Below are 922,746 nucleotides of genomic sequence, written 5' to 3' on the forward strand. Positions count from 1 at the left end.
CACCGCCGGCGAACTGCGCGCCGAGGCCGAACGGCTGCCGAGGCAGCGCGAGGAGGTCACCAACCGGCTCTCCTCGCTGCGCACCCGCACCCAGGCCCTCGAATCCCGGCTCGCCACGGTCGACCCGGCGCTGAGCCGGCTGCGCCGCGACTACGCACAGTCGTGCTGGACCGACCTGGAACACGTGCCCGCCAAGGTCCGCCAGTCGCTGGGCATCGCGCATGCCCGCCTGGAGGAGGCCGGTGCGGCCGCCGGTCGCGGGGAGTACACCGACGCGGCCAGCCGGCTGGCGACCGCGCGGGCCACGCTCAAGAACGCCGACGAGGCGATGGCCTCCGTGCACGATCGACTGCACGCGCTCGAAGACGTCGCGCACGACCCCGAGGCCGAACTCGAGCGCACCCGCTTCGCTCTGCGCGACGCCCAACGGCTCGCGCTCGGCGGCCGGGCCAACGCCGAGGAGCGCTACGCCCGACGGCTCGACGCGCTGGTGTTCCGCCTGGAGGCGATCACCGCGGAGATCGGGCAGCCGCGGCCCGACTGGTGGCGCTTCCTGAGCGAGACGCGCGCGATCCGGGCGGAGGTCGCGGACACCGTGCACGTCATCCGCGAGGATCGGGCCGGACCGGGGACACACTGACGCTACGCAAGGTCATCGATGGCGACGTAAGGTCATCGATTGGGTGGGATGGATCCGACATCCTCTGCATCCAACCCATTTTCGGCCACCCAAAGTAGTCGATTCGTCGTCATGTTCGACCAGTCGGGTAAAGAATCGGCACCATCGGCCGCCTTCTGGATTTTTAAGGTTTAAAGTCGACGGAATGGCCGACTTCGGGACCTTGGTCTCGATGCACGGGACCCACCATCCGTGTGTCGCGCCGTCGACCACGATGCTGACAACCGGGAAGTCGCACATGCCCGTGCTCTTGATGCTCCTGTTCGCTTTCCTACTCGTGCTCGCCCTGCCGGGCCTGCGCGCCCTGCGCCGGGCCCCGAAGGCGGCTCCCGCGATGCCGCTGCACACGAGCGACGTGAGCGACATGCACCTCATGATGGTCGCCGCGTACGAGGAGGAGCGGGCGGATCTGCACCGCCAGGCGGTGACGTGGCTGCACTCGCTCGGGCGCGGTCCGCTGCGGGTGACCGACGCGCAGGCGGCGACCGGCAACCGAGGCTGCGACATTGTGACCCTCGGTGACGGCACGGTGCTCGGCCTGTCCTCGACCGGCCTGGTCATGCACGAACTCCGCGGGGCCCTCGACCGGTTCACCGAGGTCGCGCTGACCCGGGTGCGCGCGGCACGCGACGGGTTCGAGCTGACCTTCGACATGGAGTGCGGCCGGCAGCTCCACGCCCGCGCCGAACTACTGACCGTCCGCGGCGCCTGGGTCTGAGCCCCACCATCGTTCCACCACGTCGTACGACCCCGGCGCGAGCAGCGCCACGGTCGCGGCGTAGCCGGCCCCCGGCACCAGGTCGTACATCCGTACCGCATCCTGCTCGCGGTGCGGATGTTCGCCGTCCGGGGCCGCCGACCACGCGACCAGGCCCGGCGGCTCGCCCGCGCCGGTCACCGTGAGCCGGCGCGGATCGACCGTCAGGCCCAGGCCGTACGCCTTCAGCAGCGCCTCCTTGCGGGTCCACCGGGTGATCGCGTCCACCGCGCGCTCCGCCGCCGAGAGCCGAGCCTGCGCGGCGAGCTCGGCCGCCGACATGGTGCCCTCGACCGCGACGATCCGCTCGACGTCCACGCCGACCTCGGCGCCCTCGACCACCGCGAGCACGACCCGCTCGCCCGCGTGCGAGATCGAGAAGTCGAGGCCCGCCGGCCCGGCCGCGAGCCGCGGCTTGCCCTGCGAACATCCGCACAACCGGCAGGTGGTGTCGAAGGTCACGTCGGCCGGCCGCACTCCGAGCCGATCCGCGAGCACCCGCCGCGCGAGCGCGCGAGCGGTGCCGAACCTGGCCTGATCGGCCGGACGCCGGTACCGGTCGTACCGCGCCCGCTCGGCGGCGTCCAACCACGCGCGCGCCGGCGCGTCCGGTTCCGGCCGCGCCCACCACACCGCACACTCGGCAAGTCCCACGACGCTTCCTCTCCCTCGTCGCAGGCAATTCAACCGTGTGGGCGGCCTCGTCACACGACCGACGGCCGACTCCGTTCCACCAGCCAGGCCGCGATCTCCTCGCCCGCGTCCACACCCTGCGTCGCGATCGCCTCGACGTGCGGTGCGGACCAGCCGGACTCGGCCAGTTCGCCGTGCCCGGGGCGGATCCCCGCGTCCGCGGCCAACAGCAGCTCGATGTCCAGGAGCGAGTCGCCGGCCGCGAACACGGCGTCGGCATCGGCCCGCCGAGCGACCTCACGCACCGCCTCGCCCTTGGTCAGCGCCTCCGGGACGAAGTAGAGCTTGCGGCCCTGGAGCGACGCGCCGTAGCCGCGCTCGGCGGCCCAGGCGGTCAGCTCGGGCACGAACTCCGCTGGCAGCGCCGCGCGTTCGACCACGAGATAGGCGAACAGGTCCTCGGCGACCCGGAGTTTGTGGGTCCACTCGGGCCGGGCGACCACCTCCAGGTGGGCCACCACCTCGGGCAGCGGCGCGGCGTGCGCCGCGAGCACCTTGAGCACACGCGCGTGCCAGTCCAGGTCGCTCTCACCGTGCACGAGCAGGTGCCCGCCGTTCGCACAGATCGCGAACTCCGGGGGCGGACCCGGCAGTTCGATCCGACCGTACTGCTCGCGCGTACGCGTGGTGGTCGGCACGAACGTGGTGTGCGCGGCCAGCTCGGCCAACAGCGCGGCGGCGCGCGGCGTGACGAACGAGAGCGGCGCACCCTCGTACTGCTCCACGCACACCAGGTCGGGGGTGGGGTCCTGGGCCGCGAGCCCGAGCCGGGCGGCGGCCTTCGAGTAGACGAGGGTTCGGTCGAGGTCGCTCGCCACCACGATCGTCACGCGTCGCTCCCCTCGCGGCGGAAGCCGGGTTTGACCAGGCCCACGCAGGAGTACGGGAGACCGTCCACCTCGTGCACCGGGACTCCGCGCTGTTCGGCGAGCATGCGCACGTGGTCCAGCTCGGCGCCGACTCCCTTGCGCGCGAGGATCTGCCACGGCACCCGGCGCAGCAGCACGCGCGTGGTCTCGCCGACCCCCGGCTTGATCAGGTTGATGTTCTCGATCTCGTACTCGACGCCGATCCGCTCGACCGCGCGCCACCCCTCCCAGGTCGGGGAGCGGTCGCTCGCGGCGAGCACCGGCTGATCGCGCGCGACGTCCTCGGCCACCGCGTCGAACCGCGCGGCGACGGCGTCCAGGAACGCGCCCGAGACGTCCGCGCCGGCCAACTCGGCGTAGAACTTCGCGCCGTGGAACTCGTCGGGACCGATCAGGTCGTCCCGCAGGACCGTGCGCGAGACCAGGCCCGACACGGTCGAGTTCAGGCACGCGGACGGCACCAGGAAGTCGTCCCGGGTGCCGAACGTCCGGACACACGAACCCGGGTCGGCCAGCACGGCCAGTTCGGGGTCGAAGCGCATGCCCGTGGTCTCGGCGGTCAGGTCCAGCGCCTCGCTCAGCTCGCGGGTGATCGCGCCCTTGCCGGTCCAGCCGTCCACGAAGACGATCCGCGAAGGGTCGTACTCGCGGCCCAGCCAGCGCAGCGCGGTCGTGTCGATCCCGCGACCGCGCACGATCGACACCGCGAAGTGCGGCAGGGTCAGTCCGTGCGCGCGGCGCGCCCAGCGGCGCATCAGCACCCCGACGGGCGTGCCGGCACGGGCGAGCGAGACGAGCACGACGTCGTGGCCGCGCTCGGCCAGGACGGTCTCGGTGACCACGCCGACCGCGTGCGCGATCCGATCCGCCGAAGCCTCCAGCGCGGCGTGGTACAGCGCCTGGTACTCCGGCGAGGGCTGGTACTCGATCGGCAGCGACTCGGCGTAGTGCGCGCCGGCGTGCTGGATCGCCTCCTCGCGCTCCTCCAGGGGCGCTTCCAGCTCCACGGCGGACAGGTCCTTGAGCAACCACGCGACCTCGTCGGCCGCATAGGACGAGAACGCGGGTCCGTACAGCGGGTCCGGCAGCTTGCCGGTGTCGTGCCCGGCGGGGATCGGCTGGTGGTTCATGGCCTGCTTACCTCGGGGGTGAAGGAGGGGACAACGATCAGACCGACGTGGTCGGTGACCCGGGACAACGCGTCGAGCAGCCCACCGGGGGCGCGCAGTTCGGGGGTGTCGGCGACCGAGTCGACGACCAGGAGCACCTCGTCGAACCGCCGATCGGGATCCAGCCCCGCCGCGACGTTGTACGCGAAGCGGGCGCCGGGACCGTCCGACGGACCGTCATGCGCCGGGAACTCCAACCGCGTTCGGATCGCGTAGCCGGGCTCGTCGACCGCGAGCACGGGCGAGCGGGTCGTGGTCGAGTAGCGCACCTCGACGCCCTCCGCGGCGTGCTCGGCGAGCGCGCGGGCCAACCGCAGTGGCGTGTACATGAGTTCCTCGAAGCCGAGGACCAGGATCCGTCGCCCGATCAGCCGGTCCGCGAGCGCCGCCCCCAGCGCGGGCAGCGCCCGCTCCAGGGCGTCCTGATCGGCCTGGGTGAAGCCGTGCCGCCCACCGTCGGGCAGCCCCGCGGGCCACGCGACCGTGAGCCTGCGTACATCGCCGGGCACACCGGCCGCCACGACGGCCGCGTCGTGCTCCGCGACCAGCTCCACGCCGCGCGCGAGCACGTCCGCCGGCAACCCGACCGTCCCGGCCGCGAGCGCGACCACGTCCACGCGAGCGCCCAGCTCGGCCGCGAACACCTCGAGCTCGGCCCGGTCGGCGGGGCCGCGCACGTCGATCAGCGCCGCGATCACGTAGTGCGCCCGCGGCGCGACCGCGTGCAGTGCCCTGATCGTGTTCGAGACGGTGCGCCCGGTGGACAGCTCGTCGTCCACGAGCACGAGCGGCCCGTCCCCGGCGAGCAGCTCCGGGTCGCTCGGCAGGATCAGGTGCGACGTGGCGTGCGAGTGCTCCTCCTCGAACGCGCCGAACCGCGCGACCCCGACCACCGACCTGCGGGTCGAGTGCAGGTACGCCGCGCCCGGCAGCGCCTCGGCCACGCAGTGCCCCAGGCCCGTGGCGGTCTCCGCGTACCCGAACACGACCGGCGTCGACTGGCCGGCGAGCACGCTCGCCACGCGCGCGCCGAGTTCGCGGCCCGCGTCGTGCACCACGTGCGGCCGCTGGGGTACGTGCTTGCCGAGCACGGTGGACACCAACAGGTGGGCCCGGCGCGGGTTCCGGCGCAGCGCGAGCCCGACCAGTTCGTCGAGCCCGTCCCCCGCGAGCGCCACGTCGAGTCGCTCGGCGACCCAACTCCCCGACCAGGTTTCCGTCTGATGTTCCGTCACGCACGAACTCGCTTTCCTGGAAACTTCCTTGAACCCCGCCGGACTCCGCCGGACCTCGCCGAGCCCGCCGCGCCCCGATCGGCGACTCACTCCATGACACTCGCGGCGAGCAGGTCCACGAACGTGACCTCCTCGCGCGCGACGCCGAACGCCTGCGCCCGGCGCAGCACCGCCTGGGCCCACGCCCGGTGCGGCTTCACCTCGTTCATCTTGTTCGTGTACGCCGAGCGCAGCACGCCGCCGCCGGCCGCGCTCTCGGCGAGGATGTCGGTGGCGTCGCAGTACTCCTCGTGCGTGACCACCGACATCGCGTGGATCACCGCGACGTGGCTCGGGTGGATCGCGGTCTTGCCGAGCAGGCCGTTGGCCTTGTCGAGTTCGAGTTCGCGGATCAGCCCGTCCAGGTCGGCCGAGATCAGCCGGGTGCGCAGCTCGACCGCCTCGTCGGGGTCCTCGGCCTCGGCGAACGGCGTGCGTCGCAGCTGCGGCTTGAACAGTCGCTCGCCCTGTGGGAAGTACTCCCACACGGGGCCACTGATCACGTGTCCGGTGCCGTCCGCGCGGCCGAAGACGTTGACGATGTCGCCGATCAGACCGGCCACGAGATGCACGTCGTACGCGGTCAGGTCGCGCGAGCGGCGCAGCGCGTACGCGGACTGGAAGTCGGTGGCGCCGATGCGCACCGCGAGGATCCGGTCACGGTGCGCGGCGACCAGGTCGGAGAGTTCGGCGAGCACCGCGCGCCGGTGTTCGATGTAGGCGATCGAGGGTGATTCGAGCACCGGCATCGCGTACAGCCGGCGCCCGCTCATCGCTATCGCCTCGTCGAGGGCCTTGAGGTAGCGCGCGCCGCTGTCGGGTTCGAACTTGGGCAGCACGAACCCGGACAGCACGCCGATCGTGTCGCCGAGCCGCTCGGTGAGGTCCGTGATCTGCTCGGGATGCCGCACCCGGATGAACAGCAGCGGTCCGTCCGCACCGGAACGCGCGTAACTCGAAAGTTGTTCGACCAGGTTCTGTTCGGCGCCGACCACGTCGCGGTCGTCGATCGCGTCCTCCAGGCACAGCACCATCGACGTCACGCCGCGCGCACCCTGTTTGACGATGTCCGCCGCGAGCGTGCCACGCGTCGCGGGGCAGTACAGGGTGGCGCCGAGCGCGGCGGCGAGCACCGAGGGCTCGCTGTCGCGATCGAAGGTCTCCGGCGGGCGATGGAAGAGATGATCGCGAACCGCGTCCTCCAGGTAGCCGAAATGCCGCATCGTGACCTGTTCCCCCTCGACCGTCGGTGGTGGCACCACGGGCACGTCGGGGTGGGTCCCGTACGCGCCGATGATGTTGCTAAAGGCGCATTCGCGCCGCGCCGGTCAATCGCCGGCAGGCGCTGACAACGGTAACCGAAAAGCAAAATGGAAGACGTACGATCCGGTTATACGACCATGTGTTCACACAATCGTCACGAGGGCGCCCCACGTTGAGCCCGACTCCGTCGGGACGGCAGGATGGGGCCATGACCCAGGTGATGTCCAAGGGAGCGAATACGGCCCTCCCCGCCCGGTCCGTGCGCGTGGTCCTGGAATGGCGGCCCGGAGCCGGCGTTCCGGACATGGACGCCTCGGCTCTGCTGCTCGGCGGCGACAACAAGGTGCGCAACGACGACGACTTCGTGTTCTACAACCAGCCCCGGCACCCGTCCGGGACGGTCGTGCACGAGGGCAAGAACACGGCGCCGGACCGCTGCACCGACGGCGTCCGGGTGGACGTCGGCGCGCTCGGCCCGGACGTGCAGCACGTGATCGTGGCGGCGTCCGCGGACGGCGGCACGATCGGCGCGGTACCGGGCCTCGTGCTCCGGCTCTACGACGCGGACGGCGGCGCGGAGGTACTGAACTTCCCGATCGCCGGCGCGACCACCGAGACCGCGTTCGTGTTCGGTGAGATCTACCGCCGTGCCGATCAGTGGAAGTTCCGCGCCGTCGGGCAGGGCTACGCGAGCGGTCTCGCGGGCCTGGCGACCGACTACGGCATCAGCGTCGACGACGAACCGAGCGGCCCGAGCCAGGCCCAGCCGCCGACTCCCGCCCCGGCGCCGCTTCCGCTGCCGCCCGTCCACCAGTCGCCGCCTCACGCGCAGGCCCCGCCGCCGGCGCCGGTGAGGTACGACAGCCCGCCCCCGCCGCCGGCCCCCACACACAACGAACCGGCGCCCACCGCGGTCTTGCCGCAGTACGGCCAGGGCACGCTGCCGGCCCCGCCCCCGCGGCAGCAGCCCCAGCAGCCCCAGGGCGTCCTGCCGGTCTCCGGCACCCCATACGGCGGCGCTCCGATGCCGCCGCCGGCCCCGCAGCACCAGGGCGGCCCGGCCATCCCGCCCCCGCCGTCGATGGGCGGCACGCCCCCACAGGGCTTCCCGCCCCCCGCCTCACCCTTCCAAACCCCACCGGGCGTCATGCACATGCCGCCGGGCGGCCCCCAGCTCCCGCCCCCCGGCCAGTACACGCCCTCCCACGGCATGACCCCACCCCAGGGCATGGGCACCCCACCCCCACCCCAATTCCAGGGCACCCCACCCCAAGGCCAAGGCGGCCCCCCACAACTCCACCGCCTGACCACCCCACCCCAGGGCCCCCAATTCCAATCCTGACCCTCACCCCAACCAGCATTCGAGCCCCCCAAGCCCGGCCGACACTCGAAACCAAGCCTTTCCAGCCCGACCGACGCTTGAGACCAAGCCCTTCAAGCCCGGCCGGCGTTTGAGGCCAAGCCTTTCCAGCCCGGCCGGCGTTTGAGGCCAAGCTTTTCAAGCCCACCCAACGCTCAACGTCACATCAAGCCCGGCCGGCGTTTGAGGCCAAGCCTTCCAAGCCCGGCCGGCGCTTGAGGCCAAGCTTTTCCAGCCCGGCCGGCGCTTGAGGCCAAGCTTTTCAAGCCCACCCAACGCTCAACGCCACATCAAGCCCGGCCGGCGTTTGAGGCCAAGCCCTTCAAGCCCGGCCGGCGCTTGAGGCCAACCAGCCCGTCCGGCGATTGAGGACCCCCAGCCCCCAGCCGGCTCCGCGTCACTTGTACCCGCGGGCCCAAAGCAGCCCCCACCCATACTCCCGATCCAACTCGGCCTGATAGCCATGCACGTACCGCACCTCACGCCGCACCACGATCTCGTCCCCATGGTTCTCCACCACGGCCACCGCACACGTATGTGCCTCACGCGCGTGCTCGTCCAACCGCACCTCGATCGGCAACCCCGAGTTCGGGAACAGCGTGACCACCCCGTTGACCTGGTCGAACGCCGGAATCCCCTCGTAGATGTAGACGAAGATCAACAGCCGCCGCACATTCCGCGCCTGGTCGATGTTGATGAACAACGTCTCCCCGGACGCCGACCCCGACCGGTCGTCGGTGTCCAGCCGCACATACGGCGGCTGACTGAACGCCCCATACAGGTTGCCCAGCGCCTGCACCGCGCCCTTGGACCCGTCCGACATCTCCCACAGGCAGCCCAGGTCGAGGTCGATCTTCTGCGGCAGCGGCGGCGACTGCACCGCGAGCGGCCGGAACAGCCCCCCGCTGCGCTGCCGCGGCGGCGCCTCCTCGACCTGTGGGTTCCAGTGCAGGTTGACCCGCAGCGTCCCGGTCGCGGACCCCGCCTCGGTGAGCGACACCTCGGGCGTCGAGCGGGTCAACGCGACCTTGTGCCCGCCGTGTTCGGGCGCGCGCTCCATCAACCCACGACGCCAGTCGAAAAGCGGCATCAAGCCCTCCCTGGTCCCCCGGTCGGCCGGCACGCGTAGTGGCGGCTCCAGTACACAACATAACCGGGCACGAAAAAACCGGTACCGTGCCTGACTGATCGTCAGGCACGGTACCGGTCGGCAGCTGTGCACGAGCCGGAAACACCGGCGACGGGTGTGACGCCGGAGCGTCAGACCTTCGCCTCGGCTCGCGACTCGTTGTTGTTCTGCCCCGGCGTGTGGCCCACCCGCCGGTTGCGCATGATCGACGAGACCAGCGCGAGGCCGATGAAGCCGACACCGACGACGCCGGTGATGACCTCGTGGATCTCCCACTTGATCGACAGCAGCAGGATGCCCGCCAGCGCGCCGATCGCGTAGTGCGCGCCGTGCTCCAGGTAGACGTAGTCGTCCAGGGTGCCCTGGCGGACCAGGTAGACCGTGAGCGACCGGATGTACATCGCGCCGATGCCCAGGCCGAGCGTGATCATCAGCAGGTCCTGGGTGATCGCGAACGCGCCGACCACGCCGTCGAAGGAGAACGACGCGTCGAGGACCTCGAGGTAGAGGAACATGAAGAACGCGGCCTTGCCGGCGGCGAGCTGCACGGGCTTCGGGCCGCTGCGCCCCTCGGCCTTCTCGGTCGCGGCGCCTTCCTCGGCCTCGCCCTCCTCGTCCTCGAGATGCGCGAGTGTGCCGTGTGTCTCGAAGTAGTCCGAGAGCCCGCCGACACCCAGGTACGCGATCAGGCCGAGCACGCCGGCCACCATGACCGTGCCCTCCTTGTGCGCGGGCGCGAGGGTCTGCGCGGAGACCACGAGCACGATCAGCCCGATCAGCGTGGACAGCACGTCGAAGCTGCCGAGCTTCGCGGTGAACCGCTCCAGCGGCCCGACCCACTTGTGCTCACGATCGTCGAACATGAAGTCCAGGAAGATCATCAGCAGGAACAGGCCACCGAAGGCGGCGATCGCGGGGTGCGCCTCGTGCAGGTGATCCGCGTAGGTCATCCCGTCGATCATCTTGTCGTCGTGGAACGCGAGGTCCACGACGTCCGTCGGCGACATGCCGGCGGTGAGACTGACGATCAACAGCGGGAACACGAGCCGCATGCCGAAGACGGCGATCAAAATACCGATCGTCAAGAACATCTTCTGCCAGAAGGCATTCATCTTCTTGAGGATCGTGGCGTTTACTACAGCGTTGTCGAACGACAACGAGATTTCGAGGATCGACAGGATCAGCACGATGCTGAATCCGGTCCACCCCCAGAAATAGGCGGCGACGGCGAGACCCGCCGCCGTCACGCCGAACGACCAGCCGAACGTACGCATTACCACGGATGAGGTCCTTATCTACCTGGGATTTGCAACTCTGGGTGGGTCATCAGGAAGACCGGTCCTCGTCCGCCCGCTCGAAAAGCCTCGGGATGGACGTCAGGGCCGGCCCCACCGGGTGACCGACCCTGACATGCCGTCAGCGAACCTCACTGCACGCTGACGCCGAAGTCGAGAGCGATCCCCCGCAGGCCCGAAGCGTACCCCTGCCCTACTGCGCGGAACTTCCACTCCCCCTGGTATCGGTAAAGTTCTCCAAAGATCATGGCTGTCTCGCTTGACGCATCCTCGGTGAGGTCATAACGCGCGAGCTCGTTGTTGTCGGCCTGGTTCACGATCCGGATGTACGCGTTGCGAACCTGACCGAAGGTCTGCCCGCGCATCTCGGCGTCGTAGATCGAGACCGGGAACACCACCTTCTCGACCTGCTCGGGAACGGCCATCAAGTCGACGAGGATGACCTCGTCGTCCCCGTCGCCGTCGCCCGTGAGGTTGTCGCCGGTGTGCTCGACCGAGTTGTCGGGGCTCTTGAGGTTGTTGTAGAAGACGAAGTAATCGTCGCCCAGCACCTTGCCCGCACCGCCGCACAGCAGCGCACTCGCGTCCAGGTCGAACGAGGCGCCCGTCGTGGCACGCGCGTCCCACCCCAGGCCCACCAGGACATTGGTGAGGTTGGGTGCGGCCTTGCTCAGCGAGACGTTTCCGCCCTTTGCGAGGGTGACCCCCATCGAATCCTCCTGATCGTCGTACATTCGGTTCAACCTTGCCACGCCCTCGACTCGGCCGGACCCCCTTTTTGCACAGCTCAAGGCGTGTACAGGAGCACATTTGACGGCCGTACGAGGGCGCCCACCCGGGCTCGGGACGACGAACGCCCGCCGACCGCGTGAGCGGTCGGCGGGCGTTCGTGTCATCCGGCTATCAGACGTTGACCCCGAAGTCCTTGGCAATGCCCCGCAGGCCGGAGGCGTAGCCCTGGCCCACCGCGCGGAACTTCCACTCCGCGCCGTTGCGGTACAGCTCGCCGAAGACCATCGCGGTCTCGGTCGACGCGTCCTCGGTGAGGTCGTAACGAGCGAGCTCGTTGTTGTCGGCCTGGTTCACGATGCGAATGAACGCGTTGCGAACCTGGCCGAAGCTCTGCTGGCGCGTCTCCGCGTCGTAGATCGAGACCGGGAACACGATCCGCTCGATGTCCGTCGGGACGCCCGCCAGGTTGACCTTGAGTGCCTCGTCGTCGCCCTCGCCCTCACCGGTGGTGTTGTCACCGGTGTGCTCGACCGACTGGTCGGGGCTCTTGAGGTTGTTGAAGAAGACGAAGTGCCCATCCGACGGGGCCTGACCACTCGCGTTGAGCATGATCGCGCTCGCGTCGAGGTCGAAGTCCGTGCCGGTGGTCGTCCGCACATCCCAGCCCAGGCCGACGAGAACAGCGGTCAGGCCCGGAGCCTCCTTCGAGAGCGAGACGTTTCCGCCCTTGCTCAGGCTGACTCCCACGAGTCCTCCAAAAGATCGTGGAGCACGAGGTGCCCCGGAATTTTCGCGTACTGACGTGACAACGCGCCGATCCTAGTCAGGAGTTCCTGGCCGGCGGGAGGTCTCGCCGCGGCAGGGGTACCCCGACCCGGCCCGGCCTACGCCCGAACCGGCCGGAGAACCCCCGCACGCGCGTCGAATCAGACCGCGGCCAGGGCCTTGAGGTACTCCGCCTGGTCGCGCGCGTCGGGTATCGCGTTGACGACGCTCCACTTCACGACGCCCTCCTTGTCGATGACGAAGGTCGCGCGCACGGCGCAGCCCTTGTCCTCGGCGAAGACGCCGTACGCCTGCGCGGTCCCGCCGTGCGGCCAGAAGTCCGACAGGAGCGGGTACTCGTAGCCCTCCTGCTCGGCGAACACGCGCAGCGAGAACGGCGCGTCGCAGGACACGGCCAGAACCTGCACGTCGTCGTTCTGGAAGTTGGGCAGGTCGTCGCGCAGCGCGCACAGCTCGCCGGTGCACACGCCGGTGAACGCGAACGGGTAGAAGACGAGGACGACGTTCTTCTGCCCGCGGAAGTCCGCGAGCCGAACGATCTCGCCGTGCTGGTTCTTGAGCTCGAACTCGGGGGCCTTGCTGCCGATCTCGACGGCCATGGTGCGGTTCTCCTTGGTTCTGGGCGCTGGGCTCAGCGAGCCTAGCCCGGGGGCGCGGGAGGGTTCTGGGCGGCCGTGCTCGTGGGCCTTCGGCGCGGTGGGTGGGCGGGTGTCCTCAAGCGCCGGACGGGCTGGGTCGGGCCGGCCTGCGGCCGATGCGTCCTCAAACGCCGGACGGGCTGGATTGGCCGGACCGCGCCGGATGCGTCCTCAAGCGCCGGACCGGCTGGATCGGGCCGGCCTGCGGCCGATATGTCCTCAAACGCCGGACGGGCTGATTTGGCCGGACCGCGCCGGATGCGTCCTCAAGCGCCGGACCGGCTGGATCGGGCCGGCCTGCGGCCGATATGTCCTCAAACGCCGGACGGGCCGATTTGGCCGGACCGCGCCGGATGCGTCCGCAAGCGCCGGACCGGCTGGATCGGGCGGGACGGCTGCGGGTGTGGGTGGGGTCCGGCTTTCGGGTTCGGGGGGAGCGGGCAGGATGCGGGCATGTCCTCGATCGAGATCGTGAGCGGCCCTTGGGGCACAGCTTCGATGCCCCCGGCGGAGCAACGCGCGCGAGCCCTCGTCGCGTGGGACGCCTTCCGTGACCTGGCCGCCCGGACCGACCTCGACGCGCCGTCGCGGCTGCCGGGCTGGGACGGTCGCGCGGTGCTCACCCACCTCGCGTCCTGGCCCGAGGCTCCGCTGCTGGTGCGCCTGCTCGCCGAGGCCCGCGGCGAACGCGCCCCCGACGCGGCCCCGATGGATCAGGACGACGTCAACGCGCGCCTGGTCGACAACCACCGCGACGCGACCCGCGAGGAGCTGCTCGCCGCGCTCGACGACGGCCGCGCCCGACTCGCCGCGGCCTTCGACGCCACCACGCACGAACCGGCCCTGGCCCTGGCCCGCACCGGTTCGCAGGTCGGCCCGGTACCGCTGCTCACCCAGCTCGGCGCGATCGCCTACGAACTCGCCGTACACGCGCTCGACCTGGACCCGGCCGCACCCGCCGAGCCCGCCCCCGAGCTGCTCGACGCGGGCCTGCTCGCCCTCGCCGACATCACCGGCGCGCTCGCGGCCCGACACGGCGTCCGCGCCCGCACCGGACTCGCGGTGCCCGGCGGCGGCTGGGGCTTCGCCGCGCCCGGCACCGCCGCGACCGGCTGGGAGGTCTTCCGCCTGCCCCCGGGTCGGCCGAACCTGCCCGCCGTCGAGGCGCGCAGCGCCGCCCTGCTCCTGGACGCGTCCGCGGGCCGACGTGCCGTACCCGCCCTGCTCGCCCGGCGCGACCTCAAGCCGTACCGCCTCCCGGGCCTGCTCGCGCTCGCCCCGCTGCTCGACCACGTCCCGGGCCTGCCCGGCGGCCCGGCGCTGCGGCTGACCGCGAGCGCGCTCGGCGGCGTCGGCCGGGTCGCCGCGCTGCTGCCGGCCCTGGGCCGGGCCAAGAGCTGACCGCGCCGCCCCGAACACACGCACGCGGCACGCACGCAGCGAGGCCCCACCCGGTGATGATTCTCACCGGGCGGGGCCTCGCACTCGTCTGCTTCGACCGCAGTGGCGTGGGTTACTTCTTGCCGCTGCGCACCGCCTTCGGCGACACCAGACGGGTCGCCGACCAGTCCTTTACAGCGGCGAAACTCGTCGTACGGGCCAAGCCCGCCGTCGGCGCGGCCTCACCGATATCAGCGGGTTCTACATATCCGTCCCGGCCGGTCTTCGGGGTCAGCAGCCAGATATGGCCGCCATCCGTGAGCGTGGCGAGGGCATCCACGAGGGTGTCGACAAGATCGCCGTCGTCCTCCCGGAACCACAACAGAACGACGTCGGCAACGTCTTCCTCGTAGTCCTCATCAACGAGTTCGGTTCCGGTGAGCTCCGCGATCTCCTCGCGCAGCTCCTCGTCCACGTCGTCGTCGTAACCGAGCTCCTGGACCACCTGTCCGGGCTGGAACCCAAGTCGAACGGCCGAGTTGGCCCGTTCTTCCGCGTGGTCCGCGGTCGCGCTCACGAATTAACCTCCCTTGTCCGGCCCCACAACGCTTCGGGGCTCACGCGCGTAAGTCCACACGCGCCAGGCTGTTCGCGCAAGTACCCAGGTCACGTACTCGCGCAAACGCCACACGGCGTGCTGTGCGGAAGCTACCCCCAGCAGGCATGGATCACGCAACGTATTCGAGGGTCCAGCCTGACAGACGAAAACTCACCAGGTCCGCCGGGGCCGCCCCGCGGCCGGGTCGGCACCTCCGAACCGCTCGATCACCGCGTCCGCGCCGGGGATCACCAGCCCGGTGTGCCCGTCCTCGAACCGGACCACGTACGGCGGTGCCCCGTCCGGGCCCCTGACCTCGACGATCTCCCCGAATCGATCCGCGCGGCCGACCGTGTTCCCGTGCACGTGGAGCCGGTCGCCGATCTGTGCCCGCATGGCTCTGACCTCCTGGTCGAAGGGGTGCGAAAGCACCCACACCCCCCAGGGAACTACGCCAGTGCGCTGTGCGTAAGAGAGTCGGCGTAAGGTCTTGGAGGTTCACGATTGCATCACCCCGCAATCGAGAACCGCCGCGTGGAGCGTCCGGCGACAGTCGGACGATCAGGGCAGCTCCGCTCCTTTCGCGGTAACCGAACACGGATCGGGCTCGGTACATGTGGCGCAGGCGGGCACCCCGCCGGTCCATTACCGGTCGGTAGAGATGACGGATCCACGTCCGGGTACCACGATGGGGACGGCGCGACACCGCTCAGGGTGGTCGACCCCGCTCTCGCGGGGAGGGTCCCCATCTACCGATAAGGCGAAGGAACAGCGTGGCTTCCGGACGAGAGCGCTTCTCGATCATCAGCGACGGCCTCCCGAGCCAGCTCCCCGACATCGATCCGAACGAGACCGGGGAATGGCTGGAGTCGCTGGACGCAGTCATCAACGAGCAGGGCCGCCAGCGAGCCCGCTACATCATGCTCAAGCTGCTCGAACGGGCCCGTGAACGACAGGTCGGCGTGCCGGCCCTGCGCAGCACGGACTACATCAACACGATTGCCCCGGAGAGCGAGCCCTGGTTCCCCGGCGATGAGAACATCGAACGGCGCATCCGTGCGTTCGTCCGATGGAACGCCGCGATCATGGTGTCGCGGGCGAACCGCCCCGGACTCGGGGTCGGCGGTCACATCGCCACCTACGCGTCCTCGGCGAGCCTGTACGAGGTCGGCTTCAACCACTTCTTCCGCGGCAAGGACCACGGGGAGTCGGGCGACCAGATCTACTTCCAGGGACACGCGTCTCCCGGCATCTACGCACGTGCCTTCCTGGAAGGACGCCTCAGCGAAGCTCAGCTGGACGGCTTCCGCCAGGAGAAGTCGGCCGCCCCCAACGGGCTGCCGAGCTACCCGCACCCGCGGATGATGCCCGAGTTCTGGGAGTTCCCGACCGTCTCGATGGGCCTCGGCCCGCTCGGGGCGATCTACCAGGCCCGGTTCAACCGGTACCTGCACAACCGGAACATCAAGGACACCTCGCGCAGCCACGTCTGGGCCTTCCTCGGCGACGGCGAGATGGACGAGCCGGAGTCGTTGGGCAACATCGGGCTGGCGGCGCGTGAGGAACTCGACAACCTCACGTTCGTCATCAACTGCAACCTGCAGCGGCTCGACGGCCCGGTGCGCGGCAACGGCAAGATCATGCAGGAGCTGGAGTCGTACTTCCGCGGCGCCGGCTGGAACGTGATCAAGGTCGTCTGGGGTCGCGACTGGGACCCGCTGCTCGCGCAGGACACCGACGGCGCGCTCGTGAACAAGATGAACACGACGCCCGACGGCCAGTTCCAGACGTACGCGGTGGAGTCCGGTTCGTACGTGCGCGAGCACTTCTTCGGCGACGACGCGCGCCTGCGCCGCATGGTGCAGGACCTGTCCGACGAGGACATCCAGAAGCTGGGCCGCGGCGGGCACGACTACCGCAAGGTCTACGCGGCCTTCAAGTCGGCTCGCGAGCACGTCGGCCAGCCGACGGTGATCCTGGCGCAGACGGTGAAGGGGTGGACGCTCGGCCCGAACTTCGAGTCGCGCAACGCCACGCACCAGATGAAGAAGCTCACCAAGTCGGACCTGAAGGCGTTCCGCGACCGGCTCTACCTGCCGATCACGGACGAGCAGCTCGAAGGCGACGTCCCCCCGTACTTCCACCCCGGTGAGAAGTCCGAGGAGATGGAGTACATGCGCGAGCGGCGCGCCGCGCTCGGTGGTTCGCTGCCGCAGCGGCTCGACCGGTCCAAGCCGCTCAAGCTCCCCGGCGACCCGGTCTACAAGGTGCTGAAGAAGGGCTCGAAGCAGCCGGTCGCCACGACGCAGGCGTTCGTTCGGCTGCTCAAGGACCTGATGCGCGACCCCGAGATCGGCAAGCGTTTCGTGCCGATCGCGCCGGACGAGTACCGCACCTTCGGCATGGACGCCATGTTCCCGACGGCCAAGGTCTACAACCCGCACGGGCAGACCTACGACTCGGTGGACCGTGAGCTGCTCCTGTCGTACAAGGAGTCGGCGCAGGGTCAGATGCTGCACGACGGCATCTCCGAGGCCGGTTGTGTGGCCTCGCTGATCGCCGCGGGATCGACGTACTCGACGCACGGCGAGCAGATGATCCCCGTGTACGTCTTCTACTCGATGTTCGGGTTCCAGCGCACGGGCGACCAGTTCTGGCAGATGGCCGACCAGCTCAGCCGCGGCTTCGTGCTCGGCGCCACGGCGGGTCGCACCACGCTGACCGGTGAGGGTACGCAGCACGCGGACGGCCACTCGCAGCTGCTGGCCTCCACGAACCCGGCCTGTGTGGCCTACGACCCGGCGTTCTCGTACGAGGTCGCGCACATCGTCCAGGACGGTCTGCGCCGGATGTACGGCCCGGACGCCGAGGACGTCTTCTACTACATGACGGTCTACAACGAGCCCATCGCGCAGCCGGCGGAGCCCGAGAACGTCGACGTGGACGGCATCCTCAAGGGTCTGTACCTGTACCAGGAAGGTCCCGCCAAGCAGGGCGCGCTGCGCGCCCAGATCCTCGCCTCCGGTGTCGGTATGCCGTGGGCGCTGGAAGCGCAGAAGCTGCTCGCCGAGGACTGGAACGTGGTCGCCGACGTCTGGTCGGCCACGTCCTGGAACGAGCTGCGGCGCGACGCGGTCGCGGCGGAGGAGCACAACCTGCTCCACCCCGAGGCCGAGCCGCACATCCCGTACGTGACCCGAGTACTCGACGGCCGTCCCGGCCCGGTGGTGGCGGTCAGCGACTGGATGCGGGCCGTGCCGGACCAGATCTCGCGGTGGGTCCCGGCCGACTTCGCGTCGCTGGGCACCGACGGCTTCGGCTTCGCGGACACGCGCGGCGCGGCCCGGCGCTTCTTCCACGTGGACACCGAGTCCGTCGTGGTGGGCGTGCTGTCCGAGCTGGCCCGACGCGGCGAGATCGAGCCCGGAATCGTGTCGAAGGCGATCCAGCAGTACGAACTCCTGGACGTCAAGGCGGCCGGCGTGGGAACGGTCGGCGGCGACGCCTGATCCGAAGCGGTAGTTGCGGCCCCGGTCCGAAGACGGACCGGGGCCGCAGTCGATATTCCCGAGCCTTCGCGGTCGGGTGTGCCTAGACTCGGGATCGCCGGCCGCGGGACTTCGGCTGCGACTTTCGGAATCGCCTCTTAAGCGCCCCTTCGCTGTTCGCGCCTCCATTCCCCGGCCGGCTTTTGCCTGTTCGGCCGAGAGGACACGTCGTGGATCGCCGGGAGCTGGCCGCGTGCGAGGACGTGGTGATGTTCGTCAACGCGGCCGTGACGTCCACCGGACAGCGCGAGTTCCGCGACGACGCCGACGCGCAGCGGCTGTCGGTCGGCTTCCTGCACGAGTACGTGCTCGGCAACTACCGCGAGCTGTACGCGGCGACCCTCGCGCTGGACGTCAACGACTTCAACGCGGCGCTGATCGTGCGACACCTGCTGGAGTCCAGCCGTGACCTGACCCCCCGGGTGCGTCGCCGCGAAGGCGAACTGATCGCCCGCCGGCTCGAACTGATGGCCCCTCAGCGGGTCTACAAGCTCTTTCGCGAACTGGCTCGGCGCGGCGTCAACAACCGCCGCACGCGCGCGATCATGCGGGACTGGACGGCGCAGCGCCGCGACCCGGTCTTCGACGCGGTGAAGTATCGGACCGGGGTCAAGGCGACCGTGCGGCACGCGCACCTGGACGTGCCCGACGAGACCGGGGCGTTCCTGTTCACGGCCACCCGCAAGGTCCCGGTGTTCACGACGGGGCTGTTCGAGACCTGGCGTCAGGCGCACTATTCGGCGACCGCGCTGTACGACCTGCCGTACACGGTCGCCGAGGGGCTCGCCTCCAAGCACGGGATCAAGCGCGCGCAGTTCCTGGAGAAGATCGCGCCGCGGTTGACCCGCCTGGAGCGGTTGCGCCTGCAGGGAGCCGGCGAGCGGGCCGGGGCCGGGGCGGTCAAGGCGGAGCCGGCCGTGATGCCGCTGACCCGGCTCGCGTCGTACGTCCTGTCGCTGCCGCACGCGACGCGCGTGGCCCGGCACGACGAGCTGCATGGGGCGTTGAGCACCGCCGCGCACCGGGTGGCCGGTGAATCGGCCGGTTCGTGGGGGCGGGTGGTCGCGGTGCTCGACGACAGCTTCTCGTCGTTCGGGTCGACGGCGAAGCGGCAGCGGCCGCTGGCCGTCGCGCTCGCGTGCCACTACCTGTTGCGGGCGCTCGCCGCGGACTTCACGGGGCTGTGGACCTCGGGTGCGCACGATCCCCTGTTCGTGCGGCCGAGCGGGCCCACGCCGCTCGGCGAGCGGCTCCTGGACGCGCTCGAGCTCGCGCCCGAGCGCCTGGTCGTGGTCTCGGACGGGTGGGACAACAGCCCGCCGGGGCTGGCCGCCGAGGTGCTGCGGGTGTGGCGCGAGCGGTTGGATCCCGAGGCGGCGACCACGGTGGTGCACCTGAACCCGGTGTACGACGCGGAGGGGTTCGACGTGAAGCGGCTGTCGGCGAGCGTGCCGACGGTGGGCGTTCGCGACGCCGAGGACGTCCCGGCGCTGGTCGAGCTGGCGCGCTTCGCCGAGGGGCGGGCCGGGTTCGACGAGCTGCACCGCTATCTGGCGGACCGTCAGGACCGTTTTCGGAGCCGAAAGGAGGCGGTGTGATGAGCGAATTCGCGTTGACTGGGCTGACCGCGCGTCCCGCTCAGGTGTGGGGCGCGGTCCGGCTCGTGCCGCTGGTCCGGGACGAGCCGATCACCGACCTGCGCCTGGACCAACGCGTGTACGGGGCCGGGGACCCCTCGATCGTCGACGTCGGCGACGGCACGTTCTACCGCTCCTTCGTCCCGCACGCGTTCGTGGCGTCGTGGGACTCGGGCGAGGCCCCCTCGGCGGCCTTCGGGACGCAGCTCCAGGAGCGGCCGGCGACGCCGCGCCGGGCGAAGGTGCGGGCGCCCAAGCGCGTGTTGCGGCGGATGGCCCGCGGGGTGGACGGCAACCGGCTGCGCTTCCTGCCGATGCATCTCGCGATGGAGGGCTATCTCGCGCTGCACTTCGGCGGCCCCGCGATGGTGTGGGAGGAGTGGACCGACCGGGCCGTGCGCCAGGGCCTGTCGCCGCGGATGGAGGAGGCGTTCTGCGGGGCCTGGGTGCGCGGATTGGCGGACGCGCTCAGGGTGTTCGAGATCCATCCGGGCCAGTGCGGCGTCGCGCTGTTCGTGGCGGACGCGCCGGCGAGCGTATTCGTGGTGCCGAACCCGATGGACTATCGGGCGCTGCACGCGACCGTGCTGGAGGACATGTTCGGGGAGGCGTTGTTCCACTACGCGAACTACGTCGACGCGGTACCGGACTTCGTCGCGGCGATCGATGCCGATCGGGTGTCCTCGCTCGCGGACCTGCGCCGCGAGGCGGCCGCCCAGCACGAGGGGTGGGGGCGGTTCCACGACCTGATGGTTTCGGGGCTGACCGGCGAGGACGCCTACACCCACCGATTCGTGTACCGGCTGGGACCGTACGAACTCTCGCGCTTTCTCCCGTCGTTCCGCCTGGACGCGGAGAACCACATCGGTGAGCGGATCGTCCACGAGGACGGCCGGCTCGCCTACTGCAAGACGTTCCTGTTGTCCGCGGCCCAGGTCCGCCGGGGGCACCTGCTGTCGGTGCTGCACGCGAGCGGCTGGGACCTGATCGCGGCGGCGACGGCCTTGAACACGACGCCTTCGGCGCTGGCCCGCCGGATCACGGACTCGGGCTTCGAGAACATGCTGCGCCCGGAAGTGGTCGCCCGCCTGGAGCGCGAGGGTCGCCACCCCGCCTGAGACCGCCCCGCCTGAGACCACCCGCCCGCGGCCGCCCCGGGTGGGGCGGCCTCGGGGCCGGCGAATCAGTCGCGGTCGTTGAACGTCGCCGCCATGTTCGGGTAGCGGTCGCCGGAGACCTGTGCGGCGATCGGCTCCAGTGCGGCGAGTTCGGCCTCGGTCAGGACCAGGTCGACGGCCGCCACGTTCTCTTCGAGGCGGTGCCGCTTGGTCGTCCCCGGGATCGGCACGACCGACAGGCCCCACGCCCGGGTGCGCGACTGCACCCAGGCGAGCGCGACCTGCGCCGGCGTCGCGCCGTGCGCGGCGGCGATCACCCGGACCGGCTCCAGTATCGCGGCGTTCGCGGCGGCGTTGGCGCCGGTGAAGCGCGGCTGGAAGCGGCGGAAGTCGCCCTCGGGCAGCGTCTCGGCGGCGGCCCAGGCGCCGGTCAGGAAGCCCCGGCCGAGCGGCGAGTAGGCCACCAGCGCGGCGCCGACCTCGCGCACGGCGGGCACCACGCTCGCCTCGATGTCGCGGGTGAACAGGCTCCATTCCGACTGCACCGCGGCGATCGGGTGCACCGCGGCGGCGGCGTGCAGTTCCTTGGCGGTGACCTCGGACAGGCCCAGGTGTCGCACCTTGCCCGCTTGGACCAACTCCGCCATCGCGCCGACGGTCTCCTCGATCGGGACCCGGACGTCGCGGCGGTGCATGTAGTAGAGGTCGATCACGTCGGTGCGCAGCCGGCGCAGGCTCGCCTCTGCGGCCTGCCTGACGTAGGCCGCGTCGCCGCGGATCTCGCGCTCGCCCTCGGGCGAGACGGTGATCGCGAACTTGCTCGCGAGCGTGATCCGTTCGCGCCGGCCGCCCTCGGCGAGGAAGCCGCCGAGCAGTTCCTCGTTGGTGTGCGGGCCGTAGACGTCCGACGTGTCGAACAGGGTCACGCCCAGGTCGAGCGCGCGCTCCAGGGTGGCCACCGACTCGTTGTGCTCGGCGCCGGTGTAGAAAGCGCTCATGCCCATGCAGCCCAGCCCCTGGGCGAAGACCTCGGGGCCGTCGTTACCCAGCTTCAGAGTGTTCATCGTCATCGCTCTCCGCGTACGTCTCGATCTTGTAGTCGATGACGAGCAGGCAGCTCTGGAGATCGCTGATCCGATTGCGGACCTCCTCGCGGTGGTCCACCAGCAGCTGTCGGCGCGCGGCCCGGGTGTGATCGCCCGCGCGGACCAGCTCCGCGTAGCGGATCATGTCCGCGACCGGCATCCCGGTCAGCCGCATCTTGCCGACGAACTCCAGCCAGGTGAGGTCGTGATCGCTGTAGCGCCGCCGACTTCCCCGCCCGTTCCCGTCTCGTCCCGTCCGGGGGCCTTCGCGGCTCACGTGCTGCATCAGGCCGATCCGCTCGTACCAGCGCAGCGTGTGTGCCGTCAGGCCGGTGCGCTCGACCACCTCGCCGATCGAGTACTTCCCGACCTCGTAGTCGTCGGGGGTGCTCAGCCGCACGGCCGTCATGATGATGCCTCCGGTGGGAAGCCCGCCCCGGTGGGGCGGGCGTGTCGGGAACGCTACGGAGTTGGAGCGCACTCCAAGCAAGCACGAATGCTCACGCGTCGACCAGCTCCGCGTGCATCTCCCACACCAGGACCTCGGCGGGGGTGTCCGGCAGCGCCGTGATCCGCTGCCCCTGGGCGTCCGTGATCCGGACCGCGTCGCCCGCGGCCAGCGGTCCCGCGCCTTCGAGGTCGACGATCCCACGCGCGACGAACACGTGCGCGAACGGGGCGTACGGGAGAGTGGCGGTGCCGCCCGCGGGAAGCCGTGCGACGTGCAGCGCGGCGTCCTTCTGGTGGATCCGGATCGCCGCGTCGTGGCCCGGGCGCCCGGAGGCGATCGGGACCAGGCCACCGCGGTCGAGCTCCGCCCGGACGTCGAGCTGCTCGTAGCCGGGGGTGATCCCACCCTCGTCCGGAACCACCCACATCTGAACGAAGTGCACCGGCTCGGGCGCGCCGACGGCGTCGTTCCGCTCCGAGTGCAGGATGCCCCTGCCCGCGCTCATCCGTTGGGCGAGGCCGGGGTGGATGATCCCGCTGTGCCCCTCGGAGTCCTGGTGCACGAGGGCGCCCGACAGGACCCACGTGACGATCTCCATGTCCCGGTGCGGGTGGGTGTCGAAGCCGGTGCCCGGGGCCACGACGTCGTCGTTGCTGACCAGGAGCAGTCCGAAGTGGGTGTTGTCCGGCGCGTAGTGCCGGCTGAAGGAGAAACTGTGGTGTGAGTCGAGCCACCCGGCACGCGTGTGGAAGCGGTCGCCGGCCCTGCGCACGTCGAAGCGGGTCATGGCCCCTTCAACCACGGACCCGGCGTCGCCTGTTCCCCACCGGTTGGGGAGGGATCGACCCGAAACCGGCCCCCGTCACCGAGGGTGAACAGCCCCGTTGATATCGTTCGCCCGTCGGCGGCCGGTTGTCGCCGACGGTGTCGAACGCAGCGAAGTCCGGTGTGATCCCGGTGCTGTCCCGCAACTGTGATGCCCCGCCCGGCCCAGGGCCGCGGGGACGAGCCAGGTCGCCTCGTCCGCACACCGACGACATCGGCCTCGCAGGAGGGGCGATCCGTCTCCACGGGTCCCGAAGCCTGTCGCGCCCGAGGACCTGGAGACTTCGTTGAGATCCGTTCCCCTGCTTCGTTCCGCCGCCGTGCTGCTGCTCGGCGCGCTCGTCCTCACCGGTTGCGGTGACTCGGACGACTCGAAGGACAAGAAGGACGTGGGCACGCCGTCGACGCCGGGTGCCGCCGCGGACGCCAAGGCGTTCCCCGCGACCGTCGACTCGAACGGCGCGAAGGTCACCATCCCGGCCGCGCCGAAGAAGATCGTCTCGCTGGCGCCGAGCGCGACCGAGATGCTGTTCGCGATCGGTGCCGGCGGCCAGGTCACCGCCGTCGACGACCAGTCGAACTTCCCGGCGACCGCGCCCAAGACCAAGCTGTCGGGCTTCAAGCCCAACATCGAGGCGATCACGAACTACACGCCCGACCTGGTGGTGGCCTCCGACGACACCGACGGCCTGGTCTCGGCGCTGAACAAGCTGAAGATCCCGGTCGTGCTGACGCCGGCCGCGAAGTCGTTCGACGACACGTACACGCAGCTGAACACCCTGGGTACGGCCACCGGCCACACCAAGGAGGCCGGCGAGGTCGCGGCGCGGATGAAGACCGACATCGCGGCCGTTGTCGCCAAGACCCCCAAGCCCGCGAAGCAGCTCACCTACTTCCACGAGCTGGACAACACCCTGTACACCTCGACGTCCAAGACCTTCATCGGGCAGGTGTACGCGCAGTTCGGCCTGAAGAACATCGCGGACGAGGCGGACAAGGCAGGCACCGGCTATCCGCAGCTGTCCGCCGAATACCTCGTGCAGGCCAACCCCGACCTGGTCTTCCTCGCCGACACCAAGTGCTGCGGCCAGAACGCCGAGGTCGTGGGCAAGCGACCCGGCTGGGACAAGGTGACCGCAGTGCAGAAGGGCGGCGTGGTCGCGCTCGACGACGACATCGCCTCCCGGTGGGGCCCGCGCGTGGTGGAGCTGGTCCGGGCCGTGGGGGACGCGGTCACCAAGGCCGGTGCGACGCAGGGCTGACGTCCACTTCGTGAAGGATCCCGTTCGCACCCGGCACCGGCCGGCGGTGCTGCCCCTGGTGTTCACGGGCGTGCTGCTGGTCGGTGTCGTCGTGCTCGGATTGACCGTGGGCGCGGCCGACCTGCCCGCGAGGGGCGTCGTCCTGGCCCTGCTCGACCGGTTGCCCTTCGTCGACCTGGACGACGGCCTGTCGCCCGTGCAGTACTCGGTCCTGATGGATCTGCGGCTGCCCCGCGTGTTGGCCGCGGTGACCGTCGGCGGCCTGCTCGCCATGGCCGGCGCCGGCTACCAGGGCGTCTTCCGCAATCCGCTCGCCGACCCGTACCTGCTCGGCGCCGCGTCCGGCGCCGGCCTGGGCGCGACGCTGGTGATCGTGTACGCGGACGGCGAGAGCGCGGCCGGCGTCCCGGTCGTGCCGCTCGCGGCGTTCGTGGGCGCGATGGGCGGGGTGCTGCTCGCCTATGTGCTCGGCGCGACCGCGAGCCGGTCCTCGGGCACCGCCAACCTCGTGCTCGCGGGCGTCGCGGTGGCCCAGTTCCTGTCCGCCGCGCAGACCTATGTGCAGTCCGCCAACACCGACGAGCTGCGCCGGATCTACTCGTGGATCTTCGGCCGACTCTCCGGCATCGGCTGGAGCGAACTGCGGATGATCCTGCCGTACGCGCTGGTCAGCGTCTTCGTGATGCTGGCGCACGGGCGGCTGCTCGACGTCATGTCGGTGGGCGACGAGGAGGCCGCCGGGCTCGGCGTGCGTGCCGGGCGGGTGCGTCTGGTGGTGCTGATCGCGGCGTCCCTCGCGACCGCGTCGGCGGTCGCGATCAGCGGCCTGATCGGCTTCGTCGGGATCGTCGTGCCGCACATCGTCCGGCGCTTCGTGGGCGGCAGCTATCGGCGCGTGCTGCCGATGTCGCTGCTGTGCGGCGCGGCGTTCCTGGTGCTCACCGACATCGTCGCGCGCACGCTCACCGCCCCCGGCGAGCTGCCGATCGGCGTGGTGACCGCGTTCGTGGGCGCGCCGTTCTTCGTGTTCGTGTTGCGCGGCACGCGGGGGGTGGACGTGTGAGCGCGCGGTTGACGCTGCGGGGCACCGGCGTGGACCGCGACCGGGTCCCGGTCCTGCGCGGGGTGGACGCCGACATCGCGCCCGGCGAGTGGCTCGCGGTGATCGGCCCCAACGGCGCGGGCAAGTCGACGCTGCTCAAGGCGATCGCGGGCCTGCTGCCCTACCTGGGCGAGATCGGCGTGGACGGCCGGGCGGTGCGCGGGCTGTCGCAGCGCGAGCTGGGGCGCGGGATCGCGTACACCGCGCAGAGCCCGGTGGTGCCGCCGCAGATGCCGGTGCACGAGTACATCCTCCTGGGCCGTACCCCGCACCTGGGCTACCTGGCCCGGCCCGGACGACGCGACCGGGCGATCACCGACGAGGTGATCGAGCGCCTGGACCTGGGCCCGTTCGCCGACCGCGAGGTGGGCCGGCTGTCCGGCGGCGAGCGGCAGCGGGTGGTGCTCGCGCGGGCCCTGGCCCAGCAGGCGCCGGTGCTGCTGCTGGACGAGCCGACGACCGCGCTCGACCTGGGCCATCAGCAGCAGGTGCTGGAGATCGTGGACGGGTTGCGCCGCGACGACGGGCTCACGGTGGTCACCACGCTGCACGACCTCGGGGTCGCCGCGCAGTACGCGGACCGGCTGCTGATGCTGGTCGACGGGCGCGCGGTGGCGTCGGGTTCGGCCGCCGAGGTGCTCACCCCGGAGTCGATCGCCGAGCACTACCAGGCACACGTGTCGGTCGAGCCGGGCCCGGACGGGCGCCCCCAGGTGCACCTGATCCGGCCGCCAAGGATCGGTCGGGACGTCGACGTCGAGGACGTCGAGGAGGGGCCCGCGTGAGCACGATCCCCCAGCCGCGCGAGGGCGCGGCCCTGCTCCGTCCCGAGCTGGTCTACCGGGACGAGGACGGCACACGCCGGCCGGCGTTGGTGTGGCGGGCCGGTCCCGGCCGGCGGATGGCGTCCTCGGCGCTGCTCGGCGGCGGCATCGGCGAGCGGGCGTGGGTGCTGAACATGCAGGTGCGGCCCGGCTACGACCGGATGGATCCGGTGACCCATCTGGGTGAGGTCGCCGCGCCGCTCGGTCTGACCGGCACCGGGGTGGGTCTGCTGACCGCCGCCGAGGTCGCGGCCTGGACGTACGGCGCGGACGAGGGCGCCGAGGCGGCCGTCACGACCGGCGTCGGCCTCCCGACCTGGGCCGCCTCCCCGGCCGAGGGCGCCGCCGGTTCCCCGCCGCCCGGCACGATCAACATCGTGGCCGCCGTCCCGGTCGCGTTGTCCGACGCGGCCCTGGTCAACGCGGTGGCCACGGTCACCGAGGCGAAGGTGCAGGCCCTGCTCGACGCGGGCTACGCGTGCACCGGAACGCCCTCTGACGCGGTGTGCGTCGCAGCCCACACCCCGGCTCCCGGCATCCCGCCGGAACCCTTCGGCGGCCCCCGCTCGCCATGGGGCGCCCGCCTGGCCCGAGCGGTGTACGCGGCAGTCCTACACGGCGCCCTGGCCGACCGCGAACGCAGACGCGTCGCCGCCCACGACACGACCAGGACCTCGTGATCGACCTTGCGGGGAAAGAAAAAGCGGTGCCTCGCGTGCCGGCGACGAAGTCGCCCAATAGGCAGAGGATGATGGCCCGGTGAGTTCCAAGCCCGATTTGCGCGCCGCGACCGTCCGCAGGCTCGAGAAATCCGCCGGCGCACTGGCCGGGGCGGCACTGGCCAAGATGGACGAGGCGCTCCCCTGGTACCGGAACATGCCCGCCGACAACCGGTCGTGGATCGGCCTGGTGGCGCAGGCCGGCATCTCCGCGTTCACCGAGTGGTTCCGGCATCCGGAGACCCCGCAGAAGGTCAGCGCCGACGTGTTCGGCACCGCCCCACGCGAGTTGACCCGCACGATCACCCTGCCGCACACGGTCGAGCTGATCCGGACCACGATCGAGGTGGTCGAGGCCGAGATCGCGACGCTGGCCGCGCCGGGCTACGAGCAGGTGCTGCGCGAGGCGCTGCTGCTGTACTCCCGCGAGATCGCGTTCGCGACCGCCCAGGTCTACGCGCACGCCGCCGAGACGCGCGGCGCGTGGGACGCCCGCCTGGAGGCCCTGGTCGTGCACTCGCTGCTGCGCGGCGAGGCCGACGAGGGGATCCTGTCCCGGGCCTCGGCCCTGGGCTGGGGCTCGCCCGACTCGGTCATGGTGGTGGTGGGCAACGCCCCGGACGCGGACGCCCAGGCGGTCGTCGACGGGATCCACCGCGCGGGCCGACACGCCCGCCTGAACGTGCTCACCGGTGTACAGGGCGAGCGGCTCGTGGTGATCCTGGGCGGCACCGACGACCCGATCCGCGCGACCCGCTCGCTGATCGGCCAGTTCGGCCCCGGCCCGGTCGTGGTCGGCCCCGAGGTGCCGGATCTGCTGGCCGCCGTCCGCTCCGCGCAGGCGGCGATGTCGGGCCATCGCGCGTGCGTCGCGTGGCCGGACGCGCCGCGCCCGGTCTCGGCCGACGATCTCCTGCCCGAACGCGCGCTCGCGGGCGACGAGGGGGCCCGCGAGCAGTTGGTGGAGGAGATCTACATACCACTGCACGCGGCCGGCTCCGCGCTCCTGGAGACACTCTCCGTTTACCTGGAGCAGGCCGCGAGTTTGGAAGGGGCCGCGCGGATGCTGTTCGTGCACCCCAATACCGTGCGCTACCGGCTCCGACGTGTCGTGGACGTTACCGGACTCGTACCGACGGAGACTCGTTCCGCGTTCACGCTCCAGGTCTCGCTGATCCTGGGTCGATTGGCCGCAATAGAAACCTAGCCGAGACTCTTTTGTAGGAAACTGACAAAAGCGCCATCGGATCTTCGTCCCTGCCGATAAGGGGCTCACACCCCCGGCAGGAGAGAGGGTTGACCTCGTGCTCGTACTCGTCGCTCCCGGACAGGGTGCCCAGACACCCGGATTCCTCGCCCCCTGGCTCGACCTCGACGGCGTGGCCGAACGGCTGCGCTGGTGGTCCGCCGTAACGGGCCTCGACCTGATCCACTACGGCACCAAAGCCGACGCGGACGAGATCCGCGACACGGCGGTGGCCCAGCCGCTGCTCGTCGCCTCGGGTCTGGTCGCCGCGCTCGCGCTGTTCCCGCACCCCTCCGACGCCTACCGCGTGGTCGGCGCCGCCGCCGGTCACAGCGTCGGCGAGCTGACCGCCGCGGCCGGTACCGGCGTGGTCACCGCCGAGGCGGCGATGACCATCGTGCGCGAGCGCGGCAAGGCCATGGCCGCCGCGGCCGCCGTCACGCAGACGGGCATGAGCGCGGTCCTGGGGGGCGACCCCGAGACGGTGCTCGCCAAGATCGCCGAGCACGGCCTGACCCCGGCGAACATGAACGGCGCCGGTCAGATCGTCGCCGCCGGCACCCTCGAGCAGCTCGCCGCGTTCGCCGCGGACCCGCCCGAGAAGGCCCGCGTACGCCCGTTGTCGGTCGCGGGCGCCTTCCACACCGAGCACATGGCCCCGGCCGTGAACCGGTTGGCGGAGCTCGTCCCGGGGGTCACCGTGCGCGACCCGCGCACGCCGTTCATCTCCAACGCCGACGGCGCCGTGCTGCACGACGGCCGCGACATCGTGAAGCGACTGGTCACCCAGGTCTCCAACCCCGTGCGCTGGGACCTGTGCATGGAGACCATGAAGGACCTCGGCGTCACCGGACTCATCGAGGTGGCCCCGGCCGGCACCCTGACCGGTCTCGCCAAGCGCGCCCTGCCCGGCGTGGAGACCGTCGCGCTCAAGACCCCGGACGACCTCGAGGCCGCCCGCGCGCTGGTCGAGAAGCACGGCAGCCCGAGCACCATCGACGCCTCGCCCACGTGGCGCCTGGTCGTCGCCCCGTTCAAGGGCATCATCGAACTCACCGACATCCGGTCCGGCGACGCGCTGCTCCCCGGTTCCCGGGTCGCGACCGTGCGCTCGCACCGCGACGAGCAGACGATCACGGTCCCGCACGGCGGCACCGTGGTCGAGTGGCTCGTCGAGGACGGCGACCCGGTCGCCCCCGGCATGCCGCTGCTGCGCATCCACCCGCAGAGCTCGCTGTGATACTCGCTCTGCCCCCGGCGGCAAACCTGCCCGGGCTGCAACCCGTACGGGAGGACCACGCGTGACCGCTACCATCACCCCCCGCGCCGGAGCCGCGCACGCGCGCATCCTCGGCGTCGGTGGTTACCGTCCGGCTCGGATCGTGCCGAACTCCGAGCTGGTGGATCGGATCGACTCGTCCGACGAGTGGATCCAGTCGCGTTCCGGCATCAAGACCAGGCGCTGGGCCTCCCCCGAGGAGACCGTCGCCGAGATGTCGATCGCGGCGGCCGGCAAGGCCCTCGCGCACGCGGGTCTGGACGCCGAACAGATCGGCTGTGTGATCGTCTCGACGGTCACTCACCTCAAGCAGACGCCGGCCATCGCGACCGAGATCGCCCACCGCCTCGGGGCGGGTGGCGGCCGGGCCGCGGCGTTCGACGTCTCCGCGGCCTGCGCGGGCTTCTGCTACGGCGTGTCGCTCGCGAGCGACATGGTCCGCGGCGGCAGCGCGCAGTACGTTCTGGTGATCGGGGTCGAGCGCCTGAGCGACCTGACCAACCTGGAGGACCGCGGCACCGCGTTCATCTTCGGCGACGGCGCGGGCGCCGTCGTGGTCGGCCCGTCCGACACCCCGGGCATCGGCCCGGTCGTGTGGGGCTCCGACGGCGCGCAGTCCGAGGCGATCACCCAGACCATCGACTGGGACGTTCTGCGCGACGCGCCCGGCAGCGACTTCCCGACGCTCAAGATGGAGGGCCAGAAGGTCTTCCGGTGGGCGGTCTGGGAGATGGCCAAGGTCTGCGAACAGGCCCTGGACGCCGCCGGCGTCAAGGCCGAGGAACTGGACGCGTTCATCCCGCACCAGGCCAACATGCGGATCACCGACGCGATGATCAAGGCGCTCAAGCTGCCGGCCGAGGTTCCGGTCGCACGCGACATCGCCGAGAACGGCAACACGTCGGCGGCGTCGATCCCGCTCGCGATGGAGCGCATGCTCGAAAGCGGCGAAGCGGTCAGCGGCGGTACCGCGCTGATCATGGGATTCGGGGCCGGCCTCGTGTACGCCGGGCAGGTCATTACGCTTCCGTAGTCCCCCGTCGATCGCCGAGAGGCGTCGATCGGACGAGCGGTACAGCAGTACGGCACCACAGCAACACCCGTCACCAAACCAGATTCGAATCAAGGAGCAACATGGCTGCCAGCCAGGAGGAGATTCTCGCCGGTCTCGCGGAGATCGTGAACGAGATCGCCGGCGTCCCCGAGGATGAGGTCGAGCTGGACAAGTCCTTCATCGACGACCTGGACGTGGACTCGCTGTCGATGGTCGAGGTCGTCGTGGCGGCCGAGGAGAAGTTCGAGGTCAAGATCCCGGACGACGACGTCAAGGGTCTCAAGACCGTCCGCGACGCGGTGGACTACATCGCGAAGGCCGCGAAGGCGGCCTGACGCAGCGACACCCGTTTCCGGGCCGGACCCGCACCCGCGCGTCCGGCCCGGTACGTCGGAGCCACACCGGGCCGAGTACCCGCCGGATCGTCGGATCGGCCCGAAACAACAGCGTGGGAGTGAGAAGACAGTGAAGTCGACCGAGCGCAACGACGCCGCGCGAACCGTGGTCGTCACCGGTCTGGGAGCGACCACGCCGGTCGGCGGCGATGTCGCGACGACCTGGTCCGCGCTGCTCGCGGGCAAGTCCGGCGCACGGGCGCTGACCGAGGAATGGGCCGCGGAGCTCTCGGTCACCTTCGCCGCGCGGATCGCGGTCGAGCCGCTGGAGGTCATGCCGAAGGTCGAGGCGCGTCGCCTGGACCGCTCCGGCCAGTTCGCCATGATCGCCGCGCGCGAGGCCTGGCTGGACGCCGGCTACGTCGCGAAGAACATCGCGACCGAGGACGCCCCCGACGCCCCCATCGTGGACTCCACCCGCCTCGGCGTGGTCATCGCCTCCGGCATCGGCGGCGTCACCACCCTGCTCGACGCGTGGGACATCTTCAGGGAGAAGGGCCCGCGCCGCGTCGGCCCGCTCACCGTCCCGATGCTCATGCCCAACAGCCCCGCCGCGAACGTCGGCATCGAGCTCGGCGCGCGGGCCGGTGTCCACACCCCGGTCAGCGCGTGCGCGTCCGGCGCCGAAGCCGTCGCCTACGGCCTGGAGATGATCCGCGCCGGCCGCGCCGACGTCGTGGTCTGCGGCGGCACCGAGGCCGCGATCCACCCCCTGCCGATGGCCGCCTTCGCGAACATGATGGCGATGTCCAAGCGCAACGACGAGCCGGAGCGCGCGTCTCGCCCGTACGACAAGGGCCGCGACGGCTTCGTGATGGGCGAGGGCGCGGGCGTCCTGGTCCTGGAGAGCGCCGAGCACGCGGCGGCCCGCGGGGCCCGCGTGTACGCCGTGGTCGCGGGCGCCGGACTCACCTCCGACGGCCACCACATCGCCCAGCCCGAGCCGACCGGCCGCGACATCGCCCGTGCGATGGCGCTGGCCCTGGAGGACGGCGGGATCGAGCCGCACGAGGTCGTCCACGTCAACGCGCACGGCACCTCGACCCCCGCGGGCGACGTCACCGAGCTCAAGGCGATCCGCGCGACCCTCGGCGACGCGGCGGCCGACAAGGTCACCGTGACCAGCACCAAGTCGATGACCGGGCACCTGCTCGGCGGCACCGGCGCCGTCGAGTCGGTCGCCACCGTGCTCGCCCTCTACCACCGCACCGCGCCCCCCACGATCAACGTGGACGACCTCGACGACGAGGTCGACCTGGACATCATCCGCGGCGAACCCCGCACGCTCCCCGACGGCGACATCGTCGCCCTCAACGACTCGTTCGGCTTCGGCGGGCACAACGTCGTCGTCGCCTTCCGCCGGTTCGGGTGACCCCCGAACTCCTCGCGCTCGGTTTCGTCGCGAGCCGCCGGGCGACATCCGCCGCGGCTCGCCCGTGACGACATCGGCAGGACGGACCAGATAGACGTGACAGTGATGGACAACCGACCCGGTACCGAGACCGCGCCCGCGCGGCCGACGCGTCCGCACCGCGACGACGACCCGCGCAACCCGCGCCTGCGGTTGCAAAAGCTCGTGGACCCGGGCTCGTACGAGGAGATCTCCCCGTACGAGACCAAGTCCGGCACGCTCGCGTGCGTCGGTACGGTCAACGGCGCTCGCGTCGTCGCCTACGCCTCCGACCCCACGGTCCAGGGCGGCGCGATGGGCGAGGAGGGTTGCGCGATCGTCGTCGAGGCGTACGAGCGCGCGATGGCCGAGCGGGCGCCGATCATCGCGCTGTTCCACTCGGGCGGCGCGCGCCTGCAGGAAGGCGTCGCCAGCCTGCACGCGGTCGGTCGGATCTTCCACGCGATGACCATGGCCTCGGGAAAGATCCCGCAGATCTCCGTCGTGCTCGGCGCGGCCGCCGGCGGCGCGGCCTACGGGCCGGCGCTGACCGACATCGTGATCCTCGCGCCCGAGGGCCGGATCTTCGTGACCGGTCCGGACGTGGTCCGCTCGGTCACCGGCGAGGACGTCGACGCGCTGCGCCTGGGCGGCCCCGAGCCGCACGGCCGGCGCAGCGGTGTCGTGCACGTGGTCGCCGATTCCGAGCAGGACGCGATCGACCGCGCCCGCGGCCTCGCCGACCTGCTCGCCAACCAGGGCGAGATCGACCCGGCCAAGCTGGACCGTCGCGAACTGGGCGCGCTGCTGCCCGAGTCGGCCAAGCGCGCGTACGACGTGCATCCGGTCGTCGACGGCGTGCTCGACGAGCCCGGCCAGGAACTGCACCCCAAGTGGGCGCCGAACATCGTCACCACGCTCGGCCGGCTCGGCGGTCGCACCGTCGGCCTGGTCGCGAACAACCCGCTGCGCCTGGGTGGTTGCCTCGACTCGGCGTCGGCCGAGAAGGCGTCCCGCTTCGTGCGCATGTGCGACGCGTTCGGCGTGCCGCTCGTGGTCGTCGTGGACGTCCCCGGCTACCTGCCCGGCGTGGGCCAGGAATGGGACGGCGTCGTGCGCCGCGGCGCGAAGCTGCTGCACGCGTTCGGCGAGTGCGTCGTGCCGCGCGTGACGATGGTCACCCGCAAGGCGTACGGCGGCGCGTACATCGCGATGAACTCGCGGTCCCTGGGCGCGACTCGGGTGCTCGCGTGGCCGACCGCCGAGGTCGCGGTGATGGGCGCGGTCGCGGCCGTGCGCATCCTGCACCGCCGCCGGCTCGCCGAGGTTCCGGACGAGCTGAAGCCGCAGGTCGAGCTGGAGCTCGCGGCCGAGCACGAGAAGGTCGCGGGCGGTCTCGATCGCGCGATCGAGATCGGCGTCGTGGACGAGGTCATCGACCCGGCCGAGAGCCGCATCGCCATCGCGAAGGCGATCGCCGCGGCCCCGCAGACGCGCGGCGCACACGGCAACATCCCGCTGTAGGTCCGTCTCGGGCGGCTGTGGGTCCCGGCCGGCTGTCCGGCCGGCCGTAAGTCTTCAGGCGGATGCGTGAGGGGCCCCTCCGGATGATCCGGAGGGGCCCCTCACGTCGGTATGTCTATACGCATGCCTTGCCGCCGGCGGCCCCGCCCGCCCTCACACCACCTGGTGCAGCCACCGCACCGGCGTGCCCTCGCCCGCGTAGCGGAAGGGCTCCAACTCGTCGTCCCACGGCTTGCCGAGCAGCTTCTCGACCTCGGAGCGCAGGTCGACCTCGCCCCGCGCCGCGCGCCCCAGGACCGCGCGCAGCCGGTCCTCGGGGATCAGGATGTCGCCGTGCGCCCCCGTGACGGCGTGGAAGATGCCGAGCTCGGGGGTATTGCTGTAGCGCTCGCCCTCGGCGTTCGCCGACGGCTCCTCCGTGGCCTCGAATCGCAAGAGGTGCCAGCCGCGCAGCGCCGAAGCCAGGCGCGACGCAGTGCCGGGCGCGCCCTGCCAGGACAGCTCCGCCCGCAACATGCCGGGCGCCACCGGCTGGCGGACCCAGTCCAGACTCACGCGCACGCCGAGAACGCCCGCTGCGGCCCACTCGACGTGCGGGCACAGCGCACGCGGCGCGGAGTGCACGTACAGAACTCCACGTGTCGTCACCGGGACCTCCAGGCTTCAAGGACGAGGTTCGCCTTCCCCAGCGGCCTCAACCCTTGTCTCGGACTGCCTGTTCGAATCCCGGTCTTCCATTGTGCCCCACGGACCACGGATGTACCACAAGCACCAGTTGCTGTCCGTAATCACATGTGGGCAATTGTCCGATGTGAAGGAACAATTCGTGACTCACCGTCTCGGAATGGTGAGCCACTGCACTCAACGTGCCCGGACGTCGCCGACGCCACTCCCGGCAATCCCAGCCTTCACACGAAGGAGTGACGTACCGTCGATGGACATCGTCGTGTCGATGCTAGGGGGCGGAGGGGGCGGCGTGGGCGGGAAACGACGAGTAGGGGCGGCAACCGCGACGATGGTCGCCGCGGTCCTGGCCCTGGCCTCCTGTACGGGCTCCGGTGAGGACGGGGACGCGGTCCCGGCCGCGGCCGGCGCGAAGCCGGCGGCCGAATCGAGCCGTGGGCAAACCACGAAACCCGGCAACCCGACCACGGCCGAACGGCCCAGCGAGAAGGCGCCCGTCCCGCCGGCGGACGTCCCCGTGACCCCGACCACACCCCCGCGACCGCGCTCGATGGCGGCCCTGGGCGACTCGATCACGCGCGGCTTCGACGCGTGCTCCCCACTCCAGGACTGCCCGGACAAGTCCTGGGCCACCGGCACCTCCGCCGACGTGAACAGCCACGCCAAGCGCCTGGGCCTGCCCGCGGGCGCGGCGTTCAACAACGCGAAGACCGGCGCCCGGATGGTCGACCTCGCCGGCCAGGCCCGCACCGCGGTCGGGCAGCGGGTGGACTACGTCACGATCCTGATCGGCGCGAACGACGCGTGCCGGCGCTCCGAGGCCGAGATGACCTCGCCCGCGACCTTCGAGAGCCAGTTCCGCGAGGCGCTGGGCATCCTGCGCACCGGCCTGCCGAGCGCGCGCGTGCTGGTGGTCAGCGTCCCGGACCTGGGCCGGATGTGGGAGACCGGGCACGACGAGATGGTGGCCCGCGCGGTGTGGTCGATGGCGGACGTGTGCCAGTCGATGCTGGCCTCCCCGCAGTCGCTCAAGCCCGCCGACCTCGACCGCAGGCAGCGCGTCCGCGACCGGGTGACCACCTACAACGCGAAGCTGCGCGAGGTGTGCGCGACGTGGACGCACTGCCGCTACGACGGCGGCGTGGTCAACATCCAGCGCTTCGGGAAGAACGACGTGAGCCACTGGGACTGGTTCCACCCCAGCGCGTCCGGCCAACGCACCCTCGCCGAGGTCACGTCGCGCCAGGGATACACCTGGGGATAGCCCGAAGGAGTGATTTCGCTCCCGGAATCCCCGAGCGGCCCGCTAAGCTCTCACTCGACTACGGAAAAGAGTCGCCTGACAACACACAGCGACGACATACAGCGACCACAGTGCGAATCCGAACCGTGCCGACCTCGATGGGTGGGGCGGGTGGGACTCGAACCCACGGCCAAGGGATTATGAGTCCCCTGCTCTAACCAGCTGAGCTACCGCCCCGTGCCGCCCTCTGCCGAACGGCCTGACGCAGCATAACCGGTCGGGCGCGACCAGCGCCCGGGGGGATCCCTGCCGGGGCTGACTACTCATGCCCGAAACCTGCTCGAAAGTGTCGCTTTCCCCCGCCTGATCGAGTGAAGGCCGGCCCGCGCCACACAGTCGGGCGGGCAGCGTGCCGATGGCGTCCCTGTGAAAACCGAATCTCTGCGCCGCGCCACAACCGTCGCGGCCTGCTTCGCATTGACCTGCGCGCTGACCGCGCCGCCCGCCTCCTCCGGCCCGGGCCCCGGTGGGCTCGGCGACCCGGTGTTCCCGACGCTCGGCAACACCGGGTACGACGTGCGCCGCTACGACCTGGAGTTCGCCTATCGGCCCGACACCCGCCTGGTCGACGGGGTCACCACGATCGAGGCGACGGCCGACCGGCGGCTCGACGCGATCTCCCTGGACGCCCTCGGCCCGGACGTGCGCGGCGTGACCGTGGACGGGCGTCCCGCCACGTTCGAGCAGGCGGGCGAGAAGCTCGTGATCACGCCCGCGCGGAGGATCCCGGCGCGGGCCCGGATCCGCATGCGGATCGAGTACACGGTCGACCCGCGCGCGCGGATCGCGCACACGGGATGGGTGCCGACACCGGACGGCTTCGCGGTGGCCGGGCAACCCGACGGCGCGCACACCGTCTTCCCGTGCAACGACCATCCCGGCGACAAGGCCGACTTCGGCTTCCGGGTCACCGTTCCGGACGGCTCGCTCGGTGTCGCGAGCGGCACCCGTACCGGCGTCGAATCCGCGGCGGGGACGACGACGTACAGCTACCACTCGCGCGATCCGATCGCGACCGAGCTCGTGCAGATCGCGGTCGGCGACTACCGGGTGCTGAGCCGGTCCGGCCCGCACGACCTGCCGCTGCGCGACGTGGTCCCGAGCGCGCGGGCGGAGGGGCTCGCCCCCGCGCTCGCGCTGACGCCCGGTCAGCTGAGCTGGGCCGAAGCACGGCTGGGCCGCTTCCCGTTCGAGACCTACGGATTGCTGCCGGCGAACACCGACGATCCGAACGCGTTCGGGTTCACCGGTCTGGAGACCCAGACGCTGACCCTGTACAAGCCGGGCTTCCTGCTCCAGCCCGAGGACCGGATCGGGTCGCACATGATGCACGAGCTGGTGCACTCGTGGTTCGGCAACAGCGTGAGTCCGCGCGTGTGGTCCGACCTGTGGCTGAACGAGGGCCACGCGGACCTCTACGCGCTGCTGTACCGCTACGAGCGCGGCTGGCCGGACTCGCTCGGCCTGACCACGCTCGAGGCCCGCATGCGCGCCACCTACGCGCTCGGCGACCTGTGGCGGCGCACGTCCGGCCCGGTGGCCGCGCCGAACGCGGCGAACCTGTTCGACTCCCAGCGCTACACCGGCGCCGCGCTGGTGCTGTACGCGCTGCGCCAGGAGGTCGGCGAGGCCGCGTTCGCCCGGATCGAGCGGGACTTCCTGGCCCGACACCGCCATGGCGCGGCGACCACCCGGGACTACGTCGACACCGCGTCACGGGTTGCCGGGCGCGACCTGTCCGGCTTCCTCGGCGCGTGGTTGTACGACACCCGCACGCCGCCGATGCCGGGGCATCCGGACTGGGTCGTGGATCCGCTGCCGGCCGAGGCGGCGGAGGCGACGACGCGCCACCGCGGCGCCGAACGGGCCGAACACGAGGCGGGCTCGTAGCCGCCGACCGATCCGGCCGCCGATCGTTTAACGCGCCCCGAGGGAGGTCATTTGTGTGACTTGACACCATCTGTTGCTTTTGCAAGGAGACAATCATGCGCGCTGTGGCCGTGAACGAGTTCGGCGGCGACCCCAAGATCGTCGACGTGGCGAAGCCGACGCCCGGCAAGGGCGAGCTGCTGGTCGAGGTCGCGGCGGCCGCGGTCAATCCGTCCGACTGGAAGATCGCGGACGGCATGCTCGCCACGTCGATGGAGCACACGTTCCCGCTCGTGCTCGGCACGGACTTCGCCGGGACCGTCATCGACGGCGACGACGACGCCCGCTTCTCGATCGGCGACAAGGTGTTCGGCTCGGTACTGCGCGCGCCCGTCGGCGCGGTCGGCTCGTACGCGGAGTTCCTGACCGTGCCCGCGAACGGCCCGCTGGCCTCGGCCGCCGACCTCGACCCGGCCCAGGCCGCGTCGCTGCCGACCGCCGCCGGGACCGCCCTCGGGCTGCTGGAGGCGGGCGGGATCCGGGCCGGTCAGACCATCCTCGTGGTCGGCGCGGCGGGCGGCGTCGGCTCCTTCCTGACCCAGCTCGCGGCGGCACGCGACGTCCGGGTACTGGTGGTCACCCGCGGCGTCGGCGAGTCCAGGATGGGCACCCTGGGCGCGGCCGAGACCTACGACGCGACCAGCGGGATCGTCGTGGACAAGGTGCGGGCGGACTATCCCGACGGTGTGGACGCGCTGGTCGACCTCGTCTCCGACGCGAGCGACTTCGCGGCCTACGCGCGGCTGATCCGCGACGGCGGCATCGCGCTCTCGACCCAGTTCGTGGCCGACCCACAGGAGTTGTCCCATCGCGGCATCGAGGCGATCAACCACAAGCAGAACCCCACCCCGACCCTGTTCGAGCGCCTGGGCGACGACCTGCGCGCACGCCGAATCACCGTCCCGATCGAGGCCCGCCTCCCCCTGAACGACGCCCCAAGCGCCATCGCCCGCAACCGCCTGGGCGGCGCCCGCGGCAAAACGGTAATCCTCCCGTAATCCCTGAACCGCCGGACGGGCCCACCGCCCGATCAGCCCGTCCGGCGCTCGAGGACACCGGCCACGGGCCGCCCACCCAGCCCGCCCGACGCTTGAGGACACCAGCCGCAGGCCGCAAATCAGCCCGTCCAGCGCTTGAGGACACCTGCCACAGGCCGCAAATCAGCCCGTCCGGCGCTTGAGGACACCGGCCGCAGGCCGCAAATCAGCCCGTCCGGCGTTTGAGGACACCGGCCACGGGCCGCCCCGACCAGCCCGGCCGGCGTTTGAGGCCAAACAAGCCCGGCCGGCGTTTGAGGCCACCCCGGCCACGTCCTACGCCACCAACCGCGCCAACCTCATCAGCGTCGTGACGTGTTCGCGCACCGCCCGCTCCGACATCCCGCTCAACGACGCGAAGAACCACACCGTCTCGATCGGCGTCCCGGCCACATACGCCGAGATGTCCCGCGCAGCCTCCTCCGGCGTCGCAAGCAAAAAGTGCCCGGGCGCCGCCGACAGCCCCCGCGCCCGCCAGCGCTCCGGATCGATCGGCCGCGCCGATGCCGCCCCCGTGCCCTCGACCGCGTAGCGGTGATAGCTGTCCCACTGGTGCGCGAGATGCCGCGACACGACCGGCCAATCCCGCTCCGGGTCCTCGGTGATCCACCCGTTGACCAGTCCGGCCATCCGCGCGCTCGCCGGATCGTGGCCCGCCTCGCGCAACGCGTCCACGTACGGCGCGGCCATCGCCGGATTCGCGGTCAGCAGCGACTCGCCCAGCAGCCCGGCCCGCCGCGCGCCCTGCGGGCCCTGGTAGCCGAGCCAGATCCGCGGCCGCTCCTGGACCGGCGGCGGCGTGATCGTCCCGGTGTCCCACAGTCGGCGGATCTCGCGCGCACTCGCGTCGGTCGCCGAGAACCGGGTCCGGAGCGCGTCCGCGCGATCGAACAACTCGTACTCGGGCAGCCGGTAGCCCGTGCCGATCCCGAGTTCGAGCCGGCCGCCACTCACCAGGTCCACGATCGCGGCCTCCTCGGCGAGGTGCGCGGGGTGCCGCAGCGGCGCGATCGTGACCCCGGTACCGATCCGGGCCCGCTTGGTGCGCGCGGCGATCGCGGCGGCCATCGTGAGCGGCTGGCTCAGGTAGCCGTCGTCGAACCCGTGATGCTCGGTGGTCCAGATCGAGTGCACGCCGAGCCGGTCCGCCTCCTCGCACAGTTCGAGCGTGAAGCCGTACAGCCGGGCCCAGTCCTGCCGCCACTCGGCCGGGTTGCGCAGGTCCAGGTAGATGCCGACGTTGACCATGCGGCCGCTCCCAACGGGTTCGTGTCCGCCGGCCCGCCCCGGCGACCTCTCCCGGCGGACCATCTGACACGGTGATATCTGACTGACCGTCAGCTTAGGGAGGCCCCATGTCGGACCCGATCACCGCCCGCCTCGATCGACTGGAGGCGCACGAGCAGATCCGACAGTTGGCGGCGCGATACGCGCTCGCGCTGGACAGTCGGGACGTCCCGGCGCTGGCCTCGTTGTTCGTGGACGACGTCCGAACAGGTGACGGTGGGGTCGGTCGGGCCGCGCTGGCCGAGTGGTTCGACCCGGTCCTTCGACCGTACGGAATCACATTTCACCTGATCGGGAACCACGTGATCGACCTCGTGGACGAGGATCACGCGACCGGTGTCGTGTACTGCCGCCCCGAGCACGAGGTCGGCGATCTGTGGGTGGTCATGCCGATGCAGTATTGGGACCGCTACGAACGCCGGGAAGGGCGCTGGTACTTCCGCAGCCGCAAGCCCAAGGCGTTCTACGCGGCCGATGTCCTGGAGCACCCGCTGGCGGTGCGCGATCGCTTCCATTTCCCGGACAACCCGATGATCACGGACGCCCAGCTGCCCGAGAAGTGGGCGTCGTGGCAGGAGTTCTGGGCCCGCACCGGGAGCGAGTGAACGGCCCCGGTCCGGCGACTCGCTCCGGCACGCGAAAGCGCCCTCCAGATCGACCTGGAGGGCGCTTTCGATGGCTCCCGCAATTGGACTCGAACCAATAACCTGCCGGTTAACAGCCGGCTGCTCTGCCAATTGAGCTATGCGGGATTGCGATGGACCGCCTGGCGGTCGCTGCGTGGAATACATTAGCGCATCGCGAGGGGTGGCCCGCACCAGGGTTTTTCCGGTAGTACCTCGCAGGTTGCCCACGCACTGCGCCCGGGTAGGCGCTGACGTGCACGGGCGGGACACACGACTGCGGAGGACACCATGATCAACAAGCTCACCTTCGTCACCGGCCTCGCCGTCGGCTACGTCCTGGGGGCGAAGGCCGGGCGCGAGCGGTACGAGCAGATTCGCAAGCTGGCGGGCAGCCCGCCCGCCCAGAAGGCCGGGCACGCGGCGGCGGAGCTCGGCCGCGGGGCCGGCGCCAAGGCCGGCCGCGCGATCGGCGACCACCTGCCGGAGCGGGTGGGCCGGCACCTGCCGGACCGTTTCGGCGGCCGACCCGCCACCAACGGCACCTCGGTGACCGCCCCGCGATACGGCCAGGGCCTGTAGCACCGAAAGCACCGCCGGACGGGCTGAAACCAGCCCGCCCGGCGCTTGCGGACAAGCAGGCCCCAGGCCGGCCCACCGGGCCGGGCCCCGAAAAAGGCGAAACACGGCCCCCAAAGCCGGCCCAAATGCAGCCCGTCCGGCGCTTGAGGACAAGCGGGCCGCAGGCCGGCCAACCGACCCGGGCCCCGAGCCCGGCCCCACGGGTTCACCCCCGACGGTGCCGCCCACCCGCTTCCACCCCTTCGCGCGGAGGCGCCACCGCACCCGGGTGCAACCGATCGCGCACCTCGCGGTACTGCGCCCGAACCGCGTCGCCGAGCGCGAGCGCGTCCTCGTCGGGTTCGATGAACTCGCCGACCCCCGAGGGCCACGCCGGCAGCACCCCGAACAGCGCCCACGCCGCCTGCCGGGCCGCGCCCTGCGCCACGTGGCGCCCGGCGAGCGCCGCCGAGGGCACCGCGGTCGGCAGACCGAGCAGCGCCGGCGCGATCGCCTCCACCGCGGCGGAGCGCGCGCCCGGGCCGACCAGGATCAGCCGCTCCACCGCGATGTCCCGGTCGCGCAGCACGTCGAGCGCGTCCGAGAGCCCGCACAGCGTGCCCTCCACCGTCGCGCGCGCGAGCGCCGAGGGGGTCATGCTCTCCTGGCGCAGGCCGGTGAGCGTGCCCGCGGCGTGCGGCAGGTCGGGGATGTGCTCGCCGTCGAGATAGGGCAGCAGGACCAGCCCGGACGCGCCCGGCGTGGACTCCAGCGCGGCCCGGTCGAACTCGTCGGCGTCCAGCCCCAGCATCGCGGCGGTGCCGCGCAGCACCCGCGCCGCGTTCAGGGTGCGCACAAGCGGCAGGTACCGACCCGTGGCGTCCGCGTACGAGCCCACCACGCCGGTCGGGTCGACCACCGACACCGGGTGCGGCGTGAAGGCCGTGGCGGTCGTCCCCAGGGCCACCACCACGTCGCCGTCGGCCAGACCCGCGCCCAGCGCGAGGGCGGCCTCGGAACCGGTGCCCGCCGAGACGAGCACGCCCTCGGGGGTCCGCCCGGCGGCGCTGCCCGGCGGCAGCACGATCGGCGTGCGCGGCACCCGGCCGATCGCGAGGTGCAGGAGGTCCTCGCGCCACTCCCCCGTGGTCGCGTAGTAACCCGTGGTGGACGCGTCCGCGCGGTCGGTGACCGCGTCCGGCGGGCAGCCGAGCAGCTGCCACGTCACCCAGTCGTGCGGCAGCAGCACCGACGCGATCCGGGCCACCGCGTCCGGTTCGAAGCGCGCGAACCGGCGCAGCTGCGCGATCGCCGACGACGATCCCGGCACCGAGCCGGTCGCGGCCGTCCAGGCGGCGGGGCCGCCGAGCGAGTCCACGAGGTCCGCGGCGGCGCCGGAGGCCCCGTGGTCGTCGTCGGGCAGCGGATGCGTGAGCACCACCCCCTGCCCGTCCAGGGGCACCGCGCCGTGGTTCTGCGCGGCCACCCCGATCGCGGCCACGCCGTCGAGGAGTCCGCCGGCCGCGGCCTCGCCGAAGGCTCGCAGCCACGCGCCGGGCGTGGTCGCGGCGCCCTCGGCGTACGCGGCGCGCCCCTGGCGCAGGGGCGTACCGGTCGCGGCGTCGCAAACGAGGATGCGCAACTGGCGCGCTGAGCAATGCACCCCGGCGACGAGGGTGGGAGTCGAGCTTGTCGGCATGGGCGAATTCTGACAGCAGACGGGCGCTCGGACTGTCGGGATCAGATGCTTGGTCTGTCGGGATCAGTCGAGATAGCCCCGGAGTTGCTCGGAGTAGGAGCGTTCACGGAGGCGGGACAGCGTGCGTGACTCGATCTGACGTATTCGTTCACGCGTCACCCCGAAGACCCGGCCGATCTCCTCCAGGGTGTGCGGTTCGCCGTCGGCGAGCCCGTATCGGAGCTGGACGACCTGGCGTTCGCGGTCGCCGAGCGTGGACAGCAGGGCCGCCAAATGCTCGCGCAGCATGAGCGAGGCGGCGGCCTCGGCCGGGGACGTCGCGTCGGTGTCCTCGACGATGTCGCCGAGCAGGACCTCGTCCTCGCCCACCGGGGTGTGCAGGGACACCGGCTCCTGGGCGAGCCGCAGAATCTCGGTGACCCGTGCGGCGGTGAGGTCGAGCACCGCGCCGACGTCCTCGGCGGTGGGCTCCTCGCCGCGCTCCTGGAGCAGTCGGCGCTGGACCCGGATGACCCGGTTGATCAACTCGACCACGTGCACCGGGACCCGGATCGTGCGGGCCTGGTCGGCCAGCGCCCGGCTCATCGCCTGGCGGATCCACCACGTGGCGTAGGTGGAGAACTTGTAGCCACGTGTGTAGTCGAACTTCTCGACCGCCCGGATCAGCCCGAGGTTGCCCTCCTGGACCAGGTCGAGCAGGCCCAGACCACGCCCGACGTAGCGCTTGGCGATGGACACGACCAGGCGCAGGTTGGCCTCGATCAGTCGGCGCTTGGCGACCGCGCCGTCCCCGACGAGCGTGGCCAGCGCGTCGCGGACCACGGGGTCGGCGGGCGGGCTGTCGAGCAGGCGTTCCTCGGCGAACAGCCCCGCCTCGACGCGGCGGGCCAGATCCACCTCGTCCGCGGCGCTGAGCAGCGGCACCCGGCCGATCTCGCGCAGGTATTGGCGCAGCAGGTCGGCGGACGAGCCGCCGGGTTCGTCCAGTCGCGGGGCGTCGTCCGGTTCGCCGTCGGCCGGCTCGGGGGTGTCCCGGCCGGATGTCGCGGGTGGCGCGGTTCCTGGGGTGGCGTTCTCGGTGGGGACGGTGGCCGCGCCCGGTACAGGCTCATCCGTCCGATCCGTATGGGCGGGGTGGCCGCCGGGCGTTTTCCCCCCTCTGGTGTGCCGATGCACCTTCCCCAGTCTGCTCTACGAGGGGGTCCGTAGCCGAGAGTCCGGAGCGGAAAAGTCGCGGGGGTACGGGCGGGTGCGGCGTCCGGGTCAGGTGCCGGGGGCGTACAGCGCTTCCGCGCCTCGGTCGACGAGGGCGCGCTTGTACGTCTCCAGGGTGTTCAGTTCCTGCCAGACCTGCGCGTACTGCTCCGCCTCGCGGACCGGGTCGATGCGCAGCAGGCGCGACTTGGCGTCGGCGATCCGGCGCTCGGCGGAGAACACCCGAAGCCGGACCAGGTTGCCGTCGGCGTAGGCCCGGTCGGCGTCGGCGGTGCGGTGCATGCTCTCCACGGCCAGTTCGGTGACCATGTGCCGGACGATGTCGTCGGGGGCCGCGGCACGGACCTCGCCGACCCAGTTCGAGGTCTGCGCCGCCTCGCACGAGACGCCGCCGGCGACCGCGATCGCGGCGCGCACGGCCGCGTACGGCGGGGCGGTGAACTCGTCGGCCTCGTAGTGGTCGAACGCGGGCGCGACCAGCGCGGGGGCCTGGAGCGCGAGCTTGAGCACCTCGCGCTGGACGGCCTGGCGCGAGTCGCGCGGGTCGGGCCGGAAGCCGGCCGGGCGCTGCGCCGGCGGTGCCTGCTGCCCGTGCTGCGGGGCGCCCTGGCTCTGGTGCGGAACCTGGCCCGGGCCGCCGCGCGCGGCGCGCTCGCGCTGCCACCGGTTGACCTGGGCGACCCGGCCGACCACGAACTTCTCGTCCAGGAAACCGAGCATCGAGTCGAGTCGGACCGCGTACGTGTGCCGCAGCGCCTGGTCCTTGATGCCGGCGATGACCGGCGCGGCCGCGTCGAGGGCGGCCACGCGGCCCTCGACGGTGGACAGGTCGTGGCCCTCGATGCGGCTCTTGATCGCGAACTCGAAGAGCGGCACGCGGGCGTCGATCAGCCCGAGCACGGCCTCGTCGCCGTGCTCCAGGCGCAGGTCGCACGGGTCCAGGCCACGCGGCTCGACCGCGACGAACGTGCGGGTGACGAACTTCTGGTCCTCCTCGAACGCGCGCAGCGCGGCCTTCTGGCCGGCCGCGTCGCCGTCGAAGGTGAAGATCACCTCGCCGCGGAACTCGCCGGAGTCCATCAGCAGGCGCCGCAGCACCTTGATGTGCTCGTCGCCGAAGGACGTCCCGCAGGTGGCGATCGCGGTGCCGGCACCGGCGAGGTGGCAGGCCATCACGTCGGTGTAGCCCTCGACGATGACGGCGCGGCCGGACTTGGCGATCTCCTTCTTGGCGAGGTCGAGGCCGTACAGGACCTGCGACTTCTTGTAGATCGGCGTCTCGGGGGTGTTGAGGTACTTGGGGCCGTTGTCGTCGTCGTAGAGCTTGCGCGCGCCGAAGCCGATGACGTCGCCGGTGATGTCGCGGATCGGCCAGATCAGCCGGCCGCGGAAGCGGTCCATCGGGCCGTTGCGGCCCTCGCTGGCGAGGCCGCCTTCGAGCATCTCCTGCGGGGTGAAGCCCTTGCCGCGCAGGAATCGGACCAGGTTCTCCCAGCCTTTGGGCGCGTAGCCGAGCGAGAACCGCTCGGCTGCCTCCTGTTCGAAGCCGCGGTCGGCGAGGAAGCGCCGCGCGGTCTCGGCCTCGGGGGTGCCGAGCTGGTCGGTGAACCACTGTGCGGCGATCTTGTGCGCCTCGACGAGCCGGGTCCGCCGGCCCTGCTGGCGGCCCGGGGTGTAGCCGCCCTCCTCGTAGCGCAGCTCGATGCCGTACTGCTGCGCGAGCCGCTCGACGGTCTCCGAGAAGGTCGTGTGGTCCAGGCGCATGACGAAGTCGAGAACGTCGCCGCCTTCGCCGCAGCCGAAGCAGTACCAGAGGTTCTTGGCCGGGCTGACCTGGAAAGACGGGGACTTCTCGTCGTGGAAGGGGCACAGCCCCTTGAAGTTTCCTCCGCCCGCGTTGCGGAGTTGCAGGTGTTGTTCGGCGATTTCCGCGATGCGTGCCGTCTCGCGGACCCGCCTGACGTCTTCTTCACGGATACGGCCGGCCACGATCGTCGAGTCTACGGGTGCGGTCGACGCGATGTGGCGGCGACCGGCGGGTCGTCGCCCCGGTCGTCGCCCCGGTCGTCGGGGCGGGTCATCGGGCGCTCAGCGCGGCGTGCAGGGTGAGCGCGGCGCGGTCGGTCAGCGAGGCGACCTGGTCGACGACCACGCGCAGCCGGGCGGCGTCGTCGGCGGCGTCGGTCCAGTCGGCGCGCAGGGAGGCGTCGAGGCAGTCGGGGGCGCCGGTCGCGAGCAGGTCGACCAGCTCGGTGATCACCATGCGCTGGCGCTCGCGCAGCCGTTCGGCGCCCTCGCGGGCCATCACGTAGCGCGCGGTGACGGCCTTGAGGACGGCGCATTCGAGTCGGATGTCGCGCGGGACGATCAGGTCGGCGGCGTAGCGGGTCGCCGGTTCGGCGCCGTGCACCTCGCGGGTGGCGTGTTCGGCGGCCATGCAGAAGCGGCCGATCAGCCCGCTCGTGGCGTTCTTGAGCCGGGCCTGGGCGTGTCGCGAGCCGTCGTAGCCGACCGGCCAGAAGTCGAGCGCGAGCAGGCGGTCCAGGGCCTCGCCGAGCTCGTCGGCCTCGCAGTCGGGGCGGTAGCGGAGCACGGTGAGGTCGAGCAGTTCGCGCCGCTCGCCCGGGTCGCGCAGGCGGACCAGGTCGAGGCGGTGCGACTGGACCGCGTCCTCCAGGTCGTGCACCGAGTAGGCCACGTCGTCGGACCAGTCCATGACCTGGGCCTCCAGGCAGCGGCGCTGCGGGTCGGCGCCCTCGCGGACCCAGTCGAACACCGCGCGGTCGTCGTCGTAGGCCCCGTAGGAGTGGGTGTCCGCGCGGCGCGGCCACGGGTATTTGAGCACCGCGTCCAGGCCGGCGCGGGTCAGGTTGAGGCCGACGCTGCCGCCGTCGGGGCCGAACGTCTTGGGTTCGAGCCGGGTGAGCAGGCGCAGGCTCTGCGCGTTGCCCTCGAAGCCGCCGCAGGGCTTGGCCGCCTCGTCGAGCGCGCGTTCGCCGTTGTGGCCGAAGGGCGGGTGGCCGAGGTCGTGGGCCAGGCACGCGGTCTCGACGAGGTCGGGGTCGCAGCCCAGGGCCTGGCCGAGCTCACGGCCGATCTGGGCGCATTCGAGCGAGTGGGTGAGTCGCGTGCGCGGGCTGTCCTGGCCCGCGGCGACGGTCTCGCCGGGCACCACGACCTGGGTCTTGCCGGCGAGCCGGCGCAGCGCGGCGGAGTGCAGCACGCGGGCCCGGTCGCGTTCGAAGGCGGTGCGCCCGGGCCGCTTGTTGGGCTCCGGGACCCATCGGGCGAGGTCCTCGGATCCGTATCGTCCGTGCCCCGACCGCTGCTCTGCCGAACCTGCCGATGTGCTGTCCACTTGTCCACATTAAGGAATCGCGCCGACATTCGACGACGACGGGACGGGAACGGCGGAGGGACGGGGTTCACCGGGCATCGGAAAGCTTGCCGCGCAGTTGCAGCACGGCCTTGGTGTGGATCTGGCAGGTGCGGCTCTCGGTGACCCCGAGCACCTGGCCGATCTGGGACAGCGTGAGGCCCTCGAAGTAGTAGAGCGTGACGACGGTCTTCTCGCGTTCGGGCAGCGCGTTGACGGCCCGGGCGAGCAGGTGCCGCATCTCGCGGCTCTCGGCCACCTCGACCGGGTCGTCGGCGGTGGTGTCCTCCAGGGTGTCCACGAGGCTGAGCCGGTCGCCGCCGTCCTGCCCGGTGTGCAGGAGTTCGTCGAGCGCCATCACGTTGATCAGCGAGAGCTGGCTGAAGATCGCGTGCAGGTCCTCCAGGGCGATGCCCATCTCGTGGGCGACCTCGACCTCCGAGGGCGTGCGATTGAGCTTGGCCTCCAGGCCCGCGTACGCCAGTTCGACCGCGCGGGCCTTCTGTCGGACCGATCGGGGGATCCAGTCGAGCGCGCGCAACTCGTCGATGATCGCGCCGCGGATGCGGCTGATCGCGTACGTCTCGAACTTGATCGCGCGGTCGAGGTCGAACTTCTCGATCGCGTCGATCAGGCCGAACATTCCGTACGAGACGAAGTCGGCCTGGTCCACGTTGGCCGGAAGACCGACGCCGACGCGCCCGGCGACGTACTTCACGAGCGGCGAGTAATTCAGGATGAGGCGTTCCCGCAGGGTGGGATCCCCCGAGCGCTTGAAATCGCTCCAGAGGTTCTCCAGCGCGCGGTTGGAAGCGCCACCGTCCTCGACGGTGACGGCCGGTCCGTTCTCGGACGCGGCCGCTGTGGCGCTCTTACGCCCTGGGGTGTGCTTGGGCATACGTGGCCTTGAGTCGTTCCACGGAGACGTTCGGGTGAATCTGGGTCTTCGCGAGCGTAGCGTGACCGGACGACTCCTGAACGCTACGAAGATCCGCGTCACCCTCGATCGGATGGGTCGCGTCGTCGCGTCGCGGTCCGCGCGGGCCGGGATCGGGCGCTTCGGGCGCGCCGGCGCGCTCACACCGGGCGAGTGCGCCCACCGCGCGCCGGCCGAGCCGGGGGCGTGCGGGGCCGACCGCGGCGGATCGGCCGCGGTCGGGGCCGTCGGGCGCGGCCGATCGGCGGTGATCCACCGATGGCGGGCGCGCGGGGCGAGCGAGGCGATCGTCGCCGTGCGCGCCCTCGCGCCCCGACCGAGCATCCGCACCACGGCGCGCGCCCGGTCGCCGTCGGCTCGATCCGGCCCGACAAGTTCACCCGCCCGGGCGTCCGTCGCGCACGGCGCCGCCGAAAGCACGAGGTCGCGGAGCCGTACGGGCGTGTCGGCGGGGGCCGGGAGGGCTCCGGCGGCCGGATCGGGGGCCTCGGGGCGGTCCGGGCGGGCCAGGCCCGGTCCGGGGCATCCGGGTGGATCGGGCCACGCCGTCTGGTGCCGGGCTTCCTGGGACGCGCTCTCGTCGGTCACGGGGTACCGCACCTCCTCGAATGGGCCTCCTCTCACGGTGATGATCATTGCCGCCCCAGGTCAAGCACCGCCACGGCGACGCCACCCCTTCGTGGTGCGATCGAGGAGCCCGCGGCCCGCCAGGACCGCGAGGTGCCGCCGGGTCGCGGTGGGCGCCACGCCCGCCTCGCGGGCGATCACGGCCGCCGGCAGCCCGCCCCGGAACGGCACCGCGTCCAGGACCCGCCGGGTCTCGAGGGCGAGGTCGTCCCCGGGCCGCACCGGGCCCAGCAGCGGCGGCGCCAGGTCGTCCCCGATCGCTCCCACCTGCTCGATCACCTCGGCCGCCCGGGTGACCAGCACCGATCCCGGCTCGCGCAGCAGCGCGTGCACGCCGGCCGACTGCGGCGAGCCGATCGGCCCCGGCACCCCCATCACGTGCCGCCCGAGCAGCGCGGCCCGCCGGGCGCTGATCAGCGCACCGCTGCGCACCGCCGCCTCGACCACGACGGTGCCCCGGGTCAGTGCGGCGATGACGCGGTTGCGCTCGATGAACCGGTATCGGGTGGGGTGGCTGCCCGGTGGCAGCTCGGTGACCAGCACGCCCTCGTCGGCGATCCGGGCGAGCAGCCGCTCGTGCCCGCGCGGGTAGTTCACGTCGATCCCGCACGCGAGCACCCCGACCGTGGCGCCGGCCGCCACCAGCGCGCCCCGGTGCGCGGCGCCGTCGACCCCGTAGGCGCCCCCGGAGACGACCGTCCAGCCCGCCTCGGCCAGGTCGGCGGCCAGCGTCGCCGCGACGTGCGCGCCGTAGTCGCTGCAGGCCCGCGCGCCCACGATTGCCACCGAGCGCACGGCCGCGAGCCGCAGCGGCACCGCGCCGCGGACCCACAGCCCCAGTGGCCGCGCGTCCCCGAGGTCGTCGAGCTGGGTGGGCCACCCCGGGTCGCCGGGAACCACGAAGGCGCCGCCGAGCGCGGCGATCCGCGCCAGGTCCTCCTGCGGGTCGCGCGCATCGAGCCGGACCCGGTAGCCCGGCGGGTCCCGGCGGGCCAGCTCGACCGGCAGCGCGCCCTGCCCGCGCAGGTCGCGCAGCAGCCGACCGGCGCCGTGCAGGCGCACCGCGAGCCCGAACACCGCGTCCCCCGGCTCCACCAGCCGAGTCAGCGCCGCGCGGGCCACCCGCTCCTCGGCGGCGTCCCGCTCCGCCGGGTCCGGAGCGGGCCACGGCAGCACGTCGGGCCCGGTCACGGCCCACCCTCCCCGCTGCCGGCGTCGGCCGGCGGGTCGCCCCGCACGATCCCGGTCCGCAGTTCCAGGGCGGCGTCCACGTCGGCCCGGCTCGGCCGATCGTGGCCACGCAGATCCGCGATCGTCCAGGCGACCCGCAGCACCCGGTCCAGGCCGCGCGCGGTCAGCAGGCCGCGCTCCATGTCCCGCGCGGCCCGGTCGAGCGCGTCCGGCGCGACCGCCCAGCGCGTGCGCAGCTCGCGCCCGGGCACCTCGGCGTTGACCGACCACCCCGTCTCCGCCAGCCGCCGCCCGGCCCGCTCCCGGGCCGCGCGCACCCGCCCGGCCACCACCGCCGACCGCTCCCCGGCACCCTCCGGCGCGAGCAGCTCGGCGCGCGAGACCGCGTCCACGGTGACCCGGACGTCGATCCGGTCCATCAGCGGCCCGGACAGCCGGGACAGGTACTTGTGCCGCATCAGCGACGAACACGTGCAGTCGAGCCCACGCCCCGAGAACCGCCCGCACGGGCACGGATTGGCGGCCATCACCAGCAGGAACCGGGCCGGGAAGCACACCATCCCGCCGCTGCGCGCCACCGTGACCGTGCCGGACTCCAACGGCTGCCGCAGCGCGTCCAGCACCCGCCCGCTGAACTCCGGGCTCTCGTCCATGAACAACACGCCCCGATGCGCGAGCGAGACCGCGCCGGGGCGGGGCATGCCGTTCCCGCCGCCCACGATCGCGGGCATCGTCGCGCTGTGGTGCGGCGCGCAGAACGGCGGCGTCGTCACCAGCGGCAGGTCGGGGCGCAGCGTCCCGGCGATCGAGTGCACCGCACTCACCTCCAGGGAGGCCGGGCCGTCCAGCGGCGGCAGGATGCCGGGCAGCCGCTCCGCCAGCATCGTCTTCCCCGCGCCGGGACTGCCCAGGAGGAACAAATGGTGCCCACCGGCCGCGCACACCTCAAGGGCCCGGCGGGCCCGATCCTGGCCCGCGACGTCGGCCAGATCGGCCGGCTCCGCCCCGGCCGGCGCGGGCCCCGCGAACAGCGCGCCGGCCACCGCCAACGGATCGGGGCCGAGGCCGATGTCGGCCACCGCCCGCTCCTCGGCCGGCACCGGCTCGCCCCGCAGCAGCGCCAGCAGGTGCCGCAGCGACAGCACGCCGTGCACCGTGACCCCGGGCACCAATTCGGCCTCGCAGGCCGCGACCGCCGGCACCACGACCCGCGTGCACCCCGCCGCCGCGGCCGCCATCACCGCCGGCAGCACGCCGCGCACCGGCCGCAGCCGGCCGTCCAGACCCAGCTCGCCGACCATGACCAGGTCCTCGATCGCGCGCGGGTCGAGCACCCCCGCCGCGGCGAGCACGGCGGCCGCGATCGGCAGGTCGAAGCCCGAGCCGGTCTTGGGCACGGTCGCGGGCGACAGGCCCACCGTGAGCCGCCGCTGCGGCCACTCCTCGCCGCTGTTGACCACCGCCGCGCGGACCCGCTCGCGCGACTCCACGAGCGTCTTGTCGGGCAGTCCCACCAGCGTGAACGTGGTGACGCCCGGTTCCAGATCGGCCTGTACCTCCACGACCACACCGTCCACCCCGACCAGGGTGACCGAGCGCGTGCGCGCGAAGCCCATGGTCAACACACCCCTCGGACGTGTTCGACGTGCGCGGCCCCGCTCGCCGCGGGCACCACCGCGACCAGGTCGATCCGCACCTCGCGCCCCGGCGGCCCGCCGAGCGGGTGCGCGAGCAGCCAGCGCTCGGCGAGCACCCGGAGCCGCTCGGTCTTGACCGCCCCGATCGCCTCCAGCGGATGCTCGAACCCGCCCGCCCGCCGGGTCTTGACCTCGCACACCACGAGCGTGGGCCCGTCCCGCGCGACGATGTCGATCTCGCCGTCCCGGCAACGCCAATTGCGGTCGAGCACGGCCATGCCCTGCTCGACCAGGTACCGCGCGGCGACCCGCTCTCCGTACCGCCCGACCGCCCCGTTCCGCGACCGCCCCGGACGCCCGCCCGCACCACCCGTACCGATCCCCACAACGACCACCTCCGGCTCCGACGATGTCGGAGCCGGAGGTGTCGAGCGCGAATCCTAGGCAGTCTGTGGACAACCCGGCGGTTGTGGAAAAGCGGGATCGCTCAGCTGCCGAACCCTTCGTTCCCGGCGGGCATCTCGAACTCGCTCTTGGTCAGTTCCTCGACGTTGACGTCCTTGAAGGTGAGAACCCGGACATTCTTCACGAAACGTGCGGGTCGATACATGTCCCACACCCACGCGTCCGCCATGGACAACTCGAAGAAGACCTCCCCGTCGGCCGACCTCACGTGCAGCTCGTACTGGTTGGTGAGGTAGAAGCGCCTTTCCGTCTCGATGACGTACTTGAAGAGACCCACGACGTCGCGGTACTCGCGGTAGAGCTGCAGCTCCATCTCGGTCTCGTACTTTTCGAGATCTTCCGCACTCATGCGCGCCCCTCGCTCCTGCGCTTCGCTGTCGTCTCCCATTGTGTACCGGCGGCCCGCAGGACCACCGGCGCACCATGGCACAACCGTCCCGACCACTCCGGCGCCACGCCGAACTCAGTCGTTCCACCACTCGAACGGCTCGTCGATCAGCTCGCCGGCCAGGAAGGCCGGAAGCAGTTCGGGCAGCCGCCCGGGGTAGAAGCGCACCGGCGCGGCGGCGATATCCGCCACCGGCCACCAGAGCGCCTCCTGGTATTCCGCGAGCTCGTCGGCCGTCCACTGCGACCGGTCCTCGCAGACCGCGGGGGCCGACTCGGCGACCCGAACCAGGACCACGAACTCGTGCTGTACCCGCCTGTGCCCCGGTCGTACCCACGTCACGCTGCGTCGCCAGGTCGGCGGTCCCACGTCGCCGGGCGCGATCCGCAGCCCGGTCTCCTCCAGGATCTCGCGCACCGCCGCCTCGACGTAGGTCTCGCCGGGGTCGAGCCCACCGCCCGGCAGGTCCCACCAGTCCGACGGATCGGATTCCGGCACCCGGGTGCGAAACAGCAGCACGCGGTCGTCGGGGTCCAGCAGCACGACGCGCACGGCGCGCCGTTCGAGGTCGGGGGCCAGGTCGGCGGGATAGTCCGGAACCGGCTCCGGCACGTCCCCGGGCCATGACACGGATTGAGTCGTCATCCACGGATTGTGCCCCGAACCGCGAACGGCCGGATCGCCCGGGATCGGGATCCCGGGCGATCCGGCCGTTCGCCGGGGCCGATCCTCAGGCCGGCGGCGCGCCCGAGGCGTCGCGCGTGGACACCCGCGCCGCCGGTGCGCCGGCGCGTCGACGGCGCCACAGCACGAGCGGTACCGCCCCGACGAGCCCGGCCGCAAGCGGCGTGTTGCCGATCACGTCGAGCCCGAGCCCGGGCTGGTCGAACGTGCCCGGCACGCCGAGCCCGTGGATCCGGTTGAGCGGCCACACCACCGTGAACGCGCGCCCGATCACCTGGTCCTTGTCGACGGTCCCGCCGCCGTCCTGGTCCATGTGGTAGCGCGAGTCGGAGGAGTTGTCGCGGTTGTCGCCCATCAGCCAGATCCGGCCCTTGGGAACGGTCACGTCGAACGTCTTCGTCGACGGGGCCACCCCCTTCTTGAGGTACGAACTCTCGTCCAGGGGCTTGCCGTTGACCATCAACCGGCCCTGCGCGTCACAGCACTGGACCCGGTCGCCGCCGACCCCGATGACCCGCTTGATCAGGTCCTTCTCGTCCGCGGACGGCATCAGGCCGACCCACGACATGCCCTTCTGCAGCCCGCGCACGAGGGCGTTGTCCGACTGCTTCGGGGCCTCCTGGAGCCAGTTACCCGGGTCGTGGAAGACCACGACCTGACCGCGCTCGGGCTCGGCGCCGAACCACGGCGAGAACTTGTTCACCAGAACCCGGTCGCCGACCTTGATCGTGTTCTCCATCGACTCCGACGGAATCGAGAACGCCTGGACCAGGAAGGTCTTGATCAGCAGCGCCAGGACGATCGCGATCACCAGGAGCAGTGGCAGTTCCTTCCAGAACGACCCCTTCTTCTTGGGGCGTTCGCCCGACGCCGAGGCGCCCTCGTCGTCGCCGGAGTCCTCGGGTTCGCCCGAGCCGCCGGCTCCGCCGGGGCCGCCGGGCCCGTCCGCGCCGGGGGGTGCGCCGTCGCCGGGACCGCCCGGTACGGGGGTCGGGCCCGCCGGCGGGAAGATCGGCGCGCTCTCGGGCGCGGCGCTGCTCCCTGGTCGTTTCACCAGATCGGGCGACTGCGAAGGGCCGCCCCCGCTCGTTGGTTCCGTCGGTGGCGCTCCGGGATCATGCGGCGCGTCGGTGGGATGCCGCTCGTGCGGCTCCCGCCCACGATCGTCGTCTCCACCAGCGGATCGCGCTCCGATCACGACTTCCCCCACGGCGCCTCCTCGTACCCGTGCAGGCCACACGGCAACCGGTCAGGGCTGTCCACCGGCCGCCCACAGCTCTGTCTTGATGATTTCCGACCCGTGCCGCGCACGTCGCCGGGTCGATGTCGACCACAAGGGTCCGGCATGCGCCGGCGCGAGCGTACACGTCGGCGTAGCAGGACCATCGGAACCGCACCCACCATCCCCATAACGACCGGGGTGGACGGGAGAATCGCAACCGACAGAGCTTTGTTCTCGAACGTATCGGGAACGGGCAGGCGATGCGCCCGCCCGAACGGCCAGGCCACCATGAACGCCCGACCGACGACGTCGTCCTGGGAGATCGTGCCCCCGAAGGGCCGATCCATATGTGCCCGCGAGTCGGCCGAGTCACCGCGGTGGTCGCCCATGACCCACAGCCGCCCCTTGGGCACGGTCACGCTGAACCGCCGCTCGGACGGCGCGTTGCCCTTGTACAGGTACGGCTCGTCGAGCGGGACACCGTTGACGGTGACCCGTCCGGACGGGTCGCAGCACGCCACGGTGTCGCCGCCGACCCCGATGACGCGCTTGATCAGGTCCTGTTCGTCGTCGGAGGGAAGCATTCCGACGAACACCAGGCCCTGCTTGAACTGCTTGAGCACCGGCGGCGGGTCGTCCGCCGGCTTCTTGTCGAGCCAGCCGCCCGGGTCCTTGAAGACCACGACCTCGCCGCGCTCCGGGGTCCACCCGAACCACGGCGAGAACTTGTCGACCAGCACCCGGTCGCCCACATCGATGGTGTGCTCCATCGAGCCCGACGGGATGAAGAACGCCTGCACGAGGAAGGTCTTGATCAGCAGCGCCAGCGCCAGCGCGATCACCGCGAGCATCGGCAACTCGCGCCACAGCGGCACCGGCTTCTTGTCCTTGCGCCGCGAGCGCCGTCCGCGCCGACGCCGCGCGTGGGTGCCGACCTCGACGGAGGGCGCCGCGATCGGCGGCTCGACCTCGCCGACCGCCACCGCGCCCAGAGGCGCCGGGGACGCGGCCGGGACGCTCGTCCCCGCGGGGTTCGCGGCCGCGCGCGCCGCACGGGGCGACCCCTTGGGCTTGCCGCGTTTACCCACGGCGGTCGAAGTCCGACCGCTCGAAGGTCTTCGGTCGATCCGTGCCCTGGATCCGGCCGAACGGCCAGATGATCCACTCCGCGCGCCCGATCACCCGGTCCTCGGGCACCATCCCGCCGCCCGGGTCGCCGAGATGGTCGCGCGAGTCGGCAGAGTTGCTGCGGTGGTCGCCCATGACCCACAACTTGCCCTTGGGCACCTCGGCCTCGAACGGGAACTTCGAGGGTTGGTCGCCCGGATACAGGTAATCGCCCTCGTCGAGCGGGACGCCGTTGACGGTGACCCGCCCCTGCGCGTCACAACACTTGACGACGTCACCGCCGACCCCGATCACGCGCTTGACGAAGTCGCTGTCGTCGGGGTTCGTGAAGCCGAAGATCCCGCCCAGCTTGCGGAAGGCGCTCGACACCGGATTCGGTTTGTCGGCGTCGTCGGGGGTGAACGAGCCCCGCCCGTCGAACACGATCATGTCGCCGCGCCGGATGTCCCCGAAGCGATAGGCGAGCTTGTTGACCAGCACCCGGTCGCCGACCTGGAGCGTGTTCTCCATCGATCCGCTCGGGATCACGAACGGCTGGGCCACCCACGAGTTGACCGAGAGCACGATGACCATCGCGACCGCGACCAGCAGCGGCAGTTCGACCCAAGCGGGCATCCGCCGGCGCCGCCGCGGCACGGCCGCCGGCTCGTCGGTGTCCTCGGCGTCATCCGAGCTCTCGGCGTCCTCGGAGCTCTCGGCGTCGTCCGCGACGAGCACGTCGTCCGCGTTCGCCGCCGCGGATTCGGCCGCGCCCGCCGACTCCTTCGCCGACCCCTTCACCGGGTCGAAGGTGGCCACCCCGACCGGAGTGTCGGATCTCCCGGGCTCGTCGTCGCCGCCGGCTTCGTCCGAAACATCCGAAGCGCCCGACCCGTGCGCCTGCCCCGAAACACGCGAAGGCCGTGCCTCCACGACCTCGGTGGACGAGGTACCGGCGGATTCCTCCGCCGTGGAGGCACGGCCTTTGCTCTGCTCTGCGTCGTCCATCACGAACGAGCCTAGCGTCCGGGCCGCCTCGACATGGCCGAGGCACCCCGGGTGGAACGTCCGGGTCAGCGGCTCGGACGGTCCGTGCGCTTCTCCTTGATCTTCGCGGCCTTGCCGCGCAGGTCACGCATGTAGTAGAGCTTCGCGCGACGGACGGCGCCGCGGCTGACGAGCTCGATCCGCTCGATCACCGGGGTGTGCACCGGGAACGTACGCTCCACGCCGACGCCGTAGCTGACCTTGCGGACGGTGAAGGTCTCGCGGACGCCGTCACCCTGGCGACGCAGGACGAAGCCCTGGAAGACCTGGACACGGGACTTGTTGCCTTCGATGACTCGCACGTGCACCTTGAGGGTGTCACCGGGGCGGAAGTCCGGGACGTCGTCCCGCAGGGATGCGGCATCGATGGAATCGAGCTTGTTCATCTCGCGTCGCTTTCTCGCGGGTGCCACAGGTCACCCACGGGATTCGTGGTTACAAGTAGGGGGCTGCCGTCCCGTGTGGCGCTCCCCCTGTGGCAGGGGTGCCGTCCGGCTCCCGGGGAACCCGGTCCGGAACAGGACATGGCAACAGCGTCTCAGTCTGCCACAGGTGCGGTGACCTGATGAAACCGGCCGTCCCGCTCCGCCCAGCCGAGCTCGGCGAGGGTGGCCCGGTCCTTCTTGTCCACGGCCGCCGGGTCGATCCGCGCGATCAAATCGGGCCGGTGCGCGGCCGTCCGCCGCAGCGCCTCGTCGCGCCGCCATCGGGCGATCGCGCCGTGATTGCCGGACACCGTGATCGGCGGCACCGCGCGCCCGCGCCACTCGGCGGGCTTGGTGTACACCGGCCCTTCGAGCAGGTTGGCCATCGCGCCGGGGGCGAACGAGTCGTCGCGGTGCGATTCGGCGTTGCCCAGCACGCCGGGCAGCAGTCGCGCGACGGCCTCGACCATCACCAGGACCGCCACCTCGCCGCCCGCGAGCACGTAGTCGCCGATGGAGACCTCGTCCACGCGCATCCGGGTCGCGGCCTCGTCGAGCACCCGCCGGTCGATGCCCTCGTACCGGGCCGGCGCGAACAGCAGCCAGGGCTCGTCCGCGAGTTCGACCGCGAGGTCCTGGGTGAACGGCCGCCCGGACGGGGTGGGCACGATCATCCGCGGCACCGACGCGGCCGGGCTCTCGCCCTGCGCGAGCACGGCGTCGAGCGCCAGGCCCCACGGCTCGGGCTTCATGACCATGCCGGGGCCGCCGCCGTACGGGGTGTCGTCGACGGTCTTGTGCACGTCGTACGTCCAGTCCCGCAACTGATGCAGGTGCACGTCGAGCAGGCCCTTGGCGCACGCCTTGCCGACCAGCGAGACGTCGAGCGGCGCGAGGTATTCGGGGAAGATCGTGACGACGTCGATCCTCACGAGGGGTCCTTCTCCGGCTCCGACTTCGGCTCGGACTCGGACGCGGACTTCGCCTCGGACTTCGACGCGGGCGCGGATCCGGTCTTCGCCCCGGCGGCCCGCGCCGCGGCCTTCGCCTCGGCCCGCTCCGCGGCCGTCAGCTTCTTGGGCTTCGTCTTCTTCGGCTTCCGCGGCTCGGCCGCCGCCTCCCCCGGCTCGGGATCGGGTACCGCGAGCACCGCGTTCTCGGCGTCGAGCAGGCCGGGCGGCGGAGTGATCACCGCGCGCTGGTTCTCCAGGTCGATCTCCGGAACGATCTGGTGCACGAAGGGGATCATCACCTCGCGCCCGTCCGGCCGGCGGACCAGGAGCAGGTCCTGGGACGGCAGGTGGACGACCTCGGCGAGTTCGCCGACCGCCTCGCCGTCGGCGGTGACCACGTCGAGGCCGACCAGCTGGTGGTCGTAGTACTCCTCGGGGTCCTCGGGGAGTTCCGTGGGGTCGATCTCGGCGATCAGGAGCGTGTTGCGCAGCGCCTCGGCGCCGGTGCGGGTGGTCACGCCCTCGATCGTGAGCAGCAGACGCCCGCTGTGCACGCGGCCGTCGGCGATGGTCAGCGGACCGACCGACGGCGGGTCCGTCATCAGCACCGCGCCAGGCGCGAGCCGCAGCTCGGGCTCGTCGGTACGGACCTCGACGGTCACCTGGCCCTTGATGCCGTGTGCCCGGCCGATACGGCCGACGACAAGCTGCACCTACGACTCCTCAATCTCTGACGGGAAAACCGCGGGAAGAAAACCACCGGGTACCGGTGGGGCGAACCGGTCCCGGAAATGCCAAGAAGCTGCCCGGCGGATGACTCCGCCGGGCAGCTCCCGGTTGGACGTGATGTCCGGGTACGTCGTCAGCGAACCTGGTCGACGTCGACCAGGTCGACGCGGACTCCCCGGCCGCCGAGCGCGGTCACGACGGTGCGCAGCGCACGCGCGGTGCGACCACCGCGGCCGATGACCTTCCCGAGGTCTTCGGGGTGTACCCGAACCTCGAGAATGCGGCCGCGACGCAGATTGCGCGCCCGTACCTTGACCTCGTCCGGATGCTCGACGATGCCCTTGACCAAGTGTTCGAGGGCTTCCTCGAGCACCGGTCAGCCCTCGTCAGCTGCGGTCTCGGCGGCGGCTTCGCCCTCGACGGCCGGAGTCTCGGTCTCGGCGGCGGCCTCGACCTTCTTCTCCTTCTTGGCCTTCGGCGTGGTGGCGCCGTCCTTGGGCTCGTCCATCGCCTCACGGGCGGCGGCCTCGAAGAGCGACTTCTTGTCGGCCTTCTCGGCGGCGACCAGCAGCGGCGCCGGGGCCGGCAGACCCTTGTGCTTCTGCCAGTCACCGGTGAGCTTGAGGATGTGCGCGACCGGCTCGGTCGGCTGCGCGCCGACACCCAGCCAGTAGAGCGCGCGCTCGGAGTCGACCTCGATGCGCGAGGGGTTCTCCATCGGGTGGTAGATACCGATCTCCTCGATCGCCCGACCGTCACGCTTGGTGCGGGCGTCGGCGATGATGATGCGGTAGTGGGGCGCGCGGATCTTGCCCAGGCGCTTCAGCTTGATCTTGACTGCCACGAGAGTGGTGTCTCCTGCATCTTGACGTGGGTGAACAGCCGACATTCACGTGGGGACATGAGGCTCGGCTGATCGTGGACACGGTAAGCATGCGGAGAGAGGGTCCGGCAATGCCCCGGGTACTCAGCTGGCCATTCTGCCAGACTTTCCGGCCGGGTCAAAAGTCGGGCGGTCGAACGTCCCGCGGCTTTTAGAATGCAGGTCGCCCCGCCCATCACCTCTAGTCGTTAGGTCGCCACGGTCTCATGCGTTGGTCCGAGCTGTACGTACCCACCCTCCGTCAGGACCCCGCCGACGCCGACGCGGTCAGTCACCGGCTGCTCGTGCGCGCGGGATTCATCCGGCAGCTCATGGCCGGCCACTACTCGCTGCTGCCGCTCGCCGTGCGGGTGCGCGCGAAGGTCGTGGCGATCATCCGCGAGGAGATGAACCGGATCGGCTCGCAGGAGATGATCCTGCCGACGATGCACCCGGCCGAGATCTGGCAGAAGAGCGGCCGCTGGGAGGTCATGGGCGACGAGATGTTCCGGCTCAAGGACCGCAAGGGTTCGGATCTCGCGCTGGGCATGACGCACGAGGAGATCTTCACGACCCTCGCCCAGGAGCTCAGCTCCTACCGCGACCTGCCGCAGACCTGGTACCAGTTCCAGACCAAGTTCCGGGACGAGCCGCGGCCCAAGAGCGGGCTGATCCGGGTGCGCGAGTTCACCATGAAGGACTCGTACAGTTTCGACCTGGACGCCGAGGGCCTGGACCGGTCGTTCGAGGCGCACCGCCAGGCGTACGTGCGGATCTTCCAGCGGCTGGGCATCCCGGCGATCGCCGTGCAGGCGTCCAGCGGCACGATGGGCGGCAGCGGCTCGACCGAGTTCATGTGTCCCTCGGCGGCCGGCGAGGACCTCGTCGTGCACTGCCCGAACTGCGACTACGCGGCGAACGTGGAGAAGGCCACGTCCACCCTCGCGGCGATCGAGGACGGCGCCGGTCTCGATGCCCCCGAGCGGTTCGACACCCCCGGCATCAAGACCATCGAGAACCTGACCAAGGCGCACGGCGTCGCCGCCGACCGGCAGATCAAGACCCTGGTCTACGTCGTCGGCGGGCAGCTCACGCTGGTCCTGATGCGCGGCGACCACGCGCTCGTCGAGCAGAAGCTGATCGACACGACCGGCTCGACCGATGTCCGTCCGGCCACGCCGGACGAGATCAAGGCCGCGCTCGGCGCCTATCCGGGCAGCCTCGGCGGCGTCGGCGTGCAGGACCTGCCGATCCTGGCCGACGAGGCGCTGCGCGGCCGGCGCGACATGACGACCGGCGCCAACATCGACAAGGTGCACGTGCGCGGCGTCGACATCGCGCGCGACATCGCCGTCGGCACCTGGGCCGACCTGCGCGAGGTCGTGGCGGGCGAGCCGTGCCCCAAGTGCGGCACCGGTCTGGAGGTCGAGCAGACCATCGAGATCGGGCACATCTTCAAGCTGGGCTACAAGTACACCGAGGCGCTCGGCGTCAACGTGCTCGGCGCGGACGGCGAGCGGGTCACGCCGATCATGGGCAGCTACGGCATCGGCGTCGAGCGCGCGATGGCCGCCGTGGTCGAGACCCACAACGACAAGAACGGGATCGTCTGGCCGGTGGCCGTGGCGCCGTTCGAGGTCGCGGTCGCGCTCCTGGACGTCGACGACGAGAAGTCGCGCACGACGGCCGAGGAGATCTACGCCGACCTGCGCCGGCAGCGCGTGGACACGATCCTGGACGACCGCGCCGAGCGCCCCGGCGTGAAGTTCAAGGACATCGAGCTCGTCGGCATCCCGTTCCGGATCACCGTCGGCTCCCGCGGCCTGGCCGAGGGCAACGTCGAGGTCGTCTCGCGCGCCACCGGCGACAAGGCCCTGGTCCCGGTCGCCGAGGCGGTCGAGTACGTGCGCAAGCTGGTCCTCGACGCGAGCTGACCGCACACCGCCACCGACATACGCGTGCGCCCCCGCCGATTCGTCGGCGGGGGCGCACGCGTATGTCGGTTGAGCGAATCGGCCGCGGCGGGTGGAATGAGGGCATGGACAGACTCGAGGGTGCCCGGGTGGTGTTGCGGCCGGCCGTCGTGGCGGACGCCGGGGTCTTCGCGAAGATCCTCGCGACGGACGCGGTCGCGCGGTGGTGGACGTGGGACGACATCGAGGGCGACCTCACGAACGACGAGGAGTTCCACTTCGCGATCGTGCTGGGTGATCGGGTGGTCGGGATGATCCAGGCCACCGAGGAAAACGAGCCGGACTACCGGCACGCGGGCATCGACGTCTTCCTGGCACCGGACGTGCACGGCCACGGCCACGGCACGGACGCGGTGCGGACGCTCGCGCGGTGGCTGATCGCGGAGCGCGGCCACCACCGGCTGACCATCGACCCGGACGCGCGCAACGCGCCGGCGATCGCGGCCTACGCGAAGGTCGGGTTCAAGCCGGTCGGTCTGCTGCGGCGGTACTGGCACGACCGCCACGACGGCATCTGGTCGGACGCGCTGCTGATGGACCTGCTCGCGGACGAGCTGACCCGGGACTGAGACGGGCCGAGACAGTCGTTCGCAAAAGGTTATGGGCCGCGGCAAAACGGCCATTGGCGACCCATGACTTCTCTCCCCTTCGAGAACACCACGGACTTCGCGGACGCGGACCGGGGTTTCGTCGCCGGACACGTCCGACCCCGACTTCGCGATCGTCACCCCCTGACCTCCGCCCCTCGCACGGCCGCCCCGCCACGGGGGTCGGGCCGTCCGTGTTCCCGGTCGAAGATCGAGCCTTGACCTCAAGTCGACTTTAACTTCTAGGGTTTTCCCATCAGCCGATCCACTTCCCGGGAGAGCCGCCGTGACCATCCGCGAACACACTGTCGAAGAACTCGCCGCCCAGCCCGTCGGCTACTGGAGCACCGCCGCGAGCCGCGCCGTGCTGGGACGCATCCGCGCCGATCTGGGTGTCGAGCGGCTCGGGCAGCCGCACTGGTGGACGCTCAATCACGTCGCGGGCGCCCCGGGCACGTGGACCCGGACCACCCTGGCCGCGCGGCTCGACCGATTCGCCGACCCCGGCGTGGAGTTCGACGCCGTCTTCGCCGACCTGATCGAGCGCGGTTGGCTCGTCGAGCACGCCGACACCCTGACCCTGACCGACGCCGGCGAGGCCGGCCGACAACGCGCCCGCGCCCGGATGGCGGCCGGCCACGAGCAGATGCACGTCGGCGTCAGCCCCGCCGAGTACGCGGCCGCCCTGAACGTCCTGCGCCGGATCATCGACAACCTCGGCGCCGACAGCGACCTGCCGTGACCCCCGACGGGCTCGCCGACGCGCCGGCCGGCGAGGTCATCGCGAGAAACTCGTCACCAAGGCGCGAGGAAACGTCGAGAAGTAGTCATGCCTGATCAACGATCGACCACCGCGCCCGTTATCGGCTCCCGCTCACCGCAGCGTCAGTTCCGTCGGCTTCTTCGGCTGCAGCGGCTCGAACAGGTCGAGCAGGCGCGCCGCCTCCTCCGCCGTGCCGCGGACCGCCTTGGCGTCCTCGCCCGCGAACGCCCCGCGCAGGTCGGTGCGGCCCAGGTGCAACGATTCGACCGTCTCGCGCGGGAGTTCGACGACCACCGTCGCGTCCGACGGGATCTCGCGCAGGAAGCGCGCGACCCCCCGGTGGATGTGCAGCGCGATCTCCTCCTCGCCGTGCACGCCGCCGAGCACCCGCCAACCGAGCACGGCGTCGACCTCCAGCGCCTCCTCCGCGCGCAGCCGCGTCGTGTACAACTCGATCAGCCAGGCCGCCGGGATCCGGGCGACCAGGCCCCTGGGCGCGAAGACCGCCGCGAAGTTGATCAGCGGCAGGATCCGCTGGATCCGGTCCTCCAACTCGTCCGCGCTGGTCAGGTACCAGTTGCGCCAGTTGATGTTGAGCTGCGCGTAACCGAGTTGCCGAAACGACGCGGCCTTGACGGACCGCGCGTCCACGTCGTCACGGTCGATCCGGGTGAGGTGCGTGGCCAACTCCGCGGCCCACTGGTACTCGCCGGCCGCGTACGCCTCCGTCGCGGCGCCGAGCACCCGCTCGCGGCCGCCCATCAAAGCGACCGTCCGGCGCGCGTATTCGGGCCGCGGCAGCGGGTCCAGGTCGACCGGGTCGCCGCCGAACCAGCCCAGGTAGCCGAAGAAGATCTGCCGCACGGTGTGCTTGACCGTGCCGTAGTACTCCCGCGCGTAGGGCGCGTACGAGGCCAAGTGCTCGGGCAGTTCGATCGACTCGGCCAACTCGTCCGGCGTCTGGCCCTCGTTCATCCGGCGCACGGTCTGGTCGTGGATGTACTGGATGCAGTCCCGCTCGACCTCCAGCACCTCGGCGACCTTCGCCGCCCCCGACACCGGCTGACCGTGACTGGGGATCAGATGCCCGGCCCGATGCGCCCGCAGCGCGTCGATGCTGCGCACCCACTGCATCGGGTCACGGTAGCGACAGCCGCGCAGGGTATGGATGTTCGGCAGCGTCGGGCCCTGGATCGTGTCCCCGCACAGCAGTACGTCACTGTCCGGGAGGTACACGCTGATCGCGTCGTCGGTCTCGCCCGGGTTGTGGAACAGCCGCAACCGGACGCCCGCGACCTCGGTCTCCAGGGACTCCCCCACCAGCACGGTCGGCATCACGAACGAGGGCGTTCCGACCCCCGCGTGCGGACCGACCGCGTCGTTGACGCCCTCGGTGTCGGACGGCCCGAGCAGGTTGCCCAGCGAGTACACCGAGCGCAGGCCCATGATGTGCAGCGCGGGCCCGGACTGGTCGGTCAGACTGGCCAGGAAGGTTTGGTGCGCGTACACGTCCACGTCCGGGGTCGCGACCCAGTGGCTCAGCCCGTTCACGTGGTCGGGGTGATGGTGCGTCACCACCACGGCCCGGACCGGGGCTTCGGGATTGCTCAGGTGCGGGCGCAGTTCCGCCTCGATCACCGCGGCCAGGTCGGCGCCGCTGCCGGTGTCGACCACCACCAGGCCGCCGGGTCCCTCGATCACCGTCGCGTTGGCCGAGGACCAGCCCACGGCCACATGGACATGATCGGCCACCGTGTACACGCGCTTGTCGAAGTGCGCTGTGTGGGCGGCGAGTTCGGGGTGAACGGCAGGCACGACCTCGTACGTCATGGCCGGGCAGCCTGCCACGTCCGGGGCTACGAGGGAAGAATCCTCCCAGCTCCCGGCCACTCCTCGGCGGTGAGCGCGAAGCGCTCGTGGTCGCGCCAGGCACCGTTGATGAACAACATCCGCGGCGTGAACCCCTCGTGCCGGAAGCCCATCCGCCGCGCGAGCGCGATCGACGCGACATTGGCGGGCTGGACGTTGATCTCCAGGCGGTGCAGCCCGAGGCCGTCGGCCGCGAACACCCGGTCGATCACGAGGGCGAGCCCCTCGGTCGTCCGGCCGGTGCCCGCGTACGGCGTGTAGGCGTCGTAGCCCAGCGTCGCGTTGCAGAACCGGGCGCGGGTGATGTTGGCGACGTTGATCCGGCCGGCGAGCGCGTCGTCGGCCGAGTCGACCACCAGGAACGTGCGGAACACGTCGCTCTGCAACCGGATCAGGTTCGGCAGGTCGTCCGGGTCGGACGGGTTCCACGCCGCGATGTGCTCGGAGCGGCGGATCGCCGCGGCGGACGCCGGGGCGTCCGCCGCGATCGGCGGGCGGATGCCCACCCGGAATCCGGGCAACGTGTAGCGGTCCACTACGCCCGTCATCCCCGATTCCCCACGGTCACTTCTGGCCCGGAGGCAGGAAGTTCTTGAACTCGTCCGGCAGTTCGAAGTCGGCCGCGCCGCCCGCGCCGCCGCCGGCCGGCAGACCGAACGGGTTCGCGGCGCGCTCCTCGCGCCTGGCCGCCTCCGCCGCCGCCTCCTGCTTGCGCTTCATCGGGTTGCCCGACTGACGCTTGCCCTTGGCCTGCTTGGGGGCCTTGCCCTTCTTCTTGCCGGCGCCGCCCATGCCCGGCATCCCGGGCATCCCCGGCATGCCGCCGCCCTTGGCCATCTGGCCCATCATCTTGCGGGCCTCGACGAACCGCTCGATCAGGTTGTTGACCGCGTTGACCTCGGTGCCGGCGCCCTTGGCGATCCGCGCCCGGCGCGAGCCGTTGAGGATCTTGACGTCGGCCCGCTCGGCGGGCGTCATCGACTTGATGATCGCCGCGACCCGGTCGAGGTCGCGGTCGTCGATGTTGTCGATCTGCTCCTTCATGGCGCCCATGCCGGGCAGCATGCCGAGCAGCTTCGAGATCGAGCCGAGCTTCTTGACCTGCTCCATCTGCTGGAGGAAGTCCTCCAGCGTGAAGTTGTTGCCGCCGCCGTGCAGCTTCTCGGCGGCCTTGAGCGCGAGGTCCTGGTCGTACTTGGACTCGGCCATCTCGATCAGGCTGAGCATGTCGCCCATGCCCAGGATCCGCGAGGCCATCCGGTCCGGGTGGAACGCGTCGAACTCGTCGAGCTTCTCGCCGCTGGAGGCGAACATGATCTGCTTGCCGGTCACCGAGGCGACCGACAGGGCCGCGCCACCACGCGCGTCGCCGTCGAGCTTGGAGAGCACCACGCCGTCGAAGCCGACGCCGTCGAGGAAGGCCTGCGCGGTGACGACCGCGTCCTGGCCGATCATCGCGTCGACGACGAACAGGATCTCGTCCGGTCGCACCGCGTCCCGGATGTCCGCGGCCTGCTGCATCATCTCGGCGTCGATACCGAGTCGACCGGCGGTGTCGACGACGACCACGTCGTACTGCTTGGTCTTGGCGTACGCGATCGAGTCGCGCGCGACCGCGACGGGGTCCCCGACGCCGTTGCCGGGCTCCGGCGCGAACACCGCGACGCCGGCGCGCTCACCGACCACGGAGAGCTGGTTGACCGCGTTCGGGCGCTGGAGGTCGCACGCGACCAGGAGCGGCGAGTGCTTCTGCTCCTTGAGCCACTTGCCGAGCTTGCCCGCGAGGGTGGTCTTGCCCGCGCCCTGGAGGCCGGCGAGCATGATCACGGTGGGGCCGGTCTTGGCGAAGCGCAGTCGACGGGTCTCGCCGCCGAGGATCCCGACGAGCTCCTCGTTGACGATCTTGACGATCTGCTGGGCCGGGTTGAGCGCACCCGACACCTCGGAGCCGCGGGCGCGCTCCTTGACGCGTCCGATGAACTCGCGGACCACCGGCAACGCCACGTCGGCCTCGAGGAGGGCGACGCGAATCTCGCGCGCGGTGGCGTCGATGTCGGCTTCGGAGAGCCGCCCCTTGCCGCGAAGGTTCTTGAAGGTCGCTGCGAGGCGGTCGGAGAGAGTGTCGAACACGTCGGCAGAGGTCCTTCGTCAGATACGAGTGGTGTCGGGCCCAGCCTAACCGCCCGTCGAGGGGACGTGGCGGGGGCACGCGTCCGGAGATCTCACGCGAGCGCCTTCTCCAGCGTCCTGGCCAGGCTCCGGGCCTCGGCCGGGGCCAGCGGTTTCCCGTTCGGGGCGACCACGTAGAACGCGTCCACGGCGTCGGCGCCGTGCGTGCTGACCCGGGCCTGGCGGACACTCACCCGGGCGTCGGCCAGTGCCTTTCCGATCCGGTGCAGCAGGCCGGGGCTGTCGTGCGCGCGCACTTCCAGGACGGTCGCGGTCTCGGACGCGTCCGGGACCACGTCCACCCGTGCGGGGGCCCTGGGCGTGCCCCGCCGCGGCGTGTACGCGGCCTCGCGCCGGGCCAGCCGGGCGGCGACGTCCAGGCCGCCGGCCAGCGCCTTGCGCACGTCCTCGCGCAGCGCGGCGGGGTCGGGGAGCCGGCCGAACTCGGTCTCGACCGTCCACACCGTGACGCCGAGGTCGTCCACGACGTCGATCGCGGCCGAGCGCACGGTGAGCCGGTGCAGCGCCAGGACGCCCGCGGACAGGGCCATCAGGCCCACCCGGTCGGGGGCCGCGATGGTCACCTCGGCGCCGAAGGGCAGCGGTTCCAGGCGGACCACCGGGAGGTCGCCGGTGACGTCGGCGGTGACGATCCGCTCCGCCTGCGCCGGTGCCGGCCGGCCCGCGAACACCGCCCTGGTCCGGGCGACGAGGTCCCGGACCAGGGCGTCCCGCCAGTCGCTCCACGCGGCGGGTCCGGTCGCGGCGGCGTCGGCCTCGGTGAGCGCGTGGAGGAGTTCGAGGGTTTCCACGCTGCCCACCGCCTCGGCGAACGCCGCCACGGTGGTCGGGTCGTCCAGGTCGCGCCGGGTCGCGGTGTCCACCAGGAGCAGGTGATGGCGCACGAGCGTGCCGAGCACGTCCACGTCGTCCTTGGCGAAGCCCATCCGCAGGGCCGCCTCGCGCGCGATCACCTCACCGCTCACGCTGTGGTCGCCCGGCCAGCCCTTGCCGATGTCGTGCAGCAGGGCCGCGACCAGGAGCAGGTCGGGGCGGGCGACCCGGCGGGTGTGCGCGGCGGCCTCCACCGCCGCCTCGATCAGGTGCCGGTCGACCGTGAAGCGGTGCACGGCGTTGCGCTGCGGACGACAGCGCACCCGCTCCCAGTCCGGCAGCAGCCGGGTGATCAGCCGCTTGGACTCCAGCGCCTCCCACACCGGCAGCACGTCGCGGCCCGCGCCGATCAGCGATACGAACGCCTCGCGCGCGGCCGCCGGCCAGGGGTCGGCCAGCGGCGGGCACTCGATCGCGAGCCGGTCCACGGTGTGTCGGGACAGCGGCAGCCCGGCCTGCGCGGCGGCAGCGGCGGCGCGCAGCAGCAGGACGGGGTCCCGGGCCGGCTGCGCGACCTGGGCGAGCACCGCCTCGCCGGCGTACTCGACCACACCCTCGGCGAGCGGCGTGCGCTGGGACACCCCGGCCCGGACCCGGCGCAGCCGGCGTACCCCGACCCCGCCTCGCGGGCCGCGAGCACGCGCGAGACCTCGCGCCAGGTCACGTCCGACGCGTAGGCCAGCGCCCGCGCGGCCTCCGAGACCCGGCGCAGCAGCGTGTCCGCGTCCAGCAGCCCGAGCCGCTGCGCGACCGCGTCCTGCTCCTGGAGCAGCAGCCGGTCGGCGCCGCGCCCGGTCACCAGGTGCAGCGCGTCGCGGACGTCGAGCAGCGCGGCGCGCGCGGTGTCGACCTCCTCGTGCGGCGCGTCGGCGATCCAGGACGCCGAGACGGCGCGCAGCGCGGTGGCGTCGCGCAGGCCGCCGCGGGCCTCCTTGAGGTCGGGTTCGAGCAGGAAGGCGACCTCGCCGTGCCGCTCGGCGCGCTCGTGGCAGGCCGCGAGCAGCTCGGGCAGCCGCTTGACGGCCGAGGCGCGCCACGCGGTGAACATCGACGTACGCAGCGCGGCGGTCAGGTCGGCGTCGCCCGCGACGTGTCGGATGTCGAGCAGCCCGGTCTGCACCCGCAGGTCGTCGGCGGCGGCCCGGCGGGCCTCGTCGGGGGTGCGCACGGAGTGGTCGAGCGCCACGCCCGCGTCCCACACGGGGTACCAGATCGCGTCGGCGAGTTCGGCGACGCCGCCGTGGTTCTCGTGCAGCAGGACCACGTCCAGGTCGCTGCCGGGGGACAGCTCGCGGCGGCCGTACCCACCGACGGCGACGAGCGAGACCCCCTCCGGGGGCGCGCCCGCGTCGGTGAACAGCTCGGTGAGCCAGCGGTCCGACAGCGCGCCCAGCGCCTGCCGGCGGGCCACGCCGGTGGGTCCGGCGGGATCGGCCAGGAGATCGTCCCTGGCTCGGGTGTACCGCGAGGTGGCGGTCGGTTCCATGATGGGGCTGCTCCCTCGTTCACACGCGCGGGACGAGCTGTCGAATCGAATGCGGACCGACCCCGAACCGGCCGGCGGGGCGCCGGGGCCGCGGACCCCGGGTCTGCGGGCCTCGGCTCCGCGGGTCGCAAAGCCACAGGCCGCAAAGCCGCGGGAAAAGGCCGATGGCCGGACCCGTCCCCGAAGACTCGCTTCGGGGCGGGACCGGCCATCGGGGGTCCTACAGGGCTTCCGGGCCGCGCTCGCCCGTGCGCACCCTGACCACGCTGTCCACCGGGACGATCCAGGCCTTGCCGTCCCCGATCTTGCCGGTGCGGGCGGCCTTGACCAGGACGTCGAGCAGTTCCTCCGCGTCCTCGTCCTCGGCCACGACCTCGATGCGGACCTTCGGCACGAGGTCGACCTGGTATTCGGCGCCCCGGTAGACCTCGGTGTGGCCGCGCTGCCGGCCGTAGCCGCTCGCCTCGGTCACGGTGAGGCCGTGGACACCGAACGCCTGGAGGGCGTTCTTGACGTCGTCGAGCCGGTGCGGCTTGATCACCGCCGTGATGAGCTTCACGCATCCACCTTCGTGTCGGCGGGTGCCGTGGCACCCGCGCCCGTAGAGGTGCCGATGCCCGCCGACGCTCGGGTGGAACCGCCGAGTGTGGCGAAGTCGTACCCGGTCTCGGCGTGCTCGACCTGGTCGATGCCGGCCACCTCGTCGTCCTCGGAGACCCGGAAGCCGATGGTCTTGTGAATGACCGTGCCCAGGATGAACGTGACGACGAAGGAGTACGCGAGGACGGCACCGACGCCGATCAGCTGCTTGCCCAGCTGGTCGAAGCCCCCACCGTAGAACAAGCCCTCGGCGTCGCTCTGGATGTGCCCGGTGGCCAGGAGGCCCGGGGCGAGCGAACCGATGATGCCGCCGACCAGGTGGACGCCGACGACGTCGAGCGAGTCGTCGTAGCCGAACTTGTACTTCAGGCCGACCGCCCAGGCGCAGACCACACCGGCGACCAGACCCAGCGCGATCGAACCGAGCGGGCTGAGCGCGCCGCACGCCGGGGTGATCGCGACCAGACCGGCGACCGCGCCGGAGGCCGCGCCGAGCGTGGTCAGGTGCCCGTCGCGGATCTTCTCCAGGATCAGCCAGCCGAGCATGGCCGCGGCGGTGGCGATCTGCGTGTTGATCAGCGCGCGACCGGTGACACCGTCCGCGGCGAGCCAGGAGCCGGCGTTGAAGCCGAACCAGCCGAACCACAGGAGACCGGCGCCGATCATCACGAGCGGCAGGTTGTGCGGGCGCATCGGGTCACGCTTGAAGCCGACCCGCTTGCCGATCACCAGGACCAGGGCCAGCGCCGCGATACCGGCGTTGATGTGCACCGCCGTGCCGCCGGCGAAGTCGATCACGCCCTTCTTGAACAGCCAGCCGTCCGCAGCCCACACCCAGTGCGCGATGGGGAAGTAGACGAGGGTGACCCAGAAGGCGACGAACACGGCCCACGCGGTGAACTTGGTGCGGTCCGCGACGGCACCGCTGATCAGCGCCGGGGTGATGATCGCGAACATCAGCTGGAAGGCCGCGAACACCGTCACCGGGATCGTGTAGCCGTCCCACAACTCCGCGACCCCGATGTCGCGCATGCCGTACCAATCGAAGTTCCCCACCAGACCGCCGAAGGCGTCGGTGCTGAACGCCATCGAAAACCCGTAGAGCACCCACAGCACCGTCACGACAGCCAGGCAGATGAAGCTCATCATCAGCATGTTGAGGACGCTCTTCACGCGGACCATGCCGCCGTAGAAGAACGCCAGCCCGGGCGTCATGAGCATGACCAGTGCGGCGCTCAGGAGTACGAATGCGGTATTACCCGTGTCCATACTCTGCCTCTCTTCTCCGTGGCCCCGGCCGACCTCCGGGAGCTCATGGAAAGGAGCTTCGAGCCGTGAGGTTTCACGCCGTGGCGCAGCGTGTTTCGCCGACGTGACGCTTGCCGCACATGTGTTTCCGCCACGTGAACGTCCGCTCACGCCCGAAGCCGGCTTGATCCCGTCGCCGGCCGCCCGTCACCGAACCGTCACGGACCGCCGCCGCCTCGCCCGGCCTCCCTCCGCCCCGCCTCCGACACCCTCACGCACGCCCCGTCCCCGACATCTGACGCACCGTCAGTTAGTTGGCCTCCGCACCTTATTCACGCAGGTCGGCACGTGCCGCCGGAGCACAACGTTCCGGTTGATCCGGAAGGTTTCGCGGCCCGCTAACGGTTGAGGTCTATCCATTGACATTGATCGCCCCCACTGCCGTAATTAATCACCGCGCTTAACTGACGACCCGTCAAGGCACGTGTCACCACAGGTGATCCGGCCTCCGCACGGCGTCCGAAGCCCAAGCACGCACACCACGTCAACCGACCAGACCAGCGAGAGGGGGTGACACCGTCGTGTTGCGCCTGCTCGGTCGCAAGTTGCTGGCCCTGATCCCGGTGCTGTTCCTGGTCACGTTCGCGACCACGGCCCTGCCCGACATGGTGGACGGCTCACCGGTCGCGCAGATGCTCGGCCCCGGTTCCACGCCGCAGGACCTCAAGGACCTGGAGCACGAGTTCGGGTACGACAAGTCGCTGCCCGTCCGATACGTGACATGGGTGGGCGACGCGCTCACCGGCGACCTCGGGGAATCCCTGAAGACCCGGACACCCGTCATGGACGGCATCACCGAGCGCTTCCCGGTGACTCTGGAGCTCGCCGTCTTCGCCCTGCTCATGGCCCTGATCGTGGCCGTGCCGCTGGGTGTGTGGACGGCCGCCAAGGCGGGAAGCCGCGTCGACCGGGCGGTGGGAGGCGTGTCGTCGGCCCTGCTGTCGATCCCCACCTTCGTGAGCGTGTTCCTCCTCGTGTACTTCTTCGCGAACCGGGAGATGATCGCCGCGTTCAAGCCGACGGGGTGGGAGTACATCTCCGTCGACTTCGCCAAGAACATCGAGTTCGCGTTCCTGCCCGCGCTCGCGTTGGCGCTCGCGGAGATACCCCAGTTCCAACGCCTCCTACGCAGCGACATGCTCGCCACGCTGCAGGAGGACTTCATCCTGACCGCCCGGTCCAAGGGCCTGTCGACACAGTACGTACTGTTCCGACACGCGCTCAGACCGTCGTCGTTCTCGCTGCTGACCGTCTCCGGCCTGACCCTCGGCCGGTTGATCGGAGGCACGGTCATCGTCGAGTCCTACTTCTCCATCCCGGGGCTGGGACAGGGCATGTACCAGGCGATCAACGGCAAGGACATCCCCGTCGTACAGGGCACGGTCGTGGTGATCGCGATCATCTACGTGCTGCTCAACACGCTCGTGGACATCGGCTACTCACTCATCGACCCGAGAGTGAGGGCCCGATGAGCACACTCGAATCCGCGGCGGAGCCGGCGCTCGGCGCCGCCGAACCGACCGGCCTGCGGCCCTCCGAGGCCAAGCGGGTCAAGAGCGGCAAGGCCCGCAAGCGGCCGAGCATCCTGCTGTGGTTCGCGATCGGGTGGATGGGCATCGTGCTGCTCGGCGCGCTGCTGAGCCTGATCGCACCGGGCGTCTTCCCGCACGAGTACGGGCAGGCGTTCGGCGAGGCCAAGCAGAAGCCGTTCGCCGCCTGGCCCGAGTTCCTGGGCACCGACGGCCTCGGCCGCAGCCACCTGACCCGACTCGCCTTCGGCGCGCGCGTGTCGATGATCGTCGCGCTGGTGTCGGTCGTGGTCGGCGTGGTGATCGGCGGCCTGCTCGGGCTCGTCGCGGCGTACTTCCGCGGCGCGGTCGAGATGGTCATCGACCTGTTCTCCGACGCGCTGCTCGCGTTCCCGCCGCTGATCCTGCTGCTCGCGCTGTCCTCGGTGTACGAGCCGTCGCAGACGAGCATCACCGCCGGCCTCGCCGTGCTGACCATCCCCGGCTTCACCCGGCTGACCAAGGCGAGCGCGATCGCGCAGTCCAACCGGGAGTACGTCACGGTGGCCAAGGCGATGGGTGCCGGACCGGGCCGGATCATCTTCAAGGAACTGCTGCCCAACACGTTCCCCGCGGTGATGTCGTACTCGGTGATCGTAATGGCCGTGCTGATCGTGGCGGAGGGCTCGCTGTCCTTCCTCGGCCTGAGCATTCCGCCGCCGATGCCGAGCTGGGGCGGCATGATCAACGCCGCCCGGGACGACCTCGCGCTGTATCCGGCACAGGTGTTCGTGCCATGTGGCGTGCTGTTCCTGACGGTCTTCTCGCTCAACGTCATCGGCGACCGGCTGCGGGCCAAGTTCGACGTCCGCGACACCAAGCTGTAGCGCCGGGTCCGGCGACGGCTCTCCACCCCGGAAGCCGCCGCCGGACCCGTTCTCGACCCCCTCACACAGACGGGACCCTCATGGACGGGATCCAACAGCCGCGCGGCGCAAAGGTGGCGTGGTGACCATGGCGGAGCCGAAGACGACCGGCTCGCCCACGCCGGAGGAACCGCTGCTGCGGGCCACCGACTTGCGGGTCCACCTCGACACCCCGCGCGGCCTGCTCAAAGCGGTGGACGGGGTGTCCTTCAGCATCGAACGCGGCGAAACGCTCGGCCTGGTCGGCGAGTCCGGCTCGGGCAAGTCGATGCTGGTGCGCTCGCTCATGGGCATCTGCCCCTCGATCGCGAACATCCACGGCAGCGTGCGGCTCGACGGAGTCGAACTGGTCGGCGTACCGCGCAAGGAGGCCCGCAAGATCTGGGGCAACCGGATCGCGATGGTCTTCCAGGACCCGATGACCTCGCTCAACCCGGTGCTGCGGATCGACCGCCAGCTCACCGAGTCGATGAAGCTGCACCTGGGCCTGGGCAAGAAGGAGGCCGGCGAGCGCGCGATCGAACTGCTCAAGCTGGTCGGCATCCCCGAACCGGTCAAGCGCGCCCGGCAGTACCCGCACCAGCTCTCCGGCGGCATGCGCCAGCGCGTGACGATCGCGATGGCGCTCGCGTGCGACCCCGACGTACTGATCGCGGACGAGGCGACCACCGCCCTGGACGTGACCGTGCAGCGGCAGATCCTCGACCTGCTCCAGGAGATCCAGGCCGAGCGCGGCATGGGCATGATCCTGGTCAGCCACGACCTCGGCGTGGTCGCCGGTCGGACCGACCAGATCGCCGTCATGTACGCCGGCCGGATGGTCGAACACTCGCCCACCGCCGACCTGTTCGCGCAGCGCAAGCACCGCTACACCGAGGCCCTGCTCGGCGCCGTGCCGCGCCTGGACGTGCCGCGCGACCAGCGCCCGCGGGCGATCCCGGGCGTGCCGCCCGACCTGGTCACGCTCAAGTCCGGCTGCGCGTTCGCCGCCCGCTGCACCGCGGCGGACGACCTGTGCCGCGAGGAACGGCCGGAACTGGGCGACGAACTCGGCACGCACCGGTTCGCGTGCCACCACCCGGTGGGCCGGGATCGACCGGTCGGCGAGGACCCCGTCGTCGCCGACGAGGACGCGCCCGAGAAGCCGTCCTTGATGAAGGAGACCTCCGCATGACGGCCGACGGCACCACGCCGGGCGCGCTCGCCCTCGACAAGAAGCCGGTCCCCGAGGCCGAGACCACCGCGGAACCGCTGCTGACGGTCACCGACCTGGTCCAGCGGTTCCGGGTGCCCGGCGGCATGATGAACGCCGTCGCGGGCGTGAGTTTCGAGCTCGGCCGCGGCCGCACGCTCGGTCTGGTCGGCGAGTCCGGGTGCGGCAAGTCCACGCTGGCGCGGGCGATCCTGCAGCTGACCAAGCCGTCCGAGGGCTCGGTCCGGTTCGACGGGCAGGAGCTGACCAGTCTGCCCAAGTCCGGTCTGCGCACGATGCGTCGACGGATCCAGATGGTGTTCCAGGACCCCATCTCGGCGCTCAACCCGCGCCGGAAGATCTTCGACATCGTCGCCGAGGGTCTCGTGATCGCGGGAGTGTCGGCCGAGGAGATCCGCCCGCGCGTCGAGGCGGTGCTGCGCCAGGTGGGCCTGGATCCGGAGTTGGTCTCCGACCGACGGCCGCACCAGTTCTCCGGCGGACAGTGCCAGCGGATCGCGATCGCCCGCGCGATGGTGGTCGACCCCGACCTGCTGATCTGTGACGAGCCGGTCGCGTCACTGGACGTGTCGGTGCAGGCGCAGGTGCTCGACCTGCTCGACGAGATGAAGACCCGTACCGGCGTCTCGATGATCTTCGTCGCGCACGACCTCGCGGTGGTGCGCAACATCAGCGACGACGTCGCGGTGATGTACCTGGGCACGATCGCCGAGACCGGTGACGTCGCGGCGATCTACGACTCGCCCGCGCACCCGTACACGCGAGCCCTGCTCGACGCGGTACCGGCACCCGACCCGACCGCGGCGCCGGCCGGTCCCTCGCTCAAGGGCGAGATCCCCTCGCCGATGAACCCGCCGAGCGGCTGTCGGTTCCGGACCCGCTGCCCGATCGCGCGGGACGAGTGCGCGCGGCACGTACCGCAACTGCGCGAGGTGCAGCCGGGCCACCGTGTCGCGTGCCACTTCCCCTTGGTGGGCGAAGCGGCCGTATTCGAACAAATCACCCTCGCGGTCGAGGCGACCCCCGAACCCGACGCCGAACCCGCCACGGAACCCGCCATCGAGCCGGACGGCGAGTCGAACACCAAGCCCGGCCCCGAGTCCGACACCGACTCCGACACCGAACCGGCCGCCTCGCAGGCGGACTGACCGGGCCTCGGTGGACGCGGTACCGCCGGTGGCACGTGCCACCGGCGGTACCGCGTCGCTGTGTGTACACGAGCGTGTCCGACTTGCCGGGCAGGGGCACGTTTCGGGCATCCCGTCGAGGATGCGACACGTGTCGCCATATAGCCTCACCGCGCTGACGCGCTTACCGCGCGGCATCCGGCTACGGCCGGCCTGCTCCATGCTTGAGGACGTTTCCTGTGGCACACGCACGACCTTTCGCCCTTCGGGCTCGCCGCCGCACCGCCGCCGTCGTCGCGACGCTCGGTCTGCTGGCCGCGGCCGGCTGTGGCTCCGAGTCCAGTGAGACCCCCAGCGCGGCGGGAACCCCGATCGCCGGCGGCTCCCTGGAGATCCTGACCACCGCCGACGCCCGCAGCCTCGACCCCTTCCTGCCCGCGTACGCCGCGCAGGCGGACGGAAACCGGATGTCGGCGCTGTACGACAGCCTGGTGTGGACGAACCCCACCACGGGCTCCGTACAGCCGCAGCTGGCCGAGAGCCTGGCCCCCGTGGAGGGCAGCAACAACAGGGTCTGGGTCCTGCGGGTGCGCCCCGGCGTGCGGTTCACCGACGGCACGGTCATGGACGCCGCGGCGGTCAAGATCAACTGGGACACGCACGCGGTCCCCACGACCAAGTCCCGCCAGCGCGACGCGACCGTGGGCATCAGGACCCAGATCGGCGCCGACGCGCTGGAGCTGCGGATCACCCTCGACAAGCCGAACGGCAACTTCGACCGCCTGGTCGCGCGCAGCCTGTCCTTCATCGCGTCGCCCACGGCGATCGCGAAGGGCATCGACCAGCTGGCCGACCACCCGGTCGGCGCGGGACCGTTCATGCTGCCCGAGGGCGGGTGGGTCAAGGGCGACCACATGACCCTCGTGAAGAACCCGAACTACTGGCAGGGCCGGGACAAGCCGTTCCTGAACAGCCTCACGTTCCGCTTCGAGACCAGCGGCAGCGCGGCGGTCAAGAAGGTCGAGAAGGGCAAGGTCGACCTCGCCAACGTGAGCGACGCGTTCACCCTCAAGGCCGCGCGCGCGGCGGGCATCGGCATCGAGGCGCTCTCGCTGTCGGGCGGTCAGCTGCTGAGCTTCGACACCTCCGCCGGTCCCACGGCCAACCCGGACGTGCGCCGCGCGATCGTGTACGCGCTCAGTGGCGAGGAGATCAACAAGCGCGTGTTCGGCGGCGCGGGCACGCCCGCCCGCGGCCTGTTCAACCAGAACAACGCGCTGGCCAACCCGCAGCTCTCGGCCCCCGAGAACAAGCCGCAGCAGGCGGCGGAGCTGTTCGACAAGGTGACCGCGAGCGGCTCGAAGCCGATGCGGATCAAGTTCATCGCGCCCAAGAGCGGCGCGATCGACGAACTCGGCCGCTACATGAAGGAAACGCTGGAGAAGTACCCCGGAATCGGGGTCGACGTCGAGACGGCCGACCTGGCCGAATTCGTCAAGCGCTCCAACCTCGCCGAGGCGTTCGACGTCAAGGTCAGCCAGCTGCTCGCGGACGACCCCGAGCCGGCGGTCTACCAGTACCTGCACAAGGGCAGCCCGAGCAACTGCTGCTTCTACAGCGACGACGACGTGGACAAGGCGCTCGACGACGGCCGCAACACCACCGACCCGTCCAAGCGCCGCGCGGCCTACACCCAGCTCCAGCTCCAGCTGAACCGGGACATGCCGCTGTGGGTCTACCAGGAGGCCGTGGTCGCGGGCGTGTTCGCGTCCGGTGTGACCGGAGTGCAGCTGTCCAACGACGGAATCTTCCTGTTCGACCGGATCGGCAAGAAGGGCTGACAAGTCATCAGAAGCACAACGGTGACCCGATCTTGATGGACCAGATCGCCGGAAGGCAGTAGAAAGGGACGGCACCCTTACCAGTCGGTTCGTGGAGGCCGGGAGTCACATTCGTGATTCCCGGCCTTCACGTGTCTCGTCTCCCGGGTCGCAGACAGTCGAGTACCACGCACCACCGCACGACAGCACAGCCCGTACGGACGCACCACCATGCTCCACCCGGGGCGCCGTCGCCCTCTCCCCCCGAGTCGGCCGACGCACCCGGCACCAAGCACGTCCGCCGCCCGGCCACAGACGCCGGGCGGTCCGTCAGGTGAAGGTTGGCCCTGCAGTGACTCGTACCTCCCTGTTGTCCCTTCGAACCGCGCACCACCGCCGATCCCGGCGCCGAATAGCCGTGCTGGTCGCGACGACCGCGCTGGCCTCCGTCCTCGCCGGCTGCGGGGACGACGACGAGAGCAAACCCTCGGCCCAGGGCACGCCCAAGCAGGGCGGCTCGCTCACGATGAGCCTCCCGGGCGACTCCACCAGCCTGGACCCCTTCTCCACGTCGTATGTGAACGTCGCCGACGGCAGTCGGATGTCGGCGCTCTACGACTCGCTGGTGTGGTCCGACCCCACGACCGGCAGCGTGCGCCCCCAGATCGCCGAATCGCTGGCCATCAACGGCACCAAAGCCGACACGTGGCAACTCAAGGTCCGGCCCAACGTCAAGTTCAGCGACGGCACCCCGTTCGACGCCGAGGCGGTCAAGTTCAACTGGGACCGCCACAAGAACCCGGAGGTCCGCTCGTTCCAGATGGGCGCGGCGAGCAAGATCGCCTCGGTCACCGTCACCGACCCGCTCACCCTCGACATCAAACTGTTCAGCGAGAACGCGAACTTCGACCACTTGGTGGCCCGCACGCTGACCTTCATCGCGTCGCCCAGCGCGCTCAAGGCGAACCCGGGCGGGATCGCCGACAAGCCGGTCGGCGCGGGCCCGTACAAGCTGGTCCGGTGGGAGCGCGGGGTCAAGCAGACCTTCGCCCGCAACCCCGACTACTGGCAGGCGAGCAAGAACCTGCCGCACCTGGACAACCTGACCATCACGGTCGACACCGACGTCAACCACTCGGTCGCCGCGGTCGACGAGGGCAAGAGCGACCTCACCGTCGCGGTGGACCCGCTCGCCGTCTCCCGTGCCGAGGACGACAAGCTGGGCGTGCAACGGCTCAGCCTGAACGGCGGCCAGATGGTCGTGTTCAACACGGCCGCCGCCCCGTTCAAGGACATTCGGGCCCGCCGGGCCTTCGTGTTCGCGTTCAGCGGCGCGGAGATCAACCAGAAGTTCTTCGAGGGCAAGGGCACCCCCGCGAAGGGCATCTTCGCGGCCTCCTCCCCCATCGCGAACATCCAGCTCGCGGCCTCGGAGAACGACAAGGCCCGCGCCAAGCAGCTGTTCGACGACGTCACCGCGAACGGCACCAAGCCGATCAAGTTCAACTACTACGTCCCGCAGGCCCCGGCCTCGATCCGGGTCGTGCAGTACATGAAGCAGGTCCTCTCGGAGTATCCCGGCGTCGAGATGGAGGTCAAGGTCGTCGACATCGCGACCTACGTCAAGACCGTCCGCGGCGGCGGCGGCACCGAGTGGTCGGCGGCACTGGGCCAGCAGTGGATCGACGACCCGGAGCCCGGTATCTACGATCTGCTCTACAGCAAGAGCCCGTCGAACAACAGCAACTACAAGAACCCCGACGTGGACGAGGCGCTGGACGAGGCGCGGCGCACCACCGACCCCGCCAAGCGACGTGACGCGTACACACGTGTCCAGCTCCAGGTGAACCGGGACATGCCCTACTGGGTCTACCAGGAGGCGGTCACCGCCGCGGTCTACAGCCCGCGGATCACCGGAATCCAGCTCATCAACGACGGCATCGTCCTGTGGGACCGGATCGGCACCACCTGACAGCGGATCCACCGCCCCGCCCGGGATCCCCCGACCCCGGGCGGGGTTCCACCCCGACGTACCCGATCCGCGCCGAACGCGCGGTCGCTTCCCGTACCCGCGCGTGAACTCCGCGCACCACCGCACCAAAGCGCTACCGCACTTCCCGGAACGACTGCACGACTGCACCGACGCACGACGCACGTTCGAACCTCAAGTGATAGGTAGGTAAGCCGGCAGTGGTACCCCACACGAAGACACGTTTACGACCACGATCACGCCTGCGTCGACGCCTCTCCGTCGCCCTGGCCCTCGCGGCGTCCACGGTTTTGGCGACGGCCGGCTGTGGCCTGGGCTCGTCCGACTCGGAGGGTTCCTCGACCGAGCCCTCGCACGGCGGCTCGGTGACCGTCCTGATGCCCGGCGAGGAACGCGGGCTCGACCCGTTCACGGCGTCCTACTCCAGCGTCGCCGACTCGAACCGGTTGTCCGCCCTGTACGACGTCCTCGTGTGGACCGACCCGACCACGGGCGGGGTCCGCCCGAAACTGGCCGAGTCGCTCGTGTCCGATCAGAGCGCCCGGGTCTGGACCCTGACCCTGCGCCCCGACCTGCGCTTCACGGACGACAGTCCGCTCGACGCCGCGACCGTCAAGGCGAACTGGGAGGCGCATCGCAACCCCGAGGTGCGCTCGCTCGTCGGCGGCCCGCTGCGCGGCGTCGTCCTGACCGAGATCGCCCCGCTCAAGCTGCGGATCGAACTCGCCTCCTCCAACGCCAACTTCGACCACACCGTGGCCCGCAACCTGTCGTTCATCGCGCCCAAGCGGCTGGTCTCGACCGCCGAGGGCCGCTTCGAGCTCAAGCACGCGCCGGTCGGCGCGGGGCCGTTCAAGCTCAAGAGCTGGGAGCCGGGCAAGGAGATCCGCCTGGAGCGCAACCCCCGGTACTGGCAGCCGAAACGGCCCTACCTCGACGAGGTGGTCTTCCGGGTGAACAAGGAGGTCCGGGACGCCAACAAGTCGATCTCGGCCAAGCGGGCCGACCTGACGCTGACCACCGATCCGCAGAACCTGGCGCAGGCCCGCGCGGACGGCCTGGTCGCCGAGGACAGCCGGCTCAACGGCGGTCTGATGGTCGCCTTCAATCTGCGCAAGCCGCCGTTCCAGGACCCGTCGGCGCGCCGCGCGGTCGTGCTCGCGCTCAGCAGCACGGAGATCAACAACCGCTTCTACGGCGGCCGCGGCAACCCGGCCCGCGGCATCTTCGAACCCACCTCACCCCTGGCGAACGTCAACCTCTCGGCGCCCGAGAACCGTCCCGAGGAAGCGAGGCAGTTGTTCGCGAAGCTGACGAACAACGGGAAGAAGACGTTCGTCTTCCGCTATCTGGTGCCGGACAACGCGAAGATGCGGGACACCGCCGAATACATCCGGCAGACGCTCGAAACCTACCCCGCGGTGTCCGTGATCATCGAGGTCACCGACATGGCCTCGCTCGTGACCCGGCTCGCGGGCAGCGACTTCGACGCGACCGTGTGCCAACTGTGGGCCGACGACGTGGAACCGACGATCTATCAGTTCCTGAACGGCAAGGCCGGCCTGAGCAACATCACCGGCTACGCGAACGACGTGGTGGACGCCGCGCTCGAGGACGGGCGCCGGTTCACCGACGCCAACCAGCGGCGCGACGCGTACACCCGGCTGCAGAACCAGGTCAATCGCGATCTGCCGTACTGGGTCTACGCGGAGGCGATCATCGCCGCCGTCCACGGCCCCGACCTGATCGGGATCCAGTTGTTCAACGACGGGCTCATCCACTTCGACGCGATCGGGCGGCGCTGATGAGCGGCTGATCCCCCACAGACCCGGCCGGGTGGCCGCGGCGCGTCGCCGTACGGGCGCGCGGAACGCCACTCGGCCGTGCACCACCGCACCACCACACCTGGTCCGAACGGGGACCGGTGTGCCTTGTGACAACGGAGGAGTCACATGAGCAAGCACCACGGCAACAACGCACGGAAGCGGACGGCCGCGATCGCCGCCGCCGCCGCCGCGCTGGCCCTGACCCTCGCCGCGTGTGGCGGCGGGGACGACGACGCCGGCGGCAAGGCCGACCCGAACGCGACCGCGGGCGCCAAGAAGGGCGGCAACCTGACGCTCCTGACGGTGTCCGACGCCCGCAGCATGACGCCGTTCAACGCCTCGTACGCGGCGGTCACCGACCTCAACCGCATGCTCGCGGTCTACGACGCGCTGTTCTACGTGGACAACACGCAGAACAAGGTCGTTCCGCAGATAGGCGAGAGCCTCAAGAGCGACGACGGCGGCAAGGTCTGGACGCTCAAGGTCAAGCCGAACGTCAAGTTCAGCGACGGCACTCCACTGGACGCCGCCGCGATCAAGTTCAACTGGGAGATGCACGCCAAGCCGGAGGTGCTCAGCCAGCACCGACCGGCCGCGACCGGCCTGGGCCTGGAGGTCGTCGACCCGACCACGCTCAAGGTCACCCTGCCGATGCAGAACGCGAACTTCGACCGTACGGTGGCCTCCGAGCTGTCGTACATCGAGTCGCCCAAGCAGTACGGGATCGACCCGAAGGGCCAGAACCCGGTCGGCGCGGGCCCGTTCGTCCTGAAGAACTGGACCCGCGACAGCCAGATGGTGTTCGAGAAGAACCCGAACTACTGGCAGGGCCCGGACAAGCCGTTCCTGGACACGCTCACGATCAAGGTCGTGAACGACGTCAAGCAGCAGGTCGACACGATCAAGGCCGGCGGCGCCGACATCACCTTCACGATCGACGCGCAGAAGACCAAGGCCGCGCAGGACGCGGGCCTGGGTGTCACGCCGTTCACCCTCGACGGCGGCCAGATGATCGTGTTCAACACGGCCGTCGCGCCGTTCGACGACCCGCGCGCGCGGCGCGCGGTCGCGCTCGCGCTGGACCCGGCCGACCTGAACCAGAAGATGTTCGCGGGCACGGCGATCCCGGCCAAGAGCATCTTCCACGGCGGCAAGAACTTCACCGACCCGTCCGCCGTGCAGCCGAGCCCGAACAAGGCCGAGGCGCAGAAGCTCTTCGACGAACTCGCGGCCGAGGGCAAGCCGGTCAAGTTCAGCTACCTGGTTCCGGAGAACCCGACCTCGAACCAGACGTCCGAATACACCATGACCGCGCTCAACGCGTTCAAGAACGTCGAGGTCAAGCTCGACAAGGCCGAGGTCGCGAGCTACTACCTGCGGCTGACCGTGCAGAAGAACTTCACCGCGGCGCTGTACCAGATCTGGTCCAGCGACCCGGAACCGATCCTGTTCAACAGCCTGTTCTCCAAGACCCCGCTGAACTTCACCGGGTACAAGAGCGAGGCGGCCGACGCGGCGCTGATCAAGGGCCGCTCGACCACCGACGAGGCCGCGCGCAAGGCCGCCTACGGCGACCTGCAGAAGGAACTCGTCAAGGACCTGCCGATGCTCGCCTACCAGGAGGCGGTCACCAACATCATCTCCGGCCCGCGGGCCGTCGGTGTCGTGGGTGTCCAGGACGGCGGCATGCTGATGGACCGGGTCGGCCTGAAGTAGCGCGAGTGTCGGGGCGGGTCATCCCCGGCTGATCCGACACTCCGTCACATTCGGTGCCGGGAGGGCCCGTTCGCGATCCGCGAACGGACCTTCCCGGCCCGATCCGCGGCCCCGGGATACGCGGGCCTCCGGACACGATTCAACGACTGTCTGTAACGATGTAACAGATCGGCTTCCAGGTCGTGCAAGTTGCGGCGACCGGCCTTACGGTGTGCCGCACGCAGTACCCCCGCAGTACCGATTCAGCGCTTTCCCGCTCCACTGCTCGAAGCTCCCGGCACCCCTTGTGTTGTTCCCGGCGGAGGTGGCAAGAACGTTGTCTGCACGACTCACGACCGCACGTCGCACGGCTCTCGTCTCGATGATGGTGGTACTCGGCATCACGGCCACCGCGTGCGGCGGCTCGGATGATGACGACTCCGGATCCTCCGGAGGCAATCAGTCCACCGTCCAGGGCGAGGCCAAGGCCGGCGGCAGCATGACCATGCTGGCCGTCCAGGACTCGGCCGCACTCGACCCGTTCAAGGCCGCGTCCGTCGCGGTCGCGGACGAGCCGCGCCTGGCGGCGCTGTACGACCCGCTGTTCTACATCGACGCGGCCGACAACTCGGTCAAGCCGCACATGGGCGAGAGCCTCAAGACCGCGGACAACGGCAAGACCTGGCAGCTCAAGCTCCGCCCCGGGGTGAAGTTCTCCGACGGCACGCCGCTGAACGCCGAGGCCGTCAAGGTCAACTGGGACATGCACGCCAAGGCGGAGACCCAGTCCCAGCACCGCGCGATCGCGGCCGGACTGACCTCCAAGGTCGTGGACGAGACGACGCTCGACATCACCCCGCTGGGCATGCCGAACGCCAACCTGGACCGTGCGGTCGCGATCGACCTCACCTACATCGCCTCACCCGCCACGCTGGCCAAGGGTCCGGACGAGTACCGCAACAAGCCGGTCGGCGCCGGTCCGTTCAAGCTGGAGAGCTGGACGCGCGGCAGCCAGCAGGTCTACGTCAAGAACGAGAACTACTGGCAGAAGGACAAGGGCCTGCCCAAGCTGGACAAGCTGACCATCAAGAACGTGCCGGACGTCAAGCAGCAGTACAACACCGTCAACAGCGGTGGCGCCGACGTGTTCCTGAGCTCCGACAACGCCACCATCGCCCAGGCGCAGAAGGAGATCGGCGTCGTCCAGCGCTCGGTCGAGGGCGGCCAGATGATCCAGTTCAACATGACCCGGCCGCCGTTCAACGACCCGCGCGCCCGGCAGGCGATCACCCTCGCCCTCGACCCGGCCGGCATCCCCGCGACGCTGTCCAACGGCTACGTGCCCGCGAAGAACTTCTTCTCCCAGAAGTCGCCGTTCTTCGACCCGGCGAACGTGCAGGCCGCGCCGGACAAGGCCAAGGCCAAGCAGCTCTTCGACGACCTGGAGCGCGAGGGCAAGAAGGTCGAGTTCACCTACCTGCTCCCGCAGAACCCGTCCTCGGTCAAGGTCGCGGAGTACATGCAGAGCCGGCTGGCCGAGTACAAGAACGTCTCGATGAAGCTCGAACCGCTGGAGATCGGCGCATACATCGAGAAGTACGCGATCCGCAAGGACTTCCAGGCGATGCTGTTCCAGCAGTGGCTGGCCGACCCCGAGCCGCTGATGTTCAACAACTGGTTCTCCAAGAGCCCGCTGAACTTCATCGGCTGGAACAACCCCGAGGCGGACGCCGCCCTCCTGGCCGGCCGCAACTCCACCGACCCCACGGCCCGCAAGGCGGCCTACTCCCAACTCCAGAAGGCCCTGGTCGCGGACCTGCCGGTGTGGACGTACGCGGAGTCCTCGATCGGCGTCCTGTTCAACAAGAAGATCACCGGCGTCGTGCAATACAACACCGGCGTCTTCTTCATGGACCGCATAGGCCTGAAGTAGCCCACCCTCAAACGCCGGCCGGGCCCCCAGCCCGGCCGGCGCTTGAGGCCACCTTTCAGCCCGGCCGGCGCTTGAGGCCAAATAGCCCGGCCGGCGCTTGAGGCCACCCGTCACGCCGTCGGAAACGGCGCCTCCGGAAGCTCAAGAGCAACCCTCGCCGCCAGCGCCCGCACCGCCGAATCCGCCGGAAACCCGGCAGACAGCGCCGCGACCGTACGGCGCAACCGCACGATCAACCGCTCCGACCGAACCCGAGACGCGATGTCGAGCGCCGCACCCGCCTGCACGACCGCCCCCACCGCGTCCCGCTCGATCAGATGCACGGTGGCCAACCCCACCCGAGCCAGCGCCAGGCTCCGCACGAACTCCCCGGTCCCGCACAGCAACCGCACCGCCTCGCCCAACCGCTCCTTGGCCGGCCCCACGAACGCCGCGCCGGTATAGGCGAGGTCGCGATACGCGTGCCCGCTCTCGCAGAGCAGCTCGGCTCGGGTGAAGTAGCGGATCCAGTCCGGCTCGAACTCCGGCCGCGAGTCGGCCAGCGCCTGTTCGGCCAGCCCGAGCGCACGCCGACATCGATCCGGATTGCCCAGCGCGGCGTACGCGCGCCCCTCCAGCGTGTACAGCATCGCCTGGAGCGCGGCGCCCCCCGCGTCCCGGCTGCCGTACTGGGCGAGATGGATCAGCTCCAGAGCGTCCTCGGGCAGCTCGTAGTGGATCATCTGACGAGCCATCACGCCGAGCACATTGGCTCCGAACGGCGCGTCGTCGCACTCCTTCGCCGCGTGCAGCGCGAGCACCATGTACTTCTGCGCCCCCGGTTGCAGCCCCGTGTCGTAGGACATCCACCCGGCGAGCAGCGCGAGCTCGGCGGTCAGCCCGAGCAGCCGAACCCGCACGCCGGCGGGGTGCTCGTCGCGCAACAGGTCGGTGAGGCCGTTGAGTTGTCCGATCACCGCCTTGCGCCGCAGCCCTCCGCCGCCCTGCATGTCCCAGCGCCGGAACAGCCGTACGGAGTCCCGCAGCCGCTCCGGCGCGGAGGCCGGCAGCCGGGCCGCCCGCACGGCCCGCACGGCCGCCCGCGGCGCGATCGGCGGCGGCGCGGGCGACGCGGGCAGCGGCGCGGACCAGCGCTGGAGCGGCTGGACCAGGTCGCGCCCGGCGGCCAGCCGCAGCGCGGGGCCGACGAACTGCTGACAGCCGAGCAGCAGATCGCCCCGCGTGTACTCGCCGAGGATCTCGACCACCGTCTCGAACGTCCACGGCAGGTCCACGCCGAAGTCGCCGTGCGGCTCGTCCGGCTCGCGCAGGCCCAGTTCGTCGATGCTGACGACGCGGCCGAAGCGCCGGGTGAACAGCTCGGCCAGGATCTGCGGTATCGGCTCGCGCGGCTGCTCGCCGTCGAGCCAGCGGCGCACCCGGGAGGTATCGGTGCTGACGTGCGGGGCCGACATCGCCCGCGCGTGGTGGTTCACCTGCCGGGCCAGCTCGCCCTTCGACCAACCGCTGCGGGCGAACCACACGGCGAGCCGGTCGTTGGCCTGCCTGCCACCGTCCGGCTCCTGCCCGTCCGCGGAATCGCCGTCCCGCGCTCGCGTCGTCGCCACCGCATCGCCCCCATGCCCTCAGCGGTCCGGCCGGTCAGGCGTCGGGCCCCGATGGGAACCGTACGCGCAGGCCCGTTCGCCGAACGTATTCCGACTCGCGCGCAGGCGTCGGTCGATGCAGAAAACGCCAGGCTTCGCCACCCCACGCGCCCGGGACGCGCTACGGGGGAGTCCGCGTTTGACTGATGGTCGAACAACGCCGCAGGCAGGCGTCCGTGCCGCTCGACAGTACGGAGGCGAAGCCGACCTGCCGCGGTCGCGGAAATGACCTGCTGCGGTTACAGCGTAACCAAAAGTAATGAGTGCCGTTGGGGAGGACATGGACATCATGCTCGGATCGCGCCGCCGCACTCGGGCCGCATTGTGGCTGGCGGTGGCCGAGTTCGCGGAGGAGCGCGGCTGGCCGGTGGCCCAGGGCGCGCACCTGGTGCGCGACGGCCGCGGCACCCACTGTTCATGCGGACGGACGACCTGTGCCGCGCCGGGCATGCACCCGGCCGACCCGCGCTGGTCGGAGCGGGCCACCGCCTCGCCGGCCGCCGTGCGCTACCTGTGGTCGCAGTGGCCGGACAGCACCGTCGTGGTCCCCACCGGCCGGGTCTTCGACGCGATCAGCGTGCCCCGCCACGCCGGCACCCGGGCACTGGTGCGACTGGAGCGGATGGGCACCCCGCTGGGTCCCGTACTCGCCACTCCGACCGGGCGTGTCGCGTTCCTGGTGGCCCCCGGTGCCGCCGCCGAGTTGCCGCACCTGCTCTACCAGATGGGTTGGGACGACGCCGAGCTGGACCTGCGCTGCCACGGCGAGGGCGACTACGTGTTCGCGCCGCCGTCGCCGATGGGCATGCTCGGCCCGGTCGAGTGGATCCGCCCGCCCGAGGAGGGCGCGACCACGCTGCCCGAGGCCCGGCTGCTGCTCGGCACGCTCGCGTACGCGTGCCACCGCAAGGACGCGTCGTCGACCGGCCGGGGGCTGTGGCTGGCCTCCTGAGCGTCGGCTCGGGGCGGCCTCGGGGATTCGACCGGGACGCCGATCGCCGACACGGACGAGCCGTGCCGGCGATCGAGGGCGTGTCTTCAATCCCCCGTCGGGCTCCGCGGCGTCCGGTGCCGTGCATCGGCGCGCCGGGGAAACACTCGCATAGTGGTTCTATTCGGGTGTTTCGCCGGTGCGGCGAGGCGAGCGCAGCGAGGAGCCCGAAGGGCGGATGCCGGGCGTCGTGGTGCTCGGCGGGGGATTGAAGACACACCCTGGGGGTACCGCGGGTATCGAGTTGCCGTTGCTAATCGCCGATCAGCGCGTCCACGAACGCGGACGGCTCGAACGGCGCGAGGTCGTCGGGACCCTCGCCGAGCCCGATCAGCTTGACCGGAACCCCGAGTTCGCGCTGCACGGAGACGACGATGCCGCCCTTGGCGGTGCCGTCGAGCTTGGTGAGCACGATGCCGGTGATGTCCACGACCTCGGCGAACACCCGGGCCTGGACCAGGCCGTTCTGGCCGGTGGTGGCGTCGAGCACGAGCAGCACCTCGTCCACCGGGCCGTGCTTCTCGACCACGCGCTTGACCTTGCCCAGCTCGTCCATCAGGCCGGTCTTGGTGTGCAGTCGACCGGCGGTGTCCACGAGCACCGTGTCCACGCCTTCGGCGATGCCCTGCTTGACCGCCTCGAACGCGACGCTGGCCGGGTCGCCGGCCTCGGGGCCACGCACGGTGTGCGCGCCGACCCGCTCGCCCCACGTCTGCAACTGATCCGCGGCGGCGGCCCGGAAGGTGTCCGCGGCGCCGAGCACGACGCTGCGGCCGTCGGCGACCAGCACACGCGCGAGCTTGCCGGTCGTGGTGGTCTTGCCGGTGCCGTTGACGCCGACCACGAGCACGACGGCCGGGCGGTCGCCGCCCTCGCCGGTGTGCTTGGCGGTCTTGAGCGTGCGGTCGAGGTCGGGGCCGATCAGCGTGAGCAGTTCCTCGTGCAGCAGGGCGCGCAGGTCGGCGGGGGTACGGGTGCCGAGCACCTTGACGCGGGTACGGAGGCGGTCGACGAGCTCCTGCGTGGACGCGACGCCGACGTCGGCGGTCAGCAGGGTGTCCTCGATCTCCTCCCACGTGTCCTCGTCGAGGTGCTCACGGGCGAGCAGGGCCAGCAGGCCCTTGCCGAAGGTCGTCTGCGACCGGGCCAGCCGGGCCCGGAGCCGAATCAGGCGACCCGCGGTCGGTTCGGGCGTCTCGAGGACGAGGACTTCCGGCTCGTCCGGTACGACAACCGACGTTTCCGGCAGATCGACCGTGTCGATGGTGCGCCGGGGCGCTTCGACGGTCGGGGCGGCCTCGTCGCCGACCCCCGGCTCGACCGGGGTGCGCGGCGGCGCCGGCGGCGCGGCCTTGCGGCGCGAGCCCACCACGAAGTAGCCGGCGGCGCCGAGGGCGACGAGGGCGATGACGACGATCAGGATCACAGTCTCCATAGGACCCCCAGTCTCCCAGACGACGCCGCGACGAGCCGCGACCGGCCGGGCTCGGCGGGTCCGCGCGGCGTGACGGGCCCGCTCACGCAGACCGTTGAATCCTGACACGGCGTCAGATAGCTTGCCTTTGCCAAGCTCCGTCCGGCAGATGACACGTGTCCGAGACGGCTTCGGCTCGACCCGGAAGGTGTTCACGCTCCATGGCTGTCACGAATCTGCGGTTCAACCAGGTCCTCCCCGGTCTCGACCGGCAGGAGATGTCCGCCCGCTACAAGGCCACCGTCGAGATGGCGGCCTTCGCGGACAAGAACGGGTTCGACATGATCAGCCTGGAGGAGCACCACGGCGCGGACAACGCGTGGAGCCCCTCGCCGCTGAGCACCGCAGGCGCGATATTCGGCGCCACGGAGCGGATCGGCGTGATCGTCTGCGCGCTGCTCGCACCGCTGTACGACCCGATCCGGCTCGCCGAGGACATCGCGGTGCTGGACAACATCAGCGGCGGCCGGCTCTCCATCGTCGCGGGTCTGGGCTACCGCCCGGAGGAGTACGCGGCCCTCGGCAAGGAGTGGAAGCGGCGCGGCAAGATCCAGGACGAGGTGCTGGAGACGCTGCTCAAGGCGTGGACCGGCGAGCCGTTCGAGTACCGCGGCACGACCGTCCGGGTCACCCCGAAGCCGTTCACCGACCCGCACCCGACGATCATGGTCGGCGGCACCGCCAAGGCGTCGGTCCGGCGCGCGGTGCGCCTGCGCCTGCCGTTCTACGCCGCGGCGCCGATCCCGGAGCTCGAGCAGTACTACTACGAGCTCGCGGCCGAGGAGGGTTTCGAGGGCGGCTTCGCGCTGCTGCCCCCGGTCAAGACCCGGATGATCTTCTGCACCGAGGACCCGGACAAGGCGTGGGCCGAGTACGGCGACTACTTCCTGCACGAGGCCACCACGTACGCCGGCTGGCAGACCCCGGACATCGCGTCCGTCGTCGAGTCCTCGGCCACGACGACCGCGGCGCTCCGCGAGGAGGGCATCTACTGCTGCCTCACCCCGGACGAGTGCGTCGAGATCGGCCAGTCCGGTGGTCTCACCGACGCCCTGATCCTGCACCCGCTGGTGGGCGGCCTGCCGATCGACGCGGGCTGGGCGAGTCTGCAGCTGTTCAACGACAAGGTGATGCCGCGAAACGTGCCGGCCTGAGGCCCGGGTCAGGCCCCCGGCTCGATCCGGGGGCGTGACCGAGCCGGCGGCGTCAGGAGTGGGTCGCCCGGTGTCTCGGTGGGACGCCGGGTTGTCGGCCGGGGTCCAGGGCCACGAACGTGTCGGCGGCTCGTAGTCACGATCGTTCGGTCCGTGCGGGGATGGGCGGCAGGGGTTCCGCGTGGGCGCATCCGGTCAGTTCCGGACCGCGGGCTTGGCGGCGGGGGCGAACCTGAAGGTGAGGGCCTCCAAGAGGGTCTTGCGCGCGGTGTTCTGGAAGGCCGCGACGCGCCGGCGGCCGTCCCGGTCGCGGACCACCGTGTACGTCTGGACCTTGCCCGGCCGGCCGGGCTCGCGCTTGTACGTGTCCCCGCGGGTGACGACGACGGCGACGTCGGCGTTCGGGCCGTGGAAGCGGATGTCGACGATTTCGTAGCCGAGCCGCGTGCCCTTGAGGAAGTTGGCGAACAGCTCCTGGTGCGCGGCGCCGATCTCCTCGGCGCCGCGGTAGAGCGTGCCGAAGTAGGCGACGTAACTGGCGTCCGGGGTGAAGCCGGCGCCGTATGCCGCGCCGTCGCCGCGCGCCCACGCGTCGGCGAGGGAGTCCAGGAGCGCGGTGATCTCGGCGGTGGCGGTGTCGATCGCGCCGTCGACGGTGGTGGTGGCGAAGGTGGTCATGGCTCTCTCCCCGCGTGGTAACTTCCCGAATGAAGCTACTTCTCTTGAGATTTCTCTTCTCTGAAGAAGTCTCTTCGTTGAGGAAGAGACTAGGAAAGAGGTCGGCCGATGTCAACGCCCTCGATGCCCTCCGACGCCGGTGCCGTGTACCGGCACTACCTGAGCGCGGTCATGCTGCACGGGCACGCGAGTGCCAAGGCGTGCGGACTGGGCGCCACCGATCTGTACGCGCTCAACACGTTGGACCTGGTGGGCGCGATGACCCCCGGCGAGTTGGGCGCGCGGACGGGGCTGACCACCGGGCCCACGACCCGGCTGATCGACCGGCTGGAGGAGGCCGGTTATGTACGCCGGACCCCGGCCCCCGACGACCGGCGCAAGGTGATCGTCGAGCCGATCGCCAAACCCTCGGAGCTCGACGCGATCATGACACCGGCCCGGACCCGGATCGGCGAGATCCTGCGTGGCTACTCACCCGAGCAACTGGCCACGCTCTTCGACTACTTCACTCGCGCGAGCGCCGCGTACCAGGAGACGACGGACGAGATCCGCACGAAGGGCTGACGCGGCCCCGGCCCGGGCCGTCACGACTCGACGGTGATCCCGCTCATCGGCTCCGCGTGCTCGGACGCGCTGCGCCGGTCCTCCTGGCGCAGCCGCTGACTGATCACCGTCGTGACGCCGTCACCGCGCATGGACACGCCGTACAGCGCGTCGGCGACCTCCATGGTGCGCTTCTGGTGGGTGATGACGATCAGCTGCGAGCTCTCCCGCAGTTCGGAGAACAGCCCGATCAGGCGTTGCAGGTTCATGTCGTCCAGCGCGGCCTCGACCTCGTCCATGACATAGAACGGGCTGGGGCGTGCCTTGAAGATCGCGACCAGGAGCGCCACGGCGGTGAGCGAGCGCTCGCCGCCGGAGAGCAGCGACAGCCGCTTCACCTTCTTGCCGGGCGGGCGCGCCTCGACCTCGACGCCGGTGGTGAGCATGTCGTCGGGGTCGGTCAGGATCAGCCGGCCCTCGCCACCGGGAAACAGCCGGGAGAACACGCCCACGAACTCACGCGCGGTGTCGTGAAAAGCGGCCGTGAAGACCTGCTCGACGCGTTCGTCGACCTCCTTGACCACGGTCATCAGGTCACGACGGGTGTTCTTGAGGTCTTCCAGTTGTTCGGTGAGGAAGTTGTGGCGCTCCTCGAGGGCCGCGAACTCCTCCAGCGCGAGCGGGTTCACCTTGCCCAGCTGTACGTGCGCCTTCTCGGCCGCGCGCAGCCGCTTCTCCTGTTCGGCGCGGACGAAGGGCCTGGGCCGCGCCTCGGGCGAGTCCGGGGCGCGTTCCTCCCCCTCGGCCGGCGGCGACGGCGGCACAAGCTGGTCGGGGCCGTATTCGGCGAGCAATCCGGCGGCCTCGATCCCGTGCTCCTCCAGGGACTTGGCCTCCAACTGCTCGACCCGCAGCCGCTTCTCCGCGCGCACCATCTCGTCCCGGTGCACCGAGTCGGTCAACTTTTCGAGTTCGGCCGCGAGTTCGCGGGACCGGCCGCGTTCCCGGGCGAGGTCGGCCTCCCGGGCGGCTCGGGCCAGCTCCGCCGCCTCGCGCTCGGTGCCGGCGCGGGCCAGGGACGCCTCGATGTAGCGCAGCAGCACCTCGGTGCCGGCCAGGATCGCGCCCGCGACCCGGGCCTCGACGGCCATCCGCTCGCGCCGAGCCGCCGCCTTGGCACGCGCGTCGCGCTCGGCCGCGGCGCCGCGATCGAGCGCGTCCGCACGGCCGGCGAGCGACCTGACCCGCTCCTCGTGCGTACGGACCGCGAGCCGGGCCTCCATCTCGGCCTGCCGGGCCGCGCTCGCGTCGCCCGCGAGCCGGTCCCGCCCGGTGGCGTCCGGCTCCTCGTCGCCCTCGGCCGCGTTGTGCTCCTCGGCGGCCTCCAGCCGGGCCGAGAGCTCCTCGACCTTGAGCTCCTCCTGCTCGCGCGCCGCCTCGGCCCCGGCCACGGCGGACGCGAGCCGCTCGGCCTCGCCGACCGTCGCCCGCGCCTGCCCGCCGAGCCGGCCGAGCTGTTGGGCCGCCGCCGCGCCCTTGTGCTCCGCCTCGCGCCGCTGCGCCACGGCCCGCTCGACCGCGCTCGCGGCCTCCCGACGCGCGGCCACCGCGGCGGCCAGCGCGTCCTTCAGCTCCGCGCACCGCCCGGTCAACCCGGCCAGTCGCCCGGCCGCCTCGTCGACCGCCGCCTGCACCTCCAGCAGACTGGGCGCGCTCGCCGAACCGCCATGCGCGAACCCCTCGCCCACCAGGTCGCCCGCCCGCGTGACCGCCCGCACCCCGGGCAGCTCCCGGACCACGTCGGCGGCGGCCGCGAGGTCGTCCACGACCGCGATCCGATCGAGCAACCCGTACAGCGCGCCGCGCAACTCCTCCGGCGCGGAGACCAGGCGAGCCGCGTACACCACGCCCGCCGGCAACTCGGGCCACGCCTCGAACCCGCCCGCCGCGGCACCGCCGAGCAGCAACCCGGCCCGCCCCGCGTCGTCCTTGCGCAGCAGCCGCAACGCGTCCACGGCGGGCCGCAGACCCGTCACCGCGACCGCGTCCGAGCCCGCCCCCAGCGCCGCCGCGACCGCCTGCTCGGCGCCCTGCTCGACGGTGATCAGCGCGGCCACCGTGCCCAGCACCCCGGACAGCCGATCGCCGGCCGCGAGCAACGCCCCGGTGCCGTCCTTGCGCATCAGGCCCAGCTCCAGGGCCTCCTTGCGCGCGGTGACCGCGGCCCGCTCGCGCTCGGCCTCCTTCTCCGCGTCGCGCGTCGCGACCAACGCGTCCTCGGCCGCGGCCAATACCTCCCGGGCCGCGTCCAACCGCGCCTCGATCGCGGCGAGTCCGCCCCCGCCGTCGTCCTCGGGCGAGCCCTCCACCGTCAGCCTGAGCCGTTCGTACTCCTCCCGCGCCGCGACCGCGCGCTCGTGCGCCTCGTCCCGCGACGCCACGAGCCGGCCGATCTCGGCCTCCGCGGCGGCCACCCGGCTGCGCGCGGCGCCGACCTGGCCGACCAGCCGCGCCAACCCCTCGCGCCGGTCCGCGATCGCGCGCGCGACGGCCTTGAGCCGGCGCTCCTCGTCGACCAGCGCGCGTTCGAGGTCGGCCCGCTTCTCGACCGTCTCGGCCAGCTCGACCTGTGCGTACTCGAGCACCGCCGCGAGCTCCGCCTCCTGTTCGCGGATCCGCTCGGCCTCGCGCTCCATGTCCTCGGGGTCGCGCCCGCGCCGCTCCTGGTCCGGCTCCGCGGTCGCGTGCCGAACCCGCTGCCGCGCGAGCCCCGCCGTCCCGCGCACACGTTCGGCCAGCGCGGACAGCGCGTACCAGGTCTCCTGCGCCCGGGCCAGGCGCGGCGCCATCGCCCGCACCTCGGCTTCGAGCTCCGCCTCGCGCGCCTGCACGAGCCCGACCTCGCGCTCCACGATCGTGCGCCGCTCGCGCAGCGCGGCCTCGTCCGCGACCTCCTCGTCCAGCGCGCGCCGCAGCGTGACGAGGTCGTCGGCGAGCAGCCGCAGCCGCGCGTCCCGCAGGTCGGCCTGGATCGCCGCGGCGCGCCGGGCGACCTGCGCCTGCCGCCCGAGCGGCTTGAGCTGCCTGCGCAGTTCGTTGGTGAGGTCCTGGACGCGGGTCAGGTTCGCCTGCATCGCGTCGAGCTTGCGCAGCGCCTTCTCTTTGCGCTTGCGGTGCTTGAGGACGCCCGCGGCCTCCTCGATGAACGCGCGCCGCCCGGTGGGGTCGGCCTGAAGCACCGAGTCGAGCCGGCCCTGCCCGACGATCACGTGCATCTCGCGACCGATGCCGGAGTCGGACAGCAGCTCCTGGATGTCGAGCAGCCGACACGTGTTGCCGTTGATCTCGTACTCGGAGCCGCCGTTGCGGAACATCCGCCGGGTGATCGTGACTTCGGAGTAGTCGATCGGCAGCGCGCCGTCGGTGTTGTCGATGGTCAGGCTCACCTCGGCCCGCCCCAGCGGCGGTCGGCCGGAGGTGCCGGCGAAGATGACGTCCTCCATCTTGCCGCCGCGCAGCGTCTTGGCACCCTGCTCGCCCATGACCCACGACAGCGCGTCGACCACGTTGGACTTGCCGGAGCCGTTGGGCCCGACCACGCAGGTGATCCCGGGCTCGAAGCGCAGCGTCGTCGCGGACGCGAAGGACTTGAAGCCGCGCAGGGTCAGACTCTTGAGGTGCACGCGACGAAAGGGTAGTCGGCGCGGCGCGGCGAATTCGCCCGCTCGCCCCATTTGAGGGCGTGTCGAGCGTAGTAAATGCGGGTATCACCGGCGTGAGACGAACGAGCCGGCGGGGGCGTTGGGGAGAGGCGGGCGCAGCGGGCGCGCGAGGCACGGGGTACAGCGGGGAAAACGAGGAGCTGGGAGCGGGCCGGCGCGGGGCCCGAGACGACGACACCAAGAGCCAGACACCAAGAGCCACGAGACACGAAGAGCCACAAGAGCCACACGCAGGGTCGGAAACAAGAGCCACACGCAGGGTCGGAAACGACCCGGCGAGCGGCGACGCAACCGGGGACCGCAAACGACGACCGGGTGACGGCCCGGTAACGAGAAGTCCCGGGAACGACAAAGGGACGCCTAGAGGGCGTCCCTGGTTATCGTTCGCGGACCTACGCTCGCGAAAGCGCGGGTTCCGCCGCGGAAACGTCGAAGCCGGCAAGCAGCTCGTCCGAAGCGGCGGCGTTGAGCGCGTCGTTACGCTCCTGGGCACGGACCAGTTCCGTTTCCAGGTCACGAACACGCTGCTGGAGCCGTCGATTCTCGGCGAGCAGTCGGGGATCGGGGCCACCGACGTAACCGAGAAGCGCCTTCGCCATGAGAGGGTCCTCCACGCTGAAAATGAATGACCACGCAGATTCGCGGGTCTAAATGTGGCACCCGGCCGCAAGGCTCCTGATAGGGTGCGCGGGCTTCCAGCGTTGCATCAAAAACGCGTGAGGTCAATGTCATAACGGCGCGATAACGAGACCTTCACCCGATCAAACGCGGTTTCGACCGCGGACTGGGGTGTTGGCTGTCGTGCTGGGTGTACGAGATCATCTTTCGACCTCCGGCGTCAAGAACATTCCTGTTGTCTGCCAACTCCGCACAGCCGTGCTCTAGAGTCGCTCCGGCAACACACCCGTTCGGGTGAACGTCTTTCCCCTGCCGGAAGGTGACTCGACCCTCCATGGCCCGGCACAGTCGTACCTCGACGTCGGCAGCACATCCGCATCGACGCCGCGCGAAGCCCAGACGCAGGCTTCCCCTGCTCGTGTTGCTCGCGGTCCTCGCGGGCGGCGGCACCGTGGCCGGCCTGGTCGTCTCCGACCGCGCCGGCGAATCCGGGAGTCGGAGCGCGAGCGCGGACGGCCCGCTCACGGGCGGCGCCTCCGACGCGACCGGCGCGCAGGGCGACCCCACCGTCAAGCGCGGCGGCGGCGACGAGGCCTCCCGCAGCGTCCTGCCGGGCGCGTCGACGACCGGCCGCGACGCGCTGCCCACGCCGAGCGCGACCGCGCCGACGACGGCGAGCGCGTCCCCGAGCGCGTCGGCCACGAGCGCCTCGGCCATCCCGAGCCCGACGCGTCCCCCGACCACCAAGCCCGCCACGACCCCCTCGGCGACCGCGTCGAGCACGTCGAGCGACCCCGAGGACAGGGTCCTCGCCGCGGTCAACGCGGAGCGCACGACCGCCGGTTGCGGCCCGGTCAAGGCGGACGCGAAGCTGCGCGACCTGGCCCGTGCGCACAGCGCGGACATGGCCGCCCGCGACTACTTCGACCACAACACCCCCGAGGGCCTGACCCCGTGGGACCGCGCCGACAAGGCCGGCGTGACCAACCTGGGCGCGGAGAACATAGCGCGCGGCCAGAAGACCCCGGACGCCGTGATGCGCGCGTGGATGAACAGCCCCGGCCACCGCCGCAACATCCTCGACTGCGGCCTGAAGACGCTCGGCGTGGGCGTCAAGGAGGGCGCGAACGGGCCCTGGTGGACCCAGGACTTCGGTCGCTGAGCCGGCCCGGCGGCGGTCCCCGGGCCTACTCCGGGCCCACCCCGAGCCGGTCCGCGAGCAGGCCGAACACACGCAGCGCGGACTCTCCTTGATTGCGCGCGAGCACCCGTTCGACCGCGTCCGCGCGCACGATCCGGCCGGCCGCCTCGGCCCACCGCACGGCCGCCGCGGCGACCCGCGGCCGGGCCCGGTCCAGGACCCCGACGACCTCGTCGCGCAATTCGGCGTACCGGCCGGGGTCCAGGAAGTCGCCGTCCGGGCCGAACACGTCCGTGCCGGTCCGGGCCGCCTCCAGTTCGAGCCGGCTCACCGCCAGGTGCGCGGCCGCGTCGCCCGGGTTGAGCCACCCCTCCCACGCGCCGGCCGCGCTCACGCCCTGGACGTGCGCCACGTGGGCCTCGAAGACCCAGCACATCAGGACCGGCGAGTCGGCCTTCGCCGCCAGCGCCTCCATCCACGAGCGCTCGAACGCGTACGGGTCGTCGTCATGGCGCACGTGCGTCGCGCGCCAGCCGCCGGACGACTCCCACAACACCCGGGCCGGGTGTCGCTCGGTGTCCACGTGCGGCGCGAGGTCGGCCAGCGGCCGCGTGGCGCGCACGAGCACGATGTCCCCGTTGAATCCCATGACGGGCTCCCTGCGCCGGTCGCCTAGACGCCGGCCGTCGACGTGCGCGGGACGCGCGGACCGCGCGGGGCGCGTTGACAGACGGGGCAGAAGTAACTGCTGCGGTTCATGAACGAGATCCGGCGGATCGGGCTCGCGCAGCGGTTGCACGGTTCGCCCTCGCGGCCGTAGGCGTCCAGCGTGCGGGAGAAGTAGCCGCTCTCGCCGTTCACGTTGACGTACAGGCTGTCGAACGAGGTCCCGCCCGCCGCGAGCGCGTCGGTCATCACGTCCCGTGCCGACGCGAGCAGCAGCGTGGTCTGCGCGAGTGTGAGCTTCCCGGTCGGCCGCGCGCCGTGCAGCCGGGCCCGCCACAGCGCCTCGTCGGCGTAGATGTTGCCGATGCCGCTGACCAGGCTCTGGTCGAGCAGGGCCCGCTTGACCTCGGTGTTGCGCCGACGCAGCGCCGCGTGGAAGAGCACGTCGTCGAACAACGGGTCGAGCGGATCGCGCGCGATGTGCGCCATCGAGGGCGGCAGTTCGGCGGCGCCGTGCTCGACCGCGAGGCCGCCGAACGTGCGCTGGTCGACGAAGCGCAGCTCGCGCCCGCCGTCGGTGAAGGTGAAGCGCACGTGCAGGTGCTTCTCGCGGGGAGCCTCGGGTGGCTGGACGAGGAGTTGACCGCTCATCCCCAGGTGCGCGAGCAGCGCGTCGTCGGGAGCGTCCGCGCCGGGTGCCACCAGCGGCAGCCACAGGTACTTCCCGCGCCGCCGGGCGGCGTGGACGCGGGTTCCCGCGAGCGAGTCGGCGAAGTCCACCGGGCCGGCGACGTGCCGCCGGACGGCGCGCTCATGGGTGACCTCGACGTGCGCGATGGTGCGGCCCACCACCCACTTCTCCAGTCCGCGGCGGACCACCTCGACCTCGGGCAGCTCGGGCACGTTGGCACTCCCCCTGAAGACGGCACGAATACGGGAGACACGAAAATGCCTGCCGGTAGGTGAGGTCGTGCCGGGCGACCGCGAGGTCGGGGACCGGTTCGAACTTACCTATCGGCAGGCATTGGCTCGGAGACTACGCGGTTGCCGGCGGTGTGCCGGACCCGTCTCCGTACTTGGCGCGGATCGAGTGCCAAGCGCTTTCGGCGGCTTGCTGCTCCGCCTCCTTCTTGCTCCGCCCGACGCCGGTGCCGTAGTCGACACCCGCGACGCGAGCGAGCGCGGTGAAGGTCTTCTCGTGGTCGGGACCGGTCTCGGAGACCACGTATTCGGGGACTCCGATACCCGCCGCGGCGGTCTGCTCCTGGAGGCTGGTCTTCCAGTCCAGGCCCGCGCCGAGATTCGCCGACTGCTCGATCAGTGGATCGAACAACCGGTGGATCAGCTCGGTCGCCGCGTCGAGGCCCTGGTCCAAATACACCGCACCGAGGATGGCTTCGAGCGTGTCCGCGAGAATCGAGGACTTGTCTCGCCCACCCGTGCCCACCTCACCGCGGCCGAGCCGGATGAAGGCGCCCAGGTCCAGCCGTCGACTGACGCCCGCGAGGGCGCGCGAGTTGACGACGGCGGCTCGCAGTTTCGCGAGCTGACCTTCGGGCAGGTCGGGGTGCCTGCGGTACAGCGTGTCGGTGACGACGAGTCCCAGCACCGAGTCGCCCAGGAATTCCAGGCGCTCATTCGTCGGGAGCCCGCCGTGCTCGTACGCGTACGAGCGATGGGTGAGGGCGCGCTCCAGAAGGGCGGCGTCGACCGACCAGCCGAGCCGCCCTTCGAGATCCGCGTACTGCGCGAGTGATTCCGTCACCGGAACGACCACCGGCCGGATCAGACGTCGAGAACCTGGCGGCGGTTGTAGGTACCGCAGCTCGGGCACGCGATGTGGGAAAGCTTCGGCTCACGGCAGCGGTCGCAGGTCACCAGGTTGGGGGCAGTGGCCTTCCACTGGCTCCGGCGGTGCCGGGTGTTGCTGCGCGACATCTTCCGCTTCGGAACAGCCACGGCTACTTCTCCTGGTTCTCGTCGGCGCTGGAGGCGCCGTCAACGTCGGCTTCGGCGGATGGTCCGTCGAAGATGCTGGTCAGCTTCGCCCACCGGGGATCGGCGAGCTCATGGCTGTGGTCGGGGTCCTCCGCGAGCAGTGCTCCACATTCGGAGCACAGACCCGGGCAGTCCTCCCGGCACAGCGGCGAAAGCGGCAGTGCGAGCACCGTCGCGTCCCGCAGTACCGGCTCCAGGTCGAACAGGTCGTCCTTGAGCCGGTAGGCGTCCTCTTCGGCGTCGGCGTCCGGGTAGACGTACAGCTCCTGGAAGCGCACCGTGAGCTCACGCTCGAGCGGTTCCAGGCACCGGACGCACTCACCGGCCAGCGACATCTGTGCGACGCCGGTGACCAGCACACCCTCCATGACCGCTTCCAGCCGGACTCCCAGCTGGATGGGGGCACCTTCGGGAGCACCGATCACATCCGCCACGCCCATGTCCGCCGGGGCCGGCACGGAGCGGGACACCTTCAGCATGGATCCAGGCCGACGCCCCAGCTCGCGTGTATCGATGACGAGCGGTTTGCGGTAATCCAAGCGGTCCAGGATGTCCTACCTCATGCAGTGCCACCCCCCGTGCTTCCGGGGGGCTTGGGCGGTCAGGGCTCCAACCCTCGGGGCACGCGAAAAACACGCCTCGGGCAGGGTCGGTCCGTAAGAGTATCGCAGCCCGCGCGCCAGGCCCCAAACGGGGCCATTCGAGCGGGTGGTTCCGGTGGCGGCCGGGCCGCCACCGGTCACGGCGCCGGTGTCAGCGACCGCCGTCCTGCTGGAACTGGCGGACGTCGATCAGGCTCGTGTCGAAGAAGCTGGTCTCGTCGAGGGACTGCGCGTACTGCGCCTGCGGGTCGTAGGCGGGCTGCTGTCCCGTGCCGGCCGGGTCGTGCTGCGCCGGGACGTGCCGCGCGGGGTCGTACGCCTGCTGCCCCTGCTGACCGTAGCCGGGCATGTCGTACTGCGCCTCGTAGCCGCCGCCGTAGCCGTTGTCCGCGCCGTTGCCCTGCTGCGCGTACGCCGGCTGCCCGTAGGGATCCTGGGCGTAGCCCTGGTCGTACGGGCCTGCCTGGGCGGGCACGATCGGCGGGGCGGCAGGGGCGGGCGGGTACTCGGGCTGTGGGGCCGCGAAGTCGTCCTCGTGGCCGTCCAGCTGGGCCTGGAGGCTGCCGGGGCGGCCCTTGGCCTGCGCGTCGGCCAGCTCCTGCGCCTGCATGTACTCGCCGAGTTCGTCGGACGGTCGGCGGCCGCGCATCTTGTCGCGGCCGCGGCCGATCGCGCCGAGCGTCTTGGTGAGCACGACCTCGAAGTTGGCGAGCTTCTGGTCGACGTAGTCGTCGGCCTCCTCGCGGATGCGCTGGGCCTCGCGACGGGCCTCGTTCAGGATCCGGTCGGCCTCGCCGTACGCCTCGCGGGCGACCTCGGTGTCGGCGATCAGCGAGCCGCGCTCCTCGCGGGCATTGGCCAGCACGCGCTCGGCCTCGCGGCGCCCCTCCTCGATGACCGACTCCCGGTCGCCGAGCACGCGGCGCGCGTGGTTGAACTCCTCGGGCAGGAGGTTCTTGAGTTCCTCGAGCCGGGCCACCACGTCGGCACGGTTGACCACGCACGATGCGGACATCGGCATCGACCGGGCGTTCTCGACCAGTGCGATCAGTTCATCGAGCTTGGGCTGCACGTCCACGGGCTTGCTCTCTCTCCTCAAACCGACGTTCGCCGTCCTGTTCGACAGCGTCGCGCGACGGACCGACTCGCCGAGGGCGGTCGGCCCGGCGACGAGGCGTTTGCCGCGTCAACCCTGCGCGAGCCGCTCGGTGAGCCGACGAAGCACCGTCTCCGGCACCAGGCCGGAAACGTCACCCCCGTACGTCGCGACCTCCTTGATGAGGCTCGACGACAGAAAGCTGTAGAGGGGGTTCGTCGCGACGAACAAGGTCTCCACTTCGGTAAGACCGTAGTTCATCTGCGCCATCTGCAACTCGTAGTCGAAGTCGGTGACCGCGCGAAGGCCCTTGATGATGGCCGGAATCCCGCGCTCCTTGCAGAAGTTGACGAGCAACCCCTCGAACGCCTCGACCTTGACGTTCTTGTACTGGTCGACCACCTCGTGGAGCATCTCGATGCGCTCCTCGATGGTGAACAGACCGGAGCGCTTGGCGCGATTGAAGCCGATCGCCACGTAGACCTCGTCGTAGAGGCTCGCAGCCCGTCCGATGATGTCCAGATGACCGTTGGTGACCGGGTCGAACGAACCGGGGCAGACGACTCGACGCAACGGAGGTTCCCCTCGAAATCGGGTGCCGACGGGTCCGGACCCGATGGCCCGCCCGCCTGATCAGGCTTGCGCGGCGCGACCGTACCAGAGCGTTCCCTCGCCGTAGCGACGGGATCTGATCTCGTCGAATTCCGCGGGCCACCCGAACGGCCCGCCCCGAGTCCCCCGTTCGACCGCGATCAGCGCCTCGGCCGCCAGCCAGCCGTTCTCGGCCAATGCGCCGAGCAGGTCGCCGACGTCACCGTCGGTGACCGCGTAGGGAGGATCGAGGAAGACCACGTCGTACGGCTCGTCCGGGCACGGCTCGGCGGCGGTCTTCTCCGCGCGGGCGACGCGCAGGTTCGCGCCCGGCAGCCCGACGATCTCGATGTTCTCCCGGATGGCACGCGCGGCACGCGCGTCGGACTCCACCAGCAGGACGTGCGTGGCGCCGCGGGACAGGGCCTCCAGGCCGACCGCGCCCGAACCGCCGAACAGGTCGAGCACGCGGGCGCCGTCCAGCGTGCCGCGCAGCGATCGAAGGGTCGAGAACAGCCCCTCGCGGGCCCGATCCGAGGTCGGCCGGGTGCTTTCACCCGGCGGCGTGGTCAGGCGGCGACCACCCGCGACTCCGCCGATCACGCGCGTCATGCGCGCGCTCGCGGGCGGTGGGCGGTCGGGTGCCGGTCGGTGCCGGTGGGCGCGGCGTGCGTGTCCTGCATGGCGCCAACGCTATCGACTGGTCGGGATCGGTGACATTCGGGCCGAAATACTTTTCGCGACGTGTCATACACACGGGGCGACCGCATCGTATGGAGGGTGTGCACGGCAGGGGCGCCACCGCCGTGCGGCAGGGCCGCGAGACCCGCGGTCCCAGAGCACACCCACGGTAATTCCACAGCATCTCGAGACCGGGAGATCCCGATGAAGCTCCGCACCCTGATCGCCACCGCGGTCGCCGGCGCCGCGCTGGCCGCGACCGGCATGGCCCCGGCGGTCGCCGGCACCGCCACGCCGCGGACCCCCGAGGCGAACTGCTACGTCGACAGCAACGGCACGCTGCACTGCGCCAACGGCACGAGCGACCTGCGCTCCGGGCCCTACTTCTCGTCCCCGGTGGTCAGCCGGTTGACCAGCACGTACAGCTACTTCAGCTGCTGGACGGCGGGCGACCCGCACTCCGGCGGCAACGACATCTGGTACTACACGGACGGCGACGACGGCGGGCACGGCTTCCTGCCCGCGCAGCGTGTGCACACCCCGCAGGACCCCATGCCGGGAATGTGGCACTGCTGATCGACCGGCCTCGCTGATCGACCAAATCCTGCCGATCGACCGCTCCCGTCGATCGGCGGCTCGGGGGAGCCGCGCGGCCGGGGGACGGTGCTCCGTCCTCCGGCCGCGTCCTCGGTCTCGGTGGGCGCGCGGTCTCGGTGGGCGCGCGGTCCCGGTGGCACGCGGTCCCAGTAGGCGCGGTCTCAGTAGGCGCAGTCCGGGACCTCGGCCTCGTTGCGGGTGCGGACGGCCGGCAGCCAGCCCTCGGCGCCGGTGCCGCGCACCACGACGTGGTACCAGTGCTTGGAGGCGATGCCGGTCTCGTCGGTGACGAGCGGGCCGTTCGCGAGCATGCACACCAGGAGCACGCGGTCGCCGTGCCAGACCCGGGTGACCAGGTCGGCCATCCGCGACGACAGTCTCGGCTCGGCGAACACCCCGAGCGAGCACACGATCGTGCGCAGCCCCCGGCACGGGACCTCGGAGTTGTAGACGTCGGTGTCCACGGTCGCGGCCCGGGCGGCGGGCGGTTCCGGGGCCACGGGGGTGTCCCGGGTCGCCTCGCCCGCCAGGAACGTGCCCAGGCCGACCACGGCCACCACCAGGACCGCGGCGAGTGCCATCGCGAACCCGCCGCGCCACCGCGGGCGGGGCGCGGGGCGGCGCAGTACGCGCAGCGCGAGCCCCGGTGGCTCGTCGAAGGCGGCGTCCGCGTCGCGCAGGCGGGTGCGCAGCTCGTTGACCGCGTCGTCCGGGTCGTCGACGTCGGGGGGCGGCGGGTTCACCGGGTGGCTCCTTCGTGTCGGCCCCGGCGACGGAACCGGCCGGTGGGGCCGCCCATGCCCGTGCGCAGCCGGGCCAGGGCGCGCTCGCGCGAGCGGGACACCGTGCCCCGGTGCACGCCGAGGATCTCGGCGGCCTGATCGATCGTGTAGCCGTCCAGGTCGACGAGGAGCACCGCGGCGGCCTGCTTGGCGGGCAGCGAACCGAGCATGCGGACGGCCTCCCACTCGGCCTCGCGGCGCGCGATCGGATCGTCGGCGGAGGACGCGGCCCGTGCGCCCGGCTCGGGCGGCTCGGGCAGCAGCACCTGTCGGCTGCGGGCCCGCCACATGTCGCGGGTGACGCTCACCAGGGCCCGGAACGCGTACGCGTAGGGCTCGGGGTGGCCGAGCAGCCGGTCGGGTCTTCGGGCCAGCTTGAGGTATGCCTCGTGCACCGCGTCCTCGGCGCAGCCCTCGCCGGCGAGCAGCACCGCCCGCCGGTACAACCGAGGGAGCAACCCGCAGAAGAGCGCGTCGAACCCCTCGTCCCCCGCCCGTGCGTCCATGGCCCCAATTCGTAGCCAACCGACGGGCTGCTCCGCGTGCTCCGAACGGGTGGCGGCGGGGGGCGCGTGGCAGCACCGCGGGGGCGTTCAGCCCTTGTCGAGGTACTCCGCGCGCTCTGCGTCCAGGATGCTGGCGAGCGCGCTGCGCAGGTCGGGGTGTTCGGTCAGTTCCGGGTCGGTGGCCACGATCGCGCTCGCCTCCTCGCGGGCGGCGACGATCAGGTCCTCGTCGCGGACCACCTCCAGCATCCGCAGCGACGAGCGGGAGCCGGACTGCGCGTCGCCCAGGACGTCGCCCTCGCGGCGTTGTTCGAGGTCGATCCGGGAGAGTTCGAAGCCGTCCAGGGTCGCGGCCACCGCGTCCAGGCGTTCGCGCGCCGAGGTGCCCCCGGGCATCTCGCTGACCAGCAGGGTCAGGCCCGGCGCGGTGCCGCGACCGACCCGGCCGCGCAGCTGGTGCAGCTGCGAGACCCCGAACCGGTCGGCGTCCATGATCACCATCGCGGTCGCGTTGGGGACGTTGACGCCGACCTCGATCACGGTGGTCGCGACGAGCACGTCGAGCTCGCCGGCGGTGAACCGGCGCATCACGTCGTCCTTGTCGTCGGGCGCCATCCGTCCGTGCAGGACGGCGATCCGCAGCCCGGCGAGCGGGCCGGCCGCCAGCGACGCGGCGATGTCGAGCACGGCGAGCGGTGGGCGGCGCTCCTCGGCCCCGCCGGCGGCGTCCGCGCCGATGTCGTCGGGGTCGTCCAGGTACGCCTCGGCCGGGAGGTCCTCGTCCGTGCCGGCCCGCGCCTTCGACTTGGCCTTGGTCTTCTTCTTGGCCTTGGGGTCGTCCTCCTCGTCGCCGATCCGCGGACAGACCACGTACGCCTGGTGGCCGTTCTCGACCTCCTCGCGCACCCGCTGCCACGCGCGGTCGAGGAAGTGCGGCTTCTCCTTGGCGGGGACGACATGCGTCGCGATCGGCGATCGGCCGGACGGGAGCTGGGCCAGGATCGAGGTCTCCAGGTCGCCGAACACGGTCATCGCGACCGTGCGCGGGATCGGTGTCGCGGTCATCACCAGCAGGTGCGGCGGTCGCTTGCCCTTGCCGCGCAGCGCGTCGCGCTGTTCGACGCCGAAGCGGTGCTGCTCGTCGACCACGACCAGGCCCAGGTCGTGGAACTCGACCTTGTCCTCGATCAGCGCGTGCGTACCGATCGCGATGCCGGCCTCCCCGGTGACCAGGTCGAGCAGCGCGGCGCGGCGCGCGGGCACCCCCATCGAGCCGGTGAGCAGGGTGACCTTGGTGCCCAGTTCCGAGCCGCCGAGCATGCCGGCACCCTCGGCGAGCGGGCCGAGCATCTCCACGATCGACCGATAGTGCTGCTGCGCGAGCACCTCGGTCGGCGCAAGCAACGCGGTCTGCCCCCCGGCGTCGACCACGGCCAGCATGCCGCGCAGCGCAACCAGAGTGTTGTGGGTGGGTGTGAAGTGATCTGTGACATACAGGTGGTCGGCATGGCGAACGCGGATGCACTGGACCGGCTTGCGCCCGACGTATTCGACGGCTCGGATGCCGCGCCGGAAGGTCGTGTACTTCGTCCGGGTGCGCAGCAACGCAGCTTTGCGTCGAAGGCGGAACGGCGGGAATTGTTCCGGCAGCGCGACGCTCACGTTCCAGGCGTCGTGCGGTGGCTTGGCACGCACGCGCGCGACGCCGCCCAGAGAGCGAACGAGCCAAGCCACATCGTCCGCGAGACGCCGCGAGGTCGAACAGAACGAGACGTCACGGCCCTCTGCCCGTAGCGTCCCATCCGTGTCGAGCAGCCCTTGAAGCATCGCGTGTCGAGACTTCACATCGGCATTGCGGAACACCTCGGGGACGAATTTGTCCCGCGACTTGAGTCCCCACAGACCCAAGGCCCGCAGCGTGACCAGGACCGGATGAGGCCGATATTGATTCGGTCGCGGAAAACACCGGAGCATGTGGTCGTAGCGGGAACCGGTCCTGAGTACCGGGCGACATCCCTCCGGCAGCAACCGCTCCACGGACTCGACCAGTTCGGGATCGGCGGTGGTGAACATCAGTTGATGGCGAAACGAGCCGTCCCCCAGCAACAGCCCGAGCAGATAGGGATCCAAGGGCAAGGATTCGTCGGTACCCAGATCAACCGGTACCGCGGTCGGCAAGTACCATTTCGAACCGCCGTTCGCCTTGAATAGATCTTCCCGGATCTGCCGCGTGGAGAGCACCTTGGGCGCTTCCCCACGATGCCAGGCACAGCTGGTGGCGACCGCCCACAAGTGCTCGTCGTCGCCCTCGACGCGCGAACCGTCCGACAGGACGAGAGACCAGACGTCCCGTTCCCCCTGCGGAAAGACACCGTCCACGAGGGTGAGCTCACCGCCGGGTGTGACAACCGTGTCGCCGATCCGGATGTCACCCATGCGGCGGAATCCGCCCGGCGTCAGCACCAGCGCGTCCAGTGGTTGGGCCTTGCCGGCCCCGACTTCGCCCTGGAGGAGGCGGTGCATCGGGTGTTCGGTGGCGAGGTCGGACTCGATTTCGGCGCAGACCTCCTTCTGGCCGTCGGTGAGTTCGAACGGCAGGCTCGCGTCGAACGCGTCGAGGATGCCGTCCGGGCGGCGCGGGCGGGCCACCGCCGACTGGGCCCGGGCGTCCCGCCGGCGCCGTGCGAGGGCGATCTGGAGGACGAACGCCTCGTCCCACTTGAGCCGGTCCCTGGCCGCGGTGACATCGCCCCAACCGGTCGGGCGGTGCACCTTGACCAGGGCCTGTGCCAGGCCCGGCATGCCGCGGCGCTCGCGCAGTTCGGCGGGCAGCGGGTCGCCGATCTCGCCGAGCGTGTCGAGCGCCATGCCCACGCACTGGGCGATCTTCCAGGACGGCATGTTGGCCGCGGCCGGGTAGACCGGCAGCAGCGCGCCCGCGAACAGGTCCGCGACGCCGTCCTCGGCGTCCTCGCCGACGAGCTGGTAGTCCGGCTGGCTGAGCTGGATCACGTTGTTGAACCGGCCGACCTTGCCCGCGAACAGGCCGCGCCGGCCGGGCCGCAGCTCCTCTTCGCGCCACGCCTGGTTGAAGAAGATCAGGGTGAGCTTGCCGCGCCCGTCGGTGACCTCCACCTCCAGGAGGTTGCCGCGCCGGTTGCGGAACTGACGCTTGGTCACCTTGGCGATCTCGGCCATCACGGTGACGTGTTCCTCGGGCTCCAGGCCGGTGAGGTCGGTCAGGCGTCCGCGCTCCGCGTAGCGCCGGGGATAGTGGCGCAGCAGATCACCGACGGTGTCCAGCTTGAGGGATTTGGCCAGCACCGTCGCCGTACGGTCGCCGACGAGTTTCTTGAGCGGTTCGTCAAGGCGCGACATGCCGCCCAACGGTACTGGGCGGCGGTGTCATCGCGTCCGATCCGACGCGGCCCGCCCCGCCTACTCGACGCCGATCAGCAGCGGGTACACCTCCTGGCCGCCCTCGAAGATCATCACGTCGACCCCGAGCCGGGTGGCCCGCAGGTGTCGCTCGATCGAGGCGGCGAGGCCCACCGGGCACGCGCTGCCGGTGACGAGGGTGACCAGCTCGCCGCCGCCGGCGAGCATCCGGTCGACCACCACGGTCCCGGTCTCGCGCTGGTCGTGGCCGATCACCGCGATGTCGCCCTCGATCACGCCGAGGACGTCGCCCGCCTGGCAGACGCCGGCCATCGTCCACGCCTCGCGCACGGCGATCGTGAGCGCGCCGTAGCGGGTCGCGCCGGCGGCCGAGGTCATCCCGACCACGTCCTGGTCGAAGCGCCGGCCCGGTTCGTGCACGGCGAGCGCCGCGAGGCCCTGTACGGCGGCCTTGGTCGGGATCACCTGGACCCGGATGCCCTCGGCCTGGGCCTGCTGGGCCGCGACGCCGGCGACCGCGTGGCAGTCGGCGTCGTTGGGCAGCAGCACGACCTCGCGGGCGTCGGTGTGCCGGATCGCGTCGACGAGCACGCTCGTGGACGGCCGCCGGCCCGGCCCGGCCTGCACGATGTGCGCGCCGTTCTCGGCGAACAGCGTGGCGAGCCCGTCCCCGTGCGCGACCGCGACGATGCCGCGCGTGGGGGCGGGCTCGGGGGCGGCGGTGCCCGCGAGCACGCGCTCCAGGTGGGTGATCCGGATCCGATGCGGGCGGCCCGCCGCGATGCCGGCCTCGACGGCCGCACCCGCGTCGTCCACGTGCACGTGGACGTTCCACAGCCCCTCGCCGCCCACCACCACGAGCGAGTCGCCGAGCCCGCCGAGCCGCTCGCGCAGCGCGGGCAGCGCGTCGTCGGGCGCGTCGAGCAGGTAGATCACCTCGAACCCGGGCCCGGCGGACACCTCCTCGTGCCCGGCCCCGACCGGCCCGGCGAACGGGACGGGCACCGGCATCGGCGCCTGGTGCGGGTGGATCCGATACGCCGAGCGCTCGCCGGTGACCACCGCGAGCAGCGCGTCGAGCAGCACGGTCAGGCCGCGCCCGCCCGCGTCCACGACACCCGCCCGGCGCAGCACGTCCAGTTGTTCGGGGGTACGGGCGAGGGCGACCCGCGCGGCCATCGCGGCGGCGCGGACGACCGGCCGGATCTCCTCGCCGGCTCCGGCCGCGGCCTCGGCGGCGGCGCGGGCCACGGTGAGCATGGTCCCCTCGACCGGCCGCGCGACGGCGGCGTACGCGGCGTCGGACGCGGTCCGCAGCGCGTGCGCGAGGGCGAGCCCGGCCGGGACCGGCCGCCCTGCCTCGCTCGCGGCGGCCTCCTCGGCCGCCAACCGCTCGGCCATGCCACGCAGCAATTGGCTCAGAATGACCCCTGAATTACCCCGCGCGCCCATCAGCGCGCCGTGCGCGAGGGCTCGGAAGGCGGTCGACAGATCGGGCTCCGGCAGGTCGCGGCCGAACAGCGCGTCGACCGCGTCGGTACCCGATTCCAGGGTCAGGAACAGGTTCGTGCCGGTGTCGCCATCAGGCACGGGATACACATTGAGGGCGTCGATTTCCTCGCGCGCCCGCCCCATCTGGTCCAGGGCGACGCGAGCCCAGCGGCGTACCGCCGAACCGTCCAGCTCTCCCAGCAGGCCCTGCACGCCCACCTCCTGTACGAATCCGTTGTGCGCGTCCCGTCCGCCGGCAGGTTATCGAGACGGGGACCGGTAAAGCGGCCCACCCGGATGGGTTAGGCTTGGCGGGAAGCATGACGAGATCAGCTGATTGCGTATGCCCGGATCATCCCGGGTTCGCGCATCGCCCGGTTCGTCGGTTACTCTTCTGCGGTTGTCGGCATTCGCCGACACGCGTTCGTACGCAATTCCCATTCGTCTTTGGAGTGTTCCCGTGGCTGCCAACTGCGACGTCTGCGGCAAGGGGCCGGGCTTCGGCAACAGCATTTCGCACTCTCACCGCCGGACGCCCCGTCGCTGGAACCCCAACATCCAGACGGTGCGCGCGATGGTTGGTGCCACGCCGAAGCGCCTCAATGTCTGCACCTCTTGCATCAAGGCGGGCAAGGTTTCCCGCTAGTTGCTCGAAAGCTGTTCGCCCGAAGGGCCGGTCCACCTCACGGTGGGTCGGCCCTTCGGCATTTCCGAGCCGGCGTTTCCGGGCCGGGACTTGCAGGCCCCGAGCCCACCGGTCCCGAACCGCCCGACCCCCGTGGGCCGGCCTGCCCTCCGCGGACCGGCCCGGGACCGCGATCGGCTCCCGGGCCGCCGGGGTCAGAACGTGTCCCGCCACCGCCACGCGTGGTCGACCGGCCCGATGCCCTCGCCGAGCGCGAAGCCGGCCTTGATCGCTCCGGTCACGTACTCCTTGGCGGCGGCGACCGCCGTCGGCACGTCCTCGCCGGTCGCCAGGACCGAGGCGATCGCGCTCGCGAGCGTGCAACCCGTGCCGTGGGTGTGCCGGTTGTCGTAGCGCGGGCTGGTGAACCAGTACTCGTCGGTGCCGTCGTACAGCAGGTCGGCGGCCTCGCCCTCCAGGTGACCGCCCTTGACCAGGGCCCAACGCGGGCCGAACGCCAGCACCGCCTCGGCCGCGCCGCGCATGTCGGCCCGCTCGCGCACCTTGTGGCCGGTCAGCAGCTCGACCTCGTGCAGGTTGGGCGTGACGATCGTGGACACCGGCAGCAGCCGCCCGCGCAGGGTATCCAGGGCCTCGCCGGCGAGCAGCGTGTCGCCGTGCTTGGAGGCCGCCACCGGGTCGACCACGACCGGCACGGACACCTCGGACAGCAGGTCGGCGACGGTCTCGACGAGGGCAGGGGAGGCCAGCATGCCGGTCTTGATCGCCTGGACGCCGATGTCGTCCACGACGCTGCGGAACTGCGCGCGCACGGCTTCCGCCGGCAGCTCCCAATAGCCCTGGACGCCCAGCGAGTTCTGCGCGGTCACCGCGGCGATCACGCTCATGCCGTGTACGCCGAGGGCGAGCATGGTCTTGAGGTCGGCCTGGATCCCGGCCCCGCCACCGGAGTCGGACCCGGCGACGGTCAGCACGCGCGGAGGAGTCTGCACCATGGCGCGCAGCCTATCTTTCGAGGTGGTCCGGGTCCGGGGTCGGGCGCTCAGGCCCGCCCGAAGTGGTCCCAGCCGCCTTGCAGGCCGGGGTCGCGGCCGTCGACCGTGACGCCCTTGCCCGCGTGGACGCGGCCGATCACCCGCCAGCGCGCGGGCAGCGCGGTGCCCGCGGGGAAGGTCGCGACCAAGGCGTGGTCCTCGCCGCCGGTCAGCACCCAGTTGAGCGGGTCGGCGCCGAGCGCGCGGGCCACGTCGCGCATCTGGGCCGGGACGTCGAGGCGGCCGGACAGGATGTCGATCCGGACGCCGGAGGCCCGGGAGACGTGGCCCATGTCGGCGAGCAGGCCGTCGCTGATGTCGATCATCGAGGTCGCGCCGAGCACCGCCGCGGCCGGACCGGCGTCGTAGGGCGGCTCGGGTCGGCGGTGCGCCTCGACGAACGCGCGCGGCGCGCGGTGCCCGCGGCCCAGGATCGCGAGCCCGGCGGCCGACCAGCCGAGCCAGCCGGCGACCGCGAGCAGATCGCCGGGCCGCGCGCCCGAGCGGACCACCGGGGAGCGTCCCTGGAGGTCGCCGAGCGCGGTCACCGCAACGCTGACGGTGTCGCTGCCGACCACGTCGCCGCCCGCGACGCCGGCGCCGACCACCGCGCACTCGTCACGCAGGCCGTCGTACAGCTCCAGCGCCCATCCCGTGGGCAGGTCCTGCGGGCCCGCGAGGCCGATCAGCAGCGCGGTCGGCGCGGCGCCCATCGCGGCGACGTCAGCGAGATTCTGCGCGGCGGCCTTGCGGCCCACGTCGTACGCGGTGGACCAGTCCCGCCGAAAGTGCCGACCCTCCACGAGCACGTCCATGGTGGCCACCACGCGTCCGTCGGGGGCGGCGACCACCGCGGCGTCGTCGCCGGGCCCCAGGAACACGTGCGGTCCCGTCGGCACGCGCGCGACCAGCGCCCCGATCAGGCCGAACTCGCCGAGATCGCCCAGCGTCCCGCTCATCGCCGCTCTCCTGCCATGCCCATCAGCCTTGATCCGCCTCGTTCACCGTGGTCGCCTGTGATCCGTCGGCTTCCGATGTGGTCGCCGAGCCCCGCCGGGCCGACAATGGTCGCAGCAGCGGGGATCACGTCAAGATCCCATCATCCTGCGCGCCGGGAGGCCGTGGTGGTACAGGCATACATCCTGATCCAGACCGAGGTCGGCCGTTCGGCCTCGGTGGCCCGACGCATCGCCGAGCTGCCGGGGGTGACCCGAGCCGACGACGTCACGGGCCCCTACGACGTGATCGTGCGGGCCGAGGCCGTCGATGTCGATCAGCTGGGCCGCATGGTCGTCGCCGAGGTGCAGCGCATCGACGGCATCACGCGCACGCTGACGTGTCCGGTCGTCAACCTGGGCTGAACCCGCGCCAGGTCCTCGCCGCCCGGATCGCTCCGACCGGCGGGGATCGCTCGCGTCCGAGCGGTCGGCGGGAATGTCGGGGCCGCGTTTCGACTCGTCCGGGCTGCGCCTAGGATCGGGCCGTGCCTCTGACTCGACTTCTCGCCCTCGGACTCCCGGTGGCCGTCCTGCTGGCCGCGGGGTGCTCCGGCGACTCCGGCGAGCTGAACGTCGCGATGCCCACGCCTCCGCCCGGGGCGGCCGGCGAGGCGTGCCGGGCGCTGCACGACGCGCTGCCCGCGAAGGTGATGGACGGCGGGCGTCGCGAGCTGACGCACGACTCGGTGCTGGCCGCCGCGTGGGGGGATCCGGCGATCGTGCTGCGCTGCGGCGTGGAGCTGCCGGCGTCGATGCGGGTCACCGACCCGAGCAAGGTGGGTTCCGAGCCCAACGACTCGGTCGTGGTCAACGGCGTGCTGTGGGCGTTCTCGAAGTTCGACGGCGGAGTGCGCTTCACCACGGTCTACCGCGAGGCCAACGTCGAGCTGACGGTGCCGAAGAAGTTCGCAGAGCCCGCCGCGCCGCTCGTCGACGTCGCCGACGCGGTCACCCGTACCGTGCCGGTCACCCTGGACGTGTCGAACGCGTGAGGGGCGGCCGACGCGTCGGCCGCCCCTCACGAACGCGACAGTGCCGCTGCCGGTGCCGGTGCTAGCGAAGCAGCGTGTTGGGCCGGCGCAGCGCCGCCTGGATCAGCCGGTCGATCAGCTCCGCGTACTCGACGCCCGTCGCCTGCCACATGGTCGGGTACATCGACACCGGTGTGAACCCGGGCATCGTGTTGACCTCGTTGATCACGAAGGTCCCGTTGTCCAGCAGGAAGAAGTCCACCCGGGCCAGGCCCTCGCAGGACAGCGCCTCGAAGGCGGCGACCGCCAGGCGCCGGACCTCGGCGGTCTGTTCCTTCGTCAGGTTCGCGGGCACGTCCAGCTCGGTGCCGTTGTCCGGAAGGTACTTGGCGGCGAAGTCGTAGAACTCGTGCTCGCCGCCGACGCGGATCTCGGCGGGCACGCTCGCGCGCGGGCCGTCCTCGAACTCCAGTACGCCGCACTCGATCTCACGGCCCGTCAGCATCGCCTCGACGATCACCTTGGGGTCGTGCCGGCGGGCTTCCTCGATCGCCGCGTCGAGGTCCTCGACGCGGTGCACCTTGGTGATGCCCATGCTGGATCCGGCCCGGGCCGGCTTGACGAACACCGGGAAGCCGAGCGAGGAGACCGCCTCGCGCACGGCGGCCGGGTCGCGCTCCCACTCGCGGGGGCGGACCGTGGCGTACGGGCCGGACGGCAGGCCGAAGCCGGTGAACAGCGCCTTCATGTACTCCTTGTCCATGCTCGCCGCGCTGGCGAGCACACCCGACCCGACGTAGGGGACCTGGGCCATTTCCAGGAAGCCCTGGAACGTGCCGTCCTCGCCGTAGGGGCCGTGCAGGAGCGGGAAGACCACGTCGACCTCGCCGAGCAGCTTGGGCAGCGCGCCGGGTTCGAGGACGGTGATCTCGCGGGAGGTGGGATCGGCCGCGAGCACGACGGGCGCGGACGATTCCGCGACGTCGGCCACCGCGGGCAGCTTGTCGCCCTGGATCGCGAGCCGCTCCGGGTCGTCACCGACGAGCAACCATCGGCCGTCGGTGCCGATGCCGATCGGCAGTACGTCGTACTTGGAGCGGTCGATCGCGGCCAGCACGCTGCCCGCGGTGACGCAGGAGATCGCGTGCTCGGAGCTGCGGCCGCCGAAGACGACCGCGACCCGGGGGCGCGAGGTGGCGTGGCCGCTCGAGGCGGAGTGGGGGGTGCCGAAAACGTCGTTCATGGTCGGACGACCATATCCCCCTTGCCCTTCGAACGCTCGGACCCGGGCCGCCGGTTCGTCCGCAGGCCGGACGGGCTGTTCATGGCCCGTGCGGCGGCTGCGGACGAGCGGGCCGCAGGCCGGCCGACATCGGCCCGGCCGGCGCCCCGGGCCACCGCACCGAGCTACGCCTCGTAGCGCTCCGGCTTCGCGGAGCGGGACAGCAGGGCCATCCCCACCGACGGCGGCTTGCCGTCGTGCACGATCGACACGACCACGTCGGTGATCGGCATCTCGACGCCGTAGCGCCGCGCGAGCGTCTGGACGGACCGGCAGGACTTGACGCCCTCGGCGACCTGTCGGCTGTCGCGGACGGCCTCCTCGACGGTCATGCCGCGGCCGAGCTTCTCGCCGAACGTACGGTTGCGCGACAGCGGCGAACTGCACGTGGCCACCAGGTCGCCGAGCCCGGCCAACCCCGCGAACGTGTGCGCGTCGGCGCCCATCACCGCGCCCAGGCGGGCCGTCTCGGCGAGGCCGCGGGTGATCAGCGTCGCCTTCGTGTTGTCGCCCATGCCCATGCCGTCGGCCATTCCGACGGCGAGTCCGATCACGTTCTTGACCGCGCCGCCGAGTTCGCAGCCGACCACGTCGGTGTTCGTGTACGGGCGGAAGTACGAGGTGTGGCACGCGGCCTGGAGCCGGCTCGCGACCTCCTCGTCCGTGCAGGCCACGACGCTCGCGGCGGGCTGGCGGCGGGCGATCTCGAGCGCCAGGTTCGGGCCGCTGACCACCGCGATCCGGCCGTCGGGCACCCCCGCCGCCTCACGGATGACCTCGCTCATCCGGCTCGCGGTGCCCAGTTCGACGCCCTTCATCAGGCTGACCAGGATGGCGTCGTCGGACAGCAGCGGAGCCCACTCGGCGAGATTGCCGCGAAGTGTCTGCGAAGGCACCGCGAGCACCACGAACTCCGCGCCCTCCAGCGCCTTCGCGGGATCGGTGGTGGCCTCGATGCCGGGTGGCAGCGCGATGCCCGGCAGGTACTCGTCGTTCTCGTGCCGGGTGTTGATCGCGTCGGCCCGCTCGGGTCGGCGGCCCCACATCACCACGTCGCAGCCCGCGTCGGCGAGCACGATCGAGAACGCGGTCCCCCAGGAACCCATGCCGAATACCGCGCAGCGCGTCATGCGCGACCGTCCTTGGTGTGCTCTGTCCCGGTGCGGTCGGTGCGGTCGGCGTCGTCGGTCGCGGGGCGCACCGGCTCGGGCTGCTCCGACGCCGTCGGGTCGAGGGCGTCGAACTCCGAGGTCGCGGCCTCGATCCCGCCCTTGCGGCCCGGCGGGCGGCGCACCCCGGCGCTCGGCGGGGCGGGCTCGTCGCGCAGCTTGGAGAGGAGTTCGGTCACCGACTCCATGATCCGGTCGGTCGCGCCGCGCAGGACGTCGGCGGTAAGTTCGCGACCGCGGAACTCGTCGAGGTCGACCGGCGGGCCGGCCAGCACGCGCATCGTCTTGCGCGGGAACAGCCGCGGACGCTTGGTGTACGGCGGCAGTATCTCGTGCGCGCCCCACTGCGCGACCGGGATCACCGGAGCACCGGTGCTGAGCGCGATCCGGGCCGCGCCGGTCTTGCCGAGCATCGGCCACAGCGCCTTGTCGCGGGTGATCGTGCCCTCGGGATAGACCGCGACGCACTCGCCCTTCTCGATCGCCTCGACGGCCGCGCGGAACGCGAGCGCGGCGTCGGCGGAGTCCCGGTAGACCGGGATCTGCCCCGCGCCGGCGAGCACGCGTCCGACGACCGGGATCTTGAACAGCCCGGACTTGGCCAGGAAGCGCGGTACCCGGCCGGTGTCGTATTGGAAGTGCGCGTAGGTCAGCGGGTCGACGTAGGAGATGTGGTTCACCGCCGTGACGAACCCGCCCGACGTCGGGATGTTCTCAGTGCCCCGCCAGTCGCGTTTCGTGAACAGCAACAGCAGGGGCTTGATCACCACGACCGCCAGGCGGTACCAGAAACCGATCCTTCGGCGGGCCACCGGCGTTCCTCCCGTTCTCATGTGCATGGGGTGTGTTGCGTGTTCGGGCACGGCTCGGCCGCCGTGTTGCTCCTCACACAATCGACGTTCCCCGCGGGAAGCGCGCAACATCGATTCTGTACAGGCGGACCCCACAGTTTCCCTTGGGCCTTCCGCATTGTCGAGAAACGTCCTCGTCGACCGATGAGGATATGGGCTCACGGTACGGATGCGAGGATCTTGCCGATGTCCCCCGCCACGGATTCCCCGACCCCGCGCCGGGCCGCGCGCGAGCGCCGATCGAACGCGTCCGGCTCGTTCGCGTGGCGGCTCGTGGTGCCGGTGAAGCGGTTGTCGATCGCCAAGAGCCGCCTCGCGGGTGCCATCGGCCCGGGCCATCGTCCGGACCTCGCCCTCGCGTTCGCGATCGACACCGTCCGGGCGGCGCTGGCGTGCGATCGCGTGCGCGGGGTGCTCGTGGTCACCGACGACGCCCGGGTCGCGACGGCGGTGCGCGCGGCCGGCGCGGAGGTGCTGGCCGACGTCGGCGGCGGCCTGAACGCCGCGCTCGCGCATGGCGCCGAGGTTGCCGGCGCGCGCCGGCCGCGGACCGGGGTGGCCGCGTTGTCGGCCGACCTGCCGGCGCTGCGTCCCGCCGAGTTGGACCGCGTGCTGGCCGCGGCCTCCCACGCGCGACGGGCATTCCTGGCGGACGCGGCGGGGGTGGGCACGACGTTGCTCGCGGCCGCGCCGGGAGTGCCGTTGGCGCCCGGGTTCGGTGGTCCCTCGCGGGCTCGGCACCTGGCCTCGGGGGCGGTCGAACTCGCGCCCTACGACGTGGATTCGGTCCGCCGGGACGTGGACACCGGCGAGGACCTGCGCGCCGCGATCGCACTGGGTGTGGGCACGTGCACGGCGGCGGTGCTCCCGTTGGTGCCGTTTCTACCGCGCGCGGCGGCCTCCTGACGCCTCGTCGGACGCGGGCCGGTCACAATGGGCACATGCAGGGCACCGTGTACAGCTTCGAGACCGAATCGCGGGAGGGCGTCGTGCTGCTCGACGACGGCTCCCCCGTGTCCTTCGACGCCGCGGCGTTCGACGCCGGCGGGATGAGATTTCTGCGTCCCGGTCAGCGGGTTCGGATGAATGTGGAGGGCGATCGGGTAACCCTGGTGACGCTGTACACGCTGGCCGATCCGATGCGCTGACACACGGCGACGGGCCGGGTCTCCCGACTGGGGAGTCCCGGCCCGTCGCCGTCGGCGCACACCGCGTGAGCGGAGACCGCCGCGTCAGGCCTTCTTGGCCGCACGCTTTCCGGCGGCCTTCTTGGCCGCCGGCGCCTTGGCGGCAGGAGCCTTGGCGGCGGCGGGCTTGGCCGCGGCCGGCTTGGCGGTGGTGGCCTTGACGGTCGCCTTGGCGGCCTTGGTCGCGGGCGCCTTCGCCGCGGCCGTGGTCTTGACGGCCTTGGTGGTGGTCGTCTTGGTCGCCGAGGTCGCGGCCTTCGCCGTGACCTTCTTCGCCGTCACGGGCTTGGCGGCCGCCTTGCCGGCGGGGGCCTTGGTCGCCTTCTTGGCGGCCGGCTTGCTCGTGGCGGTCGACTTGGCAGCCGTCGGCTTGGCGGCCGCCGCGGTCTTGCGGGTGGTCGCAGCCGGGGTCTTGGTCGCGGCGGCGCGAGTGGTCGCCGGCTTCGCCGTCGCCTTCTTCGCCGTCGTGGCCTTGCGGGTGGTCGCCTTCGCGGCGGGCGCCGTGGCGTCCGTCGCGATCACGCGCGGAGTGGGGCTGCTCTTGGCGGCCGCGCTCTTCACGTTGGGCTTCGGGAGCTTCTTCGTCCCGCTCGTGTAGTCCTTGAAGCCCTGGCCCGCGCGGAAGCGCGGCACCGAGGTCTTCTTCACGCGCACCCGCTCACCGGTCTGCGGGTTACGAGCGTATCGAGCCGGACGGTCCACCTTCTCGAACGAGCCGAAGCCCGTGATGGACACCCGGTCTCCTCCCGTGACCGCACGAACGATGGTGTCGAGGACGGCATCGACTGCCTCTGCGGCGGCCTTGCGGCCACCCAGTCGGTCAGCGACCGCCTCGACGAGCTGCGCCTTGTTCACGTCTTCCCCTTCGGAAACCGATGCCGGGACAGTTCAGCCGGCATTGGGCACGCTAAGCATCCAAAAGTACCGAAGCAATTACCGAACGGGCGAATCACCCTTGTGTCGCAACGGATTCAGGCTTCGGCAGCTTCCCGCGAACTCGCGGGCTCCGCGTCCAACTCGTTCATGAGCTTGGTCAGACGCCGGGAGGCGTCCGCCAAATCATGCTTTGCCGCGTCGGTGATGACCAACAAGCGGCGGATTAGCGCCACTTTAGCCTCGTTCGGTAGTTGGAGCCTACGCACCCGGGCGTGGGCAACCTTCAACCGGGTGGCCAGTTCGGCGAAGAGTTCTACTTCTTCGAACTCGTTCACGTGTCGGCCTTGGTGCTCCACACCGCAATTGTGACAGCTCATCCGCCTATGGGCACAACGGGGCGGCCATTGGAGCGAACAACGAACACGAAAACGGCGGGACGCTGACGCGTCCCGCCGTTCGATCCTCGCGAATTTGCCTACTCCGCAAGGGAGTTCGTGATCAGCCCACCGGCTGGGTGCGCGGCAGCCAACTCGGCCGCCCCGCCTCGAACGTGGTGATGTCCTCCTCGTGACGCAAGGTCAGACCGATGTCGTCCAGCCCTTCGAGCAGCCGCCACCGCGTGTAGTCGTCGATCTCGAAGTCGGCGACGAGGTCGCCCGCGCGGACCTGACGATCCACCAGATCCACGGTGATCGCGGCCTTCGGGTCGGCTTCGGTCAGCGCCCACAGGTGTTCGACCTGTTCCTGCGGCAGCACGACGGTCAACAGACCGCCCTTTTGCGAGTTGCCGCGGAAGATGTCCGCGAAGCGCGCGGAAATGACGGCCTTGAACCCGTAGTTCTGCAGGGCCCACACCGCGTGCTCACGCGAGGACCCGGTGCCGAAGTCGGGGCCGGCCACCAGGACCGTGGCGCCGGCCCGCTCGGGCCGGTTCAGCACGAACTCCGGGTTCTTGCGCCAGGCTTCGAACAGCCCGTCCTCGAAACCGTCGCGCGTGACCTTCTTGAGCCAGTGCGCGGGGATGATCTGGTCGGTGTCCACGTTGCTCTCGCGCAGCGGGACGGCCGTTCCGGTGTGGGTGGTGAAGGCTTCCATCGCTCAGACTCCTGCGGTGCTCAGGTCGGCGGGTGCGGCCAGGTGGCCAAGCACGGCGGTCGCGGCCGCGACCTGCGGCGAGACCAGGTGGGTACGGCCGCCCTTGCCCTGCCGTCCCTCGAAGTTGCGGTTGGACGTCGACGCGCTGCGCTCGCCGGGCGCGAGCTGGTCGGGGTTCATGCCCAGACACATCGAGCAACCCGCGTAGCGCCATTCGGCACCGAACTCGGTGAACACCTTGTCCAGGCCCTCGGAAACGGCCTGCAGCGAGACCCGCACGGAGCCCGGCACGACGAGCATCCGCACGCCGTCGGCGACCTTGCGGCCCTTGATGATCCCGGCGACCTCGCGCAGGTCCTCGATCCGGCCGTTGGTGCACGAACCGACGAAGACCGTGTCCACCGCGATGTCGCGCAGCTTCTGGCCGGCCGTCAGCCCCATGTACTTGATGGCCTTCTCGGCCGCCGCGCGCTCGACCGGGTCCGCGATCGCGACCGGGTCCGGCACGGAGTCGCCCAGCGGCGCGCCCTGACCGGGGTTGGTGCCCCAGGTCACGAACGGCGAGAGTTCGGAGGCGTCGATGACGACCTCCTTGTCGAACACCGCGTCCGCCTCGGTCGCCAGGCTCTTCCAGTAGGCGACGGCCGTGTCCCAGTCCTCGCCCTGCGGCGCGTGCGGACGGCCGTGGAGGTACTCGAACGTGGTCTCGTCGGGCGCGATCATGCCCGCGCGGGCGCCGGCCTCGATCGACATGTTACAGACCGTCATCCGGCCCTCCATCGAGAGGGTCCGGATCGCCTGTCCGCGATACTCGATGACGTAGCCCTGGCCACCGCCGGTGCCGATCCGCGCGATCACGGCGAGGATCAGGTCCTTGGCGCCGACGCCCTCGGGCAGTTCGCCCTCGACGGTCACGGCCATCGTCTTGAACGGCGCCATCGGCAGGGTCTGGGTCGCCAGCACGTGCTCGACCTGGCTCGTGCCGATACCGAACGCCAGCGCGCCGAAGGCGCCGTGGGTGGCGGTGTGGCTGTCGCCGCACACCACGGTCATGCCCGGCTGGGTCAGACCCAGCTGCGGGCCGACCACGTGCACGATGCCCTGCTCGACGTCACCCAGCGAGTGGATGCGGACACCGAACTCGGCGGCGTTCTTGCGGAGCGTCTCGATCTGGGCGCGCGAGACCGGGTCCGCGATGGGCTTGTCGACGTCGAGCGTCGGCGTGTTGTGGTCCTCCGTCGCGATCGTCAGATCCGTACGACGGACGGGACGACCGGCCTGGCGCAGACCGTCGAACGCCTGCGGACTGGTCACCTCGTGCAGCAGGTGCAGGTCGATGTAGAGCAGGTCCGGCTCGCCCTCCGCGCGACGCACCACATGTGCGTCCCAGACCTTCTCCGCGAGTGTCCGTCCCATCGCTGTCCCTCCGGCCGGCGTCATTGCCGGCTATGTGTCCTCGGTCGCGGTCGGATGCGGCTGATTCCGCATCCGCAGTCGACGCCCTGACGCGTTCTCCCTGCATCCCGACGGGTAGCGGCTGTTCTCCGGTCATCGGGTTCGGCGCGTTGCGCCACTGTGCCGGCACCAGCCTCGGCCGCGGACTTGCGTCTCGTAATCCGAGACGGCAATATCAAGGCATGGACAACTCTAGCGGAGTCGGCGTACTCGACAAGGCCGCTGTCGTGCTGGCCGCGCTCGAAGCCGGTCCCGCCACGCTCGCGGGACTCGTCGCCATAACCGGTCTTGCCCGGCCCACGGCGCATCGACTCGCGGTCGCCTTGGAACACCACCGCCTCGTCGCGCGCGACATGCAGGGCCGCTTCGTGCTCGGCCCGCGCCTGGCCGAGCTGGCCGCGGCCGCGGGCGAGGACCGCCTGCTCGCCGCCGCCCATCCCGTGCTCGCGCTCATGCGCGACATCACGGGCGAGAGCGCGCAGCTGTATCGGCGCCAGGGCGACATGCGCGTATGCGTGGCGGCGGCCGAGCGGCTCTCCGGGCTGCGCGACACCGTCCCCGTGGGCAGCACGCTGCCGATGAAGGCCGGCTCGGCCGCACAGTGCCTGCTCGCGTGGGAGGAGCCCGAGCGCCTGCACCGCGGCCTCCAGGGCGCGCGGTTCACCGCGACCACCCTGTCCGGCGTGCGGCGCCGCGGCTGGGCGCAGAGCATCGGCGAGCGCGAGCCGGGCGTCGCGTCCGTCTCCGCGGCCGTCCGCGGCCCCAGCAACCGCGTGGTGGCCGCCGTGTCCGTCTCCGGCCCGATCGAGCGGCTGACCCGGCATCCCGGCCGACTGCACGCGCAGGCCGTCATGGAGGCCGCCGCCAAGCTGTCCGACGCGCTGCGCCGGGCGCAGGTGGAGGTCTGAAACGCGAACTCCCCGGGCGCCGACCGGCGTCCGGGGAACGGCACACCCCCGGTGCCACGCCCGGCGCCGCCGAGGCGCCGCGACAAAAACAAGAAGACCCCTCGCTGTTGCGAGAGGTCTTCTTCGAGGTAGCCCCGACGGGATTCGAACCCGCGCTACCGCCTTGAGAGGGCGGCGTGCTAGGCCACTACACAACGGGGCCTCGTACTGCTTGGTGCTGCACTCTGCTGTGAGAGGACGATCTGGTAGCCCCGACGGGATTCGAACCCGCGCTACCGCCTTGAGAGGGCGACGTGCTAGGCCACTACACAACGGGGCCAGATCTTCCATCATCATCTTCTTCCAGCGGCATCGTCCGAAAACGATGCAGCTGGGGTACCAGGACTCGAACCTAGACTAACGGAACCAGAAACCGTCGGGCTGCCAATTACCCCATACCCCAATGCTCGGTCCTTCGCCGTCACCCGGGGGCTTTTGCGAGGACTTCGCTCCGCGCTGCTCCCTTGCGGGGCGGCACGAGAAGAACTTTACCCGATGAGGCGCGCGTGACCAAAACGGGTTACCGGACCCCCGTTCGAACCACCACAAGTCCGGGTGACCCGCCCGTCATCGGCGAACCGGCGCGGCCTCCACGGCAGTCGCGCGGCGCGGCCGCGGCACGTCACCCGCGCTTGACCACCGTGTTGGAGAGGGTGCCGATGCCACCCACCGTGACCGAGACCCGGTCGCCCACGTGGATCGGGCCGACGCCCGCCGGCGTCCCGGTCAGGATCACGTCGCCGGGCAGCAGCGTCATCGCCTGCGTGACGTGCACGACCAGCTCGGCGACGGTGCGGATCATCTGTCCGGTGCTGCCGGCCTGGCGCACCTCGCCGTTGACGGTGCACGCGACGGTGAGGCCCTCCCCGTCGGACACCTGGGACAGCGAGATGTCGGTCTCGACCCAGGGGCCGAGCGGACAGAAGGTGTCCATGCCCTTGGCCCGGCCCCACTGGCCCTCGGCGCGCTGCAGGTCGCGCGCGGTCACGTCGTTGGCGCAGGTGAAGCCGAAGACCACCTCGGCGACCCGCTCGGCCGGCACGTCACGGCACATCCGACCGATCACCACGGCGAGTTCCGCCTCGTGGTGCACGTCGTCGGAGATCTGCGGATAGGCGATCTTGTCTCCGTGGCCGATCACGGACGTGGACGGCTTGAGGAACGTGATCGGCACGTCGGGCACGCCGGAGCCCATCTCGGCGGCGTGCGCGGCGTAGTTCTTGCCGATCGCGACGATCTTGCTCGGCAGCACCGGTGCCAGCAGCCGGACCGCGGACAGCGGGTACTGCTCGCCGGTGGGACGCAACTCGCCGAAGGGATGCCCCGCGATGGCGTGCACCACGAGCGACTCGGGTTGGTCGGCGTCGCCGGTCACCACCCCGAAGGACACGGAGTCGTCAGTGGAAAACCTGGCGATGCGCAAGATGGGTCACCCTTGCCGGAGAGTCGCGAACGAGACGTCCCCAGGCTACGCGGGCGACCCACGCCTCGGCGTGCGGTCACGTGCGATGCGGTGGGTTCAGGAGGGGACGTCCATCAGGTTCGTGCGCCGCGGGTTCGCGGTCCGGACCTCCGCGATCGGCTGTTCGCCGTCGGCCTCCGCGCCGCGCTGACGGGGCAGGACCACGTCGACCTGCGTGCGCCTGGGGTTGGCCGTGCTCGGGCGGTGCGTGCTGATGTTGTCCACTGTTCTCGGTTCTCGCTCGTCTCGTATGCCAACTGCGTGCAGGGTGCAGGCTTGTACAGCAAGGTTACCCGTGGTTACGTCGGGGGTGGTCACGGGTCACATCGCCGTCACGTCACGGACTGCACATCACGGTTTACACCAGGTGTTCGAACCGGGATGCCAATATGTGATTTTCACCTCCCCGGAACCTCGACAAACGTGTGGCATTTTGCCCATGATCGCCCGTTTATACCGGGTCCTTCCCCTGCAAAACGCCTTATCGGCCAAGACTTGGGCGTATCGCTATTTGTCCGGACCCCGCTATCTTGTTGCGGCCCCGTGGCTGTGCTGAAATGCCTGCGACCACGGGGGTGGTTCCCAACAAGCGGAGTTCCTTCGCCTCGCCGCCCGAACGCGGCCGAGGCGCCCTGGGAAGAACGCGAATCCAGGGATTTACGCACACGAGCCTCGCCTTACCGGCGGGTCTAACGACTGGTCACAAGAGGTTGCGACGCTAGTGCAGGGACGTCGGAAGAAGCAGCACGACTCCGCGGGGGCCCCGGCCACGGCCGGCCCCTCCTCGCCGGAGGTGCGAACCCCGCAGCAAGCCAGTGGACCCCAGGACGCCAACGGGGCTCCCGACTCCGTCGGGGACCCCATACCCAGCGCCGGGACCGCCCGGCCCACCGGGGCGGCACCGTCCCGGCTCAAGCTGCTGTTCTCGATCAGGAACTGGCGCATCCGTACCCGGATCACCGCGCTGCTCCTGCTCCCCGTCGTGGTCGCCGCGTTGCTCGGCGGCCTGCGAATCCAGTCGTCGATCGACAAGACGCGCGAGATGGACACGGTGCAGAAGGCCGCCGCCATCATCGACCAGGCGTCGACGCTGGCCACGTGGCTGGAGCAGGAACGTGACTTGCTCGCCCAGGCGAGTGTCGGTCCTTCGCCCGAGCTGACCGCCGAGGTCGCCAAGGCCAAGAAGCAGACCGACGATCAGGTAGCCACGTACAACGCGTCCGTCGCGAAGCTGAACACCGACTCGATGCCGGTGCTCGGTGCCACGCTCGTGGAGGTCGGCCACTCGCTGACGAGCCTCAACCAGGCCCGCCAGGACGCCTTCAAGACCAGCGCGCGCAGCACGGTCGACGCGTACAACAAGATGATCCTGCAGCTCCTGCAGATCAACCAGGAGGCACCCGAGGTCACCCGGGACGCCGAACTGATCCAGGGCGCCCGCGCACTCGGTACGTTCGGCGAGGCGAAGGCGTACGCGTCCGCGCAGCGAGCCGTGGTCATGGCGTACGGCCTCAAGCCGAACGACATCCCGGCCGAGGCGGCCGAGACGCTGAGCCGACTCAACGAGGCCGAGCAGAACGCCACCGTCGAGTTCGTCAACGTCGCGCCCGCCGAGTGGAACAGCCTGTACAAGACGAACGTCAGCCGCGACAAGATCACCGCGGTCGAGGAGCGCTTCCAGCTCTTCAAGCGCCTGGTCAACGACGCGGTCGACCCCGCCGCGAGCAGGACCGGCACCTTCGGCAAGCTCCCCGTCTCCAACGAGTTCACCACTCAGGAGTGGTGGACGCTCTCCACCGACAAGATCGGCGCGCTCGGCCAGGTCGAGGCCCAACTCGGTCTCAAGCTGTCGGCCACCGCCGACGAGCTGCGCGACGAGGCCCGCACCGCCGCGTTGGTCAACACGATCCTCGTCGTCGGCGCGCTGTTGATCACGATCCTGCTCGGTGTGATCGTGGCGCGGTCGCTGGTGCGCTCGCTGAACACGCTGCGTCGTTCCGCGCTCGAGGTCGCCGAGGAGCGACTGCCCGAGACGGTGCGCCGACTCTCCGAGTCGGATCCCGGCGACGTGGACCTGACGATCGAGCCGATCGGTGTGCTCTCCCGGGACGAGATCGGCCAGGTGGCCCGCGCGTTCGACGCGGTGCACGCCGAGGCCGTGCGACTCGCCGCCGAGCAGGCACTGCTGCGAGGCAACGTCAACGCGATGTTCGTCAACCTCTCGCGCCGCAGCCAGAGCCTGATCCAGCGTCAGCTCGCGCTCATCTCCGACCTGGAGAACCGCGAGGCCGACCCGGACCAGCTCGCCAACCTGTTCAAGCTCGACCACCTCGCGACCCGTATGCGTCGCAACGGTGAGAACCTTCTGGTGCTCGCCGGTGAAGAGCCCGGCCGCCGCTGGACCCGACCGGTTCCGCTGGTCGACGTCCTTCGCGCCGCCGCCTCCGAGGTGGAGCAGTACGAGCGGGTCGAGCTGGGCGCGCTGCCCACCACGGACATCGCGGGTCGCGCGGTCAACGACCTCGTGCACCTGCTCGCCGAGCTCCTCGAGAACTCGACGACGTTCTCCAGCCCGCACACCAAGGTGCGCGTCACCGGCCACATCCTCCCGGACGGCCGCGCGCTCATCGAGATCCACGACAACGGCATCGGCCTCACCGGCGACGACCTCGCCGACGCCAACCAGCGGCTGGCTCGCCCGCCGGTGGTGGACGTCTCCATCTCGCGTCGCATGGGTCTGTTCGTGGTCGGCCGCCTGGCCACCAGGCACGGCATCCGCGTCCAGCTCCGGCCGGGCGAGGGTGGCGGTACGACCGCGCTGGTCATGCTCCCGATCGAGCTCATCCAGGGCGACCGCCCCGGTGGCGGCGACGGTTGGAGCAAGGGCGGCGACAAGACCGCGGCCGCCGTTTCCGGCTGGACCGAGGAAGTGCCCGCGGCCACCGCCGCGCCCGCCGCTCCGGCTCTGCCGGGGCCCCGAGTGGGCGGCCGGGCCGAGGAGCGCAACCGGCGGCGCGAGCTGCCGCAGCGCGGTGTCGACGCGCCGGCGCAGCCGGTCAACCGGCCGCCGCAGATCGCACAGCCGCAGCCGCCCCAGCAGGCTCCGGTCCAGCAGGAGCCGTCGTACGGCAGCACGCAGTCGTGCGCGGCCCCGTCCTTCCAGGACGGATCGGCCGCGCAGGACACGCCGTACCCCGGCACGGTGAACCCGTTCGCGAGCGAGCCCGGGGTCACCAGCACCGGGTCGCACCGCGCGCCGAGTTCGCCGCCGCCGGCCACGCCCGGTCGCGACAACCCGTTCGCTCCGGTCGCGCCGCAGGAGCAACCGCGTCAGGACGACCCGCGCACCGGGTCCTTCCCGGCCGCGCCGGCCGCACCCGTGTTCGGCGACAGTCGTCGGGCCGAGCCGCAGCGGCGGGAGTCGCAGCAGCCGCAGTACGGGCACGACACGGGGTCCTTCCCGGCCCCGCCGCAGATCGGCAACGGCTCCGGCCCGGTGGGCGACACGGCGCAGTTCGCGTCCCCGTTCGGTTCGCCGTTCGCGGACGAGCCGCGGCCCGGGGCCGACCGGGGCGGATACGAGCGGCCCGCGCAGGGGTTCGACCGCCCGGGCACGGAACTCGCGCCCCGGCGCGACGACCAGCAGTGGGGCACGGAGTACGACGGGCTCACCCCGGTGGCACCCGTGCCGCCGATCGAGCCGGTCGCACCGCCCGCGAACGTCCCGTCCGCGTACGACACACCGCGTCGCGAGGACCTGACGCGTCGTGAGGAACTGCCGCAGCGCGAGCAGTTGCCTCGGTACGACCAGCCGTCCCCGACCGGGGACTCGCTGCCCGTACTGCGCGGCCCGCAGACCCGTCCGGTGCCCGCCCCGCAGCAGCAGGACGAGCACACCCGGGCGGAGCAGGCCCGCGGCCCGCAGGGCGACGTCCGGCCGGCGGCCTCGCCGTTCGCGCCGGCCGATCCCTTCCAGCAGGGGAACAGCCCGTTCGCGCCCGCCGGTTCGCCGGAGATCGCCGCTCAGGGGGGCGCTCCGTCCGAACTGGACATGAGCGCGCCGCCGAGCACCGGCGACGACGGCAGGCTGCCGATCTTCGACACGCTCGAGTCGGACTGGTTCCACCGCCAGGGCAACCGGGGCGGCCGCATGCGCGCCGCGCAGGTCCGTTCCACGCCTCGTGGCGGGGAGACGGACACGCCGGAGCGCGAGCAGCCGCCCGCGCCCGACGCGGATCCGCTGGGCAACCTCGACCGCCGGGTGCCGATGGCGACGAACCCGCCGCAGGTCCCTTCGGTCGAGACACCGAGTCGGCCGATCGAGCAGTCCCCCGCGTTCGGCGGTGGGCGTCAGCAGCCCGTCACCGACATGTTCGGCACTCCCACGGAGCCGGACGAGATCCCCGAGCAGTCCACCTCGGTCGCACCCGCCGCCGGCCCCCAGGGTCAGCAGTCCGGCTGGTACTCCGCTGGTGACGACGGCTGGCGTGCGGCCGAGGCCGCCCGTGAGCCTTCCTCGGGTGGCACCACCGGAGCGGGCCTGCCCCGTCGTGTGCCCCGTGCCAACCTGGTGCCGGGCGGCGTCGAGCAGCAGGCCGGCGGGGCCCAGGCCCCGAGTGGTCCGGGTACGGCGCCCATGGCCGGCGGCTCCCGCCAGGAGCCGATTCGGCCGACCGCGCCTGGCGCTCCGGGTCTGTCCCGGTCGCCCGACGAGGTTCGCGGGCGTCTGACCAACTTCCGCCGGGGCATCCAGCAGGGTCGCACCGCCGGGTCCGGGGGATCCGCCCCTCGGCCTCGTGACGAGAACAACCAGGAGCAGGCATGACTGAGAAGTCGTTGAGCCAGGCCGCGCAGAACCTGAACTGGCTGATCACGAACTTCGTGGACAACACCCCTGGGGTGTCGCACACGGTCGTGGTCTCCGCGGACGGCCTGCTGCTCGCCCTGTCCGAGGGCTTCCCTCGCGACCGGGCCGACCAGCTCGCCGCCGTCGCATCGGGTTTGACCAGCCTGACCCAGGGTGCGTCCCGTATCTTCGAGGGCGGGCACGTGACCCAGACGGTCGTGGAAATGGAACGGGGTTTCCTCTTTATCATGTCGATTTCGGACGGCTCGTCGCTGGCCGTGCTGGCTTCGCCCGAGTGCGACATCGGCCTGATCGGCTACGAGATGGCCCTGCTCGTCGACCGCGCGGGCGCCGTGCTCACGCCGGCCCTGCGGGCCGAACTCCAAGGTGCACTGCCGCGATGACGCCTCCGGATATGTCCGATCACGGGGACCAGGAGTTTCACGAGACCCTGGTCCGCCCGTACGCCATGACCGGTGGTCGCACCCGGCCTCGTTATCAGCTCGCGCTGGAGGCCCTGGTCACCACCACACCTCAGGTGGCCAACCCACCCGGCCTGTTGCCCGAGCACCAGCGCATCTGCGCGCTGTGTCGGGAGGTCAAGTCGGTAGCCGAGATCTCGGCTCTGCTCACCATCCCGCTCGGCGTGGCCCGCGTACTGGTCGCGGACCTCGCCGAAGCCGGGCTGGTGGTCATCCACCAGCCCGGGAACGACCAGGGGCAGCCGGACGTCACGCTGCTCGAAAGGGTGCTCAGTGGACTTCGCAAGCTCTAGCCCGGGCCCGGTCCCCGCCAGGTCCTCCACCACGTCGGCGAAGATCGTCGTCGCCGGCGGATTCGGGGTCGGCAAGACCACGCTCGTCGGCGCGGTCTCGGAGATCGCGCCGCTGCGGACCGAAGCGGTCATGACGTCCGCCAGCGCCGGTGTCGACGACCTGTCGGCGACACCGGACAAGCAGACGACGACCGTCGCGATGGACTTCGGTCGCATCACGCTGGACGAGGATCTGATCCTGTACCTCTTCGGTACGCCGGGTCAGCACCGCTTCTGGTTCATGTGGGACGACCTGGTCCGCGGTGCGATCGGCGCCGTGGTTCTCGTCGACACGCGTCGCCTCGCCGATTGTTTCCCCGCGATCGACTACTTCGAGAACAGTGGCCTGCCGTTCATCGTCGCGCTCAACTGCTTCGACGGATTGCAGACCCACCACGCGGAGGATGTCCGCGAGGCTTTGCAAATAGGGCCGGACACACCGATCGTGAGCTGTGACGCACGGCGTCGCGAATCGGCGAAGTCGACCCTGATCACGCTGGTGGAGCACGCGCTGATGGCGCGGCTTCGCTGACCTTCGGTACCTGTCTGCACCTGTTTTTTCGTACTGCGTACCACCTGCTTTTGGGCGGGCCCCGAATCGGGGCCCGCCCAAAGTCTTGTGCGGCCGGTGAACTCCGTGCGCCGTGATTACCAAGGGTGTTCGCGGAATTCGACAAATGTGTGACAGGCGCCGCGACATGCCCGGGCGGGTGCCCGCCTCGTGCCGCGCATTGCTAAGGTCCTCCCATAGTCATCTGTTGCCCAATTGATATCAGAGCGTTTTGAGGCGCAGGCCCAACAACGAACCGAGGTGGGTTCGGTGGACGACAACAGCAGGCGCGCGGCGCAAGCGGCCCGCCTTCCGATGGTGGACGGAACGACCGAATCGGGGCTGCCGAGAAGGCCCCCGCAGGCCAATCTGCTGCCCGGTGCGGCGGCCGAGGGATTCGACCCCGAGCGGGACCTCCCCGTCTCGCGGGAACCGGAAGAGGTCCGAGGGCGACTGGAACGCTTCGCCGTCGGGCGCGAGTTGGCACGTCTCGAAGAGAGCGAACCGCTGCTGCCGCCCAACCCGATGACCGCGGCGAGTCCGCTGGCGTCGTCGCCCGTCCGTCCGCCCGCCCCGGCGCCCGCCCCCGTCCAACCGCGGGCCGCCAAGCCCCCGCTCCCGACGCCGCCTCCCGGGTCCCTGTCGCCGCTGCCGGCGGGCTGGGACGAACCGTGGGGCGACGGGTGGCGATCGTTCCGCCCCGGCCGCCCCTGACGGTTCGTCAGGCGCCGTTCCACAGACCGTCACAGGTCCGGTCCGGGGGATGTCGGTGGGTCGCACCCGCCGAGATCCCCCGGGCCGGGGCCTATGCCTCCGTGTCCGGTCCACCGGGGGTGAGCCCGGCCTTGAGCAGGCCGTAGGTGTAGGCGTCCTCCAGGGCCTGCCACGAGGCCGCGATCACGTTCTCCGCGACGCCGACGGTGCTCCACTCCTTCTTGCCGTCGGTGGTTTCCACCAGCACCCGCGTGATCGCGTCGGTGCCGTGCCTGCCCTCCAGCAGCCGCACCTTGTAGTCGACCAGTTCGAACGTCGCGAGCTGCGGGTAGATCCGCTCCAGGGCCAGCCGCAGCGCGCGGTCGAGCGCGTTGACGGGGCCGTTGCCCTCGCCGGTGGCGACGATCCGCTCGCCCTTGGCGTGCAGCTTGACGGTGGCCTCGTTGACCGGGACGCCGTCGCCGCGCTGCTCGCTGATGGCACGCCACGACTCCAACGCGAAGAACCGGGCGCGGCCCAGGCTCTCGTCGCGAAGCAGCAGTTCGAAGGACGCGTCCGCGGCCTCGTACGTGTACCCGGCGGCCTCGCGCTCCTTGACCTGGTTCACCACCCGGCCGACCAGTTCCTTGTCGTCGGAGAGGTCGTAGCCGAGCTCCTTGCCCTTGAGCTCGATCGAGGCGCGCCCGGCCATGTCCGAGATCAGCATCCGCATGTCGTTGCCGACGAGCGCGGGGTCGATGTGCTGGTACAGGTCGGGGTCGACCTTGATCGCGGACGCGTGCAGCCCGGCCTTGTGCGCGAACGCGGACACGCCCACGTAGGGCAGGTGGGTGGACGGCGCGAGGTTGACCACCTCGGCGATCGCGTGCGAGATCCGGGTCATCTCGCGCAGCCGGCCCGCGGGCAGGACGCGCATGTCCTTCTTGAGTTCGAGGTTGCCGACCACCTGGAACAGGTTGGCGTTGCCGACCCGCTCGCCGTAGCCGTTGGCGGTGCACTGGACGTGCGTGGCGCCGCCCTCGACGGCCGCGATCGTGTTGGCGACCGCGCAGCCGGTGTCGTCCTGGGCGTGGATGCCCAGGCGCGCGCCGGTGCGGGTGTGTACCTCGGTGACGATCTCGCGGACCCCGCTGGGCAGCATCCCGCCGTTGGTGTCGCACAGGACCACGACCTCGGCGCCCGCGTCGTGCGCGGCGGCGACGACGCTCAGCGCGTACTCGGGGTTGGCGCGGTAGCCGTCGAAGAAGTGCTCGCAGTCGACGAACACCCGGCGGCCCTGCGCGCACAGGTGCGCGACGGTGTCGCGGACCATCTCCAGGTTCTCTTCGAGCGTGGTGCGCAGGGCCAGCGAGACGTGCTTGTCGTGCGACTTGGCCACCAGGCACACCACCGGCGCCTCGGCGTCGAGCAGGGCCTGGACCTGGGGGTCGGCCGCGGCCGAGGTGCCGGCCTTGCGGGTCGAGCCGAAGGCCACGAGGACCGCGTTGACGAGCCGGAGCTCCTCCTTCGCGCGGCGGAAGAACTCGGTGTCCCGCGGTACCGCGCCGGGCCAGCCGCCCTCGATGAAGCCGACGCCGAACTCGTCCAGGTGACGGGCCACGGTGAGCTTGTCGGACACCGTCAGGTTGATGCCCTCGCGCTGCGAACCGTCCCGGAGGGTGGTGTCGAAGACGTGGAAGGTGCTCGGGTCGGTCGGGTTCGTCGGGTGCATTGGCCTCGGTTCTCCCATCGATCAAATAATGGCGGGCCCGCGCGCTGATCGCCGCCGGGGGTGGGGCGGCCAAACAAAAAGACCCCTCGCGGTCGCGAGAGGTCTGCGTGCGGGCGGTGGGCGATGCGAAGGACACTGTCGTGTCGTCGCGCGTACCCCTTGTGGGGGGATCAGCCCGTTGCCGGCACGCTGCGGCTAATAATGAGCCACTGCTGCATGGTGCGGAGTCTTGCACATTCGGTTGCGTGTGGTCTCGCGGTCTCACTATGTGGGCCGGCGTGTCTGCGTAGCGGCCGTGCGGCGCGGGTGTGCCCTGGAGCGTGGTGCGCGCTCCCGGGTGTCCACCCGCGCCGCCCGTTGCGTCCGGGGGGTGACTTGCGGTCACAGGCATCGGGGCCGGCGTTCGCCGGTGGTCAGACCTGGTGGGTCCAGCCGTGGACGTCCTCCGCCTTGCCGGTCTGGATGTCGACCAGCGCCTTGCGGAGCTCCATCGTGATGGGGCCCGCCTCGCCGGTGCCGACGGTCCAGCTCGCGGTGCTGGACTTGACCGAGCCCACCGGGGTGATGACCGCCGCGGTGCCGCAGGCGAAGACCTCGGTCAGGGCGCCGTTCTCGTTGCCCTGGCGCCAGTCGTCGACCGAGATCAGGGCCTCCTCGGTGGCGTAGCCGCGGTCGGCGGCGAGCTGCAGCAGCGAGTCGCGGGTGATGCCGGGCAGCAGCGAGCCGGTCAGGCGCGGCGTGACGATCCGCGCGTCCTTGCCCTCCCCGTACACGAAGTACAGGTTCATGCCGCCCATCTCCTCGATCCAGCGGCGCTCCACCGCGTCGAGCCAGACGACCTGGTCGCAGCCCTGCTCGATGGCCTGGGCCTGGGCGACCAGCGACGCGGCGTAGTTGCCCGCGCACTTGGCCTCGCCGGTGCCGCCGGGCACGGCCCGCACGTACTCCTGCGACAGCCACACCGAGACCGGCCTGACGCCGCCCGCGAAGTAGGGGCCGGCGGGCGAGGCGATGACCAGGAACAGGAACTCGTTGGCCGGGCGCACGCCGAGGCCGACCTCGGTCGCGAACATGAAGGGCCGCAGGTACAGGCTCTCCTCGGGCGCGCTCGGCACCCACGCCGCGTCCTGCCGGATCAGCGCGTCGACGGCGGCCACGAACAGGTCCTGCGGCAGCTCCGGCATCGCCAGCCGGCGGGCGGACGCCTGGAAGCGCGCGGCGTTCGCGTACGGCCGGAACGTGGCCACGCTGCCGTCGGGGCGGCGGTACGCCTTGAGACCCTCGAAGATCGACTGCGCGTAGTGCAGCGTCATGTTCGCCGGGTCGATGTCGAGCGACGCGTAGGGCGTGAGCTGCGCGTCGTACCAGCCACGACCCGCGCTCCACTTGATGCCGACCATGTGCTCGGTGAACACGCGGCCGAAGCCGGGGTTCTCCAGGCGCTTGGCACGCTCGGCGTCGCTCAGCGGGTGCGCGGTGGGCTTGAGGTCGATCGGCAGGGAGGCCTGGAGGGCGGGCTCCTGCGGGGCGGCGGTCGTCATGGCTGGTCTTCGTCCTTCACCGTGGAGTATGGCGGGGCTGGGTGCTTGTGGGACCCGGCTTCCGTCGAAGTGTTCTCGATGGAAGTGTTCCCGGATACCGCACCGGCGTTCCACCCGGTGAGACGTTAACGCAGTCGACCGGGATCCCGACAGGCGCGGCCCCCGACCCGCCGGATGGTCGATTCGCCGATCCGGCAGGGGGTACGCGTCGACGGTCCCGGTCGACGGACGTGGTGGATGCCGGCGAAATCAGCCGGCTACTCGGGCCGCGAGCGCGTCGCCGATCTGCGACGTGCCGCGAGTGCCGAGGGTGCCGCGCTCGGCGAGGTCCGCGTACACCGCGGCCTCGACCTTGCGGGCCTCGGCGGTCAGGCCGAGGTGCTCCAGGAGCATCGCCACCGACAGCACGGTGGCGGTCGGGTCGGCCTTGCCCTGACCTGCGATGTCCGGCGCCGAGCCGTGCACGGGCTCGAACATCGACGGGAACTCGCGGGACGGGTTGATGTTGCCGCTCGCCGCGAGGCCGATGCCGCCGGCGATGGCCGCGGCGAGGTCGGTGATGATGTCGCCGAAGAGGTTGTCGGTGACGATCACGTCGAACCGCTCGGGCTGGGTGACCATGAAGATGGTCGCCGCGTCCACGTGCAGGTAGTCGGTGGTGACGTCGGGGAACTCGGCCGCGACCGCGTTGAAGATCCGCGTCCACAGCCGGCCCGCGAACACGAGCACGTTGTTCTTGTGCACGAGGGTCAGCTTCTTGCGCGGACGGGCCTGGGCCCGCGCGAACGCGTCGCGCACGACCCGCTCGATGCCGAACGCGGTGTTGACGCTGACCTCGGTGGCGACCTCGTGCTCGGTGCCGGTGCGGAGCGTGCCGCCGTTGCCGGTGTACGGGCCCTCGGTGCCCTCGCGGACCACGACGAAGTCGATCTTCGCGTCGGCGCCCAGCGGCGAGACGACACCGGGCGCGAGCCTGGCCGGGCGCAGGTTCACGTGGTGGTCGAACGCGAAGCGGAGCTTGAGCAGCAGCCCGCGCTCCAGCACCCCCGAGGGGACGCTCGGGTCGCCGATGGCGCCGAGCAGGATCGCGTCCTGGCCGCGCAGCTCGGCGAGCACGCTGTCGGGCAGCGTCTCCCCGGTGCGGTGGTACAGGCGGGCACCGAGGTCGTACTCGGTGGTCTCGACCTTGATCTCGGCCGGGAGCACCGCGCCGAGGACCTTGAGGCCCTCCGCGACCACTTCCTGGCCGATACCGTCACCGGGAACCACTGCGAGACGAATGCTGCGAGACATGCGGTGGACCTTACCTTCCGTCCCATGGGCTGACATGTGCAGTCCGAATGTTGGGACGCATCGGTGCGAATCGTGAGCTGTCAGCGGTCCTCGTCGGCGGGGCTGCCGCCGTTGTCACGACGGTCGAGGGCGCGCTGGAGGGCGCGGGCGGCGTTGCGGCGCGTGGTCTCGTCCATGGGTGCACTTCCTTCACAAGGCTCGGGTGTCTACACGGTGTGTGACGGACACGTGCAGTGGCCTTGTGGGCGTGCTGAAATGTCCTGCCGTACAGGGATTTCCGGGTACGGAAGGGCCGTCTTCTTTCACGGTAGGCGACGGTTCACGTCGTGTCTGCAATTTACTCGGAGTTCCTACTATCTGAGACCGCACGCCCATCGCCGGGCGTGGCGAACCGGTCGGAGCGGCGGCTCCGGACATGCCGAAGGCCCGGGAACCTCGCGGTTCCCGGGCCTTGCGAGCGGGTGCTGCGGCCGTCAGTCCTCCATGTTGACCGAGCGGACGAACGCGGCGCCGATCTCGTCGGCGATCTCGCTCAGGTTCTGCGGGGCCACCGTGGTGTCGACGGTCAGCGCGACCAGCGCCTCGCCGCCCTTGGCCGCCCGCGCGACCTGCATGCCGGCGATGTTGACGCCCGCCTCGCCGAGGTGGCGGCCGATCACGCCGACCACGCCCGGCTTGTCCGCGTAGCGCAGGAAGACCATGTGCGAGGTGAGCACCAGGTCCACGTCGAAGCCGTCGACCTCGACGACCTTCTCGATGTGCTTGGGGCCCGCGAGCGTGCCGGAGACCGAGACCTCGCCGCCGTCGGCGAGGGTGCCGCGGACGGTCACCAGGTTGCGGTGGTCCGGGCTCTCCGAGCTGGTGGTCAGCCGGATCTCCACGCCGCGCTCCTGGGCGAGCAGCGGGGCGTTGACGTAGGAGACCGACTCCTCGACGACGTCCGCGAAGACACCCTTGAGGGCCGCGAGCTCGAGCACCTTGACGTCGTGCTGGGTGATCTCGCCGCGCACCTCGACGTCGATCCGGACCGCGACGCCGCCCGCGAGGGCGGTGAAGATCCGGCCGAGCTTCTCGGCCAGCGGCAGGCCCGGGCGCACGTCCTCGGCGATCACGCCGCCCTGCACGTTGACCGCGTCCGGCACGAGTTCGCCCGCGAGCGCGAGCCGCACCGACTTGGCCACCGCGACGCCGGCCTTCTCCTGCGCCTCGTCGGTGCTGGCGCCCAGGTGCGGCGTGGCCACGACGTTGTCGAACTCGAACAGCGGGCTGTCCGTGCACGGCTCCTTCGAGAACACGTCGAGACCGGCGGCGGCGACCCGACCCTCCTTGAGCGCGGACGCGAGCGCGACCTCGTCGACGATCCCGCCGCGGGCGGCGTTGACGATCCGCACGGTCGGCTTGACCTTGCGCAGCGCCTCGTCGCCGATCAGGCCGAGCGTCTCCGGGGTCTTGGGCAGGTGCACGGTGATGAAGTCGGACTGCTCCAGGACCTCGTCCAGGGTGAGCAGGCGGACACCCATCTGGGCGGCGCGGGCCGGCTGCACGTAGGGGTCGTAGGCCACGATGTTCATCCCGAACGCGGACATGCGCTGCGCGACCAGGACGCCGATCCGGCCGAGGCCGACCACGCCGAGGGTCTTCTCGGAGAGCTCGACGCCGGTGTACTTGCTGCGCTTCCACTCGCCGTTCTTGAGCGCGGAGCTGCCCTGCGGGATGTTGCGCGCGACCGAGATGATCAGGCCGCAGGCCAGTTCGGCGGCGGTGACGATGTTCGAGGTCGGCGCGTTGACGACCATGACGCCGGCCTTGGTGGCGGCCGGGACGTCGACGTTGTCGAGTCCCACGCCGGCGCGGGCGACGACCTTGAGCCGACCGGCGGCGGCGATCGCCTCGGCGTCGACCCTGGTGGCGCTGCGGATCAGGATGGCGTCGACGTCGGCGATCGCGGACAGCAGCTCACCGCGGTTCGCACCATCGCAGTGGCGGATCTCGAAATCGGGTCCGAGGGCATCGACGGTGGCCGGGGACAGCTCTTCGGCGATGAGAACGACGGGCTTGCTCACGGTTTTCCTTCGCGTGCTGCGATGACGGGTGGCCGCGTGGAAGACGCACGACGGGGTGGCCTGACGCGTGGCCGATCCTACCGCCGCCCTTGTGAATGACTTCACAGATGTCCGATGTGTGGACTCCGGGCGTGTGGGGCAACGTCTCCGACTTCGCGTCGGATCAGCGTGCGGATCGGTCGTGATTGCGATGCGGCCAGTGCCGCGGACGAGGGTCGCGGACCGCTCAGTCGGCCGCGAGGAACCAGCCGATGGTGACCCTGCGCTGGCCGTTCAGGTCCAGGATGACCACCTCGCCCGAACCCGGCCTCGGCAGCGGCGTGGTGCCGCCGTAGGGCAGGGTGCGCGCTTGACCGTCGTCGACCTGCACCTCGGCGACCGGCGCGTCCTGGGAGCCGCGCCGCCACGTGACCCACCACGTCATGTCGTCGCCGTACTGGAATTCGAGGTGGACGCGGGACACGAACAGCCAGTCGGCCGGCGTCACCAGGTGACAGCGGGTCGCGTCGCGACCGACCGCCAATGTCGCTCCGGGCCGGCTCGGCGCGCTTGCCATCAGCATGGCAACCGTCGCCGCGTCGTCCGCCCCCGAAGTCGACGCCATGTTGAGATCGAGCACCGATTCCTCCCCCACGCTCCTGGTCGACAGTCAATCCCGCGTCCCGATCCCGCCGCTCGGTTCGACGCCACCTTCGGTCGACTCCACCCCGGCGGCTCCGCCCTTCAGTCGACCGAGCCACCGCGACGGGCACACGGACACGGTTCGCGCCCCACAATGCCGCAGGTGACCGCCGTCTGCGCGATCAGGTCCCACCCTCCGTGCACATGCGGGGTCGTGTCCAGGTAGTCCGGCCCCAAGAGATCGTTCAATTCCGGGCAGAGCTCGGAACTGTAGAAGTCGCGCCGCAGCTCGGTCTTGCACCGCTCGACCGTGGCCTTGGCCATGTAGAGCATCTCGCACAACTCGTCGGTGGTCCGGGGACGCTTGGTGGGGCGGCCGTGGATCCAGTCGCAGGACATCCCCGCGAGCACCTCCAGGCGGACACCGCTCAGCTTGCGGCGCAGTTCCCCGGGTCCCTCGTCCATGGTCTGCGCGGTCGTCATCACCTCTTGCACACCGCGTCCGCCGAGCGGATGCACCGCGCGCCAGGTGAGCACGATGCTGCGCCGGCGGGCGAGGTCGCTGACGGTGATGGTCCCCGCCGTCCGCGCGGACAGCGGCAGGATCGCGCCGTACGGCACGTCCTGCGAGGTCTCCCCCTGCTTGATCCGCACGATGGCGACCGGGGTGTCCCGCTGACCACGCGGCCACTCCACCGTCCAGCCGCGATCCTCGCTGTACTCGAAGACCAGGTGCCGACGCGAGACGAACAGCCAGTCGTGCGGCGTCAGCAACGGGCGGCACGCGGTGGGGTCGCGGCCCACGACCAGGCGGGCGCCCACCTCGCTGCGGGTGCGCGCGCTCTTGGGGCCCGGCAGCGGATCGCGTTCCGCCTCGCGGCCGTCCGCGAGCGCGGCGAACGACATGTTCAACTCCAGCATCGTCCCCCCTCCTCTCCCATCGGCCGGCTCTCCCTCGTCGTCGGGGTCACCGGGAGCCGGCGTGTGGCGCGTCGGCACCGCAGGGGCAGGGACCGCGCCCCGTTATCCCGTGCGTGACCGCCGTCTGCGCTATCAGGTCCCAGCCTCCGTGCACATGACGCACGGTGTCCAGATAGTTCGGGCCGAGCAGGGAGTTCAGCTCCGGGCACAGGCCCGAGCTGTAGAATTCGCGGCGCAGTTTGGTCTTGTAGCGCTCGACCGTGGCCGCCGACAGGTGCAGCAGGTCGCAGAGTTCCTTCGTGGACTTCGCGCGCTTGACCGGACGCCCGTGCACCCAGTCGCAGGACAGCGCGGCCAGCACCTCCATCTCCGTCTCGGAGAGTCGGTTCTGCAACACGAACGGCGCGACGTCCTGGGTCTCGGGGACGCCGACGTCGGGCTCGGTGGGCTCGTCGCCGGGCCGTTGCGGCAGGGACACCCGCCACTCGACCAACACCCGCCGGCGGCGGGCGAGGTCGGTGACCACGACCCGGCCCGGGCGCAGCGAACCCAGCGGCAGCGTCGCGCCGTACGGCACCGGTTCGGACACACCCTCGCGGTCGATCTGCACGAGCGCGACCGGGCGCGGGTGCGAACCCTGGAGCCATTCCACGCTCCAGCCCCGCTCCAGCGAGTACACGAACTCCAGGTGCACGCGCGATACGAAGCGCCAGTCCTTCGGTGTGACCAGCCCACAGCGCGACGGGTCCCGGCCGATCGCGATCTTCTTGCCCGGCTCGCTTTGCACCTTCACCGTGCGCGGCCGGGCCAGGTCCGACTCCTGCTGGTCGGCGTCGTCCGACGTCGCCACGGTGAGGATCAGTTCGAGCATCGCCATCCGTCCGGTCTCGTGCCCCGCGCTGGGGCATCGCCCATCTTCGCCCGGTGATCCGTCACCAGGCCGTTCCGCCGTCCGACCGTAGAGCCCCGGGGCCGGTCGACGCATCACCGGGTTGCTCGCGGGGGTCCGCGCCGGAGCGATGACCCTCGGGTACGGGCAGTGCGTCGCATTCGACCACGACTGCCGTGGCGTCGTCGTCACCGCTCTCGACCGCGGTTCTGGTCAAGGTCGTTGCCGCGTGGAAGGGGTCGCCGTGCACGAGGTCGGCCACGGTCTCGTCGGGCAGGTGGCCGACGCCGTCCGTGGCGAGGACCACACGGTCGCCGGGGTGCAGTTCGATCCGCTGGAGCTCGGGGTCCGGCGCCTGCGAGCCGCCGAGGGGCGTCGAGGTGAGCAGCCAGGGACGGCCGAACTCCGCGGCGTTGCCCTGCTCGGTGAGCCGGAACGCCCGCCCGCCGCGCACCAGCCAGCACACGCTGTCGCCGCAGCCGGCCAGGTGCAGTCGGCCGTGTTGCAGGACGGCGGCCACCACGGTGGTGCGCATGCCCTCGTACTGCGCGACGCCGTGTCGGCGCACGGCCAGGTCGGCGACCGCTATGGCGGCGCTGAGCCGGTCGCTCCAGCCCGCGGACAGGTCGGCGGCGGCCAGTTCGGACACCAGCGTGCGCACGGCGACGTCGGCCGCGTACCAACCGGCCGGGTGTCCGCCGAGGCCGTCGGCGACGATGAACACCTCGCCCGTCGCGGCGTACCGGTCGTCGTTGTCACGGGCCGTCAGCTCCGGTCCCAGGCCCCGCCGTTCGCGTCGGGCGGCGCGCCTGCGGCCGGGGTGGGAGGAGGTCGACCACGCGGACGCCTGCACGCCGAGCGGTGGGCCGGCGAGCTCCTCGACGTCGTCGTCGGCCGCCTCCGCGCGGCGCAGGCTGTCGCTGCGCGACGTGGTCGGGACCTCGAGGTCGTCCGCGTCGTCGGCCGGTTCGGCCACCGGGATGGTGCCCGCGGGGGCAGCAGGGGCGGGGGCGGCGGACGGGGGCGCTGCGGGCGGCGCGGGAGGCGCCGGCGGCGTCCTGGGCATCGGCGGCACGGTGGGCGGCGGGGGCGGCACGGCGTGCCCCACGGCCATCGTGGTGTCGGCGGAGCCGGGGACGATCGTGGGCGGCGCGGGCACCGACGGCGGCGGCGTGGGGGTCGCCCTGTCCGGGCGGACCGCGCGCGGGGTCACCGTGTGCGGGGTCGGATCGGGCGTGCGTTCGGTGGGTTCCGGCGCGGTCGCGAAGGTCTCGGCGGGCCGGGGAGCCTGGTCCCACAGGGATCGCGGCGCGGCCTCGGCGACGGGTTCCACCACCTCGGGCGCCGGGTCGGGCTCGGGGTCGGCGGGTTCGTACGAGTCGGCCGGCTCGGTCGCGCGGTCCGACGCGGGCTCGGGCTCGGGTTCGGGCTCGGGTCCGGGTGCCGGCTCGGTCGCCGTCGCCGGGTCGTGGCTCGGTCGCCGGCCGGCCCGCGGGTGCGGCGGCTCGGTCCGGCCGGCCGGCTCCCGGGTCGGCGCGTCCTCGAAGTCGAGGTAGAGGTCGCCGAAGATGTCGTCGTCCGCCGCCGGTGGTCGCTCGGCGCGCAATTCGTCCTGCCGCAGCGTCCGTTCCGGGAAGCCACCGCGAGCCGGCACGATCGTCTCCCGACCCGAGTCCCCTCTGCCCCTCATGTGTCTCACGCTCCACGATGTCGGACCGGAACGGCAAGTCCGGTGCGGCGATAGCACTGCCTCGTTACTGCCTCGTTCAAGCATGCTGCCTCGGATGCGGCCATGGCATGTGAACAGGACCGGCAATTCCTTCGGGTTTACCGAATCATCGGGCCCCGGGGGCTACCGCTGTCCGGTACGCACCGCTTCGGAGCCGTCCGCGAGCAGCCCGGCGAGCGCGTGCCGACCGCGGGCCAGGCGGGCCTTGATGGTGCCCTCGGGCGCGCCCTCGTGCGCGGCGATCTCGGCGACCGACAGGCCGCCCATGTGGTGCATCACGATGGCGCGGCGCTGGGCCTCGGGGATCTTGCGCAACGCGGTGACGAGCGCGACCGATTCGGGCCCGGGCGCGGGCAGGTCGCCGTCCGGGCCGTGCCGGATCCAGCTCTTGAGCGCGGTTCGGGTGCGGCGCCAGCGACTGACCGCGATCCGCTGGCCGACGAGTCGGATCCACGCGACGGGGTTCTCGTAGCCGCTGATCCGGTCCCAGTCCTTCCAGGCCCGGATGTAGGCCTCCTGCGCGGCCTCCTGGGCCTCGCCGAAATCGCCGGTGAGCGCGTACAGGTGTGCGACGAGGGCGCCGTGGCTCTCCGCGTAGAACACGTCGAAGTCGGCGCGACCGCCCGTGTCCCGTCCCATCGCTCCCCCGCGTCCCGTCGCGGCGTGCGTCCTGCCGTGACCCGGTACTTTATCCGGCCCGGGGCACGCACCTGATGTCGGTTCAGGTCGCGGAATGCCCGCCGCGGACGTCTCTCCCCCACCCACGCGAACGAGCGGGTGATCGGTTCCGCGTCGCGGTGACCCGAATGACCGCGGCGAGTGCGAGGACCCCCGCGAGGCCGAGGCCGACGACGAAGTGATGTCGTCGCCGGCGCCGCGCGGCGAGAGCCGCGATCGCGGCCGGGCCGCCGCTCGCCCGCGCGCCGAGGAGGCGGGTCACATCGCGTTCGAGTGTGTCGAACGCGACGTCGAGCGCCCCCTCGTCCGTCATGCTGCTGTCTCCCCCGTCACCGTCGCTCACATCGCGCGACACGTCTTGTACGGTGCACACGCGCGCCGGGCGGTCGAGGTTGCGCGCGATCGAGGACGCGGCGGGCAGCCGTCACGCGTGGCCCAGCGTCTCCTGGGCCTTGCGCTGTATGGCGTCCGACACCACCGTGCGATGAATGCCGCGTGAACTGCGGCCCACCCACACGCGAAGGTGCCCCGGACCATCGGCCCGGGGCACCTCGAACGCGACCGGCGAGGATCAGGCCTCGTTGGTCACCCAGCTCATCATCTTGCGGAGCTCCTTGCCGGTGGTCTCCAGCTTGTGCTCGGAGTCCGCCTTGACGTACGCCTTGTACTTCGGCAGACCGGCCTCGTACTCGGCCATCCACGCGGTCGCGAACGAACCGTCCTGGATCTCGGCGAGGACCTTCTTCATCTCGGCCTTGGTGTCGGCGGTGATGATCCGCGGGCCGGTGATGTAGTCGCCCCACTCGGCGGTCTCCGAGATGGACCAGCGCATCTTCTCCAGGCCGCCCTCGTACATGAGGTCGACGATGAGCTTCAGCTCGTGCATGCACTCGAAGTAGGCGATCTCCGGCTGGTAGCCGGCCTCGACCAGGGTCTCGAAGCCCGCCTTGACCAGCGCCGAGGCGCCGCCGCAGAGCACGGCCTGCTCACCGAACAGGTCGGTCTCGGTCTCCTCGGTGAAGGTGGTCTTGATGACGCCGGCGCGGGTGCCGCCGATGCCCTTCGCGTAGGAGAGGGCGAGCGCGAGGCCGTTGCCCGACGCGTCCTGCTCGACCGCGACGATGCACGGCACGCCGCGACCCTCTTCGTACTGCCGGCGCACGAGGTGGCCCGGGCCCTTCGGGGCGACCATGCACACGTCGACGTTGGCCGGCGGCTTGATGAAACCGAACCGGATGTTGAAGCCGTGCCCGAAGAACAGCGCGTCGCCCTCCTGCAGGTTGGGCTCCACGGCCTCGGCGTACACCTTCGCCTGGACCGGGTCCGGGGTCAGGATCATGATGACGCTGGCCTCGGCGGCGGCCTCGGCGGGAGTGACGACGCGAAGGCCGGCCTCCTCGGCCTTGGCGCGGCTCTTCGAGCCCTCCAGCAGACCGACCCGCACGTCGACGCCGGAGTCCCGCAGCGACAGCGCGTGGGCGTGGCCCTGGCTGCCGTAGCCGAGCACCGCGACCTTGCGGTTCTGGATGATGGAAAGGTCGGCGTCGTCGTCGTAGAACAGCTCGGCCACTTCGGGGTTCTCCTTCAAGACGGGTGTTTCAGGGGCCACGCCCCGCTCGTCATCTTCGCAAATCACGAGCGGGCCGCGTTCCGCTGGTTTGAAATGTGGACCGTGACGGTCCGTCAGAACCGAGGTCCGGACATGTCCGTCAGGCCGAGCGCTCCACCGACCGCAGCGAACGGTCGGTGATCGAGCGGCCGCCGCGGCCGATGGCCACGACGCCGGACTGGACGAGTTCCTTGATGCCGAACGGCTCCAGCATGCGCAGCATCGCGGCCAGCTTGTCCGGCCCGCCGGTGGCCTCGATCGTGACCGCGTCCGGCGAGACGTCGACCGTCTTCGCGCGAAAGAGCTGGACGATCTCGACGACCTGCGACCGGGACTCGTGGTCGGCGCGCACCTTGACCAGCAGGAGTTGGCGCTGCACGGACGCGGGGGGATCGAGCTCGACGATCTTGAGCACGTTGACGAGCTTGTTCAGCTGCTTGGTGACCTGCTCCAGCGGCAGCTCCTCGACCACGGTCACCACGATGGTGATCCGCGAGATGTCGGGGTGCTCGGTGGTGCCCACCGCGAGCGAGTCGATGTTGAAGCCCCGACGCGAGAACAGCGCGGTGATCCGGGCCAGGACGCCGGGCTTGTTCTCGACGAGGACCGAGAGGGTGTGCTTGGACATGATCGCTGGACTCCTATGCCTTCCTGATGCCCTGTCGGCCTGTCAGTCGTCCGAGTCGCCGAAGTCGGGGCGGACGTCGCGCGCCGCCATGACCTCGTCGTTGGAGGAACCGGCCGCGACCATCGGCCACACCATCGCGTCCTGGTGGACGACGAAGTCGATGACCACGGGCGCGTCGTTGATCGACATCGCCTTGTGGATGATCTCGTCGAGCTGGTCCGGGCTCTCACAGCGCAGCCCGACACAGCCCATGGCCTCGGCGAGCTTGACGAAGTCCGGCAGCCGGCGGCTCTGCAGGTCGGTGTTGGAGTAGCGCTGGTTGTAGAAGAGCGTCTGCCACTGGCGGACCATGCCCAGGGTGCCGTTGTTGATGATGGCGACCTTGATCGGGATGTCGTTGACCGCGCAGGTGACCAGTTCCTGATTGGTCATCTGGAAGCAGCCGTCGCCGTCGATCGCCCACACGGTGGTGTCCGGCATGCCGGCCTTGGCGCCCATCGCGGCGGGGACCGAGTAGCCCATGGTCCCGGCGCCGCCGGAGTTGAGCCAGGTGTAGGGCTTCTCGTAGTGGATGAACTGCGAGGCCCACATCTGGTGCTGGCCGACGCCCGAGGCGAAGATCGTGTCCGGGCCGGAGATCGCGCCGAGCCGCTCGATGACCAGCTGCGGGGACAGCGAGCCGTCCTCCGGCAGGTCGTAGCCCAGCGGGTAGGTGTCGCGCCAGCGGTTGAGCGAGGTCCACCAGTCCTGGTAGTCGCCGAACCGGCCGGCCTCGTGCTCGGCCTGGACCGCGACGACCAGGTCGGCGATGACCTCGCGGGCGTCGCCGACGATCGGCACGTCGGCGGTGCGGTTCTTGGAGATCTCGGCGGGGTCGATGTCCGCGTGCACGATCTTGGCGAACGGCGCGAAGGTGTCGAGCTTGCCGGTGACCCGGTCGTCGAAGCGCGCGCCGAGCGCGAAGATCAGGTCCGACTTCTGCAGCGCGGTGACCGCGGCGACCGTGCCGTGCATGCCGGGCATGCCCAGGTGCTGCGGGTGGCTGTCCGGGAACGCGCCGAGCGCCATCAGCGTGGTGACCACGGGCGCGCCGGTCAGCTCGGCGAGGATCTTCAGCTCGGCCGAGGCGTGCGCCTTGAGGACGCCGCCGCCGACGTACAGGACGGGGCGCTTGGCCTCGCTGAGCAGCCGGGCGGCCTCGCGGATCTGCTTCGCGTGCGGCCGGGTGACCGGGCGGTAGCCGGGCAGCTCGGGAGTGCCGTTCCAGACGAACTCGGTGGTCGCCTGGAGCGCGTCCTTCGAGATGTCGACCAGGACCGGGCCGGGCCGGCCGGTGGAGGCGATGTGGAACGCCGCGGCGATCGTGGGCGCGATCTCCGCCGGGTCGGTGACCAGGAAGTTGTGCTTGGTGATCGGCATCGTGATGCCGCAGATGTCCGCCTCCTGGAAGGCGTCCGTCCCGATCGCGGCACTGGCGACCTGACCGGTGATCGCGACGATCGGCACCGAGTCCATGTGCGCGTCGGCGATCGGCGTCACCAGGTTGGTCGCGCCGGGGCCGGAAGTGGCCATGCACACCCCGACCTTGCCGGTGGCCTGCGCGTATCCCTCCGCGGCGTGGCCGGCGCCCTGCTCGTGCCGAACGAGGATGTGGCGCACCTTCGTCGAGTCCATCATCGGATCGTAGGCGGGAAGAATCGCGCCCCCGGGGATGCCGAAGACCGTGTCCACCCCTGCGGCTTCCAGGGAGCGGATCAGCGCTTGGGCTCCTGTCACCTGATCGGTCATGCTTTCGTCTCTTCTCGATCTGAAGTCGGCATGTCGAGTGGGGCGCGAGGCCCGGACCCGTCGGACTGCAACAAAAAACCCCCCGTGCCGTTAGGCAAGCGAGGGGGGCGCGCGAACCGACTCGGTGGTCAGTTCACGCGCTTCTCAAGTACGAGGATGCGGGTCTGCATGCCCGCGACTCTCCCTCCGAGCCCGCGTACGTGTCAAGCCGAGCCATCGCGTGTCTCAATATTCGGGACATGTTGTCCAGGACTGACGGGGCGTCATGGTTGCGGCGATCGGGCGACGGGTCACAGATGCGGCCTGGGGACCTGGACGGGGAGCGCCGCGCGCGTCTCCGGGATCGGTTCGGGACGGGGACCGCGGACCGCGCTGTTGCCGGGCGAGGTCTGGCCGAGCACGTCGAAGATCGCGTCGCCGGACACCGCCGGGTGGAACCACGTGCCCTGGCCCTGCTGGCAGCCCATTTCGCGGAGTATGTCCACCTGCGCGTGGTTGTCGATCCCGGCCGCCACCAGGGTCAACCCGGAGTCCAGGCCGAGTCGGACGATCGTCGAGGTGAGCACGGTCAGGTGCGGGCAGGTGCCGACCTCGGCGACGAACGAGCGGTCGATCTTGAGCGCGTCCACCGGCAGCCGGCGCAGATACGTGAGCGAGGAGTGCCCGGTGCCGAAGTCGTCGAGCGAGAGCCGCACGCCGAGCCGGCGCAGCACCGCGATCCGGCCGAGCAGCAGTTCGTCGCCGTCGGGCAGGACGTTGTCGGTGATCTCCAGGGTGAGCGCGGCGGGCGACAGGTCGGCGCCGCGCAGGGTCTCCTCCAGGACGTCGAGGAAGCCGGACCCGGTGAGTTGGCGGGCGGCCAGGCCGACGGTGACGCCGATGTCGTGGCCGGCCGCGCGCCAGGTCGCGGCGGCGAGCGTGCTCTCCTCCAGCAGCCTGCGGCCCACCGGCGAGAGCCGGCCGTCCACCCCGGCGGTCAGCCGGACGTGGTCGGCGCGGCCGGGCACCGTGCCGTCCTCGATGGTGCACAGGGTCGCCTCGACGTGGCGCACGCGACCGGTGTCGAGGTCGACGACGGGCTGGTAGGCGATGCCGAGTCGGCCGTCGCGGTCCACCCGGCGGCGGCCCGCGGCCCGGGCCGCGCGGCGCTCGACGTCGGCGTCCATGTCCGGCGTGTAGACCTCGACCCGGCCCTTGCCGCCGTCCTTGGCGCGGTACATCGCGGCGTCCGCGTGCCGCATCAGGTCGGCGGGGGCGATGCCGGGGGCGGAGAAGGCGATGCCGATGCTGGCCGCGACCCGGACCTCGCCGTCGGCGATCCGGTACGGCGAGGACAGCGTGGCCAGCAGGCGCTCGGCGATCTCGCGGATCGCGCGCGGGCTGGGGTCGCCCACGAGCAGGGCCGCGAACTCGTCGCCGCCGAAGCGCGCGACGGTGTCGCCGATCCGGACCGCGTGTTCGAGCCGCCGCGCGGCCTGGACGAGAAGTTCGTCACCCGCGGTGTGGCCGTAGTTGTCGTTGACCGCCTTGAACCCGTCGAGGTCGAGGAAGAGCACCGCGATCGTGGGGGTGACCCCGCGCCGCTGGGCGAGCGCGTGCTGGATCCGGTCCTCGAACAGGGCCCGGTTGGGCAGGTCGGTGAGCCGGTCGTGGAACGCGTCGTGTTCGAGCTGGGTCTGCAGCTTGATCCGGTCGGTGACGTCGCGGCTGTTGAAGATCAGCCCGTCGCCGTAGCGGTTGACCGCCGACTCGGTGTGCAACCAGGTGCCGCCGGCGGAGCGGATCCGACACTCGACCCGGACCATTCCGGCGTGCGCCTCGCCGGGCCCCGCGCCGTCGAGAAAGGCGCGTAGTTCGCGCTGGACCCGCGCGCTCTCCTCGGGATGGATGAGCAGTTCGAGCCGGGTGCCGACGAGCTCCTCCGGCTCGAACCCGTACACCGGGCGGACCGCGTGGCTGACGTACTGGAGCACGCCGTCGCCGGCCGCGATCATGATCACGTCGCTGGAACCCTGGACCAGGGACCGGAAGTGGCTCTCCTTGGCCGACAGTTCCTGGGCCATGAAGACGTTGTCGACGAGCGTGATGCCCTGCCGCAGCACCAGCGCGACCAGGACGGTCGCACCGACCGCGAGCACGACCCGGTCGGGCGCGTGTCCGGCGACCGCGCCCCCGAGCACGCCCGCGGTGCACACCGCGGCGGCGATGTACGGCGTGAGCGCCGACAGCATCGAAATAGTCCGATGTCGGGGCCGATCGTGTTCCGTGACACCCTCCCCCATCCAGGGCGCGATCGCGAGCAGCAGGCTGCCCGCGAACCAGCCGGCGTCGAGCAGGCCGCCCGAACGGTAACCGCTGTTCAGGCCCGGCGTGGTCCACAGCGCGTCGCTCATGACGGTGACCGCGAGCCCGATCAGGGTGAGGTTGAGTGCGGCGCGATCCCCCGTTTCGGCTCGAAATCGCAATCCGAGGACCATGCTGATCATCAGGATGTCGAGCACCGGATAGGCCAGTGTGAGCACGATCTTGAGGACGTCGGAGCGGTCGCCGCTGGTATTGCGGGCGAGCGCCAGGCTCCAGCCGAGCGTGAACAGCGAGCCCGCGATCAGCCAGCCGTCGAGGGCCATGCACGTCCACGCAGCGATGCCGCGCGGGCGTTGGGCCACCAGCAGCAGGCCGACGATCGTGGGCGGCGCGAAGAGCAGGAAGATCACGTCGGTGGGGCCCGGCGTGGGCACGGGGACGCCGAGGAACACCTCGTACCAGCCCCAGATCCCGTTGCCGAACGACACCATCGTCGCCGAGAAGGCGAACAGCGCCCACGACAACCGGGCCCGGCCGCGCTCGTGGATGGACTTGAACAGGCAGGAGATCGCCGCCACGGCCGCCGCGGCCGCCAGGCCGAAGTCGCCCATGGCAAGCGACAGCGTCGGATTGCCCCAGCCTAGGAGCGCGCCGATCGCGTACATGAGGCACAGCGGCACGATCAGGTACTTGAGCTGCCGCTGTGCAGGGGTGTCGGCCAAGGTCAGCAGCCGCACCGGGTCGTCATGGCTCGGCCACCGCAGCAGTGGTCCCCCGGCATTCCGCACTCCCCTCTGCCCGAAGTCGCCACCACGGCGCTCCATGGCACTGCACCGGCTCCTCATGCCCAGCCGTCAGGCGGGGCGGTCGGCTCCGGCGCGACGGCGGTGCCGACACCCGACCGTGCGCGTCCCACAACGCCCCACGACTCGGACGATACACCAACCCGTCACTGTGAGCTTGCCTTACTCAACACAGAGTAACTAATGATGCCCAGCATGGGAGTCCCTTCCCGTGCATTTGTGACAAAGTCCCGACACTTGCCGGAAAAAGAGGCCCTGATCAGGGCAAACCTGGGAGTTTCAGCGCTCCGACGAGCACTCGCGGGGGCACTCCGGACCCCGTTCGGACCGGGTCGAGGGTCGGCTTCGGGGTCGGGGAGGCGGGTGGACGCGAAGAACTCGGACGGCCGAAGCGCGGGCCGGCGCGCGGGGTCGCGGGGTGCTCGGAGCGGGGTGTCGGGACATCGCGTGGGTGGACGGGCCGGTCACGCAAAACGCCGGCGATCGCGCGTGATCGCGCGATCGCCGGCGTCCGGCAGGGCCTTGGTCGTCGAGTCTCACTCGCGCCGGAGCAGGACCGCGCCGGGTTCGCGCGCGACCTCCACGAAGCCCTGCGTGAGCAGGTATCTGATCCAGTAGCGCGCCCAGTCCTTGTTGTCGCCCCACACCTCGATCGCCGCGTAGCCGGGACCGGGCAGGAGCGTCGGGAAGTCGGTGACACGCGCGCGCGACGTCAGCTGCGGCGCGAAGCTCTGGGTCGCCGCCACCACGGCGTCGTCGGGCACCTTGTCGAGCACCCTGTGCGCCGCGTGCACGCGGTCCTGGACCGCCCACGCGCGCCCGTGCAGCAGCTCCATCAGCGGGTAGTCGCGGGCCAGGGCCATCGACACGGCGAGCGGCACGATCGCGGCCTTGGCCGCGTACCGGCGCAGCCAGTCGACGTGCGTCGCCCGCAACCTGACCACGCCGTCCACGAACGCCGCGAACACGATGGGCATCAGCACCGCGCTGTAGTGGAAGTACGTGCCCCAGTAGAACTCGTTGCCGGAGCTCAACCGCCACAGCAGCGTCGGCACGACCAGCGCGATCAGCGGCGAGTGCAGCGCGATGAACCCGGTCGGCAGGAGCAGCGTGAACAGCGTCATCCACTTCTGGCTCGGGAACACCATCGACTTGGGCAGTTCGATGATCAGCTCGGTGATCGGTACTTCCCCCAGGCCCGTGCGCGGGTCCGCCTTGCCGGAGGGCTGCGACGTGTCGAGGTTGCCCCAGAACGCGTACGTGTCGTTGGGGTTCACCGCCGGCAGCAGGACGAAGACCGCCAGCGCGAACGCGGCCACCCCGATCACCACGTGCGCGACGGCGAGCTTCCAGCGCTTGAGCAGCAGCAGCGGCACGGCCGCCGCGGCGAAGGTGAGCCCGAGGTCCTCCTTGACCAGCAGCAGCGGCAGCCACCAGGCGAACGTCTGCCCGTACCGGCCGAGCATGAAGCGTTCGAGGCCGAAGGCCATCAGCGGTACCGCGAACACGATCTCGTGGAAGTCGAACGCGATCGCGGACTGGAGGCCCCAGGACAGCCCGTACGCGACGCCGACGCTCGCGCCGCCGAGCGGACCGAACGCGCGTGAGCCGATCCGGGTGATCGGCACGATCGAGAGCGCGACCACGAACGCCTGGGCGACGAGCAGGGTCCCCGCGGACGGGAAGATCCGGTAGATCGGGCCGAGCAGCGCCAGGATCGGGTGGAAGTGCTCGCCGAGCACGTTGAACCCGGGCCCACGGATGTCCGACACCGGGGCCTCGAAGTTCGAGTACGCCCGGATCACCTGTTCGAACAGGCCGAGGTCGTAGGAGTGCGTCTCCATCCGACGGTGCCGCAGCAGCGAGTACGTCGAGTAGATCGCGAAGAACAGCGCGGCGAGCGCGTACGGGACCGCGCGGGGGCCGATCCACCGCCTGGCCTCCTCGACCACCGTGCGCAATCGGCGGTCGTGTTCACTCGAACGAGGGGCGATGAGGGCCGTCTCACCGGTCCTCGGCGAGGTCGCTCGCGGGATCGGTTCGGCGGCGTTCGGTGGGGCGGACCGCTCGTGAACAGCGCGGTGCACCGTCCCCCTGTCGTCCATGTCTCTCCGTCCGGGTCGGCGTGCGCGGGGCACACCGTAGTGGTGCCGGCCCCTGTATCCATCCAGCGCCCGACCCGGCGGTTTTGGTTGTCAATCCCGGACGATGTTGGCCAGTTTCACCCCTTCGGACCAGCGTTCGAGCTGCTCGCGGATCAGTCGAAGCGCGCGCGGCAGGAAGGCGGACGAGCTGCCGCCGACGTGCGGACTGATCAATACACCGGGGGCGAAGCGCAGCGGGTGGTCGGCGGGCAGCGGTTCCGGGTCGGTGACGTCGAGCGCGGCGCGGATCCGGCCGGCGGTGACCTCGACGAGCAGGGCCTTGGTGTCCACGACGGGGCCGCGCGCGACGTTGACCACCAGCGCGCCGTCGGGGAGGCGGGCGAGGAAGTCGGCGTCGACGAGGCCGCGGGTGTCCTCGGTGAGCGGGACGGTGAGGATCACCACGTCGGCGCGCGGAAGCAGTTCGGGCAGTTCGGCCATCGCGTGCACCGGCCCGCGGTCGCCGGCGCGCGCGGTACGGGCGACGCGTACGACATCCACCTCGAAGCCCTGGAGGCGGCGGTCCACCGCCTCGCCGATCGCGCCGTACCCGATGATCAGCACGGTCTTGTCGGCCAGCGCGGGGTAGAACCCGCCGAGCCACTCCCCCGTGTCCTGGCCGCGGACGAACCCCGGGATGTCGCGCAGCGCGGCGAGCGTGAGCGCGAGGGCCAGTTCGGCGGTGCTCGCCTCGTGGATGCCGCGGCCGTTGCACAGCACGACGCCGGGCGGCAGGTACGGCAGCGCGTGCTCGTAGCCGGCGGTCAGCGTCTGGATCGCCTTGAGCCGCGGCATGTGCGCGATCTGCTTGAGCGGCTCGCGGTCGAAGGTGTAGGGCAGGACGTAGAACTCGACGTCGGCGGCGCTCTCGGGGACGGGCCCGCCGAGGCCGTCGTAGACGTCGATACCGCCGCCGGTGCCGCCCCCGTCGGCGCCGCCGAGCCCGGTGGGAATCGGGGCGAGCTGTTCGAGGGTGTACGGGACCCAGATCCTGCCGTCGCTGACCATGACGAGCACTCTAAATGTCGTGTCGGGGTCCTCCCCCGCAAGCCCGCTCCGCTTAGGGTCGAGGGATCCCGAGAAGGTGGTGTTCGAAGGTGGTGTTCCCGTTGCGCACACGGCATCCGAAGGCTCGCTGGACCTCCCTCGTGCTCGCCGTCGCGGTGACGGCCGGCCTCACCGCGTGCGGGGGTGACGGGTCGTCGGACAAGAAGACGACGGCCACCCACTCGGCCGCCCCCGCCCCGGACGCCCCGGCGCCGAACGTACCGGCCGGACCGACCGCGACCAGGATCGCCGAGCCGGTCGTCGCCGGCGAACTCGCGCGGGACCTGAACACGCCGTGGGGCGTCGCGTTGCTGCCGGACAAGGACGCGCTGGTGTCCTCGCGCGACACCGGCACGATCACCCGGCTCGGCCCCGGCACGCCGATACCGGTGGTGGTCGGGACGGTGCCCGGTTCGGTCCACCGCGGTGAGGGCGGTCTGCTCGGCATCGCGGTTTCCCCGACCTACGCGAGCGACCACTACCTGTACGCCTACTTCACCACGGCACAGGACAACCGGATCGTCCGGATGACGTACGTGCCGGGGCAACCGCTCGGGCCACCCGAGGTGTTGCTGGCCGGGATTCCGGCGGGCTCGAACCACAACGGCGGCCGGATCGCCTTCGGTCCGGACGGCATGTTGTACGCGGGCACCGGCGAGGCCGGTCGCAAGGACCTCGCGCAGGACCGGGCCTCGCTCGGCGGCAAGATCCTGCGGCTCACCCCCGAGGGCAAGCCCGCGCCGGGCAACCCGTTCCCCGGTTCACCGGTGTGGAGCCTGGGCCACCGCAACGTGCAGGGCCTCGCGTGGGACTCGACCGGGCGGCTGTGGGCGGGCGAGTTCGGCCAGGACACCTGGGACGAGTTGAACCTGATCCGCTCCGGCGCGAACTACGGCTGGCCGGCGGTCGAGGGCACCGGCGACGACCCTCGGTACATGAACCCCGTGGCCCAGTGGGCCACCGACGACGCGTCGCCGAGCGGGATCGCGATCCAGGGCGACGTCGTCTACCTCGCGGGCCTCAAGGGTCAGCGGCTGTGGCAGGCCCCGATCGAGGGGTCGACGGTGGGCGAACCGAAGGCGTACTTCCAGGGCAAGTACGGCCGGCTGCGGGCGGTGGTGTCGGTGGGCCCGGACGAGCTGTGGCTGGTCACGAACATGACGGACGGGCGGGGAACGCCGCGCAAGGGGGACGACCGGATCCTGCGTCTGGTCCTGAACTGACGGACGTGGCGGGCTGGTTCATCCGGCGGCGGCCGCGGCCAGGTCGGCGAGTTCGACCAGCGTGCCCTCGAAGTCGGCGGTCAGGTTGGCGAGGATCACCCACGCCTCGGGGTTGGGGCCGATCCGCTTGGCGAGGTCGGCGAACGCGGGACGAGCCGTGCTCGGCGCCCAGTGGTAGGCCTCGACGGCCACCGACGCCGCGAACGCGTGTCGGGCCGGGCGCGCGTGCAACACGATCTCGGACGCGTCGAGTTCGCCCGAGGTGACCGCGCCGACGAGCCAGGAGTACCACCCCTCCAGCGGGGTCTCGCGCACGCGTTCGGCGGCGGGTCGACGGTGCTCGGGGACGGGCGGTACGGCTCGCGGGCCGCGATCCCAGCGGGCCCGCAACTCGCGCAGCGGGGTGGGGTCGTCGGCGGCGAGCGCGGCCTCGGCGGTGGTCGCGATCCGCTCCGGGAACAGGTCGCGGTGGTTGGCCAGGATGTCGCCGGTCACCAGCGGGTCGGCACGCTCCCACAGGCTCAGGACGATGTCGATCCAGTCGATCCGCCGCAGCCGCTTGGGGTCGCAGCGCGGCAGCGCGTAGTGCACCAGGGCCGGATCGCCGGACAGCGTGAAGGCGGTGTGCTCACCCCCGTACGGGGGTTCGTTGAGGAGTTGGATGCGCAGGTCCGGATCCATCGGGCTCCGAGGGCGACCCGCGCGGCGCCCGGCGTAGATCTCGCGCCGCAGTTCGGCGGTGACGCCGGACCGGTTGGCCACGAGCGCGCGGTCGATCCGGTCGTCGCCGAGGTCCTTCAGGCGAGCGGCGTAGTCCCGCCCCAGTTGCTGGTGCTCGGCCAACGCTTCGAGCAGCGTGGCGTGGCCACTGCGGAAAGCGGCCTCGGCGACGTTCGCGAGCGGGGGCACGCCCCCGGGCAACAGCGCGACGACGGCGCCGGCGTCGAGGTGCGGGAGGAGCACGATCAGTTCCTCGGCATCGAGCCGGCGCAGCAGGAACACCACGCTCGGCCGCACGGCGGAGGGAACCCGGATCAGTGGCTTGCGGGTGGCCCCGCGCCCACGCCCGCCCTCATCCGCGCCGTGTGCGACGGCATCCGCGAGCAACTCGGGCAGACTCCCGGCGAAGCGCGGCAGTTCGCGCGCGAAATACGCCCACGCGGCCGGGTCCACCCCGACGGTCGCAACGATCGCGGGCCGCAGCAGCTCGTGGATCGCGGTCGTACCGGTGACGTAGGCATGCTCGCGCGCCGCGACGGCCAACACCTGCAGGGCTACCCGGGCCGGCCGCATCCGCGCCAGGATCTCCGCCGGTGTCAACACCCCGGCCCGCAACGCCGGTCCGACCTGGTCGAGCGCCTCGACCCGGGTGACCGGCAGTTCGGGCGCGTGCAACACACCGGTGCCGCCCGCCCACCGCGCGGTGTGCGCAAGCACGGGATGCGCCCGGATCAGCCTGATCGCCTCGTCGGCCCCGACCCCGGGACTCCGGAGCACCGCCCGCCCCCGATCGAGCGCGTCGGCCTCCCCACCGCCTTCCGCACCCACCTCGACCGCGTCGGCAGCCTCGGCCGCGTCGACCGCCGGTGCGGCCTGCTCCTTCGGCGCGAAGGCCGCCGCCACGACGGGATCCCCACCGGCCTCGATCAACCGACACAACTGACCGGCCGTCAACCGCGGATTGGCCGCGGCCAGGGCGATCTCCGCACTCGTCCCCCGCGTGGCGACCGCCTCGACAAGCTCATCCGAGAGCCCCATCGAATGCCCGACGATCGCGCCGACCCCGTACACGCCCGCCAACCGTGCGAAGACATCCCCGACGTCCGCCCCGCAAACCTCACGCAACGCCAACACCAAGCCCCGCTCCATGGGCCCCCTTCCACCGGCCCACACGCTAGTGCCCGCCTCGGACGCCCCCGGGCGGGTGCCCCGCGGCCCCGCCGGCCCTCGTCCCTCCCTACCCGTCCACCAAGTGCAGCCGGTGGGCCACCGCCGCCGCTTCGCCTCGGCCCGCCACCTCGAGTTTGGCGAGGATGTTGGAGACGTGGACGCTGGCCGTCTTGACGCTGATGTACAGCTCCTCGGCGATCTGGCGGTTGCTGCGGCCGTCGGCGACCAGCCTCAGGACGTCGATCTCGCGTGGGGTCAACGTCGGCAGCGGTGTGCCGGCCTCGCCCTGGGTGGTCGGGGCCAGCCGGGCTCGTCGGGTGAGCAGGTCGATCAGTTCGCGCAGTGTCTTGGCCTCCAGGCGGCCCGCGACCGACGCGGCCGCGGCCAGGGGCGACGCCGCGGCCTCGCGGTCGCCCTGGGCGAGCAGCGTCTCGGCGTGGCGGAACCTGGCCCACGCCGTGCGGTAGGGCTGCTCGGTCAGTTCCCACGCGGAGACCACGCCGCCCCAGCGTTCGGCGTCGTCGCTGCCCGCCGCGCGCGCCAGTTCGGCCTTGACGAGGCACTCGTACGCGGCGTCGAGCGGGGAGTCGACGGCCAGCGACCGGGCCATCGCCGCGATCCGCTCGGCGATGTCGTGCCGGACCTTGAGCTCGGACTCGCGCGGCCGCACCGCCGACGCCCGCGTGTCCGCCTCGATCGCCGCCGCGTCCGCGAGCAGCGCCCACATGTAGCGCTGGTGGCCGGGCGGGCACCCGATCACGTCCAGCGCCGCGATCAACGCCTCCCGTGACTCGTCGAGCCGCCCCTGGGCCTCGGCCACTCGGAGTTCCGCTCGCGCCAACGGTATTCCGTACTGCGCCTCGACATAGCGTGACCCGGCGATCAGACGCGACCGGCGCAGGTGCTGCGCCGCGGCCCGCACGTCGCCGCGGGCCAGGCACAGGTCGACGAGCTGTAGTTCGAGGTGTCGGGTCGTCTGTGGTCCCGGGTCCAGGTCCAGGGTCTTCTCGACCAGCGTCTCCAGGCCGGCCCAGTCCCCGGCCGACAACAGCGACTCGGCGAGGTTGCCCAGTGCGAACGACCCCGACGTACGGGTCAGTCCGCGCACCGCGGCGAGGTTCATCGCCCGCCGTGCGGCCTCGGCCGCTTCCCGGTGCCGCCCCAGCCCTTCCAGCAGCGAGGACCGGTTGCTGAGGATGTGCACGAGGCTGTCGGGCTCGCCGCTCCCCTCGGCCCCCTCCTCGGCGAGGCCGATCTGTTCCATTCCCTCGTCGATCCGGCCCATGTGCACCAGGGCGCACGCGAGCGTCTTGCGGACCTCGGCCTCGATGCCGGCGGAGTCGACCGTGCGGGCGCGTTCGAGCGCGATCATCGCCTCTTCGATCGCCTTCTCGCCGCCCCCGTCGAGCATCCGGTCGCGGGCGATCTGGGCGAGCACGCGGGCCTGTTCCATCGACGGCGGCAGGCCCTCCAGGATCGCCTTGGCCCGCTGGAGTTCCGGCACCCCCGACGAGCGGCACAGGTTGCGTAGTCCGCTCGCCTTCTCGCGCCACAGGAACGCGGCCAACTGGGGTTCGGCGACCGAGTCCACGAGCGCGAGCGCGCGCTTGCAGAAGTGGATCGCCAACTCGCGTTCGCTGCCGAGCCGGGCCGCGGTGACGGCCTCGATATAGATGTCCAGGAGCCGCCGCCCGGTCAGCTGCTCGGGCTCGGGCACCTGCTCCCACAGCAGCAACGCCCGCTCGAGCAGGCGGGTGCGCTCGTCGAACGCGTAGCGCTCGCGCGCCGCCTCGGCCGCGGCGAGCACCGCCGGCAGCGCCTTGACGGGCATGCCGGCGTGGAACCAGTACGTGGCCACCCGGCCGCGCCGCTCGTCGCAGGAGACCAGATCGGGACAGCGCTCCAGCGCCTCGGCGAACGTCGCGTAGAGCCGGACTCGTTCGCCCGGCATCAGGTCGTCGCGGATTGCCGTACGCACGAGCGCGTGCCGGAACTGGAACTCGTCCCCGATCGGCACCAGCACGTGCGCGGACACCGCCGCGCGCAGCGCCTCCTCCAGCCGGTCCGGGTCGAGCCACGAGACCTCGGTCAGCAGCCGATGGCCGACCGTCGCCCCGCCGATCGCGGCGAGCCGGATGACCTTCTGGGTGTCCTCGGACAGCTCCTCGATCCGGATCAGCAGCAGATCGCGCAACGTGTCGGAGATGCCGGTGAGTTGGCCGTCCCGGATGCTGCACGCGAGTTCTTCGACGAAGAACGCGTTGCCCTCGGACTTCTGGAAGATCTGCCGGACCAGCCGACGCGGCGGATCCTCGTTCAGGATGCCGCGCACCTGCTCGCCGACCTGGGCCCGGGTGAGCCGGCCGAGGTCGATCCGGGCGACGTTGTGCACGCGGTCCAGCTCGGCCAGGAACGACCGCAGCGGGTGCCGCCGGCCGACGGCGTCGGCCCGGTAGGTGCCGACGATCAGGATGCGGCCGGTGCGCAGCAGCCGGAACAGGAAACCGAGCAGCTCGCGCGTGGAGGAGTCGGCCCAGTGCAGATCCTCGATCGCGATCACGAGCGTGCGGTCGGTGCCGAGCCGCTCCAGCAGCCCGAGCATCAGTTCGAACAGTCGGACCCGGTCGAACTCGCCGTCGCGCGCGATCGTCCCCGGCGCGAGGTCGGGCAGCAGCCACGCGAGGTCGCGCTCGCGACCGGCCACCGCCTCGGCCAGGTCCGGGCCGATCCGACGCGAGAGCGTGCGGAGCGCGGCCGAGATCGGCGCGAACGGCAGACTCTCCGCGCCCAACTCCAGGCAGCCGCCCACGGTGGTCACCGCGTCCTGCTGCTCCGCGCGCTCCAGGAACTCCTGGAGCAGGCGCGTCTTGCCGACACCCGCCTCGCCTCCGACGAGCACCACACCCGGCGTTCCCTCGTCGGCTTCGCGCAGCGCCGTGAGGAACCGCGCCATTTCCAATGACCGGCCTACGAACACGGGAGAAACAGAAGTACTCGCCACAGTGCCGAGCATGTCACGTTCCCCCCGTTCGCAGCCCGGGATTTCACGCCCGGCGAAACCCGTTTGCGCAGGTCAACCAAGGGGTTTCGCCGGGCGTGGCATGCGTCACGTCGTCACCGCGTGTGCAGGTGCAGGTTCCAAATGCCCCACCCGGATACGCCGCGATCGGAACTGAGCCCCCCGGCGCCTCGGCCGCTTCGCCGGGCCTCGCGGCGCGCCATCCGCGCCGCCTTGGCCTCGCCCCGCCGCGTCCGCAGCGCCGCGCGGACCATGCGGTCCTGGTCGGCGGTCGCCTGCAGCTCGCGCTCACGGGCCCGGAAGAGTTCGTACTCCATCATGATGTTCGGCCTCCTGATCACCGAGCCGGTCTGTCCGGCTCGTGGTACGAGCCTCGCGTCCCAGTGGGGCCGCTGACATCGGTCGGATGCCGCATCCCCGGTCGCTCGGCTCGCCCTGAGGCGATCTAAGACACCTCAGACGAACCGCGTACCGGGCTCGAACAGATGTAGGACGAATCCCGGTCGAACATCAGAGAGCGCACAGCAAAGAGAGAGCACGGCAAAAGAGCGGGCCACCGCCACGGAGGGCCACAGCCACAAGAAGGCCACGCAAAGAGAGGGCCTCCGATCGCAACGCGACCGAAGACCCTCTCCACGTGCGACCGTCAGGCCGCGCCCAACCGCTCCAGGATCAGTTCCCGCACGCGCGCCGCGTCGGCCTGCCCGCGCGTGGTCTTCATGACCGCGCCGACCAGAGCCCCCACGGCCTGCACCTTGCCGCCGCGGATCTTCTCGGCGATGCCCGGGTTGCCCGCGATCGCCTCGTCCACGGCCGCGCCGAGCGCCGAGTCGTCCGAGACGACCTTGAGCCCGCGCGCCTCGACCACCACGTCCGGGTCGCCCTCGCCGGCGAGTACGCCGTCGATGACCTGCCGGGCCAGCTTGTCGTTCAGCTCGCCGCTCTTGACCAGCGCCGACACCCGCGCGACCTGGGCCGGCGTGATCGGCAGCGTCGCGACCTCCACGCCGCGCTCGTTGGCCCGGCGCGACAACTCGCCGAGCCACCACTTGCGCGCCGCGTCCGAGTCGGCCCCGGCGTCGATCGTCGCCAGGATCACGTCGAGCACGCCCGCGTTGACCATCGACTGCATCTCGAAGTCGTTGACGCCCCACTCGCTCTGCAGCCGCGCGCGCCGCAGCGACGGCAGCTCGGGCAGCGTGGCGCGCAGTTCCTCGACCCACTCGCGCGACGGCGCGACGGGCACGAGGTCGGGCTCCGGGAAGTAGCGGTAGTCCTCGGCCTCTTCCTTGATCCGGCCGGCGGTGGTGCTGCCGTCCTCCTCGTGGAAGTGCCGGGTCTCCTGCACGATCGTGCCGCCGTCCGACAGGACGGTGGCGTGCCGCTGGATCTCGAAGCGGATGGCCCGCTCTACCGAACGCAGCGAGTTGACGTTCTTGGTCTCGCTGCGGGTGCCGAACTTCTCCCGGCCCTTGGGCCGGAGCGACAGGTTCGCGTCGCAGCGCATCTGCCCGAGCTCCATCCGGGCCTCGGACACCCCGAGCGCGCGGATCAGTTCACGCAGCTCGGCCACGTACGCCTTCGCGATCAGCGGGGCGAGCTCGCCCGCGCCCTCGATCGGCTTGGTGACGATCTCGATCAGCGGGATGCCGCAGCGGTTGTAGTCGAGCAGCGAGTAGTCCGCGCCGTGGATGCGACCCGTCGCGCCGCCCATGTGCAGCGACTTGCCGGTGTCCTCCTCCATGTGCGCGCGCTCGATCTCGACCCGCCACGTCTTGCCCTCGACCTCGACCTCGAGGTACCCGTCGAAGGCGATCGGCTCGTCGTACTGCGACGTCTGGAAGTTCTTCGGCATGTCCGGATAGAAGTAGTTCTTCCGGGCGAACCGACACCACTCGGCGATCGAGCAGTTCAGCGCGAGACCGATCCGGATCGCCGACTCGACCGCGACCGCGTTGACCACGGGCAGCGCGCCGGGCATGCCCAGACACGTCGGACACACCTGGCTGTTCGGCTCGGCGCCGAACTCGGTCGAGCAACCGCAGAACATCTTCGTCGCGGTGCCCAGCTCGACGTGGACCTCCAGGCCCATCACCGGGTCGTAGGTCTCCAGCGCGTCCTCGTAGGACATCAGGCTGGTGGTACTCACAGGGCGTCGGCCTCCGTCAGCTCTTCCTCGACCTCACGCATCGCGCGGATCAGCAGCGCGAAGCCGGTGACGACGGCGGCGGCGCTGATGACCGCGTCGACGATCTCCAGCTTGTCGCCCTTGCCGCGGGCTTCCTTGATCTGCTTGATCACACCGATCGCACCGACGACCTGCATGCCGACGCTGATGATCTTTCCGGCCTTGCTCTTGGGAAGCTTCTTCTTGTTCTTGGCCATCGTGAATCGACTCCTCGAAAAGTCAGAGCGCGGGTGCGCGGTCGAGCAGCGGAGCGCCCCAGCGGGACAGGTAGCCCGCCTCGACGGCGGCGCCCACCTTGTACAGCCGGTCGTCGGCCATCGCCGGGGCGATGATCTGCAGGCCGACCGGCAGGCCGTCCTCGTCCGCGAGGCCGCACGGCAGCGACATCGCGGCGTTGCCCGCGAGGTTGGACGGGATCGTGCACAGGTCCGCGAGATACATCGCCATCGGGTCGTCCGCACGCTCGCCGATCGGGAACGCCGTGGTCGGCGTCGTCGGCGAGATCAGCACGTCGACCTGGCCGAACGCGGTCGCGAAGTCGCGCGTGATGAGCGTGCGGACCTTCTGCGCCTGGCCGTAGTAGGCGTCGTAGTAGCCGGACGAGAGCGCGTACGTACCGAGCATGATCCGGCGCTTGACCTCGGCGCCGAAGCCGGCCTCGCGGGTCAGCGACATGACCTCGTCGGCCGAGCGGTTGCCGTCGTCGCCGACCCGCAGGCCGTAGCGCATCGCGTCGAAGCGCGCGAGGTTGGACGAGGCCTCCGAGGGCGCGATCAGGTAGTAGGCCGGCATCGCGTACAGGAAGCTCGGGCAGGAGATCTCGACGATCTCGGCGCCGAGTTCGCGCAGCAGCTCGACCGCGTCGGCGAAGCGCGCGAGCACGCCCGCCTGGTAGCCCTCGCCGCCGAACTCCTTGACCACGCCGATCCGCAGGCCGCGGACGCTGCCGCTGCGCGCGGCCTCGACCACGTTCGGGACGGGGGCGTCGATCGAGGTCGAGTCGAGCGGGTCGTGCCCGGCGATCGCCTCGTGCAGCAGCGCCGCGTCGAGCACCGTACGCGCGCAGGGACCGCCCTGGTCGAGCGAGGACGAGAAGGCCACGAGCCCGTAGCGGGACACGCCGCCGTAGGTCGGTTTGACGCCGACGGTGCCGGTGAGGGCGGCGGGCTGACGGATCGAGCCACCGGTGTCGGTACCGATCGCCAACGGCGCCTGGAACGACGCGATCGCGGCGGCCGAACCACCGCCCGAGCCGCCCGGGACGCGGCTCGTGTCCCACGGGTTGCCGGTCGGGCCGTACGCGGAGTTCTCGGTGGAGGACCCCATGGCGAACTCGTCCATGTTGGTCTTGCCGAGGATGACCACGCCGGCGTCCTTGAGCCGGCGGGTCACGGTCGCGTCGTACGGCGGCTTCCAGCCCTCGAGCATCTTCGACCCGCAGGTCGTCGGGATGCCCTTGGTGGTGAACACGTCCTTGAGCGCGAGCGGGACGCCGGCCAGCGGGCCGAGCCGGTCGCCGCGCGTGCGGGCCTCGTCGACGGCCTTCGCGGCGGCGAGCGCGCCCTCGGCGTCCACGTGCAGGAACGCGTGGACCTTGGTGTCCACGGCCTCGATCCGGTCGAGGTGGGCCTGGGTGACCTCGACGGCGGTGACCTTGCCGTCGGCGATGGCGGAGGCGGTCTCGGCCGCGGTCCAGCGGATGGTCTCGGTCATGGCCGTCACTCCTCTCCCAGGATGCGGGGCACCCGGAAACGCTGCTCTTCCGCGGCCGGCGCACCGGACAGCGCCTCCTCGGGGGTGAGCCCGGGGCGGATGACGTCCGGCCGCATGACGTTGGTCAGCGGCAGCGGGTGCGAGGTCGGCGGGATGTCGTCGGCTGCGACCTCGGCGACGCGGGCGACCGCGCCGATGATGTCGTCGAGCTGCGCGGCGAGGTGATCAAGCTCCTCGGCCCCGAGCTCCAGCCGCGACAGCCGGGCGAGGTGGGCGACCTCCTCGCGCGTGATGCCAGGCATGCAGCGGGTTCCTTCGGTTTGACGGGTGTGATGGGGCAAGTCTATTGGCCGGGGACACGTGTTTTTCTGCTCCCACCCGTCCGCCCGCGCCGCCTCGCGTCCGGGTCGCGGTTTTCCCGTGCCGCGCCGGCCGCCCGGACCGAGCGGTGCCCGCGAGGTGGTCGCGACGGCTTCCGGACCGGTTCACAGGTGCGAATAAATCCGGCCGGACGGCGCATCTCGCCGAACGACTCGGAAGTAACTTCACTCAAATGCCAACTTCCGTTACCGACTGGGTAAGAGAACCTTGCGAAGCCACTCTCCGGTCTGCGTCCCCCCGCGTCGATCGGCCCTTCGCACAACTCTTGGGCCCGGCGTCCGAGAGCGCGCTCGTCAAGGACTCGGGGCTTGGGAGGGGACACGATGGCCGCCATCGTGCTGGTACACGGGATCGCGCAGGAATATCGGTCGGCCCACACGCTCGAGGAGGAGTGGGTCCCACGACTGGCCCGGGGCGTCAAGGCCGCAGGTTTCCCCGAGGTCGCGGATCGGCTGTGGAAGTACCGCCACACGCGTCGCGGGATCGACGCACGGATGGCGTTCTATGGGGACCTGCTTCGCCGGCACCCGTCGCAGGGTGAGGAGATCGACGAGGACATCCAGCACGAGGTGACCGCGCGCATAGGTCGCGAATGGCTCGATCGCGCCGCGGTCCGCGGTTCGGTTCCGCCGGAACGGCAGCGTGCGGCACGTGAGATCGCCCGCCTCGAGGGCGGGCCGGGGGAGACGGGTCGCACCGTCGTGCTCTCCCCCACGTGCGGCCTCGCCGGCCTTCGGTGGTTCGCCGCCGACGGGCCCGGCTCGGCGGGCGGTTTCGTGAACAAGGCGTTGACCCAGCTGACCCGTTACCTGACGGACGATCAGACCCGTTCCAGGGTGCTCGATCGGGTCGGCACCGAGATCGGGTTCGACACGAAGGTCGTGATCGGTCACTCGCTCGGCGCGGTGGTCGCGTACGAGCTCGCGCATCGGCTGCGCAGGCCGCTGCCGTTGCTGATCACCCTCGGTTCGCCGCTGGGTCCCGACACCGTCGTCGACTCGTGGGTGCGACCACAGCCCGCGCAGCCGCCGGCGTTCGTCGAGAACTGGGTGAACCTGGCCGACCGCGACGACCTCGTGGCGGCCGACCCCACCCTCTCGCGGATGTTCCCCGTCCCCGCGGAGGGCGGGCCGGTGTTGCGAGGTGGGTATACGGGGGAGCACGGTGCCGAGCCGCATACGGCGGGCTTCTACCTCCAGCGGCGCGAGATAGGCCGGAGCGTGGGGTTGGCCTTCGGCACATAGAGCCGGGCGGCGTGGGATGGGTCGGCCCATGCTGTTGTGGGCGGTGACTGTGACGGGTGGGGCGGCCTGCGGCCCGCTTGTCCTCAAACGCCGGACGGGCTGTTTGGCCTCAAACGCCGGCCGGGCTGTCGATGGCTCGGCCGGCGTTCGGTTGTTCGGCCGGCGTTCGGTTGTTCGGCCGGCGGTTGGTTGTTCGGGTGGCGGTTGGGTTATTGCTCGGGGGGTGATATCCAAACGGCTATCATTGCTGCTTGTGGACCTTATTCGGCATCTCCGGTATTTCCGGGCCGTTGCGGAAGAGGGACACTTCGGGCATGCGGCCGAGCGGTTGCGGGTGGCCCAACCGTCGCTGTCGCAGCGGATCCAGCGGTTGGAGCGCGAGCTCGGCGTGCGTCTGTTCGATCGGAACAGTCGGGGGGTCGCGCTGACGCCCGCCGGCCGGGTCGTCCTCGCCGAGTCCGCCGAACTGCTCGCCGCCGCCGACCGGCTGACCGGCGCGGTCGCGGGGCTGCGCGGCGGTACGGCCGGCGCGATCCGGGCCGCGGTCCCGCCCGATCTCGGCGGCGCGGCCGTCGCGGCGATCCTGACCGGCTTCCGCGACCACTCACCCGGCGGCGCGCTCGAACTGCGCGAGCTGACCACCGCGCGGCAACTGCGCGAGTTGGCGGCCGGCACCCTGGACGTGGGGGTCCTGCGCCACCCGTGCGCGGTGGTCGGCCTGGATCTGGGCCCGATCCTGCACCAGCCGCTGGGCGTCCTGGTGGCGAGCGACGACCCGCTCGCGGACCCGGCCGAAATCGCGCTCGCCGATCTGACGGGGTGTGAACTCGTGCTGTTCCCCAGAGAGTCCGCGCCGGCGCTCTACGACGAGACGCTCACCGCGTGCGCGCGGCACGGCTGTACGCCGGCGGCGGTACACGAGGTACGGGGCGGCGACTTCGCGCGGGCGCTGGTCCTGTCCGGCGCGGCGGTCGCGCTGGCCCCGGAGACCACCCCCGAACCCGGCACCGTGTGGCGACCCCTGGTCGGTACGCCGCTCGCGTGGCGCACGTCCACGGCCTGGCCGCAGGGCACCGGCGGGCCGGCGGTGCGGGCCTTCACCGAGACCGCGCACGCGGCCCTGCGTCGCCATGCCGGGGTCCTCTCGGAGCGCCCCGGCCGTCCGCTGTTCCCGCGCCCCGCCTCGGAGTTCCCGCTGTGACCGTTCCCCGCCCCGGCACCCCGCGCACCCCGCGCGGCACTGTTCGCGCCGTGCGCGGCCGGATCGCCGACGCGTTCGCGAACGCGGGCGTCACCGGCTCGCTGCACGCGGTCGACATCGACTCGGGCGCCGAACTCGACCTGGGCGCCGACACCCTGGTCAGCACCGCGAGCCTGCACAAGCTGTGCCTGGTGACCACGCTGTTCCGGGAGGCGGAGGTGGGCCGGATCGAGCTGTCCCGGCGGGTCGAGTTGCCCGCGGGAGCCGCGCGCAGCCCCGGCGGCACCGGCGTCGCGGCCATGCTCGACCCGGTCGCGATGTCCCTGCGCGACCTCGCGTCGCTGGCGATCGCGGTGAGCGACAACGCGGCGGCCGACGCACTGTGGGACGAACTGGGCCTGGCCACCGTCAACGCGACGATGGCCGAGCTGGGTCTGACCCGCACCGTCGCGGTCGAGCCGCTGCGCGAGTTGTACGCGGGTCTGCGGCAGGACGCGGGCCCGGACGGACCGGCGGCCCTGGTCGACCCGGCCGTGGTGGCGCGACTGCGCGCGCTCGACCCGAACCGCTCCAACCGCGGCACGCCGCGCGACCTGACCAGGCTGCTGACCGCGGTCTGGCGGGACGAGGCGTGCGGCGGCGAGTACGGCACGGGGCTGCGCCGGGTGCTCGGCCTCCAGGCGTGGTCGCACCGGATGGCCTCCGGCTTCCCGTTCGACGACGTGCGGGTGTCCGGCAAGACCGGGACGCTGCCGACCATGCGGCACGAGGCGGGCGTAGTCGAGTACCCGGACGGCGGCCGCTACGCCCTCGCGATCTGTACCCGCTCCGCGAGCACCGAGGCGGCCCTCCCGGCGGCGGACGCGGTGATCGGCACGGCCGCCCGGATGGCGGTGGACGCGCTGCGAGCGGGCTGACGGGGTCGGCGGCGGACGCCCTGGGGCCTGTCTTCAATCCCGCGTCGGGCTCCGCGGCGTCCGGTGCCGTGCATCGGCGTGCCGGGGAAGCGCTCGCATAGTGGTTCTATTCGGGCGGTTCACCGGGGCGGCGAGGTGCGGCGCCGGGCGTCGCGGTGCTCGGCGTGGGATTGAAGACAGGCCCTAGATGCCCATTCGTACCGCGATCCCGTCGAGCAGGCAGTCGAGGCCGGTCTCGAACTGCCACTGTGGATCGTCCTTGCGTGTCGCCTCACGGGTGTAGCGGTGGAACGTCGGGTAGCGTCCGGTCCCCAGCAGCCAGGTCATCTCGGGGGCCAGTGAGGTGCGCAACTCGCCTCCGTCGGCCGCCCCCTGACCCACCATCAGCTGTTCCCTGGCGACCTCCGCGGCGGTCCGGCCCTGGACGTAGACACCCAGCGAGTCGACCGCGGCCATCATCGCGTCGACGTCCAGGCCCAGGCCGTCGAGGGCGAGCATCCCCCACTCCGCGACGGCCATCCGGTGCGGCGTCAGCGCGAGCGTCGCCCGCGACGACGGCAGTCGGGTCAGCCAGGGATGGCGCAGCATGAGCGCGCGCATCCGCACGGCGATGGTGCGCAGCGCCGTCCGCCAGTCCGCGTCGGGCTCGGGCGCGACCAGCTCGCTGTAGACCTGATCGACCATCAGCTCCAGCAGGTCGTCCTTGCCGGACACGTAGCGATAGGCCGCCATCGGCGCGACGCCGAGCGCGCCGGCCAGCCGGCGCATCGTCACCGCGTCGATGCCCTCGGCGTCGGCGATCCCCACCGCGACCTCGGCGATCCGCCCGGGGGTCAGCACCGTGCGCGGCGCGGCGGCGGAGGTGCCCGCCAGCTTCTCCCAGAGCGAGATCCGGGACGCGCCCTCGTCGTCGACCTCCGGCCGTCCGACCGAGGGCTGTTCGCGACCGGCCATGAAGGTGGCTCCTCTTCCGCTCGCCCTGCTTCTCGTCCCGCTTCGCCGTATTGCGCTGTGTACAACGTATCAAGAATAGACGCCGTACACATCGATGTGTACGATGTTCGCCTTGTCCTGGTTCGTCCGCGAGATCCCGCTGCGCGCCGCACCGGCGGAGCCGGCCGAACCGACCGGTGGCGACACCGCCCCGGTGCCCGCCGGCGGGCGCGCGTCCGCGAACTAAGCTTCCGGGCGTGGACACCCCAGAACGTACTTCTCCCTGGTCACCCGGCAGCGCCACCGGGGTCGGTTCCATGCCCGGTGAGAACATCCGCGAGACCGTCAAGATGGTGCTCGGCCTGCTGCCGGACCTGCCGCACCTGCCCGAGCTGCCCGCCCGCGGGCCGGGCGCCGACCTGACCGGCCGCTCGGCCGGCGTGCTGGTCGACCTCTACACCGACGTACAGCCCTCCGGCTGGCGCTTCGTGGGCCGGCCGGGGCGCGACCACCGGCGGGCCGGGTCGTACCTGAGCGAGGACCTGGACGCCCTGGAGGAGTTCACCCAGGGCTACACCGGCCCGCTCAAGATCCAGGTCGCCGGGCCGTGGACGCTCGCGGCCACGATCGAACTGACCTATGGCGACAAGGCGTTGGCCGACCCGGGCGCGGTCCGTGATCTGGCCACATCGCTCGCCGAGGGCATCCGGCTGCACGTCGCCGACGTGGCGCGGCGAATCCCCGGCGCCACCCTCCTGCTCCAGCTCGACGAGCCCGCGCTGCCCGGCGTGATCGCCGGCGACGTGCCCACCGCGAGCGGCTTCGGCCGGCTACGGGCCGTCGACAAGGCGGTCGTGCGGGACACGCTGCGGGATGTGATCGCGGACGCGGGCGTCCCGACGATCGTGCACTGCTGCGCGCCGGGCACGCCGATCACGCTGCTGCGCCAGACCGGCGCGGCGGGCGTGTCGCTCGACTTCGCGCTGTTGCGGCAGAGCCAGGACGAGTCGATCGGCGAGGCGGTCGAGGCCGGCTTCGGATTCTTCGCCGGCGTGGTCCCCAGCGTCGAGGCGAAACCCGACCCCGCCGAGGTCAAGCCCGGTGTGGGAGCGCGTCCACTGTCCGACCCGCCCGGTACCGTCAGGTCGGTCGGAACGTTGTGGAACAGGCTGGGTTTCCCGCCCGAGTCCCTGGGCGAGGCCGTCGTGGTGACCCCCACGTGTGGTCTCGCCGGTGCCTCGCCGGCGCATGCCCGAGCGGCCCTGGCCCACAGCGTGGTGGCCGGCCGGGTGCTTCGGGACGACCCCGAAGGCGCCATGCAGCGGCCGTAGACCGCCGTATCCAACCGTGTGCGGCGGCGTGCGGCCGCACCTGGATGTGCGCGGATGCACGTACGTGGATCCGCGAGGCGACGTGTAACGAACCTCATTCGAGCTGGTGGCGCTGGAGGGCGACGACGTGACTGGTGCGACGACCGGAGTGGACGAGATCCCGGCCGAGGTGCGCGAACGCGCCGCGACCCTCGCCCGTGAGCTGGAGGAGCACCGCTTCCGCTACTACGTGAACGACGCGCCGGTGGTCAGCGACGGCGAGTTCGACGCGCTGATGCGCGAGCTGGAGGCGATCGAGGCGGAATACCCGGCGCTGCGCACGCCGGATTCGCCGACCCAGAAGGTCGGCGGTACGTACTCGACCGACTTCACCTCGGTCGACCACCTGGAGCGCCTGCTCAGCCTCGACAACGCGATGAACGAGGACGAGCTCGACGAGTGGGACGACCGGCTCACGCGCGAGCTCGGCACGGGGTCCTTCCACTACCTGTGCGAACTCAAGATCGACGGCCTGGCGATCAACCTGCTGTACGAGAACGGGCATCTGGTCCGCGCGTTGACGCGCGGGGACGGCCGCACCGGCGAGGACGTCACGCCGAACATCCGCACGATCGCCGAGATCCCGACGAAGCTGCGCGACGACGGCGGGCACGACGTGCCGGAGCTGGTCGAGATCCGCGGCGAGGTGTTCTTCCCGATCGAGAAGTTCGACGAGTTGAACGCGCGCCTGGTCGAAGCCGGCGAGAAGCCGTTCGCGAACCCCCGCAACGCCGCTGCCGGATCGTTGCGGCAAAAGGACCCCCGGGTCACCGCGAACCGACCGCTGCACATGATCGTGCACGGCATCGGGGCCCGGCGCGGGTTCGAGATCGACTGCCAGTCGCACGCCTACGAGCGCCTGCACGCGTGGGGTCTGCCGACCGCGCGGCACAACAAGGTCGTCGAGACGATCGACGAGGTGAAGGAGTTCGTCCGGTACTTCGGCGAACACCGCAACTCGGTCGAGCACGAGATCGACGGCATCGTGATCAAGGTCGACGAGATCCCGATCCAGGGCCGGCTGGGCGCGACCTCGAAGGCGCCGCGGTGGGCGATCGCGTTCAAGTACCCGCCGCAGGAGGTGAACACCAGGCTGCTCGACATCGAGGTGGGCGTGGGCCGCACCGGTCGCGTGACGCCGTACGCGGTGATGGAGCCGGTCTCGGTGGCGGGTTCGGTCGTCGCCAGGGCGACCCTGCACAACCAGCAGGTGGTCAAGGCCAAGGGCGTGCTGATCGGCGACATGATCGTGCTGCGCAAGGCCGGTGACGTGATCCCGGAGATCCTCGGCCCGGTCGTCGACCTGCGGGACGGCAGCGAGCGCGAGTTCGAGATGCCCGCGACATGCCCCGAGTGCGGGGCGGCGCTGCGCGCGATGAAGGAGGGCGACATCGACCTGCGTTGCCCCAACACGCGGTCGTGCCCGGCGCAGTTGCGCGAGCGGATCTTCTACCTTGCCGGCCGCAAGGCGTTCGACATCGAGGCACTCGGCTACGAGACCGCCGTCGCGCTCACCCACCCCCACGCGGGGCCGTCGGTGCTGGACACCGAGGCCGACCTGTTCGCGGTGACGGTCGATCAGCTGCGCGATGTGCAGATGCTGCGCAAGGTCAACCGCAAGGGCGCGGGCGAGGACGAGAAGGAACTCGTCCCGTACTTCTGGTCGAAGGCCACCTACGACAAGGAGGGCAACGTCAAGAAGCCCTCCGAGCCCAAGGCCAACACGCTCAAGCTGATCGAGCAGTTGGAGAAGGCCAAGACCCAACCCCTGTGGCGGGTGCTCACCGCGTTGTCGATCCGGCACGTCAGCGACACCACCGCGCGCGCGATCACCAAGGGCTTCCACGACCTCGACCGACTCGCCACCGCCTCCGAGGAGGAGATCGCGTCCGTCGACGGCGTCGGTCCGATCATCGCCAAGTCCATCGTCGAGTGGTTCGCCGAGGATTGGCACCGCGAGATCATCGAGAAGTGGCGTGCCGCGGGCGTCCGGCTCGCCGAGGAGGGTGCCGGCGAGGAGAAGGCTCCCGGCCCGCTCGACCAAATCGTCGCGGTGGTCACCGGAACCCTCACCGGGTATACCCGGGACAGCTCCAAAGAAGCCCTGGAACAGCGCGGCGCCAAGGTGACCGGCTCGGTCTCGAAGAAGACCGACTTCGTCGTGGTCGGCGACAATCCCGGCTCCAAATACGACAAGGCCGTGCAACTGGGCCTGCCGATCCTCGACGACGAGGGCTTCGCCGTGCTGTTGGATCAGGGGGCGGATGCCGCCCGTGCGTGGGCGGCCGAGCGTGCCGACCGATAACCCTCCCTAGTGGTGCCGGAACGACCTACCCTGGGCGGGAGCTTGCCCTTCTCGGCAGGCTTGGTGCCCCATAGGCGTATCCGTCCCGCCGCTCGGGATGCCGCCCTACGAGGCCGCAGGGAGCAGGCGCATGGGTCGGATCGGCAGGACAGACCTGTCGCGACTGGCACGGCCGCGCGCGTTCTTCGTACACACCGGGATCGTCGCGGTGCTCGGCGTGCTCGCCCTCGTCGTGCCGTTCTCGGTGGACCTCTCCGAGGATCGCAGCCCGGTTCCGCTGACACCCGGCGTGTGGATCATGCTCGCGCTGGTGTCGCTCGACGGCGTGTACACGGCGCTGACGCGCCGGGGGTTGTACATCCCCGGCGCGATGCCGTCGATCGCGATCACGTTCGGCCTGCTGCTGGTGCACGGGTGGCAGGTCGCCGCGTTGTGGCAGGCCGTTCCGGTGCTGATCTCCGGTCTGATCAGACACGATTCCTGGTGGCGGGTCGGGTACACGATGGGCCACTACGTGATCGCGTTCGTGGCCGCCGACCTGGTGCTCGGCCTGTTCCGGATCGAACCGGGACCCGAGACGCCGCGCGCGCTCCAGGTCGCCGACTTCCCCGCGGTGGCGCTGGCCGGGATCGCCCTCGCGGGCGTCTCGCAGAGCTCGGGATGGCTGGTCCGGGCGTGTTGGCGCGGCACGAGCGCGTTCGCGCTGGTGCGCAAGGAGTTGCGGGCCCGGACGGTCTCGCACGGCGCGCTGATCGGGTTGTCCCCGCTGATCGCGGTCGTGTGCGCGGAACAGCCGTGGCTGCTGCCGCTGTTCGTGGTGCCGCTGCACACGCTGTACCGCAGCACGATGGTGCGCTTCGACCGCGAACAGGAGTCCCGCCACGACGCGCTCACGGGCCTGCCGAACCGGCGGCTGCTCCTGGAGCGCGGAGAGGAGGCCCTGGGCCGGGCCGGCGGACGCGGCGGGCGGGCCGCGCTGCTGCTGCTCGATCTGCATCGCTTCCACGAGGTCAACGACACGCTGGGGCACGTGGCCGGCGACCGGCTGTTACAGCAGGTGGGCGCCCGCCTGGAGACACTGGTCCGGCCCGGCGACACGGTGGCACGGTTGGGCGGGGACGAATTCGCGCTGCTGTTACCGGGGTTGGACCTGGACACCGATCGGCAGGCGGCCCACGAGGTCGTGCTGGGTCTCGCGCAGCGGATCGTGGATCGGCTGGGCGAGCCGTTCGATCTGGACGAGTTGACCCTGGACGTGGAGGCGAGCGTCGGGGTCGCGATCTTCCCGGAGCACGCGGCGGACGTGCTCGGTCTGCTGCAGTTCGCCGATGTCGCGATGTACCTGGCCAAGCGCTCGCGCAGCGGCGTGGAGTTGTACGACGACTCGCGCGACGTCAACACGCGCGACAAGCTGCTGCTGCTCGGCGATCTGCGGCGGGCCCTGGACAACCACGAGGTCGAGCTGCACTACCAGCCGAAGATCCGGCTCGCGGACGGCCGGGTGGACGGCTGCGAGGCGCTGGTGCGGTGGCGGCATCCGACCAGGGGGCAGGTCTCGCCCGAGGAGTTCGTGCTGCTCGCGGAACAGACCGGGCTGATGCCGCGGCTGACGCGGTATGTGGTGGACGTCGCGCTCGACCAGGTCGCGCGCTGGCACGCGGAGGGGATCGACGTCCCGGTCGCGGTGAACATCTCCGCGCGGGACATCCATGTCCCGTCGTTCGCGGACTCGGTGGCGGCCGGGCTGCGCGAACACGACGTGTCGGCCGAGGCGTTGCAGTTGGAGATCACCGAGCGGGTACTGCTGGAGGAGCCGCAACGGGCCGCCGAATCCCTGGACGCGCTGCGGCGGTTGGGGGTGCGGTTGTCCCTGGACGACTTCGGGACGGGGTACTCCTCGCTCGTGCATCTGCGACACATTCCGGTGAGCGAGATCAAGATCGACCGGTCGTTCGTGGCCCGGTTGACGATGAACGAGGAGGACGCGGCGATCGTCTGCTCGATCGTGCAGCTGGCCCACTCGCTGGGGTTGCGGGTGGTCGCGGAGGGCGTCGAGGACGAGGCGACGTACCAGCGGCTGCGCGAGCTGGGTTGCGATTCGGCGCAGGGCTGGCTGATGTCGAAGGCGCTGCCGAGCGACGAGGCGACGGCCTGGCTGCTGCGGCACGGGGTGGGCGGGCACGCGACGCCGGTGGGGCCGGTGGAGGCGCATCGTCATCGGCGGGCGGATGTGCGGTGACGCCTTCGGCTTCGGGGTCGGCCGCCCGGGCCGCGCCCGCTACTCGCGCCTCGCTGGCCGAGGTCCTGTCACGCCCGCCCGCCCACCCGGGCGGGGCCTCACTGCGCCTCGGCCGCCGCCTTGTCGCGCTGCTCGGCCGCGGCGCGCTCGGCCGCGCTGCCCTCGATGCAGAACTCGTTGCCTGCCGGGTCCTCGAAGACCACCCAGCCGCGGCCGTTCGGCTTGCGCATGTCGGAGACGATGACCCCGCCGATCGCGGCCACCCGCTCCACTTCCCGGTCGCGCGGGCGGTCCGGCTCCAGGTCGAGGTGCACCCGGTTCTTCAGCGTCTTGTTCTCCGGTACGCGCACGAACAACAGCGTCGGCTGCCCGGCGGGCACCTCCAGGGCCACCTCGTCGTCGCCCGGCGCGTCCCCGGGATCGACCGGATGCCCGAGCACCTGGCTCCAGAACCGCGCGAGCTCGTACGGCTCGTGCGGCGCGGCACAGTCGAATGTGATGTGTTTGACGATGGAGGGCATGGGCGCTGGTACTCCTCGGCCTTCGGGAAGATCGGAACGGCCAAGGGTAGGACCGAAGCGAGCCGGCCGGCCGGCCATTATCGGCGGGACAGCGGGACAGCGGGTCACCCCACTATTTGCCCCGCCCCGACACCCGTCGTTCCGGCGCGCCGGCCGTCGCCGCAGCAGCAGTTCCGACCACAGGGCCCTGGAGGGCCACACTCGGCCACCCTCCACGAGATCACCGAATCCGCGCGCTCCGCCGCGAGGAGCACCCGCTCGGACGACTGAGCCGCGGCTCCCGCTTCGCCCGCCCTACGCCGTCCCGTCGATCGTCGCCGACCCGATGACGCGTGTCCCGTCGTACAGGACCACCGCCTGGCCCCGGGCGATGCCCCTGATCGGCTCGGCCAGGCGCACTCGGACCTCGTCGCCCACGACCTCCGCGGTCGCCGACGTCTCCTCGCCGTGTGCGCGCACCTGCGCCGTGCACGCGATGGACCCCGTCGGTGCCGGACCGCACCACCGCGGCCGGATGCCGACGAGCCGGTCGACGTCCAGGGCCTCCACCGGTCCCACCGTCACCGTGTTGTTCACCGGCGAGATGTCCAGCACGTACCTCGGCTTGCCATCCGCCGCCGGCCGGCCGATCCGCAAGCCCTTGCGCTGGCCGATCGTGTAGCCGTAGGCCCCGTCGTGCTCGCCGAGCTTGACGCCGCCGGCGTCGACGATGTCGCCGCGCTCGGTGCCCAGGTGCTTGGCCAGGAAGCCCTGGGTGTCGCCGTCGGCGATGAAGCAGATGTCGTGGCTGTCCGGCTTCTGCGCGACCGCGAGGTCACGCCGCTCGGCCTCGGCCCGCACGTCGCCCTTGTTGTCGCCGCCGAGCGGGAACATCGCGTGTGCGAGCTGGTCGGTGTCGAGCACGCCCAGCACGTACGACTGGTCCTTGCCCATGTCGACCGAGCGGTGCAGCTCGCGCGAGCCGTCGTCGTGCTCGACGATCTGCGCGTAGTGGCCCGTGCACACCGCGTCGAAGCCCAGCCCCAGCGCCTTGTCGAGCAGCGCCGCGAACTTGATCTTCTCGTTGCAGCGCAGGCACGGGTTGGGCGTACGCCCCGCCTTGTACTCGGCCACGAAGTCGTCCATGACGTCCTCGCGGAAGCGCTCGGCCATGTCCCACACATAGAAGGGGATGCCGATCACGTCCGCGGCCCGCCGCGCGTCCCGCGAGTCCTCGATCGTGCAGCAGCCGCGGGCACCCTCGCGCAGCGTCGCGGGTTTGGCCGAGAGCGCGAGGTGGACACCGACCACGTCGTGTCCGGCCTCGACCGCTCGCGCGGCGGCAACGGCGGAGTCGACCCCGCCGGACATGGCGGCGAGCACCCGGAGGCGGCGGCCGTTGGCGGGGAAAAGCGTGTGATCAGACATGGCGACTCAAGAGTACGTGGTCCCGGGCCCGACCCCCGAGGGGATTACCCGAGCCGGGAGGCTCCACCCACCGATCCATCGCCCCACCTATCGCCGCGGCGACACCGAGCCCGCCGACCGCGCCCGCGTCACCACCGGCAAAATCGCCTCGGCCAGCTCCGCCACCTCGGCGTCCGTGGTCGTGTGCCCCAGGCTGAACCGCAGCGACCCGCGTGCCCGCGCACTGTCCGCGCCCATCGCCAACAGCACATGGCTGGGCTGCGCGACCCCGGCCGAGCAGGCCGACCCGGTCGAGCACTCGATCCCGCGCGCGTCCAGCAGCAGCAGCAGCGAGTCGCCCTCACACCCCGGGAACGAGAAGTGCGCGTTGCCGGGCAGCCGGTGGGCCGGGTCGAGCCGCCGGTCGCCGTTGAGCTGCGCGTCCGGCACTGCCTCGATGATCCGCCGGACCAGTTCGTCCCGCAGCGCGCCCACCCGCCGCGCGTACCGCGGCTGTTCGCGTACCGACTCCTCGGCCGCCGTCGCCAACGCCGCGATCGACGCGGTGTCCAGCGTGCCGGAGCGCACGTCGCGCTCCTGGCCGCCGCCGTGCAGCACCGGCACCGGCGAGATGCCGCGACCGAGCACGAGCGCGCCCGCGTTGCCGGGGCCGCCGAACTTGTGCCCGGTGACGGTCATCGCGTCGAGGCCGGTCGCCGCGAAGTCCACCGGGATCTGGCCGACCGCCTGGACCGCGTCCGAGTGGAACGGGATGCCGTACTCGTGGGCGATCTCGACCAGCTCGGCGATCGGCTCGACCGTGCCGACCTCGTTGTTGGCCCACATCACCGACACCAGTGCCACCGACGCCGGATCACGCTCGATCGCCGCCCGCAGGGTGTCGGGCTGTACCCGCCCCTCCGCGTCGACGTCGAGCCACTCGACGACGGCGCCCTCGGCCGACTCCAGCCACAACACCGGGTCGAGCACCGCGTGGTGCTCGACGGGACTGACCAGCACGCGTCGCCGGGCCGGGTCCGCCGCGATCCGGGACCAGTAGATCCCCTTGACGGCGAGGTTGTCGGCCTCGGTCCCCCCGGCGGTGAAGACGATCTCGCTCGGTCGCGCACCCAACGCATGGGCCAGCGCCTCGCGGGACTCCTCCACCACTCGGCGCGCGCGTCGCCCGGACGCGTGCAACGAGGAAGGGTTGCCAAGCTGGGCAAGCTGTACGGTCATGGCCCGGATTGCCGAAGGGCGCATCGGGGTGGTCGCCGCGTGATCGAAGTAGGCCATCGCACTGCGCAGCTTAGTCGGGTGCGCGCGGGCGCCGACGCGGGCGGCCGTACACCCGTCCGTAGCGCGGCCCACCGGGCAGGAGACGGTCGAGCCACAATCGCCAGGACAGCAGCACTGCGGTCGGGTACGCGACGAGTCGCCGAAGCCGGCGCACGTCCTCTGGTTCGGTCGGCCGGTGGTCGTAGGTCAACGGCTGCTGGATCTCCCACACATCCTGTTGCAACGCGTTCCGGGGTGTGTTGGGCACGGTCCACTCTTATGAGTGGCGGCGCTGAGCCTGCCGGCTCAGCTCTCGTCGGCGCTGGTCCCGGAGTTGCGGCGCCAGGCCCGCGGCGCCCGCCACCCCCGCCGCAGGGCCAGTACACGCAGCAGGAACGCGAACATCACGGCCGCCAGGGCGGTCGCCGGGCCGAACAGGTCGAACTCGAGGAGCGCGGCCGTGATGCCCGCCCCGAGCAGCGCCGGAACGGTGTAGATCTCCCGGTCCCAGCGCAGCAACGTGGGCACTTCGCGGGCGAGCACGTCCCGCAACGCGCCGCCGCCGACGGCGGTGGTGACCCCCAGCGCCGCGGCCGGGATCGGGTTCAGCCCGTACGAATACGCCTTCGCGGTGCCGGTCACACAGAACAGCCCTAGCCCGGCCGCGTCCAGCACGTCGATCGCCGACATGATCCGCTCGACCTGGGGATGCAGGAAGAACACCAGCCCGGCCGCGATCAGCGGAGCGCTGAAGTAGCCGAGATCGGTGAAGGCCGCGGGCGGCACCGCGCCGATGATGAGGTCGCGGATCACCCCGCCGCCGAGTGCGGTGACCTCGGCGAGCAGGGTGATCCCGATGACATCGAAGTTCTTCCGGACGGCCATCAGCGCGCCCGCCGCCGCGAACACGAAGATCCCGATCAGGTCGAGGACCTGCTGGAGCGTGTGATGGAAGACCTCGGGCGGCACCTCGGGTGACATAACGGATGTTCTACACCGCCGGGTATCGACCGATGCTCATGGGGCCGGTGATGCCGGTGTGTCCGCGTTGCCGGCTTCCCCGGCTTCCGCGGTCTCCGCAGCTTCTGCGGCTTCCCCGGCTTCCCCGGCCGCTTCGGGCTTCTCCCTCTGCTTCACCAACGCGATCACCTCGCCGGCGCCCGCGCCGTCCCCGTCCGGCATGTTCTCCGGGAAGTGGCAGGCCACCTGATGCCGGGGCTTGATCTCCGCGAGCGGCGGTTCCACCGTCGAGCAGATCTCCTGTGCCTTCCAGCACCGCGTGTGGAACCGGCATGCCGGCGGCGGATCCATCGGGCTCGGCACGTCGCCCTTGAGCAGGATCCGCTCGCGGGTCTCGCGCCGCGCGGGGTCCGGCACCGGGACCGCCGACATCAGCGCGACCGTGTACGGGTGCTTGGGCGAGTCGTACAGGTCCTCGCGGTCCGCGATCTCGACGATCTTCCCGAGGTACATCACCGCGACCCGGTCGCTGGTGTGCCGGACCACCGACAGGTCGTGCGCGATGATCAGGTACGTCAGCCCGAACTCGCTCTGCAGGTCGTCGAGCAGGTTGACCACCTGCGCCTGGATCGACACGTCGAGCGCGGAGACCGGCTCGTCGGCGACCACGAGCTTGGGCCGCAGCGCGAGCGCCCGGGCGATCCCGATCCGCTGCCGCTGACCGCCGGAGAACTCGTGCGGATACCGGTTGTAGTGCTCGGGGCTGAGCCCGACCAGTTCCAACAACTCCTGGACGGCCTTCTTGACCCCGCCCTCCGGAGTGACCTTCTGCAACCGAAACGGCAGGCCGACGATCGTGCCGACGGTGTGCCGCGGGTTCAAGGAGGACTGCGGGTCCTGGAAGATCATCTGGAAGTCGCGGCGCAGCGGCCGCAGCTTCGCGCGCGAGAGCTTGGTGAGGTCGCGCCCGCCGAACTCGATCGTGCCCTCGGTCGGATCGAGCAGTCGCATCACCATCCGCCCGGTCGTCGACTTGCCGCAGCCCGACTCGCCCACCAGGCCGAGCGTCTCGCCCTCGCGGATGTCGAAGTCCAGCCCGTCCACGGCCTTGACCGTGCCGGCCCGGCGCCGCGTCATCCCGCTCCGGATCGGGAAGTGCTTGCGCAGTCCCCGAACCCGGACGAGCACCTCGCCCTGCTTCGCCCGAGCCCCGGCCTCGGCGGCCTCCGCAGCTTTCACGTCGTCTCCCGCTCGGCCACCCTCGGTCACTTCCGCGTTCCTGTTCGCCTGGCCATCCGCGTTGCCGCCCGTGCTCGCGTCCACGTTCACCGTCTCGCTCACAGCCGCGGCCTGACGTCCTCGGTCCAGATCCGCTCGCGCTCCCCCGGATCGAGGTGACACGCGGTGCGGTGGCCCGGTCCGATCTCCAGCAGTTCCGGGACCTCGGTCTTCTCCCGGCCGTCGTTGCTGTCCGCGTAGGGGCAACGGGTGCGGAACGCGCAGCCGGACGGCAGCGAGATCAGGCTCGGCGGGCTGCCCTTGATCGGCATCAGCCGCTCCTGGCGCGCGCGGTCGAGCCGGGTCAGCGAGCTCAACAGGCCCCAGGTATAGGGGTGTCGGGGCTGCTCGAACAGGGTGCGCGAGGCGCCGTGCTCGACCGCCCGCCCGCCGTACATCACGAGTACGTCGTCGGCGAGTTCGGCGACCACGCCCAGGTCGTGCGTGATCATCACGACCGCGGAGTTGAACTCCCTTTGCAGTTCCCGGATCAGGTCCAGGATCTGGGCCTGCACGGTGACGTCGAGCGCGGTGGTCGGCTCGTCCGCGATCAGCAGTTCCGGGTCGCAGCTGAGCGCCATCGCGATCATCGCCCGCTGGCGCATGCCGCCGGAGAACTGGTGCGGGTAGTCGTCCACGCGGCGGTCGGGCCGCGGGATGCCGACCCGGCCGAGCAGGTCGATCGCGTGCGTGCGGGCCTGCTTGCCGGTGACCTCGTTGTGCACCTGGTATGCCTCGATGATCTGATGCCCGACCGTGTAGTACGGGTGCATCGAGGACATCGGGTCCTGGAAGATCATCGCCATCCGCCGGCCGCGCATCAGTCGGACCTGCTCGCGCGTGGAGCGCACCAGTTCCTGACCGTCGAGCCAGATCTCGCCGCCGATCCGGGCACTGGTGTTGCCGTGCAGGCCCATGATCGCGAGCGAGGTCACGCTCTTGCCCGAGCCGGACTCGCCGACGATGCCGAGCGTACGGCCGCGCTGTAGCGCGAAGTTCACCCCGTCGACGCTGCGCACCAGGCCGTCGTCGGTGGGGAAGTGCACGGTGAGGTCCCGCACTTCGAGGAAGTTCTCCGGATCCGGCGGCGGGCCGGCCGGGGCGAGCTGGGGCAGTTCGGCCGCGGAGTCCCGCTTGCGGCGCGGCAACAGACGGGGCATCAGTTCCTCACCCGGGGATCGACGACCGCGTAGAGCAGGTCCACGACGAGGTTGGCCAGGATCACGAAGACGGCGGCGACCATGGTCACGCCGAGCACTTCGGGCAGATCCTGCTGCGTGATCGCCTCGACGGCGAACTTGCCGATGCCGTCGAGTGAATAGACCTGTTCGGTCAGGATCGCGCCGCCGAGCAACAGTCCGACGTCCATGCCGAAGATAGTCAGGATCGGCGTGAGCGCCGCACGCAGGCCGTGTTTGACGATCACGTCCCGCTCGCGCAGGCCCTTGGCCCGGGCGGTGCGGATGTAGTCCTCGCTCATCGTCTCCAACATGCCGGCGCGCGTGAGTCTCGCGTACAACGCGGCGTACAGGAAGGCGAGCGTCAACCACGGCAGGATCAGGTTCCAGGCCCAACTGCCCGGATTATCCAGTAGTGGCACGTAATGGACGCCCTTGAAGATGGGCCATTGATAGCTGAACAGGGCCAGCGCCACCAGGCCCGTGAAGAAGGGTGGCAGCGACACACCCGCCAACGCGAAGCCCATCGACAGCCGGTCCCAGATGCTGCCGCGTTTGAGTGCCGAGATCACGCCGATCGACACACCCGCGGCCAGCCAGATCACCGCGGCGCCGGCGGCGAGGGAGAGCGTGACCGGGATCCGGTCGAGCAGCCGCGGCCACACTTCCAGGTTGTTGCGGAACGAGAAGCCCAGGCACGGCGGCGCACAGTGCACCTTGCGCACACCGGTGTCGTAGTCCTTGCCGCCGACCAGGCCCTTGACGAACTTTCCGTACTGTTCGGGCACCGACTTGTCGAGCCCGAGGCTGTGCTTGACCTGCGAAATGGCCGCGGGAGTAGGCGACTTGCCGACGTATCGCGCGGCGAGTTGGTCGCTTGTGGCGCCTCCCAGACGCGGGATCAGGAAGAAGATGGCGAAGACCGCCATGGTGACGATCAACAGGAGCACCACCGCTCCCGCCAGCCGCCTGAGCAGATAGAAAATCATGAGCCGGCGACCCGGTCCGGCACGGGGAGCGGGATCACCGCTCCCCGTGCCGGAACTGACGGGCCTTCACCTCTCCTTCGGGCTACTGACCTCGTCGCAGGCTTACTGGATACCGATGTTGAGGTAGTCGTACATACCCGAGTACGCGGGCGTGACGACCAGGTTGGTCACGTTCGGCGGACGGTAGAGCAGCGACTTGGTCCAGCCGAACGGCACGATCACCGCCGAGTCCATGACCTTCTGGTCCAGCTCCTGCCAGATGGCCGCGCTCTGGGCCGGGTCGATGGTGGTGGTGGCCTTGTCGATCAGACCGTTGACCACCGGGTCGTTCAGCTCCGACAGGTTCGTGCCGCCGGCCGGCTTGATCGCGCGACCGTCGACTATCTGCTGGAAGAAGCCGAACTGGGTCGGGAAGTCCGGACCCCACTGCATGAACATGATGCCGACCTTGTTGTCCGCCACCCACTTCGGGACACCGGCGAACTGGGTGAAGTAGTCACCCGAGGGGTACTGGCGGATCTCGATCTTGATGCCGACCTTGGCCAGTGCGTTCTGCACCGACGTCGCGCCCGCGACCTCCTTGGGGCGGTTGCTGCGGGCGGTCAGGACCGTGCTGAAGCCGTCCGCCTTCCCGCACTGCTTGAGCTCGTCCTTGGCCTTGGCGACGTCACCGGTCTGGTCCGAGCCGTTCGGGTACATGTCCGAGACCTTGGACCCGGCCAGCGTCGGCGGCATCAGGTTCGTGGCGATGTCGGAACCGACCTCACCACCGACCGCGCGCTGCATCTGCTTCTTGTTGACCGCGTACTGCACCGCGCGCCGGCAGTGCACGTTGTCGAACGGCGGCGTCTTGGAGCTGACCGCCAGGTATGCCAGCGCACCGGAGACCGCGTCGTCCGAGTTCGAGGCGAGCTTCTGGTCGGTCAGGATCTTGTTCTGGGCCGCGGCCTGAACACCCGTACCGACGACGTCGAGCTGCGCCGTGCCGGCGAAGAGCCGGTTGTCGACGTCGTTCGCGTCCTGCTTCTCGAGCAGCTCGATCCGGTCCGGCAGCGCCTTGCGCAGCGGGTCCGTCGCCGGGTCCCAGTGCGGGTTGCGGACCAGGTTGACCGCCTTGCCGGGCTCGTACTGGCCGTCGACCATGTACGCGCCGGAGGCGAGGGGGTGCTTGACGTATTCCTTGCCGGTGTCCTTGGCGGGCGGGACCGGCGCGGTCTGCGGCAGCGCGGCGAGGTAGTTGAAGTCCGCGAACGGCTGCTTCATCTTGAAGACGATGGTGTAGTCGTCCGGCGTCTCGATCGCCTTGAGGCCGAGCTTGTCGGGCGCGGAGTCCTTGTACGGGCCCTTGTACGTGCCGTCCGGGTCGAGGTACTGCGAGAAGTACGCCGGCCCGTTCGGCAGGATCTCCTTGTCGAAGGACCGCTCGACCGCGTACTTGACGTCCGAGGCCTTGACCTCGGTGCCGTCCTCGTACTTGACGCCCTTGCGCAGGTGGTACGTCCAGGTCTTGCCGCCGTCGTCGGTCTTGCCGACATCGGTGGCCAGGTCCGGCGCGAACTCGTAGCTCGCGTTGCCCGGGGCGGGCTTGAAGGTCAGCAGCGGGCGGGCCATCAGGCGGGAGAAGTTCCACGCCGAGGCGTAGTACATGTCGCCCGGGTCGAGCGAGTCGAACTTGTCCGCGCTGACGAGCTTGAGCGTGCCGCCCTTCTTGTCGGACTTGTTGACGACCTCGGTGATGGCCTTGTTGCTCGGCTGGTACTTCTTCGTGCCGCCGCCTCCGCCACCGCACGCGGTGGCGGCCAGCGCGGTCACGGCCACCATGCCGATCAGCGCTTGGGCCCTGCGCCTGCGAGTTACCGGGTGTTTCATCGCTGGTCGTGCCTCCTCGTGGGGACCTACGGAATATTCAGCGGCTGCGCGGATCGAGGGCGTCTCGAAGCCCGTCGCCGAGCAGGTTGAACGCGAGCACGGTGATGAAGATCGTGACTCCGGGGACGACCATGAACATCGGGGCGTCCTCATACCGCGGGACGGCACGCGCGAGCATGCCGCCCCACGAGGCGGTGGGTTCCTGGACGCCGACCCCGAGGAAGGACAGGGCGGCCTCGAACAGGATGTTCGTCGGGATGAGCAGCGTGGAGTACACGAGGATCGGACCGACCAGGTTCGGCATCAGCTCGCGGAAGATGATGTGCCGGTCGGTGGCACCGAGGCTGCGGGCCGCCTCGACGAACTCGCGTTCGCGCAGGGACAACGTCTGGCCGCGCACGATGCGGGCGATGTAGGGCCAGCTGAAGAAGCCGATCACGAAGATCAGGACGGTGACACGCAGCGTGTCGCCCTTGAGGCCGAAGGCCTCGCCCTGGAGGCTGCTGCCGATCGCGATCGCGAACAGGAGCAGCGGGAACGCGAGGAAGACGTCCATCGCGCGGCTGATCACGGCGTCGATCCAACCGCCGAAGTAGCCCGCCGCGGTGCCGAGGACGACACCGATCACCACGGACAGGAGCGTGGCCAGGAAGGCCACGAGCATCGATATCCGGGCGCCGTAGACGATGCGCGAGAAGATGTCGCGGCCGTTGACCGGTTCCAGCCCGAGCGGATGATCCAGGCTCGCGCCGCCGAAGCTGCCGGTGGGGATGTTCAACACCGGGTCGAGCAGATCGTCGTGGTACTCGGTGGGCCCGCCACCGACGACCGAGGTGATCAGCGGCGCGAAGAGCGCGACCAGCACCATGAAGACGATCACGACACCACCGGCCATCGCGACCTTGTCGCGGCGGAATCGGGCCCACGCGATCTGGCCGAGCGAGCGTCCCTCGATGCGTACGCCGGCGGATTCGGCGATCGCCTCGGGATGCGCCTCTCGGGCCACACCGGTGGTCTCGATCGGTGCCGTCATGGATCGACCCTCCCCGCTCACGGATGCGACGGCGGCTCGGGATCGCCGATCCTCGTCGCCGTACCCGGCCTTGAGATCCCGATGATCTTCGGGATCTGTCGTCCGGGTGAGACTCCTCCGTGACGCGGGTCACGAACAGGGGTGGAGGAATACCTTTACTGAACCGTGATTACGGCGACACGATTCACCTGTTGATCCGCGTAGATCGGTCACGAAATCACAACAAGGCAGCGGTTGATGACGTAACGTCAGTTTTTCGGGGGCATCAGTGCCTGTTGCCCCCGGACAGTCACGTCCGATTGCGCGCGGCCTCGTCGAGCATGTCGATCCCGATGAACGGCCGGGTGTTGTCCCGCATCCATGCCGCGACCGGGTCGAAGGGGTCGTCGAGCGCGACCGACGACAGCGTCAGGCCGGCGGGCGCGCCCTCCGAGGCGCGGGCCATCGCATCGCGCATCCTCTGCATCGTGGCGGGCTGATTGTCCGTCAGGCGCAAGCCGATCACGAGTCGTTCCGGTCCGATCGTGGGCCGCACCCAGGCCCGGTGCGCGGCTCGCACCACCTGGGTCTGGAACAGCAGGCCGCCGAGCACCGCGTAGAACGCCGGGTCCCACAGGGTCGGTTCGCCGACCTCCAGGGGGCCGGCCATCAGCCGGTCCAGGCCGCCGACGATCCGCCGCAGGTCGAGGTAGGGGACCCCGACGCCGCCGCCCTGAGCGTGCGGATTCAGCCACAGGCCCCAGTGGTCGGTGTACAGCGACGAGGCGATCTCGGTGACCGGGCAGACCTCGAACGAGCGGTCCCAACCACTCGCCCGCATCTGCTCCTCGGACGTGAACGCCGGGGCGTAGCGCCAGCCGGCCACGTCCATGTTCCCGTACTGCGCGTCCGGGCTGCCCGGCTGCCCCTGCCACAGCAGCATCCACACGTGGGCGCCGGTGAGCGCCTCCAGGAGCTGCTCGTACGTGTCGTAACGCCCGGGCGCCATCTGGCTCAATGCCTGCTCGACCTGGTTCACGACGTCCTCCCCGAACGGATGTACCGATGTTCCGATGCCGACGATTTGTCGGCGATCGTTCTCCCGACGCCGCGTGCCGCGCGAGCGCCGTGCCCCGCCGTGCGGCCCGCGGGCTAGCGCTGGTCGGCCCGCAGGTAGAACGGCTGGGTCTGCTCCAGCATCCAGTCCCCCACAGGATCCTGGGCCACGTCCAGCAGCACCACGTTGACCGGCCACGGGCACGCGGCGCGGCCGAGCGCGCGCTCCAGGGCGCCGACCGCGGCGAGCCGGTCCTCCTCCTGCCAGCGGTCCAGTTCGACGCCGACGAACAGGCACGGCGGCTCCGACTCGACGACCCCGAGGCCGCGGCGCGCGCTCAGCACGACCGGCACGTGGGTGAACTCGTCGGCGGCCGCGATCAGGAAGTCCATCGGCTCCTCGTCCGGCTCGTACAGCCGCACCCGAGCGCCGCGCCGGCCCGCGCCGGGCAGCCGGGCCAACTCCAGGACGCCCGGCGGCGGGATCGGGATGCCCACCTCGCCACCGGGGTTGACCGCGATGCCGACGTGCGGCGGCAGCCCGCGCGCGAACTCGCGCATCGGCGCGACGGTGAACGCCATCGGCCCGGCGACCCGGCGGAACTCCTCCTCCGACGAGAACACCGGCACATAGGGTCGGCCGTCGATCTCGGTGGTCGGCAGGGTCAGTTCGGTGTCCGCCCGCGAGCCGCCCTCGGGCAGCGGCACCCACACGTCCGCCTCGGCGAGGGCCTCGAACAGGGCCTCGGCCCGGGACGAGTCCCCCATCGCCGCGACGAGCGCGCTCTCCACGGGATTGGCCGGGAACGGCATGGTGGTGCTCCTCTGTGTCCGCCGCAGTTTACGACTCGACCGGCGGCTGCCGTCGGGCCTGTCGGAGGACCGGGTCGGTGAAGACGATCCGGTTGAGCCGGCGGGCGGCCGGTCGGTCGAGCAGTACACAGGACGCGAACCCGCCGGGTGCCGCCCCGAGCGTGGGGCCGGCCTCCAGCCACGGCGAGAGCCGCGCGAGCAGGTCGCGCCACTGGCGATGGTGCCGGGCGAACACCGACGTGGACACCCCGCGCCCGCGTTCGCGTTGGCCGGAAAGCGCCTGATGGGCCGTCACGTCCAGGAGCAGCGCGTGCGCCGGGATCCCGCGTCGGCGGGCGGCGAGCACCAGGATGCGGCGCAGGATCGGATTGCGCCCGCTGTCGTGCACGACGACCACGCCCGCCGCGCGCAGCGCCCTGGCCACCTCGCCGTAGTGGGACAGCCGCACCAGCGGCCGATAGGCCCGGTAGGGGATCCGGCCCGCCCGGACCGCCCAGCGCGCCCGGACCCGGTCCGCGTCGAGCACCGCGACCTCGCGGCCCGGGGCCACCACGCGGGTGAGCAGCGTGCTCTTGCCCGCGCCGGGCAGTCCGGTCACCAGGAGCACGCAGGACGAGGGGTAGGCGAGCACGTCGACCACGTGCTCTCCTCGATGGTCCGCCGATCGGTGGTCCGCGGATCGGTGGTCCGCCGACCGGCTCCCGACCCGGTTCCGCTCGTCCCGGAGGTCGTGCACGGACCGGGGCACCAGCACGCCGCCCGTCGCGGCGCCGGTATGCGCCCCCGCCGAGTCCGTCTCCACGAGCCCTCCCCTTTTGTGTCACAAACCGTCGTGCCCCCGCGCATGCTGCCGTAAAGGACCGCTAGCATGCCCGGCACAACCGAATACCGGCCGTCGACCCCACGCGGAAGAGTCCTCGCCATCGAGCGGGGCGCCGAAGGAGCAACTCCTCCCCGGAATCTCTCAGGCACAGATACCGCATGGGTCAGGCACTTCTGGAAAGCAGTCGCTCCCTCGGTGCGACTCACCCACGGTGCAAATCGCCGGGCGCGCGTCGTTCGCGCGTCCGCGGTGAAGCTCTCAGGTTCCGATGACAGAAGGGGAGGGCACCCCACTTTTCGACCGATTCCGGTCGAAAAGGGCTGAAAGCCATGGCAGGGAGCCCCCTTTTGTCCTCGTACTCGCCGCAGTATTCGTCGCAGGATCCATCCCCACCCCTCGCACACCGCGCCGCGCACGCGTCCGCACACGCGCGCGCCACGACCGCGCCCGTGAACCGCGCGGCGGCTGGGCCCGCACCGGGCCGGTGTCGCCCCCGGTGTCCCTCCGAAGGAGTCTTCGCATGACCACCGACCGCCGGACCCCGCTCGACGCCGTGCACGACGCGCTCGGGGCCACGATGACCGACTTCGCCGGCTGGCGGATGCCGCTCCGGTACAAGAGCGAGCGCGACGAGCACACCGCGGTGCGGACCACCGCCGGCCTGTTCGACCTCACCCACATGGGCGAGATCGAGGTCACCGGCCCCGACGCGGCCCGTGCGCTCGACCACGCCCTGGTCGGATTCGTCTCGAAGATCGGGATCGACCGCGCCCGGTACACGATGATCTGCACCGAAGAGGGCGGCATCGTCGACGACCTGATCGTCTACCGCCTGGGCGAAGAGCACTTCGTGGTGGTGGCCAACGCCTCCAACGCCGACGTCGTCGCCGGCAGCCTGAAGCACCGCTCGGCGGGCTTCGACGCGAACGTGCGCGACGCCTCCGAGGAGTACACGCTGCTCGCGGTACAGGGGCCCGCGTCGACCGCGATCGTGGGCTCGCTCACCGACGCGGACCTGCCCGCGCTCAAGTACTACGCGATCCTGCACGCCGAGGTGGCGGGCATTCCCGTACTGCTCGCGCGCACCGGCTACACCGGCGAGGACGGCTTCGAGCTGTTCGCCGCGCCCGGCGACTCGGTCGCGCTGTGGGACGCGCTGACGGCGGCCGGCGAGCCGCACGGGCTGGTGCCGGCCGGGCTGTCCTGCCGGGACACGCTGCGCCTGGAGGCGGGCATGCCGCTGTACGGACACGAGCTGACCCGCGACACCACCCCGTACGAGGCGAACCTGGGCCGGGTCGTGCGCCTGGACAAGCCGGAGGACTTCGTCGGGCGCGAGGCGCTGGCCGCCGCGCAGAACGACGTGCGTCGCACGCTGGTCGGCCTGACCTCGCCCGGCAAGCGGGTCCCGCGCGCGGGCTACCCGGTCGTGGACGCCGAGACCGGCGAGCGGGTCGGCGAGGTCACCTCCGGCGCGCCGTCGCCCACGCTCGGGGTCCCGATCGCGATGGCCTACGTGGCGTCGGATCGGGCCGAACCGGGCACTCGCCTGGCCGTGGACATTCGGGGCAAGGCCGAGCCGGTCGACGTGGTCGCACTGCCGTTCTACAAGCGCGGCTGACCCGATACTTCCGCAAACAGCCACAAACCCACCTGCGGAACAGACACACCTCATTCGAATGGAGAATGGACCCGTGCACGCACCCCAGCACCTGCGCTACAGCAAGGAACACGAGTGGATCGACGAGGCGGCCTCCCCCGCCCCCGTCGGCATCACGCAGCACGCGGCCGACGCGCTCGGCGACGTGGTGTTCGTCCAGCTCCCCGAGGTCGGCCAAGCGGTCGTCGCCGGCGAGCCGTGCGGCGAATTGGAGTCCACGAAGTCGGTCAGCGACATGTACGCGCCGGTTTCCGGCGAGGTGGTCGAGATCAACGACGCCGTCGCCGAGGACCCCTCGCTCGTGAACTCCGACCCCTTCGGTACGGGCTGGCTGTTCAAGGTGCGCATCGACGGCAAGGCCGAGGGCCTGCTGTCCGCCGACGAATACGCCGCGTTCTGCGGCGAATGATCGAGATCGACCCGATCGAGGAGCTGACAACCGTGACGATCCTGGACCGTCCGCTGGGCGAGGTGGACCCGCAGGTCGCCGCCGCCGTCACCGACGAGCTGCACCGCCAGCAGAACACCCTGGAGATGATCGCCTCCGAGAACTTCGCCCCCGTGGCGGTGTTGGAGGCGCAGGGTTCCGTCCTGACCAACAAGTACGCCGAGGGCTACCCCGGCCGGCGCTACTACGGCGGCTGCGAGCACGTCGACGTCGTCGAGCAGCTCGCGATCGACCGGGTCAAGGCGCTCTTCGGCGCCGAGGCGGCCAACGTGCAGCCGCACTCGGGCGCCTCGGCGAACGCGGCCGCGATGTTCGCGCTGCTCACGCCCGGCGACACGATCCTCGGCCTGGACCTGGCCCATGGTGGCCACCTCACCCACGGCATGCGGATCAACTTCTCCGGCAAGCTCTACAACGTGGTCGCCTACCACGTCGACGAGAAGACCCACCGGGTCGACATGGAGGAGGTCGAGCGCCTCGCCAAGGAGCACCGGCCGAAGATGATCATCGCGGGCTGGTCGGCCTACCCGCGGCAGCTCGACTTCGCCGAGTTCCGCCGGATCGCCGACGAGGTCGGTGCCTACCTCATGGTGGACATGGCGCACTTCGCGGGCCTGGTGGCCGCGGGCCTGCACCCGAGCCCGGTGCCGTACGCGGACGTGGTCACCACCACGACGCACAAGACCCTGGGCGGCCCGCGCGGCGGCGTCATCCTGTCGAAGGCGGAGTACGCCAAGAAGATCAACTCGGCGGTCTTCCCGGGCCAGCAGGGTGGTCCCCTGGAGCACGTCATCGCGGGCAAGGCGGTGGCCTTCAAGATCGCCGCGTCCGACGACTTCAAGGACCGCCAGCAGCGGACCCTGGAGGGCTCGGCCATCCTCGCCGAGCGGCTCACCCGCAAGGACGTCACCGACGCGGGCATCACCGTGCTCACCGGCGGCACCGACGTGCACCTGGTCCTGGTGGACATGCGCGACTCGGAGCTCAACGGCCAGCAGGGCGAGGACCGCCTGCACGAGATCGGCATCACGGTCAACCGCAACGCGGTCCCGTTCGACCCGCGTCCGGCGATGGTCACGTCGGGCCTGCGGATCGGCACCCCGGCGCTGGCCACCCGCGGCTTCGACAAGGCCGACTTCGAGGAGGTCGCGGACATCATCGCCGAGGCCCTCCTCCCCGGCTACGACGACACCCGCAAGGCCGCCCTCACCACCCGCGTGTCCGCCCTGGCGGCCAAGCACCCGCTGTACCCGAACCTCTGATCCACCCGATCGGGTTCACCACGACGACCGCGAAGCCGGTGGGGCAATCCCCCACCGGCTCCGCGGTCGTTTTTGCGTCCGACGCGGCTCACCCCTCCGGGTCGAACTCCCCACCGCGGACGCCGGACATGAAGGCTCGCCACTCGCGTTTGTCGTACCGCTGGATCGCCCCGGCCGGATCCGCAGGATTGCGAAGCGCCATGCCCCCGCCCGGAATCTCGGCGACCTCGATCCGATCGCCCGGATCGGAGCCGGGGGCACATCGCCACACCACGCCGGAGAGATCGCGCGCATAGAGGTCGGCTTTACGTTCCCGGGTCATGCCTCAGTAAGCGTTCCGGCCTTGGCCGCCGTCACGAACGCGGCCCACGCGGCTCGGGAGACCCGGGTGGCGGGCAGTTGCGTGTTCTTGCTGTCTCGGACGGCCGTGGCCGCGATACCGGGAACGGGCGCGGTCTCCACGCAGTCGTTGTTGTTCGCCGTGTAACTGCTCTTGGTCCAGGCGACACCGGCCAGTTCGACCGCATACATCTCACGCAGATCCATGTCAGGGTCCGATTTCTTCTCGATGGCCGCGTTGATCAGATCGCGGATGTCGCCGAGACTCCGAACCGCGTTGGGAGAGTCCCCAAACAGGGGTCAGATGTCTATCGCACCAAGAAGGGCAACCCAGGCTCTCGGCGCGACCTCCAAGTGCCCTCGACTGCGATCCTTACTGTCGCGTACACCCACGGCTACAGGAAGGGGGGCGACCTCAACACAGGAACCCTGTTGGCCGGAGTGCGTAGCGGTCCGCCAGGGGCCGGTCGGCGTGGCGGTCCGTGCCTCGTGGTCCCGAGTCATGCCATCTCCTTCATTGCTCGTTCAATCAGGGCGATCGAGTCCGCCGGTGAAGCCGCCTCGGTCTCCAGATGCCGGAACAGCCTGGTGAATTGGGAAATCTCCAGCTGCGCCTCCTCGACCACGGTGTTGCCGATGACTTCGAGGAACGCGATCTCAGGTTCATCCTTGTCAGGGAACCGAAACATCGTCACGCCGGAGTTCTGCGCGACGGCCGCCCCGGCGGTGAAGGGGATCACAAGGATCCTGACGTTGTCCTTGCCGGCAAGTGCCAAGAGGTGCGCCAGCTGACGACGCATCACATCCGTTCCGCCGACCTGGGCGCGGAGCGCGCCTTCGGTGACGATGCCAGTGAAGACAAGCGGGTCGCTCTTCAGACTCAGAAGCTTCTGCCGAGTGGTTCGGACGGTGGCGAGAGTGGCGATCTGGTCCGGGCCGTAGGCATTGAGCCCGACGGAGATGATGGCTCGCGCGTACTCGTCGGTCTGGCATAGCCCCGGAATGGTGTTGAGCTGGAACTCCCAAGCGTGACTTGCATCGTGCTCGTTGAGGATCAGCTCCAGATACGCCGCCGACAGCACCTTGGTGTAGGGCTTCCACCAGGGCGCCTTGCGTCCGATCAGGCGATCTTCCTCGCGCCAGGCGTTGAGTTGTTTCTGCATCGCCTCGGGCTGGCCGTAGAACTCGACCAGTTGTCGGATGTCCGTCTCGGACGGCGCTCGTCGACCGAGGCTGATGCGATTGACCTTGGAGATGTGCCAACCGAGTTCGGCGGCAGCCTCCTCCAGAGTGAGCCCGGATTGCTCACGCAGGTCCGTGAGCAGGGCCGCGATCCTGCGGCGCGGGCGTGACACGGGCGACTTGTTGGGCATCGAGCCTCCTTCGGAGCCAGTCTCCACTGCGCGTTGCGCGTCGGGCCACCACATCGAGGATCGGCAAAAAATCTGGCTATTTGCCAGATTTCTTGCCGCCTGATTGCTTGACTGTGCAGAACCCGAAGCTCCCCGGAATACGGCGGACGCGTCCGGGTGACCTGCATATACGCTTTTCCGCCAAGGGAGAGGGCGGGGGCCACAGTGACGCCGGAAGAGTTGGATCGCACCATAAACCCGTGGTTATACACGGGGAAGACCGACTCACCGATCGCACCACAGCCCCGTGTCGTGGACGCTCGACCGGGCCTGATTCCGCGGCAGACCAGCGGTCCCCTCGACAAGGTCGAGGTCAAGACCGCGGACCTGCACTCGATGGCCGCGTCCGCCGCCGGCATCCCACGTTTCGAAGGCTGCGCGACGCCAACTTCACCACTCTCGGCCCGGCCGCCGACGCCTGGCACAAACTCGCCTCACAGGTCGACCCGTTGGGCGAGAAGGCCCGTGACCAGATCATCAATCCCATCCGTGACGGCGCGTGGACGGTGCCTTCGACGTGGCTTTGAATGAACTCGAACGGTTCATGGACGAATTCGAAGCGGGCGCGATCGAGGCGATCGCGATCGCGTCGGCGATCCGCCGTGCCGCCGCGGAACTCACCGCGGCCCAGAACAAGGCGCGCGACGCCCATCAGCGGGCCCAGCGTCGATTCCTCGTCTCGCCGGCAATCGAAAGGCCCCGCGACACGTCGTGTCGCGGGGCCCATCTGGTGCCCCTGAGCCGCCCGATATCGGGCGACTCAGGCCCGGCTATCCGGAACCGGCCAGGTTCGACCGGTGGCGGCGATCAGGTAATGAGCGGGCTTCCGTAGAGATCCCACTTCTTCCCGCCGCGCCCGTCGTTGTTGATGTCGTAGTCGACGACGCCGTCGGCGCTCCAGCCCCCTCGCGCGCTGCTCGTGACCCAGGCCGTCGGCCATGAGACGTTGTGGTTGTAGTCACTCGGGTGGTTGATCATGGAGGTAAGGTTCACGCCTTGGCTCTTCTGGGTGGCGTCATTGCGTTCGAGGCGCAGCGTGACGTTGAAGTTGTCGAACGCGTTGCTGGGCATGCCCGCCCAGGATCCCCAGCTCACGTATGCCTTGGCACGGTACCGGCTGCCGTCCCTTTGGACGCACAGGTCCACCGTGACGCTGACATCCCGGCTGCCGGGGATCGAGAAGCTCTTTTCGTTGGAACGGCAATTCTGGGTGATCGCAGCCTGCGCGGGCGTACCGAGCCCCACGACCAACGCGGCCGTGCTGAGCACCAAGGCGCCCAGTGCCGTTTTCGTCCTAATCAATTTGCACTCCTGGAGCGTCGACCAATTTCAGTCGCATCCGCCGGGAAATGCGGATGCTCGACGAGCTTCGCACTCATTTTCGAGGTTTCGCAAGAGGCATGAGAGAGTGAATTCGGCGCTGCTTGTGAGGCAGATTTGGAATCGGTGTACTCCGAATTTCCCGTACTGTGCCACCGGACTTTGATCGCGAAATGCACGGCCGAACTGCGCCGCTAATATCCGCATCGCGAATTGCCGCAGCTCGTTTTTCGTACAGCCTATATCCCTTTTGTCCACCGGGCCGCCCTCGCGTCGCACGGCAGCACCAGGGGGCGGACCCCAGCCGCGATCCGAGGACGCGGCGCAGCCCGGCGACTGTTAACACAACGGCGTGCATTGCAATGATTTGACGGTGAATGCATATCGGCTCCCGTTCGATCCACCTCGCCATTCGGGGTGACAGCACAGGAAGCGAGCATTGATGCTGGGAGCCAGGCTGACGGGCGAGGAACGCGCATCGCCGACGGATTGGCCAGAGGACTCAGCTACGGCCGCATCGCGGCGGAACTGGGTCGCCTGGCCTCCAAGATCACCCGCGAGGTCGCCCGCAACGGCGGGCCCAACAGGTACGCGGCCGACGGTGGTCACGGGGACTCCTTCACTGGGGGCCGGGTCTCGGTGTCCGCTCCTCGTCGATCCTCCGCTGTGACAGGGAACGCTCGTCACATGACCCGGGACGACACGTAAGTGCACCCCTGGTGGCAGACCGGGCGGACGAGTACGGGTGATCCGCATGCGCTACCCGAAGATGTTCAAGGCCTCCGCCACCGCCATTGGCGGCCACAGGCGCGGAGCGGCCGCTGTGTCCGTGACGGACGTCCACCGCGCGGTCGACGCGAGATTCGGCCGGGGCTGACTGAACGCGTGCCGCCCGCCCGCCCGGCCGCTCGTGGCGGGGGCTCCGCCCATCCGGGGCTCTGTCCGGGCGCGGAGTGGTCAAAAGGCCTCGTCAGGTCGTCGGGTGGGCCCATACGATGCGGGCTCCGGCATGGAGAGGAGGGTGGCGGATGGTTCCGGCGGGCAGGAGGATCGAGGAGTTACGGGCCGAGGTGGTCGAAGTCCTCTGGATGCGGCGACGGATTCGGCAGTGGATCGCGATCGGGTTCGTGCTCGGGCTGGCCATCGGTGCGGCGACGGCCGCGGGCGCGGCGGCGTTGTACTGGCCGGAGAAGGACAAGCCGCTCAGGATGACCATGCGCGAATGGGAGATACCGATCAAGGCCCCGCCCGTGCTCAGTGACCGGACCACGTTCACCGCGCAGGGCCTCACCTGCGGCCTCGAGTGGATCACCGGTACGCACGCCGAGCACTTCGCCAAGGGGCGGCTGTGTCGGGTCAAGGTGTCGATCGCCAACAACGCGCTGACCACCGTGCAGATCGCCAACCTGGAACAGCGCATCGTGCTGCCGGACGGCACGCAACTCGGGATGGACCTCGAATCGATGGAGATCAAGCGCCAGTTGCGCGACTTCACCCTGGGCGCCTCCGACACCCTCGTCGAGGACCTGTGGTTCGACCTCCCGACCGGCGTCTCGCCCACCGCGATCCTCTTCCGCGCCAACGCCGAAGCCCCCCAGGGCCGCGCCGAGCTCCCGCAGAAGGACTGGTCGAACAGGTAGGCCCGAAGGGACGACCGGAAGCCCACGCGGCCCACAAAGCACTGGGCGCAGCGACCGCACGGATCGTAGGGTGCGCCCATGTCCGATGAGCCCCGCCAAGACGCCGACGCCCGGATCCGCGAACTCGCCCGCCGGTTCGCCGAGCGGCACCCCGACCTGCTCCGCCGGCTCAAGGAGGCATGAGGTGTACCTGCTCACCACCGCCGACGCGATCGCCGTCGCCGAGGAGACCACGGGCAACCCGGGGATCCGCGACATCGCCCTGATCGAATCCGGCGTGGCCCGCCCCGGCACGTCCGTCTTCGGCGCGGACGCCTACCCGGATCAGTGGACCAAGGCCGCCGCGCTGTTGCACTCGATCGTGGCCAACCACCCGTTCCTGGACGGCAACAAGCGCACCGGTCTGGTCGCGGCGGTGGTCTTCCTCGAGTACAACGGCGTCGACGTCGAACTCCTCGACGAGGACGCGGCGTTCGACCTGATCATGGCGGTGGCCGACGGCACCCTGTCCGACGTCGCGGCGATCGCCGACGCGTTGCGTGCCGCGCTGAGGGTCTGACTTCGCACCGACAACCCCTACCATCGGGGCAAGTCGGCGCCTGTACGGGGGCGCGTCGTCTCGGAAAGGCGTAGTTGTGACGCAATCGCCCTACCCGCCCGGATCGCTCGCGGAAGAGCGCAAGCCCATGTTCGCGTTCGGGTGGATCCCGCTGCCCAAGCGCGTCGCCGAGCGGTACTTCGTGCCGGACTATCGACTCATCGGGCGGGACGTGCCGCTGGAGCGTGTGCGCGCGATCCGGTCCTGGCTCGGGCTCGCGGTGCTCGTGTGGATCGCCGTCACCTACGGCCGCACCGACGACGCGGCCGAGGGCTGGATGGTGAGCTTCACCGTGTCGGTCTTCGTCGCGATCATCGCGGTGCCGATCGCGGTCGGCATCATGATCGCGCTGACCCGGGACGATCTGCGCGCCGAGACGCGACGCAGCCTGATGGTGCCACTGCGCTCGCTCGGGCTCTTCGTGCTCGTCTCGACCGCCACGCTCGGCGGCCTGAGCGCGATGGCCTACGGCTCCAAGGGCATGGGCGACACGATGACTCCGGTCTCGTTCATCGTCACGCTCCTGGGCGTGGTCGTCTCGCTTTGGGTGCTGCGGTTCTGGTTCCTCGCGGTCCGCGCCATCCCACAGCACCTGTTCCGCGCGGTGGACGGGCACCCGCTGCTGCCGGCGGTGATCGCGCCGTGGCTGTCGTGGTGTGGCGCGCTGATCGACCTCGGCGACGACGGGAAGGCCGCGCTGCCGACGAGCGTGCGGCTGATCGGGACGCTGGGCGGGCCGATCACGATCACCGTGATGTCGCTGTGGGAGATCCGCCGGGTCCGCAGCCGCCACGGCGTGACGTTCCGCGGCGGGCCGCACCCGACCCGCACGCCCGACCCGGTACCGGCGCCGACGCCGACGCCGTTCCCGAACCAGGCCCCCAACCCCTGGCAGCAGGCCCCCTACCAGCCGGGCCCGTACCAGCAGGGTCCCTACCAACAGGGCCCCTACCCGCCCAACCCCCAGGCCCCGCCCAACCAGCACCCCGCCTGGCAGAACCAGCCCCCGCCCCCGCCGTGGGGGCCGCCGCGCCGCTGAGTCAGGCCGTCAGCAGCCGCGACCGCAGCCGCTCGACCTCGGCGTCCGTCAGCCCGAGGCCCTCCCGGACGTAGCCCTCGACCGAGCCGTACATCTCCTCGGCCGTCGAGAACGCCGTGTTCAGGTAGTCCTCGTGCACGTCGAACACCGGCTTGAGGTGCGCCGGGTCGAAGCCGCGCTCGGCGATGTGCCGCAGGATCTCGGCGTTCTTGTCCGCCAGGTGCACGGTGCTCGCGAGGTAGTCCTCGAGGATCGCCGTGCGCGGCACGCCGAGCAGCGTCAGCAGCACGGCCGAGGTCCAGCCCGTGCGGTCCTTGCCCTGCGAGCAGTGGAACACCGCCGGCGCGTCGACGGCGGCCAACCGCGCGAACACGTCGCGGTACGCCGTCCGCGCGCCCTCGGTGGCCACGAAGCGCCGGTACACCTCGCACATCAGGTCGCGCCCGGCGGTGCCGCCGAGCAGCTCGCCGGCACGGTCGGGGTCGGCGAACACCTCGCCGAACAGCTCGTCGTTCTGTCGCCCCATGACGTCCGCGATCAACAGCTCGGCGCCGACCGGCACCCGGTCCGGCTCGCGGTCGCGCTCGGTGTCCGAGCGCAGGTCGATCACCAGGCCGATACCGAGGCGGACCAGCGTCTCGGCGTCCGCGGCGTCCACCTCGCCGAGGCCGTCGGAGCGGAACACGAGGCCCGTGCGTACCTTGCGACCGGCCGCGGTGGCGTGCCCGCCCGCGTCACGGAAATTCGGGGCGGTGACCAGGATCGGCGTCGGGGACGTCATGGTGCGCGGTCCTTCGCTACGAGGTGACGGCGGGCGAGTACAACCACCCTACGTGAGCGTACGGCGGGTCATGTGGGGGCCCACACCGCGTGCTCGACCCGCAGCAGCATGGCCGATCGCCCCGCGAGCCGCAGCCCGCTCCCGCCCGCGACCGGCTCGCTGTAGCGCGCCATCGGATCACCCTCCAGGGCGGTGTCGAGCACGACCTCGTACGAGTGTGCCCACGGCTCGTCCGGCAGCGTGAACCGCATCGGCTGCGAGGACGCGTGCAGGATGAACAGGAAGCTGTCGTCCACGATCCGCTCGCCGCGCGGGCCGCGGCGGTCGATGTCCAGGCCGGACAGGTACATCCCCAGCGTCGCGGTCGGCGCGAACCAGTCCTTGCGGGTCATCTCGCGCCCGGCGGGGGTGAACCACGCGAGATCGCGCACCCCGTCCGGCCCGACCGGCCGGCCCGAGTAGAACGCTCGTCGGCACAGCACCGGATGCGCTCGGCGCAGCCGGATCAGCCGCGCGGTCAGATCCAGCAGCGGACGCCACTCGGGCGACTCCAGCGCCGACCAGTCCACCCACGACAGCTCGTTGTCCTGACAGTAGGCGTTGTTGTTGCCGAGCTGGGTGCGGCCCATCTCGTCGCCGGAGGTGATCATCGGGACGCCGGTCGACAGCAGCAGCGTGGTGATCAGGTTGCGGATCTGCCGCTTGCGCAGCGACACCACGTTCACATCCGCCGTCTCGCCCTCGTAGCCGTGGTTCCACGAGCGGTTGTTGTCGGTCCCGTCCCGGTTGTCCTCGCCGTTGGCCTCGTTGCGCTTGCGTTCGTAGGTGACCAGGTCGCGCATCGTGAAGCCGTCGTGCGCGGTGACGAAGTTGATCGAGGCGTACGGGTTGCGGCCGTCGCGCTGGTACAGGTCCGACGAGCCGGAGAGCCGGTACGCGAGATCGCGCACGTCCGGCCGGGCCCCGCGCCAGAAGTCCCGGACCGCGTCCCGGTACTGGTCGTTCCACTCGGTCCACAGCGGCGGGAACGCGCCGACCTGATAGCCGCCGGCGCCCAGGTCCCACGGCTCGGCGATCAGCTTGACCCGGGAGAGCACGGGGTCCTGGGCGATGACGGTCAGGAACGAGGACAGCCGGTCCACGTCGTGCCGCGACCGCGCGAGGGCCGCGGCCAGGTCGAACCGGAACCCGTCCACGCCCATCTCGGTCACCCAGTAGCGCAGCGAGTCGGTGATCAGCTGGAGCACGTGCGGCTGGACCACGTTGAGCGTGTTCCCGCAGCCGGTGAAGTCGGTGTAGTGCCGGCCGCCGCCGGCCAGGCGGTAGTAGCCCCCGTTGTCGATGCCCCGGAAACACAGCGTCGGGCCGCCCGGGCCGCCCTCGCCGGTGTGGTTGTAGACGACGTCCAGGATCACCTCGACGCCGGCCTCGTGCAGCGCGTGCACCATGTTCCGGAACTCGTACACCTGGCCGCCGCGCCCGCCCGCCGAGCTGTACCCCGCGTGCGGCGCGAAGAAGCCGACCGTGTTGTAGCCCCAGTGGTTGGTCCGCCGGCCGCGCAACAGGTGCTCCTCGGACACGAACTGATGCACCGGCAGCAGTTCGACCGCGGTCACTCCGAGCCGGACCAGGTGGTCGATCGCCGCCGGGTGCGCCAGGCCGGCGTAGGTGCCGCGAAGCTGCTCGGGCACCCGCGGGTGGCGCGCGGTGAAACCCTTGACGTGCAGCTCGTAGATGACGCTCTCGGCCCACGGGATCTTCGGCCGCCGGTCGTGCGACCAGTCGGCGTCGTCGGCCACCACGACCGACTTGGGGACGAACGCGGCCGAGTCGCGGTCGTCCCGGACGGTGTCCTCGCGCCCGCGCTCGTGTCCGAAGACCGCGTCGTCCAGGACGAACCCGCCGTCCACGGCCCGCGCGTACGGGTCGAGCAGCAGCTTGGCCGGATTCCATCGGGCGCCGCGCGCGGGCTCCCAGCGCCCGTGCACGCGGTAGCCGTACCGCTGTCCCGGGCCCACGCCCGGCACGTAGCCGTGCCACACCCGGAAGGTCTGCTCGCGCAGCGGCAGCCGGGTCTCGCGCAGCGTGCCGTCGGGCGCCTCCTCGAACAGGCACAGGTCCACCGACTCCGCCTCGCCCGCCCACAGCGCGAAGTTGGTGCCCGTGCCGTCGAAGCGCGCGCCGAGCGGCAGTCTGCGGCCGGGCCACGGCGGCGCCACGTGACCGTTGCCGGTGCCGTACGCGCCGAGCGCGCCACGCGCGTCGACCGCGGTGTTCGTCGGTTCCCACTCGAGCTGCACGGCCCGCCTCCCCGTCCCGGTCCCCAGGATGTTCCCGCCCGGGGCCCGCGCCTACACGTGAACGCCGCTGCGGCGGCATCCCCCGAGGGATGCCGCCGCAGCGGAAGGGCGATCGGCCGGGTCGGTGCGGCCGATCGCGTCAGCTCAGAACCAGGGGTGCCACCCGTGCAGCGCGGTGTTGCCGTTGCCCTGGTCGACCACGACAACGCCCGAGTTGCCGTTGACGCCCGCGGTGTTGTTCTGGTTCGAGGCACCCGAGCCCGTCGCGCTCTGCTGCGTGGCGTTGTAGTTGCCGTCCACGCCACCGAGCACGTTGCCACTGCCACTGTTGGTGGTGGAGGAGGTCGTGGTGGACGCGGTCGAGCCGTTGTCGCCGACAGTGCCGTTGCCGCCGTCGGCGAACGCTGCGCCCGCGCCGAGGAAGAGCAGACCGGCGGCGATGGGGGCCACGGCGAGGGTGCCGAGCTTGCGCTTCATGTGGATCCTCCGTGTGTGTCGCGAATCCCGGGCAGGCCCGGGGCGTCATCAGGTACGGCGCGTCATCAGGTACGCCACTGCCGCTGCGCGGGCCGAACGATCCGGCCTGGTCGGCGACTTCGTGTGACCAAGTTGTCGCAAATGGTGACCACAATCCAGCCGATCGGCCCGGCTTCGCTCGGGAGAGTGACATGGAAGCCCCCGCTCTCAACGAGTGTCGCCACACACGGTTGCGGCCGAGGCGAACATTCCGCCGATTCGGCCTATGATTTAACCCGTTCTGCCGGGTTTCGTGACTTTGTCGACTAACCGAGAGTTACTTCCCTACTGGCCGAGCGCGGAACGGCGCCTCAAGTCGTTCCGCGGGCCCCGTGCGGGGGCGCGTGCTTCCGTCTTCACCCGAGCTTCACCAAAGCCGGGTTTAAGTTAGGTTGCCGGCATGCCCGTTGTCGTCACGGGGGCCGATCAGCCCCTCGGTCGTGCCGTCGCGCTCGAACTCGCCGCCATGGGCGGGGAGGTACGGGCCACCGTCCGCACCCGCGCCGCCGTCGGGGCGTTGCGCGCCGCCGGCATCCGGGTCGCGGTGAGCGACCTGTCCGATCCGCAGCGCCTGGGCGCCGTCCTCGAAGGCGCGCACACGGTGCTCCATCTCGACCGGGGCCCCGAGGGACTCGATTCGCCCGGTGATACCTGGGAGTGGTTGCTGGAGGCCGCGGAGGGTACGGATGTGCACCGGATCGTCACGGTCTTGCCACAGGCTCCGAGTCGCATACTCGTACAGGGGTACGAATTGATCGTCCGTCAGCTCCCGGTGGAGGCCGCGGATCAGCCCGGATACCCGGATCGGGCCCTGGTTCGCGAACTCGTCGAGGCCGATCGTCGGGCCGAATGAGCGCCTTCGGGTCGGCGCCGGCGATTCGAGGTCGCCGCCGGTTGTCCGGAAAGATGGTCCTCATCACCGCATTTGCCCATGCGTGACCCGCCGAGCGGAACCGCGGCGCATGGTCGGCTCGTCGAATGGGATGTGGCCCGTGGCCTTCGCTCGGCCATGGTTCGGCTCTGCATGAAGGGACTGCCTGAACATGTCAGGAGGATCGAAGCCGCTCTCGGGGCGGTCACGGGCACGGTGGCGCGTCGTGCCCGCACTGATGCTCGGCGCCCTCCTGCTCGTGTCGGGCTGTAGCTCGGACGACGGCGGCGACAAGAAGCCGAAGGACGGCACCACCTCGACCGCCAAGGGCGGTCAGAAGAAGGGCGCCGACCCGGCCGCCATCACGCTGACCCCCGCCGACGGCGCGAACGCGATCGACCCGCAGGCCCCCGTCACGGTCGCGGTGGTCGGCGGCAAGCTCGGCGAGGTCAAGGTCGTCAACGCGCAGAACGAGCCGGTCGACGGCGCGCTCGACGCGGACGGCAAGACCTGGAAGCCCAAGGTCGCGTTCACCCTCGGCGGCAAGTACACGATCACCGCGACCGCGACGAACGCCGACAACGCGCCGACCACCGCGCGTGCGACGTTCAGCACGCTGTCCGCCGACAAGAAGGTCACCGCGCGGTTCAGCCCCGAGGACGGCTCGACCGTCGGCGTGGGCTTCCCGGTGTCGCTGACCTTCGATTACCCCGTCACGAACAAGGCCGCCGTCGAGAAGGCCCTCTCGGTCGACGTCGAGCCCAAGGTCGAGGGCGCGTGGCACTGGTTCGACAACACACGGGTGGACTTCCGGCCCAAGGACTACTGGGCGCCGGGCACGAACGTGAAGGTCAACCTGAACCTGCGCGGCGTCGACGTCGGCAACGGCGCGATCGCCAACCAGTTCAAGAGCTACAGCTTCAAGATCGCGCCCACCAAGCGGATCGCCGTGGTGGACGCCAAGGCGCACACGATGAAGGTCTACGAGAACGACCAGTTGGTGAAGACCATCCCGATCACGGCCGGCGAATCGCCGAAGTACAGCACGTGGAACGGCAAGATGGTGGTCACCGAGAAGTTCGAGAAGACCCGGATGAACTCGCAGACGGTCGGCCTCGGCAGCGAGTACGACATCGACGACGTGCCGTTCGCGATCCGGATCACCACGTCGGGCACGTTCGTGCACGGCAACTACTGGGCCGACCCGAGCGTGTTCGGCTCCCGCAACACCAGCCACGGCTGCGTCTCGATGACCCGGGAGAACGCCAAGTGGTTCTACGACCGGGTGATCGCGGGTGACGTCGTCGAGGTGACCGGTTCGGACGAGGACGTGGTGGCCGCCGACAACGGCTTCGGCGACTGGAACCTGGCCTGGGACAAGTGGACCGCGGGCAGCGCCTCGGCGGGCGGCACGCCCACGCGGTAGCGGCGCCGGGGGTTGGAGCGGGGCCGCGACCGATCCGGTCGCGGCCCCGCTCGCATGGTGACACGGTGCGGGCGCCTAGGGTCTGCTGAAGGACCATCAGGGCAGACCAGAGGAGACCGTCATGGGCGAATTCGTGAACCTGGAAGTGGCCGACGGCATCGGCACCATCCGACTGAACCGGCCGCCGATGAACGCGCTGAACCTGCAACTCCAGGAGGAGCTGCGCGCGGCCGCGCACGAGGCGGGCGAGCGCGCCGACGTGCGCGCGGTCGTGCTGTACGGCGGCGAGAAGGTGTTCGCGGCCGGCGCGGACATCAAGGAGATGGCGAACATGTCGTACACCGACATGGTCGACCGCGGCGCCGCGCTCCAGTCCGCGTTCACCGCCGTCGCCGAGATCCCCAAGCCGGTCGTCGCGGCGGTCACCGGCTTCGCGCTCGGCGGCGGCTGCGAGCTCGCGCTGTGCGCGGACGTCCGGGTGTGCGCCGACAACGCCAGGCTCGGCCAGCCGGAGATCACCCTGGGCGTCATCCCCGGCGCGGGCGGCACCCAGCGGCTCCCGCGGCTGATCGGCCCCGCCAAGGCCAAGGACCTGATCTTCACGGGCCGCTTCGTGGCCGCCGACGAGGCACTCGCGATCGGCCTGGTGGACCGCGTGGTCCCGGCCGCGGACGTGTACACCGAGGCGGTGAAGTGGGCCGCGCAGTTCGCGAACGGCCCGGCGTACGCGCTGCGCGCCGCGAAGGAGGCGATCGACCGCGGTCTGGAGGTCGACCTCGCCACCGGCCTGGAGCTGGAACGCCTCCAGTTCACCGGCCTGTTCGCCACCGAGGACCGGGACACCGGTATGACGGCCTTCGTCGCCAAGGAGAAGCCCAAGTTCTCCGGACGCTGACCGAACGCGGCCGCCCCTCGGGAATCGACACCGTCCCGGGGGCCGGCCGGCTTCGCCGTCGTGCCGGGTGCTGCCGCCCCCCGCTCAGCCCCCCTGGGTGGAGCGGCCCGCCTGGATCAGGCCCGACTCGTACGCGAAGACCACCGCCTGGGCGCGGTCGCGGACCCCGAGTTTGGCGAAAAGGCCGGTCGCGTGGTTCTTCACCGTTTGGACGCCGATGCCCATCCCCTGGGCGATCTCCGCGTTGTCGAGGCCGGCGGCGATCATGCGAAGCACCTCCACCTCGCGCGGGGTGAGTTCGCGCAGGCCGGACGCCGAGGGCTGGGGGGCCGAGGGGCCCTTGACGAAGGACTCGATCAGCCTGGTCAGCAGCCGCGGCGCGACCGCGGCCTCGCCGAGGTGGACGGTGTGGACCGCCGCGATCAGGTCCTCGGGCAGCACGTCCTTGGGCAGGAAGCCGATCGCCCCGGCGCGCAGCGCACCGACCACGTACTCGTCCATGTCGAACGTGCTCAGCGCGAGGACCCGGCACTCGGGCAGTTCCTCGGTCAGCCGCGCGGTGGCCTTGACGCCGTCGAGCACGGGCATCCGGATGTCCATCAGGATCACGTTCGGGCGCAGCCGATGCGCGGCCTCGATCGCCTGCGCGCCGTCGCCCACCTCGCCGATCACCTCGATGCCCGGGTCGGAGCGCAGGATCATCGCCAGGCCCCGACGCACGAGCGGCTGATCATCCGCGAGCAGCACGGTGACCGCGGGTGCCGCGTCCACGCTCATCAATTCCATTCCTCTCCTGGCTCCTGCGGCGGCAGTGGCACGATCGCGGCCACCCGGTATCCGCCTTCGGGCTGTCTGCCCACCTCCAGCGTCCCGCCGTGCACGGCGACGCGTTCGCGCATGCCCAGCAGACCGTACCCGCCGCCCTCGATCGCGGCCGCCCCGCCGCCGCCGTCGCCGTCGTCGCGGATCTCCACCGCGACCCGGTCCGGCCGATACTCGAGCCGGACGAAGGCTCGCGCGTGTCCCGCGTGCTTGCGCGCGTTCGTAAGTGCCTCCTGCACGATCCGGTACAGGGTCAGCTCGATCGTCAGCGGCACCGGGCGCGGCGTTCCGAACTCCTCGTACTCGGTCGGCAGCCCGGCCGCGCGCGACTCGGTGATCAATCGGTCGATCTCGTGGATCCCCGGCTGCGGCTCCGAGGGCGCCTCCTCGGCGACGTCGGTGCTGCGCAGTACGCCGAGGAGTTGGCGCATCTCGCGCAGCGCCGTGCGGCCGGACGACTCCAGCGTGAACAGCGCGGCCCGCGCGGTCTCCGGTTCACGGTCGAGGGTGGCCCGCGCTCCCCCGGACATCAGGTACATCGTGGTGATGTGGTGCGCCACGATGTCGTGCAGCTCGCGCGCGATCCGCCGCCGCTCCTCGGTCACCGCCCGGTCGGCCAGCAGCCTCCGGTTGAGCGCCACCTGGTCCTGCCACCGGCGCACCCAGATCGCGATGGCGATCACCATCACGATCAGCATCGCGTCGACGGATACCCCCACCGGGATCGATTCGCCGCTCCGGAAGGTGCGCACCGCTTGGCCGACCAACACCCCGGCGGCGGCGATGCCGATGGTGCGGTGGTCTCGGGTTCGAGCCACCGTGTACAACGCGACGCAGAACGTCAGACCGGAGTTGTGCGTGGTCACCGTGACGGTCAGGCTCAGCGCCAGATGCAGGGCCACCACCCCGGCGAGTACATACAGCGGATACCGGCGCCGCACGATCAGCAGCGCGCCGCCGACGACCGGCAGGAGCACGCTGAGCACGATCGTGTACGGGCCGTCGATCCGGCCGGCCGCGGTGTAGGAGGCGGCGTCGGCCGCGGCACACGCGAGCGCGATCAGCAGGTCGTTGCGGTTGTACGGGAAGGCCGTGACCCGTCGTCGGGCCAACCCGAACAGCCCCGGAGGCGGCCCCGGGTCGGCCTGCTCGACGGCGGACCCGGTCGGGGGCGTCGACGCGCCCGGCCTGGTCACGGCCATCGTGCCCGGGCCGGCCGCTGAGCGGTGGTCGGCGCCCATCCATGGGCCTCCTTCGGGTTCGGTGCTGTTCGACGGTTGGGCCGCCGCCGGGTCGGCATCACCGCCCGGCCGGGGTCACCTCCGTCGGGACCGCTCGCACGGACGCGGTCGATTGATCCATTCCATCGTCTCCGCCGCCCTTCCTGAACCCCGCCACGGACGATCCCCGCCCCCGTACCGGAGTCCTGGTTGCGCGGTGCTCCCGGACCGAGGTCCCGGTCCGCTCCCCTTCCCCCGGTCGATGTCCCGAGGGGGGCGCGCGTGATGACCTTGTGTCAATCCGGAGTTCTCGCATCGAGCTCCCGCGTTTCGATCCGACGGCGGAGAAGGAAAATGATTCAAAGAACAACCGCGTTCGCCACTCGTCATCGATGGCTGACCATCATCGTCTGGGCAATTTTCGGCCTGGGCCTGACCGCCGTCGGACAACCGTTGATGAACAGCGTCACCGATTCCCAGACCGGTGACTTCCTGCCGAAGGAATACGACTCGGCGGCGGCTCTTCAGATCGCCGAGAAGAAATTCGACGAGAAGCCCGATCCCAACGCGGTGACCGTTCTCGTCGCCCGTGCGGACGGCGCCAAGCTCGGTCCGCAGGACCGGAAGAAGATCGCCGACACCACCGCCGAACTGGCGAAGAAGCCGATCGAGGCGGAGCCGGAGCAGTTCGCCGAGGACTTCTCGCAGACCCCGCGCCTCGCGGTCGGGATGGTCGCCCCGAACGGGACGTTCCAACTGGTCTCGCTCTCGCTGGCCGGCAATATGAACGACACGGGTCTGCAGGACGTCTACCGAGACGCCCGGGCCCTCGCCAAGGCCGATTTCGAGGCCGCCGGATTCCGGGTCGGTTTCACCGGCGGTCTCGCGAACACGGTCGACGCGGCGGAGGAGGCAAAGGAAACCGAGGCAATCGTCGGCGCGTTGACGATGGGCCTTATCGTCCTGCTGAACGTATTGGTCTTCCGCAGCATCCTGGCCGCGTTGTTGCCGCTGCTCGCGGTGGCGTTGATCGGCGGCGTCGCGACCGGCGCGGTGGCCGGCTCGGCGAAGCTCCTCGACATCAAGCTCGACCCGTCCGTCCCGTCCCTGATCACCGTCGTGCTCCTGGGCATCGGCATCGACTACTTCCTGTTCCTGCTGTTCCGCTTCCGCGAACAACTGCGGGCCAACCCGGATCAGGACGCCCGCACCGCCGCCGCGGCCACCGCGAGTCGGGTGGGCAACGCGATCACGTGCGCGGCCCTGACCATCGTGGCGGCGTTCGCCACCCTGGGCATCGCCACCTTCGGCCAGTTCCGGGTGCTCGGCCCGGCGATCGCGGTCGCGGTGCTCGTGGCCCTGCTCGGCAGCCTGACCCTGATGCCCGCGATGCTCGCGGTGTGCGGTCGCGGGATGTTCTGGCCCGCTCGGGCGTGGAAGAAGGAGCGTCCGGAGGGCTTCGCCGCCCGCCTGGGTGTGAAGGTGAGCACGCGGCCGGTGCGCTACCTGGTCGGCAGCCTGGCCCTGCTCGGCGCGCTCGGGGCCGGTGCGATCGGCGTCGCGATGAGCTACGACCAGCAGGGTCAGCCCAGGACGAACGCGATCAAGGTCGCCGAGGAGATCTCCCGCTCGCTCCCGGCGGGCGTGTCCGACCCGCACACCGTGTACGTGCAGTCCAAGGGCGGCGGCAAGCTCGACGAACGCTCGCTCACCGGCCTGACCGGCGCCCTGGGCAAGGTCGAGGGCGTCGGCCAGGTCGCCGCGCCGGCCCTGAACGCGGACGGCTCGGCCGCCCGCATCGACGTGTTCCTGGCCGCGAAGGCCGATACCCAGAAGGCGCGCGACCTGATCTCCGGCCCGGTCCGGGGCACGATCGCCGAGAACACCCCGGAGGGCACCGAGGCGCACATCACCGGCACGGCGGCGATCTTCGCGGACGTGGCGGAGTCGGTGGACAAGGACCTCAAGCTGGTCTTCCCGGTCGCCGCGATCCTGATCGCCCTGATCCTGTTCCTGCTCCTGCGCTCGCTGCTCGCGCCGATCGTGTTGATGATCGCGGTCGGCCTGGGCTTCGTGGCCACGCTCGGTGCGGCGACGCTGGTCTTCCAGCACGGGCTGGACCGGCCGGGCGTCTCGTTCACGCTGCCGCTCGTGCTGTTCCTGTTCGTGGTCGCGCTGGGCACCGACTACAACATCCTGATGAGCGACCGGCTCCGCGAGGAGATGGACAAGCCGGTCCCGGCCCGGAAGGCGGTGGCCGAGGCGGTCAAGCACACCGCGCCCGCGATCGCCACGGCCGGTCTCGTCCTGGCCGGCTCCTTCGCGAGCCTGGCGGCCAGCCCCTCGACCGCGGAGATCGGCTTCGCGACCGCGCTCGGCATCCTGCTGTCGTCGATGGTGCTGTCGATCGTGCTGGTGCCCGCCATCGCCGCGATCCTGGGCCGCGGGCTGTGGTGGCCGCGACGGCCCAAGGCCGGGCGGCACGGCGACCCGAAAGGCTCGTACGAGTCGGGCGAGTCGGGCGAGTCGGGCGGGTCGGACGGTTCGTACGGGTCCTACGGCGCGGCGGACTCGGACCGGACGCTCGTGACGCACCCGGCCGGGGCGTACGGGACCGCACCGTACGCCGAACAGGGCTACCAAAACGCCCCGTACCACCCGTTGCAGCAGCCGCCGCATCAGCAGCAGCCCTATCCGCCCCACCGGCAGGACCATCCGCGCGGATGACCGAGCGGACGACCGAAGGGGCGGTGCCGGTGATCCGGCACCGCCCCTTCGGGCATGGGCAGCGAGACTCAGCGGCGGCGGGCGGTCAGCTCGTCGCCGTCCACTTGTCCCACGCCATCGTCCAGCCGCTCCAGCCGTTGTCCGCGGCGATCACCTTGTCGGGCGAGTTGATCACCTCGACGACGTCGCCGATCAGCGATTCCTTGTAGAACCACGCGGCGGCCATGTTCGGGTCGCCGCCGCCCTTGACGTCCTGCAGGCTGACACAGCCGTGGCTGGTGTTCTCCTTGCCGAACGGCGGGGGCTTGCGCCAGTAGTTGCCGTGTACGTACGTCCCCGTGACGCTCAGCCGCATGCCGTGCGGGACGTCCGGGATGTCGAACTCGCCCTTGTCGAGACCGATCGACTGGGACTGCATGTGCACGGTGGGCTCTTTGGACATGATCGTCATCTTGCCGTTGTACGTCGTGAACTGCGCGTCGCCCAGGCTGGCCGGCAGCTTCTTGAGCACCGCGCCGTCGCGGGTGACGGTCAGCGTGTGCGCGGTGTTGTCGGCGACGCTGGTCTGCGCGCGGCCGACCGTGAAGGTGACGTCCTTCTTCTGCTTGCCGTAGACCCCCGGCGAGGTCTGCTTCCCGTCCAGGTTCAGGTGCAGGGTCACCTTCGTACCGGGCGCCCAGTACTTCTCCGGCCGGAAGTCCAACCGCTTGTCGCCGAACCAGTGGCCCTTGACGTCGACCGCGGGCTCCGAGGTGACGGTGACCGCCTGGTTCACCACCGCCTTGTCCGTGACCGCCTTGGTGAACTCCAGCGAGACGATCATGCCGACGCCGTAGGTCGCGTTCGCGTCGATGTTGAAGACGCCGTAGTTGGTGTTCGCCGGCGTGAGCGTGGTGAACGAGGACTGCATCGCCGACAGCAGCCCGGCGGCGTCGGTCGCGGTCGCGGACACCGCGTACTTGGTGCCGGTCTGCAGCGCCGCGCCGGGCGTCCACGTGGCCCCGTCCGGGCTCAGCGTGCCCTCGACGGCCTTGCCCTCCGAGGTGGTCACGGTGACCTGGGTCAGCTTCCCGGCCACCGCGCTCACCTTCAGCGCGCCGTCGGTGGCGACGTCGGTGGCGCCGTCCTTCGGCACGATCGTGACCACGGCCTTGGACGTCTGCGGCGCGTCGCCGCCACCGCCGGTGCCCTTGGTCGCGGCGACGCCGGGATCCTTGGTCTTCTTCTCGTCGTCCCCGCCCCCGCCTCCGCACGCACCCACGCCCAGCAGCGCTACGCACACCGCGAGCGTGGGCAGCACCGCGCGCACCCGTCGCGAGCGGCGCCTCCCGTCGCCGGGTCCGGATATCGCCTCTGTTGCCGTGCTCGGCATGGATCTCCCTAAGTCGCCGCGGTACCAGAGGAGATGACGACATATCGCACCCCCATCGTTACGGCGCGGGGGTATGAGGTGGATCACCCGGCACGGGGCGAACCGGGGGCGCGGATCAAGCGTCCCGACGGCAGATCACGAAGTCGGGAAAGACGTGCCGGCCGGGCCGATCGCCGACCTCGTCGACGGCATGTCGCAGGTCCCGCAACTGCCGCACGGTCATCTGCAGCGCCGGCTCGTTCGGCTGATACGTGGTCAGGATCGGGTAGTCCACGCCCGGTTCGCCGCTCATCTCGATGTGGCAGCCGATGACGTACGTGACCGACCGGCTCGCGGCGAACGCGATCAGCCGGTCGACGGTGGCGCCGAACGCGGCCCAGTCCTCGATGTACAGCCGACCGGGGTAGACGGTGTCACCGGTGAGCAGGAACCCGGTATGCGCGTCGTGGAACACCACGGCCAGCCGGTGGTGCCCGGGCCCGGCGAAGCACTCCAGCACCCGCCCGCCCAGATCCACCCGGGACACCCGGGCCGGCTCCGCGTCGAACCCGAAGTACGCCCACGCGTCGTTCGCGTCGACCAGCTCGGTACCGGGACGCCCGACGAACTGGGGGTCGCCCGCGACGTGATCGCCGTGCGGGTGGGTGTGCAGTACGAGCAGTCGGTAGTCCTCGCGCGGGTGCGCGCGCAGCCAGTCGGCGACCAGCCCGTCCACGACCCGCCGCAGCGGGAAGAAGTCGGCGGACGCCGTGGCGCCGGTGTCGATCAGCACCGCCCGCTCGTTCCCGAACAGCAGGAACATGAACGGCGCCTCGTAGTTGATCGCCATGTTCTGCCGCAGGATCAGCGTGTGTTCGTCGTAGGCGTGCACCTGGATGTCCACGTCGGTGTTGTGCTTCGCCGACTCGGATCCGTGGATCCAGGCGACATCGAGCCCGCGCGGCACCGCCGCGGTCGTCCCGAAGTCGATCCACCGCACGTCAGAGTCCGTCATCGCGTCTCCTCCGTGCGTCGTCTTTGCGGACCGGGTACGGCGCACATCTCGTCCGGGGCAGACCCTCGGGAGCCTCCGCGCCGGAAGCTACCAGAGCGATCGCGTGCCGAAACCGGTTCGGCCCCGCCATCGTCGCGATGGCGGGGCCGAACCGGACGTGGCCGTCACGGCACTAGCGGAGCGGCACGCCCTCCGCGATGCCCTCGCTTTCCGGCGGGCTCGCGATCAGGCCCAGTTCGGCCGGGCCCGCCTGGAGCGGGTGGGTCGGCATGACCCGGACCGTGTAGCCGAACGGGCCGGTGCGGTCCAGCGCCAGCGAGCCCTCGTAGAACCAGCGGCCGTGCTCGTCGCGGCGGCCCGCCTTGAGCGGGGCCACCGTGCCGTCGACGATCCGGTCCGCGCCGTCGACCCGCCCGTGCACGACCTGGACCTCGACGTCGGAGGGCGCCAGTTCGCCCAGGGAGACGAACACCCGCAGGTTCAGCGTGTTGCCGACCTCGGGGGCGTCCCCTATCCCGTTCGACTCGACATGGTCGACCCGAACGCCCGACCACGAACGCCGCACGTGTGCCTTCCAGTCGGCCAGCTCACGCGCCGCCGTGCCGGTGATCGCCCGGCCCGCGAGCGCCGCCGGCGCGTACAGCACGTCGACGTAGTCCTTGACCATCCGGTCCGCGAGGACCTTCGGGCCGAGGGTGGCCAGCGTGTGCCGGACCATTTCCAGCCACCGGGTCGGCAGCCCCTCCGGGCCCCGGTCGTAGAACCTGGCCGCGACCGAGTTCTCGATCAGGTCGTACAGCGCCGCGGCTTCGAGGTCGTCGCGGCGGTCCACGTCGACGATGCCGTCGGCGGTCGGGATCGCCCAACCGTTCGAGCCGTCGTACCACTCGTCCCACCACCCGTCGAGGATCGACAGGTTCAGGCAGCCGTTCAGCGCGGCCTTCATACCCGAGGTCCCGCACGCCTCCAAGGGGCGCAACGGGTTGTTCAGCCAGACGTCGCAACCCGGGTACAGGTGCTGGGCCATCGCGATGTCGTAGTCCGGCAGGAAGACGATCCGGTGCCGCACGTCCTCGTGGTCGGCGAACCGCACCAGCTCCTGGATCAGCCGCTTGCCGCCCTCGTCGGCCGGGTGCGCCTTGCCCGCGATCACGATCTGGATCGGCCGCTCGGGATGCAGCAACATCCCGCGCAGCCGGGCCGGGTCGCGCAGCATCAGGGTCAGCCGCTTGTACGACGGGACCCGGCGGGCGAACCCGATGGTCAGCACGTCCGGATCCAGGACGTCCTCGATCCAGCCCAACTCCGCCTCGCCGGCGCCGCGTTGTTTCCAGGACGCGCGCAGGCGGGTACGCGCCTCGGTGACCAGCTTCGCGCGCAGCGCGCGGCGCAGCTCCCATACCGAGCCGGCCGAGAGCCGGTCGATCGCCGCCCATGCGGCGGGATCCTCCGCGAGTTCGACGCCGGCTTCGCGCGAGGCCAGGTCGAGCACGTCGCCGTCCACCCACGTGGGCGCGTGTACGCCGTTCGTGATCGAGGTGATCGGCACCTCCGTGGTGTCGAAGCCCGGCCACAGGCCGTCGAACATCCCCCGGCTGACCCGGCCGTGCAACTTGCTCACGCCGTTGGCGCGTTGCGCGAGGCGCAGACCCATCACGGCCATGTTGAACACGCCCGGGTCGCCGCCCGGATAGGTCTCCGCGCCGAGCGCCAGGACCCGATCCGCCGGAACTCCCGGACATGCGAGGCCGCCGCCGAAGTGCCGTTGGATCTGGTCGCGCCCGAACCGGTCGATACCGGCCGGCACCGGTGTGTGGGTGGTGAAGACCGTGCCCGCCCGGGTGGCCTCCAGGGCGGCGTCGAAGTCGAGCCCGTCGGCCGAGGTGAACTCGCGGATCCGCTCGACGCCCAGGAAGCCGGCGTGGCCCTCGTTGGTGTGGAAGACCTCGGGCGCCGGATGACCGGTGATCTCGCAAAATGCCCGCAAAGCCCGCACGCCGCCGATGCCGAGCAGCATCTCCTGATGCAGGCGATGCTCACTCGTCCCGCCGTACAGACGATCGGTCACCTCGCGCTCGGCCGAGTCGTTCTCCTCGATGTCCGAGTCGAGCAACAGCAGTGGCACCCGGCCGACCTGGGCCTTCCAGATCCGCGCGTGCAACTCACCCGTCGGGAGTCCGATGACCACCCGTGCGGGTGCACCGTCGGCACCCCGAAGGAGGGTCAGTGGCAACTCGTTGGGGTCGAGCAGCGGGTAGCGCTCCTGCTGCCAGCCGTCCCGGGACAGCGACTGCCGGAAGTACCCGTGGCGGTACATCAGGCCGACTCCGACGATCGGTACGCCGAGGTCGCTCGCGGCCTTCAGGTGGTCGCCCGCGAGGATCCCCAATCCCCCGCTGTACTGCGGAAGTGCCGCGGTGATGCCGTACTCCGGCGAGAAGTACGCGATCGCGGCCGGCGGCGAATCGGGGCTTGTGCCCACCGCCGACAGGGTTTGGTACCAACGAGGTCCGGTCAGGTATTCGTGCAGGTCTTCGGCTGCGACCCGCAGTCGGTCAAGGAAGCGGCGGTCCTCGGCGAGGACGCCGAGCTTGTCGTTCGGGACGGTGCCCAGCAGACGGACGGGATCCTGGCCCACCGCGGCCCAGGTATCCGGATCGATCGACTCGAACAGGTCGCGGGTCTCCGCGTGCCAGGACCAGCGGAGGTTCATCGCCAGTTCACCCAGTGGCTCCAGCGGAGCGGGCAGAACCGTACGCACGGTGAATCTGCGGATTGCTCTCACGCTGCGACCCTAGCCGGAAGGCGGCAGGACTTGCGACAGTGGATGCAGTGCGCTTGCAAAGCCGGCAAGATCTTGCGGATGTCTATGGGGGTGTTTTTACACCATATGGACCGTGCCCCGATCGGCTCGATGATCGTTGAACAGCCGGGCCCTCATCCCCCGCCGTACTGCGGACACACCAGACATCCGTCGTCCACGGTCGCGGGTCGGGCCCCACCCGGTCCCCGCTTGGTGGTCGCGTCACGAGCAATGGCCGCCGCGCAGCGGTGAGAGGCGGACCCGAGCGATCCCATCGGTCGCCTCCGGGTCGGTTTCGCACCGCTCGTCGGGTCCGGCAACCGGGATTCGAGTGGGTTTCCGTTCGAGTGTTTCGCGCGCGACGCGCACGGGATGCTCGTCCGCGGGTACAGGAGTTCGGCATGACCAGTTCGGCTGAGAAGGAACCCGGGGGCGTCCGCGCACCCCGGGCGGGGCAGGCCGCGGCCGGCAAGGCCGCGGCACGGAAGACCACTTCCGCGAGGTCGAGGGCCGCCACGCCCGAGATCGGGTCGGTCGCGTCCGCCGGCGGCGGCCCGAGCGCCGCGGCGGCCGGGGCCGAAGTCGCGAAATCCACCGCCGGCAAGTCGCCGGTACGGGCCGGGAGATCGGCCAAACCGGCGGCGCCGCGGATCGGGCGCTTCCCGATCCTGGACGTCGAACCCGTCGTGGACGGCGGTGCCCGGGCCGTGCGCGCGGTCCCGGGCGAGACGTTCCACGTCGGCGCCACGGTCTTCCGCGAGGGCCACGACGCGGTCGGTGCCAACATCGTGCTGCGCGATCCGCGTGGCCGGGCCGGCGCGTTGACGCCGATGGTGCCGGGCGCCCCCGGCACCGACCGGGTGCACGCCGCGATCACGCCGACCTCCGAGGGCATGTGGTCGTACGCGGTGGAAGCGTGGGGCGACCCGATCGCGACCTGGCGGCACGCGGCCGGGATCAAGATCCCGGCCGAGCTGGAGGTCGGCCTCGTGCTCGAGGAGGGCGCGCAGTTGCTGGAGCGGGCCGCCGCCGGCGTGCCGAAGAAGGAGGGGCAGCGCGCGATCGTGCTGGCCGCGGCGGACGCGGTCCGGGACGAGCGGATCAGCCCCGCGCTCCGGTTCGCCGCGGCGCTGACCCCGGAGCTGGACGCGGTGCTGGCCAGGTACCCGTTGCGCGAGCTGGTGACCACGTCGGCCCGCTATCCGCTGCGGGTCGAGCGCGAACGCGCGCTGTGCGGCGCCTGGTACGAGTTCTTCCCGCGGTCCGAGGGCGCGGTCGTGGACCCGACCGGCAAGCGGCCGCCGCGCAGCGGCACGTTCCGCACCGCGATGAAGCGGCTGCCGCGCATCGCGGCCATGGGCTTCGACGTGGTGTACCTGCCGCCGATCCACCCGATCGGCCACGCGTTCCGCAAGGGGCCGAACAACACGTTGCGGGCCGGCAAGCACGATCCCGGCTCGCCGTGGGCGATCGGCTCGCCCGAGGGCGGGCACGACGCGATCCATCCCGACCTGGGCACGATCGAGGACTTCGACGCGTTCGTGGCCCGGGCCCGCGAGCTGCGGATGGAGGTCGCGCTCGACTTCGCGCTCCAGGTCTCCCCGGAGCATCCGTGGGTGGAGAAGCATCCGGAGTGGTTCCGGCACCGCGCCGACGGCACCATCGCCTACGCGGAGAACCCGCCGAAGAAGTACCAGGACATCTACCCGATCGACTTCGACACCGACTTCGACGGCCTGGTCGCCGAGACGCTGCGCGTGCTGCGGCACTGGATGGCGCACGGCGTACGGATCTTCCGGGTGGACAACCCGCACACCAAGCCGGTGATGTTCTGGGAGCGGGTGCTCGCGGAGATCAACACGAGCGACCCGGACGTGATCTTCCTGGCCGAGGCGTTCACCCGCCCGGCGATGATGCGCACCCTCGCCAAGGTCGGCTTCCAGCAGTCGTACACGTACTTCACGTGGCGCAACGGCAAGCACGAACTACAGGAGTACCTCACCGAGTTGACCACCGGCGAGGCGTCGTCGTACATGCGACCGAATTTCTTCGTGAACACGCCGGACATCCTGCACGCCTACCTCCAGTACGGCGGGCCCGCGGCGTTCAAGATCCGGGCCGTGCTCGCGGCCGCGCTGTCCCCGTCATGGGGCGTCTACTCGGGCTTCGAGCTGTACGAACACCTGGCGGTCAAGGCCGGCAGCGAGGAGTACCTCGACTCGGAGAAGTTCCAGTTCCGCCCGCGCGACTGGGCCGGGGCCGAGCGCAAGGGGCGTTCCCTCGCGCCGTACATCACCACGCTGAATCGGCTGCGCCGACGCCACCCGAGCCTGCAACGTCTGCGAAACCTCACCTTCCATCACGTGGACGACGATGCCGTCATGGCCTTCTCCAAGCGCACTCGCGTAGGGGACACCGACGACCTGGTTCTGGTGGTCGTGAACCTGGACCCGCACAACACGCGCGAGGCGACCGTCGCCCTGGACCTGCCCGCCCTCGGCCTGGACTGGCAGGACACGTTCCCGGTGCTCGACGAGTTCACCGGCGCCGGTTACCGCTGGGGTCGGCACAACTACGTGCGTCTGGATCCCGCGCACGAGCCCGCGCATTTCTTCTCGGTCCGGAGGAACAGCCCGTGATCGTCAACGAACCCGTCCGCGACACCTTCGACGACACCCCGTCGCGGGATCGCGATCCCCTGTGGTTCAAGCGAGCCGTCTTCTACGAAGTCCTCGTGCGGTCCTTCCAGGACAGCAACGGGGACGGGGTGGGCGACCTGAAGGGCCTGACCCAGAAGCTGGACTACCTCCAGTGGCTGGGCGTCGACTGCCTCTGGCTGCCGCCCTTCTTCGCGTCGCCGCTGCGCGACGGCGGCTACGACGTGGCCGACTACACGGCCGTGCTCCCGGAGTTCGGCGATCTCGCCGACTTCGTGGAGTTCGTCGACTCGGCGCACAAGCGCGGCATGCGGGTGGTGATCGACTTCGTGATGAACCACACGAGCGATCAGCACATGTGGTTCCAGGAGTCGCGCAACAACCCGGACGGCCCGTACGGCGACTACTACATGTGGGCCGACGACGACAAGGCCTACGACGGCGCGCGGATCATCTTCGTCGACACCGAGACGTCCAACTGGACCTACGACCCGGTGCGCAAGCAGTACTTCTTCCACCGCTTCTTCGGCCACCAGCCCGATCTCAACTACGAGAACCCGCGCGTGCAGGAGGAGATGCTGGCCGGCCTGCGGTTCTGGCTCGACCTGGGGATCGACGGGTTCCGGCTCGACGCGGTGCCGTACCTGTTCGCGCAGGAGGGCACCAACTGCGAGAACCTGCCCGCGACCCACGAGTTCCTCAAGCGGGTCCGCAAGGAGATCGACGACAAATACCCGGACACCGTGCTGCTCGCAGAGGCGAACCAGTGGCCCGAGGACGTCGTGGACTACTTCGGCGACGGCGACGAGTGCCACATGGCGTTCCACTTCCCGGTGATGCCGCGGATCTTCATGGCGGTCCGCCGCGAATCGCGCTACCCGGTCTCGGAGATCCTGGCCGGCACGCCGTCCATCCCGGACAACTGCCAGTGGGGCATCTTCCTCCGCAACCACGACGAGCTGACCCTCGAGATGGTGACGGACGAGGAACGCGACTACATGTACAAGGAGTACGCGAAGGACCCGCGAATGCGGGCCAACGTGGGCATCCGCCGCCGGCTCGCGCCGTTGCTGGACAACGACCGCAACCAGATCGAGCTGTTCACGGCGCTGCTGCTTTCGCTGCCGGGCTCGCCGGTCCTGTACTACGGCGACGAGATCGGCATGGGGGACAACATCTGGCTCGGCGACCGCGACGGTGTACGCACACCGATGCAGTGGACGCCGGACCGCAACGCGGGGTTTTCCACCTGCGATCCGGGCAGGCTCTTCCTGCCCAACATCATGGACCCGGTCTACGGCTACCAGGTCACCAACGTCGAGGCGCAGATGTCCAACGCCTCGTCCCTGGTGCACTGGACCCGCCGGATGATCGAGGTCCGCAAGCAGAACCCGGCCTTCGGGCTCGGTGTGTACAACGAGCTGACCTCGTCCAATCCCAGCGTGTTGGCGTTCCTTCGGGAATACGAGGACGACATCGTGCTGTGTGTTCACAACTTCTCGCGCTTCGCCCAGCCGACCGAGCTGGACCTGCGGCAGTTCGAGACGTACGAACCGGTCGAGCTGCTCGGGGGGGTGACGTTCCCCGCGATCGGTGAGCTGCCGTATCTCCTCACCCTCGCGGGGCATGGCTTCTACTGGTTCCGCCTCACCCGGGGAGAAATGACGCTGTGACGGATTCCACCCGACCCCACGATCCGACTGCGACCGCCGTGATCGCCCTGCTGCGCGACTGGCTGCCACAGCAGAGATGGTTCGCCGGCAAGGGCCGGCCTCTTCGTGGGGTCGGCGTGGTCCACAGTCTCGAAGTCGTCTCCGGCGACCCGGCCCTGCACCACATACTGCTGCGGATCGAGCACGGATCCGCGCCGGAGCACTACCAACTCCTGCTCGGGGTACGCCAGGCGCTGCCCGATCGGCTCGCGCACGCGAGCATCGGGCGAATGCCCAACGGCAACTGCCTCTACGACGCGGTACACGACGCGGAATTGACCCGGTGGCTGCCGGAGCGGTTCGTCGCGGCGGACGTCGTCGGCTCGTTGGCCTTCCACCGCTGTGGGGCCCAGTGCCCCGACCCCGACCACGTCGGGCTGGTGATCGGCGCCGAGCAGTCCAACACGTCGATCGTGTTCGGCGACGACGTGATCCTCAAGCTGTTCCGCCGGGTGGTCCCCGGCGTCAATCCCGACCTGGAGGTGTCGCTGGCGCTGGCCGGCGCCGGCTCGCGGCGGATCCCGGCCCCGGTCGCGTGGTTCGACATGCCGTTCCCGGACGAGGACGCGGAACCCACGACGCTGGGCATGCTGCAGGAATACCTGCGCACCGGCACCGACGGCTGGGAACTGGCCAAGACCTCGGTGCGCGACCTGTACGCGGGCCAGGAGGTCCGGGGCGTGGGGCCGCGCGCGCACGAGACCGGCGGCGACTTCGCCGGCGAGTCGTTCCGGCTCGGCGCCGCGACCGCCGAGGTACACGCCGACCTGGCCCGCTCGCTGCCCACGGCGGTCGCCGGTCAGGTGGAACTGTCCGCGATCGCCCGGGACATGGAGCGCAGGTTGGGCGCGGCCGCGGAGGCCGTGCCGGAGCTCGCGCCGTTCACCGATCGACTGCGCGAGGCATACGTCGACCTGGAGGACCTGGGCCGGGACGGCCATCCGGTCCCGCTCCAACGCATCCACGGCGACTTCCATCTCGGCCAGGTCATGCGCACCGCGACCCGCTGGGTGCTGATCGACTTCGAGGGCGAGCCGGCCCGGCCGCTGAGCGAACGCAGATCGCTGCACTCGCCGTTGCGCGACATCGCCGCGATGCTGCGCTCGTTCGACTACGCCGCGCGGCATCTGCTCGCGGGCGGCGGCGGGTTCTGGGGTCGCGGGGCGCCCGCGCCGCACCTGGTCCGGCGCGCCGAGGAGTGGGCCACCCGCAACCGGGACGCGTTCTGCGCGGGCTACGCCGAGGCGGGCCCGTTCGATCCGCGCACCGAGCCCGTGTTGTTGCGGGCCTTCGAGACCGACAAGGCCGTCTACGAGGTCATGTACGAGTCGGGCAACCGGCCGACCTGGCTGCCCGTGCCCATGTCGGCGATCCGCCGGCTCGCCGAACACGCGCCACTGCCGCACTGACGCCCCGTCGATGCCGGCCACACCCAACACGTCCCAGGAGGTCCCACCCGTGACGGCCCGTCAGGACAGCAGCGCGTCAACCCAGGACGGCGGGGTCGCCGGCCGTCCCAATCAACGGCGGGGCAAGCGCTCCCGCACGCGTCCGATCGCGACTTCCGGCCTTGTGCCGGTGGCCGCCGACGAGTTGCGCCGCCTCGTGGACGGCGGCCACCACGATCCGCACGGGCTGCTCGGCCCGCACCCGGACGTGCCCGGAGTGGACGGCGTGGTCGTGCGCGTGCTCCGGCCGTGGGCACGCGAGGTGATCGTGGTCACCGGCGAGCGTCGGGTGACGCTGACGCACGAGGCCGAGGGCCTGTTCACCGGCGTGCTGCCGGGCGCCGAGGTCCCCGACTACCGGCTCGAGGTCCGGTACGAGGACACCGAGCTGCACACCGACGACCCGTACCGGTTCCTGCCCACGCTCGGCGAGGTCGACCTGCACCTGATCGCCGAGGGCCGGCACGAACGGCTGTGGGAGGTGCTGGGTTCGCACGTGCGCACGTACGAGACCCCGAACGGCCCGGTCGCGGGCACCTCGTTCGCGGTCTGGGCGCCCAACGCGCGCGGGGTGCGCGTGGTGGGCGACTTCAACTACTGGGACGGCATCGGGCATCCCATGCGGTCGCTCGGCTCGACCGGCGTGTGGGAGCTGTTCATTCCCGACGTCGGCGACGGCACGAAGTACAAGTACGAGATCCTCGGCCGGGACGGGGTGTCCCGGCAGAAGGCCGACCCGATGGCCTTCGCGACCGAACTCCCGCCCTCCACCGCGTCGGTCGTGCACACGACGACCTTCACGTGGGGGGACAAGGAATGGCTGGAAAAGCGCGCCGAGGTGGTCCACCACACGTCGCCGATGAGCGTGTACGAGGTCCATCTCGGGTCGTGGCGACCGGGGTTGACCTACCTTGAGCTCGCCGAGCAGTTGCCGGCGTACGTGAGCGATCTGGGCTTCACGCACATCGAGCTGCTGCCGGTGGCGGAGCACCCGTACGGCCCGTCGTGGGGCTACCAGGTGTCCTCGTACTACGCGCCGACCTCACGGTTCGGCAGCCCCGACGAGTTCCGGCACCTGGTGAACGCGCTGCACCGCGCGGGGATCGGGGTCATCGTCGACTGGGTTCCCGCGCACTTCCCCAAGGACGGGTGGGCGCTCGCCCGGTTCGACGGGACGCCGCTGTACGAGCACCCGGATCCGCGCCGCGGTGAGCACCCGGACTGGGGCACGCTCGTGTTCGACTACGGCCGGCACGAGGTGCGCAACTTCCTGGTGGCGAACGCGGTGTACTGGTGCGAGGAGTTCCACATCGACGGGCTGCGGGTCGACGCGGTCGCGTCGATGCTGTACCTGGACTACTCGCGCGAGGACGGCCAGTGGGCGCCGAATCGGCACGGCGGCCGGGAGAACCTGGACGCGATGGCGTTCCTCCAGGAGATGAACGCGACGCTGTACCGGCGGGTGCCCGGGGTGATGACGATCGCCGAGGAGTCCACCGCGTGGGACGGGGTGACCCGCTCCACCGACAGCGGCGGCCTGGGCTTCGGGTTCAAGTGGAACATGGGCTGGATGCACGACTCGTTGGAGTACATCCAGCACGAGCCGATCCACCGGAAGTACCACCACAACGACATCACCTTCTCGCTGATGTACGCGTGGAGCGAGAACTACATCCTGCCGATCAGCCACGACGAGGTCGTGCACGGCAAGCGCTCGCTCGTGGACAAGATGCCGGGCGACCGCTGGCAACAGATGGCCAACGTGCGGGCCTACCTCGGGTTCATGTGGGCCCATCCGGGCAAGCAACTGCTGTTCATGGGCTCGGAATTCGGCCACGGCGCGGAGTGGTCCGAGGCCCGCGGCCTGGACTGGTGGCTGCTGGAACACGGCGAGCACCAGGGCGTGCAGCGGCTGGTGCGCGACCTGAACGCGATGTACACGAGCAAGCCCGCGATGTGGACGCAGGACACCCGGCCGGAGGGCTTCTCCTGGATCGACGGCGGGGACGCGGCGTCCAACGTGCTGTCGTTCATTCGCATCGGGGCGGCCGGCGAGCAGCTCGTGTGCGTGTGCAACTTCGCGCCGGTGGTCCGCGATGGCTTCCGGTTGGGCCTGCCGCACGCGGGCCCGTGGCGCGAGGTGTTGAACACGGACGCGGAGTCCTACGGTGGCTCGAACCAGGGCAACCAAGGTGTCGCGCGCGCGGAGGAGGTCGAGTGGCACGGTCGGCCGGCTTCCGCGCTGGTGACGCTGCCACCCCTTGGCACCGTCTGGTTTGTGCCTGAATAACCGTCAACGGTCGCCCCGGGAACCGGCGTTCGCTCCCGAACGTCGGTTCCTAGGGAAGGTGGCGCTCCGAATGAGCGTGAATTAGTGTCTTTCCTTCATGCCCACGGGAAGCACATGTTGCGCAAAACGGCCCCCGTGGACGTGAGCGACAGCCACTGAGGGACACGGAACACGGGGGTGTTCTCGCATGACGGCGGACGCGGGTACGGGGTATAAAGCCCTTCCATCCGACTTCAAGACGGCAGGCAAGGCCTTCACGGACGCGGGCAGGCGGGTCGCGGCGATCCGAACGGCGCTCAAGGGATCGATCGAAGGACTGGGTGAATGCTGGGGCGACGACGACCTCGGCAACGGGTTCGCCAAGGAGTACAAGCCAAACCGGGACAAGGTGCTCGAAGCGCTGGAGGCGCTCGCAAAGGGTCTCGGTGAGATCGGCAAGGGCCTCGACACCGCGGCCACGAACTACCAGAAGGCCGACGACCACGCCCGCGAGACGTTCGGCGGCAAGGCCTGATGGCGGTCGAGGCGGGGGAGATAGTCGAGAAGGTCCTCGAACTCCTGGTCGGTGTCGACTGGCCGGAGGGCGACGAGGACAAGTGTGAGTCGCTGGGCAACGCGTGGGAGCTCGCGTCGACCGATCTGGCCAAGGTCGCGGGCGACCTCCAGGCCGCGGTCGGCAAGCTCAACGCGGCCAACGAAGGCAAGGGCATGGAAGCCTTCCTTCGGATGTGGGACAAGCTGAGCAAGGGCGAGAAGGCCGCATTACCGGCACTCGAAGCGGCCTGCAAGGCTCTGGGGGGTGCCGCGGACGACACCAGCGACACGATCTACGCGACCAAGATCGAGTTCGTCACGATGGCGACGATCCAGGGCGCGGCCATCCTGGCCCAGATCGCGGCGGCGCCGATCACACTGGGCATCTCAGCCGGTACCGCCGCGGCCTCGACCGCCGCGCTGCGGTTCAGCTTCATGCAGGTCCTGCGCCGGATGCTGGCGCGGATCGAGGCGTCGATGGTGCGCCGGCTGCTCAAGAACGTCGCCCTCGAAGCACTTTCCGAGGTGCGCGACGACATCATCTCGCAGTTCATCCACATGACGTGGGGCTCGCAGGACGGCTTCTCGATCAAGCAGACCGCGCTCGCCGCGGGTGGCGGCGCGGCCGGCGGTCTCGCCGCGATAGGCACCAACGGGCTGGGCAAGAAGGTTTTCGGCGAGGGCGCCGAGGGCGGCATCAAGGGCTTCACCACGTCCCTCGCCTCCAACGTGAGCGCCGAGGTCGCGGGCACCGTGGCGACCGGCGGACCGGTCAACTGGGAGACGTTCGCGAGCGGCGGCCTCGGCGGTGCGACCGACCACGGCGCCTCGAAGCTCGGCGATCGCCTCAACGGCGGAGTCGACACCGGCAACCTGGGTGGCGGACCGAACCTCGGCGGCGGCGGTCCCAACCTCGGTGGCGGCGGCACGAACCTCGGCGGTGGCGGCGGCGGGTCCAACACCGGCTCCGGCGGCAACGGCGGGTCGGGCAACACCGGGGGCCCGGGGAACAACGGCGGGTCCGGCGGCAACAGCGGCTCCGGGAACAACGGCGGCTCGGGCGACGGCGGTGGATCCGGGAACAACGGCGGCTCGGGCAACACCGGCGGGTCCGGGAACACCTCGGGTGGCAACAACTCGGGTGGCAGCCGGATCGACGCGACGCTCAACCCGAACGGCGGCGGCTCCGGCAACAACGGGGGCGACGGCGGCGGTTCGGGCGGCAACCACGGGGGCAACTCCGGCGGCAACCAGAACACCGGCTCGTCCGGTGGCAACGGCAACTCGTCGGGCAACTCGGGCGGTTCGGGCAGCTCCGGCGGCAACGGTCCCACGCACACTCCGGTCACGACCCAGAACCAGAGCGTCGCCGCGCCGCCCGAGGCCAACGCCCCGGCGGCCGCGTCCGGCCCGGGCGACGCACCGCGCGGCGGCCACACCGGCGACGGCGGCTCGCAGCAGCAGAACAACACGGTCGTCCAGGCCCCGCCGGCCGGCCAGCAGCAGCACGGCGGCGCCCCGACGGGCGGCACCCCGGCCGGCGGTGGCGCGCCCACCGGCAGCAGCGCGGCCCCGGGAGGCGGCTCGCCCACGGGAGGCGGCTCGGCCGGCGGCGGCGGCCACACCGGCGGCGCCTCGCCCTCGGGCAGCAGTCACTCCGGCGGCGGCGTGCAGACCGCGAGCGCTTCCACCGGCTCCGCGCCCACCTCGACCGTCGGCTCGTCCCCGGCCGGCTCGGCGCCCTCCGCGGCGCACGCGCCGTCCGGTTCGAGCACGACCAACACCATGACGACCACGAGCACCCCGGCGGCCACGAACCAGGCGGCGACCGGCACGACCGGCACGGGCACGACCGGTGCCGGCGGCAACACCGGCAGCGGATCGACGAACGGCACGAACTCGGCGGCCTCGCCCACGGCGACCCGCCCGACGACGGGTGGCACGACGCCCGCGGGCTCGATGCCGACGACCGGGTCCGGCACGCCGAGCCCGGCCACGCCGAGCACCGGCGGCCCGAATCCGAGCACGACCAACCCCGGCACGCCGAGCATCGGCACGCCCAACGCGGGCAACCCGACCACGGCCACACCCGGTTCGGGCACCCCGAACACCGGGACGCCCAACGGCAGCACGTCGAACTCCGGTACGCCCACCACGAATACGCAGACCAACGGCACGCCGAACGCCACGTCGCCGGATTCGAGCGGCATCCCGGGCCAACGGCAGGACTCGGCCGGCAACACCCCGAACCACACGGCGGATCCGACCGGCACCCAGGACCCGAACGTCCGCCCGGACTCGACGCCGGACTCGGCGGTCGACTCCACTCCGGACCCGACCACGAACCCGAACCCCGACTCCACGCCGGACACCGACACCCGGCCGGATTCGACCACCGACGCGAACCCGGATACCAACCCGGACGCGAACCCCGACACCACACCGGACCCCACGTCCGACCCGACGACGGACCCGCGGCAGGACTCGACCACCGATTCCACGCCCGACGCGACGACCGACCCGAACACCGACACCCGGCCGGACGCGACCCCGGACACCACGCCCGACGCGACGACCGACCCGACCCCGGACACCACGCCGGACACCCGGCAGGACGCCACGCCCGACACGGCGCGGGACACCACGCCCGGCGTCACCCCGGACACCGACACCACGCCGGACCGGACCGGGAACACGGACCCGAACGTCGATCCCGACACGGACCCGAACACCCAGCCGATCGACACCCAGGATGCCTCGGCCCGGCCCGACCCGACCGCGACACCCACCCGGGACGGCGACACGACCACCGTGCTCGGCCTGGTCCCGGGCGGACCGGCCCTGGCCCCGCAGCACGGCACCCCCACCCGCCCGGATCCGGCCGGTCCGTTCGGCAACGCGATGCAGCGGTTCGGAGACCGGGTACGCAGCCTCTTCGGCCGCGGCCCGAACGTCTCGCCGCCCCCGCAGCACCAGAACCCGGTGTACAACGGAACGCCGTACGGGAACATCCCCGTCCAGAACACCCCATACGTCCAGCCGGGCCCACAGCACGGACCGCCGCAGAACCCGGTCAGCCCGATCGCGAACCGGCCCACGCTGGCGGCAACGCGTCCGCTGAACCAGACCGGCGGCGTGACCCCGCCGAACTGGAGCGACCAGGCCGCGTTGAACAACGCGGTCCTGCGCGACGGCAACGGCAACCCCGCCGTCCACCCGGACCCGCGCGTCGGAAACTGGCTCCGGCTCCAGAACGACGGTGGCATCCAGGTACCCGGCCGCGGCATCAACTGCCTGGACGGCGTACTGGCGTTCGGCCGCACGTGGTTCGGCCGCCCGGAGGTGTCCGCGGCCCGCATGCCGGGCGAGACCGGCGGCGAGACCGGCGGCATGTCGCGCGCCGGGCAGGAGGCGGGCGCACCCTGGACGCCGATGCGTCGGAACCCGGACGGCACGACCGACACCGCCGCCGCGTTCGGCGACCTGGAAGCGACGCTGCGCGCCTCGGGTCCGGGCTCGATCTCGTACATCGTCACGACCTGGCCGCCGCAGACCGTGCAGAACCCCGACGGCACGACCACGACCACGCAGAACTCGCACGCGTGGGCCGCGGTCAACGTGAACGGCGACATCCTGTGGGTCGACCCGCAGTCGGGCCAGGTCATGCCCAAGCCGCACGCGGCCTCGGTCGACGTGTGGGCGATCACGCTGGACGCCAACGCCAACCCGGTGAACATGGCGGCCCCGCCGACCACCCAGCCGGCCGCGACGAACCAGCAGCAACAGCAGCCGGCTCCGTACCAGCAGCAGCAACCGCCCACCCCGCACAACCAGCAGCAGCCCAACCCGTACCAACAGCAGCAGCCCGCCCCGAACCCGTACCAGCAGCAACAACAACCGGGGCCGTACAACCAACAGCCCAACCCGTACCAACAGCAACAACAGCCCGGCCCGTACAACCAACAGCCGAGCCCGTATCAGCAGCAGCAGCAGCAGCAGCAGCAGCAGCCCAACCCGTACCAGCAACAACAGCCCGCCCCGAACCCGTACCAGCAGCAACAACAACCGGGGCCGTACAACCAACAACCGAACCCCTACCAGCAGCAGCCGTACAACCAGCAGCCCAACCCGTACCAACAGCAACAGCCTCCGCACGCGTCGCCCTCCGGCGACCCGTCGCTGCCCACGCCCGGCAGCCAACTGCCCACGCCCGGCGGCCCGTCCCCCGACTCGACGCCCGACCACAACGCGAGTCCGACGACCGCGGCCCCGGACGCGAACCCGAACGCCGGCCCCGACCCGAACGCGCAGCCGCGGCACGTCTCGGCCAACGGTCTTCCGGTGATCGACGGCCGTCCGCCGCTCACGCCGCCGCTGCGCCCGTCGACGGTGCCCGTCGGCGATCCGGCGTCCACGCACAGTCCGACCGGCCACGACCCGGCGGGAACCGGCCGCACGGATCACGAGCAGCGGCGCGACGACGTCGAGGCGGCCGTCGCCGACTTCCTGAGCACCCGACCGGCCGCCCTCACGGCCGAACTGGACCGTCTGCGCGCGGAGCACGAGGCCGCCATGGCGGACCCAGCCTCGGACGTCCAGCCGGGGACGCCATTCACGCCCCCGCGCGGCCTGCAGGACATCGTCAACGGCGGCCAGACCGACGGCGACCTGCTCCAGCCGCCCAGCACGCCGCCGATCTCGCAGGAAGGCACCTGGGACACCCGTCGGGACGACCGCAACTGGCGGATGCCGGAAACGGCACGCACGTTCATCACCGAACAGGCCGGCGAAACGCCCCAGCAGTTCGAGCGCGACCAGATCCGCGCCGGGTTCGACAACGACCTGGTCGCGGCCCTGGTGAACCACCCGAACCCGGAACGACTCACCAGCGCCGAGCGCCAGGCGCGCGACGAGTTCGACCGGCTGCTGCGTGGCGACGACGGCGAGCTGCTCACGGGCGACGCCCTGACGGCCCGACGGGACGAACTGGACCAAATGGGCCAGCAAATGACCCGCCCGGGCGAGGTGCCGATCAACTCGGGCTATGCCGGGCAGATCGTCCACTTCGCCAGTCCGGCCATCCGGGCGCGTTTCCCGGAGGGCGTCTACATCAACCTCCAGGGATACCCGGACTTCACTCCCTACGCGGTCCGCACCATCAATCTTCCGGATATCCAGTTCACCCCGCCGGCACCGCCGGTCAACCCGACTCCGGAAGAGGCGGCGGCGTACGCCAAGGCTCGGAAGCGGGCGGCAAACCGCCAGCGCAATGCCGATATGCAAAACGGGCGACGGGAATTCCTCAACGACCCGCTGTGGCACGACGCCGGTCGCCGGCACGCGGCCGTCGGATATGTGTGGCACCACGTCGAGGGAACACGGACGATGATCCTCATTCCGAACGCGGTACACTACGCGGTGAAACACACCGGTGGTATTGCGACCCTCATGACGAACACCCCGGGTCAGCCATGACGAAAACCCCGGATCAGCCGGATCGGAACAACACGCCGGGAGCCTCGTAGTGTCCGTCGACCTGATCCCACGAGGAGTTCTCGCCGAGGAAGCGCTGCGCGAGCTGGAAGCGCAGCTCGGATTCCCGCTGCCCGTCGAATACCGGTCGTGGTTGTCGCGTACCAATGGCGCGGAACTCCCGCCCGGAGCCGTCCTGTCGAACTTCGAATACGCCATCGAGGACGACCTCTACGGCTACGAGACCGGCGGGAACGTGCATTCGGAACTGCTCTACGCGCACTCCTTCGGCCGGGGTGGCCTGGCCCCGGACTACCTGCCGATCATGCGCCTGACGACCGGCGCGATCGTCATCAAGGTGACCGAGCCGCACATCGGATCGATCTGGCACCAGGGCGAAGCCGATTTCACCGAGGACGGCCGCTACATTCCCGATTCCATTTCGGCCGACGACGAACCCGAAGAGGTGGCCGACACCTTCACCGACTTTCTCGACATGTGGGAGATCGACGAGAATTCACCGGACCTGGACCCGGACTTCTGAGGTGCGGTGAACACATGCGCGAATATCCCATCCCCGAGACGGAGTCGATCCTGCGATGACCGAATCACACAGCGCGGCCGACCGCTCTCCGTCGGCTGAATACGCCGGTCAGGTCCGGCAGTTCCCGAGCACCCCTCGGGGCCGGACCTATCCGGACGGTCTCTACGTGGACCTGTACGGCTTCCCGGACTTCCTGCCCTACGCCCGGTCGGTGATCGAGAGCGGTCCCGTCCCACCGGGTCTGGGCATCGACGAGGCCCGGGTCACCGACGTGCTCGCCGCGAACCTGGCGACGGCCGCCTCCGGCGACCCGCTCTACACGGACGCCGACGCGACCGCCACACCCCGGGGCTGGACCTGGCACCACGCGCCCCACGAGCGTCGGTTCATGCTGGTGCCGGTGGAGGTCAAGAACGCCGTCCGACACCACGGCGGCGTCGCCACCATGCGGGTGAACCGGGACAAGACCGGGCTCTGGAGTCCGGTCGAGCAGCCGCTCGTCCCCGCCACTCTGGAACCCGGGCGGCCGCTGACCGATGCCGATCTGACCCACCTGGAGAACAAGTACCTGGGCTTCCGACTCCCCGAGGGCTACCGGGAGTTCATGATCCGCAACGGCGGCGGCCGGCCGCCCCGGCCGGCCGTGAACATGGAGCACGGTTTCGTTCTCGACCAGCAGTTCCTCAACCTCTACGTCGAGGACGACCCCTACGACCTGCTCGACGTCGCGATGCGCTTCGTGGACCGCTTCACCGGCGATCTGCTGACCATCGCGTGGGTGCAGGGCGGCGCGCTGGTGATGGCGACCAAGGGGCCGGACGCCGGGTCGATCTGGTACTGGGACAACGACGACCGTCGCGCCACTCAGCGCCACGATCCGCCCGAGCGGACCGTCGAACTGCTGTCGCCGATCGCGGACAGCATGGCCGACCTGTTCGCCGAGGAGCTGGTCGAAGTCCCCGCCGAACTCGACGAGATCGCCCGCAGTGCCGTCCGGGACGGCCAATTCCGGGCGATCGATCCCGACCACGCGGGCAAGGGCCTGCCCGCCGAACTGCGCCGCTAGTGCCGTGGCCGGAAAGGTTTGCCGGTTCTCGGTGTTCGGTGCGGTTCCTCGGCGTACCGCTGGAACGTTCTCGTACTGGAGTACTTGGACGTTTCGGCGGTGCGGCGAGGGGCCGTGCCGGGCGCCGAGAACCGGTGAACCTTTCCGGCCACGGCACTAGCGCCACGCCACGAAAGGAGTCGGCGAATGCCCGTCTTCGACAACCAGATGCCGCCCGGTATCGGCGCGGCCCTGCAACGCGTCGGCACCGAGACCATGACCGCCGTCAGCGCGCACACCACCACGGTGAACCTGCACCCCGCCGTCGCGGCCCTGCTCGACCGCACCGAGCCGGCCATGCGCTCGATGTTCCACGGGCGGTGCCCCGAGGCCCTGTTGCTGTCCCGGGTCGCCGTCGAGGCGGAGGCATCACTGGCCGCCGAGGGCACCCACGCGCCCGACCACGAGCTCGTCCTGGCCCGGATGCGTCAACTGCTGCGCGGGGCGGTCGTCGCGGCGATGCTGCTGCGCGAGCCGAACGATCCCCATCACGAACGGCCGATCCCACCGTGCTCGTCCTGCGCGCCCGCGCTGGCCGCGCTCGGGGTCGGGATCCTGGAGGTGCCCGCGTCATGACCGAAACGCGCTTCCCCGAGGCCGTCGCCGAGGCCCTGGCGGCCACCGGCTGGCACGAGGGCATCCGGATCCCGGAGGACGAACTGCTGCGCTGGTACCGGGCGCTCGGCACGGCGGGGATCGACATCCCGCCCGGCGCGATCATGGCGCTCTGGGAGTTCGGCGGCATGACGGTGCATCAGTACGGGCCCGGCGTGGACATGTCGCGAATGCCGTTCCGGATCGACCCGCTGGTGGGCCTGTACGCGGGCGACGTGCTCGCGGCGTACGGCGCGGCGCTCGGCCGGCCGCTCACCCCGATCGGCGAGTACGACCTGGGCCGCGGCCGGTTGGCGATGGATCCGCAGGGCGCGGTCTACGTGTGGTGGGGCGACCTGTGGAAGGTGGCCGACACCTTCGACGGCGCGCTGATCGCGCTGATCGAGGGCCGGCGGCCGACCCGGATCGACCTGACGCCGGCCCCGGCGCCGTTGCCGCCGCGGCCGATCGACGAGCGCGAGGCCCGGGACAAGGCCCGGCGACACGTGGTCGGCGGCGGCCCGAACGCGCCGGTCGACTTCGTGATGACCGAGTTCGAGTCCGGCTGGCTCGTCCAGGCGATCCACGCGAACCCGGACCCCCTGGCCAACCTCGGCTCCGGCCAGTGGATCGTGGACCGCCGCAACGGCCGCGTGACGATCTGGCCGAGCCTGCCGGAGGAGATGGTCCTGGACCTCTTCCGCGAGCGCTACGCGGACGCGTAGGGCCCTCGAAACACACGATGCGCCCCGGAACCGTGTGGGTTCCGGGGCGCATCCGGGTCCGACCGTCCGGCCGACCGCCGAGCTCACTGCGGCGGCTTGTGGTCCTTGTTGAACCCGTATCCGGGAATGTGCATCCTGCCGCCCAATTGCGCGTACAGCGCGGACTCCACGTTCGTGAAGAACACGATCGGCACATTGATCGGCGGCGGGCTCTCCGGAGTGAACGTGATCGGGATGATCCCGAAGATGTTGCCCTTGAGGTACTTGACGTACATGGTCGTCGGTACGTCGGCCTCCATCCAGGACTTGCTGCCCGCACGAGCCGTGATCTCGACGTCCTTGCCGCTCTCCTCCCTCACGGTCATCGAGAGGTTCCAGATGTCGATCCCCTTCGAGACCGTGAACTTGAGCGCGTTCTCCTCCACGCCGGCGCGGGTCTTGACCTTCACGACGCCCTCGTAGTTCAGGCCGGCCATCGCCAACAGGTTGGACCTGAGCACCCACGGGTCCACCGCGACGGACGGAAGGCCGGATCCGTCCTTCGCGTTCACCGGCCCCTTGATCGGACACGGGAACGGCGACTTGCCGTCCTTCGGAGCGGCCGACGACGACGTGGCCGACGGCTTGGCCGACGTCGTGGTGGGCTTGGCCGAAGGCTTGCCTGACGCCGTCGTGGGAGGCGCCGACGTGGGCACCGACGGCGTACCCGCGGCGGATCCGGTCGGCGCGACCTGCGTCGCGGGTGCGGACGCGACCGCGGGCGCGGAGGACGCCGCGGACGGCAGCTTGATCCCGGGCAGTTCGAGCCCCGGGATCTTGATCTCGGGCAGCTTCAACTCGGGGAGCTTCAGCTCCGGCAGCTTCGGCTCCGACGTCTTGCTCACCGGGGCCGTCGATGTCGTCGCCTTGTCCTCGATCGCCGGGGCCCGCTGGGTCGTGGGTTCCGGCGCCTTCGCGGCGGGCTTCGAGGCCGACGGCTTGCCGGACGCGGTGCTCGGCTTCGCCGACGCCGAACCCGACGCGCTCGGCGAAGCCGTGGGGCTCGCCGAAACACACGGTCCGTCCGCATACGGGATGTCCGGCAGTGGATCGCTCGGCGAGGCATGGGCGATGCCCACGACACCGACGACGCCCACCATGGCCGTCACGATCGCCGTGAGCGCCATGCGGGGCGAAGCCGCCGTCCTGGTCGTGTCACCGGGCCGGGCGGTCTCCGGCCCGGCGGGTGCTTCCCCCGAGGCATCGGGGTCCTTCCGGTCCAACGCCTGCGCGAGGAAGCCTTCCTCGACGAGGGTGTCCGCCGGCTTCGCCTCGCCTCCGGTGTCCCCTTCGTCGTCATCGTCCGAGCGTTCCTCGGTGTCCTCGTCCGTCGCCGGCGTGAATACCCACGAGATCGCGAGCGTTCCGCCGATCAGGCCGAGGAGCATGCCGATGAAGAATCCACCGAAGGTAGCGACCACGAACGACACCAGCGACACCAGGATCACGAAGATCCCGATGTAGACCCGGGCATTCGGATTGAGCCAGATCCCGATGCCGGACATGATCAGGATCGCGCCGATGAACAGCGCCGAGACGCCGCCCATCTGGGTGATCTTGAAGGTGATGTCACCACTGCTGAGCGTGGCGTACGGGGCGTAGAGGATCGGAACCGCGCCCAGCATGCTGAGCAATCCGCCCCAGAAGGGTCGGGTCTTCCGCCACGCCCGGAACCTCTGGCGCGCACGTCCCGGCGCGCCGGGTTGCCGCTGTTCTGCGGTCACTCATTGCTCCCTGGAGTGTTGCCGCGGTATCGCGGACCAGCTGCGGACGGACGAGCCGCCCGCAGCCGACGGTGCGTCAGAAGCACTCGAGGCTCGGGCCGCCGACCCGCAGGTGCAGGTCGTTGAGCCAGAACTTGCCTGCCTGGACCATCCACGCGGACTGGTTCACGTTGGTGAACGTGGCCTTGTCGGACTGCTGACCGAACATGGTCGGCTTGCCGTTGCCGATGTCCTTCGGGCCCTTGGCCCAGTCGGACGAGCCCTTGGCCATGGTCGACGCGTCCACGCCGATGTCGATGTTCTCGAAGTAGGCGTCGCCGTCCATCGAGTCCATCGACAGGGTCATGCCCTCGGCCTTGGCCGGACGCCCGTCACCGCCCGCCTTGATCTGCAGGACCAGAGGCGTGCCGGGCACGCGCACGGACTGACACATGCCGGAGATCTGCGCCGAGCCGAGAGCGGCCGTGGCGACCGGGATGACCTTGCCGTCCTTGGTCTTGAGCGTCTCGCCGTACTGCGAGAACTGAGACGCTTCCATCCTGTCGGCGTGCACCTTGAAGTTGCCGCCGGACACCGTGATATCGACCGGCACCACACCGTTGGCGACACCCGCGAACACGCCCACGGTCGCCGCGGCGACCGGAATGAGCACGATTCCGAAACGCTTCCAGCGAGTCTTGCCGCTACCCGCCTGAACCTTCTTGTCCATGGTCCTCCTCGGGACAGAGTCCCCACTTCATGCGGACCAGGGCCGCACGTGGCGGGGCATGGAGGGAGGGCCTGCCTGTCCTGGGACGGACCGGCGCGGCCTGGATGGGGAGGTCCGTGTCCGAGCCGCCGACTGGCTGTCGGGGCGAAAGGGACACGGATCGAGCGGCCCGATCATCTTTCACGACCGGGTCGGCACACAAGAGGTTCGTTACCGGCCAGTAACGCCGGCTGTCCAATGTTTCCCGCACCGGCATCACAGCGCGGTATCGACACCCATGCACGCCACCCCCATTTGGCCGGATAAGTCCGATAATCCATCACTCGGAGATCGCCAAATGCCACGCAGGGCAAGGGAAATGACGCTTAGTCAAAGATAGGCAAAGACAAAGCCCCCACCACTCTCGATCACGAGAACGGCAGGGGCTTCATCGACAAAGTCAAAATCTGACACTAGGTCAGAACAGCACGCCCGCAAGGGCCATCCGCGCCTTCGGCACCCGCGGGTCGTCCGCGCCGACGATCTCGAACAGGTCGAGCAGGTGCAGTCGCGCCTTGTTCCGGTCGTCGCCCGCGGTCCGTCGCACGGTCTCCACGAGCCGTGCGAACGCCTCGTCGGCCCGGCCGTCGAGGATGTCCAGGTCGGCGGCGAGCGTCTGCGACGCGACGTCCTCGGGGCGTTCGGCGGCGTCCGCCCGAGCCTTGTCCGCGTCCACACCCTGCGTGCGCAGCAGCAGTTCGGTGTTGATCAGGCCGAGCTTGGCCTCGGCGTGCGCGGGGTGATCGGACAGCACGTTGCGGAACGCCTGTGCCGCACCGTCCAGATCGCCCACCTCGAGGGCCTCGTCGGCCGCCGCGAGCAGCGGGTCTCCGGCCGGTTCCTCGTCCTCGGCCTCGGCCGGGGGCTCGTCGGCCGCGCCGTCGACCACGATGCCGGTCAGGCCGAAGCGCTCCTCACCGAGCTGGACGAGCTGATCGAGGACCTGGCGCGCCTGCTGCTCGGGCACCACGCCCTGGAACAGCGGCGCGAGCTGGCCGCCGAGCACCGCCATCACGGCGGGGATGCCCTGGATGCCGAACTCCTGGGCGAGGCGCGGGTTGGCCTCGACGTCGACCTTGGCGAGCACGAACCGGCCGGCGTACTCCTCGGCGAGGCGCTCCAGGAGCGGGCTCAACTGCTTGCACGGCTCGCACCACTCGGCCCAGAAGTCGATGACGACTGGTGCCTGCTGCGACAGCGCGAGCACATCGGTCTCGAAGGAGGCCTCGGTGACGTCGATGACGACGCCCCTGGCACCGGCGGCGGGCTTCCCGGCCGGCGCGGCCGCACGCTTGGCGGCATTGTCGGCGGCGGCCTTGACCGCGCCCAGGTCGACTACTCCGCGCATGGACATGTTCCGTGGCTGCATGTAGACATCTTCCCCCGAGAGCACGCCGGGTGATGCACTGGGCGACCACCGGCACGCGCCGAAGTCCCGTCGCGTCCCGGTCCCCGCAGGATTGCGGGCCCCGGGACGGACGACGACCCTTGACGGGCCGTCAGTCGCGATCGTGTGCTCGAATCCCCATCCAGGCATCGCGATTCGCTACGGCTCGTAGCGTAAGGGGATCATCGGGTGGAACGCGACCGTAGGATCCGGAATCACGGATGTGACTTGCGCCACCGCCGCGCACCGTACCAGCCGGTAACCTGACCGACCGTGCACGACGAACCGGCGAGAGACCAGCCCGAAGACCCGCCCCTCCAGCGCAGCAAGGGACGCCCGCGCAGCACCACCGCGGACGACGCCATCCTGGCGGCGGCGCGCTCGCTGCTGGCCGACGGCGGGTGGGCGGGACTGACGATGGGCGACGTCGCGACGCGGGCCGGGGTGGCCAAGACGACGCTGTACCGCCGCTGGAACTCCAAGCACGAGCTCGCGATCGCGGCCGTCGCGGAGATGCTGGGCACGCTGCACCTGCCGGATCGGGGCACCGATCTGCGCGCGGACATCGAGGACGTGGTCCGGCGGTTCGCCGCGCTGCTGGGTCGGCCGGAGATGCGGACCGCGCTGATGGGCCTGGTCGCGGACTCGACCAGCGACCCGGCCCTGCGGCAACGCATCCGCGAGGAGGTCGTCGACCCGCAGAAGCGCCTCGTCGTGGAGGGCCGCGCCCGCGCCAAGTCCCGCGGCGAGATCTCCGCCCCCGGCGACATCGACGTCGACCTGGTCTTCGACGTCATATCGGGCACGGTCGTCCAACACATCCTCGTCAGCGCCGAACCCGCAACCGACGCCTGGGTCCAACGCTTCACAACCTTCGTAGTAGCCGGCCTACTGGCCTGACCCACCAAACCGACCCATCCCACCCCAACCCATCCCGCCCGAGCCAATCCAGCCCGTCCGGCGTTTGAGGACCCCCTGACCAGGCCAACCCCAGCCCGTCCGGCGCTTGAGGACACCCCTCGCCCCACCCAAGCCAATCCAGCCCGTCCGGCGCTTGAGGACACCCTGATCAGGCCGACCTCAGCCTCGCCGAGCCAACCCCAGCCCGTCCGGCGCTTGAGGACACCCCTCAGAACCGAGCCGGCTCGGTATACGTCCCCCACTCCTCCCGGAGGACATCGCAAATCTCACCCAACGTCGCCTCGGCCCGCGCAGCCACAAGCATCGGCGGCACCAAATTCACCGCCCCCCGCGCAGCAACCCGCATCGCCGAAAGCGCCGCGTCCACCGCCGCCTGATCCCGCGCCCCGCGCCGCGCCCCGAGCGCCCTCACCTGGTCGCGCTCGACCTCGTGGCTGACCCGCATGATCTCCAAGTCGCCGGTGACCGAGCCCTCGTGGCAGTTCACCCCGACCACGCGCTTGTCGCCCTTCTCGACGGACCGCTGGTACCGGAACGCCGACTCGGCGATCTCCCCGGTGAACCACCCGTCCTCGATGCCGCGCAGGATGCCCGCCGTCATCGGCCCGATCGGGTGCGGGGAGGTCTCGCCCAGCTCCCGGATCCGCGCGAACGTCGCCTCCGCCTCGGCCTCCAGCCGGTCCGTCAGCGCCTCGACGTACCACGACCCGCCCAGCGGGTCCGCGACCGCCGCGACGCCGGTCTCCTCCATCAGCACCTGCTGGGTCCGCAGCGCGATCTCCGCGGCCTGCTCGCTCGGCAGCGCGAGCGTCTCGTCCAGCGCGTTGGTGTGCAGCGAGTTGGTGCCGCCGAGCACCGCCGCGAGCGCCTCGACCGCGGTGCGCACGACGTTGTTGTACGGCTGCTGCGCGGTCAGCGAGACGCCGGCCGTCTGGGTGTGGAAGCGCAGCCACTGCGCCTTCGCGGTCTTGGCGCCGTACACGTCGCGCATCCACCGGGCCCAGATCCGGCGCGCCGCGCGGAACTTCGCGATCTCCTCGAAGAAGTCCACGTGCGCGTCGAAGAAGAACGACAGGCCCGGGCCGAACACGTCCACGTCCATCCCGCGCGACAGCCCGAGTTCGACGTAGCCGAACCCGTTGGCCAGCGTGTACGCGAGCTCCTGCGCGGCCGTGGCTCCGGCCTCGCGGATGTGGTAGCCGGAGACCGAGAGCGGCTTGTACGCGGGGATCTCGGCCGCGCAGTATTCCATCAGGTCGCCGATCAGGCGCAGGTGCGGCTCGGGCGCGAAGAGCCACTCCTTCTGCGCGATGTACTCCTTGTAGATGTCGGTCTGCAGGGTGCCGTTGAGCTTGCCGATGTCCACGCCCTGGCGCTCGGCCGCGACCAGGTACATGCAGAACGCCGGCACCGCCGGGCCGGAGATCGTCATCGACGTGGTGACGTCGCCCAGCGGGATGTCGCGGAACAGCACGTCCATGTCCGCCGCCGAGTCCACCGCGACGCCGCAGTGCCCGACCTCGCCGAGCGCGCGCTCGTCGTCGCTGTCGCGACCCATCAGGGTCGGCATGTCGAACGCGACGGAGAGCCCGCCGCCGCCCGCGGCCAGGATCATCCGATAGCGCTCGTTGGTCTGTTCGGCGTTGCCGAAGCCCGCGAACTGCCGGATGGTCCACGCCCGGCCGCGATAGCCGGTCGCGTACAGCCCGCGCGTGTACGGGAACTCACCCGGCCAGCCGATCCGCTCGAAGCCCTCGTAGGGCTGTCCGGCGGGCGGGCCGTAGACGGGCTCGACCTCCAGCTCGGAGAGCGTGGTGCGACGCATGCCGTCGTTGCGTGCCTTGTCGTAACGCTCCTGCCAGCGCCGGCGACCCTGCTCGATGTCCTCGGTGTTCACGTGGCTCCTGTCCGATGCCGTCGTCGTAGGACCCATTCCCGCGCGGCACCAGAAAATTACTAGGACGTCCTAGTAAATGTCCACGACCCCGAAAACGCCGAAGCCCCCGACGGGTCGTCGGGGGCTCGAAAAGCGGGGGAAGCGGGGGAAGCGGATCAGGCGGTGGCCGGCGCCGCGGTCGGCTCGACCAGCTTGTGCTTCATCTTGTAGTCGAAGACGAAGGGGCCGAACGGCGGGATGGCGGCGATGAACGCGAGCAGCGTGGTCTTGTTGTCCCACGACAGCTTGGTGCGCACGTCCATCATGGCCAGCAGGTACAGGATGAACATGGCCGCGTGCAGCAGACCGAGCGGCATCACCAGGTTGATGTCCGAGATCCGGCTCAGCAGCGAGCCGAAGACGAGCAGGAGCAGGAACGAACAGGCCTCGGCGATCGAGATCACCTTGAAGCGGCCGACAGCGGTGGAAAGCATGGGGATCCTCAGGGGGAAGCGGGTTCGAACGGGCTGACTGCACCACGGGGCCGGCGAGCGCCGGACTCGGGCCGGGAACGGTCGGGGTCAGGCTGCGGCTTCGACGAGCGCGCGCTCCTGGACCGCCTCGACCGCCTTGCGCTCGGCGTAGAACGACGCGAGCGGGATCGTGCCGGCGAGCATCATCAGCAGCATGCGCTCGAACTTCCACTTCATCTTGCTGCTGAGGTCGAACGTGACGACGAGGTAGATCATGTAGAGCAGGCCGTGCGCCTGGCTGACGTAGAGCGTCGCCTTCTCGCCCGTGTCGAACCCGTACTTGAGGACCATGCACAGGCACAGGACCAGGAGCATGAACCCGGTGATCCAGGCCATCACTCGGTATCGGGTCAATACGACGGGCTTCACGGCGGCAGGCTTCACGGCGGCACCTTCGGTAACTGCGGGTCCGACACCCTCGTCGTCCGCTTTTCACAATGGCGCATGCAGCTTACGTCGCGACCATCGGGGTTCCCGAATCCGCCCCCCTCACCCGTTTTACGCGGCCCCGTCGCGCACGGCCTCGGCCGGCCTGCCCACCGGCTCGTCCTCGGCCCGGAAGTCGCCCGCGTCCACCCGCAGTACGCGCAGCAGGTCGAAGATCTGGGCGCACTGCTCGGGGGTGTACGCGCCGAGCCCGAACTCGCGCGCCGTCAGCTCCCGGGTGGCCCGCTCGGTGACGTCGCGGCCCTTGTCCGTGATGACCGCGAGCACGCCGCGGCCGTCGCGCGGGTTGGGCCGGCGGGTGACCAGCTCGGCCTGTTCCAGGCGGTCGATCGTGTTGGTCACACTCGTCGGGTGCACCATCAGGCGTTCGCCGATCCTGGACAGCGGCAGCGCCCCGGTCCGGCTGAACGTGAGCAGCACCAGGGCCTCGTAGCGGGCGAAGGTCAGCCCGTACGGCTTGAGCACCGCGTCGGCATCCGCGAGCAGGATCTGTTGCGCGCGCATGATCGATGTGATCGCGACCATGGGCGGGCACTCCCCCCAGCGCTCGCGCCAGTGCTCGTCGGCACGCGTGATCGGATCGAAGGGCAGGTTCAGTGGCTTCGGCACGGGGCGAGCGTAGTCGAGGTTACCCATCGGTCACGTGGCCGTCTCACCCCTCGCACATACCCCCGGGCGTATGCTCGCGGCCACCCGAACAACCCGCCGAGTGCGCTTTCGGACAAGCAGTTATTCAACATTCAACTAACTTCGGTATTCTTTGAACATGACCGGTGCCGAGCCCAGGTGGCTGAGCGATGAAGACCAGTGTGTGTGGCGCAAGATCATCGCCGTGATCAACATGCTGCCCCCCGAGCTGGAGCGCGAGCTCCAGCGGGAGCACGGGTTGTCCCTGCACGACTACCAGATCCTGGTCCACCTCTCGGAGCACCCGGATCGAGAGGCCCGCCTCAGCGACCTCGCCGAGGCGACCCAGCAGTCCAAGAGCCGGCTCTCGCACCAGATGACCCGGATGGAGAACGCCGGTCTGGTCACCCGCCGCAACTGCCCCACGGACCGCCGCGGCGCCTTCGCGGTCCTCACCGAGGAAGGCTGGCGCGTCCTCAAAGCCGCCGCCCCCACCCACGTAGAGGGCGTCCGCCGCAACCTGATGGACCTGATGACCCCGGAGCAAAAAAAGGTCGTCGGCGAAGCCTTCACCGCAGTAGCCGAAAACCTCCGCCCCACAGCCCGCTGCCCCTCCCAGAAGCAGCCCTGACCAAGCCAAATCAGCCCGACCGCCGCTTGAGGCCACCTCCCCCGAAACCGAGCCACTCCAGCCCGGCCGGCGCTTGAGGCCACCTCTCCCGAAACCCGAGCCACTCCAGCCCGGCCGGCGCTTGAGGCCAAATAGCCCGGCCGGCGCTTGAGGCCACCTCGGCCGAAGGCCGGGTCAATCCAGCCCGGCCGGCGCTTGAGGCCACCCAGCCCGGCCGGCGCTTGAGGCCACCCCCGCAACCAACTCGTCCGCCGCCGCATACGGATCCAAATCCCCCGCAAGCACGCGCAAAGCAAGCGCATCGAGGCGCCGCCCCCCACGCAAATCCCCGATCCGCGCCCGCAACGCCGTGACCGCGATGGCCTCGACCTCGTCCGCGACCCGCCGCTGCCGCCGCCGAGTCAGCTCACCGCTGCCCTCCATCCACGCGCGGTGCTTCTCCAGCGCCTCGACCACGTCGTCCACACCCTCGCCACGCGAGGCCACCGTCTTGACGATCGGCGGGCGCCAGTCCCCCGGCCCACGCGCCTCGCCGAGCGAGAGCATGTGGCCCAGTTCGCGCGCCGTGGTGGCCGCACCGTCGCGGTCGGCCTTGTTGACCACGTACAGGTCGCCGATCTCCAGGATCCCGGCCTTGGCCGCCTGGATCCCGTCCCCCATCCCGGGCGCGAGCAGGACGACCGTGCTGTCCGCCATCGACGCGATCTCGACCTCCGACTGCCCGACGCCGACCGTCTCCACGATCACCACGTCGCACCCCGCCGCGTCCAGCACCCGCAGCGCCTGCGGGGTGGACCAGGCCAACCCGCCGAGATGCCCGCGCGAGGCCATCGACCGGATGTACACGCCGGGGTCGGTCGCGTGGTCCTGCATCCGCACCCGGTCACCGAGCAGCGCACCGCCGGAGAACGGCGACGAGGGGTCCACCGCGAGCACGCCGACCCGCCGGCCCAGCGCCCGAAACGCACCGACCAGCGCGGTGGTGGACGTCGACTTGCCCACCCCGGGCGATCCGGTCAGCCCGATCACGTACGCGTTCCCGGCCAGCGGCGCGAGCGCGGCCATCACCTCGCGCAGCTTCGGCGACGCGTCCTCGACCAGCGAGATCAGCCGTGCGACCGCCCGCGGCTTGCCCTCCCGGGCCTGGGCCACCAACGTCGCGACATCCATCCCCGACCTCATGCGCCACCGCTTCCCTGCTCGGATATGCCGAAACGACCCCGGATTCGACGGGACGCCGCCCGAGGGCGCGCGTCCCGTGACTCCGAGATCGTTTCAGGTGGGTGAGTCACCCGGAACCGCCCGGCGGTCACTCGCGCCGGTCGGAGGTGCCGGGACCGATCAGTTGCCCGGCACCGTGATGATCAGGGCGTCGCCCTGGCCACCGCCGCCGCACAGGGCCGCCGCGCCCGTACCGCCGCCACGACGCTTGAGCTCGAGCGCGAGGTGCAGCACGACGCGGGCGCCGGACATGCCGATCGGGTGGCCGAGCGCGATCGCGCCGCCGTTGACATTGACGGTGTCGGTGTCGACGCCGAGGTCGCGCATCGACTGCACGGCCACCGCCGCGAACGCCTCGTTGATCTCGATCAGGTCGAGGTCCGCGACGTCGAGGCCCTGCTTGCCGAGCGCGTGCTTGATCGCGTTCGAGGGCTGCGACTGGAGCGAGTTGTCGGGGCCGGCCACGTTGCCGTGCGCGCCGATCTCGGCGAGCCACTCCAGGCCCAGCTCCTGGGCCTTGGCCTTGCTCATCACCACGACGGCGGCGGCGCCGTCGGAGATCTGCGAGGCCGAGCCCGCGGTGATCGTGCCGTCCTTGGTGAAGGCCGGCCGCAGCTTGGCGAGCGATTCGCTGGTGGTGTCCGCGCGCACGCCCTCGTCGGTGGCGAAGACGACCGGCTCGCCGCGCCGCTGCGGGATCTGCACCGGCACGATCTCGGCGTCGAAGACGCCGTTCTTCGCGGCGGCCGCGGCCCGCTGGTGGGAGAGCGCCGCGACGGCGTCCTGCTCCTCGCGCGAGATGTTCAGCTTGGTGTTGTGGTGCTCGGTCGACTCGCCCATCGGGATGTTCTCGAAGGCGTCGGTGAGGCCGTCGTAGGCCATCGCGTCGAGCATCTCGATCGCGCCGTATTTGAAGCCCTCACGCGACTTCGGCAGCAGGTGCGGGGCGTTGGTCATGGACTCCATGCCACCCGCGACCACGATGTCGAACTCGCCGGCGCGGATCAGCTGGTCGGCCAGCGCGATCGCGTCGAGGCCGGAGAGGCAGACCTTGTTGATCGTGAGCGAGGGCACGTTCATCGGGATGCCGGCCTTGACCGACGCCTGGCGGGCGGGCATCTGCCCGGCGCCCGCCTGGAGCACCTGGCCCATGATCACGTACTGGACCTGGTCACCGGTGATCCCCGCGCGCTCGAGCGCGGACTTGATCGCGATACCGCCGAGGTCGGTGCCGGAGAACCCCTTGAGGGACCCGAGCAGACGGCCCATGGGCGTACGGGCCCCGGCGACGATGACAGAACCGGCCATGAGGGTGGCCTCCACAACTTGAGGGTCGGGGTGCCATCGCCAGGCGGTCCGGACGACGTGCGGCATCCCCGCGACGGACGTGAAGTTGTTCCGGAACCTACCCGGAAGCGCCCGGACGGTGGCAGGGGGCTCCGATGTGACGGAACCCACCATCCCCCATGGGGCATACCGGATGTGCTCTCACCCATAGTCTCGTGACGATGGGCCGGGTATCTACTCGCAGGTAACCCGGGTTTTCCGAGAGGCCCTTGGAGGCCATGATGCTGACGCGCATCGACCACATCGGCATTGCCTGCCACAACCTCGACGAGACGGTCGCGTTCTACACAACGACCTACGGTTTCGAGGTGTTCCACACCGAGGTCAACGAGGAGCAGGGCGTCCGCGAGGCGATGCTCAAGATCAACGAGACCTCCGACGGCGGCGCCTCGTACCTCCAGCTCCTGGAGCCGATTCGCGAGGACTCCACCGTCGCGAAGTGGCTGGCCAAGAACGGCGAGGGCGTGCACCACATCGCCTTCGGCACCGCCGACGTGGACGCGGACGCGGCCGCGATCGCCGGCAAGGGCGTCCGAGTGCTGTACGACGAGCCCCGACGTGGTTCCATGGGCTCGCGCATCACTTTCCTGCACCCCAAGGACTGTCACGGTGTGCTCACCGAGCTCGTGACCGCGGCCGACCCCGGCGCGGAGCACTGAACCGAACGCTCGGCCCGCGACATCTCGCGGGAGTCCGTTCCACCTCGCGACACCCAGCGACGCCTCGCGAATCTGACAAACCGTCAAACAAGAGGCGGAGTTCCTGCGACTTCGCCCCTTGTCGGGTTTGTGCCGACCGCCTAACGTTACCGGCGGGTAGATTCAGTGCAGTTCAGATTCGCCAACCCTCATGTTGTCTCATGCTTCAACCGCCGACCCATGGAGGCCGACGATGAAGGAGATCCTCGACGCCATCCTCGCGGGGGACACCCCCAAGGAGGCGTACGCAGCGCTCCCGCTTCCCGACTCGTACCGCGCCGTCACCGTCCACAAGGACGAGGAGACGATGTTCGAGGGCATGGAATCGCGGGACAAGGATCCGCGTCAGTCGCTGCACATCGAAGATGTGCCGCTCCCCGAACTCGGCCCCGGCGAAGCCCTCGTCGCCGTGATGGCCAGTGCGATCAACTACAACACCGTCTGGACCTCGATCTTCGAGCCGGTCTCCACGTTCCGCTTCCTCGAGCGGTACGGCCGGAACTCCGACCTGACCAAGCGTCACGACCTGCCCTACCACGTGGTCGGCTCCGACCTCGCGGGCGTCGTCCTGCGCACCGGCGCCGGCGTGAACGCGTGGAAGCCCGGTGACGAGGTGGTCGCGCACTGCCTGTCCGTCGAGCTGGAGAGCGCGGACGGTCACGCGGACACGATGCTCGACCCCGAGCAGCGGATCTGGGGCTTCGAGACCAACTTCGGTGGCCTCGCGCACATCGCGCTGGTCAAGAGCAACCAGCTGATGCCGAAGGCCGCGCACCTGTCGTGGGAAGAGGCCGCCTCGCCGGGCCTCGTGAACTCGACCGCGTACCGCCAGCTCGTCTCGCGCAACGGCGCCGGCATGAAGCAGGGCGACAACGTCCTGATCTGGGGCGCCTCCGGCGGCCTGGGCTCGTACGCGACGCAGTTCGCCCTCGCGGGCGGCGCGACGCCGATCTGCGTGGTGTCCTCGGAGGACAAGGCGCAGCTGTGCCGCGACATGGGCGCCGAGCTCGTGATCGACCGCAGGGCCGAGGGCTTCAAGTTTTGGAAGGACGAGCAGACCCAGGACCCGCGCGAGTGGAACCGGCTGGGCAAGCGGATCCGCGAACTCACCGGCGGCGAGGACGTGGACATCGTCTTCGAGCACCCGGGCCGCGAGACGTTCGGCGCGTCCGTGTACGTCACCCGCAAGGGCGGCACGATCGTGACCTGCGCGTCGACGTCGGGCTACATGCACGAGTACGACAACCGCTACCTGTGGATGAGCCTCAAGCGGATCGTGGGCTCGCACTTCGCCAACTACCGGGAAGCCTGGGAGGCGAACCGGCTGGTGGCCAAGGGTAAGATTCACCCGACGCTGTCGCGCACCTACTCGATGGAAGAGACCGGGCAAGCGGCCCGTGACGTCCACCGAAACCTGCACCAGGGGAAGGTGGGCGTACTGTGTCTCGCACCGGAGGAGGGCCTGGGGGTTCGGGACGTCGAGATGCGCGCGCGGCACATCGACGCCATCAACCGCTTTCGTAACGTCTGACGGCGGTCCCTGGATCTGAGACCATTCTCCCTGGTAGTCAATGCGGTACGGGCGGTTCCGGGTGCACACGCGGGGTTGCTTCGTCACCAACCGGTCGAAAACGGCCGATTTGCAGTACTGAAACGTACGCGGCCAGGGGATGGAGTGGGACCCCACAGTGCGGGGCTACGACCGCTACCAAGTTGACGAGCACCTCGAACTGCTCGACGACGAGATCAAGCGGCTGAAGACGGAGCGCGACGACAACGTCGCACACGCGGAGGACCTCGGCTATCAGGTCGAGGTTCTCCGCGCGAAGCTGCACGATCTTCGCCGCCAGCTCGCCACACCCCGATTCGACAGCATCGGCGGCCAGGCCGAGCAGATGCTGCGCAACGCCCAGTTGCAGGCCGATCAGGTCCGGGCGGACGCGGAACGCGAGTTGCAGGAGTCGCGCGCGACCACGCAGCGTCTGCTGCAGGAGGCCGCCGCCCGCTCCGCACGGCTGGAAGCCGAGTGGCAGGCCGAGGTCATGGAGCGCCGCCGCCGGCTCGACGAGGAACTGGCGCAGGCCCGGCAGGCCACCGAGGTCAGGGTCAACGAGAACGTCGCGTGGGCCGAGCAGTTGCGCGCGCAGGCCGAGGAGCGCTCGCGCCAACTCCTGGACAACGCCCGCGCCGAGGCCGAGCGGGTCGCCACCGCCGCCCGCGAGCAGGCGACCGGCACGAGCGAGAGCACCCGGGCCGAGGTCGAGTCCCTGCTCTCGCGTGCACAGAGCGACGCCGACCGGGTGATCGCGGAGGCCAAGGCCCGCGCGAGCGCGGCCGTGGACCAGTCCGAACAGCTGCGCACCGAGACCCGTACCCGCGCCGAGAGCCTGGTGGGCGATGCCCGCGTCGAGGCCGCCCGGATCATCGGCGAGGCGCGTTCCGAGGCCGAGCGGGTCACCGGCGAGGCCGGCGCCCGCGCGCAGGGCGCGTCCGAGAACACCGCGAAGCTGCTCGAATCCGCCCAGTTCGAGATCGAGCGGCTGCGCGCCGAGGCCGCCGGCGAGGCGGATCGGCGTCAGGCCGAGGCCCAGCGCCTGCTGCAGGCGGCCGAGGCCGAGGCCGGCGAGAAGCTCGGCAAGGCCGCCGGCGAGGCCGAGGCGTTCATCGGCAAGGCCCGCGCGGAGGCGGACAAGCTCGCCGCCGAGGCCCGCGCCGCGGCCGAGCGACTGCGCACCGAGGCGATCGCCGAGGCGGACCGGCTGCGCGACGAGGCCCGCACCGAGGCCGAGGCGCTGCGCGCGGACACCCGTGCCGAGTTGGACACCGCCCGCGAGGAGACCCTCGCCCGGGTCGACGAGTTGGAGGCCGGGGCGCGTGCGGAGATCGAGCGCCGCCGCCAGGAAGTGGACCGACTGCGGGCCGAGGCCCAGCAGTTGCTCACGAACGCCGAGGCCGGCGCCGCCGACCGCCTGGAGACCGCCGCCCGCGCCGCCGACGACCTGATGGCCAAGTCGCGCTCCGAGGCGGACCGCGTGCAAAGCGAGGCCCGGACCGAGGCGGACGAACTGCGCGCCCGCGCACAGGCCGACGCCGAGACCGTCGAGGTCCGTACCCGCGAGTCGAGCGATCGGCTCGCGAACGAGGCCCGCGAGTACGCGGACCAATTGCGCGCGAAGGCCGGCGAGAGCGCCGAGGAGCTGCTGGAGACGGCCCGCGCCGAGTCCGGCAAGCTGCGCGAGAAGGCGGTCGCGGACACCCACCGTCTGCGCGAGATGACGCACCGTCAACAGGCCGAGGCCGGCGAGGAGTTGCAGCGCGCCCGGGACGAGGCCGAGAGCCTGCGCACCGAGGCCGCGGCGGCTGCCGAACGGCTGCGCGAGGAGTCGAGCGCCGAGGCCGCGGAGCGGGTGGAAGCGGCCCGCGCGGAGGCCGAACGGGTGCGGACCGAGGCCGCCGAGAGCGCGGGCCGGTCGCACGCCGAGGCCGAGGAACTGGTGGCCAAGGCCCGGGCACAGGCGCAGAAGGCCGGCGCCGACGCGTCCCGCTCGGCCGAGGAACTGATGCGCGCGGCCGAGCAGGCCGCGAACGAACTGCGCGAGCAGGCCCGGGCGCAGGCCGAGGCCGTGCGCGCCGAGGCCGACCGGAACGCGGGCGAACTGCGGACCCGCGCCGAGGAGTTGCGCGCCAAGGCCGAGCTGTCCGTCGACGCGGCGGAGACCGCGCTCGATCGGGCCAGGGCGAACGCCGAGGCGACGATGGAGCAGGCCCGCGCCGAGGCGGGGGCCCGCACCCAGTCGGCCGCGGTCAAGGCCGACGAGTTGATCGGCAAGGCCCGCGAGGAGGCCGAGAAGGTCCTGGTGGACTCGCGCGAGGAGGCCGACGGCATGCGCTCGGCCGCCCGCCGCGACGCGTCGTCGATGCGCGAGGAGGCGGAGACCGCGGCGCGCGAACTGCGCGAGGAGACCGAGAGCACCGCGCGTTCGGTCCGCGAGGCGGCCGAGACCTTCGCCAAGACCCTGCGCGAGGACAGCACGGCGCAGGCCCGGACCCGCCTGGAGCAGGCCGACGCCGACGCGACGCGGATGCGGACCGAGGCCGAGGCCGCCGCGCTGGCGCTGCGCACCAAGACCACCGATACCGCCCGTTCGGTCCTGGAGCAGGCCGACGCGGAAGCCGAGCGGATGCGTACGGAGGCCGAGACGGCCGCCCACACGCTGCGCGAGGAGACGGCCGTCGCGGTGCGGACCGCACTGGGCAAGGCCGAGACGGACGCCGCACGGCTGCGCGCCGAGGCCGAGGAGACCGCGCTCGGGATCCTCGAACAGGCCGACGGCGAGGCGCGGACGCTGCGGCAGGAGGCCGCCGCCGCGCTGGAGGCGGCGAAGGCGGACGCCGACGCGATGCGCGCGCAGGGCGAGACCGACGCGGACCGGTCCCGCTCCGAGGCGCAGTCCGCCGCCCGCGCGCTCTTGGAACGCGCCGAACGCGACACCGAGCAACTGCGCACCGAGGCCGAGGCCGCGGCCCGGACGCTCCGTCAGGACGCCGCCGCCGCACTGGAGTCCGCGCAGGCGGAGGCCGACCGGCTGCGGACCGAGGCGGCCGCGATGCTGGCCTCGGCACACACCGACTCGGGCACGCTGCGCGACGAGGCCACCACCGCCCTCGAAACGGCGCGGGCGGAGGCCGAGCGGATGCGCGGCGAGGCCGAGACGGCCGCGCTCACCCAGCTCGAACAGGCCGACACGGACACCGCCCGGATGCGCGAGGAGGCCGAGGCCGAGGCGAACCGGCTGCGCACGCAGGGCGCCCAGGCGCTCGAAGAGGCCCGCGACGAGGCGGCCGAGTTGCGCGATCGCACCAAGGCCCGGGCACGCGAACTCCTGGAGAAGGCCGAGACGCGCGGCACCGACCTGTTGGAGAACGCGACCACCCAGGCCCGACTCGCGAAGGAGGACGCGGCCCGTGCGGTCGCCGAGGCCGAGGCCGAGGCGGAGGCCGTGCGCGCCGCGGTGGTAGGGATCGAGGACGCCGCCCGCGAGGAGTCCGACCGGCTCACCGCGCTCGCGGAGCGCGACCTGGTCAAGGCGCGCGACGAGTCCGAGACCATGCTGGTCCGGGCCCGCGCGGAGGCCGACGCGACGGTCACGGCCGCGCGCAAGCACGCCGAACGCATGAAGTCCGACTCCGACCGCGAGGCCGAGAAGACGCGAACCGCGGGACGGGAAGCGGCGAACAAGGAACTGCGCGAGGCCGAGGAAGCCGCGACGAACCTGCGCGACACGGCCCGGGCCGAGCTCGACCAGGCCACCAACGACGCGGAGGCGCTGCTGATCCGCGCGAAGGGCCGGGCCACCGAGATCGTCGGTGCCGCCGAGCGCAAGGCCGAGCAGCGCGTGGCCGAGGCCGAAGACGCGGCGAACCGGCTGGTCGCCGAGGCCGAGGCGGAGGACGAACGCCTGCGCGCCGAGGCAACGGCGGTAATAGAGAAGGCGCGCAAGGACTCGGACGCGATGATCAGCGAGACCCGCCGCGACACCACCGCGACCCGCGAGCGTTCCGACAAGGAAGCCGAACAGGCCGTGGAACGCGCGCGCAGGCAGGCGGCGGAGGGCCTGAAGCAGGCCGGCAAGCGCGTCGACGACCTCGTCGCGGCCGCCGAGGAACAGGTGAGCGAAGCCCGCGTGGACGCCGAGAAGATGAAGGTCGTCGCGGCGGAGGAAGCCGAGCGGATTCGCGACAAGGCCGGTTCCGAGGCGGATAGGGTACGGATTGCCGCGGTGAAGAAGGCCGAAGCGTTGCTCTCGGAAGCGGAACAGCGTCTGGCCGACGCCCAGAAGGGCGCGGACGACCTGCGGGCGAAGGTGGCCGAACAGGTGGCCGCGGCCCAGCGGGAGGCGCAGGCGGTCCGTCGCAAGACCGCCGCGGACGCCGAGAAGGTTCTCGACGAAGCGCGGAAGGAGGCGGAGCGACTGCGCACCGAGGCGCGCAAGGACGCGGACCGTCATCGTGCCGACGGCCAGCGCAAACTCGACGAGTTGAACCGCAGACGCAAGGACATCACCGCCGAGATGTCGCGCGTGCAGGGCGTGTTGGACGCGCTGGCCGCGCCCGCGGGCCTCTCCTCCGGCAAGGGCAACACCTCGTCGGGCAAGGGTTCCGCCACGAAGGGCACGGGTTCGTCGTCATCCGATTGAGCGATGCCGGCCGGATCTTATCTCCCGGTCAGGTCGATGCCCCGCCCGATTCGTGCCAGGATTCCACCCGTCACCTCATTCACCGCACCGGTCATACGACAGGAACCCCATGAGCGACACTAACTCTCCGCACGGCTTCGACATCGTCCGCCGAGGGTACGAGCGTTCGCAGGTTGACGACCGCATCACGAAGCTCGTCTCGGACCGTGACAGCGCGCTCGCGAGGATCTCGGCGCTGGAGAAGCGGATCGAGGAACTGCACCTCGAGAGCCAGAACGCACAGGCCCAACTCGCGGACGCCGAACCGTCCTACGCGGGACTGGGTGCCCGCGTCGAGAAGATCCTCCGCCTCGCCGAGGAAGAGGCGAAGGACCTGCGCGAGGAAGCCCGCCGCGCCGCCGATCAGCACCGCGAGCTGGCCGAGGCCGCCGCGCAGCAGGTCCGTTCCGACGCCGAGCAGTACGGCAAGGAGCGCAAGGCCAAGGCCGAGGACGAGGGTTCGCGCATCCTCGACAAGGCCAAGAGCGACGCCGCGCAGCTGCGCGGCGAGGCGGCCAAGGACGCGTCGGCCAAGCGTGAGGAGGCCGAGGCCCTCTTCGAGGAGACCCGTGCCAAGGCCGCCCAGGCCGCCGCCGACTTCGAGACCAACCTGGCCAAGCGCCGCGAGCAGTCCGAGCGTGACCTGGCGGCCCGTCAGGCCAAGGCCGAAAAGCGCCTCTCCGAGGTCGAGCACCGGGCGGAACAGCTGCGCCTGGAGGCCGAAAAGCTGCGCACCGACGCCGAGCGTCGTTCACGCCAGACGATCGAGACCGCTCAGCGCCAGGCCGACGACATCGTCGCGGACGCGCGGGCCAAGGCCGACCGGATCCGCTCCGAGTCCGAGCGCGAGCTGGCCGCACTGACCCACCGCCGCGACAGCATCAACGCGCAGCTGACCAACGTGCGCGAGATGCTGGCGACCCTCACCGGTGCGGCCGTCGCCGCCGCGGGTGTGAGCATCGATGACGACGACGACAAGATGCCGGGCGTGCCGGCGCAGCAGAGCCGCTGACGTTCTGCCGCGCAGGAGCGGACAAACCGCCCAGGCTGGTATTCGCGGCCGGGCGGCGGACGGGTTCCACGAGGACCCGTCCCCCCCCCGGCCGCGTTTTCGTGACGGATCCACGAATTGTCGGACCCGAACAGGGTGAACGAGGAGTACGGGGCATGGGTCGGCTGAGCAACATATGGTCGCGCGCCAGATCGGGGGCGCCCGACGCGGGTGCCGCCGACGGCGGCAAGGGCACGGATGGCGACCCGGTCGCCCCCGCGCCGGACGATGCCCCCACGCCGGACGACGCCGGCGCGGCGGACGACGCCGCGGCGTCCCGGGTCGCAGGGCCCGCGGCCGGGGACACGACCGTCGACGGGTCGCCCGCGCCCGTGCCGGCCCAGGCCGGCGACCCCGACGCCGCCGCGGCTTCGACCCCGGCCCCCGCCGGCGGTGTCCCGCGGCCCGCGGTGGACGCCCCCGCGCCGGACGGCCCCGCCCCGGCGCTGATCGCGGCGAAGACGGAGGTCAAGCCGTGGACCGGGGTGGGCTCGCGGTTCGGCGATCCGGGTCAGCCGCTGCGCCGTTCCTCGCCGTTCTACATCGGGTTCATCGGCGGCCTCGGCCTGATCACGGCGTGGTTCCTCGCCCAGGCGGTGCTGGGCATCCAGCACGTACTGATCGTCATCCTGATCTCGTTCTTCCTCGCCGCCGGCCTGAACCCGTTCGTCGAACGGCTCGAACGCCGGGGCATGGCGCGGCGCTGGGCGGTGAGCGCGGTCGCGTTCGGCTTCGTGATCGTGGTCGCGGGCTTCGTGACCGCGATCGCGCAGCCGCTGGTCGAGCAGACGTCCAGCCTGATCAACTCGATTCCCGAGAGCCTCACCGAGCTGCTGCGCAACGAGCAGTTCAAGCGCCTCGACGAGAAGTACGACATCGTCGACCGCGCGAAGGAGTGGGCCGCGAACGCCAATACCGCGCAGAACGTCGCGGGCGGCCTGTGGGGCTTCGGCAAGATGGTGCTGACGTCGGTGTTCGACACGCTCACCGTGATCGTGCTGACCCTGTACTTCCTGGGCGCGCTGCCCAGCATCAAGAACCACCTGTACAACCTGTTCCCGAAGTCGCGTCGGGCCCGGGTGCGGCTGCTCGGCGACGAGATCCTGTCCGGGATCGGTGGCTACGTGAACGGCGCGCTGATCGTCGCGACCTGCGCGGGCCTGTCCTCGTTCATCTTCCTGACCGTCCTGGGCAACGACTACGCGCTGCCGCTCGCGCTGGTCATCGCGTTCACCGACCTGATCCCGATGATCGGCGCCACGATCGGCGCGGCCGTGGTGTCGGTGGTGGTCTTCTTCGACTCCCCCGGCAAGGCGCTGACCTGCGTCATCTTCTTCCTGGCCTATCAGCAGTTCGAGAACTACCTGATCTATCCGCGGGTGATGAAGCGCGCGGTCAACGTGCCGCCGGCGATCACGGTGATCGCGGCTCTGGTGGGCGGCGCGCTGCTCGGGGTGACCGGGGCATTGCTCGCGATTCCGATCGCGGCGGCGGTCCTGCTCATCCTGCGTGAAGTGGTGACTCCTCGTCAGGATCAAGCCTGAGTCTGTCAATCGTCCGCAAGGATGATCCCGGGGACTTCCCTCGAACTCGTGACCCAGCCCGGGCCCGCCGCACGGCTGCCGGCCGCAGCGGCCCACTGGCCCTAAGCTCGAAACTTCAATCGGCTCATGTACGGAAACCACCCGGGAGTGCGGCAACAGATGATCGAAGCGAGAGGGCTCACCAAACGCTACGGGAACAAGCTGGCGGTGGATCAGCTGTCCTTCCAGGTGCGGCCGGGCTCGGTGACCGGTTTCCTCGGCCCCAACGGCGCCGGTAAATCGACCACCATGCGCATGATCCTCGGACTGGACGCGCCGACGGGCGGCAACGTCACCGTCAACGGCCGCCCGTACGACCACGTCCAGGCCCCGTTGCGGGAGATGGGCGCGCTGCTCGACGCCAAGGCGATGCACGGTGGGCGTACCGCCTACAACCACCTGCTGTGCCTGGCGCAGAGCAATGGCATCCCCAACCGCCGGGTGGACGAGGTCCTCGGCATGGTCGGCCTGACCCAGGTGGCGAAGAAGCGCGCGAAGGGCTTCTCGCTCGGCATGGGCCAGCGGCTCGGGATCGCCTCGGCGCTGCTGGGCGACCCCGGGATCCTGATGTTCGACGAGCCGGTCAACGGGCTCGACCCCGAGGGCATCCTGTGGATCCGAAACCTGATGAAGCAGCTCGCTTCCGAGGGCCGCACGGTGTTCGTCTCCAGCCACCTGATGAGCGAGATGGAGGTGACCGCCGACCACCTGATCGTGATCGGTCAGGGGCGGATGATCGCCGACACCTCGATGCGCGACTTCATCGAGACGAACTCGCAGGCGTTCACGGTCGTGCGCTCGCCGCAGGCCGACCGGCTCAAAACCCTGGTCGAGGGCAAGGGCGCGACGATGAACCCCGAGCAGGGCGTGCCGGGCGCGTTCCGCGTGCACGAGCTCGCCCCCGCGGTGATCGGTGACCTGGCCGCCGAGCACGGCATCGCACTGCACGAGCTGTCGCCGCGCTTCGACTCGCTCGAAGAGGTCTACATGCGGATGACGCAGCACAGCGTGGAGTACCGCGCGGGCCTGCCGGGCGGTCCGCCGCCGGGATGGGGTCCGCCCGGGATGGTGCCGGGGCAGATGCCGGGCTACCCGCAGCCGGGCGGCCCGCAGTTCGGCGGCCCGCCGCCCGGATATCCCCAGCAGGGCGCGCCCGGCGCGCCGTGGGGGGCTCCCGTCCAGGCGCCGCCCGCCGGCGCCCCGTCCCTGTCCAAGCCCCAGTCCAACGGAAGCGAGGGCTGAGCGATGGCACAGAACACTCCGCCCCCGATGCCCCAGAACCTGCCGAACATGACCCAGCCGAACATGACCCAGCCGCAGATGGCACAGCAGCAGCAACAGCACTTCCCGCCGCCCGGGCAGCAGGCTCCTTACCCGCCGGTGCAGCAGGTGCAGCTCGGCGGTCAGGTGGGCGGCACCAACGCGGGCTTCGGGCGCGTGCTGCTGTCCGAGTGGACCAAGATCCGCACGGTCCGCTCGACCATGTGGACGCTGATCGTGATGATCGCGTTCATCCTCGGTCTGGGCCTGCTGCTCGCGAGCACGGTCTCTCCCGCCGTCGAAGACGACTACGTGAGCATCTCGCTGATCGGCGTGATCATCGCGCAGCTCGCCGCCGCGACGCTGGGCGTGCTGACCATCTCGGCCGAGTACACGACGGGCATGATCCGCACCACGCTGACCGCGTACCCGCGCCGGCTCCAGGTGCTGGCCGCCAAGGGCCTCGTGTTCGCCGGGCTGATGTTCGTGGTCGGGCTCGTCACGATGGCCGTGACCGCCCTGCTCGGCAAGGCGATGCTCACGTCCCGGATCGGCGAATCCACCGCCGAGTTCGACCTGTTCCGCAGTCTCGTCGGCGGTTCGCTCTACCTCGCGGTGATCGGCCTGTTCGGACTCGGCCTGGGCGTGCTGCTTCGGCACTCGGCCGGCGCGATCACCGCGCTGCTCGGCGTGATCCTGCTGCCGATGATCATCGGCCCGTTCCTGCCCGCGTCGGTCGGCGAGAAGGTGATGGAGTACTCGCCGATGTTCGCGCTGGGCAAGCTGATCGGAGGGGGCGGCGACGACGGCGGTCCGGGCCCGTGGCCCTCGCTGCTGTTGATCGCGGCGTACGCGGCGGTGGCGCTGATCGCGGGCGGCATCCGGCTGCGCTCGCGCGACGTCTGACCCGCGGCTCGGGCCGTTCGCCTGACCAATCGTCAAAAATGTTGGTCCGCATAGCGAAAAGGTCTCGCTCGACGTAAGTCGGGCGGGGCCTTTCGGCCGTTTTCGGGGCGACTCGCACAGCCCATGCGATCACATCGAAAGAACGTCCGACGATATGCTCACGTCTCATGTATGGGCAGGGGGATCCAGGAACACCCATCGCAGCGGACGCGGCAGTCGAGCGCGTTCCCGCTCCCGTTCACCAGAGCCGGCGCTCGGGGGGCGGAGTGGCTGCGGGGATCGGTTCCGCGGCGGCCGTCTTCGCGTTGGCGGGGATCGCGACCGCCGTCGTCCTGCTGGGCGATTCCGAGACGGTGTGGCAGTCGGCCCTCGCGGGCATCCTGCTCACCACCGCCGTGGCGCTGTCCGCGATCGCCGCGTGGCTGCGACACCGGGTCTCCGAGCGGAGGATCGCCCGGTTGCGCGAGCTGACCGTGCGTCAGGCCGCGGAGAGCGCCCGGCTCGAGGCCGAGCGGGCCCGCCTGGCGGCCGAGCACGCCGAGCTGTTGCTCGGACGCAAAACGCTCGCCGACGAGGAAACCCTGATGCGCGGCCGGGTGCACGACGTGTTCGTGAACCTGTCGATGCGCACGCTGACCCTCGTGGAGCGCCAGCTCGACCTGATCGAGAAGCTCGAACACGGCGAGGACGAACCACAGCGGTTGCAGGACCTGTTCCGACTGGACCACCTGGCCACCCGGATGCGCCGCAACAGCGAGAACCTGCTCGTGCTCGCGGACGCCGACGAGCGCCGCGGCCGGCGCCCGCCGATCCCGCTGCTCGACGTGGTCCGCGCGGGCGTCTCCGAGATCGAGCGCTACGAGCGGATCGACGTCGGGCACGTACCGCGCACCGAGGTGCTCGGCCGGACCGCCGACGACGTCGGCCACCTGCTGGCCGAACTGCTCGAGAACGCCGCCGCCTACTCGGCGCCGGAGTCCCGGGTGGAGATCGGCGGCTGGACGCTGGAGAACGGCGAGGTCGTGTTGTCGGTGGACGACAACGGCATCGGCGTACCGGCGGACCGGCTCACCGAGTTGAACGGTCAGATCGAGCGGGACAGCGCCGAGGAGGAGGCCGCCAGCGGCGGCGGCCTGGGCGTGTTCGTGGTCGGCCGGCTCGCCCGCCGGCACGGCATCCGGGTCCAGCTGCGTCCGCGCCCGCAGGGCGGCCTGAGCGCGGTCGTGGTGATCCCGGCGTCGGCCTTCAACGGTCTGGGCCCCTCGCCCGCCGAGTTCTCCGCCGAGCGCGACCGCGAACAGGAGCGCGAGCGCGACCGGATGGCCATCCCGGGCGTCGCGCCCGGCGCCCGGGCCATCCCGCCCGGCGCGGCCCGCCTGTCGCTGCCGCCGGCGCGTCCGGCCACGGCCCTGCCCGCCGCCGGCGCGGCACCCGCGACCGCGGCACCCGGGATCGAGAAGCCCGGAACGGAGAAGCCCGGGACCGAGGCAGCCGAGCCCGCGACCGCTCCCCCGCCCGCCCGACGCCCGCCGCCCCGCGCGGCCCGGTGGTGCCGCGCGAGGGCGCCGCGCCGCCCGCCAGGACGCCCAAGGGCCTGCCCAAGCGCACACCGGCCGCCAACCCCGATCCGGGCGCCGACGCCGCGGCGCCCAGACTGGCGGCCCCGGACGAGCTGTTCGAGCCCGCCCGGACGGAGCCCCCGGTCCCGCCGCGAACCGCGTCCACGGCCGCTCCGGTCCCGCCGCAGGCCCGGCGCACCCCGACACCGCCGCCCGCCACGCCCCCGAAGCCGCCGCTGCCCCGTACGGACGACGGCGCGGGGCCCGCGGTCTCCTCGATCGGCCGGACCCAACGCGGCCTGCCCAAGCGCCTCGTGGCGGGCGACAACACCGGATCGATGCGGGTCCTGCCCCCGGCGGAACCGTCCCGCGACACGGGGTCGCTCTCGGCGGACGAACTGCGCAAGCGCCTGACGGGCTTTCAGGAAGGTCTCCAGGCGGCCCGCCGGGAGGGCGACCCGACCGACGTGGTCGAGTCGTCCGAGGATGAACCCACCTTCCCGCCGCCCGCGCGGGAGGAGACAGGAGGTGGAGACCGGTGACCGGGTCGAATGGCACCACGGCACGCGATGTGGACTGGCTGGTGGAGGGCCTGGCCGGTGACGTCCCGGGCGTCCGGGAGGTCGTCCTGGTCTCCTCCGACGGCCTGATGCTCGCGAGCGCGCGCGGCCCCGGGGCGGCCTCCGCCGCGCCGGACGCGGAGGAACAGCTGGGCGCGATCGTCAGCGGCCTCGTGGCCCTGGCCGAGGGCACGTCCCGGGTCCTGGACCTGGGCGCGGTCCGCCAGGAGATCGTCACGATGGCCGAGGGCTACGTCGTGGCGATGTCCATCAGCGACGGTTCCTGCCTGGGCGTACACGCGACGGGATCGGCCGATCTCGGCGTGATCGCCTACCAGATGACCTCGTTCGTTCGGCGCGCCGGCCACGTCCTGACGCCGGCCCTGCGCGCACAGATGCACCAGGACCGTGGAGGTGGTCGCGTTGGCTCCTGACGGCGGTTTTTCCGACTACGACGACACGCGGGGATATCCGGCCAGGCCCGACACGGGCGGCCGGACCTCGCGCGTGCGTCCCTACACGCTCACCCGGGGCCGAACCCGGTACGGCCACGTCCTGCTCGTGGAGACGCTGGTCACGACCCTGGACTGCCCGCAGGACGCGGTCGGCGACATGCCCGAGGTCGGCGCGATCGTGCAGCTGTGCCGAGGCGTGCGCTCGGTCGCCGAGGTGGCCGCGATCCTGCACATGCCGCTCGGCGTGGTCCGGGTACTGATCAGCGATCTGGCCTCGCAGGGCCGGATCAGTGTGTACCAGGCGGAGCACGAGGCCGGGCGGCCCGATCGCGCGTTGCTGGAAAGGGTGCTCGGTGGACTACGCAAGATTTGATCTCGGCGACGAGGTCCCGGCCATCCCGCTGCCCGCCGCGGGCGCGGGAGGCCGCAGGATCGGCGAGGGGCCGCCGATCACGTCGACGAAGATCGTCGTCGCGGGCGGCTTCGGCGTCGGCAAGACCACGCTGGTCGCGGCCGTCTCGGAGATCCCGCCGCTGACCACCGAGTCGGTCATGACGGTGATGAGCGAGGACCTCGACGATCTGTCGGGCCTGCCGGAGAAGCGCACCACGACGGTCGCGATGGACTTCGGCCGGATCACCCTCGAAGCCGACCTGGTCCTGTACCTGTTCGGCACCCCGGGGCAGAACCGCTTCTGGTTCATGTGGGACGACCTGGTGCGCGGGGCGGTCGGCGCGATCGTGCTCGTGGACACCCGGCGGCTGGAGGACAGCTTCCCGGCGGTGGACTACTTCGAGCGCTCGGGCATCCCGTTCGTGGTCGCGGTCAACCTGTTCGACGATGCTCCGCGCTACCCCGAGGAGGATCTGCGCGACGCGCTGTCGATCAGCCCGAGCACCCCGATGACCGAGTGCGACGCGCGGATCCGCGAGAGCGCGGCGAACGCGCTGGCCGAGCTGGTCGTACACGCGATGCACCTGACTCCGTAGGACGCGACGCCCCGCACCGACCCGGCCGGGCCCCGCCGGCCGATTCCCGCACGGATCCCCTGAGGCACAGTGTCCCCATGGACCACACCGACATCACCCTGCGCCCGATCGGCCATGTGCACAGCCCGCGCGTCGAACCCCTGGACGACCACTGGGGGAACGTCCCCGCGGTGATCCGGCTGGACCCGGATCGGTTCGGCCCGGAGGCGCTCTTCGGCCTCGCCGAGTTCTCGCACCTGGAGGTCGTGTTCCACTTCCACCTGGTCGCCGACGAGCGGATCGAGTCGGGCGCGCGCAGGCCGCGCGGCAATCCCGACTGGCCCCTCGTGGGGATCTTCGCGCAGCGCGGGAAGAACCGACCCAATCGGCTCGCGGTGTCCCGGTGTTCGCTCGTGCGGGTGGACGGTCCGGAGGTGCACGTGCGCGGCCTGGACGCGATCGAGGGCACGCCGGTGCTCGACCTCAAGCCGTACCTGGCCGAGTTCGGCCCGCGCGGCCCGGTCGCCCAGCCCGCGTGGTCGACGGAGCTGATGACCGACTACTACGCCGACTGACCCGGACCCGGGCAGGGACGTGCGCCGGCTTCCCGGCCGGCTCATGCCCGCCAGGTCGCCGGCCGGTACTGGTAGGTGTGCAGGGGCCAGTTCGTGGTCACCTTGCCGTCGGCGTCCTTGTACCAACTCGTGCAGTTCGCCTCGAGCGCGGTGCCGGCCCTGCTGACCAAAACCCTCCTCCACCGCGGCGTCGACCGAGGAGCAGTCCTACGCACGGCCCTGGCGGAAGGCCGAAGCCAACTCACGATCCGCAGGGACCTGCGGCGTAGGGAGGACGTCACACACAACGCCCGAACCTCTGCACCGTGGCGGCGAAAAGCGTCTTGGCGAGTCCGGTCGACGACGGCCTGCGCGAGCCGAGCCTGCGGGTGCGGGTAAGCGCTCACTCGCCCGAACGCCGTCGGGTCCACGCCCGGGACCCGACGGCGGGCCGGTCAGAACAGCTTGAGCTTGTCGTCCTCGGTGCCGCGCAGGGCGTTGTAGTCGAGCGTGACGCAGGTGATGCCTCGGTCCGCCGCGAGCACTCGGGCCTGCGGCTTGATCTCCTGCGCGGCGAACACGCCCTTGACCGGGGCGATCAGGGTGTCGCGGTTGAGCAGCTCCAGGTAGCGGGTGAGCTGCTCGACGCCGTCGATCTCGCCGCGCCGCTTGATCTCGACCGCCACGGTGGTCCCGTCGGCGTCCCGGCACAGGATGTCCACCGGCCCGATCGGCGTGGGGTATTCGCGGCGGATCAGCGTCCAGCCGGCGCCGAGCGCGTCGAGCCGGTCGGCCAGCAACTCCTGCAGGTGTGCCTCGACGCCGTCCTTGACCAGGCCCGGGTCGACCCCGAGCTCGTGCGACGAGTCGTGCAGTATGTCGTCGATCGTGATGATCAGCTTCTCGCCGGCCTTGTTGATCACCGTCCACACCCCCTCGCCCTCCTTGAGCGAGCACGGCGGACTCATCCAGTTGAGCGGCTTGTACGCGCGGTCGTCGGCGTGGATGGACACGCTCCCGTCCCGCTTGACGAGGATGAGCCTGGGGGCGGACGGCAGGTGGGCGGTGAGTCGCCCGACGTAGTCCACGGAGCAATGGGCGATGACGAGACGCATACCCCGACGCTACCGTCTCCGGAGCACCCCTCCGGGCCATCACCACCTCCCGGGCCCGGTACGTGTGATCCACGCGACACGCGGCGGCCGGCGCACGGGCCGGGGTGCGGGGCCTGGGTGCGGGCCGGCCCGTGGATCACGGCGGTCCCGGTCGGTCCGAGGCGGTTCCCGCCGGTTCGCTATGGAGCATCGTGTGGTCGATGTCCTACGGTGAGTCAGGAGACGGCGCGGGTCGGGCGGATGGGCGTTCGGGGCGGGTCGTGGTCGACGCGTTGGTGCCACCCGCACGTACGAGATACGACCCGAACCGCCGGGCGGCCTTGTGTACGTCCCGGCCGGAAGGAGCACCGATGTCGCTCGATGTGCCTCCGAAGCTGTTGGAACAGGCCGAACGCGGAGACGTGGACGAGGCCGAGTTCGTCGACTGTGTGCGCACCTCGCTGCCCTACGCCTGGAATCTCGTCGCCTCGTTGGCGACGCAGCTCCGGGTCGATGGCGGCCCGTTCGCGGACAACCAGGTGCCGCCCGCCACCGAGACCGAGCGGGGACAGCTTCTGCGCGCGCTGGCCTCCGACGCGATCCGCGGCTCGATGGAACGGCATTTCGGGGTCAAGCTCGCGTTCCAGAACTGCCACCGGGTCGCGGTGTTCCCGGTCGAGGGCCTGGACACGGACCGGTACGCCAAGTTCACCTCGATCCGCGGTCAACTGCTCAACCAGTCGCCGACCCTGCGCGACTGCTGACACCACGTCAGGACCCTTCGGCGGCGCGGGCGGGCCTCACGGCGCGCCCGCGCCTCGGCGTCCCCGCGCCCTTCATGCGCCCGTCCCGTACCCGTCCCGCACCCCTCCCTCCACACGCGAGGAGCAGCTTCATGGGCATCACCCAGCCGTTGCACCGATGGGCCCAACAGACACCGGATCGGGAGGCCGTACTCGACGGCCCCGCGCGAACCACGTTTCGTGAACTGCGCGAGCGGGTCGCGAGACTCGGCGGCGCGCTGCGCGGGCTCGGCGTCGAACCCGGCGACCGGGTCGCGATCCTGGCCCTGAACTCGACCCGCTACCTGGAGTGTCTGAGCGGGATCCCGTGGGCCGGCGGTGTCCTCAATCCGGTGAACATCCGCTGGAGCCCGGCCGAGATCGCCTACTCGCTCGACGACTCGCAGACCTCCGTCCTCATCGTCGACGACGCGTTCGCGGGCCTGATCCCCGCGCTGCGCGAGGCGTCGTCGAGCCTGCGCGAGATCGTGCACATGGGCGCCGCGCCGACCCCGACCGGGACGCGGTCGTACGAGGCCCTGCTCGCCGCTGCCGAGCCGATCCCGGACGCGGACCGCGGCGGCGACGACCTCGCGGGGATCTTCTACACCGGCGGAACGACCGGATTCCCCAAGGGCGTCATGCTCTCGCACGACAACCTGCTCGCGTCCGCGATGGGCGGCCTCGTCGCCACCGCGTCGTTCCGGATCGCGCCGAACGCGCGCGTGCTGCACGCCGCCCCGCTGTTCCACATCGCCGGCTTCGGGGTGGCCCTGATGACGTCGATCGTCGGCGTCCCGCAGGTGGTCATGCCGTTCTTCGACCCCGAGCAAGTGGCGGCGCTGATCCAGCGGGAGCGGGTCACCGAGATCTTCCTGGCCCCGACGATGCTGCAGATGGTGCTCGACCACCCGGAGTTCGCGAGCCACGACCTGTCCTCGCTGCGACTGCTGACCTACGGCGCCTCGCCGATCACCGCCGCACTGCTCGACCGGGTGCTCAAGGCACTGCCCGGCACCTCCCTCGTACAGGCCTACGGCCAGACCGAACTCTCGCCACTGGCGACGCTGTTGATGCCGCAGGACCACCTCGACGCGGATCCCGTCAAGCTGCGTTCGGCGGGCCGGCCCTGCTACCACGCGGACGTTCGGATCGTCGGGCCCGACGAGCACGAACTGGCCCGCGGCGAGATCGGCGAGATCGTCTCGCGCGGAGACCACGTGATGGTGGGCTACTGGAACCGGCCCGAGGAGACGGGGCAGGCCCTGCGCGGTGGCTGGATGCACACCGGCGACCTGGGGTTCATGGACGCCGAGGGCTACGTCACGGTGGTCGACCGGCTCAAGGACATGATCGTCACCGGCGCGGAGAACGTGTACAGCGCCGAGGTGGAGAACGCGGTCAACGCCCACCCGGATGTCGCCGGCTGCGCCGTGATCGGCCTGCCCGACCCGACCTGGGGCGAGCGCGTGCACGCCGTCGTGGTCCTGCACCCGGACCGCGAGCTGACGGCGGAGCAGATCCGGGCACACGCCAAGACGTTGATCGCCGGCTACAAGGCCCCCAGGAGCGTCTCGTTCGTCGACGCGCTGCCGCTCACGGTGGCCGGCAAGGTCAAGAAGTCCGTCCTGCGCGAGAGGGAGAGCGAGCGGTGACCGTGATCAAGGAGACCTTCGCGTCGCTGGATCCGGCCACGGGCAAGGAGTTGGCCCGCTACGCCCGTACGCAGGGCACGATGAAGATGCTGGACCGGTATGTGTCGCTGCGGTTCGGGCGGCGGGGGTGAGCCCTTCGCGGGCGCGGTGAAGGCGTCCGGCGTCGGATGGCGCCCGCCACCCGACGCCGGACCCGGCCGGCACATCCCGCTTTTCGAACGTACTCTCGACAACCCGTCGGTTCACGGGCACGATCGCGCCCTATGACGACGACCCGCAGGACCGTGACGTAGCTGGCCATCGCCATCCTGGCCGTCGAGGCGATCGCCGCGGTCGTCGTCGGCTGCGTCGTCGCGCCGATCCGCGTGCTCGACCTCGGCGACGACCGGCTCTCGGGGCCGAAGGCGCACTGGGCGAGCGGAGTCGGCATCGCGTTCTTCGTCCTGGTCGGCGTGGTGATCGCGATCTGGTCGGTGTGGGCGTCGAGCGACCTGCTGGCCCGGTTGCGCTCCGGCGTACCGACCCGGACCGGCCTGATCGGCGCGGCGGGCCTGCACGTGGCGGCCTCGGCCGCCGCGCTCCTTGCCCCGCTCGTGCTCACGGTGACGCTGCCGGTTCTCGCGCTCGTGGCCGCGGCTTACCTGCTGACCCGGCCGACCCCGGGGACCGGTGCTATCGCCGCCGGGTGATCCGGCGTTGGCCGCGGCTGTTCCAGCAGGGGCGGTGCCAGTGGCGGCGTTCCTCGACGCGGCCGTCCGCGGACCACGCGACCACGTGCGGTACGCCGGGCGGGATCTCGTGGTCGCATCCGGGGCAGCGATAGGTCTTGGTCGCGGCCTGGCCGCTGATCGGCCGTACCAGCCACTCCCCGTCGGCCCCCGTCTCACGCTCCTCGAAACCGAGGCTGGGGTCGCGGGGTTCGTCCCGGTCGAAGGACCGGGATCGGCTGGTGGGCTTGTTACGACGCGGCACACAAAAAGGGTACGGGTGCGTGAGCTCGCCCGACGCACCCCCGGCGTTGTGCGCGCACGCGTCGCGATCGCAGACCCCTGCCGGGCGCACGAGTGGGCCACGGGCGCGCGCCCGTGGCCCACTCGCGGTTGGACCCCCGCGACTACCGCTTCGCGTAGTCCCGGAAGCCGCGGCCCGTCTTGCGACCGAGGTAGCCCGCGGTGACCAGGTGCTCCAGGAGCGGCACCGGCGACCAGCCCGGCTCGCGGAACTCGGCGAACAGCACCTTCTGGATCGCGAGCGAGACGTCCAGACCGACCACGTCCAGAAGTTCGAACGGCCCCATCGGGTAGCCCGCGCCCAGCTTGATCGCGGTGTCGATGTCCTCGGTCGTCGCGTAGTTGGCCTGGAGCATCCGCACCGCGTCGTTGAGGTACGGGAACAGCAGCGCGTTGACGATGAATCCGGCCCGGTCGCCGCAGTCCACCGCGTGCTTGCGCGTCCTGCGACACACCTCGTGGATGGTCGCCACGACGTCGTCCGACGTCGCGACCGTCCGCACCACCTCGACCAGCTTCATCACCGGCGCGGGGTTGAAGAAGTGCATGCCGACCACGTCGCCGGGGCGCGAGGTGGCCACCGCGCAGTCGATCACCGGCAGCGAGGACGTCGTCGTCGCCAGCACCGCGCCGGGCTTGCAGATCTCGTCGAAGTTCTCGAACAGGGCCTGCTTGACCGAGAGTTCCTCGACCACGGCCTCCACGACCAGGTCGGCGAACGCGAGGTCGTCGAGCCGGGTCGTGCCGGTGACGCGGGCGAGCGCCGCGTCCTTGGCCTCCTCGGTCAGCCGGCCGCGCTGGATCTGCTTGTCGAGCGAGCGGATCAGGGCCGCGCGCACGCGCTCGACCTTCTCCTCGCTGCGCGCGACGTACACGACGTCGTAGCCCGCCTTGGCGAACACCTCGACGATGCCCGTGGCCATCGTCCCGGTGCCGACCACGCCCACCGCGCGCACCTCGCGCGGGGTGCCGGCGACGGTGCCGGACTCGCCGGCCTCGGTGACCACGACCGGCGAGCCGGCCTGCTCGTACCGGTAGAAGCCCTGGCCGCTCTTGCGCCCGAGCAGACCCGCGGTACGCATCTGCTTGAGGATCGGCGCCGGCGCGTGCAGGCGGTCGCGCGACTGCCGGTACATCTGGTCGAGGATCTCGTACGCCGTGTCGATCCCGACCAGGTCGAGCACCGCGAGCGGACCCATCGGCAGGCCGCAGCCGAAACGCATGGCCGCGTCGATGTCCTCGCGCGTCGCGTACTTCTGCTCGTACATCGACGCCGCGTGGTTCAGGTACGCGAACAGCAGCCCGTTGGCGATGAACCCGGCCCGGTCGCCGGCGACCACGGGCGACTTGCCGAGCCGCTCGGCGAGCGCGACCACGTCGGCCAGCACCTCGGGCTCGGTGACGACCGTGCGGACGACCTCGACCAGCTTCATCACCGGCGCGGGGTTGAAGAAGTGCAGCCCCACGACGCGCGAGGAGCGCGAGGTGGACACCGAGAGCTCGGTGACCGACAGCGAGGAGGTGTTCGTGGCCAGGATCGTCTCCGGGCCGCAGATCTTGTCGAGTTGGGCGAAGAGCTCCTGCTTCTGCGCCAACTGTTCCGGTATCGCCTCCAGGACGAGGTCGGCGTCGGCGACCGAGGTCAGGTCGGTGCCGAGGGTGATCCGATCGAAGATGTCTCGCTGCTGATCTTCCGTCAGCTTCCCGCGCGCGGCGGCGCGGGCGGTCGACTCGGCGATCCGGGCGCGTCCGCGCGCGACGGCCTCGTCCGAGACGTCCACGGCCACGACGGTGATTCCCGCCCGGGCCAGGACCTCGACGATGCCGGCACCCATGGTGCCGAGTCCGATCACACCGACCGTGCTGATGTCACGGGTCATCTGCTGCGCTCCTCGCTGCTGAAATGGCGTCTCCCTGGGGAGTACGCCTTGGTTACTGCGAAGTAGTACCGCCGGTTTTCAGGAGTATTGCAGCCCTTGTCGAACAGGCACAGACCGGTGGGATGTGCCATTCGCCGCGATCCGACCCGAACGCCCGTTCGGACGGTCGTCCGGATACGCGTACGGCGGGGTGAAAAACCGTCAGGCGTGAAGGATTACCTACGAAGTGGTTCGAGCGTTGTGTTGTCTGTGGGCGAACCTGCCCTGCCGCGCCCCGTCCGCTCCGTCGGGCCCGGAAGGAACACGACGAGGAGGACGCGATGAAGTTGGGCATCTTCCTGCTGGCGGCACAGTTCGACGCGGGCGATCACGGTGAGGTGCTCACCGCTGCCATGGACGCGGGAATCGCCGCGGAGGAGGCCGGGTTCGACGAGGCTTGGATCGCCGAACACCATTTCGTGCCGTACGGGTTGTGCCCGTCGGCGGTGACGTTCGCTTCCATGCTACTGGGGCGTACGCATCGGATCGGGGTGGGTACGGCCATCAGTGTAGTTTCCAACCAACATCCGGTCACCCTCGGTGAGCAGACGGCTCTGCTGGATCAACTTTCCGGGGGCCGATTCACCCTCGGGGTCGGACGCGGCGGGCCCTGGGTGGACCTGGAGGTCTTCGGTACGGGCCTGCGCCGGCACGACGAGGCCTTCCCGGAGTCGCTCGACCTGCTGCTGCGCTGGCTGACCCACCAGCGGGTGGGCGCGGAGGGCGAGTACTTCGCGTTCCGCAAGGTCCCCGTCGTACCGCGGCCGCGGACCTATCCGCACCCGCCGGTGATCGTCGCCTGCACGTCCCGTGAGAGCGCCTCGCTCGCGGCCCGGCACGGCCTGCCGATGCTGCTCGGGATGCACGCCGACGACGCGGAGAAGGCCGCGATGGTCCGCACGTACGAGTGCGCCGCGTCCGCGTGCGGCCGCGACCCCAAGGCGGTCGAGCACGCGGCGGCGACGGTCGCCTACGTCGCGGACAGTCGCCGCGAGGCGACCGAGACGCTGCGCCGGGCGATGCCGAAGTGGCTGCGCAGGGGCCTGTCCGCGCACGTGACCGTCGACGACCGCCAGCGCCACATGCGCGACCCGGCCGAGTACACCGACTTCCTGTGCCGTATCCACGCGGTCGGCACGCCGGTGGACTGCGTACGGGCCCTGGAGCGCACCGCAGAACGCACCGGGATCAACCGCTTCCTGCTCTTCGTCGAGGGCACCGGCGTCCCGCCCCTGACCTTGGCGAACGTGACACGGCTGGGCAAGGAGGTGCTGCCGGCCCTGCGCTGACCACCACGCGCCGCGTGGCACCGCCCGCCGTCGGGAAGTGTGGACCCGACGGCGTTCGGGCGTGGCGGTGCCTCAATTCGACGGAAGGCCGCCCGCCGGGGGCAGCGGCGGGTCGACGGGGGCCGACGTGGTCGGGCTCGCCGAGGTGGGCGGCGCGCTCGTCGACGGCTTCGTCGGGGGCGGCGAGCTGCCGGCCGGCTGGGACGACGAGTTCCCCGGGCTCACCGGGTGGCTGCTCGTGGAGGAGGTCGCGGTGGCCGAGGCGGTGGTCGTCTCGCGGGACGTCGTGGTGATCGTGGTCGTCGCGACGCCGGTGGCCGGTTTGCGGCTTCCGGTCGGCGGCGGGAGCTGGTCCCGGGCGGTGTTCGGGTCCGCGACCGGTCCCCGGCCCGGAGTGTTCGGGTCGATGCTCGCCGATCCGGTCGAGCCCACGGGGTTGCGGTTGTCGACGTCGTCGGAGGAGTCCGAGCCCATGCCGACCACCGCCGCCAGGGTGACCACCAGGACCGCCGCCGCGCCCGCCGTCATCAACACGCCGCGGCGGCCGATCCCGCCGCGCCCCGCGCCGCCCTCGCCGGTCGCCCCCGCCGCCGCGGCCGCCGCGCGATCGCCGCCCGCGAGGGCCAACACCCGCCGGTCGGCCGCGAGTCCGCGCTTGTCCGAGCCGACGTCGCGCATCCGCGTGGCCGCGACCGCCTCTTCGCGGGCGGCCCGGGGGTCACCGGTGCACAGCGCCAGGACCGCCAACTCGTGCCGGAACCACGCGTGGTCCGCCGCCGCCGAGGCCCCCGCGTCGCGCGCGGACGCCAGGCCCAGGTCGAGCACCTCGCCCCACGCGTCCCACCGCGCCGACGCGCCGAACGCGGGCGCCGCCGAACGCGCCAGCGCACGGGCCGAACCGGCCTTGCCCAGCCGCTCGGACTCGCGCAGGCAAGCCAGGATGGTGTCCGCCTCGCGCGCGACCTCGACCGGCGTGACCGACGGGTGCGAGACCCACCACGTGAAGTGCTGTATGGCCGCGACCGCCCACGACGACGGCCCGCGCACGATGGACGCGACCGCCTCCGTGGCCCCGCCCGCGAGCCGGTACCGGCCGTACTCGTGGACCGCGAGCCCCGCCTCGACCAGCTCGTCGGCGGCGCCCACCGCGTCCACCGCGCCGGTCAGGGCCGGCAGGTGTACGGGGTCCGGCAGTTCGCCGTCCAGCGCCGACGCGAGGCGCAGCACCTGCTGCGCGGACGAGGACACCAGCGGCACCAAGCGCGGCACGAACTGCCGTGGGTCGCCGGGCGAGGGCAGCTCACCGGAGGTGTCCGCCGCGCCGTCGTCCAGCAGCCCGTAGCTCGACCGGCCGCGGTCGCGCCGCGCGAGCAGCGCGCCGGCCTGGACGAACCGGCCCGGGTGACCGCCGACCTGGAACCACAGCGCGGACGCCCACGCCAGTTCCTCGTCGTCCAACTCCCGCCCGGCCATGCGCCGGAGCAGGTCGAACGACGCCTCCTGCGGCAGCCCGCCCAGGGTGATCTCGTGCAGCGGCGAGTCCCGGCGCACGATCGGGTCGACCACCTCGGGGCCGGCCACCAGGAACGCGCATTCCGGTGCGATCCGCAGGAGTTCGAGCACGTCCTCCTGGGGCAGCTCCAGGTCGTCGACGACCACCAGCGCGGCCACGTCGGCGAGTATCGCGCCCAACTGCGCCCGGGTGGGCCGGTACGCCGGCCCACCGAAGCACGCGTCGTGGAACTGCTGCAACAGGTCGTCGAGGCCGCGGCGGCGGCCGTTGAGCATGATCACCCCGCCGGGCGCCCCGGCGGGGTCGAGCGCGGCGATGTAGCGCAGCAGCGTCGTCCGGCCGATCGAGATCGGCCCGCCGATCCGGACCGAAGTCCCGCGTTGCAAAAGGCCGGTGAGCTCGGCGATCTCGACCCCGCGGCCCAGCGGCGGCAGCCCGTCCGCGGGGACCGCGCCGGGCAGCTTGGACGGACGCGTCGGCCGGGCACCCGGGGGCAACGGCCCGGCTTCGGTGCCGTCGACGCCGCCGAACGTCAGGAGAAGATCCCCCGCGACGAGCTGGAGCACGCCCGCCGGCAGGTCCTTGGTCGCATCCGGCGCGGAGAGATCGGAGAAGTCCGAGAAGTCCGAGGACCTTGCGGAGCCTGCGAACCCTGAGGACCCTGCGGATCCGGAGGAACCCGGGGCGCCCGAGGAACCGAGAGAACCCAAGGAACCGAGAGAGCCCGAGGAACCGAGATAACCGGAGGAACCGGAGGAACCGGAGGAACCGGAGGAACCGGCCGACGCCGACCCCGCCCAGTCGTCGTCGAGTCGGATCGGTTCGCCGCCCCCGATCCGCGGCGCGGCGGCGGGCGGCGGCGCGGCCGCAGGCGGCTCAGCGGGCGGCGGCGGTGCGGCGGGCCGCTCGGCAGGCGCCTCGACCCGCGGCGCCTCCTCGGCCGCACCGGGGCGGGGACCGAACAACTCGTCGAGATAGGCGTCGTCGCCCCACGAACCGCTGCCGGAACCACTCCCGGAACCGCCTCCGAAGCGGCTCTCGGAACCGCCTCCGAAGCCACTCTCGGAACCGTCCGAGTCGTCACCACCGTCCGAGTCGTCGCCACCGGCCGAGGGTTCGAGCGGATCGTCCTCGAAGCGCATCGCCCCGTCGTCCTCCGGTCGTTCCCTGCCGCCGTTCATGCCACTCCCTGTGCTCCCCGTGGTGGTCCCTCGACACACCGGTGCGGCCGGGGAACAAGTCCGATGCACCTGGGAGAGGGAAGCCGGTGATCAGTGTGCCGGGCGCTGCCGACGAGCGGATACCCGACGCCGAGTTCGTAACAAGATCGTTGAGCACCGACTCGACGAGCACCGAGACGGCGGCGAACGGGCTTTGCGTGTCCTCGAAATACGCTTCCCACCCTGCCACCTCCCGCTGTCGCGTGGACCGACCCCGGACCGACCTTCGCTCCCTCTTCACAACAACGCGCACGCCCGCGAGTGGTCACGGGGGCGAACGTACGGACGTGTCCGGGCCCGCGTCGGGCTTGCCGAAAAGTCGGTGGATGCCGGTCGAGCCGCCATATGGTGCACAAGTGGCGCCACATCGGTCAGGCGCACAGGGGGAACAGGGGGACTTCCATGTCCGATTCCATACGCATGCGACGGACGAGGCGACGGTCGGGGCGGGGGCGGGGCCGGCTCGCGTGCGCGGCCGCGTTACTCGCCTCGTTATCGCTCTCGATACCCTCGGCCGTCGCGCAGACCTCATCGCGAGCCGACGGCCCGGAGCTCTTCGGGGCGGCGCCCGCCGCCCGCGACGCTCGACCACAGCAGCAGGCGGCCGCGGTGCCGCCGAAGTTCTCGGACGATTCGGTCCTGACCGGCCTGACCCAGCCCGTCGACGTGGCCTTCGCCGCAGACGGTCGGGTCTTCGTCGCCGAGAAGACCGGCGTCGTCAAGGTGTTCGACTCGATCACGGACCCCACGCCCACGGTGTTCACCGACCTGCGGGCGCAGGTGCACAACTTCTGGGACCGCGGGCTGCTCGGCCTGGCGCTGCACCCGGACTTCCCGACGAATCCGTCGGTGTACGTGATGTACACACGCGACGCGCGTCCCGGCGGAAGCGCCCCCTACTGGGGCACCGCGACCGGTCTCGACGACGGATGTTCCGATCCGCCCGGCGCGCAGGCCGAGGGTTGCCTGGCCACCGGCCGGATCTCCAAACTGACCGCCACCGGCAACACCGCCGGTCCCGAGCAGGTGCTCGTCGAGGGCTGGTGCCAGCAGTTCCCGTCACACGCCACCGGCAGCATCGCGTTCGGCCAGGACGGCTACCTGTACGCGTCCGCCGGTGACGGCGCGAGCTTCGACTGGGCCGACTACGGCCAGACCGGGGCCAGTGGTCCGATACCCGGCAAGGACCCGATACCGGCGAACCCGTGCGGTGACGGGCCGAGCCCGGTGGGCACGGCGTTGACCGCGCCGACCGCCGAGGGCGGCGCGCTGCGCGCGCAGGACTTCCGCACCGCGGGCGACCCGTTCGCCCTCAACGGCAGCATCATCCGGATCGACGCGAACACCGGCGCGGGCGCGCCCGGCAACCCACTCGCATCCAGTCCCGATGCCAACGCGCGCCGCCTCGTCGCGGCCGGGCTGCGCAACCCGTTCCGAATCGGCTTCCGCCCCGGCACCAACGAGCTGTGGGCCGGCGACGTCGGCTGGGGCACCTGGGAGGAGATCGACCGCTTCACCCCGTCGAGTACGGCCGTGGCCAACTTCGGCTGGCCCTGTTACGAGGGCTCGGCCCGTCAGGGCGGCTACGAGTCGATCGGCCTCGACCTGTGCGCCAACCTGTACGGGGCCGGCCCGGGGGCGGTACAGACGCCCTACTACGCGTACAACCACAACTCCGCCGTGACCCCGAACGACGGCTGCCCGACCGGCAACGGCTCGGCGATCTCGGGCGTGTCCTTCTACACCGGGGAGCGCTACCCCGCGGCCTACCGCAACGCGATGTTCTTCGCCGACCACAGCCGCCGGTGCATCTGGAGCATGACCGCCGGCGCCGACGGCCTGCCCGACCCCGCGACGCGCAAGGCGTTCGTCACCAACGCGAACGTCGTCCAGGTCACCACCGGGCCCGAGGGCGACCTGTACTACGTCGGCTTCGAGGACGGCGCGATCCACCGGATCCGCTACACCGGCAGCGCCCCGACGGCGGTGGCGACCGCGACCCCGCGGACCGGCCCGACCCCGCTGACCGTCGCGTTCACCGGCTCGGCGTCCACCGACCCCGACCCGGGCGAGACCCTCACCTACGCCTGGGACCTGGACGGCGACGGCGCGTTCGACGACTCGACCGCCGCGAACCCGTCGTACACCTACACGACGCCCGGTTCGTACCCGGCCAAGCTCCGGGTGACCGACCCGGTCGGACTCACCGACGACTCCGACCCGATCACCGTCTCGGCGGGCAACGCGCCACCGGTACCGGTGATCGACACGCCGGCCGCGACGCTCACCTGGAAGGTCGGCGACCCGATCGCCTTCAGCGGACACGCGAATGACCCGCAGGACGGCACGATTCCCGGGGCCGGCCTGAACTGGCAGATCCTCATGCACCACTGCACGACCCCGACCTCGTGCCACGAGCACCAGATCACCGGCCAGGGCGGCACCTCGGGCAGCTTCACCGCGGTCGACCACGAATATCCCTCGTGGCTCGAACTCCGCCTGACCGCCACCGATTCCGGCGGCCTGACCGGCACCACGAGCGTGCGGCTCGACCCGCGGACGGTGGATGTCACCCTCGCCTCGAACCCGCCGGGCCTGACCCTGGGCCTGTTCTCCGCGCAGCGGCCGGCACCGTTCACGAACACCGTGATCGTGGGCGGGACCTCGTCGATCGCGGCGCCGTCGCCACAGACCCTGAACGGCAAGAACTACGAGTTCGTCTCGTGGTCGGACGGCGGTTCGGCCGCACACAACGTCACCGCGCCCGAGACGCCGCTCACCCTGACCGCGACCTATCGCGAGATCACCGGCGGCCCGCCGCGCGGCCTGGTCGCCGAGTACGGCTTCAACGCGTCGAGCGGGACGACCGTCGCGGACAGCTCGGGCAAGGCGAACACCGGAACCGCCGCGGCCGGCACCTGGGTCGCCGGGCACTCGGGCAACGCGCTGTCCTTCAACGGCACCTCGTCGATGGTGACCGTGCCGCACAGCTCGACGCTCACACTCACCACGGGGATGACCCTGGAGGCGTGGGTCAAGCCCACCACGGTCTCCGGCTGGCGCACGATCCTGCTCAAGGAGCGCGGCGGCGGGCTGTCGTACGCGCTGTACGCCAACGGCACGAGCGCGCCCAACACATCCATCAACACCACCGGCACCAACAACGACACCTACGCCGACGGCACGAGCCCACTCGCGACCGGCGCGTGGTCACACGTCGCGGCCACCTACGACGGCACCACGCTGCGCCTGTACGTCAACGGCGTCCAGGTACACGCCACCGCCCACACCGGCCCCATCGTGGACACCACAGGCACCCTACGCATCGGCGGCAACACGGTCTGGGGCGAATACTTCACCGGCCTGATCGACGACGTCCGCATCTACAACCGCCCCCTCACCCCAACCGAACTCACCACCGACATGACCCGCCCGGCCCCATAACCCCAAACGCCGGACGGGCTGATACCCAGCCCGTCCGGCGCCCGACGCCACCCACAAACCCGCCCCGATCGCTCAGGCCAACCCACACTTTCAGCCCGTCCGGCGCTTGAGGACACCCGCAAAGCCACGCCAATCCCCCAAGCCCACCCGACACCCCCAGCCCGTCCGGCGCTTGAGGACACCCACAAAGCCGGCCCGACCCCCCAAGCCAACCCCACACCCCCAGCCCGTCCGGCGCTTGAGGACGACTCGGCCGCAGGCCGCCAGAACAGCCCGTCCGGCGCTTGAGGACAAACCCAGCCCGCCCGGCGATCGAGGGCCAACCACCCCTCACCCCACGGGCAACCGCTCCTCCGCCGAAAGCCCATTCGCCTCACGAATGACCTCGACGATCCGCCCCATGATGTCCGTGATCCCGAAGTCCTTCGGCGTGAACACCGCCGCGACCCCCTGCTCCCGCAACGTGACCGCGTCCGCGGACGGAATGATCCCGCCGACAATCACCGGCACGTCCCCGATCCCCGCCTCCCGCATCCGCGCCAGGACGTCCGGGATCAACTCCAGATGCGAGCCCGACAGGATGGACAGCCCCACACAGTGCACGTCCTCCTCGACCGCCGCCGCCACGATCTGCGCCGGCGTCAGCCGAATGCCCTGGTACACGACCTCGAAGCCCACGTCGCGCGCCCGAACCGCGATCTGCTCGGCCCCGTTGGAGTGCCCGTCGAGCCCCGGCTTGCCGACCAGCAGCCGCAACCGGCCGCCCAGTTCCTCCCCGGCCCGCCGCACGGCGCCCCGCACCTCGGTCAGCCCCGCACCGTCCTGCACACCCACGACGCCGGACACACCGGTCGGCGCCCGATACTCGCCGAACTCCTCACGCAGCGCCTGCGCCCACTCCCCCGTGGTCACCCCGGCCCGCACGCACGCGAGGGTGGCAGGCATCAGGTTGACCGCGGCCGCGGCCTTCCACGACCGGGCGTCCTCGCGCAGCCGAGCCATCGCCGCGTCCACCGCGTCCGCGTCCCGGTCCACGCGCCACGCCTTGACCTTCTCGATCGCCGAGCGCTCCGCGTCCGGGTCGGCGCTCATGATCGCCGCGTCCAGGTCGGCGGTGAGCGGGTTCACCTCGGTGGTCTCGAACTTGTTGACCCCGACGACCACCTCGTCGCCCGCCTCGATCCGCGCCCGGCGGGCCGCGTGCGAACCGACCAGCTGCGACTTCATGTAGCCCGACTCGATCGCCGCGACCGCGCCGCCCATCGCCTGCACGCGGTCGATCTCCTCGCGCGCACCGGCCACCAGGTCGGCGACCTTGGCCTCGATCACGTGCGAGCCGTTGAAGATGTCGCCGTATTCGAGCAGGTCCGACTCGAAGGCCAGCACCTGCTGGATCCGCAGCGACCACTGCTGGTCCCACGGCCGCGGCAGGCCGAGCGCCTCGTTCCAGGCCGGCAGCTGTACGGCGCGCGCCCGCGCGTCCTTGGACAGCGTCACGGCCAGCATCTCGAGCACGATCCGCTGGACGTTGTTCTCCGGCTGCGCCTCGGTCAGGCCGAGCGAGTTGACCTGCACGCCGTAGCGGAACCGGCGCTGCTTGGCGTCCTGTACGCCGTAGCGCTCCAGCGTGAGTTCGTCCCAAAGCTGCACGAACGCCCGCATCTTGCACATCTCTTCGACGAACCGCACACCGGCGTTGACGAAGAACGAGATCCGCTGGACCACCTCGCCCATCCGGTCCTGCGGCACCTGCCCCGAGTCGCGGACCGCGTCGAGCACGGCGATCGCGGTGCACATCGCGTACGCGATCTCCTGAACCGGCGTCGCGCCGGCCTCCTGGAGGTGGTAGCTGCAGATGTTGGTCGGGTTCCACTTGGGGATGTTCGAGACCGTGTACGCGACGGTGTCGGTGATCAGCTTCAGCGACGGCCCGGGCGGGAAGACGTAGGTCCCGCGGGACAGGTATTCCTTGATGATGTCGTTCTGCGTCGTGCCGGTGAGCTTGGCGATGTCGGCGCCCTGCTCCTCCGCGACGACCTGGTACAGCGCGAGCATCCACAGCGCCGTGGCGTTGATCGTCATCGAGGTGTTCATCTCCTCGACGGGGATCCCGTCGAGAAGTTGCCGCATGTCGCCGATGTGCGAGATCGGCACGCCGACCTTGCCCACCTCGCCGCGCGCGAGTTCGTGATCGGGGTCGTAGCCGGTCTGGGTCGGCAGGTCGAACGCCACCGACAGGCCCGTCTGGCCCTTGGCGAGGTTGCGGCGGTACAGCGCGTTGGACGCCGTCGCCGAGGAGTGACCGGCGTAGGTCCGCATGACCCAGGGACGGTCACGCTTGGTCGCCCGGGAAGGCGAGGCCGGCTGCGAGGGCTGAGCTGAGGGCGTCTGGCTCGCCACGGAATACCTCCGGAGGTTCCGGACCGCCCGGAACTCGGAGACTGGCGGCCTGGGCTACCCCGCTGGTCCGCCGTCACCGCGCATGGTGCGGCCCTACTTACCACGGAGTGTACTGACGGGTAACCGCTCCGGACAGGGTGTGCTCGACCACAGCACGCCACAAGATCCGGATCCGGCCTGACACTGTGTCGGAGCGAACCTCGGACGGCGGGCGTCAGACGGCCGCGAGCTGTCGGAGCGTGAGGATGCGGTGCAGTCGGGTGAGCACCAGCACGCGGTAGACCTCGGGATTGACCCCGGTCAGCACCAGCCGGCGCTCGCGACGACCGGCGCGACGGTGCGCGCCGACGATCAGGCCCAGGCCGGTGGTGTCCAGGGACGGGACCCGGCTGAGGTTGAGGATCAGGTCGCCGTCCCCGCTGTCCAACGCGTCGTGCAGCGCCAATCGGACATCGGCGGTGGCCCGCACGTCGAGCGCGCCTTCCAGGTGCAGCTCCCGCGGGTCGCCCCAAACGCGCATCGTCTCCTCCAGGAGGTTCGTCCGTTCGATGACGGTTCGACTTCCCAGAAGAACACCCAAAACCCGATAATCCTCACTCATCACAGCAGGCTTCACTCGTACAGGTGACGAATCATCAGATGGTGCGCCGACTGCGCGCTGCCCATCGGGCCGATGGCCGCCCCGGAGTTCCGGAGCGGCCATCGAGAACCCGGCGGCGCGCGCGAGGCGCCGGGTGGATCGAGTACGAGTGGAGCGGGTGGAACGGGTGGATCAGTAGTCGTAGAAGCCCTTGCCGCTCTTGCGGCCCAGGTCGCCGGCCGTGACCATCCGGTTCAGCAGCTCCGGCGGCGCGAACTTCTCGTCCTTGCTCTCCTCGTAGATGTTGCTCGTCGCGTTGCGCATGATGTCGACGCCGGTCAGGTCGGCGGTGGCCAGCGGGCCCATCGCGTGGCCGAAGCCGAGCCGGCAGGCGATGTCGATGTCCTCGGCGGTGGCCACGCCCGCCTCGTACAGCTTCACCGCCTCGACGGTGAGCGCGGTGATCAGCCGGGTGGTCACGAAGCCGGCCACGTCGCGGTTGACCACGATGCAGGTCTTGCCCATCGCCTCGGCCAGCTCGCGCGCGGCGGCCAGGGTCTCGTCCGAGGTCTTGTAGCCGCGCACCAGCTCGCACAGCGACATCAGCGGCACGGGCGAGAAGAAGTGCATGCCCACGACCGACTCGGGCCGCTCGGTGACGGCCGCGATCGCGGTGATCGGGATCGCGGAGGTGTTGCTCGCGAGCACCGCGCCGGGCTTGCAGATCCGGTCCAGCTCGCGGAAGACCTCCTGCTTGATCTCGACCTTCTCGAACACGGCCTCGACCACGATGTCCGCGTCGGCGACCGCTTCGAGGTCGGTGGTCGTGGTGATCCGGGCGAGCGCCGCCGCGGCGGCCTCGGCGGTCAGCTTGCCCTTGGACGCGAACTTGTCGTACGAGCCCTTGATCCCGGCGAGGCCGCGCTCCAGGGCGGCGTCGGTGACGTCGCGCAGGATGACGTCGTAGCCGGCCTGGGCGGCGACCTGGGCGATGCCCGACCCCATGAGCCCGGCCCCGATGACGGCGATCTTCTTGGTCACTGCGCTACCTCTCCAGTACACGTTCCCGAGCGAACCACGTTGCCCGGGAGCGTAGCCGTACCGGTCGGTAGCCTCGACACACACCCACCTGACGGTCCGTCAGAAACGCGAGGTACTCTCCGGCTCCGGCTCCCGCACGATCTTCGCGCCGAGTGACTGGAGCTGTACCTCCAGGCCGGTGTAACCCCGGTCGATGTGGTGCACCCCGCTCACCGTGGTGTCGCCGTCGGCCACCAGACCCGCGAGCACGAGCCCGGCCCCGGCCCGGATGTCCGCGGTCAGCACCGGCGCGCCGGAGAGCTGCTCCACGCCGCGCACGATCGCGTGGTGCCCGTCGGTACGAATCGACGCGCCGAGCCGCAACAGCTCCTGGAGGAACACGAATCGCGCCTCGAAGAGGTTCTCGGTGATCATCGCCGAGCCCTCGGCAATGGAGTTCATCGCGGCGAAGAACGGCTGCATGTCGGTCGCGAAACCGGGATAGGGCAGCGTCACCACGTCCACCGCCTTGGGCCGCCGGTCCATCACCACCCGGAAGCCGTCCCGCACGGTCGACACCTGCGCACCGGCGAGGGTCAGCTTGTCGAGCGCGATCTCCAGGTGCTCGGGGTGCGCGTTGCGCACGGTCACGTCGCCGAGCGTCATCGCGGCCGCGACGGCGAACGTGCACGCCACGATCCGGTCCGGAACGGTGCGGTGCCGTACGGGCTTGAGCCCCTCGACGCCCTCGATCTCGATCGTCGACGAGCCCGCGCCCTCTATCCGCGCGCCCATCTCGGTGAGCATCGAGCAGATGTCGACGATCTCCGGCTCGCGCGCGGCGTTGTCGATCACCGTGCGACCCTCGGCGAGCACCGCGGCCATCAGGATGTTCTCGGTGGCCCCCACGCTCGGGAAGTCGAGCCAGACGGTGGTCCCCCGCAGACCGTTCGGGGCCTTCGCGATCAGCACGCCGTGCGAGTTCTCCACGGTCGCGCCGAGCTTGACCAGCCCCTCGATGTGCATGTCGAGCCCGCGCGACCCGATCGCGTCCCCACCGGGGTACGCGACATGCACCTCGCCGCAGCGCGCGAGCAACGGCCCCAACACGCAGATCGACGCCCGCATGCTGCGCACCAGGTCGTAGTCCGCCTCGAACCGCGGCGACGCCGGCACGTCGATCCGGACCGTCCCGGTGGTCTCCCCCTCGACCTCGCACCCGAGCCGCCGCAGCAACTCGCTCATGATCTCCACGTCGAGGATCCGGGGCGCCTCCTCGAGCACCGTGGTGCCCTCCGCGAGAAGCGCAGCGGCCATCAATTTGAGTGCACTGTTCTTCGCACCCGTGATCCGCACCTCGCCGACGAGCCGCTGACCACCTGTCACCCGGAACCTGTCCATCGGAGAATCCTATAGATTCTCGAACACCCCGACGGACGTGACCAAGCGGGAACAAAGGGCAACGCTAGGGTTCGGGGCATGGTCAACCTCACCCGTATTTACACCCGTACCGGCGACGACGGCACGACCGCCCTCGGCGACATGTCGCGTACTCCCAAGACCGACCCGCGGCTCGCCGCGTACGCGGACGTGGACGAGACAAACGCGGTCATCGGGGTCGCGCTGTCGCTCGGCAAGCTGGACGACGATGTCGTCAAGCTGCTGACGCGCATTCAGAACGACCTGTTCGACCTGGGTGCCGACCTGTCGACGCCGGTCGTCGAGAGCCCCGAGTACCCGCCGCTGCGCGTCGAGCAGAGCTACATCGACGCGCTCGAAGCGGCCTGCGACGAGTACAACGAGAACCTGGAGAAGCTCCGCAGCTTCATCCTCAACGGCGGCACCCCCGGCGCGGCCCTCCTGCACCAGGCCCGCACGGTCGCCCGCCGCGCCGAGCGCACCACGTGGGGCGCCCTGGAGGTACACGGCGACTCGATGAACCCGCTGACGGTGAAGTACCTGAACCGACTGTCAGACCTGCTGTTCATTCTTGCTCGGCACGCGAATCGCGAGGTCGGCGACGTGCTGTGGGTGCCGGGCGCCAACCGTTAGGCCCCGCGCGAGAGGAAAGGACCTACGCGACGTTGACGCGTTGGCCCGGGGGGGCCGCTTCCAGCCAGGCCAGGAAACCGGTCAACGCGTCGTCGCTCAAAGCGAGCTCGATCCGCGCGCCGTCGTGTTCGCAGACCAGGATCACCGCGCCGGCGAGGAGCGCGAGTTCCTCCTGCCCGGCCGGCTCCCGGCGGCCGATCACATGGATCCCGCCGCGCTGCAACACCCGGCGCGGGCGCGGCGCGTAGCTGAAGACCCGGAACCACTCGATCCGGTCGCCGCTGTAACGCGCGATCCCGAAGACCCAGCCCTTGCCGTGGTCGGGATCGGCCGACGGCGCCGCCGGATCCCCCTCCGCCGAGTGGGACGGGGACGACGACGCGGCGCCGCCCGAGGCATCCTGCCCGGGTGACGCCGCGGAGGTCTCACCGGCTTCGCCGGCCACCGTCACCGGTGGCCGCATCCGAAGCGAACAATCGAAGGTGCCGCCCGGTCGCTGGATCAGCCGCCGTCGCAGCGCGAACGCCGCCACACCGACCACCAATACGACGACAACGGCCAGAACCACGCTCAGCACAACGAGGACCATCCGGATCGACCTCCTCGTTCGCGCTTTGAGCAGTGGTCCCGGCCGTGAATCGGTCCGGGCTCTGGTGCGACTGTTGCCCGCTGGGCTCGCTGGGGCCCGCTAGGCGCGCTGGGCGGCGAGCAGACGGGTCTGCGCGCGTCGCTCCGCGCTGGAGTCCTGCGCCGACCCGGCGCGCTCGAGTGCCCGCTCCGCGCGGGCGACATCGATCTCGTCGGCCAGCTCGGTGATCTCCGCGAGCAGCGAGAGGTTGTTGTCCGCGAACGAGATGAACCCGCCGTGGACCGCCGCGATGACGACCGAACCGTCGGCCTGACGGATCGTCACCGGACCTGATTCGAGAACACCGAGCACCGGCTGGTGCCCGGCCTGGATGCCGATGTCGCCGTCCGCGGTACGTGCGATGACGATGGTGGCCTCGCCGGACCACACCTTGCGGTCGGCCGCGACCAGCTCGACGTGCAGCTCAGCCAACGTGGCTCCTCATGTCGGGTCGAAGACGCGCGGGTCTTCGCCTCCGCCCTCACGGGACGGGTGGTGTTCAAGGATAGTGGCCCCGAAGGGCCTGGCTCCAACCGGCTCCGGGAGCCGGCGGGGTTTCGGCCCGGACCGGATGGTCCGTGCCGGAACCGACACGAGGGGCGGACCCGTTCGGGACCGCCCCTCGTCGATCAGGCGATCGTCAGCCCTTGTTGAGCTCGGCGATCTTCTTCTCGAGGTCGTCCAGGCCACCGAGCATGAAGAACGCCTGCTCGGGAGCGTGGTCGTACTTGCCGTCGGCGATCGCGTTGAACGCCTCGATGGTCTCGGACAGCGGAACGTCCGAGCCGTCGAGCCCCGTGAACTGCTTCGCCACGTGGGTGTTCTGCGACAGGAACCGCTGGATACGCCGCGCGCGGTGCACGGTGAGCTTGTCCTCTTCGGACAGCTCGTCCATGCCCAGAATCGCGATGATGTCCTGGAGGTCCTTGTACTTCTGCAGGATGTTCTTGACCCGCATCGCGCAGTCGTAGTGGTCCTGCGCGATGTAGCGCGGGTCCAGGATGCGCGACGTGGAGTCGAGCGGGTCCACGGCCGGGTAGATGCCGAGCTCCGAGATCGGACGCGAGAGCACCGTCAGTGCGTCGAGGTGCGCGAACGTCGTCGCCGGGGCCGGGTCGGTCAGGTCGTCCGCGGGGACGTAGATCGCCTGCATCGAGGTGATCGAGTGACCACGCGTCGAGGTGATGCGCTCCTGGAGGGTGCCCATCTCGTCGGCGAGCGTCGGCTGGTAACCCACCGCGGAGGGCATCCGGCCGAGCAGCGTCGACACCTCGGAACCGGCCTGCGTGAACCGGAAGATGTTGTCGATGAAGAGCAGCACGTCCTGCTCCTGCACATCGCGGAAGTACTCCGCCATGGTCAGGGCCGAAAGCGCCACGCGCAGACGCGTGCCCGGGGGCTCGTCCATCTGGCCGAAGACGAGGGCGGTCTGGTCGTAGACACCCGCGTCCTTCATCTCCTCGATGAGGTCGTTGCCCTCACGAGTACGCTCGCCGACGCCGGCGAACACCGACACACCCTCGTGCAGCTTGGCGACACGGACGATCATCTCCTGGATGAGGACCGTCTTGCCGACGCCCGCACCACCGAAGAGGCCGATCTTGCCACCCTTGACGTACGGGGTGAGCAGGTCGATGACCTTGATGCCGGTCTCGAACATCTCGGTCTTCGAGTCGAGCTGGTCGAAGGCCGGAGCCTTGCGGTGGATCGGCCAGCGCTCGGTGACCTCGAAGGTCGCCCGGTCCACGTCGAGGACCTCACCGAGGGCGTTGAACACGTGGCCCTTGGTGACGTCGCCCACGGGGACGGAGATCTGCGAACCGGTGTCGGTGACGATGGCGCCGCGAACGAGGCCGTCGGTCGGCTGCATCGAGATCGCGCGCACGATGCCGTCGGCAAGGTGCTGCTCGACCTCGAGGGTCAGCGTGGTCTTGCCGGCGCCCTCGCCCTCGCCCTGACCCGAGAGGTCCAGGTCGACGTGCAGCGCGTTGTACATCTCCGGCATCGCGTCGACGGGGAACTCCACGTCGACGACCGGGCCGATGACGCGGGCGACGCGGCCCGTGGCAGCGGCCGTCTCAACAGTGGCAGTCATGATGTCTAATCACTCCCCGCGGTCGCGTCGGCCAAGGCGTTGGCGCCACCGACGATCTCGCTGATTTCCTGGGTGATCTCGGACTGGCGAGCATTGTTCGCCAGGCGAGAGAGGGTCCGGATGAGGTCTTCGGCGTTCTCGGTCGCCGACTTCATCGCCCGCCGGCGGGCCGCGTGCTCGGAGGCAGCGGACTGCAGAAGCGCGTTGAAGATTCGGCTTTCGACGTACCGCGGAAGCAGTGCGTCGAGAACGCCCTCGGCCGAGGGCTCGAAGTCGTAGAGCGGGAAGGGGCCGCCGGCCGGCGGCTCGTCCGTCTCCTCGACCGCCAACGGGAGTACCCGTACCGCGACCGGGCTCTGCGTGAGCATGGAGACGAACTCGGTGCTGACGAGGTGAATCTCGTCGACACCGCCTTCGTCGGTGGGCGTCACGAACGCGTCGATCAGCTCACCTGCCACCTTCTTGGCGTCGGAGTACTCGGGGCGGTCGGAGAAACCCTTCCACTGCCCGGCCAGGTCCACTTCGCGGAACTGGAAAAACCCGATGCCCTTCGACCCGATCACGTAGCGGCTGACCGTCTTGCCCTCGTCCTCGAGCAGCTGGGTGAGCTGCTCGGCGGCCTTGATGGCATTCGAGTTGTAGCCGCCCGCGAAACCGCGGTCGCTTGTTACCAGCAGCACCGCGGCCCGGGTGGGCCGCTCCACCGAAGTGGTCAGCGGGTGCTGCGTGCTGGAGAAGGTGGCGACCGCGGAAACGGCGCGCGTCAGCTCGTCCGCGTACGGCTTGGAGGCCGCGACGCGCTGCTGCGCCTTCACGATCCGCGACGCCGCGATGAGCTCCTGGGCGCGCGTGATCTTCTTGGTCGCCGACACGGAACGGATCCGACGCCGGTAGACCCGAAGTTGGGCTCCCATTGGTCAGGGTTCTCCGTTCTTTACTCGGACTTGGCCACGTGGCGGGTGATCTTCTCCTGGCCGACGTCTTCCTTCGTCAGCCCGGCAGGCGCCACGTCCTGGATCAACGGCTCGCCGTCGAACTTGGTGAACGTCTGCTTGAAGGAGGTCACCGCGTCGGTGAGCGCCATCACGGTGTCGTCCCCGAGCTTGCCGGTCTCGACGATCCCGGTCAGCAGGGCCGCGTGCTTGTGCTGCACGTACTCGTGCAGCTCCTTCTCGAAGCGGCGGATGTCCTGCACCGGAACGTCGTCGAGCTGACCGGTGGTGCCGGCCCAGATCGAGACGACCTGGAGCTCGATCGCGAACGGCTCGAACTGACCCTGCTTGAGCAGCTCGACCATCCGCGCACCGCGCTGGAGCGAGGCCTTCGAGGTCGCGTCCAGGTCGGAACCGAAGGACGCGAACGCCTCCAGCTCGCGGTACTGGGCGAGGTCGACGCGGAGTCGACCGGCGACGCCCTTCATGGCCTTGATCTGCGCGGAGCCACCGACTCGCGAGACCGAGATACCGACGTTGACCGCGGGGCGAACGCCCTGCAGGAACAGGTCGGACTCCAGGAAGCACTGGCCGTCGGTGATCGAGATGACGTTGGTCGGAATGTACGCCGACACGTCGTTGGCCTTGGTCTCGATGATCGGGAGACCCGTCATCGAACCGCCGCCGAGCTCGTCCGAGAGCTTCGCGCAACGCTCGAGAAGACGCGAGTGCAAGTAGAAGACGTCACCCGGGTACGCCTCGCGCCCCGGCGGGCGACGAAGCAGCAGGGACACGGCGCGGTACGCCTCGGCCTGCTTCGACAGGTCGTCGAACACGATGAGAACGTGCTTGCCCTGGTACATCCAGTGCTGGCCGATGGCCGAACCGGTGTACGGGGCGAGGTACTTGAAGCCGGCCGGGTCGGAAGCCGGGGCGGCGACGATGGTCGTGTACTCGAGCGCGCCGGCCTCTTCGAGCGAGCGGCGCACGGACGCGATCGTCGTGCCCTTCTGGCCGATCGCCACGTAGATGCAGCGGACCTGCTTCTTCGGGTCGCCCGAGCGCCAGTTGTCGCGCTGGTTGATGATCGTGTCCAGGCACACCGCGGTCTTGCCGGTCTGCCGGTCGCCGATGATCAGCTGTCGCTGGCCGCGGCCGATCGGGGTCATCGCGTCGATCGCCTTGATGCCGGTCTGCATCGGCTCGTGGACCGACTTGCGCATCATGACGCCGGGCGCCTGCAGTTCGAGGGCACGACGGCCCTCGGACTCGATCTCGCCCTGGCCGTCGATCGGCTGGCCCAGCGGGTCGACGACGCGACCCAGGTAGGCGTCGCCGATCGGAACCGACAGAACCTCGCCCGTACGACGGACCTTCTGGCCCTCTTCGATGCCGCTGAAGTCACCGAGGATGACGACACCGATCTCGCGGACGTCGAGGTTCTGCGCCAGACCGAGGGTGCCGTCCTCGAACTTGAGCAGCTCGTTCGTCATGACCGAGGGCAGGCCCTCGACCTTGGCGATACCGTCGTACGCCTCGGTGACGGTACCGACCTCTTCGCGCGCGGCCGTCTCCGGCTCGTACGAGGCGACGAAGCGCTCCAGCGCGTCCCGGATCTCCTCCGGCCGGATCGTGAGCTCCGCCATCTGGTGTCCCTGCTCTCCTAGGTGGTGGGGTTAACGGTCCGCTGTCCGTCGCTTGTCGTACGGAACCGCGGTGCTGCTGTGGGGGCCGCTGTGCCGGTCCGGGGGATTCTCCCCGGGCGGACGGCGACGTCCCTGTCGTCCGGTGTCTCAGCCGGCGAGCCGTCGGCCCGCTTCTTCGAGACGTGTGGTCACGGTGCCGTCGATGACGTCGTCACCGATCTCCACGCGGACCCCGCCGATGACGTCGGCTTCGATTTCCACGTTCAGGTGGACCTCGCGGCCGTACATCCGGCCCAGCGCCGCGGCCAAGCGGGTGCGCTGCTCCTCGGTGAGGGGCAGGGCGACCGTGACCAACGCGACCATGCGACGCCGGCGATCGGCGGCGAGGCGCGCGTACGACTCGAGCCCGTGTTCAAGGTTACGGCTGCGCGGGTGCGCGACGAGCCTGGTGATCAGCCGCCGGGTGACGGGCTGGGCCCGACCATCCAGCAAACCGGAAACCAGTTCCGCCTTGCGCGCGTTCGCGACACCCGGGTCGGTCAGGGCGGAGCGCAGTTCGCGCTCGCCGATGACGATCCGGCCGAAGCGGAACAGCTCGTCTTCCAGCTCGTCCAGTTTGCCGTCGCGCTCGGCGGCGATCAGCTCGGCCGAAACCGAAAGCTCCGCGACCGCGTCGACCAGGTCGCGCGGACGCGACCAACGCGTGCGGACGAGTCCGCCGAGCAGGTCCGCCGTGGTACCGGAGATCTGACCGGAGAGGAGCTGCGCCAGGAAGGCCGCGCGGGCCTCCCCGGAGCGCGTCGAGTCGGTGAGGACCCGGCGCAGCGACACCGTCTGGTCGAGCAGGATGACCACGGAGTCGAGCTCCTGGGCCAACTGGACCATGTCGGTACCGGTCGCGGTCGCGAGCGCGTCGAGGCGCTCGCGAGCCGCGGCGAGGGATTCCCTGCTGGCGCCCTGCATCAGCGCACCTTCTCCGAGGTCGCTCCCGCGGAAGCCTTGGCCTCCAGCTCCTCGAGGAAGCGGTCGACGACCCGACGCTGACGCGCCTCGTCCTCGAGCGACTCCCCGACGATGCGCGACGCGAGGTCGACGGCCAGCCGGCCGACGTCCTGACGAAGCGCGTTCTGGGCCTGGTTGCGGTCGGCCTCGATCTGGGTGTGGCCGGCGGTGACGATCTCGTCCTTGATCCGCTGACCTTCGGCGCGCATCTCGGCGATGGCGACGGCACCCTGCTCGCGGGCGTCCTCGGTGAGGCGACCGGCCTCGCGACGGGCTTCGGTGAGCTGGGCGCGGTAACGCTCCAGCTCGGCCTGTGCCTCGGCCTGCGCCTCTTCGGCGCGCTTGAGACCGCCCTCGATGGCGTCCGTACGGTCCGCCAGCGTCTTCGCGATCTTGGGAAGGAGCATCTTCCACAGGAAACCGAAGACGATGAGGAACGCCACGCCACCGATGATGATCTCGTCGAGCGGCGGGAGAAGAGGGTTCATCTTCTCCTCGCTGTTGGCGAAGAAAATCACGGTGTGAGGACCTTCCGTCCGTAGCGGATTGATCAGGTGCCGTAGACGAACGGCATGACGACGCCGATGAGGGCGAGCGCCTCGGCGAGGGCGAAGCCCAGCAGCATGTTCTGGCGGACCAGGCCGGCAGCCTCGGGCTGACGGGCCATGGCCTGCACACCGTTACCGAAGATGATGCCGATACCGATGCCGGGGCCGATCGCGGCGAGGCCGTAACCGATGGAACCGAGGCTGCCGGAAACTTCAGCGGCGAGGTTCATGAGAACTGATCCTTTTTTCGAGGCCGATGGACGATCCACCGGACGACGGTCGAGGAGAGAAGGGGTCTGCGGGTCTCTCAGTGCTCGGCTTCGAGCGAGCTGGAGATGTAGGAGGCCGCGAGCAGCGTGATGATGTACGCCTGCAGCGCCTGGATCATCAGCTCGAAAGCGGTCAGGACGACGACCACGAGGAACGAGGTCGCCGAGAAGAGCGCCCCGACGTGGAAGCCGAGCAGGTACCAGGCGCCGACGCTGAACGTGACGATCAGCATGTGTCCGGCGAACATGTTCGCGAACAGTCGGACCGCCATCGTGAACGGCCGGGTGATCAGACCCTGGAGCAGTTCGATCGGCGCGAGGAGGAAGTAGATCGCCTTCGGCAGACCGGGCGGGAACATCATGTTCTTGAAGTAACCGACGAAGCCCTGGTTCTTGATACCGATGGCCAGGTAGGTCACATACACGACGCCGACGATCGATGCCGGGAAGGCGATCCGCGAGGTCGCGGGGAACTGGGCGAACGGGATGATCGCCATCACGTTCATGACCCAGACGAAGAAGAAGATCGAGAACAGGAAGGGGACGTAGGGGTCGCCCTTCATGCCGATCGATTCCCGCGAGATGTTGTCGCGAACGAACAGGTAGCCCAACTCGCCGACGTTCTGCGCGCCGCGCGGCACCATCTTCGGCTTGGCGAAGGCGCTCCAGAAGAAGCCGATCACCAGGAGCATCGAGATGAGCGCGAGCAACATCGGCTTCGTGAAGTCGAAGGCCCCGATGGAGAAAATCGGCTTGAACTCGAAGACGTTCAGCCCGGGCGAGGGGAAGCCGCACCCGGAGAACAGGTGACATCCGCTCTCGCTGGCGAGCGTCTGGACGTCAGCAGTCACCACCGACTCCTTCGTCGTGAAGCATGTTTTCGGCTACCTCGATGTGTCGGCGTGGCGAGGGGCCACGGAGCGGCACGCAACAGGGCCCGGTCAGGAGGACCTGCCGTGGCGGACAAAGACAAGAACAAGGGCCAGAGCGATTCCGACGATCAGTCCGATCGGCAGGAACAGTGCGGAGTGGCCCGTCCATCGGTCGATCAGCCAGCCGATGCCGCCATACACCAGCATCCCGCTCAGCAGATAACCGACACTCGACCACGCGGCACCGTCCATCGCCCGATTCTCTCGGTCCGGCGGACGGCGTCCACTCTCGCTCATGACGCCCCGGACCTTAGCAGTACCGGCGTCGCGTCTACATACCCGGCCCGTGAACCCCGTGCCGCCCGGGCAGGGCGGTGTACGTGTGTCATCGCTCTCCGTCCGGTTCGACATAGGCGATCTTCAGCTTGGTGAAGACCCAGACCTGGGAGGCGACCCACACGAGGGTGGCTCCGAGAATCGTGAGTCCGAACACCTTCGTGTCGAACGCCTCGGTGTCCTTGAACAGGAACAAAACCAACCCCAGGAGCAGGATCTGCACGATGTACGTGAAGAGCGCCATATTCATCATCATCATGGGGTTGTCGCGCGAGATACGTCCGATCGCGACCTGGCCGATCGCAAAGAAGACCAGGACGACCACGGTGGCGAACACCGCGCCGATCAGTCCTTCGGTACCGGCCGCGAACAGAGCCGCAATCGCCGCGATCACTCCGGCGACGGCCGTGAACACGGCCGATACACGGAGAAGGCGGACGTCATTGGCCTGCATGTCGGTGACTCCGGCATCAGTGGGGAACAAAGGCGGGGTGGTGCTGTCGTCAGGAGAACGACCTCGAGACGATGCAACGCTCGGGGATTGGCCGTGGGGGATCAGAACCCTCGTTGCTGGGGGTTCATCGGCCGGTGATCCTGGTTCGTGAACGGTATCACAAACTATTTGAGCAGAGCTTTACCCGTTCGTGTGTACAAGCTCACAGCCTTCCATCACCCTTTCGGCCCCCTCTCCCCGCAGGCAAATGCGCAGGTCGGGGCGGGTCTTCGGGATTTCGGGCCGGGGCCGACGCGGACGCTCCGCTTGCACCGTTCAGCCGTACGCCGTTCATGTCACCGGGAACCATCTCGTCCGCCGGAACGTTCGCGCCGCGCTTGCGGCGACGGAGGCGGCGATAGCGCGGCGGGACCACGCCGTACAGCTCCGTGGGCACGTGCGGTTTGAAGCGCGGCAGCATCAGGATCACCAGCCCGAAGGCGATCAGGCCCAGGCCCGCGTAGACGATCGGACGTCGTTCGGGACGGACCGAGATCAGCACGGTGAAGGACGCGATCAGGCCGGACCAGAAGTACATGATCAGCACCGCGCGGCTGTGCGAGTGGCCGATCTCCAGGAGCCGGTGGTGCAGGTGCCCCTTGTCGGCGGCGAACGGCGAGCGGCCCGCCCAGCCGCGCCGGCCGACCGCCATCAGCAGGTCCATCAGTGGCACCACGAGCACCGCGAACGGCAGCACGAGCGGAATGTAGACCGGCACGAGCTTGTGCGTGGTGAACGACATCGAGCCGTCGTTCTGCGCGGCGATGGCGTCGGGGTCGATCCGGCCGGTGACGGTGACCGCGGCGGCCGCGAGCATGAGGCCGATCAGCATCGAGCCGGAGTCGCCCATGAAGATCCGCGCGGGGTGCAGGTTGTGCGGCAGGAAGCCGACGCACATCCCGATCAACAGGGCGGTGAACAGCGTCGGCGCCGCGGCACCGGAGACCCCGTAGCCGAACCAGAGCCGGTACGAGTAGCCGAAGAAGGCGAGCGCGGCGATGCACACCATGCCGGCGGCGAGCCCGTCGAGGCCGTCGACGAAGTTCACCGCGTTGATCGTGATGACCACTATCCCGATCGTCAGCAGGCTGCCCTGGGTCGGCGTCAGGCCGACCGTGCCGTAACCCGGGAGGGGCAGCCACAGGATGACGATGCCCTGCCAGACCATGACGCCGGCGGCGAGCGCCTGGCCGAGCAGCTTGATGATGGCGTCGACGCCCCACTTGTCGTCGATCACCCCGAGTACAGAGATCAGCGCGCACCCGGACAGCAAAGCCTGCACGTCGGTCGACGCGGTGAACACGTCCTGAAGCACCGGCAAATGTCGGGCGACCAGTAGTCCGCCGCACAGGCCGCCGAACATCGCGAGCCCGCCCAGTCGCGGGGTCGGTTCCTTGTGCACGTCGCGGGCGCGGATCTCGGGCATCGCGCCGGCGGCGATCGCGAATCGGCGGACCGCGCCCGTCAGCAGGTAGGTCACCGCTGCGGCGACGAACAGCGTGAGCAGGTATTCGCGCAAGACTCAACCGTCCCCGGCTTCGGAACTTTCCAGCGGCAGCACGGGCATCAGACTAGAGGTGCCGCCGCTCCGGGAGGGAACCGTCGAACCTGCCCCGGCGAATGACGATCGCACACTGTTCGGTGGCATGGCCACCGACCCGTCGACCCACACGTAACCACAGTCTCCTGTGCCCCATCCACCCCGGGGCGGAATTGTCTTCCGCGGGGATCACCGGCGCGGGTAGGCCGGATGGGTGGAGACGAGTTCGGCGACCGCCGCGCGCACGTCGCGCAGGCTCGCGTCGTCGTCCGCGCGCGCCGCGCGACCGAGCAGCAGGGCGACCTCCTTCATGTCCGTCTCGGTCATCCCCTGCGTGGTCACCGCGGCCGTGCCGACCCGGATCCCGGACGCGATCATCGGCTTCACCGGGTCGAAGGGGATCGCGTTCTTGTTGAGCGTGATCCCGGCCCGTTCGCAGCGGCTCTCCGCGTCGCCGCCGCTGACCCCGATCGCCCGCAGGTCGAGCAGCGCGAGGTGGGTGTCGGTGCCGCCGGAGACCGCGCGCATGCCCTCGGCCTGCAGTCCCTGGGTGAGCGCCTGCGCGTTGGCGACGACCCGGCGGGCGTAGGCGCGGTACGTGGGCGTCGCGGCCTCGCGCAGCGCGACCGCCTTCGCGGCGATCGTGTGCATGTGCGGGCCGCCCTGGCTGAACGGGAACACCGCGCGGTCGATCCGCCCGGCGAGTTCCTCGCGGCACAGGATCATCCCGCCGCGCGGACCGCGCAGGACCTTGTGCGTGGTGCAGGTGACCAGATCGGCGTACGGCACCGGCGAGGGCACCGCGTCCCCGGCGACGAGTCCGATGAAGTGGGCCGCGTCCACCATCAGATACGCGCCCACCTCGTCGGCGATCTGTCGAAATGCGGCGAAATCTACAAGTCGTGAATATGCGGTCGCCCCGCACACGATCACCTTGGGCCGATGGGCCCGGGCCAGGTCCCCGACCTGGTCGTAGTCGATCCGCTCGTCGCTCTCGCGGACCCCGTACGCGACGGCGTGGAACCAGCGACCGGAGAAGTTCACCCGTGACCCGTGGGTGAGGTGCCCGCCGTGCGGGAGCGACATCGCCAGGATCGTGTCGCCCGGGACGAGCAGCGCCGCGTAGGCCGCGAGGTTCGCCGCGGCGCCCGAGTGCGGTTGCACGTTGGCGTGTTCGGCGCCGAACAGCTCGCACGCCCGGCGCACCGCGAGCTCCTCGGCCCGGTCCACCTCGGCGCAGCCGCCGTAGTAGCGCCGCCCCGGGTAGCCCTCGGCGTACTTGTTGGTGAGCGTGCTGCCGAGGGCGGCGAGCACCGCCGGCGACGTGAAGTTCTCGCCGGCGATCAACTGGAGGCCGCCGCGCTGCCGGGCCAACTCGCCCAGGACCACCTCGGCGATGTCCGGATCACTCTGCTGCAGGGCCGCGAAGTCCGGTCCCCAGAAGGGAGTTGACGTGGAGTCGGGAGTGCCCATGGCACTGCTCCTCAAGGCCGCAGGGACCTCTCCACCATATGCCCGACCCCGGGGCGCGGACAGGCTCTTCCCGAGCCGATTCGGCGGTGTTCCGGGCCGATGTCCGCGGCCGCTCGCGGCCCGCGCGGGGACCCCGCCCGGGAGCCGCCCTTCAAGGCGTGTGCGCGGGGTGTCCCGTGAGCGCGGTGAGCACCGGGTCGAGCGCCGAACCGATGTCGGACGCGGTGGCCCGGAAGACGCTCAGCGGCGCCCCGTACGGGTCGGCCACCTCGTCCCACTCGGGATCGGGCGCGGCGAGCCGACCGCGCAGCGCGGCGGCGGCCCGCACCAGCGAGCGGCCGCGCTGGACCAGGTCGCGCTCGGGGTAGGGGGCCCGCTCCAGGACCGCGACCAGGCGGGTGAACTCCTTGAGCGTGAACGTGCGCAGGCCCGAGGCGTGCCCCATCGACACCACGTGCGCGCGGTGGTCGAGCGTCGCGGTCAGCACCAGGTCGGCCTCGGCGACGTGCTCGTCGAGCAGTTCGCGGCCGTGGAAGTCCCCCGGATCGGCGCCGTACTCGAGCAGCACCTCGGCCGCGTGCGGCTCCATCGGCGCGCCCTCGTGCCCCCAGGTGCCGGCGCTCTCGACGCTGAGCCGCACGGCGTCGTCGGCCGCCAGTCGGCGCTCCAGGCCGAGCCGGGCGAGCCGTTCGGCGATGGGTGAGCGACAGATGCTGCCCGTGCACACGAACAGGATTCGAAACGAGTCGGGCGCGGACCCGTACGGCCCGTAGGAGTGTCCTACGGGAGCCGGCGCGGTCAATTCACGCCCTCCAGGTCGGGTACGACCTCGCGCAACGTGTCCAGGGACAGGGCACCTTCGCGCAGCAGCCGCGGCCGGCCGGCCGTCAGGTCGATGATCGAGGACGGCGCGGTCGAGGGGCACGTGCCGCCGTCCAGGTACACCGACACCGAGTCGCCCAGCTGGGCCTCCGCCTCGTCGACCGTGGTCGCGGCCGGGTTCCCGGACCGGTTCGCGCTGCTGACCGCCATCGGCCCGGTCTCGGTGAGCAGCTCGATCGCGACGGGGTGCAGCGGCATCCGTACCGCGACCGTGCCGCGCGTGTCGCCCAGGTCCCACATCAGCGACGGCTGGTGGAACGCGACGATGGTCAGCGCGCCCGGCCAGAACGCGTCGACCAGTTCCCAGCCGACCTCGGGAAAGCCCGTGACGAGCCCGTGCAGGGTGTTCGGCGAGCCGACCAGGACGGGCGAGGGCATGTTGCGGCCCCGACCCTTGGCGTCGAGCAACGCGTGCACGGCGTGCGGGGTGAACGCGTCCGCGCCGATCCCGTACAGCGTGTCCGTCGGCAGCACGACCAGGTCGCCGCGCTTGATCGACCCTGTCGCCTCGCGCAGTCCGAGCCCGCGGTCCATCGCGTCGGAGCAGTCGTAGCGTCGGCTCATCGGGCACTTACCTCCTGAAGCGGTACGGGCGATGCGGGCGGTGCGATCGGCACGGGTGCCGACGGTACGAACGAGCGGGGCGCGCGGCTCACGCGCCTTCCTTGCGAGCGGTGGTGAAGCGGGGGCGGTTGGTCAGGTCGCGGTGATCGGCCGCGTCCACCCAACCGGCTTCCTCGTTGAAGATCCACGGCACGGCGCCACCCTGGGTGTCGGCGTGCTCGACCACGACGAGCCCGCCGGGTCGCAGCAGCCGGTAGGCGGTCTTGGACAGCACCCGGATGAAGTCGAGCCCGTCCGGCCCGGAGAACAGCGCCAGCTCGGGGTCGTGGTCGCGGGCCTCGGGGGCCATCTCGTCGCGCTCGTCGAGCGGGACGTACGGCGGGTTGCTGATCACCAGATCGACCGTGCCGTCGAGCTCGGGCAGCGCGGTGAGCGCGTCGCCGGCGTGCAGGACGACGCGCGAGGCGCTCGCGTTGCGCTCGGCGAAGCGGTGCGCGCCCGGGTCGAGCTCGACCGCGTGTACGACCGAGCGCGGCACCTCCTGCGCGACGGCGAGCGCGATCGCGCCCGAGCCGGTGCACAGGTCGACCACGAGCGGCTCGGCGACGTCCATCGCGCGCAGCGCGTCTATCGCCCAGCCCACGACCACCTCGGTCTCCGGGCGGGGCACGAATACGCCGGGGCCCACCTGGAGTTCGAGGTACCGGAAGAACGCGCGCCCGGTGATGTGCTGCAACGGCTCGCGGGCCTCGCGGCGCGCGATGGCCTCCCAGAACCGCGCGTCGAAGTCGCCGTCGGCGACGGTGTGCAGGGCGCCCCGCTTGACGCCGTGCACGAACGCCGCGAGTTCCTCGGCATCGAAGCGCGGAGAGGGAACGCCCGCGTCGGCCAGTCGCAGGGTGGCCTGGGCCACCTCGGCGAGCAGCAGGTTCATCTGGTCTCCGTTATTGGTGGGCGAGCCGGGCGGCCATGTCGGCGTCCACACACGCCTGGATGACCGGGTCGAGGTCGCCGTCGAGCACCTGGTCCAGGTTGTACGCCTTGTAGCCCACGCGGTGGTCGGAAATCCGGTTTTCCGCGAAGTTGTACGTCCGGATGCGCTCGGAGCGGTCCACCGTGCGGACCTGGCTGCGGCGCACGTCGGAGGCTTCCTTGTCGGCTTCCTCCTGTGCGGCCGCGAGCATCCGGGCCCGCAGGATGCGCATGGCCGACTCCTTGTTCTGGAGCTGGCTCTTCTCGTTCTGGCAGGAGACCACGATGCCGGTCGGCAGGTGCGTGATGCGCACCGCGGAGTCGGTCGTGTTGACCGACTGGCCGCCGGGGCCGGACGAGCGGTACACGTCGATCCGCAGGTCGTTCGCGTTGATCTCGACCTCGACCTCCTCGGCCTCGGGGTACACGAGCACGCCCGCGGCGGAGGTGTGGATGCGGCCCTGCGACTCGGTGGCGGGCACCCGCTGGACGCGGTGCACACCGCCCTCGAACTTCAGCCGGGCGAAGACGCCCTCGCCGGGCGCCGGGTTGCCCTTGGTCTTCACCGCGACCTGGACGTCCTTGTAGCCGCCGAGGTCGGACTCGTTGGACTCGAGGATCTCGGTCTTCCAGCCGGCCCGCTCGGCGTAGCGCAGGTACATCCGCAGCAGGTCGCCCGCGAACAGGGCCGACTCCTCGCCGCCCTCGCCCGCCTTGACCTCCAGGATCACGTCCTTGTCGTCGGCCGGGTCGCGCGGCACCAGCAGCCGGCGCAGCTTCTCCGCGTACTCCTCGCGGCGCTGTTCGGCCTCCTCCGCCTCGGCGGCGAAGTCCGGGTCCTCGGCGACCAGTTCGCGCGCGGCCTCGACGTCGTCGCGCGCGCTCGCCCACTGCCGGTAGGTGTCCACGATCGGCCCGAGTTCGGCGTAGCGCCGGCCGAGGTTGCGCGCCCGCGTCTGGTCCGTGTGCACGGCCGGATCGGCGAGCTGCTTCTCGAGGTCGGCGTGCTCGGCGAGCAGGTCGTCCATCGCCTCGAACACTGTGGGCTCCTATGTCTATGGCCGCGAACTCGGCGGGATCGGTGACGCAGCGGGTGGGGTCGGCGGTACGGCGGGTTCCGAAGCCGGATCCCGGGATGTTCGGGCCGGTTCCCGGCACGGTTCCCGCGCGGCCCGGCGCGGATCTCGGCCGGGTTGCGAAAGCAACGGTTCCGGAGACAAACGAACGGCGCCGGAGGGGCGGTACGGACCTTGGAACAAGGCCCACCGCACCTCCGGCGCCGCGGGGTCGCTAGTTGCTGCCGGCCACCGGCTGCTTGCCGAAGCGCTTCTCGAAGCGCGCGACGCGGCCACCCGTGTCGAGGATCTTCTGCTTGCCCGTGTAGAACGGGTGACACTGCGAACAGACCTCGACGCGGATCTGGCCGCTCGTCGCGGTGCTGTGCGTGGTGAACGTCGAACCACAGCCACAGGTGACGGTGGTCTCCACGTACTCGGGGTGGATGTCGGGCTTCACAGGAGTCTCCTTGGGTTCGGGAGGGCGCCGGGTCGTACGCCCGAGTGGGCGTCACGTGAACCGGGGCCGACAGAGCAGTCTGCCAGGAGGGGGCGACCGGACCCAAATCAGGGTCTGTACCGCCCAACCACGACCGGGGTCGAGGCATTCCCTCCTGGCCACCGCTGTGTCTTCGTCGTTCGTCTTGCCTGGTGGTGCTTGTGTTGCTCCGTACGAGGGGCCGCGGGGCCTCAGTCGTTCGGCATCGGCGTGGTCTTCTGAATTTGCATCAGGAACTCGCCGTTGCTCTTGGTCTTCTTCATCTTGTCCAGCAGCAGCTCGATGGCCTGCTGCTGGTCGAGGGCGTGCAGCACCCGGCGCAGCTTCCAGACCACCGCGAGCTCGTCCGGGGCCATCAGGATCTCTTCCTTGCGGGTGCTGGACGCGTCCACGTCCACCGCCGGGAAGATCCGCTTGTCGGCGAGCTTGCGGTCGAGCTTGAGCTCCATGTTGCCGGTGCCCTTGAACTCCTCGAAGATCACCTCGTCCATGCGCGAGCCGGTCTCGACGAGCGCGGTGGCGAGGATGGTCAGCGAGCCGCCGTTCTCGATGTTGCGCGCCGCGCCGAAGAACTTCTTCGGCGGGTAGAGCGCGGTCGAGTCGACACCACCGGACAGGATGCGGCCGGAGGCGGGCGCCGCGAGGTTGTACGCGCGGCCCAGACGGGTGATCGAGTCGAGCAGCACGACGACGTCGTGGCCCAGCTCGACGAGGCGCTTGGCCCGCTCGATCGCCAGCTCGGCGACGATCGTGTGGTCCTCGGCCGGACGGTCGAAGGTCGAGGAGATGACCTCGCCCTTGACCGACCGCTGCATGTCGGTGACCTCTTCGGGGCGCTCGTCCACGAGCACGACCATGAGGTGGCACTCGGGGTTGTTCACGGTGATCGCGTTGGCGATCGCCTGGAGCACCATCGTCTTGCCGGCCTTGGGGGGCGCGACGATCAGGCCGCGCTGGCCCTTGCCGATCGGCGACACGAGGTCGATGATCCGCGTGGTGAGGGCGCCGGACTCGGTCTCCAGACGGAGCCGGTCCTGCGGGTAGAGCGGGGTCAGCTTGTTGAAGTCGGAGCGCTGACGCGCCTGTTCCGGCTCCATGCCGTTGACCGTGTCGAGGCGGACGAGCGCGTTGAACTTCTCGCGGCGCTCGCCGTCGCGCGGCTGGCGCACGGCACCGACGATCGCGTCGCCCTTGCGCAGGCCGTTCTTGCGGACCTGGGCGAGCGAGACGTACACGTCGTTGGAGCCGGGCAGGTAGCCCGAGGTCCGCACGAACGCGTAGTTGTCGAGGATGTCCAGGATGCCCGCGACGGGCACCAGGACGTCGTCGTCGGCCAGCACGGGCTCGTTCGTCTCGAAGCCCTCGCGGCCGCCGCGGCGACGGTTGCGGTCGCGGTAACGACCACGACGCCGACGGCCGCCGCCCTCGAAGTCGTCGTCCGGACCCATGGGGTCGTTGTCCTGCTGCTGCTGGGGCTGCTGCTTGCCGCGCTCGCCACGCTCGCCGCGGTCGGCCCGCTCGGCGCGGTCGTTGCCGCGGTCGCCACGCTCGCCACGCTCGGGGCGGTCGGCGTTGGCGCGGTCGCCGCGCTCGGCACGCTCGCCGCGCTCCGGGCGCTCGGCGCGCTCGGTCCGCTCGCCGCCGCGCTCGTTGTTGCCGCGGTCGCCGCGGTCGCGACGGTTCTGGCCGCGCTCGCGACGCTCGCGGCGGCCTTCACGCTCGCCGCCCTCGCGCTGCTCGCCCTGGTCGTCGCCGGTGCGCTCGGTGCGCTCGGGCGCTCGCCACGACGGCGCGTCGTGGTCTCGGTGGCCTCGGCCGACGCCTCGCCCTGGTCGCGCCGGGCGCGGCCGTTGGCGGGGGCCTCTGCGGCGGCCTGCTCCGGGATCTCGATCGCCGGCGCGGCCTCGACCGCGACGCGCGTCCGGGCGGCGCGGCGGGCCCGGTGGGCGCCTCCGCCGCGGGGCCTCGGCTGCGGGGGCCTCGGCGGGCGCCGGGGCGCTGTCCGCCGCGGCGGCGGCCTTGGCCTTGGTCGCGCGGGCCGGCTTCGTGGCGGCAGCGGCGGCGGGAGCGGCGTCCGAACCACCCTGCTTCGCCTGAATGGCCTCGATCAGCTGGCTCTTGCGCATACGGCCGGTGCCGCTGATGCCGAGACCGGTGGCGACCTGCTGCAGCTCCGCCAGCACCATGCCGCTGAGGCCGGTGCCCGTCGAGCGGCGTCGCCGCGTGGCGGGAGCGGGGGCGTCCGCGGTGGCAGCCGCGTCACCCGAGGCGGACGCGGCCTGCGGCGTTGCGTCCATGAGTTCGGTGGTGTCGCTCACGAAGGGTCCTTCCCTGGAGCGGGCGTCGGCCTTGAGGGGGCTCGGCGACCGGTTGTGCTGTCCGTCCCGCTTCCAGTGCGGTCCGGTGCGGTGGTCCGCCGGATGGCGGGAATCGTCGAAAATGTGCCCAGTACTGCGGGGATCGGGCTCATGTATGCCTGTGGGGGCTCGTATTCCTGTAGGGGAAGTGCCCTCGGGTCCCCGGGATGTTCTCGACGCGGCGCGGTGGTTCCGCCGGTCTGTATCGGGGAGCCACGTTCGTCACGAAGGACAGGCAGGAGGGGAGACTCCCAAGGGATCGTGGCCACAGAGCACCGAACGCGCCCAACCCTATGCGGGCGGGGGATCTGGTGCGGTGATGACGCTAACACTACCGGACCCAAGAGACATTCCCCCACCCCATCGCTCCCCCGGAGCCGCCCATTTTCCTGCGGTAGTGCAGTGGAGTGAACGAACGCACGACCGTCCACGACCGGCGACCCGGGCGTGCCGGGTCGCGCTCGCGCACTGTCCTCGTCTACCGGGCGTACTGCCAACGAACGGCGAGTACGCAGGTCACGCCAGTGGCATGACGCTTGCTCCGGCTCCGTCCACTTCCAGTTGCCGGACCACCCAATCGGGCCCGGCGGTACCGATCGCCTCGTCCACTCGGTCGGGTGTGACCAGGGCGAGCACGGTCGGCCCCGCGCCGGAGACGACCGCGGCCATCCCCTGTGCGCGCAGCTTGTCGATCAGTTCCGCGCTCGCGGGCATCGCGGGCGCTCGGTAGGTCTGGTGCAGCCGGTCCTCGGTCGCGGCGAACAACAGGTCCGGGCGGGACGTGAGCGCCGTGACCAGCAGCCCGGCGCGGCCCGCGTTGGCCGCCGCGTCGCGATGCGTCACCTTGGCCGGCAGCAGACCGCGCGCGACCTCGGTGGACAGCGGCGTGGCGGGTACGAACACCACAGGAGATATACCCCGGTCGGGCGCCGATCGCACCGCGTGCGGGCCGTCTTCGTCGGTCCACGCGATGGTGAAGCCGCCGAGCAGACAGGCCGCGACGTTGTCCGGGTGGCCTTCGAGTTCGGTGGCCAGGGCGAGCGTGGCGTCGTCGTCGAGCCGCTCGGCGCCGCCTATCGTCAGCGCCCGGGCGGCGATCACACCGGCGCAGATCGCCGCGGCGGACGAGCCCAGACCGCGGCCGTGCGGGATCCGATTGGCACAGACCACGTCCAGCCCCGGCGGGCGCCCGCCCATCGCCTCGAAGGCGGCGTACGCGGCGCGAACGACGAGGTGGTTCTCGTCACGGGACAGGTTGTCGGCGCCCTCACCTGCGATGTCGATCGACAAGCCCGCGTCCGCGACCCGGACCGCGACGTCGTCGTACAGTCCGAGCGCGAGTCCGAACGCGTCGAACCCGGGACCCAGGTTGGCGCTCGTGGCCGGGATGCGAACCCGGACGGGGGCGGCACGGAATGCGGGGCCGGCCATACGCGTGGACACTCCTCCTCGTGGAGTTCCGGGCACCTTCGCGGGACGGTCCGAACCGGTGGCGCATTCGGGAAATCGCGGGTGCTGCGGAACGGCAGGAACAGACGCGAGACTCGGGCGGCATTCGCCGCGGAACGAGTGGAAGGCCGCGTCCGGTGATCAGCCTACCGAAGGTGCGTTCCCTCGCGGGACACCGTAGCCACCGCGTCGTGGGTTTGGTACCGGAAATGCGATCGAAATGGATCGAGGGCGGTCGACGAGTGAACGTCGACCGCCCTGATTCGATCTTGTCGGTATGTGTGATCACGCGTGATCTCATGCGCGCGGTTGGTGATGCGCGGATGGCTCATTCACGCGCGTCGGGGTCGGTCGAGCGCTTGTTTCCCGCTTGGCCGAGCATTTGTTTCCTGCTCGGCCGAGCGCTTGATTCCTGCTCGGCCGAGCGTCTGTTTCGGGCTTGGTCAAGCGTCTGTTCCTGCTTGCTCAAGCGTCTGTTTCTTGCGCAGTCGAGCGCTTGTCTGACGTCCGGCCGAGCGCTTGTCTCGGGTCAGCCGTCCAGGTCGAGGAGCGCGGCGGCGGCCGAGGCGTCGACCGGGACGACGACCGGCTTGGGTGCGCCGGCGACCGCCCAATCGGGGTCCTTGAGGCCGTTGCCGGTGACCGTGCAGACGATCCGCTGGCCCGGGTCGACCCGGCCCTGTTCGGCCGCTTGGAGCAGTCCGGCCACACTCGCGGCCGACGCGGGTTCGACGAAGACGCCCTCCCGCGCGGCCAGCAGGCGGTAGGCCGAAAGGATCTGACGGTCGGTCACGGACTCGATGTGGCCGCCCGACTCGTCGCGCGCGGCGATCGCGTAGTCCCACGATGCGGGATTGCCGATCCGGATCGCGGTCGCGATCGTCTGCGGCGACAACACCGGCGCGCCGTTGACGAGCGGTGCCGAACCGGCCGCCTGGTAGCCCCACATTCGCGGCCGGCGCTGCGACAGGCCGTCGGCGGCGTATTCGGTGTAGCCCCTCCAGTACGCGGTGATGTTGCCCGCGTTGCCGACCGGCAGGACGTGGATGTCGGGCGCGTCGCCGAGCATGTCCACGATCTCGAAGGCGGCGGTCTTCTGGCCCTCGATGCGGGCCGGGTTGACCGAGTTGACCAGCGCGACGGGGTACTTTTCGGCCAGGTCGCGGGCGAGCGTCAGGCAGTCGTCGAAGTTGCCGTCCACCTGCAGGATGCGCGCGCCGTGCACGAGGGCCTGGCCCATCTTGCCGAGCGCGATCTTGCCCTGCGGCACCAGGACGGCGCAGACCATCCCGGCGCGTACCGCGTACGCGGCGGCGGAGGCCGAGGTGTTGCCGGTCGACGCGCAGATGACCGCCTTGGCGCCTTCCTCCTTGGCCTTGGAGATCGCCATCGTCATGCCGCGGTCCTTGAAGGACCCGGTCGGGTTGGCGCCCTCGACCTTGAGGTGAACCTCACATCCCGTGCGCTCGGAGAGCACCTGGGCCGGGACCAACGGCGTGCCACCCTCACGCAGAGTGACCACGGGAGTGTTCGCCGAAACCGGCAGACGGTCGCGGTATTCCTCGATGACCCCGCGCCACTGAGTGGTGCGGACGCCTTCCTTGAGCGCGCTCACGGTCCCTACTCTCCTTCGACCCGCATGATGCCGGCGATGTCACGAACGATGTCCATACCGCGCAGATCGGCGACGGTCGCCGCGAGTGCGGCGTCGGCGGCGGTATGGGTGACGATCACGAGTGTGGCATCCCCGTCCCGGCCCTGCTGACGGACCGTGTCGATGGACACGTCGTGCTGCGCGAACACGGCGGCGACCTGAGAGAGCACACCGGCGCGGTCGGCGACGTCCAGACTGAGGTGGTAGCGGGTCCGGGCGATGCCCACCGGCTGCGGGACCAACTGGGCGTAGGCCGACTCGCCCGGGCCGGTGGCGCCGGAGAGCTTGTTGCGGCACACCGCGACGAGGTCGCCCAGGACCGCGCTGGCGGTCGGCGCGCCACCGGCGCCGGGGCCGTAGAACATCAGCTGCCCGGCGGCCTCGGACTCGACGAAGACCGCGTTGTACGCCTCGCGCACCGACGCGAGCGGGTGCGAGCGCGGGATCATCGCGGGGTGCACGCGGGCGCTGACGCTCTGCCCGTCGGCGCCGCGCTCGCAGATCGCGAGCAGCTTGACCACGCAGTCCATCGCCTTGGCGCTGGCCACGTCCGCGGCGCTGACCTCGGTGATGCCCTCGCGGTACACGTCGGCGGCGGTCACCCGGGTGTGGAAGGCGAGGCCGGCCAGGATCGCGGCCTTGGCGGCGGCGTCGAAGCCCTCGATGTCGGCGGTGGGGTCGGCCTCGGCGTACCCGAGCGCGGTGGCCTCGTCGAGCGCCTCCGCGAAGCCGGCGCCGGTCGTGTCCATCCGGTCGAGGATGAAGTTGGTGGTGCCGTTGACGATGCCCAGGACCCGCTCGACCTTGTCCCCCGCGAGCGACTCGCGCAGCGGGCGCAGGAGCGGGATCGCGCCGGCAACGGCGGCCTCGTAGTAGAGGTCCACGCCGTGTTTCGCGGCGGCGGCGTGCAGCGTCGAGCCGTCCTCGGCGAGCAGGGCCTTGTTGGCGGAGACCACGGACGCGCCGTGCTCCATCGCGGACAGGATCAGTCCGCGGGCCGGCTCGATACCGCCGATGACCTCGATCACCACGTCGATGTCGTCGCGTTTGACCAGTTCGATCGCGTCGGTGGTGACCAGCGCGGGATCGATGCCCGCGCGCTCGCGCCCGGCGCGGCGCACGGCCACTCCGGCGAGCTCGACGGGCGCCCCGATTCGGGCGGCGAGGTCGGTCGCGTGCGTCGTCATGATGCGGGCCACTTCGGAGCCGACCACACCACAACCGAGCAGCGCCACCTTCAGCGGCTGCGTACGCATCATCCGACCTCACTTCTCGAAGACAAAGGTTGTCCGAGTCTGCCGTCCGGGGGATCTCCGGAGACCGGCAGTGCCGACAAGTGTCGCTCGGATCATCGTTCGGACCAGGGCTGGTCCAGGATCCGAGACGGGAATTCTTGCGGCCCGGAACGGTGACAACGGGATTTTCTCCCGGATTCGGGGGCCGCCACACGGCGACCCCCGATGGTTCTGTTGTTCTTTTCCTGGTCTTTCGTCATATGTCTTGCGGGGGTGGCTTTCGGGTCGCCTCGGGGGGCTGGGGCTGTCCCGAGGCCGTCCGGGGCTGGTCTTTGGGGTGGGTCGGGCTCGGTCCGGGCTCGGGTCGGCCCGGGCCGCCGGTGCCGGGTCAGCCGACGTCGAGGCGCAGCAGGTCCTCTTCGGTTTCGCGCCGGACGATCGTGCGCGCGGTGCCTTGTCGTACCGCGATCACCGGCGGGCGGGTGACGTGGTTGTAGTTGCTGGCCATCGAGCGGCAGTAGGCGCCGGTCGCGGGCACCGCGACCAGGTCGCCGGGCGCGAGGTCGGCCGGCAGGTACGCGTCGCGCACGATGATGTCGCCGGACTCGCAGTGCCGGCCCACGACGCGCGAGAGCATCGGCGCCGCGTCGCTGGCGCGCGAGACGAGCGTGACGGTGTACTCGGCGTCGTACAGCGCGGTGCGGATGTTGTCGGACATCCCGCCGTCGACGCTGACGTAGGTACGCAGGCCCTCGAGCGGCTTGATCGTGCCCACCTCGTACAGCGTGAACGTGCCGGGTCCGGCGATCGCCCGGCCGGGTTCGACCGACAGGCGGGGCGCGGCGAGCCCGGCGGCGGCACACTCGCGGCGCACGATGTCGAACAGCGCGGCGGCGATGACCGCGGGCGCCTGCGGGTCATCAGCGGCGGTGTACGCGATGCCGAGGCCGCCGCCGAGGTCGATCTCGGGCAGCTCGACGCCGTGCTCGTCGCGGACGGCGACCAGGAGGCCCACGACGCGGTGCGCGGCCACCTCGAAACCGGCGGTGTCGAAGATCTGCGAGCCGATGTGCGAGTGCAGGCCGATGAGTTCGAGCGAGTCGAGCTTGCGGATCCGGCGGACCGCCTCGGCGGCCTGGCCGTCGGCGAGCGAGAAGCCGAACTTCTGGTCCTCGTGCGCGGTCGCGATGAACTCGTGGGTGTGCGCCTCGACCCCGACGGTGATCCGGACCAGCACCTTCTGCGTGACGCCGCGGCGGTCGGCGAGGAAGGCGAGCCGGCTGATCTCCTCGAACGAGTCGACGATGATGCGGCCGACGCCGACCTCCAGGGCGCGGTCGAGCTCGGCGTTGGACTTGTTGTTGCCGTGGAAGGCGATCCGGGCCGGGTCCATGCCCGCGGACAGCGCGACGGCGAGTTCGCCGGCCGTACAGACGTCGAGGTTCAGGCCCTCCTCGGCGATCCAGCGCACGAGGGCGCGGGACAGGAATGCCTTGCCGGCGTAGAACACGTCGGCGCCCTCGAACGCCTCGCGCCAGGCGCGGCAGCGGGCCCGGAAGTCGTCTTCGTCGAGGATGTACGCCGGGGTGCCGAACTCGCGGGCGAGCTCGCGCACGTCCAGGCCGGCGATGGTGACCACGCCGTCGGCGCCGCGCTCGGCGTTGGCGGGCCAGATCTTCGGGTCGAGCAGGGTCAGGTCCTCGGGCGCCATGGGCGGCGCGCCGTCGGGCAGCACGTCCGCGTGGCGGGGACCGGCGGGGTGGGCGGAGCGGCTCATGTCGTGGTGCTCCCCGGGGGGTTGAGGTGATCTGGGCGATCGGGTGCGGGCGGCGGGGTCGTGCGGGGTTCGCGGGGTCTTGCGGGTCGTGCGGGTCGTGCGGGGTTCGCGGGTCGTGCGGGTCGTGCGCGTCTTACAGGTCCTACGGGTCCTACGGGTCCTACGGGTCCTGCCGGTCGTGCCGGGTCTTGCGCGGTCGCGTGGGGTCGGCCCGGGGTCGGGGCCGGGAACGGCCGAAGGCCGGGCGGATGCCCGGCCCTCGGCCTGTGTCGCCTGCGTTGTGACGATCCGTCACATGCGCTCGGGGGCGGACACCCCGAGGAGACCGAGGCCGTTGGCCACGACGGTTTTCGTCGCGTCGGCAAGCCACATTCGGGCGTGCGTCAGGTCGGTGACCTCGGCGTCGCCCTTGGGCAGGATCTGACAGTGGTCGTAGAAGCGGTGGTAGCGGCCGGCCACCTGTTCCAGGTAGCGCGCGATGTGGTGCGGCTCGCGCAGCTCGGCGGCCTTGGCGACCACGCGCGGGAACTCGCCGAGCGCGCCGAGCAGGTCGGACTCCCACTCGGTCGACAGCAGCTCGGGCTTGAGTTCGCCCTTGACGATGCCCCGGGCGGCGGCCTTGACGTCGACCGAGGACGCCCGTGCGTGCACGTACTGCACGTAGTAGACCGGGTTCTCGTTCTTGTGCGACGTGAGAATGTCGATGTCGAGCGTGATCGTGGAGTCGGTGGACGAGCGCGCGAGCGAGTAGCGCGCGGCGTCGACGCCGATCCACTCGACGACGTCGTCGATCGTGATGATGTTGCCCGCGCGCTTGGACATCCGGACCTCTTCGCCGGCGCGCATCATCTTCACGAACTGGCCGACGATGACCTCGATGTTGTGCTCGGGGTCGTCGCCCGCGCACGCCACGATCGCCTTGAGCCGGCCCACGTAGCCGTGGTGGTCGGCGCCGAGCATGTAGACGCAGACCTCGTTGCCGCGGTCGCGCTTGTTCAGGTAGTAGGCGGCGTCGGAGGCGAAGTAGGTCTTCTCGCCGTCGGACTTGATCAGGACGCGGTCCTTGTCGTCCCCGTAGTCCGTCGTGCGCAGCCAGATCGCGCCGCCGTCGTCGTAGACGTGGCCCTGCTCGCGCAGCCGCTCGATCGCCTTCTCCACCGCGCCGGACGCGTGCAGCGTCGTCTCGGAGAACCACACGTCGAAGTGCGCGCCGAAGTTCTCCATCGAGCGCTGGATCTCGGCGACCATCAGCTTGAGGCCGGTCGCGCGGAAGACCTTCTCCTGCTCGGCCTCGTCGAGCGAGAGCACGTCCGGCCGCTCGGCCAGGATGTCGGCGGCGATGTCGTTGATGTACGCGCCGACGTAGCCGTCCTCGGGGACGGGCCGCTCGTTGGCCGCCGCCATCAGCGACTTGCCGAACTTGTCGATCTGCACGCCGGCGTCGTTGATGTAGTACTCGGTGGTCACGTCGGCACCGGAGGCGCGCAGGATCCGGCCGAGCGAGTCGCCGACGGCCGCCCAGCGAACGCCGCCGATGTGGATCGGCCCGGTCGGGTTCGCGGACACGAACTCCAGGTTGATCTTCAGGCCGTCGAACGCGTTGTTGGTCCCGTAGGCGGCACCGGCCTCGACGATCGTGCGGGCCAGCTCGCCCTGGGTCGCGGTGTCGAACGTGATGTTCAGGAAGCCCGGGCCCGCGACGTCGACCTTGGCGATGCCCGGCGTCTTCGCGATCCGCACGGCCAGCAGTTCGGCGATCTCCCGCGGCGGCCGCTTGGCCGGCTTCGCGAGCTGAAGCGCGATGTTCGTCGCATAATCCCCGTGGTCGCGATTCTTGGGTCGCTCCACCGTCGTGCTCTCGGGCACGGCAACGGCGAGCTCGCCCGCCTCGACGGCGGCACGAACCGCGGACAACACTGACTGCGAAAGCTCTGCGGGGGTCACGACGACAAGCGTAGGCGACCGGATCACCAACCTGCCCGGCGGGCGGGGTAGGTCATTCGGGTGACAGTTCCGGCGACAGCGCGCGCACCAGCCGAATGAGCTGTTCGGGATGAAACGGCTTGGTCAGATACCCGTCCACGCCGACCGCACGAGCCCGCGAGAAGTCCTCGTCCTGCGCACAGGCACTGATCATCAGAATCTTCAGCCCACTGGTCCGCGGATCCGCCCGCAACCGAGCGGCCGTCCCGATCCCGTCCAGATGCGGCATCACGACATCGAGCGTGACCAGGTCGGGCCGCACCTCGTGCACGAGGCGCAGACACTCCTCCCCATCACAAGCCGTACTCACCACGAACCCCTCGAGCCGCAGATTCACCGCGATCAGCTGCCGAATCACCTCGTCGTCATCCACGACAAGCACCCGCGCCGCCTCACCCGCAATCCCGCCCACGCCAGTGAGGTTAGGCCCCCCACACCAACCCCGTGGCCCGATCCACACATCTCATCCCCACCCCACGACCAACCCCTTCGCAACCCACTCCCAGGAACTGGTAATGTTCACACCACCCGAGCCCCTGTAGCTCAGGGGATAGAGCAACGGCCTCCGGAGCCGTGTGCGCAGGTTCGAATCCTGCCAGGGGCACGCAGCGTGAACAGTCTCAGCAGCCACGATCACTCGTGAGCTGCTGTTTTTGTTTTGGGGCCTCTTTTCGCTCGTGACTCCGTGTGTCAGCCCGCGCAGGTGCGTGCAGGCGTAGGACGGCCCGCGCGTAATGGGCGCGTAATGATCTTGGAGCCGTTTCCGCAGGTCACAGTGCGTATTTGGCGTATGTGCGGCGTGGCCCGGACACGACGAAAGCCCCGGAGTGATCCGGGGCTTCCTGCCGTCTGACGGTTGCTCAGCTCTCGTCACCGAGACCATCCGAGATGCGTTGGTTGATCAGGTCGCGCTGTCCGTCGATGCACTTGGCGTAGATCTTGAGCAGCACATCCACCGAGTGCCCGAGCCGTTCGGCGACCTCCGTGGCCGGCACTCCGGAGTTGAGCCAGAGCGACGCGCAGGCGTGCCGCAGGTCGTACGGCCGAGCTGCCAGAGGTGAGGTCACTTGTTCCTCGGTCAGCGCGAGCTTGCGTGCTTCCTTCCACACTCGGGAGTAGGTGGAGGAGGCAAGGACGCCACGGCGTTCGCTCGGGAAGAGTCGACCGTCCTTCGCCGTGCCGAACTCTTCGATGTGCGCGAGGAGGATCGCGACGAGCTGCGGAGGGATGGGCACGTGGCGCGTGTCCTTCTCGGCCCGCTGCTTCAGGCCCCGCTCGTCGTGCGCCTGGCCGTTGTCCGTCCAGGTCTTGCCCGCCGCCGGCCGAGTGGTGTGCAGAGTCAGCGAGCCCCATCCCGAGGTGGGCAGGACACAGTCGGCGCGCCGCAGGTTCACCGCTTCGGCCGGGCGCGTACCCGCGTAGTAGAGGACCGCGAAGAACGCGCGGAGACGTCGGCCGCCGGCCCGCTTGTGTCCGCCGACGTAGGTCACCGCGGCCAACAGTTCGCGAGCCTGGACCGGGTTGGCAACCGAGCGGCGGTCCACCGAGGACGCCACCAGGACGCGCTTGCGCTTGAGCTTGTCGATGGGGTTCACCGGAAGGTGTTCCAGCTCCACGGCGTAGTCGAGGAGGTTGTAGACGACCGAGCGCTTACGGCGAAGCGTCTCGGCGCTTGCCGCGGATCCGTCGAGCTTGAGACCGAGCGCGTCCAAGACACCGTGAACAGTCTTGGCGTCCGCGAGCCCCGTGATGGGCAGCGACCTCTTTTCGAGCCAGGCAACCGCTTTGGCGACGTCGGCGGGCCGAGGGAGCTTCCGGCGAGTCGGCGGTAGAACGAACAGCCGGAGGGCGCGGCGCAGGGTCACCAGGTCGGGCCGACCATCGCTGTCCTTCACGAGCGCGGGCAGAGCCGTGGCCAGCGCATCCGTCATGCTGTCCCGCGACTTCGCAGCCGCACCCGGCCACTTCATGTCCATGTAGGCGAGCGCGAAGGTGAGGGCCGACGTCGCCTGTTTGGCCTTCTGCATGGACTCAGGGAGACCGCTCTCAAGATCAAACGCTTCGCCGTCCTCGGTGGCACGGATCAGGCGTCCACGGAACCGGTCGGCCAACCCTTTCGTACCAAACGTCGCTGATTGCGGCTCGCCCGCCACAGTCCAACGCACCACGAAAGAGGGCTTCTTCTTACTGCTCTGGTTCCGGACCACGGCCCAGACCCGGACCTTGTACGTCTTGTCCGTCACGCCGCTTCCTCCGCCCGAGTGTCGAGCCACTCCGCGAACGCCTCACGAGTGACGCGCAGTTCGCCGTTCGGGAGCTTGTGGCAGGCCGGCGCCAAGCCGAGTTCACGCCAGCGGTAGAAAGTCCGGCGAGAGAGGCCGCCCAGCGCTTCGAGGACTTCCGGGACGGTCATGAGTTCGACGTCCGAAGTCTTGGCTCTTCTGGTCATGCCGCCCTCCCCCGGGCAGTTGCCGAATTGTCGAGCGTCCCTTCTGCGCGTGCTTTCGCGTCGTCCATCGCCTTGCGCCACCGCACCCGTTCGGCGACCGCACGAAGGAGGCGATGGGACAGCGGTGCGACGTCAGGGTCGTCACGGCCGACCGGAGCCCAGATGAACCGATTCGGATCCGGAATGTCGCCGGCACCGCCGACCAGGTCCAGCACCCATGCCCGGCGCTCCGCCTTGTGGTCGGCCATGGTCTTGCCGGACCACTTGCGCGAGACCAGGACGCGCCGCCCGCCGTAGCCGAGGTGGGTCCGCCGATGAGCTTTGGCCTTGCAGCAGCCAGGCCGCAGGCCCGCGCGGGCGTTCTTCGGCTGGACTCCGTAGAGGAGCCAGTTGGCGCAGGTGGGCGAGCAGGGCTCGTAACGGAGGGCTTCCACGAGTCGGTCCACGTGCGCGTTCTGGGCCCCGCTCTGGGCCTCGTGGGACTCGTGGGCGGACTTGTTGAGGTACTTGGTCAGGTAGCCGATGCAGCGGCGTGCGTCCGGCGAGCCGACCAGGACGCCCTTCGCGTCGACCTGCGTCCCGAACCGGGCGACGTGAATCGGCTCCGCATCGTCGCCCAAGTCGTCCAACGCCGTATCCCAGGTGGGGAGTTCGACGCCACTCGTCGGGTCGAGGTACGCGCCGGCCTCCGTGTCCCAGACCGGCGGAAGGTCGGTCGAGTAGACCGGCTCGTCACACGCCGGCCACCACACCTGGTGATAGGTGGCCGCCGCCACCTGGCGCAGTTCGGCCCGCGAGACCGTGCCCCTGATCGCAAGGTGGATGTGCGGAGCCAGCCGCCGCTGGTACTCCACCGCGGCGAAGTACTGCACGTCGAAGCCGACCAGGCGCCGCAGGTTCTGCACGAACCGATCGACCAGCTTCGAGAAGTGCAACGCATCCCGGGCAGCCGCCCGGTAGTCGTACGCCGAGGCATCCACCGGAGTCCCATCGCGCCGCACACGCCCGTACGAGGGCAGCGTGAGCGTGACGAAGAGCGAAGGCCGGAAGACCTTCCCATCCGGCGCCGTGTACGCCTTGCCGACCGTGCGCGCGTCCACCTCCCGCCGAGGCAGATCGGGCGCATCCTGACGCCGCCGCGTGGACCGCACCCGCCGCGTGACCGGATCCGGGTCGATGTTGCCGCGCACGCCCGAGTCAGCCAACTCCGCATCCACCGCGGCCAGGTCTTCGGCGAGTTCGTCCCGCTCGTCGCCGCGCGCCAGGTCGTGCTTCTTGGTCCAGTCCGCCCGCAACTCCCCGAGTACGCGCTGTTCACCGGTCGGCTCGTCGGCCTCCTGAATCGGCTCCTCGGTCAGGTGCCACCCCTCCCGACACTGCGCCATCCGCAGCCGCCGCTTACGTTCAGCGCAGGTGGGGCACACACTCGCCAAGGTCGCCCCACACGGCACATCCACCACTGTCGTCTCACCAGTGAGAATGTCCGTGCGTCGCAACGCGATCGGCCGAACGCAGACGCCGTGCTCCTGAGCCACCGCCCGCACGACCTCACGCGCCAACGGCATCCGCGCACGTTCCACCCGGGTGCTCATCGGGTGCTTCCGTCGAGCGTGGTCCACACGGTCACCGAGTGGCCGTGAATGGTGCCGGCGACCTCGATCCGGGTGTGCTCACCGATGTACTCGCTCGTGGCTTCCACACGTGTGGTCACCACGTCGTCCATCGCGAGCGCCCAGCGCTCCATGTCCTGCGACGTCCCGGCGTACATGTGGATCTTGACCGACCACACCAGATCCACCTGCGACCACCCGACATCCACCGACGTGACCGGGGGAAGGGCCGGCCGGCAGCCGATGAAATCGGCGACGCACCGCAGCACGGTCGCGCCACGCGTCATGTCCGCGTCGTACTCGGTTCGCGTCATGCCGCACTCCCGAACCCACCGGAGGACCGGCCGTAGTCCCGCACCATCGCGTCGATCGCGTCGTCGGACACGAACGCCGCCCGCACGCGTACCGGTTCGGGTTGCGTCTCCCGCTTGACGTAACCCACCCCCGCACCGACCTCCGGGTCGGGAGAGATCAGATCGGCCGCCGCACCACGCTCCCGTGCACCGTTGCCCAAGACCATGTCCACTTGGTTCGGCTCGTCCAACCGCAACGCGATCCGATCCGGGAACAGGTTCCGGATGTTCATCACTTCCTTGCGCGGATCCTGCAACGCACCGATCACGCAGAACCCGACCGAACGCCCTTGACTGGTCAGGGTCGCGATAGCCGCATCCGCCCGCTTCCGAAGGTCCCGATCGGGCTGATACGCCGTCAGGAACGCCAACTCGTCCACGATCACCACGACGAACGGACACGAGGCCGAGGGTTCGTGCTTGCGGACCTTGCCCGCGAAGGTCTGCGCCCGCGTGTTCATCTCGGCCGCCGCGGCTTCGAGCAACTCGACCATCGCCGCCGGCTCACAGGCGTACCGCTGGAACAGCGACCGCCCGTAGGACAACTCCATGCGCTTGGGATCGCACGCCCACAACTGCACGATCCCCACCCGAGCCGCTGGCAGCAGCGCACGCACGACGCCCCACAGCACCGAGCCCTTCCCGGCGCCGGTAACACCCGCGACCAGGACGTGCGTCCCATGCAGCCGCAACCGCCAAGGCCGCCCGTCGTCACACCGCCCGATCTCCGCAGACGCGAATTCCGGCCGCCACGGGTCCTCGCGTTCGGCCGCGACCTTCCCGTATCGGATCGAGGCCAGCCCCGCGGCGCGCTTGACGACATCGCCCAACCCGGGCATCGGGGGTGCCTCGAACGATTCGGCCAGCGGATCCGCGAACCAGGCTCGCAGGACGACCACCCCGCGCCCGGGGGACGACGCCTCGACCCGGAAGACACCCCATGTGTGGGCGATGCCTTCCACGTGATCGCCGAGGTTCTTCGGGGTCTGCCCCGGCAACAACGACACCGTCACGTCGAAGCCGAGTTCATGCCGCCGGATACGCAGAATGCGCGGATACCGGTACTCGAACGTCTCATCGATCCGCGACACCGGTTCCTGCTGCCACACCCCGATCGCCTTCGACAGCGCTGGCCAACCACGCCGCACCCGAGCCGCGAACGAGAACAGCCACCACCAGACGGACGCGACCCCGACCGTCAGGTAGACGAAGAGGAGCAGGGACGAGGCAACGACGCCGCCCCGGGCCCGCACCACTTCGAACACGACATACAACACCGCGAGCAGTAAGGCCCCGATCCGCACCACGGGCCTTTGGAAGACATGCATGATGGACGTACCCCTTCGAAGATCACTTGTGTCGTTCGGATGGGGAGCGGCCCCGGTGCGATCGACCCGCCAAGATCTGCTCGCACCAGGGCCGCGCCTGTCTCACACGACGAGCCGTCAGGCCGCCGTCGTCTTGATCGCGCTCTTCAGCGGCCCACCGGGAGCCCGCAGGCCCGACGCGCGGTAGGAGAACGCCACGCGGTTGGTGGACTGGTTGAGGTAGGCCGTCACCGTCAGGCCCTCGAACTCCACCGGCCGGAACGGCAGCCCCGGCAACGTGTCCGGCAACACCGGCTCCGCGTCCGCCGCGACCTTCACCTTCACCGTGGACTCGTTCGCGTCCGGGTCACCGTCGACCACCGACACCGCCCACACCGGAAGCCCCGTCGTCTTGTCCCGCGCCTGAACCTTCACTCCGCCCTTCGACGCCTCGAAGTCCGCCACCGCAGCCACCGACTTCGCGAACGCCCCGAACGGGAACACCGCCGCGAACGTCACCGGGATTGCACCCTTGATCGCCATTTCGGATCGCCCTTCACAAGCTCAGAGGCACCGCTTCGATCGAAGAGGTTGCCAACCCGTATTACGGGCTGACTTCAGGATGGAGACCCGTACTACGTCTTGTCAAGAGGCAAGTCCTGCGGGATGCTGCCGAAAGGAAGCGCGGGATCCAGCCCGCTCGGAGGACGCCGGAGGAATCCCATGGAGCCAGCACGCAAGAAGGCCCGGTATCACGAGATCGCCGACTACTTGCGCGACCGGATCATGGACGGCACGTTCCCCGCGGGGCAGCCGCTTCCGAGCGAGGAGCAGTTGGCGAAGGAGTTCGGCGTCTCCCGCCCGACGGTCCGCCAGGGCATCACCGAGCTGCGCGCCGTCGGCCTGGTCGAGGTCCTCATGGGTCGCGGGATGTTCGTGCGCTCACCACACGCCAGGCCGAACATCACCCGTCCGCGTGGGGTACGCCGAGACCGCGACGGCCGCTACGTCGAGGCCGACGCCATCCGTTGGACCACACAGGACGAGCCCGTAGCGACCCGCACGGACGCGCCCCTCGTGTTGGCCGACATGCTGCGCGTACCACCGGGCGAGCCGATGTTCACGTACGACGAGTTGCAGACCGCCGACCACGGCCGCCTACGCCAGGCACACCGCACCTACGTACCGTTCTCCGTCCTGGAGAACACGCCGTACGCCGACACCGCACCCCCGCCGGCACCCGCGCTCTACGCCGCCCTGGAGAAGGCCGGCCACGAACTGCACTGGACCGAGAACGTGCGCAGCCGGATGCCGCTCCCGGACGAGGCCACCACTCTTCGATTGGCCGATGGGGTACCGCTGTTCCACGTCCTGCGTCTGACCCTCAATCAGCACGACCGGCCCTTGGCCCTCGAAGAGTTCAAGATCTCCAGTGACGACCTGGAGATCTCGTACGGATTCGGCCCTTCGTCGTGAGTGATCCCCGTCCCCTGTCGGAGGCTCTGCCCGAGCTCTACATCGAGTTGGTCAGGCTCCTGCACACCGAGGGCGAGCATTCGTTGGCCGGCGACCTGCACATGGCGCGCTTCCACGGTTGGTGTGACTGTGGGGACGATTTCTGCCAAAGCTTCAGGACAGCGCCTGCCCCGGAGGGCTCCTTCGGCCCGGGCCATCGCACGGTCTGCCTTCTGGGCGAAGAAGACAGAGCCATGATCAACCTCGATGTGGTCCACAAGTCCGTCGCCTACGTCGAGGTCATCGGCCGCCCGAGCCTGCCCACGCAATTCCGCACACTCTGAGCCGGCACCGAGCACGCGAGAACTCCCCGCCCGAGGTCCAGGGACGGGGAGTTCTCTATTTCGGCCGGAGGGTGGTGGGTGGGCTCCGGCCGAGCTTCGGTCAGGCCGCAGCCGGCTTGTCGTCGTGTGCGGGTTCCTGCGCGCACGGCAGCCTGTCGATTTGGACGCACATCCCGAGCGTCAGGGCTTCCGCGAGCCGGGTGGCCGCGTCACTGGTCACGCGGCCGAGCCGGACGTGTCCCTTGCCGACCACGTTCACGTCACCCTGCAAGTAGGCGAAGTCGTTCGCCAGGCCCAGCAACCTCAGCTCTTCGGCCAACTCACGGGCGGCATCCCGCGCATCGGACCAGCCCCGGACGTACGGAACGCCGGGCCGGAGGAAGTCCGCGCGAGCGTCGTTCTTGTCATCCATGGTCGTTCTCCCCTTCGCTGCCCTCCGTCGCGAAAGCCTCGTCGCCCAGCGCCTCACGAGCCGCCCGCAGCAGCGCCGTCAGTCGGCGCGTCGTGGCCGGAGTGACCCGCCCGAGATTCACGATCCCGCGCCCGAAGGCGTTCACGTCGGCAGTCAGAAACGTGAAGTCCGCTTCCATACCGGCCGCGACCAGCACGTCGCGTAACCCCATCACCGCGGAACGAGCCACGTACCAGGCGTCGCCGTCGTCGTCCATGCCAAGTGCCTCATCCGAATCGCGCACCGTTCCGCTCCTTCGGTAGTTACTGGTACGAAGGCGCCGGCGGCGGCACATCGTCTACGGGGAAGGCCACGCCTTCACTGGCCACTTCGGCGAGCTTCGCCGTCAAGGTGGGCAGCTCGAAGGTGTGGGTGCCGGGAGGGCCCGGCAACCGGAGCCACCGCACCCGCGATCGTGCCAAGCTGTCCTCGTCCATGACCGGTACGGGTGCCAGGAGGTACCCCTTCAGGCCGAGGCACCGGGTGCGATAGCGCGCGTCACATGCCAAGGCAACGGTCAGTGGCTGCGACTTGGGATCGCGGTGGACGAGGAATCCGACCTTGGCCACGCCGCAGTCCAGAAGCGCCCCACCAGCCGGGATCGCGTCGCGGTCGTAGAAGGCCAACACCCTTTCGCCGACCCGGCGGTGCGTCGTCACCAGGTCGAATGTCTTTCCGATGATCAGCGGGTACGGAATACCCGGCGCCTGATCCCAGGACTGAAGGCAGTCCCGAGGATCGTCCGCCGCTTCGGCCAGCCATTCCAGCGTGTGCAGGATCGTGTTTTGCACAGTGTCGCCCCCTTCAGGGCATCTGTGTTTGGTTACTGTGCGTTCAGAGTTGACCGCGCGGCGCGGTGCGCGGAAGATGACACGGACTCGACCAGGGGGACATGTCCCCCTGTCCCCTTGGGGGCGACGATGGAGAACGAGGCCCTTCCGCGCTACGCACAGCGCCTGCGACGACTCCGCAACGAGCGGGCTTGGACGCAGCGCGAACTCATGCGCTCCATGCGGCAGACCGCAGCCCGACACGGCACCAGGCTCGTCCAGGACGACAGCCTCAAGCGCCGCATCTCCGACTGGGAGAACGGCCGCAAGCCGCCCGACGAGCGCTACCAGGCGATCTTGTGCTCGGTGTACGAAGTCGAGCCGGAAGACCTGGCGTTCGACGAACCGAGCCCGCACGCGTGGGGCAAGCCGGATCCGGGAGTCATCGAACTGATGACTCGCCTGGAGAGCGCCCGCGCCGTCGATGACGAACTACTGGCGCTGTTCCGCTTCCAGACCAACGCCATCCGACTCAAGGACCGCCGCTTGGGCGCCGCGGTCGTGGCCGACGAAATGAGTGCCCACATAGGCCAGGTCGACCAGCTGCTCAAGCACGCGATGCTCCCGAAGCAGCGGGCCGGCTTGGCGCACGTGCTGGCCGACGCGTCCGCGCTCGCGGGATGGCAGGGGGTCGACACCGAGTCGCTTCATGAGTCCTGGGAGCACTTCGAGCGCGCGAAGGCCGCGGCGAGCATCGCTGAGGATCCGAGCATCCTGGCCTTCGCGACAGCCGAACAAGCTTACGTATTGCTGGAGTTGGGCCAGGCCGAGTCCGCCCTGCAACTCATCCGATACGCCCATGGTGAGAACCGGACGCGGCTGCCTTCACTGACCCGGAGTTGGCTGTACGGCGCCGAAGCAGAGGCTCACGCGGCCTTGGGCGACGGAGCCGCGTCGATGAACTCCATGGACATGGCCGCAGCAGCCCTGCCCCCGGACCCGAACGACCCGGACCTTCCCTTCCTGGCCCTCAACCTCGTCCACTTGGCCAGGTGGCGCGGATCCTGCCTCGTCCGTCTCGGCGACACCGAGGTCATCGACAGCCTGACGAACGCACTTGCCGGGATGAGCGGCTTCACCAGGGCGGAGGCCGGTCTCCGGTGCGACCTGACCGAAGCGCTGATCGCCCACGGCCGCACCGAAGAAGCCCGCATCCACTGGAACGAGGCCAAGAAGCTGAGCACCGTAGCCGCATCGGCCCGGTCCCGCCGCCGCCTCGTCCGCCTGTCAGAACGACTCTGACGACTCATCAAGCTTGGCGCCCCCGCGGGAAGCCAGGACGTGCAGCAACCCGATAAGCACGCCGGAGTTCCAGATCCGCCCCTTGGCGATCAGCCCAGGGATATCCGCGAGCGGAACCCACTCCATGCGCGCCATCTCGGTCGTCTCCGTGGGCTGGGCAACCTGAGTTGCCCCCTCCCCCACGAACACGTCATGCCACGAGTCGACCATCCCAACCATGGGCTGGAACCGCGCCACATGCCGGAAGGTCGCCGGCCGGTAGCCGGTCTCCTCAAGCAGTTCGCGGAGCGCCGTCTCCTCCGGATCCTCCCCGGGATCAACCAGCCCACCGGGGATCTCCCACCCCCACCGGTCCGACACGAACCGATGCCGCCACATCATCAGCACTCGATCCTGATCATCGATCAGCACCGTCATCGCCGCAGCATGCAGCTTGATCACGTGATGCTCGAACCGCTCCCCATCAGGCAGTTCAACGTCAGTCAGGAAGACGCGCATCCACTCGTTGTCATAGATGATCCGTTCGCCATGAACGACCCAGGCCGAGGAAGTGTCATCGTCAGTAGCCACACAGCGACGCTACCGGCCAAGCCGCCCTCAGGCCGGCCCCGGCGAAGATCGTCCGAACTTCGATCCTGAGCCCAGAGCAACGCTTGAGGACACCAAGTCCATCAAGATCCCCGGATGAGTTGCGTCTGCATGAGCCCGACGAGCGTGCCCGAACTCCAGATCTCCCCACGCTGGATCAGCCGGGAGATCTCGCTCAACGGCACCCACTCGTTCCGCTGAGATTCGGTCACCTCGGTCGGACTCCCGGCCCTCTCCGCACCTTCACACAGGTACACGTCGTGCCAAGAGTCAACGACGCCGACGATCGGTTGAAACCGAGCAATATGCCGCATCGACCGACACCGGTAGCCGGTCTCCTCGATCAACTCCCGAAGTGCGGTGTCCTCCGGGTCCTCCCCAACGTCGACCAGGCCGCCAGGCAACTCCCAGCCCCACGAGTCCGCCACGAAGCGATGCCGCCACATCAGGAACACGCGGTCCTCGTCATCCAGCAGAACCATCACGGCCGCCGGCTTGAGCTTGACCATGTGGTGCACGGCCCGATCTCCACCCGACAGCTCAACGTCCGCCCGGAAGGCCCGCACCCACTCGTTGTCATAGACAACCCGCTCACCCAGAACACGCGGAGACATCGGAGCGTCATCGTCGGTAGCCACAGAGCGACGGTATCGGCCCAGCCACGCCCAGCCAGGTCTCGGCACGGATCGAGCCGAAGCAAGTACCGTCACCCGTTGCCGAATTGAGCTCTATTGGATCAAGGTCGCCGCGCTCCGCGCGCCGCGGGGGGCTACGCCGCGCGTGCGGCGTAGCCGCCGTTCCCGGCGTAGCCCCCCGCCCAGTGCGGGCCAGCACGAGAAAGCTGGCAACCCAACCGCCATGCTCCACGACGGCGGGGCAAAGCGTTTCCGCCCTGGATCCACCTTCGCTTCGTTGTACTTGGAGGCGATTTCACAAACGAGCGCGGCTGCTCTTTGCTATGCCTGGAATCGCTTGGCGAGAGCAATGATGCCTTGGCCAATCACGGCATTTGTTTGAGGGCCTACCCTCTCGAAAAATTCATTCTTGTACGTTACAGGACTGCCCATCGATGTCGGCTCTATCCGCCAAATCAAGAATCCATTGTAGCGAAATGGGACCAGACTACGCGCTAGATGACTGGCGAATGTCGCATCCAAATCGGAACTCTTGATACGTTGCGCCAAATCTCTCCACATTTCATCTACTGATTTCTTCATTGCCGACAGCTCATGTTGCGTCCCAGTGACGAAGAAGCCGTCACGCTCATGAGCCTTAATTCCAGCGAATCTCTCTAGCGCCAGAGCGTCAGCCTCGTCATCAGCCACACCAACAAAGATCACGCCACGAGCCGCAGGGCCATGGTTGGCCATGGCACTCGCAGTTCTCATGATCTTTGCAAAGCTCTGGTCATCAAAGCTCGCGCTGTCATTTACTCGACAAAACCCCTGCTTGAGCTCAAATAGCGAATCCTCGGTCAGAGCCATCGCCAAGGCGGCCTCGAAGCGCACCGAATGTTCCCTGACCTGCGAACCGCCTTCAACACTGGGCTTGAACTCTTTCTGCAAGCGAGTCTTCGCCATCTGAATCAGCTCGCTTTTCCTCTCAGCTCCCCAGTCACCACCCCCTGACGGAACTCTCAGATCGGTATCCCAGAATCCATCAATCGCTTTCAGGAAACTTTCTTCGCTTTTCAGTTCCATTCCATCATCGTGAAGCAATTGGGCCACTGCAACGAATAGGGCCTGAAAGTGTCGCGGGATACCCCGATAGTTCTGTTGCGTCACCGTCAAAGCAGAGAATGGTTTATTTGACTTCGCGAGCACATTTCGGAACAGTTCCAAAGTCTCAATAAATCGATTCTCCAATTCTTCCTCACCGATGGTAGCGATCCGTCGATGGACCAGGTCAGCGGCCGTAGCGGCGCGATCGTTCTCAATTCCATATGCGGAATCTCGATAGCGCGACCCGGTGGAAGCAGGACGCTCTAGGATCAAGTCCAGTAAGATATCTAGAATCAATTCTTCATCGCGTGATTCGCGCACGGATTCACGCGTAAGGATCCCCTGCTTGACCCAAAAGATATCGTCTACAAAGATGCCATACGGTAGCTCATTGTTGGTGATGCTAATTTTCGGCATTTCAGAAAGCGGTACAAAATCAGTCAGGGACGCGTCTCCGCGCACCGTCGCGCTGATTCGTCGAACAACCCCAGCAATTACCTGAAGCGCTCCGGCTTGTCTAATCTCCTGGAGACTCAAGTGCCTACCGCTGGAGTTGATCCTCCGGAAAACCTCATCAACGGATTCATCGCTCGCAGATCGATAAACGGAGACCGGGAGTTGATAGTTGGCAATCTGACGACATTTCTCGCGGTCAAGCATAGGCTGTTTCTGCTCAAGCCCTCCTTCATCCAATCGAATCTTAGTGTCGGCCAGCGTCGCCAAGTCGAAATATTTCCCATCGAGAGGAAATTCATTTTCGATAAACGCAAATGCAGAATTGAGACGCTGGAGCCCGTCGATGACTTCCAATTTTCCGGCAAACGTGCCTGCTGACTCTGCGAGCAAAATCAGAGGGATCGGAAGTTTGCGAGCAATGGAATCGATCAACCTTTCTTTTTCTTCAACACCCCAAACCAGTTTTCGCTGGTAACGGCGGTTGACCAAAAACTTGGCGTTCACATAGTCGTTGTAGAGCTGTTGAATACTCTCGCCCTGTACGGAGAGTTCCGTGGAGACGCCTGTAGACACGCTGGCTCCCTGCTGTCCATCTGTCTAACGAGATCCACGTCTACGGCCAGACATGGTGGACGACCAGGGTATCGCTTATTCCTTCTAAATTCAGGGGATCTACTCAGGCGCGCCGAAGACCCCATCGCGGTGAACTGGTCCATTTTCCCCCCGACGTCCTCCGACCTGAACTGATTGATCACAGCTTGTCCTGCCATGATGGAAACGGCGTGCCGCTCCGGCTAGCCATCTGGGAGGGAATCGCAGCTGCGCTGCGAGCCGGCTGGGGGCCGGCGACGCGACCTTTGGCCGCGACCGGGGCGCGCTCGTTGCGCAGGACACCCGTTGGTGCTGGGCTTTGGGAGTCGGGCCGCGGTTGCCGAGCACCTGGGTTGTTGGTCGGGTTGCGTGACCCGCGCGCATAAACCACGGCATGCCACCCGGTCCCCGGCATGCCGTGGACCGGGTGCGTGGGTTGGGTTTTGGGGGCAGCTGACTGGTTGTGCAGCATGCGTGTAATGATCTTGGAATTGGGTGGGTCGCCAACGCGTTCCTGTGCAGGTCAGGGGCCGGTTTGGGAATTGCGCTCACACCCGCTCCGGAGCCGTGTGCGCAGGTTCGAATCCTGCCAGGGGCACACAGCGTCACCAGGATCAGCAGCCACGGAGCCACGTGAGCTGCTGTTTTTGTTTTCGGCCTCTTTTTCGCCGTCACGATGTGTGTCACGCGGCGCAGGCGACAGCAGGCATAGGACGGCTGCTGTGCAATATACGTGCAATGATCTTGAGGACGTTTCCGCAGGTCACAGAGCGTTTTCGGGGTATTCGCGGGACAGCCGTGACATGACGAAAGCCCCAGAGTGATCCGGGGCTCCCTGTCACCTGACGGCTGATCAGTCCTCGTCACCGAGGCCATCCGAGATGCGCTTGTTGATCAGGTCGCGCTGTCCGTCGATGCACTTGGCGTAGATCTTCAGGAGCACGTCCACCGAGTGCCCAAGCCGTTCCGCGACTTCGGTGGCCGGCACTCCCGCGTTCAGCCAGAGCGACGCGCAGGCGTGCCGAAAGTCGTACGGCCGGGCCGCCAACGGTGACGTGACCTGCTCCTCGGTCAGCGCGATCCGGCGTGCTTCCTTCCACACCCGGGAGTACGAGGACGAGGCCAGTACGCCGCCCCGCTCACTCGGGAAGAGTCGGCCATCGGGTGCCGTCACGAACTCTTCGATGTGCGCGCGGAGCATCGCAACGAGTTGCGGAGGGATCGGCACCGGACGCGTGTCCTTGTCCGCCCGCTGCTTCAGGCCCCGCTCGTCATGCGCGTCACCGTTGTCGGTCCAGATCTTGCCGGCCGCGGGGCGGGTCGTGTGCAGGGTCAGCGAGCCCCAGCCCGATTCCGGTAGAACGCAGTCGGCCCGCCGGAGGTTGACCGCTTCGGCCGGGCGCGTCCCGGCGTAGTAGAGGACCGCGAAGAACGCTCGCAGTCGACGCCCGCCGGCCCGCTTGTGGCCACCCACGTAGGCGACTGCGGTCAACAGCTCACGAGCCTGCGTCGGGTTGGCGACCGCCCGCCGGTCCACCGAGGCAGCAACCTTGACCCGCTTGCGCTTGATCTTGTCGATCGGATTCACGGCGAGGTGTTCGAGCTCCACGGCGTAGTCCAGGACGTTGTAGAGGACCGAGCGCTTCCGCCGCAGCGTCTCGGCGCCGGCCGCGGTGCCGTCGAGCTTGAGCCCGAGAGCATCCAGCACCCCATGCACACGCTTGGCGTCTTCGAGTGCGGTGATGAGCAGCGACGCCTTCTCGATCCACGCGACCGCCTTGGCGATCTCACCGGGCCGATCGATCTCACGTCGCGTCGGAGGCAGGAGGAAAAGCCGGAGCGCGCGGCGGAGTGTCTTGACGTCGGGTCGCCCCTTGGCGTCGGCCACGAGCGCCGGGAGAGCGGTAGCGAGGGCACCGTCATGCTGTCGCGCGACTTGGCAGCCGCATTGGGCCACTTCATGTCCATGTACGTGAGAGCGAACGACAGGAGCGAGGTGGCTTCCTTGGCCTTGACCATCGACTCGGGAAGACCGCTCACCAGGTCGAACGCTTCCCCGTCCTCCGCCGCGCGGATCAGGCGTGAGCGGAATCGGTCGGCCGGCCCTTTCGTCCCGAACGTCGCCGACTGCCGCTCGGTCCCCACGAGCCACCGCAGCACATAGGAGGGCTTCTTGCTGCTCTGGTTGCGGGCGACGGCCCAGATGCGGACCTTGTACGTCTTGTCCGTCACGCCACTTCCTCCGCCCGCGTGTCGAGCCATTCCACGAACGCCTCACGCGTGATGCGGAGTTCGCCGTTGGGGAGCTTGTGGCAGGCCGGAGCGAGACCGAGTTCACGCCGGCGGTAGAAGGTCCGGCGAGACAGGCCGCCGAGCGCTTCGAGGACTTCCGGAACGGTCAGGAGTTCGACATCGGGAATCTTGGTCTTCCTGCTCATGCCGCCCTCCCCTGGGCAGTTGCCGAATTGTCGAGCGGTCCGTCTGCGCGGGCTTTCGCGTCGTCCATCGCCTTGCGCCACCGGACACGTTCAGCGACCGCCCGAAGGAGCCGATGAGAAAGCGGGGCGACGTCCGGGTCGTCGCGGCCGACGGGTTGCCAGATGAAACAGTTGGGGTCGGGGACGTCGGCGGGTTGGCCGATGAGGTCGAGGACCCAGGCGCGACGCTCGGTCTTGTGGTCGGCCATGGTCTTGCCAGACCATTTGCGGGAGACCAGGACGCGCCGGCCGCCGTAGCCGAGGTGGGTCCGGCGGTGGGCCTTCGACTTGCAGCAGCCCGGACGCAGACCCGCACGCGCGTTCTTGAGCTGGACTCCGTACAGGAGCCAGTTCGCACAAGTCGCCGAGCACGGCTCGTACCGCAGCGCTTCCGTCAATCGGTCCACGTGTGCGTTCTGGGCCCCACTGTGGGCCTCGTGGGACTCGTGCGCGGACTTGTTCAGGTACTTCGTCAGGTAGCCGATACAGCGCCGCGCATCCGGCGAGCCGACCAGGACACCCTTCGCATCCACCTGAGTCCCGAAACGCGCGACGTGAATCGGCTCCGCGTGGTTACCGAGGTCGTCCAACGTCGCCTGCCGTCCCCGGCCTGGCCGGGGGTGATGACGAACGCGAGTGGTCGGCAGTTGCCGTCGGTCGCAAGGTGGACTTTCGTGGTCAGTCCGCCGCGGGACCGGCCGAGGGCGTGGTCGGCGGGCTCGCCTGCGGGCACCCCCTTTTGCGGGCGCCTGCGGCGTGCTGGTGGGCGCGGACGATCGTGGAGTCGACCGCGACGACCCAGTCCGGGTCCTCGTCCGCGTCGGCCTGCGCGAGCAGCGCCGTGAACACCCGGCCCCACGTGCCATCCGCCGCCCACATCCGCAACCGGTCGTGCACACCCTTCCACGACCCGAACCGCTCGGGCAGGTCCGGCCACGGCGTCCCGGTGCGGTGCTTGAACGCGATCGCGTCGATCACCTCTCGGTGGTCACGCCATCGACCACCCCGCTGCGGCACACGATCCGGCAACAACGGCTCGATCCGCGCCCACTGCACATCACTCAATCCCACACGTCACCCAACGATCAGATGATCCGAAGGATCGGCCTAGGTGGCAGGCAGCGTGGCTGCTTCGGCGCGTGCCGCGTCGGCTTCACCGGTGCGGCGGAGCTGCCGGAGGCAATCGCTCAGTGCGAGCAGGCCGTCGCTCAGGTTCTGTTCCGCGCGGCGGACCTCTCTCAGCGAGGACGAGAGCTCCTTGTGCCGCCGCTCGCGGAGGTATGCCTCGGAGTAGCGGTGGTCCCAGTCCCAGTCGTCCTCCGCCTCCAGTTCCCGATGGCGTCCCCGATGGGCGTCCGCGCTATCGCGATAGAGCCGCACCGCCTGCTCGGCGGCGGCCAACGCGGGCTCCGGCGCGCCCAGTTCGAGCAGGCGGACCCCGAAGTTGTACCAGGTGTTCTCCTGGTACATCGTGCACCGCCGATTCCGCATCCTGCGCATGGCCTCGATGATGCACACACGCGCCGCCTCGCCCTGCCCGCTCCGGGCAAGCCGTTCGCTGTGCAGGTCGACGGCGTCAAGGAAGTGGACCGTCGCGTCGCCGCGCCGCCACCAGACCTCCACGACCTCGGCGCTCACCTCGGCGGCTTCGGCGACGCGGCCGGCCTTCTCCAGGAGGTCGGCATGGGTCGCCAACGCGTGGGCGAGCGCGATTTCGTCCTCGTCGCGCACCGCAGCGCGCGACCGCCCGCGGATTCCGGTCAGCTCGTCGACGACCGACTCCAGGGCCTGCTGATGGCGGCCGAGCTTGGTGAGGAACCACGTCCTCCAATAGCGCGCCTCCCGCGCCTGGGCCCCGGCATGCCTGCCGGCCGGCGCCATCCGAAGGAGCTCTTCGACGGCTTCCAGGGCTTCCTCGTACTGTCGGCAGTCGTAGAGGTTCTCGCGCAGTGCCACCAGCGCATCGACGATCCGCTTGTCGCCGGACGAGGACGTCGACGCTTTCGCGGACTTCGCCGACTTCGAGGACTTGGTGGCGGAACGCTTTGGCCTGCGGTACGTCAGTTCCTCCCGGCGGGCCAGGCCGGCGAGGTCGTCCCAAGCCAGTGTGGCCAGCAGTTCGGCGAGCCGGCCGAGTGCATCGGGCAGGGCGGTCGGCGTGGGCCACTCCGTGGAGGGCCGACCGCGCATCTGGACGACCTTGTCGAGTTCCTCCCGTGCCCACCGCACGGGTTTGTCCTCCCGGACCAGCCCTCGGTAGCGGGCCGGATCCACCTGCCGTTGGAGCATTGCGGGCTGGAGCAGCTTGGCCCCTTTCGCGTCCATCCCCTGTGTCTACCACCTGAGTTCGCGTGTCGAGTGGTCAAGGCCAGACGGACGAACCAGGCCGGGCGGCGATCTGCGCTCAGCGGATGCAGACAGACAGGTTCCCTGTACTGCGGCTGCTCACCGGGCGCGCGCCTCCACCCGCCGCACGGGAAAGCTGCCCGGACGCAGACGCAGAGGCGACCGGCGCAAGCTCAGCTGTCAGCAGCACGCGGCTGGTGCTGTTCGGGAAGCCGGCTGTCCGGGTGCGCCCACAGCACGACATTGTCCGGGATCGGAGTCCGGTCCACGGATCCGTGCCCCGCTGTGAAGAACTCCAGTACCTCGCGGTCGGAGTGCCGCAGGCTGAAGTGGATCAGCACGAACAGTGTGTCCGGGTGCGCTTCGACGACCGGCCGCAATCGACTCCAGACCGTGTGGCCGTCCCGGTCCGCGCGCCCGAGCTCCGCGTCGTGGAGGAACGTGCACTCGGTGATGATCACCGGGTACGCGAACAGCCAGGGATTGCGTTCGAAGACGTCCGTGTGCGTGTCGCCCAGGTAGGCGAACAGCGGCCGGTGGACCTCCTCGTCCACCTCCACCCCTTGCCTTCGGCGTTCGGCCATCTCCCGGCCGAACGCCGCGCCCCGGCCCTGCGCGACCAACGTCCGCCGCAGTTCCTCGAATTCGGGACGCAGCGCCTTGCGCCTTTCGGAGAAGGCATATCCGACGCACGGCACCTTGTGCACGCACTCCACCACCCGCACCTGATGCCCGGCGCGCCCGAATGCGAACACGTCGCCACCGCGCACCCCGTGCAGCCGGTGGCCCATGAGATCGGGGTCGAACGCCGTCCCGTGATTCAGCTCGGCGCACGAGCGGATGTACGACTCCACGTATGGCACGGCGTCGGCGGGCAGGTAGATGTCCGTCCCGTCCGGCCTCGTGGCCAGGAAGTCGAGGTCCTTGGCGTGGTCGTGGTGCGTGTGTGTCAGGAAGACCGTGGCCGGCTGCCGTCCTTCGCACAGCCCCGCGTCCAAGGCACAGCGCAGTTCGGGGACATGGAAGAACGTCTTGTCGCCGGCGCGCGAGTAGCCGGTGAGCGTCAGCTCTGTCCCGGGGATGCGCCACGTCTTCCACTGCCGAAACGGATGTCCCTGCTGGAGGAGTTCGGGATGAACGGGGGCATTCGCGGGAAGCGGCGCAGCCGCAGTCGACATGGGGCCCTCCAAGGTGGCGCGTTGCCATTCTGCGATGAGCTGCGTATCTTCGCACGCCCCGCGACCGATCGGTGATCACGAAGTGGCGTCGCTCGTCCGTTCCGATCGCGCCCATCTCCTTCAGGCGGCGCACCGCTTTCACCACCGACTCGCGGGAGGCGGCGACGGCCGCCGCCAAGTCGGTCCCGGTCAACCGAATCCCGAGACGAGTCCCGCCGCGCGTGGGCTCGCCACACTGAACGACCGGATAGAGCAACCGTTCCGCGACGCGCTCGGTACCGCAACCGCTGGACGTCGGCCTCCCGCAACCGCCGAACCATCACCAACAAACACGTGATGGACACCCTGGGATGCCTTTCGAGATACGTCACGAAACGCGCCGGGGACATCGACCACACCTCGACCGGACCAAGCGCCCGGACGGTAGCCGAATGCACGCTCCCGTCCAGCATCGACATCTCCCCGAAGACCTCGCCCGCCTCCCGGTACGCGAGACCCACCTCCGGCCCGGCCTCGGCCGCCGTAACCACCGTGACGCGACCGCTGGTAGCAGCAACGCGTGTGCCGCGTGGTCCCCTTCGCACATGAGCGCGTCACCGTCCGCGTACTGCCGCAACCGCCCCAGCGCCTGCTCTGTACGGCGTTGCCGCAACGGCCGGCGGAGGCGACGCTCGCGGCTCGGCCGGCCGACCTCGATGGCGCGGCGGCGGCTCTGCGGGAATCGGTCGGGTTCTTGTCCCTGTAGGGCCGCCGCCGTGCCTTGGGGTCAGCGGGCGGTGGAGGCGAGGAAGCCGGTCCAGGCGTTGGGGGCGAAGGTGAGTCGGGGGCCCTGGTCGACCTTCGAATCACGGACGTGGGCGGCTTCGGGGGCAGCGGCGAACTCGACGCATTCGCCGCCCTCGCCGCTGCTGTAGCTGCTCTTGAACCAGGTCAACGGGCTTGAGTGACGGGCGTGGTCCTCGATATTCATAGTGCTCCCAGCATTTTCTCGATCAGGGTCTGAGACTCCTGCGGGGTGAGCGCCTGCCCTCGGATGGTTCCATATTTCGCTCCCAGCACGCGCACCTCCTCGGGGTCCGAGATCAGCCGGCTGATGTGCTGGACCTCGACGTAGGCCACCTGCGGTTTGCCTCTGGGCGTAAGAAGCGTGAACGGACCGGCGAGCCCGGGGTGTTCGCCACGGTCGGTGGGCATCACCTGAAGCTCCGAGTTGCGCAACTGCCCAAGGCACAGGAGGTTCTCCAGCGTTCCTCTGTATACGGCAGCATCCCCGATTCGCCGCTGGAGCACGGATTCCTCGATGACGTAGCTCACGGTCGGAGGCGGCCATCGAGTCAGGATCTCCTGCCGTGCCAACCGTGCCGTTACGCGCTGTTCAATGGTCTCTTCGTCGAGTAGCGGCCTTTGTGAAGCGAAGACTTGCCTCGCGTAGGCCTCGGTTTGAAGGATGCCGGGGATGGCCATCGTGCTGTAGTAGTTGAGCTCGACGGCCATGTCTTCCTGCCGCGCATAGTCCCTGAACCAAGCCGGGTGGCGTACCCGGGCCTTCGCCTTGGCCTTGGCCACGTCGTCTTTCGTGGCCTTCAACAACCCACCCGCGCCCAACAGGTCGTCCGCCGCATCCAGGAACTCCGGCTGGGGCGTGCGCCGTCCTCGCTCCACCGAGGAGATCTGCTCCTCGCCGTAGCCGAGCCGATCCCCCAACTCTTTCTGCGTCAGTGCCGCCCGCTCGCGCAGCAGCTTCACCTGCTTGCCGATAGCCCGGAAGAAGTCCGCGGCACCATCCGTCTCCTCCGGCGGCTCCGGCCTTCGCTCCCCGCCCGCCACGTCCTCGCCATTCGCACTGGCACCCGTCACAGCGTCCACCGCCTCACCTGCGCGCGCGTGCGTCATCGGTCACGGCCCGCAGCCCGGACAACCAACCGCAACCGCCCGTACGCATACGCCTCGTACCGACTTCGCCCCTGGTCACGGTACGTCCGCAGAGCAACGCTCTGTGTCATGAAGTCTGAAATCTCCCCCATCCGGTTCGCGCTCTCCACTGCGCATTTCGTTCGCCGGTTCGCCTCGACCACCTTCGGTGCCCGCGCCGCCCGTCTCGTCGCGGTGGAACAACTCGCCGCGTGGGGCCGGCCGCAGGAGTCGGATGCGTCCCGAACGGTTGCCCTGCTCGTGGCCGAACTCGCCGCGAACGCCGTGACCCACGGAAGGGGATCCGACCACGGCTTCGAACTTCGCCTGGCGATCGAGTCGGCTCGGCCGGGGCCGGCTACTTTGCGGGTCGAGGTCTCGGACCGGCATGACGGGATGCCGACCATCCACTCGACCCTTCCCGCCGACACCGCCGAATCGGGTCGAGGTCTGCTCCTCGTCGACGCTCTTGCGACCAGTCGAGGCGTCGAACGCAGGCACCCCGCTGGCAAGATCATCTGGGCGAAGCTCGAACTGCCTGCACTGGCGAACCCCACCGCGCACACTGATCCGCTCGGCGGCGGTGAGAGCACGGTCGGGCGGTCAGCCGATCGGGCCGAATGGTGCCGGTTCCCCAGTTGCGTCCGGCTCCAGACGAGCTTGGGGAGGTTCGCTCAGACGTTCCAGAGCCTCAAATGAGGCCGCGGCGGGCGAGTTCGGTGGTCAGGTTGCGTTTGCGGTGGTGGGTGGTGCGTAGCGTGGTGAATTCGGCTTGCCATATGGGGTCGCGGTTGGTGGCTTGGGCGGTGTTGCGGGCGCGGGACAGGAGGTCTGCGGCTTGGGCGTAGGCGTGTTTGGTTGTGGTTTTGATGAGGGCGGTGGCTTCTCGTAGGTAGATCTTGAGGGCGTCATCCGGGCGGGTGGTTTGGTTGGCGTCGGCGAGGTGGAGCCATTGGGTGCGGGTGGCGCCGAGGGTTTCGGCCGCGTGCCAGGCTTCGGTGAAGCGGTCTTCGGTGAGGAGGATGTCGATCAGGGCTTGGGCCGCTCGGGCGCGGGTTTGTGGTTGTTCGGCAGCGTCTCGTAGTGCTTGTAGGGCCTGGGCGCGGTAGTGGTCGGCTTCTCCGGCCGCCGCTGCGGCTTCGAGGAGTTGGTGGTGTGCCGGGACGCTGAGTCGGTGTCGGAACTGGTCCCAGCGGACTTTCAGGGCGTCGGCGTAGCGGCCGGCGGTGGTGTAGCGGTGGGTCAGGTAGTCGGCGAGCCTGGGTTCTTCCGGGTGTTCGGCGGCGCCGCGTTCGGCCCAGGTGAGGGCCTCGTCTTCGCGGCCGGCTTCGGTGAGTGCGTCGGCGATGCGGAGGTAGGCGTAGCCGTGGGTGAGGTCGGTGGCGAGTGCTTCGACGAGGGCGTCGGTGTCTTCCTGGGCCTCGGCCAGGTCTTCCCGTAGGTGCTGGATCAACCATCCGTCTCGGTTCCCAGCGGACCCGGCTTCGCGCAGGCGCGCGGCATAGTGCGCGATGCCGGCGTCCCCCAGCGGCTGCGTGTAGTCCTGGATCGCCAGTTCCGGCCAATTGTGGTTCGCGAGTTGGAAAGCGAGGAGCCAGTCGGCCAGTTCGACGGGGTCGGGCGAGGCCGTCGCGCACGCTTCGGCGTGCAGTTCGACCAGTGCCTCGCCCTCCTCGGTGATGCCGCCGTCGGAGTCGTCGATCGCCTCGATGGCGGCGCCGATCAGGGCCAGGGCTCGGCCGGCGAGGTCCATGACGGCGACATGGTGGCCGGCGGCGGACAACTCCCCCAGCGTCTCGGCGATGTCGGCGACCGCCCCGGCGTAGGTGTGGGCGCCGTGCCGGTCCAGGTAGCCGTAGGTACGCAGCGAGCGGCCCAGGTGCTCGCGAATCGCCGCGATGTCCGGGCCGGCACCGGCGTCGGTACGGGCCGCGCGCAGGTGGAGGCGGCGGCGCAGGTCGGGATCGCTGCCGGCCGCCTCGTCGAGGAGGTCGACGAGTTCGCCGTGGTCGAGCGAGGCGAGGTAGGCGCGCAGATCGATCGCGGCGCCCTGGGGTTCCCCGACCGGACCGGCCTCGGCCGTACGCAGGAAGACCAGGCCGACCGCGACGCAGTGCTTGCAGAAGTAGCCCTGGTCGCCGTACGGGCAATCGCACTCACCGGTGAGATCGTCCGGCCCGTATTCGAGGACGACGTCGTAGGTGTCGTTTCCGTACACCACGGCGGTGATGACGCCGGGGCCGTCCTCGGTCAGATTCGCGACCGCGTCGAGGTAGCCCTCGCCGCGCTCGAACGACTTCGATCCGGCGGCGTCGAGGAGGTCTTGCTCGGTGAATATCGACACGGCCTACATCAAACCGCATTCGGCCCGACCCGCCACCTCGCTTCTACTCGCCGAGTGTGCCGGACAGCCGGCGCAGCGCCTTGAGCAGGTTCGCCCGGTCGGGAACATCCGCGAAGAAGGTCGCGTCCGCCGCCTCCACCGCGCGCATGGCCTTGGCGGCCAGGTCGGCGCCGGGGGTGGTGATGTGGAGGAGCTTCGCCCTGGTATCGGTCGGGTCGGTGGCTCGGGTCAAGTAGCCCTTGGATTCCAGGCGGCGCAGGACTGGGGAGACGGTCTTGACGTCCATGCCGGCGTGGGTGGCCAGGGTGAGTTGGTTGGGCTTGGCGCCCTGGGTGTCGAGCCAGTACAGGCTGGCCAGCAGCACGAATTGAGGGTGGGTCAGGTCGAGCGGGCCGAGGGTGGCCGCCATCGTGCGCTGCCATCGCAGCGTCGTGTGCCACAGGAGGAAGCCGGGACTGTCTTCGGGGGTCAGCGGCATGTCGGACCTTTCGACGTCGGCCTCGGGATCGGGATCGACCTCGGGTCGATTATCTGTGCGTCGACTATCTCTGTCATGGTTATCTTGACATGACTGAGGGGTGGACATCGCCTCCTCCGCAGACGACGCCCACCCCAGTCGGATGCCCGCTACGCGAGCAGGTCGCGCACTGCCTCCGCGGCGTCGTGGCCCGAGAGAACCGCGCCGTCCATGTAGCCCTGGGACGTGCGTGCGATGTCGCCGCCCGCCAGGACCACCCGCCCATGTGGCTCCCGCGCCGCCGCGAAGAGGGGCCATTGGCCCGGGCGGGGGGCTACCCACGTGCCCCGCGCCAGTGGGTCGGCGGACCAGTCGTGGGTGAGCACCTCCAGGATGCGGGCGTCCGGGTACAGCTGCCGCACCGCCGTCTCGATCGAGGCCCGGTCGGTCGGGTCGAAGCTCTCGGCGAGGCCGAAGACGACGGAGACGTCCTCCCCGGCGTTGTACGCGGCGAGGATGCCGGGCGGCCAACAGGCCGCCTTGGCGTCGACGGGCATCCCGGTCGTCCGGGCCGCCACCTTCACCGAGCGGCCGGCGTGGCCCTGCTCGGCCAGTGCCGCCACCGCCGGCGGCAGCGCGGGCTCGAAGGCGATCGCCGACCACGTGTTGAGCGGCGCCGCGACCACCGCCGCCGCGGCCGTCACGGCGGTGCCGTCGGCCAGCCCGAGCGCCACGCCCGGCCCCTCCTGACGCACCGCCACCACCCGGGCCCCGAACCGCAGTTCGGCGCCGAGCGAGGCCGCCATCGCCAACGCCAACGCGTCCGCGCCGCCCACCGCCCGCTGGTCCTCCCCGCCGAACGCGGCCGTCGGGTCGCCGCCCAGCGCGACGATGTCCTCGATCACGCCCACCGCCGAATACTCCTCGGGGCGCGCGCCCATCAACGCGGCGCCGAGCACCGACAGGTACGCCGCCGCCCGCGCCGGCAGGCCCTCAAGCAGCTCGCCGTATGCCACATCCAACCCCGCCGGCGCCTGCGACGGTGTCAACTCGGCGGCCAGCGAGGTGAGTTCCTCGACCAACCCCTCACACGCGGCCAGGTCGGCCCCGACCAGAGGCATCGCGCCCTCGGACACCTCACCGTCCAGCGACCACACCTGACGTGTCGCGCTCTCCCCCGCCGGCACCAGCTCCACGCCGTAGCGTTCGTACTCGGCCATCAGCGCCCGGTGGTACTCCGCCGAGATCCACTCCGCACCGAGATCGACCCGAACTCCCGTACCGGGGAAGACCTTCGACCACGTCCGGCCGCCGACCCGATCGCCCGCTTCCAGGACCACCACACGCAGCCCGGACGACGCGAGCTCCCGCGCCGCCACCAGACCGGCCAGGCCCGCGCCCACCACCGCCACGTCGTAGGCCGCGGTCATCGCCCCTCCCCCGCGGTCACAGCCCTTCCCCCGTGTACACGGCCGCGCCCTCGACATACGTCCCCAGCACGCGCGTGTCGCCGATCTCCGCCGGCGCCCCCGCGTACGGGTCGCGGTCCAGGACGACCAGGTCGGCGAGCTTGCCGACCTCGATCGTGCCGGTGTCGTGGTCGCGGTGGTTCACGTACGCCGTGCCCACCGTGTACGCCGCGAGCGCCGCCGTGAGGTCGATCCGCTGCTCGGGCAGGAAGACCGTGTCCGACGGCTCGGCAAAGGACGGCAGGACCCGGTTGACCGCGGTGTGGATGCCCCACATCGGGTCCGGCGCGCTGACCGGCCAGTCGCTGCCTGCCGCCAGCGTCGCGCCGGAGCGCAGCAGGTCGCCGAACGGGTATTGCCACGCGGCCCGTTCGTCACCCAGGAACGGGATGGTCAGCTCGTCCATCTGGGCCTCGTGCGCGGCCCACAGCGGCTGCATGTTGGCCGTCACGCCCAGCTGCGCGAAGCGCGGCACGTCGTCGGGGTGGACCACCTGGAGATGCGCGATGTGATGCCGGTGATCCGCCCGCCCATTCGCCGCGAGCGCCTGCGCGAAGCCGTCCAGCGCCTCGCGCGCGGCCCGGTCGCCGACCGCGTGTACGTGCACCTGGAACCCGTGCGCGTCGAGCAGCGTGACGTGCTCGCGCAGCGCCGCCGGGTCCACGAAGCTCAGTCCGCTGTTGCCGGTGTGGCAGCCGCAGCCGTCGAAGTACGGGTCGTTCATCGCGGCCGTGAAGTTCTCCGCGACCCCGTCCTGCATGATCTTCACGCTGGTGGCCACGAACCGCCCGACCGACGAGGAGGCGCGGAGTTCGAGCAGCCGCTCCAACTGCTCGGCGCCCTGGTCCCGTTCCCACCACAGCGCGCCCACGACGCGCGCGGTCAGCTGCCCCGAACGGGCCGCCGTCAGATAGGACTCCAGCGGGTCCAGGCCCGGATGTGCCGAACCGACCATCGCGTCCTGCCAAGCCGTCACGCCGACCGAGTGCATCCGCGCCTGGCCCGCGAGCAGCGCGCGCAGGCCGTCGGCCGCGTCCAGGCCCGGCACGAGGTCGCCGACCAGCGCGGTCGCGCCCTCGTGCAGGGTGCCCTGCGGGGTGCCGTCCGGCTCGCGCTCGATCCGCCCGTCGGCCGGATCCGGGGTGTCCCGCCCGACGCCCGCGAGTTCGAGCGCGCGGGTGTTGACCCACGCGCCGTGGCCGTCGGCGTTGATCAGGAACGCCGGGCGGTCGGGCACGATCGCGTCCAACTGCTGCCGGCTGGGTGTACCGCCCGCGAACGCCTCCATGTTCCAACCGCCGCCGCTGATCCACTCCTCGTCGGGCCGGGCGGCCGCGTACGCGCGGATCAGGGCGAACGTCGAGTCCGCGTCCCGCGCGTCCGAGAGGTCGCAGCGGATCAGCGTCATGCCCGCGAGGGCGGGGTGTACGTGCGAATCCTGGAAGCCGGGCACGAGCGCGCGGCCGGTCAGGTCGATCACGTCGGTGCGCGAACCGATCAGCTCGCGCACATCCGCGTCGTGCCCGACGGCCACGATCCGCCCGTCGCGCACGGCCACCGCCGTGGCCCGGCGGCGCGCGGCGTCGATCGTATGGACCGAACCACCGCGGAAGACGACATCGGCAGGGGTGGACATGGAACTCCTTGTACCTAATTGCATTGATTTACACCGAAAGATCGAGAACCCGAAGCCGAGAGCCCAAGACGAGACCCGCGAACAGAGCCCAAGCACGGAGCCCGAGAACAAACCGAGCTCAGCCCGAGAACAGAGCGCGAGCTCAGACCGAGCCCAACCCGAGAACAGCCCAGGACAGCCCGAGCCCAGCGCCCAAGAACAGCCGAGAACAGCCGAGAACAGCCCGATCCCAGCCCAACCTGCTCAGAGCGCCGGAATACCCGCGCCCACGTAGTCCCACGGCCGCACCCGCTCCAGCGCCGCCGCCACCCGGAACACCATCTCGTCGTCGTAGAACCGCCCGACGATCTGCACCCCGGTCGGCACTCCGCTCGACGCGCGGCCCGACGGCACGCTCAGCACCGGACAGCGGCTGGCGATGTTGAACACCGTCGTGAGCGACGCCTCCAGGTAGTGCTCCAGCTCGACGCCGTTGATGGTGACCTTGGTCGAGGTGTAGTCGTCGTCCGCCAGAAACGCGGGGATCCCGGCAGTCGGGCACAGCAACACGTCGTACCGGTCGAGCAGTTGCCCCAACTCGGCCTGGATCGCGGCCTCGCGCTCCAGGCCCGCGAGCAGCCCGCCCCGCTCGGCGGCGGCGACCGTGTCCTCGGCGAACTGGAGTGTGTACGCGTTCAGTTGGTCGCCATACTCCTCGGCCACCCCGCGCACCCATGACCCGAAGATCGCGCCGAAGTGGATCATCGCGGTGTCCATCACGTCCCGCCGGGTGATGGCCACCGGGACCTCCTCGACGATCGCGCCCGCCGCGCGCAACGCGTCCGCCACGGCACGCGTGTTCGCCTCGACCTCGGGGTCGATCAGCCAGTCCCCCAGCGTGATCGAGAGCGCCACGCGCAGCCCCTCGATGCCCTCCGGCGCGGTGGGCAGGACCAACTTGGGGCTGAGCGCCACGCCGTCGAGCGGGTGCGGGCCGGCCAGCACGTTCTGCAGCAGCGCGCAGTCGGCGACCGTGCGCGCCATCGGACCGTCATGGCAGTACGTGTCCAGGTTGAACGGCGGCATCGCCGGAACCCGGCCGTACGGCGGCTTGAACCCGACCGTGCCGGTGAACGAGGCGGGGATGCGGATCGAGCCGCCGATGTCCGAACCCGTCGCGAGCGTGGTACTGCCGGCCGCGAGCGCCGCACCGGCGCCGCCGGACGAACCACCCGGGGAGAAAGCCAGGTTCCACGGGTTGCGGGTGATGCCCCACAGCTCCGAGCGGGTGAACGCCGCGCAGCTGAACTCGGGGGTCGTGGTGCGCGCGTGCACGATGCCGCCGGCCGCGAGCACCCGCTCGACCACCGGGTGCGTGACCTCGGCGATCTCGGCCGCGAACGCCACCGAGCCCTCGGAGCTGATCCGGCCCGCGATGGGCTGCTCCTCTTTGGTCGCGACCGCGAGCCCTTCGAGCGGTCGTGGCGCGTCGCCCTTGCCGGCGTAGCGGGCCTCCGCCGCCCGCGCGCCGGCCATGGCTTCGTCGTAGATCCGCTCGGCGAGGCAGTTCACGCTCGGCTCGACGGCCTCGGCCCGCTCGATCACGGCGGTCATCAACTCGACCGGTGAGAGCGTGCGATCCCGGAAGCGCCGCAGCGCCTCGGTCGCGGGCAGGTAGGCCAGTTCGTCGACCACGGCCGAGGTTCGCTCGGTACCCGCCGCGAAATCGGTCTCGTTGCTCATGACTGGGTCACGTCCTTCCGATCACAAAAATCACTACACAAAGTCACTGCGCGCGATCACCCCGTGAGACCCCTGCACGAGATCACCGCGCAAGCCCATCGCCCGAACCCACCGCGCGAGGCCCCCGAGCCCTCACCGCCCGAACTCACCGCCCGAACTCACCGCGCGAGTCCACCGAACTCATCGCACGAGCCCCCCGAGCCGAGCCCACCGAGCCCCCGAGCCCACCGAGCCCCGAGCCCACCGCCCCAACTCACCCCACGGCGTCGGCCGCCAACGCCCGCCGGTCGGCTGCAATCCTGGCCGGGTCCCACCCGACCCGCGGCACGGAGTCGAGCAGCAGCCGGGTATAGGGGTGCTGAGGATTCGTCAGCACCTCCTTCGTGCGGCCGGCCTCGACGATCCGGCCGGCCCGCAGGACCACCACGTCGTCGGTGATGTGCCGGACGACCGCGAGGTCGTGGCTGACGAACAGGAAGCCCACCCCCGCGTCCCGCCTGATCCCGGCGAGGAGTTCGAGGATCTGCGCCTGGATCGACACGTCGAGCGCGGCGACCGCCTCGTCGAGGATGAGCACCGTCGGCTCGGCCGCGAGCGCGCGGGCGATCGCGACCCGCTGACGCTGACCGCCGGACAACGCCTTCGGCAGCGCGGTGGCCTCGCGCGCGCCCAGGCCGACCTGGTCCAGCAACTCCGCCACCCGCGTCGCCCGCTGATCCTTCGTCAGCGTGCCGAAATGCAGGCGCAGCACCTCGTCGACGCACTCGCCGACCGCGATCCGCGGGTCCAGGGACAGGTACGGGTCCTGGAAGACCATCTGGATCTCTCGCGCGCGGGCCAGCCGTTCGGTGCGGTTGCCGGTCCGCGTGGCGCGCTCGTGGCCGCCCACCCGGATGCTGCCCGAGTCCGGCGTGGCCAGACCGACCAGCATGCGCGCGGTCGTGGTCTTGCCGCAGCCGGATTCGCCGACGATGCCGAGCGAGCCGCCCGGCGCGAGCGTGAACGAGACCCCGTCCACGGCGGCGTGGTCGCCGAACGTCTTGCGCAGGTCGGTGACTTCGAGCGTGGTGTCGGCCGCGCCCGCGGAGCGGTTCGTCACGTCAGGATCCCCTCGTCGGCGCGGAAACAGGCCGCGTAGGCGTCGTCGTGCCGGGTCAGCGCGGGTGCCTCGTCCGTGCACCGCGGCTGTACATGCGCGCAGCGCGCGGCGAACGCGCAGCCGGTGGGGGCCTCGGCGAGCGAGACCGGGCGGCCCGGGATGGCCCTGGGCGGTCCCGCGTCCGGATCGAGCCGCGGCGTCGAGGCGAGCAGGCCGGCGGTGTACGGGTGTCGCGGCTTCGCGAACAGGCCCTCGGCGGTCTGCGTCTCGACGATCCGGCCCGCGTACATGACGTAGACCCGATCGCAGACCGCGGCGGCCAGTTCGAGGTCGTGGGTCACGAACAGCATGCCCGTGCCGCGCTCGGCCTGGAGTCGGGTCAGGATCCCGATCACCTCGGCCTGGGTGGTCACGTCGAGCGCGGTGGTCGGCTCGTCGGCGAGCAGCAGTGACGGCTCACCGGCGAGGGCCGCGGCGATCACGACCCGCTGAAGCATGCCGCCCGAGAAGTGGTGCGGGTGGCGTCGCATCGCGCCCTCGGGGTCGCGGATGCCGACCGCCTCCAGGAGTTCGAGCGCGCGCGCCGCGGCAACCGCGGGCGCGATGCCGGCGGCGCGCATGCCCTCGGTGAGGAAGTCACCGACCCGGCGCATCGGGTTGACCGACGCGCGCGGGTCCTGGAAGACCATCGCCACTTCGCGCGAGCGCAACGAGCGCAGGCTCGCCTTGTTCAGGCCGAGCACGTCCCGCCCGTCCACCCGGACCTCGCCGCTCACCTGTGCCTTCGCCGGCAGCAGCCCGAGTACGGATCGGCACGCGACCGACTTGCCCGAGCCGGACTCGCCGACGAGGCCCACGCTTTCGCCCTTTTCGACCCGCAGCGACACGCCGTCGAGGATCGGGCGCGCGGCCCGCCCCTCGGGCAGACGCACCGTCAGGTCGTCGATTTCCAGAAATGCCATGGGATCACCGCTCCCGCTTCGCGACTCGGTCGGCGATGCCCTCGCCGACGATGCCGAACGCGACGACCGCGACGACGATGCACACGCCCGGGGCGAACGACGGCAGCAGCACGTTCTGGAGCAGCGCCGACTGGCCCTCGTTGATCATCGATCCCCAGTCGGAGTCCGGGGGTTGGACGCCGAAACCGAGGTAGGACAGCGCGGCGAGGTCCATCAGCGCGTAGCCGAAGTTGATCGCCGACTGGGCCAGCACGGTGGGCGCGATGTTGGGGATCAGGTGCTTGACGCAGATGGTCCAGCCGGACCAACCCTGGACGCGATAGGACTCGATGTACGGTCGGGCCTTCTCCTGCGCGGCGACCGAGCGGACCAGGCGACCGACGTACGGCGTGTACGCCACGCTCATCGCGATCACCGGCGCGGTCAGCCCGCCGCCGAAGACCGCCACGAACAGGATCGCGATCAGCAGGCCGGGGAACGCGAACATCATGTCCATCGAGCGGGACAGGACCGCGTCGATCCAGCCGCCGCGCCACGCGGCGGCGACGCCGAACACGATGCCAAGGGCGGTGGACAGCACCACCACGAGCAGCGGACCGAGCAGGCCGGTGCGCGCGCCGTGGATGAGCCGGGACAGGATGTCGCGGCCGGACTGGTCGGCGCCGAGCAGGTGGTCGGACGTCGAGCCGGCCAGCGTCGCGGACAGGTCCACGGCGTTGGGGTCGTACGGCGCGATCAGCGGCGCGAACACCGCGATCAGGACGAGCAGCGCGAGCACGACCACGGCGCCGACGAACAGCGGGCCCTGGCGCAGCGCGCGCAACGCGCCGAAGCCGGGCCGGCGAACGACCCCGCCGGCCTTGCCGGTCCGACCGAGGTTGTCGGCCTTGCCGCTCTCGCCCCCGCCACTCATCCCGCCCGCGCCGCTCCCGCCGGGCGTCTCGCCGGGCATCCCGGCGGGCGTCTCGCCCCCGCCGGTCTTGTCGATCGAAATCTTGGTCACGAGGCACCTCGCCCGGTCAGGGAGACCCGGGGGTCGACGAGCGGTTGCAACAGGTCCACCAGCAGGTTGACCAGGACGAACGCGGCCACCGTGAGCAGCGTGATGGCCTGCACGACGGGGAAGTCCTTGACGTTCACGGAGGTCACCAGGAGCGAGCCGACCCCGGGAACCGAGAACGCCGTCTCCACGATCGACGTGGTCACCAGCAGGCCGGCGAGCATCGTGCCGCCGACCGTGACGATCGGGCCGAGCGCGTTGCGAAGCACGTGTCGCCGGACCACCTTCGACTCGGCGACGCCGCGCGCGCGGGCCACCTCGACGTGCTCGCGCGAGAGTTCGTCGAGCATCGAGGAGCGGGTCACCCGGGCGAGCAGCCCGGAGAGCGTGAACGCGAGCGCCACGGCCGGCAGCGTGAGGTGTTCGACACGCCCGCCGAAGCCCGAGCCGCCGCCGAAGGTCGGGAACCAGCCGAGCTTGACCGAGAAGAACGACACGAGGCCGATCGCGGCGACGAACGAGGGGGTCGCGGTCGCGACGCCGGTGGCGATCAGCACGAACTTGTCCACGAAGCCGGGGCGCAGCGCGGCGATGATGCCCAGCACGACGCCCGAGACGATCACCAGCACCGCCGCGTAGGCGATCAGGAACGCCGTCGTGGGCAGGCGCGAGGAGATCAGGTCGGCGACGTCCTGGCGGAACTGCACCGAGCGGCCGAAGTCGCCGGTGCACACGTCGCCGAGCCACTGCGCGTACTGCGACAGGAACGGGTCGTCCAGGTGGTACTGGAGACGTATGGCTTCCTTGGCCTCCGGCGTCGCCGGGTGCCCTTTGAGCAGGAAGGTCACCGGATCCCCGGGGGCGAGGTGGATCGCGCTGAAGACCAGGAACGAGGTCACCAGCAACACCATCGCCAACCCGAGGAAACGGCCCAGGAGGTGACGCGCCATCAGCCTGCGGCTCCGACGGTCGCGGCCCACGGCCAGTACAGCTGCGCGATGCCGGGCGCGGCGCCCGTGATGCGCTTGTTCATGAACACGTTGTGCGGCGGCTCGAAGAGCGGGATCGCGGTGAGGTCGCGCAGCGCGATGTCCTGCAGCTTGGACGTCAGGTCCGAGCGCGCGGCGGGATCGGCGGTGCCGGCCGCCTGCTCGTAGAGCTTGTCGTACTCGGGGTTGGAGTAGTTGCCGTAGTTGGCGAACGCCCCGGTGACCATCGACTCGTAGAACTCCAGCGGATCCGGCGTGTTCGTGTAGCCGCTGGTGACGACCAGGTCGATGCCCTTGCGCGCCTCGGGGTCGGTGAACAGCGCCGTGTAGGCGTCCGGGGTGACGGTCTTGAGCTCGATGTCGAGCCCGATCGACTTGCCGGCAGCCTGGATGGCGTTGGCCGAGACGGTGATCTCCGGTGCGAGCGGGCTGGTCGCGAGCACGATCTTCTTACCCGAGCCGCCCCCGGCCTCCGCGACGAGCTTCTTGGCCGCGGCGAGGTCCTGCTTCACCGGCGGGAGGGTCGCGAAGTAGTTCGGCGCCTTCTCCGGGGCCAGGCCCCACGCGCTGATCGGGTTGAGTCCCTTGGCCTCGGTGGCGACCCCGCCGGCCGCGGCCTTGATCAGGCCGGTGCGGTCGATCGCCATGGACAGCGCCTGACGCAGCTTCAGGTCGCCCATGGTGCCCTGCATGTTGGTCACGGCAAGCAGGTAACTGCCGGTGCTGGGACCGAAGTAGAGCTTGCCGTTGGGGGTGTTCCGCAGCCGCGCGAACGCGCTGGACGGCGCCATGTATCCGCCGTCGACCGAACCCGAGATCAGCGCGTTCACGCGCGCGGACGGGTCCTGGATGAAGACGAACTTGAACGCGTCGGCCTTCGCGACCAGCTTCGCGTCCCAGTACTTCGGGTTCTTCTTGAGCGTGATCGAGTCGCCCGGGGTCCACTTGTCCAGCGCGAACGGCCCGGTGCAGTTCACCCCGCCCTGCGGGTTGCCGTAGTCCTTGCCGGCCTTCTCGATCGAGGCGGCGCTCTCGACCGTGCCGGGCGAGGCCGCGAGCAGCGAGTTGAGCAGCGCGTCCGGCTTGGTCAGCTTGATCGTGACCTGGAGTGGCCCGGTGGCGTCGATCGAGGCGACGTTGCGGAAGGCGGTGCCCCAGGCGGACGCGAGTTCGGGGTCCAGGTGCCGCTTGAGGCTGGCCACCGCGTCGGCGGAGGTCATCGGCGTGCCGTCGTGGAAGGTGACGCCCTCGCGCAGGTTGTACACCCACGTGAGCGGGTCCGGGTTGGTGTACGAGGCGGCCAGGCCGGGCTCGATCTTCATGTCCGGGGTGGTCCGCAGGAACTGCTCGCAAACGTTCGCGAGCACGGTGTTGATCGGGTAGTCCCAGGCGTACAGGTAGTCGAGCGTCTGCGGCTCGGCGTACAGCGACCAGGACACCGAGGGGATGTTGCCCTTGGCCGCGGGGGTGTCCGGACTCACCTGGAAGCCGCCACCGGGATTCGCGTTGTCGGACTTGCCGCCGGAACAACCGGCCACGGCCGCGGCCGCGACGGCGACCGCTGCGACGGATCGGAGCATACGCAAGAGAACCCACCTCTTCCAGGGGGTAGCGGGGCGCTGAAGTTCTGTGGAGTATTTATGCGGGACCGTTCCCGCACAAGGGTTTGCGGGAACGGTTTTCTAAAGGTCATGGCGCTGTAACAGGTGCGTGACTCAGGGATCGCGGGCCGGCAGCATGTGGGCTATGACCACTTCATCGCGAGGCGGCGGCAAGCGGCCCGCGCCCGTGCCCCGGGTCCGACTCGTCGACGTGGCCCGGGAGGCGGGGTTGTCCAAGACCACCGTCTCGGCCGCGCTGAACGGCACCGGCCGGCTGTCCGACGCGGTGCGCCTGCACGCGCAGGAGACCGCGCGCAGACTCGGCTATCGGCCGAACGCGACCGCTCGGCTGCTGCGCGCGGGGCACGCGCGACTGATCGGCTACGCGGTGCGCGAGTACATCGACTCGCCGTGGTCGTACATGGAGTCGCCCTACTTCGCCCAGCTCACCAACGCCACCGCGAAGGCCGCGTTGAGCCATGGCTACGCGTTGGTGCTGCTGCCGACGCACTCGGAACGGGACGAATGGGCGGACCTGCCGCTCGACGCCGCCGTGGTGGCCGACCCGGTGGCCGGCGACCCGCTCGTGGAGGACTTCCTCGCGGCCCGGATCCCGGTCATCTCGGACCGCCGCGTGGAGGGCATGCCCGGCGCGCACTGGGTGGACATCGACCACGACGCCGCGGTGCGCGGCGTGCTCGACCACCTGGAGGCGGGCGGCGCGCGGCGGATCGGCGTGGTGGGCGCGCACTCGACGGCGCTGTTCTACGAGCAGGCGCTGACGGTGTATCACCAGTGGTGCCGGGAACGGGGACTCACCCCCGTGGTGGACCTGACCCCGCGCCCCGGCAACCAGGCGACGCGCGCGGCGATCGACCGCATGCTGGACATGGCCGACCGGCCCGACGCGCTCTTCGTGCTCACCGAGGCCAGCCCGCCACTGATCCTGGAGACCATCCGGGCCCACGGCTTGAGCATCCCGGACGACCTGCTGATCGTGTGTGTCAGCGACGACCCCACTGCCGCCGAGACCGACCCGCCGATCACCACCCTCAGCCTGCGCCCGGTCGAAATAGCGTCCGCGGGCATCGAGTTGCTGATCAAGGCGCTGGAGACGGGCGATCCGGCACCGACGGGACTGCTGGTCCCAACCCGCCTGGAAGTCCGGGGGACTTCGCGACGGAGCCGATCCGGGCCGGGCCCCTCACCTACCCTGGACCCGCCGCCGGACAACCCCGACGGCGCACCGGAGACACCGCGCAACACCCATGCCGAGAAGCCGCTTGACGCCCCATCAGGCAGTCGGGCCGGCGCTACCCCGGAGGGCACCACGTGACCGAGTCGACTCCGACTCCCGCCATGGCCGACGTCGTACAGGGCCGCAGCCCGCGCACCGGCGACCCCGTCGGCGACCCACTGCCCGCGAGCACCCCGGCCGACCTCGACCGAGCCGTCGCCGCGGCCCGCGCCGCCGCACCCGCGTGGGGCGCGCTGACCGGGCCCGAACGGGCCGACGTGCTCGACGCGATCGCGGACGCGCTCGACGCCGCGCGCGCCGAGCTGGTCGCGGTCGCGGACGCCGAGACCGCGCTCGGGGAGGCCAGGCTCACCGGCGAGGTGGGCCGCACCTCCGGGCAACTGCGGATGTTCGCCGGCCTGCTCCGCGACGGCGCGCACGTCGACGCGGTGCTCAGCCCGGCCGACCCCGCCATCGGCCGCCCCGACGTGCGCCGCATGCTGCATCCGATCGGCGTGGTCGCGGTGTTCTCGGCGAGCAACTTCCCCTTCGCGTTCTCGGTCGCGGGCGGCGACACCGCGTCCGCGTGGGCGGCCGGCTGCCCGGTCGTGGTCAAGGCCCACGAGGCACACCCCGCGACCTCGGCCGCGGTCGCGCGCGTCGTGCGTACCGCGCTCCTTGGGGCGGGCGTGTCCGAGGACGTCCTCGGCCTGGTCGCGGGCCGCGCCGCCGGCGGCCCGCTCGTCGCCCACCCGGGCATCGCCGCCGTCGGCTTCACCGGCTCGCTCGCGGGCGGCCGGGCCCTGTACGACCTGGCCACGCGGCGCCCCGACCCGATCCCGTTCTTCGGCGAACTCGGCAGCGTCAACCCGGTCGTCGTGCTGCCGGGCGCGGCCGACGAACGCGCCGACGAGATCGCCCGGGGCTACGTCGGCTCACTCACGCTCGGCACCGGCCAGTTCTGCACCAACCCCGGCCTGCTGTTCGTCCCCGAACACGCCAAGCTGCTCGACGGCATCACCGAGCACGCCCGCGCGGCGACCGGCGGCGCCATGCTCTCCGAGCGCATCCGTGACACGTACGCCCACGAAACGGCGGGCCGCGCCGACCGCGAGATCGCCCGCGGCACCGCCGCGGACGACGCCTGGGCCGTGGCCCCCGTCGTGTGGCACGCCACCCTCGCCGAGTTCACCGCGAACGCCGCCGAACTGACCGGGGAGACCTTCGGCCCCGCCGGCCTCGTCGTCACCTACACCGACGAAGACGCCCTGGTCGACGCCCTCGCCGCGGTCCCCGGCAGCCTCACCGGCTCGGTCCACGCCACCGAGGCCGACCACCCCCTCGCCGCCCGCGTCGCCGCGACCCTGCGCCCGCGCGTCGGCCGCCTCGTCCACAACGGCTGGCCCACCGGCGTCGCGGTCTGCTGGGCGATGCACCACGGCGGCCCCTGGCCCGCCACCACCGCCCCCGCCCACACCTCCGTCGGCGGCACGGCGCTGCGCCGCTGGCTCGTCCCGACCGCCTACCAGGACTGGCCCGACGCGCTCTTGCCCGCCGAACTCCGCGACGCCAACCCACTCGGTGTACCCCGCGTCGTACAGCCCTGACCGGGTGCCGGTGCCGTGGCCGAACGGTCACGGCACCGGCACCCACCCGGCACGACGCGGCGGCCCCCCGCACGATCGCGAAGGTCCGCGTCCTTCGCTCAGGAAATGGCCGGGTCCTTCGCTCGGGAATGGCCCGGTCCTTCGCTCGAAAATGGCCCGGTCCTCGGCGAACGCGCCCGCGAGCGCCTCCGGGAACCCGAGCCGCGCGACGATCCCCTCTGTGGGCGAAACCCGACCCTCGGCCGTCTCGATCGGCCCGTGTTCCCGGCCCGATCCGCACGCCGGCCGCCGATGTCCACAGGTCGGCCCCGCGTGTCGTGGCGACCTCTTAGACTGCTCCGATGACAGCGCTCGACGACGGTCCTCAGATCAGCGAAGCGCTGCAGGTTCTGCATCGCGTCTTCGGTTACGACTCCTTCCGCGGGAATCAGCAGGAGATCATCGACCACGTGATCGAGGGCGGCGACGCCCTCGTGCTCATGCCCACCGGTGGTGGGAAGTCGCTCTGCTACCAGATTCCCGCGCTGGTCCGAAAAGGCGTCGGGGTGGTCGTCTCGCCGCTGATCGCGCTGATGCAGGACCAGGTCGACGCGCTCACCGCGCTCGGCGTGCGGGCCGGGTTCCTCAACTCGACGCAGAACCCCGACGAGCGGCGGATGGTCGAGTCGGAGTTCCTCGCGGGCGAACTCGACCTGCTCTACCTCGCGCCGGAGCGGCTGAAGGTCGACGCCACCCTGCGGCTCCTGGACCGGGGCACCGTCTCACTGTTCGCGATCGACGAGGCACACTGTGTCGCGCAGTGGGGTCACGACTTCAGGCCCGACTACCTGACCCTCTCCCAGCTGCACGAGCGCTGGCCGGACGTCCCGCGCGTCGCGCTCACCGCCACCGCGACCGAGGCCACCCACGCCGAGATCGCCTCGCGGTTGAACCTGCAGCAGGCCCGGCACTTCGTGGCCAGCTTCGACCGGCCCAACATCCAGTACCGGATCGTGCACAAGGACAAGCCGCAGAAGCAGCTGCTCGACCTGCTCCGCGCCGAGCACCCCGGCGACGCGGGCATCGTCTACTGCCTATCCCGGGCCTCGGTGGAGAAGACCGCCGCGTTCCTGGTCGACAACGGCATCGACGCCCTGCCCTACCACGCCGGGCTCGACTCGCGCGTGCGCGCCGCCAACCAGTCGCGGTTCCTGCGCGAGGACGGCATGGTGATGGTCGCGACCATCGCGTTCGGGATGGGCATCGACAAGCCCGACGTGCGCTTCGTCGCGCACCTGGACCTGCCCAAATCGGTCGAGGGCTACTACCAGGAGACCGGCCGCGCCGGGCGCGACGGGCTGCCGTCCACCGCGTGGCTGGCGTACGGCCTCCAAGACGTGGTGCAGCAGCGCAAGATGATCGACGGCTCGGAGGGCGACCTGGCCCACCGCCGCCGGCTCGGCGCGCACCTCGACGCGATGTTGGCGCTGTGCGAGACGGTCGAGTGCCGGCGCGTCCGGCTGCTCGCGTACTTCGGCCAGGAGAGCACCGCCTGCGGCAACTGCGACACGTGCCTGTCGCCGCCGGCGTCCTGGGACGGCACCATCGCGGCGCAGAAGGTGTTGTCGACCGTGTGGCGGCTCAAGCACGAACGGCGCGGACAGAAGTTCGGCGCGGGCCAGATCGTCGACATCCTGCTCGGCGCGAAGACGGCCAAGGTCATCCAGTTCGACCATGACACGCTCCGCGTCTTCGGCATCGGCACCGAGCTCGGCCGGACCGAATGGATGAGCGTGGTAAGGCAGTTGCTCGCGATGAAGCTGCTCGCCGTCGAGCCCGCGTTCAACGCTCTCGTGCTCACCGAGGAGAGCGACGAGGTGCTCGGCCGCCGACGCGAGGTGTTGCTGCGCCGCGAGCCCGAGCGGCCCGCCCGGGCCGCGAAGGCCGCCAAGGCGGCCAAGTCCGGCAAGGGCAAGGCGGCCCCGATCGAGATGCCGGCGGAGGCCGTCCCGGTCTTCGAGGAGCTGCGCACGTGGCGCGGGGCGACCGCGAAGGAACAGGGCGTACCGGCCTACGTGATCTTCCACGACGCGACGCTGCGCGAGATCGCCACGACCAGGCCGACCACACTCGCCGAGCTCGGCACGATCAGCGGCATCGGCGAGAACAAGCTCGCGAAGTACGGGCAGCCGATCCTGGACACCCTGGCCGGCAGCACCCCGGCAGCGCCCGCGGCCAAGGCCGCACCGGCGTCCGGGACCACCCGGGCCCCCGCGGCCGAACTGATCCGCGAACCCGTGGCCGAACTCATCCGCGAGCCGCTGCCCGACTACCAACCCGACTACGAGCCGGACTTCGAACCCGACTTCGAGCCGGAGCCCGAGTACTACCCGGAGTTCGAGCCGGACCCCGACCACCGGGGCTGACCGACGCGCAGGCGTGGCCGGGACGCGAAGTCCCCGCCACGCCGATCGGTCGTCAGCCCTTGTCCGCCCCGGGGGCCGCACCCGGGCCCGCGTCCGGCTCCGCCGCCGTGTCCAGCTCGGCCAGTTCCGCCATGAACCGCTCGATCACGTCGCTGTCGGCCACCACCGAGCCGACCGGCTCGCCCAGCACCCGGCCCGCGAGGTCGGTCGCGATCAGGCCCAGCTCCGCGTGCAACGACGCGGCGGCGAGGGAGACGTCCGCGTCCAGCCGCTCGTGCCCCGAGGTGACGAGTTCATCGCGGATCCGCTGACCCTCGGCGCGCGCCTCGGCCATCAGCCGGGCACCCTCCTCGGCGGCCTGCTGCCGAATCAGCGCGGCTTCCTTGCGGGTTTCGACCATCTGCGCCCGCAGTTCGCGCAGCGCCTCCTCGCTCTCCTCCTGAATGGCGGTGGCCCGATCGAAGCCGCCTTGGAGCGCGTCGTGCCGCTTGGCGATCGTGAGGGCGATCCGCGGCAGCAGCACCTTCGCGAAAACCGTGAACAGCAACACGAAGAGGATGAATCCGACGATCAGTTCGGCCAAGTCCGGCTTCAGAGGTCCCATAACCCCAAATCTTCGAACTCCGCCGAACACAAAGCAAGCCGCCGCCACCCGATCGAGCCGGATCCCGCCCACGACCGGCGCCGGCGCCCGGATCACGCAGGCGTCACCGACCGACGAACGGCCGTGCCCCCACACGGCCGTCCCCCGGCATGCCGATCACCGCCGGGCCTCTCCCTCCAAGGCCCGCCGGTGTCGGCAGTCCTTCAGGCCTCGTCGCGCGAGCGCCCGAGAGTGTCCCCACCCACCACGTCACCGCGGTCGACGAACCCGCCGTTGAAGCTGAGGCTTCTGTCCGGCCCCCCGCGCCGGACAGCCGCCCCGCGCCTCTTCGGCGGTGTCGCCACGTGATCGGTGTCCGTGGCGGGTGGACGCTGATAACCGGGTACGTAGACCCACGCGCTCTCGTCGACCTCCTTGGCCAACACGTGGACCTCCCCGTATGTACTGCGCTCGAGCCCGCCGCGCTCGGGCACCACGACCGCCTCGTGCCATGGGTCCGAGACGATCAGCGCGAGACAGGCCCGATCGGCCGCGGCCAGCACGTCGCGCAACGGGTCGGCGTTGACCAGTCGGCACGCGGTGTTGATCGCGCTGCCCGACCAGCCGCGGGTGTCCTGCACGACGTCGCCCGCGTGCAGCGACACCCGCAGCCGGATCCGCGCCTCGTCGCTCGCGTGCCGGTCGTGGTTGCGCAGTCCGGCGTGCAGGCGATCGATGAACAGGTCGGTCAGATCCTCCTTGGGCACGTTCGGCGGGATCAGCAGGATCGCCCCGTCGCCGCGATCCTCGACCACACACGCGTCCCAGGCGATCCCGGCCGATTCGAGTGCGGAGTGCAGCAGTTCGTACAGCCGCCCTCGCACCCACTCCTGTGTCACGTCCGAACGCCTGCCGAACCGCTCGACATCGAGCACCAGAATCGACATGTATCGCGACTTGGCTCCCACGGATTCCCCCTCGCCGCGCCGTGCGCTTTCCGATGCCCGCGCTTTCCCTGCCCCGCGCTTCCGCCCTCTAGAAGTACCCTCGCGACGGCCCGCCTGTACGCGTCAGATGACACACAACGCGTTATCCGTCGGCCCATTCGCGCAGCGCGGGCGGATCGGGGATCCGGATGCTGCCCCGGCGGGTCTCGACCAGGCCGGACTCGTGCAGCACGCGCAGTGCCCGCACCACGGATTCGCGCGAGACGCCGATCGCGTCGGCCAGTTCCTGCTGCGTGGTACGGATCACGCACGAACCGTCGGCGCCGCCCACCGTCCGGTCGGCCAGCGCGCGGGCCACCCGACGGCCGGTCCCCAGCGCGCCGTACTCGACCCGCCAGCGGTCGGACTCGCGAATCCGCTGCACGGTGCGGACCAAAACGGCGTACACGAGCGGGGCGTTCGTGTTGAGCAGGTCGCGAAAGCGGCTCAACGGTACGAGTACGGCCATGACGGGCCCCAGTGCGACAACGGTCGCGGACCGTCCGCGCCCGTCGATGCACGCGAGTTCGCCGACGAGTTCGCCCGGGCCGCGCACCGCGATGGTGACCGCGGAACCGTCCGCGGTCGCGCGCTCGATCTTGACCTGGCCGTGCTCGATCAGCACGACGTGGCGCGGGTGGTCGCCCTCCATGAACAGCGCGTCACCGCGGTCGTAGCGCAGCCGCCGCCCCGCTTCGCGCAGCACGTCGCGAAGTTCCTTGGGCAACTCCCTGCCGTCTTCGACCACGTCCGCTCCCTCTGTCGGCCCGTGCCGCCAGAGCCTAATGACGCGGTGTGGCATTGGGCAGTCGTTCGGTTGCCTCGCGGTTACGATCGGGCCGACGATCGCGCCCGAGCCGGAGGCGGGATCACGACGAGTCGGACGGTGGCGCGATGGACGCACGGATGCTCTACACACAGGTGGTGCAAAACCTGACCGCGGATTCGACGAACCGGTTCGTGGAGCACGCCGAGGCCGGACCGGTCCCGGCCGACGCGCTGCGGCGGATCGCGGGCGAGGAGTACCGGATCATCTCCAGCGACCGCCGCTCGTTCGCCCTGCTCGCGGCCCGATTCCCGGAGGCCGCCCCGCTGTTCCTGACCCTCGCGGGCGGCGAGGGCCAGGCGTTGCAGCTGCTGATGCCGTACGCGGACGCGGTCGGGATGACCGCGGCCGACCTGGTGGCATACGAGCCGCAGGCCGACGCCCAGGGCTACCCGCACCACCTGGCCTGGCTCGCCCAGTTCGGCTCGCGCGCCGACGTCTCCCTCGCCCTGCTCGCCAACTTCGGCTTCTGGGGCGGTTATTGCGGCCGCTTCGGCCGGGCGCTGCGCACCCACCACGAGCTGACCGAGGATCAGGTCGCCTTCTTCACCTTCTTCTCGTCGTTGCCGCCGGGCTTCGAGGACGCGGCCCTGACGCTGCTGCAGACCGGCCTCGACGCCGGCGACGACCAGGAGGGCGCCAAGATCGCCGCCCGCATGATGCAGAGCTACGAACTGGCTTTCTGGAACGCCCTCCCCCTCGACTGAAGGAGCGACCGCCCGAGCCCGCAAGCACCCGAACCCTCAAGCACTCGGGTACCCGGGCAAGCGGGCAAGCGGGCAAGCGGGCAAGCGGGCAAGCGGGCAACGCTAAGGCTTCGCCTCCGCCAAACCCGCCCCCGCCGCGCCCTCCGACAGGACCGCGTCGCTCACCGTCGTGCGCACGGTCTCCAACTGCGCCCGCGTGCCCTCACCGGTCTGCGGATCGGCGAGCGCCTTGTTCACGTCGACGATCCGGAACGGCGGCCCGGGGTTCGAGAACAGCGGCCGGAACCGCGCTTCGGTCACGCTCCACCCGCCCGCCGCGTCGCGCGAGAACGTGAACTGCCCGGCCGAGCTGTAGTTGCCGCGCGGCTTGTCCGGGAAGTTCGCGAGTTCGTCACCCATGCCGTAGATCACCCACGTGCCGTTGACCTTCTCGTACGCCTGCGGCACATGGTTGTGCGTGCCGATGATGAGGTCGACGTCCTTGACCCCGTCGTGCGTCGACGCGGTCAACTCCCTCGCCAGCGTGCGCTGTTGCTCGTCCGGCTCGCGTTGCCACTCGGTGCCCCAGTGCACGCTGAGCAGGACCACTTCGGCACCGGCGGCGCGGGCGGCCCGGGCCTGGTCGATCATCCGCTGCCGGTCGATCACGTTCACCACCCAGGGCTTGTCGGCGGGCAGCGGGATCCCGTTCGTGGAGTACGTCCAGGACAGGTGCGCGACCTTGACGCCCTTGACGTCCAGGATGGTCGGCGCGGCCTCCTGCTCGTCGCGCGCGCTGCCGGCGTGCCGCACGCCCGCCGCGTCGAGGGCCTCCAGGGTGCGCTGGACCCCCTTGAAACCGCCGTCGAGGGTGTGGTTGGACCCGGTCGAGCAGCTGTCGTACCCGGTGTCCGCGAGCGTCTGCGCGATCTGCGGCGGCGCGGCGAAGATCGGGTAGCCCGTGAACGGGCCCTCGGGCGGGCCGTACGGGGTCTCCATGTGACAGATCGCCAGGTCGGACCGCTGCACCAGCGGTACGACGTCCGCGAAGATCTCATGGAAGTCCTGCCCGGAACCGCCCGCGTCGCGCTGCGACTGGGTGATGATCGTGGGGTAGGCGAGTACGTCCCCCGTGGTCGTCAGGGTAAAGCTCATCGGTTGCTTCGCGGCCGATCCCGACGACCCCGGTGGCGACGTCGCGGGCGGCGCCGGGACCCGCCCCGGTTGCTTGCGCACCGCGTTCCCGGTGCTGTCCGAATCCCAGACGAGGGTGATCAGAGCGGCCAGCATGCCGACCATCACCAGCGCGATCGCGACGCGATGTCCCTTGTATGACATGTGCATGGCCCCGTGTTCCCCCTCCACGTGGTGAACAGCCCGATCACGGCCGTTCGGGGGAACCCTCTCGCACGCGGGTCACAGTCTCCATACCTGTGGGGCCCGCCGCCGCGCCCTGCGCCCTCGGCCGGCACGTCGCGACGAGCCTGCTCGTACTCGCTCTCGCGGCCCGCCTCGCGCCGGGTGTGCCGTGCCACGCGCATGCGGAACTCCTCGCCACGGATCGGCGCCGCCAAGCGCCTGCACTACCGAGACATTGATCCGAACGCCAATCGATCGGCCAGGCGTGACCCCGCGCGCCGACGTCGGCCGCTCGCGGCCCTGACGACGGCGGGCCTGCGCTACGACCCGCTCGTGCGGCCGCCACACCCACCCGCGGCGGTACGCATCGCGCGGCGGATCCACGGCATCCGACAAAGCGGCGCATGGGACGGGGGGAACCATGCGCCGCCTGGCGCGCCGACGCGACGCCGCACGGCATCGGCCGCACGACATCACCCGCCGGGCGTCGGCCGCCCGGATCTATCCGCACGCCTCCAGATACTTCTGCAGGACCAGCTTCGCGATCGACGTGTGCGCCCCGATCGGCTCCGCGGCCGTACAGCCGGCCTGTTCGGCGACCGCCGCGATCCGCCCGGACTCGATGTCCGGCCCGAGCACGTGCGGCGCGAGCGCTATCGACGCCGCGCCCATCGACCGCAGTCGATCGGCGGCGGCCAGGACCGTCTTCGGATCGCCGAGGTCGGCGGTCATCACCGGCAGCGCGAGCCGGGCCGCGAGCAGCACGCCGGTCACCTCGGCGGCCGCGACCGCCTCGGAGCCGCCGTCGGTGACGAGCACGATGCCCTCCGCGGCGGTGGCGACGCTGAACAGGCGGGCCCGGTCGGCCCGCGCGAGGCCGGCCTCGGAGAGTCGCTCGTGCAGCACCTCGGCGAGCAGCGGGTGCGGGCCGAGCACGCCGCAGCGGATGAACTCGCCGGCGTTCGCCACGAGCACCGCCTCGATGCGCGCGGACACCTGGGCGTTCGGTCCGAGCAGCAGCGGGACGACGACAGCCGACGGCTCGCCCTTCAGTACCGCCGCCAGATCGGTGTCGTCGGCTTCTATCACCACCGGGCGGATGTCGAGGCCGGGCAGGTCCGCGCCCGCCAACAGCGCGACCTCGGCGACGAGCGCCGCGAGGGCCTCGTTCGCGGGGCCGGGCACGGCGAGGATCAGTGGTTTCGCGGCCTCCGGCAGTTCGTGTGAGTCGGGACGACGGTGCCGACCGCCCTGACGGGGTTGCGGCACCCGGGTGGGCAGACCTGGAGTGCGTGCGGGCAGCGGGGACGCTGCGTCCGAGGAGGAGCTCATGGGACCGAATTTTATGGAACCCGACCAAAGCCTTCACAGCCGGACGACAAGAGCAACAGGACTGTTACGGCCAAGATCGCCTCCGGCGACCGCGCGGACCGCCCGAAACCGCGTCGCCGGCGCGCTCAGATCCGGGTCGCCAACTGCGGATAGTCGACGACCAACCCCTCGTGATCCACGAGCAGATCGCTGCTGAAATCGCCGGACTCGTACCGCACGCGCGCGCCTTCGGGCTCGACTCCCAAATGCGTGTACGTCTGCCAGGACGGCTTCACCACCAACTCCGGTACGGCCACGAAGGCCATCAGGAACCGGTGCCGGCCGGCCTCCTCGTGCAGCCCGTGCCGCAGGATCGGCATCGTGTTGGTGAGCGGACACAGGCCCAGGTCGCAGTCGAGGGCGTCGGCCAGGTCCGGGCGCGCCACGCCGTCCGCCGTCCACCCGTCGGGGGTGCGCCGCAGGTCGAGTCGCCGGGTCTCACCCGCACCCTGCGCGACCACCCGGAGCCGAGTCGTGACGTAGTCCTCCGCCGTCTCCAGCTGGTAGGTGAGCCGATACGAGCTCGGCGTCGTGCCCAGGGCCTCGCCCCGGGCGGTGAGCCGCGACTCCCCCAACTCGACCCACGAGGTCTCCTGTCCGCCGCTCTCGGTCACCTGCCACGTCAGTACGCGCTCATCCGTCACGTGTGCATCGGTACCCCGAATCCGGCGCGCGCACCAACGGTTTTCCGGGACCCGCCACAGCGTGCCCCCGCGGTGCCCGCCGCCCCTCAGCCGGCCGCCGCGGCGGCCGTCGCGAACAGTTCGGGCAGCGTCCCGCCGAACGACGGGGCCATCTGCGCGGCGATCACCCGGGCCTCGACGGCGTCGCCCAGTCGTTCACGGATGTACGCGGACATCCGCGCGCCGTGCGCCGCCCGCAGCGCGGGGTCGGGCGCGTACCGCTGGATCCGTTCGTACAGCTCCAACGCGCTGCCCGCCGACAGCCCGCCGGTGAACACCCGCTCGGCCAGGCCCGGGATCCGCTCCAGCTCGGTCCGCAGCCGCCGCGTCTCGTATCCGTCGACGATCGGGAGTCGGGTCCGCCACCCGGTCGCGGCGGGCCATTGCGCGCGCAACACGTCCCCGCCCCCGGCCGCTTCGACGAACACCTCGGGGCAGCCCGGGAACCCGGTCAGAAAGCGCGCCGTCGGCCCGTCGAGGGGTTCCCGGTCGTGCGCCGCCCCCATCGCCTCCCAGGCCGCCTCCGGATACGTGGGCGCCCCGATCCGAAAGCCCTGCGGAACGCGCGGCAGGTCCGACTTGGGCCACGGCTTGGCGAGGGTCCGGTCGCAGTCGGCGCGCATCCGCGCGCGTCCCGCCTCCCCCAGCGCGAGCGTCGCGCGCAGCTTCGCGGCCACCGTCGGCCGCAGCGGCAGATCGTCGACCAGGCTCTCCGCCGCGGCCGGCCCGTGCCGGTCCCACAGGCCGAGCAACGCGCCGAGCAGGATGCCGCGGTGCAGCGGCACCACGAACGGCTCGTACCGCGTGTGCCGGTACGCGTCGCGAAAGTGCGGGCGCAGCGCCTCGACGCCGCCCCGCTCCCACAGTTCGACGCACTTGGCCACGTCCAGGTTCGTCCGCTGCACCCGCAGCAGCGCGGCGCGCACAAGGGTGGGGTCGCCGGACCACAAGCCGGGGCGCCGGTAGCGCGCGTTGTTCGACAGAGTCGCCCGCTCGACCAGGGCCGGGGCGAGCGGGACCGCGCCGGCGGCGGCCATGATCCGGTTCCGTTCGAGGTCGCCGACCTTGGGATTGGCGTACACGACGGCGTTGACCTCGGAGTCGGCCAGTGCGATCAGCGCGGCGAAGGCGTCCGGGCCCGCGTGCTCGGCGGCGGCCAGCGCGAGCCGCTGCCTGGGAGTCGCCCGGCGCACGACCTCGGTGACGACCGGGCCCGGGAGCCGGGCACCGAAGTGCAGGAGGTCGAGCACGACGCGCGGGCGCAGGTGCGGCACGAGCGCGGCGAGGTGCGCGGGTGAGGCGAACAGCAGCAGTTGCCGCCACTCGGCCGCGACCGTGCGCGGCGGCGCCGGAATCGCCGCGGTGCCGCCCTCCCCGGCGGCGGCCGCCGCGACCAGGTCGGCGACCGTGCCCTGGCAGTCGGGCAGCAGGGCGAGCAACCGCGACCAGGCGCGCGGGTCGGCCCCCAGGTGCCGGTCCAGGAGCGCGGTCAGCTCGGCCATCGACCGCAGGTAGGCCATGTTGCCGTCGCCGCCGGTGTGCCGCAGGAATCGTAGGACCGCGACGGCGGGGCTCGCGTCGGCGAACACCTCCGCGGTCACCCGCTCGTCCGAGGTCCCCGCGCCCACCCGGCTCAGGTCCTTGCCGGTGCCGAACCGGATCACCGCCTTGGTCAGGGACACCGGAAGCCCGCGCGTGGCGGTGAGATGCGGGCTGTAGGCGCCCCGCACGCGGGCGAACACCTCGCCCTCCGCGGTGTCGAGTTCGGCGAGCAGCGTGAACGCGGCGGAGTAGTGCATGTCCGGCGGCCCTCTCGGAGGTCGAAGTGGTGACCCGTTCCGGGGCGAACGGGCTGGGTGCGAGGTGCGAGGGGATGCGAGGCGAGGTGATCGAGGCGCGAGGTGAACGGCCCGGAATGCGGGGCGCGTTCAGGAGTGGACGGCGCCGGCGGCGGTGTCGACCAGCTCGGCCAGGCTGCCCTCGAAGTTCGGCAACAGCCGCAGCGCGACGACGGCGAACGCGTCGTGGTCGGCCGCGCCCACCCGCGCGCCGAGCAGTTCGGCGAAGCCGTCCCGCAGCTCGCGGGCGGCCCGGGCGTCGGGCGCGATCGTGTCGCGCAGGCCGAGCAGTTCGGCGCCCAGGTTCGCGCGCGGGCCGGTCAGCAGGTCGGCGACGGGCGTCCGCCCGGCGGCGATGTTCGACGCGACCAGCTCCTCGGCGGTCGTGCGCCACCGGCTCGGGCGCGGGTCCGCCCAGGCGACCGGCGTCGGCCAGCGGCCCGGGCGGGTCAGGCCGCCCGCCGACAGGGTCGCCTCGGCCTCTCGGCGCAACTCGGGCGGGCAGCCGTCCTGCTCGGCCAACAGCGCGAACGAGCGGTCGGTGAACGGCCTGCGTCGGTGCGCCTTGCGGATCTCGTCCCAGTCGATCGCGGTGGTCTCCAGGAACGGCCAGTCGAAGCTCGGCAGGTAGTCGGCGTGCAGCCGCCGAACGAGCTGCCGGGTGCAGCTCCGCCCGGCGATCTCGGTGCGCAGGCGATCCATTCCGTCGGGGGCGCCGAGCAGTTCGCGATGGCGCGTGGCGGTCTGCTCCGCCATCCCCAGGTCGTCCACCAGGTCGAGCGCCGCCTGCGCCCCGGCGCGCTCCCACAGCCGCAGCAGGGTGATCAGGAACAGCGAGCGGTAGCGCGGGATCCGGAAGGGTTGCGGTTCGAGCCCGGTGGACATCGTCGCGATGCTGCGGGTGTGCGGACGCAGCCCCTCGACACCCTTGTCCTGCCAGATCGCCAGGCATTCGGGCAGGGTGATCGTCATCGCGTCACGCTTGAGCAACGCGGCGCGCACCAGCAGCGGATCGCCCGACCACAGCGCCGGCAGCCGGATCGAAGCCGCCCAGTCGTTGCACACGCGGGCGACGAGGGTCGGGTGCAGCGGCGTCGTCGAGGTCATGATCCGCGCCCGGATCGCCGCCCCCGTGCGGGGATTGAGGTACACCGCCGTGTTCAACGCGGGGTCGCCGAGCGCGATCAGCGCGCCGGCCACCTCGGGCCGGGCCCGGCGCGCCTTCGCGAACGAGCGGCGCTGCACGGGCGTCGCGCGTTCGATCACGTCGGCGAGCGCGGTCGGGGGCAGCCGGGCGCCGAAGCGCACCAGGTCGCGCACCGTGTGCGGGGGCAGCGCGGGCAGCAGTTCGGCCAACCGTTCCGGCGGAGCGAGCAGCAGCAACTGGCGCAAATCCACCCGCAGATCCGCCGGGATCGGGCCCAGCGGGCCCGGCCCGCCCTCGCCCGCCGCCTCGATGGCCGCGCACAGCGAACCCTCGAAGGTGGGCAGCGACGCGAGCAGCCGCCCCCAGGCCGCGGCCGAGCCGCCGAGGTGACGCTCCATCAACTCGCCGAGCCCGCGCGTGGCTTCGGTGTACGCGCGGGGATTTCGGGGGGCCAGCGCGCGCAGCTTACGCAACGCGGGCAGGGCCGGTCCGGTGTAGAGCGCGGCGAGCAGACCGCGCGGCAGCCCGAGGTTCCCGGCGATCGCGAACAGCGCTTCGTCGTCCCCGCGCCGGAGCGCGTCGCGCACGACCGATCGCGGTACCGCCTCGGTGTCCCGGAGCGCCGCCGGCATGTCGTCCCGCATTCGTGCGAAGATCGACCCGTCGACGTCGTTCATTTCGGCCAGCAGCGCGATGATGGCGGTCTTCGACACTCGTGCACCCTCCGTGGCGTCCTCACCAGGACGCTACGGGGTCAGGCCGACAACCACTCGGCCTAGGTGCACATTGGCAGGCAGCCCGTCCGGGAGCCCGGTATCCGACCTCGCGAGCGGATCGGCCCGCCCCGCGGCCCGCAGCCCGAACCCCGCAGTCCGAACCCACGGCCCGCAGCCCGCAGCCTCGAACCATGCGTGACGACCGGGCGGGCGGGACCGGACCCGCTCGGCCTCCGACGACCCGACCGGCAAATCTGACGCATGGTCAATTCTCGCTCTCCGTGGTTGCATCGAGGTGTCGATCACCAGCTTCGGAGGTCTCGTGGCAGAGCGTTTGGCCATCGTCGTCGGCGCGGCCGCAATGGGCGAGGCGGTCGCGGAGCGGCTCGCCCGGGACGGCTACGACCTGATCCTGTGCGATCCACGCGACCCCCGCGAGGCCGCCGGGCGAATCGCCAAGGCGGGCGGCACCGTACTGCCCGTGTCCGGCCCGCTCGAGGATCCCGAGGAGCTGTGCCGCACGCTCGCCCCCGTGCTGCGCGAGGCGGGGCACGACGCGGTGGACGCGATCGTGTACACGCTGCTGCCCGACGACGCGTTCACCCCGCGCGCGCTGGCCGGGTTGTCCCCGGCGCAGTGGCAACGGCTCGCGGAGGACCCGGTCCGGCACGGCCTGACGGTGCTTCAGCCGGCCCGCGAGCTGCTGCTCCCGCGCACGGGTCGGTTCGTCCTGGTGCTGCCCTCGGTCGCCCTGGAGGGCGCCGCCGACCTGGTCCCACTGGCCACCGCCGCCGAGACGCTCCGCGCGCTCGCGAAGTCGGCCGCGCGGCGCTGGGCGGCCGACGGGATCACCGTCAACTTCGTCACCCCCGACGTGTTCGCCTACGGCGCGGAGCACTTGCGCGGCACCGACGTCGACCGCGGCGAGGCCGTCTTCCGCGAACCGAGCACGCCGCGCGACGTCGCGGACGCGGTGTCCCTGCTGCTCGACCCGGCGGCGGCACGGCTCACCGGGACCACCCTGATCGTCGATGGAGGAGCGCTGATGACGCCGTGAGCGAGCACGTGGTGCTGGTGACGGGTGCGGCGGCCGGCCTCGGGCGCGGCATCGCGCTGGCCCTGGCCGCGGCCGGTTCGACGGTCGTGGTGACCGCGCGGCGGCTCGCCGCCGGCACGGAGGTGGTCGAGGAGATCACCGCCCGCGGCGGCGCGGCGTGGGCGACCGAGTGCGACGTCACCTCGGCGGCGTCGGTGCATGCCGCGATCGAGGCGACCGCGGACCGCTTCGGCCGGCTCGACGCGGTCGTGCACAACGCGACCTCGCGGCAGTCCAGCCGGCCCGTCGACTTCGAGCACGCGCGCCCCGACCTGTGGCGCGAGCACGCGGACGTCTCGCTCACCGGCTCGTTCACGGTGGCCCGGGCAGCCCACCCGCACCTGCGTGCGACGGGGGGCGCGCTGCTGCTGTTGACGTCGCCGGCCGGCATGCGCGGCAGCGCGAACCTGTCCTTCTACGCGGGCGTCAAGGGCGCGCAACGCGGCTTCGTCAAGGCGCTCGCGCGCGAGTGGGGACCGGAGGGCATCCGGGTGAACGGCCTCGCCCCGCTGGCCGTCACGCCCGCGCTGGCCGCCGCGTTCGAGGCGGATCCGACGATGGAGTCGCGGATCGCGGACCGGGTTCCGCTGCGCCGGGTCGGCGATCCGGAGACCGACATCGGCCTGCCCGCGGTGTTCCTGTGCGGCCCGGGCTCCCGCTACGTCACCGGCCAGACCCTGATCGTGAACGGGGGCCGCGACACGTTCCTGTGAGCCGGCCGGGCGTCCCGCCCCCGGCCCTGTCCGGGGGATCCGGGCGGTCCGCGTTAGCACGCGCGAGACCTGCCGGCAAGGGCGAACTCCGTGTAGTAACGGGACGATCACGCGTCTAATCTGACCGAGTTGCCGATGGGAACGAGGGGGCGCCCGTTCCATGACCAGCACCACCGCACCGTTGGTCGCACGTCGTCCGTCGCGCGTTCGACCGCGCATCCCACCCTCGACGCCGGGCCGGCTCGTCGCGCTCGCGCTGCTGGTCGTGCTCGCGCTGATCCCGGTGTTCACCCTGTCGATCCTGATCGCGGACCGCTCCCGGGAGACCACCGCGGACCTGAAGGACCGGCGGATCCCGGGGCTGCTCGCCCTCGACCAGGCCGCCGCGGCGCTCACCGAGGCCGATCGGGCCACCGCCACGAGCCTGGTGTCCGGCGCGTTCTCGCTGACCGGCCCCGGGCAGGAATACCAGGACGCGGTCAAGCGGGCGAACCAGTTCCTCACCCTGGCCACCGACCTGCACCAGCACGATCCGCTCGCCCGCGCACGGCTCACGAACGTCAACGCGCTCATGGTCGAGTACACGATCATGGTCGGCCTCGCGCAGACCGGCGGCGACGGGCCGCTGTCGCTGGCGAACGTGTTCTACGCGTCGGACCTGCGCCGCACGATCGTGACCAACCTGTACGCCCAGCGCCAGGCGGATCTGAAGGACATTCGCGCGGCCCGCTCGACGTGGTGGGTCGGCGCGTACGTCGCGGTCCCGTTCGGCGCGACGGCGTTCGTCGCGCTGCTGCTCGTGCTGTTCGCGCACTCCTACGTGCGCAGGCGCTTTCGGCGCCGGACCAACCCGCTCCTGCTGTTCGCCGCCCTCGCGTTGGCCGGCCTGATCGCGTGGACGGTCCTGCACGCGCAGACCACGAACGACCGACTCGCCCAGGCGGCCGGCCGCGGGGTCGGCGAGCAGTCCGCGCTGTGGCAGGCGCGGACCGCCGTACACGAGGTGGTCGGCACCACCGCGCTCGATGTCGCCTCCGGCAACGTCCCGCGCGACACCGACGTCAAGGCCGGCCTGACGCTGCGCGACCTGGCCGAACCGCTGCCCTCGCCCGCCGACATCGAGGGCGTGCGCACCGGCGCGGATCCGACCTTCGGCGGGCTGGTCGCCACCGCGCTCGCCGACAACCGCTCGTCCGCGCTGCGGGAGCCGGGAGCCAGGGCGCTCACCGCACTGGCCGTCCTGCGGGACGCGGCCGAGCGGGCCCGCACGCAGGCGCCCCGCGGCGGCACCCTCGACGGCGGCGCCGGCGTCGTGACCCTCACCGGCAGGGCTCCGGACCAGATGTCCGGCGCGGCCGACGGCGCGGAGTCGGCTCTCACCGACGCGCTGATCGCGAGCCGCAAGGCCACCGACGCGGGCCTGGCCGAGGCGGCGGACGACGGTGGACTCACCGTCGGCGGCCCGGTCCTGTGCACCGCGGTGCTCGCCCTCGCGCTCGCGGGACTGCTGATCCGCCGCTTCGAATACGGGAGGCTCCGGTGACCCGAATCGGCAGGCTGAGGTCGGCCTTCGGCGCCCTGCTGCTGGTCGGCGCGGTGCTCGCCCCCGCCGCGTGCTCGCCCGACGACGATCCCGAGGTGGTCCGGGTGGTGGGCACCTGGGAGAAGCGGGAGCAGGACGCGTTCGAGGACGTGGTGGCCCCGTTCGAGAAGGAGACGGGCATCGACGTGCGCTTCGAGGGCACGCGTGACGTCGCGGCGGTGGTGGCCGGTCGGGTGGAGCAGGGCGATCCGCCGGAAATCGCGATCCTGAGTTCGCCGGGCGACCTCCGGACCTACGTCACCACGAACAAGCTCGCGGCGCTGGACGACATCCGCCCGGGCTACGCGCCCGAGTGGTTGGCACCGGGGCGGGTCAACGGCGTCCAGGTGGCGGTGGTCCTGAAGGCGGCGCTGAAGAGCACGATCTGGTTCAACAGGGAGAAACTCGCGCGCGTGGGCGAGCCCCCGCCGACCACGTGGACCCAACTGCTGTCCACCACCGCGAAGTTGCGGGCCGCCGGGACGACGCCGTGGTGCATCGGCCTGGCGTCCAGCACGACGTCCGGATGGGGCGGGACGGATTGGATCGAGGACCTCGTGCTGGCCCGCTCCGGGCCCGACGTGTACGACGCGTGGGCGGACGGGAAACTCTCCTGGCAGGCACCGGAGATCCGCGCGGCCTGGCAGGGCTGGGGCGAACTGCTGAACACCCGGGACACCGTCCTGGGCGGGCCGATCAGCGCGCTGCTGACCGGCTACGACAAGTCCGCCGCCGTGCTCGACGCGCGCGGCGGCTGTGCGTTCGACCACCAGGGCTCGTTCATGTCCGGCAGCTACGCCGCGGGCGTGCCGGCGGGCGGCGGGCAACGCCCGTACGACGCGATGGCTTTCCCCGGTTTCGGTACACCGAGCCCGCGCGAGGTCGCGGGCGACCTGGCCGCGATGTTCCACGCGACCCCGGCCGCCCGGAAGTTGCTCGGCTACCTCACCGGCACTCGGGCGCAGGAGATCTGGGTCGAGTCGGGTACGGCGCTGTCCCCGGACCGCAACGTGTCGCCGAACGCCTACCGCGACGAAGTGACCAAGCGGCTGGGGACGGATCTGGCCGGAGCGCAGGCGATTCGCTTCGACGCGTCGGATCTGATGCCGACGGCGATGCGCAACGCGTTCCAGCGGGCGGTCCTGTCGTTCGTCGCGAACCCGGGAGATCTCGAACGCATCCTCGGCGACCTCGATCGGGTGCGGGTGACCGCGTACTGACGGTCCGGCCCCGAGGGCCGACAGGAGGAGAAGGTTGTGCAGCGGCCGAGGCGGCGAGAGAAGGCCGCCGGCGAGGAGAACGACGCGGGCCCGCCCCGGCCGGGCCCGCCTCGTCTCAAGGTGTTCGCCACGCTCCCTGGCGAACACAAGCAATCTTGGCCCCTCGACGGGCTGCTCATGCGTATCCGCGGTGAAGTTCTTGATAATTTTACTATTCACAGCACAACCGTCGAGGTATTTGCCCCGATTTTCGGGGTTCGTTCCTGGTCGAACTTCACTCCTTCAGCGTGTCCCGGGCAATATCTGCCAAACCGACCACGAGGGATTCGATCCGAGCCCGATGGGCCGGCGACGGATCGGCGACTCGGCGCAGCGCGCCCGCGCAGACGATCGCGAGCTTGATCACCGCGAAGGCTTCCCAGAATGGGACATGACGGACTTTCAGCTCACTTGCGGCGTGGTACTCGGCCACCAGATCGGCCGCCGCCGGCAACCCCGGGTTGGCGTCGGGCAGATGTCCGCCGCGGGCCGCGAACAGCAGTCGGCCGGCCGGCCCCCAGTAGGCGAGCAGTTGCCCCACGTCCGCCTCGGGCGGGCCGAGGGCGGCCATCTCCCAGTCCAGCACCGCCAGTACCCGGTCCGGGCGGGCCCGTTCGTACATCACGTTCGCGAGGTTGTAGTCGCCGTGCACGATCCGGTCCGGGCCCGCCTCGGGCATCCGGGCCGCCAGCGCGGCGAGCACGTCGACGACCGCCGGCACCCGATCCACCGGGCCCGACGCCGCCCACTGCCGCCGCCAGCGGCGCAACTGGCGTACCGCGTAGGGCTCAGGACGTGCGTAGTCGGCCAGGCCCACCGCGTCCGGACGCACCGCGTGCACGGCGGCCAGCGTCCGCGCCAGCGCGAGCCCGGCCGCCGACGCGACGGCCGCGGGGAGTTCGCGGACCGCGTCGGCGCGCGCGTGCACGACGCCGTCGAGCCGACGCATCAGGTAGAACGGCACGCCGAGCACCGCCTCGTCCCGGCACAGCGCCACCATTGGCGCGACCGGCACGGCGGAGTCCGCCAGCGCCGCCTGGAACCGGTACTCGCGGTCCATGTCGTGCGCGGTCGGCAGGCCGCCGCGCACGGGCGGGGTGCGCAGCACCAGGTCGACGCCGCCGCCGCGGATGCGATAGGTGGGATTGGACGAGCCGCCCGCCAGCGGTTCGACCACCGGCTCGACGCCGCGCGCGAGCACTCCCTCGGCCACGAGCCAGGCGGTGAGCGCCCGCTGATCCACCGTCACGAACCCTCCAGCCAGGCCGCGTACCGCTCCTCGGCCGCCGCGCGCCGGGTGGGGATGTGCTCGCTGGGCCAGCCCTCGACCGGTGCGTAGCCGCGCAGGGCGAACTTCGCGACCTGCCCGATGTGCACCTCGTCGGCACCGTCGGAGAGTCGGAAGTTGCGCGCGAGGCGGTACATCTCCTCCAGCGGCAGGTCGGTGGAGTAGCCCAGCGCCCCGTGCACCTGGATCGCCCGGTCGACCACGTCGTGCAGGATCTGCGCGCCCCAGTACTTGACCTCGGAGACCGCCTGCCGGGCCGCCTTCGGGCCCTGGTGATCCCACGTCCACGCGGCCTTGAGGGTCATCAGCCGCAGCGCCTCGATCTCGATCGTGGACTTGGCGACCATCTGCTGGACGAGTTGGTGGTCGGCGAGTGGTCTGCCGTGCGAGCGGCGCGAGACCGCGCGCTCGCAGAGCATGTCGAACGCCCGCCGGCACTGGCCGATCCAGCGCATGGTGTGGTGGATCCGACCGCCGTTGAGCCGCTTCTGGGCCAGCACGAACGCGTCGCCCGGCTCGCCGATCAGGTGCGTGTCCGGCACCCGGCAGCCCTCGAAGCGGATCTCCGCGTGGCCGCCGAGGTTGCGGGTGGCGTCGCCGTCGTAGGGGTGGTGCATCGTGTGCACGTCCCGCACGATCCGCATCCCCGGGGTGTCCCGCTCGACCACGAACATCGAGGCCCGGCGGTGCCGTTCGGCCTCGGGGTCGGTCACCGCAAAGACCAGGACGAAGTCCGCGCGGCTCGCGTTGGAGGCGAACCACTTGTGCCCGTCGATGACCCAGTCGGCGCCGTCGCGCACCGCGCGGGTGCGGATCCCGGTCGGATCGGAGCCGGCCGTGTGCGGCTCGGTCAGCGAGAACGAACTGGTCAGCCGGCCCGCGAGCAGCGGCCACAGCCAGCGCTCCTTCTGCGCGTCGGAGGCGCCCACCGCGAGCAGTTCGCTGTTGCCCGAATCCGGCGCCTGGTTCCCGAAGATCGCGGGCGCCGACGGGGTGCGGCCCAGGATCTCGTGCATCAGGGCCAGCCGAACCTGGCCGAACCCGCCGCCGCCGAGGGCGGGATCCAGGTGCGCGGCCCACAGCCCGCGGTCCTTGACCGCCTGCTTGAGCGGTTCGGTGACGGCCCGCCAGTTGTCCCGGCTCATCCGGGTGCGGATCAGATCGAGGGGTTCGATCTCCTCGACCACCAGCCGCCGGATCCAGTCGAGATCGGCCGCGACATCCGGATCGGTGCTGAAGTCCCATGCCATGGCCGGACGTTAACGCGGTTACTTAACAAGGTCAATCATCTTCGAGCGGGCCGCGCAGGTCCGCCACCAGGCGCTGCATCCGGTCCGCGAGATCGTTCAGGTCGTCCGCCGTCCAGCCCGCGAGCTGACGGGCCAGCATCTCGTCGTTGGCGGCCACGAACAGCCGGTACGCCTCGCGCCCCCGCTCGGCGGCCTCCAGGAGCGCGACCCGGCCGTCGTCGGGATCCGCGACCCGGATCGTGTACCCGCCCTCCTCCAGGATCCGGATCTGCCGGCTCAGCGCGGCCGGCTGGATGTCGGCCCGCTCGGCCAGTTCGGTCGGCCGGATCGGGCCGTAGTCGATGATCCGGTGCAGGACGCCGATCGCGACCAGGCTCATCGGCACACCGGAGCGCTCCATGTGCAGCGCGTCCAGCCGCCGACTGCTCATCAGCCTGCGGATCGAGGTGATCGCCTCGTTGATCCTGCGCCGGCTCTCCACGTCGGTCATGGCCGTCAGCGTACGGCCGCGACACGTGCCGCGAACACGTGACCGAGATACGACGTCGGGCCCCTTCGCGCGGTACACGTTCGAGCCAATCGGCCCCGCGCCCCTGTCCCGACGGGCCTTCGTCCCCAAGACTGATCTTGTGCATGCCGAGGTGGTCGTCGAAGACCCGCGAAACGATTCCGCAGCGCGCGCCTTCGCGCTCGCCACGCCCGAGGCCGCCGTCGTGGTGGCCGCCGCCCTGAGCGGGCCGGTGGGAGGGTGTGGGCACGGCGTCGACTGGTTCCTGCGCCGGCTCGGCGTGCACCTGCTCGCACGGCTGACCGACCGCCCGGACCGCGGCATCGCCGAGTGCCTGGCCGACACCATCGCCGAGACCGCCGCGCTGCACGGCGCCCGCTGCGACCTCGCGCACGACGCGACCCCGGCCGCCTCGGTGGTCGCGTGCCGCGTCCTGGAGCGGGACGTGCAATACCTGGTCCTGGGCCCCGGCGTGGTCCTGCTGCACCACGACCGGGGCCCGACGAGCCGGATGACCGGCCCCGACGGCCCCCTGGCCGCAGCCCGGGCCCGCCCGAGCGTCGCGGCCCACGCCTCGACCGGCGCGAGCCGCGTACGCGCCCTGACCGGGGCGAGCCTGACCACGGACGCGACCCGCAACCCGGGGGCCAGGATCACCCTGACCTTCTGACGTCCGCACCCCGCCGACCCGCCCTGCCGACCCGCGCCGCGTGCCGCGGGCCACGGCCACGCGGGCCTACTCCGCCGGCGGCAGCTTGTACTCCCGCGCCGCGGGCACCTCGAACGCGTCCTTGGCCATCACCAGGTTCCCCGGGGCCGTCTTGCTCGGCTTGAGGATGTACGACTTGTACGTCGCCGGCTTGGCCGGATCCGAGAAGTCCAGCGGCGTGCCCAACCCGGTGTCCAACTGCTTCTGCTGCCGGTGGGCTGCGATGATCCCCGCGTGCGACAGGTCCTTCGCGGCGCAGGCCGCCTTGAGGTCCTCGCCGAAGATCTTCATCGCGTTGTATCCCGAGATCACGCCCTGATCGAGCGTCCCGGTCGGGTACTTCGCCTTGTAGTCGGTCGCGAGCTTCTTGACCGCCGGTGTGTCGGCCCCGATCGCCGGCGCCGAGCTGACCACGTACAGCAGTTGCTCGAGCGCGCCCGCCGCGGCACTGGCCATCACCTGGGGGTGGAATCCGGGCGCGCTGGTGAGCACCGGCACCCGCATACCGGCCGCCGCGCCGAACCCGACCAGGGTCGCGGTCTGCGTGGGTCCGGCGCTGATCAGGATCGCCTTGACGCCCGCGCCGCGCATCGCGGCGATCTGCGCGGTGAGGTCGGTGTCGGTCGCCTTGATCTTCTGCTCGACGACCTGCACGCCGATCTTCCCGGCCGCGAACTTCGCGCCCGCCAGCGCGTTCTCGCCGTACTCGCCCTCGAAGAAGACGTGTCCGATCTTGTCGCCCGACTTCAGCTGGGCCGTCTGGGCCAGGAAGTCCATCGCGTTGATCATGTCGATGTCGTAGGTCGTCCCGACGATCTGGATCTCGCGCTTGTTCAGCAGCGTCGCGGCCCACGCCTGCGGGAAGGTCAGGATCTGATCCTGCTTCAGGCTGTCCTGCAGCGCGGTGACCACGGCCGAGCCGATCACCTGCGGGAAGCCGGCGACCCCGCCCTTGATCTCGGTGTAGGCGGCGACGGCCTTCTGCACGTCGTAGCTGTGGTCCTTCACCGTGATCGCGAGCTTGCGGTTGCAGATGCCGCCCTGCGCGTTGATCTCGTCCACGTACAGCTGTTGCGCGTTGACGATGCTCTTGCCCAGCGGCGCGTACGGACCGGACAGGTCGGTCAGCGCGCCGAGGGTGATGGTGGTGTCGGTGATCCCGGGCCCGGTCTTGATCCCGCCGGACTCCTTGCCCTTCTTGTCGTCGTCACCCTTGGTGCTGCATGCCGTCGCGGCCAATACGAGCGCCGCGAGGACCGCCCCCGCGCGCACACCTTTGCGGTTCCTCACTGTGATTGCCCCTTCGAGCCGGTACGGATGGAGCCCTTGATACGTCCGAGGCGTGCGGCGCGGCCGCTCGGCCCGCCCCCGGGTCGACCGCGCAGCAGGCCGACCAGACCCCCGGGCGCGAACAGCAGGACGAGCACGATCGCGGCGCCGTACAGATAGCGCGCGGCCTCGCCGGGACCCACTCCCGAGTCGGGGCTGCCCGGTGCCACCACGAGCGGCAGCGAATCGGCGTACTTGCTCAGGATCTGCGGGAGCATCGTCACGAACACCGCGCCGATCACGGCACCGGTGACCGATCCGAGCCCGCCGATCACGATCATCGCGAGGTAGTCGATCGACAGCGCGAGACCGAAGTAGTCGGGGACGACCCGGTTGAAGATCATCGCGATCAACGCGCCCGCCAGCCCCGCGTACATCGACGACACGATGAACGCCGCCGAGCGGTACCGGGCCACCGGAACCCCCATGACGGCGGCGGCGATCTCGCTGTCACGCACCGCGCCCAGGGCCCGACCGGGGCGCCCGCGCAGCAGGTTGCGGGCGGTCACGCAGGCGACCAGGACCAGGACGAGCGCGAAGTACCAGAGCCGCTCCAGCTGTCCGAACGGGACGCCGAGCACTTCGAGGCCGTCCGGATCGCCGTCGGTGAAGGTGAATCCGGCGAACTCCATCGGGGTGACCGACCGTCCGTTGAAGCCCCCGGTGACCGACTTCGCGTTGAGCATCACGTGGTGCCCGATGAAGACCAGCGCCAGCGTCGCGACACCGAGGTACATCCCGCGCAGCCGGCCGGAGATGGGGCTGAACAGGCCGCCGACGATGCCCGTCAGGAGCACCGCGCACACCATCGCCAACAGCGGCGGCATGCCGATCCCGCTCAGCTGCTGCACGCCGACCTTGCCGGAGTCGCCCGCGAACCACACGTACCCGTAGGCCCCGCACGCGAGGAAGAACGCGTGTCCCAGGGAGAGTTGGCCCGTGGTGCCGGAGAGCACGTTGAGCCCGATCGCGCCGATCGCGGCGGCCATCGCGAACAGGCCGGTCTGCAACCAGAACGCGGTCACGTAGAGCGGCAGCACCAGCAGCACCGCCACCACCGCGACCAGCGCACCGAGCCGGACGAAGCGCCCGAGTCCGGGCGCGGCGGCCGGCGCGTGGTGGTTCGGAATCGATTCTGCGGGCCTGGGCACGGTCGATGACGCCTGGTCAGACACGCGTACGCTCCTTCGAGCCGAGCAGGCCGGTGGGCCGCCAGATCAACACGAGCAACATCACGACGTAGGGCGCGACGTCCCCGAGGTTGGCCCCGAGCCAGGTCATGTCGCTCTGGTAGCCGGCCATCAGCGCGGCGGTGAGCCCGACCACGAGGCTGCCGACCAGGGCACCGGCGGCCGAGTCCATCCCGCCGAGGATCGCGGCCGGGAACGCCGCGAGCGCGATCTGACCCGTCGTCCGATCCAGGCCCGCGGACGGGAAGGCGGCCAGGAACACGGCCGCGACCGCCGCGAGCGCACCCGCGACGCACCACGCGATGAGCTGAACGCGGCTCAGCCGCACGCCCATCAGCGCCGCCGCCTCGCGATCCTCGGACGCCGCGCGCATCGACAGACCCCACGCGGTGAACCGGAACGCCGCGAAGAACGCGCCGATCAACACGACCGCCACGACGATGCTCGCGACCCGCGCGTCGGCGATGTGCACGCCGCCCCAGTCCCGGACGCCGGCCTTCCACGGGTCGCCCAGGCTCAGCACGTCGGAGCCGATCCGGCGGGTGAGTTCGGTGGTGAGCAGGATGTCCACACCGATCGTGAGGATCGTCAGGGTATGCACCTCGGTCCGGCCCAGGCCGCGGATGAACAGCAGCTCGACCAGCCCCGCGACGGCCGCCGTCACCAGCACGGCGGCCGACAGCGCGAGCACGAAACCGAGGTCCTCGTGCAGCTTCGCGACGGTGAACCCGCCGACGAGCAGCAGCGACGCGTGCGCGAAGTTGATCACGCCGGACGCCTTGAAGATGACCACGAAGCCGAGCGCGATGAGGGCGTACACGGACCCCAGGGCGAGCCCGTTGAGGATGATCTCGGCGAGCTTGGTCATGTCGGATCCTCCCGGTCCGCGGCGGCCGGATCGCGGTGCGCGGTACGGCTGTTCGGGCTGCTCGGGTCGGCGGGTTCGGGCGCGTCGTCCTCGTCCCCGGTGCCGAGGTAGGCGCGGATCACCGCGGGATCGCGCTGGATGTCGGCCGGTCCGCCGCTCGCGATCCGGCGCCCGAAGTCGAGCACGGTCACCTCGTCGGCGATCCGCATCACCAGGCCCATGTCGTGCTCGACCAGCACGATCGAGATGCCCAACGACTCGCGGATCGAGGCGATCGCGTCCGCGGTCTCCGCGCGTTCGTCGGCGTTCATCCCCGCGACCGGCTCGTCGAGCAGCAGCACCTTGGGTTCCATGCACAGCGCGCGGGCCATCTCGACGCGCTTGCGCATGCCGTACGGCAGCAGTTGGACCGGTGTCTCGAAGACCGGACCCAGGTGCATGAACTCGGCGATCTCCCGGGCCCGTTCGCGATGTCGGCGCTGCTCCCGGACGACCCTGGGCAGGTGCAGCGCGGTGGCCGTGAAACCGGAGGTGGTCAGCACGTGCCGCCCGAGCAGGAGGTTGTCCGCGACCGTGCCCTGGGTCAGCACGATGTTCTGGAAGGTCCGGGCCAGGCCCAGCGCGGCGATCCGATGCGGGGCGAGCCGGGTGAGTTCGTGCTCGCCCAGGTGGACCGTGCCGCGATCCGCGCGGTAGACGCCGGAGAGCACGTTGAAGCACGTGGACTTACCCGCACCGTTGGGGCCGATCACCGCGTGGATCGTGCCGGGCGCGACGGTGAAGCCGACCGCGTCGAGCGCGACCAGCCCCGCGAAGCGCACGGTGACCGCGCGTACGGTCAGTTCCGGGACCACTGTGGTGACGGTGGTCATCCCTCCCACCTCCGCAGCGGCTTGCGCGGCGCGGGCCGCGGGTCCCGGCCCGGTGGCGCGCCGGCCGCCGCGTCCGGCCGTGCGGCCTCCGCCTCGCCGAGGTAGAGCCGGCGCACCTCGTCGGTGCGCGCGAGGTCGGCCGACGAGCCCGCGAGCCGGACCTCGCCGACGTCGAGCACGTACGCCTTGTCGGCGAGGTCGAGCGCGACCGTCGCGTTCTGTTCGACCAGCAGAACGGCCACGCCCTGCGCGGCGATCTCGCGAACGACCCCCGCGATCCGGCCGACCATCCGCGGCGCCAGACCGAGCGAGGGCTCGTCGAGCAGCAGCAGTCGGGGACTCGCCATCAGGGCACGACCGATCGCGAGCATCTGCTGCTCGCCGCCGGACAACAGTCCGGCGCGTTGCTCGCGGCGCTCGGCCAGCACCGGAAACAGGTCGAAGACCCGGTCGCGACTGGTCCGGGTCGCCGTGCTCACGCGCTTGCCGCGCCGCAGGCCGCGCATGCTCAGCGCGCCGGCCTGGAGGTTCTCGTCGACCGAGAGATTCGCGAACACCCGCCGCCCTTCCGGGACCTGGACCACCCCGGCGCGCACGATGACGGCCGGGTCGCGGCCGCCGAGCCGCTCGCCGCCGTACTCGATCGACCCGGCGGTGATCGCGCCGCGGTGCAGGGACAACGTCCCCGACACGGCCCGCAGAAGCGTGCTCTTGCCCGCGCCGTTGGCGCCGAGCACGGCCACCACGCCGTTCGCCGGCACGTCGAGCGAAATGCCGCGCAAGGCCCGAACGGATCGGCCGTAGACGACCTCGAGCCCCTGGACGAAGAGCGCTCCCGGTTCCATCGCACCCCTCCCCCGCCGCTGGTGCCGTGACCGGAACCGTTGGTCGGCTTCCGATACCGGTACTGGAGTGACCGCGATCACAGCACGGGGTCGGGGTGGAGTCCAGATCAGCGTGACAGGTCGGGGCAGCCGACCAACGCCGCGCCGGACGTCTTGTGCAGCGGCACAGACCCGGCCGGGGAGCGGCCTCAGTACTGGAGTCGATGCGCGTCCAGCGCGAGCGAGAGCTCCACGAGGTCGCGGGGCAGCCCGAGTTCACGCCCCGTCAGCTGCTCCAGCCGGCGCAGCCGATTCAGCACGGTGTTGCGGTGGCAGAACAGCCGGCGCCCCGCGCGCACCGCCGAACCGCCCGAGTCGAGCCACGCGCCGAGCGTGCCGAGCAGCAAATCACGGTCCACGGCGTCGAGCGCGAGGATCGGCCCGAGCACGCGGGCCGCGAGATCGCGCGCGAGATCGGGCTGGGACGCCACCAGCGCGGCGGGCAACCGCTCGTCGAGCCGGGCGCATTCGCCGTCTGCGGTACAGGTGCGCAGCGCGATCTCGGCCAGTCGGCGAGCCCGGCCCAGCCCGGCGAGCCCGTCCACGATCGGGCTGATCCCGGCCCTCGACCCGACCCCGGGGTCGAACGTTTCGGCAATGTCGTCCAGACCCGCGACACCGAGCAGCACCACCGCGAACTCCCCTTCCGCGCGCGCCCGCCAGACCACCCTGATCCCGGCGGGCGCGGGACGACGCGGGGTGTCGTGCACCCCCGTCCCGGGCAGCGGATGGCGCAACGCGACGACGGCGTACCGCCCGCGCTCGGGCAGATCGAGCACGGCCGCGGCGGCGGCGAGATCGGCCTCCGGCGCGCGGCCGTCCAAAAGCGTGTCCAGGAGGGCGTGTACGCGCTCGTCGTGACGATCCGTCAGCTCGGCCTCGACCCGCCGGTAGGCGTCGGCGATCGCGCTCGCGTGCCGATCGACGAAGTTCCAGACGTCGGTGGCCACATGCACGAGCAGCCGCACCTCGTCCGGCTCCCGCTCCGCGGCCACCTCGACGAGGGTCTGCCACAGCAGCACCCCGCCGAGCCGATAGGCGTGCAGCAGCGCGTCGAGCGGCACCCCCTGCTCGGCCCGCCGGCGCGCGAGCCGCCCCGACGCCCATCGGCTGCCTTCGAGCTCGCGAGGCCACACCGCGAGCGCGCACACCCCGACCCGAAGCGCCTCGTGCGCACTCTGCCAGAGCTCGTCCGCGGGCACCCCGCCGTCCAGATACGCCGGCTCCTGCACTTGGAGCTCCGCGACCAGACGATCCGTCAACTCCGGCAGCCGCGCGGGCAGTACCCGAGCCGCCCGCCGCAACAGCGCGGTGTGCGCGGCCCGCCCACCGGACAACTCCGCTTCGAGCATCGAACCCCCACCACGAGGCGGCCAAGGACGGCGCAGGGAGCAAGAGTGACAGACGGGCGGCGCTTGTAGGACCCGCGGACGAGAGCCGCGACCCAGCTGTGACTTACGGGTGGGAGTGCCCGCCGACCCACCGCCGGCGCGACTCGGCCGGTCCAGTGGCTCAGCCGGTCCAAAGGAAGTGCGGGGGCCGACGCTCGGTGAACGCGGTGAGACCCTCCCGGACATCGGCCGAGCCGCGCGACTCCCGCTCCCATGTGGTGCGCCACGCGGCGACCCGATCGGGATCCTCGGCGTCCATGCCCAGCAGGTCCTTGGCGGCCCGTACCGTCAGCCGGGAACGGGAGGCGATCGTGCGGGCGAAGCCGTACACCTTCTCGTCGGCCTCCTCCGGCGCGAAGACGTCATCGACGAGACCGACCCGCAGCGCGTGCGCCGCGTCGATCAACTCGGCCGAGAAGAGCAGATACTTGGCCGTCGACACACCCACCAGCCGAGCCAGCCGCGCCGTGGAACCCGCGTCGTACACGATGCCGAGCTTCGCCGGGGTCACCCCGAACCGCGCCGTCGTATCCGCGAAGCGCAGGTCACACGCCGTCGCGAGCTGACACCCACCGCCCACACACGGTCCCTGGACGTAGGCGATCGTCGGCTTCACGAACCCGGCCAACGCCTGCTCCGCCGCCGCGTTGAGCGCGTGGTAGGCATCGGCCGCCTCGGCCGTCGCGTAGTGCCCGTGCAACTCGCGGATGTCGGCACCCGCCGAGAACACCCCGGCACTGCCGGTCAACACCAGCACGGCGACGTCGGGATCCTTCTCCAGCCCCGCCAACAAGCGCGGCAACGCCTCCCACATCGCGGCGGTCAACGCCCCGCGAGCATGCGCCCGATCGATCCGCAGGGTCGCGATCCCGTCCTCGACCGCGACCACGAGCCCGTCGACTCCGCCGTCCATGGAGCACCTTCCGTCACCGAATCCGTCCGGGCCACGGTAGAACCCCTGGTCTCCCGAGCGGCCCCCGGGCGCACTCGCGTCATCGGCCTCCCGATCCCTTCGACCCCGTGTCCCCCACCCCGACGCCCCGTCCGGGATCCAACGGCGGCCCCGACATGTCACACCCCATCCGCGCACACGGCGTCGCCCGCTCCTCGACCCCCGGCTCCTCGGTCAGCGCGGTCGAGGAGATCGTGAACCACGCCACCGCACTGCCCATCACCAGCAACCCCGCACAGATCCACAACGCCCGATCGAAGCCCGTGTCCACCACACTCGGATCCCGGTACCCCTCCCCGGACAGGCCGACCAGCGCCGGCAGCCCCGCCACCGTGAGCAGCCCCGCCGCGCGCGCCGCCGCGTTGTTGACCCCGCTCGCGATGCCCGCCCGAGCCACGTCCACCGACGCGAGCACCGTCGCCGTCAGCGGCGCGACCAGCACCGCGAGGCCGAGGCCGAAGATCACCACGCCCGGAAGCACGTCCGCCGGGTACGACGAGTCCGGGCCGACGCGCAGCAGCATCAGCAGCCCGCCGGCGCAGACCAGGGGGCCGATCGACAACTGCCAGCGCGGCCCGATCCGCCGGGCGAGGTCCCCCGACCGGGCCGAGAGCAGCAGCATCACGACCGTGACCGGCAGCAACGCCAGCCCGGCCTGCTGCGCCGAGTAGCCCACGACCGTCTGCAGTTCGAGCACCAGCAGCAGCATGAACGCGGCCAGCGCACCGTACACGAACAGCGTCACGATGTTCACCGACGTGAACAGCCGCACCCGGAAGATGTCCAACGGCAGCATCGGCTCGCGCGAACGCTTCTCGGCGAACACGAACACGACACCCGCCGCGACCCCGGCCACGCCCGCGAGGGCGGCAAGCACGGGGTTGGTCTCCGCCTCCACCAGCGCCCACGTGACACCGGCCAGCGCCAGCGCGGCGAGCGCGGCGCCGGACACGTCGAACCGGCCGCGCGGCTGTGGGTCGAAGGTCTCCGGAACGGTCCGCAGCGCGACCACGATGGTCACGGCGGCGAGCGGCAGGTTGATCAGGAAGACCCAGCGCCAACTCACCGCGTCCACGAGCCAGCCGCCCAGGAACGGCCCGATCGCACTCGCCACCCCACCCAGTCCGGACCACGCCCCCACCGCGCGGGCCCGGTCGTCGGGATGGAACGTGGCCTGGATGATCGCGAGCGAACCGGGGGTGAGCAACGCCCCGCCGATCCCCTGGAGCGCGCGGGCCGCGATCAGCGTCTCGACGTCGGGGGCGATGCCGCACAGCAGCGACGCCACCGCGAACCAGGCCACGCCGATCACGAACACCCGCCGACGGCCGTACCGGTCGCCGAGCGCGCCGCCGAGCAGGATCAACCCGGCGAGCGTGAGCGTGTACGCGTTGACGGTCCACTGCAGCGCCGCGAGGGACGTGTCGAAGCTCTGTCCGATGCTCGGCAGCGCCACGTTGACCACGGTCGAGTCGAGCATGGCCATGCCGGAACCGAGCACGGTGGCGAGGAGCACCCAGCGCCCCGGGGCCGACTTGGCGCGAATGCCCCCTGGGGGGAAGGTGACGGGCATCTGTGCATCATGCCCCGACGGGGCCGCGATCCATCCGACCCGAAAAGCCGCGCCGTCGCGCCGGTCGGTCGCCCTGTCGGCGCCGGCCGTGTCACAACGCCGGAGACCCGGTCGCCGGTCGCCCTATCGCGCAATCCGCGGCGCCGGAATCCGCCGGGCCACTCGCGCCCGCGGATCCTGCTCCGGGGCCGGCAACACCGCCAGCGCGAAGATCATCAACAGCACCGCGACCACCGCGTCCAGCCAATAGTGGTTCGCCGTCACCACGACCACCAGCAGCGTGATCGCCGGGTGCAGCCACACCACCCAGCCCGCCACCCGCCGACCGGTGCCGGCCGTGCGCCACACCGCCGCGACGCCCAGGGCCACCACCACCGCCCAGCCCACGTGCAGGGACGGCATCGCCGCGAACTGGTTCGCGATCTTCTCACCCGCGCCCGCGTACGGGGAGTCGCCCGAAACCATGCCCGTGTCGATGAAGCCCGGCATCTTCCGCGGCGGCGCCAGCGGGACCAGGATGTGGATGATCAGCGCGGCGCCCGTCATCAGCGCGAGGATGTTGCGGACCCACTTGTAGTGCTCGCGGTGGCGTATCCACAGCCAGAGCAGGAAGCCGACGGTCGCCGGGAAGTGCACGTACGCGTAGTACTTGTTGCAGAACGTGATGGCCGCGTGCGACTGCATGAACCAGTGCTGGATCGCGCCCTCGTCCGGCAGCCGCAGGTCCTTCTGCATGGTCAGCAGCTGCTTGGCGTTCGACAACGCGTCGGACTCCGCGCCCGAGGCCAGTCCGCGGCCGAGCTTGTACACCCCGAACAGCAGCGCGACCAGGATCAGCTCGCGGACCGCCTCCCGGAAGAGCCGCTTGCGGCGGGCCTTGACCGCCTCGGCGTCCGGCTCCGCCACCCGGTCGGCCGCCGTGTCGGCACCCGTCACCGAAGCCGCCTGCGCGGTCGGCGGCGACTGCCGGCGCGCACCGACCTCGTGGGAGGAATCCTCCGTGACGTTGCCCTTCACCACGTCCCCCAAAGCTGTCGGTTGTGCCGGCTGTACAGGCTGTTCACGCTGTTCACGCGGTCGCCGCCCCGGTCGTGAACCGCTCCGGATCACGGGCGGTCGGCGGCCCGGCTGCAACGCTCCAGCCAGGGTAGACGGACCAGGTTAGACCGATCCTCCCTCTGAAGTACCAATCGGGGCCGCCCCGCGTGGGGGACTCGCGACCACACTCTCCTCATGACGTCGTAAGGGCCTCCCCGGTTCGAGGGAGCCTCGCCAACTCGCACACGTCGCCGGCCGGCGGTACGTAGGCTGCCCGTATGACCGACCCGACGGGGGAGAAGCGGCTCGTACTCGTGGTCGAGGACGAGCCCATGATCGCCGACGCGGTGGCCGCGCGGCTGCGCGCCGAGGGCTTCGGCGCGATCACCGCGCCCGACGGCCCCTCCGCGCTGGAGCGGGCCGCGGCGACCCGGCCGGATCTCGTCGTGCTCGACGTGATGCTGCCGGGTCTCGACGGCCTGGAGGTGTGCCGCCGGCTCCAGGCGCTGCACCCGGGCCTGCCGGTGCTCATGCTGACCGCGCGCGACGACGAGACCGACCTCCTGGTCGGCCTCGCGGTGGGCGCCGACGACTACATGACCAAGCCGTTCTCGATGCGCGAGCTGGTCGCGCGCGTGCACGTGCTGCTGCGCCGGATGGAGCGCGCCGAGACGGCCGCCCGGGCCGCGTCCCCCGAAGCGGCGCTGCATTTGGGCGCGCTGCGGATCGACCGCTCCCAGCGGCGCGTGCAGCTCGACGCCGACGAGGTACACCTGACCCCGACCGAGTTCGACCTGCTGGTGTGCCTCGCGTCGCGCCCGCGCACCGTGCTCTCGCGCGAGCAGTTGCTCGCCGAGGTGTGGGACTGGGTCGACGCGTCCGGGACCCGCACCGTGGACAGCCACGTCAAGGCCCTGCGCCGCAAGCTCGGCGCCGAGTGGATCCGCACCGTGCACGGCGTGGGCTACGCGTTGGAGGCACCGTCCTGAACCTCGCCGGCCCCCGCACCACCAGGCCGCTGCGCGCCCGTCTGCGACGCGGCAACCTGCGGCCGCTCGATCGGCTGCGCTCGATCAAGGCCAAGCTCGGCGTGCTCGTGATCGCGTCGGTCTTCGTCTCGACGCTGCTGATCATCCTGGGGCTGCGGGCCGAGGTCCGCTTCCGGTACATGCTGGTGTCCACCTCGCTCGCCTGCCTGGCGGTGACCCTCGTGCTCGCGCACGGGATGACGTCGCCGCTGCGCGAGATGACCGCGGCCGCGCAGGCGATGGCCCGCGGCGACTACTCGCGCCGGGTGCGCGCCACCTCGCGCGACGAGGTGGGCCAACTCGCGACCGCGTTCAACCGGATGGCCGCCGACCTGGAGGCGGTCGACCGACATCGCCGCGAACTGGTCGCCAACGTCTCGCACGAGCTGCGCACCCCGATCTCCGCACTGCACGCCGTCCTGGAGAACATGGTCGACGGCGTCCAGAAGCCCGACCCCGACACGCTGGGTCTCGCGCTCACCCAGACCGCGCGTCTGGGTCGACTCGTGTCACAACTTCTCGACCTTTCCCGGCTCGACTCGGGGGCCGTGCCGCTGCACGCGCGCGAGTTCGCCGTGCGGCCGTTCCTGGCCGCGCTCACCGACGAGACAGGGGCCCTGGGCAGCGACGTTCACTTCGTCGTCGACGTCGTCCCGGCCGATCTCACCGCGGTGGCCGATCCCGAACGGCTGCATCAGGTTGTGACAAATCTGGTGGCCAACGCGTGCCGGCACAGCCCCTTCGGTGGCACGGTGAGTCTGCACGCGCGGCGCGACGAGGGCCCCGGAAGTCTTCGCCTCGAAGTCCAGGACGAGGGTCCCGGCATTCCGCACGGCGAACGCGGTCGGGTCTTCGAACGGTTCACCCGCGGCGGCGAGAGTTCGTCCACCGATGGGGGGACCGGTCTCGGGCTCGCGATCGCACGGTGGGCCGTGGATCTTCATGGGGGTGATATTTCCGTAGCCGAATCGAGCCATGGGTGCCGTATCCGAGTGCTTCTGCCCGGTGACCCGGTGTAATCAGGTCATCGTGCCACTACTGCACGGGACGATCCCGACATGACGTTCCGTGACCACCAATACGGCGGGAAGCAACAAACGCGACTAAACAGTCAACCGTTTGTGATCTACGCGACGCGAAGGCCGAGGGGCCTGCGCGACACAGGTCAAAGGGCGTAGCCTTGTTTCCCGCTGTCCACCACCCCAGGAAGCGGAAGAGGGCGGTTGCCGCCGTGTCGTCACAGTCCCCTAGCAACCCGATGGCCAGCTTCGGCCCCAACGAGTGGCTCGTCGACGAGATTTACCAGCAATATTTGCAAGATCCCAACTCGGTGGATCGTGCTTGGTGGGACTTCTTCGCCGATTACAAGCCCAGCGAACCGTCGACTCCGTCGACGACCGCCGGTCAAGCCACCGTGGCAAGCCCTAGCGGCCCCACACCAGCAACGAGCAACGCGAACAACTCCGGAAGCATTCCCGCGCCGACCCCGGCGCAACCCCCGACAAGTGTGACGACGGCCGCAGTGTCGTCCACCGCTGCGGCGGCGACGACTCCGGCCCCCGCGCCGAGCCATCCGATGGTGACGGCAGGTGTACAGGATTCGGCGCCGTCGTCGACGCCGACCCCGGCCGACACTCCGGCTCCCGCTCCGGCCCCCGCCGCCAAGGTCGCCACACCCGCGACGCCCGCGAAGGCACCCGCCGCCAAGGCACCCGCCGCGCCCGCGAAGCAACCCGCCGCGTCCCCCGAGGCCGTCCAGCTCAAGGGCCCGTCGGCACGTGTCGCGATCAACATGGAATCGTCGCTCACGATCCCCACCGCGACCAGCGTGCGGGCCGTTCCGGCCAAGCTGCTGATCGACAACCGGATCGTGATCAACAACCACCTCAAGCGTGCTCGCGGTGGCAAGGTCTCCTTCACGCACCTCATCGGCTACGCGCTCGTCCAGGCGGCCAAGTCGATGCCCTCGATGAACCACGCGTTCGAGGAGCGGGACGGCAAGCCCTTCCTGGTCAAGCCGGCGAACGTCAACCTCGGTCTGGCGATCGACCTGACGAAGGCCAACGGTGACCGCCAGCTCGTGGTGGCGGCCATCAAGAAGGCCGACGAGATGGACTTCTTCGCCTTCTGGCAGGCATACGAGGACATCGTCCGGCGGGCCCGCTCGAACAAGCTCACGGTGGACGACTTCGCCGGAGTGACGATCTCGCTGACCAACCCGGGCGGCATCGGCACCGTGCACTCGGTGCCGCGCCTGATGCCCGGTCAGGGCACGATCGTCGGCGTGGGTGCGATGGACTACCCGGCGGAGTTCGCGGGGGCGTCCGCGGACACCCTGTCCCGCCTCGCGGTCAGCAAGACACTCACGCTGACCAGCACGTATGACCACCGCATCATCCAGGGCGCCCAGTCGGGCGAGTTCCTGCGCCGGATGAACCAGCTCCTGCTCGGCGAAGACAGCTTCTTCGAGGAGATCTTCCGTTCGCTGCGCATCCCGTACGAGCCCGTGCGCTGGGTGCAGGACATCTCCGCGACACACGAGGACGACGTCAACAAGACGGCGCGCGTCCAGGAGCTCATCCACTCGTACCGGGTCCGCGGTCACCTGATGGCCGACACGGACCCGCTCGAGTACAAGCAGCGCCGGCACCCGGACCTCGACGTGGTCGAGCACGGGCTGACGCTGTGGGACCTGGAGCGCGAGTTCGCGGTCGGCGGCTTCGCCGGCCAGTCGCTGATGTCGCTGCGCGACGTGCTCGGTGTCCTGCGGGACACCTACTGCCGCACCGTCGGCATCGAGTACATGCACATCCAGGACCCGGACCAGCGCCGCTGGATCCAACAGCGGGTCGAGGTCGCGCACGCCAAGCCGGACCGCGAGGACCAGCTGCGGATCCTGCGCCGGCTGAACGCGGCCGAGGCCTTCGAGACGTTCCTGGCCACCAAGTACGTCGGCCAGAAGCGCTTCTCCCTCGAAGGCGGCGAGACCACCATCCCGCTGCTCGACGCGATCATCTCGGCCGCGGCCGAGGACGGTCTCGACGAGGTCGCGATCGGCATGGCGCACCGCGGCCGGCTGAACGTGCTGACCAACATCGTCGGCAAGTCCTACGCCCAGGTCTTCCGCGAGTTCGAGGGCAACATCGACCCCAAGTCGATGCACGGCTCGGGCGACGTGAAGTACCACCTCGGCGCCGAGGGCACGTTCTCCTCCGAGGACGGCGCGCAGGTCAAGGTGTCGCTGGTGGCGAACCCGTCGCACCTGGAGGCCGTCGACCCGGTCCTCGAGGGCGTCGTGCGCGCCAAGCAGGACATCATCGACATGGAGGGCGCCGACTTCCCGGTCCTGCCGCTCCTGCTGCACGGCGACGCCGCGTTCGCGGGCCAGGGTGTGGTCGCCGAGACGCTCAACATGTCGCAGCTGCGCGGATACCGCACCGGCGGCACGATCCACGTGGTGATCAACAACCAGGTGGGCTTCACCGCCTCCCCGGCCTCGTCCCGCTCGTCGATCTACGCGACCGACGTCGCGCGGATGATCGAGGCGCCGATCTTCCACGTGAACGGCGACGACCCCGAGCAGTGCGTGCGGATCGCGCAGCTCGCGTTCGAGTACCGGCAGACGTTCCACAAGGACGTCGTGATCGACCTCATCTGCTACCGGCGCCGGGGCCACAACGAGGCCGACAACCCGTCGTTCACGCAGCCGCTGATGTACGACCTGATCGACAAGAAGCGCTCGGTGCGCAAGCTCTACACCGAGGCCCTCATCGGTCGTGGCGACATCACCGTCGAAGAGGCCGAGCAGGCGCTGAAGGACTACCAGGACCAGCTGGAGAAGGTCTTCTCCGAGGTCCGGCAGGCCACCGCGCCGCAGGCGCCGCAGGTCGCTCCGGCGGCCCCGGCGGCCGACATCGCGTTCCCGCGGATCGACCCGACCGGCATCCCGCACGAGACGGTCAAGCGGATCGTCGAGTCGCAGGTCTCGCTGCCCGAAACCTTCGCCGTGCACCCGCGCCTGCAGCCGCAGTTGCAGCGCCGTGCGGCGATGGTCGAGGACGGCACGATCGACTGGGCGATGGGCGAGACGCTCGCGTTCGGTTCGCTCCTGATGGAGGGTCGCCCGGTGCGGCTCGCCGGTCAGGACAGCCGGCGCGGCACCTTCGGCCAGCGGCACTCGGTCCTGGTGGACCGCACGTCCGGCGCCGAGTACACGCCGCTCGCGAACCTGTCCGACGACCAGGCCAAGTTCACCGTGTACGACTCGCTGCTCAGCGAGTTCGCCGCGATGGGCTTCGAGTACGGCTACTCGCTGGCCCGGCCGCAGTCGCTGGTGCTGTGGGAGGCGCAGTTCGGCGACTTCGCCAACGGCGCGCAGTCGATCATGGACGAGTTCATCTCGTCGGCCGAGCAGAAGTGGCACCAGCACTCCGGTGTGGTCCTGCTGCTTCCGCACGGCTACGAGGGCCAGGGCCCGGACCACTCGTCCGCTCGCATCGAGCGCTACCTGCAGATGTGCGCGCAGAACAACATGACGGTGGCCGCGCCGACCCTGCCGAGCAACTACTTCCACCTGTTGCGCTGGCAGGCGCTCAACCCGCACCACAAGCCGCTCGTGGTGTTCACCCCGAAGTCGATGCTGCGCCTGAAGGCCGCCGCGTCGAAGATCGAGGAGTTCACCACCGGGCAGTTCCAGCCGGTCATCGGGGACACCACGGTGGACCCGAGCAAGGTCAAGCGCGTGGTCATGTCCTCCGGCAAGTTCCACTACGACCTGGCCGCCGGACGGGCCAAGTCGGGCCGTGACGACGTCGCCCTCGTGCGCGTGGAGCGGCTCTACCCGCTGCCCGTGGCCGAGCTCAAGACCGAGCTGGAGCGGTACGGTCTGGACCGCTACGGCAAGGACCTGGAGCTCGTCTGGGCCCAGGAGGAGCCGACCAACCAGGGTGCGTGGCCGTTCATCGCGCTCAACCTGGTCGAGTACGGCCTCCCGGCGCCGCGTCGGATCGCGCGTCCGTCGTCCTCGTCGCCCGCGGTCGGTTCGGCCAAGCGGCACGAGGCCGAACAGCAGGGCCTGGTCGAGGAAGCGATGAGCTGATCGTCGCCCTCGGCTGATGCAACGGCTCCGCCCCGGCGCGCGTACGATGCGCGCCGGGGCGGAGCCGTTTGCTCGCCCGGGCCGCCGCCCGCCCCCGCGTCCCACCACACCCACAACATCCACAACACCGGAGTCGGAGAGCATGTACTTCACGGACCGCGGCATCGAGGAGCTGGAGAAGCGGCGCGGCGAGGAGGAGGTGTCCCTCGCGTGGCTGGCCGAACAGCTGCGCACGTTCGTGGACCTCAACCCCGAGTTCGAGACCCCCGTCGAGCGACTGGCGACCTGGCTGGCCCGCCTGGACGACGACGAGGACGACGAGTAGACGACCCGGCGGGTGGTCTCAGGCGTCGGTGGTCCGGCGGACCGTGGCGTTGCGCCACAGGGGCCACAGGAGCCCGTACAGGACCAACCCCACCGCGAGGCCGCGGCCGAATCCGGTCGCGGCGTTGAAACCGAGCACCTCGAAGGCGGGCACGCGGCCGTCGGGGAACGGCAGCAGGGTCCTGGCGGCGCCGAGCACGCCGAGCAGCACCAGCGCGCCGAACACGGCCAGGCGCCCCCCGACCGGCATCCGCGGACCCGCGACCGGTCGCTCGGGCAGCCGACCGATCCAGCGCCACGTCCACACCGCGGACACGATCAGCCCGACCGCCGTGCTGACGTGCTGCAGCAGCACGTAGCCCGGCCGCAGGCCGAAGAACTCCCGGCGCAACTCGGGCAGCACGTGCGCGACCCCGGGATCGTCGTGGTGCGTCCACGCGTCCCACCCGAGGTGGGTGAGCCCGCCGAGGATCGCCGAGACCACGAACCACACGCACACCGCGAGGGTCTCCCGGACGAACGGTTTGCGGGCGCGCGCGGCGGCGTACAGCCGGCCCGGCAGGCGCGGCCGGAGCGGCTCCTCCAGGCGCCCCCGGATCCCGTCCGGGAGCAGCACGAGCAGCGGTCTCGCGAGCAGGTGGAAGCCGGTCACCAGTAACACGGTGAGCACCACGTCGAGGGCGAGCACCCCGGGCCACAGCTGGTGCGTGGCCGAGCGGTCGGCGGCGACCGGCAGGAAGTCCAGGTTCACGAACAGGATCACGTCCGGGGCCATCGCGCCGAAGGCGAGCGCCGACGCGACCAGCGGGCCGTGTCGGCCGCCGCCGCTCCCGGCGGTGGTGCCGGTGCGGGTCGCCCCCTGGAGCGGCAGCACCGCGGCGATATGGCTGAGCGTGAATGGCATGCGAACTGCCCCCGTGGTGCCGTCTGGCTGATGTCCGTGCGCGCAGGTGCGGGCGCGAAGTGTTTCGGTGCGCGGAAGTTCCCTCGGCATCGAGAAACGTCGAAACCAGACCCGATGGTTCCCTTGACGTTCGACGGACGCGATATATCGTGAATGACAGACCTCGCGATATATCGCGTTCGGCACCGACCCGAAGGGGAGGGTCCATGTCCCGATGGATGATCGAGGGACCGCAAGACCTCACGCTCGACCCCGTACGCGTCCTGCGCGTGCGCACGATCGGCGGCCTCGTGGACGTCGTGGGCACCGACGGGCCGCCGCGCCTGGAGGTGCACGCCGTCGAGGGTCCGCCGCTCCTGGTGACCCACGACGAGGTGAGCGGCGAACTGGTCGTCTCGTACGAGGACCTGACCAAGAAGTCGCTCATGGCCTGGTTCCAGAACGCGCGGCACCGGCACACCGACCTCAAGGCGTTCATGACGGAAGGGCGCGCGCTCACCAAGCGGCACGCGGAGGTCTCGCTGGCCGTGCCGTGGGACTGCACCGTCGAGATCGGCGTGGTCTCCGCACACGCGACCGTCTCGGGCATTCACGGCACGACGACGGCGCGCAGCATCGGCGGCGACCTGACTCTGGTCGGCCTGACCGGCACCGTCGACGCCAACACGATCTCCGGCTCGGTGGACGCCGAGTCGATGGCCGGCGATCTCGAAGTGGTGACCGTGGCGGGTTCGCTCACGGTGATCGAGGGCACGGGCGGTAGGGTCCGGGCCAACTCGGTCTCCGGGCCGATGATCCTCGACCTGGACGCGGTCGGCCGCAGCAACGTGCAGCTGAGCACGGTCTCCGGCGAACTCACGGTACGGCTGCCGCACCACGGCGACATGCGCGTGGACGTGCGCAGCGCCGGCGGTTCGGTCGACTCGGCGTTCGACGAGCTGACCGCGACCGGCAGGTTCGGCGCCCGTCACGTCAGCGGCACGCTCGGCGAGGGCTCGGGGCGGCTCCAGATCAACTCGGTATCGGGCGACGTGACGCTGCTGCGCCGCGCCCCGGAGGGAAAGGTGATCGCATGACCCCGGTCTTCGGTCACGGCCGCCTGCGGCTGTACCTGCTCAAGCTGCTCGACGAGAGCCCCCGACACGGCTACGAGGTCATCCGGCTGCTGCACGACCGCTTCATGGGCCTCTACGCCCCCTCGGCGGGGACGGTCTACCCGCGGCTCGCCAAGCTCGAGCAGGAGGGCCTGGTCGAGCACACGGTCGAGGGCGGCCGGAAGGTCTACAGCATCACCGACGCCGGTCGGGCCGAGCTGGCCGAGCGGAGCGCGGAGCTGGAGCAACTGGAGGCGCAGATCCACGAGTCGGTCTACGAGCGGGCCCGGGAGATCCGGGACGAGGTGCGCACGTCGGCGCAGAGCCTGCGCGAGGAACTGGGCAAGGCGGCCCGCGAGGTGCGGGGCGCCGCTCGCGGCACGGCCGCGGACCCGAAGCCGAGCCGTCCGGCGCCGGATTCGCCGTGGGAGCCGATCTTCTCGCAGAAGATGGCCGACCTCGCCGAGGGCCTCGCGCACAACCTGGTCGACCTGGCCGGCAAGCCGAGCCTGAACAACCTGGAACGCGAACTGCGACGCCGCTTCGGCCCCACCCCGGAACCGCCCGCCCGCGAACGCGCGAACGACGCCTGGTCGAAGGAAACCGACCACCCACCCCGCCCGGAACCCTTCGACATCGAACGCGTGGTGGACCGCCTCCGCCAGGAAATCACCCCCCTGGCCCACCAGGCAGGCGTCACCACCACCCAGATCGACCAGGCCCGCAACATCCTCGTCAAGGCCCTCCACGACCTACGACAGGTCTTCGACCCCCCGGACAAGACCACCTGACCCAACCAACCCCCAACGCCGGCCGAGCCCCCACAGCCCAACCAAACCACCCCAGCCCGGCTGGCACTTGAGGCCACCCGAAACCCCACCCAGCACACCCAAGCCAACCAAACCACCCCAGCCCGGCCGGCGCTTGAGGCCACCCGAAGAGCCACCCGGCACACCCAAGCCGACCAAACCATTCCAGCCCGGCCGGCGTTTGAGGCCACCCCAGCCCGGCCGGCGCTTGAGGCCAAACCCAGCCCGGCCGGCGCTTGAGGCCACCCGCGTCACTCACGCAAGTGCAGCGTCGCCAACTCCACCCGCCCCACAGCGAGCTGATCCGCATCGACCGCCTCGACCCGCCCCGTCCGCCCCACCGCGACCTTCGGATACACCGGCGGAATCACCACCGCATCCCGAGCCACAATCTCGCCGGCAAGGCGACAAAGCATGGCCCGACGCGCGTTGTCCGCCGTCCCCCACGCCTCCTCGACCAACCGATCGACCTCGGCGTTCACATACCCGGTGCTGTCCCCGCTCGTGGACACCGCAGGTGAAAGCACCGCGAACGCGCTCCGCCCCACCGCGTACGACGCCCGGTTGTCCACCAGCGCCACGTCGAAGTCCCCCGCCCGCCGCCGCCCGGCCCACGCCGCGGCGTCCACGTTCTCGACCGTGACGGCGAACCCGATCCGGTTCCACCCCTCGGCCAACACCCGAGCCACATCCGGCAGTTCCGACGCCTCCCCGACCACCGCGAGCAGCGTGAAGCGCACCCCGGGCGGCACCCCGCCCTCGCCGAGCATCGCCCGCACCCGCTCCGGCGCGACCGTCGGCCCCGCCGTCGCACTAGCGCTCGGCTTGGGAGTCGCGGTCGGGCTGACACCGCGGCCGTACGGCGTGAACTCGGCGTCCCAGCCCTCGTTGCCGGGCCCGAGCGGTCCCTGCCCGATCACGGCCGCGCCCTTGTACACCTCCTGCGACACCCGCGTGCGGTCCATCCCGAACGCGAGCGCGCGGCGGACCCCGACGTTGTCGAAGGGCGCCCGGCGCAGGTTCGGCAGCAGGACGAGGTCGGCCGGCCCGCTCGCCTCCTGGACACGGGTGTCGTCGGCCTTGCGCAGCCGCCGGACCTGGTCGGGCGCCGGTCGCGGGTACACGCCGAGCCGACCCGCCTTCAGATCGGCGACGCCGTCGGCGGACGCGCGGAACTCGATGCCGTCCAGCGGCGCGGCCTTGCCCCGGTACTCGGGATCGCGCCGCAGCGCGACCATGCCCTCGGTCGCGCTCGCCAACCGGAACGGCCCGGTGCCCACCAGCGCCCGCGGGTCGCCCAAGGTCGCCTGGTGCGGGATCGGCAGGCAGGCGAGGAAGACCCGGAGCGCGCCGAAGGGCCGCGGCAGCTCGATCCGCACGGTCTGCGGATCCGGCGCGGAGACGACTCCGAACCGGCCCGCGAGGTAGGGCGCCCAGTCCCCCGCGGTGGCCGCGTCGTTCACCCGGCGCAGGCACGCCACGACGTGCTCGGCGGTGAACGGGTCGCCGCCGTGGAAGCGCACGCCCGCCCGCAGCCGGATCGTCCAGCTCAGCCCGTCCGGCGCGATCACCGGGTCGGCCCCGGCCAGCACCGGGCCGATCGTGGTGTCGTCGCGGTAGGTGTACAGCGCCTCGACGACGGGGTCCGCGATCCACCGCGTGGCCTCCGCCGTGGCGTACACGGGGTTGAGCACGGCCGGCAGCCGCGGCAGGCCGACGGCCAGTGTGCCGCCCTCGCGCAGCGCGTGGCCGCCACACGCGGCGAGCACGCCGGTGGACACCGCGACGGCCCCCGTACCGGCCCCGAGGGCGAGCACGCGGCGGCGGGACAACGGCATCCGGCGGTCCTTCCGAGACGACCCGGGCATCCGCCGGGCCGGCGACACTAGTTGGTGCCGGGCTGGTTGGTGAGCACGATCTTGCCGAACAGGTCGCCCTCGGCCAGCCGGCGGAACCCTTCGGTCGCCTCGGTGAGCGGCAGCACGGTGTCGATCACCGGCCGCACACCGCTTTGCGCGCACAGCCGGATCAGGCCCGCGAGCTCGTCCTTGTCGCCCATCGTCGAGCCGACCACGCGCAGTTCCTGGAAGAAGATCCGGGTCAGCTCGGCGGCCTGCGGCCGGTCGCCGGACGTCGCGCCGGAGATCACGATCGTGCCGCCGGGCTTGAGGCTCTTGACCGAGTGCGACCACGTGGCGGCGCCGACGGTCTCCATCACCGCGTCGACCCGCTCGGGCAGCCGGGCCCCCGACGCGAACGCCGCGTCGGCGCCGAGCTCGACCGCGCGAGCGCCCTTGGCCTCGTCCCGGCTGGTCACCCACATGCGGTAGCCGGCCGCCTTGCCGAGCACCACGAGCGCGGTGGCCACGCCGCCGCCGGCGCCCTGGACGAGCACCGTGCCGCCGGGGCGCACGCCCGAGTTGGTGAACAGCATCCGGTACGCGGTCAGCCAGGCCGTGGGCAGGCAGCAGGCCTGCTCGAAGGACAGCTCGGGGGGCTTGGGCAGCAGGTTCCAGCGCGGTACGGCGACCTTCTCGGCGAATGTGCCGTCGTAGCGCTCGGTCAGGATCGACCGGGGCTCGTCCGTGCCGAGGCCGCCGATGACCGAGTGCACGACGACCTCGTTGCCGTCCTCGTCGATCCCGGCGGCGTCACAGCCGAGGATCATCGGCAGCTGCTTCTCGGTGATGCCCACGCCCTTGAGCGTCCACAGGTCGTGGTGGTTGAGCGACGCGGCCCTGACGGTCACGGTCGTCCACCCGGGCGGCAGGGCCCCGTCGTGACCCGGCTCGGGTCGTTCCCCGAGCCGGAGACCGGACAGCGGATCCTGGGCATCGATGCTCACGGCACTCACGGCAAACATGGGGAAACCCTACTGACGCGAGGGGCCCACCCGACCGGGCAGGCCCCTCGCGGCGGCGGATCGCCACGGATCCCGATCGATCGTCGGACGGTCGGCGAGGAGCCGTCGGGCGATCGTCGATCCGCGGGCCGCGGCTCAGATGCGCGCGACGCCGTCCCTGCGGGCGGCCTCGGCCACGGCCTTGGTGACCGCCGGGGCGACCCGCTCGTCGAAGGGCGACGGGATCACGCAGTCCGGCGCGAGCTCGTCGGCGACGACCGCGGCCAGCGCCTCGGCGGCGGCGACCTTCATGCCCTCGGTGATCCGCTTCGCGCGCACCGACAGGGCGCCCGCGAAGACGCCCGGGAAGGCGAGCACGTTGTTGATCTGGTTCGGGTAGTCGCTGCGCCCGGTCGCGACCACGGCCGCGTACTTGTGCGCGAGGTCCGGGTCGATCTCCGGGTCCGGGTTGGCCATCGCGAAGATGATCGCCTGGGGCGCCATCGTCGCCACGACCTCCTCGGACACCTTGCCCGCGGACACCCCGAGGAAGACGTCGGCACCGTCCATCGCGACCTCGATGCCGCCCTTGAGCTTGGCCTTGTTGGTCAGCTCGGCGATCATCCGCTTGATCGTCGTGAGGTCGTCGCGGCCCTCGTGCACGATGCCGCGGCTGTCCACGACGCACAGGTCGCCGATGCCGGCCTCGATCAGGATCTTGGCGATCGCGATGCCGGCCGCACCCGCGCCGGAGATGACCGCGCGCAGGTCGGACAGCTGCCGCCCGGTGACGGTCGCCGCGTTGCGCAGCGCGGCGAGCGCGACGATCGCGGTGCCGTGCTGGTCGTCGTGGAAGACCGGGATGTTCAGTCGCTCCTGGAGCCGGCGCTCCACCTCGAAGCAGCGCGGGGCGCTGATGTCCTCGAGGTTGATGCCGCCGAACGACGGCGCGAGCCGGGCGATCGTGTCGACCAGCTCGTCGACGTCGGTGCAGGAGAGGGCGAGCGGCACGGCGTCGATGCCGGCGAACTCCTTGAACAGGATCGCCTTGCCCTCCATGACCGGAAGCGAGGCGGCCGGCCCGATGTCGCCCAGGCCGAGCACCGCGGTGCCGTCGGTGATGACGGCGACCGTGTTGGACACCCAGGTGTACTCGTGGACGAGTTCCGGGTTCTCGGCGATGGCCGTGCAGACACGTGCCACGCCGGGCGTGTAGGCGAGGGACAGGTCGTCCCGGTTGCGCACCGGAACCGTCGAACGGACTTCCATCTTGCCGCCGCGGTGCAGGGCGAAGACCGGATCGAGTTCGTCCGTCGCCGTGCTGTCCGTGGGGATGATCTCCGCTGCCACAGTGACCCCTTAGTCAACATCGTCAGTAGAAGGTGCAGCTCTCAGAGCGCGATCGCAGGCTGCGGGCCTCAGCGACATCGGCGCTTCGTGCAGCGCACATGATCCGGCTGAGGTTACGGGGGTCACCCGTGACGCCGATTTTGGCACACCCCCCACATGGGGGTACGACGGGGCGATGAACCGATTGCCACCTTTTTGTGATGGTGCGCCAGACCCCTTGTTGCAACTGGACGAGACGCTAGTGCCACCCGCAGTAGGGTGACAGTAACCGCCGCCACATCCGACCCCGATGAATCGCGCGTAACGCGCGTGAAATCGAACCGGCGGGTTCGTTGGTCGCGGCCCCGGCCCGCGACCGCGACCGAAGGGCAGCCGTTGGATCTCTCCGCCTACGCCGAGCACGCGGTCCGCCTGGTCAACACCGAGCAGCCCGCGCGCGGTGTTGACCTGCTGCGCTCCGCCGAGGACGTGCTGGAGCTGATCGCACCCGTTCGGCGGATCCCGCCCCGAGTGACGGACGGCGACGTGACCCGCCTGCGCTCGGTCCGCACCCGGCTGCGGGCGGTCTTCACCGACGCCGCAGCCGGCCGCGAGGCCGACGCGGTCGCGACGCTCAACGGCGTGCTCGCCGAGTTCCCCGTGCATCCGCGCCTGACCGGCCACGACGCGAGCCCGTGGCACCTGCACCTGGCGGGCGACGCGGTCGGCGCGGCGGAGGGCTTCGCCGCGATAGCCGGCATGGGACTCGCGGTCCAGTTGTCCGCGCACGGCATCGAACGCCTGGGCGTGTGCCACGCCCAACCGTGCCGCAACGTGTTCCTCGACCTGTCCGCGAATCGGTCCCGCCGGCACTGCTCGGATCGGTGTGCGACCCGCGCGAATGTCGCGCTGTATCGGGCCAGGCGCAAGGCTCGTGATCCACAGCCGGACAGACATGCCTGACATTTGCGGGTTGATCGGCGGCGGACTGTGGCACATGTACATGGACGGCATGATCTCGCCATGCGAAATTACCAAAGTCCGGTACACTACGTACTCGTCAAATCACATATCGTGACGTACCGTCGGGTAGACAGTCGCTTCGGCCATTCCCGCATCGGTGACGACAGTTGCCGGCCGGCGCGGTAGCGTCGCTGGGGTTCCCCCCGACATCGGTGGTGACCGCCCTGGCGGCCACCCACAGCAGCACCTTGGAGGTGAGGGTGTCCCAGCGATCCGCACACACGGCGGACGAAGCCGGCACCGGACAGCGTGACTTCGTCGAGGTCCGACTGCCTGCCGAAGGTGCCTATCTCTCCGTCCTGCGCACTGCCACGGCGGGCCTCGCGGCTCGGCTCGATTTCACCCTCGACGAGATCGAGGATCTGCGCATCGCGGTCGACGAGGCCTGCGCGATGCTGCTCGACCAGGCCGTACCCAACGGAATCCTCTCCTGCGTGTTCAACCTCGTGGGCGACGCGCTGCACGTCACCGTGTCGGCGCCGACCACCGACGGCCGAACACCCGCGCGCGACACGTTCGCCTGGACCGTCCTGTCGGCTCTCGCCGGTGAGGTGGACGCGACGGTGAACGAGGACAAGGTGGTCAGCATCAGCCTGCACAAGAAGCGCGGTGGCGGGCCGGAGCAGACGTGAGCAGTGGTGTCGAAGGCGCGGCCAACGAACCGCAGCCGAGCGCGGCCTCACCCGACGAGGCCGCCGGGCGCGGCCGAGGGGAGGGTGAGGGCATGGTGAGCGACGCGAGCATGACGATGGACGGTGGCGTTCAGGCCGCCGGAGCCGCGGAACCGACCGGTCCCGCGGGGCCCACGGGTCCCGCGGTGCCGAGTCGGCGACGGGCCGGATCCGAACGCCACGCCCACGACCGTGAGATCGCCCGCGGCTTGTTCGCCAAGCTCGCGGAACTCGAATCGGACCCGCCCGCGCGGGCGGCGGTGCGCGACCGGCTGGTGGAGATGCACCTGCCGCTCGTCGAGCATCTCGCCCGCCGGTTCCGCAATCGCGGCGAGCCGCTGGACGACCTGATCCAGGTGGCCACGATCGGCCTGATCAAGTCGGTCGACCGGTTCGACTCGGATCGCGGGGTCGAGTTCTCGACCTACGCGACCCCGACGATCGTCGGCGAGATCAAGCGGCACTTCCGGGACAAGGGTTGGGCGGTGCGGGTTCCGCGCCGGCTCCAGGAGCTGCGGCTCGCGTTGACCTCGGCCACCGCCGAGCTCTCGCAGCGCAACGGCCGCTCCCCCACCGTCGCCGAGCTCGCGGTCCAACTCGGGATCTCCGAAGAGGAAGTGCTCGAGGGCCTCGAATCGGCCAACGCCTACAGCACGCTGTCCCTGGACGTACCGGACACCGACGACGACTCCCCCGCCGTCGCCGACACCCTGGGCGCCGAGGACGACGCACTGGAAGGCGTCGAGTACCGCGAGTCGCTCAAGCCGCTCCTGGAGCAGCTTCCGCCGCGCGAGAAGAAGATCCTGCTGCTGCGCTTCTTCGGGAACATGACGCAGTCCCAGATCGCGCAGGAGGTCGGCATCTCGCAGATGCACGTCTCGCGGCTGCTCGCGCGCACCCTCGCGCAGCTGCGCGAGCGCCTGCTCGTCGAGGAGTAGCACCGGGCGGCGGAACGGCACCCGACACGTGCGTGACGGCGGCCCCGGACCGATCGCTCGGTCCGGGGCCGCGGTCGTGCGTGCTCGGCACTCAGCCCTGTGGGGCCTGGCGCGCCTGGTGGTGTGCTTCCAGCGCGTTGTACATGGTGGGAGTCGCGAGGACCACGATCGTCGCGGCGCCCACGATCATCGTGGCGATCCCGATCGCCATCTGATCGGCCTTGATCAGATACCAGCCCATGCCGACCACGATCAGGTTGGCGGTGATCGCCGGCGAGCGGCTCCAGCGCCGGCCGCGCAGCATGCCCACGAACGCGGCGACTATCCCGGCGGCCAGGATCAGCAGGTAGATGCCGATCGCGACGCCCTCGGAGGCGTTGGACGGGTGGCCGAACTCGCTCCGGAAGGTCAGATAGAGGGAGTAGCCGAGCAGCGCGAGCGCCTCGATGCCGACCACGGCGGTGCAGACGCGCCAGGTGAGGGGGAGGGCCCCGACGGGGTCCGACTGTTCCTGGGAGGAAGGGCTCTCGGTCACCCGACGACTGTAACCGGGGCCCGCGCGCGTCCGGGCCACGGGAGTCCTACCAGCCGGTAGATACGCTGTCGTCATGCGCGCCCTTCTCGTCGTGAACCCCAAGGCCACGACCACCAGTGAGCGGACCCGGGACGTCCTGGCGCACGCGCTCGCCGGCGACCTCAAGCTCGACGTGGTGAGCACCGAGCACCGCGGGCACGCCGCGGAACTGGCCCGGCAGGCGACGGAGGACGGGCTCGACCTCGTGATCGCCCTGGGCGGCGACGGCACGATCAACGAGGTCGTCAACGGCCTGCTCGTGGACGGCCCGGCACCGTCGCTGCCGGCGGTGGCCGTGATCCCGGGCGGCAACACCAACGTCTTCGCCCGCTCCCTGGGCATGCCGAACGAGCCCGTGGCGGCGACCGGCTTCGTACTCGACGCACTGCGGGCGGGGCGCAGCCGGGAGATCGGGCTCGGCATGGCCGACGAGCGCTGGTTCCTGTTCTGCGGCGGCCTGGGTTTCGACGCGGACGTGGTCGGCCGGGTCGAGGACCGCCGGGCGCGGGGCCGGCGATCGACCCACGGGTTGTACGTGCGTTCGGCGATGCGCCGTTTCTACGGCGGGCGGGACACCCGCAAGCACGGACCGCTGACCCTCGAGGTCCCGGGCCTGGATCCGGTCGAGGGAATCTGCCTCGGCATAGTGCAGAACGCGGTGCCGTGGACGTTCTTGGGCAATCGGCCGCTGAATCCCTGTCCGGAAGCGTCATATGACACCGGGTTGGACCTCTTCGCGCTCACTCGGATGTCAACACTGCCCACATTGCGCCATCTGGCCCAGATGCTGGGCTCCACGGGTAATGCTCCACATGGGCGTCACGTCGTGTCCCTGCACGACTGCGATGCGTTCACTCTTCGGGCTGAAGAACCCGTTTCTCTTCAGGTCGATGGGGACCATCTGGGAGAACATCGGAGTGTGACCTTCCGGGGGGTTCCCCGTGCACTGCGTGTGATTGTGTGAGTGGAAGGGCCTTTCGGCCTTTCACTCGAACGCAATAACCGCTTCACCCCTTCGATGTAGTGGTGTGACCTAGTCGACACCGATGATTTAAAAAATCCTGGCCCAAGGGGGTTGTATCGGCGGCCGAGGTTTGTAAGGCTCTACGAGGCGGCAGGGACGTGGCCGAAAGGTCATCTTCACCGCCCGAATCCACTGCCAAACCTGGGGACCGACTTTGTCGGCCCCTTGCTTGTCGGGGGGTTCGTGAAAGCGTTCACATTCACAAGCCACAGCGCGGGGCCGGAAGCCCCCGCTGACCCACGAGGAGTTGGACCGCATGGACTGGCGCCACGTTGCTGCCTGCCGTGACGAAGACCCGGAGCTGTTCTTCCCGATCGGCAACACCGGTCCCGCTCTGCTTCAGATCGAGGAGGCGAAGGCGGTCTGCCGCCGTTGCCCCGTGATGGAGCAGTGCCTGGGCTGGGCTCTCGAGTCCGGTCAGGACGCGGGTGTGTGGGGCGGTCTCAGCGAGGACGAGCGTCGCGCTCTCAAGCGCCGCGCCGCCCGCAACCGCGCACGCGCCTCCGCCTGATCACACGGCAGATCGACTGATCACACCGGGATATCCGGGCTTTACCTCGCAGTTGCCCCGTCAGGGTCCATTCGGACCAAGGCGGGGCAACTGCTTTTTGCCCTCCCGATGTTCGGACCCGCCCGAATGGATGGGACCGGGCCCGACCGCGTGCGGTCGGGCCCGCCGCTCAGCGGCGCTGGCGGATCTGCAGATCGAGCGTGACGATCGTGCCGCCGGCCGGGTTGGGCACCATGTCGAAGCGACCGGCCAATTCGCTGCCGACCAGCGTGCGGACGATCTGCAGGCCGAGGTTGCCCGAGACCTGCGGGTCGAAGTCCGACGGCAGGCCGATCCCGTCGTCGGTGACGGTGATCAGCAGGCGCTCCGCGCGCCGCTCGGCGTGTACCTCCAACGTGCCGACGCGGTCCACGAACGACGGGTCGTCGAAGGCGTGTTCCAGCGCGTTCTGGAGCAGCTCGGTCAGCACCATGGCCAGCGGCGTCGCGGTCTCCGCGATCAGTTCGCCGAAGTTCCCGTGCCGGGCCGTGCGCACCCGCACCGACGACGCGGCCACCTCGGTGACCATCGACAGCACGCGATCGGCGATCTCGTCGAAGTCCACCCGCTCGTCGAGCGTCTGGGACAGCGTCTCGTGCACGATCGCGATCGAGCCGACCCGGCGGACCGCCTCCTCGAGCGCGGCCCGGGCCTGCGGCGCGTCCATCCGGCGGGCCTGCAGGCGCAGCAGCGCGGCCACGGTCTGCAGGTTGTTCTTCACCCGGTGGTGGATCTCCCGGATGGTCGCGTCCTTGGTGATCAACTCGCGCTCGCGCCGGCGCAGTTCGGTGACGTCCCGAAGCAGCATGATCGCGCCGATCCGCTCCCCGCGCGGCTTGAGCGGGATCGCGCGCAGCTGGACCACCGCGGCCGGGGTCTCGACCTCGGTCTCGCGCGGCGCCCAGCCGCTGGCCACCGCCGAGATCGCCTCGTCGACCGGCCCCTCGTGCGGGGCGAGTTCGGCGGTGATCCGGCCGAGGTGGCAGCCGACGAGGTCGCTGGTGAGGCCGAGCCGGTGGTAGGCGGAGAGCGCGTTCGGGCTCGCGTACTGCACGATGCCGTCGACGTCGAGCCGGATCAGCCCGTCGCCGACGCGCGGTGAGGCGTCCATGTCGAGCAGTTCGCCCCCGTGCGGAAACGTCCCTGCGGCGATCATCTGCGCGAGGTCGGCGGCGCTCTGCAGGTAGGTCAGTTCCAGCCGGCTGGGCGTACGCGCGGTCAGCAGGTTGGTGTTGCGCGCGATCACGCCGATCACCCGGCCGGCCCGCGAGACCGGGATCGCCTCGACCCGCACCGGCACGTCGTCGCGCCACTCCGGGTCGCCCTCGCGGACGATCCGGCCCTCGTCCAGGGCCGCGTCCAGCATCGGCCGCCGGCCGCGCGGGACGAAGTCGCCGACCAGGTCGTCCTGGTGCGAGGTGGCGCCGGTGTTCGGGCGCATCTGGGCGACCGCGACGTACTGCCCGTCGCGGGTGGGGATCCACAGCACCAGGTCGGCGAACGACAGGTCCGCGAGCAGTTGCCACTCGGACACGAGCAGATGCAGCCACTCGAGATCGGCGGGGGGCAGCGCGCCGTAGCGGCGGACGAGATCGTTCATCGAGGGCACACACGCAGCGTACTTTCCATCCGGCCTGCGATCCTGGCCACCCCACTCCGCAGCACCTGCGAGGTCTCGATGCCCACCGAATCGCCCACGCCCCGGCAGCCGCTCGGCGGCGGCGGCCATCCACTCGACTGGCTGGACGTCCAGGAGAAACGCCGTGTCGAGGCCGGTCTGCGGCGCCGGCTCCGGCCGCGCGAAGCGGAGGCCGGCGGCCTCGATCTGGCCGGAAACGACTACCTGGGCCTGTCCCGGCACGAGCGGGTCGTGGAGGCCACGGTGCACGCCGTGCGCACCTGGGGCGGGGGCTCGACGGGGTCCCGACTGGTGACCGGGTCCACGACGCTGCACGCGGAGCTGGAGGACGAGCTGGCGGCGCACATGGGTGCCGAGGCGGCGCTGGTGTTCTCCTCCGGCTACCTCGCCAATCTCGGGGTGATCACCGGCCTCGTCGGCAAGGGCGATCTCGTCGTGTCGGACGCGATCAACCACGCGTCGATCGTGGACGCGTGCCGACTCTCCCGGTCCCGGGTGGCGATCACACCGCACCGCGACGTCGCCGCGGTGGCTCGGGTGCTCGCGGAACGGGCCGAGGAACGGGCCCTGGTGGTCGTGGACGCGGTTTTCTCGGTGGACGGGGATATTGCCCCACTCGCGGAGCTTGCGGCCGTCACACGGCGATATGGGGCCACGCTGCTCGTGGACGAGGCACACGGGCTCGGGGTGGTCGGCGCCGGCGGTCGGGGCGCGGTGCACGCGGCCGGGCTCGCGGGGGCCGACGACGTGGTGCTGACCGCGACGCTGTCGAAGGCGCTGGGCTCGCAGGGCGGCGCGGTGCTCGGGCCGCGGCGCGTGGTCGAGCACCTGGTCGACGCGGCGCGGCCGTTCATCTTCGACACCGGGCTCGCCCCGGCGTGCGCCGCGGCGGCGTTGGCGGCGCTGCGGATCCTGGCGGCGGAGCCGTACCTCGCCGAGGCGGTGCGCGCGAACGCCCGCGCGCTGGCGACCGGCGCCCGCGAGTCGGGCCTGCGGGTGACCGAGCCCGAGGGCGCGGTCGTGTCGGTGCTGATCGGCGAGCCGCAGGTGGCGTTCGACACCGCGGCGCGCTGCGCGGAGGCCGGCGTCCGGGTCGGCTGCTTCCGGCCGCCGTCGGTGCCGGACGGGATCTCGCGGCTGCGGCTCGCGGCGCGCGCGGACCTGACCCCGGCCGATCTGACGCGGGCCCTGTCGGTGCTGCGATTCGCCACATCCTGACACCCAATCGGCCGTTTGCGCCGCATGTCCCCCCGGATTGGTCTAGACAACCAGGATTGGTCTGAACCAAAATGGTCGGCGGCCTCCCGGCCCGCACCGGGAGGCCGCCGAACGCTCAGCCGCGCAGCACTGGCGGTCCCGCAGGGAAGGAAGGGCACGCGTGGCCGGCATTGGGGCACCTCGCGTGCTTGTCGACGGGGCATTCACCGGACCGACCTCGGTGAACGTGGAACAGGGCCGGATCACCGGCGTGACCGAGGGGCTCGCCGACTCCGACGGCGTACGACTGCCGCACGGCGTGCTGACCCCCGGCCTGATCGACCTCCAGCTCAACGGCGCGTTCGGACACGACTTCGTGGCCGCGGACGCGACCGGATGGCGCGAGGTCGCCGCGCGGCTGCCCTCGACCGGCGTCACCGCGTTCTGCCCGACCTTCATCACCGGCGACCTGGACACGCTCACGACGGCCCTCGTGCGGGCCGCCGAACTGCGCGCCAAGTTCGCCCCGGAGCCGATCGCGCGCGACCTGGGCGTACACCTCGAAGGGCCGTTCCTGTCCCCTGCCAGGGTCGGGACGCACCCGCCGAAGTACCTGCGCGAGCCCACTCCCGAACTCGTCGACCGGCTGCTCGTCGACGACACGGTGCGCGAAGCCCTGACGCTGATCACCCTCGCCCCCGAACTTCCCGGTGCGCTCGAGGCCATTCGACGCATCGTCGCCACGGGGATCCGAGTCTCGGCCGGACACACGGACGCGACCGCCTCCGAGATGTCCGCCGCCGCGGACGCGGGCGCGACCATGGTCACCCACCTGTTCAACGCGCAGCGGGGCCTGGGCCACCGCGAACCGGGCGTGGTCGGCGCGGCCCTGAGCGACCCCCGCCTGACCCCGGGCCTGATCGCCGACCTGCACCACGTCGTGGGCCCGGTCTGCTCCCTGGTCCTGCGCGTGGCCGGCGAGCGCACCGCGCTGGTCACCGACGCGATGGCGGCCGCCGGGATGCCACCGGGTCGATACCGGTTGGGCGACGTGGACGTCACCCTGGCGGCGGGCGACGTGCCCCGAAACCCGGACGGAACCATCGCAGGCTCGGCCCTGACCCTGGACCTGGCCGTCCGCAACCTGGTGGCCCTGGGCAACCCCCCCGCCAAAGTCCTGACCTCCGCCACCCGCGTCCCCGCCGACGCCCTCGGCCGCACCGACCTGGGCCGCATCGAACCGGGCGCCCAGGCCGATTTGGTCTGGTGGAGCGACGACTGGATGGTGCTGAAGACTTGGGTGGGCGGGGTTGTGGCTTATGAGGTGGGGGCTGAGGGGCTGGGGGGGTGAGGGGGGCGGGGGCGGCGGAGGCGGGAGGCCGGGAAGCCGAAGGCGCGGGTGCGGCGAAGCCGGGGAAGCCGAAGGCGCGGGCACGGCGAAGCCGGGGAAGCCGAAGGCGCGGGTGCGGTGCGGGAGTGGGAGGCCCGTGTCGCGGGTGCGGCGGGACGGCGAAGCCGGGACCGCGGGCACGGCGGACCTTCTTTTTGGGCGGCGGGGCCGCCGGCTCCCGAAGCACCACTTTTGTTCCGCTGGCGCTCCACAAAAGCGGCACTCCGCTCGCACGTCGCTGTCCCTCCGCAAGCTCCGGGCCATCGACGTCGTGAAAAGCACAAGCAGCGGCCTCCGGCCGCTCTCCTCGCTGCGCTCGTCGATCACGACCCCGACCCGACCGGTGGGCGCTGACGCGCCAAGACCGCAGCCAAACCCGGCGACCCAGGGTCCGCCCACACGGTAGAACCGCAGCCAACCCACCCGATCCCACCCAGCCACGCCGGTGGCCGCCAGGCCCGACCGGGCCCACCGGTCGCCTCTAAAACCGCAGCCTGGGACGCATGACGCAACGGGCGGAGCGGGTGGGTGCAACATCCCAACCCGACCAAGACGCAACCCCAGCGACCCGCGCACCGCACCCCACGCACCAGGCAGCCAGGCCCGACCGGGCCCACCGGTCGCCTGAAGAACCGCAGCCCGAGACGCATACGCAACGGGCGGAGCGGGTGGGTGCAACCATCCCGAGCCGGCCAAGACGCGACCGCGGCCGCATCCGCCGGCCCAGGTCGTGATTCGTGGCCGGTGGATGCGCACCGAGCATGTCAGTGGGTCTTCGTGACCTTTGCCAATGCCCGGGGGGCGTCCGGGTCCAGGCCGCGGGCCATCGTCACGTCGTATGCCAGCAGTTGCAGCGGGATGATCTCCAGGATCGGCTGGACCTCCTCGGCCACGCCTTCGGGGAGGACGAAACCGGCCGAGGCCTGGCCGACCTGTTCCGCGTTGCCGACCACCATCAGGTCCGCGCCGCGACCACGCAGGCGTTCCAGTACCGGCTGCAGGGCGTCGCCGCCCTTGCCGTCGGGGACCACGGCGATCACCGGGCTGACGTTGTCGACCATGGCCAACGGGCCGTGCAGCAGGTCCGCGCCGGAGAACGGCTGGGCCGGGATGTAGCTGGTCTCCATGATCTTGAGCGCGGCCTCGCGCGCCGTCGGGTAGCCGTAGCCACGCGACGTGATCACCAGGCGCTGCGCGAAGCGGTACCGCTGCGCGAGCTCGGCGACCTCGTCCCGGCGGTCCAGGATGTCCTGGGCCAGGGTGGGCAGCAGGTCGGCGGGCGAGGTGTCGCCGCCGCGCAGGCCCTCGACGAACAGGTACAGCGCGAGCAGCTCGGCGGTGTACGTCTTCGTCGCGGGCAGCGCCTTCTCCGGGCCGGCCAGCACGTCGATGTGGAACTCGGACACCGCGGCGAGCGCCGAGGCCGGGTTGTTGGTGACGGCGAGCGTGATCGCACCGGCCGCGCGGGCCGCCTCGGTCGAGGCGACCAGGTCGGGCGAGCCGCCCGACTGGGACACCGTGATCACCAGGCAGTCGGTCAGATCCGGCTTCGCGCCGTACGCCGTCGTGGTCGACATCGACGTCAGGCCGGCGGGCTTCCCGAGCAGTACCTCGATCAGGTACTTCGCGTACAGCGCGGCGTTGTCGCTGGTCCCGCGCGCGGTCAGCAGCACGAAGCGCGGCTTGCGCGCGGCGATCTCGGCCGCGATCGCCCGGATGCCCGGCGCGCCCTGCTCCAGGATCCGGCGCAGAACGGCCGGCTGCTCCGCCATCTCGGCGGACATGATCGTGCCCCGGTCGGGTGTCAGGACGTCACGGTCGTCGGTGGCGGACATGGTGCGACCTTCCGTTGGTTTCGCTTGCTGGTTCGAACCGGTCACGCGGGTCAGGCGAGCCGACGGCCGGTCAGGATCTCCGCGGCGGCGATCCCGCAGACGGTGGCGGCGCCGTGCGTGGCGAGGTGGGCGGCGCCCGGGGTGGCAGCTCCGGGCAGGCCCATCTCGACCACGACGGCGTCCGGCCGCGCGGCGAGCAGGCTCGCCACGATCTCGGTCGCCCATACGTGATGGTCCAGATTGCGGACCACCACCACAAGCGGGCGATCGGCCGCCGCGCGCAGCTGATCGTCGACCAGCCCCGGCTCGGTGGTGCGCGAGCGGGCCACGGTCGTCCCGGGCAGCGTGTCGCCCAACAGAGCCCCGAGACCCCACGGGGTCTGCTCGCCCACCGCGATGTTGGCGATCGGCGACAGCTCCACGACGTGCGCGGGGGTCGTGATCGGGACGACCGTGCCGGTCACCCTCAGGGCGCGGCGCGCGGCGTCGAGGCCGAGCCCGTAGTCGACCGGCTCGGCCGCGCCGACCTTGGCCCAGGCCGCGAGCGCGTGCACGCGGCCGGCGGCCTCGGCCAACCGCTCCTCCGGCAGCCGGCCCTCGCGGACCGCGGACACCAGCGCGTCGCGCAGGTGCAGGACGGTCTCCTCGTCGCACAGTCCGCCGCCCACGCACAGCGCGTCGACGCCGGCGGCGATCGCGCGGACCGTGCCCTCGGCGATGCCGTAGGTGTCGGCTATCGCGCCCATCTCGATGGCGTCGGTGACGATCAGGCCGTCGTACCCGAGTTCCTCGCGCAGCAGCCCGGTCATGATCGCGCGGGACAGCGTCGCGGGCTGCTCGGTGTCGTAGGCCGGCAGCACGATGTGCGCGGTCATGATCGCCTTGCTGCCCGCCGCGACGGCCGCGTGGAACGGGACCAGCTCGCGCGCGGCGAGCACCTCGCGGGAGGCGTTCACGCGCGGCAGCCCCAGGTGCGAGTCCACCGCGGTGTCGCCGTGGCCGGGGAAGTGCTTGACGCACGTGGCCACGCCGGCGGCCTGCATGCCGGTCACATACGCGGCGGTGTGCCGCGCGACCAGCTCCGGCCCGGCCCCGAAGGACCGCACGCCGATCACCGGGTTGTCCGGGTTGGAGTTCACGTCGGCCGACGGCGCCCAGTTGAGGTTGACCCCGCACGCGGCCAACTCGCGCCCGAGCCCGCGCGCGACCGACTCGGTCAGCGCGGGATCGTCGACGACGCCCAGCGCCAGGTTGCCCGGCCAGCGGCTGCCCGTGTTCACGTGCAGGCGGGTGACGTCGCCGCCCTCCTCGTCGATCGCGACGAGGAGGTCGGGGTTCTCCCGGCGCAGTTCCTCGGTCAGCGCGGCCACCTGCTCGGGGGTGGCGATGTTGCGGCCGAACAGGCCCACCGCGCCCAGCCCGCCGGCGATGTGATGCCGCAGCCACCCGGGCGCGGTCATGCCCTCGAATCCGGGCTGGAGCAAGGCGAGCGCGAGGCGCTCGAGACGTTCGGACATTGTCGATCAGCCCTTTACCGCACCGGACGTCAGGCCGCCGGTGACCTTGCCCTGCAACACCAGGAAGATCGCCAGGACCGGAAGCATGAACAGGGTGGAGGCGGCCATGATGGCGCCCCAGTCGATGGTGAGCCCGTTGCTGAACGAGTTCAGCCAGGTCGGCAGGGTCTTCTGGTCCGGCTTGTTCAACAGCAGCGCGTTGGCGAACGCGAACTCGTTCCACGCGGTGATGAAGCCGAACAGCGACGTGGACAGCAGCCCCGGGGCGAGCAGCGGGAAGACGACCTTGCGGAACGCGGTGAACCGCGAACAGCCGTCGACCCGGGCGGCCTCCTCGAGCTCGACCGGGATCCCGCCGAGGAAGCCGCGCAGGGTCACGATCGAGAACGGCAGCGTCATCACGAAGTAGATCGCGGTGAGCATCGGCAGCGAGTCGAGCAGGTCGTTGTCGCGCGCGATCAGGTACATCGGGATCATCAGCGCTTCCCAGGGCGCCATCTGCGCGATGAACACCATGAGGATGAAGGGCGCGCGGCCCTTCCACTGCATCCGGGCCACCGCGAACGCGGCGAAGCACGCCACCACGAGGGCGAGCAGCACACCGACGCCGGCGACGAGCAGGCTGTTGCGCCAGTAGTCCCAGAAGTACGGCTGGTCCGTGGCGGTGCGGAAGTTGTCGAACGAGATCGAGCTCGGCCAGAACTTGGGGGTCGCCGACTGGACGTCCTTCGCGGGCTTGAAGGCCGTGAGGACCATCCAGTAGACGGGAAAGATCGAGACGGCGAAGACCAACAGCGCCGCGATGTTGAGCGGAATCCGCTTCAGGGTGCGCGCCTTCACTTGTCGGCCTCCCGCTCCTGCTTGAACATCTGACGGAAGTAGAAGACGAGCATCACGACCAGGATCAGCACGGTGATCGTCGAGATCGCCCCCGACATGTCGAACAGCTTGAGCACCATGCCCTTCTGGTACGCGTACACCGGGAGCGTGCGGACCTCGTTGATCGGCCCGTTCTCACCGGCGATCGCCCAGATCTGGGCGAACGACTTGAAGATCCAGATCACTTCGAGCGAGGTCACCAGCGCGAAGATCGGCCGCAGGATCGGGAACGTGATCGACCGGAAGATCCGGACCGGACCCGCGCCGTCCAGACGCGCCGACTCGTACACGTCGGTCGACATGGTGGTCAGACCGGCGTAGATGGTCAGCGTCGCGAAGGGGATCGACTGCCACACGATGAGCAGGGTCACGACCGTCAGGGTCGAGGTGCCGTGCGCGAACCACGTGTAGTTCTCGTACGAGTCGAAGCCCAGCTCCACCAGCGCCCAGTTGACGACGCCGTTGTCCGAGCGGAAGAGCCACTTGAAGATCGTGGTGGCCGCGATGACCGGGGTCGCCCACGCGGCGACCAGGCCGATCAGGACCACGATGCGCATGCTCTTGCCGAGCTTCATCAGCATCAGCGCGCACAGCGTGGAGATCACCATGATCGCCACGACGTTGACCGCGGTGAAGTAGAAGGTGCGCCTGGTGACTTCCCAGAACTCGGGGTCCTTGAGCACCTCTTGGTAGTTGCCCCAGCCGATGTACTCCGCCGAGCGCGAGATCAGCTGCTTGAAGCGGTAATGCTGGAACGACAGCATGACGTTCCGGACCACCGGATAGAACAGCAGGAAGGCGATCCCGAGGATCGCGGGCGCGACAAGCAGGTATGGGGTGACCAGCTTGACGATCCCCGACGGCTTGCGTGGGGGCTTCGGTGCGCGTCTGGCACTCGTCGGTACCTCTTTGCGCGGGGGCTGCGTAGGTGTCGCGACCACCGCATCTGCCTTGGAGGCTGACACAGCTGCCTTCCCGTTGTTCGGTGTCGGGGGTCTGCGGCCCGTCCGGCCGGTGGCGGGACGTGGCGAGAGCGCGGAGCCGGCGACGGACGCACCGCCGGCGGGCCGCGCCCGGGGGCCGGGCCGCTCCCGTCGCGAGGGGATGCCTCACGACGGGAGCCGACCGTTCGGCCCGACCGCGCCGCACCCGATCCGCTCGGCGGTTCGGGTGGGGACGCCGGGTCAGTTCTTGGTGTTCAGCGTCTTCTCGATCGACGCGTTGGCTTCCTTGCCGGCCGCGGCCGCGTCGCCACCGGTCATCACCTTGGTGAGGTAGGCCTTGATCGGGTTGTTCTCCTCGACGGAGGCCCAGTTCGGCGAGTTCGGGGTCGCGAAGCCGTTCTTGGCACCCTCACCCATCGCCATGCCGCCCGGGTCGGACGCGAGCGCCGACGACAGGGTGGTCTTGTTCGGCAGGAACTTGATCGCCTGCGCGAGCTTGGTCTGCCACTCGTCGCTGTTGAACTGCTTGATGACGTCGTAGGCCAGGTCCTGGTTCTTCGCCGCCTCGGGGATCATCAGGTCCGAGCCACCGGTCAGGACCGCGCCGGGCTTGCTCGCGTCCTTGCCCGGGATCGGGAAGAAGCCGAACTTGTCCTTCAGGGCCGGGTTGGCCTTGATGACCGTCTCGGCCTCGCCCGGCACGGCTATGAACTGGGCGATCTTGCCGCCGTCGGCCGCGACGACCTCGGGCTGGGTCTTCTCGTCGCTGTCCTTGGGGCCCTTGCCGAGCGCCTGGAGCTCCTTGTAGAAGGCCGAGGCGGCGACCGCGGGGGCGCCGTCCAGGTTGGCCTTCCAGCTGCTGCCCGCCTTGGTCGCCAGGTCGGCGCCCTCGTCCTTGAGCAGGCCGGAGTAGAAGTACCAGTTCTGACCCGGCAGGTAGATGCCCTGCTGGTCGCCACTGTTCAGCTTCTTCGTGGTCTCGAGCCACTCGGCGCGGGTCTTCGGCGGGGTGACGCCGGCCTTCGCGAAGAGTTCCTTGTTGTAGACCACCACGCGGTTGGCGGCGTAGAAGGGGATGCCGTACGTCTTGCCGTCGACCTTGCCGGGCTCGGACAGGCCGGTCAGCCAGTCCTTACCGCCGAGCTCGGTGACCTTCGAGCTGAGGTCCTTGAGACCGCCCGAGGCGCCGTACTGCGCGATCTGGGTGTTGCCGGCCTCGATCACGTCGGGCGCGTCGTTGCTCGCGAGCGCGCCGGTGACCTTCTGGCCGATGCCGTTCCACTGCTGGATCTGCACGTCGAGCTTGGCGCCCGGGTGGTCCGCCTCGAACTTCGCCTTGAACGCGGCGATGTAGTCGTCGGGCGCGGTGCCCTTCATCAGCCAGACGCGAACGGTCTTGCCGTTGCCGGCGGCCGGCGCGGTGTTCCCGGGCTTGGTTTCCGACTTGTTGTCATCGCTGCTGTCGGATCCACAGGCGGCAACACCGGTCAGCGCCGCCGCGACACCGGCCGCGACGAGAAGACGACGCTTCACTACATCCTCCTCAGGATGTCGGGCACCGCACTTCGGTGTGGAGTACCGATGTCCCCGACGAATCCGTGAGGCGCGCGGACCGCCCGAGTCCCCCACTGGGGAGGGGACTCGAAAGGGAAAACATCGACGCACCAGGGACGAGGGTTGCGCGGTGACCATCAATGGTTTAGACCATTTCGGAGGTTGGCATAGACCAATTGGGGTGTCAAGGTTCCGTAGACGGCGAACCCCTCGCCGTTATCGGACCGACATCCGCACTCCTGGTCCTGCACGGATCGGTGGTCGTGCCACGATGGGGACCGAACGTGTCAGGAGGGCACCGGTGACGGCGGAACACGTGATCACGACCGCGGCGGACAGTGCGACGGCAGGGAGCCCCACGGGCACCGAGCCGGGCGCACGCGTGCCGAAGTACTACCGCCTCAAGCGCCATCTTCAGGAGCTGACCAACACCCAGCCACCGGGCACACCAGTGCCACCGGAACGCACCCTCGCGGCGCAATTCGACATCTCCCGCACCACGGTGCGCCAAGCCCTCCAGGAACTGGTCATCGAGGGCCGGCTCGAGCGGGCCCAGGGGCGCGGCACCTTCGTCGCGAAACCCAAGGTCGCGCAGAGTCTCCAGCTGACCTCCTACACCGAGGACATGCAGGCCCAGGGCCTGGAGCCGACCTCTCGACTGATCGAGATCGGGTACATCACCTGCGACGATCACCTCGCCGAGCGGCTCGCGATCCGGCCCGGGAACCGTGTGCTGCGGATCGAACGACTGAGGCTGGCCAACTCGGAGCCCATGGCGATCGAGACCACGCACCTGTCCACCAAGCGCTTCCCGGGCCTGCGCAAGCACCTCGCGAAGCACAACTCGCTGTATCGGGCCCTGTCGGCCGGCTTCGACGTGCATTTGGCCGAGGCCGAGGAGACGATCGAGACCGCGATGGCCACGCCCCGTGAGGCGGGGCTGCTGGGCACCGACGTGGGCCTGCCACTGCTCCTGCTGTCCCGGCACAGCTTCGACACGAACGGCGAACCGGTCGAATGGGTCCGGTCCGTGTACCGGGGGGACCGGTACAAGTTCGTCGCCCGCCTGCGTCGGCCACAGGAGTGATCCGGCCGCCCCGTGCGATCGGCCGACCGCCCCGGGTCTCCCGGGCCGGCCGGCCGATCGCCGGAGGATGTGCCGCTCACTCCCGCGGCCCGGTGCAGCGGGCCGCCTGCGGTGAGTCCCGCTGCCCGACCGGGCTGCACGCTCACCGTTTCGATGATGACTCCCGCGCCCGCCGGGGCGCCAAGGTCACAGGTCCGGATTCGACGGGGCGTAGGTCCTGTCCGGCGGATCTCGGTGGATCAGGCCGCGTCGTCTGGTGCCGTGCCTCGGCGTGCCGGAGAAGCAGCCGCATAGTGGTGCTATTCGGCTGTTTCTCCGGTGCGGCGAGGTGCGGCACCAGGCGGCGCGGACCCGCCGAGATCCGCCGGACAGGGCCTGGGTCCTGTCCGGGCAGGCCGTAGGCTCGGCGTCCATGAGCGTTCTCGTGGTGACCGGCACCGACACCGGGGTGGGCAAGACGATCGTCACGGCGGCCGTGGCCGCGATCGCGGCGGTGCGCGGCGGATCGGTCGCGGTGGTCAAGGCCGCGCAGACCGGCGTCGGGCCGGACGAGCCGGGCGACCTCGCCGACGTGCGGCGCCTGGCCGGGGTGACCGACCTGTACGAGTACTCGCGCTACCCCGACCCGCTCTCCCCCGCCGCCGCGTCCCGCGTCTCCGGTCTGCCGCAGGTCGACCTGTACGGCGTCGCCGACCGGGTGCGCACTCTCGCCAAGGAGACCGACCTGGTCATCGTCGAGGGCGCCGGCGGCCTGCTCGTGCGCTTCGACGACGACGGCACCACCATCGCCGACCTGGCCCGCGAGCTCCGGGCGGGCGCGCTCGTGGTGGCCCGCCCCGACCTGGGCACGCTCAACCACACCGCGCTCACCCTGGAGTCGATGGCGCACCGCGGCGTCGACCTGGTGGGCGTCGTGATCGGCGCCTGGCCGGCCGAGCCCGACCTGGCGATGCGGTGCAACATACGCGACCTGGAGACGATTTCGGCGCGTCCACTCGCCGGTGTCCTGCCCGCCGGCGCGGGTTCGCTGCACCCCGCCGACTTCCTCCTCGCGGCCCGCGCGAGTCTGGCCCCCGCCCTGGGGGGTACCTTCGACGCGGCCGCGTTCCGCGCCATACAGGATCCGACCGCAAGGTGAGCGACATGACGGAAACCCTCGACAGTGACCGTACGCAGACCGTGAACGACGACGTCCTGGCCGTGGCCCGGCAACAGGTTCTCGAAGAGGGCCGCGGGCTGACCGCCGATCAGGTCCTCGCCGTGCTCACCCTTCCGGACGAGCGCCTGGAGGAATTGCTCCAGCTCGCGCACGAGGTCCGGGTCCGGCACTGCGGGCCCGAGGTCGAGGTCGAGGGCATCGTGTCGGTCAAGACCGGCGGCTGCCCCGAGGACTGCCACTTCTGCTCGCAGTCGGGCCTGTTCCCGTCGCCGGTGCGGGCCGCGTGGCTGGACATCCCCTCGCTGGTCGAGGCCGCCAAGGAGACCGCCGCCACCGGCGCGACCGAGTTCTGCATCGTGGCCGCCGTGCGCGGCCCGGACGCGCGCCTGATGAAGCAGATGCGCGAGGGCGTCAAGGCGATCCGCGAGGTCGTGGACATCAACATCGCCGCGTCGCTCGGCATGCTCACCCAGGAGCAGGTCGACGACCTCGCCGACATGGGCATCCACCGCTACAACCACAATCTGGAGACGGCGAGGTCGTACTTCACGAACGTGGTCACCACCCACACGTGGGAGGAGCGCTGGGACACCCTGCGGATGGTGCGCGAGGCGGGCATGGAGGTCTGCTGCGGCGGCATCGTCGGGATGGGCGAGACCGCCGAGCAGCGCGCCGAGTTCGCCGGCCAGCTGGCCGAGCTCGAACCCGACGAGGTGCCGCTCAACTTCCTCAACCCGCGCCCGGGCACGCCGTTCGCCGACCAGGAGGTCATCGAGCCGCGCGAGGCGCTCAAGATCATCGGCGCGTTCCGGCTCGCCCTGCCGCGCACGATCCTGCGCTACGCCGGCGGCCGCGAGATCGCGCTCGGCGACCTGGGCACCCGCGAGGGCCTGCTCGGCGGCATCAACGCCGTGATCGTCGGCAACTACCTCACCACCCTGGGCCGCAAGGCCGACGCCGACTTGGACCTGCTCAAGGAACTGAGCATGCCGGTGAAGGCCCTCAACCAGACCTTGTGACCGGGCTCTGTGATCGGGCTCTGTGACCGGGCCCTGGTACGGGGCTCTGTAAGCGGGTCCGGTATCCGAACCCCGTAACCGGACCCGTAGCCGGACCCTCCAGGCCCCGGCAGGGGTTCGAGGAAACGCCCCGGCGCCCCGATCACCCGAACGGCCCCCGCACCCCGCGGGGGCCGTTCGGCGTTGGGCCTACTTCCGGGTAGCCGGCGCGGATAGGTTGCCCCCGTTACGTGGGTGGGGGCGTCTACGGCGACGGGGGACGAGCATGCGCGCACGACGAGGGGTCCAGGGGCGACGACGCGGCGAAGAGAGCGTCCGGGGACACGGCGGCACGCTCGCGGTCGCGGCCGCCGCGGCGCACGGGATCGACACGATGTTCACGCTGTCGGGAGGCCACGTCTTCCCGCTCTACGACGGCGCGGTCGGCGCCGCGTCGCCGCTGCGGGTGGTGGACGTGCGACACGAGCAGACCGCCGTGTTCGCGGCCGAGGCGACCGCGAAGCTCACCCGTCGCCCCGGGCTCGCGGTGCTGACCGCGGGGCCCGGCGTCACCAACGGGATCAGCGCGGTAGCCACGGCCCGGTTCAACGGCACGCCGATGCTGGTCCTCGGCGGGCGGGCGCCCGCGTTCCGCTGGGGCTCGGGGGCGCTGCAGGAGCTCGACCACCCGCCGCTGCTCGCGCCGATCACCAAGCACGCCGCGACCGTGCACGACACCGACCTGATCGCGGCCGAGGTGGACGCCGCGCTGACCCTCGCGACCAGTCCGCACCGCGGCCCGGTCTTCCTCGACGTGCCGATGGACGTGCTCTACGACCGGGCCGAGGTGGCCCTGCCCAACCCCGTGCCCCCCGTGCCCGAGCCGCCCGACCCCGACGTGGTCGCCGAGATCGCGGCCCTGCTCGCGCGCGCGGCGCGGCCGGTCCTGGTGCTCGGCCAGGACGTGTGGATCGGTGGCGCGGAGGACGCCGCGCGCCGGGCCGCCGAGACGATCGGCCTCCCGGTGGTGGCCAACGGCATGGGCGGCGGCGTGCTCCCCGGCGGCCACCCGCTGCTCGCCGGCCGGGCCCGGGTCACCGCGCTCGGCGGCGCCGACCTCGTCGTGGTCGTGGGCGCGCCGCTCGACTTCCGGCTCGCCTACGGCAGCTTCGGCGACCAGGGCGGCGGGCACCCGGCCCGCGTGGTGCACCTCGCCGACTCCGCCGCCGGGCTCGCCACCCACGCGCACTGCGCGGTGGGCGCGTCCGGCGACCTGGCCGCCCTGCTCGACGCCCTCACCGCGGCGTGGGAACTCCGGGCCCGGGCCGGGATGTACCGGGAGTGGTGCGAGCACGTGCGCCGCGCCGCGCACACCGCCGCGCAGTCGGACGCGCCGCTGCTCGGCAGCGCCGGACGCCCGATCCACCCAGCGCGCGTGCACGCCGAGCTGCTCAGGCTGCTCGACGACGACGCCGTCGTGATCGGCGACGGCGGCGACTTCGTGTCCTTCGCGGGCCGGTACATCGAGCCCGCGCGTCCGGGCGGCTGGCTCGACGCGGGCCCGTTCGGCTGCCTGGGCACGGGCCTGGGCTACGCGATCGGCGCCCGGCTCGCCCGACCGTCGGCGCAGGTCGTGCTGTTGCTCGGGGACGGCGCGGCGGGGTTCTCGCTGATGGACGTGGACACGCTGGTCCGCCATCGCCTGCCGGTCGTGATGATCGTCGGCAACAACGGCGTCTGGGCGCTGGAGAAGCACCCGATGCGGATGCTGTACGGCCACGACGTGGCCGCCGATCTGGCCCAGGGCACCCGCTACGACGAGGTGGTCCGGGCCCTGGGCGGCGCGGGCGAGACCGTCGCGCGGCCGGAGCAGATCGCCCCCGCGCTGCGGCGCGCGTTCGCGTCCGGCGTCCCGTATCTGGTCAACGTGCTCACCGACCCGGAGGCCGTGTACCCGCGCACGACCATGGGGGTGTGAGCGGGCTGCGGAAGCGATCCACTCGCGTAAACTGGACGGCTATGACTCCTCCTGCCTCCGCCGCGGCTCGACCGCACGACCAGCTCCCCGCACCCGCCGGCGTCCGCATCCGCCAGGCTCGTCCGGCCGAGTACGAGGCGGTGGGGGAAGTGACGATCGCGGGCTACGCGGGTCTCGTCGCCGCCGACCGGGAGTACGTCAACGATCTGCGCCGGGCCGCCCACCGCGCGGAGAACTCCGAGCTGCTGGTGGCCGTCGACGAGAAGACCGGGGTCATCCTGGGCACCGTCGCGTTCGCGGTGCCGGGCAGTGCGTACGCCGAGGTGTCCCAGGAGGGCGAGGGCGAGTTCCGGATGCTCGCGGTGCGCCCGGACGCGCGCGGGCGCGGGATCGGCGAGGCGCTCGTGGAAGCGTGCCTGGATCGCGCGCGCCGGCACGGCTTCACGGCCGTCGCGATCTCCACGGTGTGGGACATGCGCGCCGCGCACCGCCTCTACGCGCGGATGGGCTTCCACCGCGCGCCCGAGCGCGACTGGTGGCCGGTGCCCGAGGTCGAGCTGATCTGCTATCTCAAGGACCTGCGAGAGGTCCCGCCGGCCTGAGGCCGGGGCCCGGTCCGGGGGATCCTGGCGGGAGGTCGGCACCGAGGCCGTAATCTACGGCCGTGACCACCATTGCAGCCTTCTGCGACCACTGCGGCGAGCAGCTTGCCGGCGCCGCGCACGACGACTGTGTGCGGCGCCGCGAACTCGAACCGCCGCGCTACTGCGGGCAGTGCCGGCGGCGGATGACCGTGCAGGTCACCCCGCGCGGCTGGACCGCCAAGTGCGTCGAGCACGGCGTGCTCGGCGCGGCCTGACCGCTCGGGCCGGCGGGCCCCCGCGGCCCGCCTCGATCGGCGCTCTCGCTCACCGGCGCTACTCGATCACCGCGATCGGGTCGCCCTCCTGGATCACGTCGCCCTCGGCGACGGCGATCCGCGAGACGACGCCCGCGAACTCGTTGAGCACGGGGATCTCCATCTTCATGGACTCCAGGATGACCAGGGTGCTGCCCGCCGCGACCGCGTCCCCCTCGTGGGCGACAACCTTGGCCACGTTGGCCACCATCTCCGCCAGGACCTGCTCGGCCATCGTCGTTCCTCCTCCGGGCCCGGGTCGGGCCGTTGCGAAGCGCGTGTCGGGGGCGCGATGGCGCCCCGCCCGAAATCCAATCACGGCGAGCGCCCCCAGGCGGGTGTCACACACGACAAGGCCGCCCCACGATCTTTGTCGGCGCCGCCCCCGGCGCGCCGGGGCCCGACGCTCAGCCCGTCCGTTCGACGACCTGGGCGAGCGCCTCGACCACGCGCGGATCGTACGCGCCCGCCGCGTCCGCCCGAAGCCGCCCGAAGACCTCGTGCCGCGCCCGCGGGTCCTCGGCCGGCGCGACCAGGTCGTCGTAGGCGTTGACCACCTTGATGATCCGACTCGCCAACGGCGGCGGCGGACCGGCCGGATCGTCGCGATAGGGATCGGCCTGGGCGGCCACGATCGTCGCCACCCGGTCCAGCAGGCCGCTCTCGCGGATCACGTCCGCGCCGAGTCGGGCGATTCGGCGCTGTTCGGCCGCCGGCAGGTCCAGGGTGGTGCCGCCCGGCACCGGTTCCACCAGCGCGAGTTGTCCGATGTCGTGCATCTTCGCCGCGTACTCCAACTCGCGCAGCTCCACCCCGCCGAGCCCGAGGTCCACCCCGACGGCGTGCGCCAGTTCGCCCACCCGCGCCGCGTGCCCCGGCGACCCGCACCCGGCCGCCTCCGGCAGCCGCGACAGCGCGTCGACGGTCTGCAGGTGCACGAGCCGGATCGCGGCATAGCGCCGGAAGGACAGCATCACCAGCAGCGACGGGAGACAGAACACCGGCACCGCCCACAGCCCGAGCGCACTCGTGGACAACGCGATCAGCATTCCGGTCGCCCCCACGGCCGTGCCCACACCGGTCAGCCCGCCACCGGCCCGGCCGGTCGCCGAACCCTCCGGGCCGATCCGCTCGGTGGGGCTCAACCCCGCGCACAGGTCCCGCAGTTCGCCGAGCAGCGCCGAACAGAACGGCCGGCCCACCCGCGCCATGGCGGCCACCACGGCGTCGCACAGCGACGTCAGCAGCACCACCAGGACCAGGAACGTGCCGTAGGCCCACCCGCGTTCCATCACCGGGTCGAGCACCCCGGTGACGTACAACGGCCGGAACAGGGTGGCCGCGAAGCCCGCCGCGAGCAGTCGCCGCGCGACGTACGCGGGAGCCGGTGCCCGCCCGCGCGCGACGTGCGGCAGCGTGCCCGCGAGCAGCGCGACCCCGACCACCGCCACCACCTGGAGCACGCCGTGCCGCGACACCGTGCCGTGCACGTCGGGCAGCAGCGCGTAGGCGAGCGCGCCGGCCGCGCCCAGCGGCGCGGTCTCGCGGTTGCCTGGCAACGTCACCCGCGCCATCTCGCCGACCGCGATCACGCCGGCGAACACGAGCGCGTACTGCGGCTGGACCACCCCGCGCGCGAGCGTCGACACGACCGCCGCGACCGCCGCGATCGCGCCGAGCACGAACACGACCGTGCCGGTGTGCGCGCGCAGCCGCGCCCCGATCCCGCCGGGTTCGAGCCGGCCCCCCGTGGCCGCCGTCACAACCCGCCACCGACCCGATCACGCGCGACCGAGTGCGCGTCGAACCGCATCTCCTGACGCGGCGCGGGGACCTTGTCGGACACCTCGCCCTCGGGCCAGCCGTGCCGCGCGAGCGCCTGGGCGAGCGCCTCGACCATCCGCGGGTCGAACTGGCTGCCGCTGCACCGCCGCAGCTCGGCCATCGCCGCGTCGGTGCCGCGCGCGGGCCGGTACGACCGGGTGGAGGTCATCGAGTCGAACGCGTCGGCGACCGCGATCACCCGGGCGAACTCGGGGATCTCCTCGGCGACCAGGCCCGCCGGGTAGCCCCGCCCGTCCATCCGCTCGTGGTGGTGCAGGATGCCGGCGTGTGCCTCGCCGAGGAACGCCAGGTCCCGCACCATCGCGGCACCGCTGACCGGGTGCCGCTGCATCTCGCGCAGTTCCTCGGCGTCGAGCCGCCCCGGCTTGGTGAGCACCCGGGTGGGCACGCACAGCTTCCCGACGTCGTGCAGGATCCCCGCGTAGCGCAGGCACACCACGCGGTCCTCCCGCATGCCCAGTTGGCGGGCGATCAACACCGAGGCGCGGGCCACCCGTTCGCTGTGCCCGCGGGTGTAGCCGTCCTTGATCTCGACCGCCCGCACCAGCGTGCGCACGGTCGCCTCGTGCGCCGCGTTCTCCTGCGCCTGCTGCGCGTACGCCCAGAAGGCGACGTAGAGCGGCAGCAGCACGAGCACGGCCGCGAAGGCGCCGAGCCGCTGCTGCCACAGCACGGCCATCATCAGCGCGATCGGCACCGACCCCAGCCGCCACCCGGCCGTCCGCACGAACACCTCGCGCAGCACCGGCAGCGGCGCGGCCGCCTCGGTCGCGGTCACGTACGCGGCGTCGAGCAGCCCGCTCACGACGTAGAGCGCGACCCCCGCGACACCCACCGGCAACAGCCCGGCCGGCAGCTCCGAAGCGGTCAAGTCCCGAGAACCGCCCAGGAGTTCGTATACCCCGGAGCCGGCCGCGATGGCGAACACGAGGTGCGCGGCGTTGACCACGCGCGGGCACACGTCGGCGGTGCGCGCCCGCGCGATCAGCACGCCCGGAACGGCGATCGTCGCGGCCGCGCCCGCCGGCAGCAGCAGCACGCCCGCGCACACCAACGGAAAAAGCGCCCCGTCGGGGGCGCCGCACAAGCCGGTGAGTCGGGCTCGGGCCACCGCCCCGAAGGCAACGAACAACACCGCGAGCGCGACCAATCGATCGATGTCCACCCCGGACCACGGCAGCAGGACCATCGCGGGCACGGACGCGCCCACCATGATCGAGAGGTGGATCCGTGCGATCGGCGGCAGCGTACGCATGCGACTCCTCGGCTGGTCGCTCGGAGACCACCGAGAATAGGCCGCCCCGCGAACGACCGAGGGGCGCATGCCCGGTTTATCCCGGCCATGCGCCCCTGATTAGCTCGATCGGGTCAGTGCCCGTCGCCGCGTCGTGCCCTCGCCTACCGCGTCAGGCTCGGCCGGGTCGTTCTATCTCGATCGAGGTCTCCTCGACCGACACCCGCTGCGCGTCCACCTCGACGCGGACCAGCTTGATACGCTCCAGCACCTTGTTGCGCAGCTCCGAGGGAACCTCGTCGCGGCCGCAGCAGCGGTGCACCAGCTCCTTCACCTGCTGCTCGAGGCCGTACTTGTCCAGACACGGCGAGCACTCGTCGAGGTGCGTGCGGATGCTCGTGCAGTCCGCGTCCGCCAACTCGTTGTCGATGTACTCGTACAGGTGCCCGAGGATCTCGGAGCAGTCCACCTCGTGGTGGTCACCGCAGCTCATGAGTCCGAGCCTTTCCGGTCGGTGCCTGCGGGGACGAGGCCGCGCTCGCGTGCGTAGTCGGCCAGCAGATCGCGGAGCTGGCGCCGCCCGCGGTGCAGGCGCGACATCACGGTCCCGATGGGAGTACCCATGATGTCCGCGATCTCCTTGTACGCGAAGCCCTCGACATCGGCGAGATAGACCGCGATCCGGAACTCCTCCGGGATGGCCTGGAGAGCCGTCTTCACGTCGGAGTCCGGCAGGTGATCGAGCGCCTGCGCCTCGGCCGAGCGCAGTCCGGTGGACATGTGCGACTCGGCCCGGTGCAGCTGCCAGTCCTCGATCTCCTCCGCATGCGATTCCAGCGGTTGACGCTGCTTCTTGCGATAGGAGTTGATGAAGGTGTTGGTCAGGATGCGATACAGCCAGGCCTTGAGGTTGGTGCCCTCTTTGAACTGGTGGAACGACGCGTACGCCTTGGCGAACGTCTCCTGGACCAGGTCCTCGGCATCCGAGGGGTTGCGGGTCATCCGCAGCGCCGCCGAATACAACTGATCGAGGAACGGCAGGGCGTCCCGCTCGAACCGCGCGTCTTGCTGCTCCAAGGTCTCCGGTACGAGACCCACCTCCTTCAAGCCAGGAGTCGACGATATCGCCCGCGGCTGATCCGTGCCCGCACCCCACTCGGGCCAGGCGAGAAACGGTGCCTCGTTTCGGACAACCGAACCGGCGGCCTTCAGCATGGGAGCGACCTCCACTCGTCGACGCTTGACAGTGGTGGGAACACGTTCCCCGCGCGGATCATTCCCGCCCGGTCGCGGCCTCCAGCCAATCGCCGACACCCGCCGTGATCAGCGCCAATGCCTCTTCCTGGGTGGTCTGCGCCTTCTTCGCGACGGCAAATCCGTGGTCCGCCGACGGCACTTCGAGCACGGTCGGCCCCGCTGCCGGAAACTCGCTCGGCCCCCCGAACGGGTCGCGCTCGCCCTGCACCACGAGGGTCGGCACACCCGCGCCGAGCAGTTCAGCCACGCGCGAACGCTCGGGCCGACCTGGCGGGTGCAGCGGAAACGCGAGCGCGACGACGCCCGCGACTCCGGCCTCGATCGCGGTCCGGCACGCCACCCGCGCGCCCGCGCTGCGGCCGGATCCGAAGACCGGCAGGGCCTCACGCTTGTTGCGGGCCGCGATTTCGGCCAGGACGGGGAGCCAGCCGGCGTCCAGGGTCTTGGGCGCGGGGGCGATCCGACGCCCGGCGACCCGCCACGGCTGCTCCACCAGGGCCACATGGAAGCCCCGTGCGGGCAGCTCGGCGGCGAGCGCCACGAGGTCGCGCGCCTCGATCCCGCCGCCCGCGCCGTGACTCGCGACGTACCAGGCCCGGGCCGCCCCCCGCGCCCGATGCACCGTCACCCGCGCGGCGCCGGCCGGCGTGTCGACGTCGAACACCACGGGACGAGCCGGCCGATCAGGGCGACCAGGGCGATCAGGGCGATCAGGGCGATCAGGGCGATCAGGGCGATCAGAAGAGCGTGGCGTCAACGGTGACCTCGCCCTCGGGAATCGCGTCGAGCAGGTGGGGAGCGTTGTTGCGGACGTTGTTGACGTCGGTCGAGACCGGGTGCGCCGTCATGAACCCCGGCTGCGGCGGAAGCAGCAGGCCGCGCACCTCCTCGGCCTCGGTCCAGGCCGGGTCCAGCCACGCGTCCCACTTGTCGCGGGTCAGCACGAGCGGCATCCGGGGGTGGATCCGGGCCAGCTCGGGGTCGGCGTCCAGGGTGAGGATCGTGCACGTCCACAGCCACGCGAGCGGATCGTCGTCCGCCCGGCCCTTGTCCCGCCACCATTCGTACAGTCCCGCGAAGGCCACGCCGGCGCCGTCCGCCGCGTGGATCCAGTAGGGCTGCTTGCGGGACGCGCCCTTGGGCCCGTCCGGCGCGGTCTCCGGGGTGTGCCATTCGAAGTAGCCGTCGGCCGGGAGCAGGCACCGCCGCGCGGTGAACGCCTTCCGGTAGGAGGGCTTCTCGTGCACGGTCTCCGACCGCGCGTTGATCATCTTCGCGCCCATGCCGGGGTCCTTCGCCCAGGACGGGACCAGGCCCCACTTGATCGTGCGGAGCTGCCGAGTTGGCGCGCCGCCCGACTCGACCGGGCGTTCCAGGACCGCGTAGACCTGCTTGGTCGGCGCGATGTTCCAGTCGGGTTCGAGTTCGTCCGCGGCGTCGAACCGATCGACCTCGAACAACTCGACGAGGTCCTGGGGACTCTTGCTGGACGCGTACCGGCCACACATGGCGTCCAGGGTGCCACGTGATCCGGGAAAATCGGGGGCCGGGCCGGCAAACGACTACGCTTGGTCCTCGTGATGTCTGCGTTGTGGTCTGCTCCCGTTGCCTCCGCCCCCGTGACCGCCACCGTCGAGGTGCCCGGCTCCAAGTCGGTGACCAACCGCGCCCTCGTGCTGGCCGCGCTCGCCGACGGCCCCGGCTATGTACGGCGGCCGCTGCGCAGCCGCGACTCGCTGCTGATGGCGGCCGGTCTGCGCGCGATGGGCGTGGTGATCGAGGATCGCGGCGACGACTGGTACGTACTGCCCGGCAGACTGGCCGGACCCGCCACCGTGGACTGCGGCAACGCGGGCACCGTGATGCGCTTCCTGCCGCCGGTCGCGGCCCTCGCCGACGGGCCTGTGCGCTTCGACGGCGACCCCCGCTCGTACGAGCGGCCGCTCGACGGCGTGATCGGCGCGCTGCGCGACCTGGGCACCCGGATCGACGACGAGGGCGAGGCCCGGCTGCCGATGACCGTGCTCGGCGGCGGCGGGGTCGAGGGCGGGGTGGTGCGGATCGACGCGTCCTCCTCGTCCCAGTTCGTCAGCGCGCTGCTGCTGTCCGGGCCGCGCTTCAATCTCGGCGTCGAGGTCCGGCACACCGGCACGTCGGTGCCGTCGATGACGCACATCGCGATGACCGTGGACATGCTGCGCGCGGCCGGCGCGCAGGTCGACGACAGCGAGCCGAACGTGTGGCGGGTCGCGCCGGGCGCGCTGCTCGGGCGCGACATGGTGGTCGAGCCCGACCTGTCCAACGCGGGCCCGTTCCTGGCCGCGGCGCTGGTCACCGGCGGATCGGTGACGGTGCGGGACTGGCCCGAACACACCACGCAGCCCGGCGACCGGCTGCGCTCGATCTTCACCGCGATGGGCGGGTCGTGCACGCTCACCGCGGCGGGCCTGACTCTGAGTGGCGGCACCGCGGTGCACGGCATCGAGGCCGACCTGCACGACGTCGGCGAGCTGACCCCGGTGATCGCGGCGGTCGCGGCGCTGGCCGACGGCCCGAGCCGGCTGACCGGCGTCGCCCATCTGCGCCTGCACGAGACCGACCGACTCGCCGCCCTGGTCAAGGAGATCAACGGTCTCGGCGGCGACGTCAACGAGATCGAGGACGGCCTGGAGATCCGGCCGCGCCCGCTGCACTCCGGCGTGTTCCACACCTACGACGATCACCGCCTGGCGACGGCGGGTGCCGTCCTGGGCCTGGTCGTCCCGGGCGTGGACGTGGAGAACGTGGAGACCACCGCGAAGACCCTGCCCGACTTCACCGGCCTGTGGACGCGCATGCTGACCGCGCGGCGCGGCTGAGAGGCTCGGGAACATGGCGGGTCTGGGTTCGAACCGACGCAGGGACCTCGACGAGGACGACATCCGGATCCGGCCGGGCAAGCGCGGCTCGCGCCCGCGCACCCGGACCCGGCCCAAGCACGAGGACGCCCGCGAGGGCCGCGTGCTGACCGTGGACCGGGGCCGCTACACCTGCCTCCTGGCGGACGAGGACGCGCCGGACCGCTCGATCACCGCGATGAAGGCCCGCGAGCTGGGTCGCAAGGGCGTCGTGGTCGGCGACCGGGTCGGCATCGTCGGCGACCTGAGCGGTGGGGAGGGCTCGCTGGCCCGGATCGTCCGGGTCGAGGAGCGGCGCAGCACGCTGCGGCGGACCGCGGACGACGACGACCCGTACGAGCGGATCATCGTCGCCAACGCCGACCAGCTCGCGATCGTGACCGCGCTGGCCGACCCCGAGCCGCGCCCGCGCCTGATCGACCGCTGTCTGGTCGCGGCCTACGACGCGGGCCTGGAACCGCTGCTCGTGCTGACCAAGGCCGACCTCGCCTCCCCCGACACCCTGTTGGAGATGTACGGCGCGCTCGGCGTCGAGTACGTGGTCACCAAGAGCGAGTCCGACTGGGACCTGAACCCGATCCGGGCCCGCCTGGCCGGCAAGACCACGGTCTTCGTCGGACACAGCGGCGTCGGCAAGACCACGCTGGTCAACGAGCTGGTGCCGGACCACCAGCGCGCGGTCGGCCACGTCAACGAGGTGACCGGGCGCGGTCGGCACACGACCACGTCCGCGCTGACCCTGCGGCTTCCGCTCTTCGAGGCGGGCGAGCGTCAGGGATGGGTCGTCGACACTCCCGGCGTGCGCTCGTTCGGCCTCAACCACGTCGACCTCAGCCGGGTGATCAACGCCTTCCCCGACCTCGCGGCGGGCACCGAGGACTGCCCGCGGGCCTGCTCGCACGACGAGCCCGACTGCGCGCTCGACGCGTGGGTCGCGGCCGGGCACGCCGACCCGGCCCGGCTGTACTCGCTGCGCCGACTGCTGAGCACGCGCGAGCGTGACGAGGGCGACTGATCCCTCGTCGGACGGGCCGCCCCGCCCGCTCCATCGGCTCCGTCGGCTTCGTCAGCGCAGCTGCCCCAGGCTGTTCTTCACCGTGTCCCGCCACACCGCGCTCGATCCGGACTCGCCCACCCGCACGACCTGGATCACCGCGAGCACCGCGGCCACCACGGTCAACACGGCGACGATCGGGACCACGATCGGCGGTATCGTCCGCGGCCGGAAGGTGGCGGCGGCCCGGTGCCGCGTGACCAGCAGCAGCACGAGCGTGACGCCGAACAGGCCGAGCGTGTACCAGAGCATGTCCGCGCCCCGGTCCACGTGCGTCTGGACGGCGGCGGTGCGCTGTCCGTCGCTCAGCCGGTCCAGCCGGTCGAGCAGTTTCGTGCCACTCTCCTTGGCCACGAACGTGGTGAGCGCGGCGACCGCGTCGAGCCCGACCACCCACCACCCCGCGCGCAGCAACCACGGCCGGCGGATCGCCACGAGCACGCTGGCGACCGCCGCCACGGGCACGACGACCACCGCCAGATGCACGACCAGGACGTGGAGGGGCAAGCCGGAGACGGTGTCGAACATGAATGGGCTCTCCTTGCAGTCGGGGGCCTAGGGAGAGGACGACCCTTGCACAGACCAACGGCTCCGAGAGTGCCCGGGTTCAGCCGATGTCGAACGCACATGTCGTCGGGCGGTCACCGTCCGCGCAGGGGGGACAGCCCTACCCCGGGTTCGGGTGACCGCCGGATGCCGGCACCACCGCGCGCGCTCATACAGTTTGGGCAGCTTCGGATCACCTGTCGGGGAGAGTGCCATGAAAAGGCCGCTACGCACGTCATTGATCTTCTTCGGTGGGCTGTTCGCCATCGGAGGGATTCTCATGGCTGCCTGGACCGGCATCGTCCTGCTCTCCAGCCACGACATCCGTGATCACCAGGTGTTCGAGCTGGCCGCGACGGACAAGCTGATCATCGACACGGACGAGGGCGGTGTCACGCTCGAACCGGGCGAGCCCGGGAAGGTCACGGTCGATCGCAAGATCACCGACAGCATCAACGGCCCCGACCCGACCTGGAGCCTCGAGGGCAACCGACTCAAACTCCGGGTGAACTGCCCGGCCGCGTTCGGCATCGGATGTGACGGGTCGTACCGGATCAAGGTCCCGCTCGACGTCCCGCTCGAGGTCTTCACGGACAACGGCGGGATCGATGCGTCCGGGCTGCGGCAGGACATGAAGTTCAGCACCGACAACGGCCACATCGCGATCAGCGACAGCGTCGCCGCGAACCTGGTCCTCAACACGGACAACGGCGGGATCAACCTCGCCCGGGTGTCCACCGACCGGGTCCGCGCCACCACCGACAACGGCGGGGTTCGAATCCGCCTCGACAAGGCGCCGACGGAGGTGACGGTCCGTACCGACAACGGCGGGGTCCACGTCACCGTCCCCGAGGACGACAACACCTATCGGGTCGACGTCGACATCGACAACGGCGCACCGCACCTGATCGACAGCGACTCCCGCTCCAACCGCTCGATCACCGTGCGCACCGACAACGGCGGGGTCGACGTCGACCGGGCCGTGATCCGTTAGGACCCGCCCCAGGGCCGTACGGGCGGGCCGTTCACACCGTGAACGACCCGCCCGTACGCCAGTACACCCCGCCCTCGCGGCCGAGGAAGCCCTCGTCCACCAGATGCCTGCGCAGCGCCGCGTGGTCGTCCGTGAAACGGCGCAGCGTCTCGACGATCTCGGCCTCGTCGTAGCGCACACCCGGCTCGAAGCTGCCGGCGACGTGATCGAGCACTATCAGCCGCTTCGCGCGCTGCACGGGCAGTTGCCTGACCCGGCCGTGGGCGAGATAGGTCCGCAGTACGGCCGCCTCGACGGGGCCGCGGTCGGCGAACGAGTCGTCGGGCTCCGCCCCGATCCCGGCCGCCGCCTGGGCAAGCGCCTCCGGACACGCGTGCCACCCGTCCCCGGCCCGCGCGGCGAGGCCGACGGCCTCGAGCCGCGCCAACACCTTGATCGCGTCCCGCAACGGCAGCCCGGCCCGGTCGGCGATCTCGGAACTGAGATGGGCCTCCAGAACGAGCGCCGCGAACACCTTCAACCGGGCATCGTCAGCCAGCACACGAAGCAACTCCGCTGGTTCCTCGGCCGAACCCATGCCCCGATGGTAGAACCTCCACCCCCACCAAGGACCGCCCACCAAGGAGGATCACCCGGATGCCCCCACGTCTTCACCAGCCCGGCCGGCGCTTGAGGCCAAGCCTGTCCAGCCCGGCCGGCGCTTGAGGCCAAGCCTCTCCAGCCCGGCCGGCGTTTGAGGCCAAGCCTGTCCAGCCCGGCCGGCGCTTGAGGCCACCCGGCCGGAGGCCGCCCCACCCAGCCCGTCCGGCGCTTGAGGCCACCCGGCCGGAGGCCGCCCCACCCAGCCCGTCCGGCGCTTGAGGACAAACCAGCCCGGCCGGCGCTTGAGGCCACCCACCCCGCTCACCCCCCACGCACGCCCAACTCGTCGATATGCGCCAGCAGATCCGCAGGCTCGTCGTACACGCGAAACGCATGCGCCCGCTCCAACTCATCCGCACCATAGCCGCCGGAAAGCAACCCCACCCCGAGCGATCCGGCCCGCCGCGCCGCCAGCAGATCCCAAATACTGTCCCCGACCACCACGCACTGCCCCGGGTCCATCCCGAGCTTGGCCGCCCCCGCCAGGAACAGGTCGGGGTCCGGCTTGGCCCGCGCGACCTCGTCACGCGTGACCATCGGCAGGTCCAGGGACACGCCGAGCTTGGCCAGCATCGGTTCGGCGCCCGCCCGCCGCCCACTGGTGGCGATGGTCCACGGGATGCCCACCTCGGTGAGGTGCCGCAGCAACTCCGGCGCACCGGGCAGCGGCTGCACGAACGGCACCCGGGCGGCGTAGTTGCGCCCGTGCGCGTCCGTCAGCGCCTCGACCTGCTCGGGGTCGAGGTCGATGCCCGTCTCGCGCTGGATGCCCTTGACGAACAGCCCGCCGCTCATCCCGATCTTCCGGTGGATCCGCCACATGGCCAGGTCGATCCCGGCCTCGCTGAGCGCCTCCTGCCAGGACATGACGTGGTGGTAGACGCTGTCGACGAGGGTCCCGTCGAGGTCGAAGACGAAGGCGGGCGGTCGCGAACGCACAAGATCGGTCATACCGAAAATCTAGCCGGTGCCCGCGCCTTCAGCCCTCCGCGCCCAGTTCGACCATGTCGGTGACCTCGGCCGCGCGAGCGACCTCCTCGGCCCGGATCCGCCGGTCCCGGTCCAGCGCCTCGGCCTGGTCCTCGTCGTCGCGCATCATCCGCTCGACGTTGGAGTCGCCCATGTCGAGCACGCCCATCTCGGCGAACGTGGTGCGCACCTTCGGCCCCCACAGACCGATGTCCTTGATACACGGCACGATCCGGCTGAACAGCAACCGGCGGAATTCGCGCAGGTATTCGGAGTTCTCGGTGGCCTCGCGCGCCTCGGCCTTGTCGATCTGGAAGTTCTCCCACACCTCCTCGTCGCGCAGGCGGTCCCGCATCAGGTAGCAGCCCTCGACGACGAACTCCTCGCGCTCGCCGCGCTCGGCGTCGGTAAGTTCGCGGTAGTAGTCGCGCAGCGCCATCCGCCCGAACGCGACGTGCCGGGCCTCGTCCTGCATGACGTAGGCGAGGATCTGCTTGGGCAGCGCGACCGTGGTGATGTCGCGCAGCATCCCGAAGGCGGCCAGTGCCAGGCCCTCGATGAGCACCTGCATCCCCAGGTAGGGCATGTCCCAGCGGGCGTCCGAGAGCGTGTCGTCGAGCAGCGACTTCAGGCTCGGGTTGATCGGGTAGTACAGCCCGACCTTCTCCTTCAGGAAGCGCGCGTACACCTCGGCGTGCCGGGCCTCGTCCATGACCTGCGTCGCCGCGTAGAACTTCGCGTCCAGGTCGGGCACCGACTCGGCGATCCGCGCGCTGCAGATCAGCGCGCCCTGCTCGCCGTGCAGGAACTGGCTGAACTGCCAGGCGATACCGTGCCGGCCGAGTTCGTCGCGCTCCGCTTGCGACATCATGTTCCAGCTGCGCGTGCCGTGGAGCGTGTGCAGCTCCTCCGGGAGGCCCAGCGGGTCCATCGGGTCCACCGGCAGATCCCACTCGATCCGCCGGGCGGCGTCCCACTGCTTGTCCTTGCCTTTGGCATACAGGGCGAGGAGCCGGTCGCGCCCCTCGTCGTACTCCCAGTTGAACCGGGCGGCCCCCGACGCGGGGACCTCCCAGACGGTCATGTCGGCGGGCAGCGCGTAAAGGTCGTGCGTCGACACGGGCGTTCTCCTCGCGAGAGACGTGTGACGTGCGGTCGGCGGATGCCGTATCCGATGTCCTACGCCCTCATCGCGTCGACCGGAAGCCCTCGACGGCCACCGATTACTACCGAGTAGCCTTCCCGCTCGTCGACTCGCTCGGCGTCGGCGGCGGAGTGCCCGGCTTGGCCGGCATCTGTACGGCGGGCCGGCTCTGCGTCGGGATCGGCGCACCCGGCGCGGCGGGAACGGCGGGAGCGGCGGCGGGAACGACCGGCGTGCCGAGCCTGCTGCGCAGCCGCTGTCGGCGCCGGCCGAGCGATCGGGTCGCGGCGGGATTGGTCCGGCGCACATCCTCGGGCAACGCGAACCACATCTCCACGACGGCCAGCGCCTGTGGTCGCTCACCCGCGCGCTCCAACAGGTCCGCCGCGCGTTCGTACGTCCACGCCGTGCGCATCTCCGCGCCGACGCCGTGCAACAGCGTGCCCAGTTCGCGCAGTTCCTCGCGTTCGAAGCGGTCCGCGAGCGGTGTGCCCTCCAACGTCCAACCGTCCAGACTTCGACGTGGTTGGACGAGACCGGGTCCCGGAACGGCCTCTTTGCCGTGTGTTGCCCTGCGCCCGACCCCGAACAGTGCCATCGCGGTCCCGCACCCCCTCCGACACCCACTCGCCGCTGCGGGCGATCGGTGAACGGTTGTCGATTGTCGCTGCTCGCGCTTCCTTGTATGCGTAACGAGCGTACGAGGCCACGGCGACGGCGCGTAAGTGTGTCCATGCGCGCGGGGCGCGCAGACATGCCGGCGAGCCGCCAGTACTGTTCGTGTCATGCCCGGCTATGACGACGATCTGCGCTTCGCCCACGTTCTCGCGGACGCCGCCGACGCGACCACCATGGACCGCTTCAAGGCGCTCGACCTGCGGGTCGAGACGAAGCCGGACATGACCCCGGTCAGCGACGCGGACAAGGCCGCCGAGGAGATCATCCGGCACCAGCTCGGGCGCGGCCGCCCGCGCGACGCCGTGCTCGGCGAGGAGTTCGGCTCGACCGGCCACGGTCCGCGCCGCTGGGTGGTCGACCCGATCGACGGCACCAAGAACTTCGTCCGCGGCGTCCCGGTGTGGGCGACGCTGATCGCGCTGATGGACGGCGACGAGTCGGTCGTGGGCCTGGTCTCCGCACCGGCCCTGGGTCGGCGCTGGTGGGCCGCCAAGGGTGCGGGCGCGTGGACCGGCCGCAGCCTGTCCCAGGCGTCCCGCTGCCGGGTGTCCGAGGTGGCCGCGGTCGAGGACGCGTCCTTCGCCTACTCCAGCCTGGGCGGCTGGGAGGAGCGCGGCCGGCTCGACGACTTCATGGACCTGACCCGGACCTGCTGGCGCACCCGCGCGTACGGCGACTTCTGGTCGTACATGCTCGTGGCCGAGGGCGCGGTGGACATCTGCGCCGAGCCCGAGGTCAACCTGTGGGACCTCGCCGCGCTCTCGGTGATCGTCGAGGAGGCGGGCGGGCGGTTCAGCTCGCTCGACGGTACGCCCGGCCCGGCCGGCGGCAACGCCGCCGCGTCCAACGGTCTGCTGCACGGGGAGCTGCTCGACCGGCTCGGCGACACGCACCCGCACGGCTGAGGCACCGTCAGGACACGGTGCGGTCCCACCTTCGGGTGACTTGCCCGCTATACCTTCCCTTGACCTTCCAGGGCATGTGACTATGTGAAAACAGGGCTTGTGAACTTGTGAATTAATTCTCGAGCGCACGGCCCCGTCGTCCCACACGCCCCGACGGAGGTGGTGTCACATGTTCGTCCGCGACGGCATGAGCACGATCGTTCTGACCATCGGCCCGGCCCACACCCTGCGCGCGGCAGCGCGCCTGATGTCCGCCCGCCAGATCGGCGCGGCGGTCGTGATCGACCCCGAAACGTCCGGTCTGGGAATCCTGACCGAACGCGACATTCTCATGTCGATCGGCGCCGGTCAGAATCCCGACACCGAATACGCCGGCGATCACCTGACCTCGAACGTGGTCTTCGCGACCCCGGCCTGGACCCTGGCGGACGCGGCGGCCGCCATGACGCGCGGCGGCTTCCGCCACCTGATCGTGCTCGAGGGCGACGACGTGCTCGGGATCATCTCGGTCCGCGACATCGTCCGCTGCCAGATCCACGAGGCGCAGCGGGCCGAGGAGTTGGTGGGTTGACCCCGGCGGGCGACGGTCCCCGGCCGTCGCCCGCGAAGGGTCGCCCGCCGACGGGTCGGATCCCGCGCGACGGTCCGGGCATGGGGAACGCCGCCCGGTACCGATTCGCGGCTCAGGTACCGGGCGGCGCGCTTGTGGGGTGGACCGTCAGGCGCGAAGGTCCTTCACGGCCGCCGCGATGCGGTCGCCGTAGTCCTGGTCGGCGGCCCGGAAGTGGCCGACGACGCGGTCGATGATGTCGTCCCGGGAGACCTGCGCGAGGAAGCCGGAGATGTTGGCGACCAGACGGCCCTGCTCGTCGGCCGACATCAGTCGGTACAGGTCGCCCGCCTGCACGTAGTCGGTGTCCTGGGCGTGCTCGGGGGCCGCGTGCGTACCGGTGAAGCCGGTCACCTCGGTCGGCGCCCACAGCGGCGCGGCGCTCTCGTACGGACCGCCGAAGCTGTTCGGTTCGTAGTTCTTGGCCCGCCCGCCCGGGTTCGTGGCCATCGCACCGTCCCGCCCGTGGTTGCGGGCGACCGTGGCGTGCGGCGCGTTGACCGCGAGCTGGGTGTGGTTGATCCCGACCCGGTAGCGGTGCGCGTCGGCGTAGGCGAACAACCGGCCCTGGAGCATCTTGTCCGGGCTGGGACCGATGCCCGGCACGAAGTTGGCCGGATTGAACGCGGCCTGCTCGACCTCGGCGAAGACGTTCTCGGGGTTGCGGTCGAGCACGAGCCGGCCGACCTCGATCAGCGGGTAGTCGGCGTGCGGCCACACCTTGGTCAGGTCGAACGGGTTGAACCGGTAGGTCGCGGCGTCGGCGACCGGCATCAGCTGCACCTTGAGCGTCCACGACGGGTGCGCCCCGGCGTCGATCGCGTTGAGCAGGTCGCGCTGGTGCGAGTCGGCGTCGCTGCCCGCGAGTGCGGCGGCGTCCGCGGCGGTCAGGTTCCTGATCCCCTGATCGGTCTTGAAGTGGTACTTGACCCAGAACGCCTCCCCCTCGGCGTTGACCCACTGGTAGGTGTGCGAGCCGAAGCCGTCCATGTGCCGGTACGACGCCGGGATGCCGCGGTCGCCGAACAGCCACGTCACCTGGTGGATGGCCTCCGGCGAGTGCGACCAGAAGTCCCAGACGTTGTCGGCCTCCTGGCTGCCCGTGTAGGGGTCGCGCTTCTGGGTGTGGATGAAGTCCGGGAACTTCAGCGGGTCCTTGATGAAGAACACCGGGGTGTTGTTGCCGACGAGGTCGTAGTTGCCCTCCTCGGTGTAGAACTTCAACGCGAAGCCGCGCGGGTCGCGCACCGCGTCGGCCGAGCCGAGGTTGCCCGCGACGGTCGAGAAACGGGCGAACAACTCGGTGCGCCGGCCCGGCTCGGCGAGGAAGTGCGCCCTGGTGAAGCGCGACACGTCCGCGGTGACCTCGAAGTGGCCGAAGGCACCCGAGCCGCGGGCGTGCACCACGCGCTCCGGGACACGCTCCCGGTTGAACCGGGCGAGCTTCTCGATCAGGTACTGGTCCTGAAGCAGCAGCGGCCCACCCGGCCCCGCGGTCTGGCTGTTCTGGTTGTCGGCAACCGGTGCGCCGGATTCGGTGGTCAACGTGTGCGTCTGCTGCGACATGGTGTGCGTCTCCCCTGGCGTTGCTCGTTGCTGTGGTCCGGTGATCAACCTACGACCAAGTTTGGACTTTGTCCAGAACCAGATTTGGACCAAGTCCAGGATGAAGCCATGTATCGTTTGTGTACATGAGCGACCTTCTGGAACGACTCCGTGAGCGGGGATGGCGCCTGACCGCGCAGCGTCGCGTCGTGGCCGAGGTCCTGAACGGCGACCACGTCCACCTGACCGCCGACGAAGTGCACGCACGCTCGGGGAAGCGACTCCCGGAGATCAGCCGGGCGACCGTCTACAACACACTCAACGAACTCGTGTCGCTCGGCGAGGTGTTGGAGGTCGGCACCGACGGGCGCGCGAAGCGCTACGACCCCAACGCCCGCAACGCGCACCAGCACCTGGTGTGCAGCGTCTGCGGCACGATCCGCGACGTACATCCGCAGTGCGACCCGATCGCGGGGCTGTCCGAGGCCGAGCATTTCGGCTTCGACATCTCCGGCGCCGAGGTCACGTTCCGGGGCGTCTGCCCGGACTGCAAAAAGAGCTAGGGACCTGGCCGGGGCGCCTTCATTCGGCGGTCCGCCGGACCAGGTGGACCGCGCCCGCGCGGGCCGCCCGACGCAGGGCGGAGCGCTCCGCGTCGAGGTGCGCGTGCAGTATGTGCAAATCCTCGTCCGCACCGCACTCGGCGAGCCCGAGCAGCAGCCCCGGCGAGGGGTAGGTACGCAGGAACTCCCGGTACGCCGCGGCCGGATCGGTACCGCCGGCCAGCAGTCTGCGGCGCGCGGCGTCGCGCACCCGCGGCGAGCGATCCGCCAGCGCGCCCACGAGCACGTCGGCCTCGGTCCCGGCCGGCAACAGCTCGATGGCGCGTTCGCGCACGCGCGGATCCGGCACCCGCATCAGCCGCAGCGCGACGTGGTGTCGGTCCCGCCCGCGCAGCCGCCCCAGCAGCGCGTGTCCCGCGGCGATCCGGCAGGCGTGATCCGGATCCCGCGCCGCGATCACCAACAGCGCGGCGTCGTCCAGGAGTTCGATCCCCAGGCGGCGCACGGCCGGTTCGCGGTCGCGCCCGAGGTCGGGCCCCGCGGTGGGCCGCCGGCGACCGCCGAGCAGCGCCTCCCGATACGCGTCGAGCACCCCCTTGGACCGGACCCGCCCGCGCAGCGCGTGCAGCACGGGTACGGCCGCGCGCACCTCGTCCGGTTCGACGTGCCACAGCAAGGCGGCCAGCGCCCGCTCACGCACGGAGTCCACCCAGTCGTCGGTCCGCAACGCGAGGAAGACCGCGGCCAACGGCCCCGGCTCGGCGGCCAGACGGACCACCGCCTCCTCGCGCAGCCCGCCGTTCTCGTCCAGGCTCGCCACCGCGGCGACCAGCGGATGACGGCGCGTGCGCAGCAGCCGCCTGGACGGCTCCAGCCCGGCGAGCACGCCCACGGCCGCACGCGGCCGAGCGGCCCGGTCCAGGCGCACGATCAAGGACGTGGGCAGCGCGGCGACCCGATCCGCGACCGGGCCCGGGTCGGTCCCACCCGCGGCCACGACGGCCCGCAGGTGCGCCAACAGGCCCGCGGCGTGGTCGGCCCCGCCGTCGCCGGCCGGCCACTCCCCCACCACGACCGCTTCGTCACGCGCGGGGCGCTTCCTGCGCAACCGATCGATGCGCGCCATATGTCGCCTCCCGTCCCCACCGGAGCTCGACCTTAGCGCGGTCCCGAACCCCACCCGCGGGGCCGTGCCGCCACCGGGTCAACTGGCCAGGGACTCCGCCCGCAGCGCGTCCAGGAGCCGCTGGGCCTTCGCCGCGACCTCCGCCGGACCGTGCTCGACGGCCGGCCCGCACCAGTGCTCGGCGTCGGCCAGATCGCCGCGATGCAACGCCAGCACGACCAGTCGCAGCGCCGCCCGACCGTGGCCGCCCCGCGCGGCGACGGTCAGCCACGGCTCCGCGCCGTCCGGATCACCGTGCCGCAGGTGCAACAGGGCCAGGTTCCAGGCCCCCGAGACGCTGCCCGCCTCCGCCGCGACCCGGAACCGCCGCGCCGCCGGCTTGTCCTCGCCCCGCCGCGCGCACAGCACGCCGCAGCGCAGCGCCGCCGTCACGTGCCCGGCCTCCGCGGCCACGCCGTACCACCGCTCCGCCTGCTCGACCTCGCCCGCCTCCGCGAGCATCGCCCCGAGCCGGAAGGCCGCCGTCGGCCGATCCGCGCGCGCGGCCGTCTCGTACGCGCGCGCCGCCCCTCGGCGTCCCCGCGCCGCTCCAGCAACAGCCCCATCTGCAGCGCCGCGTCCGCGTGCCCGGCCTCGGCGGCCCGGCCCCAGCACGCCTCGGCGGCGTCGTCGTGGCCGCCGCGCGCGTGCAGGATGCCCAGGTTGTACGAGCCGTCCACGCTGCCCGCCTCGGCCGCGCGCGCGAACCAGATCCGCGCCTCCTCCTCGTCCCCGCGCTCGAGCAGCAGCCCGGCCAGCGCGTTGGCCGCGTCGCCGTGACCCGCGTAGGCGGCCATCCGGAACCAGCGCTCGGCGCCCGGCCCGTCCTCGTGCTCGGCGTGCAGCAGGCCGAGGTTGAACGCGCCGTTGCACTCGCCCGCCGCCGCGGCCCGCTCGTACCACTGCGCGGCCTCGTTCGAGCGCCCCTTGGCCGCGAACCACGCGCCGAGCGCGTTGGCCGCCGTACCGTCGCCCGCCTCGGCGCTCAGCTGCCACCACCGCGCGGCGCCCTCGATGTCGCCCGCGTCCTGGAGCAGGAAGCCGAGCGCCCGCGCGCCCTCGGCGTCGCCCTCCTCGGCGGCGAGCCGGTACCAGCCGATCGCCTCGGCGGTGTCGCCCGCGCGCTCCAGGGACATCGCCAGCCGCACCGCGGCCCGGACGTGCCCGCACGAGGCGGCGCGCAGGAACCACGTCGACGCCGCCCGCTCGTCGTCGCGCTCCTGACCCATGCGCCCGAGCCGGTAGGCGGCCTCGGGGTGCCCCGCCTCGGCCGCGCGGCGATACCAGCGCTCGGCCCCGGGTCGCCCGGTCAGCTCGAAGAACTCGCCCAGCGTGAGCGCCGCCCGCACATGCCCCGACTCGGCCGCGTTGCGCAGCCAGTAGACGCCCTGCCCGGACAGGTCGTTGTACGCGCCGACGCCCGCGCCTGCGCCGGCCCGTGCCGCGTCGGCTCGATCCAGCAGCAGCGCGCCGAGCGAGAAGGCCGCGATCCGGCTGCCCGCCTCGGCCGCGCGATGCCACCAGAGCGAGGCCTCCTCGTCCCGGCCCTGACGGTGCATCAGCACGCCCAGGTTGGTGGCCGCCCCGCGATGCCCGGCCTCGGCCGCACGGCGCAACAGCTCGGCGGCCTCGTCCTGTTCGTCGCGTTCGAGCAGCATGAGCGCGAGACTGTTGGCGGCGGAGGGACTGCGGCCGGCCCGCTCGCGGTACCGTCGCTCCAGTTCGGCCGCCTCGTGCCGATCGAGCGCCTCGTGCCCCTCGACGCTGCCGCCGGGACCGCGCCGGCGCGGCCGGAACGGGACCAGCACCGCGTAGTCGTCGGGATGCGTGGGCGGAGCCGCCGCGGCGGCCCGACCGCGGTCCAGGACCACGGTGTCGGGGCCCTCGGGCACGGCCTCGAAGACGTCGGGCTCCGGCGGTGGGTCGTCCCCCCGCCGTCCGCGATGTCCCTTCCACGCCCCCATGAGTCCATCGTGGCATCTCGGGCCACATCCATGCAGTCGCGATTCGGCAACGACCCGCACGGCTCCCGGCCGAAATGCCGGAGAACGCACGAAAGGCCCGGTCCTGAGACCGGGCCCTTCGTCGTGGTAGCGGGGACAGGATTTGAACCTGCGACCTCTGGGTTATGAGCCCAGCGAGCTACCGAGCTGCTCCACCCCGCGTCGGTAGACACAACTGTACGGCAGCGCCCCTGGGGCAGGCAAATCGCCCGACGGCCACGCGCGGGCCCTCGCGACGCGTGAACGAGCGCGCGGGGGCGGCCGAATTCAGACCTTGGAGTGAACATCCCACCCCCGCCGGGTGCATCGAATCGATCACCCTTTGACCCCAATTACCCCTGGATGCACGGCAGTTCGTTTGCGCCACAACCGTATTGCCGGCCAATCGGGGACACGATCCGGTCTCGACATGGGTCCGTAAGCCGTCACACCGTGCCCCCAATGGGGTACGGTCTGCGTCGTGGTCATATCAGGAATGGACCATCCGAGCATGCCGCGCCGAGTCCCGGTTCCGCCGATGGACGTAGGCCGAAGCGGCGTGGGCGAGCGCCTCGACCGGCACCTCGCCCTCATCGGCCGCGCCTCCACTCAGGAGACGGCCGACAGCCTCGAATCGGCCGCCATCATGCAGAGCCTGGTCGCGCGCACCGAGCACGGCACGCACCGCCTGTCGCGCGTCACGCTGATGGCTCCGCTGCGCGCCAAGCGCCGCCGCCAGATCGCGCTCTAGCCCGCCGCACCCTCCGCTCGTGCGCCACCCGGGTCGATCCGACACGCCTCGACCCGACGCCCGTCGGCAGCCCGCGTACGGGGACCCGGATCACCCACGGCCGGTCCCGTACCCACGAACGCACAGCGCGCACGAACACGGCGAACGCACACAACGCGAGAGGCCCGGTTCTTTCGAACCGGGCCTCTCGCGTTGTGCGTGTTTCCCAAGTAGCGGGGACAGGATTTGAACCTGCGACCTCTGGGTTATGAGCCCAGCGAGCTACCGAACTGCTCCACCCCGCGATGCGTTGTGTCTTGAGCTTACGGGACCCGGGGCCGCACACCAAATCGTTTTGCGGGACGGGCCCGCCCCCCGAAGGGAGCGGGCCCGTCCCGTGCCTCACGCGCCGGGCGTCACGGCTTCGGCGTCCCCGACGCCGGCGGAGCGCCGGACGCGGGCGGGGTGCCCGTCGCCGGTGGCGTTCCACCCGCCGGCGGCGTCGTCGCGGGCGGCGTCTTCGCCGCCTGCTCGGCCGCGATGGCCCGGTCCACGGCCGCCTGAAGGCGCTTCTGGGCCTCGCCGTACTTGGCGAAGTCACCCGCCTTCAGCGCCGCGTCGGCGTCCTTGAGGGCCTGGTTGGCCTCGTCGAGCGCCTGCTTGACCGTCTGATTCTGGGCCGGCGGCGTGGTGGGTGTGCCCGTCCCCGGCGGCGTGCCGGTATCGGTCGGCGGCACCGTCGTGGTCGGCGCGCCGCTGAACACCTTGGTGAGCGCCGCGTCCAGGGTGTTCTCGAAGGCGATGCTGCCGCCGTACGAGACCAGCACCTTCTGCAGGACCGGATACGACCCGGGCGCGTTGGCCTGGACGTACACCGGCTCCACGTACAACATGCCGCCACCCACGGGCAGGCTCAGCAGGTTGCCGTAGACGACCACCGAGTCACCGCGCTGCAGGATGTTGATGACACCCGCGACCTCGGCGTTCGACTTGAACTGGTTCTGCATCTGATCCGGGCCCAGGATCGCCGTGTTCGGTGGCAGGGCCAGGAGTCTGATCCGCCCGTACCCGGGTGATCCGGGTTCGGAGTTCACCGCCATGAACGCCGCGAGGTTCTGCCGTTCCTTCGGGACGAAGGTGCTCGTCAGCTGGAACGACTGCTGCGCGTCGGGCGCTCCGCCCGGCGTCGCGGACGGCATCTTCATCGACAGGTAGTACGGCGGCTGGTCGCCCGAGCCCGGTGTCCGACCCGTCGGGTCCTTGGGGACCTTCCAGAAGTCGGAGCCGTTGAAGAACGTCCGCGGGTCGGTCACGTGGTACCGGGTCAGCAGATCGCGCTGCACCTTGAACAGGTCCTGCGGGTAGCGCAGGTGCTCCATCAGGGTCGGCGGGATCGTGTTCTTCTTCTTGACCGTGTTCGGGAACGCCTTCATCCAGGTCTTGAGGACCGGGTCCTGCTCGTCCCACTGGTAGAGCCTGACCGAACCGTCGTACGAGTCGACGGTCGCCTTCACCGAGTTGCGGATGTAGTTGACGTTGCCCGTGTTGCCGACCGCGCCGCGGGCGCGGTCGTCGGCGTTGAGCGAGTCGGCGGTGGCGTCGCCCAGCGTGGTGCGCGTCGCGTACGGATAGCCGTTGCTGGTCGTGTACGCGTCGACGATCCACTGGACCTTGCCGTCTATCACGGCCGGATACGGGTCACCGTCGATCGTCAGCCACGGCGCGACGGCCTCGACGCGCTCCTTGGGCGTGCGGTTGTACAGGATCCGCGAGTCGGCGTTGATCGTGTCGGAGAGCAGGATGTTGCCCTCCTGGAACTTCGTCGCGTACAGCAGCTTGTTGAACGTGCCGCCGATCGGGACGCCGCCCTTGCCGTTGTACGTATAGGTGGCCTGGCCCGACGCGGTGTCGGTCGGGTAGTCCACCTCCGTCGGCGTGGTGTTCTTCGGCGCTCCCACGATCGAGTACTCGGTCGTCGACTCGCCGAAGTAGATCCGCGGCTGGTACGGGCCGAGCGGACTCGGTGTCTCCGCCTCCTGCGCGTCCGTGCGGATGTTGCCCTCGATGTAGACGGGCTTGCCCTCGCGGTCGACCCGGGTGCCCTCGGCGGCGACGACGCCGTAGCCGTGGGTGTACTTGGTGTGGTCGTTGACCCAGTTGTGGGTCTGACCACCCTTCGGGTTCAGCTCGCGCAGCGCGATCACGGTGTCCTGCATCTTGCCGTCGATCATGTAGCGGTCGACGTCGAGCGTGGTCTGGAAACCGTAGTACTGCCGCAGCTGCTGCATCTGATTGAACGTCGGCGAGACGATGTTCGGGTCGAGCAGGCGGATGCTGGCCGTGTTCGCGGCCTGGTCCTTGAGCTCTGGCTTGGCCTCGACGTTGCCGTCGTACTTCTCCGACTCCACCTTGTCGATGCCGTACGCGTCGCGCGTCGCCTGGATGTTGCGCTCGATGTACTTGGCTTCCTTGGCCTGCTGGTTCGGCTTGACCTGGAAGCGCTCGACGATCGCCGGGTACAGCCCGCCGATGAGCACGGCCGACAGGACCATCAGGCCGAAGCCGATGATCGGCAGCGCCCAGGTCCGGCGGAAGACGTTGACGAAGAACAGCACCGCGCAGATCAGCGCGACGATGAACAGGATCGTCTTGGCGGGCAATACGGCGTGCGCGTCGGTGTATCGCAGGCCGGTGAATTGCGAGGCCTGCTTGAAATCACCGGACGAGACCGCGAGCGAATAGCGATCGAGCCAGTACGCGACGGCCTTGAACAACACGAAAAGCCCGAGCAACAGCGAAAGATGCGCCTGCGCGGCCGGCGTGGCCCGCGATCCCGGGCTCTGCACCCGGAGTCCGCCGTAGAGGTAGTGCGTGATCACCGCGAGGACGAGGCCGACGACGACCGCGACAAACGCGAAGTTGATCAGGAATCGGTAGAACGGCAGGTCGAAGGCGTAGAACGACACGTCCTTGTGGAACTGCTCGTCCTTGACACCGAACGAGACGCCGTTGACGAACTGCAGCCACGTCTTCCACTGCCCCGACGCCGAGGTGCCGGCGATGATGCCGATGATCACCGACAGGCCGATCAGCAGCCAGGTGCGGAACGGCGTGATGGCCGACCGGTAGCGGTCGAGGCTTTGCTGCTCGAGCGACATGCCGCGGAAGGCCGGTCGCAGCCGGTAGGCGACATAGACGTTCGCGCCGACGGCAACGGCCATGAGCAGACCGAACACCAGGAACAACCCGATGCGCGTCCACAGCTTGGTCGTGAAAACGTTTCCGTAGCCGACGGACTTGTACCAGAGCCAATCCGTCCAGAAATTCGCGAACAGCACCCACGCGACAACGATCACCACGAGGATGGCCAGCGTCAGGAGCAGGGTTCTGGACCTGCGGGACGGAGCTCCCATTCTGATCCGGCGACCACCTGGGTCACCTCGTTCGGGCATCTGAAAAACCAAGGGTGCGCACCTCGATCATTACCTGGACGCGCCCGGTCGGCGCTCGATGGGTCAACTTACCGAGACAAGAGGTGGTTCCCGACCGACACGGCCGATACAGGCTCGTGATCCGGCGTGGGGCGGAGACGGGAAGATGGAGACGGGAAGATGGGGTCATGACCGTTGCACTCACCCAGGCCGTCCTCGAGATCGAACGCCACGTCGCGGGATACGGCTGGGACCAGCAGGCCCGCCTCTACGCGCTCGTGGACACCGCGGAACTGGCCCGTACCGAACCCGACCTCGCGGCCCAGCTCGGCCTGTCCGCCGACCGTGACGCGCCCATCGACACCCTTACTCCGATCGAGCAGGAGGAAGTCCCCGAGAACGTCGCGATCGACGAGTTCCTCGCGAGCATCGCATGGCCGGAGGCCGTGCTGGGCTGCGCCCTCGTGGTCGAACGGCTGATGCTCCCGCCGGCCGCCGAGGCGAGCATGCCCGCCGTCGGCAGCGACCGGGAGATCCACGACTGGGTGGCGTCGCACCCGCAGCGACAGGAGGTCCGGCTCGCCGTCGGCGTGCTGCGCGACGGTTCGCGCGAGTCGGCCGTGCGGCTGCGCGACAAAGACGACGACACCGAGGTGCTCTCGGGTGCCGATCTCGTGCCGGGGCTCGCCGAGGCGCTGCTGAACACCTTCGGCGACGCCGACAGCGAGGACTAGCCGGGCAGGGCCCAGGCGCCTTTCGGGCGGTCCGCACCGGTCACGCATGACACTCCGTCAGCGTGCCCTGGCCGGTGCGGATCGTCTCCAATGCCTTGAGCGCGTCGTCGAGGGTCTCGACCTGGACGAGGGTCAGCCCGCCCGGCTTGGTCTGCGCGGCGGCGGCACAGTTGGCCTTGGGCGTGAGGAAGTACTTGGCGCCCTGCCTGCGGGCACCGATCGTCTTCATCTGGATGCCGCCGATCGCGCCGACCTTGCCCGCGTCGTCGATCGTGCCGGTGCCGGCCACGAACTTGCCGCCGGTGAGGTCGCCGGGGCTGAGCTTGTCGACGATGCCGAGCGCGAACATCAGCCCGGCGCTCGGGCCGCCGACGTCCTCGAGGTGGATCTCCACCTTGAACGGGAACTTGGGCAGGATGCCCGGCGTGATGCCGACCAGGGCCCGGCCGTCGTCCTCCGCCTTGCCGGTGACCACCTGCACGTCACGCCGGGTGCCGCGGGCGTCGGCGGGGTCGACGGTGAGCGTGACCGTGTCGCCGGCCTTGTGCTTGGTGATCCCCGCGGCGACGTCCTCGGGCTTGGTGACCGGCGTGCCGTCCACCGCCAGGATCACGTCGCCGGCGTGCAGCTTGCCCAGCGCGGGCGCGTCCTTGGCCACGGTCGACACGACCACGCGCTTCTCGACCGGGATCCCCAGCGCGGCGAACGCCGCGACCTTGGCGTGCTCCTGCGACGAGCTGAACTCCTCGGCGTTCTCCCGCTCGACCTCGGCCGCGGACTTGTCGTCCGGGTACAGCGACTTCTTGAGCACGACGTCGGCGTCGCCCTTGACCCAGCCGGCGAGCGCGTCGAGCAGCGGCATGTCGTACGACTTGTTGGTCACCGACACGGTGGTCATGTTCAGGTGACCGCTCGTGGGATAGGTCTCGTGACCCTCGACCTCGATGACCGGCTTGCCGCCTTCGTCCCCGAGCGTGTTGTAGGTGGGGCCGGGGCTGAGCTCGGCGTAGGGCACCGGCGCGAACAGGACGGCGCAGGCCAGGGCCAGCAGCAACAGCCCCGAGACGACCAGTGTGGCGGTGCGGCGCGACATGCGCCCGACCCTACGGCACCCGGAATCCTGCGGTGCGGGCCGCCCCGTCACGGGTTTTCGGCACTCGGTTCCCGGACCGCGGGGCGGGGGGCGTCCGCGGCCGGGTCGTGCCGCAGCGGCTCCGCCGTACGTACCCGGTCGAGCGCCGCGCTGCGCTCCTCGAAGCTCGTCATCGAGTCGCGCATCGTCGGCGTTCGGAAGGCGCGGCAGCTCCACGCGGCCCAGCTCACTGCGATCACGAGTGCGATCCCGGGAATGGCCCACCACCATGCGACAGACGTCATGACGTTTCCCATCCATACGAAGGGGAGGCTGACGTCATAAATCATATGTATGTGGTGGAGATGGTGCATTTCATGCGTTCCGAGGCGAGCGGGACGCGAGGGGCGGCCGGGCCGGGAGCGGCACTCAGCAGGCGCCGACCCAGTCCGAGTCGCCGTCCACGAAGTGCTGGAGCTTCCAGATCGGGACCTCGTGCTTGAGGTCGTCGATCAGTCGCCGGCAGGCCGTGAACGCCTCCGCGCGGTGCGGGCACGACACCGCGACCACGACCGCGAGGTCGCCGATCTCCAGCCGGCCGACCCGGTGCACGGCCGCCATCGCGCGCACGGGCAGATCGGCCGCGATCTTCTCCATCACTCGGCGCAGCTCGGCCCCCGCCGACGGGTGCGCGGAGTATTCGAGCGCGGTGACCGAGCGTCCGCTGTCGGCGTTACGGACCGTACCGACGAACAGGTTCGTGCCTCCGGCCGAGGGATCGCCCACGGCGGCGAAAACCTCGTCGACGGACAACGGCGTGTCGCGGATATCGGCGATGCGGATGACGTCCATACCGGGCAGTATCGCGCGCTCGCCCCGCCCGTGGATGTGGCGGTCGTCGCATCGCGCCCGGCGGGCTCAGAAACCGCGGCGCCGCCGACGGACCTTGCGCACGATCGCGGCCGTGCCCACCAGGGCCACCGTCGCACCGGCCGCGCCCAGCGTGGTCGCGTCCTTGCGGCCCAGCCGGCGGGCGACCAGGGTGTGCCGGCCCTCGACGTCCTCGAGGAGCACGGCGAACGCGAGCTCATTGGTCCACACCGGGCGCCACCCGGCCGCCCGCAGCCGCTCGGAGGACACCACCCACCCGTGCATCGTGTACGCGAGGTCGCCCGCGGGGGCGGGCGTGATGCCCAGGCGATGCAGCCGCTCGGCGGTGCCCAGCGCCAGCGACGCGGGCAGCTCCATCCGGCGCATGCCGGACAGCTCCTCGATCTCCTCCTGCTCCAGCCAGCCCTCGGAACCGACCGTGACCACGCCCTCGACCCTGCCGAGCGCCGCGAATTCCAGCGCGGAGGCGAGGTCGTCGAGGTGGCAGAACTGCCAGCGGGGCTGTCCGCCGGAGACCACGAGCAGGCGCGGCGCCTCGAAGTGCCTGGTCATCACGCTGTCCGCCTCGGGACCGCCGACCAGGGTGGCGGGGCGGACGACGGTCACCTTGACGTGCGGATGCGCGCGCGGGGTGCGCTCCGCGAGCTCCTCGATCTCCAGGAGATCGCCCACGAGGGAGGCGTCGGCGGTCGCCCGCAGCGGGGCGTCCTCCGCGAGCGGTACGTCGTTGTCCGGTAGCGCTCCGTAGACCATGGCTGACGTGCACAGCACCACGCGGGGCACCCGGGCCGCCGCGGCGGCGGTCAGCACGGTCTGCGTACCGCGGACATTGCGCGCGCCGCGGGCGCGCGGTTCGGAGTCGAGCGACATGTCGAGCGCGAGGTGGACGACGACGTCCACGCCCTCCAGGCGGCCCGCGAGCGCCGGATCGCGGACGTCCATGATCCGCCACTGCGCGCCCGGGATCTCGCCGCGCCGCTCGTCGATCGCGATCAGGCGTTTGACCTCGTCGTTCGCGGCGAGAAGGGAAGCGACGCGATGACCGAGGCCCGAGGCGGCGCCGGTGACCGCGACCACGGGGCGAACCCGGGCCACGCTCTTGTCCGCGGCCTTCGGAATCTCCTGCGGGGCGGTCTCCGAGGCAGCGGTCCCGGTGCCTTCGCTCGTGCTCTCCCGCCCGCTCCGCCCAGAGCGAACGCGTGGGGGCTGGGAACTCACTGGCGGTCTCCCGTGGTTAGTTTGGTACGAGCGGTTCGTCAAGAAAGGTACGCGCGACTGCTTGCCTTTCCTGTCAGTGTCCGTGATCCATCCTGCCGGAGGTGCTGTTGTGATCTTCACGCCAGGCGCCGATCGACGTCGCGGCGGTGTCGCCTCCGGCCGGGGCGGCGGGCAGGCCCAGCGAGACGAGGTAACCGTGAGTCAGCATCCAGTGGTCGGGCCCGAGGGCACCGCGCACGTGAACAACGTAGAGGGGCCCAACCATGGCTGACTTCCCCTTCGGCTTCGGCAAGCCTTCGGGCGACGACGATCCGGATCGCCCCGGCGGCGGCTCCGGGAACCCGAACGACCCGTTCGGGTTCGGCGCGGCCGGCGGTGACCCGAACAATCCGTTCGGCGCGCTCTTCGGGCAGATGAACCAGGCCGACCTCGGCGCCGCCTTCCAACAGCTCGGCAAGCTGCTGTCCTACGAGGGCGGCCCGGTCAACTGGGACCTCGCGCGCGACATCGCGCGGCAGACGGTCTCCCAGCACGGCGACGCGTCGATCGGCGCGGTCGAGCGCGCGGGCGTCGAGGAGTCCGTGCGGCTCGCGGAGCTGTGGCTGGACGAGGCCACGTCGCTGCCCTCGGGTGTGACCACGACGGCGGCCTGGAGCCGGTCCGAGTGGATCGAGGCGACCCTGCCGCAGTGGCGCGCGCTGGTCGAGCCGCTGGCGACCCGGGTGGTCGCGGCGATGGGCGAGATGATGCCCGACGAGATGCAGAGCATGGCCGGGCCGCTGCTGGGCATGATGCGCGGCATGGGCGGCGCGATGTTCGGTGCCCAGGTCGGGCAGGCGCTCGGCGCGCTGGCCGGCGAGGTGGTCGGCTCGACCGACATCGGGTTGCCGATCGGCCCCGCGGGCAAGGCCGCGCTGCTGCCGGCCAACCTGAGCGCGTTCGGCGAGGGGCTCTCGCTGCCGCAGGACGAGGTGCGGTTGTACCTGGCCCTGCGCGAGGCCGCGCACCAGCGCCTGTTCGCGCACGTGCCGTGGCTGCACCGGCACCTCTTCGGCGCCGTCGAGGCGTACGCACGGGGCATCAAGGTCGACATGAGCCGCTTGGAGGAGGCCGCGGGGCGGATCGACCCGAGCAACCCCGAGGCGCTCCAGGAGGCGTTCTCGCAGGGTCTGTTCGAGCCCGAGGAGACGCCGGAGCAAAAGACCGCCCTGTCCCGCCTGGAGACGGCGCTCGCGCTCGTGGAGGGCTGGGTCGACGCGGTCGTGCACAGCGCCGCGGCACCGCGGCTGCCCTCGGCGGGCGCGCTGCGCGAGACGCTGCGCCGGCGGCGCGCGAGCGGTGGCCCGGCCGAGCAGACCTTCGCCACGCTCGTCGGCCTGGAGCTGCGGCCCCGGCGCCTGCGCGACGCCTCGCGGCTGTGGGCCTCGCTGGCGGACGCGCGCGGGATCGACGGCCGCGACGCGGTGTGGCAGCACCCCGACCTGCTGCCGACCGCCGACGACCTGGACGACCCGGACGGCTTCGTGCACCACGCTGAGCTCGACCTCTCGGGGCTCGACGCCGAGCTGGACGCCGACCTGAACACGCTGGAGTCGTCGGGCGGCCGAGCCGCGGACGACCACCCCACCGACGCCGAGGGCAAGGGCGAGGCGCCCACCGACGGCAAGCGCGAGGGCAAGGACGACAAGGACGACGAGAAGGGCCCCGACGCGTGAGTCTGCGGCTCGACGCGATCGACGTGCTGTCCAAGTGGGACGCGCCCGACGACCGCCAGGACCGGCTCCGCCGGGGCTACCTGGAGCACCTGGCGGCACACGAGGACGGCATGCTCAAGGCGTGTCCCGACGCGCACGTGACGGCGAGCGCGATCATCGTGGACGCGACCGGCGGGCGCGTGCTGCTGACCCTGCACGCCAAGCTCCGGATGTGGCTGCAGACCGGTGGGCACTGCGAGCCCGGTGACCGCACACTCGCCGACGCGGCGCTGCGCGAGGCGACGGAGGAGTCCGGCGTCCCGGGCCTGACGCTGCTCGCCGCGGGCGCGCCGGTGCACCTGGATCGGCACTCGACCCCCTGTGCGACCCACCTGGACGTGCAGTACGTCGCGCTGGCCCCGGACGACGCGACCGAGCTGATCAGCGAGGAGTCGCTCGATCTGCAGTGGTTCGCGTTCGACGCGCTGCCGACCGGGACGGACGATTCGGTCCGGGCCCTGGTGGCCCGGGCCCGCGCGCTGGTCTGAGGCCCGCGCACGAACGAGAACCACGAGAAGCACGAAAGGGACGCCCGGTTCGAGCGTCCCTTTCGTGCTTCTCGTGCTTTCGACCCGGGGCCCTCACTGCCCCCAGGTGTTGCCCTGCATGCCGCCCTGCTGCCCGAGGCCGCGGTTGGCCATCCAGCCGCCCGAGGTGATGAAGTCGGCTGGCGGCAGCATCTCGCTCGGCTGGACCACGACGTAGCCCTCGCCGCGGAAGCTCATGTTCCAGCCCTCGCCGGTCCCCCGGCGGCGGCTGTACACCCGCTGCGACGTGGCCTGGGCCTCCAGGCCGATGGACAGGCCGGTGCTCCACGCGACGACGGCGTCGGCGTCGGCGAACGCCTCGTTGCCGCCGGTGACGCGCATGACGAGCGGCTTGCCCGACGTCATGATCGCGATCTTGCCGTTGCCGCGGATGTCGAGCTGGTACGAACCCGCGCCCGCGATCGACTGCGAACTCTCCAGCGCGACGACGTTCCAGGTCAGCGAGCTGTCCAGGGCCAGGACGTACTGGCCGTCGATGGTCAGCCCGTCGAAGTCGAGGCTGAGCACGTGGATCGACTGGGCCATGTTGGCGAGCCACATGGTCCCGGTGCCGACCGCGCGCATCAGGTTGAGCTGTTCGCCGGTGGCCGCGGCCGCGGCCTGCTCGGCGCCGGACCGCATGTTGCCGTCGAAGTCGACCGCGCCCTGGAACGCGACCATCGAGCCGACCCGGGCCAGACAGTCCTGCGGGTGTCCGTTGCCCAACTGGACCTTGAGCATGTGCGCGTTCTGGAGACTGAACCGCTCGGCCGTCTGCGCCGGGGCGTTTGCGAATAGCGAGCTCTGCATGGTGATCCTTCCTGGCTCGCGGTCAGCCGCGGACGTGGAAACGGTCGGTGGCGTCCTCTGCGGGCTGTACGACGACGAAGCCGGTGCCCTTGAACGAGACCTGCATGGCCTCGCCGCTGCCGCGACCGACGATGCCGCCCATCCGCATGGAGCGCTTGGTCCCGACCTTGAGGCTGGTGCTCCACGCGACCAGGGCGTCCGGGTCCACGTAGGTCTCGCGCTCGCCGGGGTTGAGCACGACCGGCGTGCCCCGGGTGGTGATCGCGACCCAGCCCTCGCCCTGGATCTCCATGTTGTAGAGGCCGTTGCCGCTGAACTTCGCGCTGACCCCGCTGACCATCTTGATCGAGTGGGTCAGGTTCGCGTCGAACGCGAGGATGTTGGCCGCGTTGACCGACAGCGCCTCGCCGTTCAGCTGCATGATCGCGATGTCGGCGCCGTAGTCGGCGAGGTAGACGTCGCCCTGGCCCTCGACGAGCATCAGCTGCATCCGCTCGCCGGTCATCGCGCCGGTCATCCGGCGGGTCCGTCCCTGGCCGTAGCCCTGGAAGGTGACCCACCCCTCGTAGGCGATCATCGAGCCCTGCTTGGCGAGCACGCTGGGGCTGCCCTGCTGGATGTTCACCCGGCAGATCTTGTTGCCGTGCGCGCTCATCCGGGCCTGCGGGGCGGTCTGCCCATACGACTGGATCAGTTGCTGGTCCATGATCCCCTCACACCTCGTAGGGCTGGACGACGATGAAGTGGTTGCCGGGCGGGCACCGGAACTGGAGGTTCACGGTCTCGCCGCTGTGGCCGGGGAACGCCGTGCGGCGCAGCCGCATCTGGGTGGTCGTGGAGACCTGCATGCCGTTGCCGTCGGTCCAGGCCACGATCGCGTTGCTGTCCGCGAAGGTGGGGCCCTGTACCGGCAGCACGAGCGGGATGCCCTGGGTCTTGACGATCACCGTGCCCTGGCCGGAGAAGGTCTGCACGAACAGGCCGCCGCCGGGGATGCCGTGTCCCTCGATCCGCTTGGGCTCGATGGCCAGGCCCTCGTCGTAGGCGAGCACGTTGGCCGAGTTCACGCAGAGCTGGTTGCCCTGGAGCTCGACGATGTGCAGGTTCGCGGCCTCCTCGGCGAGGAAGACCTCGCCGTTGCCCTCGCAGCGCATCAGCTCGATCGACTGGCCGGTCATCCGGTTGCTGATCCGCCGGGACGCGCCCTGGCCCTGGAACTTGAACTTCACATCGCCCTGGTAGGCCACCATGACGCCCTGGCGGGCGATGACCTTGCCGCCGGAGACGTCGACGCGGACCATCTTGGGGTTCTGCTGGGTCCAGCGACTGCCGGCGGGGACCTCGCGGTACTGCTCGATGCCGTACTGGAAGGCCGGGTCGGCCGACGCGACGCCGACGCCCTGCATGCCCGGGCCCTGCATGCCGGGTCCCTGCATGCCGGGGTGCGGCGGGCCGGGCGGGCCGCCGGGCGCGGGCATCTGCAGCGTGGGCTGCATCTGGCCGGGGTGTCCCTGGCCGGGGTAGCCGCCGGGGCCGGGCGGACCGGGCGGCGGCGGGTAGCCGCCGGGGCCGGGGCCGCCCTGCTGCGGATAGCCGGGCGGCGGACCCTGCTGCTGGTTCGGGAAGCCGCCGGGACCGGGCGGCGGCGGGTAGCCACCCGGCGCGCCGTGCGGCGGAGTGCCCTGCGGCTGGTTGTACTGCGGCGGTCCGGGCGGCGGCGGGTATCCGCCGGGTGCGCCGTGCGGCGGAGTGCCGGGCTGCGGGCCGCCGTGCATGGGCGCGCCGACGGCGGGGGTGCCCCGGGCGGCGGGCCGAAGTTGGGCGCGGGCTGCTGCTGGTACTGCGGCGGCGGCGGTCCGCCGCCGGGCGGGCCGAACGACGGCGCGGGCTGCTGGTGCTGCGGCGGCATCGCGCCACCGGGCGGCGGGCCGAAGCCGGGGGCGCCGCCGGGCGGCACGGGGGCCGGCTGCGAGGCCTCTTCCGGCTCGTCCTCGGCGACCTCGCCGCCGAAGTTCTCCAGGAGCGCGCGCAGGCCGCCGTCGAAGCCCTGGCCGACGGCCGAGAACCGCCAGACGTCCTTCTTGTAGACATCCGCGATCATCACGGCGCGCTCGGTGCTGAACTCGCGCCCGGTGAACGCGTACCGCGCGACCTCCTGGCCGCCGGCCACGATCCGCAGGTAGCCGGATCCGACCTGCGACATCACGCCGTCGCCGTCGATCGTCGCGGTGAACGCGAGCTTGTTGACGTTCGGCGGAACCCGGTCCAGCGTCACCCGGAACGACTCGGTGTCACCGGCCTGCGCGCCAAGGAGCTGGATCGACTCCTCGGGCGACTTGGGCTGGTTGAAGAAGATGAAGTACCGATCGTCGGACAGTCGCTCGCCCGCGTCCAACCCGAAGCAGGCGATATCGAACGTCAGCCCGGGGGCGTCGAGATGCACCCCGACATACAGATCGGTCCCCGCGGTCAGGTCGGACAGCTTCGACTTCTGTCCCTTCCTGAACTCGACCACTGTGTGGCTCCCTTCCCCGCTTCTCCGCCGCCGGCGGTGCGGGCGCCCACCACCTGGGTCCCCGCCGCGCACGGCACGCTACAACATCGGATCCCGCCCCGGTCCGGGTACGACCGAACGCTCGACCACCCGTCCTGTGCTTCCCGACGAGCGATCCCCCGCGACCGGTTCCCGGACGCGTACGCGCCTCACGCTATACGCCCGAATCCGGCGCCGCGACGAACCGTCGCGGCCGGTCGCGGATCAGGCGCGAGGCTTGCGGCCCGCGCGATCGCGCGTTGTCCCGGAACGGGCACCGTCCGCTGCGGCGGTGCCCTTGCGGGCCCCGCGCGCACCGGCCGCGGCGCGCCCGCGGGTCGGCGCGGCCGGCTCCGGCTCGTCCGACGCCGCGTCCGGTCCGGTGTCCCCGGGGTCGTCGTCACTCATCGTCAGGCCGCTCGCCGCCGCGACGCCCTCCAGATATCCCCGCGCGCGTTCGGTGCGCGGATATGCGGCGAGCAATGTCCAAAAGCGCGGGCCGTGGCCGGGGACGAGCAAATGCGCCAACTCGTGCAGCAATACATAGTCGACGACATAGGTCGGCATGCCGCGCAGCCGGGTGGACAACCTGATCGTGGCGTCGACCGGTGTGCACGACCCCCAGCGGGTGTTCTGATTCCCCACCCAGCGCACGCTCGCGGGCTCGGCCCGGCCGTCCAGGTAGCGCGTCGAGAGCTCCCGGGCCCGGGCCACGAGGTCGTCGTCGCTGGGCCGGCGCCGGCGCTCCTGGGCGGCGAGCCGCTCCAGCATCACGCCGATCCAGCGTTTCTCCTCGGCCTGCGTCATCCGGGCCGGGAGCAGGACCACGGTGCGATCCCCGTCCCGGTACGCCGACACCGTTCGTCGCCGCCGGGCGCTGCGACGCACCTCGACGGCATCCTGAGAGGGGGCTCCGGACGGCACGTCGCGTCCGGCCCCGGGATCCGCGACCACAACCAGGACGTTAACCGACGGCACCGACAGGGCGCCGCCGCTTCGGGCCGGCGCGGGGTTTTCTCCACCGCTTTTCGCGGGCATAAGCACTATTCGTTCGATAATTCTCATTCCCCGCTTCTCTGCCTAATATTTCCAAATAGCATATTCATACGGAGCCTGTGGACAACGAAATGCGCGCGAGCTCGGCGCAGCCCACAGTGGGCCGATCGAAATGCCTTTCGCGTTTCGTCCCGTCGTCGCCCGCCCGCGCGTATCGCCCTCCGGAGGCCGCCCCATGCGCCCGCTCCTCAAGCCCGCCCTGCGCCGGTTGTGGCGCGACCGGCAGACCCTGCAACTGGGCCTGGACCCGCGGCGGGCGGTGCTGCTGGTCGGCCTCGACCCCACGACCACCCGCTTCGTGGAACACCTGGACGGCACTCGCGACCTCGACCGGACCTACGCGCTCGCCGAACAGCTGGGCCTGGATCGCGCCCGGGCCGCGTCGGTGCTCGAACTGCTGGCCCGCGAGGGCGTCCTGGAGGACGCGTCCGGGCGGCCCACACCGGTGCCGACGCTGCCGCGCGAGCGGGCCAGGCTCGGGCCCGACCTGACCTCGCTCGCGCTCGTGCACGGCAGCGGCGAAGCGGGGCTGACCGCGCTGGAGCGCCGCGCCCGGGCCGTCGTGGCGGTACACGGGGCCGGGCGCGTCGGCGCGGCGGTGGCCGCGCTGCTGGCCGCCGCGGGGTGGGTCACGTGGTGCCGGCCGACCGCCGACCGGTGCGGGCGGGCGACGCGGGACCGGTGGGGCCGGCGTGGGACGGCGAGCGCGCCCGCCGCGAGACCACCGTGCGGGCGGCCCTGCGCCGGCTGGCCCCGGGCGTGCGGTGCGCGCTGCCCGCGGGGCGCGGGGCGCCCGACGTGGCGGTGATCGTCCCCGAGGGCCGCCCCGATCCGGCTCCCGGGGCCCGGTTGGCGCGGCAGGGCGTGCCGCACCTGTACGCCGACATCCGCGAGACCACCGGCGTGATCGGGCCGTTCGTGCTGGTCGGCCGGTCGGCGTGCGGGCGCTGCCTGGATCTGGCCCGCAGCGACCGCGATCCCGGCTGGCCCCGGCTGCTCGCCCAGCTCGCGGCGGCGCCCGGGCCCGGCGATGCCCCGTGTGACGTCGTGCTCGCGACCGAGGTCGCCGCGCGCGCGAGCATGCAGGTGCTGACCTTCCTCGACGGCGCGCTCCCCACGACCGTCGACGGCACCGTCGAGATCGAGCTGCCGGACGGCCTGACCCGGCGAAGGAGCTGGTCACCGCATGTGCGGTGCGACTGTGGTGCCACCCGCCCAGAGCAAGAGGTGGGCTCCATCACACATGCCACGTCGTCGAGTCGGACACAATGGGTCGCGTGAGCGATCTTCCGCGCAGGGCCGTGACCCGCACCGCCAAGCTCGCGTCCCTCCCGCTGGGGGTGGCCGGGCGAGCGACACTGGGCCTTGGCAGACGCATCGGGGGCAGACCGGCGGAAATCGTCGCCGCGGAACTGCAACAGCGCACCGCACAGCAGCTCTTCAAGGTGCTCGGAGAGCTGAAGGGCGGCGCGATGAAACTCGGGCAGGCCCTGTCGGTGTTCGAGGCCGCGCTGCCCGAGGAGGTGGCCGGGCCCTACCGCTCGGCCCTGACCAAGCTGCAGGACGCCGCGCCGCCGATGCCCGCCCGTACCGTGCACAAGGCGCTCGCCGAGAACCTGGGCGGTGACTGGCGCTCGCTGTTCGACGAGTTCACCGAGACGCCCGCAGCGGCGGCCTCGATCGGACAGGTGCACAAGGCGGTCTGGCACGACGGCCGCACGGTCGCGGTCAAGATCCAATACCCCGGTGCCGGCGACGCGCTGATCTCCGACCTCAACCAGCTCGGTCACGTCGCGCGGTTCGCCGGCGCGCTGATCCCGGGCATCGACGTCAAACCGCTGATCGCCGAGCTCAAGGCCAGGGTGGCCGAGGAGCTCGACTACCAGTTGGAGGCGGAGGCGCAGACCGCGCACGCCATGGAGTTCGACGGCGACCCGGACATCTTCGTACCGCACGTCGTGCACCAGACCGAGCGGGTCCTGGTCACCGAGTGGATGGACGGCACGCCGCTGTCCAAGGTGATCGACAAGGGCACCCAGGACGAGCGCGACCGCGCGGGGCACATGCTGTGCCGCTTCCTGTTCTCCGGCCCGGCCCGCACGAGCATGCTGCACGCCGACTCGCACCCGGGAAACTTCCGGCTGCTCGCCGACGGGCGCCTGGGCGTACTGGACTTCGGCACGGTCAACCGGCTGCCCGACGGGCTGCCCGAGCCGATCGGCCGGGCGTTCCGGCTCGCGCTCGAAGCCGACGCCGACGGCGTGATGCAGGTGCTGCGCTCGGAGGGCTTCGTCAAGCCGTCGATCAAGCTCGACGCCGCCGAAGTGCTCGACTACCTGCTGCCGTTCCTGGAACCGGCCGAGGCCGAGGAGTTCACCTTCACCCGGGCGTGGATGCGCGAGCAGGGCGCGCGGATCGGCGACCCGCGCAATCCAGCGTCCGCGCTGGCCCGCCAGCTCAACCTGCCGCCGAGCTATCTGCTGATCCACCGCGTGACGCTGAGCACGATCGGCGTGCTGTGCCAGCTCGGCGCGACGGCCCCGTTCCGTGAGGAACTGGAGACCTGGCTCCCGGGGTTCGCCGAGGAGCCCGAAGAGGAGTACGAGGACGAGGAGTTCGACTTCTCGGTGGAAGCCGACGACCCGGACGCCGCCGAGGCGGAGTAGGCCGAACACCCCGAAGGGCGGGCCACCCCACAGGGGTTGCCCGCCCTTCGGCGTGCTGCGAGTCGGTTCGGCTACATCACCGCGATGGCGAGGGCCCGACGAGCACGCATGGAGGCGACCTCCGCCCGACGACGCATCTTGCGCGCCATCCGGACGTGGTACGCCCTTCGTTGGAGCTCCGCTTCACGGAGCTGTTGATCCATCTGAGCCCTCGCGAGGGCTTCGTTGATGAGATGCAACTCCCTGCTCCTGTCATTGGGCAAAACGGCGTTGGTGGTGTGGATCTGCTTCATGGGTTCCTGCATGTACGTGCTGCGGTGGCTATTCGTGCGACGGGGTCCTGCCGGGGGGGTCACGCGGCGACCTCCGTCTTGCGCGGACGGCCACGGGGACGCTTGCGGGCGACGACGACACCCTGGACGAAGAGCTCGCCACCCCAGACACCCCAGGGCTCGCGGCGCTCGAGCGCGCCCTGCAGGCACATCTCGCGCACGGGGCACTCGCGGCAGAGGGCCTTCGCGTACTCGACGTCCTCGGGGGACTCGGCGAAGAAGACCTCGGGGTCGTACGAACGGCAGGGGATCGTGGACTCGAGCTGCTCGACGTCCTCGAAAGCGGTAAGGGTCATCAGGTCTACCTCCGATGTTGCTGCGGCTGTGCCGGGTGCGGGGGGTTTGACGTGGGGCACGTGGTGCTCCTGTGATTCGTGGGACTCGTGTCCCCGGTGGTCGCTACTCGGTTCTTGCTGACAGCCGACAAAACACAAGGGCCGCGGATCCCGGTGTTCGGGATTCCGCGGCCCTGGAGGTGCCGACCTGACTTCTCGTCAGGTCCTCGTCCTCCAGGACGGATACCCGTTACCGGCAAAACCGGCCATGGTCATGCCATTGGCCTGCCGCGTCTCCTGCGCCTGCTCACAAGCCGCCTGGGTCGACGGTCGCTCGTTGCGACGCGTCGCTGCTGCCTGCTCGCCTTGCCACGGACCCTCGGCGCCGACCGCCAGACCGAGACCTGAGGTGCCCGCCGCTGCGGACACGCCACTGCCGTTGCCACGCAGTCGCGCGGCGGCGGTGATCAGGGCATCGGTCCTGGCATAGGACAGATCCACGGGGAGTCCGGCGAGACCGGACTTGGACAGGGACGGAGCGGCATGCGACAGCTTGGCGGAGCCCACCGACACCACGACCGGAGTGGCGGCGAACGCCTGACGCTGGGTTTTCAAGATGCTGATCACGACGGTCACCTCCTTCCGAGAGGGCTTCGGGGGAACACCGCAGGGGTGTTTCCAGGTTTCATGGACGAGCACGGTCGAACGTTCCGACCGTGCTCGTGAGCGTAGATGCGGTTTGGAGCGGGACGCAAACGATTTATTGCATGGTCCTCGTCACGTGAGGGAAACCCCTCGAATCTCACGCCCCGTCCGGAACGATTTCCGGCTCCGGGACGCCCTCGAACTCGTCGGGATCCGACTCGATGGCGAGCTCGTGACCGGCACACAACGCGAGCACGTCGTCACCGAAGCGCTCCAGTTTGGTCCGGCTCACTCCCGGAATCGCCGCGAGCTGGCGCTCGTTGAGCGGCCGGACCTCCGCGATCGCGGTCAGCGTCGCGTCGGTGAAGATGACGAACGCGGGCTGGCTGTGCTCCGTCGCGCGCTCGAGCCGCCACTGGTGCAGTTGCTCGAACAGGTACGCGTCGACATCCGACGGGCAGTCCAGACACCGGCCGATCTTGCGCTCCGCGGCGTCCTGGAGCGCCTTGGCGCAAACCCGGCACCGCACGGGGCCGACCTTGCGTCGTGGCCGGACCGTTCCGTCCGGACCGCGGCCGGCACCCGGCGAACGGAACGCGTCGGGGCGCGCAGAGCCGGTGCCGCGCAGGCCGTCGAGAAAGCGGGAGGGGTTGCGCCCGCGCCCGCCCGGCGTGCGCGAGAGCGCCCACGACAGGGTGAGGTGCTCGCGGGCCCGGGTCACCCCGACGTAGAGCAGCCTGCGCTCCTCCTCGATCTTGGCCGCGGTGTCCGCGTAGGCGATCGGCATCATGCCCTCGTTGAGCCCGACCAGGAACACCGCGTCCCACTCGAGCCCCTTGGCCGCGTGCAGCGACGCGAGCGTGACGCCCTCGACCGTCGGCGCGTGCTGCGCGTTGGCCCGCTCGGCCAGCTCGACGGTGAAGTCGCGCAGCGTCGCGTCGGGCCACTTCACCGCGAACTCCTCGGCGAGCCGAAGCAGCGCGGCCACCGATTCCCACTTCTCCCGCGCCTGGCCGGATCCGGCGGGCGGCTCGGCGCTCCACCCGGTGTTGCCCAGCACCGCGCGCACCTCGGCCGGCAGGTGTGCCGGCTCCGGATCGGATCCGGACGAGATCGCGTGCGCGCGCAGGAACCCCATCGCCTGCCGGACCTCCGGCCGCTCGAAGAACCGCTCGGCGCCCTTGAGCAGATAGGCCACGGACTGGTCCGCGAGCGCCTGTTCGTACGACTCGGACTGCGAGTTGGTCCGAAACAGCACGGCGATCTCGGCCGGCCGCACACCGTCGTCGATCAGCTTGCGGATCTGCTTCGCGGTGCTCTCCGCCTCGGCCTGTTCGTCGGAATGCTCGACGAAGCGCGGGTCCGGGCCCTCGCCGCGCTGCGAGATCAGTTCGAGGCGGTGCTTGGCGGCCTCGCCGGTGGCGTGCGCGAGCAGCCGGTTGGCCAGGCCCACGACCTGCGGGGTCGAGCGGTAGTCCCGGACCAGCTCGACCAGCCGCGCGCCCGGGTGCCGGCGGCGGAAGCCGAGCAGGTAGGCGGGCGTCGCGCCGGTGAACGAGTAGATCGTCTGGCTCGCGTCGCCGACCACGCACAGACTGCGGGCCCGGTCCGCCCACAGGTCGAGCAGCCGCTGCTGGAGCGGGTTGACGTCCTGGTACTCGTCGACGGTGAAGTGCCGGTATTGCGCCTGGACCGCCTCGCGGACCTCGGGCCGGTCGTCGAGCAGCCCGATCGTCAGCAGCAGCACGTCCTCGAAGTCCATCCGGCCCTGGCCGGACTTGATCTTCTCGTAGGCGGCGTACACGTGCGCGATCTCGGCGGCCTCGCGCGGCGGCTTGCGGCCGGCCTCGAGCAGCGCGCGCGGGTAGTCGTCGGGCGCGGTCTGGGTGGCCTTGGACCACTCGATCTCGCTCGTGATGTCGCGCAGCTCGGTCCGGTCCGCGCGCAGCCGGCAGTGCTGCACGGCGTCCCGGACCAGGGCGATCTTGGTCTCGACGAGTTGCGGCGGCGGGCCGGCGAAGACTTTCGGCCAGAAGTAGTGCAGTTGCCGCAGCGCGGCCGCGTGGAACGTCCGCGCCTGGACGCCGGGGACGCCCAGGTCGCGCAGTCGGCCGCGCATCTCCCCCGCGGCGCGAGCCGTGAAGGTGACCGCGAGCGTCTGGGTGGGCTGCATCGCGCCGGTGAGCACGCCGTAGGCGATCCGGTGGGTGATCGCGCGCGTCTTGCCGGTGCCCGCGCCGGCCAGCACGCACACGGCGCCGTCGACGGCCTCGGCCACCTGCCGCTGCTCGGGATCGAGCGCGTCGAGGACGTCGTCGGGGGAAGCGATCATCGGCCCATCCTCTCAGGCATCCCGGACGGCCGAGGTCGGTTGTCCACAGGCGCCCGGGATGTGCACAGGTGTGGAATCAAACGCGCGGTCCGCACGTTTGGGCCTTCGACAGCCGTTCCCGGTCCGGGCGAACACAAAGGAGTGCATGACGATGTCGGCCCCCGTGACGATGTACAGCACGACGTGGTGCGGCTACTGCCGCAGGCTCAAGAGCCAGATGGAGCGCGAAGGCATCGCCTACACCGAGGTGAACATCGAGCAGGACCCCGAGTCGGCCGACTTCGTGATGAGCGTCAACGGTGGCAACCAGACCGTTCCGACCCTGCTCTTCGCCGACGGGACCGCGCTGACCAACCCGAGCCTGGCCCAGGTCAAGGAGAAGGTCGCGGCCGCGGCGGCCTGACCCGGCCCCTCGCACGCACCCGGCCCGCGACGGACGTCCGTCGCGGGCCGTGCCGTGTCCGCAGTGAGCGCCGCTACCAGTGGTTGCCCTCGTCCAGCGGCTCGCCGTACCACTTCTCGATCAGGTGCCGGGCGATCGAGAGCGTGCCCGGCAGCAACACCTCGCCCGCGTCGATCGCCTCCTTCAACTGGGTGCGACCGAACCACCGGGCCTCGGCGATCTCCTCGCCGTCCACCCGCACCCGGTCGTCGACCGCGTACGCGATGAAGCCCAGCATCAGGCTGGAGGGGAACGGCCACGGCTGGCTCGCGACGTACTCGGTGGACGCCGTGACGACGCCGACCTCCTCGTGCAGCTCGCGCGCGACGGCCTGTTCGAGCGACTCGCCGGGCTCGACGAAGCCGGCGAAGGTCGAGAACCGCTTCTCCGGCCAGCTCGGCTGGCGGCCGAGCAGGCATCGGTCGTCGCGATCCAGGACGAGCATGATCACGGCCGGATCGGTCCGCGGGTAGTGCTCGGCGCCGCACGCCGGGCAGCGCCGCACGTGCCCCGCCGCGGCCGACTCGGTCGGCTGCCCGCAGCGCGCGCAGAAGGTGTGCGTGCGGTGCCAGTTCTGCAGCCCGGTCGCGTGCACGAGCAGTCCGGCGTCCCGGTCGTCCAGGAGTGTGCCGAGCGTGTAGAGGTTGCCCTCGCGGACCCCCTCCGCGGGCTCGGGCAGGTCCTCCGCGGCGATCGCGAAGTAGGCCACGCCGGCCGGGTCGACGCCGAGCAGGTAGCGCTCGCCGTCCGGGGCGTCCGCCGAGCCGACCAGGACCAGGTGTGGTGCGCCCTCCTCGCCGAACCAGTGCGCCCGGCCCGGCGCCAGCACCAGGACGCGGGTCTCGGGCCTGTGCCACGCCCGGTCCAACCACGCCTCGTCCAGGCGGTGCTCGGCCGCGCGGTCGAGTTCGGATCGGGCCAGGGCCTGCCCCGCGGCAGGCTTGGGGTGGATCAACTGACGTCCCTCCCGGATCGTTCGCCGTTCCGTCGCCGCGAGGCCCTCCCCAAGTGGGCGGCCCCGGGTGGGTGGCGGCCTCCGCGCCCTCGGGCGGCAGCGGCTTCCCCACCTTCTCATCGACCCGACGGCGGCCGTCGCCGGGTGGTGGGGACCCGCCCCGGGACCGGGCCGGCGGTCGGACGCGCGGCGATGAATCCGCGTTCGCCGGCCGTGCGGGGTTACCGTCGGCCGATGACCACGTTGCGCGTCGCGACCTTCAATCTTCTCCACGGCATGGACCTCGCCGACGGCGAGTCCCGTCCCGACCGGCTGCGGACCGCGCTCGCCGATCTGGACGCCGACATCGTGGCGCTCCAGGAGGTCGACCGACATCAGGGGCGCTCGGGCGGCGCCGACCAGGCCGCGCTCGCGGCCGAGGCGCTGGGGATGTCGCAGTGGCGGTTCCTGGCCTCCGTACACGGGGTCCCGGCGCCCGTGGCGGGATGGACCGAGGACGAGCCGGATCCGGCCGAGCGCCGGGTGTACACGGCCGGCGAGCGTGGCGAGGGTGGTCCCGCGTACGGCATCGCGCTGCTGTCCCGGCTGCCCGTCTCGCGCTGGCGGGTCCGGCGCTTCCCGGCCGCGCCGCTGAGCCTGCCGCTGCGGGTGCAGGGGCGCCCGGGGCTCACCCGGGTGCCGGACGAGCCGCGCGGCGTGCTCGCGGCGGTCGTCGAGGGGCCGCGCGGCCCGTTCACCGTGCTCGCGGCGCATCTGTCGTTCGTGCCCGGCTGGAACATCTCGCAGCTCGCCCGGATCCGCCGCTCCACCGCCGACCTGCCCGGCCCGCAACTCCTGCTCGGCGACTTCAACCTGCCCGGGCGGATCCCGCAGGCGGTCGTGGGGCGACGCGGCCGCGGCGCGGGGGCCGGCGCGGTGCGATGGCGCTCGCTGGCGCGCGTGCCCACCTATCCCTCGTATCACCCGCGCGTGCAATTCGACCATGTGCTCGGGCACGGCATCGGGCCGGACGCGGTCCGCCGCACCGAAGCCGTCCGCCTGGGCGTCTCGGACCACTGCGCGCTCGTGGTCGAACTGGAGGTGGGCTGAGCTCGGCCGGAAAAGCGCTCAGGCGCTCAGCTGCGCCCCGCGCAGCCCGTCCTGGCGAACGACCACGGGCGCGTACTGCAACAGCACCATCGCCGCGTCGTCCTGAAGCGGGTGGCCCACGTGCCGCCGCACGTCCGCCTCCAGGCGGTCGAGGGTGTCCTCGACACCGGGCAGGCTGTCGGGCGCGCGGTCCGGCAGCGGATAGAACTCGCCGGCGGCATTGCGCGCCTCGATGATCCCGTCCGTGTAGAGCAACAGGCGGTCCTCGGGCAGCAACGGCACCCGCAGCACCGGCAGCTCCAGCTTGCGCAGGTCCAGGATGCCCAGCGGCGGGGTCGGCGTCGGCGGGTCGAGCGCCTCGGCGTGCGCCGAGCGCAGCAGCAGCGGCGACGGGTGACCGCAGTTGAGGATGTCCACGCACGCCTGGTCGTTCGGGAAGCCGAGCAGGATCAGCGTGACGAACTCCTCGTCGTCCTCGCCGAGCCGACGCTCCAGGCTCGCCGAGAGTCGGCGGGCGACGCCCTGCAACTCCTCCTCCTCGTACGCGGCCTCGCGGAAGGCGCTGAGCACCGCGGCGGCGGTCCGGACCGCGCCGAGCCCCTTCCCCCGCACGTCGCCGATCGCAACCCGGATGCCGAACGGTGTCGGCACGACCTCGTACAGGTCCCCGCCGATCCGCGCCTCGGCCGCCGCCGCGCGGTAGCGCACCCCGACCGTGAGCGAGCCCATGTGCTGCGGCACCTGGGGCAGCAGCACCTCCTGGGCGGCCTCCGCGACGCTGCGCACCTCCTTGATGGTGCGTTCCTGGCGCATGCGCACGTGCACGCCCGCCCACGCGGTCGTGGTCACGAGCCCGATCGACACGAGTGTCACGTACGGTTCGCCGCCGCCGCGGCCCTGACCGAGCGCGGCGAGCCCCAACGCCACCACGGCCGCGACGACCCCGGTGACGAGCGGCCCGCGCGGGGCCGTCTGGGTGAGGCCGGACAGCGCGGGCGCGACCGCGAGCAGCGGACCCACGTGCACGTTCTCGGGCGTCCCGGCGGCCAGCACGACCACCGCGAGGATCAGCAGGAAGGGCAGCAGGCGCAGGATCAGGCCGATCACGGGCAGCAGCGGGCGGTCTCCCTCGACGCCGACGCGGCGCAACGCCCGTCTCGTTCGTGCTGGTCCGCGCACCGGTGTTGGTCCCGTCCCGTTCGAAGTCCGCCGTACTCCCGATTCTCATAAACCATACGAGTGTCGGAATCCGGCCGCATCGGACCCGTCCTCACCGGACCCGGGTTTCCCCGATGTCACACACCTCCGCCCTCGGCCGGATCATCACCGTCCGTGAACAACTGTTCCAATTCGATGCGACCCGGAAGGCCCTTGGGCCGGACGAGTTCACCGGTGCGCACATACAGGAACGCCGCCGAGACCTGTTCGAGCGGCACCTGCGCGTATTCGGCCCACGCGAGCCGGTACACCGCGAGTTGGAGCGGGTCCGCGTTCTGGACCCGGTTGGTCTTCCAGTCCACGACCTCGAAGCCGTCGCCCTCGCGATAGACCGCGTCGATCCGGCCGCGTACGATCCGACCGCCGAGGAAGAGCTGGAACGGCGCCTCGACGCGGTGCGGGGCGCGCTGCGCGTACGGCGTGCGCAGGAACGCGTCCTGGAGCGCGAGCAGGTCGGCCTCGTCGGTGATCTCCTCGTCGGCCGCGCCCGGCAGGTCGTCGGGTTCCAGCAGCGGGCGTTCGCCGAAGAGCGACTCGACCCACGCGTGGAAGCGTGTGCCGCGCCGGGCCGCGGGGGCCGGCGGGCGCGGCATCGGCCGGGCCAGCTCGCGCGCGAGGCCGTCGGGGTCGGCCGACAGCCGCAGCATCTGGGACGCGGACAGCGTCGCGGGCAGCGGTACCTCGCGCACCCCGGACCGGCCGCGGCGCAGTTCCTCGGCCAACCGGATCAGGTCGCGGTCCCACGACTCGATCAACGCCACCTCCTCCGGGCCGGGCTCGAACCGGGCGGGGCCGTCGACGACCGGGTGCTCGGCGCGTACCCGGTCGGAGTGCTCGCGGGCGCCCTCGTTGCCGCGCGAGGGCTCGTCGTGCGGCGGCGGTTCGGGGGCCTCGTCGCGGATGTCCTCCGGCGGCTCGTCCCATTCCGGGTCCTCGGGCACGTAGGCGTCGTACACCTCGACCGGCACCTGCTCCCCCTGCGGCCCGACCGCCTCCCCTTCCGCCTCCTCCACCGAGGGGTGCTCCACGGCGTGGTCGACCCGCCGGGCGGCGTCGCGCCGCGCCAGCTCGGCGAGCACCGCGTCGGCCGCGCGCCGGCGCTCGATCAGCGCGGTCGCGTCCAGCGGGAGCGGCCACGCGTGTTCGGCGGCGGCGTCCAGGTGCGGGTTGACCGGTTCGTCGGGTTCGGGCGTCCAGACCTCGACGCTGCCGTTGCCGGCCGCGCAGTGCTCGTGCAGGCGGGTGAGGAACTCCGACGGGCCGCGCGGCTTCTTCTGGGTGGGGCCCCACCAGTGGCCGGACGCGATCAGCAGCTGCTTGGGCCGGGTGAAGGTCACGTAGCCCAGCCGCAGCTCCTCGGTCACCTGGTGTTCGCGCATCGCGGCGTCGAACGCCTTGAAACCCTTGGGGGTCGGGTCCGGCAGCACCGCGAGGGCCTCGGCGTCGCCGCGCAGCGGGTGCGGCAGCGCCTTGCCGTTGGTGATCCATTTGGTCTGCGTGCGCACGCTCGGGAAGACGCCCTCGACCAGGCCCGGCACGACGACGACCTCCCATTCCAGGCCCTTGGACTTGTGCGCGGTGAGCACCTTCACCGAGTCGCCGGCGTTGGGCAGGCTGCCGTCCAGGCCCTTGTCGTGCTCGGCGGCGGTGCGCAGGAAGGCCAGGAAAGCGGTGACCGAGGGGTCGCCGTCCAGATCCGCGAAGCCCGCCGCGATGTCCAGGAAGGCGTGCAGCGTCTCGCGGCGGCGGGCGGCGAGCGCGCCGGGCGACGCGGACAACTCGACCTCCAGGCCGGTGGTGCCGAGCACCCGGTGCAGCAGGTCCATCAGCGGTTCGCCCAGGTGTCGGCGCAGCTCGCGGATCTCCGTGGCCATCCGCGCGAACCGGCGGCGGGCCTCGGCCGAGAACGGCAGGTGCTCACCGGGGTCGGCCAGCGCGTCGGACAGCGAGACCACCTCGGTGGGGTCGATCCCGGCGACCGCCTCCTCCAGGCGCGCGTCGGCGTCGTCGTCGCCGGCCCGCTCGACCCGGACCAGTTCGGCCGCCCGGCGACCCAGCAGGGCCAGGTCGCGCGCGCCGATCCGCCAGCGCGGCCCGGCCAGCAGCCGCACCAGGGCGGAGTTGGCGGTGGGGTCGTCGAGCACCTCGCAGATCGCGACCAGGTCGGCCACCTCGGGCAGGTGCAGCAGCCCGGACAGGCCGACCACCTCGACGGGGATGTCGCGCAGCACGAGGGCCGCGTGGATGTCGGCGAAGTCCGCCGCGGTGCGCGCGAGCACGGCGACGCCGCCGGGGGTGATCGGGTCGCCGTTCTTGTCCGGGACGGTGTCGATCGCGACCTTGATCCGGTCGGCGAGCCAGTCGATCTCGTCGCGGTGGGTGGGCAGCAGCGCGGCGACGGCCCAGCCCTCGCCCTCGGCTCCGGGCCCGGCCCGCAGCGCCTCGACGCCGCTCTCCGGGGTGCGCAGCGGCGCGGAGAGGTCGTTGGCGAAGGCCAGGATCCGCCCGCCGCTGCGCCGGTTCTCGGACAGCGAGTAGCGGTCGGCGGGGGTGCCGTCGCGGTGCGGGAAGTGCACGGGGAAGTCGTGGATGTTGGCCACGGACGCGCCGCGCCAGCCGTAGATGGCCTGGCACGGGTCGCCGACCGCGGTGACCGGGTGGCCGAGCCCGAACAGGCCCTGGAGCAGCACGCGCTGGGCGACGGAGGTGTCCTGGTACTCGTCCAGGAGCACGACCCGGTAGGTGTCGCGCAGGATCTCGCCGACCTCGGGCCGCTCCCCCGCGATCCGCGCGGCGTAGGCGATCTGGTCGCCGAAGTCGAGCAGGTCGCGGCCGCTCTTGGCCTTGGCGTACGCCTCGACCAGGCGCGCGAGGTCGAGCCGGTGCCGGGCCGCGTCGGCGGCCTTGCGCGCGCCGGCGGAGGGCTTCGGGGCGGCCTCGACGTCGGCGACGAACGCCTCGTCCCAGGCCCGCAGGCGTTCGATCGGCACGAGGTGCTCGGCCAGCTCGCCGCCCAGGTGCAGCACCTCGGCGACCACGTCGGGCAGTCGACCGGTCAGTGTGCGGAACGGGCCGCGGGCGGTGCGGGCGGCCCGCGCGGCGAGCTGGTAGCGGGTGGCGTCGGCGAGCAGGCGCGCCGACGGTTCCAGGCCGATCCGCAGGCCGTGCTCCTGGAGCAGCCGGCCGGCGAACGCGTGGTAGGTCGACACCGTGGGCTCGCCGGCGTCCTCGTCGGCCGGGATCTCGCCGCCGCGCAGCTGCCCGATCGCCTTGCGCACGCGCTGCGCCAGCTCGCCGGCGGCCTTGTTCGTGAAGGTGAGACCGAGCACCTGGTCGGGGCGTACCTGTCCGGTCCCCACGAGCCACACCACGCGCGCGGTCATCACGGTGGTCTTTCCGGATCCGGCGCCGGCAACGATGACGCCCGGTGCCAGGGGCGCGAGCACGGCGTCGAGCTGCTCCGGTGTGAAGGGGATCCCCAGCAGACGACACAGGTCGTCCGGGTCGGTCAGTACGGCGTGCACCGGAGGAAGACTAGCCCCGCCCGGCGACAGGACAGGTCGCCGAGCGGGGCCGAGGGTTTCCCGGTGCGGTGGGACCGCCGGTCAGCCGTCCAACTTCTCGAGCGCGCCCTGGTCGACCACCTGGTCGGCGGGCGGCGCGGTCGGCGCGCACTTGGTCTTGCCCTTGGTGATCTTCAGGTTCAGCGTGGTGCCGCCCTCGACCTTGACCAGGATCGGGTAGGGCTTGCCCTTCTCCGCGACGTAGAGGGTCGTGGTGTCCTCTTCGTCCTTCTGCTTCTTGCTGAGCGGGATCAGCTTCATGCCGTCGATCGTGACGACCTCGCCCTTGACGACCCCGTCGGTCGACCCGTCGAAGAAGTCGGTCGGGTCGCCGAAGCCGTCGTCCGCGGGGGTCTTGACGTACTTGCCGTCCATCAGCTTCAGGGCCGCGTCCTTCGTGGACGCCTCCTCGACCTCGCCACCCATGGTCTTGGCCCAGAAGGCGGCGTCGGCCTTCATGAAGAGGTCCTTGCCGATCTTGATCATCTCGACCGGCGAACCGTCCATCTTCATGCTGCCGGTGAGGTCCGAGCCCTTGATGCAGATGTCCCAATCCATGGTCATCTCTTCGCTCTTGCCGCCGCCGACCATCTTGTAGGCGTCGACGCCCTTGAGCAGCGCGAGCGCCTCGTCGGCCAGGACCTTGGCGTCGGTGCCCGCGTTGGACTTCTCCTCGGAGTCGCCTCCGCACGCGGTCAGGCCGGCCACGGCGAGCGCGGCGGTGGAAACGGCGATGGCCATGCGTGTGACGCGCATGTGGCTCCTTGCACAAGGGGACTGAAAAGCTGTGGCCCTTGAGTATGGCTATGGCAAAAACCGCGCCGAGGCCGCCCCTTTTTGGTCGCTTTTCAACCGATCATCATCAACCACCCGCGCTCGGTCGGTCGCGTTCGGCCACCGGAGAGACTCGGCCCCGGGTGCCCGGGTCGACCGTCAGTCGACCTGCCCGGGTCGACCGTCAGTCGACGGTCATCCGCCCCTCCGGGCGGGCGCTGCAGCACCTGCGGAAGTCGCACCGGTCGCAGTGCGACCCCGTGGAGGGGGTGAACCGCTCGCCGAGGATCCGGCCGGCCACGTCGGCGAGCAGTCCGCCCACCCACGTCCCGCCGTCGGGGCCCGGCAGCGGCGGGTCCTGGGCCAGCACCAGGGGCTGCTCGACGTCGCCCTTGTCCGCCGACCGCAACTGGATCAGCTCGGCGCCGCCGGAGTCCGGCCGGCCGCCCTCGAACCCGGGCAACGCGTCGAGCGCCCCGTTGGCGACCGCGACCTGGTACACCGCGAGTTGCGGGTGCTCCTCGATCTCGGTCCTGGTCGGCGGCTTCCGCCCGGTCTTGAAGTCCACGACGTAGGCGAGGCCGTCGTCGCCGCGCTCGACCCGGTCCATCGAGCCGCGGATCACCACCTTGTACTCGCCCGCGGTGAGTTCGACCTCGAAGGCGTGCTCGGTGGCCGCGACCACCCGGTGCCGCTCGTGGGTGTGCCAGGACAGGAACCGCTCCAGGGCGGTGCGCGCCTCGTCCTTCTGCTGCTCGGACTGCCACGGCGCGTCGAACGCCAGCGCGTCCCACACCCGGTCGAGCCGGTCCATCAGCACCGGCAGCTCGGCGGCGGTCGCACCGGTGCCGACCTCGTCGGCCAGCGCGTGCACGACGTTGCCGAAGCCCAGCGCCGCCGAACGCGGCGAGTCCGCGTGCACCTCGCTGCCCAGGAACCAGTTGAGCGCGCAGTCGCGCACCTTGGACACCGAACTGCCGGACAGCCTGACCGCGGCATCCGGATCCCGGATCGGCACGCCGGGGTCGGTCGTCTCGACCAATCCCCACCACCGGTCGGGGTGCGCGGCGGGCACGAGCATGTACCCCTCGTCGTCGCGCAGGTCCGCGAGCGCCGCAAGCCGGCGCGCGGCGGCCCGGCGCAACACGGCGGGCGCGAGCGGGTCCACCGCCGCCGAACGCAACTCGGCCACCAGGGCCGACGTCGACAGCGGCCGCCGCGGCCGCTCCTTGATCTCCACGGCCGGCACGCCCAGTTCCTCCAGGAACCGGGACGGCTGATCGCCGTCGTCGTAGCTGGAGTCGACCGCGGTCACCACGAGCCGCTCCTTCGCGCGGGTGACCGCGACGTAGAACAGCCGGCGTTCCTCCGCGAGCAGCGCGCCCGGCGACAACGGCTCGGCCAGGCCGTCCGAGCCGATCCGGTCCGCCTCCAGGAGCGAGCCGCGCCGACGCAGGTCCGGCCACAGCCCCTCCTGTACGCCGGTGACCACGACCAGGCGCCATTGCAGACCCTTGGCCCGGTGCGCGGTCAGCAGCCGCACCGACTCGCCGCGCAGCGCGCTGTCGTCGAGCCGGTCGCCGGGGATCTGCTGGGCCTTCAGCTCGGCCAGGAAGTTGAGCGCGCCCCGGTGGCCGGCCCGCTCCTCGGCCCGCGCGGCGACCTCGAACAGGGCCACCACCGCGTCCAGATCGCGGTCCGCGTTGCGCCCGGCCGTACCGCCGCGCAGCACCGAGCGCTCCAACCGGCCCGGCCACGGCGTCCCCTGCCACAGCTCCCACAGCGCGTCCTCGATGCTCCCGCCGCCGTCGAGCACCTCGCGCGCCTTGCCGATCAGCAGCCCGAGCCGCAACGCCCCGCCACCGACCCGCTGTTCTATCGCGACCAGTTGCCCGGGCTCGGCGAGCGCATCCCGAATCAGCTCGGCCGACGGACGCGTGCTGGTCACCGAGGCGCCCGACGCGGCCCGCTCCTCGGCCCGCAACGCCCGCCCCAGCAACCGCAGATCGCCCGCGTCGAGCCCGCCCAGCGGGGACTGCAGCAGCGTGCGCGCGGTCTCCGCGTCGAGCACGCCCGGGTCCGCCGCCACGTGCAGCGCGGTCAGCAGCGGCGACACCGCCTGCTCGGCCGCGATCGGCAGTTCGTCGCCCGCGATCTCCAGCGGCACGCCGGCCGCCGACAGGGCCCGCCGGATGCCGGGGATCGAGCGCGCCCCGGACCGGACGAGCACCGCCATCTGCCCCCACGGCACCCCGTCCTCCAGGTGGGCGCGGCGCAGGATGTCGGCGACGTTGTCGAGTTCGGCACCGGGCGTGGGGTACGTGTACACCTCGACCCGGCTCGGGTCCTCGGCGCCGGACACCGACGGGATCAGCTCGCGGTGCGCGCGCACCCGGTCGCCGGGCAGCCGGCTCAGCGGCATCCGCTGGGTCACCACGCGCGACGCGGCGAGCAGCCCGGCCGGGGCCCGGCGCGACGTGCGCAGCACCACGATGTCGGCGGGCTCGCCGTCGGCGCGCGGGAAGCGGTGCGGGAAGTCGAGGATGCCGTTCACGTCGGCGCCGCGGAACGCGTAGATCGACTGGTCCGGGTCGCCCACCGCGATCAGGTCCCGGCCGTCCCCGGCCAGCGCCGCGAGCAGCCGCACCTGCGCGGGGTCGGTGTCCTGGTACTCGTCGACGAACACGGCCTTGTACCGCCCGCGCAGGATCTCCGCGGTCTCCGGCCGCTCGGCCAACAGCACCGCGCGGTGCACGAGTTCGGCGTAGTCCACGACGCCCTGCGCGTCGATCACGTCGAGGTACTCGGCGAGGAAGTCGGCCGCCGCCCCCCAGTCGCGCCGCCCGGTGTCCTCGGCGAACCGCGCGAGCGCGTCCGGGTCGAGGCCGAGTTCGCGGCTGCGCGCGATCACCGCGCGCACCTCGTCGGCGAACCCCCGGGTGCCGACCGCCGCGCGCAGCTCGGCGGGCCACACCAGGCTGCCCTCCTCGACCCCGCCCGCGAGCAGCTCGCGCACGAACACGTCCTGCTCGGGACCGGTCAACAGGCGCAACGGGTAGCTGAACAGCTCGGCCGGCTGATGCTCGCGCACCAGGCCGTAGCAGAACGAGTGGAACGTGGTCGCGGTCGGCAGCGCCCCCGTCCGGGACCCGCCGGCCCGAAGCCGCGCGGTCAACCGGTCGCGCAGTTCGCCCGCGGCCTTGCGGCCGAAGGTCAGCACGAGGATCTCCTCGGGCCGCGTCCCGCGCGCGACCCGGTCGGCGACCGCCTCGACGAGCACGGTGGTCTTGCCGGTGCCGGGACCGGCCAGGACCAGCAGCGGCCCGCCCCGATGCTCGACGACGGCGCGCTGGTAGTCGTCCGGGATCACGGGCGGGGGCGGCACCACGGGGGTGCGTCGCAGGCGGTACGCCGGGGTCGGGGTGGTCATCGTGGCCGGGGGTGCCTTCGGGTCGCCGTCAAAGCCTTGAATCCAAACCTGCCGAGCCACGCGCGAGCCCGGCTCGCGGCGACCTGGGTGAGGTGGCCGCGCCCCGGTCGGCAGGGCGCGGCCGATGCCCATCAGATCACACCCGGCTCACCCGCCCCGCCCACGATCCCCACTGCGGCAACCGGCATCGCGCGCGCTCCAGGCCCCACCCGGGGGTCAGTCGGACCGGGCCGATCCGCCCCGAGCCGCCCCCGCCCGTCCCGGGGACGATGGAAGTGCCTGGTCGGGGGGCACGTCTTCGGCCTCCGGCACCCATCGCGCGCGGCCCATGTCCACCCGCTCGCCGCCCGATCGCAACGGCGTCCCCTCGGCCCGATAATGCGCGGGCGCCCGCACGGCGTGGCTCGACGGCAACGACCCGTCCGCCCGCACCACGCGCCACCACGGCACCCCGCCGCCGTACAGCGCCATGACCCGCCCCACCTGCCGCGGACCGCCTTCCTGGAGGCTCTCGGCGACGTCTCCGTAGGCCATCACGCGGCCGGGCGGAATGCGCTCGACCAGGTCGAGCACCCGCTCGGCGAAGGGGTTGGGGTCACTCATCCGCACATGGTGACAGAGTCGTCGGACAGCGGGGCGGACAACGGGTCCAAGCACGCGTCGGACGCCGCCGAACCCCTTTCGGCGGCACTTCGGCGCGGCCGGGCGCAAACGCGGGCGCGGCTCGTGGCACCATCGACGCGGTGGTGACGGGTGATACGAGAGCATGACGAGGCGACCGCGACGGGTGCCCCCGGGATCGGGCGCGCCCTCGTAGTCGAGCCCTCACAGCCGCTTCGCGTGCACCGATCGTCCGACTTGATCCGGGTTCTGGTCGGCGTGATCGCGCTCGGCGTGGTCTTCTTCCTCGCCAGTATCGCCCGCCAGACCACGTCCGGCCTGGAGTCGGACATCGTCCGCGGCGCCCAGAACAGCACGCCGCACCTGCTGCTCAACCTCTCCGGCGGCGTGTTCGCCGTCGCGGTGCTCGTGGTGCCGGTGGCCTACGGCATCGAACGCCTGATCAGCCGCGACGGCTTGCGGGTCGCCGACGGCGTGATCGCCGCGGCCGTGACCTACCTGGCCTCGCTCGGCCTCGACTGGTGGGTCACCGGGCCCGGCCCCGAGGCGCTGCGGGACGCGCTGACCCGACCGCTGCCGCTGCCGCAGACCGGCTGGACCGACCCCGTACACGGCTATCTCGCGCCGATCGTGGCCTATGTGACGGCGGTCGGCCTGGTCCGCAGGCCGCGCTGGCAGCTCGTGGTGTGGACGCTGCTCCTGCTGAACGCGGCGACCGTGCTCGTGGGCGGCTACACCACCCCCGTGGCGCTGCTGACCAGCGTGCTGTTCGGCCGGACCATCGCCTACGCGACGCTGTACGCGGTCGGCCTGCCCAACACCCGGCCGCCGGCCGAGTCGGTGGTCGCCGCGCTGCGTCGCTTCGGCCTGGTCGCGCTGTCGTGCGTGCGCACCGACGACGGCCCGGAGGAGACCCGCCGCTACGCGGTCCGGCTCGCCGACGAGCGCCTGCTCGACGTGACCGTGCTCGACCGCGACCAGCAGACGTCCGGCGCGATCTACCGCTTCTACCGACGGATGGTGCTGCGCGGGGTCACCCAGCGCCGCACCGTGCTGTCCACCCGCCGGGCGCTCGAACAGGAATCGCTGATGGCGTACGCGTGCGCCGACGCGGGCGTCCGCGCGCCCCGCCTGGTCGCCACCACCGAGGTCGGCCCCGACGCCGCGCTGCTCGCCTACGCGCACGTGCCCGGGCGCACCATGGAGGCGCTCGACGACGAGGAGCTCACCGACGAACTGCTGGCCCGGGTGTGGGAGCTCCTGGGCCTGCTCCAGGCGCACCGGCTCACGCACCGCAGGCTGGTCGCGGAGAGCATCCTGGTGGACGGCACCGGCGAGCCGTGGCTGGTCGACCTGCGGGCCGGCGAGATCGCGTCCGGCGACCTGTCGCTGCGGATCGACACCGCGCAACTGCTGACCTCGATCGCGCTGCGGGTCGGCGAGGAGCGCGCGGTGCACACCGCCGCCGAGGTGCTCGGCGCGGACACCGTCGCCGCGTGCCTGCCGCTGTTGCAGAAGGTCGCGCTGAGCCGCAGCACGCGAGCGGCGCTGCGCAAGGACAAGAACCTGCTCTCCCGGATCCGCGAGCAGATCCTGGAGCTGCGCCCGCAGGCCGAGATCGAACCGGTCCGCCTGGAGCGGGTCCGGGCCCGCACCCTGGTCACCGTGGTGGCCAGCGCGTTCGCGGGCTACTTCCTGCTCTCCCAGCTCAGCCACGTGGACCTGGGCAAGATCTTCGAGAGCGCGAACTGGGGCTGGGCGGCGCTGGGCCTGCTCGCCTCCTCGCTCAGCTACGTGTGCGCCGCGCTGATGCTGCTCGGCTTCGTCCCGGAGCGGCTGTCGCTGTTCCGCACCACGATGGTCCAGGTGGCCGGCTCGTTCGTGAAGCTGGTCGCGCCGCCGGCGGTCAGCGGCGTCGCGCTGAACACCCGCTACCTGCAGAAGGCCGGCATCCCGCCGACGCTGGCGGCCGCGAGCGTCGGCGTCTCGCAACTGGGCGGCCTGGTCTTCCACGTCGGCCTGCTCGCGTTCTTCGGGTACATCGCCGGCACCGCCGAGACGCCGTCCTTCGCGCCGTCCGGCGCGGTGATCGCGGGCCTGCTCGTCCTCGCCCTGGTGAGCCTGCTGGTGATGGCCGTACCGCCACTGCGGCGCTGGATCGTCAAGCAGTTGCGCACGCTGTTCTCGGGCATCGTGCCGCGCCTGCTCGACGTGCTCCAGACGCCCACCAAGCTCGCGGCGGGACTGGGCGGCACCGTACTGCTGACGCTGTCCTTCATCCTGTGCCTGGACGCGAGCGTGCGGGCCTTCGGCGGCTCGGCCAACTTCGCCGCGATCGCGGTGGTCTTCCTCGCGGGCAACGCGATCGGTTCGGCGGCGCCGACCCCGGGCGGCATCGGCGCGGTCGAGGCGGCCCTGATCGCGGGCCTGACCAGCACCGCCCGCCTCCCCTTCGAGACGGCGACCGCCGCGGTGCTCCTCTACCGCTTCCTCACCTTCTGGCTCCCGGTCCTGCCGGGCTGGCTCGCGTTCACGCACCTCCAGCGCAAACAGGCGATCTGACCCCGCGCACGCGAACGCCGGAGGGGCTGAATCCAGCCCCTCCGGCGTTCGAACACACATCGGTCACCGATCCGGCGACCCGTCCGGTGGATCTAGTAGACGGGCTTCTCCGGCTCGATCTGGTTGACCCAACCGATCACGCCGCCGCCCAGGTGGACCGCGTCGGCGAAGCCCGCGGACTTGAGCACGGCCAGCACCTCGGCGGAGCGGACGCCGCTCTTGCAGTTGAGCACGATCCGCTTGTCCTGCGGGAGCTCCTCCAGGGCGCGGCCCATCAGGAACTCGTTCTTGGGGATCAGCCGCGAGCCCGGGATCTTGACGATCTCGTACTCGCCCGGCTCGCGAACGTCGATCAGGTCGATGTTCTCGCCGGCGTCGAGCCATTCCTTGAGCTGACGGGGCGTGATGGTCGATCCGAGCGCGGCCTCCTGGGCCTCCTCGGACACGACGCCGCAGAACGCCTCGTAGTCGATCAGCTCGGTGACGGTCGGGTTCTTGCCGCAGACCGCGCACTCGGGGTCCTTGCGGACCTTGACCGTGCGGTAGGTCATCTCGAGCGCGTCGTAGATCATCAGCCGGCCGACCAGCGGCTCGCCGATGCCCATGAGCAGCTTGATCGCCTCGTTGACCTGGATCGACCCGATCGACGCGCACAGCACGCCGAGCACGCCGCCCTCGGCACACGAGGGGACCATCCCGGGGGGCGGGGGCTCCGGGTAGAGGCAGCGGTAGCACGGCCCGTGCTCGGACCAGAACACGCTCGCCTGGCCGTCGAAGCGGTAGATCGAGCCCCACACGTACGGCTTGTTCAGCAGCACGCAGGCGTCGTTCACCAGGTAGCGGGTCGCGAAGTTGTCCGTGCCGTCGACGATCAGGTCGTACTGCGCGAAGATCTCCATCACGTTGTCGGCTTCGAGCCGCTCTTCGTGCAGGACGACCTCGGTGTACGGGTTGATCTCCTTGACCGAGTCCCGGGCCGACTCCGCCTTGGAGCGCCCGATGTCGCTCTGGCCGTGGATGATCTGGCGCTGCAGGTTGGACTCGTCGACGGTGTCGAACTCGACGATGCCGAGCGTGCCCACGCCCGCCGCGGCGAGGTACATCAACGCCGGCGAGCCGAGGCCACCGGCGCCCACACAGAGCACCTTGGCGTTCTTCAGGCGCTTCTGCCCGTCCATCCCGACGTCGGGGATGATCAGGTGGCGCGAGTAACGACGGACCTCGTCGACGGTCAGCTCGGCGGCCGGCTCGACCAGAGGTGGTAGCTGCGACACGGAAACTCCGATGGTCGGACTGTCTAATCTCGGCTGTTTTCCTATGGCAACAGTGCCACGCCCGTCCCGATTCCCGGACATGGGGTCCGGTGCGTGAGACGTGCCGGCGCCCCGCCGCGCCCGAGCGCGGGGGCGGGCCCTACAGGAGTGTGCGGGACGCGCCCCGGACGGGATCCGGGGCGGGTCTCAGCTCGCCTTGTTCCGGGGGTGGGGCCAGGGGTTGGCCACGCACTCCTCGCCCTTCATCGCGCCCGTGCTCGCCACACGCGTCTTGGTCTGCTGCATCATCACGGGCGCGAGATCGGAGCCGATGCTCCCCGCGCCGCACGCGGTCTCGTGCCGGTGCCCGATCCGGTGTCCGACCTCGTGGTTGATCAGCATCTGCCGGTAGCCGACGATGTCGTCGCCGTAGGCGGTCGAGCCCTGGGCCCAGCGCCAGGCGTTGATCATCACCCACTTCTGGCCGTACGCGTCGCACGAGACGTTGTCGGCGCTCGTGTCGCCCACGATCGGGCTGCAGATCTTGTGCACCGTTCCGGGGCTGGCCAGCCGCACCACGAAGTCGGCCTTGGTGGTGTCGGTCCGCTCGAAGGTCAGGCCGTCGCTCGCCCAGCTGCGCGGGTCGTTCAGCGTCTTCTGGACCGTGGTGGCGAACAGCTCGCCGTCGAGCTGGAGCCCGTTCTCGATCTCGACCGCGTAGGTGTACTTCTTGCCGGCGCCGGCCGCGGCCTGCTTGCCGGGCACGGTGGTGAAGTCGCCGCTGAGCCCCAGCTTCGGGTCGAGCGGGAAACGCAGCGTCAGCTGGTCGGTGGTGGTCGGCGAGTTCGGCGTCGGCATCGGGACCGAGGAGGCCCCGCCGGGCTGCTGGACCGCCTCGCGCTCGTGGTCGCGCGACGCGGAGGGCTGGTCGGTGCGCTGCACGCGGTCGCCGGCCGCGGCCTGGTCGTCGCCGGCCGCCTGGCTCGACGAGTTGTCCTCGGGCATCTGCAACACGACCGCGCCCGCGAGCACCGCGCCGGTCACCACGACCCCGCCCGCGGCGACGAGCGTGCGTCGCCCCTTGCGCGGCGGGGGCCGGTTCGCCCGGCGCGTGTTCGCCCGGCCCTGCGGCGGGCCGAGGCGGTCCGCGTCGGGTTCGAACCCGAACGCCTGCTCCGGCTCCGGAACCGCCGCGCTCTCGAACTCCTCGTAGTCGTCCGTCGGTTCGCCCGCGAAGGAGAGCTGCTCCAGTTCCACGTCGGAGACCGGTACGACCCACGGCTCGGGTTCCATCGCGTACTGCCCGATGCCCGGCCCGTCGTCCGGCACGTGCTCGGTGGGCGGGTCGTACAACGCGTCGACCAGCGGGTCCTCGGCCGGCGCCACGATCGGGTAGGCGCCCGAGGTGTCGTAGCCGTAGCCGACGAAGCTCTGCGGTTCGAACGTGGTGGTGTCGTACATCGGCGCGGCGGGCGCCTCGACGATCGCGTGCACGCCGCTCGCGTAGGCGTCCGCGGCGTAGGGGTCGTACGAATCGCTCGGGTAGCCCACGGCGGCGTGGCCGGCGGTGCCGTAGGCGTCCGGGACGTAGCTGTCCGGCGCGTAGGTGTCCGGGACGAACGTGTCCGGCACGCGGGTGTCCGTGGAGTAGCCGTCCGCGGCGTAGCCGGCGAAGCCGTTCTGCGCGCCGTAGGGCTCCAGCGGGTCGTCCCAGTGCGCGGGCTCGCCGGGCATCGTCCCGGGCACCACCCACATCCCGGACGACGCCTCCGGCGCGGGGTGCTCCCAGCCCTGCTGCGGGTCCACGTACGTCTGGGTGCCGGTGTGCTGCTGCGTCGCGTACCCGCCGTAGCCGGCGTCCACGTAGCCGGTGTCCGTGGGATAGGCGTGATGGCCGGTGTCCTGCTCCGGATACCCGGTGAGGCCGTACGACGTGTCGGCGCCGGTCCACTCCCCGCCGTATCCGCCGCCGTACCCGCCGTCCTGGGCCTGGCCGTAGGCGACCTGCTGCGGCACCGACGCGTAGGCGCCGGACGGGCCCTCCTCCGGCAGCCCGTCCGTGCCGTACTGCACGCCGGTATGCGATCCCGAGTGACGTCCCATGAGTTCTGTCTTCACCCCACCACGTTCGACGGCGATAGGGCCCCGTCGAGAAGTTCGCGGAATCCCCGGGCCACCACGCGGGGGTGTTCGAGCATGGCCACGTGTCCGGAATCGGGCACGACCAACAGTCGCGCGTCCGGGAAGGTCTCGGTCGCCCGCTTGGCCATCCGCGGATCGACGAGCTTGTCGCGACGCCCGTACACGAGCAGCGTGGGTGCCCGCACGTCGGCGGCCTGCCGCCACAACGCGTGCTCGCCGCGCTCGACGTAGGAGCCGATGACCGCGCGGGTCGAGTGCGCGAACGCGTCCATCATGTACGGCAGTTGGAGCCTGCGACGGTATTCGTTCGCGGCGTCGGTGAAGGCCTTCTCACCGATCGAGTCCGGGTCGCCGTACATCACCGCGATCGACATCCGGGTGCGCTGCTCGGGCGTCATGTTGCGACTCAGCCGCAGCAGCGCGCGCCCCACTCCGGGCACCCCGAGCAACGCGGTCGGCAGCACCGACGGGCGCGGCCTCAGGTCGGGCAGCGCGGGCGAGACCAGGGTCAGCGACCGGACCAGGTCCGGCCGCCGGGCCGCGAGCCGGGTGGCGATACCGCCGCCCATCGAATTGCCGAACAGGTGCACCGGACCGCGACGCATCGACAGGATCACGCCCTCGACCACGCGGCAGTGCGCCGAGATCGAGTAGTCGCCGTTGCGCGGTGGCGGCGAGTAGCCGAATCCGGGCAGGTCGACCATCTCCACGGAGAGATCCGGTCGCAGTTCCGCGGCCAGTTCCGTCCAGTTCGAAGAGGAGCCACCGAGGCCGTGGATCATCATCGCGGGCGGCAGATCGGGGTCGCCTTCGGCGTCCCTGCGCACCACGATGTGGGTGTCGGTGGCGACTTCGACCGTACGCGCAGGCCAAGGCGTAGCGTCGGCGTCGCTTGCGGGGCTGATGGTCGTCACGGTCGGCAATATTACGAGCTGATCACTGAGACGGAAGGGCGGATGCCTCGACCGGCTTCGTCGAGCCGGGTGGTCTCGACTCTTATGCCCTGGTTCATGACGTCACTCTAAACGCTCCGCACATCACGTTTCGACATCGATACCGAATGTTCGGCAACGCGATCGAGGCGGATCATGGACTTGGCGGGATCGCCGCATGGCGGCGGGCCACGCGGGCAGGGAGGCCCCATGAAGCGGATCGACGACACCCCCGAGTTCGACGACGTCACGGTCGGTGACGCCGAAGTGAGCGACGACACGATCGAGGACCCCGAGATCCCTGTCACCGACGCGGTCGAGCAGCACACGCCCGTGGTCGACGACGACCCCGACGGGGACGCCATGTGGGAATCCGTGCCCGACGGCGTGGATCCCGCGGACGCCACCGAGCAGCGCCGCGTGGTGGCTCGCCCAGGGGAGGAGGATTACCGCTGAGAGGCTCACAGGACCGCCCCGGCGCGCCTCACGCGCCCCCTTGCGGAGGCTCCGGAACAGGCGGGATCCTGTTTCGTTGCGCCACGAAACTTACGCACTGGGTTACCCGAAAGTAGGATGACGTGGTGGAGAGACCCGCCGGACCACCGAACCTTCCGGTGCCCGCGACACGTTGAGCGACACCTTGAGGAGCCCCGTGACAGCCATCCAGGATGCGGATCCCCGTCCTCGCGGTACCCGGCTGCCCCGGCTCGCGCGCAGGACGCAACTCCTCGGCGCCGCCCAGGAAGTCTTCGTCAAGCAGGGCTACCACGCGGCCGCGATGGACGACATCGCCGAATGCGCCGGCGTCAGCAAGCCCGTGCTGTACCAACACTTCCCCGGGAAGTTGGAGCTCTATCTCGCCTTGCTCGACCAGCACTGCGAGTCGCTGTTCGCGGCCGTGCAGCGCGCGCTGGAGTCGACGCACGACAACAAGTTCCGCGTGGCCGCGACGGTCGACGCCTACTTCGCGTTCGTGGACGACGACGGCGGCGCGTTCCGCCTCGTCTTCGAGTCCGACCTCACCAACGAGGCGGCCGTGCGCGAGCGCGTGGAGCGGGTGAGCGAGATGTGCGCCGAGGCGGTCAGCAAGATCATCGCCGAGGACACCGGCCTCGGCCAGGAGGAGTCGATGCTCCTCGCGATCGGCCTCACCGGCATGGCGCAGGTCACCGCGCGCTATTGGATCGCCCGCGGCGCGACCATTCCGCGCGACACCGCGTCGCTCCTGGTCTCGTCGCTGTCGTGGCGGGGCATCTCGCGCTTCCCGCGCAAGGACGATCCGCAGCACTAGGTTCTTGTTCCCGCCGGACGTTCGCGTTCGGCGTACCTGTCATGGCGTTCGGTGACCCCGGCTCTCGACTAGCCTGCTGGGGTAGGTACGGCCCGCGGTTGTCGCGGCGCCGATCTCCAGAATTTCAAGGCCGGAGGGACAGCCGTGGAGATCAAGATCGGCGTACAGCACGCCGGGCGGGAACTGGTGCTGGAGAGCACGGAGAACCCGGAGGACGTCGAGCGGGCCATCGCCGACGCACTGTCGGGCGCTACTCCGCTGCTGTCCCTGACGGACGAGAAGGGCCGCCGGGTGATCGTGCCCGCCGACCGTCTCGCCTACGTCGAGATCGGCGAGCCCTCGGCCCGCAAGGTCGGCTTCGGCGCCAACACCAACTGACCCGAGCCAACCGAAGGCGGGTGGGCCCCAACCGGGACCCACCCGCCTTCGGCATTCCCAACCGAACCCCAAACCAGGACCCCACCCACCAAGCCCACCCAACACTCGCCTTCAAACCCGCCCAACGCACACTCTCAAGCCCGTCCGGCGTTTGAGGACAAGCTTTTCAGCCCCGACGGCGGCTCCCATCCAGCCCGTCCGGCGCTTGAGGACAAACCAGCCCGTCCGGGGCCTGAGGACACCCCACCCGGCTCAGGACGCGAGTCCAAGCGCAGCCATCCGCGACTGATGCGCCTCGGTGATCCGGTTGAACATCCGCCCGATCTCGGCCAGATCAAACCCCGGCCCGGCGCCCCCGCCGATAAGCATCGTGGACAACACATCACGCTCCGCCGCAACCCGCTGCGCCTGACTGAGCGCCTCGCCCATCAGCCGCCGCCCCCACAACGCGAGCCGCCCCGCCACCTTGGGATCCCGCTCGATCGCGGAGCGAACCGCGTCGACCACGAAGGCCGAGTGCCCGGTGTCGCGCTGGACCTCCACGATCAGGTCCCGGCTGACCTCGTCCAGGTGCGCGGCGACCTCACGGTAGAAGTCGGCCGCGATGCCGTCCCCGACGTACGCCTTGACCAGGCCCTCCAGCCAGTCGGCGGGCGCGGTGTGCACATGGAACTCGTCCAGCGGCGCGATGAAGGGGTCCATCGCCGCGGCCGGATCCGCACCGAGCGCCGTGATGCGGTCCCGCAGCAGCGTGTAATGCTGGAACTCGGCCACGGCCATCGCCGCGAGCGCGGCCTTGTCGTCCACGGTCGGGGCCATCTTCGCGTCCTCGGCGAGTCGCTCGAAGGCGGTGATCTCGCCGTACGCGAGCACCCCGAGCAGTTCGATGACGGCGGCCCGCATCTCCCCCGTCGGCTGCGTACCTTCGCTCATGCCCACCCCTTCGCTCGTTCCGCCGGCACCGCGTTCACAAGTACGCAGCGTAGTGAGCGCTCCGTGCTCACGGGGGCTCCAGGTCCGGGCGGAGTCGCCCATCTCCGGACAAGCAGTAATGAGCATCACCCCACCGGCCGCACGCCGGCGGGTACAGTGGTAGTGAACGCGGATGCCCGGTCGGAGGACGACTGGCTCCGACCGACCCGCTCGGGTGGCCGCCCGAAGGCGAGAGGTCCCGTGCAGCGCCCCGCAGTCCCCATGGGCGCCACGGTCTCGACCCGCTTTCGGTACTGAAGGCCCCCAAACACACAGAAGAGGCTGGACCCCTGACAACTTTTCGCGAACTCGGAGTACTTTCGGAGACCGCCGAAGCCCTTGAAGCCCTCGGCATCATCGAGGCCTTCCCCGTCCAGGAGATGACCCTTCCGGTCGCCCTGTCCGGCAATGACGTGATCGGCCAGGCCAAGACCGGTACGGGCAAGACCCTCGGCTTCGGCATCCCCCTCCTGCAGCGCATCACCGTCGCGGCGGACATCGAGGCCGGGCGCGCGCCCGCCGGCACCGTCCCCGGCCGCATGCCGCAGGCGCTCGTCGTGGTTCCCACGCGCGAGCTGTGCGTACAGGTCACCAACGACCTTCAGGCCGCGGGCAAGCTGCGCAACGTGCGTGTGCTCGCGGTGTACGGCGGCCGGGCGTACGAGCCGCAGATCGACACCCTCAAGAAGGGCGTCGACGTCGTCGTCGGCACCCCCGGGCGACTGCTCGACCTGGTCGGACAGGGTCACGTGAACCTGTCCGAGGTCAAGATGCTGGTCCTGGACGAGGCCGACGAGATGCTCGACCTGGGCTTCCTGCCCGACGTCGAGAAGATCGTCGAGCGCCTTCCCGCGCGGCGCCAGACGATGCTGTTCTCGGCGACCATGCCGGGCCAGATCATCACCCTCGCGCGCCGCTACATGAGCCGCCCCACGCACATCCGCGCGTCCGAGCCGGACGACCTGGGCGCGACCGTCAAGTCGGTCCAGCAGCGCGTCTACCGCGCGCACGGCCTGGACAAGCCCGAGCTGATGGCCCGCGTGCTCCAGGCCAACGGGCGCGGCCTGGTCATGGTGTTCTGCCGGACCAAGCGCACCGCCGCCGACCTGGCCCAGGGCCTGGCCGAGCGCGGTTTCGCCTCCGCCGCCGTGCACGGCGACCTCGGCCAGGGCGCCCGCGAGCAGGCGCTGCGCGCGTTCCGCAACGGCAAGGTCGACGTGCTCGTGGCGACCGACGTCGCGGCTCGCGGCATCGACGTCGAGGGTGTCACCCACGTGGTGAACTACCAGTGCCCCGACGACGAGAAGACCTACCTGCACCGCATCGGTCGGACCGGCCGCGCGGGTGCCTCCGGCACCGCCGTGACGCTGGTCGACTGGGAGGACATCCCGCGCTGGAGCCTGATCAACAAGGCTCTGGACCTGGGCTTCGCCGACCCGGTCGAGACCTACTCGACGTCGCCGCACCTGTTCACCGACCTCGACATCCCCACGACCGTCGGCAGTGTCCTGCCGCGCGCCGACCGCACCCGTGCGGGCCTGGGCGCGGAGGACGTCGAGGATCTGGGCGAGACCGGCAAGAACAGCCGCGGCAACTCGGGCCGCAAGGGCCCGGGCGGCCGGAGCAGGAGCGGCCCCGCCGCCTCCGGCCCGGCTTCCTCCGGTCCGGCCGCGGCCGACAGCGAGGACGCCGAGCCGAGCCGCCGTCGGGCGCCGGGCTCGCGTCGCCGTCGTCGTGTGAACGGCGAGGGTGACGAGGCCGTGGCGACCGCGACCACGGCCACCACCACGGCCACGGCCGCGACCTTCGTCGAGCCGACCGCCGTCGCGACCGCCGCGGCGCCCACCGACGGCCCCGCGGTCGAGGGCGACGCCGATGGTGAGCGCGCGCCGCGCCGCCGTCGTCGCCGTACCCGTCGCCGTCCCGAGGGTGCCGAGGCTGGCGCCGTCGCGACCGACGAGGGCTGAGACACCGACACACCGTCGAACGCTCCGACCATCCGTCGAGCGTGACACGGTGTCGAGGACGGCCCCCGATGTGGAGTGTGGACGATCACGTCCGCGCTCCGCGTCGGGGGCCCTTCTCGTACCTGCGGATAAGTAGGCTCGAGGGCGTGAGCACGCCACGCTTTCTGACCTTGCCCGGGACCGTCCGCTCCCGTCGCCTGGCGACCGGGCGCGGGCGCTTCGCCGTCCTGCAATCCGCCCCGCCCGTCGGCGGGCCCGCGCTCGGCACGGCCTTGCTCGTCCCGGGCTTCACCGGCAGCAAGGAAGACTTCATCGCGCTCGTCGAACCGCTGGCCCGTCGCGGCTTCCACACCGTGGCCCTGGACCAGCGCGGGCAGTACGAGACTCCGGGCCCCGACGACCCGGCGGCCTACACCCGCGACGCGCTCGTGGACGACCTGCTCGCGGTCGCGGACACGGTGGCCCCGGGCGAGCGGATCCACCTGGTCGGGCATTCCTTCGGCGGCCTGGTCTGCCGGTCGGTGGCGCTGCGCGTGCCGGAGCGGCTCGCGTCGCTGACCCTGATGAGCACCGGCCCGGCGGCGATCTCCCCGGACGAGACCACCCGGCTGCTGCTGCTCGAAGAGGTACTCCCGCTGCTGACCCGCCAGGAGGTGTGGGAGGCCATGCAGGCCGTCGAGATCGAGGCCGGCCTGCTGCCGCCCACCGACCCGGTGATCGCCGAGTTCCTGCACGGCCGCTGGCTGGGCAACACTCCGGCGGGCCTGCTGGGCATGGCCGAACAACTGCGCACCGAACCCGACCGCGTCGCCGAACTGGCCGCCGTCGTGGCCGCGGGCCTGCCCGCCCTGGTGATCTCGGGCGTCGAGGACTACGCCTGGCCGCTCCCCTGGCAGGCCGACATGGCCACCCGCCTGGGCGTCCGCCACCTGGTGATCCCGGACGCGTTCCACTCCCCCAACGTCGAATCCCCGGCCACCACGGCCGCGGCCCTGGCCGAGTTCTGGACGACGACGCCAAAGACGACGACAACGACGGACGCGACGGCGAACGTGTCGGCGGATCGAGTCTGACCTCCCCCACCCCCACACAGCGCCGCACCCCCCCCACGACGCCGCCGACCCCGGGTGCCCCGATCGGGGCACCCGGGGTCGGCGGCGTCGTGGGGGGCCGGTCGACGCTCAGGGAACCAGCAGCACCGGGCAGACCGAGCGGTGCGCCACCGTGTCGCTCACGCTGCCCAGGAACAGGCTCGCCAGGCTGCCGTGCCGGCGGGCGCCCAGGACGAGAAGGTCGGCCTGGAAGGCGCGGGCCTGGTCGAGGACCGCGTTGGGCACGTCGCCGCGCACCGTCTCCTCGGTCCAGCCCTCGACCTTGAGCACGCCGGCGGCCTTGAGCGTGCCGACCGCCTCGGTGACGACCTTGACGGCGGTCTCCGCGGTCTCGTCCTCGATCACGCCGCCGACGCCGCCGCCGTCCACGACGTCGATCGCCTGCACGTGCAGGACGCGGACGGCCGCGCCGGTGCTGTTGGCCAGGAGAGCGGCGTGGGTCAGCACGTCGGCGGCCTCGGGGGTGGAGTCCACTGCGACCAGGATCCGCTCGTACATGTAGTGCACTTCCTTCTTCACGTGTTCGGGTGTGTCGGCGAAATCAGCGCACCGACTTGTACCCCGCGGTCGCCACGGGACACGGCGAATCCGAGACCTGGAGCCCCATCTCGGTAGACACCGTGTCATCGCGTGACTTCGCCAATAAATGTAAACTACACCTATTGAGTGGACGAACACCACGGAGCCCGCGGCGGTGCCGCGAAGGATGGGTGAGGCGGCGGTCAGCCCTCGGAGGACTCCGTGCTCGGCAGCCCGAACTCCTGGTTGAGGCGATCCCAGAAGCCGTTGCGCAGCGCGCGGCGCAGGTCCTCGTGCGGGCGCAGCGAGTACTGCAACACGCTCTCCGCGTCCACGAGCAAGCCGCGATCGATGGCCTGCGGCAGCATCGGGCCCGGCATCAGGTCGGCCAGGTTCTCCCGGCCGCGCACGACCAGCCAGCGCTTGGCGATCTCCTGGCCGATCCGCCACGCCTGGTCGGCGGTCGGCGGGCCGCCGGGCTGTACCGCGAGGGGTCCGCCGCCGTGCGACGGCGGCAGCAGTACGGGGGTCACGCACGTCTCGCAGAACTCGCGGTGCAGCATGCGCGTGACATCGGCCTCCCACACCAGCGGGTCGGCCTGGTTGGTGCCGTACGCGGGCTCGACGCCCCACAGGTGCACGCGCACGCCGTAGGACTGCGCGGCCTCGACGGCCGAGACGAGGTCCTCGTCGCCGCTGATCACCACCGCGTCGTCGATCGCGTGGTTGCGGGCGAGCGATTCGAGGTCGCTGCGGATCAGCGAGTCGACGCCCTTCTGCTGGTTGTGCGCGTTGAGGTTGCCCAGCCGCACCTTGACGTCGGGCAGCTCGGCGATCTGGCGCTGCTCGACGGTGTGCACCCGCTCGCGCGCGCCGTCGTACCAGTACACCCGCAGCAGCCGGCCCTCGGGGAAGACCCGGCGGGCCTCGTCGATCAGGCCGGTGATCAGCTGTTCCGCGTCCACCCGGAACGCGCGGCGCTCGGCCGAGCCGGCCACCAGCAGGCCCATCGCCGCGTACACGTAGCCGACGTCGACGAACAGGGCGTGCGTGCCGAAGTGCAGGGGCGGCGAGACGGATTGGACCAGTACGGCCGGTCGGGTGAACGTCCCGGGCATGTCGGGCATTTCGGGGGTGTCCTCGAAGCCCCTGACCGGGTGGTCCTCGAGGGGGCCGGCGGACTCGGCGCCGAGGTCCTCGCCGGGCTCGTGCACCACGACGCCGAAGGCTGCCGTCGCGCCCATCCGGACGTCGTCCTCTTCCGGATCGTGCAAAGTCTCTCGTCCTCCCTTTCGCGACTGCCCGAAGTCTTCGGATGTCTTCAGACCGGCATTGTCCTATGCCGGTCACCGCCACGTCCTCGCTTGGCCGGCGCGCGATGTCGCGTCGAGTGTCACGTGTAGAAACGCGGAAGTCAGGAAAGGAACATTTCAGTCACGGGAATGCTATCGGCGTGACTGCTGTTGTTCACCACGGTGCCGGTTGTGACCTCTGTCAGGTCTTGCCTGATCCTCACGGATCCCGGCGCCCATCCTTGTAAACGGGGCCGTGGACACCTTGCGGCCTCGTGCGACTTCGGACACGAGGGAAGGGAGACGCGTATGCGTTACCGAATCACCAACCTCAGCCGAGCCCAGGAAGCGGCCGGGCCCAAACCGGTCAACTGCGCCGTCGACATCGACACCGTGCAGGCGGCCCTGAAACGGGCCGAGGCAAACGGCGAGCGCTTGTACATTCGCCCCGTCAAGGTGGCGGAAACCGGCTGATATCGAATGAACCGAGGGCGCTCCCCCAGATGGGGGGAGCGCCCTCGGCATGTCCGGACCCGGTTCGCGCCCCCGGGGGCGGGTCAGTGCCCTCGGGCCACCCAGGCGTCGTAGTCCTTCGCCTCGGCGCCGATCGTCGTCTCGTCGCCGTGCCCGGTGAGCACGCGCGTGCCCTCGGGCAGTGCGAGCAGTCGGCCCTTGATCGAGTCGAGGATCACCGGGAACGACGAGAAGGAGCGCCCGGTGGCCCCGGGGCCGCCCTTGAACAGCGTGTCGCCGGAGAACAGCACGTCGAGGTCGGGCGCGTACAGGCACACCGCGCCCGGCGCGTGCCCGGGCGTGTGCACGACGCGCAGCTCGGTGCCCGCGACCGAAAGGAGCTGACCGTCGGTCAGCTCGGCGTCGGGAGCACGATCCGGGTACACCGCGTCCCACAACATCCGGTCCTGCGGGTGCAGGTGGATGGGCGCGCCGGTGAGCCGGGCCAACTCGGCGGCGGCGTTGATGTGATCGTTGTGGCCGTGCGTCAGCACGATGGCGGTGACCGCGCGGTCGCCGACCCGAGCCGCGATCGCGGCCGCGTCGTGCGCGGCGTCGACGATCACGACCTCGCGGTCGTCGCCGACGATCCACACGTTGTTGTCGACGTCGAAGTCCTGGCCGTCGAGCGAGAAGACGCCCGACGTGACCACGTGGTCGATGCCCATCAGAGGATCACCACCGAGCGCAGCACGTCGCCGTGGTGCATCTTCTCGAACGCCGCCTCGACGTCCTCCAGGGTGATCGTCTCGCTCACGAACGCCTCGAGATCGAACCGGCCCTGGCGGTAGAGGTCGATCAACGTCGGGAAGTCGCGCGAGGGCAGGCAGTCGCCGTACCAGGACGACTTGAGCGCGCCGCCGCGGCCGAACACGTCGAGCAGCGGCAGTTCGATGGTCATCTCCGGGGTGGGCACGCCCACCAGGACCACGGTGCCGGCCAGGTCGCGGGCGTAGAACGCCTGCTTGTACGTCTCCGGCCGGCCCACGGCGTCGATCACGACGTCGGCGCCGAAGCCGCCGGTCAGTGCGCGGATCGCCTCGACCGGGTCGTCGTTCCTGGAGTTGACCGTGTGCGTGGCGCCGGCGTTGCGGGCCCATTCGAGCTTGCGGTCGTCGAGGTCGACGGCGATGATCCTGGCCGCCCCCGCGAGCCGCGCGCCCGCGATCGCCGCGTCGCCGACCCCGCCGCAGCCGATCACCGCGACCGTGTCGCCGCGCCCGACGTTGCCGGTGTTGACCGCCGCGCCGAGGCCGGCCATCACGCCGCACCCGAGCAGACCGGCCGCGGCCGGGTTCGCCTCGGGGTCGACCTTGGTGCACTGGCCGGCGGCGACCAGGGTCAGCTCGGCGAACGCGCCGATGCCGAGCGCGGGGCTCAGTTCGGTCCCGTCCTCCAGGGTCATCTTCTGCTTCGCGTTGTGCGTCGCGAAGCAGTACTGCGGACGGCCGCGTCGACACGCACGGCAATCGCCGCACACCGCACGCCAGTTCAGGATCACGAAGTCGCCGACGGCCACCTCGGTCACGCCCTCGCCGACCGACTCGACGATGCCCGACGCCTCGTGGCCGAGCAGGTACGGGTACTCGTCACCGATACCGCCCTCGCGGTAGTGCAGGTCCGTGTGGCAGACGCCGCACGCCTGGACCCGCACGCGCGCCTCGCCCGGACCCGGGTCCGGCACCACGATGGTCTCGATCGAGACCGGCGCGCCCTTGCTGCGCGCGACGACGCCACGTACCGACTTGCTCATGTCCTCCGCCTCTCCCCAACCACTGGATGCTGCGTTTGGCACCTTAGTGCCGCCGCTTCGGGGACCATGGCTTCGCCTCGATGAAGCCGCACCACGTGGATCGCCACGATCGCGGTCCACACCCCGACCTACCGACCGGCGCCGTCGGCCTCTTGCACGCTGACGATCGCCGGGATCGACACGTGCGGGCAGTCGAGGATCTGCCGGCCGAACAGATGGAAGGTGACGTAAAACCAGTTCATGGGGTGATCGGCTTTGCTCCCCTTGCCAGTTCCGCGATCGCCTCGTACGACTCGGGATCTGTGGTGTTTTCTCCGAGACCGATCGTTTTGCGGGTGCCGTGGTAGTCACTCGAACCGGTCGTGATCAGCCGCAGCTCACCCGCGAGCCCGCGCAGATGTGCCCGCATCGCGTCGTCGTGGTCCATGTGGTCGACCTCGACTCCCGTGAGCCCGGCGTCGGCGAGTTCCGCGATCGTCGCGTCGGAGACGGTACGACCGCGCTTGACCGCGCCCGGGTGCGCGAACACCGCGACGCCGCCCGCGCCGCGGATCAACCGGACCGCCTCGGCGGCGTGGATCTCGTACTTCTCGACAAACGCGCGCCCGCCGTCCTGGAGCCACTCGGGCGTGAACGCCCCGGACACGTCCGCGACCACGCCCGCCTCGACCAGCGCGGTCGCCACGTGCGGCCGGCCCACCGCGCCGCCGGCGGCGATCTCGCGCACCCGGGCCCACGTGATCGGCGCGCCGAGCTCGCGGCAGCGCTCGACCATCGCCTCGGCCCGGCGGACCCGGTCGGTGCGCACCAGTTCGCGGGCGCGCGCGAACTCCGGCTCGGCCGGGTCGAACAGGTAACCCAGCATGTGCAGGCTGATGCCGCCCTCGGCCACACACGAGATCTCGGCGCCGCGAACCAGGGTCAACCCGTCGGGCAACGCCTCGACCGCCGCCGCCCACCCGGCGGTGGAGTCGTGGTCGGTGAGCGCGACCACGTCGAGACCGGCCGCGCGCGCCTTGCGGACCAGCTCCGCGGGCGTGTCGGTGCCGTCCGAAGCGGTGCTGTGGGTGTGCAGGTCGATGCGCACGCTGACCTCGTCTGCCGGGAGGGTCGATGGACGCTCCCGACCCTAACGACCCCGGTCGACGAGGCGGCGGCGCGGCCGAGCGCCGGTCAGTACTCCAGGAGCTGCGGGGACAGCGCGCCACACGGCAGCAGCTGCAACTCGGCCCCGGCGTCGCGCAGATCGGTGAGCACGACGTCGTCGTAGACGAGGTGGCCCGCCTTGCCCGGCCACAGGATCGCCCACAGCCACAGGCCCAACGCCTCGCCCGCGTACACCGCGCGGTCGGACGGCGCGTCGGTGACGCACCACAGCGGGGTCGGCCGCCCCGCGGCCATCAGCTTCGCGGGCGCCGACTTGACGAACTCGCCACCCGGATCGTGCCCGGTCAGGCCCGCGTAGCGGGCGCCGAGCCCGACCCCCACCTCCTCGGCGACCAGGAGCAGCTCGCCCCGACCGCCCAGCGGCGCCGGGCCGGTGCACGCGACGGCCACGGCCCGGGACCCGCCACGATCGTCGCCCGCGTGCGCGACACCGGTGTACAGCCACCCCACCGGAAGCGGCCACGGCAGCCAGACCGGCACACGCGAGCGGCGCACGACCGCGTCAAGAGCTTCCACACTCGGCGGCACGACAGGTTGCAGCGGAGGAACGGCTCCATGGATCTCGCACTCCCAGGTCTCGGAGAACAGACCCGGAGCGCGCACCCGGCCGCCGCAGCGGGGGCAGCTCGGCTCGCCCTTCATAGAACAAGACGGTCCACTGCCCAAGGCTCCGCGTCAAGGACGATCACTCCTTCGATGCGCTCACACCGCCGACCGGCGTACGACCGCCGACGGCGCGCCCTCCGCGCGCGCCGTCGCGCTGCCGGGCGCCGTGTGACCTGTCCGCGATCTCCCGTTGCGGGTCGGCACGTGGGACTACGCTCGGGAGGCATGCGGCTCATTCCCTGTGTCGGCGCGATCGTCCTCGACTCCGAGGGGCGGCTGCTCCTGGTGCAACGCGCGAAAATGCCGGGCGAGGGCCAGTGGTCGTTGCCCGGTGGGCGGGTCGAGGAGGGCGAGACCGACGCGGTCGCCCTCGCGCGCGAGATGGTCGAGGAGACCGGGCTGCTCGTGACCGTGGGGCCGCTGGTCGGATCGGTGCTGCGGCCCGCGCCCGACGGCGGGACGTACGAGATCAGGGACTACGGGTGCACGCCCCACGGCGGTGTGTTGCGCGCGGGCGACGACGCGGACGCGGTGCGGTGGGTGGCGGCCGGCGAGATCGGTCGGCTCGATCTGGTCGACGGGTTGCTCGACACCCTGCGCGACTGGAACGTCCCGGGCGTCACGTGAGCGGGTCGCGGCTGCTCGTGGTCGGCTCGATCAACGCCGACCTCGTCGTGCGGGTCGCACGGCACGCGCGGCCGGGCGAGACGGTCCTCGGCGGCGACCTGGTCGTGCACCCGGGAGGCAAGGGCGCCAATCAGGCGGTCGCGGCGGCCCGACTCGGCGCCGACGTCGCGATCGCCGGCCGGGTGGGCGAGGACGAGCACGGGCGAATGCTCGTCGAGACGCTGCGCCGCGAGGGCGTACGGACCGACGCGGTGCGCCGGCTCGCCGGCGCCTCGGGCGTCGCGCTGATCACGGTGGACGACGCGGGCGAGAACACGATCACGGTGGCCCCGGGGGCGAACGGCCGGTTCGGGCCGCAGGACGTGGCCGCGCTGCGGTCGGCGATCGAGACGGCGGCGGTCGTCTCGCTTCAATTGGAGATCCCGCTCGAGACCGTGTGGGAGGTCGTCCGGCAGTGCCGCGAGGCCGACACCCGGGTGGTCCTGAACCTGTCCCCACCGATCCCGCGGCACGTCCTGATGTCCGCGACCGTGCTGCGCGCGTGCGACCCGCTGGTGCTCAACGAGCACGAGGCGAGTGTGACGGCCGGCGTCGACGACGCGCGCGCCGCGCTGAAGGTGTGGCGCTCGCTCGACCCGCGCCCGCGCTCGATCGTGCTCACCCTGGGCAGTGGTGGCGCGCTCGTCGCCGAGGCGGACACGGAACCGGTGCACCTCGCGTCGCCGACGGTGGCGGCGGTCGACACCACGGGCGCGGGCGACGCGTTCACCGGCGCGCTCGCGTGGCGGTTGGCGACCGGGGACGACCTGGTCGCGGCGACGCGGTACGCCGTGCGGGTGGGCGCGGCGGCGGTGCGCCGCGAGGGCGCGCAGTCGTCCTACCCGACGGCCGACGAACTCCCGTAGCGCGGGCGGGTCGCGCCGTTCCCGGCCGCCCCGCCCGCGCCGGGCGCGAGGTCGGCCTCGATCAGCCCTCGATCAGCTCGGGGCGCCCGGGCTGCTCGCCGCCGCGCTTCTCGCCGTAGCTCTCCTTGGGGACCATGACCTTGCGCTTGAACACGCAGACCAGCGTGCCGTCCTGCTTGTAGCCCTTGGTCTCCACGTAGACGACGCCGCGGTCGTCCTTGGACTTCGACTCCCACTTGTCGAGCACGAGCGTCTGCCCGTAGATCGTGTCCCCGTGGAACGTGGGCGCCACGTGTCGCAGCGACTCGATCTCCAGGTTGGCGATCGCCTTGCCGGAGACGTCCGGCACGGACATGCCGAGCAGGAGCGAGTAGATGTAGTTGCCCACCACGACGTTCTTGCCGAAGTCGGTCGACGTCTCGGCGTAGTTGGCGTCCATGTGCAGCGGGTGGTGGTTCATCGTAAGCAGGCAGAACAGGTGGTCGTCGTACTCGGTCACGGTCTTGCCGGGCCAGTGCTTGTAGATCGCACCGACCTCGAACTCTTCGTAGTAGCGGCCGAACTGCATTTCGGTCCCCTCTCACCTGGTGGAACATCGAACAAGGCGTCCGCGTCCGGCGGCCGTCGAAGCCGTATCGGGTACCTGCCTGGCTCGGTCAGGTGGCGACGGATCGACGAGTTGCGCCGGCGGATGGGTTCGAGGATAGGGAGCCGCCCGGCCGCCACAGTAGGGGGCGCCCGGTGATGTGGGTCATGGACGGATGGGTCCCGATTCCCGTACGGCGTCCCCGCTCAGCCCAGCGGGACCGCGCGGCGGTTGGGGTCGCGGAGGTCGGTTCCGTGTTGGAGCCATTTTTCCTGGAGGGCCTCCGCGCCCTGGGCTCGTTTCCAGGCGGCTTCGGCGGGGGTCATCGGGAGCAGGGGGAGGAAGCGGACCGGGTCGGCCGGGGGCTGGAGCGGGAGGTCGGGGACCAGGCCGCCGGGTTCGGCGACCAGGACCGCGTGGAAGGCGGCGTCCTCCCACAGCGGGCCGCCCAGGTCCAGCCCGGCGCCGGGGGCGATGACCAGGCCCTCCACCTGCGGGGTGGCGGCAAGGACGGCCAGGGGACGCAGGACCGAGTCGTGACCGCCCCGCACGGACAGCACCAGTTCCGCGCGCGGGCCCGCCACCGGGTCGGCCAGCGCCGCCGACGGGTCGGCCATCGGGGCCCGCGACATGCCGAGCGTCGCGTAGCGGACCACGCCCGTGCCGTCCGGGCCGAAGCGCAGCACCTCGATCCGGTCGGCGCCCACGAACGTCACCCCCGCGCGGCCGGTCGGGTCACCGAAGGTCGCGATCAGGTGTGCCTCGACCTGCGGGGTGGGGTCGACGGGCTCGGGTCCCGGCGTGAAGTCGAACATGACCCGCATGCTAATTCGCCGTCAGGAGGCTTTCGTGTACCGGGCGTTCGGGCACACGCTCTGGTGTACGCTGCATAGTCGGCCGCCGGGATGGCGACATCCCCGCGCGCCATCGGATGACGGACTCGCCTTTGCCCCGACCCACGCGGTCGACGAGCGGAGGCTTTCCCCCAGCGGGGACCGGCCGTGGGAGGTGATCGTGGTGCATACCAGCACACCGTGCAGTACCGGCGGCTCACCCGATCTTCCCCGATCCAGTCGCACGCCCCGCCCTTTCTGAGGGTTTCCGAGACTTTCCCCGAACGCCGGCCCGCGATCTCCGGTCCGGTCTTCGTTCTCCGAATTTCCTCCGTGACGGGGCGTCAGGATCTTTTGCCGTTCGTTCGGTGATTCGTTCCGCTTTCACGTGTCGACGCGTCCCCGCGGCCCGCCTGCCGCGGCGCTCTCGCGTTGGCGCGTGCCTGTCAGTGCAGGAGCCCGTCATGTCGATGATCCGCGACCTCCGCGCCGCAGTCCGCCCGCACCGCCGTACCCCGCTGCCGTCGACGGCCACGCCCGTCGTGCCCGGCAATTGCGTCGTGGACTGCGCGGTGTACCAGGACGGCCGGCGCGTGGAGGGCTGCCCGAATCCCGACTCGGCGATCCACCACGTCCGCGAGGGCGGCGGCGGGGGCTTCGTTTGGATCGGCCTGCACGAGCCGAGCGCGCTCGAACTGTCCGGCATCGCCGAGCGGTTCGGCCTGCACCCGCTCGCCGTCGAGGACGCCGTGCACGCGCACCAGCGGCCCAAGCTGGAGCGCTACGACGACACGCTCTTCGCCGTGTTCAAGACGGTCACCTACGTCGAGCACGAGCAGCTCACCGCGACCAGCGAGATCGTCGAGACCGGCGAGATCATGGTCTTCCTCGGCCACGACTTCGTGGTCACCGTGCGACACGGCCGGCACGGCGCGCTGGGCGACCTGCGGCACCGCCTGGAGCTCGGCGGCGAACTACTCGCGGCCGGCCCGTCGTCGGTCCTGCACGCGGTCGCCGACCGGGTCGTGGACACCTATCTCGACGTGGCGCAGCTGATCCAGGACGACATCGACCAGGTCGAGAACGACGTGTTCGGCGGGCGCGGCGCGGGTGACGCGGGCCGGATCTACCAGCTCAAGCGCGAACTGCTCGAACTCAAGCGCGCCGTCGCACCGCTCGCCCGCCCGCTGCACGCGCTCGCCGAACGGCCGATGCGCCAGGTGCACCCGGACATCCGCGAGTACTTCCGCGACGTCGAGGACCACCTGTCGCGGGTGAGCGAGCAGGTGGCCGCGTTCGACGAACTGCTGACCTCGATCCTGCAGGCCAACCTCGCGCAGGTGACGGTCGCCCAGAACGAGGACATGCGCAAGATCTCCGCCTGGGTCGCGATCTTCGCCGTGCCCACGATGCTCGCGGGCGTGTACGGGATGAACTTCGACCACATGCCGGAGCTGCGCTGGAAGTACGGCTATCCGATGACGCTCTCGGTGATCATCGTCGCGTGCTCGCTCATGCATCGAGGCTTCAGGCGCAACGGCTGGCTGTGACCCGAAGCCGCGCCGTGACGCGAAGCCGCCGAGACCCCCGGACCTACAGGTCGAGCCGGCCCACCAGATTGCGGGCCCGCTCGGCCAGGTCCGGGCGCACCACGACGTCGTAGCGCGACGCGACGATCTGGCTGGTCGAGACGAAGTCGCGCCGCCCGCCCAGTGCCTTGTACCCGAGCCACCCGAACAGCGCGCCCGCCGCGATGCCCCACAGCAGACCCCACAGCACCAGCCACAACCAACTGTGCGCGCGGACCGCGAAGATGCCCAGGAACAGCCCGATCATCAAGCCGAACCACGCGCCGCTCGCCGCGCCGGACGCCGCCGCCTTGCCCGCGGTGAGCCGGCCGAGCACGTTCTCGACCAGCCGCAGGTCGGCGCCGACGATCGCGCTGTTCTGCACCGGGAACTCGTGGTCGGAGAGGTAGTCGACAGCGCGCTGGGCACCCGCGTACTCGGTGTACGACGCGATGACCTCGCCGGTGTTCGCGATGTCGGGACCGGGCCCGCCGGCGCCGGGAGGGAGATTCTGCTGACCGAACATGCTGCCGCCTCGCATCGATGCCGTGTGCTTGCGTCTGGTCGTTCGCCCCGATGCGTCTACCCGGCACTTTTCGTGACAACACGTGACTAATCAGACAAGGTCTCGTGTACCGCCTCGACCACGGCGTCCGGCCGGTCCAGCATCACGAAGTGCGCGGAGTCGTCCAGCACGTCGCAGCGGCCCCGCGGGGACAGGTTCGCGAGCGTGCGCAGCGCGCGCACCCAGCGGGCCCGCGCAGCGAGGCTCTCGTAGCCGCCGGCGGCGGCCAGCACCCGCAACGGGACGTCCGGGAGCGGCGCGACCCGGCGCAGGTCGGCGAGTTCGGCGGCGACGTCGAGGTACGTGGTGTTCTCGGTGAGCGCGGTCGCGAAGAACCGGCCGGACCCGTACGCGCCGCGCACCCAACGCGCGTCGGCCACGTCGCGGTGCCGGCGCGACTGGGTGAACAGGATCGACCGTCGCACCCATGGGCCGATCGGACGACCCAGGCCGCTGACCCGCATCGCTCCCCCGACCACCCGGGCCGCCCCCACCCGCGCCGGGCGGGCGGGGCGCGGTCGCGGCTTGTCCTCGTTGCCGGGGTCGACGAGGACGAGGCCGGCGGTCCGTTCGGGGTACATCCGCGCGAAGCCCTCGACGTGGAACGCGCCGAGCGAGTGCGCAAGCAGGACGTACGGCCCGGGCAGCGCGAGCGCGTCGGCGAGCGCCGCGATCCGGTCGGCCTCGCGCGCGAGCGTGGGCGGTCGCGGATCGGGCTCGGAGTAGCCCAGGCCGGGGCGGTCGAAGCGGACCACCGTGCAGTCGGGCGTAAGCAGCGGTACGACCAGGTCCCAGTCGAACCACGCCCCGCCGAGGCCGCTCGTGGCGATCACCACCGGGCCGGCACCCTCACGGACCACGTGCGTCGCGGTCCCGTCGATCCGGACGAACTCTCCGGGCGGTACCGGTGCAGGGCGTGCTGCGGCCATGGTGGGCTCCCCCGTCAAAGGCGGTTGCGCATGCCGCCATCATCGGCCGCGAACCTGGCCCTGACGTGCAACGGCGCGGCCACGCCCGGCAACCGGACGGAGACCGGACCCGGTTGGCCGCACAGGCGTGACACCACGGGAGCGCGGTCGTTGATCTGTTCGAGGCAACGTGTCGGCCCCGCGCTCGCGGGGATACGGCGAGCCCCGCCCGCGAAGAAGATCCGAGAGCGGGGCTCGCCGGGCTCGGGCCTCAGCCCTTGAGCTTGTAGTCCTCGATCAGCCGACGGCCGATGATCATCTTCTGGATCTCGGCCGTGCCCTCACCGATCAGCAGCATCGGAGCCTCACGGTAGAGGCGCTCGATCTCGAATTCCTTCGAGAACCCGTACCCGCCGTGGATCCGGAACGCGTCCTCGACGACCTCCTTGCAGTACTCGGCGGCCAGGTACTTGGCCATCCCCGCTTCGAGGTCGTTGCGCTCGCCCGCGTCCTTCTTGCGGGCGGCGTTGATCATCATCTGGTGCGCGGCCTCGACCTTGGTGGCCATCTCGGCGAGCTTGAACTGGATCGCCTGGTGGCCGGTCAGCGGCTTGCCGAAGGTCTCGCGCTGCTGCGCGTACCGGATGCCCAGCTCGAACGCGCGCTGCGCGACCCCGCACCCGCGCGCGGCCACGTTCACCCGGCCGACCTCGACGCCGTCCATCATCTGGTAGAAGCCCTTGCCGGGCACGCCGCCGAGGATCCGGTCGGCCGGCACCCGGCAGCCGTCGAGCACCATCTCGGTGGTGTCGACGCCCTTGTAGCCCATCTTTTCGATCTTGCCGGGGATGGTCAGGCCCGGCCGGGTCTCGCCGAAGCCGGACTCCTTGTCGACCAGGAACGTGGTCATGTTCCGGTAGACCGAGTCCTCGCCCAGCTCGGTCTTGGTGAGCACCGCGACCAGGTTGGCGCTGCCGCCGTTGGTGAGCCACATCTTCTGGCCGTTGAGGACGTAGAACTCGCCGTCCGGCACGGCCTTGGTGCGGATCGCCGAGACGTCCGACCCACAGTGCGGCTCGGACATCGAGAACGCGCCGCGGATCTCGCCCTCGGCCATCTTCGGCAGGTAGTAGGCCTTCTGCTCGTCCGTGCCGTGCTGCTTGATCATGTACGCGACGATGAAGTGCGTGTTGATGATGCCCGACACGCTCATCCAGCCGCGCGCGATCTCCTCGACCACGAGCGCGTAGGTCAGCAGCGACTCGCCGAGGCCGCCGTACTCCTCCGGGATCATCAGGCCGAACAGGCCCATGGCCTTCATGCCCTCGACGATCTCCGCCGGGTACTCGTCCTTGTGCTCCAGCTCGGTCGCGACCGGAATGATCTCCTTGTCCACGAACGTGCGGACGGTGGCGAGGATCTCCCGCTGGACATCGGTGAGTCCGTCGGTCTGTGCGAGGCGGCCCATCGGCGCCGCTCCTTCCGTCTGCGCATGTCCGGGCCCCGTTCCCGGGGTCCCGGCCACGCTTCTGGCTGAGAGAGTTACCGGCGAGTATCCACGAGCGGGTGCCGCTGCGACAGTGGGGGTCCGTAACGCGATCATGTCGATATCCGACGGTCTGTCAGACGGTGACTCCCGCGCGCCACACCGTGCGCACGAGCGGTACGCCCGGCCGGTAGGCCAGGTGCACGTGCGAGGGAGCGTCCAATTCGACCACGTCGGCCCGCGCGCCGGCGCGCAGCACCCCCACGTCGTCGCGCCGCAGCGCGCGGGCGCCGCCGGCCGTCGCGGCGTGCAGGGCCTGGTCCGGCGTCATGCCCATGTCGCGCACCGCGAGCGCGATGCAGAACGGCATCGACGTCGTGAAGCTCGACCCGGGGTTGCAGTCGGTGGACAGCGCGACCTCGGCACCGGCCTTGAGCAGCAAGCGGGCGTCGGGGTACACGGCGCGCGTGGAGAACTCGGCGCCCGGGAGCAGCGTGGCCACCGTGTCGCCGGAGGCGAGCGCGTCCACGTCGGCGTCGGTGAGGTGTGTGCAGTGGTCGGCCGAGGCCGCGCCGAGCTCCACGGCGAGCTGTACGCCGGGCCCGTGCCCGAGCTGGTTGGCGTGCACGCGCGGGATCAGCCCCTTGGCCATCCCGGCGGTCAGGATCGCGCGGGCCTGGTCGCCGTCGAACGCGCCGCGCTCGCAGAACACGTCGACCCAGCGGGCGTGCGGCGCGCACGCGTCCAGCATCGGCCCGGTGACCAGGTCGACGTAGCCGGCCGGGTCGTCGGCGTACTCCGGGGCGACGATGTGCGCGCCGAGGTAGGTGGTCTCGGTGGTGAACGCCGCCGCGATCCGCAGCGCGCGCTCCTCGTCCGCGACGGTGAGGCCGTAGCCGGACTTGATCTCGATCGTGGTGGTGCCCTGCCGGGCCGCCTCCGCGACGAGCGCCGCGGCGTTCGCGGCGAGCCGCTCGTCGCTCGCGTCGCGCGTCGCGGCGACGGTGGTCCGGATGCCGCCGGCCCGGTACGCCTCGCCGGACATCCGCGCGTCGAACTCGGCGGTGCGGTCGCCCGCGAACACCAGGTGCGAGTGCGAGTCGACGAAGCCCGGGATCACCGCGCGTCCCTCGACGTCGTGCCGCGTGTCGGCGTCCGGCGCCGCCGCGGCGGCCCCCACCCACGCGATCCGGTCGCCGTCGAGCACGAGGGCCGCGTCCCGGAGCAGGCCGAGCGGCCCGCCGCCGAGGTCGGGGTCGTTGGTGACGAGCGAGCCGATGTTGGTGATCAGGGTGGTGGCCACGCGCGGGTGGTCCTTTCCGGTCCGAGTGGGGTGGATCAGCGGAACAGGTCGTGGACGGCCGTGGTCAGGGCCTGCGGTACCGCGTCGACGAGCTGGTGGACGCCGTCGCGGACGATTGTGCGGCCGCCGACCATGACGTGGGTGACGTCGGTGGCGGTCGCGGCGAAGACGGCGGCCTCGGTGGCCAGCCGCGGCACGGTGCCTGCGAGCCGGACCGAGTCGAGCCCGACCGTGGTGAGGTCGGCCAGGCCGCCCGCTTCGATCCGGCCCGCGTCGTGCCAGCCCAGCGCCCGGTGCCCGCCGACCGTCGCGGCGGCCAGCAGCGCGGCGGAGGTGAAGTGGCCGCGCCGGCCGGTGCGCAGGCGCTCGTCGAGTTCGACCGCGCGGGCCTCCTCGAACAGGTCGATCACGGCCTGGCTGTCGCTGCCGAGCGACAACGGGACGCCGGCGCGCGCGAGCTCGCCGGAGGGGCCGATGCCGTCGGCGAGGTCGCGCTCGGTGGTCGGGCACAGGCAGACGCCGGCACCGCTGCGGGCGAGCGCGTCGACGTCGCCGTCGGTGAGGTGGGTCGCGTGTACCGCCGTGGCGTCCGGGCTCCAGAAGCCGTGCGCGTCGAGCAGCCCGGTCGGGGTCGTGCCGTGGTGCGCGAGGCACGCCTCGTTCTCGGCGGGCTGCTCGGACAGGTGCACGTGGACCGGCACGCCCCGGGTCCGGTCGGCCCAGGTCGTGTAGTCGTCCTTGGCGGCGAACGCCCGGACCGAGTGCACGGCCGCGCCGATCCGGGTGGTCTGGTCGCCGCGCAGCGCCGTCCAGCGCTCGTACCAGGCGTCCGAGGTCCCGTCGCCGAACCGGCGCTGAACACCGCTCAGCGGCTGGTAGCCGTCGGCGGTGAGGCCGCCGTGCAGGTAGCAGGTGTCCAGGAGGGTCATCCGGATGCCGGCCTGCCGGGCCGCCTCGATCAGCGCGTGGCCCATCGCGTTGGGGTCGTCGTACGGCGTGCCGTCCGGGCCGTGGTGCAGGTAGTGGAACTCGCCGACCGAGGTGATCCCGGCGAGCGCCATCTCCGCGTACACCGCCCGCGCGAGCGCGAGGTAGGTGTCCGGATCGAGCCCGCCCGCGGCCTTGTACATCTGGTCGCGCCAGGTCCAGAAGGTGCCCGCGCCGGCCTGGGTGCGGCCGCGCAGGGCCCGGTGGAAGGCGTGCGAGTGCGCGTTGGCCAGGCCCGGGACGGTCAGGCCGGGCAGGACCGAGGCACCGGCGGGGACCGGACGGTCGGGGGTGACCGACTCGATCCGGTCGTCCGTGATCACGAGCACGACATCGCGCTCGATGCCGGTGCGCGTCTGCACCAGTTCGCACCAGTACTCGCTCACAGGCGCTCCTCGCTCATCAGATCCGCCACCACGTCGGCGAGCGCCTCGACGCCCGCGAGGCAGTCCACCATCTCGGCGGTCTCGGCCGGCGAGTGCGACACGCCCGTCGGGTTGCGGACGAACAGCATCGCGGTGGGCACGCGCGAGGACAGGATGCCCGCGTCGTGGCCCGCGCCGGTGGGCAGGATCGGGGCACCGCCGAGGTGCTTGGCGATCCGGTCGCGCAGGGTGCCCTCGAACTCGACGACGGGTGTGAACGACTCGCGCGTGATGTCGACCTGGACCCCGTCGCGCTCGCCGCGTTCGGTCGCGGACCGGATGATCTCCGCGACCAGTCCGTCGAGCGTCGCCTCGTCGGCGGCGCGCGAGTCCAGCCAGCCGCGCACCAGGGACGCGATCGCGTTGGCCGCGCCGGGCTGCGCGTCGACCTTGCCGAAGGTGGCCAGCGCGCCCGCGACGTGGGCCTTCTTGCGGGCCGCGAGCACGGTGTTGGCGTAGGTCAGCATCGGGTCGTGCCGGTCTTCGAGGCGGGTGGTGCCGGCGTGGTTGGCCTCGCCGCGGAAGTCGAACCGCCAGCGCCCGTGCGGCCAGATCGCCGAGGCCACGCCGACCGCGCGCTCGCGGTGCACGAGGTCGCGGCCCTGCTCGACGTGCAGTTCGACGAACGCGCCGATCCGGCCCAGCCGCTCGGGGTCGGCCCCGATCCCGGCCGGGTCGAAGCCGGCCCGCTCCATCGCGTCGCCGAGGAAGACGCCGTCGGCGTCCTTGAGCGCCCGGGCCTGGTCCGGCGTCAGCACGCCCGCGGCCAGCCGCGAGCCGACGCACGCCACGTTGAACCGGGCGCCTTCCTCGTCGCCGAAGTTGACGATCGCCAGCGGGCGCGCGAGGTGCGCGCCGCGCTCGCGCAGCAGGTCGAGCGCGGCGAACGAGGAGACCACGCCGAGCGGCCCGTCGAAGGCGCCGCCGTCCGGCACCGAGTCGAGGTGGCTGCCGATCACGATCGCGTCGGCGCCGGGCGCGGTCCACGCCCACTGGTTGCCGTTGCGGTCCTCCTCGTACAGCAGTCCGCGGGATTCCGCCTGCTCGCGAAACCACGCGCGGCACTCGGCGTCGGCCGCGGTCCACGCGTACCGCCGGTAGCCGCCGGTCGTGGCGCGACCCACCGGGAGCAGGTCGCGCCACATCGCCTCGAAGCCGGTGCTCACGCGTCGCCTTCTTGCATCGGCACCCGCACGCCGCGCTCGTCGGCGACGTCGACCGCGCGGTCGTAGCCCGCGTCCACGTGCCGGATCACGCCCATGCCCGGGTCGTTGGTGAGCACGCGACGGATCTTCTCGCCGGCGAGCGGCGTGCCGTCGGCGACGGTGACCTGGCCGGCGTGGATCGAGCGGCCGATGCCGACGCCGCCGCCGTGGTGGATGGACACCCAGGAGGCGCCGGAGGCGACGTTGACCATCGCGTTGAGCAGCGGCCAGTCGGCGATCGCGTCGGAGCCGTCGAGCATGGCCTCGGTCTCGCGGTACGGGCTGGCCACCGAGCCGCAGTCGAGGTGGTCGCGGCCGATCACGATCGGCGCGGCCAGTTCGCCGGAGGCGACCATGTCGTTGAACCGCTCGCCGGCCTTGTCCCGCTCGCCGTAGCCGAGCCAGCAGATCCGCGCGGGCAGGCCCTGGAAGTGCACCTTCTGCTGGGCGAGCTTGATCCAGCGGGCCAGCGACTCGTTCTCCGGGAAGAGTTCGAGGACGGCCTTGTCGGTCTTGGCGATGTCGCTCGCCTCGCCGGAGAGCGCGGCCCAGCGGAACGGGCCCTTGCCCTCGCAGAACAGCGGGCGGATGTACGCCGGGACGAACCCGGGGAAGTCGAACGCGCGCGTGTAGCCCGCGAGTTGCGCCTCGCCGCGGATCGAGTTGCCGTAGTCGAAGACCTCGGCGCCCTTGTCCATGAAGCCGACCATGGCCTCGACGTGCCGGGCCATCGACTCGCGCGCGCGGTCGGTGAACTCGGCGGGCTTGGTGCGCGCGTACTCGGCCATGTCCTCGAACGCGACGCCGACCGGCAGGTAGGCGAGCGGGTCGTGGGCCGAGGTCTGGTCGGTGACGATGTCGATCGGGGCGTCCATCGCGAGCAGCTGCGGGACCAGCTCCGCGGCGTTGCCGAGCAGGCCGATGGACAGCGGGCGGCGGGCGTCGCGCGCCTCGACCGCGAGGTCCAGGGCGGCCTTGAGGCTGTCGACGCGGACGTCGCAGTAGCCGTGCTCGATCCGGCGGTCGATCCGCGAGGGGTCGCAGTCGATACAGATCACCACGCCGCCGTTCATGGTGACGGCGAGCGGCTGCGCGCCGCCCATGCCGCCGAGCCCGGCGGTGAGCGTGATGGTGCCTTCGAGGGTGCCGTTGAAGCGCTTGGCCGCGACGGCGGCGAAGGTCTCGTAGGTGCCCTGGAGGATGCCCTGGGTGCCGATGTAGATCCACGACCCGGCGGTCATCTGGCCGTACATGGTCAGGCCGGCCGACTCGAGGCGGCGGAACTCCTCCCAGTTGGCCCAGTCGGGCACCAGGTTGGAGTTGGCGATCAGCACGCGCGGCGCCCACTCGTGGGTCTGCATGACGCCGACCGGACGGCCCGACTGGACGAGCAGCGTCTCGTCCTGCTTGAGCGTGGTGAGCGTGCGCGTGATGGCCTCGAAGGAGCGCCAGTCGCGCGCGGCCTTGCCGGTGCCGCCGTAGACGACGAGCTTGTCGGGATGCTCGGCGACCTCGGGGTCGAGGTTGTTCATGAGCATCCGCAGGGCGCCCTCCTGCTGCCAGCCCCGGGTGTTCAGCGTGCTCCCGCGCGCTGCGCGCACCTCGCGCGGTCCTGCGGTGTGGTCCGACATGGCGGCGCCCCTTCTGCCTCTGTGCAACGAATTCTGTATGAAAACATTCAGTCGCTTCGAGAGTGAATCTATCTGTTCGGCAACGCGTCGCCAAGAGAGGGCCGGCACTCCGCGACCGTGAGGGATGCAACACCTGGGAGACTTGGCCCATTCGGTGAGAATTCATGCGATCCGTGGTCAGGCCGATCGGGGCCGGGTAGCCCAACGGAATGGATCTGCAGGCGGTGCTCTGGGCGATCACGGCACTGGGCGCCTTCATGGCGTTCGCGGGCCTGGTGATGCTCATGCGTGGGCGCGGCCGCGAACCGGGCGTGGTGGCCCTGGTCGTCCTGATCGGCGCGCTCCTGTGCAGCGGGGGCTTCCTGCTCAGCATCCCCCGCTACCGCGACACCGCCCTGATCGCGGGCGGCGCCGCGATTGTGGGGGCGCTGGCGATGTATGGCGCTCTCGCGATGACCCCGGCGCGTCGGGGGCCGTCCTCCAAAGCCGGACGGGCTTGATCTCGCCTGGCCTGCGGCCGGCTGTCCGCAAACGCCGGACGGGCTGGTTTGGTTTTGCTCGGCTTCGCGTCGAACCGGACGGGCTGGTTCTGCTCGGCTTCGCGTTGAACCGGAGGGGCTGGTTCTGCTCGGGCCTCGCGTCGAACCAGGCGGTGCGGCTACGCGTCGAACAGGCCGCGTTCGCCGGCTTGGCGTTCGAACTCTTCGAGGCGGGCCTGCGCGTGTGCGGGCTCGATGTCACACATCGCCTGGAGAAGGATCTGGCCCATCAGGATGGGCGCACCGTACGAGTCGAAGACCAGTTGCGAGCCGACTCCGGCGATCAGCACCGCGTCGGACAGCGCCGCCGCCGGCGCGAACGGGCTGTCGACGACGGTCACGATCCGGAAGCCGAAGTCGCGCGCCACCTTGAGCCCCTCCGCCAACTCGCGCGGATACCGCGGCAGCGCGAAGCACAGCAGTCCCGTCGCGCCGGCCGCCCGCGCCTGGTCGAGCCGGTCCACGAGCTGCGAGCCGCCCTCGTCGAGCACCCGGACCTCGGGCAGCACCTTGGCCGCGAAGTAGCCGAAGCCGCGCGCGGGGGCCATCCCGGTCCGCAGCCCGAGCACCACCAGCGGACGCGAGGGCGCCAGCAGCGCGGCGGCGCGCGCGATCGGACCCGGATCTGCGAGCTGGTCGGCGAGCCGGGTCAGGTTGGCGATCTCGGCGTGCACGGCGCCGACGTACTCGTTGCGGTCCACCTCGGCGGACGATTCGGAGGTGGTGGGCAGGCCGAGTTCGCGCAGGTGCCGGCGCAGCGCGGGATACCCGTCGAAGCCCAGCGCCACCGCGAACCGGGTCACCGAGGGCTGGCTGACACCGGCGAGCTGGGCCACCTCGACGCTGGACAGGAACACCGCCTCGCCGGCGTGCCGGACCAGGCAGTGCGCGATCCGGCGCTGGGTGGGGGTCAGGCGGTGGCGCTCGAACAGGGCGAGCAACCGCGCGGAGGGGCTGTCTGCCTGGTCCACCTTCACGGCTCTTTTCTTTGTTGCCGGCACACGGAGGGCGTCCGGGCCTGTCCAGGCCCGGGCCGGACGGTTCCGGTAGGCCGTCCGGCCGTACATCCTGCCTGATCTGACAGCGGGTCAGCTCAGTTCGCCGGCTGCCGAGACGGCGGCCGCGACGACACCGCCGGCGCGGACGAAGGCGTCCGCGGCCTCCAGGTCGGGGGCCAGGAAGCGGTCGGGGCCCACACCCTCGGAGCCGCTCGCGCGCAGGGCCGCGACCACGGCGGCCGTGGCGGGCGCCGGGGCGCCCAGGCCGGCGGCGACGCGCATGTCCAGCGCGCGGGCGGCCGTGGTGAGTTCGATCGCGAGGATGCGGTTGAGGTTGTCGATCGCCCGGCGCAGCTTGCGGGCCGCGCTCCAGCCCATCGAGACGTGGTCCTCCTGCATCGCCGAGCTGGGGATGGAGTCGGCGGAGGCGGGCATCGCGAGCCGCTTGCACTCGGAGACCAGGGCGGCCTGGGTGTACTGCGCGATCATCAGGCCCGAGTCGACGCCCGGGTCGTCCGCGAGGAACGCGGGCAGGCCGTGCGAGCGGGACGGGTCGAGCAGCCGGTCGGTCCGGCGTTCGGCGATCGAGCCGAGGTCGGCCACCGCGACGGCGAGGAAGTCGAGCACGTAGCCGACGGGCGCGCCGTGGAAGTTGCCGTTGGACTCGATCCGGCCGTCCTCCAGGATGACCGGGTTGTCCACGGCGGACGCGAGTTCGCGGTCGGCGACCAGGAGCGCGTGGGCGAGGGTGTCCCGGCCCGCGCCCGCGACCTGCGGGGCGCAGCGGACCGAGTAGGCGTCCTGGACCCGCGGCGCGGCGTCCTGGTGGTGGCCGGTCAGCGCCGAGCCGTCGAGCACGCGCAGCATGTTGGCGGCGCTCGCGGCCTGGCCCGGGTGCGGGCGGATCGCGTGCAGCGCGGGGTCGAGCACGCGGGAGGTGCCCATCAGGGCCTCCATCGTCATCGCGGCGGTGATGTCGGCGGTGGTGAACAGGCGGGCGAGGTCGGCTCCGGCCATCAGCAGCATGCCGAGCATGCCGTCGGTGCCGTTGATGAGGGCCAGGCCCTCCTTCTCCCTGAGCTCGATCGGGGTGATCCCGGCCTCGGCCAGGAGTTCGGCGGCGGGGCGCACGACGCCGTCGGGGCCGGCCGCCTCGCCCTCGCCGGTGAGCACGAGCGCGCAGTGCGCGAGCGGCGCGAGGTCGCCGCTGCAGCCGAGCGAGCCGAACTCGCGGACGATCGGCGTGATGCCGGCGTTGAGCAGGCCCGCCATGGTCTGCGCGACCACGGGCCGCACTCCGGTGCGCCCCGAGCACAGCGTCTTCAGCCGCAGCAGCATGAGCGCGCGGACCACCTCGTCCTCGACCCGCGGGCCCATGCCGGCGGCGTGCGAGCGCACGAGCGAGTGCTGGAGTCGGGTGCGCAGCTCGGGGCTGATGTGCCGGACCGCGAGCGCGCCGAAGCCGGTGGACACCCCGTACACCGGCTCGGTGCGCGCGGCGAGCGCGTCGACGACCGCGCGCGAGGTGGCCATGGCCTTGAGCGCGGTGTCGGACACCTCGACCCGGGCGCCTGCGCGGGCGACCGCGAGGACGTCCTGCGGAGACATCCCGGCCTCGCCGACGAGGACGGTCGCGGGCGCTGCTACGGGGTGGTGCAGATCGATATTCACTCGATCATTATGTGCATGGAATTCGTCAGCGCCAGGGCGGCTACCGTTCGAGGAGGCGTTCGGGCCGTCCGGGGCAGGTTTCGCGGACCGGCCGGCGCCGGTCACGGCACCGGGAACGCGGGCCGAGAACGCATCGAGGAAAGGCAGTGCCGTGGGTCGGGTCACCTCTCGCCACAAGATCCTGCGGTTGGGCGGGGACACGCCCGCCGTATCCCGGGTGGACACCCTCGTCGCCGAGGAGCCGCTGGACATCCGGATCGGCGGGCGCACGATCACCGTCACGATGCGCACGCCGGGCGACGACTTCGACCTGGTGGCCGGGTTCCTGGCCGCCGAGGGCGTGGTCGGCGCGGCCGAGGACCTGAGCGCGATGCGCTATTGCGCGGGCACCGACGACGAGGGCCACAACACGTACAACGTCGTGGACGCGGTGCTCGCGCCGCACGTGCCGGCCCCCGACCCGGGCCTGATGCGCGGTGTGTGGACGTCGAGTTCGTGTGGGATCTGCGGCAGCACCGGCATCGACGGGCTGCGCCGGATGTCGCGCTTCGACGTGCTCGCGGACGACGTGCGGGTGGACGCGGAGGTGCTGTACGCGCTGCCGGATCGGCTGCGGGCGGCCCAGAAGGTGTTCGCGAGCACGGGCGGCCTGCACGCGGCGGGCCTGTTCACCGCGACCGGCGAGATGGTGTGCGTGCGCGAGGACGTGGGCCGGCACAACGCGGTGGACAAGGTCGTGGGCTGGGCGCTGCGCGAGGGGCGGCTGCCGCTGGCCGGGCACGTGCTGATGGTGAGCGGGCGGGCCTCGTTCGAGCTGACCCAGAAGGCCGCGATGGCGGGGGTGCCGATGATGGCGGCGGTGTCCGCGCCCTCGGGCCTGGCGGTGGACCTGGCCGCCGACGCGGGGGTGACCCTCGTGGGGTTCCTGCGGGGGCGCTCGGCGAATGTGTACAGCCACCCGGACCGGATCCTGGCCGACCGGCACGCCGCGCTCGCCTGACCGGCCGCGGCGGGCGCGCTCCGGCTCGCCGCGACCTACTCGGGGAGCGAGGCTCCCCCGGTCAGCGCGACCGCGACCAGCGCACGCAGGACGGGGGCGAGGCCGGTGACGCTCAGGCTCAGGTCGTCCGCGTAGATCTCGACCAGCCAGCCGCCCGCCGCGTTGGAGCCGCCGGCCGCGACCATCGCCTTGTAGCCGCCGACCAGGAGCAGGTCCTCCTCGGCCGGGTCGGTGCCGGGGTCGCCCAGCTCGGCCACGAAACTGCCGCCCTGGACCGCGTCGGCCGTGGCCGGATAGTGCGCGAGGTCGTACTCGGCGGTGACCGCGTTGTAGCGCGAGCCGGACTCGCTCTGGACGCCGGTGAGCCGGTGGATCGAGTAGCGCACGGTGCGCAGCACCCGCCCGCCCGGGGGCAGGTAGGACACCCACCACGCGACCCCGTCGAGCATGCGCGCGAAGGTGTCGGCGACGATCTCCAGCCGGCCGAGCGTGTCCGCGCGGTGCACGCTCTTGGGCTCGCGCTCGTCGAGCACGGCGAGCACCGCGGCCAGCAGCCGGCCGGGTTCCGCGTTGTGCAGCGCGCCGCGGAAGCGGCGGCGGTCGCGGTGCGGCCCCGGGGTCTCGGTCTCCGCGTCGTCCTGCGCCTCGCGTGCCAGGCTCAGGGTCAGGTCGGGCTGTTGCCCGCGGCCGGCCACCACGGGCCGGGTCGAGCGGGAGCCCTTGGCCCGGTACTGCGCCGCGTCGGCGAGCCGGAACAGCCGGTCCGCGCTGGTCACCGGCCCCACGGGGTCGCCGGTGGAGGCCACGCCGCACGCGACGCCCTCGCCGTCGTGCATCCGCAGCGCGCGCCGGCACAGCTCCTCGGCGACCGCGACCACGTCGTCCGGCGGGTAGCCCTCGGCCAGCACGCAGAACTCGTCGCCGCCGAGCCGCGCGGCCATCGCCCCGGGCAGCATCGCGCCGCAGGCCGAGAGCTGGTCGGCGAAGCGCTCCAGGAGCCGGTCGCCGACGTCGTGGCCGCGCTCGTCGTTGAGCCGCTTGAGGCCGTTGACGTCGCACACGATCAGGCTGACCACGACGCCCTCGCGGTAGTGCCGGGACATCGCCTCGTCCAGCCGGGCGTCGATCGCGCGCCGGTTGGCCAGGCCCGTGAGCGGGTCGGTGAAGGCGAGCTTCTCGATCCGCTCGAAGTGTTCGGCCTGCGCGAGCCCAGCCGAGATCTGCGCGGCGAGCACACCCGCGAACTCGGCGTCGACCGGCTCGAAGCGCGGCTGATCGGCCCGCCGGGCGAGATACAGCTCGCCCCACACGCGGCCCTCGACCATGATCGGCGCGACCATGCAGTCGTGCCGCCCCCGGCGCCGCATCGCCGCGACCCGCTCGGGGTCCTGCGTCGACGCGGGGTCGTCCACACAGCGCGACCACGTGGTGGGCCACGCGTCGGACTCGATGATGTCGGGGAAGTCGGTGACGGCGTACGTCTCCGCGTCCGGGTGCGGTTCCTCGCCCTCGGCGAGTTCACCGTCGTTGACCAGCACGCGCAGCCGCCCGCTGTCGCGTTCCCATACCGAGATCGACGCGTGCGCGGCACCCATCGCGAGCCGGGCCTGGGTCGCGGACACGCGGACGACCTCGGTGAAGTGGTGGGTGGTGGCGAGCGTCTTGGCCAGGTGGATGATCGCGTGCAGCCGGCGGGCCGCGTCGGGGCCCTCGACGAGGGCGACGGGTTCCGGACACGTGTCGCCGGGCATGCCGGGCAGATCGTCGGGCGGGCCGTTGGGACCCTCGGCGCCGGGAGAGCTCGAATCGGGTCGCGAAGCTACTGTTCTCACCCCCCATCCACCAGAGTCGAGCCCAGATGATATGTCATATAATGCCCGATTAACGGCACCGTGCACCCGCGTCATGCCGCCACCTCGACGGGTCGCTTGTTCGCGTGCGTTCCTGTATGTGGGCCCCAGGCAGCTCCCGAGCATCTGCCGAGCACCCGCACGCGAGCCCGAGGGCCCGCTCTCGTCCGAGCGAAGCGCGTGTATACCCCGTCTTCGCGTCCTGGGCACATTACTCCTGTGCCGCCCCCGCGACGCCTCGTGTCCGCGCCGTAGCGCGGCAGGGCGCGCCGGTGTACGCCGGGCGCATTGTCGTGAAGAGAGCGTGCGAGAGCATGGAGGGGTCCCGGGATCCCGACCGGAAGAGTACGGTCTCGGGCACAGTCCGAAGGAGCGACGCGTGCCCACGCTTTCCGTCATCGCCGCGATCGACGTACCGGCCGCCCGGATCTGGGAGGTCGTGCGGGATTTCGAGGATCCCTCCGCGTGGTACCCGTGGGCGGTCGACGAGCACACCGCGGCCGAACGACGGGTCCGCAAGCCCGACGGCTCGACGGTCCGCGAGCGGCTGGTCGCCCACGACGAGGACCGGCTCACCTATACCTACGAGTCCCTCGACGGCCTGCGGGTGGTCGGCCGGCTCGGTCTCGAGTCGATCGCCGGCGGCACGATGTGCCTGGTCGTGTGGTCGGTGCGGTTCGCGAGCACGCCGGCCGAGCAGCTCGCGGTGCTGCGCGAACTCGAACACGTGGTCATGCGGCCCGCGCTTCGCGCTTTGCGCGCGGCATTTGCTTGACGGCGTCGCGGGTTGCATTCGGTGGCGTTGGTCGGGGTGGGCGGCCTGTTTTGTCCTCAAACGCCGGACGGGCTGATGGTGTTTGGTCGAGCCCGTGGTGTCCGGCCGGCCGACCGTTGGGCGGCCTGCGGCCCGCTTGTCCTCAGACGCCGGACGGGCTGATGGTGTTGGTCGAGCCCGTGGTGCCCAACGGCCCGGCCGGCCTGCGGCCCGCTTGTCCTCAAACGCCGGACGGGCTGATGGTGCCGGCTTGGCTGATCGTGCCGGCGGGCCGATGGTGTCGGTTGGGGAGATGGTGCGGCCGGGCCGATGGTGTTGGTTGGGGGATGGTGCCGGCTCGGCCGGTCGTGTTGGTTGGGCTATTGCGGGACCGGGGCTCCCGGGCGGCAGACGGTCCAGGGTTCGACCAGGCCCAGGCCGCGGACCGGGCGGCGCCACATCGGGTGGAGTTCGTAGCGGTCGTCGCCTTCGAGGGCGGCGGCCAGTTCGCGGTCGACCACGACCGCGTCCTTGGGGCTCAGCGCGGTCAGCCGGCTCGCGAGGTTGACGGTGGTGCCGAACACGTCGCCCATCCGCGAGAGCACGTGCCCGTACGCGATCCCGACCCGGAGCGCGGGCAGGATGTCCTCCTGGGCCATCGCCTCGACCAGGCGCAGCCCCAGCTCGACCGCCGAGTCCGGCGAGAAGGTCACGAACAGCACCTCGTCGCCCAGCGTCTTGACCAGGCGGCCGCCCTGTTCGGCGATCACGTCGACGGCGGTGTCCTCGAAGGTCTGCACGAGGCGGCCGAGCTCGGCCTCCTCCAGATTGCGCGACAGCCGGGTGAAACCGACCAGGTCGGCGAAGCCGACGGCGAGCGACTGGCCCACCGTCTGCGGATCGGTGAGCCCCTGCATCGCCCGCGAGCTGGCCGCGGCGAGGTGCCGGCGCCAGGCGTAGATGACCAGCGGTTCGAGTTCGAGCATGACGTCGCCGGCGGTCGTGACGACCTGCTCGGACCGGCTGCCGGTGAGTTCGTTGCCGATGTACTCGACCCACGCCTCGGTCTGCCATTCGGCGAACCGCGCCATGGTCTGGCCGACCGAGCGCACGAACTGGGCCGCGACGGTCGCCGGCAGCAGTCCGGACTCGGTCAGCTCGCGCAGGTGCCTGAGGGCCGCGACGTCGGCGTCGGTGAACGCGCGGGCCGGGCCGAAGTCGGCGAAGCCGAGGCCGCGCCACAGTTTGCGGGCCTCGTCGAGCGGCACGCCGACCAGGTCGGCCACCTGCCCCGACGTGTAGCGGCGGGGTGCGCCGAGGACGACCTGCTCGACGTCGGCGATCGTGTTGTTTACCGCCTCGATGTCGGCCAGGTCGGGCAGGGCGTGCTGATCGGCCGCGTTGGCCCCGGCGCCCGCGCCGGGCTCCACGCGGGTCCGTTCCTCGGGCATGTGGCTCCACCGTGGTGTTCGAAGGATGGATCTCGTCGGAGCCACACTACGTGTCGGGGGTCACAAAGGTTCGGGGTCGGCCGGCGTCGCGTGCTTCTCGCGCCCGGTCGCGGCCCGCTCCACGAGCACGAGCAGCTCGCTCTGCAGCCGCACCACGTGGGGCAGGCCCGGGAGTTCGAGCCGCTCGCGGTCGCCCGTCGGGACCAGGACGAGGGTCCCGGCACCGAGCAGCCGGTCGATCAGCGAATCCTGCTCGACGACCACGTCGACCACGCGCGCGAACGGGACGACCCGGACCTCGTGGGTCAGCACGCCACCACGCAGGGTCAGCCGGTCCGCCGCGACGGCGTACAGCGTGCCCAGCCAGGTCAGCCACGGCGCGACGCCCCAGCGGACCAGGACGAACAGGCCCGCCAGGAGCATGGCGGGCCGGCTCCAGTCACGTGCCGCGTTCGGCGGGGAGAGGCCGACCAGGAACCCGGTGGCCGCGACGGTGGCGAACAGGACGATCACCGGTCGCACGAGCTGCTTCCAGTGGGGGCGGACGACGAACAGCGCGTCGTCCTCGACCTCGGCACGTGATCCGAACACCGGGCCTCCTCCGCATCACCACAATTGTGCAGCCACACGGGCCCCGCGCGGCGGCGGCACGCGGAGGTCAGTCGGCGGCCGGCCGCACGTGCACAACGTCTCCGGCGCCGACCGCCGTGGGGCCGTTCGAGCCGGTGACCAGCAGCCTGCCGTCGTCGTCGATGCCGGTGGCCAGACCCTCCAGAACCTGGTCGGCGGGGAGTTCGACCCGCACCCGGCGGCCGATCGTCGCGCACAGGTCGGTGTAGACCGCGAGCAGACCGCTCGCCCGCGCGTCACCACCGGTCAGGCGCCAGCGGGTGTACCAGTCCTCCAGCTCGCGCAGCACCGCGCGCAGGATCGGATCCCGGTCGATCGTCTCGGCCTCGGCGAGCGCGAGCGAGGTCGCGGTGGGGACCGGCAGTTCCTCCTGACGCAGTGACACGTTCAGGCCCAGCCCCACGACCACGCCGGCGCCCGCCCGCTCGGCGAGGATCCCGGCCACCTTGCGCTCGCCCACGAGCAGGTCGTTGGGCCATTTGAGGCGCACGTCCACCCCGGAGACCCGCGAGACCGCGGACGCCGCGGCGACCCCGGTCAGCAGCGGCAGCCAGCCCCAGCGGGCGACCGGCACCTCGTCGGGCGCGAGCGTCACCGACACCGCGATGCCCGAGCGTGGCGGCGCGACCCACTCCCGATCCATCCGGCCCTTCCCGGCGACCTGCGACTCGGCGGTCAGCACCAGGCCCTCGGGCTCGTCGGCCCGCGCGGCCAGGTCGGCGTTGGTCGATCCGGTCTCGGGCACCACGTTCACCTCGCGCCACAAGCCGCCCGGCACGAGCAGAGCCTTGCGCAGCGCCGCCTCGCGCAACGGGGGTCGGTCGAGATTCGTGAAGGGAGAGTCCATTCGATCACCCTAGAAGGCGTTCGGGGCCGGGGCGGTGATAGGCGCCGGTGCGGCGCGGCTACGCTACCGATCGCCGCCGTTCGACGTGACAGGAGCCAGCACGATGGACCCAGTACAGGGCGATCCCGACATCCACACCACCGCGGGGAAGCTGGCCGACCTCGAGCGTCGCATCGACGAGGCGGTTCACGCGGGAAGCGCCCGAGCGGTCGAGAAGCAGCACGCCAAGGGCAAGATGACCGCCCGTGAGCGGATCGAATACCTGCTCGACGAGGGCTCGTTCGTCGAACTCGACGAGTTCGCCCGGCACCGCTCCACGAACTTCGGCCTGGAGAGCAACCGCCCCTACGGCGACGGCGTCGTGACCGGCTCCGGCACGGTCGACGGTCGTCAGGTGTGCGTGTTCTCGCAGGACGTCACGGTCTTCGGGGGCAGCCTCGGCGAGGTGTACGGCGAGAAGATCGTCAAGATCCAGGACCTCGCGATCAAGACCGGCGTCCCGCTGGTCGGCATCAACGAGGGCGGCGGCGCGCGCATCCAGGAGGGTGTCGTCTCGCTCGGCCTGTACGGCGAGATCTTCCGGCGCAACGTGATCGCGTCCGGCGTGATCCCGCAGATCTCGCTGATCATGGGGGCGGCCGCGGGCGGCCACGTGTACTCCCCCGCGCTCACCGACTTCATCGTGATGGTCGACCAGACCTCGCAGATGTTCATCACCGGTCCCGACGTCATCAAGACGGTCACCGGCGAGGACGTCTCGATGGAGGACCTCGGCGGCGCGCGCACGCACAACAGCAAGTCGGGCAACGCGCATTACATGGGCGCCGACGAGAAGGACGCCCTGGAGTACGTCAAGGGCCTGCTCTCGTACCTGCCGAGCAACAACCTGGAGGAGGCGCCGGCCTTCGACGAGGCCGCCGACCTGGAGACCACGGACTTCGACCGTGAGCTCGACACCCTGATCCCGGACTCGGCGAACCAGCCCTACGACATCCACCGGGTGATCGAACACGTCGTGGACGAGGCGGACTTCCTGGAGGTCCAGCCGCTGTTCGCGCCGAACATCGTGGTCGGCTTCGGCCGGGTCGAGGGTCGGTCCGTGGGCATCGTGGCGAACCAGCCGATGCAGTTCGCGGGCACGCTGGACATCGACGCGTCCGAGAAGGCCGCGCGGTTCGTGCGCACCTGCGACGCGTTCAACATCCCGGTGCTGACCTTCGTGGACGTCCCGGGCTTCCTGCCGGGCACCGACCAGGAGTGGAACGGCATCATCCGGCGCGGCGCGAAGCTGATCTACGCGTACGCCGAGGCCACCGTGCCGCTCGTCACGATCATCACCCGCAAGGCGTACGGCGGCGCGTACGACGTCATGGGCTCCAAGCACCTGGGCGCGGACGTCAACTTCGCGTGGCCGACCGCGCAGATCGCGGTGATGGGCGCGCAGGGCGCGGCGAACATCCTGCACCGACGCGCGATCGCGGCCGCCGACGATCCCGAGGCGACCCGCGCGCGGCTGATCCAGGAGTACGAGGACACGCTGTGCAACCCGTACGTGGCCGCCGAGCGCGGGTACGTGGACGCGGTCATCCGCCCGTCGGCGACCCGGGCGCAGGTGGTCAAGGCGCTGCGCGCGCTGCGCGGCAAGCGCGAGACGCTGCCGCCGAAGAAGCACGGCAACATCCCGCTGTAGTGGTGGCGGCGTAGTCGCGGTCCCAGTCGGCGCAGGAGTCGGCACAGTAGTCGGCACATCGGGCCGGTCCCGCGGGCGTTCGCCCGCCGGGGCCGGCTCGGCCAGGGCCTGGAGGTCCCCATGATCAAGGTTGTGCGGGGTGAGCCCACCCCGGAGGAGCTCGCCGTGATCGTCACCGTCGTGGCGGCCAAGGCGGCGGCGGGCGGCGGGGCCGCTCCGGCGCCCGCGATCGCGTCGCGGTGGAACGCGCCGGCGCGGTTGGTCCGGCGGCCGCAGCGGCCCGGGCCGGGTGCGTGGCGGGCGAGTGCCTGGCCGGCCTGAAAAACCGATTTCGGTACATCGCATGAGCCGACTTGAGTACCCGTACTCAAGCTCGCGCGGGGGGACGCGCCGCACGATGGGCGCATGCGCAACCGTGACGAATTCTCCGAGGAAACCCGGCGTGCCGTGGCCCAGGTGCGGCGCGCCGTGTGGATCCTGCCGGTGGTGGTGATCCTCGCCCTGCTGCTGCTCGGGCTGTGACCGGGGCCCGGTCGGCGCCGGGTACGTTGGCGGCATGCCTGAGCGTTCCCCCTCCCGTTCCCTCGTCCTCGCCTCCGCCTCCCCCGCGCGCCTGAAGCTGCTGCGCGACGCCGGGCTCGACCCCAAGGTCGTGGTCAGCGGGGTCGACGAGGACGCGCTCACCGCCGCCTCCCCGCGCGAACTCGCGCTGCTCCTGGCCGAGGCCAAGGCCGATGCGGTCGCGGCCGACCTCGACGGCGACGAGCTGGTCGTGGGCTGCGACTCGATCCTGGAGCTGGACGCCCGCGCGCTGGGCAAGCCGGCCGATGCCGCCGAGGCGCTGGAGCGCTGGCGGGCGATGCGTGGACGCACGGGCGTGCTGTTGACCGGCCACTGCGTGGTCGACCGGCGCAGCGGCCTGCGGGTCTCCGACGTCGGCGCGACCACCGTGCGCTTCGGCACGCCGTCCGACGACGAGGTCGCCGCCTACATCGCCACCGGCGAGCCGCTACGCGTCGCGGGCGCGTTCACGCTCGACGGTCACGCGGCGCCGTTCCTGGACGGCATCGACGGCGACCCGGGCAACGTGATCGGCCTCTCCCTGCCGCTGCTGCGCCGACTGCTCGACGGCGTGGGGGTGCGGATCATCGACCTCTGGACGCGCTGAGCAGCGAATCCGCCCACGCGGAAGACGCCCGAGTGCCCGGAAACGCGCCGGGGCCCGGCCGCCGACGAAGTGTCGGTGGCCGGGCCCCTGGTGTTTCGGCGGGGGTACGGGCGGTCAGGAGTTGCCGCCGCCCGGTCCGTCCGGCCGGCCGAGGTCGCGGCGGCTGGGGCCCGGGCCGAGGTTCGGCGGGAGGCCCTGCGCGCTCGGTGGGCTCGGTGGGCTCGGTGGGCTCGGTGGGCTCGGTGGGCTCGGTGGGCCCTGCGGGGCCGCCGACGGAGGGCCGGGCTGCTGCGGCAGGTAGGGCTGCGGGGCGTCCGCGTAGGCGTTCGGGGCCCACGGGCCGGTGCCGGGCACGGGGGCGCCGACCGAGCCGGGCCCGAACCTCGGCGGGGCCGGCGGCGGCCGGCGGTCGCCGCGCAGGCCGGCGAACACGGCCAGCGGCAACGCGACGGCCGCGAGCACCAGGAGTGGCAGCGGCACCCCGCCGGGCTTCTCGGTGAGCACCTCGATCCAGTCGTAGTCGACCGACGCGGCCTGCAGGTCCGGCCACACCGGCCCGCACGCGGCGCCGAGCCCGAACGCCGCGACGGCCGGCTCCGGACGCAGGCCGCCCACCACGACGCCGATCGCCGCCGCGCCCGCGCAGCGCACCGCGAGCTGGTGGCCGGAGCCCGCGGCGGGCCCGATCAGTTCGGCCAGCACCAGGGCCAGGGCCGCGAGGCCGATCGCGTACGCCCCCAGCATCCGCGCCGCGACCGCGCCGACGATGCCGGCGACCGCGAGGCCGAGCAGCCAAGGCACGTACTCCGCGGGCCCGTCCAGGCCGAGCCCCGGGTTGCCCTCGGTGCGGTCCCACGCGAACAGCGCGGCCGGGAAGGCCGCCAGCCCGACCGCCATCGCGAGGAGCGCGCCCGCCACCGAGCGCACACCGTCGACGCGGTAGGTCAGCACCGCCGCGACCAGACAGCCCGCGAGCGCGACCACGGGCCACAGGCCGAGCAGCTTGGGCCGGTCGTCGCCCATCACCAGGGACGCCGCGGACACCCCGATCCCGACCAGGCCGAGCAACGCGACCCCGCCGTAGGCGCCCGCGTCGGTCCCCGCCCAGCCCCGGCCCGGCGGCACCAGCAGCCGACCGGTGGGCAGCAGGATCAGCGCGTAGCCGAGCGCGACGAGCGGCAGCCAGGTCTGCAGACCGGCCCCCGACTCCCACATCGGCTCCAGCACGTCGCGCCCGCCGAGTACGAACAGCAGCGGAACGGCCGCCGCGAGGGTGGCCGCGAACGCCGCGTTCAGCGGCGCCTGATGCCGGGGCACCGCGAGATGGATCCACAACACGACGCCGACGAGCACCTGGACCGCGAACCCGAACCGCAGCAGGTAGACGAACCCGAGCCAGCGCGCGTCCTGCGACCCGTCGTAGTGCGCCGCGACCGGGTCGAGCACGGTCGTGACGGCGGCCCCGACGAGCCCGATCAACAGCACGCCGGCCACACTGCCGCGGCGGTTGGTGAACACGCTGTCGGTGAGCCCGATGCCGCCGATCACCAGCGGCACGGCCCACGGCAACAGCACCGCGACGAGGTCCCACACCGACCACGACCCGCCGGAGGTGTCCGTCGGCGCCGGAGCCGCGCCGTAGTCCGCGGGATCCACCGCGGGCGGGGCCGGCACGGACGGATCGAGCCCCGCGCGCAGCAGCACGAGCGAGGCCGCCGTCGCGAGCACGACCAGCACGATTCCGGGCACCCACTCCAAGGACAACCGGCCGACCGGTTCCGGGCGCCGCGCACGGCCCTCCGCGAATCCGGCGCCGGCCTCGTAGGCCTTGCGTACCACTCCGCCGGCCATGGCCGTCTCCCCCGGGTCGTCTCAATAGGCAGCTTAGGGAAGACGTGAGTCGCCCACCCGGAAAAGCAGGACGCGGTCGGGTCGATTTCGGATCCGGCCCGCGCGGCCTCGACTCGGCGACCTCGCGTACGCCGCTTCGGCGGCGCCGACCATACCGCGAAGCGGGTCCCCGCAGCGCCCGCGACGGGACCCTACTGAGCCACGCGCATTACCTCGCAGGGAATCGACCGCCCGCGCGGCGTCGAGCACAGTCGTGGGTGTCGGCAATCGCCCGAGGAGGAGAACCCCATGAGTTCCCAGTCGTTCCGCGCACCCGCTCCGGCCCGCCGCGCCGGAGTCACCGACACCCCCACCGGCGCCGTCCGCGGCGACACCGGTCTGTTGCGGATGGTCCTGCGCCTGGACGCGATCGCCACCGCCGCGGTCGGCGTCGCGGCGCTCGCGGGCTGCGCGCTGCTGGACTCGGCGCTGGGCCTGCCCACCGCGTTCCTCGCCGGGGTGGGCGCGTTCCTGACCCTGTACGCGCTGGTCGTGTGGCGGATCGGGACCCCCGGGCAGCCGAACCGCAACGCCGTGCGCACCGTGATCGCGCTCAATCTGGTGTGGATGGCGGACAGCGTGGCGATGGCGCTCGCGGGGTGGTTCGACCCCACCGGCCTGGGTACCGCGCTGATCGTGCTCCAGGCGATCGCGGTACTGGGCTTCGCCGACCTCCAGTTGTTCGGCCTGCGCAAGGCGAACCGGTCGGCGCTGTGACCCTTCGAAGGATCCAGGACCCGACCGTGCGCACGCGCCCGCTCCATCCCGCCGGACACCACGTACGGTCGGGTCCCATGAGCCACAGCCTCGACACCGAGCGGCCCGACCGGGGCCGGAGCACGAACCGGCGATCGAGCGGCGAGCTGATCCGCCACTGGCGGCAGCACCGCCGGCTGAGCCAACTCGAACTCTCCGTGGAGGTCGAGGTCTCCACGCGGCACCTCAGCTTCATCGAGACGGGGCGCTCGGTACCCAGCCGCGAGATGGTGCTGCGCCTGGCGGAATACCTGGAGGTCCCGTTGCGCGAGCGCAATCGGCTGCTGCTCGCGGCGGGCCACGCCCCCGCCTACAACGAGAGCGGACTCGACGCGCCGGAGTTGGACTCGGTCAAGACGGCGCTGCGGCAGATCCTGGCCGCGCACGAGCCGTACCCCGCGGTGATCGTGGACCGGGCCTGGAACATCATCGACGCCACGTCGAGCATCGGGCTGTTCGCGAACGACGTCGCTCCCGAGTTGACCACGCCGCCGATGAACGCCTACCGGGTGAGCCTGCATCCCGAGGGCATGGCGCCGCTGATCGTCAACTACCCGCAGTGGCGGGCGCACCTGTTGCACCGGCTGCGCCGACAGGCGGTGATCACCGCGGATCCGGTCGTGCAGGCCCTGTACGACGAGGTCTGCGCCTACCCGGGCGGCGAACCGCCGACCGCCGCCGGCCCCGGCGCGCCGGCCATCCCGCTACAGATCCGGTACGGCACCGAGATCCTGTCGTTCGTGAGCACGCTGGCCACCTTCGGCACGGCGGTGGACATCACCCTGGCGGAGATCTCGATCGAGTCCTTCTACCCCGCCGACAAGCGCACGGGCCAGGTCCTGCGCGAACTCTTCGGCGAGTAGGGCCCCGGGCGAGTCGGCCTCACCGACCCAGTCGTCGGCCCCACACCTCGGCCGGCTCGCGCTGCGGATCCGGCTGCCACTCGCCCAGGCGGGACCAGTCCCAGGCCCGGAAGGTCGCCAGGGCCGGGTGGTTGTCGCGCTGGATCCGGACCGCGGCGAACGGCGCGTCGGTGCCCGCGAGCAACCGCTCGCGCATCCGCGTGGCGATCCCCTCGCGCCGGCGCTGGGGCACCACCATCAGATCGACGATCACGAACACCTTGCCGGCCGTGGCGAGTTCGGCCACGTCCTCGGCCAGTTCGCCGCGGAACCCGGTCCACCAGCCACTGGCCCGACGCGGCGGAAATCCGAACGTGCACCCGGCGGCGGCACCCGCACCGTTCGCAACGACCATCTCGAACCCGGGCTGCTGGATGTGGTCGGCATAGCGCCGCAGGAAATCCGGGCGCCCCGGCGGGTCCTCGCCATAGGTCTTGACGTACGTATCGGCGACGGCTTCCCGCTGTTGGTCGGCCTGCCAACGGGTCAACCGCCGCAAGAACACCTCTGCCACAAGTTCCTCCCGCCCAGGCATGGGATGCCGTAGACGTTTCACATCGTGGCAGTTACATCCGGTCGGGGAAACACCGCAGGGTAAATGCCGCCCGGTCGGGTCTTTGCCGATTCGCGCGTTCGGCCCTCTCCCGTCCCGTCGCGCTCATAACCTGCGCACGGGGGCGCGTGAGGGAAGGGACCGCATGGAAGAGGACCGCCGGGTGCCGGGCAACGCGTGGGACACCTGTGCCGACGGCCACGTGGACCACGAATGGGTGTATCAGTACGGCCCCGACGGGCCGGCCGGGAATCCGTGGGCGAAGGCGTGCAAGCACTGCGGGAAGATGGCGGGGGCGAACGTCCCCGAGAGCGGCCTGCTCGGCCGCTCGGCCGGCGGCGACTGCATGGGCGGCTGACGGGTCGGGGCCATAACTGAAACACGTTCCAGGCGTACCCGTGCGCGAACGCCGACCCCGTTCGGAGTACCTTGACCCCACCGGCAACGTGGCCGGCAGCTCCACCGCAGGCCATGAACATGGCGGGTTGTCGTACCACGACGGGGTGGGGCGGCGAATTGTGCCCGCCCCCGAATCCCTAGACTCTCCGCAGTTGAGGAGGGAGCCAGATCGTGCGCAAGGTACTCATCGCCAACCGTGGGGAAATCGCGGTCCGCGTCGCCAGGGCATGCCGGGATGCCGGTATCGCCAGTGTGGCCGTCTACGCAGAGCCGGACCGGGATGCTCTGCACGTGCGGGTGGCCGACGAGGCCCACGCGCTCGGCGGAAACACTCCGGCCGAGAGCTACCTGGACGTGGCCAAGGTATTGCAGGCCGCCCAGGACTCGGGCGCGGACGCCATTCACCCCGGATACGGATTCCTGTCGGAGAACGCGGAATTCGCCCAAGCCGTACTGGACGCCGGACTCACCTGGATCGGACCGCCTCCGCAGGCGATTCGCGATCTCGGTGACAAGGTGGCCGCCCGGCACATCGCCCAGCGGGCCGGCGCGCCCCTGGTCGCCGGCACGCCGGACCCGGTCTCCGGATCCGCCGAGGTCGTGGAGTTCGCGAAGGCCAACGGCCTTCCGATCGCCATCAAGGCCGCCTTCGGCGGTGGCGGGCGCGGCCTCAAGGTCGCCCGCAACCTCGAAGAGGTCCCCGAGCTGTACGACTCGGCGGTGCGCGAGGCGGTGGCCGCGTTCGGCCGCGGCGAGTGCTTCGTCGAGCGCTACCTCGACAAGCCGCGGCACGTCGAGACGCAGTGCCTGGCGGACAGCCACGGCAACGTGGTCGTCGTGTCCACCCGCGACTGCTCGCTGCAGCGCCGGCACCAGAAGCTCGTCGAGGAGGCGCCCGCGCCGTTCCTGACCGACGAGCAGAACGCCGAGCTGTACCGCGCCTCGAAGGCCATCCTCAAGGAGGCCGGCTACGTCGGCGCCGGGACCTGCGAGTTCCTCGTGGGCCAGGACGGCACGATCTCCTTCCTGGAGGTCAACACCCGCCTGCAGGTCGAGCACCCGGTGACCGAAGAGGTCACCGGCATAGACCTGGTGCGCGAGATGTTCCGGATCGCCGACGGCGAGGAGCTCGGCTACGACGACCCGCCGCTGCGCGGGCACTCGTTCGAGTTCCGGATCAACGGAGAGGATCCGGGTCGCGGCTTCCTGCCCGCCCCCGGCGAGGTCACCAAGTGGCTGCCGCCGTCGGGCCCGGGCGTACGCCTGGACTCGGGTGTCGAGCAGGGCTCGGTCATCGGCCCGGCGTGGGACTCGCTCCTCGCGAAGCTGATCGTCACGGGTCGTGACCGCAAGCAGGCGCTCCAGCGGGCCAAGCGCGCGCTCGACGAGTTCGTCGTCGACGGCATGGCGACCGCGCTCACCTTCCACCGCGCGGTGGTGGTGGACCCGGCGTTCGCACCCGAGCTCGACGGTTCGACCGACGCGTTCACGGTGCACACCCGGTGGATCGAGACCGAGTTCGACAACACGATCGCCCCGTTCGGCGGCGGCGCGGACGCGGCCGACGAGGCCGGCGAGCGCGAGACCGTCGTGGTCGAGGTCAACGGCCGGCGCTTCGAGGTCACCCTCCCGGCGGGCCTCGGCGCGTCCGGTGCGGCGGCGGGCGGCTCGGCGAAGAAGGCCCCCAAGCGCGGCGGCGCCAAGAAGGCCGGCGCCGCGGCGAGCGGCGACTCCCTGGCGAGCCCGATGCAGGGCACGATCGTCAAGGTCGCGGTCGAGGAGGGCCAGGTCGTCGCCGAGGGCGAGCTGATCGTGGTCCTGGAGGCCATGAAGATGGAACAGCCGCTCAACGCCCACCGGGCCGGCACCGTCAAGGGCCTGGTCGCCGAGGTCGGCGCGACGGTCACGTCCGGCGCGGTCCTCTGCGAGATCAAGGACTGACCCCGGCAACACCTCAGTCCCGCCCCCGCCCCGATCCGTCGGCGCGGGGGCGGTCGCATAGGGGGACGGGAGGGGGATCGCGGCCGATCCGCGCGCCGGCCGCTCAGCACCGCGCCGTGGACGCATGCGAGGCCGCTTCGTGGGTGGTGCGGGAGGCGGACGATCTTCCCGATCTCGCGGGAGTCCTGGTCCTGGTGTGGCACGGCGTGCGGGCCCTCGAAGTGGCCGCGGACCGAACCGAGCGCCCCGATCCGGACGACGCCATCGGGTCCGACGACCGGTTCCGCGTCTCGGTATGCCTGTTCAATCCCCTGCACGGGGCCGCCTACCAGCGGCTGACCTGGGCGATGCGCGGCCGGACCTGGCTGTCCGTGCCCGCGTGCATCGCGTGCCTGACCGCCGCGAGCGAGCGCACCATGCCGGACGTGCTCACCCGGCAGGTCGCGGACGGCGCGTATCTGCCCTACTACGAGATCCCGGCCCACGAGAGCGTGTGGTCGGCGACGGGCTACGGGTCCTTCACCGCGGACCTGGTCGAGCGGGTGCAGGAAGCCATGCCCGGGGGGCGCCGGGCAAACGGCACGTGACACCTGATCGGCCGATCGCGATCACTGGTCGGGCATCACCCCCGGGACCCGCATGTCGCGCATGCGCTCCCCGTTGAACTCCGCGCGGGCGCCGGGAACGGCCCGTTGCGGCAGGGGGGCGATGTGGACCTGCGCGCCCAGCTCGGCCAACGCCTCGCTTTCCGGACCCGGGGCGTCCTCGTCGGTGACGAGGTGCGTGATCCGCTCGGGAGCCACCGTCTGGAACATCGTGTCCACACCGATCTTGGTGTGGTCGACCATGACGACGACCTCGTGCGCGGCCTGGATCAGGGCGCGGTCCACACTCGCGGACAGCATGTTGGGGGTGGACAGGCCACGCTCGGCGGTCAGCCCGTTGCCGGACACGAACGCGCGACGCACGCGCAGACCCGCGAGGGCCTGCTCCGCACCGCTGCCGACCAAGGCGTAGGACGAGCCACGCAACGTGCCGCCGGTCATGACGACCTCGACCCGATTGGCGTGCGCGAGTACCTGCGCGACAAGGAGGGAGTTGGTGACCACGGTCAGGCCCGGAATCCGGGCCAGCCTGCGGGCCAGCTCCTGCGTGGTGGTGCCGGCGCCCACGACGATCGCATCCCCCTCGTCGACGAGGGAGACCGCCAGGTCGGCCATGGCCGCCTTCTCCGCCGCCGCGAGATGGGTCTTCTGCGAATAGCTCGGCTCACGGGACAGCCCACCGGGCAGCACCGCTCCACCGTGCCGACGGTCGAGCAGCCCTTCGGCTTCCAGGGCCCGCACGTCCCGCCGAACCGTCACCTCGGACGTCTGGACCACCCGGGCGAGTTCCCGTAGGGACACCGCTCCGTTGGCCCGCACCATTTCAAGAATCAGTTGACGACGCTCTGCTGCGAACACGTGACGAAGGTAACGCGAACGACCGGCTCTTATCAGCCGCTTGCGACTCTTACCCGAACTTGTTCACCAAAGTGATAAGACCTCTTCGGTTTCCGGGCGCAGCGAAGCCACAGCGTTCGAGAGGGCCAACCATAACGCTGCTCACCGGGAGCCGGATACAGCTGTCGACCATGGATTTTGTTTCCGCGCGGGTCGACTCGACCGGCACCGAACACACCGCGAGGTCACGATCACACCCGGTCCGATTCGAGTATGCGCGGCGACCCCGGAACACACGGGCCGTTCGAGAAAAGCCACCCGTAAGTGGAGTACGCGGTAGCGCGGAATCCGAATTCCACGCCCCTCGCGCGCCCGGCGCGCGCCCCCTGCGCTGCGATGATCTTGGAGTCGGTGGGGCACCGGTCGCCCGGCGGGCCGATAACCCCAAGATCATCACGGCGGGAGTTCGACCCGTCAGGAACGCTCGCGGCGGTGCAATTGCCGGGCGGCTTCCGCGATCGAACCGGAAAGGGAGGGGTAGACCGTGAATCCGCTGGCGATCTGATCCACCGTCAAGTGCAGGTCCACCGCGAGCGCCACCGTGTGGATCAACTCGCTCGCGCGCGGGGCGACGATCACGCCGCCGACCACGATCCCCGTGCCCGGGCGGCAGAACAGCTTCACGAATCCGTCGTGAATGCCCTGCATCTTCGCGCGGGGGTTGCGCGACAGCGGGAGCTTGACGCCCCGCGCGTCGATCTCGCCCGCGTCGATCGCGGCCTGGGTATATCCGACCGTGGCGATCTCGGGGTCGGTGAACACGTTCGACGACACGGCCTTGAGGTTCAGCGGGGCCACCGCGTCACCGAGCATGTGGTACATCGCGATCCGGCCCTGCATGGCGGCGACCGACGCGAGCGCGAACACGCCGGTGCAGTCACCCGCCGAGTACACGCCGTTCGCGGTCGTCCGCGAGACCCGGTCCACCCGCACGTGACCGGTGTCCTTGAGGAAGACGCCGGCCTCCTCCAGGCCGATGCCCGCGGTGTTGGGGATCGCGCCGACCGCGACGAGGCAGTGGCTGCCCTCGAGGATCTGGCCGTCGGTCAGCGTGACGATGACACTGTCCCCGTCGCGCTTGACGCTCTCCGCGCGCGAGCGCGACATCACCCGCATCCCGCGCCGGCGGAACACGCCCTCCAGCACCTCGGCCGCGTCCGGGTCCTCGCCCGGGAGCACCCGGTCGCGGCTGGAGACGAGCGTCACCTTCGAGCCGAGCGCCTGGTAGGCACCCGCGAACTCGGCGCCGGTGACGCCCGAGCCGACCACGATCAGCTCGCGCGGCATCTCCGACAGGCCGTACATCTGCTTCCAGTTCAGGATCCGCTCGCCGTCCGGCTCCGCGCCCGGGATCTCGCGCGGGTGGGCGCCGGTCGAGATCAGGATCGCGTCGGCCTCCAGCGTGCGTTCGGTGCCGTCCGCGAGATCCGCCACCACGCGGCGCGGCCCGTCCAGCCGGGCGGTGCCGCGCAGCACCCGCACGCCGGCGCGGGTGACGCTCTGCGCGATGTCGTTCGACTGGGCCTTCGCGAGTTGCAGGACACGTCGGTTGACCACGCCCAGGTCCACGCCCACGATCGGCCGGTCGAGGGTGCCGGGGGTGCCGTCGTCGACATAGATGCCGAGCTCGTGGTGCGAGTCGGCGAAGTTCGTCATGACTTCGGCCGTCGCGATCAGCGTCTTGGACGGGACACAGTCCGTCAGTACCGCCGCTCCGCCCACGCCCTCCCGCTCTACCACCGTCACCTCGGCTCCGAGCTGTGCCGCGACCAGCGCCGCCTCGTACCCGCCGGGTCCTCCGCCTACGATCACAATCCGAGTCACGGGTGTCATTCTCTCCCATGCCCGCCCGTCGCGTAGGCTGCGGCCATGCCCCTCTACGCCGCGTACGCAAGCAACCTCGACGCGCGGCAGATGGCACGGCGTGCCCCACACTCCCCACTGCGCCACACCGGTTGGCTGCCCGGCTGGCGGCTGACCTTCGGCGGCGAACAGTTGGGTTGGGACGGATCGCTGGCCACGGTCGTCGAGGACGAGTTGTCCCAGGTGTTCGTCGCGCTGTACGACCTGGCCGAGATGGACGAGCCCGACCTCGACCGCTGGGAGGGCATGCCGCTGGGCCTGTACCGCAAGGTCCGGGTCCGGGTGGAGTCCCTGTTCGGCGAGCAGCTCGCATGGCTGTACGTCCTGAACGACTACGAGGGCGGCCTGCCCTCGGCGCGTTACCTGGGCATGGTCGCGGAGTCGGCCGAATCCGCCGGCGCCCCCGACGACTACGTCAAGGAACTGCGCAACCGTCCCTGTTCGTGACCGCTTCGCCCCCACCCGCGCAAGCGCCGGACGATCGGGGCATCCCACTGTCGGAATCGCCGAAGGTGCGGACGCTCCGGTCCGATCGGGACGCCCACCGGGTGAGGTGATCCGCCCGGCCCGGCCGGGCGCGACGCCCCGGCCTCCGCCGTCCGCCTACGCTCTGTCACACTCGCCGCGTCGGAATGGCGCCACGAGGGGGAGCGTGTCATGCACGAGATCCGGTACACCCTGAGCTTCCGGCAGCGTTGGCAGCTGCTCGCGTTGGCCGCCGCGTTCGGCGTGGTGCTCGTGCTCGAGATCACGCTCACCGGGAGCCGGGCCGTGTTCCTCGCGGTGCCGATGGTGGCGATGCTGCTGAACTTCTTCCTGTTCGCGCGCTTCTCCACCACGCTCACCCCGCGGGGCATCGCGTGGCGCCGCTACGGCACCCGGAGCCTGGCCTGGGACGAGATCGTGCACGTCCGGGAGCGGCGCGTCCTGGGCACCCGCCAGGTCCAGCTCCTGCTCGGCGACGGCAAGGTCAAGAACCTGGCCGTGCCGGTGAGCGGGTGGGCGCAGCGCGACCCGGAGTTCGACACGAAGCTCGCCACGATCTGGAACGCGTGGGTCGGCGCGACGGGCAACGGGCCGTTCATGGCGATCCCGCCGGTGGCCGGTCCGTGGCAGGGGCAGGGGCAGGCGCCCGCGCCCGGGCAGCCGCTTCCGCCGTCCGCTCCCCCGGCCCCCTGACCCGGCCCCGCCGCCCACGAGCAAACCCGCGTCGGATGTCCCGGGTCGGCCGCGCGTGTGTCCGGATCGGCGGCGCGTGCGGTTCCGTCCCTTCCGCCCGTCCCGTCACACCGGCCCCATCCGCTGAACGGACGTATCACCGCGTACCGCTACGAGTCGTCCGCCGCTGTCATTGCGGTCGTATTACAGTCTTCTACGCGCATAGACCCCGGCCGCGCTGTTCCCAGGTGCAGCATTTACGCTCATCGATGTGAACGTATTGGATAGCCACGACCCGTACACGGCCGCCGCCGAGGCCGCCGAAAGCCTTCAGCGGCTCACCGGTGCCGCGACGCATGACATCGCGCTCGTCATGGGCTCTGGCTGGGTGCCCGCCGCGGACATGCTGGGCGATCCGGAGCACGAGTTCCCGGTCACCGAGCTGCCCGGCTTCCCGCCGCCCGCCGTCGAGGGCCACGCCGGCACCGTGCGCTCGCTGGTCATCGGCGACCGACGCGCACTGGTGTTCCTCGGCCGCACGCACCTCTACGAGGGCCACGGCGTCGCCGCCGTCGCGCACGGTGTCCGCACCGCCGTCGCGGCCGGCTGCAAGGCCGTCGTGCTGACCAACGGCTGCGGCGGGCTGCGGCCCTCGTTCGTGCCCGGTCAGCCGGTGCTGATCAGCGACCACATCAACCTCACGGCCGCGTCGCCCATCGTCGGGGCGAACTTCGTGGACCTGACCGACCTCTACTCGCCGCGGCTACGCGCGTTGTGCCGCGAGGTCGAGCCCGACCTCGAAGAGGGCGTCTACGTACAGTTCCCCGGCCCGCACTACGAGACCCCGGCCGAGATCGGCATGGTCCGGGCGATCGGGGGGCACCTCGTCGGCATGTCCACGACCATCGAGGCCATCGCCGCGCGCGAGGCCGGCGCCGAGATCCTGGGCATCTCCCTGGTCACCAACCTCGCCGCGGGCATGACGGGCGAGCCGCTCAACCACGAAGAGGTCCTGGCCGCCGGACGCGCGTCCGCCGAACGGATGGGCCGCCTGCTCACCGAGGTCCTGCCGCGCATCTGAGCGCACCCGAGTCCGGCACAGTCATGATCACATCCCCTACCGAGGAGTCCGTGTTGAGCGACGTCATCGAGACCGCGCGCGCCTGGCTGGCCGAGGACCCGGACCCGGACACCCGGGCCGAGCTCGAAGCGCTGCTCGAAGCGGACGACCGGGAGGGCCTCGCGGACCGCTTCGCCGGGCTGCTCCAGTTCGGCACCGCGGGGTTGCGCGGCGAACTGGGCGCCGGACCGAACCGGATGAACCGCGCGGTGGTGATCCGGGCCGCCGCCGGCCTGGCCGCGTACCTCAAGACCGCCTACGTCACCGACACGGTCGCGCCCTCCGCGACCCGTAACTCGGTCGTGATCGGTTTCGACGCGCGGCACAAGTCCGACGTGTTCGCGCGGGACACGGCGGCCGTCATGGAGGCCGCCGGGCTGCACGCGCTGGTGCTGCCCCGGCCGCTGCCGACGCCGGTGCTCGCGTACGCGATCCGGCATCTCGGCTGCGTCGCGGGCGTCATGGTGACCGCGAGCCACAACCCGCCGCGCGACAACGGCTACAAGGTCTACCTCGGCGACGGCTCGCAGATCGTGCCGCCCGCCGACGCCGAGATCGCCGGCCACATCGCGGCCGTGCGCTCGCTCGCCGACGTGCCGATGGCCGAGGACGGCTGGGACACGCTCGGCGAGGCGCTGGTCGACTCCTACCTCGACCGCGCGATGACGGTGGTCGACCCGGCCGGACCGCGCGACGTGCGCATCGTGCACACCGCGATGCACGGCGTGGGCACGACCGTGATGCTGGGCGCGTTCGAGCGCGCGGGCTTCGCCGATGTCCGGCCCGTGCCGGAGCAGGCGGACCCGGACCCGGACTTCCCGACCGTGGCCTTCCCGAACCCGGAGGAGCCCGGCGCGATGGACCTCGCGTTCCGCACCGCGCTCGCCGAGGACGCCGACATCGTGATCGCCAACGACCCGGACGCCGACCGGTGCGCGGTCGCGGTGCCGGACCCGGCCGCGGCGGGCGGGTGGCGGATGCTGCGCGGCGACGAGGTCGGTGCGCTGCTCGGGGCCGAGGTGGCCCGTCGCGGTACGACCGGCGTGCTGGCCACCACGATCGTCTCCTCCTCGCTGCTCGGCGCGATCGCGTACGCGAACGGCGTCCCGTACGCGGAGACGCTGACCGGCTTCAAGTGGCTCGCCCGGGTGCCGCGGCTGGCGTTCGCGTTCGAGGAGGCCCTCGGTTATTGCGTGGACCCCGACGGCGTGTGCGACAAGGACGGCGTCACGGCCGCGCTGATGCTCGCCGAACTCGCGGCGGGCGCCAAGCGCGACGGCAGCACGCTGCCGGACCTGCTCGACGCGATCGCGGCGCGGTACGGCCTGTACGCGACCGACCAGTATTCGGTGCGGGTCGAGCGGCTCGAACTGATCACCCAGGCGATGGAACGGCTGCGCGCGGACGCCCCCAAGTCCCTCGGCGGCCTCGCCGTCGCGACGTCGGAGGACCTACTGCACCCACAGGCCGGCGGCCTGCCGCCGACCGACGGCCTGCGGTACACGCTCGCCGGCGACGGCGCCGACCTGCTCGCAGGCCGCGTCGTGGTCCGCCCGTCCGGGACCGAGCCCAAGCTCAAGGCGTACCTGGAGGTCGTGGTCGACCCGAAGCGAATCACCGAGATCGGCATCGCACCCGCCCGCGCGACAACCCACCAGGCACTGGAACGACTCAAGCAGGACTTGGCCGCAACGCTGGGCATGTAGCGGGCCCGCCCCAAGACGAAACAAAACGAGCGCGGGCCCACCAACCGGCGGCCCCCGCTCGTTCCGTCTTCCCCCAACCCAGCCCAACCCAGCCCGGCCGGCGCTTGAGGCCACCCAGCACAGGCCACCACCAGCCCGGCCGGCGATTGAGGCCACCCCAACGCAAGCCAACCCAGCCCGTCCGGCGTTTGAGGACACCCGACGCAGGCGCCACCATCAGCCCGGCCGGCGTTTGAGGCCTTCTAGACCAGGCCCAGGATCAAGGCGGCGATTCCCGACAGGGCCATGCCGCCGATGATCTCCATCGACCAGGCGACCTCGACCGGCCCGGTGGACTTCTTCCCGAACTGCTCGCTCATCCCACGCAGATCGTCCACGACCTGATCGGCCCGGGACAGCTGCGGAAGATCGTGTTGGCTCTGCCCGTACGGATTCTCCGCCGCCGACCGCCCCTGCTGCCGCAGGGCCCGCTTGCGCTCCCGCAGCGACACCGGAATGGCCCAGATGTGAAACGACTTGTCACCGGCCCGCACCTCGATCGAGTACTCGGCCCGGACGCGCTCCAACGCGCCCCAAGGCACCACGATCGTGCGGAACGGATTCCGGATCACCAGCCGCTCCGGCCCGACCAGCACCGCCGACCGCAACGTGAGCGCGATCACCAGGACGGCGAAGAAGATCACCATCGCGATGGCGAGCCACTTCGTCCGGCCCTCGCCGCGGACCAGGGTGTCGATGATCATCCAGATCCCGACGGCGATCAGAAGCACCCCGACGGCCATCGCCGGCCGGGAGCGATACGTGGTGACGTCCTCGTCGCTGCTCATGACCGGTGATTGTGCCTCACCCCACAAGCCCGCTTTGGCTCGGCCGGACCACTGGGCCGGACGCTACGCGAGTAGATATGCTCGTCTTGTGAGCATGCCGTCTGCATTTCCCGCCGATCCGGCCGAGGTCACCTCGTCCGAAGCGGCCCTTCGACGCTTTCTGCACGGTCTTCCTGGCGTCGACAGGGTCGGGACCGAAGCGCGGGCAGCAATGCTCGCGACCCGCTCGATCAAGAACGATGCGAAGGTCGCCGCGATCGACCTCGCCATCCGGATGATCGACCTGACCACGTTGGAGGGCGCCGATACCCCCGGCAAGGTCCGAGCGCTGTGCGCGAAGGCGCTGCACCCGGACCCGGGCGCACCGGACGCGCCCCGACCGGCCGCGATCTGCGTGTACCCCGACCTCGTCACCGAGGCCAAGCACGCGCTCGGCGACTCCGGCGTACACGTCGCGTCCGTCGCGACCGCGTTCCCGTCCGGGCGCGCCGCGCTCGACGTCAAGCTGGCCGACGTCGCCTACGCGGTGGCCGCCGGGGCCGACGAGATCGACATGGTCATCGACCGCGGCGCGTTCCTGTCCGGCCGCTACCGGCTCGTCTACGACGAGATCGTGGCCGTCAAGGCGGCCTGCGCCCGCAGCGAAGCCGCCGGCGGTGGCAGCGCCCACCTCAAGGTGATCCTGGAGACCGGTGAACTGTCGACGTACGACAACGTTCGCCGCGCGTCGTGGCTCGCGATGCTCGCGGGTGCCGACTTCATCAAGACGTCCACGGGCAAGGTCGCGGTCAACGCGACACTGCCGGTGACGCTGGTGATGCTGCAGGCCGTCCGCGACTTCCGCGAGGCGACCGGGCGGCAGGTCGGCGTCAAGCCGGCCGGCGGGATCCGCACGACCAAGGACGCGATGAAGTACCTCGTCCTGGTCAACGAGACGGCCGGGACCGACTGGCTGGACCCGGACTGGTTCCGACTCGGCGCCTCCAGCCTGCTCAACGATCTCCTGATGCAGCGCCAGAAGCTGGCCACGGGCCGCTACTCCGGCCCCGACTACGTGACGGTGGACTGACACCCATGGGCAACCCCTTCGAGTACGGGCCCGCGCCCGAGTCGCGCGCGGTCGTCGACATCGCCCCGGCGTACGGGCTGTTCATCGACGGAAAGTTCGCCGACGCCGCGGACGGCGGCCGGCTCAAGACCGTGAACCCGGCGACCGAGGAGGTCCTCTCCGAGATCGCCGTCGGCGGCGAGGCGGACGTGGACCGTGCGGTCAAGGCCGCGCGCAAGGCGTTCAAGTCGTGGTCGGCGCTGCCGGGCGCGGAACGGGCCAAGTACCTGTTCCGCATCGCCCGACTGGTCCAGGAGCACGGGCGCGAGCTCGCGGTCCTGGAGTCGATCGACAACGGCAAGCCGATCCGCGAGTCGCGCGACGTGGACATCCCGCTGGTCGCGGCGCACTTCTTCCACTACGCGGGCTGGGCCGACAAGCTCGCGCACGCGGGCTTCGGGCCGGACCCCAGGCCGATCGGCGTGGCCGGTCAGGTCATCCCGTGGAACTTCCCGCTGCTGATGCTGGCGTGGAAGGTCGCGCCGGCCCTCGCGGGCGGCAACACGGTCGTGCTCAAGCCGGCCGAGACCACGCCGCTGACCGCGCTGCGGTTCGCCGAGATCTGCGTCGAGGCCGGGCTGCCGGACGGTGTGCTGAACATCGTCACCGGTGCCGGCGAGACCGGTCGCGCGCTGATCGCGCACCCGGACGTGGACAAGGTCGCGTTCACCGGCTCGACCGCGGTGGGCAAGGAGATCGCCCGCACGATCGCGGGCACCCGCAAGCGGGTCACCCTCGAACTCGGCGGCAAGGCCGCGAACATCGTCTACGACGACGCCGCGATCGACTCGGCCGTGGACGGGATCGTCGAGGGCATCTTCTTCAACGGCGGCCAGGTCTGCTGCGCCGGTTCGCGCCTGCTCGTGCAGGAATCCGTGGCCGACGAGCTGATGGCGAGCCTGACCCGCAGGATCAAGACCCTGCGCGTGGGCGACCCGCTGGACAAGAACACCGACGTCGGCGCGATCAACTCGGCCGCGCAGCTGTCCCGCATCCAGGAGCTGGTCACGGCCGGCGAGACCGAGGGCGCGGAGCGCTGGTCCCTGGCCGGCGAGCTGCCGAGCAAGGGCTTCTGGTTCCCGCCGACCGTGTTCACGGGCGTCACCCAGGCGCACCGGATCGCGCGCGACGAGATCTTCGGCCCGGTGCTGACCGTGCAGACCTTCCGTACCCCGGACGAGGCGGTCGAGAAGGCCAACAACACCGCGTACGGCCTGTCCGCCGGGGTGTGGACGGAAAAGGGCGCCAAGGCCCTGTGGACCGCGCAGCGGCTGCGGGCCGGCGTCGTGTGGACCAACACGTTCAACAAGTTCGACCCCTCCTCGCCGTTCGGCGGGTTCAAGGAGTCGGGCTTCGGCCGCGAGGGTGGCCGCCACGGGCTGGAGGCCTACCTCGATGTCTGAGCGCCTTGAGGTGTTGAAGACCTACAAGCTGTACATCGGGGGCAAGTTCCCCCGGTCCGAGAGCGGGCGGGTGTACGCGGTGACCGACAGCAAGGGCCGGACGCTGGCAAACGCTCCGCGCGGGAGCCGCAAGGACGCCCGCGACGCGGTCGTCGCGGCGCGCAAGGCGTTCCCGGGCTGGTCGGGCGCCACCGCGTTCAACCGCGGCCAGGTCCTGTACCGGATCGCCGAGATGCTGGAGGGCCGCCGCGAGCAGTTCGCGGCCGAGGTCGCCGCGGCCGAGGGGATCAGCCGGCCCAAGGCGCTCGCGTCGGTGGACGCGGCCGTGGACCGCTGGGTCTGGTACGCCGGGTGGACCGACAAGCTCGCGCAGGTCGCGGGCGGGGCCAACCCGGTCGCGGGCCCGTTCGCCAACTGGTCGACGCCCGAGCCGACCGGCGTGGTCGCGGTGATCGCCTCGCAGCGCTCGTCGCTGCTCGGCCTGACCAGCGCGGTCGCGCCGGTGATCGCCACCGGCAACACCGCCGTGGTGCTCGCGGCCGGCGTGTCGGCGCTGCCGGCGCTGTCCTTCGCCGAGGTGCTCGCGGTGTCCGATCTGCCGGGCGGGGTGCTCAACATCCTGACCGGCAACGCGGCCGAGATCGCCCCGACGCTCGCCTCGCACCAGGACGTCAACGCGATCGACCTGACCGGCGTCGCGCCGGACGCGGGCGTCGCGTCGGCGCGCGACCTGGAGATCGCGGCGGCGGACAACCTCAAGCGCGTCCTGCGCCCCGAGGCCAAGGAGCCGGACTGGTCGGCGGACCCGGGGACGGGTCGGATGCTGGCCTTCACCGAGATCCGCACGGTCTGGCACCCGACCGGGTACTGATCGCGCGAAGCGCTCGCTGCGGACCGGCGGCCCGTCACCCCCGTGGGTGATGGGCCGCCGGCCGTTTCCGCGCGGCGGAGCTGATCGACCGGGATATCCCGGCGGACGCCCCGGACGACTCGGCGGCCGTCCCGGGGGGCGTCGCGGCCCCCACTGCGCATGCCGCTCCCGTGCGGTCAGCCCGTACAGGTGGACACCCCAAAGCGGCGGTCGAGGTGGGCGAAGGCGGCGAGGATGACCCCGCCGGTGGTGAACCCGGTGGTGCACGCGCGTGGCATGGCGAACTCTCTGTCCGGACGAAGACCGGGCGAACTACGTCGCGACGGCCTCGAAGCCGCCGGGGTTCGGGGCGGGCGAGGCAACGGCCGCGGTTCGCGGGTACTTCGGGTGGCCGTCGGGTCGGGCCGGTCGGTGACCGGCACTCGTGGAACAACGGCCCGGTCCCACTGTGCCCGCACTCGGCGCCCAAGGGTCCTGTCAATCCCACGAAGGAAGGAACGCCGTTGGGCCGATCGGCCGCAATCGGGCGCGCGCCCGCCCGTCAGTCGAACACGTCCGCGATCCGACTGCGCCGCGCCTCCCTCGGCGCGTCGACCGGCGGCCCGCCGTCGAGCGCGCCTGCGACCCGGCCCGCGACGGCGGGTGGGGCGAACGACACCGACGCGCAGATGGCGGCCATCATCTCGACGTAGTCCGGCCAGGTGTCCAAGTCCTGGGTGGACAGCGTGAAGACGGCCATCCGGGACTGCCCCGGAAACGGGAAGAAGGCTCGGACGTACCGGGTCGTGACACCGAAGTCCTCGTCGGCACCCACGAGTTCACCGGGAACGCGCGGCGTCGAGTCCTCCACCACGACGGGTATGCGACCCAGCGCCGAGGGCGCGACCGCGATGTCGCGGTCGAACGAGGGCGGGCCCAGCTCGCGCACGACGCGGTCGGCGAACGGGACTCCGGGCTTGGGTTCGAAGTACTTCACGGTCACCACCAGCATCGCCGAGGTGAGCGCACCGTCGTCCTTGCGCGCGAGACAGGTGGACAGGTGGACCACGCCTTCGTGGTTGAGCCCGTCCAGGAACGCGTCGTTGGTGAGCGCGCACTGGATCCGCTGCTCGGGCGTCGCCTCGGGCCAGAAATCCTGAAGCATCAGCACCAGTTCGGTCGCACGCTCGATCGGATCGCGATCCATCGGCAGGACCTCGAAGCCGTCCGGCAGCACGAACCACGGTGCGACCTCGTCGGTGTTCACCTTCCGCGCCTCTCGTGTGTCCCGGAGTCCGGCGTCCCGGAGTCCCGTCTCCCGGCCTCCGGTGCCCCGAGCCGAGTCACCTCGGCCTCCGCCATCGCCGCCACCACCTCGCGGTACGCGGCGACCACGCCGCCCACCGCGTCTTCGAAGGCCGTTCGCACGCGCAGTCGGCCCCACGTACACAGGCCCACGACGCAACCGCCGACGGCGATCGCCGCGCCCGTGCCTCGCACGAGGTCGGGGCGTTCGCCGACGATCCCGGCGACCAGTCCCATCAGCCCGATGGCCACCGGGCCGACCGCCGCCAGTGCCAACGGCACGTTCCACCACCGGTATCCGCGCGCGATCCGGTCGGCTTCGCGTCGCGCCCACCCGACGGTCACCGGATCGAGCACGTCGAAGCCGGTCCGGCCCGCGACCTCGGTCGCCTTCGCGATCGCGACCGGATGGGCTCGCAGCACTCCGTACGTCGGCCCCCCGGCGTACCGTCCGAGGCCGTCGGCCCACGCCGGCCCTTCCCGCCGGAACAGCGTCTTCAGGGTTTCGGAGGGCACGAAGCCGTAGCCGAGCGCGACGTCGCGCTGCCACTTGATCGTCACCCCGGGGTGATCGACGTCCCACAGCCGCACGCTGTCACCGGCTCCGGTGAGCAGATTCCGGACGGCGTACGCGCGCTGTCGCGCGTCGGGCCGGCGGCGCCGCGACCACCACAGCAGGCCGTACGGCGTGAGCACGGCCGCGAGCACGAGCAGCCACCAGGGCCCGCTCACGCTCGCGCCTCGATCACAGGAAGGCCGCCCACCCGGACAGCAGGGCTGCCGCGCCGCCGGCCCCGCGCACCCCGCCCGGCGCTCCCTTGGTGCCTGCGAAGCCGACCCCGCCGAGCACGTTGTTGAGGCCGCCCGGAGTGGACGAGGACGTGGTGCCCGGCCAGTCGTTGTTCGGCAGCGACGCGATGGTCGGATAGTTGAACCCGGCGGTGAGCGCGCCCTGGACGCCCTTGCCGATGTTCTGGGCCGCGTTCGCGCCCGCGCCCGCCTTGCCCGCCACCCACGCGGTCGGCTTGATGATCGCCGGGTTGGCCATCAGGCCCGAAATCCGCCCCGCCTGCCCCTGGAAGGTCTTCATCCCCGTACCGACGCCGGACACCACGCCCTTGGCGCCATTGACCGCCCGGCCCGCGCGCACACCCGCCGTGACGCCCTTCGCGAGCGCGCCGACGCCCGGCAACGCGCCGAGCGCGTCCCCGCCGAGGTTGAGCCACGCGCCCGGCTCGTCGAGCTTGCCCTGCATTCCGTAGCTGGTCGCGCGCAGTCCGAGCGCCGCGAGCGACATGACGATCGCGAACGGTGCCAGGACCGGGCAGAACAGCGCCACCACACCCAGCAGGGCACCCGCCACCGACAGGAAGTCGCCGACCCCGCCGAGGAATCCGGCCAGGTCGAACGGCTTGTTCGGAGCCTTGTCCCCGGCCTCCTCGATCCGCCGGGCGTGCTCGGCAGCCTCGGTCGCGTGTTGGCCCAGGAGGTTCTCCGCGTCGATCAGGATCCGCTCCAGATCGGCGTCCGCGACGGTCAATCGCCCGCCGGCGGCGTCGAGTTCGACCTGCGCGGTGCGCATCCGCCGCTCGGCGTCGGCGAGTTCCTTGTCGGTGCCGAACCACCGACCGGCCAGGTCGAACGCGGGGTCGTCCTTCGCCCGGTCCACGTCCCCCTGCGCGGCGTCACGCTTTCGCCTCGCCTCGACCGCGCCGCTTTCGAGCGTTCCCCGCTTGGCCTGATAGCCCGTCAGTTGCCCGCGCCACTGCTCCAGTTGGGTCGCGGCGGTACGCATCGCCTTTTCGGCGTCACGCAACCGGCCCGGCAGCTTCTCCATCACCTCGGAGTCGATGAACTTCTGCGCGGCCTCGCCCTCCCAGGAGGCGCCGCCCAGGGTGATCCCCTTGAGGATCTCCTGCGCCGTGACCATCTCGCTCGCGGCCTTGGTCAGGTTCGCTTCGAGCGGCTCGCAACTCGCCGGTTTCCCCGGGGCCGGGTCGTAGCCGATCCCCGGGAACTCCGCGGACGGCGCGGGCTTGCCACCCCACTTGCCACCGGGCCCGAACGGGTCGCTCATCCGGTCCTCATGGTGATCAGGCCGCCGGCGATCTGCCCCTCGGTGTCGTCGTAGTTGACGACGTTCTGTCGAAGCGCGTCGACGACCTTGCCGATGTCCTCACGGATGATCTTGAGGCCGTACTGCCACTCGTCGTGGAAGTCGTCACAGGCGTCGTCGAGCCCCTTGGTGCCCAGACTCTTGGGTCCCACGTCCTCCAGCGCGTTCAACGCCTTGTCCATCGACTCGGTACAGGAGGTGAGCCGGTCGACCAAGATGTTCAGGGCGACCGTGTCCGCCCGGTATCCATCCATGCGTGGTGCCCCCGTGCAGGTGTGGATCGCTTGTGATCGATGTGACTCAGGCGGCGAGCGCGCTGTCGGCGCGGGTCGCGGCGGGCCCGGCGGACTTCGCGGCACCGGCGGCGCGGCGGGTGGAGAGCTTCCACGTGGCCAGGGCGCGGGCGATCACGGCGGCGGCGAAGACGGCGAGCAGAGCGGACATGCGATCAGATCCTCGAAGTACGTATCCGAAACGGTCTCGGAACCGAAGTGGCCCCGACCGAGAAGCTACGCCCGCGACAACCCCGCCCCGACCCTCTTGACGCGGCATCGACGCAGGTGGGGGCGTTCCTGACGGGATCTTGACGAGCGGTCCTGATGCCCCTGACGAGGGCCGGCTTCCCCGTCGCGGCCGTGGCCCTGGTCGATGGCGAGGGCGACCCACAGGCGCACTACGCCGTCCACGACGTCCTGTTGGTTTTCGCCGACGCACATCGGGCGCAGATCCGTCGTGCGGGATATCCGATCGGGGCGAAACCCGCTGTACGGAAGGCAGTTGCCGTTCGTGGAGGTCGGACCGTGGATGCGGTTTCCCGTTGTGCGGGTGCGGGCGCCTTCTAGGACCCACTAGGCCGGCTGCCCCTGCGGGGCGGCGGCCGGCACTAGGGGGCGAGCGCCACCCGAGTGGGTGATTGACGCGGGACTTGGTCGCACTGTGTGCTGAGTCGTAACCAAAACGTAAGTAGGCCCCCGCCGGTGCCACAAACACCGGTGCGAGGGCCTGACCACTTCACGAGGAGAGACCCTCGCTCATGGCTGTATCCCAGCGTATCGATACCCCCACCGCTGTCGAGAACCCCGAGGCCGCCGTGTCGGCCCGATTCGACGGCCTGAGTGGCTGTGCCTTCGAAGCCGCCGTCCGATATGCGGCCCTGCCGCCGGGCACCCCGCTCACCATCGCCACCATCCGCGAACTCATCCGCGTGGGCGCCCATGTCGCCGCCCGCGTGTTGCGCGAGCTGACCGAGGCCGGCATCGCGGCGGCCAAGCACTTGAGGGACTCGACGACCGGGCGGATGGTCGGTCGTCTCACGGAGTGGTCCGGCCCGAGAGCCGGCGAGGCCGCTCCCGCGCCGCCGGCCGCCGGGCCCGAGCCTGAACCCGAGCCCGCGGATCCCGCCGTCCGTGCCCTCGCGCTGCTTCGCTCCCTGGCCGAGGTCGACGACCGATTGGCCTTCAAGGACCGGGAGTTGCACACGCTCGTGCCGTTCCTGGCGGCCCGGCTCACCGCCGGCGAGAGCGAGGCCGAGGTCTTCCGCCAACTCACCGAGGACCTGCCGCCGGAGGGTCGGGTGATCAGGACCGGACTCCTGCACTACCGCCTGAACAAGGCCCCGAAGAGAGCGCCCGTCATCCCGGCCCAGTCCCGGCGCCCCCGCCTCGTCGAGTGCGCCGACTGTGGTCGGCCGGGCCCCGACCTGGTCCCCGGCGACCTCTGCCGGCGCTGCCGGACCGGCACCGAACCCACGCCCCTGGACGCCCTCGCCCGCTCCCTACGGCTGCGCCAACTCCTCGGCCACGCCACCTGATCGGCCTACTCCGCAGTCGCGTAGGGACTGAGCATCGCGCCCGCATGGCCGTCGATGTCGCGCTCCAGGTAGTCCATCCGGTTCGCGAAGAACGCCGCCGCGAAGGCCTTCATGTGCGGCGTCTCCATGTGCCGGTCGAGGTCTTCCTTCGAGCGCCACACCTCGTACAGGAACAGCGTGCCGTCGGCCTCCTCGTGCAGGTGGTACTGCAACGAGCCCTCCTCCCGTCGGGTGGGCTCGACCAACGCGAGGAGCATGTCCTTGAGTTCGGCGGCGCGGTGCGCCTTGGGGTGGAGGAAGCCGTAGATCGAGTGCGTGTCCCGCTGCGCGTTCGTCATGCCGGCAACGCTAAGATCTCACATCGATGTGAGGTTCAAGGGCTTGTGAGGCGAGTCACGTGAAGATCGGCGAGCTGGCACGCGAGACCGGGGTGAGCGTTCGGCTGCTTCGGTACTACGAGGAGCAGGAACTGCTCACGTCCGAGCGGACCTCCGGCGGCCACCGGACCTACGCGGCCGACGCGCCCGCGATGGTCGGGCGGATCCGGGTGCTGCTCGCGGCCGGGCTGACCAGCCGCGCCATCCGCGATCTGCTGCCGTGCATCGAGGGCCCCGGGGTCGACTTCGATCCGTGCGTGATCGGGCACCTGCGGAACGAGCTCGACGGGATCGACGCGCGGATCACCGGACTTCAGGACGCGCGGTCGTCCCTGGCCGGCATCCTCGCGGCGACCGAGCGCGGCACCTCGGCCGTCGGCTCGGTCGCCGCCCCGGTCGGCGTGGCCGGATAACGTCACGGGCGCGGTACGCCGTACCGGCCGTGGAAGACGTTGCGGTCGGCGGCCCGCCGACCCGGATGCGGGCGTTGTTCGGCGGGCCGACCGACCGAGACGATCAGCGCGATCGCGAGGTCGTCGCGGTCGCCGATGCCGATCGCCTCCTTCACCAGGCCCTCGTCCCAGCCGTTCATCGGCGAGGTGGCCAGGCCCAGTTCGGTCGCGGCGAGCAGCACGTAGGTCGCCGCGATCATCGCGTCCTTGATCGCGTACTCGCGGAGCAGCCCGCGCGCGGCCAGGCCCTCCTGGAACTCCTCGGACGCCGCGGCGAACATCGCCACGAACTCGTCGTTCCACGCGCCGTTGCGGCGGGCCTGCTCGTACACGTCGGCGCGTTCCGCGCGCCACGCCTGCGGTTCGGCGACGAAGACCAGCAGGACCGGCGCCTCCTGCGGCTGCGGCTGGCCGCCGGTGGCCGCGATCAGGCCGGCACGGCCCGCGTCGTCGGTGACCACGACGATCGACCGGTCCTGGAGGTTCCAGCTCGTGGGCGCCTCGACGGCGAGTTCGAGCAGCGTGTCGAGCGCGTCGGCCGGGACCGGATCGGGGAGGTAGTGGCGGATGGTGCGGCGGGTGCGGATGGCCTCTGCGACCGAGGCGGTGCGGTTGTTCATGCTCGAAATTCTGGGAGAGTCACTCTCCAACGGGAAGTAGGCACTAAATGGTGCGCTACTCTCCGGGCATGGTGACCATCGTCGAATCGGTCGGCCTCCCCGCCGACGTCTACAGCGCGAAGTGCGCGACGCGTCAGATCCTCGACCACATCGCCGGCAAGTGGACGGTGCTGATCGTGGACGCGTTGCACGACGGCTCGATGCGGTACACGGACCTGAGTCGGCGGATCGAGGGGGTGTCGCAGAAGATGCTCACGCAGACCCTGCGCAGCCTGGAGACGGACGGATTCGTGCTGCGCACCGTGACACCCACGATCCCGCCCCGGGTGGACTACGAGCTGACCGAGCTCGGTCGCAGCCTCGGCGAGCCGATCCGCGCGCTCCGGGAGTGGACCGAGACGCACATCAACGAGGTCGAACGGGCCCGGGTCGCGGCGACCGAGCGCAAGGCGGCCCAGGGCTACTGACGCCCTCGCGACACCCCATGACACCCCGTGGCACCTCGTGACGCCCTCAGCCCAGGACCCGCAGGATCCCGACGGTGATCGCCACGGCCACCGCCAGGAGCGCGAGCAGGCAGCCGAGCACGCCGCAGCCCGCGCCGATGCCGTGCGAGCGGTACACCCGGCCGAAGTCGTCGACATCGCCCGGCTCGGGGCCGTCCGCAGAGGGGTGCCGCTCGTCCATCGCCCCAGCATGCCAAGTCCGGGCCGGGTCCCGATCGGGGACCCGGCCCGGTAGGCGTGCCGTGTCAGGCCGCCGACCCGACGTGTGCGCGCGTTCGCGCGAGCAGCCGTGTCCTGGTCACGGCCACCCGGCCCCCCAGGCCCGCCGCGATCGCGCCGGCGGCGGCCATCAGCACCAGCACGAACACCACCGCGCCCGCCCAGCCCTCGCCGTGGAAGGCGAACCCGCCGACCGGCCCGCCCAGGCTGCTGCCCAGGTAGTACGCCGCCAGGTACAGCGCGGACGCCTGCGCGCGGCCCGCGGTGACCCGCAGCCCCACCGCCGAACTGGCCGCCGAGTGCCCGGCGAAGAAGCCCGCCGTGAGTACGACCAGGCCCACCACCACCAGCGCCAGGCTGTCCGGCAGCGTCAACAGCGCGCCCACCGCGGTGACCGCCGCGGCCGTCCACAGCGTCGCCCGGTGCCCGAGCCGGCCGACCAGCCGACCCGACGCCGCCGAGCTGAACGTGCCCGCGAGGTAGATCACGAAGATCGCGCCGACCACCGCCTGCGGCAGCCCGAACGGCTCCGCGAGCAGTCGATAGCCGAGGTAGTTGTAGACCGTGCCGAACGCCGCCATGAAGACCATGCCGAGCAGGTACAGCCGGCGCAGCACCGGGTCCGCCAGGTGCGCGCGCAGCACACCGGTGAGCTGCCGGGCGGTCATGGCCGACGGCGTGAAGTTGCGCGACGGCGGCAGCAGCACCCGGAACACGACCGCGCAGCCGAGCGCCAGCAGCCCCACCGCCACCAGCGCGACCCGCCACCCGCCCAGATCCGACGCGAGCCCCGTGACGAGCCGGCCGGCCATCCCGCCGATGCTGTTGCCCGCGACGTACAACCCCATCGCCGTACCGAGCGAGGGGCCGTCGACCTCCTCCGCGAGGTAGGCCATCGCGGTCGCCGGCAGCCCCGCGAGCGCGACGCCCTGGACCGCCCGCAGCACCACCAGGGTGGTGAAGTCCGGTGCGAACGCGGCCAATACCCCCAGCAGCGCCGCCGCGAACACCGAGATCGTCATGACCCGCGAACGACCCCAGCGCTCGGACAGCATGCTGACCGGGATCACCGCGAGCGCGAGCCCGCCCGTGGTCACCGACACCGACACGCTCGCGGCCGCCGGGTCGAGGTGGAAGCCCTCGGACAGCTCCGGCAGCAGGGTCTGGGTCGCGTACAGCATCGCGAAGGTCGAGCAACCCGCGGCGAACAGCGCCAGATTCACCCGGCGGTACCCGCGCGAACCGCGCGTGTAGCGAAGGGGTGTGCCGGCGGTTGTCGCGGGTTCGGCCGAGCCGTTCGATGCGGACATGACATCGAAGTTAGGCCGCGTCCTTTCATGCGTCCAATGTATGTTTCGGCGAGAATCGATGCCGTGTCGTATGAAGCCAGCTCAGCCGACGTTTCCGCGTCCATCGCCCCCCTCCTGGTGCAATTCGCCACGGTCGCCCGCGAGGAGCACATCACCCGGGCCGCCGCCCTGCTGGGCATCGCGCAGCCCACCCTCAGCCGCACCATGGCCCGCCTCGAGGCCGACGTGGGCGTACCGCTGCTCGCGCGCACCGGGCGCGGTGTGGTGCTCACCCGCCAGGGCCACACGCTGCTCGGCTACGTCGAGCAGGCGCTCGGCGTGCTGGAGCGCGGCCTGGACGAGGTGATCGAGGACGCGGGCCCGGTGCGTGGCAAGGTCGCGTTCGGGTTCCTGCACACGATGGGCCCGGAGGCGGTGCCCGGGCTGCTGCGCGCGTTCCGGGTCGATCATCCCGGCATCCGCTTCCAGTTGGTGCAGGCGTCGGCCTCCGCGATGCTGGAGCGGATGCGGGCCGGCGAGCTCGACCTGTGCCTGACCGCGCCGCTGCCGGACGCGCCCGACCTGGCCGTGCGCGCGCTCGACGAACAGCGGATGTACCTCGTGGTGCCCACCGACCACCGACTCGCGACCCGCCGCCGGGTGCGGCTCGCCGAGGCGGCCGACGAGGTCTTCGTCTGCATGGAGCCGGGCTACGGCCTGCGCCGGATCACCGACGCGCTGTTCGCCGAGGCGGGCTTCACACCCAAGGTCGCGTTCGAGGGCGAGGAGGCCGAGACGCTGCGCGGCCTGGTCGCGGCGGGCCTGGGCGTCGCGCTGCTGCCCGCCCCGGACTCGCCGCGCCCGGGCACCGTGGAACTCGCCGTCACGGCCCCGCGGGCCTTCCGCACGATCGGCCTCGCGTGGGTCCCCGGCCGCCCGGAGACCGCGCCCGTACGGCTGTTCCGCGAGTTCGTGCTCGGCCGCCGGGGCAGCCTCCTGCACCCGGAGAAGCCCGCGCGCTGAGCCCGACGCGTGGACATGGCCGAATCTTCACGTCACCGTCACATGATCTACGCGCGTAGGCAGTAAAGTCCTTTCATGTACAGCAGTCACCCGAACACGCCCGCTGCCTCGCCCACGGCCGAGCAGATCCGGCGCACGCCCAAAGTCCTGCTCCACGACCACCTCGACGGTGGCCTCCGCCCCGCCACGATCATCGAGCTCGCCGAGGCGGTCGGCTACGACCGTCTCCCCACGACCGACCCCGAGGCGCTCGGCGTCTGGTTCCGCGAGGCCGCCGACTCCGGTTCGCTCGAGCGCTACCTGGAGACGTTCGACCACACCGTGGCCGTCATGCAGACCCGCGAGGGCCTGTTCCGCGTCGCCGCCGAATGCGCCGAGGACCTGGCCGCCGACGGCGTCGTGTACGCCGAGATCCGCTACGCGCCCGAGCAGCACCTCGAAGCCGGCCTCACCCTCGACCAGGTCGTCGAGGCGGTGACCGAGGGCTTCCGCGAGGGCGAGCGCCGCGCGGCGCAGGCCGGCAAGCGGATCAAGATCGGCGCGCTGCTGACCGCGATGCGGCACGCGGCCCGCTCGCTGGAGATCGCCGAGCTGACCAACCGTCACCGCGACCTGGGCGTCGTCGGATTCGACATCGCCGGGGCCGAGGCGGGCTTCCCGCCCACGCGCCACCTCGACGCGTTCGAATACCTCAAGCGCGAGAACAACCACTTCACGATCCACGCCGGCGAGGCCTTCGGCCTGCCGTCGATCTGGCAGGCGCTCCAGTGGTGCGGCGCGGACCGCCTGGGCCACGGTGTCCGGATCATCGACGACATCACGGTCAAGGACGACGGCAGCGTCGAGCTCGGCCGGCTCGCGGCGTACGTGCGCGACAAGCGCATCCCGCTGGAGATGTGCCCGACCTCCAACCTGCAGACCGGGGCCGCGACCTCGTACGCCGAGCACCCGATCGGCCTACTGCGCCGGCTGTATTTTCGGGTCACCGTCAACACCGACAATCGGCTGATGAGCGGCACGTCCATGACCCGGGAGTTCGAGCACCTGGTGGGGGCGTTCGGCTACGGCCTCGACGACCTCCAGTGGTTCACGGTCAACGCGATGAAGAGCGCGTTCCTGCCCTTCGACGAACGCCTCGCGATGATCAACGAGGTGATCAAGCCGGGGTACGCCGCGCTCCGGTCGGAGTGGCTGTTCGGCCGCAGCTGACGGCCTCGTGGTCGGACCCGCCGCGTCCGCGGCGGGTCCCGGATGGGCGCCCCCGGTGCGCGGGCGCACGCCGGGGTTGACCCGAACGGGGCGTTTTGCGCATTCCATCTCGGGTTCGCTACGTTGCGATCTCACTTCGTAACGGGGTGTGTCTCGCCCCGCCCGAATCGAGAAACCGAGGATGCACATGCGATCGGTAACGCGTAAGGCGGCTATCACGGCCGGGCTCGGTGCGGCACTCGCAGCGGGTGCTGCGGGCACTGCCAGTGCGGCCTCCGTGCCCGACCTGGTCGAGGACCTGACCCCGGTCGCGTCGCAGGCCCAGTCGGCCCTGCCGGAAGCCGCCGCGCCGTTCCCGCTGACCCAGGTCACCGACAAGCTCCCCGTCGGCGAGGCGCTCACCCCGGGCCACTCCCCGCTCGACAACGTGGCCGGGAACATGGCCCGCAACATGGAGGAGAGCATGGGCGGCATGGAGGGTCAGGCCAAGGGCGGCCTGGGCTCCCCGCTCGGCGGCGCCTCCCCGCTCGGTCAGCTGCCGACCGACTCGCTGCCGGTCGCCGGCGACGCGAACCCGCTCCAGGCCCTCCCGCTCCCCGGCGGCCTGCCCCTCTAGCATCGCCCGCGGTTCCGTTCTGCCGCCGGGCCGGGTCGTCGGTGCGGAACCCGTCGGTCCTGCTTGCGTACGAGCCGTGCCTCTCGCGTGTCGTCCTGCGCGGGGGCACGGCTTCGTCGTGGCCGGAAGCCGCGACGGGTCGCCCGCGACCCGCGGCCGTCCCCCCGTCGCCCGGCCGGCTCCGCGTTCGCCTACAGCGACTCGTACATCTCCTTGGCCACGTCCCCCAGGTACGGCCCCGTCATCGTGCGCGCCGTCTGGGTGGTCACGCCGAGCGAGACGTTGCTGACCAGATAACTTCGCCCGTCCACCTCGGCGAACCAGCCCCCGCCGGACGAGCCGCCGGTCATCGTGCAGCCCATCCACAACATGTCCGGTTCCGGCCAGCCGTTCTCGTGGAAGTCCGTGGTCGGCGACGCGCACGTGTACAACGCGGTCCCGTCGTAGGGCTTGTCGCCCGGATAGCCGAACGACTCCACACGAAGATGCCGGGGCGCGTTCCAGTACACGTCCGCGCCCGGACCCACCGCGTCCTCCAGCGTCCGGCCCTCGCGCCGATCGACCACGAAGGCGCCGTAGTCGAACGGCGACGCGCTGGCGTCCCGGCCGCCCGGATCCGCGTCCTGCGCCCACTGGTTGCTCACCGTGGTGCGCCGGGCCGGCCAGCGCCCGTACGGCTCGCGCTCCTGTAGCGTCCGGCCCGCGCCGTTGTACCCCGGGACGAAGGTGACCCGGTCGTAGAAGTCGCCGTTTCGGCCACCGTGCAGGCAATGCGCCGCGGTCCACACCATGTTGCCGGTGGGGTGGTGCACGACGGTGCCGCTGCACTCGGCGGTGCCGTCGGGCATCCGGAAGAAGATCTTGCCGCGGATCGCGAGGCCCGGGTCGGTGTAGGGGGCCTCCACCGCGCGTGCCTGGATCGTCGGCGGTTGCCGGTAGTCGGCCCGCTCGGGCTGCCGCTGGTCCTGATCGGGCAGTTGCGGCGGTTGTTGGTCGGGCGAGATCTCCTCGCCGCGCGGTTTGGCCTCGTCCTGCCGGTCCTGGTCCCAGAACCCGCGGGTGTCCTCGATGTCGCTGTCGCTGTACTGCCTCGAGTTCATCGCCTGGGTGCGCCCGGCCTTCACCGCGAGGGTGCCGCTCAGCAGCAGCCCCACCAGGGTGACCAGTACGCCCGCGAACACCGACATGGTGACGACGAGGTTCTTGTTGTGCGTGCTTCCCGGTTGCATGTCTCCGCCCCCCGACCGAGCGCGCCGCCCGAAGCCCTCCGGCCCCCGAAGCCCGCTCGATCGACCTACCTACCCGTCCGTTGATCGGATGATAGGCGCCGGCGACATGTGGCGTTCAGTCCTGGGGGAGCAGGATCCACAGCGCGATGTACAGCAGGAACTGCGGGCCGGGCAGCAGGCACGACAGGATGAACGCCACACGGACGGTGGTCGGCGACCAGTCGTAGCGGCGGGCGATGGCCGCGCAGACGCCGGCGATCCGGCGGCCGTGACGTGGACGGCTCAGGGTCATCGTGCTCATGGCGGTTCCTCCTCGGTGCGCCGACACGGAAGTCCGCGTCGTCGTACCTCGAAGGTATTCCGGGCCGGACGAGGACACATCCGCCGCAAGGTCCGAGGTGCCGTCCCCCTTGGGGAGTAAGGGTTTTCCCGGAAGGGCGGGGTCGGTCTCGGGGACGGCGGGAGCTCAGTCGCCGTCGAACGCCGACGGCGGGCTCGTGGGCGGCCGGCCCACCTGGGACGGCGCGACGGTGCTCTTGCGGGTGATGGCGAGGTAGTCCTCGCATCGGTAGGTCTCCGGCCCGCTGCGCCGGCCCGAGAGCAGTACCAGGTCGCCGCCCGACGCGCTCTGCAGCGTGCAGACCACCTGCCCCAGGGCGACCGTCGCGAGCGAGCCGAGCGGGGCGTCCAGGCGGAACAGGGTCGGCGCGTCGCCCGCGCGCCGCTCTGCCGCGACCAGGCCGCCGGCGGGCAGCGCGGTCGTGTAGCCGTCCAGCGCCTCGGACTCGTTGGGGCCCAGGTGCAGCTCCTCCAGGAGCTGGTTGACCTGCTCGGTACGGGCCTTGTCGACCACGCCCTCGGCCGGCCGCAGCTGGAGCCGGCCCGGTCGCGGCAGCGCCTGGAGGCGGTTGTCCTTGACCAGGTACACGATGTGTCGCTCCGAACCGGGCGGCTGGGCCTGCGCCGACGGCGCGATCCGGTTGGCCGGCTTCCCGGCCCCCACCGGTCCCTCGGTCGCCCGGATCCCGCACGACGTGAGCGCGGCGAGCACGCCCGTGGCCGCGAGGACCACGATCGGAAGTCGCCGGTGCACTCTCAACGCACGCCCCGCTCGTCGTGGGCCGTGGTCAGGCCGTTCTCGGCGTCGAGGTCGGCGTGCACGCCGTCGTCCTCGACCCCCTCGTCCGGATCGATGTACTCCTCGGCGACCGGCTGCTCCAGCGGCAGGCGCAGGGTGAACTTGGCACCGCCGCCGGGCATGTTGGACGCGTACGCGGTGCCACCGTGGATGCGGGCGTTCTCCATCACGATCGACAGGCCCAGGCCGCTGCCCTCGGAGCGGGCTCGCGAGCTGTCGGCCTTGTAGAAGCGGTCGAACACGTGCGGCAGCACGTCCTCGGGGATGCCGGGTCCGGTGTCGGAGACGCAGATCATCAGGTCTTCGGCGGCCGGGTCGGCGAGCGTCCCGGGGATGAACTCGCGCGGTTCGCGATGGATCTCGACCGTCACCGGCGACCCGCCGTGCCGCAGTGCGTTGCCGACCAGATTGGACACCATGACGTCCAGTCTGCGCGGGTCCACTCGGGCGAGGATGCCCCGGGGGGCCCGCAGGTCCACCGCGTCCATCCACGCGCGGGCGTCCAGGCACGCGGTGACCAGGTCGGTGATGTCCACCTCGTCGGCCACGAGGGCGGCGGTGCCCGCGTCGAACCGGGACACCTCCATCAGATCCTCGACCAGGGTCGCGAGCCGCTCGATCTCGGCAACCACCAGGCGCGCGGCCGGCGCGCCCTGCTCGCCGAGGCTGTCGGCCTCCTCCTCCAGGAGCTCGCTGACCGCGGTCATCGCCGCGAGCGGGGTGCGCAGCTCGTGCGAGACGTCGGCGACGAAGCGGCGCGAGGAGGATTCCAGCACGCGCAACTCGGCGACGCTGCGCTCGAGTTTCTCGGCGGCGTCGTTGAAGGTCCGGGACAGATCCGCGAGCTCGTCCGAGCCGCGCACCTCCAGGCGGGTGTCGAGCCGCCCGGCGCCCAGTTCGCGCGCGGCGTGGCCGAGCTTGCGGACCGGGCGCAGGATGTGCCGCGCGCCCAGCAGCGCGACCACCGCCGCCGCGGCGAGGGCCAGCAGCGTGCCGACGATCAGGTAGCGGGCCAGCGAGTTGAGGTCGGCCTGTTCGTCCTTGAGCGACTTGAACATGTAGCCCGTCGGCCCGTTGGGGACCACCCGGGTGCCGCCGACGAGGTAGGGCTGCCCGTCGATGTCGATCCGCTGGAAGTACATGTGGAAGCCGCCGCTGCTGTCGGCGGTCTGCACCACGCGCTGCAACTTTGCCGGCACCCGCTCCAGCGGGAACCGGGCGTTGTCCGAGGCCACCGGGCGACCGTCCACGCCGACCAGGACCACGGAGTAGCCGAAGCTGCTCTCGCGCATCTGCTCGACGGCGGGTCCCAGATCGGCCTGTTCCGGGTTCTCCGGCAGCCCGCCCGAGACCCGGCCGAGGTTGTCCCGGAACTCGGTGAGCACCGAGTTCTGGGCACGCTCCAGGACGGCGGTCCGGGTCAGCCAGTAGGCCACGCCGGACGCGGAGACCGCCGCGATCAGCGCGACGACCGCGAACGCGACGAGCACCCGAAATCGCAGTGAACGAAGCCTCAAGGCGGGGGCGACCCGTCGGACGAACCGGCGTACGAAGGTCGGTCGGGCCGTCACTGCGGCGGGTCGAGGCGGTAACCGACGCCTCGGACAGTGCGGATGAGCGTGGGAGCGGACGGGGTCTGCTCGACCTTGGCGCGCAGCCGCTGTACGCACGCGTCGACCAGGCGCGAGTCGCCGAGGTAGTCGTGCTCCCACACCAGGCGAAGCAGTTGCTGCCGGGACAGCGCCTGGCCGGGGCGCCGGCTCAGCTCGACCAGGAGCCGCAACTCGGTCGGGGTGAGCTGGAGTTCCTCGCCGGCCTTGGTCACCGTCATCGCGTTGCGGTCGACCACCAGGTCGCCGAACACGGAGGCGTCGGACACCTCGCGCTCGCCGCGGCGCAGCACCGCGCGGATCCGGGCGTCGAGCACGCGCGGCTGGACCGGCTTGACGACGTAGTCGTCGGCGCCGGACTCCAGCCCGACGACGACGTCGATGTCGTCGTTGCGCGCGGTCAACAGGATGATCGGCAGCGAGTCGGTGCGGCGGATGCGCCTGCACACCTCGAAACCGTCGATCCCCGGAAGCATCACGTCGAGCACGATCAGGTCGGGACGCTGCTCGCGCCACCGTTCCAGGCCGGCTTCACCGGTGGCGGCGGTGACCACGCGATGGCCCTGGCGCCCCAGGGCGAGTTCGAGTCCGGTTCGTACGGACTCGTCATCCTCGATAAGCAGCAGGTAGGGCACGCAGGCCATTGTGTCTGACGTCACGGCTGGGAAGAACACGGGGCGGCCCCTTCCGGTTCGCCGACCCGGACCGCTGTTGCATACCTGTGACAGCTCGCCGACGTGACGATGAAGCCCGCACAGGAGGCTTACATCGTGAACGAGCGCCGAACCGGGGGAGAAGTCATGCAATCCCAGATGCAGTCGCAGGCCGTCCGCAAGGACAACCGCCGCACCGTCGTCGCGCTTGCCCCGCTGAACGGCAACGCGCGTAGCGCTCCGTGCACGGACAGTGTCGACGACGAGTTCACCGCGTACGTCCGGGAGCGTCGCTCGGCGTTGTTCGCCACCGCCTACCACCTGACGGGTGACCGCAACGAGGCCGAGGACCTGTTGCAGAGCGCCCTGATGAGCACCTACCAGGCCTGGGGCCGGATCCAGGACAAGGCCGCACTCGGCGGTTACCTGCGCCGGACGATGACCAACCTGCATATATCGGCCTGGCGTCGGCGCCGGATCAACGAGTACCCCTCGGAGGAGCTGCCCGAGCGCCCCGACGGTTCGGACTCGATGGGTGACACCGAGCTGCGCGCCGTGCTGTGGCGCGCGCTGGCGAAGCTGCCCGAGCCGCAGCGGACGATGCTCGTGCTCCGCTACTACGAGGGTCGTACCGACCCCGAGGTCGCCGAGGTGCTGGGATGCAGCGTCGGCACCGTGAAGTCGAGCATCTGGCGCGCGCTGCGCCGGCTGCGCGAGGACGACGCGCTGAGCTTCGGCGCCGACGAGGCGTTCGCCGAGCTGGTCGCGTGACGTCGACCCTCGTGGTCGCCTCGTCGTGGTGAGTCGCTGTTGAGTTGTGCGTGTGTCCCGAGCCGTGTTCGTGTCATCGGCAGGGACGGCGGATGAGGCTGTGACGGTTCCGTCGAATTCGGAGTGGATTCGGGACATCGGCGTGCGGGGCGCCGAATTGCTTTCTCCGTAGTCGAGTGGCTACGTTGCGTGGTCTCCCGTACTCGACAGGGAAGGCCACCTGTTATGTCCTCCGTTCTTCGCACCGTGCTCGCCGCGACGTCGCTCGGCGCCGCCGTCGCGTTCGGAATCGCCGGGAGCGCCACGGCCGCGCCCGTCGCGGCCGACCAGATGTCCCGACCCGACATCGCCGACGACGAGATCTCCGGCACGGCCGCCGCGACCGACGCCGTGCTCGGTGTCGTCGAGCGCGTACAGCTCAACCCGATGAACGGTGGCGGCGTGAACCCGCTGTCCAACAGTGTCGGTACCGAGATGGGTGACATGCCGGTCGGCACCGACCTGGTGACGGGCGACATCGCCGACGGGATGACCGTGCAGGACGTGCTCAAGAGCTTCTGAGTCGTGGTTCGGACGACGCCGGCCCTGCCCCGGGCCCCGCGCCCGTCTACCCTGAGCCGCGAACGTGGCCACGGGGAGGCAGTCGGATGCGGCAGGAAACGGATCGTTTGCGGGAGCCGGCGGCATGGGCGCTGGTCGGCTTCCTGGCACTGCAATTGGTGGTCGACGCGATGCGTGTGCTGCTCGGCGTGGGGTCGGGTGTGGACGGCTTCTCGGCCCGCGCCTACGGCGGCCAGTCCGCGCTGCTCGACGTCCTGACGCCGGCGCTGCTCGCCGTCGCGGTGGTCCTCGTGACGCATGCCGGGCGGCCGACGCCGCGGGCGCGCGTGGTCACGCGCAGCGCGCTCGGGGTGCTCGGGGCGCAGGGGATCGCGGGGCTCACGGTGGCCCTCGGCGCGCTCGCCTACGACGGCGGGGGCTTCGCCGACATACCGGCCGCGGCCCGGGTCGAACAGACCGCCGTCAATGCCGGCGTGCTCGTGCTGTTCGCGCTGTGCGCGTACTTCCTGATCGTCGTACTCGGCGCGCCGAGCCCGCCGACGGTCACCCGTGGCAAGTCGCTGCCGCACCAGGAATGGCCCTCGTACGCGCGTGACGGCGGCAGCGGCGGGACGGGCGGCCATCAGGCCGTGCCCGCCCGGTCGGCGCCGTCCGGGCAGTACCCCGCGACGGGACAACAGCCGGTGGCCGAACACTCGGTGTCGGCCGAGCGGACGAGCGCGGGCATGCCGGCGGGCACCGGATACGTGTCCGCCGAGCAGCCGTATCCGGCGGCCACGGGGCCGCGGCCCTCGGAGACCCCGCCGCGACCCGTCCCGACCGGGCCGAGCCCGGCCGCCGGTGCGCCCGGCACCGCCGCGGACCAGACGGCCGTGCCGCCGCGTCCGGCGACCCCGCCCCCGCCGCAGACCCCCGGCCGGACCCGGCCGTGACCGCCGCGGCCGAGGCGGATCAGGCGGTGGAGCCTTCGTCGCCGCCTCGGCTGTGGCGGCTGCGTCGGCGTGCCCGCACGGTCGGGCGCAGTGTGGTCGGCCTGGTGTTCGCGGGCGCGGTCGTGGTGACCGGGGCCCGGCTGCTCGTCTTCGACGCGATGTGGCCGGTGGCGATCGTGACCGTGTTCGCGCCGTACGCCGCCGCGGCCTCGGTACTCGTGCTGCTGGGGGCGGCGCTGCTACGGATGCGGATCACGCTGCTCGTCGCGCTCGGCCTGGTGGTTGTCCACACCTTGTGGATGCTGCCGCGCCTGACCGCCGACGGCGGCCCCGCGGCCGGCGGCGTCCGGTTGCGCGTGATGACCTCGAACGCCTACTTCGGCACCGCGCCGGCCGAGCGGATCACCGAGCTCGCGCTGGGCGAGCGGGTGGACGTACTGGTCGTGGAGGAACTGACGCCCGAGCTCGCGGCAGACCTCGAACGCACCGGCCTCACCCGTGAACTCCCGTACGTGGCCGGGCACGGCGAACCGGGCGCGGCCGGGCTCGCGATCTACTCGCGGCGCCCGCTCACCGACGACCGGCTGCTGCCCGAGCGGACCACGATGCCGATGCCCGGCGCCACCGTGGAGGTCGAGGGGCGCCGGATCCGGATCCAGGGCGTGCACACGATCCCGCCCACGCGCGGGCAGGCCGGCCGGTGGGCACACGACATGGACGCACTGCGTCGCGAGGCCGAGCGGCGCACGACCCCCGCGATCTTCCTGGGCGACTTCAACGCCACGCTCGACAACGCGTCCTTTCGCAGCCTCACCGGCGTCGGCCTGCGCGACGCCCACGAGGATCGCGGCCGGGGCCTCGCCCGTACCTGGCCGATGGCCTACTTCCACGGCCTGCCACCGCTGTTCGGCATCGACCACGTCCTCGTGACCGACGGGATCGACGTCGTATCGATCTCCGAACACCACCTACCACGCACCGACCACGCCACGGTGATCGCCAACCTCTCGATCCGCTGACCTCGGTCGATGTCCGATCGACCCGGATCGAGATCGACTCCTCAGTACGGGAGATCGCTCGTATTGATTTGATTCAATCCGAAAGGCTCCAGAGCCGGAACCAAACGATGGATATACCATCCAAGGTCACAAAAGCTCGACTCCGCCGAGAGATTCTTTCGATTGATTTCAATCAGGAACGAGATGGTTCGACGCCCCGGCAGAAAGAGAAGATCTCCGCCTCTCGGGAACTCATCCAACAGCGCCGAAATTCCGATCGTCGTCGTACCCGCGTCCGCTTGAGCGAAGCGACGCAGCACCTCGGGCATCCGCTCCTGTTCAACCTTGATCCAGTCGAACAGGCCGTCCTCGTCCACCACATACGAGACCCCTCCGTCCATGGTGAACGAAACTCCGTGCCCCCGCAGACCCGAGAGCACGTCGCCGATGTCGACAGAAGACTCGAACTTGAAGTCGATATCCGCGGTCCTACCCATGCCAACCTCCTCGTGCATACCGCCCCGCTCCCAACGCCTCGGTAATGCGATCCACCGGTTCACCCCGACTTGGGATCTGCGCGGACAGTCGGCCCGCGCCATCCATTTCCGGGCGAGCGCAACGGCGTCACCGAAACGAACGCGAAAGCGGCCCTCGGCTCTCCGAGGGAGAGCCGAAGGCCGCGGGAAATATGGGGATCAGGCCGTCGGGCCGATTCGGTCGATCAGGATCGGGGTCGGTTCGAAGGCCGTTCCCGCCGGGGCGATCGTGACCGCGTCGGGCAGGATCTCGGTGGCGTAGGCGAAGCGCTCCGGGGTGTCGGTGTGCAGGGTCATCAGCGGCTGTCCGGCCGTGACCGTCTCGCCCGGCTTGGCGTGCAGTTCGATGCCCGCGCCTTCCTGGACCCGCTCCTCCTTGCGGGCCCGGCCCGCGCCCAGGCGCCACGCCGAGACGCCCACCGCGTACGCGTCCACGCGGGTCAGCACGCCGGACGAGGCCGCCTGAACCACCTGGGTCTCGCGCGCCACCGGCAGCTTCGCGTCCGGGTCGCCGCCCTGGGCCTGGATCATCCGTCGCCAGACGTCCATGGCCGAGCCGTCCCGCAGCGCGTCCGCGGGGTCGATGTCGTCCTTGCCCGCCGCCGCGAGCATCTCGCGCGCCAGCGCCAGGGTCAGCTCGACGACGTCGGCCGGGCCGCCGCCCGCGAGCACCTCGACCGACTCGCGGACCTCCAGCGCGTTGCCGGCCGTCAGGCCCAGCGGCGTGGACATGTCGGTCAGCAGCGCGACCGTCTTGACCCCGTGGTCCACGCCCAACCGGACCATCGTGCGGGCCAGTTCGCGCGCGTCGGCCAGGTCCTTCATGAACGCGCCGGAGCCGACCTTGACGTCCAGCACCAGCGCGCCGGTGCCCTCGGCGATCTTCTTGCTCATGATCGAGCTGGCGATCAGCGGAATCGCCTCGACCGTGCCGGTCACATCGCGCAGCGCGTACAACTTCTTGTCGGCCGGCGCCAGACCGTCGCCCGCCGCGCAGATGACCGCGCCCACGTCCTCGAGCACGCGCATCATCGCGTCGTTCGACAGCGCCGCCTGCCACCCCGGGATGGCTTCGAGCTTGTCGAGGGTGCCGCCGGTGTGGCCCAGGCCACGGCCCGACAACTGCGGGACCGCGACACCGCACGCGGCCACCAGCGGCGCGAGCGGCAGGGTGATCTTGTCGCCGACGCCGCCCGTCGAGTGCTTGTCGGCGGTCGGCCGGGACAGCGTCGAGAAGTCCATCCGCTCTCCGGACGCTATCATCGCGTCGGTCCAGCGGTTGATCTCGTCCGCGGTCATGCCGTTGAGCAGGATCGCCATCGCGAGGGCGGACATCTGTTCGTCCGCGACATCGCCGCGTGTGTACGCATCGACCACCCAGTCGATCTGAGCCGCCGTCAGTTCACCGCGGTCCCGCTTCGTACGGATGATCGAAATCGCGTCCATGCTGCCCGTTCTCTCTTGGCCGCCGCAGCGGCCGGTTCGACTCGAAACGAATAACGGTAGGGCCCAGACCCAGACCCAGGTCCGGAGCCAGGCCCGGACCGGGGCCTAGCGGAGGTCCTCCGGCCCGAAGGCGTCCGGCAGGACCTCCCGCAACGGCCGTACCCCGCACTTGGTTTCGAGCAACATCTCCGCGCCGCCGTGCTCCCACAGGAGCTGCCTGCAGCGCCCGCACGGCATCAGCACCGTGCCCTCGCGGTCGACGCACACGAACGCCACCAGGCGCCCGCCGCCGCTGGCGTGCAGCGCGGACACCAGGCCGCACTCCGCGCACAGGGTGAGCCCGTACGACGCGTTCTCCACGTTGCACCCGGACACCACCCGGCCGTCCTCCACGAGCGCCGCGGCGCCGACCGGGTACTTCGAGTACGGCGCGTACGCACCCCGCATCGCGACGGTGGCCGCTTCGCGCAACCCCGTCCAGTCGATCTCGGACACGCCGTTCAGCCCTTCGTATAGGGCTTGTTGGCCGCCGCCGGCGGCCGCACCTTGCCGACCAGACCGGCCACCGCGAAGATCGTCACGACGTACGGCATCATCTGCAGGAACTCGCTCGGGATCGACGTGTCCAGCGGCTGCAGCGAGGTGGCGAGCGCGCTCGTGAAGCCGAACAGCAGCGCCGCCGCGACCGCGCCCAGCGGACGCCAGCGCCCGAAGATGACCGCCGCGAGCGCGATGTAGCCCGCGCCCGAGGTCATGTCCTTCGAGAAGGTGCCGACCGTGCCGATGGTCAGGAACGCGCCGCCGATGCCGGCGATCGCACCCGCCATGATCACGTTGCGGTAGCGGGTCGCGTTGACCTTGATGCCGACCGTGTCGGCCGCCGTCGGGTGCTCGCCGACCGAGCGCGCCCGCAGGCCCCAGCGGGTGTGGAACAGGCCGAGGTGGACGACCGCGACCAGCACGTACGTCAGGTACACGATGATGTTGGCGTCGAACAGGATGGTGCCGATCACCGGGATGTCGGCCAGACCCGGGATCCGGATGTTGTCGAACCTGCCCGGGTTGTTGTACCCCTCGGGGTCCTTTTGCAGCAGCTGGGTGTACAGGAAGCCGGTGACACCGGCGACCAGCAGGTTGATCACGACACCGAGGACGACCTGCTCGACCAGGTAGCGCACCGCGAAGACCGCGAGCAGCCCGCCGATCAGCGCACCGGCGACCGCGCCGGCGAACAGGCCCGCCCACAGCGACCCGGTGATCGAGGCGGTCATGGCGGCGCCGAACGCGCCGAACAGGAACTGGCCGTCGATCGCGATGTTGACCACGCCGGAGCGCTCCCCGATGACGCCCGCGAGCGCGCCGAGCACCAGCGGCACGGCCGCGAGCAGGGTGTTCTGCAGGACGCCCGCGAAGGACATCTGCTTGCCCGCGACGGCCCACGTCAGGAAGGCGATCACGAACGCGATCAGGAACAGCGCGACGCTCAGCCGGCGGCCGAGCTTGGACCGGTCGAGCGCGATCCGCAGCCCGCCCGCGACCATGCACAGCACGGACATCGCGATCGCGACCGCGCGCGCGGGCAGCGACAGGTCGTCCACCTGCGTGGTGTCGCGGTTCGGCACGGTCATGCCGAAGACCGCGTCGATGCCGCCCTCGGTGCCGAGGCCGAACGCCCACAGCGCGTACAGGCCGACCACGACGAAGCCGAGGCCGGTGATCAGCGCCTTCTTGCGCGCCGCCATCCGCAGCACGTCGGCGGCCTCGCCGGTGGGGCTCACCGGTGCGGCGACCTCGGGAGCGATCACGGGGTCCGCCACCTGCGTGCCTCCTTCAGGGTTCCGCTCGCTCATGCCTGGACCCCCACGGTCTCCTTGGCGGTCAGGCTGCCTTCGGCACCCTTGCGTGCGCCGCGCAGCCGGAAGATCGACCGCACCAGCGGCGGTGCCGCGACCAACAGCACGATCACGGCCTGGATGACGATGACGATGTCGACGGACACGTTCGCGGACGCCTGCATGACCGAACCGCCCGCGCGCAGCGCGCCGAACAGCAGCGCGGCGAGCACGGTGCCCAGCGGCTTGGTGCGACCGAGCAGGGCCACGGTGATCGCGTCGAAGCCGATCCCGGCGTCGATGCTCGGGGTCAGCGTGTGCGCCGGGTTGGTCGAGCTCATCACCTGGGACACACCGGCGAGGCCGGCCATCGCACCGGCGATGACCATCGCCAGGATCTGCGCGCGGGCCACGCTCATGCCCGCCGTACGGGCCGCTTCCGGGTTGGAGCCCACCGCGCGCAGCTCGAAGCCGAGCGTCGAGCGGTTGAGCAGCCACCAGTAGATACCGGCCGCGATCAGCGCCAGGATTATGCCGAAGTGGATCCGCAGGTCGTCACCGAACAGGTTCGGCAGCACCGCGTTCTCGTTCGCGTCCTTGCCGATCGGCTGCGACTGGCCGCCGCGCCTGAACACGTCGGTGGTCAGCAGCCAACCGAGCATGAGCACGGCGATGTGGTTGAGCATGATCGTGACGATCACCTCGTGCGCGCCGTAGCGGGCCTTGAGGACACCGGCCAGACCCGCGTACAGGGCACCGCCGACGATACCGGCCAGGATCACCAGCACCAGGTGGATCACCGGGGGCAGGTCCATCACGAAGCCGACCCACGAGGCGAATACCGCGCCCACGATGATCTGGCCCTGTGCGCCGATGTTGAACAGGCCGGTCCGGAACGCGATCGAGACCGCGAGTCCGCCGAAGATCAGCGGCGTGGCCTGCGTGATCGTCTCGGAGAGCGGCCGGAAGATGTCCTGGACCGTGCTGTCCGGGTCCGAGAACGTGTCCGGGTTGACGATCGCGCCCTTGAACATCGCCACGTACGCGTCGGAGACCAGGGTCCACGCACTGGAGAGGGCCTCGCCCGGGGCGGCGAAGAAGTACTTGAACTCGTCGAGCACGTCCTGGTCCGCGAGGACCATCAGGACCCCGCCGACGACGAGCGCCAGCAGGATCGCCAGGAAGGTCACCACGGCCGAGTTGCCGGTGATGATCGCGTCCAGCATCGCCCGGCCGAGCGAGCGCTTGTCCGGGGCCGTGGCGGTCGCGCCGCCCCGCTCGGGCTCCGTCGCCTTCGCCTTGGTGGGTTCCGGCTTGGGCTCGGTCGGCTCGCCGGGCGTGTTCTTGTTGTCCTCGGTCACGCTTTGTCCTCCTCCCCCGGGGTTGCGTCGTTCTCCACTGCGTCGTTCTCCACTGCGTCGACCGCTTCCGCGTCGGTCACGTCCGCGCTGCCCGCGCCGTCCGCGGCGGCGGCTTCGGCTGCCGCGGCAGCTTCGGCGGCGTGCTGCGTGCTCGGGAGCACGCCGGCCATCAGCAGACCGAGGTCGCCGCGCGAGGTGGTCGGCGGCACGATGTCGACGATCCGGCCGCGGTACATCACCGCGATCCGGTCGGCCAGCGCGACCACCTCGTCCAGTTCGGTGGACACGATGATCACCGGCGTGCCGCCGTCGCGCTCGGACACGATCCGCTTGTGGATGAACTCCATCGCACCGACGTCGACGCCGCGGGTGGGCTGCGACGCGATGAACAGCCGCAGCGGGCGCGACAGTTCGCGCGCGACCACGACCTTCTGCTGGTTGCCGCCGGACAGCGTGCCGGCCGGCGAGTCGATGGTCTGGGTGCGGATGTCGAACTCCTCGACACGGTGCCGCGCGTTGTCGCGCACCGCGGCCGGGTTGATCGATCCGCGCCTGCCGTACGGCGCCTGCGTCACCAGGTCCAGGACCAGGTTCTCGGCGACGGTGAAGTCGCCCACGATGCCGTCGTGCTGCCGGTCCTCGGGCACGAAGCCGACACCGGCGTTGAGGATCTGCCGCGGGCTGCGGCCGGCGAGGTCGTTCCCGTCCAGGCTGATCGAGCCGGCGGCCGGGGTGCGCAGACCGAGTATGGCCTGGGTCAGCTCGCTCTGGCCGTTGCCGTCGACGCCCGCGATGCCGAGGATCTCGCCCTCGCGCAGGCGCAGGTCGACCCGGTCCACCACGGCCTGACCGTTCTCGTCGAGCACGGTGAGGTCGTTGACCTCGAACCGCACCGCGCCGGGCTCGGCCGCGGCCTTGTCGACGACCAGCTTGACCGGCCGGCCGACCATCAGCGACGCGAGGTCCTTCTCGGACGAGGCCGGGTCGGCGGTCCCGACGACCTTGCCGCGCCGGATGACGGTGATCCGGTCGGCGACCGCCTTGACCTCTTTGAGCTTGTGCGTGATGAACACGATCGAGTGCCCGGACGCGCGCAGCGCGCGCATCACCCGGAACAGCTCCTCGGTCTCCTGCGGCGTCAGCACGGCGGTCGGCTCGTCGAGGATCAGCACCTTGGCGTTCCGCACAAGCGCCTTGAGGATCTCCACGCGCTGCTGGAGACCGACCGGAAGGTCCTCGACCAGCATGTCGGGATCCACCTTGAGGCCGTACTCGTCGACGAGGTCGAGCACCCGCTTGCGGGCCCGGCGGCGGTCGAGCCAGCCGAGCGCCTGGGTCTCCTCGTGGCCGAGCATGACGTTCTCGGCGACGGTGAACACCGGGACCAGCATGAAGTGCTGGTGGACCATGCCGATGCCCGCGTCGATCGCGTCGCCGGCGGTGCGGAAGGTGCGGGGGGTGCCGTCGACGACGATCTCGCCCTCGGTGGGCTCGTAGAGCCCGTAGAGCACGTTCATCAGGGTCGACTTTCCGGCACCGTTCTCACCGAGAAGGCAGTGGATCTCCCCCGGCTCGATGGTCAGGTCGATGTGGTCGTTGGCGACCAGCGACCCGAACCGTTTCGTGATTCCGCGCAGTTCGAGCTTCAACGCGGAGACCTCCTCGGCTACGCCCCCCGGCGAGGGGCCACTACGGGTTCGACCCGGGTCCCCCGTTCGGGGCCCGGGTCAGGGACAGACCTGGGGGCACGGGCGCCGCGGAAGGGTTCTTCCGCGGCGCCCGGTCGCCGACTACTTCGGCTGGTTCTTCGAGGCGATCTTGATCTTGCCGCTGATGATGTCCGCCTTGACCGTGTCCAGCTCGGCCTTCAGGTCCGCGGGGACCTTCGACTCGAAGTCGTGGAACGGCGCCAGGCCCACACCGTTGTTGGCGAGGGTGCCGATGGTCGCCTTGGTGGTGAACTGGTTGCCCGAGGCGGCCTTGACCGCGTTGAACACCTGGCCCTTGATGTCCTTGGTGACCGTCGACAGGAAGACCGACTTGTACTGCGGGGCGCTCTCGTAGCCGTCCGTGTCGACCCAGATGATGCTGGCCTTGCCGTTGCTGTTCTTGGCGACCGAGGCCGCACCGAGACCGGTCTGACCCGCGACCGGCATGATCACGTCGGCGCCCTGGGCGATGAAGTCGTTGGCGGTCCGCTCACCTTCGGCCGGCGAGTCGAACTTGCCCGTGAGCGAACCGTCGCCCTTGGCCTCGTCCCAGCCGATGACCTGGACGTTCTTGCCCTTGGTCTGGTTGTAGTACTTGACGCCCTCGACGTAGCCGTCCATGAAGACGGTGACCGGCGGGATCGCCTTTGCGCCGAAGGTGGCGACCTTGCCGGTCTTCGAGTAGCCCGCGGCGAGGTAGCCGCCGAGGAAGCCGGCCTCGGCCGTGTTGAACTGCAGACCCTGGACGTTCGGCTCGATGCTGGTCGAGTCGACGATCGCGAACTTCTGGTCCTTGTGCGTCGTGGAGGCCGCCTTGGTCGCGTCGGCCATCAGGCCGCCGACCGCGATGATCAGGCCGCACTTGTCGTTGACAAGGCTGTTCAGGTTCGGAACGTAGTCGTTCTCGGTCTTCGAGGTGATGTACTTCACGTCGACGCCGAGCTCCTTCTTGGCCTGCTCGAGGCCCGCCCACGAGGAGGCGTTGAAGGAACGGTCGTCGATGCCGCCGGTGTCCGTCACCATGCAGGCCTTGAAGTCGATCTTGGCGGCGGTGGTGCCGCCCGAGGCGCTCGCGCCCGAATCCGACTTCTTGTCGTCGTCCTTGGGCTTGCTACCGCACGCGGCGGTGGCAGTAAGGGCGAGAGTGACGCCGACCGCAGCTGCGGTCACCTTGGATACCCGGCGCACGGGTGTCTCCTTCCGATGAGCGCCCCTTCGGGCGCTGCTCCCAGATGCAGACTCTGACGCGCTTGGTTCCCTGGTAAACGCGCGTAGACCTGCTAGCCGTCGGAGAGCATACCTAGTAAAAGAATATGAGCGACAAGAACCGTGAATCGCCACCGCAACACGCCCCGTTAGACCGGCCGTGTGGCCGGTGCCGAAAGGGGTCGGCGCGGAACCGGGCAGTCCGCGACGTGAAAAGACCCGGTGCCGAACGACATCGAACGGCACCGGGTCGGAACATTACAGACTCCCGAACGCGGGAGGAACGGGGACGGGATACGCGGTGGTTAACAGTTCCGCATACGTCCGGGTCCGGGCGTCGGCACGGGCGACGCCCACCGAACGGTTGGCCATCAGCGGAACGGCCGCAGCGCGAGCCCCGCGAACAGCCGGACACCGATCCCGATCGCGCGCTCGTCGACGTCGAACTGCCCCTGGTGCAGGTCGTATACGGGCTCGCCGGGGGTGCGCACGCCCAGCCGGGTGAGCTGCCCGGGGACCTGGTCGAGGAACCACGAGAAGTCCTCGCCGCCGAGGCTCTGCTCGGTGCTCTCGACCGCGCTCGCGCCCAGCACACCGGTCGCGATCGTGCGCATCGCGGCGACCGCGTCGGGCTCGTTGACCACCGGCGGGACGCCGCGGTGGTGCTCCAGCTCCCACTTCGCGCCGTAGGTCGAGGCGATCGCGTCGACCAGCTCGTGCATCACGTCGGGGGCCTGCCGCCACGCCGCCAGGTCCAGGCAGCGCAGCGTGCCCTCCAGCTCGCCGTACTGCGGGATCACGTTCGGCGCGGAGCCGGACTGGATCCGGCCCCACACCAGGCTCGCGCCCGAACGCGGGTCGATCCGGCGGGAGAAGGCGGAGGGCAGCTCGGAGGCGATCTTGGCGAGCGCGGTCACCAGGTCGGTGCTGAGGTGTGGGCGGGCGGTGTGGCCGCCGGGGCCCGTGAGGCTGATCACCACCCGGTCGCACGCCGAGGTGATCGCGCCGGCCCGCAGGCCGACCCGGCCGACCTCGACCTTGGGGTCGCAGTGGATCGCGTGGATCTCGGCCACGCCGTCCAGGCCGCCCGCCTTGATCACGTCCAGCGCGCCGCCCGGGAGCTTCTCCTCGGCCGGCTGGAAGATCAGCCGGACCGGACGCCGGAGCAGGCCCTCGCGCGAGAGCTCGGCGAGCACGAGAGCGGTGCCCAGGATGATCGACGTGTGCACGTCGTGACCGCAGGCGTGCGCGCGTCCGGGCACGGTCGAACGGTAGTCCACGTCCTTGACGTCGTCGACCGGCAGCGCGTCGATGTCGCCGCGGAAGGCGATCAGCGCGTCGGTGGTCCGTCCGCCGGGCGAGGCCCGGTCGGGTCTGATGTCGCAGACGAGGCCGGTGCCGGGCAGGAGCCGCGGCTTCAGGCCGGCCCGTACCAGCCGTTCTCGGATGAGCCCGGTCGTACGGAACTCCTCCCGGCCCAGCTCTGGGTGCATGTGCAGGTCGCGCCGAAAAGCGACGAGCTCGTCGGCGAAAGCCGCGGCCTTGGCGGCGGCCTGGGCGGGGAGGGAATCGCTCACCCACGCAAGAGTACGTTGCATCCGACTTCGCGACGTGGTAGAGGGCGAAATACCCCCGTTCGGGTGAGAAATAATGCTCCCGCCAGCGCATGCGCTACGGCCGGTAGGGGTATGCCACTGTGCTCGTTCGGACACTTGCCGACTTCTGCCCCCTGCGGGGCGAATCATTCGAGCGCCCGATTAATCAGGACTCCCCTTGCCGCCCATGGAACGCGTCCAGGATGCGAGACGCGGCGAGCGTCGCGGTGAGATGACCCTCGCGCACGTCGCGCTCGAGGTCGGGCACGATAGCCCGAACCGCCGGGTGCCCGCGCAGCTCCGCGAGCAGCGAGTCGTGCACCGTCGCCCACGTCCAGTCGACCTGCTGACGACGCCGCAGCTCGGCCAACTCGCCGGTGGCCTCCAGCGTCTGTCGGTGCTTGAGGATCGTGCCCCAGACCTCGTCGAGACCGGCCCCGGACAACCCCGAGCAGGTCAGCACGGGCGTGATCCACGACTCGCCGGCCCGCCGCATCAACCGCAGCGCGCCGGCGAGTTCGCGAGCCGCCCGCTTCGCGGCGAGTTCGTAGTCGCCGTCCGCCTTGTTGACCGCGACCACGTCGGCCATCTCCAGGACGCCCTTCTTGATGCCCTGGAGCTGGTCACCGGTGCGCGCGAGGGTCAGGAACAGGAAGCAGTCGACCATGTTCGCCACGGTCGTCTCGGACTGGCCCACGCCGACCGTCTCCACCAGCACCACGTCGTATCCCGCCGCCTCCATCAGCACGATCGACTCGCGCGTGGCCCGCGCGACGCCGCCGAGCGTGCCGGCGGTGGGCGAGGGGCGGACGAACGCGTGGTCGTCCACGGCGAGCCGACCCATCCGGGTCTTGTCGCCGAGGATGCTGCCGCCGTGCCGCGAGGAGGACGGGTCGACCGCGAGCACCGCGACCCTGTGACCCGCGCCCGTCAGGCGGGTGCCGAGGGTCTCGATGAAGGTGGACTTGCCGACGCCGGGCACGCCGGTGATGCCCACGCGGTGGGCACCTCCGGCGTGCGGCAGCAGCTTGACCAACAGCTCCTGCGCCTGGTCCCGATGGTCGGCCCGGGTGGACTCGACCAGGGTGACCGCGCGGGCCAGGATCGTCCGATTGCCCGCGAGCACGCCTTCGGCGTACGCGCCGACGTCGATCACGCGTGCCATCAGTCGACCGGCAGCTCGTGGTCCAGCTGCTTGTACAGGCTCTTGAGCAGGTCCACCGCGGCGTCCGCGATCACCGTGCCGGGCGGGAAGACCGCCCTGGCCCCCATGTCGAGCAGCGGCTGCACGTCGGCGGGCGGGATCACCCCGCCGACCACGACCATGATCTCGCCGGCCTCGAGCGCCGCCAGCTCCTCGCGCAGCGCCGGCACGAGCGTCATGTGCCCGGCCGCGAGCGAGGACACCCCGACCACGTGCACGTCCGCCTCGACGGCCTGCCGGGCCACCTCGCCCGGGGTCTGGAACAGCGCGCCCACGTCCACGTCGAAGCCGAGGTCGGCGAAGGCCGTGGCGATCACCTTCTGGCCGCGGTCGTGGCCGTCCTGGCCCATCTTGGCGACCAGGATGCGCGGGCGACGGCCTTCGAGCTCCTCGAACCGGGCGACCAGCGAGCGGGCCGTCTCGACGTTCGGGGACATCCCCACCTCTTCGCGGTACACGCCGGTCAGCGTACGGATCTGCGCCTGGTGGCGCCCGTAGGCCGACTCCAGGGCGTCCGAGATCTCGCCGACCGTGGCCTTCGCGCGCGCGGCGTCCACCGCGAGCGCGAGCAGGTTGTGTTCGAGGTCACGCGGGCGGGTGCCCTCGACGTCGGCCTGCGCGGCACCGGACAGCGCCGCGAGCGCGCGGCGGACCGCGTCGTCGTCGCGCTCCTCGCGCAGCCGGCGCAGCTTGTCCAGCTGACCCTCGCGGACCGCCTTGTTGTCGATCTTGAGCACGTCGATCGCCTGGTCGCTGGCGACGAGGTACTTGTTGACGCCGATCACCGACTGCCGGCCCGAGTCGATCCGGGCCTGGGTGCGCGCCGCCGCCTCCTCGATCCGCAGCTTCGGCAGGCCCTCCGCGATCGCCGACGCCATGCCGCCGGCCTTCTCCGCCTCGGCGATGTGCTCCCGCGCGCGGATCGCCAGGTCGTGGGTGAGCCGCTCGACGTACGCCGAGCCGCCCCACGGGTCGATCACGTCGCATGTGCCCGACTCCTGCTGGAGCAGCAGCTGGGTGTTGCGCGCGATCCGGGCCGAGAAGTCGGTCGGCAGCGCGAGCGCCTCGTCCAGCGCGTTGGTGTGCAGCGACTGGGTGTGGCCCTGGGTCGAGGCCATCGCCTCCACGCACGTGCGCACGACGTTGTTGAACACGTCCTGCGCGGTCAGCGACCAACCCGAGGTCTGCGAGTGCGTGCGCAGCGAGAACGACTTGGGGTTCTTCGCGCCGAACGACTTCACGATGTCGGCCCACAGCAGGCGCGCCGCCCGCAGCTTGGCGACCTCCATGAAGAAGTTCATCCCGATCGCCCAGAAGAACGACAGGCGCGGCGCGAACGCGTCGATGTCCAGGCCCGCCTCGACCCCGGCGCGCAGATACTCGATGCCGTCCGCGAGCGTGTACGCCAGCTCCAGGTCGGCCGTGGCTCCGGCCTCCTGGATGTGGTAGCCCGAGATGGAGATCGAGTTGAACTTCGGCATCTTCTGCGAGGTGTACGCGAAGATGTCGGAGATGATCGACATCGAGGGCTTCGGCGGATAGATGTAGGTGTTGCGGACCATGAACTCCTTGAGGACGTCGTTCTGGATCGTCCCCGTCAGGTGCTCCGGTGCCACCCCCTGCTCCTCCGCCGCGACGATGTAGAGCGCGAGCACGGGCAGCACCGCGCCGTTCATCGTCATCGAGACCGACATCTTGTCCAGCGGGATGCCGTCGAACAGCTGGCGCATGTCGTAGATCGAGTCGATCGCCACGCCCGCCATGCCCACGTCGCCGGACACGCGCGGGTGGTCCGAGTCGTAGCCGCGGTGCGTGGCCAGGTCGAACGCGATCGACAGGCCCTTCTGCCCGGCCGCCAGGTTGCGGCGGTAGAACGCGTTCGACTCCTCGGCCGTGGAGAAGCCCGCGTACTGGCGGATCGTCCACGGCTGGTTGACGTACATCGTCGGGTACGGACCGCGCAGGAACGGCGTGATGCCCGGGTAGGTGCCCAGGAAGTCGAGCCCTTCGAGGTCCTCTTCGGTGTACAGCGCCTTGAGCGGGATGCCCTCGGGGGTGTCGTGGGTCAGCGCGTCGGCGTCCTTGCCGGTCTCCTCGCGCACGGCGTCGCGCCACGCGTCGAGGTCGCCGGACACCGGCGCGTCGAGCTCGACCTGGGTGAAGTCGGGGATGCTCATGCCGCCCCCTCCGGGGTCGTCGACAACGTCTCGTACGTGGTGTGCAGAACCGCGAGTGCGTCGCACCCGGTGTACACGTACCCGTCCACGTCGGCTCCGTGCGCCTTTTGGCCCGCGAGCAGGACGCGGCGGGCGCCGGCTGCCTTCAGGGCCGCGGCGACGGGCGCGGCGAGGGTCGCGTACAGCTTCTCCGAGGAGGTGAGCACCGCGGTCGCGGGGCTGCCCGCGGCCGTCCAGCGCTCGACGATCTCGCCGATCGCGGCCTCGTCCACCGCGGTGATTCCCGCTTCCACCGCGGCGATGCCACCCGCCGCGAACAGGTTCGTCGCGAAGCCGGCGCGCGCGGTGTACTGCGCGAGCGGGCCGAGCGTGGCGAGGAACACCGCGGGGCGGGCGCCGGAGGCGGCGAGCATCGCGTCCGAGCGGTCGCGCAGCGTCTCGTACGCCTCGGCGTAGCGCACCCGCGGCAGCCCGGCCGCGGAGACCGGGACGTCGGGCGCGGCTTCGCGCACGACGGGCACCTCGGTCAGGTTCGGGAACTCGCTGACCCCGGTGATCGGGTCGGTCCGGTCCGCGATGTCCTTGTCCCGCTTCGCGCGGACCTCGGCCAGTCGCTCGGCGAGCCAGCCCGAGTCGAGCACCGCGACGATCCCGCCGCGCCGCTCGATCTCCTGGAAGAACGCCCAGCCGGTACGGGCGAGGTCGTCGGTGAGCCGCTCGACGAACCACGAGCCGCCGGCCGGGTCGATCACCTGCGCGAGGTGCGACTCCTCCAGCAGCAGCGCCTGCGTGTTGCGGGCTATCCGGCGGGAGAACGGGTCGGGCAGGCCGATCGCCGCGTCGAACGAGCGCACGGTCACCGCGTCGGCACCGCCGACGCCGGCCGCGAAGGCCGCGACCGTGGTGCGCAGCATGTTGACCCACGGGTCGCGCCGCGTGGTCATCGCCCACGAGGTCAGCGCGTGCTGGCGCTGCGCGCCGGCGGGCCCGGAGGCGCCGGACGCCTGTGCGACGCGGGCCCACAGGCGGCGGGCTGCGCGCAGCTTCGCGATGGTGGGGAACTGCTCGGCGGTCGCCGCGAAGCGGAACTCGACGAGCCCGAGGGCGGTGTCGATGTCCAGGCCCGCGGCCGTCAGCGCGCGCAGGTAGGCGACGCCGGCCGCGGTGGCCGCACCGAGTTCCTGGCCCTCCGAGCCGCCCGCCTCGTGGTACGGCTGCCCGTCCACGGCGATCGCCTGGAGCGCGGGGAACTCCGCGCGCGCCCGCACCGCGAGCTCGGCCGCGGCGGCGAGGTCCGCCCCCGCCCCGGTCCGCGCGTGCAGGGAGATCGGGTCGGCGCCGAGGTTGCCGCGCAGCTCCCCCGGGGCGACGTCGCTCGCGCGCAGGACCGCGAGCAGCGCGTCGGCGGCGGGAACGAAGTCGGCCCCGGTGGCCAGCGCCACGGGAGCGAGGTCGAGCAGCACGCCGTCGAGCACGCGGGCGAGGTCGGCCGGTGCGAGCGCGCCGTCACCCACCTGAAGGAAAACGGAGCCGACCCCGTTCTCCAGGTCCGCGAGCACGCTCTCGTTGGCCCGGGCCGGGTCGGGGTCGGCGTGCAACTGGCGCACGTCCCAGCCCTCGGCCGTGCTGCCGGCCGCCCGCGCGCCCCGGACGAACGGGCTCAGCCCGGGTACGCCCGGTCGAGAGGCCGCCTCCGTGTACAGCGGTGACAGCTTGATGCCGTCATAGGTAGTGGTCGCGAGCAGGTCCTCGGGGTGCTCGGGCGCGTCGTTCTCGCCCAGCACCTTCGATTTGCGGAGCACGCCGGCCACGAGGCGCTGCCATTGTTCCCGCGTGGGCTGCGGGAATTGGCTCGCGAAGGTGGACCCGGTAGACGTGCCGCCATCGACAGTAGCCTCCGTCATGGGTCGCATCGTATGGACCGACGGGGCCATTGAATACGCGTACTTGATGTGATGTCAGTCTTACCGCCCCGACACGCCTCTGACCTGGGGTCCAGCGCTTGCCTTGTTCTTTCGTCCGCAAGCGTGGCGCTTTCACCCGTACGAGTGCTGACGGGGTGTCAGCAAATTGTGACCCGGGACGACCCCGTCACTCGGATGGTTCCACTCTGTCGTGCGGAATGGATCACATCGCGCGCCCTGCCACAAGACGGCCCCCGAACGGTGGCTACCATGGCCGGGGCCGGGCGACCGATACCCGGCCGGGCCGACCGACAACCAGAGGGTCCGACACGGAATGCGGACACCCTCCCAGCCGGCCGCGTCCCCCTTGTACCGCACCCGGAGGGTAGTTTCCGTGCCGGCTGGAACGCTCTACCGCGGCCGGGAAGGCATGTGGTCATGGGTGGCTCATCGAGTCACCGGCGTCCTCATCTTCTTCTTCCTGTTCGCGCACGTCCTGGATACCGCACTCGTTCGGGTATCGCCCGAGGCGTACGACCAGACGATCGAGATCTACAAGAACCCGTTCGTCAACCTGATGGAGTACGGGCTGGTCGCGGCCATCCTGTTCCACGCGCTCAATGGTCTGCGGATCATCGCCGTGGACTTCTGGGAGAAGGGCCCGCGCTACCAGAAGCAGATGCTGTGGACGGTCGTCGGCGTTTGGGTCGTGCTCATGGCCGGGAGTGCCTATCCGATCCTCGAGCACTCGATCAAGTCCATCTTCGGGAGCTGACGTGTCTGCAACCATTGAGAACGCCCCGAAGATCAGCGGCGGCGGTCCGTCGATCGAAGCCCCGCGCAGCAAGCGTTCGCCGCGTTCCACGACGACCAACTTCGAGCTGTACGGCTGGCTGTTCATGCGGCTGTCCGGCATCCTCCTGGTCGTTCTGGTCCTGGGCCACCTGCTCATTCAGCTCGTACTCGACGGCGGTGTCAGCCGGATCGGCTTCGCGTTCGTCGCGGGCCGCTGGTCCTCGCCGTTCTGGCAGTCGTGGGACCTGATCATGCTGTGGCTCGCCGAGCTGCACGGTGTCAACGGTCTGCGCACGATCATCAACGACTACGCGGAGCGGGACCAGACCCGGTTCTGGCTCAAGGCGCTGCTCTACACGTCCGCGCTGATCGTGCTTTTCCTGGGGACCTTGGTGATCTTCACCTTCGACCCGAACATCGGCAGCTGACCAGTACCCGAGGACTGAACGAGCATCATGCAGACCCACAAGTACGACACCGTCATCGTCGGCGCGGGCGGCGCCGGCATGCGCGCGGCCCTGGAGTCGAGCAAGCGCAGCCGTACCGCCGTACTGACCAAGCTGTACCCCACGCGCTCCCACACCGGCGCCGCGCAGGGTGGCATGTGCGCCGCCCTCGCGAACGTCGAGGAGGACAACTGGGAGTGGCACACGTTCGACACGGTCAAGGGTGGTGACTACCTCACCGACCAGGACGCCGCGGAGATCATGTGCAAGGAGGCGATCGACGCCGTCCTGGACCTGGAGAAGATGGGTCTCCCCTTCTCCCGGACCCCCGAGGGCCGGATCGACCAGCGCCGCTTCGGCGGCCACACCCGCGACCACGGCAAGGCCGCCGTGCGCCGGTCCTGCTACGCGGCGGACCGCACCGGCCACATGATCCTGCAGACGCTGTTCCAGAACTGCGTCAAGCAGAACGTCGAGTTCTACAACGAGTTCTACGTCCTGGACCTGCTCCTGGCCGAGGACGAGGCGGGCAACAAGACCACGTCGGGCGTCGTCGCGTACGAGCTGGCCACCGGCGAGATCCACGTCTTCCAGGCCAAGTCGGTCATCTTCGCGACCGGCGGCTTCGGCAAGGTCTTCAAGACCACCTCGAACGCGCACACCCTGACCGGCGACGGCATGGGCATCGCGTGGCGCCGGGGACTGCCGCTGGAGGACATGGAGTTCTACCAGTTCCACCCGACCGGCCTCGCGGGCCTGGGCATCCTGCTCACCGAGGGCGCCCGCGGCGAGGGCGGCATCCTGCGCAACGCCGACGGCGAGCGCTTCATGGAGCGCTACGCGCCGACCATCAAGGACCTCGCGCCGCGCGACATCGTCGCCCGCTCGATGGTCCTGGAGGTGCTCGAAGGCCGCGGCGCGGGTCCGAACAAGGACTACGTCTACCTCGACCTGACCCACCTGCCGGCGGAGCAGATCGAGGAGAAGCTCCCCGACATCACCGAGTTCGCGCGCACGTACCTGGGCGTCGAGCCGACCACCGAGCTGGTCCCGGTCTACCCGACCGCGCACTACGCGATGGGCGGCATCCCGACCAACGTGAACGCCGAGGTGCTCTCGGACAACACCACGGTCGTGCCGGGCCTGTACGCGGCCGGCGAGGTCGCCTGTGTATCGGTGCACGGCTCGAACCGGCTGGGCACCAACTCGCTGCTCGACATCAACGTGTTCGGCCGGCGCGCCGGCATCGCCGCCGCCGAATACGCGACGTCGCACGAGTACGTCGAGCTGCCCGAGGCCCCCGAGACCACGGTCGTCGAGCTGATCGAGCGGCTGCGCGACAGCGCGGGCACCGAGCGGGTCGGCGCGATCCGGGCCGAGATGCAGGAGACGATGGACGCCAACGCCGGCGTCTACCGCACCGAGGAGACGCTGAAGCAGGCGCTCGCCGACATCAAGGGCCTGCAGAAGCGCTACCTGGACGTCTCGATCCAGGACAAGGGCAAGCGGTACAACACCGACCTGCTCGAAGCGATCGAGCTGGGCTTCCTGCTCGACCTCGCCGAGGTCCTGGTCGTCGGCGCGCAGAACCGCAAGGAGTCCCGTGGCGGCCACGCCCGCGAGGACTACCAGGCGCGCGACGACGAGAACTTCATGAAACACACGATGGCGTTCCGCGAGGTCGACGCGAAGGGCGAGCACTCGATCCGCCTCGGCTACAAGCCGGTCGTCGTCACCCGCTACCAGCCGATGGAGCGTAAGTACTGATGACTGCCGTAGTGGAAGAGTCCGCGCCCGGCAAGGGGCACGGGGCCACGGCCGCCGAGCGTGACCACACGATGATCACCATCACGCTGCGGATCCGCCGGTTCAACGGGGAGACCGACGCCGAGCCGTACTGGCAGGACTTCAAGGTCGAGGCCGACCCGACCGAGCGCATCCTGACCGCGATGATGAAGATCAAGGCCGAGCAGGACGGGTCGCTGACCTTCCGCCGCTCGTGCGCGCACGGCATCTGCGGCTCGGACGCGATGCGGATCAACGGCCGCAACCGGCTGGCGTGCAAGACCCTGGTCAAGGACTTGGACATGTCCAAGCCGATCACGGTCGAGGCGATCAAGGGCCTCAAGCTGGAGAAGGACCTCGTCGTCGACATGGACCCGTTCATGCAGGCGTACAAGGACGTGATGCCGTTCCTGATCACGTCGGGGAACGAGCCGACGCGCGAGAGACTGCAAAGCCCTGAGGACAGGGAGAGGTTCGACGACACCACCAAGTGCATCCTGTGCGCGGCGTGCACCACGTCGTGCCCGGTGTTCTGGAGCGACGGGCAGTACTTCGGCCCGGCCGCGATCGTCAACGCGCACCGGTTCATCTTCGACTCGCGGGACGAGGGCGCCGAGGAGCGCCTGGAGATCCTCAACGAGAAGGAGGGCGTGTGGCGCTGCCGCACGACCTTCAACTGCACCGAGGCGTGCCCGCGTGGCATCGAGGTGACCAAGGCGATCCAGGAAGTGAAGCGTGCGCTGATCTTCCGCCGGGTGTAACCACCTGGCAACGAGTGGGCCCGGAAGCAAACGATTCCGGGCCCACTCATATCCCCGCGATCGCGGGGCCTACGCCAGGTTCGCCTTCCGCGTCCGGGGCAGGAACGGACCATCCCCGCATGTGCGGGGCCAACGCCTTGAGCTTTGCCGATCAATGCCTCGACCGCAGCGGAAAGTACCTTCGTTCACTCGTTCGGACCTTCGGTGATCCGCACGCGGTCACCCTGACGCAGCGCCGCCGCGCGCAACGCCGTCTCCGCGTCCACGCCCTGACGGCTCGCCAGATCGGTGATCGCCAGCAGAAGGTCGCCGATCGCGTCCGGACCGGTGTAGTCGTCCGGGTCGAGGCTCACAGGCAGCGCGGGTACCGGAACAACCAAGCCCGCGCGGTGCGTGCGCGACAGTGTCTTCGCCGCCAGCGCCAGCGCGGGCTGACTCATCGCGATGCCGTCCAGGGCTGATTCACGGCCGCTCTTCTCCGCCGCCTTCAGCGCGTCCCAGTTGGCCTCGACCGCCTCCGGCGTGTCCGCCTCGACGTCCGCGAACACGTGCGGGTGGCGGCTGATCAGCTTCTCCACGATGCCGCCGGCCACGTCGTCGATCGTGAACGGGTCCGCCTCGTCCTCCTGCGCGACGCGCGCGTGGAAGAACACCTGCATCAGCACGTCGCCGAGTTCCTCGCGCATGTGGTCGCGGTCGCCCGAGTCGATCGCGTCGACCAGCTCGTAGGTCTCCTCGACCAGGTAGCGCGCGAGCGACTCGTGGGTCTGCTTCGCGTCCCACGGGCAGCCGCCCGGCGAGCGCAGCCGGTCCATCACCGCGACCAGGTCGAGCAGTCGTGCGCCCGGCAGGTCCCACGCGCCCGGCAGCAGCTCGATCTCCGGGATCGGCTCGCCGTCCTCGCCGCCGGCCGCGACCTGGGCCAGGGCCGGGCCCAGGCCCGGGTCGTCGTCGGTCGCGGCGAGCCAGACCACCAGCCCGGTCCGGGCCCGGTCCAGGAGCCGGCGGGCGATCACGCGCGGGCCCTCGGCGAGGTCGACGGGCTCCACCTCGACGCCGGCCTCACGCAGGTAGGGCAGCTGCGGGTGGTCGGCGTCCGCCGTCAGGACGCACCCGGTCGGCGTGCCGGCGGCCTCGCGCAGCGTCTGCCACGCGGGCCAGCTCAGCAGACCGGGTGCGACCCGGTGGGTCCCGGCGAGCAGGACGAGTCGGGCAAGCGGCGGCACGGAAGCAGCAGGCGAGTCACTCACGCGATCAGCCTACGGTCCGCTCCGGCGGTCAGGCTCCGCTGTCCGCCGAGCCGCCGGGGATCTCGGTGGTCGAGCCCGCGGGGGCCTTGCCGGCCGGGGTGGTACCGGGAGCGAGCCACGAGTACTCACTCGCCACCGTCGTCAGCTTCGCCGCGTCCCACGTGCCGTAGCGCGGGTTCACCGTGATCTTCATCCAACCCGCGACCTCGCCGAGGTAGCGGTTGAGCTTCTCCCGGGCCCCGGGCGCGGAGATGTCGATCCCGCGTGCCTTCGCGATCTCGGGCTTGAGCGCCTCGGTGCGGACGAAGTCGTCGATCTCGCCGGGCAGCACGCCGGTCTGGAGCAGCCGCGCCTCCAGCTCGGCGGGGTTGTCGAACTGCTGCTCCAGCGTGCGCCGGGCCTGGAGCACCTGGGTCGCGTTGATCGTGATGTTGTTCCGCCGGGCCGCCTCGTCGACCACCCGACGCTGGATCATCTGCACCAACTCGGCCTGGTTCGCCTCCAGTTGGGCGGCCGTACCGGCCAGGGCGAGGTCCCGATCGGTGAACGCCTGCTCCAGCTTGTCGACCTTGGCGTTCAGGGTCGAGATCTCGATGCGGTCCCCGGCGACCATGGCGGCGGCCCCGGCCCTGGACTCCGAGCACCCCGAGAGGGCGAATCCGGCCACCAGGACCAGACCCACCGCGGCCACCCGGGCGCGGGCCGCGGGTCGCCGCCGGCGGAACGCGGAATCGACAGGGACGGAACGCGACGTGCGACTCACACGAACTCCCGGGGCTCGATGGCGCTGTACGGCGGTGCGGGTGCCGGCCACGGCAAGCGTGCCACCCGTGACCAACGATCAAAGATAAGGGCGGGCACGCCCGAAGTCCGCAGATTCGGCGAGAAGATCCGGACCGGCTGCCGCCCATCCTCACCCACACCTCCTCGGAACACCATGGTCGAGCCGGCGGCCGAGGTGCCCGCGCCGCTACTTCTTCGCCGCCGCGATCGGCTCCAGCAGGATCGCGTCCACCAGATCCCGCGCCCAGGCCAGCAGCGCGACGTCGCGCAGCGGCTGCCCGCCGATCCGCGCGGTCATCGGCTTGGGCACCAGGATCTGGTGCGTCGCGGTCTTGACCAGCGTCTTCGGGTACAGCCGCTGGAGCCGCAGCTGCTGCGACTCGCGCAGGTCCACCGGCCCGAAGCGGACGAAGTTGCCCTGGAGCGTGACGTCGGTGACGCCCGCGGTGCGCACGTGCGCGCGGAACCGGGCCACCTCCAGCAGGTTCTCCACCGGTTGCGGCAACGGACCGTAGCGGTCCACGAGTTCGTCCCGCACCGCGGCGATGTCGTCCTCGGAGGTGATCGCGGCGATCCGCTTGTACGCCTCCAGGCGCAGCCGCTCGCCGGGCACGTAGTCGTGCGGGACGTGCGCGTCGATCGGCAGCTCGACCCGGATCTCGGCGACCTCCTCCGCGCCCTCGCCGCCGGCCGCGAGTTCCTTGTACTGGTTGACCGCCTCGCCGACCATCCGCACGTACAGGTCGAACCCGACGCCCGCGATGTGCCCGGACTGCTCGCCGCCGAGCAGGTTGCCCGCGCCGCGGATCTCCAGGTCCTTCATCGCGACGAACATGCCCGCACCCATCTCGGTGTGCTGGGCGATCGTCGCGAGCCGCTCGTGCGCGGTCTCGGTCAGCGGCTTCTCCGGGGGGTACAGGAAGTACGAGTACGCGCGTTCGCGGCCACGCCCGACCCGGCCGCGCAGCTGGTGCAGCTGGGACAGGCCGAAGTTGTCGGCCCGCTCGACGATCAGCGTGTTGGCGTTGGAGATGTCGATGCCCGACTCGACGATCGTCGTGCAGACCAGGACGTCGAACTCCTTCTCCCAGAAGTCCACCACCACCTGCTCCAGCGCGTTCTCGTGCATCTGGCCGTGCGCGATCGCGACCCGGGCCTCGGGCACCAGCTCGCGGATCCTCGCGGCCGCCCGGTCGATCGACTCGACCCGGTTGTGGATGTAGAAGACCTGTCCCTCGCGCAGCAGCTCGCGGCGGATGGCGGCGCCGATCTGCTTCTCCTCGTACGGACCCACGAAGGTCAGCACGGGGTGCCGCTCCTCGGGCGGGGTGGTGATGGTGGACATCTCGCGGATGCCGGTGACCGCCATCTCCAGGGTGCGCGGGATCGGCGTCGCGGACATGGTGAGCACGTCGACGTTGGCGCGCAGCTTCTTCAGCTGCTCCTTGTGCTCGACGCCGAAGCGCTGTTCCTCGTCGACGATGACCAGGCCCAGGTCCTTGAACGTGGTGTCCGCCGAGAACAGCCGGTGGGTGCCGATCACGAGGTCGATCGAGCCCTCGCGCATGCCCTCCAGGACCGCCTTGGCCTCGGTCTCGGTCTGGAAGCGCGACAGCGACTTCACCACGATCGGGAACTGCGCGTAGCGCTCGGAGAAGGTCGAGAAGTGTTGCTGGACGAGCAGCGTGGTGGGCACCAGGACGGCGACCTGCTTGCCGTCCTGGACCGCCTTGAACGCCGCGCGCACGGCGATCTCGGTCTTGCCGTAGCCGACGTCGCCACAGATCAGCCGGTCCATCGGGATCGGCTTCTCCATGTCGCCCTTGACCTCCTCGATCGAGGACAGCTGGTCGGGCGTCTCGATGTACGGGAAGGCGTCCTCCAGCTCGCGCTGCCACGGGGTGTCCGGGCCGAACGCGTGTCCCGGGGCGGCCATCCGCGCGGAGTAGAGCTTGATCAGGTCGCCGGCGATCTCCTTGATCGCCTTCTTCGCCTTGGCCTTGGTCTTGGCCCAGTCGGCGCCGCCGAGGCGGTGCAGCGACGGGCTCTCGCCGCCGACGTACTTGGTGACCTGCTCCAACTGGTCGGTGGGCACGAACAGGCGGTCGCCCGGTTGGCCGCGCTTGGCCGGCGCGTACTCCAGCACGAGGTACTCGCGCTGCGCGCCCTGCACGGTGCGCTGGACCATCTCGACGTAGCGGCCGACGCCGTGCGACTCGTGCACGACGAAGTCACCGGGCTTGAGCTGGAGCGGGTCGACCATGTTGCGCCGCCGGCTGGGCAGCCGGCGCATGTCCTTGGTCGAGGTGCGCTGACCGGAGACGTCCTGTTCGGTGAGCACGAGCGTGCGCAGCGACTCGGAGCTGAAGCCGTGCCCGATGCAGCCGGTGGTCACGTGCACGAGACCGGTCTCGGGTGCGGTGGGCAGGTCGTCGTCCAGGCGCGCGGCCACCCCTTCGCCGGACAGCGTCTCGACGAAGCGGGCCGCCGGGCCGTGCCCCTCGGTGACCAGGACGACGCGCCAGTCGTCGGCGACCCGGCCCTTGATCTCGGCCAGCACCCGCTGGGCGTCGCCGCGGTATGCCTCGACCTCGACCGCGCCGATCTCCGTGCCGTCGTTGTCGGCGTCGGCGCTGAACGGGCTGAGCGACCACCACGGCACGCCGATCTCGCGGGCGTGCTCACGCACGTCGGCCAGGCTGCGCAGCGACGCCGCGCCGAGGTCGATCGGGCTCTCCCCGCCGCCGGCCGCGGCGGCCCACGACGCGTCCAGGAATTCCCGGCTGGTCGCGACCAGATCACCCGATCGGGTGCGTACCCGCTCGGGGTCGCAGACCAGGACGTGGCTGCCTGCCGGCAGCACGTCGAGCAGCAGCTCCATGTCGTCCACCAGCGCGGGCGCGAGCGACTCCATGCCCTCGACCGCGATGCCCTCGGCGATCTTGCCGAGCATCTCGACCAGCCCCGGGTGCTCCACGAGCAGCTCACGGGCCCGCTCGCGGACCTGGTCGGTCAGCAGCAGCTCGCGGCAGGGCGGCGCCCACAGGCCGTGCTCGGCGGTCTCCAGTGAGCGCTGGTCGGCGACCTTGAACCAGCGGATCTCCTCGACCCGGTCGCCCCAGAACTCGACCCGGAGCGGGTGCTCCTCGGTGGGCGGGAAAACGTCGAGGATGCCGCCGCGGACGGCGAACTCGCCGCGCTTCTCGACCAGGTCCACCCGTGAGTAGGCGGCCGCGGCGAGCTGCTCCACGACGGTGTCGAGCTCGATCTCCTGCCCGGCCACCAAGGCGACGGGTTCGAGCTCGCCCAGGCCCTTGACCTGCGGCTGGAGCACGCTGCGGACCGGCGCGACGACGACCTTCAGGCGCCCGGTCCCGGAGTCGGCGAGGCCGCCCGAGGTCGGGTGCGCGAGCCGGCGCAGCACCGCGAGCCGACGCCCGACGGTGTCCGAGCGCGGCGAGAGCCGCTCGTGCGGCAGCGTCTCCCACGAGGGGTACTCCACGACGGAGTCCTCGGGCAGCAGCGAGCCGAGCGCGGCGACGAGGTCCTCGCACTCGCGGGTGGTGGCGGTGACCGCGAGTACGGGCCGATCCGCGCGGGCCGCGATCGCGGCCACCACGAACGGTCGCAGTGCCGGTGGACCGACGAGGTCGAGGGCGGTGCCGCGGCCCTCGGACGCGGCCCGCACCGCCTCGGCGACGGCGGGGTCCTGGACGACGATGTCAAGCAGACCGGTCAGGCTCATGGGCCGGTTGGATCCTCCGCAACGCGAATGGCCCCGACCTTGGAAAAGGACCGGGGTTGCCGTCCAACCCTACGCCTCAACCGGTCGGTGGCGCCCGCCCGGAGAACGTGTGACTGTGACCAGTACCGCCTACCCGTACCTCTTGGCAATGCGCCTTTTAGGGGGTCCAATGGGCCCCGGACAGGAATCTGACGGGTCGTCGGATTTCCGGCGGGCCGTCGGAAGTCCGGGCAGCGGCTGGACCAGGGGAGACGACGGACACGATGAGCAGCGCGCAGCAGAAGCTCTACATCGGCGGCGAGTGGGTCGAGCCGGAGCGCGGTCACTACGAAGTGATCAACCCGGCGACCGAGGAGGTCGTGGGCCTGGCGCCCGAGGCGTCGGTGGAGCAGGCGAACGCGGCGACCGCGGCTGCCGCCGAGGCGTTCGGGACCTGGTCGCGCACCACCCCGCAGGAGCGCGCGGGGATCCTGGACCGCGCCGCGGACCTGTTCCTGAAGATGGGCGGCGAGGTCGTCCCGCTGGCATCCGCGGAGACCGGCGCGACGCTCGCGGTCGCGGGGATGATGCAGCTGGGCACCACGTACTCGCGGTTCAAGCGCTACGCCAAGGGCGCCCTGGAGCCGACCGAGTTCGCGATCAACCCGCAGGCCACCCCGGAGACCGCGCTCAGCAAGGCGGGCATCTTCGGCGCCCTGGAGATCCGGCAGCCGGTCGGCGTGGTCACCTGCATCACGTCGTACAACAACCCGCTCGCGAACACCGCGGGCAAGGTGGCGCCCGCGCTCGCGATGGGCAACACCGTCGTGGTCAAGCCCGCGCCGCAGGACCCGCTGGCCGTGTACAAGATGGCCGAGGCGCTCGAGGAGGCCGGCCTGCCGCGCGGCGTGCTGAACATCATCACCGGTTCGGGTGTGGACGTCTCCGAGGCCACCGTCGACTCGCCGCACGTGGACATGGTCAGCTTCACCGGCTCGACGCTGATCGGTTCGCGGATCGCGCAGGTCGCGGGCAAGACCTTCAAGCGTCAGCTGATGGAGCTCGGTGGCAAGGGCGCGTGCATCGTGCTCGACGACGCCGACCTGGACGCGGCCGTGCACGGGATCGGCACCGTGTGGAGCTTCTACGCGGGCCAGATCTGCACCGCGCCGACCCGGGTGATCGCCCAGCGCGGCATCTACGACCAGCTGGTCGAGCGGCTCGCGGCGTACGCGGGCGGCCTCAAGATCGGCAGCCCGCTCGACCCCGCGACCCAGGTCACGCCGGTCATCTCGGCCGTGCAGCGCGGCCGGGTCGAGGCGCTGATCGCCAAGGGCCGCGAGGAGGGCGCCCGCCTGGTGGTCGGCGGCGAGCGGCCGGACTTCGAGAAGGGCTTCTACGTCGCCCCGACGCTGTTCGCGGACGCGACGAACGAGATGACGATCGCGCGCGAGGAGTTCTTCGGCCCGGTCGTGACGGTCATCCCGTTCGACGGTGACGAGGAGGAGGCGATCCGGATCGCCAACGACTCGGACTACGGCCTGATCTCGTACGTGTTCGCGGGCGACACCACGCGCGCGTACGGCATCGCGCGCCGGCTGCGGTCGGGTGGCGTGAGCGTGAACACGGTGGGCCGCAACATGGAGGCCCCGTTCGGCGGCTTCAAGCAGTCCGGCATCGGCCGCGACTGCGGTTCGCACGCGCTGGCCGCGTACAGCGAGATCCAGAGCATCGTCTGGCCCAGCGCCTGACGCTCCCCCACACGGCGGACGGCCCCGGGATCCTTCCCCGGGGCCGTCCGCATGTCCGCGTCCGGACAACGCCGTTCGCGGGGCCTGTTCGCGGGGCCGGTTCGCGGGGCCTGTTCACAGGTCCCGTGAACGGGCCGTGCTCGCGGTCGTGTTCCGCGGGTCCCGGGCGCTGCGCCTCGGGTTCGCCGGTTTCCCGCGTGTGGGCGAAGTTGTACCCATAGCCTGATGGGCGGTTCGCGGCGTTCGGCCGCGGGCTCGTCAGGGGGGATTACGCGATGCCGCAGCCGCAACATCTCGTCCGGGCCTGGTCGGTGCGTGCGCACGCGGCACGCACGCAGATGGAGGCCGGGGCGCGGGCGCGGCGGTGGTTGTGGTTCCGGGAGGCGTTCCCGGACATCGAGCGGTTGCGGGTCGTGGATCTGGGCGGCTCGACCGAGTTCTGGCTGCACGCGCCGGTTCGACCGGCCCACGTGCGTGTGGTCGCGACGGCGGACGGATCGGCCGAACTCACGGGGTGGTTGGTCCGCGAGGCGGGCGATCCGCTGGCGTGGTCCGGGAGTTGCGACGTCGTGGTGTGCGACGGGCTGCTCGACCGGTTGTCCGCGCCCACCGATCGGGCCCGGCTCGCCGACGTCGTGCACGCCTGTGCCGAGCGCTATTGGGTCCGCGCGTCGGCGCGCGAGCACCCGCTCGATCCGGAGACCTCGCTGCCCGCGGTGCATCTGCTGCCCGGTCACGTCCGGTCCCGGATCGGCGGCTCCGCGCCGGTGTTGTTCCCGGCCCGCCGCGCGGAGCTGCGCTCGCGCTTTCCCGGGGCCGTCGTGCGCGGCGAGCGGGTGGCCGGGTTCGTCGCGTCGTGGGTGGCGGCCAAACCGCGTGCCGACCACCTGCCCAGTCGTACCTGACGTTGCGTCACCAGCCGCTCGGGGGTGGGCGGTTGCGCGAGGAGGGGGATTCTCGGATGCGTGTTGTCATCGCGGGGCAGGGCTATGTGGGGCTGCCGCTGGCGGTTCGGGCCGCACAGGTGGGCCACGACGTGGTCGGCTACGACGTCGACGAGGGGCGGATCAAGCGGCTCGCGGCCGGTGAGTCGTATGTGGAGGACATCCCGGCGGAGCAGGTCCGCGCGATCCTGGACGCCGGGGCGTATCGGGCCACGAGCGAGCCGCGCGATCTGGGCGGCTACGACATCGCGGTGATCACCGTGCCGACGCCGCTGCGCGAGGGCGTTCCGGATCTGAGCTACATCGAGGAGTGCGCGCGCACGCTCGCGCGCTACCTGCGGCCGGGCGCGTGCGTGGTGCTCGAATCGACCACCTACCCGGGGACGACCGAGGAGCTGGTCGGCCCGATCCTGGAGGAGGGCTCGGGTCTGACGGCGGGTCGGGACTTCCACCTGGGCTACAGCCCGGAGCGGATCGACCCGGGCAATCCGACCTGGAACCTGGTCAACACGCCGAAGGTGGTCTCCGGTGTGGACGCGGCGTCGCTGGCCGTGGTGGCGGGCTTCTACGGCTCGCTGGTCGACCGCGTGGTGCCGGTCTCCACGCCCAAGGAGGCCGAGCTGGTCAAGCTGATCGAGAACACCTTCCGGCACGTCAACATCGCGCTCGTGAACGAGGTCGCGATGTTCGCCCACGACCTGGGCATCGACGTGTGGGAGGCGATCGACGCGTGCTCGACCAAGCCGTTCGGGTTCCTGCGCTTCACGCCGGGCCCGGGGGTCGGCGGGCACTGCCTGCCGATCGACCCGTCGTACCTGTCCTGGCGGGTGCAGCGCGCGCTGGGGCAGAGCTTTCGCTTCGTGGAGTTGGCCAACGACGTCAACAACCACATGCCCGACTACGTGATCCGCAGGCTCACCGCCGCGTTCAACACCCGCCGGCGGTCGGTCAACGGCTCACGGGTGCTCCTGGTGGGGCTGGCGTACAAGAAGAACACCGGCGACGCGCGGGAGTCGCCGTCGACGGACGTGGCCCGGCTGCTGCTCGGGCTGGGCGCCGAGGTCACCGCCGCGGATCCGCACGTGGAGACCTCCCAGGTCGTGGACGCGCGGTTGACCCGGGTGGAGTTGACCGCGGAGACGGTCGCGGCGGCCGACGCGGTCGTGCTGCTCGTGGACCACGACGACGTGGATCTGGATCTGCTGCGCGAGGCGGCGTACGTCCTCGACTGCCGGCGGGTGCTCGGCCCCGGGCCCAACATCGAGGTGCTGTAGGCGGCTCGCCGCCCGGCGGTGCGGCCGGCGCGCGGTGGTCGCGGATGTCGCCACCGCGCGCCGTCATGGCGTGCGTCCCGTGGTTACCAGTACTCGACGACCCTGGTCTTGTGTCCGGTGGCCTTGGTGTGCGCCTTCGCCGCCACCTGGGCCGCGTCCTTCGACCGGTACCGCTGGCGGTCCGCGTCGGACTTCGACGGACAACCGTTCTCCTGGCAGACCCATCCCCACGTGCTCATGGACATCCTCCAGTCATCACAGACGCCGCTCACGCCCCAACCGGGTGGGACGCGAATGACTTGCTCGGCCACAGCAGCACTTGTCACGGCCAAGCGGCCGCCACCCGGCGCACCATGACACGCTTGTGACCAAACCCGGACGATCAGGAGAAAATCGTTTCCCTTTTGAAGGCCGAACGCATCGCGATCGACACACAAAGGATGCAATAACGCGATCAATCATCTTTTATGACAATTACGAGAGAAGAGTGACGCACACTCCCTCGCAGGAGTGACGGCCCGCAAGACGACCCTGTCCACTGCCGGTGGGGCGCAGAAGGTCATGTCAACCGGCCGGGACCTCGAATGGACGTCTCGAGCGTTGGCCGGCAAAGGTCACGAACTCGGGACGTCGACCGGCTCCACCCGCAGCGGCACGGTGCCGCCCGAGACGCACTCGCCCGTGTCCAGCCGCCACTTCCAGTGGTGCCGAGGGCATTCGAGCACGCCGGCCTCGACGTCCGCGTGCGCGAGATCCTCGCCGGCGTGCGGACAGAAGCGCTGCATCCGCACGCCGCACCGCTCGATGGACTCGCCGTGCGCGGCCGACTCGCGTTCGCGGACCATCTGCATCGTCTGGACCGGACGCTCGCCGTAGCGCAGCAGGCTCATCAGGGTCAGGTCGAAGACGTCCGGGTCCCGGGCCAGGCCGAGCCGCATCGACAGCAGGGCCTCCTCCCAGCCCACCGCGCCGTCCACGATCGCGCGCAGCACCCGCTGCGGGACCTCGATCGTGTAGGCGGGGTCGACCGGTTCGTCCTCGAGCACGATGTCGCCCGCGATCCGACCGAGCCGCACCGCCCACGAACCACCGCCCGCGCGCAGCCGGATGTCCTTGCGCCAGTCGCCCAGGAAACGCTTGTTCCAGCTCTGCAGGCGGGCGAAGTACGCGTCCAGCTCGGCCGGCGTGACGGGCTCGTAGGGCGGTTCCGCCCAGGCCCGCCACTCCTGCTCGCGCCGGGCCCGGTAGGCGCTCAGATAGGCGTCGGTGCGGCACGCCTCGACCGGCCCGGTCGGCGCCGCGAGGTCGTCGCCCGGCGCGGCCTCGAGCACCGCCACCTCCGGGCACGCCGCCGCGAAGTCGGCCGCGAAGCCGTCCCACAGCGGGAAGATCGTGTCGTCGCGATCGTTGTGGCGGGCCAGGTCCGGGTCCAGGAACACCGGCGGGCCCGCCGAGGGGAGGTACGTACGCGCGCCGGTGAGCCGGACCTTGCGCACGAGCGTGTCGAACAGGTCCGAGCGCACTTCGGCGGTCTTCTTGCGCTGGATCTCCGCCGGGTACGCGTACGCGTTCGGGTACCACATCGCGCCGGAGAACTGCGCGGACAACAGGTCGACGTCGCTGGGGAGTTCGCCCAGTGGGGTGTTGCAGTCGTTGAGGTCCAGGAAGCGGAACCCGTCGAGGTCGACGAGCAGGCCGCTGTCCTCCTTGTGGCTGGTGTCGAGCAGCATGGTCAGGGTCAGGCCGGGCGCGGCGGTGAACGACTCGCGGTGACCGAGCACGACCAGGTCGTCGAAGCCCAGCGCGCGCATCCGCCCGACCATCGACTTGGACCGGTAGCGCGGCAGCACCACCGTGATGTCGCGGTCGAGCCGGGTGAGCACCCGCTCGTCGAAGTGGTCCTCGTGCAGGTGCGAGAGGTACAGGAGGTCGTGCCGCCCGGCCAGCACCTGCGGCAGCAGCTCGCGGTTGTCCGGGAACGGGAACCACGAGCCGAGGAAGGCCGGATGGAACCACGGATCGATCAACAGCGACACGCCCGCGTGCGCGACGACGAAGCCCGCGTGGCCGAGGTAGCGGATGCTGCCGGGCGCGATCGTCACAGCCCGCCCACCGCTCCCGCGAGCACCTCCGCGACCCGCTCCTGCTGCGCGGCGGTGATCTGCGGGAACAGCGGCAGCGTCAGAATCTCGTCGGCCGATCGCTCGGCGACCGGGAAGTCGCCGCGCGCGTAGCCGAGTTCGCGGAAGGCGGGTTGCAGGTGTACGGGCACGGGGTAGTGCACGCCGGCCCCGATCCCGGCCTCGTTCAGCAGCGCGAGCACCTTGTCCCGCTCCGGGACGCGAACCGCGTACAGATGCCACACGTGCTCGTTGCCCGGCGCGGTGCCGGGAGTCCGCACGCCCTCGACGCCGCCGAGCAGCGCGTCGTAGCGGGCCGCCGCCGCGCGCCGCCGGACGTTCCAGTCCGCGAGCCGGCGCAGCTTGGCCCGCAGCACCACGGCCTGGATGGTGTCCAGGCGGGAGTTGAAGCCCAGGCGGGTGTGCACGTACTTCCGCGAGGAGCCGTGCTCGCGCAGTTCGCGCAGGGCCAGGTCGTATCCCTCGTCGCCGGTCAGCACGGCGCCGCCGTCGCCGTAGGCGCCCAGGTTCTTGCCCGGGTAGAAACTGGTCGCGGCGATCCCGCGCGGCCCCCACGCGCCCGGCCCCAGGCCGTCCTGGGTCGCGCCCTGGCACTGCGCGGCGTCCTCGACCAGGAACACCTCGCGCGCCTCGGCCAGCGCCCGCAGGGCGCCCATGGGGGCCAGCTGCCCGTTCAGGTGCACCGGCACCAGCGCGCGCGACTCCACGGGGCCGGCCAGCGCCTCGGCGGCCCGCTGCGGGTCGAGCAGCAGGAACTCCTCGTCCACGTCCGCCAGGACCGGCCGCGCGCCCGCCCGGACGGCCGCCTCGGCGGTCGCCACGAACGTGTTCGCCGGCATCACCACGCCCGCGCCCGCGCCGACCCCCAGGGCCCGCAGCGCGAGCTCGATCGCGTCGGTGCCGTTGGCCACCCCGACGCAGTGCGCAACGCCGGTGAACGCGGCGAACTCCGCCTCGAAGCCCGCGACATCGGGACCGCCCACGAAAGCGCACGTGGCCAGCACCCGAGCGATGCCGGCCTCGACCTCCACCGCCACCTCGGCATGCGCGGCGGCCAGGTCCACCAGCGGAATCCGGGTCTGGTCAGCACTCATCCACATCTCCCCCTCGACGTCGTACGTCCACATCGGCGGGTACCGGAGCCGACCGCAGTCGGCGCGCCGGCACCCCCGCCCACACCTCGGCCGGCGGCACGTCCCGCGTCACGACCGAGCCCATCCCCACCAGCGACCACGCGCCGACGCCGCGGTGCTCGCGCACCATCGCGCCGGCCCCCAGATACGCCCCCCGCCCCACCGTGACCCCACCCGCCAGCCGCACCCCCGCGGCCAGCGTGGCGAACGCGCCCACGTCGTCGTCGTGGGTCAGCACGACGTGCGGCATCGTGTGCGCGTGCGCCCCGACCCGGACCGCCGTGGTCAGCACCGTCTGCGCCATCAGCACCGAGCCGGGCCCGACCTCGCACGTGCGCGGCAGCACCGCGCTCACGTGCACGAGCGTGGCCCAGCGGGTGTCGGGCAGGCCGAGCCGGGTCACGATCCGGGTCCGGCTCCACCGATTCGTCGGGCTGCCCGTACACACGACCACGAGTGCGTCCGGCCACTTGTGCACCGCCTCGGCGTCGCCGAGCACCGGGACCCCGTCCACCTCGGTGCCCTGGCGGGCCGGATCGTCGTCCAGGAACCCGAGCAGGCGCCACCCCGAACTGCCGCGCGGCGCACGGAAGTCGTGGATCGCGGCGGCGGTCTCGCGGGCGAATCCCCCGGCGCCGACGATCAACAGGTCGCGAAAGGCCACTAGACCGCCGCCCGGACGCCGGCCGCCGCGCGCAGTGCCGCGACCACCCGGTCCTGCTGCGCCTCCGTCAGGTCGTGGAACAGCGGCAGGATCAGCGAGTCGCGGGTCAGCCGCTCGGTCGCCGGCAGCGGCACGTGCTCGACGTCGGCGTAGGCCGGCTCCAGGTGCGCCGCCATGATCCCCCGGCGCGCGGAGATCCCGGCCCGGGCCAGCGCGCCCAGCAGTTCGTCGCGCGTCATCGGGAAGTCCGCGGGCAGCAGCACCCAGCACGCCTGATGGTTCGTCAGGCCGTGCGCGGGATCGGCCGCCATCGCAAGGCCCGGAATATCCGCGAGCAACTCCCGGTACCTTGCCGCGAGTTCGCGCCGACGTGCGACCATCGCCGGCAATCTGCCCAGCTGCACGAGGCCGATCGCCGCCTGGATGTCGGTCATCCGGTAGTTGAAGCCCAGTTCGTCGTAGGACTCCACGACCGGCGCGCCGCCCGCCCGGTCCGCCGCGTCCCGATCCGCCGCGCTCACACTCATCCCGTGCTCGCGCAACCGACGCAGCCGGGGCGCCGCATCCGCGCGCCCGAGCGTGACCATGCCGCCCTCGCCGGTGGTCAGCAGCTTGCGCGGGTGGAACGAGAACGTCGCGTACGTCGCGCCGGCTCCCACCGGGCGGCCCTTGTACATCGAGCCCGCCGCGCACGCCGCGTCCTCGATCACCACGATGCCGCGGCCGTCCACGAGCGCCCGCACGCCGTCGAGGTCGGCCGGGATCCCGCCCTGATCGACCAGGACGACCGCGCGCGTCGCCGCCGTCAGGATCGGTTCGATCGTGGCCGGGGCGAGGTTGCCGGTGGCGAGCTCGACGTCGGCGAACACCGGCCGCGCGCCGACGTAGCGCACCGCGTTGGCGGTCGCCACGAACGACAGCGACGGCACCACCACCTCGTCGCCCGGCCCCACTCCCGCGTTGATCAACGCGAGGTGCAGCGCGGTCGTGCAGGACGACACCGCGACCGCCGCCGGCACCTCGACGAACGCGGCGAAGGCCCGCTCGAAGGCCGCGACGCGCGGGCCCTGGGCCACCCACCCCGAGCGCACCGCCTCCGCCGCCGCCGCGGCCTCCTCCTCGCCCATCCAGGGCCGCATCACCGGAATTCTGTCCATGCTCATCGCGCCTTCCCCCTGCCCCCGTATGCCTGGTCCCCTGTGCCCACCGAAGCCGCCGAACCCGCCGAACCCGGATCAGACCGTGTCCCGCCACCACGCCACCAACCGGCGCAGCCCCTCGTCGATCCCCACCTCGGCGGTGAAGCCCAACTCGCGGGCCGCCTTGGACGTGTCGGCCAGGCGCCGGGTCACCCCACCACTGGCGCGAGCCGGGCCGTACTCGATCTCCAGCCCGTCGGCGCCCATCACCACGAGCAGCCGCTCGGCCAGGCCGCGCAGCGAAGTCTCGTACCCGGACGCGATGTTGAACACCTCACCACTCGCATCCCCCTGCGCGGCAAGGAGGTTCGCGCGCGCGATGTCCTCGGTGTAGACGAAGTCCATGGTCTGCAGTCCGTCGCCGAAGATCAGCGGGGGTTCCCCCTTGCCGATCCGCTCCATCCAGCGGATCAACACCTCGGTGTAGAGGCCGTGCACGTCCATCCGCGGGCCGTAGACGTTGAAGTAGCGCAACGCGACGTAGTCCAGGCCGTACATCGCCCGGAAGCTGCGCAACAGGCCCTCGTTGAACAGCTTGGCCGCGCCGTACAACGTGTCGTTGTCGTACGGGTGGTGCTTCTCGGTGGTCGGGAACTCCTCGGCGAGCCCGTACACGGACGCGGAGGAGGAGGTGACGACCTTGCGCACGTCGGCCGCGACCGCCGCCTCCATGACGTCGTAGGTGCCGTCCACGAGCACCTCCAGGGCCAGGCGCGGCTCCTCGACGCACTGGGTGATCCGGATCGCGGCGAGGTGGAACACCACGTCGGTGCCGGGCATGACGCGCGCGAGCAGCGGACGGTCCCGGATGTCGCCGTCGATCAACTCGACCCGGTCGTCGGTCAGGGCCCGGGCCAGGTTGCCGCGGTGACCGCGCGTCAGGTTGTCCAGCACGACGACCCGAGCGGCCCCGGCGTCGAGCAGCCGGTCCACGATCGTGGATCCGATCGTGCCCGCCCCGCCGGTGACCACGCAGCGCGAACCGGCGATCTCGACACCCATCAGTGCTCCCCCAACGCGACGGTGACGCCGCCCAGTTCCAGGCTGCGCGAGGCGGCCTCCAAGACCTCCAGGACCCGAAGGCCGGCGCGGCCGTCGGTGAGCGGGGGCCGCGAGGTCGTGATCGCGTCCGCGAACTCGGCCATCACCGCGCGCAGCGCCTCGCGTTCGGGCAGCGCCGGCGCGACCACGTCGCCGACCCGGTAGGAGATCAGCTTCTCCCGGCGCGCCTCCGGCGAGAGCGCGGCGTCGGCGGCCAGGTCGATCCCCTTGTCGTGCACCTGGAGTCGGGCGGCGGGGTTGGTGTCGTCCCACACGACCGTGCGCCGCGAGCCGCCGATGATCGTGGTGCGGACCTTGGTCGGCGAGAGCCAGTTCACGTGCACGTGCGCGATGGCACCGGTGTTGAGCCGCAGCACGAGATAGGCCAGGCACGCGCGGCCCGTCCCGAGCGGGTCCGCGCCGTGCGCGGACACCGACACCGGGTGCACGCCGGGCGGCAGGATGAAGTCGAGGATCGACAGGTCGTGCGGCGCCAGATCCCACAGCACGTCCACATCGGGCTGGACCAGCCCGAGGTTGATCCGCACCGAGTCGAAGAAGCGGATCTCGCCGAGTCCGCCGCCGTGGATGAGGTCGCGGATGTGCCGGACCACCGGCATGTAGCAGAACGTGTGATCGCACATCAGCGTCAGGCCGCTGCGCTCGGCCAGTTCGACCAGTTTCACCGCGTCCGCGTGATTGGACGTGATCGGCTTCTCGACCAGGACGTGCTTGCCCGCCTCCAACGCGGCCGCGACCAGTTCGAAGTGCGTCGCGGCCGGCGTCGCGATCGCGACGGCGTGCACCGCGGGATCCGCGAGCACGTCCTGATACGACGTGCTCACCCGGACTGTGCTGTACTCCCCCAGGACCGCACGTGCTCGTGCCTCGTCCAGATCGCACAGCCATTCCAGCCGTAAGGCGGGTGTGGCTTGCGCGTTGCGAACCAGATTGGGCCCCCAATAGCCGGCCCCTATGACGGCGAGCCCAATGGCTCGCTCAGACCCGGAATTCGACATGACGGAACGTCAACTCCTCGGCACCCCCCGGCCGCGCGGGCCCAGCCGCCGCACGGCACCCCCACCCGAACGAAGCTAGCGCCCGTTCCCGTTCGCCGCGGGTCAACCGGGAAATCCACTGTCTCGACAGGGCGATGAGGATCTTCCGCGGTGTCCCGGTTGCACGTGCCGCAAAGGGGTTTGGCACGCTGTTACACGCACAGTCACCGATCAGGGCGCCGGCAGTACGGCGCCGGCGCAGAATCGCCGCGTCGAAGCGGCGATGAACGAGAAGGGAACGCCACGTGGCCGCGGGTACTCCGACGACGACACTGGCGAAGGAACGTACGGCGGAATCGGATCCGGAGACCGAGCCGGTCGATCCCGAGGTACCGGAGCCGAGCAGGGCGCGGGCGACCCGCGAGAGCATCCTCCCGGCCGTGGCGGCCGCGCTGTTCGTCGGCAAGCGGGTCCGGACCCGCGCGGGAGCCAAGGGCGACACCGTGCCGACCCCGCACCCGCTCGTGCGGGACTTCCTGGTGGCGCTCCCGGCCGAGGCGCGCGAGCGCTGGCGGGGCCGGTGCCCCGAGGTCGAACTGGTGTCCGAGCACCTCTTCGAGGCCGAGGCGACGCGGAGCAAGCGCGCGGCCAGGCGGCCGTTCACGGTGCAGGAGGCCCGGCGTTCGCTCAAGGGCGCCAAGCTGACGCTGCGTCGGATCCGTGAGGACGGCGACCCGCACCACGACACGTATCAACCGCCGTGTCGTTCCTGCGCGCCGATGCTCGACCACTTCGGCGTGACGCCGACGGAAAGCGGCTGACGTGTCCCGCTTCTCCTCCGACGTGATCCACGAACTCAAGCGGGCCGGCTGGACGGCAGGCCGTCGCCGCCTCACCCAGGCCGAGACGTGGGCACGCCAGATCAGCGACCACGAGTCGCCCGACGGGCATCGGCACAGCGTGTTCCCCGCGGCGCTGGAGGCGTGGGCCGAGTTCGGCACGATGCACTTCGCGATCGACGGCGCCGGCAAGGACGTGATCCGCCGGCCGTTCACGATCGACCCCACGCGGGGTCTGCACCTGCCGCGCACGCTGACCGACCTGGGCCGCGCGCTGGGTACGCCGCTGGCGCCCCTGGGCGACGAGGACGGCGGCAGCGCCTATCTGGCGATCGACCCGGGCGGGCGGGTGTTCGGTCTCGACCACACCGGCGAGTGGTTCATCGGCTCGTCGATGGACGCCGCGATCAGCACGCTGATCCTGGGACACGCACCGGTCCGGATCCGCGACGACGGGCGCTGGTAGCCGGCCAGAACGCGCCGAGGGCGGTATCCCCGTGGGGACACCGCCCTTTCGCGACTGCTGCCGGGACGCTCAGGTGTTGAACGCGTTCTGCGCCCGTTCCAGGCCCTCGCGGACGAGCGCCTCGCACGCGTCGGCCGCACGGTCCACCTCGAACGCCAACTCCTTGCGCTCGGTCGCGGAGAAGTCCTTGAGGACGAACGCCGCGACGTCCATCCGGCCCGGGGGACGCCCGATGCCGAATCGCACGCGCAGGTAGTCGGGTCCGAGCGACTTGGTGATCGACTTCAGGCCGTTGTGCCCGTTGTCGCCGCCACCGCGCTTGAGCCGCAGTACGCCGAAGTCGACGTCCAACTCGTCGTGGACCGCGATGATGTTCGAGATCGGGATCTTGTAGAAGTCGCGCAGCGCGGTCACCGGGCCGCCCGACAGGTTCATGAACGACATCGGCTTGGCCAGCACCACGCGGTGCGGTCCGATCCGGGTCTCCACCACCTGGGCGCGCGACTTGTGCGCCTTGAACTTCGACCGGTCCCGCTCGGCGAGCAGGTCGGCCACCATGAACCCGACGTTGTGGCGATTCCCGGCGTACTCGGGGCCGGGATTGCCGAGGCCCACGACCAACCACGGACTGTTCTCCGTGCCGGCGTGGGCCTGCGACTCACTCATGATGCTGTTGTCCCCGCGTTCGTCCTACGACAACGGACCGAATCAGGCTTCGGCCGCGGCTTCCTCGGCGGTCGGCTCCGGAGCCGACGGCGTGAGGATGTGCAGGATGACCGCGTCGGGGTCGCCCGCGAGGACGGTGCCCTCGGGAAGCGTGATGTCCTTGGCGTGGACCGAGTGACCCGGCTCCAGGCCGGTGACGTCGATCTCGATCTTCTCGGGAAGCGCGGTGGCCTCGGCCTCGACGGGGAGCGCCGTGACGACCGTCTCCAGCAGACCGCCCGGGGCGATCTCGCCGACCGTGGTGACCGGAACCTCGACCGTGACCGTCTCGCCCTTCGTGACGATCAGGAGGTCGATGTGCTCCAGGTGGCGCTTGATCGGGTGACGCTGCACATCCTTGGGCAGGGCGAGCTGCGCCTTGCCGTCGATGTCCAGCGAGAACAGGACGTTGGGGGTCTTGAGCGCGAGCATGAGCTCGTGGCCCGGAAGCGCAAGGTGGAGCGGAGCGGAGCCGTGACCGTAGAGGACGGCCGGCACCTTACCCGCGCGACGGGCGCGACGGGCGGCACCCTTGCCGAACTCGGAACGCGGCTCGGCGACGATACGGACCTCGGACACGACGGGTACTCCTCGAACGACGCGGTGGCGGATGGCGGGGCGGGGTCCCCGTAATGCGAACAGATTCCCGACGATCAACGTCGGAGCCGGTCCGTATGGTGCCCGAGTGGCACCGGGTCCCCTGAATAGCCTTTGAGGAGCACACGACACACAACTACCGCGTCGATCACGGAGCAAGTAGCGCGCATCCCTCGCCGGGCAACCCCGTTAGCCTACCCGCTCTTCTACGTCACCCCGAAATCGGGTCGGACGAAGCACCACTCGAACGAGGGACAGTGCGCCCCCCATTCGACGCAAAACAGTCCGATCCGAGCGTGGACGCACGTACGCCGCCCGGCCGAACGGCGGGGCGGCGTACGTGAGTTGAGACCTGTCAGGCGCAAGCTATCGGGGTCGGCGGGCGCCCCGATCGGTGCGTGATGCTCAGCCGTGGCCGTCGAACAGGCTCGTGACCGAACCGTCCTCGAAGACCTCGCGGATCGCGCGGCCCACCATCGGGGCGATCGACAACACCGTCAGCTTGTCGAACTGACGCGCCTCCTCGATCGGCAGCGAGTTGGTGACGATGACCTCGCTGATGCGCGAGTTCTTCAGCCGGTCCACGGCGGGGCCGGACAGGACCGCGTGGGTCGCGGCCACGATCACGTCGGCGGCGCCGTTGTCGTACAGCGCGTCGGCGGCGGCGCAGATCGTGCCACCGGTGTCGATCATGTCGTCGACCAGCACACACGTGCGGCCGGTGACGTCACCGACGACCTCGTGGACGGTCACCTCGTTCGCGATGTTCGGGTCGCGACGCTTGTGGATGATCGCCAGCGGGGCGCCGAGGCGGTCGGTCCACTGGTCGGCCACCCGCACGCGGCCGGCGTCCGGGGACACCACCGTGAGCCGCTCGCGGTCCACCCGCTTGCCGACGTGGTCGGCCAGCAGCGGCAGCGCGAACAGGTGGTCCACCGGACCGTCGAAGAAGCCCTGGATCTGCGAGGTGTGCAGGTCCACGGCCATCAGCCGGTCGGCGCCGGCGGTCTTGAACAGGTCCGCCATCAGCCGGGCCGAGATCGGCTCGCGACCGCGGTGCTTCTTGTCCTGACGGGCGTAGCCGTAGAACGGAACGATGACCGTGATGCGCTTGGCGGAGGCCCGCTTGAGCGCGTCGATCATGATCAGCTGTTCCATGATCCACGTGTTGATCGGAGCCGTGTGGCTCTGGATCACGAACGCGTCGGCACCTCGTACGGAGTCCTCGAACCGTACGTAGATCTCCCCGTTGGCGAACTCGAAGGCCTTGGTGGGAACGAGATCCGCACCGAGCTCCGAGGCCACCTCCTTCGCAAGTTCGGGGTGGGCCCTGCCCGTGAAGAGCATGAGCTTGCGCTCAGGCGTCACCTTGATCCCGCTCACAGCACCGTCTCCTTGCCATTCGCCTCGGCAGAACCGTCGTTCGGCCCGGCCGTTTCCCGCACGTCCCCCGCGACGCCCTGCGCAGCCGCGAGCGCGCGTTCGGCGGCTTCCGCCGATGCCGTACCCGCGCGTTTGCGTGCAACCCACCCGTCGACGTTGCGCTGGCGCCCCCGCGCCACCGCCATCGCACCGGGCGGGACATCTTCTGTGATCGCCGATCCGGCGGCCGTGTAGGCACCGTCGCCGATCTCGAGCGGGGCGACCAGCATGGTGTCGCTGCCCACCCGCACGTGGTCCCCGACCACCGTGTGGCTCTTGTTCACACCGTCGTAGTTCACGAAGACCGTGGCCGCGCCGATGTTGGTGCCTACTCCGATGGTCGCATCTCCCACGTAGGACAGATGCGGCACCTTGGATCCCTCGCCCACGACGGCGTTCTTCATCTCGACGAAGCCGCCGGCCTTGGCCTTGCGGGCGAGCCGCGTGCCGGGCCGCAGGTAGGTGTACGGACCCACGGTGGCCTCGGGGCCGATCTCGGCGCCCTCGCTCGTGGTGTTGTACACGTGGGCGCGCTCGCCGACGACCGTGTCGCGCAGCGTGCAGTTGGGGCCCACCTCGGCCTCGGCGGCGATGCTGGTCGCGCCGTGCAGCTGGGTGTTGGGGTGGACGATCGCGTCCGGCTCGAAGGTCACGTCCACGTCGATCCACGTCGTCGCGGGGTCGATCACGGTGACGCCGGACCGCATCGCGGCCTCGACCAGGCGGTCGTTGAAGACCCGACATGCCTCGGCCAGCTGGACCCGGTCGTTGACGCCCAGGATCTCGCGGTGGTCGACGGCGGCGGCGGCGCCGACGCGGTGTCCCGCCTCGCGCAGCACGTGCAGCGTGTCGGTGAGGTATTCCTCGCCCTGGCTGTTGTGCGGGGTGATCTGGGTCAGCGCCTCGCGCAGCAGCTTGCCGTCGAAGGCGTACACACCGGAGTTGATCTCGGTGATGGCGCGCTGCGCGGGCGAGGCGTCCTTGTGCTCGACGATCGCGGTGACCGCGCCGCGTCCGTCGGGGGTGTTCTCGCGGACGATCCGGCCGTAGCCGGCGGGGTCGGGGACGACCGCCGACAGGACGGTGACGGCGTTGCCCTCGGTCGCGTGCGTGGCGACCAGGGCGGCGAGGCTGTCCGAGGTCAGCAGCGGGGTGTCCCCGCATGTGACCAGGACCACACCGTCCGGCTCCCGGTTGTCCGCCGCGAGCCCTTCGAGCGCTACGCGGACGGCATGGCCGGTGCCGTTCTGTTGCTCTTGGACGACGACCCGGGCGGCCGGGTCAAGGTCGCCCAGGTAGCCGGCGACCTTGTCGCGGCCGTGGCCGACGACGACGATCAGGTCTTCGGGATCCAGTCGTCGGGCGGCCTCGACCACGTGCCCGACCATGGCCCGACCGGCCAGGGCGTGCAGCACCTTCGGTGTGGTCTTGGAACGCATGCGGGTGCCTTCACCCGCAGCAAGTACGACGACGGCAGCCGGGCGGGTGGGGCTCACAGAGCAAGGCTCCTCGGCTTCGCTGGCGGGGGACGCCCGATGACTCCGAAGGCCGACTCCGGAGAAACGAAATGACGGCACGACGAAGCCGAGCCGAACGAACCGGGCCCTACGAGGATAGCGCCGCCGCGCGGAGGCTCCACGCGCCACTGCGACCATCTCTGCCCAAAGGCTCCGCTACCAGGATTTGAACCTGGACCAAGGGGACCAAAACCCCGCGTGCTGCCGAGTTACACCATAGCGGAATGAATCGGGCATATCGCCTGAGCAGCGGGCTCGACCCGATTTCACGGCACCTACTATGCCGGCCCCTCGGCGTTCCGTGCGCGAATAACCCCCCGCCGAGTCGGCCGGGAATCGCGGTGCGACCCCGCCGTTTCCCGCCGACGGGTCGCCCACGGTCCGACCGGCGGCCGACCGGCGGTCGCCCGCTCGGCTCACGCATGCGTCCGAGCGGGGCGGGAAGTCGTTCGGTACAAGGGATTTGCGCAACCGACAGTGACCTGTGCAGAGACCTCACTTTCCGCTCATGACCTGCCATACTGACGGAACTTACGGCTCCGTAGGTTACGGAGTCGTAGCGTGCCTGCCCCCGACATGCGAGGGAACCCTTATGACCCCTTCTCCCGGCACCGGCGTGCTCGAAGACGAGCGTGCCCAGAGCGACGCCGGCCCCGCCTCGCGCGGGACGCTCGGCGGAGAGCGCAAGCACTTCGCCGAGCAGATCGCGCTCGCGCTCTTCATCGGTGTGCCGTTCGTCGCACTGCTGGCCGCGGTGCCGGTCGCGTGGGGCTGGGGCCTGTCGTGGCACGACGTCGTGCTCGCGGCCGTGATGTACGCCATCACCGGCCACGGCATCACGATCGGGTTCCACCGCTACTTCACGCACGGGTCGTTCAAGGCCAAGCGCCCGGTCCGGATCGCGCTCGCGATCGCGGGCAACATGGCCGTCCAGGGGCCGCTGGTGCGGTGGGTCGCCGACCACCGCAAGCACCACAGGTTCTCCGACAAGGAGGGCGACCCGCACTCGCCGTGGCGCTACGGCACGAGCGTGGGCGCGCTGGTCAAGGGTCTGTGGTGGGCACACATGGGCTGGCTGTTCGACGTCGAGCAGACCTCGCAGGAGAAGTACGCCCCCGACCTGCTCAAGGACCGCGACATGGTGCGCGTGTCCCGCCAGTTCCCGATGTGGGTGGCGATCTCGCTCGGTGCGCCCGCGCTGGTCGGCGGCCTGTGGGCGTGGTCGTGGCAGGGCGCGGTGACCGCGTTCTTCTGGGCCGGGCTGGTCCGGGTCGGGCTGCTGCACCACGTGACGTGGTCGATCAACTCGATCTGCCACGCGGTCGGCGAGCGCCCGTTCAAGTCCCGCGACCGCTCGGGCAACGTGTGGTGGCTCGCGATCCCCTCGATGGGCGAGTCGTGGCACAACCTGCACCACGCCGATCAGACCAGCGCGCGCCACGGCGTTCTGCGCGGTCAGCTCGACAGCAGCGCACGCGCGATTCGCTGGATGGAGAAGCTCGGCTGGGTCTCGGATGTGCGTTGGCCGGACCGGGAACGGGTCGCGGCTCGCCGCGCGGCATGATGGGGCAGTGACCGAGAGCAGCAGGCGGAGTGCACCGCGCGGCGGCGGTCGTGTGCGCATGACCGGAAAAGAGCGCCGGGAGCAGTTGATCGACATCGGTCGAACACTGTTCGCGGAGCGTGGCTACGACGCGACGAGTGTCGAGGAGATCGCCCACAAGGCGGGCGTCTCGAAGCCGGTGGTCTACGAACACTTCGGAGGCAAGGAAGGGCTGTACGCGGTCGTTGTCGACCGTGAGACGAGCGCGCTCCTTGACATGGTGACCAGCGCGCTGACCGGAGGGCATCCGCGGGAACTCCTCGAACAGGCCGCGTTCGCCCTCCTGGATTACATCGACCAGAACACCGACGGCTTCCGCATTCTCGTGCGGGACTCGCCGGTGGCCCAGTCCACGGGCACGTTCGCCTCGTTGATCAGCGACATCGCGTCGCAGGTCGAGGACGTCCTGGGGCTCGAGTTCAAGTCGCGGGGCTACGACCCGAAGCTCGCGCCGATGTACGCGCAGATGCTGGTCGGCATGGTCGCGCTGACCGGGCAGTGGTGGCTGGACGTGCGCCGCCCGAAGAAGGCGGAGGTCGCGGCGCACCTGGTCAACCTGGCCTGGAACGGCCTGTCGGGCATCGAACCCAAGCCCCGGCTGGTGGGCCGCCGGAGCTCGTGACCCGGCGTCGAGCCGATCACACACGCGTCGCACACGAGAGGGGCCGTCCCGCCGGGGCGGCCCCTCGTCGCTCGTGCGGCCGGAGGCGGATCCGGTCGGCCCGCGGGCGACCCGATGGCGAGTCCCGTCGATCCGACGATGGCGGGTCGGCCCACCCGCGGCGTGCCCGTGCCACCGGTGACCTCGATGGTCGTCGTCGTGACGTGCTCCGGGAGTCGTGCGGACCGGGTGGTGGTCTCCCGGTCGCGTCGCCCGGTTTTCCGGGGTCTACGTTTCTTGTGACACCGCGCGAAAGAGGAATGTCATCGATGCACGAGCACGCATGGTCGGCGGAGCGTTTCGAGGAAGACCGGGCTCACCTGCGAGCGGTGGCCTACCGGATGCTCGGCTCGGCGAGTGAGGCCGACGACGCCGTGCAGGAGACCTGGCTGCGCGCCAGTCGGGCCGGCACCGAAGGCGTCGAGAACCTCACCGGGTGGCTGACCACGGTGGTGGCCCGGGTGTGTCTGAACATGCTGCGCTCGCGCGAGACGCGACGCGAGGATCCGCTGGACGCGCACGCGCCCGACCCGACCTTCGGTCAGGAGGAGGGTGCCGACCCCGAGCAGGAAGCGTTGATGGCCGACTCGGTCGGGCTGGCGCTGCTGGTGGTGCTCGACACGCTGGCACCGGCCGAGCGGCTCGCCTTCGTGCTGCACGACATGTTCGCCGTGCCCTTCGACGAGATCGGCCCGATGCTCGAGCGCTCCCCGGCCGCGGCCCGCCAGCTCGCGAGCCGCGCCCGCCGCCGGGTCAAGGGCGGCACCCCGGCGCCCGACACCGACCCGACCCGCAGGCGCGTGGTCGTCGACGCCTTCCTGGCCGCCACCCGCGGCGGGGACTTCGAGGCGCTGGTCGCGCTGCTCCATCCCGACGTGGTGCTCCGAGCCGACCCCGCGGTCGGCCCCACCCTCGAACCCGTCGTGATCCTGGGGGCCCACACCGTCGCCAAGGGCGCGATGGCCGCCATGGGCCGGGCCCGGTTCACCGGACCGGCGCTGATCGACGGCACGGTCGGGCTCGTGATGGCCCCCCGGGGACGGCTGTTCCTGGTGCTCTGCTTCACCGTCACGGACGACGGGATCACCGGGATCGACGTGATCGCGGACCCGGACCGCCTCCGCGAGATCGACCTCGGCGTGCTCGCCGACTGACCCGACCTCGAACTACCGCGTACCGCACGCCGCGGGACCCCGCCGACCTCCGGCGGGGTCCCGCGGCAAGGACGCGACGGTGCTCGCGCCGCCTCGAAGATCAGCCCAGGACCGCGCGCAGCTGGTCCAGCGACCACTCCAGGTCCTCCTTCGAGATCACCAGCGGCGGGGCGATCCGAATCGTCTGGCCGTGGGTGTCCTTGACCAGCACACCGCGGTCCATCAACGCCTGCGACACCGCGCGCGCGGTGCCGTACGCCGGGTCGATGTCGACGCCCGCCCACAGCCCGCGTCCGCGCACGGTGACCACCGAGTGGCCGACCAGCGCGGCGAGTTCGCGGTGCAGGTGGTCGCCCAGCTCGGCCGAGCGCTGCTGGAACTCGCCGGAGCGCAGGATCTCCAGCACCTCCAGACCCACCGCGCACGCGAGCGGGTTCCCACCGAAGGTCGAGCCGTGCTCGCCCGGCGCGAACACGCCGAGCACGTCGCGCGAGGACACCACGGCCGAGATCGGCACGATGCCGCCGCCGAGCGCCTTGCCCAGGATGTACATGTCCGGCACGACGCCCTCGTGCTCGCAGGCGAACGTGCGGCCCGTGCGACCCAGGCCGGACTGGATCTCGTCGGCGATGAACAGAACGTCGCGTTCCTCGGTGATCCGGCGCACCTCGGCGAGGTAGCCGGGCGGCGGGACGAGCACGCCGGCCTCGCCCTGGATGGGTTCGAGCAGCACCGCCACGGTGTCGCCGGTGATCGCCGCGCGCAGCGCCGCCGCGTCGCCGTACGGCACGATGTCGAAGCCCGGCGTGTACGGGCCGAAGTGCCGGCGGGCCTCCTCGTCGGTGGAGAAGCTCACGATCGTGGTCGTGCGGCCGTGGAAGTTGCCCGCCGCGACGACGATCCTGGCCTGTCCGTCCGGAACGCCCTTGACCTCGTAGCCCCACTTGCGGGCGGTCTTGACCGCGGTCTCCACCGCCTCCGCGCCGGTGTTCATGACCAGCACCATCTCCATGCCGGCGAGCTGTGCGAGCTGCTCGCAGAACGGCGCGAAGCGATCGTTGTGGAACGCGCGGCTGGTCAGCGTGACCCGGTCGAGCTGCCGCTTCGCGGCGTCGATCAGGCGCGCGTTGCCGTGCCCGAAGTTGAGCGCGGAGTATCCGGCGAGCATGTCGAGATAGCGCCGACCCTCGGCATCCGTCATCCACGCCCCGTGGGCCTCCGCGACCACGATCGGCAGCGGGTGGTAGTTGTGCGCGCTGTAGTGCTCGGCGAGCTCGATCAGTCGAGTGCTCGCGGCTCCCGGGCCGGTCGTGCGGCCGACACCGGCCTCGTGCTGGGGGGAGGGTACGGGCGCGTGCTGCGTGCTCATGACGTCCTTTCGGGGAAGACCGGGGAACCGAGGAATCGAAGAACCGGGGAAACGTACGAAGGCACGGGAATCGGGTATGGGGGACAAACCGTACCGGGGTGTGCAGTGGAGATACCCGGGCCCGCGTCTCGTCAACGATCGGCGCGAAGTTCCAGCACGCAACTGCGCGCGCCCGCGCCATGGGCCGCGAATGCCGACATGTCCAGCTCGATCGTACGGAAACCGCGACCGGCGAGCCGGGTGGCGAGCGCGGGAGTCGTATCGCCGAGCACGACACTGCGGCCGTCGGACACCGCGTCGAGGCCGAGCGCGAGCGCGTCCGCCTCGTCGACCTCGATCCGCTCGGGGAACACCCGGGTCAGCCGGCGCAACGCGGTCGGCGTGAACGCCCCCGGGTAGTAGGCCGCGGTGTGCTCGGCGAGCACCGTCAGCGCCGACCCGAGGGCGGGGAAACGCGGGTCGGCGAGTTCGAGCGGGACCACCGGCAGGTCGAAGAACGCCGCCGCCTCGGCGTGCGCGGCCGGCTCCGTCAACGGTCCGACGGCGGCGAGCAGTCGGGGGCCGGCCGGGATCAGGTCGATCTCGCCCTCGTGCGCGAACACCGGCTCCAGACGGCTCCGGAAGCCGCGTTCGGCGAACCAGCCCAGATAGGCCGCCGTCTCGGCGTTGCGCCACGCCGAGCGGTGCCGTGCGCCGAGCACCCGATCGCCCACGACGGTCGCGGCCCGCGCGGCGAAGACCATGTCGGGCAGGCCGGGGCGGCCCGCGACCAGGCTGACCCGGTGGCCGAGCGCGATCAGGGTCCGGCGCAGATGCTCCCACTGGCCCATCGGGGTCGCCGATCCGCCCTCGTGCCCGAACGCTCCGTCGGTCGCGGTGGCGGCCGTACGCGGGAACACCGGCGGACACATCACGAAGTGCCGCAGCTCGGCCGCGCGCGGCGCGACGAAACCGCGCCGACGCTGCCGGGGCACCCGTGCGCGCTCGACTCCGGGCGATATGCGCTCCGACCGCCGGTCGGAGCGGCCCGATCGACCGCAGCACGAGGTGAGGCGCACGCGATATCCCCTTCTCGCGGACGGCGGCGGCGGGCGTGCGCTCGGGGTTTCCGGGCCACGCCGACCGTGCCGTGCAGTGAAGACCGAGCCCGATCGTCACCGTGGATGTGCGGTCGGCGACCCTCTGTGTCGGCCTTGCCCAGCCTAGATCGCGGTTCGGGCAGCGTAAAGGCGGCTGCGTTGTCCACCACCGCACGATCGTTGCGTGTCGGCATGGGCGCTCGCGCGCTTTGTTGTGCGCCCGGCGTGGGGGCCGCGCGGCTCCCCTGAGCGAAGCAGCCCCACGCGCCTGAGAGAATGGGGACATGGCATCGACGCGTCCCCGTGTTCTGTCCGGAATCCAGCCCACCGCGGATTCGTTCCACCTGGGCAACTACCTGGGTGCGATCCGTCAGTGGGTCCCGTTCCAGGACAGCCACGATGCCTTCTACTGCGTAGTCGATCTGCACGCCATCACGGTTCCGCAGGATCCGAAGGAATTGCGCGAGCGCACCCGGGTCTCGGCCGCGCAGCTCCTCGCGGTCGGCCTCGACCCCGAGCGGTGCACCCTGTTCGTGCAGAGCCACGTGGCCGAGCACGCGCAGCTCGCCTGGATCATGAACTGCGTGACCGGCTTCGGCGAGGCCGCGCGGATGACCCAGTTCAAGGACAAGTCCGCGAAGCAGGGCTCCGATCGCACCACCGTGGGCCTGTTCACGTACCCGGTCCTCCAGGTCGCCGACATCCTGCTCTACCAGGCCGACGCCGTCCCGGTCGGCGAGGACCAGCGCCAGCACCTGGAGCTGACGCGCGACATCGCGCAGCGCTTCAACACGACGTTCGGGGACACGTTCACGATCCCCAAGCCGTTCATCGTCAAGGAGACGGCCCGGATCGTCGACCTCCAGGACCCGACGATCAAGATGAGCAAGTCGGCCTCGGCGCCCAAGGGCATCGTCAACCTGCTCGACGATCCGAAGGTCAGCGCGAAGAAGATCCGCAGCGCGGTCACCGACACCGGCACCGAGGTGCGCTTCGACGAGACCGGGAAGCCGGGCGTGTCCAACCTGCTCACGATCCACTCGGCGCTCTCCGGCACCGCGATCACCGCGTTGGAGGAGCGATTCGCGGGCAGGGGTTACGGCGACCTGAAGAAGGAGGTGGCGGAGGTGCTCGTCGAGTTCGTGACGCCCTTCCAGGAGCGCGTGAACGCCTACCTGGACGATCCGACCGAGCTGGACAGGGTGCTCGCCCGCGGCGCGGAGAAGGCCCGCGCGGTGGCGTCGGAGACCCTTGCCAGGACGTACGACCGCGTCGGCTTCCTGCCCCCGGTGACCGGCCTGACGGGAGTCTGAGGCGCACCACATGGCGAAGCGCACCATCGGCGTATCGATCGCGATCCCCGAGCCCTACGGCAGCGAGTTGCAGGCCCGCCGCGCCGGGTTCGGGGATCCGCTCGCGGACGCCATCCCGACCCACGTGACGCTCCTGCCGCCGACCGAGGTGGCCGACGAGGCGATGTCCGAGGTCGAGGAGCATTTGCGCGCGGTCGCCGCCGCCGAGCACCCGTTCGACATACACCTGCGCGGCACCGGCACGTTCCGGCCGACCTCGCCGGTCGTGTTCGTCCAGGTCGCGCGCGGCATCCCGGACTGCGAGCGGATCGAGGCCACGGTGCGGTCGGGCCCGCTCGCGCGCGAACTGCACTTCCCCTACCACCCGCACGTCACGATCGCCCACCATCTGCCCGACGACGTGCTCGACCACGCCTTCAGGGAACTCGTGGACTACGACGCGGTCTTCCCGATCTGGGGGTTCAGCCTCTACGAGCACGGCGCCGACGGGGTGTGGCGCCCGCAGCGTGACTTCGCGTTCGGCCAGTCGTTGCCAGGTCCCCTGCCCGTGTGAGGTCCGCTCTCCGTGACGTCCTTTCGGTCGGGCGGACGTCACGGAGCGGAGTCGCGTGTGGGTCGGCCGTCGGTTGGGCAGCAGTCACCCGTGGCGATCAAGGAGCGACTGGCGAGGATCCCGGTCATCGGCCCCACGTGGCGGGCGTATTCGCGCTACGGCGACCGGCAGGGCAATCGGCTCTCGGCGGCGGTGACCTACTACGGCTTCCTGTCGCTGTTCCCGCTGATCACACTCGCCGCGGCCGTGGTGGCCGCCACGCTCGACGCGTCGCAGGTCGAGCGGATGCAGAACAAGATCTCCGAGCAGGTCCCCGGCATCGCCGACAAGCTCGACCTGGACGCGCTCGTGCGCAACGCCGGCGCGGTCGGGTTGATCGGCGGCGTGCTGCTGTTGATCTCCGGCACGGGCTGGGTGGACGCGACCCGCTCCTCCATCCGCACGATCTGGGATCGGGACGAGGACCCCGGCAACGCGATCGTGCGCAAAGTCGCCGACGTGGGCGTGCTGATCGGCCTCGGCTTCGCGCTCGCGCTGTCGGTGGGCGCGTCCGCGTTCGCCACGATCGTGATCCGGCAGATCTCCGACTCGATCGGCCTGGACGATCGGCCGGCGGGGCGGATCCTGTTGCAGATCGTCGCGTTCGCGGTGGCGGTCGGCGCGAGCCTGGTGCTGTTCCTGTACCTGCTCGTCGGCATGCCGCGGCTGACGATGAACCGCGGCGTCGCGGTCAAGGGTGCGCTGATCGGGGCGATCGGCTTCGAACTGCTGAAGCTGCTGGTGTCCGGGTACATCGCGGGCGTCGCGGGCAAGAGCGCGTACGGCGCGTTCGGCGTTCCGGTCGCGCTGTTGCTGTGGATCTACTTCGTGGTCCGACTGCTGCTGTTCTGCGCCGCGTGGACGGCGAACGCACAGGAGGCCGCGGACAGGGAGGCCGCCGCAGCCGAACAGGCACCCACCGAGCCGAACCCCACCCCACCCACAAAACCGACCCACCCCATGCGCACCTACAGCCTCACCATCGCAGGCGCCGCAACCCTGGCCATCCTCCTCGAACGCTTCACCCGCGACCCACCTGACCCACCACTCCGAAAAACCAAGCCAACTCGGCCCGCCCTGCGCTAAAGGCCAACCCCCCAAGACCAAGCCAACTCCAGCCCGGCCGGCGCTTGAGGCCACCTCGGCCGAAGGCCAGGTCAAGCCGGCCCGGCCGGCGCTTGAGGCCAAGCGGCCACAAGCCGACGGCAACTATGCGTCGTCCTCGAACCTGACGCCCGAATTCCCCTCACGTCGCCGCAAGGCAAAGAGCACGCCGCCACCCAACACCAACGCGGCCGGCACCCCGAGCCCCGCCCACAGCCCCCAGTTGAACGCGTCACCGTCCGCGGACGAAGCCGCCTTGGTGGTCGTGCCGTCGCCGGCCCCGCCCGGCTTCGCGCCCTTGTCGTCCTTCTTCGTACTCGGCGCCCCGATCGGGTCGACCAGGTTGCCGATCGGCTTGGCCTGCGAGAGCGCCGCGAAGCCCCAGTCCAGCAGCTTCCGGGTCTCCTCGTACGTCTTGCCCTTGCCCTCGACGTGCATGATGCTCACGAGCAGCGTGTGCCCGTCGCGCTGCGCACCACCGACGAAGGTGTTCCCGGCGTTCGTCGTGTAGCCGTTCTTGACGCCGAGCATCCCCGGGTACTCGCCGAGCATCGCATTGGTGTTCTGGATCTGGAACTTCGCGCCCGCGACGCCGGGGAAGTCGGCGACCTTCGTGGCCGCGTAGGACCTGAAGTCGGCGTTCTTGAGCCCCTCGCGGGCGAACAGCGCGAGGTCGTACGCGCTGGAGACCTGGCCCGGCGCGTCGTACCCGTCCGGCGAGACCACGTTCGTGTCGCCCGCCCGGAGCTGCTTGGCCCGCTCGTTCATCTGCTGCACCGTCGTGGCCACGCCGCCGTTCATCGCGCACAGCACATGCACCGCGTCGTTGCCCGACCGCAGGAAGACGCCGCGCCACAGGTCCTCGACCTTGTAGGTCTCGTTCTCCTTTATCCCGACCAGGCTGCTGCCCTCGCCGACCGTCTTCAACTCGGCCGTGGTCACCAGGTGGGTCGCGTTGCGGTCGACCTTCGGCAGGACGGTGTCCGCGAACAGCATCTTCAGCGTGCTCGCCGGCGGCAGCTTCCAGTGCGGATTCTTGGCCGCCAGGATCTTGCCGGTGTCGGCGTCCGCGACCAGCCACGCGTAGCCCTCGACCGCCGGCAACGGCGGTACGCCCGCGGGCAGATCGCTCTGCACACCCGGCTGGGCCAGGCGCTGCCCGCCCACATCCGACATCGGCGATGGCGGTTGCGGCTCCTCGGTGGCCGGGGCCGCCGAGGCGACCGGAGCGAAAGCCAGCGTGAGGGCGAGCGCGGAGGCGCAAAGCGCGGCCGGCTTCCGAGAAGCCCGAGACCAGTCATACATGTGATGAGCGTATCGGCGGCCCCCGGCTGTGGTCGGGCGGCCGCGCCGCCGCATACTGAACCGGGGCAAATTTACTGAAGCTTTGACCGAGGAACGGGTGCTACGCGTTGAGGATCGGCCGCGGGATCTCCGCCTGTCTGGTGTTGTTCGGTATCTGGAGTTGGATCCTGTGGCCGAACTTCCTCAAGAACATCTGGGCCGACGACCGGTCCTGGAACGACGGCGCGACCGCCTTCTTCCTGATCCACCTCGCGCTCACGATCGTCTCGTTCGCGGCCGGGAACGCGATCGGCTGGCTCGGGATCAAGGGACTGCGCGCGGCGCGGACCGCACAGCGGTGACCGACGACTCGACGGGGTGCCCCGCGCACGCCGTACCGGACGGGCCCGCGCTGTTCACCCGGGAGTTCGTCGCCGACCCCTACCCGGCCTACGCGCACCTGCGCGAGCACGCCCCCGTGCACCGGACCACGCTCCCCAGCGGCGTCGAGGCGTGGCTGGTCACGCGGTACGCGGACGCCAAGCAGGCGCTGGCCGACTCGCGGCTGAGCAAGGACCCGCGCCGCTCGGAGCAGGCCTGGAAGCAGGGCAAGGTCGGCGTGCCCGGCGAGCAGCGCTCCGGGGTAGGCGCGCACCTGCTCAACCTCGACCCGCCGGACCACACGCGGCTGCGCCGGCTGGTGTCCAAGGCGTTCACGCCGCGCCGGGCCGAGGAGTTCCGGCCGCGCGTCCAGGCGTTGGCGGACCGGCTGCTCGACGACTTCGCGCGCACGGGCGAGGCCGACCTCATCCACGACTTCGCGTTCCCACTGCCGATCTACGCGATCTGCGACCTGCTCGGTGTGCCCGACGAGGACCAGGAGGACTTCCGGACCTGGGCCGGGATGATGATCCGGCACGGCTCGGGTCCGCGCGGCGGAGTAGCCCGCGCGGTGCGGCACATGCGGACCTACCTCGCCGAGCTGATCCACCGCAAGCGCGCGACCCTCACCGACGCGGACGACGACCTGATCTCGGGCCTGATCCGGGCGAGCGACCACGGCGAGCACCTGACCGAGGACGAGGCCGCCGCGATGGCCTTCATCCTGCTGTTCGCCGGCTTCGAGACGACCGTCAACCTGATCGGCAACGGTCTGCTGACGCTGCTGACGCACGAGCCCGAGCGCGCCGCCCTGCGGACCGACCCCGCGCTGCTCGCGCCCACGGTCGAGGAACTGCTGCGCTACGACGGCCCGGTCGAGGTGGCCACGTGGCGATTCAGCACCACCGAGGTCGAGATCGGCGGCACCCGGATCCCCTCCGGCGAGCCCGTACTCGTCGTGCTCGCGGCGGCCGACCGCGACCCCCGCCGGTTCACCGATCCCGACGTGCTCGATCCCGCCCGGGCGGACAACCAGCACCTCGCGTTCGGGCACGGGATCCACTACTGCATCGGCGCGCCGCTGGCCCGGCTCGAAGGCCAGATCGCGATCGGCACCCTGCTGCGGCGATTGCCGGACGTCCGGCTCGCCCAACCCGCGGCCGAACTGCGTTGGCGGGGCGGCCTGATCATGCGCGGCCTGCAACGGCTGCCGGTGACGTTCACCCCCGAGCCGGCCCCGCCGGTCGGCTGAGGCCGAGCGCGGGCGGGCGGGCGTCCGAGCGCGCACGCGGCGGCGGGCCGGTGGATCGTCATCCACCGGCCCGCCGCCGTTCGTGACCGACTACCTCTCTCCCCGAGTCGCCCCCGACCCCCACCTTTCCCGCCCCGTGCGCGCTGCCCCGCCCTCTCGCCTGCGATCCCCCCAACGCCCCCCGGCGTTCACCCCTCGGACCGCCGTTCCCGAACCACTCCGGCGTTACTTCCCCAAGACGCCTTCGTGAGCCGGGAGCGGAGCCGTTCCCCCCACACCCCGTTCCGACCGATCTAGTCGTGCCCGGTCGGCGCCGCGAGTTCGGCCGGCGTGAGTCGGTCGGCTCGATCGACGGTCGGGGCCCGCGTGCGACGTGTGCCGCGGACCGAATGGTTCATGGACGTCATGCCCTGCTCCTCTTCCCCGAGGGCGAACCCTTGCGGTTCCGCTCCCCACAGGGACTTGTCTACACGGGAGCATTCATGACACACAACGGGTCCTTGACACATTTGATCACTAAGAGTGAATCATGGCCACGAAACGGTCACGGAGGTTTGCTTCACGCGTGGTTGTCGAACGGCGCTACGACCGATCGCAAGAGCCCCGCCAGCACGGCCTGTTGATCGTCCGTCAGACCCGCGAGGATGGCCCGCTCCTGCCCGAGCAGGTCGGCCATCGCCGAGTCGACCCGGTCGCGGCCGTCCTCGGTCAGCCGGACCAGGACGCCGCGTCGGTCGTCGGGGTCGGGCAGCCGCAGCACGAGGCCCTTGGCGGCGAGGCGGTCGATCCGGTTCGTCATCGTCCCGGAGGTCACCAGCGTCTGGGTGAGCAACTGGCCGGGCGAGAGCTGGTACGGCGAACCGTCGCGCCGCAGCGCCGACAGCACGTCGAACTCCCACGGTTCGAGGTCGCGCGCGGAGAACGCGGTACGCCGGGCGCGGTCCAGATGCCTCGCCAGTCGAGTGACCCGGCTCAATACCTCGAGTGGTTCGACATCGAGGTCCGGGCGCTCCCGCTTCCACGCCGCGACAAGCCGGTCGACCTCGTCATTCATGCCATCAGTCTAGCGAGTCCTTCGACGCCAAGCCTCTTGATGTCGAGATAAGACCGGGCAATGTACGACGCCATGTACGAGGCCCGCTCCGGTGCCCGTCCGGGCCCGCCCGCGGGCCCGGAAATCCCTGGTCCGGGAGCCGGCCCGGATGACATCGTGGGCCCATGGACCGTAACCGACGCGTCGCGAACGCGGCTCGTTCCCTGCACGGGCTCGCCCTCGGCGACGCCTTCGGCCAACAGTGGTTCTTCCATCGGGGCGCCGACCGGACCGAGCGCCTGACGCATCGCGTCGCACCGGATGCCAGGCTCTGGTACTGGACCGACGACACCGCCATGGCGCTGTCCCTGCTGCGCATCCTGCACGTGTGCGACGAGGTCGACCAGGACGCGCTCGCCGAGCACTTCGCCGCCGCGTACGAGGCCGACGCGCACCGCGGCTACGGCCCGTCGATGCACGGCGTGCTGCGCGCGATCCGCGAGGGCGAGCACTGGCAGGACGTGACACGGCGTCAGTTCGAGGGCCAGGGCTCGTGGGGCAACGGCGCCGCGATGCGGGTCGCGCCGCTGGGCGCGTGGTACGCGGACCGGGACCTGGCGTACGTCGCCGCCGCGGCCGGCCGCTCGGCCGAGACCACGCACGCGCACGCCGAGGCGACCGCGGGCGCCGTCGCGGTCGCGATCGCCGCGGCGCTGGCCACCCGCGGTCGGGACGAACCCGCCCCGGACCCGGTCGAGTTCCTGACCGAGATCGCCGAGCACACCCCCGAGAGCGACGTCGCGTCCGGCATCCGCAGCGCCGCCCGGCTGTCCGGGTTGTCCTCGATCCGGCACGTCGCGAGCGTGCTCGGGACGGGTGCGCGGATCAGCGCGCCGGACACCGTCCCGTTCGCGCTGTGGACCGCCGCGCACCACGCGGACGCGCTCGACGACGCGCTGTGGGCGACCGCGCGGGGCCTGGGCGACGTGGACACCACGTGCGCGATCACGGCCGGCATCGTGGCCTCCCGCACGGGCGTGGACGGTGTGCACAGCTCGTGGCTCGCGGCCCGCGAGGCGCTGCCGACGTGGGTGGACACCGGCGGCGTCGAGGTCGAGCCGGCCTGACCGTCGCGACGAGCGGGACCGCCCGTCGAGGGCGGTCCCGCTCGCGGCTCGTCAGCGCGCCAGGTCCGGCCGGTAGGTTCCGGCGATCCACGCGCGGGAGGCCACGCCGACCCGGTTGAGGGTGTTGATCGCGGCGATCGACCAGACGATCTGGGCCATCTCGACGTCGTCGAACCAGCGGGCCGCCTCGTCCCAGATCGGCGTCGGGACGTGGGCCTCGGTGACCAGCGTGACGGCCTCGGTCAGGGCGAGGACGGCGCGCTCGCGGGCGGTGAAGAACGGCGTTTCGCGCCACACGGGGATGGCGAGCATGCGCTGGTCGGTCTCGCCGAGTTCGCGGGCGTCTTTGGTGTGCATGTCCACGCAGTACGCGCAGCCGTTGATCTGCGACGCGCGGATCTTGATCAGCTCGACGACGATCGGGTCGAGCCCTTCGGCGGCGGCCTTGCTCATCGCGATGGCGGCCTTGTACGCCGCGCCGTGCAGGGGCTTGAGGGGCAGTCGTGCGGGCTCGCCCGCGACGGGGGTCTCGACGGTCTCTTGCTGAATGCTCATGGCTCGACCCTAGATTCGGGACGGCCCGCCATTAAGGTCCAATTCCATGCGAAGTTCTTGGGCCATCGGTGACGTCGACCTCTACCTCGAACCCGGCCCGGTCCGCGGTCGCCGGGTCGGCCTGGAGCGGGCCCTGCGCGCGGCCGTCGTGGACGGTCGGCTCGCGCCCGGGACCCGGCTGCCGTCCTCGCGCACGCTCGCGGTGGACCTGGCGATGGCCCGGAACACCGTCGCGGAGGCGTACGCCCAACTCGTCGCCGAGGGCTACCTGACCGCCCACCGGGGCGCCGGCACGGTGGTCGCCGAGCGGCCCGCGGATCCGGTCCCGGTCCCGGTGTACGCGCGCGCCTCGACCCCGCGCTTCGACCTGCGCCCGGGCCGCCCCGACCTGTCCGCGTTCCCGCGGGCCCGCTGGGCCGCCGCCCAGCGCCGTGCGCTCGCCGCGGCCGGCTCGGACGCGTTCTGGCCGGCCGCCGACCCGCGCGGGCGGATCGAGCTGCGCGAGCGCCTGGCCGAGTATCTCGGCCGGGCCCGCGGCGTACGGACCCGGGCGGACCGGATCGTGGTGTGCGCGGGCTACACCCAGGCGCTCGCGGTGCTCGGGCACGCGCTCGCGGCCCGCGGCGCGCGGCGGATCGCGCTGGAGGACCCGGGGCTGCCGTTCCTGCGCGAGATCGTGGCCAGGACCGGACTCGGGGTCGACTCGCTGGCGGTGGACGAGCACGGCGCGCGGATCGGCGGGGACGCGGACGCGATCGTGCTCACCCCGGCCAACCAGTCGCCGCTGGGCCTCACGCTGCACCCCGACCGGCGCGCGGCGGCCCTGCGCTGGGCCGCGGAGACCGGCGGGGTGGTGATCGAGGACGACTACGACGGCGAGTTCCGCTACGACCGCCACCCGGTCGGCGCGCTCCAGGGGCTCGGCGCCGACCACGTCGTGTACGCCGGCTCGGCGAGCAAGATGCTCTCGCCGGGGCTGCGGCTGGGGTGGCTGGCGCTGCCGCCGCACCTGCTCGACGACGTGCTCGCGGTGCTGAAGCGGCCCGAGTTGGCCGTCGGCACGCTGGAGCAGCTCACCCTCGCGGAGTTCATGGCGGCCGGCGACCTGGACCGGCACGTGCGGCGGTCCCGCCGCGTCTACCGGGACCGACGCGACCGGCTGGTCGCGGCGCTCGCCCGCGAGGTACCGCGGCTGCGGGTGCGCGGGGTCGCGGCCGGGTTGCAGATCCTGCTCGAACTCCCGCCCGACGGACCGGACGAGGAGGAGGCCGTCGCCTATCTGGCCCGGCGGGGCGTGGCGGTGCATCGGCTCGGCTGGTATCGCCACGACAGGAGCGACGACCGGGCCCCCGGCCTGGTCGTCGGCTACGCCGCACCGTCCGGCCACGCCTTCGCCGGCACCCTCGACGCCCTGGTCACGGGTCTGGCCGAGCTGTACGGCGGCACGAGTCCGTCCGGCGGATGGGGCCGGGCGTACCTGGGCGGGGCGGCACCCGAGGCCGGCCCGCCGGCCGCGCCGACCCGGCAGGGCGATCAAACCCGCCCGTGACCGCGCCTCGCGGGCTCGCGACGGACGGGTGCGATCGGACGGCGCGGGCTCCCGGAACACACCGAGGGCGGGCCGTTCGGCCCGCCCTCGGTCATCACCGGTCAGTGCCGCGACCAAGGATGGTCAGGCGCCGGCTCGGTTCAGATCAGGCCCAGCTCGCGGACCGCGTCGCGCTCCTCGGCCAGCTCGGCCACCGACGCGTCGATCCGGGTGCGGGAGAACTCGTTGACGTCCAGGCCCTGGACGATCTCCCACTCGCCGTCCTTGCAGACGACCGGGAAGGACGAGATGAGGCCCTCCGGGACGCCGTAGGAGCCGTCGGAGACGACACCCATCGAGGTCCAGTCGCCGTCGGCGGTGCCGTTGACCCACGTGTGCACGTGGTCGATCGCCGCGTTGGCCGCGGACGCCGCCGAGGACGCGCCGCGCGCCTCGATGATCGCCGCACCGCGCTTGGCGACGGTCGGGATGAAGGTGTCGGCGAGCCACACCTGGTCGTCGACGACCTCGGCCGCGTTCTTGCCGGCGATCTGCGCGTGGAAGATGTCCGGGTACTGGGTGGCCGAGTGGTTGCCCCAGATGGTCAGCTTCGCGATGTCGGTGACCGAGGTGCCGGTCTTCTTCGCGAGCTGGCTCAGCGCGCGGTTGTGGTCCAGGCGGGTCATCGCGGTGAAGCGCCCGGCCGGGACGTCCGGCGCGTGCTGCTGCGCGATGAGCGCGTTGGTGTTGGCCGGGTTGCCGACCACGAGCACCTTGATGTCGTCGGCCGCACCGGCGTTGATCGCCTCGCCCTGGGGCTTGAAGATGCCGCCGTTGGCGGCGAGCAGGTCGCCGCGCTCCATGCCCTTGGTCCGTGGGCGCGCGCCGACCAGCAGGGCCACGTTGGCGCCCGCGAAGCCGTCGGTCGGGTTGTCGAAGATGTCGATCCCGTCGAGCAGCGGGAACGCGCAGTCGTCGAGCTCCATCGCGGTGCCCTCGGCGGCCTTCACGGCCTGCGGAATCTCCAGGAGGCGCAGGCGGACCGGGGTGTCGGGGCCCAGCAGGTGACCGGAGGCGATGCGGAACAGCAGCGCGTAGCCGATCTGACCGGCCGCGCCCGTGACGGTGACGTTGACGGGGGTACGGGACATTGCGCGGTGGTCTCCTCTGCTGCTGCGGGATCCGACGCCGATGGCAGTCCGCCGCTAGCTCGGCATCGAGATAATTTCGCCGCCACATTACCCCCGCGCCCGGGGCCCCTCGGCCACCGCGGGTGTGAGGTTCGCCCCGAAGCGGTTTCCGCCCCGGTACAACCGACGGGTAGGTTCGTTACCCGGAGCACTTGTACGCACCCGAAGGGTGACCGCATGCACACGTCGCCAGACCTCGCGGAGCCCGCCTCCGCACCCGGCCCCGCGCCCGCCGAGGCGCGCACCGAAGCGATCGACGCGGTCGTCCTCGGCTGGGTCGACAACGCCGGCATCACCCGGGTCAAGGCGGTCCCCTACGCGCGCCTGGACGCGGTCGCCACGCACGGCGTGGGCTTCTCCCCCGTGTTCGACGTGTTCCTCGCCGACGACTCGATCACCGCGGGCCGGCACGTCGGCGGGCCGGCCGGCGACCTGCGGCTCGTCCCGGACCTGACGGCGCTGCGCCCGCTGGCCGCGCAACCGGGCTGGGCCTGGGCCCCCGGCGACCGGTACACCCAGGAGGGCGTGCCATACACCGGCTGCCAGCGCACGTTCGCGCGGCGGATGACCGCACGCGCCGGGCTGCGCGGGCTCACCCTGCGGATGGGCTTCGAGGTCGAGTGGGTCACCGGCATCGAGGACGCGGACGGCCGATTCGTGCCCGCGTTCAGCAAGGCCGCGTACGGGATGACCCGCGTGGTCCGCATGTCCGACCAGCTGCGCGAGCTGATCCGGGCGCTCGCGGCCCAGGACGTGACCGTGCTTCAGGTGCACCCCGAGTACGCGGCGGGCCAGCTGGAGGTGTCCGTCGCGCCCGAGGATCCGGTCGGCGCGGCCGATACGACGGTGCTCGTGCGCGAGACCATCCGCGCGGTCGCGGCCCGGCACGGGCACGCCGTGACGTTCGCGCCGTGCGTGGTCCCCGGCGAGGTCGGCAACGGCGCACACCTGCACTTCTCGCCGTGGCGCGAGGGCGTGAACCTGTGCCACGGCGGCGAGGGGCCGCAGGGCCTGACCCGCGAGGGCGAGGCGTTCCTCGCGGGCGTACTGCGCGAGCTGCCCGCGCTGCTGGCCGTCGGCGCCCCGGGCGCGGCGAGCCACCTGCGGCTCGTGCCGTCCCAGTGGGCGGGCGCCTACCGCTGCTGGGGCCTGGAGAACCGCGAGGCGGCGCTGCGCCTGATCACCGGCATGGCGGGCGAGCGGCAGCACACCGCCAACGCGGAGCTCAAGTGCTTCGACGCGACGGCCAACCCCTACCTGGTCACCGGCTCGGTGATCGCGGCCGGGTTGGCCGGAATCGAGGACGACCTGCGGCTGCCGCCGGAGGTGCCGGGCGATCCGGGGGCGTCCGGCGGCGTACCGCGCCTGCCCGGCTCGCCGGCCGCCGCGCTCGCGGCCCTGGAGGCGAGCGCGGTGCTGCGCGAGGCCCTCGGCGAGACCCTGTTCGACGCGATCACGGCGGTCCGCAGAGCCGAGATCGCCCGCTCGGCGGGGATGACCCCGACCGAGATCGCGGCCGAGGCGCGCCGGCTGTACTGAGACGCCCCGAGACGCCGAAGGGAGCTCGGCGGGTGGCCGGGCTCCCTTCGGGTTCGGACTCGCGGACTGTCGGGCTCGCGGACTGTCGGGCTCTCGGACTGTCGGGCTCCCCGTCCCCCGGGCTCCCGGACTACTGCCCGGTGCGCTTGGGCACCCATGGCAGGTCGACCAGCGGCTCCGGGATGCTCAGGCCCAGGAGCAGCACCCCGAGGCCGAAGAACAACAGCACGGCGACGTCGGTGAAGCGGCTGCGCACCGCCAGGACGCCCACGTCGCGCAGGAAGAGCCGCAGTATGGCGGCGAGCACGAACGTGCCCGCGATCAGCACCGTGGCAAGCCGGTAGCCGACGAGCGCGGCGGTCAGGAGCGCGGCGAACAGGCACCCGAAGACCACCATCGCGGGCCATTCCCGCAGTGGTCCCGGCCCGGTCGGCGACGCGCCGCCCTCGGGCAGGTAGGTCCCCGGCTCCTTCTTCCTGCCGTCCTTGCGCCGCCCCCGAGTGGATGCCACAAGTCTCACCTCTCATCGTCCCTGTTGGCCGGGCGACAGCCGCGACGATCCGGGCGCCGGGGGCGTGGGAATCGGCGATTCCCGACCCCTGGCGCCGGGATCATCGCGGCCCGATCACAGGCTCGTGACCTGACGCTCCGCGGCCTCGATGACGTTGGTGAGCAGCATCGCGCGGGTCATCGGACCGACGCCGCCGGGCATCGGGGCGACCCACGAGGCCTTCTCGTACGCCTCGGGGTGCACGTCGCCGACCAGGCCGTGCTCGGTGCGGGTGATGCCCACGTCGAGCACGACCGCACCCGGCTTGACCATGTCGCCGCTGATCAGCCCGGGGACGCCGGCCGCGGCGATGATGATGTCCGCCTGGAGCGCGTGGAACGGCAGTTCCTTGGTGCCGGTGTGGCACAGGGTGACCGTCGCGTTCTCGGTGCGCCGGGTCAGCAGCAGTCCTATCGGGCGGCCGACCGTGACGCCGCGGCCGATCACGCACACCTCGGCGCCGTTGATCTCGATGTCGTGCCGGCGCAGCAGTTCGACGATGCCGCGCGGCGTGCACGGCAGCGGGGCCTCCTGGCCGAGCACGAGCCGGCCGAGGTTCGTCGGGTGCAGGCCGTCGGCGTCCTTGTCCGGGTCCATCAGCTCCAGGACGCGGTTGGCGTCCAGGTGCCGAGGCAGCGGCAGTTGGACGATGTAGCCGGTACAGGCCGGGTCCGCGTTGAGCTCGCGGACCACGTCCTCGACCTGCTCCTGCGTCGCGTCGGCGGGCAGGTTGCGCTGGATGCTGGCGATGCCCACCTGCGCGCAGTCGCGGTGCTTGCCGCGCACGTAGGAGTGGCTGCCGGGGTCGTCGCCCACGAGCACGGTGCCCAGACCCGGCGTGATGCCGCGGGCCTTCAGGGCCTCGGCCCGTACGGCCAGTTCGGCTTTGATGGCGGCGGCGGTGGCCTTGCCGTCGAGGATCTGCGCCTTCACGTTCTGTCTCCTGGTCCACGGTTCCGGGCCGGTCGCTGCGATTGTCCCGTATCCGGGGCAGCCGTGCGGCGGGCACCATACAGCAGCCGTGCGGGCCGGGCCGGCACGCGCTTGTGGACGAATTTCGGAAGCTGCCACGACGGTACGGGCTCGTTCGCGGCGGCGATCGTCTGGCCGAGCCGCTTGAGGTGCTGACGCAGGACCGGGTGCCCCCACATGTCCGGCTGTTCGGGCAGGGCCGGCGCACGGCGCTCCTCCGCGGCGGCGGCGAGTTCGCCCAGGTAGGCGTCGAGTCGGCCGAGGTCGTCCTCGGGGATCGGCTCGGGCGGCTTGGTGCGGTACGTCTCCGGCGCGGTCATCACCCGGTAGCCGAGCCGCTGCGTGGTCACGATCGCGGGCCACAGCCGCTCGGCGTCCAGGCGGCGGCCGGAGAACTCGCCGAGCGCCGCCTCGTACACGCTCCACAGGTCCAGCATTTCGCGGCGGGCCGCACGACGGGTGCTGCCCCACGCGGGGTCGTCCACGATGTTCCCGGTGACCGTCGCGCGCACCAGCATGGCCTCGGCGCGGATGGCCCGGCCGAGTTGCCTCGGCAGCCGGGTCGAGGACGCGCGTGGCCACAGGATCAGGCTCGCGGTCAGGCCGACCGTCAGGCCCAGGATCGTGTCGATCACCCGGGTGGAGGCGAGGTCGCCCACGTGCGCGCCGTCCCGGCCGGCGGCGGCGAGGAAGAGCCCGACGGGCGTGACGAACGCGGCGCCGACGGCCAGGTTGCGGGTGATCACCGTCTGCGTCGCGCCGAACAGCAGCGCGACGGTGACCACCACGACCCACGGGTCCGGCAGCAGGTCGTGGAAGAACAGCGCGATCACCGCGACGCCCAGGAGGGTGCCGATCGCGCGTTGCAGGACCCGGCCGAAGTCGAGCACGACGTTGCCGCCCTGCAGCGCGGCACCGGCCGCGATCGCGACCCACGCGGGGTGCACGACCGGCAGCACCGCGGCGGCCAGCACCGCGAAGCCGACACCCAGGCCGGTGCGCAGCGCGGTGGGCGGGACCAGCGACGAGCGGTCGAACGCGGCGCGCAGCCGTTCGCGCGCGGTGGGTCGGCGGCCGTGGATGATCTCGCCCTCGGCGACGGCCGGTTGCCCGGCCGCCTGCGCGGCGGCCTTGAGCACGACGCGCAGGTTGCGTTCGGCGGCGGTCTCGGTGTCGGCGAGCACGGCGGGCATCACCGGGACCAGCTTGGGCCGGCCGACCGCGCCGGCGAGGGCGCGCACGGTGTCGGGGATCTCGCTCGGCAGGGGCCGGGTGCGCTCGACGGCGAGCAGTTGCGCGGCCTGGAAGAGGTCGAGGGCGCGCCGGCACAGCACCCGCAGGCGGCGGGCCTCGCCGGTGCGTCGGTTGCGTTTGGTGTCGGCGCGCAGCACGGTCACCCACGCGGTGTGCACGGCCTCGGACGCGCGATGGCGGGCCGCGTCGCTGGGCCCGTTGGCGATCGAGGCGTAGAAGTCGGCGAGCGCCTCGAAGCACGCCGCCAGGGCCAGGTGTTCGGGATGGCGCGGGCGCACGAGCCATCCGGACATCGACACCAGCCACGCGCCCGCGGCCCCCACGAGCACCAGCCCGGCGCGCTGCGGGACCAGGTCGGGTTGGTGCGGCAGGAACGCCCCCATCGCGCAGACCAGGGTGAACATGTACCCGCCGGGGCGGTCGACCTGCAACGCGCCGCACAGGAAGGTCGCCACGGTCGCCACGAGCGTGATCACCGGGACGTACAGGAAGGCCGTGCCGGCGGCGAGCGAGCCCAGCGTCAGCGACAGCGTGAGGCCCAGGCCCACCAGCGCGAGCGTGATGCCGCGGCGCGCGTAGGGCTCCTTGGCCGCGTACAGGACGGCGTAGCCGCCCAGTGCGGCGAACGTGGCGTCGTCGATCCCCAGCGTCGCGGTCACGATCGCGAACGGAATGCCGACGCCGAGCGCGGCGCGTGCGCCGGCGGCCCAGTTGAAGCGCTTGCCGGTCAGCGTGACGAGCGGCTTGATCGCGTTCGGATCCAGCTCGGGCGGATGCACGGCGGGGAACGGCGGCAGCGTCGGCGGACCGGCCGGGTCCGCCGACGGCCCGGGCGGCAACGCGAGTGGTGCGCGTTCCGGGTGTGGCCCCGGGGTCGCGTGCTCCTGCATCCCCCTATGCAACGCACCTTTTGCACGGAATGCCAAATGCCCCGTCGTCCGACGACTACGATGTCGACACCGGGCGGGCCGCGAAACGCGAACGGCGCGCCCCCGGTGTCGGTCGGGGCGCGCCGTTCGGTTGCGGTGGATCAGTGCCGGCTCACCGGCTCACCGGCTCGGTGGCTCGGCTGCGGATCAGTGGAAGAAGTGCCGGGTGCCGGTCAGGTACATCGTGACGCCGGCCGCGCGGGCGGCCTCGATCACGAGTTCGTCGCGGACCGAGCCACCGGGCTGGACGACCGCCTTGACGCCACCGGCGAGCAGGACCTCCAGGCCGTCGGCGAACGGGAAGAACGCGTCCGACGCGGCGACCGAGCCGGTGGCCCGCTCCCCCGCGCGCTGGACCGCGAGCCGCGCCGAGTCGACCCGGTTGACCTGGCCCATGCCGACGCCGACGGTGGCGCCGCCGGACGCGAGCAGGATCGCGTTGGACTTGACCGCGCGCACCGCGCGCCACGCGAACACCAGGTCGCGCAGGGTCTCGGCGTCGGCGGGCTCGCCGGTCGCGAGGGTCCACGCGGCCGGATCGTCGCCGGGCGCCTGGAAGCGGTCGGTGTGCTGGAGCAGCAGGCCGCCGTCGATCTGCCGGGACTCCACCGGCGTGCTCGGCGCCTCGGGGGCGCGCAGCACGCGGATGTTCTTCTTGCGGGCGAGCACCTCGACGGCGCCGTCCTCGTAGTCCGGCGCGACGATGACCTCGGTGAAGATGTCCGCGACCTGCTCGGCCATCGCGACGGTGACCGGCCGGTTGACCGCGATCACGCCGCCGTAGGCGGAGACCGGGTCGCTCGCGTGCGCCTTGCGGTGCGCCTCGGCGACGTCCGCGCCGATCGCGATCCCGCAGGGGTTGGCGTGCTTGATGATCGCGACGCAGGGCTGCTCGTGGTCGTACGCGGCGCGGCGGGCCGCGTCGGTGTCCACGTAGTTGTTGTACGACATCTCCTTGCCGTGCAACTGCTCGGCGCCCGCGAGGCCGCCGGTGCCGTCCACGTACAGGGCCGCGGCCTGGTGCGGGTTCTCGCCGTAGCGCAGCACGTTCTCGCGGCCGCGGACCGCGCCCAGGAAGGCCGGGAAGCCCGCGTCGTCGGCGGGCGCGTAGGTGTTCGAGAACCAGGACGCGACGGCGACGTCGTACGCGGCGGTGTGCCCGAACGCCTCGCCCGCGAGCCGCTTGCGCTGCCCGAGGTCGAAGCCGCCGGCCTCGGTCGCGGCGAGCACGTCGGCGTAGCGCGCGGGGCTGGTGACGACCGCGACCGACGGGTGGTTCTTGGCCGCGGCGCGGACCATCGACGGGCCGCCGATGTCGATCTGCTCGACGCACTCGTCCGGCGTGGCGCCCGACTCGACGGTCGCGGTGAACGGGTACAGGTTGACCACGACCAGGTCGAACGGCTTCACGTCGAGTTCTTCGAGCTGCGCGCGGTGCGATTCCAGGCGCAGGTCGGCGAGGATGCCGGCGTGTACGCGCGGGTGCAGCGTCTTGACCCGGCCGTCGAGGCACTCGGGGAACCCGGTCAGTTCCTCGACCTTGGTGACGGGCACGCCCGCGGCGGCGATCCGCCCGGCGGTGGAGCCCGTGGAGACCAGTTCGACCCCGGCGGCGTGCAGCCCCTGGGCCAACTCCTCCAGGCCGGTCTTGTCGTACACGCTGATCAGCGCGCGACGGATCGGGCGGCGTGCCTCGTCGTCGGGAGTGGTGGGGGTGGGGGCGGCGGAAGTCATGCGGGGATCCGGACCTTTCTTCCTTCGATGCGGTAGCCCTCGCGGGCCAGCCGGCCCACGACCTCGACGAGCAGGGTGCGCTCGACAATCTTGATGCGCTCGTGCAACGCGTCGCCGCCGTCGGCGTGATCGCCGTCCTCGACCGCGACGGTGCCCTGAGCGATGATCGGGCCCGTGTCCACGCCGGCGTCCACGAAGTGGACCGTGCAGCCGGTCACCTTGGCGCCGTACGCGAGCGCGTCCCGCACGCCGTGCGCGCCGGGAAACGCGGGCAACAGGGCGGGATGGGTATTGACGGTGCGCCCCTCGAAGCGGGCCAGAAAGCGCGGGCCCAGGATCTTCATGAAGCCGGCCGAGACCACCAGGTCGGGTTCGTGGCCGGCGACCGCGTCGGCGAGCGCGCCGTCCCACGCGGCCCGGTCGACGTGGTCGGGGATGCGCTCGACGAAGGTCGGCACTCCGGCCCGTTCGGCGCGGGTCAGCCCCGCGATGTCCGCGCGGTCGGCGCCCACGGCCACCACGCTCGCGCCGTACGCGGGATCCGCGCACGCGTCGAGCAGGGCCTGGAGGTTGGTGCCGGAGCCGGAGACGAGGACGACGAGCCGGGCCGGCCCGGGGGTGCGCGGGGCGTGAACGGCCACTGCTTTCAGGCTCTTTCCGGAAGGGAAGGGCGGGAGGAGCACCGGATGTTTCGGGCTCTCGCCGGGGTGTCGCACGGGTTCGGCGTCCGTTCCCCGGCAGGAGGCGGGAACACAGGGCGGCGCCCGTACGTCGGCAACGATAGCGTCAGGGGGTAGGCAGTACCGAACCGGCAGGGGTGGATGGGCGGCAGACGCGCCCTACGGCCACATGGGCGCCGCCGCCCGGCTACGGTGCACCCCGCACACGTACGATCCTGGGAAGGGAATCCCGCGATCCGGCACGACGAGGGCAGGCAGAGGATGAGTACCGGCAACGAGACCGACGAGCGGGATCCCTACGCCCCGCCGCCGGAGGGTACGCCCGACCGGCCGCCGGCAGCCCCCTGGAACGTGCCCGGCAACGGGCGAGGGGACGGCGGCAACGGGGGTCCCCGGCGCGACCGCGAGGACCGGCAGCAGCGGGAGCCGCGCGAACCGCGCGAGCGTCCCGACCCGAAGGACCTCCGGGTCCGCAACGGCCGACTGGCCCTGTGGGCGGGGGTGTGGGCGGTGTTCTTCGCGCTGTTCTTCCCGGCCGACCTGGGCCTGGTGCTGGGTGTGGTCCTGGGCGTGGCGGCCCTGGTCCTCGGCATCCGGACGGTGCGCGGGACGATCCCGGCCTCGGCCGGGCCGCGGATCGAGGAGGGCCCCGGCGGCACCGCTCGGCACCCGGGGCACGCCCCGGGCGGCGCGGGCAACCGACCGCGCGTGCGCAGGCCGGCCGGGTCCCGTTCGGGCACCGCGCTCGCGGGCCTGGTCACGGGCGTGATCGCGGTCGTGTACGTGTTGGGCGTGTGGACCTTCCAGGCCGTCAACAAGGACTACTACGACTGCATGGACGGCGCGCTCACCAAGACCGGCGAGCAGCGCTGCCTGGACAAGCTTCCGGACCGCTACCACTGGGTCGTGGACGGGTCGTTCTAGGGATTGCCGTTCCAGGGTTCGTGGTTCCTGGTTCCTGGTTCCTAGACAGTCGCTCCGAGGGCCGTCTCCGCGTCGGTGGAGGCGGTCCTCGCGGTTTCCGAGCGGTCGCCGTTCCCTCCCCGGTCCGCGCGGCCGCGCCACCATGTGGTGATCCAGGCGGCCGGGGCGGCGATCACGGTGATCTCGATCGCGAGCGCGGCGGCGGTGCGCCACGGGGTCGGGCCCAGGTGCGCGAGGTTGTCCAGGCCCGCCGTGCCCGAGGCCGCGCGGGCGGCGGCGAGGGCCAGGAGGCCGACGCCGACCCCGGCTCCGGCGGCGTACACGCCGACGGCGAGCCAGGAGCGCGGCGGGGCGGCCCGGGCGGCGAAGAAGCCGGCCGCCAGGCCCGCGAGCGCCGGGAGCACGATGGGCGCCCACGCGGTGTACGGCACGGCCGCGGGGCCGGGCAGGGCCTCGAACAGCGGGAGCGTGGGCAGCGCGCCGAGGGTGGTGCCGGTGGGGGCGACGGTGGTGGCCGCGCCGAGCGCGAAGCCGGTGCCCGCCGCGTAGGACACCGCCCAGACGATCGCGTTGGGCACGAGCGCGGCGCAGAGCAGGGCCAGCGCGGCGAAGCCGACCGCGTCGTGCGTGGTCAGCGCGAGCGCGACGCGGACCTGGCTCACGTGGGTGAACAGGCACACGAGCACCACGACCGCCCCGCCCGCCGCGAGCACCGCGGCGGCGGCCAGGCCCGCGCGGACCGCGGGACACCGCACCAGATCCGCCCCGAACGCGCCGAGCCCGCCCGCGATCAGCACGGCCGGTGCCGCGAACGCGATCGTGGCGAGCACCGGCCGGACACTCTCCGTGCCGACGCCGGCGGCGACCGCGTACATCAGGCCCGTGTACACCAGCACCTGCGACCCGAGCACGATCGCGGTCCCGACGAAGCCGTCCGCGAGCCGCCGGCCGATCCGAAACAGCACCCAGATCAGCGGGACGGTCAGCCCGAGCGGCGCGAGGCGCAGCGGTACGACGGTCACGATCGGCTGGACCGAGCCGGTCGCCGTGTGGGTGACCTCGATGACCTCGAACCCGACGTGGTGCGCGGCGAGCCAGATCCCGCCGACCACGCGAAGCAGCGCGTCCGGGTGGTCGAAGCCGCCGGACGTCGCCCCGCAGGTCGCCACGATCAGCACGAGCAGCGCCACCCCGCCGAGCCCGAGCACCGCCGCGAGCAGCCCGGACACGACGCCGCGGGCGAGCGCCTGGGCGATCCGGGCGCGGTCGGGGCGGGCGTGGGCGAGCCGGGTCAGGGCCGCGATGCCGGGGAGCGCGGACAGCGGCGGGAGGGCAGGGAAGGCCGGGAAGGCCGGGAGAGTCGGCAGGGCCGGGATCGCGGGGAGCCACCGGCGGCGAGTGCTCCCGTCCGGGCCGGTCGCGGACTCCACCGGCGCCGAGGAGGGCGGTCCGCCGGGCGGGTGGTCCGGGCGAGGGGGGACGCCGATGGGGGGCGACTCGGGGCGAGGGGGCAGCGCGGGAGCTTCGGTCTCTGTGCCGGCATCCGTCCCGGTCCCGGTCCCGGCTTCGGTCTCGGCCTCGGTCTCGGCTTCCGTCCCGGCCTCGGCTTCGGTCCCGGTCCCGGATTCCGTCGCGGCTTCCGTCTCGGCTTCCGTCCCTGCCTCGGCTTCGGTCTCGGCTTCCGTCTCGGTCCCGGCCTTGGCCTCCGAGTCCGGCGTCGGCGTCTCCGTCGGGTCGGGTGCTTCCTCGGGCGCCGTGAAGGGGGTCATGAAGCCCTCGACGCCGGCCCACGGTACGGAGCGGGCCACCTCCCAGGGCGCCGATGGTCCAGCCGACAATCCGCGTTCGGTTTCCGGCATATCGGTCACAGTGCCCATGCTGCCAACGCGATCCCGATCCACGTCGCATATGCCGGTCGGACTGGGCAAAATGCCCCATTTGATCGATTGGCGTCATTTAATATGCATTATCAATCACCTCGGGGGTACCTCACGCCCCTATGGGCATCAACGACGGCCGGACGGCCTCGCGTGAGCGCGCCCAGGGGTTCGACGCCCTCTACGCGGCCATCGCACCCGACATCGCGCGATACGCCTACCTGTTGACCGCGAGCCCCACCCGGGCCGCGCACGTGACCCATCACGTCTTCGCAATCGCCTGGCGCGACCTCCCGGAGGTCACGGACCCGGCCGAGGACGCCCCGCGCCTGCGCACGCTCGCGGGCGACCTCGCGCTCAACCGGCGCTTCCTGCTCCGCCGCGCCATGTGGCGCCTGGTGCCGCACCCCGACCGCACCGGCCGGGTCGTCCCGCACGCGGACGACGACGCGCACCGCGAGCAGGCCATCGCGCTCCTGCGCGCGCTCCAGCGGGTACGGAGCCACCGCCGCCGGGTGTTCGTCCTGCGCCACCTGTTCGGGCTCACCCCCGAGCAGGTCGCGGCCGAGACCGAGGCGACCACCGAGACCACCCGCCTACGGCTGCTGCACGCGCACGAGGACCTCGCCGAGCGCGTCCCCGCGCTGACCGGCCCGTCGCCGAACTGCCCCGAGGCGCACCGCTTCCTGACCACGATCACGTGCGACCTGGCGGCGCGGTACAAGCCGCGCGGGCGCCGCCCGCAGTTGGTGCGCACGGCCGTCAGGACCCGGACCGCGGTGCTCGTCGTGGTGGTCGCGGCGGCGATCGGCGCGCTCCTCGTGGCGGCGATCCCGCCATTGCTCAAGCCCGGCACGTCGCACAGCTCGCGGGCGGAGTCCCGAATCCAAGCGGTCACCGGCAAGGACGCCGAACGGCCGCTGCCGCCCCTGCCGGACGCGTCGGACGCGTCGGAGGCCCCCGTCGAAGCGGCACCGCCCGAGTCGCCCGCGGCCCCGCCCGAACCCGAGCCGCCGATCGCTCCGTCCCCGGCCGCGCACCTCGCGCCGCCGATGGCCCCCGTACCGCCGGCCGCGCAGCACGCCGGGCACTCCGAGGCGGCGCCGACCGCACCCCTCGCGCCCTCGGCGCCGTGGCTGCCGACCGCGGTGTCCCCCGCCCGCTTCGACTCGTTCCTGGCCCCGGTAACGCGCTTCACGCTCGACACGAGCTGCGTGAACGACGGCGTGCGCCGCACTTCCTAGCCGTAGCCGTACCGAACGACGACGCCCCGCGTCCCGCCGATGTGGCGGGAACGCGGGGCTTCGTCGGATACGGGTGCGACCGGTGGGTCAGCCCGCCATGATCTCGCGCATCAGGCGCGCCGTCTCGGACGGCGTCTTGCCGACCTTGACGCCGACGGCCTCGAGCGCGTCCTGCTTGGCCTGCGCGGTGCCCGAGGAGCCCGAGACGATGGCGCCGGCGTGGCCCATGGTCTTGCCCTCGGGGGCGGTGAAGCCCGCGACGTAGCCGACGACCGGCTTGGTGATGTGCTCGGCGATGTAGGCCGCGGCACGCTCCTCGGCGTCGCCGCCGATCTCGCCGATCATCACGATCGCGTCGGTCTCCGGGTCGTCCTGGAACGCCTGGAGGCAGTCGATGTGCGTGGTCCCGATGATCGGGTCGCCACCGATGCCGACGGCGGTCGAGAAGCCGATGTCGGCCAGCTCGTACATCATCTGGTAGGTCAACGTGCCCGACTTCGACACGAGGCCGATCCGGCCCGGCTTGGTGATGCTGGCCGGGATGATGCCCGCGTTCGACTGACCCGGCGTGATCAGGCCGGGGCAGTTCGGACCGATGATCCGGGTCTTGTTGCCCTTGGCGCCCGCGAGGGCCCAGAACTGCGCGGTGTCGTGCACCGGCACGCCCTCGGTGATGACCACCGCGAGGCCGATCTCGGCCTCGATGGCCTCGACGACGGCGTCCTTGGTGAACTTCGGCGGCACGAAGACGACCGTGACGTCCGCGCCGGTGGCCTTCATGGCCTCGGCTACGGTGCCGAACACCGGTACCTCGGTGCCGTCGACGTCGACCGTGGTGCCGGCCTTGCGCGGGTTCACGCCACCGACGATGTTCGTCCCGGAGGCGAGCATCCGGTGGGTGTGCTTCATCCCCTCGGAGCCGGTCATGCCCTGGACGATGACCTTGCTGTCCTTGGTCAGGAAGATAGCCATGTTGGGTCGGTCTCCCTTACTTCGCGGCAGCGAGCTCGGCGGCCCGCTCGGCCGCGCCATCCATGGTGTCCACCTGCTGGACCAGCGGGTGGTTCGCGTCGGTCAGGATCTGCCGACCCAGCTCCGCGTTGTTGCCGTCCAGGCGCACGACGAGCGGCTTGGTGACCGCCTCGCCCTTCTGCTTCAGCAGCTCCAGCGCCTGCACGATGCCGTTCGCGACCGCGTCACAGGCGGTGATGCCGCCGAAGACGTTGACGAACACCGACTTGACGTCGGGGTCGCCCAGGATGATCTCCAGGCCGTTCGCCATCACCTCGGCGGACGCGCCGCCGCCGATGTCGAGGAAGTTGGCCGGCTTCACGCCGCCGTGGTTCTCACCGGCGTACGCGACGACGTCGAGCGTGGACATGACCAGTCCCGCACCGTTGCCGATGATGCCGACCGAGCCGTCGAGCTTGACGTAGTTGAGGCCCTTGGCCTTGGCCGCCGCCTCCAGCGGGTCGGCCGCGTCCTTGTCCTCGAACTCGGCGTGGTCGGGGTGCCGGAAGTCGGCGTTCTCGTCGAGCGAGACCTTGCCGTCCAGCGCGATGATCTTGCCCTCTTCGGACTTGATCAGCGGGTTCACCTCGACGAGCGTGGCGTCTTCCTCGACGAAGACGGTCCACAGCTTCTGCAGCGCGGCGACGATCTGGTCCGCGACGTCGGCCGGGAACTTCGCGGCCTCGACGATCTCGCGGGCCTTGGCCTCGGTCACACCCTCGTTCGCGTCGACCGGGATCTTCGCGAGCGCGTCGGGGTTCTCCTCGGCGACGACCTCGATCTCGACGCCACCCTCGACCGACGCCATCGCGAGGAAGGTGCGGTTGGTGCGGTCGAGCAGGAACGAGACGTAGTACTCGTCCACGGGCTTGGCCAGGCCGGCCAGCATGACCTTCTTGACGATGTGGCCCTTGATGTCGAGGCCGAGGATCTGCTCGGCCTTCTCGACGACCTCGTCGGTGCTGAAGGCCAGCTTCACGCCGCCGGCCTTGCCGCGGCCACCGACCTTCACCTGAGCCTTGACGACGGCCTTGCCGCCCATACGCTCGGCGGCGGCCCGTGCCTCCTCCGGCGTGAAGACGACTTCACCGGGCAGAACCGGCACACCGTGCTTAGCGAAGAGATCCCTCGCCTGGTACTCGAACAGGTCCACGCGGGTCCGTCCTTGTGATCGCGATCGGATATGCGGAAGATGCGCAGCCGCGTCCGTCGTCGCGCAGGGTCCGGCAGGCTCGCCCCCAGACTCTGGTGGACGGCGTCCGCACGCGTAGCTGATCCGTCTTGCAGGTTATCGGGCACGAGCGCCAGGCCCGAAACGGGGTCTCGATCCCACTCCCCGGGCGACCCTCGAGCCCGGCCTCACCAAGTGTCGAGATCCGCCCGTTTACGCCTGTTCCACCGTGACACAGGGAACACGCCAAAACGGACCGTGACGATGGGGATGTGGCCGATCCCACGCCACGCCTGCGGCAAGCCCGCGCTAAAGGTCCAGGAAATCGCGGAGCCAATCCTGGATGCCGGCCAGCTCGGGCTCGTCGACGAAGCCCATGCGGCGGCCGAAGCGTTCATGTGAGACCGCCCGCACATCCTCTGCACGGGCGAAGCTCACGCTCGTCAGCCCGGAACCGGAACTCGACACGCGCACGTGGTGTGGGAGTCCTCGATCACGGCTCGTCAGAGGGACCACGATGGCCATCCCCCGCATGAAGCGGTTGTACGGGTCTGCCGAAACGACCACGCAGGGCCGCCGCCGACCCTGCTCGTGCCCCGCCACGGGCTCCAGGTCCACCATCCAGACATCGCCTTGTCGGGGGCGAACAGCCGGACTCACCGATTGCCCTCGTCAGCCAGTCCGTCGGCGAGCGTCGCTTCCCATTCGGACTGCTCGCTGCGGTAGGACCGCCACTCGTCCGAATCCGCCTCCAGGCGGGCGTACGCGGCGTCGATGGCCGCGAAGCGCTGAGCCCTCTCCTCGCGTTCTATGGCCGCAGCGATCACCGCGCCCATCGACACGTGTTGCTGCTCGGCCAGGCGCGCAATGCGGTCTCGCAGCTTGGCGTCTATCTTCACCGTGGTCTGCATACCCATGAGGATACCCCCGAGAATACCTTTTGGCATACCTTCAGGGTTTCGGTACCGGAAGTGGCATCCCCTGGATCGCCGCCGCCATCACCTCCGGGAACAGGTCGGGGGTGCACGCGAAGGCCGGGCTGCCGAGGGCGGCCAGTGCTGCCGCGTTGCTGTGGTCGTAGGCCGGGGCGCCCTCGTCGGACAGGGCGAGCAGGGTGACGAAGGAGGTGCCGGCGGCCTGCATCGCCGCCGCGCGGCGGAGCATCTCGTCACGGACGCCGCCCTCGTACAGGTCGCTGATCAGCACCACGACCGTTTCCGCCGGGCGGGTGATCAGGGATTGGCAGTAGGCCAGCGCGCGGTTGATGTCCGTCCCGCCGCCGAGCTGGGTGCCGAACAGGACGTCGACCGGGTCGGCGAGCTGGTCCGTGAGGTCCACGACGTTCGTGTCGAAGGCGACCAGCGAGGTCTTGAGGGACCGCATCGAGCCCAGGACCGCGCCGAAGACCGACGCGTAGACCACCGAGGCCGCCATCGAACCGGACTGGTCGACGCACAGAATGACGTCCTTTTGCACCCCGTGCCGCTGCCGCCCGTAGCCGACCAGGCGCTCGGGCACGATCGTGCGGTGCTCGGCCTGGTAGTGCTTGAGGTTGGCCTTGACCGTGGCGTTCCAGTCGATGTCGTGGTGGCGCGGGCGGTTGATCCGGGTCGAGCGGTCGAGCGCGCCCTGGACCAGGCTCGTGGTGCGTTGGGCGACCCGGCGCTCCAGGTCGTCGACGACCTTGCGGACCACCGCGCGGGCCGCCTCCTTGGTGGCCTCGGGCATCAGCTTGTTGAGCGCCAGGAGGGTGCCGACCAGGTGTACATCCGGTTCGACGGCCGCGAGCATCTCCGGCTCCAGGAGCAGCCGGGTCAGGTCGAGCCGCTCGATCGCGTCCTGCTGGAGGATCTGCACCACGCCGGCCGGGAAGTGCTCGCGGATGTCGCCCAGCCAGCGGGCCACCGAGGGCGCGGACGCGCCGAGCCCGCCGCTGCGCGGGCCGTTGCTGCGTCGGCTGCCGCGGGGGGCCGGGCTTTCCGGGCGGTACAGCGCGGCCAGCGCCTGGTCGATCCGGGTGTCCTCGCCGGTGAGTCCGCAGCCCGTGCCGTCGGCGTCGCCGCCGAGCACGAGTCGCCAGCGGCGCAGGCGTTCGTCGTCCATGGTCCCCCTCATGAGATCGACGCGTTCGAGCGGCCGAGACCGAGGATCTCGGCAAGCAACGGCAGTACGGCGTCGGCGCGTTCGGTGTCGAACAGGTCGGCGGTCGCGGCCGGCGCCGGGATGCGCGACGGGGTGCGGACCCGCTCGCCCAGGGTGCGGCGCTCGGCCGCGGCGAAGGTCGAGAACGTGCGGCGCAGGAGCGGCAGGATCTCCGTGAACAGGTCGGCCGGCGTGGTCGCGATCCACTCGTCGACCAGGGTCGTCAGTCGGTCGTCGTGGATGAGCAGCATGCCGCCGCCCGCGAGGAATCCTTCGATCCAGGCGGCCGATTCGCGGTGCGGAACGCCCCTGGTCAGTGCTCGGGCCAGCCGTGGGGCGGCCGCCTCGGAGTCGAGTCGGCCCAGGTCGAGCAGGATCCGGGTGGCCCGCCCGGTGAGCAGGCCCGGGAGGTTCTCGCGGTCGGCGAGGCGGCCCAGGGTCGCGTACCACTCGTCTTTCTGACCGTCCGTCAAGAGCTGTACGGCGGTGTGCACGTCGTCGAGCCGGCGGCGCATCTCCTTGGCGCCGTCGTCGTCGAGGCCGGCGCACGCGGGGAGCAGGCCGACACAGATCCGGACCACGAGGCCGTCCACGACGGTCGCGAGCGCGGACGTGTCGGTGCCGCGTACGTCGCCGTAGCGCAGCGCGCGCACCAGGCCCGGCAGGGCCTCGGCGAGCCGGCCGACGTCGGTGTCGAGCGCGGCGCGCTGGTCCAGCACCCGCATGATCACCGGCAGCGCGTCGGGCAGGTCGGCGCGCAGGCAGCGCTCGGCGACGTCGGTCACGTCGGCGAGCGAGTCGGCCCGGATCGCGAGGTCGGCCGCGCGGGCTCCGGCAGCGGCGACCACGGTGGTCCCCCACACGCCGGCCTCGGCGACCCGGATCGCGAGTTCGGGCTGCCAGTCCAGGCGCCAGGTCTCGCGGAAGGTGCCCTTGCTCTCGCGCGCGCGTGCGGGCACGCCCCACGGGATGTCGAGCAGGGCGAGCCGGTTGAGCAGGCGGCTGCGGTCGGCGTGCGATTCCTTGCGCAGGTCGAGTTCGAGTTTGCGGGCGAGGGGTTCGGGCTTGATCCGGAGTCGGCGCTGTTCGCGGGACAGGTCGCGCTGGAGCGGTACGGCGGGCACCGTGTCCGGAACCTCGCCGATCACGTCGCCGACCACGAGGGCGTCGTGGACCAGCGTCAGCGGGCCGTCCACGCCGTCGCACATCACCGCGCGGACGGCCTCGATCGTCTCGTCCAGGCCGGCCAGCGGGCGCCCGCGCAGCGCCGCCAGCGCGGCCGCGTGCCGGGTGGCCTCGATGACGTGCGCCGAGGACACGGGATGCCCGGCCTCGCGCAGCAGGGACGCGATCCGGACGAACCAGCGGGGCAGCAGCTCGCTCTCGTCGGCGTTGGCGTACAGGTGCCGGTACCAGCCCGGCGAGGCGACGCCGGCGCCGTAGCCGGAGCTCTGGGCGAGCCGCCGGTGGGTCCACGGCACCCACGTGGTCTCGACCTTGACCTTGGCCTTGTGCGGTGCGAGCAGCGCGCGGTCGGCGGCGGCCGTGGGCATCGTGGCGAGCGCGGGCATGTGCCAGGCACCGCACACCACGGCGATCCGGCCGTGGCCGGCCCGGCGCGCGGAACGGATCGACTGGCGCATGTGCGCTTCGCGCAGCCGCTCGACGTCGGCCTCGTCCGAACTCGCGGACTCGTCCTCGCGCAGCGCGGCCATCGCGTCGCCGAGGGCCCGGAAGGGCGTCAGCGCGTCGGTGCCGGTGGGCAGTCGATGCTCGATGACGTCCTCCCACCAGCGCTCGGGGTCGTCCTGGCCGGCGAGCCGGGCCAGGGCGGCGATGGGATCGACGCGGGCCGGCTCCGGGCCGGCTTCGGGGTCGCCGGCCGCGCCCTGGCTCTCGCCTTCGCCCGACTCCCGGCCCGACTTCTCCTCGTCGGCGGATTGCTCGTCGGCGGATTGTTCGCGGGCGGATTGTTCCTGGGCCTGTTCCTTGCGGGCCCGGTCGAGCGCGAACGTCACGGCGACCGGCAGGTCGATGAACCGCACCGGCACGCCGTGGTCGGTCGCGTATCGGATCGCCACCCACTCGGGACTGAAGTCGGCGTACGGCCAGAAGCCGGCCTGCGCGGGGTCGTCGATCGCGTGCGCGAGCAACGCGACGGGCGGGCGCATGTCGGGGTCGGCCGCGAACGACAGCAGCACGTCGGCCTCGGGCGGGCCCTCGATCAGCACGACGTCCGGCTCGATCTGCGCGAGCGCGGCGGCGACGGCCCGGGCCGAGCCGGGCCCATGGTGTCGGACGCCGAGCAGAAACGGTTGCCCGGAAGGGGAGTTCGGCATCACGCGCGGTCCGCGTCGCGGCAGGCCCGATAGAAGTCCTGCCACTCCGCGCGCGGGCGCACGGCCGTCTCCAGGTATTCGCGCCAGACCAGGGTGTCGGCGGCCGGGTCCTTGACGACCGCGCCCAGGATCCCCGCGGCGACGTCCGCCGAACGCAGCACGCCGTCGCCGAAGTGCGCGGCCAGCGCGAGCCCGCCGGTCACCACGGAGATCGCCTCGGCGGTGGACAGCGTCCCGGACGGCGTCTTGAGCCTGGTCCGGCCGTCCTCGGTCAGGCCGCTCCGCAGTTCGCGGAACACCGTTACCACGCGCCGGAGTTCGGCCTCGGCACTGGCCACCGGCGGCAGGTCGAGCGAGGATCCGAGCTGGGCGACCCGGCGGCTGACGATGTCCACCTCGGCGTCCGCGGTCGCGGGCAGCGGCAGCACGACGGTGTTGAACCGGCGGCGCAGCGCGGAGGACAGGTCGTTGACGCCGCGGTCGCGGTCGTTGGCGGTCGCGATCAGGTTGAAGCCGCGGACGGCCTGCACCTCGTCGTTCAACTCCGGTACGGGCAAGGTCTTTTCGGACAGGATCGTGATCAGCGAATCCTGCACGTCGGCCGGGATGCGGGTCAGTTCCTCGACCCGGGCGACCAGCCCGTGGCTCATCGCGCGCATCACCGGACCGGCCACCATCGCGGCGCGGCTGGGCCCGTGCGCGAGCAGCTGGGCGTAGTTCCAGCCGTAGCGGATGGCCTCCTCCGGCGTCCCGGCGGTGCCTTGGACCAGCAGCGTCGAGTCGCCGCACACGGCGGCGGCGAGATGCTCGGACACCCACGTCTTGGCCGTCCCGGGCACGCCGAGCAGCAGCAGCGCGCGGTCGGTCGCGAGCGTGGTGACGGCGACCTCGATGATCCGGCGCGGCCCGATGTACTTGGGCGAGATCACGGTTCCGTCGGGAAGCGTCCCACCGAGCAGATAGGTCGCGACGGCCCACGGCGACAGCTTCCACCGAGGCGGTCGCGGCCGCTCGTCGGCTGCGGCGAGTGCCGCGAGTTCATCGGCGAACGCGTCCTCGGCATGCGCCCGAAGCACGACCTGCTCAACCGGTTCAGCGGACACAGTCACAGCGGCTCCCCCATGGCTCGAACAAACCCGAACAGAGCCAATCCTGCCGCCCGGGTCTGACACTTCGGGGTGCCGCGGAGGTCACAAGTGATCGAGCATGAAACCGGTATCGACCGTCACTTCGAACGGCGCCGGCAGCCGCACCGGGGTGCCGGCCCTGATCCGTCCGGTGTACGTGTACCGCCCGTCCACGGGCTCGAAGCGGACGACCACCTCGTGCGTTTCGCGGTCGACGACCAACATCACCGGCACTTCGGCCCGGGCGTACTCCGCCGACTTCTCGATCAGGTCCACGCGGCGCGCGCGGCCGGAGGTCACCTCGACGAACATCCATACGCCGGAAGTCGATTCCGCCTCCCCGGCCCGAAGTTCAGCCCTCGCAACGGGGTCCAGGACGGCGAGGTCGGGGATCCGTTCGACGCCGTCCCCCAAGACGAACGCCACACCTTCGCGGAGGACGATTCCGCCCGGAAGCAGCGGTTCGAGCGCGCGCCCGAACTCGGTGAGCACCTTCGCCTCCCACGCGTCGGGCTTCTCGCGCAGAACCAGCCCCTGAGCGGAAGCCTCACAGCGCACACCGTCAGAAAGCCCATCCAAGGCACGCAGCATGCGCAGTGCCTTCAGTCGCGACTCACCCAGCCAATCGGGTTCGGTCATGATTCGGTCCTCTCCGAAAGGGCCCCGGTTACGTCAGCCCATTCGTAGCGGTGCCGCCAATTCTGCGATCCTCCATCCGCCGCAGACCCCTCGTACGAGTGACATCGAGCAGATCTCGGCCATTTCGGGCAATTCTGCCCCCCATTGTCCCGGGGTCCATTTGACGCAGGGAGGCCGCCGGTGATCACGCAGGCGCTGCCGGAATGGTTCTACCCCGGGCCCGAAGGTGGCTGGACAGCCGATGATCTCGATCGGCTTCCACCCGAAGCTCCGCGTCGGATAGAGCTGATCCACGGAGCACTCATCGTGACGTCACCGCAGTCGCTGTTTCACATGAAGGTTGTGAACAGGCTGAACAGCACCCTCGAAGCGCAGGTTCCGGCGACTCTCTTCGTTGCCCGCGAGATGACGTTGCGCCTGGGGCGGCGGTCCCGGCCGGAGCCCGACGTGATGGTTGTGGACGCCGCCTCTGCGCAGAGTTCGGAATTGACCGCGTTCGAGGCTGGCGATGTCAGCCTCGCCGTCGAGGTCGTGTCGCCCGAGTCGGAGGAACGTGACCGCGAGGTAAAGCCGGGGCTCTATGCCAAGGCGGGCATCCCACATTTCTGGCGGATCGAGAAGGACACGGGTCGTTCCGTGCTGTACGTCTACGAACTCGATCCCGCGACCCACGCGTACGTGGCGACCGGAGTGCATCGAGGTGTCATGAAGCTCGATGTGCCCTTCCCCCTCGTGGTGGACGTGCCCGCGCTGTACCCGTGAACCCATTGGCCACTGGGCACCGTGGATATCCAGACCGCAAGCCACTACCAGCCCAGCCGGCGCCTGGGGACGAAGCGCGGCGCTCGGGGGGCGCGCGATCGGGCTACCGGCCCAGGAGTTCTCCCCGCATCGTGGCGCGGTAGCGGAGTGTGTCGGCCAGGGTGCGGAACGCCTTGGGCCATTCGCCGTCGCCCTCGGCCAGTTGTTCCACCCGGTCGACCAGCGTCGGGTCCAGGCCGCGGCCGGCCACGTCGCGGGCGCCGCTGAAGCTCCACGGGTAGCCGCCGCCCTTGGCGGCCGTCGCGAACGCGTCCAGGACCGCGTCGCCGAGCGTCGCGGGCCACGGGGTCGGGCAGTTGGTCAGCAGTTGCAGCGCCTCGGACAGGCCGTGCGCGGCGATGTGCCGGGCCACGTGCTCGGCGCACTCGGCCGCGGGCAGGACCGTCAGCAGGCGGGTCGGCGCGCCGCGACCGGCGAGCGCCCTGGCCCACGCGACGTCGCGCTGCTGTACCGCCGCGCGTGCCCAGCCGTCCCGGACGTCCTCGGCGAACCGCCGCGGCAGCGTACGCGCCACGATCTCCTCCGGGGTCTCCCCGAACACGTCCGCCCACTCCGCGAGCGGGGTCGCCGCGACGATCTCGCCGAGCCACCACGAATGGTCCTCGCGCCCGGTCGGCGAGGTCTCCGCGATCCCGTCCCGCCGCATCGCGTCGTCGCACTCGGTCGGCGGCACCACGAGCACGCGCCCCGCCTCGCCCGGTCGCAGGCAGGCCCGGGCCCGCGCGCGCATCCGGGCCGCGTAGGCCGCCGCCGGCAGCTCGGTCAGCAGCCGCGCCGCCTCGATCCGGACCACCTTGGCCCGATCGTCCAACGCCGCCTCCAGGAAACCCTCGTCGGCCGCCGCGAGGCCGGTGCGCAAGGCCGCCACGAACACCGCGCGGTCCTCCGCCGACTCCGCGCGCCAGGTCTGCTCGAGAAGTCCCCGGGCCGCGTCCGCGTCGTCGCCGCGCAACGCCTTGAACGCGGCGAGCCGCTCGCCGAACTGCCCGTGCCGCCAGAGCGCCACGGGATCGTCGCCGGCCCCCGCCGCGATCCGGGTCAGCCACGCCCAGTCGGGATTGAGCCCCGCGAGCCAGCGCCCGCGCGGTCCCGCGAGGTCGGCCACCGTCTCGCGCAGATCCGTCCGCGACCGGGCGGCCGTCAGCAACGCGGGCAGCTCGGACTCGGGCGCGCGCAGGCCCGCCGTCCGGGCGAGCGCGAGCCACTCCGGCAGGAAGTCCATCCCGTCACCGTCGAGCAGGATCCGCAGCCGCACCCGCGCCGCCTCCGGCACGGTCGGTCGCGGGTCCACCTCGGTACACGGCGCCGGTGGCGCACCCGCGGGGGCACGCCGGCCCGCGCGTCGATGCACCATCACGATCGCGGCCAGGTCGAGCAGCCGAACGGCCTCGTCCGTACGGTCCACACGCGCGGCCAGTGCGCCGAGCGCGCCGTCCGCCGGTAGGTCGGCGGCCTGCCGCCGACCGGTTCCCACCAATGCCGCCGAAACGAGGTCGTCCCACACCGGATCCGCCACCCGCATCCGAACTCCCTTTCAGAACACGCCGATCGGCGGCCCGAAGCGGCCGTCGGGTTCGTTTTCGGTATTGCTCGCGGTGTCGTGTCGCCCCGGCTACAGCTGGATGGCCCGGCCCTCGTGCCACGCCGTCACGGGCACGAAGCCGCGCGCGCCGTACTCGCCGAACACCGTCAGCCCCGTGCCGCCCGACATCGCGGACAGCCGCCACAGCGCCTGCTCTCCGGTCCGCGCGCGATCCACCGGCAGCCAGAAGCCGTCCGCGCCCGCGATCCGCCAGCCCATCGGCTCCGGAACCGCGACCACGTCGGCCAGCACCACCGGCCACGCCTCCAGCCACGGCTCGCTGCGCAGCGCCTCGGCGTAGCCCAGAGTGGCCTGCTCGGGACCGACGCCCTCCGGCTCCGGGGCCTCCATGGGAGCCTCGGTCCGATCGCCGAGCGCGGCCCGCAACGGCACGGCGGCGTCGTGGAACGCGGCGTCGGCCTCGATCGATCGGCCCACGGGCAGGGCGAGTTGCGGCGCCCGCCCCTGCGGCCCGAAGGCGAGGACCAGGGCCGGCCGGCCCGTCTCCGTGCCCCGCAGCCAGATCCGACGCTCCGTCAGACCACCGTCCGTACTGTCCCTGCTGCCGAGCACCAGCCACCGATCCCGTACGACCGTGCCCGCGTCGCGAGCCCGCCGCAGCACGTCCTCCGCGTCCACCGTCCAACCGATCCGGGCCCGCAGGCCGGCCGCCAGGGCCGGATCCAGGTCGTCGGCGTGCTCGTGGGCACGCAGCAACAGCCACAGCTCGGCGTAGTCCTCCAGGAGCCGGCCGGGCCACCCCTCGGCCCCCGACGCCGGTATCGCCCCGGCCGCGCGCAGCCGGGCCGCGAGGCCGGGGGCCTTGGCGTCGACCATCCGCTCGGCGATGCCGTCCCACATCGCGTAGCCCTCGCGCTCGGTGCCCGCCAGGCCCTGATGGACTCGGTCGGCGAGCCAGCGACGCAGTCGCTCGGCCCCCTCGCCGACCTGGGCGGCGCGTTGTTCGGCCCGGCGCCGGGCGGCGGCGGGATCGACGAGCGTGGGACCGGCCGCGGCGGCCTTCTCGGCCCGCTCGCGCCGCGCGGTCAGCCACGTGTCGGCCCAGTCGGGAGCGGACGCGCCGGCGACGACGGTCGCCGGGTCCGCCGCCCACAGGAGCAGCAGCCCGAGCACGTGTTTGCAGGGGAACTTGCGGCTGGGACACGAGCATTGCGACGCGGGGCCCCCGAGATCGACGACCGTGCGATACGGCGTCGACCCGCTCCCCGCGCAGACGCCCCATACCGCGCCGACGCCGCCTTCCGGCTCCGCGCAGCCCGTGTCCGACCACGGTCGCGGAATCGCGAGTTTGTCCCCGGCCTTGCGTGACGCGGCGTCAGGAGCGAGTGCCAGCACTTGTTCTGCGGTCCACCGTTCCAGCATGACCGTCACGGTACGGGGCCGCACCGACAGCCGCGCGCGGCCAATGCCGCGCCGGCCCCGCGTGGGCGTCGTCGCTTACGCGGGTGTCGTGGCCACGTGCGCGCGCACCCAGTCGACGATGTCCGTCGTGGGCGCGCCCGGCGTGAACACCGCGGCGACGCCGAGCCGTTCGAGCTCGGGCACGTCCTCCGGCGGGATGATTCCGCCGCCGAACACCAGGATGTCCTCGGCCTCGCGCTCCTTGAGCAGCTCGATGACCTTGGCGAAGAGCGTCATGTGCGCGCCGGAGAGCACCGAGAGGCCGATCGCGTCGGCGTCCTCCTGGATCGCGGTCTCCACGATCTGGATCGGGGTCTGGTGCAGTCCGGTGTAGACGACCTCGAAGCCCGCGTCGCGCAGCGCGCGCGCCACCACCTTGACGCCGCGATCGTGTCCGTCCAGGCCGGGCTTGGCCACGACGATCCTGATCGGTCCGGGAACACCCATCACTGCCTCCATGTACTTGGCCGAGCCCTCGCCCGGAGCGTAACCCGCGCCGGGCATCGCCTGCGGTACGTGGTCTTGCGGTTGCCCTTGTGAACCGATTGATCTGATTGGTTCCTTTGGTTCCGTTGGTTGGATTGGTTCCGTCGGTTGGATTGGGTCGAGTCGGGTTGGGTTTGGCTGGGTCGGATTGGGTCGGATTGGGTTCGATTGGCGGCGGATTGTCGTCGGTGCCGTGAAGTCCCTTTCCATGGGCGAGTACTGAATGACCGTCATGTTTGTTAACAGCCCGTTTCGTCCGCGTGTCGTCGGGGATACCGACGAGTAGGTGCTTCGTGTCGTTCACACCGGGGCTCTCCATCGTCTCCGCCCGGGAGGCCCCACGTGGTGCTCGCGTTCTCCTCACCCGATCGTCCACCTCGCGCCGCACCCTCCGCCGCGATCGTGCGCGGCGCGGCCCGCGAGTTCGCGTGCATCGCGGAACACCTCGCGCGCTACCCGTCGGGCCTGCTGCCCATGGGCCTGTCCGCCGTCGGTGCGATCGACCCCACCGACCCGCCGCCGATCGACGCGTGCGAACGGCTGCCGGTCGTACTCGTGCACGGCCTCGCCGACAACCGGTCGATCTTCGGCGCGCTGCGCCGCGGGCTGGCGCGCGCGGGCTGTACCGACGTGCACGCGGTCAACCACAACCCGGTCGGCGGGGACGTCCAGGGGAAGGCGGCCCTGCTCGGCCGTCACATCGAGGACGTATGCGAGCGCACCGGCGCCGACGGCGTACACGTGATCGGGCACAGCCTCGGCGGCCTGATCGCCCGCTACCACGCGCAACGGCTCGGCGGCGACGCGCTGGTGCGCACCGTGGTGACCCTGGGGACGCCGCACCACGGCACCCGGACGGCGCGGCTGCTGAGCGCGCACCCGTTGGTCCGCCAACTGCTCCCGGACAGCCCGGTGATCGCCGAGCTGGCCGAACCGGCACCGGGCTGTGCAACGCGGTTCGTCGCCTTCTGGGGTGATCTCGACCCGTTCGTACTGCCGTTGTGCTCGGGAGCGATCGACCACCCGGACCTCGACGCGACGAACGTCCTGGTTCCCGGCGCGGGACACGTGACACTCGTGGCGCACCGGCCCGTGGTGGACGAGATCACCCGATTGTTGTCGGCCGCCGAATCCGTCCCGGCCGCCGTGAACCTCGTCACCCGCTCGGCCGCCTGACCTGCGGACCTTCCTACGAGGATTGTCCTGCGAACGTCAGGAGCACTACAGTCCGATTCCGACCAGCCCCCGAGACGAAGGCGACGTAGGTGACGGACGTTCGCTATCCGAGCGAGGATCAGCAGGGTCGCTTCGTACCGGAAGTCGAGGGTGCGTACTCCCCTTACGACTCGTCCGGCTCGCCGCAAGGCGGTTACGACCACGGGTACGACCAGGCTCCCGGCTACGCCGCGGACATGTACTCGAGCGGTGGCTACGCCGCGGTCGACGCCTCGGGCACGTGGAGCACCCCGGCCCCTTCGTACGACGCCTACGGCACGCAGTACCAGCAGTACGAGCCCACGCCGGGTTACGACGCGTACGGCCCACCGGCCCAGGAAATGCAGTCGGACGTGTACGGCGGTGGGACCTACGACGGCTACGACGCGTCGGGGTCGTTCCAGGCCTCGGTCCCGTTCCAGGCATCGGGGTCCTTCGACCCGTCGGGTTCGTTCGATCAGTCGGCTTCGTTCCAGGCCTCGGGGTCCTTCGACGTGTCGGGCTCGTACGGCGCGGTCCAGGACGGCGGCGTGTACGGCGCCTACGGCGCGCAGACACAGACGCAGACGTGGGTCGGCGACACGTCGGCGCAGAGTGCGCCGGACGTCCCCTACGTCGACTCGTGGGGCGGCACCTCGAACACCGAGATGTGGTACGCCGCTTCGGACACCGCCGCGTGGGAGTCCGATACCTGGTTGGCCCCCATTCCGGTTCGTGACGACGCCGACATGTGGTCGGGCGGCAACCGTTCGTCGGTCGACCTGTTCGACGACGGCTCGACGCCCGCGCCGGTCGAGCCCGCGTTCGATCTCGGCGAGTACGACATCAGCGTGCCGGCCCGCACCGACATCGCGGACGACGAGGACGACGAGGACGATCGGCCGGACACCGCCGCCGCCGACGCGCAGCCGCTCCCGACGGCCGACAAGGCGCGCGCCAAGCGCAAACCGAAGCCGACCCGGCGCTCGTTCCCGCTCACGGCCGGCGCGCCGCTCGCCGTGATGGGCGCGGCCGCGATGGCCGTCGCCGCGGTCGGTGGGCTGCACACCGCGGGCGCGGAGACGAAGGACGCGGACCCCCTCGCGGGCGCGGGCGGCGAGGACCTGCCGCTGATGTCGCCGATGGACAAGCAGCTCGTGGATCTCCAGGTCGGCGCCGAGGACTTCGCCGAGCGCGCGAGCCGTGCGCAGACCCGGATCTCGCTCCAGGAGCGCCAGGAAGAGGCTCAGCAGGCCCAGGAAGAGGCTCAGCGGGCCCAGGAAGCCGAGCGGAAGCGCAAGGAGGACCTTCGGCCCAAGTACGTGCTGCCGGTGGCGCAGAAGGGCCTCAGCGCGTATTTCGGATCGTCGGGGTCGCGGTGGGCGAACACGCACACCGGCATCGACTTCCCGGTCGACTTGGGAACGCCGGTACTGGCGGTCATGGACGGCGTGGTCCGGACCCAGTCGCACTCGGCCTACGGAAACATGGTGATCCTGACCGCCAAGGACGGCACCGAGACCTGGTACTGCCACCTGACCCGAGCGAAGATCCGGTCGGGCCCGGTCAAGGCGGGCGACGTGATCGGGTACAGCGGGGACACCGGCAATGTCACCGGCCCGCACCTGCACTTCGAGGTCCGCCCGGACGGCGGAGCGCCGATCAACCCACTGTCTTGGCTGAGGGCGAAGGGGTTGGACCCGACCTGAGGGGTGGGTACGGCGAAGCCGGGGAAGCCGAAGGCGCGGGTGCGGTGCGGGAGTGGGAGGCCCGGGTCGCGGGTGCGGCGGGACCTTCTTATTGGGCGGCGGAGCCGCCGGCTCCCGAAGCACCACTTTTGCTCCGCTGGCGCTCCACAAAAGCGGCACTCCGCTCGCACGTCGCTGTCCCTCCGCAAGCTCCGGGCCATCGACGTCATGAAAAGCACAGGCAGCGGCCTCCGGCCGCTCTCCTCGCTGCGCTCGTCGATCACGACCCCGACCCGACCGGTGGGCGCTGACGCGCCAGGACCGCAGCCAAACCCGGCGACCCAGGGCCGGCCCACACGGTAGAACCGCAACCAACCCACCCGATCCCACCCAGCCACACCGGCGGCCACCAGGCCCGACCGGACCCACCGGTCGCCTCTAAAACCGCAGCCTGGGACGCATGACGCAACGGGCGGAGCGGGTGGGTGCAACATCCCAACCCGACCAAGACGCAACCCCAGCGACCCGCACACCGCGCACCAGGCAGCGAGGCCCGACCGGGCCCGCCGGTCGCCTGAAGAACCGCAGCCCGAGACGCATGACGCAACGGGCGGAGCGGGTGGGCGCAACATCCCAACCCGGCCAATGCGCGACCCCAGCGACCGCGCACCACGCGGCAAGAGCGATCCGGTTCGCCCGCGAAGCGGGGACCGCGGTTACGGTGGGTGTATGGCACAGTTCAATGCGGAGACGGGGACGCGCGGGGAGTTCGTGCGGCAGGGCAATCGATTCACCGGGCGGCCCGAGGCCGAGGCCGGGCGGTATCGGTTGGTGGTGTCGCTCGCGTGTCCGTGGGCCCATCGGGCCGTGATCGTGCGGCGGTTGCTCGGGCTGGAGGACGCGCTCGGGATGTCGATCGTGGACCCGATCCGGGACGAGACCGGGTGGCGGTTCACCAACCACCCCGACGGGCGCGATCCGGCGACCGGCCTGGCCTTCCTGGCGGACGCGTACAAGGCCACCGACCCCGACTACTCGGGCCGGGTCACCGTGCCAGCGATCATCGATCTCCACACCGGGCACGTCGTCACCAACGACTACCCGCAGATCACCCTCGACCTGTCCACGCGGTGGACGTCGCTGCATCGCGCGGGCGCGCCCGATCTGTACCCCGAGCACCTGCGCGACGAGATCGACGCGGTGAACGCGGAGGTGTTCCGCGACGTCAACAACGGCGTGTACAAGTGCGGGTTCGCCACCACGCAGGAGTCCTACGAAGAGGCGTTCGAGGCGCTGTTCGCGCGGCTCGACACGCTGGAGAAGCGGTTGGGCGAACAGCGCTACCTGGTGGGCGACTCGATCACCGAGGCGGACATCCGGCTGTTCACCACGCTGGTTCGGTTCGACGCGGTCTATCACGGCCACTTCAAGACCAACCTGCGCAAGCTCACGGAGTATCCGGTCCTGTGGGCCTACGCCCGCGATCTGTTCCAGACGGACGGCTTCGGTGACACGGTCGATTTCGACCACATCAAGCGGCACTACTACGTGACGCACGACGCGATCAATCCGACCGGGATCGTGCCGAAGGGGCCCGACGCCGCGCTGTGGAGCACGCCCCACGGGCGCGATTGAGGTGTTCGGGACGGCTCGGGGGTGCGGGTGGCCCGCTGGCTCGGCTTCGGGACGCGCCGAAGCGCGGGGGAGGCCGGTCGCCTTCCCCCGCACCCGGGTTCGTCACTACTTGGTCAGGTCCACCGTCGGCGGCGTGTACGGCTCGTCCAGGGGCTCCGGCGGCATCGGGGTCCCGATGTGTCGGGTTCCCGGGGCGATCGCCCGGATGACGCCCGCCAGGCCCGCCACGCCCACGCCGATCACGGCGGCGGCCAGGGACCACTCGGCGGATACGGACAGGGCTCCGCCCGCCTGGAGGATGTAGGCGATCGCGATGCCGGTGAAGACCAGGCCGGCGATCAGGGCCATCGGGTCGAAGCGGTACCTGTTCATCGGGGAGTCGCCCTCCATCCGGGTCGCGGGGGTCATCGGGGGTTGCGTCCGTGGTCGCCGTACAGCATCTCGACCTGGCCGACGCCGACCTTCAGGTCGAGGGTGATCGTGCCTCGGGTCGGATCCGCCTGCGGCTTCGTGGTCTCGGTGTGCTCGGGGCGGTAGCCGTGGTTGCCGCCGTCCGGGGTGCGTACGTCGCCGAGGTCCGCGCTGCCCTCGAACACGACCGTGACGTCCTTGGGCACCCACACCTGGATCTGTCCGGCGCCGACCCGGGCCTTGACCGTCGCCCGGCCGCTCGGGCCGAGGTCCAGCTTGCGCAGGTCGATGTCCAGGTCGCCTATGCCCATGCGGTAGGTCTCGGGCACCGACGCGACCGAGGACGGGGTGTACGTGCGCTCCCCCGTCGGGCCGTTCAACGGGACGCTGATCGTGGTGACCGCGGCGAGCAGCGCGGTGAGCACGAGCGCCGGCAGGATCAGCAGCCGGGCCCGGCCCAGGACGGCGCCCGCGAGCAGGCCCAGGCCCACCACACCGAGCAGGATCGAGAGGGCGACCGCGAACGTCACGTCCACCGTGTCGGTGCGGTTGAGCACCCACAGCACGCCGCCGGTGATGGTGGCGACCGACAGGGTGGCCAGGGTGACGTACGAGCGAGGGCGCTTCTGCGGCTCGGGCTTCACGGGCCACGGGACCCCGGGGTCACCGTCGTCGGGGGCCGTGCCCCCGCCGGGCACCTGCCACCACGACGGCGGACCCGCGGTCGCCGCGCCCGGCTCGGCGCCGACCTGGGCCGGCGCGGTCACCATCGCCGCGGCCCCGGCCGCCTGGGCGGCCTCGTTCTTCTTCTTCGTGTCGGACCACACCATGAACAGCACCACGGCGGTGATCATCAGCAGCGGGAAGGACGGGCCGAAGCCCGAGTCCAGGTAGGTGAAGAACAAGGCGACCCCCATGACGGCGACCACCGCGGCGGCCGATGCCCCGTAATCGAACTTCCCGGCGAGGATCCGTCGCAGCACGGGCTGCGCCTCGCCGCGGGCCGGGATCAACAGCCAGCCCAGGCTGTACACCAGCACGCCCACCCCGCCGAACATCGACAGCACCGCGAACACGATGCGGAAGATCACGGGGTCGAGACCGAAATGTTCGCCGAGGCCGCCGCACACGCCCGAGACCATCCGGTCGTCGGTGCTGCGCAGGAGCTGTGGTCGTGTCGTCGTGGGCGCCGCGGACGACCCCGGAGGGCCCGCCGGAGCGTCGCCGGCCCGGCCGCCGGCCGAGTCACCGGGTTTCATGTCGTCGTTCATGGGTCCATCGTGGCGCGTGCCCGGCCGCGTTCCCATCGGGCTCCGCCCTGGTCCACCCCTGGTTCGACCCTGAGAGCGAACCAGGGTCGGGCCCTGATGCGCGGGGGCTTGCCGGCGTGTGACGATCGGTCGTGTGACCGCCGTATACCCGCCGCCCGCCGCGCCAGTTCGGCCCGCGCATCCGATACCCAAGCTGCGGCGCGCCTCCTCCCACCGGCTCGCCGGCGGCGTCGCGCGCGGCCTGTCCGAGCACCTCGGCGTCGAAGTGCTGCTGCTGCGGGTCGCCTTCGTCGCGCTCGCGTTCTTCGCGGGACTGGGCATCGCGCTCTACGCGGCCTTCTGGATCTTCGTACCGCAGGGCAAGGGGTCCGCGTCCCCGCCGATCCGCGAGCGTGGCCGGGAGCGGCACCAGGCGCTCGCGCTGATCATCGTGCTGATCGCGGCGACCATGCTCACCGGGGTGGGCGCGACGACGAGCGGGACCAAGTTCGGGGACTGGATGTGGCCGCTGCTCGTGGCCGGCCCCGGGGTGATCCTGCTGTGGCGGCAGGCCGACGAGTCGCAGCGCAGCCGCTGGTTCTCGCTCGACGGCCGCAGCCGGGTGGCGATCGCGCTGCGCACGTTCATCGGCGCCGCGCTCGTGCTGTCCGGCCTGGTGTTCTTCTCGCTCGGCCGGGGCGGCCTCGGCGACGCGCTCGCGGCGATGCGTGGGGCCGGGCTGCTGCTGGTCGGCCTGCTGGTGATCTTCGGGCCGTACATGCTGCGGCTGACCCGCGACCTCGGCGCCGAGCGCCGGGCCAGGATCCGCGCGCAGGAGCGGGCCGAGGTGGCCGCGCACGTGCACGACTCGGTGCTGCACACGCTCACGCTGATCCAGCGGCAGGTCGAGGACCCGCGCGAGGTGGCCCGGCTCGCCCGCGCCCAGGAGCGCGAGCTGCGGGCGTGGCTGTATCGCCCGGACGGCGAGGAGCCGGACCGCACGTTCGCCGCCTCGCTGCGGCAGACCGCCGCCGAGGTCGAGGACGCGCACGGCGTGTCGATCGAGGTGGTGTGCGTGGGCGACTGCCCCGTGGACGACAAGCTGGCCGCGCTGGTCGCCGCCGCGCGCGAGGCGATGGTCAACGCCGCGAAGTACGCCGGTGGCGCGGCGATCTCGGTGTTCGGCGAGGCCGACGACGACATGGTGACCGTGTTCGTCCGCGACCGCGGGCCCGGTTTCGACCCGGACACCGTGCCCGCCGACCGCCTGGGTGTGCGAGAGTCCGTGATCGGGCGCATGCGCCGCAACGGGGGCGCCGCGAACATCCGCAGCGAACCCGGCGAGGGCACCGAGGTCGAGCTGGAGATGCGCCGGGCCGACGCCGGCCGGGCCGCCGTGGGAAGGACGAACGCGTGAACGCCACCGAGACGAGCACCGAGACCGGCGGGGGGACGCCGCGCGTGCGGGTCGTCCTGGTCGATGACCACCGGATGTTCCGGACCGGCGTGCGCGCCGAGATCGGCGAGGCGGTCGAGGTGGTCGGCGAGGCCGAGGACGTCGCGACCGCGGTGGCCGCCGTCACCGAGACCCGGCCCGACGTAGTGCTGCTCGACGTGCACCTGCCGGGCGGCGGCGGGGTCGAGGTGCTGCGCCAGTGCGCGTCGCTGATCCCCGGCGTGCGCTTCCTCGCGCTGTCGGTGTCCGACGCCGCGGAGGACGTGATCGCGGTGATCCGCGGCGGCGCCCGCGGTTACGTCACGAAGTCGATCACCGGTGAGGAGCTGATCCGGGCGATCGGCCGGGTGGCCGAGGACGACGCGGTGTTCTCGCCGCGGCTCGCGGGCTTCGTGCTGGACGCGTTCGCCGCGACCGACGTACCGCCGATCGACGAGGACCTGGACCGGCTGACCCAGCGCGAGCGCGAGGTGCTGCGGCTGATCGCGCGCGGCTACGCGTACAAGGAGATCGCCCGGCGGTTGGTGATCTCGGTCAAGACGGTGGAGACCCATGTGTCGGCGGTGCTGCGGAAGTTGCAGTTGTCCAACCGGCACGAGCTGACTCGGTGGGCGACCGATCGACGCCTGGTCTGAGGAACCGAAACGACGGCGCCCTCCGCGCGGAACGAGTTCCGTGCGGAGGGCGCCGTCGTGTGTCGTGGTGCCGCGACCGCGGGTCTAGCCGGGGCGGATGGCGTCGAGGAACGGCATCGAGTCCAGCGGCGCCTTGGTCACGGTCTTGCCGGGGCGCGGCGCGTGGACGATCTGGCCGTTGCCGATGTACATGCCCACGTGGCGGTTGTCCGAGTAGAAGAACACCAGGTCGCCCGGCTGGAGGGCGGACTTGGCGACCTTCGGGCCGTCCTTGATCTGGGTCCACGTGGTGCGCGAGAGCGTGACGCCCGCGGCCTTCCACGAGGCCTGGGTCAGACCCGAGCAGTCGTAGGAGCTGGGGCCTTCGGCGCCCGACACGTACGCCTTGCCGATCTGCTTCAGCGCGAACGAGACCGCGGCCGCCGCGCGTCCCGACGCGGGGACGTTGGTGGTGGGGGCGTCGTCTGCGGGCTTGTCGCGGGAGCTGCGGTCGTTGCTCCGCGAGTCGGCCTCATGCTCGTTCGAGTTGAGGACGGCTTCCTGCTGCTTCTTGTCGAGCGTGTTCAGCAGGCGCTGCGCCTCGGCGAGCTTGCCCTGGATGTCGGTCTTGTTCTTGTTCAGCTCCGTGCGGAGCTTCTCCAGCTCCTGCAGCTGCGCGGAGGCCTCGGTGCGGTCCTGCTGGAGAACCCGGGCCTGCGCGGCGATCGCGCGGAGCTTGGCCGCCTGCTGGCCGTCGAGCTGCGAGATCATCTGCGCCTTCTGCAGGTAACCCTCGGGGTCACCGCTGAGCGCGAGCGAGATCTCGGGCGGGAGGCCGCCGGTGCGGTACTGGTTGGCCGCGAGGACACCGATCTGGTCGCGCAGGGCGTTCAGCGCGGTCTGTTCCTCGGTGATCCGGGCCTGCGTCTGGTTCGCGGTGCCCTGCTGCTTCTCGATCTGCTCCTCGACGCCGTTGGCGGCGTCGGTGGCCTTGATCACGTCACTGTGCAGCTGGTTGACGCGTTCCTTGGTCTGCTGGAACGACTGCGCGGGATCCGCGCTCGCGGTGCCGGCGAAGGTCATCACGCCGGTCATCGTCGCGGCGGCCGTGACAACGGTCGCTGCGGTACGGACGGCGGTGCGCGGCTTGGGCTTGCGGTGCTGCCCGGGTCGACGTTGGGACGCCACTGGTGGCGGGTCTCCTTCCTCGGCCGCCTACCGGGTTAGCTGACGGGTTCGGGCGGAAGAAGGCGCCCTACGGTGCCGAAGCACCGATTCACCCCAGGGACTGCGAGGGTCCCCGGTTCCGGCTTCGCGTCCCGACGACACGTGGTTGCCCACTGTCCCGAAATACGTCACCGAATTCGGCGGAGGCGATCGTGTCGACCGGGGTGGTCAACCTCGAGCCGATCGCCTGTCGCAGAACACTAGTCACAGGCGTGTCATGACCATCACCATTGGCCTCGACATTACCAAAACTTTACCAAGGTCGCCGTTTCCTTCTCCGCGTATCACGGGAAAAGCGCGCCAATTCCCTAAAGTCGATCTTGAGACGTTTTAGTGCCGATTAGTCCTTTATGACCACCTATATGTTGTCGGCGCGACGCCGGTTAGGCTGCCGGCGGCATCGCGGCGCCCGAGCGCCGCCGAAACGGTCGACAAGGAGTGTTGCGTCGTGGACGTTCTGCGGCAGATCCTGCTGGTCCTGCACATCGTGGGCATCGCGGCGCTGCTCGGCGGTGTCCTCACCCAGATGTCCGCACTGAAGACCGGCGACGTCCGCATCGTGCCCGCCATGACGCATGGTGCGCTGACCATGCTGGTCACCGGCCTGGCTCTGGTCGGCGTGGTCCAGGCGGGCCTGGACCGCGAGGTCGACAACGCCAAGATCGGCACCAAGCTGGTCGTCCTCCTGGCGATCCTCGTCCTGGTCTGGGGCAACCGCACCGCCGACCGCGTCTCGCCCCGGATCCTCGGCGCCATCGGCCTCCTGACGATCGCGAACATCGCCATCGCCGTCATGTGGACCTGAGCCGGCACCGCCGCCGAGCCCGCCCGCGAGGCCCGGGCAGCCCACCGCGAGCCACGGGAACCGCGCCACCCGGCTACCGCGTGTCGACCACCCGAAAGACCTCGGCCATCCGCCCGGCCGCGAGCCCGAACCGCTCCGCGTTGCCGAACAGCATCCCGCGGACGAGATCCCGCAACCCGTCCAGATGCGACGTCTGGCTGGTGTGCGCCAGCAGGGCCGACATCTTGCGCTCGAACATCCCCGTCACGTCGACCGCGTGGTCCGGCGCCGGAGCCGGCGACAACCACGTCTCCGACACCGTCCACTCCTTCAACCCCTCCTCGTCGAGCAGTTCCGGGTGCGCGAACGGATTCCGCGCGTCGGGGTAGATCGCCCGCATGGCCGCCTCGCCCGCCTCCAGGTGGTCGGGGTGGCTCGGCGCGAGCCGCGACCAGTCCCGGTCCGGGCTCGGGATCACCATCCGCTGCGGACGCACCTTCCGGATCACCCGGGTGATGTCCCGCCGTAGCTCGTGCGTGGCCGCCAGGCGCCCGTCCGGATACCCCAGCCAGTGCACGTCCCGCACCCCCACGTGCGCCGCCGCGGCGGTCTGCTCGGCCCGCCGGATCCCGCCGATCTCGGACCGCGGCACCACCGGGTCGAACCCGCCCGCGTCCCCGTCGGTGACGATGCAATAGCTCACATCGATCCCGGCGTCGGTCCACGTCGCGATCGTCCCCGCCGCCCCGAACTCGATGTCGTCCGGATGCGCGGCCAGCACCAGGACCCGCTCCACGTCGCGATCGTCCAGCACGATGTACTCCCTTGATCCGATGGGACCCCGCTCGACGCGGTGCCGCCGGCGCAATGATCTCTGCCCGTGAACAAGCGCTCGGGCACGACTCGCTTGTTACCCACCTAGACTCGGGGAACGATGAGCAGCCTCTTCGACGACATCCCCCTGCCCGGTTTCGAGACCGCGGCCAAGAAGCCCACCACGACCGCCGCGGACGACATCCCGCTGCCGCCGGAGCCGGACGAGAACCACGTCCACGGCCTGCCGGAGGACTACCCGGACGACCTGTACGAGGGCCAGTACGCGCCCCCGGCCGAGCCCCGCGACGAGTACTACCGCAACGGCGCCCCGCGCCCGGTCGTGGACCCCGCGCACCTGCTCGACGGGATGAACCCGCAGCAGCGCGCCGCGGTCGTCCACGAGGGTTCCCCGCTGCTCATCGTGGCCGGCGCGGGCTCCGGCAAGACGCGGGTGCTGACCCATCGCATCGCGTACCTGCTCGCGAAGCGCGGCGTGCACCCCGGCGAGATCCTCGCGATCACCTTCACCAACAAGGCCGCCGCCGAGATGCGCGAGCGTGTCGAGGCGCTGGTCGGGCCGCGGACCAAGGCCATGTGGGTGTCCACGTTCCACTCGGCGTGTGTACGGATCCTCCGGCAGCAGTACAAGAAGCTCGGCATGAGCTCGTCGTTCTCGATCTACGACTCGGCCGACCAGCAGCGCCTGATGGCGATGGTGTGCCGTGACCTGGACCTGGACCCGAAGAACTTCCCGCCGCGCAAGTTCAACGCGCAGGTGTCGAACCTCAAGAACGAGCTGATCGACCCCGAGGACTTCGCGGCGAAGGCGATCAACGAGAGCGAACGCATACTCGCTCAGGCGTACACGATGTACCAGGAGCGCCTGCGGCAGGCCAACGCGCTCGACTTCGACGACCTGATCATGACCACGGTGCACCTGCTCCAGGCCTTCCCGGACGTGGCCGAGCACTACCGGCGCCGGTTCCGGCACGTGATGGTCGACGAGTACCAGGACACCAACCACGCGCAGTACATGCTGGTGCGCGAGCTGGTCGGCGGCGCCGCCGGGCAGGGCCCCAAGCGCACGGTCGACGGCGACCTGGTGAACCCGGCCGCCGCCGGACTCGCCGAGATCGAGCCGGCCGAGCTGTGCGTCGTGGGTGACGCGGACCAGTCGATCTACGCGTTCCGCGGCGCGACGATCCGCAACATCCTCGACTTCGAGGCCGACTACCCCAACGCGAAGACGATCCTGCTGGAGCAGAACTACCGCTCGACGCAGACGATCCTGACCGCCGCCAACGCGGTCATCGAGCGCAACAGCAACCGCCGCGCGAAGAACCTGTGGACCGACGCCGGCGAGGGCACCGCGATCGTCGGGTACGTCGCGGACGACGAGCACGACGAGGCCCAGTTCGTCGCGGACGAGGTGGACCGGCTCACCGACGCGGGCAAGACCAAGCCCGGCCAGGTCGCGATCTTCTACCGGACCAACGCCCAGTCGCGCGTGTTCGAAGAGGTCTTCATCCGGGTCGGCCTGCCGTACAAGGTCGTCGGCGGCGTGCGCTTCTACGAGCGCCGCGAGGTCCGCGACGTGCTCGCCTACCTGCGGCTGCTGGCCAACCCCGACGACACCGTGTCGCTGCGGCGGATCCTGAACGTGCCCAAGCGCGGCATCGGCGACCGGGCCGAGGCGTGCCTGGAGGTGCTGGCCGCGCGCGACCGGATCCCGTTCGCGCAGGCACTGCGTCGCGCCGACGACGCGCCCGGCCTGGCCAAGCGGTCGTCCAACGCGGTCAAGGGCTTCGTCCAGCTCATCGACGACCTGACCGCGGTCGTGGACGGCGGCGCGGGCCCCGCGACCGTCCTTGAGGCGATCCTGGAACAGACCGGCTACCTGGCCGAGTTGCAGGCCTCCAGCGACCCGCAGGACGAGACCCGGATCGAGAACCTCCAGGAACTCGCGGCGGTCGCACTGGAGTTCGAGCAGGCGCAGGCCCAGGAGGGCGGCAACGGCACGCTCGCCGACTTCCTGGAGCGGGTCTCGCTCGTCGCGGACTCCGACCAGATCCCCACCGACGGCGACGACGGCGGGGTGGTCACGCTGATGACCCTGCACACGGCCAAGGGCCTGGAGTTCCCGACGGTGTTCCTGACCGGCCTGGAGGACGGCGTCTTCCCGCACATGCGCTCGCTCGGCGACGCGAAGGAGCTGGAGGAGGAACGCCGGCTCGCCTACGTCGGGATCACCCGTGCGCGCGAGCGGCTGTACGTCACGCTCGCGAAGATGCGCAGTGCGTGGGGCGCGCCGTCGTACAACCCGCCGTCCCGCTTCCTGGGCGAACTGCCCGAGAAGCTCGTGGACTGGCGCGGCACGTCCCCGTCGGCGGCCAAGGCCCTGTCGGCGACCAAGTCCACCGTCGCCTCACGCGGCGGCTTCGGCAAGGGCGCCCAGATCCAGGCCCGCCCGATCATCGCCCTCTCCCCCGGCGACCGAGTCACCCACGACAAGTTCGGCCTGGGCACCGTGGTCTCCACAGCCGAAACCGGCGACAAGTCAAAGGCCACAATCGACTTCGGCGCAAGCGGCGAAAAAACCCTCCTCCTACGCTACGCCCCAGTCCAAAAGCTCTAACCCCCCAAGCCCGGCCGACACTCACCCAGCCCGGCCGGCGCTTGAGGCCAAGCCTTTCAAGCCCGGCCGGCGTTTGAGGCCAAGCCTTTCAAGCCCGGCCGGCGTTTGAGGCCAAGCCCTTCAAGCCCGGCCGGCGCTTGAGGCCACCTACACCACGATCTGTATCTCGTACGGAGCCGACTCCACCCCGGACGCGGAAACAACGCACAGCTCGACCCGCCCCGGCTCCACCTCGACCGGAACCGGCACAACCACACACCCATCGGACGGATTCGCGAACCCCGTCTCCGCCGGCACCAACGGCACATGCACGTGGACCGCGCCGAACTTGACCACCACCCGAGCCAGCAGGTCCGCCTCGTGCGAGCCACCCGCGGCGAGGTTGATGCCCCGCACCTCGATGTCGTCGCCCTGGCGAACCGCCGAGTCCAGGTCGCCACGCGTGCGCACGCGGACCACGGACAAGATCACCGGCCGGTCGTTCTCGGCGAGCTTGCCCGCGAGGTAGGTGACCACCGAGACCAGCGCGAGCGCCACGAGCGTCGCCGGGATGTCCGGCAGCCGGTCGGGATCGCGGGCGAGGCCGACCACGACGAAGCCCGCCGCGACGAGGTTGACCAGGACGTACTGGGCGTCCACGAACGAGGCCCGGCCCGCGTCGTCGGTGACCAGGTCGCGCAGCGAGGCCTGGTCGGCGCGCAGCTTCTGGAGCACCCGCCGACCGACCTTGTCGCCGACGATCCGACGGACCGCGACCGCCGCGAGCAGCGGTGCGGCCACCAGGGTGATCTGGTCGAGCGCGATGTCGCCGAGTCGGTCCAGCAGCCGGTCGCGCTCGCCGGTCCCGGACGCGGACGCGAGCCGCATGCCGAGGAAGGCGAACACGTACATCAGCGCCACCATCCACAGGGCGGCGATCGCCTTGGAGGTGGACAGACGGCCGTCCAGGCCCCGTACGGGCGCGAACACACCGCCGTTGTCCCTCGCGGCCCACCCCACCACGCTGAGCGCTCCCACGACCACCACGGCCGCCACGATCCCGGCGGTGCGGGCACCGGTCCAGCCCGCGCCGATCGCGGTGAGCGCCTGCACGAGCACGAGCACGGCGACCAGGGCCCACAGCACGATCAGCGCCCGGCCACCGAGCACCCGCAGCCAGGCCCGCCCCTGGGCGCGCCGAACCGACGCCAAGTCCTGGGCCTTGCCACGCAATTCGTCGGAGATCCACTGGCGCGCGCCACCGTCGGAGTGCGCGACGGCCGAGGGGACGCCTTCCTTGCGGGCCAGCGCCCGCCTCAGCGTCTCGAAATCGGCGACGGTCCTGCGGTATTCCTCCCGGACCACGCAATGACAGTCCGGTCCGTGCACACCGACACCGTGCGCCACTTCGCCACGCCCTCCCCACCACCACATACGAACGTGCTCGTTCAGCGGCACATTGTGCCGCATCCGAGGGGGTCCCATGGGGCCGGTCGGGTGACCACGCGGTTTCTCGATCGAACACCTGATGGCGCGTCAATCGCCTTGCCGCGCAAGGAGACCCACAACGCCGACGGCCCCCGCCCGAAAACGGGCGAAGGCCGTCGAAAGAACGCGGGAGACTACTCCCACTCGATGGTGCCCGGGGGCTTGCTCGTCACGTCGAGGGTGACCCGGTTGATCTCGCGGACCTCGTTGGTGATCCGGTTGGAGATCCGGGCCAGCAGGTCGTACGGCAGCCGCGACCAGTCGGCCGTCATGGCGTCCTCGGAGGACACCGGACGCAGCACGATCGGGTGACCGTAGGTGCGGCCGTCACCCTGTACGCCGACCGAGCGAACGTCCGCGAGCAGCACGACGGGGCACTGCCAGATCTCCCGGTCCATCCCCGCCCGGGACAGCTCCTCGCGCGCGATCGCGTCGGCCTCGCGCAGGATCTCCAGGCGGTCGGCGGTGACCTCGCCGATGATCCGGATGCCGAGCCCGGGGCCCGGGAACGGCTGGCGCCAGACGATCTCGGACGGCAGTCCGAGCTGCTCGCCGACCGCGCGGACCTCGTCCTTGAACAGCTTGCGCAGCGGCTCGATCAGCTTGAACTGCAGGTCCTCCGGCAGCCCGCCGACGTTGTGGTGCGACTTGATGTTCGCGGTGCCGGTGCCGCCGCCGGACTCGACCACATCCGGGTACAGGGTGCCCTGGACGAGGAACTCGACTTCCTCGCCGTGCGCGCCGGCCTCGGCGACCACCTCGGCCGCCGCCTGCTCGAACACGCGGATGAACTCGCGCCCGATGATCTTCCGCTTCTCCTCGGGGTCGGTGACCCCGGCGAGCGCGGTCAGGAACCGCTCCTGCGCGTTCACCACCTTGAGCGAGACGCCGGTCGCCGCCACGTAGTCCCGCTCGACCTGCTCGGGCTCACCCTTGCGGAGCAGGCCGTGGTCCACGAACACGCAGGTGAGCTTGTCGCCCACCGCGCGCTGTACGAGCGCCGCGGCGACCGCGGAGTCCACGCCGCCGGACAGGCCGCAGATCACGTGCTTGTCGCCGACCCGCTCGCGGATCAGCTCGACCTGCTCCTCGACGATGTTGACCATCGTCCAGGTCGCCGAGAGCCCCGCGCCCACGTGCAGGAAGCGCTCCAGGATCGCCTGGCCGTGCTCGCTGTGCATGACCTCGGGGTGGTACTGCACGCCGTACAGGCGGGCCTCGTCGTTCTCGATCGCCGCGACCGGCGCGCCGGCGCTGGTCGCGGTGACGGCGAAGCCGGCGGGGGCGCCGGAGACCGAGTCGCCGTGCGACATCCACACCGACAGCTCGGCGGGCACGCCGTCGAACAGGGTGCTCGATGTCCCGGTCACGCTGAGCGGCGTCGCGCCGAACTCGGCGCGACCGGTCTTCTCGACCAGGCCGCCGAGCGTCTGCGCCATCGCCTGGAAGCCGTAGCAGATGCCGAGCACCGGGACACCGGCCGCGAACAGCGCCGGGTCGACGCTGGGCGCCTCGTCGGCGTACACCGAGGACGGGCCGCCGGACAGGATGATCGCGGCGGGCTTCTTCGCGAGCATCTCCTCGACCGACATGCTGTGCGGCACGATCTCGCTGTACACGCGGGCCTCGCGCACCCGTCGAGCGATGAGCTGGGCGTACTGGGCGCCGAAGTCGACGACGAGGACGGTCTCGGTGCCGCCCCCGTCCGGGCTGGCAGAGGTCACGAGGAGCCTTCCGGCGAAGCGAAAAAGGGGTTGCCGTCGATTCTACCGGCGCCGCGTGGGTGCCCCCGGATGGTGCCCGCCTCGACGGCCCCGGCATACTGGCGCACATGTCCTCACTCGGCGTGACGCGCAGCTTTACCTATGGCACCGGGATCCCCGGCGCCGCCGTCACCGCCTGAGCAGAGCACAGACAGGCAGACGAAGACGCCCCGGGTCCGGTACCCGGGGCGTCTTCGCGTTTTCCTGCCGAGGCCACCGGGATCGGGCCCACTCCCGAGAGAAGGCCACCGATGGAAGACACCACCGAGACCTCGCAGTCGCCCGACGCCGTGATCGCCGCCGGCCGCGACCGCATCGACGAGCTCGACCGCCGGATCATCGCGCTCGTCTCCGAGCGGGTGGACGTGTCCGTGAACGTCCAGCGGGCCCGGCTCGCGGCGGGCGGCCCGCGGGTTCAACTGGCTCGCGAGATGGACGTCATCGCGCGCTACCGCGAGGCGCTCGGCAAGCCGGGCACATCCGTGGCGATGACGCTCCTGGAGCTGTGCCGCGGCCGGGTCCGGCCGCATGCGTAACCTCACCGCGCCGGCCGTCGTTGTGACTGATGGCCGGCCCGCTTGATGCGCGGGCCGGGCACGCAGGACCGCCGACGCGATGAGGCGCGCTGACCAGTGCGCCGTGGGACCTCGCGTTGGTGCCGTGACCGGGACGCAGGGGACAGCAACCGGTCACAACCCCGCCGGCGGCCGGTGTCAGGGACGCCCGACACCGGCCGCCGCGCCTTGGGCCGTCCGGCCCGAGCGCGCGGCGGTTGGCGTGCCTCATTCACCGCACCGCGTCACAAGCCTCGCAACACGGATCTTTCACGCCATAGCCGCCGGCAGCGCCAAGAGTAGCGGGGTTTCGCGACCACTCAGGTGGATCCGCGAAACCGCCGAGTCGGACTTTCGGCGCCCGGTTAGCGCAAATGATGATCATTAACCGGTCGTTCCATGTCCCTTTGTCCCACCTTGGGACTGTGCTCATCGACGCCCGCCAAGGGACCGGAATTCACCCTTCCGTACTCGTGCCACCGCGAGCCGCGCCGCCGAGCGCCCTGGCCGCGGCACTAAGTCCGGGCGCTCGGACGGCCGCGGGTCACCGCACCCGCAGCGTCTTCATGATCCGCAGCGACAGGGTCAGCGAACGCGCCCACTGCTCGTCGGTCATCCCGAACGGCGCCGCGATCGGGATCAGCCGCTGGGTGGCCACGGTCTGGCCCTCGGTGAACTTCATGATCCCCTCCGAGCCGTGCCGCCGGCCCAGACCCGAGTCGCCCATGCCGCCCATCGGCGCGCCCGCGCTGCCGTACGCCGCCGCGTAGCCCTCGTTGACGTTCACCGTGCCCGCGCGCAGCCGCCGGCCCAGCGCGCCGCCGTGCCGGGTGTCCCGCGTCCACACGCTCGCGTTGAGCCCGTACGCGGTCTCGTTCGCGCGCGTGACGACCTCTTCCTCCTCGGTGTACGAGTACACCGACACGACCGGGCCGAAGGTCTCCTCCGCGCACACCGCCATCTCCGAGATGACGCCGGTGAGCACCGTCGGCTCGTAGAACAGCGGGCCCAGGTCGGGGCGCGCCTTGCCGCCGACCAGCACCCGCGCGCCGGCCGCGCGGGCCTCGTCGACGTGCCGCGTGACGTTGTCGAGCTGACGGCGGGAGGCGAGCGAGCCCATGTCGGTGTCCCACGCGTAGCCGGCCGCGAGCTTCATCGTCTGGATCCGGGCCAGGAAGCGGTCCACGAACGCGTCGTGGATGTCGGCGTGCACGTACATCCGCTCGATCGAGACGCACAGTTGCCCGGCCGAGGAGAAGCACGCGCGCACGGCACCCTCGGCGGCCCGGTCCAGGTCCGCGTCCGCCAGCACGATCATCGCGTTCTTGCCGCCCAGTTCGAGCGACGCGCCGACCAGGCGTGCGGCGGCCCGCTGGGCCACGTCGCGGCCGGTGCGGGTGGATCCGGTGAAGCCGACGTAGTCCGCGCGCTCGACCACGGCGGTGCCGACCACCGGGCCGTCGCCGATCACGATCTGCCACAGGTCCTCGGGCAGGCCGCAGTCGATCAGCACGTCCTGTGCCCACAGCGCGGTCAGCGCGGTCTGCGTGTCCGGCTTCATGACCACCGCGTTGCCCGCGATGAAGGCCGGGATCGCGTCGCCGATCGACAGCGCCAGCGGGTAGTTCCACGGCGACACCAGGCCGACGACGCCCTTGGGGTGACGGACCTCGATCGCCTTCGTCAGCACCGGCAGCGCGCCGGCCCGGCGACGCTCGCGCAGGTAGCCCGCGGCGCGCCGACCGTAGTGACGCGAGCAGATCGCGACGTCGAGGACCTCCTCGAACGCGTGCTTGCGGGCCTTGCCGGTCTCGGTCTGGACGATGTCCAGGATCTCCGACTGACGCTCCAGGATCCGGTCGTGGAAGCGCAGGAACACCGCGGCCCGTTCACGCACCGAGCGCTTGGCCCACGCGGTCTGCGCGAGCCGCGCGCGGGCGAACGCGGATGCCACGTTCTCCGGGGTGGACTCGGGCAGCTCGGCGATCGGGGACCCGTCGAACGGGCTGCGGGTGGTCACCATCGTGGGCACGCTGCCGGTCACGATCCGCCGGGCCAGGCGTTCGCCGGGCAGGTCGGGCACGACGATGGATGCTGCGGGCGCGGGCGCTGCGGTGTCCGTCATGCGGCCAGCCTAGACAGCGCTACTTCGCGGTAACAAGAATTGCCCGGTACGACGCGGACCACACTTCGGATCGGGGTGTTTCCGGACCCCGACGCGGGCCCGGAAACGACCCGGGACACGCCCTGGTCCGCTCAGTCCACGTCGAGGTCGGCCAGGGCCGACTCGATCGTGCGGTGGTAGGTCGGGTACGCGTACATCATGTCCCGCAGCGTGGCCACGGGCACCGCCGCGCGGACGGCCACCACGAGCGCGCCCAGGATCTCGCCGCCGGCGGGCCCCGCGGCGGTCGCGCCGACCAGGACCCCGCGGTCGGCGTCCTCGATCACCTTCACGAAGCCCCGCGCGTGGGTGATGTGGCCGCGCGAGGAGGTCGCGATCTCGGCGCTGCCGATCCGTACGTTCAGCCCGGCCACCCGGGCCTGATGCTCCGTCAGGCCCACCGCGCCGATCTCCGGATCGATGAACGTCACCCGCGGCAGCGCGCTGTGGTCCGCGTCGGGGCCCGGCGCGCCCCGACCCGCGGCGGCCAGGACCGCCTTGGTCACGATGGCCGACTGGTACATCGCCACGTGGGTGAACGCGCCCCGACCGGCGATGTCGCCGACGGCCCACACCGCCGGCGGCTCGCCGCCCGGGCTGACCCGCATCTGGCCGTCCACCGGGAGCGCGTGCGCGTGCGGGTCGACGCCGATCGCGTCGGCGCCCAGCGCCGCGAGGTCGACCCGGCGGCCGGTGGCCACCAGCAGCTTCTCCGCCTCGATCGAGCGGCCGTCCGACAACGAGACCGTGAAGGACGTGCCGTCGTAGGCGACCTTGTCGGCGCTCGCGCCCAGGTGGATCTCGACGCCGTCGTCGCCGAGCACCTCCGCGGCCAGGTCGGAGGACTCCGGGTCCTCGGCGGCGAGCACCCGCTCGCCGCTCTCGATGATGGTCACCCGGGTGCCGAACCGGGCGAACACCTGGGCGAGTTCCAGCCCGATCGCGCCACCGCCGAGGATCGCGAGCGAACGCGGCGCCTCGGTGGTCTCGATCGCCTCGCGGTTGGTCCACAGCGGGGTGCCCGTGAGGCCCTCGATCGGCGGGACGAAGGGGTTGGTCCCGGCGCCGACGACGATCGCGTATCGGGCCCGGAAGCGCCGCACCCCGTCGGCCGCGATGACCTCGACCGTGTCGACGCCGGTGAGCCGCCCCGCGCCGCGGACGAAGGTCATGCCCTTGTCGACCAGCCGGTCCACCGCCGCCTGATCGTTCCAGTCGGCGGTGAGCTCGCGGACCCGCTCGGCCACCTTCGACCAGTCGGGGCGCTCCGCGTACCGGGCCTTGTCCGCCGCGAAGACCATGGCCTTGGAGGGGATGCAGCCCCAGTAGGGGCATTCGCCGCCGACCAGGCGGTCGTCGATGCCGACCACGTCGAGCCCGGCCGCGGCGAGGTTGCCGGCGACGGCCTCGCCACCGACCCCGAGGCCGAGCACGACCACGTCGACGTCACGGTTTTCGGCGGTTTCCGGTCGCTGCGTGGTCACTTGCTACCTCCGAGGTGACTGGGCTTCCCCGCACCGTACCCCGCGAGGCGGGGACGATTCCCCCGTCACTTGGCCTGGAAGGACGCGGTCATCTGCCGGAAGCGCTCCTCCGAGACGGAGGCCCAGTCCGACTGGTAGGAGGCCACGTACAACGCGTAGTCCTCGTTGCCGTTCGTGACGATGCCCAGGTTCATCGCGTGACTGGCGATCCGCTTGGTCTCGTCCCCACCGATCGGGTCGCCCTCCCACGTGTACTCCCACAACGCCGCCTTGCGCGAACCCGGCGGCACGGGGGTGTAGTCCCGAAGCTGAAGCCGCTCGTACGCGGGCTTCTTCATCGCCGTCGGCTCGATCCTGGCGAAGTTGCCCTTCGGGTCGTTGCCGATCGGCGTCGCGCCGATCAGGTACACCGTCTTCCGGTCCACCGTCGTGTACTGGATCTGGTCCTTCTTGACGCCGACGAGGGTGCGGCTGGCGCTCGTGCCCTTCGGCAGGAACAGCGAGAACCCGAGCGGGTCCTTGACCAGTTCGTAGCCCGGCGGCGGAGTGGGCGCGGACGACGTGGAGGGGCCGCCGGACGACGGCGGGTTCGTGGAGGAGCCCGGCCCCGGGGTGGTCGGGCCCGGCCCGCTCGGTTCCGGCGATTTCGTCGCCGGTCCCGCCGCGGCGCCCTTGTCCTCGTCCTTGGTCACCATGATGCCCACCGCGACGCCGCCCGCGATCAGCGCGACCACGAGCGCCACGACCGCGATCATCCGGCCCGAGCCGCCGCGGCGCGGTTCCGGCTGCGGGGCCGAGGGGTACGGCTCGCGCGGCGTGTGCGGCGGGAGGCCGCCGGCCATCGAGGCGGTGCGAGTCGGCGCGAGCGCGTCGGCGGGCGGGTACTCCGGCTGCGGCCACGCGCGCGGCGGCGTGTTGCCGCCGGGGTGCTGGGCCGCGCCGGTGTCGTGGCCCGGCTGCGCGTGCTCGTGCGGGTCGTACGGCCCCACCGGGGAGGTCGGCGCGTCCGGGACGTTCGGGTTGTACGTAGGCGGCGGAGGTGGGGTCGCCGCGTCGAACTGCCGTGACGGGGTCGAGTTCGCGACCTCGCGCAGGATCCGCTCGCCCTCCTGCGCGCCCATCCGCCGGTCGGAGTCCTTGATCAACCAGCCGGCGATCACCGGTTCGAGCCCACCCGCGTGGCGCGGCGGATCGGCCTCGTCGGTCAGGATCGCGTTGAGCGTGCTGATCATGGTGCCGCGGCGGAACGGGTTGCGACCCTCGACCGCCATGTACAGCACGACGGCGAGCGACCACAGGTCGGCGGCCAGCAGCGGCCGCTTGCCCTCGGCTCGCTCGGGCGCGAGGAAGTCCGGCGAGCCGACCAGCATGCCGGTCGCGGTGAGCGTCGCGGTGCCGGTGGCCGTGGCGATGCCGAAGTCGGTCAGTACCACCCGGCCCTGCGGCGTCACCAGGATGTTCGCGGGCTTCACGTCGCGGTGCAGCACGCCCTTCGCGTCGGCGGCGAGCAGCGCGTCGAGCACCTTGAGTCCGAGTTCGGCCGCGTCCGCGGGCGTCAGCGTGCCCTGCGTCTCCAGGATCTCGGCCAGCGACTGGGCCTCGACCAGTTCCATCACGATCCACGGGATGCCGCCGTCCTCGACGACGTCGTGGATGGTGACCACGTTGGGGTGCCCGATCCGGGCGGCCGTGCGGGCCTCGCGGAGGGTGCGCTCGCGCGCGAGGTCCTTCTCCTCGTCGTCGAGGTGGTCGGGCAGCCGCAGTTCCTTGATCGCGACGTCGCGGTGCAGCATCTCGTCGACGGCACGCCAGACCGTGCCCATGCCGCCTCGGCCGAGCATGGTGCCCAACCGGTAGCGCCCGCCGACGATCCGGCCGCGTGTGCCCCCGGTCTGTGCCACGTACCCTCCCCGCGTTTCACCGGCTGTCGGGCCGGCCCTCGTCGAAACTGCAACACGTCACATTAGATGCGACGGCCACGGGGACTGTCGGGGGATCCGTCGCAGAGATACCCGGGGCACCGCCGAATCATCCCTGCGCGCCCCTGTCGTTCACTGTCTGTGCCCCGCCGTTGTTCTGTGCCCCGCCGTTGTTCGCCGGTGCGCCGCTCTGTCCGCCGTTGCCGTTCTTCGGCGGGTCGGTGACGGGCTTGCGGGTCACCGGTGCGCTGCTGGTGATCGGCGGTCGGGTGGTGGACGCGCTCGTGGTGACCGGCGGGCGGCTGGTCGACGGCCGGGTGGTCGGGGCCGTGTACGTCGGGCGCGTGGTGGGCGTGGAGCCCTGGCCTCCACCGGAGTCGTCGTCGTCCGTGTCGTTCGTCGCGACGGTGGTGTTGCGCGCGACCGGGCTCCGGGACGCGCCGCCCGGTGTGTTCGCGGCGGCCGGGTCGGTCCGCGGGCTCGTGCTCGAACTCTTGGTCGTCTCCGACTTGGGGCTGTCGTCCTGATCGCCCATCGCGGCCGGCACCAGGATGGCGAGCGCGGCCACGGCGGCGGCGACCACCGCGCCGACCGCGATGGTCTTGCGGCGCTTGCGGGCGGCCGCGTCCCGGGGCGCGGGGCCGCCGGGCGCGCCGATCAGCACGGGGTTGATCCGGTCGTCCGCGGTGTCCGAGCCGAGCACGGCGTCGGCGGGCGAGTAGGCGTGCCCGCCGGTCTGCGGATAGCCGCCGGTCGGCCCGCCCGGGTCGGCCTGGCTCGCCGCGCCGAACGGCGGGAGCGGGGCGACCGGCGGGGCCTGCTGCCACGACGAACGGGTGACGCCACGCGGACCGCCGGGGTCCTCGACGGTCGCGGTGCCGTCCGGGATCGGCGGGCCCTCCGCGATCGGGGTGCCCGCCGGGGTCGACGCGCCACCGCTGACCATCGCGGCCATCAGCAGCCGCTCGGTGGCGTCCTCGTCGGCGCGCTCCAGCGGGTCCTTGCGCAGCAGCGCCTCGATCGCCGGCCACAGCGCGCCGGCCTGGCGCGGCGGCGCGGGCTCGTCGGTGAGCACGGCGCTGAGCGTGTCCATCGCGCCGGTGCGGCGGAACGGCGAGAAGCCCTCGACCGCCTGGTACAGCGTCACCCCGAGCGACCACAGGTCGGAGGCCGGCCCGGGCCGACGGCCGAGCACCCGCTCCGGCGCGAGGTATTCGGGCGAGCCGACCAGCATCCCGGTCGCGGTGAGCGTGACCGAGCCGGCCACGGTCGCGATCCCGAAGTCGGTCAGCACGATCCGGCCGCCGGGCGCCATCAGGATGTTGCTCGGCTTCACGTCCCGATGCAGCACGTCCGCCGCGCGCGCGGCGCGCAGTGCGGCGAGCACCGCGAGGCCGACCTCGGCGGCCTCGTGCGGGGCCATCCGCCCCTCGTCGAGCACGTCGGTGAGCGACGGCGCCCGGACCAGCTCCATCACGATCCACGGTCGCCCGTCGTCCTCGGCGACATCGAAGATCGTGACGACGTTGGGGTGCGTGATCCGGGCCGCCGCGCGAGCCTCGCGCAGCGCGCGTTCACACCGCCCCTGGGTCTCCATCTCGTCGAGGTCGTCGGGTATCCGGACCTCCTTGACGGCGACATCGCGGCGCAACAGCTCGTCGAACGCGAGCCACACCGTCCCCATGCCACCGCGACCGAGGGGCTCCCCCAGTCGGTAGCGCCCATCCACAAGGCGGCCGTTCGGGCCGCTGTCGTGTGCCACGTGGTCCTCCCCAAGACCGTGGACACCACCCGATCGCCCGTCGGCGCGTCATTGGCGTCACGTGTAGGACGTCCGGCGTGCGCCGAAGGTTCCGCCCGCGGTCACCCGCTCAGCCGCTCGGCGTGAAACTGTCCCGGGCCGCGTCGAACGCCGAACGCACCAGCGCCGAGCCGGTCTCGGGGCCGGAGACCCAGAAGTCCCAGGTCCGGCCGTGCTCGACGAAGCGCATGTTGATCGATCGGCGGACGGTTCCCTGGTTGTTCCAGGTGAACTCCCACAGACCCGCGGGACGACCGCGGACCGTCGTGCACGTGAGCCACAACTGGTGGTAATCCGTTCCATTACCGATGAAGGTGCCCGGTCCGAGGCCCTTGGACGCCTGCACACCGAGTTCGGCACACGGGTCGCCCGCCGCGTCGGACGCGTCGGGGCGGACGCCGAGCCGGTAGAGGTCGTCCGCGGAGCGGTAGAAGATCCGTTCGCCGTCGGCGTCGCGGGTGGTCCAGTCGGTGGGCACCACGACGGTGAACCCGCCGCGATGGGTGACCCGGCGGAAGCCGGCCGGCACGTCCGGCGCGGCGGGCGTGCCGGCCGGTGCGGCCGAGTTCGGCGGGGTCGCGGGGAACGTGGAGGACGTCGCCGGGGTGTCCGGCTGCGGGACGGTCCGCACGTTCGGCGACGCGGACGCGGACGCGGACACCGGCGCCGTCGACCCGGGCAGCGCCGCGGCCGGCGACGCGGCCGTGTCCCGACCGGCGGGGCCGTCGCGCCCCACGAGCAGCCCCACGGTCACACCGCCGGCCGCCAGGAGCACCGCGACAACCGCGCCGAGCACCACGAGGGCCCGGGTCGACCGCCCACGCGGGGCGGGCCGACCGACCACCGGCGGCACCATGGGCCGGGGCGGCGGCACGTCGGCCCCGACGGCCGGCGCCGGCACCTCGCCCGCGGGCAGCGGTTCGCGCATGTCGGTGCGCTCCACCACGTCCGGACCCGGGATCGGCGCGGCGCCCGCACTCGCGGCGCCCGCACTCGCGGCGCCCGCACTCGCGGCGCCTGCACTCGCGGCGCCCGCACTCGCGGCGGCCAGCAGCGGCGCCGCGTCCGAAACAGTCATCCGCGCGGCCGGATCGAGCCGGAGCAGGCCGACCACGACCTCGGCGAGCGGCCCGGTGTGCAGCGGCGGCGGACACGTCCCCCGGGCCACCGCCTGCAGGGTCGCCAGCGGGTTGTCCCGGCGGAACGGCGACCGCCCCTCGACCATCTCGTACAGCGTCACGCCCAGCGACCACAGGTCGGCGGAGGGGCCGGACGGCTGCCCGACCGCGCGTTCGGGGGCCATGTACTCGGGGGTGCCGGCCGTCGCGCCGGTCTCGGTGACCGAGGGCGAGTCGGGGTGGGTCGCGATGCCGAAGTCGGTCAGGACGACCGTCCCGTCCTCGTCGACCATCACGTTGGCCGGCTTCACGTCGCGGTGCTCGATGCCCACCCGGTGCACGGCCGCGAGTCCGGCGAGCATCTGCGCGCCGATCCGGGCGGTGCGCTCCGGCGCCATCGGCCCCTCGGCGATCAGCGCCGTGAGCGGGCGGCCCGGCAGCAGTTGCATGACGATCCACGGTCGGCCGTCCTCGACCACGACGTCGAACACGGTGACCACGTTGGGGTGGCGGACCCGCCCGGCGGCCCGCACCTCGCGCTGCATCCGCGCCGACCGTCGCTCGACCTCCTCGCGGTCGAGGTAGTCGGGCAGCCGCAGCTCCTTGATCGCCACGTCCCGCCCGATCGTCGGATCGTGCGCGCGCCAGACGACCCCCATGCCGCCCTGCCCGAGAACCTCCACCAGCACATATCGCCCCGCGAGCACGCGCCCGATCATCCCGACCTCGAATCCAAGATCCATGTCCCGCGTCGCGGGTCAGCGCGCGATCGACAGGTGTCCGCGCGCGTGCTCGTAGTACGCGCCGGCGGTGCCCCACAGGTCGTCGCGCCCGCGCACGGTCAGCCAGTAGCGGACGCCGGACGCCGTACGGACCACCAGGTCCTTGCCGTGATAGGTGGTCAGGTCCTGTCCGCGCCAGACATACTCCCACTCCGCGGCCTCGTGGCCGCGATAGTCGATGGCCCGCAGCAACAGGCGTTCGTAGTCCTCGCCGTCCTGCCGGTCCCGGCCGCCGATGCTGCCGTGCTCGCGGTGGGCGACCGACTCCTCGGGGGCCATCACGATGCCGCGGTCGACGGTGACCGTGACCGAGATCAGCCGGTCGGGGTCGGTCACCGTGAGACCGCTCTGGCTGTCCGTGCAGCTCCAGCCCTCCGGCACGGGCAGCGCGAAGCCCAGGTCGGTCCGCCGGCGGCGGCGCAGTCGCGGTATCACCTGGTTGTCCACGAGCGGGCCGACCACCAGGCAGCCGCCGATCAGGGCGAGCACGATGATCGGGTCCGGATCCACCTGCGCGGCCTCCAGGGCGCCGCCCGCGATCACCCCGAGGAGCATCGCGACCGGCACCGACCTCGACACCCTCCGATGCGGCAGCACGAGCCACACGCTCAATGCGAGCGCGAGCAGCACGATCGTGTACATCCCGGTCCAGCTGCCGAACGCGGCCAGCCAGCGCGCGCCGGCGGCGGTGGCGATGCCGACCGAGGTCAGGATGGTCGTCCAGTGCCGGAACCACCAGCGCGGCCAGCGCCGGTAGCGGGCCCGGAAGCCGCCGCCCTCGCGCGGCAGGCGCAGATTGGTGAAGGTCTCGTCGACGCTGCCGGTGGCGGCCCTGTACGCGCCGGAGCCCGACCTGCGGGGGGCCTCGGAGGTGCGCGGGCGCGGCGTGGTGTGGTGGTTGCCGACCCGGACGCCGTGCCTGCGGATCGTGCCGGGCCGGCCCCGCCCCGGCAGGAAGCGCTCGGGGGTCGGCTGCCGGGTCCGTTCCGACGCGCCTTCGGCGACCTCCGCGAGCAGTTCGCGCACCTCCGCGGCCGAGCCGCGCCGCGCCGGATTCTTGACCATCAGCGCCTTGAGCGCCGACGTCAGCGGCCCGGCCAGGAAGATCTCCGGAAAGCGGCCCGCCGCGACCGCGGCGAGCGTCGCCGCGTGCGTGTTGCGCCGGAACGCCGGCCGGCCCTCCACCGCCTCGAACAAAGTCGCGCCGAGCGACCACAGGTCGGACTCGGGCCCGGGCTGTTCGCCGGCGATCTGCTCGGGGGCGAGGTATTCGGGCGAGCCGACCATCGCGCCGGCCTGGGTGAGCGTCGCGCTGTCCTCGACCGAGGCGACGCCGAAATCGGTGAGCACGACCCGGCCGTTGCGGGCGAGCAGCACGTTGGCGGGCTTGACGTCGCGGTGCAGCACACCGGCCTCGTGCGCGGCCTCCAGGGCGGCGAGCAGCCGCAGGCCCATCTCGGCGACCTCCGCCGCCGGCATCGGTCCTTCCTTGTCCAGCTCCTGCGCGAGCGAGAGGCCGCGCACGAGCTCCATGACGATGCACGGCCGCCCCTCCTCCTCGGCCACATCGAAGATCGTCACGACGTTGGGGTGGTCGATCCGCGCCGCCGCCCGCGCCTCGCGCAGCATCCGTTCACTCAGCGTGCCGCGATCGTCGTCGTCCACGTACCGGGGCAGCCGCATCTCCTTGACCGCCACATCGCGGTCGAGCATGGTGTCCACGGCCCGCCACACCGTCCCCATGCCGCCCCGGCCCAACTGGTCGCCCAGCCGGTATCGCCCCGCGACCAAACGCTCGGGTGCTTCCGGGTCGGTCAAAGTTCTCGCTCCCCATTCGGCCGCGACCGCCGCCGCGCGATCGGGTGCTTGCCTTTCCATACTCCAGTCCGGTGGCTTGCGGGGTCCACCGATTCGGCCCCGAACATCGCGCAAAGACACCTGGCCGGGTGTATCGGTGGAACGCGGTGCCGGACGAGAACGTGCCCGAACGGGTCCGGTGTCAACCGCTGGGATGGGCGCTCGGGGCGCACCCGACGTCAGCCGGACACGATGTCCTCGGCGCCAAGGCGCACCGCGTCCGCGGTGTGATCGTCGACCTGCTCCTGCGACTCGCGCTCCGCCTCGATCCGCTTGAGGTAGTAGTCCACCTCGCGCCGGACCTGCTCCTCCCCCCACCCCAGCACCCGGGCCATCAGCGCCGCGCACGCCCGCGAGGCCCGCGCGCCCCGGTCGAAGGTCTCGATCGACACCCGGGTCCGCCGATCCAGCACGTCGCCCAGATGCAGCGCGCCCTCGTGCGTACAGGCGTACACGACCTCGGCCGCGAGGTAGTCGTCCGCGCCGTCCAGCGGATACGCCAGCTCCGGATCGTCCGCGATCAGCGCCAGCACGTCGTCGATCATCGACCCGTACCGGTTCAACAGGTGCTCCACGCGCGCGACATGCAGCCCCGTACGGGCCGCGATCGAGCCCCGACCGTTCCACAGCGCCGCGTACCCCTCCGCGCCCGCGAGCGGAAGCGTTTCGGTGCAGCTCGGCGCGACCTTGCGGTCCAGTCCGTGCACGGCCGCGTCCACCGCGTCCGCGGCCATCACCCGATACGTCGTGTACTTGCCGCCCGCGACCACCACCAGGCCCGGCACCGGGTGCGCGACGGTGTGCTCGCGCGAGAGCTGCGACGTCGCGTCCGACTCGCCGGCGAGCAACGGGCGCAGGCCCGCGTACACGCCCTCGACGTCCTCGCGCGTGAGCGGCACCGCGAGCACGCGGTTGACGTGGTCGAGCAGGTACTCGATGTCGGCCCGGCTGGCCGCGGGGTGCACCTTGTCCAGGTCCCACCGGGTGTCCGTGGTGCCGACGATCCAGTGCCGCCCCCACGGGATCACGAACAGCACGCTCTTCTCGGTTCGCAGGATCAGCCCGGTCGACGAGTGGATCCGGTCCTTGGGCACCACCAGGTGGATGCCCTTGGACGCGCGCACGTGGAACTGCCCGCGCTCGCCGACCAGCGCCTGCGTCTCGTCCGTCCACACCCCGGTCGCGTTGACCACCTGCCCGGCCCGGATGTCGTGGGTCGCGCCGGTCTCCACATCGCGTACATGTACGCCGACCACGCGCTCGCCCTCGCGCAGGAAGCCGGTGACCGCCGCCCGGGACGCGACGTGCGCGCCGTAGCCGGCCGCCGTGCGCACGAGCGTCATCGTGTACCGCGCGTCGTCCATCTGCGCGTCGTAGTACTGCACCGCGCCCACGAGCGAGTCCTTGCGCAACGCGGGTGCCAGGCGCAGCGCCTGACGGCGGCTCAGCTGTCGGTGCCGGGGCAGCCCGCGGGTCCGACCGGCCGACATCGCCATCGCGTCGTACAGCGTCACCCCGGCCGTGACGTAGGGCCGCTCCCATCCCCGGTGCCGCAGCGGGTACAGGAACGGCACCGGCTTCACCAGATGCGGCGCGAGGGTCTGCAGGAGCAGCCCGCGCTCGCGCAGCGCCTCGCGGACCAGCGCGAAGTCGAGCATCTCCAGGTAGCGCAGCCCGCCGTGGATCAGCTTGCTGGATCGGCTGGACGTCCCGGAGGCCCAGTCGCGCACCTCCAACAGCCCCACGGAGAGGCCGCGCGTGACCGCGTCCAGGGCGGTGCCCGCGCCGACCACGCCGCCGCCGATCACGACCACGTCCACCTCGCGCTCCGACATTCGCCGCAGCGCGTCCGTGCGCGCCTGGGGCCCCATCGCCGTGGTCCGCATCCGCCACCTCCGAAATCGATCATCACGCACGGGACCACACCGACCGGGGATGACGCGCCCCACCCACCTCTACCCACCCAATGCCTGCCCCGATGGGCGGTGCGCTCTGTCATTCTTGGTGCGTTCGGCCGGCTCGGGGGGTTTCGTGGACGTGGGACGGGTGGTGGGCGGCCGGTTCGAACTGGTCGAACGGCTCGGCGCGGGCGGCATGGGCACGGTCTGGCGGGCCCGCGACCGCACGCTGGAGCGCGACGTCGCGCTCAAGGAGGTCCGCGCGCCGGACGGGCTGCCCGACGACGAGGTCGACCGGATCCGCGAACGGGCGCTGCGCGAGGCCCGCGCGCTCGCGCGGTTCCAGCACCCCAATGTGGTGACGGTCCATCAGGTGATCGAGGACGAGACCTACCCGTGGATCGTGATGGAGCTGGTCCCGGGCGGCTCGCTCCAGGACGCGCTCGACGAGGGCGGTCTGGCACCGCGGGAGGCGGCCGGGATCGGCGTCGCGGTGCTGGCGGCGCTGCGGGCCGCGCACGAGGCCGGCGTGCTGCACCGCGACGTGAAGCCGGCCAACGTGCTGCTCGGGCCGGGCGGCCGGGTCCTGCTCACCGACTTCGGGATCGCCGCGCTGGAGGGCTCGACCCCGCTCACGGCCACGGGGTCGATCATCGGCTCGCCCGAATACCTGGCCCCGGAGCGGGTGCTCGGGCACACCCCGCGCCCGCCGGCCGACCTGTGGTCGCTCGGGATGCTGCTCTACGTGGCGGTGGAGGGGTACAGCCCGTTCCGCCGGGCGTCGACGATGGCCACGCTGGGCGCGGTGCTGCACGAGCCGTTGCCGGCGCCGCGCCGCGCGGGTGCGTTGGCGCCGATCATCGAAGCGCTGCTGGCCAAGGACCCGGACGCGCGACCGGGCGGCGCGGAGCTGGCGGCGCGGCTCGACGCGGCGTCCCGGGCCGACGCCGCGACCGCGACGCTGCCGGCGACGCCCCCACCGCGCCCCGAACTCCCGCCGACGGGACACGAATCCCCGCACCGTCGGCGGGCCGCCCCGCTGATCGCCGGCGCGGTGGTGGTGGCCCTGATCGCGGCGGGCACGATCACCGCGATCGCGCTGACCGGCGACGACGGCAGGCCGGCGCACGCGGGCCGCTCCCCGTGGCGAACCCGACGGCGACACCGAGCGCCTCGGCCGGCCCGACCGCACCGCCGCTCGATCCCGTCCCGACGCCGCCCGTGACCACCACGCCCGCCACGAACGCGCCGTCGACGGCCGTCACGGTCACCGCGCCGCCCCCGGAACCCCGGCCGACGACGAGCCCCCCGCGCACCGGCGGCGGCATCGGCGGCACCTGGATCGCCCAACTCGCGTCCGTGCCCAAGTCGGACGGCGTCGGCGGGCGCGACGCGAAGCTCGCCGAGGTCCGCCGGCAGGTCGCCGACGCGCAGATCCTGGACAGCGACATGTACGCCTCGCTCAAGCCGAACTACTGGGTCGTCTACGCCGCCGGCCCGTTCGCCGACGGCCACGCGGCGCTGGCCTTCTGCGCCGCCCGCGGCCGAACCGTCGCCGACCTGTGCGTAGGCCGCTACCTCAGCGCCGTGACGACGGACATCAAGTACGTCTGCGCGCCCGCGCCGAACGGCACCACCGGGATCTGCCGGCGCCCCTGATCCTCCTGACGCCCGTGACGCCCCGGAAACGGCGAACGGCCCCGCACACGTCGCCGTGTGCGGGGCCGTCGGACGCCGTGGTCAGTGCGCGGGCGAGACGGTGACCTCGACCTGCTGGAACTTCTTGAGCTCCGAGTAGCCCGTGGTGGCCATCGCCCGGCGCAGCGCGCCGAACAGGTTCATCGAGCCGTCGGAGATGTGCGAGGGGCCGAGCAGGATCTCCTCCAGGGTGCCGACGGCGCCCAGGTTCATCCGGCGGCCGCGCGGCAGTTCGGGGTGGTGCGCCTCCGAGCCCCAGTGGTGGCCGGCACCCGGGGCGTCGCTCGCCCGGGCCAGTGCCGAGCCGATCATCACCGCGTCGGCGCCGCACGCGACGGCCTTGGCGATGTCGCCGCTGCGACCCACGCTGCCGTCGGCGACGACGTGCACGTAGCGGCCGCCCGACTCGTCGAGGTAGTCGCGCCGCGCCTCGGCCACGTCCGCCACCGCGGTCGCCATCGGCACCGCGACCCCGAGCACGCCGCGCGTGGTGTGCGCCGCGCCGCCGCCGAAGCCGACGAGCACGCCCGCCGCGCCGGCCCGCATCAGGTGCAGGGCGCCCTGGTAGGTCGCGCAGCCGCCGACGATCACCGGCACGTCGAGGTCGTAGATGAACTGCTTGAGGTTCAGCGGCTCGGCGCGCCCGGAGACGTGCTCGGCCGAGACCGTGGTGCCGCGGATCACGAAGACGTCGACGCCCGCGTCGATCACGGCCTTGTGGTACTGCGCGGTGCGCTGCGGCGAGAGCGCGGCGGCGGTGACCACGCCCGAGTCGCGGATCTGCTTGATCCGCGCGCCGATCAGTTCCTCCTTGATCGGCTCGGCGTAGATCTCCTGCATGCGCCGGGTCGCGGCGTCGTCGTCGAGGTCGCCGATCTCCTCGATCAGCGGCGTCGGGTCCTCGTAACGCGTCCACAGGCCTTCGAGGTTGAGCACGCCGAGGCCGCCCATGCGGCCGACCTCGATCGCGGTCTGCGGCGACACGACGCTGTCCATCGGTGCCGTCAGGAACGGCAGCTCGAACCGGTACGCGTCGATCTGCCACGCGATCGAGACCTCTTCGGGGTCCCGGGTCCGCCGGCTGGGGACGATGGCGACGTCGTCGAAGTGATAGGCACGCCGGCCACGCTTGCCCCGGCCGATTTCGACCTCAGTCACGTTGCGCCTCTCCTGCTGGAATCGGTGGATGGGAAAATCCCCGCGTCCCAGGGTACGGGGCGGGTGCGCGCGCGAGGGGCCCCGCCCGCAGTACGGACGAAGCCCCTCGGTGTGTCTCGTTTCTAGCGCGAGTGGTAGTTCGGCGCTTCCTGCGTCATGTGGATGTCGTGCGGGTGCGATTCCTTGAGCCCGGCCGAGGTGATCCGGACGAAGCGGCCCTTGTCCTGGAGTTCGGCGACGGTCGCGGCGCCCGCGTAGCCCATCGACGCGCGCAGGCCGCCGATCAGCTGGTGCGCGACGGCGGAGAGCGGACCCCGGTAGGGGACCTGGCCCTCGATGCCCTCGGGGACGAGCTTGTCCTCGGAGAGCACGTCGTCCTGGAAGTAGCGGTCCTTGGAGAACGACTTCGCCTGCCCGCGCGACTGCATCGCGCCGAGCGAGCCCATGCCCCGGTAGGACTTGAACTGCTTGCCGTTGATGAAGATCAGGTCGCCGGGGCTCTCCTCGCAGCCCGCGAGCAGGCTGCCGAGCATGACCGTGTCGGCACCGGCCGCGATCGCCTTGGCGATGTCGCCCGAGTACTGCAGGCCGCCGTCGCCGATCACCGGGACGCCCGCGGCGCGCGCCGCCTGGGCGGCCTCGTAGATCGCGGTGACCTGCGGCGCGCCGACGCCCGCGATCACGCGGGTGGTGCAGATCGAGCCCGGGCCGACGCCGACCTTGACGCCGTCCACGCCCGCGTCGATCAGCGCCTGGGCGCCGTCGCGGGTGGCGATGTTGCCGCCGATGACCTCGACCTTGGTGTTCGCCTTGACCTTGGCGATCATCTCCAGGACGTTGCGCGAGTGGCCGTGCGCGCTGTCCACCACGATGAAGTCGACGCCGGCCTCGACCAGCGCCTGCACCCGGCGGTAGCTGTCGTCGCCCGTACCGACCGCGGCGCCGACGACCAGGCGGCCGTCCGCGTCCTTGGTGGCGTTCGGGTACTGCTCGCTCTTGACGAAGTCCTTGACCGTGATCAGCCCGCGCAGCTTGCCCGCGTCGTCGATCAGCGGAAGCTTCTCCACCTTGTGCCGGCGCAGCAGCTCCATCGCCTCGTCGCCGGTGGTGCCGACCTTGCCGGTCACCAGCGGCATCGGGGTCATGATGTCGCGCACGCGGCGCGTGTGGTCGACCTCGAAGCGCAGGTCGCGGTTGGTGACGATGCCGAGCAGCCGGCCGCTCTCGTCGGTGACCGGGACGCCGCTGATGCGGAAGCGCGCGCACAGCGCGTCGACCTCCTTCAGCGTGGCGTCGGCGCCGATGGTGATCGGGTCGAGCACCATGCCGGCCTCGGAGCGCTTGACCGTGTCCGCCTGCGCGGCCTGGTCCTCGACCGAGAGGTTGCGGTGCAGCACGCCGACGCCGCCCTGCCGGGCCATGGCGATCGCCATCCGGGCCTCGGTCACGGTGTCCATCGCGGACGAGAGCAGCGGGATCCGGACACGAATGTTGCGGGTGACCCGCGCGGAGGTGTCCACCTCGCTCGGCACGACGTCGGACGCGCCCGGCAGCAGCAGGACATCGTCGTACGTCAGCCCGAGCATCGCGAACTTCTCGGGTACGCCGTCGGCCGTGAGACTCATGACACCTTCCGAAGGTATTCCGATGGACCGCTCCCCCGACCCGCCTCCCGGATCTGGCGGCTCCCCGGGTATGGCGAAGGGGCGCTCTCGGCAAGCGGGTGGGTGGATTGAGGGTTCATGCTACTTGCCTCGCGCGGTGCTTCGAGCCCGCTTCCCGATGGTGGGCACAACGGCCCGACGGGGCTCGGCCATTCCCGAGCGGGTCAGCAACGGTCCGGAACGGCCCGGCGGCGGCTCGCGGCGGTGCCGTCGACCTCGGCGAGCAGCGCGCCGAACAGCCGCGCGACCCGGTCCTGACCGGGGGTGGGGCGCCTGCGCCGCAACTGCTCGACGAGCTCGTCGTCCTGGCGGAGCAGGCCCAGGTCGGCGGTGCCGGACCGGCCGCCGAGCCGCACACCGCCGCCGCTCACGCGGTCTTCTCCTCGCCCGCCAGCGCCCTCAGGCGAGTCAGGGCTCGATGCTGTGCGACCCGCACGGCACCGGGCGACATTCCCATCGCCCGACCGGTCTCCTCGGCGGAGAGCCCGACGGCGACGCGCAGCACGAGCAGTTCCCGCAGGTTGTCGGGCAGCCTGCCGAGCAGGGCCCGGGCGTGTGCGGCGTCACTGCGCCGCACCACCTGGTCCTCGGGGCCCGGGTGGTCGTCCACGGCTTCGGGTAGATCACAGGTGGGCACCGCGCCCCGCATCGCGGCGCGTTGGACGTCGACGACCTTGTGGGCCGCGATGCCGAACACGAACGCCTCGAACGGGCGGCCCTCGTCGCGATAGCGCGGCAGCGCGGACAGGACGGCCAGACACACCTCCTGCGCGGCGTCGTCCGCCGCGTGCTCGGCGCCCGAGACGCGGCCGAGCCGGGCTCGGCAGTAGCGCAGGACCAGCGGTCGGACGTACGCGAGCAGTTCGTCGGTCGCCTGTACGTCCCCCTGGACCGCGCGAACCACGACGGCACGCATGCCGTCGTCGGCGTGCGCTTGTGCTTCGTACGGCGTGTCCGGCATTCGCTCGGGGGTCCCACCCATGCCATTCAGTATGCAGGGATCGGCGACCGAATCGCGGCCATGCCGACCCGGGGGACTCATCCGGCCCCCCGGGCAACGGCAATCACCGCACGGACCCTCGCCCGCCGGACGCCCTCGCGGCACGATCCGCCGCGCGTACGAGGGCGCCTTCGGTCGTACTCGTATGCGTCATCGCACGAGCCCGCACCGACTGTGCTCACCCGGGGGTCGACCCCCCGAACCTCCACGGCCGGAGGAACCTTTGCGCGCATGGGTCATCGCACGAGTCCCCACCGGAATCCGAGCGCCACCGCGTGGGCCCGGTCGGACGCGCCCAGCTTCTTGAACAGGCGTCGCGCGTGGGTCTTGACCGTGTCCTCCGACAGGAACAGCTCACGCCCGATCTCGGCGTTGCTGCGCCCGTGGCTCATGCCTTCGAGCACCTGGATCTCACGTGCCGTCAGGGTCGGCGCCACACCCATGTCGGGCGACCGGAGGCGCCGCGGCGCGAGCCGCCACGTCGGGTCGGCGAGCGCCTGGGAGACGGTCGCGCGCAACTCCGCGCGCGACGCGTCCTTGTGCAGATATCCCCGAGCCCCGGCGGCGACCGCGAGGGCCACACCGTCCAGATCCTCGGCCATCGTCAGCATGATCACCCGTGCGCCGGGGTCGCCGGCCAGGAGGCGGCGCACCGCCTCGACGCCGCCGAGCCCGGGCATCCGCACGTCCATGAGGACGAGGTCGGACCGCTCCGCGCCCCAGCGCCGCAGTACCTCCTCGCCACTCGTGGCCGTCGTCACCCTCTCGACGCCGGGGACCGTGGCCACCGCCCGCCGCAGGGTCTCCCGGACCAGCGGGGAATCGTCGCAGACCAGGACGGTCGTCATCGCCGGCCTCCGCAGTGGATCCGCGTCACGTTGAGCCTCCACGCCTGTACGTACCGTTTCCTTTGCGGCGGTCCCGAAGGTCTGTGCACCGGGGTTCACCCCCGGCCGCCTTCGTCGCCAACCGCTTCACCCACCCCAACGAGCATCACTCGAAAGGGTTACGGGGGGAGTTCCGCTCCGCCGGTACGACAACGAGGCGACCGAGCCGGAGGACACGCGAGGGTGACGCCCCGACTCCGCACCGTCGTCTCCCACCCGAGCTCCGCCCGAATCCCGCCGAGATCCGCCGACCGTGTGGTGGCGTACGCCACCAGAGTGGGTAATTTTTTCTGCTTTCAACGCATAAGAGGGATATATGCATGGAACTGATCAATTCGTGACACAGTCGCACCTACTTCTGATCGCATGATCACGACTGTTCTGCACGGTCCACACCAGAGGTGGCATCCCTGCTCACCGACAACTCGTACGCGATAAGCAAGAGGGACGAGTCATGGCTGATTTCTCGCGACTCCCCGGCCCCAACGCCGATCTGTGGGACTGGCAGCTCTCGGCAGCCTGTCGCGGAGTCGACAGCGCACTGTTCTTCCACCCAGAAGGCGAACGAGGCGCCGCCCGCGTCGCCCGCGAGGCTTCGGCCAAGGAAGTCTGCATGCGGTGCCCGGTCCGTCGCCAGTGCGCCACGCACGCCCTCAAGGTGCGCGAGCCGTATGGCGTATGGGGTGGGCTCACCGAGGACGAACGGGTCGAACTCGACAGCGACCGCAGGCACGGGGTCGCCGCCGACCGGGCGGCGGCCGCGAGTGGCGTGTCCGCGACGCACTGACGCAAACACATACGCATAGGCGCACCGGCGCGAAAACACCGCGGCGGCCCACCCCCGGTCGGGGCGGGCCGCCGCGGTGCGTCACGGCACGTGTCACCCGGTGCCCGCCGCACGTGTCACCCGCGGCCGCACCCGGGTCGGCTACTGGAAGGCCGACATGTCCAGGTCCCACACCCGCGGCCAGTCCTTGCCCCGGAACGCCGCGTCGATGCCGCCGTCGCAGAAGACCACCGAGCCGACGAAGAAGCTCGACTCGCCGCCGAGCAGGAACGCCACGAGGGCCGCGATCTCCTCGGGCCGCCCGCCGCGACCGGCCGGGATCGAGCCGAGGAACATCTCCATGCCCTCGGCGGTCAGCGGGTCCTTGCGGCCCTCGGCCGTCATCGGGGTCTCGATCAGCCCCGGCGCGATCGCGTTGAGCCGAATGCCCTCGGCGATGTACTCCGCCGACTTGGTCCGGGCGTACCACGCGAGCGCGGCCTTGGTGGCCGGGTAGGCCTGGAGCGCCGCGAGGTCGCCGAACGCCTCGGTGGCCTCGGTCGCACCGGCCTCCTCGCCCGCCAGACACAGCTCGGCGACCTCGACCGGCCAGTTCGGCTGGGTCGTCGTGGAGTTCGAGCTGATCAGCACCACGGACGCGTTCGTACCGCGTGCCAGCAGCGGACGCAGGCCCTCCAGCACCGCGATCGCCCCGAAGTAGTTCACCGACACGATCAGCCCGCCCGGCCGCCCGGTGGCCGCCGCCAGGCCCGCGAACGGGACGAAGCCGTCGAGCGTGCCGCCGGACAGCTCGGTGATCCCGGCGATCGCCGCGGCGCGCCCTTCGGGCTTGCTCAGGTCCACGTTGACGTCGCAGTCGTGCAGGTCGACGCCGATGACCCGGTGGCCGTCGGCCTCGAGGCGGACCTTCGTGGCGGCGCCCAGGCCCGAGGCCGCGCCGGTGATCGCGTAGGTACCCATGCTTCTCCTTCGATGGTGCTCGGCAGACGCCCCGCCCGCTGCGCCTGACGGTCCGTCAGCTATACCGCTTCGGGCACTCTCGCAGATCACGCCGGCACCGGAAAGGCCGACGGGCCCGACCTCTTCGCAGAGGTCGGGCCCGTCGGGGTGAAACGGGGTACGGCGGTGTGACTAGTGCGAGTGGCCGTGGCCGCCGTGCGCGGCGGGCTCCTCCTCGGCCGGCTTCTCGACGACCAGGGTCTCGGTCGTGAGCAGCAGCGACGCGATCGACGCGGCGTTCTGCAGCGCGGAGCGGGTCACCTTGACCGGGTCGATGACGCCCGAGTCGACCAGGTTGCCGTACTCGCCGGTCGCGGCGTTGAAGCCGTGACCGATGCCGAGCTCCTGCACCTTGTTGACGATGACGTAGCCCTCGAGGCCCGCGTTCTCGGCGATCCAACGCAGCGGCTCGACCGCGGCACGACGCACGACCGAGACGCCGGTCGCGATGTCGCCGGTCTGGCCGAGGTTGCCGTCGAGCACGGAGACGGCGTGCACCAGGGCAGTGCCGCCGCCGGCGACGATGCCCTCCTCGATGGCCGCACGGGTCGCGGAGACCGCGTCCTCGAGACGGTGCTTCTTCTCCTTGAGCTCGACCTCGGTGGCCGCGCCCACGCGGATCACGCACACGCCGCCGGCCAGCTTCGCGAGGCGCTCCTGGAGCTTCTCGCGGTCCCAGTCGGAGTCCGTGTCCTCGATCTCACGCTTGATCTGCTTCACGCGGTCGGCGATCGCGGCGGCCTCGCCGGCGCCGTCCACGAGCGTGGTCGCGTCCTTGGTGATGGTGATGCGACGGGCGCTGCCGAGCACCTCCAGGCCGACCTGGTCGAGCTTGAGGCCGACCTCGGGGGCGATGACCTGACCGCCGGTCAGGATCGCCATGTCCTCCAGCATCGCCTTGCGGCGGTCGCCGAAGCCCGGGGCCTTGACCGCGACGGCGTTGAACGTGCCGCGGATCTTGTTCACGACCAGGGTCGACAGCGCCTCGCCGTCGACGTCCTCGGCGACGATCAGCAGCGGCTTGGACGCGCCGGCCTGGATGATCTTCTCGAGCAGCGGGAGCAGCTCGGCGATGGCCGAGATCTTGCCCTGGTGGATCAGGATGTACGGGTCGTCGAGGACGGCCTCCATACGCTCCTGGTCGGTGACCATGTACGGCGACAGGTAGCCCTTGTCGAACTGGAGGCCCTCGGCGAACTCCAGCTCCAGACCCATGGTCTGGGACTCCTCGACGGTGATGACACCGTCCTTGCCGACCTTGTCCATGGCCTCGGCGATCAGCTCGCCGATCTGCTGGTCCTGCGCCGAGAGCGCGGCGACGGCGGCGATGTCTTCCTTGCCGTCGATCGCGCGGGCGGTCTTGAGCAGCTGCTCGGATACTGCGGCGACCGCGAGGTCGATGCCCTTCTTCAGGTCCATCGGGGCCGCGCCGGCGGCCACGTTGCGCAGACCCTCGCGGACGAGCGCCTGGGCCAGGACCGTCGCGGTGGTGGTGCCGTCACCCGCGATGTCGTTGGTCTTGGTCGCGACTTCCTTGGCCAGCTGCGCGCCGAGGTTCTCGTACGGGTCCTCGAGCTCCACCTCACGGGCGATCGTCACGCCGTCGTTGGTGATGGTCGGGGCACCGAACTTCTTGTCGATCACGACGTTGCGGCCCTTGGGGCCGAGCGTGACCTTGACGGTGTCGGCCAGCGCGTTGACGCCGCGCTCCAGCGACCGCCGGGCCTTCTCGTCGAACTGGAGGATCTTCGCCATGAGGGTCTTCGTCCTTAAAGGTTGCTAGTCGACGTCGTACAACCGACTCCGCCCCGGGTCCACCGGCCGACAAGGGCAGGGCGATCCGGGGCGGGGTCGTCGAACCGTCACCGGTTCCGGCGCGTCAGCGCGATGTCACTTCTCGATGATCGCGAGCACGTCGCGAGCCGAGAGAACGAGGTATTCCTCGCCGTTGTACTTCACCTCGGTGCCGCCGTACTTGCTGTACAGAACGGTGTCACCGACGCTCACGTCGAGCGGCAGACGCTGACCGTCCTCGAAACGACCCGGGCCCACAGCCAGGACGACGCCCTCCTGGGGCTTCTCCTTGGCGGTGTCCGGGATCACGAGACCCGACGCGGTGGTCTGCTCGGCCTCAAGCGTCTGGACCACGATGCGGTCCTCGAGCGGCTTGATGGCAACCTTGGTGTTGGCGGTCGTCACGATGCGACCTCCCCCTTCGGAGATCTCACGGAAAAATGTCTGTCGGCGATCGCTGCGGATCCGTCGTCGCGGGTGCCGGACCTGCTCGTATCGCACTGGCACACTCATGGGGAGAGTGCCAGCACAGACACTAGGTGGCGGTTAGCACTCCGTCAACCAGAGTGCCAGGTTTCGCGGGTCTGGGCGCGTTCTTCATACCGGTTCGCTCGGCGGGACTCGGCGAGAATGGCCCCGTGCACATGGATGCGTTCACCGCGCTGCTGACCGACGAGGGCCGTTCGCTGCTCGATCTGCTCGCCGACCACGCCGAGGCCGACGAGTTGGCGCTCGCCACGCGGTTGCGCCGCGAGCACCCGCCGGAGCTGGTGGCCGCCGCGCTGACCCAGTCCCGGTTGCGTCAGCGGGGCCGGGCCAAGTTCGGGCCGGACGCGGATCGGATGTACTTCACGCCCAACGGGCTCGAACAGTCGACGCGCGCCTCGGTGGCCGACCACCGCGCCGCGCGCCTGGTCGCGGCGGGCTCCATCGCCCGGGCCGTCGACCTGTGCTGCGGCATCGGCGGCGACGCGCTCGCGCTGGCCCGCGCCGGGATCGCCGTACACGCGGTCGACCTCGACCCGCTGACCTGCGCCGTCGCCCGCGCGAACGCCGCCGCGCTGGGCCTCGCGGAGCTGATCACCGTCGAGTGCGCGGACGTGACCGGGGTGGACCTCCACGGCTACGACGCGGCACTGATCGACCCGGCCCGGCGCACCGCGCGCGGCCGGACCTTCGACCCCGAGTCGTACTCCCCGCCGTTCTCGTTCCTGGGCACGCTCGCCGAGCGGGTCGCGTGCGGCGCCGCCAAGGTCGCGCCCGGCATCCCGCACGAGATCGTGCCGGCGGGGATGGAGGCCGAGTGGGTCTCCGACCGCGGCGACGTCAAGGAGGCCGTGCTGTGGTGGGGGCGCCTCCGCGGCGCCGAACTGCGCGCGACGCTGCTGCCCGGCGGCGCGTGCCTGACCGCGGGCTTCGTCCGGCAGGCACCGGTGGGCCCGGTCCGCCGCTACCTGTACGAGCCGGACGGCGCGGTGATCCGGGCGCACTTGGTCGCCGAGGTCGGCGAGCTCGTCGAGGGCAACCTCGTGGACGAGACGATCGCCTACCTCAGCTCGGACCGGCTGGTGGGCACCGCGTTCGCGAGCGCGTACGAGATCACCGACGTGCTGCCGTTCAACCTGAAGCGGCTCAAGGCGCTGCTGCGCGAGCGCGGGGTCGGCAACCTCACGGTCAAGAAGCGCGGCTCCGCGGTCGAGCCGGAGGAGATCCGCCGGCGGGTCAAGCCGAGCGGCCCGAACGCCGCCACGGTACTGCTGACCCGCGTGGCGGGCGCACCCACGATGCTGATCGCGCAACCGGTCCCGAACCCGGCGTAGGCCGGGTCCGGGAGGTCGAGGACACGGGCCGGCCGAGGGCTAGCCGATGTAGTCCTCCAGGCGCGCGATCGTGTAGCCCTGCGCCTGGATCTTGCGCAGCATGTTGCCGAACATCTGGGTCATCGTGGTGCCCTTGAGGTCGGACGGACCGCGGAAGTGGGCGAGGATGATGTCGCCCGGGTGCAGCTTCTTCTCCGCGACGTACTGCATGTCGTTGATCTGCATCGACTCCTGCCACTTGACGATCGCACCGATCCCGCCGCAGGCCCCGGCGACCGTCTGGGTCGTGGCGTTCCAGTTGCCGTAGGGCGGGCGGAACAGTGTCGGCCGGGTGCCGTACACCTCGGCCAGCCGATCCTGCTGACCGCAGATCTGGTGCTTCTGCGCGTCGGCGCCCAGCGTCTTGAGGTCGGGGTGCGAGAGCGTGTGGTTCTGCACGGTGGCGCCGAGCGCCTGGAGCTTGCGGAAGTATTCGGGGTCCTGTCGGACATAGGTGTCGTTGAGGAACATCGACACCGGGATGCGCAGGTCGCGCATCATCTCGAGGAACTTCGGGTCCTTCTCCGCGCCGTCGTCGATCGTGATGAAGACGATCTTCTGATCGGTGGGGATCCTGTCGACCACGGGCGGCTTGGCGCCGCCGGCCTTGACCGGCTTCACCGCGGGCGGGGCGGGCGGCGGGGCGAACGGCTTGAGATTCCACTTCGCGGCGAGCTCGTCGGCACCCGCGCCCGGAGTGTCCGATTTCGCGGCGGGAGAGGACTTCGGGGAGTCGGTTCGCCGCACCCCGGCGATCGGCTCGCTCGCCTTGTCCTTCTTGTCGTCGGATCCGCCACACCCGGCGAGGACTCCGGCCAATGCGACAAATGCCAATGCGAGGGCCGCGCCGCGCCGCTTTTGTACCGTTCGATGCACCACTGTCGCCGAGCCCTTCGTTCGCCGGTCCCACCCGCGCTCACGCTACGCGGCGCGACGGCCCGTCACGGTCGGGACAAGCCCGGTCCAAGGGACTGTTGAAGGACTGTTGAACGGCCGATGAGCTGGGCACACTCCCGGACAAGGCCAATGGCACGTGCGGCGGCACGCAGCCGGCAGCCAAGGCACTCGACCCGCATCCGGCTTGCGAATGGCCTCCTCGCCGGGTGCGGGTCGTGTGTTGTATCGACCGGAAACCCGTGCCGCGTCAGGGGCCGACGCTCAGGCGTTCGAAGCTCCACGCGTGCGGGGGCCGCGCGACCAGGGCCACCGGAGGGTCGGGGAGGGCCACCGGAGGGCCCGTCCACAGCGCGATCACCACGACCCGGTCACCGTCGTGCTCGTCGGGGGCGGCGAACACCTCGACCCGCTCCAGGCCCGGCGCGCCGACCAGCACCGGCAGTGCCGCGGAGTGCACCCAGTCGGCCAGGGCCGCACCGTGGCCCGATGCGGTCTTGGCCTCCCACATCGCCGCGATCGCCATGGTGATCCTCCTCGGATCGGAAACGGGTGACGGGCAGCCCGAAGCGGCCCAGGGGCGGATGCCAGGCGTCGCGGCCCAGCCGGGGGTCTGAAGACACGCCCTAGGAGGCCGCCTGCGTCACCGTGACCGGCATCGACGAGTCGGCCGGGATGGACAGCGTGGACGGGGCCCGGTCGCGCGCGACCAGCTCCGCGCCGAGCGCCGCGACCATCGCGCCGTTGTCCGTGCACAGGCCCGGCCGCGGCACCCGCAGCACGATCCCGGCGGCGTCGCAGCGCTCCTGCGCGAGCGCGCGAAGGCGCGAGTTGGCGGAGACGCCGCCGCCCATCATCAGGTGCTCGACGCCGTTCTCCTTGCACGCGCGGATCGCCTTGCGGGTCAGCACGTCGACGACGGCCTCCTGGAAGGACGCGGCGACATCGGCGATCGGGACACTCTCACCGGCCCGCTCGCGGGCCTCGACCCAGCGCGCGACCGAGGTCTTGAGGCCGGAGAAGGAGAAGTCGAACGGCGCGTCGCGCGGCCCGGTGAGCCCGCGCGGGAACGCGATCGCCTTCCGATCGCCCGCCTCGGCCCACCGGTCGATCGCCGGTCCGCCCGGGAAGCCCAGCCCGAGCACGCGCGCGACCTTGTCGAAAGCCTCGCCCGCCGCGTCGTCGATGGTCGAGCCGAGCGGGCGCACGTCGGCCGTGATGTCGGGGACGAGCAGCAGCGACGAGTGGCCGCCGGACACGAGCAGCGCCATGCACGGCTCGGGCAGCTTGCCGTGCTCCAGCTGGTCCACACACACGTGCGAGGCCAGGTGGTTGACGCCGTACAGCGGTTTGTCCAGCGCGACCGCGTAGCCCTTGGCCGCCGCGACGCCGACCAGCAGCGCGCCCGCCAGGCCCGGCCCGGAGGTCACCGCGATCGCGTCGATGTCGTTCATCGTGACGCCGGCGTCGGCGAGCGCGCGGCGCACGGTGGGCACCATCGCCTCCAGGTGCGCGCGGCTGGCCACCTCCGGCACGACGCCGCCGAACCGGGCGTGCTCGTCGACGCTGGAGGCGACCGCGTCGGCGAGCAGCGTGGTGCCGCGCACGATGCCGATGCCGGTCTCGTCACACGAGGTCTCGATGCCCAGGACGAGTGGTTCGTCAGCCACCGGTGGCCGTTCCTTCCCGACGTTCCTTCAGATCGCAACGCATCACGAGCGCGTCCACGTTGGCGGGTTGGTAGTAGCCGCGCCGCACGCCGATCCCCTTGAATCCGAAGCGCTCGTACAGCGCCTGCGCGCGGGCGTTGTCCACCCGCACCTCCAGCAGTACATCCCGACAACCCCGCTCGACGGCGCGCTCCAGCAACTCGGCCAGCAGCACGGCCCCCAGGCCGCTGCCCCACCGATCGCGGCGCACCCCGATCGTCTGCACGTCACCCTCGTCACCGATCACCGCGAGCCCGGCATAGCCCGCGAGGCCCCCGGTCCCGTCCTCGGCCACGACGTAGTACCGCATCTCGGGCTCGGACAACTCGGACCAGAACATCCCGGCCGACCACGCGTCCTCGGCGAACAACTCGTGCTCGAGTCGCATGACGGCCTCGATGTCCCACCACCGCATGCGCCGCAGTCGAGGGCCGGATTCCATGCCCGGGAGTCTAGTCCCGCCCCATCCATGCCCCACCCGACCAACCCATCCAGCCCGGCCGACACATCCAGCCCGGCCGGCGTTTGAGGCCAAGCAGCCCGGCCGGCGCTTGAGGCCAAGCGGGCCGCAGGCCGGCCGCATCACCCCCGAGGCGGCGGCCCACCGGGCGTCACAGCCTTGTACCCCACGGGAACCTGCGCATCGGGGCGCCGCAGATACAACGGCTCCGGCGCCAACAACTCCAGCCCCGCCGCCAGGGTTTCGACCGCGAAGGCGGCAAGCGCGGCCGCGTCGGGATGCTCCGGCCCGCGCGGATCGGCGAAGGCCTCCGCGTACAGCGCCGCACCGGCCCCCACCGCCGGCAGCCCCTGCAACGCCTCGGCGATGTCCCCGGGGCGGTCCACGGCCGGACCCTCCACGCGCGTGCGGCCGTCGGCGTACCGCGCCCAGTAGACCTCCTTGCGGCGCGCGTCGGTCGCGGCCACGAACGGGCCGACGACGGTGCCGTCCCGCCCGGCCGCGTACGCGAGCGCGTCGAGGGTGCACACGCCGTGCACGGGGATGCCGAGCGCGTCGCCCATCGCGAGCGCGGTCACGATCCCGACCCGCAGGCCGGTGTAGGGCCCCGGACCGACGCCGACCGCGATGTCGGTGAGCTCGGCGCGGGTCCGCCCCGCCGCGCGCAACACGTCGACGATGCCGGGCGCGAGCAGTTCACCCTGACGGCGCGCGTCGACCCGGGTGGAACCGGCGAGCACGCCGGAATCGTCGTGGAGGGCGACCGTAACGGCCGGGGTGGCGGTGTCGAAGGCGAGCAGCAGCACGGGACCAGGCTACCGACCGCGGACCACACTCCCACCCGCCGGCGCCGGCACCGAAGGAAAAGTCGACCCGGCTCCAACGCGCGGACGGTACCTGCCGGCACCATGGAGGCCTCGACACGGCGGAAGAGGACCCAAGGCAATGGCGAAGCGGCTCAACCCGGGCGTGGCGGTCGCGGGCATCACCATCGCCGCGCTCGTCGGCGTCGGATTCCTCGCGGCCCAGGCCGCGAACTCGGCGCCGGACAATCGAGGGATAGCCCGCACGGGCACGCCCACGCCCACCGGCCCGTCCGGAGTACCCGCACCGCCGCCGGCCGCGCCGCCCGCCGTGCCGGCCGGCTCCGGCACCGGCAAGCGGGTCGTCTACTCGCTCAAGGACAACCGGGTCTGGCTGGTCGACGAGGCCGAGCGCTCGTTGCGCGACTACGTGATCGCACCGGCGCCGGTCAAGCCGCAGCCGGGCACGTTCGCGGTGACCTTGAAGAAGGAGGAGGCGCAGACCGGCAGCGACGGTGTGCGGATCACCTACTCCGTGCGCTTCGGCTTCGTGCAGGGCATCCCGCTCGGCTTCGCGGCCACCGAGACCCCGCTGGACCAGATCAATCCGGTCAAGCCCACGCCCAGCGGCACCGCCCGGCCGCGGACCTCCGCCCCGCCCGCCAAGCAGAGCGCGGGCATCCGCTCGACGCCGGCCGACGGCGCGGCCCTGTGGGCCTTCGCACCGGTCGGCACACCGGTCATCGTGGTGCCCTGAGCGGTCGTCCGAACGATCGTCCAAGAGGCCGTCCGAGGGGTCGTCCGAACGATCGTCCCGAGCGGTCGCACCCGCACCGTCCGCCGCCGATTCGCCACGCCCACCTTCGCCCCATTCGGCAGCAATTCCCCTACTGTGCCCACATATCATCAGGCTGATGATCTCTCCGGTCGCCCCTGTCCCGCGGGACTCACCCGGATGACCGGCAGGGCCCGTCCAAGGGCAATCGCACCGAGGAAATGGTGGCGGCGTGGCGCACGACTCCTCCGGCCCGAGCGGTCCCGGCGATGTCCAGGGGCCGATTCCTCGGCGCAGGCTGTTCGACTACCCCCGGAGCAACCGCACCGGACTGCGCCGCTGGTTGCCCTCGTTCAAGCACCTGCTCACCTTCCTGCTCCTGGTGGTCTCCGGCCTGTTCGCCGCGGTGGGCATCGTGTACGCCGCGACCCCGGTGCCGCACAGCGTCAACGCGCAGGCCCGGCAGCAGAGCAACGTCTGGTACTGGAGCGACGGCACCGAGATCACCCGCACCGGCGCCACCAACCGGCAGAGCGTGCCGCTGGCCGCGATCCCGCTCGACGTGCAGCACGCGGTACTCGCCGCCGAGGACCGCTCGTTCTACTCGAACTCCGGCGTCTCGATCACCGGAACGGTGCGCGCCCTGCTGGCCAACGTCGCGGGCGGCGGCGGCGGGCTCCAGGGCGGCTCGACGATCACCCAGCAGTACGTCAAGAACGTCTACCTGACCCAGGAGCAGACCCTCGGCCGGAAGTTCAAGGAGGCGATCATCTCGGTCAAACTCGACCGCACCGTCGCCAAGGACGACATCCTCGCCGGCTACCTGAACAGCGTGTACTTCGGACGCGGCGCCTACGGGATCGAGGCCGCCGCACAGGCGTACTACGGCGTCGACGTCGGGCAACTCACCCTCGAACAGGGCGCCTATCTCGCGGTGTTGCTGAACGCGCCCAGCGCCAACGACGTCAAGAACACCGGCGAGCCGGGCCGCCGGCGCGTGCTCGCGCGCTGGAACTACGTCCTCGACGGCATGGTCAAGGAGAAGTGGCTCGCCCCCGAGGCACGCGCGAGCATGGTCTTCCCCGAGCCGCTCGACCCGCGCCCCTCGGCCAACCTCGCCGGCGTCAACGGCTATCTGGTCCAGATGGCCAAGCGCTACCTGCTCGACCACAAGGTCGTCGACGAGGACCGGCTCGACGCCGGCGGCTACGCGATCACCACGACGTTCGACAAGGGCAAGACCGAGGCCCTGTACAAGACCGTCCAGGAGCAGCTCGCGCAGTCCCTCGACCCGGCGAGCCGCCCGGCCGACGTCGGGGTCCGGGTCGGGGCCGCGTCCGTGGAACCCGCGACCGGGCGGATCGTGGCGGTCTACGGCGGCCCGAACTACGTCAAGCAGTACGTCAACGACGCCACCCGGCGCGACGTGCAGGTCGGCTCGACGTTCAAGCCGTTCGTGCTCGCGGCGGGCCTGCGCAACGGCGTCCAGGACGAGGACGGCAGGCGCACCCGGATCACGCCGCGCACCGTGTACAACGGCAACGACAACGTGGTGATCCGCTACCCCAACGGCAGGCCGGTCCTGGAGGACGGCGTGCCGTGGCAGCCCGGCAACGAGGACGGGGTCAGCTACGGGGAGATCACGCTCGCCCGGGCGATGGACAGGTCGGTGAACACCGTCTACACCCAGCTCGGCATGGACGCCGGGACCGATCGCGTCGTCCGCGCCGCGGTGGACGTGGGCCTGCCGGCGAGCACACCGGGGCTCGAACCGGTGCCGTCGGTCTCGCTCGGCACCTCCACCCCCAGCGCGCTCGACATGGCCTCGGCGTACGCGACGTTCGCCGCCGAGGGCAAGCACCGGGGAGCGTATCCGGTGGACAAGCTGACCCGCGACGGCGACGCGATCGACCTGCCCGACCACGACGCCCGGGACGCGCTCGACACCCGGCAGGCGGACGCGGTCACCCAGGTCCTGCGCGGTGTCGTGGACAACGGCACGGGCTTTCGCGCGCAGGCGCTGAATCGCCCGGCGGCGGGCAAGACCGGTACCACCGACGACAACCGCTCGGCGTGGTTCGTCGGGTACACGCCGGACCTGTCGACGTCGATGGGGATGTTCCGCGAGGACGCCACAACGCACGCGTTCCTGTCGATGAGCGGGGTCGCCGGGCTGAACCGGGTGGACGGCGGCAACCTGCCCACCCGGATGTGGACGACGTACATGCGCGCCGCGCTCGCGGACGAGATGGTCACCGAGTTCCCGGACGCCACCGACGGCGGCCTCGGCGGCCCGGACACCACCCTGGTGCCGCCGAGCCGCCCCACCTCGGCCCCGAGCGCGCCGGCCACGGCGACCGGCCCGCCGCCGACCGACGGTGCGACTGCCCCGAGCGCACCGACCCCGCCGACCACTCCCCCGGCGACCACGACCCGCGCGCCGACGACCACGCGGCCACCGGCCACGGGCGGCGGCGGCAGCCGCCCGCCGACGGGCAGCCCGAACTCGCCGCCGGTGGACGAGTCCTGAAAGAGCCTCAGCCGGTCAGCGCGTCGAGATCGGCGTCCGCCCAGCGGGCGCCGATCGCACGCACGACGATCGTGCGGACCTCGTCGCCGGCGAAGTCGGTGGGGCTCTCGGCGAGCGCGTCGGCCTCGGCCGGGTCCCGTTCGATCGCGATGTCGAGGCGGTCGTCGGCGAGCTCCTCGACCATCCCCTCGCCCCACTCCACGACGGTCACCGACTCCTCCAGCGACGCGTCCAGGTCGAGGCCGTCGATCTCCGCGGTGACGTCCGGCGAGCCGCCGAGCCGGTAGGCGTCGACGTGCACGAGGGCCGGACCGCCGACCCGGGACGGATGCACGCGGGCGATCACGAACGTCGGCGAGGTCACCGCGCCGCGCACGTCCAGGCCCACCCCGATGCCCTGGGTCAGCGTCGTCTTGCCCGCGCCCAGCCCGCCGGACAGCACGATCAGGTCGCCGGCCCGCAGCAGCTTCGCCAGACGCGCGCCGAGCCCGCGCGTGTCCGCGCCGCCGGCGACCGTCACGGTCACACTTCGCACCACTTCAGTACTCCCACCAAACCGAGCCGGAACCCGAACCGCGTCGGGGCCGGCGGCGATTGCAAGCGTCTCTCAGGATCCCGGCTTCTTCCGACCTATGCGGACGAATCGCCGCGCACGCGCCCGCCGGACCGCCTTGCGCGCCGACCGGGTGCACTCGCGGCGCGCGCGAGAAGCCCGCGCAGCGCCGCGTTCACCACCTCCGGATGCTCCAGCGGTGTCAGATGCCCGGACTGCGGCACGATCACCAGCTCGGCGTTCGGCAGTGCCTCCTTGATCGCCTCGCTGTGCGAGGCCGGCGCCATCAGGTCGCCCTCGCCGCCCACCACGAGCGTCTCGACGCCCGCGAGCGTGGGCAGCGCCGCCATCTTGTCGTGCGCCTCGAAGGTCGGGAAGAACTCGGCGATCACGTCGATCGGGGTGCCCGAGATCATCCGGTCGGTGAACCGGACCAGGGTCGGGTCGACCTCCGAGTCGAACGCGTACCGCTCGGTGAACAGGTACACGAGGTCGCGCGCCGCGCGCCGGCCCGCCTCCACGAGCGAGGCCCGCCGGCCCAGCGTGCGCAGCAGCCCGGGCGCGATCCGGTGCACGAGCCGCGCGCCGGCCGCCGGGATGCCCAGCGTCACGGTCGCCCACCGGCCGGCCGAGGTGTTCATCAGCGCGACGCCGACCACGCGGTCCCCGAACAGCTCGGGGTGCTGATCGGCGAGCGCCATGATCGTCATGCCGCCCATCGAGTGGCCGACCAGGACGAGCGGGCCCTCGGGCGCGAGTTCGGTCAGCACCGTGTGCAGATCCGCGCCGAGGTGGTCGATCGTCGACGTCTCCGGCGCGCCGCGGCCCGACCGGCCGTGGCTGCGCTGGTCGTACAGGACCAGCCGGTGGCCGTCGCGCAGTTCGGCACGCTGGTAGTGCCAGCAGTCCATGTCGAGCGTGTAGCCGTGGCACAGCACGACGGTCAGGTCCGCGTCGAGGTTGCCGTCGAGCTCGGCGTACAGCTCGACGCCGTCGCCCGCGGTGACGATGTGCGGCCTGCCGCGCAGCGTGCCGAACTCGGCGAGCGCGTCCATCTGGGCCTCGGTGCGGCGGCGGAAGGCGCGGCCGACCGTCATCCGCTCGATCGCGACGCCGGCGGCCGCGCCGGCCGCGAGGACGCCGACCGCCGCGCCCACGATCCCGGCCCGCCGGCCGAGCGCGCGGCCGGCGCCGGTGGGCGGCACTACGGGTGTGGTCATGGCGCGGCCGTCCCGCCGTACACCCTGGGCACCCGGACGCCGATCCGGGTGACGATCTCGTACGAGATCGTCCCGGTCGCGACCGCCCAGTCCTCGGCGGTGGGCTCGCCGTGGTCGCCGGGGCCGAACAGGATCGCCTCGTCGCCCGCGGCGGCCTCGTCGTCGCCGAGGTCGACCACGAACTGGTCCATCGCCACCCGGCCCGCGATCGTCCGCCGGTGGCCGGCCACCAGGACCGGACCGGTGTTGCTCGCGTGCCGCGGGATGCCGTCGGCGTAGCCGGTCGGCACCAACGCGAGCGTGGTCTCCTTCGACGCCACCCACGCGTGCCCGTAGGACACGCCGTGGCCCGCGGGCACCCGCTTGACGCCGGCCAGGCTCGCGACGAGCGTCATCGCGGGGCGCAGGCCGAAGTGGGCGGGGTCGCCGACGTCCGGCACGGGCGACAGGCCGTAGGTCGCCAGGCCCACCCGGACCAGGTCGAAGTGCGACTCGGGGAGCAGCAGCGTCGCGGGCGAGTTGGCCAGGTGGCGCACCTCGGGCGTGACCCCGCAGCGCTCGGCGTGCTCCAGCAGTGCGGTGAACTCGGTCAGTTGGGCCGCGACCGAGGGGTGCAGCGGCTCGTCGGCGCAGGCGAAGTGCGACCACAGGCCGACCACCTCGACCATGCCGTCGGCCTGGGCCTTGAGCGCGGCGTCGACCAGGGCCGGCCACTCGGCCGGAGTGCAGCCGTTGCGGCCGAGCCCGGTGTCGGCCTTGAGGTGCACGCGCGCCGGCCGGCCGGCCGCCCGCGTGGCGGCCACCACCTCGCGCATCGCCCACAGGCCGCTGACCGAGATGTCCACGTCGGCCCGTACCGCGTCCTCGAACGCGTCCCCGGGCGCCCACAGCCAGGTGAGCACGCGCCCGGTGTCGCCGGCCGCGCGCAGCGCGAGCGCCTCCTCGACCACGGCGGTGCCCAGCCACGTGGCGCCGGCCTCGCGGGCGGCACGCGCGCAGGGCACCATGCCGTGTCCGTAGGCGTCCGACTTGACCACGGCCATCACCGCCGCCGAGCCCACCCGAGCCCGTACGGCCGCGATGTTGCCCCGAATCGCGTCCAGATCGATCCGCGCCTCGGCACGCATGTGGCTGGTGGTCCTTCCGACGAACGGTCATCGACGAGTGGTCCGGACGGGGTTCCGGGCGGGGCCCGGGTCCCGGGAGTCCCGGAGTTCAAGACCCCCAGTGTGGCAGGCCCGTTCCATCCGGGCGGTCGTGTCACACGCCTGTGACGTCCGCCCACACCCGTGGCAGGGTCCGGATCAGGTCCGGCGCGGTCACCGGTCCGGGCAGCGCGCGGGCCGCCAGGCCGTGCAGGTAGGCCGCCGCGGAGGCCGCGTCCAGGGGGTCCAGGCCCGCCGCGAGCAACGAGCCGGCCAGGCCGGACAGCACGTCGCCGCTGCCCGCGGTGGCCAGCCACGCGGTGCCGGTCGGATTGACCCGGACCCGGCCGTCGGGGGCGGCGATCACGGTCGTGCTCCCCTTGAGCAGGACCACGCAGCCGTACAGCGCCGCGAGCCGGCGCGCGTGGTCCAACCGCTCGGCCTCGATCCGCGCGCGCGGGACGTCGAGGCCCGCGGCGGCGAACAGCCGCACCGCCTCCCCGGCGTGCGGGGTCAGGATCGTGGGGGCCGACCAGGTGCCGGGCCGGGCCCGGGCCAGCAGGGTCAGGCCGTCGGCGTCCACCAGCACGGGCACGTCCGCGGCCAGCACGCTCGCCCACCGCTCCTCGGCATCCGCGTCGGTGTCCAGGCCGGGGCCCACCACCCACGCCTGCACCCGGCCCGCGTCGGCCGGGGCGGCGGTGCTCGCGAGCGTCTCGGGCCACGCGGCCAGCACGGGCGCGACCACGTCGGCCGGGCCCGCGTACCGGACCCCGCCCGCGCCGCCGCGCACGGCCGCGCCGACCACGAGCACCGCGGCGCCCGGATAGCGCGGCGAGCCCGCGACCACGCCGAGCACGCCGCGCGAATACTTGTCGCTCTCGCCGAGCGGGCGCGGCAGGAGCCGGGCCACGTCCGCGTGCTGAAGCACCGTCAGCTCCGGGTCCGGCAGGTGCGGGTCGAGCCCGATGTCCACCAGGTGCCGCGCGCCCGCGTACCCCGCGCCGGGATCGACCAGCAGGCCCGGCTTGTACGTGCCGAAGGTGACCGTGACGTCGGCCCGGACCGCCGCGCCCTCGACCCGGCCGGTGTCCGCGTCCACGCCGCTGGGCACGTCCACCGCGACCACGACCGCATCACCCACGTGGGTGAACAATTCACCGGCGGGGGCGCGCAGCGGGCCGCGTCCGCCGATCCCGACGATCCCGTCGAGCACGAGCCGGGCCCGGCCGATCAGGTCCGCCAGGCCCGGCCGGCCCGGCTCGCTCGCGTCGTGCGCGCGCCCGCCGGCGGTGCGGAGCGCGGCGAGCCCGCCCGGGTGGGCACGCTCCGGCGCGAGCAGCAGCGCGTCCACCCGCGCCCCGCGCCGGGCGAGCGCGGCCCCGGCGTACAGCGCGTCCCCACCGTTGTCCCCGCTGCCCACGAACAGCACGACCCGAGCGCCGTACACCCGGCCGAGCAGCCGTGCGCACGTGGTCGCCAGCCCGGCCGCCGCGCGGCGCATGAGCGTTCCCTCGGGCAGCGTCGCCAGCAGCGCCGCCTCCGCCGCCCGGACCTGCTCGACTCCGTGCGCGCTCCGCATCCGACGCCCCTCAGCCCTCGGCGATCACGACAGCGGAAGCAATGCCCGCGTCGTGGCTGAGCGACACATGCCAGTGCCGGACGCCCAGCTCGGCGGCCCGCGCGGCCACCGTGCCGCACACGGTGAGCACGGGCCGGCCCGAGTCCTCGGTGGTCACCTCGGCGTCCAGCCAGTGCAGCCCCCCGGGCGCGCCCAGGGCCTTGGCCAGCGCCTCCTTGGCCGCGAACCGCGCGGCGAGCGAGGCGATCCCCCGCTCCTGCCCGGGCCGGACGAAGCGCTCCCCGTCGGTGAAGAGCCGATCGGCCAACCCCGGCGTCCGCTCCAACGACTGCCCGAACCGCGCGATATCCGCGACGTCGATACCCACACCGATGATCACCCGGCGAGCCTACAAACTCCGGCCCCGAATCCCCCGGACAGTGCCCTAACAGCCCCCGCCCCGCCACGGCCCGTGAATCGCGAAGGACCGCCCCTGCGCCGACTGGATGTTCACGAACAGCGTGTCTCCGGAGGGCCCGAACGTCGCCCCGGCGAACTCCGCGTCGGGGTCCCCGTCGAGCGGCTCCAGCCGGGCGATGTCGAAGATCCGCCCCGCCGGCGTCAACCCGCGCAGGAAGTTGTCCCCATCCCCGTCCTCGCACAGCACCAGCGACCCACCCGGGCTGCACGTGATGTTGTCCGGCAGGTCCAACACCGACGAGTGCGGCGACTCGCACACCAGCCGCAGCTGTCGACGCCGCACGTCGTACGCCCACACCTGACCGCGCCCCGCACCGAAGAGCGGAACGGGCGAGGGCGGCAGCTCGTCCCCGGGCGCGGTCGCGCCGCCCTGCGTGGAGACGAAGTAGACGACGCCGTCGCAGTGGATCGAGCCCTCCAGCCGGGAGAACTGCGCGGCGCCCTTGGCCCGCCCCTGATTGCCCACCGCGGGGGCCGCCGCCGTCCACGGCGTGTTCGGCGCGAACTGCGGGTCGGGGTCGTCGATGTCGACCCAGGTGACGTCGAAGCACGCGCCCGGGCGCTGGCCCAGGTGCAGCTCGGCGCCCGGCCGGCCTGCGATCGCGAGCATCTGCAGCCGCCCGCCGTCCAGCAGCCGGCCGACCCGCTCCGGGTGTCCGGGCGGGGTGTAGCGGTAGAAGCCACTCGGGAAGAGGAAGTTGTCCTCGGTCAGGTACAGCGCGCCGCCGAGCGGGTCGTAGGCGGCCGACTCGTGCAGGAAGCGCCCCGCGGCGCGAATCGGCGTGCGTCGCGCGCGCCCGTGCAGCGGGACCTCGAACAGGTAGCCGTGCTTTTGCGTCAGCAGGCTGTTGTCCTGGCCCGGGAAGATGCCCTTGACGTCGGGTCCGTCGACGGTCTCCTCGCAGGTCAGCCACGAGCCCCACGGCATCGGCCCGCCGTTGCAGTTCATCTGGGTGCCGTTGATGCTCACCCGGTCGTCCACGAGCCGGCCGCGCCGGTCGATCGTGAGCGTCGTGGTGCCGCCGCCGCATCGCGGGTCGTACGCCAGGGCGGGATCGCCGAACGCGGGTGCGACGCCCGGGACCTCGTGGTTGCGCACCAGCACCGTCGAACCGTTCGGGCCGCGGAACGCGGCCATCCCGTCGTGCCGGCCGGGCGTGGCGTATCCGTCGCTCATCGGGGTGCCGACGGCCCCGAACGAGCGGTAGCCGAAACCTTCCGGCAGATGGAGCCGGACCTTGCCGTCGAGGGCGTCGGGCACGGGCCGCAGCGGTCCGTAGCCGGGGGTGTGCGGCGGCCGTCCGCCGCCGCGCCGGGCGAGCAGTTCGCCGGCGGCGGCCACGCCCTGGAACGGGCCCGCCAACGCGGCGGCACCACCGGCCACGACGGCGGTGCGAGTGAGGAAAGTACGACGTTGCACGTGCGACCTCCGGGAGCCGGGGATGAACACGGATCGGTACCGGTCGAGACGCGCCGAACCCTACATACGCCGGCGTACGTTTCATAGGTGAACACACCGGTTGCCCAAAAAGAGCCGCTCCCCAGGTGGGGAGCGGCTCTGTGTTCACTTCATGAAGCCTTGGCGACCTCTGTCCGATTCTTTTCGTTCATGATCCGTACGGGAGCCTCGACGCTCACTTCCGCCCGACGCTTCGGCGCACGCTGTCCGAGCAGCATGGCGCCGAGCGCGATCACCAGGCCGAGCATCTGGAGCGGGGTCAGCGTCTGGCCGAGCACGACCAGGCCGGCGAGCGTGGCGACCAGCGGGTTGACCAGACCGAGGAAGGAGGCGACACCGGCGCCGAGCCGCTCGATGCCGCGGAACCACAGCACGTAGGCGAGCGCGGTGCCGATCAGCACGAGGTAGGCGAAGCCGAGCAGGTTGCGGCCGGTCGGCACCGGCGGCATGCCCTCGATCGCGAACATCAGCGGCACGATCACCATGCCGCCGACGGTGAGCTGCCAGCCGGTCGTGGCGAGCAGCGAGACACCCTCGGGCCGGCCCCAGCGGGCGGACATCACGACGCCCATGGCCATCAGCGTGGTGGCGAGCAGCATGAGCCCGACGCCGATCGGGTCGATCTCGGCCTTCGAGCTGAGCACCAGCAGACCGACCCCGATCACGCCGCCGACCCCGGCGAGCAGCACCCGCGCCTGCGTCCGCACCTTCAGGATCAGCAGGGACAGGCCCGCGACGATCAGCGGCGACACCGAGCCGATCGTGGCCGCGACCCCGCCGGGCAGCCGGTAGGCGCCGGCGAAGATCAGTGGGAAGAACAGGCCGACGTTGAGCATCCCCAGGACGAACGAGCGCCACCACCACACGCCGCGCGGGAGTCGGCGGGACATGGCGACCAGGAGGAGTCCGGCGGGCAGCGCCCGCACCGCCGCGGCGAGCAGCGGGCGGTCGGCGGGCAGCATCTGCGTGGTCACGAGGTAGGTGGTGCCCCACGTGGCCGGAGCCACGGCCGTGGCCAGAAGCATCCCGACCCGACCGAGCCCCTTGCTACCACCCTGAACCGCCATGACCATTCACCTCAACGTTAGTTTTGCGAGCACTGACTATCTGAACGTTGAGATAAGTAAATACCTTCGATCTGCGAGCGTCAAGTAGATGACCGTTGAGATAAATTGGAGGCGTGACCGAACGCGACGCAATAGACGACGTATGGGACCAATGGCACCTCGAGCGCCCCGACATCGACCCCAAGAGCCTTGACGTGATGGCCGCGGTCGGGCGGATGAACCGGCTGCGCCGGTACGTCGACCAGACACTGCGCAGCTATTTCGCCGAACACGGACTCGACTTCTCCGAGTTCGACGTGCTCGCCACGCTGCGCCGCTCCGGCGGCGTGGAGGGGGTGAGCGCCGGCGCGCTGCTGCGCTCGGCGATGGTGACGTCGGGCGCGATCACCAACCGCGTGGACAAGCTCACCGCGAAGGGCCTCGTCGAGCGCTCCGTCGCCGCCGACGACCGCCGCTCGGTCCTGGTGAAGCTGACCCCCGAGGGTCGTCGGCTCGTCGACGACATCCTGCTCGGCCATCTGGAGAACGAGGAGCGCTTCCTCGCCGTGCTCGACGAGGACGAGCGCGATCAGCTCAACACCCTGCTGCGCAAACTGCTCGTGGCCCAGGGCGACCTACGGCTGGGCTGACTCGCGGCGGACCCGGACCGGAAAAAGGCCGCCCCGCACCCCCGCGACGGGGGATGCGGGGCGGCCTTCGCCCTCGGGTCGACCTACCGACCTACTCGACCGTGACCGACTTCGCCAGGTTGCGCGGCTGGTCCACCTCGTGGCCCTTGGCCGTGGCCAGCTCGCACGCGAAGACCTGCAGGGGCACCGTGGACACCAGCGGCTGCAGCAGCACCGGCGTGACCGGGATCCGCACGAGGTGGTCGGCGTACGGCACGACGGCCTCGTCACCCTCCTCGGCGATCACGATCGTGCGCGCGCCGCGGGCCCGGATCTCCTGGATGTTGGACACGATCTTGTCGTGCAGCACCGAGCGCCCGCGCGGCGAGGGAACGACCACCACGACGGGCAGGCCCTCCTCGATCAGCGCGATCGGCCCGTGCTTGAGCTCGCCCGCGGCGAAGCCCTCGGCGTGCATGTACGCCAGTTCCTTGAGCTTGAGCGCGCCCTCGAGCGCGACCGGGTAGCCCACGTGCCGGCCCAGGAACAGCACCGAACCGGCGTCCTTGAGGGACCGGGCCAACTCGCGCACCGGCTCCATCGTGTCGAGCACCTTCTCGACCATCTCCGGCATCGCCGCGAGCTGCTCGATCACCTCGGTGATCTCGTCGCCCCACTTGGTGCCGCGCACCTGGCCCAGGTACAGCGCGACCAGGTAGCACGCCACCAGCTGGGTCAGGAACGCCTTGGTGGAGGCGACCGCGACCTCGGGGCCCGCGTGCGTGTACAGCACCGCGTCGGCCTCGCGCGGCATCGTCGAGCCGTTGGTGTTGCAGATGACCAGCACCTTGGCGCCCTGCTCGCGCGCGTGCCGCTGGGCCATCAGGGTGTCCATCGTCTCGCCGGACTGCGAGATGGTGACGACCAGCGTCTGCCGGTCCAGGATCGGGTCGCGGTAGCGGAACTCGCTGGCCAGCTCGACCTCGCACGGCACCCGCGTCCAGTGCTCGATCGCGTACTTGGCGATCAGGCCCGCGTGGAAGGACGTCCCGCACGCGATGATGACGACCTTGTCGATCTCGCGCAGCACCTCGTCGGGGATGCGCACCTCGTCGAGCACCAGGCGCCCGTCGGTGCCGATCCGGCCGAGCAGGGTGTCGGCGACCGCCTTGGGCTGCTCGGCGATCTCCTTGAGCATGAAGTAGTCGTAGCCGTCCTTCTCGGCGGCCGACACGTCCCAGTCCACGTGGTACTCGCGGATGGCCGCGGGCGCACCGTCGAAGTCGGTCACCGTGATCGCGTCCCGGCGCAGCTCGACCACCTGGTCCTGGCCCAGCTCGATCGCCTCGCGCGTGTGCTCGATGAACGCGGCCACGTCCGACGCCAGGAAGTTCTCGCCGACACCGCGACCCACCACCAGCGGCGAGTTGCGCCGCGCGCCCACGACCACGTCGGGGGCGTCCGCGTGCACGGCCACCAGCGTGAACGCGCCCTCGAGCCGGCGACAGACCCGGCGCATCGCCTCGGCCAGGTCCTCGCCCGCGCCGGGGAACTCCTCGGCCAGCAGGTGCGCGACGACCTCGGTGTCCGTCTCGGACTCCAGCTTGTGCCCACGCTCGGCCAACTCGGCGCGCAACGCCGCGAAGTTCTCGATGATGCCGTTGTGCACGACGGCGACCCGACCCGCGTTGTCCAGGTGCGGATGCGCGTTCGCATCATTGGGCGCACCGTGCGTGGCCCACCGCGTGTGTCCGATCCCACAGGTCCCGACCGGAAGCGGAGACTCCGCCAACGCGCCCACGAGGTTGGCCAGCTTCCCGGCCCGCTTCTCGCTCACGAGGGCGCCGTCGGACAGCACGGCCACACCGGCCGAGTCGTATCCGCGGTATTCCAGGCGCTTGAGCCCGCCGATGACCACATCCAGCGCTGATTGAGCGCCCACATATCCCACAATCCCGCACATGGGGGCCAGCCTACGGGGTCCCCATCGGGCCGGCGGAAACGCGTTCGACGGCCCGGCGACAGCACATGGGCACGCACTCGGGACAATAAGCGCGTGTACTCCTACGCGGCTCAGGGGCCGACTCGCGACTTGTCCCCCTTCGTCGAACTCGACCGCGCCGCCTGGACCCGGCTTCGGGCCGGCACGCCACTGCCGCTGACCGCCGACGAACTGGAGCGCCTGCGCGGCCTGGGCGACGTCGTCGACCTCGACGAGGTCTCCGACGTCTACCTGCCGCTGTCTCGGCTGCTGAACCTCTACGTGGGCGCGACCCGCGGCCTCGGTCGCGCGCTCACCACGTTCCTCGGCAGCGGCGAGAACCCGGGGATACCGTTCGTGATCGGCGTCGCGGGCAGCGTCGCCGTCGGCAAGAGCACCACCGCGCGCATCCTGCGCGAGCTGCTCGCCCGCTGGCCGGACCACCCGCACGTCGAACTGCTGACCACCGACGGTTTCCTGTACCCCAACGAGGAGCTGGAGCGGCGCGGGATCATGCACCGCAAGGGCTTCCCGGAGTCCTACGACCGTCGCTCGCTCGTGCGCTTCGTCGCGGACGTCAAGGCGGGCAAACCCGAGGTCACCGCGCCGGTGTACTCGCACCTGACCTACGACATCGTCCCCGACGAGCGGCTGACCATCCACCGGCCCGACATCCTGATCGTCGAGGGCCTCAACGTCCTGCAGCCCGCGTCGCCCACCGCCGACGGCCGGCCGCGGCTCGCGCTGTCCGACTTCTTCGACTTCAGCGTGTACGTGGACGCCCGCACCCAGGACATCCGCCGCTGGTATCTCGAACGGTTCGTGAAACTGCGCCAGACCGCGTTCCGCGACCCGGCGTCGTACTTTCGCAAGTACGCCGTGATGACCCCCGAGGACGCGCTGCGCTACGCCGAGAACACCTGGGCGACGATCAACGAGACCAACCTCGTGCAGAACATCCGCCCGACCCGCGCCCGCGCGACCCTGGTCCTGCAGAAGGACGCGGACCACTCGGTCAGCAGATTGCGGCTGCGCAAGCTCTGATCGCGGGTACGTTCACGGGATGTTCCATCTGCGCGTCATCGTCCCCACCGACCGCAGCGCTGCGGTACGCGACCTCCTGTCGACCGAACCGGGAGCCACCCACCTCGTGGTGTGGCCCGGGGTCGCGGTGCAGCCGAGGGGCGACGTCATCGCGTGCGACCTCGCCCGCGAGGCCACCAGCTCGGTGCTGGCCGAGCTGCGCGCACTGGGCGTCCACGAGGACGGCTCGATCGCGCTGGAGGACCTCGACGTGCTGCAGTCCCGCTCCGCCGACCGGGCCGAGCGGGACGCACCGGGCGACGGCGCGGACGCGGTCGTGTGGGAGGAGATCGAGGAGGCCACGTCCGAGGAGTCCACGCTCTCCGTGACGTTCCTGGCCTTCCTGACCCTGGCCACCATGATCGCGGCCTGCGGCGTGCTGCTCGACAACCCGATCCTGATCGTCGGCGCGATGGTCGTCGGCCCGGAGTTCGGGCCGCTCGCGGGCCTGTGCGTGGCCGCCGTACAACGCCGACCCCGACTCGCCGCGCGCTCGTCGCTGGCCCTGGTGATCGGGTTCCCGGTGGCGATGCTCGCGACCATGGCGTTCACCGGATTCCTGGACGCCCTCGACCTGTTCGAACGGGACATGCTCGAACGCCCGCGCCCGCTCACCGAGTTCATCTACCAGCCGGACTGGCTCTCGTTCTGGGTCGCGCTGCTCGCCGGCGTCGCGGGCATGCTCTCGCTCACCAGCGCCAAGTCGGGCGCGCTGATCGGCGTGCTGATCTCGGTCACCACCGTGCCCGCCGCCGCGAACGCGGCCGTGGCGATCGCCTACGCCGACTACCGGCAGGCCGGCGGCTCGCTCGGCCAACTCGGCCTGAACCTGGGCGCGATCGTGCTCGCGGGCACGTGCACGCTGCTGGTCCAGCGCGGCCTGTGGAACCTGCGGGCGTCCCGAACCGGGCAACGGCCCCCGTCCGTCGGGACGGGGGCCGCGAAGTCTTCGTGAGGGGGCGGTGGTTCCTACTGCTCCAGCGCCAGCAGCGTGCGCACGACCTCGGCCAGGCCCGCGGCCTCGTTGTGTGCCTGGTCGTGCGTCTGCGCCTCGACCATCACGCGCACCAGCGGCTCGGTGCCCGACGGACGCAGCAACACCCGGCCGGTGGTGCCCAGTCGCTCCTCGACCAGCGCGACGGCCCGCGCGAGCTCCGGCGTCGAGTGCACGCGGGTGCGGTCCACGCCGCCGACGTTGACGAGCATCTGCGGCAGTCGGGTCATCACCGCGGCCAGTTCGTGCAGCGGCCTGCCGGTCTCGGCCACCCGTGCGAGCAATTGGAGCGCGGTCAGCGTGCCGTCGCCGGTGGTGGCGTGCTCCAGGAGCACGACGTGGCCGGACTGCTCGCCGCCGAGCGAGAGACCCGCGGCCTGCATGGCCTCCAGCACGTAGCGGTCGCCCACCGCGGTCTCGACCATCTTGATGCCCGCGGCCTGCATGGCCAGCCTGAGCCCGAGGTTGGACATCACGGTCGCCACGAGGGTGTCCTCGACGAGCCGGCCGCCGTCGCGCATCGCGAGCGCGAGCACCGCCAGGATCGCGTCGCCGTCGACGGCCTCGCCACGCGCGTCCACCGCGAGGCAGCGGTCGGCGTCGCCGTCGTGTGCGATGCCGGCGTCGGCGCCGTGCTCGACCACGGCGGCGGCGAGCGCCTCCATGTGCGTGGAACCGCACTGCTCGTTGATGTTGAGGCCGTCCGGCTCCGCGTGGATCGCGATCACCTCGGCGCCGGCCCGGCGCAGCGCGTCCGGCGCGACCGCCGAGGACGCGCCGTTCGCGCAGTCGACGACGACCTTGAGCCCGTCCAGGCGGTGCGGCAGCGACGACAGCAGGTGCTCGACGTAGCGCTCGTGCCCCTCGGGGTGGTCCTGTACCCGGCCGACGGCGGACCCGGTCGGCCGCTCCCACGCGGTGCCGAGGAGTGCCTCGATCTCATTCTCGACGTCGTCGGGCAGCTTGTGTCCGCCGCGCGCGAAGAACTTGATCCCGTTGTCCGGCATCGCGTTGTGGCTCGCGGAGAGCATCACACCCATGTCCGCGCCGAGCAGCCCGGTCAGATACGCGATCGCCGGCGTCGGCAGCACGCCGGCGCGGTACACGTCCACGCCCGCGCCCGCGAGGCCCGCGACGACCGCGGCCTCCAGGAACTCTCCGGAAGCCCGCGGGTCACGACCGACCACGGCGAACGGCCTGCGACCGTGCCCTGATTGCCGAATGTCGTCCCGACCCCGCGACCCGAGCACCCGCGCGGCGGCGACCGCGAGATCGAGTGCCAGTTCCGCCGTCAGCCGGCCATTCGCCAGGCCACGCACGCCGTCCGTACCGAAGAGTCGTCCCACAGTTGGATCTCCCGCGTCATTCCGGATGTCTCGGACACTACTCGCGGCGCCACCCCCGCAGGAGTCCCGCCGGCACATACAGGCAAATACAACAGGCCCCGGGGGCACGAACCGTGCCCCCGGGGCCTGATGACGCTGCGAACAGCCGCAGAGGGTGCTGCGGTGCTGTTTAGCGCTTGCTGTACTGAGGCGCCTTGCGCGCCTTCTTCAGACCGTACTTCTTGCGCTCCGTGGCACGCGGGTCACGGGTCAGGAAGCCGGCCTTCTTGAGCGCCGGGCGGTTGGCCTCGACGTCGGCCTCGTTCAGCGAACGCGCGACACCCAGACGCAGCGCGCCGGCCTGGCCGGACACCCCGCCGCCGTGGATGCGGGCGTGCACGTCGTAGCGGTCGTCCAGCTCGAGCACCTTGAAGGGCTCGTTGACCAGCTGCTGGTGCACCTTGTTCGGGAAGTACTCCTCGAGCGTGCGCCCGTTGATCTTCCACTTGCCCGTGCCCGGCACGATGCGCACACGTGCGACGGCTTCCTTGCGGCGACCGGTCGCGGAGCCGGCCTGCGGCTCGCTGAAGCGCGAGGCGAGCGACTCGGAGGTGTAGCTCTCGAGCGGGAGACCCTCGGTCTCCTCGATCGGGGTTTCTGCAATGGTCTCGGCCACTGTTCTCCTCAAACTATTCGTTCGTCAGGCGGTGGCCGTGACTACTGCGCGACCTGGGTGATCTCGAAGGGCACCGGCTGCTGGGCCGAGTGCGGGTGCTCCGCGCCGCGGTACACCTTGAGCTTCGACAGCATCTGCCGGCCCAGGGTGTTCTTGGGGAGCATGCCCTTGATGGCCTTCTCGACGGCCTTCTCGGGGTTCTTGTCCAGCAGCTCGTCATAGCGGACGGCGCGCAGACCACCCGGGTAGCCGGAGTGGCGGTACGCCATCTTCTGCTCGCGCTTGTTACCCGACAGGTGAACCTTGTCGGCATTCACAATGATGACGAAATCGCCGGTGTCGACGTGCGGCGCGTACACCGGCTTGTGCTTACCCCGGAGCAGGGCAGCAGCCTGGGTGGACAGACGGCCGAGCACGACATCGGTCGCGTCGATGACGTGCCACTGACGCTGGACGTCGCCGGGCTTGGGGCTGTACGTGCGCACGGTCGATAGCCTTCGCTTCTTCGTGAGTGTGTGCTTACGGATGCCGACTGGCTGTCCGGGAGATGATTCCGAACCGAATGCGGACTCCGGTGGCCGGCGGCCCGGCGTACCGACTCCACTCAAGCAAGCCAATACGCACAACGAACCGGCACAATACCGGGTCAAGGGGGTGCCGGTCAAAACGAGCAATGGGGCAATGATCTGCTCATGCCCCTCCCCAGCGTAAGCCATTCCCGCCGGTGCTTTTACCGTGCCACGCCGGCGCTCACCACATCGGCTCATAGGTACGATGCGCCGAACGGCTGGAGCGTCGGCGATTGGGGTACCGACGCGGGTCATTCCACGCAGGGGGTTCGGGTATGTCGGGGGTCGGTACACCGGGAAACGACGGGCAGGGGCCGTGGAGCGTGCGCCCGGGCGCACCCGGTACGCCCGGGCAGGCACGGAATCCGTACGACCCGTTTCCCTCGCACGCGCACGACCCGCACCAACAACCCCAACCGCAGCAGCCGTTCGCGCCCAACCCGCAGCCGCAGCAGCCGGCACAGCAGCCGTTCGGCCCCGCCGGCGGGGGGCCCGACTGGTCCGCGCTCGCCGAACAGCGCGACGCGGCGGCGCGCCGGCGCAAGCTGATGTTCACCGCGGGCGGCGCCGCGCTCGCCCTCGCCCTGGTGGGCGGCATCGTCGCCGCGGCGGTGACGATGTCCGGCGGCGACGGCGACACCACCGCGACCCCCGGCGCCTCGGGCAGCGCGTCGACCGCGCCCTTCTCCCCCGGCAAGCCGTCCTTCCGGCCCGCCCCGACGGTCCCGCCGCCGCCCGCGGCCCAGAACGTGCTCGCCGATCCGGCCCTGGACACGGCGCCGTTCTCGGTCGAGTCGCTGTTCCCCAACACGAAGTTCACCGTCGACGGCCGCGCGTACAACGTGGTCGCCGCCAAGCTCGACAACACCTGCTCCGACGGCACCGACCCCAAGCTCGGCCCCGCACTGCGCAATCAGCAGTGCACCCAGCTGATCCGCCTCGCGGTGACCGGGCCCGACGGCGTGGTCTCGACCGCGGCGGTGGCCTCGTTCCCCTCGGCCGACAAGGCCGACGCGATCAAGAACGGCAAGGACGGCGGCGAGCTCCTGGCGCTCGCCGGCCCCGGCGTGAAGGTGCTCGACGCCAAGAAGCAGAAGCACGGCAAGCAGCGCAACTCGATCGGCCGCTACGCCCTGCTCACGATCGACTGGTACGCCGACGGAAAGGACCCCGTCGGGCAGGACCAGGCGATCGGACGGGTCGAGGACGACCTCAACCGGTTCCTGTGGAACGCGATGACCGCGCGCGGCGAGGCGATGTCGAAGCAGATCGACGACGAGAACCGGCGCAAGGCGCTGGAGCAGGTCCAGGGCTGACCCGCGTCCGACGGTCGGGTCAGCCGCCGTCCCGACGTCGCCGGGTCGCCAGCACCCGGGCGGCGAGCAGCCCGTCCGACGGGTACGCGACCTCCTCCAGGGTGAGGCCGTGCGCGGGCGCGACGTGCACACCCGAGTCGCGCACCGCGCGCCCGAGCACCTCCAGCGGCCAGTCGACCGGCTTGCGCCCGGTGCCCACCGCGAGCATCGCGCCCACCAGCGAGCGAACCATGTTGTGGCAGAACGCGTCGGCCCGCACGGTCGCCACGATCACCGGCCGAAACGCGGGACCCACCTCCGCGCCGGTCGGCGTCTCGCGCGCCCACGAGAACTCCTGCAGGCACCGTATGGTCGTCGCGCCCTCACGCTTGCGACAGAACGACGCGAAGTCGTGTTCGCCCACCAGCCGCTCGGCGGCCGCGTTCATCCGCGTCTCGTCCAGCGGCCGGTCGTGCCACACCACGCTGCCGCGCCGCAGCGGGTCCACCCCGCCCGGCGCGTCGCACACGCGGTACGCGTAGCGCCGCCAGATCGCGCCGAACCGGGCGTCGAACCCCTCGGGCGCGACCGTGATGTCGCGCACCCGCACGTCCCGCGGCAGCGCCCCCGCCACCCGCCGCAGGGCGACGTCCCCCACGGCCGCCCAGACCTCCTCGGACACGTCCAGGTGAGCCACCTGGCCGCGCGCGTGCACTCCCGCGTCGGTCCGCCCCGCCACGGTCAGCTGGGCGGGCTCCGGGAGCCGCAGGACGGTCGTCAGGGCACTCTCCAGGGTGCCCTGTACGGTCCGCAGCTCGCGCTGGCGCGCCCAACCCGCGAACTCGGTCCCGTCGTAGGACAGATCGATGCGCAAGCGCACCACGTCAAACACCTCCGGACATGGCACGAGCCCGCCCTCCGTACGGATACGGGGGACGGGCTCGCACGGTGAATCTGAACGCGCGGAGCGTCGAGAAGGCCGTCAGGCCTTGTCGGCGTCCTTGCTCTCCTCGGCGGCGGGCGCCTCGTCGGTCTCGGCGGCCTTCGGCGCCTCGGCCTTCGCGGTGTCCTGCTCCTTGACCGAGCGCTTGGTGGCGGCCTCGGCCTCGCCGACCGCGGTCTGCGCCACGGTGAGGGCCTCGACCAGCTCGATCACGGCCATCGGGGCGTTGTCGCCCTTGCGGTTGCCGATCTTGGTGATGCGCGTGTAGCCGCCCGGGCGGTTCTCGTACCGAGGAGCGATCTCCTCGAAGAGCGAGTGCACGACGCTCTTGTCACGAATGATCGTGAGCACCTGGCGACGGTTGTGCAGGTCGCCCTTCTTCGCCTTGGTGACCAGTCGCTCGGCGACGGGACGCAGCCGGCGCGCCTTGGCCTCGGTCGTGGTGATCCGACCGTGCTCGAACAGGGCGGTCGCGAGACCGGCCAGGATCAGCCGCTCGTGTGCCGGACCGCCGCCGAGGCGCGGACCCTTGGTGGGCCTGGGCATGTTCTCTCCTAGATATTCCTGCGTCGGCCGTATCAGGTACCGACGTCAGTCCACCCGGGCCGGTCGGCCCGGGTGGTGGCGACGCCCGAAGGCGTTGCTCAGTACTGCTCGGTCTCGGCGAAGCCGTGGTCGTCCTCGTCGCCGAAGCTGTCCGCGGCGGCGGTCGGGTCGAACCCGGGCGGGCTGTCCTTGAGGGCCAGGCCCATCCCGTTGAGCTTCGCCTTGACCTCGTCGATCGACTTCGCACCGAAGTTGCGAATGTCGAGCAGGTCGGCCTCGCTGCGCGCGACCAGTTCACCCACGGTGTGGATGCCCTCACGCTTGAGGCAGTTGTACGAGCGGACCGTGAGCTCGAGCTCCTCGATCGGCAGCGCCAGATCGGCCGCGAGCGCGGCGTCGGTCGGCGACGGGCCCATGTCGATGCCCTCGGCGTCGATGTTCAGCTCGCGCGCGAGACCGAACAGCTCGACCAGCGTCTTGCCCGCGGAGGCCATCGCGTCACGCGGACGCATGGACTGCTTGGTCTCGACGTCGACGATCAGCTTGTCGAAGTCCGTGCGCTGCTCGACACGGGTGGCCTCGACCTTGTACGTGACCTTGAGCACCGGCGAGTAGATCGAGTCGACCGGCACGCGGCCGATCTCCTGGCCCGCCTGCTTGTTCTGGACCGCGGAGACGTAGCCGCGACCGCGCTCGACGGTCAGCTCCATCTCCAGCTTGCCCTTGGCGTTCAGCGTCGCCAGGACCAGGTCGGGGTTGTGCACCTCGACACCGGCCGGCGGCGCGATGTCGCCGGCGGTGACCACACCCGGGCCCTGCTTGCGCAGGTACATCACGACCGGCTCGTCGTGCTCCGAGGAGACGACGAGCTGCTTGATGTTGAGGATGAGGTCGGTGACGTCCTCCTTGACACCCGGCACGGTGGTGAACTCGTGCAGGACGCCGTCGATCCGGATGCTGGTGACAGCCGCGCCAGGGATCGAGGAGAGGAGCGTACGACGGAGCGAGTTGCCGAGCGTGTAGCCGAAGCCGGGCTCGAGAGGCTCGATGACGAACCGCGAACGGTATTCGTCGACGACGTCCTCGGTGAGGGTCGGCCGCTGGGCAATAAGCATGTGGATGCCTCCATGTCATTGACGTCCGCTATATGACGCCAGTGAGAACAAGGATACGGGCGGACCGGTGCCCGGGGCTTGTTTCCAAACCCTGGGGCGGTCCGCCCGTTCCGAAGAGCCGCTACTTGGAGTAGAGCTCGACGATGAGCTGCTCCTGCACCTGCGTGTCGATGACCTGACGCGCGGGGAGGGAGTGCACGAGGATGCGCATCTTGCCCGGGATGACCTCAAGCCACGCCGGAACGGTGCGCTCGCCGGCCTCGGCACGGGCGACCACGAACGGGGTCAGCTCGACCGAGTCCTTGCGGACCTCGATGATGTCGTTGTCGGAGACCCGGAACGACGGGATGTCGGTCTTGGTGCCGTTGACCACGATGTGGCCGTGGCGAACCAGCTGACGAGCGTGGTCACGCGACTTGGCGAAGCCCGCGCGGTAGACCACGTTGTCCAGACGCGACTCGAGGATGCGAAGCAGGTTCTCGCCGGTCTTGCCCTGGCGACGGTTCGCTTCCTCGTAGTAGCCCTTGAACTGCTTCTCGAGAACGCCGTAGATGCGCGCGCACTTCTGCTTCTCGCGCATCTGCAGCAGGTACTCGCTGTCCTTGGTGCGGCCACGACCGTGCTCACCCGGCGGGTAAGGCCGAATCTCGATCGGGCACTTCGGGCCCTCGCACTTGCTGCCCTTGAGGAACAGCTTCATCTTCTCGCGACGGCAGCGCTTGCAGTCCGCGCCGGTGTAACGCGCCATTGTTCTTTAACTCCTAGTCAGCTGCTGGTCAGACGCGGCGGCGCTTGGGGGGGCGGCAGCCGTTGTGCGGCACGGGGGTGACGTCCTGAATGGAGCCAACCTCCAGGCCGGTGGCCTGCAGCGAACGAATGGCGGTCTCACGACCGGAGCCCGGGCCCTTGACGAAAACGTCAACCTTGCGCATGCCGTGCTCCTGGGCACGACGCGCGGCGGACTCGGCAGCCATCTGCGCGGCGAACGGGGTCGACTTGCGCGAACCCTTGAAGCCGACGTGGCCGGCGGAGGCCCACGAGATCACGTTGCCGCTGGGGTCCGTGATCGAAACGATCGTGTTGTTGAACGTGCTCTTGATGTGGGCGTGCCCGTGAGCGACGTTCTTCTTTTCCTTGCGGCGCACCTTCTTGGCGCCCGCGCGGCTCTTGGGAGGCATCTGCTGGAAACTCCTGAGGTCGTCGGTCCGCTACGAATTGAGGACCGCGTGATCCGTCGTACGCGGACTACTTCTTGCCCGGCTTCTTCTTGCCGGCGATCGCGCGACGCGGGCCCTTGCGGGTACGCGCGTTGGTGTGAGTGCGCTGACCGCGGACGGGAAGACCGCGACGGTGACGCAGACCTTCGTAGCAACCGATCTCGACCTTGCGGCGGATGTCGGCCTGAACTTCGCGGCGGAGGTCACCCTCGACGCGGTAGTTCGACTCGATCCAGTCGCGAAGCTTGATCAGGTCGTCCTCGGCGAGATCGCGGACGCGGGTGTCAGGGTTGACACCGGTGTTCTTCAGCGTGTCCAGCGCACGAGTGCGCCCGACGCCGAAGATGTAGGTCAGAGCGACCTCGACCCGCTTCTCACGGGGGAGGTCGACGCCGACGAGGCGTGCCATATGTGTGGCTCCTGGTTTAGTCGGAGGTCTGGCCCAGCACCGGTCCGGCACACCTTCTGGAGATGTCCTCGGTCCTCGGCCTCCGGCCGAGGGTGGCGTCCCGCACGAGGCGGGGGTCGGGTGCTGTGGCTCTTACGTGGTGCGTCGCGCGTCGATCGCTCGTTGTGCGAAGGGGGTGCTGCTCAGCCCTGGCGCTGCTTGTGGCGCAGGTTCTCGCAGATCACCATGACCCGGCCGTGACGGCGGATCACCTTGCACTTGTCGCAGATCTTCTTGACGCTCGGCTTGACCTTCATGATTTCTCCGGTACGTGTGACAAGGGCATGCGTACACGCCCCCGTCGCCGAGTCGGTTATCGGTTTGCGTCCAAGCCCCGCACACCACGCACGGCGTGGGCAGGGCTGGGGCTCGCCTACTTGTAGCGGTAGACGATCCGGCCGCGGGTCAGGTCGTAAGGGCTCAGCTCCACGACAACCCGGTCGTCCGGAAGAATACGGATGTAGTGCATCCGCATCTTCCCACTGATGTGCGCGAGGACTTTGTGCCCGTTCTGAAGCTCCACGCGAAACATGGCGTTGGGGAGCGACTCGATGACGGTGCCCTCGATTTCGATGGCCCCTTGCTTCTTGGGCATGTCCTCCGCGCTTCGTATCTCGGGATCAGCTACCGTTACCCGGCGCACATGACAACGCCCAAATTTTAGGCGCCCAACGGGCGCGCCAAACCTGGCTACATGTGAGCCGACGAGTCAGTCTAAGGCACTCGGCCAGTTAAAGCGAAACCGGGCCCGGAACCATGGGTTCCGTTCCCCGCCGGGCTCTGCGGGCCTACTTCAGAAAGTAGGCCAGCGCCCCCGCCAGCACGCCGAGTGACATCACGACCAACCAGACCTTGTTCAACGTCGCGTTGGAAACCCGCGGACGCTGCTCCATCGCCGGCCCGTAGGCACCGGCTCGCGGAGGCGTTTCGACATGTCGGTCGTACTCCTGCGGCGTGGTCGACCGCGCCGCGTCGTCTCGATCCTCGCGGCCCGGCAGATTCGCCGATACCGCGTCGAGTTCCCCCACCGTACCCGCTCGGCGAACCCCGTCGAGGCGCGCCCGGTATTCGGACAGCGCCAAGCGGCCCGACGCGAGGTGTTCGCGCAGCACGGCGGTCACGCGTTCGCGGTCCGCGGGAGTCGCGGGAGCGTTCGGATCACGGTCCATACGACGAGCGTATGCCCTGTCACGGCGAGGAGCGCCCGTGGCGCCAGACGAACATCTGGATCGAACCGAGCACCGCGGCGGCCGGGCCGTAGACCCACACCGGCCAGAAGTACACGACACCCGTACCCGCGACCGCGACCAGGAGCCAGATCGCCACGTTGAACGCGGTGACCGCGTTCAACGTCGTCCACGCCGCGCGCAGCGCCCGCTCCCCGCCGGAGCGCCCGCCGGGCGCCCGTGCCGGCGGGACGGCCGTCCACTGCACGTCGCGCGAGCTCGGCGGCGGCGCCGGTCTCGGTACCGGCCAACTCGTCGACGCCGGATACGGCGCCGGCGCGCGCGAGCGCGCGGCCCGCGTGCGCGCCTCCTCGACGGCCATGCGCACCCGGATCTCCTCGACGTCCGCTTCGAGGTGTTCGGGCGGCGGCAGGTCGGCGATCAGCCGGGCCAGCTCCCCCAACGTGACCGCCTCGTAGGCGGCCCCCATGCGCTCGTTGAACTCTGCGAGCGTCAACCGCCCGACCACGTGGTGGTCGCGCAGGAGCGTCACCGCCGCTTCACGGTCCACGTCGGATGCCCGCATGGTCGGATGCCTCACCATGCGTTCGACACTAGGGACGCCGCGCGGCTCCGTACATGGGGCCAGCCCCACCATTGCGGGGCTTCCGGGTCAGGGCAGCGTCAGTACGACGGGGCCGTTCTCGGTGATCGCGATCGAATGCTCCCAGTGCGCCGCGTGGCCGCCGGCCGTGGTCTTGACCGTCCACTCGTCGGGGAGCGTGTACGTGTCCGGCTTGCCGAGCGTGACCATCGGCTCGATCGCCAGACACACCCCCACCTCCAGGCGCGGACCGCGGCCGGCCGGCCCGTAGTTGAGCAGATGCGGGTCCTGGTGCATCTCGGTGCCGATGCCGTGTCCGCCGAAGTCCTCGACGATGCCGTACTTCGCGCCGCCCGGCAGCGGGTTCGCGCGGATCGACGTCTCCACCGCGTTGCTGATGTCGGTCAGCCGACCGCCGGCCACCGCGGCCTCGATGCCGGCCCACATCGACTGCTCGCACACCCGGCTCAGTTCGAGCACCTCGGGCCGGACCGTGCCGATCGGCACCGTGATCGCCGAGTCGCCGTGCCAGCCGTCCAGGATCGCGCCGCAGTCGATCGAGATGATGTCGCCGTCGCGCAGCGGAGTGTCGTCCGGGATCCCGTGCACCACCACGTCGTTGACCGACGCGCAGATCGACGCCGGGAAGCCGTGGTAGCCCTTGAACGAGGGAATCGCCCCGGCCGCACGGATCGCGCGCTCGGCGATCGCGTCCAGGTCGGCGGTGGTCACCCCGGGGGCCGCGGCCTCACGCAGCAGCGCCAGCGTGTTCGCCACCACGGCACCGGCCCGACGCATCCTCTCGATCTGCTCGGGCGTCTTGCGCTCGATCCGCATGTGCCGCTTCTTGAACACCGGCATGGTCGATCCTCACGTGTCGTTCGCTGAAAGCACGATGGGCGATCCGGGGTTTCCCCGGATCGCCCATGTGTGATGTCTGTCGCGGCCGACGCCGATCAGGCGCCGAACTCCGCAAGTGCGGTCATCGCGCGCTCGGTGACCTCCTTGACGGGGCCCGTCGCGGGGATCGCCAGCAGCAGATTGCGATCGGAGTAGTAGCCGACCAAGGGTTCGGTCTGCTCCTTGTAGACCTCCAGGCGGTGCCTGACGGTCTCCTCGCGGTCGTCGTCGCGCTGGTACAGCTCACTGCCACACTCGTCACAGATCCCGGGGACCTTCGGCGGGTCGGTCAGGATGTGGCAGACGTGGCCGTGGGCACGGCACTGCCTGCGGCCGGAGATCCGCTGGATGATCTCCGAGTCGTCGACCTTGAGTTCGAGAACCACGTCGAGCTCGGTGTCGTTCTCGGCGAGGATCTCGTCGAGGACCTTGGCCTGGGCGGTGTTGCGCGGGAACCCGTCGAGGAGGAAGCCATGGGCCACGTCCGGCTGCGCGAGGCGCTCCCGGACCATGCCTATGGTCACCTCGTCGGGTACCAGGTTGCCCGCGTCCATGTAGGTCTTGGCCTCGCGGCCGAGCGGGGTGCCCTGACTCACGTTGGCGCGGAAGATGTCACCCGTCGAGACTGCGGGAATCGACAGGTTGGCGGCGATGTACTGGGCCTGGGTTCCCTTACCCGCGCCGGGAGGCCCCACGAGAACGATACGCATTTAGCGGAGGAAGCCTTCGTAGTTGCGCTGCTGGAGCTGACTCTCGATCTGCTTCACGGTTTCCAGACCCACTCCCACGATGATCAGGATGCTCGTGCCGCCGAACGGGAAGTTCTGGTTGGCGTTGAAGAGCACGAGCGCGATGCTGGGTACCAGCGCGATCATGCCCAGGTACAACGATCCGGGCCACGTGATCCTTGTGAGGATGTAGTTCAGGTATTCCGCAGTCGGTCTGCCGGCGCGGATCCCCGGAATGAAGCCACCATACTTCTTCATGTTGTCGGCTACTTCTTCGGGGTTGAACGTGATGGCCACGTAGAAGAACGCGAAGAAGACGATCAGCAGGAAGTACGTGATCATGTAGTACGGGTGGTCGCCCTTGACGAAGTGGCGTTCGATCCACACCGCCCAGTCCGAGTCACCGCCGCTGAACTGCGCGATGAGGGCCGGGATGTACAGCAGCGACGAGGCGAAGATGACGGGGATGATGCCCGCCTGGTTCACCTTGAGCGGGATGTAGGTCGAGGTCCCGCCGTAGGCGCGACGCCCGATCATGCGCTTGGCGTACTGCACCGGGATCCGGCGCTGCGCCTGTTCCACGAAGACCACCAGGCCGACCATCACGAGGCCGATGGCGATGACGGTGAAGAACGGCACCCAGCCGCCACCGATGGTGCCCTGCTCCTTGATCGTCCACAGCGCGGCCGGGAAGCCGGCGGCGACCGAGACGAACATCAGGATCGACATGCCGTTGCCGATGCCGCGGTCGGTGATCAGCTCACCGAGCCACATGATCGTCGAGGTGCCGGCGGTCATCACGGCGACCATGACGATCACGCGGAAGAGCGAGTCGTCGGGGACGATGCCTTCCGGGTTGCAGGTCTGGCTCCGCGCGCTGGAGAACAGCGCGCCGGAACGGGCGGTGGCGATCAGCGCCGTCGACTGCAGGATCGACAGCGCGATGGTCAGGTACCGCGTGTATTGGGTGATCTTCGCCGTACCGGACTGCCCCTCCTTCTTGAGGGCCTCCAGTCGCGGGATGACGACGGTCAGCAGCTGCAGGATGATGCTCGCCGTGATGTACGGCATGATCCCGAGCGCGAAGATCGTGAGTTGCAGCAGCGCACCGCCACTGAACATGTTCACGAGGCCGAACAGGCTGTTCCGGTTGGAGTCCTCTACGCACGAGCGCACCATCTCGAAGGAGACGCCCGGCACCGGGATGTGCGACCCGATCCGGAAGAGGACGATGATCGCCAACGTGAACAGCAGCTTCTTGCGCAGGTCGGGCGTGCGGAACGCCCTGGCGAACGCGGTGAGCACACTGCCTCCTGCGCCTCGCCCGTCTTAGGGGCGAGTCGATCGAGTCTTCGGTCCTGTAGGACCACTGGCCAGGTCCCTGACAGGAACCTCACGGACAATAACAGCGGCGACGGCCCGGAAGTATCGCGCCGGTCCGACGTTTATGCGACATGACACAACACATGGCAAAAACAGAGCAAGTCATGTGTGGGGATGAGGCGTTGAACTCACCCCCATGACACAGCAAACCACAGGGGCGCCACCACCTTACCGGCGTGGCGCCCCTGAGCTATAGCTCCAGGACGACGTCAAGGCCCGTTCGGTACCGATCCGAACGGGCCATGACGGTCATTCCTTGTCCGCGCGTCGGTCAGACCGACAGTTCGTCGGCCGAGCCACCCGCGGCGGCGATCTTCGTCTTCGCCGAGTCGGAGAAGGCGTGCACCTTCACCTGGACGGCAACCGAGATCTCGCCGGTGCCCAGGATCTTGACGGGGAGGTTCTTGCGAACCGCACCCTTCTCGATCAGACCCTCGACGGTGACTTCGCCGCCTTCGGGGTACAGGGCGTCGAGCTTGTCCAGGTTCACGACCTGGAACTCGACCCGGAACGGGTTCTTGAAGCCCTTGAGCTTGGGCAGCCGCATGTGCAGCGGCATCTGCCCACCCTCGAAGCGGGCCGGCACCTGGTAACGAGCCTTGGTGCCCTTGGTACCACGACCTGCGGTCTTACCCTTGGAGCCCTCGCCACGACCCACGCGGGTCTTGGCGGTCTTGGCGCCCGGGGCGGGCCGCAGGTGGTGCACCTTCAGCGGGTTGTCAGCACCCATGTCAGTCGACCTCCTCGACGGTGACGAGGTGCGACACCGTCGCGATCATGCCGCGGATCTCCGGGCGGTCTTCCTTGACGACCACGTCGTGGACGCGCTTGAGACCGAGCGAACGGAGAGTGTCCCGCTGGTTCTGCCTGCCACCGATCTTCGATCGGGTCTGCGTGACCTTGAGACGTGCCATTACGCACCAACCCCCGCGCGAGCCCGCAGGAGCGCGGCCGGGGCCACGTCCTCCAGAGGCAGGCCACGACGAGCGGCGATCTCCTCGGGGCGAACGAGCCCCTGGAGCGCCGCGACCGTCGCGTGCACGATGTTGATCGGGTTCGACGAACCGAGCGACTTGCTCAGCACGTCGTGGATGCCGGCGCACTCGAGCACGGCGCGCACGGGGCCACCGGCGATAACACCGGTACCCGGCGACGCCGGCTTCAGGAGCACGACGCCGGCAGCCTTCTCACCCTGGATCGGGTGCGGAATGGTGCCCTGGATACGGGGGACCTTGAAGAAGTGCTTCTTGGCCTCTTCAACACCCTTGGCGATCGCGGCCGGCACCTCCTTGGCCTTGCCGTAACCGACACCTACGGTGCCATCGCCATCGCCAACCACGACCAGCGCGGTGAAGCTGAAGCGACGACCACCCTTCACGACCTTGGCGACGCGATTGATCGCGACGACGCGCTCGACGTAAGCGGTCTTCTCGGCGGCTGCGCCACCATCACGTCGATCCCGCCGGTCCCGCCGCTCGCCGCCGCCGGCGCCGCCACCGCGGCGCTGGGGTCCAGCCATCAGAATGTCCTCATCTGTCGTTCGAAGCTTGTCCGGAGCAGCGGGCTCAGAAGGTGAGCCCGTTTCCGCGTGCGGCATCCGCGAGAGCGGCGATGCGACCGTGGTACTTGTTGCCACCGCGGTCGAACACGACGGCCTCGACACCGGCAGCCTTCGCGCGCTCGGCGACCAATTCGCCGACCTTGCGAGCCTGAGCGGTCTTGTCGCCTTCACCACCACGGATGGACGAGTCCATCGTGGAGGCCGAAGCGAGAGTGTGGCCGGCGATGTCGTCGATAACCTGCGCCACCATGTGACGGGTGGAGCGGCTCACGACGAGACGGGGCCGCAGCGGGGTGCCGGAAACCTTCTTCCGCACCCGAATGTGCCGGCGCTTGCGTGCGACAGACTTCTTCGCAACGCCCTTGCCGGTCTTCACGCCGACAGCCATGCCTACTTACCAGCCTTTCCGACCTTGCGGCGGATGACCTCGCCGGCGTACTTGACGCCCTTGGCCTTGTACGGGTCGGGCTTCCGCAGCTTGCGGATGTTCGCGGCGATTTCACCGACCTTCTGCTTGTCGATGCCTTCGACCGAGAAACGGGTCGGGGCTTCGACCACGAAGGTGATGCCCTCCGGGGCCTCGATGACGATGGGGTGGCTGTATCCGAGCGCGAACTCCAGCGAGGAGCCCTTCGCCTGGACACGGTAACCGACACCGCTGATTTCGAGCTTCTTGATGTATCCCTGGGTCACACCAGTGATCATGTTCGCCACCAGCGTCCGGGACAGCCCGTGAAGGGCCTTCGAGCGGCGCTCGTCGTCGGGACGGGACACCGCGAGGGTGCCGTCATCCGACTGTGCGATCTCGATCGGGGCGGCGATGGTGTGCGACAGGGAACCCTTGGGGCCCTTCACGACGACCTCGCGGCCATTGATGGTGACGTCCACACCGGTGGGAACCGGGATGGGGAGACGTCCGATGCGCGACATTGCTCTCCTTCCCTTCCCTTACCAGACGAAGGCGAGGACTTCCCCGCCCACGCCCTTCTTGGCCGCCTGCTTGTCGGTGAGGAGACCGGTCGACGTCGAGATAATCGCGACGCCGAGGCCACCGAGCACCTTCGGCAGGTTCGTGGACTTTGCGTACACCCGCAGACCGGGCTTCGACACGCGGCGGACGCCGGCGATCGAGCGCTCGCGGTTCGGGCCGTACTTGAGGACGACGGTGAGCTTCTTGCCCACCTCCGCGTCCTCGACGCGCCAGCCCTGGATGTAACCCTCCTGCTGGAGGATCTCCGCGATGTGCGACTTGATCTTGCTGAACGGCATCACGACGTCGTCGTGGTATGCCGAGTTGGCGTTCCGCAGACGGGTCAACATGTCTGCGATGGGGTCGGTCATGGTCATGACGGCCTCAAGGCCTTTCTCGCCGTGGTTTCCCTGCGTGCGATCCCTCGTCCGCCGCCCTCCCGGAGGAGGGCGGCGAACGACGACTGCTGTGCGGGACCTACGACGTCGTTACTGTTCTCGACCGTCCCAACGGGACGATCGATTGCTGTGATTCTCAGCCGCCGAAGCGACTGCGAACTACCAGCTGCTCTTGGTCACGCCCGGCAGCTCGCCGGCGTGCGCCATCATGCGCAGGCACACGCGGCACAGACCGAACTTGCGGTACACCGAGTGAGGGCGGCCACAGCGCTGGCAGCGCGTGTAACCACGAACCTCGAACTTCGGCTTGCGAGCAGCCTTCGCGATCAGGGCCTTCTTCGCCACGGCTCAGTTCTCCTTGAACGGGAATCCGAGGTGACGCAGCAGAGCGCGGCCCTCGTCGTCGTTCGTGGCCGTGGTCACCACAGTGATGTCCATGCCGCGAACTCGGTCGATCTTGTCCTGGTCGATCTCGTGGAACATCGACTGCTCCGTGAGACCGAAGGTGTAGTTGCCACGCCCGTCGAACTGCTTCGGCGAGAGGCCGCGGAAGTCGCGGATACGCGGCAGGGCGATCGACAGCAGACGGTCCAGGAACTCCCACATGCGGTCGCCGCGCAGTGTAACGTGCGCGCCGATCGGCTGACCCTCGCGCAGCTTGAACTGCGCGATGGACTTGCGGGCCTTCGTGACCTGGGGCTTCTGGCCGGTGATGGCCATCAGGTCCTTGATCGCGCCGTCGATCAGCTTCGAGTCGCGGGCGGCGTCGCCCACACCCATGTTGACCACGATCTTGGTGACACCCGGAACCTGCATGACGTTCTCGAACGAGAACTCTTCACGCAGCTTGCCGAGGATCTCCTCGCGGTAACGCTGCTTCAGACGCGGCAGTTCGCGCGCCTCAGTGGTGACCGTCATCAGATGTCCTCACCGGTCCGCTTGGCGTACCGGATCTTGTTGCCCTCGTCATCGAACCGGAAGCCGGTCCGCGTCGGGACCTTCTTACCGTCCTTCTCCACGACCAGCATCACGTTGCTGACGTGGATGGAGGCTTCCTGGGTGATGATGCCACCGGTCTTGGCACCCTTGGCGGACTGACCGACCTTGGTGTGCTTCTTGATCCGGTTGACGCCCTCGACCAGGACGCGCTCCTTCGGCGGGTAGGCCGCGATGACCTTGCCCTGCTTGCCCTTGTCCTTGCCGGTGATGACCTGTACCAGGTCACCCTTCTTGATCTTCATCGCCTTCGCCATGGGTTTAGAGCACCTCCGGCGCGAGCGAGATGATCTTCATGAACTTCTTCTCACGAAGCTCACGGCCGACCGGGCCGAAAATACGGGTGCCTCGGGGTTCGCCATCGTTCTTGAGGACAACGGCGGCGTTCTCGTCGAAGCGGATGTAGGAGCCGTCGACACGCCGGCGCTCCTTAACGGTCCGCACGACGACAGCCTTGATGACGTCGCCCTTCTTCACGTTGCCACCGGGGATCGCGTCCTTGACGGTGGCAACGATGACGTCCCCGATGCCCGCGTAGCGCCGGCCGGAGCCACCGAGCACACGGATGCAGAGAATCTCCTTCGCACCCGTGTTGTCGGCGACTCGCAGTCGCGACTCCTGCTGGATCACGTCTAACTCCTGATCGTCACGTCGCGGTCACGACCCACTGATGGTGGGGCGACCGGCGCTCGCTACTTGGCCTTTTCGAGGATCTCGACGATGCGCCAACGCTTGCTGGCGGACAGCGGCCGAGTCTCCATGAGGACGACACGGTCACCGACGCCACAGGCGTTCTGCTCGTCGTGAGCCTTCAGCTTGTTCGTGCGGCGGATGACCTTGCCGTACATCGGGTGCTTCACGCGGTCTTCGACAGCGACGACGACGGTCTTGTCCATCTTGTCGCTGACGACGAGGCCCTCGCGGGTCTTGCGGAAACCCCGGGTTGCTTCAGTCATCTCAGTCTTCTCACTCACGCCGCGCCTCCAGTCTCCTGCACGTCGATGCCGAGCTCGCGCTCACGCATCAGCGTGTAGATCCGGGCGATGTCCTTACGGACAGCCTTGAGCCGCCCGTGATTCTCGAGCTGCCCGGTCGCCGCCTGGAAACGGAGGTTGAACAGCTCCTCCTTGGCTTCGCGGAGCTTGGCGACGATTTCCTCGTCACCGAGTTCGCGGAGCTCGGACGCCTTGGTAACGGCCGCCATCACGCCTCACCAGCCTCGCGCCGGACGATCCGGCACTTCATCGGCAGCTTGTGCACGGCGCGGGTAAGCGCCTCACGAGCCACCTTCTCGTTCGGGTACGACAGTTCGAACATCACCCGACCGGGCTTGACGTTCGCGACCCACCACTCGGGCGAGCCCTTACCGGAACCCATGCGGGTCTCGGCAGGCTTCTTGGTCAGCGGACGGTCGGGGTAGATGTTGATCCACACCTTGCCACCACGGCGAATGTGCCGGGTGATGGCAATACGAGCGGACTCGATCTGACGGTTGGTCACGTACGCCTGGCCCAGGGCCTGGATGCCGTACTCGCCGAACGCCAGTTCCGTACCGCCCTTGGCGCGGCCACCGCGCTTGGGGTGGTGCTGCTTGCGGTGCTTGACCCTGCGGGGGATCAGCATCGGGGTCAGGCCTCCGATCCGGAGTCGGGCGCCGGGTTCACAGCCTCGGCAGCCGGCGCGGAGCCGGAGTCCGAGGAACCGGTGGCCTGCGCGTCGTTCTGCTGCGGGCGACCGCCGCGGCCACCACGGCCACCGCGCTCGCCGCCACGACCGCCGCCGCCACCCTCGCGGCGGGGACGCTCGGGAGCGCCACCACGTGCGGGACGGTTGCTGGCGCGAGCGGCAGCGTTCTCGGCGCGGACCTCGGCGATGTTCTTGACATCACCCTTGTAGATCCACACCTTCACGCCGATGCGACCGAACGTCGTACGGGCCTCGAAGAAGCCGTAGTCGACGTTGGCGCGCAGCGTGTGCAGCGGCACACGACCCTCGCGGTAGAACTCCGAGCGGGACATTTCGGCCCCACCCAGACGACCACCGCACTGGATCTTGATGCCCTTGGCTCCGGCCTTCATGGAGCTCTGCATCGCCTTGCGCATCGCACGGCGGAAGGACACGCGGCTCGAAAGCTGCTCGGCCACACCCTGCGCGACCAGCTGAGCGTCCACCTCGGGGTTCTTGACCTCGAGGATGTTCAGCTGCACCTGCTTGCCGGTGAGCTTCTCCAGCTCACCGCGGATGCGGTCGGCCTCCGCGCCGCGACGGCCGATGACGATGCCCGGCCGGGCGGTGTGGATGTCGACGCGGACGCGCTCACGGGTGCGCTCGATCTCGACCTTCGAGATGCCTGCGCGCTCCATGCCCTTCGTCATCATCTGACGAATCTTGACGTCCTCGCCGACGTAGTCCTTGTACAGCTTGTCGGCGTACCACCGGGACTTGAAGTCCGTGGTGATGCCGAGACGGAACCCGTGCGGGTTAACCTTCTGGCCCACTAGCGGGTCCTCTCCTTCTCGGCGACAACCACAGTGATGTGGCTGGTGCGCTTGCGGATGCGGTACGCCCGGCCCTGTGCCCGCGGACGGAAACGCTTGAGGGTCGGACCCTCGTCCACGTAGGCGGCGGACACGTACAGGATGTTCGTGTCCAAGTTGTGGTTGTGACCGGCGTTGGCAATGGCGCTGTCAAGCACCTTGCCGACCGGCTCACTCGCGGCCTGCGGAGCGAATCGCAGGACCGCCTGGGCCTCCGCGGCGTTCATGCCACGGATGAGGTCCACCACGCGGCGGGCCTTCATGGGCGTGACGCGGATGTACCGCGCCTGAGCCCTGGCTTCCATCGACGTCCCCTTGCTCATCTCGATATCCATGCGATTCGCCGCGTCAGCGACGACGCGACTTCCGGTCGTCCTTCTCGTGACCGCGGAAGGTCCGAGTCGGCGCGAACTCGCCGAGCTTGTGGCCGACCATCGACTCGGTCACGAACACCGGGACGTGCTTACGGCCGTCGTGCACCGCGATCGTGTGACCCAACATCGCCGGGACGATCATGGAGCGGCGGGACCAGGTCTTGATGACGTTCTTGGTTCCCTTGTCGTTCTGTACGTCCACCTTCTTGATGAGGTGGCCGTCGACGAAGGGTCCCTTCTTCAAACTGCGCGGCATCGAGACTGCTCCTAGCGCTTCTTGTTCGTCTTGCGGCGGCGGATGATGAGCTTGTCGCTGGCCTTCTTCGGCCGGCGAGTACGACCCTCGGGCTTACCCCAGGGGCTCACCGGGTGGCGACCACCAGAGGTCTTGCCCTCACCACCACCGTGCGGGTGGTCGATGGGGTTCATCGCCACACCGCGGACGGTCGGGCGCTTGCCCTTCCAGCGCATGCGGCCGGCCTTGCCCCAGTTGATGTTCGACTGCTCGGCATTGCCGATCTCGCCGACCGTGGCACGGCAGCGCACGTCCACCAGGCGAATTTCGCCCGAGGGCATGCGGAGGGTCGCGTGAGCGCCCTCCTTCGCCAGCAGCTGGACGCTCACACCCGCGGAACGGGCGATCTTCGCGCCGCCACCGGGGCGGAGCTCGATGGCGTGGATGACCGTACCGACCGGGATGTTCCGGAGCGGCATGTTGTTGCCCGGCTTGATGTCGGCGCCCGGACCGTTTTCGATCCGGTCGCCCTGCTTCAGCTTGTTCGGGCACAGGATGTAGCGCTTCTCGCCGTCCGCGTAGTGCAGAAGAGCGATGCGCGCGGTGCGGTTCGGGTCGTACTCGATGTGAGCGACCTTCGCCGGAACGCCGTCCTTGTCGTTGCGCCGGAAGTCGATCAGTCGGTACGCGCGCTTGTGTCCGCCACCCTGGTGGCGAGCAGTCACACGGCCGTGGTTGTTACGACCACCCTTGCTGTGCAGAGGGCGGACCAGCGACTTCTCCGGCTCGGACCGCGTGATCTCGACGAAGTCGGCGACGCTGGCGCCACGACGGCCCGGCGTCGTCGGCTTGTACTTGCGGATGCCCATGGCTTCTCTTAGTCCTCGTCCGTATCAGCGGCCGTCAGCCGACGGGTCCACCGAAGATGTCGATCCGCTCGCCCTCTGCAAGGGTGACGATCGCGCGCTTCGTGTCCTTGCGCTTGCCGAAACCGGTCTTGGTCCGCTTGCGCTTACCAACTCGGTTGATCGTGTTGACGCTCTCGACCTTGACCCCGAAGACCGCGATGACGGCCTGCTTGATCTGCGTCTTGTTGGCGTCGGGGTGCACGATGAACGTGTACTTGTTCTCGTCGATGAGCCCGTAGCTCTTCTCCGAGATCACCGGCTTCAGCAGCACATCGCGCGGGTCGGTGTAGGTCTTGCTGGTGACCTTCGTCGTGCTCTCGACGGTGTCGGTGCTCACGCGTGGCTCCCTTCGAGCTCGTCGGAGCTCGCGACCGCCGAGGCGGCCTGCGCCGGTCCGGCGATGAAGCGCTCCAGAGCGGCCTTGGTGAAGACCACGTCGTCGGAGACGAGCACGTCGTAGGTGTTCAGCTGCCCGACCTCAAGCAAGTGCACCTGCGGAAGGTTGCGAGCGCTCAGCCAGGCAGTGGTGTCGGACTTCTCGACGACCAGGAGCACGTGCTTGCGCTCACTGATCTTGCCGAGCAGCGTCTTCGCGGCCTTGACCGAAGGCGTCTCGCCCTCGATCAGCGCCGAGACGCAGTGGATGCGCTCGTGGCGAGCCCGGTCCGAGAGGGCACCGCGCAGGGCGGACGCCTTCATCTTCTTCGGGGTCCGCTGCTCGTAGTCACGCGGCACGGGGCCGTGGACGACGCCGCCGCCGTTGAACTGCGGCGCGCGGGTCGAGCCCTGACGGGCGCGACCGGTGCCCTTCTGGCGGTACGGCTTGCGCCCACCACCGCGGACCTCGCCACGAGTCTTCGTCTTGTGCGTGCCCTGACGAGCCGCGGCGAGCTGGGCCACGACGACCTGGTGGATCGTCGGGATGCTCACCTGGACGTCGAAGAGCTCCGCGGGGAGTTCGATCGTCCCGGACTTCTCGCCGGCGGGCGAAAGAATGTCAATGCTGGTCATGAAATTCACACACCCTTCGCAGCAGTGCGCACCAGAACCAGGCCGCCGTTGGGGCCGGGGACTGCGCCCTTGATCAGGAGCAGACCCTTCTCGGCGTCTACCGCGTGGACGGTCAGGTTCTGGGTGGAGACGCGCTCGTTACCCATGCGGCCTGCCATGCGCACACCCTTGAACACACGACCCGGGGTGGCACAGCCACCGATCGAGCCGGGCGAACGGTGCTTGCGCTGCGTACCGTGCGAGCTGCCCAGGCCCTTGAAGCCGTGACGCTTCATGACGCCTGCGGTGCCCTTGCCCTTCGAGGTGCCCATGACGTCGACCTTCTGGCCGGCCTCGAACACCTCGGCGGTGATCTCCTGCGCCAGCGTGTACTCGCCGGCGTCGGAGGTACGGAGCTCGACCAGGTGGCGACGCGGGGTCACACCGGCCTTGGCGAAGTGGCCGGCGAGCGGCTTGTTCACCTTGCGCGGGTCGATCGCGCCGAACGCGATCTGGACGGCTGCGTAGCCGTCGACCTCGGCGTTGCGGACCTGGGTCACGACGCAGGGCCCGGCTTCGACCACAGTCACTGGAACGACGCGGTTGTTCTCGTCCCAGACCTGGGTCATGCCGAGCTTCTTGCCCAGAATGCCCTTCATCTGCTTCGTCATCGTCGGTGCGTCCTCAGAGCTTGATCTCGATGTCGACGCCGGCCGGCAGGTCGAGACGCATAAGCGAGTCGACCGTCTTCGGCGTGGGGTCGAGGATGTCGATGAGCCGCTTGTGAGTGCGCATCTCGAAGTGCTCGCGCGAGTCCTTGTACTTGTGCGGCGAGCGGATGACGCAGTACACGTTCTTCTCGGTCGGCAGCGGCACCGGCCCCGCAACCTGCGCACCAGTACGCGTCACCGTCTCGACGATCTTCTTCGCCGAACTGTCGATGACCTCGTGGTCGTAGGCCTTGAGCCTGATGCGGATCTTCTGTCCCGCCATGGCTGCTTCGAATTCCTTCTCTCGTACCGCTGCGGATCACCCCCGCTGACACGGGGAGAAGACTTGGGCTGAAAACCCCTTGGGGTTTCCCTTCCCCGCCGACCCCCGCGGTCGGGCGTGTCGCTCTGTTGCTCACAAGCACCCCTTGGAAACCCGCTGACGGGCGGCCTGGGGGCCTGGGCAACGTACTCTCGGCGTCACCTTCGCTGCGGCAAGCGAAAGGACGGCACGAGGTCGCTAAGCGACGACGCCGGCTGCATGGGTGGCAGGACAGAAGTCCACCGATTGCTCGAGCCAACGGACCCAGCGCTGCGGCCTTGTCTGTGCGACAGGCACGGCGCAGCCCGTTGTCTATCCGAGCAACTTGGCTAGTATGCCCCACGAATGGCGGCCTTGGCCAATCGAGTGACTCCCCCAAGGTTTGAGAGAGCCCCCGAGCAATGGATATCCGGTCCCACCTAGGGGGTGGAATCGATCCGGACAAAGCCCCGCCCGCCGACCCAGAGGACCGGCGGGCGGGATTTCATCACTTCTTGATCTTGACGACCTGGCCGGCGCCCACGGTACGACCACCCTCGCGGATGGCGAAACGCAGGCCCTCTTCCATGGCGATCGGCTGGATCAGCGCGACGTCCATGCCGGTGTTGTCACCGGGCATGACCATCTCGGTGCCCTCGGGGAGGGTCACAACGCCGGTCACGTCCGTCGTACGGAAGTAGAACTGCGGCCGGTAGTTGTTGAAGAAGGGGGTGTGACGGCCACCCTCGTCCTTCGACAGGATGTAGACCTGGGCCTCGAAGTCGGTGTGCGGCGTAACCGAACCCGGCTTGATGATGACCTGGCCGCGCTCGACGTCCTCGCGCTTGATGCCGCGGAGGAGCAGACCGACGTTCTCGCCCGCCTGGCCCTCGTCGAGCAGCTTGCGGAACATCTCGATGCCGGTGACCGTGGTGGTGGTCTTGGTCTCCTTGATGCCGACGATGTCGACAGTCTCGTTGACCTTGACGATGCCACGCTCGATGCGGCCGGTGACGACCGTGCCACGACCGGTGATCGTGAAGACGTCCTCGACGGGCATGAGGAACGGCATCTCGGTGTCACGCGGCGGGGTCGGGATCGCCTCGTCGACGGCGGCCATGAGGCCGAGAAGCTTCTCGCCCCACTCCTTGTCGCCCTCGAGCGCCTTGAGCGCCGAGACACGCACGACCGGGAGGTCGTCGCCCGGGAACTCGTACTCGGAGAGGAGCTCGCGCACCTCGAGCTCGACGAGCTCCAGGATCTCCTCGTCGTCCACCATGTCGGCCTTGTTCAGCGCGACGACGATGTACGGAACGCCGACCTGGCGGGCCAGGAGCACGTGCTCCTTGGTCTGCGGCATCGGGCCGTCGGTGGCGGCGACCACGAGGATCGCGCCGTCCATCTGCGCGGCACCGGTGATCATGTTCTTGATGTAGTCGGCGTGCCCGGGGCAGTCGACGTGCGCGTAGTGACGGTTCTCCGTCTGGTACTCGACGTGCGCGATCGAGATCGTGATACCGCGCTGCCGCTCCTCCGGCGCCTTGTCGATCTGGTCGAACGGCGTGAAGGGGTTCAGGTCCGGGTACGCGTCGTGCAGCACCTTGGTAATCGCCGCGGTCAGCGTCGTCTTACCGTGGTCGATGTGACCAATGGTGCCGATGTTGACGTGCGGCTTAGTCCGCTCGAACTTAGCCTTCGCCACTGGGGTCCTCCTGTGGACTGGTTCTTTACGCCGTACGACGTCGGGTATCGGGGGTGAGCCGGGGCGGGGTCACCGGAGCCCGATGACGGACTCCGGGTCCCCCTGGTATCGCTGGTGCCGCTGAGGCGGTGATTACTCGCCGCGCGACTTGGCGATGATCTCCTCGGCGACGTTCCTCGGAACCTCGGCGTAGGAGTCGAACTGCATGGAGTAGCTCGCGCGACCCGAGGTCTTGCTGCGGAGGTCGCCGACATAGCCGAACATCTCCGACAGCGGGACCAAGGCCTTGACGACGCGCGCACCAAAGCGCTCGTCCATGGCCTGGATCTGGCCGCGACGCGAGTTGAGGTCGCCGATCACATCGCCCATGTAGTCCTCGGGCGTGGTGACCTCGACGGCCATCATCGGCTCGAGAAGAGCCGGGCCGGCCTGACGAGCCGCTTCCTTGAACGCCTGCGAACCGGCGATCTTGAACGCGAGCTCGGACGAGTCGACCTCGTGGTAGCCACCGTCGATCAGCGTCAGTCGCACGCCGACCATCGGGTAGCCGGCGAGTACGCCGTACTGCATGGCCTCCTGCGCGCCCGCGTCCACCGAGGGGATGTACTCCCTGGGGATGCGGCCACCGGTGACCTTGTTGACGAACTCGTACGCGTCGCCCTCGAGCGGCTCGAGCGCGATCTGCACCTTGGCGAACTGACCGGTACCACCGGTCTGCTTCTTGTGCGTGTAGTCCACACGCTCGACGACCTTGCGGATCGTCTCGCGGTAGGCCACCTGCGGCTTGCCGACGTTGGCTTCGACGCGGAACTCGCGCCGCATCCGGTCGACCAGCACCTCGAGGTGCAGCTCGCCCATGCCGCCGATGATCGTCTGGCCGGTCTCCTCGTCGGTGTGCACCTGGAACGAGGGGTCCTCGGCGGCGAGGGACTGGATGGCGACACCCAGCTTCTCCTGGTCGCCCTTGGACTTCGGCTCGATCGCGACCTGGATGACCGGGGCCGGGAACGTCATCGACTCCAGGATGACCTGGTTCGCCGGGTCGCAGAGCGTCTCACCGGTGGTGGTGTCCTTGAGACCCATCACGGCGATGATGTCGCCCGCGCCCACCGACGGGATCTCCTCACGCTTGTTCGCGTGCATCCGGTAGATCTTGCCGATGCGCTCCTTCTTGCCCTTGACCGAGTTCAGCACGAAGCTGCCGGCCTCGAGGACACCCGAGTAGACCCGGACGAAGGTGAGCTTGCCGAGGTGCGGGTCGCGCATGATCTTGAACGCGAGACCGGCGAAGGGCTCGTCGTCGCTCGGCTGGCGAACGATGACCTTCTCTTCGTCGTTCACCGCGTGACCCTGGATGCCCGAGATGTCGAGCGGCGACGGCAGGTAACGGACGACCGCGTCGAGCAGGGGCTGAACGCCCTTGTTCTTGAACGCGGTACCGCAGAACACCGGAGTGAACGTCGGCTTGTCCTTGTTGTCACCCTTGGTCGAGGCGATGGTGGCGCGACGGATCGCGGCCATCAGCTGCTCCGTGGTGGGCTCCTTGCCCTCCAGGTACAGCTCCATCATCTCGTCGTCGTACTCGGCGATCGTCTCGAGCAGCTTGCCGCGGTACTCGGCGGCGGCCTCGGTGTGCGTGGCCGGGATGTCGACCACGTCGTACATCTCGCCCTTGGCGGCCTCGGCCGACCAGACCAGCGCCTTCATGGCGACCAGGTCGACAACGCCCTGGAAGTCCATCTCGGTGCCGATGGGGAGCTGCATGACCAGCGGAACCGCGCCCAGCCGCTCGTCGATCATGTCGACACAGCGGTGGAACTCGGCGCCGGTGCGGTCGAGCTTGTTCACGAAGCAGATACGCGGCACGCCGTACCGGTCGGCCTGACGCCAAACGGTCTCGGACTGCGGCTCTACGCCGGCGACACCGTCGAAGACGGTGACGGCGCCGTCGAGCACGCGCAGCGAGCGCTCCACCTCGACGGTGAAGTCGACGTGGCCCGGGGTGTCGATGATGTTGATCGTGTGATCGACGTCTTCGAGCGTCCAGTGACAGGTCGTCGCGGCAGACGTGATGGTGATGCCGCGCTCCTGCTCCTGTTCCATCCAGTCCATGGTGGCAGCGCCCTCATGAACCTCACCGATCTTGTAGTTGACCCCGGTGTAGAACAGGATCCGCTCGGTGGTGGTGGTCTTGCCCGCGTCGATGTGGGCCATGATTCCGATGTTGCGAACCTTGGCCAGATCAAGAGCAGTGGTAGCCATCGTGGCTTGTCTTCTCTCGGCTTCTCGTCGTTGCGGGTGGAACTACCAGCGGTAGTGCGCGAAGGCCTTGTTGGACTCGGCCATCTTGTGGGTGTCCTCGCGGCGCTTGACCGCGGCACCGAGACCGTTGCTCGCGTCCAGGAGCTCGTTCATCAGACGCTCGGTCATCGTCTTCTCGCGACGAGCGCGGGAGTAGCCGACGAGCCAGCGGAGAGCGAGGGTCGTGGAGCGGCCCGGACGGACCTCGACCGGCACCTGGTAGGTCGCGCCACCGACACGGCGGCTGCGGACCTCGAGGGTCGGCTTCACGTTCTCGAGGGCACGCTTGAGCGTGATGACCGGGTCGGTACCGGTCTTCTCGCGGCAGCCTTCGAGTGCGCCGTAGACGATCTTCTCTGCGACGGAGCGCTTGCCGTGCGAAAGGACCTTGTTCACCAGCGAGGTGACCAACGGCGAGTTGTAAACCGGGTCGATGATGACCGGTCGCTTGGGGGCAGGACCCTTACGCGGCATTAGCTCTTCTCCTTCTTCGCGCCGTAGCGGCTGCGCGCCTGCTTGCGGTTCTTGACACCCTGGGTGTCGAGCGAACCACGAATGATCTTGTAGCGGACACCCGGGAGGTCCTTCACACGACCACCACGAACGAGCACAATCGAGTGCTCCTGGAGGTTGTGACCCTCACCGGGGATGTAGGCCGTCACTTCGATGCCACTCGTGAGGCGCACACGCGCGACCTTGCGAAGCGCCGAGTTCGGCTTCTTCGGCGTCGTCGTGTAAACACGGGTGCACACGCCGCGACGCTGCGGGCTCCCCTTGAGCGCCGGAGTCTTGGCCTTGTCGACCTTGTCCTGGCGGCCCTTTCGGACCAGCTGCTGGATCGTGGGCACCGCGTCTCCGTCTTCTTCGTGCCGAGCGGTCTTTTTGAAGCGACTGCAATGTCTGAATCGGCCTGCATCCCGGTCGACGCCGGTGCTTCCGCAAGTCCGACCCCCGCGGTCGGGCGTGTCGCCCGGTCTTGGGGATGTGCTTGCTTTTGGAAGCTGTGGGTCGGTCTCTCGGGCCCTCTCACGCACGCATCCGAGAAGGATTGCGGTGAGCGCAGGCACAAGAGCCCGGGGACACCCCAGGCACAAGGAGAGAGACTACCTACCACAGCAGCAGAGGTCAAAGCGAAAAGAAAGACCCCCGCCACGACATGGAATCCGGCGCTCTCACGCTGGTGGAGCACCGAATCGTTCAGGGCGGTACATCACCCTCCGAGCCCCACCGTACCCGGCATTGGGGCCGGTGGCGAACGAGCGCGCGTCCCGACCCCCGGAGGGGGCCGGGACGCGGCTCAGAGAGCGGCGCGCAGGGCGCCGAACAGGCTCATGTAGTCGTAATAACTGTCGTTGGAGTCGGCGACGAGGACCACGATCAGGATCGCCAGACCGGCCATCCCCACCCAGCCGAGGGTGACGCCCGCGATCGCCATGCCGCGGCCCTGCTGACCGGTCCTGGCGGTCTGGGACAGCGCGATGTGGCCGAAGATCACCGCGAGCAGACTGCCCAGCCAGTAGATCCAGACGATTCCGAGGATCATCGCCGCGATCGCGAGGCCGTTGGTGCCCGGCTGCGGCATGTAGCCGCCGTAACCGGGCTGCTGGTAGTAGCCGTAGCCGTAGGGCGGCTGCTGGGCGTACGGCGCGGGCTGCTCGCCGTATACCGGCTGCCCGCCGTACGGGGCCTGCGCGTCGCCGTAGGGCTGCTCTTGGTAGGGACCGTAGTCGGGCCCGCCAGGGGTGCTCATGGGTTCTCCCGGGGTGGGACTGCGCGATGGGAGCATCGTCGCATCTATTGCGGCGCAGCGGAGCCGTCACCGTACACAGAGGTATGGACATGTGACAGGGCCGCCACCCCCGAGGGGATGGCGGCCCTGTCGCACGCTACGGACGGATCAGCCCTGGTAGCCGCCGAAGTCGTACTCCTCCAGCGGAACGGCCTGGCCGGAGCCGGTGCCGAAGGCGGAGTAGTCGGCCTCGTCGTACCCGGACATCGAGTACATCGCGGCCTTCGCCTCTTCGGTGGGCTCGACCCGGATGTTGCGGTAGCGGGGCATGCCCGTACCGGCCGGGATGAGCTTGCCGAGGATCACGTTCTCCTTCAGGCCGAGCAGCGGGTCCGACTTGGCGTGGATCGCCGCGTCGGTCAGCACTCGGGTGGTCTCCTGGAAGGAGGCCGCCGACAGCCACGACTCGGTGGCCAGCGACGCCTTCGTGATGCCCATGAGCTGCGGACGGCCCGAGGCCGGGTGCCCGCTCTCCGACATCACGCGACGGTTCTCGGTCTCGAAGCGGCCGCGCTCGACGAGCTCGCCCGGAAGCAGCTCGGCGTCGCCCGACTCGATGATCGTCACGCGGCGGAGCATCTGCCGAATGATGATCTCGATGTGCTTGTCGTGGATCGACACACCCTGCGAGCGGTAGACCTGCTGGACCTCCGCCACGAGGTGGATCTGGACCGCGCGCTGGCCGAGGATGCGCAGCACGTCGTGCGGGTTGACCGCACCGACGAGCATCTTCTGGCCGACGTCGACGTGCATGCCCTCTTCGACCAGCAGGCGCGAGCGCTTGCTGACCGCGTACGCCAGTTCCTCGGAACCGTCGTCCGGGATCACGACGAGCTTGCGGGTCTTCTCGGTGTCGTCGATGCGCACCCGACCGGCCGCCTCGCTGATCGGGGCGACACCCTTGGGGGTGCGCGCCTCGAAGAGCTCGACGACACGCGGCAGACCCTGCGTGATGTCGTCACCCGCCACACCACCGGTGTGGAAGGTACGCATCGTCAGCTGGGTGCCGGGCTCACCGATCGACTGGGCGGCGATGATGCCGACCGCCTCGCCGATGTCCACGAGCTTGCCGGTCGCGAGCGAACGGCCGTAGCACATGGCGCAGGTGCCGACCTTGGACTCACAGGTCAGGACCGAGCGGGTCTTCACCGACTCGACGCCTTCGGCGACGAGGTGGTTGATGATCACGTCACCGAGGTCGGCGTTGGCCGGGGCCAGCACCTTGCCGTCGACGACGACGTCCTCGGCCAGGTTGCGTGCGTACACGCTGGTCTCGACGTCGTCGTCCTTGCGGAGCACGCCGTCGGCACCGCGGGTCGCGATCGACAGGACGAGGCCGCGGTCGGTGCCGCAGTCCTCCTCGCGCACGATCACGTCCTGCGAGACGTCCACCAGACGACGGGTCAGGTAACCCGAGTCGGCGGTGCGCAGCGCGGTGTCGGCCAGACCCTTACGGGCACCGTGCGTCGAGATGAAGTACTCGAGGACGGACAGACCCTCACGGAAGGACGCCTTGATGGGACGGGGAATCGTCTCGTTCTTGGCGTTCGACACCAGACCACGCATACCCGCGATCTGACGCATCTGCATCATGTTTCCGCGAGCACCCGAGTCGACCATCATGAAGATGGGGTTCGTCTTCGGGAAGTTCGCGTTCATCGCCTCGGCGACCTCGTTGGTCGCCTTGGTCCAGATCTGGATCTGCTCCTGCTGACGCTCGTCCTTGGTGATCAGACCGCGCTCGTACTGCTTCTGGACCTTCTCGGCCTGGGCCTCGAAGCGCTCCAGGATCTCCTTCTTCGCCGGCGGAACGACGACGTCGGAGATCGAGACGGTGACACCGGAACGGGTGGCCCAGTGGAAGCCGGCCTCCTTCAGGTTGTCGAGCGTTGCCGCCACGACCACCTTCGGGTACCGCTCCGCCAGGTCGTTCACGATGATCGACAGCGTCTTCTTGCCGATTTCCTCGTCGACGAACGGGTAGTCCGCCGGCAGCAGCTCGTTGAAGAGCGCGCGACCGAGCGAGGTGCGCACGCGCAGCGGCGAGCCGGGCTCCCAGCCCTCGGGCGCGACCCAACCACGCGACGGGACGGTGCCCGCCGGAAGCCGCAGTTCGATCTTCGCCTGCAGGTCGAGCTCACGGGCGTCGAACGCCATGATCGCCTCGGCCGTGGACGCGAAGCTGCGCCCGCCGCCCTTCGTGATCTCCCGGTCGGAGGTCAGGAAGAACAGGCCGAGCACCATGTCCTGGGTCGGCATGGTGACGGGGCGACCGTCGGCCGGCTTCAGGATGTTGTTGCTCGACAGCATGAGGATGCGGGCCTCGGCCTGCGCCTCCGCGGAGAGCGGCAGGTGGACGGCCATCTGGTCACCGTCGAAGTCCGCGTTGAACGCGGTGCACACGAGCGGGTGGATCTGGATGGCCTTGCCCTCGACCAGCTGCGGCTCGAACGCCTGGATGCCCAGACGGTGCAGCGTCGGCGCACGGTTCAGCAGCACCGGGTGCTCGGCGATGACCTCTTCGAGCACGTCCCACACGACGGGACGGGCACGCTCGACCATGCGCTTGGCCGACTTGATGTTCTGCGCGTGGTTGAGGTCGACCAGGCGCTTCATCACGAACGGCTTGAACAGCTCGAGCGCCATGGCCTTCGGCAGGCCGCACTGGTGCAGCTTGAGCTGCGGACCGACGACGATGACCGAACGCGCGGAGTAGTCCACGCGCTTGCCGAGCAGGTTCTGGCGGAAACGACCCTGCTTGCCCTTGAGCATGTCGGACAGCGACTTGAGCGGCCGGTTGCCCGGGCCCGTCACCGGACGACCGCGGCGACCGTTGTCGAACAGCGCGTCGACGGCCTCCTGGAGCATCCGCTTCTCGTTGTTCACGATGATCTCGGGGGCACCGAGGTCGAGCAGGCGCTTCAGGCGGTTGTTGCGGTTGATCACGCGGCGGTACAGGTCGTTCAGGTCGGAGGTCGCGAAGCGGCCACCGTCCAGCTGCACCATCGGACGCAGGTCCGGCGGGATGACCGGGACGCAGTCCAGGACCATGCCGTTGGGGCTGTTCCGGGTCTGCTGGAACGCCGAGACGACCTTGAGGCGCTTGAGCGCCCGGGTCTTCTTCTGGCCCTTGCCGGTCCGGATGATCTCGCGCAGCTTCTCCGACTCGGCGTCGAGGTCGAAGGACTCCAGACGGCGCTGGAGCGCGGCCGCGCCCATGCCACCCGAGAAGTACGTGCCGAAGCGGTCCCGCATCTCGCGGAACAGGATCTCGTCGCCTTCGAGGTCCTGGACCTTGAGGTTCTTGAACCGGGTCCAGACGTCGTCGAGACGGTCGAGCTCGCGCTGGTTGCGGTCGCGAAGCTGCTTCATCTCGCGCTCGGCACCTTCGCGCACCTTGCGGCGGACGTCGGACTTGGCGCCCTCGGCCTCCAGCTCGGCGAGGTCGGTCTCGAGCTTCTTCTGGCGCTCTTCGACGCTGGCGTCGCGACGCTGCTCGATCTGCTGCCGCTCGACCGAGATCTTGGCGTCGAGGGACGGCAGGTCGCGCTGACGACGCTCGTCGTCGACGTACGTGATCATGTACGCCGCGAAGTAGATGACCTTTTCGAGGTCCTTCGGGGCGAGGTCGAGCAGGTAGCCGAGGCGGCTGGGCACGCCCTTGAAGTACCAGATGTGCGTGACCGGCGCGGCGAGCTCGATGTGGCCCATGCGCTCACGACGCACCTTGGCGCGAGTTACCTCGACGCCGCAGCGCTCACAAATGATGCCCTTGAAGCGGACGCGCTTGTACTTGCCGCAGTAGCACTCCCAGTCCCGGGTCGGGCCGAAGATCTTCTCGCAGAAGAGTCCGTCCTTTTCCGGCTTCAGGGTGCGGTAGTTGATGGTCTCGGGCTTCTTGACTTCACCGTGCGACCACTGGCGGATGTCGTCGGCGGTGGCGAGGCCGATACGCAGCTCGTCGAAGAAGTTGACGTCGAGCACTGTTTCGTCAATCCCTCTTTCGGGGTTTGGTCCCGGCGATCACGGATGGGGCTGTGCCGTGATCACCAGTGTGTGTCTTCATCAGGACTGGGGTCGAAATCCCGGGGCCGGCCTCACGGCCGGACCCGGGAGGGAGCCTCAGACCTCTTCGACGCTGCTCGGCTCACGCCGCGACAGGTCGATACCAAGCTCCTCCGCAGCGCGGAAGACGTCCTCGTCGGTGTCGCGCATCTCGATCGACATACCGTCGCTGGAGAGGACCTCCACGTTGAGGCAGAGCGACTGCATCTCCTTGATGAGCACCTTGAAGGACTCGGGGATGCCCGGCTCCGGGATGTTCTCGCCCTTGACGATCGCCTCGTACACCTTCACGCGGCCGAGGACGTCGTCGGACTTGATGGTCAGCAGTTCCTGGAGGGCGTAGGCGGCACCGTATGCCTCGAGCGCCCACACCTCCATCTCACCGAAGCGCTGGCCACCGAACTGAGCCTTACCACCCAGCGGCTGCTGGGTGATCATCGAGTAGGGACCGGTCGACCGGGCGTGCAGCTTGTCGTCGACCAGGTGGTGCAGCTTGAGGATGTACATGTACCCGACCGAGACCGGGTGCGGGAACGGCTCACCGGAGCGGCCGTCGTACATCTTCGCCTTGCCGGTGCCGTCGATGAGACGGACGCCGTCACGGGTCTTGTTGGTCGAGTCGAGGAGACCGGTGATCTCCTCCTCGCGCGCACCGTCGAAGACCGGGGTGGCGACGTTGGTGCCGGGGGCACCCTGGTCGGCCGCGATCGCCCGGAGGCGACCCTTCCACGCCTCGTCGTCGCCCTCGACGGTCCAGCCGGTCTTGGCGATCCAGCCGAGGTGCGTCTCGAGGACCTGTCCCGGGTTCATGCGGGACGGGACACCGAGCGGGTTGAGGATGATGTCGACCGGGGTGCCGTCCTCCAGGAACGGCATGTCCTCGACCGGCAGGATCTTCGAGATGACGCCCTTGTTGCCGTGGCGTCCGGCGAGCTTGTCGCCGTCGGTGATCTTGCGCTTCTGCGCCACGTAGACGCGGACCAGCTGGTTCACGCCCGGCGGCAGCTCGTCGCCGGCCTCGCGGTCGAAGACGCGGACGCCGATGACCTTGCCGGACTCGCCGTGCGGGACCTTGAGCGAGGTGTCGCGCACCTCGCGCGCCTTCTCGCCGAAGATCGCGCGCAGCAGGCGCTCTTCCGGGGTCAGCTCGGTCTCGCCCTTGGGCGTGACCTTCCCGACCAGGATGTCGCCGGGAACGACGTCGGCGCCGATCCGGATGATGCCGCGCTCGTCCAGGTCGGCCAGCACCTCTTCGGAGACGTTCGGGATGTCCCGAGTGATCTCCTCCGGGCCCAGCTTGGTGTCACGGGCGTCGACCTCGTGCTCCTCGATGTGGATCGAGGAGAGGACGTCGTCCTGCACCAGACGCTGCGACAGGATGATCGCGTCTTCGTAGTTGTGGCCTTCCCACGGCATGAACGCCACGAGGAGGTTCTTGCCGAGGGCCATCTCGCCCTCTTCGGTGCACGGACCGTCGGCCAGCACCTGGCCGGCGACGACCGTCGCGCCCTCGTCGACGACGACCTTCTGGTTGAAGGACGTGCCCTGGTTCGAGCGCATGAACTTCTGCACGCGGTACGTGGTGTACGTCGCGTCGTCGTTCATCACGGTGATGTAGTCCGCGGAGACGTCCTGGACGACACCCGACTTCTCGGCCGTGATCACGTCGGCGGCGTCGACCGCGGCGCGGTACTCCATGCCGGTGCCGACCAGCGGGGACTCCGCCTTCAGCAGCGGCACGGCCTGGCGCATCATGTTCGAGCCCATGAGCGCGCGGTTCGCGTCGTCGTGCTCGAGGAACGGGATCATCGCGGTCGCGACCGACACCATCTGGCGCGGCGAGACGTCCATGTAGTCGACTTCGTCGCCGGGGATGTAGTCGATCTCGCCGCCGCGACGACGGACGAGCACACGGGCCTCGGCGAAGACGTCGTCTTCCTTGAGCGGCGCGTTCGCCTGGGCGATGACGAAGCGGTCTTCCTCGTCGGCCGTCAGGTAGTCGATGCCGTCGGTGACGCGACCCTCGACGACCTTGCGGTACGGGGTCTCGACGAAGCCGAACGCGTTGACGCGGCCGTAGGACGCGAGCGAGCCGATCAGACCGATGTTCGGGCCTTCGGGCGTCTCGATCGGGCACATGCGGCCGTAGTGCGACGGGTGCACGTCGCGGACCTCGAAGCCGGCCCGCTCACGCGAGAGGCCACCGGGGCCGAGCGCGGACAGACGACGCTTGTGGGTCAGGCCCGACAGCGGGTTCGTCTGGTCCATGAACTGCGACAGCTGGCTGGTGCCGAAGAACTCCTTGATGGAGGCGACGACCGGCCGGATGTTGATCAGGGTCTGCGGCGTGATCGCCTCGACGTCCTGCGTGGTCATGCGCTCGCGGACCACGCGCTCCATGCGGGCGAGGCCGGTGCGGACCTGGTTCTGGATCAGCTCGCCGACGTTGCGCAGGCGACGGTTGCCGAAGTGGTCGATGTCGTCGACCTCGACCACGATCTCCTGGCCGGACGCGCCGGCCATGTCGACCTCACCGGCGTGCAGCTTGACCAGGTACTTGATCGTCGCGATGACGTCTTCGACCGTCATGACGCCGGCGTCCAACGCCTGCTCGACCCCGAGCTTCTTGTTCACCTTGTAGCGGCCGACCTTCGCGAGGTCGTAGCGCTTCGGGTTGAAGTAGAGGTTCTCGAGCAGGGTCTGCGCGGCCTCGCGGGTCGGCGGCTCCCCCGGACGCAGCTTGCGGTAGATGTCGAGCAGCGCGTCGTCCTGGCCCTGGGTGTGGTCCTTCTCCAGGGTCTGTCGCATCGACTCGTACTGGCCGAACTCCTCGAGGATCTGGGAGTCGGTCCAGCCCAGCGCCTTCAGCAGGACGGTGACGCTCTGCTTGCGCTTGCGGTCGATGCGGACACCGACGGTGTCGCGCTTGTCGATCTCCAGCTCGAGCCAGGCACCACGCGAGGGGATCACCTTCGCGCTGAAGATGTCCTTGTCGGACGTCTTGTCGACCTGGCTGTCGAAGTAGACACCCGGCGAGCGAACCAGCTGGGACACCACGACACGCTCGGTGCCGTTGATGATGAAGGTGCCCTTGTTCGTCATGAGCGGGAAGTCGCCCATGAAGACCGTCTGGCTCTTGATCTCGCCGGTCTCGTTGTTGGTGAACTCCGCCGTCACGAAGAGCGGCGCGGAGTACGTGAAGTCGCGCTCCTTGCACTCCTCGATGGAGTTCTTCGGCGGCTCGAACCGGTGGTCCCGGAACGTCAGGGACATCGACCCGGAGAAGTCCTCGATCGGGGAGATCTCTTCGAAGATCTCTTCGAGGCCGGACTTGGTGGGAACGTCCTGCCCGCCCGCGAGGGCGGCCTCGACCCGTGCCTTCCACGCACTGTTGCCGAGCAGCCAGTCGAAGCTCTCGGTCTGCAACGCGAGAAGGTTCGGTACCTCTAGGGGTTCCCTGATCTTGGCGAAGGAGATACGGAGCGGGGCAGTGGCGGCGCCGGGGTTGGTAGCGGAGGCGGTGCGCGAGGCGGCCAAGAGGGGTCCTTCCGAGGGCTCGGACTCACTATGCGCATACTGGACGGCCCGGGTTCATACACCGGGGGAAGTCAATAGGCAGCGCAAAGGGTCAGTGTAGCCACAAGGCACACCGCTGTCCAGCCCCTATGAAGGGCCGGTCATCAACCCGGACGAGAAACCATCCGGCAACCGTGCTTCAGGGGTGCGTCCGAAGAATTGCGCGCCCCGATCCGTTCGTCAAGGGGTTGCTTCCCCCCTGAGAGCCGACGGAACCCTTCCGCGCGCCGAGAAAACCGGACCTCGGTCCCGAACGTGCCGCCTGCGGCGAGAGTCTCGTCACACCGGCCGACCGGGTCTCCGGGGAGCATCGGGAAGCCTGAAAAACACCGTAGACCCCCGGTCCGACAGCGACCGGGCCGGCAGCGCCCGTGCCCCGCTCGTGCGCCGTGGCGCGCGCCCTCGCCGGCCTGCTCCGGGCCCGGTGGGAGGCGGTTCGGCGGCTGCTCAGAGTGTTGGGAGTATCACCCTTTCGAGCGAGGCCGAGAGGGTTATGCCCACGTCTGTACAGACCCCTGCGGCGCCGGGTCGGCCCGCGACCCCGGCTCGGCGTGTCCCCGGAAAAGCCCGAAGGCGACCGCCCTGACGGACGATCGCCTTCGGTGATGCCGCCCGAGTGGGCGGCGTCGAATTACTTGACCTCGACGGAGGCGCCGGCGCCTTCGAGGGCGGCCTTGGCCTTGTCCGCGGCCTCCTTGGAAACCTTCTCCAGGAGCGCCTTCGGCGCGCTGTCCACGAGGTCCTTGGCCTCCTTGAGACCGAGGTTCGTGAGGGCGCGCACCTCCTTGATGACCTGGATCTTCTTGTCGCCGGCACCCGTGAGGATGACGTCGAACTCGTCCTGGACCTCGACCTCGTCCGGGGTGGTCGGGCCACCGGCGACGGCGACGGCGGCCGGGGCGGCAGCCTTGACGTCGAAGGTCTCCTCGAAGAGCTTCACGAAGTCCGAGAGCTCGATGAGGGTCATTTCCTTGAACGACGCAAGCAGCTCGTCGTTGCTGAGCTTCGCCATGATCGGCGGTCCTTCCTGATCAATTCGGCTGGTGCCGGGTGGTGTGGGTTGGCGGGGGCGCTGCCCCCTGCGACCGGGGTCGCGACTGCCGGAACTACTCGGCGGTCTCGGCCTCGGCGGCGGGAGCCGGCTCGCCGGCACCGCCCTGCTCGACCTTCGCCCGAAGCGCGTCCGCGGTGCGGACGAACTCCGTGAGCGGAGCCTGGAAGGTCGCCGCGGCCTTGGCCATGGTTCCCTTCATGGCGCCCGCCAGCTTGGAGAGCAGCACCTCGCGGGACTCGAGGTCCGCGAGCTTCTTGATCTCGTCGGCGCTGAGCGCCTTCCCCTCAAGGACGCCGCCCTTGATGACGAGAAGGGGGTTCGCCTTGGCGAAGTCACGCAGGCTCTTCGCGGCCTCCACGGGGTCACCCGTGACGAACGCGATCGCGGACGGACCTTCGAGAAGGGCGTCCAGCTGATCGATGCCCGCCTCATTGGCGGCGATCTTGGTCAGCGTGTTCTTCACCACGGCGTACTGCGCGTTCTCACCGAGCGAACGACGCAGCTCCTTGAGCTGCGCGACGGTGAGCCCGCGGTACTCGGTCAGCACTGCGGCGTTCGAGTCACGGAACTTCTCCGCGAGCTCGACGACCGCGGCCGCCTTGTCGGGCCTCGCCATAGGGCTGGCCTCCTTCCGCGATGCGATTGCCGATCGACCTCGTCGGTCGATCGTGTGCCGGATGAAATCGCCGGTCCGCAGGGCGGAAGGGGCCCACATACGAAAACGCCCCGGCGCAGGCGCACGGGGCGTACATCCTCGATCCACGCGGAATCCGCGTGACTCGGGGGCAACGTCTCACGTTCACACCTGCGCAGGTCGTCCACGGTGAGTGGAACCTTCGTTTGTCGACCCACCTTGCGGCACGGCGACAACGACCGACGGTCTTTGGCTTGCTGCCAAGGTACGGGACGTGCCTCGTTCGGAGCAAATCGGCCGGTACGGACCGCCGTCCGGGCCGGCCTGCGTCGGTCGGCCGCGGGCGTGGTCGGCGTCGTCCGCAGGTCGCCGAGGCCCGCTCGGGCCGCTCGGGCCGCTGTACGGCTCGTACGCCCCCGGACATGCCGAGGCCCGGCGCACCATGCGGCGCGCCGGGCCTCGTTCGCGTGCGGGGCGGATCAGGCGCCCTCTTCCTCCGTCAGGAGGTTGCGGGTGCGGTTCGGGTCGACCTGGATGCCGGGGCCCATCGTGGTCGAGACGCCGACCTTCTTGATGTAGCGACCCTTGGCGGCCGACGGCTTCGCGCGAAGCACCTCTTCGAGGGCGGCGGCGTAGTTCTCGACGAGCTGGGTGTCGTCGAACGACGTCTTGCCGATGATGAAGTGCAGGTTCGAGTGCTTGTCGACGCGGAACTCGATCTTGCCGCCCTTGATCTCGTTCACGGCCTTCGCCACGTCGGGCGTGACCGTGCCGGTCTTCGGGTTCGGCATGAGACCACGCGGGCCGAGCACGCGGCCCAGGCGGCCGACCTTGCCCATGAGGTCGGGGGTGGCGACGACGGCGTCGAAGTCCAGCCGACCCTTCGCGACCTCGTCGATGAGCTCGTCGGAACCGACGATGTCGGCGCCGGCGGCCTTGGCAGCCTCGGCACGGTCACCGGTCGCGAAGACCAGGACCCGGGCGGTCTTGCCGGTGCCGTGCGGGAGGATGACCGTGCTGCGGACCATCTGGTCGGCCTTGCGCGGGTCGACGCCCAGGCGCATGGCCACCTCGACGGTGCCGGCGAACTTGGAGGTCGAGGTCTCCTTGGCCAGGCGAACGGCCTCGAGCGGCGAGTAGAGCCGGTCGTGGTCGACCTTGGCGTCGGCCTCGTTGTAGGACTTGCTGCGCTTCACTGAAAGCTCCTGGAATTCTGAAAGGAGTTGTGGTGGGAGCGGGTCGCGCGGACCCTTCCACTCCGCGATGCCGGGCGCGGGATGCGCACGTCGTCGCGATGTTCGTACTGCCGGACTGCGGGCTGGATCAGCCTTCGACCGTGATGCCCATCGAGCGCGCGGTGCCGGAGATGATCTTCTCGGCGGCGTCGATGTCGTTGGCGTTCAGGTCGGCCATCTTGGTCTGCGCGATGCCGCGAATCTGCTCGCGGGTGACCTTGGCGACCTTGGTCTTGTGGGGCTCGCCCGAGCCCTTCTCGACACCGGCGGCCTTGAGGATCAGGCGCGCGGCCGGCGGCGTCTTCGTCACGAAGGTGAAGGAACGGTCTTCGTAGACCGAGATCTCCACCGGGACGATGTCGCCACGCTGCGACTCGGTCGCCGCGTTGTAGGCCTTGCAGAACTCCATGATGTTGACGCCGTGCTGGCCCAGAGCGGGACCGACCGGCGGGGCCGGCGTGGCTGCGCCGGCCTTGATCTGCAGCTTGATGATCGCTGACAGCTTCTTCTTCTTGGGAGGCATTTTCCGGGTCCTTCGACGAGATGTACGTCCCGATCACCACGCGGAGCGCGGACGTGTTCGGGCCCGCCACGCGGTGCGGCGCCCCCTCAACGATAACCACCGTTGTGAGGGCGCCTTGTCCACCACCCGTGTGCGGCCCCGGCGAAACGGGGCCCCACCTGGGGGAAGTATCAGTTCTTCTGGATCTGGTTGAACGAGAGCTCGACGGGCGTCTCGCGCCCGAAGATCTCCACCAGGCCCTTGACCTTCTGCGAGTCGGCGTTGATCTCGTTGATCGTCGCCTGGAGCGTCGCGAAGGGGCCGTCGATGACGGTGACCGAGTCGCCGACCTCGAAGTCGAGCACCTTGACCTCGGTCGTGCTCTTGGCACCGGTGCCGCCGCCGGCCGCCTTCTCCTCCTCGGGGGCGAGGATCTTGACGACCTCGTCGAGGGTGAGCGGGAAGGGCTCGTGCGCGTTACCGACGAAGCCGGTGACACCGGGGGTGTTCCGGACGGCGCCCCACGACTCGTTCGTGAGGTCCATGCGGACCAGCACGTAGCCGGGGAACTTGTTGCGCTTGACGGTCTTGCGCTGGCCGTTCTTGATCTCGACGACCTCTTCCTGCGGCACCTCGACCTGGAAGATGTAGTCCTCCATGTTGAGCGAGGTGGTGCGGGATTCGAGGTTGGCCTTCACGCGGTTCTCGTAGCCCGCGTAGGAGTGGATGACGTACCACTCGCCCAGGGCGCGGCTGAGCGCGTCCCGGAAGTCCTCGGCCGGGTCGGTCTCGGGGGCGTCCTCGAGCTCGGCGTCCTCGGCGTCGGCGGCGTCGTCCTCGACCTCGTCGGTCTCGGTGGCGTCGTCTTCAGCGCCCTCGGCGTCGTCCTCGGTGGCCTCGGTGTCTTCCACATCGTCATCGGTGGAGACGGCCGAGGCCTCGGCTGCGTCCTCGGGGGCTGCGTCCTCGAGAGCTGCGGCCTCCTCCTGCTCCGACAGGGCCACCGTCTCTTCGACGGAGTTGTCGGCGGACAGGTTCGGGTCAGACACGTTGGGTACTTCTTCCTGGCTGGGGGTCGAACGGTCGTTGCAGGCGCGATGCGAGAGGTGGGGCTCAGCCGAAGATGGCGAGCGCGGCCTTCGCGAAGCCGAGGTCGAGCGCGTAGACGATTCCGATGATCATCAGGCAGAACACGATGACGACGGTGGTGTACGTGCTCAGTTCGTTGCGGGTCGGCCAAACGACCTTCCGCAGCTCGGCGATGATCTGCCGGTAGAAGAGAGCCGCCCGCGCGAACAGGCTTTTCTTCTTCTGCTCCGGCTTGCCCGAAGAACCCTTCGGGCGGTTCGCCCGGCGACCGCCGGGGGGCTCGTCGTCGGAGCCGCGGCCATCAGAGCTGCTGTGCTCAGGCGTAGCCGTGGAGCCGTGGGCCTCCGTCAACTCGTCCTCACCTGATCCGGTCCGACCGTGGATCACCGACGGGGTTGTCGGCGCCGACAGTTTGCGCTGACTGCGTACGCGTCACGATCGACCCGAGGATCGCTCGTACCGCATATCGCAGGGCACGAGGGACTTGAACCCCCAACCCCCGGTTTTGGAGACCGGTGCTCTGCCAATTGAGCTAGTGCCCTTCACTACCGGCCGATCCAGCAGTACAACTGGTCGATCGATCGGTATTGGTCACCAACCTAGCGGAGACGCCGGCCCGACGACACAAATTTTCGGGCGCGGCAGCACGCAGGTTGGGACCGCCAAGCGTCGAGTGTACGGGGTTCGGTGCGTCAGGTCGAACCCGTGACACGCGCGCCGACGGTTCGGGCGCCGCGGGTGGAAACCCCATGCCCGCCGTGGAGCGGAAATGAAACGATGGCGGGCATGACGGCTCCAGCTTCCGATTCCCCGTCCGTGCCCGTGTCCGAGCGCAGGGTCTCGGCCCGCGTCGGTGCCATCGCCGAGTCCGCCACGCTCGCGGTCGACGCCAAGGCCAAGGCGCTCAAGGCCGCCGGTCGGCCGGTGGTCGGCTTCGGGGCCGGCGAGCCGGACTTCCCGACGCCCGACTACATCGTCGACGCCGCGGTGGCCGCGTGTCGCGAGCCGCGCTTCCACCGGTACACCCCCGCCGGCGGGCTGCCGGAGCTGCGGGCCGCGATCGCCGCCAAGATGCTGCGCGACTCGGGTCTGGTGGTGGACCCGGCCCAGGTGCTCGTCACCAACGGTGGCAAGCAGGCGATCCACGAGGCCTTCGCGGTGATCCTGGATCCGGGCGACGAGGTCATCGTGCCCGCGCCCTACTGGACCACCTATCCCGAGTCGATCAAGCTCGCGGGCGGGGTCCCGGTCGACGTGGTCGCCGACGAGAGCACGGGCTACCTCGTGTCGGTCGAGCAGCTGGAGGCCGCGCGCACCGAGCGCACCAAGGTGCTCGTCTTCGTGTCGCCCTCCAACCCCACGGGCGCGGTGTACTCCCGGGAGCAGACCGAGCGGATCGGGCGCTGGGCGCTCGAACACGGGATCTGGGTGCTGACCGACGAGATCTACCGACACCTGGTCTACGACGACGCCGAATTCGTGTCGATGCCGGTGGTCGTGCCGGAGCTGGCGGATCGCTGCGTGATCGTCGACGGCGTGGCCAAGACCTACGCGATGACCGGCTGGCGGGTCGGGTGGATCATCGGGCCGAAGGACGTGATCAAGGCCGCCGCGAACCTCCAGTCGCACGCGACGTCCAACGTCTGCAACGTCGCGCAGGCCGCCGCGCTCGCCGCCGTGACGGGTGACCTCTCGGCGGTCGACGCGATGCGGGTGGCGTTCGATCGTCGACGGCGCACGATCGTGCGGATGCTCGACGAGATCCCGGGCGTCGAGTGCCCCGAGCCGAAGGGAGCGTTCTACGTGTACCCCTCGGTCAAGGGGGTGCTCGGCAAGGAGATCGCGGGCCGCCGTCCCGAGACCTCGGCCGAGCTCGCGAACCTGATCCTCGACGAGGTCGAGGTCGCGGTGGTGCCGGGCGAGGCCTTCGGCACGCAGGGTTACCTGCGGCTCTCGTACGCGCTCGGCGACGAGGACCTGGTCGAGGGCGTGGGCCGGATCGCGAAGCTGCTGGGCGGGGCGAAGTAGTCCGGCACACCACTCCCCCGGGCCGTCGTGCGGAACTCCGTGCGGCGGCCCGCGCGTTCTCCGGGGGTGTGCAGTTTCGGCTCTCCTTCAGGGGATGATCGGCGGTACCCCACACGGACGTGGGGCGCGTGGTCCATGATCTGTGGATGGATCGTCCCGCACGCGATATCCGCACCCTCCCGAAGGCTCATCTCCACCTGCACTTCACGGGATCCATGCGGCCGGAAACCCTGTTGGAACTGGCGGATCTGCACGGAGTGCGACTGCCCGATTCGCTGACGGCGGGTCGACCACCGCGATTGCGGGCGACCGACGAGCGGGGCTGGTTCCGCTTCCAACGGCTCTACGACATCGCGCGCTCGTGTGTGCGCACCCCGGACGACATGCATCGGCTCGTGCGCGAGGCGGCCGAGGACGATCGGGCCGAGGGGTCGGGCTGGCTGGAGATCCAGGTCGATCCGACCTCGTACGCGCCCCGGCTGGGTGGGCTGACCCCGGCGGTGGAGGTGGTCCTGGACGCGGTGGAGGCCGCACGGGCGGCGACCGGGGTCGGGATGGCCGTGGTGATCGCGGCGAACCGGACCAAGCACCAGTTGGAGGCGCGGACGCTCGCGCGACTCGCGGCGCAGTACACCGATCGCGGCGTGGTCGGTTTCGGGCTGTCCAACGACGAGCGGCGGGGGCGGGCGCCGGCGTTCGAGCGGGCCTTCGAGATCGCTCGGCACGCGGGGTTGTTCGCGAATCCGCACGGCGGCGAGTTGGACGGGCCGCGGAGCATTCGCGCGTGCGTGGACCTGCTGGGTGCGCGGCGGCTCGGGCACGGGATTCGGGTGGTGGAGGATCCGGAGCTGATGGCGTTGCTCGCGCGGCGGCGGATCGTGTGCGAGGTGTGTCCGGCCTCGAATGTCGCGCTGGGCGTGTACGACAAGGCCGCGGACGTTCCGTTGCGGAAGCTGTTCGACGCCGGGGTGCCGATCGCGCTCGGGGCCGACGATCCGTTGTTGTTCGGGTCGCGGTTGGTCGCGCAGTACGAGATCGCGCGGGACGAACACGGGTTCACGGACCAGGAGTTGGCCGAGTTGGCGCGGCAGTCGATTCTCGGGTCGGTGGCGCCCGCGGACGTGCAGCGGTCGATGCTCGACGGTGTTGCGGGGTGGTTGGCGGCGGAGCCGGCTCGGGTCGACGCATAGGGCGGCGGGGCGCGCGGGTCGCGGATTCGTGTGTGGTGGGCGGGTTTTGTTCCCACCCGCCCACCCGTTGCGTGAAGGGGGGTGGCTGCGGGATTCGGGCGGTCGGTGGGGCGATCGGGCCTGGTGGCCGAGGAGCGGGCTTGGGCCGTGGTCAGAGTTTCGCGTTGATCAGGACCGGTTCGTTGATCAGGGTTACGCCGAAGGTCGCCTGGACGCCGTCTCGGACCTGCCTGGCCAGGGTCAGGAGGTCTTCCGTGGTGGCTTCGCCTCGGTTGGTGAGGGCCAGGGTGTGCTTGGTGGAGATGCGGGCCCGGCCCTGTCCGAAGCCCTTGGTGAAGCCGGCGCGTTCGATCAGCCAGGCGGCGGAGGTCTTCACGTGGCCGTCGCCCGCGGGGAAGCGGGGCGGGGTGACGTCGGGGCCCAGGTGCCGCGCGGCCTTGGCGGCGAGGGCGGCGTAGGCGTCCAGGGTCAGGATCGGGTTGGTGAAGAACGAGCCGGCGCTCCACGTGTCGTGGTCGGCGGGGTCCAGGACCATGCCCTTGCCCCGGCGCAGGCCCACCACCGCGGTGCGGGCGGCCGCCACCGGGACCCGCTCGCCCGGCTCGACGCCGAGGGTGCGGGCGAGTTCGGCGTACCGGATCGGCGCCGACAGTCCGGCGTCGTCGCGCAACCGGAAGTGCACGCGCAGGACCACGAAGCGGTCGCTGCCCTTGAAGACGCTGTGCCGGTAGGTGAAGCCGCACTCGGCGGCGGTCAGCGTCGTGCGGCGGCGTTCGGTGCGGTCGTAGACCTCGACGGACGTGATGGTCTCGGCGACCTCCTGCCCGTACGCCCCGACGTTCTGCACCGGGGTCGCGCCGGCGCTGCCCGGGATGCCCGCGAGGCATTCGATGCCGGACAGGCCCGCGGCGACGGCGGCGGTGACCACGTCGTCCCACGGGACGCCGGCGTCGACGGACACGTCCGTGCCGTGGATGCCCAGGTCGGCGGTCGCGATCCGCAGCACGTCGCCCGCGAAGCCGTCGTCGCCGACGACCAGGTTGCTGCCGCCGCCGAGCACGAGCAGCGGGGTGCCCTGCTCGTCGGCGGAGCACACGGTCTCGATCACCGCGTCGGTGGTCGTGGCCGTGTACAGCCGACGAGCCGGTCCGCCGAGGCGGAGGGTGGTCAGGGAGGCGAGAGGCGCGTCGGTTTCAGGCTGCACCGTTGGATTCTCGCATCCCGGGTGGCCGCGGACTCAGGCGAGTTGGACGATGGCTCGGGGCACGCCCAGGACCTTGGTGCCGGCCGCGGTGACCAGCAGGTCGACCCGGACCCGGCGGTCGTCGAGGAGGACCGCGACCTTGCCGCTGACCTCGATGGTCGCGCCCTCGACGGTGTCGGGGACCACCACCGGCTTGGTGAAGCGCACGCCGAACTCCATGAGCGCGCTGGGGTCGCCGATCCAGTCGGTGACCACACGCGCGGCCTCGGCCATGGTGAACATCCCGTGCGCGATGACGTCGGGCAGGCCGACCTCGGTCGCGAAGCGGCCGTTCCAGTGGATCGGGTTGAAGTCGCCCGAGGCGCCCGCGTAGCGGACCAGCGTCTCGCGGCTGACCGGGAAGCTCTGCGCGGGCAGTTCGGTGCCCACCTCGACGTCGTCGAAGGAGATCTTGGCGGTCATGATCAGGCCTCCGGGGCGTCGGCGGCGCGGGCCACCAGGGTCGAGAGCGCGGTGAGGATGTGTTCGCCCTCGACGGTGCTCACCTCGGCGCGCGTGGTGAGGATGTCGTTGCCCGCGAGGGACTTGATGTTGTCCACGGTGGTCACCACGGTGAGGCGGTCGCCCGCGCGGACCGGGCGCGTGTACGTGAACTTCTGGTCGCCGTGCACCACGCGCGAGTAGTCCAGGCCGAGCTCGGGGTCGTAGACCACCTGGTCCGCGGCGCGCATCGTGACCACCATCGCGAAGGTCGGCGGCGCGATCGTGTCCGGGTGGCCGAGCGCCTTGGCCGCCTCGGGGTCCCGGTACGCGGGGTTGGGGTCGCCGATCGCGGCGGCGAACTCGCGGATCTTCTCGCGACCCACCTCGTACGGCGGGGTGGGCGGATACGTCCGCCCGATGAACTTCGCGTCCAGCGGCATGAAGCGGTTCTCCCTGGTGGGTGGCGGGCCGGCGGGGGCAACCTGCGGAGAATACGACAACGAGGCCACCCCCCTTGCGGGGAGTGGCCTCGTCGGTGTCGTGGTGCGAACCGCCTAGCGGGTTTCGCGGTGCGCGGTGTGCGCGTTGCAGCGGGGGCAGTGCTTCTTCATCTCAAGACGGTCCGGGTCGTTGCGCCGGTTCTTCTTGGTGATGTAGTTCCGCTCCTTGCACTCCACGCAGGCCAGCGTGATCTTCGGGCGGACATCGGTGGCAGCCACTGGAGTGCCTTCCTTGCGGTGAGGAGTGAATACAGCAAAAGCAGCCGATGCGAGGTTTCCCCCGTATCGGCTCACTTGGTAGCGGCGACCGGACTTGAACCGGTGACACAGCGATTATGAGCCGCTTGCTCTACCGTCTGAGCTACGCCGCCTCAACAGGGGCCCCGCCTGTCACCAGGCGGGGATCCCATCGTCTGAGCCCCAATACGGAATCGAACCGTAGACCTTCTCCTTACCATGGAGACGCTCTACCGACTGAGCTATTGGGGCGAGCAGGAAAACCATACACGCCGGCGGTCGTCGATCGGAAATCGATTGGCGCAACGTCCTCACCCCGACCCCCCGGATGCCCAAACAGCCCTGGTCAGAGCCCCTTCGACGGTTTGCGCGTAGACGGCGGCGGCGAGCCAGGCCTGGGACAAAAGGTCGTTGTCGCCCGCGCGAAGACGTCCGAATACGTCCCGTTCGCGGCCCGCCGCGACGTGCGTGAGGCGCTCGACGAGCGTGGCCCCCGTCGCGAGCCCGACCCGCCGCAGTCGGGCGGTGTCGCCGGCGGTCGATCCGGACAGGGCCAGCACCGGACGGCCACCGCTGATCGCGCGCTCCACGTGACGGTGCATCAGGTACAGCGGGGCGTGCGGGAGTTCCTCCGTCGCGTCGGTCACCGGCCCGGCCGGTTCGGTTTTGGGCAGGTCGGCGCGGTGCAGTCGGTCCAGGCCGAGGTCGATCCGGCCGGCGCGGTCCGGCGGCAGGAGCAGGGTCGGCCCCTCGCCCGGGGCTACGCCGACCGCGAGCACTCGTACCGCGCGTTCGGCGGTCGGTTCGAGCCGGCCGATCAGCCGCAGCCGCAGGCCCGGACAGGTCGCGATCAGCCGGAGGTTGTCGCGGTAGGCGAAGGCCGGGTCGGCGTGCGCGACGAGCAGTCGGACCGTCAGGTCGCCGCAGGCCGCGACGACCCGGTCCCGGGCCCCGGGGGTGGTGCCGAGCACGGTGACGTCGAGGAAGAGCAGGTCGGCGCCGGCCGGGCGATCGTCCGGGGGCAGGTCGCGCCGGCTCACGACCCGGTCGATCTGGGTCTCGATCGGGGTGTCCCACAGCCGGCCGAGCGGTTCCTCGGTCCAGGGCACGCCGCCCGCCCGGGCGGCGCGGACCGCCTGGCCTGCGCCCAGCCGGCCGTTCGCGGACACGGTGGCGCCGGAGACGACCAGGCCCGCGCGGGTCAGCGCGACCGGGTCGATCGAGGTGTCGCCGAGCCGGATCGCGCGGGTCGCGGCGCCGACCGCGCGCTCCGCGCCGCCGGGGGCGACGTCGCCGATGGTGCGCAGGGTGCCGTCGGCGTCGACGGTCGTGGTGACCGCTCCCGCGTAGCCGCGGGCGGTCAGCACGGGCTCGGTGAACAGGCCGTACAACCGCAGCGAGCCGGCCGGGCTGTAGGCGCGGCGGGCGGTGCCGCGCAGGGCTTCCAGGGCGGCGGGCGTGTGCGTCCCGGCGCGGAGCGCGTGCGCGACGTCGAGCAGTTCGCGCAGCGCCGCGACGAGGTCGCCGAGGCGGTACGACGGGTCGCCGTCGCGCGCCGCGCGCAGTCCGGTCACGCCGGCCACCGCGGCCGCCGACGCGCGGTGCAGGCCGGCCAGGCGCGCGGTGTGCGCGGCACGCAGGAGGGTGGCCTGCAGGACGGCGCCGGCGGTGTCGATGCCGGCGTCGACGATCGCGGCGCCGGCGGCCCACAGGGCGTCGGCGGCGGCGCGTTCGGCCTCGCCGGCGGGCATGGGTTCGACGGGTGCGGGGCCGGCGTCGGGGTCGGCGCGGCCGCCGCGACCTCGCCGGCCGCGGCTTCGGCGATCGGGGCCGCGGCGGCGGCCGCGGCGCGGTGTACGCAGGCGGGCGCCAGCAGGCAGGTGCAGCGCAGGTCGTCGGCCGAGGTGACCGACCCGGTCGGGGCGGACAGCGTCAGTTCGGCGTCCTCGCCGACCGTGACGCGCACGGTGTCGCCGTCGCGTTCGATCGGGCAGGCGAGGAGTTTCGTGATCGCGGCGTCGAGCCGTTTGCGCAGGCGCGGGGTGAGCGCCTCGACGATGCCGGCGGTGACGTCGGGGGCCACGGGCGGCAGGCCTTGTGTGGTCATCGGACCTTCTCCCCGACCCAGCGGGCCAGTTCGGTGGGACTCAGGGCCGCGACCGGCATGCCGGCGGCGACGAGTTGGCCGGCGACCGCGGTCGAGTAGCGCGGGCGGCCCGCGTCGTCGAGGCTCGCGCAGCCCAGGATGTGGCAGCCGGCCGAGGCGAGCGCGCGTACCTCGCCGAGCAGGCCGCCGATCGGATAGCCCTCCTCGAAGTCGCTGACCACGGCGATCAGCGTGCGCGAGGGCACGGTGACGAGGTCGCGGGCCCGGCGCAGACCCGCGGCGATGTGCGTGCCGCCGCCGACCTTGACCTCCAGGAGCAGCGCGAGCGGGTCGTGCACGTGGCCGGTGAGGTCGACGACCTCGGTGGAGAAGGTCAGGAAGTGCGTGCTGAGCGCGGGGACGCCGGCCAGGATCGACGCGGTGAGCGCGGACCAGATGGTCGACGCCTCCATCGAGCCGGACACGTCGACCACCAGGATCAGCCGCCAGTCGCTGCTGCGGCTCGCGCGGGTCCGGAAGATCGGCTTCTCCGGGACGACCACCACGGTGCCGTCGTCCGCGCGGCGGGCGGCGGCGAGGTTGGCCCGGAGGGTGCGGGGCAGGTCGAGCGCGCCGCCGGGGCGGCGGGTCGGGCGCGGGGTGGTCACGCCGGTGAGGGTGGGGCGGAGTCGGGTGGCGAGCTCGCGGGTGAGTTCCGCGACGATGCGGGCGATGAGCGGGCGCAGGAGCGCGAGTTTGGCCTCGGGGAGGCCGCCGGCGTGTTCGAGGATGGTCTTGAGCAGGTCGACCGAGGGTCGGGCGGCGGCGGGGTCGAGGTGGGTGAGGACGTCGGTACGGCCGGCGGTGGCCGCGGCGGCGAGCACCTCCTCGCGGATCGCGGGACCGAAGAGGGTGATCAGCTCCTCGGACCATTCGCGGACGCCGGGGTAGGGGGCGTCCTGGCCGCCGCCGGAGCCGGGAGGGCCGTTGCCGAGGTCGCTGCGGGAGCCTTCGCCGCGCCCGGTGCCATAGAGCTCGTCGAGTGCGTGGGCCATGCGGGCGGCTGCGCCTTGTAGGCGGTCGGAGCGGCGGCCCAGGATCAGGCGCCATCGGTGCGATGGGGGGATGGCCGCGGGTTCGTCTTGGTCGGGTTGGGGTTGGTCCCACCCGTCCGCCCGTTCCGTCAGGGGGGAAGGTTGCGGATTTGCGGCGGTGGGTGAGGGGATCGGGCCCGGTGGCCCCGTCGGGGTGAGCGGGGCGGGGGGTGCGTGGGGCAGGGCTCGGGTGGTGAGGGCCTCGCGGCCGGCGAGGTCGGCGGTGGTCCACATGGCGAGTTCGACGGGGTTGGCCTCGGTGTCGACGCGGGTGCCGAGGTGGTCGCCCACGGCGTCCAGTACACGGTCGCGGGCCGCCGGGCTCAGCGTGTCGAAGCCGCCGCGCAGGGCGGGGAGGCGGTCGAGGAAGGCGCGGTCGGGCAGCGTGTCGACCCGGTCCAGGAGCGGCGTCAGGATCGGGCCGCCGGCTTCCAGGAGCGGGCCGGCGGCGGTGAGCAGGCCGGTCAGGCGGCGGGCGAGCGCGGCTCGGGCGGCCGGGGTGCTCGCGGTGTCGAGCCACGAGCCGAGCCGGTCGCCGAGCGTTTCGGCGTCCTCGTGGCCGAGCAGGACGCGGACCGCCCCGGCCGCGGCGGCCATCAACGGTGACCCGTCGGCCGCGAGTCGGGCCAGGCCGGTCGTGAGCCGGGTGCCGCCGAAGGTGTCGGCGCGCGCGGCCAAGTCCGCGAGGGCCCGGGCGTCGGCGGGGTCGTCGGAGCCGGTCAGACCGTCGAGGTGACGGATGGCGGCGGTGAGCAGGGTCTGCGTGACGTCGCCCGGGGTGGGGTCCGCCTTGGTGGTGGCGGCGGCCTCGTCCGGGCCGGCGAAGTGGCCCGTGTGGATGCGGTCGGTCAGGGTCAGGGCGGTCAGCAGGTCCGGGAGGGTCGCGATGGTGGGGAGGGTGTCGGCCGTCTCGCCGAGGCGGGTCCGGGTGAGGGCGGTCAGCCCGCACGCGGCGGCGCGTTCGAGGCCGGTGAGGATCTGGGCGGCGGTGGGGCCGCCCTCGTCGAGTTCGCGGCGGTGTTGTGCGCGCAGGTTGCCCTCGGCGGCCTGCTCCGGCGTCACGCCGCGAGCGCCGGCCGCGTCCAGCAGGGCCGCGACCGACGGGGTCCAGCGCACCCGCCAGCGGGTGGTGACCGCGTCGGCGCCGCCCGTCCCGACCACCGACACCGGTTCGGCGTACGGGATCCGACAGGTCGTCAGCTGTTGCAGGAGCAGTTCGCGGCGCCGGTCGAGGTCGCTGCGCAGCGGGTCCAGGCGCAGGTCGCGCTCGGTCGGGTCGGCGGGACCCGGCAGGCCCAGCGCCGTGAGCCGGCGCTCCACCTCGGGGCCGAGGCCGCTGCGCGGTGCGGCCGGGGCCGGGCGCCCGTTGCGGGTGCCGACCAGGACGCGTTCGAGCGCGCGGGCGACGGCTCGGCCGCGGCCCAGGGTCTCGCCGTGGGTGAGCACGGTCTGGACGGCTTCGAGCAGTTCGCCGCGCCCGGCCGCGGGCAGGCCGCGCAGGTTCGCGAGGTCGGCCGCGAGCCGGACGATCTCGCGGGCGTCGGCCGGGCCGCTGGGGTGGCCCTGGGCGCGCAGCTCGGTGCAGATCCGGACCGCCGCGCCCAGCAGCGCGTCGTACAGCGCGGCCGGGTCGCCGGCCGACTCCAGGACGGACTGCTGCCATTCCGGGTCGCGGATGCCGGCCGGGTAGCCGGATCGGGCGTCCAGGAGCGGATACGTGTACGGGATCAGCGACATGGTGACGTCGGCGAGTTCGGCGTCGGGCCGGTCCGCGTCGCCGTCGAGCAGCGCGGGGGCGTGGAACGCGCCGATCACGGCGGCGGCGGTCGCGCCGGACGCGGTGGCCTCGCGCAGCGTGTACCGCATCCACGCCTCGCGGCGCAGGTCGACCGGGTCGACGGTGCCCGCGTCGCGGCGCAGTGCCCATCCGACGGTGAGCGCGGCCCGGCGGATCGCCTCCGCGGGCGAGCCGGGCGCGGTGGCCTCGACCAGCCGGTCCCACAGGTCGTCGCCCGCGCGGCCGGTGAGCTTGTCGCGCAGCGCGGCGTGCAGCCCGCCGCCCTCGGCGCCGGGTCCGCCGTCGGCACGGTCCCAACCGGGGTGGCCCAGCGGCAGGTCGCAGGGAATCGTCGGGACGCCGTTGCGGGCGGCCCAGCGCAGTGCGGCCAACTCCGGCGAGAAGTCGGCGAAGGGGTAGAAGCCGAGTCCGTTCGGCCCGGTCCCCGCGAGCGCGATCGGCGCGCGGGTGTCCTCGTGCGCGAGCCACTCCAGCCATGGCGCGGCCTCGTGCGGCAGTTCGACGAGCAGGACGTCGGGTCGGGCCGCGTCCAGCAGCGCGGGCACGGCCGCGGCGAGCGAGGGGGCGTGGTGGCGGACGCCGATCAGGTAGGGCCGCCGGGACGCGGCGAGGCGCGCGGCGGCCGGACGGGCCTCGTCGTTGGGCCCGTCCGGGTGAGTCGATGACACGTCGTCAGCCCTCCAGGACTCCGCGCAGGTCCCACAGGGTGCGCCAGGTCGCCGAGCCGTGCTCGGCGCGCCGGCGGACGGCCGCGTCCCAGTAGGACAGCAGCCGGTCGGCGTCCGCCGGGTCGTCCTTCTTCGCGACGCCCAGGAGGTGTCCCGGGAGCAGGCCGAGCACGTCCCGGTCGCCCGGGAAGTAGGCGGCGGCCAGGGCGAGCGAGGACGCGACCGAGACCGCTTCCGCGGTGCTCAGCACGGTCGACGGGCGTTCGATCTCCCAGCCCTCGGCCGAGCGGCCGGTGCGCAGGTCGCGGAACGCGGTCACGAGCACTTCCAGGACCGTGTCGTCGACGGTGTACGCGGTGCCGGTGCGCTCGACCGCGGCCTTGGCCTGGCGGCGGACCAGGGCGATCTCGGCGTCGTGGTCGCCGATCGGGCCGACCGTCTCGAAGTTGAACCGGCGCTTGAGCGCCGCCGACATCTCCGAGACGCCCCGGTCGCGCAGGTTCGCGGTCGCGATCAGGGTGAAGCCGGGGGCCGCGTGCACCTGCCCGTCGGTGCCGCCCGCGAGTTCGGGGACGGCGATCCGGCGCTCCGACAGCAGGGACACGAGCGCGTCCTGCACCTCGGGCAGGCAGCGGGTGACCTCTTCGATCCGGGCCACGCCGCCGGTGGTCATCGCGGTGAGTACCGGCGACGGCACGAGCGCGCCGCGGCTGGGGCCCTGGGCGAGCAGGAGCGCGTAGTTCCAGCCGTACTTGAGCTGGTCCTCGGTGGTGCCCGCGGTGCCCTGTACGGTCAGCCCGCTGGTGCCGCACACGGCGGCGGCGAGCAGTTCGGACAGCATCGACTTCGCGGTGCCGGGCTCGCCGACCAGGAGCAGGCCGCGCTCCCCCGCGAGGGTGACCACGCAGCGCTCGATCAGCGCGCGCTCCCCCACGAACTTGGCGCCGATCGTCAGCGTGCGCGGCAGTCCCTCGACCGGTTCGGGCAGCTTGAGTTCGTCGCCGCTGCCCATCACGAAGGTGACGACGGCGCGCGGGGTGAGCCGCCACGCGGGCGGCCGCGGGCCGGTGTCGTACGCGGCGAGGAAGGCCAGTTCGCTCGCGTACAGGTCCTCCGGGGGTTGCACCTGACGGGCTGTCACTTCGGCGTGCACTGCGGTGGCCATCAGCGGCGGCCCTTTCGAGTCGGACGGGTGACGAGTTGTTCGAATCCTGGCGCATCGCCGTTCTGGATCCGCTGCCAGGCCCGGTGGAAGAGGTCGGGCACCGGGCTGTCGGGCACCACGGCGTTGTCGTACGAGCGCGTGTACAGCGGGTCCTTCCAGGTCTCCAGCGGCAGTGCCGGGTTCTTGAGGTCGTTCCAGCCGCCGGGAAGGAACAGCGTGCGGCCGGCGCGCGAGCGCCTGGCCTCGACGACGAGGTCGGTCGCGGCGAGTTCGGCGCGGGCCTTCTTCAGGCGCGCGGGCTTCCAGCCGGTCCAGCGGGCGACGTGCCGGTCGGTCGGGTCCGGGAGCGCGAGCAGTTGCAGGTACAGGACGGCGGCGTCCTCGCCGATGCCGTGCGCCTTGGCGACCTCGGCGACGAGTTCGGGCACCGCGTACGCCGGGTCCTGCTGGATGCCGGGCGGGCCGTCGGCGCGCAGCAGCGCCTCGAACGCGGGGTCCAGAATCCGACGGAAGGCCTTGAAGCCGGACGAGTCACCGGTGCCGCGCAGCGCGATCAGGCGGTCGAACCACGGGTCGTCGGCGCCGGTGAAGCCGGCCGGTCGGACCTCGACGAACTCGCTGTCGGTGTACCAGGGCCGGAGCACGAAGCGGTCGTCGACGCGGACCAGGCCGTCCGGGTCCGCGCCGCCGTTCTCCGGCAGCCCGGCCGCCTCGCGCAGGCGGATCGAGGTCGGGCCGTTCTCCGCGTACTCGACGTCGAGGTCGGACACCAGGCCGGGGTCGGCCAGGCGCTTGCGGAGCAGGTCGAGCACGTGCGGCAGTTGCCCGCGCAGCGGGTCGCCGTACGGCAGCCGGTAGGCGAGCCACGCGAGCGCGGTCACCGTCGAGTGCAGGACGTTGCCGTTCGGGACCGCGGCGCTGTCGGAGGCGACGAACCGACCCTCCTTGTCCAGTTTGTGCGTGGACGTGCCGGTGATCCACCACCGCTTCTCCGGTTCCAGGACCGTCTCGAAGGCGTGGGAGTTCATGTTCCGCGCGTCCGCGGCGACGTCCTCGGACAGGCGCAGGACCCGGCCGACCCCGTTCTTCCACGCGTGGGCGATCGCCGTGATGTCCAGGCCGGTCGTCCACAGGGTGTGGACATCCTCGGGGCGCTCGGGCGCGAAGGCCGCGAGCACCGCGAGGCGCGGCTCCCGGCTGATTCGGCCGAGTTGTTCGCGGGCGTTCCTGGCCTCGGTGACCTTGAGGCGGAGCAGGGTCCGCTGGTCCTTGTCGAGTTCGCCGGCAGGCATCCCGGCGAGCAGGATGCTCGCTTCGGCGCGGCCCAGGCCGGTGTCCTCGATCAGGGCGGGCACGGCCTCGGGCCGCCACGGCACGGCGCCGTGTGCGCGAATCCCGGTCACCACGGCGGTGACGCGTTCGGTCGAAACCGGCTCCGTGTAGCGCTCCTCCTCGTGGGTGTTGAAGCCGTCGATCGCCTCGAACCGGCCCGAGGGGTCGTGGTCGAGGACATCCCAGTGGTCCTTGTCGCCGTAGTTGTACCGGCTGTCGAGGAAGACCAGCGTGCGGTCGCCGCGGCGGAGGGTCCGACCGATCCGCTTGCCGTCCTTGCCCTTGCGTTCGGGCTCGCACAGGATCACCCGGCGCACGGTCCCGGCGGGCGTGCCGAGCGGGCCGGCGGCGAGTGCGTCCAGGAGCAGGAGCAGCGACGCGCGCTGGTCCTCGGGGGTGAACGGCGACAGTGCGCGGGCCAGCAGCTCGGCGCGGCGGTCGAGGAAGGAGTGCCACTGGAAGCGCGGTTTGGGCAGCCGGTCGGGCAGTTCCGTCCAGCTCTCGGGACGGTCGGTGGACGCGAGTGCCTCGCGCACGGCGGTGATGTGGTTCAGCACGGTCCACGCGGGCGTCGTCGAACCGCCGTAGTAGCCGTACTCGCTGCCGCTCAGTGCCGCGTTCAGGTCGCCGTCCGTGCCGTGCTCGGGGCCGGTGGGCACGACGACGGCCTTCTTCTCCTTCTTGGTGATCTCGCCGAGCCGGTTCAGCCGCTCGCCGAGCCCGGCGGTGTCGCGCACGAGGGAGGCGACGCCGCGGAGGAGGCCCGGGTGGGTGAGCTCGGGGAGCCGCTGCCCGGTCGCCTCGATCCGCAACGCCATGGGCATGGTCAGCTTCTTCGCCGCTTCCTTGTCGAGCGCCTTCTTCGCCTCGTGGTACTCCCGCAACGCGCGGTCGTGGTCCTCGCGGACCGCGGCGACCAGGTCGGCGACCCGATCGCGGGTGAGCCCGCGCAGCGCGAGCGAGCCGGCCTCGTCGCGGGGGCGCAGCGCGTGCCAGAACGCGGTCGGCGGCACGATCGGACTGCCCGCGGCGGGCCCGCTGCCGTGTGCGTGCGTCTTCCAGTCGCCGAGGCGGACGCCGTCGGCCCACAGCTCCATGTGCTCGCCGCAGGCGACGATGGTCGGCGCGGCCCCGCCGGGCAGTCGAAGCGCGCCGATGGGGAATTGGCCGGGCAGTTGCTCGCTGTTGTGGTAAGGCACGGTCACGGTGGTGCCGTCCACGGACCCGGTGGTGATCGTGCCGGCATCGACGCGTACCCAGCGACCGAGCAGGGTGCCGTCGGTGCCGAAGGGGCTGCGCTCCAGGCCGGGCAGCAGCGGCAGCAGTTCGCACCCGTCGGGGACGAGTCGACCGCCCTCGGCGACGGCCGCGGCGAGCGGGGCGGGCAGCGACGCGCGGCCGTGGGTGCCGGTGGCGGGGTCGTACTCGGTCCACTTGCGGTTGCCGACGCTGCGGTCGAGCGACCAGTGCGAGGTGCCGTCGGTGAGGATCCCGCGGATCGGCGGCAGCTTGGTGTCGCCCACGTGCAGCGGGCGCCCGCCGGTGGCCCGGCCGCCGTCGGGCAGGGCGAGCGAGACGATCTGGTCGTTCGACGGGTAGCCGGGGGTGTCGCCGGTGATCAGGAAGGTCTCGGCGGGTCGCGTGGACCAGTAGCCCTCCCAGTCGTAATCCTTGTTGTACCAGGCGACCAGGAGTTGCCCGTCGACGTAGTGGTAGCGCGTGCGCTGCCAGCCGCTGCGCTCCTTGGGGACGCGCGGTTCGTGGTCGAGCAGGATGCCGTCGGGGCCGACCACGACCGCGCGCTTGGCGGTGGACAGCACGAGCGCCGGCCACGCCTCGTCGATCGCGATGTCGCGCTTGTGGCTGAGCAGTTCGACCGCCTCGTCCAGGGCGGGCCAGCCGAGCTCGTCGTACAGTCCCGCGCGCAGCGTGGTGGTCAGGAGCGCGGCGACGTCGAACGCGCGGGCGCGCTCCACCACGTCCGGGACGACGTCGAGGACGACGCCGCGGAACTCGTTGAGCGCGTTGTAGGCCACCTCGGCGGCGGGCAGCCCACGGGCCGCGGTCAGCTCCGCGCCCCGCTCGGTCAGCCACGCCGCGAGCACGTCGCGCAGGACGGGGTGGGCGGCGGTACGGACGTGGTGTTCGCGGCGGAGCACGCCGACGGCGGAGCGCAGCAGGCCGCGGTGTCGGTCGTCCGCGGCGATCGCGGCGAGATCGCGGCGGCCTTCGCTGCCGTCGTTCCACCAGTCGCCGAGGTCGATCGAGGCGTTGCCGGTGGGGTTCGCGAGCGGTATGCGTTCGGCGAGCACGAGATCGAGCAGGTCGGCGTCCACGCTCACGCGCCAGCCGTTGCCGCGGAAGAGCATGACGGGCTCGCCCTCGGCCCGCAGCACATCGGCCATCCGCCCCACGAGCTCGGCGGTGCGCGCGCAGCGCGGGCGCGAGCCCCAGCCGCGCTGCCGGTGGTCGGCCCAGCGGCCGACCCACTGCGCCCGTGCGCCCGGCGGGAGTTCGCCGGCCGCCGCCAGCAGGTCGGCGACGCCGGCCTCGACGAGCAGGTCGAGCCAGACGTCGTCGGTCTCGCCGGCCTCGGCCGAGCCGCCCGGGGTGGGCAGGATCTCCAGCAGGCGCGCGCGGGTCTCGGGTTCGGCCGCGGCGAGTTCGACCAGCGGCCGGCGGTTGACCTTCCAGAAGGACAGCGGGGCGCGGGCGATCGCGGGCGTCGCGAGCAGTTCGCGCAGCAACGCGCGCTCCTCCGCCGCGGTGTCGCCGCCGGCCGCGCGGATCAGTGCCCGGGCGTCCTCGGCGAGGCCCGCGTAGGGCGGCATGCCCGCGGTGCAGCGCTCGATGGCGAGTTGGCGGTACTGCACCCACGCCTCGGCCGGCCCGAGCCGGACCGCGAGCGACTTGGCGTGCTCCTTGAGCGCCTTCGCGGTGAGCGCGCCGGCGAAGGCGAACTCCAGGAAGACCGCGCGCAGGCGGTCCTCCTCGATCGGCAGGTTGTGCACGCGCTCGGCCTCGCGGGCCTTGCCGAAGAAGGTCGACGCGTAGGTCTTGTTGTCGTGCTTGAGGAAGATCCGCGCGGCCTGCTCGTGGAACGTGGGCAGGAAGTGCGGTACGGCCCGGCCGAGTCGGGTCGCGAGCGTGACGAAGCCGTCCTTGGCCGCGCCGGGCTTGGTCTTCGCCTGGCGGTCCAGCCGCTCGATGTCGCGGACCAGGGCGAGCGCGTGGTGCCCGTTGGCCGGGTCGTTCACGAGCGCCCAGGCGGGGAAGCCGAGCGCCTCGCGGCGGACCTGGCCGACCTCGGGGGCGTCCTCGTCGCGGGTGAGGCCGAGGAAGCCCAGCGCGAGGTCCTCGGCCTCGCCGAGGGTGGCGGGGACGAGCCGGACGATCGGCCGGTCCTCCAGTACGCCGTGCGTGTAGGTGCGGATCGTCAGCGCGTCGATGTCGTCGCCGGCGAGCGTGCCGGGCGGCAGGACGGCGCCGGCGTCGAGCAGGACGCGCGCGGGGTCGGGGGTGGTGCTCATGCCGCTTCCTCCGTGGTCTCGATCGTGCGGCCCGCGTACAGCGCGGCGCCCATGCGCATGCCTTCCGACCAGGCCACGGCCGGGACCCGGTCGAGGGTCAGGGCCTGGCCCCGCTCGGTCCAGGTGACCGAGCCGGTCTCGGTCGACTCGTAGCCCTCGTAGTCGCCCAGCCACATCCGGGCCTCGATCGCGCGTCCCTCGTCCAGCACCGCGCACACCGCCTGGCCGCCGCGCACCTGGTAGCCGAGTTGGGTGGCCCGGCCGACCAGGAAGCGCAGTTGGTCGTAGCGTCCGCCGGCGAACTCCTCGACGCCGCTCTTGCTGCCGTCGAGGTCCGCGGGCCGCTGCCACACCTCGCGGTAGAGCTGCTGCAGGCGCTGCTCGACTCCGAGCTCGACCGCGAACTCGCGCAGGTCGTCCAGATCTTCGAGGAGTACGGGGTGCGGGATCCGGATGCTCTGCGGATCGAGGTAGACGGTGTCGCCGTCGGGGTCGACGATGCCGACGCCGCGCTCGGGGTCCGCGCCACGGAGGAATCCGGCCACGTCACCGTTGTCGGCGGTGACCACCAGGTCGCGCAGGACGCCCTGCCACGAGGGGTCGGGCCACACCCGCGACAGCACCGCGACCGGGATCGGCAGCGACCCGATCATCCAGCGCTCGACGGTGGCCTGGCAGGCACGGTCGTGCCGGCCCAGCCACTCGACCAGTTGCCGGAGCCCGACCACGGCCGGATCCTCGGAGAGTTTCCCGGGCACCGACTTCAGTTGCCGTCCCTTGGCGTTGCGGCACACCACCGTGTCGCCTTCCAAGGCGACCTCGTAGTCGCCCGCCCGGATCCATCCCACGATCGTTCCCTCCGTCTGAGCTCGCGAATGCGTGGACACGGACCCGCGAATCTTGGTGACACCCCGTCAACTGCCAATCGGCACAAGGCGCTCGGCGCCCGTGACCAGGTTGGCGGGAACGTTAGCGGCCGATCCCGACAAGGCCGTCACCCGACCGGATGAATCAACGTTCGACGGCCGGAAATCGCGCCCGGCGCGCACAATCGGGGTGGGACTTGCACTAACTTGCGTGGAATGACAGTGCCCGCCGTGCCCCGTGGTCTGCGCAGCCTGATTCCCGGACCCGGCGAGGCCGAGCCGGTCGAGGCGGGTCCGGCGGAGCCGGTGGAGGTCGCGGTGCCGCCGGTGGCGGCCAGGACCCGCTCGGTGCTGGACGGACTCGCGCCGGTGACCGTGCCGCGCGCGGTGGCCGAGTCGACGGCGGACGTGCTGTGCGCGCTGGCCGCGACCGCGCCGCGGGACCTCGCGCAGGTCGCGCACGAACTCGCCGCGCGACTGCGCGCCGCCGCTCGAACGGATTAACTCCGCCGGCCGGGGTGCCCATTCGGGCGCGTCGCCGTATCCGACGGCGAGTTCGCGCGTTGTTCAGGATCCACCCGCCGGGGTGGGACTGTACGAACCGAAAGGACCGACACAAGATGTCGCGTATTGCCAAGGCCGCCCTCCTGACCGCCACCGTGGGCGCCGCTCTCGCGGGCGCTGCCGGCCCCGCCATGGCCAGCTCCGAGGCGGACGGCGCGGCCGTGGGCTCGCCCGGCGTGCTCTCCGGCAACAACATCCAGGTTCCGGTTCACGTCCCGGTCAACGTGTGCGGCAACACCGTCAACATCCTCATCGGGGTGCTCAACCCGACCTTCGGCAACACCTGCGTCAACGCCGGCTGAGAAGACACCGCCGCGAAACGCTGAAAAACACCACGGCCCCGCTCGGTGCGTTCTTCCACGCATCGAGCGGGGCCGTCGCCCGTGCGCGGGCCGGTCCGTCGGGGACGGCGGTTCCGCGCGTGCCGTTAGTGCCGCGCGCCGTTCGTGCCGCTCGCGACGGCGGTGCGGTAAGCATGGGCATGACCACATTCGCGCTGCACCATGTACAGCTCGCGATACCGCCCGGCAGCGAGGACGCGTGCCGGGCCTTCTACCTCGGCGTCCTGGGCATGACCGAGGTCGCCAAGCCGCCGGTCCTGGCCGCGCGCGGCGGCCTGTGGGTGCGGGCCGGCGCGCTGGAGATCCACCTCGGCGTCGAGGCCGACTTCCGGCCCGCGCGCAAGGCGCATCCCGGCATCCTGGTGAGCGACCTGGACGAGGTCGCGGCCAGGCTCACCGAGCACGGCACGAACGTCACGCCCGACGGCGAGTTCCCCGGCTTCCGCCGGTTCTACGCCGAGGACGCGGTGGGCAACCGGTTGGAGTTCCTCCAGCCGCTGTGACCCCCGTCCGCGTCCGGTGGGGTCACGGGCGGCGGGCCACCACGTCGATCTCGACGAGGATGTTCATCAGGTCGGAGCCGACCGTCGTGCGCACCGGGTACGGCGCGGTGAAGAACTCGCGGTACACCTCGTCGTAGCCGGCGAAGTCGCGCTTGAGGTGCTCCAGGTGGGTGGTCACCTTGACCACGTGGCTGAAGTCGAGGCCGGCCTCGGCCAGGATCGCCTGGAGGTTGACGAGCACCTGGCGCGTCTGGGCGGCGATGTCGCCGTCGATGTTCACGCCGGTCGCCGGGTCGTTCGGGCCCACACCGGCGGTGTAGACGAAGTCGCCGGTGTCGATGCCCTGCGAGTAGGTGCCACCGGGGACGGGGGCATCTGCGGTACGGATTTCCTTGTGCGCCATGGGAGTTCGCTTTCGTGATCGGGCGGGTCGGATGATTGCGGAATGGTATGTGGGCCGATGCTTCAGCGGGCGACCGCGTCGTCCAGCCGGAGCAGGCCGAGTTCGTCCCGGCGCGGGAGTCCCTCCCAGTCGCCGGGCACGGTGACCGCGAAGGCCCCGGCCGCGGCGGCGGTCGCCACGCGCTCCGCGACCGAGCCGCCCTCGAGCAGTTCGGCGAGGTAGCCGGCGGCGAACGCGTCGCCCGCGCCGACCGGGTCGACCGCGTCGACGCGAAGCGGCGGGACGTCGTGGCGGACCCCGTCGACGATCGCCAGCGCGCCGCGCGCGCCCTGCTTGAGCAACACCTGCGCGGGACCGAGCGCGCACAGGTCGCGGGCCAGGTCGGCGACCGGCGTGTGGTCGGACGCCTTGAGCACCAGGCGGGCCTCGCTCTCGGTCGCGAACAGGATGTCGGCGCCGGTCGCGAGCGCGCGCAGCTCGGTCGCCGCCTCCTCGGCCGACCACAGCGCCTGCCGGTAGTTCAGGTCGAGCGAGACCGGGACGCCGGCGGCGGCGGCCTCGGCGACGGCCGCGCGGACCGCGGCGCGCGCGGTCGCCGACAGCGCCGGCGTGATGCCCGTGACGTGCAGGACCCGGGCCGAGCGCACCAGCGCGGGGTCCACGTCGTCGGGACACAGCCGCGAACCGGCGCTGCCCGCACGGTAGTAGCGCACGTCGGTGGCCGCGGACGTGCGCCGGGCCTTGACCATGAGCCCGGTCGGCGCCTGTGGGTCGACGACCGCGCCGCGGGTGTCGAGTCCCTCGCCGCCGAGCACGGCGAGCACGAGCCGGCCGAACTCGTCGTCGCCCACCCGGCCGATCCACGCGGCCCGCCGGCCGAGTCGGGTGATCCCGATCGCGAGGTTGGACTCGGCCCCGCCGGTCGCGACGTCGAGCGTGCGGGCGTGCCGCAGCGGGCCGATGCGCGGCGCGGTGAGCAGCACCATGGTCTCGCCGAGCGTGACCACGTCCGGGGTTTCCCGGGGTTCGGCGGTCATGGGGTCCTCTCGCGTGATTCGCGTCATCGGTGGCATCGGGTTCGGGCTCAGAAGTGCGTGTTCAGGACGTCCACGACGCGGTGGTCGTCGTCCACGACCGGGATCGCGCGCCACTTGTCGAAGGCCGTACAGGGGTGCGAGACGCCCAGGCAGACCAGTTCGCCCGGGGCCAGGTCGGTGTCGCCGAGCTCGACGTAGGCGTGCTGGTCGTCGAGCTTGACCACGCGCGCCCCGCCCGCGGCGCGCAGCGTCCCGTCCAGCGCGCGCACCCGCAGCGGGACCGGCAGGTCCTGGTCGAACGGCACGTCGCGGCGGCCCGCGCCGAGGATCGCCAGGCCCTTCTCGGGCGCGGAGAGCACCTGGGCCCACACCTCCAGTGCGCCCACGAGCGAGCCCTCCTCGGGGTGTCGACCGAACGGCGTCACGCGCGAGTAGTAGCCGTCGTCGTGCGAGACGTAGGCGCCGCTGCGCAGGATGACCCGGCGGCCGGCGAGCGGCTTGCCGCCGGGCGCGAGCACGTCCACGACGGTGTCGAACCACGCGCTGCCGCCCGCCGACACGATCGGCTCGCCGGGTACCAGGTCGGCGATCTCGTCGGCCAGCGACGCGAGTTCGCGCAGCCACGCGGACACCGCCTCGGCGTCGGGCAGGCCGCCCTCGTAGCCGGCCACGCCGGCCACGGTCAGGCCCGGCACGGCGGCGGCCGCGCGCGCCAGCTCGACCCCTCGGCGACGCTGCGGCAGCCGGTCCGCCCGCCCGCGCGGCCGAGCTCGATCAACACCGACAGCCGGCCGCCGGGCACCGCCGCGAGGGCCGCGGCCGCGACCTCGACGCCGGCCCGCGAGTCGACGTGGAAGAGCAGGTCGGGGCGGGTCGCGGCCCAGCGCAGCACCTTCTCGTCGAGCACCTCGTTGGCGATCATGATCCGCGGCACCCGGAAACGGTGTGCGGCGAGCGCCTGGTTCGCGGTCGCCACGGTGATCCCCCACGCGCCCGCGGCCAGTTGCTCGGCGAACAGCTCGGGCGACATCGTGGTCTTGCCGTGCGGCGCGAACAACACGCCGTGCCGCTCGGTGTACTCGGCCATCGTCGCGACGTTCGCGATCAGCACGGACCGGCGCGCGACCATGACGGGCCACGTGAACGGGCCGTCGAACAGGCTCTCGCCGGCGGCGCCGAGTTCGTCGTCGGTCAGCGGCTCGCCGTAGGGCAACCACATGCCTTTGGTGTACGAGTCGAGGGTCATCGGGTCGCTCCCAGGGTGCGCGATACGCGAAAGGCGGCCGCCGCGACGGCGGGTCCGAGTTCGCGGACCCGTGCGGCGGTGACGCGGGACGTGAGGCCGGAGACCGACAGGGCTCCGATCACGACGTCGTTGTGGTCGAAGATAGGCGCCGCCACGCAACGGACCTCGGGTTCGTTCTCGCGATCGTCGACGGAGTAGCCGCGGCTGCGGATCCGGGCGAGCTCGGTGCGCAGCAGGCCGGGGTCGGTCAGGGTGCGGGCGGTGACGACGGGCATGCCCGCGTCGACCACCTGCGTGAACACCTCCTCGGGCAGCCACGCGAGCATCGCCTTGCCGACCGCGGTGCAGTACATCGGCGCGCGGCTGCCGATCCGCGAGGCCATCCGTACGGCGGTCTCGTTCTCGACCTTGTCGATGTAGACGATGTGCGGCGCGTCCGGCACGCAGATGTGCACGGTGCCGCCGGCCTCGCGCATCAGCCGGTGCGCCTGCTCGGCCGCGGCGGTGCGCAGGTCGATGCCGGCGAGGTAGGCCTGGCCGAGCGCGAGCGCGCCGGGGCCGAGCCGAAAGTGGCCGTGCCGGCGGTCGCGGGCGAGCAGACCGGTGTCCAGGAGCGGCTGGGCCAGGCGCAGCACGGTGCTCTTGGACAGGTCGAGCGCCTCGGCGACCTCGGTCAGGCTCAGGCCGTCGGATCCGGCGTGGTCGCGGACCTGTTCGAGCACCGCGAGCGCGCGGCGCAGGGAGGCGGACTGGTTGCGCTGCGGTGCGGGGCCCGCCGGTTCTTCGATCGGTGCCGTGCCGACCGGTGGTGCGTCGATCGGTGCTGCGCCGACGGGGTCTTCGACACCGTGCTCGGGAGTACTCACTGGCATGTCCTCAGGACGGTCCGACCGGGCGCCCGGGCGTGTTGCCCGTCAGGGCTCCGGACGAGAGTACGGGCACACCGGCGACGAGCACGTCGTCGATGCCGGCCGCGGGTCGGCGGGCGTCGCCGTAGTCGGCGAGGTCGGCCACCCGGGCCGGGTCGATCACCGCGATGTCGGCGACCAGGCCGGTCCGGAGCAGGCCCCGGTCGGTCAGGCCGAAGCGGCGTGCGGGATGCGACGCGAGGTGTACGACGGCCTGTTCCCAGGTCCAGTCGCCGAGTTCGACGACGTGTCGGGCCAGCAGTCGGGCGAAGGCGCCCCAGCCGCGCGGGTGCGGGCTGCCGCCGATGTAGATGCCGTCCGAGCCGCCCACGTGCGCCGGGTGGCGCAGCAGCGCGCGGACCGACTCGTCGCTGTTGGTCGGCGGCTGGTCGAACACGGCGCCCGCGACCAGGTCGGTGGCGATCAGCAGGTCGGCGCAGAACTCGGCGGGGCCCGCGCCGGCCTCAGCGGCGGCGTCGACGAGCCGGCGGCCCTCGGCCCAGCGGAAGTCGGCGGCGGGCACGTGCGCGAGGGTGATCCGCGGCCACAGGGCCGGGTCCACCTCGGCCGCCAGCCGGCGCCGGGTCGCGGGTTCGGCCAGCGCCGCGACGACCCGGTCGGGGTCGGGGTCGTCGAGGTCGCGAGGCAGCGCGACCATCGCCAGGATGCTACAGCCGCGCAGGTAGGGGTACGCGTCGTAGGTGAGGTCGAGCCCTTCGGCCCGGGCCCGGTCCACCATCGCGATCAGTTCCGCGGCGGGCCCGTGGTAGTGCGAGACGTGGGTCGCGACGTCGGCCGCGCGGGCCACGTCCAGCATCTCGCGCATGGCCGGTCCGGCGGCCGACTCGTAGCCGCGCATGTGCGAGACGTGCGGCAGGCCGCGGGCCGCGACCGGCCGGAGCAGGGCGGCCAGTTCGGCGCTGTCGGCATAGCGGCCCGGCACGTATTCGAGGCCCGTGGACAACCCGCACGCGCCCTCGTCCAGGCCCTGTTCCACGGCCTTGGTCATCGCGGCGAGGTCGCTCGCCCCGGCGGCGCGCGCGGTCGGGCCGAGCACGCTGTGCCGGACGGTGCCGTGCGGGACGAGGTAGGCGGTGTTGAGCGCGGTGCTGCGGTCGTAGGTCGCGAGCAGGTCGGCGACCGATACCGGCCCGTCCCCGAGGCCGGGGTGGGTGCCGTTGATCGCGGCGAAGTAGCGGGTGACGTAGGCGAGCGCGGCGGGGGTGGCGGGGGCGTAGGAGAGACCGTCCTGGCCGAGCACGAACGTGGTGACGCCCTGGCGCAGGGCCGCGAGCTGGACGTCCGGGTCGAGCACGGCGGCGTCGCCGTGGACGTGCGCGTCGACGAAGCCGGGGGATACGTAGCGGCCGGTCGCGTCGATCTCGGTGGTCGCCCGGGCCGCGTCGAGCCGCCCGATCGCGCCGATCCGGTCGCCGGTGACGGCGACGTCGGCCCGGAGGGCGGGGGCGCCGGTGCCGTCGAGCACGTGGCCGCCGCGCAGCAGTACGTCGTACACGCGAGCCCTCCTCAACCCTTCGTGATCCATCCGCGCCCGAGTGTGTCCGAGCGTGCGGAGCCGGCCCATGGGTCGACCGAGCAGGGACGTTACGTGTCCGTGAGCATCCGGTGCCACTTTCGCAGCACACAGTTTTGCAATGCACAACGTTCGGCGGGACGCCTTGTCGGGAGCACGCGCCGCTTTCTAACGTCCCGCTCACGCCGCACCGGATGTTTACGCTTGCGGCCCGTTCGTGTCGATTGATCCGGACGCCCAGTCCCACAGGCCGACCCTCGGGTCGCGGCATCGCCCGCGGTCGCTCCGGCCTGCCTCGCCGCAGGAGGAATTGTCGTGAAGATCCGGAGTTTGGCCGCCGTTGCAGTGGCCGGAATCGCGCTGGCGGCGTGCGCGCCGGGCACGGCGTCCAAGTCGAAGTCCGCCGACGAGCAGACCGGCACGCTCAAGGTGTGGCTGTACGACGAGGCCAACCGCGCGCCGAAGGAGAAGGTCGTGAACGCGGCCGTCGCCGACTTCAAGGCCGCGCACCCGAAGGTGAACGTCGAGATCGGCTACATACCCACCGACGCCGGTCCGCGCGCCGAGAAGATGAAGGGCGCCTTCAACGACCCGAACAGCGCGCCGGACGTGGTCGAGTTCGGCAACACCGACCTGTTCGGCTACGTCGCCGCCGGCGGTCTCGCGGACATCTCCGGGGATCTGGCCTCGTGGTCGGAGGCGGGCGACCTGCCGAAGGACCTCAAGGACACGACGCTGGTCGACGGCAAGACGTACGGTCTGCCGTGGTGGCTGGGCGTGCGCTCGCTGTACTACCGCACAGACGTGTTCACCGAGCTCGGCATCAAGCCGCCCACCACCTACGTCGAGCTGGTCGACGCCGCGAAGAAGGTCCGCGCGGCCAAGCCCGACATGCTCGGCATCGCGGTCGGCGGCAAGTACACCTTCGGCGGCCTGCCCTTCCTGTGGGCCAACGGCGGTGACATCGCCACCCAGGCGAGCGGCGGCTACAAGGCCGCGATCGACACGCCGGCGTCGCAGGCGGGCGTGAAGGCGTACACCGACCTGTTCACGAAGGACATCTGTCCGCCGCAGCAGTGCGCCGACCTGACCGGCGGCAAGACGGTGGAGGCATTCGCGGCGGGCACCGCGGGCATGGCGATCCTGCCGAACTCCTCGCGCAGCGCGGTCGAGGCGGGCGCGGCCAAGGGCAAGTACGCCGTCGTCCCGCTGCCGGGCAACGCCCCGGGCACGATCGCGCCGGCCTTCTCCGGCGGCAACGACCTCGGCGTGATGAACTCGTCGCGGCATCGCTCGCTCGCGGTGGACTTCATGAAGATCCTCGGCGGCAAGAAGTACCAGCTCCAGATGTTCGACGCGATGGGCAACCTGCCCACGCTCGCGTCCGCGCGCGGCGACGTGGTCGCGAAGGACCCGTGGCTCAAGCCGTTCGTCGACACCCTGAACGCGGGCACCAGGTTCGTCCCGAAGGACGCCGCGTGGGCCAAGATCGACTCGCTGGCCGTGGTGCCGACCATGTTCCAGAAGGTCGTCACCGGCAAGTCGGACGTCCCTGGCGCGACGGGCGACGCGAAGACCGCGATCGACAACGCGTTCGCCGGGAAGTAGCACGGTGACCGCCACCACCACGCCCGCGCGGGCGGACCGGCCGGCCCCGGTCCGCCCGCGCGGCGGCGCGAACAAGACCGAGTCCGGGCGTCGACGCTCGTGGATGCCGTTCTGGCTGCTGCTGCCGTCGGCGGTCATCCTGATCCCGCTGTTCGGCTACCCGCTGTACCAGCTCGGCCTGCTCTCCTTCCTGGAGTTCGGCCAGCCGCAGGCGTCGGCGGGCGAGGTCGCGGAGTTCGTCGGCTTCGACAACTACACGACCCTCCTCGACGACGATCAGTTCTGGGACGTGCTGTTCCAGACCGTGGTGTTCGCGGCGGCCTGCGTGCTGGCGACGCTGGCGGTCGGCGCCGCGCTCGCGGTGCTGCTGACCAGGATCGGCAAGTGGCCCAGGCTGCTGCTGATGTTCGCCGCGCTGGGCGCGTGGGCGGCGCCGGCGATGACCGGCTCGACGGTGTGGATGTTCCTGTTCGACACCAACCTCGGTCTGGTCAACGAGGTCCTCGGAATGCAGGGCCACAACTGGTTCTACGACAAGTGGTCCGCGTTCGCGCTGGTCGGCGTCGTGGTGGTGTGGCACTCGTTCCCGTTCGTGATGATCTCGCTGTACGCGGGCATCGAGTCGATCCCGGTCTCGGTCCTGGAGGCCGCCCGGCTGGACGGCGCGTCGACGTGGAAGACCTTCCACCGGGTGATGCTGCCGATGCTGCGGCCGATCCTGACGATCGTGGTGATCCAGTCGATCATCTGGGACTTCAAGGTCTTCACCCAGATCTACGTGATGACCGGGGGCGGCGGCATCGCCGGCCAGAACCTCGTGCTCAACGTGTACGCGTACCAAAAGGCGTTCGCGTCCTCGGACTACAGCCTGGGCGCGGCGATCGGTGTGCTGATGACGCTGATCCTGCTCACGGTCACGGTCTTCTACATCCGCGCGCTGCGTCGCTCCGGGGAGGAGCTGTGAACCGTACCTCTGCCGTTCGTCCCGGTGGGATCCGTCGCTCGAAGGTCAGCCGGGTCGTGTCCCGGCGGATCGCCAACACGACCGCGATCGTGATCGCGCTGCTGACGGTGTTCCCGCTGTACTGGATGGTGCTCTCGGCGCTCAAGCCGGACGGCGAGATCAACTCCGTCGACCCGCGCCCGTGGACCTGGCACCCGACGCTGGACAACTTTCGCGACGCGTTCGGGGTCAGCGGCTTCGGCGGCTACTTCCTGAACAGCCTGATCGTGGCGACCGTGGTGGTCGTGCTGTCCGGCCTGGTGTCGTTCCTGGCGGCGGTCGCGCTGACCAGGTTCGACTTCAAGTTCCGGACCACGATCCTGGTGATGTTCCTGGTCGCCCAGATGGTGCCGGTCGAGGCGCTGACGATCCCGCTGTTCTTCCTGGTCCGCGACATCGGCACGGCCGCGCCCGCGTTCGGGCTCAGCACGCTCGGCTCGCTGATGCTGGTCAACCTGGCGTTCTCGCTGCCGTTCGCGATCTGGATGCTGCGCGGGTTCGTCAAGGCGATCCCGGAGTCGTTGGAGGAGGCCGCGCGGATCGACGGCGCGAACCGGTTCACGATCCTGTGGCGGATCCTGTTCCCGCTGGTGGCGCCCGGGCTCGCGGCGACGTCGGTGTTCTCGTTCATCACCGCGTGGAACGACTTCGTGTTCGCGAAGACGTTCATCCTCGACACCGACCATCAGACGCTCCCGGCCGCGCTGATGGTGTTCTTCAAGCCGGACGAGAACGACTGGGGCGGCATCATGGCCGCCTCGACCCTGATGACGATTCCGGTCCTGATCTTCTTCGTGCTGGTTCAGCGGCACCTGGTCTCGGGGCTCGGCGGAGCGGTGAAGGACTGATTCGGTGACTTCCTCTTCGGCTTCGGGTTCGGGCTCGGGTTCGGGTTCGGGTTCGGGTTCGGGCTCGGGCTCGGGCTCGGGCTCGGCTTCGGTGTCGGTGGCCCCCTCGGCCGTCGCCGTCGTGCCGCGACCGGCCCGGGTCTCGCCCGGGGCGGGCGTGTTCGCGCTGACGCCCGCGACGGGGCTGGCCCATCCGCCGGAGCTCGCGAGCGAGGCCGCGTGGTTGCGTGGCGCGCTCGGGCCGGCCACGGGCTGCTTCCTGGGGGCCGGTCCCGGGATCTCGCTGGCCCTCGACCCGGGTGCGCTGCCGGCGGAGGGGTATCGCCTGGAGGTCACGGCCGATGCCGTCGAGCTGCGCGGCGGCTCGCCGGCCGGGGTGTTCGCGGGGTTGCAGACGTTGCGGCAGTTGCTGCCCGCGGACGCGTTTCGGCGCGGCCGGGTGTCGACGGGGCCGTGGCCGATCCCGGCGGGCGTGATCGAGGACGCGCCCGCGTACGGGTGGCGCGGGGTCATGCTGGACGTGGCCCGGCACTTCCTGCCCAGGCAGGACGTGCTGCGGTTCGTGGACCTGATGGCGGTGCACCGGTTGAACGTGCTGCACCTGCACCTGACGGACGATCAGGGCTGGCGGGTGCAGGTCCCGGGGTGGCCGCGGCTGACCTCGGTGGGCGCGTGGCGGACCGGCAGCATGCGCGGGTCCCGGCAGCACGACGTGCTGGACGACCGTCCGCACGGCGGCTTCTACACCGGTGCCGATCTGCGCGAGATCGTCGCGTACGCGGCCGAGCGGCACATCACGGTCGTGCCCGAGATCGACCTGCCGGCGCACGTGCAGGCCGCGGTCGCGGCGTACCCGTCGCTGGGCGCGGTTCCGGTCGAGGGGGTGCGGACCCGGTGGGGCGGGCTCTCGGACGGCGTGCTGGCGCCCACCGACGAGGCGCTGCGGTTCTGCCGCGACGTGCTCGACGAGGTGTGCGCGATCTTCCCGTCGCGGTTCGTGTGCATCGGCGGGGACGAGGTGCCGACCGGGCCGTGGGAGCGGATGGGGCATCCCGATCCGGGCTCGCTCGGCGGCTGGTTCGTGGCCGAGTTGGCGGCGATGCTGGCCGCGCACGGACGGCGGATGTTCGGGTGGGACGAAGTCCTCGCGGGCGGCTCGGCGGTGCCGGCCGACGCGCTGATCGGCGGGTGGCGCGGGGAACACGGGACGATCGCGGCGGCGCGGGCCGGCCACGACGTGGTGGCGTGCCCGGACACGTCGGTGTACCTCGACTATCGCCAGGGCGAGGCCGACGACGAGCCGACCCCGGTCGGGATCCTGCTCACCATCGCGGACGTGTACGCGTTCAGGCCGGTGCCGGCGGCGCTGTCGGCGGCGGAGGGCGCGCGAGTGCTGGGCGGGCAGGCGCAGATCTGGACCGAGCACATGGACTCGGCCCGGCGGATCGACTACATGGCGTTCCCGCGGCTGTGCGCGTTCGCCGAGGCGGTGTGGTCCGGGCCGGGCGACTTCGCGGAGTTCTCGGAGCGGTTGGCCGGGGCGCATCTGGCCCGGTTGGACGCGTTGGGCGTCGAGTACCGGCCCGCGACCGGTCCGCATCCGTGGCAGACCCGGCCGGACGCGGTGGGGTGGCCGCGGGAACGTGCGGATCGTGCGGCGGAGTTGCTGGAGTTGACGAAGGACATCAGAGACATCTGACGCTTCGTCAGCTACGGTCGGGCGAGCTTGGGCCGGGGCCGCGCGGTCTCCTGCGCCGCGATCCTTGCCCAGCGGTCCTTGCCCGGGGGCGTTGCCCGGGGGTCCTCGCCCGGGGGTCCTCGCCCGGGGGTCTCTGCCCCGCGGTCCGCGCCGACGAGAGGTCATCGCCATGCTGTCCGGATACCACGCGATTCCGAACCTGATCGGGCTGTACGCCGAGCGCATCGACGCCGGCGACTACGCGGGCGTGGGCGCGTTGTTCGCGCACGCCACGATCACGTCCGAGGGCCAGGACGTACGGGTCACGGGCGCGGACGCGGTGCGCGGGATGTACGAGGCGTGGACTCGCCGTTACCCCGACAACGGCACCCCGCACACCCGGCACGTGACCACGAACCTGGTCCTGGACGTGGACGACGACGCGGGCACGGGCACCTGCCGCAGCTACGTCACGGTGTTCCAGTCGCTGGCCGACCTCCCACTCCAGCCGATCTTCACCGGCCGCTACCACGACTCGTTCGAACGGGCCGAGGACGGCTGGCGGTTCACCGGGCGGCACATGATCACCGACTATGTGGGCGACCTGAGCCGGCATCTGAACCACGCGTTGTGAGTGGCGCTCCCCGCGGTGCTCACTCGAAGGTGACGCCCTCCGGCGGGACCTCGACGCGGCTGTCGTCGTCCAGGATCGGCACGCCGAGGTGCTCGTGGGCGATCCGCTGCGCGGCCAACGCCTGGGGCAGCCGGGCCTGATAGCCGGCGCCGAGGAGCCGGGCGGCCCGACGCGGAGTCACCAGGGCGCGGCTCCACGACCAGCCGGTCGCGGGGTCGGGCTCGAGCGGGCCGAGCGAGACGATCCGGGCCGCGGTACGGGACCTGACGTCGCCGCCGTCCGGGTCGGACAGGTAGCCCACGTGGGCGGTCTTGCCGAGTACCGCGTTGGCCTCCTCGGCGACCTCGCGCGCCAGCGTCGCGAGCGCGTCGACGTCCTCGGGCTCGGCGCCGCCGCCGGGCAGCGCGTACCCGCCGTCCGGGTCCCCCACGAGCAGAACCCGACCGTCGGGGTCGAACAGCCAGCCGGCCGCGCGGCCGACGGGTGTGCCGGCGGGGACGGCCTCGTTCTCGTGCCATACGCGATGCTTCGGCGGCCGGTACTCGCGGCCGTTGACCGCGTACAGGCAGGCATCGGACGCGTACGCCTCGAGGGCGATCGAGATCCGCCGCCGGGTGCGCGGCGCGAAGCGCGGCAGCGCCTGGTCGGGCGTCAGTACGAACACCGCGTCGAGTTCGGCGTCGGTCGGCGCGAGCGCGGCGACCTGCTCGTCCGTCAGCGTCGGCCCGTCGAACACGAAGTCCAGCACGACCCGGCCCAACGTCTCGGCCGTGGTGGTGCACACGGCGAGCAGCCTGCCGACGGTGAGATCGAGCCCGATCTCCTCACGCACCTCGCGCGCCGCGGCCTCGTGCGGGGACTCCCCCGGCTCGGCCATCCCACCGGGGATGTCCAGGCCCGGCTTGTAGTTGGGCTCGACCACCACGAGCCCGCCGTGCCGGTCGCGCAGCAGCACCGAGGCGCCCACGAGCACGCCCGGCAGGCTCGCGCAGTAGTCGATCAGCTCCTGGGTCACCGGCTCGTCGGCACCGTCCACACTCATCCGTTCCCCCGTCTCGTACGCCGTCGCCGTCGAGCCCATCCTCGCCGACCGGTCGGCCGGCCCGCGTGCTCGGCTCGACTACCGGCCCAATGGATCGCAACCTTTGGGGCCCCTCGACAGATATAGGGGTGTCAAGCCCACCCCTCGCAATCCCGAGGAGCACGATGTCGCTCACCCCTCCGCGTCGGCTCGCCCAGGCGGCGCTGCTCGCCTCCGTCGGCGTGATCCCGCTGTTCGCCGCCGGTTCCGCCCAGGCGACCCCCACGCCCCCCGGCCTGGCCGGCATCACCCAGCCGGACACGGAGCACTACGGCCTGCCCACCGTCCCCGACGTCATCGACGAGCCGGCCACCGACACGATCGTGGCCCCGGCCAAGGAGACCCTGGAGCCGGGTGTGCTCGGCGCCTCTCCCGCGACCGACGCCGGCCTCAACAGCGCGATGCCCGCCGCCGACCGGTCGATCACACAGGGCACCGGTCACGAGATCACGACCAACGCGGCCGACACGATCCAGGGCCTCACCACCCCGATGCGCGAGCTGCCCGAGCAGTTCTGACCGCACCGCAGCCACGACGGCGGCCCCCGGACGTCGACACGACGCGCCGGGGGCTGTCGGGGTCTGCCGCGCTATGCGGCCTTGCGGGTGGCGCGGCCGCCCTTGGACAGGGACATGCCGACGGTGACCCGCTTGCTCAGGCGGTAGGCCTTGAGCGGGCTGCCGCTGACCATCTCCTTGTAGGCGACGGCGCGTTTGCCGGTCAGGCACCAGCGGCGCGGCGTGTCGTCGGCGTGGGTGAACTGGATGACGGCGTCGTGGCGGCCGAGGCTGACCGGCTGGTGGACGTATCCGAACCGGAACGGCTTGCCGGCCTTGCCGCGCAGTTGCCGGGCGATGACGTCGGCGGTGTGGGCGGCGGTGGGCATGCCGCTCTGGCAGGTGCCGTGGATCCGCCCCCAGGCCTGGTGGACCGCGGCCGCGTCCCCGATCGCGTGGATCTCCGGGTGGGACCGCGACCGGAGGGTGGCGTCGACGACGATCAGGCCATGCTCGTCGACGGCGATGCCGGCCTCGGCCGCCAATGGGGACACGCGCACGCCGGTGGTCCACAGGCAGGCGTCCGAGGGCACCGACTCGCCCCCGGCCAGCTCGACCGCGTCCGGCAGCACCTTGGTGATCGCGGCACCGACCCGCAGCGTGACGCCCAGGCGCTCCAGCGAACGGTGGAGGTACGCCCGTCCCTTGGCGCCCATCATCGCGCCGGGCTCGTGCCGGCCGATCAGGGTGACCCGCAGACCGGGGTGGCTCTCGGCGATCTCCGCGGCCGCCTCGACGCCGGTGAGCCCGGCGCCGCAGACCGTCACCGCGCCGCCGGTCGCCGCCAGTTCCCCGAGACGGGTGGCGAAGCGCCCCGCGGTCCGCGGGTCGTCGAGCGTGTAGGCGTGCCGGTCGGCGCCGGGGACGGCGCGGGTGTCGGCGGAGCTGCCCAGCGCGTACACGAGGGTGTCGTATGCGATCGACCGCGAGCCGTCGATCGCGACCTCGCGCCGCTCGGGGTCGATGGCGACGGCCCGGCCCCGCAGGAAGGTGATGCCGGTCCCGGCGAGCAGGTCGGGGATCCGGTGCACGGCCAACTCCTGAGCGGCGGCCACCTGGTGCATGCGCAGGCGCTCGGTGAACCGGTCCGAGGGGTTGACCACCGTGATGGCCGCGCCACCGCGGCGCGTGCGCCGGGCCAGGCGGATCGCGCACATCATGCCGGTGTACCCGGCGCCCAGGACCACGATCCGATGTTCGATCCTCATCGCTCACTCCCGTGTTCGCGCCACCGCCTCGGCGATCTGCCGTTGGTGACGCCCATGGGACAAGCGGCCCCGCCCGGACGTGACAGTCGCCGAATGTGAACCAGGTCACAAGATTTGCGGGCATCGCGCACCGCCCCGGGATGGAACCCGGCGCGACCCCCAGGCGGTCAGAGTCGTGGAAGCGGCGGCAGGCGTAGGGGGAACAGGTGGAGCGGGACGCGGAGTTCACCAGATTCGCGCACGCGGTGTATCCGCGGATGCTGCGCACGGCGTTGCTGCTCACGGCCGATCGGGACATCGCCCAGGACCTGACCCAGACGGCGCTGTTGCGGGTCTACTCGGCCTGGCCCCGACATCAAGCATGGGCCGATCCCGCCGCGTACGCCCGGCGGGTCCTGGTCAACGTGCACGGATCCTGGTGGCGGCGGCGCTGGCGCGGCGAGACCCCGCACGGCGTGCTGCCCGATGAGGCCGGTCCCGATCCGGCCCGCGGGTGGAGCGAGCGGGTCGATCTGGCCCGGGCGCTGGCGGCCCTGCCATCCGAGCAGCGGGTGGTGCTGGTGCTGCGGTTCTACGAGGACTTGAGCGTCGCGGAGACGGCGGAACTGATCGGTTGCAGTACCGGAACGGTGAAGTCCCGGACGGCCAGAGGCTTGGCACAGCTGAAATCGCGGGCCGGGCTGGACACGGAGCGGAAGGAGAACAACGCATGAGCGGTGACGAGATGGCGACCGAGCGACTGCGCGCGGGGATGCGGGACCTGGTCGACGGCGAACGGATCGGGGCGGCTCCGGTGGCCGAGGTGATCCGCCGGAGCCGGGCCCGGCGACGGGCGGTCGGGGCGGTCGCCGGGGTACTGGCCTGCTCGGCCGTCGCGGTCGCGGTCGCGCTGTCGGTCTCGGTCTCGGCGGGCGGCTCCGGCGGCGGCACGACCGGGCCGGCGGCGGCCCCCACCACGATCGAGGCAACCACCGCCACGCCTTCGGCGCCCGCACTGGCCCGGCGCACGGTGACACCGGGGACATCGCCCGTCGACCCGGGCCGCGCGGCGGTGCCGGGGCAGGCGTACCCGGTCGACTGGGGCGCGCACTGCGGCCTCGGCTATCTGCCCTTCGCCGGCCGGATGTGGCGGGCCGACACGCTCGTCGAGACCCCAGCGGGCCTCCCCGGCCCCCAGGGCCCCAACTCCGGCCCCCCGATCCTGCCCGGCTACGCGACACCGACCTCACCCGACCACCTGCGCTTCGACGCCCCCGGCTACCTCGACCGGCCGATCACCCTCACCCCGATCGAGAACCCCCCGCTCTGCGACTGACCCGGGGGCGCCCCCACCGGGCACCCCTCGAACCTCGAACCTCGAACAAAAGAACGGCCCCTGTACTGCGGTAACGCAGTACAGGGGCCACTGGGACATCCCGGTGCGTCAGCCGTCCTTCACCTGCGGGCAACGGACGGGGCGGACGGCGTCATTCGATGATGTCCGGGGTGTTTGCGCCGGTCACAGCCGTCTCCGGGCAGTCGGACGGTGCGGCGCGTAGCCGTCCGATCGCCTCGATCGGATCGAGGTCGGCATCCTTCGCGGCTGCCCACAGCGACAGGACGTCGGCCGCACCGACGGCCATCGCGGCAGGCAACCCGGCCGCCTTCAGAGCCGACGACACTTCCCGCATCTCCGCTTCCCACCGCCACGCCTTGGCCGCTACGTCGGCGGTGTAGGCGAGGTCGGCGAGATGCCGCGCCGAATGATGGTGGGCGATGTCGAGCAGCTCCGCGCCGACGCCGTATTCGTCAGCCATCGCGTGCGCCACCGCGGCAAGCGCTCTGCTCGCCTTTTGGTAGGCCGAGTACGACAGCTTCAGCCCGGATGCCTGTCCGATCCCGCCGGGCAGGCTCCGTGCTTGAACACGGGTGTCGGCGAACAGCGCCGCGACGTCGGCGACATCCGCCGACTCGCCCGACAGGTAAAGGCGCGGTGATCGATTCTCCGAGGGCGGCGAGCCGACCACGCCCGCGTCGACCACAGAGGCGCCGCGTCCTTGAAGGAGCGCGGCGATGCGCCCCATGCGCTCCGGGTTCACGGCGTTGGCCTCTACGTAGCAGCCCGTGAACTCCTGCTCGGCGACCGACCGTGCGACGTCTTCAGCCGCGTCCGGAGGACACAGCGAGATCACGTGTGTGCTGAGTCCGACCAGTTCTTCGAGTCCGCCGACAGGCCGGAGGCCGAACCTCTCGGCTCGCTGCCTGGTGGCCGAGCCGCGCCCCTCCGGACACCAAAGGACCGTGATACCTCGACCGCTCAGCTCACCGGCGACGGCCGCACCCATGCTGCCCGGGTGAAGGATTCCGACCGTTGTCATCCAGCGGCCTCCCCGAGGAGGGCTGTCGGGGCGAACGCGTCGGGTGCGCCCGCCGCGACCGCCCGACGGATCGATGCCGCCGCATCGGCGGGCGATGTGCGGTCGGTCCGCACGATCAGGGACCACAACACGTCGCGGTGCGATTCGAGATCTGCGCGGGTCTCGGTCCACGCCGCCATTCGCGCGCCGCTGTCGGAGTCGCCGCGGCCTGCCGACCGCTGTGCCGTGACGCTCTTCGGGCACCAGAGCAACACGCGAGTCCAGCTCGCCGGGTAGGCGGCGAGGGCCGCCAACGCCGCTACCTGCCCCACGTGGACGACGGGGATCCGATCCCCCGAAGTCAGCCGGTCAAGCTCCGGCTTGTCCGTCGCGTACTCCGCGCCGTACCGCCGGTTGCCGTGCACGATCAGCCCGCGGCGGCGTAGACCGGCCAGCGTGCGAGCGTCCGTCATGCGGTAGCCGGTAGAGCGCCCCGGACCGACCTTGAGCCGCCGGAAATGGACGAACGACGCGTCCACGCGGGTCAGCGCTTCAGTGATCGTGTCCTTCCCGACCGCGGGTGGGCCGTAAAGAACGACGGCCGAGAACGTCACCACCGGCCTCCCAAGAGAGCGTGTCCCACGAACGACCCCCGAACGAAACGCCCGCTCCGTGGCGGTCGTCCACGAGAGGTGTGGTCCGGCGGGGTCACATCTGCGAATCGACCCCGGAAGCGTAGCCGTCCCGGCCCCGCAACTTCCGGAACCATCGGCCCGCGCCGTGGAACGACGAAGGCCCCCGACCGCGTTTCCGCTGGTCAGGGGCCTTCGTCTCGGTGTGGCGGGTGTTGGGTTCGAACCAACGTAGGCATACACCGGCAGATTTACAGTCTGCTCCCTTTGGCCGCTCGGGCAACCCGCCGTGTTCGCCTTGCGGCGACGACGACAACAATAGCGGACCTCCCGGGGTGGTTCGCCACTCGGTATTCGTTCGGGCGGGTGGGGGCGCGGTCGGGGTCGGGGTTCCGGGGGACGCTCTAGGCTGGAGGGGTTGCCTTCCCTCCCACTCAGATCCCACAGAAAGCGATTCCGAGCCTTGGCTGACTCCTCTTTCGACATCGTGTCCAAGGTCGACCGCCAGGAGGTCGACAACGCGCTGAACCAGACCTCGAAGGAGATCTCGCAGCGGTTCGACTTCAAGAACGTCGGCGCGCACATCGGCTGGACCGGCGAGCAGATCGAGATGCGCGCCAACTCCGAGGAGCGCGTCAACGCGATCCTCGACGTGTTCCAGGGCAAGCTGATCAAGCGCAGCATCTCGCTCAAGTCGCTCGACGCCGGTGAGCCGAAGGCGTCCGGCAAGGAGTACAAGATCTTCGCATCCATCCAGGAGGGCATCTCCCAGGACAACGCGAAGAAGGTCTCCAAGATCATCCGCGACGAGGGCCCCAAGGGCGTCAAGGCGCAGATCCAGGGCGAGGAGCTGCGCGTCTCGTCCAAGAACCGGGACGACCTCCAGGAGGTCATCGCCCTCCTCAAGGGCAAGGACCTGGACTTCGCCCTGCAGTTCGTGAACTACCGCTAGTTCGTGAATCGCCGCTGATCGAGGTTCGGATCGCGGTCCGCCGTCGCGGCCCGGTCGTGAGGGACACGTTCGTGTCGTTCCCGGCCGGGCCGCGGGTCCGTGCGGTCGAGGGACGAGGCGGCCCGGACCGTCGGGGCGGGACCGTCGGGGCGGGACCGGCGGGGCGGGACCGGCGGAGCCGGGTCGTCAGAGTTGGACGCGGTCGACGAGTGGGCCGCAGGGGTTGATGGTGAGGGTGTCGGTGCCGGTCAGGACGGCGGTCAGGCGGGCGGGGACGGTGTCCTCGTCCAGGCGGCCGGTGAAGCCCGCGTGCAGGACGCGCAGGGCGTCCTCGTAGGCGAACGGGGCCAGGTGGGCGCCGGTGGAGAGTTGTTCGTGGGCGATCGCGAACATCGTCAGGGCGTGCCGGCGGAAGCGGGCGACGCGGCCGGTCGGCGGGACCGGCCAGCGGGCGATGATCGTGCGGTAGGTGTCCTCGTACAGGGCCAGTGACGTGATGTGCGCCGCCGCGCCGCCGGTCAGGCGCGCGTCGATGGGCGAGCGGTGGTAGACCACGCCCGGTTCGGACAGCCGCGCGAACGACCAGCCGCGGTCGTGCACCAGGCGCAGCCACAGCGACCAGTCGACCAGGATCGGCAGCTCGGGATCGAACCGGAACCACGACGCGGGCGCGGTGTGCGCGGGGTTGCGCGCGACCACCGCGGTGGTCGGTACGAAGTTGGCGACCGAGAGCATGTCGGGGTCGTACGGGAAGTCGTAGCGGTACGGGCTGCCCGTCGGCGTCTCGCCCGGCACGGTCCGGTTGCCGCTCAGGACGCAGTCCGCGTACACGGCGTCGGACCCGGTGCGCTCCAGCGCGGCGAGTGCGCGGTCGAGGTGGCCGGGCAGGTACATGTCGTCGTCGTCGAGGAAGGCGACGAACCGGCCCGTGGCGACCTCCAGGCCGGCGTTGCGCGCGGCGGCCGGACCACGCGAGCGGGGGAAGGACAGCAGCCGCACGGTCATGCCGCGGACGCCGAGCGGCAGGACGCCGGCGACGTCCGCGCCGCCGTCGTTGACGACGACGACTTCGATGCCCTGTGTGCCCTGGAGGGCCACGCTGCGCAGGGCATCGGCCAGCAGGGCCGTACGGTCGCGGGTCGGAACGATGACACTGACCGTCGCCGCCACGGCAACCTCCGCGCTTCCCGATGTGGGGCCTACAGGATGTACCGACACATATCGACACACCGGGGGCGCGGCTACAGCGGTTGGCGCGGCTCTCCCTCGTACGAGATCACCGAATTGGCCTATCCGGGCTCAGTGCGCCCACCCTGCGTGCGGGCGGGCCTGCAGGTGGGGTCTAGACGCCGACGTAGCGCGGGTCGTTCGTCGAGACGATCTCGCGGCCCAGGGGGGTCAGCGAGACGGGGATGAGCTTGAAGTTGGCGAGTCCCAGCGGGATGCCGATGATCGTCAGGCACAGCAGGAAGCCGGTGACCAGGTGCATGATCGCCAGCCGAACAGCACGATCCACAGGATGTTGCCGAGCATCGACCCGGCGCCCGCGTCACGACGCCATTCGACCCGCCGGCCGAACGGCCACAGCGCGTACGCCGCGATCCGCCAGGACGCGATGCCGAGCGGGATGGTCACCACGAGGAAGAACAGCAGGAAGCAGACGATGCCGGCGATCGCGTAGCCGATGGCCAACCACAGACCGGAAAACACGAGCCAGATGATGTTCAGGACAGTCTTCACGGTGCTCTTCTACCCCGGCTCGCGCCCCCGAGACAGGACCTGGCATAGCCCGGAAGGCTGATCGTCGGGTCTGTTCGACGTGCCCGACCTCAGCGCCTCGCCTCAACGCCTCGCCTCAACGCCCAACCTCGGCGCCCGGCCTCGGCGCCCCACCTCAGCCCCCAACCTCAGCCCCTGGCCTCGGCCCCCGCCCTCAGCGCCCGGCCATCGTCTCGAGCCGCGCGATCCGGTCCGCCATCGGCGGGTGGGTCGAGAACAGCTTGCTCATCCCGCCCGCACCCCGCCGGAACGGGTTGGCGATCATCAGCGAGCTGGTCGTCTGCAGTTTGGGCTCCGGCGGCAGCGGCCGCGCCTGCGTACCGGCGTCCAACTTGCGCAGCGCGCTCGCGAGCGCCATCGGGTCGCCGGTGAGCCGGGCCCCGGACGCGTCCGCCTGATATTCACGGGAGCGGCTGACCGCCAATTGGATGACACTCGCCGCGAGCGGGCCCAGGATCATGATCGCCAGCAAGCCGAACAGACCGGGCCCTTCGTCGTCGTCGCTGCGGCCGAACGGGATCAGCCACGCGAAGTTGACCAGGAACATGATCACGCTCGCGAGCGCACCCGCCACCGACGCGATCAGGATGTCGCGGTTGTAGACGTGCGAGAGCTCGTGCCCGAGCACTCCGCGCAACTCGCGCTCGTCGAGGATGCGCAGGATGCCGGTCGTACAACACACCGCCGCGTTGCGCGGGTTGCGGCCGGTCGCGAACGCGTTCGGCGCCTCGGTGGGCGAGATGTACAGGCGCGGCATCGGCTGCCGGGCGTCGTTCGAGAGCTCGCGCACGATCCGGTACAGCTCGGGGTTCTCCGCCTCGCTGACCGGGCGCGCGCGCATCGAGCGCAGGGCGATCTTGTCGCTGTTGAAGTAGGCGTAGCCGTTGGTCGCGAGGGCCACGAACAGGGCGATGATCAGCCCGGTCCGGCCGAAGAAGCTGCCGATGACGATGATGAGCGCGGACATCCCACCGAGCAGTACGGCGGTCTTCAGTCCGTTGTGCTGGCGGTGCACGGCAGAGTCCTCTCGCAAACGTCTCCGGGGGCGACATGCGGATATATGAGCCGGCTTGTCGCCTCTGCCCTTTGTCTGCCCGTTGTCTCTTCTTTCGCAACGGAACAACGCCACGCAGAGTTCCCTCTCGGAGCGGGGGTAACCCCCCGCCCCGGCAGCGGAACCGCAGGTCAGCCGAGCAGACCGGGCACCGTCAGGACGTGCAGAACCACCTGTGGCGCGACTGAGAGCAACACCCCGAGCGCCCCGGTGACCACGAGCGCGGCGACCAGCGGAACCGGCGTCCGAGCGGTCCCGGCGCCGTCGGAAGGGCTCGGCAGCCCGGGCGCCGAGGGGGCGAAGAGCCGCGCCGTCCAGGCCAGGTAGTAGTACAGGCCGATCACCACGTTGACCGCCATCACCACCGCGAGCCACCCGGTCCCGGACCCGATCACCGCCTGGAACACGGTCACCTTCGCGAACAGCCCGGCCAGACCCGGCGGGATGCCGGCCAGGCAGAGCAGGAAGAACGCCATCCCCAGGGCCACGATCGGCCGCGCCCGGAACAGCCCCTGGTAATCGGAGACCAGACCGCCACGCTCGCGCGCGACCAGCGTCACGACCGCGAACGCGCCGAGGTTCATCACCGCGTACACCGCGAGGTAGGCCACGGCCGCCGGCAGCGTGTCGGCGAGCTCCTCGCCCTGCCCGGCGGCGGTCCCGAACGGCACGAGCACATAGCCCGACTGGGCGATCGAGGACCACGCGAGCAGCCGCACCGCGTCGGTCTGGCGCAACGCGGCCACGTTGCCCGCGGTCATCGTCACGGCGGCCAGCACCGCCAGCGCCGGGCCCCAGATGTGCGCGTACGGCCTGAACGCGATCCCCGCGACCAGGAGCAGCCCCGCGAAGCCCGCCGTCTTGGAGACCACCGACAGGTACGCGGCGACCGGGATCGGCGCGCCGCGATAGGTGTCCGGCACCCACGAGTGGAACGGCACCGCCGCGACCTTGAACGCGAACCCGACCAGGGTCAGCACCGCGCCGGTCGCGGCCACCGTCTCCAGGCGCGGGTCGAGCCGGCCCAGGTCGTCGGCGATCCGGGCCAGGTGCACGCTGCCGGTGGTCCCGTACACCAGGCTCACGCCGAACAGCATCACCGCCGTGGCGGCCACCGAGAGCAGGAAGAACTTGAGCGCGGCCTCGCCGCCGTGCCCGTCCCGGCGCAGGCCCACCAGCGCGAACGCGGGCAGCGACAGCGTCTCCAGGGCGACCACCAGGGTCAGCAGGTCGCGAGCGCCGGCCAGCGCGACCGCGCCGGCCACCGAGGAGAGCAGCAGGAAGTGGTACTCGCCGCCGGGTACCTCGCCCTCGTCGCCCGCGTCGCCGTCCGGGTCCGGCCTCGTCATCGGCATCGAGAGCAGCACGACCACGAACGCCGAGCCGAGCAGCACCAGCTGAAGCACCAGGGTCAGGTCCGTGACCACGTACGAGCAGCCGGACGGCGAGCAGAACGTGCCCCGCGCCGTGTCGTCGTCCCGGTGCAACGGCAGCAACAGCAGCAGGGCGATGCCGAGGCCCGCGAGGGTCAGCCACGGCAGCGCGGCCTTGCGCGCGCCCGTCAGGAACAGGTCGGCGAGCAGCACCACGAGCGCGGCTCCGGCGACGGCCACCACCGGAGCGATCGCGAGCCAGTCGATCGACTGGACGTCGGACGGCATGTCAGCTGCCTCCCATGAGGGCACGCACGGCCGGGTCGGTGATCGCGAGCACGGAGGCCGGCCACAACCCGGCGACCAGGGTCAGTGCCACGAGCGGGGTCCACACCGCGATCTCCCGGCCCGTGACGTCCACGGCCGGTCGCCCCTCCACCGGGTCTTCCACGGGGCCCATGCACAGCCTGCGGACCAGGCCGAGCATGTACGCCGCGGTCAGCACGGTGCCGAGGCCGGCCAGGACCAGGAAGGTACGGTAGGCGCCGGTGGACAACCCGGCGCCCGGTTCGTACGCGCCGTACATCGCGAGCAGCTCGCCCCAGAAGCCGGCGAGCCCGGGCAGCCCGAGCCCGGCGACCGCGCCGAACGCGACGAGCGCGCCCAGACGCGGCGTCCGCCCGTACATCCCCCCGCCCAGTCGGCCCAGCAGCGCCGTGCCGTGCCGGTCCTTGACCGCGCCGGCCAGGAAGAAGAGCAGGCCGGTGACCAGGCCGTGGCCGATGTTGACGAACAGCGCGCCGTTGATGCCCTGCGGGGTGAGCGTCGCGATGCCCAGGAGCGCGAAGCCCATGTGGCCGACGGACGAGTAGGCGATGATCCGCTTCAGGTCGCCGTCCGGGTCGCGCAGCAGCGCCAGGCACACCAGCGAGCCGTACACGATGCCGACCACGCCGAACGCGGCCAGATACGGCGCGAACGTCTCGGCCCCCTCCGGCAGCGCCGGCACCGCGACCCGGATCAGGCCGTACGTACCCATCTTCAGCAGCACGCCCGCGAGCAGCACCGACCCGGCCGTCGGCGCGGCGGTGTGCGCGTCGGGCAGCCAGGTGTGCAGCGGCCACATCGGCACCTTGACCGCGAGGCCGAGCCCGATCGCCAGGAACGCGAGCACCTGGACGCTGTGCGACATCCCCGCGCCGCGCCGGTCGGCCAGCTCGACCATGTCGAACGTGCCGGTCTTCGCCTGGATCAGCAGGAAGCCGAGCAGCATCACGGCCGAGCCGAGCAGCGTGTACAGGATGAACTTGTACGAGGCCGGACCGCGCTCGCCCGGGCTGCCCCACCGGTTGATGAGGAAGTACATCGGGACGAGCACGACCTCGAACAGCAGGAAGAACAGGATCAGGTCGAGCGCCGCGAACGTGCCGAGCATGCCGGTCTCGAGCAGCAGGAACAGCGCGACGAACGCGCGGGAGCTGCCGCCGGGCGGAATGTTCCACAGGCTGTGGACGGCGACGAGCAGCGTCAGCAGCGCGGTGAGCACGAGCAGCGGCAGCGAGATGCCGTCGATGCCGAGGTGGAAGCGCAGGCCCAGCGAGGGCGCCCACGAGACGTCGGTCTCGAACTGCATGCCGCGGTCGCGGTCGAAGCCGATCGCGAGGGCGACGGTGCCGATCAGGGTCGCGGCGGTCGTGGCGACCCCGATCAGGCGGGCGGCACGATCACCGATCCCGGGCAGCAGGAGCGCGGCGGCACCGAGCAGCGGTGCGGCCACGACGAGGATCAGCACGACGCTCACCGCGAGGTCTCCTGGGGATGAGGGGGCGTCGGTCGAGGGGCCTTCGGCGCGGGCGCGAGAGTCACGAACCCACCGCCACCGCGACGGCGAGCACGACGACGCCCGCGAACAGGCCGGTCAGGTACAGCCGGGCGTTGCCGTTCTGGCCGCGCCGGACGCCGCCGCCGAGCAGCCACGCGCTCTGCGCGGCGCCATCGACGTAGGTGTCGATCACGGCCCGGTCGCCGAACAGGCTCGCCTTGGCGGCGAGCCGGACCGGGGCCACGACCAGGACCGCGTACAGCCCGTCCACGTCGAACCCGCGCAGCGCCGGGCCGCGCAGCGGACCCAGCACCCGGGCGGGGTCGCCCGCCGGGTCGCGCCGCCACAGCGCGGCGACCACGCCGACCCCGAGCGCGACGGCCGCGAGCGCGAACACCGTGGTGAGCGCGTGCGGGTCCAGGTGGTCGTAGCCCAGGTCGCTGCCGAACGACGGCAGGCCCGGGAAGGCCAGGAAGCCGAACAGCACGGTCGGCACCGCGAGCACGACGAGCGGCCACACCATCGCGGCCGGCGCCTCCCCCGCGTAGCCGGCCTCGCCGTAGTCGGCCGCGTCCGCGTGCGCCGGCACCTCCGCCCCGACGGCCTCCTCGCGCGCCGGCCCGAAGAACACCCGCAGCCACACCCGCGCCGCGTACGCCGCGGTCAGCACGGCGGTCAGCAGCCCGGCCACCAGGACCAGCCACCCGGCGATCTCCGGCACCGGCCCGTGCCCGAACGCCGTGTGCTCGGCCGCGCCGAGCACCGCCTCCTTGCTGAAGAAGCCGGAGAACGGCGGCACGCCCGCGAGCGCCGCGAGCCCCGCCGTCATGGTCCAGAACGCGATCGGCGCCCGGCCGCGCAGCCCGCCCATGCCGGCCAGCGCGCCGGTCCCGGCGACGTGGATCAGCACCCCGGCGCCGAGGAAGAGCAACGCCTTGTACGCGCCGTGCGACAGCAGTTGGAACACCGCCGCGTCGCGCCCGCCGACCGCCAACGCGCCGGTCATATAGGCGAGCTGACTGACCGTCGACCAGGCCAGGACGCGCTTGAGGTCCTCCTGCGCGAGTGCGGCGAGGGCCGAGCCGATCATCGTCACCGCCGCCATCACCGCGAGCACGACCAGGGTCGCGTGCGCGGCCAGGAAGGCCGGGTAGAGCCGGGCCACCAGATACGCGCCCGCCGCCACCATGGTGGCCGCGTGGATCAGCGCGGACACCGGTGTCGGGCCGGCCATCGCGTCCGGCAGCCAGGTCTGCAGCGGCACCTGCGCCGACTTGCCCGCGACCCCGCCGAGCATCAGCAGCGTGCCCGCGGTCACCCACCCGGCGCCGCCCTCGGGCACGGCCGCGAGCACGTCGCGGATCCGGAACGAGTCGGCGCCGGCGGCCAGGACGAGGATGCCGATCAGGAACGGCACGTCGCCCAGCTTGGTGACCACGAACGCCTTGATCGAGGCCGAGCGCGCGGCCGCCGTCTCCCAGTGGTGCCCGATCAGGAAGTACGAGCACACGCCCATGACCTCCCAGCCCACCAGCAGCACGATCAGGTCGCCGGTGTAGACGACCAGCAGCATCGCGGCGGTGAACAGCGAGACCAGCGCGGCGTACGACGAGTAGCGCGGGTCCTCGCGCAGGTAGGCCGCCGAGTAGACCTGCACGAGCAGCGCGACCACGGTGACCAGGACCGAGGTCAGCGCCGCGAGCCCGTCCACGCGCAGGCCGAGGGTGATGTCGAGGGCGCCGGTGGGGGTCAGCCGCACGGCCGACTCGCGCACGTCGTCGCCGATCGTCGCGGCGACGGCGATGGCCAGGGCGGCCGCGACCAGGGCGGCGGGTACGGCGATCAGGACCGGCCGTACCCGGCGCCCGAACAGCAGCCCGAACAGGGCCGCGAGCGCGGGCAGGCCGGTGGCCGTCGCGGCGGCGACCGTCATACCGATCCCTCCTTGTGCTCGGCGAGTTCGCGCAGATCGGGAATGTCGGCGGTGGCCCGGTTGCGGTACACCAGCAGCACGATCGCGAGGCCGAGGCCGATCTCGGCGGCGGCGATCGTGATCACGAACAGCGTGAGCGCCTGTCCGGCGTGCAGGGTGTCGCGCAGGTACATGTCGAACGCGACGAGGTTGACGTTGACCGCGTTGAGCATCAGCTCGATCGACATCAGGACGAGGATCGCGTTGCGGCGCGCGATGACCCCGTAGAGCCCGATGCCGAACAGCAGCACGGCCAGGACGAGGGGATAGACCAGATGCATCGCGGCGTCAGTCCTTCCGGTCCGAGCGCACCCGTGACCGGGCCCGGGACAGCACGATGGCGCCGATCAACGCGGCCAGGAGCAGGACGGACAGCACCTCGAACGGCAGCACCCATACCCTGAACAGGCTCTCGCCGGTGACCTTCGTGCTTCCGACGGTGTCGTTACCCAGGTGTAGGTAGGCGGTGCGGAAGGCGTCGACGATCACCGTGAGCAGGGTCGCGGTGGTGCCGAGCGCGACCACGGCGGCCGGGATCTTGGCGGTGGGGTCGGCCGGTTCGGAGTAGCCGATCGGCGCCTTGGTGAGCATCAGGCCGAACAGCAGCAGGACCACGACCGCGCCGACGTAGATCAGCACCTGCACCCAGGCGATGAACTCGGCGGTCAGCAGCAGGTACTCGGCCGCGAGGCCGCCGAGCGTGACCACCAGCCACAGCGCGGCGTGCACGACCTGGCGGGTCGTCACCACGAGCAGCGCGGAGCCGAGCACGACGAGGCCGACCAGGACGAAGGCGATCTCGGCGCCGGTGGGCGACAGGAAGCCGTGTTCGGTGGCGGCGAGGTTCACGGGGTCTCCTCCCCCTGCGCGGCCTCGGCGGCCTCCGCGGCGGCCTGCGCCGCCTTGGCCGCCTTCTCGGCGGCCTTGCGGGCCTGGACCAGTTCCTTGGGGTCCTCGGCGTGCTCGTCGAGCGCGGGCGGCGGCGGAACCGTCCACATCCAGTCGCGGAGCTTGTCCTTCTCGTGGGTCAGCTCCTCGATGTCGCCGGTGGCGTACTCGAACTCGGGCGACCAGAACAGCGCGTCGAACGGGCACACCTCGACGCAGATCCCGCAGTACATGCACAGCGCGAAGTCGATCGCGAAGCGGTCGAGCACGTTGCGGGTGCGGTCGCGCGCACCGGGCTCGCGCGCGGGCACGACCTCCTTGTGCGAGTCGATGTAGATGCACCAGTCGGGACATTCGCGCGCGCACAGCATGCAGACCGTGCAGTTCTCCTCGAACAGCGCGATCACCCCGCGCGAGCGGGGCGGCAGTTCGGGGAGGACCTCGGGATAGGACTGTGTGACGGACCGCCTGGTGAGCGTCTTGAGAGTCACCGCGAGGCCCTTGGCCAAGCCCTTCATCAGGTCGCCACCTTTACCACGCCGGTCAGGACGAGTTGGCCGAGCGCGAGCGGGACGAGCACGGTCCACGCGAACCTCTGGAGCTGGTCCTCGCGCAGCCGCGGATAGCTGACCCGCAGCCAGATCACCACGAACGCGAGCGCGCCGGTCTTGAGCAGGGTCCACAGCCAGCCGACCGAGTCCGACCACGGCCCGTGCCAGCCACCGAGGAACAGCACGCTGGTCAGCGCGCAGACGATCAGGATCCCGGCGTACTCGGAGAGCAGGAAGAACGCGAAGCGCAGGCCGGTGTACTCGGTGTAGGCACCGAAGATGATCTCCGAGTCGGCGACCGGCATGTCGAACGGCGGGCGCTGGATCTCGGCGAGCCCGGCGGTGAAGAACACCACGCCGCCGATCGCCTGCCACGGCAGCCACCACCACTCGAAGCCCTCGACGATCCCGGTCAGCGACACGGTCCCGGCGGCCATCGCCACCGACGCGGCGGCGAGCAGCATCGGCAGTTCGTAGGCCATCAGCTGGGCGGCCGAGCGGATGCCGCCGAGCAGCGAGTACTTGTTCGCCGAGGCCCAGCCGCCCATCAGCGAGCCGAGCACGCCGACGCCCATCACCGCGAGCACGAACACGATGCCGGCGTCGACGGTCCGGCCGACCAGGCCGTTCGGCCCGATCGGGATCGCGATCAACACGACGAAGTACGGGATGAGCGCGACGGCCGGCGCGAGCTTGAACACCCGGCGGTCGGCGCCGGCCGGGACGATGTCCTCCTTCTGCGCGAACTTGACGCCGTCGGCGACCAATTGCGCCCAGCCGTGGAAGGCACCCGCGTACATCGGGCCCACCCGCGCCTGCATGTGGGCCATCACCTTGTGCTCGGTCTGCCCGATCACCAGCGGCAGCACGAGGAACGCCCCGAGCACGAGAACGAGCCGGAGGCACACGTCGAGGAGACTCACGGGGTGTCCCCTTCGGTGGGCGGGGTCGGCGCATCGGGCGCAACGTTCTTGCGGGGTTCCTCGGCGGATTCCGCGGGCGCCTCGGGTGCGGCGGGCTCCGCAGGCGCGGCAGGCTCCACGGGCTCTGCGGGCGCGGCAGGCGTGGGGGATTCCGCAGGCTTCGCGGGTTCCGCGGGTGCCGGTGCCGCCGGTGCCGCCGGCGTGGCCGGCGCCGCCGGCGCGCCCTCACCCGATTGGCTCGCCGATCCCGCCGAAACGCTGCGCGTGCGCCGGGCCGGCCGCGCCGCCGGTGCGTCCCCGCCGGCCTGGCTCGCCGAGCCGGCCGCGGCGCCGCGCGCCCGACGGGGCCGTTCCTCGGCAGCGGCGGCGGCCTCGGCGGCGGCCTCCTCCTTGTGCGGACCCCACGTCGCGGGGTCCGGTACGCCCGGGGGCAGCGTGCGCCGGCGCCCCGGCGAACGGGCCGGGCCGCCGCCGTGGTCGGACTCGCCCGGGTCCTTCGCACCCGGCCACGCCTTCGCCACCCGCGACGCGAGGATGAACTCCTTGCGCAGCGGGTGGCCCTCGAAGCCCTCGGGCAGCAGCAGCGGATCCAGGCCCGGGTGGCCGGCGAAGTCGATCCCGAACATCTCGTGCGTCTCGCGCTCGTGCCAGCGGGCCCCCGCGTACACGCCGGTCGCGGTGGCCAGCGTCGCGCCCTCGCGCGGGACGCGGGTGCGCAGCAACAATCGCGGCCCGCGCGGCAGCGCGCAGACGTGCGCGACCACGTCGAACCCGTCGGCGAGTTCGTCCACGCCGGTGAGCCAGTCGAAGAACGTGCAGCCGAGGCCGTCCCGCGCGGCGGTCAGCGCGGCGACCCAGTGCTCCGGCGCGACGTCGACCGTGGCGAGCCCGTACGCGTCCGACACCGCGAGCACGAGTTCCTCGCCGAGGCCCGCGCGGATCTCCTCCGGGGTCATCCGGCACCGCCCTCGGGTCGAGCCGGCGGCGCGACCAGCGGCCGACCGAGCGCGGCGGCGGGCAGGGTGCGGCCGTACCGCGTGGCCGGGTTCTCCACCGCGATCCGCTCCTGCAGCTTCAGGATTCCCTGGAGCAGGGCCTCCGGCCGGGGCGGGCAGCCCGGGACGTACACGTCGACCGGCACGATCTGGTCCACACCCTTGGTGACGCAGTACGAATCCCAGTAGGGACCGCCGCAGTTCGCGCACGAGCCGAACGAGATGACGTACTTGGGCTCCGGCATCTGCTCGTACAGCCGCTTGATCGCGGGCGCCATCTTGTCGCTGACGGTCCCCGACACGACCATCAGGTCGGCCTGACGCGGACCGGGCGCGAACGGGATCACGCCGAGCCGAATGAAGTCGTGCTTGGCCATCGAGGACGCGATGAACTCGATCGCGCAACACGCCAGACCGAAGTTGAACACCCAGAGGGAGTAGCGCCGTCCCCAGTTCAGCACCAGCCGCACCGGGTCCGGCGCGAGCCGCGAGAGCACCCCCAGCCGGGGCTGCGGGAGGTCGACCGGAGTCCGGTCCACCGGAACAGGTGTCAGGTCCATGCGAGGACGCCCTTCCGCCACGCGTACAGCAGTCCGGTGGCCAGGAAGCCGACGAACACGAACATTTCCACGAGCGTCGTGGCGCCGAAGCCCGGCGCGTCGAACACCGTGGCCCACGGGAACAGATAGATCACGTCGACCGCGAAGATGACGTAGAGGTAGGCGTAGAGGTAGTAGCGGATGTGCACCTGGGCCCATCCCTGCCCCACCGGGTCGACGCCGCACTCGTACGTCGTCAGCTTCTCGCGCGTGGGTACGCTCGGTCGCAGCAGCCGCCCGCCCGCGAACGCGACCGCGACGAAGGCCGACGCGACCAACAGCACCAGACCCACGAGCGCGTACGTTCCGTAGTAGCCCTCCACCTGGCGCCTGCCTCCTCGTCCCCGTTGCCGAATACGTTGCCGAATACGTTGCCGAACGTCGCGTTGACGGTGCGTACGTTTGTGGCACGGGAGTCTAGGGGGGTTGCGCCGGACCTGTCCCCGGTGTCCAATCCGCTCGGCCGGCCGGATCGGCGATACCGAACCGGGGCCGAAGGTGGTAGGGACAACCCCACCCCCAAGACACCGACCCGCGCCATGGGACTCCCCTCCGCCGCACGGCAGAGTTGTGCCAACGGATCGGCTTCTCTCCCAGCGAGGCAACTCCATGTCCATGCCCACACCCGCGACTGCCTTCGACGGGTCCACAGGTGATACCCCGGCCCGTGCGCGGCCGGGCATCCTGCGTGCGCCGTTCACCGCCCGCACCTGGACCGACACGATCCACCTCGTCCTGAACCTGCCGGTCGGCATCATCGGCTTCACCTACGCCGTGGTGTTCATCGTGCTCGGTATCGGGCTCACCCCGCTGTTCCTGCTCGGGCTGCCGCTGATCGCGGTGACCCTGATGGGCAGCCGGGTCCTCGGCCGTGTCGAGCGGGCCCGGGCCGGCGCGCTGCTCGACGAGCACGTGCGGGCGCCGGGTCCGCTGCGGCCCAAGCACCCCGGCTTCACGGGGTGGGTCAAGGCCGCGCTGAGCGACACCGCCGGCTGGCGGGCCAGCCTCTACCTGTTCCTGCAACTGCCCTGGGGCATCTTCACCTTCACCGTCTCCACGGTGCTGTGGGCGACGTCGCTGAGCATGGCCACGTATCCGCTCACCCAGCCCATCTACCGCGCCGCCGACATGCCGGGCGCGATGATCTCGGGCGACGGGCCGAATGGTCCCGGGGCCGACCACTACATCGCCGGTCCGGGGCCGGTGTCGCTGACCGTGGCGATCGGGGTGCTGCTGTTCTTCGCGACCCCGTGGCTGATCCGCGGCATGGCCAACGTGGACCGCGTGATGGTGCGCGGACTGCTCGGCCCGGCCTTCCTGTCCGAGCAGGTGCGCGACCTGACCGTGTCCCGGGGCGCGGCGGTCGACACCGCGGCCTCCGACCTGCGCCGGATCGAGCGCGACCTGCACGACGGCGCGCAGGCCCGCCTCGTCGCGCTCGCGATGGACCTGGGCATGGCCAAGGAGAACCTGAGCACGAGCGAGGACACCGCCACCGCCCATATGGTCGCGTCGGCGCACGACGAGGTGAAGCTCGCCCTCCAGGAGTTGCGCGACCTGGCGCGCGGCATCCACCCGGCGGTGCTCACCGACCGCGGCCTGGACGCGGCGCTGTCCTCGATCGCGGCCCGCTGCACGGTCCCGGTCCGGGTCGACGTGGACCTGCCGGACCGGCCCCCGCCGCCGGTCGAGTCCGTCGCCTACTTCTGCGCGTCGGAGCTGCTGACCAACGTCTCCAAGCACGCGAGTGCCAGGCACGCGTGGGTGACCGTGGGCCACGAGGGCGGTCGGATGTTCCTGATCGTGGCCGACGACGGCGCGGGCGGCGCCTCCCTGGGCAAGGGCTCGGGCCTGGCCGGCCTGACCGAGCGGGTGCGCGGGGTGGACGGCACGCTGACCGTGGACAGCCCCGAGGGCGGCCCCACTCGGATCACCGTGTGGCTGCCGCTCTGACCCGCCGGCGGCACTGATATCCACCCGCTTGCGGTACGCCGCAGGCCCGCGAATCCGGAAGACTGTAGCCGCACCCGTTTCCCCGGGTGCGGCTACCGGATTTGGGGGATGTGAGCGCTGTGCGCGTCGTCATCGCTGAGGATTCCGTACTACTACGGGATGGTTTGTCACGTCTGATGACCGCTCGCGGCCACGAGGTCGTGGGCGAGGTCGGGGACGCCGAGCAACTCGTCGCGGTCGCCGAGAAGCTCCGCCCGGACGTCTGTGTCGTGGACGTGCGCATGCCGCCGACCCACACCGACGAGGGCATTCGCGCGGCGGTGAAGATGCGCGCGACACTCCCGACCGTCGGCGTGCTCGTCCTGTCGCAGTACGTCGAGGAGCGGTACGCGACGGAACTGCTCGCGGGCAACACGAGCGGGGTCGGCTATCTGCTCAAGGACCGGGTCGCCGACGTCGGCGACTTCGTCGCTGCGGTCGAGCGGGTGGCGAACGGCGGAACCGCCCTCGACCCCGAGGTCGTGTCCCAGCTGCTCGGCCGTACCCGCAAGCGCGACGTGGTGGAAAAGCTCACACCCCGCGAGCGCGAGGTGCTCGGCCTGATGGCCGAGGGGCGCACCAACGCGGCCGTCGCGCAGGCCCTCGTGGTCTCCGACGGAGCGGTGGAGAAGCACGTCAGCAACATCTTCGGGAAGCTCGGCCTCGCCCCCAGTGACACCGATCACAGACGCGTCCTCGCGGTACTCGCGTATCTCGGATCCTGACATCGTAGGGATCGAATTACTGGACCCATGCAATCATCCGGTCGATCGATGCCGCCGTCCTTACAAAGGTCGTGCTATCGATTTGATCGGACAAAGCAGGACATATGGCCCTCCGTGGGCCTTGTCCCAAGCGTGACGCCGCTCACGTCACGCGCCAGGGCGAATCATCGCCCGCCCCGGGGGGCGCCACGGCCCCCGTGTGTGCCGCCGTACGATGAAACTGCGACATCCGCGCGGTGCGCGGACCAACCGCCGCAGCGCCGAGGAGGTCCTCCCCCGTGACCAAGCAGGTCAAGCAACTCGACCGGGTTGTGATCCGGTTCGCCGGCGATTCCGGTGACGGAATGCAGCTGACGGGCGACCGTTTCACGTCCGAAACGGCGACGTTCGGAAACGATCTGTCGACCCTGCCCAACTTCCCTGCCGAGATTCGGGCACCCGCAGGAACGCTCCCGGGTGTGTCGAGTTTCCAACTCCACTTCGCCGACCACGACATCCTGACGCCGGGCGACGCCCCGACCGTGCTGGTCGCGATGAACCCGGCCGCGCTCCAGGCCAACATCCGCGACCTGCCGCGCGGGGCCGAGATCATCGTCAACACCGACGAGTTCTCCAAGCGCGCGATGGCCAAGGTCGGCTACGCGCAGAGCCCGATCGAGGACGGTTCGCTCGAGGCCTACAACGTGCACGCGATCCCGCTGACCACGCTGACGGTCGGCGCGCTGGCCGAGTTCGAGATCTCGAAGAAGGACGCCGAGCGCGCGAAGAACATGTTCGCGCTCGGTCTGCTGTCGTGGCTGTACCACCGGCCGACCGAGGCGACCATCGCGTTCCTGCGCAAGAAGTTCGCCAAGCTGCCGGTGATCGCCGAGGCCAACGTCGCGGCGTTCAAGGCGGGTTGGAACTTCGGCGAGACCACCGACGACTTCGCGATCTCGTACGAGGTGGCACCGGCCAAGCTGCCCGCCGGCACGTACCGCAACATCACCGGCAACCTCGCGCTGTCCTACGGCCTGGTGGCCGCGGGCCAACTGTCCGAGCTGCCGGTGTACCTGGGCTCGTACCCGATCACCCCGGCCTCCGACATCCTGCACGAGCTCGCCAAGCACAAGAACTTCGGCGTGCGCACGTTCCAGGCCGAGGACGAGATCGCGGGCATCGGAGCGGCGCTCGGCGCGTCCTTCGGCGGCTCGCTCGGGGTGACCACGACGTCCGGTCCGGGTGTCGCGCTCAAGTCCGAGACGATCGGTCTCGCGGTCTCCCTGGAGCTGCCGCTGCTGATCATCGACGTGCAGCGCGGCGGCCCCTCGACCGGTCTGCCGACCAAGACCGAGCAGTCCGACCTGCTCCAGGCGATGTTCGGGCGCAACGGCGAGGCGCCGGTGCCGATCGTGGCCCCCCAGACCCCGTCCGACTGCTTCGCGGCCACCATCGAGGCCGCGCGGATCGCGCTGAAGTACCGCACCCCGGTCTTCGTCCTCTCCGACGGCTACCTCGCCAACGGCTCCGAGCCGTGGCGGCTCCCGGAGATGTCCGAACTGCCGGACCTGCGGGTCGAGTTCGCGACCGAGCCGAACCAGGAGATGCCGGACGGCAGCAAGGAGTTCTGGCCGTACAAGCGCGACCCCGAGACGCTGGCCCGCCCGTGGGCGGTCCCCGGCACGCCGGGCCTCGAACACCGCATCGGCGGCATCGAGAAGGCCGACGGCATCGGGTCGATCTCGTACGACCCCGCGAACCACGACTTCATGGTCCGCACCCGCCAGGCCAAGATCGACGGCATCGCGAAGGACATCGACCCGTTGTGGGTGGATGACGCCACCGGTGACGCGAAGGTGCTCGTGATCGGCTGGGGTTCGACCTACGGCCCGATCGCGGCGGGGGTCCGCCGCGTGCGCGCGGCGGGTGGCAAGGTCGCGCAGGCCCACCTGCGCCACCTCAACCCGTTCCCGGCCAACACGGCCGAGGTGCTCAAGGCGTACGACAAGGTGATCGTCCCGGAGATGAACCTGGGACAGCTCGCCCTGCTGCTGCGCGGCAAGTTCCTTGTCGACGCCATGCCGTACAACCAAGTGCGCGGCCTGCCGTTCAAGTCCGAGGAACTGGCGCACGTCATCCAGGAAGTGATCGAGAGTGTCTGAGTCCGCGAACGGCGCCGGCGGCTTCCCTTCGCTGTCGCTCGTCCCGAAGGCCGATGCCAAGCAGTCCATGAAGGACTTCAAGTCGGACCAGGAGGTGCGCTGGTGCCCGGGTTGCGGTGACTACGCGATCCTGGCGGCGGTGCAGGGCTTCCTGCCCGAGCTCGGTCTCCGCAAGGAGAACGTCGTGTGGATCTCGGGCATCGGCTGCTCCAGCCGGTTCCCGTACTACCTCAATACGTACGGCATGCACTCGATCCACGGGCGCGCGCCGACCATCGCCACCGGTCTGGCCACCTCGCGCGAGGACCTCTCGGTGTGGGTCGTCACCGGTGACGGCGACGCGCTCTCGATCGGCGGCAACCACCTGATCCACGCGCTGCGGCGCAACGTCAACCTCAAGATCCTGCTGTTCAACAACCGGATCTACGGTCTGACGAAGGGTCAGTACTCGCCGACCTCCGAGGCCGGCAAGATCACCAAGTCCACCCCGATGGGTTCGCTCGACCACCCGTTCAACCCGCTGTCGGTCGCCATCGGCGCCGAGGCGTCGTTCGTGGCCCGGTCGATCGACTCCGACCGCAAGCACCTCACGTCGGTGCTGCGCGCGGCGGCGGAGCACGAGGGCACGGCTCTGGTGGAGATCTACCAGAACTGCAACATCTTCAACGACGGTGCGTTCGAGCAGCTCAAGGACCCCGAGCAGCGCGACAACGTGACGATCCGGCTGGAGCACGGGCAGCCGATCCGATTCGGCGCGGAGGGTCAGTTCGGCGTCGTTCGCGGCCATGAGGGCTCGCTGGAGGTGGCCGAGGTCGCCAAGGTCGGCGAGGACGCGCTGATGGTCCACGACGCGCACGCGGACAACCCGGAGCTGGCGTTCGCGCTCACCCGACTGGGCGACCTCACGAGCAACACGCACACCCCGATCGGCGTCTTCCGCGACATCAAGCGACCGGTCTACGACCGCCTGATGTCGGCTCAGCTGGCGGAGGCCACGACCAAGCAGGGCCCGGGCGACCTCGCGTCGCTCATCCAGGGGAACGACACCTGGACGATCAAGTAGCACGGTCACGGCCTGCGGCCGTGTGTGTCCTCAAACGCCGGCCGGGCTGATTTCAGCCCGGCCGGCGTTTGAGGCCGCTCAGCCGACCCGTCGCAACAACGACAGCCGACTCGCCGTGCGAACGATGTCGGTGGGCAGGTCGTCCCCGGCGAGCAGCTCCTCCAGCGGGCGATCACTGCTCAGGAAGAGCCGGACATCGGCATCGCAGCACACGTCGATCAGATTGACGAAGCGCTGCCGGGCCTCGCCCGTCGCCGACTTCAACGGCGGGATTCGGTCGATCACCCACGTGGCGTACGTCTCGGCAAGCACGAGGTAGTCCAGCGCCGACGTCCGCCCCTCACACAGCACGTCGAACCCGCACCAAAGCACGTCCGCTCGCGCGGCCGCGACCCGCAGGTCGCGGTTGTTCACGCGCAGCGTCACCGCCTCGGCGGGCGCGGGCGGTTCGAGCCCCTCGCCGCGCAACTGCTCGGGATCGCCCGGCCACAGGATCGCGCCGCGAGTGAACGCGGTGTCCGCAGCCGCGGCCCCGGGCAGTGTCCGGTAGTCGCGAGGACCGGCCACCGTGGCCACGTCCATCCGCTGTTCGATCTCGCGGATGGTCGGCTCGAACAGGTGGTGATAGAGCGGGTTGGGGAGCAGGCCGGCCGGCGGGTAGTTGGACGTGGTGACCAGAACCACGCCCCGCGCGTGCAGTTCGCGCAGCAGCCGGGTGACCAGCATCGCGTCACCCGGATCGTGCACGTGGAACTCGTCGAAGCACAACAGCTCGACGTCGCCCAGGAGTTCGGACACCGCCGCGTCGATGGCGCTGTGCTCGTGGCCGTGGTCGTCGCGGTGCCGTCGGACCGCCTCGTGCAGACGGCGGAAGAAGGCGTGGAAGTGCACGCGTGTGCGGTGCTCGGCGGGCAGCGCGACGGCCTCGAAGAACGTGTCCAACAGCCAGCTCTTGCCGCGCCCGACCGGTCCCCAGAGGTACAGGCCGCGCGGCGGCGTCCGGCGGAACGGTCCGCGCCGACGGCCGCGACCCAGCGCGGCGCCGAGTTCGGCGAGCCGATCCGCGGCCTGTTCCTGAGCGGGATCGAGCACGAAGCCGTGCTCGAGCGCGGCCCGCCGGAAGTGGCCTCGTACCTGATCGACGGTGATGGTCCGCATGATCGGGATCCTAGGGCGTGGCCTACGCGGTGAGCCGGGCGACCGTGCCGAGGAAGCGCAGGCCCGCCTCGGACACGTCCGCGGCCGAGTTGGCGAGCACGACCACGCCCGCGCGCCGGCCGGGGAACAGGCCGATGAACGACGAGAAGCCGCCGGTCCCGCCATCGTGCAGATAGAACGGGACCTCCTTGCCGGCGCCGACCCAGCCCGGCTGCATCCAGGTGCCATCGGGCGTCGGTCGGCGCGACGCGTCGCCCGCGCGCAGGGCTTCGGCGCCGATCCCGGTGCCGAGGTGGGCCCGCAGGAACACGATCATGTCGGCCGCGGTGGAGCGCAGGGCACCGGCGCCGGCGAGCGCGTCGAACGTCCACGGGGCCGCGGGTTTGCCGGACTTGGTGTGGCCCCGCGCGAGCCGGGCGGCACGGGTCGGGTCGACGGTGACGACGGTGTCCGTCATCCCGAGCGGTTCGGTGATCTCGCGGGCGATCAGGGTCGCGTAGTCGGTGCCGGCCTGCCGGGCCAGGGCCAGGCCGAGCAGGCCGACTCCGAGGTTGGAGTAGGTCACCGTCGTGCCCGGCACCGAGCGCAGCCGGGTCCGGGCGAGGCCGGCCAGGACCTTGTCGGCGGTGAAGCGCGCGTACGGGTCGCGCTTGTCGAACAGCACGCGCGGCATCGCGCCCTTGGGCAGGCGCGGCAATCCGGATGTGTGCGTCGCGAGGTCGACCAGGGTGATCGCGCGGCCGTCCCGCTCGGGTACGCGTCGGCCCGCCGGCAGCAGCTCGGCGAGCCGTTGATCGTACGCGACCTCGCCGGCCCGGGTTCGGTTGAACAGGGCCAGGGACGTGAACGTCTTGGTCACGGACCCGATCTCGAACAGCGTGTGGGCGTCGGGGGCGTCGTCACCGACCCCGGCGATCGCGGTGTCGTCGCCGGCTATCGCGCCGACCACGACGCCCGGCTGCCCCGCGGCGACGAAGTCGTCGGCGGCCTCGCGGACATGCTTCTCCAATTCCACCGGCTCTCCTCGCTTCTTCGGTCCATGCGTTTCGTTCGTCGGGTTCGATGTGTGCACGTGCCGGCCCGCTCAGGAGCGCGAGGCGAACAGCACCGCCAGCAGCGGGACGACCCGCACCGCGGGCACCTCGTAGCGCCCTCGGCCGACCGTGCGGAGCCAACCGGCGGCGACGAGTTGACGCAGGTGGTGGTACACCTGCCCACTGGTGCCCATGCCGTCGAGGGCGCCGAGTTCGGCGGCCGTGCAGGTCCCGTGCAGGACCTCGCGCAGGAGCGACAGCCGCACGGGATGGCCGAGCGCGACGAGGCTCTCGGCGAACGACGCCCAGTCGTCGGCGAGCAACGCGTCCGCGTCCGTCTCGAGTTGCCACTCGATCGGATGCCCCGACGGCAGTTCGAGCACGCCGGCGTACAGCAGCGTGCCCGCGCCGGACTGCTCCTTGAGCTTCTCCAGGACCCAGAACGGCTCGTCGTCCGGCCCGGTATCGGATCGGGCGGCCGGCTCGGCGACCGCCCGCGCGCCGGCCGCGGCCTCCAGGGTCGCGACGCGCTCGGTCAGCGCGTCCAGGCGCGCGACGAGGGCCGCGTGCTCATCGTTCTGCTCGGATCGGTTCGGCACATCGCCAGGCTTACGAATTTACGTAATTACGTCAATCAGTCAGGACGGTGAGTCGTCGGTCTCGACCGGCGTGGCGTGATACTCGACCTCGACGTAGAACTGCCCATTGGGCTTCTTGAGCCGCCGCACGGTCCGATGCCCGGTCGCCCCGAGCTCCCGCAACGCCTTCTGGATCCGATAGGGCCCCTCGGGCATCACATCGGTCAGATCCTTGCCGGTGAACTTGATCCCCTCCGGCACCGCCAACATGCACGCGAGCACCCGCCGCGCGAGCGGGCTGAGACCACTGTCCGAACCGTCCGGCACGACGTCACGTCCTCACTGTCAGTCGACGACCGCGGTCGGTTTCCACACAATGTGTGTACACAGCTTCGACGGACATCACACCCGTTCCTCCCCTCCCCGAGGCAACACGTTCAGCCTAGATTCGCGGCCGATCGCTCGGGAACCGCGCGGACCCGGTTCACCCGATCGTGCGGAGGGGGCACGCTCTTCAGTCGACCAGGTCCGCAGTGTCGATCGTCAACGAAAATGGCGCGGGCAGGACCAACTTCTTGCCGAAGGCCACCTCGTTGCGCCCCGCGTAGGCATCCCGCTCCGGATCCGAGAACAGGATGACCTTGCCGTTCTGACGATCGACAAGGAGGTAGAAGGGGATGCCGGAGAGCGCATAGGACCGGTACTTCTTCATCCGATCACGGGTGGGATCGGATGAAGTGACCTCGACCACGAGCAGCACATCGTCCGGTGTCATCCACGACGGGGCGTGCCGCAGCCCTCCGCGCGATACATACGTCGTGTCCGGAACGACGAAATCGCCGTTTGGGAGGGCCAAGCCCTTGTTTCCCGACGCACTCAACGCGATCGCCGAACCGAGCATCTGCAGCCGCAGCTGGTCGATGATCGTCTCGTGATCCCCGTCCGGCGGTGGTGCCACGTTGATATTCCCGTCGATGAACTCCACGCGATCGTTCTCGAGCCGCTCGGACAGCGCGAAGAACTCGGCCAACAGCGGCGTGTTCGGTTCCTCATCGGTTTCCACACGATTGGGATACACCGATCCGATGGTCATCACACCCAGCCCTCCCCTCCCCGAGGCAACACGTTCAGCCTAGATTCGCGGCCGATCGCTCGGGAGCCGCGCGGACCCGGTTCACCCGATCGTGCGGAGGGGGCTTCTCATAGGCTCTGGGTCGTGCGAATAGACCTGCAGCAGATTGTCGTGGACAGCCGTGATCCGCATTCCCTGGTGCGGTTCTGGGCCGGGTTGCTCGGGGGTGAACCCGTCGATCGTGAGCGTGGGTGGTCGCATGTCGAGCCGGCGGGGTCGGTGCGGATGTCGTTCCAGCCCGTACCGGAGGACAAGGCCGGCAAGAATCGGCTGCACCTCGACCTCGTGGTCGAGGACATCGACGCCGCGATCGAGCTGGCGGTGTCGCTCGGAGCGACGGCGCGGGGCGAGACGGTCACCGACGAGCAGGGCTCGTTCCGGGTCATGCTCGATCCCGAGGGCAACGAGTTCTGCTTCGTCGACTGACGACCGACGACCGACGACCGACGACCGACGACCGACGACGAAAACGACCGAGCCCCACGCTCGCCGCGCATGAGCGCGAAGTCGTGGGGCCGGTCGAGAGGTCTTGCGCTGTGGACGGGCCGACTCGATGTGGCGCGTCGCCGGGACACGTTCGCCGACGCGCGCGAGCCGACCCGTCGGGTCGGTGCGGGTCAGGCCGCGGTCACGACCGCTTCGCGCGCCAGCACCCGCTGGGAGGCCTTCGGGCCCTTGGCCTTGGCGAAGATCACCAGGCGCATGAAGGCGAACCGGCCGATGCCGGCGAGGCCGGAGGCCGAGAGGTACACCGACTGCTCGACCAGGACGCCGGCGTGCGGGTTGATCGCGCGGAGCGTGAGCATCGCCGCCGTGGTGAAGAGGTAGCAGACCAGGACGGTGAGCGCCGCCTTCGCGTGGTCGCTCTTGTCGGGCTTGTCGCCGCCGAAGGTGAACCGGCTGTGCAGCTCGGTCGCGATCAGCGTCGAGACGATGGTCACCAGCGCGTTGGCCGCCACGAACGGGACGCTGCCCGCGAGCAGGACCAGCGTCGCGCTGCTCGCGAGGCCGACGCCGCCGCCGATGACGACGAAGCGGGTGAAGGAGGCGATCACTCCCGGGGCCTTGGGCGAGGTGTTGCTCGTGGTGTCCATGTGCAAGAGCATCCGCCCGGGCGCCGGCAGCCCCCGCACAGACCGCTGACCGCCCGCACGGGCCGCTGTCAGCGCGCACGCCGACCTGCCGGCAGCCCGCACCGTGCTGTCAGCGCACGTCCCTGACCTGGGCATTCGGATCGATGTTCCAGTACATCGGAAGCTCCCCCGCACAGAACACACACACACGAAGTCGGCCTCCTTGACCACGTTGTGCTCGCCACAATCCGGGCAGCGGCGGAAGACGAACGCGTGGGTGAAGCCGCCCGCATGCGCGAGTTCGGCCCGCTCGACGGCGGCGGCGACCACCGGCCAGGTGTCCGGGTCCGGGCAATAACCCGTCGATTGGTTGCTGATCTCGGTCACGAGCCACCTGCCCGCCTCGCGCGCGAACGCGATCTCGCCCGCGCCGAGCACCCGCGCGCCACCGGCACAGGCCACATGCTCGCTCCGCCTCGGCGCGAGCCGCAGCACCCCGTCGGGCCCGACGACGTACGTGAACGGCTCGGCCAGGTCGTCCCGTTCCTGCTCGCGCACCCAGGCCGCGAAGTCGGCGGCCGAGCGGATCGGCCGACCCTCGGCGTCGGCCCGCACCGCGCCGGCCCGGATCTCGGCCGGCCCCACGTACCCGTAGCTCCGCGTGGACTCGTGCACACCGTCACCCTCTCACCCCGGCCGCCCTACCCTCGTGCCGCGCCCGGCAACGTTTGCCCCGTCGCGGCGCCCGGCACGGCCCCTCGACGCACCGCCGAAACGTCCAAGTACTCCAGTACGAGAACGTTCCGGCGGCACGCCGAGGAACCGCACCGAACACCACGACGGGGCAAACGTTGCCGGGCGCGGCACTCGTGACACTTCGGCGGGCGCCGCAACGATGGGCGCCTAGCCTGCCCTCTGATGTGCCGGCGGCGATCCGCGCCGGGTGGCGGACCGGGAGGTGTACCGATGACGGACCAGGTCGAACGAACGACGACGACGGCGGCGCGGGCGGTGGCCGAGCGATATCGCGAGGTCAACGGGGATCACCCGATGTCGGCGGCCGACGACGCGTACGTGACCCGGGAGTTCGTGACCCTGCCCGTGCTGTGCGCGACGCTGGGCCTGGACCCGGACCAGGTACGCGGCGACATGCTGGAGGGGCTCCTGCCGCTGCCCTCCTACCTGCGCTCCGACGGTGCCGAGATGGTGCCCGCCGACCTGTTCGCCCTGGCCGAGGCGGCCGGCGGGACGGCACGGCTGCGGTCGTGGTTCGTCGGGCACTGGGCCGATCCGGCCGAGGCCGAGGCGGAGTGGGACGGGTACCTGAGCGGGCAGTACGTCTGCCTGCGCGCGGTGAGCCCGGCCACGATCCGCCGCAAGGGCGAGCTGATGACGGCGATCGACGCGGCCCTGGCCGCCCCCGCCCCGGACGCCGCGCCGTGGCTCGCGCGCCTGCACTGGCTCGTCGACGGACTGGACGCGCTGGAGCCGGACTTCACCGCCTCCGCTTCGCCGGCCCGGTCTCCCGGGACACCCACATCACCGCGATCCGCACCCGCTTCCCCCACACGGGATGATGTCCGGCCCCGCTGAGGCCGCCGGGTCCACCGCCCGCAACGCGTCGACCAGGCCGTGTCCGTGGAACGAGTCGACATCGCCCGCCGCGGTGCACGGCGCCGCGCACGGCAGCCGGGTCGCCGTCGCGTACAGCCGGGCCGCGATCGCGTCGGGACCCCAATCCGGATGCTCGGACGCGATCAGCGCGGCCACGCCGGCCACCGCCGGTGCGGCCATCGACGTGCCCTGCTTCGTCGCCCAGCCGCCGTCGCGCGCCGTCGACAGCACGCCGGCATCGCCCGCCGAGCCGCTTCCGCCCGGCCCCGCCAGGTCCACGACGCCCAGGCCCGTGTTCGAGTAGCTCGCCCGCGTGCCGTCCGCGCCGACCGCCGCGACCGTGACCACACCCGGGAGTTCGGCCGGCAGCAACCGGCACGCGTCGGTCACGGGACGCGGCGTCGCGGGCGTGGCGGCCGCGTCGTTGGGGCTGTACGGGTCCACCGTCTTGTGCGCGAGGTCGTAGTTCTCGTTGCCCGCGGCGGCGATCGACAGGACGCCCCTGCCGGCCGCGTACGCCGCGGCGCGACGCACCGCCTCGTGGATCACCGCCTGGTCCTCGTCCTCCGGACACAGCAGCCACCACGGGTCGTTGTAGTAGCTGTGGTTGGCGATCCGCAGCCCCTGCGCCGCGTGCTCGGCCAACCACACGAACCCGCACACGCTCGCCTCGCCGTGGAACATCGCGTCCGCGTCGCCGATCCGCACCGCCGCGATCCGCACCTTCGGCGCCACCCCCACCACGCCCGTGCCGTTGCGAGCCGCCGCGATCGTGCCGGCCACGTGCGTACCGTGGTCCGAACGCGGCGCGCGCCACGCGGCGTTCCCCTGTACCGGCCGGCCCGTCGAGCAGTCCACCGACAGCGCGGCGTCGAAGTTCGGGGCGAGATCGGGATGCCGGTCGTCCACGCCGGAGTCGGCCACCGCGACCACCACGTCGCGACTGCCCTCGGTGATCCGCTGCGCCTCGTAGGCGCGCACCAGCGCCAGGTTCCACTGGGCGGCCTCCCCGGGATCCGCCGGCGCGGTCCGCTCGGCCGGCTCCGGGGTCCGCACCGGCACCGTCCGGGTCGCCCCGACCCGAGCCACCCCCGGTTGTCCCCGCACCGCCGCCGCGAGCCCCGCGTCACCGCGCGCCACGACCACCCCGACCTGCCCGTACGACTGCACCACCGCGCCCCCGGCCCGCTGCACCGCCGACGCGGCGAGCGCGGCCCCCGCCACCCCGGCGGACTCCGTCAACACGAGATACGAGTACGTCCCGGCCACCGCCCCGGAAGTCCCCGCCGTTCCCGCCGCCCCCGCCGCCCCGGCCGGCACCGCGCCGACGAACGCGGAGACGGCCGCCGACACGATCGCGATCACTGCACGGATCCTCATACCGCCGTACGTGCACCCCGGGCACCGCGGCCAATCCGACATTCACCCGTACGGGCAGTCCCGGCCGCTCACGTCGTGATGTCGCGCTCGGTCATCCGGGCCCAGGCGGCCGCGCCGAAGATGGCCGTGTAGGCGGCCTGGACACCGAGATTGCGCATGATGTCGTCGGTGGGGACGGGACTGCGGAGCAGGTCGCCGAAGCTCATCCAGCCGTCGGTGAACAGCCACGGATGGATCCCCGACAACTGCGGGATGGAGGTCAGGATCGCGGTCACGATGACCACGCCCACGGTCGTCGCCATCGCCGCCACCGGAATCGTGGTCAGCGTCGACACGAACAGCCCGATCGCCGCGAGGCCCACCAGCGAGGCCGCGACGCATAGCGCGATCAGCAGCGCCCGCCACGACGCCTCGGCCATCGAGATCGTGTCGCCGGTCAGCAACGGCACATCGCCCATCGGGAACAGCGCCGCGCCCACCACCAGCGCCGACAGCGCCACGGTGAGCGTCGCGACCACGCAGAAGGTCAGGATCGCGGCGAACTTCACCATGAGCAGCCGGGTCCGGCCGGCCGGCGCGACCAGCAGGTAGCGCAGCGTCCCGCTGTGCGCCTCGCCCGCGATCGAGTCGCCCGCGACCACGCCGACCGTCATCGGCAGGAAGAACGGCAGCGCGGCGGCCAGCGACGCGAACACCAGGAACAGCCCGTTGCCGGTGACCTGGTTGACGAACTCCAGGCCGCCGCCCCCGTCGCCGCCGCCGGTGGAGCTGCCGTCGTGGAAGTAGCGCAGCGCGATCCCGAGCAGCACCGGCACCAGGGCCAGGAAGCCGAGCATGGCGGCCGTCCGCGGGCGCAGGAAGACCAGCCGCAGCTCGCTGCGCATCAGCCCGCGCAGGCGCGGCAGGCGCTCCGAGCCGAACGCCCCGGTGTCGGATGTGGCGTGTTCGAAGGCGGGCGAGAGCACGCCGGTCTTGGGCAGTGCGTCAATCGGTGACATCGAAGCCCTCACCGGTCAGGGCGACGAACGCGTCCTCCAGGGACGGTCGCGCGAGGGTGAATGAACGGATGCGGACGTCGGCGCGGACCAAGGCCGCGCAGATCTCGTCCGGTTCCAGCGGCGCCGGGTCGGCCTCGACCCCGTCGTGGGTGATCGTCACGTCGGTCGCGCCGAGCCGGGTCAACAACGCGGCGGCCTCGGTCGCGTCGGGCGTCGTGACGACCAGGCGCGGGCGGGTGCCGGCGCGCAGCGACTCGACGGTGCCCTGCGTGACGAGCCTGCCGTGGCTCATCACGGCGACGTCGGTGCAGACCTGCTCGATCTCGTCCAGCAGGTGCGAGGACAAGAAGACCGTCGTCCCGTCGGCGGCCAGCGCGCGGATCAGCGCGCGGATCTCGCGCATCCCCTGCGGGTCCAGGCCGTTGGTCGGCTCGTCCAGAACCAGCAGGTCGCGCGGCCGAAGCAGCGCGGACGCGATGCCCAGGCGCTGCTTCATGCCCAGCGAGTACGCCCCGGCCTTGCGGCCGGAGACCGCGGTCAGGCCGACCTTGCCGAGCGCCTCGTCCACCCGGGCCTTGCGGGTGCGCGGGTCGGACGTCGGGTCGGCGGCGTCCAGCCGGTCCAGGTTCTGGCGACCCGTCAGGAAGCCGTAGTGGGCCGGGCCTTCGATCAGCGCGCCGACCCTGGGCAGGACCTGCCCGACGGCCCCGGGCATGGGGCCGTCGAGCAGGGTGACCGATCCGCCGGTCGGCCGGATCAGGCCGAGCAGCATCCGGATGGTCGTGGTCTTGCCGGAACCGTTGGGCCCGAGGAACCCGAAGACGGAGCCGGCCGGAACGGTCAGGTCGAGTCCGTCCACGGCGAGCCGGTCCCGGCCGTAGCGCTTGGACAGCCCCTCGGTACGGATCGCGTCGGTGCCGACCACCGTGGACGCGCTCATCGCTGAGCCGCGATCCGCTGCTCGGCGACGCGCTGGAGAGTGTCCCCGTCGACCGCGCCGACGAAGACCCGGCCCGAGTCGGTGGAGAGGACGGTCAGCAGGCGGGTGTTGATCAGCGTCCCGCCCGGAACGGGCTTGCCGAGCTTGCCCAGCAGGCCGGTGGCGTCCTGGGCCTCGCCGCCGGCGGGCAGCTCGACGACGGTCGCCCACCCCTCGCCCAGCAGCGCCGGGGCCTTGTCGGCCGGCGACGTCGGCGCGGTCGGCACGGCCGGCGTGTGCGGGGCCGTGACCGCCGCGGCGGCCTCGTTCAGCGGGACCTCCTCGACCTTGGCCCCGGCCGGCGGCTTGAAGTCGAACGTCCCCGCGGCGGGCTTGTCGTACGAGACCTCCTCGAAGCCGATGTCGATCGCGGGCTTGCCGCCCTTGACGGTGTCCACCGTGACGCGCAGCGGTACGCCGGTCTTGGCGTCCACACTGACCGTCGCGCCGGAGACCAGGCTGCCCTGGGCCTTCGGCGCGAAGCGGAGCTTGTACACGTCCCGCCCGGCGACCTTGCCGGTGCCGTCGACCCGGACGTCGGTGGTCGGGCCGACCAGGTCGAGCAGTTGGCGGGCCGCGTCCTGCGGCGTGGTCGGGACGAGCGACGCCACGTCGGGGCGCGCCGCGTCGACGGTGGTGTGCGTGACGGAGTGGCCGCGGCTGTCGTAGGTCCAGACGTCGCGGCCGTTGTGGATGACGTTGTACTCGGCGAGGTCGGACATGATGCCGACGCGTTGCCGGTCGGCGCCGTCGACGGCTACCTGGAGCTTGTTGGTGCCGGCGAGGAGTGCCTGCGGGCCGCCGCCGGCCGCGCCCGGAACGGTGGGCACACCGAGGTCGGTATCGATCCGGACGGTGCCGGACATCGCCTCGGCGTGTGCGGCGGTCACCTTGGCGACGAGCTGTTCGACCGTCAGGTCCGGCAGCGCGGGATGCGAGTCGTCGGCGAACGCGGCCGGTCCGAACGTCACGGCGCCGACGGTTGCGGCAGCGATCGCGGCCGGCACGGCGAAGCGCCAGGGCACGGATCGACGGGTGGTGCGGGTCATGGCAGTTGCCCCCTGATGCGAGTGGTTCAGTGCGACACCACAAGGGGACCATCGGGGCCGGGTTCGGGGCGTCCGCCGTACGTCACGAGGAAACGTCCCCCTCAAGGGGCGCGACGCACTCCGGTACGGGACCTGAAGCTGACCCGGCCCTACATCCCTCCGACGCAGTCCCGCAGTTCCCTACTCCCAGGGAAGCAGCCGCAAGCCAGAGCAGTAACCCGCAGCCCGCGCCCCTGACGCAACGGGTGGGTGGGCGGGAACCCCTCCCAGCCGACCGAGAACAAACCGCAGCCAAGGGCACCCGACCAATGGAACCCCCGGCCGCACGGCGCTATGCGCTGCGTTCCACGACCAGTTCGCACAGCGAGGACAACGCCTGCTTGGCGCTGCAATCCGGCAGCGGAGCCAACACCTCGCGCGCCTCCTCGGCGTAACGCCGGGTGTCCTCACGGGCCTTCGCCAAGGCCGGGTGCGCGCGCAGCAGACCAAGCGCCTCGGCGTGCTCGTCGTCGTCCGTGATCGGACCGTCGAGCAGGTTCAACAGGTGCCGGTCGGCGGCCGGGGACGAGCCGGCCACGCCGGCCCGCAGGTGCAGCACCGGCAGGGTCGGCACGCCCTCGCGCAGATCGGTGCCCGGGGTCTTGCCGGACGCCGTCGAGTCGCTCGCGATGTCCAGCACGTCGTCGGCCAGCTGGAACGCGACGCCGAACCGCTCGCCGTAGCGGGTCAGGATGTCGACCACGTGCTCGTCCGCGCCGGCGAACATCGCGCCGAACTGCCCCGAGGTGGCGATCAGCGAACCGGTCTTGTCCGCGAGCACCGACAGGTAGTGCTCGACCGGGTCGTCGCCCGTGCCCGGTCCGACCGTCTCGCGGATCTGGCCGGTCACCAGCCGGGCGAACGCCCGCGCCTGGATCCGCACCGCGTCGTCGCCCAGGTCGGCGACGATCTCCGACGCACGGGCGAACAGGAAGTCGCCGGTCAGGATCGCGACCGAGTTGTCCCACCGGGTGTTCGCGCTGGGCGCGCCGCGCCGCAGCGCGGCCTCGTCCATCACGTCGTCGTGGTACAGCGTCGCGAGGTGCGTCAGTTCGCACACCACCGCCGCCGGGACCACACCCGGGGACTGCCAGTCACCGAATTGGGCGGCGAGCAGGACCAGCAGAGGCCGGAACCGCTTGCCGCCCGCCTCGACGAGGTGTCGCGAGGTCTGCGTCAGGTAGGGGAACTCGCTCTTGGTGGCCGCCAGGAGCTCCTGCTCCACGGCGGCCATCCCCGCTCTGATGTCGGCGTCGAGAGTCTCGTCCGTGACGCTCAGCCCGAAAGGCCCCACGATCGCCATGACGGTGCTCTCCTGTCGATCACGCAGAGTCTCTGCGTCGTGCTTAATGGACGAACAAGGCTGCCTTGTCCGCGAGGTCCAGAAGCGGCTGCGGGAGGATGCCAAGGACCACGGTAACGGCTACCCCGAGCGCGATGGCAGCGGTGGTCATAACGCTCGGTACGACGACGGTCGGACCGTCCGCCTTGGGCTCCGAGAAGAACATCAACACGATGACCCGCACGTAGAAGAACGCGGCGATCGCGCTGCACAGCACACCGACCACCACGAGGTTGCCCGCGCCACCTTGGGCCGCTGCCTGGAAGACTGCGAACTTTCCGGTAAAACCGCTGGTCAGCGGGATCCCGGCGAAGGCGAGCAGGAACAGTGCGAACACTCCTGCGACCAGCGGGGAGCGCCTGCCCAGGCCGGCCCAGTGGGACAGATGGGTCGCTTCGCCGCGAGCGTCGCGCACCAGTGTGACTACCGCGAATGCACCCAGAGTGACGAACCCATAGGCCACAAGGTAGAACATCGTGGACGACACGCCCGCGTCGTTCATCGCGATCATTCCGGTGAGGATGAAACCCGCGTGGGCGATCGACGAGTAGGCCAACAGGCGCTTCACGTCGGTTTGGGTGATCGCGATGATCGCGCCGGCGACCATGGTCAGGATCGCGACGCCGATCATCACCGGCCGCCAGTCCCACCGCATGCCCGGCAGCGCGACGTAGAAGAACCGCATCATCGCGCCGAACGCGGCGACCTTGGTCGCGGCGGCCATGAACCCGGTGATCGGGGTCGGCGCGCCCTGGTACACGTCGGGCGTCCACGAGTGGAACGGCACCGCGCCGACCTTGAACAGCAGGCCGACCGCGACCATCGCGAGCCCGATCAGCAGCAGCGCGTCGTTGTTCATCGCGCCGGCCGAGGCGACCCCGATCTTGTCCAGCGAGATGCTGCCCGAGTAGCCGTAGAGCATGGCCACGCCGAACAGGAAGAACGCCGACGAGAACGCGCCGAGCAGGAAGTACTTGAGCGCGGCCTCCTGCGAGATGAGCCGGTTGCGCCGGGCGAGCCCGCACAGCAGGTAGAGCGGGAGCGACAGCACCTCCAACGCGACGAACATCATCAGCAGGTCGTTCGCGGCCGGGAACAGCAACATGCCGGCGAGCGAGAACATCGTCAGCGGGAAGACCTCGGTCTGCGTCCACCCGGCCGCCGCGGCGTCCTTCTCCTGCTGACTGCCCGGCGCCGCCGCGGCCTGCGGCGCGAACGCGTCGCCCCCGGCCGGCTCCAGCTTGCGCTCGCCGATCAGCAGCACCGACGCGATGCCGATCAGCAGCAGCGTGCCCTGCAGGAACAGCGACGGACCGTCCACGGCGACCGCGCCCATGGCGGTGATGCTGCCGCGGTGGCCGTCCGGGAGGTCGCGCGCGAGCCACACGACCGCGCCGAACGCGCCGATCATGCCGACCAGGGCCACGGTGAGCTGCGCGCGGTAGCGGGCCGGCCGGGGCAGGAACGCCTCGATCAGCACGCCGACGACGGCGATGCCCGCGACGATCAGGATCGGCGAGAGCTTGCCGTACTCGATGGTGGGCGCGTCCACCTTCGTCACGGCGGCCGTTGCCGTTGCGGCGGTGCCAATGCTCACTTGGAGCCTCCATCAGTGGTGTGCGCCTCGGTGCCCGCGGCCTGTTCGATGGGCTTGGTGGGCGCCGGGTCCTTCTGCTCCACCCGGCTGAGCGTGTGGTCCACGGCCGGGTTCACCGCGTCCAGGACCGGCTTCGGGTAGACGCCGAGCACGAGCAGGAACGCGATCAGCGGTACGACGACCGCGAGTTCGCGGGGCACCAGGTCACGGAGCTTCTCGTTGCCCGGCCGCAGCGGCCCGGTCATCGTGCGTTGGTACAGCACCAGCACGTACAGGGCGGCGAGCACGATGCCGGTGGTCGCGAAGAGCGCGGCCACCTTGTACTTCGCGAACGCGCCCACCAACACCAGGAATTCGCTCACGAACGGGGCAAGTCCCGGCATCGAGAGGGTCGCGAGTCCGGCCACCAGGAACGTACCCGCGAGAATGGGGGCGACCTTCTGCACGCCGCCGAAGTCGGCGATCGTCTTGCTGCCGCGGCGCGAGATCAGGAAGCCCGCGATCAGCAGCAGGGCCGCGGTGGAGAAGCCGTGGTTGACCATGTACAGCGTCGCGCCGGACTGGCCCTGACTGGTCATCACGAAGATGCCCAGGATGATGAAGCCGAAGTGCGAGATGGACGTGTACGCGATCAGCCGCTTGATGTCGGTCTGACCGACCGCCAGCAGCGCGCCGTAGATGATCCCGACCACCGCGAGCGTGATCACCACCGGCGCGAAGAACTTGGACGCGTTCGGGAAGATCTCCAGGCAGAACCGCAGCATCGCGAACGTGCCGACCTTGTCGACCATCGCGGTCACCAGCACCGCGACGCCCGGCGTGGCCTCGGTCATGGTGTCCGGCAGCCAGGTGTGGAAGGGCCACAGCGGAGCCTTGATCGCGAAGGCGAACATGAAGCCGAGGAACATCGCCTTCTCGGCGGTCGGGTCGATGTCGAGCCGACCCGTGGCCACCGCCTGCGAGATCTGCGCCAGGTCGAACGTGCCGTGCCCGTCGATCCCGATCCCCTGGTCAGCGGTGGCGACGTACAGGCCGACCACCGCGGCCAGCATGACCAGGCCGCCGAGCAGGTTGTACAGCAGGAACTTGACTGCCGCGTACGAGCGTTGCGCGCCGCCGAAGCCGCCGATGAGGAAGTACATCGGGATCAGCATGGCTTCGAAGAAGACGTAGAACATGAAGATGTCGGTGGCCGCGAAGGCCACCACGACCATGGCCTCGACCATCAGCATCAACGCGAAGAACGCGTGCGTGCTGCGCGGTGCGGGCTTGCCGGCGCCGGCCGAGCCGTCGGCGTTGACCGGGGCGTCGTCCGCGTCGTTCCAGGACGCGAGGATCAGCAACGGCATCAGCACGACGGTGAGCAGGATCAGCACCAGCCCGATGCCGTCCAGGCCGAGCGACCAGCGCACCCCGAACGAGGAGATCCAGCTGTAGCTCTCGGTGATCTGGAAGCGACCGCCGTCGTTCTCGAACTTGGTCGCCACCACGATCGCGAGCGCGAGTGTGAGCAGCGCGAACAGCAGCGCCACGTTCTTGGCGAGCTTGCGCTTGCCGGCCGGAACGGCGGCGACGCACAGGCCGCCGACGAACGGCAGCACCGCGAGCGTCGTCAGCCAGGGAAAGTGGCCGTTCATCGAAGTCCCTCCGCCAATACGCCTACGGGGTGGGCGATCTGAGGTCGTGTCGTCATCGTCACGCCATCCGAGCCATCAGCGTGCAGACCACGACCAGCAACGTCCCGCCGAACATGGACAGCGCGTACGTGCGGACGAACCCGGTCTGCACCTTGCGCACCCGCGCCGAGGTGCCGCCGAAGAACGCCGCGAGTCCACCCACGAATCCGTCGATGCCGCGGTTGTCGAACCACACGAGCAAGCGCGTCAGGTATTGGCCGGGCCGCATGACCAGGCCCTCGTTGATCGCGTCCTGGTACAGGTCCTTGCGCGCGGCCACGGTGGCCATGCCCGCGGCCGGGGCCACGGCGGGCACGTCGCGGCGCGCGTACTGCAGGTACGCCACGAACGTGCCGAGCGCGAACATCGCGACCGCCGCTCCGGTGACGGCCCACTCGCCCACCGGCGGGTCGCCGTGCGAGAAGCCGGTCACGGGGGTCAGCCAGTTCACGAACGCGTCGTTGAGCACGAACAGGCCGCCCGCGAACACCGAACCGAACGCCAGCAGGATCATCGGCCCGGTCATCGACTTCGGCGACTCGTGCGGGTGCGGCTCGTGCCAGTCGGCCGCGGCGTTGCCCGCCACGTCCCGGGGCGCCTCCTTCCAACGTTCCTTGCCGAAGAAGGTCATCAGCATCACGCGCGTCATGTAGTACGCGGTGAGCGCGGCGGCGAGCAGCGTCACCCCGCCCAGGATCCAGCCGGTCGTACCGCCCTTGGCGAACGCGGCCTCGATGATCTTGTCCTTGGTGAAGAACCCGGACAGCAACGGGAAGCCGATGATCGAGAGGTAGCCCAGGCCGAACGTGACGAACGTGATCGGCATGTACTTGCGCAGGCCGCCGTAGCGGCGCATGTCGACCTCGTCGTTCATGCCGTGCATGACCGACCCCGCGCCCAGGAACAGCCCGGCCTTGAAGAAGCCGTGCGTGACCAGGTGCATGATCGCGAAGGCGTAGCCGATCGGCCCCAGGCCGGCGGCCAGGATCATGTAGCCGATCTGGCTCATCGTGGAGGCGGCGAGCGCCTTCTTGATGTCGTCCTTCGCACAACCGACGATGGCACCGAAGAGCACGGTGATCGCGCCGACGATGGTGACCGCGAGCTGGGCGTCCGGGGAGGCGTTGAAGATCTCCCCGGAGCGGGTGATCAGGTACACGCCGGCGGTGACCATGGTCGCCGCGTGGATCAGGGCCGAGACCGGGGTCGGGCCCTCCATCGCGTCGCCGAGCCAGGCCTGCAGCGGGAACTGCGCCGACTTGCCGCACGCGGCGAGCAGCAGCATCAGGCCGATCGCGGTCATCGTGCCGTCGCTCGCGGTCGCGCTGCCGCCGAGTACCTCGTCGAAGTCGAAGGTGCCGAACGTGGTGAACATCAGGAAGATCGCGACGGCCAGACCGAAGTCGCCGACCCGGTTCATGAGGAACGCCTTCTTGGCGGCGGTCGCGGCGCTGGGCTTGTGCTGCCAGAAACCGATCAGCAGGTAGGAGGCGAGACCCACGCCCTCCCAACCGACGTACAGCAGAAGGAAGTTGTTCGCCAGCACCAGCAGGAGCATCGCGGCGACGAACAGGTTCAGGTAGGCGAAGAAGCGCCGACGGTTCTCGTCGTGCGCCATGTAGCCGATCGAGTAGACGTGGATCAGCGTGCCCACGCCGGTGATCAGCAGTACGAACACCATGGAGAGCTGGTCGAGGTGCAGGGCGATGTCGGCCTGGAACTCGTTGACCGGCGCCCAGGTCCACAGGAACTGGTCGACGGAGCGGTCCGCGTCGTCCTTGCCGAGCATGGTCACGAACAGGAGCGCGCCGACCACGAACGACCCGAGGGCCATCAGGGTCGCGAGGATGTGGCCGAAGGCGTTGGTGCGCTTGCCACCGACGAGCAGCAGCGCGGCTCCGAGCAGGGGCAGGGCCACGACCAGCCACAGCGCCGAGAACGCGCCGTCGGCGGCGACGGAGTGCAGCCCGCCGCCACCCTCGTTGGCGAGCACGACGCCGGAGGCCAGGGAGGAGGTTTCGATCACCGGTTCCGACCTACCACTTCATGAGGCTGGCGTCGTCGACCGAGGCCGTACGGCGGCTGCGGAAGATGGCGATGATGATGGACAGTCCGACCACGACCTCGCACGCGGCGACGACCATCGTGAAGAACGCGATGATCTGGCCGTCGAGGTTGTCGTGCATGCGGCCGAACGTCACGAACGCGAGGTTGCAGGCGTTCAGCATCAGTTCGATGCACATGAACACGACGATCGCGTTGCGCCGGAGCAGGACCCCGGCCGCGCCGATCGTGAACAGCAGCGCGGACAGGTACAGGTAGTTCACCGGGTTCACGGGCGCCCCTCCTTGGAGCCTGCGCCGGCGGCAACCTCGTTGCCGTTGCCGTCGCCTGACGAAGCGTCGGCGTCATCGTGCTCCTGCCGGGCGGTGGGCACCGGTGCGGACGGCGGCGGATCCGACTCCTCCGGCCACGCCTCGTCGTCATCGTCGGCGCCGGCGCGCTCCAGCTCGGCGACGCTGTGCACCACCTCGGCGCTGACGTCGCGGATCTGGCCGCGGGCGCGGAGCGTGTCGTTGATCGACAGCTGCGAGATGCTGCCGTCGGGCAGCAGCGCGGCGACGTCCACGGCGTTGTGCCGGGCGTACACACCGGGCGTGGGCAGCGGCGCGAGCTGCTTGTTCTCGCGCACGCGCGCCTCGGCCAGCTCGCGCTGGGTCTTGCGCGGGACGAGCCGCTCGCGGTGCGCGAGCACCATCGCGCCGACCGCCGCGGTGATCAGCAGCGCGCTGGTCATCTCGAACGCCCAGATGTACTTGGTGAAGATCTGGTGCGCGAGGCCCTGGACATTGCCCTCGGCCACCGCGCGCAGCGCCTCGTCGTCCGTCTCGGCCGGGTACACCGGGCGGCTGCCCGGGGCCTTCGTCGCGAGCGCGGTGAAGTGCGTGATCGACGCGTTGGCGATGCCGGCGATCAGCAGGATGCCGAAGCCCAGGCCGAGCCCGGCGGCGGCGATCCGCTGTCCGCGCAGCGTCTCCTTGAGCGAGTCGACCGAGGAGACGCCGACCAGCATCAGCACGAACAGGAACAGCATCATGACCGCGCCGGTGTACACGACGATCTGCACGATGCCCAGGAACATGGCGCCCTGGGCGAGGTAGAAGATCGCCAGGCACATCATCGTGGTCACCAGGGCGAGCGCGCTGTGCACCGCCTTCTTCATGAACACGGTCGCCAGGGCGCCGACCACCGCGACCCCCGCGAGCACCCAGAACTGCAGCGCCTCGCCGGTGGAGGTCTTGGTGACCTCGGCCGCGAACTCCATACCGGGACTCATCGGCCGGCCTCCGTCCCCTGCGCTGCCGATACCGCCGAATCCCCGGGCTGCCCCTGGGTCTTCGTGCCGGGCGCGGCCGATTTGACCTTGCCCAGGTAGTAGTCGGTGTCCGTGGTGTCCGGATACATCGCGTGCGGCGGGGCCACCATGCCCTCGTACAGCGGGGCGAGCAGCTGCTCCTTGGTGAAGATCAGGCTCGCCCGGCTGGTGTCGGCCAACTCGAACTCGTTGGTCATGGTGAGCGCCCGGGTCGGGCACGCCTCGATACACAGGCCGCAGAAGATGCAGCGCAGATAGTTGATCTGGTAGTTGCGGCCGTACCGCTCACCGGGCGAGTAGCGCTCCTCGTCGGTGTTGTCGGCACCCTCCACGAAGATCGCGTCGGCGGGACACGCCCACGCGCACAGTTCGCAGCCGATGCACTTCTCCAGGCCGTCGGCGTACCGGTTGAGCTGGTGCCGGCCGTGGAATCGCGGTGCGGTGACCTTCTTCTCGTACGGGTAGTACTCGGTGTTGGCCTTCTTGAACATCGTCGCGAAGGTGACACCGAACCCCGCGACCGGTCCGAGGAACTTGGGCACGGGTCTATGCCTCTCCTTCAGTGCGGTCGTCCGGGAGCTCCGCCGCGGCCGGCACGCCGACCGGCTCCGGTTTGCGCACGTTGCGACGCGGCACCGGCGGGAGTTGCTGTCCGGGCATCGGCGGTACGGGGAACCCGCCCGCCATCGGATCGAACGGCTCGGGCCCGGCGGCCTTCGCGTCGGCCTCCTCGTCCTTGTTGGGCACGACCGCGTCCCACAGGATCGACAGCAGGAGCAGTACGACGACGCCGCCCGCGACCCACATGATGATCCGGGACTGCTCGTAGCCCTCGTTCTTGAGCGCGCGCACGGTGGCCACCAGCATCAGCCACACCAGCGAGAGCGGGATCAGGACCTTCCACCCGATCTTCATGAACTGGTCGTAGCGGAACCGCGGCAGCGTGCCGCGCAGCCAGATGAAGACGAAGATGAACGCCTGGACCTTGAGGAAGTACCAGAGGAAGGGCCACCAGCCGGAGTTCGCGCCGTCCCAGACCGCGGTGATCGGCCACGGCGCGAGGTAGCCGCCGAGGAACAGGGTGGTGGCCAGCGAGCTGACGACCACCATGTTCACGTACTCGGCGAGGAAGAACAGCGCGAACTTCAGCGACGAGTACTCGGTGTGGAACCCGCCGACCAGCTCGCCCTCGGCCTCGGGGAGGTCGAACGGCGCGCGGTTGGTCTCGCCGATCATCGCGACGACGTAGATGATGAAGGAGACCGGCAGCAGGATCGCGTACCAGGTGTCCTGCTGCGCGGCGACGATCTCCGACGTGGACATCGAGCCGGAGTAGAGGAAGACCGCCGCGAACGACAGCCCCATCGCGATCTCGTACGAGATCATCTGCGCCGAGCTGCGCAGGCCGCCGAGCAGCGGATACGTCGAGCCGGAGGACCAGCCCGCGAGCACGATGCCGTAGATGCCCACGGACGCGACCGCGAGGATGTAGAGGACCGCGACCGGCAGGTCGGTCAGCTGCAGGTGGGTGCGCTCGCCGAAGATGGAGACCTCGGGGCCGAAGGGGATCACCGCGAACGCCATGAACGCCGGGACCATCGCGACGATCGGCGCGATGATGTAGACGGCCTTGTCGGCGCCCTTGACGGTGATGTCCTCCTTGAGCGCGAGCTTCACGCCGTCCGCGAGGGACTGGAGCAGACCCTGGGGCCCGGTGTACTTGGGCCCGATGCGCATCTGCATCCACGCCACGACCTTGCGTTCCCACCAGATCGCGAACAGCGTCATGACGACGCAGAACGCGAAGATGAGCACCGCCTTGAGCAGGACAAGCCACCAGACGTCGGTGCCAAACCCGACCGCGGCGAGCTGCATGCCGCTGTCCGTCACCGCTCCTCCTCAGGGACGTGGACGGTCCGACCGTTGAGGCCGGCCCCGCCCGCCCGTCGCCCGTCACCACCCTTGTTTTGAAGCACTTCGTGCTCTCCCTTGACTGGACCCTCCACGTGGGCGAAGTCCGCGGTGGTGGGTCGGATCTCGACGACCTCGCCGGCCCCGACACCCAGGGCGCGATGCACCGAGGAGCCGGGCGAGTTCGCGGGCAGGAACACCACGCGCTCGGTCATGTCGGTGATGCGCAGCGGCAACGTGACCTCCCCGTGCAGCGAGGTCACGGTGACGCCGCCACCGTCCTCGGCGCCGATCTCGGCGGCCGTGGCCGGCCCCAGCCGGACCACCGGCGCGCGCCGGGTGCCGGCCAGATGTGGTTCGCCGTCCTGCGCGCGTCCCTCGTCCAGGAGCAGGCGCCAGGTGGCCAGGACGGCCTCGCCCGCGCCGGGGCGCGGGAGTTCGCGGGCGTGAACCTCGGGCGCCGGACCGCGGTCGCCGCTCCAGCGGCCGAGTCGGCGGATCTCGCGTCGGGCCGCGGTCAGCGAGGGCAGCTCGATCGCGGTGCCATCGCGCTGCTCGGCCATCGCCTCGGCGATCGCGTCCAGGACGCGCAGGTCCGACATCACCGCGGCGAGGTCGCCGCCGAGCTGGTCCTTCTTCAGGACCGTGGCGAACGGGCGTTCGCGGCCCTCCCAGTCGACGAACGTGCCGGGCTTCTCGGCCGGGGCGGCGACCGGGAAGACCACGTCGGCGCGTTCGGTCACCGCGCTGTGCCGCAGTTCGAGGCTGACCACGAAGCGGGCCGCGTCCAGGGCGGCGAGGGCGCCGGCGGGGTCGGGCAGGTCGTCGACGTCGACGCCGCCGACCACGAGCGCGGCCAGCCGCTGTTCGCGGGCGGCGGTCAGCATCGACGTGGTGTCCATGCCGTAGCCGCCGGGCAGGTCGGCGACCGACCAGACGGCGGCCACCTCGGCCCGGGCCGCGGGGTCGCCGACCGGTCGACCGCCGGGCAGCAGGTTGTACAGCGCGCCCGAGTCGGCCGCGCCGCGCTCACCCGCCCGGCGCGGGATCCAGGCCAGCCGGGCCCCCGTGGTCGCGGCGAGCGCGCCGCCGCGGACAGCGCGCCCGGCACGCCGGCCAGGCGTTCGCCCACGAGCACGATCGCGCCCGGCGTCCGCAGCACCTCGGCGGCGCCGCGGGCAAGCTCGCCCTCGACGCCGGTGTCGGCGAGCGCGGAGAGCCACTCGGTCTCGGTGCCGGGGGCGGCCCGAAGCAGCCGGCCGCTCATCCGGACCAGGCCGGCCGACGCGAACGGCGCGATGCCGTACACCTTCAGGCCCTTGCGAGCGGCCTTGCGCAGCCGCAGGAAGACGATCGGCGACTCGTCCTCGGGCTCGAACCCGACCAGCAGGACGCCGGGGGCCTTCTCCAGGTCGGCGTAGGTCACGCCGAGTCCGGTGCCGGCCACGTGCGACGCGAGGAACTCGGCCTCTTCGGCGGAGTGTTCGCGGGCCCGGAAGTCGATGTCGTTGCTGTCCAGCGCGACCCGCGCGAACTTGCCGTAGGCGTAGGCGTCCTCGAGGGTGACCCGGCCTCCGACGAGGACGCCGGCGTTGCCCCGTGCGGCGGCGAGACCGCGCGCGGCGACGCTCAGCGCCTCGGACCAGGACGCGGGAACCAGCTCGCCGGACTCCTCGTCACGAATGAGAGGGGAGGTGAGCCGGTCCTGTTGCGTGGCGTAGCGGAACGCGAAACGACCCTTGTCGCAGTTCCATTCCTCGTTGACCTCGGGCTCGTCGCCGGCAAGCCGGCGCAGCACCTTGCCGCGCCGGTGGTCGGCACGCAGCGAGCAGCCGGACGCGCAGTGCTCGCACGTGGTCGGCGAGGACACCAGGTCGAAGGGCCGGGCCCGGAACCGGTAGGCGGTCGACGTGAGCGCGCCGACCGGGCAGATCTGGATCGTGTTGCCGGAGAAGTAGGACTCGAAGGGCTGCTTCTCGTAGATCCCGACCTGCTGGAGCGCGCCGCGTTCGATCAGCGCGATGAACGGGTCGCCGGCGACCTGCTCGGAGAACCGCGTACAGCGCGCGCACAGCACGCACCGCTCCCGGTCCAGGAGCACCTCGGAGGAGATCCGCAGCGGCTTCGGGAAGGTCCGCTTGACCTCGGTGAAGCGGGAGACCGAGCGGCCCGAGCCCATCGCCTGGTTCTGCAGCGGGCACTCGCCGCCCTTGTCGCAGACGGGGCAGTCGAGGGGGTGGTTGATGAGCAGCAGCTCCATCACCCCGTCCTGCGCCTTCTTGGCGACCGGAGAGGTGAGCTGGGTGCGCACGACCATGCCGTCGGTGACGGTGGTGGTGCAGGACGCGAGCGGCTTGCGCTGGCCCTCGACGTCGACCAGGCACTGCCGGCACGCGCCGACGGGGTCGAGCAGGGGGTGGTCGCAGAACCGCGGGATCTGGATGCCGATCAGCTCGGCGGCCCGGATCACCAGCGTGCCCTTGGGCACGCTGACGTCGATCCCGTCCACCGAGATGGTGACGAGGTCCTCGGGCCTGGAGGCCGGCGGCCCGCCCGCGGGGGTGTTGGTCGTGACTGTCATGTCAGCTGTGCGCTCCTGCCCCGGTTGAAGCCAACGCTGTCTTCGCCCACGCGGTGGACGCCGCCGTGTCGAAGGGACAGCCGCCGTGCTCGAAGTGCGCCAGGTACTCGTCGCGGAAGTACTTGAGCGAGGACTGGATCGGGCTCGCCGCACCGTCACCGAGCGCGCAGAAGGACTTGCCGAGGATGTTGTCGGCGACGTCGAGCAACGTCTCCAGGTCCTCCTCGGTGCCTTCGCCGCGCTCCAGTCGGGTGAGCAACTGGGTGAGCCAGTAGGTGCCTTCGCGACACGGCGTGCACTTGCCGCACGACTCGTGCTCGTAGAACTCGGTCCAGCGCAGCACCGCGCGCACCACGCACACGGTCTCGTCGAAGATCTGCAGCGCCTTGGTGCCGAGCATGGATCCGGCCGCGCCGACGCCCTCGTAGTCGAGGGGCACGTCCAGGTGCTCGTCGGTGAACATCGGGGTGGAGGATCCGCCGGGCGTCCAGAACTTGATCCGGTGCCCTTCGCGGACGCCGCCGGCCAGGTCCAGGAGCTGGCGCAGGGTGACCCCGAGCGGGGCCTCGTACTGGCCGGGCCGCTTCACGTGCCCGGACAGCGAGTACAGCGTGAACCCGGGCGACTTCTCCGAGCCCATCGAGCGGAACCACTCGACGCCCCTGTTCAGGATGGGCGGCACCGATGCGATCGACTCGACGTTGTTCACGCAGGTCGGGGACGCGTACAGGCCGGCGACCGCCGGGAAGGGCGGGCGCAGTCGGGGCTGGCCGCGACGGCCCTCGAGCGAGTCGAGCAGCGCGGTCTCCTCGCCGCAGATGTACGCGCCGGCGCCCGCGTGCACGGTGAGTTCGAGGTCGAAGCCCGAGCCCTGCACGTTCTTGCCGAGGTAGCCGGCTGCGTACGCCTCGCGGACCGCGTTCTGCAGCCGGCGCAGCACCGGGACGACCTCGCCGCGCACGTAGATGAACGCGTGCTCCGAGCGGATCGCGTAGGACGCGATGATCACGCCCTCGATCAGCACGTGCGGGTTGGCGTACATGAGCGGGATGTCCTTGCAGGTTCCCGGCTCGGACTCGTCGGCGTTGACCACGAGGTAGTGCGGCTTGCCGTCGTTCTGCGGGATGAAGCCCCACTTCATGCCGGTGGGGAAGCCCGCGCCGCCGCGCCCGCGAAGTCCCGAGTCCTTGACGGTCTGGATGACCTCGTCGGGGTGCATCGCGAGGGCCTTGCGCAGGCCGTCGTACCCGCCGCCGCGACGGTAGGTGTCCAGCGTCCACGGCTGGTGCTCGTCCCAGTTCGCGGAGAGCACCGGGGTGAGGATGGAGGGGTCGGTCACGGCGCTGTGTCCCCGTCCTTGTCGTGCCCGGCCTCGGTGGGGGGCGCGGGGTTGGCCGGGTCCGACTCCGCGGTGTTCGCCGGGGCGTCGTGCGAACTCGGGGCGGGCGGACCGTCGTTCGTGGTCTCCTCGGTGGATCGCCGGGGAGCGGCCACGTTCGCGGTGGGGGCCGGTTCGTCCTTGTGCGTGCCGTTGGCGATGCGCAGGCCGACCAGGCTCGGTACGCCGCCCGCGCCGCCCTCGTCGACCGCGCCCGGGCGCTCGTCCGGGAAGCCGGCGAGGATGCGCGAGGTGTCCCGGAAGGTGCACAGCCGCGCGCCGCGGGTGGGTACCGCGTCCCGGCCGGCGCGCAGGCCGTCCACGAGTTCCTTGGCCGACTGCGGGGTCGCGTCGTCGAAGAACTCCCAGTTGACCATCACGACGGGCGCGTAGTCACAGGCCGCGTTGCACTCGATGTGCTCCAGGGTGACCACGCCGTCGGCGGTGGTCTCCTTGTTGCCGATCCCGAGGTGGTCCTTGAGGCTCGCGAAGATCTCGTCGCCGCCCATGACCGCGCACAGCGTGTTGGTGCACACGCCGACGTGGAAGTCGCCGCCCTGGCGTCGGCGGTACATCGTGTAGAAGGTCGAGACCGCGGACACCTCGGCCGTGGTCAGGCCCAGGATGTCGGCGCAGAACTCGATGCCGGTACCGGTCACGTAGCCCTCTTCGGCCTGCACCAGGTGCAGCAGCGGCAGCAGCGCCGAGCGGGCTTGCGGGTAACGGCCGATCACCTCCTTCGCGTCCACTTCCAGGCGCGCGCGCACCTCGGGCGGGAACGGCGGAGCCGGCTTGGGCGGGGGCATCGGCATGCCCAGGTCCGTACTCAACGGTCGACACCTCCCATGACGGGGTCGATGCTCGCCACCGCCACGATCACGTCTGCGACCTGGCCGCCCTCGCACATGGCGGCCATGGCCTGCAGGTTGTTGAACGACGGGTCGCGGAAGTGCACGCGGTAGGGGCGGGTGCCACCGTCGCTGACGGCGTGCACGCCGAGTTCGCCCTTGGGCGACTCGATCGCGCTGTACACCTGGCCGGGCGGCACCCGGAAGCCCTCGGTCACCAGCTTGAAGTGGTGGATGAGGGACTCCATCGAGGTGCCCATGATGGTGCGGATGTGCTCGAGCGAGTTGCCGAGGCCGTCGGGGCCGAGCGCGAGTTGCGCGGGCCAGGCGATCTTCTTGTCGCCGACCATGACCGGTCCGGGGGCCAGGCGGTCCAGGCACTGCTCGACGATCCGCAGCGACTGCTTCATCTCCTCGATGCGGATCAGGTAGCGCCCGAAGGCGTCGCAGGTGTCGACCGTGGCGACGTCGAACTCGTAGTTCTCGTAGCCGCAGTAGGGCTGCGTCTTGCGCAGGTCGTGCGGCAGGCCGGTGGAGCGCAGCACCGGGCCGGTGAGGCCGAGCGCCATGCAGCCGGCGAGGTCGAGGTAGCCGATGCCCTCGGTGCGGCCCTTGAAGATCGCGTTGTCGTTGAGCAGCAGCTCGTACTCGCGGATCCGGCCGGGGAGGATGTTGAGGAGGTCGCGGACCTTGTCGACGGCGCCGGGCGGGAGGTCCTGCGCGAGGCCGCCGGGGCGGATGTACGCGTGGTTCATCCGGAGCCCGGTGATCATCTCGAAGACGTCGAGGATCAGTTCGCGGTCGCGGAACCCGAAGGTCATCACGGTGAGCGCGCCGATCTCCATGCCGCCGGTGGCGAGGCAGACCATGTGCGAGGCGATCCGGTTGAGCTCCATCAGGAGCACCCGGATGACCTGCGCGCGATCGGGGATGTCGTCCGCGATGCCGAGCAGCTTCTCGACGGCGAGGCAGTAGGCCGTCTCGTTGTGCAGCGGCATCAGGTAGTCCATGCGCGTCACGAAGGTGACGCCCTGGGTCCAGTTGCGGAACTCGAGGTTCTTCTCGATGCCGGTGTGCAGGTAACCGATTCCGCAGCGGGCCTCGGTGACGGTCTCGCCGTCGATCTCCAGGATCAGCCGCAGCACGCCGTGGGTGGACGGGTGTTGCGGGCCCATGTTGACGACGATGCGCTCTTCGGCGTCGGCCGCGGCCTGCACGACCTCGTCCCAGTCGGAGCCGGTGACCGTGTAGACCCGGCCCTCGGTGGTCTCCCGCGCGTGCGCGGCGGATGGGGGTGTCGTTGTCTGATCGGTCATCAGCTGTACGACCTCCGCTGGTCGGGCGGCGGGATCTGGGCGCCCTTGTACTCGACGGGCACGCCGCCGAGCGGGTAGTCCTTCCGCTGCGGGTGGCCGGGCCAGTCGTCCGGCATGAGGATGCGCGTGAGCGCCGGGTGTCCGTCGAAGACGAGGCCGAAGAAGTCGTAGGTCTCGCGCTCGTGCCAGTCGAGCGCGGGGTACACGCTCACGAGTGACGGCAGGTGCGGATCCGCGTCGGGAACGGCGACTTCGAGCCGGACCGCGCGGTTGTGGGTGATCGAGCGCAGGTGGTAGACCGCGTGCAGTTCGCGGTCGGTCTCCTGCGGATAGTGCGCACCGGAGACGCCGGTGCACAGTTCGAAGCGCAGGGCGGGGTCGTTGCGCAGGGTCAGCGCGATCCGCGGCAGCGACTCGCGGCGCACGTGGAAGGTGAGCTCGCCGCGGTCGACGACGACCTTCTCGATCGCCTCGTCGAACTCGATGCCGGCTTCGTCGAGCGCGCCGGAGAGTTCGTCGGCGACGAGGTCGAACTCGCCTTCGCCGTCGGCGGTTCCGCGCGGGCCGCCGTAGGGGCGGGGGGCGGGGCCGGGGAAGGCGACGGTGCGTACGAGCTTGCCGTAGCCGGAGGTGTCGCCCGACCCGCTCGCGCCGAACATGCCGTGGCGGACCTCGATGGACTCGGCGTCGCGCGGGGCGGGGAGACCGGCCTTGTCCTCGGGGGTGCCGTTGGGGGTGCCGTTCGCGGTGGTCATCGCACGCCCCCTTCCCGACTCTGGCCGACCGGGATGCCGGGGTTGAGCTCGTGCGCGCCTCGGCGGGCGCTCGCGGGCAACATCTCGATGGTCGGCAGCGCCTTCATCGCGGCCTCTTCGGCGGCGCGGGCGGCCTTCTCGCGGTTGACGCCGAGCGGCATCGACTGGATCTCCTCGCGGAGCTTGATGATCGCGTCCATGAGCATCTCGGGCCGCGGCGGACAGCCGGGGAGGTAGATGTCGACGGGGACGACGTGGTCGACGCCCTGGACGATCGCGTAGTTGTTGAACATGCCGCCCGAGGACGCGCAGACGCCCATCGACAGGACCCACTTGGGGTTGGGCATCTGGTCGTAGATCTGCCGCAGGACGGGCGCCATCTTCTGGCTCACGCGGCCCGCGACGATCATCAGGTCCGCCTGTCGCGGCGAGGCCCGGAAGACCTCCATGCCGAACCGGGCCAGGTCGTAGCGGCCGGCTCCGGTCGCCATCATCTCGATCGCGCAGCACGCGAGTCCGAATGTGGCCGGCCAGAAGGACCCCTTGCGGAAGTAGCCGGCCAGCCCTTCCACGGTGCTCAACAGGAAGCCGCTGGGCAGCTTCTCCTCGATACCCACGCGGATGCGCCTCTCTCCGTCAGTCGGTTGTGAGTCCCACGGTCGTCAGTCCCAATCGAGTCCGCCGCGACGCCACAGGTAGGCGTAGGCGACGAAGACCGCGGCGACGAACAGGGCCATTTCGACGAGACCGAACATCCCGAGCGAGTCGAAGTACACGGCCCACGGGTAGAGGAAGACGATCTCGATGTCGAAGACGATGAAGAGCATCGCCGTCAGGTAGTACTTGACCGGGAATCGCCCGCCGCCCTCCGGCTGCGGGGTCGGCTCGATGCCGCATTCGTAGGCTTCGAGCTTGGCCCGGTTGTAACGCTTGGGCCCGGTGAGCGCCCCCATCACGAGGGAGACCACTCCGAAGGCCAGGGCAATGCCCCCGAGCACGAGGATCGGCGCGTACAGGTTCACCGCGCTCTCATCTCCCTTCTCAGTCCCCCAGTGTCACGCATGTGACCGGGTTCACAAGCTGCCGGAACGGCGCCCATCCTAGGCCCCTTCGGATGTGATCTGCGACACGGGTACAGAATGATCATGGTGTGATCTTCACCACCTGACGATCGATCAGAAGCGGTTGCATGCAGGCAAAAATCACACAGGGTGAGCGATTCGGGGATCTAAACAACTCGACGCTCACTGTCGATGTTGATCATGAGAATCGCCAATATCACCTGAGCTGAAGGCTCATCAAATTTGGCGACCATGATCAGTTGTGATAATTGGTCCAGCTGGTTGCGCACGGACAGTGATGAGAAAGTGGCGCCGATTGATGCCCTCATCGGCCCGATGCTCGTATGGCTGCGACGAAGTGGCGAGTAGCTCTCCGTAGCCGAGAGGTCGAGGTCGAGGCCCGGTTCCCGGAGACGGCGGAGGCGCCGGGTGCCACGGTGGCGTACGTGGCGGTTCGTACGACTGGCAGGGCGACCGGATCAAGGCTCACCGCACGGAGATCCGGAAGACCTTCGGTTCCGGGCATTGCCGGCGGATCTGTTCGGGGACGTGTCGGAGAAGCTCGTCGACGCGTGGCGGGCGCGGGCGGCGAAGGAGTACCCGGCGAACATCGCGCGGATGAAGCCGCCGATGCGGCTGACGTTGTTGGCCGCGTTGTGCCGCGTGCGGCAGACGGAGATTACCGATGCGTGGTTTCCGAAGTGTGGCGTCCCCGTGGTCGTGGTCCCGCAGCGCAGCCGACAAAGTCGGAAGTCCTGTGCACGCGATGATGTGCACAGGACTTCCGACATTCAAGGAGCGACAGCTACGGCACCGGCTGTTCCGATGCTCGTGCCGGCGAGCGGGTGGGTGTTGCTTTCCGAAGCCCCGAGCGCCGAGTCATCTCCGGATGTGGGACGGTGCGCCCGCGAAGGTCATGGCCGGCCCGGGTGGCAAGGCAATCGGCTCGATGTCGGGTCGGTTCCGTCGTCGGCGAATTCGTGCTTGCGCAGGGTGCGGATGCGGACGGACTTGGAGTACAGGGGGTTGAGGATCCCCAGTGCGAGTACGGCGAGGAAGGCCCACCGCCAGGGTCCGGACGCCGGAACAGGGGTATAGCCGGCTCCGCCCAGGATCGTTCCGAGCCAGACGACGCCGAACGTGATCAGATAGCCACCGAGGTTACGGCGGACGAAGAAGAAACGGCCGAGGGCGTCGTCGCGGACCCACATGCGGTATCGGTGCGGGACACGTTTTTCGAACAGGCGGTAGGCGAGCCAGTGGTGTGGCGGAGGCCGGTCACGCAGCCGAGTCGTCAGACCACCGCGGACGATGTCCCAGGCGTCGCGTACCGATGGGCGGGTCGCGCCGGGTGGGGCAGCATCCAGCAGGGTGCCGAGGAACTCGGCCTCCCGGGCGGTGCGGTAGCGGGGTGGGTAGGCACGCATAAGCAGGCGGCTGCGGCTCTCGTACGTATCGTTCATCATCCCGCCGGGTTGATCGCGAAGGGAGGGGTGCCGAGACGACGCGCGGCTCGCTGGGCGAGCTGTGCCAATCGTTCGGTTTCTGCGGTGAGGGCTTGGCGGCCTTCGCCGGTCAGCTTGTAGTAGCGGCGGAATCGGCCGTCGACGACCTCTTCGTGGTCGAGCGCGAGCAGGCCGTCGGTGGTGAGCCGGTCCAGCGCGCCGTACAGGGTGCCCGCGCCCAGCTTGATCCTCTCGTCGGAGAGGTCGCGGACGGCGGTGATGATCCCGTAGCCGTACAGCGGCTCGGGGGCCAGTGCGAGCAGGATGAGGTAGCTCTGCTCTCTCAGTGGCTTCATAATTCATATATATCGCTTGCCGATATATGACGGCAAGAGATGCTCCTGGGATGCTCCATCCGCGACAGCACCGCCCGGTTGATTGCGCCGGCGGAACCCCTACGTGGACCGCACTCGTTCCAGGTTCGCCCGCACCGCCGCGATCAACGGGTGCCCCGGGCTCAGCACCCGCTCGCAGTCCTCCAGCGTGCGCTCGTACAGCGGGATCGCACGGCCCAGGTCACCCGCCGACTCGTACGCGTACGCGAGGCTGTGGCGGGAGGCCAGCGTGCTCGGGTGGTCATCGCCCAGGATCCGCTCGCGGGTGGTGAGGGCGCGTTGGAAGTCGTGGATGGCGGGGGCCAGCGCTCCTTGTCCCTGCTGGTAGGTGGCGGCGCGGTCGAGGACGTGGGCGGTGTGGAGGGTGTCCAGGTCGGAGGTGTGCCGGCGGGTGAGGGCGTTGGTGTGCGGGAGGAGGGCCCGGCACCGGGGCCAGTTCGCGGGTTGGTCGACGTGGTGGGGGAACGTGCCCGCGAGGCGGGCAGCGGCCTGGTTGCGGGCGTGGTGGACGGCGGCGGCCGGGCGGTGGGGGTCGTCGGGGTCGGCGGTGCGGGCGAGGGCTTGGACGAGGCGGTGCAGGGTGAGTGTGCCGTCGTGGTTGTCGGTGACCATGTTGTAGGCGATGAGCCGGCCGATCGCGCCCGCGAGGTCTGGGGGTTCGGCGATTCCGTCGAGGAGGTCGCGGGGAATGTTCACGGGGGCGTACCACGCCAGCAGGCGCAGGAGGTCCCCGGCAAGCGGGGTGTCGGCGAGGCGGTCCAGGGTCAGCTGCCAGATCCGGGCGATGGTGCGGGCGGAGTCGCCGCCTTCGATGCCGGCGGCGAACATTGCGGCGGGCCGGCGGGCCAGCATGTCCAGGTAGGCGCGAGGGCTCGTGCCGGTCTCGGCGCAGTACGCGGCGGCCTGTTCCACCGCCAGGGCCAGGTACCCGAGTTCCTCGCACAGCGTGTCGGCGCCGTCGGTGTTGGGGTGGCCGTGGTGGGTGAGGATGCGGGTGAACAGGTCGACCGCTTCGGCCGGGTCGAACACGCCGAGGCGGATGGTGGTGGCGTGGTGGTGCCAGCCGGTCGCGCGGCGGGTGGTGATCAGGACCCGGCCGCCGGGGACCCGGTCCAGCAACGGGCGGATGTGGGCGGGGTCGTCGACGTTGTCCAGGACGAGCAGCCATCCGTCGTGATCGGCGAGCCATCGCACGGCGCGTGCGGTCTGCAACTCCGCGGGCAGCCCGGCCAGTCCGGGTTGCAGGGCCCGCGCCAGCGCGGCCACGCCCACGTCGACCCCGGCGACGCTGTCGGCGGTGACCCACCACCGCACCGCCTCGCGCCGCTCGGCCGCCCAGCGGGCGGCGAGCGCCGACTTGCCGACCCCGCCCAACCCGTGCACCGTGTGGACGACGACCTCGCCGACTTTGCCGAACGCCGCTTCCAACGCGTCGAGTTCACCATCACGGCCGACGAACAGCCCCGTCACGGGGATGTTCGATACCCCGCGCGCTGCGGCATCGTCCGAGATCGGCGCGTACGCCTCCGGGGGGAGCACGAACGCCTGCTCCGCCTCGATGTACTGCGCCGACGAGGCGATCACGTCGCGACCGGCGACGATCGCGCCGTCGGTCCCGTGGAGCCCGGCGGACGATGCCGAATGCCCCAACCCCTCCTCGGGTTCCCGAATCACGGCCCGTACTCGGAGTGCGAGTCCTCGACGTCCTCGCCGGCGACGATGGCGCCGTCACTGCCCGCCAGGCCGACCGGACCACCAGGCGGTGGCGCCGTGGGGGTGGGGGGTGTCGGCCCGGTGTATCGGGTCGAGGAGCGGGTCACGTTCCCCCGTGCCACGATCGCCCCCCGTTCACCCGTCACCAGCTCCACTGGTCCGGGCGGCGGAGCAGGGGCGGGTGGTGCCGGAGGCGGGCCGCCCGTGGGGGCGGGACTCGGGGCCGACGCGCGTAGTTGCCACAGCGCCGCCCCCGCCGCAGCCACCCCGGCTACTGCCCCGGCGACACCCCATGCCTGAGCCGAGCCTTCAGGGTGCGCAGCCGTCACCCACACCAGCAACCCCACCGCCGCCCCGGCTCCCAACAACGCAAGACCCCACCAACACGCCCGCTGCCAGCCCGTCATGCCCCATGGTCGCCCCGAAGACATGATCAAATCCGCCCATCCGCGACACGACCGGGCGTCACGTGCTGGGTCCCGGTCGCCATCGGCCTCCTGCACGGACACGCCCACACGCCATTCGCCCCGGAGTCGACGGGCCGGGCCCTTCGCTCGACGGGACCGAGCGCGCGTCGACTGACAGCTTTGCCCGTGTGTGGACTACGTGATCGTCGTCAGCGGCCTCGCCGGCGTCGACAAGGGACGCCTGCTGCCGCTGTTCCTCCTGCTGTTCATGGGCTCGGAACCCGCGGACACGGTCGAGGCGGGACGCCGTTCGTCGAAGCGTTTCGTCGTCCTGATCGTCATCACGCTCGCGCCGGCCTGGGCCACCCAGACGTGGGCCGCACGAGGGCGCGCCGGGAGGCGCTTATCAGGGCATCGACGAACGCCTGCCGCGTGGAGGATTCATAGCTCTGGACGGGGCTGTTCGAGAGTTTGCTGTCCCTCACAGCCGGCGCGGAATCCTTCGACAGGCGCGTTTCCACGCAATCGTTGTCACCGCCGCTGTAGCTGCTCTTGACCCAGGCACCGTTTTCCGCGGGAGCAGGCACGGACGACATGCTCTTCAACTCGACTCCCGGTTATCTCGAGGAGCTCCGACCTCGTCACACGCGAGACGATGACCATGGGAATCGTCGCGCGGCTCATCACGCGGAAGGCTCGGGCCGAGCCTCCCGCGCAGGACCGTCAGATGAGGTGGTCGAACTCGCCGGCCTTGGCTCCGGCGATGAACGCCGCCAGTTCCTCGCGGGTGTACCGCAGTGCGGGGAGTTCGAGGTTCTTGGAGTCCCGCATCGCAACGCCGTCGGCGACGGCCGCCAGTTCGACGCAAGTACCGTTCTGGTTCGAGGCGCTCGCCTTGATCCAGACAGCGTGGGTCAAGTCGGCCTCGTAGAGCTCAGTCTTGTCCATCACAGACTCTCTGATCGGTCCCGAAGTAGCGCGGCAGTCTCGTCCGGCGACAATGCGGCTGACGCGATCTCATCGAACAGCCTGTTGTACAGGCGGATTTCGCGTCGTGAGTCACGTGGAATCATACCGCCGAAACCCTCCATCCAAGCAGCGTCGGGATCGTCACTGTCCTCAAACTTGAGGATCGTGAATCCCGCCGCCTGGGCGGCCATACGTCCCGCCGAGAACGGCACGATCCGGAAGGTGACGTTCGGCAGGGCCATCTCGTCGAGCAAGTGCAGCATTTGCTCTCGCATCACGTCGGGGCCGCCGACGTCGAAGTGCAATGCGGCCTCCGTTGCGATGGCGTGGTACGTCAACGGTTCGTCCTCGCGGAGAAGACGCTGGCGCATCTCCCTTACCGTGACCAGCGCTTCGACCTGATCCGATCCATAGGCGTTGAAGCCCGTCCCGATGATCGCGCCCGCGTAGTCCTTCGTCTGGAGGAGACCCGGAATCACGTTCGGTTGATACTCCATCGCCTCGGCGGCATCGTCTTCGAGCGCGATCACCTCGGTCAGGTTCGCGTTGATGTCGTTGGCGAACTCTTGCCACCAGTGCCTGATGCGCTTTTGGACGAGCAGATCCCGCAGCTCCGGCTGCGCGTCGGGCGGGACCTCGTAGAGCTGGAAGTAGATCGCCAGGTCGTGAGGGCTGACGTACGCCTTCGCGTGCTCCTGACGGCTCACCTTCGGGCCGTCACCTTGGATTGCCGCTCCTGCGGTCGCAAGTGTGATGCCGCGCGCCTCGCGCAACTCACGAAGCCTGCGCCCGAGGCGGATGCGCTTTCGCGTATGGGACGCCATGTGCCTCCTTCCTGGTGCTCAGTCTGCACCAGTTGCCTGCCTCGGAGTCGCGGCTGCGAGGTCACCTAGGGGTGCTTTTTCGCAAAGCTACTTGCATATGCGGATTCGCTTGTGTTTCATCGAAACGTCACCCAGTGAGACTTGAAGCTCACGGATGGCAATCACGATCGTTGGTCCGCACCCCGCAAAGTCAGGGGACAGCCATGCCTATCGGCACCCTCGAATTCCCTTCCCTCCTGCGACTGCAAGGTCCCAGGCCCGTGCGATCCGCCCGAGAGCATGCCGCCGCGCGAGCGGCGGTGGCGGGCGCCGACGTGGACGATGTCGCCGAGGTGGTCAGCGAGTTGACGACGAATGTGTTCGTGCACGGGCACCCCACGAGCGCGGTGCTTGTGGCCACGCACACGGCCAATGGCACCTTCTGGGTGACGGTGTTGGCTCGGCAGGACGAGGTGGAGCTGCCGGAACCCACGGAGGATCCCGAGGCGGAGTCGGGACGGGGCTTGGTCCTGACGCGCGCTTTGACCACCGTGTTCAGATGCGAGCGACGCCAGGGCGGCTACCAGGCGTTCGTGGCGGGGTTCGAGGTAGTCAGGTGAGCGGCCGGCTCGGCCGACGACACGAACCCGGTCACTCGTTTGGGAAGGCGCCTCCGATGGTTGCCGAGACCCACACGGGCTTCACGCGCTCCGGACGACGCCCGAGCCGGCCTGCGAATGCTCACCGGACTGCCGATGGCCGTACGCATACCGACAACGCCGCGCATTCATGTGTCGGCGGGCGTGGACTCGGGGAGGCCGAATGCGGCGTAGAGGTCGTCCATCCAGCCTTCGGCGAAGGCGTGTTCGACCTTGGCGGGGTCGGCGGTGAGGCCGGCCTGTGTGGCCCAGGCGAGTGCGTTGGCCACGGTGTCCTCGCGTCGGTAGCCCGGGGGCAGTCCCTTGGCGTAGTCGTCGTCGTATCGGAAGACCGCGTACCAGATCGGACCGGACGGTGCGGCGGCCTCACCGATGGCACAGTCGTCGCCCAGTACGTAAAAGGCCATGGCCGGGGCGCCGGTGGCTCGCACGATCGCGGCGATGTCCCCGCTGCCACCGCTGTCGAGGCCATCCATCCGCAGCTCTCGCCATTCGCCCATGACGTACTCGGCCTCGACAATTCCGGCGTACTCGGTGATTGCCGGGTGTTCGGCAAGTGTGTGGTCGCCCTTGACCAGGATGTTCCATCCCCAGTAGCTCATGGGCGGACCGTAACGACGCCGTGCGACAAGGACTCGGTGACGTCGTCGCAGTGTGTGCCAGGTGGCGAATCGACTCAGTCATCCAGGAACGACAGGGCGACGGCGGCGGGGGAGAGCGTAACCTCGTTCTGGGTGTAACAGTCCGCTTCGAGTGTGGCCACCTCCGTGCCGCATGCCGGGCAGGCGAGGTTCGGGCCGTTGTGACCAGAGGGACCGCAGCAGCCGAGGCAGCAGGCCCAATCGTCGCGGTGCGTGTGGGTGACCAGGGCCGATGCCTCGTCGGGGTGGATCTTGAAGCCCAGGGGCGGCAGCGGATACTCGGCGTCGGGGCCCAGGATCGCGATGTCCCGGAGCAGATCCCGGTCGTACCGCAACTCGTGGGCGTACGCGCCACGCGGCATCCGCGGTAGGGGCCTCCGCGCGTCGGCCCGTGCCGCGAGGTCGAGTTCGAGCGGCGGCACCCGGGACAGCGTGGGGGCGGGGAGGGGGACCCGGACCAGGAACCCGGTGACGGGTATCCGGCAGCGGTCGCAGACGAAACGCGGCACGTTCGCATTGTCGCTCATCAGGTACGTCCCGACAGGGATGCGAACTTGGCGGCGGTGCGGGGGGCGCTGCGGGTGGTGGGTCCAGGAAGTGCGTGCTGTGGAAGCGGGCGGCGACCCCTCGCGGTCTCGCATCAGTGGTCCGGGGCACCGAAATGGGTTCGAAGGCTCGGGGGGTTGCGGGTTAGCGTGGCCGCATGTTCGCTTCCGCGTTTACGAGGACTCGCCGCTTCTAGCGGCGGGCCGAGGGCTTCTTCTCTCGCCGGTTCCGCCGCACTTCGGGACCATTGCCGGTGCGGCCGCTTCGTGCTGCCCGGCTCCGAACTGCCTTTGCGGAGCCCTTTCATGCCTTACCCCACCCATGGTGGACGTCATGAGCTCGGTCAGAACTTCCTCGTCGATCGGTCGGTGATCGGACTCTTCGCGGACCTCGTCGCGCGGACCTCCGGGCCGATCGTCGAGATCGGGCCTGGCGACGGGGCCATCACGGTGCCGTTGAGCCGAACCGGGCGGCCGATCACGGCGGTCGAGGTCGATCCCCGGCGGGCTCGGCGGCTCGCGCGGCGGATGCCCGCGCATGTCGAGGTCGTGACGGCCGATGTGCTGCGGTATCGGTTTCCGCGCGAGCCGCACACCGTCGTAGGGAATCTGCCGTTCCACGTGACGACGCCGGTGATGCGCCGACTGCTGGAGGCGGACCACTGGGAGTCCGCCGTGTTGCTCGTGCAGTGGGAGGTGGCGCGGCGGCGCGCGGGGGTCGGCGGCGCGACCATGTTGACGGCGGCCTGGTGGCCCTGGTTCGAGTTCGCGGTGCACGCGCGGGTGCCGGCGCGGGCGTTTCGGCCGGTGCCCTCGGTGGACGGTGGGCTGCTGTCCATGACGCGGCGGGCGACACCGTTGGTCGTCGGGTCGCGGGGCGCCTACCAGGAGTTCGTCCGGCAGGTGTTCACCGGGCCCGGGCGCGGGCTGCGCGAAATCCTGGATCGGACGAGGCGGTTCGCCGGTCCGGCGCCGCGCGGGTGGCTGTGGGACGAGCGGCTGCCGCCATCCGCGCTGCCCAAGGACCTGACGGCGACCCAGTGGGCGTCGCTGTGGCGGCTGGCCGACGGGCGGAGACCCGCAAGCGCACCCACACGTGGCCGGCGCCCGGGGGCCGGCCGAGCCGGATCGCGGCGCTGACGACGGGGGTACCGCCCGACTCCGACGCTTCGCCCCGCCCCAGGCGCGGGGCCAAGCGTGGCGCGGGCGCCGGGCGTGGTGCGGGGCCAAGCGCGGTGCGGGGCCAAGCGCGGTGCGGGGCCAAGCGCGGTGCGGGGCCAAGCGCGGTGCGGGCGCCGGGCGCGGTCCCGCACCGCGCCCGGCGTCAGCCCACCGGGCCCGTGCGGTCCCAGCCCGGGGCGTGGACGTGTACGCGGACGCTGCCCGGGGTGACCTCCTCGCCGCAGCCGCGGCACATCACCGCCGCGTCCAGGTCGTGGTCGCCGTGGCCGAACACCACCGGGGGTTCGTCGGCCAGCCAGCGATCGCCCCAGGCGGCCATGGTCTGCAGCACCGGCGCCAGGTCCCGGCCCTGGTCGGTCAGGTGGTACTCGAAGCGCGGCGGGCGGTCCTGGTAGCGGCGGCGTTCCAGGATCCCGGCGGCCTCCAGCGCGCGCAGCCGGGTGGTCAGGATGTCCCGCGGGGCACCGGTGTTGCGGGCGATCGCGTCGAAGCGGTGATTGCCGAAGGACAACTCGCGGACAGCCAACAGGGCCCACTTCTCGCCGACGACGGCGAGCGTGGCCGCGACCGAACACGGCCGGCCCACCCGGGGACGCCCGCCACGGGACGACGCACCGGGGCCGGCGGCCGGATCGCCGACGGGCCCGCCCGAGGAAGGACCGGCGAGCCCACCGGACGGACCGGACGAGGACTCCCCCGCGGCACCCCCGGAGGAAGCGCCGGAAGGACGGTTCGAGGAACTGCTGATGGCAACCACGCAGACAAGGTTGCCATCTCCAACCCACCCGCGCTACGTTGACGAAGAGTCGAGTTGGATTTTCCAACTCACTCATCCGGACGCCACCACTGTTCAGCCGCAGCACGGCCCGAGCACTCCGCCGGGCACGCACTCCGCACACACAGTTGTCGAAAGGTGCAGCTCATGAGCAACGAGGCGTACATCGTCGACGCCATCCGGACCCCCGTCGGCAAGCGCAACGGTGGGCTCGCCAAGGTCCACCCCGCCGACCTCGGCGCGCACATCCTGCGCAGCCTCGTCGAGCGCACCGGCATCGACCCGGTCGCGGTCGACGACGTGATCTTCGGCTGCCTGGACGTGATCGGCCCGCAGGCCGGCAACATCGCGCGGACGTCCTGGCTCTCCGCGGGTCTGCCCACGAGCGTCCCCGGCACCACCATCGACCGGCAATGCGGCTCCTCCCAGCAGGCCGTGCACTTCGCCGCCCAGGCCGTGCTCAGCGGCACCGCCGACATGGTGGTCGCCGGCGGCGTACAGAACATGAGTGCCGTCCCGATCTCGGCGTCGCTGCGCGCCGGGCGGGAATTCGGCTTCGCGAGCCCGTACGACGGCGCGCTCGGCTGGCACGAGCGCTTCGGCGACCAGGAGATCAGCCAGTTCCGCGCGGCCGAACTGATCGCCGAGCGGTGGGGCATCACCCGCGAGCAGATGGAGGACTTCGCCGTCACCTCGCACGAACGCGCGCTGCGCGCCGAGCGCGAGGGCCGGTTCGCGAACGAACTCGTCCCATACGGCGACGTCACCCGCGACGAGGGCCCGCGCGAGCCCGACTGGGCCAAGATCCGCTCACTGCCGACCCTGCGCCCGGCCGGCCGGATCACCGCCGCGCTCGCCAGTCAGGTCTCCGACGGCGCCTCCGCCACCCTCGTGGTCTCCGAACGGGCCCTGCGCGTACACGGGTTGACCCCGCGCGCCCGGATCCACCACCTCACCGTGCTCGGCGACGACCCGGTGATGATGCTGACCGGACCGATCCCGGCGACCGCGCGGGCGCTGGCGCGTACCGGCCTGACCATCGACGACATGGACCGCGTCGAGATCAACGAGGCGTTCGCGTCCGTGGTGCTTGCCTGGCAGCGCGAGACCGGCGCCGACCCCGAGCGGGTCAACGTCAACGGCGGCGCGATCTCGCTCGGCCACCCGCTGGGCGCGAGCGGCACCAAGCTCCTCGCGACCCTGCTCAACGAACTGGAGCGGACGAACGGCCGCTACGGCCTACAGACCATGTGCGAAGGCGGCGGCATGGCCAACGTGACGATCATCGAGCGCCTCGCCTGACGATCCGGACGACCCCGACGCCCCGGCCACCCGGGCCACCCGGGTCACCCGGGTCACCCGGGTCACCCGGCATCCTCGCCAACCCGACAACCGGGCAACTCGGGCAACCGGGCAACCGGGCAAGCCGACACCCCGCGCAACGACGAACGCAGCGCCACACCGGCCCGCGCCCGTCGCACACCCACCGGTTCACCCACCGAAACCCGCACCAAGACCCCGAGGAATGCGCCCCATGAAGATCTCCGGTTCGGTTGCCCTCGTCACCGGCGCCAACCGCGGCCTCGGCCGCGCCTTCGCCCGCGCGCTCGTCGAACGCGGCGCGCACACCGTGTACGCCGGCGCCCGCGACCCGAACACCATCACCGACCCGGGCGTCGTCCCGATCAAGCTGGACATCACCGACCCCGACGAGGTCGCCGACGTCGCCCGCCGACTCGGCGACGTCACCCTCCTGGTCAACAACGCCGGCGTCTCCCACGCCGCCTCGCTCCTCCTAGCCGAGACCCAGGACCCGGCCCGCGCCGAGATGGAGACCAACTACTTCGGCACGCTGTCCCTGTGCCGCGCCTTCGCCCCCGTCCTGGCCCGCAACGGCGGCGGCGCGCTGGTCAACATGCTGTCCGTGCTCTCCTTCATGGCCCTGCCCCAGGTCGGCTCGTACAGCGCCTCCAAGGCCGCCGCCTGGTCGCTCACCAACGCGATCCGGCTGGAGCTCGCCGCCCAGGGCACCCTCGTCGTCGGGGTCCACGCCGGCTTCATCGACACCGACATGGCCGCCCGGGTCGAGCTGCCCAAGATCCGCCCCGAGGACGTCGCCGCGCAGACCTTCGACGCCGTCGAGGCGGAGCGCATGGAGGTCCTCGTCGACACCTACAGCACCGACGCCAAGTCCGCCCTCTCCGCCGACCTCGACGTCCTCTACCCGGCCCTGCGCCGCTGACCGACCGGCCCGGGGCACGCCCGCGCACCCCGCGGCAGGCCCCGGCCCGAGGCGCCTACGCGGCAGGCTTCCCGAGCCTCGCCCGCTCTCCACTGGACCGAACGTTCCATTGACATTTCGGAGGCCGGCACAGCCCTAAGATGAACGTTCTATTCGATAGACTCGCCGCGTGGACACCACCGCTCGATCAGTCACGACCGCGCCCCCGACCGCCGGCGCCGATACCCGCGCCCGGATCGTCCGCACCGCCTCGACGCTGATGCAGCGGCAGGGCTACGACGGCACGGGGATCAAACAGATCTCCACGGAGTCCGGGGCCACGCACGGCTCGATCTACCACTTCTTCCCGGGCGGGAAGCAGGAACTGGCGGTTGCCGCGATCCGCCTCGGGGGCGAGGAATTCGCCGACGCCCTGCGCGAGTTCCTCGACCGCGACCAGGACCCGGCCGAAGCCGTGGTGGCGCTGGCCGGCCGGCTCGCCGAGGGCCTGCGCGACTCCGACTGGATCGACGGATGCCCGGTGACGGCCACCGCCCTGGGGACGGCGGGCCGTGCGCCCGACATCCAGCAGGCGGCCGCCGAGGCCTTCGCCCACTGGCAGGAGATCGTCTTCGCCGCACTCCGCCGGGCCGGCATCCCGGACGCCGACGCCCGCGACCTGGCCCGCACGATCATCGGCACCCTGGAAGGCGCCGAACTGGCCACCCAGGTCTCCAAGGACGACCGGCCCCTGCGGGCCGCCGGACGCCACCTGGCCCAGCTGATCAACCTGTACCGACCGGGAAACACGGGCCTCTGACCCACCCCGCCGCACCGGAAAGGACCCGGCCCGCCCCGGGGCGCCCTCAACCGCCGGCCCCACCCCCCGCCAACGACCGTCGCGCCACCAGGGCCGCGTTGAGCCGGTGCAGATCGCCGGTGTGGCTCGGTGACAGGCCGGTCAGGCCGGCCACCCGGCGGATGCGGTAGTCGACCGTGTTCGGGTGCAGGTGCAGCAGCGCGGCGGTGGCCCGGCGGTTCAGGCCGTGGGTCAGATAGGTCTCCAGCGTGAGCAGCAGCTCGGGCCTGCGGTCCAGCGGGGCCAGCAGGTCGGCCAGGCCGGCCAACGCGGCGCTGGGGCGGCTGAGTTGATAGTCGAGCAACACGTCGGCGAGCAGGTACAGGCCGGGACCGCGCCCGCTGCTGCGGACCAGCCGGACCACCTCGGCGTTCCGGGTGACCGCCTCCGGGATGCCCGCCGGCTCGGCGATCGCCGCCGCCCCGGTGATCGCGGTGCCGGCGGAGCACGCGGCCCGGTCGATCAGGGCGCGTACCTCCGGCCAGGGCGGCGCGACGTCGACCGGAAGCAGCGCGGTGCCGCCGGCGGCGTCCAGGGCGGTCAACGCGGGTTCGCCGGTGAACCGGTCGAGGGCCTGGCGGATCCGGCGGAGTTTGCGGCGCGCGGCGATGCCCGCCCGGGAGCCGGGCCGGGCCTCGTCCGGGTGTGCGGCCAGGGCGAGGGTCAGCACGACGTATCGGGCCGCCGGCCGGACCCCCGTCCGCCCGGCGACCGCCTCCGGTGACTCGCCCGCGAGCAGGGCCGCGAGCAGCGCGTGCCGACCGGTCTGCTCCTGCCCGTCCAGGAGTTGGCGGGCTTCGAGGTAGGCCGCGCTGACCGCGGCGATCAGTTCGCGCTGCAATCGCAGCAGATCCGCGAACAGCTCCAGAACGGCCGGGAGTTCCTCGGGTCGGGCCTGTTCCGTGCTCTCGCTCCAGCACATCTCGACGCCGATTTGATACGCCGTCAGGATGGCGTCCAGCGGTACGCCCTCCTCCGCGCGCTGGGCCGCCGAGGCGCGTTGCGGTGCGAGGTCCGCGTCGCCGACCGCGAGCCGCCGCTCGACCACGTCGGCGAACAGGCGCAGCGTGTGCTGGACGATCTCGGCGATGTCGCCGGCCAGCTCCTCGTCCGGCAGTTCCGCGTACACGGGCAGCTCGGTCGGCAGCCGGCTCAGCACCCTTCGGGTCAACCCCGGTGCCCCGGCCCGTAGTTGGGCGGCCACGGACCGGCCGCCGATGCGCAGCGGGTCGGCCCGCGCTGTGGGCACCCGGGCACGCGTCGAGTTGTCACGTGTCACAGCGACCTCCCGGAAAGTCTGTGTTACTCACCAGTTAAGCCACAGTGTCCGAGTCTGCATGATGACGCGTGGGACATTCCACGACCGGCGGGAGTCGTCATGAACTCTGCGGTGCACATGGGGAGTCGGCTACAAGGCAGGCGGTTGCGAGCCACTCGGCGACAAGGCGGTCGGCGCCGAGGCGCTCGCCTGCGCGGGTTCGCGCGCGCGGCCGCGGCCGCGATCGCGGCGGGTGCCCTGGCCCTGGCCGGGACGGTCGCCGGGTCCGCGCCCGCCGGCGCCGCGAACCGCCAGGTCTACGTCGCGCTGGGCGACTCGATGGCCTCGGGACCGCTGATCCCGGACATCACCGGGCCGCTCGCGTGCGGCCGGTCCACCAACAACTACGCGCACGTGCTCGCCGCCCGGCTCTCGGTCGCCGAGTTCCGCGACGTGACCTGTAGCGGTGCGGACAGCTCCGACATGACCTCGCCCCAGGACCTGTCCCTGGCCGGCGTCGACATGGGCCAGGCGCCACCGCAGTTCGACGCGCTGAGCGCGGACACCACCCTCGTCACCCTCACCATCGGCGGCAACGACGTGGGCCTGGTCGGGATCGCCCAGGACTGCGCCACGCTCAACCCGTTCGCGACGCCGTGCAAGAACACCTGGACGGCCGGCGGCGTGGATCGCATCGCGCAGCGGATCGACGCGTTCGCCCCGAGGCTCGCCACCGTGCTGGCCGGCATCCACGCCCGCGCGCCGCTGGCCCGCGTCGTGGTCACCGGCTACGGCCTGTACATCAAGCCCGGCGGCTGCTGGCCCTACCAGCCGGTGCTCGGCGTGGACGCCGACTACCTGCAAAGCAGCGTCCACCGGTTGAACACGACGATCGCCGCCCAGGCCGCCGCGCACGGCGCCGACTACGTGGACGTCGAGACCCCGAGCGTGGGCCACGACGCGTGCCAAGCGCCGTCGGCCAAGTGGGTCGAGGGATACGTACCGACCGACCTCGCCGCCCCGCTGCACCCGAACCGGCGCGGCGAGGCGAACTACGGCCGGCTCATCGGCGATCGCGTCCTGGCCGGCTGACCGGCACCGCGCCCGAAACGCGCCGGGCGGGCCGGCGACGACCCGCCCGGCGCCACGGCCGACCGCACGGAGATGCCGACTCCGCGCCGAGGTCGACCCCGCTCACTCGTGGCTGTGGTCCCCCGACTGCGCCAACGACCGCTCCACGCCCGCCTCCAGCTCCTTGCGGGCCGTCTCGTCCGTCGCCCCCGACCGCTCGAACGCGACGATCGCCCCGCGCCACAGCTGTGCCGCCTCGCGATAGGCGAAGTGGATCTCCGCGTCCAGCGCGGCGAGTCGCGCGTAGTGCGCGGCCTTCGCCGCCGTCGCCCGCGAGGCCGAGGCCAGGTAGTGGTGGGCCAGCGCGGAGACGTCGCGCGGGCGGACCGCCTCGATCGCCTCGGCCGTGCGCGCGTGCATCCTGGCCCGGCGCAGCTGGGACAGGTCCTCGTACAGCGTGTCCCGCACGAGCGCGTGCGTGAACCGCAGTTGGCCCGCGTCCGGTTCGACCAGCAACCCGGTCAGCAGCGCCGACTCGACCGCGTCCAGGACCGTGTCCTCGTCGGTGCCGCCCTGGGCCAACAGCACGTCGACGTCGATGTCGCGACCGAGCACGCACGCCTGCTTGAGCACCTCCTGCGCGGCCGTCGGCAGTCCCGCGACGTGCCGGCGGATGACGTCCCGCACGCCGACCGGGACCTCGGACACCGCCGCGTGCGCGCCCTCCGCGGCGAGCACGCGGGCGGTCTCCAGGACGTAGAACGGATTGCCGGCCGTCCGGTCCACAATCGCCCGGACCGTGTCCTCGTCGATCGCGGCCGACACCGCGCCGCGCACCAGGTCCGCGACCGCCTCCGGTTGCAGGCCGGTGAGTTCGATCCGCTCCGGGCCGCAACGGGCCAGCCGGGCGAGGGCGTCCGCGAGCAGGTCGCCGACCTCGTTGTGCCGGTACGTGACCACGAGCAGCCCACGCCCGGCGGCGTCGCGGTCGGTCGCGAGGTGGCACAGCAGCGCCAAGGTCTCCTCGTCCGCGCGGTGCACGTCGTCCAACACCAGCAGCCACGGCGTCTCGGCGGTGGCCCGGGCGAGGTAGTCCACCACCGCCTGATGCAGCATCAGCTTGGCCGCGGCCTGGTCGCCGACCGGGACGTACGAGTCGGCCAGGAGCGGCGCGAGCACGCGCGCGGTCTCCTCGTCCGGCGGGCTGACCGCCGCGAGCGTGCGCAACATCTGGGTCCACGGCCAGCCCGCGGGCGCGCCGCCGGATTCGGGGCAGCGTCCCCACGCGGCCCGCCATCCCTCGGCGGCCAGCAACTCCCGTACGTGCTCGGTCAACGCGGTCTTGCCCTCGCCCGGGTCGCCGCTCACGAGCGCGACCGCGAGCCGCCCGTCGGTCCGGTTCGCGGCGGCCATCAGGGTCGCGGTCTCGTCGGCCCGGCCGATCAACGTGGTCGTGCGGGACACGAATACGTCCTCCGTCCCATCCTCGGAAGCCTCGGCCACACCTGGGGGTTCGGGGCGTTCGGCCGGTGCGGTCGGTACGCCGGCGGCCGGTGTCGCCGTCGTCACGGGGGCGGGCTCGGGTGCGTCCAACTCGGCCGCGTGCGCCAGGATGTCCGCCTCCAGGCGCTGTAGACGCCCGCCGGGCTCGACCCCCAACTCCTCGCGCAGCGCGGTGCGTACCCGGCGCAGCACCGCGAGCGCGTCGCCCTGGCGCGCACACCGGTACAGCGCGAGCGCGAGCAGCCGCCAGCTCTCCTCACGCAGCGGGTGCGCCGCCGCGTGCGCCTCCAGGCCCGGCACGATGCCGGACGCCTGCCCGATCGCCAGTCCGGCCTCGGCTCGACGTTCCACCGCGACCAAGCGCAGTTCCTCCAGTCGGGCGGCCTCGGGCCTGGCCCACGGCTCGTCGGCGAACTGCGCGTACGCGGGACCGCGCCACAGGTCGAGCGCCACGGTCAAATCACGCAGCGCGTCCTCGGCGGCGCCGGTCGCGAGCAGGCTGCCGGCCCGGTGGACGAGGGCCTCGAACCGCCACGCGTCGACCTCGTCCTTGCCGACCCGGAAGGCGTACCCGGGCGGCGCGGTCACCAGCACGGTCGAGGGCGTCCGCGGCGCGCGGTCGGGTTCGAGCGCGCGGCGAAGATGTGACACGAAGGTCTGTACGGAACCGAGCGCGCGGTGCGGCGACTCGCCGTGCCACAGGTCCTCGATCAATCGATCGACCGGTACGACGTGCCCACGAGCCAGGACGAGCCGAGCGAGAACGGCCCGATGACGCGGGCCGCGCAGGTCGGCCGGCCGGTCACCGTCCCACGCTTCGAGCGCTCCCAGAACACGAAACGTCAGCATGGATAAGAGACCTTACTGATGCGGCGCGAAGGGCCGACCGGCGGCCGGGCATGAAGTCATCCGCCTGTTGTCCCATGCCGCGTTGAACGCTCACTCGACGCGCGGTGAACGCCCTTGCCGCCCGCCTGTCACGCACTCGCGACGCACCACCGCGACGCCCGCGACGCCCCGCGCGTACACCTCGCCGGGGCGCCGCGTGTGCGGCGATCCGGGACCGCCGACCGGTCGTGGGCCGGCGGTTTCGGACCTCAACTCCCGGGCCGCGTAACGGGAGGCGCCGTACTCTGCGGACCGGCCGAGTTCGGCGAACCACCGGACGCCGCGCTCTGCGGGCTCCCCGACGGCGCGTTCCGCGGATCCCCGGTCTGCGCGCTCTGCTGCCCACCTGTCGCCGGCGCCGAGGCCGGCGGAGCCGAACCCGAGGGAAGCGTCATCGGCGGCGTGCTCGGCACCGTCGCACCCGCGGACGGCGGGGCCGTCTGCTGCCCCGGCTGGATCGGGATCGCGATGGTGAACGGGGCTGCCCCCTCCTCGACCCGGCATTCGGAGCCGTTGGCGTTCCGGATCACTCGGGGCTGCGGGAAGGGCAGGGTCTCCCGGTTCGGCATCCGGAACTGCTCCTGCGGGTTGTCCTGCCCGGACGAGCCGTACTGCCCCAGTGTGCTGTTCATGCACGAGTGATCGAGATCGGTGTTGAGCAGCCCGAGTTGCCGGCCGTTCTGGTCGAAGAGCAGCACGCCTTGGAGCGGCCGGCCCTGCGCGTCGAACGGGTAGATATTCGCCAACGGCCCGCCGTTCGCGGTGCCGAGCAGGTGCTCGCCATTCCGGCTGTAGTTCGGCCCTTGGGGGCCGGTGTAACTCCCGCCCACATACTCCGTTTCCGTGGTCTTGAGCTGCCCCGACGCGATCACACCGATCGCGATCCCGGCCACGAGCGCGTTGATCGGCACCGCGGCCCAGACCAACCGGCGATCCCGCGCCGAGCGCGGCGCCAGCCACAGCGAGGCGACCAGCGCCGCCGCGCCGGCGCCGACACCCCACCACGCGTCGTCCGCCAGGGCTCCGACGGCCACGCCCACGACCACCGCGCGGGCGACCCACCACGCGCTTTGCAGTCCGATGACGAACCGCACCTGCGCGGCCCATCGACCCGTCCGCACGGACTCCCCGAGCGCCTGCGCGCGCCGGGTGATCGACAGCGCGGCGACCTCCGGTACCCCCGGGTCGCGGCCGCGCAGCCACAGCGCGTTGATCAGTTCCACGGCGAGCGCGACGAAGCACGGGAGCACCCACCAGTCGGCGGCGCGCCCGATCCCCAAGCCCCCGACGAGGGCCGTCACGGTCGCCAACACCAGTCCACCGAGCACGATTTCGGGCATCCCGAAGCGCGCCGCACCGCCCGATCCACCCGGCCGCAGCGGCGGGTAGCCGGCCGCCGCGCGCAGCTCGGCCGCGTACTCGTTCGGCGTGCCCAGGCGGGCGCGGAGCGACTCGGAGGTGACCGCGTCGTCGAGTTCGGCGAGCACCTCGCTCAGGTTCACCTCGACGTCGTCGAGGATCTCCTCGGCCTCGCCCGGCGGCAGATCGGCCAGTACGCGGGCCACCTCGAGGCGGTAGTCCTCCGCGACGGGGTGCAGTGCGGTGTCCTTCATCGGGTCTCCCCCACCAGTTCCGACATCGTCCGGGCGAACGAGTTCCACGTGTCGGTGGACTCCCGGAACCGCAGTCGGCCGGGCTCGTTCAGCGCGTAGTACTTACGGTTCGGGCCCTCGTCGCTGGCCACCACGTAGGACGTGAGCAGACCGGCGTTGTACAACCGCCGCAACGTCCCGTAGACCGACGCGTCGCCGACGTCGTCGAGACCGGCCTTGCGCAGCCTGCGCAGTACGTCGTAGCCATAGCCGTCCTCTTCACGCAGAACGGCGAGCACCGCGAGGTCCAGCACTCCCTTGAGCAACTGACTCGGATCCATGACGCCTCCAGCTCTTATGCGTTGGACAGTACCACGCAATGCGCAGTAGTGGTCGGCATGGAATCCCGACCCCATCTCCCCTCGTCCGCACAACAGATCGAACCGGGTCCGCGTTTGTAATGGCAGAGGCTTCCGAACAAGGAGACGAGCAGGATGCGGTTCGAGGACTTTGCCGCGGCCAGACTGCCGGCCTTGCTGCGCTATGCCGCACTGCTGTGCGGAGACCGGGAGTTGGCCCGAGACCTGGTCCAGGAAGCACTGACGAAGGCGCTCGTGCGCTGGAAACGGATCAGCGCGCTGGATCGACCGGAGGCGTACGTACGCACGATGGTCACCAACGAATTCCTGTCCCTGCGGCGGCGCAAGGCGGTACGGACGGTCGCCTTGACCTACGACACGACGGACGGCCCCGACGCCCCCACCGTGCCGGACCACGCCGCCGCCTTCGGGGCCGGCGAGGACCTGTGGCGACGCCTGATCGGCCTCCCTCGCCAACAGCGCGCCGTCCTGGTCCTGCGCTACTACGAGGGTCTCACCGACGACGAGATCGCCGAGACCCTCAAGTGCCGGCCGGGCACCGTGCGCGGATACGCCTCACGAGCCCTCGCGACGTTGCGCGTGGAAATGACCCGAGTCCCCTCATTCGCACAGGGAGAGACAGCGTGAACGACATCCGAGACCTCGAAGAGGCGCTCACCCGCCATGAGTTCCTCGCACCACCCCCGGACGGCCTGATCGAGGGCGCGTACAGGGGTGCCCGGCGGGTGCGTCGACGCCGCCTGGCCGCCGCCGGACTGGGCGTCGCCGCCGTCGTCGCCGCCGGCTCGATCACACCCGGGATGGTCTCCGACCCCGGCGACAGCGGGCCGGATCGGGTGGCCGGGCCGGCGACGAGCGGGTCGTCGACGTTGCCGGCGGCACCGGCCGTCACCATCGGCCTGGCCGCGAACAGCGGACTGTTCGTGCTCAACCGCGGATTCGAGGGAGCGCGGACCTTCGCCACCATGCGATCCGAGACATCGGCGGCGGACTGGGGTGGCAGGGTCACCGTGCAGGCCGCAAGCACCGTGGACACCGCTCGCCTCCTGGCCGGCGAGCCGCTGACCGTCCGAGGGCACCCGGCGTACTATGTCGACCGCTTCCCGGTCGGCACGAGCCGGTTCCCCGCTTTCAGCACAGTCCCCGACGCACCCGAGGCATCGCCGCGCGAGGTGCTCGCTCCCGTCGTCGCCTGGCCGGACGCCGCAGGAAACTGGGTGATCGTCTCGGCTTCGCGGGACCGCGCCGGCCTCGAACGGTTGGCCGCGGCAGTCGAGATCACGCCCGGAGGCGTAGTGCGGACCCCGTATCGGCTCGGTGTCCGGCCCGCCGGGATCTCGCCGGTCGCCCACGAATCGAGCGACGTCACGGGCTCGAGGAACTCCCGGTTGATCCTCGGCGTCCCGGGTGATCCCGTACCGGATTCGGGCGTGCTTCCCACCGACGTCGACGCCGCGCTGACGATTCTTGTCGCGCCCCGCGACCTGTACCTCGACGATCACGCGGCCGCCCTCGGCGCCCCGACCCCGATCGCCGGACACGACACGAGGTACGTGACGACAAGTGGCAACGGCGTGACCGTGGCACCGAACGGCAGCCTGCTGCTCGCGAACGTCGGCTCGTGCTCCTACACCCTGAGCGTCGGCGACCGGAACAAGGTCACCTACGACGACCTCAAGCGCCTGATCGAGACCACCGACTTCAAGGACTGCGCGGAACCGGCCACCTGGGTCGGCCCACTTTCCTAGCCCGGTTGCTCGGCCGAACTCTCGGTACATTCAGGGAAGTTCGGCCGAGCCTCAGGGTCGGTCGGCCACCGCCACATACGCGTCCAGCTCGGCGATGTACGCGTCCTTCACGTCCTCCGGCAACCACGCGATGGTGAACGCGTTGTGCTCGAAGCGCGCCACCTCGGCGCGCGTCAGACCCAGGTCGGCCTGCGTGCGCTCCAGGTTCTCCAGCACGTACGCGTCCATGTAGGCCGGGTCGTCCGAGTTGATGGTGACCAGGATGCCCTCGTCCAGCATCCGCCGGATCTCCCGCCCCTTGATCCCGTCCACCACGAAGGAGTTCGAGACCGGACACACCGTCAGGCCGAGCCCGCGCTCCTTGATCGCCGCGACCAGCCTCGGGTCCTCCAGCGCGTTCGAGCCGTGGTCGATCCGGTCCACGCCGATGTCCTCGATCGCCTGGCGGATGTGCTCGGCGCTGTTCTCCTGGTCGACGTCGCAGTGCATCGTCAGCCGGTACCCCTCGGCCCGCGCCCGCGCGTACACCGCGGCGAATTTGGCCGGCGGGTTGCCGCGCTCGTCCGAGTCGAGGCCGACCCCGACGATCCACTCGCGGTACGCGAGCGACTGCACGAGCGTGGCCATCGCGTACTCGGCCTGGAAGTCGCGCAGGAAGCACATGATCAGCTGCGCGCGGATCCCGAACCGCCGCCGCGCGTCCGTGATCGCCCGGGTGAGCCCGCGCACGACCACGTCGAACGGGACGCCGCGACCGGTGTGCGCCTGCGGGTCGAAGAACATCTCCACGTAACGCACGTTCTGCGCCGCGGCCTTGGCCAGGTACGCCATGGCCACGTCGTAGAAGTCCGGCTCGTGCACAAGCACACGCATGCCCTCGTAATACACAGTTAGGAAGGACGCGAGGCTGTCGAATCGGTAGGAGGCGCGCATCTCCTCGACCGAGGAGTACGGCAGTTCGATCCCGTTGCGTTCGGCCAGCGCGAACTTCAGCTCGGGCTCCAGAGTGCCCTCGATGTGCAGGTGCAACTCGCACTTGGGCAGTCCGGCGATGAACTCACGCATGTCACGCATAGAGAGAGTCTCCTCGTTCGAAGAGGGCATGCCTTCCGAACAAGCCTCAACCGTAATGTGCCGAGCACAGGTCACGTGCGCATCCCACGGCTTCCGATTCCATCAAGCGGCCGTCGCCTGACTACACCCAGCCACTCACCCACGGACGAGTCCCGGTCACATATCGCAGCAAGGATGCAATCCATATGACCTCTCAGCCCGAGCGCTGGCGGAAGTCCACCTACTCCGGTCATGAGGGTGACTGTGTGGAAGTCGGCCGGCACACCGAAAAAACCGCCGTCCGCGACACCAAGGCCCGTGCCCTCGGCCGACTCGCGATCGGGACCGCCCCTTGGGCCACCTTCCTGAGCCACCTCAAGCACGGCTGAAAGCCCACATCGGGACGACAACGCCGTCAGTCATCCCGTCGACCGCCTAGGCGCGGCCGACGGGATCGGGGTCCAACCGAATCGCTCGAAGGGCCGGATCCGCTACGCCGCGGGGGCGATCCGGACCATGCCGTTGATGATCCGGTCCATCGCGTCGCCGCCGCGCGGGTCGGTCAGGTTCGCGAGCATCTTGAGCACGAACTTCATCAGCATCGGGTGCGGCAGGCCGTGCTTGGTCGCGAAGTTCATCACGCGCGGGTCGCCGATCAGCTTCACGAACACGCGGCCGAGCGTGTAGTAGCCACCGTAGGTCTGCTTGAGGATCCTCGGGTAGTCGTGCAGCGCGCGCTCGCGGCCTTCGGGGGTCAGCCGCGCGACCGCCTGGGTGATCACCTGGGCCGCGATCTCGCCGGACTCCATCGCGTACGCGATGCCCTCGCCGTTGAACGGGTTGACCATGCCACCCGCGTCGCCGACGAGCAGCAGGCCCTTGGTGTAGTGCGGCTGGCGATTGAAGCCCATCGGGAGGGCGGCGCCGCGGATCGGGCCCTCCTGGTTCTCGTCGGTGTAGCCCCACTCCTCGGGCATCCCGGCGACCCAGCCCTTGAGCAGGTCGCGGTAGTCGATGTCCTTGAACGCCGACGAGGTGTTGAGCAGGCCCAGGCCCACGTTCGAGGTGCCGTCGCCCATGCCGAACACCCAGCCGTAGCCCGGGAGCAGCTTCTCCTGGCCGTCCCGGCGGTCCCACAGCTCCAGCCACGATTCGAGGTAGTCGTCGTCGCTGCGCGGGGACTTGAAGTAGGTCCGGACCGCGACGCCCATCGGGCGGTCCTCGCGGCGGTGCAGGCCCATCGCGAGGGACAGGCGGGTGGAGTTGCCGTCCGCGGCGACCACGATCGGCGCGCGGAAGACGGTCTCCTCCTTCGAGCCGTTCATCCGCACGTTGACGCCGACGATGCGGCCGGTGCGGTCGTCCAGGATCGGGCTCGTGACGTTCGCGCGCTCGTACAGCTTGGCGCCGGCGGACACCGCTTGGCGGGCCAGGATCTCGTCGAAGTCGGCGCGCTTGCGGACCAGGCCGTGCGAGGGGTAGGCCGCGAGGTCCGGCCAGTCCAGCTCCAGGCGCATGCCGCCGCCGAGGATGCGCAGGCCCTTGTTCGGCAGCCAGCCGGCCTCGACCGAGGTGTCCACGCCCATGTTGACGAGCTGCTTGGTCGCGCGCGGGGTGAGCCCGTCGCCGCAGACCTTCTCGCGCGGAAAGGCGGTCTTCTCCAGAAGAATCACGCTGACACCCGACTTGGCCAGGTGATACGCCGTGGTCGATCCGGCCGGACCGGCCCCGACCACGATGACGTCGGCCTCATGCGTCGAGTCGGCGCGCTTGGTGGTTGTGAGCGCTGCGTCGGTCACGGACGACTCCCCTGGAAGTCTCTGCGGCAGTACCGAAACCGGGACGGTTCCGGCCGGACAAGTCTATGAGGAGCCGGACGGGGCCCGGCGCGCGGTCACGCGCCGCGGCCCGTGCTCACGCGGACGGTCGGAAGCCGCGGTGCAAGGCGACGATGCCGCCGCTGAGGTTGCGCCACGCGGGCTGCGCCCACCCGGCCTCGCGCACGAGCGCGGCGAGCCCGGCCTGGTCGGGCCAGGTGCGGATCGACTCGGCCAGGTACACGTAGGCGTCCGGGTTGCTGCTGACCGCCGTCGCGACCGGCGGCAGCGCGCGCATCAGGTATTCGACGTACACCGTCTCGAACGGCCGCCAGGTCGGTCGGCTGAACTCGCACACCACGAGCCGGCCGCCCGGTCGCGTCACCCGCAGCATCTCGCGCAGCGCGGCCCCGGTGTCGCTGATGTTGCGCAGCCCGAACGAGATGGTCACCGCGTCGAACGTGGCGTCCTTGAACGGCAGCCGCGTCGCGTCGCCCGCGGTGAACGGCAGCTCGGGGTGCTTGCGCTTGCCCTCGCGCAGCATGCCGACCGAGAAGTCGCACGGCACGACCTCGGCGCCCGCGTCGCGAAACGGCAGCGACGACGTCCCGGTGCCCGCGGCCAGGTCGAGGACGCGCTCCCCGGGGCGGGCGTCCACGGCGCGGGCGACGGCCTTGCGCCACGAGCGGTCCTGGCCCATGGAGAGCACGGTGTTGGTCAGGTCGTAGCGCGCCGCGACCGCGTCGAACATCGACGCGACTTCACGCGGTTGCTTGTCGAGGGAGGCTCGGGTCACCCGGTCATCATCTCCCGTCCGGGCCGGCCGCCGTGCCCTGGGGCCGCACAACGCCCCATCCGGAGCAGGCGCGCCCGTGCGGCGACCCGCGCTCAACGGCGGTGCACGAGCCGCCCGCCGAGCACCGTGGCCAGGCACGAGCCGGTGCCGTGCGCGACCAGCGCCGCGTACGGATCGCCCTCGGTCGGCACGTCGAACACCGCGAGGTCCGCGAGGGCGCCGGCGCGCAGCGTGCCCGCCCCCGCGAGCCCGCCCATCGCCGCCGCGCCGCCCACCGTGACCGCCTCGACCAGGCGCCGGTCCAGGTCGTCCCCGAGGTAGCCCTGACGGATCGCCAGTTCCCGGGCCGCCGCCGCCTCTTCCCACATGTCCAGGGACGGCGACGAGGCGAGCGAGTCGCTCCCGAGCGCGATCGGCGAACCCTCGGCGAGGTAGTCCGCGATCGGCGGCTCGCCGGCCGCCAGGATCGCGTTGGAGCGCACGCACAGCGCGACCGCCGTGCCGCGTGCGCGCAGCAGCGCGCGATCGTCGGCGGCCAGGTGCACGCCGTGCGCGACGTGCACGTCCGGGCCGAGCCCGTCGAAGCCGTCCAGATACCCGGCCGGGCCGGCGCCGCTGCCGCCGTCCAGCAGTTCCAGGGCCATCCCGACGGCCCGGTTCAGGTCCGCGAACCGACCGGTGCCGCTGCGGATGAACTCGGCCTCGTGCGCGGTCTCCGCCAGGTGCGGATGCAGCCGCAGGCCGCGCTCGCGCGCGATCGCCACGCACTCCTTGAACACCGCCGTGCCGACCGTGAACGGGGTATGCGGCGACACGCCCAACTCCCGCCCGCCGCTCGCGCCCGAAAGCGTGCCCAGGAACTCCGCGCGCCGCCCGCCCGCCCACATCGCGTCGTCCGCGATCACCTCGACGTAGCTGATCCCGCGCAGCCCGGACCGGCCCACCGGGACGAGCACGCACGGATCGGTCACCACGTCGGCCGCCGCGGTCGTCCCCGACCGCAGCATGTGGTGCACCCCGCGCCGCGCGCTCTCCTGCCACATCACCTCGGAGAACGTCGGCCGCCGCGCGGTGAGCGCGCGAATCCACTCCGGGAACGCGAGCCCGGACAGCGCGAGATCGCCGAAGTCGGTGTACTGAAGATGCGCGTGCGCGTTCACCAGTCCCGGCGTGAGCACCCCGCGCCAGACCCGCTCCCGGGCCCCGGCCGACGTCAACGCGGCCCGCGGCCCCACCGCGACGATCCGATCGTCCTCGACCAGGACGCCGCCGTCGCGGATCGGCTCCGCATCGGTCATGGACAGGACGACGGGCGCGGAGTGCAGGGTCAGCGGCATGCACCCATCATCCCAAGCCGGGTTCAGCGCGCGTCGACGACCTTGAGTTCCTTGCGGGCGGTGCCGCCGGCGATCGCGGTCGAGGAGAAGTGCGAGATCACCTTGTCGTCGACCGGGTCGTTCGCCGGGTCGTCGTGCACGACCAGGTGGTGGTAGGTCGTGTCGCGCTGGGCGGGGATGCGGCCGGCCGCGCGGATCAGGTGCAGCAGCTCCATCCGGTTGGAGCGGTGCTTGGCGCCCGCGGAGGAGACGACGTTCTCCTCCAGCATGACCGAGCCCAGGTCGTCGGCGCCGTAGTGCAGCGTGAGCTGGCCGGCCTCCTTGCCCGTGGTCAGCCACGAGCCCTGGATGTGCGCGACGTTGTGCAGGAACAGCCGGGCGACCGCGATCAGGCGCAGGTACTCCAGGAGGGTGGCCTGGGTCTGCCCCTTCAGGTGGTTGTTCTCCGGCTGGTAGGTGTACGGGATGAAGGCGCGGAAGCCGCCCGTGCGGTCCTGCACGTCGCGGATCATCCGCAGGTGCTCGATCCGCTCGGCGTTGGTCTCGCCGGTGCCCATCAGCATCGTCGAGGTCGACTCGACGCCCAGGCCGTGCGCGGTCTCCATGATCTCCAGCCAGCGCTCGCCGGACTCCTTGAGCGGCGCGATCGCCTTGCGCGGTCGCTCCGGGAGCAGTTCGGCGCCCGCGCCCGCGAACGAGTCCAGACCCGCGGCGTGGATCCGGGCGATGGCCTCCTCGATGCCCACGCCGGAGACCTTGGCCATGTGCGCGATCTCGGACGCGCCGAGCGAGTGGATGACCAGCTGCGGGAACTCGGCCTTGATCGCCGCGAACGAGCGCTCGTAGTACTCGACACCGAAGTCGGGGTGGTGCCCGCCCTGGAACATGATCTGCGTGCCGCCGAGTTCGACCGTCTCCGCGCAACGGCGCAGGATGTCGTCGATCTCGCGGACCCAGCCCTTCTCGCTCTTGGGCGGCGCGTAGAAGGCGCAGAACTTGCACGCCGTGACGCACACGTTCGTGTAGTTGATGTTGCGTTCGATGATGTACGTCGCGATGTCGACGGTGTCCGCGTAGCGCTTGCGGCGCGCGGCGTCGGCCGCCCGGCCGAGCGCGTGCAGCGGCGCGTGGACGTACAGGGCGAGCGCTTCGTCGGGCGTGATCCGCCCACCGTCGGCGGCCCGGTCCAGGACCGACTGGAGATCGCTGATCACGGGGAAGCCTCCGAAGGGGACGGGAACGCCGGCACAAAAACCACAACGAGAACCACAACGAGCCTATCTGCCGCGATCACCGGTCAGTCCCGGCGGTCGAGCATGTGCACCCGCACGTCCGCCGGATATCCGGTGTCGTGCGCCGTGCGGCGGGCGAACTCGGCCATCCCGGCCAGTTGTCGTTCGCCGAGCGAGTAGTCGAGCGCCTCGGTGTAGTAGCGCTCCAGGGTGGCCGCGTCGAACGCCTCCCAGCGGGCCACGTGCTCGCACACCTTGTCCACTTCCTGCATGCACAGGTCGCGGGATTCGAGGAAGGCCCGGTGCACCTCGTAGACCTCGTTCGGGTGCGCGGCGAAGAAGTCGCGGCGCGCGGCCCACACGGCGAAGACGAACGGCAGGCCGGTCCAGTCCTTCCATTCCTGCGCCAGGTCGTAGACGTGCAGGCCCAGGCGCGGCGCGTCGTACAGCGTCGCGCGCAGCGCGACGTCGCCGATCACCACCGCGGCGTCGGCCTCCTGCATCATCAGGCCGAGATCGGGCGCCGAGTTGAAGAACTTCGGCTGTACGCCGAACTTCTCCTCGAGGAGCAGCCGCGCGAGCCGGACCCCGGTGCGGCTCTGCGAACCGAGCGCGACCCGCGCGCCGTCCAGTTGCTCCACCGGCACCTGGCTGATCAGCATGACGGACATCACCGGCCCGTCGGCACCCACCGCGATGTCCGGGAGCACGACGAGGTCGTCCGCGTGCCGCAGGAACTCGACCACGCTGATCGGAGCGATGTCGAGGTCGCCGCGCACGAGCGCGTCGTTGAGGTTGTCCGGGGTGTCCTTGCTCAGGTCCAGGTCCACCAACGAACCCGTGCGGGCCAGCCCCCAGTAGATGGGCAGGCAGTTGAGGTACTGGATATGGCCTACCCGGGGTCGCCGGCGGCCGTCCGGGGGCGCGTTGTCCACACTGTCCATCCACGCAGGCTATGCCTCTACACACGCATCCCCCGTACCGACCCGGGCAGGTGTCACCGAACAGGCACAAGACCCGTCGTGACGCAGTGGCAGCGACGTCCGGATGAGATTCTCATGGGCCGGGCCGATTCCACGGCGGCCCGACTACTACGACGGAGGAAAGCGCGATGCACTCGTCCCCGGGCTCGTATCCGGGCCAGGGTGGCGGCTACCCGCCCCCGCCCCCGCCTTACGCGTCAACGCCCGCCCCACCGCCCCCCTATCCCCCGGGCGGGCACCCCGGCGGGCGCGGCGTCCCGCCGCAGCGGCCCGCCGGGCCCGCCTACAGGGGACTGCGCGGCACGGTCGCGGGGATCAGCCTGGTCCTGGCGGTGCTGCTGTCGATACCCGCGCTGTCCGCGCTGTGGCTGCGGTGGGAGGTGGTCTCGTCCGAGGGCTTCACCGACAACGCCGTCGAGCTGATCGACGAGCCCGCGATCCGCAGCGAGGTCGCCCGGCTGATGACGGACGAGCTGATCAAGCAGATCCCGGCGAACGTCCGCGGCCAGGTGCCCCGCGACGTGGTGCGCAGCACCGTGGAAACGCAGATCGCACAGCCCGCGTTCAAGCCGATCTGGAAGGACGGCGTCTCGACCGCGCACGACGTGGTGAGCTCCTCCCTCCTGGGCAAGGACAGCAAGAACGTCACCACCGACGGCGACAAGGTCGTGGTGAACCTGAAGTCCCCGCTGGACGCGGTCGCACGCGAACTGAACAAGTCCGGGATCCGGATCTCGACCGCGGGCCTGCCGACGACCATCCCGATCGACCTCGCGGAGCTGCCGAACGCGTCCGAGGCCAAGCAGGGCCGGGAGGCGTTCCAGGCCATCGACGACGCCGGGACCTGGCTGCCGATCCTGACCCTCGCGCTCTTGGTGATCGGCCTCGCGGTGGCGGTGAACCGCTTCCGGGCACTGATCATGACCGGCGTCGGGCTGGTCCTCACCAGCGGCCTGCTGCTGTTGATGGTCTCGGCCCTGCGCGGTCCGGTGTCGGATGAGCTGGCCACCACGGAGACGCTGAACCGGGACGCGGTCGAGGCGGTCTACGGCGTGTTCACCGACTCGCTGACGACGATGTCGTGGTCGGTGTTCGCGGCCTCGATCGTCGGGGTCGTGGTGGGTGTGATCGGCCTGACCCTGCGGACCCGGCGGCGCTGACCCGCACCGCGTACGGGCGAGGGGGCGGGCCCGTCGGGCCCGCCCCCTCGCCCGTACGGCTCGCCGCTACTCCAGGTTGCGCGAGGACGTGTCGTCGTCCTCCTGGTCGATGTGGATGTCGTCCACGGAGATGTCGACCTCGACGACCTCGAGGCCGGTCATCCGCTCGATCGACTCGATCACGTGGTCGCGCACGGCCGCCGCGACCTCGGCGATCGGCGCGCCGTACTCGACGACCAGGCTCAGGTCGACGGCGCACTGCTTCTCGCCGACCTCGACGGTGACGCCGCGGGCGACGTCGGGACGGCCGCCCGGTACGGCCTTGCGCATCGCGGCGAAGGCCCGCGAGACACCGCTGCCGAGCGCGTACACCCCCGGGATCTCCCGGGCCGCCAGCCCGGCGACCTTGGCCACCACCCCGTCCGCGATCGAGGTACGCCCCCGATCCGTCGCGAGCGCCGTCACCTCTGTGAGGTGATGCGTGACCCCGGCCGGCTGCCGTTCCGATCGCTCGGGACGGGTGGTGCTCTTGTCTGCTGCGTGGGCGGGGGAGTCTGCCATGGCTGGAACCTCTGCTTTCGCCGCTTCGTGAGGGGTGGGGGATCCCCTCGCATGAGGTGTGACCCCTTCCCGGCCGGTTCCTCACGCAATCCGGGCGAATTAATCCGATCGGCCGCGAAAGTGAACTGGAACATGTTTCATTTCACTCCCCGCCAACCGTTCAGGAGGGTTGCTCCCGCGCGTGTCAACCGCTTGTGATGGGACCCGTACACCCCGTCCAAGGAGGAAACACTGTGGAGCGGTTCCAGGATCGGCGCATCATCGTCACCGGTGGCGGCTCGGGCATCGGACAGGCCACCGTGCTGCGGCTGCTGAGCGAGGCGGGCACGGTGCACGCGGCGGACGTCAATGCCGAGGGGCTGGAGAAGACCCGCGCGATGGCCGCGGAGAAGGGCTTCGAGGCGCGGCTGAGCACGAGCGTGCTGGACGTGTCGAACGAGGACGCGGTCGGCGCGGGGGTGGCCGAGATCGTCGAGCGCCTCGGCGGCCTGGACGTCCTGGTGAACGCGGCGGGGATCCTGCGCGCCGGGCACACCCACACGTTCCCGCTGGACACGTGGAATCAGGTCATCACGGTCAACCTGACCGGCACGTTCCTGATGACGCGGGCCGCGCTGCCGCCGCTCCTGGAGACCGGCAACGGCGTGATCATCAACTTCAGTTCGACCTCGGCGAGCTTCGCGCACCCCTACATGGCCGCCTACGCGGCCAGCAAGGGCGCGATCGACGCGTTCACGCACGCGATCGCGCTCGAGTACAGCCGCCAGGGGCTGCGCGCGGTCAACGTCGCGCCCGGCAGCATCTCCAGCGGCATCGTCGACGACACCCCGAACCAGGTTCCGGACGACGCCGACTGGGAGCTGTTCGGCAAGCTCATGCCGATCATCGGCGAGGGCATGGCCTCCCCGGACGTGATCGCGGGCATGATCGCCGCGCTCGCCTCCGACGACGGCAAGTTCGTCACCGGCACGTCGCTGCGGATCGACGGCGGGACGCACGCCTGACCGCGGATCCACCCGAACGACAAGCGGGCGCCGTACCAGGACCGGATGTCCCGTACGGCGCCCACCGGAGGTTCAACGGCGGCCGATTCAGCCGATGTTGGCGCAGTGGTTGCCGAACGCCGGGTTGACCAGGCCGACAATGTTGACGCTGTTGCCGCACAGGTTGACCGGGATGTGCACCGGGACCTGGATCTGGTTGCCCGAGAGGACGCCCGGGGAACCGGCGGCGACGCCGTCCGCCTCGGAGCTGGCGCTGGCGCCACCGATGCCCGCGGCGAGGATGCCACCGGCGGCAGCGGTGATGAAGGCCGCCTTCTTGACCGTGTTCATTCTTCCTCCATGTCACAGTGCCGCACGAACGGATGCGGCACGTGGGACAACGAAGGCCCCGGCGAAGGGCAACGCCCCAACATCGGGTTGGACCCCGATTCACCCCTACGTGGACCGTGGCTTGGGCTGTACGCCGGAGATCCGCGCCCGCGCGCGACGACGCCGCACATGACGATCTCGCGCATGACGACGCCGCACATGACGACCCCGCACATGACGATCGAGCCCCGTCCCGGAGCACGACGGCGCCCCGCGGAGCCAGGCTTCGCGGGGCGCGCGGGGAACACGGTCCGGTGGGGCGATCGGGGTCTGCGAGGGTCGTGCCCGAGGCGAGGGGCGCGCGAGCGACGGAACGTCAGGCGTCCTCGTCGTCCTCGTCGTCGCTCTCGGGCAGGTACTCGGCGCCCTCGGACTGCCAGCCGGCCTCGCTCAGTTCGGTCCCGGCGATGTCCTCGACGAGGCTGAACGGGTCGATCAGGTACGAGACCGACTCGGCCAGGTCCGTCTCGATCGCGGTGGTCGCGTCGGCACGGTCGCCGGGCGAGAGCTCCTCGTCCGCCTTGACGCTGTCCAGCGCGGCGGCACGCAGCGCGTCGGCGTCGGTGACCTCGAGCACGATTTCAAGGTTGAGCCGGATGTAGCGGGTGGTGGAGTCGGAGGAAGATTCGTTTGCCATGACCGGGAGCCTACGGGCCCGCGGCCGACGCCCGGCGCGCTGACGCGCCGCACGCTCAGCGGTGGCCGTACGTCACCGCGGTGATCATCAGCGCACCGAAGACGACGGAGAACCCGAGGATGTAGATGGCGATCCGGATCCACATGCCGGCGGCCCGGCTCTTCTCGCTTTCCATGGCGGCGAACTCCTCAACTGTGGGACGGAAGGCACGGTGAGAACGCGACCACCGCGGGCGCGGCGTGCACCATCAGGAACTCGACGGACAGGTAGGGGTCGGCCGACTCCATGCGGTGCGTGAGCCCGGAGTCGAAGTGCGCGACATCCCCGGGCGCGAGCAGGTGCGGGACGCCGTCCAGGTTCAACCGCAGCTGCCCGCTCAGGACGTACAGCCATTCCTCGCCGGGATGCACCCGCCCCGGACCGTCGGCCCGACCGGGCGGCACCCGCACCCGCAGGGCCTGCATGCCGCGATGCGGGCTGCCCGCGCGCCAGTAGGTCCAGCCGTGCGCCTCGACGGGTTCGGCGGCGCCGGAGCGGACGATCGGCTCGCTCGCGGCGATGTCCTCGCCGAGCAGCTCGGAGACGGTCGTGTTGTAGGCACGGGCCAGCGTCAGCAGCGCGGGCAGGGACGGCTGTCGGCGCTCGTGCTCGAGTCGGGACAGGTAGGCGACGGAAAGCTTGGTGAGCCGCGCGGCCTCTTCGAGCTTGAGTCCGTTCGCCCGACGGGCCGCGCGAAGGCGGTCACCGAGCCCGGTGGGTACCGGGCCGGACTCGTCCGTGTCGTAGCTTTGGGGAGCGGCCATGCTTCGAGGTTAGGCACGGATGACCAATGAGACAATTAACTTGCCTCTGAGGCAAATCAGGCGCAGCGCCCTGCCGCCACCGCGTTCGGCGGGACGTCGGCCTCCACCAGCACCACGCCGTCCTCGTAGCCACGCCGGACCACGAGCCCGGCCCGGTCGAACAGGGCGAGCATCCGCCGGTTCCACGGCAGTACATGTGCCCGCAGCCCGGTCAGGCCGCGCGCCGCGGCCTCGTCGACCAACGCGCACAGCAGCGCGGTGCCCAGCCCGTGCCCCTGCCACGCGTCCTCGACCAGCAGCGCGAGCTCGCCGACCCGCTCGTCCGCCGGGTGGAACAGCGTGGCCAGCGCGCCGATCGAACCGTCGGGCGCCACCGCGACCAGGCTCACGCCGTCCCGCGGCACGAGCAGTCGGGCGAGCGCGCTCTCCGGCAATCGCGGCGCCGAGGTGAAGTAGCGCAATCGGCGGGTCTCGGGGGTGCAGCGCTCGTGCATCGCGCGCACCTCGGCGGCGTCCTCGGCGCGCGCCGGCCGGACCCGCACGTGCGACGGCCACCCATCCGCGCCGGCGTCGCTCACCATGGTGAGGCGCGCCCGAGCCCGCATCCGTGCAGCCGTCATGTCGCTACCGCCTTTCGCCACCGGGGCGGCCCCTCGCGGTCCGTCCCCGCCGAACCCCCACGGTGTCGAGGCGGTGTTACGCATCGACTACGTGAGCGTGTCCGGCGCGGACCGATCCGGTTACGGGCCTCCCCGATGGCGAAACGCGCGTAGCTGCCGGCGTGAGCTAGCCGGCGAGGTGTCCGAGCAGGTCCTGTCGGGTCACCACGCCCTGCGGCTTGCCGTGCACGAGCACGAGCGCCGCGTCGGCCTGTTCGAGCACCCGCGCGAGCCGCGCGATCGGCTCGCCCGAGCCGATCACCGGCATCGGCGCCGACATGAACTTCTCCAGCGGGTCGCCCGCGGCCGCGCGCCCGGAAACGAGCGCGTCGAGCAGGTCGCGCTCGGCGATCGCGCCGACCACCTCGGCGGCCATCACGTCCGGGTGCCCGGCACCGGGCTTGACCACGGGCATCTGGCTGACCCCGAACTCGCGCAGGATCGCGATCGAGTCGCCGACGCTCTCCTCCGGATGCACGTGCACCAGGGCCGGCAGGTCGCCCTGCTTGCGAGCGAGGATGTCGCCGACGGTGGCCTCGTTCGGGTCCGCGTCCAGGAAGCCGTAGTCGGCCATCCACTCGTCGTTGAAGATCTTGCTGAGGTAGCCGCGCCCGGAGTCGGGCAGCAGCACCACGACCACGTCGTCCGGCCCGAGCCGCTCGGCCGCGCGCAGTGCCGCGACCACGGCCATCCCGCAGGAGCCGCCCACGAGCAGGCCCTCCTCGCGGGCGAGCCGACGGGTCATCAGGAACGAGTCGCGGTCGGACACCGCGATGATCTCGTCCGGCACCGCGCTGTCGTACGCGGTCGGCCAGAAGTCCTCACCGACGCCCTCGACCAGGTAGGGCCGGCCGCTGCCGCCGGAGTACACCGAGCCCTCGGGGTCGGCGCCGACCACGCGCACGCCGCCGTTCGACACCTCCTTGAGGAAGCGCCCGGTCCCGCTGATCGTGCCGCCGGTGCCGACGCCGGCCACGAAGCACGTGATCCGCCCGTCGGTCTGCTCCCACAGCTCGGGGCCGGTGGAGAGGTAGTGCGACTCGGGGTTCTGCGGGTTGGAGTACTGGTCGGGCTTCCACGCGCCGGGCGTCTCGCGAACGAGCCGGTCCGAGACGTTGTAGTACGAGTCGGGGTGCTCGGGGTCGACCGCGGTCGGGCAGACCACGACCTCCGCCCCGTAGGCCCGCATGACATTGATCTTGTCCATGCTGACCTTGTCCGGGCACACGAACACGCACTTGTATCCGCGCCGCTGCGCGACCATCGCGAGCCCGACTCCGGTGTTGCCGGAGGTCGGTTCGACGATCGTGCCGCCGGGCCGCAACGCGCCCGACTCTTCGGCCGCGTCGATCATCCGCACGGCGATTCGGTCTTTTACCGACCCGCCGGGGTTGAAGTACTCGACCTTCGCCAGCACCGTCGCCGTCAACCCCGCGGTAACGGAGTTCAGCTTGACGAGGGGGGTGTCCCCGATCAGGTCGAGCATGGATTCGTGGTACCGCACGGAACCTCCGCCATAGGTGCGCATCAGCCGGGGCCGGATGGCCCAAAATCCTCGAAATGCACTAGCTTCACCCAACCTTAGTCCGCCCCCACCCCCACCCCGCCCAACACAATCCACCCCACCCGGCCCACTCCAGCCCGACCGGCCCTTGAGGCCACCCCAAGCAACCCACCCAAGCCAACCCAGCCCGGCCGGCGCTTGAGGCCATCCCAACCTGACCAACGCCCAACCCCAAGCAGCCCACCGAAGCCACCCCAGCCCGGCCGGCGCTTGAGGCCACCCCAACCTGACCAACGCCCAAGCCGAGCAACCCGCCCAACCCACTCCAGCCCGGCCGGCGCTTGAGGCCACCCCAGCCCAACCAACGCCCAACCCCAAGCAGCCCGCCCAAGCCACCCCAGCCCGGCCGGCGCTTGAGGCCACCTCGGCCAAAGGCCGACTCACCCCAGCCCGGCCGGCGCTTGAGGCCAAAGCCGGCCGCAGGCCAGCCAACCCCGCCCCGCCGCAACCGCACATGCGTCCCGACGAACCTGACGGTCGGTTAGGGTCGGCGTGGAGTTCTCGACGGGGAGGAGCCCGAGGTCTTGTTCACGACGGGTGGCATCGAGGCCCGACGATGATGCGCACACGCATGGCCCGCCGCGTGGCCGCCGCAGCGGCATTCGGCGGCGGCGGCGTGGGCGTCCTGACCGGCGCGATGTTCGCCGTGTTGTACACCGAGGCGAAGATGGCCCGCCGCACGGTCGGCGAGCCCGACGGCGAACCGCCGACCGCCGACGGGATGTACGGCGACCTGCCCGGCGAACAGATCACGTTCGCGGTGATAGGCGATTCCACGGCCGCGGGCCTGGGCGTCGAGGACCCCATGCAGACCCCCGGCGCGCTGCTCGCCTCCGGCCTGGCCGCCGTCGCCGAGGTCCCCGTCCAGTTGGTCAACGTCGCGCTCACCGGCGCGCAGTCCTCTGATCTGGAACGCCAGGTCACGCTCGCCCTCAAGCACGAGCTCGACCTCGCGATGATCATGATCGGCGCGAACGACGTCACCCATCGGATGCGCCCGGCCGAGTCGGTCCGCCACCTCGAACAGGCCACCCGCCGACTGATCGCCTCCGGCGTCGAGGTGGTCGTCGCGACCTGCCCCGACCTGGGCACGATCGAGCCGATCGCGCAGCCGCTGCGCTACCTGGCCCGCCAGTGGAGCCGCAACCTCGCCGCCGCGCAGACCATCGCCGTGGTCGAGGCCGGCGGCCGAACCGTGTCGCTCGGCGCGCTGCTCGGCCCCGAGTTCCTCGCCCGCCCGAAGGCGATGTTCGGCCCGGACCGCTTCCACCCCTCGATCGAGGGCTACGCGACCGCCGCGATGGCCTCGCTGCCGTCGCTGTGCGCCGCGCTCGACCTGTGGCCGCTCGACGAGGAGAGCCCGGACAGCTTCCGCGGCGAGGGCGTGCTGCCGATCGTGCAGGCCGCGATCGAGGCCGCCGCCGAGGGCGGCACCGAAGTGGCCGGCACCGACGTCGGCGGCCGCGAACGCGGCCCCCGCGGCCGGTGGGCGCTGCTGCGCCACCGCAGGCGGCAGCAGATCCCGACGCCCGCGACCGTGGATCCCGAGGCCGACGGCGAGGTCGGCGATGAGGCCGGCGACGAGGTCGACCCGACTGTGCCGGCCGGCCCCGAGGGCGTCCGGGGTAATGTGGCGGAAGAAATCTGACTGGCCGTCAGTTATCGCGTGGGGCAGGTCGCACGGCCCGCCCCTCCCGCTTTCGGCTACCAGGCAGTAACTTCAAGCGTCAGTTGCGCTTCCGCACCGACGAGAGTCCCTCCGGGGTCCTCGTACCGACGGCCGCAAAGACCAACAAGGAGTCCCGATGCCCGAAGCAGTCATCGTCGCCACCGCCCGCTCCCCGATCGGTCGCGCCTTCAAGGGTTCCCTGAAGGACCTGCGGTCGGACGACCTGACCGCCCTCATGGTCCGGGCCGCCCTGGACAAGGTCCCGGCGCTCGACCCCAAGGACATCGACGACCTCATGCTGGGCTGTGGCCTGCCCGGCGGTGAGCAGGGCTTCAACATGGGCCGCAACGTCGCCGTGCTGCTCGGCTACGACCACCTGCCCGGCACCACGATCACCCGCTACTGTTCGTCGTCGCTCCAGACGACCCGGATGGCGATGCACGCGATCAAGGCCGGCGAGGGCGACGCCTACATCTCGGCCGGCGTCGAGATGGTCTCCAGCACCCGTACCAAGGGCAGCAGCGACTCGATCCCGGACACCAAGAACCCGATCTTCGCCGAGGGCGCGGCCCGGACCGCCGAGGCCGTCGAGAAGGGCTCGACCTGGACCGACCCGCGCGACGCGGGCCTGCTCCCGGACGTGTACATCGGGATGGGCTTCACCGCCGAGAACCTGGCCCAGCACAAGGGCATCACGCGCGCGCAGCAGGACGAGTTCGCGGTCCGCTCGCAGAACCTGGCCGAGAAGGCGATCGCCGACGGCTTCTGGGCCAAGGACATCACCCCGGTCACGCTCGCCGACGGCACCGTGGTGACCAAGGACGACGGCCCGCGCGCCGGCACCACGCTCGAGGGCCTCTCCGGCCTCAAGCCGGTCTTCCGTCCCGACGGCACGGTCACGGCAGGCAACGCGTGCCCGCTCAACGACGGCGCCGCCGCGATCATCGTGATGTCGGACACCAAGGCCCGCGAGCTCGGCCTGACCCCGCTCGCGCGGATCGTCTCGACCGCGGTGACCGGCCTGTCCCCCGAGATCATGGGCTACGGCCCGGTCGAGGCGTCGCGGATCGCGATGGCCCGCGCCGGCCTGACCACGTCCGACATCGACCTCGTCGAGATCAACGAGGCGTTCGCCGCCCAGGTCATCCCGTCCTACCAGGACCTGGGCTTCGACCTGGACAAGGTCAACGTCAACGGCGGCGCGCTCGCGGTCGGCCACCCGTTCGGCATGACCGGCGCGCGGATCACCAGCACGCTGATCAACTCGCTCCAGTGGCACGACAAGCAGTGGGGCCTGGAGACCATGTGCGTCGGCGGCGGCATGGGCATGGCGATGGTGCTGGAGCGCCTGAGCTGACCCGGCCGCGCCCGTAGTACCCCCCTCGAAGCCCGTCCGGAACGCTCCGGGCGGGCTTCGTCGTGGGCACGTTCGCCGGCCGCGGCGAGTGGTCGCCCACTCGGCCCTACCCCGAGGTCCCGCCGGGTCGGGACATCACGCTCTGGCGGCAAGAGGCCGGCAGCGCGACCCTGGTAGTGAAGGTGTTCCTCGGGTTGTTCAAGGGTTGCGGATCCGTCATGCCGAACGCGTACATCGTCCCCGTCCTCATCACCGCCGCGTGCGCCGTCGCGGTGACCGCCGCCGTCCGGCGGCTGTCCCGGTGGCGACGTGGTCGTACGTCCGCGGAGATCTGGGACCAGGAATTCGTCGACCACCTCTTCCGGACCAAGGAACCCAAGCGCCCGTCGCTCATGGTCCCGCGCCACCCGCACGACGACGTCGTGGACGAGTACGACACCCCGGCCGGCCGCCGTCCGCACCCCTCGGAGAACCTCACCCCGTTGCTGCCCACGCACCTCACCGGCGAATACCTCACCGGCCTGGTGACCGGCGGCACGCCGGTCACCCGGGTCCGCACCGGCTCCCCCGGCGGCTCCGGCGGCTCCGGCGGACTCGACGTGCTCGACTTCGCCGACGGCAGCTCGCTCGTGGTCATGCCGGGCGACCCGGAAGCCGCGTCACTGATCGACATGGCCCTGTCGATGGGCCACCCGGTCCGCCTCCTGGGCACCTCGGAAATCGGCGGCGGCTACGCCCTGACCTTCAGCCTCGACGACTCCACAACCTACGCACTGGCCGACCGCGTATACGTCCGCCCCCCGGCCTAGCCCCACCCAACCCAACCCAGCCCGTCCTGCGCTTGAAGACAAAGCCAACCCAATCCAGCCCGTCCGGCGCTTGAGGACAACAACCCAGGGCCAACCCTCAAATCGCCGCCGCCAACTCACGCACGATCTCGCGCGCCGTCCGCACAACCTCCCCCACCGTGCCAACCTCACCGTCCTGCAATATCAGCGCCTGCTCCTCCCTATGCGGCGCCACCGCCACGGCGAGGTCCCGCGACGTCACGGCGACCTGGTCGCCGACCACGAACACCCCCAGATCCGGCACCTCACGGCGCGGCTCGCCCTCGACCGCGGCGGCCAGATCGGCAAGGCATTGCGCGAGCTCCAGGGCCGCCCCCGCCCGGGTCGGCGAGGTCTCCTGACGAGCCGTCAGCGGCGCTTTGAGGCGGGACTCGGACAGGTGCCGGAGCCGATCGGCGACCGCGCCGGCCTCCTTCACGAACAGGCCGATGTCAACCGTGAGGGAGCCGGACGGTTTCCCGGCCGACGGGATGGGGATGCGGGACGACATAGCCGGAGCGTACCGAGTGCGATCGCCGCACGCGGGACACCCTGCGACCGCTTGCCAACCGTTCGCCCGTCATGCACGCTCGGGGAACGGAACGCTCACCGGAGGCGCTTATGTCCTTGCACTTCTCCGAAGAGACCCACCGGAACCTCGTGGCGAGGGTCCCGGCCTGCACAGGCCGCGAACTCCCCGAATGGTTCAAGGAAATCGAGGCCGGACCGGCCTTCTCCCGTTTCGAGGACCGAGTTTCCTGGCTCCAGGGCGAACACAACCTCGGACACGGGCACGCGCTCGCCATTGTTCGCGAGCACGACCGCCGCCGCCACGCCCCGGGCGGGGTCAGCTGACCCCCCGGCCCGTGGCCGACCCGCTGTCGACCCTTTGTCGAAGACCCTTGCCCCACTGAGCAGATCCGCCTTACCCACACCCACGAACACAGAAGTGGCGGTGCCCCTTTCCGGGACACCGCCACTTCTCACGTCAGGACGTCACGGAGCACGTCACGGCGCCGTGCGCCGCAGCGTCAATCCCGCAGGATCGACAACAGACGCAGAACCTCCATGTAGATCCACACGAGGGTCATGGTGAGCGCGAACGCGGCGCGCCACGCCTCCTTCTCCGGCACGCCCTGGGCGGCCAGCTGCTCGATCTCGTTGAAGTCGAGCGTCAGGAAGAACGCGCCGATGAGGATGCCGAGGATGCCCATGACGATGCCGAGCGGGCCACTGCGCAGACCCAGGCCGTCGCCACCGACGAAGAGCATCGCGATCAGGTTGACGAGGGTCAGGACCACGAAGCCGATCGCGATCGCCATGCCGATCCGGTAGTACCGGTTCGTCACCTTGACCCAGCCGGACTTGTACGCGAAGAGCACACCCACGAACACCGAGACCGTACCCAGGACGGCCTGGACCACGATGCCGCTGTACCGCGTCTCGAAGGCGTGGCTGATCGCGCCGAGCGCGAAGCCCTGGAGGGCGGCATAGGTGAGGATCAGCGGCGGGCTGACCTCTTTCTTGAAGATCGTGACCATCGCGACGCCGAAGGCCGCCAGCGAGGCCACCACCGCGAACCCGAACTTCTCGGGCGGCAGGAAAGCCCACGCGAGCGCGCCGAAGACCACGACGGTCAACAGCGTCATCGCGGTACGCGCGACCACGTCGTCGATCGTCATCCGACCGGTCTGGAGCGGACCGGCGGACTGCGCCTGGTACATCTCCTGAAGCTGCTCGGGGGTCATCGGCTGCAGCGGCGGCTGCTGTGGTGCACCGTACGGGGCGCCCTGCGGCCCGGGCTGCGGCGCTCCGTAACCGGCCTGCTCCTGCCGGCCGGTCTCGAACGCCCCCCGCCGCGTGAGCACCGGGTTGCTGCTCCTCATGTCATCTCCTCCATGCCCCCGGGTGGGGGTCGTGGCTTGAGAGTAATCCCCGAGTAAAGCGCTCGGGGAATCCATCCTTCCCTCACAACGTTCCCGGACACACGATTTGTGCCCGTGGTCACTGTGTGGTCATAAAAAGTCGGATGGTATCTATCGTGAACCCGATGGCTGTATGCGCGGGAACACCCTGCGCTATTCGCGAGAGAGGGTGACCCTCGGGCCCGGGAGTTCGCCCGGCCGGCGGGTGAATCCGCCGCGGCCCGTCGCCGCGCGATCGCGGCGATGCGGCGTTCCTGCAGGTCAGCCGCGCCTTCGAGTTGTCCCCGGAGCGGGACTCGAACCCGCACGGCCTTGCGGCCAAGGAGGTTTAAGCTCCTCGTGTCTGCGTTCCACCATCCGGGGGCGATGCTGAGCGTAGCGGCCCCGGCGCACCGGGTTGACCCCTGCGTTTCGGAGCCCCCGCCGACGCCCCGCGCGAGCCACCCCGATCGCGGAGAGCGACCGGGCGAACCACATCCGAATGTCGCGCGATTGTCGTACGGATCGCGCCGAATGAGCGCTTTACGTCAGCTGAGCAGGGGACATCCCGCATTCGCCCATGCGACCTGGGTAGGACGGGGTCGGGGGTCCGCCCCGGGAGCACCGCCACACCGGTGCTCGCGCTCGATCGAACCCGGCCCGCTCTCCCACCGCTCCCATCGATCCCATCGATCCGATCGCGACGAAAGAGGCCCATGTGAGCGTCACTGAAACCACCGCCGGTACCGGGTCGCGCGGCGCGCTCGCCGCCGCCGCCACCAACCTCGGCAAGGTCTACGGCACGGGCGAGACACAGGTGATAGCGCTGGAGGACGTGTCGGTCGGCTTCCGCCGCGCGGAGTACACCGCGATCATGGGGCCCTCCGGGTCGGGCAAGTCCACGCTGATGCACTGCATGGCGGGGCTCGACTCGATCTCGGCGGGCTCGGTGCGGCTGGGTGAGGTGGAGCTGTCCAGCCTCAACGACAAGCAGCTCACGCTGCTCCGCCGGGAGAAGGTCGGTTTCGTCTTCCAGGCGTTCAACCTGCTGCCGACGCTCACCGCGCTCGAGAACATCACGCTGCCGATGGACATCGCGGGCGTGAAGCCGGACAAGAAGTGGCTCGACCAGGTGATCGCCACCACCGGCCTGCGCGACCGGCTCGGCCACCGGCCGGCCGAGCTCTCCGGCGGTCAGCAGCAGCGCGTCGCGTGTGCCCGCGCGCTCGCGAGCAAGCCGGAGATCATCTTCGCCGACGAGCCGACCGGCAACCTCGACTCGCACTCGGGCGCCGAGGTGCTCGGCTTCCTGCGCGCCTCGGTACGGGAGACCGGACAGACGATCGTGATGGTCACCCACGACCCGGGCGCCGCGTCATACGCGGACCGCGTGCTCTTCCTCGCCGACGGCCGAATCGTCGACGAAATGGCGAACCCGACATCCGACCTGGTCCTGGAACGCATGAAACGCTTCGACGCCGCCCGCCTCATCTGACAGCCCTCGAACCCAACCCGCCCGGCACTCGAACTCAGCCCGTCCGGCGCTTGAGGACAACCCAGGCCACATGCCCACCCAACCGCAGCCCGTCCACCCACCCCCAGCCCGTCCGGCGCTTGAGGACACCCGACCCAGACCACCCAGCCCGGCCGGCGCTTGAGGCCCACGCAAAAGGGCCCGGCACGCAAACGCGTACCGGACCCAAGCGCAAAGCAATCACCCCTTGGCCGCAGGCTCCACCGCAGGTCGCTGCACGGGAAGCGCCGCCTCCGCGAACTCGTCCCGCGGGTGCTCCATGGCCCCGAGCGAAACGATCTCGCGCCGGAAGAACGCCGACAGCGTCCAGTCGGCAAACACCCGGAACTTACGGTTGAACGTCGGCACCATCGCACCGTGGTAGGTGCGGTGGAACAGCCAGGCCAGCAGACCCTTGAGCCGCAACCGGCCGAACATCACCGCGACGCCCTTGTGCAGGCCGAGGCCGGCAACCGCGCCGAGGTTCTTGTGCTTGTACTCCTTCGGCGGGAAGCCACGCATGACCGAGACGACGTTGTCGCCCAGGACGCGGGCCTGGCGCACCGCGTGCTGCGCGTTCGGCGGGCACCAGGCGCCCTCGCCCACGGCGAGGTCGGGCACCTGGGCGTTGTCGCCGGCGGAGAACACGTTGTCCATGCCGACCACCTGGAGGGTGGTGCGGGTGTCGACGTGGCCGCGCGGGCCGAGCGGCAGGCCGTACTCCGACAGCACCGGGTTCGGCTTGACGCCCGCGGTCCACAGGATCGTGGAGGCGTCGAACTCGATGTCGTTCGAGAGCACGCAGTGCTTGTCCACGCAGGACTTGAGCGAGGTCTCCAGGTGGAACTCGATGTCCCGTTCCTTGAGCTTCTCCAGCGTCCACGCGCCGAGTTCGGGACCGACCTCGGGGAGGATCCGGTTGGCCGCCTCCACCATCACGAAGCGCATGTCCTCGCGGCGGAGGTTCTTGTAGTAGCGCACGGCGTCGCGGGCCATGTCCTCGACCTCGGCCAGCGCCTCGATACCGGCGAAGCCGCCGCCGACGAAGCAGAAGGTCAGCGCCTTGCGGCGGATCTCCTCGTCGGTGGTCGAGTCGGCCAGGTCGAGCTGCCCGAGCACGTGGTTGCGCAGGGCGATGGCTTCTTCGATGGTCTTGAGACCGATGCCGTTCTCGGCCAGGCCGGGAATCGGGAAGGTCCGCGATATCGAACCGAGCGCGATGACGATGTAGTCGAAGCCGAGCTCGTAGGACTCACCCGCGAGCGGCTCGACGAGCGCGACCTTGCGGTCGTGGTCGACGGAGGTGACCCGGCCGTTGACGATCTCGGCCTTGGGCAGGACACGGCGCAGCGGCACCACGACATGGCGCGGTGAGATGCTGCCGGCGGCCGCTTCCGGGAGGAAGGGCTGGTAGGTCATGTACGACCGCGGGTCGACGACCGTGACGGTCGCTTCGCCGTAGCGCATCTTCTTGAGGATGCGCTGCGCGGCGTACAGACCAACGTAGCCGCCGCCGACGATAAGGATGCGAGGGCGATCCGTGTTGCTCATGTTTGGAAGTATCCACCGGCGGAAGACCCGGCCGGCTTGAGGCCGCGCGCAGTACCGAAGGGGTCGTCTGGTACCCTTCGTCCTTTTGCTTGTGCATTTGTGCACGGTGTGCGGTCGAGGATGATCCACCCGACCACCCCACCCGGCAGCCCTATCGCGATGACCTGCGTCGATCCTGCCCGAGGGGGTCGGGGCCGACGCAATGTGATCTCCACCTCGAACCGGTCCCGACCGCCCATTTCGAAGGTGGGGCCGCCCGTGGGCTCGGCCATCGGGAGGAAAACCGGCCCACATGACCAAGCTTTACCCGGGCGGCCATGTGAAGGGATTCACAAACTTTTGCCGCTGTCCGAACACTGGACACGGGTCCAAGGTCATTCTTCGACCGGACGAAGGTCCCTGGCGCGCCGCAGACGCGTGTGCGAAGGGCCCGTACGGGGGCGTGGCCACGCACCGCCCCGTACGCTCGGCCGTCCCGCTCAGTCCTCCGCAACGCTCCAGCCGATGCCGTCCAGAATGTCGTGTTCGCTGACCACGACCTCGGTCAGGCCGGTGCGTTCCATGATCGTGCGCAGGACCAGCGCGCCCGCGCCGATCACGTCCACGCGTCCCGGGTGGAGCACCGGGATCCGGGCCCGCTCGTCGTGGGTGCTCGCGAGCAGCCGCTCGGTCACCGCGCGGACCTGATCGAGCGTCAGGCGCGAGTGGTGGATGGCGGTCGAGTCGTACTCGGCGAGCCCGAGCGCGATGCCCGCGACCGTGGTCACCGAGCCGGCCAGGCCGACCAGGGTGCGTGCGCGGTCCATCGGGACGGCGGCCGCGGCCTGCGCGATCGCGGCCTCTATGTCGACGGTCGCGGCGGCGATCTGGGCCGCCGTGGGCGGGTCGTCGCGCAGGTGCCGCTCGGTCATCCGGACGCAGCCGATGTCCACGGAGCGCGCGGCCTCGGGGTGTTCGGTGCCGAGCACGAACTCGGTGGACCCGCCGCCGATGTCGACCACGAGGTAGGGCGTCGCGACGGCCGCCGTGCCCGCGAGTTCGCGGGTGGCGCCCATGAAGGACAGGCGCGCCTCCTCGTCGCCCGAGATCACCTCGGGCTCGACGCCCAGGATCTCGCGGACGCCGGCCCGGAAGTCGTCCCGGTTCTCGGCGTCCCGGCTCGCACTGGTGGCCACGAAGCGCAGCCGCTCGGCCCCGAGTTCGCCGATCGTCTTCGCGTACTCGCGGCACGCGGCGAACGTCCGCTCCAGCGCCTCGGGAGCCAGTCGGCCGGTCTTGTCCACGCCGTGGCCCAGCCGGACGATCTGCATCCGGCGGTCCACGTCGACGAGCGTCCCGGCGGCCGGGTCGATGTCGGCGACGAGCAGGCGGATGGAATTGGTCCCGCAGTCGATCGCGGCTATGCGTCGGGTCATCGGGTCTCGTCCTCCGGGGAGTCGGCCTCGTCCTTGTCCTCGCCCACGCACACGCACGGGCCCTTGGCCCACCAGTCGGGGAGCGCGTCGAGCGTCTCGTCCCCGAGCGGGTTCACGCCGCGGCCCGCGGCGAGCGCGTGCCCGGCCAGTACGTGCAGGCACTTGACCCGGTCGGGCATGCCGCCCGCGGACGGGAAGCCCTCCAGCACCTCGATCGCGTCCCGGCGCGCGATGTAGTCCTCGTGCGCGGCGGCGTACCGGGCCGCGAGGTCCTCGTCGGTGGCCAACCGCGCGCTCATGTCCCGCATCACGTTGTTGGCCTCGAGCGTGCCGATCGCGGACGCCGCCCGGGGGCAGGTCAAGTAGTACAGCGTCGGGAACGGGGAGCCGTCCTCCAGGCGCGGGGCGGTCTCCACGACGTCGGGCAGCCCGCACGGGCACCGGTGTGCGACGCCCCGCAGACCACGCGGGGTACGGCCGAGCTGCGCCTTGACGGCGTCGATGTCCTGCTGATCCATAGAGGAGAGTATTTCCTGTTTCGCTGAGTGGTTCGGACCGGCGTTCGATCCGCGCCCGGTCCGGCTGTCGCTATCCGATCGACGTGGCGGGCGTCGAGGTGGGCGTGGGCGCGACGCTCGCGGTCGGCGAGGGCGCCTTGTCGGCGTCGCGCGTCGAGTCCCACAGGTTCCGGTACCAGGACGGCGAACCGGCCTGCGCCGGTGCGGGCGGGGCGGGGCTGCCCGCCGCCCCCGACGGTGGGACCACGAGGTACGCGGTGTCGCCCGGGAAGACGAAGTGCAGCCGCTCGCGGGCCTGCTGCCGGACGTACGCGGGGTCGTTCCAGCGGTCCAGGTCGGCCCGCATGCGCTCGGCCTCGGCCTGCTGCTTGCGGGTGTTCTCGCGCAGGTCCTCGACCTCGTCCCGCTGCGCCAGGTACTGCCGCAGCGGATACACCAACGCGACCGCCAGGCTCAGCACCACGAGGGTCAGCACGATCCACTTGCCGCCGCCGCGGCGGCGCAGCCGGCCCAGGCTCGCCGCCGCGGGCGAGTCCTTGATGGACTCGACCGCGGCGGCCACCTTGGGCATGGCCTGCGAGGTCGGGCGGGCGCCGCGCGCCTGACGCGGCGGCGCGACCGCCCGGGACGCGCGGGCTGCCCTCGTCGGAGCGGCCGTCCTGCGACCGCTCTCGCGCTGCTCGCTCACGCGTCCCTCCCGCCGTTCCGTCGCTTCGGTGCCGGCGTCGCCCGCGTCGGATCGCGTGTCAGCCGTCGAAGCGCGGGAACGCGCCGCGGCCGGCGTACTCCGCCGCGTCGTCGAGGATCTCCTCGATGCGCAGCAGCTGGTTGTACTTCGCGACCCGGTCGGAACGCGCCGGGGCACCCGTCTTGATCTGACCGCAGTCCGTGGCCACCGCGAGGTCCGCGATCGTGGTGTCCTCGGTCTCGCCGGACCGGTGACTCATCATGCACCGGTAACCGTTGCGGTGTGCGAGCGACACGGCGTCCAGGGTCTCGGTGAGCGTGCCGATCTGGTTGACCTTCACCAGGAGGGCGTTGCCGGCCTTCTCGTCGATGCCGCGCGCGAGGCGCTGCGGGTTGGTGACGAACAGGTCGTCGCCGACCAGCTGGACCTTGTCGCCGAGCTGCGCGGTGAGCGCGACCCAGCCTTCCCAGTCGCTCTCGTCCAGCGGGTCCTCGATCGACACGAGCGGGTACGCCGCGACCAGCTCGGCGTAGTAGGCCGACATCTCGGCCGAGGTCTTCTTGGCGCCCTCGAAGACGTACGCGCCGTCCGAGTGGAACTCGCTGGCCGCCACGTCGAGCGCGAGCGCGATGTCGGTGCCCGGGGTGTACCCGGCCAGCTGGATCGCCTCGACGATCAGGTCGAGCGCGGCGCGGTTGGTGTCCAGGTTCGGCGCGAAGCCGCCCTCGTCGCCGATGCTGGTGGCCAGGCCGCGGCTCTTGAGGACCGACTTGAGGCAGTGGTACACCTCGGTGCCCCAACGCACGGCCTCGGCGAAGGTCTCCGCGCCGATCGGCGCGATCATGAACTCCTGGATGTCGACGTTGGTGTCGGCGTGCGCACCACCGTTGAGGATGTTCATCATCGGCACCGGGAGCACGTGCGCGTTCGGGCCGCCGAGGTAGCGGAAGAGCGGCAGGTTCACCGATTCGGCGGCGGCGTGCGCGACGGCGAGCGAGACGCCCAGGATCGCGTTGGCGCCGAGCTCGGCCTTGTTGTCGGTGCCGTCGAGGTCGATCATCGCCTGGTCGATCAGGCGCTGGTCGTCGGCCTCGGTGCCGGCGATCTCCTCGTAGATGCGCTCGTTGACCGCGTCGACGGCCTTCTGTACGCCCTTGCCGCCGTAACGGGCCTCGTCCCCGTCCCGCAGCTCTACGGCCTCGAAGGCACCGGTGGAGGCGCCGGACGGAACCGCGGCACGGCCCGAGCTGCCGTCGTCGAGGACGACCTCGACCTCCACCGTGGGGTTCCCTCGGGAGTCCAGGATCTCCCGGGCGTGGATGACGTCGATGGACGGCACGAGTTTCTCCTTGATCAAGGGGCACGCTGGTCTGCCGGGCCAGCCTAGTAGGACCCCGGGCGGAGGTTCGCCCGGGAACGGGTAGCTGTGGGCAACCATTCGGTGACCCGGAGGCGAACGAATTCGCTAAGGTGACGCTCGGTCCATGGACGGGGGCGTACACATGACCGAGTCGGATCGCAGCAACGCAGAGGCAGAGGCCGAGGGCGATACGGACGACGCCGGCGACGCGGACGACGCGTCGCGTCTCGAACGCGAGATCTCGCGGCTGCTCGCGGGCGAAGGCGATCCGCCCGCCCTGTTGGCCGCGTTGATCGCGGCCCGACTGTATTGCGAGCGGCCCGAGCAGGTCGGCTTCGCGGTGCTCGGCCCGGCCGGCGGTGGGGTCGTACCGGTGTTCACGTCCGAGGAGCAGCTGGCGCTGTTCACCCGGGGCGCGGGCGATTGGTTCGCCACCGACGGCGGGGACCTGCTGCGGCTGCTGCCGCCGGGCTACGACATCGCGATCGACCTGGCCGGACCCCAGCCGGTGCGGCTACGGGCGAACCTGTGGAACGGCGACCCGGACACGAAGGCGGCGATCGCGGATGGGTGACGACGGGTTCAAGGTCGACAGCGCGTTCGTGCGCGGGGCGAGTACGGAACTGATCGACGCGCTTCTGGTCGCCCGGGAAATCGCCCAGAAGCAGCAGCCGTTGCGGGACCAACTCATCTCGCTGCAGAAGTACTACTCGTCGCCGTTCCAGGCCGGCGAGATCGTCCGCAGGTCCGCCGAGGCGATGGGCGCGCTGGTCAATCTCGGCGAGAGCATCGCGATCGCGTTGGAACTGGCCGCCCGGCAGTACGAGGAGGCGGAACGGGCCGCGGAGGCTTCGTTCTTCACGCCCGGCGGCGCGGCGTCCATCCACGCGGGCGACGACATGAGCACTACGGATTGACGAATAGTTGGACTGATGGGGGCTCGAAGTGCTGGTGTCCGGTGAACCGCTCACGCCCGATTCGCAGCCTCGGGGCCTGATACCGGGTGACTGGGAGGTATTGCAGGCCGTCGCCGATGTGTTCACCCGGTTCTCGGTCCAGGCACTGGAGGCCAAGGACCGCCTGGAGAAGGTCGACGGGAAGGACCTCTGGCAGGGCGGTGCCGCCGAGGGCTTCCGCAAGGATCTCAAGCTGGTCACCGAGGTCCTGAAGCTGCACGGCAAGGAGTATCCGAGCGTCGCGAAGAAGATGCGCGAGTTCGCCGAGGTGCTCCGGTTCGCCCAGGGCGAGTGTGCGAACGAGATCATCCCCAAGGCCAAGCAGGCGTTCTGGCTGATCGACGCGCAGGCGCGCGAGCAGGAGTCGTACGACCTCGCCAAGCGCAACCAGGACGTGCAGAAGGCCAACGGGGTCGGCAAGGAGTGCCTGCCGCAGTTGCCGCACAAGCCCGAGGGTCATCCGGGCGCCGACCTGTTGCGCGAGGCCCAGGAGCAGTTGAAGCGAGCGCGCGAGCGGGTCGAAAGGGCGGACGGACACGCGCTGTTGGAGCTGCGGAAGTCGCTCGGCGTGCTGGAGTTGGATCCGGACATCTGGAAGACGCTCGGCCAGGCGGGCGTCGATTTCCTCAAGGGCGCCGGTGCCGGACTCTTCGATCTGGCGAGCTTCGCCTGGATGGTCGATCCGGCCCGGGTCTTCATCGAACCGGTCGCGTACGCGACCGACTTGAAGAACATCGCGGGCGGCATGCTCGGCGTGGTCCGGGATCCGGTCGGGTTCGCCCAGGACACGGTCGCCACGACGTGGGAGGACTTCAAGAAGAACCCGGCACGCACACTCGGCACCTTCGCCCCCGATCTGGCCCTGACGCTGGTGACGCGTGGTGGCAGCAAAGCGGCGACGCCCGCCGAGCAGGCCGAGAAGGCCATCGCCAAGCGGGACAACCCGAGCTGCCGGGGCGCGGACGCGTGCACGCGCGAGGGCGAGCCGATCGACGTCGTCACCGGCGAGATGGTGCTGACGCAGACCGACGTCTCGCTGGCGGGTGCGCTGCCGCTGGTCCTGGAGCGTCATCACCGCACGGCGTTCGGTGCCGGCAGCTGGTTCGGCGAGCGGTGGGCGTCCACCTTCGACCAGCACCTGCGACTGGGCGCGGATCGGGTCACGTTCACGGCCGCGGATGGAATGGTGCTGCGGTATCCGGTGCCGAGGCCGGGCGAGCGGGTCATGCCGATGGGCGGACACCGCTGGCCGTTGGTCTGGGACGGTGCGCCTGACGGGACCTTCACCGTCACCGATCCGCAGCGGGGGCGGAGCTGGTCGTTCGCGGCGCTGCCCGGACTCTCTTCACGGCGAATACCGGTGCGCGCACTGACGGATCGCAACGGGAACCGGATCGACTACGGCTACGACGACGCGGGCGTCCCGTGCGAGGTCACCCACTCGGGCGGCTACCGGATCGCGGTGGACACGGCGGGCGGGCTGATCACGGGGTTACGGCTGCTCGGCGCCGATCCCGTCACCCACGCGAGCGTCGACGACCCGACGGCATCGGTCGACCTGGTCTCCTTCGCGTACAGCGAGTCCGGCGACCTCACCCAAGTCGTCAACTCCTCCGGCCGTCCACTCCGCTTCACCTATGACGACCGCCACCGGATGACGTCCTGGACCGACCGCAACGGCACCTGGTACCAGTACGAATACGACGAGGCGGGCCGCTGCGTACACGGCTCCGGCATCGACGGCGTCATGGACAACACGTTCGCGTACGACGTGGCGGCCCGAACCACCCGAATGACCGACGCACTCGGCGCGGTCCGCGAGTACGAATACAACGACTGGTCCCAGGTAATCCGCGAAACGGACCCACTCGGCGGCACGCGCCACACGGAGTGGGACTCCTACAACCGCCGTGTGGCCGTCACCGACGAACTCGGCCACACCACGCGGTACTCGTACGACGCCTTGGGCAACAGGGTCGGCATCGTCCTCCCCAACGGCACGTTCACAGTCGCCGACTTCGACCCGATCCTCTGCCGCCCAACCCTGGTCACCGGCCTCGACGGCGGCCTGCGCCGCTACACCTACGACGACCGTGGCAACCTCCTCACCACCGCGGACGAACTCGGCGCGGTCACGTCCTACGCCTACGACGAAGCCGGCCACATGACGGCCACCACCAACGCCCTCGGCCACGTCACCCACATCACATCCGATCCGACCGGCCTCCCCCTCGTGGTGACCGACCCTCTCGGCGCAACAACAACCCTCACCCGCAACGCCTTCGGCCGAGGCGTCTCGATGACCGACCCAGTCGGCGGTACCACCAAGACGGCCTGGACCATCGAAGGCAAGCCCGCCCGGCGCGAACGCCCCGACGGCACCCACGAATCCTGGACCTGGGACGGCGAGGGCAACCTCCGCCACCACATCAACCCGGCCGGCTTCGCCACCACCTACGAATCCACCCACTTCGACCTCCCGGCAGCCCGAACCGGCCCCGACGGCGCCCGCCTGGAGTTCACCTACGACACCGAACTCCGCCTGACCCAGGTCACCAACCCCCAGGGCCTGACCTGGGAGTACGAATACGACCCGGCCGGCCGCCTGATGGCCGAAGCAGACTTCAACGGCCGCGAGTTGACGTACCGCCACGACGCTGCAGGCCGACTGACCCATCGCAGCAACGGTGCTGGCGAAGTCATCTCGTACGTCCGCGACTCGACCGGCCGCATCATTGCCCAACGCCATGAGGCAACAGGCCACGAAACCAAACTGCGGCACGACGCCGCCGGTCGCCTCGTGCGAGCCACCAATCCGGATGTGGACCTGATCTTCACTCGCGACATGGTAGGCCGCATCACGGCCGAAACCAGCAATGGTCGAACCTTGTCCACCGCATATGACGCGATCGGCCAACGAATACGCCGACAAACACCCTCCGGGCAGATCAGCGATTGGACCCATGATCCGGCAGGTCGACCCTCGGCCCTTCACATCGCCGGCCATGCCTTCGAATTCTTCCACGATGCGGCAGATCGAGAAACCAAACGCCGCTTCGGCGACAGGGTGACCTTCATGCAGGAATGGGACACCGTCCACAGGCTCTCCGCACAGTCCGTGGAAATCGGTGAGCCAGCCGGAAAGATGGACGCCGTCTTCAATCCGAACTCTCTCTCCCAAGAGATCCACCGTCGCGCGTATGAATACCGCTTGGACGACTATATTACGACCGTCGCCGACAGCGAGAACGGACTCACCGCATACGAAATGGACGAGATCGGCCGAGTTATGGGCGTGCGGACGAATATATGATGGATTTCACAGAAATCTGGACAGCCAAAAGCCCTCACGCTCATTTCTACGACGTGGACATCTCGGCCCCCTGGAGCACCTTGGCACCCCCGACCGGAACCCTCTTCTGCGGGCATCTCGACGGACGGAAAATGCTCGACAGTCAAGGGGTTTTCGAGGAATTCTCCCGAGTATTTCGATTTCCCGTCTATTTCGGCTGGAACTGGGATGCATTCTCCGATTGTCTGCGAGACATGTCATGGGTACCGGCACAGAGGTACCTTGCCGTGGTTGGGTACGCAGAGTCGTTGCTTGTGGACGAGCGTGATGACATCGACGTCTTTCGGAGGATCATGAAAAGAGCCGCCGACTCGTGGGGCTCGACAATCGGACTATCGGAAGAGCTGGGGGAGGCCGCAGTGCCATTCAATATCGTCTACCTGGCTTCGAACAGCAAAGTAGCGTCAGTCCAAGCCGATTTCGGTGGTTAGCCTCGATGTTTCATGACGAGTCGTCAGCTTGCTGACGACTCGTCCCCGCTGTTCGGGAGGCGTTGATTTGGTTATCGGGCGTGGTGGCCCGATTGTCGTCTCGGGTGGGCGCCGGGTTCCACGTCGCCGGAGGTGTGTCGCGGTTCGTCCAGACAGGGGATCGGGCGTCAGGCGGGTGCGGCGATCCGGCCGAGTCTGTCGATGCCGTCGAGGACGTGCCCGGTCCAAGGCTGTCGTTCGGGCAGACGGACCGTGATCCGTCGGCCGGTGCGGACCAGGCGCGCGGCGACCGCGAAGAGGCAGAAGCGGACGTGCAGGGGCAGGTTCCCCGGGCCGGTCGCGCGGGCCTGGCGGATGCGGTCCTGCGCGCGCTGGGCCGGCGGCGGTGGCAGAGTTCGAGCTTCGCGAACTGGCCGCCCGCCGTGTTCGTGACGAAGCAGACGCGGCAGTTGCCGTCGGCGGCGCCTCCGTAGCTGGCGTCCGCGATCGCCAACGGCAGGTCGACGCCCCGGGAACGGGCCTCGTCGACCAGGTCGAGGGCCAACTGCCACTTCTCGACGTGGCCTCCGACGTCGTCGGGATGCCGCACGCCCGGCGACGTTGGCCGGGTCGGCGTCAGGCGACGCCGGATCCCAACCCTTGGGCAGGAACAGCCGCCAGTCGACTGTGGCCGAGGGAACGGGGTTTCCCCCACTCCCTACCGCGCGAGCCCACCCGAAGCCGCGTCGTTCCAAGCGGCGAAGGTCCTGATCGAACAAGTTCCCCTCGAAGTCGCCCCGGTTTCTGATGCCGGGTCTGCACCGAGTCGCCCTCAAGCTCACCCTGCGCGCCGACCGGGACGTGCTGATCCACGACCTCGCAGACACGATCCGAACCCGCGAACCACTCACCGGCCCCGGAATCCGCTCGCCACTCGCCGTCCTCCTCTACCGCCGGGAGTTGGTGGCCGAGATGCCGGGTTGCGGACTTCCGGCGGACATCATGCGGACGGGAATGGGCAGGTCGTGATTCGGGCGTAATCGGGACCATACCGACGGTAGCGTGGCTGATATTGGTCTACGCAGCCCTCGGGAGTGGCACGTCATGCACGCGAAACCCGGCAATCCGGCTCTCGTTCGCGCCCGACACGCACACGGATGGATCGCGCAGCGGCATCTCTCGGCCGCCTTCCGGGAGTGCGCGTCGAGTCTGGGCCTGCGATTGGACGTCAGTGTTCGGCAGGTCCGGCGCTGGGAGTCGGCGAACCCTCCCTGGCCGACGCCCGACTACGAGCGTGTCCTGGAGACCATGTTCGGCGTGCCACTCGATCGACTCGGGTTCGTCCGCCCCGCGCACATGGTGGACATCGATCCGGCCGAGAACGAGAGTCAAGCTTTCCGTGAACTCAAAGGTCGGGAGCAGCCGGGTTGGTGGCGCACCGAGTCCGATGAAATGGCGGGGAACGCGCTATGCGCGGCTTGTTGAAACAGAACAATCTGCGGTAGCAGTGCGGTCGTATCTACCTACCCTGCTTCCCGGTTTGCTACAGACTTTCGAGTACGCCTTCGCCGTCATCCGAGCCGGTTCACCGACCCTGTCGCAGGAGGAGGTGTGGCGTCGTACGACCCGCCGAGTAGAACGCCGCGGGTACGTAGGGGCGTTCTCGTCCGTAGGGCGGTCGCTGTGGTTCGTCGTCCATGACTCGGCGCTTCGCAATCCGGTCGGTGGTTGGCAGACCCTCGCCGATCAACTCGGCCACATACTGGTCGTCCTTTCGCAGCGGCCCGACGTACGCCTTCAGGTGCTTCCTGACGATGTGGGCGCGCATCCGGGGCTCAACTCCGGGCCGTTCACCTGGTACGACTTCGGGCGGGATCGCGTCGTCTATCTGGAGGGGCTCACCGGCCGCTCTTGGACTTCTCGTCCGACCTGTCTCGCCGCCTACTCCCTGACCTACGATCATCTGCAAGCGGCAGCCCTGACCGTGGACGAGTCCATCGAACTCATCGCGAAGAGGGCCCGGGAAGCGGAGATGAAGGCATGGGCCACGGGGACAAGGCTGCTCGGTGGAGGACCAGCAGCCACAGTGGAAACGAGGACTGTGTCTCCGTCGCCGACCTTGGACCGATCGGAGTCCGAGACTCCAAGCTCATCGACGGACCGGTGATCACGGTGCGCCCCGACGCGTGGCGTGCGCTCCTCGACGGAATTCGCCCGAGCTGAGCACGGTGCAGGGGTTCGGTGACGGGGGCTTGGGAGTTGTGGCACCCCGAGGTTCTCGGACAGTCGATCCACTAAAACGCGGTTCGGCCTCGTCTCTGCTGCGCTCAGTGGCGTGGGCGGCTGAACCAGGCCACGCCCTCCTTCTGAACCATGAAGACGATCAGCAGAACACCGGCGGCCGGCTCTACGAGGGCTGCCATGACGATGGTGGCGGGGGCGATGCCGGCAGTGAGGCCGAGAGTGAAGGTGCCGACCACGCAGAGCCAGGAACCGTAGACGATTGTGCCGATGCGGAGGGCGCTGCCGCCCTTGCCGAACCGTGCGGCGAGAACGAGCGCGATGGCGGCGTGGATGACACCCCAGAGCATCCCGATCTGCGCGGCCACCATCTGCGCTGCCGCCTCCCGCTCCGCCTCATGGACAGCGGGGGCCATGATCCCCGAAGACCCGCTGTATGGATCCAGAGCCCTCTGCGCTGCATCGGCCTGAGCGAGCGCAGCCAGGCCCAAAATGATCAGGCAGCCCGCCAGCAGGAACAAGACAATGCGAGCCGCCTTGACCCGCTGCGGCATGTCCAGAGAGCCGCTGACGTACCCCGGCTGCCGCACGTACCCGAAGCCGGGCGACATCTGAGGCCGCGGAGAGCAACTCGGCTGGGGCGGCATGTGCGAGAAGCCGAATCCCGGCTGCCGGCCAGGAAGGTTGCGCTGCTCGGACTCCGGGCGAAGTGCCTCGTTCATGAGGATCGTTCTCCTTGGGTCTTGAAGTGGCGGGGTCGGATGTCGATCTGGTCGGCCTGGGCTGGTGGCGAACCGCTACAGGCTCGGAGGCGGGGGGGTGAGGCTTCCGCCGGGTTCACCCGGCGGAAGCCCTCGGCTGAGGGAGGCGTCAGCGCCCCGAAGCGGTCAGCCACGACCGTCACATGCCCGTGACTTTTCGCATCCGCTGTTTTTGGCCCCTGCCTATCTGGCGGGGCAATCGGTGGCGGGCACGCTGATGTGGGCCAGTCGCGCCCGCGATGTCTGAGGTGGTGAGGGCTCGTGCCGTGGCAGAAGCCCTCACCGAAGAGCAGGGTCAGGTCACCCTGCGGCGTTCATGCGGTCAGCCGCGGCCGTCGCACGCCTTGCAGTCGCCGCTGCCGCGGCAGCTGTCGCACTTCCACACGCCGCGGTAGCCGGATCCGTCGCAGGAGGTGCACTTTCCATTGCCCTTGCAGCGCTGGCACTTGTTCCACATGGTGAGTCCTCTTTTCGTTACTGCCTTGTCGGCGGTCGGATGTCGTTGGCCGGCAGGTGGCGGGGTCACAGGTCGACGGTGCCGCTCCACCCGGCCTTGGGCAGAAGGTCGTTGTAGTGGGTCGGGAGTGTGCGATGCTTTCGGGTCGTCGATCGGTTCATGGCAGGACTCCGTTCCTGGATAGCCGGATTGAAGGGCGGATCAGCTCGGTCCCGTCCTCCGCGATCCACTCTCCTGAATGCCGGAAGCCCGCTCCAGATCCTTTGTCCGGCAGGCGCTTGCAGTGCAAGGTGCATAAGCTCTGACCTGCTGTTTCACTAGCGCAGTGCAAGCTTTGGGCAGGAGGAGAAGCAGCAGTGGCGGAACAGGGGGAGGCCTTCGAAGAGTTGGCGTACGCCCTCGTCCAGGCCCTGGATGAGTGGAGTGAGTGCCTACAAGAGGTGATGGAGGGGCCTGGGCCCTCCCGTTCGGGGCTGGTCGCCCGGTTGCGGGACGCGGACCCGAAGATCGACAACCCTCTCCTGGGGCATTGGCTGCTCGGTCGCGATCAGTTGCTCGGCGAGAACAAGAGATCCGGCCGTGTGCCGACCGTCCAGGACACCGCCCGGATTGTCGAGGCTTTCCGGGCCGATTCCGCGTCCCAAAGCCGGCGACTGATGGGGATCGCCAAGCGGATTGAGTTCCACAGGATCCAGCTACACAAGATCAAAGGCCATCAATGGCGCAGCGCGGTAGTCAAGGCGCTCAAGGCCCCAGAGCAGCCCAGCCCCCCGCCGGGCCCGGCCGACGCAGCGGTCTCCCCGGAGTCAACAGACCTGCCGCCGGTTCCCGCTGACGACACGCCGGCGCAGGCCCCGGCAGCCGGGTCCACCGCCCAGGCCGTCCCCAGCGAAGACAGCGAGCAGCCCGCAGCCGACCCGACTGCCCCGCCGACGACCGCAGACCCTCCTGCCCCTGCCGCCTCCAGCTCATGGAAGCGGCCTACCACCGTCGTTGCGGCCGTCGGCTTACTGATCGCCCTGGCGATCGCCGCGAAGGGATGGTCTGGGTCAACCGAGCAGGGCGGTCAGGCCGAGCTTTCCTCCAGCTCAGCGACATCGACCGCAGGAACAACTGCCCAGTCCAGTGACGCGTTGGGGGAAGACAGCCGCTGTTCTCCGCCCAAAACCGGTCCGTCCGGTGTGCAACTGCGCGCCTGTGCGAGGGTCCGGCGCGACAAGGTGGCTTTCGCCCTCAAAGTCGACAATCCCACAGCTTCCGCCGTGAAAGTCACGGTCAAGGTGGGTGGCTTCTGGGCAGGAGCGGCTCACGACTGCAAACCCGGGCCTGCCACTACCCACATCACCGTTGAACCGGGCACAACATTCACCACGGATCCGGCCCACTGCGAGACGGCACGCCAGGACGCCCCGCTGGCCTATCAGGGACAGGCATACATTGCCGCAGGCGACGGACAGGAGTGGATTGGCCACGCGTTCTCTCCCCGCGCCAACGTCTACGCGGACCGGGGAACCCTGTGGCGATGCGGAAGCGATGTGCCGTGCTAGAGGCCCCCACACCGGCGGATCCGGGCCCGCAAAGTCCCCTGCCGACCAAGCGGGTGTGCTCACGCGGTCCAGGTCGCGAGTAGCGCCGGCCTCGATTTCACCGGCACGGATCGCGATCGCCTCCGGTACACGCCGGCGACACTCGGTTCGTATTCCCATGCCGAAGTCGCGGAGCTCGACCCCTTGTTCGGCCCGTCGTGATGGGGATCGGGCGGTGCGATACGAGGCCCCGGGTCGCGCTCAAGCTCGCACAACGCGCCGACCGGACCGTGCTGATCCACGACCTCGCGGACACCATCCGAACGCGCGGACCGCTCACCGGCCCCGGAATCCGTTCACCGCTGGCCGTCCTCCTGTATCGCCTGGACGAGGCCATCGAGATGCACGCGACCATGCGGGAAACATTCCGACGATCCGTCAGCCCGGACCCGACGCCCACCCCCGACCCCACACCCGCATGCGACTGCACACGCGGCCGGCGCGGCGAGGACCGCGAAGGCCGACCGATCCCGTGCACACTCTGCAAGCCGCGCTACGGCAACCACGCACCGCCGTTCCGAGTGTTGTCGTTGCGGCTCTGCGTGGCCGGCGTGGGAGTGGGCTCGCCGACCCTGGTCGGGGTGTACCGGTGCTCGGCGCGTTGTCGCGTGCGCACGGTGTGAATCCCTCGTGCGCGGCAAGCGGATCTGGTTCGCTCTGGAGGTTCCGGACGGGACGAGCCAGGATGAGCCGCCGAGGCAGGGGAGGCAGCGAGGATGAGTCACCTTTTCGAGGCGAGCGGGGAGTCCATCTGGTTTCCGGCGCTGCGGGTCGGGCGGCTCTACCTTGCGGCCGTGGACGGCTTGAGTGCCGTTCTGGGCGTGGAATCGGGGCTCACTACGGATCGGTCGGACACATCCCGGATCGAGCCGGCGGCCTTCGAGCGATTCACTCGGGCGGTCTTCGCGGCCCATTTCGGAACGTCACATCCGGAGTTGCGACTGCTGACGCTCGGCCCGCTGGTGGTCTCCCTCGCGCTCTTGGAGAAGCTCGGTGTGACCTTGCAGGCCGCAGACCCGGAGCAGGCGGCAGTCCTGGCGAAGGCTCGCGAGCATGGGATCAGGTTTCCGACCTGAACCCGGCCGAGCCACCGTTGGCATCCGGGCTGTCACGCATTGGCCTCCGGCTCGTCCCGGCCCGAGTCGAGTCAGGGAAGAGGTCGCCCGATCTTGAACGTGGCCCGCCCGCACGGGACTTCTGGTTTGCTGAGGGCCGCGTACATCGGTTCGATCGGCGAAAGGTCCCTGTACTCACGTGGAGTTGTTGGCGATTCTGCTCGTGTCCCTGGCCGGTGGCGGTGTGCTCGTGCGGGCCGGGCGCGTGGCACGAATGCATGACCTCGCGGCGTGGCGGCGGTTGTTGCCGCTCGCCCTGGCGCTGATCGGGGTTGCGACGAGTCTGTTTCGAGCCGAAGACGTCGTGCTCGTCGCCGGCTTGGTCGTGCTCCCCTGCTACGCCGCCTCGGTGCTGTTCGCGCAGGCGGAGATCCACCGTGAGCGGGACGAGGCGGCGCTGGGGTGAGCCATCGTCAGGAACCCGGGCCGGGCCCCAACCCGAACACGCGCCACCGCTTCGGCGTCACCACGCCCAGGCTCGTGCCCTCCCGCGACAGCGGCCGGCGCTGTTGTTCCAGGCCCGCCTCGCCCAGAATGTGGCGCATCGCGAACTCCCAGCGTTCCTGGGCCCATTCGTCCTCGCGCATGGCGACCTCGCCCCACACGATGACATGCGCGATGTCGCCGTCCCGCGCCATCGACAGGCACACTCGCGGATCGTGTTCCAGGTTCGCCTTCTTCGTGCGGCCGGTGAGGCTGAGGTAGAGGTACTCGTCGTCGTAGGCGAGCATCACCGGAGTCACGTGCGGCTCCCCCGTCGGGGTCACCGTCCCCACGTGCACCCAGTGCTCCGGATCGCCGAGCATGGCGTCCAGAGCCGTCTTCAGTTCGGGGTCGATCATGGAGGATCCGCCTTTCGCAGCACAGGGGCCTCACGGCCACCGTACTGCGCCCTCCACCCCACCGGTCACAGGATTACCGTCCCGACACCGTCCGTACGGCGTCCGGACGACCTCTAGAAGCCTCTAGAAGTCGTCCGGATACGGAGCGGACAGCACTTCCGTGGTCGCCGCTTCCGGCGTGACGTAGCCCGGGAGCAGCTCGGTCAGCAGCGCGCGCACCGCCTTCGTGTTGTTGACGGCGGCCGCCTCGTACAGTTCCGGCAGTCGTACCACCGCGTCCAGGGCCTGTCCCGGCGGCACCGTCGCCTGGATCCGCGGGTGTTCGGTGGGCAACCGCTCCTCGGTGGTCGAGAACAGCGCCTCGTTCAGCTTCTCGCCGGGGCGCAGACCCGTGAACCGGATCGGCACGTTCGGCAGGTTGACCTGCTCGGCGAACTTGTGCACCAGGTCCACGATGCGCACCGGCTCGCCCATGTCGAGGACGAAGATCTCCCCGCCCTCGGCCATTCGGCCCGCCTCCAGGACCAGCCCCACGGCCTCCTCGATGGTCATGAAGAAGCGCGTGACATCCGGATGAGTGACCGTCACCGGGCCACCCGCGCGCAGCTGTTCGGCCAGGACCGACAACAGCGAACCGCGACTGCCGAGCACGTTCCCGAACCGCACGCCCGCGAAGACCCCGGGCGCCTGCGTGTTCGCCTGCACGATCAGCTCGGCGAGCCGCTTGGTCGCGCCGAGCACCGAGACCGGGTCGGCCGCCTTGTCGGTGGAGATCAGCACGAACCGCTCGACCCCCACGTCGAGCGCGGCCCGGACCAGGTTCTCCGTGCCGAGCACATTGGACTTGACCGCCTCGCACGGGTGCCGCTCGAGCAGCGGCAGGTGCTTGTGCGCGGCGGCGTGGAAGACCACCTCCGGCTTGAGGTCGTGGAAGAGCTGCTCGATCCGCGGCCGATCCCTGATGTCGGCGATGACCAGCGTCTCGTCGTCGAGTAACGCCTCGCCCCACACGTCGAGTTGGAGGCGGTGCAGATTGGATTCGTCGTGGTCGAGCATGTACATGCGGCTCGGCCCGAAGCCGTACACCTGCCTGCACAGCTCGCTGCCGATCGAGCCGCCCGCGCCGGTGATCAGGACCCGCCGGCCCGCGATGACCTCGCGCACCGAGGCCGAGACCACGTGCAGTTCCTGCCGACCGATCAGCCGGTTGACGTCGAGCATGCGCATGTCGCTGCCGACCACGTCACGACGCAACGCGACCAGGAACGACGGCAGATACCGGACCGCGGCGCCGACGCCGGCCGCGCCCGCGGCCACCTTGCGAAAGTCTTCGTGCGGAAGTCCCGGGATGGCCAGCACGACCACCTCGATATCGTGCGCCAATGCCACGTCGGTCAGGGCGTCGAGCCCGCCCAGGACCGGTAGGAGATGTTGCGGATTCTCGGCGTCCGCGACCCGGACGCCGTCCTTGTCGGGATCGTCGTCGAGGAATCCGATCGGACGCAACCCGAAATCGGGCGTCCGCAACAGATCCCGCGCCAACGCGCTGCCTGCCGACCCGGCCCCCACGACCAGGGTGCGCAGACCCGCTCCCGAAGTGTCCGTCGCTGCTGTACTCCGACCCATCAAGCCCCCCTTGGTCAGGTGCAGCGTGATCGGCATCGGATCGTGCACCGACCACATGCGGCACTGACACGCCGGTGCAGATAGGCGTCCCGCCCCATCGCACCACGCCCACCCCGGCGGTCGTACGCGACTGCCCCTATTGCCCCCACAACCCCGGTGGTTCCACGGTCGCGACGTCACTTGCGGCCCAGGCGTATCGGGTGGACCAACAGCCGCGCAGGCAACCACCGGCACTCGGGATTCAGCGTACGGCGCGCTTCCTGCCCCCGTCGGGGTTTTGCCCAAACGCCCGCAACTTCGCCTTTTCCGTGTCCGCACACGAACTCCGGGCGGTTTTCCGGCCGTTCCGGGCGGTCGAGCAAGCGTTCCGGACAGTTTCCGGACCGTTCCGGTCACTCCACCACCCGTTTCGACCCGACTCGGCGGGACCGCCGAGCCGAGCCACCGAACCGAGCCGAACCGCCGAGCCGAGCCCCCGAGCCGAGCCCCCGAGCCGGGCTGCCGAGCCGAACCGCCGCGCTCCGCGGCGTCCCGCTCCACGCCCTCGCGCGTGGGAAACAACGAATCGGCCCCACCCGCGACGAACGCGGATGGGGCCGATCGGATGAACCCGTCGGTCGGGGTCAGTCGACCACCGGCGGAGCCGTGGTCCGGTTGCCCGACCACGTCTCCTCCTCCTCGTGCAGGTAGTCGGCGCGCTGCCGCCGGTTGCGCTCGTCCCGGCCGCCGGTGCCCGCGCCCATGCCGCCACCGCGCATACCCGTGCCGCGACCCGCACCGAGGCCGCTGCCGCCCGAGGAGAACTGGCCCGGCGCACCGCCGGCCCGCGGCGTGCCGCCCACGACGCCGCCGGCCTGGCCGGTGAAGCGCCGACCGCCCGCGCCGCCCTTGGCCGTTCCGCCGCCGAGGTTGTTCGGACCGGTACCGCCGCCGCCACCCATCGGGCTGCGGCCGAACGGTCGGCCACCGGACACCGGCTCGCCGACGGTCGGGTTGGTGGTCCGGCCCTGGTTGGGCGGGGTCGAGGACAGCGTCGCCCGGCCCTTGCCGCCGGGGGGAGTGCCCGGGATGCCGCGACCGGGTGGGAGGTTCAGGTGGCCGCCGGCCGGGATGGTCGGAAGCCCGGTGTTGGGAGGACCACCGCCGGGCCCGCTCGGACCGGGAGGGCCGCCGTTCGGACCGGGCAGCGTCGTCGTCGGACCGTTGTTGTTGTTCTGGAAGCCGCCGTTGCCGAGCAGGTCGGTGTCCCTGGGTGCCGATACGAACCCGCCACCGCCGCCGGCACCGACGCCGCCGGGGTCGGTGTAGCCGCCCCCGCCGCCCCCACCACCGGTGTAGCCACCGCCGCCGTCACCGGACGGGCCGTGACCGGGGATCAGCGTGCCATCGTTCTTGCCGGTGCTGACCCGAACCGTGCCACTGCCCTTGCGACTGCCACCGCCGCCACCCGAGTTGCCGCCTCCGCCGCCCGAGCCCGCCGGTAACGCCGGCAGCGGAGGGAACACGACGTCCGGCACCTTGGTCAGCGTCTCGGTGGTCACCGTGTAGCTGCTGCCCAGGCTCTCCATTCGGCGGATGGCCTCCTGGCGCGCGCTCTCCAGCTCGGTCTTGGCGGACTCCACCATGGCCTTCTTGTCCGGGGTGTCCCCCGGCCGGCACACCAGGCGCTTCTCGCCGTTGCTGTCCACGATGGTCTTCGCGTTGGGCGGCACCTCCGGCATGGTCACCAGGGCGAAGCTCAACGAGTTGCCGGCCTCGGTCATCGCGCTGCCGACGCTCCCCGAGTGCTCGGCGAACTTGCGGGTCGCGACCACGACCTTGCCGGTCCAGTCACGGAAGTTGTCGGCGGACACCCCGGTCCACTCGAGTCGGCTGATCCGCGTCTCGAGCGCGGTGGTCAGCGTCTCCAGGGTCTCCTTGGCGTCGAGCAACTCCTGGCCCGACGCGGTCAGGTCCGCGGGCCGCGCACCGTCGAGCATCAACTTCAGTGCCTCGTGCGAATAAGCCTCGAAGTTGGTGGGGCCATCTCCCCACCCGCCACCGCCTCCGCCGGCATCCAGCATGTCGTCACCCCGTCCCCGTAGTACCCGTCGTACCCGTCATGTCGGCTCTCGACCCCGCTCAGGGAGTCTTCACCGGCGGTGCGGGCGCCGGCGCGTTGTTCGCGTAGTCCTCTTGCAGGGACTTGTACTTGGCGGTGAATTCCTGCTCGTTGCCCTCGTACGTGCCCTGGACGTATTGAATCGTCATCTGCATGGCCTCGATGTGACGCTTGAGTTGCGTCGACATGTCGATCAGCCCTTGGCGCACGTCCACATAGCTCGACCACAGGCGGATCGCCTCGCCGAAGCTGCCCGAAGAGCCCATCTCGACGCGGTTGTCCACCAGCTTGTGCGGCGCCGCGGTCGACCCGTCCAGGTCGTCCAGAACCTTCTGGACGTCCTTCTGGAACTGCACCATCGTCTCGAGGCCGGCGGACATCGCCCGCATGTCCGACGAGGAGACCCCCACCGGTCCGCCGTCGCCAATATCCGCGATGAGCATCTGCAACACTCCCCCGTGCGTGGAGTTGAGACACCGCCCCGACGCCACACAGCTCGTTACCAACGCGCCGCGCGGGGCCCCAAGTTCGGGGCAGCGCATCGCGGCACACCCGTATCAGTGTCATCAGCGTACCCAGCCGATGTGACCCTTGGGTACGGGGTAACCCCTCGGTTCGGCCGCGCTCGGATATCGATTGAGTGAATGCCGGGTGACGGGGTGTCAGGGAGACCGACTATTCGGTCTCCTCCGCCAACTCCAGCCAGCGCATCTCCAGTTGGTCGCGCTCGTCCCGGATCGCGCGCAGTTCGGCGTCGAGCGCGGAGACCTTGTCGAAGTCGGTCGCGTGTTCGGCCAGGCCGTCGTGCACCTTCTTCTCCCGGTCGACCAGCTTGGACAACTGCCGTTCCACTCGCTGGAGTTCCTTCTTCGCGGCGCGGGTGTCGCCACCGCCGCGCCGGGTCGGCGCGGCGGGCACGTCGGCCTCGACCGCGGCGCGCCGGCGCTTGAGGTACTCCTCGATGCCACCGGGCAGCATCCGCAGCGTGCGGTCGCCGAGCAGCGCCAGCACGGTGTCCGTGGTGCGCTCGATGAAGTACCGGTCGTGGCTGACGATCACCAGCGAACCCGGCCAGCCGTCGAGCAGGTCCTCCAGCTGGGTCAGCGTCTCGATGTCGAGGTCGTTGGTCGGTTCGTCCATGAACAGCACGTTCGGCTCGTCCATCAGCAGCCGCAGCAGCTGGAGTCGGCGCCGCTCGCCGCCGGAGAGGTCGGAGACCGGGGTCCACTGCTTCTCGCCGGTGAACCCGAACTGCTCGCACAGCTGGCCCGCGGTCAGCTCCTTGCCCTTGCCGATCTCGACCCGCTCGCGGATCTGCGAGACCGCCTCCAGCACGCGCAGCGCGGGCGGCAGCTCGGTGACCTCCTGCGAGAGGTAGGCGAGCTTGACCGTGCGCCCGACCACGACCTTGCCCGCGGCCGGCTGCTTCTCCTCGTAGGCGGCGTCCTTGAGCGCGCGCAGGAGCGAGGTCTTGCCCGCGCCGTTGACGCCGACCAGGCCGATCCGGTCGCCCGGGCCCAGGTTCCAGGTCAGGTGCTCCAGGAGCGTCTTGGGGCCCGCCTCGATCCGCACGTCGAGCAGTTCGAACACGGTCTTGCCCAGGCGCGCGTTGGCGAAGCCGCGCAGCGCCAGCGTGTCGCGCGGCGGCGGCTCGTCCGCGATCAGCTCGTTCGCGGCCTCGATCCGGAACTTGGGCTTGGAGGTCCGCGCCGGGGCGCCGCGGCGCAGCCACGCGAGCTCCTTGCGGACCAGGTTCTGCCGCTTGGTCTCCTCGGTGCTGGCGATCCGCGAGCGCTCGGCCCGGGCCAGCACGTACGCGGAGTAGCCGCCCTCGTAGTCGTGCACCTTGCCGCCCTGCACGTCCCACGTGCGGGTGCAGACCTCGTCCAGGAACCAGCGGTCGTGGGTGACCACGACCAGCGCGGATCGGCGCGCCTTGAGGTGCCCGGCCAGCCACGCGATGCCCTCGACGTCGAGGTGGTTGGTGGGCTCGTCCAGGATGATCAGGTCGTGCTCGCCGATCAGCAGCTTCGCCAGCGCGATCCGGCGGCGCTCGCCACCGGACAGCGGGCCGATCACCGAGTCGATGCCGCTCTCGAAGCCGGGCATCGCCAGGCCGCCGAACAGACCGGTCAGCACGTCGCGGATGCGGGCGTCACCCGCCCACTCGTGCTCGGGACGGTCGCCGACGATCTCCTGGCGCACCGTCGCCGTCGGGTCCAGGTCGTCCTGCTGGCTGAGGATGCCGAGGCTGAGCCCACCCACGTGGGTGACCCGACCCGAATCGACCGGCTCCCGCTGGGCCATCACCCGGATCAGCGTGGTCTTGCCGTCCCCGTTGCGACCCACGACCCCGATCCGGTCGCCTTCGGCCACGCCGAGGGACACCTCGTCGAGCAGGGTGCGCATGACATACGCCTTGCCGACTGACTCAAGATTGACCAGGTTCGCCATCAGACCGAACCGCCATACCGCAACGCTCGCATTCGACCAAGCCTAACGCTCCGCGCTACACCGTGTTCTCGCGCTCCACCGGAACGACCCGCCGGGGCAGCACGCGGGCCCCGGACACCGCGCCGTACGCGACGCGCACCGCTCGACACGTGCCGGACGCGGCGAGCCGATCAGCCACCACGTGCGCGGTCTCCTCGTCCGGCGCCAGGAACGCGCAGGTGGGCCCGGAGCCGGACACCAGCGAGCCGACCGCGCCCGCGTCCACCCCCGCCCGCAGCGTCGCGGCGAGCGACGGCCGCAGCGACAGCGCGGCCGGCTGCAGATCGTTGACCAGGTTCGCGCCCAGCGCGTACGCGTCGCCGGCCCGCAGCGCGGCGATCAGCTCCTCGCGCGGCGCCGGCCGCGGTACCCCTGTACCGGCCTCGTCCCGCAGGCGGTCGCACTCGCCGTACACGGCGGGCGTGGACAGCCCGCCGTCGGCCAGCGCGAACACCCAGTGGAAGCGCGCCGTGGTCGGCACCGACGCGAGCCGCTCGCCCCGCCCGGTGCCGATCGCGGTGCCGCCCAGGTCGGAGAACGGCACGTCGCTGCCCAGCTCGGCGCCCAGCCGGCGGAGCATCTCGCGGGGGGTGTCGCCGCGCCACAGCGTGTCGCACGCCAGCAGCGTCGCGGCGGCGTCCGCGCTGCCGCCGGCCATGCCGCCGGCGACCGGGATGCCCTTGCGGATGCGGATGCGCACGTGCGGCTCGCGGCCGAGCCGGTCCGCGAGCAGGACGGCCGCGCGCGCGGCCAGGTTGGTGTGGTCGAGCGGGACGTCGTCGATGCCCTCGCCGTCGCAGGTGAGGCTCAGCCGGTCCGCGCTCTCGACGGTCACCTCGTCGTACAGCGACACGGCGTGGAAGACGCTGACCAGCTCGTGGAAGCCGTCCGGCCGCACGCCGCCGACCGCGAGTTGCAGGTTGACCTTCGCGGGAACGCTGACGGTGACGGAAGACACGGCTCGTGGAACTCCTTCGTGGCCCTGCCAGGCCTCTTCGGACGGGTGCCGCGCGAACTCCTCGACACCGTGGCCGATGGTACCGACGGCGTCACAAGGCAGTCGTTCGCGGGGGCGGCTCGGCGATCGCGCTCGACGATCGCGCTCGGCGATCCCGCTCGGTGATCCCGCTTGGCGATCCCGCTCAGCGATCCTGTTCGGCGATCCCCGACGGGCGATGCTCGGCGATCCGGGCGAACGCCTCCACGCCCAACGCCTCGCCGCGCGTGCGCGGGTCGATGTCGGCCGCGCGCAGCGCCTGCTCGGCTCCCGCGGCGGATCCGGCCCAGCCCGCGAGCGCCGCACGCAGCGTCTTGCGGCGCTGCGCGAACGCGGCGTCGACGACCGCGAAGACCTCCTGCCGGGTCGCGGTGGTCTTCGGCGGATCCCGGCGCACGAACGACACCAGGCCCGAGTCGACGTTGGGCGCGGGCCAGAACACGTTGCGCCCGATCGCCCCGGCGCGCTTGACGTCGGCGTACCACGCGGCCTTGACCGACGGCACGCCGTACACCTTGCCGCCGGGCGTCGCCGCGAGCCGATCCGCCACCTCCGACTGCACCATCACGAGCAGCCGCTCCAGCGACGGGAAGGTCTGGAGCATGTGCAGCAGCACCGGCACCGAGACGTTGTAGGGCAGGTTCGCCACCAGCGCGGTGGGCGCCGGGCCCGGCAGCTCGGTCACGGTCATCGCGTCGGCGTGCACGAGCGCGAAGTCGGCCGCCCGCTCGGGCATCCGCGCCTCGATGGTGGTCGGCAGGTGCCGCGCCAGCACCGGGTCGATCTCGACCGCGACGACCCGCGCGGCGCTCTCCAGGAGGGCCAGCGTCAGCGAGCCGAGGCCCGGACCGATCTCGACGACCACGTCGTCGGGCCGCACCCCGGCGGTCCGCACGATGCGCCGCACCGTGTTGCCGTCGATGACGAAGTTCTGTCCGAGCTGCTTGGTCGGGCGTACACCCAGGGCCTCGGCGAGCGCGCGGATGTCCGCGGCACCGAGCAGTCCCGGTCCCGCGGGATGATCGTTCACGAATAAAGCCTACTCACGAATAAAGCCTGCTTCCGCACAGAGGCCACGGACTCGACCCCCGTTGCACGAACATGAGCTTTGCCCGGTATGTCTGCTCGGAGGCGGGTGCCTGGCTCGCCACGCCGGTGCCGCCCATCGACCGCCACGTCTGCGCGTCGAACTGGTAGAGCCCGTGATAGGTCCCGGAGGCGTCGACCACGTTCGCCCGGCCGCCCGACTCGCACTGCGCGAGCGCGTTCCAGTTGAGCTGGTCGGCCCCGGCCACCGAGTCCGGCATCTCCTTGGTACCGACCTTGACGATCTGGGTCACCGGCTCCTTGAGGACCTTCTCGGAGATCTTGCGCGGCTCCTGCTTGACGCCGTTGATCGTCTCGTACGCGTAGGTGATCTGGCGCAGCCCGGCGACACCCTTGGTGGTGACCTCCTCGGTGCCCTTGAACTCCGTCGGGTCGTCCTGCTTGGTCGTCTTGAACGGGATCTTCTCGTCCTTGGTCACGGTGCTCCCGGTGACCCGCACGATCGAGATCGTCTGGCCCTGCTGGGGATACGCGTCGGTCGGGGTGTCCACCCGGTCCTGCGGCCCTATCGCGATGCCGGCCTGTTCCAGGGCGGCCTGCACGGTCGCCGCGTTCGTGCGGAGCGGGATCGTGCGGCCGTCGACCAGGAACGTGATCGCCCGTTCGGTGCGCACGTCCAGGTTGAGCCCTTCGCGGCCGATCGGCAGGTCGCGCGACGCGGACAGGTACGCGCCGTCCTCGCGGACGCCGATCTGCTCCAGCGCCTCGGCGACCGACTTCGCGGTCACCCAGACCTGCTGCGGACGGCCGTCGACGGTCATCGTCAGGAGGCGGCCGTAGCGCACCGCGACGCGGTCGCCGTCCTCGATGCCGGCGTTGCGCCCCGGCGCGACGATGTCGTGCTCGCCGACCTTGATCTCCTGCCGGCCGAGCAGCCCGGAGACGTTGGAGGCGAAGGTGTGCACGGTGCGCTCCTCGCCGTCGACGACGAGCGTGACCGTCTTGTCGTACGAGACGAAGGCCGTGGTGCCGCCCACCAGGACGGCGACGACGAGGGCCTGCGGAACGAGTGTGCGCAGCGAAGGACCGGGGCGCTTGCCACCCCGTCCCGCCCGGGCGGTGTTGCGCCTGCGGGCGGAGCCGGCGGAACGACTCAACGGGGCTCCTGGGGTATCCGGGGGTCGGCCGGGCGGAGGGTGCCGTCCGATGTTCTGGCTGACGAGCACCGGACTGTACACCGGCGCCGAGCACGCACCGCCCGCCACCCGGTCGTACGGGTGACGGACGACACGCGGGAAGGAACTACGCGGGGGCGAAGGCCCGTTCGGCGTTGCCGGCCAGCGCGGCGGCGAACTCGTCCTCGGCCAGGCCCTTGACCTCGGCCATCGCCCGGACCGTGACCGGGATCAGATAGGGCGCGTTCGGCCGGCCGCGGAAGGGCATCGGGGTCAGGAACGGCGCGTCCGTCTCGACCAGGATCAGGTCGAGCGGCGCGACCGCGAGCGCGTCCCGCAGCGGCTGCGCGCTCGGATAGGTCACGTTGCCGGCGAACGACATCACGTAGCCGTGCTCGGCGCAGGTCCGGGCCAGCTCGGCGTCACCCGAGAAGCAGTGGAAGACCACCCGTTCCGGTGCGCCCTCCTCGGCCAGGATCCGCAGCACGTCCTCGTGCGCCTCGCGGTCGTGGATCACCAGCGGCTTGCGGTGCCGCTTGGCGATCTCGATGTGTCGTCGGAACGACTCCTGCTGGGTGTCCACGCCCTCGTCACCGGTGCGGAAGTAGTCCAGACCGGTCTCGCCGATCCCGCGCACGTGCGCCATCCCGGCGAGCTTGTCGATCTCGGCGATCGCGGCGTCGAGCGCGGCCGCGCCGCCCGGCGCCCGGCGCTGCCCGGACCACCCGTCGGGGTCGCCGAGCACGATCCGCGGCGCCTCGTTGGGGTGCAGGGCAACGGTCGCGTGCACCCGCTCGTGCGCCTCGGCGGTCTCGGCGGCCCACACCGAGGACGGCACGTCGATGCCGACCTGCACGAGCGTGCTCACGCCGACCGCGGCGGCGGCCGACAACGCGTCGGCCACCGTCGCCTCCTGTAGATCCAGGTGCGTGTGGGCGTCCCACACGGGCACCCGCAACGGTTCGGGCGCGGGCGGCGGGGTGGTGTCGCGCGGCCCGCCGTCCCGCCGCTTGCGCTTGCTCACTTACGCGTCGGCCTTCTTGTCGCCCCGTGCGGGCTGCTCTTCAAGGCGCGGGAACAGGACCGCGCCCTTGGTCACCACGGCCCCGGCGGGCAGCTGGCCCCAGCGGCTGGAGTCCTGCACCGGCTGCGCCGCCAGCGGGCCCAGGTGCGGCTCGGCGCCGAGCGAGTCCCACAACTTCTGCGAGGTCTCCGGCATCACCGGGTTGAGCAGTACGGCGAGCGCGCGCAGCGACTCGGCCGAGGTGTACAGGATCGTCGCGAGCCTGGCCTGCCCGGCCGCGCTGTCGTCCTTGGCCACCTTCCACGGCTCCTGCTCCGTGATGTAGCCGTTGACCAGCTTCACGTAGCCGAACACCGCGTCCAGGCCACCCTGGAAGTCGAGCGCGCGCATCTTGTCGTCCGCGACCGCCACGGCCTCGATCAGCGCGCTGTGCAGCACGCCCTCGGCCTCGCCGTCGGCGGTCGAGGCGGGCAGCGCGCCCTCGAAGTACTTGCCGACCATGGCCGCCACGCGCGAGGCCAGGTTGCCGAAGTCGTTGGCCAGCTCGGAGGTGTACCGCGCGGAGAAGTCCTCCCACGAGAACGACCCGTCCTGGCCGAACTGGATCGCGCGCAGGAAGTAGTAGCGGTACGCGTCGACGCCGAAGTGGTCGGTCAGCTGCTGCGGCGCGATGCCGGTCAGGTTCGACTTGCTCATCTTCTCGCCGCCGACCATCAGCCAGCCGTTCGCGAACACCTTGCCGGGCACCGGCAGGCTGTTCGCCATCAGCATCGCGGGCCAGATCACCGCGTGGAAGCGCAGGATGTCCTTGCCGACCAGGTGCACGTCGGCGGGGAAGGTGCCCTCGAACTTCGCCTGGTCCGCGCCGTAGCCGACCGCGGTGGCGTAGTTGAGCAGCGCGTCGATCCACACGTAGATGACGTGCTTGGGGTCCCACGGGACCGGGATGCCCCAGTCGAACGTCGAGCGCGAGATCGACAGGTCCTGAAGACCCTGCCGCACGAACGAGAGGACCTCGTTGCGCGCCGACGCCGGCTGGATGAAGTCGGGGTTGGCCTCGTAGAACTCGAGCAGCTTCGGGCCGTACTCGGAGAGCTTGAAGAAGTAGTTCTCCTCCTTGAGCATCTCCACCGGGCGCTTGTGCACCGGGCACAGCTTCTGCCCGTCCTCGCCGTCGAGCAGGTCGCCCGGGACCTTGAACTCCTCGCAGGCGACGCAGTAGGGGCCCTCGTAGCCGCCCTTGTAGATCTCGCCCTTGTCGAACAGGTCCTGCACGAATTCCTGGACGCGGTCGGTGTGCCGCTTCTCGGTCGTGCGGATGAAGTCGTCGTTGGCGACGTTCAGGTGTTCCCAGAGGGGCTTCCACGCCGCCGTGACGAGCTTGTCGCACCATTCCTGCGGGGTGACGCCGTTCGCCTCGGCCGTGCGCATGATCTTCTGACCGTGCTCGTCCGTGCCGGTGAGGAACCACACCTTCTCGCCGCGCTGACGGTGCCAACGGGTGAGCACGTCGCCTGCGACGGTCGTATAGGCGTGGCCCAGGTGCGGCGCGTCATTTACGTAGTAAATGGGCGTTGTGACATAGAACGCCTTCTCGCGCTCGCCCGCAGTGTTCTCAGTGGTTCCAGTGGCCGCCATACCCGGAATCCTACGGCCGGCGCGCCGACGCCCGCCCCCGAGTATCGGTGGAGGCGGGCGGGCCGGCGCGCGGGAGCCGGGTAGGGCTCAGGCGGAGCGGTGCAGCGACGGCAGATGCCAGCGGGACGCCGGGCGCGGGGCGGACACCTCGGCCGGCTTCGCGGCCTTGACGACCTTCGACTTCGCGGCCTTGACGACCTTCGGCTTGGGCGCGGGGCCCGCGGCCGAGGCGACCCGACCGGCCGGGAGTATCCGCAGCCGGGTGCCGCCGCAGTGCTCGCACGCGGGCTTCGTGAACGGGGACGGCACGAGCGTGCCCTCCGAGTAGTACCTGAAGAGCCGTTCCCCGTGCAGGTCGGTCGCGTGGTGGATCTCGTAGTCGCGCTCCCACCCGCGACCACACGACATGCAGACGAAGGAATACGACTCGTGCACCACCGTCGGGTTCTCCATGACGACCTCCTCACACGGTCGAGCCGCCGACTCGTTCGAGGGCCTCCCGTGACTGGTATCCATGAAATGCCCGCCGGCCGCCTTCCGTATCGGGACAAGCCGTTCCTTGACGGCTGCCACTACGGAATATGGAGAGACCGGGAGACTCGTCACCCGATCGAGTGCTGCGCCCTACCTGCCCGTTGCCCGCGCTTGACCGTCCCGGCGGGAGGGACGGGCGAGGGCGGCGACCGACGGCGACCGGGGACCGGGGACCGGGGAGGAGTCACCCCTTGATCGAGGAGTCACCTTCGCGGAGGAGTCACCTTCGCGGAGGAGTCACGCCTTCTTGGCTTCTCGGAGGAGTCACCCCTTCTTGGCCGCGACCACCGCGTCGAAGACCACCCGCTTCTGGACGCCGACCTCGGCCGCGACCTCCGCGATGGCCTCCTTGCGGGTCTGCCCGGCGGCCTCTCGCCCGGCGACACGCGCGACCAGTTCGGCGGGACCGATCTGCGAGGGGTCGGCGGGCGGCGCACCGGTGACCACGACGGTGATCTCGCCGCGGACGCCGGGCTCGGCCCACTTGGCGAGGTCGGCGAGGGTATCCCGGCGGACCTCCTCGTAGGTCTTGGTGAGCTCGCGGCACACCGCCGCCCGGCGCCCGGCGCCGAACGCCTCGGCCATCGCCGCGAGCGACTCGGCCAGCCGGTGCGGCGCCTCGAAGAAGACCATCGTGCGCGGCTCGGCGGCGAGATCGGCCAGTCGCCGGGCCCGCTCGCCCGCCTTGCGCGGCAGGAACCCTTCGAAGCAGAACCGGTCCACCGGCAGGCCGGACAGCGCGAGCGCGGTCAGCACCGCGGACGGTCCCGGCACGGCCGTCACCCGGATGCCCTCGGCCACCGCGGCCTCGACCAGGCGATAGCCCGGATCGGACACCGACGGCATCCCGGCGTCCGTCACCAGCAACACGCGCGCGCCGTCGCGCAGTGCCTGGACCAGTTCCGGGGTCCGCGCCGCCTCGTTGCCCTCGAAATACGACACCACCCGTCCCGGCACCTCGGCGCCCAGCGCACCGGCCAGTCTGCGCAGCCTGCGCGTGTCCTCGGCGGCCACCACCTGGGCCGCGCCGAGTTCGACGGCGAGCCGCGCGGGCGCGTCCGTGACGTCGCCGATGGGGGTGCCGGCCAGTACGAGTACGCCGCCCTGAGAGCTGTCCTGTTCGTGTTCCACTCGGCCATCCTCCCCTTTCGCGCGCCCCGGCTCGCCCTCGCCTCAATACGATGCTCAGGTGACGAGTGACGTGGCGACCGACGCGCCGACCCGAAAGCCGCCCCCGGAGGGGGCCGCGGAGTCCCCCGACACCACCGGGGCCACCCGTCCGGAGCCTCGGGGTTGGGCCTGGTCACTGGCCCGATTCGGGTACCGGAACCGACCTTCGACGTCGCTGCGCGAACGGCTCGTGCCGTCGTACACCGACAACAGCGCGTACACCGGCGGCGGCTGGCTGCCGTGCATCCTGGTGACCCTGCTCGCGGGTTTCATCCGGTTCTGGAACCTCGGCAAGCCGCGTGCGGTGATATTCGACGAGACGTACTACGCCAAGGACGGCTACTCGCTGCTCAAGCTCGGCTACGAGGGCACCTGGCCCAAGGAAGCCAACGAGCAGATCCTGGCCGGCCAGAACGACGTTCTACAGACGCAGGCCTCGTACATCGTGCACCCGCCGATCGGTAAATGGACGATCGCGCTCGGCGAGCAACTCTTCGGGCTGACGCCATTCGGGTGGCGTTTCGCGCTCGCGGTACTCGGCACGCTGTCGGTGCTGATGCTGTGCCGGATCGGCCGCCGACTGTTCCGCTCGACGCTGCTCGGCTGCGTCGCCGGACTGCTGATGTCGCTCGACGGCCTGCACTTCGTGATGAGCCGCACCTCGCTGCTCGACCTCGTCCTGATGTTCTGGATTCTCGCCGCGTTCGGCTGTCTGCTGATCGACCGCGACGATACGAGAACCATCGCCGCGCAGATGTTCAAGTCCGGTACGGACGCGGTGCGCGCGGACGCGATGAAGTTCGGTCTGCGGCCGTGGCGGATCATGGCCGGCATCTGCCTCGGCCTGGCCTGCGGCACCAAATGGAGCGGCCTCTACGTGGTCGCCGCGTTCGGCGTGCTGTCCGTGCTGTGGGACGCGGGGACGCGCCGCGCATGCGGTGCCCGCCGGCCGTACCGCTCGACGCTTCGGCACGACGTGCTGTTCGCGCTGCTGTCCACGGTGGGCGTCGCGATCATGATCTACGTGTGGTCGTGGACCGGGTGGTTCATGACCGACGGCGGCTACTTCCGGGACTGGGCGAACCACCGCGACGGGCTCTCCCCCGCGACGCTGGACCTGAAGCTGTTCGCGATCCCGCTGCCGCAGTTCGACATGACGTGGGTGCCGGCGCCGCTGCGCAGCCTGTGGCACTACCACGGCGAGATGTTGTCCTTCCATACCGGCCTGGACAGCCCACATCCGTACGAGTCGAACCCGTGGAGCTGGCTGGTCCTGGGTCGCCCGGTTGCCTACTACTTCGAGACCGTGCATCGGGGTACGGCCGGGTGCACCGAGGCCGACTGCTATCAGACGGTGCTCGGGATCGGGACGCCGCTGCTGTGGTGGACCGGGGTGATCGCGGTCGGCTACATGCTGTTCCGCTGGGCCGGGCGGCGCGACTGGCGGGCGGGCGCGATCCTGTGCGGACTCGCCGCCGCGTACCTACCGTGGATGGCGTTCCAGAGCCGGACGATCTTCCTGTTCTACGCGGTCGCGTTCGTGCCGTTCCTGTGTCTGGCCGTGACCATGATGCTCGGCGCGCTGCTCGGCCCACCGGGGGCGAGCGAGCGCCGACGCGCGTGGGGTACGGCAGGGACGGTCGCGATCATCGCGTTGATCGCGTGGAACTTCCTGTACTTCTATCCGATCTTCACCGGCCAGACGATCAGTCGCAGCGGATGGCTGGACCGCATGTGGTTCAGCACCTGGATCTAGCGTGTCCGCGTCGGATTCGCGATCAGGTTCGTCATCGGGCTCGTCGTCGGGTTCGTCATCAGGTTCGCCGGCGGGCTCGCCGGCGCGGTCGAGGGAGGCTGCGCCGGTGTCCGCCACCCGGGAGCAGGACATCCGCAGACGGGCCATCGACGCGACCCGCGACCTGGCCGCGGCGGGCGGCTACGACAGCGTGCAGATGCGCGACGTGGTCCGCCTGTCCCGGCTGTCCTCGGCCACCATCTACCGGCACTTCTCGTCCAAGGACCACCTGCTCGCGGCGACCCATCTGGAGTGGATCGCCGCCCTCGAGCGCAGCGGGGCGGCCCGGCCGGGCGGGGTGGACGCGGCCGAGCGGGTGTGCGCGATCCTGCACAACACGTGTCGGACGATGGCCCGCCACCCGCGGCTGACCGCCGCGCTGATCCATGCGCTCGGGTCGTCGGATCCGGGTGTGGGCGACTGCCACCGCGAGATCAACCGGATCATGAACGACATGTTCCGGACCGCGATGGCCGACGAGATCCCGGGCTCCGAAGAGTTCGTCCGACTGCTCGGGGTCGCGTGGGAGGGCGCGTTGTTCAGCTGGGCGTTCGGCCGGATGACCATGGACGAGGTGGAACACACCGTCACCCGCGCGGCACGCCTGCTGCTGCTCGGCGCGGCGGCGGAGGCGCCGACCGGCCACGGGCCCTGACGACGCGGTCGGTGCGGACGGCGCGGGCGACGCGTCAGCAGGCCTGCCGGTCGGTCGGCTTCGGCGCGTCGGTGCCCGGGGTCGCGACGTCGAGCGGCACCAGGTCGGGCCGCTTGGCGGTGATGTTGTCGCCGGACGACTGACCGCGCAGCCGGCGCCCGATCCACGGCACCAGGTGCTCGCGCGCCCAGTGCACGTTCTCCAGGCGGGCCGCGCCGGCGGTCACCGCGACGTCCTCGGCGGGCCAGGCCGCGTCCGGGTCGCCGTCGAGCCCGAGCGCCCGGCCGACCTTGAGCGCGACCCGGTCGTGCCCCTGCGGCGACAGGTGCAGCCGGTCCTCGCTCCACGCCCGCCGATCGTGCAGCGAGGTGAGCGACCACATGTCGGCCACGGGACAGTCGTACCGGTCGGCGATCGCGCGCAGCAACTCGTTGTAGGTGGCGACCTTGCCGCGGATCAGCTTGAGCACCGGCACCCACCGGGTGTCGAAGCCGGTGAACACCACGACGCGGGCACCGGCCCCGGTGAGCGCGGCGAGGGCCTCCTCGTACTCGGCGGCGAGCCGGTCCGGGTCACTGCCCGGCCGCAACACGTCGTTGCCCCCGGCGCACAGCGTCACCAGATCCGGGCGGGCCGCGATCGCGAGCGGCACCTGCTCCTCGACGATCTGGTGCAACAACTTCCCGCGCACGGCGAGGTTGGCGTACCGAAGCCCCGGCCGCTCGACCGCGAGCCGAGCCGCGAACCGATCGGCCCACCCGAGAAAGTTCCCATCGGGCCCGGGATCCCCGACACCTTCGGTGAAGCTATCCCCGACCGCCACATAAGAGTTGATTCCGGACAGGTCCGCGTATGGATTCAGTAGCTCGCCCATGTCACCCGATGTTGGCAGTCCCGTCCTCGGCTACGCGACCGTAATAACGACCCACTCACCCGAGGTGATCGCAACGCGATCAAGAACTGCAACCCACTCCCCCACAACGAGATTCCCGCCGACCGCCGAGAGCTACAGCAGGTGGTCGGCCTTCCCTGCCTTCACATCCCGGATGAGCGCGCGGAGAGCCTCAATGGAGTCGGCGAGGTAGTGCTCTTCCTGTCCTTTGACGGCGATGTAGGCGTTCCCGTCGGCGTCGGTGCCGACTCGGAAGCAGGAGTTGCCCTCTGCGCAGTAGGGGGCTTCCCAGGTGATGTCGGGCATGAACACTCTCCTAAAGCTGCCGCACGCTGGAGTGGATCAGGTCACGCGTCCGCCCCTCGGCCACGCGACCGCAATAACGACCTACTCACCCAAGGTGATCGCAACGCGATCACAAGGTGCAACCCTCTCCCCCTGCAAGGAGGTTCCCGCCGACCGCCGAGAGCTAAAGCAGGTGGTCGGCCTTCCCTGCCTTCACGTCCCGGATGAGCGCGCGGAGAGCCTCCATGGAGTCGGTGAGGTAGTGCTCTTCCTGTCCTTTGACGGCAATGTAGGCGTTCCCGTCGGCGTCGGTGCCGAGACGGAAGCAGTTGCCGGAGTCCTGGCAGAAGGGTTCGTCCCACTTGATGTCAGGCATGAGCGCTCTCCTAAAGCTGCCGCGCGTTGCAGTGGATCAGGTCGCGCGTCCGACCCTCGGCCACTCGACCGTAATAACGACCTGCCCACCCAGGGTGATCGCAACGCGATCACAAGGTGCAAGCCGCCCCCTCAAGGAGGTTCCCGACGCCGCCGAGAGCTACAGCAGGTGGTCGGCCTTCCCTGCCTTCACATCCCGGATGAGCGTACGAAGAGCCTCAACGGAGTCGGTGAGGTAGTGCTCTTCATCGCCGCTGACCGCAATGTAGGCGTTTCCATCAGCGTCGACACCGAGGCGAAAACAGTTGTTACCTTCGGCGCAAAACGGATCTTCCCATTCAATCTCGGGCATGAGCGTTCTCCTAAAGCTGCCACGCGATGGAGTGGATCAGGTCACGCGTCTCGTCTTCCGACAGCGCGATCCGTTCCATCTGGTCCAGTTGGAGCCTGAACTTACGCAACTGCGCTTCCAGGTGCAGGAGTTCGGCCACGCTCGTACGGTCCAACTGCACCGTGCCCAGGCTCGGCACCTCGCCTTGAGTGCACAGAAAAACGACTGTCCCGAGCCGGGAAACCACTCCCCCAAGACGAGATTCCCGATCACCGCCGACGCAGCCAAGAGAAAGGCGCAGACGCCGCACGCAGAGATCGGGGCGGCCAAAACCGCCGCCCCGATCATCGTTGGCCGCCGAGAGCTACAGCAGGTGGTCGGCCTTCCCTGCCTTCACGTCCCGGATGAGCGCGCGGAGAGCCTCTATGGAGTCGGTGAGGTAGTGCTCTTCATCGCCGCCGACCGCGATGTAGGCGTTTCCATCAGTGTCGACGCCGACACGGAAACAGTTGTTGCCTTCGCCACAAAACGGATCTTCCCATGCAATCTCGGGCATCAGATCTCCTCAAAGCCGGCGCGCGATGGCGTGGATGAAGTCCCGTGATTGCCCGCGCGTCAAGGCAACCCGTGCCATCCAATCAAAGTGCGCACGGTATTTCGCGAGTTGGGCTTCCGCGTGCGTGAACTCCGGTCCGTGCGCGGAGTCCAGTTGCACGGTGTCGAGTTGAGGTACGACCCCGTCCGCATACAGGAGCGCATGACCCGCGCCCGGGAAGGCGCCACAGGCGACAGGGATGACGCGCAGCGTGATGGACTCGCGTTCCGACATCACGCAAAGATGCTCAAGCTGAGCTTTGGTGACCTTGCTTCCGCCGAACTCCATGCGCAAGGCCGCTTCGTGGATGTATCCGACGTAGGGGCGGGAGTTGTCACCCTCCAACACCTGTTGCCGCTCCATGCGGTGGCTTACGCGTAGTTCGATCTCCAGCCGGGACAACGGCGGGAGGACGGCGCCGAACACGGCCCGAGCGTACTCGTCGGTGTGCAGCAGGCCCGGTAGATGTACCGTCTGCGCCGTCTGAAGACGCGACGAATGCCACTCGAGTTCTGCGATGTTCAGCAACCCCGACGAGAGCGCACCCCTGTACTGCTCCCACCAGCCGCGCTCCTGCTTCTCGGCCATCCTCACGAGTGCGCCGATGTAAGCAGTGTCCCCGCAGGAGTAGTTGCCGGCGAGCGTGCGTACTCGTTCAGGGGTGATCGGACGAACACCCGACTCCATGTTGGCGATCTTCGAGCGGTCCAAACCGAGCAGTGCAGCCGCGTAGTCGGTAGTTGCCCCTGCGGCAATGCGCAGCTTGCGCAGTTCGGCGCCCAGGCGCTTCTGGCGCTCTGTAGGTGTGCGTTGCGTCGGCATGCTGCCCTCTCCGGCTTGGATGGCGCTCAGTCTGCCGTGCCCCACCGAGCTCAGCCCAACTCAAAAGAGGCAATTGCCTCTCATTAGGTGGCAGCATGCCTGCCTAGACGCTAGCTTCGAGTAACGCACAAGCTACGCACGGCCACGCCGGAAGTGCACCGCGCGAGCATGCCCGCCTCTCCCAGAGCGGGTGTGCACGCGCCTGGGAGGTAAGCCACCGGCGCTGCCATCGGTGCGCGCAATCACCTACGCGCCCCCAACTCAGCAGCACACCAAGGAGTACGCCATGCCCGGATGCCCCTTCCCCACCCGCCGCAGGCCCACATCCGCCATCCCGACAGTCCCGGCCCACTGGACGCTCCCCGCCCACCCCACCTCCGCCCGGAAAGCGCGGCAGGCAATCGCGGAAGCCCTGCCCTCCGACTGCCTGCCGGAACTCGCCGACGACCTCGGCCTGTTGGTCTCCGAACTGGTCACCAACGCCATCCGCTACGGGACCCGGCTCGTCGACGACGACATCATCGAACTCGTCCTCTGGCCCGCCGACGGCCACTACTGGCTCGCCGTCTCCGACCCCGGCACCACTTTGCCCACCTTCACCTCACCCACCCCCGACGCATGCGGCGGACGCGGCCTCCTCCTGGTCGACGCCGTCTCGACCACCTGGGCCGTGGTCCCCCGTCGCGTCTGCGGAAAGTCCGTCGTCGCAGGAATCCGACTCCGCTGCGACTGACAACGCGACTTCGAGCGCAGCGACAAGTCCCGGTGGTGGGGTGCATCCAACTCGCACCCCACCACCGGGGAGCCGGGGCCGACCGAGTGGAAAGGTCATCACACAACCCGCCGAGAGTTCCATCGGCCGGCCGGCAAGCCCGACACGTACACCGCCCCGTCTCGCTGCGGGGCGTCACCCACGGCAGCAGGCATACCGAGAGGCAGTGACGGGGCCTGATTGGGATCACTCCTAAAGGCCAGAGACCTGAATCCCCGAAGAACAATCGCGGTTGCAGGTGAACCGGGCTGCATCGACGAGCGCATCCATGTCCTGCCCGTGAGCCGGTTGTGGGCATGAAGCCACCGGAATCGGGTGACCACATCCGTGCGCCGCGCGCGAGAACCGGCACGGGCATGCGCACGTCTGTCGAATAGCAGGGACGCGCTGCGAGGCCGATGGGCGGCGTTTGATCGTGATCACGGATGGCAGCCGTCGGATGGGCCTTCGTCCGCGACATTCTTCACGAGGAGTTCGCATGCGGCACTACCGCGTCGCCGGCATATGCGCCGTCCTGTTGGTCTTCGCTCTGGGGTGTGGATCGCCCAAGTCTTTGCCGCCCCAGGCAGAGATCACCAACATGGCCGAGACCGTCCGGGCGTTATTGGCGGAACGAACCGAGGCGCTCGTCGACGCGAACACGATCGGCAAGACCACGATCGGCGAGACGCATGCGGTGAGCGTGGCTCTGCTTCGTGTGCAAGACGAGTCTCTCGTCAAGCTCGCCGAGCGTCGGGAGAGATTGGCTGCGCTCGGGGAGAGGTATTCGAAGTCCGAGGTTCGAATCCATGTGGATCGCGCCAAGGCAGAGGGGCACGAGGTCCGGTTGCGAGTATCCGAAACAACCACGTTGACCTTCGCCGGACTTGGCCCGGGAGGCCCGGGCGCCACTTCGTTCAAGACACCGCACGATGTTGTTTTCACGAAGGATAGCTCTGGCAAATGGGTTTTTATCTCCCAAAAAAGCATAACGGGGACAGGCCCGGCCCCTTTGAATGACGTGAGCAACTGATGAACCGCCCCCACACCTGTCCAAGCGCATCTGCGGTCCCGGTGGGTCGGGCCTCTCGCCGAACCCCCGAACTACGCCGCAGTGGCGATCCTCAGCAGTCGACGTAGTTCCTCCCGCCCACGTGTCAGCACATCCATCGCGGCCTCCACATCCGCCCCCGGCGGCAACGGAGTATCGGCAAGCAAGTCGTAGAGCGTGTGCGGTGTGTGCAGTCGACGCTGTAGGGCCCGCCAGTCATCGATCGCCGTGGCACCGTGTCCGGAAGGGATGTCGACCCATCGGCCTGCGGGGCGCGACGCGATGGAGGGTGCAATGCCGAAAGCCCCGCCGGATGAATCCGGCGGGGCTTTCGAACTGCGTGGACCTGTGGGGATTTGAACCCCAGACCCCCTCGATGCGAACGAGGTGCGCTACCAGACTGCGCCACAGGCCCAACGAGGAGAAACATTACCACCTCGGCACGAGGGGTCGTGCACGGGTTGTTCAGTCGTTGGCGGCGCGGCGCCACTCGTGTTCGTAGAGGGGCAGGGAGTCGACCGAGGCGCCGTAGGCGGCGCGGGTGTCCTCGGCGTACTGGTCGAACAACGGGGTGGGTGGGTGGAGGGGCTCGGCCGGCTGGGGGTCGGGGACCGCGTGGATCTGCGGGCGCTCCGGCTCCTCCTCGACGTCGCCGCGCGGGACGACCGGGGCGGTCACGTAGGTGGGCAGCGGGACCGGGACCGGGTCCCAGGTGTCGCGGTCGTGCGGGCCGCCGCCGGTGGCCAGTTCGGCGATCCACTCGGCGAGGGCGGGCTCCTCGGGCTCGCGGTCGCGCTTGCCGCGGGAGGTGCCGGACGGGCTCGACGAGCTCGCCGAGCCGGCGCGCGGCGGGCGGGCCTGGCGCGCGTCGCCGGGCCCGGACGGCGGGGTCGCGGCGCGGGGTTCGGACGGCGTGCCGTCGTGTCCCTCGCGGGCCTTGGGTCGCGGGCGCGGCTCGGCGGCCGGGGTGCCGTCGGCCGGGGTGCCCGGCTTGGCGGCGGGTCGGCCCACGTGCCGCAGGCCGGCCTCGTACCGGCGCCGTTCCTGCACGCGCAGGTGGACGATGTACATCGACAGGAGCAGGCCCGGGACCGCGGGGATCCACAGCCACGCGAGGCCGCCGACCACGCCGGCCAGGATCGCGCCGGCGGTGAAGGTCGCGAAAAGGCTGCCGATGACCCTGCGGCGCCGGGTCAGCAGCGCGGCGCGACCCTCGTCCCGGCGGGCCGGGCGCTTGGGCGCGGACTTGGCCTTGGGCACCGACACCGGCGCCGGCGCGGTGGTCTGCGCGGCCGGTTGCGGAGTGGGCTTGGCGGGGCGCTGCCGGGCGCGCGGGGGCTCGGCCGGGGCGTCGTCGCGCTCGGGCGCCTCCGTGCCTTCCTCCGCGAGCGCGCGGGCGGAGCGACGCTCGAAGGCGCCGCGACGGGAGAGGATCCGGATCGCGGTGGTGAATCGCTCGGTCGGACGGGCCTCGTTGAGCTCGTCCTGTCGGCGAAGCCACATGGGCACCAGATAGGCAGCCCAGGCCCCCACGATCGCTGCGTAGATCAGGCCGCTGCCGTTCACGCTTCACACGCTAAGCCGGATGAGCACCGCATCGTCGGATTAGGCACGGTGTGTCGCCCGATCCGCTCCGATACCCATGTGACAAATGTGACTGCCGAGGTTGCGGGGAATGGCGAGACCGCCCGGACCACCGTGATCCCTGTGGCCATGCGGACAGCCGGTCCCACGGAGGCGCTGGGGTCTGCCGAGGTGACTCCGCTCATATCTCCGGCAGAGTAGCGAAATCGCAAGATCGATGTGTCGATATGGCGGGATCGACGCCGAAGAGATCTCGCTACCAGGTGAATCCCCGGCTCTCCCGGTAGGCGCGCCACCGGGTCAGCAGTCCCTCCGGGACCTCCTCGGCGTTGAGCGCGTAGGCGAGATGGTCGCGCCAGTCGCCGTCGATGTGCAGGTAGCGCGGCCGCAACGACTCCTCGCGGAAGCCGAGTTTCTCCACCACCCGCCGGCTGGCCCGGTTCTCCGGCCGGATGCACACCTCCAGGCGGTGTATCCCCAGCCGGAAGAAGCAGTGGTCGGTCGCGAGCGCGACCGCCGTCGGCATCACACCGAGCCCGGCGACCCGCTCGTCGACCCAATAGCCGACGTGCGCCGAGCACATCGAGCCCCACGTGATCCCGGCGACGGTGACCTGACCGACCAACTGCCCGTCGTACAGGACCACGAACGGCAACATCCGCCCCGCCCCCGCCTCCGCCCGCAGGAAGCGCGTCATCTGCCGGAACGTGGGTCGGCGACCGGCCGCCGAACCCGGCGGCACGGTCGCCTCCCATCGGCGCAGCCATTCGCGGTTGCGCGTGTGGACCTCCTGCCAGACCTCGGCGTCCCGGGCCCGGATGGGGCGAAGGGTGACCCGGCCCTCGGTGAGTTCCACCGGCCACCCGCGACTCAGTGCGTGCCCCATGGCGGCTGCTGCGCCCCTCCGTAGCCCCCGCCGCCCCCTTGGAAGCCGCCACCGCCACCGAAGCCGCCCTGATAGCCGCCGCCACCGGGCTGCGGCTGCTGCGCGCCGCCGAAGCCACCGCCGCCACCGGGCTGCGGCTGCTGCGCGCCGCCGTAGCCACCCCCGCCGCCGAACCCGCCGCCCTGCTGGTGGTCGCCGCCCTGGAGCTGCGACACGACGTGCGGAAGCACCTTGGACAGCACGGTCATCCCGTCCTGCGCACCGCCGGGCGAGCCGGGCAGGTTGACGATCAGACTGCGGTACGTCCAGTGCGAGTCCTGGGTGATCGCGACGCCGGCGATGCCGCGCGACAGGATCGAGGTCGGCACCTTCGCGAAGTTCTCCATCCGGATCGCCTCGGCGATGCCCGGTACCTCGTAGCTGATCACCCGGCTGGTCATCTGCGGTGTCTGGTCGAACGGGTTGAGCCCCGTCCCACCGGTGGTGACGATGACGTCGAAGTGGCCCGCCACCGCGTCGCGCAGTGCCTGCGCCACGGGCTCGCCGTCCGGCACGATCTGCGGCCCGCGCGTCTCGAAGCCCAACTGCTGCAGGCCGCGCGCGATCACCGGACCGCTCTCGTCCTGATAGGTCCCGGCCGCCGCTCGCGTGGACACGGTGATCACCATGGCTCGCATCAGACTTGCCCTCCGTCCCGTTGTGTGGCCCCTGCCCCCGTGTCCCGCTGCCAGTCCCCGGAGGCTCCGCCCGTCTTCTGCTCGACCCGCACGTCGGTGATGACCGCGCCCGGGTCCACTGCCTTGATCATGTCCACGACGGTGAGCGCCGCGACGGAGACCGCCGTCAGCGCCTCCATCTCGACCCCGGTGCGGTCCGCGGTGCGCACGGTCGCGGTGATCGCCACCGCGTCGTCGTGCACCGTCAGGTCCACCGCGACGCCGTGCAGCGCGATCGGGTGGCACAGCGGCACCAGGTCGGGCGTGCGCTTCGCGGCCATGATGCCCGCGATCCGGGCGGTGGCCAGGGCGTCGCCCTTGGGCACGCCCTCACCCCGCAGGAGTTCGACCACCCGGGGCGATACGAGTACCCGGCCCGAGGCCGTGCCCGTGCGGACCGAGACCTCCTTGGCCGTGACGTCCACCATGCGGGCCGCGCCGGCCTCGTCGAGGTGCGTGAGGTTCTTGGCGCCGCGCGTCAACTTTCCACCCCATACGGTGAGCTCTGCCGAACTGCCTTGTGTCGTGCTGGGGCAACGTTAGAGCCACAACCGGGCGCCCCGCATGCGCGGGCCCGCCCCGGGCCCGGTCCGGCGGGTCAGCTCAGCAGCATGACCGCCACGTCGGCGCCCTCGGCGACCTCCGTGACGTCGGCGGGAACGGTGAGCAGCGCGTTCGCCTTGGCGAGGCTGCCGAGCAGGTGGGAGCCGGTGCCGCCGACCGGTTCGACGGTGCCCTCGCCGACGCCCTCGGCCGGCGCGGTGTACCAGGCGCGCAGGTATTGGCGCTTGCCGTCGGGCGACTTCAGCGCCGTCGCGCACGTGGCCCGAACCACCGGACGCTCGGTGACCGCGGCGCCCTGCATCCGCAGCAGCGCCGGCCGGACGAACACCTCGAACGACACGAACGCGCTGACCGGGTTGCCCGGCAGGGTGAAGATCGGCGTCTCGTCGGGGCCGATCACGCCGAAGCCCTGCGGCATCCCCGGCTGCATCGCGACCTTGCCGAACTCGACCGTGCCCAGCTCGGAGAGCACCGCCTTGACCACGTCGTACGCGCCCGCGCTGACCCCGCCCGTGGTGACCACCACATCGGCCCGGATCAACTGGTCCTCGATCGTGTCGATCAGCACCTTGGGGTCGTCGGGCACGTTGCCGACGCGGTACGCGATCGCGCCCGCCTCGCGCGCCGCGGCGGTGAGCATGTAGCTGTTGGAGTCGCGGATCTGGCCGGGGCCGATCGGGCGCCCCGGCTGGGTCAGCTCGCTGCCGGTGGACAGGATCACCACGCGCGGCTTGGGCCGGACCCGGATCCGCTCGCGGCCGATCGCGGCGAGCAGGCCGATCTGCGCGGAGCCGATCGTGCTGCCCGCCTCCAGGACGGTCTGCCCCGCCGTCACGTCGCTGCCGCGGCGCCGGATGTACTGGCCCGCCGACGGCCGCCTGGTGATCCGGACGGTCGGCATGCCCGCGTCGGTCCACTCCACCGGCACGATCGCCTCGGCGCCCGCGGGCAGCGGCGCGCCGGTCATGATCCGCGCGCAGGTGCCGGAACCGATCGCGGTCTCGGCCGCGTCGCCCGCCGCGATGTCGTCCACGACGTCCAGCACGACCGGGTAGCGCTCGCCCGCGTCGGCGACGTCCGAGATGCGCACGGCGTAGCCGTCCATCGACGAGTTGTCGAACGGCGGCAGATCCCCCGTGGAGGCGACCTCGTCGACCAGGAGGCTGCCGTGCGCGTCGAGCAGTTGCAGTTCGAGGGGCGCCAGCGGTTCGATCCGCCCGAGGATCCCGGTCAGGTGGTCCTCGACGCTTTTCATGCTTGCATCTCCTCGTTCACGTACCGCTTCAGCCAGGCCCGGAACTCGGGTCCCAGATCCTCACGCTCGCATGCCAGCTTCACGATGGCACGCAGGTAGTCGGCCCGGTCGCCCGTGTCGTACCGGCGCCCGGTGAACAGCACGCCGTGCACCGTGCCGCCCTCGGCCAGGTCGCGCCCCGAGAGCACGCGCAGGGCGTCGGTCAGCTGGATCTCGCCGCCGCGCCCGGGTGGGGTGCGCTCCAGGACGGCGAACACGGCCGGGTCCAGAAGGTATCGGCCGATCACGGCGTAGTTGCTCGGCGCGGTACCGGGTTCGGGCTTCTCCACCAGGTCGGTCACCCGCACCACGCCGGGCTCGGACGTACCCGGGGCCAACGGCTCGACCGCCGCGCAGCCGTAGAGGTGGATCTGCGTCGGGTCGACCTCGATCAGCGCCACGACGCTGCCGCCGAGCTCCCGGCGCACCCGCAGCATCGTGCTGAGCAGCGGGTCGCGCGGATCGATCAGGTCGTCGCCCAGCATCACCGCGAACGGCTCGTTGCCCACGTGCGGCCGCGCGCACGACACGGCGTGCCCCAGGCCGCGCGGGTCGCCCTGGCGGACGTAGTGGATCGCGGCCAGCTCGCTCGACTCGCGCACCAGCTTGAGCCGGTCCAGGTCGCCCTTCGCGGCGAGCGCGTGCTCGAGTTCGTAGGCGCGGTCGAAGTGGTCCTCCAGCGGGCGCTTGTTGCGGCCGGTGACCATCAGGATGTCGGTGAGCCCCGCGGCCACCGCCTCCTCGACCACGTACTGGATGGCCGGCGTGTCCACGACCGGCAGCATCTCCTTCGGCGTGGCCTTCGTCGCCGGCAGAAAGCGCGTACCCAGACCGGCCGCGGGCACGACGGCCTTGGTGATGTGGAACGGATGACGCGGAGGCATGGCCCCGACACTAACGGGTGAGATCGCCGGGGGTCCCGTGAAGCCCGGCGATTGGCCGGTTGTGGTCCAGGGGCGTGGCCTCGGTCGCGGCCGCGCCGTGGAAGCGGTCGCCGCCCTCGCGTTTGGCCCGGGCCAGCGCCCGGTCCGCGGCTCGCAGCAGGGTTGCGCCGTGCGTGCCGTCGCCCGGCAGTACGGCCGTGCCGATCGCCATGGTGAGCCGGACCGGGTCGGCCGACGCGCCGAACGTCCCGCGCCGCACCGCGTAACACAGGCGCTCGGCGACCGTGGCGACCCCGGCCGCGTCCGTCTCGGGCAGCAGGATCACGAACTCCTCCCCGCCGTAGCGGGCGATCGTGTCGACCTGGCGGATCTCCAGCGCGAGCCGCTGCGCGACCTCGCGGAGCACGGCGCCGGCGCCCTGGTGTCCGTGCCGTTCGTTGACATCGCGAAAGTGGTCGAGGTCGAGGATGAGCAGGCCCAGCGGGCGGCCGAACCGCGACGCGCGCATCACCTCGCGGTCGAGCACGAGTTGGAGGTAGCGGTAGTTCCAGACGCCCGTCAGCGGGTCGGTCACCGACAGCCGCTCGAGTTCGGCGCGGCTCAGTTCGAGGCGGGTCACCTCGTGTCGCAGTTCGGGGAGTTCGTGCCCGGCGATCGCGCGCAGCCGGCGCACGGCGACGACCAGCGAGCCGACCGCGACCGCGAGCGCGCCGACGAGCAGGATGATCAGGAGGCGTTCGAAGGTCAGGCCCATGACGGGCCCGAGGCCGATGCGATGGCGCGAACTGTGTCGATTGCGCGGACTCCTTCGGTAACCCGTCCAAATACGTCATTCAGGGAACAGCATGAAGGACATCCTCAACGACAAGGCCACGCTGAGGTCACAGTTGATGCACTCACGGTCACTACGGGCGCTCGATCGGCGTGTCGCGGCGAACCACGCGCTCCGTGACGCGCTCCTCGCGCTCCCCGAGATGGCGGCGGCCGGCACCGTCGCGGCCTACGTGCCGGTGGGCTCCGAGCCCGGCTCGCGCGAGTTGGCCGAGGAGCTCGCGGGCGGGTCGGCGCGGCGCGTGCTGCTGCCGGTGCTGCTGGCCGACAACGACCTCGACTGGGCGCTCTACCAGGGGCCGGCGTCGCTCGTGCCGGCCGGCCGCGGGCTGCGCGAGCCGGTCGGGCCGCGGCTCGGCCCCGAGGGCGTGCGCGAGGCGGACGTGCTCGTGGTGCCGGGGCTCGCGGTGGATCGCCGCGGCATGCGGCTCGGGCGCGGCGGCGGCAGCTACGACCGGGCGCTCGCACGGGTGCCGGCCGCGGCCGTGACGGTGGTGCTGTTGTACGACGACGAGGTGGTCGAGCGGGTGCCGGCCGAGCCGCACGACGTGCCCGTGGACATCGCGGTGACGCCCGCGGCGGTGTACCGGTTCACCCGGTAGCACCGCCGCGGGCGCTCGTCACGGTCTCGCGGGGGTTGCCGGGGTTGCCGGGATCCCCGGTGCTGCCGGGGCCGCGGGCGCCGGCGGCCCGGCCGGTCCGCCGGGCTCCAGGGTCAGCCGGTGTCTGGCCGCCTTGTCGACCGCGGCGACCGTGTACGGCCACTCCAGCGTCTTGCCCTTGCGCCACAGGTCGGTCTGGTCGGTGTAGTTGTCGTGCCAGACGTGCCCCGACGCGCCGGTCAGGTTGATCCACCGGGACGCGTCCAGGTTCGACAGGTCCACGACCATCCGCATCGACGGCACGGTGGTCACCTCGTAGCCCTGCGCGGCGTTCCACCCGGTGGCGTTGATCAGGCCCTCACCGCCGGACATCTCGTACGGCCCGCGGTTGAGCATGTACTTGACCGGGCCCGGGCCCTCGGTGCCGAGGGTCTGGTTCCGCAGCGTGAGCGTGTGCAGGCGGCCCCACGACCAGGTGTCGATGTTCTTGCCGAGCCGGACGGTGAGGTCCTTGCGGGCCTCGGTCATCGCCTTGTGCAGGAGGCCGTCGCGCGTGGTGATCGCGCCCGGGTCCTTGGAGATGTTCCACCACGGGCTCTCCGGACTGGCCAGGAGCGTGCGCGCGACCTCGTTCCAGCGGTCGCCGCCGTCGGGCTGCGCGGTCGAGTCGTCGCGATCACCGCACTGCACGTCGCTGGTCGTGGCGTTGCTCGCGCAGTCGTTGTCGGCGCGTACCGAGAACGGCATCTTGTCGCCGAACGCGAGCATCATGACCTGGCGCCACACCGCGTTGAAGTACGCCGCCGCCTTCGAGTCCGCGTCGTTGCGCATGTCCCAGTCCTTGAGCAGGTCCTGCGCCTCGCGCACCCACGGGTCGTCGATCCGGACGTCGCGCAGGTACGGCACCAGGAACCGCGCGACCGGGTTGAGATCGTCCGACTGCATGGTCTGCATCATCGTCGAATCGATCTTGCCCGGCGCCTTCGTGATCATCTCCACGATCCGCTGACTGCGCGCGCCGTACCCCCAGTCGGAGGTCAGCAGGTACGGGTACGCCGGCGACGTCACCGCGTTGTTGGCGGTGACGATGTACCCCTCGGCCGGGTCGTACACGCTCGGCAGCGAGTCGAACGGGATCGTGCCCGCCCAGTCGTACTTCGCGTCCCAGCCGTACACCGGCCAGCGTCCGTCACCGCTGCGCCGGACCGGGATCTTGCCGGGCGCCTGGTAGCCGATGTGGCCGTCGACGTCGGCGTAGATCGCGTTCTGCGAGGGCGCGTCGAAGTTCTTCAGCGCGGCACGGAACTCGTTCCAGTTCTGCGCCTTGTCGAGCTGGAAGAGCGCGTCCATCGAGGTGCCCGGATCCAACGCGGTCCAGCGCAGCGCGACCGCGAAGCCCTCTTCGCGCTGCGGACTGGGATCGGGGATCGGCGCGTCCTTGCCGACGTCCTCCAACTCGTCGGACACGTCGGTCAGGATCGGGCCGTGCTGGGTGGTGCGCACCGTGATGGTCCGGTCGGACCCGCCGGCGACCTTGATGGTCTCCTGGCGCACCTCCTTGAAGGGCTCGTACTTGCCGTTGTAGAGCACGCCGTCACCCTGGATCTTCTCCAGGTAGAGGTCGGTCACGTCGGCGCCGAGGTTGGTGAAGCCCCACGAGATCTTCTGGTTGTGGCCGATGACCACACCCGGCATGCCGGAGAAGGTGTAGCCGGACACGTCGTAGGCGCACTGCGGTCCGACCGTGCGGCAGTGCAGGCCCATCTGGTACCAGACGGAAGGCAGCGACGGCGACAGGTGTGGGTCGTTCGCCAGCAGCGGCTTGCCGGTCGTGGTCCGGCTGCCCGCCACCACCCACGAGTTGGAGCCGACGCCCGAGGACTTCTCGCTGAACAGCTGCGGCAGGTTCGCGAGCGACGTGGACAGGTCGGACAGGGCGCGCTGCGCGCCCTTGGACGGCGCGGCCGGCTGGGCGTCCTGTACGAAACGCTCGGTCCTGCCGTCCTTCGGGTCCTTGACCACCGCGCCGGTGTTCACGATCGGCTGGTTGGTGTCGTACGGGTACGGCGGGTACAGCTCGTCGATCTGGTTGACCGTCAGCTTGTCGGACAGCAGCGCGCGGTCGATCTCGTCCTGCATGTTGGTCCGCAGGTCCCACGCCATCGCCTTGAGCCAGGCGACCGAGTCGACCGGGGTCCACGGCTCGGCCTTGTAGCCGTCGTGCACGACACCGAGCAGCGCGTACTCGAACGACGCGTCGGCGCCCTTGTGGTCCTTGAGGTAGGCGTTGACCCCTTCGGCGTACGCCTGGAGGAACTTCTGCGACTCCGGCGGCATCGCCGCGTATTCCTGCTCGGCGACCTTGCGCCAGCCGAGCGTGCGCAGGAACTTGTCGTTCTCGACCTGGCCGGAGCCGAACATCTCGGACAGCCGACCCGCGGTCAGATGCCGGCGGACGTCCATCTCCCAGAACCGGTCCTGGGCGTGCACGTAGCCCTGCCCACGGAACAGGTCCTCGGACGTGTCGGCGTACACCTGCGGGATGCCCTTGGCGTCCCGGACCACGTCCACCTTGCCGGTCAGGCCGGGGACCCGGACGCTGCCCGAGGTCTGCGGGAACGAATCCCGGGACAACTGCCAACCCCACCAGCCGAGGCCGCCCGCCGCGATCGCGAGCACCACCACGAAGACGATGGCGGTCAACCGGAAACGACGCCACGCCTTGGACGGTCCCCGGGGGGCCGTCGATCGTTCGTTGACCTTGGCGGCGGCGCCGGCGGACGGGGCGGCGGGCTCCGGCTCGGCGACGGGGGCGGGTACCGGGACCGGCTCGGGGGCCGGGACTTGGGCCTGCGCCTGGGCCTGGGCCGGGACGGGGGCCGGAGCCGGAGCCGGAGCCGGTTGCGGCTCCGGTTCGACGTAAGGCCCCGGTTCGACGTAGGGCTCGGGTTCCGCGTACGGCTGCGGTGGAACGTACGGCTCGGGCTGGGCGTACTGCGGCTGCTGCCCGGGGAGTTGCGGTTGTCCGTATGGCTCGGGCCCGGTGTACGGCTCGGGCCGACCGTATGGCTCCGGCTCCACATACGGCTGGGGTTCGCCGTACGGCTCGGGCTCGCCGTACGGCGATTGCGGCGGCGGTTCCTGCTGCGCGGCGGCCAGGCGCTCACGCTCCGCGCGCTCTTCCGCGCGCCGCTGGGCCGCGACCGGATCCGCCGCGGCCCACTGCGATGTGGGCCACTCCCCCGTGGGCCAGTCGTCCCACCCGGAGGATGAGGCGTCCTGGCCACCGGGGGGCTGCTCCGGGTCGGGCGTCTTCGAGGGAGGCATCAAGGTCCTTATGCGGTCGGTGCGGCAAGGGACACCTTAAAAGCCGAGCGTCGTCGGCATCACAGCCACGGGTACGAGACGGACCCCTCTGGGGTATGGATCCTTCGCTTTGGTAAAATATTTGCCAGGCGTAGGTAATTCATCGCCGGTTCGCCGGCGCGGCAGGGCTCCCCTTCCCACGGCCCGCTGATTGCCTGCGCTTTCGCGGCGTCGGTACCGCCCGTCGTCGCCTGCCTTCTTGTACTGCACTCCGTGCGGCCGCCTGGGGGGTGGCCGGACCGACGACCGCCGGAGGTGACGCACGTGTCCGTGTCCGAGCTCAACCAGGTCCTGCTCCTGGGTGCCATCGTCATGCTGTCCGCCGTCATCGCCGTGCGCCTCGCGACCCGCACCGGCCTGCCCAGCCTGTTGCTCTACCTCGGACTCGGGATCCTGATAGGCGCGGACGGCTTCGGCATAGGTTTCGACAACGCCGAGTTGACCCAGACCCTGGGCTACGCCGCGCTGATAGTAATCCTCGCCGAGGGCGGGATAGCGACGAGTTGGAAGGAGATCAAGCCGTCGGTCCCGGCCGCGGCCGTGCTCTCCACCGTAGGGGTCGGCGTGAGCGTCGCGGTCACCGCGTTCGCCACGCACCTCGTCCTCGACGTCGATTGGCGGACCGCGATCCTGATGGGCGCGATCGTGTCCTCCACGGACGCCGCGGCCGTGTTCTCCGTGCTGCGCAAGCTGCCGTTGCCGCATCGGCTGACCGGCCTGCTGGAGGCCGAATCCGGCTTCAACGACGCGCCGGTGGTGATCCTGGTCGTCACGTTCGCCCAGGTGGGTCACATCGACCCCTGGTACGCCGTCCTCGGCGAGATCGCCATGGAACTGACCATAGGCGCGGCGATCGGGCTCGCGGTGGGCAAGCTCGGCGCCTACGGCCTGCGGCACGTCGCGCTGCCCGCGTCCGGTCTGTACCCGATCGCGGTCATGGCGCTGTGCGTTCTCGCCTACTCCGGCGGCGCGCTCGCGCACGGCAGCGGGTTCCTCGCGGTCTACCTGACCGCGCTCGTGCTGGGCAACTCGCAGCTCCCGCACGGCCCCGCGACCCGCGGCTTCGCCGAGGGGCTCGGGTGGCTGGCCCAGATCGGCCTGTTCGTCCTGCTCGGACTCCTGGTCACACCGCACGAGTTGGCCGACGACGTGATGCCGGCACTGGTGATCGGCACGATCCTGCTGCTGGTCGCCCGACCGCTGTCGGTGATCGTCACCACGACGCCGTTCCGGATGCCGTGGCGCGAGCAGGTGATCCTGTCCTGGGCGGGCCTGCGCGGCGCGGTGCCCATCGTGCTCGCGACCATCCCGATCGTGAAGGACGTCCCGGACGCCCAGCGGCTGTTCAACGTCACCTTCGTGCTCGTGGTGGTGTTCACCCTCGTCCAGGGCCCGACGCTGCCGTGGATCGCCCGCAAGGCGGGGTTCGTGGGCGAGCACGAGCCGACCGACCTCGGCGTCGAGTCGGCGCCGCTGGAACGGCTCCAGGGCCACCTGCTGTCGGTGAGCGTGCGACCGGGCTCGCTCATGCACGGCGTCGAGATCGGCGAGCTGCGGCTGCCGCGCGGGGCCGCGATCACCCTGATCGTCCGCAACGACGAGAGCTTCGTCCCCGAGCGGACCACCGTGCTCCAACGCGGCGACGACCTGCTCGTGGTGGCCACGGACACCGTGCGCGACGAGGCGGAGGACCGACTGCGGGCGGTCAGCAGGGGCGGCAAGCTCGCGGGCTGGTTCGGGGTCAAGGGCGACACGTGAGGACCGGGCCCGATCGAGACACCGGAGCGAGACACCGGTGTTTCAGCTGTGCGAATCTCGTCACATTCGGGGATCGATTGTTGTGAGATAAGTGTAGGATCGGGTGGTTGATTGTCGGCGGGGTGCTTGATGGCACGTGCTCTATGGCACCTCGTTCGCCGATCCCTCCACACACCGACTCTGCCTGACGCAGGGCTGGCGTCGTGACCGCATGGCGGCCGGAGCACAGCTTCGGTATCTACCCCGGTGGACGCTTTCGAGGACAGCTCTCGGCGTACCGGGGTTTCCCATGTGCGCTACCAGGTGGCAGGAAGCGATACCCGCGATGCCCACGCATCGGACCGCCGCACGCGCCCGCAGGGAGCGGTGCGCATGATCTCCACCTACTCGTCGCTGTTGCGGACTCCGTCCGCCTGGCGATTCCTGCTTCCCGCGCTGATCGCGCGGATGCCCTACGCGATGCTCGGGCTCGGGATCGTGCTGCTCGTGAAGCACACGACCGGGTCGTACGGAACGGCCGGCGCGGTCTCCGCCGCGGCCGCCGTCGCGCTCGCGTTCGCCGGTCCGCAGACCGGCCGGCTGGCCGACCGCTTCGGCCAGGCCGCCGTGGTGATCCCCGGCGCCCTGACGCACGGCGCCGCGGTGGCCGCGCTGATCGTCGCCGCGCTGGCCCACGCCCCGCTGTGGCTGCTGTTCGGCACCGCCGCGCTCGCGGGCGCTTCCGTGCCGCAGATCGGCTCGATGGTGCGGGCCCGGTGGGCCGCGCACCTGGAGAAGTCGCCGCTGCTGCCGACCGCGTTCGCGTTCGAGTCGGTGACCGACGAGTTCACCTTCGTGGTGGGCCCGGTGGTCGCGACCTTCCTGGCGACCGGCGTACACCCGGCCGCGGGCCTGATCGTCGAGGCCGTGCTCACCGTCGGCGGCTCGCTGCTGTTCGCGATGCAGCGCGGTACGGCGCCCAGGCGCGTGGTGCGGACCGCGGCCGACGCGCCGCGCGTGTCCGCGCTGCGGATCGGCGGCGTCCGAGTGCTCGTCGTCGCCTTCGTCTGCATCGGCGCGATCTTCGGCACGGTGCAGGTCTCCGTCACGGCGTTCGCCGAGGAGATCGGCAAGCCGGGCCTGGCGGGCGCGCTGTACGCGGTCTTCGCGGGCGGCAGCCTGATCGCCGGCGCGGTCTACGGCGCGGTCGCCTGGCGCCGCTCGGCGCATCACCGCATGCTCGTCACGTTCGCGCTGCTCGCGCTCGGCACGGCGCCGTTGTGGGCGATTCCGAACGTGGGAATCATGGTGCCCGTCGCGTTGCTGTGTGGACTGGCGATCGCACCTACCCTGATCACCGGATTCACCCTCGTCGACACCCTGGTCCCGGCCGCGGCCAAGACCGAGGCGTTCACCTGGCTCACCGGCGCGATCGGTCTGGGACTCGCGCTCGGTTCGACGTTGTCCGGGATGCTCACCGACGCTCGGGGCTCGGGCGCCGGGTTCGTGCTGACACTGGCGGCCGCCGGCATCGGATTCCTTGTGGTGCTGGCCGGACAGCGCCTGCTGACGCCGGAGCCCAAGTCGTCCACACGCGTGAATGTGACACCCGTTACACCCGCGACGGAGACCGTGGTGGACGGAACTCCGGTGAATGCTGCACCATTGGCACTCGACAGGTGAGAGTGCCAGTACCCAGCTGACCTGTCTGTCGAAGGAGGACCAGACCGTGCCGACGTACCAGTACCAGTGCACCGCCTGTGGCGAGGGGCTTGAGGCCGTCCAGAAGTTCACGGACGACGCGCTGACCGAGTGCCCCGCCTGCCAGGGCAGGCTGCGCAAGGTCTTCTCGGCCGTGGGCGTCGTGTTCAAGGGCTCGGGCTTCTACCGGACCGACAGCCGCGGCGCGAGCACGGCCTCGACTCCGGCGAGCGCCTCGGCGGCGTCGTCCGGGTCGTCCGGTTCGTCCTCCTCGGAGGGCTCGTCGTCCTCGGGCTCGTCCGCGTCGTCCTCGGGCTCTTCCTCGTCCTCGTCGGGCTCCTCGTCGTCCGGTACGACGTCCTCGGCGGCCTGAGCGATGGCGGACAGCGGGTCGAGCGTGCTGCCGGCGGGCGTGGCCCCGGCCGAGATCGGCGTGATCGGCGGATCCGGGTTCTACGCGTTCCTGGACGACGTCGTCGAGGTGCGGGTGGACACGCCCTACGGCGCGCCCAGTGACGCGCTCTTCCTGGGCGAGATCGCCGGCCGTCGGGTCGCGTTCCTGCCCCGGCACGGGCGCGACCACTCGATCCCGCCGCACCGGATCAACTACCGCGCCAACCTGTGGGCCCTGCGGGCCGTGGGGGTGACGCAGGTGCTCGCGCCGTGCGCGACGGGCGGTCTCCGGATCGAGCTGGGTCCCGGCACCCTCGTGGTCCCCGACCAGCTGGTCGACCGCACGTCCGGCCGCACGCAGACGTTCTTCGACGGCCTGCCGCTCCCCGACGGGACGATCCCGCCGGTCGTGCACACGACCTTCGCCGACCCCTACTGCGCGGACGGTCGCGCCGTGGTCGCGGCCACCGCGCGCGACGCGGGCTGGCAGCCGGTGGACGGCGGGGCGCTCGTGGTGATCGAGGGGCCGCGCTTCTCCACCCGCGCCGAATCGCGGTGGTACGCCGCGCAGGGCTGGTCGATCGTCGGCATGACGGGGCACCCCGAGGCCGTGCTCGCGCGCGAGCTCGGGCTGTGCTGCACCGCGATCGCGCTGGTGACCGACCTGGACGCCGGCGTCGAGGCCGGCGAGGGGGTCACGCACGCCGAGGTGATGGCGGTCTTCGCGGCCAACGTCGACCGGATGCGGAGCCTCCTGTTCGATGTGGTCGCGGCGCTGCCGAAGACGCGGTCGTGCACGTGTGGGACCGCCGATGTGGAGCGGCCCGCGTAGCCGACGAATGCTTTCGTACGAAGGCCGCCGCCCGGGTTCGGGTGGCGGCCTTCGTGTGTCCGGGGGCGGGCGGGGGGGCGGGACGGGCTCGCCAGGGGGACGGGGTGTCACTCACACGAGTGAACTCGGGATCCACAGGGTCGGACTTGTCCACAGCCGCCGACGCGGCGGGACGGCGAGGGTTCGGGTCGCGGCACGGTGATGACGCGGCTCGGCCCTCGTTTCCACGCCCCGGTTCCGGCGGGGGTCGGGCCGCACCCGTCCGTGCTGTTCGCGTCGCCCGCGCTGGAGGTGTGGTGTCCGCTTTGGGAGCGCCGGGGTCGTCCCCGGGATCGTCGTTCGGCCCGTCGTCCGGCCCGCTGTTCGGATCGTCGCCGGGCCCGACCGCCCGACCGCCGCTGCGGCGCGTGCTGGCCCGACATCGACGCGGGGTCGCCGCGTTGTCGGCGGCCGTCGCGGTGATCGCGCTGATCGTCGCGATCCGGCCGGAGCCGCCGCCGACCACCAGGATCCTGGTGGCCGCGCGCGATCTGCCTGCCGGGAGCACGCCCGGGCCGGCCGACGTGACCCTCGTCGACATACCGACGGCCTTGCGCCCCGCGGGAGTTCTGCGCGCGGTCCGGCAAACCGAAGGGGTCGCGCTGACCGGTCCGGTCCGGCGCGGCGAGCCGCTGACCGACGTCCGGGTGGTCCGTCCCGGGGCCGCGCCCGACGCGGGCACGGTCGCGCTGCCCGCGCGCTTCGCGGACGCCGACGCGGTGGCCGTGCTGCGGCCCGGCGACCGGATCGACGTATTGGCCGCACCGCCGCCCGAACACCCGGGCCCCGCCCGGCTGGTCGTCGCGGGCGCGGTCGTGGTGGCCCGACCGGCCGCGACGGCCGCCTCGACAGGCGCACTGCTGATCCTCGAAGTCCCTCGATCCGTCGCGGCCGAACTCGCGGGGGTCGCGGCGGGCCCCACACTGACCTACACGATCCGCCGGTTCGTAAGCGGGCCTGTTGCGGCGGATCCGGAATGACACCAGACTCCTTCGCATTGCCCGGCTTCATATTGTCCGGCTTCATGGGGCATTCGGCGATTATCACTTTTATTGGTATCCCTCGCTGATCACGTCGCCCCGTCGAGGCTTCGACCGATCAGATTGATGGGGATCAAGCAGTGGGTGGCTTCAAGAAGTTCCTCATGCGCGGAAACGTCGTCGACCTGGCTGTGGCCGTGGTCATCGGCGCCGCGTTCACGGCGGTCGTGAACGCGTTCGTGAAGGGGATGATCAACCCGGTCGTAGGCGCCTTCGGGACCAAGAACCTGGACAACTACCAGTCCTGCATCAAGGGCCCCTGCGGGGTCGACGCGGAGGGCCAGGCGATCGGCGTCCGACTGCTGTGGGGCTCGGTCCTCGGCGCGACACTGACGTTCCTGATCACGGCCGCGGTCGTGTACTTCCTGCTCGTGCTGCCGCTGAACCACATAATGGAGAAGCGCAAGCGGGCCCTCGGGCACGCCGGCGAGAAGGAGCTCAGCGAGACCGAGCTGCTCGTCGAGATCCGCGACCTGCTCGCCGAACGGCTCGGCCCGGAGGCGAACGGCGGTGCGGCTTCGCCCGGTTCGGGCTCCACACGCTCCGACACCTGACCGTCGACACACGCACGACGGCGGGCCCGCGTCCTCTTTCGAGGAGGCGGGCCCGCCGTCGTGTGTACGCGATGGAACGCCGAGGTTCAGAGGTGATGCGGCGGCTTGTCGTCGAGGAACCGTCGGATGTCCGACGGGTCCGCGCTCGCGCGATCCTCGCCCCACCCGGAGTCGGTCTCGTCCGAACTCACGTCGGGGAGCAGATCCCGCCCGTCCCACCCGAAGGGATCACGCTTCGGGCGTTCCGGCCCATTCGCCTTGCTCACTTCAGCCTCCGCCATCGCACCATTGTGCCGGCGCGGCCGGCCCCGCCTCGCGTCACGCCGCTTCGAGCCCCTGGGCGGTGGCCAGCTCGCGAAGCGCGACGAGTGCCTGCTTCTCGATCTGACGGATCCGCTCACGGGTCAGCCCGAGCTGCTTGCCGACCTCGGTCAGCGTGTGCTCCTTGCCGTCCGTCATGCCGTACCGCGCCCGCAGGATCGTGGCCGTGCGGCCGTCGAGGTTGCCCACGAGATTCGCTATCTGTTCGCGGCGCAGCGTGGCCAGCGTGATGTCCTCCGGCGTCAACGGGTCGGTCTCCTGAACCAGTTCGCCGAGCTCGGTCTCGCCGTCGTCGCCCACGGGGGTGTCGAGACTGATCGGGTCGCGCGCCCAACCGATCACGTCGATGACGCGCTCGGGGGTCGAACCCACGGCCTCGGCGATCTCCGCCATCTCGGGGTCACGCCCGTGGTCGCGGGTGAACTCCCGCTGCACGCGCCGGATCTTGCTCAGCTCCTCGACCAGGTGCACGGGCAGTCGCACGGTACGGGCCTGGTCGGCCATCGCCCGGGTGATCGCCTGTCGGATCCACCAGGTCGCGTACGTGGAGAACTTGAAGCCCTTCGCGTAGTCGAACTTCTCGACCGCGCGAACCAGGCCGACGTTGCCTTCCTGAACCAGGTCGAGGAAGGGCATCCCGCTTCGCGGGTAACGCCGCGCCACGGACACCACCAGGCGCAGGTTGGCCTGGATGAACAGTTCCTTGGCCCGGGCACCGCGATCGATCAGCTCACGCAGCTCGGCGACGTCGACGCGCTTCGGCACGGCGTCCTCGTCGATCAGCTTCTGCGCGTACAGCCCGGCTTCGATGTCCTTCGACATCTCGACCTCGCGCTCCGCGTCGAGCAGCTTCGTGCGGCTGATCTCGTCCAGGTACACACCGACCGTGTCGCGCTCGACGTCGGCAGCCTTCCGCGTGCGGGAAGCCGCCACTCGCTCGGCGCCCTGTCGGGCCACACCACGTGTAGTCGGCATGCTCTAGCCCTCGCTTTCATTCGCGTTCGTCAACATTTCGAACGAACGAGAAGCCTGTGATATTCCGTCCGGGGATGTACGGTTGAAAGGTTGACCGGCATTTCCCGACATGGCGCCTGCCCGGCCTCGGCTCACACATGCACACCCTGTCCCACCTACCGATTCGCTCAACGGTCGACAGGCCCTGGATGTTCCTAAGGCCCGGGCGCGGCACTGCCCCGCGGATCCCAGGACGGGCCCGTGGAACGACATCGATTCGCCGGCGTGTGTACCGCTTTCCACCGGTATCCGGCGGCGGCGGAGCTCCGTCAGTGCGCGCCCTCGACCCGCTCCAGGTCGCGCGGGATCAGCCGCCAGGCCAGTACGGCCGCCACCAGCGCGACCCCACCTCCCACCAGGAACGTCGGCGTCATGGAGGACGTGAACGCCTCGCCCGCCGTGACGAGCAGGCCGCTCGTGCCGAGCCGATCCGCCACCACCGACGCGTCCCCGATCGATTCGTGCACGGCCGCGAGGTCGGCCGGGTCCAGGTCGAGGTAGGGCAGCTTGCTCCGGTAGAGCGCGGACGCCATGCTGCCCAGGGTCGCGACGCCGAGCGCGGCGCCGAGTTCGTACGCGGTCTCGTCGATCGCCGCCGCGCCTCCGGCCTCCGCGGTCGGTACGGACGACATCAGCACCACCGACGCGACGGTGGCCAACGTGCCCACGCCCGCCCCGACGATCGCCAGCGCGAGACTCACGAGCGGGTAGTCGATCTCCCGGAAGTGCTGCCAGACCCACGGCAGCGCGAGACCGGCGCTCATCAGCGTCAGGCCGCTCGCGAGGACGTTCCGGGGCGGGAAGCGCTCCATGAACCACGGCACGCACAAGGACGCGAGGATCAGCGAGATCGGCGCCGGCAGCAGGTGCACACCGGCCGCCACCGGGCTGTAGCCCTTGACGTACTGGAACCACTGGCTCAGCAGGAACAGCGCCGCGCCGAGCCCGAGCATGCCCAGGAAGATCGCCGTCGCGGCCATCGTGAACGCGCGATTGGTGAACAACCTGACCTGTAGCAACGGATGCGTCAGGCGGAGCTGGCGGCGGACGAACACGGTCAGCGCGACGACCGACAAGACCACCAGGGTCCAGCCCGCGGGATCACTCACACCGCTCTTGCCGAGCTGCTTGATCCCGCCCGCGAGTGCCACCATGCCGAAGATCGAGAGCCCGACGCCCGGCCAGTCCCATACGCCGGAGCGCGGCGAACGCGACTCGGGCAGTAGCCACGTGCCGAACCCGATCACCGCGACCGCGATCGGCACGTTCAGCAGGAACGCCGACTGCCAGCCGTGCGACTCCACGAGCACTCCGCCGATGACCGGGCCGAGCGCCATGCCGCCGCCGAACACCGCCGACCACACGGAGTAGGCCAGTGCCAGCTCGCGCGCGTCGGTGAACACCGTCCGCAGGATCGTCAGCGTCGACGGCATGATCGCCGCGCCGCCCACGCCCAGCAGCGCCCGCGCCGCGATCACGTGCCACGCCGCCGTCGCGACCACCGCGAGCAGCGAGGCCAGCCCGAAGATCGCGAAGCCGATCAGCAACAGCCGCTTGCGCCCCCAGCGGTCACCCAGCGCGCCCGCCGTGACCAACAGGCCGGCCAGCACGAGCGCGTACGCGTCGATGATCCACAGCTGCTCGACCGAACCGGGCTGGAGGTCCGTGACCAGCGACGGGAACGCGACGTTCAGGATCGTCGCGTCCATCGAGATGATCAGCAGACTCCCCGACAGGATCGCGAGCACGGCCCAGCGCCGCGGGTCGCGCACGGGCCGGAGGGCTGTGGAGCCGACCATGGAACATCCTCATTTCGTATGAGACACATATGCCTCACATGAATTCGACGCGTCTACCGCTCGCCGCCCGGCAGGACGACCTGCATGAACGACTCGACCGGTCGGAACCCGAGCCGCTCGTAGAGCCGCCGCGCCGAATCGTTGCCCTCGGTCACCGCGAGCCCGATCGCGGGCAGCCCGGCCGCCGCCGCGAGCCCGAGCGAGTGACGCAGCAGCCGGCCGCCGACCCCGGCGTATCGCGGGTCCGGGTCGCGGAACACCTCGGTGATCCACGGGCCGAGCAGTTCGGCGTCGTTGATCAGCACCACCGCCACGATCCGGCCCTCGTCGACCGCCACCACGCTGCACTCGAGCAGCGGCCCGAGGGTCCGGCCGTCGTGGAGGCTGTCGAGCTCGTCCGGGTTCGGGGTCTTTTCACTGTCCGGGTGACCGGGCGGATAGGCGGCGATCCAGAGGTCGTGCATCCGCGCGGGCGATACGGACGCGGCCGGGAGCACCTCGATCCGGGGGTCCGCCCACGCGGTGTCGCCGAGGTCCGCGCCGAGGTCGCGCTTGTAGAGGTCGCGCTTGTACTGGTGCAGATGGCGGAACAGACGGCCGCCCGCGGCGATCAGCGCCGCCCCGGTGTCCTCGCCGGCCGACACCACCCACCCGGGCAGGGCCGTCAGGATGGCGGGCGCCGCGAGCTCCGCGGGCAGCCGATGCAGGCGCAGGTCGAGCGCGGCGGGGCGCCCCGCGCGATGGCCCAACCGGTAGTCGGCGACCAGGGCGCCGTCCCGGTCGAAGACGGTCCCGCGGGTGCGAATGCTTTCGTCGGTGGTCATGAAATTCATTCTTCGATGCGCGAGCAAGTGATTTTCCCCTCGTCTGCGGCCTCGACGTCGACTTCGACCTCCACCCGACGGCTCATCAGCCCAGCATCACCCGACACGCGAGCCCCCGCACGCCCGGACACGGCAGAACATGCGCGGAGAGTGATCGCCCCCGAAACTGGCATACATGGACAAAATCTCGCTCCGGACGACCACCAGGGAACAACTCGCATCGGCCCGCAGTACGTCGTCCGGCCGCAGCTCGGTCACCGTGCTCGGCGGCTCACAGCACCACCTGCGACAGACCCTGATCGCCCTGACGGCCGGAAACTCACTGGCCCAACACGCCAGCCCCGGCGAGGCCTCGCTCATCGTGCTCACCGGCCACGTCCGCCTGGCCACCGAGGCCGACAGCCTCGATGGCACGTCCGGCGACTTCCTGATCCTCCCGCCGGACCGCCACTCGCTGGAGGCCGTGGAGGACTCCGTCGTCATCCTGACGGTCACCAAACCATGACCCGCCACAAAGCCACCGGACACCCCCGCAACCGTTCCGCTACCCTGTCCTCCGGGGCCACACGGCCCCGAAGCCTCCATAGCTCAGGGGATAGAGCACCGCTCTCCTAAAGCGGGTGTCGCAGGTTCAAATCCTGCTGGGGGCACCTTGGGTCAGGTCGGGGGTTTCCGGCCTGGCCCGGTCTTTTTTCCGGGCGAGTGGTGGGGCGGGTTCGGCCGGCTCGGGTGGTGCGGGCTCGGATGTCACTCGGTGGGGTTGGGCTTCGCGGTGCGGGCGCGGTCGTACAGGGCGGCGATGTCGGGGCCGAACCAGCTGCTGTAGGAGGTGAGGTCGTCGCCGCCCTCCTGGTAGCCGCCGATCACGCCGATCACCGTGCCGCGGCCGTTCGCCGGGTCGATGTCGGTGAGCATCGGGCCGCCGCTGGTCCCGTCGGGGAAGCCCGCGCAGTCGAAGCGCCGCTGGGTGCTCGTGTAGGCCGTGGTGGTGTTGCGGCAATCGATCGGCTGCTCACGGCTGTCCGGGTAGCCGACCAGACGGGCCGGCAGCGCGGCCGGCAGGTCGAAGCCGATCCGTTCCGCGCCGGTGACCGTCTCGATCCGGTCGTCGGTGCCCGGGCGCCGTACCTGGAGGAACGCGACGTCGAAGTCGGGGTTCCGGTCCGCGACCCAGCGCGGGTCCACGTCGATCCGGGACGGCACCCACACCCCGTAGGGCATGACACCGTCGTGATATCCCGGCGCGAACGCGATGTCGGTGACGAAGGCGTCGCGGTACACGCAGTGCGCGGCGGTCACCACGAGGTTCTCGTCCGGGGACTCCACCACGCTCGCGGTACAGACGTGCCGTGGGTCGCCGTCCTCCCCCGGGCGCAGCAGCACTCCGATCGCCGGCGTCGGCGCGGCGTCGCCCGCCTCCAGCGGGTCGGACACCGGCAGCGGCTCGACCGCCTCGGACGTGGCCGTGGGCGCGGGCGGCGCGGCCTCGTCCGCGTCCGGCGCGGCGAGCAGGTCGGCCGCGATTCGATCGCCCTCGGCGGGATCCGCCACGTGATATCCCCGGGTCGCGTCGGCCCGTACGTCCGCCCGGGAGCGGCCCGACGGGCGCCCGACCGAGCCCAGCCCGGCCACCACCAGGACGGCCAGCACACAGAACGCGGTACCGATCAGGATCCGACGGTCCCCCGGTGTCGACCCCCCATCCGCAGCACGTCGAGACACTGAACCACCATTCTCAGCGGGATGCGGGATGCGGCTTCGACCGGTCGACGATATCGGCGGGAAGGCTACCCCGGCCGGGACGATTCAGGCCGAATACCCACACGGTGGCGAGCTCGTGACGGGATTTTTCCCCGGCCGTCGCCCCAAAAAGGTGGGAGGAGGGCGACGGCCGCGGAATCCCCCGCTTCTTCGGTGCCGGCTCGGCGCCGTCTCTCCAAACGCGCCCGGCCGGCCCTTCGACCGTATCCCGAAGATCCACGACCTCGGCACCCCGGTATGGGTGATTTATGACTGCCTTAAGAATCTTCCACGGCTCCTGTACGTTGCCCGGACGCGTTTCGGGACACGTTTCCGGACGCGTTCGCGAACGCCGCTCCATACGAGGAGTCACAGCAGATACCCGCAGGTGTCCCGGCGCCGGTAGCGGCCGTGGCCGGGCGCGCCCGTGTACACGCCCTCGTCCACCACGACCCGCCCGCGCGACAACACCGTGCGGGCCCGGCCGGTCACCTTGCAGCCCTCGTAGACGGAGTAGTCCACGTTCACGTGGTGGGTGATGGCGGACAGCTCGTGCGTCTCGTTCGGGTCGTAGACCACCACGTCCGCGTCCGATCCGGGGAACAACGCGCCCTTGCGCGGGTACAGGCCGAACATCCGAGCCGGCGTCGCGCACGCGAGCTCGATCCAGCGGCGCCGGCCGATGTGGCCGTCCACCACCGCCTGGTGCAGCAGGTCCATCCGGTGCTCGACGCCCGGCAGGCCGTCGGGGATCCGGGAGAAGTCGCCGCGGCCCGACTCCTTCTGGTCCGCGAAGCAGAACGGGCAGTGGTCGGTCGAGACCACCGACAGGTCGTTGGTGCGCAGGCCCCGCCACAGCGCGCCCTGATGGTCCGCGGGCCGCAACGGCGTCGAGCACATGTACTTGGCGCCCTCGAAGCCCGGTCGGGCCGTCTCGTCGGAGCCCACGAACAGGTACTGCGGACACGTCTCGCCGAACACGTTCAGACCCAGGTCGCGGGCCCGGGTCAGCTCCTCGACCGCCTCCAGGGCGGACACGTGCACCACGTACAGCGGCGCGCCCGCGACCCGCGCGAGGGCGATCGCGCGGTAGACCGCCTCGGCCTCCAACAGGGCCGGCCGGGTCGAGCCGTGAAAGCGCGGATCGGTGCGCCGCGCGGCCAGGGCCTGCTGCACCAGGACGTCGATCGCGATGCCGTTCTCCGCGTGCATCATCGGCAGCGCGCCGGTCGCCGCGCAGCGCTGCATCGCGCGCAGGATGCGGCCGTCGTCGCTGTACAGCGCGCCGGGGTAGGCCATGAACAGCTTGAAGCTGGTCACGCCCTCGTCGACCAGGCCCGGCATCTCGCCGAGCGTGCGGTCGTTGACGTCGGCCATGATCAGGTGGAACGCGTAGTCGATCGCGCACTGCCCCTCGGCCTTCGCGTGCCAATCGTCCAGCGTCTCGCGCAGGCCCGCGCCGATCTTTTGCGCCGCGAAGTCGATGATCGTGGTCGTGCCGCCCCAGGCCGCCGCGCGCGTGCCGGTCTCGAAGCCGTCGGAGGCGACCGTGCCGCCGAACGGCATCTCCATGTGGGTGTGCGCGTCCACGCCGCCGGGGATCACGTAGCACCCGGTCGCGTCGATGATCCGGGCGCCGCCGCGCGCCCACGCCTCCGCCACCTCCGGTGCGGCCACCGCCGCGATGCGCTCGCCGTCGATCAGCACGTCGGCGCGGGTCTCCTCGGACGCGGTCAGCACCAGACCGCCCCGGATCAGGGTCTGCGTCACGGCGCGCCTCACGCTTCCGGGCGCGAGGAGAGGCTGCGCGACGTCGCCCACGGGTTGTACACGATCTGCGCGCCGGCGCGGCCGAACGCGTGCCGGCCCTCGGGAAGAAGCCTGCCCTCCGGGCGGAAGCGGAGCGCGTAGATGACCTCCTGGGAACCGATCGCCTTCGCGCCCTGCCCCGCGGCCCGCCGCGCGTGTGTCTCATGGAGCACGATCATCGATTCCGTGTCACCGGTCCGGCCGGCCTGCACGAGTGCCGCGCGTACTACCTCGGGCATGTCTGGCTGCTCCACAACGCTCGGACCGATCGGGTGCGGCCGACCTACCCCGAGTTTCGCCAGGCATGTGCGGATTCATCCGTACGTGTGCATGTCGTCCCCCGGATGCAGGCCGCCGGATCCTGCCCTCGTACCCGACGCCCGCCACTGCCACAATTTCCATGTCCCGCGAGGGGCGACGGCGGGCGGGAAAGGGCGGGGTACCGATGCGGGGTTCCGAGGACTCGTGGTGGACGGTCCGGGCCCGGTTGCGGCTGATCTGGGTGCCGTGCGGGGCGGTCATGGTGGCGACGATCGCCGCCGTCGTGGTGGGCCTGTCGCTGGAGGGCGACGCCCGCTCGCGCGGCCTGCTCCTGGTGCTCGGCGGCGACCTCGTGCTCGTGGTGGGGCTGACCCTGCTGATCGAGGCCACGCTGCGGCGCACCGTCGAACGGCCGTTGACCCGACTGGCCGACACCTCGAACGGCCCGCCGAAGCCCACCCGTTACGACAGCCGCGAGTTCGTCGCGATCGCCGGCGCGCTGGAGGGCCTGTACACGCGGGCCCGCACCGGCGAGGACGAGACGCGTCGCGAGCGGGCCCACACCGCAAAGCTCGCGACCCTGCTCACCGAGCAGGAGCACACCCTGGACGTCGAGCGCGAACACGCGCGCGAACTGGTGCGCACGCATGACGAGCTGCGCGCCCGGGTCGACGAACAGGCCCGCCGGGCCCGGCTCGCGCAGGCCGACCTCGATCAGTTCGCGCATGCCGCGACGCACGACATGCAGGATCCGCTGCGCCGGATCGTGTCGTTCGGCCGGCTGCTCCAGGAGCGCTACCAGGACGTCCTGGACCGGCGCGGCAACCAGTACATCGACTTCACCATCGACAACGCCCGACGCCTACAGGTGCTCATCGACGAGATGGTCACCCTCACCGAGGTGGGTCGCTCGCGCGCGGAGCGCGTCGACGTGGACCTCGCCGAGATCGTCCGGCAGACCTGGCAGGACATGGCGGACCAGGTCGAGGACACCGGCGCCGAGCTCGAACAGGGCGAACTGCCCGAGGTGAACGCCGATCCCGCGCTGCTCTCGACACTGATCCGGCATCTGCTGGGGAACGCGGTGAAGTTCCAGCGCCCGTACGAGCCGCCGCGGGTCCGGATCGACGCGGCGCGGGACGGCGACGGGTGGCGGATCACCGTGACCGACAACGGCATCGGGATACCGGCCGAGGCGGCGGAACGGGTGTTCGCGGCGTTCCGGCGGCTGCACCCGCGCGAGACGTACACCGGCAGCGGCATCGGGCTCGCGATGGCCAAGCGAATCGTCGAACAGCACGGCGGGTGGATCGCGGTGGACATCGGGTTCACCGGCGGGACCCGGGTCGAGTTCACCCTGCCCGGGGGCGAAGCCGAAGCTGTGGGGAGCCTCGGGGAAGTCGAGAGAGCCGAGGAAACCGGAAAAGCGGCGGTCGCGACCCCGGCCGAATCCGAGGCCGAACCCCAGGCCGAATCCGAGCACCGGCCCGGGGTCGAATCCGGGGCCGGGCACGAGGCCGAGCCCGCCGTCGAGACCGCCGCCGTCCCGGCACCCATGGAACCCGTTCGTTTCACCGATCCTTCGAACCAGGAGCCGCTCGCGTACGTTTCCGTTGCATCGGCGCCGCGTGATCACCCGGCGCCGGGACCGACGACGGAGGCCCCCCATGCGAGCGACGGACCCGATCACCCAGCCGACCGATGACCCCGCCCCCACCCGCCGGATCGTCGTGTGCGGCGCCCTCGTAGCCGTCGGCGGCGCGGCGCTCGTGGCCTGCGGCGGCGATGACGGCGGCGACGACAAGACGCAGGACCAGAACACGGCACCGGCCGCCGACAAGACGCTCGGGCCCGCCGCCGACGTCCCCGTCGGCGGCGGCAAGATCTACGACAACGAGAAGGTCGTGGTCACCCAGCCCACCGCCGGCGACTTCAAGGCGTTCACGGCCGTGTGCACGCATCAGCAGTGCCTGGTCGGCAGCGTCAGCGGTGGCGAGATCCGTTGCCCGTGCCACGGCAGCCGGTTCGACGTCGCGACCGGCGCCGTCCTCGGCGGCCCGGCGCCGCGCCCGCTCGCGGCCAAGCCGATCGCGGTGGCGAACGGCCAGGTCGTGCTGAAGCCGGCGTAGGGCGGGCGCGGCCCGGCCGAGCGGCGCCGGCGCGGCTATGGTTTCCGATCCCGCTTCGTGATTGCGTACCCGAGCCTGCCCCGGCACAGCGACGCGATCCGGAGGACCTTCCCATGACCACGACGCCGGCGTCCGCGCGACCGACGCTCGATCTGCTCGACGGTGATTGGTACGCGAACGGCCCCTACGCGGACTACGCGTGGTTCCGCGAGCACGAACCCGTCGCGTGGGACGCCGGCAACGAACTGTGGGGGATCTTCCGACACGCGGACCTCAAGGACGTCGAGTCGCGCAGCGAGCACTTCATCAACTCCGACCGGAAGAAGGGTGGCTACCGGCCGAACCTGCCCGCCGACGCGGCGATCATCGGCCTGGACAACCCGCTGCACAACCAGCGGCGCAAGCTGGTGAGCAAGTGGTTCACCCCGCGCGGCGTGCGCGAGTGGGAGGCGCACGTGCGCGAGACGTGCTTGGAGATCCTGGACGCGGCCGTGGCCAAGGGCACCGTCGAGGTGGTCGGCGACCTCGCGTCCGTGCTGCCCGCCAGGATGATCGGGCGGCTGCTGGGCTTTCCCGACCAGGACTGGCCCAAGCTGCGCGACTGGTCCGAGCGCACGATCGCGCTCGGTGGCGGGCCGCGCTACATGAGCGAGGACGGCCGGGCCGCGGCGATGGAGTTCATCACGTCGGCGCTCGGGCTGTACGAGGCCAAGAAGGCGTGCCCGGCCGACGACGTGATGTCGGTGTGGACGCAGGCCCGGATCGACGGCGAGCCGATCGGCCCGGGCGACGTCGCGAGCGACTGCCTGCTGCTGCTCGACGGCGGCGCGGAGACCACCCGAACGGTGATCGCGCGCACGATCCTGCACCTGATCGAGCACCCTGACCAGTGGGAGCTGTTGCGCAAGGGGGCCGATCTCGCGGTCGCCACCGAGGAGTTCATTCGTTTTGTCACGCCCATCCACAACATGTGCCGGGTCGCGGTCGGCGATCAGCGGGTGGGCGACACGGTGGTGCCCGATGGGCACCAGGTCGTGCTGATGTATGGGTCGGCCAATCGGGATCCGCGTGTCTTCGCGGATCCCGAGCGGTTCGATGTGACGCGTACGCCGAACGACCACATCACGTTCGGGTTCGGTACGCACTTCTGTCTCGGTGCGCCGTTGGCTCGGTTGGAGATCCGGGTCTTCTTCGAGGAGCTGCTCAAGCGGGTGCGGGAGATTCGGCCCGGGCGTGGTGCGGTCGTGGAGATGCCGAACGCGTTCGTGTACGGGATTCGCTCTGCGTACGTGGAGCTGGTCGGGTAGGCGGCCTCAATCGCCGGCCGGGCTTGTCCTCAAGCGCCGGACGGGCTGGTTTTGGCTCGGCCCGCGGCTCGGGTGTCCTCAAGCGCCGGACGGGCTGGGTTGGCTCGGCCCGCGGCTCGGGTGTCCTCAAGCGCCGGACGGGCTGACTTGGCTCGGCCCGCGGCCGGTGCGGCCTCAAACGCCGGCCGGGCTTACTTGGCTCAGCCTGCGGCTCGGGTGTCCTCAAGCGCCGGACGGGCTGGGTTGGCTCGGGCTGCGGCCGGTGCGGTCTCAAACGCCGGACGGGGTGGTTTTGGCTTGGCCTGCGGTTCGGGTGTGGGTCGTGGGGGTGATTGCGTTGAATCGGGGATTGCGGGAAAGGGATTAATAGGAGTTTTCGTACGTAGATTCGCTGGAGGCGGTCATGACAGGCTTGGACGAAGGCTTGCCGGTCGATCATCGGCTCGGGCAGGTCTATCGGTACGGCGGTGGGTTCATGGGGGTGCTGCTGATCGCGTTCGGCGTCCTGGGGTTCACGAACAACGTCGGGTTCTTCTCGACCACCGGGCGTGAGGTCGCGGGGATGTCGACCAATGGTGCGCTCAGTCTGATCTCGGTCGTGGTCGGGGCGATCCTGATCGTCGGCGCGATCATCGGCGGCAACACCGCGTCGACGGTGAACATCGTGGTGGGCGCGTTGTTCGTGATCAGCGGCTTCGTGAATCTGGGCCTGATCGGCACGCCCAGCATCAACTACCTGTCGTTCGAGATGCCGAACGTGATCTTCAGCTTCGTGGTCGGCCTGCTGGTGATGACGTTCGGGCTGTACGGACGAGTCAGCGGACACCTGCCACACGACAACCCGTATTGGCGTGCGCGGCACCCGGCCGAGGCCGCCCGTTTGGAGGCCTTCCGCGAACGGGCGGCGGTGCTCGACCGCGACGGGGCATCGTCGATCGGGACGGGCGGGCCATCCCGGCGGCGGGCCACGCGCAGCCACTAGGCCGGCGGCTGCGCGTGGCCTCAGTGCCCCGCGCCGTCCTTGCGCTCCCAGCGCGGCATCAGGAACGCGAGTCCCCACGCCGCGGCCAGTGCGAGCGCGCTGCCCGCGATGCCGATCGTGAAGGCGTCGTCGAACACCGCCCGCACCGCGTCGATGCTGTGCGCGGCGGCTGCGTGGTCCTCCACGTGGGTGAAGAAGAGCGTCCCGAAGAGCGCGACGCCCAGCGCGCCCGCGAGCTGCTGAACGGCGTTCAGCACGCCCGAGGCGGAACCGATCTCGCGGTCGTCGACGCCCGCGAGGGCGATGCCGAAGAACGGCGCCATCAGCAGGCCGAACCCGAACCCCGCGACCGCCGTGGCGGGCAGCAGGATCCACGCGTTCACGGGACCGTCGTGCGTGGCGATCGTGACGCCGATGCCGATCACGCCGAGCATGGCGATCAGGAGCCCGGCGTGCAGGACCCGGCGGCCGTACTTCGCGGCGAGCACCGCGCCCGCCAGACCCGCGCCCACCGTCGTGCCCAGCGACCACGGGATCAGCGCGAGCGCCGCGTGCGTCGCGCTCCAGCCCAGGCCGATCTGGAGGTACGCGCCGAGCACGAGCATCAGACCGATCATCGAGCCGAACATCATCAGGCCGACCGCGAGGGCGCCGGTGAACGCGCGGTTGCGGAACAGGCTGACCTCGACGAGCGCGTCGCGCCCGGCACGGGAGGTGCGCAGTTCGTACCACGCGAACAGGGCGAGGATCGGGAGCGCGCCGACCATGCACACGAACGTCCAGACGGGCCAGCCCTCTTCGCGGCCCTGCACGAGCGGGTAGACCAGCAGCACCATCGCGGCGGTGACCAGAACCATGCCGACCAGGTCGAGCCCGGGCCTGCGGGCGGCCCGCGCCGCGGCGGTGGGTCGGGGCACGACCGTCGCGCCGGCGAAGAACGCGAACAGACCGAGCGGCACGTTCACCATGAACACCGCGCGCCACCCGAGACCGAACACGTCGGCGTCCATCAGGAGCCCGCCCAGGATCGGACCGAGCACCGCCGACAGGCCCATCGCCGGCCCGAACACCGCGAACGCCGCGCCGATCTCGCGCTCGT

General features: G+C 70.9%; 839 protein-coding genes, 16 tRNA genes, 17 pseudogenes and 3 riboswitches (2 of these 875 only partly in view). Of the genes and pseudogenes, 294 read left to right on the top strand and 578 right to left on the bottom strand.

Annotation, left to right across the window (positions count from 1 at the left end):
• On the top strand, positions 1-640 hold the 3' end of the coding sequence (locus OG928_RS10415) for a hypothetical protein (RefSeq protein ID WP_406282065.1). The gene continues 719 nt to the left of window position 1, outside the view; only the last 640 of its 1,359 coding nucleotides appear in the window; its start codon lies off the left edge, out of view; its stop codon occupies positions 638-640.
• Between the two features lie 277 nt (positions 641-917).
• Positions 918-1,397, top strand: coding sequence for a hypothetical protein (locus OG928_RS10420; RefSeq protein WP_406282067.1), 480 nt, complete (start codon positions 918-920; stop codon positions 1,395-1,397).
• On the opposite strand, the gene OG928_RS10425 is transcribed toward OG928_RS10420, so the two are convergent.
• The 4 genes and pseudogenes from OG928_RS10425 to OG928_RS10440 all read right to left on the bottom strand — a co-directional run bounded on the left by OG928_RS10425 (position 1,368) and on the right by OG928_RS10440 (position 6,664).
• A complete protein-coding gene (locus OG928_RS10425; protein WP_406282070.1) occupies positions 1,368-2,090 on the bottom strand; it encodes a 4'-phosphopantetheinyl transferase family protein in 723 nt (240 codons plus the stop codon). The two genes, OG928_RS10420 and OG928_RS10425, sit on opposite strands and share 30 nt — an antisense overlap.
• Before the next feature lie 50 nt (positions 2,091-2,140).
• A complete protein-coding gene (locus OG928_RS10430) occupies positions 2,141-2,959 on the bottom strand; it encodes an HAD family hydrolase (RefSeq protein ID WP_406282072.1) in 819 nt (272 codons plus the stop codon).
• Positions 2,956-5,402, bottom strand: a pseudogene (locus OG928_RS10435) (phosphoribosyltransferase). The gene OG928_RS10430 and the pseudogene OG928_RS10435 overlap by 4 nt, the downstream one beginning before the upstream one ends.
• A gap of 86 nt (positions 5,403-5,488) precedes the next feature.
• Positions 5,489-6,664, bottom strand: coding sequence for an HpcH/HpaI aldolase/citrate lyase family protein (locus tag OG928_RS10440; RefSeq protein ID WP_406290887.1), 1,176 nt, complete (start codon positions 6,662-6,664; stop codon positions 5,489-5,491).
• A gap of 248 nt (positions 6,665-6,912) precedes the next feature.
• Here OG928_RS10440 and OG928_RS10445 point away from each other — a divergent pair, with 248 nt between their 5' ends.
• Positions 6,913-8,046, top strand: coding sequence for a TerD family protein (locus OG928_RS10445; RefSeq protein ID WP_406282075.1), 1,134 nt, complete (start codon positions 6,913-6,915; stop codon positions 8,044-8,046).
• A 415-nt stretch (positions 8,047-8,461) separates the two neighbouring features.
• On the opposite strand, the gene OG928_RS10450 is transcribed toward OG928_RS10445, so the two are convergent.
• From OG928_RS10450 to OG928_RS10470, 5 genes are all read right to left on the bottom strand, one after another.
• Entirely contained in the window at positions 8,462-9,154 is a 693-nt protein-coding gene (locus tag OG928_RS10450) for a Tellurium resistance (protein WP_406282078.1), read from the bottom strand.
• 170 nt (positions 9,155-9,324) lie between these two features.
• Positions 9,325-10,473: a DUF475 domain-containing protein gene (locus OG928_RS10455; RefSeq protein WP_406282081.1), complete on the bottom strand. Its 1,149-nt coding sequence runs from the start codon at positions 10,471-10,473 to the stop codon at positions 9,325-9,327.
• A gap of 146 nt (positions 10,474-10,619) precedes the next feature.
• A complete protein-coding gene (locus tag OG928_RS10460; RefSeq protein WP_406290889.1) occupies positions 10,620-11,198 on the bottom strand; it encodes a TerD family protein in 579 nt (192 codons plus the stop codon).
• 193 nt (positions 11,199-11,391) lie between these two features.
• Positions 11,392-11,967, bottom strand: coding sequence for a TerD family protein (locus OG928_RS10465; RefSeq protein WP_406282084.1), 576 nt, complete (start codon positions 11,965-11,967; stop codon positions 11,392-11,394).
• A 179-nt stretch (positions 11,968-12,146) separates the two neighbouring features.
• Entirely contained in the window at positions 12,147-12,605 is a 459-nt protein-coding gene (locus tag OG928_RS10470; RefSeq protein ID WP_406282087.1) for a peroxiredoxin, read from the bottom strand.
• 492 nt (positions 12,606-13,097) lie between these two features.
• On the opposite strand from OG928_RS10470, the gene OG928_RS10475 reads away from it, so the two are divergent.
• Positions 13,098-14,045, top strand: a complete 948-nt coding sequence (locus OG928_RS10475; RefSeq protein WP_406282090.1) for a maleylpyruvate isomerase N-terminal domain-containing protein — start codon at positions 13,098-13,100, stop codon at positions 14,043-14,045.
• Positions 14,046-14,157: 112 nt separating this feature from the next.
• Here OG928_RS10475 and OG928_RS10480 read toward each other — a convergent pair whose 3' ends face one another.
• Together OG928_RS10480 and OG928_RS10485 are read right to left on the bottom strand one after the other, a co-directional pair.
• Complete coding sequence (locus OG928_RS10480) at positions 14,158-14,601, bottom strand: DUF3052 domain-containing protein (protein WP_161361132.1); 444 nt, start codon at positions 14,599-14,601, stop codon at positions 14,158-14,160.
• Positions 14,602-14,793: 192 nt separating this feature from the next.
• Positions 14,794-15,018 carry a DUF1918 domain-containing protein gene (locus tag OG928_RS10485; protein ID WP_406282093.1) on the bottom strand — a complete coding sequence of 75 codons (225 nt, stop codon included), beginning with the start codon at positions 15,016-15,018 and terminating at the stop codon, positions 14,794-14,796.
• A 377-nt stretch (positions 15,019-15,395) separates the two neighbouring features.
• Here OG928_RS10485 and aceE point away from each other — a divergent pair, with 377 nt between their 5' ends.
• The 3 genes from aceE to OG928_RS10500 all read left to right on the top strand — a co-directional run bounded on the left by aceE (position 15,396) and on the right by OG928_RS10500 (position 20,925).
• Positions 15,396-18,131, top strand: a complete 2,736-nt coding sequence (gene aceE / locus OG928_RS10490; protein WP_406282096.1) for a pyruvate dehydrogenase (acetyl-transferring), homodimeric type — start codon at positions 15,396-15,398, stop codon at positions 18,129-18,131.
• A 248-nt stretch (positions 18,132-18,379) separates the two neighbouring features.
• Complete coding sequence (locus tag OG928_RS10495; RefSeq protein WP_406290892.1) at positions 18,380-19,768, top strand: hypothetical protein; 1,389 nt, start codon at positions 18,380-18,382, stop codon at positions 19,766-19,768.
• The gene (locus OG928_RS10500; RefSeq protein WP_406282099.1) at positions 19,768-20,925 is read left to right on the top strand and encodes an ARPP-2 domain-containing protein; all 1,158 of its coding nucleotides are present in this window, start codon (positions 19,768-19,770) and stop codon (positions 20,923-20,925) included. Before OG928_RS10495 ends, OG928_RS10500 begins: the two co-directional genes overlap by 1 nt.
• A 65-nt stretch (positions 20,926-20,990) precedes the next feature.
• Here the strand turns inward: OG928_RS10500 and OG928_RS10505 are convergent, their stop codons facing one another.
• The 3 genes from OG928_RS10505 to OG928_RS10515 form a co-directional block, all read right to left on the bottom strand.
• A complete protein-coding gene (locus OG928_RS10505; RefSeq protein ID WP_406282102.1) occupies positions 20,991-21,989 on the bottom strand; it encodes an aldo/keto reductase in 999 nt (332 codons plus the stop codon).
• Positions 21,967-22,419, bottom strand: a complete 453-nt coding sequence (locus OG928_RS10510; protein ID WP_406282105.1) for a MerR family transcriptional regulator — start codon at positions 22,417-22,419, stop codon at positions 21,967-21,969. The genes OG928_RS10505 and OG928_RS10510 overlap by 23 nt, the downstream gene beginning before the upstream one ends.
• 91 nt (positions 22,420-22,510) lie before the next feature.
• The gene (locus OG928_RS10515; RefSeq protein ID WP_406282108.1) at positions 22,511-23,248 is read right to left on the bottom strand and encodes a pirin family protein; all 738 of its coding nucleotides are present in this window, start codon (positions 23,246-23,248) and stop codon (positions 22,511-22,513) included.
• Between the two features lie 325 nt (positions 23,249-23,573).
• Here OG928_RS10515 and OG928_RS10520 point away from each other — a divergent pair, with 325 nt between their 5' ends.
• From OG928_RS10520 to OG928_RS10565, 10 genes and pseudogenes are all read left to right on the top strand, one after another.
• Positions 23,574-24,548, top strand: coding sequence for an ABC transporter substrate-binding protein (locus OG928_RS10520; RefSeq protein ID WP_406282110.1), 975 nt, complete (start codon positions 23,574-23,576; stop codon positions 24,546-24,548).
• A gap of 10 nt (positions 24,549-24,558) precedes the next feature.
• The gene (locus tag OG928_RS10525; protein ID WP_406282113.1) at positions 24,559-25,611 is read left to right on the top strand and encodes a FecCD family ABC transporter permease; all 1,053 of its coding nucleotides are present in this window, start codon (positions 24,559-24,561) and stop codon (positions 25,609-25,611) included.
• The gene (locus OG928_RS10530) at positions 25,608-26,435 is read left to right on the top strand and encodes an ABC transporter ATP-binding protein (protein ID WP_406282116.1); all 828 of its coding nucleotides are present in this window, start codon (positions 25,608-25,610) and stop codon (positions 26,433-26,435) included. Before OG928_RS10525 ends, OG928_RS10530 begins: the two co-directional genes overlap by 4 nt.
• On the top strand, positions 26,432-27,154 hold the full coding sequence (locus tag OG928_RS10535) for an adenosylcobinamide amidohydrolase (protein ID WP_406282119.1): 723 nt from the start codon (positions 26,432-26,434) through the stop codon (positions 27,152-27,154). Before OG928_RS10530 ends, OG928_RS10535 begins: the two co-directional genes overlap by 4 nt.
• A gap of 79 nt (positions 27,155-27,233) precedes the next feature.
• The gene (locus tag OG928_RS10540; protein ID WP_406282122.1) at positions 27,234-28,400 is read left to right on the top strand and encodes a PucR family transcriptional regulator; all 1,167 of its coding nucleotides are present in this window, start codon (positions 27,234-27,236) and stop codon (positions 28,398-28,400) included.
• Positions 28,401-28,497: 97 nt separating this feature from the next.
• Positions 28,498-29,430 (top strand): annotated as a pseudogene (locus OG928_RS10545) (ACP S-malonyltransferase); the annotation flags it as partial.
• A 310-nt stretch (positions 29,431-29,740) separates the two neighbouring features.
• Positions 29,741-30,751, top strand: a complete 1,011-nt coding sequence (locus OG928_RS10550) for a beta-ketoacyl-ACP synthase III (RefSeq protein ID WP_406282125.1) — start codon at positions 29,741-29,743, stop codon at positions 30,749-30,751.
• A 101-nt stretch (positions 30,752-30,852) separates the two neighbouring features.
• Positions 30,853-31,107, top strand: a complete 255-nt coding sequence (locus tag OG928_RS10555) for an acyl carrier protein (protein ID WP_406282128.1) — start codon at positions 30,853-30,855, stop codon at positions 31,105-31,107.
• A gap of 130 nt (positions 31,108-31,237) precedes the next feature.
• Entirely contained in the window at positions 31,238-32,539 is a 1,302-nt protein-coding gene (gene fabF / locus OG928_RS10560) for a beta-ketoacyl-ACP synthase II (protein ID WP_406282130.1), read from the top strand.
• A 105-nt stretch (positions 32,540-32,644) separates the two neighbouring features.
• Entirely contained in the window at positions 32,645-34,081 is a 1,437-nt protein-coding gene (locus OG928_RS10565) for an acyl-CoA carboxylase subunit beta (RefSeq protein ID WP_406282133.1), read from the top strand.
• A gap of 153 nt (positions 34,082-34,234) precedes the next feature.
• On the opposite strand, the gene OG928_RS10570 is transcribed toward OG928_RS10565, so the two are convergent.
• On the bottom strand, positions 34,235-34,729 hold the full coding sequence (locus OG928_RS10570; RefSeq protein ID WP_406282136.1) for a DUF3145 domain-containing protein: 495 nt from the start codon (positions 34,727-34,729) through the stop codon (positions 34,235-34,237).
• 286 nt (positions 34,730-35,015) lie between these two features.
• Here OG928_RS10570 and OG928_RS10575 point away from each other — a divergent pair, with 286 nt between their 5' ends.
• A complete protein-coding gene (locus OG928_RS10575) occupies positions 35,016-36,029 on the top strand; it encodes an SGNH/GDSL hydrolase family protein (RefSeq protein WP_406282138.1) in 1,014 nt (337 codons plus the stop codon).
• Between the two features lie 142 nt (positions 36,030-36,171).
• On the opposite strand, the gene OG928_RS10580 is transcribed toward OG928_RS10575, so the two are convergent.
• A tRNA-Ile gene (locus tag OG928_RS10580) sits at positions 36,172-36,245 on the bottom strand.
• 189 nt (positions 36,246-36,434) lie between these two features.
• Between OG928_RS10580 and OG928_RS10585 the strand changes: the two genes are divergently transcribed.
• Together OG928_RS10585 and OG928_RS10590 are read left to right on the top strand one after the other, a co-directional pair.
• The gene (locus tag OG928_RS10585; RefSeq protein WP_406282141.1) at positions 36,435-37,958 is read left to right on the top strand and encodes a M1 family metallopeptidase; all 1,524 of its coding nucleotides are present in this window, start codon (positions 36,435-36,437) and stop codon (positions 37,956-37,958) included.
• A 95-nt stretch (positions 37,959-38,053) separates the two neighbouring features.
• Positions 38,054-38,995 (top strand): NADP-dependent oxidoreductase, encoded by a 942-nt coding sequence (locus OG928_RS10590; RefSeq protein WP_406282144.1) that lies wholly within the window; start codon positions 38,054-38,056, stop codon positions 38,993-38,995.
• A 315-nt stretch (positions 38,996-39,310) separates the two neighbouring features.
• Here the strand turns inward: OG928_RS10590 and OG928_RS10595 are convergent, their stop codons facing one another.
• Positions 39,311-40,282 (bottom strand): LLM class flavin-dependent oxidoreductase, encoded by a 972-nt coding sequence (locus OG928_RS10595; RefSeq protein WP_406282147.1) that lies wholly within the window; start codon positions 40,280-40,282, stop codon positions 39,311-39,313.
• Between the two features lie 107 nt (positions 40,283-40,389).
• Here OG928_RS10595 and OG928_RS10600 point away from each other — a divergent pair, with 107 nt between their 5' ends.
• On the top strand, positions 40,390-40,926 hold the full coding sequence (locus tag OG928_RS10600; protein ID WP_406282150.1) for a nuclear transport factor 2 family protein: 537 nt from the start codon (positions 40,390-40,392) through the stop codon (positions 40,924-40,926).
• A gap of 71 nt (positions 40,927-40,997) precedes the next feature.
• On the opposite strand, the gene OG928_RS10605 is transcribed toward OG928_RS10600, so the two are convergent.
• Positions 40,998-41,073 (bottom strand) — tRNA-Asn (locus tag OG928_RS10605).
• Between the two features lie 162 nt (positions 41,074-41,235).
• Here OG928_RS10605 and OG928_RS10610 point away from each other — a divergent pair.
• Positions 41,236-41,526 carry a hypothetical protein gene (locus tag OG928_RS10610; RefSeq protein ID WP_406282152.1) on the top strand — a complete coding sequence of 97 codons (291 nt, stop codon included), beginning with the start codon at positions 41,236-41,238 and terminating at the stop codon, positions 41,524-41,526.
• A 205-nt stretch (positions 41,527-41,731) separates the two neighbouring features.
• Here the strand turns inward: OG928_RS10610 and OG928_RS10615 are convergent, their stop codons facing one another.
• The 18 genes from OG928_RS10615 to rpsP form a co-directional block, all read right to left on the bottom strand.
• Positions 41,732-43,204: an FGGY-family carbohydrate kinase gene (locus tag OG928_RS10615; RefSeq protein WP_406282155.1), complete on the bottom strand. Its 1,473-nt coding sequence runs from the start codon at positions 43,202-43,204 to the stop codon at positions 41,732-41,734.
• A gap of 63 nt (positions 43,205-43,267) precedes the next feature.
• Entirely contained in the window at positions 43,268-44,380 is a 1,113-nt protein-coding gene (locus OG928_RS10620) for an RNA polymerase sigma factor (RefSeq protein WP_406282158.1), read from the bottom strand.
• A gap of 87 nt (positions 44,381-44,467) precedes the next feature.
• Positions 44,468-46,408 (bottom strand): DNA primase, encoded by a 1,941-nt coding sequence (gene dnaG, locus OG928_RS10625; RefSeq protein ID WP_406282160.1) that lies wholly within the window; start codon positions 46,406-46,408, stop codon positions 44,468-44,470.
• A gap of 88 nt (positions 46,409-46,496) precedes the next feature.
• On the bottom strand, positions 46,497-47,777 hold the full coding sequence (locus OG928_RS10630) for a deoxyguanosinetriphosphate triphosphohydrolase (RefSeq protein WP_406282163.1): 1,281 nt from the start codon (positions 47,775-47,777) through the stop codon (positions 46,497-46,499).
• A gap of 67 nt (positions 47,778-47,844) precedes the next feature.
• A complete protein-coding gene (whiG, locus tag OG928_RS10635) occupies positions 47,845-48,693 on the bottom strand; it encodes an RNA polymerase sigma factor WhiG (RefSeq protein ID WP_406282166.1) in 849 nt (282 codons plus the stop codon).
• 687 nt (positions 48,694-49,380) lie between these two features.
• A complete protein-coding gene (gene dprA, locus OG928_RS10640) occupies positions 49,381-50,550 on the bottom strand; it encodes a DNA-processing protein DprA (RefSeq protein ID WP_406282169.1) in 1,170 nt (389 codons plus the stop codon).
• Entirely contained in the window at positions 50,547-52,166 is a 1,620-nt protein-coding gene (locus OG928_RS10645) for a YifB family Mg chelatase-like AAA ATPase (protein ID WP_406282172.1), read from the bottom strand. The genes dprA and OG928_RS10645 overlap by 4 nt, the downstream gene beginning before the upstream one ends.
• A 2-nt stretch (positions 52,167-52,168) precedes the next feature.
• Positions 52,169-52,573, bottom strand: coding sequence for a YraN family protein (locus OG928_RS10650; protein WP_406282175.1), 405 nt, complete (start codon positions 52,571-52,573; stop codon positions 52,169-52,171).
• A gap of 101 nt (positions 52,574-52,674) precedes the next feature.
• Complete coding sequence (locus OG928_RS10655) at positions 52,675-53,001, bottom strand: DUF2469 domain-containing protein (protein ID WP_406282178.1); 327 nt, start codon at positions 52,999-53,001, stop codon at positions 52,675-52,677.
• Positions 53,002-53,115: 114 nt separating this feature from the next.
• Entirely contained in the window at positions 53,116-53,685 is a 570-nt protein-coding gene (locus tag OG928_RS10660; RefSeq protein ID WP_406282181.1) for an NUDIX hydrolase, read from the bottom strand.
• An 85-nt stretch (positions 53,686-53,770) separates the two neighbouring features.
• The gene (gene lepB, locus OG928_RS10665) at positions 53,771-54,778 is read right to left on the bottom strand and encodes a signal peptidase I (protein WP_406282184.1); all 1,008 of its coding nucleotides are present in this window, start codon (positions 54,776-54,778) and stop codon (positions 53,771-53,773) included.
• Between the two features lie 140 nt (positions 54,779-54,918).
• Positions 54,919-56,034 carry a signal peptidase I gene (gene lepB, locus OG928_RS10670; protein WP_406282187.1) on the bottom strand — a complete coding sequence of 372 codons (1,116 nt, stop codon included), beginning with the start codon at positions 56,032-56,034 and terminating at the stop codon, positions 54,919-54,921.
• The gene (gene lepB, locus OG928_RS10675; RefSeq protein WP_406282190.1) at positions 56,027-56,872 is read right to left on the bottom strand and encodes a signal peptidase I; all 846 of its coding nucleotides are present in this window, start codon (positions 56,870-56,872) and stop codon (positions 56,027-56,029) included. The genes lepB (OG928_RS10670) and lepB (OG928_RS10675) overlap by 8 nt, the downstream gene beginning before the upstream one ends.
• 254 nt (positions 56,873-57,126) lie before the next feature.
• Positions 57,127-57,486: a 50S ribosomal protein L19 gene (rplS, locus tag OG928_RS10680; RefSeq protein WP_406282193.1), complete on the bottom strand. Its 360-nt coding sequence runs from the start codon at positions 57,484-57,486 to the stop codon at positions 57,127-57,129.
• 152 nt (positions 57,487-57,638) lie between these two features.
• Complete coding sequence (gene trmD / locus OG928_RS10685; RefSeq protein WP_406282195.1) at positions 57,639-58,457, bottom strand: tRNA (guanosine(37)-N1)-methyltransferase TrmD; 819 nt, start codon at positions 58,455-58,457, stop codon at positions 57,639-57,641.
• Positions 58,454-59,191, bottom strand: coding sequence for a ribosome maturation factor RimM (rimM, locus tag OG928_RS10690; protein WP_406282198.1), 738 nt, complete (start codon positions 59,189-59,191; stop codon positions 58,454-58,456). Before rimM ends, trmD begins: the two co-directional genes overlap by 4 nt.
• Positions 59,192-59,340: 149 nt before the next feature.
• Positions 59,341-59,580, bottom strand: coding sequence for an RNA-binding protein (locus tag OG928_RS10695; RefSeq protein WP_020553237.1), 240 nt, complete (start codon positions 59,578-59,580; stop codon positions 59,341-59,343).
• A gap of 3 nt (positions 59,581-59,583) precedes the next feature.
• Complete coding sequence (gene rpsP, locus OG928_RS10700; protein WP_406282201.1) at positions 59,584-60,051, bottom strand: 30S ribosomal protein S16; 468 nt, start codon at positions 60,049-60,051, stop codon at positions 59,584-59,586.
• 245 nt (positions 60,052-60,296) lie between these two features.
• On the opposite strand from rpsP, the gene OG928_RS10705 reads away from it, so the two are divergent.
• From OG928_RS10705 to OG928_RS10715, 3 genes are all read left to right on the top strand, one after another.
• A complete protein-coding gene (locus OG928_RS10705; protein ID WP_406282204.1) occupies positions 60,297-62,003 on the top strand; it encodes a proline--tRNA ligase in 1,707 nt (568 codons plus the stop codon).
• 104 nt (positions 62,004-62,107) lie between these two features.
• Positions 62,108-62,611 (top strand): GNAT family N-acetyltransferase, encoded by a 504-nt coding sequence (locus OG928_RS10710; protein WP_406282207.1) that lies wholly within the window; start codon positions 62,108-62,110, stop codon positions 62,609-62,611.
• A 304-nt stretch (positions 62,612-62,915) separates the two neighbouring features.
• Positions 62,916-63,371, top strand: coding sequence for a MarR family transcriptional regulator (locus OG928_RS10715; RefSeq protein ID WP_406282210.1), 456 nt, complete (start codon positions 62,916-62,918; stop codon positions 63,369-63,371).
• Positions 63,372-63,503: 132 nt separating this feature from the next.
• Here OG928_RS10715 and OG928_RS10720 read toward each other — a convergent pair whose 3' ends face one another.
• The 6 genes and pseudogenes from OG928_RS10720 to OG928_RS10745 all read right to left on the bottom strand — a co-directional run bounded on the left by OG928_RS10720 (position 63,504) and on the right by OG928_RS10745 (position 71,679).
• Positions 63,504-65,222, bottom strand: coding sequence for an alkyl sulfatase dimerization domain-containing protein (locus OG928_RS10720; RefSeq protein ID WP_406282213.1), 1,719 nt, complete (start codon positions 65,220-65,222; stop codon positions 63,504-63,506).
• Positions 65,223-65,248: 26 nt separating this feature from the next.
• The gene (locus OG928_RS10725; protein WP_406282216.1) at positions 65,249-65,809 is read right to left on the bottom strand and encodes a GNAT family N-acetyltransferase; all 561 of its coding nucleotides are present in this window, start codon (positions 65,807-65,809) and stop codon (positions 65,249-65,251) included.
• Between the two features lie 16 nt (positions 65,810-65,825).
• The gene (ffh, locus tag OG928_RS10730) at positions 65,826-67,391 is read right to left on the bottom strand and encodes a signal recognition particle protein (RefSeq protein WP_406282219.1); all 1,566 of its coding nucleotides are present in this window, start codon (positions 67,389-67,391) and stop codon (positions 65,826-65,828) included.
• A 92-nt stretch (positions 67,392-67,483) separates the two neighbouring features.
• A pseudogene (locus OG928_RS10735) lies at positions 67,484-69,810 on the bottom strand ([protein-PII] uridylyltransferase).
• A gap of 220 nt (positions 69,811-70,030) precedes the next feature.
• Positions 70,031-70,369, bottom strand: a complete 339-nt coding sequence (locus OG928_RS10740) for a P-II family nitrogen regulator (RefSeq protein WP_406282222.1) — start codon at positions 70,367-70,369, stop codon at positions 70,031-70,033.
• A complete protein-coding gene (locus OG928_RS10745; protein ID WP_406282225.1) occupies positions 70,366-71,679 on the bottom strand; it encodes an ammonium transporter in 1,314 nt (437 codons plus the stop codon). The genes OG928_RS10740 and OG928_RS10745 overlap by 4 nt, the downstream gene beginning before the upstream one ends.
• Positions 71,680-72,239: 560 nt before the next feature.
• Here OG928_RS10745 and OG928_RS10750 point away from each other — a divergent pair.
• The 9 genes from OG928_RS10750 (at position 72,240) to OG928_RS10790 (ending at position 85,756) form a co-directional block, all read left to right on the top strand.
• Complete coding sequence (locus OG928_RS10750) at positions 72,240-73,190, top strand: ABC transporter permease (RefSeq protein ID WP_406282228.1); 951 nt, start codon at positions 72,240-72,242, stop codon at positions 73,188-73,190.
• On the top strand, positions 73,187-74,113 hold the full coding sequence (locus tag OG928_RS10755; RefSeq protein WP_406282231.1) for an ABC transporter permease: 927 nt from the start codon (positions 73,187-73,189) through the stop codon (positions 74,111-74,113). The genes OG928_RS10750 and OG928_RS10755 overlap by 4 nt, the downstream gene beginning before the upstream one ends.
• Before the next feature lie 127 nt (positions 74,114-74,240).
• Positions 74,241-75,326: an ABC transporter ATP-binding protein gene (locus tag OG928_RS10760; protein WP_406282234.1), complete on the top strand. Its 1,086-nt coding sequence runs from the start codon at positions 74,241-74,243 to the stop codon at positions 75,324-75,326.
• Positions 75,323-76,513, top strand: a complete 1,191-nt coding sequence (locus OG928_RS10765; RefSeq protein ID WP_406282237.1) for an oligopeptide/dipeptide ABC transporter ATP-binding protein — start codon at positions 75,323-75,325, stop codon at positions 76,511-76,513. Before OG928_RS10760 ends, OG928_RS10765 begins: the two co-directional genes overlap by 4 nt.
• Before the next feature lie 218 nt (positions 76,514-76,731).
• Positions 76,732-78,333 (top strand): ABC transporter substrate-binding protein, encoded by a 1,602-nt coding sequence (locus OG928_RS10770; protein ID WP_406282240.1) that lies wholly within the window; start codon positions 76,732-76,734, stop codon positions 78,331-78,333.
• 331 nt (positions 78,334-78,664) lie between these two features.
• The gene (locus OG928_RS10775; protein WP_406282243.1) at positions 78,665-80,284 is read left to right on the top strand and encodes an ABC transporter substrate-binding protein; all 1,620 of its coding nucleotides are present in this window, start codon (positions 78,665-78,667) and stop codon (positions 80,282-80,284) included.
• A gap of 383 nt (positions 80,285-80,667) precedes the next feature.
• Positions 80,668-82,107, top strand: a complete 1,440-nt coding sequence (locus tag OG928_RS10780) for an ABC transporter substrate-binding protein (protein ID WP_406282246.1) — start codon at positions 80,668-80,670, stop codon at positions 82,105-82,107.
• Between the two features lie 147 nt (positions 82,108-82,254).
• A complete protein-coding gene (locus OG928_RS10785; protein WP_406282249.1) occupies positions 82,255-83,844 on the top strand; it encodes an ABC transporter substrate-binding protein in 1,590 nt (529 codons plus the stop codon).
• A gap of 316 nt (positions 83,845-84,160) precedes the next feature.
• The gene (locus tag OG928_RS10790) at positions 84,161-85,756 is read left to right on the top strand and encodes an ABC transporter substrate-binding protein (protein WP_406282252.1); all 1,596 of its coding nucleotides are present in this window, start codon (positions 84,161-84,163) and stop codon (positions 85,754-85,756) included.
• Between the two features lie 110 nt (positions 85,757-85,866).
• On the opposite strand, the gene OG928_RS10795 is transcribed toward OG928_RS10790, so the two are convergent.
• Positions 85,867-87,363, bottom strand: a complete 1,497-nt coding sequence (locus OG928_RS10795; RefSeq protein WP_406282255.1) for a hypothetical protein — start codon at positions 87,361-87,363, stop codon at positions 85,867-85,869.
• Between the two features lie 298 nt (positions 87,364-87,661).
• Here OG928_RS10795 and OG928_RS10800 point away from each other — a divergent pair, with 298 nt between their 5' ends.
• Positions 87,662-88,354, top strand: a complete 693-nt coding sequence (locus OG928_RS10800; RefSeq protein ID WP_406282257.1) for a bifunctional DNA primase/polymerase — start codon at positions 87,662-87,664, stop codon at positions 88,352-88,354.
• 292 nt (positions 88,355-88,646) lie between these two features.
• Here OG928_RS10800 and ftsY read toward each other — a convergent pair whose 3' ends face one another.
• Positions 88,647-89,828, bottom strand: a complete 1,182-nt coding sequence (gene ftsY, locus OG928_RS10805; protein WP_406282260.1) for a signal recognition particle-docking protein FtsY — start codon at positions 89,826-89,828, stop codon at positions 88,647-88,649.
• Positions 89,829-90,028: 200 nt separating this feature from the next.
• Here ftsY and OG928_RS10810 point away from each other — a divergent pair, with 200 nt between their 5' ends.
• The gene (locus OG928_RS10810) at positions 90,029-91,021 is read left to right on the top strand and encodes an LLM class flavin-dependent oxidoreductase (RefSeq protein ID WP_406282263.1); all 993 of its coding nucleotides are present in this window, start codon (positions 90,029-90,031) and stop codon (positions 91,019-91,021) included.
• Between the two features lie 195 nt (positions 91,022-91,216).
• Here the strand turns inward: OG928_RS10810 and OG928_RS10815 are convergent, their stop codons facing one another.
• A complete protein-coding gene (locus OG928_RS10815; RefSeq protein ID WP_406282266.1) occupies positions 91,217-91,699 on the bottom strand; it encodes an SgcJ/EcaC family oxidoreductase in 483 nt (160 codons plus the stop codon).
• A 108-nt stretch (positions 91,700-91,807) separates the two neighbouring features.
• On the opposite strand from OG928_RS10815, the gene OG928_RS10820 reads away from it, so the two are divergent.
• Complete coding sequence (locus OG928_RS10820) at positions 91,808-92,263, top strand: MarR family winged helix-turn-helix transcriptional regulator (protein WP_406282268.1); 456 nt, start codon at positions 91,808-91,810, stop codon at positions 92,261-92,263.
• Positions 92,264-92,283: 20 nt separating this feature from the next.
• Here OG928_RS10820 and smc read toward each other — a convergent pair whose 3' ends face one another.
• Together smc and OG928_RS10830 are read right to left on the bottom strand one after the other, a co-directional pair.
• A complete protein-coding gene (smc, locus tag OG928_RS10825) occupies positions 92,284-95,925 on the bottom strand; it encodes a chromosome segregation protein SMC (RefSeq protein WP_406282270.1) in 3,642 nt (1,213 codons plus the stop codon).
• Between the two features lie 431 nt (positions 95,926-96,356).
• Positions 96,357-96,563: a hypothetical protein gene (locus tag OG928_RS10830; RefSeq protein ID WP_078975259.1), complete on the bottom strand. Its 207-nt coding sequence runs from the start codon at positions 96,561-96,563 to the stop codon at positions 96,357-96,359.
• Between the two features lie 353 nt (positions 96,564-96,916).
• Here OG928_RS10830 and OG928_RS10835 point away from each other — a divergent pair, with 353 nt between their 5' ends.
• Positions 96,917-97,744 carry a CAP domain-containing protein gene (locus OG928_RS10835; protein ID WP_406282273.1) on the top strand — a complete coding sequence of 276 codons (828 nt, stop codon included), beginning with the start codon at positions 96,917-96,919 and terminating at the stop codon, positions 97,742-97,744.
• Positions 97,745-97,769: 25 nt separating this feature from the next.
• Here the strand turns inward: OG928_RS10835 and OG928_RS10840 are convergent, their stop codons facing one another.
• The 8 genes from OG928_RS10840 to rsmD form a co-directional block, all read right to left on the bottom strand.
• Complete coding sequence (locus tag OG928_RS10840) at positions 97,770-98,372, bottom strand: hypothetical protein (RefSeq protein WP_406282276.1); 603 nt, start codon at positions 98,370-98,372, stop codon at positions 97,770-97,772.
• Positions 98,373-98,395: 23 nt separating this feature from the next.
• Positions 98,396-99,292 (bottom strand): bifunctional DNA-formamidopyrimidine glycosylase/DNA-(apurinic or apyrimidinic site) lyase, encoded by an 897-nt coding sequence (gene mutM, locus OG928_RS10845; protein WP_406282278.1) that lies wholly within the window; start codon positions 99,290-99,292, stop codon positions 98,396-98,398.
• Between the two features lie 133 nt (positions 99,293-99,425).
• Entirely contained in the window at positions 99,426-100,166 is a 741-nt protein-coding gene (gene rnc, locus OG928_RS10850) for a ribonuclease III (RefSeq protein ID WP_406282281.1), read from the bottom strand.
• 8 nt (positions 100,167-100,174) lie between these two features.
• Entirely contained in the window at positions 100,175-100,348 is a 174-nt protein-coding gene (gene rpmF, locus OG928_RS10855) for a 50S ribosomal protein L32 (RefSeq protein ID WP_406282284.1), read from the bottom strand.
• A 2-nt stretch (positions 100,349-100,350) separates the two neighbouring features.
• Positions 100,351-100,866 carry a YceD family protein gene (locus OG928_RS10860; RefSeq protein WP_406282287.1) on the bottom strand — a complete coding sequence of 172 codons (516 nt, stop codon included), beginning with the start codon at positions 100,864-100,866 and terminating at the stop codon, positions 100,351-100,353.
• A gap of 274 nt (positions 100,867-101,140) precedes the next feature.
• Positions 101,141-102,067 (bottom strand): cell division initiation protein, encoded by a 927-nt coding sequence (locus OG928_RS10865; protein WP_406282290.1) that lies wholly within the window; start codon positions 102,065-102,067, stop codon positions 101,141-101,143.
• Between the two features lie 108 nt (positions 102,068-102,175).
• Positions 102,176-102,658, bottom strand: coding sequence for a pantetheine-phosphate adenylyltransferase (gene coaD, locus OG928_RS10870; RefSeq protein WP_406282293.1), 483 nt, complete (start codon positions 102,656-102,658; stop codon positions 102,176-102,178).
• A 60-nt stretch (positions 102,659-102,718) separates the two neighbouring features.
• Positions 102,719-103,288 (bottom strand): 16S rRNA (guanine(966)-N(2))-methyltransferase RsmD, encoded by a 570-nt coding sequence (rsmD, locus tag OG928_RS10875; protein ID WP_406282296.1) that lies wholly within the window; start codon positions 103,286-103,288, stop codon positions 102,719-102,721.
• Between the two features lie 273 nt (positions 103,289-103,561).
• Between rsmD and OG928_RS10880 the strand changes: the two genes are divergently transcribed.
• On the top strand, positions 103,562-103,933 hold the full coding sequence (locus tag OG928_RS10880) for a hypothetical protein (RefSeq protein WP_406282299.1): 372 nt from the start codon (positions 103,562-103,564) through the stop codon (positions 103,931-103,933).
• A gap of 182 nt (positions 103,934-104,115) precedes the next feature.
• Here the strand turns inward: OG928_RS10880 and OG928_RS10885 are convergent, their stop codons facing one another.
• The 4 genes from OG928_RS10885 to OG928_RS10900 all read right to left on the bottom strand — a co-directional run bounded on the left by OG928_RS10885 (position 104,116) and on the right by OG928_RS10900 (position 110,351).
• Positions 104,116-104,697 (bottom strand): hypothetical protein, encoded by a 582-nt coding sequence (locus OG928_RS10885; RefSeq protein ID WP_406282301.1) that lies wholly within the window; start codon positions 104,695-104,697, stop codon positions 104,116-104,118.
• A complete protein-coding gene (locus tag OG928_RS10890; RefSeq protein ID WP_406282304.1) occupies positions 104,694-105,242 on the bottom strand; it encodes an RNA polymerase sigma factor in 549 nt (182 codons plus the stop codon). Before OG928_RS10890 ends, OG928_RS10885 begins: the two co-directional genes overlap by 4 nt.
• Positions 105,243-105,329: 87 nt before the next feature.
• Entirely contained in the window at positions 105,330-108,620 is a 3,291-nt protein-coding gene (locus tag OG928_RS10895; RefSeq protein ID WP_406282307.1) for a helicase-related protein, read from the bottom strand.
• A gap of 60 nt (positions 108,621-108,680) precedes the next feature.
• Positions 108,681-110,351: a DAK2 domain-containing protein gene (locus tag OG928_RS10900; RefSeq protein WP_406282308.1), complete on the bottom strand. Its 1,671-nt coding sequence runs from the start codon at positions 110,349-110,351 to the stop codon at positions 108,681-108,683.
• A 241-nt stretch (positions 110,352-110,592) separates the two neighbouring features.
• On the opposite strand from OG928_RS10900, the gene rpmB reads away from it, so the two are divergent.
• Positions 110,593-110,778 (top strand): 50S ribosomal protein L28, encoded by a 186-nt coding sequence (rpmB, locus tag OG928_RS10905; RefSeq protein ID WP_079026714.1) that lies wholly within the window; start codon positions 110,593-110,595, stop codon positions 110,776-110,778.
• A 194-nt stretch (positions 110,779-110,972) separates the two neighbouring features.
• Here rpmB and thiD read toward each other — a convergent pair whose 3' ends face one another.
• Positions 110,973-111,773, bottom strand: a complete 801-nt coding sequence (gene thiD / locus OG928_RS10910) for a bifunctional hydroxymethylpyrimidine kinase/phosphomethylpyrimidine kinase (RefSeq protein WP_406282311.1) — start codon at positions 111,771-111,773, stop codon at positions 110,973-110,975.
• A 47-nt stretch (positions 111,774-111,820) separates the two neighbouring features.
• Complete coding sequence (locus OG928_RS10915; RefSeq protein ID WP_406282314.1) at positions 111,821-112,771, bottom strand: thiamine-phosphate kinase; 951 nt, start codon at positions 112,769-112,771, stop codon at positions 111,821-111,823.
• Positions 112,772-112,936: 165 nt separating this feature from the next.
• Between OG928_RS10915 and OG928_RS10920 the strand changes: the two genes are divergently transcribed.
• A complete protein-coding gene (locus OG928_RS10920) occupies positions 112,937-113,173 on the top strand; it encodes an Lrp/AsnC family transcriptional regulator (RefSeq protein WP_406282317.1) in 237 nt (78 codons plus the stop codon).
• A gap of 122 nt (positions 113,174-113,295) precedes the next feature.
• Positions 113,296-113,802 carry a DUF3515 domain-containing protein gene (locus OG928_RS10925; RefSeq protein ID WP_406282319.1) on the top strand — a complete coding sequence of 169 codons (507 nt, stop codon included), beginning with the start codon at positions 113,296-113,298 and terminating at the stop codon, positions 113,800-113,802.
• Between the two features lie 61 nt (positions 113,803-113,863).
• Here the strand turns inward: OG928_RS10925 and OG928_RS10930 are convergent, their stop codons facing one another.
• The 3 genes from OG928_RS10930 to OG928_RS10940 form a co-directional block, all read right to left on the bottom strand.
• Positions 113,864-115,024, bottom strand: a complete 1,161-nt coding sequence (locus OG928_RS10930; protein WP_406282322.1) for a D-alanine--D-alanine ligase family protein — start codon at positions 115,022-115,024, stop codon at positions 113,864-113,866.
• A gap of 164 nt (positions 115,025-115,188) precedes the next feature.
• A complete protein-coding gene (locus OG928_RS10935) occupies positions 115,189-116,193 on the bottom strand; it encodes an NAD(P)H-dependent glycerol-3-phosphate dehydrogenase (protein WP_406282325.1) in 1,005 nt (334 codons plus the stop codon).
• Positions 116,190-117,044: a lysophospholipid acyltransferase family protein gene (locus tag OG928_RS10940; RefSeq protein WP_406282328.1), complete on the bottom strand. Its 855-nt coding sequence runs from the start codon at positions 117,042-117,044 to the stop codon at positions 116,190-116,192. The genes OG928_RS10935 and OG928_RS10940 overlap by 4 nt, the downstream gene beginning before the upstream one ends.
• A 225-nt stretch (positions 117,045-117,269) precedes the next feature.
• On the opposite strand from OG928_RS10940, the gene cofC reads away from it, so the two are divergent.
• Together cofC and OG928_RS10950 are read left to right on the top strand one after the other, a co-directional pair.
• Complete coding sequence (cofC, locus tag OG928_RS10945; RefSeq protein WP_406282331.1) at positions 117,270-117,989, top strand: 2-phospho-L-lactate guanylyltransferase; 720 nt, start codon at positions 117,270-117,272, stop codon at positions 117,987-117,989.
• A 35-nt stretch (positions 117,990-118,024) separates the two neighbouring features.
• Positions 118,025-118,231, top strand: coding sequence for a hypothetical protein (locus tag OG928_RS10950; RefSeq protein ID WP_406282333.1), 207 nt, complete (start codon positions 118,025-118,027; stop codon positions 118,229-118,231).
• A gap of 84 nt (positions 118,232-118,315) precedes the next feature.
• Here OG928_RS10950 and OG928_RS10955 read toward each other — a convergent pair whose 3' ends face one another.
• From OG928_RS10955 to leuC, 4 genes are all read right to left on the bottom strand, one after another.
• On the bottom strand, positions 118,316-119,125 hold the full coding sequence (locus OG928_RS10955; protein ID WP_406282336.1) for an HU family DNA-binding protein: 810 nt from the start codon (positions 119,123-119,125) through the stop codon (positions 118,316-118,318).
• Between the two features lie 116 nt (positions 119,126-119,241).
• The gene (locus tag OG928_RS10960) at positions 119,242-119,523 is read right to left on the bottom strand and encodes a hypothetical protein (protein WP_406282339.1); all 282 of its coding nucleotides are present in this window, start codon (positions 119,521-119,523) and stop codon (positions 119,242-119,244) included.
• Between the two features lie 121 nt (positions 119,524-119,644).
• Positions 119,645-120,241: a 3-isopropylmalate dehydratase small subunit gene (leuD, locus tag OG928_RS10965; protein ID WP_406282342.1), complete on the bottom strand. Its 597-nt coding sequence runs from the start codon at positions 120,239-120,241 to the stop codon at positions 119,645-119,647.
• 3 nt (positions 120,242-120,244) lie between these two features.
• Positions 120,245-121,657, bottom strand: coding sequence for a 3-isopropylmalate dehydratase large subunit (gene leuC, locus OG928_RS10970; protein ID WP_406282345.1), 1,413 nt, complete (start codon positions 121,655-121,657; stop codon positions 120,245-120,247).
• A 221-nt stretch (positions 121,658-121,878) separates the two neighbouring features.
• Between leuC and OG928_RS10975 the strand changes: the two genes are divergently transcribed.
• The gene (locus OG928_RS10975; protein ID WP_406282348.1) at positions 121,879-122,604 is read left to right on the top strand and encodes an IclR family transcriptional regulator; all 726 of its coding nucleotides are present in this window, start codon (positions 121,879-121,881) and stop codon (positions 122,602-122,604) included.
• A gap of 129 nt (positions 122,605-122,733) precedes the next feature.
• Here the strand turns inward: OG928_RS10975 and OG928_RS10980 are convergent.
• The 5 genes from OG928_RS10980 to OG928_RS11000 all read right to left on the bottom strand — a co-directional run bounded on the left by OG928_RS10980 (position 122,734) and on the right by OG928_RS11000 (position 124,330).
• Positions 122,734-122,806 (bottom strand) — tRNA-Glu (locus OG928_RS10980).
• A 41-nt stretch (positions 122,807-122,847) separates the two neighbouring features.
• Positions 122,848-122,923: transfer RNA gene (locus OG928_RS10985), tRNA-Glu, on the bottom strand.
• A gap of 51 nt (positions 122,924-122,974) precedes the next feature.
• Positions 122,975-123,046: transfer RNA gene (locus OG928_RS10990), tRNA-Gln, on the bottom strand.
• A 219-nt stretch (positions 123,047-123,265) separates the two neighbouring features.
• On the bottom strand, positions 123,266-124,066 hold the full coding sequence (locus tag OG928_RS10995; protein ID WP_406282351.1) for a fumarylacetoacetate hydrolase family protein: 801 nt from the start codon (positions 124,064-124,066) through the stop codon (positions 123,266-123,268).
• 96 nt (positions 124,067-124,162) lie between these two features.
• On the bottom strand, positions 124,163-124,330 hold the full coding sequence (locus OG928_RS11000) for a hypothetical protein (RefSeq protein ID WP_406282354.1): 168 nt from the start codon (positions 124,328-124,330) through the stop codon (positions 124,163-124,165).
• 496 nt (positions 124,331-124,826) lie between these two features.
• On the opposite strand from OG928_RS11000, the gene OG928_RS11005 reads away from it, so the two are divergent.
• From OG928_RS11005 to OG928_RS11025, 5 genes are all read left to right on the top strand, one after another.
• Entirely contained in the window at positions 124,827-128,930 is a 4,104-nt protein-coding gene (locus OG928_RS11005; RefSeq protein WP_406282356.1) for a nitrate- and nitrite sensing domain-containing protein, read from the top strand.
• Positions 128,927-129,355: a roadblock/LC7 domain-containing protein gene (locus OG928_RS11010; protein WP_020553297.1), complete on the top strand. Its 429-nt coding sequence runs from the start codon at positions 128,927-128,929 to the stop codon at positions 129,353-129,355. The genes OG928_RS11005 and OG928_RS11010 overlap by 4 nt, the downstream gene beginning before the upstream one ends.
• Positions 129,247-129,726 (top strand): DUF742 domain-containing protein, encoded by a 480-nt coding sequence (locus OG928_RS11015; protein WP_406282359.1) that lies wholly within the window; start codon positions 129,247-129,249, stop codon positions 129,724-129,726. The genes OG928_RS11010 and OG928_RS11015 overlap by 109 nt, the downstream gene beginning before the upstream one ends.
• Positions 129,707-130,297 (top strand): ATP/GTP-binding protein, encoded by a 591-nt coding sequence (locus OG928_RS11020; protein WP_078975288.1) that lies wholly within the window; start codon positions 129,707-129,709, stop codon positions 130,295-130,297. The genes OG928_RS11015 and OG928_RS11020 overlap by 20 nt, the downstream gene beginning before the upstream one ends.
• A 288-nt stretch (positions 130,298-130,585) precedes the next feature.
• Positions 130,586-131,029: a hypothetical protein gene (locus tag OG928_RS11025; RefSeq protein WP_406282362.1), complete on the top strand. Its 444-nt coding sequence runs from the start codon at positions 130,586-130,588 to the stop codon at positions 131,027-131,029.
• Positions 131,030-131,120: 91 nt separating this feature from the next.
• Here the strand turns inward: OG928_RS11025 and cimA are convergent, their stop codons facing one another.
• From cimA to OG928_RS11105, 16 genes and pseudogenes are all read right to left on the bottom strand, one after another.
• Complete coding sequence (cimA, locus tag OG928_RS11030) at positions 131,121-132,740, bottom strand: citramalate synthase (RefSeq protein WP_406282365.1); 1,620 nt, start codon at positions 132,738-132,740, stop codon at positions 131,121-131,123.
• 413 nt (positions 132,741-133,153) lie between these two features.
• A complete protein-coding gene (locus tag OG928_RS11035) occupies positions 133,154-134,281 on the bottom strand; it encodes a branched-chain amino acid aminotransferase (RefSeq protein WP_406282368.1) in 1,128 nt (375 codons plus the stop codon).
• A 249-nt stretch (positions 134,282-134,530) separates the two neighbouring features.
• On the bottom strand, positions 134,531-135,574 hold the full coding sequence (locus tag OG928_RS11040) for a 3-isopropylmalate dehydrogenase (RefSeq protein WP_406282371.1): 1,044 nt from the start codon (positions 135,572-135,574) through the stop codon (positions 134,531-134,533).
• Positions 135,575-136,047: 473 nt separating this feature from the next.
• Positions 136,048-137,637, bottom strand: coding sequence for a phosphoglycerate dehydrogenase (gene serA / locus OG928_RS11045; RefSeq protein WP_406282374.1), 1,590 nt, complete (start codon positions 137,635-137,637; stop codon positions 136,048-136,050).
• Between the two features lie 226 nt (positions 137,638-137,863).
• Positions 137,864-138,256, bottom strand: coding sequence for a hypothetical protein (locus OG928_RS11050; RefSeq protein WP_406282377.1), 393 nt, complete (start codon positions 138,254-138,256; stop codon positions 137,864-137,866).
• A 104-nt stretch (positions 138,257-138,360) separates the two neighbouring features.
• On the bottom strand, positions 138,361-139,179 hold the full coding sequence (locus OG928_RS11055) for a hypothetical protein (RefSeq protein WP_406282379.1): 819 nt from the start codon (positions 139,177-139,179) through the stop codon (positions 138,361-138,363).
• A gap of 46 nt (positions 139,180-139,225) precedes the next feature.
• Positions 139,226-140,056 carry a hypothetical protein gene (locus tag OG928_RS11060; protein WP_406282382.1) on the bottom strand — a complete coding sequence of 277 codons (831 nt, stop codon included), beginning with the start codon at positions 140,054-140,056 and terminating at the stop codon, positions 139,226-139,228.
• Between the two features lie 55 nt (positions 140,057-140,111).
• On the bottom strand, positions 140,112-141,758 hold the full coding sequence (locus OG928_RS11065; protein WP_406282385.1) for a PP2C family protein-serine/threonine phosphatase: 1,647 nt from the start codon (positions 141,756-141,758) through the stop codon (positions 140,112-140,114).
• A gap of 162 nt (positions 141,759-141,920) precedes the next feature.
• Positions 141,921-142,436 carry a SigE family RNA polymerase sigma factor gene (locus tag OG928_RS11070; protein WP_406282388.1) on the bottom strand — a complete coding sequence of 172 codons (516 nt, stop codon included), beginning with the start codon at positions 142,434-142,436 and terminating at the stop codon, positions 141,921-141,923.
• Between the two features lie 82 nt (positions 142,437-142,518).
• Positions 142,519-142,788, bottom strand: coding sequence for a hypothetical protein (locus OG928_RS11075; protein ID WP_406282391.1), 270 nt, complete (start codon positions 142,786-142,788; stop codon positions 142,519-142,521).
• 258 nt (positions 142,789-143,046) lie between these two features.
• Positions 143,047-144,045, bottom strand: a complete 999-nt coding sequence (gene ilvC, locus OG928_RS11080) for a ketol-acid reductoisomerase (RefSeq protein WP_406282394.1) — start codon at positions 144,043-144,045, stop codon at positions 143,047-143,049.
• 139 nt (positions 144,046-144,184) lie between these two features.
• A complete protein-coding gene (ilvN, locus tag OG928_RS11085; RefSeq protein WP_406282396.1) occupies positions 144,185-144,712 on the bottom strand; it encodes an acetolactate synthase small subunit in 528 nt (175 codons plus the stop codon).
• A 42-nt stretch (positions 144,713-144,754) separates the two neighbouring features.
• Positions 144,755-146,533 (bottom strand): annotated as a pseudogene (locus tag OG928_RS11090) (acetolactate synthase large subunit); the annotation flags it as partial.
• A 257-nt stretch (positions 146,534-146,790) separates the two neighbouring features.
• Positions 146,791-149,628, bottom strand: coding sequence for a putative bifunctional diguanylate cyclase/phosphodiesterase (locus OG928_RS11095; RefSeq protein ID WP_406282399.1), 2,838 nt, complete (start codon positions 149,626-149,628; stop codon positions 146,791-146,793).
• A 515-nt stretch (positions 149,629-150,143) separates the two neighbouring features.
• On the bottom strand, positions 150,144-151,559 hold the full coding sequence (locus OG928_RS11100; RefSeq protein WP_406290895.1) for a DUF2079 domain-containing protein: 1,416 nt from the start codon (positions 151,557-151,559) through the stop codon (positions 150,144-150,146).
• Positions 151,560-151,802: 243 nt separating this feature from the next.
• Entirely contained in the window at positions 151,803-152,759 is a 957-nt protein-coding gene (locus OG928_RS11105; protein ID WP_406282402.1) for a 2-hydroxyacid dehydrogenase, read from the bottom strand.
• A gap of 101 nt (positions 152,760-152,860) precedes the next feature.
• Between OG928_RS11105 and OG928_RS11110 the strand changes: the two genes are divergently transcribed.
• Entirely contained in the window at positions 152,861-154,021 is a 1,161-nt protein-coding gene (locus OG928_RS11110; RefSeq protein ID WP_406282405.1) for a PQQ-dependent sugar dehydrogenase, read from the top strand.
• 18 nt (positions 154,022-154,039) lie between these two features.
• On the opposite strand, the gene OG928_RS11115 is transcribed toward OG928_RS11110, so the two are convergent.
• The 7 genes from OG928_RS11115 to gatC all read right to left on the bottom strand — a co-directional run bounded on the left by OG928_RS11115 (position 154,040) and on the right by gatC (position 163,133).
• Positions 154,040-155,890: a hypothetical protein gene (locus tag OG928_RS11115; RefSeq protein ID WP_406282408.1), complete on the bottom strand. Its 1,851-nt coding sequence runs from the start codon at positions 155,888-155,890 to the stop codon at positions 154,040-154,042.
• Positions 155,891-155,978: 88 nt separating this feature from the next.
• Positions 155,979-158,924: a helix-turn-helix transcriptional regulator gene (locus tag OG928_RS11120; RefSeq protein ID WP_406282411.1), complete on the bottom strand. Its 2,946-nt coding sequence runs from the start codon at positions 158,922-158,924 to the stop codon at positions 155,979-155,981.
• Positions 158,925-159,025: 101 nt separating this feature from the next.
• Complete coding sequence (locus OG928_RS11125; RefSeq protein WP_406282414.1) at positions 159,026-159,250, bottom strand: hypothetical protein; 225 nt, start codon at positions 159,248-159,250, stop codon at positions 159,026-159,028.
• A 326-nt stretch (positions 159,251-159,576) separates the two neighbouring features.
• Positions 159,577-161,061 (bottom strand): Asp-tRNA(Asn)/Glu-tRNA(Gln) amidotransferase subunit GatB, encoded by a 1,485-nt coding sequence (gene gatB / locus OG928_RS11130; protein WP_406290897.1) that lies wholly within the window; start codon positions 161,059-161,061, stop codon positions 159,577-159,579.
• Positions 161,062-161,075: 14 nt separating this feature from the next.
• Entirely contained in the window at positions 161,076-161,315 is a 240-nt protein-coding gene (locus OG928_RS11135) for a hypothetical protein (RefSeq protein ID WP_406282417.1), read from the bottom strand.
• A gap of 22 nt (positions 161,316-161,337) precedes the next feature.
• On the bottom strand, positions 161,338-162,831 hold the full coding sequence (gene gatA, locus OG928_RS11140) for an Asp-tRNA(Asn)/Glu-tRNA(Gln) amidotransferase subunit GatA (protein WP_406282420.1): 1,494 nt from the start codon (positions 162,829-162,831) through the stop codon (positions 161,338-161,340).
• Between the two features lie 5 nt (positions 162,832-162,836).
• Positions 162,837-163,133, bottom strand: coding sequence for an Asp-tRNA(Asn)/Glu-tRNA(Gln) amidotransferase subunit GatC (gene gatC / locus OG928_RS11145; protein ID WP_355535084.1), 297 nt, complete (start codon positions 163,131-163,133; stop codon positions 162,837-162,839).
• Between the two features lie 402 nt (positions 163,134-163,535).
• On the opposite strand from gatC, the gene OG928_RS11150 reads away from it, so the two are divergent.
• The 3 genes from OG928_RS11150 (at position 163,536) to OG928_RS11160 (ending at position 166,574) form a co-directional block, all read left to right on the top strand.
• Entirely contained in the window at positions 163,536-164,456 is a 921-nt protein-coding gene (locus OG928_RS11150) for a hypothetical protein (protein ID WP_406282423.1), read from the top strand.
• Positions 164,457-164,709: 253 nt separating this feature from the next.
• Entirely contained in the window at positions 164,710-165,657 is a 948-nt protein-coding gene (locus tag OG928_RS11155) for a LysR family transcriptional regulator (RefSeq protein WP_406282426.1), read from the top strand.
• 50 nt (positions 165,658-165,707) lie between these two features.
• On the top strand, positions 165,708-166,574 hold the full coding sequence (locus tag OG928_RS11160) for a serine hydrolase (RefSeq protein WP_406290899.1): 867 nt from the start codon (positions 165,708-165,710) through the stop codon (positions 166,572-166,574).
• A 183-nt stretch (positions 166,575-166,757) separates the two neighbouring features.
• Here OG928_RS11160 and OG928_RS11165 read toward each other — a convergent pair whose 3' ends face one another.
• Entirely contained in the window at positions 166,758-167,528 is a 771-nt protein-coding gene (locus tag OG928_RS11165; protein WP_406282428.1) for a TetR/AcrR family transcriptional regulator, read from the bottom strand.
• A 296-nt stretch (positions 167,529-167,824) separates the two neighbouring features.
• Here OG928_RS11165 and OG928_RS11170 point away from each other — a divergent pair, with 296 nt between their 5' ends.
• The 3 genes from OG928_RS11170 (at position 167,825) to OG928_RS11180 (ending at position 173,421) form a co-directional block, all read left to right on the top strand.
• On the top strand, positions 167,825-168,838 hold the full coding sequence (locus OG928_RS11170; protein WP_406282431.1) for a methionine synthase: 1,014 nt from the start codon (positions 167,825-167,827) through the stop codon (positions 168,836-168,838).
• A gap of 127 nt (positions 168,839-168,965) precedes the next feature.
• Positions 168,966-171,182, top strand: a complete 2,217-nt coding sequence (gene ligA, locus OG928_RS11175; RefSeq protein WP_406282433.1) for an NAD-dependent DNA ligase LigA — start codon at positions 168,966-168,968, stop codon at positions 171,180-171,182.
• 130 nt (positions 171,183-171,312) lie between these two features.
• Complete coding sequence (locus OG928_RS11180) at positions 171,313-173,421, top strand: putative bifunctional diguanylate cyclase/phosphodiesterase (protein ID WP_406282436.1); 2,109 nt, start codon at positions 171,313-171,315, stop codon at positions 173,419-173,421.
• 98 nt (positions 173,422-173,519) lie between these two features.
• Here the strand turns inward: OG928_RS11180 and OG928_RS11185 are convergent, their stop codons facing one another.
• The 13 genes from OG928_RS11185 to OG928_RS11245 all read right to left on the bottom strand — a co-directional run bounded on the left by OG928_RS11185 (position 173,520) and on the right by OG928_RS11245 (position 186,401).
• The gene (locus OG928_RS11185) at positions 173,520-173,942 is read right to left on the bottom strand and encodes a VOC family protein (protein WP_406282439.1); all 423 of its coding nucleotides are present in this window, start codon (positions 173,940-173,942) and stop codon (positions 173,520-173,522) included.
• A gap of 294 nt (positions 173,943-174,236) precedes the next feature.
• Positions 174,237-175,349 (bottom strand): tRNA 2-thiouridine(34) synthase MnmA, encoded by a 1,113-nt coding sequence (gene mnmA, locus OG928_RS11190; RefSeq protein WP_406282442.1) that lies wholly within the window; start codon positions 175,347-175,349, stop codon positions 174,237-174,239.
• A gap of 87 nt (positions 175,350-175,436) precedes the next feature.
• Entirely contained in the window at positions 175,437-176,624 is a 1,188-nt protein-coding gene (locus OG928_RS11195; protein WP_406282445.1) for a cysteine desulfurase family protein, read from the bottom strand.
• A 13-nt stretch (positions 176,625-176,637) separates the two neighbouring features.
• The gene (locus OG928_RS11200) at positions 176,638-176,874 is read right to left on the bottom strand and encodes a hypothetical protein (RefSeq protein ID WP_406282448.1); all 237 of its coding nucleotides are present in this window, start codon (positions 176,872-176,874) and stop codon (positions 176,638-176,640) included.
• Between the two features lie 38 nt (positions 176,875-176,912).
• Positions 176,913-177,587, bottom strand: coding sequence for a trimeric intracellular cation channel family protein (locus OG928_RS11205; protein ID WP_406282450.1), 675 nt, complete (start codon positions 177,585-177,587; stop codon positions 176,913-176,915).
• Between the two features lie 36 nt (positions 177,588-177,623).
• On the bottom strand, positions 177,624-178,835 hold the full coding sequence (locus OG928_RS11210) for an ABC transporter ATP-binding protein (protein ID WP_406290902.1): 1,212 nt from the start codon (positions 178,833-178,835) through the stop codon (positions 177,624-177,626).
• Positions 178,836-178,903: 68 nt separating this feature from the next.
• Positions 178,904-180,004: an ABC transporter ATP-binding protein gene (locus tag OG928_RS11215; RefSeq protein ID WP_406282452.1), complete on the bottom strand. Its 1,101-nt coding sequence runs from the start codon at positions 180,002-180,004 to the stop codon at positions 178,904-178,906.
• Positions 180,004-181,011 (bottom strand): ABC transporter permease, encoded by a 1,008-nt coding sequence (locus OG928_RS11220; protein WP_406282455.1) that lies wholly within the window; start codon positions 181,009-181,011, stop codon positions 180,004-180,006. The genes OG928_RS11215 and OG928_RS11220 overlap by 1 nt, the downstream gene beginning before the upstream one ends.
• 102 nt (positions 181,012-181,113) lie before the next feature.
• The gene (locus OG928_RS11225) at positions 181,114-182,880 is read right to left on the bottom strand and encodes an ABC transporter substrate-binding protein (protein ID WP_406282458.1); all 1,767 of its coding nucleotides are present in this window, start codon (positions 182,878-182,880) and stop codon (positions 181,114-181,116) included.
• A gap of 37 nt (positions 182,881-182,917) precedes the next feature.
• Positions 182,918-183,913 (bottom strand): ABC transporter permease, encoded by a 996-nt coding sequence (locus OG928_RS11230; protein ID WP_406282461.1) that lies wholly within the window; start codon positions 183,911-183,913, stop codon positions 182,918-182,920.
• 289 nt (positions 183,914-184,202) lie between these two features.
• Positions 184,203-184,931, bottom strand: a complete 729-nt coding sequence (locus OG928_RS11235; protein WP_406282464.1) for an enhanced serine sensitivity protein SseB C-terminal domain-containing protein — start codon at positions 184,929-184,931, stop codon at positions 184,203-184,205.
• Between the two features lie 113 nt (positions 184,932-185,044).
• Entirely contained in the window at positions 185,045-185,761 is a 717-nt protein-coding gene (locus OG928_RS11240) for an enhanced serine sensitivity protein SseB (RefSeq protein ID WP_406282467.1), read from the bottom strand.
• A gap of 28 nt (positions 185,762-185,789) precedes the next feature.
• A complete protein-coding gene (locus OG928_RS11245; protein WP_406282470.1) occupies positions 185,790-186,401 on the bottom strand; it encodes an AAA family ATPase in 612 nt (203 codons plus the stop codon).
• 256 nt (positions 186,402-186,657) lie between these two features.
• Positions 186,658-186,751: riboswitch (glycine riboswitch) on the top strand.
• A 353-nt stretch (positions 186,752-187,104) separates the two neighbouring features.
• On the opposite strand from OG928_RS11245, the gene gcvT reads away from it, so the two are divergent.
• The 3 genes from gcvT (at position 187,105) to glyA (OG928_RS11260) (ending at position 189,954) form a co-directional block, all read left to right on the top strand.
• Complete coding sequence (gene gcvT / locus OG928_RS11250) at positions 187,105-188,205, top strand: glycine cleavage system aminomethyltransferase GcvT (protein ID WP_406282473.1); 1,101 nt, start codon at positions 187,105-187,107, stop codon at positions 188,203-188,205.
• 73 nt (positions 188,206-188,278) lie between these two features.
• A complete protein-coding gene (gene gcvH, locus OG928_RS11255; protein WP_406282476.1) occupies positions 188,279-188,653 on the top strand; it encodes a glycine cleavage system protein GcvH in 375 nt (124 codons plus the stop codon).
• A complete protein-coding gene (gene glyA / locus OG928_RS11260) occupies positions 188,650-189,954 on the top strand; it encodes a serine hydroxymethyltransferase (protein WP_406282479.1) in 1,305 nt (434 codons plus the stop codon). Before gcvH ends, glyA (OG928_RS11260) begins: the two co-directional genes overlap by 4 nt.
• A gap of 88 nt (positions 189,955-190,042) precedes the next feature.
• Here glyA (OG928_RS11260) and OG928_RS11265 read toward each other — a convergent pair whose 3' ends face one another.
• The 4 genes from OG928_RS11265 to OG928_RS11280 form a co-directional block, all read right to left on the bottom strand.
• Positions 190,043-190,276 carry a DUF397 domain-containing protein gene (locus tag OG928_RS11265; RefSeq protein ID WP_406282482.1) on the bottom strand — a complete coding sequence of 78 codons (234 nt, stop codon included), beginning with the start codon at positions 190,274-190,276 and terminating at the stop codon, positions 190,043-190,045.
• A complete protein-coding gene (locus tag OG928_RS11270) occupies positions 190,273-190,500 on the bottom strand; it encodes a DUF397 domain-containing protein (RefSeq protein ID WP_406282485.1) in 228 nt (75 codons plus the stop codon). Before OG928_RS11270 ends, OG928_RS11265 begins: the two co-directional genes overlap by 4 nt.
• A gap of 93 nt (positions 190,501-190,593) precedes the next feature.
• Positions 190,594-190,797, bottom strand: a complete 204-nt coding sequence (locus OG928_RS11275) for a DUF397 domain-containing protein (RefSeq protein WP_406282487.1) — start codon at positions 190,795-190,797, stop codon at positions 190,594-190,596.
• The gene (locus tag OG928_RS11280; protein ID WP_406282490.1) at positions 190,794-191,666 is read right to left on the bottom strand and encodes a helix-turn-helix domain-containing protein; all 873 of its coding nucleotides are present in this window, start codon (positions 191,664-191,666) and stop codon (positions 190,794-190,796) included. The genes OG928_RS11275 and OG928_RS11280 overlap by 4 nt, the downstream gene beginning before the upstream one ends.
• A gap of 538 nt (positions 191,667-192,204) precedes the next feature.
• On the opposite strand from OG928_RS11280, the gene OG928_RS11285 reads away from it, so the two are divergent.
• A complete protein-coding gene (locus OG928_RS11285; protein ID WP_406282493.1) occupies positions 192,205-192,537 on the top strand; it encodes a hypothetical protein in 333 nt (110 codons plus the stop codon).
• On the opposite strand, the gene OG928_RS11290 is transcribed toward OG928_RS11285, so the two are convergent.
• Entirely contained in the window at positions 192,513-192,977 is a 465-nt protein-coding gene (locus tag OG928_RS11290; RefSeq protein WP_406282496.1) for a hypothetical protein, read from the bottom strand. The genes OG928_RS11285 and OG928_RS11290 overlap by 25 nt on opposite strands.
• Before the next feature lie 465 nt (positions 192,978-193,442).
• Here OG928_RS11290 and OG928_RS11295 point away from each other — a divergent pair, with 465 nt between their 5' ends.
• From OG928_RS11295 to OG928_RS11310, 4 genes are all read left to right on the top strand, one after another.
• On the top strand, positions 193,443-193,733 hold the full coding sequence (locus tag OG928_RS11295; protein WP_406282499.1) for a helix-turn-helix domain-containing protein: 291 nt from the start codon (positions 193,443-193,445) through the stop codon (positions 193,731-193,733).
• 320 nt (positions 193,734-194,053) lie between these two features.
• The gene (locus OG928_RS11300) at positions 194,054-194,665 is read left to right on the top strand and encodes a hypothetical protein (RefSeq protein ID WP_406282502.1); all 612 of its coding nucleotides are present in this window, start codon (positions 194,054-194,056) and stop codon (positions 194,663-194,665) included.
• A gap of 184 nt (positions 194,666-194,849) precedes the next feature.
• Complete coding sequence (locus OG928_RS11305; RefSeq protein WP_406282504.1) at positions 194,850-195,224, top strand: type II toxin-antitoxin system death-on-curing family toxin; 375 nt, start codon at positions 194,850-194,852, stop codon at positions 195,222-195,224.
• A 76-nt stretch (positions 195,225-195,300) separates the two neighbouring features.
• Positions 195,301-196,302 (top strand): hypothetical protein, encoded by a 1,002-nt coding sequence (locus OG928_RS11310; RefSeq protein WP_406282507.1) that lies wholly within the window; start codon positions 195,301-195,303, stop codon positions 196,300-196,302.
• A gap of 1 nt (position 196,303) precedes the next feature.
• On the opposite strand, the gene OG928_RS11315 is transcribed toward OG928_RS11310, so the two are convergent.
• From OG928_RS11315 to OG928_RS11325, 3 genes are all read right to left on the bottom strand, one after another.
• On the bottom strand, positions 196,304-197,083 hold the full coding sequence (locus tag OG928_RS11315; protein WP_406282510.1) for a tyrosine-protein phosphatase: 780 nt from the start codon (positions 197,081-197,083) through the stop codon (positions 196,304-196,306).
• A gap of 68 nt (positions 197,084-197,151) precedes the next feature.
• On the bottom strand, positions 197,152-199,383 hold the full coding sequence (gene glgX, locus OG928_RS11320) for a glycogen debranching protein GlgX (RefSeq protein ID WP_406282513.1): 2,232 nt from the start codon (positions 199,381-199,383) through the stop codon (positions 197,152-197,154).
• Positions 199,384-199,527: 144 nt separating this feature from the next.
• Positions 199,528-199,860 carry a hypothetical protein gene (locus OG928_RS11325; protein WP_406282516.1) on the bottom strand — a complete coding sequence of 111 codons (333 nt, stop codon included), beginning with the start codon at positions 199,858-199,860 and terminating at the stop codon, positions 199,528-199,530.
• Between the two features lie 439 nt (positions 199,861-200,299).
• On the opposite strand from OG928_RS11325, the gene OG928_RS11330 reads away from it, so the two are divergent.
• The 3 genes from OG928_RS11330 to OG928_RS11340 all read left to right on the top strand — a co-directional run bounded on the left by OG928_RS11330 (position 200,300) and on the right by OG928_RS11340 (position 203,091).
• Entirely contained in the window at positions 200,300-200,752 is a 453-nt protein-coding gene (locus OG928_RS11330; RefSeq protein WP_406282519.1) for an NAD(P)H-binding protein, read from the top strand.
• A 244-nt stretch (positions 200,753-200,996) separates the two neighbouring features.
• Positions 200,997-202,196 carry an Ig-like domain-containing protein gene (locus OG928_RS11335; protein WP_406282522.1) on the top strand — a complete coding sequence of 400 codons (1,200 nt, stop codon included), beginning with the start codon at positions 200,997-200,999 and terminating at the stop codon, positions 202,194-202,196.
• A gap of 121 nt (positions 202,197-202,317) precedes the next feature.
• Positions 202,318-203,091, top strand: coding sequence for an enoyl-CoA hydratase/isomerase family protein (locus tag OG928_RS11340; RefSeq protein ID WP_406282525.1), 774 nt, complete (start codon positions 202,318-202,320; stop codon positions 203,089-203,091).
• 84 nt (positions 203,092-203,175) lie between these two features.
• Here OG928_RS11340 and OG928_RS11345 read toward each other — a convergent pair whose 3' ends face one another.
• Positions 203,176-203,868 carry a response regulator gene (locus tag OG928_RS11345; RefSeq protein ID WP_406282528.1) on the bottom strand — a complete coding sequence of 231 codons (693 nt, stop codon included), beginning with the start codon at positions 203,866-203,868 and terminating at the stop codon, positions 203,176-203,178.
• Positions 203,868-205,154, bottom strand: a complete 1,287-nt coding sequence (locus OG928_RS11350) for a sensor histidine kinase (RefSeq protein ID WP_406282531.1) — start codon at positions 205,152-205,154, stop codon at positions 203,868-203,870. The genes OG928_RS11345 and OG928_RS11350 overlap by 1 nt, the downstream gene beginning before the upstream one ends.
• A gap of 333 nt (positions 205,155-205,487) precedes the next feature.
• Between OG928_RS11350 and OG928_RS11355 the strand changes: the two genes are divergently transcribed.
• The gene (locus OG928_RS11355; RefSeq protein WP_406282534.1) at positions 205,488-207,860 is read left to right on the top strand and encodes an MMPL family transporter; all 2,373 of its coding nucleotides are present in this window, start codon (positions 205,488-205,490) and stop codon (positions 207,858-207,860) included.
• Between the two features lie 85 nt (positions 207,861-207,945).
• Here the strand turns inward: OG928_RS11355 and OG928_RS11360 are convergent, their stop codons facing one another.
• The 3 genes from OG928_RS11360 to glgP form a co-directional block, all read right to left on the bottom strand.
• Positions 207,946-209,232, bottom strand: a complete 1,287-nt coding sequence (locus OG928_RS11360) for an Ig-like domain-containing protein (RefSeq protein WP_406282537.1) — start codon at positions 209,230-209,232, stop codon at positions 207,946-207,948.
• Between the two features lie 115 nt (positions 209,233-209,347).
• Complete coding sequence (locus OG928_RS11365) at positions 209,348-210,226, bottom strand: MBL fold metallo-hydrolase (protein ID WP_406282540.1); 879 nt, start codon at positions 210,224-210,226, stop codon at positions 209,348-209,350.
• 11 nt (positions 210,227-210,237) lie between these two features.
• A riboswitch (guanidine-III (ykkC-III) riboswitch) is annotated at positions 210,238-210,305 on the bottom strand.
• Positions 210,306-210,398: 93 nt separating this feature from the next.
• Positions 210,399-213,011 carry an alpha-glucan family phosphorylase gene (glgP, locus tag OG928_RS11370; RefSeq protein ID WP_406282543.1) on the bottom strand — a complete coding sequence of 871 codons (2,613 nt, stop codon included), beginning with the start codon at positions 213,009-213,011 and terminating at the stop codon, positions 210,399-210,401.
• Between the two features lie 419 nt (positions 213,012-213,430).
• Between glgP and OG928_RS11375 the strand changes: the two genes are divergently transcribed.
• The 10 genes from OG928_RS11375 (at position 213,431) to OG928_RS11420 (ending at position 230,110) form a co-directional block, all read left to right on the top strand.
• Entirely contained in the window at positions 213,431-215,668 is a 2,238-nt protein-coding gene (locus OG928_RS11375; protein ID WP_406282546.1) for a maltotransferase domain-containing protein, read from the top strand.
• Positions 215,665-217,359, top strand: a complete 1,695-nt coding sequence (treS, locus tag OG928_RS11380) for a maltose alpha-D-glucosyltransferase (RefSeq protein WP_406282549.1) — start codon at positions 215,665-215,667, stop codon at positions 217,357-217,359. Before OG928_RS11375 ends, treS begins: the two co-directional genes overlap by 4 nt.
• On the top strand, positions 217,356-218,807 hold the full coding sequence (locus tag OG928_RS11385; RefSeq protein WP_406282552.1) for a maltokinase N-terminal cap-like domain-containing protein: 1,452 nt from the start codon (positions 217,356-217,358) through the stop codon (positions 218,805-218,807). Before treS ends, OG928_RS11385 begins: the two co-directional genes overlap by 4 nt.
• A 49-nt stretch (positions 218,808-218,856) precedes the next feature.
• On the top strand, positions 218,857-221,136 hold the full coding sequence (gene glgB / locus OG928_RS11390) for a 1,4-alpha-glucan branching protein GlgB (protein ID WP_406282554.1): 2,280 nt from the start codon (positions 218,857-218,859) through the stop codon (positions 221,134-221,136).
• Positions 221,137-221,323: 187 nt separating this feature from the next.
• Positions 221,324-221,650, top strand: coding sequence for a WXG100 family type VII secretion target (locus OG928_RS11395; protein WP_406282557.1), 327 nt, complete (start codon positions 221,324-221,326; stop codon positions 221,648-221,650).
• Entirely contained in the window at positions 221,650-227,145 is a 5,496-nt protein-coding gene (locus OG928_RS11400) for a toxin glutamine deamidase domain-containing protein (protein ID WP_406282560.1), read from the top strand. Before OG928_RS11395 ends, OG928_RS11400 begins: the two co-directional genes overlap by 1 nt.
• 49 nt (positions 227,146-227,194) lie before the next feature.
• Positions 227,195-227,686, top strand: a complete 492-nt coding sequence (locus tag OG928_RS11405; protein ID WP_406282563.1) for an SMI1/KNR4 family protein — start codon at positions 227,195-227,197, stop codon at positions 227,684-227,686.
• Between the two features lie 55 nt (positions 227,687-227,741).
• Positions 227,742-228,752 (top strand): SMI1/KNR4 family protein, encoded by a 1,011-nt coding sequence (locus OG928_RS11410; protein ID WP_406282566.1) that lies wholly within the window; start codon positions 227,742-227,744, stop codon positions 228,750-228,752.
• Positions 228,753-228,938: 186 nt separating this feature from the next.
• Positions 228,939-229,367: a YwqJ-related putative deaminase gene (locus tag OG928_RS11415; protein ID WP_406282573.1), complete on the top strand. Its 429-nt coding sequence runs from the start codon at positions 228,939-228,941 to the stop codon at positions 229,365-229,367.
• Complete coding sequence (locus OG928_RS11420; RefSeq protein ID WP_406282576.1) at positions 229,364-230,110, top strand: SUKH-3 domain-containing protein; 747 nt, start codon at positions 229,364-229,366, stop codon at positions 230,108-230,110. Before OG928_RS11415 ends, OG928_RS11420 begins: the two co-directional genes overlap by 4 nt.
• A gap of 83 nt (positions 230,111-230,193) precedes the next feature.
• Here the strand turns inward: OG928_RS11420 and OG928_RS11425 are convergent, their stop codons facing one another.
• The 3 genes from OG928_RS11425 to OG928_RS11435 all read right to left on the bottom strand — a co-directional run bounded on the left by OG928_RS11425 (position 230,194) and on the right by OG928_RS11435 (position 233,990).
• Positions 230,194-231,873: a DUF6114 domain-containing protein gene (locus OG928_RS11425; protein WP_406282579.1), complete on the bottom strand. Its 1,680-nt coding sequence runs from the start codon at positions 231,871-231,873 to the stop codon at positions 230,194-230,196.
• Positions 231,874-231,949: 76 nt separating this feature from the next.
• Positions 231,950-232,582, bottom strand: a complete 633-nt coding sequence (locus tag OG928_RS11430) for a DUF6230 family protein (RefSeq protein ID WP_406282582.1) — start codon at positions 232,580-232,582, stop codon at positions 231,950-231,952.
• Positions 232,583-233,039: 457 nt separating this feature from the next.
• Positions 233,040-233,990 (bottom strand): tetratricopeptide repeat protein, encoded by a 951-nt coding sequence (locus OG928_RS11435; RefSeq protein ID WP_406282585.1) that lies wholly within the window; start codon positions 233,988-233,990, stop codon positions 233,040-233,042.
• A gap of 291 nt (positions 233,991-234,281) precedes the next feature.
• Here OG928_RS11435 and OG928_RS11440 point away from each other — a divergent pair, with 291 nt between their 5' ends.
• Positions 234,282-234,908, top strand: coding sequence for a TetR/AcrR family transcriptional regulator (locus OG928_RS11440; protein WP_406282588.1), 627 nt, complete (start codon positions 234,282-234,284; stop codon positions 234,906-234,908).
• Positions 234,909-235,137: 229 nt separating this feature from the next.
• Here OG928_RS11440 and OG928_RS11445 read toward each other — a convergent pair whose 3' ends face one another.
• From OG928_RS11445 to OG928_RS11460, 4 genes are all read right to left on the bottom strand, one after another.
• A complete protein-coding gene (locus OG928_RS11445) occupies positions 235,138-236,754 on the bottom strand; it encodes a methylmalonyl-CoA mutase (RefSeq protein ID WP_406290904.1) in 1,617 nt (538 codons plus the stop codon).
• Positions 236,755-236,981: 227 nt separating this feature from the next.
• Positions 236,982-237,299, bottom strand: a complete 318-nt coding sequence (locus tag OG928_RS11450; RefSeq protein ID WP_406282591.1) for a DUF3817 domain-containing protein — start codon at positions 237,297-237,299, stop codon at positions 236,982-236,984.
• Positions 237,300-237,386: 87 nt separating this feature from the next.
• Positions 237,387-237,707, bottom strand: coding sequence for a DUF3817 domain-containing protein (locus OG928_RS11455; RefSeq protein WP_406290907.1), 321 nt, complete (start codon positions 237,705-237,707; stop codon positions 237,387-237,389).
• A 129-nt stretch (positions 237,708-237,836) separates the two neighbouring features.
• Positions 237,837-238,394, bottom strand: coding sequence for a MarR family winged helix-turn-helix transcriptional regulator (locus OG928_RS11460; protein WP_406282594.1), 558 nt, complete (start codon positions 238,392-238,394; stop codon positions 237,837-237,839).
• A gap of 157 nt (positions 238,395-238,551) precedes the next feature.
• On the opposite strand from OG928_RS11460, the gene OG928_RS11465 reads away from it, so the two are divergent.
• Complete coding sequence (locus OG928_RS11465) at positions 238,552-239,043, top strand: MarR family winged helix-turn-helix transcriptional regulator (RefSeq protein ID WP_406282597.1); 492 nt, start codon at positions 238,552-238,554, stop codon at positions 239,041-239,043.
• 174 nt (positions 239,044-239,217) lie between these two features.
• Here OG928_RS11465 and meaB (OG928_RS11470) read toward each other — a convergent pair whose 3' ends face one another.
• A complete protein-coding gene (gene meaB / locus OG928_RS11470) occupies positions 239,218-240,213 on the bottom strand; it encodes a methylmalonyl Co-A mutase-associated GTPase MeaB (RefSeq protein WP_406282600.1) in 996 nt (331 codons plus the stop codon).
• 171 nt (positions 240,214-240,384) lie between these two features.
• Positions 240,385-241,572 carry an acetyl-CoA C-acetyltransferase gene (locus tag OG928_RS11475; protein WP_406282602.1) on the bottom strand — a complete coding sequence of 396 codons (1,188 nt, stop codon included), beginning with the start codon at positions 241,570-241,572 and terminating at the stop codon, positions 240,385-240,387.
• A 260-nt stretch (positions 241,573-241,832) separates the two neighbouring features.
• Here OG928_RS11475 and mce point away from each other — a divergent pair, with 260 nt between their 5' ends.
• From mce to OG928_RS11535, 12 genes are all read left to right on the top strand, one after another.
• Complete coding sequence (mce, locus tag OG928_RS11480; protein ID WP_406290909.1) at positions 241,833-242,270, top strand: methylmalonyl-CoA epimerase; 438 nt, start codon at positions 241,833-241,835, stop codon at positions 242,268-242,270.
• 232 nt (positions 242,271-242,502) lie between these two features.
• Entirely contained in the window at positions 242,503-243,840 is a 1,338-nt protein-coding gene (gene ccrA, locus OG928_RS11485; protein ID WP_406282605.1) for a crotonyl-CoA carboxylase/reductase, read from the top strand.
• A gap of 139 nt (positions 243,841-243,979) precedes the next feature.
• Entirely contained in the window at positions 243,980-248,506 is a 4,527-nt protein-coding gene (locus OG928_RS11490; RefSeq protein WP_406282608.1) for a hypothetical protein, read from the top strand.
• Positions 248,507-248,615: 109 nt separating this feature from the next.
• On the top strand, positions 248,616-249,557 hold the full coding sequence (locus tag OG928_RS11495; RefSeq protein ID WP_020555437.1) for a cellulose-binding protein: 942 nt from the start codon (positions 248,616-248,618) through the stop codon (positions 249,555-249,557).
• A 155-nt stretch (positions 249,558-249,712) separates the two neighbouring features.
• A complete protein-coding gene (locus tag OG928_RS11500) occupies positions 249,713-251,140 on the top strand; it encodes an AI-2E family transporter (protein ID WP_406282611.1) in 1,428 nt (475 codons plus the stop codon).
• Positions 251,141-251,299: 159 nt separating this feature from the next.
• On the top strand, positions 251,300-252,421 hold the full coding sequence (locus OG928_RS11505; RefSeq protein ID WP_406282614.1) for an ABC transporter ATP-binding protein: 1,122 nt from the start codon (positions 251,300-251,302) through the stop codon (positions 252,419-252,421).
• A gap of 48 nt (positions 252,422-252,469) precedes the next feature.
• Entirely contained in the window at positions 252,470-253,345 is an 876-nt protein-coding gene (locus OG928_RS11510; protein WP_406282617.1) for an ABC transporter permease, read from the top strand.
• A gap of 266 nt (positions 253,346-253,611) precedes the next feature.
• Positions 253,612-255,318 carry a sensor histidine kinase gene (locus OG928_RS11515; protein WP_406282619.1) on the top strand — a complete coding sequence of 569 codons (1,707 nt, stop codon included), beginning with the start codon at positions 253,612-253,614 and terminating at the stop codon, positions 255,316-255,318.
• 124 nt (positions 255,319-255,442) lie between these two features.
• Positions 255,443-255,898, top strand: a complete 456-nt coding sequence (locus OG928_RS11520) for a roadblock/LC7 domain-containing protein (RefSeq protein WP_406282622.1) — start codon at positions 255,443-255,445, stop codon at positions 255,896-255,898.
• Positions 255,888-256,292, top strand: coding sequence for a DUF742 domain-containing protein (locus OG928_RS11525; protein WP_406282625.1), 405 nt, complete (start codon positions 255,888-255,890; stop codon positions 256,290-256,292). The genes OG928_RS11520 and OG928_RS11525 overlap by 11 nt, the downstream gene beginning before the upstream one ends.
• Before the next feature lie 28 nt (positions 256,293-256,320).
• Positions 256,321-256,908, top strand: coding sequence for a GTP-binding protein (locus OG928_RS11530; protein ID WP_406290912.1), 588 nt, complete (start codon positions 256,321-256,323; stop codon positions 256,906-256,908).
• A gap of 77 nt (positions 256,909-256,985) precedes the next feature.
• A complete protein-coding gene (locus OG928_RS11535; protein WP_406282628.1) occupies positions 256,986-257,462 on the top strand; it encodes an SAM-dependent methyltransferase in 477 nt (158 codons plus the stop codon).
• A gap of 41 nt (positions 257,463-257,503) precedes the next feature.
• Here the strand turns inward: OG928_RS11535 and OG928_RS11540 are convergent, their stop codons facing one another.
• Positions 257,504-257,632, bottom strand: a complete 129-nt coding sequence (locus tag OG928_RS11540; RefSeq protein ID WP_406282630.1) for a hypothetical protein — start codon at positions 257,630-257,632, stop codon at positions 257,504-257,506.
• A gap of 264 nt (positions 257,633-257,896) precedes the next feature.
• The gene (gene nucS / locus OG928_RS11545; protein WP_406282633.1) at positions 257,897-258,556 is read right to left on the bottom strand and encodes an endonuclease NucS; all 660 of its coding nucleotides are present in this window, start codon (positions 258,554-258,556) and stop codon (positions 257,897-257,899) included.
• A gap of 350 nt (positions 258,557-258,906) precedes the next feature.
• Between nucS and OG928_RS11550 the strand changes: the two genes are divergently transcribed.
• The 4 genes from OG928_RS11550 to OG928_RS11565 all read left to right on the top strand — a co-directional run bounded on the left by OG928_RS11550 (position 258,907) and on the right by OG928_RS11565 (position 261,661).
• Positions 258,907-259,299 carry an SCO5389 family protein gene (locus tag OG928_RS11550; protein WP_406282636.1) on the top strand — a complete coding sequence of 131 codons (393 nt, stop codon included), beginning with the start codon at positions 258,907-258,909 and terminating at the stop codon, positions 259,297-259,299.
• Between the two features lie 131 nt (positions 259,300-259,430).
• Complete coding sequence (locus tag OG928_RS11555; protein WP_406282639.1) at positions 259,431-260,972, top strand: long-chain-fatty-acid--CoA ligase; 1,542 nt, start codon at positions 259,431-259,433, stop codon at positions 260,970-260,972.
• Complete coding sequence (locus tag OG928_RS11560) at positions 260,969-261,103, top strand: hypothetical protein (protein ID WP_406282642.1); 135 nt, start codon at positions 260,969-260,971, stop codon at positions 261,101-261,103. The genes OG928_RS11555 and OG928_RS11560 overlap by 4 nt, the downstream gene beginning before the upstream one ends.
• A gap of 234 nt (positions 261,104-261,337) precedes the next feature.
• Positions 261,338-261,661, top strand: coding sequence for a hypothetical protein (locus OG928_RS11565; protein WP_406282645.1), 324 nt, complete (start codon positions 261,338-261,340; stop codon positions 261,659-261,661).
• On the opposite strand, the gene OG928_RS11570 is transcribed toward OG928_RS11565, so the two are convergent.
• The gene (locus tag OG928_RS11570; RefSeq protein WP_406282648.1) at positions 261,645-261,944 is read right to left on the bottom strand and encodes a hypothetical protein; all 300 of its coding nucleotides are present in this window, start codon (positions 261,942-261,944) and stop codon (positions 261,645-261,647) included. The two genes, OG928_RS11565 and OG928_RS11570, sit on opposite strands and share 17 nt — an antisense overlap.
• 142 nt (positions 261,945-262,086) lie before the next feature.
• On the bottom strand, positions 262,087-263,862 hold the full coding sequence (locus tag OG928_RS11575; protein WP_406282651.1) for a 3-hydroxyacyl-CoA dehydrogenase family protein: 1,776 nt from the start codon (positions 263,860-263,862) through the stop codon (positions 262,087-262,089).
• A 320-nt stretch (positions 263,863-264,182) separates the two neighbouring features.
• On the opposite strand from OG928_RS11575, the gene OG928_RS11580 reads away from it, so the two are divergent.
• Positions 264,183-265,190: an LLM class flavin-dependent oxidoreductase gene (locus tag OG928_RS11580; protein WP_406282654.1), complete on the top strand. Its 1,008-nt coding sequence runs from the start codon at positions 264,183-264,185 to the stop codon at positions 265,188-265,190.
• A gap of 72 nt (positions 265,191-265,262) precedes the next feature.
• Here the strand turns inward: OG928_RS11580 and OG928_RS11585 are convergent, their stop codons facing one another.
• The gene (locus tag OG928_RS11585) at positions 265,263-267,884 is read right to left on the bottom strand and encodes a hypothetical protein (protein WP_406282657.1); all 2,622 of its coding nucleotides are present in this window, start codon (positions 267,882-267,884) and stop codon (positions 265,263-265,265) included.
• A 648-nt stretch (positions 267,885-268,532) separates the two neighbouring features.
• Here OG928_RS11585 and OG928_RS11590 point away from each other — a divergent pair.
• A complete protein-coding gene (locus OG928_RS11590) occupies positions 268,533-271,367 on the top strand; it encodes a LamG-like jellyroll fold domain-containing protein (RefSeq protein WP_406282660.1) in 2,835 nt (944 codons plus the stop codon).
• 330 nt (positions 271,368-271,697) lie between these two features.
• On the opposite strand, the gene OG928_RS11595 is transcribed toward OG928_RS11590, so the two are convergent.
• The 4 genes from OG928_RS11595 to murA form a co-directional block, all read right to left on the bottom strand.
• Positions 271,698-273,686, bottom strand: a complete 1,989-nt coding sequence (locus OG928_RS11595; protein ID WP_406282663.1) for a protein meaA — start codon at positions 273,684-273,686, stop codon at positions 271,698-271,700.
• A gap of 295 nt (positions 273,687-273,981) precedes the next feature.
• On the bottom strand, positions 273,982-274,287 hold the full coding sequence (locus OG928_RS11600; RefSeq protein ID WP_406290915.1) for an STAS domain-containing protein: 306 nt from the start codon (positions 274,285-274,287) through the stop codon (positions 273,982-273,984).
• Positions 274,288-274,539: 252 nt separating this feature from the next.
• Positions 274,540-275,388, bottom strand: a complete 849-nt coding sequence (locus tag OG928_RS11605) for a 3-hydroxyacyl-CoA dehydrogenase family protein (RefSeq protein WP_406282666.1) — start codon at positions 275,386-275,388, stop codon at positions 274,540-274,542.
• Positions 275,389-275,487: 99 nt separating this feature from the next.
• Positions 275,488-276,768, bottom strand: coding sequence for a UDP-N-acetylglucosamine 1-carboxyvinyltransferase (gene murA / locus OG928_RS11610; RefSeq protein ID WP_406282669.1), 1,281 nt, complete (start codon positions 276,766-276,768; stop codon positions 275,488-275,490).
• 78 nt (positions 276,769-276,846) lie between these two features.
• On the opposite strand from murA, the gene OG928_RS11615 reads away from it, so the two are divergent.
• Positions 276,847-277,419: a cob(I)yrinic acid a,c-diamide adenosyltransferase gene (locus OG928_RS11615; protein WP_406282672.1), complete on the top strand. Its 573-nt coding sequence runs from the start codon at positions 276,847-276,849 to the stop codon at positions 277,417-277,419.
• 22 nt (positions 277,420-277,441) lie between these two features.
• Here the strand turns inward: OG928_RS11615 and OG928_RS11620 are convergent, their stop codons facing one another.
• From OG928_RS11620 to OG928_RS11740, 25 genes are all read right to left on the bottom strand, one after another.
• Positions 277,442-278,008 (bottom strand): DUF2550 domain-containing protein, encoded by a 567-nt coding sequence (locus tag OG928_RS11620; protein ID WP_406282674.1) that lies wholly within the window; start codon positions 278,006-278,008, stop codon positions 277,442-277,444.
• A gap of 99 nt (positions 278,009-278,107) precedes the next feature.
• Positions 278,108-278,479 carry a F0F1 ATP synthase subunit epsilon gene (locus OG928_RS11625; protein ID WP_406282677.1) on the bottom strand — a complete coding sequence of 124 codons (372 nt, stop codon included), beginning with the start codon at positions 278,477-278,479 and terminating at the stop codon, positions 278,108-278,110.
• A 208-nt stretch (positions 278,480-278,687) separates the two neighbouring features.
• Positions 278,688-280,142 carry a F0F1 ATP synthase subunit beta gene (gene atpD, locus OG928_RS11630; protein ID WP_406282680.1) on the bottom strand — a complete coding sequence of 485 codons (1,455 nt, stop codon included), beginning with the start codon at positions 280,140-280,142 and terminating at the stop codon, positions 278,688-278,690.
• A gap of 5 nt (positions 280,143-280,147) precedes the next feature.
• A complete protein-coding gene (locus OG928_RS11635) occupies positions 280,148-281,056 on the bottom strand; it encodes a F0F1 ATP synthase subunit gamma (protein ID WP_406282683.1) in 909 nt (302 codons plus the stop codon).
• A gap of 20 nt (positions 281,057-281,076) precedes the next feature.
• A complete protein-coding gene (gene atpA / locus OG928_RS11640) occupies positions 281,077-282,720 on the bottom strand; it encodes a F0F1 ATP synthase subunit alpha (protein WP_406282686.1) in 1,644 nt (547 codons plus the stop codon).
• Positions 282,721-282,867: 147 nt separating this feature from the next.
• Entirely contained in the window at positions 282,868-283,683 is an 816-nt protein-coding gene (locus tag OG928_RS11645) for a F0F1 ATP synthase subunit delta (RefSeq protein WP_406282689.1), read from the bottom strand.
• The gene (locus OG928_RS11650; RefSeq protein ID WP_406282692.1) at positions 283,683-284,240 is read right to left on the bottom strand and encodes a F0F1 ATP synthase subunit B; all 558 of its coding nucleotides are present in this window, start codon (positions 284,238-284,240) and stop codon (positions 283,683-283,685) included. The genes OG928_RS11645 and OG928_RS11650 overlap by 1 nt, the downstream gene beginning before the upstream one ends.
• Before the next feature lie 32 nt (positions 284,241-284,272).
• Complete coding sequence (gene atpE, locus OG928_RS11655) at positions 284,273-284,500, bottom strand: ATP synthase F0 subunit C (protein WP_395865988.1); 228 nt, start codon at positions 284,498-284,500, stop codon at positions 284,273-284,275.
• 77 nt (positions 284,501-284,577) lie between these two features.
• The gene (atpB, locus tag OG928_RS11660; protein ID WP_406282695.1) at positions 284,578-285,393 is read right to left on the bottom strand and encodes a F0F1 ATP synthase subunit A; all 816 of its coding nucleotides are present in this window, start codon (positions 285,391-285,393) and stop codon (positions 284,578-284,580) included.
• 87 nt (positions 285,394-285,480) lie between these two features.
• The gene (locus OG928_RS11665) at positions 285,481-285,663 is read right to left on the bottom strand and encodes an AtpZ/AtpI family protein (protein ID WP_406282698.1); all 183 of its coding nucleotides are present in this window, start codon (positions 285,661-285,663) and stop codon (positions 285,481-285,483) included.
• Between the two features lie 133 nt (positions 285,664-285,796).
• Positions 285,797-286,201, bottom strand: a complete 405-nt coding sequence (locus tag OG928_RS11670; protein WP_406282701.1) for a hypothetical protein — start codon at positions 286,199-286,201, stop codon at positions 285,797-285,799.
• 202 nt (positions 286,202-286,403) lie between these two features.
• Entirely contained in the window at positions 286,404-287,759 is a 1,356-nt protein-coding gene (locus tag OG928_RS11675; protein ID WP_406282704.1) for an MraY family glycosyltransferase, read from the bottom strand.
• Between the two features lie 210 nt (positions 287,760-287,969).
• Positions 287,970-289,253 carry a serine hydroxymethyltransferase gene (gene glyA / locus OG928_RS11680; protein WP_406282706.1) on the bottom strand — a complete coding sequence of 428 codons (1,284 nt, stop codon included), beginning with the start codon at positions 289,251-289,253 and terminating at the stop codon, positions 287,970-287,972.
• A 151-nt stretch (positions 289,254-289,404) separates the two neighbouring features.
• Entirely contained in the window at positions 289,405-290,055 is a 651-nt protein-coding gene (locus tag OG928_RS11685) for a low molecular weight phosphatase family protein (protein WP_406282709.1), read from the bottom strand.
• A complete protein-coding gene (locus OG928_RS11690) occupies positions 290,052-290,699 on the bottom strand; it encodes an L-threonylcarbamoyladenylate synthase (protein ID WP_406282712.1) in 648 nt (215 codons plus the stop codon). The genes OG928_RS11685 and OG928_RS11690 overlap by 4 nt, the downstream gene beginning before the upstream one ends.
• 88 nt (positions 290,700-290,787) lie before the next feature.
• The gene (gene prmC / locus OG928_RS11695; protein ID WP_406282715.1) at positions 290,788-291,633 is read right to left on the bottom strand and encodes a peptide chain release factor N(5)-glutamine methyltransferase; all 846 of its coding nucleotides are present in this window, start codon (positions 291,631-291,633) and stop codon (positions 290,788-290,790) included.
• Between the two features lie 10 nt (positions 291,634-291,643).
• Positions 291,644-292,711, bottom strand: coding sequence for a peptide chain release factor 1 (gene prfA, locus OG928_RS11700; RefSeq protein ID WP_406282718.1), 1,068 nt, complete (start codon positions 292,709-292,711; stop codon positions 291,644-291,646).
• Positions 292,712-292,961: 250 nt separating this feature from the next.
• Positions 292,962-293,186, bottom strand: a complete 225-nt coding sequence (gene rpmE, locus OG928_RS11705) for a 50S ribosomal protein L31 (RefSeq protein WP_406282721.1) — start codon at positions 293,184-293,186, stop codon at positions 292,962-292,964.
• A gap of 230 nt (positions 293,187-293,416) precedes the next feature.
• Positions 293,417-295,543, bottom strand: a complete 2,127-nt coding sequence (gene rho, locus OG928_RS11710; protein WP_406282724.1) for a transcription termination factor Rho — start codon at positions 295,541-295,543, stop codon at positions 293,417-293,419.
• A 555-nt stretch (positions 295,544-296,098) separates the two neighbouring features.
• Positions 296,099-297,013 carry a homoserine kinase gene (thrB, locus tag OG928_RS11715; protein ID WP_406282727.1) on the bottom strand — a complete coding sequence of 305 codons (915 nt, stop codon included), beginning with the start codon at positions 297,011-297,013 and terminating at the stop codon, positions 296,099-296,101.
• A gap of 547 nt (positions 297,014-297,560) precedes the next feature.
• Complete coding sequence (thrC, locus tag OG928_RS11720) at positions 297,561-298,646, bottom strand: threonine synthase (RefSeq protein WP_406282730.1); 1,086 nt, start codon at positions 298,644-298,646, stop codon at positions 297,561-297,563.
• A gap of 5 nt (positions 298,647-298,651) precedes the next feature.
• Entirely contained in the window at positions 298,652-299,944 is a 1,293-nt protein-coding gene (locus OG928_RS11725) for a homoserine dehydrogenase (protein WP_406282733.1), read from the bottom strand.
• A gap of 364 nt (positions 299,945-300,308) precedes the next feature.
• Positions 300,309-301,697, bottom strand: a complete 1,389-nt coding sequence (gene lysA / locus OG928_RS11730; protein WP_406282736.1) for a diaminopimelate decarboxylase — start codon at positions 301,695-301,697, stop codon at positions 300,309-300,311.
• A gap of 291 nt (positions 301,698-301,988) precedes the next feature.
• Complete coding sequence (gene argS, locus OG928_RS11735) at positions 301,989-303,641, bottom strand: arginine--tRNA ligase (RefSeq protein ID WP_406282739.1); 1,653 nt, start codon at positions 303,639-303,641, stop codon at positions 301,989-301,991.
• Between the two features lie 52 nt (positions 303,642-303,693).
• The gene (locus tag OG928_RS11740; protein ID WP_406282742.1) at positions 303,694-304,092 is read right to left on the bottom strand and encodes a response regulator transcription factor; all 399 of its coding nucleotides are present in this window, start codon (positions 304,090-304,092) and stop codon (positions 303,694-303,696) included.
• 120 nt (positions 304,093-304,212) lie between these two features.
• Here OG928_RS11740 and OG928_RS11745 point away from each other — a divergent pair.
• Positions 304,213-304,284: transfer RNA gene (locus OG928_RS11745), tRNA-Arg, on the top strand.
• Positions 304,285-304,540: 256 nt separating this feature from the next.
• Here OG928_RS11745 and OG928_RS11750 read toward each other — a convergent pair.
• From OG928_RS11750 to OG928_RS11775, 6 genes are all read right to left on the bottom strand, one after another.
• Complete coding sequence (locus OG928_RS11750) at positions 304,541-305,923, bottom strand: tyrosine-type recombinase/integrase (protein ID WP_406282746.1); 1,383 nt, start codon at positions 305,921-305,923, stop codon at positions 304,541-304,543.
• The gene (locus OG928_RS11755; protein ID WP_379988063.1) at positions 305,920-306,129 is read right to left on the bottom strand and encodes a helix-turn-helix transcriptional regulator; all 210 of its coding nucleotides are present in this window, start codon (positions 306,127-306,129) and stop codon (positions 305,920-305,922) included. Before OG928_RS11755 ends, OG928_RS11750 begins: the two co-directional genes overlap by 4 nt.
• Positions 306,126-307,721: a replication initiator gene (locus OG928_RS11760; protein ID WP_406282749.1), complete on the bottom strand. Its 1,596-nt coding sequence runs from the start codon at positions 307,719-307,721 to the stop codon at positions 306,126-306,128. Before OG928_RS11760 ends, OG928_RS11755 begins: the two co-directional genes overlap by 4 nt.
• Positions 307,718-308,053 carry a hypothetical protein gene (locus OG928_RS11765; RefSeq protein ID WP_406282752.1) on the bottom strand — a complete coding sequence of 112 codons (336 nt, stop codon included), beginning with the start codon at positions 308,051-308,053 and terminating at the stop codon, positions 307,718-307,720. Before OG928_RS11765 ends, OG928_RS11760 begins: the two co-directional genes overlap by 4 nt.
• Positions 308,050-309,420, bottom strand: coding sequence for an FtsK/SpoIIIE domain-containing protein (locus OG928_RS11770; protein WP_406282755.1), 1,371 nt, complete (start codon positions 309,418-309,420; stop codon positions 308,050-308,052). Before OG928_RS11770 ends, OG928_RS11765 begins: the two co-directional genes overlap by 4 nt.
• A gap of 117 nt (positions 309,421-309,537) precedes the next feature.
• Positions 309,538-309,942 carry a plasmid replication, integration and excision activator gene (locus OG928_RS11775; RefSeq protein WP_406282759.1) on the bottom strand — a complete coding sequence of 135 codons (405 nt, stop codon included), beginning with the start codon at positions 309,940-309,942 and terminating at the stop codon, positions 309,538-309,540.
• Between the two features lie 180 nt (positions 309,943-310,122).
• On the opposite strand from OG928_RS11775, the gene OG928_RS11780 reads away from it, so the two are divergent.
• Positions 310,123-310,875: a GntR family transcriptional regulator gene (locus OG928_RS11780; RefSeq protein ID WP_406282762.1), complete on the top strand. Its 753-nt coding sequence runs from the start codon at positions 310,123-310,125 to the stop codon at positions 310,873-310,875.
• Between the two features lie 423 nt (positions 310,876-311,298).
• On the opposite strand, the gene OG928_RS11785 is transcribed toward OG928_RS11780, so the two are convergent.
• From OG928_RS11785 to OG928_RS11795, 3 genes are read right to left on the bottom strand one after another with little or no spacing between them, the layout of a single operon-like run.
• Positions 311,299-311,610 carry a hypothetical protein gene (locus tag OG928_RS11785; RefSeq protein ID WP_406282765.1) on the bottom strand — a complete coding sequence of 104 codons (312 nt, stop codon included), beginning with the start codon at positions 311,608-311,610 and terminating at the stop codon, positions 311,299-311,301.
• Positions 311,603-311,893 carry a hypothetical protein gene (locus tag OG928_RS11790; RefSeq protein ID WP_406282768.1) on the bottom strand — a complete coding sequence of 97 codons (291 nt, stop codon included), beginning with the start codon at positions 311,891-311,893 and terminating at the stop codon, positions 311,603-311,605. Before OG928_RS11790 ends, OG928_RS11785 begins: the two co-directional genes overlap by 8 nt.
• Positions 311,894-311,912: 19 nt before the next feature.
• Entirely contained in the window at positions 311,913-312,440 is a 528-nt protein-coding gene (locus tag OG928_RS11795) for a hypothetical protein (protein WP_406282771.1), read from the bottom strand.
• 129 nt (positions 312,441-312,569) lie between these two features.
• Here OG928_RS11795 and OG928_RS11800 point away from each other — a divergent pair, with 129 nt between their 5' ends.
• The gene (locus OG928_RS11800) at positions 312,570-313,721 is read left to right on the top strand and encodes a helix-turn-helix transcriptional regulator (RefSeq protein ID WP_406282774.1); all 1,152 of its coding nucleotides are present in this window, start codon (positions 312,570-312,572) and stop codon (positions 313,719-313,721) included.
• Here OG928_RS11800 and OG928_RS11805 read toward each other — a convergent pair.
• From OG928_RS11805 to OG928_RS11865, 13 genes and pseudogenes are all read right to left on the bottom strand, one after another.
• A complete protein-coding gene (locus OG928_RS11805) occupies positions 313,707-314,291 on the bottom strand; it encodes an NUDIX hydrolase (RefSeq protein WP_406282777.1) in 585 nt (194 codons plus the stop codon). The two genes, OG928_RS11800 and OG928_RS11805, sit on opposite strands and share 15 nt — an antisense overlap.
• A gap of 101 nt (positions 314,292-314,392) precedes the next feature.
• On the bottom strand, positions 314,393-314,947 hold the full coding sequence (locus OG928_RS11810) for an NUDIX domain-containing protein (protein ID WP_406282780.1): 555 nt from the start codon (positions 314,945-314,947) through the stop codon (positions 314,393-314,395).
• A gap of 318 nt (positions 314,948-315,265) precedes the next feature.
• Positions 315,266-317,059, bottom strand: coding sequence for a DUF262 domain-containing protein (locus OG928_RS11815; RefSeq protein ID WP_406282783.1), 1,794 nt, complete (start codon positions 317,057-317,059; stop codon positions 315,266-315,268).
• Positions 317,060-317,930: 871 nt separating this feature from the next.
• Positions 317,931-319,339: pseudogene (locus OG928_RS11820) on the bottom strand (tyrosine-type recombinase/integrase).
• Positions 319,306-319,515, bottom strand: coding sequence for a helix-turn-helix transcriptional regulator (locus OG928_RS11825; protein WP_406282786.1), 210 nt, complete (start codon positions 319,513-319,515; stop codon positions 319,306-319,308). Before OG928_RS11825 ends, OG928_RS11820 begins: the two are co-directional and overlap by 34 nt.
• A complete protein-coding gene (locus tag OG928_RS11830; protein WP_406282789.1) occupies positions 319,512-320,144 on the bottom strand; it encodes a replication initiator in 633 nt (210 codons plus the stop codon). Before OG928_RS11830 ends, OG928_RS11825 begins: the two co-directional genes overlap by 4 nt.
• Positions 320,145-320,155: 11 nt before the next feature.
• Positions 320,156-320,625, bottom strand: a pseudogene (locus OG928_RS11835) (IS5 family transposase); the annotation flags it as partial.
• 36 nt (positions 320,626-320,661) lie between these two features.
• Complete coding sequence (locus OG928_RS11840) at positions 320,662-321,879, bottom strand: hypothetical protein (protein WP_406282792.1); 1,218 nt, start codon at positions 321,877-321,879, stop codon at positions 320,662-320,664.
• Positions 321,880-322,073: 194 nt separating this feature from the next.
• A complete protein-coding gene (locus tag OG928_RS11845) occupies positions 322,074-323,078 on the bottom strand; it encodes an MBL fold metallo-hydrolase (RefSeq protein WP_406282795.1) in 1,005 nt (334 codons plus the stop codon).
• Positions 323,079-323,151: 73 nt separating this feature from the next.
• Positions 323,152-323,340 (bottom strand): annotated as a pseudogene (locus OG928_RS11850) (helix-turn-helix domain-containing protein); the annotation flags it as partial.
• Between the two features lie 100 nt (positions 323,341-323,440).
• Positions 323,441-323,662 (bottom strand): annotated as a pseudogene (locus OG928_RS11855) (cyclic nucleotide-binding domain-containing protein); the annotation flags it as partial.
• Between the two features lie 182 nt (positions 323,663-323,844).
• Positions 323,845-324,048: a DUF397 domain-containing protein gene (locus tag OG928_RS11860; protein ID WP_406282798.1), complete on the bottom strand. Its 204-nt coding sequence runs from the start codon at positions 324,046-324,048 to the stop codon at positions 323,845-323,847.
• Positions 324,045-324,944: a helix-turn-helix domain-containing protein gene (locus tag OG928_RS11865; protein ID WP_406282801.1), complete on the bottom strand. Its 900-nt coding sequence runs from the start codon at positions 324,942-324,944 to the stop codon at positions 324,045-324,047. Before OG928_RS11865 ends, OG928_RS11860 begins: the two co-directional genes overlap by 4 nt.
• Before the next feature lie 135 nt (positions 324,945-325,079).
• On the opposite strand from OG928_RS11865, the gene OG928_RS11870 reads away from it, so the two are divergent.
• On the top strand, positions 325,080-325,688 hold the full coding sequence (locus tag OG928_RS11870; protein WP_406282804.1) for an ATP-binding protein: 609 nt from the start codon (positions 325,080-325,082) through the stop codon (positions 325,686-325,688).
• Here OG928_RS11870 and OG928_RS11875 read toward each other — a convergent pair.
• From OG928_RS11875 to OG928_RS11920, 10 genes are all read right to left on the bottom strand, one after another.
• Positions 325,681-327,333, bottom strand: coding sequence for an SWIM zinc finger domain-containing protein (locus OG928_RS11875; protein WP_406282806.1), 1,653 nt, complete (start codon positions 327,331-327,333; stop codon positions 325,681-325,683). The two genes, OG928_RS11870 and OG928_RS11875, sit on opposite strands and share 8 nt — an antisense overlap.
• Before the next feature lie 43 nt (positions 327,334-327,376).
• Positions 327,377-327,811 carry a MarR family winged helix-turn-helix transcriptional regulator gene (locus tag OG928_RS11880; RefSeq protein ID WP_406282809.1) on the bottom strand — a complete coding sequence of 145 codons (435 nt, stop codon included), beginning with the start codon at positions 327,809-327,811 and terminating at the stop codon, positions 327,377-327,379.
• A 149-nt stretch (positions 327,812-327,960) separates the two neighbouring features.
• Positions 327,961-329,220 carry a flavin monoamine oxidase family protein gene (locus OG928_RS11885; protein WP_406282812.1) on the bottom strand — a complete coding sequence of 420 codons (1,260 nt, stop codon included), beginning with the start codon at positions 329,218-329,220 and terminating at the stop codon, positions 327,961-327,963.
• Positions 329,221-329,236: 16 nt separating this feature from the next.
• Complete coding sequence (locus tag OG928_RS11890; protein WP_406282815.1) at positions 329,237-330,895, bottom strand: amidohydrolase; 1,659 nt, start codon at positions 330,893-330,895, stop codon at positions 329,237-329,239.
• A gap of 243 nt (positions 330,896-331,138) precedes the next feature.
• A complete protein-coding gene (locus OG928_RS11895; RefSeq protein WP_406282818.1) occupies positions 331,139-332,617 on the bottom strand; it encodes an amidase in 1,479 nt (492 codons plus the stop codon).
• A gap of 253 nt (positions 332,618-332,870) precedes the next feature.
• Positions 332,871-333,716 carry an ABC transporter ATP-binding protein gene (locus OG928_RS11900; protein ID WP_406282821.1) on the bottom strand — a complete coding sequence of 282 codons (846 nt, stop codon included), beginning with the start codon at positions 333,714-333,716 and terminating at the stop codon, positions 332,871-332,873.
• Positions 333,713-334,678, bottom strand: coding sequence for an ABC transporter ATP-binding protein (locus OG928_RS11905; protein ID WP_406282824.1), 966 nt, complete (start codon positions 334,676-334,678; stop codon positions 333,713-333,715). The genes OG928_RS11900 and OG928_RS11905 overlap by 4 nt, the downstream gene beginning before the upstream one ends.
• A gap of 4 nt (positions 334,679-334,682) precedes the next feature.
• Positions 334,683-335,681 (bottom strand): ABC transporter permease, encoded by a 999-nt coding sequence (locus OG928_RS11910; protein ID WP_406282827.1) that lies wholly within the window; start codon positions 335,679-335,681, stop codon positions 334,683-334,685.
• Complete coding sequence (locus OG928_RS11915; RefSeq protein WP_406282830.1) at positions 335,678-336,628, bottom strand: ABC transporter permease; 951 nt, start codon at positions 336,626-336,628, stop codon at positions 335,678-335,680. Before OG928_RS11915 ends, OG928_RS11910 begins: the two co-directional genes overlap by 4 nt.
• Positions 336,628-338,247, bottom strand: a complete 1,620-nt coding sequence (locus OG928_RS11920; protein ID WP_406290918.1) for an ABC transporter substrate-binding protein — start codon at positions 338,245-338,247, stop codon at positions 336,628-336,630. Before OG928_RS11920 ends, OG928_RS11915 begins: the two co-directional genes overlap by 1 nt.
• A gap of 166 nt (positions 338,248-338,413) precedes the next feature.
• On the opposite strand from OG928_RS11920, the gene OG928_RS11925 reads away from it, so the two are divergent.
• The 3 genes from OG928_RS11925 (at position 338,414) to recQ (ending at position 343,517) form a co-directional block, all read left to right on the top strand.
• Positions 338,414-339,604 carry a LacI family DNA-binding transcriptional regulator gene (locus tag OG928_RS11925; protein ID WP_406282833.1) on the top strand — a complete coding sequence of 397 codons (1,191 nt, stop codon included), beginning with the start codon at positions 338,414-338,416 and terminating at the stop codon, positions 339,602-339,604.
• A gap of 23 nt (positions 339,605-339,627) precedes the next feature.
• Positions 339,628-341,112: an aldehyde dehydrogenase (NADP(+)) gene (locus OG928_RS11930; protein ID WP_406290919.1), complete on the top strand. Its 1,485-nt coding sequence runs from the start codon at positions 339,628-339,630 to the stop codon at positions 341,110-341,112.
• Positions 341,113-341,453: 341 nt separating this feature from the next.
• Complete coding sequence (recQ, locus tag OG928_RS11935) at positions 341,454-343,517, top strand: DNA helicase RecQ (RefSeq protein WP_406282836.1); 2,064 nt, start codon at positions 341,454-341,456, stop codon at positions 343,515-343,517.
• Positions 343,518-343,569: 52 nt separating this feature from the next.
• Here recQ and OG928_RS11940 read toward each other — a convergent pair whose 3' ends face one another.
• The 3 genes from OG928_RS11940 to OG928_RS11950 form a co-directional block, all read right to left on the bottom strand.
• Positions 343,570-344,121, bottom strand: a complete 552-nt coding sequence (locus OG928_RS11940; protein WP_406282839.1) for a hypothetical protein — start codon at positions 344,119-344,121, stop codon at positions 343,570-343,572.
• A gap of 203 nt (positions 344,122-344,324) precedes the next feature.
• A complete protein-coding gene (locus OG928_RS11945; protein WP_406282842.1) occupies positions 344,325-345,047 on the bottom strand; it encodes a hypothetical protein in 723 nt (240 codons plus the stop codon).
• Between the two features lie 142 nt (positions 345,048-345,189).
• The gene (locus tag OG928_RS11950; protein ID WP_406282845.1) at positions 345,190-345,834 is read right to left on the bottom strand and encodes a Crp/Fnr family transcriptional regulator; all 645 of its coding nucleotides are present in this window, start codon (positions 345,832-345,834) and stop codon (positions 345,190-345,192) included.
• A 146-nt stretch (positions 345,835-345,980) separates the two neighbouring features.
• Between OG928_RS11950 and OG928_RS11955 the strand changes: the two genes are divergently transcribed.
• Positions 345,981-346,619, top strand: coding sequence for a transcriptional regulator (locus OG928_RS11955; protein ID WP_406282848.1), 639 nt, complete (start codon positions 345,981-345,983; stop codon positions 346,617-346,619).
• Between the two features lie 102 nt (positions 346,620-346,721).
• On the opposite strand, the gene OG928_RS11960 is transcribed toward OG928_RS11955, so the two are convergent.
• The 5 genes from OG928_RS11960 to OG928_RS11980 all read right to left on the bottom strand — a co-directional run bounded on the left by OG928_RS11960 (position 346,722) and on the right by OG928_RS11980 (position 353,709).
• A complete protein-coding gene (locus OG928_RS11960; RefSeq protein ID WP_406282850.1) occupies positions 346,722-347,942 on the bottom strand; it encodes a CapA family protein in 1,221 nt (406 codons plus the stop codon).
• A 516-nt stretch (positions 347,943-348,458) separates the two neighbouring features.
• Entirely contained in the window at positions 348,459-349,289 is an 831-nt protein-coding gene (locus OG928_RS11965) for a sirohydrochlorin chelatase (RefSeq protein ID WP_406282853.1), read from the bottom strand.
• A gap of 125 nt (positions 349,290-349,414) precedes the next feature.
• Positions 349,415-349,972, bottom strand: a complete 558-nt coding sequence (locus OG928_RS11970; RefSeq protein ID WP_406282856.1) for a putative glycolipid-binding domain-containing protein — start codon at positions 349,970-349,972, stop codon at positions 349,415-349,417.
• Positions 349,973-350,058: 86 nt separating this feature from the next.
• A complete protein-coding gene (locus OG928_RS11975; RefSeq protein ID WP_406282859.1) occupies positions 350,059-351,810 on the bottom strand; it encodes a hypothetical protein in 1,752 nt (583 codons plus the stop codon).
• A gap of 129 nt (positions 351,811-351,939) precedes the next feature.
• Entirely contained in the window at positions 351,940-353,709 is a 1,770-nt protein-coding gene (locus OG928_RS11980) for a hypothetical protein (protein ID WP_406282862.1), read from the bottom strand.
• Positions 353,710-354,034: 325 nt separating this feature from the next.
• On the opposite strand from OG928_RS11980, the gene OG928_RS11985 reads away from it, so the two are divergent.
• From OG928_RS11985 to OG928_RS12000, 4 genes are all read left to right on the top strand, one after another.
• Positions 354,035-354,769: an SDR family NAD(P)-dependent oxidoreductase gene (locus tag OG928_RS11985; protein WP_406282865.1), complete on the top strand. Its 735-nt coding sequence runs from the start codon at positions 354,035-354,037 to the stop codon at positions 354,767-354,769.
• The gene (locus tag OG928_RS11990; RefSeq protein ID WP_406282868.1) at positions 354,766-355,521 is read left to right on the top strand and encodes an SDR family NAD(P)-dependent oxidoreductase; all 756 of its coding nucleotides are present in this window, start codon (positions 354,766-354,768) and stop codon (positions 355,519-355,521) included. The genes OG928_RS11985 and OG928_RS11990 overlap by 4 nt, the downstream gene beginning before the upstream one ends.
• Positions 355,522-355,681: 160 nt before the next feature.
• Positions 355,682-357,064: a hypothetical protein gene (locus OG928_RS11995; RefSeq protein ID WP_406282871.1), complete on the top strand. Its 1,383-nt coding sequence runs from the start codon at positions 355,682-355,684 to the stop codon at positions 357,062-357,064.
• A complete protein-coding gene (locus OG928_RS12000) occupies positions 357,061-358,323 on the top strand; it encodes an ABC transporter substrate-binding protein (RefSeq protein ID WP_406282873.1) in 1,263 nt (420 codons plus the stop codon). The genes OG928_RS11995 and OG928_RS12000 overlap by 4 nt, the downstream gene beginning before the upstream one ends.
• 274 nt (positions 358,324-358,597) lie before the next feature.
• Here the strand turns inward: OG928_RS12000 and OG928_RS12005 are convergent, their stop codons facing one another.
• Genes OG928_RS12005 through OG928_RS12015 form a run of 3 tightly spaced genes read right to left on the bottom strand, consistent with a single transcriptional unit; the run spans position 358,598 to position 361,390 of the window.
• Entirely contained in the window at positions 358,598-359,611 is a 1,014-nt protein-coding gene (locus tag OG928_RS12005; protein ID WP_406282876.1) for a phosphotransferase family protein, read from the bottom strand.
• A complete protein-coding gene (locus OG928_RS12010; protein WP_406282879.1) occupies positions 359,608-360,900 on the bottom strand; it encodes an acyl-CoA dehydrogenase family protein in 1,293 nt (430 codons plus the stop codon). The genes OG928_RS12005 and OG928_RS12010 overlap by 4 nt, the downstream gene beginning before the upstream one ends.
• Before the next feature lie 31 nt (positions 360,901-360,931).
• On the bottom strand, positions 360,932-361,390 hold the full coding sequence (locus tag OG928_RS12015) for a MarR family winged helix-turn-helix transcriptional regulator (protein WP_406282882.1): 459 nt from the start codon (positions 361,388-361,390) through the stop codon (positions 360,932-360,934).
• Between the two features lie 139 nt (positions 361,391-361,529).
• Here OG928_RS12015 and OG928_RS12020 point away from each other — a divergent pair, with 139 nt between their 5' ends.
• The gene (locus OG928_RS12020) at positions 361,530-362,078 is read left to right on the top strand and encodes a hypothetical protein (protein ID WP_406282885.1); all 549 of its coding nucleotides are present in this window, start codon (positions 361,530-361,532) and stop codon (positions 362,076-362,078) included.
• 66 nt (positions 362,079-362,144) lie between these two features.
• On the opposite strand, the gene OG928_RS12025 is transcribed toward OG928_RS12020, so the two are convergent.
• The 9 genes from OG928_RS12025 to OG928_RS12065 all read right to left on the bottom strand — a co-directional run bounded on the left by OG928_RS12025 (position 362,145) and on the right by OG928_RS12065 (position 372,196).
• Positions 362,145-363,407 (bottom strand): ABC transporter substrate-binding protein, encoded by a 1,263-nt coding sequence (locus tag OG928_RS12025; protein WP_406282887.1) that lies wholly within the window; start codon positions 363,405-363,407, stop codon positions 362,145-362,147.
• A complete protein-coding gene (locus OG928_RS12030; RefSeq protein WP_406290921.1) occupies positions 363,404-364,576 on the bottom strand; it encodes a branched-chain amino acid ABC transporter permease in 1,173 nt (390 codons plus the stop codon). Before OG928_RS12030 ends, OG928_RS12025 begins: the two co-directional genes overlap by 4 nt.
• A gap of 37 nt (positions 364,577-364,613) precedes the next feature.
• Positions 364,614-365,504 (bottom strand): branched-chain amino acid ABC transporter permease, encoded by an 891-nt coding sequence (locus tag OG928_RS12035; protein ID WP_406282890.1) that lies wholly within the window; start codon positions 365,502-365,504, stop codon positions 364,614-364,616.
• Positions 365,501-366,376 carry an ABC transporter ATP-binding protein gene (locus tag OG928_RS12040; protein ID WP_406282893.1) on the bottom strand — a complete coding sequence of 292 codons (876 nt, stop codon included), beginning with the start codon at positions 366,374-366,376 and terminating at the stop codon, positions 365,501-365,503. Before OG928_RS12040 ends, OG928_RS12035 begins: the two co-directional genes overlap by 4 nt.
• Positions 366,373-367,221 (bottom strand): ABC transporter ATP-binding protein, encoded by an 849-nt coding sequence (locus OG928_RS12045; RefSeq protein WP_406282896.1) that lies wholly within the window; start codon positions 367,219-367,221, stop codon positions 366,373-366,375. The genes OG928_RS12040 and OG928_RS12045 overlap by 4 nt, the downstream gene beginning before the upstream one ends.
• 188 nt (positions 367,222-367,409) lie before the next feature.
• Positions 367,410-368,612, bottom strand: coding sequence for a PucR family transcriptional regulator (locus OG928_RS12050; RefSeq protein WP_406282899.1), 1,203 nt, complete (start codon positions 368,610-368,612; stop codon positions 367,410-367,412).
• Positions 368,613-368,772: 160 nt separating this feature from the next.
• Complete coding sequence (locus OG928_RS12055; RefSeq protein ID WP_406282901.1) at positions 368,773-369,564, bottom strand: enoyl-CoA hydratase/isomerase family protein; 792 nt, start codon at positions 369,562-369,564, stop codon at positions 368,773-368,775.
• Between the two features lie 79 nt (positions 369,565-369,643).
• Entirely contained in the window at positions 369,644-371,176 is a 1,533-nt protein-coding gene (locus tag OG928_RS12060) for an MFS transporter (RefSeq protein WP_406282904.1), read from the bottom strand.
• Between the two features lie 123 nt (positions 371,177-371,299).
• Complete coding sequence (locus OG928_RS12065) at positions 371,300-372,196, bottom strand: phosphatase PAP2 family protein (RefSeq protein WP_406282907.1); 897 nt, start codon at positions 372,194-372,196, stop codon at positions 371,300-371,302.
• Between the two features lie 296 nt (positions 372,197-372,492).
• On the opposite strand from OG928_RS12065, the gene OG928_RS12070 reads away from it, so the two are divergent.
• From OG928_RS12070 to OG928_RS12085, 4 genes are all read left to right on the top strand, one after another.
• The gene (locus OG928_RS12070) at positions 372,493-373,203 is read left to right on the top strand and encodes a response regulator transcription factor (RefSeq protein WP_406282910.1); all 711 of its coding nucleotides are present in this window, start codon (positions 372,493-372,495) and stop codon (positions 373,201-373,203) included.
• Positions 373,152-374,261, top strand: a complete 1,110-nt coding sequence (locus OG928_RS12075; protein WP_406282912.1) for a sensor histidine kinase — start codon at positions 373,152-373,154, stop codon at positions 374,259-374,261. Before OG928_RS12070 ends, OG928_RS12075 begins: the two co-directional genes overlap by 52 nt.
• A 239-nt stretch (positions 374,262-374,500) precedes the next feature.
• A complete protein-coding gene (locus OG928_RS12080; RefSeq protein WP_406282915.1) occupies positions 374,501-378,340 on the top strand; it encodes a multifunctional oxoglutarate decarboxylase/oxoglutarate dehydrogenase thiamine pyrophosphate-binding subunit/dihydrolipoyllysine-residue succinyltransferase subunit in 3,840 nt (1,279 codons plus the stop codon).
• Positions 378,341-378,482: 142 nt separating this feature from the next.
• The gene (locus OG928_RS12085) at positions 378,483-378,665 is read left to right on the top strand and encodes a DUF6104 family protein (protein ID WP_020557400.1); all 183 of its coding nucleotides are present in this window, start codon (positions 378,483-378,485) and stop codon (positions 378,663-378,665) included.
• Positions 378,666-378,683: 18 nt separating this feature from the next.
• On the opposite strand, the gene OG928_RS12090 is transcribed toward OG928_RS12085, so the two are convergent.
• Positions 378,684-379,568: a DUF4184 family protein gene (locus OG928_RS12090; RefSeq protein ID WP_406282917.1), complete on the bottom strand. Its 885-nt coding sequence runs from the start codon at positions 379,566-379,568 to the stop codon at positions 378,684-378,686.
• Positions 379,569-379,774: 206 nt separating this feature from the next.
• Here OG928_RS12090 and OG928_RS12095 point away from each other — a divergent pair, with 206 nt between their 5' ends.
• The gene (locus OG928_RS12095) at positions 379,775-380,644 is read left to right on the top strand and encodes a DUF4097 family beta strand repeat-containing protein (protein WP_406282920.1); all 870 of its coding nucleotides are present in this window, start codon (positions 379,775-379,777) and stop codon (positions 380,642-380,644) included.
• Positions 380,641-381,453, top strand: a complete 813-nt coding sequence (locus tag OG928_RS12100; RefSeq protein ID WP_406282922.1) for a helix-turn-helix transcriptional regulator — start codon at positions 380,641-380,643, stop codon at positions 381,451-381,453. Before OG928_RS12095 ends, OG928_RS12100 begins: the two co-directional genes overlap by 4 nt.
• Positions 381,454-381,722: 269 nt before the next feature.
• Here OG928_RS12100 and OG928_RS12105 read toward each other — a convergent pair whose 3' ends face one another.
• The 3 genes from OG928_RS12105 to OG928_RS12115 form a co-directional block, all read right to left on the bottom strand.
• Positions 381,723-383,309, bottom strand: coding sequence for an ABC transporter substrate-binding protein (locus OG928_RS12105; protein ID WP_406282925.1), 1,587 nt, complete (start codon positions 383,307-383,309; stop codon positions 381,723-381,725).
• Positions 383,310-383,356: 47 nt separating this feature from the next.
• On the bottom strand, positions 383,357-384,334 hold the full coding sequence (locus tag OG928_RS12110) for a zinc-binding dehydrogenase (protein ID WP_406282928.1): 978 nt from the start codon (positions 384,332-384,334) through the stop codon (positions 383,357-383,359).
• A 135-nt stretch (positions 384,335-384,469) separates the two neighbouring features.
• Positions 384,470-385,663: an NADP-dependent malic enzyme gene (locus tag OG928_RS12115; protein ID WP_406282931.1), complete on the bottom strand. Its 1,194-nt coding sequence runs from the start codon at positions 385,661-385,663 to the stop codon at positions 384,470-384,472.
• 375 nt (positions 385,664-386,038) lie between these two features.
• Between OG928_RS12115 and OG928_RS12120 the strand changes: the two genes are divergently transcribed.
• The 3 genes from OG928_RS12120 to OG928_RS12130 all read left to right on the top strand — a co-directional run bounded on the left by OG928_RS12120 (position 386,039) and on the right by OG928_RS12130 (position 388,274).
• Positions 386,039-386,605, top strand: a complete 567-nt coding sequence (locus OG928_RS12120; protein WP_406282934.1) for a CGNR zinc finger domain-containing protein — start codon at positions 386,039-386,041, stop codon at positions 386,603-386,605.
• 248 nt (positions 386,606-386,853) lie between these two features.
• Positions 386,854-387,297 (top strand): anti-sigma regulatory factor, encoded by a 444-nt coding sequence (locus OG928_RS12125; RefSeq protein ID WP_406290923.1) that lies wholly within the window; start codon positions 386,854-386,856, stop codon positions 387,295-387,297.
• A gap of 92 nt (positions 387,298-387,389) precedes the next feature.
• Entirely contained in the window at positions 387,390-388,274 is an 885-nt protein-coding gene (locus OG928_RS12130) for an RNA polymerase sigma factor SigF (protein WP_406290924.1), read from the top strand.
• A gap of 91 nt (positions 388,275-388,365) precedes the next feature.
• On the opposite strand, the gene OG928_RS12135 is transcribed toward OG928_RS12130, so the two are convergent.
• Positions 388,366-388,809: a hypothetical protein gene (locus tag OG928_RS12135; protein WP_406282937.1), complete on the bottom strand. Its 444-nt coding sequence runs from the start codon at positions 388,807-388,809 to the stop codon at positions 388,366-388,368.
• A gap of 73 nt (positions 388,810-388,882) precedes the next feature.
• On the opposite strand from OG928_RS12135, the gene OG928_RS12140 reads away from it, so the two are divergent.
• Both OG928_RS12140 and OG928_RS12145 read left to right on the top strand, forming a co-directional pair.
• Positions 388,883-389,812 carry a diacylglycerol/lipid kinase family protein gene (locus tag OG928_RS12140; protein WP_406282940.1) on the top strand — a complete coding sequence of 310 codons (930 nt, stop codon included), beginning with the start codon at positions 388,883-388,885 and terminating at the stop codon, positions 389,810-389,812.
• Positions 389,813-390,128: 316 nt separating this feature from the next.
• Positions 390,129-390,383 (top strand): WhiB family transcriptional regulator, encoded by a 255-nt coding sequence (locus tag OG928_RS12145; RefSeq protein ID WP_020557388.1) that lies wholly within the window; start codon positions 390,129-390,131, stop codon positions 390,381-390,383.
• A 169-nt stretch (positions 390,384-390,552) separates the two neighbouring features.
• Here the strand turns inward: OG928_RS12145 and OG928_RS12150 are convergent, their stop codons facing one another.
• A complete protein-coding gene (locus OG928_RS12150) occupies positions 390,553-392,022 on the bottom strand; it encodes a sensor histidine kinase (RefSeq protein WP_406290926.1) in 1,470 nt (489 codons plus the stop codon).
• Positions 392,023-392,100: 78 nt separating this feature from the next.
• On the opposite strand from OG928_RS12150, the gene OG928_RS12155 reads away from it, so the two are divergent.
• Positions 392,101-393,279 (top strand): 8-amino-7-oxononanoate synthase, encoded by a 1,179-nt coding sequence (locus OG928_RS12155; RefSeq protein ID WP_406282944.1) that lies wholly within the window; start codon positions 392,101-392,103, stop codon positions 393,277-393,279.
• A gap of 160 nt (positions 393,280-393,439) precedes the next feature.
• Complete coding sequence (nagA, locus tag OG928_RS12160; RefSeq protein ID WP_406282947.1) at positions 393,440-394,609, top strand: N-acetylglucosamine-6-phosphate deacetylase; 1,170 nt, start codon at positions 393,440-393,442, stop codon at positions 394,607-394,609.
• 803 nt (positions 394,610-395,412) lie between these two features.
• Here nagA and OG928_RS12165 read toward each other — a convergent pair.
• The 5 genes from OG928_RS12165 to OG928_RS12185 form a co-directional block, all read right to left on the bottom strand.
• Positions 395,413-396,483: an SIS domain-containing protein gene (locus tag OG928_RS12165; RefSeq protein ID WP_406282950.1), complete on the bottom strand. Its 1,071-nt coding sequence runs from the start codon at positions 396,481-396,483 to the stop codon at positions 395,413-395,415.
• 50 nt (positions 396,484-396,533) lie between these two features.
• A complete protein-coding gene (locus OG928_RS12170; RefSeq protein WP_406282953.1) occupies positions 396,534-398,000 on the bottom strand; it encodes a glycoside hydrolase family 3 protein in 1,467 nt (488 codons plus the stop codon).
• 6 nt (positions 398,001-398,006) lie between these two features.
• A complete protein-coding gene (locus OG928_RS12175; RefSeq protein ID WP_406282956.1) occupies positions 398,007-398,840 on the bottom strand; it encodes a carbohydrate ABC transporter permease in 834 nt (277 codons plus the stop codon).
• Complete coding sequence (locus OG928_RS12180) at positions 398,837-399,844, bottom strand: carbohydrate ABC transporter permease (RefSeq protein ID WP_406282959.1); 1,008 nt, start codon at positions 399,842-399,844, stop codon at positions 398,837-398,839. Before OG928_RS12180 ends, OG928_RS12175 begins: the two co-directional genes overlap by 4 nt.
• A 219-nt stretch (positions 399,845-400,063) precedes the next feature.
• Positions 400,064-401,356, bottom strand: a complete 1,293-nt coding sequence (locus OG928_RS12185) for an extracellular solute-binding protein (protein WP_406282962.1) — start codon at positions 401,354-401,356, stop codon at positions 400,064-400,066.
• Positions 401,357-401,648: 292 nt separating this feature from the next.
• On the opposite strand from OG928_RS12185, the gene OG928_RS12190 reads away from it, so the two are divergent.
• The 6 genes from OG928_RS12190 to OG928_RS12215 all read left to right on the top strand — a co-directional run bounded on the left by OG928_RS12190 (position 401,649) and on the right by OG928_RS12215 (position 407,458).
• Positions 401,649-402,464: a GntR family transcriptional regulator gene (locus tag OG928_RS12190; RefSeq protein ID WP_406282965.1), complete on the top strand. Its 816-nt coding sequence runs from the start codon at positions 401,649-401,651 to the stop codon at positions 402,462-402,464.
• Positions 402,465-402,876: 412 nt separating this feature from the next.
• A complete protein-coding gene (bioD, locus tag OG928_RS12195) occupies positions 402,877-403,602 on the top strand; it encodes a dethiobiotin synthase (protein ID WP_406282968.1) in 726 nt (241 codons plus the stop codon).
• A 5-nt stretch (positions 403,603-403,607) separates the two neighbouring features.
• A complete protein-coding gene (gene bioB, locus OG928_RS12200) occupies positions 403,608-404,642 on the top strand; it encodes a biotin synthase BioB (RefSeq protein ID WP_406282971.1) in 1,035 nt (344 codons plus the stop codon).
• 265 nt (positions 404,643-404,907) lie between these two features.
• Positions 404,908-406,599: an acetolactate synthase gene (locus tag OG928_RS12205; protein ID WP_406282974.1), complete on the top strand. Its 1,692-nt coding sequence runs from the start codon at positions 404,908-404,910 to the stop codon at positions 406,597-406,599.
• Between the two features lie 41 nt (positions 406,600-406,640).
• A complete protein-coding gene (locus OG928_RS12210) occupies positions 406,641-407,201 on the top strand; it encodes a GNAT family N-acetyltransferase (protein WP_406282976.1) in 561 nt (186 codons plus the stop codon).
• Positions 407,202-407,263: 62 nt separating this feature from the next.
• Positions 407,264-407,458 (top strand): hypothetical protein, encoded by a 195-nt coding sequence (locus OG928_RS12215; RefSeq protein ID WP_406282979.1) that lies wholly within the window; start codon positions 407,264-407,266, stop codon positions 407,456-407,458.
• Positions 407,459-407,516: 58 nt separating this feature from the next.
• Here the strand turns inward: OG928_RS12215 and OG928_RS12220 are convergent, their stop codons facing one another.
• The 7 genes from OG928_RS12220 to OG928_RS12250 all read right to left on the bottom strand — a co-directional run bounded on the left by OG928_RS12220 (position 407,517) and on the right by OG928_RS12250 (position 413,341).
• Complete coding sequence (locus OG928_RS12220; RefSeq protein WP_406282982.1) at positions 407,517-407,732, bottom strand: biotin/lipoyl-binding carrier protein; 216 nt, start codon at positions 407,730-407,732, stop codon at positions 407,517-407,519.
• 172 nt (positions 407,733-407,904) lie between these two features.
• Positions 407,905-409,260 carry an HD-GYP domain-containing protein gene (locus tag OG928_RS12225; protein ID WP_406282984.1) on the bottom strand — a complete coding sequence of 452 codons (1,356 nt, stop codon included), beginning with the start codon at positions 409,258-409,260 and terminating at the stop codon, positions 407,905-407,907.
• Positions 409,257-410,597, bottom strand: coding sequence for an HD-GYP domain-containing protein (locus OG928_RS12230; protein ID WP_406282986.1), 1,341 nt, complete (start codon positions 410,595-410,597; stop codon positions 409,257-409,259). The genes OG928_RS12225 and OG928_RS12230 overlap by 4 nt, the downstream gene beginning before the upstream one ends.
• Before the next feature lie 151 nt (positions 410,598-410,748).
• Entirely contained in the window at positions 410,749-411,069 is a 321-nt protein-coding gene (gene rsrA, locus OG928_RS12235; RefSeq protein ID WP_406282988.1) for a mycothiol system anti-sigma-R factor, read from the bottom strand.
• Positions 411,066-411,701 (bottom strand): sigma-70 family RNA polymerase sigma factor, encoded by a 636-nt coding sequence (locus tag OG928_RS12240; RefSeq protein ID WP_406290928.1) that lies wholly within the window; start codon positions 411,699-411,701, stop codon positions 411,066-411,068. Before OG928_RS12240 ends, rsrA begins: the two co-directional genes overlap by 4 nt.
• Positions 411,702-411,849: 148 nt before the next feature.
• Complete coding sequence (locus tag OG928_RS12245) at positions 411,850-412,500, bottom strand: alpha/beta family hydrolase (protein WP_406282990.1); 651 nt, start codon at positions 412,498-412,500, stop codon at positions 411,850-411,852.
• Positions 412,501-412,570: 70 nt separating this feature from the next.
• On the bottom strand, positions 412,571-413,341 hold the full coding sequence (locus tag OG928_RS12250) for an SOS response-associated peptidase (RefSeq protein WP_406282992.1): 771 nt from the start codon (positions 413,339-413,341) through the stop codon (positions 412,571-412,573).
• A 72-nt stretch (positions 413,342-413,413) separates the two neighbouring features.
• On the opposite strand from OG928_RS12250, the gene aroA reads away from it, so the two are divergent.
• Both aroA and rsgA read left to right on the top strand, forming a co-directional pair.
• Positions 413,414-414,691, top strand: coding sequence for a 3-phosphoshikimate 1-carboxyvinyltransferase (aroA, locus tag OG928_RS12255; protein ID WP_406290930.1), 1,278 nt, complete (start codon positions 413,414-413,416; stop codon positions 414,689-414,691).
• 13 nt (positions 414,692-414,704) lie between these two features.
• Positions 414,705-415,745, top strand: coding sequence for a ribosome small subunit-dependent GTPase A (rsgA, locus tag OG928_RS12260; protein ID WP_406282994.1), 1,041 nt, complete (start codon positions 414,705-414,707; stop codon positions 415,743-415,745).
• Between the two features lie 51 nt (positions 415,746-415,796).
• Here the strand turns inward: rsgA and OG928_RS12265 are convergent, their stop codons facing one another.
• A complete protein-coding gene (locus OG928_RS12265; protein WP_406282996.1) occupies positions 415,797-416,312 on the bottom strand; it encodes a DUF2231 domain-containing protein in 516 nt (171 codons plus the stop codon).
• 298 nt (positions 416,313-416,610) lie between these two features.
• Here OG928_RS12265 and OG928_RS12270 point away from each other — a divergent pair, with 298 nt between their 5' ends.
• The gene (locus OG928_RS12270) at positions 416,611-417,324 is read left to right on the top strand and encodes a DUF4097 family beta strand repeat-containing protein (protein WP_406282998.1); all 714 of its coding nucleotides are present in this window, start codon (positions 416,611-416,613) and stop codon (positions 417,322-417,324) included.
• A gap of 31 nt (positions 417,325-417,355) precedes the next feature.
• On the opposite strand, the gene OG928_RS12275 is transcribed toward OG928_RS12270, so the two are convergent.
• The 4 genes from OG928_RS12275 to OG928_RS12290 all read right to left on the bottom strand — a co-directional run bounded on the left by OG928_RS12275 (position 417,356) and on the right by OG928_RS12290 (position 420,578).
• A complete protein-coding gene (locus OG928_RS12275) occupies positions 417,356-417,901 on the bottom strand; it encodes a DUF2087 domain-containing protein (RefSeq protein ID WP_406283000.1) in 546 nt (181 codons plus the stop codon).
• A 326-nt stretch (positions 417,902-418,227) separates the two neighbouring features.
• The gene (locus OG928_RS12280; RefSeq protein WP_406283002.1) at positions 418,228-418,917 is read right to left on the bottom strand and encodes an HAD family hydrolase; all 690 of its coding nucleotides are present in this window, start codon (positions 418,915-418,917) and stop codon (positions 418,228-418,230) included.
• Positions 418,918-418,945: 28 nt separating this feature from the next.
• Positions 418,946-420,055 (bottom strand): ferritin-like domain-containing protein, encoded by a 1,110-nt coding sequence (locus OG928_RS12285; protein WP_406283004.1) that lies wholly within the window; start codon positions 420,053-420,055, stop codon positions 418,946-418,948.
• A 106-nt stretch (positions 420,056-420,161) separates the two neighbouring features.
• The gene (locus OG928_RS12290; RefSeq protein WP_406283006.1) at positions 420,162-420,578 is read right to left on the bottom strand and encodes a hypothetical protein; all 417 of its coding nucleotides are present in this window, start codon (positions 420,576-420,578) and stop codon (positions 420,162-420,164) included.
• Positions 420,579-420,864: 286 nt separating this feature from the next.
• On the opposite strand from OG928_RS12290, the gene hisN reads away from it, so the two are divergent.
• Together hisN and OG928_RS12300 are read left to right on the top strand one after the other, a co-directional pair.
• Positions 420,865-421,662 (top strand): histidinol-phosphatase, encoded by a 798-nt coding sequence (hisN, locus tag OG928_RS12295; protein WP_406283008.1) that lies wholly within the window; start codon positions 420,865-420,867, stop codon positions 421,660-421,662.
• 169 nt (positions 421,663-421,831) lie between these two features.
• Positions 421,832-422,233: a cyclic nucleotide-binding/CBS domain-containing protein gene (locus OG928_RS12300; protein ID WP_406283010.1), complete on the top strand. Its 402-nt coding sequence runs from the start codon at positions 421,832-421,834 to the stop codon at positions 422,231-422,233.
• A gap of 147 nt (positions 422,234-422,380) precedes the next feature.
• On the opposite strand, the gene OG928_RS12305 is transcribed toward OG928_RS12300, so the two are convergent.
• Complete coding sequence (locus OG928_RS12305) at positions 422,381-423,838, bottom strand: catalase (protein ID WP_406283012.1); 1,458 nt, start codon at positions 423,836-423,838, stop codon at positions 422,381-422,383.
• A gap of 125 nt (positions 423,839-423,963) precedes the next feature.
• Here OG928_RS12305 and OG928_RS12310 point away from each other — a divergent pair, with 125 nt between their 5' ends.
• Positions 423,964-424,380: a Fur family transcriptional regulator gene (locus OG928_RS12310; protein WP_406283014.1), complete on the top strand. Its 417-nt coding sequence runs from the start codon at positions 423,964-423,966 to the stop codon at positions 424,378-424,380.
• Positions 424,381-424,399: 19 nt separating this feature from the next.
• Here the strand turns inward: OG928_RS12310 and OG928_RS12315 are convergent, their stop codons facing one another.
• The 4 genes from OG928_RS12315 to OG928_RS12330 form a co-directional block, all read right to left on the bottom strand.
• Positions 424,400-425,506, bottom strand: a complete 1,107-nt coding sequence (locus tag OG928_RS12315; protein ID WP_406283016.1) for a hypothetical protein — start codon at positions 425,504-425,506, stop codon at positions 424,400-424,402.
• Positions 425,507-425,584: 78 nt separating this feature from the next.
• Positions 425,585-426,007, bottom strand: coding sequence for a hypothetical protein (locus tag OG928_RS12320; protein ID WP_406283018.1), 423 nt, complete (start codon positions 426,005-426,007; stop codon positions 425,585-425,587).
• Entirely contained in the window at positions 425,935-427,509 is a 1,575-nt protein-coding gene (locus OG928_RS12325; RefSeq protein WP_406283020.1) for a sel1 repeat family protein, read from the bottom strand. The genes OG928_RS12320 and OG928_RS12325 overlap by 73 nt, the downstream gene beginning before the upstream one ends.
• Before the next feature lie 124 nt (positions 427,510-427,633).
• Positions 427,634-427,710, bottom strand: a tRNA-Met gene (locus OG928_RS12330).
• A gap of 355 nt (positions 427,711-428,065) precedes the next feature.
• Here OG928_RS12330 and OG928_RS12335 point away from each other — a divergent pair.
• Complete coding sequence (locus tag OG928_RS12335; RefSeq protein ID WP_406283022.1) at positions 428,066-428,278, top strand: hypothetical protein; 213 nt, start codon at positions 428,066-428,068, stop codon at positions 428,276-428,278.
• A gap of 210 nt (positions 428,279-428,488) precedes the next feature.
• Here OG928_RS12335 and OG928_RS12340 read toward each other — a convergent pair.
• Positions 428,489-428,562: transfer RNA gene (locus tag OG928_RS12340), tRNA-Met, on the bottom strand.
• A 111-nt stretch (positions 428,563-428,673) separates the two neighbouring features.
• Entirely contained in the window at positions 428,674-431,709 is a 3,036-nt protein-coding gene (locus OG928_RS12345) for a UPF0182 family protein (protein WP_406283024.1), read from the bottom strand.
• A gap of 167 nt (positions 431,710-431,876) precedes the next feature.
• On the opposite strand from OG928_RS12345, the gene OG928_RS12350 reads away from it, so the two are divergent.
• A complete protein-coding gene (locus tag OG928_RS12350; protein ID WP_406283026.1) occupies positions 431,877-432,422 on the top strand; it encodes a PPA1309 family protein in 546 nt (181 codons plus the stop codon).
• A 40-nt stretch (positions 432,423-432,462) separates the two neighbouring features.
• On the opposite strand, the gene OG928_RS12355 is transcribed toward OG928_RS12350, so the two are convergent.
• The 5 genes from OG928_RS12355 to OG928_RS12375 all read right to left on the bottom strand — a co-directional run bounded on the left by OG928_RS12355 (position 432,463) and on the right by OG928_RS12375 (position 435,841).
• Entirely contained in the window at positions 432,463-433,515 is a 1,053-nt protein-coding gene (locus tag OG928_RS12355; RefSeq protein WP_406283028.1) for a PDZ domain-containing protein, read from the bottom strand.
• Positions 433,516-433,562: 47 nt separating this feature from the next.
• Positions 433,563-433,799 carry a hypothetical protein gene (locus tag OG928_RS12360; RefSeq protein WP_406283030.1) on the bottom strand — a complete coding sequence of 79 codons (237 nt, stop codon included), beginning with the start codon at positions 433,797-433,799 and terminating at the stop codon, positions 433,563-433,565.
• Positions 433,800-433,923: 124 nt separating this feature from the next.
• The gene (locus tag OG928_RS12365) at positions 433,924-434,346 is read right to left on the bottom strand and encodes a molybdenum cofactor biosynthesis protein MoaE (protein ID WP_406283031.1); all 423 of its coding nucleotides are present in this window, start codon (positions 434,344-434,346) and stop codon (positions 433,924-433,926) included.
• A gap of 66 nt (positions 434,347-434,412) precedes the next feature.
• Entirely contained in the window at positions 434,413-435,480 is a 1,068-nt protein-coding gene (locus OG928_RS12370; protein WP_406283033.1) for an NAD-dependent epimerase/dehydratase family protein, read from the bottom strand.
• A gap of 196 nt (positions 435,481-435,676) precedes the next feature.
• On the bottom strand, positions 435,677-435,841 hold the full coding sequence (locus OG928_RS12375) for a hypothetical protein (protein WP_406283035.1): 165 nt from the start codon (positions 435,839-435,841) through the stop codon (positions 435,677-435,679).
• A gap of 25 nt (positions 435,842-435,866) precedes the next feature.
• On the opposite strand from OG928_RS12375, the gene OG928_RS12380 reads away from it, so the two are divergent.
• Both OG928_RS12380 and OG928_RS12385 read left to right on the top strand, forming a co-directional pair.
• On the top strand, positions 435,867-437,318 hold the full coding sequence (locus tag OG928_RS12380; RefSeq protein ID WP_406283037.1) for a zinc-dependent metalloprotease: 1,452 nt from the start codon (positions 435,867-435,869) through the stop codon (positions 437,316-437,318).
• Positions 437,315-437,845: an NUDIX hydrolase gene (locus OG928_RS12385; RefSeq protein WP_406283039.1), complete on the top strand. Its 531-nt coding sequence runs from the start codon at positions 437,315-437,317 to the stop codon at positions 437,843-437,845. Before OG928_RS12380 ends, OG928_RS12385 begins: the two co-directional genes overlap by 4 nt.
• A 93-nt stretch (positions 437,846-437,938) precedes the next feature.
• Here the strand turns inward: OG928_RS12385 and OG928_RS12390 are convergent, their stop codons facing one another.
• The 4 genes and pseudogenes from OG928_RS12390 to OG928_RS12405 all read right to left on the bottom strand — a co-directional run.
• Positions 437,939-438,694: an AIM24 family protein gene (locus OG928_RS12390; protein WP_406283041.1), complete on the bottom strand. Its 756-nt coding sequence runs from the start codon at positions 438,692-438,694 to the stop codon at positions 437,939-437,941.
• A gap of 22 nt (positions 438,695-438,716) precedes the next feature.
• Positions 438,717-439,400 carry an AIM24 family protein gene (locus tag OG928_RS12395; protein ID WP_406283043.1) on the bottom strand — a complete coding sequence of 228 codons (684 nt, stop codon included), beginning with the start codon at positions 439,398-439,400 and terminating at the stop codon, positions 438,717-438,719.
• Between the two features lie 7 nt (positions 439,401-439,407).
• A pseudogene (locus tag OG928_RS12400) lies at positions 439,408-441,209 on the bottom strand (TerD family protein).
• Positions 441,210-441,638: 429 nt separating this feature from the next.
• Positions 441,639-442,265, bottom strand: a pseudogene (locus OG928_RS12405) (M48 family metallopeptidase); the annotation flags it as partial.
• A 193-nt stretch (positions 442,266-442,458) separates the two neighbouring features.
• Here OG928_RS12405 and OG928_RS12410 point away from each other — a divergent pair.
• The 3 genes from OG928_RS12410 to OG928_RS12420 are packed head-to-tail and all read left to right on the top strand — an operon-like array spanning position 442,459 to position 444,949.
• Positions 442,459-443,091, top strand: a complete 633-nt coding sequence (locus tag OG928_RS12410; RefSeq protein ID WP_406283044.1) for a hypothetical protein — start codon at positions 442,459-442,461, stop codon at positions 443,089-443,091.
• Complete coding sequence (locus OG928_RS12415; protein ID WP_406283046.1) at positions 443,082-443,564, top strand: hypothetical protein; 483 nt, start codon at positions 443,082-443,084, stop codon at positions 443,562-443,564. The genes OG928_RS12410 and OG928_RS12415 overlap by 10 nt, the downstream gene beginning before the upstream one ends.
• Positions 443,561-444,949: an ABC1 kinase family protein gene (locus tag OG928_RS12420; protein WP_406283048.1), complete on the top strand. Its 1,389-nt coding sequence runs from the start codon at positions 443,561-443,563 to the stop codon at positions 444,947-444,949. Before OG928_RS12415 ends, OG928_RS12420 begins: the two co-directional genes overlap by 4 nt.
• 71 nt (positions 444,950-445,020) lie before the next feature.
• Here the strand turns inward: OG928_RS12420 and OG928_RS12425 are convergent, their stop codons facing one another.
• The 4 genes from OG928_RS12425 to OG928_RS12440 all read right to left on the bottom strand — a co-directional run bounded on the left by OG928_RS12425 (position 445,021) and on the right by OG928_RS12440 (position 448,533).
• On the bottom strand, positions 445,021-445,254 hold the full coding sequence (locus OG928_RS12425) for a hypothetical protein (RefSeq protein ID WP_406283050.1): 234 nt from the start codon (positions 445,252-445,254) through the stop codon (positions 445,021-445,023).
• A gap of 47 nt (positions 445,255-445,301) precedes the next feature.
• Positions 445,302-445,637, bottom strand: coding sequence for a WhiB family transcriptional regulator (locus OG928_RS12430; RefSeq protein ID WP_406283051.1), 336 nt, complete (start codon positions 445,635-445,637; stop codon positions 445,302-445,304).
• Between the two features lie 138 nt (positions 445,638-445,775).
• On the bottom strand, positions 445,776-446,183 hold the full coding sequence (locus tag OG928_RS12435; protein WP_406283053.1) for a hypothetical protein: 408 nt from the start codon (positions 446,181-446,183) through the stop codon (positions 445,776-445,778).
• A gap of 175 nt (positions 446,184-446,358) precedes the next feature.
• Complete coding sequence (locus OG928_RS12440) at positions 446,359-448,533, bottom strand: ATP-dependent DNA helicase UvrD2 (RefSeq protein WP_406283055.1); 2,175 nt, start codon at positions 448,531-448,533, stop codon at positions 446,359-446,361.
• Between the two features lie 151 nt (positions 448,534-448,684).
• On the opposite strand from OG928_RS12440, the gene OG928_RS12445 reads away from it, so the two are divergent.
• Entirely contained in the window at positions 448,685-448,936 is a 252-nt protein-coding gene (locus OG928_RS12445) for a mycoredoxin (protein WP_406283057.1), read from the top strand.
• Between the two features lie 73 nt (positions 448,937-449,009).
• Here OG928_RS12445 and nudC read toward each other — a convergent pair whose 3' ends face one another.
• The gene (gene nudC / locus OG928_RS12450) at positions 449,010-449,930 is read right to left on the bottom strand and encodes an NAD(+) diphosphatase (protein ID WP_406283058.1); all 921 of its coding nucleotides are present in this window, start codon (positions 449,928-449,930) and stop codon (positions 449,010-449,012) included.
• A gap of 234 nt (positions 449,931-450,164) precedes the next feature.
• Between nudC and OG928_RS12455 the strand changes: the two genes are divergently transcribed.
• Entirely contained in the window at positions 450,165-451,019 is an 855-nt protein-coding gene (locus OG928_RS12455; protein WP_406283060.1) for an endonuclease/exonuclease/phosphatase family protein, read from the top strand.
• Between the two features lie 18 nt (positions 451,020-451,037).
• On the opposite strand, the gene OG928_RS12460 is transcribed toward OG928_RS12455, so the two are convergent.
• From OG928_RS12460 to OG928_RS12480, 5 genes are all read right to left on the bottom strand, one after another.
• Complete coding sequence (locus OG928_RS12460; RefSeq protein ID WP_406283061.1) at positions 451,038-452,168, bottom strand: PP2C family protein-serine/threonine phosphatase; 1,131 nt, start codon at positions 452,166-452,168, stop codon at positions 451,038-451,040.
• Positions 452,169-452,314: 146 nt separating this feature from the next.
• Positions 452,315-455,761: a UvrD-helicase domain-containing protein gene (locus tag OG928_RS12465; protein ID WP_406283063.1), complete on the bottom strand. Its 3,447-nt coding sequence runs from the start codon at positions 455,759-455,761 to the stop codon at positions 452,315-452,317.
• 81 nt (positions 455,762-455,842) lie between these two features.
• On the bottom strand, positions 455,843-456,556 hold the full coding sequence (locus OG928_RS12470; RefSeq protein ID WP_406283065.1) for a hypothetical protein: 714 nt from the start codon (positions 456,554-456,556) through the stop codon (positions 455,843-455,845).
• A 202-nt stretch (positions 456,557-456,758) separates the two neighbouring features.
• Positions 456,759-460,004 carry an ATP-dependent helicase gene (locus OG928_RS12475; RefSeq protein ID WP_406283067.1) on the bottom strand — a complete coding sequence of 1,082 codons (3,246 nt, stop codon included), beginning with the start codon at positions 460,002-460,004 and terminating at the stop codon, positions 456,759-456,761.
• Between the two features lie 216 nt (positions 460,005-460,220).
• Complete coding sequence (locus OG928_RS12480; protein ID WP_406283069.1) at positions 460,221-460,607, bottom strand: MGMT family protein; 387 nt, start codon at positions 460,605-460,607, stop codon at positions 460,221-460,223.
• Positions 460,608-460,844: 237 nt separating this feature from the next.
• On the opposite strand from OG928_RS12480, the gene OG928_RS12485 reads away from it, so the two are divergent.
• Positions 460,845-463,187, top strand: a complete 2,343-nt coding sequence (locus OG928_RS12485; protein WP_406283071.1) for a YbhN family protein — start codon at positions 460,845-460,847, stop codon at positions 463,185-463,187.
• Positions 463,188-463,279: 92 nt separating this feature from the next.
• On the opposite strand, the gene moeZ is transcribed toward OG928_RS12485, so the two are convergent.
• The 3 genes from moeZ to OG928_RS12500 form a co-directional block, all read right to left on the bottom strand.
• A complete protein-coding gene (gene moeZ / locus OG928_RS12490) occupies positions 463,280-464,461 on the bottom strand; it encodes an adenylyltransferase/sulfurtransferase MoeZ (protein ID WP_406283073.1) in 1,182 nt (393 codons plus the stop codon).
• Between the two features lie 186 nt (positions 464,462-464,647).
• Entirely contained in the window at positions 464,648-466,513 is a 1,866-nt protein-coding gene (locus OG928_RS12495) for a DUF3152 domain-containing protein (RefSeq protein ID WP_406283074.1), read from the bottom strand.
• Positions 466,514-466,554: 41 nt separating this feature from the next.
• Complete coding sequence (locus OG928_RS12500) at positions 466,555-467,496, bottom strand: alpha/beta fold hydrolase (RefSeq protein ID WP_406283076.1); 942 nt, start codon at positions 467,494-467,496, stop codon at positions 466,555-466,557.
• Positions 467,497-467,724: 228 nt separating this feature from the next.
• Between OG928_RS12500 and OG928_RS12505 the strand changes: the two genes are divergently transcribed.
• From OG928_RS12505 to OG928_RS12515, 3 genes are all read left to right on the top strand, one after another.
• Positions 467,725-467,970: a hypothetical protein gene (locus OG928_RS12505; RefSeq protein WP_406283077.1), complete on the top strand. Its 246-nt coding sequence runs from the start codon at positions 467,725-467,727 to the stop codon at positions 467,968-467,970.
• Between the two features lie 196 nt (positions 467,971-468,166).
• Positions 468,167-468,805 (top strand): TetR/AcrR family transcriptional regulator, encoded by a 639-nt coding sequence (locus OG928_RS12510; protein WP_406283079.1) that lies wholly within the window; start codon positions 468,167-468,169, stop codon positions 468,803-468,805.
• 144 nt (positions 468,806-468,949) lie between these two features.
• On the top strand, positions 468,950-469,183 hold the full coding sequence (locus OG928_RS12515; RefSeq protein WP_406283080.1) for a DUF3107 domain-containing protein: 234 nt from the start codon (positions 468,950-468,952) through the stop codon (positions 469,181-469,183).
• Between the two features lie 252 nt (positions 469,184-469,435).
• Here OG928_RS12515 and OG928_RS12520 read toward each other — a convergent pair whose 3' ends face one another.
• On the bottom strand, positions 469,436-470,116 hold the full coding sequence (locus OG928_RS12520; protein WP_406283082.1) for a ferritin-like fold-containing protein: 681 nt from the start codon (positions 470,114-470,116) through the stop codon (positions 469,436-469,438).
• A 419-nt stretch (positions 470,117-470,535) separates the two neighbouring features.
• Here OG928_RS12520 and OG928_RS12525 point away from each other — a divergent pair, with 419 nt between their 5' ends.
• Both OG928_RS12525 and OG928_RS12530 read left to right on the top strand, forming a co-directional pair.
• Positions 470,536-472,122: a DEAD/DEAH box helicase gene (locus tag OG928_RS12525; RefSeq protein WP_406283084.1), complete on the top strand. Its 1,587-nt coding sequence runs from the start codon at positions 470,536-470,538 to the stop codon at positions 472,120-472,122.
• Positions 472,123-472,268: 146 nt separating this feature from the next.
• Positions 472,269-473,195, top strand: a complete 927-nt coding sequence (locus tag OG928_RS12530) for an alpha/beta fold hydrolase (protein ID WP_406283085.1) — start codon at positions 472,269-472,271, stop codon at positions 473,193-473,195.
• Between the two features lie 108 nt (positions 473,196-473,303).
• Here OG928_RS12530 and OG928_RS12535 read toward each other — a convergent pair whose 3' ends face one another.
• The gene (locus OG928_RS12535) at positions 473,304-473,753 is read right to left on the bottom strand and encodes a universal stress protein (RefSeq protein WP_406283087.1); all 450 of its coding nucleotides are present in this window, start codon (positions 473,751-473,753) and stop codon (positions 473,304-473,306) included.
• 203 nt (positions 473,754-473,956) lie between these two features.
• Complete coding sequence (locus OG928_RS12540) at positions 473,957-474,880, bottom strand: NYN domain-containing protein (RefSeq protein ID WP_406290933.1); 924 nt, start codon at positions 474,878-474,880, stop codon at positions 473,957-473,959.
• 474 nt (positions 474,881-475,354) lie between these two features.
• Here OG928_RS12540 and OG928_RS12545 point away from each other — a divergent pair, with 474 nt between their 5' ends.
• Complete coding sequence (locus tag OG928_RS12545) at positions 475,355-475,519, top strand: hypothetical protein (protein WP_406283089.1); 165 nt, start codon at positions 475,355-475,357, stop codon at positions 475,517-475,519.
• An 83-nt stretch (positions 475,520-475,602) separates the two neighbouring features.
• On the opposite strand, the gene OG928_RS12550 is transcribed toward OG928_RS12545, so the two are convergent.
• From OG928_RS12550 to OG928_RS12565, 4 genes are all read right to left on the bottom strand, one after another.
• Positions 475,603-476,226 carry an MBL fold metallo-hydrolase gene (locus tag OG928_RS12550; RefSeq protein ID WP_406283091.1) on the bottom strand — a complete coding sequence of 208 codons (624 nt, stop codon included), beginning with the start codon at positions 476,224-476,226 and terminating at the stop codon, positions 475,603-475,605.
• Positions 476,226-477,311, bottom strand: coding sequence for an S-(hydroxymethyl)mycothiol dehydrogenase (locus tag OG928_RS12555; protein ID WP_406283093.1), 1,086 nt, complete (start codon positions 477,309-477,311; stop codon positions 476,226-476,228). The genes OG928_RS12550 and OG928_RS12555 overlap by 1 nt, the downstream gene beginning before the upstream one ends.
• 238 nt (positions 477,312-477,549) lie before the next feature.
• Positions 477,550-478,398: a PHP domain-containing protein gene (locus tag OG928_RS12560; RefSeq protein WP_406283095.1), complete on the bottom strand. Its 849-nt coding sequence runs from the start codon at positions 478,396-478,398 to the stop codon at positions 477,550-477,552.
• 86 nt (positions 478,399-478,484) lie between these two features.
• Positions 478,485-479,120, bottom strand: coding sequence for a DUF6758 family protein (locus OG928_RS12565; protein ID WP_406283097.1), 636 nt, complete (start codon positions 479,118-479,120; stop codon positions 478,485-478,487).
• 189 nt (positions 479,121-479,309) lie between these two features.
• On the opposite strand from OG928_RS12565, the gene OG928_RS12570 reads away from it, so the two are divergent.
• Both OG928_RS12570 and OG928_RS12575 read left to right on the top strand, forming a co-directional pair.
• Complete coding sequence (locus OG928_RS12570) at positions 479,310-479,711, top strand: NUDIX hydrolase (protein WP_406283099.1); 402 nt, start codon at positions 479,310-479,312, stop codon at positions 479,709-479,711.
• Positions 479,708-480,616, top strand: coding sequence for a ribokinase (locus tag OG928_RS12575; RefSeq protein ID WP_406283101.1), 909 nt, complete (start codon positions 479,708-479,710; stop codon positions 480,614-480,616). Before OG928_RS12570 ends, OG928_RS12575 begins: the two co-directional genes overlap by 4 nt.
• Positions 480,617-480,677: 61 nt before the next feature.
• On the opposite strand, the gene OG928_RS12580 is transcribed toward OG928_RS12575, so the two are convergent.
• Both OG928_RS12580 and OG928_RS12585 read right to left on the bottom strand, forming a co-directional pair.
• Positions 480,678-481,184, bottom strand: coding sequence for a MaoC family dehydratase (locus OG928_RS12580; RefSeq protein ID WP_406283103.1), 507 nt, complete (start codon positions 481,182-481,184; stop codon positions 480,678-480,680).
• A gap of 224 nt (positions 481,185-481,408) precedes the next feature.
• Positions 481,409-482,017, bottom strand: coding sequence for a suppressor of fused domain protein (locus OG928_RS12585; RefSeq protein WP_406283105.1), 609 nt, complete (start codon positions 482,015-482,017; stop codon positions 481,409-481,411).
• 482 nt (positions 482,018-482,499) lie between these two features.
• On the opposite strand from OG928_RS12585, the gene corA reads away from it, so the two are divergent.
• Positions 482,500-483,585: a magnesium/cobalt transporter CorA gene (gene corA, locus OG928_RS12590; RefSeq protein WP_406283107.1), complete on the top strand. Its 1,086-nt coding sequence runs from the start codon at positions 482,500-482,502 to the stop codon at positions 483,583-483,585.
• Between the two features lie 43 nt (positions 483,586-483,628).
• Here the strand turns inward: corA and OG928_RS12595 are convergent, their stop codons facing one another.
• From OG928_RS12595 to hutU, 7 genes are all read right to left on the bottom strand, one after another.
• Positions 483,629-484,129, bottom strand: a complete 501-nt coding sequence (locus OG928_RS12595; protein ID WP_406283109.1) for a general stress protein — start codon at positions 484,127-484,129, stop codon at positions 483,629-483,631.
• A gap of 86 nt (positions 484,130-484,215) precedes the next feature.
• Complete coding sequence (locus tag OG928_RS12600; RefSeq protein ID WP_406283111.1) at positions 484,216-485,097, bottom strand: alpha/beta fold hydrolase; 882 nt, start codon at positions 485,095-485,097, stop codon at positions 484,216-484,218.
• A gap of 250 nt (positions 485,098-485,347) precedes the next feature.
• Entirely contained in the window at positions 485,348-486,544 is a 1,197-nt protein-coding gene (locus tag OG928_RS12605; RefSeq protein ID WP_406283113.1) for an acyl-CoA dehydrogenase family protein, read from the bottom strand.
• Positions 486,545-486,698: 154 nt separating this feature from the next.
• Entirely contained in the window at positions 486,699-487,865 is a 1,167-nt protein-coding gene (hutI, locus tag OG928_RS12610) for an imidazolonepropionase (protein ID WP_406283115.1), read from the bottom strand.
• Between the two features lie 35 nt (positions 487,866-487,900).
• On the bottom strand, positions 487,901-489,238 hold the full coding sequence (locus tag OG928_RS12615) for a formimidoylglutamate deiminase (protein ID WP_406283117.1): 1,338 nt from the start codon (positions 489,236-489,238) through the stop codon (positions 487,901-487,903).
• Entirely contained in the window at positions 489,235-490,422 is a 1,188-nt protein-coding gene (locus tag OG928_RS12620; RefSeq protein WP_406290935.1) for an allantoate amidohydrolase, read from the bottom strand. The genes OG928_RS12615 and OG928_RS12620 overlap by 4 nt, the downstream gene beginning before the upstream one ends.
• 17 nt (positions 490,423-490,439) lie before the next feature.
• The gene (hutU, locus tag OG928_RS12625) at positions 490,440-492,113 is read right to left on the bottom strand and encodes a urocanate hydratase (RefSeq protein ID WP_406283119.1); all 1,674 of its coding nucleotides are present in this window, start codon (positions 492,111-492,113) and stop codon (positions 490,440-490,442) included.
• 209 nt (positions 492,114-492,322) lie between these two features.
• Here hutU and OG928_RS12630 point away from each other — a divergent pair, with 209 nt between their 5' ends.
• Complete coding sequence (locus OG928_RS12630) at positions 492,323-492,613, top strand: hypothetical protein (protein WP_406283121.1); 291 nt, start codon at positions 492,323-492,325, stop codon at positions 492,611-492,613.
• A gap of 158 nt (positions 492,614-492,771) precedes the next feature.
• On the opposite strand, the gene OG928_RS12635 is transcribed toward OG928_RS12630, so the two are convergent.
• Positions 492,772-493,623, bottom strand: coding sequence for a MurR/RpiR family transcriptional regulator (locus OG928_RS12635; protein ID WP_406283123.1), 852 nt, complete (start codon positions 493,621-493,623; stop codon positions 492,772-492,774).
• A 117-nt stretch (positions 493,624-493,740) separates the two neighbouring features.
• Positions 493,741-495,309, bottom strand: coding sequence for a histidine ammonia-lyase (gene hutH / locus OG928_RS12640; protein ID WP_406290937.1), 1,569 nt, complete (start codon positions 495,307-495,309; stop codon positions 493,741-493,743).
• 163 nt (positions 495,310-495,472) lie between these two features.
• Here hutH and fdhD point away from each other — a divergent pair, with 163 nt between their 5' ends.
• Positions 495,473-496,321, top strand: a complete 849-nt coding sequence (gene fdhD, locus OG928_RS12645) for a formate dehydrogenase accessory sulfurtransferase FdhD (protein WP_406283125.1) — start codon at positions 495,473-495,475, stop codon at positions 496,319-496,321.
• A gap of 35 nt (positions 496,322-496,356) precedes the next feature.
• Here fdhD and OG928_RS12650 read toward each other — a convergent pair whose 3' ends face one another.
• On the bottom strand, positions 496,357-498,153 hold the full coding sequence (locus OG928_RS12650; RefSeq protein ID WP_406283127.1) for a diguanylate cyclase domain-containing protein: 1,797 nt from the start codon (positions 498,151-498,153) through the stop codon (positions 496,357-496,359).
• Between the two features lie 397 nt (positions 498,154-498,550).
• On the opposite strand from OG928_RS12650, the gene OG928_RS12655 reads away from it, so the two are divergent.
• Positions 498,551-498,946: an SRPBCC family protein gene (locus OG928_RS12655; RefSeq protein WP_406283129.1), complete on the top strand. Its 396-nt coding sequence runs from the start codon at positions 498,551-498,553 to the stop codon at positions 498,944-498,946.
• Between the two features lie 359 nt (positions 498,947-499,305).
• Here the strand turns inward: OG928_RS12655 and OG928_RS12660 are convergent, their stop codons facing one another.
• From OG928_RS12660 to OG928_RS12670, 3 genes are all read right to left on the bottom strand, one after another.
• Entirely contained in the window at positions 499,306-500,376 is a 1,071-nt protein-coding gene (locus tag OG928_RS12660) for an adenylate/guanylate cyclase domain-containing protein (RefSeq protein WP_406283131.1), read from the bottom strand.
• Between the two features lie 60 nt (positions 500,377-500,436).
• Positions 500,437-500,967, bottom strand: coding sequence for a PH domain-containing protein (locus OG928_RS12665; RefSeq protein WP_406283132.1), 531 nt, complete (start codon positions 500,965-500,967; stop codon positions 500,437-500,439).
• 67 nt (positions 500,968-501,034) lie between these two features.
• Entirely contained in the window at positions 501,035-501,853 is an 819-nt protein-coding gene (locus OG928_RS12670; RefSeq protein WP_406283134.1) for a biotin--[acetyl-CoA-carboxylase] ligase, read from the bottom strand.
• Between the two features lie 103 nt (positions 501,854-501,956).
• Here OG928_RS12670 and OG928_RS12675 point away from each other — a divergent pair, with 103 nt between their 5' ends.
• From OG928_RS12675 to OG928_RS12690, 4 genes are all read left to right on the top strand, one after another.
• The gene (locus OG928_RS12675; protein ID WP_406283136.1) at positions 501,957-503,543 is read left to right on the top strand and encodes an acyl-CoA carboxylase subunit beta; all 1,587 of its coding nucleotides are present in this window, start codon (positions 501,957-501,959) and stop codon (positions 503,541-503,543) included.
• 120 nt (positions 503,544-503,663) lie between these two features.
• Positions 503,664-503,864: an acyl-CoA carboxylase subunit epsilon gene (locus tag OG928_RS12680; protein WP_406283138.1), complete on the top strand. Its 201-nt coding sequence runs from the start codon at positions 503,664-503,666 to the stop codon at positions 503,862-503,864.
• An 84-nt stretch (positions 503,865-503,948) separates the two neighbouring features.
• Complete coding sequence (gene mmpB, locus OG928_RS12685; protein ID WP_406283140.1) at positions 503,949-504,065, top strand: morphogenic membrane protein MmpB; 117 nt, start codon at positions 503,949-503,951, stop codon at positions 504,063-504,065.
• Positions 504,066-504,099: 34 nt separating this feature from the next.
• Positions 504,100-504,711, top strand: coding sequence for a nucleoside triphosphate pyrophosphatase (locus OG928_RS12690; RefSeq protein ID WP_406283142.1), 612 nt, complete (start codon positions 504,100-504,102; stop codon positions 504,709-504,711).
• Between the two features lie 114 nt (positions 504,712-504,825).
• Here the strand turns inward: OG928_RS12690 and OG928_RS12695 are convergent, their stop codons facing one another.
• Positions 504,826-506,562 (bottom strand): hypothetical protein, encoded by a 1,737-nt coding sequence (locus OG928_RS12695; RefSeq protein WP_406283144.1) that lies wholly within the window; start codon positions 506,560-506,562, stop codon positions 504,826-504,828.
• A gap of 288 nt (positions 506,563-506,850) precedes the next feature.
• Between OG928_RS12695 and OG928_RS12700 the strand changes: the two genes are divergently transcribed.
• Together OG928_RS12700 and OG928_RS12705 are read left to right on the top strand one after the other, a co-directional pair.
• Positions 506,851-507,318 (top strand): hypothetical protein, encoded by a 468-nt coding sequence (locus OG928_RS12700; RefSeq protein WP_406283146.1) that lies wholly within the window; start codon positions 506,851-506,853, stop codon positions 507,316-507,318.
• A 77-nt stretch (positions 507,319-507,395) separates the two neighbouring features.
• Positions 507,396-508,220 (top strand): helix-turn-helix domain-containing protein, encoded by an 825-nt coding sequence (locus OG928_RS12705; protein ID WP_406283148.1) that lies wholly within the window; start codon positions 507,396-507,398, stop codon positions 508,218-508,220.
• Positions 508,221-508,239: 19 nt separating this feature from the next.
• On the opposite strand, the gene OG928_RS12710 is transcribed toward OG928_RS12705, so the two are convergent.
• Positions 508,240-508,773, bottom strand: coding sequence for a hypothetical protein (locus OG928_RS12710; protein WP_406283150.1), 534 nt, complete (start codon positions 508,771-508,773; stop codon positions 508,240-508,242).
• A gap of 184 nt (positions 508,774-508,957) precedes the next feature.
• Between OG928_RS12710 and OG928_RS12715 the strand changes: the two genes are divergently transcribed.
• The 3 genes from OG928_RS12715 (at position 508,958) to OG928_RS12725 (ending at position 511,739) form a co-directional block, all read left to right on the top strand.
• The gene (locus OG928_RS12715) at positions 508,958-509,170 is read left to right on the top strand and encodes a hypothetical protein (protein ID WP_406283152.1); all 213 of its coding nucleotides are present in this window, start codon (positions 508,958-508,960) and stop codon (positions 509,168-509,170) included.
• 212 nt (positions 509,171-509,382) lie between these two features.
• On the top strand, positions 509,383-511,152 hold the full coding sequence (locus OG928_RS12720; protein ID WP_406283154.1) for an acetyl/propionyl/methylcrotonyl-CoA carboxylase subunit alpha: 1,770 nt from the start codon (positions 509,383-509,385) through the stop codon (positions 511,150-511,152).
• A gap of 116 nt (positions 511,153-511,268) precedes the next feature.
• A complete protein-coding gene (locus tag OG928_RS12725; RefSeq protein ID WP_406283156.1) occupies positions 511,269-511,739 on the top strand; it encodes a hypothetical protein in 471 nt (156 codons plus the stop codon).
• A 21-nt stretch (positions 511,740-511,760) separates the two neighbouring features.
• Here OG928_RS12725 and OG928_RS12730 read toward each other — a convergent pair whose 3' ends face one another.
• Together OG928_RS12730 and OG928_RS12735 are read right to left on the bottom strand one after the other, a co-directional pair.
• Positions 511,761-512,579 carry a DeoR/GlpR family DNA-binding transcription regulator gene (locus OG928_RS12730; protein WP_020552647.1) on the bottom strand — a complete coding sequence of 273 codons (819 nt, stop codon included), beginning with the start codon at positions 512,577-512,579 and terminating at the stop codon, positions 511,761-511,763.
• 489 nt (positions 512,580-513,068) lie between these two features.
• Positions 513,069-514,487 carry an NAD(P)H-quinone dehydrogenase gene (locus OG928_RS12735; protein WP_406283158.1) on the bottom strand — a complete coding sequence of 473 codons (1,419 nt, stop codon included), beginning with the start codon at positions 514,485-514,487 and terminating at the stop codon, positions 513,069-513,071.
• 36 nt (positions 514,488-514,523) lie between these two features.
• On the opposite strand from OG928_RS12735, the gene OG928_RS12740 reads away from it, so the two are divergent.
• The 4 genes from OG928_RS12740 (at position 514,524) to OG928_RS12755 (ending at position 518,501) form a co-directional block, all read left to right on the top strand.
• Positions 514,524-514,964, top strand: a complete 441-nt coding sequence (locus OG928_RS12740; RefSeq protein ID WP_020552649.1) for a gamma-glutamylcyclotransferase — start codon at positions 514,524-514,526, stop codon at positions 514,962-514,964.
• Between the two features lie 210 nt (positions 514,965-515,174).
• Positions 515,175-515,696, top strand: a complete 522-nt coding sequence (locus OG928_RS12745) for a hypothetical protein (RefSeq protein ID WP_406283160.1) — start codon at positions 515,175-515,177, stop codon at positions 515,694-515,696.
• A 250-nt stretch (positions 515,697-515,946) separates the two neighbouring features.
• Positions 515,947-516,756, top strand: a complete 810-nt coding sequence (locus tag OG928_RS12750; RefSeq protein WP_406283162.1) for a purine-nucleoside phosphorylase — start codon at positions 515,947-515,949, stop codon at positions 516,754-516,756.
• 50 nt (positions 516,757-516,806) lie between these two features.
• A complete protein-coding gene (locus OG928_RS12755; protein ID WP_406290941.1) occupies positions 516,807-518,501 on the top strand; it encodes a phospho-sugar mutase in 1,695 nt (564 codons plus the stop codon).
• A 242-nt stretch (positions 518,502-518,743) separates the two neighbouring features.
• On the opposite strand, the gene OG928_RS12760 is transcribed toward OG928_RS12755, so the two are convergent.
• The gene (locus OG928_RS12760) at positions 518,744-519,328 is read right to left on the bottom strand and encodes a PH domain-containing protein (protein WP_406283164.1); all 585 of its coding nucleotides are present in this window, start codon (positions 519,326-519,328) and stop codon (positions 518,744-518,746) included.
• 94 nt (positions 519,329-519,422) lie between these two features.
• Between OG928_RS12760 and deoC the strand changes: the two genes are divergently transcribed.
• From deoC to OG928_RS12775, 3 genes are read left to right on the top strand one after another with little or no spacing between them, the layout of a single operon-like run.
• Entirely contained in the window at positions 519,423-520,397 is a 975-nt protein-coding gene (gene deoC, locus OG928_RS12765; protein WP_406290943.1) for a deoxyribose-phosphate aldolase, read from the top strand.
• Between the two features lie 5 nt (positions 520,398-520,402).
• On the top strand, positions 520,403-521,839 hold the full coding sequence (locus OG928_RS12770; protein WP_406283166.1) for an aldehyde dehydrogenase family protein: 1,437 nt from the start codon (positions 520,403-520,405) through the stop codon (positions 521,837-521,839).
• Positions 521,832-522,710 (top strand): aldehyde dehydrogenase family protein, encoded by an 879-nt coding sequence (locus tag OG928_RS12775; protein WP_406283168.1) that lies wholly within the window; start codon positions 521,832-521,834, stop codon positions 522,708-522,710. The genes OG928_RS12770 and OG928_RS12775 overlap by 8 nt, the downstream gene beginning before the upstream one ends.
• A 541-nt stretch (positions 522,711-523,251) precedes the next feature.
• Here the strand turns inward: OG928_RS12775 and OG928_RS12780 are convergent.
• From OG928_RS12780 to OG928_RS12800, 5 genes are read right to left on the bottom strand one after another with little or no spacing between them, the layout of a single operon-like run.
• On the bottom strand, positions 523,252-523,956 hold the full coding sequence (locus OG928_RS12780) for a hypothetical protein (RefSeq protein WP_406283170.1): 705 nt from the start codon (positions 523,954-523,956) through the stop codon (positions 523,252-523,254).
• Positions 523,953-524,726 (bottom strand): hypothetical protein, encoded by a 774-nt coding sequence (locus OG928_RS12785; RefSeq protein WP_406283172.1) that lies wholly within the window; start codon positions 524,724-524,726, stop codon positions 523,953-523,955. Before OG928_RS12785 ends, OG928_RS12780 begins: the two co-directional genes overlap by 4 nt.
• A gap of 13 nt (positions 524,727-524,739) precedes the next feature.
• On the bottom strand, positions 524,740-526,071 hold the full coding sequence (locus tag OG928_RS12790; protein ID WP_406283174.1) for a hypothetical protein: 1,332 nt from the start codon (positions 526,069-526,071) through the stop codon (positions 524,740-524,742).
• Complete coding sequence (locus tag OG928_RS12795) at positions 526,068-526,364, bottom strand: hypothetical protein (RefSeq protein WP_406283176.1); 297 nt, start codon at positions 526,362-526,364, stop codon at positions 526,068-526,070. Before OG928_RS12795 ends, OG928_RS12790 begins: the two co-directional genes overlap by 4 nt.
• A 46-nt stretch (positions 526,365-526,410) precedes the next feature.
• On the bottom strand, positions 526,411-526,554 hold the full coding sequence (locus OG928_RS12800; protein ID WP_406283178.1) for a hypothetical protein: 144 nt from the start codon (positions 526,552-526,554) through the stop codon (positions 526,411-526,413).
• A gap of 589 nt (positions 526,555-527,143) precedes the next feature.
• On the opposite strand from OG928_RS12800, the gene OG928_RS12805 reads away from it, so the two are divergent.
• Complete coding sequence (locus OG928_RS12805; RefSeq protein ID WP_406283180.1) at positions 527,144-527,920, top strand: hypothetical protein; 777 nt, start codon at positions 527,144-527,146, stop codon at positions 527,918-527,920.
• A gap of 5 nt (positions 527,921-527,925) precedes the next feature.
• Here OG928_RS12805 and OG928_RS12810 read toward each other — a convergent pair whose 3' ends face one another.
• The gene (locus tag OG928_RS12810) at positions 527,926-528,258 is read right to left on the bottom strand and encodes a putative quinol monooxygenase (RefSeq protein ID WP_406283182.1); all 333 of its coding nucleotides are present in this window, start codon (positions 528,256-528,258) and stop codon (positions 527,926-527,928) included.
• Between the two features lie 59 nt (positions 528,259-528,317).
• Here OG928_RS12810 and OG928_RS12815 point away from each other — a divergent pair, with 59 nt between their 5' ends.
• Complete coding sequence (locus tag OG928_RS12815; RefSeq protein ID WP_406283183.1) at positions 528,318-528,710, top strand: MerR family transcriptional regulator; 393 nt, start codon at positions 528,318-528,320, stop codon at positions 528,708-528,710.
• A 2-nt stretch (positions 528,711-528,712) separates the two neighbouring features.
• Here the strand turns inward: OG928_RS12815 and OG928_RS12820 are convergent, their stop codons facing one another.
• Positions 528,713-529,369 carry a nitroreductase family protein gene (locus OG928_RS12820; RefSeq protein WP_406283185.1) on the bottom strand — a complete coding sequence of 219 codons (657 nt, stop codon included), beginning with the start codon at positions 529,367-529,369 and terminating at the stop codon, positions 528,713-528,715.
• Between the two features lie 68 nt (positions 529,370-529,437).
• Between OG928_RS12820 and OG928_RS12825 the strand changes: the two genes are divergently transcribed.
• Positions 529,438-529,836 carry a winged helix-turn-helix transcriptional regulator gene (locus OG928_RS12825; RefSeq protein ID WP_406283187.1) on the top strand — a complete coding sequence of 133 codons (399 nt, stop codon included), beginning with the start codon at positions 529,438-529,440 and terminating at the stop codon, positions 529,834-529,836.
• 46 nt (positions 529,837-529,882) lie between these two features.
• Here the strand turns inward: OG928_RS12825 and OG928_RS12830 are convergent, their stop codons facing one another.
• Positions 529,883-530,056, bottom strand: a complete 174-nt coding sequence (locus OG928_RS12830; protein ID WP_406283189.1) for a hypothetical protein — start codon at positions 530,054-530,056, stop codon at positions 529,883-529,885.
• Between the two features lie 64 nt (positions 530,057-530,120).
• The gene (locus OG928_RS12835; protein ID WP_406283191.1) at positions 530,121-531,404 is read right to left on the bottom strand and encodes an MFS transporter; all 1,284 of its coding nucleotides are present in this window, start codon (positions 531,402-531,404) and stop codon (positions 530,121-530,123) included.
• Positions 531,405-531,440: 36 nt separating this feature from the next.
• Here OG928_RS12835 and OG928_RS12840 point away from each other — a divergent pair, with 36 nt between their 5' ends.
• The 3 genes from OG928_RS12840 to OG928_RS12850 all read left to right on the top strand — a co-directional run bounded on the left by OG928_RS12840 (position 531,441) and on the right by OG928_RS12850 (position 534,231).
• A complete protein-coding gene (locus OG928_RS12840) occupies positions 531,441-532,406 on the top strand; it encodes a LysR family transcriptional regulator (protein ID WP_406283193.1) in 966 nt (321 codons plus the stop codon).
• A 75-nt stretch (positions 532,407-532,481) separates the two neighbouring features.
• Positions 532,482-533,615: an adenosine deaminase gene (locus OG928_RS12845; protein ID WP_406283195.1), complete on the top strand. Its 1,134-nt coding sequence runs from the start codon at positions 532,482-532,484 to the stop codon at positions 533,613-533,615.
• A 277-nt stretch (positions 533,616-533,892) separates the two neighbouring features.
• Entirely contained in the window at positions 533,893-534,231 is a 339-nt protein-coding gene (locus OG928_RS12850; RefSeq protein ID WP_406283197.1) for a hypothetical protein, read from the top strand.
• Positions 534,232-534,422: 191 nt separating this feature from the next.
• Here the strand turns inward: OG928_RS12850 and OG928_RS12855 are convergent, their stop codons facing one another.
• The 5 genes from OG928_RS12855 to OG928_RS12875 all read right to left on the bottom strand — a co-directional run bounded on the left by OG928_RS12855 (position 534,423) and on the right by OG928_RS12875 (position 538,843).
• Positions 534,423-535,460, bottom strand: coding sequence for a trypsin-like serine peptidase (locus OG928_RS12855; protein WP_406283199.1), 1,038 nt, complete (start codon positions 535,458-535,460; stop codon positions 534,423-534,425).
• A gap of 115 nt (positions 535,461-535,575) precedes the next feature.
• Positions 535,576-535,761, bottom strand: a complete 186-nt coding sequence (locus OG928_RS12860) for a PspC domain-containing protein (RefSeq protein WP_406283201.1) — start codon at positions 535,759-535,761, stop codon at positions 535,576-535,578.
• 165 nt (positions 535,762-535,926) lie between these two features.
• Positions 535,927-536,532 (bottom strand): hypothetical protein, encoded by a 606-nt coding sequence (locus OG928_RS12865; protein ID WP_406283203.1) that lies wholly within the window; start codon positions 536,530-536,532, stop codon positions 535,927-535,929.
• 23 nt (positions 536,533-536,555) lie between these two features.
• Positions 536,556-538,115, bottom strand: coding sequence for an ATP-binding protein (locus OG928_RS12870; RefSeq protein ID WP_406283205.1), 1,560 nt, complete (start codon positions 538,113-538,115; stop codon positions 536,556-536,558).
• Between the two features lie 50 nt (positions 538,116-538,165).
• Entirely contained in the window at positions 538,166-538,843 is a 678-nt protein-coding gene (locus tag OG928_RS12875) for a response regulator transcription factor (protein ID WP_174861367.1), read from the bottom strand.
• Between the two features lie 165 nt (positions 538,844-539,008).
• Here OG928_RS12875 and OG928_RS12880 point away from each other — a divergent pair, with 165 nt between their 5' ends.
• The 4 genes from OG928_RS12880 to OG928_RS12895 all read left to right on the top strand — a co-directional run bounded on the left by OG928_RS12880 (position 539,009) and on the right by OG928_RS12895 (position 542,144).
• A complete protein-coding gene (locus OG928_RS12880; RefSeq protein ID WP_406283207.1) occupies positions 539,009-539,632 on the top strand; it encodes a SigE family RNA polymerase sigma factor in 624 nt (207 codons plus the stop codon).
• Positions 539,633-539,857: 225 nt separating this feature from the next.
• Entirely contained in the window at positions 539,858-540,193 is a 336-nt protein-coding gene (locus OG928_RS12885; protein ID WP_406283209.1) for a hypothetical protein, read from the top strand.
• A gap of 86 nt (positions 540,194-540,279) precedes the next feature.
• Positions 540,280-541,125: a hypothetical protein gene (locus OG928_RS12890; protein WP_406283211.1), complete on the top strand. Its 846-nt coding sequence runs from the start codon at positions 540,280-540,282 to the stop codon at positions 541,123-541,125.
• Positions 541,122-542,144 carry an endonuclease/exonuclease/phosphatase family protein gene (locus tag OG928_RS12895; protein WP_406283213.1) on the top strand — a complete coding sequence of 341 codons (1,023 nt, stop codon included), beginning with the start codon at positions 541,122-541,124 and terminating at the stop codon, positions 542,142-542,144. Before OG928_RS12890 ends, OG928_RS12895 begins: the two co-directional genes overlap by 4 nt.
• Before the next feature lie 41 nt (positions 542,145-542,185).
• Here the strand turns inward: OG928_RS12895 and OG928_RS12900 are convergent, their stop codons facing one another.
• From OG928_RS12900 to OG928_RS12950, 11 genes are all read right to left on the bottom strand, one after another.
• Complete coding sequence (locus OG928_RS12900; RefSeq protein ID WP_406283215.1) at positions 542,186-542,620, bottom strand: hypothetical protein; 435 nt, start codon at positions 542,618-542,620, stop codon at positions 542,186-542,188.
• A gap of 198 nt (positions 542,621-542,818) precedes the next feature.
• Complete coding sequence (locus OG928_RS12905) at positions 542,819-544,105, bottom strand: thymidine phosphorylase (RefSeq protein WP_406283217.1); 1,287 nt, start codon at positions 544,103-544,105, stop codon at positions 542,819-542,821.
• A 105-nt stretch (positions 544,106-544,210) separates the two neighbouring features.
• Positions 544,211-544,600 (bottom strand): cytidine deaminase, encoded by a 390-nt coding sequence (locus OG928_RS12910; protein WP_406283219.1) that lies wholly within the window; start codon positions 544,598-544,600, stop codon positions 544,211-544,213.
• 5 nt (positions 544,601-544,605) lie between these two features.
• The gene (locus OG928_RS12915; RefSeq protein WP_406283221.1) at positions 544,606-545,922 is read right to left on the bottom strand and encodes an ABC transporter permease; all 1,317 of its coding nucleotides are present in this window, start codon (positions 545,920-545,922) and stop codon (positions 544,606-544,608) included.
• Positions 545,923-545,951: 29 nt separating this feature from the next.
• Complete coding sequence (locus OG928_RS12920; protein WP_406283223.1) at positions 545,952-547,298, bottom strand: ABC transporter permease; 1,347 nt, start codon at positions 547,296-547,298, stop codon at positions 545,952-545,954.
• Positions 547,295-548,947 (bottom strand): ABC transporter ATP-binding protein, encoded by a 1,653-nt coding sequence (locus OG928_RS12925; RefSeq protein WP_406283225.1) that lies wholly within the window; start codon positions 548,945-548,947, stop codon positions 547,295-547,297. The genes OG928_RS12920 and OG928_RS12925 overlap by 4 nt, the downstream gene beginning before the upstream one ends.
• 141 nt (positions 548,948-549,088) lie before the next feature.
• On the bottom strand, positions 549,089-550,195 hold the full coding sequence (locus OG928_RS12930) for a BMP family protein (RefSeq protein WP_406283227.1): 1,107 nt from the start codon (positions 550,193-550,195) through the stop codon (positions 549,089-549,091).
• A gap of 389 nt (positions 550,196-550,584) precedes the next feature.
• Positions 550,585-551,811: an amidohydrolase gene (locus OG928_RS12935; protein WP_406283229.1), complete on the bottom strand. Its 1,227-nt coding sequence runs from the start codon at positions 551,809-551,811 to the stop codon at positions 550,585-550,587.
• Positions 551,812-551,974: 163 nt separating this feature from the next.
• Positions 551,975-552,973: a methylmalonyl Co-A mutase-associated GTPase MeaB gene (meaB, locus tag OG928_RS12940; protein WP_406283231.1), complete on the bottom strand. Its 999-nt coding sequence runs from the start codon at positions 552,971-552,973 to the stop codon at positions 551,975-551,977.
• Positions 552,973-555,189 (bottom strand): methylmalonyl-CoA mutase, encoded by a 2,217-nt coding sequence (scpA, locus tag OG928_RS12945; protein WP_406283233.1) that lies wholly within the window; start codon positions 555,187-555,189, stop codon positions 552,973-552,975. The genes meaB (OG928_RS12940) and scpA overlap by 1 nt, the downstream gene beginning before the upstream one ends.
• On the bottom strand, positions 555,186-557,093 hold the full coding sequence (locus OG928_RS12950; RefSeq protein WP_406283235.1) for a methylmalonyl-CoA mutase subunit beta: 1,908 nt from the start codon (positions 557,091-557,093) through the stop codon (positions 555,186-555,188). Before OG928_RS12950 ends, scpA begins: the two co-directional genes overlap by 4 nt.
• A gap of 394 nt (positions 557,094-557,487) precedes the next feature.
• On the opposite strand from OG928_RS12950, the gene sdhC reads away from it, so the two are divergent.
• The 4 genes from sdhC to OG928_RS12970 all read left to right on the top strand — a co-directional run bounded on the left by sdhC (position 557,488) and on the right by OG928_RS12970 (position 560,880).
• Positions 557,488-557,868 carry a succinate dehydrogenase, cytochrome b556 subunit gene (gene sdhC, locus OG928_RS12955; RefSeq protein WP_406283237.1) on the top strand — a complete coding sequence of 127 codons (381 nt, stop codon included), beginning with the start codon at positions 557,488-557,490 and terminating at the stop codon, positions 557,866-557,868.
• A gap of 1 nt (position 557,869) precedes the next feature.
• A complete protein-coding gene (locus tag OG928_RS12960) occupies positions 557,870-558,316 on the top strand; it encodes a succinate dehydrogenase hydrophobic membrane anchor subunit (RefSeq protein ID WP_406283239.1) in 447 nt (148 codons plus the stop codon).
• A 27-nt stretch (positions 558,317-558,343) separates the two neighbouring features.
• Positions 558,344-560,101: a succinate dehydrogenase flavoprotein subunit gene (gene sdhA, locus OG928_RS12965; RefSeq protein ID WP_406283240.1), complete on the top strand. Its 1,758-nt coding sequence runs from the start codon at positions 558,344-558,346 to the stop codon at positions 560,099-560,101.
• Between the two features lie 71 nt (positions 560,102-560,172).
• Complete coding sequence (locus OG928_RS12970; protein ID WP_406290944.1) at positions 560,173-560,880, top strand: succinate dehydrogenase iron-sulfur subunit; 708 nt, start codon at positions 560,173-560,175, stop codon at positions 560,878-560,880.
• A gap of 185 nt (positions 560,881-561,065) precedes the next feature.
• On the opposite strand, the gene OG928_RS12975 is transcribed toward OG928_RS12970, so the two are convergent.
• From OG928_RS12975 to mfd, 3 genes are all read right to left on the bottom strand, one after another.
• Positions 561,066-562,130 (bottom strand): MazG family protein, encoded by a 1,065-nt coding sequence (locus tag OG928_RS12975; RefSeq protein ID WP_406283242.1) that lies wholly within the window; start codon positions 562,128-562,130, stop codon positions 561,066-561,068.
• A gap of 28 nt (positions 562,131-562,158) precedes the next feature.
• Positions 562,159-562,893, bottom strand: a complete 735-nt coding sequence (locus OG928_RS12980) for a SurA N-terminal domain-containing protein (protein WP_406283244.1) — start codon at positions 562,891-562,893, stop codon at positions 562,159-562,161.
• 207 nt (positions 562,894-563,100) lie between these two features.
• Positions 563,101-566,658 carry a transcription-repair coupling factor gene (mfd, locus tag OG928_RS12985; RefSeq protein ID WP_406283245.1) on the bottom strand — a complete coding sequence of 1,186 codons (3,558 nt, stop codon included), beginning with the start codon at positions 566,656-566,658 and terminating at the stop codon, positions 563,101-563,103.
• Between the two features lie 263 nt (positions 566,659-566,921).
• Between mfd and OG928_RS12990 the strand changes: the two genes are divergently transcribed.
• The 3 genes from OG928_RS12990 to OG928_RS13000 all read left to right on the top strand — a co-directional run bounded on the left by OG928_RS12990 (position 566,922) and on the right by OG928_RS13000 (position 570,606).
• On the top strand, positions 566,922-568,388 hold the full coding sequence (locus OG928_RS12990; protein WP_406283247.1) for an aldehyde dehydrogenase family protein: 1,467 nt from the start codon (positions 566,922-566,924) through the stop codon (positions 568,386-568,388).
• A gap of 275 nt (positions 568,389-568,663) precedes the next feature.
• Positions 568,664-569,293, top strand: a complete 630-nt coding sequence (locus tag OG928_RS12995) for a hypothetical protein (RefSeq protein WP_406283249.1) — start codon at positions 568,664-568,666, stop codon at positions 569,291-569,293.
• A 56-nt stretch (positions 569,294-569,349) separates the two neighbouring features.
• Positions 569,350-570,606 carry a nucleotide sugar dehydrogenase gene (locus OG928_RS13000; RefSeq protein ID WP_406283250.1) on the top strand — a complete coding sequence of 419 codons (1,257 nt, stop codon included), beginning with the start codon at positions 569,350-569,352 and terminating at the stop codon, positions 570,604-570,606.
• Positions 570,607-570,689: 83 nt separating this feature from the next.
• Here OG928_RS13000 and OG928_RS13005 read toward each other — a convergent pair whose 3' ends face one another.
• The 7 genes from OG928_RS13005 to OG928_RS13035 form a co-directional block, all read right to left on the bottom strand.
• On the bottom strand, positions 570,690-570,845 hold the full coding sequence (locus OG928_RS13005; RefSeq protein ID WP_406283252.1) for a hypothetical protein: 156 nt from the start codon (positions 570,843-570,845) through the stop codon (positions 570,690-570,692).
• Between the two features lie 375 nt (positions 570,846-571,220).
• Complete coding sequence (locus OG928_RS13010) at positions 571,221-572,708, bottom strand: MBL fold metallo-hydrolase (RefSeq protein WP_406283254.1); 1,488 nt, start codon at positions 572,706-572,708, stop codon at positions 571,221-571,223.
• Complete coding sequence (locus OG928_RS13015; RefSeq protein WP_406283256.1) at positions 572,705-573,841, bottom strand: DegT/DnrJ/EryC1/StrS family aminotransferase; 1,137 nt, start codon at positions 573,839-573,841, stop codon at positions 572,705-572,707. The genes OG928_RS13010 and OG928_RS13015 overlap by 4 nt, the downstream gene beginning before the upstream one ends.
• Positions 573,831-574,544, bottom strand: a complete 714-nt coding sequence (locus tag OG928_RS13020) for an acetyltransferase (RefSeq protein ID WP_406283258.1) — start codon at positions 574,542-574,544, stop codon at positions 573,831-573,833. The genes OG928_RS13015 and OG928_RS13020 overlap by 11 nt, the downstream gene beginning before the upstream one ends.
• Positions 574,544-575,707 carry a DegT/DnrJ/EryC1/StrS family aminotransferase gene (locus OG928_RS13025; RefSeq protein WP_406283260.1) on the bottom strand — a complete coding sequence of 388 codons (1,164 nt, stop codon included), beginning with the start codon at positions 575,705-575,707 and terminating at the stop codon, positions 574,544-574,546. The genes OG928_RS13020 and OG928_RS13025 overlap by 1 nt, the downstream gene beginning before the upstream one ends.
• Positions 575,708-575,779: 72 nt before the next feature.
• A complete protein-coding gene (locus tag OG928_RS13030) occupies positions 575,780-576,745 on the bottom strand; it encodes an NAD-dependent epimerase/dehydratase family protein (RefSeq protein WP_406283262.1) in 966 nt (321 codons plus the stop codon).
• Positions 576,745-577,803: a Gfo/Idh/MocA family protein gene (locus tag OG928_RS13035; RefSeq protein ID WP_406283264.1), complete on the bottom strand. Its 1,059-nt coding sequence runs from the start codon at positions 577,801-577,803 to the stop codon at positions 576,745-576,747. Before OG928_RS13035 ends, OG928_RS13030 begins: the two co-directional genes overlap by 1 nt.
• A gap of 284 nt (positions 577,804-578,087) precedes the next feature.
• On the opposite strand from OG928_RS13035, the gene OG928_RS13040 reads away from it, so the two are divergent.
• Both OG928_RS13040 and OG928_RS13045 read left to right on the top strand, forming a co-directional pair.
• Complete coding sequence (locus tag OG928_RS13040) at positions 578,088-578,603, top strand: YwqJ-related putative deaminase (protein ID WP_406283266.1); 516 nt, start codon at positions 578,088-578,090, stop codon at positions 578,601-578,603.
• A gap of 1 nt (position 578,604) precedes the next feature.
• Entirely contained in the window at positions 578,605-579,087 is a 483-nt protein-coding gene (locus OG928_RS13045) for an SUKH-3 domain-containing protein (protein WP_406283268.1), read from the top strand.
• A gap of 69 nt (positions 579,088-579,156) precedes the next feature.
• Here the strand turns inward: OG928_RS13045 and pth are convergent, their stop codons facing one another.
• The 5 genes from pth to OG928_RS13070 form a co-directional block, all read right to left on the bottom strand.
• Positions 579,157-579,753: an aminoacyl-tRNA hydrolase gene (pth, locus tag OG928_RS13050; protein WP_406283270.1), complete on the bottom strand. Its 597-nt coding sequence runs from the start codon at positions 579,751-579,753 to the stop codon at positions 579,157-579,159.
• Between the two features lie 42 nt (positions 579,754-579,795).
• On the bottom strand, positions 579,796-580,371 hold the full coding sequence (locus tag OG928_RS13055; protein WP_406283271.1) for a 50S ribosomal protein L25/general stress protein Ctc: 576 nt from the start codon (positions 580,369-580,371) through the stop codon (positions 579,796-579,798).
• A 423-nt stretch (positions 580,372-580,794) separates the two neighbouring features.
• Complete coding sequence (locus OG928_RS13060) at positions 580,795-581,772, bottom strand: ribose-phosphate diphosphokinase (protein WP_406283272.1); 978 nt, start codon at positions 581,770-581,772, stop codon at positions 580,795-580,797.
• On the bottom strand, positions 581,769-583,307 hold the full coding sequence (gene glmU / locus OG928_RS13065; protein ID WP_406283274.1) for a bifunctional UDP-N-acetylglucosamine diphosphorylase/glucosamine-1-phosphate N-acetyltransferase GlmU: 1,539 nt from the start codon (positions 583,305-583,307) through the stop codon (positions 581,769-581,771). The genes OG928_RS13060 and glmU overlap by 4 nt, the downstream gene beginning before the upstream one ends.
• 172 nt (positions 583,308-583,479) lie before the next feature.
• A tRNA-Gln gene (locus OG928_RS13070) sits at positions 583,480-583,552 on the bottom strand.
• 368 nt (positions 583,553-583,920) lie between these two features.
• Between OG928_RS13070 and OG928_RS13075 the strand changes: the two genes are divergently transcribed.
• The 3 genes from OG928_RS13075 (at position 583,921) to OG928_RS13085 (ending at position 586,746) form a co-directional block, all read left to right on the top strand.
• Positions 583,921-584,892: an acyl-CoA desaturase gene (locus OG928_RS13075; protein WP_406283276.1), complete on the top strand. Its 972-nt coding sequence runs from the start codon at positions 583,921-583,923 to the stop codon at positions 584,890-584,892.
• 58 nt (positions 584,893-584,950) lie between these two features.
• Positions 584,951-585,553 (top strand): TetR family transcriptional regulator, encoded by a 603-nt coding sequence (locus OG928_RS13080; RefSeq protein WP_406283278.1) that lies wholly within the window; start codon positions 584,951-584,953, stop codon positions 585,551-585,553.
• A 308-nt stretch (positions 585,554-585,861) separates the two neighbouring features.
• On the top strand, positions 585,862-586,746 hold the full coding sequence (locus tag OG928_RS13085) for a sigma-70 family RNA polymerase sigma factor (protein WP_406283280.1): 885 nt from the start codon (positions 585,862-585,864) through the stop codon (positions 586,744-586,746).
• Positions 586,747-586,846: 100 nt separating this feature from the next.
• On the opposite strand, the gene rocD is transcribed toward OG928_RS13085, so the two are convergent.
• Positions 586,847-588,115, bottom strand: coding sequence for an ornithine--oxo-acid transaminase (gene rocD, locus OG928_RS13090; RefSeq protein WP_406283282.1), 1,269 nt, complete (start codon positions 588,113-588,115; stop codon positions 586,847-586,849).
• A gap of 131 nt (positions 588,116-588,246) precedes the next feature.
• Positions 588,247-589,089: a dimethylarginine dimethylaminohydrolase family protein gene (locus tag OG928_RS13095; RefSeq protein ID WP_406283284.1), complete on the bottom strand. Its 843-nt coding sequence runs from the start codon at positions 589,087-589,089 to the stop codon at positions 588,247-588,249.
• Positions 589,090-589,478: 389 nt separating this feature from the next.
• Between OG928_RS13095 and trpS the strand changes: the two genes are divergently transcribed.
• From trpS to OG928_RS13110, 3 genes are all read left to right on the top strand, one after another.
• Positions 589,479-590,507, top strand: coding sequence for a tryptophan--tRNA ligase (gene trpS / locus OG928_RS13100; protein ID WP_406283286.1), 1,029 nt, complete (start codon positions 589,479-589,481; stop codon positions 590,505-590,507).
• A 10-nt stretch (positions 590,508-590,517) separates the two neighbouring features.
• Positions 590,518-591,060 carry a 2'-5' RNA ligase family protein gene (locus OG928_RS13105; protein WP_406283288.1) on the top strand — a complete coding sequence of 181 codons (543 nt, stop codon included), beginning with the start codon at positions 590,518-590,520 and terminating at the stop codon, positions 591,058-591,060.
• A 90-nt stretch (positions 591,061-591,150) separates the two neighbouring features.
• A complete protein-coding gene (locus OG928_RS13110) occupies positions 591,151-592,185 on the top strand; it encodes a YihY/virulence factor BrkB family protein (RefSeq protein ID WP_406283290.1) in 1,035 nt (344 codons plus the stop codon).
• Positions 592,186-592,308: 123 nt separating this feature from the next.
• Here the strand turns inward: OG928_RS13110 and OG928_RS13115 are convergent, their stop codons facing one another.
• The gene (locus OG928_RS13115; RefSeq protein ID WP_406283292.1) at positions 592,309-593,508 is read right to left on the bottom strand and encodes a D-alanyl-D-alanine carboxypeptidase family protein; all 1,200 of its coding nucleotides are present in this window, start codon (positions 593,506-593,508) and stop codon (positions 592,309-592,311) included.
• 107 nt (positions 593,509-593,615) lie between these two features.
• Between OG928_RS13115 and OG928_RS13120 the strand changes: the two genes are divergently transcribed.
• Positions 593,616-593,849 carry an SCO4848 family membrane protein gene (locus OG928_RS13120; RefSeq protein WP_406283294.1) on the top strand — a complete coding sequence of 78 codons (234 nt, stop codon included), beginning with the start codon at positions 593,616-593,618 and terminating at the stop codon, positions 593,847-593,849.
• Entirely contained in the window at positions 593,846-595,120 is a 1,275-nt protein-coding gene (locus OG928_RS13125) for a cytochrome P450 (RefSeq protein WP_406283296.1), read from the top strand. The genes OG928_RS13120 and OG928_RS13125 overlap by 4 nt, the downstream gene beginning before the upstream one ends.
• Positions 595,121-595,679: 559 nt before the next feature.
• Here the strand turns inward: OG928_RS13125 and OG928_RS13130 are convergent.
• Positions 595,680-596,174: a MarR family winged helix-turn-helix transcriptional regulator gene (locus tag OG928_RS13130; RefSeq protein WP_406283298.1), complete on the bottom strand. Its 495-nt coding sequence runs from the start codon at positions 596,172-596,174 to the stop codon at positions 595,680-595,682.
• A 164-nt stretch (positions 596,175-596,338) separates the two neighbouring features.
• Here OG928_RS13130 and OG928_RS13135 point away from each other — a divergent pair, with 164 nt between their 5' ends.
• Positions 596,339-597,280, top strand: a complete 942-nt coding sequence (locus OG928_RS13135; protein ID WP_406283300.1) for an ADP-ribosylglycohydrolase family protein — start codon at positions 596,339-596,341, stop codon at positions 597,278-597,280.
• A gap of 51 nt (positions 597,281-597,331) precedes the next feature.
• Here the strand turns inward: OG928_RS13135 and OG928_RS13140 are convergent, their stop codons facing one another.
• Positions 597,332-597,835, bottom strand: a complete 504-nt coding sequence (locus OG928_RS13140; RefSeq protein WP_406283302.1) for a carboxymuconolactone decarboxylase family protein — start codon at positions 597,833-597,835, stop codon at positions 597,332-597,334.
• Between the two features lie 46 nt (positions 597,836-597,881).
• On the opposite strand from OG928_RS13140, the gene OG928_RS13145 reads away from it, so the two are divergent.
• The gene (locus tag OG928_RS13145) at positions 597,882-599,384 is read left to right on the top strand and encodes a PLP-dependent aminotransferase family protein (RefSeq protein ID WP_406283304.1); all 1,503 of its coding nucleotides are present in this window, start codon (positions 597,882-597,884) and stop codon (positions 599,382-599,384) included.
• 140 nt (positions 599,385-599,524) lie between these two features.
• Here OG928_RS13145 and OG928_RS13150 read toward each other — a convergent pair whose 3' ends face one another.
• Positions 599,525-600,514 (bottom strand): malate dehydrogenase, encoded by a 990-nt coding sequence (locus OG928_RS13150; protein ID WP_406283306.1) that lies wholly within the window; start codon positions 600,512-600,514, stop codon positions 599,525-599,527.
• 216 nt (positions 600,515-600,730) lie between these two features.
• On the opposite strand from OG928_RS13150, the gene OG928_RS13155 reads away from it, so the two are divergent.
• On the top strand, positions 600,731-602,092 hold the full coding sequence (locus OG928_RS13155) for a glutamine synthetase (protein WP_406283308.1): 1,362 nt from the start codon (positions 600,731-600,733) through the stop codon (positions 602,090-602,092).
• A 130-nt stretch (positions 602,093-602,222) separates the two neighbouring features.
• On the opposite strand, the gene OG928_RS13160 is transcribed toward OG928_RS13155, so the two are convergent.
• The 5 genes from OG928_RS13160 to purN form a co-directional block, all read right to left on the bottom strand.
• On the bottom strand, positions 602,223-602,603 hold the full coding sequence (locus OG928_RS13160) for a DUF3017 domain-containing protein (RefSeq protein ID WP_406283310.1): 381 nt from the start codon (positions 602,601-602,603) through the stop codon (positions 602,223-602,225).
• Between the two features lie 114 nt (positions 602,604-602,717).
• Positions 602,718-603,575, bottom strand: coding sequence for a bifunctional methylenetetrahydrofolate dehydrogenase/methenyltetrahydrofolate cyclohydrolase (locus OG928_RS13165; protein ID WP_406283312.1), 858 nt, complete (start codon positions 603,573-603,575; stop codon positions 602,718-602,720).
• Positions 603,572-605,758: an FUSC family protein gene (locus OG928_RS13170; protein ID WP_406283314.1), complete on the bottom strand. Its 2,187-nt coding sequence runs from the start codon at positions 605,756-605,758 to the stop codon at positions 603,572-603,574. Before OG928_RS13170 ends, OG928_RS13165 begins: the two co-directional genes overlap by 4 nt.
• Before the next feature lie 186 nt (positions 605,759-605,944).
• The gene (purH, locus tag OG928_RS13175; protein ID WP_406283316.1) at positions 605,945-607,531 is read right to left on the bottom strand and encodes a bifunctional phosphoribosylaminoimidazolecarboxamide formyltransferase/IMP cyclohydrolase; all 1,587 of its coding nucleotides are present in this window, start codon (positions 607,529-607,531) and stop codon (positions 605,945-605,947) included.
• The gene (gene purN, locus OG928_RS13180) at positions 607,528-608,172 is read right to left on the bottom strand and encodes a phosphoribosylglycinamide formyltransferase (protein ID WP_406283318.1); all 645 of its coding nucleotides are present in this window, start codon (positions 608,170-608,172) and stop codon (positions 607,528-607,530) included. Before purN ends, purH begins: the two co-directional genes overlap by 4 nt.
• Positions 608,173-608,472: 300 nt before the next feature.
• Between purN and OG928_RS13185 the strand changes: the two genes are divergently transcribed.
• Positions 608,473-609,135, top strand: a complete 663-nt coding sequence (locus tag OG928_RS13185; protein ID WP_406283320.1) for a hypothetical protein — start codon at positions 608,473-608,475, stop codon at positions 609,133-609,135.
• Positions 609,136-609,176: 41 nt separating this feature from the next.
• Here OG928_RS13185 and OG928_RS13190 read toward each other — a convergent pair whose 3' ends face one another.
• Complete coding sequence (locus OG928_RS13190) at positions 609,177-610,904, bottom strand: DUF6350 family protein (RefSeq protein WP_406283322.1); 1,728 nt, start codon at positions 610,902-610,904, stop codon at positions 609,177-609,179.
• A gap of 230 nt (positions 610,905-611,134) precedes the next feature.
• Between OG928_RS13190 and OG928_RS13195 the strand changes: the two genes are divergently transcribed.
• The gene (locus tag OG928_RS13195; protein WP_406283324.1) at positions 611,135-612,256 is read left to right on the top strand and encodes an RNA polymerase sigma factor; all 1,122 of its coding nucleotides are present in this window, start codon (positions 611,135-611,137) and stop codon (positions 612,254-612,256) included.
• Between the two features lie 87 nt (positions 612,257-612,343).
• On the opposite strand, the gene sucD is transcribed toward OG928_RS13195, so the two are convergent.
• The 8 genes from sucD to OG928_RS13235 form a co-directional block, all read right to left on the bottom strand.
• The gene (gene sucD, locus OG928_RS13200; protein WP_020554621.1) at positions 612,344-613,228 is read right to left on the bottom strand and encodes a succinate--CoA ligase subunit alpha; all 885 of its coding nucleotides are present in this window, start codon (positions 613,226-613,228) and stop codon (positions 612,344-612,346) included.
• 16 nt (positions 613,229-613,244) lie between these two features.
• Entirely contained in the window at positions 613,245-614,420 is a 1,176-nt protein-coding gene (gene sucC / locus OG928_RS13205; RefSeq protein WP_406283326.1) for an ADP-forming succinate--CoA ligase subunit beta, read from the bottom strand.
• Between the two features lie 327 nt (positions 614,421-614,747).
• Positions 614,748-615,098: a type II toxin-antitoxin system PemK/MazF family toxin gene (locus tag OG928_RS13210; protein ID WP_406283328.1), complete on the bottom strand. Its 351-nt coding sequence runs from the start codon at positions 615,096-615,098 to the stop codon at positions 614,748-614,750.
• Positions 615,095-615,349, bottom strand: coding sequence for a hypothetical protein (locus OG928_RS13215; RefSeq protein WP_406283330.1), 255 nt, complete (start codon positions 615,347-615,349; stop codon positions 615,095-615,097). Before OG928_RS13215 ends, OG928_RS13210 begins: the two co-directional genes overlap by 4 nt.
• Before the next feature lie 40 nt (positions 615,350-615,389).
• Positions 615,390-616,541, bottom strand: coding sequence for a VWA domain-containing protein (locus tag OG928_RS13220; protein WP_406283332.1), 1,152 nt, complete (start codon positions 616,539-616,541; stop codon positions 615,390-615,392).
• Positions 616,542-616,549: 8 nt separating this feature from the next.
• Entirely contained in the window at positions 616,550-618,919 is a 2,370-nt protein-coding gene (locus OG928_RS13225) for a DUF5682 family protein (RefSeq protein WP_406283334.1), read from the bottom strand.
• A complete protein-coding gene (locus OG928_RS13230; RefSeq protein ID WP_406283336.1) occupies positions 618,919-620,028 on the bottom strand; it encodes an AAA family ATPase in 1,110 nt (369 codons plus the stop codon). The genes OG928_RS13225 and OG928_RS13230 overlap by 1 nt, the downstream gene beginning before the upstream one ends.
• A gap of 81 nt (positions 620,029-620,109) precedes the next feature.
• Positions 620,110-620,685, bottom strand: coding sequence for a Uma2 family endonuclease (locus OG928_RS13235; RefSeq protein ID WP_406283338.1), 576 nt, complete (start codon positions 620,683-620,685; stop codon positions 620,110-620,112).
• Positions 620,686-620,865: 180 nt separating this feature from the next.
• Here OG928_RS13235 and OG928_RS13240 point away from each other — a divergent pair, with 180 nt between their 5' ends.
• Positions 620,866-621,447, top strand: coding sequence for a Uma2 family endonuclease (locus OG928_RS13240; RefSeq protein ID WP_406283340.1), 582 nt, complete (start codon positions 620,866-620,868; stop codon positions 621,445-621,447).
• A gap of 103 nt (positions 621,448-621,550) precedes the next feature.
• Here the strand turns inward: OG928_RS13240 and OG928_RS13245 are convergent, their stop codons facing one another.
• The 3 genes from OG928_RS13245 to OG928_RS13255 all read right to left on the bottom strand — a co-directional run bounded on the left by OG928_RS13245 (position 621,551) and on the right by OG928_RS13255 (position 624,958).
• The gene (locus OG928_RS13245; RefSeq protein WP_406283341.1) at positions 621,551-623,029 is read right to left on the bottom strand and encodes a DUF5691 domain-containing protein; all 1,479 of its coding nucleotides are present in this window, start codon (positions 623,027-623,029) and stop codon (positions 621,551-621,553) included.
• 90 nt (positions 623,030-623,119) lie between these two features.
• Positions 623,120-624,472, bottom strand: coding sequence for an SWIM zinc finger family protein (locus tag OG928_RS13250; RefSeq protein ID WP_406283343.1), 1,353 nt, complete (start codon positions 624,470-624,472; stop codon positions 623,120-623,122).
• A 75-nt stretch (positions 624,473-624,547) separates the two neighbouring features.
• Complete coding sequence (locus OG928_RS13255; RefSeq protein WP_406283345.1) at positions 624,548-624,958, bottom strand: cobalamin B12-binding domain-containing protein; 411 nt, start codon at positions 624,956-624,958, stop codon at positions 624,548-624,550.
• Positions 624,959-625,339: 381 nt separating this feature from the next.
• On the opposite strand from OG928_RS13255, the gene OG928_RS13260 reads away from it, so the two are divergent.
• The 3 genes from OG928_RS13260 (at position 625,340) to OG928_RS13270 (ending at position 629,514) form a co-directional block, all read left to right on the top strand.
• The gene (locus tag OG928_RS13260; protein ID WP_406283347.1) at positions 625,340-626,173 is read left to right on the top strand and encodes an esterase/lipase family protein; all 834 of its coding nucleotides are present in this window, start codon (positions 625,340-625,342) and stop codon (positions 626,171-626,173) included.
• An 89-nt stretch (positions 626,174-626,262) separates the two neighbouring features.
• Complete coding sequence (locus OG928_RS13265; RefSeq protein ID WP_406283349.1) at positions 626,263-627,900, top strand: M23 family metallopeptidase; 1,638 nt, start codon at positions 626,263-626,265, stop codon at positions 627,898-627,900.
• A gap of 708 nt (positions 627,901-628,608) precedes the next feature.
• A complete protein-coding gene (locus OG928_RS13270) occupies positions 628,609-629,514 on the top strand; it encodes a glutathione S-transferase family protein (protein WP_406283351.1) in 906 nt (301 codons plus the stop codon).
• 105 nt (positions 629,515-629,619) lie between these two features.
• Here the strand turns inward: OG928_RS13270 and OG928_RS13275 are convergent, their stop codons facing one another.
• Positions 629,620-629,922, bottom strand: a complete 303-nt coding sequence (locus OG928_RS13275; RefSeq protein ID WP_406283353.1) for a hypothetical protein — start codon at positions 629,920-629,922, stop codon at positions 629,620-629,622.
• Complete coding sequence (locus OG928_RS13280; RefSeq protein WP_406283355.1) at positions 629,919-631,196, bottom strand: PspC domain-containing protein; 1,278 nt, start codon at positions 631,194-631,196, stop codon at positions 629,919-629,921. The genes OG928_RS13275 and OG928_RS13280 overlap by 4 nt, the downstream gene beginning before the upstream one ends.
• Positions 631,197-631,329: 133 nt before the next feature.
• On the opposite strand from OG928_RS13280, the gene OG928_RS13285 reads away from it, so the two are divergent.
• Complete coding sequence (locus tag OG928_RS13285) at positions 631,330-632,592, top strand: PspC domain-containing protein (RefSeq protein ID WP_406283357.1); 1,263 nt, start codon at positions 631,330-631,332, stop codon at positions 632,590-632,592.
• Positions 632,589-633,266, top strand: coding sequence for a response regulator (locus OG928_RS13290; RefSeq protein ID WP_406283359.1), 678 nt, complete (start codon positions 632,589-632,591; stop codon positions 633,264-633,266). The genes OG928_RS13285 and OG928_RS13290 overlap by 4 nt, the downstream gene beginning before the upstream one ends.
• Positions 633,267-633,350: 84 nt before the next feature.
• On the opposite strand, the gene OG928_RS13295 is transcribed toward OG928_RS13290, so the two are convergent.
• A complete protein-coding gene (locus tag OG928_RS13295; protein ID WP_406283361.1) occupies positions 633,351-634,433 on the bottom strand; it encodes an NlpC/P60 family protein in 1,083 nt (360 codons plus the stop codon).
• Between the two features lie 9 nt (positions 634,434-634,442).
• Positions 634,443-634,580, bottom strand: a riboswitch (cyclic di-AMP (ydaO/yuaA leader).
• Positions 634,581-634,920: 340 nt separating this feature from the next.
• Between OG928_RS13295 and OG928_RS13300 the strand changes: the two genes are divergently transcribed.
• On the top strand, positions 634,921-635,277 hold the full coding sequence (locus OG928_RS13300; RefSeq protein ID WP_406283363.1) for a hypothetical protein: 357 nt from the start codon (positions 634,921-634,923) through the stop codon (positions 635,275-635,277).
• Positions 635,278-635,350: 73 nt separating this feature from the next.
• Here OG928_RS13300 and OG928_RS13305 read toward each other — a convergent pair whose 3' ends face one another.
• Positions 635,351-636,070, bottom strand: coding sequence for a PIG-L deacetylase family protein (locus OG928_RS13305; protein WP_406283365.1), 720 nt, complete (start codon positions 636,068-636,070; stop codon positions 635,351-635,353).
• Positions 636,071-636,190: 120 nt separating this feature from the next.
• Here OG928_RS13305 and pcrA point away from each other — a divergent pair, with 120 nt between their 5' ends.
• Complete coding sequence (pcrA, locus tag OG928_RS13310) at positions 636,191-638,707, top strand: DNA helicase PcrA (protein ID WP_406283367.1); 2,517 nt, start codon at positions 636,191-636,193, stop codon at positions 638,705-638,707.
• A gap of 147 nt (positions 638,708-638,854) precedes the next feature.
• Here pcrA and OG928_RS13315 read toward each other — a convergent pair whose 3' ends face one another.
• Both OG928_RS13315 and guaA read right to left on the bottom strand, forming a co-directional pair.
• Positions 638,855-640,051: a hypothetical protein gene (locus OG928_RS13315; RefSeq protein ID WP_406283369.1), complete on the bottom strand. Its 1,197-nt coding sequence runs from the start codon at positions 640,049-640,051 to the stop codon at positions 638,855-638,857.
• A 257-nt stretch (positions 640,052-640,308) separates the two neighbouring features.
• Positions 640,309-641,898: a glutamine-hydrolyzing GMP synthase gene (guaA, locus tag OG928_RS13320; RefSeq protein ID WP_406283371.1), complete on the bottom strand. Its 1,590-nt coding sequence runs from the start codon at positions 641,896-641,898 to the stop codon at positions 640,309-640,311.
• Positions 641,899-642,188: 290 nt separating this feature from the next.
• Between guaA and OG928_RS13325 the strand changes: the two genes are divergently transcribed.
• Positions 642,189-642,473, top strand: coding sequence for a chorismate mutase (locus OG928_RS13325; protein WP_406283373.1), 285 nt, complete (start codon positions 642,189-642,191; stop codon positions 642,471-642,473).
• Positions 642,474-643,035: 562 nt separating this feature from the next.
• On the opposite strand, the gene OG928_RS13330 is transcribed toward OG928_RS13325, so the two are convergent.
• The 7 genes from OG928_RS13330 to OG928_RS13360 form a co-directional block, all read right to left on the bottom strand.
• Positions 643,036-644,616 carry a succinic semialdehyde dehydrogenase gene (locus tag OG928_RS13330; protein ID WP_406283375.1) on the bottom strand — a complete coding sequence of 527 codons (1,581 nt, stop codon included), beginning with the start codon at positions 644,614-644,616 and terminating at the stop codon, positions 643,036-643,038.
• Between the two features lie 131 nt (positions 644,617-644,747).
• Positions 644,748-646,139, bottom strand: a complete 1,392-nt coding sequence (locus OG928_RS13335) for a dihydrolipoyl dehydrogenase family protein (RefSeq protein ID WP_406283377.1) — start codon at positions 646,137-646,139, stop codon at positions 644,748-644,750.
• 65 nt (positions 646,140-646,204) lie between these two features.
• Entirely contained in the window at positions 646,205-648,040 is a 1,836-nt protein-coding gene (locus tag OG928_RS13340; RefSeq protein WP_406283379.1) for a protein kinase domain-containing protein, read from the bottom strand.
• Between the two features lie 127 nt (positions 648,041-648,167).
• Positions 648,168-649,820: a protein kinase domain-containing protein gene (locus tag OG928_RS13345; RefSeq protein ID WP_406283381.1), complete on the bottom strand. Its 1,653-nt coding sequence runs from the start codon at positions 649,818-649,820 to the stop codon at positions 648,168-648,170.
• Positions 649,821-649,929: 109 nt separating this feature from the next.
• On the bottom strand, positions 649,930-651,720 hold the full coding sequence (locus OG928_RS13350; protein WP_406283383.1) for a serine/threonine-protein kinase: 1,791 nt from the start codon (positions 651,718-651,720) through the stop codon (positions 649,930-649,932).
• Positions 651,721-651,735: 15 nt separating this feature from the next.
• Positions 651,736-653,577 carry a serine/threonine-protein kinase gene (locus OG928_RS13355; protein ID WP_406283385.1) on the bottom strand — a complete coding sequence of 614 codons (1,842 nt, stop codon included), beginning with the start codon at positions 653,575-653,577 and terminating at the stop codon, positions 651,736-651,738.
• 218 nt (positions 653,578-653,795) lie between these two features.
• On the bottom strand, positions 653,796-655,502 hold the full coding sequence (locus tag OG928_RS13360) for a glycerol-3-phosphate dehydrogenase/oxidase (RefSeq protein ID WP_406283387.1): 1,707 nt from the start codon (positions 655,500-655,502) through the stop codon (positions 653,796-653,798).
• Positions 655,503-655,653: 151 nt separating this feature from the next.
• Here OG928_RS13360 and OG928_RS13365 point away from each other — a divergent pair.
• A pseudogene (locus OG928_RS13365) lies at positions 655,654-656,622 on the top strand (serine/threonine-protein kinase); the annotation flags it as partial.
• A gap of 113 nt (positions 656,623-656,735) precedes the next feature.
• On the top strand, positions 656,736-657,173 hold the full coding sequence (locus tag OG928_RS13370; RefSeq protein ID WP_406283389.1) for a hypothetical protein: 438 nt from the start codon (positions 656,736-656,738) through the stop codon (positions 657,171-657,173).
• 81 nt (positions 657,174-657,254) lie between these two features.
• Here the strand turns inward: OG928_RS13370 and OG928_RS13375 are convergent, their stop codons facing one another.
• The 5 genes from OG928_RS13375 to OG928_RS13395 form a co-directional block, all read right to left on the bottom strand.
• Positions 657,255-658,370, bottom strand: a complete 1,116-nt coding sequence (locus tag OG928_RS13375) for a GuaB3 family IMP dehydrogenase-related protein (protein WP_406283391.1) — start codon at positions 658,368-658,370, stop codon at positions 657,255-657,257.
• Between the two features lie 122 nt (positions 658,371-658,492).
• Entirely contained in the window at positions 658,493-659,995 is a 1,503-nt protein-coding gene (gene guaB / locus OG928_RS13380) for an IMP dehydrogenase (RefSeq protein WP_406283393.1), read from the bottom strand.
• A gap of 203 nt (positions 659,996-660,198) precedes the next feature.
• The gene (locus OG928_RS13385; protein ID WP_406283395.1) at positions 660,199-660,405 is read right to left on the bottom strand and encodes a hypothetical protein; all 207 of its coding nucleotides are present in this window, start codon (positions 660,403-660,405) and stop codon (positions 660,199-660,201) included.
• A complete protein-coding gene (gene shbA, locus OG928_RS13390; protein ID WP_406290946.1) occupies positions 660,402-660,995 on the bottom strand; it encodes an RNA polymerase sigma factor ShbA in 594 nt (197 codons plus the stop codon). Before shbA ends, OG928_RS13385 begins: the two co-directional genes overlap by 4 nt.
• 275 nt (positions 660,996-661,270) lie before the next feature.
• Complete coding sequence (locus OG928_RS13395) at positions 661,271-661,882, bottom strand: response regulator transcription factor (protein WP_020549179.1); 612 nt, start codon at positions 661,880-661,882, stop codon at positions 661,271-661,273.
• 493 nt (positions 661,883-662,375) lie between these two features.
• Between OG928_RS13395 and OG928_RS13400 the strand changes: the two genes are divergently transcribed.
• A complete protein-coding gene (locus OG928_RS13400) occupies positions 662,376-662,708 on the top strand; it encodes a WhiB family transcriptional regulator (RefSeq protein WP_406283397.1) in 333 nt (110 codons plus the stop codon).
• Positions 662,709-662,849: 141 nt separating this feature from the next.
• Here OG928_RS13400 and OG928_RS13405 read toward each other — a convergent pair whose 3' ends face one another.
• From OG928_RS13405 to groES, 3 genes are all read right to left on the bottom strand, one after another.
• Positions 662,850-663,668: an SDR family oxidoreductase gene (locus tag OG928_RS13405; RefSeq protein WP_406283399.1), complete on the bottom strand. Its 819-nt coding sequence runs from the start codon at positions 663,666-663,668 to the stop codon at positions 662,850-662,852.
• Between the two features lie 171 nt (positions 663,669-663,839).
• Complete coding sequence (gene groL / locus OG928_RS13410) at positions 663,840-665,462, bottom strand: chaperonin GroEL (RefSeq protein ID WP_406283401.1); 1,623 nt, start codon at positions 665,460-665,462, stop codon at positions 663,840-663,842.
• Between the two features lie 135 nt (positions 665,463-665,597).
• Positions 665,598-665,906: a co-chaperone GroES gene (gene groES / locus OG928_RS13415; RefSeq protein ID WP_161359282.1), complete on the bottom strand. Its 309-nt coding sequence runs from the start codon at positions 665,904-665,906 to the stop codon at positions 665,598-665,600.
• 239 nt (positions 665,907-666,145) lie between these two features.
• Here groES and OG928_RS13420 point away from each other — a divergent pair, with 239 nt between their 5' ends.
• Positions 666,146-667,321, top strand: coding sequence for a THUMP-like domain-containing protein (locus tag OG928_RS13420; protein WP_406290949.1), 1,176 nt, complete (start codon positions 666,146-666,148; stop codon positions 667,319-667,321).
• A gap of 39 nt (positions 667,322-667,360) precedes the next feature.
• Here the strand turns inward: OG928_RS13420 and OG928_RS13425 are convergent, their stop codons facing one another.
• The 5 genes from OG928_RS13425 to tsaB form a co-directional block, all read right to left on the bottom strand.
• Positions 667,361-668,179 (bottom strand): polysaccharide deacetylase family protein, encoded by an 819-nt coding sequence (locus OG928_RS13425; protein WP_406283403.1) that lies wholly within the window; start codon positions 668,177-668,179, stop codon positions 667,361-667,363.
• 325 nt (positions 668,180-668,504) lie between these two features.
• A complete protein-coding gene (locus OG928_RS13430) occupies positions 668,505-668,780 on the bottom strand; it encodes a hypothetical protein (RefSeq protein WP_406283405.1) in 276 nt (91 codons plus the stop codon).
• A 100-nt stretch (positions 668,781-668,880) separates the two neighbouring features.
• On the bottom strand, positions 668,881-669,924 hold the full coding sequence (gene tsaD / locus OG928_RS13435; RefSeq protein ID WP_406283407.1) for a tRNA (adenosine(37)-N6)-threonylcarbamoyltransferase complex transferase subunit TsaD: 1,044 nt from the start codon (positions 669,922-669,924) through the stop codon (positions 668,881-668,883).
• Positions 669,917-670,405 carry a ribosomal protein S18-alanine N-acetyltransferase gene (gene rimI / locus OG928_RS13440; RefSeq protein WP_406283409.1) on the bottom strand — a complete coding sequence of 163 codons (489 nt, stop codon included), beginning with the start codon at positions 670,403-670,405 and terminating at the stop codon, positions 669,917-669,919. Before rimI ends, tsaD begins: the two co-directional genes overlap by 8 nt.
• A 140-nt stretch (positions 670,406-670,545) precedes the next feature.
• Complete coding sequence (gene tsaB / locus OG928_RS13445; RefSeq protein WP_406283410.1) at positions 670,546-671,229, bottom strand: tRNA (adenosine(37)-N6)-threonylcarbamoyltransferase complex dimerization subunit type 1 TsaB; 684 nt, start codon at positions 671,227-671,229, stop codon at positions 670,546-670,548.
• Between the two features lie 139 nt (positions 671,230-671,368).
• Here tsaB and OG928_RS13450 point away from each other — a divergent pair, with 139 nt between their 5' ends.
• Positions 671,369-671,983 (top strand): hypothetical protein, encoded by a 615-nt coding sequence (locus OG928_RS13450; protein WP_406283412.1) that lies wholly within the window; start codon positions 671,369-671,371, stop codon positions 671,981-671,983.
• A gap of 250 nt (positions 671,984-672,233) precedes the next feature.
• Positions 672,234-674,531, top strand: coding sequence for a transglycosylase domain-containing protein (locus OG928_RS13455; protein ID WP_406283413.1), 2,298 nt, complete (start codon positions 672,234-672,236; stop codon positions 674,529-674,531).
• Between the two features lie 7 nt (positions 674,532-674,538).
• Here the strand turns inward: OG928_RS13455 and tsaE are convergent, their stop codons facing one another.
• The 7 genes from tsaE to OG928_RS13490 all read right to left on the bottom strand — a co-directional run bounded on the left by tsaE (position 674,539) and on the right by OG928_RS13490 (position 682,016).
• The gene (tsaE, locus tag OG928_RS13460) at positions 674,539-675,066 is read right to left on the bottom strand and encodes a tRNA (adenosine(37)-N6)-threonylcarbamoyltransferase complex ATPase subunit type 1 TsaE (protein WP_406290951.1); all 528 of its coding nucleotides are present in this window, start codon (positions 675,064-675,066) and stop codon (positions 674,539-674,541) included.
• A gap of 95 nt (positions 675,067-675,161) precedes the next feature.
• Positions 675,162-676,304: an alpha/beta fold hydrolase gene (locus OG928_RS13465; protein ID WP_406283415.1), complete on the bottom strand. Its 1,143-nt coding sequence runs from the start codon at positions 676,302-676,304 to the stop codon at positions 675,162-675,164.
• Positions 676,301-677,431, bottom strand: a complete 1,131-nt coding sequence (alr, locus tag OG928_RS13470) for an alanine racemase (protein ID WP_406283416.1) — start codon at positions 677,429-677,431, stop codon at positions 676,301-676,303. Before alr ends, OG928_RS13465 begins: the two co-directional genes overlap by 4 nt.
• A gap of 133 nt (positions 677,432-677,564) precedes the next feature.
• Positions 677,565-679,031 carry an NAD(P)H-hydrate dehydratase gene (locus OG928_RS13475; protein WP_406283418.1) on the bottom strand — a complete coding sequence of 489 codons (1,467 nt, stop codon included), beginning with the start codon at positions 679,029-679,031 and terminating at the stop codon, positions 677,565-677,567.
• A gap of 10 nt (positions 679,032-679,041) precedes the next feature.
• On the bottom strand, positions 679,042-679,410 hold the full coding sequence (locus OG928_RS13480; RefSeq protein ID WP_406283419.1) for a holo-ACP synthase: 369 nt from the start codon (positions 679,408-679,410) through the stop codon (positions 679,042-679,044).
• A 45-nt stretch (positions 679,411-679,455) separates the two neighbouring features.
• On the bottom strand, positions 679,456-680,910 hold the full coding sequence (locus OG928_RS13485) for an alkaline phosphatase PhoX (protein WP_406283421.1): 1,455 nt from the start codon (positions 680,908-680,910) through the stop codon (positions 679,456-679,458).
• Positions 680,911-681,059: 149 nt separating this feature from the next.
• Positions 681,060-682,016: an EamA family transporter gene (locus OG928_RS13490; protein WP_406283422.1), complete on the bottom strand. Its 957-nt coding sequence runs from the start codon at positions 682,014-682,016 to the stop codon at positions 681,060-681,062.
• A 113-nt stretch (positions 682,017-682,129) separates the two neighbouring features.
• Between OG928_RS13490 and OG928_RS13495 the strand changes: the two genes are divergently transcribed.
• Positions 682,130-682,645: a MarR family winged helix-turn-helix transcriptional regulator gene (locus tag OG928_RS13495; RefSeq protein WP_406283424.1), complete on the top strand. Its 516-nt coding sequence runs from the start codon at positions 682,130-682,132 to the stop codon at positions 682,643-682,645.
• A gap of 91 nt (positions 682,646-682,736) precedes the next feature.
• On the opposite strand, the gene glmS is transcribed toward OG928_RS13495, so the two are convergent.
• Positions 682,737-684,587, bottom strand: coding sequence for a glutamine--fructose-6-phosphate transaminase (isomerizing) (gene glmS / locus OG928_RS13500; protein ID WP_406283426.1), 1,851 nt, complete (start codon positions 684,585-684,587; stop codon positions 682,737-682,739).
• Between the two features lie 93 nt (positions 684,588-684,680).
• On the opposite strand from glmS, the gene coaA reads away from it, so the two are divergent.
• A complete protein-coding gene (coaA, locus tag OG928_RS13505; RefSeq protein WP_406283428.1) occupies positions 684,681-685,649 on the top strand; it encodes a type I pantothenate kinase in 969 nt (322 codons plus the stop codon).
• Between the two features lie 19 nt (positions 685,650-685,668).
• Complete coding sequence (locus tag OG928_RS13510; RefSeq protein ID WP_406283430.1) at positions 685,669-686,643, top strand: DUF389 domain-containing protein; 975 nt, start codon at positions 685,669-685,671, stop codon at positions 686,641-686,643.
• A 14-nt stretch (positions 686,644-686,657) separates the two neighbouring features.
• Here the strand turns inward: OG928_RS13510 and glmM are convergent, their stop codons facing one another.
• The 3 genes from glmM to rplM all read right to left on the bottom strand — a co-directional run bounded on the left by glmM (position 686,658) and on the right by rplM (position 689,168).
• A complete protein-coding gene (gene glmM, locus OG928_RS13515; protein ID WP_406283432.1) occupies positions 686,658-688,028 on the bottom strand; it encodes a phosphoglucosamine mutase in 1,371 nt (456 codons plus the stop codon).
• Positions 688,029-688,197: 169 nt separating this feature from the next.
• Positions 688,198-688,683 (bottom strand): 30S ribosomal protein S9, encoded by a 486-nt coding sequence (gene rpsI / locus OG928_RS13520; protein ID WP_020549204.1) that lies wholly within the window; start codon positions 688,681-688,683, stop codon positions 688,198-688,200.
• 41 nt (positions 688,684-688,724) lie between these two features.
• Positions 688,725-689,168 (bottom strand): 50S ribosomal protein L13, encoded by a 444-nt coding sequence (rplM, locus tag OG928_RS13525; RefSeq protein WP_406283435.1) that lies wholly within the window; start codon positions 689,166-689,168, stop codon positions 688,725-688,727.
• A 359-nt stretch (positions 689,169-689,527) separates the two neighbouring features.
• Between rplM and OG928_RS13530 the strand changes: the two genes are divergently transcribed.
• Positions 689,528-690,568: a hypothetical protein gene (locus tag OG928_RS13530; RefSeq protein WP_406283437.1), complete on the top strand. Its 1,041-nt coding sequence runs from the start codon at positions 689,528-689,530 to the stop codon at positions 690,566-690,568.
• A gap of 19 nt (positions 690,569-690,587) precedes the next feature.
• Here the strand turns inward: OG928_RS13530 and truA are convergent, their stop codons facing one another.
• From truA to OG928_RS13770, 48 genes are all read right to left on the bottom strand, one after another.
• Complete coding sequence (gene truA / locus OG928_RS13535) at positions 690,588-691,430, bottom strand: tRNA pseudouridine(38-40) synthase TruA (protein ID WP_406283439.1); 843 nt, start codon at positions 691,428-691,430, stop codon at positions 690,588-690,590.
• A 99-nt stretch (positions 691,431-691,529) separates the two neighbouring features.
• Positions 691,530-692,036, bottom strand: coding sequence for a 50S ribosomal protein L17 (rplQ, locus tag OG928_RS13540; RefSeq protein WP_406283441.1), 507 nt, complete (start codon positions 692,034-692,036; stop codon positions 691,530-691,532).
• A gap of 98 nt (positions 692,037-692,134) precedes the next feature.
• Positions 692,135-693,151 (bottom strand): DNA-directed RNA polymerase subunit alpha, encoded by a 1,017-nt coding sequence (locus OG928_RS13545; RefSeq protein WP_020549209.1) that lies wholly within the window; start codon positions 693,149-693,151, stop codon positions 692,135-692,137.
• A 121-nt stretch (positions 693,152-693,272) separates the two neighbouring features.
• Entirely contained in the window at positions 693,273-693,899 is a 627-nt protein-coding gene (gene rpsD, locus OG928_RS13550) for a 30S ribosomal protein S4 (protein ID WP_161364718.1), read from the bottom strand.
• 28 nt (positions 693,900-693,927) lie between these two features.
• Complete coding sequence (rpsK, locus tag OG928_RS13555) at positions 693,928-694,329, bottom strand: 30S ribosomal protein S11 (RefSeq protein WP_020549211.1); 402 nt, start codon at positions 694,327-694,329, stop codon at positions 693,928-693,930.
• 67 nt (positions 694,330-694,396) lie between these two features.
• Positions 694,397-694,777, bottom strand: a complete 381-nt coding sequence (gene rpsM / locus OG928_RS13560; protein WP_020549212.1) for a 30S ribosomal protein S13 — start codon at positions 694,775-694,777, stop codon at positions 694,397-694,399.
• A 182-nt stretch (positions 694,778-694,959) separates the two neighbouring features.
• Complete coding sequence (gene rpmJ / locus OG928_RS13565; protein WP_009740505.1) at positions 694,960-695,073, bottom strand: 50S ribosomal protein L36; 114 nt, start codon at positions 695,071-695,073, stop codon at positions 694,960-694,962.
• 116 nt (positions 695,074-695,189) lie between these two features.
• Entirely contained in the window at positions 695,190-695,411 is a 222-nt protein-coding gene (gene infA / locus OG928_RS13570) for a translation initiation factor IF-1 (RefSeq protein WP_018382544.1), read from the bottom strand.
• 193 nt (positions 695,412-695,604) lie between these two features.
• Positions 695,605-695,985: a DUF1707 domain-containing protein gene (locus OG928_RS13575; protein ID WP_406283445.1), complete on the bottom strand. Its 381-nt coding sequence runs from the start codon at positions 695,983-695,985 to the stop codon at positions 695,605-695,607.
• Between the two features lie 19 nt (positions 695,986-696,004).
• Entirely contained in the window at positions 696,005-696,586 is a 582-nt protein-coding gene (locus tag OG928_RS13580) for a DUF1707 domain-containing protein (RefSeq protein ID WP_406283447.1), read from the bottom strand.
• 69 nt (positions 696,587-696,655) lie between these two features.
• Positions 696,656-697,447 carry a type I methionyl aminopeptidase gene (map, locus tag OG928_RS13585; RefSeq protein ID WP_406283449.1) on the bottom strand — a complete coding sequence of 264 codons (792 nt, stop codon included), beginning with the start codon at positions 697,445-697,447 and terminating at the stop codon, positions 696,656-696,658.
• Positions 697,448-697,542: 95 nt separating this feature from the next.
• Positions 697,543-698,196: an adenylate kinase gene (locus OG928_RS13590; protein WP_406283451.1), complete on the bottom strand. Its 654-nt coding sequence runs from the start codon at positions 698,194-698,196 to the stop codon at positions 697,543-697,545.
• Complete coding sequence (secY, locus tag OG928_RS13595) at positions 698,197-699,519, bottom strand: preprotein translocase subunit SecY (RefSeq protein WP_406283453.1); 1,323 nt, start codon at positions 699,517-699,519, stop codon at positions 698,197-698,199.
• A gap of 349 nt (positions 699,520-699,868) precedes the next feature.
• Positions 699,869-700,327: a 50S ribosomal protein L15 gene (rplO, locus tag OG928_RS13600; protein ID WP_406283455.1), complete on the bottom strand. Its 459-nt coding sequence runs from the start codon at positions 700,325-700,327 to the stop codon at positions 699,869-699,871.
• Position 700,328: 1 nt separating this feature from the next.
• Positions 700,329-700,511 (bottom strand): 50S ribosomal protein L30, encoded by a 183-nt coding sequence (gene rpmD, locus OG928_RS13605; RefSeq protein WP_020549219.1) that lies wholly within the window; start codon positions 700,509-700,511, stop codon positions 700,329-700,331.
• A complete protein-coding gene (gene rpsE, locus OG928_RS13610) occupies positions 700,511-701,116 on the bottom strand; it encodes a 30S ribosomal protein S5 (protein WP_020549220.1) in 606 nt (201 codons plus the stop codon). The genes rpmD and rpsE overlap by 1 nt, the downstream gene beginning before the upstream one ends.
• 46 nt (positions 701,117-701,162) lie before the next feature.
• On the bottom strand, positions 701,163-701,546 hold the full coding sequence (rplR, locus tag OG928_RS13615) for a 50S ribosomal protein L18 (RefSeq protein ID WP_406283457.1): 384 nt from the start codon (positions 701,544-701,546) through the stop codon (positions 701,163-701,165).
• A gap of 2 nt (positions 701,547-701,548) precedes the next feature.
• Positions 701,549-702,088 carry a 50S ribosomal protein L6 gene (gene rplF, locus OG928_RS13620; protein WP_406283459.1) on the bottom strand — a complete coding sequence of 180 codons (540 nt, stop codon included), beginning with the start codon at positions 702,086-702,088 and terminating at the stop codon, positions 701,549-701,551.
• An 18-nt stretch (positions 702,089-702,106) separates the two neighbouring features.
• Positions 702,107-702,505 carry a 30S ribosomal protein S8 gene (rpsH, locus tag OG928_RS13625; protein ID WP_020549223.1) on the bottom strand — a complete coding sequence of 133 codons (399 nt, stop codon included), beginning with the start codon at positions 702,503-702,505 and terminating at the stop codon, positions 702,107-702,109.
• A 180-nt stretch (positions 702,506-702,685) separates the two neighbouring features.
• On the bottom strand, positions 702,686-702,871 hold the full coding sequence (locus tag OG928_RS13630; RefSeq protein ID WP_161360669.1) for a type Z 30S ribosomal protein S14: 186 nt from the start codon (positions 702,869-702,871) through the stop codon (positions 702,686-702,688).
• A gap of 3 nt (positions 702,872-702,874) precedes the next feature.
• The gene (gene rplE, locus OG928_RS13635; RefSeq protein WP_406283462.1) at positions 702,875-703,444 is read right to left on the bottom strand and encodes a 50S ribosomal protein L5; all 570 of its coding nucleotides are present in this window, start codon (positions 703,442-703,444) and stop codon (positions 702,875-702,877) included.
• Positions 703,444-703,767 (bottom strand): 50S ribosomal protein L24, encoded by a 324-nt coding sequence (gene rplX / locus OG928_RS13640; RefSeq protein ID WP_026217943.1) that lies wholly within the window; start codon positions 703,765-703,767, stop codon positions 703,444-703,446. The genes rplE and rplX overlap by 1 nt, the downstream gene beginning before the upstream one ends.
• 16 nt (positions 703,768-703,783) lie before the next feature.
• A complete protein-coding gene (gene rplN, locus OG928_RS13645) occupies positions 703,784-704,152 on the bottom strand; it encodes a 50S ribosomal protein L14 (RefSeq protein ID WP_078975728.1) in 369 nt (122 codons plus the stop codon).
• A 62-nt stretch (positions 704,153-704,214) separates the two neighbouring features.
• Positions 704,215-704,478 (bottom strand): 30S ribosomal protein S17, encoded by a 264-nt coding sequence (gene rpsQ / locus OG928_RS13650; protein ID WP_406283464.1) that lies wholly within the window; start codon positions 704,476-704,478, stop codon positions 704,215-704,217.
• A gap of 14 nt (positions 704,479-704,492) precedes the next feature.
• On the bottom strand, positions 704,493-704,726 hold the full coding sequence (gene rpmC, locus OG928_RS13655) for a 50S ribosomal protein L29 (RefSeq protein WP_020549229.1): 234 nt from the start codon (positions 704,724-704,726) through the stop codon (positions 704,493-704,495).
• Complete coding sequence (rplP, locus tag OG928_RS13660; protein ID WP_020549230.1) at positions 704,726-705,145, bottom strand: 50S ribosomal protein L16; 420 nt, start codon at positions 705,143-705,145, stop codon at positions 704,726-704,728. The genes rpmC and rplP overlap by 1 nt, the downstream gene beginning before the upstream one ends.
• Before the next feature lie 5 nt (positions 705,146-705,150).
• Positions 705,151-706,020, bottom strand: coding sequence for a 30S ribosomal protein S3 (gene rpsC / locus OG928_RS13665; protein ID WP_406283467.1), 870 nt, complete (start codon positions 706,018-706,020; stop codon positions 705,151-705,153).
• Positions 706,020-706,364: a 50S ribosomal protein L22 gene (gene rplV / locus OG928_RS13670; RefSeq protein WP_026217944.1), complete on the bottom strand. Its 345-nt coding sequence runs from the start codon at positions 706,362-706,364 to the stop codon at positions 706,020-706,022. Before rplV ends, rpsC begins: the two co-directional genes overlap by 1 nt.
• Positions 706,365-706,407: 43 nt before the next feature.
• Entirely contained in the window at positions 706,408-706,689 is a 282-nt protein-coding gene (gene rpsS / locus OG928_RS13675) for a 30S ribosomal protein S19 (RefSeq protein ID WP_020549233.1), read from the bottom strand.
• An 11-nt stretch (positions 706,690-706,700) separates the two neighbouring features.
• The gene (rplB, locus tag OG928_RS13680; protein ID WP_020549234.1) at positions 706,701-707,537 is read right to left on the bottom strand and encodes a 50S ribosomal protein L2; all 837 of its coding nucleotides are present in this window, start codon (positions 707,535-707,537) and stop codon (positions 706,701-706,703) included.
• A 34-nt stretch (positions 707,538-707,571) separates the two neighbouring features.
• Positions 707,572-707,913, bottom strand: a complete 342-nt coding sequence (gene rplW, locus OG928_RS13685) for a 50S ribosomal protein L23 (RefSeq protein ID WP_020549235.1) — start codon at positions 707,911-707,913, stop codon at positions 707,572-707,574.
• Entirely contained in the window at positions 707,910-708,587 is a 678-nt protein-coding gene (rplD, locus tag OG928_RS13690; RefSeq protein WP_406283470.1) for a 50S ribosomal protein L4, read from the bottom strand. The genes rplW and rplD overlap by 4 nt, the downstream gene beginning before the upstream one ends.
• Positions 708,588-708,592: 5 nt before the next feature.
• Positions 708,593-709,237, bottom strand: a complete 645-nt coding sequence (rplC, locus tag OG928_RS13695) for a 50S ribosomal protein L3 (RefSeq protein ID WP_406283472.1) — start codon at positions 709,235-709,237, stop codon at positions 708,593-708,595.
• Between the two features lie 13 nt (positions 709,238-709,250).
• Entirely contained in the window at positions 709,251-709,559 is a 309-nt protein-coding gene (rpsJ, locus tag OG928_RS13700) for a 30S ribosomal protein S10 (protein WP_020549238.1), read from the bottom strand.
• 526 nt (positions 709,560-710,085) lie between these two features.
• The gene (gene tuf / locus OG928_RS13705) at positions 710,086-711,279 is read right to left on the bottom strand and encodes an elongation factor Tu (RefSeq protein WP_406283474.1); all 1,194 of its coding nucleotides are present in this window, start codon (positions 711,277-711,279) and stop codon (positions 710,086-710,088) included.
• A 132-nt stretch (positions 711,280-711,411) separates the two neighbouring features.
• Positions 711,412-713,541 carry an elongation factor G gene (gene fusA / locus OG928_RS13710; RefSeq protein ID WP_406283476.1) on the bottom strand — a complete coding sequence of 710 codons (2,130 nt, stop codon included), beginning with the start codon at positions 713,539-713,541 and terminating at the stop codon, positions 711,412-711,414.
• 42 nt (positions 713,542-713,583) lie between these two features.
• Positions 713,584-714,054 (bottom strand): 30S ribosomal protein S7, encoded by a 471-nt coding sequence (gene rpsG, locus OG928_RS13715; protein WP_161360661.1) that lies wholly within the window; start codon positions 714,052-714,054, stop codon positions 713,584-713,586.
• The gene (rpsL, locus tag OG928_RS13720) at positions 714,054-714,428 is read right to left on the bottom strand and encodes a 30S ribosomal protein S12 (protein ID WP_020549242.1); all 375 of its coding nucleotides are present in this window, start codon (positions 714,426-714,428) and stop codon (positions 714,054-714,056) included. Before rpsL ends, rpsG begins: the two co-directional genes overlap by 1 nt.
• 449 nt (positions 714,429-714,877) lie before the next feature.
• Positions 714,878-715,330 carry a DUF4190 domain-containing protein gene (locus OG928_RS13725; protein WP_406283479.1) on the bottom strand — a complete coding sequence of 151 codons (453 nt, stop codon included), beginning with the start codon at positions 715,328-715,330 and terminating at the stop codon, positions 714,878-714,880.
• A gap of 147 nt (positions 715,331-715,477) precedes the next feature.
• A complete protein-coding gene (locus OG928_RS13730; protein WP_406283480.1) occupies positions 715,478-719,353 on the bottom strand; it encodes a DNA-directed RNA polymerase subunit beta' in 3,876 nt (1,291 codons plus the stop codon).
• A 138-nt stretch (positions 719,354-719,491) separates the two neighbouring features.
• A complete protein-coding gene (rpoB, locus tag OG928_RS13735; RefSeq protein WP_406283481.1) occupies positions 719,492-722,971 on the bottom strand; it encodes a DNA-directed RNA polymerase subunit beta in 3,480 nt (1,159 codons plus the stop codon).
• 670 nt (positions 722,972-723,641) lie between these two features.
• On the bottom strand, positions 723,642-724,022 hold the full coding sequence (gene rplL, locus OG928_RS13740; protein ID WP_406283483.1) for a 50S ribosomal protein L7/L12: 381 nt from the start codon (positions 724,020-724,022) through the stop codon (positions 723,642-723,644).
• 94 nt (positions 724,023-724,116) lie between these two features.
• Positions 724,117-724,680 (bottom strand): 50S ribosomal protein L10, encoded by a 564-nt coding sequence (rplJ, locus tag OG928_RS13745; protein ID WP_406283485.1) that lies wholly within the window; start codon positions 724,678-724,680, stop codon positions 724,117-724,119.
• 497 nt (positions 724,681-725,177) lie between these two features.
• Positions 725,178-725,894, bottom strand: coding sequence for a 50S ribosomal protein L1 (gene rplA, locus OG928_RS13750; protein WP_406283487.1), 717 nt, complete (start codon positions 725,892-725,894; stop codon positions 725,178-725,180).
• Between the two features lie 127 nt (positions 725,895-726,021).
• Positions 726,022-726,456, bottom strand: a complete 435-nt coding sequence (rplK, locus tag OG928_RS13755) for a 50S ribosomal protein L11 (RefSeq protein ID WP_020549250.1) — start codon at positions 726,454-726,456, stop codon at positions 726,022-726,024.
• A gap of 170 nt (positions 726,457-726,626) precedes the next feature.
• Positions 726,627-727,484: a transcription termination/antitermination protein NusG gene (gene nusG / locus OG928_RS13760; protein ID WP_406283490.1), complete on the bottom strand. Its 858-nt coding sequence runs from the start codon at positions 727,482-727,484 to the stop codon at positions 726,627-726,629.
• A 64-nt stretch (positions 727,485-727,548) separates the two neighbouring features.
• On the bottom strand, positions 727,549-727,875 hold the full coding sequence (gene secE, locus OG928_RS13765; RefSeq protein WP_406283492.1) for a preprotein translocase subunit SecE: 327 nt from the start codon (positions 727,873-727,875) through the stop codon (positions 727,549-727,551).
• A gap of 118 nt (positions 727,876-727,993) precedes the next feature.
• A tRNA-Trp gene (locus tag OG928_RS13770) sits at positions 727,994-728,066 on the bottom strand.
• A gap of 244 nt (positions 728,067-728,310) precedes the next feature.
• Here OG928_RS13770 and OG928_RS13775 point away from each other — a divergent pair.
• Together OG928_RS13775 and OG928_RS13780 are read left to right on the top strand one after the other, a co-directional pair.
• A complete protein-coding gene (locus OG928_RS13775) occupies positions 728,311-729,552 on the top strand; it encodes a pyridoxal phosphate-dependent aminotransferase (RefSeq protein WP_406283493.1) in 1,242 nt (413 codons plus the stop codon).
• 146 nt (positions 729,553-729,698) lie between these two features.
• The gene (locus tag OG928_RS13780; RefSeq protein ID WP_406283495.1) at positions 729,699-730,742 is read left to right on the top strand and encodes an adenosine deaminase; all 1,044 of its coding nucleotides are present in this window, start codon (positions 729,699-729,701) and stop codon (positions 730,740-730,742) included.
• 151 nt (positions 730,743-730,893) lie between these two features.
• On the opposite strand, the gene OG928_RS13785 is transcribed toward OG928_RS13780, so the two are convergent.
• From OG928_RS13785 to OG928_RS13835, 11 genes are all read right to left on the bottom strand, one after another.
• The gene (locus OG928_RS13785; protein WP_406283497.1) at positions 730,894-731,946 is read right to left on the bottom strand and encodes a UDP-N-acetylmuramate dehydrogenase; all 1,053 of its coding nucleotides are present in this window, start codon (positions 731,944-731,946) and stop codon (positions 730,894-730,896) included.
• A gap of 33 nt (positions 731,947-731,979) precedes the next feature.
• On the bottom strand, positions 731,980-732,408 hold the full coding sequence (locus OG928_RS13790) for a MaoC family dehydratase (protein ID WP_406283499.1): 429 nt from the start codon (positions 732,406-732,408) through the stop codon (positions 731,980-731,982).
• A gap of 2 nt (positions 732,409-732,410) precedes the next feature.
• On the bottom strand, positions 732,411-732,869 hold the full coding sequence (locus tag OG928_RS13795) for a MaoC family dehydratase N-terminal domain-containing protein (RefSeq protein ID WP_406283501.1): 459 nt from the start codon (positions 732,867-732,869) through the stop codon (positions 732,411-732,413).
• Between the two features lie 114 nt (positions 732,870-732,983).
• Complete coding sequence (gene rpmG / locus OG928_RS13800) at positions 732,984-733,148, bottom strand: 50S ribosomal protein L33 (protein ID WP_004571794.1); 165 nt, start codon at positions 733,146-733,148, stop codon at positions 732,984-732,986.
• Positions 733,149-733,224: 76 nt separating this feature from the next.
• A tRNA-Met gene (locus tag OG928_RS13805) sits at positions 733,225-733,300 on the bottom strand.
• 45 nt (positions 733,301-733,345) lie between these two features.
• Positions 733,346-733,418: transfer RNA gene (locus OG928_RS13810), tRNA-Thr, on the bottom strand.
• 59 nt (positions 733,419-733,477) lie between these two features.
• Complete coding sequence (locus tag OG928_RS13815; RefSeq protein ID WP_406283503.1) at positions 733,478-734,917, bottom strand: hypothetical protein; 1,440 nt, start codon at positions 734,915-734,917, stop codon at positions 733,478-733,480.
• Positions 734,918-735,269: 352 nt separating this feature from the next.
• Positions 735,270-738,812, bottom strand: coding sequence for a DUF5682 family protein (locus OG928_RS13820; protein WP_406283505.1), 3,543 nt, complete (start codon positions 738,810-738,812; stop codon positions 735,270-735,272).
• A gap of 4 nt (positions 738,813-738,816) precedes the next feature.
• The gene (locus tag OG928_RS13825) at positions 738,817-739,977 is read right to left on the bottom strand and encodes an AAA family ATPase (RefSeq protein ID WP_406283507.1); all 1,161 of its coding nucleotides are present in this window, start codon (positions 739,975-739,977) and stop codon (positions 738,817-738,819) included.
• Positions 739,977-744,839, bottom strand: coding sequence for a hypothetical protein (locus OG928_RS13830; protein WP_406283508.1), 4,863 nt, complete (start codon positions 744,837-744,839; stop codon positions 739,977-739,979). Before OG928_RS13830 ends, OG928_RS13825 begins: the two co-directional genes overlap by 1 nt.
• Complete coding sequence (locus tag OG928_RS13835; RefSeq protein WP_406283510.1) at positions 744,836-745,687, bottom strand: DUF4132 domain-containing protein; 852 nt, start codon at positions 745,685-745,687, stop codon at positions 744,836-744,838. Before OG928_RS13835 ends, OG928_RS13830 begins: the two co-directional genes overlap by 4 nt.
• Before the next feature lie 234 nt (positions 745,688-745,921).
• Between OG928_RS13835 and OG928_RS13840 the strand changes: the two genes are divergently transcribed.
• From OG928_RS13840 to OG928_RS13850, 3 genes are all read left to right on the top strand, one after another.
• Positions 745,922-746,209, top strand: coding sequence for a hypothetical protein (locus tag OG928_RS13840; RefSeq protein WP_406283511.1), 288 nt, complete (start codon positions 745,922-745,924; stop codon positions 746,207-746,209).
• 116 nt (positions 746,210-746,325) lie between these two features.
• Positions 746,326-746,571: a chaplin gene (locus OG928_RS13845; protein WP_406283513.1), complete on the top strand. Its 246-nt coding sequence runs from the start codon at positions 746,326-746,328 to the stop codon at positions 746,569-746,571.
• A gap of 179 nt (positions 746,572-746,750) precedes the next feature.
• Positions 746,751-747,113 carry a VOC family protein gene (locus OG928_RS13850; protein WP_406290954.1) on the top strand — a complete coding sequence of 121 codons (363 nt, stop codon included), beginning with the start codon at positions 746,751-746,753 and terminating at the stop codon, positions 747,111-747,113.
• A gap of 22 nt (positions 747,114-747,135) precedes the next feature.
• Here OG928_RS13850 and OG928_RS13855 read toward each other — a convergent pair whose 3' ends face one another.
• The 6 genes from OG928_RS13855 to OG928_RS13880 form a co-directional block, all read right to left on the bottom strand.
• Positions 747,136-747,516: a RidA family protein gene (locus OG928_RS13855; RefSeq protein ID WP_406283515.1), complete on the bottom strand. Its 381-nt coding sequence runs from the start codon at positions 747,514-747,516 to the stop codon at positions 747,136-747,138.
• A gap of 62 nt (positions 747,517-747,578) precedes the next feature.
• Entirely contained in the window at positions 747,579-748,553 is a 975-nt protein-coding gene (locus OG928_RS13860) for a sugar kinase (protein ID WP_406283517.1), read from the bottom strand.
• A gap of 47 nt (positions 748,554-748,600) precedes the next feature.
• Positions 748,601-749,224, bottom strand: a complete 624-nt coding sequence (locus OG928_RS13865; protein ID WP_406283519.1) for a hypothetical protein — start codon at positions 749,222-749,224, stop codon at positions 748,601-748,603.
• Between the two features lie 11 nt (positions 749,225-749,235).
• On the bottom strand, positions 749,236-749,799 hold the full coding sequence (locus OG928_RS13870; protein ID WP_406283521.1) for a hypothetical protein: 564 nt from the start codon (positions 749,797-749,799) through the stop codon (positions 749,236-749,238).
• Entirely contained in the window at positions 749,796-750,665 is an 870-nt protein-coding gene (locus tag OG928_RS13875) for an IclR family transcriptional regulator (RefSeq protein ID WP_406283522.1), read from the bottom strand. Before OG928_RS13875 ends, OG928_RS13870 begins: the two co-directional genes overlap by 4 nt.
• Before the next feature lie 10 nt (positions 750,666-750,675).
• Positions 750,676-752,223, bottom strand: coding sequence for an amidohydrolase family protein (locus tag OG928_RS13880; protein WP_406283524.1), 1,548 nt, complete (start codon positions 752,221-752,223; stop codon positions 750,676-750,678).
• A 333-nt stretch (positions 752,224-752,556) separates the two neighbouring features.
• Between OG928_RS13880 and OG928_RS13885 the strand changes: the two genes are divergently transcribed.
• The 5 genes from OG928_RS13885 to OG928_RS13905 all read left to right on the top strand — a co-directional run bounded on the left by OG928_RS13885 (position 752,557) and on the right by OG928_RS13905 (position 758,012).
• Complete coding sequence (locus tag OG928_RS13885; protein WP_406283526.1) at positions 752,557-753,849, top strand: extracellular solute-binding protein; 1,293 nt, start codon at positions 752,557-752,559, stop codon at positions 753,847-753,849.
• 4 nt (positions 753,850-753,853) lie between these two features.
• Positions 753,854-754,813 carry a carbohydrate ABC transporter permease gene (locus tag OG928_RS13890; RefSeq protein WP_406283528.1) on the top strand — a complete coding sequence of 320 codons (960 nt, stop codon included), beginning with the start codon at positions 753,854-753,856 and terminating at the stop codon, positions 754,811-754,813.
• A 56-nt stretch (positions 754,814-754,869) separates the two neighbouring features.
• A complete protein-coding gene (locus tag OG928_RS13895; RefSeq protein ID WP_406290956.1) occupies positions 754,870-755,700 on the top strand; it encodes a carbohydrate ABC transporter permease in 831 nt (276 codons plus the stop codon).
• 121 nt (positions 755,701-755,821) lie between these two features.
• Positions 755,822-757,399, top strand: coding sequence for a beta-N-acetylhexosaminidase (locus OG928_RS13900; RefSeq protein WP_406290958.1), 1,578 nt, complete (start codon positions 755,822-755,824; stop codon positions 757,397-757,399).
• Positions 757,400-757,568: 169 nt separating this feature from the next.
• A complete protein-coding gene (locus tag OG928_RS13905) occupies positions 757,569-758,012 on the top strand; it encodes a nuclear transport factor 2 family protein (protein WP_406283530.1) in 444 nt (147 codons plus the stop codon).
• A gap of 19 nt (positions 758,013-758,031) precedes the next feature.
• Here OG928_RS13905 and OG928_RS13910 read toward each other — a convergent pair whose 3' ends face one another.
• Positions 758,032-759,054, bottom strand: coding sequence for an NUDIX hydrolase (locus OG928_RS13910; RefSeq protein WP_406283532.1), 1,023 nt, complete (start codon positions 759,052-759,054; stop codon positions 758,032-758,034).
• A gap of 164 nt (positions 759,055-759,218) precedes the next feature.
• Between OG928_RS13910 and OG928_RS13915 the strand changes: the two genes are divergently transcribed.
• On the top strand, positions 759,219-759,611 hold the full coding sequence (locus OG928_RS13915) for a hypothetical protein (RefSeq protein WP_406283533.1): 393 nt from the start codon (positions 759,219-759,221) through the stop codon (positions 759,609-759,611).
• A gap of 71 nt (positions 759,612-759,682) precedes the next feature.
• Here the strand turns inward: OG928_RS13915 and OG928_RS13920 are convergent, their stop codons facing one another.
• Entirely contained in the window at positions 759,683-760,858 is a 1,176-nt protein-coding gene (locus OG928_RS13920; protein WP_406283535.1) for an NAD(P)/FAD-dependent oxidoreductase, read from the bottom strand.
• A gap of 206 nt (positions 760,859-761,064) precedes the next feature.
• Between OG928_RS13920 and OG928_RS13925 the strand changes: the two genes are divergently transcribed.
• A complete protein-coding gene (locus tag OG928_RS13925; RefSeq protein ID WP_406283537.1) occupies positions 761,065-761,571 on the top strand; it encodes a SigE family RNA polymerase sigma factor in 507 nt (168 codons plus the stop codon).
• Positions 761,568-762,173 (top strand): hypothetical protein, encoded by a 606-nt coding sequence (locus OG928_RS13930; protein WP_406283539.1) that lies wholly within the window; start codon positions 761,568-761,570, stop codon positions 762,171-762,173. Before OG928_RS13925 ends, OG928_RS13930 begins: the two co-directional genes overlap by 4 nt.
• A 151-nt stretch (positions 762,174-762,324) precedes the next feature.
• On the opposite strand, the gene OG928_RS13935 is transcribed toward OG928_RS13930, so the two are convergent.
• The 3 genes from OG928_RS13935 to OG928_RS13945 all read right to left on the bottom strand — a co-directional run bounded on the left by OG928_RS13935 (position 762,325) and on the right by OG928_RS13945 (position 764,115).
• A complete protein-coding gene (locus OG928_RS13935) occupies positions 762,325-763,215 on the bottom strand; it encodes a DUF1932 domain-containing protein (protein ID WP_406283540.1) in 891 nt (296 codons plus the stop codon).
• Positions 763,212-763,808, bottom strand: a complete 597-nt coding sequence (locus OG928_RS13940) for a guanylate kinase (protein ID WP_406283542.1) — start codon at positions 763,806-763,808, stop codon at positions 763,212-763,214. Before OG928_RS13940 ends, OG928_RS13935 begins: the two co-directional genes overlap by 4 nt.
• Before the next feature lie 224 nt (positions 763,809-764,032).
• A tRNA-Tyr gene (locus OG928_RS13945) sits at positions 764,033-764,115 on the bottom strand.
• A gap of 174 nt (positions 764,116-764,289) precedes the next feature.
• Between OG928_RS13945 and OG928_RS13950 the strand changes: the two genes are divergently transcribed.
• The gene (locus OG928_RS13950) at positions 764,290-764,778 is read left to right on the top strand and encodes a YajQ family cyclic di-GMP-binding protein (protein ID WP_406283544.1); all 489 of its coding nucleotides are present in this window, start codon (positions 764,290-764,292) and stop codon (positions 764,776-764,778) included.
• A 186-nt stretch (positions 764,779-764,964) separates the two neighbouring features.
• Here the strand turns inward: OG928_RS13950 and OG928_RS13955 are convergent, their stop codons facing one another.
• The 13 genes and pseudogenes from OG928_RS13955 to OG928_RS14015 form a co-directional block, all read right to left on the bottom strand.
• Positions 764,965-765,948: a glycosyltransferase family 2 protein gene (locus OG928_RS13955; RefSeq protein ID WP_406283546.1), complete on the bottom strand. Its 984-nt coding sequence runs from the start codon at positions 765,946-765,948 to the stop codon at positions 764,965-764,967.
• A gap of 172 nt (positions 765,949-766,120) precedes the next feature.
• A pseudogene (locus OG928_RS13960) lies at positions 766,121-766,518 on the bottom strand (YccF domain-containing protein).
• A 193-nt stretch (positions 766,519-766,711) separates the two neighbouring features.
• On the bottom strand, positions 766,712-767,572 hold the full coding sequence (htpX, locus tag OG928_RS13965) for a zinc metalloprotease HtpX (protein ID WP_406283547.1): 861 nt from the start codon (positions 767,570-767,572) through the stop codon (positions 766,712-766,714).
• A gap of 170 nt (positions 767,573-767,742) precedes the next feature.
• A complete protein-coding gene (locus tag OG928_RS13970; protein ID WP_406283549.1) occupies positions 767,743-769,272 on the bottom strand; it encodes an NADH-quinone oxidoreductase subunit N in 1,530 nt (509 codons plus the stop codon).
• Position 769,273: 1 nt separating this feature from the next.
• Entirely contained in the window at positions 769,274-770,785 is a 1,512-nt protein-coding gene (locus OG928_RS13975) for a NuoM family protein (protein ID WP_406283551.1), read from the bottom strand.
• Positions 770,786-770,846: 61 nt separating this feature from the next.
• Entirely contained in the window at positions 770,847-772,745 is a 1,899-nt protein-coding gene (locus tag OG928_RS13980) for an NADH-quinone oxidoreductase subunit L (protein ID WP_406290960.1), read from the bottom strand.
• The gene (gene nuoK / locus OG928_RS13985) at positions 772,736-773,059 is read right to left on the bottom strand and encodes an NADH-quinone oxidoreductase subunit NuoK (protein WP_406283553.1); all 324 of its coding nucleotides are present in this window, start codon (positions 773,057-773,059) and stop codon (positions 772,736-772,738) included. The genes OG928_RS13980 and nuoK (OG928_RS13985) overlap by 10 nt, the downstream gene beginning before the upstream one ends.
• A gap of 7 nt (positions 773,060-773,066) precedes the next feature.
• Positions 773,067-773,627 (bottom strand): NADH-quinone oxidoreductase subunit J, encoded by a 561-nt coding sequence (locus tag OG928_RS13990; protein ID WP_406283555.1) that lies wholly within the window; start codon positions 773,625-773,627, stop codon positions 773,067-773,069.
• Positions 773,624-774,184, bottom strand: a complete 561-nt coding sequence (locus OG928_RS13995; RefSeq protein ID WP_406283557.1) for a NuoI/complex I 23 kDa subunit family protein — start codon at positions 774,182-774,184, stop codon at positions 773,624-773,626. Before OG928_RS13995 ends, OG928_RS13990 begins: the two co-directional genes overlap by 4 nt.
• Positions 774,184-775,140: an NADH-quinone oxidoreductase subunit H gene (locus tag OG928_RS14000; protein WP_406283558.1), complete on the bottom strand. Its 957-nt coding sequence runs from the start codon at positions 775,138-775,140 to the stop codon at positions 774,184-774,186. The genes OG928_RS13995 and OG928_RS14000 overlap by 1 nt, the downstream gene beginning before the upstream one ends.
• Positions 775,137-776,096 carry an NADH-quinone oxidoreductase subunit C gene (locus tag OG928_RS14005; protein WP_406283560.1) on the bottom strand — a complete coding sequence of 320 codons (960 nt, stop codon included), beginning with the start codon at positions 776,094-776,096 and terminating at the stop codon, positions 775,137-775,139. Before OG928_RS14005 ends, OG928_RS14000 begins: the two co-directional genes overlap by 4 nt.
• Complete coding sequence (locus OG928_RS14010; RefSeq protein WP_406283562.1) at positions 776,093-776,695, bottom strand: NADH-quinone oxidoreductase subunit B; 603 nt, start codon at positions 776,693-776,695, stop codon at positions 776,093-776,095. The genes OG928_RS14005 and OG928_RS14010 overlap by 4 nt, the downstream gene beginning before the upstream one ends.
• The gene (locus OG928_RS14015) at positions 776,686-777,057 is read right to left on the bottom strand and encodes an NADH-quinone oxidoreductase subunit A (RefSeq protein ID WP_406283564.1); all 372 of its coding nucleotides are present in this window, start codon (positions 777,055-777,057) and stop codon (positions 776,686-776,688) included. The genes OG928_RS14010 and OG928_RS14015 overlap by 10 nt, the downstream gene beginning before the upstream one ends.
• Before the next feature lie 292 nt (positions 777,058-777,349).
• Here OG928_RS14015 and OG928_RS14020 point away from each other — a divergent pair, with 292 nt between their 5' ends.
• From OG928_RS14020 to OG928_RS14035, 4 genes are all read left to right on the top strand, one after another.
• Positions 777,350-778,687: a sensor histidine kinase gene (locus OG928_RS14020; protein WP_406290962.1), complete on the top strand. Its 1,338-nt coding sequence runs from the start codon at positions 777,350-777,352 to the stop codon at positions 778,685-778,687.
• 119 nt (positions 778,688-778,806) lie between these two features.
• The gene (locus OG928_RS14025) at positions 778,807-779,451 is read left to right on the top strand and encodes a response regulator (RefSeq protein ID WP_406283565.1); all 645 of its coding nucleotides are present in this window, start codon (positions 778,807-778,809) and stop codon (positions 779,449-779,451) included.
• 278 nt (positions 779,452-779,729) lie between these two features.
• Complete coding sequence (locus tag OG928_RS14030; protein WP_406283567.1) at positions 779,730-781,592, top strand: 2-oxoacid:acceptor oxidoreductase subunit alpha; 1,863 nt, start codon at positions 779,730-779,732, stop codon at positions 781,590-781,592.
• Between the two features lie 67 nt (positions 781,593-781,659).
• A complete protein-coding gene (locus OG928_RS14035) occupies positions 781,660-782,655 on the top strand; it encodes a 2-oxoacid:ferredoxin oxidoreductase subunit beta (protein ID WP_406290965.1) in 996 nt (331 codons plus the stop codon).
• Between the two features lie 78 nt (positions 782,656-782,733).
• Here the strand turns inward: OG928_RS14035 and zapE are convergent, their stop codons facing one another.
• The 5 genes from zapE to OG928_RS14060 all read right to left on the bottom strand — a co-directional run bounded on the left by zapE (position 782,734) and on the right by OG928_RS14060 (position 786,518).
• Entirely contained in the window at positions 782,734-783,813 is a 1,080-nt protein-coding gene (gene zapE, locus OG928_RS14040) for a cell division protein ZapE (protein WP_406283569.1), read from the bottom strand.
• A gap of 22 nt (positions 783,814-783,835) precedes the next feature.
• Positions 783,836-784,828 (bottom strand): serine hydrolase domain-containing protein, encoded by a 993-nt coding sequence (locus OG928_RS14045; protein ID WP_406283570.1) that lies wholly within the window; start codon positions 784,826-784,828, stop codon positions 783,836-783,838.
• 69 nt (positions 784,829-784,897) lie between these two features.
• Positions 784,898-785,446 carry an ArsR/SmtB family transcription factor gene (locus tag OG928_RS14050; RefSeq protein ID WP_406283572.1) on the bottom strand — a complete coding sequence of 183 codons (549 nt, stop codon included), beginning with the start codon at positions 785,444-785,446 and terminating at the stop codon, positions 784,898-784,900.
• Between the two features lie 39 nt (positions 785,447-785,485).
• A complete protein-coding gene (locus tag OG928_RS14055; RefSeq protein ID WP_406283574.1) occupies positions 785,486-785,752 on the bottom strand; it encodes a hypothetical protein in 267 nt (88 codons plus the stop codon).
• A gap of 187 nt (positions 785,753-785,939) precedes the next feature.
• Positions 785,940-786,518, bottom strand: a complete 579-nt coding sequence (locus OG928_RS14060; RefSeq protein ID WP_406283576.1) for a Uma2 family endonuclease — start codon at positions 786,516-786,518, stop codon at positions 785,940-785,942.
• 123 nt (positions 786,519-786,641) lie between these two features.
• Here OG928_RS14060 and OG928_RS14065 point away from each other — a divergent pair, with 123 nt between their 5' ends.
• Positions 786,642-786,983, top strand: coding sequence for a VOC family protein (locus tag OG928_RS14065; protein WP_406283578.1), 342 nt, complete (start codon positions 786,642-786,644; stop codon positions 786,981-786,983).
• A gap of 191 nt (positions 786,984-787,174) precedes the next feature.
• Here OG928_RS14065 and OG928_RS14070 read toward each other — a convergent pair whose 3' ends face one another.
• Positions 787,175-788,305, bottom strand: coding sequence for a GtrA family protein (locus OG928_RS14070; RefSeq protein WP_406283580.1), 1,131 nt, complete (start codon positions 788,303-788,305; stop codon positions 787,175-787,177).
• Between the two features lie 291 nt (positions 788,306-788,596).
• On the opposite strand from OG928_RS14070, the gene OG928_RS14075 reads away from it, so the two are divergent.
• Positions 788,597-789,223, top strand: coding sequence for a DUF6058 family natural product biosynthesis protein (locus OG928_RS14075; protein WP_406283582.1), 627 nt, complete (start codon positions 788,597-788,599; stop codon positions 789,221-789,223).
• On the opposite strand, the gene OG928_RS14080 is transcribed toward OG928_RS14075, so the two are convergent.
• From OG928_RS14080 to OG928_RS14195, 24 genes and pseudogenes are all read right to left on the bottom strand, one after another.
• Positions 789,170-790,609, bottom strand: a complete 1,440-nt coding sequence (locus OG928_RS14080) for a S8 family peptidase (protein WP_406283584.1) — start codon at positions 790,607-790,609, stop codon at positions 789,170-789,172. The two genes, OG928_RS14075 and OG928_RS14080, sit on opposite strands and share 54 nt — an antisense overlap.
• An 83-nt stretch (positions 790,610-790,692) precedes the next feature.
• Positions 790,693-791,622, bottom strand: a complete 930-nt coding sequence (locus OG928_RS14085; RefSeq protein WP_406283586.1) for an ABC transporter permease — start codon at positions 791,620-791,622, stop codon at positions 790,693-790,695.
• Complete coding sequence (locus tag OG928_RS14090; RefSeq protein ID WP_406283587.1) at positions 791,609-792,562, bottom strand: ATP-binding cassette domain-containing protein; 954 nt, start codon at positions 792,560-792,562, stop codon at positions 791,609-791,611. The genes OG928_RS14085 and OG928_RS14090 overlap by 14 nt, the downstream gene beginning before the upstream one ends.
• Positions 792,559-793,650: a LolA family protein gene (locus OG928_RS14095; RefSeq protein WP_406283589.1), complete on the bottom strand. Its 1,092-nt coding sequence runs from the start codon at positions 793,648-793,650 to the stop codon at positions 792,559-792,561. The genes OG928_RS14090 and OG928_RS14095 overlap by 4 nt, the downstream gene beginning before the upstream one ends.
• Positions 793,651-793,981: 331 nt before the next feature.
• Positions 793,982-794,992, bottom strand: a complete 1,011-nt coding sequence (locus tag OG928_RS14100) for a polyprenyl synthetase family protein (protein ID WP_406283591.1) — start codon at positions 794,990-794,992, stop codon at positions 793,982-793,984.
• Between the two features lie 43 nt (positions 794,993-795,035).
• Entirely contained in the window at positions 795,036-796,622 is a 1,587-nt protein-coding gene (nuoN, locus tag OG928_RS14105) for an NADH-quinone oxidoreductase subunit NuoN (RefSeq protein ID WP_406290967.1), read from the bottom strand.
• Positions 796,623-796,624: 2 nt separating this feature from the next.
• Complete coding sequence (locus tag OG928_RS14110) at positions 796,625-798,265, bottom strand: NADH-quinone oxidoreductase subunit M (protein ID WP_406283592.1); 1,641 nt, start codon at positions 798,263-798,265, stop codon at positions 796,625-796,627.
• 58 nt (positions 798,266-798,323) lie between these two features.
• Positions 798,324-800,234 carry an NADH-quinone oxidoreductase subunit L gene (nuoL, locus tag OG928_RS14115; protein WP_406290969.1) on the bottom strand — a complete coding sequence of 637 codons (1,911 nt, stop codon included), beginning with the start codon at positions 800,232-800,234 and terminating at the stop codon, positions 798,324-798,326.
• 106 nt (positions 800,235-800,340) lie between these two features.
• Positions 800,341-800,640 (bottom strand): NADH-quinone oxidoreductase subunit NuoK, encoded by a 300-nt coding sequence (gene nuoK, locus OG928_RS14120; protein ID WP_406283594.1) that lies wholly within the window; start codon positions 800,638-800,640, stop codon positions 800,341-800,343.
• Complete coding sequence (locus OG928_RS14125) at positions 800,637-801,641, bottom strand: NADH-quinone oxidoreductase subunit J (RefSeq protein WP_406283596.1); 1,005 nt, start codon at positions 801,639-801,641, stop codon at positions 800,637-800,639. The genes nuoK (OG928_RS14120) and OG928_RS14125 overlap by 4 nt, the downstream gene beginning before the upstream one ends.
• On the bottom strand, positions 801,638-802,222 hold the full coding sequence (nuoI, locus tag OG928_RS14130) for an NADH-quinone oxidoreductase subunit NuoI (protein WP_406283597.1): 585 nt from the start codon (positions 802,220-802,222) through the stop codon (positions 801,638-801,640). Before nuoI ends, OG928_RS14125 begins: the two co-directional genes overlap by 4 nt.
• A 4-nt stretch (positions 802,223-802,226) precedes the next feature.
• A complete protein-coding gene (nuoH, locus tag OG928_RS14135) occupies positions 802,227-803,555 on the bottom strand; it encodes an NADH-quinone oxidoreductase subunit NuoH (RefSeq protein ID WP_406290971.1) in 1,329 nt (442 codons plus the stop codon).
• Between the two features lie 11 nt (positions 803,556-803,566).
• A pseudogene (locus OG928_RS14140) lies at positions 803,567-806,172 on the bottom strand (NADH-quinone oxidoreductase subunit G).
• 1 nt (position 806,173) lies between these two features.
• Positions 806,174-807,511 (bottom strand): NADH-quinone oxidoreductase subunit NuoF, encoded by a 1,338-nt coding sequence (gene nuoF, locus OG928_RS14145; RefSeq protein ID WP_406283599.1) that lies wholly within the window; start codon positions 807,509-807,511, stop codon positions 806,174-806,176.
• On the bottom strand, positions 807,508-808,362 hold the full coding sequence (gene nuoE, locus OG928_RS14150) for an NADH-quinone oxidoreductase subunit NuoE (RefSeq protein WP_406290973.1): 855 nt from the start codon (positions 808,360-808,362) through the stop codon (positions 807,508-807,510). The genes nuoF and nuoE overlap by 4 nt, the downstream gene beginning before the upstream one ends.
• A 14-nt stretch (positions 808,363-808,376) precedes the next feature.
• Positions 808,377-809,714, bottom strand: coding sequence for an NADH-quinone oxidoreductase subunit D (locus OG928_RS14155; RefSeq protein ID WP_406283601.1), 1,338 nt, complete (start codon positions 809,712-809,714; stop codon positions 808,377-808,379).
• Positions 809,714-810,469: an NADH-quinone oxidoreductase subunit C gene (locus OG928_RS14160; protein ID WP_406283603.1), complete on the bottom strand. Its 756-nt coding sequence runs from the start codon at positions 810,467-810,469 to the stop codon at positions 809,714-809,716. Before OG928_RS14160 ends, OG928_RS14155 begins: the two co-directional genes overlap by 1 nt.
• Positions 810,466-811,086: a NuoB/complex I 20 kDa subunit family protein gene (locus OG928_RS14165; protein WP_406283605.1), complete on the bottom strand. Its 621-nt coding sequence runs from the start codon at positions 811,084-811,086 to the stop codon at positions 810,466-810,468. The genes OG928_RS14160 and OG928_RS14165 overlap by 4 nt, the downstream gene beginning before the upstream one ends.
• A gap of 45 nt (positions 811,087-811,131) precedes the next feature.
• Positions 811,132-811,491, bottom strand: coding sequence for an NADH-quinone oxidoreductase subunit A (locus tag OG928_RS14170; RefSeq protein WP_406283607.1), 360 nt, complete (start codon positions 811,489-811,491; stop codon positions 811,132-811,134).
• A 206-nt stretch (positions 811,492-811,697) separates the two neighbouring features.
• Positions 811,698-811,820 carry a hypothetical protein gene (locus OG928_RS14175; protein ID WP_406283609.1) on the bottom strand — a complete coding sequence of 41 codons (123 nt, stop codon included), beginning with the start codon at positions 811,818-811,820 and terminating at the stop codon, positions 811,698-811,700.
• Positions 811,821-812,444: 624 nt separating this feature from the next.
• Positions 812,445-812,996 (bottom strand): hypothetical protein, encoded by a 552-nt coding sequence (locus OG928_RS14180; RefSeq protein WP_406283610.1) that lies wholly within the window; start codon positions 812,994-812,996, stop codon positions 812,445-812,447.
• Positions 812,993-813,331, bottom strand: coding sequence for a PadR family transcriptional regulator (locus OG928_RS14185; protein ID WP_406283612.1), 339 nt, complete (start codon positions 813,329-813,331; stop codon positions 812,993-812,995). Before OG928_RS14185 ends, OG928_RS14180 begins: the two co-directional genes overlap by 4 nt.
• A 99-nt stretch (positions 813,332-813,430) precedes the next feature.
• Positions 813,431-815,044, bottom strand: coding sequence for a tetratricopeptide repeat protein (locus OG928_RS14190; RefSeq protein WP_406283614.1), 1,614 nt, complete (start codon positions 815,042-815,044; stop codon positions 813,431-813,433).
• Positions 815,041-815,190 carry a hypothetical protein gene (locus OG928_RS14195; protein WP_406283616.1) on the bottom strand — a complete coding sequence of 50 codons (150 nt, stop codon included), beginning with the start codon at positions 815,188-815,190 and terminating at the stop codon, positions 815,041-815,043. The genes OG928_RS14190 and OG928_RS14195 overlap by 4 nt, the downstream gene beginning before the upstream one ends.
• A gap of 478 nt (positions 815,191-815,668) precedes the next feature.
• On the opposite strand from OG928_RS14195, the pseudogene OG928_RS14200 reads away from it, so the two are divergent.
• Positions 815,669-815,899 (top strand): annotated as a pseudogene (locus tag OG928_RS14200) (arsenic resistance protein); the annotation flags it as partial.
• On the opposite strand, the gene OG928_RS14205 reads toward OG928_RS14200, so the two are convergent.
• From OG928_RS14205 to OG928_RS14215, 3 genes are all read right to left on the bottom strand, one after another.
• The gene (locus tag OG928_RS14205) at positions 815,832-816,086 is read right to left on the bottom strand and encodes a DUF397 domain-containing protein (RefSeq protein WP_406290975.1); all 255 of its coding nucleotides are present in this window, start codon (positions 816,084-816,086) and stop codon (positions 815,832-815,834) included. The pseudogene OG928_RS14200 and the gene OG928_RS14205 overlap by 68 nt on opposite strands.
• A gap of 127 nt (positions 816,087-816,213) precedes the next feature.
• Positions 816,214-816,438, bottom strand: coding sequence for a DUF397 domain-containing protein (locus tag OG928_RS14210; RefSeq protein ID WP_406283618.1), 225 nt, complete (start codon positions 816,436-816,438; stop codon positions 816,214-816,216).
• A complete protein-coding gene (locus OG928_RS14215; RefSeq protein WP_406283620.1) occupies positions 816,438-817,283 on the bottom strand; it encodes a DUF5753 domain-containing protein in 846 nt (281 codons plus the stop codon). The genes OG928_RS14210 and OG928_RS14215 overlap by 1 nt, the downstream gene beginning before the upstream one ends.
• Positions 817,284-817,543: 260 nt before the next feature.
• On the opposite strand from OG928_RS14215, the gene OG928_RS14220 reads away from it, so the two are divergent.
• Complete coding sequence (locus tag OG928_RS14220; RefSeq protein ID WP_406283621.1) at positions 817,544-817,882, top strand: ATP-binding protein; 339 nt, start codon at positions 817,544-817,546, stop codon at positions 817,880-817,882.
• A 167-nt stretch (positions 817,883-818,049) separates the two neighbouring features.
• On the opposite strand, the gene OG928_RS14225 is transcribed toward OG928_RS14220, so the two are convergent.
• Both OG928_RS14225 and OG928_RS14230 read right to left on the bottom strand, forming a co-directional pair.
• Positions 818,050-818,523, bottom strand: coding sequence for a hypothetical protein (locus OG928_RS14225; RefSeq protein WP_406283623.1), 474 nt, complete (start codon positions 818,521-818,523; stop codon positions 818,050-818,052).
• 74 nt (positions 818,524-818,597) lie between these two features.
• Entirely contained in the window at positions 818,598-819,089 is a 492-nt protein-coding gene (locus tag OG928_RS14230) for a hypothetical protein (RefSeq protein ID WP_406283625.1), read from the bottom strand.
• Between the two features lie 324 nt (positions 819,090-819,413).
• On the opposite strand from OG928_RS14230, the gene erm reads away from it, so the two are divergent.
• Positions 819,414-820,247: a 23S ribosomal RNA methyltransferase Erm gene (gene erm, locus OG928_RS14235; protein WP_406283627.1), complete on the top strand. Its 834-nt coding sequence runs from the start codon at positions 819,414-819,416 to the stop codon at positions 820,245-820,247.
• Positions 820,248-820,431: 184 nt separating this feature from the next.
• Here erm and OG928_RS14240 read toward each other — a convergent pair whose 3' ends face one another.
• Positions 820,432-820,875, bottom strand: coding sequence for a winged helix-turn-helix transcriptional regulator (locus OG928_RS14240; protein ID WP_406283629.1), 444 nt, complete (start codon positions 820,873-820,875; stop codon positions 820,432-820,434).
• Positions 820,876-821,211: 336 nt separating this feature from the next.
• On the opposite strand from OG928_RS14240, the gene OG928_RS14245 reads away from it, so the two are divergent.
• The 3 genes from OG928_RS14245 (at position 821,212) to OG928_RS14255 (ending at position 824,105) form a co-directional block, all read left to right on the top strand.
• Entirely contained in the window at positions 821,212-822,366 is a 1,155-nt protein-coding gene (locus tag OG928_RS14245) for an acetyl-CoA C-acetyltransferase (protein ID WP_406283631.1), read from the top strand.
• A gap of 232 nt (positions 822,367-822,598) precedes the next feature.
• Positions 822,599-823,306 carry an SDR family oxidoreductase gene (locus tag OG928_RS14250; RefSeq protein WP_406283633.1) on the top strand — a complete coding sequence of 236 codons (708 nt, stop codon included), beginning with the start codon at positions 822,599-822,601 and terminating at the stop codon, positions 823,304-823,306.
• A 169-nt stretch (positions 823,307-823,475) separates the two neighbouring features.
• Positions 823,476-824,105 carry a TetR/AcrR family transcriptional regulator gene (locus tag OG928_RS14255; protein ID WP_406283634.1) on the top strand — a complete coding sequence of 210 codons (630 nt, stop codon included), beginning with the start codon at positions 823,476-823,478 and terminating at the stop codon, positions 824,103-824,105.
• Between the two features lie 46 nt (positions 824,106-824,151).
• Here the strand turns inward: OG928_RS14255 and OG928_RS14260 are convergent, their stop codons facing one another.
• On the bottom strand, positions 824,152-825,423 hold the full coding sequence (locus OG928_RS14260; RefSeq protein WP_406283636.1) for a helix-turn-helix domain-containing protein: 1,272 nt from the start codon (positions 825,421-825,423) through the stop codon (positions 824,152-824,154).
• Between the two features lie 99 nt (positions 825,424-825,522).
• On the opposite strand from OG928_RS14260, the gene OG928_RS14265 reads away from it, so the two are divergent.
• Positions 825,523-826,494, top strand: a complete 972-nt coding sequence (locus OG928_RS14265) for an SGNH/GDSL hydrolase family protein (RefSeq protein ID WP_406283638.1) — start codon at positions 825,523-825,525, stop codon at positions 826,492-826,494.
• 102 nt (positions 826,495-826,596) lie between these two features.
• Here OG928_RS14265 and OG928_RS14270 read toward each other — a convergent pair whose 3' ends face one another.
• The 3 genes from OG928_RS14270 to OG928_RS14280 all read right to left on the bottom strand — a co-directional run bounded on the left by OG928_RS14270 (position 826,597) and on the right by OG928_RS14280 (position 830,797).
• Positions 826,597-828,825 (bottom strand): BTAD domain-containing putative transcriptional regulator, encoded by a 2,229-nt coding sequence (locus OG928_RS14270; RefSeq protein WP_406283640.1) that lies wholly within the window; start codon positions 828,823-828,825, stop codon positions 826,597-826,599.
• Positions 828,826-829,073: 248 nt separating this feature from the next.
• Positions 829,074-830,477, bottom strand: coding sequence for an HAAS signaling domain-containing protein (locus tag OG928_RS14275; protein ID WP_406283641.1), 1,404 nt, complete (start codon positions 830,475-830,477; stop codon positions 829,074-829,076).
• Complete coding sequence (locus tag OG928_RS14280; protein WP_161357719.1) at positions 830,474-830,797, bottom strand: PadR family transcriptional regulator; 324 nt, start codon at positions 830,795-830,797, stop codon at positions 830,474-830,476. Before OG928_RS14280 ends, OG928_RS14275 begins: the two co-directional genes overlap by 4 nt.
• 153 nt (positions 830,798-830,950) lie before the next feature.
• On the opposite strand from OG928_RS14280, the gene OG928_RS14285 reads away from it, so the two are divergent.
• Both OG928_RS14285 and OG928_RS14290 read left to right on the top strand, forming a co-directional pair.
• Positions 830,951-831,463 carry a SigE family RNA polymerase sigma factor gene (locus OG928_RS14285; RefSeq protein WP_406283642.1) on the top strand — a complete coding sequence of 171 codons (513 nt, stop codon included), beginning with the start codon at positions 830,951-830,953 and terminating at the stop codon, positions 831,461-831,463.
• Positions 831,460-832,584 carry a hypothetical protein gene (locus OG928_RS14290; RefSeq protein ID WP_406283644.1) on the top strand — a complete coding sequence of 375 codons (1,125 nt, stop codon included), beginning with the start codon at positions 831,460-831,462 and terminating at the stop codon, positions 832,582-832,584. The genes OG928_RS14285 and OG928_RS14290 overlap by 4 nt, the downstream gene beginning before the upstream one ends.
• A gap of 51 nt (positions 832,585-832,635) precedes the next feature.
• Here OG928_RS14290 and OG928_RS14295 read toward each other — a convergent pair whose 3' ends face one another.
• The gene (locus OG928_RS14295) at positions 832,636-833,658 is read right to left on the bottom strand and encodes an adenosine deaminase (RefSeq protein ID WP_406283645.1); all 1,023 of its coding nucleotides are present in this window, start codon (positions 833,656-833,658) and stop codon (positions 832,636-832,638) included.
• 185 nt (positions 833,659-833,843) lie between these two features.
• Between OG928_RS14295 and OG928_RS14300 the strand changes: the two genes are divergently transcribed.
• The gene (locus tag OG928_RS14300) at positions 833,844-834,026 is read left to right on the top strand and encodes a DUF397 domain-containing protein (RefSeq protein WP_406283646.1); all 183 of its coding nucleotides are present in this window, start codon (positions 833,844-833,846) and stop codon (positions 834,024-834,026) included.
• Between the two features lie 102 nt (positions 834,027-834,128).
• Here OG928_RS14300 and OG928_RS14305 read toward each other — a convergent pair whose 3' ends face one another.
• The 5 genes from OG928_RS14305 to OG928_RS14325 all read right to left on the bottom strand — a co-directional run bounded on the left by OG928_RS14305 (position 834,129) and on the right by OG928_RS14325 (position 839,763).
• Positions 834,129-835,436, bottom strand: a complete 1,308-nt coding sequence (locus OG928_RS14305; RefSeq protein ID WP_406283648.1) for a geranylgeranyl reductase family protein — start codon at positions 835,434-835,436, stop codon at positions 834,129-834,131.
• Between the two features lie 115 nt (positions 835,437-835,551).
• Positions 835,552-836,250 carry a demethylmenaquinone methyltransferase gene (locus OG928_RS14310; RefSeq protein WP_406283650.1) on the bottom strand — a complete coding sequence of 233 codons (699 nt, stop codon included), beginning with the start codon at positions 836,248-836,250 and terminating at the stop codon, positions 835,552-835,554.
• Positions 836,251-836,342: 92 nt separating this feature from the next.
• Positions 836,343-837,587: an amidohydrolase family protein gene (locus OG928_RS14315; RefSeq protein ID WP_406283652.1), complete on the bottom strand. Its 1,245-nt coding sequence runs from the start codon at positions 837,585-837,587 to the stop codon at positions 836,343-836,345.
• A 23-nt stretch (positions 837,588-837,610) separates the two neighbouring features.
• A complete protein-coding gene (mqnC, locus tag OG928_RS14320) occupies positions 837,611-838,801 on the bottom strand; it encodes a cyclic dehypoxanthinyl futalosine synthase (RefSeq protein ID WP_406283654.1) in 1,191 nt (396 codons plus the stop codon).
• An 83-nt stretch (positions 838,802-838,884) separates the two neighbouring features.
• The gene (locus OG928_RS14325) at positions 838,885-839,763 is read right to left on the bottom strand and encodes a menaquinone biosynthetic enzyme MqnA/MqnD family protein (protein WP_406283656.1); all 879 of its coding nucleotides are present in this window, start codon (positions 839,761-839,763) and stop codon (positions 838,885-838,887) included.
• 167 nt (positions 839,764-839,930) lie between these two features.
• Here OG928_RS14325 and OG928_RS14330 point away from each other — a divergent pair, with 167 nt between their 5' ends.
• Entirely contained in the window at positions 839,931-840,962 is a 1,032-nt protein-coding gene (locus OG928_RS14330; protein WP_406283658.1) for a hypothetical protein, read from the top strand.
• Between the two features lie 66 nt (positions 840,963-841,028).
• On the opposite strand, the gene OG928_RS14335 is transcribed toward OG928_RS14330, so the two are convergent.
• Positions 841,029-841,523 carry an Asp23/Gls24 family envelope stress response protein gene (locus tag OG928_RS14335; protein WP_406283660.1) on the bottom strand — a complete coding sequence of 165 codons (495 nt, stop codon included), beginning with the start codon at positions 841,521-841,523 and terminating at the stop codon, positions 841,029-841,031.
• A 233-nt stretch (positions 841,524-841,756) separates the two neighbouring features.
• On the opposite strand from OG928_RS14335, the gene OG928_RS14340 reads away from it, so the two are divergent.
• Positions 841,757-842,527 carry an SDR family NAD(P)-dependent oxidoreductase gene (locus OG928_RS14340; protein WP_406283662.1) on the top strand — a complete coding sequence of 257 codons (771 nt, stop codon included), beginning with the start codon at positions 841,757-841,759 and terminating at the stop codon, positions 842,525-842,527.
• 87 nt (positions 842,528-842,614) lie between these two features.
• On the opposite strand, the gene OG928_RS14345 is transcribed toward OG928_RS14340, so the two are convergent.
• The 5 genes from OG928_RS14345 to OG928_RS14365 form a co-directional block, all read right to left on the bottom strand.
• Complete coding sequence (locus OG928_RS14345) at positions 842,615-842,857, bottom strand: chaplin (protein WP_406283664.1); 243 nt, start codon at positions 842,855-842,857, stop codon at positions 842,615-842,617.
• Between the two features lie 355 nt (positions 842,858-843,212).
• Positions 843,213-843,533: a hypothetical protein gene (locus tag OG928_RS14350; RefSeq protein ID WP_406283665.1), complete on the bottom strand. Its 321-nt coding sequence runs from the start codon at positions 843,531-843,533 to the stop codon at positions 843,213-843,215.
• Positions 843,534-843,721: 188 nt separating this feature from the next.
• Positions 843,722-844,336: a helix-turn-helix domain-containing protein gene (locus tag OG928_RS14355; RefSeq protein ID WP_406283667.1), complete on the bottom strand. Its 615-nt coding sequence runs from the start codon at positions 844,334-844,336 to the stop codon at positions 843,722-843,724.
• Positions 844,337-844,392: 56 nt separating this feature from the next.
• Positions 844,393-844,956, bottom strand: coding sequence for a GNAT family N-acetyltransferase (locus OG928_RS14360; RefSeq protein ID WP_406283669.1), 564 nt, complete (start codon positions 844,954-844,956; stop codon positions 844,393-844,395).
• A 166-nt stretch (positions 844,957-845,122) separates the two neighbouring features.
• Positions 845,123-846,499 (bottom strand): cystathionine beta-synthase, encoded by a 1,377-nt coding sequence (locus OG928_RS14365; RefSeq protein ID WP_406283670.1) that lies wholly within the window; start codon positions 846,497-846,499, stop codon positions 845,123-845,125.
• 616 nt (positions 846,500-847,115) lie between these two features.
• Here OG928_RS14365 and OG928_RS14370 point away from each other — a divergent pair.
• From OG928_RS14370 to OG928_RS14380, 3 genes are all read left to right on the top strand, one after another.
• On the top strand, positions 847,116-848,207 hold the full coding sequence (locus OG928_RS14370) for an SGNH/GDSL hydrolase family protein (protein ID WP_406283672.1): 1,092 nt from the start codon (positions 847,116-847,118) through the stop codon (positions 848,205-848,207).
• A gap of 157 nt (positions 848,208-848,364) precedes the next feature.
• Positions 848,365-849,585, top strand: a complete 1,221-nt coding sequence (locus tag OG928_RS14375; protein WP_406283674.1) for an acetyl-CoA C-acetyltransferase — start codon at positions 848,365-848,367, stop codon at positions 849,583-849,585.
• Positions 849,586-849,647: 62 nt separating this feature from the next.
• Entirely contained in the window at positions 849,648-850,394 is a 747-nt protein-coding gene (locus OG928_RS14380) for a hypothetical protein (protein ID WP_406283675.1), read from the top strand.
• A 97-nt stretch (positions 850,395-850,491) separates the two neighbouring features.
• On the opposite strand, the gene OG928_RS14385 is transcribed toward OG928_RS14380, so the two are convergent.
• A complete protein-coding gene (locus OG928_RS14385; RefSeq protein WP_406283677.1) occupies positions 850,492-850,923 on the bottom strand; it encodes a hypothetical protein in 432 nt (143 codons plus the stop codon).
• Positions 850,924-851,033: 110 nt separating this feature from the next.
• On the opposite strand from OG928_RS14385, the gene OG928_RS14390 reads away from it, so the two are divergent.
• Positions 851,034-851,267, top strand: coding sequence for a DUF4287 domain-containing protein (locus tag OG928_RS14390; RefSeq protein WP_406283679.1), 234 nt, complete (start codon positions 851,034-851,036; stop codon positions 851,265-851,267).
• Positions 851,268-851,443: 176 nt separating this feature from the next.
• Here OG928_RS14390 and OG928_RS14395 read toward each other — a convergent pair whose 3' ends face one another.
• Together OG928_RS14395 and OG928_RS14400 are read right to left on the bottom strand one after the other, a co-directional pair.
• Positions 851,444-852,298, bottom strand: a complete 855-nt coding sequence (locus OG928_RS14395) for a Bax inhibitor-1/YccA family protein (protein WP_406283681.1) — start codon at positions 852,296-852,298, stop codon at positions 851,444-851,446.
• A 320-nt stretch (positions 852,299-852,618) separates the two neighbouring features.
• Positions 852,619-852,700 (bottom strand) — tRNA-Leu (locus tag OG928_RS14400).
• A gap of 334 nt (positions 852,701-853,034) precedes the next feature.
• Between OG928_RS14400 and OG928_RS14405 the strand changes: the two genes are divergently transcribed.
• Positions 853,035-853,811 carry an ABC transporter ATP-binding protein gene (locus OG928_RS14405; RefSeq protein ID WP_406283683.1) on the top strand — a complete coding sequence of 259 codons (777 nt, stop codon included), beginning with the start codon at positions 853,035-853,037 and terminating at the stop codon, positions 853,809-853,811.
• A gap of 219 nt (positions 853,812-854,030) precedes the next feature.
• Here the strand turns inward: OG928_RS14405 and OG928_RS14410 are convergent, their stop codons facing one another.
• The 5 genes from OG928_RS14410 to eno all read right to left on the bottom strand — a co-directional run bounded on the left by OG928_RS14410 (position 854,031) and on the right by eno (position 859,340).
• Positions 854,031-855,380: an NAD(P)/FAD-dependent oxidoreductase gene (locus tag OG928_RS14410; RefSeq protein WP_406283685.1), complete on the bottom strand. Its 1,350-nt coding sequence runs from the start codon at positions 855,378-855,380 to the stop codon at positions 854,031-854,033.
• A 479-nt stretch (positions 855,381-855,859) separates the two neighbouring features.
• Positions 855,860-856,795 carry an exopolyphosphatase gene (locus tag OG928_RS14415; protein ID WP_406283687.1) on the bottom strand — a complete coding sequence of 312 codons (936 nt, stop codon included), beginning with the start codon at positions 856,793-856,795 and terminating at the stop codon, positions 855,860-855,862.
• A complete protein-coding gene (locus OG928_RS14420) occupies positions 856,792-857,313 on the bottom strand; it encodes a DUF501 domain-containing protein (RefSeq protein WP_406283688.1) in 522 nt (173 codons plus the stop codon). Before OG928_RS14420 ends, OG928_RS14415 begins: the two co-directional genes overlap by 4 nt.
• A 70-nt stretch (positions 857,314-857,383) precedes the next feature.
• A complete protein-coding gene (locus OG928_RS14425) occupies positions 857,384-858,001 on the bottom strand; it encodes a septum formation initiator family protein (protein WP_406283690.1) in 618 nt (205 codons plus the stop codon).
• Between the two features lie 58 nt (positions 858,002-858,059).
• Entirely contained in the window at positions 858,060-859,340 is a 1,281-nt protein-coding gene (gene eno / locus OG928_RS14430) for a phosphopyruvate hydratase (RefSeq protein ID WP_406283691.1), read from the bottom strand.
• A gap of 145 nt (positions 859,341-859,485) precedes the next feature.
• On the opposite strand from eno, the gene OG928_RS14435 reads away from it, so the two are divergent.
• The 5 genes from OG928_RS14435 to OG928_RS14455 all read left to right on the top strand — a co-directional run bounded on the left by OG928_RS14435 (position 859,486) and on the right by OG928_RS14455 (position 864,573).
• A complete protein-coding gene (locus OG928_RS14435; protein ID WP_406283692.1) occupies positions 859,486-859,935 on the top strand; it encodes an SseB family protein in 450 nt (149 codons plus the stop codon).
• Complete coding sequence (locus tag OG928_RS14440; protein WP_406283694.1) at positions 859,928-860,278, top strand: hypothetical protein; 351 nt, start codon at positions 859,928-859,930, stop codon at positions 860,276-860,278. Before OG928_RS14435 ends, OG928_RS14440 begins: the two co-directional genes overlap by 8 nt.
• A 28-nt stretch (positions 860,279-860,306) precedes the next feature.
• On the top strand, positions 860,307-863,630 hold the full coding sequence (locus tag OG928_RS14445; RefSeq protein WP_406283696.1) for a DUF6531 domain-containing protein: 3,324 nt from the start codon (positions 860,307-860,309) through the stop codon (positions 863,628-863,630).
• A complete protein-coding gene (locus tag OG928_RS14450; RefSeq protein ID WP_406283698.1) occupies positions 863,627-864,100 on the top strand; it encodes a barstar family protein in 474 nt (157 codons plus the stop codon). Before OG928_RS14445 ends, OG928_RS14450 begins: the two co-directional genes overlap by 4 nt.
• A 215-nt stretch (positions 864,101-864,315) precedes the next feature.
• Entirely contained in the window at positions 864,316-864,573 is a 258-nt protein-coding gene (locus tag OG928_RS14455; RefSeq protein WP_406291334.1) for a hypothetical protein, read from the top strand.
• A gap of 41 nt (positions 864,574-864,614) precedes the next feature.
• Here the strand turns inward: OG928_RS14455 and OG928_RS14460 are convergent.
• Positions 864,615-864,794 (bottom strand): annotated as a pseudogene (locus tag OG928_RS14460) (hypothetical protein); the annotation flags it as partial.
• A 92-nt stretch (positions 864,795-864,886) separates the two neighbouring features.
• On the opposite strand from OG928_RS14460, the gene OG928_RS14465 reads away from it, so the two are divergent.
• From OG928_RS14465 to OG928_RS14480, 4 genes and pseudogenes are all read left to right on the top strand, one after another.
• Entirely contained in the window at positions 864,887-865,108 is a 222-nt protein-coding gene (locus tag OG928_RS14465) for a hypothetical protein (RefSeq protein ID WP_406283699.1), read from the top strand.
• Between the two features lie 75 nt (positions 865,109-865,183).
• The gene (locus OG928_RS14470; protein ID WP_406283701.1) at positions 865,184-865,564 is read left to right on the top strand and encodes a hypothetical protein; all 381 of its coding nucleotides are present in this window, start codon (positions 865,184-865,186) and stop codon (positions 865,562-865,564) included.
• Positions 865,527-866,030: pseudogene (locus OG928_RS14475) on the top strand (DUF5753 domain-containing protein); the annotation flags it as partial. The gene OG928_RS14470 and the pseudogene OG928_RS14475, both read left to right, overlap by 38 nt.
• Before the next feature lie 89 nt (positions 866,031-866,119).
• Entirely contained in the window at positions 866,120-866,302 is a 183-nt protein-coding gene (locus OG928_RS14480) for a DUF397 domain-containing protein (protein WP_406283702.1), read from the top strand.
• A gap of 104 nt (positions 866,303-866,406) precedes the next feature.
• Here OG928_RS14480 and OG928_RS14485 read toward each other — a convergent pair whose 3' ends face one another.
• Positions 866,407-867,042 (bottom strand): hypothetical protein, encoded by a 636-nt coding sequence (locus OG928_RS14485; protein ID WP_406283704.1) that lies wholly within the window; start codon positions 867,040-867,042, stop codon positions 866,407-866,409.
• A gap of 852 nt (positions 867,043-867,894) precedes the next feature.
• On the opposite strand from OG928_RS14485, the gene OG928_RS14490 reads away from it, so the two are divergent.
• The 4 genes from OG928_RS14490 to OG928_RS14505 all read left to right on the top strand — a co-directional run bounded on the left by OG928_RS14490 (position 867,895) and on the right by OG928_RS14505 (position 870,645).
• The gene (locus OG928_RS14490; protein WP_406283705.1) at positions 867,895-869,085 is read left to right on the top strand and encodes a hypothetical protein; all 1,191 of its coding nucleotides are present in this window, start codon (positions 867,895-867,897) and stop codon (positions 869,083-869,085) included.
• Positions 869,086-869,285: 200 nt separating this feature from the next.
• On the top strand, positions 869,286-869,747 hold the full coding sequence (locus OG928_RS14495; RefSeq protein WP_406283707.1) for a hypothetical protein: 462 nt from the start codon (positions 869,286-869,288) through the stop codon (positions 869,745-869,747).
• A gap of 93 nt (positions 869,748-869,840) precedes the next feature.
• Positions 869,841-870,200, top strand: coding sequence for a DUF6086 family protein (locus OG928_RS14500; protein WP_406283708.1), 360 nt, complete (start codon positions 869,841-869,843; stop codon positions 870,198-870,200).
• A gap of 187 nt (positions 870,201-870,387) precedes the next feature.
• On the top strand, positions 870,388-870,645 hold the full coding sequence (locus tag OG928_RS14505; protein WP_406283709.1) for a hypothetical protein: 258 nt from the start codon (positions 870,388-870,390) through the stop codon (positions 870,643-870,645).
• Positions 870,646-870,652: 7 nt separating this feature from the next.
• Here OG928_RS14505 and OG928_RS14510 read toward each other — a convergent pair whose 3' ends face one another.
• The 12 genes from OG928_RS14510 to rsmI form a co-directional block, all read right to left on the bottom strand.
• A complete protein-coding gene (locus tag OG928_RS14510; protein ID WP_406283710.1) occupies positions 870,653-871,081 on the bottom strand; it encodes a pyridoxamine 5'-phosphate oxidase family protein in 429 nt (142 codons plus the stop codon).
• 123 nt (positions 871,082-871,204) lie between these two features.
• Positions 871,205-872,707, bottom strand: coding sequence for a polysaccharide biosynthesis protein (locus tag OG928_RS14515; protein WP_406283712.1), 1,503 nt, complete (start codon positions 872,705-872,707; stop codon positions 871,205-871,207).
• 623 nt (positions 872,708-873,330) lie between these two features.
• Positions 873,331-874,770, bottom strand: a complete 1,440-nt coding sequence (locus OG928_RS14520; protein WP_406283713.1) for a WXG100 family type VII secretion target — start codon at positions 874,768-874,770, stop codon at positions 873,331-873,333.
• Positions 874,771-874,828: 58 nt separating this feature from the next.
• Positions 874,829-875,260 carry a hypothetical protein gene (locus tag OG928_RS14525; protein ID WP_406283715.1) on the bottom strand — a complete coding sequence of 144 codons (432 nt, stop codon included), beginning with the start codon at positions 875,258-875,260 and terminating at the stop codon, positions 874,829-874,831.
• A 223-nt stretch (positions 875,261-875,483) separates the two neighbouring features.
• Positions 875,484-877,265 carry an ABC-F family ATP-binding cassette domain-containing protein gene (locus OG928_RS14530; RefSeq protein WP_406290977.1) on the bottom strand — a complete coding sequence of 594 codons (1,782 nt, stop codon included), beginning with the start codon at positions 877,263-877,265 and terminating at the stop codon, positions 875,484-875,486.
• Positions 877,266-877,317: 52 nt separating this feature from the next.
• Complete coding sequence (locus OG928_RS14535) at positions 877,318-878,259, bottom strand: 4-(cytidine 5'-diphospho)-2-C-methyl-D-erythritol kinase (RefSeq protein ID WP_406283717.1); 942 nt, start codon at positions 878,257-878,259, stop codon at positions 877,318-877,320.
• Between the two features lie 184 nt (positions 878,260-878,443).
• The gene (rsmA, locus tag OG928_RS14540) at positions 878,444-879,328 is read right to left on the bottom strand and encodes a 16S rRNA (adenine(1518)-N(6)/adenine(1519)-N(6))-dimethyltransferase RsmA (protein WP_406283718.1); all 885 of its coding nucleotides are present in this window, start codon (positions 879,326-879,328) and stop codon (positions 878,444-878,446) included.
• Positions 879,329-879,341: 13 nt separating this feature from the next.
• Positions 879,342-880,502, bottom strand: coding sequence for a ubiquitin-like domain-containing protein (locus OG928_RS14545; RefSeq protein WP_406283720.1), 1,161 nt, complete (start codon positions 880,500-880,502; stop codon positions 879,342-879,344).
• Between the two features lie 145 nt (positions 880,503-880,647).
• On the bottom strand, positions 880,648-881,544 hold the full coding sequence (locus OG928_RS14550) for a TatD family hydrolase (RefSeq protein ID WP_406283721.1): 897 nt from the start codon (positions 881,542-881,544) through the stop codon (positions 880,648-880,650).
• Complete coding sequence (gene metG / locus OG928_RS14555) at positions 881,545-883,182, bottom strand: methionine--tRNA ligase (RefSeq protein WP_406283723.1); 1,638 nt, start codon at positions 883,180-883,182, stop codon at positions 881,545-881,547. It abuts the gene before it with no gap.
• An 87-nt stretch (positions 883,183-883,269) separates the two neighbouring features.
• A complete protein-coding gene (locus tag OG928_RS14560) occupies positions 883,270-883,635 on the bottom strand; it encodes a hypothetical protein (RefSeq protein WP_406283725.1) in 366 nt (121 codons plus the stop codon).
• Between the two features lie 345 nt (positions 883,636-883,980).
• Positions 883,981-884,847 carry a 16S rRNA (cytidine(1402)-2'-O)-methyltransferase gene (gene rsmI, locus OG928_RS14565; protein WP_406283727.1) on the bottom strand — a complete coding sequence of 289 codons (867 nt, stop codon included), beginning with the start codon at positions 884,845-884,847 and terminating at the stop codon, positions 883,981-883,983.
• Between the two features lie 58 nt (positions 884,848-884,905).
• Between rsmI and OG928_RS14570 the strand changes: the two genes are divergently transcribed.
• Positions 884,906-886,642 (top strand): dolichyl-phosphate-mannose--protein mannosyltransferase, encoded by a 1,737-nt coding sequence (locus tag OG928_RS14570; protein WP_406283729.1) that lies wholly within the window; start codon positions 884,906-884,908, stop codon positions 886,640-886,642.
• Between the two features lie 106 nt (positions 886,643-886,748).
• Positions 886,749-887,336 carry a TetR/AcrR family transcriptional regulator gene (locus tag OG928_RS14575; RefSeq protein WP_406283731.1) on the top strand — a complete coding sequence of 196 codons (588 nt, stop codon included), beginning with the start codon at positions 886,749-886,751 and terminating at the stop codon, positions 887,334-887,336.
• 34 nt (positions 887,337-887,370) lie between these two features.
• Here the strand turns inward: OG928_RS14575 and OG928_RS14580 are convergent, their stop codons facing one another.
• From OG928_RS14580 to OG928_RS14610, 7 genes are all read right to left on the bottom strand, one after another.
• Positions 887,371-888,210 carry an SGNH/GDSL hydrolase family protein gene (locus OG928_RS14580; protein WP_406283733.1) on the bottom strand — a complete coding sequence of 280 codons (840 nt, stop codon included), beginning with the start codon at positions 888,208-888,210 and terminating at the stop codon, positions 887,371-887,373.
• A gap of 132 nt (positions 888,211-888,342) precedes the next feature.
• Complete coding sequence (locus OG928_RS14585) at positions 888,343-888,534, bottom strand: hypothetical protein (RefSeq protein WP_406283735.1); 192 nt, start codon at positions 888,532-888,534, stop codon at positions 888,343-888,345.
• 163 nt (positions 888,535-888,697) lie between these two features.
• Positions 888,698-888,889, bottom strand: coding sequence for a hypothetical protein (locus tag OG928_RS14590; protein ID WP_406283737.1), 192 nt, complete (start codon positions 888,887-888,889; stop codon positions 888,698-888,700).
• Positions 888,890-889,048: 159 nt separating this feature from the next.
• Positions 889,049-889,240: a hypothetical protein gene (locus tag OG928_RS14595; protein WP_406283739.1), complete on the bottom strand. Its 192-nt coding sequence runs from the start codon at positions 889,238-889,240 to the stop codon at positions 889,049-889,051.
• Positions 889,241-889,250: 10 nt separating this feature from the next.
• Complete coding sequence (locus OG928_RS14600; RefSeq protein ID WP_406283741.1) at positions 889,251-889,400, bottom strand: hypothetical protein; 150 nt, start codon at positions 889,398-889,400, stop codon at positions 889,251-889,253.
• 183 nt (positions 889,401-889,583) lie between these two features.
• Entirely contained in the window at positions 889,584-889,775 is a 192-nt protein-coding gene (locus OG928_RS14605) for a hypothetical protein (RefSeq protein ID WP_406283742.1), read from the bottom strand.
• 9 nt (positions 889,776-889,784) lie between these two features.
• The gene (locus tag OG928_RS14610; RefSeq protein WP_406283744.1) at positions 889,785-890,636 is read right to left on the bottom strand and encodes a helix-turn-helix domain-containing protein; all 852 of its coding nucleotides are present in this window, start codon (positions 890,634-890,636) and stop codon (positions 889,785-889,787) included.
• 232 nt (positions 890,637-890,868) lie between these two features.
• Here OG928_RS14610 and OG928_RS14615 point away from each other — a divergent pair, with 232 nt between their 5' ends.
• The gene (locus tag OG928_RS14615; protein ID WP_406283746.1) at positions 890,869-891,369 is read left to right on the top strand and encodes an ATP-binding protein; all 501 of its coding nucleotides are present in this window, start codon (positions 890,869-890,871) and stop codon (positions 891,367-891,369) included.
• Between the two features lie 517 nt (positions 891,370-891,886).
• Positions 891,887-892,420 (top strand): hypothetical protein, encoded by a 534-nt coding sequence (locus OG928_RS14620; RefSeq protein WP_406283748.1) that lies wholly within the window; start codon positions 891,887-891,889, stop codon positions 892,418-892,420.
• 359 nt (positions 892,421-892,779) lie between these two features.
• On the opposite strand, the gene OG928_RS14625 is transcribed toward OG928_RS14620, so the two are convergent.
• The 8 genes from OG928_RS14625 to OG928_RS14660 all read right to left on the bottom strand — a co-directional run bounded on the left by OG928_RS14625 (position 892,780) and on the right by OG928_RS14660 (position 899,120).
• Positions 892,780-892,853 (bottom strand) — tRNA-Ala (locus tag OG928_RS14625).
• Positions 892,854-892,903: 50 nt separating this feature from the next.
• Complete coding sequence (locus OG928_RS14630; protein ID WP_406283750.1) at positions 892,904-894,004, bottom strand: hypothetical protein; 1,101 nt, start codon at positions 894,002-894,004, stop codon at positions 892,904-892,906.
• Between the two features lie 274 nt (positions 894,005-894,278).
• On the bottom strand, positions 894,279-894,908 hold the full coding sequence (locus OG928_RS14635; RefSeq protein WP_406283752.1) for a GNAT family N-acetyltransferase: 630 nt from the start codon (positions 894,906-894,908) through the stop codon (positions 894,279-894,281).
• Positions 894,893-895,576 (bottom strand): molybdenum cofactor biosynthesis protein B, encoded by a 684-nt coding sequence (locus tag OG928_RS14640; protein WP_406283754.1) that lies wholly within the window; start codon positions 895,574-895,576, stop codon positions 894,893-894,895. Before OG928_RS14640 ends, OG928_RS14635 begins: the two co-directional genes overlap by 16 nt.
• 8 nt (positions 895,577-895,584) lie before the next feature.
• Complete coding sequence (moaC, locus tag OG928_RS14645; protein ID WP_406290979.1) at positions 895,585-896,052, bottom strand: cyclic pyranopterin monophosphate synthase MoaC; 468 nt, start codon at positions 896,050-896,052, stop codon at positions 895,585-895,587.
• Positions 896,053-896,222: 170 nt separating this feature from the next.
• Positions 896,223-897,443 carry a gephyrin-like molybdotransferase Glp gene (glp, locus tag OG928_RS14650; protein ID WP_406283756.1) on the bottom strand — a complete coding sequence of 407 codons (1,221 nt, stop codon included), beginning with the start codon at positions 897,441-897,443 and terminating at the stop codon, positions 896,223-896,225.
• On the bottom strand, positions 897,440-898,366 hold the full coding sequence (locus OG928_RS14655) for a UTP--glucose-1-phosphate uridylyltransferase (RefSeq protein ID WP_406283758.1): 927 nt from the start codon (positions 898,364-898,366) through the stop codon (positions 897,440-897,442). The genes glp and OG928_RS14655 overlap by 4 nt, the downstream gene beginning before the upstream one ends.
• Positions 898,367-898,376: 10 nt before the next feature.
• On the bottom strand, positions 898,377-899,120 hold the full coding sequence (locus tag OG928_RS14660; RefSeq protein ID WP_406283760.1) for a GGDEF domain-containing protein: 744 nt from the start codon (positions 899,118-899,120) through the stop codon (positions 898,377-898,379).
• Between the two features lie 91 nt (positions 899,121-899,211).
• Here OG928_RS14660 and OG928_RS14665 point away from each other — a divergent pair, with 91 nt between their 5' ends.
• Positions 899,212-899,799: a 5-formyltetrahydrofolate cyclo-ligase gene (locus tag OG928_RS14665; protein WP_406283762.1), complete on the top strand. Its 588-nt coding sequence runs from the start codon at positions 899,212-899,214 to the stop codon at positions 899,797-899,799.
• Between the two features lie 18 nt (positions 899,800-899,817).
• On the opposite strand, the gene OG928_RS14670 is transcribed toward OG928_RS14665, so the two are convergent.
• Entirely contained in the window at positions 899,818-903,126 is a 3,309-nt protein-coding gene (locus OG928_RS14670; RefSeq protein WP_406283764.1) for a penicillin acylase family protein, read from the bottom strand.
• Between the two features lie 294 nt (positions 903,127-903,420).
• On the opposite strand from OG928_RS14670, the gene OG928_RS14675 reads away from it, so the two are divergent.
• The 6 genes from OG928_RS14675 (at position 903,421) to mscL (ending at position 909,461) form a co-directional block, all read left to right on the top strand.
• Positions 903,421-904,923 carry a potassium/proton antiporter gene (locus OG928_RS14675; protein ID WP_406283766.1) on the top strand — a complete coding sequence of 501 codons (1,503 nt, stop codon included), beginning with the start codon at positions 903,421-903,423 and terminating at the stop codon, positions 904,921-904,923.
• Positions 904,924-905,295: 372 nt separating this feature from the next.
• Positions 905,296-906,585 carry an MFS transporter gene (locus OG928_RS14680; protein ID WP_406283768.1) on the top strand — a complete coding sequence of 430 codons (1,290 nt, stop codon included), beginning with the start codon at positions 905,296-905,298 and terminating at the stop codon, positions 906,583-906,585.
• A gap of 46 nt (positions 906,586-906,631) precedes the next feature.
• Complete coding sequence (locus OG928_RS14685) at positions 906,632-906,976, top strand: FmdB family zinc ribbon protein (protein WP_406283770.1); 345 nt, start codon at positions 906,632-906,634, stop codon at positions 906,974-906,976.
• A gap of 3 nt (positions 906,977-906,979) precedes the next feature.
• On the top strand, positions 906,980-907,828 hold the full coding sequence (locus OG928_RS14690; RefSeq protein WP_406283772.1) for an S-methyl-5'-thioadenosine phosphorylase: 849 nt from the start codon (positions 906,980-906,982) through the stop codon (positions 907,826-907,828).
• A gap of 296 nt (positions 907,829-908,124) precedes the next feature.
• A complete protein-coding gene (locus tag OG928_RS14695) occupies positions 908,125-908,847 on the top strand; it encodes an SAF domain-containing protein (protein WP_406283774.1) in 723 nt (240 codons plus the stop codon).
• A 140-nt stretch (positions 908,848-908,987) separates the two neighbouring features.
• The gene (mscL, locus tag OG928_RS14700; RefSeq protein ID WP_406283776.1) at positions 908,988-909,461 is read left to right on the top strand and encodes a large conductance mechanosensitive channel protein MscL; all 474 of its coding nucleotides are present in this window, start codon (positions 908,988-908,990) and stop codon (positions 909,459-909,461) included.
• Positions 909,462-909,547: 86 nt separating this feature from the next.
• On the opposite strand, the gene OG928_RS14705 is transcribed toward mscL, so the two are convergent.
• From OG928_RS14705 to OG928_RS14720, 4 genes are all read right to left on the bottom strand, one after another.
• Positions 909,548-909,742, bottom strand: coding sequence for a hypothetical protein (locus OG928_RS14705; protein WP_406283778.1), 195 nt, complete (start codon positions 909,740-909,742; stop codon positions 909,548-909,550).
• Between the two features lie 37 nt (positions 909,743-909,779).
• Positions 909,780-910,757 carry an RNA polymerase sigma factor RpoD/SigA gene (locus OG928_RS14710; RefSeq protein WP_406283780.1) on the bottom strand — a complete coding sequence of 326 codons (978 nt, stop codon included), beginning with the start codon at positions 910,755-910,757 and terminating at the stop codon, positions 909,780-909,782.
• A 308-nt stretch (positions 910,758-911,065) separates the two neighbouring features.
• The gene (locus OG928_RS14715; protein WP_406283782.1) at positions 911,066-912,595 is read right to left on the bottom strand and encodes an MFS transporter; all 1,530 of its coding nucleotides are present in this window, start codon (positions 912,593-912,595) and stop codon (positions 911,066-911,068) included.
• Positions 912,596-912,648: 53 nt separating this feature from the next.
• Entirely contained in the window at positions 912,649-913,419 is a 771-nt protein-coding gene (locus OG928_RS14720; RefSeq protein ID WP_406283784.1) for a GNAT family N-acetyltransferase, read from the bottom strand.
• 175 nt (positions 913,420-913,594) lie between these two features.
• Between OG928_RS14720 and OG928_RS14725 the strand changes: the two genes are divergently transcribed.
• Entirely contained in the window at positions 913,595-913,924 is a 330-nt protein-coding gene (locus tag OG928_RS14725) for a LuxR family transcriptional regulator (RefSeq protein WP_406283786.1), read from the top strand.
• A 72-nt stretch (positions 913,925-913,996) separates the two neighbouring features.
• Positions 913,997-914,069, top strand: a tRNA-Arg gene (locus OG928_RS14730).
• Positions 914,070-914,166: 97 nt separating this feature from the next.
• On the opposite strand, the gene OG928_RS14735 is transcribed toward OG928_RS14730, so the two are convergent.
• The 3 genes and pseudogenes from OG928_RS14735 to OG928_RS14745 form a co-directional block, all read right to left on the bottom strand.
• The gene (locus tag OG928_RS14735) at positions 914,167-915,141 is read right to left on the bottom strand and encodes a trypsin-like serine peptidase (protein WP_406283788.1); all 975 of its coding nucleotides are present in this window, start codon (positions 915,139-915,141) and stop codon (positions 914,167-914,169) included.
• A gap of 387 nt (positions 915,142-915,528) precedes the next feature.
• Positions 915,529-916,929 (bottom strand): dihydropyrimidinase, encoded by a 1,401-nt coding sequence (gene hydA / locus OG928_RS14740; protein WP_406283790.1) that lies wholly within the window; start codon positions 916,927-916,929, stop codon positions 915,529-915,531.
• 125 nt (positions 916,930-917,054) lie between these two features.
• Positions 917,055-917,207: pseudogene (locus tag OG928_RS14745) on the bottom strand (acyltransferase); the annotation flags it as partial.
• A 206-nt stretch (positions 917,208-917,413) separates the two neighbouring features.
• Here OG928_RS14745 and OG928_RS14750 point away from each other — a divergent pair.
• From OG928_RS14750 to OG928_RS14765, 4 genes are all read left to right on the top strand, one after another.
• The gene (locus OG928_RS14750; protein WP_406283791.1) at positions 917,414-918,934 is read left to right on the top strand and encodes an ATP-binding protein; all 1,521 of its coding nucleotides are present in this window, start codon (positions 917,414-917,416) and stop codon (positions 918,932-918,934) included.
• Positions 918,897-919,358, top strand: coding sequence for a Rieske (2Fe-2S) protein (locus tag OG928_RS14755; RefSeq protein ID WP_406283793.1), 462 nt, complete (start codon positions 918,897-918,899; stop codon positions 919,356-919,358). The genes OG928_RS14750 and OG928_RS14755 overlap by 38 nt, the downstream gene beginning before the upstream one ends.
• A 113-nt stretch (positions 919,359-919,471) precedes the next feature.
• Entirely contained in the window at positions 919,472-920,665 is a 1,194-nt protein-coding gene (locus tag OG928_RS14760; RefSeq protein WP_406283795.1) for a cytochrome P450, read from the top strand.
• Between the two features lie 403 nt (positions 920,666-921,068).
• On the top strand, positions 921,069-921,647 hold the full coding sequence (locus OG928_RS14765) for a DUF4383 domain-containing protein (RefSeq protein WP_406283797.1): 579 nt from the start codon (positions 921,069-921,071) through the stop codon (positions 921,645-921,647).
• Positions 921,648-921,667: 20 nt separating this feature from the next.
• Here OG928_RS14765 and OG928_RS14770 read toward each other — a convergent pair whose 3' ends face one another.
• A protein-coding gene (locus OG928_RS14770; RefSeq protein ID WP_406283798.1) for an MFS transporter crosses the window boundary here: on the bottom strand, positions 921,668-922,746 show its 3' portion. Its footprint extends 505 nt past the window's final position; 1,079 of the gene's 1,584 nt are visible here — the last part of the coding sequence; the start codon falls outside the window, past its right edge — the gene reads right to left on this strand; the stop codon is at positions 921,668-921,670.

The sequence above is a fragment of the Embleya sp. NBC_00896 genome (assembly GCF_045207785.1).
In the GTDB taxonomy this organism is placed as follows: domain Bacteria; phylum Actinomycetota; class Actinomycetes; order Streptomycetales; family Streptomycetaceae; genus Embleya.

Bases quoted from the DNA above. Each gene is read 5' to 3' on its own strand.
- OG928_RS13590 (WP_406283451.1), bottom strand. From the start codon at position 698,196: ATGCGTATCGTTCTCGTGGGGCCTCCCGGCGCGGGTAAGGGAACCCAG.
- rplD (WP_406283470.1), bottom strand. From the start codon at position 708,587: ATGACCAGCATTGACATTCTTTCGCCCGCCGGCGAGAAGTCCGGGACG.
- OG928_RS10660 (WP_406282181.1), bottom strand. From the start codon at position 53,685: ATGACGACTCAATCCGTGTCATGGCCCGGGGACGTGCCGGAGCCGGTT.
- OG928_RS14245 (WP_406283631.1), top strand. From the start codon at position 821,212: ATGAGCAACGAGGCGTACATCGTCGACGCCATCCGGACCCCCGTCGGC.
- OG928_RS11185 (WP_406282439.1), bottom strand. From the start codon at position 173,942: ATGCCCTCCATCGTCAAACACATCACATTCGACTGTGCCGCGCCGCAC.
- OG928_RS12715 (WP_406283152.1), top strand. From the start codon at position 508,958: ATGGAAGAGGACCGCCGGGTGCCGGGCAACGCGTGGGACACCTGTGCC.
- OG928_RS12305 (WP_406283012.1), bottom strand. From the start codon at position 423,838: ATGTCGCAGCAGACGCACACGTTGACCACCGAATCCGGCGCACCGGTT.
- OG928_RS13860 (WP_406283517.1), bottom strand. From the start codon at position 748,553: ATGACCGCCGAACCCCGGGAAACCCCGGACGTGGTCACGCTCGGCGAG.
- OG928_RS11270 (WP_406282485.1), bottom strand. From the start codon at position 190,500: ATGGATCTGCGTGAGATGTATGCGGTCGAACTGGCCGGTGTCGCCTGG.
- OG928_RS11415 (WP_406282573.1), top strand. From the start codon at position 228,939: ATGCCCGTCTTCGACAACCAGATGCCGCCCGGTATCGGCGCGGCCCTG.
- OG928_RS11620 (WP_406282674.1), bottom strand. From the start codon at position 278,008: ATGGTCCTCGTTGTGCTGAGCGTGGTTCTGGCCGTTGTCGTCGTATTG.
- groL (WP_406283401.1), bottom strand. From the start codon at position 665,462: ATGGCGAAGATCCTCCAGTTCGACGAGAAGGCCCGGCGGTCGCTGGAG.
- rplF (WP_406283459.1), bottom strand. From the start codon at position 702,088: ATGTCGCGCATCGGACGTCTCCCCATCCCGGTTCCCACCGGTGTGGAC.
- rsrA (WP_406282988.1), bottom strand. From the start codon at position 411,069: ATGAGCTGCGGTGACCACCACGAGGTGGACTGCTCCGAGATCCTCGGG.
- OG928_RS14585 (WP_406283735.1), bottom strand. From the start codon at position 888,534: ATGCCCGACATCACCTGGGAAGCCCCCTACTGCGCAGAGGGCAACTCC.
- OG928_RS12280 (WP_406283002.1), bottom strand. From the start codon at position 418,917: ATGACCGATCTTGTGCGTTCGCGACCGCCCGCCTTCGTCTTCGACCTC.
- OG928_RS12675 (WP_406283136.1), top strand. From the start codon at position 501,957: ATGGACCCAGTACAGGGCGATCCCGACATCCACACCACCGCGGGGAAG.
- OG928_RS11355 (WP_406282534.1), top strand. From the start codon at position 205,488: ATGATTCAAAGAACAACCGCGTTCGCCACTCGTCATCGATGGCTGACC.
- OG928_RS12695 (WP_406283144.1), bottom strand. From the start codon at position 506,562: ATGGCCGGCGGAGTGGTACGCAAGGCCTACGAGGCCGGCGCCGGATTC.
- OG928_RS10950 (WP_406282333.1), top strand. From the start codon at position 118,025: ATGCAGGGCACCGTGTACAGCTTCGAGACCGAATCGCGGGAGGGCGTC.
- rplB (WP_020549234.1), bottom strand. From the start codon at position 707,537: ATGGGCATCCGCAAGTACAAGCCGACGACGCCGGGCCGTCGTGGCGCC.
- OG928_RS11665 (WP_406282698.1), bottom strand. From the start codon at position 285,663: ATGGACGGTGCCGCGTGGTCGAGTGTCGGTTATCTGCTGAGCGGGATG.
- meaB (WP_406282600.1), bottom strand. From the start codon at position 240,213: ATGGATGTCGCGACGTTGGTGGCCCAGGCCCGGGAGGGCAAGCCGCGG.
- OG928_RS13235 (WP_406283338.1), bottom strand. From the start codon at position 620,685: ATGACCGAACCCGATTGGCTGGGTGAGTCGCGACTGAAGGCACTGCGC.
- OG928_RS12845 (WP_406283195.1), top strand. From the start codon at position 532,482: ATGTACAGCAGTCACCCGAACACGCCCGCTGCCTCGCCCACGGCCGAG.
- OG928_RS10460 (WP_406290889.1), bottom strand. From the start codon at position 11,198: ATGGGGGTCACCCTCGCAAAGGGCGGAAACGTCTCGCTGAGCAAGGCC.
- zapE (WP_406283569.1), bottom strand. From the start codon at position 783,813: ATGCGGACCATCACCGTCGATCAGGTACGAGGCCACTTCCGGCGGGCC.
- OG928_RS12480 (WP_406283069.1), bottom strand. From the start codon at position 460,607: ATGAGTGACCCCAACCCCTTCGCCGAGCGGGTGCTCGACCTGGTCGAG.
- OG928_RS11315 (WP_406282510.1), bottom strand. From the start codon at position 197,083: ATGACGTCCCCGACGCCGATCCTGGTCACCGCCCCGAATTTCCGTGAC.
- OG928_RS12230 (WP_406282986.1), bottom strand. From the start codon at position 410,597: ATGCGTACGCTGCCGCCGATCGCACGGATCCACCTCTCGATCATGGTG.
- OG928_RS14005 (WP_406283560.1), bottom strand. From the start codon at position 776,096: ATGACCCCGGAGGAGATCCGCGCGGGCCTCGGCGAGGAACTCGTGCTC.
- cofC (WP_406282331.1), top strand. From the start codon at position 117,270: ATGTCCCCCGCCACGGATTCCCCGACCCCGCGCCGGGCCGCGCGCGAG.
- OG928_RS13000 (WP_406283250.1), top strand. From the start codon at position 569,350: ATGCGTGTTGTCATCGCGGGGCAGGGCTATGTGGGGCTGCCGCTGGCG.
- OG928_RS10500 (WP_406282099.1), top strand. From the start codon at position 19,768: ATGAGCGAATTCGCGTTGACTGGGCTGACCGCGCGTCCCGCTCAGGTG.
- OG928_RS10595 (WP_406282147.1), bottom strand. From the start codon at position 40,282: ATGGTCAACGTCGGCATCTACCTGGACCTGCGCAACCCGGCCGAGTGG.
- OG928_RS12830 (WP_406283189.1), bottom strand. From the start codon at position 530,056: ATGGACGAGCGGCACCCCTCTGCGGACGGCCCCGAGCCGGGCGATGTC.
- OG928_RS11690 (WP_406282712.1), bottom strand. From the start codon at position 290,699: ATGAGCCGACGCTACGACTGCTCCGACGCGATGGACCGCGGGCTCGGA.
- OG928_RS10645 (WP_406282172.1), bottom strand. From the start codon at position 52,166: ATGGGCTTCGCGCGCACGCGCTCGGTCACCCTGGTCGGGGTGGACGGT.
- OG928_RS12890 (WP_406283211.1), top strand. From the start codon at position 540,280: ATGCGGCAGGAAACGGATCGTTTGCGGGAGCCGGCGGCATGGGCGCTG.
- OG928_RS10565 (WP_406282133.1), top strand. From the start codon at position 32,645: ATGGACAACCGACCCGGTACCGAGACCGCGCCCGCGCGGCCGACGCGT.
- OG928_RS11725 (WP_406282733.1), bottom strand. From the start codon at position 299,944: ATGATGCGTACGCAGCCGCTGAAGGTGGCGCTGCTCGGTTGTGGTGTG.
- atpE (WP_395865988.1), bottom strand. From the start codon at position 284,500: ATGAACCTCGCCGCTGAAGTTTCCGGCAGCCTCGGTTCCATCGGTTAC.
- OG928_RS12250 (WP_406282992.1), bottom strand. From the start codon at position 413,341: ATGTGTGGCCGGTACGCGTCCAGCAAGAGTCCCCAGGACCTCGTCGAG.
- OG928_RS12670 (WP_406283134.1), bottom strand. From the start codon at position 501,853: ATGGACTCTCCCTTCACGAATCTCGACCGACCCCCGTTGCGCGAGGCG.
- OG928_RS12455 (WP_406283060.1), top strand. From the start codon at position 450,165: ATGACCACGTTGCGCGTCGCGACCTTCAATCTTCTCCACGGCATGGAC.
- OG928_RS12855 (WP_406283199.1), bottom strand. From the start codon at position 535,460: ATGCAACCGGGAAGCACGCACAACAAGAACCTCGTCGTCACCATGTCG.
- OG928_RS11195 (WP_406282445.1), bottom strand. From the start codon at position 176,624: ATGGCCTACTTCGATCACGCGGCGACCACCCCGATGCGCCCTTCGGCA.
- OG928_RS12090 (WP_406282917.1), bottom strand. From the start codon at position 379,568: ATGCCATTCACGCTCAGCCATATCGCCGCGGTGCTGCCGCTCCAGGGG.
- OG928_RS11340 (WP_406282525.1), top strand. From the start codon at position 202,318: ATGGGCGAATTCGTGAACCTGGAAGTGGCCGACGGCATCGGCACCATC.
- OG928_RS14410 (WP_406283685.1), bottom strand. From the start codon at position 855,380: ATGAGCAACACGGATCGCCCTCGCATCCTTATCGTCGGCGGCGGCTAC.
- trpS (WP_406283286.1), top strand. From the start codon at position 589,479: ATGGCATCGACGCGTCCCCGTGTTCTGTCCGGAATCCAGCCCACCGCG.
- OG928_RS11645 (WP_406282689.1), bottom strand. From the start codon at position 283,683: ATGCAGGGCGCCAGCAGGGAATCCCTCGCCGCGGCTCGCGAGCGCCTC.
- pth (WP_406283270.1), bottom strand. From the start codon at position 579,753: ATGAGTGAGTCGCAGGCCCACGCCGGCACGGAGAACAGTCCGTGGTTG.
- rplP (WP_020549230.1), bottom strand. From the start codon at position 705,145: ATGCTGATCCCCCGCAGGGTCAAGCACCGCAAGCAGCACCACCCCAAG.
- gatB (WP_406290897.1), bottom strand. From the start codon at position 161,061: ATGTCCTACGAGGACGCGCTGGAGACCTACGACCCGGTGATGGGCCTG.
- OG928_RS13490 (WP_406283422.1), bottom strand. From the start codon at position 682,016: ATGGCGGTTCAGGGTGGTAGCAAGGGGCTCGGTCGGGTCGGGATGCTT.
- OG928_RS14095 (WP_406283589.1), bottom strand. From the start codon at position 793,650: ATGACCCGCACCACCCGTCGATCCGTGCCCTGGCGCTTCGCCGTGCCG.
- OG928_RS11505 (WP_406282614.1), top strand. From the start codon at position 251,300: ATGATCGAAGCGAGAGGGCTCACCAAACGCTACGGGAACAAGCTGGCG.
- OG928_RS14185 (WP_406283612.1), bottom strand. From the start codon at position 813,331: ATGAAGCCACTGAGAGAGCAGAGCTACCTCATCCTGCTCGCACTGGCC.
- hisN (WP_406283008.1), top strand. From the start codon at position 420,865: ATGCCCGGCTATGACGACGATCTGCGCTTCGCCCACGTTCTCGCGGAC.
- OG928_RS13905 (WP_406283530.1), top strand. From the start codon at position 757,569: ATGCTGTCCGGATACCACGCGATTCCGAACCTGATCGGGCTGTACGCC.
- shbA (WP_406290946.1), bottom strand. From the start codon at position 660,995: ATGCCGGACACGCCGTACGAAGCACAAGCGCACGCCGACGACGGCATG.
- OG928_RS13830 (WP_406283508.1), bottom strand. From the start codon at position 744,839: ATGAGCACCACCCCCGACCCCGCGCGCGTCCTGCTCGACGCCGGCGCC.
- OG928_RS12585 (WP_406283105.1), bottom strand. From the start codon at position 482,017: ATGTTCGACTTCACGCCGGGACCCGAGCCCGTCGACCCCACCCCGCAG.
- OG928_RS12825 (WP_406283187.1), top strand. From the start codon at position 529,438: ATGGTGACCATCGTCGAATCGGTCGGCCTCCCCGCCGACGTCTACAGC.
- OG928_RS14250 (WP_406283633.1), top strand. From the start codon at position 822,599: ATGAAGATCTCCGGTTCGGTTGCCCTCGTCACCGGCGCCAACCGCGGC.
- OG928_RS12045 (WP_406282896.1), bottom strand. From the start codon at position 367,221: ATGGAACCGGGAGCGCTCTTCGTCCAGGGGCTCGAGGTCGTCTACGGC.
- OG928_RS13920 (WP_406283535.1), bottom strand. From the start codon at position 760,858: ATGAGGATCGAACATCGGATCGTGGTCCTGGGCGCCGGGTACACCGGC.
- OG928_RS14350 (WP_406283665.1), bottom strand. From the start codon at position 843,533: ATGGCAAACGAATCTTCCTCCGACTCCACCACCCGCTACATCCGGCTC.
- OG928_RS12630 (WP_406283121.1), top strand. From the start codon at position 492,323: ATGGATCTGCAGGCGGTGCTCTGGGCGATCACGGCACTGGGCGCCTTC.
- OG928_RS10720 (WP_406282213.1), bottom strand. From the start codon at position 65,222: ATGACGTACGAGGTCGTGCCTGCCGTTCACCCCGAACTCGCCGCCCAC.
- OG928_RS12565 (WP_406283097.1), bottom strand. From the start codon at position 479,120: ATGAAGGGCGAGCCGAGCTGCCCCCGCTGCGGCGGCCGGGTGCGCGCT.
- OG928_RS14225 (WP_406283623.1), bottom strand. From the start codon at position 818,523: ATGAGCTACTGGGGATGGAACATCCTGGTCAAGGGCGACCACACACTT.
- OG928_RS12380 (WP_406283037.1), top strand. From the start codon at position 435,867: ATGGCTGACTTCCCCTTCGGCTTCGGCAAGCCTTCGGGCGACGACGAT.
- OG928_RS10615 (WP_406282155.1), bottom strand. From the start codon at position 43,204: ATGCCGACAAGCTCGACTCCCACCCTCGTCGCCGGGGTGCATTGCTCA.
- OG928_RS13185 (WP_406283320.1), top strand. From the start codon at position 608,473: ATGAGTACCGGCAACGAGACCGACGAGCGGGATCCCTACGCCCCGCCG.
- OG928_RS12035 (WP_406282890.1), bottom strand. From the start codon at position 365,504: ATGACCAAGCTCGCCGAGATCATCCTCAACGGGCTCGCCCTGGGGTCC.
- OG928_RS13225 (WP_406283334.1), bottom strand. From the start codon at position 618,919: ATGCCGAACTCCCCTTCCGGGCAACCGTTTCTGCTCGGCGTCCGACAC.
- OG928_RS11580 (WP_406282654.1), top strand. From the start codon at position 264,183: ATGAAGTTGGGCATCTTCCTGCTGGCGGCACAGTTCGACGCGGGCGAT.
- OG928_RS13030 (WP_406283262.1), bottom strand. From the start codon at position 576,745: ATGGGTGTCGAGATCGCCGGTTCGCGCTGCGTGGTCACCGGCGGGGCG.
- OG928_RS12110 (WP_406282928.1), bottom strand. From the start codon at position 384,334: ATGTTTGCCGTGAGTGCCGTGAGCATCGATGCCCAGGATCCGCTGTCC.
- OG928_RS10590 (WP_406282144.1), top strand. From the start codon at position 38,054: ATGCGCGCTGTGGCCGTGAACGAGTTCGGCGGCGACCCCAAGATCGTC.
- OG928_RS12505 (WP_406283077.1), top strand. From the start codon at position 467,725: ATGAAGCGGATCGACGACACCCCCGAGTTCGACGACGTCACGGTCGGT.
- atpA (WP_406282686.1), bottom strand. From the start codon at position 282,720: ATGGCGGAGCTCACGATCCGGCCGGAGGAGATCCGGGACGCGCTGGAG.
- OG928_RS14060 (WP_406283576.1), bottom strand. From the start codon at position 786,518: ATGACCATCGGATCGGTGTATCCCAATCGTGTGGAAACCGATGAGGAA.
- OG928_RS12620 (WP_406290935.1), bottom strand. From the start codon at position 490,422: ATGTGGCGCGACCTGCTCCCGGTGGGTCGCGCCACGACCGGCGGCTAC.
- OG928_RS11585 (WP_406282657.1), bottom strand. From the start codon at position 267,884: ATGAACGGCGGCAGGGAACGACCGGAGGACGACGGGGCGATGCGCTTC.
- gatC (WP_355535084.1), bottom strand. From the start codon at position 163,133: ATGCCTGGCATCACGCGCGAGGAGGTCGCCCACCTCGCCCGGCTGTCG.
- OG928_RS11895 (WP_406282818.1), bottom strand. From the start codon at position 332,617: ATGAGCAACGAGACCGATTTCGCGGCGGGTACCGAGCGAACCTCGGCC.
- OG928_RS12605 (WP_406283113.1), bottom strand. From the start codon at position 486,544: ATGGGCCGCCTCGCACAGACCGACGGACTCACCGATGTCCAGCGGGAG.
- OG928_RS14100 (WP_406283591.1), bottom strand. From the start codon at position 794,992: ATGGCGATCGTGGGGCCTTTCGGGCTGAGCGTCACGGACGAGACTCTC.
- OG928_RS11500 (WP_406282611.1), top strand. From the start codon at position 249,713: ATGGGTCGGCTGAGCAACATATGGTCGCGCGCCAGATCGGGGGCGCCC.
- OG928_RS11345 (WP_406282528.1), bottom strand. From the start codon at position 203,868: ATGAGCGTGGACGCGGCACCCGCGGTCACCGTGCTGCTCGCGGATGAT.
- OG928_RS12410 (WP_406283044.1), top strand. From the start codon at position 442,459: ATGCGCCCGCTCCTCAAGCCCGCCCTGCGCCGGTTGTGGCGCGACCGG.
- OG928_RS12335 (WP_406283022.1), top strand. From the start codon at position 428,066: ATGGACGTAGGCCGAAGCGGCGTGGGCGAGCGCCTCGACCGGCACCTC.
- OG928_RS14715 (WP_406283782.1), bottom strand. From the start codon at position 912,595: ATGGTCGGCTCCACAGCCCTCCGGCCCGTGCGCGACCCGCGGCGCTGG.
- aroA (WP_406290930.1), top strand. From the start codon at position 413,414: ATGTCTGCGTTGTGGTCTGCTCCCGTTGCCTCCGCCCCCGTGACCGCC.
- OG928_RS11275 (WP_406282487.1), bottom strand. From the start codon at position 190,797: ATGACTCGGGACCACGAGGCACGGACCGCCACGCCGACCGGCCCCTGG.
- OG928_RS13075 (WP_406283276.1), top strand. From the start codon at position 583,921: ATGACCCCTTCTCCCGGCACCGGCGTGCTCGAAGACGAGCGTGCCCAG.
- OG928_RS11300 (WP_406282502.1), top strand. From the start codon at position 194,054: ATGGTTCCGGCGGGCAGGAGGATCGAGGAGTTACGGGCCGAGGTGGTC.
- OG928_RS11510 (WP_406282617.1), top strand. From the start codon at position 252,470: ATGACCCAGCCGAACATGACCCAGCCGCAGATGGCACAGCAGCAGCAA.
- OG928_RS14465 (WP_406283699.1), top strand. From the start codon at position 864,887: ATGCCGGGTCTGCACCGAGTCGCCCTCAAGCTCACCCTGCGCGCCGAC.
- mce (WP_406290909.1), top strand. From the start codon at position 241,833: ATGCTGACGCGCATCGACCACATCGGCATTGCCTGCCACAACCTCGAC.
- map (WP_406283449.1), bottom strand. From the start codon at position 697,447: ATGCCGGTGTTCAAGAAGCGGCACATGCGGATCGAGCGCAAGACGCCC.
- OG928_RS11225 (WP_406282458.1), bottom strand. From the start codon at position 182,880: ATGAAACACCCGGTAACTCGCAGGCGCAGGGCCCAAGCGCTGATCGGC.
- OG928_RS14435 (WP_406283692.1), top strand. From the start codon at position 859,486: ATGGACGGGGGCGTACACATGACCGAGTCGGATCGCAGCAACGCAGAG.
- OG928_RS14210 (WP_406283618.1), bottom strand. From the start codon at position 816,438: ATGGACAAGACTGAGCTCTACGAGGCCGACTTGACCCACGCTGTCTGG.
- OG928_RS11240 (WP_406282467.1), bottom strand. From the start codon at position 185,761: ATGCCGTTCCCGGCCAATCCCGTGGAGAGCGCGCTCGTCGCGGCGATG.
- OG928_RS14690 (WP_406283772.1), top strand. From the start codon at position 906,980: ATGGCGGACAGCGGGTCGAGCGTGCTGCCGGCGGGCGTGGCCCCGGCC.
- OG928_RS13405 (WP_406283399.1), bottom strand. From the start codon at position 663,668: ATGGGTACCTACGCGATCACCGGCGCGGCCTCGGGCCTGGGCGCCGCC.
- OG928_RS10975 (WP_406282348.1), top strand. From the start codon at position 121,879: ATGGACAACTCTAGCGGAGTCGGCGTACTCGACAAGGCCGCTGTCGTG.
- OG928_RS11230 (WP_406282461.1), bottom strand. From the start codon at position 183,913: ATGACGGCACCGATCGAGACCACCGGTGTGGCCCGAGAGGCGCATCCC.
- OG928_RS12190 (WP_406282965.1), top strand. From the start codon at position 401,649: ATGGGGACCGAACGTGTCAGGAGGGCACCGGTGACGGCGGAACACGTG.
- OG928_RS12425 (WP_406283050.1), bottom strand. From the start codon at position 445,254: ATGCAGGAACCCATGAAGCAGATCCACACCACCAACGCCGTTTTGCCC.
- OG928_RS10495 (WP_406290892.1), top strand. From the start codon at position 18,380: ATGTTCGTCAACGCGGCCGTGACGTCCACCGGACAGCGCGAGTTCCGC.
- OG928_RS12600 (WP_406283111.1), bottom strand. From the start codon at position 485,097: ATGGCCGCAGCACGCCCTGCACCGGTACCGCCCGGAGAGTTCGTCCGG.
- OG928_RS10505 (WP_406282102.1), bottom strand. From the start codon at position 21,989: ATGAACACTCTGAAGCTGGGTAACGACGGCCCCGAGGTCTTCGCCCAG.
- rpsK (WP_020549211.1), bottom strand. From the start codon at position 694,329: ATGCCTCCCAAGAGCCGCGCGGGCGCCAAGAAGGTGCGCCGCAAGGAA.
- OG928_RS13150 (WP_406283306.1), bottom strand. From the start codon at position 600,514: ATGTCCCGTACCCCCGTCAACGTCACCGTCACGGGCGCGGCCGGTCAG.
- mnmA (WP_406282442.1), bottom strand. From the start codon at position 175,349: ATGTCTGATCACACGCTTTTCCCCGCCAACGGCCGCCGCCTCCGGGTG.
- OG928_RS10470 (WP_406282087.1), bottom strand. From the start codon at position 12,605: ATGGCCGTCGAGATCGGCAGCAAGGCCCCCGAGTTCGAGCTCAAGAAC.
- OG928_RS14760 (WP_406283795.1), top strand. From the start codon at position 919,472: ATGACCACGACGCCGGCGTCCGCGCGACCGACGCTCGATCTGCTCGAC.
- OG928_RS12145 (WP_020557388.1), top strand. From the start codon at position 390,129: ATGGACTGGCGCCACGTTGCTGCCTGCCGTGACGAAGACCCGGAGCTG.
- OG928_RS10445 (WP_406282075.1), top strand. From the start codon at position 6,913: ATGACCCAGGTGATGTCCAAGGGAGCGAATACGGCCCTCCCCGCCCGG.
- OG928_RS13850 (WP_406290954.1), top strand. From the start codon at position 746,751: ATGACCACATTCGCGCTGCACCATGTACAGCTCGCGATACCGCCCGGC.
- OG928_RS11840 (WP_406282792.1), bottom strand. From the start codon at position 321,879: ATGGACGCGAAAGGGGCCAAGCTGCTCCAGCCCGCAATGCTCCAACGG.
- rsmD (WP_406282296.1), bottom strand. From the start codon at position 103,288: ATGACGCGCGTGATCGGCGGAGTCGCGGGTGGTCGCCGCCTGACCACG.
- OG928_RS12100 (WP_406282922.1), top strand. From the start codon at position 380,641: ATGACCCCGGTCTTCGGTCACGGCCGCCTGCGGCTGTACCTGCTCAAG.
- OG928_RS10815 (WP_406282266.1), bottom strand. From the start codon at position 91,699: ATGACCACCTTCGCCACCACCACCGTCGACGGCGCGATCGACACCGCC.
- OG928_RS13400 (WP_406283397.1), top strand. From the start codon at position 662,376: ATGGCTGATTTCTCGCGACTCCCCGGCCCCAACGCCGATCTGTGGGAC.
- OG928_RS13510 (WP_406283430.1), top strand. From the start codon at position 685,669: ATGTTCCATCTGCGCGTCATCGTCCCCACCGACCGCAGCGCTGCGGTA.
- OG928_RS13190 (WP_406283322.1), bottom strand. From the start codon at position 610,904: ATGACCCCCTTCACGGCGCCCGAGGAAGCACCCGACCCGACGGAGACG.
- OG928_RS11860 (WP_406282798.1), bottom strand. From the start codon at position 324,048: ATGAATATCGAGGACCACGCCCGTCACTCAAGCCCGTTGACCTGGTTC.
- OG928_RS10510 (WP_406282105.1), bottom strand. From the start codon at position 22,419: ATGACGGCCGTGCGGCTGAGCACCCCCGACGACTACGAGGTCGGGAAG.
- OG928_RS12310 (WP_406283014.1), top strand. From the start codon at position 423,964: ATGAGCGACCTTCTGGAACGACTCCGTGAGCGGGGATGGCGCCTGACC.
- OG928_RS12265 (WP_406282996.1), bottom strand. From the start codon at position 416,312: ATGTTCGACACCGTCTCCGGCTTGCCCCTCCACGTCCTGGTCGTGCAT.
- OG928_RS12805 (WP_406283180.1), top strand. From the start codon at position 527,144: ATGGCTGTATCCCAGCGTATCGATACCCCCACCGCTGTCGAGAACCCC.
- OG928_RS12270 (WP_406282998.1), top strand. From the start codon at position 416,611: ATGGCTGCCTGGACCGGCATCGTCCTGCTCTCCAGCCACGACATCCGT.
- OG928_RS12300 (WP_406283010.1), top strand. From the start codon at position 421,832: ATGTTCGTCCGCGACGGCATGAGCACGATCGTTCTGACCATCGGCCCG.
- OG928_RS13015 (WP_406283256.1), bottom strand. From the start codon at position 573,841: ATGAGTGCTGACCAGACCCGGATTCCGCTGGTGGACCTGGCCGCCGCG.
- OG928_RS13130 (WP_406283298.1), bottom strand. From the start codon at position 596,174: ATGAATGACGAGGTCGACCGGCTTGTCGCGGCGTGGAAGCGGGAGCGC.
- OG928_RS11495 (WP_020555437.1), top strand. From the start codon at position 248,616: ATGAGCGACACTAACTCTCCGCACGGCTTCGACATCGTCCGCCGAGGG.
- OG928_RS11535 (WP_406282628.1), top strand. From the start codon at position 256,986: ATGGACCACACCGACATCACCCTGCGCCCGATCGGCCATGTGCACAGC.
- OG928_RS14010 (WP_406283562.1), bottom strand. From the start codon at position 776,695: ATGGACCTGACACCTGTTCCGGTGGACCGGACTCCGGTCGACCTCCCG.
- mmpB (WP_406283140.1), top strand. From the start codon at position 503,949: ATGCGCAACCGTGACGAATTCTCCGAGGAAACCCGGCGTGCCGTGGCC.
- OG928_RS14330 (WP_406283658.1), top strand. From the start codon at position 839,931: ATGCACTCGTCCCCGGGCTCGTATCCGGGCCAGGGTGGCGGCTACCCG.
- OG928_RS14375 (WP_406283674.1), top strand. From the start codon at position 848,365: ATGCCCGAAGCAGTCATCGTCGCCACCGCCCGCTCCCCGATCGGTCGC.
- OG928_RS10705 (WP_406282204.1), top strand. From the start codon at position 60,297: ATGCGTTGGTCCGAGCTGTACGTACCCACCCTCCGTCAGGACCCCGCC.
- OG928_RS10575 (WP_406282138.1), top strand. From the start codon at position 35,016: ATGGACATCGTCGTGTCGATGCTAGGGGGCGGAGGGGGCGGCGTGGGC.
- OG928_RS14720 (WP_406283784.1), bottom strand. From the start codon at position 913,419: ATGACCACCGACGAAAGCATTCGCACCCGCGGGACCGTCTTCGACCGG.
- OG928_RS12730 (WP_020552647.1), bottom strand. From the start codon at position 512,579: ATGGTGCGGGCCAACGGAGCGGTGTCCCTACGGGAACTCGCCCGGGTG.
- OG928_RS14075 (WP_406283582.1), top strand. From the start codon at position 788,597: ATGACGGACCAGGTCGAACGAACGACGACGACGGCGGCGCGGGCGGTG.
- OG928_RS10930 (WP_406282322.1), bottom strand. From the start codon at position 115,024: ATGAACGACGTTTTCGGCACCCCCCACTCCGCCTCGAGCGGCCACGCC.
- OG928_RS11040 (WP_406282371.1), bottom strand. From the start codon at position 135,574: ATGTCTCGCAGCATTCGTCTCGCAGTGGTTCCCGGTGACGGTATCGGC.
- OG928_RS11575 (WP_406282651.1), bottom strand. From the start codon at position 263,862: ATGACCCGTGACATCAGCACGGTCGGTGTGATCGGACTCGGCACCATG.
- rpsH (WP_020549223.1), bottom strand. From the start codon at position 702,505: ATGACCATGACCGACCCCATCGCAGACATGTTGACCCGTCTGCGGAAC.
- OG928_RS14605 (WP_406283742.1), bottom strand. From the start codon at position 889,775: ATGCCCGAGATTGCATGGGAAGATCCGTTTTGTGGCGAAGGCAACAAC.
- OG928_RS14415 (WP_406283687.1), bottom strand. From the start codon at position 856,795: ATGACCCGACGCATAGCCGCGATCGACTGCGGGACCAATTCCATCCGC.
- OG928_RS11205 (WP_406282450.1), bottom strand. From the start codon at position 177,587: ATGTCACCCGAGGTGCCGCCCGAGGTCTTCCATCACACGCTCCAGCAG.
- OG928_RS14230 (WP_406283625.1), bottom strand. From the start codon at position 819,089: ATGAGCGACAATGCGAACGTGCCGCGTTTCGTCTGCGACCGCTGCCGG.
- OG928_RS12580 (WP_406283103.1), bottom strand. From the start codon at position 481,184: ATGCAGTTCGGCCGCTACTACGAAGAGTTCGAGGTCGGTGCGATCTAC.
- OG928_RS12140 (WP_406282940.1), top strand. From the start codon at position 388,883: ATGCGCGCCCTTCTCGTCGTGAACCCCAAGGCCACGACCACCAGTGAG.
- rpsJ (WP_020549238.1), bottom strand. From the start codon at position 709,559: ATGGCGGGACAGAAGATCCGCATCAGGCTCAAGGCCTACGACCACGAG.
- OG928_RS13475 (WP_406283418.1), bottom strand. From the start codon at position 679,031: ATGCGGAGCGCGCACGGAGTCGAGCAGGTCCGGGCGGCGGAGGCGGCG.
- thiD (WP_406282311.1), bottom strand. From the start codon at position 111,773: ATGGTGCAGACTCCTCCGCGCGTGCTGACCGTCGCCGGGTCCGACTCC.
- OG928_RS14495 (WP_406283707.1), top strand. From the start codon at position 869,286: ATGGGGATCGGGCGGTGCGATACGAGGCCCCGGGTCGCGCTCAAGCTC.
- OG928_RS13935 (WP_406283540.1), bottom strand. From the start codon at position 763,215: ATGACAACGGTCGGAATCCTTCACCCGGGCAGCATGGGTGCGGCCGTC.
- OG928_RS11880 (WP_406282809.1), bottom strand. From the start codon at position 327,811: ATGCCGCTGACCCCCGAAGACAGTCCCGGCTTCCTCCTGTGGCACACG.
- OG928_RS13325 (WP_406283373.1), top strand. From the start codon at position 642,189: ATGGAAGACACCACCGAGACCTCGCAGTCGCCCGACGCCGTGATCGCC.
- OG928_RS12555 (WP_406283093.1), bottom strand. From the start codon at position 477,311: ATGAGCAAGTCGGTACGTGGCGTCGTCGCGCGCAGCAAGGGCGCGCCG.
- OG928_RS10800 (WP_406282257.1), top strand. From the start codon at position 87,662: ATGAGTGCCGTTGGGGAGGACATGGACATCATGCTCGGATCGCGCCGC.
- OG928_RS14520 (WP_406283713.1), bottom strand. From the start codon at position 874,770: ATGCTGGATGCCGGCGGAGGCGGTGGCGGGTGGGGAGATGGCCCCACC.
- OG928_RS11445 (WP_406290904.1), bottom strand. From the start codon at position 236,754: ATGCGTCGCACCACGCTCTCCGAGCTGGAGGTCGAGCCCGTCTACGGC.
- OG928_RS12355 (WP_406283028.1), bottom strand. From the start codon at position 433,515: ATGTCGCGCCGCACCGCCACACTGGTCGTCTCGGGGCTGTTGCTGCTG.
- OG928_RS11870 (WP_406282804.1), top strand. From the start codon at position 325,080: ATGAAGTCTGAAATCTCCCCCATCCGGTTCGCGCTCTCCACTGCGCAT.
- bioB (WP_406282971.1), top strand. From the start codon at position 403,608: ATGACGGAAACCCTCGACAGTGACCGTACGCAGACCGTGAACGACGAC.
- sucD (WP_020554621.1), bottom strand. From the start codon at position 613,228: ATGGCTATCTTCCTGACCAAGGACAGCAAGGTCATCGTCCAGGGCATG.
- OG928_RS10420 (WP_406282067.1), top strand. From the start codon at position 918: ATGCCCGTGCTCTTGATGCTCCTGTTCGCTTTCCTACTCGTGCTCGCC.
- OG928_RS13825 (WP_406283507.1), bottom strand. From the start codon at position 739,977: ATGGCCACCGCAGTGCACGCCGAAGTGACAGCCCGTCAGGTGCAACCC.
- OG928_RS12095 (WP_406282920.1), top strand. From the start codon at position 379,775: ATGTCCCGATGGATGATCGAGGGACCGCAAGACCTCACGCTCGACCCC.
- rplK (WP_020549250.1), bottom strand. From the start codon at position 726,456: ATGCCTCCCAAGAAGAAGAAGCTGTCAGCGATCATCAAGCTGCAGATC.
- OG928_RS10890 (WP_406282304.1), bottom strand. From the start codon at position 105,242: ATGGACGCACGGGCGGGGGACGAGGGGTTCGACGCGCTCTTCTGCGGG.
- OG928_RS14390 (WP_406283679.1), top strand. From the start codon at position 851,034: ATGTCCTTGCACTTCTCCGAAGAGACCCACCGGAACCTCGTGGCGAGG.
- OG928_RS11595 (WP_406282663.1), bottom strand. From the start codon at position 273,686: ATGCGGACCTACGCCGGTCACTCCTCGGCGACGGCGTCCAACGCGCTG.
- OG928_RS11765 (WP_406282752.1), bottom strand. From the start codon at position 308,053: ATGACGCGAACCGAGTACGACGCGGACATGACGCGTGGCGCGACCGTG.
- OG928_RS11890 (WP_406282815.1), bottom strand. From the start codon at position 330,895: ATGTCCACCCCTGCCGATGTCGTCTTCCGCGGTGGTTCGGTCCATACG.
- OG928_RS12680 (WP_406283138.1), top strand. From the start codon at position 503,664: ATGATCAAGGTTGTGCGGGGTGAGCCCACCCCGGAGGAGCTCGCCGTG.
- OG928_RS13580 (WP_406283447.1), bottom strand. From the start codon at position 696,586: ATGGTGAGGCATCCGACCATGCGGGCATCCGACGTGGACCGTGAAGCG.
- OG928_RS14450 (WP_406283698.1), top strand. From the start codon at position 863,627: ATGATGGATTTCACAGAAATCTGGACAGCCAAAAGCCCTCACGCTCAT.
- deoC (WP_406290943.1), top strand. From the start codon at position 519,423: ATGCCGTCTGCATTTCCCGCCGATCCGGCCGAGGTCACCTCGTCCGAA.
- OG928_RS13420 (WP_406290949.1), top strand. From the start codon at position 666,146: ATGGATGCGTTCACCGCGCTGCTGACCGACGAGGGCCGTTCGCTGCTC.
- OG928_RS11490 (WP_406282608.1), top strand. From the start codon at position 243,980: ATGGAGTGGGACCCCACAGTGCGGGGCTACGACCGCTACCAAGTTGAC.
- OG928_RS12360 (WP_406283030.1), bottom strand. From the start codon at position 433,799: ATGACGTCTGTCGCATGGTGGTGGGCCATTCCCGGGATCGCACTCGTG.
- whiG (WP_406282166.1), bottom strand. From the start codon at position 48,693: ATGCCCAAGCACACCCCAGGGCGTAAGAGCGCCACAGCGGCCGCGTCC.
- OG928_RS13780 (WP_406283495.1), top strand. From the start codon at position 729,699: ATGGATCGTCCCGCACGCGATATCCGCACCCTCCCGAAGGCTCATCTC.
- OG928_RS14035 (WP_406290965.1), top strand. From the start codon at position 781,660: ATGAAGGACTTCAAGTCGGACCAGGAGGTGCGCTGGTGCCCGGGTTGC.
- OG928_RS13995 (WP_406283557.1), bottom strand. From the start codon at position 774,184: ATGAAGGGCTTGGCCAAGGGCCTCGCGGTGACTCTCAAGACGCTCACC.
- ftsY (WP_406282260.1), bottom strand. From the start codon at position 89,828: ATGGAGACTGTGATCCTGATCGTCGTCATCGCCCTCGTCGCCCTCGGC.
- OG928_RS13395 (WP_020549179.1), bottom strand. From the start codon at position 661,882: ATGACGACCGTCCTGGTCTGCGACGATTCCCCGCTGGTCCGGGAGACC.
- OG928_RS10655 (WP_406282178.1), bottom strand. From the start codon at position 53,001: ATGAGTGCGGAAGATCTCGAAAAGTACGAGACCGAGATGGAGCTGCAG.
- OG928_RS12130 (WP_406290924.1), top strand. From the start codon at position 387,390: ATGGTGAGCGACGCGAGCATGACGATGGACGGTGGCGTTCAGGCCGCC.
- OG928_RS13145 (WP_406283304.1), top strand. From the start codon at position 597,882: ATGCGAAGTTCTTGGGCCATCGGTGACGTCGACCTCTACCTCGAACCC.
- nucS (WP_406282633.1), bottom strand. From the start codon at position 258,556: ATGCGTCTCGTCATCGCCCATTGCTCCGTGGACTACGTCGGGCGACTC.
- OG928_RS14285 (WP_406283642.1), top strand. From the start codon at position 830,951: ATGCGGTTCGAGGACTTTGCCGCGGCCAGACTGCCGGCCTTGCTGCGC.
- OG928_RS10760 (WP_406282234.1), top strand. From the start codon at position 74,241: ATGGCGGAGCCGAAGACGACCGGCTCGCCCACGCCGGAGGAACCGCTG.
- OG928_RS11150 (WP_406282423.1), top strand. From the start codon at position 163,536: ATGGCCGCCATCGTGCTGGTACACGGGATCGCGCAGGAATATCGGTCG.
- OG928_RS13845 (WP_406283513.1), top strand. From the start codon at position 746,326: ATGTCGCGTATTGCCAAGGCCGCCCTCCTGACCGCCACCGTGGGCGCC.
- OG928_RS14485 (WP_406283704.1), bottom strand. From the start codon at position 867,042: ATGAACGAGGCACTTCGCCCGGAGTCCGAGCAGCGCAACCTTCCTGGC.
- OG928_RS13330 (WP_406283375.1), bottom strand. From the start codon at position 644,616: ATGACGGACACCGCAGCGCCCGCGCCCGCAGCATCCATCGTCGTGCCC.
- OG928_RS14500 (WP_406283708.1), top strand. From the start codon at position 869,841: ATGAGTCACCTTTTCGAGGCGAGCGGGGAGTCCATCTGGTTTCCGGCG.
- OG928_RS12525 (WP_406283084.1), top strand. From the start codon at position 470,536: ATGACCCTTCCGGTCGCCCTGTCCGGCAATGACGTGATCGGCCAGGCC.
- OG928_RS10785 (WP_406282249.1), top strand. From the start codon at position 82,255: ATGAGCAAGCACCACGGCAACAACGCACGGAAGCGGACGGCCGCGATC.
- OG928_RS12790 (WP_406283174.1), bottom strand. From the start codon at position 526,071: ATGAGCGACCCGTTCGGGCCCGGTGGCAAGTGGGGTGGCAAGCCCGCG.
- OG928_RS12055 (WP_406282901.1), bottom strand. From the start codon at position 369,564: ATGGACGGCGGAGTCGACGGGCTCGTGGTCGCGGTCGAGGACGGGATC.
- OG928_RS12970 (WP_406290944.1), top strand. From the start codon at position 560,173: ATGATCACCATCACGCTGCGGATCCGCCGGTTCAACGGGGAGACCGAC.
- OG928_RS12470 (WP_406283065.1), bottom strand. From the start codon at position 456,556: ATGCGCGTCACACGCATGGCCATCGCCGTTTCCACCGCCGCGCTCGCC.
- hutU (WP_406283119.1), bottom strand. From the start codon at position 492,113: ATGTCGGACCACACCGCAGGACCGCGCGAGGTGCGCGCAGCGCGCGGG.
- OG928_RS14360 (WP_406283669.1), bottom strand. From the start codon at position 844,956: ATGACGGCTGCACGGATGCGGGCTCGGGCGCGCCTCACCATGGTGAGC.
- OG928_RS12550 (WP_406283091.1), bottom strand. From the start codon at position 476,226: ATGGGCATCGACCACGTGGTCACGTCGGGCGTCTTCTCGCTCGACGGC.
- OG928_RS11845 (WP_406282795.1), bottom strand. From the start codon at position 323,078: ATGTCGACTGCGGCTGCGCCGCTTCCCGCGAATGCCCCCGTTCATCCC.
- OG928_RS11215 (WP_406282452.1), bottom strand. From the start codon at position 180,004: ATGCCCCGTCTGTTGCCGCGCCGCAAGCGGGACTCCGCGGCCGAACTG.
- OG928_RS12800 (WP_406283178.1), bottom strand. From the start codon at position 526,554: ATGTCCGCTCTGCTCGCCGTCTTCGCCGCCGCCGTGATCGCCCGCGCC.
- OG928_RS14590 (WP_406283737.1), bottom strand. From the start codon at position 888,889: ATGCCTGACATCAAGTGGGACGAACCCTTCTGCCAGGACTCCGGCAAC.
- OG928_RS12060 (WP_406282904.1), bottom strand. From the start codon at position 371,176: ATGCCCGTCACCTTCCCCCCAGGGGGCATTCGCGCCAAGTCGGCCCCG.
- OG928_RS11330 (WP_406282519.1), top strand. From the start codon at position 200,300: ATGCCCGTTGTCGTCACGGGGGCCGATCAGCCCCTCGGTCGTGCCGTC.
- OG928_RS14355 (WP_406283667.1), bottom strand. From the start codon at position 844,336: ATGGCCGCTCCCCAAAGCTACGACACGGACGAGTCCGGCCCGGTACCC.
- OG928_RS12475 (WP_406283067.1), bottom strand. From the start codon at position 460,004: ATGACCACCCCGACCCCGGCGTACCGCCTGCGACGCACCCCCGTGGTG.
- OG928_RS12275 (WP_406283000.1), bottom strand. From the start codon at position 417,901: ATGGGTTCGGCCGAGGAACCAGCGGAGTTGCTTCGTGTGCTGGCTGAC.
- OG928_RS11785 (WP_406282765.1), bottom strand. From the start codon at position 311,610: ATGGATGACAAGAACGACGCTCGCGCGGACTTCCTCCGGCCCGGCGTT.
- OG928_RS11420 (WP_406282576.1), top strand. From the start codon at position 229,364: ATGACCGAAACGCGCTTCCCCGAGGCCGTCGCCGAGGCCCTGGCGGCC.
- OG928_RS14635 (WP_406283752.1), bottom strand. From the start codon at position 894,908: ATGGGGCACGCACTGAGTCGCGGGTGGCCGGTGGAACTCACCGAGGGC.
- OG928_RS13870 (WP_406283521.1), bottom strand. From the start codon at position 749,799: ATGACCCTCGACTCGTACACCAAAGGCATGTGGTTGCCCTACGGCGAG.
- gcvT (WP_406282473.1), top strand. From the start codon at position 187,105: ATGACCACCGACCGCCGGACCCCGCTCGACGCCGTGCACGACGCGCTC.
- OG928_RS14315 (WP_406283652.1), bottom strand. From the start codon at position 837,587: ATGCCGCTGACCCTGCACTCCGCGCCCGTCGTCCTGTCCATGACCGAT.
- OG928_RS13450 (WP_406283412.1), top strand. From the start codon at position 671,369: ATGGCGAAGCGGCTCAACCCGGGCGTGGCGGTCGCGGGCATCACCATC.
- OG928_RS14665 (WP_406283762.1), top strand. From the start codon at position 899,212: ATGAAGGACATCCTCAACGACAAGGCCACGCTGAGGTCACAGTTGATG.
- OG928_RS11120 (WP_406282411.1), bottom strand. From the start codon at position 158,924: ATGCTCGGCACTGTGGCGAGTACTTCTGTTTCTCCCGTGTTCGTAGGC.
- OG928_RS12350 (WP_406283026.1), top strand. From the start codon at position 431,877: ATGACCGTTGCACTCACCCAGGCCGTCCTCGAGATCGAACGCCACGTC.
- OG928_RS11475 (WP_406282602.1), bottom strand. From the start codon at position 241,572: ATGGCCGGTTCTGTCATCGTCGCCGGGGCCCGTACGCCCATGGGCCGT.
- OG928_RS11960 (WP_406282850.1), bottom strand. From the start codon at position 347,942: ATGCACATGTCATACAAGGGACATCGCGTCGCGATCGCGCTGGTGATG.
- OG928_RS11400 (WP_406282560.1), top strand. From the start codon at position 221,650: ATGGCGGTCGAGGCGGGGGAGATAGTCGAGAAGGTCCTCGAACTCCTG.
- OG928_RS11115 (WP_406282408.1), bottom strand. From the start codon at position 155,890: ATGGAGCGGGGCTTGGTGTTGGCGTTGCGTGAGGTTTGCGGGGCGGAC.
- OG928_RS14385 (WP_406283677.1), bottom strand. From the start codon at position 850,923: ATGTCGTCCCGCATCCCCATCCCGTCGGCCGGGAAACCGTCCGGCTCC.
- OG928_RS14610 (WP_406283744.1), bottom strand. From the start codon at position 890,636: ATGCCGACGCAACGCACACCTACAGAGCGCCAGAAGCGCCTGGGCGCC.
- OG928_RS14085 (WP_406283586.1), bottom strand. From the start codon at position 791,622: ATGTCACCGATTGACGCACTGCCCAAGACCGGCGTGCTCTCGCCCGCC.
- OG928_RS11070 (WP_406282388.1), bottom strand. From the start codon at position 142,436: ATGGGACGGGACACGGGCGGTCGCGCCGACTTCGACGTGTTCTACGCG.
- OG928_RS13910 (WP_406283532.1), bottom strand. From the start codon at position 759,054: ATGAGTGTGGACGGTGCCGACGAGCCGGTGACCCAGGAGCTGATCGAC.
- OG928_RS10450 (WP_406282078.1), bottom strand. From the start codon at position 9,154: ATGCCGCTTTTCGACTGGCGTCGTGGGTTGATGGAGCGCGCGCCCGAA.
- OG928_RS12085 (WP_020557400.1), top strand. From the start codon at position 378,483: ATGTACTTCACGGACCGCGGCATCGAGGAGCTGGAGAAGCGGCGCGGC.
- rplV (WP_026217944.1), bottom strand. From the start codon at position 706,364: ATGGAAGCCAGGGCTCAGGCGCGGTACATCCGCGTCACGCCCATGAAG.
- OG928_RS11075 (WP_406282391.1), bottom strand. From the start codon at position 142,788: ATGACGGACGAGGGGGCGCTCGACGTCGCGTTCGACACACTCGAACGC.
- glyA (WP_406282479.1), top strand. From the start codon at position 188,650: ATGATCGAGATCGACCCGATCGAGGAGCTGACAACCGTGACGATCCTG.
- OG928_RS10840 (WP_406282276.1), bottom strand. From the start codon at position 98,372: ATGGGATTCAACGGGGACATCGTGCTCGTGCGCGCCACGCGGCCGCTG.
- rpsM (WP_020549212.1), bottom strand. From the start codon at position 694,777: ATGGCACGCCTCGTCGGCGTCGACCTCCCCCGTGAGAAGCGGGTCGAG.
- OG928_RS10895 (WP_406282307.1), bottom strand. From the start codon at position 108,620: ATGTCGCGCCTTGACGAACCGCTCAAGAAACTCGTCGGCGACCGTACG.
- OG928_RS11885 (WP_406282812.1), bottom strand. From the start codon at position 329,220: ATGACCGCGGCCTACGACGTGGCGGTGGTGGGCGCGGGCCTGGCCGGT.
- infA (WP_018382544.1), bottom strand. From the start codon at position 695,411: ATGCCCAAGAAGCAAGGGGCCATCGAAATCGAGGGCACCGTCATCGAG.
- OG928_RS11915 (WP_406282830.1), bottom strand. From the start codon at position 336,628: ATGGCGCGTCACCTCCTGGGCCGTTTCCTCGGGTTGGCGATGGTGTTG.
- OG928_RS12840 (WP_406283193.1), top strand. From the start codon at position 531,441: ATGTATGTTTCGGCGAGAATCGATGCCGTGTCGTATGAAGCCAGCTCA.
- OG928_RS11930 (WP_406290919.1), top strand. From the start codon at position 339,628: ATGGCCGACGTCGTACAGGGCCGCAGCCCGCGCACCGGCGACCCCGTC.
- rpsE (WP_020549220.1), bottom strand. From the start codon at position 701,116: ATGGCTGGACCCCAGCGCCGCGGTGGCGGCGCCGGCGGCGGCGAGCGG.
- rplQ (WP_406283441.1), bottom strand. From the start codon at position 692,036: ATGCCCAGGCCCACCAAGGGTCCGCGCCTCGGCGGCGGTCCGGCACAC.
- OG928_RS11170 (WP_406282431.1), top strand. From the start codon at position 167,825: ATGCCCGGTGAGAACATCCGCGAGACCGTCAAGATGGTGCTCGGCCTG.
- OG928_RS13430 (WP_406283405.1), bottom strand. From the start codon at position 668,780: ATGGCGATCGCGGCGATGTGGGAGGCCAAGACCGCATCGGGCCACGGT.
- OG928_RS13545 (WP_020549209.1), bottom strand. From the start codon at position 693,151: ATGCTTATTGCCCAGCGGCCGACCCTCACCGAGGACGTCGTCGACGAA.
- OG928_RS14710 (WP_406283780.1), bottom strand. From the start codon at position 910,757: ATGCCGACTACACGTGGTGTGGCCCGACAGGGCGCCGAGCGAGTGGCG.
- OG928_RS11065 (WP_406282385.1), bottom strand. From the start codon at position 141,758: ATGAGGGGCAGAGGGGACTCGGGTCGGGAGACGATCGTGCCGGCTCGC.
- OG928_RS12445 (WP_406283057.1), top strand. From the start codon at position 448,685: ATGTCGGCCCCCGTGACGATGTACAGCACGACGTGGTGCGGCTACTGC.
- OG928_RS12170 (WP_406282953.1), bottom strand. From the start codon at position 398,000: ATGTCCGAACGTCTCGAGCGCCTCGCGCTCGCCTTGCTCCAGCCCGGA.
- OG928_RS14270 (WP_406283640.1), bottom strand. From the start codon at position 828,825: ATGCTGACGTTTCGTGTTCTGGGAGCGCTCGAAGCGTGGGACGGTGAC.
- ccrA (WP_406282605.1), top strand. From the start codon at position 242,503: ATGAAGGAGATCCTCGACGCCATCCTCGCGGGGGACACCCCCAAGGAG.
- OG928_RS12040 (WP_406282893.1), bottom strand. From the start codon at position 366,376: ATGACCACCGTCACCACAGTGGTCCCGGAACTGACCGTACGCGCGGTC.
- OG928_RS12570 (WP_406283099.1), top strand. From the start codon at position 479,310: ATGCGGCTCATTCCCTGTGTCGGCGCGATCGTCCTCGACTCCGAGGGG.
- OG928_RS13725 (WP_406283479.1), bottom strand. From the start codon at position 715,330: ATGAGCACCCCTGGCGGGCCCGACTACGGTCCCTACCAAGAGCAGCCC.
- OG928_RS12080 (WP_406282915.1), top strand. From the start codon at position 374,501: ATGGCCAGCTTCGGCCCCAACGAGTGGCTCGTCGACGAGATTTACCAG.
- OG928_RS14300 (WP_406283646.1), top strand. From the start codon at position 833,844: ATGACCTCTCAGCCCGAGCGCTGGCGGAAGTCCACCTACTCCGGTCAT.
- OG928_RS11450 (WP_406282591.1), bottom strand. From the start codon at position 237,299: ATGCTTTCCACCGCTGTCGGCCGCTTCAAGGTGATCTCGATCGCCGAG.
- rplJ (WP_406283485.1), bottom strand. From the start codon at position 724,680: ATGGCGAGGCCCGACAAGGCGGCCGCGGTCGTCGAGCTCGCGGAGAAG.
- OG928_RS11965 (WP_406282853.1), bottom strand. From the start codon at position 349,289: ATGAGCTCCTCCTCGGACGCAGCGTCCCCGCTGCCCGCACGCACTCCA.
- OG928_RS14660 (WP_406283760.1), bottom strand. From the start codon at position 899,120: ATGGGCCTGACCTTCGAACGCCTCCTGATCATCCTGCTCGTCGGCGCG.
- OG928_RS10745 (WP_406282225.1), bottom strand. From the start codon at position 71,679: ATGGACACGGGTAATACCGCATTCGTACTCCTGAGCGCCGCACTGGTC.
- OG928_RS13790 (WP_406283499.1), bottom strand. From the start codon at position 732,408: ATGACCGCCAAGATCTCCTTCGACGACGTCGAGGTGGGCACCGAACTG.
- OG928_RS11940 (WP_406282839.1), bottom strand. From the start codon at position 344,121: ATGGGACCTCTGAAGCCGGACTTGGCCGAACTGATCGTCGGATTCATC.
- OG928_RS14110 (WP_406283592.1), bottom strand. From the start codon at position 798,265: ATGAACGGCCACTTTCCCTGGCTGACGACGCTCGCGGTGCTGCCGTTC.
- OG928_RS13350 (WP_406283383.1), bottom strand. From the start codon at position 651,720: ATGGATCTTGGATTCGAGGTCGGGATGATCGGGCGCGTGCTCGCGGGG.
- OG928_RS11265 (WP_406282482.1), bottom strand. From the start codon at position 190,276: ATGACCCGGGAACGTAAAGCCGACCTCTATGCGCGCGATCTCTCCGGC.
- OG928_RS11760 (WP_406282749.1), bottom strand. From the start codon at position 307,721: ATGAGCACCCGGGTGGAACGTGCGCGGATGCCGTTGGCGCGTGAGGTC.
- OG928_RS14265 (WP_406283638.1), top strand. From the start codon at position 825,523: ATGAACTCTGCGGTGCACATGGGGAGTCGGCTACAAGGCAGGCGGTTG.
- rplS (WP_406282193.1), bottom strand. From the start codon at position 57,486: ATGAACAAGCTCGATTCCATCGATGCCGCATCCCTGCGGGACGACGTC.
- OG928_RS11550 (WP_406282636.1), top strand. From the start codon at position 258,907: ATGTCGCTCGATGTGCCTCCGAAGCTGTTGGAACAGGCCGAACGCGGA.
- OG928_RS14335 (WP_406283660.1), bottom strand. From the start codon at position 841,523: ATGGCAGACTCCCCCGCCCACGCAGCAGACAAGAGCACCACCCGTCCC.
- OG928_RS10485 (WP_406282093.1), bottom strand. From the start codon at position 15,018: ATGCGGGCACAGATCGGCGACCGGCTCCACGTGCACGGGAACACGGTC.
- lysA (WP_406282736.1), bottom strand. From the start codon at position 301,697: ATGAGCCGCTCCGCCCACCCCGCCGGTCCCCGCCACGCGGACGTGCTG.
- OG928_RS11280 (WP_406282490.1), bottom strand. From the start codon at position 191,666: ATGCCCAACAAGTCGCCCGTGTCACGCCCGCGCCGCAGGATCGCGGCC.
- OG928_RS12345 (WP_406283024.1), bottom strand. From the start codon at position 431,709: ATGCCCGAACGAGGTGACCCAGGTGGTCGCCGGATCAGAATGGGAGCT.
- scpA (WP_406283233.1), bottom strand. From the start codon at position 555,189: ATGAGCATCCCCGACTTCACCCAGGTCGAGCTCGACGCGCCGGTGTCC.
- murA (WP_406282669.1), bottom strand. From the start codon at position 276,768: ATGGACAGGTTCCGGGTGACAGGTGGTCAGCGGCTCGTCGGCGAGGTG.
- OG928_RS10610 (WP_406282152.1), top strand. From the start codon at position 41,236: ATGATCAACAAGCTCACCTTCGTCACCGGCCTCGCCGTCGGCTACGTC.
- OG928_RS11180 (WP_406282436.1), top strand. From the start codon at position 171,313: ATGGGTCGGATCGGCAGGACAGACCTGTCGCGACTGGCACGGCCGCGC.
- OG928_RS11035 (WP_406282368.1), bottom strand. From the start codon at position 134,281: ATGACGACCGCCGCCCCGCAGGAGCCCGCCCTCCAGGCCTCCCTGCCG.
- gatA (WP_406282420.1), bottom strand. From the start codon at position 162,831: ATGACCGAGACCATCCGCTGGACCGCGGCCGAGACCGCCTCCGCCATC.
- OG928_RS11375 (WP_406282546.1), top strand. From the start codon at position 213,431: ATGACCAGTTCGGCTGAGAAGGAACCCGGGGGCGTCCGCGCACCCCGG.
- corA (WP_406283107.1), top strand. From the start codon at position 482,500: ATGTCGATGATCCGCGACCTCCGCGCCGCAGTCCGCCCGCACCGCCGT.
- OG928_RS13005 (WP_406283252.1), bottom strand. From the start codon at position 570,845: ATGAGCACGTGGGGATGGGTCTGCCAGGAGAACGGTTGTCCGTCGAAG.
- OG928_RS12860 (WP_406283201.1), bottom strand. From the start codon at position 535,761: ATGAGCACGATGACCCTGAGCCGTCCACGTCACGGCCGCCGGATCGCC.
- OG928_RS10880 (WP_406282299.1), top strand. From the start codon at position 103,562: ATGAAGCTCCGCACCCTGATCGCCACCGCGGTCGCCGGCGCCGCGCTG.
- OG928_RS14125 (WP_406283596.1), bottom strand. From the start codon at position 801,641: ATGAGTCCCGGTATGGAGTTCGCGGCCGAGGTCACCAAGACCTCCACC.
- OG928_RS11825 (WP_406282786.1), bottom strand. From the start codon at position 319,515: ATGAGCAGGAAGACCAAGATTCCCGATGTCGAACTCCTGACCGTTCCG.
- OG928_RS12150 (WP_406290926.1), bottom strand. From the start codon at position 392,022: ATGAACGATCTCGTCCGCCGCTACGGCGCGCTGCCCCCCGCCGATCTC.
- prmC (WP_406282715.1), bottom strand. From the start codon at position 291,633: ATGAACCTGCTGCTCGCCGAGGTGGCCCAGGCCACCCTGCGACTGGCC.
- OG928_RS13465 (WP_406283415.1), bottom strand. From the start codon at position 676,304: ATGACCACACCCGTAGTGCCGCCCACCGGCGCCGGCCGCGCGCTCGGC.
- OG928_RS14620 (WP_406283748.1), top strand. From the start codon at position 891,887: ATGCGGCACTACCGCGTCGCCGGCATATGCGCCGTCCTGTTGGTCTTC.
- OG928_RS11055 (WP_406282379.1), bottom strand. From the start codon at position 139,179: ATGCTGGAGTTGAACATGTCGTTCGCCGCGCTCGCGGACGGCCGCGAG.
- OG928_RS13360 (WP_406283387.1), bottom strand. From the start codon at position 655,502: ATGCGGACCACGGCGATGGGGCCCCAGGCGCGCACGGACGCGCTGCGG.
- OG928_RS13155 (WP_406283308.1), top strand. From the start codon at position 600,731: ATGCACACGTCGCCAGACCTCGCGGAGCCCGCCTCCGCACCCGGCCCC.
- OG928_RS13140 (WP_406283302.1), bottom strand. From the start codon at position 597,835: ATGAGCATTCAGCAAGAGACCGTCGAGACCCCCGTCGCGGGCGAGCCC.
- OG928_RS14705 (WP_406283778.1), bottom strand. From the start codon at position 909,742: ATGGCGGAGGCTGAAGTGAGCAAGGCGAATGGGCCGGAACGCCCGAAG.
- OG928_RS11955 (WP_406282848.1), top strand. From the start codon at position 345,981: ATGGACGCACGGATGCTCTACACACAGGTGGTGCAAAACCTGACCGCG.
- pcrA (WP_406283367.1), top strand. From the start codon at position 636,191: ATGAGCAGCCTCTTCGACGACATCCCCCTGCCCGGTTTCGAGACCGCG.
- OG928_RS11135 (WP_406282417.1), bottom strand. From the start codon at position 161,315: ATGGCCAAGAACAAGAAGAAGCTTCCCAAGAGCAAGGCCGGAAAGATC.
- rplO (WP_406283455.1), bottom strand. From the start codon at position 700,327: ATGGGTGCTGACAACCCGCTGAAGGTGCACCACCTGCGGCCCGCCCCG.
- OG928_RS12010 (WP_406282879.1), bottom strand. From the start codon at position 360,900: ATGGCATGGGACTTCAGCACCGATCCGGATGTCGCGGCCGATCTCGAC.
- OG928_RS12740 (WP_020552649.1), top strand. From the start codon at position 514,524: ATGCCCCTCTACGCCGCGTACGCAAGCAACCTCGACGCGCGGCAGATG.
- OG928_RS10765 (WP_406282237.1), top strand. From the start codon at position 75,323: ATGACGGCCGACGGCACCACGCCGGGCGCGCTCGCCCTCGACAAGAAG.
- mfd (WP_406283245.1), bottom strand. From the start codon at position 566,658: ATGAGCCTGACCGGTCTGCTTGACATCGTCGTCCAGGACCCCGCCGTC.
- OG928_RS13220 (WP_406283332.1), bottom strand. From the start codon at position 616,541: ATGGACGACGAACGCCTGCGCCGCTGGCGACTCGTGCTCGGCGGCGAC.
- OG928_RS14395 (WP_406283681.1), bottom strand. From the start codon at position 852,298: ATGAGGAGCAGCAACCCGGTGCTCACGCGGCGGGGGGCGTTCGAGACC.
- nuoK (WP_406283553.1), bottom strand. From the start codon at position 773,059: ATGCATCTGGTCTATCCCCTCGTCCTGGCCGTGCTGCTGTTCGGCATC.
- OG928_RS12820 (WP_406283185.1), bottom strand. From the start codon at position 529,369: ATGAACAACCGCACCGCCTCGGTCGCAGAGGCCATCCGCACCCGCCGC.
- OG928_RS12995 (WP_406283249.1), top strand. From the start codon at position 568,664: ATGCCGCAGCCGCAACATCTCGTCCGGGCCTGGTCGGTGCGTGCGCAC.
- OG928_RS14595 (WP_406283739.1), bottom strand. From the start codon at position 889,240: ATGCCCGAGATTGAATGGGAAGATCCGTTTTGCGCCGAAGGTAACAAC.
- OG928_RS11600 (WP_406290915.1), bottom strand. From the start codon at position 274,287: ATGCGCGTTTGGGGCGACCCGCGGGAGCTGCACCTGGAAGGCGCGCTC.
- OG928_RS12070 (WP_406282910.1), top strand. From the start codon at position 372,493: ATGACCGACCCGACGGGGGAGAAGCGGCTCGTACTCGTGGTCGAGGAC.
- OG928_RS10960 (WP_406282339.1), bottom strand. From the start codon at position 119,523: ATGAGCTGTCACAATTGCGGTGTGGAGCACCAAGGCCGACACGTGAAC.
- OG928_RS12760 (WP_406283164.1), bottom strand. From the start codon at position 519,328: ATGAGCAGCGACGAGGACGTCACCACGTATCGCTCCCGGCCGGCGATG.
- OG928_RS12155 (WP_406282944.1), top strand. From the start codon at position 392,101: ATGCCCACCGAATCGCCCACGCCCCGGCAGCCGCTCGGCGGCGGCGGC.
- glmS (WP_406283426.1), bottom strand. From the start codon at position 684,587: ATGTGCGGGATTGTGGGATATGTGGGCGCTCAATCAGCGCTGGATGTG.
- OG928_RS11060 (WP_406282382.1), bottom strand. From the start codon at position 140,056: ATGGCGATGCTCGAACTGATCCTCACCGTGGCGACGTCGGACGACGCC.
- OG928_RS11430 (WP_406282582.1), bottom strand. From the start codon at position 232,582: ATGGACAAGAAGGTTCAGGCGGGTAGCGGCAAGACTCGCTGGAAGCGT.
- OG928_RS12690 (WP_406283142.1), top strand. From the start codon at position 504,100: ATGCCTGAGCGTTCCCCCTCCCGTTCCCTCGTCCTCGCCTCCGCCTCC.
- OG928_RS11755 (WP_379988063.1), bottom strand. From the start codon at position 306,129: ATGACCAGAAGAGCCAAGACTTCGGACGTCGAACTCATGACCGTCCCG.
- OG928_RS12540 (WP_406290933.1), bottom strand. From the start codon at position 474,880: ATGCCCGACATGCCCGGGACGTTCACCCGACCGGCCGTACTGGTCCAA.
- OG928_RS12735 (WP_406283158.1), bottom strand. From the start codon at position 514,487: ATGACACCCGTGACTCGGATTGTGATCGTAGGCGGAGGACCCGGCGGG.
- cimA (WP_406282365.1), bottom strand. From the start codon at position 132,740: ATGCACCCGACGAACCCGACCGACCCGAGCACCTTCCACGTCTTCGAC.
- meaB (WP_406283231.1), bottom strand. From the start codon at position 552,973: ATGGCACGCGTGATCGACGTCGGCGCGTACGCCGAAGGCGTGCTCGCG.
- OG928_RS14370 (WP_406283672.1), top strand. From the start codon at position 847,116: ATGATGCGCACACGCATGGCCCGCCGCGTGGCCGCCGCAGCGGCATTC.
- OG928_RS10915 (WP_406282314.1), bottom strand. From the start codon at position 112,771: ATGAGCGGGACGCTGGGCGATCTCGGCGAGTTCGGCCTGATCGGGGCG.
- OG928_RS14160 (WP_406283603.1), bottom strand. From the start codon at position 810,469: ATGACCACCGCGAACGGCACCCCCAACGGCACCCCCGAGGACAAGGCC.
- OG928_RS13085 (WP_406283280.1), top strand. From the start codon at position 585,862: ATGCACGAGCACGCATGGTCGGCGGAGCGTTTCGAGGAAGACCGGGCT.
- OG928_RS13270 (WP_406283351.1), top strand. From the start codon at position 628,609: ATGGCACAGTTCAATGCGGAGACGGGGACGCGCGGGGAGTTCGTGCGG.
- OG928_RS13930 (WP_406283539.1), top strand. From the start codon at position 761,568: ATGAGCGGTGACGAGATGGCGACCGAGCGACTGCGCGCGGGGATGCGG.
- OG928_RS14440 (WP_406283694.1), top strand. From the start codon at position 859,928: ATGGGTGACGACGGGTTCAAGGTCGACAGCGCGTTCGTGCGCGGGGCG.
- OG928_RS10600 (WP_406282150.1), top strand. From the start codon at position 40,390: ATGTCGGACCCGATCACCGCCCGCCTCGATCGACTGGAGGCGCACGAG.
- OG928_RS13025 (WP_406283260.1), bottom strand. From the start codon at position 575,707: ATGAGCATGGACAGAATTCCGGTGATGCGGCCCTGGATGGGCGAGGAG.
- OG928_RS14090 (WP_406283587.1), bottom strand. From the start codon at position 792,562: ATGAGCGCGTCCACGGTGGTCGGCACCGACGCGATCCGTACCGAGGGG.
- OG928_RS12050 (WP_406282899.1), bottom strand. From the start codon at position 368,612: ATGCTCGAAGCGGAGTTGTCCGGTGGGCGGGCCGCGCACACCGCGCTG.
- OG928_RS10835 (WP_406282273.1), top strand. From the start codon at position 96,917: ATGGCCCGGCACAGTCGTACCTCGACGTCGGCAGCACATCCGCATCGA.
- OG928_RS13530 (WP_406283437.1), top strand. From the start codon at position 689,528: ATGTCGGGGGTCGGTACACCGGGAAACGACGGGCAGGGGCCGTGGAGC.
- OG928_RS12835 (WP_406283191.1), bottom strand. From the start codon at position 531,404: ATGTCCGCATCGAACGGCTCGGCCGAACCCGCGACAACCGCCGGCACA.
- OG928_RS11770 (WP_406282755.1), bottom strand. From the start codon at position 309,420: ATGCATGTCTTCCAAAGGCCCGTGGTGCGGATCGGGGCCTTACTGCTC.
- OG928_RS14325 (WP_406283656.1), bottom strand. From the start codon at position 839,763: ATGGACAGTGTGGACAACGCGCCCCCGGACGGCCGCCGGCGACCCCGG.
- OG928_RS12885 (WP_406283209.1), top strand. From the start codon at position 539,858: ATGTCCTCCGTTCTTCGCACCGTGCTCGCCGCGACGTCGCTCGGCGCC.
- OG928_RS11615 (WP_406282672.1), top strand. From the start codon at position 276,847: ATGGTCAACCTCACCCGTATTTACACCCGTACCGGCGACGACGGCACG.
- OG928_RS14560 (WP_406283725.1), bottom strand. From the start codon at position 883,635: ATGGAGAACCCGACGGTGGTGCACGAGTCGTATTCCTTCGTCTGCATG.
- OG928_RS13575 (WP_406283445.1), bottom strand. From the start codon at position 695,985: ATGGACCGTGATCCGAACGCTCCCGCGACTCCCGCGGACCGCGAACGC.
- OG928_RS13250 (WP_406283343.1), bottom strand. From the start codon at position 624,472: ATGCTGGAACGGTGGACCGCAGAACAAGTGCTGGCACTCGCTCCTGAC.
- leuD (WP_406282342.1), bottom strand. From the start codon at position 120,241: ATGGAAGCCTTCACCACCCACACCGGAACGGCCGTCCCGCTGCGCGAG.
- OG928_RS13170 (WP_406283314.1), bottom strand. From the start codon at position 605,758: ATGCAGGAGCACGCGACCCCGGGGCCACACCCGGAACGCGCACCACTC.
- rpmC (WP_020549229.1), bottom strand. From the start codon at position 704,726: ATGGCGGCCGTTACCAAGGCGTCCGAGCTCCGCGAACTCGGTGACGAG.
- OG928_RS10830 (WP_078975259.1), bottom strand. From the start codon at position 96,563: ATGGCGAAGGCGCTTCTCGGTTACGTCGGTGGCCCCGATCCCCGACTG.
- moaC (WP_406290979.1), bottom strand. From the start codon at position 896,052: ATGGTGGACGTCACGGCCAAGGAGGTCTCGGTCCGCACGGGCACGGCC.
- OG928_RS12990 (WP_406283247.1), top strand. From the start codon at position 566,922: ATGAGCAGCGCGCAGCAGAAGCTCTACATCGGCGGCGAGTGGGTCGAG.
- OG928_RS13795 (WP_406283501.1), bottom strand. From the start codon at position 732,869: ATGCCGCTGGACGCGAAGTTCATCGGGCGGACGTATCCGCCCACCCCG.
- rpsQ (WP_406283464.1), bottom strand. From the start codon at position 704,478: ATGACTGAAGCAACCCGGGGTTTCCGCAAGACCCGCGAGGGCCTCGTC.
- OG928_RS14470 (WP_406283701.1), top strand. From the start codon at position 865,184: ATGCACGCGAAACCCGGCAATCCGGCTCTCGTTCGCGCCCGACACGCA.
- OG928_RS12660 (WP_406283131.1), bottom strand. From the start codon at position 500,376: ATGCCCGAGGAACGGACCCGCGTGGAGCCCGGCGCGGGCGCCGGGGCC.
- OG928_RS11165 (WP_406282428.1), bottom strand. From the start codon at position 167,528: ATGGCCGGTCGCGAACAGCCCTCGGTCGGACGGCCGGAGGTCGACGAC.
- sdhA (WP_406283240.1), top strand. From the start codon at position 558,344: ATGCAGACCCACAAGTACGACACCGTCATCGTCGGCGCGGGCGGCGCC.
- rpsG (WP_161360661.1), bottom strand. From the start codon at position 714,054: ATGCCGCGTAAGGGTCCTGCCCCCAAGCGACCGGTCATCATCGACCCG.
- rpmJ (WP_009740505.1), bottom strand. From the start codon at position 695,073: ATGAAGGTCAAGCCGAGCGTCAAGAAGATCTGCGACAAGTGCAAGGTG.
- purH (WP_406283316.1), bottom strand. From the start codon at position 607,531: ATGACTTCCGCCGCCCCCACCCCCACCACTCCCGACGACGAGGCACGC.
- rplC (WP_406283472.1), bottom strand. From the start codon at position 709,237: ATGACGAAGCAGATGAAGGGCATTCTGGGCAAGAAGCTCGGCATGACC.
- OG928_RS14020 (WP_406290962.1), top strand. From the start codon at position 777,350: ATGCCCACACCCGCGACTGCCTTCGACGGGTCCACAGGTGATACCCCG.
- OG928_RS13815 (WP_406283503.1), bottom strand. From the start codon at position 734,917: ATGCCCGCCGGCGAGGCCGAACGCGCCGCCGCCGACGCCCTGTGGGCC.
- OG928_RS12775 (WP_406283168.1), top strand. From the start codon at position 521,832: ATGTCTGAGCGCCTTGAGGTGTTGAAGACCTACAAGCTGTACATCGGG.
- OG928_RS12770 (WP_406283166.1), top strand. From the start codon at position 520,403: ATGGGCAACCCCTTCGAGTACGGGCCCGCGCCCGAGTCGCGCGCGGTC.
- OG928_RS12810 (WP_406283182.1), bottom strand. From the start codon at position 528,258: ATGACGAACGCGCAGCGGGACACGCACTCGATCTACGGCTTCCTCCAC.
- OG928_RS10860 (WP_406282287.1), bottom strand. From the start codon at position 100,866: ATGCTGAAGGTGTCCCGCTCCGTGCCGGCCCCGGCGGACATGGGCGTG.
- OG928_RS10820 (WP_406282268.1), top strand. From the start codon at position 91,808: ATGTCAACGCCCTCGATGCCCTCCGACGCCGGTGCCGTGTACCGGCAC.
- OG928_RS11410 (WP_406282566.1), top strand. From the start codon at position 227,742: ATGACCGAATCACACAGCGCGGCCGACCGCTCTCCGTCGGCTGAATAC.
- rsgA (WP_406282994.1), top strand. From the start codon at position 414,705: ATGGCGGGTCTGGGTTCGAACCGACGCAGGGACCTCGACGAGGACGAC.
- OG928_RS12210 (WP_406282976.1), top strand. From the start codon at position 406,641: ATGACTCCTCCTGCCTCCGCCGCGGCTCGACCGCACGACCAGCTCCCC.
- OG928_RS12395 (WP_406283043.1), bottom strand. From the start codon at position 439,400: ATGGACCAGCAACTGATCCAGTCGTATGGGCAGACCGCCCCGCAGGCC.
- OG928_RS14295 (WP_406283645.1), bottom strand. From the start codon at position 833,658: ATGCGTGACATGCGTGAGTTCATCGCCGGACTGCCCAAGTGCGAGTTG.
- OG928_RS14755 (WP_406283793.1), top strand. From the start codon at position 918,897: ATGCGAGCGACGGACCCGATCACCCAGCCGACCGATGACCCCGCCCCC.
- OG928_RS13115 (WP_406283292.1), bottom strand. From the start codon at position 593,508: ATGTATGACTGGTCTCGGGCTTCTCGGAAGCCGGCCGCGCTTTGCGCC.
- OG928_RS11925 (WP_406282833.1), top strand. From the start codon at position 338,414: ATGACCACTTCATCGCGAGGCGGCGGCAAGCGGCCCGCGCCCGTGCCC.
- OG928_RS14420 (WP_406283688.1), bottom strand. From the start codon at position 857,313: ATGGATCAGCAGGACATCGACGCCGTCAAGGCGCAGCTCGGCCGTACC.
- OG928_RS11555 (WP_406282639.1), top strand. From the start codon at position 259,431: ATGGGCATCACCCAGCCGTTGCACCGATGGGCCCAACAGACACCGGAT.
- OG928_RS10725 (WP_406282216.1), bottom strand. From the start codon at position 65,809: ATGACGGGCGTAGTGGACCGCTACACGTTGCCCGGATTCCGGGTGGGC.
- OG928_RS12700 (WP_406283146.1), top strand. From the start codon at position 506,851: ATGAGTTCCCAGTCGTTCCGCGCACCCGCTCCGGCCCGCCGCGCCGGA.
- OG928_RS13195 (WP_406283324.1), top strand. From the start codon at position 611,135: ATGGGCATCAACGACGGCCGGACGGCCTCGCGTGAGCGCGCCCAGGGG.
- rpmD (WP_020549219.1), bottom strand. From the start codon at position 700,511: ATGGCACGTCTCAAGGTCACGCAGACCCGATCGAAGATCGGTGGCAGG.
- rplR (WP_406283457.1), bottom strand. From the start codon at position 701,546: ATGGCTGTCGGCGTGAAGACCGGCAAGGGCGTTGCGAAGAAGTCTGTC.
- OG928_RS14670 (WP_406283764.1), bottom strand. From the start codon at position 903,126: ATGCCTCCCTCGAAGACGCCCGACCCGGAGCAGCCCCCCGGTGGCCAG.
- OG928_RS12320 (WP_406283018.1), bottom strand. From the start codon at position 426,007: ATGCTCGCGGAGGCGGGCGAGGTCGAGCAGGCGGAGCGGTGGTACGGC.
- OG928_RS14725 (WP_406283786.1), top strand. From the start codon at position 913,595: ATGGACAAAATCTCGCTCCGGACGACCACCAGGGAACAACTCGCATCG.
- OG928_RS11360 (WP_406282537.1), bottom strand. From the start codon at position 209,232: ATGCCGAGCACGGCAACAGAGGCGATATCCGGACCCGGCGACGGGAGG.
- OG928_RS14765 (WP_406283797.1), top strand. From the start codon at position 921,069: ATGACAGGCTTGGACGAAGGCTTGCCGGTCGATCATCGGCTCGGGCAG.
- OG928_RS10555 (WP_406282128.1), top strand. From the start codon at position 30,853: ATGGCTGCCAGCCAGGAGGAGATTCTCGCCGGTCTCGCGGAGATCGTG.
- OG928_RS11465 (WP_406282597.1), top strand. From the start codon at position 238,552: ATGACCGGTGCCGAGCCCAGGTGGCTGAGCGATGAAGACCAGTGTGTG.
- OG928_RS11095 (WP_406282399.1), bottom strand. From the start codon at position 149,628: ATGGAGCGCCGTGGTGGCGACTTCGGGCAGAGGGGAGTGCGGAATGCC.
- OG928_RS10935 (WP_406282325.1), bottom strand. From the start codon at position 116,193: ATGACGCGCTGCGCGGTATTCGGCATGGGTTCCTGGGGGACCGCGTTC.
- OG928_RS11635 (WP_406282683.1), bottom strand. From the start codon at position 281,056: ATGGGAGCCCAACTTCGGGTCTACCGGCGTCGGATCCGTTCCGTGTCG.
- OG928_RS13105 (WP_406283288.1), top strand. From the start codon at position 590,518: ATGGCGAAGCGCACCATCGGCGTATCGATCGCGATCCCCGAGCCCTAC.
- OG928_RS14580 (WP_406283733.1), bottom strand. From the start codon at position 888,210: ATGGGCGAGCTACTGAATCCATACGCGGACCTGTCCGGAATCAACTCT.
- OG928_RS14510 (WP_406283710.1), bottom strand. From the start codon at position 871,081: ATGATCGACCCCGAACTGAAGACGGCTCTGGACGCCATGCTCGGCGAT.
- recQ (WP_406282836.1), top strand. From the start codon at position 341,454: ATGACAGCGCTCGACGACGGTCCTCAGATCAGCGAAGCGCTGCAGGTT.
- OG928_RS13840 (WP_406283511.1), top strand. From the start codon at position 745,922: ATGACAGTGCCCGCCGTGCCCCGTGGTCTGCGCAGCCTGATTCCCGGA.
- OG928_RS14205 (WP_406290975.1), bottom strand. From the start codon at position 816,086: ATGTCGTCCGTGCCTGCTCCCGCGGAAAACGGTGCCTGGGTCAAGAGC.
- OG928_RS10515 (WP_406282108.1), bottom strand. From the start codon at position 23,248: ATGACCCGCTTCGACGTGCGCAGGGCCGGCGACCGCTTCCACACGCGT.
- OG928_RS12795 (WP_406283176.1), bottom strand. From the start codon at position 526,364: ATGGATGGATACCGGGCGGACACGGTCGCCCTGAACATCTTGGTCGAC.
- OG928_RS13855 (WP_406283515.1), bottom strand. From the start codon at position 747,516: ATGGCGCACAAGGAAATCCGTACCGCAGATGCCCCCGTCCCCGGTGGC.
- erm (WP_406283627.1), top strand. From the start codon at position 819,414: ATGCCTTACCCCACCCATGGTGGACGTCATGAGCTCGGTCAGAACTTC.
- OG928_RS10440 (WP_406290887.1), bottom strand. From the start codon at position 6,664: ATGCGGCATTTCGGCTACCTGGAGGACGCGGTTCGCGATCATCTCTTC.
- OG928_RS12950 (WP_406283235.1), bottom strand. From the start codon at position 557,093: ATGACGGAGGCTACTGTCGATGGCGGCACGTCTACCGGGTCCACCTTC.
- OG928_RS11670 (WP_406282701.1), bottom strand. From the start codon at position 286,201: ATGCAGGCCAATGACGTCCGCCTTCTCCGTGTATCGGCCGTGTTCACG.
- OG928_RS14640 (WP_406283754.1), bottom strand. From the start codon at position 895,576: ATGGTGATCACCGTGTCCACGCGAGCGGCGGCCGGGACCTATCAGGAC.
- OG928_RS11010 (WP_020553297.1), top strand. From the start codon at position 128,927: ATGACTGAGAAGTCGTTGAGCCAGGCCGCGCAGAACCTGAACTGGCTG.
- OG928_RS12440 (WP_406283055.1), bottom strand. From the start codon at position 448,533: ATGATCGCTTCCCCCGACGACGTCCTCGACGCGCTCGATCCCGAGCAG.
- OG928_RS11905 (WP_406282824.1), bottom strand. From the start codon at position 334,678: ATGGCATTTCTGGAAATCGACGACCTGACGGTGCGTCTGCCCGAGGGG.
- OG928_RS13245 (WP_406283341.1), bottom strand. From the start codon at position 623,029: ATGCGGGTGGCGGATCCGGTGTGGGACGACCTCGTTTCGGCGGCATTG.
- rpsS (WP_020549233.1), bottom strand. From the start codon at position 706,689: ATGCCGCGCAGTTTGAAGAAGGGACCCTTCGTCGACGGCCACCTCATC.
- OG928_RS13775 (WP_406283493.1), top strand. From the start codon at position 728,311: ATGACGGCTCCAGCTTCCGATTCCCCGTCCGTGCCCGTGTCCGAGCGC.
- OG928_RS12520 (WP_406283082.1), bottom strand. From the start codon at position 470,116: ATGAGCGAAGGTACGCAGCCGACGGGGGAGATGCGGGCCGCCGTCATC.
- OG928_RS12365 (WP_406283031.1), bottom strand. From the start codon at position 434,346: ATGGACGTCATCCGCATCGCCGATATCCGCGACACGCCGTTGTCCGTC.
- nuoH (WP_406290971.1), bottom strand. From the start codon at position 803,555: ATGCAGCTCGCCGCGGTCGGGTTTGGCACCGACGTCTGGTGGCTTGTC.
- OG928_RS11975 (WP_406282859.1), bottom strand. From the start codon at position 351,810: ATGCACTACTCCGCCGCGTTCACGCTGCTCGCCGAACTCGACACCGCG.
- OG928_RS11800 (WP_406282774.1), top strand. From the start codon at position 312,570: ATGGAGAACGAGGCCCTTCCGCGCTACGCACAGCGCCTGCGACGACTC.
- OG928_RS14155 (WP_406283601.1), bottom strand. From the start codon at position 809,714: ATGACCGATCAGACAACGACACCCCCATCCGCCGCGCACGCGCGGGAG.
- ilvN (WP_406282396.1), bottom strand. From the start codon at position 144,712: ATGTCCAAGCACACCCTCTCGGTCCTCGTCGAGAACAAGCCCGGCGTC.
- OG928_RS11105 (WP_406282402.1), bottom strand. From the start codon at position 152,759: ATGGTCAGCGACGGCAGGATCTGGGTCCCGTACACCCTCGAACAGCTC.
- OG928_RS13255 (WP_406283345.1), bottom strand. From the start codon at position 624,958: ATGGGTGTTCCCGGACCGATCAGGATCGTCGTGGCCAAGCCCGGCCTG.
- OG928_RS12595 (WP_406283109.1), bottom strand. From the start codon at position 484,129: ATGTTCGGTCAGCAGAATCTCCCTCCCGGCGCCGGCGGGCCCGGTCCC.
- OG928_RS11325 (WP_406282516.1), bottom strand. From the start codon at position 199,860: ATGAAGCGCAAGCTCGGCACCCTCGCCGTGGCCCCCATCGCCGCCGGT.
- glp (WP_406283756.1), bottom strand. From the start codon at position 897,443: ATGAAAAGCGTCGAGGACCACCTGACCGGGATCCTCGGGCGGATCGAA.
- alr (WP_406283416.1), bottom strand. From the start codon at position 677,431: ATGCGTGCCGAGGCGCGGATCGATCTGGACGCGATTCGGGGCAACATC.
- OG928_RS14680 (WP_406283768.1), top strand. From the start codon at position 905,296: ATGATCTCCACCTACTCGTCGCTGTTGCGGACTCCGTCCGCCTGGCGA.
- glyA (WP_406282706.1), bottom strand. From the start codon at position 289,253: ATGGGCACTCCCGACTCCACGTCAACTCCCTTCTGGGGACCGGACTTC.
- rimI (WP_406283409.1), bottom strand. From the start codon at position 670,405: ATGGAATCCGGCCCTCGACTGCGGCGCATGCGGTGGTGGGACATCGAG.
- OG928_RS11435 (WP_406282585.1), bottom strand. From the start codon at position 233,990: ATGCAGCCACGGAACATGTCCATGCGCGGAGTAGTCGACCTGGGCGCG.
- OG928_RS14480 (WP_406283702.1), top strand. From the start codon at position 866,120: ATGGGCCACGGGGACAAGGCTGCTCGGTGGAGGACCAGCAGCCACAGT.
- OG928_RS12105 (WP_406282925.1), bottom strand. From the start codon at position 383,309: ATGCCGTTGTCCCGCCGCCGCGTGCTCGCCCTCGGGGCCGGTACGGGG.
- OG928_RS11125 (WP_406282414.1), bottom strand. From the start codon at position 159,250: ATGATGGAGTACGAACTCTTCCGGGCCCGTGAGCGCGAGCTGCAGGCG.
- OG928_RS13080 (WP_406283278.1), top strand. From the start codon at position 584,951: ATGACCGGAAAAGAGCGCCGGGAGCAGTTGATCGACATCGGTCGAACA.
- OG928_RS13915 (WP_406283533.1), top strand. From the start codon at position 759,219: ATGTCGCTCACCCCTCCGCGTCGGCTCGCCCAGGCGGCGCTGCTCGCC.
- OG928_RS11945 (WP_406282842.1), bottom strand. From the start codon at position 345,047: ATGTCGATTCTGGTGCTCGATGTCGAGCGGTTCGGCAGGCGTTCGGAC.
- OG928_RS14750 (WP_406283791.1), top strand. From the start codon at position 917,414: ATGCGGGGTTCCGAGGACTCGTGGTGGACGGTCCGGGCCCGGTTGCGG.
- guaB (WP_406283393.1), bottom strand. From the start codon at position 659,995: ATGAGTCTCACGGCCGACGGCGTACCCGAGAAGTTCGCGATGCTCGGG.
- fusA (WP_406283476.1), bottom strand. From the start codon at position 713,541: ATGGCTACCACTGCTCTTGATCTGGCCAAGGTTCGCAACATCGGAATC.
- OG928_RS12545 (WP_406283089.1), top strand. From the start codon at position 475,355: ATGCGTTACCGAATCACCAACCTCAGCCGAGCCCAGGAAGCGGCCGGG.
- OG928_RS12705 (WP_406283148.1), top strand. From the start codon at position 507,396: ATGAGCCACAGCCTCGACACCGAGCGGCCCGACCGGGGCCGGAGCACG.
- OG928_RS10710 (WP_406282207.1), top strand. From the start codon at position 62,108: ATGGACAGACTCGAGGGTGCCCGGGTGGTGTTGCGGCCGGCCGTCGTG.
- OG928_RS12220 (WP_406282982.1), bottom strand. From the start codon at position 407,732: ATGGCCGAGCAGGTCCTGGCGGAGATGGTGGCCAACGTGGCCAAGGTT.
- OG928_RS12905 (WP_406283217.1), bottom strand. From the start codon at position 544,105: ATGGACGCGATTTCGATCATCCGTACGAAGCGGGACCGCGGTGAACTG.
- OG928_RS13280 (WP_406283355.1), bottom strand. From the start codon at position 631,196: ATGAACGACGACATGAAACCCGGTGACTCGGCCGGCGGCCGGGCCGGC.
- OG928_RS11780 (WP_406282762.1), top strand. From the start codon at position 310,123: ATGGAGCCAGCACGCAAGAAGGCCCGGTATCACGAGATCGCCGACTAC.
- thrB (WP_406282727.1), bottom strand. From the start codon at position 297,013: ATGGCCGGCCCCGCATTCCGTGCCGCCCCCGTCCGGGTTCGCATCCCG.
- nuoE (WP_406290973.1), bottom strand. From the start codon at position 808,362: ATGCCGATGCCCCCGCCCAAGCCGGCTCCGCCGTTCCCGCCCGAGGTG.
- OG928_RS12165 (WP_406282950.1), bottom strand. From the start codon at position 396,483: ATGTCCGCCACCGACGACCGTGACGTCCTGACACCCGACCGGGGCACG.
- OG928_RS12205 (WP_406282974.1), top strand. From the start codon at position 404,908: ATGCGCGCACGACGAGGGGTCCAGGGGCGACGACGCGGCGAAGAGAGC.
- OG928_RS10475 (WP_406282090.1), top strand. From the start codon at position 13,098: ATGTCCTCGATCGAGATCGTGAGCGGCCCTTGGGGCACAGCTTCGATG.
- OG928_RS13035 (WP_406283264.1), bottom strand. From the start codon at position 577,803: ATGTCGAATTCCGGGTCTGAGCGAGCCATTGGGCTCGCCGTCATAGGG.
- OG928_RS13215 (WP_406283330.1), bottom strand. From the start codon at position 615,349: ATGCAGACCACGGTGAAGATAGACGCCAAGCTGCGAGACCGCATTGCG.
- rpsD (WP_161364718.1), bottom strand. From the start codon at position 693,899: ATGGCGCGTTACACCGGCGCGGACTGCAAGCGCTGCCGTCGCGAGAAG.
- atpD (WP_406282680.1), bottom strand. From the start codon at position 280,142: ATGACTGCCACTGTTGAGACGGCCGCTGCCACGGGCCGCGTCGCCCGC.
- OG928_RS13970 (WP_406283549.1), bottom strand. From the start codon at position 769,272: ATGCCGTCCGACGTCCAGTCGATCGACTGGCTCGCGATCGCTCCGGTG.
- OG928_RS13135 (WP_406283300.1), top strand. From the start codon at position 596,339: ATGGACCGTAACCGACGCGTCGCGAACGCGGCTCGTTCCCTGCACGGG.
- OG928_RS11920 (WP_406290918.1), bottom strand. From the start codon at position 338,247: ATGCTCCGATCCGTCGCAGCGGTCGCCGTCGCGGCCGCGGCCGTGGCC.
- OG928_RS10755 (WP_406282231.1), top strand. From the start codon at position 73,187: ATGAGCACACTCGAATCCGCGGCGGAGCCGGCGCTCGGCGCCGCCGAA.
- metG (WP_406283723.1), bottom strand. From the start codon at position 883,182: ATGGCGGCCACTGGAACCACTGAGAACACTGCGGGCGAGCGCGAGAAG.
- rplE (WP_406283462.1), bottom strand. From the start codon at position 703,444: ATGACGGTCACCACTGAGGCGCGCGAACTGCCGCGTCTGAAGCAGCGT.
- OG928_RS14515 (WP_406283712.1), bottom strand. From the start codon at position 872,707: ATGGGTCGGAGTACAGCAGCGACGGACACTTCGGGAGCGGGTCTGCGC.
- OG928_RS12325 (WP_406283020.1), bottom strand. From the start codon at position 427,509: ATGGGGGCGTGGAAGGGACATCGCGGACGGCGGGGGGACGACCCACCG.
- OG928_RS14180 (WP_406283610.1), bottom strand. From the start codon at position 812,996: ATGATGAACGATACGTACGAGAGCCGCAGCCGCCTGCTTATGCGTGCC.
- OG928_RS11350 (WP_406282531.1), bottom strand. From the start codon at position 205,154: ATGGGCGCCGACCACCGCTCAGCGGCCGGCCCGGGCACGATGGCCGTG.
- OG928_RS11220 (WP_406282455.1), bottom strand. From the start codon at position 181,011: ATGATTTTCTATCTGCTCAGGCGGCTGGCGGGAGCGGTGGTGCTCCTG.
- OG928_RS12390 (WP_406283041.1), bottom strand. From the start codon at position 438,694: ATGCAGAGCTCGCTATTCGCAAACGCCCCGGCGCAGACGGCCGAGCGG.
- OG928_RS12880 (WP_406283207.1), top strand. From the start codon at position 539,009: ATGCAATCCCAGATGCAGTCGCAGGCCGTCCGCAAGGACAACCGCCGC.
- OG928_RS14215 (WP_406283620.1), bottom strand. From the start codon at position 817,283: ATGGCGTCCCATACGCGAAAGCGCATCCGCCTCGGGCGCAGGCTTCGT.
- OG928_RS12315 (WP_406283016.1), bottom strand. From the start codon at position 425,506: ATGGCGCGCATCGATCGGTTGCGCAGGAAGCGCCCCGCGCGTGACGAA.
- OG928_RS10810 (WP_406282263.1), top strand. From the start codon at position 90,029: ATGGCTGTCACGAATCTGCGGTTCAACCAGGTCCTCCCCGGTCTCGAC.
- OG928_RS14345 (WP_406283664.1), bottom strand. From the start codon at position 842,857: ATGAACACGGTCAAGAAGGCGGCCTTCATCACCGCTGCCGCCGGTGGC.
- OG928_RS14275 (WP_406283641.1), bottom strand. From the start codon at position 830,477: ATGAAGGACACCGCACTGCACCCCGTCGCGGAGGACTACCGCCTCGAG.
- OG928_RS12935 (WP_406283229.1), bottom strand. From the start codon at position 551,811: ATGCAACGTACTCTTGCGTGGGTGAGCGATTCCCTCCCCGCCCAGGCC.
- leuC (WP_406282345.1), bottom strand. From the start codon at position 121,657: ATGGGACGGACACTCGCGGAGAAGGTCTGGGACGCACATGTGGTGCGT.
- OG928_RS14280 (WP_161357719.1), bottom strand. From the start codon at position 830,797: ATGGATCCGAGTCAGTTGCTCAAGGGAGTGCTGGACCTCGCGGTGCTC.
- OG928_RS14655 (WP_406283758.1), bottom strand. From the start codon at position 898,366: ATGCCTCCGCGTCATCCGTTCCACATCACCAAGGCCGTCGTGCCCGCG.
- bioD (WP_406282968.1), top strand. From the start codon at position 402,877: ATGAGCGTTCTCGTGGTGACCGGCACCGACACCGGGGTGGGCAAGACG.
- OG928_RS12015 (WP_406282882.1), bottom strand. From the start codon at position 361,390: ATGACCGACGTGGAGAGCCGGCGCAGGATCAACGAGGCGATCACCTCG.
- OG928_RS12745 (WP_406283160.1), top strand. From the start codon at position 515,175: ATGCACGAGATCCGGTACACCCTGAGCTTCCGGCAGCGTTGGCAGCTG.
- rplL (WP_406283483.1), bottom strand. From the start codon at position 724,022: ATGGCGAAGCTCAGCAACGACGAGCTGCTTGCGTCGTTCAAGGAAATG.
- OG928_RS11395 (WP_406282557.1), top strand. From the start codon at position 221,324: ATGACGGCGGACGCGGGTACGGGGTATAAAGCCCTTCCATCCGACTTC.
- OG928_RS12900 (WP_406283215.1), bottom strand. From the start codon at position 542,620: ATGGGTAGGACCGCGGATATCGACTTCAAGTTCGAGTCTTCTGTCGAC.
- OG928_RS11775 (WP_406282759.1), bottom strand. From the start codon at position 309,942: ATGGCGATCAAGGGTGCAATCCCGGTGACGTTCGCGGCGGTGTTCCCG.
- rocD (WP_406283282.1), bottom strand. From the start codon at position 588,115: ATGAGCACGCAGCACGCGCCCGTACCCTCCCCCCAGCACGAGGCCGGT.
- OG928_RS11995 (WP_406282871.1), top strand. From the start codon at position 355,682: ATGACCAGCACCACCGCACCGTTGGTCGCACGTCGTCCGTCGCGCGTT.
- rplX (WP_026217943.1), bottom strand. From the start codon at position 703,767: ATGAAGATCAAGAAGGGTGACCTGGTACAGGTCATCACCGGCAAGGAC.
- OG928_RS11365 (WP_406282540.1), bottom strand. From the start codon at position 210,226: ATGACGGACTCTGACGTGCGGTGGATCGACTTCGGGACGACCGCGGCG.
- OG928_RS13275 (WP_406283353.1), bottom strand. From the start codon at position 629,922: ATGACCCCCGCGACCCGGATGGAGGGCGACTCCCCGATGAACAGGTAC.